Origin of the sequence: Mycobacterium lepromatosis, assembly GCF_000975265.2 — a bacterium.
In the GTDB taxonomy this organism is placed as follows: domain Bacteria; phylum Actinomycetota; class Actinomycetes; order Mycobacteriales; family Mycobacteriaceae; genus Mycobacterium; species Mycobacterium lepromatosis.
On the sequence record NZ_CP083405.1, the window covers coordinates 922,415 to 1,845,160 of the forward strand.

General features: G+C 58.5%; 724 protein-coding genes, 14 tRNA genes, 3 rRNA genes, 203 pseudogenes and 2 riboswitches (1 of these 946 running past the window's edge). Of the genes and pseudogenes, 522 read left to right on the forward strand and 422 right to left on the reverse strand.

Features of this window, described 5'->3' with window-relative positions:
* Nucleotides 1-10 precede the first annotated feature (10 nt).
* From MLPF_RS04300 to MLPF_RS17085, 5 genes and pseudogenes are all read left to right on the forward strand, one after another.
* Nucleotides 11-1,055 (forward strand): annotated as a pseudogene (locus tag MLPF_RS04300) (permease); the annotation flags it as partial.
* Nucleotides 1,056-1,205: 150 nt separating this feature from the next.
* Nucleotides 1,206-1,433, forward strand: a complete 228-nt coding sequence (locus MLPF_RS04305; RefSeq protein WP_237817239.1) for a hypothetical protein — start codon at nt 1,206-1,208, stop codon at nt 1,431-1,433.
* Between the two features lie 152 nt (nt 1,434-1,585).
* Entirely contained in the window at nt 1,586-1,771 is a 186-nt protein-coding gene (locus MLPF_RS04310; RefSeq protein WP_045843303.1) for a hypothetical protein, read from the forward strand.
* Between the two features lie 729 nt (nt 1,772-2,500).
* A pseudogene (locus MLPF_RS04315) lies at nt 2,501-2,945 on the forward strand (reverse transcriptase domain-containing protein); the annotation flags it as partial.
* Between the two features lie 445 nt (nt 2,946-3,390).
* Nucleotides 3,391-3,684, forward strand: a complete 294-nt coding sequence (locus MLPF_RS17085) for a group II intron maturase-specific domain-containing protein (protein ID WP_082082387.1) — start codon at nt 3,391-3,393, stop codon at nt 3,682-3,684.
* Nucleotides 3,685-4,106: 422 nt separating this feature from the next.
* Here MLPF_RS17085 and coaD read toward each other — a convergent pair whose 3' ends face one another.
* From coaD to MLPF_RS15555, 7 genes and pseudogenes are all read right to left on the reverse strand, one after another.
* On the reverse strand, nt 4,107-4,589 hold the full coding sequence (coaD, locus tag MLPF_RS04320; RefSeq protein WP_045843304.1) for a pantetheine-phosphate adenylyltransferase: 483 nt from the start codon (nt 4,587-4,589) through the stop codon (nt 4,107-4,109).
* Nucleotides 4,590-4,611: 22 nt separating this feature from the next.
* Nucleotides 4,612-5,166 (reverse strand): 16S rRNA (guanine(966)-N(2))-methyltransferase RsmD, encoded by a 555-nt coding sequence (rsmD, locus tag MLPF_RS04325; RefSeq protein ID WP_082082388.1) that lies wholly within the window; start codon nt 5,164-5,166, stop codon nt 4,612-4,614.
* Nucleotides 5,163-8,542: pseudogene (locus tag MLPF_RS04330) on the reverse strand (pyruvate carboxylase). Before MLPF_RS04330 ends, rsmD begins: the two are co-directional and overlap by 4 nt.
* 8 nt (nt 8,543-8,550) lie before the next feature.
* Nucleotides 8,551-9,210 carry a vitamin K epoxide reductase family protein gene (locus MLPF_RS04335; RefSeq protein WP_045843306.1) on the reverse strand — a complete coding sequence of 220 codons (660 nt, stop codon included), beginning with the start codon at nt 9,208-9,210 and terminating at the stop codon, nt 8,551-8,553.
* 7 nt (nt 9,211-9,217) lie between these two features.
* Nucleotides 9,218-9,997 (reverse strand): DsbA family protein, encoded by a 780-nt coding sequence (locus tag MLPF_RS04340; RefSeq protein WP_045843324.1) that lies wholly within the window; start codon nt 9,995-9,997, stop codon nt 9,218-9,220.
* An 89-nt stretch (nt 9,998-10,086) separates the two neighbouring features.
* Nucleotides 10,087-10,371: an alpha/beta hydrolase family protein gene (locus tag MLPF_RS15550; RefSeq protein WP_282435828.1), complete on the reverse strand. Its 285-nt coding sequence runs from the start codon at nt 10,369-10,371 to the stop codon at nt 10,087-10,089.
* Between the two features lie 98 nt (nt 10,372-10,469).
* Nucleotides 10,470-10,916, reverse strand: a complete 447-nt coding sequence (locus MLPF_RS15555; protein WP_282435829.1) for an alpha/beta hydrolase fold domain-containing protein — start codon at nt 10,914-10,916, stop codon at nt 10,470-10,472.
* Between the two features lie 320 nt (nt 10,917-11,236).
* Here MLPF_RS15555 and MLPF_RS17090 point away from each other — a divergent pair, with 320 nt between their 5' ends.
* Nucleotides 11,237-11,434, forward strand: coding sequence for an aldo-keto reductase family protein (locus tag MLPF_RS17090; protein ID WP_050039194.1), 198 nt, complete (start codon nt 11,237-11,239; stop codon nt 11,432-11,434).
* A 608-nt stretch (nt 11,435-12,042) separates the two neighbouring features.
* Nucleotides 12,043-12,891, forward strand: coding sequence for an aldo/keto reductase (locus MLPF_RS04355; RefSeq protein WP_045843307.1), 849 nt, complete (start codon nt 12,043-12,045; stop codon nt 12,889-12,891).
* Nucleotides 12,892-12,906: 15 nt separating this feature from the next.
* On the opposite strand, the pseudogene MLPF_RS04360 reads toward MLPF_RS04355, so the two are convergent.
* The 3 genes and pseudogenes from MLPF_RS04360 to MLPF_RS04370 all read right to left on the reverse strand — a co-directional run.
* Nucleotides 12,907-13,611, reverse strand: a pseudogene (locus MLPF_RS04360) (HNH endonuclease family protein).
* A 79-nt stretch (nt 13,612-13,690) separates the two neighbouring features.
* Nucleotides 13,691-15,922 carry an ATP-dependent DNA helicase RecG gene (gene recG / locus MLPF_RS04365; protein WP_045843308.1) on the reverse strand — a complete coding sequence of 744 codons (2,232 nt, stop codon included), beginning with the start codon at nt 15,920-15,922 and terminating at the stop codon, nt 13,691-13,693.
* Nucleotides 15,923-15,925: 3 nt separating this feature from the next.
* A pseudogene (locus tag MLPF_RS04370) lies at nt 15,926-17,090 on the reverse strand (DAK2 domain-containing protein); the annotation flags it as partial.
* A gap of 205 nt (nt 17,091-17,295) precedes the next feature.
* Between MLPF_RS04370 and rpmB the strand changes: the two are divergent.
* Entirely contained in the window at nt 17,296-17,490 is a 195-nt protein-coding gene (rpmB, locus tag MLPF_RS04375) for a 50S ribosomal protein L28 (protein ID WP_082082390.1), read from the forward strand.
* Nucleotides 17,491-17,668: 178 nt separating this feature from the next.
* On the opposite strand, the gene MLPF_RS04380 is transcribed toward rpmB, so the two are convergent.
* A complete protein-coding gene (locus MLPF_RS04380) occupies nt 17,669-18,352 on the reverse strand; it encodes a uracil-DNA glycosylase (protein WP_045843310.1) in 684 nt (227 codons plus the stop codon).
* A gap of 113 nt (nt 18,353-18,465) precedes the next feature.
* Nucleotides 18,466-19,443, reverse strand: coding sequence for a thiamine-phosphate kinase (locus tag MLPF_RS04385; RefSeq protein WP_045843325.1), 978 nt, complete (start codon nt 19,441-19,443; stop codon nt 18,466-18,468).
* A gap of 165 nt (nt 19,444-19,608) precedes the next feature.
* Here MLPF_RS04385 and MLPF_RS04390 point away from each other — a divergent pair, with 165 nt between their 5' ends.
* Nucleotides 19,609-20,202, forward strand: a complete 594-nt coding sequence (locus MLPF_RS04390; protein WP_175266438.1) for a DUF3515 domain-containing protein — start codon at nt 19,609-19,611, stop codon at nt 20,200-20,202.
* 8 nt (nt 20,203-20,210) lie between these two features.
* On the opposite strand, the gene MLPF_RS04395 is transcribed toward MLPF_RS04390, so the two are convergent.
* Complete coding sequence (locus MLPF_RS04395; protein WP_162196942.1) at nt 20,211-21,341, reverse strand: D-alanine--D-alanine ligase family protein; 1,131 nt, start codon at nt 21,339-21,341, stop codon at nt 20,211-20,213.
* A 134-nt stretch (nt 21,342-21,475) separates the two neighbouring features.
* Complete coding sequence (locus tag MLPF_RS04400; RefSeq protein WP_045843312.1) at nt 21,476-22,516, reverse strand: NAD(P)H-dependent glycerol-3-phosphate dehydrogenase; 1,041 nt, start codon at nt 22,514-22,516, stop codon at nt 21,476-21,478.
* A gap of 545 nt (nt 22,517-23,061) precedes the next feature.
* Between MLPF_RS04400 and cofC the strand changes: the two genes are divergently transcribed.
* From cofC to mutT1, 3 genes and pseudogenes are all read left to right on the forward strand, one after another.
* A complete protein-coding gene (cofC, locus tag MLPF_RS04405; protein WP_045843313.1) occupies nt 23,062-23,712 on the forward strand; it encodes a 2-phospho-L-lactate guanylyltransferase in 651 nt (216 codons plus the stop codon).
* An 83-nt stretch (nt 23,713-23,795) separates the two neighbouring features.
* On the forward strand, nt 23,796-26,015 hold the full coding sequence (locus MLPF_RS04410) for an RNA degradosome polyphosphate kinase (protein WP_045843327.1): 2,220 nt from the start codon (nt 23,796-23,798) through the stop codon (nt 26,013-26,015).
* Nucleotides 26,016-26,092: 77 nt separating this feature from the next.
* Nucleotides 26,093-27,028, forward strand: a pseudogene (gene mutT1 / locus MLPF_RS04415) (8-oxo-(d)GTP phosphatase MutT1).
* Between the two features lie 70 nt (nt 27,029-27,098).
* Here mutT1 and MLPF_RS04420 read toward each other — a convergent pair.
* The 3 genes from MLPF_RS04420 to leuC form a co-directional block, all read right to left on the reverse strand.
* Nucleotides 27,099-27,686 carry an HU family DNA-binding protein gene (locus MLPF_RS04420; RefSeq protein ID WP_045843314.1) on the reverse strand — a complete coding sequence of 196 codons (588 nt, stop codon included), beginning with the start codon at nt 27,684-27,686 and terminating at the stop codon, nt 27,099-27,101.
* Nucleotides 27,687-27,901: 215 nt separating this feature from the next.
* A complete protein-coding gene (gene leuD, locus MLPF_RS04425) occupies nt 27,902-28,498 on the reverse strand; it encodes a 3-isopropylmalate dehydratase small subunit (protein WP_045843315.1) in 597 nt (198 codons plus the stop codon).
* A 42-nt stretch (nt 28,499-28,540) separates the two neighbouring features.
* Nucleotides 28,541-29,992, reverse strand: coding sequence for a 3-isopropylmalate dehydratase large subunit (gene leuC, locus MLPF_RS04430; protein WP_045843316.1), 1,452 nt, complete (start codon nt 29,990-29,992; stop codon nt 28,541-28,543).
* An 85-nt stretch (nt 29,993-30,077) separates the two neighbouring features.
* Between leuC and MLPF_RS04435 the strand changes: the two genes are divergently transcribed.
* Together MLPF_RS04435 and MLPF_RS04440 are read left to right on the forward strand one after the other, a co-directional pair.
* A complete protein-coding gene (locus MLPF_RS04435; RefSeq protein ID WP_045843317.1) occupies nt 30,078-30,779 on the forward strand; it encodes an IclR family transcriptional regulator in 702 nt (233 codons plus the stop codon).
* A 124-nt stretch (nt 30,780-30,903) separates the two neighbouring features.
* Nucleotides 30,904-31,380 (forward strand): annotated as a pseudogene (locus MLPF_RS04440) (pyridoxamine 5'-phosphate oxidase family protein).
* A gap of 82 nt (nt 31,381-31,462) precedes the next feature.
* Here the strand turns inward: MLPF_RS04440 and MLPF_RS04445 are convergent.
* From MLPF_RS04445 to MLPF_RS04460, 4 genes are all read right to left on the reverse strand, one after another.
* Nucleotides 31,463-31,535 (reverse strand) — tRNA-Glu (locus MLPF_RS04445).
* Nucleotides 31,536-31,623: 88 nt separating this feature from the next.
* Nucleotides 31,624-31,695, reverse strand: a tRNA-Gln gene (locus tag MLPF_RS04450).
* A gap of 240 nt (nt 31,696-31,935) precedes the next feature.
* On the reverse strand, nt 31,936-33,444 hold the full coding sequence (gltX, locus tag MLPF_RS04455) for a glutamate--tRNA ligase (RefSeq protein WP_045843318.1): 1,509 nt from the start codon (nt 33,442-33,444) through the stop codon (nt 31,936-31,938).
* Nucleotides 33,441-34,247 (reverse strand): fumarylacetoacetate hydrolase family protein, encoded by an 807-nt coding sequence (locus tag MLPF_RS04460; RefSeq protein ID WP_045843319.1) that lies wholly within the window; start codon nt 34,245-34,247, stop codon nt 33,441-33,443. Before MLPF_RS04460 ends, gltX begins: the two co-directional genes overlap by 4 nt.
* Before the next feature lie 705 nt (nt 34,248-34,952).
* Here MLPF_RS04460 and MLPF_RS04465 point away from each other — a divergent pair.
* Nucleotides 34,953-35,372 (forward strand): MFS transporter, encoded by a 420-nt coding sequence (locus MLPF_RS04465; RefSeq protein ID WP_082082391.1) that lies wholly within the window; start codon nt 34,953-34,955, stop codon nt 35,370-35,372.
* A 137-nt stretch (nt 35,373-35,509) separates the two neighbouring features.
* On the opposite strand, the gene MLPF_RS04470 is transcribed toward MLPF_RS04465, so the two are convergent.
* From MLPF_RS04470 to MLPF_RS04495, 6 genes are all read right to left on the reverse strand, one after another.
* Complete coding sequence (locus MLPF_RS04470) at nt 35,510-36,520, reverse strand: 3-isopropylmalate dehydrogenase (protein WP_045843320.1); 1,011 nt, start codon at nt 36,518-36,520, stop codon at nt 35,510-35,512.
* Between the two features lie 49 nt (nt 36,521-36,569).
* A complete protein-coding gene (serA, locus tag MLPF_RS04475; RefSeq protein WP_045843321.1) occupies nt 36,570-38,156 on the reverse strand; it encodes a phosphoglycerate dehydrogenase in 1,587 nt (528 codons plus the stop codon).
* A gap of 38 nt (nt 38,157-38,194) precedes the next feature.
* Nucleotides 38,195-38,539, reverse strand: coding sequence for a hypothetical protein (locus MLPF_RS04480; RefSeq protein ID WP_156147040.1), 345 nt, complete (start codon nt 38,537-38,539; stop codon nt 38,195-38,197).
* A gap of 632 nt (nt 38,540-39,171) precedes the next feature.
* On the reverse strand, nt 39,172-40,155 hold the full coding sequence (ilvC, locus tag MLPF_RS04485; protein WP_045843349.1) for a ketol-acid reductoisomerase: 984 nt from the start codon (nt 40,153-40,155) through the stop codon (nt 39,172-39,174).
* A gap of 48 nt (nt 40,156-40,203) precedes the next feature.
* On the reverse strand, nt 40,204-40,728 hold the full coding sequence (gene ilvN, locus MLPF_RS04490) for an acetolactate synthase small subunit (protein WP_045843328.1): 525 nt from the start codon (nt 40,726-40,728) through the stop codon (nt 40,204-40,206).
* A 52-nt stretch (nt 40,729-40,780) separates the two neighbouring features.
* Nucleotides 40,781-42,658: an acetolactate synthase large subunit gene (locus MLPF_RS04495; protein ID WP_045843329.1), complete on the reverse strand. Its 1,878-nt coding sequence runs from the start codon at nt 42,656-42,658 to the stop codon at nt 40,781-40,783.
* Nucleotides 42,659-43,024: 366 nt separating this feature from the next.
* Between MLPF_RS04495 and MLPF_RS15560 the strand changes: the two genes are divergently transcribed.
* Nucleotides 43,025-43,150, forward strand: coding sequence for a hypothetical protein (locus MLPF_RS15560; protein WP_272946116.1), 126 nt, complete (start codon nt 43,025-43,027; stop codon nt 43,148-43,150).
* A gap of 232 nt (nt 43,151-43,382) precedes the next feature.
* On the opposite strand, the gene MLPF_RS04505 is transcribed toward MLPF_RS15560, so the two are convergent.
* A complete protein-coding gene (locus MLPF_RS04505) occupies nt 43,383-44,231 on the reverse strand; it encodes a DoxX family protein (protein WP_045843330.1) in 849 nt (282 codons plus the stop codon).
* Between the two features lie 242 nt (nt 44,232-44,473).
* On the opposite strand from MLPF_RS04505, the gene MLPF_RS04510 reads away from it, so the two are divergent.
* Complete coding sequence (locus tag MLPF_RS04510) at nt 44,474-45,592, forward strand: PQQ-dependent sugar dehydrogenase (protein WP_045843350.1); 1,119 nt, start codon at nt 44,474-44,476, stop codon at nt 45,590-45,592.
* Nucleotides 45,593-45,929: 337 nt separating this feature from the next.
* Here the strand turns inward: MLPF_RS04510 and MLPF_RS04515 are convergent, their stop codons facing one another.
* The 6 genes from MLPF_RS04515 to gatC all read right to left on the reverse strand — a co-directional run bounded on the left by MLPF_RS04515 (nt 45,930) and on the right by gatC (nt 51,460).
* The gene (locus MLPF_RS04515; RefSeq protein ID WP_162196943.1) at nt 45,930-46,097 is read right to left on the reverse strand and encodes a hypothetical protein; all 168 of its coding nucleotides are present in this window, start codon (nt 46,095-46,097) and stop codon (nt 45,930-45,932) included.
* Nucleotides 46,098-46,188: 91 nt separating this feature from the next.
* Nucleotides 46,189-46,518: a S1C family serine protease gene (locus MLPF_RS04520; protein WP_156147157.1), complete on the reverse strand. Its 330-nt coding sequence runs from the start codon at nt 46,516-46,518 to the stop codon at nt 46,189-46,191.
* Between the two features lie 174 nt (nt 46,519-46,692).
* Nucleotides 46,693-48,222 carry an Asp-tRNA(Asn)/Glu-tRNA(Gln) amidotransferase subunit GatB gene (gene gatB / locus MLPF_RS04525; RefSeq protein ID WP_045843332.1) on the reverse strand — a complete coding sequence of 510 codons (1,530 nt, stop codon included), beginning with the start codon at nt 48,220-48,222 and terminating at the stop codon, nt 46,693-46,695.
* A gap of 332 nt (nt 48,223-48,554) precedes the next feature.
* Nucleotides 48,555-49,586, reverse strand: a complete 1,032-nt coding sequence (locus MLPF_RS04530) for an ATP-dependent 6-phosphofructokinase (protein WP_045843333.1) — start codon at nt 49,584-49,586, stop codon at nt 48,555-48,557.
* Nucleotides 49,587-49,670: 84 nt separating this feature from the next.
* Nucleotides 49,671-51,152 (reverse strand): Asp-tRNA(Asn)/Glu-tRNA(Gln) amidotransferase subunit GatA, encoded by a 1,482-nt coding sequence (gene gatA / locus MLPF_RS04535; RefSeq protein WP_045843351.1) that lies wholly within the window; start codon nt 51,150-51,152, stop codon nt 49,671-49,673.
* Nucleotides 51,153-51,160: 8 nt separating this feature from the next.
* Nucleotides 51,161-51,460, reverse strand: coding sequence for an Asp-tRNA(Asn)/Glu-tRNA(Gln) amidotransferase subunit GatC (gatC, locus tag MLPF_RS04540; protein ID WP_045843352.1), 300 nt, complete (start codon nt 51,458-51,460; stop codon nt 51,161-51,163).
* Nucleotides 51,461-51,612: 152 nt separating this feature from the next.
* Here gatC and MLPF_RS04545 point away from each other — a divergent pair, with 152 nt between their 5' ends.
* A complete protein-coding gene (locus MLPF_RS04545) occupies nt 51,613-52,269 on the forward strand; it encodes an ACT domain-containing protein (protein WP_175266454.1) in 657 nt (218 codons plus the stop codon).
* Between the two features lie 2 nt (nt 52,270-52,271).
* On the opposite strand, the gene ligA is transcribed toward MLPF_RS04545, so the two are convergent.
* The 8 genes and pseudogenes from ligA to MLPF_RS04585 all read right to left on the reverse strand — a co-directional run bounded on the left by ligA (nt 52,272) and on the right by MLPF_RS04585 (nt 62,633).
* Entirely contained in the window at nt 52,272-54,356 is a 2,085-nt protein-coding gene (gene ligA / locus MLPF_RS04550) for an NAD-dependent DNA ligase LigA (protein WP_045843334.1), read from the reverse strand.
* 58 nt (nt 54,357-54,414) lie between these two features.
* Nucleotides 54,415-55,428, reverse strand: coding sequence for a uroporphyrinogen decarboxylase/cobalamine-independent methonine synthase family protein (locus MLPF_RS04555; protein WP_045843335.1), 1,014 nt, complete (start codon nt 55,426-55,428; stop codon nt 54,415-54,417).
* Between the two features lie 1,162 nt (nt 55,429-56,590).
* Nucleotides 56,591-57,667 (reverse strand): tRNA 2-thiouridine(34) synthase MnmA, encoded by a 1,077-nt coding sequence (gene mnmA, locus MLPF_RS04560; protein ID WP_045843337.1) that lies wholly within the window; start codon nt 57,665-57,667, stop codon nt 56,591-56,593.
* Nucleotides 57,664-58,854: a cysteine desulfurase family protein gene (locus MLPF_RS04565; protein ID WP_045843338.1), complete on the reverse strand. Its 1,191-nt coding sequence runs from the start codon at nt 58,852-58,854 to the stop codon at nt 57,664-57,666. The genes mnmA and MLPF_RS04565 overlap by 4 nt, the downstream gene beginning before the upstream one ends.
* Nucleotides 58,855-58,862: 8 nt before the next feature.
* Nucleotides 58,863-59,654: pseudogene (locus MLPF_RS04570) on the reverse strand (lysophospholipid acyltransferase family protein).
* A gap of 46 nt (nt 59,655-59,700) precedes the next feature.
* A pseudogene (locus tag MLPF_RS04575) lies at nt 59,701-60,597 on the reverse strand (GNAT family N-acetyltransferase).
* Nucleotides 60,598-60,827: 230 nt separating this feature from the next.
* Entirely contained in the window at nt 60,828-61,784 is a 957-nt protein-coding gene (locus tag MLPF_RS04580) for an electron transfer flavoprotein subunit alpha/FixB family protein (RefSeq protein ID WP_045843339.1), read from the reverse strand.
* Between the two features lie 48 nt (nt 61,785-61,832).
* Nucleotides 61,833-62,633 carry an electron transfer flavoprotein subunit beta/FixA family protein gene (locus MLPF_RS04585; protein WP_045843340.1) on the reverse strand — a complete coding sequence of 267 codons (801 nt, stop codon included), beginning with the start codon at nt 62,631-62,633 and terminating at the stop codon, nt 61,833-61,835.
* 227 nt (nt 62,634-62,860) lie between these two features.
* On the opposite strand from MLPF_RS04585, the gene MLPF_RS04590 reads away from it, so the two are divergent.
* The 5 genes from MLPF_RS04590 to MLPF_RS04610 all read left to right on the forward strand — a co-directional run bounded on the left by MLPF_RS04590 (nt 62,861) and on the right by MLPF_RS04610 (nt 67,596).
* Nucleotides 62,861-63,694, forward strand: a complete 834-nt coding sequence (locus tag MLPF_RS04590; RefSeq protein ID WP_045843341.1) for a class I SAM-dependent methyltransferase — start codon at nt 62,861-62,863, stop codon at nt 63,692-63,694.
* The gene (locus MLPF_RS04595) at nt 63,691-65,259 is read left to right on the forward strand and encodes a 1,4-alpha-glucan branching protein domain-containing protein (RefSeq protein WP_045843342.1); all 1,569 of its coding nucleotides are present in this window, start codon (nt 63,691-63,693) and stop codon (nt 65,257-65,259) included. Before MLPF_RS04590 ends, MLPF_RS04595 begins: the two co-directional genes overlap by 4 nt.
* Nucleotides 65,260-65,356: 97 nt before the next feature.
* Nucleotides 65,357-66,601, forward strand: coding sequence for a glycosyltransferase family 4 protein (locus MLPF_RS04600; protein WP_045843343.1), 1,245 nt, complete (start codon nt 65,357-65,359; stop codon nt 66,599-66,601).
* A 376-nt stretch (nt 66,602-66,977) separates the two neighbouring features.
* Nucleotides 66,978-67,373 (forward strand): hypothetical protein, encoded by a 396-nt coding sequence (locus tag MLPF_RS04605; protein ID WP_045843344.1) that lies wholly within the window; start codon nt 66,978-66,980, stop codon nt 67,371-67,373.
* Nucleotides 67,374-67,446: 73 nt separating this feature from the next.
* Complete coding sequence (locus MLPF_RS04610) at nt 67,447-67,596, forward strand: hypothetical protein (RefSeq protein ID WP_156147158.1); 150 nt, start codon at nt 67,447-67,449, stop codon at nt 67,594-67,596.
* Between the two features lie 812 nt (nt 67,597-68,408).
* Here the strand turns inward: MLPF_RS04610 and MLPF_RS04615 are convergent.
* Both MLPF_RS04615 and MLPF_RS04620 read right to left on the reverse strand, forming a co-directional pair.
* Nucleotides 68,409-69,082 (reverse strand): annotated as a pseudogene (locus tag MLPF_RS04615) (TetR/AcrR family transcriptional regulator).
* 339 nt (nt 69,083-69,421) lie between these two features.
* A complete protein-coding gene (locus MLPF_RS04620; RefSeq protein ID WP_156147159.1) occupies nt 69,422-69,688 on the reverse strand; it encodes a hypothetical protein in 267 nt (88 codons plus the stop codon).
* A gap of 335 nt (nt 69,689-70,023) precedes the next feature.
* Between MLPF_RS04620 and MLPF_RS04625 the strand changes: the two are divergent.
* Nucleotides 70,024-70,914, forward strand: a pseudogene (locus tag MLPF_RS04625) (fumarylacetoacetate hydrolase family protein).
* A 71-nt stretch (nt 70,915-70,985) separates the two neighbouring features.
* Here MLPF_RS04625 and MLPF_RS04630 read toward each other — a convergent pair.
* A complete protein-coding gene (locus MLPF_RS04630; protein WP_045843346.1) occupies nt 70,986-71,201 on the reverse strand; it encodes a hypothetical protein in 216 nt (71 codons plus the stop codon).
* Between the two features lie 446 nt (nt 71,202-71,647).
* Complete coding sequence (locus MLPF_RS04635; protein ID WP_045843347.1) at nt 71,648-72,385, reverse strand: acyltransferase; 738 nt, start codon at nt 72,383-72,385, stop codon at nt 71,648-71,650.
* Nucleotides 72,386-72,663: 278 nt separating this feature from the next.
* Between MLPF_RS04635 and MLPF_RS04640 the strand changes: the two genes are divergently transcribed.
* Nucleotides 72,664-73,920, forward strand: coding sequence for an outer membrane protein assembly factor BamB (locus MLPF_RS04640; protein ID WP_236685087.1), 1,257 nt, complete (start codon nt 72,664-72,666; stop codon nt 73,918-73,920).
* On the opposite strand, the gene MLPF_RS04645 is transcribed toward MLPF_RS04640, so the two are convergent.
* Nucleotides 73,921-74,601: an esterase gene (locus tag MLPF_RS04645; protein ID WP_045843348.1), complete on the reverse strand. Its 681-nt coding sequence runs from the start codon at nt 74,599-74,601 to the stop codon at nt 73,921-73,923. It abuts the gene before it with no gap.
* A 180-nt stretch (nt 74,602-74,781) separates the two neighbouring features.
* On the reverse strand, nt 74,782-74,973 hold the full coding sequence (locus tag MLPF_RS04650) for a hypothetical protein (protein WP_050039200.1): 192 nt from the start codon (nt 74,971-74,973) through the stop codon (nt 74,782-74,784).
* Nucleotides 74,974-75,430: 457 nt separating this feature from the next.
* On the opposite strand from MLPF_RS04650, the gene MLPF_RS04655 reads away from it, so the two are divergent.
* Nucleotides 75,431-75,661 (forward strand): hypothetical protein, encoded by a 231-nt coding sequence (locus MLPF_RS04655; RefSeq protein WP_237817102.1) that lies wholly within the window; start codon nt 75,431-75,433, stop codon nt 75,659-75,661.
* Here the strand turns inward: MLPF_RS04655 and MLPF_RS04660 are convergent.
* The 8 genes from MLPF_RS04660 to ctaD all read right to left on the reverse strand — a co-directional run bounded on the left by MLPF_RS04660 (nt 75,658) and on the right by ctaD (nt 83,042).
* On the reverse strand, nt 75,658-75,828 hold the full coding sequence (locus tag MLPF_RS04660) for a hypothetical protein (protein ID WP_237817104.1): 171 nt from the start codon (nt 75,826-75,828) through the stop codon (nt 75,658-75,660). The two genes, MLPF_RS04655 and MLPF_RS04660, sit on opposite strands and share 4 nt — an antisense overlap.
* 252 nt (nt 75,829-76,080) lie before the next feature.
* Nucleotides 76,081-76,326, reverse strand: coding sequence for a hypothetical protein (locus MLPF_RS04665; RefSeq protein WP_045843355.1), 246 nt, complete (start codon nt 76,324-76,326; stop codon nt 76,081-76,083).
* 130 nt (nt 76,327-76,456) lie between these two features.
* Entirely contained in the window at nt 76,457-77,440 is a 984-nt protein-coding gene (locus MLPF_RS04670) for a class I SAM-dependent methyltransferase (protein ID WP_045843368.1), read from the reverse strand.
* Nucleotides 77,441-77,471: 31 nt separating this feature from the next.
* On the reverse strand, nt 77,472-78,233 hold the full coding sequence (locus MLPF_RS04675; protein ID WP_045843356.1) for an enoyl-CoA hydratase: 762 nt from the start codon (nt 78,231-78,233) through the stop codon (nt 77,472-77,474).
* Nucleotides 78,230-79,117, reverse strand: coding sequence for an NUDIX hydrolase (locus MLPF_RS04680; RefSeq protein ID WP_236685072.1), 888 nt, complete (start codon nt 79,115-79,117; stop codon nt 78,230-78,232). The genes MLPF_RS04675 and MLPF_RS04680 overlap by 4 nt, the downstream gene beginning before the upstream one ends.
* Nucleotides 79,114-79,992, reverse strand: a complete 879-nt coding sequence (locus MLPF_RS04685) for an ABC transporter ATP-binding protein (RefSeq protein ID WP_045843357.1) — start codon at nt 79,990-79,992, stop codon at nt 79,114-79,116. Before MLPF_RS04685 ends, MLPF_RS04680 begins: the two co-directional genes overlap by 4 nt.
* Nucleotides 79,993-80,041: 49 nt before the next feature.
* Nucleotides 80,042-81,277 carry a phosphoserine phosphatase SerB gene (gene serB, locus MLPF_RS04690; protein WP_045843358.1) on the reverse strand — a complete coding sequence of 412 codons (1,236 nt, stop codon included), beginning with the start codon at nt 81,275-81,277 and terminating at the stop codon, nt 80,042-80,044.
* 40 nt (nt 81,278-81,317) lie between these two features.
* Nucleotides 81,318-83,042 carry an aa3-type cytochrome oxidase subunit I gene (gene ctaD / locus MLPF_RS04695; RefSeq protein WP_045843370.1) on the reverse strand — a complete coding sequence of 575 codons (1,725 nt, stop codon included), beginning with the start codon at nt 83,040-83,042 and terminating at the stop codon, nt 81,318-81,320.
* Nucleotides 83,043-83,267: 225 nt separating this feature from the next.
* On the opposite strand from ctaD, the gene MLPF_RS04700 reads away from it, so the two are divergent.
* Complete coding sequence (locus MLPF_RS04700; protein WP_045843371.1) at nt 83,268-84,371, forward strand: iron-siderophore ABC transporter substrate-binding protein; 1,104 nt, start codon at nt 83,268-83,270, stop codon at nt 84,369-84,371.
* A gap of 317 nt (nt 84,372-84,688) precedes the next feature.
* Entirely contained in the window at nt 84,689-85,729 is a 1,041-nt protein-coding gene (locus MLPF_RS04705) for an NAD(P)-dependent alcohol dehydrogenase (RefSeq protein ID WP_045843359.1), read from the forward strand.
* A gap of 1,617 nt (nt 85,730-87,346) precedes the next feature.
* Here MLPF_RS04705 and nrdF read toward each other — a convergent pair.
* The 8 genes and pseudogenes from nrdF to MLPF_RS04745 form a co-directional block, all read right to left on the reverse strand.
* Nucleotides 87,347-88,309, reverse strand: coding sequence for a class 1b ribonucleoside-diphosphate reductase subunit beta (gene nrdF, locus MLPF_RS04710; RefSeq protein ID WP_045843372.1), 963 nt, complete (start codon nt 88,307-88,309; stop codon nt 87,347-87,349).
* A gap of 162 nt (nt 88,310-88,471) precedes the next feature.
* Nucleotides 88,472-90,032, reverse strand: a pseudogene (locus tag MLPF_RS04715) (flavin-containing monooxygenase); the annotation flags it as partial.
* A gap of 151 nt (nt 90,033-90,183) precedes the next feature.
* Nucleotides 90,184-90,894, reverse strand: a complete 711-nt coding sequence (locus MLPF_RS04720) for a TetR/AcrR family transcriptional regulator (RefSeq protein WP_420329615.1) — start codon at nt 90,892-90,894, stop codon at nt 90,184-90,186.
* 162 nt (nt 90,895-91,056) lie between these two features.
* Entirely contained in the window at nt 91,057-93,222 is a 2,166-nt protein-coding gene (gene nrdE, locus MLPF_RS04725; protein WP_045843362.1) for a class 1b ribonucleoside-diphosphate reductase subunit alpha, read from the reverse strand.
* Entirely contained in the window at nt 93,192-93,638 is a 447-nt protein-coding gene (gene nrdI / locus MLPF_RS04730; protein ID WP_420329614.1) for a class Ib ribonucleoside-diphosphate reductase assembly flavoprotein NrdI, read from the reverse strand. Before nrdI ends, nrdE begins: the two co-directional genes overlap by 31 nt.
* Before the next feature lie 35 nt (nt 93,639-93,673).
* The gene (locus MLPF_RS04735) at nt 93,674-93,913 is read right to left on the reverse strand and encodes a redoxin NrdH (RefSeq protein WP_045843364.1); all 240 of its coding nucleotides are present in this window, start codon (nt 93,911-93,913) and stop codon (nt 93,674-93,676) included.
* A gap of 264 nt (nt 93,914-94,177) precedes the next feature.
* Entirely contained in the window at nt 94,178-94,345 is a 168-nt protein-coding gene (locus tag MLPF_RS04740) for a hypothetical protein (protein ID WP_162196944.1), read from the reverse strand.
* Nucleotides 94,346-94,380: 35 nt separating this feature from the next.
* Nucleotides 94,381-94,938: pseudogene (locus MLPF_RS04745) on the reverse strand (NAD(P)H-dependent oxidoreductase).
* A gap of 544 nt (nt 94,939-95,482) precedes the next feature.
* On the opposite strand from MLPF_RS04745, the gene MLPF_RS17095 reads away from it, so the two are divergent.
* Both MLPF_RS17095 and MLPF_RS04755 read left to right on the forward strand, forming a co-directional pair.
* On the forward strand, nt 95,483-95,638 hold the full coding sequence (locus MLPF_RS17095; protein WP_236685073.1) for a hypothetical protein: 156 nt from the start codon (nt 95,483-95,485) through the stop codon (nt 95,636-95,638).
* Nucleotides 95,639-95,674: 36 nt separating this feature from the next.
* A pseudogene (locus tag MLPF_RS04755) lies at nt 95,675-96,721 on the forward strand (Y-family DNA polymerase).
* On the opposite strand, the gene MLPF_RS04760 reads toward MLPF_RS04755, so the two are convergent.
* Both MLPF_RS04760 and MLPF_RS04765 read right to left on the reverse strand, forming a co-directional pair.
* Nucleotides 96,688-97,641 (reverse strand): SDR family oxidoreductase, encoded by a 954-nt coding sequence (locus MLPF_RS04760; protein ID WP_427901948.1) that lies wholly within the window; start codon nt 97,639-97,641, stop codon nt 96,688-96,690. The pseudogene MLPF_RS04755 and the gene MLPF_RS04760 sit on opposite strands and share 34 nt — an antisense overlap.
* A 15-nt stretch (nt 97,642-97,656) precedes the next feature.
* Nucleotides 97,657-98,321, reverse strand: a pseudogene (locus MLPF_RS04765) (TetR/AcrR family transcriptional regulator).
* Between the two features lie 194 nt (nt 98,322-98,515).
* Between MLPF_RS04765 and MLPF_RS04770 the strand changes: the two are divergent.
* Nucleotides 98,516-99,956 (forward strand): annotated as a pseudogene (locus MLPF_RS04770) (cytochrome P450); the annotation flags it as partial.
* A 650-nt stretch (nt 99,957-100,606) separates the two neighbouring features.
* Here the strand turns inward: MLPF_RS04770 and MLPF_RS04775 are convergent.
* Nucleotides 100,607-100,861: a PE domain-containing protein gene (locus MLPF_RS04775; protein WP_175266441.1), complete on the reverse strand. Its 255-nt coding sequence runs from the start codon at nt 100,859-100,861 to the stop codon at nt 100,607-100,609.
* A gap of 1,689 nt (nt 100,862-102,550) precedes the next feature.
* Here MLPF_RS04775 and MLPF_RS04780 point away from each other — a divergent pair.
* Entirely contained in the window at nt 102,551-102,706 is a 156-nt protein-coding gene (locus MLPF_RS04780) for a hypothetical protein (RefSeq protein ID WP_236685074.1), read from the forward strand.
* Between the two features lie 613 nt (nt 102,707-103,319).
* On the opposite strand, the gene MLPF_RS15565 is transcribed toward MLPF_RS04780, so the two are convergent.
* Nucleotides 103,320-103,448, reverse strand: a complete 129-nt coding sequence (locus MLPF_RS15565; protein ID WP_282435830.1) for a hypothetical protein — start codon at nt 103,446-103,448, stop codon at nt 103,320-103,322.
* Between the two features lie 69 nt (nt 103,449-103,517).
* On the reverse strand, nt 103,518-105,686 hold the full coding sequence (locus tag MLPF_RS04785; RefSeq protein ID WP_045843373.1) for an acyl-CoA dehydrogenase family protein: 2,169 nt from the start codon (nt 105,684-105,686) through the stop codon (nt 103,518-103,520).
* A 793-nt stretch (nt 105,687-106,479) separates the two neighbouring features.
* Between MLPF_RS04785 and MLPF_RS04790 the strand changes: the two genes are divergently transcribed.
* Together MLPF_RS04790 and MLPF_RS04795 are read left to right on the forward strand one after the other, a co-directional pair.
* Nucleotides 106,480-106,701: a hypothetical protein gene (locus tag MLPF_RS04790; protein ID WP_156147162.1), complete on the forward strand. Its 222-nt coding sequence runs from the start codon at nt 106,480-106,482 to the stop codon at nt 106,699-106,701.
* Nucleotides 106,674-106,910 carry a hypothetical protein gene (locus tag MLPF_RS04795; RefSeq protein ID WP_156147163.1) on the forward strand — a complete coding sequence of 79 codons (237 nt, stop codon included), beginning with the start codon at nt 106,674-106,676 and terminating at the stop codon, nt 106,908-106,910. The genes MLPF_RS04790 and MLPF_RS04795 overlap by 28 nt, the downstream gene beginning before the upstream one ends.
* Nucleotides 106,911-108,211: 1,301 nt before the next feature.
* Here MLPF_RS04795 and MLPF_RS16145 read toward each other — a convergent pair.
* The 6 genes and pseudogenes from MLPF_RS16145 to MLPF_RS04830 all read right to left on the reverse strand — a co-directional run bounded on the left by MLPF_RS16145 (nt 108,212) and on the right by MLPF_RS04830 (nt 117,527).
* A pseudogene (locus MLPF_RS16145) lies at nt 108,212-109,717 on the reverse strand (IS1634 family transposase).
* 622 nt (nt 109,718-110,339) lie between these two features.
* A complete protein-coding gene (locus MLPF_RS04815) occupies nt 110,340-112,211 on the reverse strand; it encodes a putative bifunctional diguanylate cyclase/phosphodiesterase (RefSeq protein WP_045843374.1) in 1,872 nt (623 codons plus the stop codon).
* A gap of 17 nt (nt 112,212-112,228) precedes the next feature.
* Nucleotides 112,229-114,388 carry an Rv1355c family protein gene (locus MLPF_RS04820; protein WP_237817257.1) on the reverse strand — a complete coding sequence of 720 codons (2,160 nt, stop codon included), beginning with the start codon at nt 114,386-114,388 and terminating at the stop codon, nt 112,229-112,231.
* Nucleotides 114,389-114,457: 69 nt separating this feature from the next.
* Nucleotides 114,458-114,616, reverse strand: a pseudogene (locus MLPF_RS15570) (cytochrome P450); the annotation flags it as partial.
* Nucleotides 114,617-114,647: 31 nt separating this feature from the next.
* Nucleotides 114,648-115,394, reverse strand: a complete 747-nt coding sequence (locus MLPF_RS04825; protein ID WP_045843377.1) for a hypothetical protein — start codon at nt 115,392-115,394, stop codon at nt 114,648-114,650.
* Between the two features lie 1,224 nt (nt 115,395-116,618).
* On the reverse strand, nt 116,619-117,527 hold the full coding sequence (locus tag MLPF_RS04830; RefSeq protein ID WP_045843385.1) for an EAL domain-containing protein: 909 nt from the start codon (nt 117,525-117,527) through the stop codon (nt 116,619-116,621).
* Between the two features lie 736 nt (nt 117,528-118,263).
* Between MLPF_RS04830 and MLPF_RS04835 the strand changes: the two genes are divergently transcribed.
* Nucleotides 118,264-118,416, forward strand: a complete 153-nt coding sequence (locus tag MLPF_RS04835) for a hypothetical protein (RefSeq protein WP_156147166.1) — start codon at nt 118,264-118,266, stop codon at nt 118,414-118,416.
* A 681-nt stretch (nt 118,417-119,097) separates the two neighbouring features.
* Here MLPF_RS04835 and MLPF_RS04840 read toward each other — a convergent pair.
* Together MLPF_RS04840 and MLPF_RS04845 are read right to left on the reverse strand one after the other, a co-directional pair.
* Nucleotides 119,098-122,409, reverse strand: a complete 3,312-nt coding sequence (locus MLPF_RS04840; RefSeq protein WP_045843379.1) for a LuxR family transcriptional regulator — start codon at nt 122,407-122,409, stop codon at nt 119,098-119,100.
* 194 nt (nt 122,410-122,603) lie between these two features.
* Nucleotides 122,604-122,927 (reverse strand): hypothetical protein, encoded by a 324-nt coding sequence (locus tag MLPF_RS04845; RefSeq protein ID WP_045843380.1) that lies wholly within the window; start codon nt 122,925-122,927, stop codon nt 122,604-122,606.
* A 1,010-nt stretch (nt 122,928-123,937) separates the two neighbouring features.
* On the opposite strand from MLPF_RS04845, the pseudogene MLPF_RS17105 reads away from it, so the two are divergent.
* Nucleotides 123,938-124,200 (forward strand): annotated as a pseudogene (locus MLPF_RS17105) (PPE domain-containing protein).
* 721 nt (nt 124,201-124,921) lie between these two features.
* Here the strand turns inward: MLPF_RS17105 and MLPF_RS04850 are convergent.
* A complete protein-coding gene (locus tag MLPF_RS04850) occupies nt 124,922-126,298 on the reverse strand; it encodes an L-serine ammonia-lyase (RefSeq protein ID WP_045843381.1) in 1,377 nt (458 codons plus the stop codon).
* Nucleotides 126,299-126,567: 269 nt separating this feature from the next.
* Here MLPF_RS04850 and MLPF_RS04855 point away from each other — a divergent pair, with 269 nt between their 5' ends.
* Nucleotides 126,568-126,891 (forward strand): DMT family transporter, encoded by a 324-nt coding sequence (locus MLPF_RS04855; RefSeq protein ID WP_045843382.1) that lies wholly within the window; start codon nt 126,568-126,570, stop codon nt 126,889-126,891.
* Nucleotides 126,888-127,404: pseudogene (locus MLPF_RS04860) on the forward strand (TetR/AcrR family transcriptional regulator). The gene MLPF_RS04855 and the pseudogene MLPF_RS04860 overlap by 4 nt, the downstream one beginning before the upstream one ends.
* A gap of 870 nt (nt 127,405-128,274) precedes the next feature.
* Here the strand turns inward: MLPF_RS04860 and MLPF_RS04865 are convergent.
* The 4 genes and pseudogenes from MLPF_RS04865 to MLPF_RS04880 all read right to left on the reverse strand — a co-directional run bounded on the left by MLPF_RS04865 (nt 128,275) and on the right by MLPF_RS04880 (nt 131,809).
* Nucleotides 128,275-129,304, reverse strand: a pseudogene (locus MLPF_RS04865) (flavin reductase family protein).
* A gap of 303 nt (nt 129,305-129,607) precedes the next feature.
* On the reverse strand, nt 129,608-129,793 hold the full coding sequence (locus MLPF_RS04870) for a hypothetical protein (protein WP_156147168.1): 186 nt from the start codon (nt 129,791-129,793) through the stop codon (nt 129,608-129,610).
* 261 nt (nt 129,794-130,054) lie between these two features.
* Nucleotides 130,055-130,127, reverse strand: a tRNA-Ala gene (locus MLPF_RS04875).
* Between the two features lie 66 nt (nt 130,128-130,193).
* Nucleotides 130,194-131,809 (reverse strand): annotated as a pseudogene (locus MLPF_RS04880) (phosphohexomutase domain-containing protein).
* 521 nt (nt 131,810-132,330) lie between these two features.
* On the opposite strand from MLPF_RS04880, the pseudogene crcB reads away from it, so the two are divergent.
* The 3 genes and pseudogenes from crcB (at nt 132,331) to MLPF_RS04895 (ending at nt 134,054) form a co-directional block, all read left to right on the forward strand.
* Nucleotides 132,331-132,686, forward strand: a pseudogene (gene crcB, locus MLPF_RS04885) (fluoride efflux transporter CrcB).
* A gap of 408 nt (nt 132,687-133,094) precedes the next feature.
* Nucleotides 133,095-133,259, forward strand: coding sequence for a DUF190 domain-containing protein (locus tag MLPF_RS04890; protein WP_237756000.1), 165 nt, complete (start codon nt 133,095-133,097; stop codon nt 133,257-133,259).
* Between the two features lie 564 nt (nt 133,260-133,823).
* Entirely contained in the window at nt 133,824-134,054 is a 231-nt protein-coding gene (locus MLPF_RS04895) for a hypothetical protein (protein WP_237817102.1), read from the forward strand.
* Here the strand turns inward: MLPF_RS04895 and MLPF_RS04900 are convergent.
* Both MLPF_RS04900 and MLPF_RS04905 read right to left on the reverse strand, forming a co-directional pair.
* Nucleotides 134,051-134,221 (reverse strand): hypothetical protein, encoded by a 171-nt coding sequence (locus tag MLPF_RS04900; protein WP_237817104.1) that lies wholly within the window; start codon nt 134,219-134,221, stop codon nt 134,051-134,053. The two genes, MLPF_RS04895 and MLPF_RS04900, sit on opposite strands and share 4 nt — an antisense overlap.
* Nucleotides 134,222-135,987: 1,766 nt before the next feature.
* Nucleotides 135,988-136,167: a hypothetical protein gene (locus MLPF_RS04905; protein WP_237756001.1), complete on the reverse strand. Its 180-nt coding sequence runs from the start codon at nt 136,165-136,167 to the stop codon at nt 135,988-135,990.
* 1,182 nt (nt 136,168-137,349) lie between these two features.
* Between MLPF_RS04905 and MLPF_RS04910 the strand changes: the two genes are divergently transcribed.
* Complete coding sequence (locus tag MLPF_RS04910) at nt 137,350-137,526, forward strand: hypothetical protein (protein WP_156147170.1); 177 nt, start codon at nt 137,350-137,352, stop codon at nt 137,524-137,526.
* A gap of 933 nt (nt 137,527-138,459) precedes the next feature.
* Here the strand turns inward: MLPF_RS04910 and MLPF_RS04915 are convergent.
* From MLPF_RS04915 to MLPF_RS15575, 7 genes are all read right to left on the reverse strand, one after another.
* Nucleotides 138,460-138,533, reverse strand: a tRNA-Ile gene (locus MLPF_RS04915).
* A gap of 486 nt (nt 138,534-139,019) precedes the next feature.
* Nucleotides 139,020-139,193, reverse strand: a complete 174-nt coding sequence (locus tag MLPF_RS04920) for a hypothetical protein (RefSeq protein WP_236685076.1) — start codon at nt 139,191-139,193, stop codon at nt 139,020-139,022.
* Nucleotides 139,194-139,207: 14 nt separating this feature from the next.
* Complete coding sequence (locus MLPF_RS04925; RefSeq protein ID WP_236685077.1) at nt 139,208-139,357, reverse strand: hypothetical protein; 150 nt, start codon at nt 139,355-139,357, stop codon at nt 139,208-139,210.
* Nucleotides 139,344-139,586, reverse strand: a complete 243-nt coding sequence (locus tag MLPF_RS04930; RefSeq protein WP_045843388.1) for a hypothetical protein — start codon at nt 139,584-139,586, stop codon at nt 139,344-139,346. The genes MLPF_RS04925 and MLPF_RS04930 overlap by 14 nt, the downstream gene beginning before the upstream one ends.
* 50 nt (nt 139,587-139,636) lie before the next feature.
* Nucleotides 139,637-139,852, reverse strand: coding sequence for a hypothetical protein (locus MLPF_RS04935; RefSeq protein WP_156147171.1), 216 nt, complete (start codon nt 139,850-139,852; stop codon nt 139,637-139,639).
* Between the two features lie 535 nt (nt 139,853-140,387).
* On the reverse strand, nt 140,388-140,555 hold the full coding sequence (locus MLPF_RS04940; RefSeq protein ID WP_236685078.1) for a hypothetical protein: 168 nt from the start codon (nt 140,553-140,555) through the stop codon (nt 140,388-140,390).
* A 75-nt stretch (nt 140,556-140,630) separates the two neighbouring features.
* Nucleotides 140,631-140,753 carry a hypothetical protein gene (locus MLPF_RS15575; RefSeq protein ID WP_272946118.1) on the reverse strand — a complete coding sequence of 41 codons (123 nt, stop codon included), beginning with the start codon at nt 140,751-140,753 and terminating at the stop codon, nt 140,631-140,633.
* Nucleotides 140,754-141,432: 679 nt separating this feature from the next.
* Here MLPF_RS15575 and MLPF_RS04945 point away from each other — a divergent pair.
* The 4 genes from MLPF_RS04945 to MLPF_RS04960 all read left to right on the forward strand — a co-directional run bounded on the left by MLPF_RS04945 (nt 141,433) and on the right by MLPF_RS04960 (nt 143,147).
* Complete coding sequence (locus tag MLPF_RS04945) at nt 141,433-141,660, forward strand: hypothetical protein (RefSeq protein WP_156147172.1); 228 nt, start codon at nt 141,433-141,435, stop codon at nt 141,658-141,660.
* A gap of 276 nt (nt 141,661-141,936) precedes the next feature.
* Entirely contained in the window at nt 141,937-142,206 is a 270-nt protein-coding gene (locus tag MLPF_RS04950) for a hypothetical protein (protein ID WP_050039209.1), read from the forward strand.
* A gap of 69 nt (nt 142,207-142,275) precedes the next feature.
* Nucleotides 142,276-142,683, forward strand: a complete 408-nt coding sequence (locus MLPF_RS17110) for an NAD-binding protein (RefSeq protein ID WP_420329618.1) — start codon at nt 142,276-142,278, stop codon at nt 142,681-142,683.
* Nucleotides 142,587-143,147 (forward strand): hypothetical protein, encoded by a 561-nt coding sequence (locus tag MLPF_RS04960; protein WP_156147174.1) that lies wholly within the window; start codon nt 142,587-142,589, stop codon nt 143,145-143,147. The genes MLPF_RS17110 and MLPF_RS04960 overlap by 97 nt, the downstream gene beginning before the upstream one ends.
* 1,087 nt (nt 143,148-144,234) lie before the next feature.
* Here the strand turns inward: MLPF_RS04960 and MLPF_RS17115 are convergent.
* Nucleotides 144,235-144,552, reverse strand: a complete 318-nt coding sequence (locus MLPF_RS17115) for a hypothetical protein (RefSeq protein WP_050039211.1) — start codon at nt 144,550-144,552, stop codon at nt 144,235-144,237.
* Between the two features lie 51 nt (nt 144,553-144,603).
* Here MLPF_RS17115 and MLPF_RS17120 point away from each other — a divergent pair.
* Nucleotides 144,604-144,681, forward strand: a pseudogene (locus tag MLPF_RS17120) (hypothetical protein); the annotation flags it as partial.
* Nucleotides 144,682-144,683: 2 nt separating this feature from the next.
* Here MLPF_RS17120 and MLPF_RS17125 read toward each other — a convergent pair.
* Nucleotides 144,684-144,920, reverse strand: a complete 237-nt coding sequence (locus tag MLPF_RS17125) for a hypothetical protein (RefSeq protein WP_050039212.1) — start codon at nt 144,918-144,920, stop codon at nt 144,684-144,686.
* Nucleotides 144,921-145,275: 355 nt separating this feature from the next.
* Here MLPF_RS17125 and MLPF_RS04970 point away from each other — a divergent pair, with 355 nt between their 5' ends.
* The 3 genes from MLPF_RS04970 to MLPF_RS04980 all read left to right on the forward strand — a co-directional run bounded on the left by MLPF_RS04970 (nt 145,276) and on the right by MLPF_RS04980 (nt 148,505).
* On the forward strand, nt 145,276-146,262 hold the full coding sequence (locus MLPF_RS04970) for a carbohydrate ABC transporter permease (RefSeq protein ID WP_082082397.1): 987 nt from the start codon (nt 145,276-145,278) through the stop codon (nt 146,260-146,262).
* A complete protein-coding gene (locus MLPF_RS04975; RefSeq protein ID WP_045843392.1) occupies nt 146,249-147,073 on the forward strand; it encodes a carbohydrate ABC transporter permease in 825 nt (274 codons plus the stop codon). Before MLPF_RS04970 ends, MLPF_RS04975 begins: the two co-directional genes overlap by 14 nt.
* Nucleotides 147,074-147,164: 91 nt before the next feature.
* Nucleotides 147,165-148,505, forward strand: a complete 1,341-nt coding sequence (locus MLPF_RS04980) for an ABC transporter substrate-binding protein (RefSeq protein ID WP_045843393.1) — start codon at nt 147,165-147,167, stop codon at nt 148,503-148,505.
* A 256-nt stretch (nt 148,506-148,761) separates the two neighbouring features.
* Here MLPF_RS04980 and MLPF_RS04985 read toward each other — a convergent pair whose 3' ends face one another.
* The 4 genes and pseudogenes from MLPF_RS04985 to MLPF_RS17130 form a co-directional block, all read right to left on the reverse strand.
* Complete coding sequence (locus MLPF_RS04985) at nt 148,762-149,076, reverse strand: universal stress protein (RefSeq protein WP_236685080.1); 315 nt, start codon at nt 149,074-149,076, stop codon at nt 148,762-148,764.
* A gap of 150 nt (nt 149,077-149,226) precedes the next feature.
* The gene (locus tag MLPF_RS15580) at nt 149,227-149,349 is read right to left on the reverse strand and encodes a hypothetical protein (RefSeq protein WP_272946119.1); all 123 of its coding nucleotides are present in this window, start codon (nt 149,347-149,349) and stop codon (nt 149,227-149,229) included.
* A 46-nt stretch (nt 149,350-149,395) separates the two neighbouring features.
* Nucleotides 149,396-150,802 (reverse strand): annotated as a pseudogene (locus tag MLPF_RS04990) (APC family permease).
* Nucleotides 150,803-150,812: 10 nt separating this feature from the next.
* Nucleotides 150,813-152,002: pseudogene (locus tag MLPF_RS17130) on the reverse strand (aminotransferase class III-fold pyridoxal phosphate-dependent enzyme).
* Between the two features lie 771 nt (nt 152,003-152,773).
* On the opposite strand from MLPF_RS17130, the pseudogene MLPF_RS05010 reads away from it, so the two are divergent.
* A pseudogene (locus MLPF_RS05010) lies at nt 152,774-153,225 on the forward strand (winged helix-turn-helix transcriptional regulator).
* 1,621 nt (nt 153,226-154,846) lie between these two features.
* Entirely contained in the window at nt 154,847-155,017 is a 171-nt protein-coding gene (locus MLPF_RS05015) for a hypothetical protein (protein ID WP_237817104.1), read from the forward strand.
* Here the strand turns inward: MLPF_RS05015 and MLPF_RS05020 are convergent.
* The 8 genes and pseudogenes from MLPF_RS05020 to MLPF_RS17140 form a co-directional block, all read right to left on the reverse strand.
* Entirely contained in the window at nt 155,014-155,244 is a 231-nt protein-coding gene (locus MLPF_RS05020) for a hypothetical protein (protein ID WP_237817231.1), read from the reverse strand. The genes MLPF_RS05015 and MLPF_RS05020 overlap by 4 nt on opposite strands.
* A gap of 803 nt (nt 155,245-156,047) precedes the next feature.
* Nucleotides 156,048-156,305 (reverse strand): hypothetical protein, encoded by a 258-nt coding sequence (locus tag MLPF_RS05025; protein WP_052696431.1) that lies wholly within the window; start codon nt 156,303-156,305, stop codon nt 156,048-156,050.
* Nucleotides 156,290-156,469, reverse strand: coding sequence for an ATP-binding cassette domain-containing protein (locus MLPF_RS05030; RefSeq protein WP_052696432.1), 180 nt, complete (start codon nt 156,467-156,469; stop codon nt 156,290-156,292). The genes MLPF_RS05025 and MLPF_RS05030 overlap by 16 nt, the downstream gene beginning before the upstream one ends.
* Nucleotides 156,466-156,741, reverse strand: coding sequence for a hypothetical protein (locus tag MLPF_RS05035; protein WP_162196881.1), 276 nt, complete (start codon nt 156,739-156,741; stop codon nt 156,466-156,468). The genes MLPF_RS05030 and MLPF_RS05035 overlap by 4 nt, the downstream gene beginning before the upstream one ends.
* Nucleotides 156,742-157,231: 490 nt before the next feature.
* Nucleotides 157,232-157,474, reverse strand: a complete 243-nt coding sequence (locus MLPF_RS05040; RefSeq protein ID WP_427901949.1) for an FHA domain-containing protein — start codon at nt 157,472-157,474, stop codon at nt 157,232-157,234.
* A gap of 404 nt (nt 157,475-157,878) precedes the next feature.
* Complete coding sequence (locus MLPF_RS15585) at nt 157,879-158,001, reverse strand: hypothetical protein (RefSeq protein WP_282435839.1); 123 nt, start codon at nt 157,999-158,001, stop codon at nt 157,879-157,881.
* Nucleotides 158,002-158,156: 155 nt separating this feature from the next.
* A pseudogene (locus MLPF_RS17135) lies at nt 158,157-158,228 on the reverse strand (hypothetical protein); the annotation flags it as partial.
* 221 nt (nt 158,229-158,449) lie between these two features.
* Entirely contained in the window at nt 158,450-158,608 is a 159-nt protein-coding gene (locus tag MLPF_RS17140; RefSeq protein ID WP_236684872.1) for a hypothetical protein, read from the reverse strand.
* A gap of 71 nt (nt 158,609-158,679) precedes the next feature.
* On the opposite strand from MLPF_RS17140, the gene MLPF_RS05050 reads away from it, so the two are divergent.
* On the forward strand, nt 158,680-159,528 hold the full coding sequence (locus tag MLPF_RS05050; RefSeq protein WP_045842641.1) for a bifunctional methylenetetrahydrofolate dehydrogenase/methenyltetrahydrofolate cyclohydrolase: 849 nt from the start codon (nt 158,680-158,682) through the stop codon (nt 159,526-159,528).
* On the forward strand, nt 159,525-159,806 hold the full coding sequence (locus MLPF_RS05055; RefSeq protein ID WP_162196885.1) for a DUF3017 domain-containing protein: 282 nt from the start codon (nt 159,525-159,527) through the stop codon (nt 159,804-159,806). The genes MLPF_RS05050 and MLPF_RS05055 overlap by 4 nt, the downstream gene beginning before the upstream one ends.
* Here the strand turns inward: MLPF_RS05055 and MLPF_RS05060 are convergent.
* Nucleotides 159,803-160,147: a DUF732 domain-containing protein gene (locus MLPF_RS05060; protein ID WP_236684873.1), complete on the reverse strand. Its 345-nt coding sequence runs from the start codon at nt 160,145-160,147 to the stop codon at nt 159,803-159,805. The two genes, MLPF_RS05055 and MLPF_RS05060, sit on opposite strands and share 4 nt — an antisense overlap.
* Before the next feature lie 598 nt (nt 160,148-160,745).
* On the opposite strand from MLPF_RS05060, the gene MLPF_RS05065 reads away from it, so the two are divergent.
* On the forward strand, nt 160,746-160,895 hold the full coding sequence (locus MLPF_RS05065) for a hypothetical protein (protein ID WP_156146979.1): 150 nt from the start codon (nt 160,746-160,748) through the stop codon (nt 160,893-160,895).
* 30 nt (nt 160,896-160,925) lie between these two features.
* On the forward strand, nt 160,926-161,084 hold the full coding sequence (locus tag MLPF_RS05070; protein ID WP_193386717.1) for a hypothetical protein: 159 nt from the start codon (nt 160,926-160,928) through the stop codon (nt 161,082-161,084).
* A gap of 1,708 nt (nt 161,085-162,792) precedes the next feature.
* Here MLPF_RS05070 and MLPF_RS05075 read toward each other — a convergent pair.
* Nucleotides 162,793-162,990 (reverse strand): hypothetical protein, encoded by a 198-nt coding sequence (locus MLPF_RS05075; RefSeq protein ID WP_162196880.1) that lies wholly within the window; start codon nt 162,988-162,990, stop codon nt 162,793-162,795.
* A gap of 920 nt (nt 162,991-163,910) precedes the next feature.
* Between MLPF_RS05075 and MLPF_RS05080 the strand changes: the two genes are divergently transcribed.
* Complete coding sequence (locus tag MLPF_RS05080; protein WP_236684874.1) at nt 163,911-164,126, forward strand: DUF222 domain-containing protein; 216 nt, start codon at nt 163,911-163,913, stop codon at nt 164,124-164,126.
* A 299-nt stretch (nt 164,127-164,425) separates the two neighbouring features.
* Nucleotides 164,426-164,623, forward strand: a complete 198-nt coding sequence (locus tag MLPF_RS05085; RefSeq protein WP_236684876.1) for a DUF222 domain-containing protein — start codon at nt 164,426-164,428, stop codon at nt 164,621-164,623.
* A 361-nt stretch (nt 164,624-164,984) separates the two neighbouring features.
* Here the strand turns inward: MLPF_RS05085 and MLPF_RS05090 are convergent.
* The 4 genes and pseudogenes from MLPF_RS05090 to MLPF_RS15595 form a co-directional block, all read right to left on the reverse strand.
* Nucleotides 164,985-165,716, reverse strand: a pseudogene (locus MLPF_RS05090) (class I SAM-dependent methyltransferase).
* Nucleotides 165,713-166,861, reverse strand: coding sequence for a homoserine O-acetyltransferase MetX (gene metX, locus MLPF_RS05095; protein WP_045842644.1), 1,149 nt, complete (start codon nt 166,859-166,861; stop codon nt 165,713-165,715). Before metX ends, MLPF_RS05090 begins: the two are co-directional and overlap by 4 nt.
* Nucleotides 166,862-166,872: 11 nt before the next feature.
* The gene (locus tag MLPF_RS15590; protein WP_272946077.1) at nt 166,873-167,427 is read right to left on the reverse strand and encodes a PLP-dependent transferase; all 555 of its coding nucleotides are present in this window, start codon (nt 167,425-167,427) and stop codon (nt 166,873-166,875) included.
* Between the two features lie 17 nt (nt 167,428-167,444).
* Nucleotides 167,445-168,140 (reverse strand): annotated as a pseudogene (locus tag MLPF_RS15595) (PLP-dependent transferase).
* Between the two features lie 231 nt (nt 168,141-168,371).
* Nucleotides 168,372-168,480: riboswitch (SAM riboswitch) on the reverse strand.
* Between the two features lie 163 nt (nt 168,481-168,643).
* Here MLPF_RS15595 and MLPF_RS05105 point away from each other — a divergent pair.
* Nucleotides 168,644-169,722, forward strand: a pseudogene (locus MLPF_RS05105) (isocitrate/isopropylmalate family dehydrogenase).
* Here MLPF_RS05105 and MLPF_RS05110 read toward each other — a convergent pair.
* On the reverse strand, nt 169,719-170,513 hold the full coding sequence (locus tag MLPF_RS05110; RefSeq protein WP_175266352.1) for an alpha/beta fold hydrolase: 795 nt from the start codon (nt 170,511-170,513) through the stop codon (nt 169,719-169,721). The pseudogene MLPF_RS05105 and the gene MLPF_RS05110 sit on opposite strands and share 4 nt — an antisense overlap.
* 152 nt (nt 170,514-170,665) lie before the next feature.
* Here MLPF_RS05110 and trpS point away from each other — a divergent pair, with 152 nt between their 5' ends.
* Nucleotides 170,666-171,697 carry a tryptophan--tRNA ligase gene (gene trpS / locus MLPF_RS05115; RefSeq protein ID WP_045842646.1) on the forward strand — a complete coding sequence of 344 codons (1,032 nt, stop codon included), beginning with the start codon at nt 170,666-170,668 and terminating at the stop codon, nt 171,695-171,697.
* An 11-nt stretch (nt 171,698-171,708) separates the two neighbouring features.
* Entirely contained in the window at nt 171,709-172,635 is a 927-nt protein-coding gene (gene yhjD / locus MLPF_RS05120; protein WP_082082315.1) for an inner membrane protein YhjD, read from the forward strand.
* Nucleotides 172,636-173,034: 399 nt separating this feature from the next.
* Here yhjD and MLPF_RS17145 read toward each other — a convergent pair whose 3' ends face one another.
* On the reverse strand, nt 173,035-173,316 hold the full coding sequence (locus MLPF_RS17145) for a hypothetical protein (RefSeq protein WP_045842647.1): 282 nt from the start codon (nt 173,314-173,316) through the stop codon (nt 173,035-173,037).
* 646 nt (nt 173,317-173,962) lie between these two features.
* Nucleotides 173,963-174,157, reverse strand: coding sequence for a phosphoheptose isomerase family protein (locus MLPF_RS16150; RefSeq protein ID WP_337588812.1), 195 nt, complete (start codon nt 174,155-174,157; stop codon nt 173,963-173,965).
* A gap of 62 nt (nt 174,158-174,219) precedes the next feature.
* Here MLPF_RS16150 and MLPF_RS16155 point away from each other — a divergent pair, with 62 nt between their 5' ends.
* On the forward strand, nt 174,220-174,414 hold the full coding sequence (locus MLPF_RS16155) for a hypothetical protein (protein ID WP_345790334.1): 195 nt from the start codon (nt 174,220-174,222) through the stop codon (nt 174,412-174,414).
* Between the two features lie 1,001 nt (nt 174,415-175,415).
* Here the strand turns inward: MLPF_RS16155 and MLPF_RS15600 are convergent.
* From MLPF_RS15600 to MLPF_RS05150, 6 genes and pseudogenes are all read right to left on the reverse strand, one after another.
* Complete coding sequence (locus MLPF_RS15600) at nt 175,416-175,544, reverse strand: hypothetical protein (RefSeq protein ID WP_272946078.1); 129 nt, start codon at nt 175,542-175,544, stop codon at nt 175,416-175,418.
* Nucleotides 175,541-175,663, reverse strand: coding sequence for a hypothetical protein (locus tag MLPF_RS15605; protein ID WP_272946079.1), 123 nt, complete (start codon nt 175,661-175,663; stop codon nt 175,541-175,543). Before MLPF_RS15605 ends, MLPF_RS15600 begins: the two co-directional genes overlap by 4 nt.
* A gap of 169 nt (nt 175,664-175,832) precedes the next feature.
* The gene (locus MLPF_RS05135) at nt 175,833-176,069 is read right to left on the reverse strand and encodes a hypothetical protein (protein ID WP_237817260.1); all 237 of its coding nucleotides are present in this window, start codon (nt 176,067-176,069) and stop codon (nt 175,833-175,835) included.
* 377 nt (nt 176,070-176,446) lie between these two features.
* Entirely contained in the window at nt 176,447-177,682 is a 1,236-nt protein-coding gene (gene dacB1, locus MLPF_RS05140) for a D-alanyl-D-alanine carboxypeptidase DacB1 (protein WP_045842648.1), read from the reverse strand.
* Between the two features lie 582 nt (nt 177,683-178,264).
* Nucleotides 178,265-178,462, reverse strand: a complete 198-nt coding sequence (locus MLPF_RS05145) for a class I SAM-dependent methyltransferase (RefSeq protein ID WP_201775233.1) — start codon at nt 178,460-178,462, stop codon at nt 178,265-178,267.
* A gap of 22 nt (nt 178,463-178,484) precedes the next feature.
* Nucleotides 178,485-179,722 (reverse strand): annotated as a pseudogene (locus MLPF_RS05150) (aminotransferase class III-fold pyridoxal phosphate-dependent enzyme); the annotation flags it as partial.
* Between MLPF_RS05150 and MLPF_RS05155 the strand changes: the two are divergent.
* Nucleotides 179,722-180,575, forward strand: a pseudogene (locus tag MLPF_RS05155) (sigma-70 family RNA polymerase sigma factor family protein); the annotation flags it as partial. The pseudogenes MLPF_RS05150 and MLPF_RS05155 overlap by 1 nt on opposite strands.
* A 52-nt stretch (nt 180,576-180,627) precedes the next feature.
* Here MLPF_RS05155 and MLPF_RS05160 read toward each other — a convergent pair.
* Nucleotides 180,628-180,798, reverse strand: a complete 171-nt coding sequence (locus tag MLPF_RS05160; RefSeq protein WP_156146980.1) for a hypothetical protein — start codon at nt 180,796-180,798, stop codon at nt 180,628-180,630.
* Between the two features lie 411 nt (nt 180,799-181,209).
* Here MLPF_RS05160 and MLPF_RS05165 point away from each other — a divergent pair, with 411 nt between their 5' ends.
* Entirely contained in the window at nt 181,210-181,575 is a 366-nt protein-coding gene (locus tag MLPF_RS05165) for a hypothetical protein (RefSeq protein WP_156146981.1), read from the forward strand.
* 261 nt (nt 181,576-181,836) lie between these two features.
* Here the strand turns inward: MLPF_RS05165 and MLPF_RS05170 are convergent, their stop codons facing one another.
* The 5 genes from MLPF_RS05170 to sdhC all read right to left on the reverse strand — a co-directional run bounded on the left by MLPF_RS05170 (nt 181,837) and on the right by sdhC (nt 185,950).
* Nucleotides 181,837-182,067 carry a hypothetical protein gene (locus tag MLPF_RS05170; protein ID WP_156146982.1) on the reverse strand — a complete coding sequence of 77 codons (231 nt, stop codon included), beginning with the start codon at nt 182,065-182,067 and terminating at the stop codon, nt 181,837-181,839.
* 346 nt (nt 182,068-182,413) lie between these two features.
* On the reverse strand, nt 182,414-183,208 hold the full coding sequence (locus MLPF_RS05175) for a succinate dehydrogenase iron-sulfur subunit (RefSeq protein ID WP_045842650.1): 795 nt from the start codon (nt 183,206-183,208) through the stop codon (nt 182,414-182,416).
* Nucleotides 183,208-184,962: a succinate dehydrogenase flavoprotein subunit gene (sdhA, locus tag MLPF_RS05180; protein ID WP_045842651.1), complete on the reverse strand. Its 1,755-nt coding sequence runs from the start codon at nt 184,960-184,962 to the stop codon at nt 183,208-183,210. Before sdhA ends, MLPF_RS05175 begins: the two co-directional genes overlap by 1 nt.
* A gap of 20 nt (nt 184,963-184,982) precedes the next feature.
* Nucleotides 184,983-185,474 (reverse strand): succinate dehydrogenase hydrophobic membrane anchor subunit, encoded by a 492-nt coding sequence (locus MLPF_RS05185; protein ID WP_045842652.1) that lies wholly within the window; start codon nt 185,472-185,474, stop codon nt 184,983-184,985.
* The gene (gene sdhC, locus MLPF_RS05190) at nt 185,471-185,950 is read right to left on the reverse strand and encodes a succinate dehydrogenase, cytochrome b556 subunit (protein ID WP_082082316.1); all 480 of its coding nucleotides are present in this window, start codon (nt 185,948-185,950) and stop codon (nt 185,471-185,473) included. The genes MLPF_RS05185 and sdhC overlap by 4 nt, the downstream gene beginning before the upstream one ends.
* Nucleotides 185,951-186,220: 270 nt before the next feature.
* On the opposite strand from sdhC, the gene MLPF_RS05195 reads away from it, so the two are divergent.
* The 3 genes from MLPF_RS05195 to MLPF_RS05205 are packed head-to-tail and all read left to right on the forward strand — an operon-like array spanning nt 186,221 to nt 187,870.
* Nucleotides 186,221-187,309: an adenosine deaminase gene (locus MLPF_RS05195; protein WP_045842654.1), complete on the forward strand. Its 1,089-nt coding sequence runs from the start codon at nt 186,221-186,223 to the stop codon at nt 187,307-187,309.
* A gap of 50 nt (nt 187,310-187,359) precedes the next feature.
* Nucleotides 187,360-187,650, forward strand: a complete 291-nt coding sequence (locus MLPF_RS05200; protein ID WP_236684878.1) for a hypothetical protein — start codon at nt 187,360-187,362, stop codon at nt 187,648-187,650.
* A 40-nt stretch (nt 187,651-187,690) separates the two neighbouring features.
* Nucleotides 187,691-187,870, forward strand: coding sequence for a hypothetical protein (locus MLPF_RS05205; RefSeq protein ID WP_236684879.1), 180 nt, complete (start codon nt 187,691-187,693; stop codon nt 187,868-187,870).
* A 522-nt stretch (nt 187,871-188,392) separates the two neighbouring features.
* Here MLPF_RS05205 and MLPF_RS17150 read toward each other — a convergent pair.
* The 3 genes and pseudogenes from MLPF_RS17150 to MLPF_RS05220 form a co-directional block, all read right to left on the reverse strand.
* Nucleotides 188,393-189,285, reverse strand: a pseudogene (locus MLPF_RS17150) (vWA domain-containing protein).
* Between the two features lie 135 nt (nt 189,286-189,420).
* The gene (gene satS / locus MLPF_RS05215) at nt 189,421-190,692 is read right to left on the reverse strand and encodes a protein export chaperone SatS (RefSeq protein ID WP_045842655.1); all 1,272 of its coding nucleotides are present in this window, start codon (nt 190,690-190,692) and stop codon (nt 189,421-189,423) included.
* 69 nt (nt 190,693-190,761) lie between these two features.
* Nucleotides 190,762-191,627, reverse strand: a pseudogene (locus MLPF_RS05220) (alkaline phosphatase family protein).
* 110 nt (nt 191,628-191,737) lie between these two features.
* Here MLPF_RS05220 and MLPF_RS05225 point away from each other — a divergent pair.
* Together MLPF_RS05225 and MLPF_RS05230 are read left to right on the forward strand one after the other, a co-directional pair.
* Entirely contained in the window at nt 191,738-191,911 is a 174-nt protein-coding gene (locus MLPF_RS05225; RefSeq protein ID WP_237755949.1) for a hypothetical protein, read from the forward strand.
* Between the two features lie 48 nt (nt 191,912-191,959).
* Nucleotides 191,960-192,406: pseudogene (locus tag MLPF_RS05230) on the forward strand (uracil phosphoribosyltransferase).
* Here MLPF_RS05230 and MLPF_RS05235 read toward each other — a convergent pair.
* Together MLPF_RS05235 and MLPF_RS05240 are read right to left on the reverse strand one after the other, a co-directional pair.
* Nucleotides 192,384-193,988, reverse strand: coding sequence for a phospho-sugar mutase (locus MLPF_RS05235; RefSeq protein ID WP_045842656.1), 1,605 nt, complete (start codon nt 193,986-193,988; stop codon nt 192,384-192,386). The pseudogene MLPF_RS05230 and the gene MLPF_RS05235 sit on opposite strands and share 23 nt — an antisense overlap.
* Before the next feature lie 8 nt (nt 193,989-193,996).
* Nucleotides 193,997-194,803 carry a purine-nucleoside phosphorylase gene (locus tag MLPF_RS05240; RefSeq protein WP_045842657.1) on the reverse strand — a complete coding sequence of 269 codons (807 nt, stop codon included), beginning with the start codon at nt 194,801-194,803 and terminating at the stop codon, nt 193,997-193,999.
* 105 nt (nt 194,804-194,908) lie between these two features.
* On the opposite strand from MLPF_RS05240, the pseudogene MLPF_RS05245 reads away from it, so the two are divergent.
* From MLPF_RS05245 to MLPF_RS05255, 3 genes and pseudogenes are all read left to right on the forward strand, one after another.
* Nucleotides 194,909-196,110: pseudogene (locus tag MLPF_RS05245) on the forward strand (zinc-binding metallopeptidase family protein).
* Nucleotides 196,107-197,272: pseudogene (locus MLPF_RS05250) on the forward strand (amidohydrolase). The pseudogenes MLPF_RS05245 and MLPF_RS05250 overlap by 4 nt, the downstream one beginning before the upstream one ends.
* A 557-nt stretch (nt 197,273-197,829) precedes the next feature.
* Nucleotides 197,830-198,039: a hypothetical protein gene (locus MLPF_RS05255; RefSeq protein WP_045842658.1), complete on the forward strand. Its 210-nt coding sequence runs from the start codon at nt 197,830-197,832 to the stop codon at nt 198,037-198,039.
* Nucleotides 198,040-198,311: 272 nt separating this feature from the next.
* Here the strand turns inward: MLPF_RS05255 and MLPF_RS05260 are convergent, their stop codons facing one another.
* Nucleotides 198,312-198,791: a gamma-glutamylcyclotransferase family protein gene (locus MLPF_RS05260; protein WP_045842659.1), complete on the reverse strand. Its 480-nt coding sequence runs from the start codon at nt 198,789-198,791 to the stop codon at nt 198,312-198,314.
* Nucleotides 198,792-198,915: 124 nt separating this feature from the next.
* On the opposite strand from MLPF_RS05260, the pseudogene MLPF_RS05265 reads away from it, so the two are divergent.
* The 4 genes and pseudogenes from MLPF_RS05265 (at nt 198,916) to MLPF_RS05285 (ending at nt 204,044) form a co-directional block, all read left to right on the forward strand.
* Nucleotides 198,916-200,284 (forward strand): annotated as a pseudogene (locus MLPF_RS05265) (NAD(P)H-quinone dehydrogenase).
* 97 nt (nt 200,285-200,381) lie between these two features.
* On the forward strand, nt 200,382-202,139 hold the full coding sequence (locus tag MLPF_RS05270) for a glycerol-3-phosphate dehydrogenase/oxidase (RefSeq protein WP_045842660.1): 1,758 nt from the start codon (nt 200,382-200,384) through the stop codon (nt 202,137-202,139).
* A 551-nt stretch (nt 202,140-202,690) separates the two neighbouring features.
* Entirely contained in the window at nt 202,691-202,873 is a 183-nt protein-coding gene (locus tag MLPF_RS05275; protein WP_237755950.1) for a hypothetical protein, read from the forward strand.
* 256 nt (nt 202,874-203,129) lie between these two features.
* A complete protein-coding gene (locus MLPF_RS05285; RefSeq protein WP_045842661.1) occupies nt 203,130-204,044 on the forward strand; it encodes an extracellular catalytic domain type 1 short-chain-length polyhydroxyalkanoate depolymerase in 915 nt (304 codons plus the stop codon).
* 459 nt (nt 204,045-204,503) lie between these two features.
* Here the strand turns inward: MLPF_RS05285 and MLPF_RS05290 are convergent.
* The 6 genes and pseudogenes from MLPF_RS05290 to MLPF_RS05315 all read right to left on the reverse strand — a co-directional run.
* Nucleotides 204,504-207,320, reverse strand: a pseudogene (locus tag MLPF_RS05290) (Lhr family ATP-dependent helicase); the annotation flags it as partial.
* Between the two features lie 134 nt (nt 207,321-207,454).
* A pseudogene (locus MLPF_RS05295) lies at nt 207,455-208,127 on the reverse strand (TetR/AcrR family transcriptional regulator).
* A gap of 59 nt (nt 208,128-208,186) precedes the next feature.
* Nucleotides 208,187-209,456: pseudogene (locus MLPF_RS05300) on the reverse strand (aldehyde dehydrogenase family protein).
* A 437-nt stretch (nt 209,457-209,893) separates the two neighbouring features.
* On the reverse strand, nt 209,894-210,148 hold the full coding sequence (locus MLPF_RS05305) for a 2-oxoadipate dioxygenase/decarboxylase family protein (RefSeq protein ID WP_082082317.1): 255 nt from the start codon (nt 210,146-210,148) through the stop codon (nt 209,894-209,896).
* Nucleotides 210,099-210,383: a hypothetical protein gene (locus tag MLPF_RS05310; protein WP_050038972.1), complete on the reverse strand. Its 285-nt coding sequence runs from the start codon at nt 210,381-210,383 to the stop codon at nt 210,099-210,101. The genes MLPF_RS05305 and MLPF_RS05310 overlap by 50 nt, the downstream gene beginning before the upstream one ends.
* A 1-nt stretch (nt 210,384) precedes the next feature.
* Entirely contained in the window at nt 210,385-210,672 is a 288-nt protein-coding gene (locus MLPF_RS05315) for a 2-oxoadipate dioxygenase/decarboxylase family protein (protein WP_050038973.1), read from the reverse strand.
* Nucleotides 210,673-210,737: 65 nt separating this feature from the next.
* Between MLPF_RS05315 and MLPF_RS05320 the strand changes: the two are divergent.
* The 6 pseudogenes from MLPF_RS05320 to MLPF_RS17160 all read left to right on the forward strand — a co-directional run.
* Nucleotides 210,738-211,830 (forward strand): annotated as a pseudogene (locus MLPF_RS05320) (aminotransferase class III-fold pyridoxal phosphate-dependent enzyme); the annotation flags it as partial.
* A gap of 102 nt (nt 211,831-211,932) precedes the next feature.
* Nucleotides 211,933-212,279: pseudogene (locus MLPF_RS05325) on the forward strand (hypothetical protein).
* 165 nt (nt 212,280-212,444) lie between these two features.
* Nucleotides 212,445-212,704 (forward strand): annotated as a pseudogene (locus tag MLPF_RS05330) (protein UsfY); the annotation flags it as partial.
* 491 nt (nt 212,705-213,195) lie between these two features.
* A pseudogene (locus MLPF_RS05335) lies at nt 213,196-213,513 on the forward strand (anti-sigma factor); the annotation flags it as partial.
* Between the two features lie 18 nt (nt 213,514-213,531).
* A pseudogene (locus tag MLPF_RS17155) lies at nt 213,532-213,702 on the forward strand (RNA polymerase sigma factor SigF); the annotation flags it as partial.
* 42 nt (nt 213,703-213,744) lie between these two features.
* Nucleotides 213,745-214,095 (forward strand): annotated as a pseudogene (locus tag MLPF_RS17160) (sigma factor-like helix-turn-helix DNA-binding protein); the annotation flags it as partial.
* 6 nt (nt 214,096-214,101) lie between these two features.
* Here MLPF_RS17160 and MLPF_RS05345 read toward each other — a convergent pair.
* From MLPF_RS05345 to MLPF_RS05370, 6 genes and pseudogenes are all read right to left on the reverse strand, one after another.
* Nucleotides 214,102-215,898 (reverse strand): acetyl/propionyl/methylcrotonyl-CoA carboxylase subunit alpha, encoded by a 1,797-nt coding sequence (locus MLPF_RS05345; protein WP_045842664.1) that lies wholly within the window; start codon nt 215,896-215,898, stop codon nt 214,102-214,104.
* A gap of 108 nt (nt 215,899-216,006) precedes the next feature.
* Nucleotides 216,007-216,416, reverse strand: a pseudogene (locus MLPF_RS05350) (SufE family protein).
* A gap of 10 nt (nt 216,417-216,426) precedes the next feature.
* Nucleotides 216,427-217,336, reverse strand: a pseudogene (locus MLPF_RS05355) (sulfurtransferase).
* Between the two features lie 227 nt (nt 217,337-217,563).
* Nucleotides 217,564-218,133, reverse strand: a pseudogene (locus MLPF_RS05360) (Maf family protein).
* 41 nt (nt 218,134-218,174) lie between these two features.
* Nucleotides 218,175-218,471 (reverse strand): annotated as a pseudogene (locus MLPF_RS05365) (acyl-CoA carboxylase subunit epsilon); the annotation flags it as partial.
* Complete coding sequence (locus tag MLPF_RS05370; protein WP_045842666.1) at nt 218,426-220,075, reverse strand: acyl-CoA carboxylase subunit beta; 1,650 nt, start codon at nt 220,073-220,075, stop codon at nt 218,426-218,428. The pseudogene MLPF_RS05365 and the gene MLPF_RS05370, both read right to left, overlap by 46 nt.
* Nucleotides 220,076-220,083: 8 nt before the next feature.
* Here MLPF_RS05370 and MLPF_RS05375 point away from each other — a divergent pair, with 8 nt between their 5' ends.
* Nucleotides 220,084-220,962, forward strand: coding sequence for a biotin--[acetyl-CoA-carboxylase] ligase (locus MLPF_RS05375; RefSeq protein WP_045842667.1), 879 nt, complete (start codon nt 220,084-220,086; stop codon nt 220,960-220,962).
* Between the two features lie 83 nt (nt 220,963-221,045).
* On the forward strand, nt 221,046-221,564 hold the full coding sequence (locus MLPF_RS05380) for a PH domain-containing protein (RefSeq protein WP_045842713.1): 519 nt from the start codon (nt 221,046-221,048) through the stop codon (nt 221,562-221,564).
* On the opposite strand, the gene MLPF_RS05385 is transcribed toward MLPF_RS05380, so the two are convergent.
* The gene (locus tag MLPF_RS05385) at nt 221,519-222,205 is read right to left on the reverse strand and encodes a GtrA family protein (RefSeq protein WP_045842668.1); all 687 of its coding nucleotides are present in this window, start codon (nt 222,203-222,205) and stop codon (nt 221,519-221,521) included. The two genes, MLPF_RS05380 and MLPF_RS05385, sit on opposite strands and share 46 nt — an antisense overlap.
* A gap of 87 nt (nt 222,206-222,292) precedes the next feature.
* Here MLPF_RS05385 and MLPF_RS05390 point away from each other — a divergent pair, with 87 nt between their 5' ends.
* From MLPF_RS05390 to MLPF_RS05400, 3 genes are all read left to right on the forward strand, one after another.
* On the forward strand, nt 222,293-223,564 hold the full coding sequence (locus MLPF_RS05390; RefSeq protein ID WP_045842669.1) for a 5-(carboxyamino)imidazole ribonucleotide synthase: 1,272 nt from the start codon (nt 222,293-222,295) through the stop codon (nt 223,562-223,564).
* Between the two features lie 47 nt (nt 223,565-223,611).
* Nucleotides 223,612-224,112, forward strand: coding sequence for a 5-(carboxyamino)imidazole ribonucleotide mutase (gene purE, locus MLPF_RS05395; RefSeq protein WP_045842670.1), 501 nt, complete (start codon nt 223,612-223,614; stop codon nt 224,110-224,112).
* 115 nt (nt 224,113-224,227) lie between these two features.
* Complete coding sequence (locus MLPF_RS05400; RefSeq protein WP_045842671.1) at nt 224,228-225,397, forward strand: acyl-CoA dehydrogenase; 1,170 nt, start codon at nt 224,228-224,230, stop codon at nt 225,395-225,397.
* Between the two features lie 251 nt (nt 225,398-225,648).
* Here MLPF_RS05400 and MLPF_RS05405 read toward each other — a convergent pair whose 3' ends face one another.
* The 14 genes and pseudogenes from MLPF_RS05405 to MLPF_RS05455 all read right to left on the reverse strand — a co-directional run bounded on the left by MLPF_RS05405 (nt 225,649) and on the right by MLPF_RS05455 (nt 236,175).
* Nucleotides 225,649-225,828: a hypothetical protein gene (locus MLPF_RS05405; protein WP_045842672.1), complete on the reverse strand. Its 180-nt coding sequence runs from the start codon at nt 225,826-225,828 to the stop codon at nt 225,649-225,651.
* Between the two features lie 72 nt (nt 225,829-225,900).
* The gene (locus MLPF_RS05410) at nt 225,901-226,212 is read right to left on the reverse strand and encodes an ABC transporter permease (protein WP_156146985.1); all 312 of its coding nucleotides are present in this window, start codon (nt 226,210-226,212) and stop codon (nt 225,901-225,903) included.
* Nucleotides 226,213-226,279: 67 nt separating this feature from the next.
* The gene (locus MLPF_RS05415; protein ID WP_156146986.1) at nt 226,280-226,420 is read right to left on the reverse strand and encodes a hypothetical protein; all 141 of its coding nucleotides are present in this window, start codon (nt 226,418-226,420) and stop codon (nt 226,280-226,282) included.
* A gap of 219 nt (nt 226,421-226,639) precedes the next feature.
* Nucleotides 226,640-226,810, reverse strand: a complete 171-nt coding sequence (locus MLPF_RS05420; RefSeq protein WP_156146987.1) for a hypothetical protein — start codon at nt 226,808-226,810, stop codon at nt 226,640-226,642.
* A gap of 793 nt (nt 226,811-227,603) precedes the next feature.
* Nucleotides 227,604-227,780, reverse strand: a complete 177-nt coding sequence (locus MLPF_RS05425; RefSeq protein WP_236684885.1) for a hypothetical protein — start codon at nt 227,778-227,780, stop codon at nt 227,604-227,606.
* Between the two features lie 303 nt (nt 227,781-228,083).
* Nucleotides 228,084-228,685, reverse strand: a pseudogene (locus MLPF_RS05430) (ATP-binding cassette domain-containing protein); the annotation flags it as partial.
* A gap of 120 nt (nt 228,686-228,805) precedes the next feature.
* Nucleotides 228,806-228,976 (reverse strand): CoA transferase, encoded by a 171-nt coding sequence (locus tag MLPF_RS17165; RefSeq protein ID WP_272946080.1) that lies wholly within the window; start codon nt 228,974-228,976, stop codon nt 228,806-228,808.
* Nucleotides 228,973-229,383, reverse strand: coding sequence for a CoA transferase (locus MLPF_RS17170; RefSeq protein WP_272946081.1), 411 nt, complete (start codon nt 229,381-229,383; stop codon nt 228,973-228,975). The genes MLPF_RS17165 and MLPF_RS17170 overlap by 4 nt, the downstream gene beginning before the upstream one ends.
* A gap of 112 nt (nt 229,384-229,495) precedes the next feature.
* Nucleotides 229,496-229,693: a CoA transferase gene (locus MLPF_RS17175; protein WP_050038979.1), complete on the reverse strand. Its 198-nt coding sequence runs from the start codon at nt 229,691-229,693 to the stop codon at nt 229,496-229,498.
* A gap of 394 nt (nt 229,694-230,087) precedes the next feature.
* Nucleotides 230,088-230,177, reverse strand: coding sequence for a hypothetical protein (locus MLPF_RS17180; protein WP_082082319.1), 90 nt, complete (start codon nt 230,175-230,177; stop codon nt 230,088-230,090).
* Between the two features lie 1,188 nt (nt 230,178-231,365).
* A complete protein-coding gene (gene ctpC, locus MLPF_RS05440) occupies nt 231,366-233,501 on the reverse strand; it encodes a manganese-exporting P-type ATPase CtpC (RefSeq protein WP_162196886.1) in 2,136 nt (711 codons plus the stop codon).
* 52 nt (nt 233,502-233,553) lie between these two features.
* On the reverse strand, nt 233,554-233,832 hold the full coding sequence (locus MLPF_RS05445) for a DUF1490 family protein (protein WP_045842674.1): 279 nt from the start codon (nt 233,830-233,832) through the stop codon (nt 233,554-233,556).
* A gap of 151 nt (nt 233,833-233,983) precedes the next feature.
* A pseudogene (locus MLPF_RS05450) lies at nt 233,984-234,718 on the reverse strand (TIGR03089 family protein); the annotation flags it as partial.
* Nucleotides 234,706-236,175, reverse strand: coding sequence for an LCP family protein (locus MLPF_RS05455; protein WP_045842675.1), 1,470 nt, complete (start codon nt 236,173-236,175; stop codon nt 234,706-234,708). The pseudogene MLPF_RS05450 and the gene MLPF_RS05455, both read right to left, overlap by 13 nt.
* Before the next feature lie 86 nt (nt 236,176-236,261).
* On the opposite strand from MLPF_RS05455, the gene rfbD reads away from it, so the two are divergent.
* The 4 genes from rfbD (at nt 236,262) to MLPF_RS05475 (ending at nt 239,562) form a co-directional block, all read left to right on the forward strand.
* Nucleotides 236,262-237,197 carry a dTDP-4-dehydrorhamnose reductase gene (gene rfbD / locus MLPF_RS05460; RefSeq protein WP_045842714.1) on the forward strand — a complete coding sequence of 312 codons (936 nt, stop codon included), beginning with the start codon at nt 236,262-236,264 and terminating at the stop codon, nt 237,195-237,197.
* On the forward strand, nt 237,190-238,095 hold the full coding sequence (locus tag MLPF_RS05465; protein ID WP_045842676.1) for a glycosyltransferase family 2 protein: 906 nt from the start codon (nt 237,190-237,192) through the stop codon (nt 238,093-238,095). Before rfbD ends, MLPF_RS05465 begins: the two co-directional genes overlap by 8 nt.
* Nucleotides 238,096-238,117: 22 nt before the next feature.
* Nucleotides 238,118-239,194 (forward strand): mannose-1-phosphate guanylyltransferase, encoded by a 1,077-nt coding sequence (gene manB, locus MLPF_RS05470; protein ID WP_045842677.1) that lies wholly within the window; start codon nt 238,118-238,120, stop codon nt 239,192-239,194.
* 107 nt (nt 239,195-239,301) lie between these two features.
* Nucleotides 239,302-239,562: a hypothetical protein gene (locus MLPF_RS05475; RefSeq protein WP_236684887.1), complete on the forward strand. Its 261-nt coding sequence runs from the start codon at nt 239,302-239,304 to the stop codon at nt 239,560-239,562.
* 541 nt (nt 239,563-240,103) lie between these two features.
* On the opposite strand, the pseudogene MLPF_RS16170 reads toward MLPF_RS05475, so the two are convergent.
* From MLPF_RS16170 to cofD, 5 genes and pseudogenes are all read right to left on the reverse strand, one after another.
* A pseudogene (locus MLPF_RS16170) lies at nt 240,104-240,602 on the reverse strand (NUDIX hydrolase).
* Nucleotides 240,603-240,664: 62 nt separating this feature from the next.
* Nucleotides 240,665-242,339: pseudogene (locus MLPF_RS05485) on the reverse strand (Eco57I restriction-modification methylase domain-containing protein).
* A complete protein-coding gene (locus MLPF_RS05490) occupies nt 242,329-243,030 on the reverse strand; it encodes a hypothetical protein (protein ID WP_236684888.1) in 702 nt (233 codons plus the stop codon). Before MLPF_RS05490 ends, MLPF_RS05485 begins: the two are co-directional and overlap by 11 nt.
* A 30-nt stretch (nt 243,031-243,060) precedes the next feature.
* Nucleotides 243,061-244,434 (reverse strand): coenzyme F420-0:L-glutamate ligase, encoded by a 1,374-nt coding sequence (locus MLPF_RS05495; RefSeq protein WP_082082320.1) that lies wholly within the window; start codon nt 244,432-244,434, stop codon nt 243,061-243,063.
* Entirely contained in the window at nt 244,431-245,432 is a 1,002-nt protein-coding gene (cofD, locus tag MLPF_RS05500; protein ID WP_045842717.1) for a 2-phospho-L-lactate transferase, read from the reverse strand. The genes MLPF_RS05495 and cofD overlap by 4 nt, the downstream gene beginning before the upstream one ends.
* Before the next feature lie 400 nt (nt 245,433-245,832).
* On the opposite strand from cofD, the gene MLPF_RS05505 reads away from it, so the two are divergent.
* Nucleotides 245,833-246,168 carry a WhiB family transcriptional regulator gene (locus MLPF_RS05505; RefSeq protein ID WP_045842718.1) on the forward strand — a complete coding sequence of 112 codons (336 nt, stop codon included), beginning with the start codon at nt 245,833-245,835 and terminating at the stop codon, nt 246,166-246,168.
* Between the two features lie 27 nt (nt 246,169-246,195).
* Here the strand turns inward: MLPF_RS05505 and MLPF_RS05510 are convergent.
* Nucleotides 246,196-246,616: pseudogene (locus MLPF_RS05510) on the reverse strand (metallopeptidase family protein).
* Between the two features lie 174 nt (nt 246,617-246,790).
* Here MLPF_RS05510 and MLPF_RS05515 point away from each other — a divergent pair.
* From MLPF_RS05515 to manA, 4 genes are all read left to right on the forward strand, one after another.
* Complete coding sequence (locus MLPF_RS05515; RefSeq protein ID WP_193386719.1) at nt 246,791-247,237, forward strand: DUF3499 domain-containing protein; 447 nt, start codon at nt 246,791-246,793, stop codon at nt 247,235-247,237.
* A gap of 116 nt (nt 247,238-247,353) precedes the next feature.
* Entirely contained in the window at nt 247,354-248,763 is a 1,410-nt protein-coding gene (locus tag MLPF_RS05520; RefSeq protein WP_045842682.1) for a phosphomannomutase/phosphoglucomutase, read from the forward strand.
* Nucleotides 248,760-249,857: a hypothetical protein gene (locus MLPF_RS05525; RefSeq protein ID WP_045842683.1), complete on the forward strand. Its 1,098-nt coding sequence runs from the start codon at nt 248,760-248,762 to the stop codon at nt 249,855-249,857. The genes MLPF_RS05520 and MLPF_RS05525 overlap by 4 nt, the downstream gene beginning before the upstream one ends.
* A gap of 8 nt (nt 249,858-249,865) precedes the next feature.
* Nucleotides 249,866-251,098, forward strand: coding sequence for a mannose-6-phosphate isomerase, class I (gene manA / locus MLPF_RS05530; protein ID WP_045842684.1), 1,233 nt, complete (start codon nt 249,866-249,868; stop codon nt 251,096-251,098).
* Between the two features lie 241 nt (nt 251,099-251,339).
* Here manA and MLPF_RS05535 read toward each other — a convergent pair whose 3' ends face one another.
* Together MLPF_RS05535 and MLPF_RS05540 are read right to left on the reverse strand one after the other, a co-directional pair.
* Nucleotides 251,340-251,672, reverse strand: coding sequence for a hypothetical protein (locus MLPF_RS05535; RefSeq protein ID WP_236684889.1), 333 nt, complete (start codon nt 251,670-251,672; stop codon nt 251,340-251,342).
* Between the two features lie 65 nt (nt 251,673-251,737).
* The gene (locus MLPF_RS05540; RefSeq protein WP_237817261.1) at nt 251,738-252,175 is read right to left on the reverse strand and encodes a hypothetical protein; all 438 of its coding nucleotides are present in this window, start codon (nt 252,173-252,175) and stop codon (nt 251,738-251,740) included.
* A 372-nt stretch (nt 252,176-252,547) separates the two neighbouring features.
* On the opposite strand from MLPF_RS05540, the pseudogene MLPF_RS05545 reads away from it, so the two are divergent.
* The 17 genes and pseudogenes from MLPF_RS05545 to MLPF_RS16175 all read left to right on the forward strand — a co-directional run.
* Nucleotides 252,548-253,885: pseudogene (locus tag MLPF_RS05545) on the forward strand (APC family permease); the annotation flags it as partial.
* Nucleotides 253,886-254,120: 235 nt separating this feature from the next.
* A pseudogene (locus tag MLPF_RS05550) lies at nt 254,121-255,281 on the forward strand (alkane 1-monooxygenase); the annotation flags it as partial.
* A 90-nt stretch (nt 255,282-255,371) separates the two neighbouring features.
* Nucleotides 255,372-255,542, forward strand: a complete 171-nt coding sequence (locus MLPF_RS05555) for a rubredoxin (protein WP_082082321.1) — start codon at nt 255,372-255,374, stop codon at nt 255,540-255,542.
* Between the two features lie 89 nt (nt 255,543-255,631).
* Nucleotides 255,632-256,178 (forward strand): annotated as a pseudogene (locus tag MLPF_RS05560) (TetR/AcrR family transcriptional regulator).
* Nucleotides 256,179-256,289: 111 nt separating this feature from the next.
* Nucleotides 256,290-257,768, forward strand: coding sequence for an adenosylhomocysteinase (ahcY, locus tag MLPF_RS05565; protein ID WP_045842685.1), 1,479 nt, complete (start codon nt 256,290-256,292; stop codon nt 257,766-257,768).
* Between the two features lie 52 nt (nt 257,769-257,820).
* Complete coding sequence (locus tag MLPF_RS05570; RefSeq protein WP_045842686.1) at nt 257,821-258,453, forward strand: dTMP kinase; 633 nt, start codon at nt 257,821-257,823, stop codon at nt 258,451-258,453.
* A gap of 92 nt (nt 258,454-258,545) precedes the next feature.
* Nucleotides 258,546-259,232 carry a two-component system response regulator MtrA gene (mtrA, locus tag MLPF_RS05575; RefSeq protein ID WP_045842719.1) on the forward strand — a complete coding sequence of 229 codons (687 nt, stop codon included), beginning with the start codon at nt 258,546-258,548 and terminating at the stop codon, nt 259,230-259,232.
* A gap of 133 nt (nt 259,233-259,365) precedes the next feature.
* Nucleotides 259,366-261,054, forward strand: a complete 1,689-nt coding sequence (mtrB, locus tag MLPF_RS05580; protein WP_045842720.1) for an MtrAB system histidine kinase MtrB — start codon at nt 259,366-259,368, stop codon at nt 261,052-261,054.
* 20 nt (nt 261,055-261,074) lie between these two features.
* Complete coding sequence (gene lpqB / locus MLPF_RS05585; RefSeq protein ID WP_420329584.1) at nt 261,075-262,820, forward strand: MtrAB system accessory lipoprotein LpqB; 1,746 nt, start codon at nt 261,075-261,077, stop codon at nt 262,818-262,820.
* Nucleotides 262,821-262,911: 91 nt separating this feature from the next.
* Nucleotides 262,912-263,123 (forward strand): annotated as a pseudogene (locus tag MLPF_RS05590) (ComF family protein); the annotation flags it as partial.
* A gap of 508 nt (nt 263,124-263,631) precedes the next feature.
* Nucleotides 263,632-264,306: a ribosome hibernation-promoting factor, HPF/YfiA family gene (gene hpf / locus MLPF_RS05595; RefSeq protein WP_045842688.1), complete on the forward strand. Its 675-nt coding sequence runs from the start codon at nt 263,632-263,634 to the stop codon at nt 264,304-264,306.
* 79 nt (nt 264,307-264,385) lie between these two features.
* The gene (gene secA, locus MLPF_RS05600; protein ID WP_045842689.1) at nt 264,386-267,208 is read left to right on the forward strand and encodes a preprotein translocase subunit SecA; all 2,823 of its coding nucleotides are present in this window, start codon (nt 264,386-264,388) and stop codon (nt 267,206-267,208) included.
* 603 nt (nt 267,209-267,811) lie between these two features.
* Nucleotides 267,812-268,027 (forward strand): hypothetical protein, encoded by a 216-nt coding sequence (locus MLPF_RS05605; protein WP_082082323.1) that lies wholly within the window; start codon nt 267,812-267,814, stop codon nt 268,025-268,027.
* Between the two features lie 316 nt (nt 268,028-268,343).
* Nucleotides 268,344-268,826 carry a cation:proton antiporter regulatory subunit gene (locus tag MLPF_RS05610; RefSeq protein WP_045842690.1) on the forward strand — a complete coding sequence of 161 codons (483 nt, stop codon included), beginning with the start codon at nt 268,344-268,346 and terminating at the stop codon, nt 268,824-268,826.
* Between the two features lie 4 nt (nt 268,827-268,830).
* Nucleotides 268,831-269,988 (forward strand): cation:proton antiporter, encoded by a 1,158-nt coding sequence (locus MLPF_RS05615; protein ID WP_045842691.1) that lies wholly within the window; start codon nt 268,831-268,833, stop codon nt 269,986-269,988.
* Between the two features lie 842 nt (nt 269,989-270,830).
* Nucleotides 270,831-271,685: pseudogene (locus MLPF_RS05620) on the forward strand (wax ester/triacylglycerol synthase domain-containing protein); the annotation flags it as partial.
* Nucleotides 271,686-272,224: 539 nt separating this feature from the next.
* Nucleotides 272,225-273,461 (forward strand): annotated as a pseudogene (locus tag MLPF_RS16175) (fatty acid desaturase family protein).
* A 67-nt stretch (nt 273,462-273,528) separates the two neighbouring features.
* Here MLPF_RS16175 and MLPF_RS05630 read toward each other — a convergent pair.
* The 3 genes and pseudogenes from MLPF_RS05630 to aroA all read right to left on the reverse strand — a co-directional run.
* A pseudogene (locus tag MLPF_RS05630) lies at nt 273,529-274,047 on the reverse strand (steroid 3-ketoacyl-CoA thiolase); the annotation flags it as partial.
* Nucleotides 274,048-274,275: 228 nt separating this feature from the next.
* Nucleotides 274,276-275,256 (reverse strand): ribosome small subunit-dependent GTPase A, encoded by a 981-nt coding sequence (gene rsgA, locus MLPF_RS05635; RefSeq protein WP_045842721.1) that lies wholly within the window; start codon nt 275,254-275,256, stop codon nt 274,276-274,278.
* Nucleotides 275,253-276,539 (reverse strand): 3-phosphoshikimate 1-carboxyvinyltransferase, encoded by a 1,287-nt coding sequence (aroA, locus tag MLPF_RS05640; protein ID WP_162196887.1) that lies wholly within the window; start codon nt 276,537-276,539, stop codon nt 275,253-275,255. The genes rsgA and aroA overlap by 4 nt, the downstream gene beginning before the upstream one ends.
* Nucleotides 276,540-276,600: 61 nt before the next feature.
* On the opposite strand from aroA, the gene MLPF_RS05645 reads away from it, so the two are divergent.
* Complete coding sequence (locus MLPF_RS05645) at nt 276,601-277,350, forward strand: SOS response-associated peptidase (RefSeq protein ID WP_193386720.1); 750 nt, start codon at nt 276,601-276,603, stop codon at nt 277,348-277,350.
* A gap of 451 nt (nt 277,351-277,801) precedes the next feature.
* Here the strand turns inward: MLPF_RS05645 and MLPF_RS17185 are convergent, their stop codons facing one another.
* Nucleotides 277,802-277,885, reverse strand: coding sequence for a hypothetical protein (locus MLPF_RS17185; protein WP_420329585.1), 84 nt, complete (start codon nt 277,883-277,885; stop codon nt 277,802-277,804).
* A 76-nt stretch (nt 277,886-277,961) separates the two neighbouring features.
* Nucleotides 277,962-278,021: pseudogene (locus MLPF_RS17190) on the reverse strand (hypothetical protein); the annotation flags it as partial.
* Nucleotides 278,022-279,986: 1,965 nt separating this feature from the next.
* Between MLPF_RS17190 and MLPF_RS05650 the strand changes: the two are divergent.
* Nucleotides 279,987-280,394, forward strand: coding sequence for a hypothetical protein (locus MLPF_RS05650; protein ID WP_045842696.1), 408 nt, complete (start codon nt 279,987-279,989; stop codon nt 280,392-280,394).
* Nucleotides 280,395-280,528: 134 nt separating this feature from the next.
* Here MLPF_RS05650 and MLPF_RS17195 read toward each other — a convergent pair whose 3' ends face one another.
* Nucleotides 280,529-280,669 (reverse strand): hypothetical protein, encoded by a 141-nt coding sequence (locus MLPF_RS17195; RefSeq protein WP_156146994.1) that lies wholly within the window; start codon nt 280,667-280,669, stop codon nt 280,529-280,531.
* A gap of 353 nt (nt 280,670-281,022) precedes the next feature.
* Between MLPF_RS17195 and MLPF_RS05655 the strand changes: the two genes are divergently transcribed.
* A complete protein-coding gene (locus tag MLPF_RS05655) occupies nt 281,023-281,202 on the forward strand; it encodes a hypothetical protein (protein ID WP_237817262.1) in 180 nt (59 codons plus the stop codon).
* Between the two features lie 69 nt (nt 281,203-281,271).
* Here the strand turns inward: MLPF_RS05655 and MLPF_RS17200 are convergent.
* From MLPF_RS17200 to MLPF_RS05670, 4 genes and pseudogenes are all read right to left on the reverse strand, one after another.
* Nucleotides 281,272-281,450: pseudogene (locus tag MLPF_RS17200) on the reverse strand (PPE domain-containing protein); the annotation flags it as partial.
* A complete protein-coding gene (locus MLPF_RS17205) occupies nt 281,371-281,652 on the reverse strand; it encodes a PPE domain-containing protein (RefSeq protein WP_156146995.1) in 282 nt (93 codons plus the stop codon). The gene MLPF_RS17205 and the pseudogene MLPF_RS17200, both read right to left, overlap by 80 nt.
* 3,115 nt (nt 281,653-284,767) lie before the next feature.
* Nucleotides 284,768-285,049, reverse strand: a complete 282-nt coding sequence (locus tag MLPF_RS05665; RefSeq protein WP_050038983.1) for a hypothetical protein — start codon at nt 285,047-285,049, stop codon at nt 284,768-284,770.
* Between the two features lie 2,325 nt (nt 285,050-287,374).
* Nucleotides 287,375-289,153, reverse strand: a complete 1,779-nt coding sequence (locus MLPF_RS05670) for a nucleotide-binding protein (RefSeq protein ID WP_045842698.1) — start codon at nt 289,151-289,153, stop codon at nt 287,375-287,377.
* 620 nt (nt 289,154-289,773) lie between these two features.
* Between MLPF_RS05670 and MLPF_RS05675 the strand changes: the two genes are divergently transcribed.
* Entirely contained in the window at nt 289,774-289,953 is a 180-nt protein-coding gene (locus MLPF_RS05675; protein WP_045842699.1) for a hypothetical protein, read from the forward strand.
* 12 nt (nt 289,954-289,965) lie between these two features.
* Here the strand turns inward: MLPF_RS05675 and MLPF_RS05680 are convergent.
* Together MLPF_RS05680 and MLPF_RS05685 are read right to left on the reverse strand one after the other, a co-directional pair.
* Nucleotides 289,966-290,354 (reverse strand): annotated as a pseudogene (locus MLPF_RS05680) (YbaK/EbsC family protein); the annotation flags it as partial.
* Nucleotides 290,355-290,454: 100 nt separating this feature from the next.
* A pseudogene (locus MLPF_RS05685) lies at nt 290,455-291,179 on the reverse strand (SDR family NAD(P)-dependent oxidoreductase); the annotation flags it as partial.
* A 329-nt stretch (nt 291,180-291,508) separates the two neighbouring features.
* Between MLPF_RS05685 and MLPF_RS05690 the strand changes: the two are divergent.
* The 4 genes and pseudogenes from MLPF_RS05690 to MLPF_RS05705 all read left to right on the forward strand — a co-directional run bounded on the left by MLPF_RS05690 (nt 291,509) and on the right by MLPF_RS05705 (nt 294,623).
* Nucleotides 291,509-292,151 (forward strand): annotated as a pseudogene (locus tag MLPF_RS05690) (sigma-70 family RNA polymerase sigma factor).
* Nucleotides 292,148-292,467 (forward strand): annotated as a pseudogene (locus tag MLPF_RS05695) (mycothiol system anti-sigma-R factor). The pseudogenes MLPF_RS05690 and MLPF_RS05695 overlap by 4 nt, the downstream one beginning before the upstream one ends.
* A gap of 388 nt (nt 292,468-292,855) precedes the next feature.
* On the forward strand, nt 292,856-293,071 hold the full coding sequence (locus MLPF_RS05700; protein WP_045842722.1) for a biotin/lipoyl-binding carrier protein: 216 nt from the start codon (nt 292,856-292,858) through the stop codon (nt 293,069-293,071).
* 49 nt (nt 293,072-293,120) lie between these two features.
* The gene (locus MLPF_RS05705) at nt 293,121-294,623 is read left to right on the forward strand and encodes a sensor histidine kinase (RefSeq protein WP_045842700.1); all 1,503 of its coding nucleotides are present in this window, start codon (nt 293,121-293,123) and stop codon (nt 294,621-294,623) included.
* Between the two features lie 65 nt (nt 294,624-294,688).
* Here MLPF_RS05705 and whiB1 read toward each other — a convergent pair whose 3' ends face one another.
* The gene (whiB1, locus tag MLPF_RS05710; RefSeq protein ID WP_045842701.1) at nt 294,689-294,943 is read right to left on the reverse strand and encodes a transcriptional regulator WhiB1; all 255 of its coding nucleotides are present in this window, start codon (nt 294,941-294,943) and stop codon (nt 294,689-294,691) included.
* 282 nt (nt 294,944-295,225) lie between these two features.
* Nucleotides 295,226-296,197 (reverse strand): annotated as a pseudogene (locus MLPF_RS05715) (diacylglycerol kinase family protein).
* Between the two features lie 43 nt (nt 296,198-296,240).
* Here MLPF_RS05715 and MLPF_RS05720 point away from each other — a divergent pair.
* Nucleotides 296,241-296,702 carry a hypothetical protein gene (locus MLPF_RS05720; protein WP_162196884.1) on the forward strand — a complete coding sequence of 154 codons (462 nt, stop codon included), beginning with the start codon at nt 296,241-296,243 and terminating at the stop codon, nt 296,700-296,702.
* Between the two features lie 269 nt (nt 296,703-296,971).
* Here the strand turns inward: MLPF_RS05720 and MLPF_RS05725 are convergent, their stop codons facing one another.
* The 3 genes and pseudogenes from MLPF_RS05725 to MLPF_RS05735 form a co-directional block, all read right to left on the reverse strand.
* Nucleotides 296,972-297,124, reverse strand: coding sequence for a hypothetical protein (locus tag MLPF_RS05725; RefSeq protein WP_237817263.1), 153 nt, complete (start codon nt 297,122-297,124; stop codon nt 296,972-296,974).
* Nucleotides 297,121-298,221, reverse strand: coding sequence for an isochorismate synthase (locus tag MLPF_RS05730; RefSeq protein WP_045842723.1), 1,101 nt, complete (start codon nt 298,219-298,221; stop codon nt 297,121-297,123). Before MLPF_RS05730 ends, MLPF_RS05725 begins: the two co-directional genes overlap by 4 nt.
* Before the next feature lie 81 nt (nt 298,222-298,302).
* Nucleotides 298,303-298,850, reverse strand: a pseudogene (locus tag MLPF_RS05735) (acid phosphatase); the annotation flags it as partial.
* Between the two features lie 236 nt (nt 298,851-299,086).
* Between MLPF_RS05735 and MLPF_RS05740 the strand changes: the two are divergent.
* Nucleotides 299,087-299,905, forward strand: a pseudogene (locus MLPF_RS05740) (ParA family protein).
* Between the two features lie 34 nt (nt 299,906-299,939).
* Here MLPF_RS05740 and MLPF_RS05745 read toward each other — a convergent pair.
* The gene (locus MLPF_RS05745) at nt 299,940-301,163 is read right to left on the reverse strand and encodes an Rv3212 family protein (RefSeq protein ID WP_045842703.1); all 1,224 of its coding nucleotides are present in this window, start codon (nt 301,161-301,163) and stop codon (nt 299,940-299,942) included.
* Nucleotides 301,164-301,174: 11 nt separating this feature from the next.
* Nucleotides 301,175-302,701 (reverse strand): DEAD/DEAH box helicase, encoded by a 1,527-nt coding sequence (locus tag MLPF_RS05750; protein ID WP_045842704.1) that lies wholly within the window; start codon nt 302,699-302,701, stop codon nt 301,175-301,177.
* A 274-nt stretch (nt 302,702-302,975) separates the two neighbouring features.
* Between MLPF_RS05750 and MLPF_RS05755 the strand changes: the two are divergent.
* Nucleotides 302,976-303,729 (forward strand): annotated as a pseudogene (locus tag MLPF_RS05755) (ferritin-like fold-containing protein).
* On the opposite strand, the gene MLPF_RS05760 reads toward MLPF_RS05755, so the two are convergent.
* On the reverse strand, nt 303,665-304,012 hold the full coding sequence (locus MLPF_RS05760; RefSeq protein ID WP_237755951.1) for an MmpS family transport accessory protein: 348 nt from the start codon (nt 304,010-304,012) through the stop codon (nt 303,665-303,667). The pseudogene MLPF_RS05755 and the gene MLPF_RS05760 sit on opposite strands and share 65 nt — an antisense overlap.
* Here MLPF_RS05760 and MLPF_RS05765 point away from each other — a divergent pair.
* Both MLPF_RS05765 and MLPF_RS05770 read left to right on the forward strand, forming a co-directional pair.
* A complete protein-coding gene (locus tag MLPF_RS05765) occupies nt 304,011-304,226 on the forward strand; it encodes a hypothetical protein (RefSeq protein WP_237755952.1) in 216 nt (71 codons plus the stop codon). The two genes, MLPF_RS05760 and MLPF_RS05765, sit on opposite strands and share 2 nt — an antisense overlap.
* A gap of 353 nt (nt 304,227-304,579) precedes the next feature.
* The gene (locus tag MLPF_RS05770) at nt 304,580-304,828 is read left to right on the forward strand and encodes a DUF3107 domain-containing protein (protein WP_045842706.1); all 249 of its coding nucleotides are present in this window, start codon (nt 304,580-304,582) and stop codon (nt 304,826-304,828) included.
* On the opposite strand, the gene fasR is transcribed toward MLPF_RS05770, so the two are convergent.
* Nucleotides 304,815-305,501, reverse strand: a complete 687-nt coding sequence (gene fasR / locus MLPF_RS05775) for an HTH-type transcriptional activator FasR (RefSeq protein WP_045842707.1) — start codon at nt 305,499-305,501, stop codon at nt 304,815-304,817. The genes MLPF_RS05770 and fasR overlap by 14 nt on opposite strands.
* 229 nt (nt 305,502-305,730) lie before the next feature.
* Here fasR and MLPF_RS05780 point away from each other — a divergent pair, with 229 nt between their 5' ends.
* From MLPF_RS05780 to MLPF_RS05790, 3 genes are all read left to right on the forward strand, one after another.
* On the forward strand, nt 305,731-306,714 hold the full coding sequence (locus MLPF_RS05780; RefSeq protein ID WP_193386721.1) for a DUF3152 domain-containing protein: 984 nt from the start codon (nt 305,731-305,733) through the stop codon (nt 306,712-306,714).
* A 203-nt stretch (nt 306,715-306,917) separates the two neighbouring features.
* Entirely contained in the window at nt 306,918-308,105 is a 1,188-nt protein-coding gene (moeZ, locus tag MLPF_RS05785) for an adenylyltransferase/sulfurtransferase MoeZ (protein ID WP_045842709.1), read from the forward strand.
* A 93-nt stretch (nt 308,106-308,198) separates the two neighbouring features.
* Nucleotides 308,199-309,053: a TIGR02569 family protein gene (locus MLPF_RS05790; RefSeq protein WP_045842710.1), complete on the forward strand. Its 855-nt coding sequence runs from the start codon at nt 308,199-308,201 to the stop codon at nt 309,051-309,053.
* 30 nt (nt 309,054-309,083) lie between these two features.
* Here MLPF_RS05790 and MLPF_RS05795 read toward each other — a convergent pair.
* Nucleotides 309,084-309,438: pseudogene (locus MLPF_RS05795) on the reverse strand (MGMT family protein).
* Nucleotides 309,439-309,440: 2 nt separating this feature from the next.
* Nucleotides 309,441-310,209: pseudogene (locus MLPF_RS17210) on the reverse strand (alpha/beta fold hydrolase).
* A gap of 771 nt (nt 310,210-310,980) precedes the next feature.
* Here MLPF_RS17210 and MLPF_RS17215 point away from each other — a divergent pair.
* From MLPF_RS17215 to MLPF_RS05820, 11 genes and pseudogenes are all read left to right on the forward strand, one after another.
* A complete protein-coding gene (locus tag MLPF_RS17215; protein ID WP_420329581.1) occupies nt 310,981-311,232 on the forward strand; it encodes a hypothetical protein in 252 nt (83 codons plus the stop codon).
* Between the two features lie 556 nt (nt 311,233-311,788).
* Nucleotides 311,789-312,187 (forward strand): hypothetical protein, encoded by a 399-nt coding sequence (locus tag MLPF_RS17220; protein ID WP_420329582.1) that lies wholly within the window; start codon nt 311,789-311,791, stop codon nt 312,185-312,187.
* Nucleotides 312,188-313,514: 1,327 nt separating this feature from the next.
* Nucleotides 313,515-313,718 (forward strand): PD-(D/E)XK nuclease family protein, encoded by a 204-nt coding sequence (locus MLPF_RS17225; protein ID WP_420329583.1) that lies wholly within the window; start codon nt 313,515-313,517, stop codon nt 313,716-313,718.
* Nucleotides 313,719-314,514: 796 nt separating this feature from the next.
* Nucleotides 314,515-314,847, forward strand: a complete 333-nt coding sequence (locus MLPF_RS17230) for a UvrD-helicase domain-containing protein (RefSeq protein ID WP_272946086.1) — start codon at nt 314,515-314,517, stop codon at nt 314,845-314,847.
* Between the two features lie 631 nt (nt 314,848-315,478).
* Nucleotides 315,479-315,673 (forward strand): hypothetical protein, encoded by a 195-nt coding sequence (locus MLPF_RS17235; protein WP_282435831.1) that lies wholly within the window; start codon nt 315,479-315,481, stop codon nt 315,671-315,673.
* A gap of 166 nt (nt 315,674-315,839) precedes the next feature.
* Complete coding sequence (locus MLPF_RS17240) at nt 315,840-316,118, forward strand: hypothetical protein (RefSeq protein ID WP_272946088.1); 279 nt, start codon at nt 315,840-315,842, stop codon at nt 316,116-316,118.
* 2 nt (nt 316,119-316,120) lie between these two features.
* Nucleotides 316,121-316,345, forward strand: coding sequence for a hypothetical protein (locus MLPF_RS17245; RefSeq protein ID WP_272946089.1), 225 nt, complete (start codon nt 316,121-316,123; stop codon nt 316,343-316,345).
* Nucleotides 316,318-316,578 (forward strand): hypothetical protein, encoded by a 261-nt coding sequence (locus MLPF_RS17250; protein WP_282435832.1) that lies wholly within the window; start codon nt 316,318-316,320, stop codon nt 316,576-316,578. Before MLPF_RS17245 ends, MLPF_RS17250 begins: the two co-directional genes overlap by 28 nt.
* Before the next feature lie 64 nt (nt 316,579-316,642).
* A complete protein-coding gene (locus MLPF_RS17255) occupies nt 316,643-316,924 on the forward strand; it encodes a PD-(D/E)XK nuclease family protein (RefSeq protein WP_272946090.1) in 282 nt (93 codons plus the stop codon).
* A 355-nt stretch (nt 316,925-317,279) separates the two neighbouring features.
* Nucleotides 317,280-317,935, forward strand: a pseudogene (locus MLPF_RS05815) (NAD(P)-binding protein); the annotation flags it as partial.
* 67 nt (nt 317,936-318,002) lie between these two features.
* Nucleotides 318,003-318,173: a hypothetical protein gene (locus MLPF_RS05820; protein WP_237817104.1), complete on the forward strand. Its 171-nt coding sequence runs from the start codon at nt 318,003-318,005 to the stop codon at nt 318,171-318,173.
* Here MLPF_RS05820 and MLPF_RS05825 read toward each other — a convergent pair.
* The 4 genes from MLPF_RS05825 to MLPF_RS05840 form a co-directional block, all read right to left on the reverse strand.
* A complete protein-coding gene (locus tag MLPF_RS05825; protein ID WP_237817102.1) occupies nt 318,170-318,400 on the reverse strand; it encodes a hypothetical protein in 231 nt (76 codons plus the stop codon). The two genes, MLPF_RS05820 and MLPF_RS05825, sit on opposite strands and share 4 nt — an antisense overlap.
* Nucleotides 318,401-318,556 (reverse strand): hypothetical protein, encoded by a 156-nt coding sequence (locus MLPF_RS05830; RefSeq protein ID WP_156147006.1) that lies wholly within the window; start codon nt 318,554-318,556, stop codon nt 318,401-318,403.
* Nucleotides 318,544-318,936: a Fur family transcriptional regulator gene (locus MLPF_RS05835; RefSeq protein ID WP_045842734.1), complete on the reverse strand. Its 393-nt coding sequence runs from the start codon at nt 318,934-318,936 to the stop codon at nt 318,544-318,546. Before MLPF_RS05835 ends, MLPF_RS05830 begins: the two co-directional genes overlap by 13 nt.
* Nucleotides 318,937-319,010: 74 nt before the next feature.
* Nucleotides 319,011-319,433, reverse strand: a complete 423-nt coding sequence (locus tag MLPF_RS05840; RefSeq protein WP_045842724.1) for an ArsR/SmtB family transcription factor — start codon at nt 319,431-319,433, stop codon at nt 319,011-319,013.
* 167 nt (nt 319,434-319,600) lie between these two features.
* On the opposite strand from MLPF_RS05840, the gene MLPF_RS05845 reads away from it, so the two are divergent.
* From MLPF_RS05845 to MLPF_RS05855, 3 genes are all read left to right on the forward strand, one after another.
* Nucleotides 319,601-320,992, forward strand: a complete 1,392-nt coding sequence (locus MLPF_RS05845; RefSeq protein WP_082082328.1) for a glycine--tRNA ligase — start codon at nt 319,601-319,603, stop codon at nt 320,990-320,992.
* Nucleotides 320,993-323,431: 2,439 nt separating this feature from the next.
* Complete coding sequence (locus MLPF_RS05850; RefSeq protein ID WP_162196889.1) at nt 323,432-323,581, forward strand: PPE domain-containing protein; 150 nt, start codon at nt 323,432-323,434, stop codon at nt 323,579-323,581.
* Between the two features lie 94 nt (nt 323,582-323,675).
* A complete protein-coding gene (locus MLPF_RS05855) occupies nt 323,676-323,879 on the forward strand; it encodes a hypothetical protein (RefSeq protein WP_045842726.1) in 204 nt (67 codons plus the stop codon).
* Nucleotides 323,880-327,311: 3,432 nt separating this feature from the next.
* On the opposite strand, the gene MLPF_RS05860 is transcribed toward MLPF_RS05855, so the two are convergent.
* Nucleotides 327,312-327,545, reverse strand: a complete 234-nt coding sequence (locus MLPF_RS05860) for a hypothetical protein (protein ID WP_050038990.1) — start codon at nt 327,543-327,545, stop codon at nt 327,312-327,314.
* Here MLPF_RS05860 and MLPF_RS05865 point away from each other — a divergent pair.
* The 3 genes from MLPF_RS05865 to dnaG all read left to right on the forward strand — a co-directional run bounded on the left by MLPF_RS05865 (nt 327,537) and on the right by dnaG (nt 332,189).
* Nucleotides 327,537-327,794, forward strand: coding sequence for a hypothetical protein (locus MLPF_RS05865; RefSeq protein WP_237817264.1), 258 nt, complete (start codon nt 327,537-327,539; stop codon nt 327,792-327,794). The two genes, MLPF_RS05860 and MLPF_RS05865, sit on opposite strands and share 9 nt — an antisense overlap.
* Nucleotides 327,795-328,283: 489 nt before the next feature.
* A complete protein-coding gene (locus MLPF_RS05870; RefSeq protein ID WP_045842728.1) occupies nt 328,284-329,567 on the forward strand; it encodes a deoxyguanosinetriphosphate triphosphohydrolase in 1,284 nt (427 codons plus the stop codon).
* Nucleotides 329,568-330,260: 693 nt separating this feature from the next.
* Nucleotides 330,261-332,189: a DNA primase gene (gene dnaG, locus MLPF_RS05875; protein ID WP_045842729.1), complete on the forward strand. Its 1,929-nt coding sequence runs from the start codon at nt 330,261-330,263 to the stop codon at nt 332,187-332,189.
* Between the two features lie 18 nt (nt 332,190-332,207).
* Here dnaG and MLPF_RS05880 read toward each other — a convergent pair whose 3' ends face one another.
* A complete protein-coding gene (locus MLPF_RS05880; RefSeq protein WP_045842735.1) occupies nt 332,208-332,465 on the reverse strand; it encodes a hypothetical protein in 258 nt (85 codons plus the stop codon).
* 186 nt (nt 332,466-332,651) lie between these two features.
* Between MLPF_RS05880 and MLPF_RS05885 the strand changes: the two genes are divergently transcribed.
* Nucleotides 332,652-332,724 (forward strand) — tRNA-Asn (locus tag MLPF_RS05885).
* 56 nt (nt 332,725-332,780) lie between these two features.
* Here MLPF_RS05885 and MLPF_RS05890 read toward each other — a convergent pair.
* From MLPF_RS05890 to MLPF_RS05905, 4 genes are all read right to left on the reverse strand, one after another.
* On the reverse strand, nt 332,781-332,999 hold the full coding sequence (locus MLPF_RS05890) for a hypothetical protein (RefSeq protein WP_236684894.1): 219 nt from the start codon (nt 332,997-332,999) through the stop codon (nt 332,781-332,783).
* 76 nt (nt 333,000-333,075) lie between these two features.
* The gene (locus tag MLPF_RS05895) at nt 333,076-333,255 is read right to left on the reverse strand and encodes a malic enzyme-like NAD(P)-binding protein (protein ID WP_237755953.1); all 180 of its coding nucleotides are present in this window, start codon (nt 333,253-333,255) and stop codon (nt 333,076-333,078) included.
* 173 nt (nt 333,256-333,428) lie between these two features.
* Nucleotides 333,429-333,602, reverse strand: a complete 174-nt coding sequence (locus tag MLPF_RS05900; protein WP_236684896.1) for a Rossmann-fold NAD(P)-binding domain-containing protein — start codon at nt 333,600-333,602, stop codon at nt 333,429-333,431.
* A 267-nt stretch (nt 333,603-333,869) separates the two neighbouring features.
* A complete protein-coding gene (locus MLPF_RS05905; protein ID WP_236684897.1) occupies nt 333,870-334,271 on the reverse strand; it encodes a hypothetical protein in 402 nt (133 codons plus the stop codon).
* Nucleotides 334,272-334,684: 413 nt separating this feature from the next.
* Between MLPF_RS05905 and MLPF_RS05910 the strand changes: the two genes are divergently transcribed.
* The 6 genes from MLPF_RS05910 (at nt 334,685) to MLPF_RS05940 (ending at nt 337,173) form a co-directional block, all read left to right on the forward strand.
* Entirely contained in the window at nt 334,685-334,921 is a 237-nt protein-coding gene (locus tag MLPF_RS05910; protein WP_175266359.1) for a hypothetical protein, read from the forward strand.
* Between the two features lie 233 nt (nt 334,922-335,154).
* The gene (locus MLPF_RS05915) at nt 335,155-335,283 is read left to right on the forward strand and encodes a hypothetical protein (protein WP_082082330.1); all 129 of its coding nucleotides are present in this window, start codon (nt 335,155-335,157) and stop codon (nt 335,281-335,283) included.
* A 118-nt stretch (nt 335,284-335,401) separates the two neighbouring features.
* Nucleotides 335,402-335,698, forward strand: coding sequence for a class II aldolase/adducin family protein (locus MLPF_RS17260; RefSeq protein WP_427901950.1), 297 nt, complete (start codon nt 335,402-335,404; stop codon nt 335,696-335,698).
* 87 nt (nt 335,699-335,785) lie between these two features.
* A complete protein-coding gene (locus MLPF_RS05925) occupies nt 335,786-335,938 on the forward strand; it encodes a hypothetical protein (RefSeq protein WP_237817265.1) in 153 nt (50 codons plus the stop codon).
* Nucleotides 335,935-336,099 (forward strand): hypothetical protein, encoded by a 165-nt coding sequence (locus MLPF_RS05930; RefSeq protein ID WP_162196890.1) that lies wholly within the window; start codon nt 335,935-335,937, stop codon nt 336,097-336,099. Before MLPF_RS05925 ends, MLPF_RS05930 begins: the two co-directional genes overlap by 4 nt.
* A 912-nt stretch (nt 336,100-337,011) precedes the next feature.
* Nucleotides 337,012-337,173, forward strand: coding sequence for an HAD family hydrolase (locus tag MLPF_RS05940; RefSeq protein ID WP_236684899.1), 162 nt, complete (start codon nt 337,012-337,014; stop codon nt 337,171-337,173).
* A 114-nt stretch (nt 337,174-337,287) separates the two neighbouring features.
* Here the strand turns inward: MLPF_RS05940 and cysE are convergent.
* From cysE to MLPF_RS05955, 3 genes and pseudogenes are all read right to left on the reverse strand, one after another.
* Nucleotides 337,288-337,970 (reverse strand): annotated as a pseudogene (gene cysE / locus MLPF_RS05945) (serine O-acetyltransferase).
* A gap of 2 nt (nt 337,971-337,972) precedes the next feature.
* A pseudogene (cysK, locus tag MLPF_RS05950) lies at nt 337,973-338,907 on the reverse strand (cysteine synthase A).
* Between the two features lie 38 nt (nt 338,908-338,945).
* The gene (locus MLPF_RS05955) at nt 338,946-340,208 is read right to left on the reverse strand and encodes a TQXA domain-containing protein (RefSeq protein WP_045842731.1); all 1,263 of its coding nucleotides are present in this window, start codon (nt 340,206-340,208) and stop codon (nt 338,946-338,948) included.
* 388 nt (nt 340,209-340,596) lie between these two features.
* Between MLPF_RS05955 and MLPF_RS05960 the strand changes: the two genes are divergently transcribed.
* The 4 genes and pseudogenes from MLPF_RS05960 (at nt 340,597) to MLPF_RS17265 (ending at nt 345,711) form a co-directional block, all read left to right on the forward strand.
* Nucleotides 340,597-341,520 carry a family 2A encapsulin nanocompartment shell protein gene (locus MLPF_RS05960; protein WP_045842732.1) on the forward strand — a complete coding sequence of 308 codons (924 nt, stop codon included), beginning with the start codon at nt 340,597-340,599 and terminating at the stop codon, nt 341,518-341,520.
* Nucleotides 341,507-343,411 (forward strand): family 2A encapsulin nanocompartment cargo protein cysteine desulfurase, encoded by a 1,905-nt coding sequence (locus MLPF_RS05965; RefSeq protein ID WP_175266360.1) that lies wholly within the window; start codon nt 341,507-341,509, stop codon nt 343,409-343,411. Before MLPF_RS05960 ends, MLPF_RS05965 begins: the two co-directional genes overlap by 14 nt.
* 165 nt (nt 343,412-343,576) lie before the next feature.
* A pseudogene (locus tag MLPF_RS05970) lies at nt 343,577-344,019 on the forward strand (LppP/LprE family lipoprotein).
* Between the two features lie 159 nt (nt 344,020-344,178).
* Nucleotides 344,179-345,711 (forward strand): annotated as a pseudogene (locus tag MLPF_RS17265) (MFS transporter).
* 162 nt (nt 345,712-345,873) lie between these two features.
* Here the strand turns inward: MLPF_RS17265 and MLPF_RS05985 are convergent.
* The 3 genes and pseudogenes from MLPF_RS05985 to MLPF_RS05995 form a co-directional block, all read right to left on the reverse strand.
* Nucleotides 345,874-346,089, reverse strand: a complete 216-nt coding sequence (locus MLPF_RS05985; RefSeq protein WP_236684902.1) for an acyl-CoA dehydrogenase — start codon at nt 346,087-346,089, stop codon at nt 345,874-345,876.
* Nucleotides 346,090-346,444: 355 nt separating this feature from the next.
* Nucleotides 346,445-346,882 (reverse strand): hypothetical protein, encoded by a 438-nt coding sequence (locus MLPF_RS05990; protein WP_050038992.1) that lies wholly within the window; start codon nt 346,880-346,882, stop codon nt 346,445-346,447.
* Between the two features lie 261 nt (nt 346,883-347,143).
* Nucleotides 347,144-347,448, reverse strand: a pseudogene (locus MLPF_RS05995) (MarR family transcriptional regulator); the annotation flags it as partial.
* A 975-nt stretch (nt 347,449-348,423) separates the two neighbouring features.
* Here MLPF_RS05995 and MLPF_RS17270 point away from each other — a divergent pair.
* From MLPF_RS17270 to MLPF_RS06010, 3 genes and pseudogenes are all read left to right on the forward strand, one after another.
* Nucleotides 348,424-349,683, forward strand: a pseudogene (locus MLPF_RS17270) (ATP-binding cassette domain-containing protein); the annotation flags it as partial.
* Entirely contained in the window at nt 349,680-350,531 is an 852-nt protein-coding gene (locus MLPF_RS06005) for a CbiQ family ECF transporter T component (protein ID WP_045842733.1), read from the forward strand. The pseudogene MLPF_RS17270 and the gene MLPF_RS06005, both read left to right, overlap by 4 nt.
* 291 nt (nt 350,532-350,822) lie before the next feature.
* Complete coding sequence (locus MLPF_RS06010; RefSeq protein ID WP_237817102.1) at nt 350,823-351,053, forward strand: hypothetical protein; 231 nt, start codon at nt 350,823-350,825, stop codon at nt 351,051-351,053.
* Here the strand turns inward: MLPF_RS06010 and MLPF_RS06015 are convergent.
* The gene (locus MLPF_RS06015) at nt 351,050-351,220 is read right to left on the reverse strand and encodes a hypothetical protein (RefSeq protein WP_237817104.1); all 171 of its coding nucleotides are present in this window, start codon (nt 351,218-351,220) and stop codon (nt 351,050-351,052) included. The genes MLPF_RS06010 and MLPF_RS06015 overlap by 4 nt on opposite strands.
* A gap of 62 nt (nt 351,221-351,282) precedes the next feature.
* The gene (locus MLPF_RS15675; RefSeq protein ID WP_282435833.1) at nt 351,283-351,408 is read right to left on the reverse strand and encodes a hypothetical protein; all 126 of its coding nucleotides are present in this window, start codon (nt 351,406-351,408) and stop codon (nt 351,283-351,285) included.
* A gap of 211 nt (nt 351,409-351,619) precedes the next feature.
* On the opposite strand from MLPF_RS15675, the pseudogene MLPF_RS06020 reads away from it, so the two are divergent.
* Nucleotides 351,620-352,781 (forward strand): annotated as a pseudogene (locus tag MLPF_RS06020) (thiolase C-terminal domain-containing protein).
* A 118-nt stretch (nt 352,782-352,899) separates the two neighbouring features.
* On the opposite strand, the pseudogene MLPF_RS06025 reads toward MLPF_RS06020, so the two are convergent.
* Nucleotides 352,900-353,568: pseudogene (locus MLPF_RS06025) on the reverse strand (metal-dependent transcriptional regulator).
* 192 nt (nt 353,569-353,760) lie between these two features.
* Between MLPF_RS06025 and MLPF_RS06030 the strand changes: the two are divergent.
* The 7 genes and pseudogenes from MLPF_RS06030 (at nt 353,761) to MLPF_RS06060 (ending at nt 360,987) form a co-directional block, all read left to right on the forward strand.
* On the forward strand, nt 353,761-354,732 hold the full coding sequence (locus tag MLPF_RS06030) for a bifunctional riboflavin kinase/FAD synthetase (RefSeq protein ID WP_045842741.1): 972 nt from the start codon (nt 353,761-353,763) through the stop codon (nt 354,730-354,732).
* 114 nt (nt 354,733-354,846) lie between these two features.
* Nucleotides 354,847-355,116 carry a 30S ribosomal protein S15 gene (gene rpsO / locus MLPF_RS06035; protein ID WP_045842742.1) on the forward strand — a complete coding sequence of 90 codons (270 nt, stop codon included), beginning with the start codon at nt 354,847-354,849 and terminating at the stop codon, nt 355,114-355,116.
* 326 nt (nt 355,117-355,442) lie between these two features.
* Nucleotides 355,443-357,764: a polyribonucleotide nucleotidyltransferase gene (locus tag MLPF_RS06040; RefSeq protein ID WP_045842743.1), complete on the forward strand. Its 2,322-nt coding sequence runs from the start codon at nt 355,443-355,445 to the stop codon at nt 357,762-357,764.
* Nucleotides 357,765-357,847: 83 nt separating this feature from the next.
* Entirely contained in the window at nt 357,848-359,122 is a 1,275-nt protein-coding gene (locus tag MLPF_RS06045; protein WP_045842738.1) for a M16 family metallopeptidase, read from the forward strand.
* Nucleotides 359,123-359,174: 52 nt separating this feature from the next.
* A pseudogene (locus tag MLPF_RS16195) lies at nt 359,175-360,140 on the forward strand (nitronate monooxygenase).
* 160 nt (nt 360,141-360,300) lie between these two features.
* Nucleotides 360,301-360,489: a hypothetical protein gene (locus tag MLPF_RS06055; RefSeq protein ID WP_156147008.1), complete on the forward strand. Its 189-nt coding sequence runs from the start codon at nt 360,301-360,303 to the stop codon at nt 360,487-360,489.
* A 327-nt stretch (nt 360,490-360,816) separates the two neighbouring features.
* Complete coding sequence (locus MLPF_RS06060) at nt 360,817-360,987, forward strand: hypothetical protein (RefSeq protein ID WP_237817104.1); 171 nt, start codon at nt 360,817-360,819, stop codon at nt 360,985-360,987.
* Here MLPF_RS06060 and MLPF_RS06065 read toward each other — a convergent pair.
* The 6 genes from MLPF_RS06065 to sucB form a co-directional block, all read right to left on the reverse strand.
* Entirely contained in the window at nt 360,984-361,214 is a 231-nt protein-coding gene (locus tag MLPF_RS06065) for a hypothetical protein (RefSeq protein ID WP_237817102.1), read from the reverse strand. The genes MLPF_RS06060 and MLPF_RS06065 overlap by 4 nt on opposite strands.
* 195 nt (nt 361,215-361,409) lie before the next feature.
* Nucleotides 361,410-362,162 (reverse strand): DUF4191 domain-containing protein, encoded by a 753-nt coding sequence (locus tag MLPF_RS06070; RefSeq protein ID WP_045842744.1) that lies wholly within the window; start codon nt 362,160-362,162, stop codon nt 361,410-361,412.
* Between the two features lie 26 nt (nt 362,163-362,188).
* Nucleotides 362,189-363,133 (reverse strand): lipoyl synthase, encoded by a 945-nt coding sequence (gene lipA, locus MLPF_RS06075; RefSeq protein WP_045842745.1) that lies wholly within the window; start codon nt 363,131-363,133, stop codon nt 362,189-362,191.
* Nucleotides 363,130-363,840 (reverse strand): lipoyl(octanoyl) transferase LipB, encoded by a 711-nt coding sequence (lipB, locus tag MLPF_RS06080; protein WP_162196891.1) that lies wholly within the window; start codon nt 363,838-363,840, stop codon nt 363,130-363,132. Before lipB ends, lipA begins: the two co-directional genes overlap by 4 nt.
* Before the next feature lie 67 nt (nt 363,841-363,907).
* The gene (locus MLPF_RS06085; protein ID WP_045842747.1) at nt 363,908-364,831 is read right to left on the reverse strand and encodes a TIGR01777 family oxidoreductase; all 924 of its coding nucleotides are present in this window, start codon (nt 364,829-364,831) and stop codon (nt 363,908-363,910) included.
* Nucleotides 364,832-364,847: 16 nt separating this feature from the next.
* Nucleotides 364,848-366,428, reverse strand: coding sequence for a 2-oxoglutarate dehydrogenase, E2 component, dihydrolipoamide succinyltransferase (gene sucB, locus MLPF_RS06090; RefSeq protein ID WP_045842748.1), 1,581 nt, complete (start codon nt 366,426-366,428; stop codon nt 364,848-364,850).
* Between the two features lie 231 nt (nt 366,429-366,659).
* Between sucB and MLPF_RS06095 the strand changes: the two genes are divergently transcribed.
* Nucleotides 366,660-368,450 carry an SDR family oxidoreductase gene (locus MLPF_RS06095; RefSeq protein WP_045842749.1) on the forward strand — a complete coding sequence of 597 codons (1,791 nt, stop codon included), beginning with the start codon at nt 366,660-366,662 and terminating at the stop codon, nt 368,448-368,450.
* Between the two features lie 217 nt (nt 368,451-368,667).
* On the opposite strand, the gene MLPF_RS06100 is transcribed toward MLPF_RS06095, so the two are convergent.
* Nucleotides 368,668-368,832 carry a hypothetical protein gene (locus tag MLPF_RS06100; protein WP_156147010.1) on the reverse strand — a complete coding sequence of 55 codons (165 nt, stop codon included), beginning with the start codon at nt 368,830-368,832 and terminating at the stop codon, nt 368,668-368,670.
* 132 nt (nt 368,833-368,964) lie between these two features.
* Nucleotides 368,965-370,533: a leucyl aminopeptidase gene (locus MLPF_RS06105; protein ID WP_045842750.1), complete on the reverse strand. Its 1,569-nt coding sequence runs from the start codon at nt 370,531-370,533 to the stop codon at nt 368,965-368,967.
* Nucleotides 370,534-370,699: 166 nt separating this feature from the next.
* Between MLPF_RS06105 and gcvT the strand changes: the two genes are divergently transcribed.
* Nucleotides 370,700-371,803 carry a glycine cleavage system aminomethyltransferase GcvT gene (gcvT, locus tag MLPF_RS06110; RefSeq protein WP_045842757.1) on the forward strand — a complete coding sequence of 368 codons (1,104 nt, stop codon included), beginning with the start codon at nt 370,700-370,702 and terminating at the stop codon, nt 371,801-371,803.
* Between the two features lie 56 nt (nt 371,804-371,859).
* Nucleotides 371,860-372,966 (forward strand): branched-chain amino acid aminotransferase, encoded by a 1,107-nt coding sequence (locus MLPF_RS06115; protein WP_045842751.1) that lies wholly within the window; start codon nt 371,860-371,862, stop codon nt 372,964-372,966.
* 15 nt (nt 372,967-372,981) lie between these two features.
* Here the strand turns inward: MLPF_RS06115 and MLPF_RS06120 are convergent.
* The 3 genes and pseudogenes from MLPF_RS06120 to MLPF_RS06130 form a co-directional block, all read right to left on the reverse strand.
* Nucleotides 372,982-373,674: pseudogene (locus MLPF_RS06120) on the reverse strand (adenosylcobinamide-GDP ribazoletransferase).
* Between the two features lie 39 nt (nt 373,675-373,713).
* The gene (cobT, locus tag MLPF_RS06125) at nt 373,714-374,772 is read right to left on the reverse strand and encodes a nicotinate-nucleotide--dimethylbenzimidazole phosphoribosyltransferase (RefSeq protein ID WP_162196893.1); all 1,059 of its coding nucleotides are present in this window, start codon (nt 374,770-374,772) and stop codon (nt 373,714-373,716) included.
* A gap of 87 nt (nt 374,773-374,859) precedes the next feature.
* Complete coding sequence (locus MLPF_RS06130) at nt 374,860-375,558, reverse strand: DUF3043 domain-containing protein (RefSeq protein ID WP_045842753.1); 699 nt, start codon at nt 375,556-375,558, stop codon at nt 374,860-374,862.
* Nucleotides 375,559-375,683: 125 nt separating this feature from the next.
* On the opposite strand from MLPF_RS06130, the pseudogene MLPF_RS06135 reads away from it, so the two are divergent.
* Together MLPF_RS06135 and MLPF_RS06140 are read left to right on the forward strand one after the other, a co-directional pair.
* Nucleotides 375,684-376,797, forward strand: a pseudogene (locus tag MLPF_RS06135) (glycerate kinase).
* A 50-nt stretch (nt 376,798-376,847) separates the two neighbouring features.
* Nucleotides 376,848-377,204 carry a HesB/IscA family protein gene (locus tag MLPF_RS06140; protein WP_045842754.1) on the forward strand — a complete coding sequence of 119 codons (357 nt, stop codon included), beginning with the start codon at nt 376,848-376,850 and terminating at the stop codon, nt 377,202-377,204.
* A 33-nt stretch (nt 377,205-377,237) separates the two neighbouring features.
* Here MLPF_RS06140 and MLPF_RS06145 read toward each other — a convergent pair whose 3' ends face one another.
* Nucleotides 377,238-377,879 carry an Rv0361 family membrane protein gene (locus tag MLPF_RS06145; protein WP_045842755.1) on the reverse strand — a complete coding sequence of 214 codons (642 nt, stop codon included), beginning with the start codon at nt 377,877-377,879 and terminating at the stop codon, nt 377,238-377,240.
* 191 nt (nt 377,880-378,070) lie between these two features.
* On the opposite strand from MLPF_RS06145, the gene MLPF_RS06150 reads away from it, so the two are divergent.
* Nucleotides 378,071-379,045, forward strand: coding sequence for a carbohydrate kinase family protein (locus tag MLPF_RS06150; protein ID WP_045842756.1), 975 nt, complete (start codon nt 378,071-378,073; stop codon nt 379,043-379,045).
* Nucleotides 379,046-379,229: 184 nt separating this feature from the next.
* On the opposite strand, the gene asnB is transcribed toward MLPF_RS06150, so the two are convergent.
* On the reverse strand, nt 379,230-381,212 hold the full coding sequence (gene asnB, locus MLPF_RS06155) for an asparagine synthase (glutamine-hydrolyzing) (protein WP_045842758.1): 1,983 nt from the start codon (nt 381,210-381,212) through the stop codon (nt 379,230-379,232).
* Nucleotides 381,213-381,400: 188 nt separating this feature from the next.
* Here asnB and ctaC point away from each other — a divergent pair, with 188 nt between their 5' ends.
* From ctaC to MLPF_RS06175, 4 genes are all read left to right on the forward strand, one after another.
* Nucleotides 381,401-382,462, forward strand: coding sequence for an aa3-type cytochrome oxidase subunit II (gene ctaC / locus MLPF_RS06160; protein ID WP_045842759.1), 1,062 nt, complete (start codon nt 381,401-381,403; stop codon nt 382,460-382,462).
* A gap of 27 nt (nt 382,463-382,489) precedes the next feature.
* Nucleotides 382,490-382,909: a cytochrome c oxidase subunit 4 gene (locus tag MLPF_RS06165; protein WP_045842760.1), complete on the forward strand. Its 420-nt coding sequence runs from the start codon at nt 382,490-382,492 to the stop codon at nt 382,907-382,909.
* 206 nt (nt 382,910-383,115) lie between these two features.
* Entirely contained in the window at nt 383,116-383,994 is an 879-nt protein-coding gene (locus tag MLPF_RS06170) for an MmpS family transport accessory protein (RefSeq protein WP_045842761.1), read from the forward strand.
* Nucleotides 383,994-384,629, forward strand: a complete 636-nt coding sequence (locus MLPF_RS06175) for a DUF2561 family protein (protein ID WP_045842762.1) — start codon at nt 383,994-383,996, stop codon at nt 384,627-384,629. The genes MLPF_RS06170 and MLPF_RS06175 overlap by 1 nt, the downstream gene beginning before the upstream one ends.
* A 126-nt stretch (nt 384,630-384,755) precedes the next feature.
* On the opposite strand, the gene qcrB is transcribed toward MLPF_RS06175, so the two are convergent.
* The 4 genes from qcrB to ctaE all read right to left on the reverse strand — a co-directional run bounded on the left by qcrB (nt 384,756) and on the right by ctaE (nt 389,122).
* Complete coding sequence (qcrB, locus tag MLPF_RS06180; protein WP_045842763.1) at nt 384,756-386,411, reverse strand: cytochrome bc1 complex cytochrome b subunit; 1,656 nt, start codon at nt 386,409-386,411, stop codon at nt 384,756-384,758.
* Nucleotides 386,408-387,592 (reverse strand): cytochrome bc1 complex Rieske iron-sulfur subunit, encoded by a 1,185-nt coding sequence (qcrA, locus tag MLPF_RS06185; RefSeq protein ID WP_045842764.1) that lies wholly within the window; start codon nt 387,590-387,592, stop codon nt 386,408-386,410. Before qcrA ends, qcrB begins: the two co-directional genes overlap by 4 nt.
* Nucleotides 387,589-388,452, reverse strand: coding sequence for a cytochrome bc1 complex diheme cytochrome c subunit (qcrC, locus tag MLPF_RS06190; protein ID WP_045842765.1), 864 nt, complete (start codon nt 388,450-388,452; stop codon nt 387,589-387,591). The genes qcrA and qcrC overlap by 4 nt, the downstream gene beginning before the upstream one ends.
* A gap of 61 nt (nt 388,453-388,513) precedes the next feature.
* Nucleotides 388,514-389,122, reverse strand: coding sequence for an aa3-type cytochrome oxidase subunit III (gene ctaE / locus MLPF_RS06195; protein ID WP_045842766.1), 609 nt, complete (start codon nt 389,120-389,122; stop codon nt 388,514-388,516).
* 138 nt (nt 389,123-389,260) lie between these two features.
* On the opposite strand from ctaE, the gene trpD reads away from it, so the two are divergent.
* Entirely contained in the window at nt 389,261-390,361 is a 1,101-nt protein-coding gene (gene trpD / locus MLPF_RS06200; RefSeq protein ID WP_045842767.1) for an anthranilate phosphoribosyltransferase, read from the forward strand.
* Here trpD and MLPF_RS06205 read toward each other — a convergent pair.
* Entirely contained in the window at nt 390,358-390,543 is a 186-nt protein-coding gene (locus tag MLPF_RS06205; protein WP_050039000.1) for a hypothetical protein, read from the reverse strand. The genes trpD and MLPF_RS06205 overlap by 4 nt on opposite strands.
* Before the next feature lie 45 nt (nt 390,544-390,588).
* Here MLPF_RS06205 and MLPF_RS06210 point away from each other — a divergent pair, with 45 nt between their 5' ends.
* Nucleotides 390,589-390,732 carry a hypothetical protein gene (locus MLPF_RS06210; protein ID WP_156147013.1) on the forward strand — a complete coding sequence of 48 codons (144 nt, stop codon included), beginning with the start codon at nt 390,589-390,591 and terminating at the stop codon, nt 390,730-390,732.
* Between the two features lie 13 nt (nt 390,733-390,745).
* The gene (locus tag MLPF_RS06215; protein ID WP_237817267.1) at nt 390,746-391,057 is read left to right on the forward strand and encodes a hypothetical protein; all 312 of its coding nucleotides are present in this window, start codon (nt 390,746-390,748) and stop codon (nt 391,055-391,057) included.
* A 417-nt stretch (nt 391,058-391,474) separates the two neighbouring features.
* Here the strand turns inward: MLPF_RS06215 and MLPF_RS06220 are convergent, their stop codons facing one another.
* Nucleotides 391,475-391,756, reverse strand: a complete 282-nt coding sequence (locus MLPF_RS06220; protein WP_082082334.1) for an exonuclease domain-containing protein — start codon at nt 391,754-391,756, stop codon at nt 391,475-391,477.
* A gap of 807 nt (nt 391,757-392,563) precedes the next feature.
* Here MLPF_RS06220 and ripC point away from each other — a divergent pair.
* From ripC to pimB, 3 genes are all read left to right on the forward strand, one after another.
* Nucleotides 392,564-393,694, forward strand: a complete 1,131-nt coding sequence (gene ripC / locus MLPF_RS06225) for a peptidoglycan hydrolase RipC (protein ID WP_045842768.1) — start codon at nt 392,564-392,566, stop codon at nt 393,692-393,694.
* 410 nt (nt 393,695-394,104) lie between these two features.
* A complete protein-coding gene (locus MLPF_RS06230) occupies nt 394,105-394,350 on the forward strand; it encodes a hypothetical protein (RefSeq protein WP_236684905.1) in 246 nt (81 codons plus the stop codon).
* Between the two features lie 292 nt (nt 394,351-394,642).
* The gene (pimB, locus tag MLPF_RS06235; RefSeq protein ID WP_045842769.1) at nt 394,643-395,800 is read left to right on the forward strand and encodes a GDP-mannose-dependent alpha-(1-6)-phosphatidylinositol monomannoside mannosyltransferase; all 1,158 of its coding nucleotides are present in this window, start codon (nt 394,643-394,645) and stop codon (nt 395,798-395,800) included.
* Here the strand turns inward: pimB and MLPF_RS06240 are convergent.
* Nucleotides 395,797-397,599, reverse strand: a complete 1,803-nt coding sequence (locus MLPF_RS06240; RefSeq protein ID WP_045842770.1) for an AMP-dependent synthetase/ligase — start codon at nt 397,597-397,599, stop codon at nt 395,797-395,799. The genes pimB and MLPF_RS06240 overlap by 4 nt on opposite strands.
* 169 nt (nt 397,600-397,768) lie before the next feature.
* Here MLPF_RS06240 and MLPF_RS06245 point away from each other — a divergent pair, with 169 nt between their 5' ends.
* The 5 genes and pseudogenes from MLPF_RS06245 (at nt 397,769) to MLPF_RS06265 (ending at nt 401,215) form a co-directional block, all read left to right on the forward strand.
* Nucleotides 397,769-398,176 carry a hypothetical protein gene (locus MLPF_RS06245; RefSeq protein ID WP_045842771.1) on the forward strand — a complete coding sequence of 136 codons (408 nt, stop codon included), beginning with the start codon at nt 397,769-397,771 and terminating at the stop codon, nt 398,174-398,176.
* Between the two features lie 122 nt (nt 398,177-398,298).
* Nucleotides 398,299-398,733 carry an SRPBCC family protein gene (locus tag MLPF_RS06250; protein ID WP_045842772.1) on the forward strand — a complete coding sequence of 145 codons (435 nt, stop codon included), beginning with the start codon at nt 398,299-398,301 and terminating at the stop codon, nt 398,731-398,733.
* A 20-nt stretch (nt 398,734-398,753) separates the two neighbouring features.
* Nucleotides 398,754-400,002, forward strand: a pseudogene (locus MLPF_RS06255) (ArsA family ATPase).
* Nucleotides 399,999-400,379, forward strand: a complete 381-nt coding sequence (locus tag MLPF_RS06260) for a hypothetical protein (RefSeq protein WP_045842796.1) — start codon at nt 399,999-400,001, stop codon at nt 400,377-400,379. The pseudogene MLPF_RS06255 and the gene MLPF_RS06260 overlap by 4 nt, the downstream one beginning before the upstream one ends.
* A gap of 98 nt (nt 400,380-400,477) precedes the next feature.
* The gene (locus tag MLPF_RS06265) at nt 400,478-401,215 is read left to right on the forward strand and encodes a lysophospholipid acyltransferase family protein (RefSeq protein ID WP_045842773.1); all 738 of its coding nucleotides are present in this window, start codon (nt 400,478-400,480) and stop codon (nt 401,213-401,215) included.
* A gap of 9 nt (nt 401,216-401,224) precedes the next feature.
* Here the strand turns inward: MLPF_RS06265 and MLPF_RS06270 are convergent, their stop codons facing one another.
* Entirely contained in the window at nt 401,225-402,511 is a 1,287-nt protein-coding gene (locus tag MLPF_RS06270) for a glycosyltransferase family 87 protein (protein ID WP_045842774.1), read from the reverse strand.
* A gap of 395 nt (nt 402,512-402,906) precedes the next feature.
* Between MLPF_RS06270 and MLPF_RS06275 the strand changes: the two genes are divergently transcribed.
* The 3 genes from MLPF_RS06275 to MLPF_RS06285 all read left to right on the forward strand — a co-directional run bounded on the left by MLPF_RS06275 (nt 402,907) and on the right by MLPF_RS06285 (nt 405,551).
* A complete protein-coding gene (locus MLPF_RS06275) occupies nt 402,907-403,170 on the forward strand; it encodes a hypothetical protein (RefSeq protein ID WP_236684906.1) in 264 nt (87 codons plus the stop codon).
* A 413-nt stretch (nt 403,171-403,583) separates the two neighbouring features.
* Nucleotides 403,584-404,084 (forward strand): polyadenylate-specific 3'-exoribonuclease AS, encoded by a 501-nt coding sequence (locus tag MLPF_RS06280; RefSeq protein ID WP_045842775.1) that lies wholly within the window; start codon nt 403,584-403,586, stop codon nt 404,082-404,084.
* A 78-nt stretch (nt 404,085-404,162) separates the two neighbouring features.
* Nucleotides 404,163-405,551, forward strand: coding sequence for a class II 3-deoxy-7-phosphoheptulonate synthase (locus tag MLPF_RS06285; protein WP_045842776.1), 1,389 nt, complete (start codon nt 404,163-404,165; stop codon nt 405,549-405,551).
* Nucleotides 405,552-405,563: 12 nt separating this feature from the next.
* On the opposite strand, the gene MLPF_RS06290 is transcribed toward MLPF_RS06285, so the two are convergent.
* Nucleotides 405,564-406,793, reverse strand: a complete 1,230-nt coding sequence (locus tag MLPF_RS06290) for a protein kinase domain-containing protein (RefSeq protein WP_175266364.1) — start codon at nt 406,791-406,793, stop codon at nt 405,564-405,566.
* A gap of 125 nt (nt 406,794-406,918) precedes the next feature.
* On the opposite strand from MLPF_RS06290, the gene MLPF_RS06295 reads away from it, so the two are divergent.
* Complete coding sequence (locus MLPF_RS06295) at nt 406,919-407,323, forward strand: Rv2175c family DNA-binding protein (RefSeq protein WP_045842798.1); 405 nt, start codon at nt 406,919-406,921, stop codon at nt 407,321-407,323.
* Here the strand turns inward: MLPF_RS06295 and MLPF_RS06300 are convergent.
* Both MLPF_RS06300 and MLPF_RS06305 read right to left on the reverse strand, forming a co-directional pair.
* On the reverse strand, nt 407,320-408,831 hold the full coding sequence (locus MLPF_RS06300; protein ID WP_045842777.1) for an alpha-(1->6)-mannopyranosyltransferase A: 1,512 nt from the start codon (nt 408,829-408,831) through the stop codon (nt 407,320-407,322). The two genes, MLPF_RS06295 and MLPF_RS06300, sit on opposite strands and share 4 nt — an antisense overlap.
* Nucleotides 408,832-408,844: 13 nt before the next feature.
* Nucleotides 408,845-409,908, reverse strand: a pseudogene (locus MLPF_RS06305) (polyprenyl synthetase family protein).
* A 280-nt stretch (nt 409,909-410,188) separates the two neighbouring features.
* Here MLPF_RS06305 and MLPF_RS06310 point away from each other — a divergent pair.
* A complete protein-coding gene (locus MLPF_RS06310) occupies nt 410,189-411,103 on the forward strand; it encodes a mycobacterial-type methylenetetrahydrofolate reductase (protein ID WP_045842778.1) in 915 nt (304 codons plus the stop codon).
* On the opposite strand, the gene lppM is transcribed toward MLPF_RS06310, so the two are convergent.
* Together lppM and MLPF_RS06320 are read right to left on the reverse strand one after the other, a co-directional pair.
* Entirely contained in the window at nt 411,095-411,766 is a 672-nt protein-coding gene (gene lppM, locus MLPF_RS06315) for a lipoprotein LppM (RefSeq protein WP_156147018.1), read from the reverse strand. The genes MLPF_RS06310 and lppM overlap by 9 nt on opposite strands.
* Before the next feature lie 127 nt (nt 411,767-411,893).
* Complete coding sequence (locus MLPF_RS06320; protein ID WP_045842779.1) at nt 411,894-412,526, reverse strand: GNAT family N-acetyltransferase; 633 nt, start codon at nt 412,524-412,526, stop codon at nt 411,894-411,896.
* Nucleotides 412,527-412,846: 320 nt separating this feature from the next.
* Between MLPF_RS06320 and MLPF_RS06325 the strand changes: the two genes are divergently transcribed.
* The 21 genes and pseudogenes from MLPF_RS06325 (at nt 412,847) to MLPF_RS06425 (ending at nt 436,066) form a co-directional block, all read left to right on the forward strand.
* The gene (locus MLPF_RS06325) at nt 412,847-413,251 is read left to right on the forward strand and encodes a DUF3040 domain-containing protein (RefSeq protein ID WP_045842780.1); all 405 of its coding nucleotides are present in this window, start codon (nt 412,847-412,849) and stop codon (nt 413,249-413,251) included.
* Nucleotides 413,252-413,622: 371 nt separating this feature from the next.
* Nucleotides 413,623-414,054, forward strand: coding sequence for a division/cell wall cluster transcriptional repressor MraZ (gene mraZ / locus MLPF_RS06330; protein ID WP_045842781.1), 432 nt, complete (start codon nt 413,623-413,625; stop codon nt 414,052-414,054).
* A 127-nt stretch (nt 414,055-414,181) separates the two neighbouring features.
* Nucleotides 414,182-415,300 (forward strand): 16S rRNA (cytosine(1402)-N(4))-methyltransferase RsmH, encoded by a 1,119-nt coding sequence (gene rsmH, locus MLPF_RS06335; RefSeq protein WP_045842782.1) that lies wholly within the window; start codon nt 414,182-414,184, stop codon nt 415,298-415,300.
* On the forward strand, nt 415,297-416,436 hold the full coding sequence (ftsL, locus tag MLPF_RS06340; RefSeq protein ID WP_045842783.1) for a cell division protein FtsL: 1,140 nt from the start codon (nt 415,297-415,299) through the stop codon (nt 416,434-416,436). The genes rsmH and ftsL overlap by 4 nt, the downstream gene beginning before the upstream one ends.
* Complete coding sequence (locus tag MLPF_RS06345) at nt 416,433-418,460, forward strand: peptidoglycan D,D-transpeptidase FtsI family protein (RefSeq protein ID WP_045842784.1); 2,028 nt, start codon at nt 416,433-416,435, stop codon at nt 418,458-418,460. Before ftsL ends, MLPF_RS06345 begins: the two co-directional genes overlap by 4 nt.
* Nucleotides 418,461-418,602: 142 nt before the next feature.
* The gene (locus MLPF_RS06350) at nt 418,603-420,195 is read left to right on the forward strand and encodes a UDP-N-acetylmuramoyl-L-alanyl-D-glutamate--2,6-diaminopimelate ligase (protein WP_082082336.1); all 1,593 of its coding nucleotides are present in this window, start codon (nt 418,603-418,605) and stop codon (nt 420,193-420,195) included.
* Nucleotides 420,192-421,745, forward strand: coding sequence for a UDP-N-acetylmuramoyl-tripeptide--D-alanyl-D-alanine ligase (locus MLPF_RS06355; protein WP_045842785.1), 1,554 nt, complete (start codon nt 420,192-420,194; stop codon nt 421,743-421,745). Before MLPF_RS06350 ends, MLPF_RS06355 begins: the two co-directional genes overlap by 4 nt.
* A complete protein-coding gene (mraY, locus tag MLPF_RS06360; protein ID WP_045842786.1) occupies nt 421,742-422,821 on the forward strand; it encodes a phospho-N-acetylmuramoyl-pentapeptide-transferase in 1,080 nt (359 codons plus the stop codon). The genes MLPF_RS06355 and mraY overlap by 4 nt, the downstream gene beginning before the upstream one ends.
* Before the next feature lies 1 nt (nt 422,822).
* Entirely contained in the window at nt 422,823-424,301 is a 1,479-nt protein-coding gene (murD, locus tag MLPF_RS06365; RefSeq protein ID WP_045842787.1) for a UDP-N-acetylmuramoyl-L-alanine--D-glutamate ligase, read from the forward strand.
* Nucleotides 424,302-424,307: 6 nt separating this feature from the next.
* Nucleotides 424,308-425,897: a putative lipid II flippase FtsW gene (ftsW, locus tag MLPF_RS06370; protein WP_045842788.1), complete on the forward strand. Its 1,590-nt coding sequence runs from the start codon at nt 424,308-424,310 to the stop codon at nt 425,895-425,897.
* A complete protein-coding gene (gene murG, locus MLPF_RS06375; protein ID WP_045842789.1) occupies nt 425,894-427,105 on the forward strand; it encodes an undecaprenyldiphospho-muramoylpentapeptide beta-N-acetylglucosaminyltransferase in 1,212 nt (403 codons plus the stop codon). Before ftsW ends, murG begins: the two co-directional genes overlap by 4 nt.
* Nucleotides 427,102-428,589, forward strand: coding sequence for a UDP-N-acetylmuramate--L-alanine ligase (gene murC, locus MLPF_RS06380; protein ID WP_045842790.1), 1,488 nt, complete (start codon nt 427,102-427,104; stop codon nt 428,587-428,589). Before murG ends, murC begins: the two co-directional genes overlap by 4 nt.
* Entirely contained in the window at nt 428,586-429,611 is a 1,026-nt protein-coding gene (locus tag MLPF_RS06385; protein WP_045842791.1) for a cell division protein FtsQ/DivIB, read from the forward strand. The genes murC and MLPF_RS06385 overlap by 4 nt, the downstream gene beginning before the upstream one ends.
* A gap of 264 nt (nt 429,612-429,875) precedes the next feature.
* Nucleotides 429,876-431,015: a cell division protein FtsZ gene (ftsZ, locus tag MLPF_RS06390; RefSeq protein ID WP_045842801.1), complete on the forward strand. Its 1,140-nt coding sequence runs from the start codon at nt 429,876-429,878 to the stop codon at nt 431,013-431,015.
* Nucleotides 431,016-431,064: 49 nt separating this feature from the next.
* Nucleotides 431,065-431,772: a purine nucleoside phosphorylase YfiH/LACC1 family protein gene (locus MLPF_RS06395; protein ID WP_045842792.1), complete on the forward strand. Its 708-nt coding sequence runs from the start codon at nt 431,065-431,067 to the stop codon at nt 431,770-431,772.
* Between the two features lie 5 nt (nt 431,773-431,777).
* Entirely contained in the window at nt 431,778-432,551 is a 774-nt protein-coding gene (locus MLPF_RS06400) for a YggS family pyridoxal phosphate-dependent enzyme (protein WP_045842802.1), read from the forward strand.
* A 67-nt stretch (nt 432,552-432,618) separates the two neighbouring features.
* Nucleotides 432,619-433,251: a cell division protein SepF gene (locus MLPF_RS06405; RefSeq protein ID WP_045842793.1), complete on the forward strand. Its 633-nt coding sequence runs from the start codon at nt 432,619-432,621 to the stop codon at nt 433,249-433,251.
* A gap of 118 nt (nt 433,252-433,369) precedes the next feature.
* A complete protein-coding gene (locus tag MLPF_RS06410) occupies nt 433,370-433,660 on the forward strand; it encodes a YggT family protein (RefSeq protein ID WP_045842794.1) in 291 nt (96 codons plus the stop codon).
* Between the two features lie 255 nt (nt 433,661-433,915).
* On the forward strand, nt 433,916-434,716 hold the full coding sequence (gene wag31 / locus MLPF_RS06415; RefSeq protein WP_045842795.1) for a DivIVA-like cell division protein Wag31: 801 nt from the start codon (nt 433,916-433,918) through the stop codon (nt 434,714-434,716).
* 73 nt (nt 434,717-434,789) lie between these two features.
* A pseudogene (locus MLPF_RS06420) lies at nt 434,790-435,014 on the forward strand (hypothetical protein); the annotation flags it as partial.
* Between the two features lie 821 nt (nt 435,015-435,835).
* Nucleotides 435,836-436,066, forward strand: coding sequence for a hypothetical protein (locus tag MLPF_RS06425; protein WP_237817268.1), 231 nt, complete (start codon nt 435,836-435,838; stop codon nt 436,064-436,066).
* On the opposite strand, the gene MLPF_RS06430 is transcribed toward MLPF_RS06425, so the two are convergent.
* Nucleotides 436,063-436,233 carry a hypothetical protein gene (locus MLPF_RS06430; protein WP_237817104.1) on the reverse strand — a complete coding sequence of 57 codons (171 nt, stop codon included), beginning with the start codon at nt 436,231-436,233 and terminating at the stop codon, nt 436,063-436,065. The two genes, MLPF_RS06425 and MLPF_RS06430, sit on opposite strands and share 4 nt — an antisense overlap.
* Before the next feature lie 62 nt (nt 436,234-436,295).
* On the reverse strand, nt 436,296-436,574 hold the full coding sequence (locus tag MLPF_RS17275; protein ID WP_050039009.1) for a hypothetical protein: 279 nt from the start codon (nt 436,572-436,574) through the stop codon (nt 436,296-436,298).
* Nucleotides 436,575-436,880: 306 nt separating this feature from the next.
* Between MLPF_RS17275 and glnA the strand changes: the two genes are divergently transcribed.
* Nucleotides 436,881-438,317, forward strand: a complete 1,437-nt coding sequence (gene glnA / locus MLPF_RS06440) for a type I glutamate--ammonia ligase (RefSeq protein WP_045842805.1) — start codon at nt 436,881-436,883, stop codon at nt 438,315-438,317.
* 251 nt (nt 438,318-438,568) lie between these two features.
* On the opposite strand, the pseudogene MLPF_RS06445 reads toward glnA, so the two are convergent.
* A pseudogene (locus MLPF_RS06445) lies at nt 438,569-439,343 on the reverse strand (LLM class flavin-dependent oxidoreductase).
* A 143-nt stretch (nt 439,344-439,486) separates the two neighbouring features.
* Between MLPF_RS06445 and MLPF_RS06450 the strand changes: the two are divergent.
* Nucleotides 439,487-439,732, forward strand: a complete 246-nt coding sequence (locus MLPF_RS06450) for a hypothetical protein (RefSeq protein ID WP_175266368.1) — start codon at nt 439,487-439,489, stop codon at nt 439,730-439,732.
* 62 nt (nt 439,733-439,794) lie between these two features.
* On the forward strand, nt 439,795-439,965 hold the full coding sequence (locus MLPF_RS06455) for a hypothetical protein (protein ID WP_237817104.1): 171 nt from the start codon (nt 439,795-439,797) through the stop codon (nt 439,963-439,965).
* Here MLPF_RS06455 and MLPF_RS06460 read toward each other — a convergent pair.
* Together MLPF_RS06460 and MLPF_RS15680 are read right to left on the reverse strand one after the other, a co-directional pair.
* Complete coding sequence (locus MLPF_RS06460) at nt 439,962-440,192, reverse strand: hypothetical protein (protein WP_237817102.1); 231 nt, start codon at nt 440,190-440,192, stop codon at nt 439,962-439,964. The genes MLPF_RS06455 and MLPF_RS06460 overlap by 4 nt on opposite strands.
* Nucleotides 440,193-440,318, reverse strand: a complete 126-nt coding sequence (locus tag MLPF_RS15680; protein ID WP_272946133.1) for a hypothetical protein — start codon at nt 440,316-440,318, stop codon at nt 440,193-440,195. It lies immediately after the preceding gene.
* A 76-nt stretch (nt 440,319-440,394) separates the two neighbouring features.
* Here MLPF_RS15680 and MLPF_RS06465 point away from each other — a divergent pair, with 76 nt between their 5' ends.
* From MLPF_RS06465 to MLPF_RS17280, 3 genes and pseudogenes are all read left to right on the forward strand, one after another.
* Nucleotides 440,395-440,733, forward strand: coding sequence for a hypothetical protein (locus MLPF_RS06465; RefSeq protein ID WP_050039011.1), 339 nt, complete (start codon nt 440,395-440,397; stop codon nt 440,731-440,733).
* 474 nt (nt 440,734-441,207) lie between these two features.
* Nucleotides 441,208-441,414, forward strand: a complete 207-nt coding sequence (locus MLPF_RS06470) for a hypothetical protein (protein WP_162196894.1) — start codon at nt 441,208-441,210, stop codon at nt 441,412-441,414.
* Between the two features lie 362 nt (nt 441,415-441,776).
* Nucleotides 441,777-442,402: pseudogene (locus MLPF_RS17280) on the forward strand (MgtC/SapB family protein).
* Nucleotides 442,403-442,405: 3 nt separating this feature from the next.
* On the opposite strand, the pseudogene MLPF_RS16205 reads toward MLPF_RS17280, so the two are convergent.
* Nucleotides 442,406-443,603, reverse strand: a pseudogene (locus MLPF_RS16205) (FAD-dependent oxidoreductase); the annotation flags it as partial.
* 338 nt (nt 443,604-443,941) lie between these two features.
* Nucleotides 443,942-444,085, reverse strand: coding sequence for a hypothetical protein (locus MLPF_RS17285; protein WP_156147021.1), 144 nt, complete (start codon nt 444,083-444,085; stop codon nt 443,942-443,944).
* 1,875 nt (nt 444,086-445,960) lie between these two features.
* Between MLPF_RS17285 and MLPF_RS16210 the strand changes: the two are divergent.
* From MLPF_RS16210 to MLPF_RS16215, 3 pseudogenes are all read left to right on the forward strand, one after another.
* Nucleotides 445,961-446,648 (forward strand): annotated as a pseudogene (locus MLPF_RS16210) (TetR/AcrR family transcriptional regulator).
* A gap of 189 nt (nt 446,649-446,837) precedes the next feature.
* A pseudogene (locus tag MLPF_RS06510) lies at nt 446,838-447,281 on the forward strand (VOC family protein).
* A gap of 2 nt (nt 447,282-447,283) precedes the next feature.
* Nucleotides 447,284-448,407: pseudogene (locus MLPF_RS16215) on the forward strand (FAD-binding protein); the annotation flags it as partial.
* A gap of 318 nt (nt 448,408-448,725) precedes the next feature.
* Here MLPF_RS16215 and MLPF_RS06525 read toward each other — a convergent pair.
* From MLPF_RS06525 to MLPF_RS06535, 3 genes are all read right to left on the reverse strand, one after another.
* Nucleotides 448,726-449,061, reverse strand: coding sequence for a hypothetical protein (locus tag MLPF_RS06525; protein WP_237817196.1), 336 nt, complete (start codon nt 449,059-449,061; stop codon nt 448,726-448,728).
* 605 nt (nt 449,062-449,666) lie between these two features.
* Nucleotides 449,667-449,828 carry a hypothetical protein gene (locus tag MLPF_RS06530; protein WP_193386758.1) on the reverse strand — a complete coding sequence of 54 codons (162 nt, stop codon included), beginning with the start codon at nt 449,826-449,828 and terminating at the stop codon, nt 449,667-449,669.
* A gap of 1,219 nt (nt 449,829-451,047) precedes the next feature.
* The gene (locus tag MLPF_RS06535; protein WP_156147023.1) at nt 451,048-451,191 is read right to left on the reverse strand and encodes a hypothetical protein; all 144 of its coding nucleotides are present in this window, start codon (nt 451,189-451,191) and stop codon (nt 451,048-451,050) included.
* 1,438 nt (nt 451,192-452,629) lie between these two features.
* On the opposite strand from MLPF_RS06535, the gene MLPF_RS06540 reads away from it, so the two are divergent.
* The 5 genes and pseudogenes from MLPF_RS06540 (at nt 452,630) to MLPF_RS17290 (ending at nt 457,870) form a co-directional block, all read left to right on the forward strand.
* Nucleotides 452,630-452,908: a hypothetical protein gene (locus MLPF_RS06540; RefSeq protein ID WP_236684916.1), complete on the forward strand. Its 279-nt coding sequence runs from the start codon at nt 452,630-452,632 to the stop codon at nt 452,906-452,908.
* Nucleotides 452,909-454,011: 1,103 nt separating this feature from the next.
* A pseudogene (locus tag MLPF_RS06545) lies at nt 454,012-454,275 on the forward strand (putative quinol monooxygenase).
* 725 nt (nt 454,276-455,000) lie between these two features.
* Complete coding sequence (locus MLPF_RS15685; RefSeq protein ID WP_272946091.1) at nt 455,001-455,129, forward strand: hypothetical protein; 129 nt, start codon at nt 455,001-455,003, stop codon at nt 455,127-455,129.
* A 391-nt stretch (nt 455,130-455,520) separates the two neighbouring features.
* Nucleotides 455,521-456,850 (forward strand): annotated as a pseudogene (locus MLPF_RS06555) (glucose-6-phosphate dehydrogenase).
* A 69-nt stretch (nt 456,851-456,919) separates the two neighbouring features.
* Nucleotides 456,920-457,870 (forward strand): annotated as a pseudogene (locus MLPF_RS17290) (NAD(P)-binding domain-containing protein).
* Nucleotides 457,871-457,877: 7 nt separating this feature from the next.
* Here MLPF_RS17290 and MLPF_RS06570 read toward each other — a convergent pair.
* Nucleotides 457,878-458,721 (reverse strand): annotated as a pseudogene (locus MLPF_RS06570) (alpha/beta fold hydrolase).
* 221 nt (nt 458,722-458,942) lie between these two features.
* Between MLPF_RS06570 and MLPF_RS06575 the strand changes: the two are divergent.
* The gene (locus tag MLPF_RS06575) at nt 458,943-459,101 is read left to right on the forward strand and encodes a PE domain-containing protein (protein ID WP_162196897.1); all 159 of its coding nucleotides are present in this window, start codon (nt 458,943-458,945) and stop codon (nt 459,099-459,101) included.
* A gap of 1,155 nt (nt 459,102-460,256) precedes the next feature.
* On the opposite strand, the gene MLPF_RS06580 is transcribed toward MLPF_RS06575, so the two are convergent.
* On the reverse strand, nt 460,257-460,493 hold the full coding sequence (locus tag MLPF_RS06580) for a hypothetical protein (protein WP_237817270.1): 237 nt from the start codon (nt 460,491-460,493) through the stop codon (nt 460,257-460,259).
* 286 nt (nt 460,494-460,779) lie between these two features.
* Between MLPF_RS06580 and MLPF_RS06585 the strand changes: the two are divergent.
* Nucleotides 460,780-461,252 (forward strand): annotated as a pseudogene (locus tag MLPF_RS06585) (VOC family protein).
* Between the two features lie 2 nt (nt 461,253-461,254).
* Here the strand turns inward: MLPF_RS06585 and MLPF_RS06590 are convergent.
* Entirely contained in the window at nt 461,255-461,854 is a 600-nt protein-coding gene (locus tag MLPF_RS06590; RefSeq protein WP_045842814.1) for a TetR/AcrR family transcriptional regulator, read from the reverse strand.
* A 241-nt stretch (nt 461,855-462,095) separates the two neighbouring features.
* On the opposite strand from MLPF_RS06590, the pseudogene MLPF_RS06595 reads away from it, so the two are divergent.
* From MLPF_RS06595 to MLPF_RS06610, 5 genes and pseudogenes are all read left to right on the forward strand, one after another.
* A pseudogene (locus tag MLPF_RS06595) lies at nt 462,096-462,686 on the forward strand (alpha/beta fold hydrolase).
* A 19-nt stretch (nt 462,687-462,705) separates the two neighbouring features.
* A complete protein-coding gene (locus tag MLPF_RS06600) occupies nt 462,706-463,005 on the forward strand; it encodes a hypothetical protein (protein ID WP_082082340.1) in 300 nt (99 codons plus the stop codon).
* Nucleotides 463,006-463,086: 81 nt separating this feature from the next.
* Entirely contained in the window at nt 463,087-463,218 is a 132-nt protein-coding gene (locus tag MLPF_RS15690; protein WP_282435834.1) for a hypothetical protein, read from the forward strand.
* A 392-nt stretch (nt 463,219-463,610) separates the two neighbouring features.
* Nucleotides 463,611-463,838: an NUDIX hydrolase gene (locus MLPF_RS06605; protein ID WP_156147025.1), complete on the forward strand. Its 228-nt coding sequence runs from the start codon at nt 463,611-463,613 to the stop codon at nt 463,836-463,838.
* A gap of 291 nt (nt 463,839-464,129) precedes the next feature.
* The gene (locus MLPF_RS06610; RefSeq protein ID WP_237755956.1) at nt 464,130-464,333 is read left to right on the forward strand and encodes a PIN domain-containing protein; all 204 of its coding nucleotides are present in this window, start codon (nt 464,130-464,132) and stop codon (nt 464,331-464,333) included.
* Between the two features lie 501 nt (nt 464,334-464,834).
* Here the strand turns inward: MLPF_RS06610 and MLPF_RS06615 are convergent.
* Nucleotides 464,835-465,434 (reverse strand): annotated as a pseudogene (locus tag MLPF_RS06615) (MarR family transcriptional regulator); the annotation flags it as partial.
* Nucleotides 465,435-465,436: 2 nt separating this feature from the next.
* A pseudogene (locus MLPF_RS06620) lies at nt 465,437-467,028 on the reverse strand (pyruvate, phosphate dikinase).
* Between the two features lie 258 nt (nt 467,029-467,286).
* Here MLPF_RS06620 and MLPF_RS06625 point away from each other — a divergent pair.
* The 3 genes and pseudogenes from MLPF_RS06625 to MLPF_RS06635 all read left to right on the forward strand — a co-directional run.
* Complete coding sequence (locus MLPF_RS06625) at nt 467,287-467,796, forward strand: DoxX family protein (protein WP_045842815.1); 510 nt, start codon at nt 467,287-467,289, stop codon at nt 467,794-467,796.
* 303 nt (nt 467,797-468,099) lie between these two features.
* Entirely contained in the window at nt 468,100-468,315 is a 216-nt protein-coding gene (locus MLPF_RS06630; protein WP_156147026.1) for a hypothetical protein, read from the forward strand.
* Nucleotides 468,316-469,759: 1,444 nt separating this feature from the next.
* Nucleotides 469,760-470,044, forward strand: a pseudogene (locus MLPF_RS06635) (DUF3556 domain-containing protein); the annotation flags it as partial.
* Nucleotides 470,045-470,266: 222 nt separating this feature from the next.
* Here the strand turns inward: MLPF_RS06635 and metE are convergent.
* The gene (metE, locus tag MLPF_RS06640; RefSeq protein WP_045842819.1) at nt 470,267-472,549 is read right to left on the reverse strand and encodes a 5-methyltetrahydropteroyltriglutamate--homocysteine S-methyltransferase; all 2,283 of its coding nucleotides are present in this window, start codon (nt 472,547-472,549) and stop codon (nt 470,267-470,269) included.
* Between the two features lie 143 nt (nt 472,550-472,692).
* A riboswitch (cobalamin riboswitch) is annotated at nt 472,693-472,935 on the reverse strand.
* Between the two features lie 1,352 nt (nt 472,936-474,287).
* Between metE and MLPF_RS06645 the strand changes: the two genes are divergently transcribed.
* The 3 genes and pseudogenes from MLPF_RS06645 to MLPF_RS17295 all read left to right on the forward strand — a co-directional run bounded on the left by MLPF_RS06645 (nt 474,288) and on the right by MLPF_RS17295 (nt 476,538).
* Nucleotides 474,288-474,479 carry a hypothetical protein gene (locus MLPF_RS06645; protein ID WP_156147027.1) on the forward strand — a complete coding sequence of 64 codons (192 nt, stop codon included), beginning with the start codon at nt 474,288-474,290 and terminating at the stop codon, nt 474,477-474,479.
* A 195-nt stretch (nt 474,480-474,674) separates the two neighbouring features.
* Nucleotides 474,675-475,733 (forward strand): annotated as a pseudogene (locus MLPF_RS06650) (CoA transferase).
* Nucleotides 475,734-475,787: 54 nt separating this feature from the next.
* Nucleotides 475,788-476,538 (forward strand): annotated as a pseudogene (locus MLPF_RS17295) (SDR family NAD(P)-dependent oxidoreductase).
* 157 nt (nt 476,539-476,695) lie between these two features.
* Here the strand turns inward: MLPF_RS17295 and MLPF_RS15705 are convergent.
* Nucleotides 476,696-476,827: a hypothetical protein gene (locus tag MLPF_RS15705; protein WP_156147031.1), complete on the reverse strand. Its 132-nt coding sequence runs from the start codon at nt 476,825-476,827 to the stop codon at nt 476,696-476,698.
* Nucleotides 476,828-477,162: 335 nt separating this feature from the next.
* Between MLPF_RS15705 and MLPF_RS16220 the strand changes: the two are divergent.
* From MLPF_RS16220 to MLPF_RS06685, 3 genes and pseudogenes are all read left to right on the forward strand, one after another.
* A pseudogene (locus MLPF_RS16220) lies at nt 477,163-479,338 on the forward strand (MMPL family transporter); the annotation flags it as partial.
* A gap of 466 nt (nt 479,339-479,804) precedes the next feature.
* Nucleotides 479,805-480,047, forward strand: a complete 243-nt coding sequence (locus MLPF_RS06680) for a TetR-like C-terminal domain-containing protein (protein ID WP_052696436.1) — start codon at nt 479,805-479,807, stop codon at nt 480,045-480,047.
* Nucleotides 480,048-480,402: 355 nt separating this feature from the next.
* Nucleotides 480,403-480,618: a hypothetical protein gene (locus MLPF_RS06685; RefSeq protein ID WP_237817271.1), complete on the forward strand. Its 216-nt coding sequence runs from the start codon at nt 480,403-480,405 to the stop codon at nt 480,616-480,618.
* Between the two features lie 332 nt (nt 480,619-480,950).
* Here MLPF_RS06685 and MLPF_RS06690 read toward each other — a convergent pair whose 3' ends face one another.
* From MLPF_RS06690 to MLPF_RS06710, 4 genes and pseudogenes are all read right to left on the reverse strand, one after another.
* Nucleotides 480,951-481,088, reverse strand: coding sequence for a hypothetical protein (locus MLPF_RS06690; RefSeq protein ID WP_175266300.1), 138 nt, complete (start codon nt 481,086-481,088; stop codon nt 480,951-480,953).
* An 894-nt stretch (nt 481,089-481,982) separates the two neighbouring features.
* On the reverse strand, nt 481,983-482,324 hold the full coding sequence (locus MLPF_RS06695; protein ID WP_156147041.1) for a hypothetical protein: 342 nt from the start codon (nt 482,322-482,324) through the stop codon (nt 481,983-481,985).
* Between the two features lie 33 nt (nt 482,325-482,357).
* A pseudogene (locus tag MLPF_RS17300) lies at nt 482,358-483,075 on the reverse strand (IS607 family element RNA-guided endonuclease TnpB); the annotation flags it as partial.
* Nucleotides 483,076-483,131: 56 nt separating this feature from the next.
* Nucleotides 483,132-483,568, reverse strand: a pseudogene (locus MLPF_RS06710) (IS607 family transposase); the annotation flags it as partial.
* Nucleotides 483,569-483,624: 56 nt separating this feature from the next.
* On the opposite strand from MLPF_RS06710, the pseudogene MLPF_RS16225 reads away from it, so the two are divergent.
* Both MLPF_RS16225 and MLPF_RS06725 read left to right on the forward strand, forming a co-directional pair.
* Nucleotides 483,625-484,388, forward strand: a pseudogene (locus tag MLPF_RS16225) (alpha/beta fold hydrolase).
* Nucleotides 484,389-484,444: 56 nt separating this feature from the next.
* Nucleotides 484,445-485,875 carry an acyl-CoA synthetase gene (locus tag MLPF_RS06725; RefSeq protein ID WP_045842869.1) on the forward strand — a complete coding sequence of 477 codons (1,431 nt, stop codon included), beginning with the start codon at nt 484,445-484,447 and terminating at the stop codon, nt 485,873-485,875.
* A gap of 22 nt (nt 485,876-485,897) precedes the next feature.
* On the opposite strand, the gene MLPF_RS06730 is transcribed toward MLPF_RS06725, so the two are convergent.
* Nucleotides 485,898-487,163, reverse strand: coding sequence for an Rv1453 family transcriptional regulator (locus tag MLPF_RS06730; protein ID WP_045842870.1), 1,266 nt, complete (start codon nt 487,161-487,163; stop codon nt 485,898-485,900).
* A gap of 456 nt (nt 487,164-487,619) precedes the next feature.
* Between MLPF_RS06730 and MLPF_RS06735 the strand changes: the two genes are divergently transcribed.
* From MLPF_RS06735 to MLPF_RS06755, 5 genes are all read left to right on the forward strand, one after another.
* Nucleotides 487,620-487,919 (forward strand): PE family protein, encoded by a 300-nt coding sequence (locus MLPF_RS06735; protein WP_045842871.1) that lies wholly within the window; start codon nt 487,620-487,622, stop codon nt 487,917-487,919.
* A gap of 55 nt (nt 487,920-487,974) precedes the next feature.
* Complete coding sequence (locus MLPF_RS06740; protein WP_237817272.1) at nt 487,975-489,207, forward strand: PPE family protein; 1,233 nt, start codon at nt 487,975-487,977, stop codon at nt 489,205-489,207.
* 67 nt (nt 489,208-489,274) lie between these two features.
* Nucleotides 489,275-489,577: a WXG100 family type VII secretion target gene (locus MLPF_RS06745; protein WP_050039039.1), complete on the forward strand. Its 303-nt coding sequence runs from the start codon at nt 489,275-489,277 to the stop codon at nt 489,575-489,577.
* A gap of 51 nt (nt 489,578-489,628) precedes the next feature.
* Nucleotides 489,629-489,916 (forward strand): WXG100 family type VII secretion target, encoded by a 288-nt coding sequence (locus MLPF_RS06750; protein ID WP_045842873.1) that lies wholly within the window; start codon nt 489,629-489,631, stop codon nt 489,914-489,916.
* Between the two features lie 799 nt (nt 489,917-490,715).
* On the forward strand, nt 490,716-490,934 hold the full coding sequence (locus MLPF_RS06755) for a hypothetical protein (protein ID WP_050039041.1): 219 nt from the start codon (nt 490,716-490,718) through the stop codon (nt 490,932-490,934).
* Nucleotides 490,935-491,077: 143 nt separating this feature from the next.
* On the opposite strand, the gene dapD is transcribed toward MLPF_RS06755, so the two are convergent.
* Nucleotides 491,078-492,031, reverse strand: a complete 954-nt coding sequence (gene dapD, locus MLPF_RS06760) for a 2,3,4,5-tetrahydropyridine-2,6-dicarboxylate N-succinyltransferase (RefSeq protein WP_045842874.1) — start codon at nt 492,029-492,031, stop codon at nt 491,078-491,080.
* Nucleotides 492,032-492,084: 53 nt separating this feature from the next.
* Between dapD and dapE the strand changes: the two genes are divergently transcribed.
* Nucleotides 492,085-493,149: a succinyl-diaminopimelate desuccinylase gene (gene dapE / locus MLPF_RS06765; RefSeq protein ID WP_045842875.1), complete on the forward strand. Its 1,065-nt coding sequence runs from the start codon at nt 492,085-492,087 to the stop codon at nt 493,147-493,149.
* Nucleotides 493,150-493,203: 54 nt separating this feature from the next.
* Here the strand turns inward: dapE and MLPF_RS06770 are convergent, their stop codons facing one another.
* Both MLPF_RS06770 and MLPF_RS06775 read right to left on the reverse strand, forming a co-directional pair.
* Nucleotides 493,204-493,404, reverse strand: coding sequence for a hypothetical protein (locus MLPF_RS06770; protein WP_050039042.1), 201 nt, complete (start codon nt 493,402-493,404; stop codon nt 493,204-493,206).
* A 367-nt stretch (nt 493,405-493,771) separates the two neighbouring features.
* Nucleotides 493,772-494,194, reverse strand: coding sequence for a hypothetical protein (locus MLPF_RS06775; protein ID WP_045842876.1), 423 nt, complete (start codon nt 494,192-494,194; stop codon nt 493,772-493,774).
* 275 nt (nt 494,195-494,469) lie between these two features.
* Between MLPF_RS06775 and MLPF_RS15710 the strand changes: the two genes are divergently transcribed.
* The gene (locus MLPF_RS15710; protein WP_282435836.1) at nt 494,470-494,601 is read left to right on the forward strand and encodes a hypothetical protein; all 132 of its coding nucleotides are present in this window, start codon (nt 494,470-494,472) and stop codon (nt 494,599-494,601) included.
* Nucleotides 494,602-494,706: 105 nt separating this feature from the next.
* Here MLPF_RS15710 and MLPF_RS06780 read toward each other — a convergent pair whose 3' ends face one another.
* Nucleotides 494,707-494,862, reverse strand: coding sequence for a hypothetical protein (locus MLPF_RS06780; RefSeq protein WP_175266382.1), 156 nt, complete (start codon nt 494,860-494,862; stop codon nt 494,707-494,709).
* A gap of 453 nt (nt 494,863-495,315) precedes the next feature.
* On the opposite strand from MLPF_RS06780, the gene MLPF_RS06785 reads away from it, so the two are divergent.
* The 9 genes from MLPF_RS06785 to MLPF_RS06820 all read left to right on the forward strand — a co-directional run bounded on the left by MLPF_RS06785 (nt 495,316) and on the right by MLPF_RS06820 (nt 501,030).
* On the forward strand, nt 495,316-495,879 hold the full coding sequence (locus tag MLPF_RS06785) for an LOG family protein (protein WP_045842878.1): 564 nt from the start codon (nt 495,316-495,318) through the stop codon (nt 495,877-495,879).
* A gap of 400 nt (nt 495,880-496,279) precedes the next feature.
* The gene (locus MLPF_RS15715) at nt 496,280-496,414 is read left to right on the forward strand and encodes a hypothetical protein (protein WP_272946096.1); all 135 of its coding nucleotides are present in this window, start codon (nt 496,280-496,282) and stop codon (nt 496,412-496,414) included.
* A 665-nt stretch (nt 496,415-497,079) separates the two neighbouring features.
* Nucleotides 497,080-497,226 (forward strand): hypothetical protein, encoded by a 147-nt coding sequence (locus MLPF_RS06790; protein WP_237817273.1) that lies wholly within the window; start codon nt 497,080-497,082, stop codon nt 497,224-497,226.
* 308 nt (nt 497,227-497,534) lie between these two features.
* A complete protein-coding gene (locus MLPF_RS06795) occupies nt 497,535-497,714 on the forward strand; it encodes a hypothetical protein (RefSeq protein ID WP_237817274.1) in 180 nt (59 codons plus the stop codon).
* 96 nt (nt 497,715-497,810) lie between these two features.
* Nucleotides 497,811-498,677 (forward strand): dihydropteroate synthase, encoded by an 867-nt coding sequence (gene folP, locus MLPF_RS06800; RefSeq protein WP_236684960.1) that lies wholly within the window; start codon nt 497,811-497,813, stop codon nt 498,675-498,677.
* Nucleotides 498,674-499,654 carry a glucosyl-3-phosphoglycerate synthase gene (locus MLPF_RS06805; RefSeq protein ID WP_045842880.1) on the forward strand — a complete coding sequence of 327 codons (981 nt, stop codon included), beginning with the start codon at nt 498,674-498,676 and terminating at the stop codon, nt 499,652-499,654. Before folP ends, MLPF_RS06805 begins: the two co-directional genes overlap by 4 nt.
* 15 nt (nt 499,655-499,669) lie before the next feature.
* Entirely contained in the window at nt 499,670-500,014 is a 345-nt protein-coding gene (locus MLPF_RS06810) for a DivIVA domain-containing protein (protein WP_045842881.1), read from the forward strand.
* Nucleotides 500,011-500,589, forward strand: coding sequence for a DNA-3-methyladenine glycosylase I (locus tag MLPF_RS06815; protein ID WP_045842882.1), 579 nt, complete (start codon nt 500,011-500,013; stop codon nt 500,587-500,589). The genes MLPF_RS06810 and MLPF_RS06815 overlap by 4 nt, the downstream gene beginning before the upstream one ends.
* A gap of 273 nt (nt 500,590-500,862) precedes the next feature.
* On the forward strand, nt 500,863-501,030 hold the full coding sequence (locus MLPF_RS06820) for a DUF3117 domain-containing protein (protein ID WP_064482999.1): 168 nt from the start codon (nt 500,863-500,865) through the stop codon (nt 501,028-501,030).
* Between the two features lie 26 nt (nt 501,031-501,056).
* Here MLPF_RS06820 and MLPF_RS06825 read toward each other — a convergent pair.
* Nucleotides 501,057-501,792 (reverse strand): annotated as a pseudogene (locus MLPF_RS06825) (glycosyltransferase).
* Nucleotides 501,793-501,970: 178 nt separating this feature from the next.
* On the opposite strand from MLPF_RS06825, the gene glgC reads away from it, so the two are divergent.
* Nucleotides 501,971-503,185 (forward strand): glucose-1-phosphate adenylyltransferase, encoded by a 1,215-nt coding sequence (gene glgC, locus MLPF_RS06830; RefSeq protein ID WP_045842883.1) that lies wholly within the window; start codon nt 501,971-501,973, stop codon nt 503,183-503,185.
* Nucleotides 503,186-503,258: 73 nt separating this feature from the next.
* Complete coding sequence (locus tag MLPF_RS06835) at nt 503,259-503,912, forward strand: TetR/AcrR family transcriptional regulator (RefSeq protein ID WP_045842887.1); 654 nt, start codon at nt 503,259-503,261, stop codon at nt 503,910-503,912.
* Between the two features lie 37 nt (nt 503,913-503,949).
* Here MLPF_RS06835 and MLPF_RS06840 read toward each other — a convergent pair whose 3' ends face one another.
* From MLPF_RS06840 to MLPF_RS15725, 3 genes are all read right to left on the reverse strand, one after another.
* A complete protein-coding gene (locus MLPF_RS06840; protein ID WP_050039044.1) occupies nt 503,950-504,162 on the reverse strand; it encodes a methyltransferase family protein in 213 nt (70 codons plus the stop codon).
* Between the two features lie 411 nt (nt 504,163-504,573).
* Nucleotides 504,574-504,885 carry a hypothetical protein gene (locus MLPF_RS15720; protein WP_282435837.1) on the reverse strand — a complete coding sequence of 104 codons (312 nt, stop codon included), beginning with the start codon at nt 504,883-504,885 and terminating at the stop codon, nt 504,574-504,576.
* 72 nt (nt 504,886-504,957) lie between these two features.
* The gene (locus tag MLPF_RS15725; protein WP_175266383.1) at nt 504,958-505,221 is read right to left on the reverse strand and encodes a hypothetical protein; all 264 of its coding nucleotides are present in this window, start codon (nt 505,219-505,221) and stop codon (nt 504,958-504,960) included.
* A 382-nt stretch (nt 505,222-505,603) separates the two neighbouring features.
* On the opposite strand from MLPF_RS15725, the gene MLPF_RS15730 reads away from it, so the two are divergent.
* A complete protein-coding gene (locus tag MLPF_RS15730; RefSeq protein WP_082082343.1) occupies nt 505,604-505,882 on the forward strand; it encodes a hypothetical protein in 279 nt (92 codons plus the stop codon).
* A 330-nt stretch (nt 505,883-506,212) separates the two neighbouring features.
* Here the strand turns inward: MLPF_RS15730 and MLPF_RS06850 are convergent.
* The 3 genes and pseudogenes from MLPF_RS06850 to MLPF_RS06860 all read right to left on the reverse strand — a co-directional run bounded on the left by MLPF_RS06850 (nt 506,213) and on the right by MLPF_RS06860 (nt 508,444).
* Nucleotides 506,213-506,996 (reverse strand): annotated as a pseudogene (locus tag MLPF_RS06850) (ATP-binding cassette domain-containing protein).
* Nucleotides 506,997-507,037: 41 nt separating this feature from the next.
* A pseudogene (locus MLPF_RS06855) lies at nt 507,038-507,672 on the reverse strand (TetR family transcriptional regulator).
* A 97-nt stretch (nt 507,673-507,769) separates the two neighbouring features.
* Nucleotides 507,770-508,444, reverse strand: a complete 675-nt coding sequence (locus MLPF_RS06860) for an O-methyltransferase (RefSeq protein WP_045842884.1) — start codon at nt 508,442-508,444, stop codon at nt 507,770-507,772.
* 292 nt (nt 508,445-508,736) lie between these two features.
* Here MLPF_RS06860 and sigE point away from each other — a divergent pair, with 292 nt between their 5' ends.
* The 5 genes from sigE to MLPF_RS06885 all read left to right on the forward strand — a co-directional run bounded on the left by sigE (nt 508,737) and on the right by MLPF_RS06885 (nt 513,107).
* Nucleotides 508,737-509,570 carry an RNA polymerase sigma factor SigE gene (sigE, locus tag MLPF_RS06865; protein WP_236684969.1) on the forward strand — a complete coding sequence of 278 codons (834 nt, stop codon included), beginning with the start codon at nt 508,737-508,739 and terminating at the stop codon, nt 509,568-509,570.
* A gap of 114 nt (nt 509,571-509,684) precedes the next feature.
* Entirely contained in the window at nt 509,685-510,101 is a 417-nt protein-coding gene (rseA, locus tag MLPF_RS06870; RefSeq protein WP_156147046.1) for an anti-sigma E factor RseA, read from the forward strand.
* Between the two features lie 161 nt (nt 510,102-510,262).
* Entirely contained in the window at nt 510,263-511,777 is a 1,515-nt protein-coding gene (gene htrA / locus MLPF_RS06875; RefSeq protein ID WP_045842885.1) for a serine protease HtrA, read from the forward strand.
* Nucleotides 511,778-512,140, forward strand: a complete 363-nt coding sequence (gene tatB, locus MLPF_RS06880) for a Sec-independent protein translocase protein TatB (RefSeq protein ID WP_045842886.1) — start codon at nt 511,778-511,780, stop codon at nt 512,138-512,140.
* Nucleotides 512,141-512,969: 829 nt separating this feature from the next.
* Entirely contained in the window at nt 512,970-513,107 is a 138-nt protein-coding gene (locus MLPF_RS06885) for a hypothetical protein (protein WP_175266300.1), read from the forward strand.
* Nucleotides 513,108-513,352: 245 nt separating this feature from the next.
* Here the strand turns inward: MLPF_RS06885 and MLPF_RS06890 are convergent, their stop codons facing one another.
* From MLPF_RS06890 to MLPF_RS06920, 8 genes and pseudogenes are all read right to left on the reverse strand, one after another.
* Nucleotides 513,353-514,504 carry an Mrp/NBP35 family ATP-binding protein gene (locus MLPF_RS06890; protein WP_045842949.1) on the reverse strand — a complete coding sequence of 384 codons (1,152 nt, stop codon included), beginning with the start codon at nt 514,502-514,504 and terminating at the stop codon, nt 513,353-513,355.
* A 423-nt stretch (nt 514,505-514,927) separates the two neighbouring features.
* Nucleotides 514,928-515,203, reverse strand: a complete 276-nt coding sequence (locus tag MLPF_RS06895; RefSeq protein ID WP_050039045.1) for a hypothetical protein — start codon at nt 515,201-515,203, stop codon at nt 514,928-514,930.
* 296 nt (nt 515,204-515,499) lie between these two features.
* Nucleotides 515,500-515,688, reverse strand: a complete 189-nt coding sequence (locus MLPF_RS06900) for a hypothetical protein (protein WP_156147047.1) — start codon at nt 515,686-515,688, stop codon at nt 515,500-515,502.
* A gap of 137 nt (nt 515,689-515,825) precedes the next feature.
* Nucleotides 515,826-516,369, reverse strand: a pseudogene (locus MLPF_RS06905) (DUF1003 domain-containing protein); the annotation flags it as partial.
* A pseudogene (locus tag MLPF_RS17305) lies at nt 516,358-516,573 on the reverse strand (CBS domain-containing protein); the annotation flags it as partial. The pseudogenes MLPF_RS06905 and MLPF_RS17305, both read right to left, overlap by 12 nt.
* Nucleotides 516,556-516,756 (reverse strand): annotated as a pseudogene (hbhA, locus tag MLPF_RS06910) (heparin-binding hemagglutinin HbhA); the annotation flags it as partial. The pseudogenes MLPF_RS17305 and hbhA, both read right to left, overlap by 18 nt.
* Nucleotides 516,729-517,133 (reverse strand): magnesium transporter MgtE N-terminal domain-containing protein, encoded by a 405-nt coding sequence (locus tag MLPF_RS06915; protein WP_236684941.1) that lies wholly within the window; start codon nt 517,131-517,133, stop codon nt 516,729-516,731. The gene MLPF_RS06915 and the pseudogene hbhA, both read right to left, overlap by 28 nt.
* A 670-nt stretch (nt 517,134-517,803) precedes the next feature.
* Entirely contained in the window at nt 517,804-518,436 is a 633-nt protein-coding gene (locus tag MLPF_RS06920) for a DUF4190 domain-containing protein (protein WP_045842892.1), read from the reverse strand.
* 276 nt (nt 518,437-518,712) lie between these two features.
* Here MLPF_RS06920 and MLPF_RS06925 point away from each other — a divergent pair.
* From MLPF_RS06925 to MLPF_RS06950, 6 genes and pseudogenes are all read left to right on the forward strand, one after another.
* Nucleotides 518,713-519,253, forward strand: a pseudogene (locus MLPF_RS06925) (general stress protein); the annotation flags it as partial.
* A 24-nt stretch (nt 519,254-519,277) separates the two neighbouring features.
* Nucleotides 519,278-520,687 (forward strand): extracellular solute-binding protein, encoded by a 1,410-nt coding sequence (locus MLPF_RS06930; RefSeq protein ID WP_162196910.1) that lies wholly within the window; start codon nt 519,278-519,280, stop codon nt 520,685-520,687.
* A 29-nt stretch (nt 520,688-520,716) separates the two neighbouring features.
* Nucleotides 520,717-521,631 (forward strand): carbohydrate ABC transporter permease, encoded by a 915-nt coding sequence (locus tag MLPF_RS06935; protein ID WP_045842893.1) that lies wholly within the window; start codon nt 520,717-520,719, stop codon nt 521,629-521,631.
* Between the two features lie 28 nt (nt 521,632-521,659).
* Nucleotides 521,660-522,484: a carbohydrate ABC transporter permease gene (locus MLPF_RS06940; protein ID WP_156147060.1), complete on the forward strand. Its 825-nt coding sequence runs from the start codon at nt 521,660-521,662 to the stop codon at nt 522,482-522,484.
* Nucleotides 522,485-522,488: 4 nt separating this feature from the next.
* On the forward strand, nt 522,489-523,673 hold the full coding sequence (locus tag MLPF_RS06945) for an ABC transporter ATP-binding protein (protein WP_045842894.1): 1,185 nt from the start codon (nt 522,489-522,491) through the stop codon (nt 523,671-523,673).
* Between the two features lie 192 nt (nt 523,674-523,865).
* Nucleotides 523,866-524,096 (forward strand): hypothetical protein, encoded by a 231-nt coding sequence (locus MLPF_RS06950; RefSeq protein WP_045842895.1) that lies wholly within the window; start codon nt 523,866-523,868, stop codon nt 524,094-524,096.
* Between the two features lie 212 nt (nt 524,097-524,308).
* On the opposite strand, the gene corA is transcribed toward MLPF_RS06950, so the two are convergent.
* Nucleotides 524,309-525,418, reverse strand: a complete 1,110-nt coding sequence (gene corA / locus MLPF_RS06955; RefSeq protein ID WP_045842953.1) for a magnesium/cobalt transporter CorA — start codon at nt 525,416-525,418, stop codon at nt 524,309-524,311.
* Nucleotides 525,419-525,657: 239 nt separating this feature from the next.
* On the opposite strand from corA, the gene MLPF_RS06960 reads away from it, so the two are divergent.
* Entirely contained in the window at nt 525,658-526,647 is a 990-nt protein-coding gene (locus tag MLPF_RS06960) for a malate dehydrogenase (RefSeq protein WP_045842896.1), read from the forward strand.
* A 24-nt stretch (nt 526,648-526,671) separates the two neighbouring features.
* On the opposite strand, the gene MLPF_RS06965 is transcribed toward MLPF_RS06960, so the two are convergent.
* Both MLPF_RS06965 and MLPF_RS17310 read right to left on the reverse strand, forming a co-directional pair.
* Nucleotides 526,672-527,025 (reverse strand): hypothetical protein, encoded by a 354-nt coding sequence (locus tag MLPF_RS06965; RefSeq protein WP_045842897.1) that lies wholly within the window; start codon nt 527,023-527,025, stop codon nt 526,672-526,674.
* 120 nt (nt 527,026-527,145) lie between these two features.
* Entirely contained in the window at nt 527,146-527,289 is a 144-nt protein-coding gene (locus MLPF_RS17310; protein WP_162196907.1) for a PE family protein, read from the reverse strand.
* A gap of 226 nt (nt 527,290-527,515) precedes the next feature.
* On the opposite strand from MLPF_RS17310, the pseudogene MLPF_RS06970 reads away from it, so the two are divergent.
* Both MLPF_RS06970 and MLPF_RS06975 read left to right on the forward strand, forming a co-directional pair.
* A pseudogene (locus MLPF_RS06970) lies at nt 527,516-528,694 on the forward strand (NAD(P)-dependent malic enzyme).
* Nucleotides 528,691-529,542 carry a glycine betaine ABC transporter substrate-binding protein gene (locus MLPF_RS06975; protein WP_045842898.1) on the forward strand — a complete coding sequence of 284 codons (852 nt, stop codon included), beginning with the start codon at nt 528,691-528,693 and terminating at the stop codon, nt 529,540-529,542. Before MLPF_RS06970 ends, MLPF_RS06975 begins: the two are co-directional and overlap by 4 nt.
* A 558-nt stretch (nt 529,543-530,100) precedes the next feature.
* Here MLPF_RS06975 and MLPF_RS06980 read toward each other — a convergent pair.
* The 3 genes from MLPF_RS06980 to MLPF_RS06990 all read right to left on the reverse strand — a co-directional run bounded on the left by MLPF_RS06980 (nt 530,101) and on the right by MLPF_RS06990 (nt 535,682).
* Entirely contained in the window at nt 530,101-530,934 is an 834-nt protein-coding gene (locus MLPF_RS06980; RefSeq protein ID WP_045842900.1) for an SDR family NAD(P)-dependent oxidoreductase, read from the reverse strand.
* A gap of 63 nt (nt 530,935-530,997) precedes the next feature.
* Nucleotides 530,998-534,714 (reverse strand): multifunctional oxoglutarate decarboxylase/oxoglutarate dehydrogenase thiamine pyrophosphate-binding subunit/dihydrolipoyllysine-residue succinyltransferase subunit, encoded by a 3,717-nt coding sequence (locus MLPF_RS06985; RefSeq protein ID WP_045842901.1) that lies wholly within the window; start codon nt 534,712-534,714, stop codon nt 530,998-531,000.
* Nucleotides 534,715-534,902: 188 nt separating this feature from the next.
* The gene (locus tag MLPF_RS06990) at nt 534,903-535,682 is read right to left on the reverse strand and encodes a hypothetical protein (protein WP_236684945.1); all 780 of its coding nucleotides are present in this window, start codon (nt 535,680-535,682) and stop codon (nt 534,903-534,905) included.
* 353 nt (nt 535,683-536,035) lie between these two features.
* Between MLPF_RS06990 and MLPF_RS15735 the strand changes: the two genes are divergently transcribed.
* From MLPF_RS15735 to MLPF_RS06995, 3 genes are all read left to right on the forward strand, one after another.
* Nucleotides 536,036-536,170 (forward strand): hypothetical protein, encoded by a 135-nt coding sequence (locus tag MLPF_RS15735; protein ID WP_272946098.1) that lies wholly within the window; start codon nt 536,036-536,038, stop codon nt 536,168-536,170.
* A 10-nt stretch (nt 536,171-536,180) separates the two neighbouring features.
* Nucleotides 536,181-536,312: a hypothetical protein gene (locus MLPF_RS15740; protein WP_272946099.1), complete on the forward strand. Its 132-nt coding sequence runs from the start codon at nt 536,181-536,183 to the stop codon at nt 536,310-536,312.
* 619 nt (nt 536,313-536,931) lie between these two features.
* Nucleotides 536,932-537,435 (forward strand): hypothetical protein, encoded by a 504-nt coding sequence (locus MLPF_RS06995; protein WP_045842904.1) that lies wholly within the window; start codon nt 536,932-536,934, stop codon nt 537,433-537,435.
* Here MLPF_RS06995 and MLPF_RS07000 read toward each other — a convergent pair.
* Complete coding sequence (locus MLPF_RS07000) at nt 537,428-540,874, reverse strand: TM0106 family RecB-like putative nuclease (protein ID WP_045842905.1); 3,447 nt, start codon at nt 540,872-540,874, stop codon at nt 537,428-537,430. The two genes, MLPF_RS06995 and MLPF_RS07000, sit on opposite strands and share 8 nt — an antisense overlap.
* A gap of 48 nt (nt 540,875-540,922) precedes the next feature.
* Entirely contained in the window at nt 540,923-541,528 is a 606-nt protein-coding gene (locus tag MLPF_RS07005; RefSeq protein WP_045842906.1) for an LppP/LprE family lipoprotein, read from the reverse strand.
* A 232-nt stretch (nt 541,529-541,760) separates the two neighbouring features.
* Between MLPF_RS07005 and MLPF_RS07010 the strand changes: the two are divergent.
* Nucleotides 541,761-543,146 (forward strand): annotated as a pseudogene (locus tag MLPF_RS07010) (helicase-related protein); the annotation flags it as partial.
* Nucleotides 543,143-544,282 (forward strand): acyltransferase family protein, encoded by a 1,140-nt coding sequence (locus MLPF_RS07015; RefSeq protein WP_045842907.1) that lies wholly within the window; start codon nt 543,143-543,145, stop codon nt 544,280-544,282. The pseudogene MLPF_RS07010 and the gene MLPF_RS07015, both read left to right, overlap by 4 nt.
* A gap of 1,028 nt (nt 544,283-545,310) precedes the next feature.
* Here the strand turns inward: MLPF_RS07015 and MLPF_RS17315 are convergent.
* From MLPF_RS17315 to MLPF_RS07040, 7 genes and pseudogenes are all read right to left on the reverse strand, one after another.
* A complete protein-coding gene (locus MLPF_RS17315; RefSeq protein ID WP_420329592.1) occupies nt 545,311-545,409 on the reverse strand; it encodes a PPE domain-containing protein in 99 nt (32 codons plus the stop codon).
* A pseudogene (locus MLPF_RS17320) lies at nt 545,409-545,720 on the reverse strand (PPE domain-containing protein). The gene MLPF_RS17315 and the pseudogene MLPF_RS17320 overlap by 1 nt, the downstream one beginning before the upstream one ends.
* 311 nt (nt 545,721-546,031) lie before the next feature.
* Nucleotides 546,032-546,552: pseudogene (locus MLPF_RS07020) on the reverse strand (TetR/AcrR family transcriptional regulator).
* A gap of 1 nt (nt 546,553) precedes the next feature.
* Nucleotides 546,554-547,639, reverse strand: a pseudogene (locus MLPF_RS07025) (cytochrome P450 family protein).
* Nucleotides 547,640-547,741: 102 nt separating this feature from the next.
* Nucleotides 547,742-549,089 (reverse strand): annotated as a pseudogene (locus MLPF_RS07030) (FAD-binding oxidoreductase).
* Between the two features lie 479 nt (nt 549,090-549,568).
* Nucleotides 549,569-549,829 (reverse strand): hypothetical protein, encoded by a 261-nt coding sequence (locus MLPF_RS07035; RefSeq protein WP_237755966.1) that lies wholly within the window; start codon nt 549,827-549,829, stop codon nt 549,569-549,571.
* Nucleotides 549,830-550,087: 258 nt separating this feature from the next.
* Entirely contained in the window at nt 550,088-550,306 is a 219-nt protein-coding gene (locus tag MLPF_RS07040; protein WP_236684949.1) for a hypothetical protein, read from the reverse strand.
* 182 nt (nt 550,307-550,488) lie between these two features.
* Between MLPF_RS07040 and MLPF_RS07045 the strand changes: the two genes are divergently transcribed.
* A complete protein-coding gene (locus MLPF_RS07045; protein ID WP_193386730.1) occupies nt 550,489-551,298 on the forward strand; it encodes a uracil-DNA glycosylase in 810 nt (269 codons plus the stop codon).
* A 567-nt stretch (nt 551,299-551,865) separates the two neighbouring features.
* On the opposite strand, the gene MLPF_RS07050 is transcribed toward MLPF_RS07045, so the two are convergent.
* The gene (locus MLPF_RS07050) at nt 551,866-552,066 is read right to left on the reverse strand and encodes a hypothetical protein (RefSeq protein ID WP_045842912.1); all 201 of its coding nucleotides are present in this window, start codon (nt 552,064-552,066) and stop codon (nt 551,866-551,868) included.
* Nucleotides 552,067-552,075: 9 nt separating this feature from the next.
* Nucleotides 552,076-552,329: pseudogene (locus MLPF_RS07055) on the reverse strand (HIT family protein); the annotation flags it as partial.
* Between the two features lie 30 nt (nt 552,330-552,359).
* Between MLPF_RS07055 and MLPF_RS17325 the strand changes: the two are divergent.
* The 4 genes and pseudogenes from MLPF_RS17325 to MLPF_RS17335 all read left to right on the forward strand — a co-directional run.
* Nucleotides 552,360-552,823: pseudogene (locus MLPF_RS17325) on the forward strand (amidase family protein); the annotation flags it as partial.
* 926 nt (nt 552,824-553,749) lie between these two features.
* Nucleotides 553,750-554,064 (forward strand): hypothetical protein, encoded by a 315-nt coding sequence (locus MLPF_RS07060; RefSeq protein WP_050039049.1) that lies wholly within the window; start codon nt 553,750-553,752, stop codon nt 554,062-554,064.
* Between the two features lie 650 nt (nt 554,065-554,714).
* A pseudogene (locus tag MLPF_RS17330) lies at nt 554,715-555,657 on the forward strand (adenylate cyclase regulatory domain-containing protein); the annotation flags it as partial.
* 916 nt (nt 555,658-556,573) lie between these two features.
* Nucleotides 556,574-556,666 carry a hypothetical protein gene (locus tag MLPF_RS17335; protein ID WP_156147049.1) on the forward strand — a complete coding sequence of 31 codons (93 nt, stop codon included), beginning with the start codon at nt 556,574-556,576 and terminating at the stop codon, nt 556,664-556,666.
* A gap of 103 nt (nt 556,667-556,769) precedes the next feature.
* Here the strand turns inward: MLPF_RS17335 and MLPF_RS07075 are convergent, their stop codons facing one another.
* Complete coding sequence (locus MLPF_RS07075) at nt 556,770-558,665, reverse strand: ABC transporter ATP-binding protein (RefSeq protein WP_045842913.1); 1,896 nt, start codon at nt 558,663-558,665, stop codon at nt 556,770-556,772.
* Entirely contained in the window at nt 558,662-560,416 is a 1,755-nt protein-coding gene (locus MLPF_RS07080) for an ABC transporter ATP-binding protein (protein WP_045842954.1), read from the reverse strand. The genes MLPF_RS07075 and MLPF_RS07080 overlap by 4 nt, the downstream gene beginning before the upstream one ends.
* Nucleotides 560,417-560,601: 185 nt before the next feature.
* On the opposite strand from MLPF_RS07080, the gene MLPF_RS07085 reads away from it, so the two are divergent.
* Nucleotides 560,602-561,168: a DUF3558 domain-containing protein gene (locus tag MLPF_RS07085; RefSeq protein WP_045842914.1), complete on the forward strand. Its 567-nt coding sequence runs from the start codon at nt 560,602-560,604 to the stop codon at nt 561,166-561,168.
* Nucleotides 561,169-561,227: 59 nt separating this feature from the next.
* Nucleotides 561,228-561,740 (forward strand): DUF3558 domain-containing protein, encoded by a 513-nt coding sequence (locus tag MLPF_RS07090; RefSeq protein WP_175266384.1) that lies wholly within the window; start codon nt 561,228-561,230, stop codon nt 561,738-561,740.
* Nucleotides 561,741-561,747: 7 nt separating this feature from the next.
* Here MLPF_RS07090 and MLPF_RS07095 read toward each other — a convergent pair whose 3' ends face one another.
* On the reverse strand, nt 561,748-562,263 hold the full coding sequence (locus MLPF_RS07095) for a SixA phosphatase family protein (protein ID WP_045842915.1): 516 nt from the start codon (nt 562,261-562,263) through the stop codon (nt 561,748-561,750).
* 144 nt (nt 562,264-562,407) lie between these two features.
* Between MLPF_RS07095 and MLPF_RS07100 the strand changes: the two genes are divergently transcribed.
* Nucleotides 562,408-562,611 (forward strand): hypothetical protein, encoded by a 204-nt coding sequence (locus tag MLPF_RS07100; protein ID WP_156147050.1) that lies wholly within the window; start codon nt 562,408-562,410, stop codon nt 562,609-562,611.
* On the opposite strand, the gene MLPF_RS15755 is transcribed toward MLPF_RS07100, so the two are convergent.
* Nucleotides 562,612-562,815 carry a DUF222 domain-containing protein gene (locus tag MLPF_RS15755; RefSeq protein ID WP_156147051.1) on the reverse strand — a complete coding sequence of 68 codons (204 nt, stop codon included), beginning with the start codon at nt 562,813-562,815 and terminating at the stop codon, nt 562,612-562,614. It lies immediately after the preceding gene.
* Between the two features lies 1 nt (nt 562,816).
* Nucleotides 562,817-563,230, reverse strand: a complete 414-nt coding sequence (locus MLPF_RS15760) for a DUF222 domain-containing protein (RefSeq protein WP_156147052.1) — start codon at nt 563,228-563,230, stop codon at nt 562,817-562,819.
* A gap of 7 nt (nt 563,231-563,237) precedes the next feature.
* Between MLPF_RS15760 and MLPF_RS07110 the strand changes: the two genes are divergently transcribed.
* From MLPF_RS07110 to MLPF_RS17345, 5 genes are all read left to right on the forward strand, one after another.
* Nucleotides 563,238-563,477, forward strand: a complete 240-nt coding sequence (locus tag MLPF_RS07110) for a hypothetical protein (protein ID WP_162196909.1) — start codon at nt 563,238-563,240, stop codon at nt 563,475-563,477.
* Between the two features lie 395 nt (nt 563,478-563,872).
* Complete coding sequence (locus MLPF_RS07115) at nt 563,873-565,024, forward strand: metallophosphoesterase family protein (protein ID WP_045842916.1); 1,152 nt, start codon at nt 563,873-563,875, stop codon at nt 565,022-565,024.
* Nucleotides 565,021-567,642 carry an AAA family ATPase gene (locus MLPF_RS07120; protein WP_045842917.1) on the forward strand — a complete coding sequence of 874 codons (2,622 nt, stop codon included), beginning with the start codon at nt 565,021-565,023 and terminating at the stop codon, nt 567,640-567,642. Before MLPF_RS07115 ends, MLPF_RS07120 begins: the two co-directional genes overlap by 4 nt.
* A gap of 88 nt (nt 567,643-567,730) precedes the next feature.
* The gene (locus MLPF_RS17340; protein WP_420329593.1) at nt 567,731-567,883 is read left to right on the forward strand and encodes a hypothetical protein; all 153 of its coding nucleotides are present in this window, start codon (nt 567,731-567,733) and stop codon (nt 567,881-567,883) included.
* Between the two features lie 598 nt (nt 567,884-568,481).
* Nucleotides 568,482-568,637 carry a hypothetical protein gene (locus MLPF_RS17345; protein WP_420329595.1) on the forward strand — a complete coding sequence of 52 codons (156 nt, stop codon included), beginning with the start codon at nt 568,482-568,484 and terminating at the stop codon, nt 568,635-568,637.
* 196 nt (nt 568,638-568,833) lie between these two features.
* On the opposite strand, the gene MLPF_RS07130 is transcribed toward MLPF_RS17345, so the two are convergent.
* Genes MLPF_RS07130 through MLPF_RS07145 form a run of 4 tightly spaced genes read right to left on the reverse strand, consistent with a single transcriptional unit; the run spans nt 568,834 to nt 574,203 of the window.
* Nucleotides 568,834-570,507: an ABC transporter family substrate-binding protein gene (locus tag MLPF_RS07130; protein ID WP_045842918.1), complete on the reverse strand. Its 1,674-nt coding sequence runs from the start codon at nt 570,505-570,507 to the stop codon at nt 568,834-568,836.
* A complete protein-coding gene (locus MLPF_RS07135) occupies nt 570,504-572,333 on the reverse strand; it encodes a dipeptide ABC transporter ATP-binding protein (RefSeq protein ID WP_045842919.1) in 1,830 nt (609 codons plus the stop codon). Before MLPF_RS07135 ends, MLPF_RS07130 begins: the two co-directional genes overlap by 4 nt.
* Nucleotides 572,333-573,202, reverse strand: coding sequence for an ABC transporter permease (locus MLPF_RS07140; protein WP_175266387.1), 870 nt, complete (start codon nt 573,200-573,202; stop codon nt 572,333-572,335). Before MLPF_RS07140 ends, MLPF_RS07135 begins: the two co-directional genes overlap by 1 nt.
* A gap of 23 nt (nt 573,203-573,225) precedes the next feature.
* Complete coding sequence (locus MLPF_RS07145; RefSeq protein WP_045842921.1) at nt 573,226-574,203, reverse strand: ABC transporter permease; 978 nt, start codon at nt 574,201-574,203, stop codon at nt 573,226-573,228.
* Between the two features lie 236 nt (nt 574,204-574,439).
* On the opposite strand from MLPF_RS07145, the pseudogene MLPF_RS07150 reads away from it, so the two are divergent.
* Nucleotides 574,440-574,928: pseudogene (locus tag MLPF_RS07150) on the forward strand (beta-class carbonic anhydrase).
* A 203-nt stretch (nt 574,929-575,131) separates the two neighbouring features.
* On the opposite strand, the pseudogene MLPF_RS07155 reads toward MLPF_RS07150, so the two are convergent.
* Nucleotides 575,132-575,484: pseudogene (locus tag MLPF_RS07155) on the reverse strand (PaaI family thioesterase).
* Nucleotides 575,485-575,788: 304 nt separating this feature from the next.
* On the opposite strand from MLPF_RS07155, the pseudogene cysD reads away from it, so the two are divergent.
* Nucleotides 575,789-576,668, forward strand: a pseudogene (gene cysD, locus MLPF_RS07160) (sulfate adenylyltransferase subunit CysD).
* A 4-nt stretch (nt 576,669-576,672) separates the two neighbouring features.
* A complete protein-coding gene (locus MLPF_RS07165) occupies nt 576,673-576,858 on the forward strand; it encodes a hypothetical protein (protein WP_052696440.1) in 186 nt (61 codons plus the stop codon).
* Nucleotides 576,859-577,356: 498 nt separating this feature from the next.
* Here MLPF_RS07165 and MLPF_RS07170 read toward each other — a convergent pair whose 3' ends face one another.
* Nucleotides 577,357-577,515, reverse strand: a complete 159-nt coding sequence (locus MLPF_RS07170) for a hypothetical protein (RefSeq protein ID WP_156147054.1) — start codon at nt 577,513-577,515, stop codon at nt 577,357-577,359.
* A gap of 155 nt (nt 577,516-577,670) precedes the next feature.
* Nucleotides 577,671-577,746, reverse strand: a tRNA-Arg gene (locus MLPF_RS07175).
* A gap of 194 nt (nt 577,747-577,940) precedes the next feature.
* Here MLPF_RS07175 and argS point away from each other — a divergent pair.
* The 21 genes from argS to MLPF_RS07280 all read left to right on the forward strand — a co-directional run bounded on the left by argS (nt 577,941) and on the right by MLPF_RS07280 (nt 599,755).
* Nucleotides 577,941-579,593, forward strand: a complete 1,653-nt coding sequence (argS, locus tag MLPF_RS07180) for an arginine--tRNA ligase (protein WP_045842922.1) — start codon at nt 577,941-577,943, stop codon at nt 579,591-579,593.
* Nucleotides 579,590-581,008 (forward strand): diaminopimelate decarboxylase, encoded by a 1,419-nt coding sequence (gene lysA / locus MLPF_RS07185; protein WP_045842923.1) that lies wholly within the window; start codon nt 579,590-579,592, stop codon nt 581,006-581,008. Before argS ends, lysA begins: the two co-directional genes overlap by 4 nt.
* 3 nt (nt 581,009-581,011) lie before the next feature.
* Complete coding sequence (locus tag MLPF_RS07190; RefSeq protein ID WP_045842924.1) at nt 581,012-582,337, forward strand: homoserine dehydrogenase; 1,326 nt, start codon at nt 581,012-581,014, stop codon at nt 582,335-582,337.
* Nucleotides 582,334-583,416 (forward strand): threonine synthase, encoded by a 1,083-nt coding sequence (gene thrC, locus MLPF_RS07195; protein WP_045842925.1) that lies wholly within the window; start codon nt 582,334-582,336, stop codon nt 583,414-583,416. The genes MLPF_RS07190 and thrC overlap by 4 nt, the downstream gene beginning before the upstream one ends.
* Nucleotides 583,417-583,483: 67 nt before the next feature.
* Complete coding sequence (thrB, locus tag MLPF_RS07200) at nt 583,484-584,434, forward strand: homoserine kinase (protein WP_045842956.1); 951 nt, start codon at nt 583,484-583,486, stop codon at nt 584,432-584,434.
* A 270-nt stretch (nt 584,435-584,704) separates the two neighbouring features.
* The gene (gene rho / locus MLPF_RS07205) at nt 584,705-586,534 is read left to right on the forward strand and encodes a transcription termination factor Rho (protein ID WP_045842926.1); all 1,830 of its coding nucleotides are present in this window, start codon (nt 584,705-584,707) and stop codon (nt 586,532-586,534) included.
* 314 nt (nt 586,535-586,848) lie between these two features.
* Nucleotides 586,849-587,103, forward strand: a complete 255-nt coding sequence (gene rpmE, locus MLPF_RS07210; protein WP_045842927.1) for a 50S ribosomal protein L31 — start codon at nt 586,849-586,851, stop codon at nt 587,101-587,103.
* Between the two features lie 90 nt (nt 587,104-587,193).
* Nucleotides 587,194-588,279 carry a peptide chain release factor 1 gene (gene prfA / locus MLPF_RS07215; protein WP_045842928.1) on the forward strand — a complete coding sequence of 362 codons (1,086 nt, stop codon included), beginning with the start codon at nt 587,194-587,196 and terminating at the stop codon, nt 588,277-588,279.
* Nucleotides 588,276-589,175: a N5-glutamine methyltransferase family protein gene (locus tag MLPF_RS07220; protein ID WP_045842929.1), complete on the forward strand. Its 900-nt coding sequence runs from the start codon at nt 588,276-588,278 to the stop codon at nt 589,173-589,175. Before prfA ends, MLPF_RS07220 begins: the two co-directional genes overlap by 4 nt.
* A 15-nt stretch (nt 589,176-589,190) precedes the next feature.
* Entirely contained in the window at nt 589,191-589,844 is a 654-nt protein-coding gene (locus MLPF_RS07225; protein WP_045842930.1) for an L-threonylcarbamoyladenylate synthase, read from the forward strand.
* A gap of 50 nt (nt 589,845-589,894) precedes the next feature.
* A complete protein-coding gene (locus tag MLPF_RS07230; RefSeq protein WP_045842931.1) occupies nt 589,895-591,070 on the forward strand; it encodes a glycosyltransferase family 4 protein in 1,176 nt (391 codons plus the stop codon).
* A gap of 280 nt (nt 591,071-591,350) precedes the next feature.
* Entirely contained in the window at nt 591,351-591,815 is a 465-nt protein-coding gene (locus MLPF_RS07235; protein ID WP_045842932.1) for an ATP synthase subunit I, read from the forward strand.
* On the forward strand, nt 591,812-592,567 hold the full coding sequence (atpB, locus tag MLPF_RS07240; RefSeq protein WP_050039058.1) for a F0F1 ATP synthase subunit A: 756 nt from the start codon (nt 591,812-591,814) through the stop codon (nt 592,565-592,567). Before MLPF_RS07235 ends, atpB begins: the two co-directional genes overlap by 4 nt.
* Nucleotides 592,568-592,646: 79 nt before the next feature.
* Nucleotides 592,647-592,892, forward strand: a complete 246-nt coding sequence (locus MLPF_RS07245; RefSeq protein WP_045842934.1) for a F0F1 ATP synthase subunit C — start codon at nt 592,647-592,649, stop codon at nt 592,890-592,892.
* 21 nt (nt 592,893-592,913) lie between these two features.
* Nucleotides 592,914-593,426: a F0F1 ATP synthase subunit B gene (locus MLPF_RS07250; protein ID WP_045842935.1), complete on the forward strand. Its 513-nt coding sequence runs from the start codon at nt 592,914-592,916 to the stop codon at nt 593,424-593,426.
* Between the two features lie 5 nt (nt 593,427-593,431).
* Complete coding sequence (locus tag MLPF_RS07255; protein ID WP_045842936.1) at nt 593,432-594,772, forward strand: F0F1 ATP synthase subunit B/delta; 1,341 nt, start codon at nt 593,432-593,434, stop codon at nt 594,770-594,772.
* A gap of 59 nt (nt 594,773-594,831) precedes the next feature.
* Nucleotides 594,832-596,496: a F0F1 ATP synthase subunit alpha gene (gene atpA / locus MLPF_RS07260; protein ID WP_045842937.1), complete on the forward strand. Its 1,665-nt coding sequence runs from the start codon at nt 594,832-594,834 to the stop codon at nt 596,494-596,496.
* A gap of 31 nt (nt 596,497-596,527) precedes the next feature.
* The gene (locus tag MLPF_RS07265; RefSeq protein WP_045842938.1) at nt 596,528-597,424 is read left to right on the forward strand and encodes a F0F1 ATP synthase subunit gamma; all 897 of its coding nucleotides are present in this window, start codon (nt 596,528-596,530) and stop codon (nt 597,422-597,424) included.
* A 25-nt stretch (nt 597,425-597,449) separates the two neighbouring features.
* Nucleotides 597,450-598,907, forward strand: coding sequence for a F0F1 ATP synthase subunit beta (atpD, locus tag MLPF_RS07270; protein WP_045842939.1), 1,458 nt, complete (start codon nt 597,450-597,452; stop codon nt 598,905-598,907).
* Between the two features lie 32 nt (nt 598,908-598,939).
* Nucleotides 598,940-599,305, forward strand: a complete 366-nt coding sequence (locus MLPF_RS07275) for a F0F1 ATP synthase subunit epsilon (protein ID WP_045842940.1) — start codon at nt 598,940-598,942, stop codon at nt 599,303-599,305.
* Between the two features lie 6 nt (nt 599,306-599,311).
* Nucleotides 599,312-599,755 carry a DUF2550 domain-containing protein gene (locus MLPF_RS07280; protein WP_045842941.1) on the forward strand — a complete coding sequence of 148 codons (444 nt, stop codon included), beginning with the start codon at nt 599,312-599,314 and terminating at the stop codon, nt 599,753-599,755.
* On the opposite strand, the gene MLPF_RS16230 is transcribed toward MLPF_RS07280, so the two are convergent.
* Together MLPF_RS16230 and MLPF_RS07290 are read right to left on the reverse strand one after the other, a co-directional pair.
* Nucleotides 599,726-600,229 (reverse strand): VOC family protein, encoded by a 504-nt coding sequence (locus MLPF_RS16230; RefSeq protein ID WP_082082350.1) that lies wholly within the window; start codon nt 600,227-600,229, stop codon nt 599,726-599,728. The two genes, MLPF_RS07280 and MLPF_RS16230, sit on opposite strands and share 30 nt — an antisense overlap.
* Before the next feature lie 34 nt (nt 600,230-600,263).
* Complete coding sequence (locus tag MLPF_RS07290) at nt 600,264-600,839, reverse strand: cob(I)yrinic acid a,c-diamide adenosyltransferase (protein WP_045842942.1); 576 nt, start codon at nt 600,837-600,839, stop codon at nt 600,264-600,266.
* Nucleotides 600,840-600,892: 53 nt separating this feature from the next.
* On the opposite strand from MLPF_RS07290, the gene murA reads away from it, so the two are divergent.
* From murA to rrf, 4 genes are all read left to right on the forward strand, one after another.
* A complete protein-coding gene (gene murA, locus MLPF_RS07295) occupies nt 600,893-602,149 on the forward strand; it encodes a UDP-N-acetylglucosamine 1-carboxyvinyltransferase (RefSeq protein WP_045842943.1) in 1,257 nt (418 codons plus the stop codon).
* A 339-nt stretch (nt 602,150-602,488) separates the two neighbouring features.
* A 16S ribosomal RNA gene (locus MLPF_RS07300) occupies nt 602,489-604,036 on the forward strand.
* A 289-nt stretch (nt 604,037-604,325) separates the two neighbouring features.
* Nucleotides 604,326-607,447, forward strand: a 23S ribosomal RNA gene (locus tag MLPF_RS07305).
* Between the two features lie 79 nt (nt 607,448-607,526).
* Nucleotides 607,527-607,639: ribosomal RNA gene (gene rrf / locus MLPF_RS07310) — 5S ribosomal RNA — on the forward strand.
* The 16S, 23S and 5S rRNA genes sit together here, the layout of an rRNA operon.
* A gap of 61 nt (nt 607,640-607,700) precedes the next feature.
* Here rrf and MLPF_RS07315 read toward each other — a convergent pair.
* From MLPF_RS07315 to MLPF_RS17350, 3 genes and pseudogenes are all read right to left on the reverse strand, one after another.
* Entirely contained in the window at nt 607,701-608,198 is a 498-nt protein-coding gene (locus MLPF_RS07315) for a methylated-DNA--[protein]-cysteine S-methyltransferase (RefSeq protein ID WP_045842944.1), read from the reverse strand.
* A 506-nt stretch (nt 608,199-608,704) separates the two neighbouring features.
* Nucleotides 608,705-609,103 carry a helix-turn-helix domain-containing protein gene (locus MLPF_RS07320; RefSeq protein WP_050039059.1) on the reverse strand — a complete coding sequence of 133 codons (399 nt, stop codon included), beginning with the start codon at nt 609,101-609,103 and terminating at the stop codon, nt 608,705-608,707.
* 176 nt (nt 609,104-609,279) lie between these two features.
* Nucleotides 609,280-609,456: pseudogene (locus tag MLPF_RS17350) on the reverse strand (hypothetical protein); the annotation flags it as partial.
* A 439-nt stretch (nt 609,457-609,895) separates the two neighbouring features.
* On the opposite strand from MLPF_RS17350, the gene MLPF_RS07325 reads away from it, so the two are divergent.
* From MLPF_RS07325 to MLPF_RS07335, 3 genes are all read left to right on the forward strand, one after another.
* Nucleotides 609,896-610,036, forward strand: a complete 141-nt coding sequence (locus tag MLPF_RS07325) for a hypothetical protein (protein ID WP_236684974.1) — start codon at nt 609,896-609,898, stop codon at nt 610,034-610,036.
* Between the two features lie 78 nt (nt 610,037-610,114).
* Nucleotides 610,115-610,423, forward strand: a complete 309-nt coding sequence (locus MLPF_RS07330) for a hypothetical protein (protein ID WP_050039060.1) — start codon at nt 610,115-610,117, stop codon at nt 610,421-610,423.
* A gap of 147 nt (nt 610,424-610,570) precedes the next feature.
* Nucleotides 610,571-610,738, forward strand: a complete 168-nt coding sequence (locus tag MLPF_RS07335; protein WP_237817275.1) for a hypothetical protein — start codon at nt 610,571-610,573, stop codon at nt 610,736-610,738.
* 190 nt (nt 610,739-610,928) lie between these two features.
* On the opposite strand, the pseudogene MLPF_RS17355 reads toward MLPF_RS07335, so the two are convergent.
* Nucleotides 610,929-611,626: pseudogene (locus MLPF_RS17355) on the reverse strand (adenylate/guanylate cyclase domain-containing protein); the annotation flags it as partial.
* Between the two features lie 70 nt (nt 611,627-611,696).
* On the opposite strand from MLPF_RS17355, the gene MLPF_RS07350 reads away from it, so the two are divergent.
* The 3 genes and pseudogenes from MLPF_RS07350 to MLPF_RS07360 form a co-directional block, all read left to right on the forward strand.
* A complete protein-coding gene (locus MLPF_RS07350; protein WP_156147058.1) occupies nt 611,697-612,011 on the forward strand; it encodes a hypothetical protein in 315 nt (104 codons plus the stop codon).
* A gap of 325 nt (nt 612,012-612,336) precedes the next feature.
* Nucleotides 612,337-613,008 carry an endonuclease NucS gene (nucS, locus tag MLPF_RS07355; protein ID WP_045842957.1) on the forward strand — a complete coding sequence of 224 codons (672 nt, stop codon included), beginning with the start codon at nt 612,337-612,339 and terminating at the stop codon, nt 613,006-613,008.
* Nucleotides 613,009-613,104: 96 nt separating this feature from the next.
* Nucleotides 613,105-613,335: pseudogene (locus tag MLPF_RS07360) on the forward strand (hypothetical protein); the annotation flags it as partial.
* Nucleotides 613,336-613,346: 11 nt separating this feature from the next.
* Here MLPF_RS07360 and mce read toward each other — a convergent pair.
* Entirely contained in the window at nt 613,347-613,814 is a 468-nt protein-coding gene (gene mce / locus MLPF_RS07365; RefSeq protein ID WP_045842958.1) for a methylmalonyl-CoA epimerase, read from the reverse strand.
* Nucleotides 613,815-613,904: 90 nt separating this feature from the next.
* Between mce and MLPF_RS07370 the strand changes: the two genes are divergently transcribed.
* Together MLPF_RS07370 and MLPF_RS07375 are read left to right on the forward strand one after the other, a co-directional pair.
* A complete protein-coding gene (locus MLPF_RS07370) occupies nt 613,905-615,086 on the forward strand; it encodes an acetyl-CoA C-acetyltransferase (RefSeq protein ID WP_045842959.1) in 1,182 nt (393 codons plus the stop codon).
* 152 nt (nt 615,087-615,238) lie between these two features.
* On the forward strand, nt 615,239-616,177 hold the full coding sequence (locus tag MLPF_RS07375) for a thioredoxin family protein (RefSeq protein WP_045842960.1): 939 nt from the start codon (nt 615,239-615,241) through the stop codon (nt 616,175-616,177).
* 30 nt (nt 616,178-616,207) lie between these two features.
* Here MLPF_RS07375 and MLPF_RS07380 read toward each other — a convergent pair.
* Together MLPF_RS07380 and MLPF_RS17360 are read right to left on the reverse strand one after the other, a co-directional pair.
* Nucleotides 616,208-616,637: pseudogene (locus MLPF_RS07380) on the reverse strand (alpha amylase C-terminal domain-containing protein); the annotation flags it as partial.
* A gap of 179 nt (nt 616,638-616,816) precedes the next feature.
* Entirely contained in the window at nt 616,817-617,029 is a 213-nt protein-coding gene (locus MLPF_RS17360) for a maltotransferase domain-containing protein (RefSeq protein ID WP_420329597.1), read from the reverse strand.
* 375 nt (nt 617,030-617,404) lie between these two features.
* On the opposite strand from MLPF_RS17360, the pseudogene MLPF_RS07390 reads away from it, so the two are divergent.
* Nucleotides 617,405-617,883, forward strand: a pseudogene (locus MLPF_RS07390) (DUF3417 domain-containing protein); the annotation flags it as partial.
* Between the two features lie 22 nt (nt 617,884-617,905).
* On the opposite strand, the gene MLPF_RS07395 reads toward MLPF_RS07390, so the two are convergent.
* From MLPF_RS07395 to MLPF_RS17365, 5 genes and pseudogenes are all read right to left on the reverse strand, one after another.
* Nucleotides 617,906-618,208: a hypothetical protein gene (locus tag MLPF_RS07395; RefSeq protein ID WP_156147059.1), complete on the reverse strand. Its 303-nt coding sequence runs from the start codon at nt 618,206-618,208 to the stop codon at nt 617,906-617,908.
* Nucleotides 618,209-618,742: 534 nt separating this feature from the next.
* Nucleotides 618,743-619,135, reverse strand: a complete 393-nt coding sequence (locus tag MLPF_RS07400; RefSeq protein ID WP_050039062.1) for a cyclic nucleotide-binding domain-containing protein — start codon at nt 619,133-619,135, stop codon at nt 618,743-618,745.
* A 220-nt stretch (nt 619,136-619,355) separates the two neighbouring features.
* Nucleotides 619,356-619,487, reverse strand: coding sequence for a hypothetical protein (locus tag MLPF_RS15765; RefSeq protein ID WP_272946103.1), 132 nt, complete (start codon nt 619,485-619,487; stop codon nt 619,356-619,358).
* Between the two features lie 418 nt (nt 619,488-619,905).
* Complete coding sequence (locus MLPF_RS07405) at nt 619,906-620,145, reverse strand: hypothetical protein (RefSeq protein ID WP_052696443.1); 240 nt, start codon at nt 620,143-620,145, stop codon at nt 619,906-619,908.
* Nucleotides 620,146-620,742: 597 nt separating this feature from the next.
* Nucleotides 620,743-621,978: pseudogene (locus tag MLPF_RS17365) on the reverse strand (beta/alpha barrel domain-containing protein).
* A 93-nt stretch (nt 621,979-622,071) separates the two neighbouring features.
* Here MLPF_RS17365 and clpS point away from each other — a divergent pair.
* From clpS to MLPF_RS07470, 10 genes and pseudogenes are all read left to right on the forward strand, one after another.
* Complete coding sequence (gene clpS / locus MLPF_RS07420) at nt 622,072-622,389, forward strand: ATP-dependent Clp protease adapter ClpS (protein WP_045842947.1); 318 nt, start codon at nt 622,072-622,074, stop codon at nt 622,387-622,389.
* 27 nt (nt 622,390-622,416) lie between these two features.
* Complete coding sequence (gene aosR / locus MLPF_RS07425) at nt 622,417-623,004, forward strand: oxidative stress transcriptional regulator AosR (RefSeq protein WP_050039064.1); 588 nt, start codon at nt 622,417-622,419, stop codon at nt 623,002-623,004.
* A 20-nt stretch (nt 623,005-623,024) separates the two neighbouring features.
* Nucleotides 623,025-624,092, forward strand: coding sequence for a P1 family peptidase (locus MLPF_RS07430; RefSeq protein WP_045842965.1), 1,068 nt, complete (start codon nt 623,025-623,027; stop codon nt 624,090-624,092).
* Between the two features lie 538 nt (nt 624,093-624,630).
* A pseudogene (locus MLPF_RS07440) lies at nt 624,631-624,732 on the forward strand (molybdopterin synthase sulfur carrier subunit); the annotation flags it as partial.
* A 7-nt stretch (nt 624,733-624,739) separates the two neighbouring features.
* Nucleotides 624,740-625,729 (forward strand): annotated as a pseudogene (locus tag MLPF_RS07445) (pyridoxal-phosphate dependent enzyme).
* Between the two features lie 129 nt (nt 625,730-625,858).
* Nucleotides 625,859-626,539, forward strand: a complete 681-nt coding sequence (locus MLPF_RS07450; protein ID WP_156147062.1) for a rhomboid family protein — start codon at nt 625,859-625,861, stop codon at nt 626,537-626,539.
* Nucleotides 626,536-627,354 carry a glutamate racemase gene (murI, locus tag MLPF_RS07455; RefSeq protein WP_045842962.1) on the forward strand — a complete coding sequence of 273 codons (819 nt, stop codon included), beginning with the start codon at nt 626,536-626,538 and terminating at the stop codon, nt 627,352-627,354. Before MLPF_RS07450 ends, murI begins: the two co-directional genes overlap by 4 nt.
* A gap of 72 nt (nt 627,355-627,426) precedes the next feature.
* Nucleotides 627,427-628,209: a cyclic nucleotide-degrading phosphodiesterase gene (locus tag MLPF_RS07460; RefSeq protein ID WP_045842963.1), complete on the forward strand. Its 783-nt coding sequence runs from the start codon at nt 627,427-627,429 to the stop codon at nt 628,207-628,209.
* Nucleotides 628,210-628,297: 88 nt separating this feature from the next.
* Nucleotides 628,298-629,081: pseudogene (rph, locus tag MLPF_RS07465) on the forward strand (ribonuclease PH).
* 69 nt (nt 629,082-629,150) lie between these two features.
* The gene (locus tag MLPF_RS07470) at nt 629,151-629,777 is read left to right on the forward strand and encodes a non-canonical purine NTP pyrophosphatase (protein ID WP_156147063.1); all 627 of its coding nucleotides are present in this window, start codon (nt 629,151-629,153) and stop codon (nt 629,775-629,777) included.
* 38 nt (nt 629,778-629,815) lie between these two features.
* Here the strand turns inward: MLPF_RS07470 and MLPF_RS07475 are convergent, their stop codons facing one another.
* Both MLPF_RS07475 and MLPF_RS07480 read right to left on the reverse strand, forming a co-directional pair.
* Nucleotides 629,816-630,178, reverse strand: a complete 363-nt coding sequence (locus MLPF_RS07475; RefSeq protein ID WP_045842964.1) for a DUF3817 domain-containing protein — start codon at nt 630,176-630,178, stop codon at nt 629,816-629,818.
* The gene (locus MLPF_RS07480; protein ID WP_045842967.1) at nt 630,175-630,555 is read right to left on the reverse strand and encodes a hypothetical protein; all 381 of its coding nucleotides are present in this window, start codon (nt 630,553-630,555) and stop codon (nt 630,175-630,177) included. The genes MLPF_RS07475 and MLPF_RS07480 overlap by 4 nt, the downstream gene beginning before the upstream one ends.
* Before the next feature lie 858 nt (nt 630,556-631,413).
* Here MLPF_RS07480 and MLPF_RS07485 point away from each other — a divergent pair.
* From MLPF_RS07485 to MLPF_RS07520, 8 genes and pseudogenes are all read left to right on the forward strand, one after another.
* Nucleotides 631,414-631,496 (forward strand) — tRNA-Leu (locus MLPF_RS07485).
* 786 nt (nt 631,497-632,282) lie between these two features.
* Nucleotides 632,283-632,776: pseudogene (locus tag MLPF_RS07490) on the forward strand (SDR family oxidoreductase); the annotation flags it as partial.
* A 48-nt stretch (nt 632,777-632,824) separates the two neighbouring features.
* Nucleotides 632,825-633,055, forward strand: a pseudogene (locus tag MLPF_RS07495) (acetyl-CoA C-acyltransferase); the annotation flags it as partial.
* A pseudogene (locus MLPF_RS16240) lies at nt 633,052-634,210 on the forward strand (CoA transferase). The pseudogenes MLPF_RS07495 and MLPF_RS16240, both read left to right, overlap by 4 nt.
* A 42-nt stretch (nt 634,211-634,252) precedes the next feature.
* Nucleotides 634,253-635,465, forward strand: a pseudogene (locus tag MLPF_RS07505) (acyl-CoA dehydrogenase family protein).
* Between the two features lie 6 nt (nt 635,466-635,471).
* A pseudogene (locus tag MLPF_RS17370) lies at nt 635,472-636,065 on the forward strand (FCD domain-containing protein).
* A 420-nt stretch (nt 636,066-636,485) separates the two neighbouring features.
* A pseudogene (locus MLPF_RS17375) lies at nt 636,486-637,526 on the forward strand (acyl-CoA dehydrogenase family protein).
* A gap of 43 nt (nt 637,527-637,569) precedes the next feature.
* Nucleotides 637,570-638,178, forward strand: a pseudogene (locus MLPF_RS07520) (acyl-CoA dehydrogenase family protein); the annotation flags it as partial.
* A gap of 38 nt (nt 638,179-638,216) precedes the next feature.
* Here MLPF_RS07520 and MLPF_RS07525 read toward each other — a convergent pair.
* The 4 genes and pseudogenes from MLPF_RS07525 to MLPF_RS07540 all read right to left on the reverse strand — a co-directional run.
* Nucleotides 638,217-638,300: pseudogene (locus MLPF_RS07525) on the reverse strand (type VII secretion protein EsxI); the annotation flags it as partial.
* Between the two features lie 51 nt (nt 638,301-638,351).
* Complete coding sequence (locus MLPF_RS07530; protein WP_050039039.1) at nt 638,352-638,654, reverse strand: WXG100 family type VII secretion target; 303 nt, start codon at nt 638,652-638,654, stop codon at nt 638,352-638,354.
* A gap of 67 nt (nt 638,655-638,721) precedes the next feature.
* Complete coding sequence (locus MLPF_RS07535; protein ID WP_237817272.1) at nt 638,722-639,954, reverse strand: PPE family protein; 1,233 nt, start codon at nt 639,952-639,954, stop codon at nt 638,722-638,724.
* 55 nt (nt 639,955-640,009) lie between these two features.
* Nucleotides 640,010-640,309: a PE family protein gene (locus MLPF_RS07540; RefSeq protein WP_045842871.1), complete on the reverse strand. Its 300-nt coding sequence runs from the start codon at nt 640,307-640,309 to the stop codon at nt 640,010-640,012.
* Between the two features lie 759 nt (nt 640,310-641,068).
* On the opposite strand from MLPF_RS07540, the gene MLPF_RS07545 reads away from it, so the two are divergent.
* Nucleotides 641,069-641,251: a hypothetical protein gene (locus MLPF_RS07545; protein ID WP_045842968.1), complete on the forward strand. Its 183-nt coding sequence runs from the start codon at nt 641,069-641,071 to the stop codon at nt 641,249-641,251.
* Between the two features lie 168 nt (nt 641,252-641,419).
* Here MLPF_RS07545 and MLPF_RS07550 read toward each other — a convergent pair whose 3' ends face one another.
* The 4 genes and pseudogenes from MLPF_RS07550 to MLPF_RS07565 form a co-directional block, all read right to left on the reverse strand.
* Nucleotides 641,420-641,590 carry a hypothetical protein gene (locus MLPF_RS07550; protein ID WP_156147064.1) on the reverse strand — a complete coding sequence of 57 codons (171 nt, stop codon included), beginning with the start codon at nt 641,588-641,590 and terminating at the stop codon, nt 641,420-641,422.
* A 63-nt stretch (nt 641,591-641,653) separates the two neighbouring features.
* Complete coding sequence (locus MLPF_RS07555; protein ID WP_156147065.1) at nt 641,654-641,857, reverse strand: hypothetical protein; 204 nt, start codon at nt 641,855-641,857, stop codon at nt 641,654-641,656.
* A gap of 1,565 nt (nt 641,858-643,422) precedes the next feature.
* On the reverse strand, nt 643,423-643,629 hold the full coding sequence (locus MLPF_RS17380; RefSeq protein WP_420329598.1) for an SDR family NAD(P)-dependent oxidoreductase: 207 nt from the start codon (nt 643,627-643,629) through the stop codon (nt 643,423-643,425).
* A 142-nt stretch (nt 643,630-643,771) separates the two neighbouring features.
* A pseudogene (locus tag MLPF_RS07565) lies at nt 643,772-644,562 on the reverse strand (FadR/GntR family transcriptional regulator); the annotation flags it as partial.
* 688 nt (nt 644,563-645,250) lie between these two features.
* Here MLPF_RS07565 and MLPF_RS07570 point away from each other — a divergent pair.
* Together MLPF_RS07570 and MLPF_RS07575 are read left to right on the forward strand one after the other, a co-directional pair.
* A pseudogene (locus MLPF_RS07570) lies at nt 645,251-645,615 on the forward strand (nuclear transport factor 2 family protein).
* Nucleotides 645,616-645,750: 135 nt separating this feature from the next.
* Nucleotides 645,751-645,933 (forward strand): hypothetical protein, encoded by a 183-nt coding sequence (locus MLPF_RS07575; protein ID WP_156147066.1) that lies wholly within the window; start codon nt 645,751-645,753, stop codon nt 645,931-645,933.
* 469 nt (nt 645,934-646,402) lie between these two features.
* On the opposite strand, the gene MLPF_RS07580 is transcribed toward MLPF_RS07575, so the two are convergent.
* The gene (locus MLPF_RS07580; protein WP_156147067.1) at nt 646,403-646,636 is read right to left on the reverse strand and encodes a hypothetical protein; all 234 of its coding nucleotides are present in this window, start codon (nt 646,634-646,636) and stop codon (nt 646,403-646,405) included.
* A gap of 336 nt (nt 646,637-646,972) precedes the next feature.
* On the opposite strand from MLPF_RS07580, the gene MLPF_RS07585 reads away from it, so the two are divergent.
* The 5 genes and pseudogenes from MLPF_RS07585 (at nt 646,973) to MLPF_RS07605 (ending at nt 659,620) form a co-directional block, all read left to right on the forward strand.
* Nucleotides 646,973-647,692 carry a DUF1906 domain-containing protein gene (locus MLPF_RS07585; protein ID WP_045842969.1) on the forward strand — a complete coding sequence of 240 codons (720 nt, stop codon included), beginning with the start codon at nt 646,973-646,975 and terminating at the stop codon, nt 647,690-647,692.
* A 575-nt stretch (nt 647,693-648,267) separates the two neighbouring features.
* Nucleotides 648,268-657,498: a type I polyketide synthase gene (locus MLPF_RS07590; protein ID WP_045842970.1), complete on the forward strand. Its 9,231-nt coding sequence runs from the start codon at nt 648,268-648,270 to the stop codon at nt 657,496-657,498.
* Between the two features lie 29 nt (nt 657,499-657,527).
* Complete coding sequence (gene acpS / locus MLPF_RS07595; RefSeq protein ID WP_045842971.1) at nt 657,528-657,920, forward strand: holo-ACP synthase AcpS; 393 nt, start codon at nt 657,528-657,530, stop codon at nt 657,918-657,920.
* Nucleotides 657,921-658,006: 86 nt separating this feature from the next.
* Nucleotides 658,007-659,301, forward strand: a pseudogene (locus MLPF_RS07600) (M20/M25/M40 family metallo-hydrolase).
* Nucleotides 659,302-659,449: 148 nt separating this feature from the next.
* Nucleotides 659,450-659,620: a hypothetical protein gene (locus MLPF_RS07605; protein ID WP_237817104.1), complete on the forward strand. Its 171-nt coding sequence runs from the start codon at nt 659,450-659,452 to the stop codon at nt 659,618-659,620.
* Here the strand turns inward: MLPF_RS07605 and MLPF_RS07610 are convergent.
* A complete protein-coding gene (locus MLPF_RS07610; RefSeq protein ID WP_237817102.1) occupies nt 659,617-659,847 on the reverse strand; it encodes a hypothetical protein in 231 nt (76 codons plus the stop codon). The two genes, MLPF_RS07605 and MLPF_RS07610, sit on opposite strands and share 4 nt — an antisense overlap.
* A gap of 1,824 nt (nt 659,848-661,671) precedes the next feature.
* Nucleotides 661,672-661,836, reverse strand: a complete 165-nt coding sequence (locus tag MLPF_RS07615; RefSeq protein WP_156147068.1) for a hypothetical protein — start codon at nt 661,834-661,836, stop codon at nt 661,672-661,674.
* Between the two features lie 163 nt (nt 661,837-661,999).
* Between MLPF_RS07615 and MLPF_RS07620 the strand changes: the two genes are divergently transcribed.
* Entirely contained in the window at nt 662,000-662,158 is a 159-nt protein-coding gene (locus MLPF_RS07620) for a hypothetical protein (RefSeq protein ID WP_156147069.1), read from the forward strand.
* 181 nt (nt 662,159-662,339) lie between these two features.
* Nucleotides 662,340-665,519 (forward strand): isoleucine--tRNA ligase, encoded by a 3,180-nt coding sequence (ileS, locus tag MLPF_RS07625; protein ID WP_045842973.1) that lies wholly within the window; start codon nt 662,340-662,342, stop codon nt 665,517-665,519.
* Nucleotides 665,520-665,734: 215 nt separating this feature from the next.
* On the opposite strand, the gene MLPF_RS17385 is transcribed toward ileS, so the two are convergent.
* Both MLPF_RS17385 and MLPF_RS17390 read right to left on the reverse strand, forming a co-directional pair.
* Nucleotides 665,735-665,950: a hypothetical protein gene (locus MLPF_RS17385; RefSeq protein ID WP_045842974.1), complete on the reverse strand. Its 216-nt coding sequence runs from the start codon at nt 665,948-665,950 to the stop codon at nt 665,735-665,737.
* A 44-nt stretch (nt 665,951-665,994) separates the two neighbouring features.
* On the reverse strand, nt 665,995-666,129 hold the full coding sequence (locus MLPF_RS17390; protein WP_420329599.1) for a hypothetical protein: 135 nt from the start codon (nt 666,127-666,129) through the stop codon (nt 665,995-665,997).
* 17 nt (nt 666,130-666,146) lie between these two features.
* Here MLPF_RS17390 and MLPF_RS17395 point away from each other — a divergent pair.
* Nucleotides 666,147-667,459: pseudogene (locus MLPF_RS17395) on the forward strand (Y-family DNA polymerase); the annotation flags it as partial.
* Nucleotides 667,460-667,509: 50 nt separating this feature from the next.
* On the opposite strand, the gene MLPF_RS07645 reads toward MLPF_RS17395, so the two are convergent.
* The gene (locus MLPF_RS07645; protein ID WP_045842975.1) at nt 667,510-668,442 is read right to left on the reverse strand and encodes an asparaginase; all 933 of its coding nucleotides are present in this window, start codon (nt 668,440-668,442) and stop codon (nt 667,510-667,512) included.
* A 91-nt stretch (nt 668,443-668,533) separates the two neighbouring features.
* Here MLPF_RS07645 and lspA point away from each other — a divergent pair, with 91 nt between their 5' ends.
* Nucleotides 668,534-669,127 carry a signal peptidase II gene (gene lspA / locus MLPF_RS07650; RefSeq protein ID WP_045842976.1) on the forward strand — a complete coding sequence of 198 codons (594 nt, stop codon included), beginning with the start codon at nt 668,534-668,536 and terminating at the stop codon, nt 669,125-669,127.
* A 124-nt stretch (nt 669,128-669,251) separates the two neighbouring features.
* On the forward strand, nt 669,252-670,178 hold the full coding sequence (locus tag MLPF_RS07655; protein WP_045842977.1) for an RluA family pseudouridine synthase: 927 nt from the start codon (nt 669,252-669,254) through the stop codon (nt 670,176-670,178).
* Between the two features lie 16 nt (nt 670,179-670,194).
* Here the strand turns inward: MLPF_RS07655 and MLPF_RS07660 are convergent.
* Both MLPF_RS07660 and MLPF_RS07665 read right to left on the reverse strand, forming a co-directional pair.
* A pseudogene (locus MLPF_RS07660) lies at nt 670,195-670,951 on the reverse strand (SAM-dependent methyltransferase); the annotation flags it as partial.
* Between the two features lie 877 nt (nt 670,952-671,828).
* Nucleotides 671,829-672,195 (reverse strand): annotated as a pseudogene (locus tag MLPF_RS07665) (globin domain-containing protein); the annotation flags it as partial.
* Nucleotides 672,196-672,490: 295 nt separating this feature from the next.
* Between MLPF_RS07665 and MLPF_RS07670 the strand changes: the two are divergent.
* The 5 genes and pseudogenes from MLPF_RS07670 to MLPF_RS07680 all read left to right on the forward strand — a co-directional run bounded on the left by MLPF_RS07670 (nt 672,491) and on the right by MLPF_RS07680 (nt 678,820).
* A pseudogene (locus MLPF_RS07670) lies at nt 672,491-673,472 on the forward strand (SDR family NAD(P)-dependent oxidoreductase).
* A 123-nt stretch (nt 673,473-673,595) separates the two neighbouring features.
* A pseudogene (locus tag MLPF_RS17400) lies at nt 673,596-674,350 on the forward strand (SDR family NAD(P)-dependent oxidoreductase).
* 79 nt (nt 674,351-674,429) lie between these two features.
* Nucleotides 674,430-674,893 (forward strand): annotated as a pseudogene (locus MLPF_RS17405) (SRPBCC family protein).
* Between the two features lie 67 nt (nt 674,894-674,960).
* Nucleotides 674,961-678,500, forward strand: coding sequence for a DNA polymerase III subunit alpha (gene dnaE, locus MLPF_RS07675; RefSeq protein WP_045842978.1), 3,540 nt, complete (start codon nt 674,961-674,963; stop codon nt 678,498-678,500).
* A gap of 149 nt (nt 678,501-678,649) precedes the next feature.
* Complete coding sequence (locus MLPF_RS07680) at nt 678,650-678,820, forward strand: hypothetical protein (protein ID WP_237817104.1); 171 nt, start codon at nt 678,650-678,652, stop codon at nt 678,818-678,820.
* Here the strand turns inward: MLPF_RS07680 and MLPF_RS07685 are convergent.
* Complete coding sequence (locus MLPF_RS07685; RefSeq protein WP_237817102.1) at nt 678,817-679,047, reverse strand: hypothetical protein; 231 nt, start codon at nt 679,045-679,047, stop codon at nt 678,817-678,819. The two genes, MLPF_RS07680 and MLPF_RS07685, sit on opposite strands and share 4 nt — an antisense overlap.
* Nucleotides 679,048-679,173, reverse strand: coding sequence for a hypothetical protein (locus tag MLPF_RS15770; protein ID WP_272946133.1), 126 nt, complete (start codon nt 679,171-679,173; stop codon nt 679,048-679,050).
* 518 nt (nt 679,174-679,691) lie between these two features.
* On the opposite strand from MLPF_RS15770, the gene MLPF_RS07690 reads away from it, so the two are divergent.
* Both MLPF_RS07690 and ilvA read left to right on the forward strand, forming a co-directional pair.
* Complete coding sequence (locus MLPF_RS07690) at nt 679,692-680,129, forward strand: nitroreductase family deazaflavin-dependent oxidoreductase (protein ID WP_045842979.1); 438 nt, start codon at nt 679,692-679,694, stop codon at nt 680,127-680,129.
* Nucleotides 680,130-680,161: 32 nt separating this feature from the next.
* Nucleotides 680,162-681,445 carry a threonine ammonia-lyase gene (gene ilvA / locus MLPF_RS07695; protein ID WP_045842980.1) on the forward strand — a complete coding sequence of 428 codons (1,284 nt, stop codon included), beginning with the start codon at nt 680,162-680,164 and terminating at the stop codon, nt 681,443-681,445.
* Nucleotides 681,446-681,537: 92 nt separating this feature from the next.
* On the opposite strand, the pseudogene MLPF_RS17410 reads toward ilvA, so the two are convergent.
* The 4 genes and pseudogenes from MLPF_RS17410 to ripD form a co-directional block, all read right to left on the reverse strand.
* Nucleotides 681,538-682,184 (reverse strand): annotated as a pseudogene (locus MLPF_RS17410) (pyridoxamine 5'-phosphate oxidase family protein).
* A gap of 2,178 nt (nt 682,185-684,362) precedes the next feature.
* Nucleotides 684,363-686,425 (reverse strand): annotated as a pseudogene (locus tag MLPF_RS16245) (glycogen debranching protein).
* 165 nt (nt 686,426-686,590) lie between these two features.
* Nucleotides 686,591-688,765 carry an acyltransferase family protein gene (locus tag MLPF_RS07730; RefSeq protein WP_045842981.1) on the reverse strand — a complete coding sequence of 725 codons (2,175 nt, stop codon included), beginning with the start codon at nt 688,763-688,765 and terminating at the stop codon, nt 686,591-686,593.
* Nucleotides 688,766-688,912: 147 nt separating this feature from the next.
* Nucleotides 688,913-689,569: an NlpC/P60 family peptidoglycan-binding protein RipD gene (gene ripD, locus MLPF_RS07735; protein ID WP_045842982.1), complete on the reverse strand. Its 657-nt coding sequence runs from the start codon at nt 689,567-689,569 to the stop codon at nt 688,913-688,915.
* 923 nt (nt 689,570-690,492) lie between these two features.
* Between ripD and MLPF_RS07740 the strand changes: the two genes are divergently transcribed.
* From MLPF_RS07740 to MLPF_RS07770, 7 genes and pseudogenes are all read left to right on the forward strand, one after another.
* Nucleotides 690,493-691,803: an adenosylmethionine--8-amino-7-oxononanoate transaminase gene (locus tag MLPF_RS07740; RefSeq protein ID WP_045842983.1), complete on the forward strand. Its 1,311-nt coding sequence runs from the start codon at nt 690,493-690,495 to the stop codon at nt 691,801-691,803.
* A 6-nt stretch (nt 691,804-691,809) separates the two neighbouring features.
* The gene (locus MLPF_RS07745; RefSeq protein ID WP_045842984.1) at nt 691,810-692,967 is read left to right on the forward strand and encodes an 8-amino-7-oxononanoate synthase; all 1,158 of its coding nucleotides are present in this window, start codon (nt 691,810-691,812) and stop codon (nt 692,965-692,967) included.
* Nucleotides 692,964-693,644, forward strand: a complete 681-nt coding sequence (gene bioD / locus MLPF_RS07750; protein ID WP_045842985.1) for a dethiobiotin synthase — start codon at nt 692,964-692,966, stop codon at nt 693,642-693,644. The genes MLPF_RS07745 and bioD overlap by 4 nt, the downstream gene beginning before the upstream one ends.
* Nucleotides 693,644-694,166, forward strand: a pseudogene (locus MLPF_RS07755) (2'-5' RNA ligase family protein). Before bioD ends, MLPF_RS07755 begins: the two are co-directional and overlap by 1 nt.
* A gap of 235 nt (nt 694,167-694,401) precedes the next feature.
* On the forward strand, nt 694,402-695,439 hold the full coding sequence (bioB, locus tag MLPF_RS07760; protein ID WP_045842986.1) for a biotin synthase BioB: 1,038 nt from the start codon (nt 694,402-694,404) through the stop codon (nt 695,437-695,439).
* Between the two features lie 13 nt (nt 695,440-695,452).
* Nucleotides 695,453-695,695: a biotin synthase auxiliary protein BsaP gene (gene bsaP / locus MLPF_RS07765; RefSeq protein ID WP_045842987.1), complete on the forward strand. Its 243-nt coding sequence runs from the start codon at nt 695,453-695,455 to the stop codon at nt 695,693-695,695.
* Nucleotides 695,692-696,351: a DUF2567 domain-containing protein gene (locus MLPF_RS07770; protein WP_236685001.1), complete on the forward strand. Its 660-nt coding sequence runs from the start codon at nt 695,692-695,694 to the stop codon at nt 696,349-696,351. Before bsaP ends, MLPF_RS07770 begins: the two co-directional genes overlap by 4 nt.
* A gap of 475 nt (nt 696,352-696,826) precedes the next feature.
* On the opposite strand, the gene MLPF_RS07775 is transcribed toward MLPF_RS07770, so the two are convergent.
* From MLPF_RS07775 to MLPF_RS07785, 3 genes are all read right to left on the reverse strand, one after another.
* Nucleotides 696,827-697,039 carry a lipase family protein gene (locus MLPF_RS07775; protein ID WP_050039075.1) on the reverse strand — a complete coding sequence of 71 codons (213 nt, stop codon included), beginning with the start codon at nt 697,037-697,039 and terminating at the stop codon, nt 696,827-696,829.
* Between the two features lie 226 nt (nt 697,040-697,265).
* Complete coding sequence (locus MLPF_RS07780) at nt 697,266-697,526, reverse strand: hypothetical protein (protein ID WP_236685003.1); 261 nt, start codon at nt 697,524-697,526, stop codon at nt 697,266-697,268.
* 313 nt (nt 697,527-697,839) lie between these two features.
* Complete coding sequence (locus MLPF_RS07785) at nt 697,840-698,559, reverse strand: NUDIX hydrolase (protein WP_045842988.1); 720 nt, start codon at nt 698,557-698,559, stop codon at nt 697,840-697,842.
* Nucleotides 698,560-698,623: 64 nt separating this feature from the next.
* Here MLPF_RS07785 and nadA point away from each other — a divergent pair, with 64 nt between their 5' ends.
* The 4 genes from nadA (at nt 698,624) to MLPF_RS07805 (ending at nt 703,041) form a co-directional block, all read left to right on the forward strand.
* A complete protein-coding gene (nadA, locus tag MLPF_RS07790; RefSeq protein ID WP_420329600.1) occupies nt 698,624-699,664 on the forward strand; it encodes a quinolinate synthase NadA in 1,041 nt (346 codons plus the stop codon).
* Nucleotides 699,664-701,244 carry an L-aspartate oxidase gene (locus MLPF_RS07795; RefSeq protein ID WP_162196914.1) on the forward strand — a complete coding sequence of 527 codons (1,581 nt, stop codon included), beginning with the start codon at nt 699,664-699,666 and terminating at the stop codon, nt 701,242-701,244. The genes nadA and MLPF_RS07795 overlap by 1 nt, the downstream gene beginning before the upstream one ends.
* Entirely contained in the window at nt 701,244-702,101 is an 858-nt protein-coding gene (gene nadC / locus MLPF_RS07800; RefSeq protein WP_045842991.1) for a carboxylating nicotinate-nucleotide diphosphorylase, read from the forward strand. The genes MLPF_RS07795 and nadC overlap by 1 nt, the downstream gene beginning before the upstream one ends.
* A 709-nt stretch (nt 702,102-702,810) precedes the next feature.
* Complete coding sequence (locus tag MLPF_RS07805) at nt 702,811-703,041, forward strand: hypothetical protein (protein WP_237817136.1); 231 nt, start codon at nt 702,811-702,813, stop codon at nt 703,039-703,041.
* Here MLPF_RS07805 and MLPF_RS07810 read toward each other — a convergent pair.
* Together MLPF_RS07810 and MLPF_RS07815 are read right to left on the reverse strand one after the other, a co-directional pair.
* The gene (locus MLPF_RS07810; protein ID WP_237817104.1) at nt 703,038-703,208 is read right to left on the reverse strand and encodes a hypothetical protein; all 171 of its coding nucleotides are present in this window, start codon (nt 703,206-703,208) and stop codon (nt 703,038-703,040) included. The genes MLPF_RS07805 and MLPF_RS07810 overlap by 4 nt on opposite strands.
* Nucleotides 703,209-703,270: 62 nt before the next feature.
* On the reverse strand, nt 703,271-703,420 hold the full coding sequence (locus tag MLPF_RS07815; RefSeq protein ID WP_175266396.1) for a hypothetical protein: 150 nt from the start codon (nt 703,418-703,420) through the stop codon (nt 703,271-703,273).
* Between the two features lie 834 nt (nt 703,421-704,254).
* On the opposite strand from MLPF_RS07815, the gene MLPF_RS15775 reads away from it, so the two are divergent.
* The 5 genes and pseudogenes from MLPF_RS15775 to MLPF_RS07845 all read left to right on the forward strand — a co-directional run bounded on the left by MLPF_RS15775 (nt 704,255) and on the right by MLPF_RS07845 (nt 716,965).
* On the forward strand, nt 704,255-704,389 hold the full coding sequence (locus MLPF_RS15775; protein WP_272946107.1) for a hypothetical protein: 135 nt from the start codon (nt 704,255-704,257) through the stop codon (nt 704,387-704,389).
* A 383-nt stretch (nt 704,390-704,772) separates the two neighbouring features.
* Nucleotides 704,773-705,777 (forward strand): annotated as a pseudogene (locus MLPF_RS17415) (alpha/beta hydrolase fold domain-containing protein); the annotation flags it as partial.
* Between the two features lie 236 nt (nt 705,778-706,013).
* A complete protein-coding gene (gene pks2 / locus MLPF_RS07835) occupies nt 706,014-712,370 on the forward strand; it encodes a sulfolipid-1 biosynthesis phthioceranic/hydroxyphthioceranic acid synthase (RefSeq protein ID WP_156147071.1) in 6,357 nt (2,118 codons plus the stop codon).
* An 80-nt stretch (nt 712,371-712,450) separates the two neighbouring features.
* Entirely contained in the window at nt 712,451-713,866 is a 1,416-nt protein-coding gene (locus MLPF_RS07840) for a condensation domain-containing protein (protein ID WP_045842995.1), read from the forward strand.
* 81 nt (nt 713,867-713,947) lie between these two features.
* Complete coding sequence (locus MLPF_RS07845) at nt 713,948-716,965, forward strand: MMPL/RND family transporter (protein WP_272946108.1); 3,018 nt, start codon at nt 713,948-713,950, stop codon at nt 716,963-716,965.
* Nucleotides 716,966-717,349: 384 nt separating this feature from the next.
* On the opposite strand, the gene MLPF_RS07850 is transcribed toward MLPF_RS07845, so the two are convergent.
* From MLPF_RS07850 to fadD21, 3 genes are all read right to left on the reverse strand, one after another.
* Nucleotides 717,350-718,444 carry a PE-PPE domain-containing protein gene (locus MLPF_RS07850; protein ID WP_045842996.1) on the reverse strand — a complete coding sequence of 365 codons (1,095 nt, stop codon included), beginning with the start codon at nt 718,442-718,444 and terminating at the stop codon, nt 717,350-717,352.
* Between the two features lie 170 nt (nt 718,445-718,614).
* The gene (locus tag MLPF_RS07855) at nt 718,615-719,307 is read right to left on the reverse strand and encodes a GAP family protein (RefSeq protein ID WP_045842997.1); all 693 of its coding nucleotides are present in this window, start codon (nt 719,305-719,307) and stop codon (nt 718,615-718,617) included.
* Between the two features lie 32 nt (nt 719,308-719,339).
* A complete protein-coding gene (fadD21, locus tag MLPF_RS07860; RefSeq protein WP_045842998.1) occupies nt 719,340-721,082 on the reverse strand; it encodes a fatty-acid--AMP ligase FAAL21/FadD21 in 1,743 nt (580 codons plus the stop codon).
* 291 nt (nt 721,083-721,373) lie between these two features.
* On the opposite strand from fadD21, the gene MLPF_RS07865 reads away from it, so the two are divergent.
* Nucleotides 721,374-721,589, forward strand: a complete 216-nt coding sequence (locus MLPF_RS07865; RefSeq protein ID WP_156147072.1) for a hypothetical protein — start codon at nt 721,374-721,376, stop codon at nt 721,587-721,589.
* A 956-nt stretch (nt 721,590-722,545) separates the two neighbouring features.
* Here the strand turns inward: MLPF_RS07865 and MLPF_RS17420 are convergent.
* Complete coding sequence (locus tag MLPF_RS17420) at nt 722,546-722,758, reverse strand: hypothetical protein (RefSeq protein ID WP_045843001.1); 213 nt, start codon at nt 722,756-722,758, stop codon at nt 722,546-722,548.
* Between the two features lie 832 nt (nt 722,759-723,590).
* Between MLPF_RS17420 and MLPF_RS07875 the strand changes: the two genes are divergently transcribed.
* A complete protein-coding gene (locus MLPF_RS07875) occupies nt 723,591-724,475 on the forward strand; it encodes an enoyl-CoA hydratase (RefSeq protein ID WP_045843002.1) in 885 nt (294 codons plus the stop codon).
* 1,995 nt (nt 724,476-726,470) lie between these two features.
* Here the strand turns inward: MLPF_RS07875 and MLPF_RS07880 are convergent.
* Nucleotides 726,471-726,544, reverse strand: a tRNA-Arg gene (locus tag MLPF_RS07880).
* Between the two features lie 857 nt (nt 726,545-727,401).
* On the opposite strand from MLPF_RS07880, the gene MLPF_RS07885 reads away from it, so the two are divergent.
* The 9 genes and pseudogenes from MLPF_RS07885 to MLPF_RS07920 form a co-directional block, all read left to right on the forward strand.
* Complete coding sequence (locus MLPF_RS07885; protein ID WP_237755969.1) at nt 727,402-727,641, forward strand: hypothetical protein; 240 nt, start codon at nt 727,402-727,404, stop codon at nt 727,639-727,641.
* A gap of 195 nt (nt 727,642-727,836) precedes the next feature.
* A complete protein-coding gene (locus MLPF_RS07890; protein WP_045843004.1) occupies nt 727,837-729,312 on the forward strand; it encodes a wax ester/triacylglycerol synthase family O-acyltransferase in 1,476 nt (491 codons plus the stop codon).
* Complete coding sequence (locus tag MLPF_RS07895) at nt 729,309-731,063, forward strand: HAD-IB family hydrolase/lysophospholipid acyltransferase family protein (protein WP_045843005.1); 1,755 nt, start codon at nt 729,309-729,311, stop codon at nt 731,061-731,063. Before MLPF_RS07890 ends, MLPF_RS07895 begins: the two co-directional genes overlap by 4 nt.
* Complete coding sequence (locus MLPF_RS07900; protein WP_045843006.1) at nt 731,056-733,383, forward strand: glycerol-3-phosphate 1-O-acyltransferase; 2,328 nt, start codon at nt 731,056-731,058, stop codon at nt 733,381-733,383. The genes MLPF_RS07895 and MLPF_RS07900 overlap by 8 nt, the downstream gene beginning before the upstream one ends.
* A gap of 328 nt (nt 733,384-733,711) precedes the next feature.
* Nucleotides 733,712-734,142 (forward strand): annotated as a pseudogene (locus MLPF_RS17425) (single stranded DNA-binding domain-containing protein).
* Between the two features lie 40 nt (nt 734,143-734,182).
* Nucleotides 734,183-735,856 carry an energy-dependent translational throttle protein EttA gene (gene ettA / locus MLPF_RS07910; protein WP_045843007.1) on the forward strand — a complete coding sequence of 558 codons (1,674 nt, stop codon included), beginning with the start codon at nt 734,183-734,185 and terminating at the stop codon, nt 735,854-735,856.
* A 58-nt stretch (nt 735,857-735,914) separates the two neighbouring features.
* The gene (locus MLPF_RS07915) at nt 735,915-740,783 is read left to right on the forward strand and encodes an NAD-glutamate dehydrogenase (protein WP_045843008.1); all 4,869 of its coding nucleotides are present in this window, start codon (nt 735,915-735,917) and stop codon (nt 740,781-740,783) included.
* A pseudogene (locus MLPF_RS17430) lies at nt 740,780-741,199 on the forward strand (acyl-CoA thioesterase family protein). Before MLPF_RS07915 ends, MLPF_RS17430 begins: the two are co-directional and overlap by 4 nt.
* Before the next feature lie 22 nt (nt 741,200-741,221).
* Nucleotides 741,222-741,638 (forward strand): annotated as a pseudogene (locus tag MLPF_RS07920) (DUF8010 domain-containing protein); the annotation flags it as partial.
* Nucleotides 741,639-741,714: 76 nt separating this feature from the next.
* On the opposite strand, the pseudogene MLPF_RS07925 reads toward MLPF_RS07920, so the two are convergent.
* Together MLPF_RS07925 and glbO are read right to left on the reverse strand one after the other, a co-directional pair.
* Nucleotides 741,715-743,093, reverse strand: a pseudogene (locus MLPF_RS07925) (alpha-amylase family glycosyl hydrolase).
* Nucleotides 743,093-743,479, reverse strand: coding sequence for a group 2 truncated hemoglobin GlbO (gene glbO / locus MLPF_RS07930; RefSeq protein WP_156147074.1), 387 nt, complete (start codon nt 743,477-743,479; stop codon nt 743,093-743,095). Before glbO ends, MLPF_RS07925 begins: the two are co-directional and overlap by 1 nt.
* A 164-nt stretch (nt 743,480-743,643) precedes the next feature.
* Here glbO and MLPF_RS07935 point away from each other — a divergent pair, with 164 nt between their 5' ends.
* The 12 genes and pseudogenes from MLPF_RS07935 (at nt 743,644) to MLPF_RS17455 (ending at nt 753,785) form a co-directional block, all read left to right on the forward strand.
* Complete coding sequence (locus MLPF_RS07935) at nt 743,644-744,291, forward strand: HNH endonuclease (RefSeq protein WP_045843012.1); 648 nt, start codon at nt 743,644-743,646, stop codon at nt 744,289-744,291.
* 242 nt (nt 744,292-744,533) lie between these two features.
* Nucleotides 744,534-744,761, forward strand: a complete 228-nt coding sequence (gene ctaJ, locus MLPF_RS07940; RefSeq protein WP_045843016.1) for an aa3-type cytochrome oxidase subunit CtaJ — start codon at nt 744,534-744,536, stop codon at nt 744,759-744,761.
* Nucleotides 744,748-745,203 (forward strand): DUF5130 domain-containing protein, encoded by a 456-nt coding sequence (locus MLPF_RS07945; protein ID WP_045843013.1) that lies wholly within the window; start codon nt 744,748-744,750, stop codon nt 745,201-745,203. The genes ctaJ and MLPF_RS07945 overlap by 14 nt, the downstream gene beginning before the upstream one ends.
* Before the next feature lie 348 nt (nt 745,204-745,551).
* Nucleotides 745,552-749,166 carry a chromosome segregation protein SMC gene (gene smc / locus MLPF_RS07950; RefSeq protein ID WP_045843279.1) on the forward strand — a complete coding sequence of 1,205 codons (3,615 nt, stop codon included), beginning with the start codon at nt 745,552-745,554 and terminating at the stop codon, nt 749,164-749,166.
* Between the two features lie 113 nt (nt 749,167-749,279).
* Nucleotides 749,280-750,584 (forward strand): signal recognition particle-docking protein FtsY, encoded by a 1,305-nt coding sequence (gene ftsY / locus MLPF_RS07955; RefSeq protein WP_045843275.1) that lies wholly within the window; start codon nt 749,280-749,282, stop codon nt 750,582-750,584.
* A 177-nt stretch (nt 750,585-750,761) separates the two neighbouring features.
* Nucleotides 750,762-751,858: pseudogene (locus MLPF_RS15780) on the forward strand (ammonium transporter).
* A pseudogene (locus MLPF_RS07970) lies at nt 751,855-752,122 on the forward strand (P-II family nitrogen regulator); the annotation flags it as partial. The pseudogenes MLPF_RS15780 and MLPF_RS07970, both read left to right, overlap by 4 nt.
* Nucleotides 752,123-752,205: 83 nt before the next feature.
* Nucleotides 752,206-752,516, forward strand: a pseudogene (locus MLPF_RS17435) ([protein-PII] uridylyltransferase); the annotation flags it as partial.
* Nucleotides 752,517-752,721: 205 nt separating this feature from the next.
* Nucleotides 752,722-752,928: an HD domain-containing protein gene (locus MLPF_RS17440; protein WP_427901954.1), complete on the forward strand. Its 207-nt coding sequence runs from the start codon at nt 752,722-752,724 to the stop codon at nt 752,926-752,928.
* Between the two features lie 34 nt (nt 752,929-752,962).
* A complete protein-coding gene (locus tag MLPF_RS17445) occupies nt 752,963-753,106 on the forward strand; it encodes a hypothetical protein (RefSeq protein WP_427901932.1) in 144 nt (47 codons plus the stop codon).
* Nucleotides 753,107-753,190: 84 nt separating this feature from the next.
* Entirely contained in the window at nt 753,191-753,580 is a 390-nt protein-coding gene (locus MLPF_RS17450; RefSeq protein ID WP_050039187.1) for a hypothetical protein, read from the forward strand.
* Nucleotide 753,581: 1 nt separating this feature from the next.
* Nucleotides 753,582-753,785, forward strand: a complete 204-nt coding sequence (locus MLPF_RS17455; RefSeq protein ID WP_050039186.1) for a hypothetical protein — start codon at nt 753,582-753,584, stop codon at nt 753,783-753,785.
* Between the two features lies 1 nt (nt 753,786).
* Here MLPF_RS17455 and MLPF_RS07980 read toward each other — a convergent pair whose 3' ends face one another.
* The gene (locus tag MLPF_RS07980) at nt 753,787-755,538 is read right to left on the reverse strand and encodes a DEAD/DEAH box helicase (protein WP_045843273.1); all 1,752 of its coding nucleotides are present in this window, start codon (nt 755,536-755,538) and stop codon (nt 753,787-753,789) included.
* A 211-nt stretch (nt 755,539-755,749) separates the two neighbouring features.
* Entirely contained in the window at nt 755,750-757,720 is a 1,971-nt protein-coding gene (htpG, locus tag MLPF_RS07985) for a molecular chaperone HtpG (RefSeq protein ID WP_045843272.1), read from the reverse strand.
* A 138-nt stretch (nt 757,721-757,858) separates the two neighbouring features.
* Between htpG and ffh the strand changes: the two genes are divergently transcribed.
* The 7 genes and pseudogenes from ffh (at nt 757,859) to trmD (ending at nt 764,856) form a co-directional block, all read left to right on the forward strand.
* Entirely contained in the window at nt 757,859-759,415 is a 1,557-nt protein-coding gene (ffh, locus tag MLPF_RS07990; protein WP_045843271.1) for a signal recognition particle protein, read from the forward strand.
* A 7-nt stretch (nt 759,416-759,422) separates the two neighbouring features.
* Nucleotides 759,423-760,504: pseudogene (locus tag MLPF_RS16255) on the forward strand (amidohydrolase family protein).
* Between the two features lie 1,793 nt (nt 760,505-762,297).
* A pseudogene (locus MLPF_RS08015) lies at nt 762,298-762,646 on the forward strand (nuclear transport factor 2 family protein); the annotation flags it as partial.
* Nucleotides 762,647-762,840: 194 nt separating this feature from the next.
* Nucleotides 762,841-763,323 (forward strand): 30S ribosomal protein S16, encoded by a 483-nt coding sequence (gene rpsP / locus MLPF_RS08020; RefSeq protein WP_045843270.1) that lies wholly within the window; start codon nt 762,841-762,843, stop codon nt 763,321-763,323.
* A 24-nt stretch (nt 763,324-763,347) separates the two neighbouring features.
* A complete protein-coding gene (locus MLPF_RS08025; protein WP_045843269.1) occupies nt 763,348-763,590 on the forward strand; it encodes an RNA-binding protein in 243 nt (80 codons plus the stop codon).
* A 25-nt stretch (nt 763,591-763,615) separates the two neighbouring features.
* The gene (gene rimM / locus MLPF_RS08030) at nt 763,616-764,134 is read left to right on the forward strand and encodes a ribosome maturation factor RimM (RefSeq protein WP_045843278.1); all 519 of its coding nucleotides are present in this window, start codon (nt 763,616-763,618) and stop codon (nt 764,132-764,134) included.
* Nucleotides 764,131-764,856, forward strand: coding sequence for a tRNA (guanosine(37)-N1)-methyltransferase TrmD (gene trmD, locus MLPF_RS08035; protein WP_045843268.1), 726 nt, complete (start codon nt 764,131-764,133; stop codon nt 764,854-764,856). The genes rimM and trmD overlap by 4 nt, the downstream gene beginning before the upstream one ends.
* A gap of 123 nt (nt 764,857-764,979) precedes the next feature.
* On the opposite strand, the gene MLPF_RS08040 is transcribed toward trmD, so the two are convergent.
* Entirely contained in the window at nt 764,980-765,357 is a 378-nt protein-coding gene (locus MLPF_RS08040; protein WP_050039181.1) for a hypothetical protein, read from the reverse strand.
* Nucleotides 765,358-765,380: 23 nt separating this feature from the next.
* Nucleotides 765,381-765,563 (reverse strand): hypothetical protein, encoded by a 183-nt coding sequence (locus MLPF_RS08045; protein ID WP_050039180.1) that lies wholly within the window; start codon nt 765,561-765,563, stop codon nt 765,381-765,383.
* 548 nt (nt 765,564-766,111) lie between these two features.
* Between MLPF_RS08045 and rplS the strand changes: the two genes are divergently transcribed.
* From rplS to MLPF_RS08080, 7 genes and pseudogenes are all read left to right on the forward strand, one after another.
* Nucleotides 766,112-766,453 carry a 50S ribosomal protein L19 gene (rplS, locus tag MLPF_RS08050; RefSeq protein WP_010908433.1) on the forward strand — a complete coding sequence of 114 codons (342 nt, stop codon included), beginning with the start codon at nt 766,112-766,114 and terminating at the stop codon, nt 766,451-766,453.
* 66 nt (nt 766,454-766,519) lie between these two features.
* Nucleotides 766,520-767,371 (forward strand): signal peptidase I, encoded by an 852-nt coding sequence (lepB, locus tag MLPF_RS08055; protein WP_045843267.1) that lies wholly within the window; start codon nt 766,520-766,522, stop codon nt 767,369-767,371.
* 2 nt (nt 767,372-767,373) lie between these two features.
* A complete protein-coding gene (locus MLPF_RS08060; protein ID WP_045843266.1) occupies nt 767,374-768,093 on the forward strand; it encodes a ribonuclease HII in 720 nt (239 codons plus the stop codon).
* A gap of 125 nt (nt 768,094-768,218) precedes the next feature.
* The gene (locus tag MLPF_RS08065; RefSeq protein WP_045843265.1) at nt 768,219-768,524 is read left to right on the forward strand and encodes a DUF2469 domain-containing protein; all 306 of its coding nucleotides are present in this window, start codon (nt 768,219-768,221) and stop codon (nt 768,522-768,524) included.
* Nucleotides 768,525-768,952: 428 nt separating this feature from the next.
* Nucleotides 768,953-769,919: pseudogene (locus MLPF_RS08070) on the forward strand (hypothetical protein); the annotation flags it as partial.
* Nucleotides 769,873-770,402 (forward strand): annotated as a pseudogene (locus MLPF_RS08075) (formate dehydrogenase accessory sulfurtransferase FdhD). The pseudogenes MLPF_RS08070 and MLPF_RS08075, both read left to right, overlap by 47 nt.
* Nucleotides 770,403-770,539: 137 nt before the next feature.
* Nucleotides 770,540-770,832: pseudogene (locus MLPF_RS08080) on the forward strand (YraN family protein); the annotation flags it as partial.
* A 1,905-nt stretch (nt 770,833-772,737) separates the two neighbouring features.
* Here MLPF_RS08080 and MLPF_RS08085 read toward each other — a convergent pair.
* Complete coding sequence (locus MLPF_RS08085) at nt 772,738-772,962, reverse strand: hypothetical protein (protein WP_162196939.1); 225 nt, start codon at nt 772,960-772,962, stop codon at nt 772,738-772,740.
* 524 nt (nt 772,963-773,486) lie between these two features.
* Between MLPF_RS08085 and MLPF_RS08090 the strand changes: the two genes are divergently transcribed.
* The 3 genes from MLPF_RS08090 (at nt 773,487) to MLPF_RS08100 (ending at nt 774,611) form a co-directional block, all read left to right on the forward strand.
* The gene (locus MLPF_RS08090) at nt 773,487-773,642 is read left to right on the forward strand and encodes a hypothetical protein (protein ID WP_175266429.1); all 156 of its coding nucleotides are present in this window, start codon (nt 773,487-773,489) and stop codon (nt 773,640-773,642) included.
* A gap of 441 nt (nt 773,643-774,083) precedes the next feature.
* Nucleotides 774,084-774,317: a hypothetical protein gene (locus tag MLPF_RS08095; RefSeq protein WP_175266428.1), complete on the forward strand. Its 234-nt coding sequence runs from the start codon at nt 774,084-774,086 to the stop codon at nt 774,315-774,317.
* A 138-nt stretch (nt 774,318-774,455) separates the two neighbouring features.
* Complete coding sequence (locus MLPF_RS08100; protein WP_162196935.1) at nt 774,456-774,611, forward strand: hypothetical protein; 156 nt, start codon at nt 774,456-774,458, stop codon at nt 774,609-774,611.
* A 291-nt stretch (nt 774,612-774,902) separates the two neighbouring features.
* On the opposite strand, the gene MLPF_RS08105 is transcribed toward MLPF_RS08100, so the two are convergent.
* The gene (locus MLPF_RS08105; RefSeq protein ID WP_045843262.1) at nt 774,903-775,091 is read right to left on the reverse strand and encodes a hypothetical protein; all 189 of its coding nucleotides are present in this window, start codon (nt 775,089-775,091) and stop codon (nt 774,903-774,905) included.
* Nucleotides 775,092-776,100: 1,009 nt separating this feature from the next.
* On the opposite strand from MLPF_RS08105, the gene MLPF_RS08110 reads away from it, so the two are divergent.
* From MLPF_RS08110 to MLPF_RS08120, 3 genes are all read left to right on the forward strand, one after another.
* Nucleotides 776,101-776,406 (forward strand): hypothetical protein, encoded by a 306-nt coding sequence (locus MLPF_RS08110; protein ID WP_156147143.1) that lies wholly within the window; start codon nt 776,101-776,103, stop codon nt 776,404-776,406.
* 121 nt (nt 776,407-776,527) lie between these two features.
* Nucleotides 776,528-776,716, forward strand: a complete 189-nt coding sequence (locus MLPF_RS08115; RefSeq protein ID WP_082082385.1) for a carbamoyltransferase C-terminal domain-containing protein — start codon at nt 776,528-776,530, stop codon at nt 776,714-776,716.
* A gap of 408 nt (nt 776,717-777,124) precedes the next feature.
* Nucleotides 777,125-778,018, forward strand: a complete 894-nt coding sequence (locus MLPF_RS08120; protein WP_045843277.1) for a tyrosine recombinase XerC — start codon at nt 777,125-777,127, stop codon at nt 778,016-778,018.
* A 181-nt stretch (nt 778,019-778,199) separates the two neighbouring features.
* Here the strand turns inward: MLPF_RS08120 and MLPF_RS08125 are convergent, their stop codons facing one another.
* On the reverse strand, nt 778,200-778,520 hold the full coding sequence (locus tag MLPF_RS08125) for a hypothetical protein (protein ID WP_156147142.1): 321 nt from the start codon (nt 778,518-778,520) through the stop codon (nt 778,200-778,202).
* Nucleotides 778,521-778,828: 308 nt separating this feature from the next.
* On the opposite strand from MLPF_RS08125, the gene rpsB reads away from it, so the two are divergent.
* The 5 genes from rpsB (at nt 778,829) to MLPF_RS08150 (ending at nt 785,679) form a co-directional block, all read left to right on the forward strand.
* Nucleotides 778,829-779,662: a 30S ribosomal protein S2 gene (gene rpsB / locus MLPF_RS08130; protein WP_045843258.1), complete on the forward strand. Its 834-nt coding sequence runs from the start codon at nt 778,829-778,831 to the stop codon at nt 779,660-779,662.
* 1 nt (nt 779,663) lies between these two features.
* Nucleotides 779,664-780,494, forward strand: a complete 831-nt coding sequence (gene tsf, locus MLPF_RS08135; RefSeq protein WP_045843257.1) for a translation elongation factor Ts — start codon at nt 779,664-779,666, stop codon at nt 780,492-780,494.
* A gap of 29 nt (nt 780,495-780,523) precedes the next feature.
* Nucleotides 780,524-781,930 carry an amidase gene (locus MLPF_RS08140; RefSeq protein ID WP_045843256.1) on the forward strand — a complete coding sequence of 469 codons (1,407 nt, stop codon included), beginning with the start codon at nt 780,524-780,526 and terminating at the stop codon, nt 781,928-781,930.
* Between the two features lie 2,552 nt (nt 781,931-784,482).
* Nucleotides 784,483-784,605, forward strand: coding sequence for a hypothetical protein (locus tag MLPF_RS08145; RefSeq protein ID WP_236685063.1), 123 nt, complete (start codon nt 784,483-784,485; stop codon nt 784,603-784,605).
* A gap of 861 nt (nt 784,606-785,466) precedes the next feature.
* A complete protein-coding gene (locus MLPF_RS08150) occupies nt 785,467-785,679 on the forward strand; it encodes a hypothetical protein (RefSeq protein ID WP_045843253.1) in 213 nt (70 codons plus the stop codon).
* A 250-nt stretch (nt 785,680-785,929) separates the two neighbouring features.
* On the opposite strand, the gene MLPF_RS08155 is transcribed toward MLPF_RS08150, so the two are convergent.
* On the reverse strand, nt 785,930-786,079 hold the full coding sequence (locus MLPF_RS08155; protein ID WP_236685061.1) for a hypothetical protein: 150 nt from the start codon (nt 786,077-786,079) through the stop codon (nt 785,930-785,932).
* A gap of 445 nt (nt 786,080-786,524) precedes the next feature.
* Here MLPF_RS08155 and pyrH point away from each other — a divergent pair, with 445 nt between their 5' ends.
* The 7 genes and pseudogenes from pyrH to MLPF_RS08190 all read left to right on the forward strand — a co-directional run bounded on the left by pyrH (nt 786,525) and on the right by MLPF_RS08190 (nt 792,418).
* Nucleotides 786,525-787,364: a UMP kinase gene (pyrH, locus tag MLPF_RS08160; protein ID WP_045843252.1), complete on the forward strand. Its 840-nt coding sequence runs from the start codon at nt 786,525-786,527 to the stop codon at nt 787,362-787,364.
* 58 nt (nt 787,365-787,422) lie between these two features.
* Entirely contained in the window at nt 787,423-787,980 is a 558-nt protein-coding gene (frr, locus tag MLPF_RS08165; RefSeq protein WP_045843251.1) for a ribosome recycling factor, read from the forward strand.
* Between the two features lie 31 nt (nt 787,981-788,011).
* Nucleotides 788,012-788,950: a phosphatidate cytidylyltransferase gene (locus MLPF_RS08170; protein WP_045843250.1), complete on the forward strand. Its 939-nt coding sequence runs from the start codon at nt 788,012-788,014 to the stop codon at nt 788,948-788,950.
* Between the two features lie 32 nt (nt 788,951-788,982).
* A pseudogene (locus MLPF_RS08175) lies at nt 788,983-790,017 on the forward strand (dual-specificity RNA methyltransferase RlmN).
* A gap of 420 nt (nt 790,018-790,437) precedes the next feature.
* Nucleotides 790,438-790,656, forward strand: a complete 219-nt coding sequence (locus MLPF_RS08180) for a hypothetical protein (protein ID WP_050039174.1) — start codon at nt 790,438-790,440, stop codon at nt 790,654-790,656.
* 284 nt (nt 790,657-790,940) lie between these two features.
* A complete protein-coding gene (locus MLPF_RS08185) occupies nt 790,941-791,111 on the forward strand; it encodes a hypothetical protein (RefSeq protein ID WP_162196937.1) in 171 nt (56 codons plus the stop codon).
* Nucleotides 791,112-792,247: 1,136 nt separating this feature from the next.
* Complete coding sequence (locus MLPF_RS08190) at nt 792,248-792,418, forward strand: hypothetical protein (protein ID WP_162196936.1); 171 nt, start codon at nt 792,248-792,250, stop codon at nt 792,416-792,418.
* A gap of 305 nt (nt 792,419-792,723) precedes the next feature.
* Here the strand turns inward: MLPF_RS08190 and MLPF_RS08195 are convergent, their stop codons facing one another.
* Nucleotides 792,724-792,978, reverse strand: coding sequence for a DUF2631 domain-containing protein (locus MLPF_RS08195; RefSeq protein WP_045843248.1), 255 nt, complete (start codon nt 792,976-792,978; stop codon nt 792,724-792,726).
* Nucleotides 792,979-793,158: 180 nt separating this feature from the next.
* Between MLPF_RS08195 and dxr the strand changes: the two genes are divergently transcribed.
* The 7 genes and pseudogenes from dxr (at nt 793,159) to MLPF_RS08230 (ending at nt 803,620) form a co-directional block, all read left to right on the forward strand.
* Complete coding sequence (dxr, locus tag MLPF_RS08200; RefSeq protein WP_045843247.1) at nt 793,159-794,391, forward strand: 1-deoxy-D-xylulose-5-phosphate reductoisomerase; 1,233 nt, start codon at nt 793,159-793,161, stop codon at nt 794,389-794,391.
* Entirely contained in the window at nt 794,388-795,602 is a 1,215-nt protein-coding gene (locus tag MLPF_RS08205) for a M50 family metallopeptidase (RefSeq protein ID WP_045843242.1), read from the forward strand. The genes dxr and MLPF_RS08205 overlap by 4 nt, the downstream gene beginning before the upstream one ends.
* Nucleotides 795,603-795,634: 32 nt before the next feature.
* Nucleotides 795,635-796,813, forward strand: coding sequence for a flavodoxin-dependent (E)-4-hydroxy-3-methylbut-2-enyl-diphosphate synthase (ispG, locus tag MLPF_RS08210; RefSeq protein WP_045843241.1), 1,179 nt, complete (start codon nt 795,635-795,637; stop codon nt 796,811-796,813).
* Between the two features lie 273 nt (nt 796,814-797,086).
* Nucleotides 797,087-797,655, forward strand: a pseudogene (locus tag MLPF_RS08215) (GNAT family N-acetyltransferase); the annotation flags it as partial.
* Between the two features lie 1,186 nt (nt 797,656-798,841).
* Nucleotides 798,842-800,665: a penicillin-binding transpeptidase domain-containing protein gene (locus tag MLPF_RS08220; protein WP_045843240.1), complete on the forward strand. Its 1,824-nt coding sequence runs from the start codon at nt 798,842-798,844 to the stop codon at nt 800,663-800,665.
* 192 nt (nt 800,666-800,857) lie between these two features.
* Nucleotides 800,858-801,715, forward strand: coding sequence for a type I methionyl aminopeptidase (gene map, locus MLPF_RS08225; protein WP_045843239.1), 858 nt, complete (start codon nt 800,858-800,860; stop codon nt 801,713-801,715).
* A 1,155-nt stretch (nt 801,716-802,870) separates the two neighbouring features.
* Nucleotides 802,871-803,620 carry a gamma-glutamyl-gamma-aminobutyrate hydrolase family protein gene (locus MLPF_RS08230; RefSeq protein ID WP_045843238.1) on the forward strand — a complete coding sequence of 250 codons (750 nt, stop codon included), beginning with the start codon at nt 802,871-802,873 and terminating at the stop codon, nt 803,618-803,620.
* A gap of 932 nt (nt 803,621-804,552) precedes the next feature.
* On the opposite strand, the gene MLPF_RS15785 is transcribed toward MLPF_RS08230, so the two are convergent.
* From MLPF_RS15785 to MLPF_RS08250, 5 genes are all read right to left on the reverse strand, one after another.
* Nucleotides 804,553-804,675: a hypothetical protein gene (locus MLPF_RS15785; protein WP_272946113.1), complete on the reverse strand. Its 123-nt coding sequence runs from the start codon at nt 804,673-804,675 to the stop codon at nt 804,553-804,555.
* 415 nt (nt 804,676-805,090) lie between these two features.
* Nucleotides 805,091-805,357, reverse strand: coding sequence for a hypothetical protein (locus MLPF_RS08235; RefSeq protein ID WP_050039172.1), 267 nt, complete (start codon nt 805,355-805,357; stop codon nt 805,091-805,093).
* 370 nt (nt 805,358-805,727) lie between these two features.
* Nucleotides 805,728-806,012 carry a HoxN/HupN/NixA family nickel/cobalt transporter gene (locus MLPF_RS08240; RefSeq protein WP_050039171.1) on the reverse strand — a complete coding sequence of 95 codons (285 nt, stop codon included), beginning with the start codon at nt 806,010-806,012 and terminating at the stop codon, nt 805,728-805,730.
* Between the two features lie 430 nt (nt 806,013-806,442).
* Complete coding sequence (locus MLPF_RS08245; protein WP_156147137.1) at nt 806,443-806,637, reverse strand: hypothetical protein; 195 nt, start codon at nt 806,635-806,637, stop codon at nt 806,443-806,445.
* Nucleotides 806,638-806,895: 258 nt separating this feature from the next.
* A complete protein-coding gene (locus tag MLPF_RS08250) occupies nt 806,896-807,162 on the reverse strand; it encodes a hypothetical protein (protein ID WP_156147136.1) in 267 nt (88 codons plus the stop codon).
* Between the two features lie 1,507 nt (nt 807,163-808,669).
* On the opposite strand from MLPF_RS08250, the pseudogene MLPF_RS17460 reads away from it, so the two are divergent.
* The 6 genes and pseudogenes from MLPF_RS17460 to MLPF_RS08280 form a co-directional block, all read left to right on the forward strand.
* Nucleotides 808,670-810,006, forward strand: a pseudogene (locus MLPF_RS17460) (hypothetical protein); the annotation flags it as partial.
* Nucleotides 810,007-810,107: 101 nt separating this feature from the next.
* Nucleotides 810,108-810,648, forward strand: a pseudogene (locus MLPF_RS08260) (cob(I)yrinic acid a,c-diamide adenosyltransferase); the annotation flags it as partial.
* Nucleotides 810,649-810,697: 49 nt separating this feature from the next.
* Nucleotides 810,698-811,873 (forward strand): annotated as a pseudogene (locus MLPF_RS08265) (cobyrinic acid a,c-diamide synthase CobB); the annotation flags it as partial.
* A 21-nt stretch (nt 811,874-811,894) separates the two neighbouring features.
* The gene (locus MLPF_RS08270; protein WP_156147135.1) at nt 811,895-812,032 is read left to right on the forward strand and encodes a hypothetical protein; all 138 of its coding nucleotides are present in this window, start codon (nt 811,895-811,897) and stop codon (nt 812,030-812,032) included.
* 43 nt (nt 812,033-812,075) lie between these two features.
* Nucleotides 812,076-813,078 (forward strand): annotated as a pseudogene (locus MLPF_RS16260) (NAD(P)-dependent oxidoreductase); the annotation flags it as partial.
* A 105-nt stretch (nt 813,079-813,183) separates the two neighbouring features.
* Complete coding sequence (locus MLPF_RS08280) at nt 813,184-814,773, forward strand: MFS transporter (RefSeq protein WP_045843236.1); 1,590 nt, start codon at nt 813,184-813,186, stop codon at nt 814,771-814,773.
* Nucleotides 814,774-814,800: 27 nt separating this feature from the next.
* Here MLPF_RS08280 and MLPF_RS08285 read toward each other — a convergent pair whose 3' ends face one another.
* Complete coding sequence (locus MLPF_RS08285; protein ID WP_420329610.1) at nt 814,801-815,289, reverse strand: ferritin-like domain-containing protein; 489 nt, start codon at nt 815,287-815,289, stop codon at nt 814,801-814,803.
* A gap of 5 nt (nt 815,290-815,294) precedes the next feature.
* Complete coding sequence (locus tag MLPF_RS08290; RefSeq protein WP_045843246.1) at nt 815,295-815,822, reverse strand: hypothetical protein; 528 nt, start codon at nt 815,820-815,822, stop codon at nt 815,295-815,297.
* A 144-nt stretch (nt 815,823-815,966) separates the two neighbouring features.
* Between MLPF_RS08290 and MLPF_RS08295 the strand changes: the two are divergent.
* From MLPF_RS08295 to MLPF_RS17465, 7 genes and pseudogenes are all read left to right on the forward strand, one after another.
* A pseudogene (locus MLPF_RS08295) lies at nt 815,967-816,445 on the forward strand (LSm family protein).
* 56 nt (nt 816,446-816,501) lie between these two features.
* Nucleotides 816,502-817,545, forward strand: a complete 1,044-nt coding sequence (gene nusA, locus MLPF_RS08300) for a transcription termination factor NusA (RefSeq protein WP_045843234.1) — start codon at nt 816,502-816,504, stop codon at nt 817,543-817,545.
* Between the two features lie 133 nt (nt 817,546-817,678).
* Nucleotides 817,679-818,050 carry a YlxR family protein gene (locus MLPF_RS08305; protein WP_193386749.1) on the forward strand — a complete coding sequence of 124 codons (372 nt, stop codon included), beginning with the start codon at nt 817,679-817,681 and terminating at the stop codon, nt 818,048-818,050.
* 65 nt (nt 818,051-818,115) lie between these two features.
* A complete protein-coding gene (gene infB, locus MLPF_RS08310) occupies nt 818,116-820,875 on the forward strand; it encodes a translation initiation factor IF-2 (RefSeq protein WP_045843233.1) in 2,760 nt (919 codons plus the stop codon).
* Between the two features lie 14 nt (nt 820,876-820,889).
* Nucleotides 820,890-821,384 (forward strand): 30S ribosome-binding factor RbfA, encoded by a 495-nt coding sequence (rbfA, locus tag MLPF_RS08315; RefSeq protein WP_045843232.1) that lies wholly within the window; start codon nt 820,890-820,892, stop codon nt 821,382-821,384.
* Nucleotides 821,359-822,144 (forward strand): annotated as a pseudogene (locus MLPF_RS08320) (DHH family phosphoesterase); the annotation flags it as partial. The gene rbfA and the pseudogene MLPF_RS08320, both read left to right, overlap by 26 nt.
* Nucleotides 822,128-822,268 carry a hypothetical protein gene (locus MLPF_RS17465; RefSeq protein WP_420329611.1) on the forward strand — a complete coding sequence of 47 codons (141 nt, stop codon included), beginning with the start codon at nt 822,128-822,130 and terminating at the stop codon, nt 822,266-822,268. The pseudogene MLPF_RS08320 and the gene MLPF_RS17465, both read left to right, overlap by 17 nt.
* Here MLPF_RS17465 and proS read toward each other — a convergent pair.
* A complete protein-coding gene (proS, locus tag MLPF_RS08325; RefSeq protein WP_045843231.1) occupies nt 822,262-823,704 on the reverse strand; it encodes a proline--tRNA ligase in 1,443 nt (480 codons plus the stop codon). The two genes, MLPF_RS17465 and proS, sit on opposite strands and share 7 nt — an antisense overlap.
* A 263-nt stretch (nt 823,705-823,967) precedes the next feature.
* Nucleotides 823,968-824,667: pseudogene (locus MLPF_RS08330) on the reverse strand (enoyl-CoA hydratase-related protein).
* 559 nt (nt 824,668-825,226) lie between these two features.
* Between MLPF_RS08330 and MLPF_RS17470 the strand changes: the two are divergent.
* Nucleotides 825,227-825,573, forward strand: a pseudogene (locus MLPF_RS17470) (DUF1802 family protein).
* 1,091 nt (nt 825,574-826,664) lie between these two features.
* Here MLPF_RS17470 and MLPF_RS16270 read toward each other — a convergent pair.
* Nucleotides 826,665-827,254, reverse strand: a pseudogene (locus MLPF_RS16270) (DUF3558 domain-containing protein).
* Nucleotides 827,255-827,399: 145 nt separating this feature from the next.
* Between MLPF_RS16270 and MLPF_RS08345 the strand changes: the two are divergent.
* The 4 genes from MLPF_RS08345 to MLPF_RS08360 all read left to right on the forward strand — a co-directional run bounded on the left by MLPF_RS08345 (nt 827,400) and on the right by MLPF_RS08360 (nt 830,317).
* The gene (locus MLPF_RS08345; RefSeq protein WP_045843244.1) at nt 827,400-828,344 is read left to right on the forward strand and encodes a metallophosphoesterase family protein; all 945 of its coding nucleotides are present in this window, start codon (nt 827,400-827,402) and stop codon (nt 828,342-828,344) included.
* The gene (gene pptT, locus MLPF_RS08350) at nt 828,344-829,027 is read left to right on the forward strand and encodes a 4'-phosphopantetheinyl transferase PptT (RefSeq protein WP_045843243.1); all 684 of its coding nucleotides are present in this window, start codon (nt 828,344-828,346) and stop codon (nt 829,025-829,027) included. The genes MLPF_RS08345 and pptT overlap by 1 nt, the downstream gene beginning before the upstream one ends.
* Complete coding sequence (gene truB / locus MLPF_RS08355; protein ID WP_045843227.1) at nt 829,024-829,986, forward strand: tRNA pseudouridine(55) synthase TruB; 963 nt, start codon at nt 829,024-829,026, stop codon at nt 829,984-829,986. The genes pptT and truB overlap by 4 nt, the downstream gene beginning before the upstream one ends.
* Before the next feature lie 100 nt (nt 829,987-830,086).
* On the forward strand, nt 830,087-830,317 hold the full coding sequence (locus MLPF_RS08360) for a hypothetical protein (protein ID WP_237817102.1): 231 nt from the start codon (nt 830,087-830,089) through the stop codon (nt 830,315-830,317).
* Here the strand turns inward: MLPF_RS08360 and MLPF_RS08365 are convergent.
* Both MLPF_RS08365 and MLPF_RS08370 read right to left on the reverse strand, forming a co-directional pair.
* Nucleotides 830,314-830,484: a hypothetical protein gene (locus MLPF_RS08365; RefSeq protein WP_237817104.1), complete on the reverse strand. Its 171-nt coding sequence runs from the start codon at nt 830,482-830,484 to the stop codon at nt 830,314-830,316. The two genes, MLPF_RS08360 and MLPF_RS08365, sit on opposite strands and share 4 nt — an antisense overlap.
* Before the next feature lie 146 nt (nt 830,485-830,630).
* Nucleotides 830,631-831,029, reverse strand: a pseudogene (locus tag MLPF_RS08370) (ERAP1-like C-terminal domain-containing protein); the annotation flags it as partial.
* On the opposite strand from MLPF_RS08370, the gene MLPF_RS08375 reads away from it, so the two are divergent.
* Nucleotides 830,999-831,295 carry a hypothetical protein gene (locus MLPF_RS08375; RefSeq protein ID WP_050039084.1) on the forward strand — a complete coding sequence of 99 codons (297 nt, stop codon included), beginning with the start codon at nt 830,999-831,001 and terminating at the stop codon, nt 831,293-831,295. The pseudogene MLPF_RS08370 and the gene MLPF_RS08375 sit on opposite strands and share 31 nt — an antisense overlap.
* A gap of 216 nt (nt 831,296-831,511) precedes the next feature.
* Here the strand turns inward: MLPF_RS08375 and MLPF_RS08380 are convergent.
* Nucleotides 831,512-831,935, reverse strand: a pseudogene (locus tag MLPF_RS08380) (PNPOx family protein).
* 122 nt (nt 831,936-832,057) lie between these two features.
* Between MLPF_RS08380 and hisD the strand changes: the two are divergent.
* The 8 genes and pseudogenes from hisD to hisI all read left to right on the forward strand — a co-directional run bounded on the left by hisD (nt 832,058) and on the right by hisI (nt 838,450).
* Nucleotides 832,058-833,386 (forward strand): histidinol dehydrogenase, encoded by a 1,329-nt coding sequence (gene hisD, locus MLPF_RS08385; RefSeq protein WP_156147080.1) that lies wholly within the window; start codon nt 832,058-832,060, stop codon nt 833,384-833,386.
* Nucleotides 833,383-834,516, forward strand: coding sequence for a histidinol-phosphate transaminase (locus MLPF_RS08390; protein WP_045843018.1), 1,134 nt, complete (start codon nt 833,383-833,385; stop codon nt 834,514-834,516). Before hisD ends, MLPF_RS08390 begins: the two co-directional genes overlap by 4 nt.
* On the forward strand, nt 834,513-835,145 hold the full coding sequence (gene hisB, locus MLPF_RS08395) for an imidazoleglycerol-phosphate dehydratase HisB (protein ID WP_045843019.1): 633 nt from the start codon (nt 834,513-834,515) through the stop codon (nt 835,143-835,145). Before MLPF_RS08390 ends, hisB begins: the two co-directional genes overlap by 4 nt.
* Nucleotides 835,142-835,762 carry an imidazole glycerol phosphate synthase subunit HisH gene (gene hisH, locus MLPF_RS08400; protein WP_045843020.1) on the forward strand — a complete coding sequence of 207 codons (621 nt, stop codon included), beginning with the start codon at nt 835,142-835,144 and terminating at the stop codon, nt 835,760-835,762. Before hisB ends, hisH begins: the two co-directional genes overlap by 4 nt.
* Nucleotides 835,763-835,771: 9 nt before the next feature.
* Nucleotides 835,772-836,509 carry a bifunctional 1-(5-phosphoribosyl)-5-((5-phosphoribosylamino)methylideneamino)imidazole-4-carboxamide isomerase/phosphoribosylanthranilate isomerase PriA gene (priA, locus tag MLPF_RS08405; protein WP_156147077.1) on the forward strand — a complete coding sequence of 246 codons (738 nt, stop codon included), beginning with the start codon at nt 835,772-835,774 and terminating at the stop codon, nt 836,507-836,509.
* A 7-nt stretch (nt 836,510-836,516) separates the two neighbouring features.
* A pseudogene (locus tag MLPF_RS08410) lies at nt 836,517-837,334 on the forward strand (inositol monophosphatase family protein).
* Nucleotides 837,321-838,106: an imidazole glycerol phosphate synthase subunit HisF gene (hisF, locus tag MLPF_RS08415; protein WP_045843021.1), complete on the forward strand. Its 786-nt coding sequence runs from the start codon at nt 837,321-837,323 to the stop codon at nt 838,104-838,106. Before MLPF_RS08410 ends, hisF begins: the two are co-directional and overlap by 14 nt.
* Entirely contained in the window at nt 838,103-838,450 is a 348-nt protein-coding gene (gene hisI, locus MLPF_RS08420; RefSeq protein WP_045843022.1) for a phosphoribosyl-AMP cyclohydrolase, read from the forward strand. The genes hisF and hisI overlap by 4 nt, the downstream gene beginning before the upstream one ends.
* Before the next feature lie 411 nt (nt 838,451-838,861).
* Here hisI and MLPF_RS08425 read toward each other — a convergent pair whose 3' ends face one another.
* Both MLPF_RS08425 and MLPF_RS08430 read right to left on the reverse strand, forming a co-directional pair.
* Complete coding sequence (locus MLPF_RS08425) at nt 838,862-839,128, reverse strand: hypothetical protein (protein ID WP_050039085.1); 267 nt, start codon at nt 839,126-839,128, stop codon at nt 838,862-838,864.
* 542 nt (nt 839,129-839,670) lie between these two features.
* A complete protein-coding gene (locus MLPF_RS08430) occupies nt 839,671-839,862 on the reverse strand; it encodes a hypothetical protein (RefSeq protein WP_050039086.1) in 192 nt (63 codons plus the stop codon).
* Between the two features lie 198 nt (nt 839,863-840,060).
* Here MLPF_RS08430 and MLPF_RS08435 point away from each other — a divergent pair, with 198 nt between their 5' ends.
* Nucleotides 840,061-841,155 carry a calcium:cation antiporter gene (locus MLPF_RS08435; protein WP_045843023.1) on the forward strand — a complete coding sequence of 365 codons (1,095 nt, stop codon included), beginning with the start codon at nt 840,061-840,063 and terminating at the stop codon, nt 841,153-841,155.
* Nucleotides 841,156-841,184: 29 nt separating this feature from the next.
* Here the strand turns inward: MLPF_RS08435 and MLPF_RS08440 are convergent.
* Nucleotides 841,185-841,600 (reverse strand): annotated as a pseudogene (locus tag MLPF_RS08440) (peroxiredoxin).
* A 189-nt stretch (nt 841,601-841,789) separates the two neighbouring features.
* Between MLPF_RS08440 and MLPF_RS08445 the strand changes: the two are divergent.
* The 15 genes and pseudogenes from MLPF_RS08445 to MLPF_RS15790 all read left to right on the forward strand — a co-directional run bounded on the left by MLPF_RS08445 (nt 841,790) and on the right by MLPF_RS15790 (nt 853,988).
* On the forward strand, nt 841,790-843,379 hold the full coding sequence (locus tag MLPF_RS08445; RefSeq protein WP_045843024.1) for an anthranilate synthase component I: 1,590 nt from the start codon (nt 841,790-841,792) through the stop codon (nt 843,377-843,379).
* A pseudogene (locus MLPF_RS08450) lies at nt 843,379-844,038 on the forward strand (TIGR02234 family membrane protein); the annotation flags it as partial. The gene MLPF_RS08445 and the pseudogene MLPF_RS08450, both read left to right, overlap by 1 nt.
* Before the next feature lie 112 nt (nt 844,039-844,150).
* Nucleotides 844,151-844,969: an indole-3-glycerol phosphate synthase TrpC gene (gene trpC, locus MLPF_RS08455; protein WP_045843026.1), complete on the forward strand. Its 819-nt coding sequence runs from the start codon at nt 844,151-844,153 to the stop codon at nt 844,967-844,969.
* 63 nt (nt 844,970-845,032) lie between these two features.
* A complete protein-coding gene (gene trpB / locus MLPF_RS08460; RefSeq protein ID WP_193386733.1) occupies nt 845,033-846,286 on the forward strand; it encodes a tryptophan synthase subunit beta in 1,254 nt (417 codons plus the stop codon).
* Nucleotides 846,283-847,095, forward strand: a complete 813-nt coding sequence (gene trpA / locus MLPF_RS08465) for a tryptophan synthase subunit alpha (protein WP_045843028.1) — start codon at nt 846,283-846,285, stop codon at nt 847,093-847,095. Before trpB ends, trpA begins: the two co-directional genes overlap by 4 nt.
* Nucleotides 847,092-848,126 (forward strand): prolipoprotein diacylglyceryl transferase, encoded by a 1,035-nt coding sequence (gene lgt, locus MLPF_RS08470; protein WP_045843029.1) that lies wholly within the window; start codon nt 847,092-847,094, stop codon nt 848,124-848,126. Before trpA ends, lgt begins: the two co-directional genes overlap by 4 nt.
* On the forward strand, nt 848,107-848,319 hold the full coding sequence (locus MLPF_RS08475; protein WP_236685007.1) for a hypothetical protein: 213 nt from the start codon (nt 848,107-848,109) through the stop codon (nt 848,317-848,319). Before lgt ends, MLPF_RS08475 begins: the two co-directional genes overlap by 20 nt.
* 167 nt (nt 848,320-848,486) lie before the next feature.
* Complete coding sequence (locus tag MLPF_RS08480; RefSeq protein WP_427901933.1) at nt 848,487-848,876, forward strand: hypothetical protein; 390 nt, start codon at nt 848,487-848,489, stop codon at nt 848,874-848,876.
* Nucleotides 848,866-849,306 carry a DUF2752 domain-containing protein gene (locus tag MLPF_RS08485; protein WP_045843030.1) on the forward strand — a complete coding sequence of 147 codons (441 nt, stop codon included), beginning with the start codon at nt 848,866-848,868 and terminating at the stop codon, nt 849,304-849,306. Before MLPF_RS08480 ends, MLPF_RS08485 begins: the two co-directional genes overlap by 11 nt.
* 82 nt (nt 849,307-849,388) lie before the next feature.
* Complete coding sequence (gene pyk, locus MLPF_RS08490) at nt 849,389-850,807, forward strand: pyruvate kinase (protein WP_045843031.1); 1,419 nt, start codon at nt 849,389-849,391, stop codon at nt 850,805-850,807.
* Nucleotides 850,808-850,934: 127 nt separating this feature from the next.
* A complete protein-coding gene (locus MLPF_RS08495; RefSeq protein WP_045843032.1) occupies nt 850,935-851,801 on the forward strand; it encodes an acyl-CoA thioesterase II in 867 nt (288 codons plus the stop codon).
* Between the two features lie 569 nt (nt 851,802-852,370).
* Nucleotides 852,371-852,664 (forward strand): hypothetical protein, encoded by a 294-nt coding sequence (locus tag MLPF_RS17475; protein WP_237755972.1) that lies wholly within the window; start codon nt 852,371-852,373, stop codon nt 852,662-852,664.
* A gap of 774 nt (nt 852,665-853,438) precedes the next feature.
* Complete coding sequence (locus MLPF_RS08505) at nt 853,439-853,582, forward strand: hypothetical protein (RefSeq protein ID WP_156147078.1); 144 nt, start codon at nt 853,439-853,441, stop codon at nt 853,580-853,582.
* 18 nt (nt 853,583-853,600) lie between these two features.
* Nucleotides 853,601-853,846: pseudogene (locus MLPF_RS17480) on the forward strand (SDR family NAD(P)-dependent oxidoreductase); the annotation flags it as partial.
* 16 nt (nt 853,847-853,862) lie between these two features.
* Entirely contained in the window at nt 853,863-853,988 is a 126-nt protein-coding gene (locus tag MLPF_RS15790) for a hypothetical protein (protein ID WP_272946109.1), read from the forward strand.
* A gap of 136 nt (nt 853,989-854,124) precedes the next feature.
* Here the strand turns inward: MLPF_RS15790 and cydC are convergent.
* The 8 genes and pseudogenes from cydC to MLPF_RS08540 form a co-directional block, all read right to left on the reverse strand.
* Nucleotides 854,125-855,682: pseudogene (gene cydC, locus MLPF_RS08510) on the reverse strand (thiol reductant ABC exporter subunit CydC); the annotation flags it as partial.
* A gap of 125 nt (nt 855,683-855,807) precedes the next feature.
* Nucleotides 855,808-857,373, reverse strand: a pseudogene (locus tag MLPF_RS08515) (ATP-binding cassette domain-containing protein).
* 87 nt (nt 857,374-857,460) lie between these two features.
* Nucleotides 857,461-858,489, reverse strand: a pseudogene (cydB, locus tag MLPF_RS08520) (cytochrome d ubiquinol oxidase subunit II).
* Nucleotides 858,490-858,532: 43 nt separating this feature from the next.
* Nucleotides 858,533-859,980: pseudogene (locus MLPF_RS08525) on the reverse strand (cytochrome ubiquinol oxidase subunit I).
* Nucleotides 859,981-860,336: 356 nt separating this feature from the next.
* Nucleotides 860,337-860,531 (reverse strand): adenylate/guanylate cyclase domain-containing protein, encoded by a 195-nt coding sequence (locus MLPF_RS08530; protein ID WP_237817117.1) that lies wholly within the window; start codon nt 860,529-860,531, stop codon nt 860,337-860,339.
* A gap of 78 nt (nt 860,532-860,609) precedes the next feature.
* Nucleotides 860,610-860,804 (reverse strand): nucleotidyl cyclase domain-containing protein, encoded by a 195-nt coding sequence (locus MLPF_RS08535; protein ID WP_236685010.1) that lies wholly within the window; start codon nt 860,802-860,804, stop codon nt 860,610-860,612.
* A 64-nt stretch (nt 860,805-860,868) separates the two neighbouring features.
* Nucleotides 860,869-861,033: pseudogene (locus tag MLPF_RS16280) on the reverse strand (hypothetical protein); the annotation flags it as partial.
* Between the two features lie 455 nt (nt 861,034-861,488).
* A tRNA-Leu gene (locus MLPF_RS08540) sits at nt 861,489-861,562 on the reverse strand.
* 94 nt (nt 861,563-861,656) lie between these two features.
* Between MLPF_RS08540 and MLPF_RS08545 the strand changes: the two genes are divergently transcribed.
* Nucleotides 861,657-862,274, forward strand: a complete 618-nt coding sequence (locus MLPF_RS08545) for an ANTAR domain-containing response regulator (protein ID WP_045843033.1) — start codon at nt 861,657-861,659, stop codon at nt 862,272-862,274.
* 54 nt (nt 862,275-862,328) lie between these two features.
* Here the strand turns inward: MLPF_RS08545 and MLPF_RS08550 are convergent.
* Nucleotides 862,329-863,482 (reverse strand): annotated as a pseudogene (locus MLPF_RS08550) (lipid-transfer protein); the annotation flags it as partial.
* A 41-nt stretch (nt 863,483-863,523) separates the two neighbouring features.
* On the reverse strand, nt 863,524-863,712 hold the full coding sequence (locus tag MLPF_RS17485) for a hypothetical protein (protein ID WP_045843034.1): 189 nt from the start codon (nt 863,710-863,712) through the stop codon (nt 863,524-863,526).
* A gap of 389 nt (nt 863,713-864,101) precedes the next feature.
* Here MLPF_RS17485 and MLPF_RS08560 point away from each other — a divergent pair, with 389 nt between their 5' ends.
* Complete coding sequence (locus tag MLPF_RS08560; RefSeq protein ID WP_237817102.1) at nt 864,102-864,332, forward strand: hypothetical protein; 231 nt, start codon at nt 864,102-864,104, stop codon at nt 864,330-864,332.
* Here the strand turns inward: MLPF_RS08560 and MLPF_RS08565 are convergent.
* Nucleotides 864,329-864,499, reverse strand: a complete 171-nt coding sequence (locus MLPF_RS08565; RefSeq protein ID WP_237817104.1) for a hypothetical protein — start codon at nt 864,497-864,499, stop codon at nt 864,329-864,331. The genes MLPF_RS08560 and MLPF_RS08565 overlap by 4 nt on opposite strands.
* Nucleotides 864,500-864,686: 187 nt before the next feature.
* Nucleotides 864,687-864,824: a hypothetical protein gene (locus MLPF_RS08570; protein ID WP_156147081.1), complete on the reverse strand. Its 138-nt coding sequence runs from the start codon at nt 864,822-864,824 to the stop codon at nt 864,687-864,689.
* A gap of 422 nt (nt 864,825-865,246) precedes the next feature.
* On the opposite strand from MLPF_RS08570, the gene MLPF_RS08575 reads away from it, so the two are divergent.
* Nucleotides 865,247-865,471: a hypothetical protein gene (locus tag MLPF_RS08575; protein WP_050039090.1), complete on the forward strand. Its 225-nt coding sequence runs from the start codon at nt 865,247-865,249 to the stop codon at nt 865,469-865,471.
* 355 nt (nt 865,472-865,826) lie between these two features.
* Here MLPF_RS08575 and MLPF_RS08580 read toward each other — a convergent pair.
* Nucleotides 865,827-865,913: transfer RNA gene (locus MLPF_RS08580), tRNA-Leu, on the reverse strand.
* 127 nt (nt 865,914-866,040) lie between these two features.
* Here MLPF_RS08580 and MLPF_RS08585 point away from each other — a divergent pair.
* Both MLPF_RS08585 and MLPF_RS08590 read left to right on the forward strand, forming a co-directional pair.
* Nucleotides 866,041-867,429: a M20/M25/M40 family metallo-hydrolase gene (locus MLPF_RS08585; RefSeq protein WP_082082364.1), complete on the forward strand. Its 1,389-nt coding sequence runs from the start codon at nt 866,041-866,043 to the stop codon at nt 867,427-867,429.
* 31 nt (nt 867,430-867,460) lie between these two features.
* The gene (locus MLPF_RS08590; protein WP_045843038.1) at nt 867,461-867,991 is read left to right on the forward strand and encodes a YbhB/YbcL family Raf kinase inhibitor-like protein; all 531 of its coding nucleotides are present in this window, start codon (nt 867,461-867,463) and stop codon (nt 867,989-867,991) included.
* A 267-nt stretch (nt 867,992-868,258) separates the two neighbouring features.
* Here the strand turns inward: MLPF_RS08590 and MLPF_RS08595 are convergent, their stop codons facing one another.
* The 4 genes and pseudogenes from MLPF_RS08595 to MLPF_RS08610 form a co-directional block, all read right to left on the reverse strand.
* Entirely contained in the window at nt 868,259-868,441 is a 183-nt protein-coding gene (locus MLPF_RS08595; RefSeq protein ID WP_156147083.1) for a hypothetical protein, read from the reverse strand.
* Between the two features lie 4,124 nt (nt 868,442-872,565).
* Nucleotides 872,566-873,648, reverse strand: a complete 1,083-nt coding sequence (locus MLPF_RS08600) for a quinone-dependent dihydroorotate dehydrogenase (protein ID WP_045843041.1) — start codon at nt 873,646-873,648, stop codon at nt 872,566-872,568.
* Nucleotides 873,649-873,668: 20 nt separating this feature from the next.
* Nucleotides 873,669-873,867, reverse strand: a pseudogene (locus tag MLPF_RS08605) (DUF5703 family protein).
* A 53-nt stretch (nt 873,868-873,920) separates the two neighbouring features.
* Entirely contained in the window at nt 873,921-874,970 is a 1,050-nt protein-coding gene (locus MLPF_RS08610) for a YncE family protein (protein ID WP_045843042.1), read from the reverse strand.
* 109 nt (nt 874,971-875,079) lie between these two features.
* On the opposite strand from MLPF_RS08610, the gene MLPF_RS08615 reads away from it, so the two are divergent.
* From MLPF_RS08615 to MLPF_RS08655, 9 genes are all read left to right on the forward strand, one after another.
* The gene (locus MLPF_RS08615) at nt 875,080-875,382 is read left to right on the forward strand and encodes a hypothetical protein (RefSeq protein ID WP_045843043.1); all 303 of its coding nucleotides are present in this window, start codon (nt 875,080-875,082) and stop codon (nt 875,380-875,382) included.
* Between the two features lie 58 nt (nt 875,383-875,440).
* Entirely contained in the window at nt 875,441-876,271 is an 831-nt protein-coding gene (locus tag MLPF_RS08620) for an undecaprenyl-diphosphate phosphatase (RefSeq protein ID WP_045843058.1), read from the forward strand.
* Nucleotides 876,268-877,020, forward strand: a complete 753-nt coding sequence (locus MLPF_RS08625) for a histidine phosphatase family protein (protein ID WP_045843044.1) — start codon at nt 876,268-876,270, stop codon at nt 877,018-877,020. The genes MLPF_RS08620 and MLPF_RS08625 overlap by 4 nt, the downstream gene beginning before the upstream one ends.
* Before the next feature lie 94 nt (nt 877,021-877,114).
* Entirely contained in the window at nt 877,115-877,705 is a 591-nt protein-coding gene (locus tag MLPF_RS08630; protein ID WP_045843045.1) for a DUF3090 domain-containing protein, read from the forward strand.
* Entirely contained in the window at nt 877,686-878,504 is an 819-nt protein-coding gene (locus MLPF_RS08635) for an SCO1664 family protein (RefSeq protein ID WP_337588818.1), read from the forward strand. Before MLPF_RS08630 ends, MLPF_RS08635 begins: the two co-directional genes overlap by 20 nt.
* A 38-nt stretch (nt 878,505-878,542) precedes the next feature.
* A complete protein-coding gene (locus MLPF_RS08640) occupies nt 878,543-879,355 on the forward strand; it encodes a 3'(2'),5'-bisphosphate nucleotidase CysQ (RefSeq protein WP_045843059.1) in 813 nt (270 codons plus the stop codon).
* Between the two features lie 109 nt (nt 879,356-879,464).
* Nucleotides 879,465-880,712, forward strand: a complete 1,248-nt coding sequence (gene mshC / locus MLPF_RS08645) for a cysteine--1-D-myo-inosityl 2-amino-2-deoxy-alpha-D-glucopyranoside ligase (RefSeq protein WP_045843047.1) — start codon at nt 879,465-879,467, stop codon at nt 880,710-880,712.
* Between the two features lie 245 nt (nt 880,713-880,957).
* A complete protein-coding gene (locus MLPF_RS08650) occupies nt 880,958-881,113 on the forward strand; it encodes a hypothetical protein (protein WP_156147084.1) in 156 nt (51 codons plus the stop codon).
* Nucleotides 881,114-881,216: 103 nt separating this feature from the next.
* Nucleotides 881,217-881,459, forward strand: coding sequence for a hypothetical protein (locus tag MLPF_RS08655; RefSeq protein WP_237817119.1), 243 nt, complete (start codon nt 881,217-881,219; stop codon nt 881,457-881,459).
* Between the two features lie 425 nt (nt 881,460-881,884).
* Here the strand turns inward: MLPF_RS08655 and MLPF_RS08660 are convergent, their stop codons facing one another.
* From MLPF_RS08660 to MLPF_RS08670, 3 genes are all read right to left on the reverse strand, one after another.
* Nucleotides 881,885-883,375, reverse strand: a complete 1,491-nt coding sequence (locus tag MLPF_RS08660) for an amino acid permease (protein ID WP_427901955.1) — start codon at nt 883,373-883,375, stop codon at nt 881,885-881,887.
* 177 nt (nt 883,376-883,552) lie between these two features.
* Complete coding sequence (locus MLPF_RS08665; RefSeq protein ID WP_427901955.1) at nt 883,553-885,043, reverse strand: amino acid permease; 1,491 nt, start codon at nt 885,041-885,043, stop codon at nt 883,553-883,555.
* Nucleotides 885,044-885,186: 143 nt separating this feature from the next.
* Nucleotides 885,187-886,074 carry a PAC2 family protein gene (locus MLPF_RS08670; RefSeq protein ID WP_420329602.1) on the reverse strand — a complete coding sequence of 296 codons (888 nt, stop codon included), beginning with the start codon at nt 886,072-886,074 and terminating at the stop codon, nt 885,187-885,189.
* 143 nt (nt 886,075-886,217) lie between these two features.
* On the opposite strand from MLPF_RS08670, the gene metH reads away from it, so the two are divergent.
* A complete protein-coding gene (gene metH, locus MLPF_RS08675; RefSeq protein WP_156147090.1) occupies nt 886,218-889,832 on the forward strand; it encodes a methionine synthase in 3,615 nt (1,204 codons plus the stop codon).
* Nucleotides 889,833-890,197: 365 nt separating this feature from the next.
* Here the strand turns inward: metH and MLPF_RS08680 are convergent, their stop codons facing one another.
* Nucleotides 890,198-890,443, reverse strand: a complete 246-nt coding sequence (locus MLPF_RS08680) for a hypothetical protein (RefSeq protein ID WP_050039093.1) — start codon at nt 890,441-890,443, stop codon at nt 890,198-890,200.
* A gap of 195 nt (nt 890,444-890,638) precedes the next feature.
* Nucleotides 890,639-890,848, reverse strand: coding sequence for a PPE domain-containing protein (locus MLPF_RS18200; protein WP_201775239.1), 210 nt, complete (start codon nt 890,846-890,848; stop codon nt 890,639-890,641).
* Nucleotides 890,849-891,330: 482 nt separating this feature from the next.
* Here MLPF_RS18200 and MLPF_RS08685 point away from each other — a divergent pair, with 482 nt between their 5' ends.
* The 3 genes and pseudogenes from MLPF_RS08685 to MLPF_RS17495 all read left to right on the forward strand — a co-directional run bounded on the left by MLPF_RS08685 (nt 891,331) and on the right by MLPF_RS17495 (nt 894,459).
* On the forward strand, nt 891,331-891,612 hold the full coding sequence (locus tag MLPF_RS08685) for a phosphoribosyl-ATP diphosphatase (RefSeq protein WP_045843052.1): 282 nt from the start codon (nt 891,331-891,333) through the stop codon (nt 891,610-891,612).
* A gap of 2 nt (nt 891,613-891,614) precedes the next feature.
* A complete protein-coding gene (hisG, locus tag MLPF_RS08690) occupies nt 891,615-892,478 on the forward strand; it encodes an ATP phosphoribosyltransferase (RefSeq protein WP_045843061.1) in 864 nt (287 codons plus the stop codon).
* Between the two features lie 614 nt (nt 892,479-893,092).
* Nucleotides 893,093-894,459: pseudogene (locus tag MLPF_RS17495) on the forward strand (FAD-dependent oxidoreductase).
* Nucleotides 894,460-894,564: 105 nt separating this feature from the next.
* On the opposite strand, the gene MLPF_RS08700 reads toward MLPF_RS17495, so the two are convergent.
* A complete protein-coding gene (locus MLPF_RS08700) occupies nt 894,565-895,449 on the reverse strand; it encodes a RecB family exonuclease (RefSeq protein ID WP_045843054.1) in 885 nt (294 codons plus the stop codon).
* Nucleotides 895,450-895,522: 73 nt separating this feature from the next.
* Here MLPF_RS08700 and trmI point away from each other — a divergent pair, with 73 nt between their 5' ends.
* Entirely contained in the window at nt 895,523-896,368 is an 846-nt protein-coding gene (gene trmI, locus MLPF_RS08705; RefSeq protein WP_045843055.1) for a tRNA (adenine(58)-N(1))-methyltransferase TrmI, read from the forward strand.
* A gap of 103 nt (nt 896,369-896,471) precedes the next feature.
* On the opposite strand, the gene MLPF_RS08710 is transcribed toward trmI, so the two are convergent.
* Nucleotides 896,472-896,765 carry a DUF503 domain-containing protein gene (locus MLPF_RS08710; RefSeq protein WP_045843056.1) on the reverse strand — a complete coding sequence of 98 codons (294 nt, stop codon included), beginning with the start codon at nt 896,763-896,765 and terminating at the stop codon, nt 896,472-896,474.
* 8 nt (nt 896,766-896,773) lie between these two features.
* Nucleotides 896,774-897,364 carry a lipoprotein LppK gene (lppK, locus tag MLPF_RS08715; RefSeq protein ID WP_045843057.1) on the reverse strand — a complete coding sequence of 197 codons (591 nt, stop codon included), beginning with the start codon at nt 897,362-897,364 and terminating at the stop codon, nt 896,774-896,776.
* A 312-nt stretch (nt 897,365-897,676) separates the two neighbouring features.
* Here lppK and arc point away from each other — a divergent pair, with 312 nt between their 5' ends.
* The gene (arc, locus tag MLPF_RS08720; protein WP_045843062.1) at nt 897,677-899,506 is read left to right on the forward strand and encodes a proteasome ATPase; all 1,830 of its coding nucleotides are present in this window, start codon (nt 897,677-897,679) and stop codon (nt 899,504-899,506) included.
* A 21-nt stretch (nt 899,507-899,527) separates the two neighbouring features.
* On the opposite strand, the pseudogene MLPF_RS08725 reads toward arc, so the two are convergent.
* Nucleotides 899,528-900,121, reverse strand: a pseudogene (locus MLPF_RS08725) (hypothetical protein); the annotation flags it as partial.
* A gap of 741 nt (nt 900,122-900,862) precedes the next feature.
* Here MLPF_RS08725 and MLPF_RS08730 point away from each other — a divergent pair.
* Nucleotides 900,863-901,093: a hypothetical protein gene (locus tag MLPF_RS08730; protein WP_237817102.1), complete on the forward strand. Its 231-nt coding sequence runs from the start codon at nt 900,863-900,865 to the stop codon at nt 901,091-901,093.
* On the opposite strand, the gene MLPF_RS08735 is transcribed toward MLPF_RS08730, so the two are convergent.
* The 5 genes from MLPF_RS08735 to MLPF_RS08755 all read right to left on the reverse strand — a co-directional run bounded on the left by MLPF_RS08735 (nt 901,090) and on the right by MLPF_RS08755 (nt 905,594).
* On the reverse strand, nt 901,090-901,260 hold the full coding sequence (locus tag MLPF_RS08735) for a hypothetical protein (protein ID WP_237817104.1): 171 nt from the start codon (nt 901,258-901,260) through the stop codon (nt 901,090-901,092). The two genes, MLPF_RS08730 and MLPF_RS08735, sit on opposite strands and share 4 nt — an antisense overlap.
* A 62-nt stretch (nt 901,261-901,322) precedes the next feature.
* Nucleotides 901,323-901,697 (reverse strand): peptide-methionine (R)-S-oxide reductase, encoded by a 375-nt coding sequence (locus MLPF_RS08740; RefSeq protein ID WP_050039100.1) that lies wholly within the window; start codon nt 901,695-901,697, stop codon nt 901,323-901,325.
* A gap of 157 nt (nt 901,698-901,854) precedes the next feature.
* Nucleotides 901,855-903,177, reverse strand: coding sequence for an arabinofuranan 3-O-arabinosyltransferase (aftC, locus tag MLPF_RS08745; RefSeq protein WP_045843076.1), 1,323 nt, complete (start codon nt 903,175-903,177; stop codon nt 901,855-901,857).
* 19 nt (nt 903,178-903,196) lie between these two features.
* Complete coding sequence (locus MLPF_RS08750) at nt 903,197-904,774, reverse strand: alpha/beta fold hydrolase (RefSeq protein WP_045843077.1); 1,578 nt, start codon at nt 904,772-904,774, stop codon at nt 903,197-903,199.
* A 13-nt stretch (nt 904,775-904,787) separates the two neighbouring features.
* Nucleotides 904,788-905,594 carry a pyrimidine reductase family protein gene (locus tag MLPF_RS08755; RefSeq protein WP_045843078.1) on the reverse strand — a complete coding sequence of 269 codons (807 nt, stop codon included), beginning with the start codon at nt 905,592-905,594 and terminating at the stop codon, nt 904,788-904,790.
* On the opposite strand from MLPF_RS08755, the gene zapE reads away from it, so the two are divergent.
* Nucleotides 905,593-906,735 carry a cell division protein ZapE gene (zapE, locus tag MLPF_RS08760; protein ID WP_082082365.1) on the forward strand — a complete coding sequence of 381 codons (1,143 nt, stop codon included), beginning with the start codon at nt 905,593-905,595 and terminating at the stop codon, nt 906,733-906,735. The two genes, MLPF_RS08755 and zapE, sit on opposite strands and share 2 nt — an antisense overlap.
* Before the next feature lie 96 nt (nt 906,736-906,831).
* Here the strand turns inward: zapE and MLPF_RS08765 are convergent, their stop codons facing one another.
* The 9 genes and pseudogenes from MLPF_RS08765 to MLPF_RS08795 form a co-directional block, all read right to left on the reverse strand.
* A complete protein-coding gene (locus MLPF_RS08765; protein WP_162196916.1) occupies nt 906,832-907,014 on the reverse strand; it encodes a hypothetical protein in 183 nt (60 codons plus the stop codon).
* Nucleotides 907,015-907,037: 23 nt separating this feature from the next.
* Nucleotides 907,038-907,526: pseudogene (locus MLPF_RS16300) on the reverse strand (hypothetical protein).
* A 93-nt stretch (nt 907,527-907,619) separates the two neighbouring features.
* Nucleotides 907,620-907,733: pseudogene (locus MLPF_RS18205) on the reverse strand (Clp protease N-terminal domain-containing protein); the annotation flags it as partial.
* Nucleotides 907,730-907,897: a hypothetical protein gene (locus tag MLPF_RS08770; RefSeq protein WP_193386741.1), complete on the reverse strand. Its 168-nt coding sequence runs from the start codon at nt 907,895-907,897 to the stop codon at nt 907,730-907,732. The pseudogene MLPF_RS18205 and the gene MLPF_RS08770, both read right to left, overlap by 4 nt.
* A 318-nt stretch (nt 907,898-908,215) precedes the next feature.
* Nucleotides 908,216-908,374 carry a hypothetical protein gene (locus MLPF_RS08775; RefSeq protein ID WP_156147095.1) on the reverse strand — a complete coding sequence of 53 codons (159 nt, stop codon included), beginning with the start codon at nt 908,372-908,374 and terminating at the stop codon, nt 908,216-908,218.
* Nucleotides 908,375-909,759: 1,385 nt separating this feature from the next.
* Nucleotides 909,760-909,993, reverse strand: coding sequence for a hypothetical protein (locus MLPF_RS08780; RefSeq protein WP_156147096.1), 234 nt, complete (start codon nt 909,991-909,993; stop codon nt 909,760-909,762).
* 480 nt (nt 909,994-910,473) lie between these two features.
* Nucleotides 910,474-910,548, reverse strand: a tRNA-Val gene (locus MLPF_RS08785).
* A gap of 16 nt (nt 910,549-910,564) precedes the next feature.
* Nucleotides 910,565-910,635, reverse strand: a tRNA-Cys gene (locus MLPF_RS08790).
* A gap of 28 nt (nt 910,636-910,663) precedes the next feature.
* Nucleotides 910,664-910,736 (reverse strand) — tRNA-Gly (locus tag MLPF_RS08795).
* A gap of 185 nt (nt 910,737-910,921) precedes the next feature.
* Between MLPF_RS08795 and MLPF_RS08800 the strand changes: the two genes are divergently transcribed.
* The 6 genes from MLPF_RS08800 (at nt 910,922) to MLPF_RS08820 (ending at nt 921,019) form a co-directional block, all read left to right on the forward strand.
* A tRNA-Val gene (locus MLPF_RS08800) sits at nt 910,922-910,993 on the forward strand.
* 4,363 nt (nt 910,994-915,356) lie between these two features.
* Nucleotides 915,357-915,521 carry a hypothetical protein gene (locus tag MLPF_RS08805; RefSeq protein WP_156147097.1) on the forward strand — a complete coding sequence of 55 codons (165 nt, stop codon included), beginning with the start codon at nt 915,357-915,359 and terminating at the stop codon, nt 915,519-915,521.
* A gap of 308 nt (nt 915,522-915,829) precedes the next feature.
* Complete coding sequence (locus MLPF_RS15795) at nt 915,830-915,955, forward strand: hypothetical protein (protein WP_282435804.1); 126 nt, start codon at nt 915,830-915,832, stop codon at nt 915,953-915,955.
* Between the two features lie 606 nt (nt 915,956-916,561).
* Nucleotides 916,562-916,732 carry a hypothetical protein gene (locus MLPF_RS08810; protein ID WP_156147099.1) on the forward strand — a complete coding sequence of 57 codons (171 nt, stop codon included), beginning with the start codon at nt 916,562-916,564 and terminating at the stop codon, nt 916,730-916,732.
* Nucleotides 916,733-917,742: 1,010 nt separating this feature from the next.
* Nucleotides 917,743-920,793, forward strand: coding sequence for an acyl-CoA synthetase (locus MLPF_RS08815; RefSeq protein ID WP_156147100.1), 3,051 nt, complete (start codon nt 917,743-917,745; stop codon nt 920,791-920,793).
* The gene (locus MLPF_RS08820; protein ID WP_045843088.1) at nt 920,786-921,019 is read left to right on the forward strand and encodes a Trm112 family protein; all 234 of its coding nucleotides are present in this window, start codon (nt 920,786-920,788) and stop codon (nt 921,017-921,019) included. The genes MLPF_RS08815 and MLPF_RS08820 overlap by 8 nt, the downstream gene beginning before the upstream one ends.
* 21 nt (nt 921,020-921,040) lie before the next feature.
* Here MLPF_RS08820 and MLPF_RS17505 read toward each other — a convergent pair.
* Both MLPF_RS17505 and MLPF_RS08830 read right to left on the reverse strand, forming a co-directional pair.
* Nucleotides 921,041-921,571: pseudogene (locus tag MLPF_RS17505) on the reverse strand (TetR/AcrR family transcriptional regulator); the annotation flags it as partial.
* 739 nt (nt 921,572-922,310) lie between these two features.
* Nucleotides 922,311-922,746, reverse strand: a pseudogene (locus tag MLPF_RS08830) (ATP-binding cassette domain-containing protein) (it continues 322 nt past the right edge of the window).

Genomic DNA, 922,746 nt, shown 5'->3' on the forward strand with positions numbered 1-922,746 from the left:
GGGGGGGTACATGATACGCTCTGGCGCGGGCCGTCGACCCAATACCACCCACTGCGATGGTACCGCAGTAGTATTGGCTCGATCACTGTTCTGCAAGAGCGCCAATTTTATCGCCATCATGACATTTGATACCGGCTACCAACCAATCATCTCGTGATGGAGTTGAGTATTGTCTTGGCCCTGCTGGTAGGTTGGCAATTCAGCACCGCAGAGCTGATCGGCGAGCTGCCGATGATCATAAATACTGGCCGTTTTATTCCGGCTGTGTACGCTCCCGACTCATCGACACCGCCCGCCAGCAAGCCAAGCAGGGCATCGCTGGCTCGATGAAAGACCGATGCCCTGATGGACGTGTCCATCAGCAGCGAGGGCTCCAAAGGCTATGGCAAACTGTGGCGGCGACTGTTTTCGCCCCAGGGTTCTACCTCGGTCTCACATAAATGTTTATGTTCATAATGGAGTAGCTAGCCATTCTGCACGACCTCGTTGTCGATCTGCTGCTCGCTGGCGCCATCGCGGCGTGGGTACTCAAAAATCATTTTGACAAAAATTCTTTTTCGCCGATCACCCTGTCAGGGTAGCTGTTGTGGGGACCGATCGTGGCAACCGTGTCTTTCATCCGCTCAATCGGCAATGCACCACTTGCCGAAGTACTATGGAACGAAGACATCTGTTTCGAATTTCGGCGGTGTTATCGCGTTTATCTTCGCCGACCTAATTAATTGATACTGCCGGTCTTGAATATCTACCGCAAGGTACTACGGCACCAGAATGATGCTGATGCTATCCGCCACTTTGCTATGCCGCAACGGCAGCGTCCGGGTATCTTGTCGAATTACTTTTCGGCACAACGTATTGCATTTCAAGACCAGCGCGGCGGCACGGTCATGTAAGCGACAAACTTGTAAAACTACACTACCTCGTTCAACATCGTTATTTGTCGTTATCGCAACACTGTTGGTGGCCCGGTTCGTCACCTGGAGGGACTGTCGATAGTGCGCATGATGGGTGGCTCTCCCGCCCCAGAGCATGATCACCAGGATCATCACCACTAACAGCCGTGTTTCCCTGTGGACACCTTCTCCGCGTGTCAGTCCTTAGCGATATAACTCGCACACATTTTCGAGTAACTGCAAGTAGGTTACAGTGGCTTTTGTCGTGCTCGATGTACGATGTCGCGGCTGACAGGGCTCTCGTTCAACGCATTGACCACGCGGGAACGGTTGACCCTGTTGCAGCTTGTATTCAACGGCACGCCGCCAGTTAACTACCGGTCGAACGTGAGGTTGATCAATCAGATCGCAGAGCAGTCCGACTCCGAAGAGCTGAGCGGCACACTGCCCCCAGCGTTGGCGAGCGACTGCACATCACTGGCGCCTGGGCCAACCGGCAGGTGGCCGAGGCTGCCGATCTCGGTGAACAGCACGCATTGACCGGTCAACCGTTGCCACCGCTGTTGACCGCTACCGCCACGACCCAAAGTGACGAGTCATCGGTACCAGCCCCACGTACAGGTGACCCGAAACTTCTTTCGCCGGCTACCCAGTTTTGTTGACATCGAAACTCACTAACAGTTCAAGGCGCATTGGCGGCTCTGAACACCAAGTTTCGTCCCGACCAGCTGGCCGGGCTGGCCAATCACTCGCTGCTGACTGCCTTAACCCAGATGGGTAGCTATACCGATGCGGATGTGTGTCTTGAGGTGTTTGTTGATCGACTGGGGGTAAAAGAGCTGCACGGTCGTTCTGTCGCAGCAGGACTGCGAAGCTGAGGGCAGCCTGGTGCGGTAGGTATGAGGGAAAGTGGCAAGCGGCCCTAACAAGCTGGACGTTCTAGTACCCCCGGATGGGGCGGGTCCGGCGAGCGAGACGGAAAGGTATACGGAAGAAGCCGGCGTTAACTATGCCCCTCCGATGGTGTATCGCCTCAAATCTGAGCGAATAGGGGTCGGAGACTCTGCGCACTTACTTCCCTTAGGGTCGTAGGGAATTCTTTGTAGATTTGTTCTCGCTGATGAAAAGACCGTGTTGACGTGTTGCGGGTTGTAGCCACGGCGATGTTGTATGGGCAGAATCGGGTGCCTCCTTCGTCAAGCGATCAACACGTGAACACGAGAACCACCCGGTTCCCGCCTTGATGCCACGTTCCAGCGCGGTGCTGGGACTAGGCGCGCCGTCGGCCGATCGGTTCGGAGTGAGACGGAGCCACCGCAGTAGTAGTCCGAGGTCGGGAAAGGCGGCTACTGGTCAAGGAGAACAGCGGAATCCGCAAAGGTATAAGAGACTGTCATGCTGGAAGATTGCGCCGCTGAATGGTGGTGCTCCATACGAACAGACCCTGATGGGACCCTAGCGGCAAGGATCGGAGATGCAGGCCAAGCTTTACCGGTGGGCGGCAGCCGATCCCGACCGCTGGTGCGATGATCTGTTCAATTTCGTCTCCTCCCCAGTCACCATGGTGGTGGCATTTGATCGGGGTGCAACCAACCAGAGTGGCCCGTACAGCGGGATCGGACGGGCTGACTGTGGGCCGTATCGACTCCGAGGTCAAAGTCCCGGTGTTCCTAGGCGGGCTACGCACACCGCTCAAAAGTGGGCAGTGCCAACTTCAACCAGTGCAGGATACACAAATCCCCAAACTGAGCAGGGCGGGCAAGATGCTGTTGCTGGGGATTCCCACGGTGGCCGACCATGTCGTCCTCCAGGTGACGCTAAAATTGGTGCTGGAAAGCATCTTCGAGACCGACTTCGAGCCGGTATCGTGCGGGTTTCGGCCCGCACATCACACACACGACGCCATCGCCGAGATCCATCTGCTCACCACCCAGAAATACCGATGGGTGTTAGACCACAGATATTGAGACATGCCTTGACACAGTCGACCACCCGGCCCTGATGAACCGGGTGCTCCAGCGGATCAAAGACAAGCGGGTGCTGCAGCTGGTCAAGTCGTTCCTCAAGGCCAGGATCCTCACCGAACTCGGCGACCACGAGGACACCCATACCGGCACACCGCAAGGAGGCATCATCTGTTCCCACTGCTGGCCAACATAACGTCGTCGGTACTCGATGAGCACCTGCATATGCCACAGAAACCAGGCGACCCAATGTTGACCAGCACACCAAGGCGTGGCTAGAAAGGACTGCCGAACTGGCTCCTGGTTAGTTACACAGACGATTTCGTGGTGCTAGTCAAAGGACCTCAAAGCCACATCGAAACACTACGCAAAGACATCACCTCGAGTGCTCGAACCAATGGGATTGCACCTATCCGAGGCCAAAACCGTACACATAAGTCAGGGGTTCAACTTTCTTGGGTGCCACATTCAGTGACACTGAAAAGCAGTAATGGTACACCTAAACCTTGATCGCCCACCGACCATTGAGGTCGATGAAGGCCAAGATCCGTACGCTAACCCGCAGAACATCACAGCCACCCCTGGGGGCCACGCTGAAGCGAATCAACCAGATCCTGCGTGGCTGTACGACCTACTTCCGACATACCGTGGCCAAGCACACATTCGACTTTCTGTGTAAATTAATTTATGTGGTAGCGGATCGTGCACTGACAACAACACAGCCACCGTCGGAGATGGGCCTACATGCGGCGCCAGCCCACCAACCCCACCGGACAATGGCACCCCCATCAACACGAACGGGATCATCCTACTCAATCCCGCGTTAAGCGCCCTGTCGGCACCCGAGAAGCTGTTCCAGCACAATAGGTTACCAGCCTTCCATCATCGTATCTACCACGCTCAAAAGTTGCAATCGGAGACCAGCAAGGCACTTACCTGGCAGCAGCATCATGCCAATGAGTGACATCATCCTCCTAGACCGACTGCGCCCGTCATTACCTCACGACCTTCGACAACGACAAAGCCCGAAACTAACACCTTCTGGCACCCCGAAAATCTGTTTCGCACCGACAACGAAAACAAAGGGACCCCATAGCTGGTACGCCCATCGAGCGGGACATTCATACACATCTAGACATCCGCGACATCCACGCCGAGGCCCAAAAACTGACGATCATCATCGTCCGACACTGCTAGGACCGCGTTATCGTTTCACGACAACCCAAACCATCGTGTTCTGACCGCGGTCTCAACTACTGCTGGACATCTTTTCCCGGAATCGACAGTTCACCGATTCCGGCAATAGCTTTGAAACGTCACCGCCTAACATCGCAACCTCTTTGACCAAAGACGACGATACGAACGAATACCGCGGCGCCGTCGCGACGAAGAAAGTGTCGACGCCCGCGATGTGTCTGTTCATCTGCGCCATCTGCAGCTCGTATTCGAAATCCGTTCCGGTGCGCAGGCCCTTCACGATGGCCGTCATTCCGCGAGACCTGACGAAGGCGACCACTAATCCCTCTCCGGCCTCCACGCGCAAGTTAGGCAGGTGCATCGTCGACTCATTGATCATCGCGATCCGCTCGTCGAGGTCGAACATACCCTTCTTGACAGGGTTGATCAGGATCGCGACCACCACCTCGTCGAACTGAGCCGCGGCGCGTTCAAATACGTCGATGTGGCCCAACGTCACCGGATCGAATGACCCCGGACATACCACACCGCTCACGATCGAAACTCTACACGGCGGATCAGGCCAATTCAGCAAGCTCCAGACGGGTGTCACCGTACACACGCGACTGCCACGAACTCCATCCGGCAGGCCAGGTCAACGGCACGCTCGCGACACCACGTTCTATCACCGCGACGGTTCCCGGCCGCGCCCAGCCGTGGGTGGTAAACATGGCCAGCACCGCTTCGACCTCAGCGGTGTCAATCGCATAGGGCGGATCGGCCAGCATAAGATCCACCGGAGACTCAGTCCCGGCGGCCAAGACAGTTGCCACCGGACCGCAGCGCAGCCTGGCGCCAACCAGACCTAAGGCTGTCACGTTGCGCTCGATGACAGCAACAGTGCGCTGGTCGGATTCCACGAACAGCGCCGACGCGGCTCCGCGCGACAGCGCCTCCAGACCGAGCGCACCCGATCCGGCGTAAAGGTCTAGTACTGCCAGACCGGTCAGTTCCCGTTGCGCAGCAACGATGTTGAAAAGCGACTCGCGCACCTGATCGGTGGTCGGCCTGGCCCCCCGCCGTGGAACAACAATGCGCCTTCCCCGCGCTACACCACCAATGATCCGGGTCAGTTCAGCACCACCAGCAACTCTCCGCCCTCAATTACGACGGTACTAGACACCACCCGCACCACAACAGCCCCCTTCGGGACAGTGATCGGAGCTTCCATCTTCATCACCCCGATGCTGGCGATGGCCTGGCCAACACTGACTTGGACATCAACGGACACTGCCATAGTGACGACTCCAGCGAATGGTGTCGCAGTGTGTCTAGGATTACCGCGGTCGGCCTTCTCGGCAGCCGGAACCGAGTTGCTGATGCGACGGTCATGCACCGGTGCCGGCTGCAGCTGGTCGTTGACGATACAAATCACCGTCCGCATAGCATGCTCGTCGGGATCGGAGGTGGCCTCGAGCCCGATCAACAGTCAAACCCGCGCTCCAGTTCCAGCCTGTGCTCTTCATCCTAGTGAAGGCCGCAAAAGAACTGGTTGACCGACAATTGCGAAGTGTCACCGTAGGTTTTTGGATGCTCCTCAAATTCCTTTGCCAGAAAAAGGCATAACAACATACTTATTAACGTGGCTTGACGCCTGGGACCGGCCAAGGTTAGGGCAACCTCATCGTCGCTGGCTATTTGCCGCATTGGGCTTGGCCGAAGCGCAGCCGGCCAGCGCCGTCGCGCGCAGCGGTTCCGGCCAGCCGCCGTACAGATCACCAAACTCGCCCTGCAGAAACCCCATCACCAAACCTGGGATATCGAATCGCACTGGATCCGAGTCAAGTTCGTCTGCACTTAACCTTAACGACAACCAACACCAGCGCCAGATAACCGACCACCTTAGACGTCGGCGTGACCTTGATCAATCTGCCCAACACACAGCCGACCCCCACATAGGCCTACTCGAATCGAGTCACCAGAACCAGCGCAATCGCATGCTGACGCAGATTCGATAATTGGCCACCCAGAATTTCATGGCGATATGCCCATCCTGTTGAACCAGGTAGCTCAAATTCAAAGGGTGCTCACACTTTTCTTACTAATTCCCAGTACTGCTCCAATGTGCACACGGCGAAGTACGGCAGGTCGCACTCAGTGTGCGCCGTAGCGGCCAAGTCGAGCTCAGCGCGGACTGACTCGTTGTCCCTGCTAGCTGCACGGCAGCACCGTCGACGGCGTCCGCGTACCAAGAGGCTATGTAGCTGACCAGCTGCCCTCTCCAGTGTGTCATGGATATGTACGTGCACGAACAGAACGAAACAACTGCGCAACGCAACGACTAACTGTCGTGGTCCTGGTGTCCGCAACAGTCCGGCCGTATCCTTGATGGCCGGCACGTGTGCGCCAGCACCCACGATCTGCTCGGCCAGGTTCAAATAGTAATCAAGCGCGTAGAGTCGCTCCCCCGGTCGGACAAATCACCGGTGTAGAACATCGCGACTTCTGCTATTGCAGAAATAGTTTCATCTACCGCGTCGATATCCTAGCGCATCGACTGAACAGTGTTGAGCGCGTAAAAGATTCGGAAGATGTCAACGCCGGCTGCTGTTGCCTTCGCTACGAACATCGTAGACAACCACCTCAGGATACAGTGTGTAGCCCGATCGTGTTGCAGCCCCGCAACAGCATCTGCAGACAAATGTTGGGGCAGCACAACACGCAGCATAGCCAGCCGCTCCCAGAGAGCCTCCTTGAGGAAACGCGCAGTGCCACGTCGTACGTCGCGCAGTCCCCACCCCTCCACCCACCACAGCCATGGCATGATCTAGGCGAGATAGATTGCCACCCTAGCCAACCCGCTGACACGCACTCGGATAGCCAGCAGCGCTTGGTGGGCGCAGCAAAACATCGGCGTCAGTAAACTCTACCACCACCAATTCCCGCAACCAGCACGTAAAACGCTAGGACAACAACCCAACCAATCGATGCTTAGCTCCGTTCGGTGGCGCAGCTTGTAGATCGATGTCGAGCAGCTTGTTGTGTGGGTACACCGTTGACGGCCGCAAGCCATGCGGTCAGTTGACGGTGACATCGGCTAGATAGTTGAGGGCTTGGTATCGCGATCGACCGAGGTGCGCACGGTCAGCAACTGTGGCCACTCGTCGATGAACGATGTGGTTAAGTCGGCCGGATCGAAAATTCGGGGCATCCAGGACCGCTTGTAAAAGAGAATATTCATCGACACGCCACGAATCAGGAACTCCGCAATCACTCGGCGCGCCCTGCCTACCGCCGTCGGAAAATCACAGCCTAGTAGGTCAGCTTGACCAGTATGAAATCGCAGTGCGCGCTGACTGACGGCACCGAGGTTAGTGCTGCCGTCCAACAGGATGCCTACCCCACCGGGGTACGGTACACGCTGATCCAGCCGGTTTCGGGCCTAAAACCGTTAACCGGATCCTCGATGGTGATGCGGCACGACAACATGACGACGTGCGACCGAGTGTCCTGCTAGCCTAAACCCAGCTCGTCTAGCAACGCTCTAAAGGTAATCCACAGCTGGGTAGAAACCAGATCGACATCGGCGATCTCCTTAGTTACTGTGTGCTCCAACTGAGTCCGCGGACTCATCTCAATGAAGACATACTCGCCGCTCTCACCCAGCAGACACGCTCCCACACCAGCCTAACTGTAACCAATATGCCGGGCAAACACGGCCCCACGTTTGCGCACATTTGTCGCGCAATTCAACGGGCAAGCCTGGCGTGGACGCTAGCTCGATGACCTGTTGATGACAACGCTGCACACTGCAATCACGCAAATATGGAGTGGACCGCGTTGCCGAGGTTGTCGGCAAGGATCTGCATCGCGATATGGTATGGCCGCAGTATTCCCTGTGCGAGATAGACCATCGGATCCTCGAACAGGGATTTGACTCTCGGCTGGCGGCTTCGATCGCTTCGGGCAGCACGCTGGCATCGCTGACTCGGGGAATACCTCGACCACCGTCGGCAACTGTTTTGACGAACAACGGAAACCGAATGCCGATCTATCCCGACTCCAGGGCCGACACCAGCGCATCGACCAAGGCTGACGGTGCCGACAAATGAGCACGGGCAGGCCGGCTTCACGGACCGCAGCGATCGCCCAAGACTTATTTCCTGTCAGCTTAAGCATTTCGGCGGTGGTGCCGAAATGGGTGATGCCTGGGGCCGCACATACCGCAGCCAACTCTGGATTCTCCGATAAAAACCCGTAGCCAGGGTAGAAGGCGCCGGCGCCAATACGACGAGCCGCGTCGACAATTTCATCGATGGGCGGTTAGGCACCCGCACTGGATGACCAACGTCGCCAATATGGTAGGACTCGCCGCCCTTAAATCGATGCAGCGAATTGCTGTCCTCGTAAGGATACACTGCCACCGTGGTTACACCCGATTCGTAAGCAGCACGGGAGGCGCAGATCGCGATCTCCCTGCGATTAGCCGACCAACACTTTGGAGAACACGCGTGCCCCTAAAGCCAGTAACTCATAAAAAGTGTCTGCCAATAGTTCCAAAACCGCACCATGATCAGCAAAAACACCGTAATGAACCACAGCGTGGCAATCGACCATCGCCATTGGTAAATTCCCCGTGCTATGGTGCTGGTCCGGCCAGTCAGGCCCTCAAGCAGCGGACGAAACACGATGGCGTTGACCACCACCAGTAGCGACACGCTGACAGTCCAGATCACCATGCAATAGGCGCACAACGCCCCGATGCGGTACAGACTCTGAAAAATCAGCCAATGCACAAACCCCACACCAACCCATGTACCAACCGCCAGTCCAATCCAGTACCATTGCGGCAGTGACACTTCGGCGACCGAGAGCACACCGGTGACAGTCACGACAGTAAAGCCCACGATACCCAGCAACGGATTGGGAAATTCGAATACGGACGCCTGCGGTGTGTTCATTACCGAGCCGCATGCGACGATCGGGTTGACATTACACGACGGCACGTAAGCCGAGTTGAGCAAAATCCTGATCTTTTCAACTGTTAACATCATCGAGGCGGCCAAGCCAATCACACCCGCAATCAGCACCCACCACGTGGTGGGCACCGGTATTGACAATTCGTTAGCCGGAGCCGGTGTCAGATCGCCGGAACGCTCGACAGGTTGTGCTGACACCGAGTAGTTACGACGTCGTCGTAGCAGTGACAGCCATGTCGATGCCCGGAACGGCACCCACGATTGCTTTAATCTTGGCCACCAGTGCGTCGGGTGTCAACGGGTCGTATTCGTCGTCGTTGATCTTGATCGTCGGGGTCGCTGAAATCTTCGCGAGCGCTGCCTCTGCGGCGACCTTGGCCAGGTACTTCCCGCTGGTAATACAGTCCGGGACCTTCCCGACCACGCCGGCTTCCCGCGCGATTTCGATCAACTTCGCATTGTCAGGGAAACTGCTCGCAAGTTCACTGGGTTGGAAGTTGCGGCTGTACAATGCAGCACGGAACCGACGGTACGCGTCCATGGATTCATCGGCAACGCACAAGGACGCCGCACCTGCCCGTGACGGATAGTTATGGTTACGTGGGTGGTCCAGAATGGACACCACGGAGTAATCGGCTGCAATCGCACCGATGTCGATGAGCTTGGACACCGTAGGCCCGAAACTTCGCTCGAAATCACCGCACCCCGGGCACAGAAAGTCCTCGTAAAAAGACACCACGACCTTGGGGTCGTGGGTGCCGGGCTGGGTGACTAACTTGCTCGAAGCCACCCGCACCGTGTCACCCGAGCCGGTCAGCGAAGCCGCGCCATCCTGCTTGGCATGCTGCGATTTCATGACGGCGAAGACGACGACGACTGCGAAGATCGCGACGATCACAGTGCCCGCGATCACGACAGTCCGGCCGGACCGGCCGTCCGCCGACTTTAGGTCGAATCGCTGGAGACGTTTGCGGTTATCGGCCACAGGTTCGCTGATCCTCACGTGCTCGATTTGGCCCGATTCACGATCGGGTTACGGCGCCTCTAGAGTACCGGCGGGGGTGAATTGGGTGACTACACCCGGTTCAGGTGAACACACAGTGCCGAAATCAGCACACTCGTCGCAGCTGGACAGCCGCCAAACAGAAAACGAATTGGCGAAGCCGTGCGACCGCGAACCGAGGGAACCCGTCCACCGCAGTCTCGGCAGCCCGCAGCGCCGCCGTGTAGCTCTCGCCTTGGTCGCGCCAATGGGGAGAATCCCGCCACCGTGATCAGCGCCGGCGCCAGCCCAGCCAGCGGCTCGTCCTGCAACGGCAACAACCGTGGATCGGCGTGCTCTACACTGCAGCCCCTCAAGTATTGCGTTTTGCAATGAAGTCCCTATCCCGCTTGGTCAACAAAAAGCCACGAGCGAACAACGTCATTGACCGGGTGTGTGTGTGTACGGTTGAAGTTCAGTCCGCGGGTAGAGCAGCCACTGCAACACCGAGGTAAGGTCGTCGGCGTCTCGGGCCAATTGGCACATATACACATATAGTCGCCCGGTTGCTGCCGGCGCTGTCCCAGCTCACCGCGACCGACCCGGAGCTGGCACCGAGCTCCGTGGCATTGCTGGTACGCCTACTCAAAGTATCCTCGATCCCGGCCAGGGCCGGATACTCAGGCGCCAGTCGGTAGTCAATCGACAAGACGTGGATGTCAGCGTCATGGCACGTCAGCCGGCACAGCGCATCATGAATATCCAGATCGCCGAGTATCCAGCCACCGCCGTAGTAAAAGACCAGAAACGGGGCAGCCACGCCACTGGCCGGGCGGTAGTGCCGTGACGAGATCTCACCACCCAGCCCAAGCAACGAAATGCCGTTTACCTCGATGTGAATCTGCGAACCCGGCAACGACAAAGAGGGCCTCGTCCATCTGGGTGCGAGATGCGGCAACGTTGTCGTGGACAACCAACCCGTCGATGCCTAAGGTACGCATGCTGAAGAGCGTCAGCCGCAGCATGGGGGACAAGTGTGTTGCCATCGATGATGAGTACCCGACAACAGCATCCTCTTGACTACGCTCGGCATCCACGGAAGAACCTTGGCACCACCAGTGGTGATCTTACCCTATATGCGACTTGTCCACCCGCATTGGTTCACAGTTAGCGCTAAGATGAAGGTCCCTGCGCCTAGCAGACTCTATATAGTCATAGGCTACCCCGCCCAAAAAAGACCTTGTGACGCTGACCAACGGTAATTCGACCCCTGCCGTCGGGCTCGGTGTGTCCTGGATCTCGCTGGCCGACATCGAACAGGCGGTCTACACCCCGCTAAGCACCGGTTATAAGCATAGCGACACCGCAACGATCTACCAGAACGAGCGAGAGGTCGGGCGAACGATTCCAGTGTATCCCGCAACCAACTGTACGTGGTGACCCAGTTATGGAATACCGACTACGACACACACACTAGAAGCGTTCGGCCACCAGCCAACATGGAGCGACCTGGGCTCGACTAACTCGACCTGAGCCTTTGACCGCAGCCGACACTAAAAGAAGTTCATCGCTGCCCTATAAGCTATATAGGGCATTCGTCCACCTAACGTAACTAGGACAGGATCCGGTCCATCAGAGTCAGCAACTTCGAGCCCGAGCACCTCGTGGTCCTAAGAATGCCACCGGCATTGATCCAGGGGTTAATCAGATCGAGCTATATCCGCGGCTGCCAGAGCGGGAGTTCCATAAAATGCACTCCCTGCAAGATCGCCACCGGGGCATAGTCACCACTAGGCAAAAGGGTTGCTGTTGGCCCACCCAACGATCACCGCCGTGGCCGAACAGCGGCACAGTTGATGATTCGGTGGCACATACAACTCGATAGTATCGTAATTCCCAAGCCGGTGAACCCCTCACGGATTGCGAGCAAACTTGGACGTGTCTGATTTCGAACTCAGCGCCGCAGAAATGGCATCGATCTCCTCGCTCGATGACCGAACCCGGCTTGGACGCAGCCCACACACCTTCGATTTCACAGGCAGGTGAAAATGATGCCGAGCACCTCCCGCACTTCTAGTCCCTCAATCACCCTTAACGACGAGAACACCATGCCGTTGCTCGGCCTTGGTGTCGCAGAATTGTCGGAGAACGAGGCCGAACGCGCGGTCTTGGCGGCACTGGAAATCGGCTGCCGGCTCATCGATACCGCCGCAATCTATGGCAACGAAGCCGCAGTCAGCCGCGCGATTGCCGCCTCCGGAATTCCCCGCGACCAGTTGTTCGTCACCACCAAGTTGGCTACACCCGACCAGGGTTTCACCAAGTCCCAAAATGCTTGCAACGCCAGCTTGGACCGACTTGGCATGGATTATGTCGACCTCTACCTAATTCACTGGCCCGCCCCGCTGGTGGGCCAGTATGTGGACTCCTGGGGAGGCATGATCCAATCCCGCGGCGAAGGACGTGCCCGCTCGATCGGCGTGTGCAACTTCACCGAGGAGCACTTATCGGCGGTTATCGATCTCACCTTTGTCACGCCAGCGGTCAACCAGATCGAGCTACACCCACTGCTCAACCAAAACGAGATGCGCAAATCAAATGCACAGCACAACGTTATCACCCAGTCCTATACCCCACTGGTTCTTGGCCGATTGATGGACAACCCGACCCTGACCGCGATCGCCGCCGAATATGGCAAAACACCTGCACAGGTACTGCTTCGGTGGAACTTGCAGCTGGGTAATGCAGTAGTTTTCCGGTCCACCAAAGCCGAGCACATTGCCAGCAATTTCGACGTCTTCGATTTCGAATTAGCTGTCAATCATATGGACGCAATGAACGGGCTGCACGACGGCACTCGGTTGCGCCCGGATCCAGAAACCTATGCCGGCAGCTGATCTCGCCCGTAACTGCTACCCGACTGGACAAGTCGCTGTGGCCTGAAGTAGTACACCCGTCGACGCCTCGTCTACCGGTAGCTGGTAACCGCACAGCACCGCGATGAACTGCATGGCGTATTGGTACGTAAACGCGGCGTTCGGCGGCATCCACCGGGGCCGGCGGCGAATCGTTCTTGTTCTGATTGGCCTGACTGTCAAAGGCTAGCAAGTTGACCGGATCGTTGACAAACCACAGCAGCTGTCGATCCGGCCAACTGTATGCCCCCATGTCCCAGGCATAGGCGAGCGGTACATATGGTCGATCTGCACTGATTCGTCGACCTTTGCGCCGCGTTGGAAGGCGATGGTCTGGTCGATGTACGAATCATACAGCGTGCAGGTAGCCACCCCGCTTGGACACCGCTTGATCGACACTAACGTGTTGTCGACGAAATCGCAGGTGAGGATGTCGTCGCGGATGTCACACGCATTGTGCCTAGGCGAGGCATGGTTGTTGTCGTCCCACGAGTCACCGAACGCCGACCGATGGTAATCATAGCGATGCAGCAGCACTACAACATTCTCCAGCACATCGGCGCCCAGGCGTCACCTCGGCATGTCAAAGCGCGCGGTGAATTCGTCAGCGTGTCTAGTTGACTATGATCCCAACTTCTGATAGCTAACCATAACCGCACACATGGCAACAACCGACAACCACAGCAGCACTTTGCGATTCACCAGCTCCGCGCTCCGCCTTAAGCAGGTTGGGGTACTTCCCACTTGTGGAGGCTTGCCCCCACTGCATCGTCACTAGAAGTCATGACTTGTCTAAGTAGTCGATACGGTCGGTATCAGTGAATCGTGCTGCCAAAATTGCCAATCCGGGGTGCGAGGCTAATCCAGGTTGCGGATAATCGTAGGCGCGCGTACAAAAGTCGCGTGCAGACTCAATGAACACCTGGTGCTCGGCCAATGACAGCATCCTCAGGGTAATCGCCTTTCCAGATTGGTTGCGGCCCAGAATATCTCCTTCTCGACGCTCCTTGAGGTCGAGATCGGCCAGTGCGAACCCGTCCATGGTCTCGGCGACGGCACATAGCCTGCGCCCGGCCGGAGAACCCGGCGAGACCCAGCTGGCCAATAAACACAGGCTCGGATGCATGCCGCGACCGATGCGGCCACGCAGTTGATGCAACTGGCTGATTCCGAACCGATCGGCGTCCATCACCAACATGACGGTGGCGTTAGGTACATCTACTCCTACCTCAATGACGTTGGTGCACACAAGCACATCGATTTCGCCCGCGCGGAACGCCATCATCACAGCGTTCTTCTCGTCAGTGGACAACCGCCCGTGCATAAGCGCCAGCCGCACGTTCGCCAGCTCACCAGAACGCAATCGTGCGTAGAGACCCTCCGCGGTTTCCGATGGTTTGCTGTTCTTCCCCCCTTTCTGCGGATCGTCGCGCTCATCGATCCGGGGCGCCACCACATACGCTTGGCGGCCCGCGGCGACCTCCTCGAGGATGCGCCGCCAAGCCCGGTCCAGCCACCCTGGCTTGTCCTTGACGAAGATGACGTTGCTGGTGATTGGCTGGCGTCCGCGCGGCAATTCGCGCAGTGTCGACATCTCCAGGTCGCCGTAGACGGTGAGTGCGACGGTACGTGGGATTGGCGTCGCCGTCATCACCAACAGATGTGGCATAATGCCAGTGGGGCCCTTGGCACGCAACTGATCTCGCTGCTCGACACCGAAACGGTGTTGTTCGTCGACTACCACCATGCCTAGGTTGTGGAATTCGATCGCGTCCTGCAGCAGCGCGTGCGTGCCGATGACGATGCCAGCCTGGCCGCTGACAATGTCAGCGCGAACCTTTTTCTTCTGCGCCGCCGTCATCGAACCGGTAAGCAGAGCCACCTGGGTGGCGTTTTCCGCCCCGCCCAGCTGGCGGCCCATCCCCAACGGGCCGAGAACGTCACGGATCGACAGTAGATGTTGTGCAGCAAGAACTTCCGTAGGAGCCAGCAACACGCATTGATAGCCAGCATCAACCATTTGTAACATTGCCAATACCGCAACGATAGTCTTACCCGACCCGACCTCACCTTGAAGCAGGCGGTTCAACGGACGGGTTGCCGCGAGCCCATCGGACAGCACGTCACGCACCTCGCGCTGTCCCTCCGTAAGCTCGAACGGCAACCGCCGCATCAGTTCTGCCATCAGACCGTCAGACCGCGGCGATGCCGACGGTCCCGATTCCGACAGTTCACCATGCCTGCGAGTCACCAACGCCCACTGCAAGCCGACCGCTTCGTCGAAGGTTAGTCGTTCCCGTGCACGCCGACGTTCCGACTCGCTTTCAGCGAGGTGGATGGAGCGCAGTGCCTCATCTTCGGAGACCAGGCCATGCTTGGCACGCAGATCCGCGGGCAACGGATCGGCCACCGGATCGAGGACCTCGAGCACCTGACGCACGCAGACGTAGATATCCCAGCTCTGTAGTTTGGTGCTGGCCGGATAGATCGGAAAGAATCGACGTTCGAACGCCGACATCAGCACTTCGCCACTGACAGCCTGTGAAGCATCGGCGATGCTGCGCAACGAGCTACTGCCACGGTTGCGTCCGTCCGGCGAGTCGAGAATGAGAAAAGCGGGGTGCGTCAGCTGCATGACGCCCCGAAAAAACCCGACCTCCCCGGAGAGCATCACCCGGGTATCTTTGGTAAGCCCCTTACTAATGTAGCCCGCGTTGAAAAACGTGGCGATCATCTTGTTGCGTCCAGAGCCGACCGTGAGACGTAAATACTTCTTCTTCGAGTCCTTCTTCATCGGCAACGTCACCGCCTCCGTGATGACATCAACGATGGTGATGTGTTCACCTGCTTCCGGCAGCTCGTCTTGGGCGCCCCGCACGGTCGCACCCTCAGTGTAACTGCGTGGGTAGTGGCGTAACAGGTCGTCAACAGTGCGGATACCGAACACTTCGTCGAGGGAATCGGCAGCCTTGGCGCCCACGATGTAGTCGAGCCGATCGGATAATGACACCACAGGCTAATCGACTCCGATCCGCAACGCGTCACCGCGATGCCGGCTGCTGTAAGCCACCAATTCAGTCCCCGGGTGGTTGTCGTGCACGTGCTGTTGCAGGATGTCTTTCACTGTGGCGGTGTCAACTGCTGTGTCGATACCGGCCCCCATCAACACAGTTACCAGTTCACCACCTGAGGCCAGCCACAGATCAAGCAGACCGATCGCCGCCCTCCACCGCATCAGCAGCTACGACCAGTATTTCGTCGCCGGCGATGCCCAGACCATTACCAGTTTGACAGCGACCGGCCCAGGTCAACGCGCTTCTCAGTCGAGACGCGTACCGACCCGTGCCGAGCAGAGCCAACGGCACAGGCCATAGTGTAGCCGTCGTTGACTGCTTGACAACCCGGATCATGGACAGCCCGCGGCTAGGCCTTGTACCTTCGACCCGGTCGGTATCGGCACCACATCAATGCCCCAGCCAATGGCCGCGGTGCAGCCTGCGACGAGCTCCTCGACGGCCAGATAGCCGTAGGGCATCACCATATCACCTAAGCGGCGCCGTATCCACCACGGCCCGAACAGCTGGTGGGCACTGATATCGGCCGGCCGGATCGACGGCATAGGGGCCCAGTTGCAGCACGCAGACCCCTGCACCGGCGAACAACTCGGGCAGCACCGTCGCCAACGGCCAGCACCGCCCGTTCCCGCGTCCGGCTGCCCGCCGACAATCCGGCGGGCAGCCGGAGTTAAGCAGCGAGACGACGATCCGGCTGAATTGTACTGCTAGCAGTCCTGCTTCGATAGAGGCGCCCGCATCGTCAGTGTGTACGTGCACCGCGTAACTGCCGTACGTCGCTGCAGGGGCGGCCGCGATAGCTATCGATTCACCCAACTCCCAGACGCCGAAGTGTATCCGCCTCGTCGGCATAACACTCATCCAGCAGGTAAATCATCTCGAATTGCTGTGCCCGGCGTCCGGTGACATCATCTTTTTCATCGAACGGCACCGCACACGGCAACAGCTCGTGCACTGCGCGACCGGCACCACCCCGATGAGAGTCAAGCACAGCGCGTCCAATAGGACCAGCAGACGCCGTCCGCCGGCATCCATCGCGCCGGCGTCAGCAAGCACATCAAGCTGCTCGAAGGTTTGCTTTAGCGCAACAACAGCCGCTTCACCGGCGGGGACGAACCGGCTCATTGGTACTAGTAGCCAACGAGGGGTGGACCAATACCGACCGTGACCATCATTCGGCAGCGGTTTACCCTTTGGTGGTTGCCCAAAACAGTCGCTATCCTAAGGTAGCGCTTGGGTCAGTCCAGGCTGCCCCAACTCCCAAATATGTGATGTTGCCGGATGCCAACAAAAGATTCGAGGAGCTTTTAGAATGGCCGCTGTGTGCGATATCTGCGGGAAAGGCCCCGGCTTCGGCAGGTCGGTATCACACTCCCACCGCCGCACCAGCCGCCGGTGGAATCCCAATGTGCAAACTGTGCACATGGTGAAGCGTCCCGGCGGCAACAAGCAACGGCTCAAAGTCTGTACCTCCTGCATTAAGGCTGGCAAGGTTGCCCGCGGCTGACTGTTGCGTCAGCGCCCCAGTGTCGAAGTCGGCGCGCACACGATAACGCAACGGCCAGGTCAATCCTAGACGACGATGACGGTCTTGCCCGCTTCGGCCCCGGTCACCGGCAGTTTTCGACGAACGCGACAAGTGTGGCAAGGCCGATCTCGAGATCGTGTCCGAGCTGTCATATCGGTCAGGGTAGGCGCCAATTGATGGGCTCAGCACCCATCCCGGCGAGTATCCCGTTGGTACGGCTGAATGGGCGCGAGCCGAAGAACCCGCGAGACGCCGACAGCGGCGAAGGGTGCGGCGATTCGATCACCGCAGAGTTAGCGACAGTCAACATCGGCTTCAGCGTGGCAGCATCACGACCCCACAAAATCGCCACCATCGGTTCTGGCCGCGCCGCCAGCGCTCGGATCGCACACTCCGTGACCACTTCCCAGCCCTTGCCCCGATGAGACGCCGGGTTACTAGGGCGCACCGTGAGCACCCTGTTTAACAGCAGCACACCACGCTGTGCCCAAGGTGTCAGATCACCACACGCGGGCAAAGGATAGCCCAGGTCTGCGGTGTACTCGTCGAAGATGTTGGCAAGACTGCGGGGCAGCGGACGCACATCGGGAGCCACCGAGAAGCTCAGGCCCACAGCATGTCCCGGTGTCGGGTACGGATCTTGCCCAACGATCAGAACCCGCACGTTATCAAAAGGATAAGTAAAGGCACGCAAAACACTATGCCCGGCAGGTAGATACCTACGCCCGGCCGCGATCTCGGCCCGCAGAAATTGACCCATCTCGGCTACCTGGTCGGCGACCGGCTCTAGCGCGGCCGCCCACCCTTGCTCGACAAGTTCACCCAACGGACGTGCGGTCATCCCAGCCCCTGCGCATACAACACCACCAGGTACTTCGTGATTTTCCGGTATTCAGGTGATTGCCGGTCGGTGAACTTCAACGGGGCAATCGCGTAAACAGTCATCGCGACACCCTAACCTCCAAAGGATTGCCAACCCGCATGTCCCCGCCACTCCTGCCCATCGACAAGCACCCGGGCCGGCCCGTCGAATACCCGCCCGATGATGCGCCATCCAGACAGTGCCGTACCGGCGAAACAGGCCACCAGGGCGTGGTCTTCACCGCCACCCAGCACCCACGACCACGGATCACCGCCCACCGCGGTCGCGGCTGCAATCAACGCGGCGTGGTCTGCTGCTAGCGCCGCAGTGGATAGATCAATAGACACCCCGGACGCTCGCGCGACGTGACGCAGGTCGGCGATCAGACCATCGGAGACGTCGATCATTGCTTGAGCCCCGCAAGCCGCGGCGGCAACCCCTTGACCATATGGCGGCTCAGGCACCAGGTGACGACGCCGCAGATCATCGAACCCGTCAATCCCTTTATGCCACAAGGCATAACCAGCAGCTGAGCGGCCCAGGGTGCCAGCGACAGCAACCATGGAGCCGTTTTGAGCCCCAGACCGCAGTATCGGTGCGTGACCGTCAAGATCACCCAACACAGTAACGGAGACCACCCATTGCGGGCAGCTAACGAGATCGCCGCCGACGATGCCGGCCCCGATGCGTCCGGCCTCGTCCCACATCCCGTCGACCAACGCGTCCACCTGGGCCACCGGCGTATCACCAGGCGCTCCCAAACCCACAACGAATGTGGTGGCCCGCGCTCCCATCGCCTCGATGTCGACAGCGTTCTGCGCGATCGCCTTACGGCCGACATCGTGCGGTGCTGACCAATCCAGCCGGAAATGGCGATCCTGCACCAACACATCTGTTGACACCACGATGCGACCGTCGCTGGCAGTCACCACCGCCGCATCATCGCCAGGCCCGACCGCGACCACAGCCGGCTGCCTGCGGCCTCGCACTAGCCGGTCAATTACTGCGAACTCACCGAGCTGCTCAAACGTTACAGCCTTCCCTAGCGCTCCACATTCATGGTTGCACACGCCACCTCCTCCGGCGCGTCCCGAACATCTGCGGGCAGCCGAAAGGTCGCCCGAACTGCGATAAGTTAAGTCCTTGCCGACCCGCGCGAGCAGACCGCCGCCAGTGTAGAACCCGACGCGGAGGGTACACGGCCCGACAAGCAGCACAGTAGGAAGGAATCAGTCATGGAGGTGGCTGGGCAGGTGACGAGCGAATCCGACGTTGGTTCGGCTGTTGACGCAGGCGGGCCATCACGTGCCGTGATGATCGCCGCGGTGGTGCTGGCAGCGGCAACGATCGGCGTAGTCCTGGTCCTCGCGGCAACCCACCACTCGCCACCGCAGCCAGTTGCTATTCCTGCCGTACCGGCCCCGCAGGCCACCACTGCCGCATGCCGATCGCTGACGCAAGCACTGCCGCAGCGACTCGGCGACTATGAGCGTGCACCTGTCGCGCAACCAGCGCCCGACAGCGTAGCCGCCTGGCGAACCGGGCCAGACATCGAGCCAGTGGTGCTGCGCTGTGGACTCGACGGCCCGGCCGACTTCGTTGTAGGTTCTCCGATCCAAGCCGTCAACCAGGTGCAGTGGTTTGAGGTGGCTGCCAAACCGCAATCCACCATTGATGCCGGTAGATCCACCTGGTACACAGTAGACCGGCCAGTGTACGTCGCATTGACACTGCCATCGGGATCGGGACCGACACCCATCCAAGAACTCTCCGACGTTATCGACCGCACCTTGGCGGCCACCCCGATCAACCCAGCTCAGTCTCACTAGCGAGAACGCTAGCGCATACCCACGCCCCGAGCCAATGCCGTGTCCACCATGGTCGCTAGCAACGTCGGGTAGTCCACGCCGCTGACTGCCCACAGCCGTGGGTACATCGAGGTCATGGTGAACCCCGGCATCGTGTTGATCTCGTTGATCACCGGCCCGTCGTCGGTGAGGAAAAAGTCGACTCGTGCCAGGCCCTGGCAGTCGATAGCCCGAAACGCCCGGATCGCGAGCTGGCGCACCTCGTCGACAACGTCGTCGTCTACCTTGGCAGGCACATCTAACTCAGCTGCGTCGTCGAGATATTTGGTGGTGAAATCGTAGAACGAATCCTCGCTTCCACTAACCCCGGCTACCCGGATTTCCCCCACCGTGCTGGCTGCCACAGTGCCATCCGGCATTTCGAGCACGCCGCACTCCAACTCGCGGCCGTTAACCGCCGCTTCGACGAGCACCTTCGGATCATGCCGACGAGCATCAGCAATCGCGGCAGGCAGCTGGCCCCAGCTCGACACCCGGCTGATACCGATAGACGAGCCACCGCGTGCGGGTTTAACGAATACCGGCAAACTCAGCCGCTCGCACTCCTGCCGATGCAGCGTTGGCTGCGACGGACGTAACACCGTGTACGCACTCAACGGCAGTCCCTCCGCAGCAAAGAGCTTCTTAGTGAATTCCTTGTCCATGCCGGCGGCACTAGCCAGAACACCAGCGCCGACGTATGGCACACGAGCAAGTTCCAGCAACCCCTGGATGGTGCCGTCCTCGCCATATGGACCGTGTAACACCGGGAATACCACATCAACCGACGTCAGGACCTCTCCGGCCCCAAGGCCAACACCGTGCGAAAGTGACACCAGTTGACCGCTGCGCCGTGGATCGGCCGGCAGCGTCAACTCGGTTCCCGATTCGCAGCTCACCGCGGGAAGCTGCCTATTGGCAATCGCCAGCGCATCCGGGTTGGGATCGGTGAGCATCCACGACCCCTCCGGGGTGATACCAACCGCGACCACGTCAAACCGCTGTCGATCCAGATTGCGCAGGATGCTGCCAGCAGACACACAGGAGATGGCGTGTTCGTTACTGCGCCCGCCGAATACGACGGCAACGCGCACGCGGCCGCCGGATGGCAGCCAGGGCATCAAGGGCCGCTGGTAGACATTCACAACCTAGAGAGGCTACCGATCAAGCAGCTCCACGGGCAGCCTAGAGGCTCTGAACTGGGGGTCTAGCTACTCACGGGCCGCCTGGGCGGGCCCGTCCCATTCGGGCATGGTTACTCAGACTTAGCACTGCGACCCAACAGCAGAGCCATCGCCTTCTCGATCGAAAGTCCCTTGTGACAGACTCGGTGGACGGCGTCAGTTAGCGGCATTTCGACGCCATAGCTGGACGCCAAGGCGAGCACCGACGCGCACGACGTCACACCCTCGACAACGTAGCCGTCTCCGCCATCCATACCGTGCAAGATCGACTGTATGATCTCGCCCCGGCCCAAACGTTCGCCGAGTGACCGGTTACGCGAATGCGGCGATGTGCAGGTGGCCACCAAATCACCTACACCCGCCAGACCGGCCAGCGTCGTGCCCTTGGCGCCTAGCGCCATCCCCAGCCGTATGATCTCCGCCAAGCCCCGGGTGATGATCGTCGCCGCGGTGTTTTCGCCGAACCCGACGCCCGCAGCCATCCCACACGCCAGCGCAATGACGTTCTTGCATACTCCGCCGATCTCGGTGCCGACAACATCGCTGTTGGTGTACGGTCGAAAGTAGCTACTGTTTAGCATGTGCTGCAAAGCGACGGCTCGGCCCGAGTCGCTGCACGCGATGACGGTGGCTGTGGGCTGGCATTGAACAATCTCACTAGCCAGGTTGGGTCCCGAAAGCACTGCAACCTGCGCCGGGTCCACACCGGTTACCGAGACGATTACCTGACTCATCCGCATCAGCGTGCCCAGCTCGATGCCCTTGGCCAAACTCACCAGAGTCGCGCCGTCAGTCACCAAACCACCCCACCGCTCGAGGTTGGCCCGCATCCGCTGCGCCGGCACCCCCAGTAGCACCGTCGACGCACCGCACAGCGCGTCTGCGGGATCGGCGGTAGCGCGGATACCTGGCGGTAACAGTGTTCCCGGTAGATAGGCGCGGTTGCATCGGGTTGCGTTGATCTGCTCAGCAACATCCGGTCGCCGAGCCCACAATACGACTCCGGCTTCCGGTCCGCCGGCATCGATAAGCACCTTGGCCAGCGCGGTGCCCCATGCACCAGCGCCCATCACCGCGACGGCACTCTCTGAACGAGCCACTGTGCCGGCCATGCACCACCCCCGTAGTTGTTTAAAGCGGCATCTGCAGCAGGTACGGCACAGACCAGCACAGGCTATCGTCACGCTAGTCACGATCACGCGCTAACGTGGCGCTGGGCTGCGGCCGTTACTCTAGCGGTGCATCGTATCGGTGATACGTGGGTTAGACAGCCTGGTCGATGTCGGCCTCCATGTCCAGCGGTCGGACTTTAGGTACGTTGTAGCAAATCCGTGAAACTAAGATTTTGCTGGTAGGGGCGTCGTCGCTCCCTACCAAGACCGGCGTCACGTTCCTGTCGATCAACGCGGAAGTATATTGTGGTACTTCCTGTTCCAATCGACGTCTAACATCGAGCTGGATGATTCAGCCACCGCCTCGGGCATGCAGTCGGCCCCGCTGGGCTGGTCATCGAAACTGCAGCGCCGATTCCCAAGTTAGACTTGGGAATTACCAATCATGCTACGACACAACGCTCTAGTGTGCCAATCGGCTGCCACGATCGCGCCCTCGTGACACTCGCAGGGAATGTAGCGAACAACGCTGGCAAGATGACCTCATGGGTGGCATACGGGCCGGAGGCACAGCTGATGTCGGCTTGATCATCGCCGTTAAGCGGTTGGCCGCCGCCAAGACTAGGCTAGGCCCGGTCTTCTCGACTCGGACACGAGAGAATGTGGTATTGGCCATGTTGGTAGACACCCTGACCGCAGCGGCGCGCGTTTCAGCACTGCATTCAATCACCGTTATCACGCCCGACGAGGCCGCTGCTGCGGCAGCCACCGAACTCGGCGCCGAGGTTCTGACCGATCCAACACCCGATGGTCATAGTGATCCACTGAATAACGCCATTGCCGCCGCGGAACACGCGATAGCTGGATTATTTTCCAATATCGTTGTACTGCAAGGAGATTTGCCTGCCTTACAGACACAGGAGTTGTCCGAAGCAATCGCTGCCGCCCGACACCACCAACGCAGCTTCGTCGCTGACCGACTGGGTAGCGGAACCGCAGCGCTCTGCACGTTCGGAACCGCGCTCAACCCGCAGTTCGGTCCGGATTCATCCGCGCAACATCGCCGTTCAGGCGCGATCGAGCTGACAGGACCCTGGCCTGGCCTGCGATGCGACGTCGACACGCCTGCCGATCTAGCCGCCGCACTCCGTCTAGGAATCGGGGCCGCCACCGCACGGGTGATCGCACATCTTTAGCCCCAACCAGCTCCAGGACCCCAAATGGTGAACAGCGCACCAACGCGGAACGGATGACCACAGAGTGCTGGCAGCACTACCGGATGATGAGCAATGATCGTTTGGTGACCGAAATCGAAGCTGAGGCCCGGCTCGAAGAGAATATATGGCATTCAGACGACTCGGCCCTCGCAGCACCGCCCGCGGCAACCACCTCTGCGAGCCAGGACCAGCTTCCCGACGACCGCTACCTCAACCGAGAATCAAGCTGGCTGGATTTCAATGCACGCGTGCTCGCACTAGCCGCTGATAACTCGTTGCCGTTGTTGGAGCGAGCCAAGTTTCTGGCGATCTTTGCATCCAATCTCGACGAGTTCTACATGGTTCGAGTCGCCGGCCTCAAGCGCCGCGATGAAATGGACTTGTCGGTGTGCTCTGCTGACGGTCTCACCCCACGTGAGCAACTGAGCCGCATCGGCGAACAGACCCAATGGATCGCCAGCCGGCACGCGCGGGTGTTCCTCGATTCGGTGTTACCTGCACTCGGTGAGGAGGGCATCTACATTGTCACGTGGGCGGATTTAGATCAGCCCGAACGAGACCAGTTATCGACCTATTTCAACGAGCAGGTCTTCCCCGTCCTAACACCACTAGCTGTCGATCCCGCCCACCCGTTTCCGTTTGTCAGCGGGTTAAGCCTGAACCTGGCGGTCACCGTCAGGCAACCCGAAGATGGCACTCAGCATTTCGCCCGGGTCAAAGTGCCCAACAACGTCGATCGATTCGTCGAACTCTCTAACCGCGGAACGGTCAGAGATACCTCTGCCGGAGACGAAGGTCAGCTCATTCATCGGTTCCTGCCCATGGAAGAGCTGATAGCGGCGTTCCTTCCGGTGCTCTTCCCTGGCACAGAAATTGTCGAGCATCATGCGTTCCGCATTACCCGCAACGCTGACTTCGAGGTTGAAGAAGACCGTGACGAAGACCTACTACAGGCGCTAGAACGAGAATTAGCGCGTCGACGGTTCGGATCGCCGGTGCGACTCGAGATTGCCGACGACATGACCGAGAGCATGCTGGAACTGCTGTTGCGGGAACTCGACGTGCATCCCAGCGACGTCATCGAAGTGCCCGGGCTGCTTGACCTGTCGTCGTTGTGGCAGATCTACGGGCTGAACCGACCCGCACTCAAAGACCGCGCATTCATTCCCGACACTCATCCCGCTTTCGCCGAACGGGAAACTCCCAAGAGCATCTTCGCGACACTGCGCGAAGGCGATGTCCTGGTGCACCACCCCTATCACTCGTTTGCCACCAGCGTGCAAAGATTCATCGAACAGGCCACCGCCGACCCCGATGTGCTGGCGATCAAACAGACGCTGTACCGCACCTCCGGTGATTCACCGATCGTACTGGCGCTCATCGAAGCCGCCGAGGCAGGAAAGCAGGTGGTGGCACTGGTCGAAATCAAGGCTCGCTTTGACGAGCAGGCCAACATCCGGTGGGCGCGCGCGTTGGAACACGCAGGCGTGCATGTGGTGTATGGGCTCGTTGGACTCAAGACACACTGCAAGACCTGCCTCGTGGTGCGCCGCGAGGGCCCGACGATCCGGCGGTATTGCCATATCGGGACCGGCAACTACAACAGCAAGACCGCTCGGCTGTACGAAGATGTCGGTCTGCTAACCGCGGCACCCGATATCGGCGCCGACTTGACTGACTTGTTCAATTCGCTTACCGGCTATTCGCGTAAGCTGGCGTACCGCAACCTTTTGGTGGCCCCGTATGGAATTCGCCGAGGCATTATCGAGCGCGTCGAGCGCGAGGTGGCCGCCCATCGTGAATCCGGCCCCAAAACCGGTAAAGGTCGGATCCGACTTAAGATGAACGCTCTGGTCGACGAACAAGTTATCGATGCGTTGTATCGCGCGTCACAGGAAGGCGTGCGAGTCGAGGTGGTGGTACGCAGCATCTGCGCACTACGCCCAGGCACCGAAGGCTTCTCGGAAAACATTTTCGTCCGCTCGATTCTCGGCCGTTTCCTCGAGCACTCACGGATCATCCATTTCCGCGCCATCGATGAGTTCTGGATCGGCAGCGCCGACATGATGCACCGCAACCTAGATCGACGAGTCGAGGTGCTGGCGCAAGTTAAAGACCCGAAGCTGACCGCGCAACTAGATGAATTGTTGGAGTCCGCATTGGACCCGTTCACCCGGTGTTGGGAACTGCGACCCGACGGGCAGTGGACCGCGTCGCCGCAGGAAGGCCAACGGGTGCGCGACCACCAAGAATCGTTGATGGAGCGGCACCGCAGCCGTTGACGCTGTGTGACGATCTTTCGGCCACATCCACAACTGACGAGCTCCCCCTGATTCAATTTACCTGCAAGGATGTTAAGGTGACGATTTGGAACTTGTCCCGTCGGTGGCCAAAAAATCAAATCGTGTACGCCGCGGGAGCGGTGTTGTGGCGACCGGGCAATTCCGACCTGGCCGTCGAGATTGCCGTTATCCACCGTCCCCGTTACGATGACTGGTCACTGTCCAAGGGCAAAATTGACCCCGGTGAGACCGCTCCGATAGCGGCCGTGCGCGAAGTGTTCGAGGAAACAGGCTACCGCGTGACCCTTGGTGCGCAGCTCGTCGTGGTGAATTACCCGATCGGTGAAGACGTCAAGAAAGTGTACTACTGGGCTGCTCGCAGCAGTGGGGGACAATTTGTCCCGGGCAGCGAGGTCGACGAGCTGCTCTGGCTGCCGGTTGCCGACGCAATGAAAAAACTTGATTACGAGCAGAATCGAAAAGTCCTGCTCCGGTTCGCTAAACAACCAGCTTATACGCGAACCGTGCTGATCGTCCGACACGGAACCACCGGCCGAAAACCACGCTTGTCGAAGGATGACACCAAACGACCTTTGGACAAACGGGGTCGCGCACAAGCGGAGGCATTGATCGGACAGCTGCTGGCTTTTGGTGCCACCGTGTGTATGCGGCCGACCGGCTACACTGTCATCAGGCGGTAGAACAGCTCGCCGCAGAATTAGGTGTGCCGATCCACAATGAGCCCAGTTTGACCAAGGAGGGCCTTCACCAAGAACCTCAAACGCAGCCTACACCGAGTGTTGCGGACCGCCACGCAGTCAGGAACACCGGTGATCTGCTTGCAGAGCAAGGTAATTCTAGACCTGATCGCGTGGTGGTGCGAACGCGATGGAGTACGCCTCGACAAATCACGCAATCACAAGGGCAGTACTTGGGTGCTGTCACTATTAGCCGGTCAGTTAGTAGCAGCGGACCAGATCGGCGGTGCGCTCGCAGCCAACGTACAGTCCTAACACGCAGATACCCTTCCGAGTGAAAGCAACACCGCCCGAAGGGTATCTGCGTTAGACTGACCAGTTCAATCTACCTGCGACCCCGCTTAGCGGCGGTAGCCTTCTTGACTACTGCCTTCTTGGCCAGCGCCTTGGTCGTGGCCTTGCGTACCGGAGCTTTGACGGCGACCTTCTTTACCACTTTTGTCGCCTTTTTGGCGGGAGCCTTCACGGCCGCGGTGATTTTCTTCGCGGGTGCCTTAACGACCTTCTTGACCGGACCCTTGGTCACCGCCTTCTTGGTCACCGCCTTCTTAACCGAAGCCTTCTTAACCGCTGCCTTCTTGGCTGCACTGGTCGCTACACCACGCTTGACAGCGGGCCCCTCCGACGGGAGACGCTGTGCGCCAGCCACAACCGCTTTAAATTGCGCACCCGGACGAAACGCCGGGACGGACGTCGGCTTCACCTTCACCGTTTCACCGGTGCGGGGGTTGCGGGCCACGCGCGCGGCCCGGCGACGCTGCTCGAACACACCGAACCCGGTAATGGTGACGCTGTCGCCTTTATGTACCGCACGCACAATCGTGTCAACGACATTCTCGACGGCAGCGGTCGCCTGCCGACGGTCCGAGCCCAATTTCTGTGTCAGCACGTCAATGAGCTCTGCTTTGTTCATCCAAATCCTCCGAAGTCAGTGGTTCTCGTTTTTGAACCGACTAGTGGACACGGTAAACCCTGAGCCCATTGATTTCCAAGAGCCACGCGCAATTTCACCGAACCTACGTAGGCCATTATCGCAATCCGGTTGCCGCCCTTGACCGGTGGCGGGAACAGAAAAATAGGCTTGGCTACGTTGGTGAGCGAGCGATAAATCCTGCCAGTGCGAACCCGTCAGGCGGTGGGCAGTGTGCGCGGTTTCCACGCCGGACGAACCGACTCAAACGCCTCGATCTCGTCGAGTTTACGCAGATTAAGGGCTATATCGTCGAGTCCTTCGAGCAGTCGCCAAGCAGTGTAGTCATCAATCTTGAACGGCAACACTACCGTTGCTGCAGCGATATTTCGATCTTGAAGATTGACAGTGATTTCCAACCCCGGGTTCTGCTCGATGAGCTCCCACAGAAGTTCAACATCATCTTGGGCAACTTGAGCCGCCAGCAATCCCGCCTTGCCCGCGTTACCGTGAAAAATATCACCAAATCGAGACGAGATAACCACCCGGAATCCGTAGTCCATGAGCGCCCACACCGCATGCTCACGCGACGAACCAGTCCCGAAATCAGGACCGACGACCAGGACTGAGCCCCGATCAAAGGGGCTGAGGTTGAGCACGAATGAGGGATCGACCCGCCACGTCGCGAACAAACCATCCTCGAAACCGGTTCGGGTGACACGCTTCAAAAAGACCGCAGGAATGATCTGATCGGTATCGACATTGGACCGCCGCAATGGCACGCCGATGCCGGTGTGGGTGTAGAAGGCTTCCATAACTTATCCTCTGCTCCTCTATCTCAGTTCAAGCCAGCTGAGTTAGTTCAAATCGGCCGGAGCAGAAAAAGTGCCGCGAACCGCGGTGGCAGCGGCGACGGCCGGGGATACCAAATGTGTACGACCACCCTTGCCTTGCCGTCCTTCGAAATTTCGGTTGGACGTCGCAGCGCACCGCTCCCCAGGTGCAAGCTGATCGGGGTTCATACCCAGACACATCGAACAGCCCGCCTGTCGCCACTGCGCGCCAGCAGTGATAAAGATCTCACCGAGCCCCTCGGCTTCAGCCTGCGCACGTACCCGCATTGAGCCGGGAACGATCAGCATCCGCACACCGTCGGCCACCTTGCGGCCACGTAGTACATCGGCCACCACCCGCAGATCTTCAATGCGACCGTTGGTACACGACCCAACGAACACCACATCGACCGCAATATCGCGCATCGGTGTACCTGGACGAAGGTCCATATACGCCAAAGCTTTCGCGGCGGCCTGTCGTGCCGCATCGTCAATCATCAATTCGGGATCAGGCACCGCCCCGGCCAACGGCACTCCTTGGCCGGGGTTTGTCCCCCAGGTGACAAACGGACTCAACGAGGTCGCATCGAGATAGACCTCGGTTTCGAACACAGCGTCGGCGTCAGTGCGCAGCTGTTGCCAGTAGGCTACTGCGGCATCCCATTGCTCGCCGGTCGGGGCGTGCGGGCGGTCACGTAAGAACTCGTAAGTAGTCTCGTCGGGAGCCACCATTCCTGCTCGGGCGCCGGCTTCGATGCTCATGTTGCAGATCGTCATCCGGCCTTCCATGGACATCGATTCGATGGCGCTGCCCCGGTATTCAATTACATAGCCCTGCCCGCCACCGGTGCCGATCCTAGCAATCAACGCAAGGATGATGTCCTTGGCTGTGACGTCGGCGGGCAATCGCCCATCGACAGTGACCGCCATTGTCTTGAATGGGCGCAACGGCAGAGTTTGAGTGGCGAGTACATGCTCGACCTCCGAGGTGCCGATGCCCATCGCGATTGCACCGAAAGCGCCATGGGTAGAGGTGTGACTGTCGCCGCAAACGATCGTCATGCCCGGTTGAGTGAGGCCTAACTGTGGCCCTACGACATGAACGATGCCCTGCTCGATATCGCCCATCGGGTATAGCCGGACACCAAATTCGGCGCAGTTGCGCCGCAACGTCTCCACTTGAATACGCGACACCGAGTCGGCTATCGGCTTGTCGATGTCGACGGTGGGAACGTTGTGATCTTCGACGGCCACCGTTAAGTCGGGGCGGCGCACCGGCCGGCCGGCCAAGCGCAAGCCATCAAAAGCCTGCGGGCTGGTGACCTCGTGCACCAAATGCAGATCGATGTAGATCAAATCGGGACTGCGATCTTGGCGAGAGCCCTGACCGGCTACCACAACGTGGTCTTCCCAAACCTTTTCGGCCAGCGTGCGCGGCTTGTGGGCGCTGCCCGCTTGTTTCCTCTCGTTATCCATCTCCAAGCGCCTCGATTCGCCTCATTCGCGACTCGCCGATCAATCCATATTGATATCGCAGAATACGAGACACTAGTATCTCTTAGTGAGAAAGGCTAGCGGTATTGGCCTCCTCGACAAAGTCGTGGCACTGCTGCATACGATCGCGGAATCTTCGTGCGGGTTGGCTGAACTATGCGATCGAACTGGCTTGCCCAGAGCCACCATCTACCGTCTGGCCGCCGCGCTGGAGATTCATCGTCTGGTAGCGCGCGACGATGAGGGCCGGTGGCAGCTTGGACCCGCAGTCTCTGAACTCGCGATCCATGTCAACGATCCACTGCTGGCTGCCAGCGCAACGGTGCTGCCTACGTTGCGCAAAAGCACCGGAGAAAGCGTGCAGCTGTATCGCCGAGAAGACACCTCGTGGTTCTGCGTGGCCGCACTGGAACCTCCTGCGGGCCTTCGCGATACGGTTCCGGTTGGGGCACAGCTACCGATGACGGCAGGTTCAGGAGCGAAAGTACTACTGACCCATAGTGATGCCGCCACCCGAGAAGCCGTGCTACCGACGGCGAAATTCACCGACCGAACACTAGCCGAAGTCCGCCGACGCGGTTGGGCACAAAGCGTGGCCGAGCGCGAACCCGGGGTAGCAAGTGTATCGGTGCCCGTGCGCGACAACCGCTGTGTCGTGATCGCTGCCATGTCGGTTTCTGGACCCATCGACCGGATGGGCCGACGTCCCGGTACACGATGGGCAGTTGACTTACTATCAGCGGCCGAAGCACTGACTCGCTGCCTCTGAAACTTCTGTTGCTCGAACGTAAACCACGCGACACGTTTTCGATGCAGTTCGCGTAGCAGGATTCACAACCGCACTTTTCTTAGCCATCGACTAAGCGCTAACGGTAGCCAGACAGACTGGCCCAATGAAAACCAATCGGCGCGCGCATATCGTCATGTCCGAGGCTGAAATCATCGACTGCGTTGTCAACATCCGCCCCGGTACGCTAACCACCATCGACCCTAACGGCCAGCCACATTTGACCGCGATGTGATACGCTGCCATCGACGGCGCAATCCTACTGGAAATCAAGGCTAAATCACAGAAAGCTGTCGACCTCAAACGAGATTCACGAGTGAATTTTTTTAATCGAGAACGGCCAAACGTATGACCGCTGTGCGAAGTGTACTTCGAAGGCACTACGGAGAGTATCGGCAATCCCGATTCCCCTTTCCGGGTCGGAGTCAGCATTTGGGGACGTTACACCGGTCTCTAAATCGACGACGCAAAGCCCATGGTCGACCAAATGATAGAAAGCGAATCGGCGTGCGCAGTGTAAGCCATCGTATCCCGCTCGTGGGATCACCACAAGCTCGGCTTGCTGCACATGCCGGTCCGGTAGAGCGGATCGACCGCACCTGTCACACTGGCACTATTAGAGACACGAGGGATCGGCCAGTGACCACACTATCGACGGTCGGTTGTAGCCCCGATGGGATTCGAACCCACGCTACCGCCGTGAGAGGGCGGCGTCCTAGGCCGCTAGACGACGGGGCCAGAACCGATCCGAGCTGTCAGCATAACTCACACGCCACTAGGCCCACCCAATCGCTTTGAGACATCGCTGACAGTCCGACGGACTTTGCTGGGGTACCAGGACTCGAACCTAGAATGGCTGAACCAGAATCAGCTGTGTTGCCAATTACACCATACCCCATTTCTGCCTAGACCCTGTGATCAGAGCACATTCTGCGGACTATAATGAGCACTTATTAGCGTCTGACTATGTCCTGGGATTTGCCCCTGTCCATCCATGATCGGCCGACGTGCAGACTACCAAAGACTCACCGCGCAAATCCGCACGCCTTAGTCTTATCTCTTTGCGTTCCTAGTGTGGCGACGGCGAGCGTCGGAAACGACGCGAGTAAGCAGCCACGCAACCAGGCTTAGGCCTGCACTAGGCTGGGGCGACCCGCGCTCGCGCAGCGCTCAGCCGCTGCAGGCTACGAGCACGGCCGAGTAACTCCAGCGATTCGAACAGTGGCGGGCTGATCGATGCCCCCGTGGCGGCGACTCGGATCGGACCGAACACCTTGCGCGGTTTAAGCCCAAGATCTTCGATGAGTGCAACCTTGAGGACGTCCTCGATACTCGCAGTGGTCCAATCCACCAGGCTGTCCAGCGCGGCACGGGCAGCATCTAGCACCAACCCGGCATCAGCATCCAGCTCTTTGGCGGCGGCCTTAGGGTCAATAGAATACTCGTCATCGTTGAGGAATTTCAACAGGTCCCAAGCGTCACCAAGCACAACGATGCGGGTCTGTACCAACTGGGCCGCGGCGATGAAGCCCGCATCGTAATTAGCGGAATCCAAAGCGATGTGGTAGCCGTGTGTGGTGAAGTAGTCGCGCAGCCTGCCGGCGAAATCCTCGGAGTCGAGCATTCGGATGTGCTCGGCGTTAACCGCGTCGGCCTTCTTCTGATCGAATCGCGCCGGATTGGAGTTGACGTCGACCACATCGAACGCAGCTACCATCTCGTCGAGACTGAACAAGTCGTGGTCATCAGCGATCGCCCACCCCAGCAAAGCAAGGTAGTTCAGCAGACCTTCGGGGATGAAGCCCCGGTCACGATGGGTGAACAGATTCGACTGCGGGTCGCGCTTCGAGAGTTTCTTGGTTCCCTCCCCCAATACTGATGGGAGATGGCCGAATTCAGGAACACGCTCAGCCACTCCGATTCGGATCAACGCCTGGTATAACGCCACCTGTCGCGGAGTAGAAGATAGTAAGTCTTCGCCACGCAGCACATGGGTGATCTTCATCAGCGCATCGTCGCACGGGTTGACCAAAGTGTACAACGGATCTCCGCTTGCTCGAGTCAACACATAATCGGGCACAGTGCCAGCCGCAAAGGTAGTGGTCCCGCGCACCAGGTCATCCCAACTGATATCCCCGTCGGGCATCCGCAGCCGAACTACCGGCTTACGGCCTTCCGCCAAGTACGCTAAGCGCTGCGCGTCGGTGAGATCGCGGTCAAAGTTGTCATACCCCAGCTTAGGATTGCGGCCAGCAGCAAGATGGCGGTTCTCGACTTCCTCCGGTGTGGAAAAAGCGTAATAGGCCTCTCCTGCAGCAAGCAACTTTGCCACCACCTCGCGGTGGATGTCAGTGCGCTGCGACTGCCGGTACGGACCGTAAGGTCCTCCCACCTCGGGACCCTCGTCCCAGTTCAGGCCGAGCCAGCGCAACGCATCAAGCAAGGCCAGGTAACTTTCTTCACTGTCGCGCTCAGCGTCGGTGTCCTCGACGCGAAAAACGAAGGTACCTCCGGTATGTCGTGCGTAAGCCCAGTTGAACAGGGCCGTGCGAACCATTCCGACGTGCGGAATACCAGTGGGCGATGGACAAAATCGTACCCTGACTTTTGCTGCTTGCGAGGTACCTTCAGAAGTTGCTGCAGTCACGACTTTCCTTTGCGGACTACGGGATTAGTCAGGGTGCCAATGCCTTCGACAGTGATAGAAACGGTGTCACCGTCTTCGACGGGACCAACACCTGCCGGTGTCCCGGTGAGGATGAGATCACCAGGCAGCAATGTCATTACCGCCGAAATCCACTCCATGATGGCACTCACGCGGTGAACCATCAGGGAGGTGCGGCTGTGCTGTTTGACTTCGCCGTTGACTTCAGTTCGCAATTCAAGATCGTCCGGGTCTAGTGGACCGAGGTCGGTGACGATCCACGGCCCTACTGGGCAGAAGGTATCGTGCCCTTTCGCACGCGTCCATTGACCATCGGCGCGTTGCTGATCACGGGCCGACATGTCGTTGCCGATGGTATAGCCGAGGATGAAGTCGACGGCTCGGACGGCCGGGACGTCCTTGCACGGTCGACCCACCACTAGTGCCAACTCGCCCTCGAAATGCACAGGTGATGCGTTGGCGGGCAATCGAATCGGAACATTTGGGCCGATGATCGCGGTATTGGGCTTGAGGAATATCACCGGATCTGCCGGCGCTGGTCCCGTTTGGTAACCCATCTCGGCGATATGATCGGCGTAGTTCGTGCCGATACAGACCACCTTGCTGGCCAGCATCGGAGCCAGTAGCCGGACATCGGCTAATGGCCATGCACGGCCGGTGAAGGTTGGTGTGCCGAATGGGTGCTCAGCGAGCTCACGGGCAAACATCCCATCGGGATCGTCAGACTCACCTTCGATGCTGACGAACGCTACGCCGTCTGGGCTAGCTATTCGACCAAGGCGCATTTGCTTGAACCTAGCGCGGCAACGATGGGCGCCGCGGAGCGGCGGTTCACGTGCAAGCATGATCCGGTGCCCAAGAACCCGAGCCACCCAGACCAATTGGGCCTCGGCGCACGCTGGTCAATAACATTCATCTCGGTGAGCGTGACATCTAGCTTCTTCCTATTTATCAATGGCATTACGTTCAGATTCCCGCGTTGTCACCGCACGTGGCATCTCGTTGGCCGAGGCTGAACGATTGGCTTCGATGCCCATCTGGGGGCCGGGTCGTTACACTAGACTTTCTGAGGTTACATCACCAGCCGACTAGACAAACGAATCATCATAACTGTGGGTTCGGCACTCACCGCGCCCTCGACGTATGCCGCGGCATTGGTCCACTCGTTAGTGGCAACGGGAGCATTCCTATTCCTCGGTGACATGTCTGCCGCCAGCTGTAACACGGCTGACGGCGGGCTGGTCTCCATTGGTTTCCACCAAATAAACTCAACGTCGCGATGAGGCATCCGCTAGACCGTGCAACCGCTGGGAATCGCCATCGGCGCCTTGACGATACCCAAGATAGCTGAATGCAGGCCTGCATATTTCCGGCATTAATGTACACGATATCCGCGGTGGCCAGCGCAATCGGCAGGTTGACAGTCGCGGAAAAGCCCGGGCGGTGGTCAGCGACAAGGAACTGGCCAACCTCTGTATCGCAAGGCGTTCATGTTGTGGCGAATCCACGCAGTCTCGGCACTGCTGATGATGTCGCAGGCGGTACCAGTGATGTTCATGCTGGTCTGGCTGGTAGAACACCCCAGTTGGTCGGCCACGGCAGCGAGCGAGGTTGGTGGCCATCTCGCAACTGCTCAATGCATTGGGCCGCATCCCGGCCGGCTGCTAGTCCGACCGCGTCGGCTCACAAATGCGATCCGTCCACATCATCACCATCACAGCTGCTTCGCCCTGTTTCTGCTGACCCCTGTCGATGACCGGGGTTCGCGGTACTACGTGTTGCTCATGATCGCCATATCGGTCACTGCAGTGCTTAACAACGGGTTGGAGGCAACCGTGATCACCAAATTTCACCGGACCGTTCTGGAGCGGGCGCGGTATGGGCCATTCAGAACACCTCCCAGTGGCTAATGGCAGCTGTCGCACCCCCACTGTTCGGTACCCTGGCCACCACCGCTACGTATCCGCCAGCCTGGGTATTGCACGAACGGGACCTACCGCATCGGCACCAAAGGCGCTGATGCGGTAGGTCCCGTTCGACTTGGCGCCTAGAGTGCGGCGGCTATTCGTTCGCCAACCTCGCCGGTGGAATGCCGTTCATTCCCGCGAATCGCCAAATAGCTTGCTACCGCCTGGTCCACCCGAGCAGCCGGCTCATCCTCGCCGAGATGGGCAAGCAACAATGCCAACGACATGATCGCCGCGGTCGGATCGGCGACGCCCTGGCCGGCAATATCCGGAGCGCTGCCATGCACCGGCTCGAACATCGACGGATTAGTCCGTGTGACATCGATATTTCCACTGGCGGCCAAGCCAATACCACCGCACACCGCTGCGGCTAAGTCGGTTATAATATCACCGAATAGGTTATCAGTTACAATGACGTCAAAGCGACCGGGTTCGGTAACTAAGTGGATGGTGGCCGCATCGACGTGCTGATAGGAAACCTCGACGTCGGGGTATTTTTCACTGACCTCTTGCACGGTCCGACACCACAACGTCCCGGCATAGGTCAGCACGTTGTTCTTGTGCACCAGCGTCAGATGCTTGCGGCGCTGCCGGGCACGTTCGAACGCATCTTGAACCACCCGGCGCACACCAAAAGCGGTATTCACACTCACTTCCGTGGCTACCTCATTGGGCGTTCCGACACGGATTGCACCGCCAGTACCGGTATAGGGGCCTTCGGTGCCCTCGCGAACCACCACCAAGTCAATCTCGGGCTTTCCCGCGAGCAAACTGCTAACACCTGGATACAGCCGGGCAGGTCGCAGATTGATGTGATGATCTAGCTCGAAGCGCAATCTCAGCAGCAAACCCCGCTCCAACACGCCCCTAGGGACTGAAGGATCACCTACCGCCCCGAGCAGGATGGCGTCGTGCTCCCGTAACTCGGCGAGCACCGACTCCGGCAATAGTTCACCAGTGGTGTGATAACGCCGAGCGCCCAGGTCGTAGGTGGTCTTCTGCACACCCGGCAACACCACATCAAGAATTTTGACCGCCTGTGCCACCACCTCCGGGCCGATTCCGTCGCCCCCGATAACCGCCAATTTCATCTGCGCCGCTCCTTCTCATCACCTCGCGCTGAATCGTCGCCAGAGCAAGTCACGACAGATCGACCACCTCGAGCTTTTTGGCACCCACCGCCGCTACGATCGCCGACCGCACATCACCCGGCACGTCTTGGTCCAGCCGCAACAGAATCGTCGCACCTGGCCCCTCGACGTCCTCGGACAACTGGGCAGCTTGGATATTCACCCCGGCCGCCCCCAGCAAAGTGCCAATCTTGCCCAGGGCGCCAGGTTGGTCGATATACCTGATCACCAAGTTCGTGCCCTGCGCACGCAAATCAAAATTACGGCCATTGACCTGCACGATCTTCTGCACCAGGTGTGGCCCAGACAACGTACCAGCTATGTTGACCACCGAGCCATCGGAGGCGACCGCCCGCACGTCGACCACGCTGCGATGGTTGGGGCTCTCCGAGCCCGTAGCTAGTTCAGCAGACACGCCTCGTTCGGCGGCCAGTGCCGGTGCATTGACGAACGTCACAGCATCCTCGATGACCATCGAGAACAGCCCACGTAGGGCCGAAAGCCGTAGTATTTCAACATCTTCGGAAGCCAACTCGCCACGCACGTGCACCGACAACGCCGCCGGCAGTTCATCGGACAACGCGGCTACCAGCACCCCAAGCTTGCACACTAAGTCCAGCCAGGGAGCCACCTCTTCGTTGACCACCCCCCCATCCACGTTGACCGCGTTGGGCACAAACTCCCCTGCCAGCGCCAGCCGCACGCTTTCGGCCACGTCAGTACCGGCTCGATCCTGGGCTTCGGCGGTGGACGCCCCCAGATGCGGTGTCACCACCACCTGCGGTAGTTCAAACAGCGGGCTATCAGTACACGGTTCGGTGGCAAACACATCGAGACCGGCCGCTCGCACATGTCCGCTACGCACCGCATCGGCTAGCGCCGCCTCGTCAACTAAGCCACCGCGCGCAGCATTTACAATGATAACACCGGGCTTGGTTTTGGCCAGTGCCTCCTTGTCTATCAGGCCCACCGTCTCGGGCGTCTTCGGCAGATGCACCGAGATAAAGTCAGCCCGGGCTAGTAGATCGTCAAAAGACATCAGCTCGATACCAAGCTGCGCGGCCCGTGCCGGCGCCACATACGGGTCGTAAGCGATGACGTGAGCCCCGAACGCTGCGATCCGTGCGGCAACCAACTGCCCAATCCGACCCAGCCCCACCACGCCTACGGTCTTGCCGAAAATTTCGGTTCCGGAGAACGACGACCGTTTCCAAATGTGTGCACGCAGTGAGGCGTCGGCCTCCGCGATCTGCCGAGAAGCTGCTAATAGCAATGCCAACGCGTGCTCGGCGGCGCTGTGAATGTTCGACGTTGGGGCGTTGACCACCAGGACACCACGCGCGGTGGCGGCATCGACGTCAACGTTGTCTAACCCTACCCCGGCACGGGCGACGATCTTGAGTTTAGGAGCGGCTGCCAGCACCTCGGCGTCAACAGTAGTGACCGACCGCACCAACAACGCGTCGGCCTCGGGTACCGCAGCTAGCAGCTTCGCCCGGTCGGGACCGTCCACCCAACGCACCTCGACTTGGTCTCCCAGAGCAGCCACGGTTGCTTGGGCGAGTTTGTCGGCGATTAACACAACAGGCAGGTTCACGCCGTCAGCGTATCGGTTGTGCTTGACAGGTGATGCGGCTATGAGCAGCCGTCTTGAGGCCCTGATCCCAAGCCGGGGGTTTTACCGAGGTTCTGCGGTAAAGCGTTGAGTGTGGTGATCATGGCCGCAGCGACCACATCAGTGCTGCGGCCCTTAGACAGGTGGCGCAGCTGCACGAACCCGATACTGTGTTCGGCCAGGGCGTTGATGTGGGGGGCCTGGTTTTTGCCGATGATTAAATCGCCCGCCCAATGTTTTAGAGCACCGCACGGTCGTGCAGCTTCGGCGGCACGCTCACCGATGGTGACCATACCCAGAATATGGCGATGCCCGGTTTTGGTGCGCTGTGCCCGTAGTGTGCCTAACGCCCACCCAGTGTGCACACATGCCGGCCAACACCTGATGTCGTTTCCCGCGTCCTTGCACGAAGAACGCCTTGTACAGCGTTTCGTGAGGTACCTGCATCTTCGGGCCGGTCAGGAGAGGTCGTTGGCCAACACCCCAGCAATGTGTTCGGGACTGTACTTTTTGACTTTTTGGCCAGCAACGCTTCCACCACCGTACGCAACTGCCCACCGCGGCCAGCTGGCCGGCCTTTTCAGTCGCTGGGCCCGCTGCTCACTGCATAGCTAGGCACGGCGCGCTAAATAACCCGATTCAGCTTGTGCACCAGCACAGTTGGCGTCGAATCGGTGCAACACCCAGCAAAGCGATCCGTAACCGCACGAGCCGCCCCTCGTTGGTGACCTCACGCATCATAGTCAACGGCACCCAACCCAAACAGTTAGCAATCGATCACATCAACTCACAACGCTGCGACACACCCGACACCACCTACTTCCCAAAATGCACCGCCCGATCAACTCACCAAGACCGGCACTACACCGATCACAATCACAACTCACCCACCAAAACCACCGCGACACCCACCACCTCGCAACCCACCCACAACAGGACGCACACATAAACTACACTTCAGCGTCGAGAAAGCTCACGTTTATACGGTCCCGGTGCTCTAGCGGTCAACCCAGCTCATCAGGTCGCGCAACTTTTTACCGGTGACCTCGATGAGATGTTCGGCATTTTCCTTACGGAGTACTTCGAGTTGCTTGTTTCCGCCCTCAACGTTGGCGACCAGCTTCTTGACGAAACTGCCGTCCTGTATGTCGCGCAGAATGCCGCGCATCCGCTCCCTGGTGCCAGCATCGATGACACGCGGACCTGACAGGTACCCACCGAACTCAGCGGTGTCAGACACCGAGTAGTTCATCCGCGCGATCCCACCCTCATACATCAGGTCGACGATCAGCTTGAGTTCGTGCAGCACCTCGAAGTACGCCATCTCCGGCGGATATCCCGCCTCGACCATGACGTCGAAACCTGCCTTCACCAATTCCTCTGTACCACCACACAATACGGCCTGCTCGCCGAAAAGATCCGTTTCTGTTTCGTCTTTGAAGGTGGTCTTGATGACGCCGGCACGGGTGCCGCCGATAGCTTTAGCATAGGATAGCGCCAGCGCCTCGCCGGTGCCGGTCGGATCTTGGTCAACGGCGATCAGGCAAGGCACACCTTTGCCATCAACGAACTGGCGGCGCACCAGGTAGCCGGGACCCTTCGGTGCAACCATCGCGACGGTCACATCGCCCGACGGCTTGATCAGCTTGAAGTGAATGTTGAGTCCGTGACCAAAAAACAAAGCATCGCCAGGCTGGAGGTTGGGCTCGATGTCGTTTTCGAAGACTTCCGCCTGCGCAGTGTCAGGAACCAACAGCATGATGACGTCGGCCCACTTGGCGACTTCGGCAGGGGTATCAACATCCAGGCCCTGCTCGAAGGCCTTAGGCCGGGACTTCGAGCCCTCCGGCAGACCAACGCACACCCGCACACCAGAGTCGCGCAGGCTCAGCGAGTGCGCGTGCCCTTGGCTGCCGTATCCGATAACGCCGACCTTGCGTCGCTGAATAATCGACAAGTCTGCATTATCTTCGTAGAACAATGACAGTGACTCTACCAAACCGTCCGCCACGTGACTATCTCCTTAGTGTTAACTACTTGACTGTTTGACTGTGCCGATACCGCGCGGACCGCGAGATAACGAAACCACTCCTGATTGGACGATTTCGCGTACGCCGAAAGGCTCCAGCACACGCAGCAACGCCTCGATCTTGCTGCAATCACCAGTGGCTTCGACAGTCAGCGATTCGAGCGATACATCAATAACCCTAGCGCGGAACAGGTGTACCGTCTCGATGACCTGGCTGCGGGTACCGGCTTCGGCCCGCACCTTGATCAACGCCAGCTCGCGGGACAGCGAGTTGTCAGCGTTTTGCTCAACGACCTTGATGACGTTAATCAACTTGTGTAGTTGCTTGGTGACCTGCTCGAGCGGGGTCTCCTCGGCAGAGACAACGATGGTCATGCGGGACATATTCCTGCACCCAGTAGCACCGACAGCCAACGACTCAATGTTAAAACCGCGCCGAGAGAACAGAGCCGCTACCCGCGCGAGCACACCGGGAGTGTCCTCGACCAAAACCGACAAAGTGTGCGTGGTTGGCAACCCGATCATATGCGCCGCTCCTCCTCATCGCTAGGCTTTGCATCGTCGCCGCTGGCGCACATCAGACACAACCTTCGCTTTCGTCATCAAAGAGCGGGCGAATGCCGCGGGCAGTTTGAATCTCGTCGTTGCTGGTCCCAGCAGCAACCATCGGCCACACCTGCGCGTCGGCGCCGACGATGAAGTCGATCACCACCGGGCGGTTGTTGATCGCCCGGGCCTGATTGATCACATCGACAACGTCCTCTTCACGCTCGCAACGCAATCCGACGCAACCCAACGCCTCGGCCAACTTCACGAAGTCCGGAATGCGGTGTGAGTGGGTGGCCAAGTCGGTCTGCGAGTAGCGTTCGTGATAGAATAAAGCTTGCCATTGCCGCACCATGCCCAGGCTGCCGTTGTTGATCAACGCCACCTTGATCGGGGCGCCCTCGATCGCGCACGTAGCCAACTCTTGGTTGGTCATCTGAAAGCAGCCATCGCCGTCGATCGCCCAGACTTCGGCTTCCGGGCGAGCAATCTTGGCGCCCATAGCCGCCGGAATAGCGAACCCCATGGTGCCCAGCCCGCCGGAGTTGAGCCAAGTACGCGGCTTCTCGTAGGAGATGAACTGCGCCGCCCACATCTGATGCTGACCGACACCCGCGACATATACGGCGTCCGGACCAGCAATCTCACCAAGCTTTTCGATAACGTATTCCGGGCTCAGGCTACCGTCGCTTTGCGAACTGTAGCTCAACGGATACGTCTTGCGAAGATCTTCCAAATATGACCACCAGTCGGTCATCTCGATGCTGCCAGGCGTCTCGTAATGGCGCAGCATCGCGATAAGTTCTATGATAACGGCTTTGACGTCGCCAACAATCGGCACGTCAGCGTGCCGGTTCTTGCCGATCTCCGCCGGGTCGATGTCTGCATGGATAACCTTGGCGTCGGGCGCAAAGGAGTCGAGCTTGCCAGTCACCCGGTCGTCAAAGCGAGTGCCCAGTGCGATCAGCAAATCGCTGCGTTGCAGCGCTGCCACCGCCGCGACGGTGCCGTGCATGCCAGGCATGCCCAAGTTTTGGTGATGGCTGTCCGGGAACGCGCCACGTGCCATCAACGTGCTAACCACCGGGATGCCGGTCAGTTCGGCCAAATCTCGCAGCTGCTCAGTCGCCTCGCCACGAATAACGCCCCCGCCGACATACAGCACAGGCTTACGGGCGTCAACGATCAGCTTGGCTGCTTCACGGATCTGCCGGTTGTGCGGTTTGGTGTTCGGCTTGTACCCGGGCAAGTCCATTTTCGGCGGCCAGCTGAACGTGCACTGGCCCTGCAGCACATCTTTCGGGATATCGACTAGCACCGCACCCGGCCGTCCCGACGACGCGATGTGGAAGGCCTCAGCCAGTACCCGGGGAATATCGTCGCCGACGCGGACCAGAAAGTTGTGCTTGGTTATCGGCATCGTGATGCCCGAGATGTCGGCCTCCTGGAAGGCATCCGTCCCGATCAGACCGCGCCTGACCTGCCCGGTAATGGCGACCACCGGCACTGAGTCCATTTGCGCATCGGCCAGCGGGGTGACCAGATTGGTGGCACCAGGACCAGAAGTCGCCATGCACACCCCCACCTTGCCGGTCACGTGTGCATAGCCGCTGGCCGCGTGGCCGGCGCCCTGCTCGTGGCGGACTAGAACATGACGTAGCTTTTTTGAATCGAACAACGGGTCATAAACCAGAAGGATGGCGCCGCCGGGAATTCCGAAGATGACCTCGACATCAAGTTCTTCCAACGACCGAATCACCGATTGAGCACCGGTAAGTTGCTCAAGTGAAACGCGTTCTAGTTTCGCGACAGCTGATTTTAAGGGAAACTGCGTGGCGGGTTTCACGGTGTTTGGCACGCTGTTACCCGACCCCTGCGGCCGGTCGTTTGGCTTGGTCGGTGCGCTCAATGTGTCCTCTTTGAGTCCTTATTCAGTCTTTATTCGCCTCGACAGTCGCGTTGACGGGCAACAAAAAACCCCCGACAGCCCAGCTAGCTGCACGAGGGTTGCGCGTTGGTTGTGGATCGCTTCAAATACTCGAAGTGCTACTTAACCACCAACGCGCTGACAAGTCACTACCAACATTCCGGGCTTGCCGGCGTTATTCATAGCATCCGACGGTAGCCTTCGCAGAGCTCAACCGTCAAATCCGACGCCGCCCACGCAGCACCTCGGCCTGCGTTACAAGTGAAATTATGCTCGGGTAGCTATTGGTTCGTCTGGTTTTTCTAGTTCGTCTAGCCAAACGCCCGCCGGCTCTCGAGGGTAATCAAGATGTCACCTGTAGCACAACGTGCCGTTGGATTCCCACCCCTCGGGTTGTGGGACGCCGAGATCATCACCCCCAAAGTCGGCGTTAACCGTCCGGGTCCGGTACGGTCGCTGACGACCAGCGTGTAATCCAGTGCGGGCCTTGTCAAGCAGCCAGGGAGTTCGCCGGGATGACATCGACGGACCGCGTTACAACCGAGGTTCCCAGGAACGCGCCCGGCTCAAAAGTGATGCGCAACTGCGATTGCCCACAGTCACTTTCACCACCCTACCGCTGTTGACCGAAGCCCGCTCGGGACAGACAAGTCCCCAGGATGTACCGATGAGAGCAATAGGTTCTGTAACCGAGTGTACGGCCGGTTCAATCGAGGGGATTCACGCCGTTGAGCAGCATCCACACCACGATACCGGCGGCGATGCCAGCAAGCAGCGCGATGAAGGACCCAACGAACGGTCGATAGGCCCAGCGCCGGCCAGCATCAAGGCCGTACCGACCCGGACCGCACAAGATGACGGTGACCGTCATAACGATTAGAGTGATCTGGTATTCATTCCCGTCCGGTAAAAAAAATGGGAATAAGCGCGAATGCGGCCACGCCGCAATTGCCGCGAGCAGACCGTTGACCAGGAACGCCAGCGCCCCCGCAGCGACCACCGGTGCAAATAATCCCAGGACCAGAAGCACGCCGGCAAAAACCTCGCCGCCAGCGCTCACATAAGCCAGGACGTCGGCGTGCTGGTAGCCAACCTCGGTCAGCGAATTCTTGAATCCGATCAACCCCTGGCCACCCCACCAACCGAACAGCTTCTGCAACCCATGGGCGGCCAGCACGACGCCCAACCCGACCCGCAGTACCAGCAAACCGAGATGCTGGGTACCGCGCTGACCGACGGTGTGTAACCACTCGTTGTCCTGGCCCGAATCGATCGCGGTAGGCTCGGCCACTGAATGCCGAGCCAGCGGCTGCGGTTGGACGTAAGGTAACGCCTCCTGCTGGTCAAGCACGTTGTATCCCGTGCCACCGAAATCCCCCAAGTGATCAGAGTCGCTGTACGAGATGGCGGTGGTAGTTCCAAAATTGCCTGGGTACCTGACTGGCGCCAGGTCATCTTCGGGATCGACCAGGCTTGCCGAAGTGGGGCGTCCGGGGATTGGCTCCGGGCATTCGCCCGGCCGCCGCCAATGTTCGTCATTCGATTGATCGGTCACTCCCGCCAGGGTAAAGGTATTTGGGCCTGAATTGGGGATTTGAGCGACGCTTTCGTCCAACAATCAACACCTAAACCTGTATGGTCAATGTAAATCAGACTAAAAATGATTCGAAAATGGCTACCTGATACCTTCACGATGCGACTAATCACCTGCACAGATAGGGTGAAGTGCCAACTGGCGGGCGAAAACGAATGCACGCATGTGGCGGCAGCACCGACGATGTCCGTAGCCTGTCGGTCATGCGGATAGGGCGGTCGGTTCGGTCCGGGCATGTTACGTTGTGTGCTGCGATGCTGATATTGAGCGGCTGCGCACGGTTCAACGATGCCCAGTCACAGCCTTTCACGACCAAGCCAGCACTCCGGCCACAGCCTAGCTCGATACCACCCCCGCCGCCACTGCCACCGACACCGTTCCCAAAACAGTGCCCAGCCCCCGGGGTTATGCAGGGCTGTCTGGAGAGCACTAGCGGCCTAATTATGGGAACCGACAACAAAACCGCACTGGTCGCCGAACGCACAACCGGCGCAGTCAAGGAGATCTCGGTCAGCGCCGAACCTGAGGTGAAGACGGTCATCTCGGTCGACTCATCCGGTGATGGCGGCTTGATGGATATCGTGCTGTCGCCCACTTACCAGCAAGATCGCCTAATGTACGCCTATATCAGCACGCCCACCGACAACCGAGTGATCCGAGTGGCTGACGGCGACATCCCGAAGAACATCTTGACCGGCATCCCCAAAGGGGCTGTCGGCAACACCGGAGCGTTGATCTTCACTAGCCCCACCACCCTGGTTGTGCTCACTGGCGATGTGGGCAACCCGGCAATGGCTGCCGATCCCAAATCGTTGGCCGGCAAACTACTGCGCATCGAGCAGCCGACCACCATCGGCCAGGCGCCGCCGACGACGGCGCTGTCCAGCATCGGCTCAGGCGGCGGCTTGTGTACCGACCCAGTCGACGACTCGCTGTATGTCACCGACCGCACCCCAACCGCAGACCGATTGCAGCGCATCACCAAGAACTCAAAAGTCTCGACAGTGTGGACCTGGCCCGACAAGCCCGGCGTGGCCGGCTGCGCGGCCATGGACGGGACCGTGCTGGTCAACTTGATTAGCCCCAAGCTGACGGTGGCCGTCCGGCTGGCACCATCGACGGGTGCAGTCACCAGTGAACCCGACGTTGTCCGTCAGGACACCCACGTGCACGCGTGGGCGTTGCGGATGTCCCCAGACGGGAACGTCTGGGGAGCAACCGTCAACAAGACTGCCGGTGACGCCGAAAAGCTCGACGACGTGGTGTTCCCACTGTTCCCCCGAGGTGGCGGCTTCCCGCGCAACAACGACGACAAGACCTAGCCAAGCGACAATGCGGACCGGACCGGCCCACTGAGGAAATCAGTAAATCAAGACAGAGCCGGGCGAGAGTCCATCGTCGCGTGTGACTCTCACGACGCCGTAACGAATGTCGCGTCACTAGATACACACCCGAAGAGCCGGTTTGGCTGCCGAAGAGGTCGGTGATCAGTCGGCAAGTTTGCAGGGCACTACGAACACGTCGACCGGTGCACCGTTGCACCACACCATCATCTCGATCCGACTCGCCCGATCGCATCCTCAACCATTAGTCGCTGGATCGCAGTGATCACGTGTTGGCCGTCAGCGCTGACCACGATGTCGCCGCGGTGCAGGGCAGTTATGACGGCCGGCTGCCAGGTACGACGCTAGAAACCTGCAGACTGTGCGCGACGCCCAACTTATTGACAACCACAGGCGGCACCGGGACTTGCGAACCGGCGATGCTCAACCAAGCGCGGAGCACGTGGCCGGCACGCATCAGCGCCACGATGGTGTTGTGGGTCAACTCGTTAAACGGACACAGCTAGCCCGACACAAGCGATTGCCGACCATTCGGCCCTAGTTGTCGGCCAAGACACCGCCACTATTTCCCAGGTTCAGCGCGGTTTCGGTTTGGATGGCCTCGTCGACGACGAGGCCACTACCAGTGGGCAGCGACCGTCCCAGACCGGAGACGACGATGACGCTGCCGGATCAGCCCCAACGGGGGTTGCCAACCACCACCCACTACTTGCTCGACGAGTAAGTCCTCGACGCGTCCCATGCCGCACCGATGCGGGAACACTGTCGCTTTCCTTCAACACGGCCAGGTCGGAGAGCGCGTCACGTCCGGCGACATCCGCGTACACAACAGTGCCATCAGGAAACGTCGCCTCGGCAGAGCAGGCACTAGGGACAACGTGCACACTGGTCTGCAGGCAACCCATCGAGGGTGATGACGCTGGCGGCTGCCACCTCCAGGCTGGCCAAAACTCAGCAACACCGTCTTTACCACAGCAGTGACCACTGCTAGAGGACGCGTTCGAAGTATAACGTCATGACGGTCGTTAGGCACAATCGCCTCAGCATCGCAACGGCTTCTAGTATGCCTGACCTGTTGGTTACGCCTGACCACAGGTGGCCAAGACGAGCTCGCGCACTCGGGCGGCATCGACCTGCCCGCGGGTGGCCTTCATCACCGCTCCTACGATCGCACCGGCCGCTGCCACCTTGCCGCCACGAATCTTTTCCGCCACATCAGGATCGGCGGCTAAAGCTTCGTCGACAGCGGCCTGCATCACCGAATCGTCGCGCACCAATGCCAAGCCACGAGCGATCATAACCTGCTCGGGTTCGCCCTCCCCAGCGAGTACACCCTCGACGACTTGGCGGGCCAACTTGATAGACAACTTACCCTCGTCAACCAACGCCACTACCACGGCGACTTGAGCAGGGGTGATGGCCAGCTCGTCCAAGGTGATGTTTGCCTCATGGGCTTTCTGCACCAAGAAGTTTCCCCACCAGGCACGTGCTTGTTCGCTGGACGCGCCGTTCTTGACGGTCGCGGCGACCAATTCGACCGCACCAGCGTTGACGAGATCTCGCATCACCTCGTCGGAAATACACCATTCCTGCTGAATCCGCTTGCGGCTCAACCACGGTAGCTCCGGTATTGTTTGACGCAATTGCTCGACCAGATCGCGGCTGGGCGCGACGGGCTCCAGGTCGGGGTCGGGGAAATATCGATAGTCCTGCGCTGTCTCCTTGGTGCGGCCCAGGCTAGTATAACCGTCCTCATGAAAGTGCCTGGTCTCCTGGGCGATCCGACCTCCAGACACCAAAATGGCTCCTTGGCGCTGCATCTCGTAGCGTACGGCCACTTCAACACTTCTCAGTGAATTAACGTTTTTGATCTCGCTCCTGGTGCCGAATTCGACTGTCCCGATGGGCTTCAACGATACGTTGGCGTCACAACGCATTGAGCCTTGGTCCATCCGGACATCGGAAACGTTCAACGTGCGCAACAGATCTCGCAATGCTGTCACATAAGCCCGGGCGATCTGTGGTGCCCTACATCCGGCTCCTTCGATAGGCTTGGTTACGATTTCTATCAACGGCACGCCAGCACGGTTGTAGTCGATCAGCGACGTCGTCGCACCGTGAATGCGGCCGGTCTCGTTGCCTAGGTGGGTCAGCTTGCCGGTGTCTTCCTCCATGTGCGCCCGTTCGATCTCCACCCACCAAGTAGTGTCGTCTTCCAGAGGCGCCTCGAGGTATCCGTTAATGGCGATCGGCTCGTCGTATTGCGAAATTTGGTAATTCTTGGGCACGTCTGGGTAGAAGTAGTTCTTCCGCGCGAAGCGGCACCAGGGCGCGATTTCACAATTCAGCGCCAGCCCGATCCGAATCGCCGACTGGACCGCGGCCCGGTTGAGCACTGGCAGCGAACCCGGCAGGCCCAGACACACCGGGCACACCTGGGTGTTTGGTTCAGCGCCGAACGTGGTGGCGCAGCCACAGAACATTTTGGTCACGGTGGACAGCTCAACGTGCACCTCAAGCCCGAGCACCGGATCAAACTGCGTGACAACAGCATCATAATCCAGTAAATCCGCCTCTGAAGCCTTGGAAGCCCCGGCAACAACCGTCATAAGCTCGATCCTAGTGGCGATCAGCGAGACCGGCCGAGCCGAATTAAGCGAGCCACCGCTTAGGCACCCAGCCGCGAGACCGCTATGCGCAGGTCACGGTCCATTGCCTGGCGAGGAACATATCGGGCAACATAATCTCGTTACTCTCATGCACGTGTCGACCGAACGGCAGTACCACCCGCGGCAGCAATATCGCTCAAGCTCTTCGCCAGCCATAATTTCCAGTTCGTCAGGCTCGACGTGAGTGTCTTGCCAGCGTTCGGTGCATATAGTATCGAATTCAGACAGTCGAAAGGTTGGCCCTACTGCATGTTTGCAGTACTGTTCCGGTTTTAACCGAAGAAGGCAGCGGCGTCATCGTAACGGCTTTCGGGCACCAGCTTGAGCTGACGCACCACATCCGCTAGCGGCACGCGACCAATGGCTTGCCCACGCAACGACACCATCTGGCCGTACTCGCCTGCGTGCGAGGCGTCAGCAGCATTAACCCCGAACCGGGTGGCCAGCACCCGGTCGAAGGCCGTCGGGGTACCACCGCGCTGGACATGGCCCAGTACAGTCACTCGCACGTCCTTGTTAATCCGCTTCTCGACCTCAGCGCCCAACTGCGCGGCCACCCCGGTGAAACGCTCATGACCAAACTCGTCCATCCCACCTTCACGCAACGTGATCGAGCCCGGGACCGGCTTGGCGCCCTCGGCGACCACGCAAATGAAATGCGAATCCCCGCGCTGGAAACGCCGTTTCACGAAGCAACACACTTCCTCGACATCGAAGGGCTGTTCGGGAATCAGCGTCATATGCGCACCAGAAGCCAGCCCGGAATTTAGCGCTATCCAGCCGGCGTGCCGACCCATCACCTCCACCAGCATCACGCGTTGGTGAGACTCGGCGGTGCTGTGCAACCGGTCAATGGCTTCGGTAGCCACTGTCAGAGCGGTGTCGTGGCCAAAAGTCACGTCGGTGCAGTCGATGTCGTTGTCGATCGTTTTCGGCACGCCGACCACGGGAACGTTTTCCTGCGACAGCCAGTGCGCGGCCGTCAGCGTGCCTTCGCCACCGATCGGGATGAGCACGTCGATGCCATTGTCATCCAGGGTCTGCTTGATCTGATTCAGCCCGGCCCGCAGCTTGTCGGGGTGCACGCGGGCAGTGCCCAGCATTGTTCCGCCTTTGGCGAGAAGACGATCATTCCGGTCGTCGTTGCGCAGCTGCATGCGCCGGTTCTCTAGCAACCCACGCCAGCCGTCCTGAAACCCGACTACCGACGAGCCGTAACGGGCGTCGCAGGTGCGCACAATCGCCCGGATAACCGCGTTGAGACCAGGACAGTCACCGCCCCCCGTGAGAATTCCGATCCTCATGTCTTCATCTTGCCTGTGGAAGCCTCAAATAGCGCAAACAACGTAAATCTGCTCGCGCTATCAGCTTGCTAGCGACCAAGAAACTCAAATAGCGGACGGCAATGGCCCGCGGGCGGTCTCGTAGGCAGCACCCACCCGGTAGAGCCGGTCGTCGGCCAAAGCGGGCGCCATGATCTGCAGGCCCACCGGCAGCTCGTCATCCGGGGACAACCCGGACGGCACGGACATGCCGCAATGGCCGGCCAGATTGAGTGGCAGAGTGCACAGATCGAACAGGTACATCGCTAGCGGATCGTCGACCTTCTCGCCAAGGCTAAACGCGGTAGTCGGTGTCACCGGTGACACCAGCACGTCGACGGATCGGTAAGCCTCATCTAGATCACGTGCAATCAACGTGCGCACCTTCTGCGCCTGGTTGTAGTAGGCGTCGTAATAGCCGGCCGATAATGCGTAGGCACCTATCATGATGCGCCGCTTGACCTCCGACCCGAACCCGGCAGCCCTGGTTAGCGCAATCACCTCTTCGGCGCTGCGGCTGCCGTCGTCACCGACTCGCAGCCCGTAGCGCATCGCATCGAAACGCGCCAGGTTGCTCGACACCTCCGATGGCAAGATCAGATAGTAGGCGGCCAGAGCGTAGTCAAAGTGCGGGCAGTCGACTTCGCTGACCTGTGCACCCAGTGCGATCAACTGCTCGACAGCGGCCTGAAATGACGCCAGCACCCCCGACTGATAACCCTCGCCACGCAACTGCCGGACCACCCCCACCCGCACACCACGCAGGTCGCCCGTCGCGCCGGCCTTGGCAGCACCTATGATATCGGGCACCGCTGCTTTCACGGAGGTGGAATCACGGGCATCGTGGCCGGCGATCACCGCATGCAGCAGTGCTGTGTCTAAGACGGTGCGCGCGCACGGGCCGCCCTGATCCAGCGACGACGCACAGGCCACCAACCCATACCGGGAAACTGTGCCGTAGGTAGGTTTGACACCGACTGTCGCGGTCAGCGCGGCCGGCTGCCGGATGGAGCCTCCGGTGTCGGATCCGATGGCCAACGGCGCCTGGAACGCTGCTAGCGCCGCCGCGCTGCCGCCACCGGAGCCGCCGGGCACCCGGTCGACATTCCACGGGTTTCGGGTCGGGCCGTAGGCGGAATTCTCGGTTGAGCTGCCCATCGCGAACTCATCCATGTTGGTCTTACCCAGGATCGGGATGCTGGCCGCGCGCAACCGCGCGGTAACGGTGGCGTCATAAGGGGAATGCCAGCCCTGCAGGATCTTGGATCCGCAGGTGGTCGGCATGTCGACCGTGGTGAACACGTCTTTGAGCGCCAGCGGAACCCCGGCCAACATTGACGACAACTGTTGGCCAGCGGCCACCGCCTTGTCGACGGCGGCCGCCGTCGACAGTGCCTTCTCGGCCGCCACGTGAAGGAAGGCTCGGTAAATGTCGTCCGTCGCCTCGATTTGATCCAGGCAGGCCTGGGTGATCTCGACCGACGACAACTCCTTGGCAACGATCTTGGCAGCCAGCGTGGACGCATCCAACCGAATGATCTCGTGCAGTGAGCCGGTCATTCGCTGTCCCCCAGGATCTGGGGGACAGCGAAGCGGCCGTAGATGACTTCGGGTGCTTCGGCCAGCGCCTGCTGCTGGCTCAGGCACGGAACAGTCTCGTCCGGGCGCGTGATGTTGACGTCTTTGAGCGGGTTGTCAGTGGGTTCGACGCCGGTAACGTCAACGGCCTGAATCTGGCTCACGTGGGCCAGAATGGCGTCGAGTTGACCAGAGAAGCTGGCCAACTCGGTATCGGTCAACACCAGCCGGGCTAGCCGGGCCAGGTGCAAAACCTCATCGCGGGAGATCGGGGACACACGCGAAAGCCTACCTAGCCGCGAACGTGAAGCTGGCCGCACAGTCATCACCCAACAGGAAACTAAACGCGCGCTCGTCGGCAGAGACGGCCCACCGGTCAAACCCCCGGGTGGAAATGCCGCTTATCCAACGCTGTGCAACAGTGTTGGCCGTGCCTTCCTATCTGCTGCGCATCGAGCTAGCGGACCGCCCAGGCAGCCTGGGCTCACTAGCTGTGGCGCTCGGTTTAGTGGGCGCCGACATCCTGTCGCTAGATGTGGTTGAGCGCAGCGGTGGCTACGCGATCGACGACCTTGTCATCGAGGTTCCACCCGGGGCAATGCCCGACAAGTTGATCACTGCCTCCGAATCACTTCCCGGTGTCCGAGTGGACAGTGTTCGTCCGCATAGCGGTCTGCTGGAAGCCCACCGCGAGCTGGAGTTGCTCGATCAGGTCGCCGCGGCCAACGACAACGCATCCAAATTGCAAGTGTTGGCCGACGAGGCGCCCAAGGTGCTGCGGGTGAGCTGGTGCACTGTGTTGAGCAGTTCGCAGGGAAAGCTACTCCGCCTCGCCTCTAGTGTTGGCACACCAGAGACTCGGGCGAATTCGGCACCGTGGCTGCCGATCGAACATGCCGCGCCACTCGACGGTACCGCCGAGTGGGTGCCACAGGCGTTGCGCGATATGAACACCACCATGGTCGCCGCACCGTTGGACGACCCACACACCGCAGTAGTGCTGGGCCGCCCGGGCCCGGAGTTTCGGCCGTCAGAGGTGGCTCGACTAGGGTATCTGGCCGGAATCGTGGCCACCATGCTGCGCTGACGCTAGTCGACGACTTGCTGCACCGGAGGTCCCTGCTCAAGCAAAAGGCGAAACCCGTCTTCGTCGAGGATCGGCACCCCGAGCTCGATCGCCTTGTCATATTTGGATCCCGGCAAATCGCCAACGACCACGTAGGCGATCTTCTTAGATACCGCACCAGCGACCTTGCCTCCGCGCGCCACGATCGCTTCCTTGGCGTCGTCACGGGAAAACCCTGCTAACGAACCAGTGACCACGATAGTCAGCCCCTCGCATGTGGGCGGCACGCTGGTGTCGCGTTCATCGACCATCCGCACCCCTGCAGCCCGCCACTTATCGACAATCGCGCGATGCCAGTCAACGGCAAACCACTCGGTAACCGCGGCCGCGATGGCGGCCCCTACCCCTTCGACGGCAGCCAGCTGCTCGGGGGATGCGGCCAAGATTGCGTCAATACTACCGAACTCGGCGGCCAGGGCTCGCGCAGCTGTTGGCCCGACATGCCGGATCGACAACGCCACCAGCACTCGCCACAGCGGTGCGGTTTTAGCTTTGTCGACGTTAACTAACAACCGTTTGCCATTCGCCGACAGCTTCCCTGCCTTGTTCCGGAAGAGCTCGGTGCGTAACAAATCATCCTCGGTGAGGGTGAACAGGTCTCCCTCACTGGTGATCACTTGCGCAGCCAGCAACGCCACGCCGGCCTCGTAACCCAATCCCTGGATGTCCAGCACGCTGCGGCTAGCGACGTGAAACACTCGCTCTCGCAGTTGCCCCGGGCAGCTCCTGGCATTGGGGCAGCGGATGTCGGTATCGCCTTCCTTTTCTGGCGCCAAAGTAGTACCGCACTCGGGACACGTTGTAGGCATGACAAATTCGCTTTCGGACCCGTCACGCAAGTCAACCACAGGTCCCACAATTTCGGGAATCACCTCGCCGGCCTTGCGGATCACCACGGTGTCACCAATCAGCACACCTTTGCGTTTAACCTCAGAAGCGTTGTGCAGAGTCGCCTGCCCGACCGTCGACCCGGCAACCTTCACCGGCGTCATGAACGCAAACGGCGTAACCCGCCCGGTGCGGCCAACGTTCACCCGGATGTCGAGCAGCTTGGTCTGCGCCTCCTCGGGTAGGTACTTGTAAGCGATGGCCCATCGTGGAGCTCGCGAGGTGGAACCCAGCCTGCGCTGCAATGCCAACTCGTCGATTTTGACCACTATCCCGTCGATTTCGTGGTCCACCTCGTGACGATGCTCGGCCCAGTATGCGATGCGTCTCTGGACGCCAGCTATGTCGTTCACCAACGTCGTATGATCGGACACCGGCAGCCCCCAGGCCCGTAACGCTAGGTAAGCCTGGTGCTGGGTAGCGGGGCGAAAGCCTTCGATGTGCCCCAGTCCATGACAAATCATCCGCAGCGTACGGTGAGCCGTGACCGCCGGATCTTTCTGACGCAGCGAGCCCGCCGCGCTGTTTCGTGGGTTAGCGAACGGATTTTTGCCCTCTTCAACGAGGCTCGTGTTAAGCGCTTGAAAGTCCGTTACTCGGAAGAACACCTCGCCGCGAACCTCGAGAACCTCTGGTATCGGGTAAATATCGCTGACGGTTAGCCGTTCCGGTACATCTTCGATGGTCCGCGCGTTCAGCGTTACGTCTTCGCCGGTGTGACCATCACCCCGAGTCGTGGCGCGGTTCAGGAGTCCATTCCGATAGACCAACGACAATGCGACACCGTCGACCTTGAGCTCACACAAATAATGGGCGTCATTACCGATTTCTCTGCGGATGCGAGTGATCCAGGCGTCGAGTTCATCCTCACTGGAGGCGTTGTCGAGGCTGAGCATCCGTTCGAGATGTTCGGTCGCCACGAAATCAGTCGTGAAGCCGGCACCGCCTATCAGCTGGGTAGGTGAATCGGGTGTTCGCAGCTCGGGATGCTGTTCCTCCAGCACGGTGAGCCTGCCTAGTAGAGCATCAAACTCCGCGTCAGAGATGATCGGTGCGTCACGCACATAGTAACGGAACTGGTGTTCACGCACCTCTTCAGCCAGCTTTCGCCACTGCCGCAGCAGCTCGGGTCCGATAGGGTCAGCTTCGGGCGAACTCACCCTCGCAGGCTAACCGAGCAATCCGACACACGACTGGGCCGCTGGTGCGCCGGCGCGACTATATGGTTTCTGGGTCTTGGGCAAACGCTTCGGCGGCCTTACACGTCAGCTCGATCGCGGTGGATGCCCAGTGCGGCGTCGCACCCGCCAGACCACATGCCGGACTGACGCCGATGCGATCGCGCAGCGCTGAGCGGCCAAAGCCGAGCCGATCGGTCACACCGACAACTGCGGCGGCCACCTGCTCGACCGACGGCAGCCGTTTCGGGGCGGTTACGGGCACGACGCCCAACACGACCGTGCGGCCCGAGTCGACGAATGCTGCGATGCCATCCAAATCCGCTGCCCGTAGCACGTTGACATCTACCGACACCGCTCTAATAGCGCTGCGCTGCAAGAAGTGCCATGGCAACTCCGAAGCACAGCTGTGCAGCAGTACGTCGGAACCCACGGTCGCGACGCAACTGTCGAACAGCGTTGCCGCCAACGCTTCGTCGAGTGGGGCGACCGGGGAAAACGCAGTCACCCCAGTCAGCAGTCCCCCCAATGCCGCCGGCAGCGACACCTCGTCGAACTGCACCACCACCGGTGTGTCGAGTCGCCGTGCCAGAGCCGCACGGTGAGCGGCAACACCCTCGGCTAACGATTCCGCCAAGTCACGCACGGCGCCGTAATCAGTGATCGCCCGGTGGCCGTTGGCCAGTTCTAGCCCGGCTGCGAGTGTAATCGGCCCGGGAGCCTGTACCTTGACGACACGCCCTCGGCTACGCAGACCGGCTGTCTCCCATGCCGCTTCGAAAGCGTCCATATCCTCGTCTAGCAGGCTAAAGGCCCTTCGTGTCACTGCACCGGGCCGTGCGGCGATTCGGTAACCGCGCGGCACAGTGTCGATGGCCACGTCGATAAGTAGCGCGCCTGCCCGTCCGAGCATGTCGGCACCCACTCCTCTGGCGGGCAACTCGACGATATGGGCCAGCGCGCCCGCCAACTCGCCGACGACAACTTCTGCAGCGGGGCACGGGGATAAGCCAGGCCACGATCCAACACCGCTAGCCGTTGCGAAAACACTCATCCGGCAACCGTATTCGACATCGCACCGACCGTCGCTCGCCAGGGTATCTGTTCTGTTGCGCGAGCCGCCCTACAACTAGCAAAATTTTACGCAGCAGCTGTTGTATGCGACACAGTCCTCCCCTATGGACGACATCACCGTAGACGTGATCCCCAGCCACAGCTACGCGGTCGGCGACAATCTAGCGACCACCCCTGCAATGGTGCCCCTGTCCAGACCGCGCTACGAACCCGATGTCGAAGAGTGCCAGCACACAGCTGTCCATTACCCGCCCAAAGTGGGTCCCCCTCCGAAGGTAGCGGGGAAACAGATCGACTACCCCCTCTTTGTCAGACTCAGCCTAGCCGCGCGCGCAGCTACGCAAAGCCCCACAAGCCAAAACCCTGGTCAAAAGCCACCACTGACGACGAGATACTCATAAAAGCCGGCCGCCACAGCCAAGACCAACCTCCTGTCCGATGATACCGCAGAGCACGCTAGATATAAGACGACACTGTACATGTACTGGATATTCGCCAGCTTCACAAGGCTCCCTGTACCTCGACTGGTCCGCGAGGCAGCCGCCCCCTGATACCGATTGACAACGCAGTCGAGGATCAAATCACGGAGCTGGCCAGCACAAATTACGAATGGGACGGCAACTATCAGTAACGGAGAAGTCAAGATTATCACGACGAGCGCGATTACGATCGTGGAGCCGACAGCTGCATATATCGATTAGAAAAATCGCGTGATAATGCCACTCAGTCAATATTACAAATTATGATTGGGAGGTCCCCAGTGTGCGACATTGGTCACTAAGGGCGCTGGGTCCGCCACCACGGGAGTCCAGCAGTGGCTGGCGCAGCCGGTGGTCCCAACGCTATACCCGAGACCGCTTCATAGGCGCTCATGGTGGTGGCCACGCGAACATGCACGTTACCCGAAACGCTCAACCGAACTGCAGTCCGCACCGACACCGGGTCAGCCGCCGCAGGCGATCCATTCCCATGTCGCCTCCCCCAAAAAATCCCACCATCCATCGACTTCGTGTCCGTCAAAGGTCAAACAGTACAGCACCAGTCTCTGACCGCGGCGATTCACATAACCGCACGCAAAACTCGTAACAGACCATGCAGCCACCGCATTGGCGGGTTTCACCCCAAAATCGCTTTGCCAGCTATCACGCCGACATGCTGGCAATAGTGGCGCTGCCGAGCACCTCGTCCCCGTCCGGATCCGAGCGGTACAGCACCAACATCTGGCCGCGCGCCACACCGCGCAGCGGTTCGCACAACCTCACAAAAAGCTCGTTACCAATCAACTCAACGACCGCACCGGCAGTTTCACCGTGCGCACGAATCTGAACCACGCACTCAACAGGACCCAACGGCGCGGCTCCCCCAGTGAAGACCGGCGCCCGTCCGATCAGCGCATGCACATCGAGGTCGGCCGCGTCACCCACATACACGGTCGCGGTGTCAGCGTCAATCGCCGTCACATAGCGCGGACGGCCATCCGGTCCTGGCCCGACGATGCCCAAACCCTTGCGTTGGCCTACGGTGAAACCGTGCACTCCGTCATGCTCAGCAAGCACCGTGCCATCCGCGTCAACCACACTGCCGCGACGCATCCCAATGCATTCACCCAGAAAAGCACGGGTGCTCCCGGACGGGATGAAGCAGATGCCGTGACTGTCAGGCTTATCAGCGACTAGTAAGCCGCGGCGGGCGGCCTCCGCACGAACCTGCAGCTTGAGAGTGTCACCGATAGGAAACACGGCGTGGCGCAACTGTTGAGCGGTCAATACCGCCAGCACATAGGATTGATCCTTACCCCGGTCGACAGCACGACGTAGCCGCCCACCGGACAGCCGCGCGTAGTGGCCAGTGACCACCGTATCGAAGCCCAACATTAAGGCTCTGACAGAAAGCGCCGAGAACTTGATCCGCTGATTGCACTGCACACAGGGGTTAGGGGTTTCCCCGCGAGCATACGCGGACACAAAATTATCGATAACATCTTCTTGGAACTTCTCGGCGAAATCCCAAACATAAAAAGGGATCCCAAGCACATCGGCGACACGGCGCGCATCTGACACGTCTTCTTTCGAACAGCAGCCCCGTGACCCGGTACGCAGCGTACCGGGAACGGTAGACAGCGCCAGGTGCACACCCACCACATCGTGTCCGGCGTCGACCATCCGGGCAGCAGCGACCGACGAGTCGACACCACCGCTCATCGCAGCGAGAACTTTCACACCCCAACACCCCCGGCCCCTGCCGCGGCCAGCGATGCTCGACGGGCGCGATCCACCACCCCCGGCAGCACTCGCAGCACCTCATCAACGTCGCCCTCAACATTTGTGTGCCCCAACGAAAGACGAAGCGATCCGCGTGCACTAGCCGGGTCGGCGCCCATCGCGATCAATACGTGCGAAGGCTGCGGAACACCGGCGGTGCAAGCCGATCCAGTCGAGCATTCGATTCCTTTGGCGTCCAACAGCATCAATAGCACATCACCTTCGCAACCACGGAAGATGAAGTGCGCGTTTCCTGGAAGGCGCATCCGATCGCAGGCACCGTTGAGCGCAACGTCATCAATTGTGGCCAGCACACCTTCAATCAGGCGGTCACGCAACACCTGCAACCGGATACTGTTGATCTCCAATCCGTCCACCGCGGTCTGTGCCGCCGCTGCCATTCCAACAACACTGGCGACATCGATTGTACCGGAACGAATATCGCGCTCCTGTCCACCGCCATGCAACAACGGCACACAGCTGACGTCACGGCGTAGCAGCAACACACCCGCACCAGGCGGGCCACCAAATTTATGCGCAGCGACACTTATCGCCGCTAGCCCACTAGCACCGAACTCAAGCGGCAGCTGTCCCACCGCTTGGATCGCATCGCTGTGCATCGGCACACCGAACTCAGCAGCGACGGCGGCCAGTTCAGCAATCGGCATGACCGTGCCGACTTCGTTATTGGCCCACATCACCGACACGAGCGCGACGTCGTTGTGTCGCTGTAACGCCTCCCGAAGCTCGAACGCCGATACCGAGCCGTCGGCAGCGGTGGGCAACCACGTAATCTCCGCACCTTCGTGTTCGACCAGCCAGTTCACCGAGTCCAACACGGCGTGGTGTTCCACCTCGGTGGTGACGATGCGTCGGTGGCGCGGCTGTGCATCGCGACGCGCCCAATAGATGCCTTTGACGGCCAAGTTGTCGCTCTCGGTGCCGCCCGCGGTGAAAATCACCTCGGACGGGCGCGCAGCAAGTTTGTCGGCGATCAGCTCGCGAGATTCCTCGATCCTCCGCCGCGCCGCTCGCCCACTGGTATGCAGCGAGGACGCGTTGCCGACAGTGCCGAGCACGGTCGTCATCGCCTCGACGGCGGCGGGGTGCATCGGGGTAGTAGCAGCGTGATCCAAGTAGACCATGACGTGCCCTAGGATACCGGCGGATCAGAGCCTGCCGGACAAGAGAGCCTGTTGTTCACTTCCAGCCCCGACATGTCGAGGGTCCGCACCAATATACTGCCTACCCCCAGTAGCACCGCGAACTGACAGCGACGGGCCAGGGCCCGCCAATACGATACCCGGCAGCTGCAGAAATTCGACACGCATCTAGGCCAGCGTGCGACGCACGGTGGGCAGTCGGCGGATTGACCGCAAAAATGTATCGTCACCGACAAAGACCAGCATAGGTCGATACGCTCTCGTCGATGTCGATATGGTGATACATCAGTCAAATTGGCTGCACTGGACGACCGGTATCGATCACGGCGGCAACATTGCTGGACAGAAGAACCCACGCCATCGGTGCTATGACGTGGCGAGGCCGCACCAGGTAGTTGCCTTCAAGAAACACCACCATGGTTTGACCGGTGCGTAGCCGACGGACGACGGTACCGGACGACCTTAGGCAGCCGCCGCAACCTGAACCACTCGATCGGGATGATATTCAGAATGCGCGCTACGATCGCAATGGCTGGCCCGCTGGCCATATCGGCACGGGCGACGAAAGACCCCGGACATAGAGCCGATAGCGAAGACATCCAGCTAAAAATGTGGCTGCTGATTACGAGGACTCCGCCCAGGTTGCAAATCGGGTTGCCCAACATAGTGATTCGGACGCCGAAGCAGCGCAGCACCAACCGGCAATATGCGCGTTGCGCGTGCGTCCAACCCAGCAGCGTTTTATCCCTGCGCACACGGTTGATATCGCACGATGTCCGCAGCCGCCAAGCATGCCCACTGACCACGGGAGTGTTCTGTAAACTGATTTTACTGGGTCGCTCCGCTGATCTTCGCGCCAGCCATCTCTGCGGCCGCCGAAACCGACCAGTCGCTAAAGTATAGTGGTTTTCGGCGTACCACTTTGTCCAGCAGTACGCAGAAATCCCCCGAACCAAAGTCCGAGTTGTACGCCGGCTCCCCGCAGACCCGTGCTCCCAGGCACAGGTAGCCATGCATCAGCTGGCGGAACTCTGGCCGTTGCGGCAGCGGAATATCGTCGACGCCCATGCCCTCCACGTGCACTGGGCGCTACGAGGTACACTCGATGCTGCGGCGAGACCGCATGACGCCGCAACAAAAAGTAACGAACGCCACATATCAGTCTAGGTGAAGCATAATCGCCCGAACCATCCCCATAACCTGCGATCGGGACCGACGCACAAACGGAACTGTGATTGTATGCCATATCGATCCAGATAAGCCAGAATGCCCGGCTCACATCAGCATCACCACGCTACCGTTGCGGTGACCTTACGCATACCACGGCGCAGCCCATCTCGACCAACGACGACCGCAACTAATCGAATGAACGAATATCGAATTCCGTCAAGGCATAAAGGCCTCTTGCCACAATGGTACCCTGCGGGGATAGCATTCGATAACAACCCCACCAGATCGCCGGTGTGGTCGTCGCACATCACCAGGTGGGCACAAAACTGGTCGAACAGTTCGACATCCAGGTGCACCCCACCTTAGCTCAGAGTTCGCCCGCCGGCACAGCAAAGCCGGGCGTATTATTGATCACATCGTAGCGGAGCCGCTATACGCAGCTTCAACGAGAGTGGGTTCGGGGGTGGACAGCAACAGAGAATAACGCGACCTGACAGACGAACTTGTCGCCGTGCTATGGGGCTTCTCGCTGGGTATCTGCCAGGGCAAAAGCAATACTCATACCAACAAGATGACTATAATCATAAGCTAATCGACATCAGTCCTGTGACGTAACAGTGCACGTTGTATAACAAAATGTCGTGAAAAAATGTCACTTTGTACCGCACGAATAGGCGACTTTCGAATGCGGTACCACATGCGGTATTGCATTTACCGATTGTGCCATGGTTCCCGATGGCACGCATGTGGAGGATGCGCACCACCACAGGCTCGCGCGAAAAAACCTAGTTCTTACGAGCCTTGATCCCGTCGGTCAGCTGTGGCGCTACCTTAAGCAAGTCACCAACGACACCGAAGTCCGCGATCTCGAAGATCGGCGCTTCCCCGTCCTTGTTGACCGCAACGATAGTCTTCGAGGTCTGCATGCCCGCCCGGTGCTGGATCGCCCCGGAGATACCCAGCGCTATGTAGAGCTGGGGCGACACGGTCTTGCCGGTCTGGCCTACCTGGAACTGACCCGGATAGTAGCCGGAATCCACCGCGGCACGCGATGCTCCAACCGCAGCGCCCAGCGAGTCGGCCAGCGCCTCGACCACACTGAAGTTCTCCGCACTGCCAACACCGCGGCCGCCAGACACCACGACGGTGGCCTCGGTCAGCTCTGGGCGGTTGTCGACAACCGCGGGCTCACGGGCGGTGATCTTGGTGGCGTTCTCGGCAGGAGCGGGCACTTCCACGCTGACCTGCTCCCCTGCCCCCTCGGCTGGCTGCGCCTCAACAGCCCCAGCCCGTACCGTGATCACTGGGGTGTCACCGTTGGCCTGTGCCTCTACAGTGAACACACCACCGAAAACGCTATGGACACCCACCGCCCCTTCTCGAACGTCCACGACATCGACCAACAGACCGGATCCGATCCGAGCCGCCAGCCGGCCGCCGATCTCCTTGCCATCGGCGGTGGCGGCCAGCAACACAGCGGCTGGAGCCGATGATTCGGCCAACGCAGCCAGCACATCGACCACCGGCGTGATCAAGTATTTGTCGGCGGCGTCGGACTCGGCGACGTAAATTTTGGTAGCGCCAGCCGTCTTTAAGCCGTCAACTAGCGGCGCGGCCGTTCCCGGCGTGCCGACCACAACGGCAGCAGGCTCGCCTAAAGTTCGGGCGGCGGTGATCAATTCAGCGCTGACCTTTTTCAACTCACCTTCAGCGTGCTCGATAAGCACCAGTGCTTCAGCCATTGATAATATCGCTCTTCTCGTCTCGGGGATTAGTTTGTAGCGCTCGTCTTAGATGATTTTCTGAGCAACCAGGTATTGCACGATCTGATTACCGCCATCGCCCTCATCAGTGACCTTCTCACCCGCAGTTTTGGCCAGCTTGGGCGTCGACACCAACACCGTCGACCCGGCGTTGGCCAGCCCGACCTCGTCGGCCTCGACACCGATCTCGGCCAACGTCAACACTGTGATTTCTTTCTTCTTGGCGGCCATAATGCCTTTGAAGGAGGGGAAGCGTGGCTCGTTGATCTTCTCGTTCACACTGACCACCGCGGGCAGTGCGGCCTCAAGGGTAAATACGCCTTCGTCCGTTTCGCGTTCGCCGGTGATTTTGCCGCCCTCAACCGAGATTTTGCGCAAGTGGGTGAGCTGCGGCAGGCCCAGATACTCGGCAATAATCGCCGGAACCACGCCGCCAACGCCATCGGTGGATTCGTTTCCGGCGATGACCAGTTGAGTGCCTTCGATAGTGCCCAACGCGCGTGCCAGCGCCCACCCAGTTTGGATCACATCCGAGCCGTGCATGCCGTCGTCCTTAATGTGGACGGCCTTATCAGCCCCCATCGACAGAGCCTTGCGGATTGCCTCGGTGGCACGCTCTGGTCCCGCGGTCAACACAGTCACCGACCCCTCGATGCCGTCGACGGCCTCTTTCTCGCGGATCTGCAACGCCTCTTCTACGGCGCGCTCGTTGATCTCGTCTAGCACCGCGTCAGCAGCCTCGCGGTCCAGGGTGAAATCGCCGTCAGTCAGCTTGCGCTCTGACCAGGTGTCTGGGACCTGCTTAATCAGGACCACGATATTCGTCATAGGTGTGGTTCGTCCTCCTCGAAGACGTCCCGCAGGCCTCGACTGCAGGACCTCGGTCACACGTTTCGCAACCATACAGCCCTGTTACTGTTCGGTAACTTCGTACGGTATTCCCTCACACCATAGCGGGTCGCATCTGCGCAATTGCCCGCTGCTCCTCACCACCGTTAGCGCAGACGGCTCTAGCGGTTCGCGAATCGAGCGGTTCGGGTTAGCCTGCCTTAACAATGAGCGCATTCGTTCCCGACCGCATACCTGACTACCTATCGTCAATCGACTCCACCGCATTCCACGGCATGCTAACGCTGACAGGTGAACGCACCATCCCCGATCTGGATATCGAGAACTACTGGTTCCGCCGCCATCAGGTGGTTTACCAGCGGCTGGCGCCGCGCTGCAGCGGCTGTGAGGTTCTCGAGGCCGGCTGCGGCGAGGGCTACGGGGCCGATCTGATCGTCGACGTTGCCTATCGGGTCGTTGCGGTGGACTACGACGCGGCCACAGTGGCCCATGTCCGTAGCCGTTACCCGAGGGTGCAGGTTATGCAAGCAAACCTGACTGAGTTGCCGCTGGCCGACGCTTCGATGGACGTCGTGGTGAACTTCCAAGTCATCGAACATCTGTGGGATCAGGCCCAGTTCGTCAGCGAGTGCGCCCGAGTTCTACGTCCTTCGGGGTTACTGATGGTGTCCACCCCGAACCGAATCACCTTTTCACCGGGCCGTGCCACATCGATCAACCCGTTTCACACCCGTGAGCTGAACGCCAGCGAGTTGACCCAATTGCTGATCGACGCGAATTTTTCCGAGGTAGCCATGTACGGGTTGTTTCATGGACCGCGCCTGCAGGAGATGGATGCCCGCCACGGCGGCTCCATCATCGACGCGCAAATCGCACGTGCGGTGGGCAACGCACCATGGCCGCCCGAACTGATGACAGACGTCGCCGCGGTTACCGCTGCCGACTTCGACATCATCGAGGCCTCAGCTGGCCCAGCGACCAGCTATGGTCGGGACGTCGATGAAAGTCTGGATCTAATCGCGATCGCGGTGCGCCGATGAGCACCTCCGCAAGCCCAGTACCCGGTCTGTTCACCCTGGTGCTACACACCCACCTGCCGTGGCTGGCCCATCACGGCCGCTGGCCGGTCGGTGAGGAATGGCTCTACCAATCTTGGGCCGCGGCCTACCTGCCGCTGCTGCAGGTGTTGCACACCTTAGCTGATGAAAATCGGCACCGGCTGATTACGCTCGGAGTTACGCCGGTGGTGAACGCTCAACTCGACGACCCCTATTGCCTCGACGGTATGCATCACTGGCTGGCGAACTGGCGGCTGCGCGCGACTGAAGCGGCCAGCGTGCAGTCCGGTTCGGAGTCGAAGCCGTCGTGCACACCGCAAGCGTTGCGGGCCTTCGGGGCTCGCGAGTGCGTCGAGGCACAGCGGGCACTCGAATATTTCGCTACTCTGTGGCGGCACGGCGGCAGCCCGCTACTGCGTAGCCTAATCGACGCCGGGACAGTCGAGCTGCTTGGCGGCCCGTTAGCCCACCCATTCCAACCGCTGCTCGCGCCGCGGCTGCGCGAGTTCGCGCTGCGCGAAGGCCTGGATGACGCGTGGCTTCGGCTGGCGCACCGGCCAACCGGAATATGGGCGCCGGAATGCGCCTACGCCCCGGGAATGGAACACGACTACGCGGCCGCGGGCATCACTCACTTCATGGTCGACGGTCCGTCAATGCACGGCGATACCGCACTGGGCCGACCGGTTGGCGACACCACCGTGGTCGCGTTCGGGCGCGACTTACAGGTCAGTTACCGGGTGTGGTCGCCGAAATCTGGCTACCCCGGACACGCTGCCTACCGCGATTTCCACACCTACGACCACCTCACCGGTCTCAAGCCGGCCAGAGTCACCGGGTGCAACGTGTCATCTGCGGCCAAGGCGCCCTACGATCCCGAGCGCGCCGACAAAGTCGTCGACGCCCACGTCGACGACTTTGTCGGCGTGGTCCGCAGCCGACTCGTCGCCGAGTCCGAGCGCATCGGGCGGCCCGCTCACGTGGTCGCCGCTTTCGATACTGAGTTGTTCGGCCATTGGTGGTACGAGGGGCCGATCTGGCTGCAGCGGGTGCTGCGCGCCTTGCCCACCGCCGGGGTGCAAGTGGGCACACTTAGCGACGCCCTGGCGGGCGGGTTCGTCGGCAATACGGTTACGTTGCCACCCAGCTCGTGGGGGTCCGGTAAAGACTGGCAAGTATGGGCCGGCGACAAAGTCGCCGATCTGGTGCAGCTCAACAATGAAGTGGTCGACACAGCGCTGACTACCGTCGATAAAGTGCTAGCACAGACGACATCATCGGACGGACTTCTCCCTCGCAATCATGTCGCCGACCAGCTCCTGCGCGAGACGCTGCTCACCGTATCAAGTGACTGGCCATTCATGGTGAGCAAGGACTCAGCCGCCGACTACGCCCGGTACCGTGCCCACCTACATGCCCACGCCACATGGGAAATCGCGGAGGCGCTGGCATCGGGCCGACGTGACACCGCGGCGCAACTGGCGGACGGATGGAACCGCATCGACGGTCTGTTCGGTGCCCTGGACGCCCGAAGGCTGCCCCGGTGAGGACCGGTCTTCCCCGCGGACGTGCGTGTTTATACAGCAACACGCTGTTCTGCGTGGCATTTTTGGGACGTTCGCGCCAGCGGAGGGGACAACGCTCATGAAGATCCTGATAGTGTCCTGGGAATATCCGCCAGTGGTGATCGGCGGCCTCGGCCGTCACGTCCATCACCTATCGACGGCATTGGCCGCGGCCGGCCACGACGTGGTTGTTCTGTCTCGCCGCCCCTCAGGGACCGATCCCTGTACGCATCCGACCTCCGACGAGATCAACGAGGGTGTGCGAGTGATCGCGACCGCACAGGATCCACACGAGTTCACCTTCAGTGACGACATGATGGCCTGGACTCTGGCGATGGGCCATGCGATGATCCGCACTGGCTTGTCCTTAACCAGACATGGCAGCGAACTCCCCTGGCGTCCCGATGTCGTACACGCGCACGACTGGCTGGTGGCACATCCAGCCATAACGCTCGCCCAATTTTATGACGTGCCAATGGTGTCCACGATTCACGCGACAGAAGCAGGTCGGCATTCTGGCTGGGTATCTGGAGCACTCAGCCGTCAGGTACACGCCGTCGAGTCGTGGCTGGTACGTGAATCCGATTCGCTGATTACATGTTCGGCATCGATGGACAACGAAATCACCGAATTGTTTGGCCCTGGTCTAGCAGAGATCACGGTGATCCGCAACGGTATTGACCCGGCACGCTGGCCTTTCGCGGCCCGCCAGGCACGCACTGGACCGGCCGAACTACTCTACGTGGGGAGACTAGAATACGAGAAAGGTGTGCACGACGTCATTGCCGCGCTACCGCGGATCAGGCGCAGCTACCCCGGCACCACGCTGACCATCGCTGGAGAGGGAACCCAGCAGGATTGGCTTGTCGACCAAGCCCGTAAATACAAAGTAATCAAAGCAACCCGGTTCGTCGGGCACCTCAACCACAATGAACTGCTGGCAGCGCTGCAGCGGGCCGACGCCGCAGTGCTGCCGAGTCACTATGAGCCGTTCGGGCTGGCCGCCCTGGAGGCCGCCGCAGTCGGCACGCCGCTGGTTACCTCGAACATAGGCGGCTTGGGCGAGGCGGTAATCAACGGACAGACCGGGGTTTCGTGTCCGCCCCGCGATATCGCAGGGCTGGCTGCAATGGTGTGCGCAGTGCTCGACGATCCCGACGCCGCGCAACAACGAGCACGAGCTGCCCGAGAGCGTCTCACCTCCGATTTCGATTGGCAGACGGTAGCTCAGCAGACCGCACAAGTATACCTGGCGGCCAAGCGTCGCGAACGACAACCGCAGCCCCGGCTGCCTATCGTCGAACACGCATTACCGGATCGCTAGTCGATACCGCGTTAGAGCCGAAACGGCCGCATAGCATCAGGATCCAGTGTTACACTTCGGTTAGTATCCAGCGGTGTTGGCAACCTAAATGACTCGTCCCAGCAACGTCGGCTACACGATCATGGCACTGCTGTTGGTACTGTGGTTGGTCTAGTCGTTCTTGTATCCGCACCCAACCTGTACTGGCCCTCGTACGACTCAGTCGACTACACGCAGGGCGTTATACAACGCGGCCTCGGCGGCGACATACTGCACCTGTTTCCCGCCAGACACTAACTTCACTGGCCTGCATATCTTATATTGACTTTCATCAACATTTTTCATCGGAGGTTCGGTAGCGGCGGCAGTCAAGTTCGGCCGTTCCGAAAGCCGACCAATGCTGGCGCTGCTCATCGCTGTGCTGCCGTTTGGCTTCGCAGTCACAGTGTTCTCCGAGCATCCTGATCTTTTCACCGGGATAGCGCTGGCCAGGTTCGCCGTGACACTTGCCTCGGCGAAGATCGACCGGTCAATTTTGTTCTCCAGTGCGCCCCATACCGTCACCGTTGCGGTTCTGACGCTCGTGCACAAAGCGATCCCTTTGTTGTGCTCACTAGATACCGTGCTGTCCACTGTAACTCTCGCGGTACACAGTTCAATAAACATCCAGCGTCTTAGCGCGCCACTTACCGTCGCTCCCGGGTTGGCTGTCACGGTAACCACAGCATTGCTCGGGGCGCCATGGAATTTCGCCCAACTGTGTGCAATGGTAACGCACGGTGCCGTTGACTAATTGGCTGCGGGCAAGTTCTCCGCGGTCCAAATGCTTAATAGCCAGCACTTTAATACATCGTTACCACGACTAGATGTGCTGGAACAGCATCATTAACTTCGACCAAACGTTCAGAGAAGCCACCGGCGTCGACGTCGGACTGCTAGCTTCGACCGCGTGCGGGATTACCCTCTTGACAGCGACTGTCTTGGCCATCAACAACGCTTCCGACGTTCCTTTTTAGTGTTTCTGCGACCTGTTACGCCAGCGAATCTGGTGAGTGATGTTGGCCAGCGGTGCTCATGCTGCCAGTTTTTGCAACCTTAGTCGACTGAGTCCGGCGATGAGTCACCATCTCGTTCGACGCGGGCACGGTGTACTTGCTCTAAGCGAGTAATCAGCCCAAAGCCACTCAAGAGCCGACCCGACACACCCGCATCGTGTTCGCACTCAGGGTATTTTGTTGGCCTTGTTCCCAGTCGAGGCCGTCCCAAGACCTAGGGTCCCACCACAGGTGTGATTACTCGGACTAATCCAGCGTACGGGTAGCGGCTTCGGGTATAGCTTCGTCGCATCCTGCTACAATACTAAGTGATTTAGCAAAAACAGCCCGATCAAGAAAAATTAGAATACTGCCAACGAAGCCGCAGCACCGGGGCCATTTTTCCCTATCGCTACGACCTGTTCCTCGCTCCCATGTGGTTACCATTTTAGCGGCCTGGCAACCAAAGCGTGATGCTAACCCGACGACAGTCGATTCGTCGCCCGCTACAGACCATTTCGTGTCTAAGCCCCGCCGTCTGGTGTTCGCGACGCTCATGTCACCGGCCCCTACCGATAGTAGACCACCGTGGGCCCCGATTGTCGTTCGTCGATGACGGACTGACCTTCGGTACCAACGCACACGCGCCGATGTTTGCATACACTTTGAGCCAGGATTCAACGTGTCCTGGGACTGCACGACCACTCGGCGTTGACGGTGATCGTCACGGCCACCGAAAGCCTGGTCGACGCGCTCAAGGGATTTACGTAAGCGGGCCGAGTCAACGCTGATCGCTACGACACCTGCCAAACGACCTCCTGGTCGAGCGCATCGATACCAAGCGGCATGCTGCACAACCTGTGCACCTCCTCGGCGAATAGCCCGAACATCCTCAACAAATCTTCTGTGACGTGGTCTGCAGTTTGCACCTCGTCGCGCCCGGGTTCATCCTCGAGTAGTTCGCCGAGTACCAGCAGCACTTCTGCGGCGACCGCTATCGCCAGTCTCGGGTCTATCACCTGCAATCATCCGGCTGCGGTCGCGGCCGCAATGTCGCGCTTGGCGCGAGGAGCCAACCTTCGACCGGTGGTAATCAGGCGCAAACCGTGATTGAGAATGATTCGACTGTCCGGCCGATGAAACATCCGTCCAGTTAAGCGAAAACTAAACACGTATGTTTCCGCCCTATCGCCGATCGACGCCGTTAGCGCGTCGAACAAAACCCGGACGCATCGGGGGACTTCGTTAATAGCTGCTTCGAAGAGCTCCTCTTTACTCCCGAAATGGTTGTAGAATGAGCCGACACCGATGGCTTGGCTGATGTTTGTATTGGCACGTTGGGCATATCCGCGGCAATGAAAATGAAGTCTTGCTCAGCGATGATAAGTGTCGCGCGGGTGTGCTGCTGGCGCCTTTAAAAGCGATTGGGCGGCTTGTCGGCCCCAGATGCCTCCTTCGTCTTCGGCAACCCTTCGGGCAATGACCTACCTCATTTATGAGGATTTTTCACAATCTTTGACTGAAAAATTATTCTGAAGTGAAGATATCTTCAGCTCCAATATCCTGGAGGGTCACTTGATGCACGACGTAGGCGCACACAACAGTTTACACAACAATTGCAACGCCTTCACGGTTGAGCACTCCAAGGCGATCAACCTAACCCGTGATTAAAATGAATGATACCACATAACTCGAGTTCAAAAAGCCGGATCTGGAGCGCGCCGAAGAAACATTCACCAAGGCATTCGGATTCACCACTGCCGCGCAGCACGCCCGACAGTGTGTGCCTGCACGAAGCCGATACCGCCTAGCCTGAGCTACCGAACACCAGCCACGCAACCTGGCCCGACACCTGGACAGCCTGGCCATCAACCTGACCAATCCAAGCGGACTCACGGTCCGCATGGTAGCGGACACACACTACGCGATCCCTTACCGATTCAGACTCCCACATACCTTGAACTTTGGGCATGAACTTAAGTACGTCAACGCAACCCAGCACCAATCGGGCAACCCACAACGGTGCAACAGCTGGGACACCTGGTGCTGCAAACCACTGAATACCTGCGCACATTCAACTGGTACCTCCCCACCCTGGGAATGATCGTCAGCGATTTTCTGTTTTCCCTCGCAGCGCAACCGGTACCCCTTCATGAAGCTTCATCAGCTGCGATCACGACGTGACACCAAGTAATCCTCATACGCTGACCCTATCGTTGGGATCAGCGAACCACTGCCTGTACCTAGTACGCACGTGTGCGATCTAGATAGTTTGACGGCCTGCGAATAACAGCTCGGCGCCAGTACCAAACACCTACCACACGAAGCACTGTCAATCGTCAGCGCGCTGCGCGCCGACAATGAATTCGATTCCCACCGGCTGATGGTCCTGATGAAAGCAGCCAAGTCATGACCATCTCGATCCTGCGCACCGTTGACCCCTGGTGGGTGCAAATCACCCAGCGGCGCCGTCAAAGTCGCTACCTATGCGGCAAGCACCGGTGAATTGCTGACTGACTGCGCAGCCAGCAACGCCGCAGCCGACGGCAATGACGCTGTGTCTGTTGAGAACCTTCAGTTTGTCTCGCCAGTGACCCCACCGCGCCGAGTTGTGGCCCAGATGCCCAACATCACACCACACGTCAAAGACTCTGGCATAGAATCGAAGACAATCCCTTTGAAGTTCCTCCGCAAGGTGTCGGGTTCGATCAGTGGGCCATTCGCCGACGTCATAAAACCCGATCACATTCCGTTTCGGGACTACGAGGTCAAAATCATTTTAGTCATCTGCCGGGAGCTGCGCTTCGGTACCACTGTCACCGCAGTGAACTCGTGCGACTGCGTTGCAGGTCTGACAGTCACCAAGGATATGCCTGCTCTCGACATCCAGCTTATCAAAACCCATTTCTACGAGGACAAATCGTATCCGACGTTTAATCCTATGGGCCCAGCACTGGTGCTGCTAGATGGCGACGAGCAACGACCTGCGGCTGCGGTTGCAAGTCAACGGCCAAATACGCCCAGACATGATTTATTCATCGCTGCAAGGAGCTCACTCGGTTTCAGCACCTCCAACACAGAGATTTGGTGTTGACCGGCACGCCAATGAGCACTGTACTCCACCAAAAACTGTGCAAATCATCAGTTCTCTACTGCTGCCCGGGGTCAAGCGGAAGGCCTTCTTCAAGGGAGCAGGGCAACAAGGCCAAATACCTGGATCACGACAATATCGTTGAGATCAACATAGCCGCCGATCACACCGCGATCGACCTAGACACTCAACGTGCTGTGGTGCGGTAAAAGTGAACTGGTTACCCTGGCCCGTACCCGTCGTCAGCGCCTGCCCTACAGGTCTCACCGTGGCAAACTTACTAGTTTAGTACAGCATATCGTGTCTGCGCTTCGAACGGTGGGAAATTGCATACCCACGATCCAAGGCGGTACACCTTGACGACGAGATAAGGTGGATAGTCGAACACCCGAGCATCAGCAATGAACTCACCACGATAACGCAGCAAGCGCTGAGCCTTCGGCTTGTCGACAAGGACTTGCGAACACGGGCTCAGTTTTACCGCGATCCGACTCACAGCATGGCTTCTTGCAAGCCAACGTGTTCGATCAAACCGAACTTGAATAGCTTTTCCGTGTAAACCATTAAAAGCACAGATATTTTGCTTTCACAACAATGCTGAGGTCACTGACATTAGCCAGCGTGAACCCGGCGGTGCTCAAGTGAGGTTCATCGATCAGGTTAACGGCGGCAAGCACGTCATTTACGTCTGTGGGTTGCGACGGGGCACAGTTCCTGCTCTCCCAGGTAACCGAACCTACCCCGTCAACATCAAACAGTTCCTCCAGCTCCGCTTGCTCCTCACTTACCCACGTGGCTGGTAGGAGTGGCTAGCTTCCTCGACAATCTATTAAACGGCGTATGCTGCGCTGTGAATCCTCCTCTGGCCACTTCGCGCCTAGATTAAAAGGAACCGACCCAACAACTACGCTGCCAGGTAACGAAAGTAGCAGCCGGACGGACTTAGTATGCTGCCTTCTTACGTTCGATGTCGGCCAATGCAGCAGCCAGTTCGGCGCGCTGCGCGGCCGATTGCTCCCAAAACAACTTTCGATTCTTGACCACCTTGGCCGGTGATCCGACCGCGATCGAATAGTCAGGGATTACCCCACGAACCACAGCATGCGCTCCTAGCACGCAGCCCCTCCCGACTGAGGTGCCACGCAACACGGTCACCTTCGCAGCCATCCAGGTGTCCGGCCCAATGCGGACCGGAGACTTGACGATCCCCTGATCCTTGATCGGGATGTTGATGTCATCCATCCGGTGGTCAAAGTCGCATACGTAACACCAGTCGGCCATCAACGCCGACGCACCAAGCTCGATGTCGAGATAACAGTTGATAACGTTATCCCGGCCCAGTACTACTTTGTCGCCGAACCGCAACGAACCCTCGTGCGCACGGATCGTGTTCTTGTCACCGATGTGCACCCAGCGTCCAATCTCGAGCTGCGCGAGTTCGGGCGTCGCGTGAATCTCCACACCCTTACCCAAAAACACCATACCGCGGGTGATGATATGTGGGTTAGCCAGCTTGAATTTCAGTAGCCGCCAATAACGCACCAGATACCAGGGGGTATAGGCACGGTTGGCCAACACCCACTTCAGCGAGGCTAAAGTGAGGAACTTGGCCTGGCGCGGATCTCGCAACCGTGACCCGCGCCAGCGGCGATGAAGCGGTGCACTCCACATCGTCGTCATGACGGGACAGCTTAGCCCGGCAACGATGCGCGCCGAAACGGCGGGCGTGCCTACCTTCTAGCCAGAGGGCGGTAAAGCCAATCACGCGGGCGTGAGCCGCAACGGGCTACCCTCACCTGTACTACTCGATCGCTGCATTGATTGAACGGCTGGGTCCGTCCGAACGGGACCCACGTTGAATGAAGGATTTGAAAACCTGCGAAAGAATTACGGTGCGTGTCCACCATCTCTTCCCTAGACTTCGGCGTTGGTCGTCAGCGGCACTGACGACTGCACTCATGGTCGAGCTTGGCAGTTGCGGTAACACCGACTCTTGGGTCGACGCGTCGGCTGCTCAAGGCTGGCCAGCGCAATACGGCGACGCATCCAACAGCAGCTACACCGCAACCAGCGGCTCCACCAAGTTGGCGCTGCAGTGGACACGGTCAGTTAAAGGACGTTTGGCGGCCGGTCCGGCGCTTAGCGCGCGCGGATATCTCGCGATGAACGCACAGACTCAGGCCGGATGTTCGCTGATGGAGTGGGAGAACAACGACAACGGCCGGCAACGTTGGTGTGTTCGGTTGGTCCAAGGTGGCGGCTTCGGCGGTCCGTTGTTCGACGGCTTCGACAATCTGTATGTCGGCGAACCCGGGACGATCTTTTCGTTCCCAGTGACGCAGTGGACACGCTGGCGACAGCCGGTGATCGGGATGCCGTCCACCCCCCGCTTTCTCGACAACGGCCAACTGCTCGTCACCACGCACCTGGGGCAGGTGCTGGTTTTCGACACGCATCGCGGCATGGTGGTCGGTAGTCCACTGGACCTGGTGGACGGCGTCAACCCGACCGACCCGACGCGCGGGTTGGCCGATTGCGTATCAGCTCAACAGAGCTGCCCGGTTGCGGCAGCCCCTGCCTACTCGCCAGCCAGCCAGACGGTGGTGCTCGACCTCTGGCAGCCAGGCGCACCAGCCGCAGGGCTGGTCGGGCTGAAGTACCACCCAAGGCAGACGCCGCTGCTTGCCCGTTCATGGACCAGCGACGCCATTGGCGCCGGTGTACTCGCCAGCCCAGTCTTATCCGCCGACGGATCGACCGTCTACGTTAATGGCCGCGACCAGCGCCTGTGGGCACTGCACGCCGCCAACGGTAAACCGAAATGGTCGGTGCCACTGGAATTTCTGGCACAGACGCCGCCCGCAGTCACCCCGCAAGGATTGATCGTGTCCGGCGGCGGCCCCGACACTCGCCTAGCCGCGTTCAAGGATGCCGGTGACCACGCCCAGCAAATCTGGCGCCGCGACGACCTCACCCCATTGTCGACGTCGAGCCTGGCCGGTGTCAGCATCGGCTACACGGTGGTCAGCAGTCCACCCACAGCAGGCACACCTGGTATGTCGTTGCTGGCCTTCGATCCACGCAACGGCCACACCCTCAACAGCTATCCGCTACCAGCAGCCACCGGATATCCCATCGGGGTATCGATCGCCAACAACCGCCGGGTGGTAACCGTCACCAGCGATGGCCAGATCTACAGTTTCGCGCCCACCTAGTCAGATCGCTAGCGGTGGGATAGCGCTGCGGGGTACCCGGACTTGAGTGGCACCGGCAAAGCCCGGCAACACCTCACCTTGGGGGAAGTAGAAGATCAGCTGGTCGTCGGTTATAGCAAAGTTCTGGTAGTGAGACGGGTCGAGGCTGATGGAAGGCAATATCGCTGCATCTATCGCGTACTGCCGTTCCAGCTCACGCTGAACGACCGGGAAGATGCGGTCTAGCGGCATCGTACCAGGTGCAAACAGCGTGTCGAAGGTGATGAGCTGGCCGGTCCCGAGGTTGTAGTTAAACGCCTTGTACCAGGTGGACGGACGTGCACCACCGAGGTCCTGGAAGAACTTGAGCACAACACTGCGGGTAGTGTGTGGCGGTTGACCGGAGCTGTGCTGTTCGGTCGTCGCGTCCATTTGGTAGGGGTACTCGCGCACCCCAGAACCCTGAGCTACGTTGACGAACCCATCGCGGTTTTGGGTGATGTAGTCGGTTAACGCCTGTTGGTCGGGATAATCGACGGGAAAGGTCAGGTTGAGAGTGTACGTGGGACCTGAAGCATAGACATGACACATCTCGGCCGTCTGGACACCACCTAAGCTCGCGCACGATGACGGCGCTGCGGCCGCCGGCCAGACCAGCAAAACCGCAGATGCTAATACCGCGGCCGCCATCAGATAACGCATCGTCGAATTGTCCTCGCAGACCACATGAAGTCGGGTCGCCTCGCAAAGTGACCACCGCCAGCGTACCCGGGTATTACCCACGACAGGCGGCAAGCAAAAGCCACCGCATTACTGGTGGGTCCCGAACCGATGCGGGTGATGACCACGGACAGTGACCGGTTGACGCGTAGCCGCAGCGTATCAAGGTCGACCTGAACACCTGCTAACCAGGATCTCCAACGCACCATAGTCCAGTACCGACAGTGCCTGCCACAGCCAACGCTCATCTAACCGCAGCTGTTCAAGCACTTCGAAACCCCGAACGATGGGCGAAAACCGCTCCCCGAACAGATAGGCAATACATGGGGGTCGAGTTGCCACAGTCCGTGCCACGCTCCGTAGTGACTTGCCAGCCTAGGCCCCGCACCACGACACCGTCGGGGTCGACGACCCATCGCCCGTAGGGCCAACACCGAGCAGTGGTCGGACTTCGCGTCAGTGATCTGTTCAGCGCTATCGCGCATGCTGGCTCGGCGGCGCACACTCGGATCAGCCAGCTCGGCCGATCACAGACACGCCTCCCGAACCGAACCGCGGTGACCGCGGTGTGACGTCAACTCTAAATTTCCGCATCGAAATCCAAGCCGCGTATCTGGCCGAAATCGATTCCGGGAGAACCCTTTATGACTAGGTCTTGGCTTCCGTGCGAGCCAGTATTGAACGGTGCATCGCTGGGGTAATTGAAGCCTAGGGTGTTGTTGGTTTTGTGTGGTTGAGGGGTGTGGTGGGTTATGTGGTGGGGATCGGTGGTGTGGGTTGTGTTGGTGGTTTAGGGTTGGTCGCGGCGTAGGTGGGCTGCTTGCAAGGGCCGCCGAGTAGTTGGTGTTGGTCACCGGCCGCGACATCGAAGCTGGCGATGCTGGGGGTGCGTCTGGTGTGGCGGGTGGCCGGGGATCAGTTGCGCTTTTCTGGTGATGTGTTAGCCCGCCACGCGCACAAGTCACCAGATCACGCCGTGGATGGCTTTTATCTTCCTTCCGCGGTCGATCCCCACAAAAAGTCAAGTACTGCCCTAGGCTAGAGCACCGCCGTACGCGTCATCACCGGCTGCGAGGTCATCGACGAACTGTGAAACCAACACGGCACCAACACAGCCGGGGGCACACCGGCTGGCCGAGGGCCGGTGAACAAACAGACACCCCACAGCCATAGCATGCACCCGAAAGCGCCCCCAACACCCAGCGCCAACAAGATCTAGGCTAGCCCACCAAACTCCCGACCGTATCGGCCAGCGATGGCACACCAGAACACTACTTCACCTGCCACCTATGAAACCGACCAACAATTCCTGCCACAAACACCAACACCCCCGGCCACCACACAACAACGTGAGATCGCAGATCCCGGGAACCGCTGCAACTATGTGCAGGCCTTGAACTCGCGATGATTACGGAACACGCTCCAGGTGAGTGCCGCGCCGACGAAGAGCACACCCACCGTTCAGATGGCATAGCTGCGTAGCGCGGCGAGTTCTGCGCCGAAGAGCAGGCCGCATCGTGGACAACACGACCGGCCAGCCGTTTCGCCCGGTGTAGGACCACCGGCGTAGTAGTCGCCTATTTGCAATGCCTCGTCGGTGAATAGCCAGCCGAGATACCGCCTAACCCGGCCAGCCTGTCGAGGACGCTGCCGCACAGCAGCGTTATCTCCCACCAGGACAGGGACATGGTCACCGAACCTAAGCACGTACCGCAGCGGTGTCGGCAATCCGGGTGGTGTCGGTCAGCTCGAATTCGTCGACGTCTCGAAGCATCGCAGCACGCAATTGCGACCAGCCGGTAGCTGACATCATCGAGCTTGAAGGTCAGGCCAACACTCAGGATGGTTTGACCCCGGTGATCATCACGTTGTAGAACCAGCTCTTCGGTATGACCCGCCGCCACACGTTGACATCTACCCAGCTAAGGGTCTTCCAGCTGGTGAATGCGAAACGTGCCCAGCCCCAGCCTAGTTTGCCCGGCGGCATCGTCGACTCGAAAGTGCGCAGCGGCCAGCCCAGCATCGCGGCAGTGAACTCCTCGGTGACGGTCTCAACCTGCACAGCGCCGGCATTGATTGCCATCGTCTCTAAAACTTTCGGTTCGAAAGTGTGCAAGTCGACCACCCACTCCAAAGCCGCCGCACGCGAGTTATCGTCGATCTCGACCTGTGTACGACGCCAGGAGCTTAACCCCGGCAACTGCACCGCGCGGATGGTGGCCTTCCACGTCAGGTCCGCAAACGCACGGGCGTACCGGTTGCCGACGTTGGTAGGCTCGCCCGCGAACACAAACCGGCCGCCCGGCTTCAGCACTCGCAGCACCTCGCGCAGCGACAACTCGACATCGGGAATGTGGTGCAGCACCGCGTGCCCCACCACCAGTTCGAAGGTGTTGTCGTCATACGGGATACTCTCGGCGTCGGCTACCCGACCATTGATGTCCAATCCAAGCGACTGCCCGTTGCGGGTGGCGATCTTGACCATACCGGGTGAGAGGTCGGTGACAGATCCACGCCGGGCGACACCGGACTGGATCAGGTTGAGCAGGAAGAAACCGGTACCGCAACCCAGTTCCAGGGCGGAATCATAGGGCAGTTCGGTGAATACCTCATCGGGCACGATGGCATCGAAGCAGTGCCGCACGTAGTCGATGCAGCGCTGGTCGTAGGAGATCGACCACTTTTCGTCGTAGTTCTCAGCTTCCCAGTCGTGGTAGAGCACCTGGGCGAGCTTGCTGTCCTTCCGGGCCGCAGCTACTTGCTCCGCAGTGGCATGCGGATTGGGCGCAGCATTTGCGGGGATTTCCGTACTCCTCGTCATGAAGGGCAGCCTAACGGCTGCCCGGATCACCTTATTCGCGGCCGCCGCCCAGTGACGAAGAGGGCTGAGCAGCGGCGAACACCTCGACATAACGGCGACGTTCGGCAGCGATCCGTTCAGCCGGTTCCAGATCGAAAATCTCGTTGATGCCGGCTTTGGCAGCGGCCAGCGCGTGCGGCAGGCCGCCGAGGAAGCGGCGCGCCCACACTGCGGCGGCGTCATACACGTCATCGGGAGCCACCATGTCGTCGATCAGGCCCAATGCCAAGGCTTCCGCCGCATCAAAGAAGCGCCCACTGCACACCAGGTCCTTGGCCTTGCTAACGCCGGCCACGCGGGTCAGTCGGGCCAATCCACCGCCATCCGGGAGCAGATCGGCTAGGGTATCGGTCGCGCTGAACTTCACGTTGTCGCCGCTGACTCGCCAATCGGCAGCCAGGGCCAACGTCAGGCCCGCTCCCAGCGCGTATCCGGTAATCGCGGCCACGGTCGGCTTGGGGATCGCCGCTACGGCGTCAACAGCCTGGCGGCGGATCTCGGCAGCGACGCCAGCCTCCACCGCGGTCAGAGTCCGCAGCTCTTGCATGTCGTCGCCGGCGGAGAAAATCTCGTGGCCGCCGAACAAGATAACCGCAGCAACGTCGTCGCGACGTCCAAGCTCGTCGGCAGCCACCGCTATTTCCCGGTAAAACTGACGTGTCATCGCGTTGGTGGGCGGTCGAGAGAGAATCAACATGGCCAGGCCAGCATCCTGCGAGCTGTCGCTGACCACAATATTGACGAATTCACTCATGACGAGCGCATAGGTCGAGGATGTTGACCGGCTGTGCCTGGCTTCGCCGCGCTCGAGCTCATCACTGCGGCTACCGTGGACGATCCACCGGAAATCCGCGCCTGACTATAACGATCGTAGTCGAAAAACTCGATCTCCCAGTTGTCGCGCCGCTTCGCCAGGTGTGGCTGCACCGAAACAATCTGGCGTTCGACGGCCAGCACATCGGCTACGGTGTGGCCGATCAGCGCGTCCAACTGTGTCCAGGTCGGGGGAAGCAGGAAGTTACGGCCGGACGCGAAGTCATCAACCGCCGCCTGGGGAGTCATCCAAGCGGCACGATCGGATTCGGTGTTCTCCCCGTCGGCGCGCTGCCCCTCCGGCAACGCCCCCACAAAGAAGTAGGTGTCGTAGCGGCGGGTCAGCTCGGCCTCTGGGGTAACCCAGTTGGCCCACGGCCGCAGCAGGTCGGATCGCAGCACTAGATTTTCGCGGTGCAGGAAGTCCGCGAACGACAGTGTCCGGTCGACCAGAGCGCGGCGAGTCTCGCCGTACACCGAAGTGTCTGTAACAATGCTGCTTGGTGACGAAAGCGACTGGCCGGCCAGCCCAGCGAACAACACCCCCGTCTCCTCGAACGTCTCGCGCGCAGCGGCGCAGACCAGCGCTTCAGCCAGATCCGCTGCGACGCCGAACCGTTGCGCCCACCACGCCGGCGACGGCCCGGCCCACGCGATGTCAACATTGCGATCGCGATCGTCGACACCGCCACCGGGAAACACCATCCCCCCGGCAGCGAACTCCATCGCTGCATGCCGGCGCATCAAAAAAACGGTTAAGCCTTCTGGGCTATCTGGAATTTCCCGGACCAGCATCACGGTCGCCGCCGGTCGCGGTGGCGTCATAGCTGCCTCCGGTGGGCTGCTCGGGAGCGGACTCTGCGAGCGAAATAGCGCCCGTCGACAACGTCCAGAGCGATCGACTGACCGAACGTAGTGGACAGATTTTCTGCTGTCAGCACGTCGGACAGCAAACCCGCGGCGACGACCTTGGCCTCAGACAGCAGCAGGCAGTGGCTAAAGCCAGGCGGAACCTCCTCCACGTGGTTGGTGACGAGCACTAGCGCCGGAGCGCACGCGTCGGCGGCCAGATCTGCCAGCCGGGCAACCAACTCCTCGCGAGCACCCAAGTCGAGACTGGCGACAGGTTCATCGAGCAGCAGTAGTTCCGGATCGGTCATCAATGCCCGAGCAATCAGCACCCGTTTGCGCTCGCCTTCAGACAGTGTACCGAAGGTGCGGTCGGCGAGGTGTTCGGCACCCACACTTTCCAGCATGTCGATCGCCCGCTGGTAGTCGACACCTTCGTACCGTTCGCGCCAGCGTCCCAGCACCGCATAGCCCGCCGACACCACGAGATCACGCACCACTTCATTGTTTGGCACCCGCTGCGCCAGAGCCGACGAACTCAAGCCAATGCGCGCACGCAACTCGGAGATGTCGACGCGCCCCAGCCGCTCACCGAGCACATAGGCAACGCCCGTCGACGGGTGGTCGGCCGCCGCAGCAATGCGCAGCAGCGACGTCTTGCCGGCCCCATTGGGGCCGATAATCACCCAACGTTCGTCGAGTTCCACTGCCCAATCCAGCGGCCCAACCAGGACACGCCCTTCGCATCGAAGAGATACGTTCTTAAAGTCGATCAGCAGATCGGGATCGGCTGCGTCGCTGCCAGTTTCAGGGCCAAGTTGGGGCACCCGAACATCGTGCCGTACTGCGATGCCACGACAACTGCCGGGTCGCCCCCGACCAGGTTGCCACGGGAAGCGCCTAGTCGGGAGGAATCGCGACGCGGCGCACTCCGCCGTCGGCCGCGTCAGCGGCCTCGATCTCTCCGCGTGTCACACCCAGCACAAAGAGCACCGTGTCCAGGTAGGGATGGCTCAACGACGCATCGGCGACGGCACGCAACTCCGGCTTAGCATTAAACGCAATTCCCAGCCCAGCCGCTGCCAGCATGTCGATGTCATTGGCACCGTCACCGACGGCAACGGTCTGCTCCATTGGCACGCCAGCCTGCTCCGAGAAGTCGTGTAGAGCCTTGGCCTTACCGGGCCGATCGACGATCGTGCCGACCACCCGGCCGGTAAGTATGCCGTCGACGATCTCTAGCTCGTTGGCCGCGACGAAGTCCAGCATCAGCTCGCGTGCAAGCGGCTCGATGATCCGCCGAAAGCCTCCGGACACGACCCCGCAACGAAACCCCAGCCGTCGCAGCGTACGCAGAGTGGTCCGAGCGCCGGGCATCAGCTGCAACTGATTGGCCACCTCATCAATCACCTTGGCGGGCAATCCCTCCAAGGTGGCCACCCGCTGCTGTAACGATTCCGCAAAATCCAGCTCACCGCGCATCGCGGCCTCGGTGATCGCAGCGACCGTCCCCTGCGCGCCAGCTCGGGCTGCCAACATCTCAATCACCTCACCCTGGACCAAAGTGGAATCGACATCAAACACAATGAGTCGTTTGATGCGCCGGCCCAGACCGTAACCCTCCACTGCCACGTCGACGTGCTCCGCGGTGGCCACCCGGTTGAGAGCCGTCCGCAGCGATCCCGCAGCTTCCAACGGCGCCGAAACTCGCAACTCCAGTCCGGTAACCGGGTAGTCGGAGATGCCTCGAATGACGTCTATGTTGACATCCAGCACCGCGACCTCACGTGCTACAGCGCTGAACGCCCGGGCGGTAATCGGACGGCCCAGCACAAAAATCGTGTGGGTCGATGGTTCCTGGATGATCGGCAAGTCGTCACTGCGCTCGATCGTGACATCAAGGCCGACCCGGCGAATCGCGGCTTGCACGTCGTCTCGCAACGCGGTATAGCCGGCGCCTTCCAGCGGGCACAACACCAGCACACCCAGGGTGAGCCTGCCCCGAATCACCACCTGCTCGACGTTAAGCAGTTCGACCCCGTGCCGCGAAAGCACGGCGAAGAGCACTGACGTCACACCTGGCTGATCAACACCGGTGACAGTAATCAGCACCGACACCTTGGGTGGCTTATTCACTCCGCAACTCATCTGACAGCGCCGGCCGAGCCGAGCTACATCAGTGTGAACTCACGTCGACGAGTTCCTCGGCGTGACGACGCCCAATGTATGCCTCGGCGCGCAATCGCTCCACCATGTGTGGGTAGTGCAGCTCAAAAGCCGGACGCTCCGAACGAATCCGGGGCAGTTCGGTGAAATTATGCCGCGGCGGCGGACAACTGGTCGCCCATTCCAAGGAGTTGCCGTATCCCCACGGGTCGTCGACGGTCACCACCTCGCCGTAGCGCCAGCTCTTAAATACGTTCCACACGAATGGGAACATCGACGCACCCAGGATAAAGGACCCAACAGTCGAGACAACATTCAAACCCTGGAAGCCGTCGCTGGGAAGATAGTCGGCGTAACGTCGGGGCATGCCCATGTCGCCCAGCCAGTGCTGCACCAAGAATGTGGTATGGAAACCGATGAACGTCAGCCAGAAGTGCAGCTTGCCCAGCTGCTCGCTAAGCAGCCGACCGGTCATTTTGGGGAACCAGAAGTAGATACCGGCAAACGTGGAGAACACGATGGTGCCGAACAGCACGTAATGGAAATGCGCGACGACGAAATAGCTGTCAGTCACGTGGAAGTCCAGCGGCGGACTGGCTAGCAACACGCCGGTCAAACCACCCAACAAGAAGGTGACCGCGAAGCCGACCGAAAATAACATCGGCGTCTCAAAGGTCAACTGACCCTTCCACATTGTGCCGACCCAGTTGAAGAACTTAATCCCGGTCGGCACCGCGATCAAATACGTCATAAACGAAAAGAACGGCAGCAGAACAGCACCGGTGGCGAACATGTGGTGCGCCCACACCGCGACCGATAATGCAGCAATAGACAACGTCGCGTACACCAGCGTGGTGTAGCCGAAGATGGGCTTGCGGGAAAACACCGGGAAGATCTCTGAGACGATACCGAAGAACGGCAGCGCGATGATGTAAACCTCGGGATGGCCGAAGAACCAGAACAGGTGCTGCCACAGCAGCACTCCGCCGTTGGCCGCGTCGTAGATGTGAGCTCCCAGATGCCGGTCGGCGGCCAACCCAAAAAGCGCGGCAGTGAGCAGGGGGAACGCAATCAGCACCAGGATCGATGTCACCAAAATATTCCAGGTGAAGATCGGCATCCGGAACATCGTCATCCCGGGAGCGCGCATGCAAACCACGGTGGTGATCATGTTGACCGCACCCAATATGGTCCCCAGACCGGCAACAATCAAACCCATAATCCACAGGTCACCGCCGGCACCGGGCGAGTGGATGGCGTCGGTCAACGGCGTATAGGCAGTCCAGCCGAAGTCGGCGGCCCCACCTGGTGTGATGAAGCCAGCCATCCCCATGGCGGCACCGAACAAGAACAACCAGAAAGAAAAGGCGTTCAGCCGTGGGAATGCCACGTCGGGTGCGCCGATTTGCAGCGGCAGCACCAAGTTGGCGAAACCAAACACGATCGGGGTGGCATAGAAAAGCAACATGATCGTGCCGTGCATGGTGAACAGCTGGTTGAACTGTTCATTGGACAAGAACTGCAAGCCAGGTGCGGCCAACTCGGTACGCATCAGCAACGCCAGCAAGCCACCCACAAAGAAGAAGATGAAGCAGGCAACGCAGTACATGACTCCGATCATCTTGTGATCGGTGGTGGTTATCAGCTTATAGACGAGGTTCCCTTTGGGACCAGTGCGGGCCGGGTATGGACGGATAGCCTTGAGTACTCCCGACGAGGGCGCTTCGACTGTCAACAGCTCCTCCAGACATCCATTCCGGACAGGGGGCACACTACGCATTACAGACAGGGATCCTAGTCCCCGAACAGGTGGACGGTAGATCTGGTCCTCAATAGTATAAATATACTTATAATATAATAATTACCGCTGCATTATGCCTCATCGAGTTCAGTGTGGCATGCATCATCGTCGGAACCGAACTGACCGGATGTTACGGTCAAACCCGTGTCATCCGTCACAATGCCACCCCTATGGCTATTCACCAGGGCCATCGTCGCAGTAGCGTCAGCGGTGATAGCAGTGGGTAGCGGTTGTGGGTCGGCACAGCCCGGCAGCAAACCATCGTCACCCACCCGGTCACTGCTCACCCCCACCACTCAAATCGCGGGAGCCAGTGTGCTCGGAAACGAGCGCCGGCCGGACCAAGCGTGCGCACCCGAGCCAGCCGCGATTGATCCAGGGCCGCCGACACGGCCGGCCCACAACGCCGCGGGAGTCACACCAGATGTGGCCCAGGTACCAGCCGAGGCACAGCGCATTGTGGTGCTGGCCGGTGACCAGCTCGATACACTATGCGCGCTTGGCTTGCAATCCCGAGTCGCCGCCGCCGCATTGCCGAACGGTTCCGTAAACCAGCCCTCCTACCTGGGCAACGCCGTGCATGGCCTGCCCGACGTCGGTACCCGCAGAGCCCCGAACCTGGGAGCCATTGCGGCGACTCAACCGGATCTGATTCTGGGCTCTCAAGCGTTGACGCCGAAGTTGTATCCGCAGCTAACGGCGATCGCCCCAACGGTGTTCACCGCAGCACCGGGCGCAAGCTGGGAAGACAACCTTCGTGGTGTCGGCGCTGCCACGGCGCGCAACGATGCCGTAAACGCACTGATCAACGGCTTCTCCCAACGGACCACCCATATCGGGGCCACTCATGACGCAACCCACTACCAAGCGTCCATCGTCCAGCTGACCACCAACACAATGCGGGTGTACGGATCGAATAACTTCCCGGCCCGCGTGCTCACCGCGGTCGGAGTGGACCGACCCATGTCACAGCGATTCACCGACAAGGCTTATATTGAGATCGGCACCACCGATGCTGATCTCGCGAAGGCGCCGGATTTCTCCGCGGTTGACGCCGACATCATCTACGTATCGTGCACCTCACCGGCAGTCACAAAGCGCGCCGCCACCGTCCTGGACAGCGGCCCGTGGCGCAAGCTATCCGCTAATCATGACAACCGTGTTTTCATCGTCAACGATGAAGTGTGGCAGACCGGCGAGGGCTTGATCGCAGCCCGCGGCATCGTTGATGACCTACGGTGGATCAACGCGCCAATCAACTAATATCGTACGCCTGAAGTTCGTTTAATATTCGCCGAGCATAAGATCACACCGACCCTCTTCAGGGCATGTCACCGCGACCTTGTCAATATCCGCGGTAGCCACCGATAGCGGATTCCAGCAAGTTTATAAAACGAACTTCAGACGCAAGGCACCAGTGATTGAGCGCAAGTGCGGTAAAGCCGGGCCGTAGCGGGTTACCACTATACGACCTATTACCCGTACCCGCCTGCCCCGATCGAGGGGGCAGAGATAGGCTTTGGGTATTCACCAGCTATGAAGTCGCACGTGTCAAACCACAGAAGGAAGATTTAGGTGCCATGACTACCGTCTCCGCCTACGCCGCCACGTCGGCGACTGAACCGCTGACCAAAGTCACCATCAACCGTCGTGACCCGGGTCCGCACGACGTAGCGATCCAGATCCAGTTCGCCGGGATCTGCCACTCCGATATCCATACCGTCAAAGCTGAGTGGGGCCAACCGAATTACCCCGTGGTCCCAGGCCATGAGATCGCTGGCGTGGTGACTGCGGTGGGCACTGAAGTCACCAAGCACAAGGTGGGCGACCGCGTCGGCGTGGGCTGTATGGTGGACTCTTGCGGTGAATGCAGCAGCTGCCTGGCTGGCATCGAGCAGTACTGTAAACGGGGTGCGACCTTTACCTACAACTCGATCGGCACAGACGGCCAGTCAACACAAGGCGGCTACAGCCAGGCAATCGTCGTCGACGAGAACTTTGTTGTACACATCCCCGATGCGCTACCGCTGGACACCGCTGCGCCGTTGCTGTGCTCGGGCATCACGCTCTACTCACCGCTTAAGCATTGGAATGCTAAGCCGGGCACACGGCTCGCAATCATCGGTTTGGGCGGCCTGGGGCACATGGGTGTCAAGCTAGGCAGGAAGATGGGCTGTGAAGTGACGGTGCTGTCCCAGTCGCTGAAGAAGATGGAGGACGGACTGCGGCTGGGTGCCAGCAACTATTACGCAACCGCCGATCCCGACACCTTCCGCAAACTGCGTGGCAGCTTCGACCTGATTCTCAACACCGTCTCGGCGAATCTAGATCTCGGCAAATACCTGAACCTGCTTGATGTCAATGGCACACTCGTCGAGCTGGGCATCCCCGAGCACCCGATGCTGGTGCCGGCATTCGCGCTGGCGCTCATGCGGCGCAGCCTATCTGGGTCGAACATCGGCGGGATCACCGAAACCCAGGAAATGCTGAATTTCATTACCGAACATGGTGTTACACCCGAAATCGAGCTCATCGAACCGGATTACATCAACGAAGCCTATGATCGAGTGCTGGCAAGCGACGTGCGATACCGCTTCGTCATAAACATATCAAGTTTGTAAAGCTGTGACGTCGGCGTGGCTTTGCCATGAGCTGGCTTCATCGCCAGCATGGACGACACCTGAGATGCCGGCCAACGGCCAGCCAGCGACGAAGACATATTCCGCAACTGCGGGCAAATCTGTAGGCACAAGCCGTGACTCAACGTGACATGAGTGTAACAACCGGTTGGTCAACTAGTCGGTAGTGCAAGCGCTTTCCTTTGAGCCATCAACAGCTATAAATTAAAGTCATATTGTCCGCGCTTCTTCAACGGGGGCACCGAAACGTTTATTGATGACTGCATCTACTCTTGTTTGCCTTGCGCCAACCACGAGTTGTGGCGGCTGACCAAACCGAAATTCGAGGTAGACACAGAACGGTTCACGGCTTTCTGAAATGGTACGACACTTCGATAGGCTGGCCGTCGACGTCCTCCCAGGGTAACACGTACGGAGTGTGCTTGGTTCGTGGCAGTCCACAGGACCTCAATACCGAGACCAAAAGACACCTGCCAGGGTCCGGGTTGTCCCGGCCTGAATAACCCGCTTGGTCTATGCCTTTTCCCGAAACAAACAGCATGTTTCACGGCTTCGGCGTGGTTCCACAGGCGCCCGGTTACTTCCATCGCTAGCTCACCTATGTAAAGACGAATGTCACTATTGCGGTCATACCGCAATAGATCCAGCGGTATGACCGCCAGGAAGGGTGATGAAACGCCAGTTGACGCCGAAATTTTTGAAATCGATTAGGCAACGAGGAGCATGTCACGGCCCATGGGGATATCGATCGTCGAATTCCACCAAGTATTTGAGAACCGTCCCCGCTGGGTACCATATAAGAAAGACCGAACCACCACGTATTTGATAGTAGAGTGCACAAACCGACACCGGCCAATCGTTGCCGCAGTAATTTACGACGAAACTGCGCCACGCAGTTCATCCCATTACGTCGCGCAAGTAGCCGAAGACCATAAGATCAAGTAAAGGGACTCTGGAGGGTAGACTGGATGATATGATCGACAACCACAAACATCGCAAGAATGACGCTCAACTCGCAGATAAGCCTGAGAAGACGCGATCTACCCGACGGAGTAGAGCGAACCCAATTGACGAAGGTTAACCAAGGCGGCCCGAGAAGCCTGAGAAGAGGCAAGACACGGCAATGGTCAGCATTCGTCTCACAACCGAAGAGTTGAGCGTTGCTCAAGAAACACGACGGCCATGGCCTCAACGTGAGCCGGTACGTGTGCAACAACACTCTGTGCCCTCAGCACTCGGCGGACCCGACCCCGTTAGGACTGCTTGTCGCCGATAGTACTTCGCCAAACATACCAACACCCGCAGGCACGCTAACTTACCCAATCGATGTGCTCTACTACTACAGACCTCCCCTCCGCCGAGCGTCTATGTCAAAGAGACAGGTCCCTCGGCGGCCTCCTAGGAGACCCGAAAAACTATGTCCGTCAAGTAGTGACCGGATCAATCCGCGATGCGCTGCTTCGCCGCCGGCACAGCTCACCCAGCGTTCGAGCGTCTATCGCCGCAAATAGGGTGGCTTCGAAATAGAAAACTAACCGATCAGGAGTTTTGCTGGATCAAGCTAGTAGAACTGAAGGTAACGCGGCTGAACTGCGACCTTTAGAAGTCCCAATCCTCGTCCTCGGTGACGACGGCTTTACCGATCACATACGATGACCCCGAGCCAGAGAAGAAGTCATGATTCTCATCGGCGTTGGGAGACAATGCCGACAGGATCGCCGGGTTCACGTCGGTCTCGTCCCGCGGGAACAGCGCCTCGTAGCCGAGGTTCATCAACGCCTTATTTGCGTTGTAACGCAAGAACTTCTTGACGTCTTCGGTCAACCCAACTCTGTCGTAGAGATCCTGGGTGTATTCCACCTCGTTGTCGTAGAGCTCAAAGAGCAGTCCGTAAGTGTACTCCTTGAGTTCTGCCCGCTTGGCATCATCGACCAGCACCAAACCACGCTGGAATTTGTAGCCAATGTAGTAACCGTGGACTGCTTCGTCGCGGATGATCAGTCGAATCATGTCAGCGGTATTGGTCAGCTTGGCCCTACTCGACCAGTACATCGGCAGGTAAAACCCGGAGTAAAACAGGAAACTTTCGAGCAAGGTGGAGGCCACCTTACGCTTGAGCGGTTCATCGCCTCGGTAGTACTCCATCACGATTTTAGCTTTGCGCTGCAGGTTGGCGTTCTCTTCCGACCAGCGAAACGCTTCGTCGATCTCCGCTGTCGAGCACAGCGTGGAAAAGATCGAACTGTAGCTCTTGGCGTGCACCGACTCCATGAACGCAATGTTGGTGTAGACGGCTTCCTCATGCGGCGTCAGCGCATCAGGAATCAGGCTGACTGCTCCGACCGTGCCTTGGATCGTGTCGAGCAGCGTCAGACCGGTGAACACCCGCATTGTCAGCTGCTTTTCACTAGCAGTCAGCGTGCCCCACGACGGGAGATCGTTGGACACCGGCACCTTCTCAGGAAGCCAGAAGTTTCCAGTCAACCGATCCCAGACCTCGACGTCCTTGTCGTCTTGCAGCGAGTTCCAATTGATCGCCGAAACGCGGTCAATCAGCTCTATCTTCTCAGTCACCAGAACCTCACTTCACGCGCTTTAGTCAGCTGACAGTCTGCCCCGCTGTACTCGGGATTTAAACACTACCCTTGGGGTCCAAGATACCGCCGCAACACAATAAGTAGTGTTTGCGCGTCGCCTAGCCCAGCCGTCTAATTCGCCACCGTGAACGGCGCATGCCGGTGCGATGAACCCATTCCCACTCCAAAAGAATTGGTTATTCGCAGGCTTGACCGAACGGGTTCCACACCAGTACTGCCAAGTGTAGCTGCCCCAGAGCACGGTGTCTTACCATGCTCATCGAGATACCAGCTGCTGCAACTGCCGCTTTCCACACCGAGTTAGCCAAATTGTCCTTGCAACTCGTCGTTGAAACGGTCCTGCGCGGCACGCGTCGGAGCCAGCGCCTGTGCGCCTAACCGGTCGCACGTCGCAATCGCGTCGACTACATAGCGGATTTGGGATTCGATCATGAACACGACGGAGTTGTGCCCTAGTCCGGTGTTGGGTCCTAGCAGGAAGAACAAATTAGGCATATCAGCGACAGTGATCCCACGGTGAGCGGTAATGCCCTCACGGTTCCAGCGATCTACCAGATTCTCACCGTGGCGTCCTTTAATCTGGACATAGATGTAAGGAGTCGGTGGCATGAAAACCGGTACCGTAGATGATCACGTCCACTTCTCGGAAGGACGCACAGCCAGTACCGTCGACAGTGACGATCCCGTCGCGCGTGATTCGGCTGATAGCTTCGGTGACCAATTCGGTCTTTGAGTTCGCGATTCCCCGGTAATAACTGGAAGAGTTCAGGATTCGCTTGCACCCGATGAGGTAGTGCGGAACAAGCTTGTGACGCAGCTCGCGGTCTTTCACCGAGTGGCGGATGTTCCATTCGGCGAGGGCTTCGATGACCTTGAGCGTGTTCGGTCACTTCGTCATGCCGTATGCCAACGCCTCATGCGCCAGTAGATACCGGCACGCAGCAAGGCCCGTAGTCCCAGGACATTCGTCAGAACGCGCCGCAGCCGCAATGGCAGTTCTACGTTAATGCGCGGCACCACCCAGGGTAGGGTGCGTTGATAGAGCTGGAGTTCGGCAACCTGGCAGATGCCCTCCGGCACGATTTGGATCGCGCTGGCGCCAGTCCCGATCATCGCCACCCGCTTTCCAGTCAAATCTACACCGTGATCCTAGTGCGCGGAATGGAAAGCAGAGCAGCGGAATTCGTCACGCCTTCGATATCAGGGATAGACGGGATATGCAGCGCACCGCTCCCCGAGATCAAGAACTGGGCGACGTATTCTCGCCCATAGGAGGTGAACACATGCCACCGGTACTTGTCCTCGTCCCAGTGGCCACGATCAACCAGCGAGTTGAAAACGATGTAACGACGCAGTTCATATTTCTCAGTCACTCCCTTGAGGTAGTCCCGAACCTCGGGTTGGTAGGAAAACCGGTGCTTCCAATCCGGCTTGGGCGCGAATGAGAAGGAATACAGGTGAGACAGGATGTCGCATGCGCAGCCGGGGTAACTGTTGTCCCGCCACATACCGCTGACGTCGTCGACCTTCTCCGGGATCACAAAGTCAACGCCTTGCCGTTGTAACGCAATTGCCATCCCCAGACCAGAAAACCCTGTACCAAGAATGAGAACACGGGTGTGCACCGACTGATGGCCCTCGAGCGTCAGCTCGGCATGGGTGTCCAGTGGATTCCCGGCATTTGTCATGTTGAATCAGTCTTCCTATGAGGGCCGGTGCGCGAAATGCGCATCTTTGGCCTAGGCATCTAGCTGTCGCAAATATCCGATACCCAAGGCATCGTATACAAATACGGCATGTGTTTAGCGATCATCATGGCGATGTCAACGCCGCCAATGCTCAGCTCGCGGAGCGATCGAGTGGTACTGCATCGTGGATCGGCCGGTCAGGATTCATCGAGATGCCAAGCGTCTCCGCGGTTCCGACGATGACGGCCATCATGATGGTCGTCAGATGCGCAACGAACTGCTCACGTGGCATCCGCCGCGGGCTATCGGGTTCGGGACCCAACCACCACTCAGTGGCCGACGCAACCGATCCGAAGGCAGCGAACGCGGCAAGTTCAATAGCTGCGCGGTTCAGCTCCATTGTCCGTAACTCGTTGTTGAACATCTCGGCCATAGTCAGGGTGATTTCGCGACCTTCGTCGAGGGTCCGCACTGTCGCCTCGGACTGCGCTGAGAACCGGCCTTGGATGAAAACCCGCAACACGTTGGGATGCTTGTCGACGAGGCTGACATATTCTTCGACGCTGCGCCGAATGACTTCGCGAGCCGCGTCGGTAGCTAAGTCAATAGCCGGGAAGATCGCCGACCACAGCATGTCACGCAGACGTATGCCGATGGCCTTGAACAGATCGGCCTTGTCAGTGAAGTGCCGGTAAATCTTGGGCTTAGCGGTTCCAGCTTCTTCGGCGATTTCTCGCACACTGACCTCGGGCCCCAGTCGGTCGAGAGCGCGAAAAGCCGCATCGACGATTTCGCCGCGCACTTTCTTACGGTGTTCACGCCAACGTTCACTGCGTGCGTCGATCTTCACCTCGGGCTTCATGCTGGGATAGGATCGGCTAATTCTCCCCACGTCAAATACCTTACCGGGTCGCACATGCTGACCCGCACAGCCCGACTGCTTCAACGGCTCGGGAGTGTGGATCCTGCGACGGGTCACAGGCGTGTCGCATCGCAGGATCCACACTCGCGAGGAACTGAGAAACTACAGCATGCAAGACACGCAGCCCTCGACCTCGGTGCCTTCCAGCGCCATCTGCCGCAGCCGAATGTAATACAGCGTCTTGATTCCCTTGCGCCACGCATAAATCTGCGCCTTGTTCACGTCGCGGGTGGTGGCGGTGTCTTTGAAGAACAACGTCAACGAGAGCCCTTGGTCGACGTGCTGGGTTGCCGCCGCGTATGTGTCGATGATCTTCTGGTACCCGATCTCATAAGCGTCCTGGTAATACTCCAGGTTGTCATTGGTCATATAGGGCGCCGGATAGTAAACCCGGCCGATTTTGCCTTCCTTACGGATCTCAACTTTCGACACGATCGGGTGGATCGACGACGTCGAATGGTTGATGTAGGAGATCGATCCGGTCGGCGGCACCGCCTGTAGGTTCTGGTTGTAGATGCCGTGTGCGGCCACCGACTTTTTCAACCGCTTCCAATCGTTTTGGGTCGGGATACGGATCCCTGCCCTAGCGAACAACTGACGCACTTTGTCAGTCTTCGGCTCCCACGTCCGTTCGATGTATTTGTCGAAGAACTCTCCCGACGCGTACTTGGACCGCTCGAAACCCTTGAAGAATGTACCTCGTTCAATCGCGATAGAGTTCGAGGCTAGCAGCACGTGAAACAACACCGTATAGAAGTAAATATTGGTGAAATCGACTCCCTCTTCGGAACCGTAGAAGATGCCTTCACGGGCCAAGTAGCCATGCAGGTTCATCTGCCCTAGCCCGATCGCATGGGAATCATTGTTACCCTGCTCGATCGAGGGCACCGACTTAATGTGCGTCTGGTCACTCACCGCAGTCAGCGCGCGAATCGCCACCTCAACTGTCTGCGCGAAATCCGGTGAGTCCATCGTCTTGGCAATGTTCAGCGATCCCAGGTTGCATGAAATGTCCTTGCCAACTTTGGCATATGACAAATCGTCGTTAAACAACGACGGCGTAGACACCTGCAAGATCTCCGAGCACAGGTTCGAGTGGGTGATCCTACCTTCAATGGGGTTGGCCCGGTTCACCGTGTCCTCGAACATGACATAGGGGTAACCGGACTCGAACTGCAGCTCGGCCAGCGTCTGGAAGAACTCCCGCGCCTTGATCTTGGTCTTGCGGATGCGTGCATCATCGAGCATCTCGTAGTACTTCTCAGTCACCGAGATATCGGCGAATGGCACCTCGTAAACCCGTTCGACATCGTACGACGAGAACAGGTACATGTCCTCGTTGCGCTTAGCCAGCTCAAAGGTGATGTCGGGAATTACCACCCCCAGGCTCAGCGTCTTGATCCGGATCTTCTCATCGGCGTTCTCCCGCTTGGTGTCCAAGAAGCGGTATATGTCAGGGTGATGGGCGTGCAGGTACACCGCACCGGCGCCTTGGCGCGCGCCCAACTGATTGGCATACGAGAACGAATCTTCAAGCAACTTCATGATCGGAATGACGCCGGAAGACTGGTTTTCGATATTCTTGATCGGTGCACCATGCTCACGAATGTTGCTCAACAGCAAAGCAACTCCCCCGCCACGCTTGGATAGCTGTAGCGCGGAGTTGACCGATCGCCCGATCGACTCCATGTTATCCTCGATGCGCAGCAAAAAACAGCTCACCGGCTCGCCGCGTTGCTTCTTACCTGAGTTCAAAAAAGTCGGGGTAGCCGGCTGGAACCGGCCGTCGATAATCTCGTCGACGAGCTTCTCGGCTAAAACGGTGTCACCGGCTGCCAACGTGAGTGCAACCACGCAGACCCGGTCTTCGAGGCGCTCTAGATACCGCTTCCCGTCGAACGTCTTCAGCGTGTAAGAAGTGTAATACTTGAACGCACCAAGAAACGTTGAGAACCGAAACTTCTTGGCGTAGGCACGATCCAGCAGCGACTTGACGAAGTTACGCGAGTACTGATCGAACACCTCACGCTCGTAGTAATTCTCGCGGATCAGATAGTCCAGCTTCTCGTCCTGATTATGGAAAAAGACCGTATTCTGATTGACATGCTGCAGAAAGAATTGGCGGGCCGCGAGTAAGTCCTTGTCGAACTGGATCTTGCCATCCGCATCGTACAGATTCAACATCGCGTTAAGCGCATGGTAGTCTTTTTCGTCGAACAATACGTGAGTGCCGCCGGTTACCGGCTCTGCAGTGGCGATTGGTGGCACGTCTGTTCCTTCCAGAAATTGGCTAACCCCGCTCGGACTGCAATAACGTCGTCCTCGGTACCCATCAGTTCGAAGCGGTAGAGGTAAGGAACACCGCATTTGCGAGAAACGACATCGCCAGCATAACAAAACTCTGCGCCGAAGTTGATGTTGCCGGCCGCGATTACCCCGCACAGTAGTGCTCGATTATACTCGTTGTTCAAAAAGGCGATGACCTGCTTGGGGACGTAGCCGCATGCTTGAAGATCCGGAGCAGCCCGGCCGCCGCCATACGTGGGCAGCACTAATACATAGGGCTCATCGAACTCGATACGACTATGCAACGGTATCCGCGTGGCGGGAACACCTAGCTTCTGCACGAAACGATGAGTATTCTCCGACACCGAAGAGAAATAGACTAGGTTGCGCCCCGGCACCGACAATCCTCCTTACCTACTTTATAGTGATCCGGCTACGCGGTCAGCAGGGCCCCGGCGAGTGCCTTGATGCGATCGGGCCGGAAGCCCGACCAGTGGTCGTTTCCGGCCACAACGACCGGCGCCTGCAAGTAACCCAACGCCATCACATAGTCACGCGCCTCAGAATCGAGGCTGATGTCGACTGTCTGGTAGGGGATGCCTTGCTTATCCAGCGCCTTGTACGTGGCACTGCACTGTACACACGCGGGTTTGGTATACACGATGATGCTCATCACAGAAATAAAGCTCCTTTACGCAAGTTGGAAAGGTTATACAGACTGGCAACTACTCAGGTACAACGTGTGCTGTGTCCAGAGATCCGCCAAGCCCCCCAGGATTCCCGTCGTGCGGCCGCCCACATCACCTAACCTGGCGATACCGATTCCAGAACGATCACCTGCCTGGCTGGCGTAGTGAACCTGGGATCTGCGGTCGCCTCAAAACACTACACCTAGTGGGTGGCAAGGAGAATAGGTACAAGATGTTCTGAACAACATTTACGAAATTCCCTGGTTGTAGGCCATGACCTGCGAACCATCCGGCGTGTCGTAACTCACGATAGTCGTCCAACAATCATCACAGGTGCCCATCCGCACCGGAACAATACCCGGCACCGACAAGACTAATGTTACCGACACGTCCCCTGCAGCCAGCAAAGCTGCCAACGGCAGCTGGCGGCTCTGCTGCTAACCGAATGTGTTCAGCTCACCTCGGCAGCAAACTTGCCGACGATGTCACACAATTTGCGGAAATCTCGCGGCTGTCCGTGGAAGCCTTACCCGCCAAGGACGGAAGCGGCACGGAAAATGTGATTCCGTCGATCACGTTCGAGCCGGCGATGCCGAACGACTTGTGCGCCTCGTCGCACGCCTACACGCTACCGTATTGGTCCGCTGAACTAGCGAATACCACCAACGGCTTGTTCTTCACCACGCCATCGCTGAATGGTCGTGACAGCTAGTCAACCACATTCTTAACCATCGCGGGGGTGCTGCCGTTGTATTCCTCCGGGATGACCACCAGGGCAGCATCCGTGTCAGCTGCGATGTCCCGCAACGCCGTCACCGAAACCGGCACACGTGTTGATATGTCGATGTCTTCGTTATAGAACGGCAACTCCCCCAGCCTCTCAAACACCGTGACGGTGACGCCGTCCGGGGAAAACCCTTATGTCCAACTCGGCCATAAGGCGGTTGATCGACACTACGCACAGGCTTCCCACTAACACCAAGGCGTTTATGTTGGAGTCCTCCAGCACCGTTCCATTCCCATGTAAGCCATGGGCTGACCTTCATCCTTGCACATACAAACGGGCCACGGTCCATTTTGTATTCCAACCGCGTTACAAGTGCAATCAGGGACCCATGACGAGTGGTTGAGTAGAGTTCGCTCTGTCCACTCCGGCAAAACCTCTACAAGAGCGCAGTGACGCGGCGCGTAATCGCGCGCTGTTGTTGGCGGTGGCCCACCGCCTGGCCACTACAAACGTTGCGGATGCCATACGTCGCCGTGGGCCACCGGTGTCGGCAAAGGCACGCTGTTCCGCCGGTTCGGCAGCCGAGCCAGCCTGATTACGGGTGCTGCTCGAAGCGGACGAGCGCGCCCCAGCAGACGTTCCTATTCGGGCCGTCGCCCGTTGAACCCGATGCGCCCCGACGGATCGACTAGTCGCGTTCAGGCGAGAGCGGAATCTGCTTCGTCCATACCCACCACGCACTGCTATAAGTATAGGCAACCAACCACGACCCATTTACCCGTCACGTTGGGGCGGCTGCGATGCAGCGCATCCATGTAGTAGATGTTTGCAGTCAGCAAAGAACACCGGCGACCTCGATGACCAGACCGACGCCCTGCTGGCGCTGCTCGACGCCGACTATGTCGAACATCTATGGCAGTCACGCCCTGGAAACGTTGGGCCAGGCGTGGGAGAGTCTGGCGCCAAGCTGTGCGGACAGTGACTAACTCGGTCCTGCGATGTTTACCTCGACCAGTTTTTGGCGTCGGCCGAGCTTCGTCGTCACTCCAAAGTGGCCGAGCTGCCGGTCGTCGTCGGCGCCGACTATCCCACCGAACCACCTCAAGATCGTCACTTGCGCCTAATACCTAATATGAGACGCGTGAATTCAGTGTGCACGCAAGTAGGTCACTACGGCCGCCCGCTCGGCGCTGCCCCGACGCCGCATTTTAGCGTCCGATCCGACCGCCTATGACGACGCCTACGACCACGTGATGGGATTGGTGCGCGGACTTGGTACACCCGGCAGAGGTCTGGGGCTGGACGAGGCGTATGTTGGGTTGACCGCAGCCGATAAAACTCAGGACACCGAAGGTGCCGAGCACATCCACGCCGTCATCTTGTCGGAAACCAGGCTATCCTGCTAAGTCGGCCATCAGTGACAACAAGCAGTACGCCAAGGTCGCCATCGGCTTCGCGAAACCGGCTAGAATCTTTACCATCACCTACTCGAACGAGATGACCCTGACAGCTGCCCGACCAGTTGAAGAGCTGCAGGGAGTTAAGCTTAAGATCGCGAAAAATCTTGAAGCCCTTGGTAATAAGGGCGTGGCAGCTCGCACACAGCAACAGCGAGTTGCTGACTTCCACCTTTCGGTCCGCTAACCAGCTTGTGTCTGCTGCTGCTCGTCGAGGGGGACAGGGGCGACACCGCGTTCAGCGCACAACCATGGATTTCACTCTCCTGCAGCCACGTAGATCACCTTTCCACGTGACCTCACTGACCGAACCGAAATGGATTTGGCGGTAAAGGATTTAGTGCAGCGAACGTTGACCGATGTGGTAACTTCATCGCCAACGGTAACTCAAGTGGCGGTCACCTTGCTCACCGCAATATTTTAAGCCCACGCCAAGATCCGCAAATTGGATGCGCCCACCACACTATCCCGACATCACCACCACCGCAATATTGCGCGTATTGGGTTCATGCGAGCTGGACCGCCCGATCCGATTACTCAGGAAGCGGCTCGAACTCGAGATGCCCCCACAGCGTCAGCGTGACACCGGTCCGGGTTCAATTGCCTGACTTGCCCCCTCACCGTTGCGTGGCTGGGGTATTCCCACCTCGGTCCGCTCCACGCACTGCATTGTCGCCGGGCTGGGCCGAAGTGCGCGCGTGAAAACTACGTTGACTTGCTGCATCACCACTCTGTACGGCCACCACGCCAGCCGCTTGAACCCGTATAGCAGTCGAATATCGTGGGAAGTGTAGATCAGATATCGGTTCTTTGCGACCCCCGCCAAGATCTTCTCGGCCGCCTTTTCTGCTGGCACAGCATGACTAAGGAAGCGGTCAACCCAGCGACTGAACCTCGGGTCTTGGCGGTCGATCCCAGCAATTTCGATAGTATTGACCAGCGGCGTCCGTACCGCACCGGGCACCACAACTGACACCCCGATGCGGTGCCGAGCCAGGTCGAAGCGCAGCACCTCAGAAAGTCCGCGTAATCCGTACTTGCTGGCACTGTAGGCCGCATGCCAGGGCAGGGCGACCAGCCCAGCCGCCGAGGAGACATTGACCAAATGCCCACCCCGGCCGGCAGCCAGGATCGGCGGCACAAACGTCTCGATGAAGTGGATCGGGCCCATTAGGTTGATCGCGACCACGTTGCTCCACTGGTCGTGGGTGAGCCGGTCAACGGTCCCCCAGGCTGACACGCCAGCGATATTCATCACAACATCCATGCTAGGATGCCTTGCGTGGATATCGGCGCCGAATGCCGCCACCTCGTCGTATTCGGACACGTCCAGAGCGCGATACTCGGGCACCTGTGCACCGAGCGCCCGTGCGTCGGACACGGTTTGCGACAAACCATCGCAGTGGCGGTCCGTCAGATACAGCTCGGCACCGTAGGCGGCAAGCCGCAATGCAGTGGCTCGTCCGATACCGCTAGCCGCGCCGGTGACAAAACACCGCTTCCCCACGAAATATTGTGCCGCCTGCACCATGGCTTACCTTTGTCAGCCGCCCCACAGAACGTTTAGCCACATCTGCTCGAGCAACCGCACGCAGCATTCCATGCCGCTATCGCGACCAACCAACATAAGGTCACCGGTCAGCATCAACCCGATCGTACCCGCCAGCGTAAAGATCAATACGGAGATATCTGCACAGATCGGATGGGCGATCCCCACCTTCATCTCGGCCTCGACGACACCAACGATCTGGCCAAGCACCACTTCAGAATTGCCGTTCGATAATATCTTAGATCTCAATATCGGTGTGGCGGACGACAGAAATTACACACCACCATCCCCGGGTCCATTGTGGACGTATACTTCCATTGTGTACGTATACTATGGCGGCACTGCTCACCATTCGCTTGGCGAACTGCTCGATTGACTCGCCCGGCTGACGGGGACGAAATACTGGGTGGACTTTTCGAGTTCTTCGGCTGCCTCCGCCATAGTCTGGGTGAGCACAGCGTACTTGGAGTCGAAACAGGAAGTAGGAATCCGGATCGGGTCACCCCGGCTCGGTGGCTAATGGTGCTAATCGACAGTTCAACAAGCGATATCTTCTCCGGAAGCGCACACGCTACCTTAAGGATCGCTTCTCGGTGCCTGTCATTACGCTGTCGGACAACTGGTGTCCGCTGCTCCTGACGGGCTGCTTGGCTACTCACATTTCACATTGTAATCACCCCCTCTGACCTTGCGCCATGCCGCTCGAAAAGGAAACTTGACAGCCACCAAGCCTATCCAAAGGATCATTGTTTTAGAGTAGCAATACTGTCTATAGCCCACCCAGACAGGCAAATGGAGCGTTCATGGACGCCATGATAAGCGCGTAGCGCTATGCGCTGGACCAGACCCGGGTCGATACACCCCCACGCTTACCACCATCCTCGGTATGGAAACGTTCCAAAGGCGCCTGCTTGCCCACGATTGGAAGAGGAGGATGGTATCTGAAACCGCCAGCCGATAGCCAGTCTCAAGCTCATCCTTGGCGATTCAGGCGTTCTCATTCTCGGTCACTTCATCGAAGTGTTCCGGGGAGACATGGACTACGCGCTGTTCCTGTATCAGGTACACGATCCGCTGATCTATCTCGTCTCGCCGACCCTGCCGTCGGTTATCGGGTTGGGACCGACGCCACCCAGGACGTATTCGCCAATTAAAGAATTTAAGGACTTTTCGCAAAAAGATTAGCACACGGTAATCGACCCTTTAACTTTAACCAGGACCTTATACTGCACACTCTCGACGAGAACATACACCACTACACACATCATGCAGGAGGCCTTCATCCGGCTTCGCATAGCTGGTTACGCCGAGCACATTGAGCGGGTGACGTCGAGCATCATCGCCAACTGGTCAACCAACGGTGCACGGTTCCTGGTACATCCCGCGATAACAGAACTAACCCTCGACACTGCATCAACAGTGTTCATTGGCCATGAACCCGATACTGACAGCGACCTGGCCACCAAGGGGAAGCCGAGCCTTTACCACTACAACACACACTGACGGTACGATCGCCCGCCACCGGATACCGCCGTTTAAATAGTGGCGTGGGCTGCGTACCCGCAAGGTGCCCGAGGACTACTTCTTCATCGACCACGTCATGGAGCGCCGTCACGCTCGTAACACCAACATGTCAACGATGCTGCTCCACACCGAGAACGACTACGGTAACAGCTTCACCGACGAGGACATCGCCGACCACATGATCTTCCTGATGATGGCCGCCCACGACACCTCGACATCAACAACCACGACGATGATCTACAACCTGGCCGCGCATCCGGAGTGGCAGGAGCAGGCACACGAGGAGTCGGCTCAGCTCGGCTATGCACCGTTCGACATCGATACGCCGGAGAAGTTGGAAGTTCTCAATTTTGTGATGAACGAATCTCTTCGCATGGTGACATCGCTGCCGTTGAATTTGCGCCAGGCCGTTCGTGACACCAACGTGCTGGGCTATCACATGCCGGATGAAACCAACGTAACAATATGGCCAGGACTAAACCACCGACTACCCGAGTTATGTAAAGAGCCAAATAAATTCGACCCGGAGGGCTTCGCCGAACCGCTGTCCGAGCACAAGAAACACCGGTAAACCTTCGCACCGTTCGGAAGCGGCGCACACAAGTGCATTAGGTATGACATTCGGACAGCTGGAGGTCAAGACTGTCGTGTACCGACTGCTTAGCCGCTAACAGTTCGCACTGATCCGACCTGACTCCCAGCTACTATGGGACAACGGCGGTATGCCGATACCGATGAACGGGATGCCTATTATGCTGCATCCGCTCTAACCCGTACCGCGAACAGACGCCAATCACAAGGACAGTCAGTTAGCGCACGCAGCACGAAACTACGTCGGATCTTCCGACTAACAAAACCAGTGACTTGATGAAATAAATTACGAAATAAATTACAGTGTAACGGTTTCCGGAATCACAGTTCTGGATCACGCTGTCAGAAAACTGGCCTTGACGGACGCAGATCAGGAAGACCTTCGAGCAGCTTCTCTAACCGCTACCAGTAGCGGGCGCGCTCACTACCCACCTTTCAGTTCCAGTGGACCCGAAGGGGAGAATGCCCTTGAGATGTGGCGAATCCCAGAATTCGCTCCATGTGGTGAGTTACTGGTCCTGGTAAGACAAGTTCGACATCAGGTCTGAGGAATGGCACCCAGACCAGGTCCTCCAATACGGGATAGCCAGTCGACCTAGCCATATACTTATTAGGTATTAAGCCCTATATGTTGTGAACTCGTTGTTGGGCATCGCTAGCGATCACATCCGGTGACTTTTTAAGCTGCTGTGAGCCTGAAACTCGAAACTGGTCGTAGCTGACGATTGGCTCCCCTTCGCCCCACCCCGGGATTGTTATCGTCTGCGGGACGTTCGCCGGGTTGGCAGCCTACGAAACCGCCCCGATGGCCTGGTTGGTGGCCTCGCTATCAGTATAGGAATCCGCGCTGGTGGCAAGGGTCGGTAAACGGATCATGCATCTCCACAACTTGAGCGGAAAATACCGGATAAAGCTCCGCTTGCGCACTGTAATGAGCGGGTTGAGTACCGACATCTCGTCGGCGGACGCCGGTACATATACCGGCCGGTGCGGGAGTTGCCTCTACATTGCTGGCAACCATCTGCGCATCGATGCCCTGCAGGTCGCCGGCAGCTGCCCTCAGGGCTTCCGATGATACCGTCACGACGGGATGGGGAAACGGATGAGACACAAGAGTACCTCTTCGCACAACTGCCAGCAATGGCCACATACTGTTAGCACAACCCGGAGGTCTGAATGGGCTTGCGTTGTACGCACCCACTGTTTTTACACTCGGGCGAACCGCCGCACAGACTGCCCGCCACGCCAAGCCTACAACAGAGTAAAACACTCACCACTAACGCTGCCGAAACACCACCATGGCGCATTGCACACACCAGTCAGCCGGAATCGCACCCCCACAACCAACAACTCCAAGCATTATCCTGAAAGACCTTAACCGCTTGCTAACGTCACCTTGCGTCACGAGGACTGGTTACGAGTCCGCTGAACCTTGTGCAGGGCATTCTTCAACAGCAGAGTTACCTGCTAAGCGATCTCCCACAACCCAGGCTCTTAGGTTACCTCGACCTCCAATCTGGGTTCCATCGCGTCGATCAAAACCGTATCCGGCGCGTCCTAGGCCTTGCCCATAACGACGTTGCAGAGCAACAGAACTTCAATCTTCCGACACAAATTGACCACCTGGTGCACAAACTGGCGACTAGACGCACCGAGAATCATATAACACTCCGTATCTTCTAACGCTTTGCAGCGTCACCTTCATATCGATCTCGATCAACACACTGAAACTTGGCTACGCCAGCGTTTTTCGAGCTCGTTCGACTGCGTAACGAAATGATGTGTGTAGTGTGGCTGATAGCTAAACACGCAGAGTGCTCTACTCCGTGACTCACGGACACTCTTTCACGATAGCTTCGTTGAACTTTCGCTCGAGCCTTGTCACGACAGTGTAAAGAACTGCTTCTGCCATTCTTCTTCATACCGGTTAAGCGAACCGGCCCCCCTAGACATATCAGTTACGCTCAGATCCTGCTGCTCCCGCTGGCCTGGACACCGGTTAACCTTACAACCACCAAGATGCAACAGCGTACCGATGACGATGGATGTGATAGCGCGCCAAGCTGTCATCAGCGTCGCTGATTGCCTCGACACACCACTGGTTAACGTGTTCGACAGCGACAACGTTCGTGCCAAGTCGGCAGCGCATTACTGCTGGACAATTGCGCCAATCCGATGTAGAACCGTGACTCATCGGCTGCGGTCGTGTATCGCCGGCAGATGTTTGAGGGTCTTGGGTTGCGAGCACCCCGATGAACGGCACGAAGGGCCGCCACCTTGGGTTCGCGTTGCCTCCTCAGGAACTTTGGTGACGTTGTTGATCTCGAGAGCACCCCGGACTCAAACGTAAGTCTTCGCGGACTGGTTTTCGGTACTCTCGGTAGAGCGCGCTATATGTGTCAATGCTGTCCTGCTTCTGGGGTTTATGACGACCAGTCTGCGGGGCATGTGTAGTCGCGTTATATGCGAGCAGCACCGCTTCCATGGTCAGCTGCGGGCCTAGAATACCGTTACGATGCCGATTCGCGAGATGCCGATGCCGGACAAAGACGGTGTCTTTTTCGAAATAGCTCATATGGACCGCGTAGGACACAACCCGCTAAGGAAGTTATAGTATATTTTATGGTGTAAGCGCCGAGCTGCCTGAGCCGATAAAGCAGCTATTCATCGAGCATTGCGACCTATGCGCACGCTGCGTACACCCGGTCACGGGCACACACGGCAACTATGGCGACCTGCTGGTCGCACGGCCGGTATAAGTGGGCACGGTACGGTGTTCACTTACACTGTCAACTACCTCCTGGACATCCGGACTCCATACGTGATCACTATCGTCGGGCTCGCTAAACAACGTGAGCCGTGGATAACAGCTAATATCTTTGACTGCAAACAGGATTCAGTGAAATACGGGATTACCGTCGATATTTGATTAACAAAGACAGGTCAGGCTACCGGCATTTGCGTGCGCTCCCCTGGTCCGTGGTTTGCCTTGCAGGAGTCGCGAAAAGCCACCAATCCAATATTGGTATCATCACCGGAAATTCCTTGTAAAATAACACTTTTCGCATATAAAACCAGTAGTGGTCAATTATACCTTCACAGCCAGTAACAACGTCGGCGACTGCCTCACCTTGCCGGCTTGATTGAGCGCGGCCTTGTGTGGCTGGCCTGCTAAACTGGACCGGCACACTGAGCCAAGCCAGTTTCGTTGGTGATCAGCGGTGGCACCACCCACGGAGTCATCGCCGACAACGCTGAAAGCATCAATAATTTCTATAGTAGCCGCCAAATCACCGCGACGTCGCGTCCCCCGTACTGCGTGTATTGTGCATCGCGGTCTGCGATCGCCGAAGTGTTTATCCCCAGTTGGTTGGGTCGTCACCCCCATATACCAGTCAGCACGGTTATCGGTAATCTCAGCCGAAAACACCATTGCGCATCGAAATAAGCCGTGCAGCAGTAAACTAAACGTCCCGTTGATGGGGTTAATAAGAGCTGCTTTTCGCAGCGTACATAGCTAGCTCAGAAACTACGTAGCCCCCTTATACATCCATCTCACCTAACGGCTCAACAACTCCGGAAGACATCTTTTCAGTCATGTGCTGCCACTCCCCGGCGGCGGCAACCATCGAGCCAGTATCTGTCGGCACCGCCGTGTTGTTGGTAAGCAACAACTGCGAGACCCACCGTGATGCGACGGATCCCAAGGACCCGGACACCCTAACAAAGCAACCAGGGTCTTAGTTGATCAGCGGATCGCGAGGCATGCCGAGAATCCTCTCGGCAATTTGGTTGCGAGTGACCTCCGAGGTACCGCCGGCGATCGCCATACCGCGAGCCCCCATGATCAACCGGCCAACCACCGCGCCAGGCCCGTCGACCAGCGCAACCTCGGACCCCAGCAGCGCCGCCGAGATCGCCGCGCCCTCAACCATGTGCTCCGCCAGCTTCAGTTTGGTGACGTTGCCTTCCGGGCCAGAGCCCACCCCTTCGACGCTGCGGGCGGCGCGACGCAGGTTCAGCAGCCGCAGCGCGTGGTCTTCAGCGAGGTAAGTTCCGACGCGGATTTCCGCACTCGCCAACCGATCCGCCCGCTGCTGGGCTAGCTGCACCAGTTGCGCCGCCGCCCCCTCGTATAACGAGTCACTACCGCCGATACTGACCCGCTCATTACCCAGCGTCGCCCGCGCGATCGTCCACCCGGAGTTGGGCGCACCAACCACATCCTCGTCCGGGACGAACACGTCGTTGAAGAACACCTCGTTGAATTCCGACCCGCCGGTAATCTGCCGCAATGGCCGTACCTCGACGCCCACTGCCTTCATATCGATGATCACGGTAGTGATACCCGCGTGCTTAAGTGCATCCGGGTCGGTACGTACTGTAGCCAGGCCACGGCGGCAGTACTGAGCCCCACTGGTCCATACCTTTTGTCCGGTGATCTTCCAGCCGCCGTCCACTCGCGTGGCCCGGGTCTTAACGGACGCCGCATCCGAACCAGCGTCAGGTTCGGAGAATAATTGACACCAGGTCTCATCTTGAAGCAACGCTTTTTCCACGAATCTTTCAATCTGCCAAGGTGTTCCGTGCTGAATTAGGGTTAAGATCACCCAACCGGTAATCGAGTAGTCCGGGCGTTTGATGCCTGCCGCGCGAAACTCTTCATCGATCACCAACTGCTCCACAGCATTGGCCGCGCGACCCCATGGCTGGGGCCAGTGCGGCATCACGTAGCCGGTCTCAATCAGCTTGTCGCGCTGCGTCTTCGTATCCAGAGAGGCGAGCTCGGCGGCGTCGGCACGGATCTGGGCACGCAGTTCTTCGGCTTCGGCCGGCAAATCCAAGCTGTTGACCCGAACAACACCAGCTGCGGTGCGATCGAAGACATCCACGGCCGGCGCGTCACCGCCCAGCAATGCCGCACTAACTAGCGCCCGCCGCAAATGTAGGTGAGCATCATGTTCCCAGGTGAAACCGATACCGCCATGCACCTGAATGTTGAGTTCGGCATTGCGGGTGTAGGCGGGGAACGCCAGCGCAGCAGCCACAGCGGCGGCCAGCCGGAATTGCTCTTCATCCTGGGATGCCGCCCGTGCGGCATCCCAGACCGCGGCGACTGCCGACTCGGCGACTACCAGCATGTTCGCGCAATGATGCTTGACCGCCTGGAACGTAGCGATGGTGCGGCCAAATTGCTTACGCATTTTAGCGTACCCGACGGCGGCGTCGACACAGTCGGATGCCCCGCCCACCGCCTCGGCAGCCAGCAAAGTGCGCGCTCGAGCCAGCACCGATTCCCGTGCCCCGGACAAGAGGTCGTCGGCAGTGACACTGACGTTGTGCAGCCGAACGCGCCCGCAGCGCCGAGTCGGATCGAGGTTTTCGGGCATGTCCACCGACACACCCGCGCGGTCTCGTTCCAACACCAGCACGTCGTCACCAGTGGCGACCAACAACAACTCGGCGAGCCCAGCACCCAATACGATTCCGGCCTCCCCATCGGCAGTGCCATCGTCTTTGACCCGCACCTGGCCGTACAACCCGATTCCCGCAGTGACACTCCCGTCGATCAACCCCGACAGCAACCGCGCCTTGTGATCAGCGGTGCCGGCGTTGGCGATCACTGCCGACGCGATCACGGTCGGGACAAATGGCCCCGGCGCCACCGCGCGACCAAGTTCTTCGATCACCACCACGAGTTCGGGCAACCCGTAGCCTGAACCGCCGTACTCTTCGTCCACGTGCAGACCGAGCCAACCGAGTTCCACCATGTCGTGCCAGAACCCAGGCCGGATCTCGTCGGGCGCATCGAGCAGCGACCGAGCCTCCCAGCGCACCTGCTGCGAGATCAAGAATGCGCGAGCTACCTCGGCGAGTTCGCGATGATTGTCGGTCAGTGCGATACCCATCAAGGTCCTCCTCGCGCCGCTTTCCGGTTGGAAAAAGCAAAATGTAGTGTACTTAATGCGCCAGGCATCGCCGAGACGGCTACTTAGGCGCGAATAGCTTCCAGCATCTAGGCACAGACATTTACCGTTGGAAATTGGGTTATTCGGGATGGCTGCACCGACTTCGCGTACTACATCAGACCGTCTCATCCGCTTGGGGAAAACCGCACGCAGGTCAGCATGGCCCCCCTCTCGTCGGAATCTCACGGTCAAGTCGGTCAGAAACAAACTCGGAACGATCGCCGGCACCCCGTCCCCAGTGACCCGAGGTCGCGCGTCATCATCCTCAGGCTCGTCCTTGCCCATGTACTCAGCTGACAACCGACTGATGTTAGACCTCGCGATGAGACCGAGCGGAAGAATTCGAGGTCGCGGAGATCGGATTTGGTGAACGTCCGCTTGGCGATGCAGCCCCCGATGGTCACTGCGACATGCAGCCCGCGGAGTTTGTCGACCGTGGTCTGCAACGTTGGCTTAGTGCCGATGCAGTCGGTGACGTAGACTACGCAAAAATATAACGCAACACCGAGACCGCCGACACACTTGTTTTTGGCTTTGACACCCCTCGCGATCAAGGACAGTGACCTGTGCGCCACGCCCGGCTAACAACTCGGCAATAGCCTGCCCCATACCCGACGCACCCACCGACGACAACCTCCTTCCCGTTGATCTCCATTCGGCCCTCCATTACCGTAGCCTTCTGAATGTCTAGTACGCACGCTAGCGCGCCCGCGTAGCCAAATACCGATATATCGTGTCGGGCTGGGCTGCGCTGTTTTTCGATGTGGCTATCATGCCGCGCGATGTTGGCGGCACCTTGTCGCGGTTGTCCAGAGTCGCGCGCATTGCTGACTTACTGCACGCTGCCACGCCCAACGCCAACGTAGTCGCGATAACATGTCGTGGCTCTCCGGTGAACTACCCCAGCGCCCTATCGGCGTCAGCTAGGTGTCGCTACAGTCACGACCACCGGTAGCACCGCAGCCGGTGCTGAATGTCACCAACATCGACACCACCTTCTCCAAGATCAGCTTGGTGAGTGGCAAAGGCGCCCAAGCCCAGCGTGACGAACCCGTCGCTCGGTTACTCGCTGCCGCTACCGAAACAAACCGATCAGCTCTTTCTGCGCTGGCTGCTACGAAGCAAGTCGGTGCGGGTGTCCGCCCCGCCGCAATGGGACAATAGGTTTGTGCTGGAATGCGCCGATCAAATGGCCCTGCTGCAGGCTGAATAGCACTTCCAAACCGTCGTCGCTTCACTGGCGGAGAGTGTGGTAGTAGTTAGACAATGATGGACGCGTTAAATCGATGAACCCGGCTGCACTGTGAATTCTGGGTGTCGATATCCAGTGACCATACTTACGATTCCGCCAGATGCGTTGCTATAGTTTCCATCTTGGATCCCGAGGGTCGAATAATCAATCCGAATCAGCGAGCCTTTTTCGGGTTCTTGCAAACACACGTTGTCCAGATCCGCAAGGCTCGCCCGGTGTGACTCTAAATTTTGTTTACATCACCACACTATAAAAACCACTAGTCAGCGGCTTTCCTATAAGGTCGCCCACGATGGGCTGACCGGATTATCCTAATCTTGGCCGTCGGCCTGTATCGTGTGTCCGGAGTGTGATCGCCAGGTCCACGGTGTCTGCCGCTGCTAGGCGGTGATCATCCCGACTCGAGTGAAGTATTGCCAGAGCGGGCGTGGCCGAAAACTGAGCTGGCGCAGGCTCCACAGGATGGCTGCCAAACTGTGTACTGCGGCCTCGACAAGGTCAGGCTTAAATTTCGACCACGGCCCAGTTCACTGGTCTATCATGGATTCGGCGGGAGTTTTAGCGGATCGGACCATACTTTCAGTTGTTGTGCCGGTAGTAGCGACACCAGTCCTCGTGTGCAGTGCGTACTCCGCTCATCTCGAAGTAGGGAAAAGCCTACGAGGACAAACTGTTCTGGTGGTGATGCGGTCATGTCACACCCGGACAGCTGTGTCGATGGATTGCCCCTCAAGTGTTCCGGGTGTGGCCTGCGATCTGTTCAATTAGTCACAAAGCATTGCACGCCTGGGGCCAGTTGGTCCCCGGTACGATTCATCGAGTTCAGCCCATGGCACGGCCGCCGGACTACGGGGCCAGCTGGGAGCGATAGTTGATGGATAGGGTTCGTGGATGGGGTCTTGCCGCGCTCTCCCACGCATCCTGGATCTGATTCTCGTGGGTAATCCGGCACCAAGGGAGTAGGACTGCAACATTTCGACGACTTGGATCGAGTCGTCGACTATGCTGGTGTTTGGGTCCGAGGTGTAGATGTGCATCTCGGGGAAATTTCCGGGCGGCCTGGTATCGGTCTCATCGCGGCATAGGCGTACATTGCGATTACCATGGTGGTTGTCAGATCGGCGTCACCGATTAGCTTTAGCTGGGTTGGTATCGTGGGTACTTCCGCTACCGCGTCCATGGGTGGTCCCGCTGATGTCTGGTTTGGGCCAATTTAGTGCATATCGTGGCTGTTGATCTTGGCCAGCGTGTCGGTGAGATTGGCGGGTAGCGGGTCGGCGGTGGTCAGGTTGTTGTCCGGTTTTTGATCTGCATGGTGCGGTAGTGGCGGGTAGTGCGCGCGAGTTTCTTAATGCTCCAATTAGTCAATTAGTGTAGTGCTCAATCCAGTGACTGAGGACCATCGCGGCAACCACCACGGTGAGGTGGGCTTCGATGGAGTCGCGGATACGGTGGTAAATCGGGCGCGCCTGCAAGTTCGTGTTTGGACATCTGGAAAGCCTTGTCGATGGGTTACAACTGGTGGGAAGCATCAATAATTGAACGTTGCGTGATGGCCGACGAAGTTGGTGGTGGACCCCTTCTAGCCGGCCAGCGTGCGGGGCTTGTCTTAGTACTGCGCGATTGCCGCTCATATAGTGGCACCGGTCAGTTGTATGTAGCGGTTGCGTTGGACCGGAAAATGCCCATCGATGGCACGCTGTGCGTTAGTGACCTGATCATTGATGCCAAGCAGCGTCTTTCGGGCCCGACCGTGGGGGTAGTGGTAGTGGATGACCCGGTCGGGGGATTCTACGGGCTTTCTCCGAACTCGTTGATGATCACCGCTGGGTAAAAGAACTAGCCCGTAGGGGAACCGCCTCGCTGGGGGGTGTTTGTCGCACCACTAGCGCACCACGTCAGACAGGCGCGGAATGCGAGCACCGAAGATGTCGATCAACCTAACAGCCTGTAAGGCGACCTGGTTGGTTTCGGAGATTATGCCGGCGTCGGCCATCACGGTCACGTCGGTCAGATTGTGAGCGGTCTTAAGGCATTGATGACCGGCACCATCATGGTGGTCTCAGTCCGGTTGCCCTCGAACGCCGCGACATTGAGCGGCAACCCGATAGCGTCGGTGAACAACCCCAGGATGATTTGTGGATCCAGCCGGCGTTCGTTCGAGAACCCAGGCTCGCGGAACCTGTCCTCCACATCTGTCTTGAAGTACAAGACTGTCGCGTCGTAGAGCACCAGTCTGGCTGGACTTAACTACGTATGAGCCGCTCACGCGGTCAAAAGTTGCTCTCGGAATTCAGGTTGAGCAAAATTGGCAGGAGTTGATTCGGTGTCCAGTAGGCCACCGAATCAACTCCGGTCTCCGTGAGCACTCGTAATGCATCGACCTTGCTTATCGGTTCAATGACGCGTACCGTTGCCAGGTCACGAAACACCCTGATAACCGCCACCGGTGGCATCGAAACCCCAGCCACCCCGTAGTCTGACACGACGCCTCCCACAGGTGCGCTGACCTCGACGCCACGATCTGTAACAGGGAGCCGGCCGACCCGCGACGATCCAAGCCTTTGCTGACCGGCCGCCACACCTTGGTTAGCCGCGGCCTTGCACACCCTCTAACTCAACTTCTGCGTGCACAGAACCTAAGCGCTCACTCTAGCGCGAACCCCGCCATGGTGACCAAGACAATCTACACAGCCGTAGTCCCCGAGGCCATCTTCATGGTGCGTGCATACGCTACCACCACACCCTAAAAACCTTCAATTTAGTGCCCACATTACGTCCCGCCACCGAAGAAAACAACAGTTCACAATTTTCACGCACCGACCACCGAAGAGTGGCAAAAGTCAGGTGATACGCCGGCTCGTGTTGTGTGTTGGTGATTGTTGTAGCGTGTGATTGTGTGTGGGGGGGTGTCTGTGGTTTTGGTTTCGGTGAACGGTGTGGTGTGTTTGTTGTAGCTATTGCTGTAGGTGGGGATTGCGGTTTCGAGGTTGTTGACATCGGTGAACGTGTTGTGGCCGGTGGTGGTGAAAAAGATTTCGGTTATATCTCAGCCGTGAGCAGCTTGTCGGTGTGAAGTGCAGTCTGGCTTGCTGGTTATTGTCTGGCCAGGTCCGGCTGCTGGGGGTTTGTGTGTGGCGTAGTTGTTTTCCAACAAGGAATTACGCGAAACCGTGGCCAACGACGAGATCCGTCTAGCGTTCGTGCATGTCAAACTGCCACTAATTCCCAACCTCACGGTTCCACGCTAACACACTCGACGACAAAGGTCGGGCGGAAATTACCAGAGTTCTTGGTCAGCGCGCACAAGCCCAAGTAAGGTTGGAGTCAGCATTCGGGTTTTACGATCGGTATATCTGGTGTCTGCTCGGCGCCGGGCTCTGACACGTGCCAAACTCCATGGTTATCATACCGTTTGCTAGCAGCGATTTCATCGCCGCGCTGTCGACGGGACGTGAGAGCAGAAACCCCTGCGCACGGTTACAACCTAACTCCATCAGCACCTGCGCTGCTAAGGCAGTCTCGACGCCTTCAGCGACAACTTCGAGTTCAAACTCTTTGGCTAACGCCATGATCGCGCGCACGATCGCTAGATCACTTGCATTGCTTCCTAGTTCGGTGACGAAGCTCTTGTCGATTTTGATGGTGTCCACCGGCAGGGATTTCAAATGAGTCAGCACGCTGTAACCGGTACCGAAGTCGTCGATAGCCAGGTGCACTCCGACCTCCTTGAGTCCGGCAAGTGTCTTGCGGGTGGCATCGATGTTTTGGACCACCACATTCTCAGTGATCTCCAGACACACCATGCTGCCTTCAAGACCGAACTCGTTGAGAGTGCCAGCCACGTTGTCGACGAAACCTTCGGCGACCAACTGTACTGGCGAGACATTAATGCGCAACAGCGCATCAAGTCCTATGCCGGCTGAGCGCCATCGACTGAATTCCGCACATGCCGAGCGCATCACCATCCGGCCCAGCTTGCCTGCTAGATTAATCGATTCGGCCACTGGGATAAATGAGTCGGGAAATAGCAACCCCCGCGTCGGGTGCTGCCAGCGCACCAAGGCCTCGGTTCCCAAGAGCTTGCCGGTACGCATGTCTACCTCGGGAAGGTAGTGCAGCACCAGGTCAGTATCGATCATCCCTGCTAAGTGCAGTTCAACCTCAGTTCTCAGCGTATGCTGTGCACTGATCCCATGGTCGAGAACCACGACCTTGCTCCCGCCGCTTTTCGCCGACAGCGCCGCGTGATCAGCCCAGCGTAGCAGATCCGACGTGGTATCCCGTCCCGGGAGACCGATGGCAACACCGATGCTGACGGTGCGGGTAAGTATTTCGCCGTCGATCACCACTTGCTTTTGAAGCCGCGTCTGCAAGCGATGGGCAAACGACTCTGCAACATCAACCGATACCGGCTCAGCGGGCACTATGACAAACTCGTCTCCGCCGAAACGGGCAATAACCGTTGGGATTTCGGAGGCCTCACGCAGTCGGTCGGCGAAGACCTCGATCAGCCGGTCACCGGCATTGTGACCTAGGTAATCGTTAACCGCTTTGAGCCGATTGAGGCCAAGGAACAGCAACGTCACCGGGCCGCGGTGATCGTCGGCCAGCCTCTCATCAAGGTGTGCGATCAGGGCTCGGCGATTCAACAACCCGGTCAGATCATCGTGTTCGGCCAAGTAACGCAATTGTTCTTCGGCAACGATGCGGGCCTGCAGCTGGGCAAAAAGAGTTGCGATCGCCTGCAGCGCACGCAACTCATCGGCGTGCCATTCCCGGTCGCCGTACTTGACGAATCCAAGGACGCCGGTGGTGATCTCTCCGGACAGCAACGGCACACACGCCAGGGAAACAGCCGGCACAGCGGTGCCCTCCTCGATGCGACGCTGATATTCAGCATTGGCCGGCTCGGGCCGCAAAACCGCCGGTTCTTTGAGATACTCGGCCATCGCAAAAATCGTGTCGGCGTCGGCAAAATACACCACACCGATCGGGTCGGGATCAGGCACGTAGTCGCGCGGAGGCCATTCCACAACCAGCTTGGTCGCATGAATGTCATGGTCATTGTGACGAAGAAAGCTCACATCGACGCCGAAATGTTCCACCAGAATAGCCAGTACCCGTTCGCCGATCGGTACCGCGGTGACCGCTGTTGCAGCCATTAACTTCGAGGCCACCGCAGTGACGAGTTCGTCCAGGGACCGGGTCATGATCTTACCATAACCGCTTAGCCCGACAGCAACCGGATGCGCTCAAAACTTCGGCGGCTCCGCACCGACACGGGCCCTGCGACAGTCAATCGCAACACCAACACGAGGGAGTGATCGACCGGGATACGCGCCAGACTGTGGAAGTCGCTGCCCAATTGGCCCAATTCATCGGCGAACTGTGCAGATAATGCTTGTAGCTCGTCGACATCGCGCGCGTAGAGGAACACTGGCGAAATCGGCTGCACTGCGAACCCATGTCGCTGCGCGGCGATCCATATCGCCTCGACAGCCGACCCACCACGAGCGTAGTCCGCCAACGCGTTCCCGGGCACCGAGATCACTGCGAGGGCCGAACTAGCCACCACGCGATCATGGGTGTCTTGGCCCAGCGCAGCGCCGACGTTCCACTGCGCGAGGAGTTCCATAACGTCCGTACGACGAAGCACGTCGAACGCAGCCAACTGATGCCAATCCATTTCGAGACTGCGCACGTCAATACCAGTGTCTGGAAAAGAATCTCCCGGCCAACGCAGCTCCGAGATCATCTCCGCGTGAAGCCGTGGCGTAAGATATCGCAACCGGTCGGCGGCAGCCAGAATAGTTGCAGCTCGGACGAGGTCATCTCGCGCAGTCAGCAGGTGCAGCCGTGCACCTTCGGCCTCCGCGGCTGCGTGCAACACGTCAATTGTCTCGGCCAGAACCATTGTTGGCTTGCCATGATTGCGATTAGTTTCGCGGACCAGCATCGGCTCGTAAATGGCTGCCAAGTCGGTGTTCCGCCCATCACCTAGACTCAAGGTGACCCGCAGCGGCGCACTGTCAACATTCTCAGCAAGGCTTACCGGTCCGAGCACACCATGGGCAGCGGCCGCAACCTTGGCGTTGAACAACGCTGCACCCACCGCAACGGCGCTGCCGCGAAAACCGACGTCGAGGCTGTCAGTATGTTCTGGCGCAATCCGAATCACCAGGGCATCAGGCCCGGCTTCGATGTGCCAGGGCTGTAGATTTCCGCCCGACGGTGCGCGGATCGCAGCAGCGGCAATATCCCCCTCAACACCGGACAGCGCGGGTTCTGAACACTGCGTCGGATTCGCGGGATGATGTCGAGCCATGTCCGGCTCGGCGAGCTGATTGAGCGCCGAAGCGACGTCAATACGCGCTCGCCCCGAGCGCAGCTCCTCCCCGAGACCGATTCGGCGCACCGCCTCGGCCACCGCAGTAGCTCCCAGCGCCACGTCCCCTGCCAACTGGGGCCAGGTCGACAGCGAACGATCGATCTCGACCAACGTCGTCGCGGTGCGTGGCGACACCAGTTCGGCCTGCAGCAAGCGCAAAATATACGGAATTTTCTCACGGTTACTCATCTCGGGAAGCAACCGGATGTCAAGCTCACCCAGCAGACCGTGCAGAATCGAACGCCGCGGCTCCAAGTCGAACCGCTCAACATCAATCAGGCCGCGGTCACTGGTCGCCATCAGCACCGGAATGCCGCGACTGCGAGCTCTCTCTCGCAGAAGAGCCTTTATGTCCAGCGAATCGCATTGCTCCACCACTACATCGAGGCCCTCCAAGAACTGATCGACGGTGTCGAACGTCAAACCATTGTCAAATACTTGCACTCTCAGATACGGGTCCAGTTCAGCGATGCGGCGCGCAGCTACCTCGGCCTTATTGAGCCCAAGATCGAACACCGTGGCGGGCACTCGGTTGAGGTTGGATAGCTCGAGGCGATCAAAATCGGCCAAACGCAGTTGTCCACACAGGCCCTGGGCGGCCAACGTGTGGGCGATCACATGTCCCACACTTAGCCCAGCGATGCCGATGTGTAGCATGCCCAACTTAGCTTGCTCCTCGGTGGTGATCTCGTTGCGGTTGCGGTCCAACCGTACCGCCCGAAACCCGCGCGGACCCAGCATCGATACGACCACCCGCCGCCATGGGTAATACACCCACTTGCCCGGTTCGGCGATCACCTGCGGATCGGGTGCAGGCAGCAAGCTAAGCAATTCCTGCAGTTGTCGCTCATGATGGTCAACAAAGTCAACCTTGGGATCAGCCCGCAACCACTGCAGCACCGCAGCATCAGCGGGGTCGTCAGGGGTCAGAATCCGAGCGTACAGGTCAATATCACGCTCATTGCTCACCCGTGCGGCTCCCTCCTGAGTTGCACCCATACGCCCAGCCGACGTAGCCGGGTGCCGGTTCCGAGCATCTGGCCTCCAATCAACGGCTTGGGTGGAAAGTTAACAGTTATGAGTCCGAATCGAACCTTCAACAAACACGGTGAACGCTGCCACCAGCGGGAAATTGTCGGCAAGCAATTGCACCGCGGCGCGCCGAATAAACTTAACCAGTCCCACAGTAGCCTCCGAGCCCGCAAAACGCTCCCCGATGCACACCCTGGGACCGGCACCGAGTTATCGTGCAAGTTGGTCACAGACCGGCTCCGGCAGTCGCTGCACAGCTTCCACTCCATGCGTTCGGGTCGCGCAACAGCTCCCGTGTCTCAGCAAGCATTCTTGATAGTTGTTGCGGTTCAGCATGGTTAGCTAAGACGCGGCGATCCCACCAGATCATCTTGGTTCTATAGCGTTCATCCGGGTATGCAGCCACCGGGATTTTTGCTGCTACTACTCCTCCCGAAGAACGCCATCGGTCCAGCACATGGGCTGCCGCGGTCGCCATAATGAATTGCACCCCCAACAAAGACATGACTGTAAAAGCGGGGCGCGCTAAGGCCTTGGCAATCAAACCACTCTGATAGGAGTCGCTGTCAGCCCATGCGGTTTTCACTTCCACGACCCCAAAAGGCACGCGATCGTTGATCATCTTACGCACCGCAGTCAGTCCAGGATTACCTTCCCACTCAACCACGGCATGCGAATCTTCGGCGGACCCGAGCGGACCAATCACGCGCATCCCTCCAACCACCTTTCCTTGCATGTTTACCGCAGAGAAAAATAGTCGCGTGTCATCACCCGCGCTGGGGTCTAGAGTACACTCAACTCCGTATTTGCTGTAAGTACGAAACGCACCGTCAAGGTATTCATTCCATAACTTAGGATCAAGGGTGGGCTGCGATACCACGAGCCGGCATTGTGCATCGGAAGCCCAAACACTGAGGTTTTCTCGAAGGCACAACTCTTGCGGTACAACCACATCCAATTGAGCGGTGACCATGATTCTCCAATCTGTTGAATATTAGGTAGTTGAGCAGAACGTCATCATATTTGCTATTAATGGAACTAAACGGTAGAAAACTTCCTATCTTTTGGGAATATTAAGCTAATTCTTTCTACTAAATTATTTGAACTTTTATCGAATTTTTTACGTACGCTGAGAACAAATTAAAAATTTGCTGGATATCGCTATTTCTGCGCAGAATTCTTATCTTTCGATATCTAAATACACGACCATAGCGTGCAGAAAAAGAAAACTAAGTAATTTGTGATTACTTAACTGATCAGTCTGTTCCTGACTCCGATTAGCACTGCTACCTTCGATCTTTTTCGACCGATCTGCCTAGGTAGGTGTGATTCGCGCAGAATTGCTCGAGATAGCACATCGACCTTAAAGTCATTCAACTTGCGATATTTATCGCTCAGCACGACCAATTAGTTACGGCTATCGTCGCGAGCTCCGAGCTCTAACAAGCGACGCTGCGAATCTTGCGAAGGCGGACCGTGAACATCATCGATCACGCTCAACAAAAGTCATGGCCCGCTCTACCACCGAGCCTGATGAGTCCATTACGCAGGTAACCGAGAGCCCAAACCCAGACCAAAGTGGACCGTAAAGCGCTTGCAGGACAACCGACAACCCAAAGCCGCAATCAGACCTTTGTCAGCAGCTCAAACAGCATCGTTTGCAAACCACACACCTACAGAATCGACAAAGAGAACCGTTGTCGCTAACCGGAGGAGGTCTCAATAACGTCTATTCTCGCATCGAGGCGCGTCACCTCCACTGCGCCAGACATGACCGCTCCGGCCTCAGCCAGACAACGGCAGTTTTCGTCGACCTAATCTACGAACCGTTTCACATAGTCGACGCCCTCCACACCAACATTTGTCGAGGCCGAGCATTATCACAACCATGCGTATACTTTCGCGAAACAGAGCAGCACTGCAGTCCTGACCAGAGCTACCCCGAAATTTCAGTGGTTCCCCGACGGGGAAATGCGTCCCCTCTACGCACCGCCCCGCCGGGTGTCATTAACAAACCTCAGGGATTTGCTTGCGCAATATTAATTATTTTGAGGTTTGTGACAGTTGAACTTTACCTCGTCAATGAGGTCAGTCCCAAAAATCGATGGAGGCCCTCGCTCACCGCTACAACTAATTGACACGCACAGCAGGTTGCTGGCTGTGAGCCACCATAGATTCCCCCCCACTACCCGACCTACTACTCAGTGAAAAAGTCGGCCGGTAGTGCTTTCGCAAAATGCCAGCCTTGGGCAGCGTCACAACCGAAATCACGCAACCTAGCGGCTTGACTAGGCTTTTCAACTCGTTTGGCGCAAACAGTTATCCCGAGTTTGAAGGCAAGGTCAATCATTGCTCGGGTGATCTGTTCATCAGCCAGTCGACCGCGGATGTCACCACCGAGGTTTTCGATGAACTCGCCCGCGAGTTTAACCATGTCGACGGGTAGGTTGCGTAAATAAGCGAGGCTGGAAAATCCAGTACCGAAGTCATCGATCGCTATACCCACGCCTAACGCGGACAGATCCCGCAGCCTGATGATCGATGCCTCATCTATGCTCAGGCTCGCGTTCTCAGTGAGTTCGAGCCGCAACGCGTGGGCAGGCAGACCAGTGTCGCGCAGCACTCGCTTAACCATCGGGAGAAAATCGGGATCACGGATGTTGCGGGCCGAAACGTTGACGCTTACGAACGGTCGCGGCTTGGTGCTATCGTCACGCCAGTTGCGGATGTGTCGGCAGGCCTGTTCAATCACGAAGGTAGTGAGCGGAACGATCATGCCGTTTTGCTCGGCGAGGCTGATGAATCGCGCCGGGAGTAGGGTGCCCAATGTCGGATGCGCCCAACGCAGTAACGCCTCGACACCGATGAAGCGTTTGTCATTAAGCCGGACAATCGGCTGGTAGACGAGGAAAAATTCTCCGCGATCCAGTGCAGCAGGAATCACCTGTAACAGACCCTCGTGGACGTTCCGCTGCTTGCGATCGTGATGGCCATAAAAACATCCACTGCTTTGGTCTTCCACCTCCCCACTGCCGCGCGAATCAGCTGGCCTGTCGCTAAACCAATCTGGCAGCGAACTGCTCAACATAGCGCCCTCGGTAGGCAATGTCGACAGACATTCTATGTCGGCGTAACGCAGGGCATCCACAGATACGCCATTAGAATCACCGCAACTCGCAACTTCCGATGCCGACATCACGCCAGTTCATTCTCTCTAATAATCTACTATAGCTGGGCTACGATGCCTAGCCATTAATCATTGATATGATTAAGACTTTAGCGATGCTGCGTAGTAAAAATCATCGGTAATATTACGTACAACTGGCCACTGTTTCACGTAAAGAACTCAAAAGCTACCCACCTCGACGTCCGAACTACAAAGACAAAAGCACAAGCCGTGCCGGGCTGAAGCAGAAAACCGACCTAGTAACTGGTCATGAGTAACTCCGACTGAAGAACACTGCCGGCTACACTAGACTGGCCTCAGTTGATTTCAGCTCCGGTAGTCCGGATCCAACTCTTAAGCTGCCGAATTACTCTGCCACACAAGGTTAATAACTTACGATCATCTGAAAACTATTGATACAATCATTGATCCGTGTGAAGATGAACTGTGGAACGCCCCTAGGACTTAGATCCGAGGAGCATGGAACAACCACACAGTGACGCGATGGGCACAGCAAAATCTATTCGGTATCAGTGCTGGATGTATGCAGATGCGCTAAATGCTTATTGTTCAGCGATGGCAAATGATGGGCTAGCATGTGCAAGATTGATCCGCGGAACGGACTTTGTGGATGTTACCAAATATTTCAACACCATTGAACCATGGCGAATGCACGATGGGGACACAGCTTCGGCAGGAACTGTGCGACTGCGCTGTCAAGTTGCGCAAGCTGACCTACAACCTCCCGCACAGGGTAGACGAGTCTGGGCTGCTGCGGTTGTCTGAGCATATGGCCGCAACCGCCGACCAGCCGGTGCTGCAGCACTAGTTAGGCCGCGTTACACTCGTCAGCAAGAACCGCCCGTGGAGTCGTTGAGCCAGCACCGGCTCCGATGCACGACTAGCAGGCATGTCCGCGCTCCAAGCCGTTCGGACAAACAGCACCCGGCGCGATCAACCAATACGACGCTGACAGCACACACCCGAACCGATACCCGCAATGACACGGCAACGATACGTGAACTGGTTCTACTCAAAACATTTGCGATACGCACGTGACAAAGATCCCAGCCCCCCACGTCACCAGATGCACGAGGTGCTGTGTCGCCGAAGCCAGACCTGTCAATCGTCACACGTAATTTGAGTACCGGCCACCGCGCTGTGTGCACCGATGAGGTTCCACCGTATCTGACAGTAACAGCACCACCGAAAGCACCACAGGCCACCAGTCCTAATTGACCACGTCTATTACTTTGAAGGGGGTATCGGTTCTTACTCAACGTCGATCTAGCAGTGGCAACTGACGCCGCGTTAATCCTTGAACCAGTACCGACCGGATCGGGCCGATACTCGATCAGTTGGCCGCTACTAGGACACACATCCAGGTGCTATGCCCACAACACCGCCTGGCACAAACGTTGAAACTCGGCGAAGTAATCACCGCCCCGACCCAAGTTGACACAGCGATGGAGAGCACGCGCATAGCGGCGCTGTAGAGAACGCCGCAACACTAATTGTGGCGCGCAGCTTCTTGCACAAGTTGGACCCGGGAGGTGAGGCCAAGTTTGGAATAAATGCGGGTGAGATGAGTATGCACGGTGCGAACGGAGACGAAAAGCCGTGCCGCGATGTCTTTGGTATCTAGCCCCTCGCTAACGAGCCGTATTACATTGTGTTCGGCAGGGGTTAGGGACTCCCAGCCGGTGGTCGGTCGTTTACGGTTGCCACGCCCGCGCTGCGCGTAGGTGATCGCGTCGTCGATGGACATGGCGGCGCCCTCTGCCCAAGCGGAGTCGAAATCCCTGCAGCCCATCGCTCCACGAAGAGCCGCCACTGCGGCCTCATAGCTTGCATCCCAGACTTTGAAGCGGACCTCACCTGTCCTCTCACGTTGCGCAGACGCCGCACCAAAAAGACGCCCGGCTTGACGATGGTTGCCACCCTTGCTGATCAGCTCGGCTAACAATTCCATGCTGTCTGATATGCCCAGAGATGCCTGGATGTCGGCGCCGCACGCAAGCGCGGCATGGATATCAGCTCGTGCCAGTTCTGGTTCACCCTGCGTCATCGCGATGCGCGCACGCGTTGTCAAGGCCGCCATTTGATGCCAACCAGTGGTCGCAGAAACACTATTGTCGGCGAGGCGTCGTGCCATGATTACATCGCCTCTTGCCAAAGCGACCTTCGCCATGAGTTCGAGGTGTATCGCTACCAGGCCGTGGTCAACATCCAGGTGCGGCCGGCATGCCTCGCTGGCCTCGACAGCCGCGGCAACATCGCCCGCAGCCAACGACGCAAAAACCATTGCTGCATAGCCAATACCTTGATACACCCCACTTAATTGCGCTGCGGCTTCGACAACCATACCGGCCGTAACCAGGGCCGCGCTGACGTCGCGATGCACCAGCGCCCGAGTTTGAACATACAGACCGAAAGTTCTCGTCACTGCATCGTGGGCCACTTCAGCACCGGCAACAACTTCACCCGATCGCACGATCGCTCCGTCCATATCGCCCTGCCATAACTGTGCAATGGCTAGCAGTAAACGGCACTGTAGCGAAACGAACCGATCACCGATTTCTTGAGCGAGATCGTCGGCCGCCTCAGCCGCTACTCGCAAAGCAACCGGGTCACCTGAAACGCAGAATCCAACAACTCCCCAAAGCCGAATCTGGCTCAGTGTCCACTTATCTCCTTGCGTTCGCGCGAGCTCAACCGCCTCGGTGAAGTAGGGCCGAGCCACCTCCGTGTCGTAGCCACCGCTGAAACCGCAGGCAGTAAGCGTCCGAGCTAAAACAGCAGGGTCACCTATCTCGCGTGCCATAGTCAAAGCTTGTTGAGCTTGAGCGACGATGTCACTGCCGTCTGGTGGACTGCTGGCCAATATGGCGTGGAGCATAACCTTGTTGGCAACCGCGCGAGCTAAAACCGCTTTGGGAGCAACAAGATGCTCGATATTTTTGTGTTCAAGGATCGAGCCGAACCAGGCCAACCCCTCATACATGTGGCACCGACCAAACCAGATCGACTGTAATGAGGACGCGAGTTGCAGTGCGCCAGCGGTATCGCCGGTTTCACAGCTCCATGCGAATGCGCTACGCAGATTGTCAAGCTCGGTCTCAACTTGCTCAACAAGCTGCTGGTGGTCGATGTCTCCCGGAGTATCCAACAAGGCCCCAAGCGCCATGTAGTAATCGCGATGACGAGCACGCACAAGGTCGACCTCATTGGACTCTTCGAGTTTCTGCATCGCGTACTGGCGCACCGTTTCCAGCAACCGGTACCGCGAGCTACCCTGTTCGCCTTCAACCATGACCAAAGACTTGTCTATAAGCATAGTCAACCGATCGAAAACCTGATCAGGCTCCTCAAGATCATCGTGTCCGATCGCGTGGGCCACCGTGAGGTCGAACCTCCCCGAAATTGCCGACAAGCGACGAAACAAGGCCCGCTCGCTTTCGGTCAGCAATGCATACGACCAATCCATCGAGGCACGGAGCGTCTGTTGGCGTCGTACCGCGGTACGTGGACCACCAGTCAGCAGTCGAAACCGGTCCTCCAAACCATCGACTATCTCGGTTAACGATAACGTGCGTATCCGTGCGGCGGCCAGCTCAATCGCCAAAGGCATGCCGTCGAGGCGCTGACAGATCTCAGTCACGATCTGACGGTTGCCATCGGTAACACTGAAACCGGGTTGAACCAAGGCAGCTCGGTCTGTGAATAATTCGACCGCTTCATCGGCAGATGACAGCATTGAAACCCGCCATGTGACTTCGCCGGCCACCCCGATCGGCTCGCGACTGGTCGCCAAAATCGTCAACGACGGGCAAGCGCCCAACAGCGTAGTCATCACCTCCGCGCACACATCGAGAAGGCGCTCGCAGTTGTCCAACACCACCAGCATGCGTCGGTCACCGATGCACCAGAGCAGGTTGTCTAACACAGCAATCGGGAAGATGTCGTGATCGGTGACCGACGTTAAATCGAAATACGCCAGCTCGCCACTAAACTCGTCTGCGACTCTGGCGACGACCTGTAACGCGAGCCGCGTTTTGCCTACTCCCCCTGGACCGACCAGCGTTAACAACCGTTTTTCGGTCAGCAGCTCTTGAAGTTCTTTGATCTGCGCAGCACGACCCACAAAAGTGGTGAGCGGCGCCGGAAGACTTCGTCCGCCAGGGACAGTCCGGATACCTAGCTCGGGAAGGTTTCTGCGGAGATTACGCAGATTACGGTGACACAACTGCATGACACGTATTGGCCGAGCCAGATCCCGCAATAGGTGACTGCCGTGATCCACCAGCCACGTATCAGCGGGGAGCCCATCAACAACGAGATCACCTGTGGTAGATGACAACACCGTCTGTCCTCCGCATGCCAAATCGAGCAGTCCCACAGCCTGAACCATCATGAAAACCACATCATTGACATCATCATTGGATATCTGAACTTCACCGGTGTGCAGAGCGATACGCAGCCGAACTGGTACGAGCGGGGCCAGCTGCAGGTCTAACGCGCAAGCTGTAGCGTCGCTAGCACGAGCGAACGTCGCTAGAAAGTTTCCTCTTGCCCCTTGGACAACCTGTTGCACTCCGCCGTGAGCCGCGACAGCTTCTGACACCGCACAGTTCAGGCGTGTGATTGCGTCCACTGCGTCATCGGATTCTCTTTCAGACAGCTCTGTCAAGCCTTCGACGTCAACCAGAAACAACGTCACCGTGCAGCCGCGATTAAGGTCCGTCGGTATATCGGTCGATCTCAGCCGAGCCACCAGACATGAAGCCAAATAATCAGCGCCAACGGATACTGGTTTCTGCATCTCGCCCAAGAGAATACATGTCCCCCGACACACACTCAGCCATGCATATTAACCACGGCTTTGCTGCGTGGACATGCACAGCCTGCGCCAAATACTTGGAGAGAAAACGATTCTCGGTCGATCAACCTGCTGACATCTCACAAGTCGGCAGACTCGGTAACCGACGGCGAGTCGACACCTTACCGTGGGCGCCATCACCTTTGCCCACTCAAGACCCTGGAGCCGATCACCCCGGCGGTCCAAGGTAGCACATCAGAATACCCAATGGCGTGGTCTTGTTCAACGCACTGCCACGCGGCCGGACTAAAACGCTGGCGTGTGACCACCACTTCTCCTGTGCTCCTGACCTGCCTGGACTCAATCATCAGCACGCCAGCGTCATCGATGGCATACGACCCGGACATTTCATGCTCGGTGTCATCTGTGTCCAACCTGATGACCTGCCCGTTGCTCAAAGTTACGGTGACCATCATGTCCAACCTTTCCTTTGCTGCTGCCGTACCATTACCAGTGCGCATCAGCTACAACAAGTCGATGCATCGTGTTCGACCCTGATTTCCGTGCACAACAATGTGCTGCAACGAGATTTATGTAATCCACACTCCACTGCCGAGGCGGCTTTGCCACCGGCGGTTCTGACAATCTCCACACCTAATCCTTGTAATCTTCGTGCAACACGAGTCCAACTACATCGGCTCCAACTACATCGGCGCAGCTACGTATTTGATCCAGTTCCGATTACGTAGAGTCAACGGGCATGACTAGCCCTCAGAATGGCCGCTGAACTGGCCAACAGGCACTAGGCGACAGCAAATGCAAGTCGCTAATGGTGGGTATACTGCAGGCAGTTGTAATGCACCGGGATAGCATTCTGTCTCAGACGCCGCGGCCACTACACTCAACGCACCGCAAAACATCAAAATCACTCATACAGTACTCGCAGCGTTCGACGTCGCTTCTGGACTGGATGGTATCTTCCTTCGTTGCGGACGGGTGCGGGTGAGATGCGCCGGAAGAAGTGTGGATAGAAACGCTGTTGGTCATGCAGGCATGACGGTGGACAGTCACGTAGGTCAACCCAGACGTATCAGCTGGCTGCTGCATACACAGTTGCGCAACAGGAAATTAAGATGATGGTGCCGCACTCGGCTGACCTGATGTCGCTGTAAACTACGTCCGGTTTTAGCGCGGTGGGTGACGAATGTGTTGCGTTAACCATTGCAGGGAGCGAGTAGTTTGTCCATAAGGTGAAATTTAGGCGTTGGTGGAGTTAAGTTCTGCGCCACCCATACCGCCGGTGATGCTGTGGCGGGGGCGACGTCGCTATGTGGGGTTTGGCATGACGGCACCGGGGAAAGTGGCGTTTGATCTGCCGCTCCGCTACAGGAATCTTCGGTGTTACTTGAGCGCGGGTCCTGGACCAAACCCACTATTGGCGACAGCGGAAACGTGGAATTCGCTGAAAATAACAACACGCTTCGTCGGCAGAAGAACTCGGTGCTGTCTTAACTGGGATGCAGGATGAAACGTGGCGGCGGCTCAGCATGAGGTCATGGTAACGGTCTATGTGAGTGCGCTGGAGACAATGCCGAGAGTGGATGCGTTGGCAGCCAATCACGTAACACGTGTAACACTAGTAAGTACGAACTTTTTGGGAACAAAAGGATTCCGATTGCAGCTAATGAGGACAACTACGCGCAAATGTGGACCCAGGATCCCAACACTATGGAAGTCTATCAGACAGTCTCTATCGCGGCAGTGGTCGCAATCCCGCACATCACACCCGGGTGAGCGATTGGAAAAACCCGGCATGAGTATGATTAGTAAACTAAGGTTTTAGGGATCATCGCAGCCCAAGACGACACTGTTGCAGTAATCAGCAGCATCTGGGAATTAGCTCGTCGCGACCTGGCACAGGTCCGTGCAGATCGGGCTAATGGCGGGTTATTTCTTATGCCGCTGGCTTCGGGATCCGGTGGTTGGTCGCCGCCGGTGTATTAGGCCTGATGGGCTCGTTCGGCGGATTAGTTGAAGCTCTGACTGTCCTGGTTGTTGCTATTTACTGCGGTTCTGACCTGAGGAGTTGGCTCAGTCGGCGCAGTCGCCGCTACGAGCGCGGTGTTGCTTCTGGTGGGAATTAAGATACCGCGCGGTGTCAATTACCTGTCGCAGCTGGAAACAGGTTTTGCAGACACACACGACCATCACTGCAAGTTTTGACCACATCAGACAATAACGAGTCATCGAGAACATTCAATTGCCACCCAATGATATCATGCCGTCGGTGGCACTCTCAGATCAAGGTGCCAGGACAGTAGAATTGCGAGCCACCACTCCTTAGCGCTTCGGAGCTAGTCACGTTGGATGGCGGGTTCAGTGGCGGTCCACAGGCACCGCTTCTACCGATGACGTGGGGTTGGTCAATGCAGCGAATTGACGAATGTGTCGGTTGCCGCCGGCGATTAAACTTACGAGCCGAACCCGTGCTTCCGCCGGCAACCGCGCCACCCGCTCAGCATTCGACGACGTTGACCGCGATGGCGAGTCCTCCCGCGGCGGTCTCCTTGTACTTGAAACTCATGTCCCGGCCGGTTGCCCTCATGGTGGCGATAACCTCGTCGAGGCTCACTCGGTGGGTACCGTCGCCACGCATAGCCATCCGAGCGGCGTTGATCGCTTTGCCGGCCGAGATGGCATTGCGCTCGATGCACGGAATCTGGACCAGACCGGCGATTGGGTCACAGGTTAGACCGAGACTGTGTTCCATCGCAATCTCAGCCGCGTTCTCGACCTGAGCCGGTGTGCCACCAAGGACTTCAGCCAAGCCTGCAGCGGCCATAGAAGCCGCTGACCCCACCTCACCCTGGCAACCGACCTCCGCGCCGGAGATGGAGGCCAGCTCCTTGTACAGAGAACCAATTGCCCCCGCAGTTAACAAGAACCGCACGCTTGTATCGTCTGGATCTGCCTGCCCGGCGGGACAGTAATGCTGTGCATAATGCAAAACAGCGGGGATGATGCCCGCTGCGCCGTTAGTCGGGGCGGTTACCACTCTTCCGCCCACGGCATTCTCCTCGTTGACTGCCAGCGCGACCAGGTTCACCCAGTCCTCGGCGAACACCGGATCGCGATTCGGATCCTCGGCGCACAACCGCTCGTGCCAGGAGTGTGCGCGACGACGCACTTTCAGCCCACCAGGCAAGTAGCCGCCCTGAGCAATGCTTCGCTGAACAGATTGCGTCATGACGTCACGGATGTTTAGCAGACCGGCACGTACCTCCTGCGCGGGCCTTAAGCTCTGCTCGTGCTCGGCCATCAGCTCGCAGATCGACATTCCGCGCGTGGCCGCCAATGCTAACAACTCACCCGCCGAGCCAAAAGACACCCCACCAGTGGTCCATTCCGCGCCATCGGGTGGATCGCCATGCGCTACGACAAATCCGCCGCCGACCGAGTAATAAGTCTCGGCAGCGAGCTTGGTTCCGTTGCAGGCGATCGCAGTGATCGTCATGGCGTTGGGATGTCGGTCCAGCACCGTCTGTGGACGCAACACGATGTCGGCCTCGGTGAACTTGATCACGATCAATCCACCCAGACAGATCGTCCCGGCAGCGCGCATGCAGGCCAATCGGGTCGCCATGTCATCGGCATCAAGCCTCTCGGGATGCTCCCCCTCAAGCCCGAAAAGGATAGCCGACATGGTGCCGTGGCCCGCACCAGTTGCCGCCAGCGATCCGAACAACTCGACACGAATGTCGCACACGTTCTCGAGCAAACCGTTGGCAGCTAGGCCTTCGACGAAACGTGCTGCAGCACGCATTGGACCGACCGTGTGTGAGCTGGACGGCCCTATGCCGATCGTGAACAGATCGAACACGCTGATGGTCATGATGAATCCTCGGATGTTTCGGGTCGAGCAGCCACCATCCCCCTACACATTGACAGCGCTTATCGACAACCTCCACACGTCTGGCCACTGCTAATGAAAATGCTATGGGTCAAGCGGATATCGCACCAGTATCGGCACTGTGCAATTCCGCAGCCTAACTAACTATCGGCGAATATCATGGCATCGACAAGCTGTCCGTTCCAGCAAGTCATTCTTCCGCTTTCCTAGTGTGCATTTGTACATCTACACTAGTAGACTAGGGAGGCATTGTGGCTTATCTCTTCCTCTTCTGCGCCATCTTCGTGGAAGTGGTGGCAACCACCCTGCTCAAGAGCACCGAAGGCCTCACTCGGCTGGTGCCAACCCTGGCTTGTCTGGCCGGCTACGCAGTAACCTTCACATTACTGGCGCTGTCGATCTCACGCGGCATGCAAACAGACGTCGCCTATGCGTTGTGGTCGGCCATCGGCACGGCTGCAATCGTACTGATCGCGGTGCTATTCCTCGACTCACCGGTGTCCGTGGCGAAAATCGTTGGCGTCGCGCTGATTATCATCGGAGTGGTCACGTTAAACCTGGCCGACGTCCATTGACCGCCGCCTCAGATCGTCGTCCACGCGACCCCACTGGTCGCCGACAGGCGATCGTCGAGACGACTGGACGCATAATCGCCCGGGAGGGCCTCCGCGAATTAACCCACCGCCGAGTAGCCTGCGAGGCGGACGTACCGGTCGGCTCAACCACCTTCTACTTCAACCATCTCGAAGCGCTGCAGGATGCCGCACTCACGCACGCGGCGACCACTGCAACTGCACATCTCGATCAGTGGCGTCCCGAACTCAAGAAGAACTCCGAGCTTCCCACCGCATTTGCCCAGCTCACCGTCGATTACCTGGCCGACCGAAACCGACATCGCATACTCAATTAAGTTGTATACTGCAACTACCCGTTGACCGGAATTGCAGCGCCTGGCGCGGCAGGAGTATGATACCCTAGTCGCGCTGTTGGAACCGAGCATAGGGCGACAGGGCGCGGAAGCGGTCATCGTGTTTGTCGATGGCGCCACGTTAAACTCGCTAATCACCGATACGCCGCTCAGTACCTAAACACTCACCGACGCCATCGCCAAACTGGCCAAGGATTGTCCCTAGCGATTCCAAGGTTGCGGTGCTGAACGACAAGTCGCTGCATGGGTCCCAGGTTCTGTTCCAAACTCATGACGTTGCGCCTCACAGAGGGCACCAGCTGCGCTGTTGCAAGCGGTAGGTCAAGAGCTAGGTATTCCTGCTGCAAGACATCTTATTATCTCCTCTTCAAGAAGACTCAGAAATACGCCAACCCTATTCCCGATTATAGCCGCGTTCTCCACTGAGTGTAGCAGAGCATGCCGCGGTGCAGACATCCTCTGGGGTAAGAGTTCGTACCGCCGAATATCACAAATGCTATCTCGACCAGATCGAGAAACGCATTCACATCACTATACAACATTATAATCGGTTTTTCCGCGAAATATCCTGGAAAAGCCACGTTGTGGCTATCCTCCAGAGCAAATGGTATGAGATTTCCTGTAGATGGCCCGAGAACGGAACGGTAAGAGCGTATGTTCGTCGGCCGCCCGGCAGTGGGTTAATGGGCAATTCGCAGTTGACTGCAGCCCTGTTGGCATCGGGTCGATATGCAAGCCACCGACCGTCGTCTTCGTCGCGGCGCAGATAGCACTCCGGGTTAATAGTAGCGATTACCGCATTCACTGCTAAACCGCCGGCGACCAATTGGACGCCCGACCACGACGGTCAGCAGATGATCCGACGAATCGCGTTTTATAACAATGACACCACGATCTGATCGTTCATCCGGGAGTAGTATCTGTCCTCGAGGGAGATCGTACGGAGCTGGCTGTTCAATGAAACAGATTGCCGTGCAACGGTGTTTGTGATGATCCATCTCAGCTCAGTTGTTAACCGCGGTATCCACTGTCATCGTAGGCCATTGTCGATCAAGCACCGATCACTTCTCGCTCGCGAGAAGCAAAGCAGTATTTCGTCATCGCCCTCTGCAATGCAGCACCGGCAAGCAACTTCTCCGTACGGCACCTTGACCTTGCAGGTCCCGCAGCACCCTTGCTGGCACGAGTAGGGGGTGGGTCGGGTCGCGGTCAAGCATCACTTCCAGGGCCGATTGGTTCGCTGGCACGCTGAACACCCGCTGCAAGCGTGCGAACTTCAAATTTCTTCGACAAGCAGCGGCGTGCTGAACCATTCGTAGTACAGTAGGGTGTTGGCTGTGTGCTATACGCACCGACTCCAGCATGAAGGGCGGGCCCGCATACGTAAACAGCCGTCCTCGATGCTCAGTCGGCAAAGATATATGCTGCCGTAGTGATTCGGCTGTGCTCGTCGTTAGCCCATAGGGTGACCCGATCCGGCGCCACCGCCACCAGTTCGTCCAGCAGCGGTATGTGTTGGCGAATACTTCCGGTATTGACTGCGCGCCAATTGATGCCACGTTGCCCAGCCACCTAAATCATCGGCAGGATTGGCGTCACTACGATGCCACCGATCACGAACAACACTTCCTGTTCATCCGTGACGAGATAGAAAGCGTTGCGAGGACCTTCGAACTCACGTATGTCGCCCACCTCGAGGATATCCTGCATCGCCGTGCGCTGCTCGGGCGAATTGCATAGCGAGTACTAGCGGCGGCCCGAGGGGCAACCGAATATCAATGAGCACAAACGGCGTTCAGGACGGCAATAATCCGCCTTACGCTTCAGCCAACGTTAATGCGACCACGTTGGGCGTGCGCAGTTCACATTGGATGATCACCGAGGTGTTGGTCCGCTGCACCAATACCACCCGCGCTGGCGCCCATTGTGACGCCGACACGAAGCCTCCGAAGAAGAATAACTGCACCCCACAACGCGATGTATGAGCGGTCGCACTTGTGGCGACCGTACAAATCAGCAGTTTTACTATATCGAATCCAAATGCTTTGCGAAAAACAAATCTAGCTATACTGGTCAAAAATCTTCCACGGGAACGGCACCCTCGATGACCAGGTCAACCCACTCCGCCGGTTTGCCGGCCGACGACGTCGGGATGCGAGGTAACGACCTAGTGCCCAACCTTGATCGGGACGATTTTGCTGCAAGCCAGTGAATCTCTGCAAGGCAGGCGAAACGAAATATGTAGTGGCGCAATACCAGTACCTTTATCGGGACCGGAATTTACGGCGACTGCGCCCCGGGAGCCAACTCCGGCCCGGGCATGTTGACGCGGTCGGAGTTGAGTCCATTGAGGTAGTCATCAATCAACCGGTTCTCTCACGTTGAACCTGACGTTCGAGTCTGGATGAGCAGTCAGCGAACTGGTCGAACGCCAAATCCTGCATCCAGATGCGATCAATGTCTTCCGGGAGCGCGACCGAAACGACCCGACCGGCACCGAGATCGCCTTCCATCGCCACCAGACTGACGCCTTCGAAATCACTAATCAACACGGGCATCCCGCAGCTTCGCATGCATGATCTCCGCCACTCCTGCACCATCCTGGTGTTTACTATGGGAATATCCCCGACCACCGTGCAGCGGATCCTGGCGACACAGTTCGATTAGACTGTGCGGCGCGATGCCCTGGACTCGATGGGCACTTTGTTCGAACTCGTAGACGAAGAGTCGTCTAGCCAGTGGTCATCAATGAAGCCGCCGTTGTAGTCAAACATTCAAAAACCGAACTCATAACACGACTTCTTCCCTAGTGGAGCTAAGGGGACTCGAACCCCTGACCCCCACACTGCCAGTGTGGTGCGCTACCAGCTGCGCCATAGCCCCGAGAAGTTGTGCGGATCGAAGCTACACCACTACCAGGCAGCGTTCAAAGTCACTGATCAGGCGTCCTTACCCGATAGCTTGATTGACCACCTCGCAGGCGGTCTTTTGCACTTCGGCCAGATGCCCCGGTCCGTTGAAGGACTCTGCGTAGATTTTGTAGACATCCCCGGTGCCCGACCGGCCGTGCGGCCAACCACGCGTTGGCTGTCGTCACCTTCAAGCCGCCCAACGGCGCAGCGTTGCCCGGCACGGCGGTGAACTTCGAGGTGATCGGCTCACCCGCCAACTCGGTGGCCTTCCACCCGATCTACCGACAGCTTGGCCGGCCGAGTTTTCTGATCATGGTCAGCGGGCAAGTCAAGCTAGGCATACGACGAGATGCCTTACTTGGTCGGTCAGCTCCTGGTAGCGCCGTGAGGGGTTCAAACCAGTGACGACCAGGATCTCGGAAGCCAACAACGCCAGGATAATGCTGTCCTTGTCGGTGGTCCACACCGATCCATCGCACCGCAGGAACGACGCCCCGCCGATTCCTCGCCGCCGAAGCTGATCGTGCCGTCGAGCAAACCGTCGACGAACCATTTGAACCCGACCGGCACCTCGACCAGCCCATGGCCGAGACCGACGACCACCCGGTCGATGATCGAGGAACTGGCCGCGGTCTTACCGACCGCTATGCCGGTCGGTAAGGACGGCCGGTGCGTGTAAAGATAGCCAATGACCACCGCTAGAGATGATAGTTCGGATTCAGCAAAACCGCATCGGGGATCACGATTCCGTGGCCATCGGAGTCGGCGTCGATGTCGGTGGTGATCTGATAGTGGTCCTAGTTGGCGATGAGCGAGGCCATCGCGTCTGGTGCGCTGCAGTCCATCCGGATCTTGCCGTAGTAGTCAAGCGTCATGAACCACCACATAACGTCGATCAACGGATTGACGACAGTCAGGTCCAGACCATACCGTTACGCAAGCTCGACCCAGTAGTCGACACTGGCCACGCCGAACAGATCGACACCGATCCGAATCCCAGCTCCGCGAATCGCAGCGATGTCGATCATCTTGGGCAAGTCATCGACATAACTGCCAAGATAATCGTAGCGCGCTACGGTCTGTAGCGCGCTAGCTAGTGGTGTGCGGCTTGACCGCCGAACCATCGCCACACAGAATCTCATTGGCGCGCTTCGCGATTGCGTTAGTCACACGGTATCAGCCGGGCCACCATGCAAGGGTTGTACTTGAAACCTCCGTCAGACGGCGGGTTATGCGACGGCGTCACAACGATCCCGTCGGCCAGCGCGTCCGGTGCAACCGCAGATGTAGGTCAGGATCGCGTGACTGATCGCCAGTGTCGGCGTATAGTGATTGCGGGGATCCGCCACCGCTAGCACTTCACTGGCGGCGAGGACCTCCAACGCCGAAACCTATGCTGGTCCAGAAAAGCTATGCGTGTCACGGACGATGCATAACACCGCGCGGCGCGATACTCGACGATGGCCTGGGTGATGGCCAGAATGTGAGCCTCATCGAATGCCCCGCCCAGCGCCGACCCACGATGACTCGACGTGCCGAACACCACCTGCTGTGCTATGTCGTCCGATGGTGTATTTATGCGGTGACGAGATACGGCAGATCGAGGATGTCCTCAGACTGGGCCGCCTGACCGGCGCGCGAGTTGGTCACCATAGTTACCCATTCTGCCCATGCTCGACGTTTCTCGGGCTTACCTGGTCTGCAGTTCTAATTATATCATGCATTGCCCAATACATCGGTAAAACGAAAGTAATCCATAGAATTCCAGATCATCGAGAATTAGTCGCAGTCTTCGTCGGCGGCATAGCTGGGCTCGGTGGCCCGCGTAGCCCTGCGCGCTCTCACGACCCTAGACCCGGGGCGTTGGCCACGGGCAACTTCTATAATCAATATCGTAAGCACCTTTCTGGCGGGGTTATTGCACCACCCAGTTACTGGAACGGTTGGCCGCTGTCAAGTTATCGGCTCTCCTCTGCTCGGTAGCGGGTTGTTGGCAGGTAAACCACGTTTTCGACCATGCCCGGTCAAGAACGCTGAAGATAATCGAACATGGCGATTGGAACCTGAACGCCAGCTACCCTGTGATCAACATCATGGCGAGATGGCTGGTGGTGCAGCTGACCACAGTTTTGGTACAATCGAGTGCAGGTGCGCTGATAACGGGCACCGCGGCTATGACGGTCGCAATCTGGGCTGGCTTCCTACGCATCGGCGGAATCACCTCGATGCTACATTTCCTGGTGGACCGCGCGATCACGTGCCGGTTTTTCCGTTAGGCACATCGACAGTGAACATTAGCAATGCCGCGCTGCCGGGATTCCTGGACGGCTTGGCGTTTAACGAGAATGCGGCCATTCTGGCTGGTACCGCGTTCGTCGACGTCTACATCCCATTTTCCACTTGACTGCTGGAAACCCAGTGGCTAGGCGAGGAACGTCAAATACGTTCGGCATTTGCCAATATCGTCATCAGCGTCGTGCTGGGTATGACCGCCGCGGTACTTGGCCAATGGGCTGCTGAGCAACTATGAACCAGCAGGGCTTGAGGTTGACGGGATACTTCGGCGAGCGGCAACGTGCTTCGACGACGCAGCTTCAGGTCGGCTTATGGCGGACTCAATGCTAGAGTTGCTCGGCACCCGCCGTATAGCAACCAGCGTGATGCTATACGGAATCGCCAAATTCAGACCGAGCCACAAGCTGCGCAGCAACGCATAGCTCAGCCTGTCTGAAGAACCCGTGGGGGCGATTGCCGAAGTCGATGTCGAGCCAAAAATCCTCTCTCGTCCGCCACATGACCGCGATGACCAGCCACGGCCTGTTGACGATGAAGCAGGCGACGCTGGTGACCGGTCCTGCATGGCGACCTCGACAACCACGATGGGGATGCCGCCAAACTCACCATCTACGTCGGCCGCCAGGAGCGCACCGCCGGGAAGGTGGATCAGTACGCGATATGCGAACTCTTGTATCAACACGGATTCGCCAGCAGCATAGTACTCTTCAACGTCGACGGCGTGACACATGGTGAGCGTCCCCGGGCCCGCTTTTTCGGCCCCAACGTCGATGTTCCTTTGATGATCATCAGCATCGGTTCTACATAAATTAAGTATCAGCGGCCTCCACCGAACTACCCAACCCATTGCTGACCGTCAAGAGAGGATGCATCTGCAAACGCGACGACCAACTATTTGGACGTCCCCAGCCACTGCCGATGACCGATGAGCACAGACACACCCTATGGCAAAAGCTGATGGTCTATACCGCCGAAACCACCCGACACGATAGATTGCCGATCCACCGCGCTCGTCCAACGACTGCTGCGGTCCGGAACGGCGCGAGGCGCAACTGGTGTTGGACGGAATTTGGAGATGTCATGGAGACCACCAACCGCACGGAGACAAACGAGTTTTCAGCTCTCCCGCAAGGTGCCAGTAACCACGATCATCGTCGACACGTCGGAGTCTATTGCACACAATTTCGATATCGTCAACCAGCTGACGAGGTCTTGGCCTCCTGGCAATCCAACTCGAGGTTAAGCCTCTTTCGGGTCCTAGGATGTGCTGATTTTTGGGTTTGGTTTTGTGTGGTTGAGGGGTGTGGTGGGTTATGTGGTGGGGATCGGTGGTGTGGGTTGTGTTGGTGGTTTAGGGTTGGTCGCGGCGTAGGTGGGCTGCTTGCAAGGGCCGCCGAGTAGTTGGTGTTGGTCACCGGCCGCGACATCGAAGCTGGCGATGCTGGGGGTGCGTCTGGTGTGGCGGGTGGCCGGGGATCAGTTGCGCTTTTCTGGTGATGTGTTAGCCCGCCACGCGCACAAGTCACCAGATCACGCCGTGGATGGCTTTTATCTTCCTTCCGCGGTCGATCCCCACAAAAAGTCAAGTACTGCCCTAGGCTAGAGCACCGCCGTACGCGTCATCACCGGCTGCGAGGTCATCGACGAACTGTGAAACCAACACGGCACCAACACAGCCGGGGGCACACCGGCTGGCCGAGGGCCGGTGAACAAACAGACACCCCACAGCCATAGCATGCACCCGAAAGCGCCCCCAACACCCAGCGCCAACAAGATCTAGGCTAGCCCACCAAACTCCCGACCGTATCGGCCAGCGATGGCACACCAGAACACTACTTCACCTGCCACCTATGAAACCGACCAACAATTCCTGCCACAAACACCAACACCCCCGGCCACCACACAACAACAACGGCTCGGGCGAGCGGCAGCCCTGGACACAATTATGCAAAGCCCGTTGAATCTTTGGTTCTGCCAGCGCAACACAGTGCTCTGTGTACCAGAGCCAAAACCTACTGCGCCAAGCTTCCTTACCCAATGAGCTAGGCTAATAAGAGCCACGGCGACGTTGATACTACTGGCAAGTTGGATGACCACCTTATAAACAGCGGTGATATTGGCGCCGACGACGTTGTTCGGCGTCGTGGTGTAGAGGTGGCAGGAATTGACAAAATACTACCACTTGTCAAGGCTATGCACGTTCTTGAGGAACTTGCGCTGCAACTAGGTTGGCTCTGGCGATACCACGGCCACCCGGATTGGTGTGCCCGAAAAGCCGCCATAGGGTTCCCGAAGGTGTAGTCACCAATCAGGCTCGGCCACGCCCACTGCAGGTAACCGATCATGCTCTCGGGCCAGCGCGACACGACTTCGATCTCCTAACTAGACCTACCGAGCACTAACGTCTGCTGGGGACTGGCATTGAATTGATCCAAGCCATGATGTTGGTGACAGTAAACTAGACGGATTGAGCGTAGCTCGGTGATGTCGGCACGCCAGGCGGTACCGGCCCAAACGTCCAGGGCGCCTGCATCGGTACCTCGAAAACTAAAACGGGATTAGCGGCATTGACCACGTCGTACGGGTAGCCGGTGCTAGATGAGGGCCCAGATGCTGGCAATGACGAGTACCGCATGCCGCACCAACTTCACGCCAGAGATGTGAGGACGTCGCAACTGTCGCAGGTGATTCCGTCGCTGAACGTGTACATCCATGGGGTCTGTTCAGCAACGGTGACCTGCTGTTCGAAGGAGTCGTAGATGCCCTGATATAGCTACCTGTTGTTAAGTAAAGTTTCACTAGCTACGGGCTGGGACGTTGACGATATGGCCAATATTGCGTGGGTGGCGTGCAAGTACTTGGCGCCACAGTTCGGGTGCGCCATCGATGACGACACCAGATTCTCGCTCATGAATTAAGGCAAGGAAAGGGCCTAAGCAAGGCTTGTCGTCGGATGCTTCCCATTCGGTTGAGTTATTCCAACGGCACATCGACGACACCGCGAAGAGCTTCCCTGGCTTCGACTTCCTAAAAACATGCCTGGCCAAGGTAGAGGAGACGATACTCACGGTTTTGAAAGTGGTGGCGTAAGCGCCGCCGAAACGATTCGACGATGGTGAGCACTAGGAAGCGATGCACGGGTCGGTAAATAAGGGTAACACGAGGTCCGCGTCGATGATTCGAAGTCGCACCGCTACTACCGACTGTTTTGCCTCCTGGACGCAGAAGCTCTGGAAAGCGACGGCCGATCCTCGCTGTAATTGCGGGTATGAGCAAGTCAGTCCGAGCGACATTCAGCGAAGAAAGACTATGCCAAAGTACGCGACTTAGGGTGAGAAATATTTCAGCCACAAACCACGTTTGGTGAAATCCGACTAACCGATAGCGACGAGCATCGGCCCGGTGATCCGCCTATGCTCCTCAGTGGACATGGACCCATGTATGACCTTCAGACCAAGTGTTGCCGCCAGTCCAGCTACTGTGGCTAATGTCGGTTGCCAGTCTGTGCAAACAGCAAGCGTCGCACAACGCTGGGGTCAGAATCGATCGCACGGGCAAGCTAAGCCTTGGTTAGATTCGACGGCTTCCCGCGAGTCATCCAACTGGTTGAGGACAGGGTCGATAGCACCGATGCGCGCCAATTCAGCAGCGTAGTGCCATGCGAACTCGGAGTCATCAAGTCGTTTGGCCAGAAGAGCGTTGAATGTCTCAGACACGATGCACGCCTCCTCATGCCGGCGCGTGGCACACATGCCACATCATCTGAAACACTGGCGACAAGGCCTGCATTCCGTACGCGGAGCCGGCTGCGAACCTGGGAGTCACTTACGTTCCCGCACGTCGACGGGCTTTGCTGCATTAGGACTTAGGGCTGTGGTCGTGGTGGATGAGATTTAGACAGCGGCGTACTGTCCGCAGATGGCAGTGCCTCGCGGTGTCGAAACGTACCCCAGTAGGCTTCGAGTTGGGTTGATTGTCCTCCAGCGTCGGCCATCTCTGCCTGAAACCACAAGAGCTGTGACAACCACTACCGTTCGCGTGTGGCTACGGAGCACTGTATAGTAATCCTTCAGTGTGCTTGCTGGATCGAGCTTGGGTTCGTCGTCACTATGACCGAAACCTCAACCCGACAACCTTCTGCTCTTCAAGATGCAATAAATTGAAAATGAACAATATTCGCGCTGTTCTCGCCGAATATGATCATTTCGATGCGACCTGTATTGCACCTCGTCTGTACCGCTAGCTCAACCCATGCCTAATGCGATACGCCTGTCCCCAAACAATGATCTGAGAAAGCGGATTCCGCCACGCCCCTAGCAACTAAGATGCGATCGTAATTACGCATCCTGAAGAAGTGTCCGCTCCGCTTCACAACAAGCGACAAACGATATAGAGCGCACCACAGCCATGAATCCTGTCTGAAAGTTGAACCGACACCATAGCTCCGATTTTGACTACCATGAAAAGTCACACGCTCATCTAGCAGGGACCATAACCGAATGAATATCGCGCGGTTGATGCATCTCCTCTTGCTATCAAAATATGTATTTTGTCCTCTACCAAAGGCACGTTTTGCATATTTGGGAGTAACATGGCACAGGGCCATCGCACCTCTTCTATTATCCGCTAGCCTTGCCCAGGCGCCGCTAAGAATTATGCGACGCCGCGCGAACTTAATACCTATCCCCTGACCGCAGCTAGCCCGGTCCGCTGAACGCGGGCTTCTGTGCTGTCCCATCGACGGCTACTACGTAATGGTACCGCAAGACATGGTGGAACACGCCTGGATGCCTGGCCTGGAGATCGCCACCGGGAAATAGCCACGGCGCCAACAATATCGTCGTGATGGGCGTCAACACGGCGCAACTACACAGGACAATACCGAGCTGATCACCGCTGTGGTTGCGGTACCACAGCAGTACAGCCCCATCGTGTTATCCAACCACCCGGCAGTCGTGCAGTTCATCAAACACGACACTCCAAGCCTGGGCGCCGAACGTTACGCAATCGAGCTTGGATCGATGTTGATGGCCACACCCGAGCAGACGATCATCGACCTGGCTCGCCGTCCCTAGCCTCAGTTACGCCAAAACCGATGTCCCGTCCGCTGTCGCAGCACTCTACGAGTGCAGCGACACAGACCGGTCACGTACCACTCGCGACCAAAAAGCGACGACCAACGGTCCGTAGCCTCCAATTCTGCTTCGCTGACAAGCAAGTTCAACGGGGCCATCTCATCTCCCACCTGCCTTACCTTCCTGAGCAGGAAATTCGGCGACCGAATCGACTTCATAAGCGACACCGCACCCACTGTCCAAATGAGCAGCTTAGTGAAAACATCGACCTGATCGCGATCAGCGATCGCACTACCGTCGCCGACAATGTAGTCTATAAACTCTGCGCTGCTGCGGGCGCTCGCTCGCACCCACAAACGACTCAGCCGAACCCTGGCTGTTCAGCAACATCCCGATACCCGGCCATCGGTTCCTACGGACCACTACCGGATCCATCTCTGTGGCTGGAGCAGCTCTCGGCGGGCAATTGATCAGTGTGACCAACCGAGCGACGGCCCGTAGTTCAGCGTTACGCCAACACACCCACTGCGGAATTATTCATTACCACACTTCCTACCTTCGCCACATCGAAGACCGCAACGTGGACTGATCGCCGCGCACGACCTGTAGGACCTCTGAACGCTAGCACACGATCGGTACCATCGATCCCGCGGCCGTACACCTCTACCGCCGCCACAGCCCGACGAATCAACAACCGGCAGCGCACAACTTAACCAAGGCTCCAACTGAAGCCAAGTGACACACCCAACTCGCCAACCAAACGCGTCTCAATGTCTCGGCAAAATATGCGTTAGCCGCCGTGCGCGACCCGTAAGCACGGGCAGTCAGAGCCACCAGCCAAAAAAGCTCAGTCATATAAACACAGCAGGTAGATGCTAACTAAGATATTCCAATCGTCTGAAGTGGGGGCGTGGGTGGTCGGTAGGGCTGAAGTGGGGCGGGCGGGGCTCGAACCCGCGACCAACGGATTATGAGTCCGCGGCTCTAACCAACTGAGCTACCGCCCCCCCTTAAAACCTAATCTAGCTGCAAGTACATTTGCGTCCTCGACATATTCAGGCCCACGTCAGCGACGCTATCCAGTCGCTTAACGAGCGTCCGTGGCGGTCAAAGGTACTAGCAGCCGTCGTATGCATTAATGAAGTCTCTGCACAGCCTTGACATTAGTGTCTGCACTGATCGCCAACGACACCGTAGTCTGCTGTAGCCCGTGCGGTACGAAACCCGTGGCCCCCACCGCATTGCAAGCTTTCCCGAACGCTCTGCAGTACTCGTCGACGGGTCGACGGTTAGATACGCCGTAACGGCTTGGGAACAGGAGGGCATTCAGAAACTAAACGCCCTCGAAACCTTCGCACCTTCAACTAAGCTTCAGGCATCGTACTTGATCGCAGTGCGCCGTCGTATCGACGACCACCCAATAAGAAAATTGAGTACAGTGCACAAGTTTTGTTTTCAAGCGGTCGAGTGACCACGTAGCCCGTTATGCCGCACTATTCGAGCCCCCGGCGAGCACCCACCGTGGATATCCGCAACTCTATGTCGTCAAGCATGATGATTGCGATCGCGCCTCGAATGCGGCTGACGGCGCGGACCATCTTGTTGGCTGTGCGATCATGAAGCAACTGGCCCAGGAACAGCGAATACGTTCGACGAAGCAGCAGCACCGTAACCTTGCTGCCTAGATGATCATATTGAGCACTTGAGCTATCAACACATGTATAATCCGAATCAGGTGGTAATCCGGGCAATCGACCACCCGCAGCGGCGTGTGGTGTTCAAAATGCTCCCGGCGTTCCTTGCGCCACGCAGTATAATCAGCTTCGATCAACGAAGTGAACCGCAGTGAGGTCGTCGGCATGCAGCCCATTTTCGTAACGCAGTGCCTCGATCTCCGCGAAATCAACCGAATCCACGAAGACCGGTACCCGAAGGCACAGATGCTTGGCCAGGTTGGGACGTTCGGTGTGGAACATCTCCAGAACGAAAACCTCAGCGCGGTATTGCCGGTTGAACTGCACTAAGGCCAACACCAGCACGGGAAACATAACGATATGCATCACGCACCCTTGGTCAACTTAGCCACCGCGAAGATGCCCACCCCGATCGTCTATAACACCTCCGCCGACAAGTTGACCACCAGCTTGCACCGCCAGCTTGACCTGCAGCGGGTCAAATGATGATTGGCCATGCCGTAGCCGGCCATCGCGAACCCGGTGCACACACCGATTGCGAATAACGGCACCAACGCATTGACCGAGCCGCCGGTGACAACCAGCACGCCAAAGACAGCACGGGTGGGCGTCGAAAGACCGTTGGAAAACACCAAACGATGACCATGTTTCATAAACCAGGCGCGGAAGAAAAACGTTTCTCAGCAACAAAACTGGCCAACTCGAGAAAACCCTTGAAACACGTGTTGCAACAGGTAAAAGAATGGCCACAGTCGACGCTTGCACCAAAAAAGTACAGGATGTTGCCCATCACGCCGGGACCGAAGACCGTCTGGGCAATCTCGGACAACATCGACGGATATCCGTCAACTAACACTAGGGTGTGGCATGGGTGACATGTGCCGAACAAGCCACGCCAGCCACAATAATGCCCCAAGGATGCAGGCTATCACGATCAGTGCCCGAAGCGTGTTAACACCTTCGGGCTGAAGGAAATTGTTGATCGCGTTGACAACGACCTCAACACCGGTCAGCAACGAGCCACACGGCCAACAATGTCGTACTCATCACTAGACCGCCCCCCTGATGAACCGGCACCACCAAGACAATCTGTTGCGGATCGTATTTCGGTAAGCACTAAAAAATTTAATAATCAAAACCGACCACAATCGTCAGCGACGACCATAGTTACAAAAGCGTAAGTCGGTATAGCACAAACAGCATTCTGGCCTCCCGCAATCCACGCAGATTCGCCAGACACATCAGCGACACCACGCCCACCTTGCTTTCCAGGTTACAGTAGCCTAGCACCGACATCGCCAAAACCATCACCACTGTCCCGTCCTCGCACTGCACCACGACAGTGACTACGAAATTATCAGCAGCGATCTGCACCACCCGTGGCCCGTGGTTGTCTCATACGACCACGTATTACCCACCGGGCCGGGTACATACCATGACAACTTGCCGATATGACGCAGCCACCAACACCAGAATCAACAGGATGACACCGATGATCAACGCCGCTCCCGAGCAATCCGCGCTTACACACATCAAAAAATGCAACCATGTACCTCATCTATCAATCAAAATAGTTGTCAATATCTCCCCGAGTTCAGTTGATCTCCATATAACAAATCATGGACCTTAACAGGGAAGAAATTATGCTGAATAACATGTGAACCTGAGACTCAACAACACCATTTGGCTATCAAGCATTTTGGCACTTAAGTAGCAACACGGTTGCTTTTAGCAATGCAGGATAGCTGGCAACAGACTGTCAACTGTAGTTGCTATGTAGAACAATACGATTGATTGTATATCAGCAATCTGATCAGATTATTTTCGTGCAGCACAGGTAATTTTCTTGCTCGCATCGACCGGGGTATTCGCTTGCCCGAAATTAAGAATGAACATCATCGTAAACAAGAAAACTACACTACGCCAGCTGTAGAAAAGCTGTTGCTATAGTAATCGTTTTTCGTATGATTTGATACTCTAAGAATTTAGTGTGGTTATCTAGATCAATTTTCTACTGAGGAGTGGAAAACTCATGCACCAGCAGGTTATCGTCAACGGTGACCACGCACTAGCTACGACAAGAATTGAAGAGAGCGAACGCAAGTACCATCACACTCCTTGGTCTTGAACTCACCAACGCCCAAGCTAAAACGGAACTCGCCAAAGGGGGATAGCAAAAGCAACCGCCGTCATTTGCGCCGAAGATGACAACGTGAAGAATCTCGAAACCGATTTCCTCGCAAGGAAACTAAATAGAAACATTTGCATGGTGGCACAGCTAGCCGGCGAAGTGCTGGGAGAAAAGGTGGCCGACGACGATAGTCCCGGTGCAATCTTTGAGGTCGCAACCTTTGCCGGCGCTGGTGGTTGTCGAGACATGCCCAGGGCGCACCACACACCCTTCGAGTCGGCCGGCATTGAATTCATGGTTTGGCACTGAAGCAACGCGTAACCTATCGCGATCTTGCCCCGGTAGCAATAGCTCGCAGCCAGAACAACAACACCATCCCCAACAATGTAATGCCATGTCCTGGAGGAGGTGTGCAAGTGCACACCGGTGACTGGACGGCCATAATAGACAACACTGACCAGCTAGACCACTAAAGTGTTTAGGGCTCAGTATCCGAACAGAACACGTTCATGCCGCTCTCGACTGCATCGATCATTGAACACCGCGCACCTTACCCAACCGAAATCAACCCCGCATTCTATACTCGTGATCGCCGCCCTGAGTGCCGTAAAGCCAGCTCAAGGGCATTACTGCACTTTGGCTATACGCCCCCGGGAGGGCACGTTCTGCCTCACCAACGAGACGATCACGACGGTGGGTTATGGCTACTTCAGCTTTGCCCAGCAACCAACCTGGCTACGAATGTACACCGCCATGTTGATGCCGGTTAGCGTGACCACCACCACGTTTCTTGTCGCTTATGTCGCCAACGTACTGCTGTCGCGTCGATTCGTCTGGCCGAACGAATGCCCGTAAGCACGCCACCCAGGCAACCACATAATTGTCGTCAGGCTAAGCGCGTTCGGCATCCACGTCGTCACTGATCTGACCGCAGCCGGATATGACGTAGCGGTGATCGAGTGCGATATGAACACCCGTTTCTTGTCGACAGCGGACCAACTCGCCATACCGGTAATCTTCGGGAACGTCAGCTTCCCCCAAACATTGGAAGCGGCTCGTGTTTACCAAGCCCACGTCGTAGCGGCGCTTACCAGCGATGACATACAGAATCGTCCTTCGTGCAATGCTGAGACACCGGGTGGAAGCCGCTGCCAACCGGCAAGGGTGGCGTCCGCTAGGACTGCAGGGGCTGGGGGACGTTTTCGGTCGGAAACCGCTCTTTCCGGATCGGCGAAATGCAAGTACAAGCCGACCACGCACTCGATGGGCTGCAAATGTTCGAGCTGGCAGCGCAAACTCATTTCATTGCGATCACCCGGGAAGCTGCGCTAGCTCAGCTGGCCCGAGAGGGGACACCTTACTCAGCGCCAGCAACACCGTTTACCTTGTTGATCCCTACCGAAAACAGTTCGCCACACTGCGTAAGGGACAGCCTACCCGGCAGCATCCAATCAATGATGAACGCCCGCCGGGAGAGCAACAGTTGGACGTCAAGTTTTTTGTCTTACCCACCAAGCCCATTCGAGCCGATGCCACGCACCCAGTCATCAACTGGACACCGCCTCACCGGCGGTGTCCAGCACGTAACGCTCGGTGCCTTACTCGACCCCCGGGCAGGGGTCGGCCACCCAACAACAGGACAACCTTATGGGCCGGCTTTACGCATAATGTCAAAGGTCAGCGCGACGGCCTCAATATCGGAAAAGCTAATGCTCACCTCGGCGACGAGATGCGCCGGTGTCCAAACTAACGCATCCACATACCTGCCGCTCGGCTTTTGCGCAGTCATCGAGTAACATCTGAGATTCAACGAGGTCGATGTCGTCATAGAGAGTCCCGGAGCCTCCGAGGCCGAGCGTGATGCTCTCGCGCAGCGACATGCACAGTCGGCAATGGTGTTGAACGACGCCATGTATTCCGGAGGTGACCAGGTCAAGCACATACATCCGGGCCAAGGCGAGCAGAAGTCGTTGAACGTTCAGCCCGCACCCGCGACACGACCGGAGCCCCATTTCTCACCCGGTGAGACGCGCCTTGCCGCTCGGCAATCGGCTGTTGCACCTGGCCCTCACCGACGACACGTGGAAATTTGATATCCGTAGCGAAGGCATCGTCGCACAGGTGGTCTAGTCCCCCCCATTCCCGCGACAGGGTAATCTCGCTGACGCGGGCCTGCGTCGCGCATCGCCGCATGTCCAGCGGGCGTTATCGACAGCTGCTCGAGTAGCAGATCGGTTGGCACGTTCACGAAATTGAGTGAGCCAACACCCGCCCAAGCAATTGCGTCGCTCCGTTTGGTATTGATCTCAATCGCCCGCTTAGCGTCGACGAAGTCCCGTCGACGACGCCAAAACGTCGTCTAGACACTGTGGTGCGCGTAACCATACAGTCGCCGATGTCCCCGGCTCATCGAGCCGGAGACATCGGCGAACACTTCAGCTCCGGTGCCAGACATAACAGTGTCCCAATCGTCGGATGTACCGGCACCAGCCCAGCAGCGGCGCAGCATCACCGGTCTCTGGCGCAGACCGAGTCACTTCTTTGGGATGGAGGTACCAGCCCAGAAAGCACTAAAGAGAAGTGAATCCACCTCCGCCGATAACACTGTGCTAACGAAAGCACTACCACCTTGGTGCACAACCGAAATCACGACCAAACTTCGATTGACAGAAATTCCATCGCTAGTCATCGCATTGCCTGCCCAGCGCAAAGTGGCTTCGACGCGGTCGGGGGACCACTACCGTGTTTTCGTCGGCCCGTTCAGATTTCTCCGCCTGATCTAGCAACAGATTGACAACATACTGTGCCGTGATCATCAGCCGCCCTCGGGACGGATGTTGAGTATGTTGGCGCTCCGAAATAAGGCTACAGTACAGCCGTGGCTCACGGCGACCACCTAGCCGGACTGGGCCTTGGCAGCACTTGAATGCCGCAGCCGGGTCGACGGTCCGCACACGGTTGCCATGGAATTCCAGAATCAGTGATGGCCTGATACGCAACAGCGCGCAGTTGACCATCCAGAAGGCCGTCTCGGATGCGGAATAACCACTGCACGGTGGACTGAAAGTTGTAGCGCTGCTTATCGATCGACAATGACTTGTCGCCGACGATGTAGATGCCGTCGTCAACCTGGGCGATCAGGTCAACAGTAGTAATCTCGGCAGGGTCAGACTGCAGCAACACAATGGCTATCCGCTGCATTCGGCACGTGATGCGGCGATCGGCATACGAGCACCCGTTGGAGCGCGGCTGACCCAGCAGGACGCTCTGCTTTCTGCGGTGGAAAACCGGGTGGTGTTGCTGGTTGCGGCGACCGCCGTAACCGCCTCCACCTACGGCATTACCCGCACCCGTTGTTGGGTAATTGACGACCCGAAGGTGTCTGCGTAGAACTCTTCCTGGACTGCCATCAAACCAGCCGACACGTGGTCAATGCCGTCGGCGTCCATCAACCGTAAGGAAAACTCCTCGAGCACGGCGATCTTGTCCGCTGCGGGGATGCTGAACGAGCCGATCCGATAACTCGACACCCAGCTGACGTTGGCGTAGACCGACTCGGGCGCAAGCACGAGGCCACTCGCTGTAGAGCGCCACGAACGTGGTGGCCATCCCGTACCGCGCGGCGTGCTGTGCCGACTGCCACGGAAGACGCCAGCTCAGCGTACGAGGCGAACCCCCCACGTGCTGCCCACGCTCACCCGGACCGCCAACCCGATCTCGCAGCTGGCCACCTCGGTCTCTAGCTCGCCGTCACGGAGCTGGATGATCTCGATGCAGAGGAGGCGAATGCGCAGTCAAGCGCAGTTGACCCCGGCCACAGAGGCCGCCGACAACGCGGCTTCGGCCAACTCTTAGTGCGGCAGATCCAAGAAATCAGTATCGATTTACAGGTTCGGTGTCACGGCTACACTGTAACGAGCACACATGTGCGCCCGCTTTAATACCTCCATGACCAACACCAGCCACGATACAGAGCTAAACGATGAGATAGAGGGCATCTTCTGCTTGCGGGGGAGAACGACGCACAGGAACCGCGCCCTAAAGAGGAACTACCCACGATCCATCGCTCTGGCCTACGCCCTGTTGGCCCCCAGCCTGTTCGGCGTTGTCACCTTCTTGTTGCTACCCATCATCGTGGTGATCTGGCTGAGCATGTTCCGGTGGGACCTGCTGGGGCCCCTGCACTATGTTGGACTGGCCAACTGGCGATCGGTACTGGCCGACTCCAACTTCGCCAATTCACTAATTGTCACAGCCATCTTCGTAGCTATCGTGGTACCCGCTCAAACGATGCTCGGCCTGCTTACCGCGACGATGCTGGCCCGCCAACTTCCAGGCACCGGTGTGTTTCGCACGCTATACGTTCTGCCGTGGATCTGCGCCCCTTTGGCAATCGCGGTGTTGTGGCGCTGGCTACTTGCTCCCACCGACGGTGCGTTCAGCATGATCCTAGGACATCGCATCGAATGGCTCTCCGATCCCGATCTTGCGTTGCCGGTCGTTTCGGCGGTCGTCGTCTGGACCAACTTCGGCTATGTCTCGCTGTCGTTCCTCGCCGGACTGCTGGCTATCCCAAAAGACATTCACGCTGCCGCATGCATCGACGGTGCCGATGCCTGGCAGCGGTTCTGGCGCATCACCCTGCCGATGTTGCGGCCGACGATGTTCTTTGTGCTAGTCACCGGATTCGTCAGCACAGCACAGGTTTTCGACACCGTCTATGCGCTGACCGACGGCGGTCCGAAGGGCCGCACCGACCTGGTGGCGCACCGCATCTATGCCGAGGCATTCGGTTCCGCAGCCATTGGGCGAGCATCGGTGATGGCAGTGTTATTATTTGTCATTCTACTCGGCGTCACCGTCGTTCAGCATTTGTACTTCCAGCGTCGGATCAGCTATGAGCTCACCTAGTCGCCTTTCCAACACCGTGACCTACACCGGCCTGACACTCGGTGCGCTGATCACCGTCGCACCGTTCGCACTCGGCTTACTCACGTCGTTCACGTCAGCGCACCAATTTGCGACCGGTACACCACTGCAGTTGCCACGACCACCCACGCTGGCTAACTACGCTGGCCTGTACGGTGCTGGATTTCTGCACGCGACCGCGGTTACCGCGTTGATGACGGCAATGATTCTTCTTGGTCAGCTGACCTTCTCGGTATTAGCTGGCTACGCGTTCGCACGGTTACAGTTTCCCGGGCGCGATGCCCTATTTTGGGCCTACATTACGACATTGATGGTGCCGGCGACGGTTACGGTGGTGCCACTGTATCTGATGATGGCCCAAGTCGGCCTCCGCAACACATTTTGGGCGCTGGTACTGCCGTTTATGTTTGGCTCCCCGTACGCAATTGTCCTGTTGCGCGAGCACTTTCGCATCATCCCAAAAGATTTGATCAACGCGGCACGTCTCGACGGCGCTAACACTCTGGACGTGATCGTGCATGTCGTGATTCCATCCAACCGCCCGGTTCTAGCAACCTTGACACTTATCACAGTGGTCTCACAGTGGAATAACTTCATGTGGCCGTTGGTGATCACTAACGGCAGCAAGTGGCGTGTGCTCACGGTCGCGACGGCTGACCTACAGTCCCGATTCAACGCTCAGTGGACGCTAGTAATGGCCGCGACCACGGTCGCAATCGTTCCACTGATCGTACTTTTCGTTTGTTTCCAAAGACACATAGTCACCTCGATCGTCGTCTCGGGGTTGAAATGAGCTGTCTTGACAACGAGATTTCCTTCAGGGTCGTGGTCTTCGTGGATCCACGATCGCCGCAGCGATCGCAACGTGTGTATAGGAGCACAACGTGACCCGGCACCGCTATTCAACGTTAGTTGCCGAAGCGCTTGCGCTGATAACCGTCTTGTTGACTGCTACAGCAATGCTGATGGGTTGGTCAGAAAGACAGCTACGTGGCGGCAAAGTCGTCGTTACAGTGCGCCTGTGGGCTGATCAGATTTCCGCAGCATATAGTCAGTCTTTCCAGGCCTTCACCCGTACGCATCCCGATATCGAAGTGCATACCAACGTAGTTGCCTACTCGACATATTTCAATACCCTACGCACCGACGTAGCCGGCGGCAGCGCCGACGACATCTTCTGGCTATCAAGCGCTTACCTCGCAGCATATGCTGACAGCGGTCGGCTGATGAACATTGGTAACAGCCTCGGCCAGATGGCCGCCTCAGACTGGGAGCCAGCAGTGGTAGACCAGTTCACCCGAACCGGCACGTTATGGGGTGTACCGCAGTTGACCGATGCCGGCATCGCCGTGTTCTATAACGCGGACCTGCTCGCTGCTGCCGGTATTGATCCGGTCCAGCTAAACCGCATGCGATGGACTCCTAGCGATGAGGACACCTTGCGTCCCTTGTTGACCCAGCTCACCCTAGATACCAATGGAAATGTCGCTAACGCAAAAGGTTTCGACTCAGGACGAGTCCGTCAATGGGGGTACAACGCAGCCAACGACCCCCAGGCCATCTACCTTAACTACATCGGTTCCGCCGGTGGGATATTCCAGCGCGGCGACGAATTCGCCTTCGATAACCTTTCGGCGGTCGAGGCATTCCGATACCTGGTCAATCTGATCAACAACGACCACGTGGCACCACCGGCCTCAGACACCAACAACAACAGTGATTTCTCGCGCAACCAATTTTTGTCTGGCAGGATGGCGCTCTTCCAATCCGGCACCTACAACCTGGGACCAATAGCCCACGAGGCCCGGTTCCACTGGGGTATCGCGATGATGCCAACCGGTCCGCAAGGACGAGTGAGCGTTACCAATGGTATTGCTGCAGAAGGTAATTCGGCAACCAAACATCCGGATGCGGTGCGTCAGGTATTGGCCTGGATGGGCAGCAGGGAAGGCAACGCGTACTTGGGCCGTCACGGTGCTGCCATCCCAGCAGTGCGATCAGCTCAGTCGGTCTACTTCGACTACTGGGCCGCGAAAGGCATCGACGTAACGCCTTTTTTCTCGGTGCTGGACGGCCCGCACATTCCGGCTCCTGGCGGCACCGGCTTTCCTGCCGGAAACGACGCATTGCAAAGCTATTTCGACGAACTGTTCCTCGGCCACGGCGATGTCGCAACAATCCTGTGTCAGGCTCAAGCGGCAGCCAACGCCGCAACTCATCGTTAGCTGGGAAGCATCAGAACCGGGCTGTAGCGGATAATCTTGTAACTGAGCGATCCGCGGAGTACCCGGTCGATCTCTCCCTCCTCCCAGTTCACTGCACCGAGCAGCCTATCTCTACTAGTAATCGATAACCACTTGCAATACAACGTCTTCGTCGACTATTCCATAAATCTTCATATTTCCAGATTCTCTCGCGCTTACGACACCCACGGGCCGAGGAGCGAATCCTCAACGTCCCAACCGATCCCCGGTGAATACATCATCTGGCCGCGCATCGCGAAGCTGGCCACCCACGTAAGTACCCCGAAATTGTTTGGCGGACTGAAAGCAGCGCCTCACCCCATCGACTGCATCCAGGATAGTCGAATAGAAACACGTCACCCACGATAGCTTGCAGGTGTGACCACGATATCCGGGGAGAGTGAATCGCTACTGACACCGACGACGAACGCAGCAGCCAGTCAGCCGTCGAACCGATTACCACCTTCCCCTGCCCGCGTCCACCGTTCAAAAACGACCCCAAAACCAGGATCTCAGCGTCGACTTCCTCGACCACCTCGATAAACCCAGCCACGACCGAATGGTACGCGCTGTGGCATTAGTTGATCTTGATCCTGTCAGCCATGTTGTCTAAATGCTTCTGGTCCTCATTCGCCGAGTCCGCGGTAAGGCAATCTACCCATTGCCCTTATTCGGCATCGATACGCGCCCGTGACGGAATCAGTCACGGTTTCGACACGATGATCGCTACGGTTAGCGACGTTCTCGGCACCCGCGCGGTGCGTACGGCTAGGTGTAATCCTGACAACCCGACCTTGCCAGCCAGGTAGCCGGCAACGACAGTCACAACATTTCCTTCGGAGGATTGTTGAACACTTTGTTCTGCTGGGCTCTTATCGCGATGCGACCAGTACCGCGAATAAGTTGATCGCGCTGTGATGACTCCCCACGCCAGGGCAGAAGATCAGAGCCAGTGCGATCATCCGCTGAATGCAATCTAAACTCTAAATATACCAGAGCAGGCTGGCGAGAAGATATCCACACGCCAGCACTGAAAGTACCCGTGTCACCGGATAACCAGGCACTTTGAACATATGCGACAGGTTGGGCTCACACACGCGCAGGATGATCACCCCGGTAGACACGACGATGAATGCCAGTAAGCGCGCCTAAGGACACCATGTCCACCAAATCAGACAGCGGTACGACGACAGTCAGCATCGATGCAGCCGTCGCAACGAGGATCGTATTGGCTACCGGAATCATCTTGCGCAAATTAACCGTCGCAAGCTAAGTCGGCAAACAACAATCCTTCGCGGTCCATGGCAAACAGGACGCGCGTCTGACCATACGTCGTGACCAACATGATGGTAAAGATCGAAATCACCACACCGGTAGCCAGGATAGTGGTGGCCCACTTGCCGTGCGTAACGTGGTCGAGGATCTTCACCAGCCCGGCTTCTTGCTGCCCACCGAACTTCTGCCACGGCTGAGTGCCCAACGCAGCGAGCGCGACAAACACATACACGCTTGTGACGACTATCGGCACCGCGATCAGTGCTCAAGGCATCATCTTCTGCGGGTTTTTCTCTCGTCACCCGAGGTCGACAAGATATCAAGGCCAATGAAAGAGAAAATCGTGTCCGCCGCCGCACTGATGCCGGCGACGCCGAATGGCGTTAAAACCTTGATGATAGTTGGCGTCGTAAGCGCTGAACGCGATGACTATGAAATGCCCAGCACACCGAGCTTGATTCAGCACCATGATCGCGCTGACCTTAGCCGACTCGCTGGTGGCGCAGATCAAAATAAGCCACACATTCCGATCAGGATGAAGACCGGCAGATTCACATAACCCTGTGCCGAGTTCCACGACACGGCCGACAAAGCCTGCAACATCTCGAATCCGAATAAGTTTCGCAACAGCTTGTTGACGTAACCGCTCCAACCGATCGCGGCGATAGCCACTCCTTACTTCAACAACAAGCAAGCACCCACACCTAATCTCAACGGCCTCGTTTAGCGTGGTGTATTAAGTACGAATACGATTAACCCGAGCCCGCGGAAACTAGTTCCGCATAGCCGCAACACCCATGACGACAAGCAAGATTATCATCCCAGAGCCTGATTCTGACCTCGCCTGGTACAGCACAAAGAAAATGCTGGTATAATTGTCGGCCGAATCCCGAACGCCCCAGGTCGAACGTGCCAATACTCCGTTTGAGGTGGGCAGAGGCCGCGGCATCTGCTTTGTCAGGCTGAGCGACAGGAACGTCATTGCACTTCCGGAATTGTTGGATCAGCTGATTATCAAACCTCCCTCAACGCGGCGAAGGAACACAGTACCGACCAGTCGATCTCCCAAGCATTTATGATCTCAGTGTAAGTGCGCACCGTAGCGCTGAACCGCGGGTGTCCTTCACCAGCCACACCACGGCCGGCCAACCGCAGGCTTCATTCTTTGCCGGTGGCCAGCGTCGGCTCCATAGCGACGCCTGACCACAATCCCAAGCCGTGCAGCGGCCGACACGCCGTCGCCAATCAGTCATCCGCAGACAGCGACACAGATGCACGCACAATTAAGCCGATCGAGCCTGGAATTCCCCACGGGCCAACATGTAAACAACCGTCGTACCGATTGCCGAGGTCAACGGGTTGCTACCGAACGTCGAACCGTGCTCACCGGAATGAAACACACCGAGAAGCCCGGGGTCTGCGACCACCGCCGACAGTGGAACCTCGCCGACGCTGAACACCTTACCAAGCAGACAAAGAGTCAATGCTACGCCCCCAGGGGGTCACGCACAAAAATATAGCCGGTGCGGGCCAACTCGACTGGATTTTGTCGGCGATCATCAGCACGTTGTGCTCGCTGCCTAATGCCTGCACGGCCAGCAGGTAGTCGTCTGGAGGAACAATGATGTCGGCCTCTCCTAGGAGAGGCTCAAGTCGCACCACGATGGTGTTGTCGTCGATCGCTTCAGCCGAAGCCGCGGTATCATCGAACGACATCCTGATGTTAAAAGCTCAACTCTGCGTAGCACTACTGGATCAGACGAAAATCTGCCGCCGCTGATCATGCAACCATGGAAGTTGTTGTCGGCCAAGATAATGTGTTCCTGACACTAGGGAACGCCTTTGACCTCTGCTACCCTACTTGCGGGTGACCTTGAGGCAGTTTTCCACTGCTTCAGCGCCGGAGTTCATCGGCAACACCACGTCTTTTCCGCACAACTGGACAAGCGCAGCGGAAAACGATCCGACATTGTCGGAATGGAAAGCCCGACTCACCAATCATAACGGTGTCGAGTTGAGCGTGGGCCACCGCAATGAGCTCGACGGCAGGCGCTACCTGGATTGCTTGGCCGCCTATTCGGCGGCCAAGCAATCCAGGTAGCGCCTGCCGTCGAGATCGGTGATCCACGCGCCCCAACTCTTGCTGTTATCACCAATACTATCGTATAGTTATACGTTGCATTCTTGTCCGTTAAAGCAATCACCTCTTAAGTTTGTTCTGTGGCCACAAGCTCCTAAGCTGGAGCGTCGAAAATTGCCATGGGAAAACATCCGACATGCAACACTTGACCGAACTACCGTCAAAGCCTATTTCACGAAGCTGTGTAGCTAAATCTGTTGCAACAGAATGAAGAACAACGTGTAAGCCATAAGACATGATTTAATACCCCGAAACACATAGACATCGGCGTTAGCGAACACAATGGTGTAGGGAAAAAGCGCGTACAGTTGATCCTGCATAGTTGTACTGGGCCCCGGAGAGTAGAACGCAATTATACGGTAATATCTAGAATCCCTAGCGCGGCGTCTTAAGTAATAGAAACCGGAACCGACCAGTTCGAGGGAAAGCACCGACTTCCCCAGTGCCACGGAGATTTCGGCGTGTGCGCTACAGTAGGCACGAAATCCTCATCACGCCAACACTATTGCCCCCATCAACAATACTTCTCTCTGTCTCTCATTGACGCGACGAGTGGTCACTAGCTGATTGCATATACTCGACTCCGAAATAGGTCGGCGAGGTCATCGCATATCGACGCGATCGGGGTGTGTTGCCTTACTGCTTGTCGGCTTGCCACGCCAAAGTTCTCGACCGAGAACAGGCGGTCTTGACATAGTAATCCGTCATGAATAAAAAATAATTTTTTCTTGATTGACAAGCAAAACGACAACCATTTTTTAATAGCGAATTCGTAGCGAATGATTTGCATCTGCGACGATCTATTGCACAAAAGGATAAGTGCAAGGGAGCGATGTTGAATCTCCTAGATAACACCAACGAGCATATCTTCGTCGAGCTGGCCAAGCATGCGCGAGCCACCTGTACCGAGATCAGACAGCAGGTGAATTTGTCCGCACCGGCAGTCAAACGATGTGTCGATCGGATACTTGAAAAGGACGTGACCAAGGACTTCACCACTAGCGTCAACCGCAATACTTTAGACTGTAACACCCAGGCCGATGATATATGGTTTTTGCCACAGCAGGATTGCTCACGATCAGTTGCAGACAGCGTGGGTGAATATCCCCCTATGGTTAACAGTATCGCTGACGGTTACCGGAACGTCTGACGCCTTCCTTCCACTTGTTCGCCCGTAACATGCAGCACTTGGTGACAGCGTTCGAACGCATCTTTTCAAACGCTGATATCGAGCACAGTGAAAGCATCGTCGTTCTATCGAACCTCATCGACCGCATACGAACCTAGTGTACCAAGTGGCTGGTTGTCCCACCCATCAGACGCGTCAACCCAAATGTCGATGTGATTCGCCATATGCGATATACGTAGTATTCTTTCGTATACCGAATTGGTCCTAATGTGCTTAAGCTGCATCCGCAGGTGCTGGAACAGATCGCGCGGTGCATGTCGGCCACCCGCTTACTTTATGCGAAAAACTATCTTCTGGATTTACGGACTCAAACGCTTAGACGTAATCTAAGGATACGATCTTGATAAGGACTGCGGCCAGCGTCCTACTCGCGGCGTCATCAATATAATCGATATTGGCTTGGGGAGATTGACGAGTGTTAGTTGCTCATCCGGTAAGTAGACCGCCATGATTTCGTGACCGGGCAAAGTGCCGTTGTGCCCGATCCATACGGCAAAGTTACAGATTCCCAACCAATATCAGATCTTTACTGGAACGCTGGCTCATCCACAGTCTCCAGTCGTTACCGTTGCATCTCCGGATTGAACAGCTCGCCGATGGTGGACCGTGACCGTCCAGAAGTGCCAGTATTCGAGCGTGGAAATCATCGTCCCGGCGGTCCAGACTGAGGACGGACCCAGTCGGTTTCCGTGGCCTCCCGCACCGGTTTGCAGTTAAAATGGGCGTAGCCTCGAGTGTGCGGCTCAGGAACTACCCGTTCGTTATAGGAAAACTGATATGAATCACTATAAGCGGTGTGATGATGCGTTCCAGCAGATAGTCGCTGCGCGACTATCTGCTGACCTTTTCCACCACCAGACCCAGCAGAATAGTCATCGGTGTTAAAGTAGTGCAATGCCTCTCCAGCTAACACTACGGTAGCCGAGATAATGCGTATACGAGCAGCTTCCGAGGACTGAAGTGGCGATGTAGATCAACAAAATATGCTTGCCTAAAAGCCTGATCGTTGGCGTATTTACTAAAGTTCGCTCTGCCTCTTTGCCAACTATAGCAAGGTAACTCGGTCCTCCAACAGGGATACCGTCGAGATACTTGACGATCGGATCATCGATGTGGGCCCTGGCCCTGATCGGCAAACTGCGGCAACGCCTCACGGTCAGGGATGTGCCTGGCGGCATGGGTATTCCGCGTACCGAGGTCGACTTTTCATCTTGGTGAATAACGATTCTGTCGCGTTTTGCCCTAGACCGGCTGCCGGCGGACCACATCACCATCTAACTGATGTCCGAGGACCTCGGCGTCGGGTCGACGACCAAGATGTGACCGGTGCCATTACGTAATCCGCGGTTCGTTGTGGACGTGAATCTTCGTCGGCTGGCTCGTCTACTTCAAGTACTCAGCCTCGACTTGTGATGATCAATTGACGCCGATGACAAGACCCGGGCTGACATCAGCCTCGAACAGCAAAGGATCCTGCTTACCCACGAACGTGCCCTGCTGAAGTGCAGGACAGTCAAGCGTAGGTTATTCTGCCAACTTCCAGCATACCCACGAACAGATGGTCAAGGTGATCACCGTTGTTGTTGTGTGGTGGCCGGGGGTGTTGGTGTTTGTGGCAGGAATTGTTGGTCGGTTTCATAGGTGGCAGGTGAAGTAGTGTTCTGGTGTGCCATCGCTGGCCGATACGGTCGGGAGTTTGGTGGGCTAGCCTAGATCTTGTTGGCGCTGGGTGTTGGGGGCGCTTTCGGGTGCATGCTATGGCTGTGGGGTGTCTGTTTGTTCACCGGCCCTCGGCCAGCCGGTGTGCCCCCGGCTGTGTTGGTGCCGTGTTGGTTTCACAGTTCGTCGATGACCTCGCAGCCGGTGATGACGCGTACGGCGGTGCTCTAGCCTAGGGCAGTACTTGACTTTTTGTGGAGATCGACCGCGGAAGGAAGATAAAAGCCATCCACGGCGTGATCTGGTGACTTATGCGCGTGGCGGGCTAACACATCACCAGAAAAGCGCAACTGATCCCCGGCCACCCGCCACACCATACGCACCCCCAGCATCGCCAGCTTCGATGTCGCGGCCGGCGACCAACACCAACTACTCGGCGGCCCTTGCAAGCAGCCCACCTACGCCGCGACCAACCCTAAACCACCAACACAACCCACACCACCGATCCCCACCACACCCCTCAACCACACAAAAATCAACAACACCCTAGGCTTCAATTACCCCAGCGATGCACCGTTCAATACTGGCTCGCACGGAAGCCGGCATCGACGGTGATCAGACAAATGAACAGGTAGTCGGTGAGAACTGCTGACTAGCCGCTTGAGGTCCACCTTCCTTGCGCCCACGGCTTCGAGGACAAGCGCCAAGGCTGCGTGCAGTGCTACTCGGATAGAACCGGCTGCCTAGTGTCTGAGCTCACGACGCCGGTGTCGCTAACACCCAGCGCGAGGGCACCAGCCGGGCCAGTTGGTCCAGGAAGATCCGATTGGTAAGTGGGGTTATATTTACCGGAATGAACCAGCTGCAACATGCAAGGTCACTACGAGCAGTGGCATGATCTGCTTGTGAGAGTTGGCCATGGCCAACAGTACCCAACCTAAGATTGCGCACGTCACAAAGGTCGCGACCTCAGCGACGAACAGCTCCAGAGTGGGATGGCCGAACACCGCACCACGCCAGGTTGGGTGCTTTTGCCCAAGATCACGTTGGCGTCGCGATTGTTGATTGGATAATGGCAAACTTAACTATAAATGGCATCTTGGCCGCTAGATAAGCTGATGTTTTATAGGGCCAACCGCTTGCTCGCTGCAGACGATAATGCTCTTGAGGACGAGGTCGCGGATCGTGAGTGCAGTGCCAAGGAACACTGCAGCGAGATCGAGCAGCGTTAAGATATGCGCGGCTTTGTTGGGTTCTGAGTTCATTGGGTCATCGGGGTTGAATCCGGTGCTGCTGGGCTAGTCCAGGATGAGCCGCGACGGTCCGGTAAGCAGTTCAAGTTCCCGCCCGCGGTGAGTTTGCGTTGGCCGCCGGAGAGCTTGTCGATTTGGATGTCGGTGTGCCGAGCTAGCTCGAATTCTTCGAGTATCTGGGTCCGATTGGCTTTGCTGGTGTTGGGGGGCAACCGAAGTTCGGTCGCGTAGCCGAGGGCCTGGTTGACCGTTAACTGGCGGTGCATGACGTCGTCATAGGGGCATGACGATCCTGCTGCGCATCGACGTACTTGGTGTGAATGTTGTCGCCATCGAAGGTCACCGAGTCGGAATTCGGACCGTTGTATCCCGCGATCAGCCTGGACAGTGTGGTCTTGCCGGTGCCGGACCCGCCAATGATGGCGGTCAACCTCCCGAGGCGGGCGGTGAGTGTGAGCTGGTCGAGCAGTGCTTTCCGTGGTGCGCCTGGGAAGCACACCCGTTCACCGCCAGGCTGCCGCCGCGTGCCGCGGATTCGTTGCGGAGAACCAGGGTGTCTTGGGTGAGTATCAGGTCGACGTTGCCGATGAAGACCATATCGCCTTCGTTCAGCACAACGGACCCCACACTGGCCGCTTTGATGACGGTCCCGTTGACGCTGTGCGCATCGCGGATATCAGTGCCCAACGTTGTCCGAGTCAAAACGCATTATCAGCGTGATGCTAAGACATCTTGGATGAGGATATCATTGTCGGTCGTACAGCCTATGGTTGCCGCGCTGACCGGCTTTTGCAGCACCCCGGACTTGGACGACAAAATGGCGTGGATCATTTTTGTTGTCAGATTCGATAGCTTCAGTGGTTTGGTGAATCCAAGCTACATATGGATCTGGGTGGGCGGCGTAGAGGAACCTACGCTGGGCTAGATACGGGTGCTGATGTAAGTTGGTTGGTAGTCGCGTTGAGCTAGCAAAATGCGGGCGGCCGCGCCGGATGTATTAGATTAGGTTGTTCTGGTGATCCTAGTGGCGGGAGTGCTCCGGGGTAGCGTCCCGACGCTGGTTGGCGAGGCCTAATTGGGTTGACATCCAGACTGCGACGTTCCAGGGCCTGGCTAAACTGTTCCGGATGACTGGAGCCGCTGCGGCTAATCTGCTTGATGCGCATCGACTTGGTTTGTGGTGGGATCACTGTCATCCCCACACAAGTCGCCCCATCTCGAACTTCAGCACTGGCTCGTCGGGATTTCCGATGTTGATACTTTGCTCGCCGTCGATGTTGACCATAGGGACGTGCCTCCCGTTGGTGAAAGTCCCATCCAGCGAGTCGTTATCGATCGCCAGGCATTTGCCCTGGTAGAGACGCATCAACAGATGAGCACGCGGAATTAGCGGGTACGCGATACGCGTGTCGGCTCGGAGGTCGCGTCCGACCACCACGTCATGGCCTGTTGTGAACGTTCACGCCAAACCATCGTGCCATACGGTTAGCGCCGGTGGAATCATCGGTCCAACTGTAGCTCGTAGCATGATCGCAGCATTTGTCGCGAACGATGTCGTAAGCCGCTGAAGATCTGCTTTGCGTAGCGCATATGCAGGTGCCGGGCTAAGACTCAGCATCAGCGGGGCAACCCGTCGAGTGTCCCGGTCACGACGCAACGGGTGTGCGTGTAGTCTGGCTAGCATGTACTGGTTGCAGTGCGTGCATGCCGAACGTACTTGCTTCTGATCACAGTGGGCCCGCGATCCAGTTGACTAAATTGGCCAAATTGGGTTTGGCAAGTAGCATCCCGGGCCACTGCGACGGACTCTATGCTCCTCGCCATCGTTAGATCCAACGCTTATCGGCTGGTGATGTCGTAGAGCAAAACTAGTGACTTGATCACAGCGCGTAGCTCATCAATGCGCCGCAGCGCCGTATCGACACACTGTCGCCCAACCGGTGATAGTTCGGTGTCAGCCAACGCCTCGCGACCTGTCGAACTCGCTATCTTGATGGTTGGCCATCGGCGACAGAAATGCACTCGCCAAAATAGTTTTAGCCCCGAGTGGAATTTCGACATTGTCGAAACTGGTGTTGACGGCCAGGCAGGTGGCAAGCCAGCACATCGTCGATTTCCTCGCGGGTCTTGTGAATGAAGGCCAGTGGGACATCACCCCGTGCGTCGGCCCATTTCTCGGCGATCCGCATCCAGATCGGATTGAAGAACCACACTGGCGCCAAGGCAGTGGCCTTGTTGGAGTGAGCATCGGCTACCGGACCCCGCATAACTGATCTGCGCGCTCACCGACGCGCCCTCCGCGTGGATCCCTTCGGTCAGCCAACATAACCCGGTTACTGTCTCCGGAAGCATCCAGATTTGATTGCCGTTGGTGTGGCCATCAGGGGAAGAGCGCAATATGCGACGGTGGTTATGCCCACCCCGCCGTTTGCTGGTGGTATTCGATCAAGTCATCGTTCACCAGTGCATCTGGCGTGCGCGTCTCGAATGTCGCGGCCTTGATGACACGGTTACACAGCGTGAACGGATCGAGTTGAGCTCGGCTGAACGCGTCCGGCGTGTCGGCCATATCTGGAGCCTAACCGCCTGCAACGGATCGTGAATATACCGACTCCGGTAGACTATGCCAGACTGTCCGACGTGGGCGCAGTCACGCTGGACGGCAAGGCCATCCGAGACGAGATCCTCATCGACCTCAAGCAACGTGTGGCCTCATTAATTGAATCCGGTCGCACGCCCGGACTGGGCACCGTCCTGGTCGGTGACGATCCCGGATCACAGGTCTATGTTCGTGGCAAGCACGCCGACTGCGTGAAGGTGGGCATCGCATCGATTCGCCGCGATTTGCCCGCCGACATCACGACAGCCGCGCTGCATGACACCATCGAGGAACTGAACGCCAACCCCGCTTGTACCGGCTATATCGTGCAGTTGCCGCTGCCTAAGTACCTGGACGAGAATACGGCGTTGGAGCGTATCGACCCGGCCAAGGACGCCGACGGACTGCACCCGACGAACCTCGGTCGGCTAGTGCTGTCCGCCCCGGCGCCGCTGCCGTGTACCGCGCGTGGCATTGTGCACCTACTACGGCGCTACGGCGTCGAGATCGCCGGCGCACACGTTGTAATCATCGGGCGCGGTGTTACGGTTGGTCGCCCGCTGGGGCTGCTGCTTACACGCCGCTTCGAGAACGCCACGGTGACTTTGTGCCACAAAGGAACTCGCAATCTGGCCGCGTTAACCAAGCAGGCCGACATCATTGTAGCCGCCGTAGGTGTGCCATATCTGCTGACCGCAGATATGGTGCGTCCCGGCGCTGTGGTGGTCGACGTCGGTGTCAGCCGGATCGAGACTAGGCTCGTCGGCGACGTGCATCCGGATGTCTGGGAGGTCGCCGGTCACGTCTCACCGAATCCTGGTGGTGTTGGCCCGCTTACCCGGGTGTTTCTGTTGACCAACGTTGTCGAATTGGCCGAAGGGCGGCAATAAACGTGCGTGCGACGTTGCGATCGCAATGGCCGATTCTCCTGGTTGCGATGATCTTCGCTGCAGCTTTCGTGCTGGTGGGGGCAAACTTCTGGCGTCGTGGTGCGCTACTGATCGGTATCGGTGTTGGCGTAGCAGCGGTGCTGCGACTGGTGTTATCCGACGACCGAGCTGGCCTGTTGATGGTGCGCGGCAAGAGTATCGACTTGGTGACAACGGCGTTAGTCGGTACCGCGATGGTCTACATCGCGTCGACCATCGACCCGCTGGGCACCGGCTAGATTCCCGGTACACCCGGGCCTGACGGCAGACTGGGGATGTTGCCGCTGGCTACGTTGGCCATCAACGTGGGACAGTATATTGAAATCGCGATCCTGGCGAAGGTTTCCGCCATCTGCGGGGACATGCTGCTGTTTCCCCGAATGCGCTGTACGGCAGCGGCGAAGTTGCCACCCGATTTGGCGAGTATCGGGCAGACGTACTGGCCCAGTGTCATCGCGCTTCTTGGTTCGCCGAAGTTGACGCCGGCGTGATTCAGTGCGTTGATGAAGTTATCGTCAATTGTGTCCGCCTCGGATGATACTTCAAACGCTGCTGCGGTGAAAAGGGCGGTGGTCGCCACCAGCAGTCCAATGGTCAATGGCTGAAGGCGAAATAGCCAAATCCAGTGGTCACTTCTCGCCGGCGTGTTCATGACAGGCTCCCCAGTTTTGGAGTGTCTTTAGGGCACTCAACATCAACCTTAGGAACATTGATCTATAGCAGTCACATTTGCAGCACATGGAGATAAATTTTTGCGCAATTATACGTTTCATGTCCCGCCGTGAGCTAGGGATATCGGATTAGTAGATCACGAGCGGTGCAGTGTGTTTAGGGCGGATCTAAGCCACACGGTGATCTGGACACGTGCCATGGCAAAGGATTTTCATATGTGCGCTTGCTAAGAGTCTGGCCCATGACGAAGAATCGGGTTCGTGCATTGAATCTGGGATGTCACGTAGGCGTTTCTTCGTGGCGCCGTCGACGCATTGACGACTGGAGCTGTGTTCGGCACTGCGCTAATTATGGCGGACCCGATTGTCGGTTAGTGCCCTTTACCTCGTCATCGGCGTCATTATTCTGCTGCCAGCCAGTGGCATTGCGTTTGCCGCGGGAAAGCAAGTAACGGCTCTAATCAAGCTGCCGTCGTCAGGGTCTCATCGCAGACGGATGTCCAAAAGATGTTTGCGTTAGCGACGGCAAACAAGCCCAAGATCGCCCCGAGCGGCGTTGAGCATTTGTATATCGGGGCATCGACCATCTCTGGCACCAGGGTGCTGGACCTGCACGGGCTGTCCGGCGCGGCGAATTGTGATAGCGGCAGCGGCTAATGTCACGGTAGCGTCGACAACTATATTTGTATGCGGGTTCCATCGGGCGTTGACCGGCGCCGGCCGGGTGATCCCCCATGGGCACCTCTCCAGGCCATCGGTGTCGAGGGTTTAGGGCTTGGAGCGGATTCCCGGTACGCTGGTCTTACCTGTGACGTGCTGCAGTCGGCCACGGTGGGTGTTGCCTAGTGGCGACGTGGTCACCGTGTCTGGTCACGACAATCCTGATCTGTTCTGAGCACTTCGCGTTGGTGGCGACGACAACTTTAGGGTGACGACGTCGATGACTTTCGCGATCTCCGAAACCTCTGACAGTGACGTCGTTCGGCTTGATTTTCCACCATCGTCGACGGTGCAGATGCTTGTCGGTTGGCAGACTTGGCTGACCGAAACACTCCGGTATGGTCGATTGCTCGGTCAGTTCTTCGCAGACGAATTACTATGTTCTGGAGCTGACCCGGTTGTGGATGATGCGATTAAAATCTTAGTTATGCTGTAGACCAGCGCAATTCAGAGCAAGGCGCTTAGCCCTAAGGACCTTGTGGTGTATTTAGCCAGCGGTAGCTCGAGACCCTCTTCTCCGCGGCTTTGTTGCTGGTTCGGATGTATCACTTAGCTGAGCAGCAGTGCAGCCCGTTCCATAGCCACCGCGATTGGGCGGTGGCCTGTGGCGGCCGGGTCGGTGTCGGTGTTCGTCGACTCGCTCGGCGGTGCCATGGCCGAAGTGGCATCGGCAGATTTCGCTTTCCCCTAGCGTCGGTGGTTCGCGGTACTGCAGTGATACGACCAGCCCAACCTTGGCAAGGTATCCGTGGCTACGTAATTACTCAATGCATACCCACCTCGCAGTGCAACATTTTTCGGTTAGGCTTCACGCTACTTTTGCTCGAATATGTTGCAGTTGAATGCAATTCGTAAGAAATACGACCACAAACAGATCATGTTCTCCAGCTCGATTTCTGAGGGGTCAATACGAAACAACTTGTTTTATGACGCAATCACTTATAGTAAACTTGTCGACAATGTTCTTCCGCTTTAGGAGAAACAGCTTGCTTCACTTTGGTGTCGGTGCGGGGTTTTTAGTTACTAAGCGAAGTCAAGTGACTTTGGTGGATCTTGTACTGGGGTGACGGAGTGGTGAATTGGGTAGCTTGGCGGCTTCTGTTGTTATTTCCCTCCTACCTTTCTGGCGCCGCGAGTGGCGTTTGGAGGCGGCGTTGATTCGGGTCTTTTTGTCGATGGTGTGGTGGGTGCAGACGATACGAAGACCGTTTTACCTTAGGTGCTGGACCGGCCTGCGGTGTCGCGGAGGATGTTGTGTTGCCCGGTGCGCCAGCGTGTTGCTATACTGGTGAGTAGGTTGGTGGCTACTTGGCAGGTCGTCGAGTTGTAGGGGTGCTTGGTCGTCATGAGTCGTTTATGTCTCGCTAGTTGCGGATTTGGTCGGCGGCGATGAAGAGGGTTTTCTGTAGCAGGGGGTCACCGACATTGGTAAGCTCGTTTTGATGTTTGGCTTGCCCGGATTGGCTTAGCTTGGGGATACGGCGATAGCGGCCAGGGAGTGAAAACCGGCGTGGGCCGGCTATGACGGCGCAGGTGGTAGGTCTGACACCGGAGGGTCGTGCGATGGTTCCTGGCCGGGTTGGCCTCAATAGAAGTTAGCGCAGCGTTCATCGAAATCCTTGTTCTGCTCAGTGAGCATCTGGGCTTGCTTGGTCTCGGTGGTGATGCTTGGCGGCCAGTTTGGCTAAGTCGATCCGGACTCCAGTGCCAGATCCCCACAGCTGCAGTAGTTCTTGAACGGGGGTCAACACTATGGTGGCGTGAGTGTTCGTGCTAAGCGTCCCGAGGAGTAGCGTATCCAAAAACGGGTCAGGCCGGACATACCCGAAACGGATCAGGCTGTGGGGGGTCGGCGTAGCGGGTCAGCAGCGCCAGTGTGACCTTGCCGTAGTTGGATCTCAGTGCGGTCATACCAAGCCGGCCCAAGCAGCTCGAACTGGCCGTCGAGGCGTTGGAGGACGGCGGTACGGCGCTTGACGTTCGAGGTGCGGGTCTTGACCACCCGTCGCAGTAGTTCGGCAGGGTCCGTCACCGGTGTTTTCGGTCAGTCTCGCTGACGGTAGCAGCGGTAGTTGGGTCTCCAGCTTGGAGTCCCGGTGCTCTTTCGATGTATTTGGAGTAGTAGGAGCGCAAGTATGCCGCCGACTGGGTGGTTGGCGGCATTGAGATACGGGCAGGCCGCGGTGGCGAAACCATGATGCGATCCAGGTCCATGGGTTGCGGGGCGGTGCCATTACCACCCGCAAGGCGTCTTGCTCACCGCAGCCTGATCTGCGTTCAGAACTTCTCAAATTTGACGGGCTGGGTGGAAGGAAACTTGCGTCCGGTTCATGCAAACGTTCTATCAGGGCGAACAAGCGATGTTTGGTGAGCAACCTAGCAGGCCATGTCGATACCCAATATCAGCTCTAAGCACATTCTCGTCAGGGTCCAGGAAGTTCGAGTCTCGACAGGAGTAGCCTAGATAGAGACACCAGCCTGCTCAGACCGTGTCCGAGGACGACCACTCAAAACTCGGAATCACCTTTGTGTTCCAGTAGATAGGCTGGGTCGTCTGTCGGCACTCACCTAAACCTAAATGTCAGTGGACTGGGCTAGTGTGAATATATGGCGTTGTGTGAGGGGTCGTTGATTGTGCAGTGGATCACGGTGGCTGTCTCAACGCATTGGATGCTGCGGTTGATGGCCTGGCCGCGCTGGCATTCGATGTGTTGACCAGCCCGGAATTGTTGGAGCGTTGTGAGTGGGTGTGCCGATGTTTTCCCAGAGTGCAGCATACACCTAATCAATTCCTTTACTCGCAAAGCTAACCCAGAAGAATTTGGTGGCAAACTCTCCTACACGCTTGCCGAGTGGACCTTGGTCAGCCGCACTGAAGCATCCCTATGTATCCGCGAAACTGCTGGCCTCGGTGAACGGTGCGCGATCACCGGCTGACCATTACCACCACAGTTGGCCGTCGCCGAAGCCCAACGCGCCGGACAACTCAGCACTGGCCATGTCGTGGTAAACGTCGGTTTTTGTCACCAGCTACCTGGCTGGGTCGATGCGGAGATCCGCGAGCGCGCCGAAGTCGATTTGGCTAAGAAGGGAACTCAGTTTCCGCCCGAGCAGCTGGCCGGGTTTGCTGACACGCTCGCCGACTGCCTCAATCCCAATGGCACGTAAAGTAGCATGTACAGCGACGACGTTTGAGCCCGCCGGCGTGTGCTGACCTTGGGCAAGCAAGAAGCTGACGGCATGCCTGCGCTGCGTGATCAGGCCCTGATCTGCGCGTCATTTTAAAAGCGGTGTTGGCCAACTGGCTTCCTCCCCAGCATGGGTCATATCACCGATGGCGCCGCGTGTGTAGACGGCATGCACAGCCAAGACGTGATCGAGCGGTATACCCGTAGTCTTGCGCAGCGCAATCATGACGGGTTCAATGTCTGCTGGCATCCGGGAAGCTGTCCCAGCAAAACGGGGTATTGGCGTCCATCATCGTCACCACGACACTGAGCGAACTGGAAGCCGCCGCCCGCAAGGGCCTCAGTGGTCGGGGTACCATTTTGCTGATGTTCGACGTGATCCAGCTGGCCCGCCACGTCCGGCACTATCTGGAGATCTTCGATAAGCGCAAAGCGCTGCCGCTGTATTACACCAAGCTGACGTCCTCGCCTGTATAGCGAATAGTATTGTAAGCCAATTACTTTAGCTGCTCGTCCTCCGGGATGCACCTTGTGTGGCTACTACTGCGAGGTGCATCATGCAACCGGCCATGTCAGATTCCGCACCATCGAAGTCAATAACTTAACCTTTGGCTGCGGACCCCACATCGCCTACTCAAACCCGGTGGCTGGATCATCCGAAAACGCACCGGCGATGACACGGAGTGGATACCACCGTCTCACGTTGACCGAGGCCAAACTCAGAACTAACTACTTTCTGGCATTCCTGAAATTCCTATGCACCGGGGACAGTGACGAAGACGGCGAGACGAGTTAGCCTGCGCTAGGTGGCCCATGTCGCTCGAATACACATGGTTACCTAGAGAAGTGCCAGGCCAGCCGAGTGCATCAGCGCTAGGATAGGTGTCCAGAAACTCACGTACCTGGTCGAGATGCAATTAGCTACGGACGCCACTAGATCGATCAATGCTTGCGGAGTAAGCTGACTCGTGCATTTGACTTGATGACGCTCCATATCTGTGAGCGGTGCCGGCAGAGTCACTTTGTTGCGGACCGGGTTGCCGTCACGTCCGATGGTCTTAACTAACTTGCTTACCCAGCTGAGTCGTTCGTCGCGGGTATGCCACACCACGCCCAGTGGTCTGCTTGGCTGGAGCGTCTGGACCCACCTCGGGAATGGCTCGCGTGAGATCGCCCTAGTGCTACACCTGGGTTACCAGAACGATGTCAGCACTGTTGCCCTCCAAAGGAATCTCTTCCGCGGTTCCTAGCTGTGCACGAGTGTCTGGTAAAGAAGTACGCAGCACTTCCAGCATCTCGGGAATCAGGTCGACGGCAACGACGTCCAAGCTGCGTTAGATCAGACGAGTGGTCAGTTTGCCGGTGTCCGCACCCAGGTCGGCTACCTTGCGCGCTCCGGTCCGTAACAGCCAGTCGATCGCCTTGGGTGGGTCAGACGGACGTCTTCGCTTTTATCATAGGTGGCAGCCGCGGAGCCGAACGACAGGGAGCGGTCGCGCCTGGGTTGGGTAAGTGTGATTTGTTGTATCCTGCTACGCCGTTGCTGGAAATCACCACTAGCGCGGGTCATTGCGAACGCGCGTCTTCTGTGGAACCCACGTCGGCTAATTCGAGAGTTTGACGGATCAATTTGCTCACGGCCTCGGATTCCACCAGGAAGCCGTCATGCCCGTAGATAGAGTCTACAACCTGCAGCCCGGTGCAGCCCGGCAGCAGCTCGGCCAGCTCCTGCTGCAAGCGCAGCGGGTAGAGCCGATCTGAGGTAATGCCACCCACTACCACCGGTACTGGGCACCCACGCAGCGCTGTACCGATCCCGCCGCGGCCACGGCCAACGTCGTGGCTGTTCAGCGTCTCGGTCAAGACCACGTAGCTGCCTGCGTCAAAGCGGGCCAATAGCTTGTCACCCTGGTGCTCTAGGTAACTCTGCACCGCGTAACGGCCACCCGTCGCTGGGTCCTCATTGTCCTGGTTTTTGTTGGCAAACCGGGTGTCGAGCTCGACCTCGCTGCGATAGGTCAGGTGGGCGAAGCGGCGGGCGATCGTCAAGCCGTTCTCTGGTGCCCTCCCCGTCTCGTAGTAGTCGCCTCCCTGCCAGTTCGGGTCGGTCTTGATGGCTGCGATTTGGGTGGTTTGGGTGCCGATCTGGTCGGCGGTGGCGCGTACACCGACCGCCAGCAACAGCCCAGACCGGACTTGGTCTGGGTGGCCGACCATCCATTCTAGGGCCCGCGCGCCGCCCATAGATCCTCCAACGACGGCGGCGACCTTGGTAATTCCCATGGCGGCTAGTGCGGCAATATCTGCCTCTACCTGGTCGCGTATAGATATCAGAGGAAATCTTGAGCCCCAGGGCTTTCCGTCGCGGGCAAGCGAACTAGGGCCAGTGGAGCCACGGCAACCACCCAGCGCGTTGGTGGCTATCGCGCACCAGCGGTTGGTGTCGATCGGTGCGCCCGGCCCAGCTATCCAGTCCCACCAGCCGGGTGTGGGATGCCCGGGGCCGGCGGGCCCGGTGATGTGCGAGTCACCGGTGAGTGCATGCAGTACCATCACCACGTTGTCTCGCGTGGGCGACAATTTCCCCCAGCGCTGAACAGCGATACAGACGTCGTCGATGACAGCACCGCTTTCGGTGGTAAGCGAGCCGATGTCGACCAAGCCGACCTGGCCTTCGGCCGGCAGCTTCTGGGTAGAGACCTTGGAGATTGTCATGTCAGGAGCCCTCAAAAGGCGGCCATAGCCTGCGGATCACTGCTCTGGTGGACCGTCGCGAAGCCGAGCTCTAGGTCGATCAGGATGTCGTCGATGCTTTCGAGGCCTACGGCGAGCCTCACCAAGCCCAGGCTGACGTCGGTGTACAGTTGTGCCTTCGGCGTCAGCTGGCCGGGGGTGCTTGAAGCCGGATGATTCACCAGCGAGTGCACGTCGCCGATGTAGACGACGTGACTGTGCAGTTTCAGCGCGTTCACGAACGTTTTGCCGGCCTCTGTGCAACTGGCCATCTCAAACGACAGAACAGCTCCATTTCCTTTGGGCGCCGGCTTCCTTGTCCGTTCATGCCATGGCGAACTGGGCAGTCCCGCATAGTTCATGAACACCACGCCTTGGTTGTTGTTTCGGCGGCCGGCCAAAAACTCGGCGCCCAGCTGCACATTGACGACGTACCATTTCACCTGCAGACTCAGCGTCTCGAGACCTTCGGCCAACAAGAACGCGTTGAAAGATGAAGCCACGGATCTGTAGTAACGCGACAACTGTATGCGAACCTTTGAGTGCATACGCCAGTGTTCTGAGCTCAGGATACACCACCTCCTTGGTAATTGGGATTGGGTGTGATGAATTCGGGGAAGTGGCCTTGTGTCCAGCCGAAGGTACCGTCGTCGACTATCATTCTGACGATCACGGCGCCAGGCCCACTTGGATATTTGGTCGCCGAGTGCACCAAGGTGTTTATGCCCTGGGTGAGATAGGGCGTCGCGACGGTGTTGTCGACAGTCAGCGGTAGCCCGTTGGCGTGGGCGATCTCGGCGACACCGGGAGTATCCAGCAGGTCGATCTGCGGGTTGGAGATGGTCTTGCTGAAGAACGATTTGGTGTTCGGTTGGACCACTGCCTGCCACGAATCCAGATCGTCGGGATCCTTTACGCAGCTGTCTTCGATGCCGATCTTGGCCAGCGAGTAGTGGAGCAAGTTATAGGTTCCGCTGGTAGAGCCGTGGGCTGGACACGATGGGATCACCGGTTCCGGCCAGGTTCAAGGCGGCGAACGTTTCCGTGGCCTGCCAGAAGCAAGGAACAGTGTGGCCATGCCGCCCTCGAGCGCGGCGATGCGTTGCTCGACTACATCGGTGGCCGGGTTGCCGATTCGGGCGTAGATGTTGCCCGGAACCTCCAGCCCGAAGAGTGCGGTGTTGGTGAACGTGTAGGAGGTAGGTCTGGTGGATTGGCAGCGTACGGGTGTTGGTGGCCGATTTGGAGCTCTGCCTAGCATGAATCTGTTTCGTTTCGAATGCCCAATTCGCGATTGACTCGGCCCGGGGGCTTTTTCAGAGCTCACTTGGGCTGCCTTCTGCTCGGAAGTGGGCGAATCGGGTACTTGGGGCACTCAGGGCTAAGACGTCATCGCTAATGACGTCAACCAATGTTGTTGGCTAGCAGCGATACACATAGCTGAATGGGGGCGCACATCACGTTTCACTGTGCTAATGAGTCCGTCACGGCGGACCCGCGCTTGCCGCGTAGCCGATTCTTGCTACCCACCCGGGGCACCCTCACTGCGGTGGGATGGTTGCCGGCCAGCAAGCCGGGGCTTGATGCTGGTGCTCATGACCCACTTACAGCCTATCGCATGGGGCACCGATCCGACGTCAACTCTGACGACTCTAGCTGGCCGTTTAGCGGCCCTACTAGCCCATCAAGGCTGTATGGTGGGCTTGCCTTGACAGGCAATCGCTGACAAGGGCTGAGGATTTAGACTCGCATGTCCATGAACCCATGAGCAAAGTCAAAGGCCCGGTAGTCGGGTTCGATGGTGGTGGGTTGATCCGCGTCATCTGGGAAGTTCATCAAAGACATGTTGATCCTGTTGCATCTGGACATCAACCTGGACTATTACGACCTGGGCATCGGGCACCGCGATTGCATTGACGACTGGATAACGATCGATACTGTCCATGCCATTAAGAAGCACGGTATGGATTTTGAGTATGTCATGACCACTTCTGGCGAGAACCGCGTCCAGGAATTCAATCTGAAGAAGATTTGGATTTCGCCCAACAAAACTATCCGAAATATATTGTTCAGAAATAGCTTTCGTGAGCCGATTGTAATATCTAATTTACCGCTAATGGTTTTGAGTTAGGCCAAGCCGATTGTCTATAGTAAGTCAAGTTTTTTGGTGATCAGTATCGGACGACCAACTTCAAAGTTGACCGGTCCGGCACCTTAACTCAATCACTTTCATTTCGATCCGACGGCAGCGAGCCGCTCGTGTGCGAGACGGTGTCGATTCCCTCCGATGGTTGGTGTCGTGAGGGGCGGTATAATGTTTAACGATTCTACCCGAGATTTCGTTTGCCTTGTTTTCTTAGTGCCTTGAACGCCAAGTGGTCTAGTATACCTGACGACATGTTAGCAGCCTGCCTCGAGTGGGAAGGAGGCTATGTGTGGGTCTGCAAGAATTACGATGGCGACATGTAATACAGACATCGTTGCGCAGGGCTACGGTTCGCTAGGACTGATGACGGTAAGGCGGTGTCCCCAAAGTCGAGGTCGCACACGGCACCGTCACCCGCCATTTCCGACAGCATTAAGCCGGCGAACCGACCTCAAAAAATCCGATCATCTCGATCTTCGCTTGGACGTGTGGATTGCAGCATCGCGGCAAGCTGGACGGCAATTTGGAAGTGGTCAATTTCCTCCAGGAGCTGAAAGAGTGTTGTCATCGGCACGATCGAGAGCGGGGAAGGTGACTAAGGACCTGGCCCGCCTCAATCGGCCCCGAGTGGTACTGGCAAAACAGTGAAGAATTTCTCGATTCGATCGCCGACAACTTGAAGAAGGCGCTCGGCTAACTCGCCGGGCTAGCGGCCTCGGCCGGCTCGCTGCATTGGTCGATGAAGTTGGCGATGATCTTGGTGATTACCTCGGGCGCATCGAACATCGGAACGTGCCACATGTCATCGAGCTTGGTGACCGGAGTTCCTTCGGGCAGGTGATTGGTGAAATGACGGCTGTACCTGGGCGGCGGGAGTACTCGGTCCTTCCCACAGAGCACCAACAGAACGGGCACAGTGATATCCGCCAACTCTTGTAGCCCAGGTTGCAGCAGCGTCTTGATCATCAGCAGGAAGTAGGCTGGGCAGTGCCCGGCATCTTCTACGATGTTGCGTAGTTGATGTTCGCTCAGCCCTGCCGGCGATCCGGTTAGCGGCAGGCTGGCTAACCAGCGGCTGAACGGTAGGGATAACGCCCGCGAACCGAACCCGCGGGCCACCGCCACCAATGGCATCCCAGCGGCGAACTTGGCGATCACTTCGAACTTGACCAGGCTCCAGCGTGTCCAACCGCCCGCCGGGGCGATACCGGTGAGGCTACGTGCCCGCCCTCGCCGCTCAAGCTCGAAGACGACCCACCCGCCGAGCGAGTTGCCGACGAGGTGGGCGGTCTCCCAGCCCAGCTCGTCGAGTTGCTGCTCTACATGGTCGGCCAGCGTCGAAACGCTCATCATCCAGCTGCTCGCGGGCGGTCCACCATGGTGGGCGGCCATCGTCGGAGCGAATACCTCGTATCGGTCGGTGTTGGCCAACTGCGGGGCCACAATTTCCCACACTGTCTGGGACATCATGAACGGGTGTAGTAGCAGGACCGGCTCTCCAGAACCAAGGTGAATCGGCTGGCGCATGCTGTCGACTCTAAAGATGTTACCACGGGTACCGCAAGCTTGTACTGGCCAGTATCGTAGATGTTGGCAGTCCGGCACGGATGAAAAAGCTCACGTGAAAAGATCGAGGCATCATGAGCACCGCTACCGGATTCAGCCGGATTTTCTCCGGCGTGCAGCCCACTTCTGATTCGCTTCACCTCGGTAACGCGCTGGGCGCCATCACCCAGTGGGTTGCGCTGCAGTACGATCATCCAGACGAATATGAAGCGTTCTTCTGTGTGGTTGACCTGCACTCCCTAACCACCGCGCAGGATCCCGAGACACTGTGGCGCCGGACCCTGGTCACCGCCGCGCAATACCTGGCCCTGGGTATCGATCCGGGGCGCAGCGTCGTTTTCGTGCAAAGCCATGTACCTGCTCACACGCAGTTGGCGTGGGTGCTGGGTTGCTTTACCGGCTTCGGACAGGTGTCGCGGATGACACAGTTCAAAGACAAGTCACTGCGTCGAGGCGCCGACTCCACCAACGTCGGCCTGTTCACCTACCCTGTGTTGCAGGCTGCCGACGTGTTGGCTTACGATGCCGATTTGGTGCCCGTGGGGGAGGATCAGCGGCAACATTTAGAGCTGGTGCGCGACGTGGCACAGCGGTTCAATGGCCGCTTCCCGGAAACCTTCATGGTTCCCGACGTGCTCATTACCAAGATGACTGCCAAGATTTACGATTTGGCCGACCCGACGTCGAAAATGAGTAAATCGGCGTCCAGCGATGCTGGGGTGATCAACCTGCTAGACGATCCTTCGTTGTCCGCCAAGAAGATTCGAGAAGCGGTGACCGACAGTGAACGAGAGATCCGGTACGATCCGGACGTCAAGCCGGGTGTGTCGAACTTGCTGAGCATCCAGTCCGCAGTCACCGGGGTTGATGTCGATACCCTTGTGCAGCGCTACGTCGGCCACGGTTATGGCGACCTTAAGAAAGACACCGCCGAGGCCGTGGTTGAGTTCGTAAGCCCGATCAAAGCCCGGGTCGACGAATTGATGGCCGACATAACCGAATTGGAGGCTGTGCTTGCGGTCGGAGCGCAGCGTGCTCAAAATGTGGCTGGCAAGACGGTGCAGCGGGTTTACGATCGGCTGGGCTTTCTTCCGCAACGGGGTTAAGGCGTAACGCCATGACGGAACCGGCCCACACGGGGATCGTCGACCGGCTGCTGGGCCGGTTCAGATGGCTCGACCATGTTGTGCGCGCATACCAGCGCTTCGACGAGCGTAACGGCAGCTTCTTTGCGGCCGGTCTCACCTACTACACGATCTTCGCGCTGTTTCCTTTGTCGATGGTCAGTTGCTCGGTGGTGGGATTCGTGCTGTCTCGTCGTCCAGGGTTGCTGACCACGATCGACGACCACATTCGTTCTGCGGCATCTAGTCAGCTGGGACAGGAGCTGGTTGACTTGATGAATCAGGCGATCGATGCACGCGCGTCCGTCGGCGTCGTCGGCCTAGCTACCGCAGCGTGGGCTGGTCTGGGCTGGATGTCGCATCTGCGTGCTGCGTTGACCAAAATGTGGTGGGAGCAGCATATCGGTTCATCGGGCTTGCTACGCAACAAACTGTCTGATCTCTTGGCGATGGTGGGAACATTCGTGGTAATCTTGACCACCTTCGCGCTCACCGCGGTGGGCCATCAGGCTCCGATGGCCGCTATACTGAGATGGGTTGGAATACCCGACTTTTCTGCGTTCAGTGTGATCTTTAAGGGTGTGTCGATCTTGGTGTCGATGCTGGTGTCCTGGCTGTTGTTCACCTGGATGATTGCTTGGTTGCCGCGGGAGTCTGTCAGTTTGGTTGCCTCGATGCGTGGCGGGTTGATAGCTGCCGTCGGGTTCGAATTTTTCAAGCAAGTGGGATCGATCTACCTGCAGATAGTGATACACAGCCCGGTAGGCCGCGCGTTCGGTCCGGTGCTTGGTGTGATGGTTTTCTCTTATTTCACAGCGTATTTGGTCTTGTTTGCGGCTGCCTGGGCGGCGACAAGCGGCAACGGAGTTGAGCGTGAAGCCTGTCACGTTCAACTCCCGTGGTCATCTTTCCGTGAGTAGAGCCGAAAGCGGTTCTTAGCATACGCCAGACGCTGATCACGATGGTCGTGGAATCCGTTGGTGAGTTAGTATTTTCCCAGCTAGCCCGCCAGCGATCGGTCCACGGTTACTGTGATGGAAACCAGGTGTGTGCTGGGTCGGCTATCTGCCCAGTTGCCATGCGCCATGAAGACCGTCACCTGCAAATCGCATTCTAGTAAAACAAGATTGGCGTCCAGAACTGCCCGCAGGCGGCTCACGCTGCCGAATCCGAGAGCCCGGGCTGGTGTCGCTGCGGTCATCTGGACCGCGGCAGTCAGCGCCGCATCAAAGTCCTAGCCCGACGCTGAGCCGATCTGGACAACTCTGCGGAAGAGCTGATCCATGGCAGCAGTGCTGTCGGCAATCGTCGGTGTTCTCTTAACCCGAACCACGTCGATCTAAACCGCGCCAAGCAGAAAATCCGCAGTCACATCTGGACGCGGTGATGGCATCGGTGACCTGGTTAGGGTCCGCCGTATGAATCACGGCGTGCATTGTGGCGAGGTACACATGTGCATCGTCGGCGATGAACTCGACGATGACGCGAGGGTCGGCCAGTAACGCCAGCGCGGGTCCGAGTGCACGCTGGTGCAGCGGCGGCATCGCATAGATGGGTGCCGACGGTCGCGCCCAGAGTGATGGCTTGCGTTGCCTGCTCATATATCGTATCCGTTATGTCCTACGGCGACAGTAATATCCGTCTAATGAAAATGCTGGTGCGCTGCATCGCTTCCGCGTAGTTCGGGTACCACTGTTATCGTCCGGATCGCGTCGGCGCCAATGGCGCGTATGGCATCGACTTCCAGCGCGATCCGTATCACATAACTGCGTGCGGTCGTGTGCTCCGCACTGTGCTAGGCTCAACCACGGTCCCTCCAAGTGGATTCCTGCTACAATGACACGGTGCGTTGTATCGGCGAGTTAGCTTACAGCACAGGATAATTTTGCGTACATGGCGGTGACCAAATTAGCCAGCTTCGTCGTGGTGTCGTGCCGCAGGTGAATACGGTGTTCTTAGTCACCTCTTGGCGGTTTCTGTCGGTGTACGATCCGCCGCAGCAGTGCATATGAATGTCGATAAAACCATTAACTACAATGGAATTAGAAAAATACTGTAGTCTGACCGAAAAGGTGTGCCGGTTTGACAGGCCAGGATCTGCCAGCCGGCTGTCTGTAGCTAGTTTGATCGGCAGATTTGTCCGTTGATGGCCACTGTTCCGGCACTGATCAGGGTCCGCGTCACCTTGTGCATCCCGGGCGGACTATCGAGATCCTCACTGCGGGCAATCGCCAAGTGAAGTGTTGGCTATTGCGGCGGAAAGATTTCCAGCAACGGTGACAGTTCATCGGGTAGCTTGCCGAGCAATGTGATCCGACCTGTCAAGTGCCCAGGCGTGGGGCCAGTGTCGATGATGAAAACGTCGGCCCCACGTTGTATCGAGCGGGACAACGTCGGCAGTATTGCCCGGCCGCTGGCGCCTTCGGGGACGATGGCTAACACCGATTACCTGGGTATCCACTGTGACAAGCGGGCCCGTGCAGCAAGTTGACACGCGAAAGCGCGTGAACGGAAAGATAGCACGTCTCCATCAGTTTGAGTGTTGTTTCGCAGGTGGTGGGATAGGAGTAGCCGCGTCCAGTGATGATCAACCGCTGAGCGAACCGGTAGCGCTGGGCAAGGGTGCTGAAATCGCACGCCAGTACGTGTTCACCCAGTTTTGGCAGCTGCATCGGGTGCGCACCGTCGAAACCGCTTAGCTGAATGAACAATAAATGCAATGCTAGCAGCTCGGCGGTATATGATGGTTTCTGCAGTCGAACGTGCCGTCCCGGCGGGCACGTCTACGTGGATTTCGGTGGCGACCGCTACGTCGGAGCTCGGGTTGTTGGTCACGGCCAGGGTCAACAACCCGAGCTAATGGGCCACTTCGACGGATCGCATCAGGTCCGGCGAGTCGCCCGACTGGCCCACTGCGACGTAGAGCACGTCGTGCAGTTTCGGGTGGGTTCTCTATACTGTCATCGTTGACGGCGACACCATGCCGGTAACCTGTGGATTATTTCGTTGGGGTATTTGGTGTATTGTACTGCGTTGTCACTGCTGCAACGAGCAATAAAAAGAGCGAATCGATTTGCGGCAGAGGAGATCCGGTCTATCTAAGCGGCGATTGGGTCGGCGCTGTCGGCTAATAACCGTCGCCACACCGCAGGTTGTTCGGCGATCTCTGCGGCCATCAGCTGAACCTGAGCGGTCATGATCGACTATCAGCGGCAGTGGGTGTTTCTTTAAGCCAGCGCTTGCCGGTTTCCCCAGAAGTGTTGGATCCCCTCGAGTGGGCGCCCTTTGGTCTTTGGCGCATGCCGATAAACAACAGTGAAAGCAATCGACGCAAATAGCTTAAACACTGCGAAAGTGCCTGTGAAAACCTAGTGAATGCGGCATAATCAGTAATTTTGCGGCGACGATCGCGTTGGTCATCAGATTGGAGGCGAGTAGGGCGTTTGACCCCGTCGACCGCAGCAGAGTTGGACTTGCCTCGCAAGCGTACATTCACCCTCGCGAGCCGAACCCGAAGCTAAAGCCTGTGTTGAACAACAGCACGCAGCCGAATTTTAATAACGGCCTAGCACCGCTGAATCCTTGGAGGAACATCGCAGTCAACACGACGTCGGCGGTGCGCACGATTGCGATGCAGGCTAATAGGATTTGGCGCTGACCCCTCCGGTCGACCAAAACTAGCGCGATACACACCGGCGAACTACCCGAGCGCCGGCAACGCAAGCAGCGCGCTGTTGCCCTGAAAGCCCATGGTCGCTAATAGCTGAGAGCTGTAGGAGATGATTGCTTCAATGCCGGTAATCTGGGCGAGAAAGCCCGGGGTGATCACGAAAACGGTGGCCCCGCCGAATACGACCGCCGCAGCATCGCGGACACGCCACGCTTGTCTTCGTTGAGGACACGGGGAATCTCGGCAAGTTCGGTGTCGACGTGGTCCTCGGGCTCCACTTGTTGCAGCGCCCGGCGATCGTTGACGACTCGGCTATTCAGCTGGTATTAGCGCGCAATATATGACATGCGCACCAACGATCGACAGCAACAGCGTCGCGGTCACCACAGTGCGCCCCATAATCCATTGCCAGCTGTGCGTACCGACCAACAACCAACAGGTAATTAGTTAGATAGCCGAGGAGGATTCCCGCTGACGATCGCCACTTGGTGGGCGGTCAGCAACGATCCGCGCACCGCGACCGATGAGGATCCCGGCGAAGTACACCGGCATGATCACCACGGTCATGCTGATGGTCAGGCCAGTCAATAGCATCGGCAACGATACCGAACGTGCACTCAGCAGCGCGAAGACCACGTAGCCTACGAGGATCAGCACAATCGACTTCTTACGTGCGGACTGCATTGGCTAGCACGCTGGCGCCGAAAGTTTTGGCGATCTGGCCGAGTACTGCGATCGTCGTCAGCATTGCTTGTTTGCCTTTTGGTAAGGACGAATTGGTTGGTGCTGAACATCAGCGCCGCCAGCGATGCCGGAAAAGGCCGTAGTCTTAGATGACGCCGATGCTGGATGAGGTGGGCTCAACCACTTAGTCCGTACTGCGAGGAGCGAGTCAGCTGAACGACATCCGGGCGTTGCGCACTCAATGACAAGGTCGGAGCGTTCGAAGGTAAGACACATCGAGCACCAGGGCAACGTCCTGGTTAGGGGTCTTCGTCAAGGCAGAAACGCCGCCACAACCAAATGTGATTGAGTCAAACCAGTATTGTGCAGGCACCCGTTCAGTGTTGCTGCCGGCGGTTTAGCGAACGCGCGATCATGATCAACCCGAACACGATCAACGTACCGACAACCGCTACGCCTACCCGTACCGGCAACGCGTCGTTTGATGACAGGATTCCGGCGGCTTGTGGGCCATGGCCGTGCCGATCCGCGTTACCGGCTATCGTGGGGTCGGGTTCGATCAGCGTGCCGATCCGGGTTCCTGCTGCGGTGTTAAAGCCGTAATCTAGCAAGTGCGCTGCTTGTTCCCACGGCGCAATCGGCTGCCGAGTCCCATGCAGCAGAACCGCCATCAGCCGTCGGCCACTACGGTTGGCGGCGCCCACAAACGTCTGGCCGGCGTCATCAGTGTAGCCGGTCTTGCCGCCCAACGCGCCCGGATACTGGTAGAGTAGTTGGTTGTCGTTTTCCAGCTGGTAGCCGGGGTGGTCGCCGTGACCGGGAAAATTGAAGGTCCGGGTAGCGACGATGTCGCTGAACGAGGGGTTATGCCAGGCGTACCGGTAGAACAAGCCGATGTCGTAAGCCGACGTGCTCATGCCCGGCCCGTCCAGTCCCGATGGCGTTGCTACCCGAGTATCCCGGCCGCCGAGCTTGGCGGCCAGCACGTTGATCTTCTGCAGCGCTTGCTGCATGCCGCCGAGCTGCATGGCCAACGCGTGCGCGGCGTCATTGCCCGAGTGCATCAACAACCCGTGCAATAGTTGGTTGATGGTGTATGTGCCGCCATCGTGGACGCCGACCTTGGTGCCCTCGGCGGCAGCGTCCTCGGCAGTTCCGGCGACCGATTTGTTGAGGTTGAACGTGTTGATCGACGCCATGGCTAACAGCACCTTGATGATGCTGGCCGGGCGATGCCGGCCGTGTGGATCGCGGGCGGCGATGACTGCGCCGCTGTCCAGATCCGCCACTAGCCACGCCTCGGCGGAGAGGTCACCTGGCACTGGAGGTGTGTCGGGAGCGGTGATGATTCCGCAGTTGTTCAGTGCCTCGCCGCCGACCGGTGTGGGCGGCACTGCCAGTGGCATCGGTGGATTACCGGCTTGGGGGACCTCCGACGAGTCCACCGCCGGTGGAGTGGCCACCTGGTATGGGCACGTTGCTGGATCGGCGTTGGGTCCGGCATTCGGTTCGGCATGTCCGACTGGCACGGTGGTCGGCAGGTTCAGCCCGACTGGTCCAGCGAGCGCGAAAACTGTTGCTAGCAGGCATGCAGTGTAACGTAAAAAAAACATCGTGCGTGCAGAGTAGGCGATCGGGCGTCCAGTTCTCGGAAGCCGCGCTGTGGCTGATGGTACAGAAGTTGCACGGCGTAGCTAATTCAACCTTGGCAGGGGATATATGGACACGTGCGAACGCTACTCAGCGTTAAACGCGGTGTCCGACCAGTCCGCGTGCCGATTCTACCAAATTACTAAATTTGGAATCCGGCGAGTTGAGCCATCAGGTCAAGCTCGGCTGGCGCTATTTTATAGCGTATATAGCGCGGACTGCGCAATAAGTGAGTCTGTTTGCCGTCGCTGAAGCGAAAATTATGTGAAACAAACCTTTGGTTCTAGGACGTCATAGGTAGGCATCCAGGTCGATGTAGTCGGGCTCGCAATCAAACATTGCCTCCTGCTGTCAGGTGGGAAGGTGCGCAACTTTGGCCCCCACAGCTCGATTACGAAGCACTCACTGGGGGCGAATAGGGTGTGTCGCATTGCGGAAGCAGGAGACCCGCTCGGCTTGTTGGGGCGAGAGGGCATATTGGCTCGCCAGCCACGGCGGTGGTCATATCGCCTGCGGTAACGGGAATAGTTGTCTCATCGGCCTTCTCACGGAGCCGGGCGGTTATCTCGTGGCATAAGTTTGATGCCAGTGACGGACGCACCGCGCCCGGCCAGCAGGATGGCCACCCGGCTGGTGCCGAAAGCGAATTCCAGTGCCCGGCTGCTTGCCGCGAGTTCGGTGAGGTGCTCAACTACCGGCTCCGGTACCGCGGGTGCAAACCAACCCGATACCTGGGGTGGCATATCGCTGTGCCATGTTGGGGTCTTAATCGTCCTCTTGGGGCACGGCGCTGATTCTGTCGACCGGGCATGAGCTTTCAACGATTATTGCCTGCTCCTGCAGTCGCTTGTAGGCCTCGGTGAGCATGCCGCATAGGAGGGGGATGGATTCGATGGTGTCTAACTTGGCCTGATCAACTTATCAGCGACGGCGCCAGCTGGATGACAGAATCGCCGCGGTCGTCGGTGTGCCTATCCAGCCCGGCCGCAAAGAGTGCCGACGACACGGTACCCGGCAGCGTTCGGCGTTCCTCGCCCGGGAAGGTCTGTTTGGTCACCTGGTCTTTGACCAGTTCTATGCCGAAGAAATAACCTTTGCCGCGGACATCGCCGACAATCGGCAGGTCATACAATTTCTCCAAGACGGCGTGCAATGCGGGTGAGTGTTGTTTTACTTGTTCGTTGAGGTTCTCGCGCTCGAAGACATCGGGGTTGGCCAGCGCGACGACTGTCGATACCTGGTGATCGCCGAGTGTATAGCTGTGCGGGAACGACGTCTTGCCATCGTTGAAAAGTGCGACAGCTTGTCACTGGTGATTATCGTGCTCAGTAGTGAATAGCCCAACGTCAGCCGCGTGGCGAGGGTTATCATGTCGGTCTGGTAGTCGAAGTCGTAACAGATGAATATCGACCCAGCCCGGCTGAACGCACAGATCACCTTGTCGAAGACCAGCAGTACGTCGTATTCGTCGCAGACTCGCTCAAAATAGCGAGGGGGAAGCGGGAATGGAATCACCTGCTTTCCGTACCGGTTCCAAGAAGATCGCGGCAACGGTCTGGAATCCTGCAAACTTGATCGCCTCGGCGGTCCGGTTAGCAGTCCACTGCCCGAAGGCCTTGATGTCCGGTATGGATCAGCTCCGGCGCACGGTAGAAGTTTGTGTTGACACTCGGAAGCCGCCGAGCTTCACCGGCTCAAACGGCGCCTTGAACAATGGTAGTCTGGCAATCACTAGTACCTCTTGGGTGGCGCATGGTAGGCGATCGAGCGCGAAATGACCTTATTTTTGTCGAGTTTGCTGTTGAGCCTGAAGTGCTGCTTGGCAAGTTGCCATACTTTTCGACCACTTTGGTGCCGCCGCTGGTAAAGAACACTCGGTTCAGGTTGCCTGGAGCATAGTTGGCTAGACGCTCGGCGAATTCGATCGCAAGCGGTGTGGCGTATTCCCACAGTGGAAAGAACCCCAGTGTGTTGGCTTGCCGGGAAGAGCTACGATTGCATTCTAATGTCGGTCGTTTATCGGCTAACCGGAACTGTGGCCGACGCCGAGATCGTACGTGAGGACCTCAAAGCCTGGCTGATCGTGTGTGGTAAGTCAGGCTCGGCTTGGATCGACTGAGGTCGGCGACGCACTGGCGTTAGACCTACACTGGTAAATCGGCTTCCCGAATCCGTGGTCGTCGATTTGGACAGCGTCGATCTGCTGTCTACAGTGGTGGCCGCCGAGTATGCCTGGTTTGTGGTAACGGCGGTATTTAGAACGCCTCGGCCCCGGTCAGCGAGTCGCGTTCATGCTGCACGACGGGTGCGCCGTACTGTTAGCCGATGTGGCAGACGTGTTGGGGACCAGCGTGGCCGCTAGCCTTGCTGGCCCGTAAAGCTGCTGCCGCGGAGTTGCCCCAAACCCGATCCCAGTCACAGCGAAGTGGTCGGCCAGCTGATGGCCGCAATGGCCAAATGGTGACCTGGAAGCCGTGGTGTTGTTGCTTAATCTCGATATTATCTTTACCGACGATTCAAACAGCAAGGTGAACAAAGAAGTTCACGGCATCAACGGAGCGGACATGGTGGCCCGGTTCATGTTTCCCCAGCCCGCCGCTACGGCCTGGTGTTCTTTACCGTCAATTAGCTGGCACTGGTCAACGGTGAACTGGTCGCCTACGCCGAAAGTTACTCCGACATCGATGGCTATCGGGAGATGGCTCCGCGGATCACCGCGATGACGATGAGCGACGGAAAGATTTGCGCTATATGGTATTCACTAACACCGATAGGTTCATCGGCTATATATTACGGGGTAATCCACGGAATCATTCCACTTCAACGGAACTAAATACTTGCATCGATGATGACTAGTTCGGCGTTTATGTGTTCCCCGCATGTTCTCGATGTCGATGTCATAGCTTAATTAGATCATGTCGGCGTTGCTGAAGTGGGCGCGTAGCTCAGCGATTTGCTCGTAGGTAATCGGGCGCGGGTCGTCGGTGATAGCGATGACAACGTGTTTGTTGTCGATGAAATACGCAGAATTTGTATAGTTGTTTACATCCTTTAGTCGCTCGATATTCGAGGCTATCAACGTACTGCAGCATAGCGCCAAAGTTGGCACACTATAAGCAGCCTACGTGCGGGTGGTCCAGTACACGGCCAACTCGCAAACACTGGCTGGTGGCGCGCAACGCGCGTTCTAGAGCGATTTCATGGATGTCGCCGTTCAGGAGCTAGATTGGGATGGTGCGCATAGACGGCGAAAGATTCGCGCCTCGCCGTAGCTTTGTTTGGCGATGCGGTACATCAGCGGGACAAAGTGGTGCTTCTTGCAGGGATAGCGGCTCGATGCGGGTTTTCTGTGTCATACCCATGAGATGAGACAGGCCGCCGGGATGTGGCTGCGTCAACGCGATAACTATTAAAAAATGTAGATCAGATGTCGGAAGGAAATAACGTGATGGCGCTTTAGCGCCACTGGTTAAGTGAACAAGTGACCCAGATGACAGTTTTTCGCTTCTATTTCAACGTGTTCGTTATCGAGTTACTTAAGAGCGTTATTGCTACCTGTCGATGTGTCGAAAGATTTATCTATGCAAAATTTTTCGCTACTGATCGTCTTGGCGTTCCGTCGCCGCTTTCTACGCTGGTCAAACCCGTTGCGACTAAGTGGCTGCGAGTCGACGTCCTGGTGCTCGACATTGGGTTCTTGAATCTGGTGCTGCTGGAAGGCGATATCGCCACAACCGATGCTACGATCAACGGCCGTCTGGATGTTGTTCTGGGTAGCTCACATATGAAATGGGGATATAGTGAGGACAACATCACCTTCGACGCGTTCGTTGCCCGGGCGCGACGGCTACGCTAAACTCTCGATGAACTCAACCGCCAGTTCCAGCCTTTACGGCTATCTGCAGCAGACTGAAATGCGAACGGCATAACATATCCCGCGCTTAGGCCGATCCAATGCCGTGGCTTCAATGGTTGCGGAACACCGGCCGCTGATTATCGGCGGACCGGCAGCCGGATGTTACAGATCGCCGCCGAGCATGCCAGCATCTACCAAGTTCATCGTCAGATACCAGGGATGATGCGACTCGCCACTTCCGCCGAAGTCGATGACTGCATTTCATACGTCCGCAAGTGCGCCAGTAATCGTGCCGATCAACTTGAACGGCACGCCTTGGTTCACGCTGTGGTGCCCACTGGCGATCGCCACTGTGCAGCCGAAAAGATCTCCCAGCAACACGGCAACCGGTATGACTCCAGAGGAGGTGTTGCAGCTGCCCCCAGAGTTACCTAGGCACCCGTCACACAGATGGCCTAACATCTGCCCCTCGACCGCTACGGATTCACGCACTACGTTATCCACCAACCAAACCTGGACAGTTTTTGCTCTAGTCATCCAGAATCCGCCAAGAATCCGTTAATACAGAAACAGCTTGGTGTTCTCCTGCGCGTGGCCCGCCGACAACAGCGCGACGTGGCACCATCCTTTCGGGTATGCCAACTAGGATTTCTCTCCTGGGGTGGCGGATGGGCGTGGTGACAGCACGTTATAGGTGCCAACTAGCTCAGCCTTAATTTGTCAGACTGACAGGTGACTTTCGAATGCGATATCGCATGAATGGATCGTGTGGCTGGTCGCGGCGCGGTACTCCTGGGAGGTGAACGTTGCTGCAGGGGCCGCCAGGAGCCGGCATCGGTTAGCGCGAGAACATTAGCGCGCGCTTGACTTCTTGGATCGCTTTGGTCACCTCTATGTTGCGTGGGCAGGATTCGGTGCAGTTGAACGTGGTTCGGCACCGCCACACCCCGTCGATCTCGTTGAGGAGGTCCAGGCGCTCGCCGGCGCCCTCGTCGCGGCTGTCGAAGATGAAGCGATGTGCGTTGACGATCGCAGCGGGACCGTAGTAGGTGCCCTCGCTCCAGAACACCGGGCAGCTGGTTGTGCAGCATGCGCATAGGATGCACTTGGTGGTGTCGTCGTAGCGAGCTCGGTCGGTCGGGCTTTGGATGCGCTCCCGGGTCGGCGGGTTGCCGCTGGTGATCAGGTAGGGTTTCACCGCGCGGTAGGCGTCGAAGAACGGCTCCATGTCGACCACTAGGTCCTTTTCCACCGGCAGCCCGCGGATCGGTTCGACTGTAATGGTCAGGTTCTTGCCCGTTTTTTTCGGTAGCAGGTTGCGCATCAGTACCTTGCAGGCCAGCCGGTTGACGCCGTTGATCCGCATAGCATCAGAGCCGCACACCCCGTGCGCGCAGGATCTCCGGAAGGTGAGCGTGCCGTCCAAGTAACTCTTGATGTAGATCAGCAGGTTCAACAGTCGGTCGGTGGGCAGGCAGGGCACCCGGAAGTTCTGCCAGCCACCAGTTTCCGCGAACGCATCGGGGTTTTCCGGGTTGAATCGTGCAATCTTCACGGTCACCATCACCGCGTCATCCGGAATCGGTGGTCGGGGAGGTTCTAGCGACTCGACCTCGACAGGCTCAACGGCCATTAGTACTTCCGTTCTTTGGGCTCGTAGCGGGTCTGCACGACGGGTTTGAAATCCAGCGCGATATCGCTGAGCAGATCGGTGCCCTGCTTGTACGCCATAGTGTGGCGCATGTAGTTGGTGTCATCCCGATGCGGATAGTCTTCGCGGGCATGCCCGCCACGGGATTCCTTGCGGTTCAGCGCGCCCACCACCGTGACTTCGGCCAGTTCCAGCAAGAATCCCAGCTCGATGGCTTCCAACAAGTCGCTGTTAAAACATTTTCCTTTGTCGTGCACGGTTATTCGGGAGTACCGCTCCTTGAGCGAGTGAATATCGGTGAGCGCTTGCTTGAGCGTTTTTTCGGTACGAAACACCGCGGCATTGTTGTCCATCGTCTGTTGCAGTGCGCTACGAATATCGGCAACGCGCTCGTTGCCGCGCTCGGATAAGATGTTAGCTACCCAGCTGATGACTGTCTCCGCTGGGTTCGGTGGCATGTCGACGAAGTCGTGGGCTAAAGCATAACTGGCCGCTGCGATGCCGGACCGGCGACCGAAGACGTTGATGTCCAGCAGCGAGTTGGTGCCCAGTCGGTTGGCGCCGTGCACGGACACACACGCGCACTCCCCGGCCGCGTACAGGCCGGGGACGGTCGAGGTATTGTCCCGCAGTACATGCCCGGTCACGGTGGTCGGGATGCCGCCCATCACGTAGTGGCAGGTCGGGTAGACCGGGACCAACTCGTGGACCGGGTCTACGCCCAGATAGGTGCGGGAAAACTCGGTGATGTCGGGCAGCTTGGCTTGTAGCACCTCTTCGCCGAGGTGACGGACGTCGATGTAGACGTAGTCCTTATGCGGGCCAGCGCCGCGTCCCTCTAGGACCTCCAGCACCATTGAGCGGGCCACGATGTCACGCGGAGCCAGGTCGACGATCGTCGGGGCGTAGCGCTCCATGAACCGTTCGCCCTCGCCGTTGAGCAGCCGTCCGCCTTCGCCGCGCACCGCCTCGGAGATCAGAATGCCCAGCCCTGCCAGGCCGGTCGGGTGAAACTGGTGAAATTCCATGTCCTCCAACGGAAGTCCATTACGGAACACAATCCCGATGCCGTCGCCTGTCAGCGTGTGCGCATTGGAGGTGGTCTTGTACATTCGGCCTGAACCGCCGGTCGCGATCACGACGGCCTTGGCGTGGAAGACGTGAATATCTCCGGTCGCCAACTCGTAGGCCACTACCCCGGTGGCAACTGGACCGCTCGGGGTTTGGGTCAAGACCAAGTCGAGCGCGTAGAACTCGTTGAAGAACTCCACGTCGTGCTTGACGCAGTTCTGGTAGAGCGTCTGCAGGATCATGTGGCCGGTGCGGTCGGCCGCGTAGCAGGCTCTGCGGACCGGGGCCTTGCCGTGGTCGCGCGTGTGACCGCCGAAGCGGCGCTGGTCGATGCGACCCTCGGGGGTACGATTGAACGGCATCCCCATCTTCTCTAGGTCGAACACCGCGTCGATGGCTTCCTTGCACATGATCTCCACTGCGTCCTGGTCCGCGAGGTAGTCGCCACCCTTGACGGTGTCGAAGGCGTGCCATTCCCAGTTGTCATCTTCGACGTTGGCCAGCGCCGCGCACATGCCCCCTTGGGCGGCGCCGGTGTGACTGCGGGTCGGATAGAGCTTCGTCAAGACCGCTGTTCGCACCCGGGGGCCGACTTCTACGGCTGCCCGCATCCCGGCACCGCCTGCGCCGACGATCACCACGTCGTATCGGTGTTGCTGGATCAAAGCTTGCCTTTCGCAGACTTTCAGGAGATGTTGGGGTCGAATGACAACAGCACGTAGCTGCCCAGCACCAGCGTGAACCCCGTCGACAACAGCAGCAAGCTGTTGAGCCAGAACCGCGTGCGGTCTTTGCGGCTGTAATCGTCGATGATGTTGCGCAGGCCGTTGCTGCCGTGGACTTGCGCCAGCCACAGTAGTGCCAGGTCCCAGAATCGCCAGAACGGCGAAGACCAGCGCTGCGCCACAAAGTTGAATTCGATGCGGTACACGCCGTTGTCCCACATCAGCATGATGAATAGGTGCCCGAACGCGAGGACCACTAGCGCGACACCCGAGAACCGCATGAACAGCCAGGCGAACTTTTCGAAGTTGGGGATGCCGGCGCGTCGACGCGGTGAGCGAGGGTTGTCTAGGCTTGCGGGACGATCGTAGCTACGCTGCCGCACCGGGGCGAGCTGGCCTCTTTGGTATGAAGGTTGAATTTGAGGGCTAAACTGAAGATCGGAGTTGCTCATCGGAAGTGCTCCCAAATTCGGAAGTGCTCCCACATGTGGATGCCAATGACTACCCCGGCTGGGACCAAGAGCAGCAAGAAGATGACGCCGATGATCCACAGCATCAGCCGCTGGTAGCGGGGGCCTTCAGACCAGAAGTCGATCAGGATGACCCGGATCCCGTTCAACCCGTGGAATACCACCGCGGCCACCAGGCCATACTCCATCAAGCCGACGATCGGGGCCTTGTAGGTGGAAAGCACCGCATTGTAGGTCTGCGGGTTCACTCGCAACATCGCAGCGTCCATTACGTGGACGAAGAGGAAGAAGAAAATGGTCGCGCCGCTGATGCGATGCAGCACCCACGACCACATACCGGGATCTCCCCGGTATGTGGTCGTGGGTGGTCGCCGCCTGCGCGATGATGCTGTTACTGGTCTCGATGTAGCCGGATCCGCGGGTGTCGCCGTTGTCCTCACCTCATTCAATACCGCCATAAAAGTAGCTAGCCGGGTATTTGAGCTTAACGTGGCGAGAAGATGCACGGTACCAACAGGCCGATCCAAACTCGTGTGTGGAAAATGTCTCATACGGGCGAGTCCATGTGCTGAGTGCAAGCCGGTTGCTCCTGGGGAACCGTTATTCAGCTCGCCTACCGAAACTACGGCACACTTCCGCCCAGCAATTGGCTTAAGCTGCAGCGTGGTTGGAGTGTTGGTGACATACTGCCGGAGCCGTGGTTGTTGATCATCGATTAGAGTCGCCCGATGAGTACGCCATTGCACCTAGAAAACATCAAGCAAGCGCCGAAGGCCCTGCTGCATGACCACCTTGACGGTGGGTTGCGCACGGCGACTGTGCTGGATATTGCCGGCCAGGTCGGCTACGATAGACTTCCTGCTACCGATGTTGAGTCGCTAGAGGCATGGTTTCGCACTGCGTCGCACAGCGGCTCACTGGAGCGTTACCTAGAGTCGTTTTCGCATACCGTTGCGGTGATGCAGACGCCAGAGGCGTTACACCGCGTGGCTTACGAGTGCGTGGAAGATCTCGCCGCTGATTCGGTGGTCTACGCCGAAGTCCGGTTCGCTCCAGAGCTGCACATCGACGAGGGGTTGTCGTTTGATGAGGTTCTCGCAAGCGTGCTGGCGGGTTTTGCCGACGGTGAAAGGGCTTGTGCTGCCGAGGGCCATGCTATTACAGTGCGTTGCTTGGTCACCGCGATGCGGCACGCGGCAATGTCGCGGGAGATCGCCGAGCTAGCGATCCGGTTCCGGGACAAAGGAGTAGTAGGATTCGACATCGCTGGTGCTGAGGCTGGGCACCCTCCGACTCGGCACCTCGACGCTTTTGAGTACATGCGTAGCAACAATGCACGCTTTACTATTCATGCGGGTGAGGCGTTCGGGCTGCCATCCATCCATGAGGCTATCGCGTTCTGCGGCGCTGACCGGCTGGGCCACGGGTTGCGGATCGTCGACGACATCGACGTCGATCCTGGTGGTGGCATCCGTTTGGGCCGCCTGGCGTCGATCTTGCGGGATAAGCGAATACCGCTGGAGCTGTGCCCCAGCTCGAACCTGCAAACCGGCGCGGTGACAAGCATGACCGAGCACCCGTTTGATCTGCTGTCCTGGGCACGTTTCCGGGTGACTGTCAACACCGACAACCGGCTTATGAGCGACACGTCGATGAGCCTGGAGATGCATCGCCTGGTGGAGGCGTTCGGCTACGGCTGGAGCGATCTCGAACGTTTCACCATCAATGCTATGAAGTCGGCGTTTATTCCGTTCGATCAACGGTTAGCGATAATCGATGAGGTCATCAAGCCGCGGTTCGCGGTGCTGGTCGGGTAGCGGCAGCAGCAGAAAGCCAGTGGAGAACCGGAAGCTACGAGGTTTGGGGCATGAACATTAAGTTGCCCCTGCCGGGATTGATGTTGTTCACAGAATTTCAGTATGGATGGTTCTTCTTGTTCCTGCTCGCCGTGTTGGTAGTGGTGGGTGTGTATCTTGCTTTGCAGTTCACTCGGTGCCGGCAGGTTTTGCGATTCGCGAACATGGACGTGCTTAGCGCGTGTCGCGCCAAGCTGCTCCAGTCGGAGCCAGTATCTGCTGACGCTTCTGTTCGTCACGTCGTTGGTGCTGTTGACGGCGGCCATGGCGGGTCCTATATCAGACGTTCGGATTCCGCTTAACCACGCGTTCGTGATGTTGGTGATTGATGTCTAGGAGTCGATGATCGCCACCGATGTCACGCCGAGCCGATTGGTCGCAGCGCAGCAGGCCGATAAGCAATTCACTGACGAGTTACCACCGGTTATCAACTTTGGTTTGGTCGAATATTTCGGCTGCCTTCTCTACTCTATCGGTTGCCCCGACGACGAGCTGTGGCGCTGTAAAGGTTACGATCGATAGCTTGTAGGCTGCTCCCGAAAACCGCAACCGGGGAGGGCGTTTTTGCCGTGCTGCAGGCGATAGCCTTGGTCGGCTCGCTGATGGGAGGCGGCGACAGTCCCTCACTCACGCGGATCGTCTTGGGGTCGGATGGCGCCACGAAAACGGACCCTTGGACCCCAACGGCCCCGCAGAGGGCTTTCACCGAGGCGCGAGCGATAAATCTGGCGGGTAGTGCAGATATCGACTGTCTTCTTCGGTATGCGCGGCGGCTCCGTCTTGTACAACAACGACGTCTTGTACAACAACGACGTCATTCCGGTTCCGGGGGACAATCAAACCTGCAGAAATTTGCGAGATCACTGACGGTCAGCCACTTCACGCTTACGATCTGGACTCGCTCAATCCGGTGTTATTCGCCCCTGCAGCGGCAGACCGGCTATGACACTGTAGTCGCTACGCAGCGGAGCCTGCAGCCTGCTGGGTGCGGTCGTCATGGCCGGCGTGTTCTGCAACCACAGGTTACCCTCCTGATCGATCAGGTCAGAATTCGCTGGTTGACTTGACTAACGTCGCCAACCCGGTAGCGATGATTGCGGTGATGATGTTGAGACGCAGCCACCCGACACCGTGCGCGGTGTCCGATCTCACTCTGGATGACCTCCTAGCTTCAATTGAGTTCGCTGATGTTTGTGGCACTGTAGGACTTACCGCCTGCCAGCCGGGCGATTGTGGCTATCTGCTCGGTTGATACTGGGCTAGCTACCCGTTGCTGGCCCAGCTTGCTGCGGCCGCCCCGCGTTCTGGACGCGATCGTCGAGATGGTCACCCCCTGGTCCCTTGCTTAGCGTGTCGCAGTGTACTCACCGTCGTGGGGATTGTTGGGATCTGGTGGCTTGTTTTACCGCCATCGACAAGAAGCATGATGCTGGCGACTGGCGGGGTATCGCCACCGGCTAATCCCGCGACTTCGATTGCATGCAGGGCGGTCAAGTGGCCCTACCGGTTGCAGTTCCGTGGCCAAACTGGAAGTTCTGCAACCCGTCAATGGTTGCATGGTGCCGCGCGGGGTCGGGGCATCAGCAGTGAGTGTTCCCATGAAGCCAATCAGCCCTAGATTGATGCCTGGTGTCAGCCTACTAGTGAACTCTTTGGTCGCCTTAAGCCTGTTGGGGTCGACGTCGGTTGCCTGCATCGGCTGTGAAATGTCGATAATCACTATGACGACGGCACGGTTGCGCCAGTATACGCATGTCGCGGGTGGGCGTAGCCAGCGCCACGGGCATCAGGGCCGGGCACAGCGGCGATACCACGATGGGAAGGTAGCCGCCACGGCGACTGTGGTACCAATGCCTCGGTGAATCGACGTAGGCGTCATACTGTACGACGACATAGATGACGATTAGGGTCAGCGACACCAAACCGAACGGGAACATGCCCGTTCATTGGCATTCAAACAGCGGTAGCGGCCTGACTCCAGGAAGGGAAATTAGGCCTACCTTCTCGTTTGGCCAGCGGGTAACCGCCGGTGGACGCTGCCGTCAGACTCGCTGCGTTAGCAGAACCCACCTTCATTCGCGTCGTAGCCGCGACTCCACGAACTGTTCCAACTTCTCCCATTCCCGTACCGCCGCAGAATAAGGGGCGACCGGCTTGTCAACTGCGCCGGGGTTTAACACATGGGCTACCAGCTTGCCCAGCGGCCGATTCGTTTCCAGCGCCGTGTCTACGGCGCTTTCCTCAGAGTACTGGCCGATATCGCGGAACAGCTCGACAGCCAGGTCCAGCTGGTCACGGTCCACGGCGTCCGGCCCATCGGCCAGGTCGTCGCTTAACCCGCTGAGCACGTAGATGTTGTCGTCGGTGATGTCGATTGCCAGCGAGCCGTCCGTGGCGGCGGTACGGATGTCGTCGTAGGTGCTCAGATCGGACAAGTCATGGTCGTGCTCGTCGGCGAGGTAGCGGGCCAGCGCCCGCTCCGAGCTGAACACGCTGATCCGACCGTTGCGGCCCAGGAAAATTGGACGATCGTCCAGGTAGCAGCGCAGTGTGTAGAAAGTGCCGGCCCCCGTCATGATCCGGACCGGGTCGATACCCACCTGTAGCCAAAAGTCTTTGTGACTGCCCAGCAAGACGGTGTCGCCGGCCGTGTGGCCTTCGTCTTCGGTGTCGTCAAAATTGTTTGCCTGAGCGGTCGCGCTGTCGGCAGCGTACTCGTCGTCCGGCTCCACTGCCGGCTCGACGGGCTCCTCGGCTAGTTCGTCGGCGGCTTTGGCCGACATCGCAGCGTTGACTCCTGGGGTGCTGATGACCTTGTCAATCGCGCTCAGCACGTCGTCCCAGCTTCGCCCGATGACTTCGGCGATCGAGTTCCAGCGTTTCTGGCCGGATCTGCCGGTGAAATGCTCGATTCCGCCTGACACCATGCCCAGGCTGGGATTGCCGTTGAAGAATTTTGACACTGCGGGTAGCTCACATACCGACCCGATGGATGCCACGATCGCCAGTGTTGCTGCCAGCTTGGTCACCGACTCGGCGGTTGGCTTCTCGGCGACCAGCTCCTCGACAACGACCAGATCGAACTGTTTGTCCTCGCCAGGATCGAGCTTGTGTGCGTGAACGGAGGTCAGGTCTTTCCACGCGGGGTGGTCGACCAGATCGTTGTCGGAGTCGGTGCGCACAAATGCGACTAGGTCAGCGACTGTCTCACAGGCATACAGGTTGTCGTCTTTGCCCAGAAACGCCTCCCATTCATCACCGGCGTCGTGCCAGCGGGGTGCCCACACGGTGTAGCGATCACCAGCGGGCAGACTCAGGCGGATGGGCACGAGGTCTGCAACCATGCGGCACAGAATAGCGGCAGCTCGCGCAGGTGTCGGATCTAGTCCACGGGTAGCTCAGCCAGCCGGTGATTACCCGCCCCAGATGTCGGTAATTGCCGCAGCCCTGGCGACGTTACCCGTTTTTGGGCAGTCCCGTACGTTTGCTCCACCGTGAAAAGCATATTGTAGTGGCTGATCTGTTTGTTGTATGTCCCCGGCTACATATGTGCGCCATAGAACACAATGAGGATTTGATTGTGATTGGTGTTGTCGTGCTCGTCCCAAGGCCATAGTGAACAGGCTATTGTTGGCCATCGGCTAGTTGGCGTTCCCGGAAAGGCAGCGGTTGAGCCAGGTGTCGGCCACCGCGATCGAGCCGCTATGCATGTTATGGCCGTCGTTGGGAATGACTGAACGACACAGTCGGCATGCTGGCCGAGTTGCCCATCGGAAAGGCAGAGGACGGCACTGAGTTCGTTTCCGGTACATTGCTCAAGTTGACCCAGGTGCATGCTTGCTTTGGTACTTGCCTACAGCACACACTGGGGAACCGACTGCGGGCAAGCTTTCGGTGAATTCCATGAATTTTTGTAGCGGGTGGCGAGTAATTGTAGAGCCCAGGTTGGCCAGGGCGCCGCCATTAAGCGTGCATAGGTTTTTCCGCATCCCGAACGTGTCGTCGTCGAACAGAGCCGAGCAGTTCGGTTAGCTCGGGTGTGTCTCCGCGAATGCTTGGGCCATCATTACGCCGTTAGCGGCCAGCGCGTTGATGAAGGGAGCCGACCGGTTACCGATGACGTTGGCCTGCAAGTGGTTTTCTCCCACCACGACTACCACGTGTGCGGGGCCGGAAGGGTTGGCGTGGGGATGCCGACTTGAAAGACCAATGAGCAGCCCATCCGCCCGCACACCAGCATGGCAACGAGCATCCGGAAGGCGCAAATACCCAGGCTCATTAGCCTTCGCAGGGGTCATTCGGAATATGTGGGCGGGGTTTACCCGCTTAGGGCAGGCAACTAAGCGTGTCAGCTGGGCTAATTCCGATTGTTATACGGGGTCCAACCCTGTGGACATCCGTGCCATCGACCCCCGCTGGCCCGCCGACCGGCTGGCGGTGCTGCGGGACGAACACACCGGCAATGCTGTGTTCCGGTCGGCGTTGCGTGGATTGACGTTGATGCTGGTTACAGGGTTACTCAGGACACGCTTTGCGAAACGTTTTCGATCCTCACGCCGCTGACTGAGATGCTGGACGTTCGGTTGACCAGACCGCCGCTGCTAGTTTCCGGTGTTGCGCGCCGGTCTGGGGGTATGGTCGATGAGGCGCATGTTGTGCTATTCGAAGCTCGGGTCGGGTTCGTCGGTTGCCTGTGATGAGGTGACTCATCAGCTGGTCCTGTATCTGGAATCGCTGCTCGACGACCTGACTGTTCAGCCGGTAATGGTTCCTCACCCAATGCTGGCTACCGGCGAGTCGATGAAACACACACACCACTGGCTGGTCTGTTGCTGAGTCGCTAGGCAACAGAGATCACCGTGCTCTGTGTGGTGGCTGCAGCGTAAGGCATTGCGAAAGTAGAGAAAACGGTAACAACGCACGATTATTCTCAGCACCGCCGTCGACAAAGGGCTCAACGAAGCAAAGTATATTGTGCCCGGTCTTGGCGACACCTACGACCGCCAATTCAGGCCCCCACTGACTCGTCTGAGAATTACCACTGCCGCACTGAAGTGACTAGCTCGTCACGCAGCACCCTGGCCCGTTGCCGAGCGAATGGTAGGTCGCCAGCCACCGGGCAGCGAACCTCCAAGTAGCACTTCAACTTCGGTTCGGTTCCCGATGGCCGCACCACTACCCGGACCCACGTGTCATCATCACCGCCGGTGAAGATCAGCGCGTCGGTGGTGTCGGTGGTGGTCGCGGTGAACCCAGCTAGCTGACTCGGCGGGGCTGCGCGCAGCCGCCGCATCAGGCCGACAGTCTCGTCAACTCCGGCTTGCTCGAGGCCAATGCGACGCGATATCGCCGTAACCTCGTGCACGCCATGGCGTTGCGCGAGTTGGTCAAGCATGTCAGGCACCGAGCGGCCCTGGTTGTGCAGTGCGGCCACCAGATCGCACACTAACACCGCGGCGCTGATGCCGTCCTTGTCGCGTACGGCAGTAGGGTCGACACAATGCCCAATAGCTTCCTCGTAGGCGTACACAAGCGTGCCTGGCAGGTTTGCGTCGGCGCGTGCCAGCCACTTGAAGCCGGTACGAGTCTCGACGTGGACCGCGTGATAGTGTGCAGCGATCGCTGCTAGCATACGCGACGACACCACGGTGCTGGCTACCACAGCGGTTTCCGGTTTGTCAGTTTGCGACAAAATGTAATCGCCTAGCAGCCAACCGGTTTCGTCTCCAGAAAGCATCCGCCATCCCGAGCTGGTGGGTACACCAACGGCGCAGCGGTCGGCGTCGGGGTCCAGGGCGATCGCGACGTCGGCCCCGATATGGGTGGCCAGGGTCAGCAATGCGTCGGTGGCGCCCGGCTCCTCCGGGTTTGGGAACGTGACGGTGGGAAAGTCTGGGTCGGGCGCGAACTGCGCCGCGACGGTGTGCACGTCGTCGAAGCCTGTGCGCCGCAGTGTCTCGACGGCTACCGCACCACCCACCCCGTGCATCGGTGTGAGGGCAACCCGGACCGAACCGTTGGAGCGCCGCACCGCGGCAGCTCGTTGGATGTAATGGTCAACCAGATCGGAGGCGCTGTTTTCACTGGGGTTGACGGGCTTCCTGGTGATTTGGTCTGCCAGGGGGGCGGCGGCCATCGCAGTTTCGATTTGGCGTTCAGTGGGAGAGATGATCTGGATGCCGCCGTCGAAATACACCTTGTATCCGTTATCGCTCGGCGGGTTGTGCGATGCCGTGATCTGTATCCCGGCGGCGGCGCCGGTATTGCGGACCGCGAACGCCACCACCGGCGTGGGTGCCGGATCGGGGAGTAGCAGCACGGAAAAACCTTCAGCGGCAAGTACCTCAGCGGTCGCAGCGACGAATACCGCCGAGCCGTGCCGAGAGTCGCGCCCGACTATTACGGTTGCGGGCCGCGAGCCCCCTCGTTGCATGAGCACCTGTGCCACGGCCCAGGTCGCCCGCAACACCACAGCGAGGTTCATGGCGTCGGGGCCGCCGCGTACTGGTCCGCGCAAGCCCGACGTGCCGAAGCGCAGTGCACGGGCGAACCGCGCCGCAAGTTCATCGGGGTCGCACGCGGCCAGCTCGGCGGCTGTCTGTGGGTCGGGATCGTGCGCGATCCACTCCTCGGGTGTCACGGCCGCCCTCAAAATCGAGCTATGACGTCGACCAGCAGTGACCCAATCCTGCTCGCTGACGCGGTCCCCGCGGCAAGCACCTCAGCATGGCTAAGGGGCTTGCCGGTAATCCCGGCCGCCAGGTTTGTCACCAGTGACACGCCCAGCACCTCAGCACCCGCCGCCCGTGCTGCGATGGTCTCGTGCACCGTCGACATGCCCACCAGGTCAGCGCCCAGCATCCGCAACATCCGGATTTCCGCGGGCGTCTCATAGTGCGGGCCGGGCTGGGCTGCGTACACGCCTTCGATCAGTGTCGGGTCGGTGTCGCTGGCGAGTTTTCGTAGCCGCGGTGTGTACGCGTTGGTTAAGTCGACGAAGTGCGTGCCGACTAGTGGCGAACGTGTCGTCAGGTTCAGGTGATCACTGATCAACACCAGTTGGCCGACCGCCATGTCTGCGCGCAGTCCGCCGGCCGCATTAGTGAGGATGATAATGCGTGCACCGGCTGCGCACGCTGTTCGTACTGGATGCACGACGTGCCTAAGGTCATGCCCCTCGTAGGGGTGGATGCGACCGGCTAGCACCAGCACCCGATGCGAGCCGATGCGTACCGACAACAGCTCGCCAGTATGCCCGGCTGTGTTGGGTGGTGTGAACCCGGGTAGCTCGGCCTGGGGGAAAACAGTGCTCGATGAACCGAGCGCTGCAACCGCCGGGGACCATCCCGATCCCAGGACGACCGCGACGTCGTGCTCAAGGATACCAGTGCGCTCACTAATCACCTGGGCTGCCCGCCGAGCGAGTTCGTCGGGATCGCGCAGTGGGTCGGTCACAGTCGGTGAACTTAGCCCGGCGACGATGAGCGCCGGAACGGTGTGAGTGACGAGTGAGCCATCATTGTGGTCAGAGCAGCTGCTGGTCGGTGCGATACTGCATAGGTGCCCACATTAACAGCATTGGCTAACGTCGAGAATGGGGTGTGGCCTCGTGGTGCCCGATCTTGTGGAGTTGTCGCACGCAATTCATGCTGAGCTGTTGCTGCCGTTCGCCGAACAGTGTAGCTGTGTGCCAAAGCGCTGGCGCTGGTCGCCGGACGTGGTTTCGCGATCGCTGCCGCCCGCCTGTGGTCTGGACAGGGTGTTTCGCGCCACTGTAAGCAGTGGTCCCCTGGTCGTTGGGGTGTGCGCCGAGTATGACTGGCTATTCGAGATCGGATATGCATGCTGCCACAACATTGTAGTCGCGACGCGACTACAATGTTGTGGCAGCTTAAGGCGTGGGTCTAACTGTGACCTTACTGGGAACTCCCACTGAGGAAGTCGGCAGTGATTAAAACGCTGATGCTGCAGGCCGAGGGGTGTGACTATGTTGCGATGGTAGTGATCGCGCGTTCCGGGCTGACCGGCATTGCCGCGGCTCGTTTACTGGAGTTGTCTGAGTTCACGGTCGAATACCTGGCACGGAATCGCATGCCGTCGTCACGCCGCACCTGGGGGTCAATGCAGCTGACGCGGTCACCGTAGCGCCAGGTGGTCATTGCGGTGCTGCGGCAGCAGGCTTAGGCTAGCGACGGGGCAATTGGTGTACGGCATGGCCACTGACGGCGGGGCAGGCGATCAATGTCATCCCCATCCACGGGGCGTTGCAGTATGCGATGCGGGCGGTCAACTCGGATTCGCTGTGTGAGCTGGAGGGCAGATGTGGTTACGTGCCTTTGTCGTGGGGTGCGTTAGCAGCCGGCTGTGAATACGAAGATTGATTATACTATACTATAGTGGCATATGCGGAGGTGAAACCAAACCAACGGCTAGCTGACGTGTATTGCGAGGAGGTGCGCCAACTCGGACGCGAGTCGGTGGCGCCTGATGTCAAGGTGCGGCCTCCGCTGGGCAACACTGCTATGAGCAACGTGACGCAAGTGCTGCCGGGGATCCATCCGGTGGTCGGTGTCAACGCCGCCGGCGCCACGGTTCATCAGCGCGCCTTTGCCGCGGTTACCGCCGGTCCCAGCGGCGACCGCGCAGTTATCGACGGTACGGTCATGCTGGTGCGCACGATTGTTTGCCTCGCCGAAACTCCTGATGAGCGTGACCGGGTGCTGGCGGCGCAGCAGCGCAGATGTGGCAGGGTAGACGTTTGAGCCTCGTTGACACAGCCGAATCCTGGCTCCCCGCACATTACGATGACCTCGTCGCGTGGCGCCGCCACATCCACCGCTATCCGGAGCTGGGTCGCCAGGAGTTCGCCACCATGCAGTTCGTTGCCGAGTGGCTGGCCGACGCGGGGTTGAACTCCGAGGTGCTGCTCGGCGACCGGCTTTACTTGCGACTGGCGTCCTGAACGCAAGCCCCGGATCGCGCTGCATGCCGCCATGGACGTGCTACCGCTCAGCGGAGCGTATCGGCGCCCCGTATGCCTCGACGATGCCTAATGTCGCGCATGCCTGTGGCCATGATGCGCACACCGCCAGTTTGCTTAGTACTGTAGTGGCTTCGGTGCAGGAACTGCCGGTCGGCGTGCGATTGATCTTCCAGGCTGCTAAAGCGCTGATGCTCGGCGGTGTGGATCGATGCCATCGCCGCCGGGGTGTTGACCGGGGTAGTGTGGATCTTCGCTTTGCGCCGCGATCTCCGGTTCGAAGTAGGCAAGGTCGCGGTCCGACACGGTCCTGTTACCTTGGCCGCCGACTCGATAGAAATCATGCTGTATTCGCCTGGCCGGACACCCGTCTCGGCCGCACCTCACTGCCGACTTGGTCTACGGGCTTGTCGCACTCAATTACTGGGCTGCCCGGAGTGTTGTCGCGCCGCATCGATCCGCGCAACAGCACCGTGTTGGTGTGGGAGCGTGGTCAATGCGGGAGTAGCCGCCAATGCCATACCCTAAACCGGCCTCTTATCTGGTACAAGGCTCACCGTCAGCCGCCAGACCTGGGTTGATCTTGAAGGGATCATCCGCCAATCTGTTTCCGCGTTACTGTCGCCATCGGCGATCGGACACGTCTTACAGTACCAGCGCGATGTCCCTCCTGTCGTCAACGAGGATATTTGGGCACGCATCCTGACCCACATAATTGAAGCTGTTGGCCTTTATGCGATGGCCGATACCCGCCAGTCCGGCGGCGGGGAGGATTTTTCCTGGTACCTGGAGGAAATTCCTGGTGCGATGGTCCGATTGGATGTGTGGTCGGGTGAGGGGCTGCAGTTGGATCTGCATCAGCCGACGTTCGACCTCGATGAGCGGGCACTCGCGATTGGGCTGCTGTGATGGTCAACATCATTGAGCAGTCTGCGGCCTTCTAACCACGAGAGCGTATGTCCGCACAAAAACAAGCCGCATTGATTGGCATTCTAAGGACGTTCGTGAAATTAGCTGTTGGTATTGACTCCCTCGATGATCGTCAGCGTACACGTTACACGTAGAGCTCAGCGGCCTACTCGACGTCTAAGGCGGAGTCGTTAGGTTCAGTCCCGGAATTGACATTCCTCCACTGGCCGCGGCTCGCAGGAAAAACTCACTTATGTTGCACAGCAGAAGTTTTGGCTTGGTTTCTATGGTCGTAGCGAAATGACCACGGCATTAAGGCTGCCCGGGTTGGGCCGTGGTGGCCGGTACGATGGTGGTGGCGTGCCTGGGCGCTGCCGTCGCTTCCTAGGGCTTCGACATCGACGGAACCCCCGATCTGCATGTGCTCAATCCCGACGGTCACCGCTGGTGCTCAACCGACTATATGATTGTGTATCGACACGAAGGCGTGCCTCTGATGTGGTTTGCGAGATGACCGGCCACGCCGCTGGTCTGAACAGCGATCGGGGTTGTTCGTACACTGCGTTGATGACGCTCGACGCCGCGCTGCGCAATGGTACGTGCACCTGCGTCGACCTACATAGGGCTGTCGACCTCGAATCCGGCCGGCGTGGTACTATTTACCATCCGTGAGCTGCTGGGTTTGGTTTGGTCGCAGGCCGAGTTATCGATGGAGAACGAGGCGTGGCTGGTTCCGCTCGATAGCGGGTTGCTTTGGCCAGTCCTGCAATACGAGATCGAGGACTTGAACGGGCGGATCTGATGACTTCGCCTAGCCTAATACCGCGTCGCCGCCAAGTACGACGGCTTCGGCTGGCACAGCGGGCGGGCGCATTTCTCTGGGACCGACGGCGTGCTGGTACGCGACAGGACTTGTGCTGCTGGTGGTGGTGCCCACCTAGTCGAGGACGTCAGATATCGGCTAGGCGAACTTGTCCGCTGGCTCGAGACGCTGCTACGTCGGTCGGCATGCACGTCCGGTTAAATGCCGGCTACAAGGGCATGTTGGCGACAGACATGTGTCTCGTGAAATTCCTAGGCTGTTGTCTCTGGACCTATGTTACGGGCCGGGCGTTTGCGCAGTTCGTGGACATAATTTCTTGGAGCTCCGGCGATTTCGGCGGCACTGGCCATGACGCCCAGGTATCGTGCCGACGGCAGCCCGCCCTCCCAGGAATCCAACACGTATAGCCATGCAAGCACCGGGTCGATCGTGGTGTCGGAAGATTCGCGTTCCACGCGGCATCGAATCTTCTTATGGACACCGAACTCGGCGCCTTCCCAGCGGTCAAGGTTCATCTCGTCCGCTGGCGTCATGTCGTAGAGGACGACGAAAACCCGCGAATCTGGGTCCTCAACGATCGTGGCCAGCGCACCTTCCCAACTGATATCTTCACCGCCGAAGGTCAGGCGCCATCCGGGAAGCCAGCCTGTTCCGGCCATTGGTGAGTGCGGTGCACGCTTGAGCATCTGCTCGGGATGCATGTTCGATCCGTAAGCGGCATAAAGCGGCACGGTGAAAGTTTAATCGTCACGTGCCCGCTTGGCCTTCAACCGATGGTTTGGCTGGGTCGCGGGGGCTCGGCTCCTGTGCACTCCGCGCGGCGGAGTGCACAGGAGCCGAGTTAGGTTATCGGCTGTGGTGACTATCCCGATTTTCGGGGGAGCTCCGGCTGGTTACGAGGTTGCACTGTTAGTAGCGACTATTTTACACCCGCAAAAAGTCCAACTATAACCGTGATCGACTCCGGTGGCATCCACCGGGCTGCGCAGCGAGCTGTGCCGAGCGCGACGGCTTGGCTTCGACATTGATGATGCCAAAATTTCGTTGCCCGACATCCATGCCCGTGTAAAGATGCTGGCCCTGGCGCAGTCGGCCGACGTCACCGCCCCGTTGCGCAACATGGGCGTAGACATCATTGCTGGCCGGGGTGAGCTGGTGGACTCCACCCCGGGTTTGGTTCGTCACCGCATCAAAGCGACCGCCGCTGACGGGAGCACTAGTGAGTGCGATGCCGACTTTGTGTTGATTGCCACCGGAGCCCGCTCACAGGTCCTGCCATCGGCTTAGCCGGACGGCGAACGCATCCTGATCTGTCGGCAGCTTGACGACTTGGTGGCGTTACCCGACCACCTCATCTCGGTGGCTTCAGGGGTCACCGTCGCCGAGTTTGTCAACGCTTACACCTAACTGAGTGTGCCTGGTGACGCTGGTGGCCAGCCAGGACTACGTGCTGCCGTATGAGGATGCCGACGCAGCGTTGGCCTTGGAAGGGTCGTTCGCTGAACGTGGCGTCCGGTTGTTCGAGAACGTGCGCGAAATCGGTTACCCGCACCAACACCGGTGTCTTGGTAAAGATGATCGACGGCAGCATCGTTGAAGGTAACCACGCCCTGATACCCATCGGGTTGGTCCCCAACACCAGCTGCCTTGGCCTGGAACGGGTCGGCATCGAGTTGGGCGGGGCAACTACTTGACGGTGGATCAGATGTCCCGAACATCGGTGCCCGCGGTGCCCGGTATTTACGAGGCAGGTGCCTGCACCGGCCTGTTGTCGCTGGCGTCTGTGGCGGGGATGCAGGGCCGGATCGAGATGTATCACGCGTTAGGTGAGGGCGTCGGCACGATCTGGGTACGCTTCGTTGCGGCGACAGTTTTCACCAGGACCGAGATAGCAAACGGTGGGGGTGCCACAATTGGCGATCGACAACGGTTTGGTATCTGCCCAGACCACCATGCTGCCGTTGCGGACCAATCCGCAGGCGAAGATGTCCGAGGTGCGTCATGGGTTTGTCAAGATGTTTTGCCGCCCATCTATTCGGTGTGTTGATCGGCGGCGTAGTGGTGGCGCCGGTCACATTCGAATTGATCCTGCCGATCGCCATGGCGGTGCAAAACCGGATCATCGTCAACGAGTTGACGCAAACACTAGCCGTTTACCCATCCGTTATCTGGCTCGATCACCAAGGCCGCGCGCCGGCTAATGGCACATGATGATCTGGACTAAGGCCGATCCATGGCCGACTGACGAACTAGTCTTGGTGGCACATTAATTTTAAATTTAATCTTAACTTACCGACGAATAACCGAGGAGTCCTAGTGTCGTGACTGACCTGATCCAAGCACCGGAGAGAGAGCAGACATGGCCGGCTTCTGCGTTGGGACCGCAGCAACGTGCGGCGGCCTGGGAACGGCTTGGCACTGAGCAGTTCGACGTGGTGGTCATTGGTGGCGGCGTAGTGGGGTCCGGGTGTGCGCTGGATGCTGCCACGCGCGGCCTCAAAGTGGCGTTAGTCGAGGCGCGGGACCTGGCTTCGGGTACGTCGAGCCGCTCGTCGAAGATGTTTCACGGCGGGTTGCGTTACCTCGAGCAACTCGAGTTCGGGTTGGTGCGTGAGGCGCTCTATGAGCGTGAGTTGTCGTTGACCACGTTGGCACCGCATCTGGTCAAGCCGTTGCCGTTCCTGTTTCCGCTCACCAAACGTTGGTGGGAACGTCCGTACATAGCTGCCGGCATCTTCCTGTATGACCGTCTTGGTGGCGCGAAATCGGTTCCGGCGCAAAAGCATTTGACTCGCGCTGGTGCGTTGCGATTGAGTCCGGGCCTAAAACGTAGTTCCTTGATTGGTGGTATTCGTTACTACGACACCGTCGTCGACGACGCCCGGCACACCTTGACCGTTGCGCGCACCGCCGCGCATTACGGCGCGGTCGTGCGATGCTCCACCCAGGTGGTCGCGTTGCTGCGCGAGGGCGACCGAGTGGTCGGCGTGCGGGTCCGTGATTCGGAGAATGGCACGGTTACCGAGGTCCGCGGCCACGTCGTGGTCAACGCGACCGGGGTCTGGACCGACGAAATTCAGGCGTTGTCCAAGCAGCGTGGACGATTCCAGGTGCGCGTGTCCAAGGGTGTGCACGTAGTGGTACCGCGGGACCGAATCGTCAGTGACGCCGCGATGATCCTGCGCACCAAGAAGTCGGTGATGTTCATCATCCCGTGGGGTAACCACTGGATCATCGGAACGACCGATACCGATTGGAATCTCGATTTGGCCCATCCCTCGGCCACCAAGGCGGATATTGACTACATCCTGCAGGTGGTCAACATCGTGTTGGCTACCCCGTTAACCCACGCCGACATCGATGGGGTGTATGCTGGTCTGCGCCCGCTGCTCGCCGGGGAAAGCGACGACACTTCCAAGCTGTCCCGGGAACATGCGGTCGCGGTGCCAGTGGCAGGTCTTGTTGCGATCGCCGGCGGCAAGTACACCACGTACCGGGTGATGGCCGCCGACGCGATTAACGCCGCGGTTGCATTCGTTCCGGCCCGGGTAGCCCCGTCGATAACCGAGAAAGTAGGTTTGCTGGGCGCCGACGGTTACTTTGCGTTGATCAATCAGGTCGAACACGTCGCCGCGTTGCAAGGTTTGCACCCGTACAGGGTGCGTCATCTGCTGGACCGCTACGGCGCGCTCATCGGTGACGTTTTGGCCTTGGCGGCCGAAGCACCCGATCTGCTCAGTCCTATTCAGGAAGCGCCGGGCTATTTGAAGGTGGAAGCTCGCTACGCTGTAACCGCCGAGGGTGCCTTGCATCTCGAGGATATCTTGGCCCGACGGATGCGGATTTCCATCGAATATCCACACCGGGGCGTCGCTTGTGCCCGGGAGGTGGCCGATGTGGTCGCTCCGGTGTTGGGTTGGACGGCCGAGGATATCGATCGCGAGGTGGCGAATTACAATGCGCGGGTGGAGGCCGAGGTACTGTCGCAGGCCCAGCCTGACGACGTATCGGCGGACATGTTGCGAGCTAGCGCACCCGAGGCGCGCACCAAGATCCTCGAACCGGTGTCGCTAAATTGAGCGGACAGTATGGTGTCGCGGAGATCCGCGCGAAAGTGCTGGCCGGAGAAGTAGTCGACGCGGATGGTGGGTTATCAGTGGGACCACCGCGGTGCCCAGCGGGGACAGTACCTTAATTACATTGAATTATATTTGGCCTTATTATATTGCTACCTGCCAGATGCAGTGTCTGTGTTTTTTGAAATCTCGGTGCTGCATCAAGACACAGGCATTGTGGTGGTTGTTCATCTGCACTTTTCGGCCACTATGCTGCGGCGTGGACGACACTCGTGAGTTGCGTGACCGATGCCAAACGCTGGTTTCCCGCGGTATGGTGTGCAAGATCTACCTGACTTGTGCAGCGATCGATCCAACCTTAGTGCTGCCGCGCTTGGTCCGAGGTTGCATCGTCAAGCGCCGGGGCAACCTGCAGGCGTTCTGCTAACTCGGTGTGCCTAACGCGGAGACGCTGGTGGAGCTGATTTCGTCGAATGGGCTCCATCTGCTGACTCCGAGTGCCGGACGTACCCACCAATTGAGACTGCACATAGCGTTCTGGAGGTGTGCTGATTGTGGGCGATTCGTTGTATTCCAATGTCGTTGACATTCTTGCTGACAATTGCAGTGCACCGTTGCAGTTGTTGGCGCAGCGCATTGAGTGCGACTATCCGGTCACTGGGGCGTGTCGCGAGTTAGTCAGCCGCCGAGAACTGGTCCGGTTATTGGGGCCAATCCCGTCATGGTTGACACTGTAACTCCTGTCTTGTCGATGAAATGAAATCGGTTGCTGAGTTGTGTCGTTCGGTTCTGGAAAGGTGTGGTTACAACGTTGGAAAAGGCGATCGGGAAGTTTAACCCTGACAGCACCTGGCTGCCTTGAGCCCAAGGCAGTTTCGGCGGTACTATCGGCCGCACTATGGCGGAGTCGATGGGCGACTGGATGATCGTTTCCTGCCTCAAGATGCCCAACGAGCATGCAGTGGACCAGGTTGTAGCAGAGGGCGCAGCGGCTTGAACGTGGCGCGGTGGCTAGCGTGCGTCGTTCTCGCGGTCTGTCTGGCTGGATGTGTCGGGCGTCAGGTATCGGCCAATTCTAGCGATAAGCCTGGGATTTTTCAATTCGGCGGCCTGAACCGGACCTACATGCTGCACGTTCCGCCAGGTTCTCCTGTGGGCCTAGTGCTCAACCTGCATGGCGGAGGCGGCACTGGAGCTGGGCAGCAGGGTCTTACCGATTTTGACGCTGTTGCCGACGTCAACAACCTGTTGGTTGCCTATCCCGACGGTTATGATAAGAGCTGGGCCGATGGACGAGGGGCATCGCCGGCGGATCGTCGGCATGTCGACGACGTGGGTTTCTTGGTTGCGTTGGCGGCTAAACTACAGAGCGACTTCAGTGTTGCCCCCGGCCATGTCTTTGTCACCGGCATGTCCAACGGGGGTTTCATGTCCAACAAGCTGGCGTGTGATCGTGCCGATGTGTTTGCCGCGATCGCCCCGGTGGCTGGCACGTTGGGCGTCGATGTGGCCTGCCATCCGTCGCAGCCAGTGTCGGTTATGGACGCGCACGGAACCGATGATCCACTGGTGCCGTTCAACGGTGGGGACGTGCATGGTCGCGGCGGGGTCAGTCATGTGGTCTCGGTGACCAACATGATGGACAGGTGGCGCACGGCCGATGGGTGTCAAGGCGATCCGTCACAACAGGAATTGCCTGACGTCGGGGACGGAACATTTGTCCGCCGCTTTGATTACACCGCATGTGCGAATTCCGCCGAGGTGGTCTTCTACAAGATCAACAAAGGCGGACACACTTGGCCGGGTGGCAAGCAATATTTGCCCAAGGTAGTCATCGGGTCCACCACGTGCGTGTTTGACGCATCGGAAGTGATCGCGCAGTTTTTCCTGACGCATGCTCGCGGCTAATTCGATCAACCGCCGGCGCTGTTAGCGGGCCGCCACACCAGGGCCACGACGGTATATTGACTACTGGTTACCGGAAGAAATTATGCCGCAATGTATTTCCTCCCAAAAACTGATGCCTGCTTGACTCCACCCAGTTCATATCCGAAATGCGAGGTGCTACGGACACGCCAACTTCTTTGGTTCTCGCCGTCGTCGTGTTTGTTGTTCGGCAGGGGTCAGCCTTGTTTGAGCGTGGTTTTGTGCCGGCTAGACCGTGGTGGCCTGCTGGACCAATCCGGTTACGGTGATGGTCCATGGCGGCACTCGCTGGGTCATCGTCGGCAACGCGTCACACACCCGCCACTTCAGGGTTCGCCGTCACTGCGATGTCTTGGTCCCAGTAAGCTAGGTTTTGTGCCTAACGTTCCGCGATCCCAGCAGTGTGTTGCCTCGATATCGCGGTGTGTCCGTGTGCGATCGCCCCGCCAGTCGACAGGTGACCTCGCCGGTTGCAAGCAGCTCGTTGAGCATCACCCGAGCATAGTCACGGACCTGCGGGGTCAGCACCAGTGGGTCGATTGCCGAGGTCGGCATCCGCACCCTGGCCAACTGATCGATGGCGGACGCCAGCTCATCAAGACTGCAGTGACCTGAAAACATGTGATGCCAGGCCGGGAGAAAGCGTGCTTAAACTGCGGTGTTCACCGGGTCGGCTTGGGCACGCAGCGCCGTCAGCGATTGTTGCCACAGAATATGCAACACGTAGGTGTCGCACTAGCTGGCCGTCAGGGCTACCAGCCGGTCCAGCACATCGGCCGTTATTCGCAGGCTGAACCGGCTTGCGCTGTGGTGAATGGGGTGCAGTGCGGGCGCGTGCGTAGCCGCCCAGTCGGCTTGCCCCGGCGGGTTAGCTACTTCCACGGTTAAGATGACAGGAACGCTGACCGGACCCGTTGCTCCGACTCCCTCGCACAGCTGGCCGATGTCTTTCGATGGCCACCCACCAGTTGCGGCCGGCGAACGATACCTGCAGCGCGTGCCTAGCGGCGCGTAAGCTCTCCAGCCATCCACCGATGTCAGAAACCGTAGCCCGAGCGGCGACCTCAGCTGCTGTGAGCGGACCCAGCAGTCGCAGCAAATCCGCGATCGCTTCGGTGTTGCTAGTGACTCGGTCATCCAACAGGTTCTGTAACCGGCACTCGGTTGCGGTGATGACCCCGGAATCGCATAGTTCGCGCAGTTCTACGTGGCCGAGTAACTCGGTTAGTAGTGTGCTGTCCAGTGAAAATGCCGTGGCGCTCAGGAAGTGGAGTATAGTCCTCGTACATGAACGCGCCGGTGTAGCCGAACAGCAGTGACGCCGCGAACGGTGCGGGTTTCGCCGTTTTGGCCTTGCTCAATCGGACCGGGCGCAAAGCGATGCCGATCATCAGCTCGACCAGGGCGAGGGACGTCTTAAACGGCCTGCAGGCATTCCCGGACAGTCTCCAGCGCGACGGGAAAGTCAGGATATTTGCAAGTTACTTCTAGTAACTGGATGGCGCGCTGGCACTGGTGTCACAACGGTGAGCGGCGGCCGGGGTGCCGGCGGAGCAGCAGCAGAGTAAGGGCCGCGCATTCTCGGAACCGGCACGTGAACAGCGCTGAAACGCCCACTTCTGTGGTGACAATCGGGTTGATCTCGTCGGGATCGAAGACAAACCACTTGGCGCCCTGCGGAGTATCGAAGGCCAAAACGAATGTCAAATCGGAAAGGGTGTCCGGCAATTGAACCATGATTCCACCGTCGGAGACAGTCGGCTTCTTGTCGAGTCTATAGCGTTCCCGCAGGCGCCGACCCACCGTCAGTGCGAGCGGCTCGTGTACTCGCAGCCTGTACGGTGAATATAGGATTCACCCGCCAGTTGCCAATTAGTCGCGGAATCACTCGACCGAGCAGGGTGGTGTCGGTGGGTAGTGTTGAAGTGGCGGTGCGCTGGTCGTTCAGCAACGCCCACAGGTTGGCGGTCGCTTAGTAGTCGAAATCCAAGTCAGCGCAACGCTTGCCGAATGCGTCGTGGTCCAGGCCGGCCAGCGCTCCGGTGAACACGCCGATCTTTGCGCCGAGTTAGGCTGGGTGGACGACATTATCGCTGCGTCAGAACGACAATTGGGCTGGCTGGCCTGGCGTGGGGATGACCAGAACGCGGTCGTGAGTGCTCTCGCTTATCCGCCAACTGGTGGCTCTCAGCGAGATAACGTCACCAAGGGGGTAATGCATACACCATTTCTTCGTCTATGTCGCCTATTCGCGAAGGACTGTCCGGATAGCTGGCTATAGATACACGCTGAACAGCCCGCGATCGGGAATGACGCCGACGGAGGCGACGGCCAGCCGCTGCGCACCAGGCTGCGCGGTCAGCATGTCGGTGGTCACCTCGTAGACCAACCGCGTTCGCAGCTAGGCGAACTCGGTAGACGGGTATTTGCCGCTTAAAAGTTCTCGGGTGGACCTCGTAGAGGCTGTGCGGCAGTACCTCGAACGGAGTGGCCTGGCTGGACGGTGTCGAACCACAAGTCGGCGTCCAAGGGCTGAAGCGCGGTTTCCGCCACGGTCTGTTGGGCCAGAATGTTGAGCGGACTGGTGGGCCATGCGCATCATCTCGACTTGGTCGGCGAGTGTCCGCTGGGCGCTGATCGTGGAACTAATCAGGTCGGCGCGGTGCTTGGGGGAACAACGCCCCACATGGTATCTTACCGACCTGATGTCTGGCCCGCCCAATTCGTTGCGGGCCGTTGGCCATCGATAGCGGTACCTTCAAGTGTTGTATCACCAGATCGATTGCGCCCGTGTCGATGACCTATTTCAAGCTAGAGGTCGCTACCACCTCTTTGATCTGTCCGCGTTTGAGACTCTACTTCGTCCTAGGCGCGCTGCTCCTTGTTGACTGAGCTGTTTTGTGGGGGCGCGGGCCAGGCACGGGAGCGCTGAACGTCTGACCCGAGCTCAGCCCGATGCTCTGGTAGGGTAGGCGATCTCGGTGAATTCTGCCAGGGGGTACGTAAGTTGCGCTCGATGTCGACTGCCAGCGCCTTGAGTGGCTACACGTACAGGCCCACGCGGGTTCTTGCCGGCCGGTACGGCGACGTGACAGTGGTCGCCAAACTCGCAATGGTCCACAGAAAGGCGGCCAGTGTATTACCTGAACCAGTTGGGGCGATAATTAACGTGTCATGGCCATCCGCGATGATTTCCCAGGCGCTGGCCTGCTCCGTGGTGGGAGTGTCGAAGGTGCTGGCAAACCATTCGCGGGTGATTGTGCTTGAATCGGCCCAACGAGTTTTGGGTACGGGTTCAGGGACTGATTAGGTGACGTAGTGCTCACCTGGCCATGGTGCCAGCGGTGACCGACAATTCTGCAGACGACAGCGCCTCACCTGTCACCTGCGGACTATTGCGGCGGCTGACGCGCGATCGCCATCGCATCGGCCAGTTCTTTAGAAATCTCGGGCACCCGGGCGATGGCGTCTAGCAGCCCATGCGCGCAGGAGTCGGCCAGGCGATCGGCGTCGGTCGATGGGTTCATGATTCGTTGTCTGCACACCTCGAACGTAAACGCCAGCCAACCGTGCACGACTATCCGCAGGTCTCGCTCGATATCCGGATGCAGCTTGGTCTTCGGTACGACGTTCACTACATCGCCAATCCGGGACATGATGTTTTCCATCTGGCGGTTCTTGGCTTCGTCGTCAATGCCGAGCAGAACCCGGTCAGACCGGCCAAGACCGACATAGGCTGCCCACGCGGCCTCCGGATTCTGCTGGTGGTAGGCCATATAGGCCAACACCCCGACGCGCACTTCTTCGAATATGGTTAGACCAACAGGAGGCGGAGTGTTCGTGGCAGCGTACAGTCTGGTCAGCTTCGTCCTTGACAACAGCGGCGAAGAACGCCCGCTTGTCAGGGAAGTAGTGATACATCAGCGCGCGCGACACCCCGGCACGCTCGGCGATCTCATCGATGCGGACCTTGTCATAGGGTCGCTTCCCGAACACTTCTGCTCCCAGTGCCAGCAGCTCAGCACGCCGATCCTCGGGAGATAAACGCCTCCTGGCCGTGGTCATGTAACAGATATTACCCATGGCAGGTCTACGGGCTGCCAGTGCGCGGCTAAGCCAAACTTTCACCCAAATGTTATGTTCTGTGCTAGTGGCAACTTGTCGGAGTAGTTGACGGTGTTGGTGGAGCCCCACATGTAGGTCTTCCGCGCGTCTGGACCAGATTTCTGCCCGCTGCCGGTTTGCGTTTGCCGGTTTGCGTTCTCAACGCCGATCTTAGCGCCTGACGTGCCGATGTTGACGTTGGCGATACCGCAGTCCGATCTGTCCACGGAGCGCTCCGCCTCACGCAGGTCGATAGTGAAGATTGACGATAAAATCCATTGTGGCACAGTACTATTAAGCCAGACCGCTTTGTCAAGATTGTCTTAGGTCAGCATGTAGAGGATCGGTGCAAACGTGTCGGTGGCCACGGTGGCGGTCTATGACGGCATTCGGATCACGCCGGGCAGCAACGCATCCAGCGTCGACGGGTCGTCTATAGGCGGCTGCCTACTACGCGGAGACCAGGCGCGCCACCATGTCGTCGGCCACCGAGCGGTGTACGATCAGCCGACGCAAACTGGTGCAACGCTGACCGGCGGTGCCGGCACCGCCAAGTCTAGGTCGGCCTGCGGCGTCACTATGGCCTCGTCGTTGCCACCACCTCCAGCAACGCTCGCCCGAACGGCGTCGCGACGCGTGGACCGAATTGCTGACCCATTCGCACCGAACTGGTGGCCGGCAGCAACGCTATCCGGTGATCGTCGACCAGCTCTGTCGAGTTCGTAGCCGCCCAGAACCTAAGCTGCTTACCGTGGCTGGCGAACCGCTATCTGCGGTGGCCCGCGCAATCGGCACCTGGCAGGCCAGTCCTGTCAACGGCGTCAGCTCCGAAGGCTTCCATACCACGGTGTCACCACACACCAGTGTGATCACACCGACTACGCCAAGCGGATGCCCAGGTATCGATCAACCGATAGCCAGGGCGCTCCGATGCGCTGGTCCAGCTTTAGAGCTGACGCTACAGGACGACCGCGAATTGGCAAACGTCGATTATATTCTGGCTTTTCCAGCCGCTTAGGAAGCGTTTTGCCCACCTCGATTGTTACTGTAGTGGCGAGGTCGTTCTCGTGTGCGGTGGGTAGTTCATCGATCCGGATTACCAGGACACCGTGCACCGGCGCCGGTGTGCTTCGCCAGGACGAAAACGCCTGGTTGGTATCTGCGAATCGTCTTACTCGGGTGTGGTTTGCGTGATGGTGAACAGGACCTCGCCGTTAATCGGTGTGCTGGGGGTAGGTTGCGCATGCCTGGCTTTCCCGGCGTTACGTGGGTTTCGTTCGAGCTGCCGATCGCTGTGAGGGCCCTGTTTACTCGGGTGTGTAATTCACTGTGGTTATAAGCGCCGCTCTTCCCCTATCGCTCCGTCCATCGCAAGCTGGTGGTGCCCCACTGCATCGTTGTCGGCGCGAGTCGACATGTTAACTGGGGTGCTTCCTTGGAGAGTGTTGCATAAAATGCTGCGAACTCGGCGGCAGGCAGGAAATTCTCTTAGACGATCGGGTCCTACGGGGCGCCACCGCGATAGTGGGCTCAGTTTTTGAGCGGCTATCTCTTCAGCAGTCGGCGGGAAGTATTTGCCCCACACTGCGACAGAGGAAGCAATTTTTCCATTGCAGCATCGTAACGTTTGCGGCTCTGCGGTGTCAGCTCAACACCGCTCACCTCGATTTCTTCGAACCGTACCTGAAACTGCCTCTGGGTGAGGATGGCTTGATACCTGGACCGTTCTAGCGAAACAGGAGTGGTTTGGCGAGTACACGAAAAGATTTCTGGTGTAACAGCATATCGGGTTCATAGGTGCGGTGCGGTACCTGGATGGCATCGATCATGGTTATGCCATGCGCAGTCATCCTATTGTATAGACCGTCGATGTCGGGGACTCGCGGAGTCAGATGATTGATGTGGTTGGAGTCGACGCCGGCGATGTCGTCGTTAACCGCCGACGTTCGGGATAACTTTCCGTAACCAAGAATTCTCGACAGGTTCGCGCGACAGCGCGAATACCACTACCGCCTCAGAGACGAAAGGTCGTTCCTGGATCGGTGTCGCAGTAGTCATCCCCGGCGTGAGCTGGTCTGTGGGCCAATAGTGCGGGATCGAACAGTTGACGGCGGACCAGGATAGGTTTCTACACGGGTACGCCGGCTGGCGTCGAGGTATCGGGGGCTCGCAGATTTCTAGCATCGAGGTGAACACCCGGAACAGGTTGTTCGCCATATCATTTACATCGATACTTCGAAAAAATATTGTCCAACAATGGAATGAGAGACTGTTCGGAACGCAGATCGTAATAGCCGGCAGGCAACATGCCGAACACTGCGAAGAGGTCAACTAAGGCGACCAATTCGGCCGGGTTGCCGACCGGATAGCGCCGTGTCGCTCGGCGGTGAACCCGCTCTATTGAACCGAGCCACCGTACACGCCGATGGCATGCCAGGTAGTCGGAGGTGACTTGCCTGCTGACTGCAACCAGTGTGGCGTATGCGGGCACCTCGCTGGCGTACATGGCTTACAACTCAGCAGCGAATCGCGCAGCAGTCGCCAAGTTGCCAGCTGTATTGGGCTCATGCGGCGGTGCTGAACAAGTCCAGTAATTTCGTGTGTACTCGGTGGCAGTGGCCAACTTCGTCGAGATCTTCGCACGCTTGCTGGGTGATCTGTCCTTGCCGTATCTGTTCTTCATCGATGGTGGTGCGCTGGCGGTGGAAAACGCATTCAAGGTCGCGTTCGACTGGAAGAGTCGGCACAACGAGGCCCACGGTGTCGATCCAGTGCTGGGCACTCGGGTAGCTGCACTTGCCTGAGGCGTTTCGCTACCGTAGCGGCTACACTATGCTGTTAACCAATACAAAACCGATCGCTGTGGCCCGGTTATCGACATTCGACTGGAACGCGCATTGATGCGCCCTAATATCTAGTCCGGAACCGACCTGGGTGCGTTAGAAGTCGAATCACTGCTTCAGGTGTGCACGGCATTCGAGACTCACCCGCACGACATCGCTTACTTTCTGGCCGAGCCGATCCACGGGGAAGGCGGCGACCGACACTTTCAGCCAGAGTTCTTTGTGGCGATGCGTGAGTTGTGCGACGAGTACGATGTGTTGCTGATTTTCGACGAGGTGCAGACCGGCTATGGGTTGATCGGAATTCCTTGGTCCTACCAACAAGTGGATGTGCAATCTGACGTCCTCGTCTTCGCCAAGAAGACGCAGGTGTGGTGCAGTCGTGACAGGTTGCCGAGTTGACGAAATTAGCTGACAACCTGTTAGCGGTCTCCTCCCGTATTAACTCGACCTGGTGGCGGCAATCGCATTGACATGGTGTGCACCCGACGGATCTTTGAGGTGATCGAGACCGAGTTGGTGTTTCGAATCTGCGGCCGAGCAGGGCAGCTACCTGCGCGCCCGGCTCGGCGAGCTCGCCGACGACTTCTCGGCACTGGTTTTCGACTCTCGCGGCCATGGCCGGATGTGTGCGTATCAACCTGCTGACTAACGCTGATCGCGACGAGGTGATCCGCCAGCTGTGGCGACTTGCGGTGATCGTGCTGCCCACCGGCAATGACGGCGTGCAGTTTCGTCCCGCCTTCCCTGTGTCACGCGTCGACAGCGACGCGGCTATAGCGGCCGTGTGCGGTGCGTTGCAGGTGCTGACGAGGCCTTGACAGTGGGGTCGCAAATGATTTGTTTTTTCTGGGGTTGTGGCGGCGGATCTCTGAAGCCAGAGCGACACTGTAGCGCCAGCAACCGGATATGAGGTTTGCGGGATGGATGAAGTACGTGAACGATCAGGTGGTGGTGATCATCTGGGGGCAGGAGGACGGCGAGGTTCGCGTCGCCATCTGGTTCGCCGTTTTGGCTGCAGTCGTCGGCGTTGGCTTTCTGATCGCGGCCGCGTTATGGGTAGCACTTGCGGGGGAGCGGGTATCGACACGATGTCCTGTGACTCGCCTCAACGGACGTTGCTAGCGTTCGGAGGTCCGCTGATTTTGTTCGCCGCGGGGTTTCGTGCGTACCTACTTCGTCTGGCGCGACCGGGTTACCTGGTGGTGCTGGCAACGGCACCGGCTGGTTTTTGTTGACGCTGATAGTGTTAACGCTGTGCTTGGCTTAGCTTGGTCTTGCCGGTTCGGTAATGGCACTTTAGAACCGTCCATTCTTTCGCCCAAACCTGTTCGGCAAATTCTATCGTTGATGCTATGTCCCTGTTCTTGCGCAGGAGAAACGATGGGACGAACAAACGGGACAGGGGTAGCTATGGGGAGACACCTATCGTGATTTGGTTGACCATTTGCGGCCGACGCGGGTCTTCGTTGGCGCATCTCTGATCGACGTATTGCACTGGCCTGGTTATCTCTTGGTCGTCGTGGGCATGATCAGTAGGGTGGGTTGGCCAGTCTTGCAGTCTTCGGCACCGGACATTATCACCAGGGCATGACAACAGGTGTGGTCGCGATCATCGTCACGTTGTTGAGCTTGGTATGGTTTGCTAGCGAGCACCGGCGGATCCACAAGATAGCAGATCGGTGGTACGCCGAACGGTCTGGATCGCCGGCTAGCTGCGACCGGTGTCCTAGCGCGATCGATTCGCGATTGTTCAGCTTTGACTCGTCTGGGGCGCCAGAATCTTTCGCTCTTTCTTAACGGGCAGTCGGAACACCTTGACGCGCTTTGCCGCCGCCACAAGTCGCCAAATCTTGCTGAAGACTGGCGGGAACCCTCATCCGTGGATTTTACCAGCCATATCGAGCGGGTAGCACTTATACACCTTGATGAGTGACCAGCGTGGTCCCGGTGATAACCGCGACGCGAAACACATTGCGCGCTCGCTTACGTATCCATCAGGTACGCTCCGTATCTGGTGGAGCACTCAGCGGCCATCGTTACTAACCGATTCGAAGGCGAGCTTCAGAGCGGGACCCGCACTGGGACTGGGAGTAATGTCAGTCGGGTTTTGCCAGGAGAACAAGTGAGTGACGAGGAATTACGTCACAACGGGGGATAACGAGGGTACCGCCCCGTCGAACTGCACGTTGGTCGGTGCGATCGGCACCTTTGAAGACTTGGATTTCAGCGCTGTGGCGGTCTTGCTGCTGGCGGTAGACGAGGCGTACACACGATTGATCCGCTCGGCAACTCAGGACGCAACGCTCGTCGTAGGTGGGTCGATCCGCGCGACGACGAATTGGTGATGGAGGCTTGCGCGGCATGCAACGCCCACGATGTTTTGGTAGCTGGCATGTCCTGGTGTCGTTGACCGGCCATGTCCAGACTTGCCATGGCCCTATTAAACTGGCAGTGTCTTCGGCATCACGCTAACGGCACGAGGGGGCGGCTCCACGGCTTGAGCTGACGGCGGTTCGACTTTGCGCCCTAACGAGTACGCCGATGTCCCCGGAGATGTTTCGTGAGCTTGCCGGATCCACAGCGGAGTTTCACCGCCCCCGGACAAGATCGTGAAGCCCTGCTTGTCGCTGGTTGATCACATCGCCCGGCGGTTCGAGCGCCGCGACGCACCGTGTGACGACTTGGCGCAGCGAAGGATGAACTGTACCAAAGACTTTGGCTGGGTGCCCATCGCATCCGAACTCGGCATGGACCGCAACGAAGTTGTCGAAAGGCTGGTTGCAGGAAGCTCCTATAGCAGGATAGCGGCAGTGGTAATTATTACAACGACGCCCGTGCTATCGCCGATACGTTGGGCGACGTGGACGCCGGCATTGAGCAGATTAGAAAATCGTGAGGCGCTACGTCCATTGTTTGAGGCGTTGCCCGAGCGGGAACGAATGGGTTGGTGCTCCGGCTTTTCGAGTCAATGACGTAGATGTAGGACGTAGATGTAGATTGCTGAGCGGGTAGGAATCTCACAAATGCATGTGTCATTGCTGTTGGCTAAATCGCTAACGCGGCTGCGGGACCCCCTAGAGTAGTCAGCCTTACTTGATCTCGGCGAGCACCGCGCCTTGAGTGATGGCCGTGCCGGTTTCGACCGCTAGCCCCGTGATGATACCATTTTTATGCGCAGTGATTGGGTTCTCCATCTTCATCGCTTCGAGGACCACCACCAGATCTCCTGTTATGACTTTCTGCCCCTCCGTAACGGCGACCTTGACCACGGTGCCCTGCATAGGCGCGGTCACCGCGTCACCGGAGACCGCTGCGCCGGTGTGTATACCTCGCTTGCGCGGCTTGGGTTTTTTGCGGATAACACCGGCTGGATTGCAGCCGGCCACGTTGGCTAACGCGAGATCGGCGGGCAGCGAAACCTCGAGTCGGCGGCCGTCGACCTCGACGACCACCGTCTGTTGTGGCCGGGTGTCCTTTTCGTCGTGGGGCTGGCTGCCGGCGAAGGGTTCGATGGTGTTATTCCACTCGGTTTCGATCCAGCGGGTGTGCACCGAGAAGCTGTTGTTGTCGCCGATCAGCGCCGGGTCGGATACCACAGCGCGGTGGAACGGGATGACCGTGGCCAGGCCTTCGACCTCGAATTCGTCCAATGCGCGACGGGCGCGCGCCAGTGCTTCCTGGCGAGTGGCGCCATGCACGATCAGCTTGGCAAGCATGGAGTCGAACTGGCCACCGATTACCGAACCGGTCTCTACCCCGGAGTCCAATCGCACGCCGGGGCCGGTGGGTGGGTGGAACTTGCTGACCGGCCCCGGCGAAGGCAGAAAGTTGCGTCCTGCGTCTTCGCCATTGATCCGGAACTCGATGGCGTGACCACGCGGGATGGGATCCCTGGTTAGTTCGAGCTTCTCGCCGTTGGCGATCTTAAACTGCTGCAGCACCAGGTCGATGCTTGTGGTCTCCTCGGTGACCGTATGCTCAACTTGAAGGCGGGTGTTGACCTCCAGGAACGAGATTAGGCCATCCTGACCGACGAGGTATTCTACGGTCCCAGCGCCGTAGTAGCGGGCCTCTTTGCAGATCCGTTTCGCGGATTCATGGATTTCCCTACGCTGGGCGTCTGTCAGGAACGGCGCCGGAGCCTCCTCGACCAGTTTCTGGAAACGCCGCTGTAGTGAGCAGTCCCGAGTACCGGCGACGACAATGTTCCCGTGCTGGTCGGCGATCACTTGCGCTTCGACGTGTCGGGGCTTATTGAGGTAGCGCTCAACGAAACATTCCCCGCGGCCGAACGCAGCGGTGGCTTCACGCACCGCTGATGCGTATAGCTCGGAAATTTCCTCGAGTGTGCGGGCCACTTTCATGCCCTTGCCACCGCCACCGAAGACGGCTTTGATCGCGATCGGCACCCCATGTTCTTTGGCGAAGGCCACCACCTCGTCAGCGTTTTTGACCGGCTCCAGAGTGCCGGGCACTAGTGGAGCCTGCGCGCGGGCGGCGATATGGCGGGCGGTGACCTTGTCGCCGAGGTCGCGGATCGACTGTGGGCTGGGTCCGATCCAGATAAGGCCGGCGTCAATGACGGCCTGGGCGAAGTCAGCATTCTCTGCTAGGAACCCGTAACCGGGATGGATCGCGTTGGCGCCGGATTTTGCAGCGACGTCGAGGATCTTACCGAAGTCCAGGTAGGACTCTGCGGAAGTGTGACCTCCCAGCGCGAACGCTTCGTCGGCCAGCCGCACGTGTGGCGCCCCGGCGTCGGGCTCGGCGTATACCGCCACGCTGGGCAGCCTCGCATCGCGAGCCGCGCGGATCACCCGGACAGCAATCTCGCCGCGGTTGGCGACGAGAACCTTGGCGATCCTCGAGCTGGCGTGACTGGTCACTGCGCCTCCTGTTTGGCGGTATTTTTAAGGGATTTTCTTACAACTATGTCGTGGGAAGTCTAAGCGTCGTGTCGGCGACGCGACCCGGTGGTGGTGGGAACCGGTCTATTAGGGCGGCTGTTTGATCCGAGCAAGCATCCCGACATTCCATGTAACCGCAGCGAACTGATCAGACCAGTTACGTTCGGGCCGGTATAACACAATCGCCGGGTACCGTCAGGTGTAGCGGCGGCGGGTTGGTGGTCTAAGCCTGTGGTCAATATAGCGGCGAACCCACGGTTGGTCGGCGCTTCGGCCGGAGTGCTGAAGTACAGGTGCACCCAGCTTGAGTCGTCCGGGTCGATATGCAGAAAAAGCGGAGATTGGCACTCGGGCACCGGCTCCATCGCGGCTTCGGCCACGTCGACGGGCAGGGCTAGCAGGTCGTCGGCGAATTCCAGTAACAGTTTTAGCTTGTCGTGGCCTCCGACTTCGACGAAGTCGGAGGCCACTTCGGCCAAGGGCGCGGATATTCTCACGGAACGGCTATCAAACAGGTACGGCTCCCGGGCTTTCGCCCGCAACGATCGGCACTCGTCCGGTGTTCCCCCATTCGGTCCACGACCCGTCATAGTTACGCACTCCCAGTTTGCCCAGCAGATGGGTGAGCACGAACCAAGTGTGGCTGGATCGCTCGCCGATGCGGCAATATACGACGGTTTTGTTGTCTGGGTTGATGAAAGTCGATGAAAGTCATAGAGCCGTTCCAATTCCTCGCTGCTGCGGAATCGACCGCTTTCGTCGACCTGTCATTTCCCACGGGATCGACCTGGCGATGGGGATGTGGCCGGCTCGCAGCACGCTTTCCTCGGGGTAGTTGGGCATTTCGGTGCGTTTGCCCGGTGTACTCGTCGGGAGAGCGCACGTAGATCAGCGGCTGGGTGCCGAGTATGGCCAACACGTCGTCTTTGAACGTGCGGATGGGTGCGTCGTTCCGGTTTACCACGGGATAGCTGGTCGATGTCTTGTCTTATTCGGTACGGCCAGGCTGGTATCCCGGCGTTCGGCGAGCCATAGATCGCGACCGCCGTTGAGCAGTCGCACGTCGGGGTGGCCGAATAAGGTAAAGACCCACAGTGCGTAGGCTGCCCACCGGTTGCTCTTGTCACCGTAGGTCACCACGGTGTCGTCGCGGGCGATGCCCTTGCGGTTCATCAAGTCGGCGAATTGCTCGCCAGTGATGTAGTCACGTACCCTTGGGTCATTGAGGTCAGCGTGCCAGTAGACCTTCACCGCGCCAGGAATATGTCCGACGTCCTAGAGCAGTACGTCCTCGTCGGATTCGACGATAGCCAGAACGGGTTTGGTCAAGATGGAAGTACAGCCAATCGCCGGTTACTAGCCGTTCGGGGTGGGCGTAAGCCGACAGGGAAGGGCTTGGATCTTTGGGTAGCGGCACACCGTAAAACTTACTCATCCTGATGTTGTTGGTGACCATGCTCAGAGCCTGAAGTGCTGATGTCCATTGGGCTATGTCAGCCTGGTATCTCGAGCAGGCCGAGCAACCCTTCGGCACACAGTTCACTAACCGTGGCCTGGGTACTAGCTGGCGGCAGCGCAGATAAAACACATCACGCGGCTGAGGTGCAACGACTGAATTTCTTTCTAGATAACCGGATTGGCTGCTCACATTGCGGCGATAGACAACCCTGCACGGCACAGCAGCGACCGCGTCAAAGGCAGTCCGATCCCTACAGTGGTTGACGGGTCGCCGTCGATGAACCAGCCACCCAGGCCGTCAAGCGTGAACCCTTCAGCGGTCTGCAACGATTCGCCGTATGCCAGGTAGGCCTCCAGGTCTTCAGCTGAAGGATTTCCGAAAAGTAATTGTAGTTATGAATTTTGCATCGGCAGAGTAGGTGATTTCGTTGTTTAGTAGCCGGGTAACGCAGTGATCGATATAGAGCTGGCCCAGGGCGCCCTGCCATCGACTGCCACTGTTGCCGTGCGTTGGCGACGGATTGCGGTTTGTCGCATAGTCGGCCATCGAGGAAAAGTTGTGAATCACATTTAATGACAACACAATCGGCTGCGACTGCGTGGCCCAGAGCTGCAGCGACTTGGGTGGCTTTGGCCCGGGCGAGTGGGCATACCACATCGCAAGGCGCAGCGTCTGACCCGAGGCCTGCGGTGACCAGATCTTCATTGGCACCGAAAGCTGTTTACCAGTGGATCGATGCCAGCTTGGCGAAGCACTTTGAGTCAGCCGGTGGAAGCGGATCCGAGTACCAGCAGGGTCATCGGCGCATATGCGTCATCTCGTGCAGAGTGATGCGCTGCCAGCTGAAGACCGGGTACCGCAACTTGTCGACCTGCAGGCCCCATCGAGTGGGCTGGGGCTGCTCGACCCGCGATGCACCGCCGATGCTGCTAAGCACCACGATTAGCGCGGCTAACTCCTGATCGGTGGGTTGTCCTTTGGTTATCTGAATGTGCGGGCCCTGGGTCGTGGCTAATTTGTTCATCTCACTCCCGTCGCTCACTGCACTCACAGCGGAATGTTCCCGTGCTTCTTGGGGGGAAGGTGTGCGATCTTGCGCTCCAACAGGTGAAGCGCCGTGGCGATGTAGCCACGGGTGTGTGACGGCGGAATCACCGCATCGACGTAACCTCGTTCGGCGGCGATGTACGGGTTCACCAGGGTGTCCTCGTACTCTTGCTGCAGCTGCAGGCGTAGCTCATCAACATTGGCGCCGTTCTTGGCTGCTTGGGCTAGTTCCTTGCGGTACACGAAGCCTACCGCGCCGGAGGCACCCATCACCGCAATCTGTGCCGTCGGCCAAGCCAGGTTGACGTCGCAGCCCATATCTTTGGAGCCCATCACGCAGTAAGCGCCACCGTAAGCCTTGCGGGTGATGACGGTGATCTTAGGTACGGTGGCTTCGCCGTAGGCGAAGAGCAGCTTTGCGCCGCGCCGGATGATGCCATTGTATTCTTGCTCGGTGCCCGGCAGGAAGCCCGGAACATCCACCAGCATCACGATCGGGATGTTGAAGCAGTCGCAGAACCGCACAAACCGGGCTGCCTTTTCCGAGGCGTTGATGTCCAGGCAGCCGGCGAACTGGATGGGTTGGTTGGCAACGACGCCCACCGGCCGATCATCGATGCGTCCGAGCCCGACGACGATGTTGGTGGCGTAACCGGCTTGCACCTCGAGGAACTCGTCCTCGTCGAGGATGCGGGTCACCACTTCGTGCATGTCGTACGGTTGATTCGGCGAGTCCGGGATCAGCGTGTCCAACTCCCAGTCCTTAGCGGTCAGATTGTCTTCAATGGAGCCGTGCGGGACGGGCGCGGAATACCGGGGTGCGTCGGTGAAGTTGTTAGGCGGCAGGTAGCTCAGCATGTCGCGCACCCAATCGAAGGCGTCTTGCTCGCCCGATGCGACATAGTGCGCGGTACCCGACTTAGCCATGTGGGTATGGGCGCCACCCAGCTCCTCCATGGTGACGTCCTCACCGGTGACGGTCTTGATGACGTCGGGTCCAGTAATGAACATCTGGCTGGTCTGGTCGACCATCACCACGAAGTCGGTCAGTGCTGGGGAGTACACGTGTCCACCAGCGGCCGCTCCCATGATCAGCGAGATCTGCGGAATGACGCCGGATGCCAGGATATTGTTGCGGAAAATCCGGCTGTACAAACCGAGCGAGACGACGCCTTCTTGGATACGCGCGCCCGCCCCGTCATTGATGCCGATCAGCGGACGGCCGGTCTTGATCGCCAGTTCCTGCACCTTGGCGATCTTCTCGCCATACACTTCGCCCAAGCTGCCGCCGAACACCGTGACATCCTGGCTGAAGATGCATACGTCGCGGCCGTCGATGGTGCCGTAGCCGGTGACCACGCCATCGCCGACCGGGCGGTTTCCACCGAGGCCGAAGTTGGTGCTGCGGTGTCTGGCCAGCGCGTCGAGTTCGACGAATGAGTCGTCGTCCAACAGGGCATAAATGCGCTCGCGGGCGCTAAACTTACCCTTAGCGTGCACCTTCTCTAAGGCCGCTGCACCGACCGGATGCAGCGACTCTTCGGTCCGCTTATGCAGCTCGGCCAGCTTTCCTGCCGTGGTGTGGATATCGATCGTCTGCTCGGCAGCGCGTTCCGCCGAATGAGCCGAGTGGTCGGTGACGCTTGTCATGGGAGTCGATGTTATCGGCAGCCGCTTTGGGGGTGGTTACGCTGGGTTTGCAAGGAGATGAGTTGGACCGTGATCTACTCAGGCCGCCGCTGGACCCGGCGGTATTGCGTGCTGAGCTGATTGGGACGGGGCTCTGGTGGCGTCACCTGGACGTCGTAACGCAAACCGGTTCCACGAACGCTGACCTGCTGGCGCAGGCAGCGTCAGGCATCGACATCGACGGAGCGGTGCTCATTGCCGAGCACCAGACCGCTGGCCGCGGGCGTCACGGCCGCAGCTGGTCGGCCAGTCCCCGCGCACAGATCACGATGTCGATCGGTGTGAGCGTCGCCGACGTTCCGGTTGCCACGTGGGCCTGGTTGTCGCTGGCCACCGGGATAGCGGTGCTGGACACGGTGGCCCCGTTGCTTGACGTGACCGGCGTTGACGCCGGCCTCAAGTGGCCCAACGATGTCCTGGCTGGCCCACCGGGCTCCAAAGGCAAGCTCGCGGGCATCCTGGCTGAGGTTGTTCGGCAAGTCATCGTCGTAGGTGTGGGGCTCAACGTCACGCAGGCTCCAGATGAGGTCGACGGTCTTGGGGCGACCTCGTTGCTTGACCTCGGTGTGCCGGCACCCGATCGGGAGCAGCTGGCGCGCCGGCTGTTGCAAGAACTCGATACGCGGATTGGCCAGTGGCGAAGCGCCGACCCACAGTTGATGGCCGATTATTGGGCGCGTAGCCCGATAATAGGGTCACGTGTGCATGTGGAGCTCCCCGGAGGCAAGGACGTAGTCGGAACCGTGTGCGGCATCGATGAACAAGGAAGATTGTGCTTGGAAACAGAAGGGTCGAACAAAGGCCGAACCGTCGTGATTTCGGCGGGTGACGTGGTGCATTTGCGCTAGTTTCGTCCGGGGGCTTCGCTTGTGCTGGGGTCAACGCTTCAACCTCAGACGAATTTGTGACCAAGCCCGCTAATGTCGCGGCCATGAGGTATCCGGATAATGCATTGGTTGCCGGCGAGCAGGTGGTTTTGCATCGCCATCCGCACTGGAAGTGTTTGATTTGGCCCGCTGTGGTATTCATCTTGGCGACCGGGCTGGTCGCGTTTGGTTCCGGGTACGTCAACTCGACACATTTGGCGCAGGTCGCCAAGAACTTGATCTACGGCGTCCTCTGGGGTTTCTGGTTGGTGATCGTCGGCTGGCTCACGTTGTGGCCGTTCCTTACTTGGCTGACCACACATTTCGTCGTCACCAACCGGAGGGTGATGTTTCGGCACGGGATGCTAACCGGCAGCGGGATCGACATTCCACTGGCGCGCATCAACAGAGTAGAGTTCCGGGACCGGCTTTTCGAGCGAATGTTTCGCACCGGAACGCTGATTATCGAATCCGCGTCACAAGATCCACTGGAATTTTACAACATTCCGCGCCTGCGCCAGGTATATGCGTTGTTGTATCACGAGGTTTTCGACACCCTTGGTTCCGAAGAGTCGCCCAGCTGAGACGCGGGATTCAAATCCGGGCGGCGGGAGCGATTGCGCCAGGCGCGCAACAGGGTGACGTTGCTATCTGCGAGACTGCTCTCGATGGCGTCTTCGAAGACTTCGGCAATGCCGCCCGCGGTGAGAGCAGATTCCAGCGTCTTTTCGGGGTTGCGGGCGAACGCGTCGGGAAACACCCAGCGCCGGAACGCCCAGAAACGAAACGCCATCTGCAGCAGATTGCCGATGATGTAAGCCGATATGAAGTCGGCGATGTTTTCCACGGTTAGTGATACCGTGGGCGCGCGCAGTTGCAAGACATAGCTCGAGAACCAGAGCGGTGCCATGCTCAGCAGTACCCCCACACCGCTGCAGGCGAAAAACAGCAGCGCCTCATGATGGCGTTCGCGCCCGCCGCGGTCCCGAAAGCTCCATTCCCTGTTCAACAAGTAGGACGCGATCACAGCGACGATGCCGGCGACGACCTTGGCGGTCACTGGTTTGGGCTCGAGAATCGTCAGTTTGAGGGTGTAGAAAATTGCTGAATCGATGATGAATGTGGTGCCGCCGACGATGGCAAATTTAATGAGTTCGTGGTAGCGCTGCGCATACGGCTGCAGTACGGTGGGCAAGCGCGCGATCGTGGCATCGGCAAAAGACACAACACGTCAGTGTACGGATTGATGTAAAATGCTACCTAACGGTTGGGTATTGTTGCTGGTCAACATGCTCTCTGCCTTCACGAAACCATGATGGCCTTGTCGACTAGACGCCCGCCTGGAGTTGCTCCATTGGTTGCCATGGTTGGTGGCGGTCAACTGGCCCGGATGACTCATCAAGCCGCGATCGCGCTGGGACAGACTCTGCGGGTGTTAGCTACCGCCCCAGACGAACCCGCTGCTCAGGTCACCCCCGATGTGCTGATCGGCTCGCACACCGATCTTGAAGATCTGCGCCGCGTTGCCGTCGGGGCCGACGCGTTGACGTTCGACCACGAACACGTCCCGACTGAACTGCTGGACAAACTGGTGGCCGAAGGCATCAATGTGGCACCGCCGCCGCAAGCTCTGGTACACGCCCAGGACAAGCTGGTCATGCGGCGGCGATTGGCGGCGCTGGGAGCTGCGATGCCCCGCTTCGTGGCATTAGACAGCGTGAACGACTTGGCCAAAATCGATGCGTTAGCGCAGCGCCTGGCGGGTTCTAAAGATGTCCCGATGGTGGTCAAAGCGGTCCGCGGAGGTTATGACGGTCGGGGGGTGCGGATGGTCCGCGACTCGGCACACGCCCGCGAGATCGCCTCCGAATATCTGGTCAACGGAATGCCGGTTCTGGTTGAGGAGTGCGTGGAACTGCGTCGCGAATTGTCCGCGCTGGTAGCGCGCTCACCGTTCGGCCAGGGTGCGGCCTGGCCAGTCGTGGAGACGGTGCAACGGGACGGGATTTGCGTGCTGGTGGTCGCACCGGCGTTGGCGTTGGCCGACGACCTAGCTTCGGCTGCGCAGCAGCTGGCGTTGCGATTGGCCGCTGAACTCGGCGTCGTCGGTGTGCTCGCGGTCGAGCTGTTCGAAACCGCCGATGGTGCTTTGCTGGTGAACGAGCTCGCAATGCGGCCGCACAACTCCGGACACTGGACAATGGACGGTGCTCGCACCAGCCAGTTCGAGCAGCATCTGCGTGCGGTGCTGGACTATCCGCTTGGCGAGACCGACGCCATCGCGCCGGTGACCGTGATGGTTAACGTGCTGGGTGCCCCACAACCGCCGACGCTGAGTGTGGTGACTATGGATGAACGGGTACACCACCTGTTTGCGCGGATGCCCGATGCTCGGGTTCACCTTTACGATAAGGCTGAGCAGCCTGGTCGCAAGGTTGGGCACATCAATTTTCGCGGCACCGATAAAGACCTACAAGACTCCACTAAGCTGCGTGAACGCGCTGAGCTGGCGGCGCATTGGCTATCACACGGGCAGTGGGCGGACGGATGGGATCCACACCGTTCCGGCGACGATGCAGTGTAGGTATCTACCGCTTGCGGAGGACGAAGCGATGAGGAGGAGCAGCGCTGATGACCAGGCAACCCCGAGTCGGGGTGATCATGGGCAGCGACAGCGACTGGTCGGTGATGCAAGATGCGGCCCATGCACTGGCTGAGTTTGACATCCCGACCGAGGTTCGGGTGGTGTCGGCGCATCGCACCCCTGCTGAGATGTTTGACTATGCGCGCAGTGCTGTCGACCGCAGCATCGCGGTGATCATTGCCGGTGCCGGCGGTGCCGCTCATCTGCCTGGAATGGTCGCCTCCGCGACTCCGCTGCCGGTGATCGGCGTGCCGGTGCCGCTGGCCAGGCTCGACGGCCTGGACTCGCTGCTGTCGATTGTGCAGATGCCAGAGGGAGTTCCGGTGGCTACAGTGTCTATCGGCGGTGCCCGCAACGCGGGTTTGTTGGCGGTGCGTATTTTGGGATCGTCGGACCTGCAGCTTCGAGCGCAACTGGTCGCGTTCCAGGACCGGTTGGCTGATGCCGTGCGGGCCAAGGATGCGGATTTACAGCGGTTTCGGGGGTAGGTACCGGCGTTAAATGTCTAACTGTTTGACTCTTTGCCCCGTACGCGGGTGGGGGGGTGCCCTCACCGCGGACCGCAAACAGTCCACATCATGGTCAAACTAGAAGGAGACAGTGATGGTTGGGTGGCCCGGAAACCCGTTGTTTAATTTATTCAAGCTGCCAGACGAACACAACGAATTGCGGGCAGCAATCCGCGCGTTGGCGGAAAAAGAGATCGCTCCGCATGCCGCCGATGTGGACCAGCGTGCTCGGTTTCCCGAGGAAGCGCTGGCAGCTCTGAATGCATCCGGTTTCAACGCTATCCACATTCCCGAGGAGTATGGTGGTCAGGGCGCGGATTCGATCGCTGCCTGCATCGTGATCGAAGAAGTGGCGCGTGTCGACGCTTCTGCCTCGTTGATTCCTGCAGTTAACAAGCTTGGCACCATGGGACTCATCCTGCGCGGTTCGGAAGAGCTCAAGAAACAGGTTCTGCCCTCGTTGGCTGCAGAGGGGGCGATGGCGTCCTATGCCTTGAGTGAGCGCGAAGCCGGCAGTGACGCTGCGTCGATGCGGACCCGGGCCAAAGCCGATGGGGATGACTGGATTCTTAATGGCTTCAAGTGTTGGATTACCAACGGTGGCAAGTCGACCTGGTATACTGTTATGGCGGTGACCGATCCGGGCAAGGGGGCCAACGGTATCTCGGCTTTCGTCGTGCACAAGGACGATGAGGGGTTCAGCATCGGTCCGAGAGAAAAGAAGCTCGGGATTAAAGGGTCGCCAACCACCGAACTCTACTTCGAGAACTGCCGCATCCCCGGTGATCGCATCATTGGTGAGCCCGGTACTGGTTTTAAGACAGCGCTAGCCACGTTGGATCACACGCGTCCCACTATTGGGGCCCAAGCCGTGGGCATTGCGCAGGGCGCGTTGGACGCTGCCATCGCTTATACTAAGGACCGCAAGCAATTCGGCGAGTCGATCAGCACCTTCCAGTCCGTTCAGTTCATGCTCGCCGACATGGCGATGAAAGTGGAGGCGGCGCGGTTGATTGTCTACGCTGCCGCTGCCCGCGCTGAACGCGGTGAGCCGGATCTGGGCTTTATTTCAGCGGCGTCGAAATGCTTTGCTTCCGACATCGCGATGGAGGTCACCACCGACGCTGTGCAATTGTTTGGCGGCGCAGGCTATACTTCCGACTTCCCCGTTGAACGGTTCATGCGCGACGCCAAGATCACCCAGATCTATGAGGGCACCAATCAGATTCAGCGCGTGGTGATGTCGCGGGCACTGCTGCGTTGATCCCGGGTGCGTTGGGCCGGAGAAATCGCCTTGCTCAACAGGCAATCGCCACTCGGTTGACCATGCGCAACCCGGTAGCGTCACAACCGGGTTGCGCATGGTTAGTCTTGAACTGCCGGCTAGCCTGCCCGACACTGGCATGTGTTGCGCTGGCAGACCGGTTGACCACAGGTTCTGGTAAGCAAGAAGGACGGTACGGTGCCTGGGTTGTAGTGCTTGCACGGGTCTATGGTTAGCGGTGTGACCGCGATTCAGGCAGGTAGATCCCAGCCCAACATGCTCACCGTGCTACCTACCAGAGTAATCCCGAAAGCCAGGACAACGGTACCGATGATGGCGTTGCACAGGCCGCCACCGTCGCCCTGCGGGTCCTGGGTAGTACTCTGCAGTGGAACTAGTGGTGAAGCACGGTTGATGACTCCGATCAGCATCCAGAACTATGCGGGTAATGGTTACCGTTCGCCATAGCACTGCTTCCTTTGGGTGTGCCTCTGTCGTCTATATCAGATGCCTCGTCCCACTGGTAGCGGGGTATTCAACTCTCGGCGTACCAGCCCACGCGCGGCCACATTCGTTAGCAGTGTGATCACCATCAACACCAGAGAACCTAGGTGAGCATCATTACTGCGAAGTTTATGGAGTCGGCCAGTGTCGAATCCAGCTGTTAAATAACGATACCGCCGATAGTGGTCATACTTGTCCTTACCGGATGCCATTGCGATGGCCACGGTTCCCCCGGCGCGCACCCCAGTCAGAGAACCACGGCACTGACGATGCCGCTGGACACCACGGTAAGGTGATTCGGTGCGTGCCACTCCCAGTCGGATGTTCCCAACGCGGTCATACCCTGCGCAGAGTAGGAGGGGAGCCTGTTTGACCAAGTTACGGGTGGTGCCGGCTGGCGATGATGGGAATGACCATAAACGCCAGCACTAGGACGGGAACCAATATGTTTTCTTCGTTACCGATATGGCTGCGGAAGTAGTTGAGCACCAGCACATCTGGAGCGTTTCGGGTGGTCACCGGAGCGATATACTGGTAGATTAACCGCCCGACTGTCGGCCCTCCCTACAAGCCGATGACAACGCTCGGGGTGTAGGCGAGCAATTCGAGCACCATGCTGACGGTTGAGGCGGGACGTTTCGGTAACTGTTCGGCGATCGTCAACACCGCTCCGATGGACACCGGAATCGCGATGATTAAGGCGATCTCAGAGCTGCCCAGGGTGCCGAAAATCGGCGATCATGCTCCGTAGTGGATGCCGATCGTATGTGCAACATCGTGGCTGACAAAGGTGTTGCCCGGATTCCATTTGGTGGCCGTGAAGAAGTGCAACCCATTGAACTTGATCACTGGAAGTGCCTCAATAATCAACGTCTTCCACACGAACACGAATGCCAGTATCGGGCTCACTGCAACCACACCACCGGTCTACTGGATGCCGAGGCCGGTACCGGCTGAGGTTACGAAGCTGGCTCAGGCCGGGCCGCGGTACATCCATGCGGCCTGGCCTGAGCTGGGGTCGGAAAGATCAGTAAGGGTTCCCTAAAACTCTTTAACTGGCGATCTTGGCGATTTGGGTGTCGGACAACTTGGCCACCGCCGCCAGTAGCGGCTGGGAGTGAACCTGGTCTAGGAAGGAGGTGCTGTTACTGTCGGTCACCGCCCAGTGCAGGAATCCCTGCAACGTCTGTGCGATGGCGGCATTCCTTCTGGTTGCTGTTGACGCTAGCGTACTCTTAGTTGACGAACAGGTACCTGGGTAGTGGTCGGCCCGTCGATTAGGTAAATCACCTTGTTTCGCAGGAGTCTGGTGAGGTGAAGCTGACCGCGGCAGCCTGAATGCTTTTGGGTGTCGGGCCGCCAGGTAGTTACTGGAGGCATTGCCCGACTGGCTTTTGTACAGCCTCTTCTAGTTGGTTTGGTCGAGGAAAGTCGATGCCGCTGTAGGTGACGTGTAGCCGGGGGTTTCGGCGCAGCCGGTAAATATGCCACCGTTGCTGTTTTTACTCAGTGTGTCCGGAACGACGGGGAAGTCGACGGTTTTGCTGAAGCCGGGCGACTTACCTCCAGCCGTCGGGGTCTTGCTTGGCCAGATACTGGGTGCACAAAAAGGTGTCACCATACCCGTCGGAACGGTGCAGTGGAACGACGATGGTGCCCGACAGGTTCACGCCCGGTTGAAAGCGGTGATCTGCGGGTCGTTTCAAATTTGATCGCGCCCTGGCATATAGCGCGCCAGCAACTTGCCATGCAGGTTGAGGTGCTTGTTGATACCGGGCAGGTTGTAGTTGATCCGCTGAGCGGAAATGGCTAACGCGATGTTAACCAATCCCGTGTGCGTTGCTAGTTCGCTTTCCGGTGGGGTATGCTGCGGAAGCACCGACGTCGACCGTACCGGTAGTGGCTTGCGAGATTCTGGTCCCCGACCCAGTGCTCTGGGTGGTGATTGATTTGATTAGTAGGCTGGATCCCACAGATTGAACAGGGGGGGTTAAACAGCGTGCTTTCCGGTCTTTGACAACGTGACTTTCGACGTAGCGGGTTCGGTGGTGACTGTTACCGCCGGCTCCGGTACTGGACGAGCTATGTCTTGAGTTCGAACCGTAGGTTGCCACTAAGACGAGCGACGCAGCAGCCAACTACTTATGGCAAACGAATCATCACACAATTGACCTTTCTATAGTTAGTCTATTCCGAGTTTCCTGCCATTTACTTCTGTGTTCCCGGCTTGCCTGTATCTGGTACCGACAAGCCTGCGGTCGCCGAACAGCCCGGATATGTAACGAACTGTTTCGGCATGTTGGAAGTTGCAGGAACAGTTGTTCGGTCGGCCTTTCTGCGATCAGTCTGACGTAGGGAATTAATGCCGTTTGGTGACCAATTCGGATGACCTGACTTTGATCATGGCGACCCATGATCAAAGTCAGGTCGATTGGCCAGTGACCGAATAGGCTATTCGATCTTTTCGATCATGGTCGGTTCTAGTGAGGGAGTGGGCTCGTCAAGCAACAGCACTTCCGGTCCTACCGCAAGTGCACGGATCGGACACAACAAACTGCTGCTGACCGTCGGAAAACCGGAAAGGCGAATAACCGAGCCGCTCCTTGAGCGCATACCAGAGCTCAACTTCGGTCAGTCGAGCTTCATCAATGCTTTATGAATTTTTGCGCGGCACCATCTTTTGTGAGCGTGCATGTAGGCAACCAGGTTGTCCATGATCGACTTGAGCAACGGGTTTGGACACTGGCTCAGCATACCGACTAGGCGGCGAAACTCCAACCGGTCACCGCTGCCGGCGTGTAGGGCGAGGTCGTTTTCTGCGAACTAACGGAGTGTCGATGACTTTTCCATGTGTGGGCAAGGGAGGATGCCAGATCACAGATCACCCTGCTGTAGCAACTCAACCTACTCGGCGGCTACCCTGACGGCCAGGGCCGCCTGAAGTTCATTGGTCAACTCGGCGTAGTTGATCTCCTGCGTGCGTTGGTCGTTGAATCGCTCGTCGTCAACGAGATCGGGCCGGCCGATGATGCTACACAACTTTCTCCAGTGCTTAGGAACATACGCGCTGATCACGACGTACCCATCAATAGACAGGAAGCATCCGACGGTTGGATGTAAAATTCAAATAACTTGCTCTGCTTAGTTTTTAGATGATTATCCGGAGCTGGCTTGGCGGTTGTCTGGCCGTCGTCCGCCTTGTTGAGATGCATTGTTAACTGTTTGGGCTGTAAGCCTACCGCCACGTTGTACATCGCGACTCGGACGATGTCGGAAACCTCGTGGCGCTCGCAGTTGAGCAGCGCCGCTAGCACTGCCTGGGCCAGCACGTGACCGCTGGCGTTGTCGACCAGTTGGAACGGGATGATCTGCGTTTTGTTGTCCTGTGTGAGCCTACCGGTGGTTATGCCGGTCTCGGCGGTGACCATAAGATCGACGCCTGGCCGGCTTTCGTGTGGGTCGTGGCCACCGAACGTCGTCAAGTGTGCGTAGATCAGTTTGGGTTGCGCTAACGCAAGTCGTTGAGGTCCAGGGCTATTCGCTCTACGATCTCAGAGAGAAAATCTTCTAGAACGAGTCGGCAGTGTCGGCTAGCTACAGTATATGTTGTCTTGCCTCGTCGTTGGTTAGGTCGACAGTTACCGATTTCTTGCTGCGGTTGTTGGGCAGAGAATATGTCGTTAGCGGTGGGCTGCCGGAAAGGACTGGGGTGATTTGGTGGGCCGCCTCATTGCCGGTCGCTTCAATCTTCATTACCTCGGTGTCTAGATAGGCCAGCATCTGTCCAGCCACGTTTTGGGTGAAAGTCGATTACCTGAAAGCCTGAAAGTGGTTTGGCAGGGTTACTGTTTAGCATCGGCGGATGCCCCACTAACCTGGTTTTCGGCGGCTATCTCTGGTGTGTGTCGCTTCCCCGGTTTAGCACCGCGGTGCAGTAGTAATTGTCAGAAACGGTTGGGCCTGCCCTCTCTTTTGTCGGTGGAACCGGTAATCCGTTGTCGAAACTTTTCTAGCCGCGTACCCATCACGCTCCAGCCGTGCACTTCGAGGTAGGTTGCGACGTTGTGGCATTCGCTTAGGTAGCCTAGGTTGTCGAGTATGATGGCAAGACTGTGCGCATACTATTTTGATTCGCGGCTTCCAACGTCTGCATGGCCTCTGGGGGAGTCGAGGAACGTCTCAGTTATCAGAGTCGACTACCGTCGGCGCTGAGTGCGGCTAGCGTAGGGCTATTAAATTTGATTACTTGCAGTTGGTCGATCTCGAATATCGTCATTTCCGTCGACCAAGGAAGTCGATAGCCGCGGGCATCGAGGTCAGAAGTCAAATGACTATCTGGCGGATCCCCGGTGCCTCGGAAAACACAGCGTCGGCCAGAATGTGTCGGTGTAACGAGTACGCACCATCAGCACATCGATTATCCGCTGCATGTCCGGGGGGCGTTGGGGATATCGATTTCCGCGGAGGTGAGTTCGTCGATCGCCCGTCGGGTGAAAAAAAAATTGATGCCGACCGCCCGTACCAGCGATTTTGTGAACCGGTTGTCGATCAGGCCCCCCGGCAGCCTGGGTTCGTCCTGCGGCCACTATAATAACGGTGGTAGCGCCCACGCTTGTTGCCATGTCCCAGTTGGCGTTGTCGTGCGTTCCGTCCTAGCGCTGCGCCTTAACTCATTTGGTAACATTCAATCACCTTTCCCGTGTTGGAGGTCGTTGGCGCAGTGACATGGCCTCTAGCGTGTGTAATTGAGGACGCTTGCCGGGAAAACCGACAGTTACCATCGCTTGATTTAGGTGACCTCTCGCATAGTAGGTGATCCCATCGGAATCGGCTGCCCATGTCGACTGCGACACCTCTACGCCCGATGTTGGATGGTAGCGAAGCGCTTTGGGGGCGCGGTGGCTTGCCTTGGTCTGGCCTTGCCGTGTTGCTCATCGAGGGCGTTATTGTGCTGTGGTAGGCGGATCCAAAGGGTTGGCCAGCGCAATGGTGCTTTAGCGTTTCACACTGGCAGCTAGCATTGCGTCAGACACCGCCGAGCGGTGCGCACACCGTGACCGTGGCGGTTGCAATTTTAACTGATTGCCCCTACGACATTCCTGTCGAATCTATTCGTGACCCGACTGGACAGCATCACGCCGAGACGTTGGTAATCAGCATTGGATTAACGGCCTCTCACCTTGGTAGTTGATGTCGATTGTCGGTTGAGCCGACCACCAGGTGGATACCTGGCTGCTTTCCTCGGCCACCGAAGGCAAAGTCACGCAGGACTACCTATGAGCCGCCGGAGTGCTGATCGTCCTTGTGATCTCGCCGTGGGGCCCGTCAGGGCATCCGAGCATGGCGTGTGCCACCACTGGTGGCTTAGGGGATCGGTTATCGACGAAATTGCGGCCATGGTTGCGATTGGAGCGGAAGCACAACCCTCATGGTCCCCTCGACATCCGGTCATGACAGTTGCCACTTAGTCTAGACGGTAGCGGATTAGCCGGGAGCTGTTGGCCACCACCACTACCGACGAAGCGTTGTGTAGGGCCGCAGCCAGTACGGGTGAGAGCGCTCCGCCCGCCCCAATAAGTAACCCGACCGCGTTGACCGCTATGGACATTCCGTAATTTTCGCGGATTACTTCCACCGCTCGTCCGCCCAGGCTTCGCACGTCGAGCAGACGATTGAGGTCGTCGTTGGCCAGTGCTACGTCGGCAGTTTCTGCGGCGACGTCGGTTCCGGCCAGGCCCATGGCGATCCCGATATCGGCGGCCGCTAACGCCGGGGCGTCATTGACGCCATCCCCGACCATGCCGACGACGTAGCCTTCGTTCTGCAGATCGCGGACCACCTCGAGCTTGTCCTCGGGCATCACTTCGGCGCGCCACTCGTCGATGCCTAACTCGGTGGCGACGACTTTGGCGATGTATGGATGGTCCCCGGTGAGCATGATGATCCGCCGGACACCGCTGGCTCGCAGCTTCGTCAGCACCTCGGCTGCCTCAGGCCGCACTTCGTCGCGCAGACTGATCAGACCTACTAACGTGCCGTCTACCGCGAACAGCAGTGGTGTCTCCGCCTGATGCCGAAGCTTGTCGACCCATTCCGATGCTGTCTTCGACACCTTGACCTTTTCGGCGCGCAACAGCGACGGGCTGCCCAGCAGCAGAGTTCGGCCGTCGGCCCAGGTCCGCATGCCCAGACCCACCAGCACTTCGCACTCCTCGTGTGGCGGGATGCTGATATGGCGTTCCTCGGTCGAGCGGATCACCGCTTCGGCCAGTGGATGCCGAGAGTGGATCTCCGAGCTGGCCGCATACGCCAACACCTGCTCTGGAGACCAATTCTTATGCATGGCAAAGATATTGGTGACTACAGGGCGACCAACAGTCAGTGTCCCGGTTTTATCGAACAAAATCGCGTCGACCCGGCCTGCCTGTTCGAGGTGAGATCCGCCCTTGATCAGGATGCCGCGGCGGGCGCCGTTGCCGATCGCGGCGCTGATTGCGGTCGGCGTGGCCAGTCCCACTGCGCAAGGGCACGCGATCAACAGCACGGTTATTGCACGGCGGACATCTCCGGTGATCGCCAACGTAATTGCCGAGACAACGAACGAGGTGGGCACAAAGCGGCGGGAGAAGTTTTCGCCGACGGTCTGGATGGGAGCCCTATCGTGTTGGGCTTCTTCGACTCGGGTGACGATGCGCCCGATCGTGGTGTGCTTTCCGACGGCACTGGCGCGCACCATCAAGCGCCCGCGCACTACCACTGAACCGGCATGGACGTGCGATCCGGCCATGACGCTGACAGGCAGGTTTTCACCGGTGATCGCGGACTGATTGACAACCGCTTCGCCGTCCATGACCTCACCGTCAACCGGTATCGCGGTATGTTCGTGCACCACCACCTCGTCGCCGATCTTCACTGTGCCGACCGGCACCTGTATTTCGGTGCCAGCTTGTGGTCCGTCGGTTAGGCGAATCCATGCCGTGTCCTGGGTGCCACTTAAGAGTGCTGAGATCGCCCGTCGGGTCCGCCGCAACGTCAGATCCTGCAGGTATTCACCGATGTTGAGCAGCCACAGCACGGTCAGTGCCACCACGTTCTCACGCAGTATCAGGCTGGCAATGGTCGCCGCCGAGACCAGCGCATCGGTGCCGGTTTTACCGGAGCGCAGTGCGCCACGCAGGAAGGGGTACCCGGTAAATATGGTGACGCCGCTGGCGGCGAGCCGACCGGTCGGCGGCAGCAGCAGCGGACGCGCGAACACATAGCGGCGCACGCCAAGCAGTGTCAGCGCCGCAGCACCGACCGCCATACGAAACACCTCAACGTTGCGGATCTCGGACGAATGCGGCGCGCGGGCGGGTATTAGTTCCGCGGCTACGTGTGCTGCGCCGCTGATCGCTGCCAGTACCGATTGGCGATCACAGCACTGGGGCGAATACCAGACGACGACGGACCCAGTCCGCGGGTAGGCGTGAACGACTCGCACACCGTTGCACTTGGCTACCGATTCTTCGACCGTCACGGCACGTCGGGAGTTGGAGCGGACCCAATCGATTTGAATCCGCATCCGCCCGGCCGCATCAGAAATCACTACGAAGGTCAGGTCGTCAGCTGTTGCGATCTGTTCAGTCATCGCAAAGGTCATGTCAAGCAGTTCAGTGGTCGTGCTGGCGGATGTCGCTGACGGCCGGCGCTGTCGCTTCTTTGCCGATGCGTTCGCGGGCTTCGGCCATTACGTCGGCAAGTTTGAGCCTGGCCGACTCTGCAGCCTCTTCGGCCTTGCAGCTGCCACGCAGCCCCAGCTCTACGGCCGAGACCGCGATTTGGTTCAGCGGCACTTTTGCTAAGGCCTTGCGCAACATCTCGTAGGCGGTTACCCCGGCCAAGCCGGTGATTACCATGGTTGCTGCCTTCGCCAATAGTCCTTGCAACATTGCTCGAGCCTTACCTAAATAGGTTTGTCGTTTCTAATTTGACATGTCGACACCGCGTCAGCTGATGCCCCATGAGACTAACATGTAAATATTGTGATATAAACATTGTTTTGTGTTGGCTTAGCCGGTTAGTAGAGTTATACGACTCAAAAAGTATCTGGGTGATCTTTTCAGTCTTAATCCTGCGCTGCAGTATCGCCGGGTCGGGGTGAGCGACCTGCACCAATGACGCTCCGGCGGCCATGACCGCCAACAAACCATTTATCAAATCAGTGGGTTTTGCCCACGACGCGGTGGAAAGCACCCGGCCGTGCGACGTCAATTACCTTGTCGCCAAAGACTTTTCACAGTCAGCCAGGATCTCTTCGACTGATTGGCCGGCAAGAGCGGGACCGGGGTGGCGTTCGGGGACTAGCTGATCGCTGTGCATCCGCACTGCGGTCGCGTAGTCAGTGACTCCCACCGGCAGGCCGGGGGTTGTCTGGCCGAATGGGTCGGGCGACAACACCGCCACCTCGCCGTCGGGAGCTGTGTTGGCTAAGGTCTCGTGCAGCCGTTTGGCGGTGCACAGCGCGAGGTCAGCCGTCGGGTCGGCTGGGCCGAGGAGTGTCTCGGCGCCGATCAACCACGCCCCGAACAAAACAGCCATCGTCTGCCAGTGCGGCGGCAACAAGATCGTGATCCGGCTGGCCGGTCCGACGGCCAGCTCGTCGCGCAACAGGTTGCCGGTCTTGGTGGCCCAGTTGGCCAGGGTTGCTGCGGACAACTGGATGCGTTCGCTGGTAGCGTCGTCGTAGTAAGTGATGCGCGGACCGACTGGGTCGGCCCTCAGCATCGGGTCCAGAATCGCCTCGCTCAGCGTTGTCGGTGTGTTCAGTTGATGCACTCGGGTTGGTCAGAGCCGGCGGTGAGGATCGGCGATGGCGCCGGGATGTTGGGGTCAGTCGACGCACCGGGGTTTGATGCGTAGGTTGGCGCTATCGAACCGCCACTGAAAAGCCCAGAGCCCGGACCAGTGTAGTCGTTGGCCAGCACTACTAGCACCGATCCTGCGGGGATTGATCCATCGACGGCTACGGGCAACCCGCCCAGTTCCTTGGAAACCTTTTGGGCTCCGAGGTCGTCAGACTTCGCGGCGCGCACCTGGCTACCTTGCACATGGCCGCCTTGGTTGTTGGCCACGGAGCCGGCAATAAATCCTTTGATGGTCAATACATCTGACACCGCCGCGGCCAGTCCGTTGATGTCGGTGTCATTAACCACGTTGGCGGTGGTCTTGGCGGGTGTGTAGGCTAATTCCTCGGTTTTTCCCTGGGCTTGGTTGTGCAACAGCCCACTAACGAAGTTTTGAACCTGGTGCGGGTCTACCCGCACAACGCTTTGTATGCCGTCGTCGCTCCACCCGGCTTCATCGAGTACCGGAATGGTGGCGAAGGCGACTTTGCCACCTGCCAGGTTCTGCAACTGCTTTAGGAATTCCATCAGGTTCCATCCTGAGGAAATCACCACCGAACGCTGGATGGCCTGCTCAAGCTGTTTCATTATGGACGGGTTAGATAGGGTTTGTCCGGAGATGACTCGGTGGGCTAACGAGGCCATCACCGCCTGCTGACGCACCACCCGGTCTAGGTCACCGCGGGGCAGCTCATGACGTTGGCGGACGAAGCTCAGCGCCTGCGGACCGTTCAGCTTCTGCCGGCCGGCCGGAAAGTCGGCACCTGACATTGGTTCAAACACTGCATCTTTGAGACAGACGTCGACGCCACCGAGTGCATCAGCGATCAATGCGAAACCGAGCAGTCCGATCTCGGCATAGTGGTCGACGGTGACGCCGGTGAGATCGGCGACCGTCTTGATCAGTGCCTCACGACCGGCTTCGGTGCCCTGCGCTGCGGCATCTTCGGCGGAATCACCGGCCCGGACGAGGCTCGCTCGCTTGGCCTCCCTGATCTGACCGTAGACGCCGTTGATCTTAGCCTTGCCCAGGCCGGGAACTTGCACGTAGGAGTCCCGCGGAATTGAGATCGCGGTCGCCGACTTCCCGTTATTGGGTATACGGATCAGGATGATTGTGTCGGTGTTGGTGGCCTCTTCGTCGCCAGCCCGCAGTGTCGCAAGCTCCTCGGCCGACAGCGGGTTGCCGTGGGCATCGGTGCGGCTGTCCAAACCGACCAGCAGAATATCGATCGCTCCGTCGTTGCCCCCCTTGCCTAGTGAGGGCGCAGACATATGGAATATGCCGTCCTCAAATGACCGGAAGCTAGTCCACGTGACCCCGGTCCCCAGAACGATCGCAAGGGTCAGCGCAGTGACGACCGTACGAACCACACGTTGTATGGACATGCTACTAGATTACTTGTGACACAGCAACTTGCCGGGTAGTCAGCCGCGGCGTGCCCGAGTTTTCTAAGGCATGCCAGACTCGAACCGTGTCGGACAGGTCAGGAAGACTAGTGATTACCGGTGCCGGTGGACAGCTTGGCAGCGCTCTGGCGGCGCAGGCCACCGCTGCGGGCCGGGACGTGCTAGCGTTGACTTCGTCACAATGGGATATCACCGATGCCGCGGTCGCCGAACGAATGGGGCGCAGCGGCCTCGAAAAAAATGATGTCGTGGTCAACTGTGCAGCCTACACCAATGTCGACGGCGCTGAGAACAACGAGTTGGCCGCGTACGCGGCCAATGCCATCGGGCCGGAGTACATCGCGCGTGCCTGCCGGTGCGCCGGCGCTGCGCTGATTCACGTCTCAACCGACTATGTGTTCAGTGGTGATTTCGGCTCGGGCGCTAATAGGATTGCGCCGCGTCCTTATGAGCCTACGGATGAAACTGGGCCGCTGGGGGTGTACGGCCGCAGCAAGCTTGCAGGTGAACAGGCCGTATTGGCAGCGCTGCCCGAGGCTACCGTGGTCCGGACCGCCTGGGTCTACACCGGTGGGACAGGCAAGGACTTCGTTGCTGTCATGCGACGCCTGGCTGCTGGGGGCGGCCCGGTGTACGTGGTCGATGATCAGATCGGCTCGCCGACCTACGTTGTTGACTTGGCTGCCGCACTGCTGCAGGTCGCCGACGGCAGTGTGTATGGGTCCGTCCTGCATGCCGCCAACGAGGGGGAGGTTTCACGATTCGGCCAAGCCCGCGCTGTGTTTGAAGAATGCGGCGCCGACCCGCTGCAGGTGCGACCCGTTAGCACCGCCCAAAACCCGCGGCCGGCAGCCCGGCCGGCCTATTCCGCACTATCTGGTCGACAGTCTGTCGCGGCTGGCTTAACGCCGCTAAGGCCTTGGCGCAGCGCACTTGTCGAGGCACTCGCGGTATCTCGCAGCCGCCCAGTCGATCGACCGTTACCCTCTACGCGTGACTGAAGTGCTGCCCGTCGTCTCGGTGACTTACTCCCCGGGACCGCACTTGGAGCGTTTCCTGGCTTCGTTAGCATTGGCCACCGACCGCCCGGTCAGCGTGGTGTTGGCCGACAACGGGTCTACCGACGGGGCACCGCAGGTGGCTGTCGAACGTTACGTCAACGTTCGGTTGTTTGAGACCGGGGCCAACCTCGGGTACGGAACCGCGGCGAATCTCGCGATCGCACAGCTCGTTGAAGAGGGCGGGGTAGCTGACCAACCTGGGGTCAATGATTGGGTGATTGTGGCCAACCCGGACGTGCAGTGGGGTCCGGGCAGTATTGACGCTTTGCTGGACGCCGCCGCTCGATGGCCCCGCGCGGGGGTCCTGGGCCCACTGATCCGTGATCCTGACGGGTCGGTGTATCCGTCTGCGCGTCATTTGCCAAGCCTGGTTCGCGGTGGCATGCACGCGGTGCTGGGGCCGGTTTGGCCACGCAATCCGTGGACAGCCGCCTACCGCCAGGAGCGGCTTGAGCCCACCGAACGGCCGGTGGGCTGGTTGTCGGGTTCGTGTCTGCTAGTGAGGTGGTCGGCTTTTCGTGAGGTCGGCGGCTTCGACGAACGCTACTTCATGTACATGGAAGACGTCGACTTGGGGGACCGACTCGGCAAAGCTGGTTGGCTAAACGTCTATGTGCCGTCGGCCGAAGTGCTGCATCACAAAGGCCACTCCACCGGACGTGATCCGGCAAGCCATTTGACGGCTCACCACAAAAGCACCTATATCTTCTTGGCTGATCGGCATTCTGGTTGGTGGCGAGCCCCGCTGCGCTGGACGCTGCGCGGCTCGTTGGTGGTGCGTTCTCGCCTGATGGTGCGCAGTTCGCACCGTAAACAGGCTGCGAATAAGGCCAGATAACTGGCAGAAGGGCGGCGTTGAGTTGGCAACCTCCCAAGTCGATGCGGTGGTCCTGGTCGGCGGCAAAGGCACCCGACTGCGGCCGCTGACCTTGTCTGCCCCCAAGCCCATGCTGCCCACCGCTGGGCTACCGTTTCTCACCCATCTGCTGTCGCGGATCGCTGCAGCGGGCATTGAGCACGTGATTCTGAGTACCTCATATCGGGACGCGGTGATTGAGGAGGAATTCGGCGATGGGTCTAAGCTGGGCTTGCAGATCGACTACGTGATTGAGGAGTCTCCGTTGGGGACTGGCGGTGGTATCGCCAACGTCATCGGCCAGCTGCGTCACGACACCGTCATGGTGTTCAACGGCGATGTGCTATCCGGTGTTGACCTCGAGCAGTTGCTGGGATTCCAGCGAACCAACTCCGCTGACGTCACTTTGCACCTGGTGCGAGTGGGTGATCCACGGGCTTTCGGCTGTGTTTCCACCGAAGATGGCCGGGTTACCGCCTTTCTGGAGAAAACGCAAGATCCACCTACTGACCAGATTAACGCCGGCTGCTACGTCTTCGAGCGCAACGTTATCCACCGGATTCCTCGAGGCCGCGAGGTATCGGTCGAACGCGAGGTGTTCCCGGCCCTACTTTCCGACGCCAACGTCAAGGTCTGTGGCTACGTCGATGCCACGTACTGGCGGGACATGGGTACCCCAGAAGATTTTGTTCGCGGATCGGCGGATCTGGTGCGCGGCATCGCCCCGTCACCGGCCTTGGGCGGCCACCGTGGCGAGCACTTGGTGCATGACGGTGCGGCGGTGTCTCCTGGCGCGGTGCTGATCGGCGGCACGGTTGTTGGGCGTGGTGCTGAGATCGGCCCCGGTGTTCGGCTAGACGGCGCGGTGATTTTCGACGGGGCCAAGGTTGAGGCCGGCAGTGTTATCGAGCGCTCGATCCTCGGCTTCGGTGTCCGCATTGGGCCTCGGGCACTGATCCGCGACGGTGTAATTGGAGACGGTGCTGATATCGGTGCGCGTTGTGAGTTGTTGCGGGGTGCCCGAGTGTGGCCCGGCGTCTCGATTCCCGACGGCGGGATTCGCTACTCTTCCGATGTCTAGCCTTTTGGGCGTCGAAATCGATGCTACCGCAACGACTACTCGAACTTTTTCTGCGCTGGCGTCGGATCTCCGGTGCTCATGTCGGTGGGCTAGACGACGATCGGCGCATGGGGGAAGTCTTCATTGGTAGTGAAGCGGCCGATGCCGGTCCGCTGAACGACTATCTGCTACGCATGTGGTACCGGACGATCTTTTTTCGTGACGTTTACATACCGCAGTGGGACGAGAGAATCGTATTTGTGGGGCCCTTGCTGTGGTCGCGCCGGCAGGCGGCGATCGCGGCTGTTTCAGCATGGGCGCTGCATGGTGCACAGTGGGTTGGCGCAGGCACGACGATTGAACTCGTCACAAACAGCGCCCGGCGCTAGCGTGGACTGATCGTTCGCAACGAATTGCTCGACGCAGATGAAATGAGCACCATAAGGCGGCTTCCAGTCACCGGGATCGCCCCGCACCGCTTTCGACTTCGGCCGCCCACGTGGCACGCATGAGCGCGACTCGACGCGCTCATGCGTGCCACGTCGTTCGCTTTCGAAGACCTCTCAATTATTTGGTAAAACGACACCGCGGTGCTCGTGGGGTGCGACGGCTTAGCGGAGGTGTTGCCCTCGATAGACGGTGGCCCAGCCTTGACGAAGACAAGCTGGCTGCGGTTGTTTCTTATTGACGCCGGTATACCGAAACTAAATACGTAGATTCCGGTTTACGACGACTGGCGACCTATCGATGTCCTCGACATGGGCTGGGCGGATTGCCTGGTCGCTGCGGAGTATGCTAGCGACCAGCACCGCACAGACCAAAAACAATTGTCAAGGATATCAGGCGATTAGTGAAGTTTGCTGACCTAGGTTGGATTCTGATCCGTGTGATCGCCTAGGACAAGCTCGACGACGTCCTCAACCGCGTCTTTCAAGCGTTTGGTTCGCCGCGGCTAACACCGAGATCGGCGCTGGCGTGACTTCTCGCACTTTTCCGCGCCACTGCTAATTTTGCTAATTTCGGCGGCAAGGCGTCGGCGGACCACCACCGTAAGGCCTCCGACCCGTCGTTGACCAAAATATGCGCGGCCGGCCGGGCGCGTGCGCCACGAATTGCAAATCCAGATAATTGGGTGGGCTCGCTCGGCGAGTAGGTGACCGGGTGGACGTGAATTGTGGTTAGTTCCGGCGTGATCCGCAGATAGGTCACGCCGGACTCTTGGGTGGCTCCGCGCAGTGCCACGGCGATGCGGTCCTCGTCGGCCTCCTCGCTGTGCCCGCTCAGCTGGACCTAGCGGCCAAGGCGCGGGTGCAGGGCGAACAGCACCTGGCTGGTGTCGTTGAGCACCGGCGCTGTGATCAGGGGCCACCATTCGGCGGCTCGCGTCGGGTTGAGTGTGGATAAAGGCCAGCACCGCATGCCGCCACAAGTTCTGGGCCGGATCGGGCGTTTGTCAGTCTGCGAGGACTGCTGTGGCAGACTCTCGGATGTTCATCGCGAGATGTTCACCCGGGATCCCCTCTTGGTTCTGCGATCGCGCAGTGATGCCCAGGCTGTGCGACATTGAGCGACGAGGGCCGGCGACAAGCCTAGTCCGTCGATCAGCACCCGGCGGTCTACGATGTCCAGTGCCTTTTCGATCTCGTTGGCCTTCAGCAGCAGATCGACGTCTTGGCCAAGTTCGGCGCTGGCATATGCTGGTGAGGGAATGGGCAGCTGCTCAGCTTCCCGGGGTTCGAGCTCCAAGATGCCTCCGCCGTAACTGCGCCCCATGATCTCGGTAAAGGCGAAGGTGGCGCTGTTGTGGAATACCGCGGCAAGAGCGGTCGGGTCAACGTCGACGATAAGGCGGACCCGATGCACGGTGTCGGTGCTGGTTGCGGCGGTGGCGTTGACGGTCAGCCGCGGCGCTAGGTGGATTTGGCGCAGCATGAACAGGTCGGGAATCCACAGCGATGGTGTGCTCCACCATGGCTTGCGGATGGAGCATTTGTACCCCTTATTCACGCCGGCGCGCTCACCTGCGTCGATGTGCGTGACCAGGGCAGAATCTGTCGGGTGGTGCGGGGCGTCGAGCAGCCAAGTCCGGTGCTGGGCGGCGATATCGCTGGCCCGGCAGTTCGTGTCGTAGACGAGGCCGGACAGCTGGGTGCTGCGCGAGACGAGCGGGACGCAGTGCTTGCGTAGCCTTAGGGCATGTGCGTCGGCGTCGGTGAAGGTGAAGAAGCTGTTGCGGCCGGTCACGATGCCCACATCCACATCGGCCACTTCGCCAAACCGGGTCATCGCGTTGGCATGCTTCAGTTTTTGCAGCAATCGGATTTGCGCGGGGTCGAGGAAGTACTTGGTCCACTTTTCTTTTTCGTGTAGCAGCGCCGGAGCAGACTCGAAGCTCAGGTCCGGCTCTGCTAACGCGTTAAGCGATTCAGCATCGTGGAGATTGACGGTGCGTATTTGTGCTGGTCCTGAACCGACGACACCGCAGAACAACACAACCTCTTGCAGGATTCCGTCGAACACCAACCGCTCGAAGGTCACGAGGGTGATCTCCCGATAGAGGCTTAGCAGAAATTCGCGCAACTGTGCCGCGTAGGTGACTTGGAGTAGTTCTGCTGGAACGACTAGACCCACACGCCCGCCGTCGCGCACTAGTGTCGTGCTCGCCACGACGAACGGGACCCAGGCATTGGTCAACTTCGTCGGGCGCAAACCCGCATGCCTCATCAGTTCCAGCGCCGGATCCCGTTGGTCGGCTGCCCAGTTCCCGAAACGGATGTAGGGCGGGTTTCCGGCAACACCGTCCCAGCTGCCCACTCGGGTCTTGTGCAGCCACGTGAAGAAGTTCTCGGTGTCGACCGAGCAGAATTTTCGGGACTTTCGCGCCTCACGTGCCAACAGCTCCACACCGTGCGCCTGGTTGGTGAGTGCGGCGATCTCGCGGAGGATTCGGCCATCCCCGCATGATGGCTCGAGGATCTTCTGCCCCGCCTGGCGAACCCAACGGGCCAAAAATCGGGCAACGGGAACCGGCGTGTAATAACCGCCGCGAACTTTGTTAGCGGATGCAGCCGTTTTGCCCGCGAACGTTGTCATGGGACAAGTATCGGGGCAGCTACCGACATACGTGATCGTCACCCATAGGGCGCGTCGGATAACTAGGTAGCATGAGGTGGAAGTCCCTGGAATCGGGCCTGGTACGAGCGGTACATGTCGGTGCTGAATCGTTCGATCCTCAGTAGGCTCTGTGGGTCAGGCAGGTTGGGGTCGATTCGACCGGTTACCGGGTCCCAGGAGACCAGACTCATTGCTTCTGCTCGATGGTTGGGCTCGTCCACAAGTTCTCGATTACCCAGCCGAGCCAAGGTCCCGATGATGGCATTCGTTCGTGCTCCTGGCGCTAGGCACGGCGTTGGGATGGCGACCATGAAGCCTACGACAGCGCTGGGAAACCGGCTGTGGACTGTGGTTGCCTCGGTTGCTAAGTCGTTGATCATGTTCTGCCAGTTCTTCCCGACGCTGTCGTGATCGTTCAGCGTCTTGCTGTCGAACGCGATGCGCGTCCCGTCCGGCCGGTAGCCCACATCGAAGTTCTGCGGTCGCACGCCGCCAACTATTCGCACCGGCCCAACTTCCACACAATCGGGCTGCGATGGCTGCAACTGGCTGGCGGTGGGAACCACGACAGGGATGTTTCCGAGCATCACCGACAGTGCGCCCCCGACAGCTACGTCAATCAACGTGCCGAAGTCCATCCCGTCTTTCTTGGAGAACTTCGAGCTTACGAGCCATTTTCGGCCGAAAGTGGTGAGCTCATCTGTGGGCAGGTTGATCCCAGGCATCGGCTGCAAGACGGCCACGGGTGCGAGCCTAATCGTCGCAGTGAGGGTTCATTTGCGTAGCAGCAGTTCGGCGACCCCTACCGGGGTGCGTAACCCGGTAGGCTGCTGAGCATACCCGATCGCGATGGCGCCTAGCGGCTCCCAATTGGCTGGTAGCTCGAGCTCGGCGCGGACCAGGTCAGCGGCGAAGATCGTTGAGCCAATCCAGCAGCTTCCCAGCCCGCGCACCGCCAACGCGACCAGCAGGGCTTGCACCGCTGCTCCGGCGGCGACAGTGAACATGGTGTGCTCGGCACTTGCACGGGCGGCGTCGGGGTAGGCATGTGCGCCGTCGGGAACCATGAACGGAATGACGACTTGGGGTGCATCGTAGAGGATCTGACCGTGCGCCACACGCCGTGCTATCGCGTCGGCGGGCAAGGCGTCACTGGCGAGGTCTAAGCGCCACTTGTCGGCCATCCGGTCTAGCAGCCGAGTCCGGACGGCTGGGGTCTGCAGCCACACAAACCGTACCGGTCGGGTGTGGTGTGGGGCTGGGGCGGTGAGGGCCTCGGCCACGGCTGCTTCGATCAGTTCCGCTGTTATTGGTTCATCGCTGAACTGGCGCACTGACCTGCGCAAGAGCTGGGCCTGTTGGCGACCCAGCTCGAGGGCTTCGGTGGTACCGAGCCAGAACAGGTCGTCGGGGCCACTTCGCAGCAGGTGTTGGGCGGTCGAGCCGTCGTCAGCCGGGTTAAGGCCGCGCACCACGGCCACCGGCATCGCAGTCAATTTTCCCTTGACCAGATCGGTGGCTGCTGCGACCTCGTCGGCCACCGCGATTTCGGTGATCACTAACTCGTTGCCGTAGCGGTCGACAGCACCCGAATAGTTATGCAGCACAGCCAAACCGGCCGCACCGACCGCGACGTCGGTCTGGCCGTTGCGCCAAGCGCGGCCCATCGTATCGGTGATGACCACCGCGACGTTGACTCCGAGCGCCGCGTGCAACCCAGTGCGCAGCACTGCGGCGCTGGCGTCGGGATTGACAGGTAGTAGCGCCAGTTCGCCCCGGCTGACGTTGGATCCGTCCACTCCGGCGGCGGCTTGCACCAGCCCGAGCGCGTTCTCGGTGATCAAGGTTCTGCCTTTGTGCGCCAGAACGCGTACCGTCTCTTCTTTTATTAGCCTGCGGCGCAGTTCATTTCGTTCTTTGTCATCTCCGGGTGCCGGGACCAAACGACCCTCGCACTTGGATACCACCTTGCTAGTAACCACCACGACGTCACCGTCGCGCAGCCACGGCGCGGCCACGGCGATCGCGGCACTCAGATCGTCGCCGGGACGGAATTCGGGAAGCCCGGCGACAGGCAGGATCTCGATCATCGAGGCGGTGCCGTGCTCAGGCGACGACGCAGAGCGGTGCGAGCCCGAACTGGTCACGCCGTCACGCCCGCGAGCTGAAGCCCAACGCTCACCATGTCAGCCGTTGTCTTCGGGCTGCTCATCAGCAGCGGTATCGACCGCACCGCGACCCCTTCGATTTCAGCGTGGTCGTCTTCGTGTACCAGCCAGCAGTCCAGAATCCCGGTGGTGTGGCGCGCTCCATAATGCTGGCCCACTGCCGCTGCTGTGGATTGTACACCGATCACTGTGAGACATTTATCGGCCATGCCGCGCAACGGCTTTCCGTCAATGATTGGTGAGTAGCCGACGACTGGAGCGGTGGTTGCCCGAAGTGCACCGCGAATACCGGGGATGGCCAGGATGGCGCCTATACTTACCACCGGATTCGACGGTGCCACCAAAATGACGTCGGCGTCAGCGATAGCTGCTACCGCTTCAGTTGCGGCATTGGCTTTTTCCGCTCCAACATAGGCGAAACTATGCGTGGGTACCTGGGCGCGGTAGCGTACCCACCACTCCTGGAAGTGGATTGCGCGCCGGCTGTCATTGATCGGATCAGTGATCACCACATGGGTTTCACAACGGTCGTCACTGGCTGGCACCAACCGTGCGCCCGGTTGCCAGCGGTCACACAGTGCTGTGGTGATCTGCGACAGCGGGTAGCCGGCATTCAGCATCTGGGTGCGCACCAAGTGAGTGGCCAGATCGCGATCCCCGAGTTCGAACCAGTCTGGTTGCACGCCGTACCGCGCGAGTTCCTCCTTGGCGTGCCAGGTTTCGTCGCGGTGACCCCAGCCGCGCTGCGGGTCGATCTCATCGCCTAGGGTGTACATGCAAGTGTCCAGATCCGGACAGACACGCAACCCGTGAATCCAAGCGTCGTCACCGATATTGACGACGGCAGTTAGCTCGTGGCTTGTTGTTAGGGTATCTGGGCATTGTTGCGGGCTAAACTGACCCAGGCCGAGCAGTTGCTGAACTCCCAGCAAGAAGCGGGCACCACCCACCCCACCGACCAGAACCGTGACCCGCACACCGCACGACAGTACCGCTCTGTTCACTTGCCCGCTTGCGAGGGAGAGTCGGGGCATTGAGCCCGACTCAACAGCACCCCGCGGAACAGGGAAAGTAGGAAGGGATCGGCGCAGTGCTTGTGACCAGATGCGCTCGACACGCCGAAGGTTGACGGCAACAGAAACGTCAAAACTCGATTACAACATGGTATGGACATTTGCAGTCACGCTTGACCCAGCAGGTCAACCCGTGTCTAATCACAGTAGTGTTATTTCACGGCTGACCGAATTCGGTATCGTAGACCGAGACTCGATCACTTGTTCGAGCTTTCTGTATACTGCATACGGTGGGAAAGATCACCCCCAATCACACGGTGAGGAGACGGACAACCCAATGTCCTATAAGCACCTTCAGGGCGTAATGGGAAGCACACCGCACACCACGTCCGGCATAGCGCAGGCAGCAGTCACCCTGCCTTATTTGAGCTTGGTTCCCGAAGCGCTGGTCGCATTCCGAGTCGAACCTGAGCCGGAGTCGAGTGACCAATGGCAAGACCGCGCACTATGCGCGCAAACGGATCCCGAGGCTTTCTTTCCTGAAAAGGGTGGTTCTACGCGTGAAGCTAAGAAAATTTGCCTGGGTTGCGAAGTGCGCCACGAATGCCTGGAGTATGCCTTGGCGCATGACGAGCGCTTTGGCATCTGGGGCGGTCTTTCCGAGCGTGAGCGTCGCCGCCTTAAGCGTGGCGTAATCTGATTGTAGGGCCCACTCTAGACCGGCGGCTCAGTCGTCAATCGTCGGGTCGATGACTGAGGGGTCGACGTCTAAATAGGTCGCTACCTGAGCCACCAGAAGATCGTGTAGCAATTCACCAAGCTCGACTGTGTCCTGGGCTCGACGCTCGATCGGCTTGCGGAACAAGACAATTCGCGCCCGCGTAGCATTGCTGCGGACGTCGACGCCAGCGGGGATCAGCCGGGCGAGCGCGATCGGTCCGTCGGCGATGACCTCGGGGGGCCACTGTATGTTTTCTGGGTTCCGCGCGGCGATGCGGGGAATCTCGTCGACCGCCACGTCAAGCTCCGACACCCGCCCTTGCCAACGTTGTTCGATGGGTTCGTAGGCCTCCAGCACCGCCATGTCGAACCGCTCGGCCCGGGCTACGCCATCCCGGCACCGTTGGCGGCAGCAGCGGACTGCGTATGTCGCGGCCCCTTTTTGCGGCTCGGCGCGACGAGAACCGGCGAGACCACTGACCATGCCCCGAAAAGCTACAGGAATTACTCACTGGGCCGATGGTAACGGTTAAACATTCCGTGTCGAACGGATGCGCGTGTCCGGTGCTTCAGCGACGTTTTCGCACGATAGCCTTTCGCTCGTGAATGTTCCCCGTCGCTGCTGCCGGCCCGGGTGTCCGCACTATGCCGTGGCGACGTTGACGTTCGTTTACTCGGACTCGACGGCGGTGGTAGGTCCGCTCGCTACCGTGCGGGAACCGCATTCGTGGGATCTGTGCGTCGACCATGCCGCTCGTATCACTGCACCGCGCGGATGGGAACTTGTGCGCCATGCCGGGCCATTGCCCAGTAATCCTGACGAGGATGACCTGGTTGCCCTGGCAGAAGCGGTACGCGAAGGTCCGGGCGGTGAGCGTAGGTCCTACGGGAACGGCACCAGGGCATCGCTAGGCGGCTTCGCAGATCCCCAGCTACAGTCTGCAGGAGCTCATGCTACCATGCCCCGTGGTGGTTTGCTCGTGCCACCCGAGCGGCGTTCCGGACGGCAGCGTGGACATTTGCGAGTATTGCCTGACCCCTCCGACTAGTTCGGACTAGCAACCGGTGATCCACCGAATATTGTTCCAGGCCGTTACTGCCCGTATCTCTGTGCTGTTGGGCCGATAGGCTGGCACCAAGAGTCCCCGTCATCAGGAGGCCCCGCATGTCTCGGCCCGCCGCGGCTGTTCACCGTGTCGTCAAGGCATATGACGTACGCGGGCTAGTTGGTGAAGAAATAGATGAGTCGCTTAGCGCCGATCTCGGCACGGCATTTGCGAGGTTGATGCGCGCTAAAGGTGCTCGACAGGTAGTCCTTGGCTACGACATGCGTGACAGTTCGCCGTCGCTGGCCGCGGCTTTTGCGAAGGGAGTAACCAGTCAGGGCCTTGATGTGGTGCGGATTGGTCTATCCTCTACCGATCAGCTTTATTTCGCCACGGGGTTGCTGGATTGCCCTGGTGCGATGTTTACCGCGAGTCACAATCCGGCGGTCTACAACGGCATCAAGCTGTGTCTTGCAGGCGCCCAACCGATCGGTGCAGATACTGGGTTGGCCATCATCCGCGACGATGTAATCGCCGGGGTCCCACCTTACCCGCCTTCCCAAGGGCGGCCCGGAACCATTACCGATCGTGATGTGCTGGCCGACTATGGGGTGTTTTTGCGGTCCTTGGTGAACACCGCTGGGCTGCGTCCATTGCGGGTCGCCGTGGACGCCGGCAACGGTATGGCCGGTCACACTACGCCTGCTGTGCTTGGCGCCATTGATTCGATCACCTTGTTGCCGTTGTACTTCGAGCTCGACGGCTCGTTTCCCAATCACGAAGCCAACCCGCTGGACCCGGCGAACCTGGTGGATCTGCAGGCCTATGTGCGTGATACCGGCGCCGATATCGGGCTGGCCTTCGACGGTGACGCCGACCGGTGCTTCGTGGTCGATGAACGCGGTTTGCCGGTCTCACCGTCGACGGTAACCAGCTTGGTGGCCACTCGTGTACTTAAACGGGAGATTGGTGCCACGGTTATCCACAATGTGATCACTTCTCGCGCGGTGCCTGAACTTGTCAGCGAGTGTGGCGGCACACCGCTGCGTTCGCGTGTCGGACATTCCTACATCAAGACGCTGATGGCTGAGACCGGTGCGATTTTCGGTGGTGAGCATTCGGCACACTACTACTTCCGCGACTTTTGGGGCGCCGACTCCGGGATGTTGGCCGCATTATATGTGCTAGCCGCTCTCGGTGAGCAGCAACGGCCGCTCTCGGAGCTGACCGCTGACTATCAGCGCTACGAATCGTCCGGTGAGATCAACTTTACTGTGGTGGACGCGCCGAGCTGTGTGGATGCTGTAGTGGAGTTTTTCGGTAGCCGGATTCATTCCATCGATTACCTTGACGGGGTGACAGTGGATTTGGGCGGCGGCAGCTGGTTCAACCTGCGTAACTCCAACACCGAGCCGTTGCTGCGACTCAATGTGGAGGGCCGCAGTACAGAGGATGTTGACGTGGTGGTCGCCCAGGTCAGTGCTCGAATCGCTGCCCACATACCATCGGGCGCAGAGGTGGAACCGTGAACGCCACTCGGTTGATCGATCTCGAAGATACCGAGGGTTTGATTGCTGCTGACCGAGACGGCTTGCTGCGGGCCGCGTCGTCGGCCGGTGCCCAAGTGCGCGCTATCGCTGCCGCGGCCGAGGAAGGTGCGTTGGAGGCGCTGCGTGCTGATGACCGTCCACGCACCGTGATCTGGATGGCCGGCCGTGGCACTGCCGAGACGGCTGGGGCTATGTTGGCCGCGACATCTGGTGGTGCGACCATCGAGCCGATCGTCTTTGCGAGCCAGGTCCCGCCTTGGGTCGGTCCGCTTGATGTGCTGATCGTTGCGGGCGATGACCCTGGTGATCCGGCGCTGGTTGGTGCTGCTGCGACCGCAGTGGGTCGGGGTGCGCGTGTGGTCGTAGTGGCGCCGTACGAGGGGCCGCTCCGTGACGCGACGGCCGGCCGTGTTGCTGTGCTCGAGCCGCGGCTGCGAGTTCCCGACGAGTTCGGATTGTGCCGGTACCTGGCTGCGGGCTTGGCCGCATTGCAAACCGTGGACCCCAGGCTGAGCCTCGATCTGGCGATGCTTGCCGACAAGTTGGACTCCGAAGCGCTGCACAACAGCGTTGGCTACGAGGTCTTTACCAACCCGGCCAAGACACTAGCTGCGCGCGTGTCCGGTCGTCGGGTGGCGTTTGCGGGCGACTGTGCTGCGACGCTGGCGCTGGCTCGGCACGGCAGTTCGGTGCTGCTGCGGATTGCACACCAGGTTACATCCGCCACCGGGCTCTCGGATGCTGTTGTGGCGGTCCGTGCCTTGGTCGACGTTGCTGAATATGCCCCTGCTTCGGTGGGTGTTCTTTTGCATGACAAAGAGGTCGATGGACCGCTACCCGAGCGACTGCGGGTATTGGCACTCACCTTGGGTAGCGAGCGTACCGTATTGGCTGCCCGGGTCGTTGGGCTCGATGACGTCTACCTCGTCGCGGCTGAGGATGTGCCAGACGGACCCAGCGGCTTAGCTGGGTTACCGGCGCTGGGTGGCGTCGATCGCGCCGAGCAGGAACTGGCAATGTTGGCTGTTCGGCTCGAGATGGCCGCGGTTTACTTGCGATTGGTTCGAGGATAGATAGTACAGTGGAACTGCTACGCGGAGCATTGCGGACATATGCGTGGGGATCGCGGACCGCTATTGCCGAATTCACTGGGCGACCTGTGCCGGCTGCTCATCCAGAAGCTGAACTCTGGTTCGGTGCGCACCCCGGTGACTCGGTTTGGCTACAAGCCGCGAACGGCGAAACTGCGCTACTGGAGGCTCTGGTCGCCGATCCGGAAAGGCAGCTCGGCTCCGTGTCCCGCGCTCGATTTGGTGATGTGTTGCCGTTCCTGGTCAAGGTGCTGGCAGCTGATGAACCGCTGTCGCTGCAGGCCCATCCAAGCACCGAGCAAGCGGTCGAGGGTTACCTGCGTGAAGAACGTCTGGGCATTCCGGTGTCCTCGCCGGAGCGTAACTACCGCGATACCAGTCACAAGCCGGAGTTATTGGTGGCACTGCAGTCATTCGAGGCGCTGGCCGGATTTCGCCAGGCGTCACGCACCGCCGAGCTGCTGACGGCGTTAGCCGTTTCCCACCTCGACCCGTTCATCCATTTGCTGAGCGACCAGTCCGACGCCGACGGTCTGCGTGCGCTGTTCACCACCTGGATAACCGCGCCCCAGCCCGACATCGACGTGCTGGTACCTGCCGTGCTGGAGGGTGCCATCGCCTACGTCAGCTCCGGAGCGACGGAGTTCCTGGCGGAAGTCAAGACGGTGATGGAACTTGGCGAGCGCTATCCTGGTGACGCCGGCGTGCTGGCGTCGTTGTTGCTTAACCGCATCAGCCTCACTCCCGGCGAGGCTATCTTTTTGCCGGCCGGCAACTTGCATGCCTATCTGCGAGGTGTCGGGGTGGAGGTGATGGCTAACTCCGACAACGTGTTACGAGGAGGCCTAACCCCTAAGCATGTCGATGTGCCCGAGCTGCTGCGGGTACTGGACTTCAACCCCACCCCCGAGGAGGCGCTGCGCCCGCCGACCCGCTGCGAGGGTTTCGCGGTGGTTTACGAGACCCCGACCGATGAGTTCGAGGTCGCGCTACTGGCGCTCGACGGCGATTATCTGGGTCATGAGGTCGATGTGTCGCGCCACGATGTGTCGAAAGGCCCACAGATCTTGTTGTGCACCGAGGGTGAGATCACGGTGTACGGTAAGTTCCAGGCCCTCACCATAGAACGCGGTATGGCTGTCTGGATGGCGGCCGACGACGGACCGATTCAGCTGGTCGCGCAGCAACCCGCCAAGCTGTTCAGGGCGACCGTCGGTTTGTGACGGCCTGCCTGTGCTCATATAGCTACAACCGGAGGGTGTGAGCGTTGGGCACGACCTTTTATTTCGGCCAGCGGAACCAGCTACAGGCTATCAAGAAGGGAGAATCGGCGCAGAAACTATGTGGCAAATATTCGGCGAAAACGGGATCGGTCTTGCCGACTCTGAGAAACTGGTCAAACAACCGGCCGACCGGTCAGTACGACCGAGGTGTGTATGTCCGGAACTGAGATGAAAAAAGAGATCAGCGATAGGTGTTTATTGCCAATACTAGGTAGGTGGTCTTAGTGGTGGCCGAACACAGTACGCGGGCCAGTTCGCCGTTGCGGGATTCCAGCGCCTGTTGCAGATGACCGGCCTGCAGCGACGTCATCCTCATTGCTTGCCCGAACTTGGGGTTGCAGCTGGCTACGACATCACCGAAGAGAAAGATCCCGCCCGGCAAACGGTCCAATCTGTCTATAGTGGCGCTATCTGCTGGCCGGAAGGCGTGAAATTCCAGGTCGCCGCACGGCTCGGTGCGCGCCAGTGCGACACCCAGATGCGCGGGAAACAGTGTGTCGGGCAGTGCAATCATCTCAGAAAATGTCGATGGAGTTTGGCGTGGGCTACCCCGAAGGGGGCAGGATCCAGGTGCCATCCTCATAGCGCAGCATGCCCAGTCCCAGCACATATGACATATGGCATAGACACACCGGTGACAACCACCTTCTCCGCTACCAGGCCCTCAGGGATACCAAGTTGGTGGGTGTCATAGTAAATGCCGATGTACACCGTGTCTTCAGTTGTTTTCCGGCATCCACACGACGACAACCACACCGGCAGCCGGATGCCGTGGATGGTAGCGTCGGTCACCAATTCGGCGCACACGACCTCTGGGCACTTCGGCTCGTCGGAATCTACCAGCACACCGGTCACTCGGTGTTGCGAACGGTCCAACCTTGGTGCCAGGATAGATCTCCGCACGATTGCGAAGTTGGCGATCCAGCGGACCCATCGTCCCAGTTGCCACTCCAGATGCGGCCGACTGGGCACGTAGGCGGTGAATTCATCACGCAGGGTGTAGTTCGTTCTAAGCACATGCCCCGCGACGCTCAGGTAGATGCAGTCCGGTCGGTTCTGAAGTATCGGCATGGCGGTGGCTACCATATCCTTCGACAGGCCTCATACATAAGCCCTCGAACTCATTTGTCCCATGGGTCACCAGCGGTTGAGGTGTCGGTCCTGGGGACTGTGACGCGGTTGTCAGTGTCGCTGGTAGTTCGTCGTGCTCGAAAACTGTCAGAAGTTCGATAGCTACCCGCGTGGCGGATAAATCTAGTAATGCTGGCCCCGATGACAGCCGTGTGGTCCCTTGCGCTTGTGCTACCGTGCGCATTCCCCGGAGGTTATTCAGTATTGTGTCGTTCAAACGGCTGACAAAGGGGCAGGTTGATGGCCAGTTGATGGTTGATGAAGTCGGTCGAACAGTCAATTGCTGACCCTGACGAACCCGGTACCCGGCTACGCAAGGATCTCACTTGGCGGGATCTATGTAGTTTTCGGGTTATCGATGGTTGTCGGCGCCGGTATCTTTACGGTGACCGCATCGACTGCCGGCGACATCACTGGTCCGACTATCTGGCGTCTCGTTTCTGATTGTGGTGGCTACTTGCGCGTCGGCGGCGTTGTGTTACGCGTGAGCTCACCTCGACGCTGCTGGTAGCAAGTGTATCTTTTTCTGCCTTTTTAGGTGGATTATTTACTTGGCTCATCGGTTGGATTCTGTTTTTGGAAATATCGATGGGCGGAGGCTGTGGTGGCCAAAGGCTGATTGAGCTACCTGGATACGGTGTTCGGATTCGTCGGTAGCACAATCCGGACTCGGAACAGTTCAGCTTGACCGGGGTGCGCTGCTGATCGTCTCGGTGGTGGCCACTCTGTGCGTTCTGGGCACCAACGTTCTCATCGAAGTTTTCCGCGGTGTTCACTGGCATTAAGGGGGCGGGGGTGAGTTTGGTTGTGGTGGCCGGTGCCTTCTATATCAAAGCCGCTAACTACTCGCCGTTCATTCTAAGCCCGGAAGCCGGACACGACGTAAGTGGCGTTAATCAGTCGGTGTTGTTGCTGCTCACCGGTGCGCACAGCAGCAATTACATGCTGGCATAGTGCATTGGCGAGGGCATCAATTGTGTTCTTCGCGTTTATCTGGTTCGACATAGTAGCAACTATGGCTGAGGAGACTAGGCGTCCCCAGCGCGATGTTTCTGCCCTGAAGGGGATCCTGGCGTCGCTGGGGATCGTGCACTTCTCTACGTAGCGGTATTCGGTCGTGCTATCCGGAATGGTTTCCTACACCCAGCTCAAGACCGCCCCCGGCCGTGGTCCGGCAAACCTGACCATCGCATTCACAGCCAACGGGCTGCACTGGGCAAGCAAAGTCATTTTCATCAGGGCGTTGGTCGGATTGATCACCGTGGTGATGGTGCTGATACTCGGGCAATGCCGAATCTTGTTCGCCACTGTACGGGACGGGCCACTGCGCTAGTTGCTGCGGTGGTGGGTGCTGAAGACGGCGGTGTTGCCGATAGCCGAGCTCGAGGAGATGGTCAACTTTGGAACATTGTTTGCGTTCGTCCTGGTGTCGGCCGGTGTGGTTATCCTGCGCCGAACACTGCCGAACCTGCAGCAGGGGTTCCGTGTGTCGTGGGCGTCGTTGCTTAATGATCGTATTGATTTGTGCCTCAGTTTGGCTGATGCTGAACTTGACTGCAGTTGATGTGGATCCGGTGCGCTGTCTGGCTGTTAGCGCGAAATCTCAATCTACTATAATATTATATAGAAGATTGGACATCGGCACTCGGTGCAAGTCTACCGAGAGGTCCACCAAGTCAAATGCGACTCCGATCTTGACGCCAGCAACGTGTTGGTTTACAAATTCTGGCTTCAAGGGAGTATAAATCAACGCGTTATGTCTAGATATGAAGACGAAATCTGCTGTGTTGCCAAGCTTTACCTCAGTGTTACTGGCTAGGAGTGTTAGCGCATGACCGCAGAACTCAGACCAGACCTCGCGGTGTGGCATGACAAGAAGCGCTACCTATGGATCATAAGACTGATTTCCCCGACGATGTTGTTAGCGATCCTGCCGATCATCTGAGGCATAAATCAGGTTTGCTGGAAGGACGCCCTGCTGGCGTTGTTGTGAATCGGGCCGTTCTTGGTCTACATCTTGCCGCTCGCATTGGACCTGGAGGTCGTTCTGGACAGGGCAGAACCCGCCCGACGAGGTATGAGGTATGGAGCGGCAGGAACACGATAAGTACTTATCGCTACTGCACTTGCACCTAGCCTTCCTGCTTAATTATGCCAGCTTGATCTTTGGTGCCTACCTGTTACCGGCGTCGGGCCCGAGTTGGTTGGCAGGGTTATCCGGGCGGGCCGTGCTGACCGCCGAAGATCGGGCTGGCGCTGTCGACTAGTGTTCTCGGCGCGCTCAGCATGAACGCTGCGCACGAGATGGGGCACAAGAAGTAAAGCCCTAGAAGCAGTGGCTGTCCAAGCTGACTCTCGCTCACAGTTTGCTACGGGTGCTGCTACATCGAGCACAAGCGTGGCCACCACGTCTAGGTGGCCACGTCCGAGGATCGGGCATAAGACCACTTTGGCGAGATATTTTGGGAGATTCTGCCGTACAGTGTTGTCAGCGTCCTGCGCTCCGTATTGCGGTTAGAGGATCGGCGGCTGCGGTGCCGGGGCAGAGCCTATGGAATCCAAAAACGTATACACGTAACGATGTGCCCAACGCCTGGCTGATAGCGGTGGCGTTGTGGGGCGTGCTGATCACGGTGTTCGGTCCGGCGTTGGTCCTGTTGGCGGTTATGCAGGCGCTTTACGCCTGGACCATGTTTGAGACGGTGAACTATCTCAGGCGTTACGGACTGCTGCGGCAGAAGACCGCGGCCGGTCGCTACGAGCGTTGCCCCCCGAGCATCGGCTGGATACTTCGACCATCTGGCGACCAACCTGTTTCTTTTAACACCTGCAGCGGCACAGCGAACACCACGCCAATCCGACTCGCCGCTATCAGACGCTGCGTAACCGCGACGGCGCATCCAATCTGCCGAGTGGGTATGTGTCGATGATGAGGCTGGCGTATTTCCCGCCACTGTGACGCAAGGTGACCGATCATCGAGTGCTGGCGCACTAAATAGACACTGGGGCGATATTGATCGGGCTAACTTGCAGCCCTGGCTGAAGGAGAAGAGAAGCTGCTGGTCGACTATGGCGTTACACAATGACGGCCGCCTACCAGTGCCCGGTCTGCGACTACATTTACGACAAGTCACAGGGCTGGCCGGAAGATGGCATCGAGCCCGGTATCCGCTGGGATGACATTCCCGAGGACTGGAGCTGCCCCTGGTCAAGGCGAACTTCGATATGGCATGAAGAGGCTACGCATCCGTGAGCGCCCAAAACGATATATCCGTGCCGGTGAAGCGGATTCTTTATGCCTAAGCGGCACACATCTTGTCGCGTGATTCGGTATTGGATGTAATGTGAGATCTCCTGCTGACCCGAGGCTGGTCGGCTATCATGTTGTCCATTGTCGCCCGTTTAGCTGGTATCGGGCGGCAGGCCATTTACAACGAGTTCGGCTCACGGAAAGGCCTGGCGCAAGGCTATGTGCTGTGTCTAGCTGATTGCCTTGTCGACAACGTCCATGCCGTTCTGGATCCAAACGTTGGCAGCATATACGAATCGTTCCTGCAGGGTTTTCGGTCGTTCTTCTACGAGTCGGCGGCGGACCCATTAGTGATTTCGTTGCTGAACGGTGTAGCTGAGCCTGATCTGTGGCAGCTCAATCACTACGTGACAGCGAGCCTGTCATCACTCGCGCGTTGGCTCGGTTGGCGATGGCGTTCACTCAGACCTGGGTGGCCAGTAGCGATGAAGACGCTGGCATCCTGGCGCGTGCTATCGACAGGCTGTCGTTGAGCTACGTGGTCGATGCCCCCAGAAGCTGGCCACGACGTGGCGGCGGGTCTAGCACGTTTGATGACGCCTTTCGCTTTAACGTCATGGGGTCGTCAACGTGCCTTGACCTTGATCTGTGAAGACCCAGGGCCGCAGAAAGTTAAGCTGACTACGGTTGCTGTAAAATAATTCATTTGCCCTTGTGAGTCCCTGAGTCCTAGAAGGATTGAGACACGGTATGACTACGACCGAAAATTCGCTGACACCTGATGTTCGTAACGGCATCGACTTCAAGGTTGCTGACCTGTCGCTGGCGAATTTCGGTCGCAAAGAACTCGACCTCGCCGAGTACGAGATGCCTGGCCTGGTGTCACTGCGTCATGAGTACGCCGAGGTGCAGCCCCTGAAAGGGGCCCGTATTTCCGGCTCGCTGCACATGACGGTGCAGACCGCGGTACTGATCGAGACGTTGACTACGCTGGGTGCTGAGGTTCGCTGGGCATCGTGCAATATTTTCTCGACCCAGGACCATGCGGCGGCAGCAGTCGTCGTTGGCCCATACGGTACGCCCGAGGAGCCCAAGGGTGTACCGGTCTTCGCCTGGAAGGGCGAGACGCTCGAGGAGTATTGGTGGGCTGCCGAGCAGATGCTAACCTGGCCAGATCCCGATAAGCCGGTCAACATGATCCTGGACGACGGCGGGGATGCCACCATGATAGTGCTGCGCGGCATGCAGTACGAGAAAGCCGGCGTAGTGCCGCCTGCCGAGGACGACGACCCCGCCGAGTGGAAAGTTTTTTTGAACCTGCTGCGGAAGCGCTTCGAGACAGACAAGGGCAAATGGACCAAGATCGCCCAGTCGGTCAAGGGTGTCACCGAAGAGACGACCACAGGCGTGCTGCGGCTGTACCAATTCGCCGCGGCCGGGGATCTAGCTTTCCCTGCGATCAACGTCAACGACTCGGTGACCAAGTCCAAGTTCGACAACAAGTACGGTACCCGACACTCCCTGATCGACGGCATCAACCGTGGCACTGACGCCCTAATCGGCGGCAAGAACGTGCTCATTTGTGGCTACGGGGATGTGGGTAAGGGGTGCGCGGAAGCGGCGAAGGGTCAGGGCGCGCGGGTCACTGTCACCGAGATCGACCCGATTAACGCGCTGCAGGCGCTGATGGAGGGCTTCGACGTCAAGCGGGTCGAGGACGCCATCGCTTACGCAGACATCGTCGTAACCGCGACTGGCAACAAAGATATCATTTTGCTTGAGCACATGAAGGCAATGAAGGATCATGCCATCCTGGGCAACATTGGCCACTTTGACAACGAAATCGACATGGCGGCGCTGGAACGTTCCGGGGCGACGCGACTCAAAATCAAACCGCAGGTAGACCTGTGGACTTTTGGCGACAGCGGCAAGTCAATCATTGTGCTTTCTGAGGGTCGGCTGCTGAACCTGGGCAACGCCACCGGCCATCCGTCGTTTGTGATGAGTAATAGTTTCGCTAACCAGACGATCGCCCAGATCGAGCTGTGGACCAAAAACGACGAATATGACAATGAGGTGTATAGGCTGCCCAAACACCTCGATGAAAAAGTGGCCCGCGTCCACGTCGAGGCCCTTGGCGGCCAGCTGACCAAGCTGACTAAGGACCAGGCCGAATACCTCGGTGTCGACGTCGACGGTCCGTTCAAGCCGGACCACTATCGCTACTGATTCCGCTGAGCGTCCGTCAGTTGCTCAGTCGCAGGCTCTATAGGCCCGCGCCGTGTTGATTGCGATTGAAGGTGTTGACGGCGCCGGCAAGCGCACCTTTTCCGAGGAGTTACGCCAGGCGTTTGAGGCCACCGGGAAGTCGGTAGCAACGTTGGCTTTCCCACGTTATCGGCAATCAGTGGTCGCCGACATAGCCGCGGAGGCGCTGCATGGCCAGCACGGTGATCTCGCGTCGTCGGTGTATGCGATGGCCCTGCTGTTCGCGTTCGATCGCGCCGGGGCAGTCGAGGACATCGAAGCGTTGGATCGCAATCATGACGTAGTGCTTCTTGATCGCTACGTTGCGTCCAATGCCGCCTATAGCGCCGCGCGTTTGCATGAGGACTGCAGCGGGAAAGCGGTGGCTTGGGTACAGCGAATCGAATACCAGAGATTGCGGCTGCCCTCGCCAGATTGGCAATTACTTCTCGCGATCTCCGTCGAGCTTGCCGGGAAGCGTGCCCGCTACCGGGCCCGCACTGATCCCGACCGGCTGCGTGATAGTTACGAACGCGACGACGACCTTCAACGGCGCACCAGCGCGGTATACGCCGACCTGGCTGCCGCCGGTTGGGGCGGGCGGTGGTTAGTCGTCGACGCGGACACCGATTCGGGCTGGTTGGTCGCGACTTTGATGGGCTGTTAGACTGTGTCTAGGGCCGAATTCGACGGTAATTGAACTTGTCATGTGTGAAACGCCCGTGTGGCGCCCTAGGTTTGTTCCGATCTGGTGACACCATGGACGTCATGAGGCAAAGGATTTTGGTCGTCGATGACGACGCTTCGCTGGCTGAGATGCTCACTATCGTGTTGCGTGGGGAGGGCTTCGACACCGCGGTCATCGGTGACGGTACTCAGGCCCTGACCGCGGTGCGCGAGCTACGCCCCGACTTGGTGTTACTGGACCTGATGTTGCCCGGCATGAACGGCATCGACGTGTGTAGGGTGTTGCGCGCCGACTCTGGCGTTCCGATTGTGATGTTGACAGCCAAGACCGACACTGTGGACGTGGTACTAGGGCTAGAGTCGGGTGCCGATGACTACATCATGAAGCCGTTCAAGCCCAAGGAGCTGGTTGCTCGGGTGCGGGCGCGGCTACGGCGTAACGATGACGAGCCAGCCGAGATGCTGTCCATTGCCGATGTCGACATCGACGTGCCTGCACACAAGGTCACCCGAAACGGTGAACATATCTCATTGACACCGCTGGAATTCGACCTGCTGGTCGCGCTGGCACGCAAGCCACGCCAGGTGTTTACTCGTGATGTGCTGCTCGAACAGGTGTGGGGATATCGTCACCCAGCGGATACCCGTTTGGTTAACGTGCATGTCCAGCGGCTACGGGCCAAGGTCGAGAAGGACCCGGAGAACCCGACCGTGGTGTTGACCGTTCGAGGAGTGGGATACAAGGCCGGACCCCCGTGACTTGCCGGCGACGATCCGGAGCGAAGAGATACGGTAGGTTTGCTACTCGCTCGCGTCGCGATGCGGATATGGGGGCACGCCCCCACCAATACCAATGCGGGGTACCCCCACCCGCGTGGGGGGGACGGCGCCTGTGATCTTCAGATCGCGACGACGGATCCGGGGTCGCTGGGGGCGTTCCGGCCCCATGACGCGTGGCATGGGCGCGTTGACTCGACTCGTGGGCGTTGCCTGGCGCCGGTCACTGCAACTGCGAGTTGTAGCACTAACATTTGGTCTTTCGTTGGCCGTGATTTTGGCGCTTGGCTTCGTGCTCACCAGTCAGCTCACCAGCCGTGTCCTCGACGTCAAAGTCAGGGCCGCCATCGAGCAGATCGAGCGGGCACGTACCACCGTCACTGGGATCGTCAACGGTGAGGAGACCCGTTCGCTGGACAGCAGTCTGCAGCTGGCCCGCAACACGCTGACATCGAAATCTGACCCAACTTCTGGTGCTGGCCTCATCGGTGCCTTTGATGCGGTGCTGATAGTGCCTGGTGATGGCCCGCGCACCGCGACCACGGCCGGACCTGTCGATCAAGTGCCTAATTCGTTGCGTGGCTTCATCAAAGCCGGACAGGCGGCTTACCAATACGTGACGGTACACACTGAGGGCTTCTCGGGGCCAGCGCTGATCATCGGCACGCCGACGTCGTCGCAGGTGGCCAATCTCGAGCTTTACCTGATCTTTCCGCTGAAGAACGAGCAGGCCACCGTCACGCTGGTGCGCGGCACAATGGCCACCGGCGGCCTGGTGCTGTTGGTATTGTTGTCGGGTATTGCATTGCTGGTATCGCGCCAGGTGGTGGTGCCGGTGCGATCGGCGTCGCGGATCGCCGAACGGTTCGCCGAGGGGCACCTGTCGGAACGGATGCCGGTGCGTGGCGAGGACGACATGGCAAGGCTGGCGGTGTCGTTCAATGACATGGCGGAGAGCTTGTCTCGGCAGATCACCCAACTCGAGGAATTCGGTAACCTGCAACGCCGTTTCACGTCCGACGTCAGCCACGAACTCCGTACGCCGCTGACCACCGTGCGGATGGCTGCCGACTTGATCTACGACCACAGCTCCGACCTTGCTCCTACGCTGCGGCGGTCCACCGAACTGATGGTCAGCGAACTCGATCGATTCGAGACACTGCTTAACGACCTGCTCGAGATCTCGCGGCACGACGCCGGCGTGGCCGAGCTCTCTGTCGAGGCGGTTGATTTGCGCGTGACGGTGAATAACGCGCTGGGCAATGTCGGCTACTTGGCCGAAGAGGCTGGTATCGAACTGTTGGTAGACATGCCTGCCGACGAGGTGATTGCCGAGGTTGACGCCCGTCGAGTCGAGCGGATCCTGCGCAACCTGATCGCCAACGCCATCGACCATGCCGAGCGTAAACCGGTGCGGATTCGTATGGCCGCCGACGAGGATACTGTCGCTGTCACCGTGCGCGACTACGGGGTCGGGCTGCGGCCCGGTGAAGAGAAGCTGGTGTTCAGTCGGTTTTGGCGTTCGGACCCGTCACGGGTGCGGCGCTCTGGGGGCACCGGCCTAGGACTGGCGATCAGCATCGAGGATGCGCGGCTCCACCAGGGTCGACTCGAAGCATGGGGCGAGCCTTGCCAAGGCGCTTGCTTCAGGCTGACGCTTCCGTTGGTTCGTGGCCACAAGGTTACCACAAGTCCGTTGCCCATGAAACCGATCTCACAACCAACTCCGCATGCCAATACAGCCAGCCAACAACACGGCACCCAACGCCAACGCTTGCGAGAGTACGCCGAGAGGAGTGGGTGATGCGGCGCGTTCTAGTGATCATGCGGCTGTTGTGTCTGGGCATGTTGTTCACTGGCTGTGCTGGGGTACCCAATTCGTCGGCTCCACAGGCGATTGGCGCTGTAGAGCGACCGGCGCCGTCGAATCTGCCCAAGCCGACCCCCGGTATGGATCCCGATGTGCTGTTGCGCGAATTCCTCAAGGCCACAGCCGATCCAGCCAACCGACACCTGGCGGCCCGTCAGTTCCTCACCCAGTCGGCATCCAATGCTTGGGACGACGCCGGTAGCGCATTGCTGATCGACCATGTGATGTTCGTCGAAAACCGTTCTGCCGAACGTGTTTCGGCGACAATGCGGGCAGACATCCTGGGTTCGCTTTCCGATATGGGTGTGTTCGAGACTGCAGAGGGTGTGCTGCCAGACCCGGGTCCGGTCGAATTGATCAAGACATCGGGTGGTTGGCGGATTGACCGCCTGCCCAACGGGGTTTTCCTGGACTGGCAGCAGTTTCAGGCAACTTATAAGCGAAACACGCTCTACTTCGCCGATCCGACTGGCAAGACCGTGGTTCCCGATCCCCGTTACATCGCGGTTCTAGGTCATGATCAGTTGGCCACCGAGCTTGTTTCCAAATTGCTGGCTGGTCCACGACCCGAAATGGCCCACGCTGTACGCAATCTGTTGGCTCCGCCGCTGCGGCTGCGTGGTCCGGTGACGCGGGCCGACGGCAGCAAGAGCGGGATCGGACGAGGTTACGGCGGTGCGCGGATAGATCTGGAGAAACTATCCACCACTGATCCGCACAGCAGGCAATTGCTTGCCGCGCAGATCATTTGGACCTTGGTCAGGGCGGATATCAGAGGGCCCTATGTGATAAACGCTGATGGCGCGCCGTTGGACGACAGGTTCGCCGATGGGTGGACCACTTCCGACGTTGCTGCCACCGACCCGGGCGTGGCCGACGGCGCAGGTGCGGGGTTGCATGCGTTGGTGGGTGGGGCATTGGTATCGTTGGGCGGGCAGCGTGCTACCGTGGTGCTTGGAGCCTTCGGGCGGATGAGCGACCAGACTGGCGCTGCACTATCCCGCAGCGGGAGGCAGGTGGCGTCGGTGGTGACCCTGCGCCGCGGTGCTTCCGATATGGCGGCGTCGCTGTGGATCGGTGATCTTGGTGGTGAAGCTATCCAGTCTGCCGACGGACACAGCCTGTCGCGGCCCAGCTGGTCGCTAGACGACGCAGTTTGGGTGGTGGTCGACACTAGTAATGTGTTGCGGGCCATCCAGGAACCGGCATCGGGGCAACCTGCGCGTATTCCGGTGGATTCCGTTGCAGTGGCCAGCCGGTTCCCGGGGCCGATTACCGACCTGCAGCTTTCTCGGGATGGGACGCGTGCCGCGATGGTGATCGGTGGACAGGTTATTCTCGCCGGAGTCGAACAGACTCAGGGCGGACAATTTGCCTTGACATATCCGCGCCGACTGGGTTTCGGGTTGGGCAGCTCGGTAGTGTCGTTGTCCTGGCGAACTGGCGACGACATCGTGGTGACCCGCACCGATGCCACGCATCCAGTATCGTACGTTAACCTTGACGGGGTCAATTCTGATGCGCCGGCCCGCGGTTTGCAGGTTCCGCTGTCAGCGATTGCCGCCAACCCGTCGACGGTGTATGTAGCGGGTCCACAAGGGGTGTTACAGTATTCGGCGTCCGTTGCCGAAAGCCAGCAGGGCTGGTCGGAGGTCGCGGGGTTGACCGTTAGGGGGGCGGAGCCGGTGTTGCCGGGCTGAGTGGTTGATGTTTTCGATATCGCCGGGTTCGGTTGCTGAACCTCGGCGAGGTCTAAGTCACCTTTTCATAGCTGATCGGTACACTGTGGATGTGCTTGATCTTGCGCTGACGCTGGAATGCGGTCGGCTGTGGTGCGCCCGCCACGCGATGGAGCGATGCCTTGGCCGCAGAGCTGTCAGTGGCTGCTGGCTAACCGCGTGGTGGTGAATCTTTTGTGTTGACTCGCTAGTGCCGGTGCCCGTCGCCAGGCGATCCTCGCGATGAAGGAGCATGGCTGCCGCGACCTGGTTGCACCACTGGCCCGACAGCGCGTGAGTCGGTCCGGATCTTGCACGCTGCCGGGAGTGAGTGACCACGGTGCTGGCGATCGCGGTCGCTTGATGGAACCCGGGTGAAAGTAATGAATGCGGCCAGCTTGATTCCGATGAATCATGCTTGAATTCGATGGGAAGACGTTAAGAACTCGTAACATGCCTGCCAAATTGGTGGCATGGCAAGGTGAACACGAACTAATGTTGAAGGTAAATTTCCCGGAGCTTGTTGGGATTCGTGGTCGCGATTTTCCCAGCGGCGCTACTCGCGGCAGGAGGTGCGCAATCGACATCTTGCCCCGGCGGGCAGCTTGCGCAGTTGATTTTTTTGCAGAATTGCTTCCCACCCCGTCGGCGTGGTTTTGTACAGCTAGCGGTGGTCGTAAGCGCGGCGAAGCCGAGCACAGCGGGTTGCCACTCAATCAAAATCAAAGCTAGGCGCGCAGGGCGCGTGTGACGTGAAAAGAGAAACGAGTTGTCACGTACGTCAAGGTTAACCGTGGATTTGGGTCAGGTTCTCGACCCTGCACCGGTTGCATCCGACGAGCCGGTTGAACTGATGTCGAACGTCGAGATCGTTTTCAAGGGCCGCAATGTCGAGATTCCCGATCACTTCCGCATCCATGTTTCGCAGAGACTTGCTCGCTTGGAGAGGTTCGACCGGGCCATTTACTTGTTTGACGTCGAACTAGATCATGAACGCAACCGTCGCCAACGTAAGTCCTGTCAACGCGTGGAGATCACCGCGCGGGGCCGAGGTCCGGTAGTGCGTGGTGAAGCGTGTGCTGACAGTTTCTATGCAGCACTTGAGTCAGCGGTCGTCAAACTCGAGAGCCGGCTGCGCCGTGGCAAGGATCGACGCAAAGTACACTACGGTGACAAGACCCCTGTTTCAGTGGCGGAGGCAACCGCGGTCGCTGTGCCGCCAGAAAAGGCCTTCAACGCCGAACTTGCTCCGGTGCACGATCACGACAGTGTGGTCACAAACTATGAGCCGGGGAGGATCGTCCGTACCAAAGAACACCCGGCCAAGCCGATGTCAGTCGACGATGCACTCTACGAGATGGAGCTTGTCGGACACGACTTCTTTTTGTTCCTGGACAAGGAGAGTGAGCGGCCGTCAGTCGTTTACCGGCGCCATGCTTATGACTATGGCTTGATCCGTCTGGCTTGATCAGCGGCCAGCATCGCGTCGTCCCCTACGATGGGAATCGCCTTATCGAAGAAGACTCCAATTCACAGGGGACATAGCTGTGCTGTCGAAGTTGCTGCGACTTGGCGAAGGTCGCATGGTCAAGCGCCTCAAAAAGGTGGCCGAATATGTCAACACGTTGTCCGATAGCGTCGAGAAACTCACCGATGTCGAGCTGAAGGCCAAGACCGACGAATTCAAGCAACGGCTGGCCGATGAGAAAAACCCAGAAAGCCTCGATGATCTGCTACCCGAGGCATTCGCGGTAGCCCGCGAAGCCGCCTGGCGGGTGCTCGACCAGCGTCCGTTCGACGTGCAGGTGATGGGTGGGGTGGCGTTGCACTTGGGGAACGTCGCGGAAATGAAGACCGGTGAAGGCAAGACCTTGACTTGCGTGCTGCCCGCCTACCTCAACGCGCTGGCCGGCAAGGGTGTACACATCGTTACCGTCAACGACTACCTGGCTAAACGCGACAGCGAGTGGATGGGGCGAGTGCACCGCTTCCTGGGTCTGCAGGTCGGTGTGATCTTGGCGCCCACGACCCCCGACGAGCGTAGGGTGGCCTACAACGCCGACATCACCTACGGCACCAACAATGAGTTCGGCTTCGACTACCTGCGTGACAACATGGCGCACTCGCTGGACGACTTGGTGCAGCGTGGGCACAACTACGCCATCGTCGACGAAGTGGACTCCATCCTGATCGACGAGGCCCGCACCCCGTTGATCATCTCCGGTTCCGCCGATGGAGCGTCCAACTGGTACACCGAGTTTGCCCGGTTGGTGCGGCTGATGGACAAGGATGTCCACTACGAGGTCGACTTACGGAAACGCACTGTCGGCGTGCACGAAAAAGGCATGGAGTTCGTCGAAGACCAGCTCGGCATCGACAACCTCTACGAGGTCGCCAATTCGCCACTAGTGAGCTACCTCAACAACGCCTTGAAGGCCAAGGAGCTTTTCAACCGCGACAAAGACTATATCGTCCGCGACGGTGAAGTGTTGATCGTTGACGAGTTCACCGGTCGCGTGTTGATTGGACGTCGCTACAACGAGGGCATGCACCAGGCCATCGAGGCTAAGGAGTACGTCGAGATCAAGGCTGAGAACCAGACGCTCGCCACCATCACGCTGCAGAACTATTTCCGACTCTACGACAAACTAGCCGGCATGACTGGTACCGCTCAAACCGAGGCGGCCGAGCTGCACGAGATCTACAAGCTGGGCGTGGTCGCCATTCCGACCAACAAACCGATGATCCGCGAAGACCAATCCGATCTTATCTATAAGACTGAGGAAGCCAAATACATTGCGGTGGTCGATGACGTTGCCGAGCGCTACGAGAAAGGCCAGCCGGTGCTGATCGGCACAACCAGCGTGGAACGCTCGGAGTATCTGTCGCGGCAGTTCACCAAGCGGCGCATCCCGCACAACGTGCTCAATGCTAAGTACCACGAACAAGAGGCGGGCATCATCGCCGTGGCGGGCCGGCGCGGCGGTGTCACCGTCGCCACCAACATGGCCGGCCGGGGTACCGACATCGTGCTGGGCGGCAACGTCGACTTCCTCACCGACCAGCGACTGCGCAGACTTGGCCTGGATCCGGTGGAGACGCCGGACGAGTACGAGCAGGCTTGGCACTCCGAACTGCCTAAGGTCAAGGAGGAAGCCGGTCAAGAGGCCGCCGAGGTAATTGAGGCCGGTGGTCTGTATGTGTTGGGTACCGAACGCCACGAGTCGCGGCGTATTGACAACCAGCTGCGCGGCCGCTCCGGTCGTCAAGGTGACCCCGGCGAGTCACGCTTCTACTTGTCGTTGGGTGATGAGCTCATGCGCCGGTTCCATGGCGCCACCTTGGAGGCCTTGTTGACCAGGCTGAACCTGCCTGACGATGTGCCGATCGAAGCCAAGATGGTCACCCGGGCGATTAAGAGCGCCCAGACCCAAGTCGAGCAGCAGAACTTTGAGGTCCGCAAGAACGTTCTCAAGTACGACGAGGTGATGAACCAGCAGCGTAAAGTGATCTATGCTGAGCGTCGTCGTATCCTCGAAGGTGAGAGTCTGCAGCAGCAGGCGTTGGGCATGGTTTGCGACGTCATCACCGCTTACGTCGACGGCGCGACTACCGACAGCTGCTACGTCGAGGACTGGGATCTGGATGCGTTGTGGTCGGCGCTGGAGACGCTCTATCCGGTCGGAATCAAGCACGAGTCGCTGAAGCAAGCAGACGAGGATTCTGAACGTGACGAGCTCACTCGCGATGAATTGCTCGAGGCGCTGCTTACCGATGCCCGACGTGCTTATGCCGCAAGGGAAGCCGAGCTCGCGGAACTGGCTGGCGAGGGTGCGATGCGTCAGCTGGAGCGCAATGTGTTGCTTAACGTCGTCGACCGCAAGTGGCGCGAACACCTCTACGAGATGGATTATCTCAAAGAGGGCATCGGGCTGCGCGCGATGGCCCAGCGCGATCCGTTAGTGGAGTACCAGCGCGAGGGCTACGACATGTTCATGGCCATGCTCGATGGTGTGAAAGAGGAGTCGGTCGGCTTCTTATTCAATCTTGCTGTTGAAGCGGTGCCTGCCCCCCAGGTGGCCCCGGTGCAAGTACCCGAAGGGTTCACCGGATTGGTCGCAGATAACGAGGTCGTCGGATCGCGCCAAGAGGCTTCAAGAGCGTTGCACACCAAGGGTATTGATAACGAGTCGACCACGCTGACGTATTCTGGGCCGCCCGAAGACGGCTCGATGCAGGTGCAGCTTAACGGCGGTGGTGCGCAGAAAACGCCAGCCGGGGTCCCGGCCGGGGCCAGTCGACGTGAGCGGCGCGAAGCCGCGCGGCGGCAAGGCCGCGGTGCCAAGCCGTCGAGATCGATGAAAAAGTGATAGCGGCACTTTTCGCCTCGAATATGATTATGGAGACAATCGGGGGATGAAACGCTTGCTGATGAGCGGCTACGGTGCTATGGGGTGTCATGTTCCTCGTAGCCTTCCTCTGTTCAGTTGGATTTGTGGGCGTCATCGTGGTGCCGTGCGATGTCCATCACGGGCTTGTCGCGCCGATCGTGGTCAATGATGTGGCTCTGCCTGTGTGCTCGTATTCGTATCCGGCATAGTGTGATGGCACGGTCAGAGTTCAAATGGTGGTGGACGCGGTTTGTGTCGGCCTCGATCGAGAGCAGCACCTATGTACTGCACCAGCCCTTGCGTTGCTATTGCTTTATTGGCAATGGCGAACCACGTAAACCGAGTCGTTCAAGGGGGCGGACGCCACCTGGGCGGCTGGCGCTCTGAGTGTTGTTTTTTGACTCGGCTGGGTGATAGTGTTCCGCGTTGACTTTAAAATATAATTTAAGTATTTGACCTGTTCGACCCTACGCAGGTTTACTGGTCGTGGTGCGGTAAAGCCCTACCTTGCCATTGGCTTTTGTTCTCCACTGCTCTACCGGCTGGGGGGGCTAAACCGATCCATAGTTCGGTTTCCTCGTCGTGTGCTGGGCGCCACCCACGATGATGGCGGGGCAACTGCTCGTCGCGAGCGCCACCACGGGCCACATCCTGATCGCTACCCAACTAGGAGAGCACGACTTAGTGGTGATGATGGGCGACCGATACCGTCAGTCACCGGAGCAACGTGCCGATATTGTTGCCTTGAAGACACTAGTCACGCCGGGGCGGCCTCCACAACGGTTAGTCAAGGACTAACTCTCGAGGAACTTGGGATCTTATCCGGGGTGGTGCGCATGCCGTCCTTGGTTTGCATCGCCATCGGTGAATGTCATATCCATCGAGAGCGGAACCGATGTCCGCGTAGCGTGGTTCGCTAAGTCCGTAACCAGTCAAAACTGGCGTGTTTGCCGGAGTCGGTCAACAGTGCGACGCAATTATCGGGGGTGAGCATTGAAGATGTACTTGACGCGCACTACAGTTCCGTTGATTAGCTAACGCTAGTTTCGCTGGGCTATAAGGATATTCCGTGATCACTTCTTTCTCGGCGGCATTTCGTTAAGGTATTGAGGCTATGGACGTCAAGGAGGTGCTGTTGCCCGGGGTGGGCTTGCGGTACGAGTTCACCAGTCGCAAGGGCGATCGAATCGGGATCATCGCCCGGCGCAGCGGCGATTTCGATGTCGTCGTATATCGTCGCGAGGATCCGGACTGGGCTCAGCCGGTTTTCTGCCTCACTGACGACGAAGCCGACGCTGTCGCTCAGATTCTGGGCGCACCTAGGATTGCAGAGCGGTTCACTGAGCTGGCTAGTGAAGTTCCCGGGCTCGAAACCAGGCAAGTTCGCATCGCGCCGGAGAGCCTATTCGTCGATCGGCCGCTGGGCGACACCCGCGCTCGTACTCGTACCGGCGCATCGATTGTCGCAATTGTGCGCGACGAGGACGTCGTGGTTTCGCCAGGCCCGGCTGAACCGCTGCGGGCACGAGATGTGCTGATCGTGATAGGTACCGAAGAAGGTATCGCCGGGGTCGAGCAGATCATCGACAAGGGCTGAGGCGATGGAAATTTCGGGGGCGCTGCTGTCCCAAGTCGGCGCCCTCTTAACCACACTTGCCGTGTTGGGCGCCGGCGCACGTCGATACTCGTTGTCTCCGATACCGGTTTATCTGATAGCGGGGCTCTCACTCGGTAAGGGCGGCATCATGCCAGTGTCCGCCGCCGATGAATTCATCACTACGGGAGCGCCCATTGGCATTGTGTTGTTGTTGCTGACATTGGGTCTGGAGTTCTCTGCGACCGAGTTCGCCAGCAGTCTGCGGCGTCACCTGCCGTCAGCCGGTGTCGACATCATTCTCAACGCCACACCCGGTGCGGTGGCTGGCTGGCTGCTGGGCTTGGACGGGGTCGCTGTGCTTGCGTTGGCCGGCGTCACGTACATCTCCTCATCCGGTGTCATTGCGCGCCTGCTGGCTGACTTACGGCGGCTCGGTAACCGGGAAACGCCGGCGGTGCTGTCTGTGTTGGTGCTCGAAGACTTTGCGATGGCAGCTTACCTGCCGCTATTCGCGGTACTTTCGGCGGGTGGCAGTTGGCTGGATGCCGTCGTCGGCATGGTCGTAGCGGTCTGTGCGCTATTCGCGGCGTTTGCTGCGTCCTATCACTGGGGCCATCATGTCGGTCGGCTGGTGGAGCATCCCGATTCCGAGCAGCTGTTGCTGAGGGTCCTGGGGGTGACCTTGATCGTGGCGGCGGTGGCCGAGTCCTTGCACGCGTCGGCCGCCGTAGGCGCATTTTTGGTCGGTTTGACCCTTACGGGGGATACCGCGGACCGCGCACGCAAGGTGCTCGGTCCTCTTCGTGATCTGTTCGCCGCGATTTTTTTCCTTGCTATCGGCATATCGGTCGACCCGCACAAGCTCCTTCCGATGTTTCCGGCAGCCCTGATCCTGGCCATTGTCACCGCGGTGACCAAGGTGGCTACTGGAATTCTGGCCGCCCGGCACGACGGCGTGGCCCGGCGCGGGCAGCTGCGCGCTGGTACAGCGCTCGTCGCTCGGGGTGAGTTTTCGCTGATTATCATCGGATTGGTCGGCACGTCGACTCCCGTCGTGGCTGCGCTGGCCACGGCGTATGTCTTCATCATGGCAATCGCGGGCCCGGTGCTGGCCCGCTATACTCCGGGCTCGTTGCTGACCAGCTCCGGGTCGGCCAACTAGGCGGCCGGTGGCGACCTGCTTTGCTCGGGTTGCGCGCGCCTGCCACTACTCGCTACTAACTGTTGCTTGAGCTGAGACCGTTCAACCGATATGCAGGGCAACTACCAGTCAGCAGGTTCCGTTGGTAGCCGGGCATTTGTTCCATGCGGCACGTGATAACATACCTCCGGTTCTCGCTACGGTACGTATTGGGAAACCTCGGTGGCAGTGTCTGGGTCGTGCTGCCCGACGACAGGTTGCAGACGCATCCGGTGCAGCAGCTGAGGTGCCTTGGCGTTCGGGTTGCTGGTAGGTTAGCCGCGAGTACCTAGTCTGACGAGGCTGGGTGCCAGCAGGGGCCGTAGCTGTGCCGTGAGCCGGTGGCGGTCGATGGCTTTCAGCGATCGGTGTAGCGCAGCGTCTGCGAAAATCGCCGCCTGACGCATCGATACCGACACACCACTGCGGTCGTTGTACTGTTATCCTAGGGCTGCGGTTCGCTTAGTCTGCCGCCAGCTCGGTGGTAGTTGACGCGAGGTGTGGGTACGTCGCATGCAATGACTGTCGACACTGGAGGATGTTTCGTGTCGGTGTCTCGTGCCAAGGCAGGATATCACAGCGAAAGCTGTCACGGTGCGGTGGGCTCGTCAGGGGAGCAATGGTCAACGAGCACTCTCTAATTTAGTGATTGGAGGGGGGCCTGTTGGAGAGTGACAGATAATTTTTCAGTTTGTTTTCTCCTCGGTGGTCATCAACGCACATCCAGGGCTGGCGTGTACTCGCGCCGTAATACGCCTGGGCCGGCGATTACCGTGGGCGACATTGCTCAAACGCGACGAATCAACAAGGAGGACAGGGCCGTAATGGTTACTTGGTTGTCCCCATCGGATGCGTCGTTCTATTGGCTGGAGAATACCGCCCCTCCGATGTAAGTCGGGTCGCTGTTGATCTTGTGTTGTCCACGTGCGGGATTGAGCTACGAGACGCTACTGGCCACTGTCGAACAGCGACTAACTCAGACTCCGTGTTACCGGCATAAGATCCGCGAGTCAATATGGGTACTGGCCAGGCCCGCCTGGGTCGACGATTGCGACTTCGACATCACCTATCACGTGAGGAGATCGGCGTTGCCATCGCCGGGCAGTAACGAGTAGCTGCATGAGATGATTGCCTGGTTGGCTGTACGGCCGCTGTGGGGATTATATCTTGTCGAGGATTTGAACAAAAATTCGTGCCACCCCATACACTAATTTCCATCACGAAATTGATCAACGGTATTATTGCGTTGGAGGTTGACGATGTCATCGTTGATTGGAATCGCAGTACACCATAGTTAGCTGAAGACATCTAGATGCCTGAACGCAAGCCGGGAAACACTCGCCTACGGTTGGGCAAAATTGGCCGCTGGCTGATTGTCCTGGGCTCGCTAATCCAGGCTGTCGGGTCTGTGCTCACCGGTCTGGCAACCAACGTCGGGACCAGGATAGCTCACGGTACCGCTCCCAAGTAGCCCGCTAAATGCCACCGTTTCGCACAATCGGTGGTTCCGGTTCACCTTCGCCAGTGGGCGGCTTGAGGACTACTGTAGGTTGCGAGTGTGTTAAAGTGTAGCGTCAATGATGTGGTGCTGGCGGTGGTGGCCGGCGCGTTGGGCACTTGGCTGATGTCACGCGGCGAAACGCGTAACACATACCGCGACGGTCCGGGTGTTGGCACCGACGGTCGACTCGACCTCGCTTGGTTCGGCGAAGAGGTGGGCGGGGCCGGGACTAGTGCGAACGCTACACTTGGCTCTGTGGGCCAGCAGGCTTGCTTAAGTAGGCAGGGAAGGTCTAGTTGGAGGTCGATATCAGCGACCGGCTGCACTTGGAGTGGTTGGTAGTGTCAAAGCCGCGCTCGCCGGAGCCGGCGGTATGATCCAGTTTGCTCATAGTCGACGTAGCGTGGCGGCCGATGCCGCAGCGTCCGTTGATGGATTGCGGGCGAGGCCGTTGGTGTTTAGACGTTCTTCGGCTGCAGGATGGATATCTTTTAGTTGTGTGGTCAGATTGGTCGCAAGCCATATCCGTAACCTGCAAACGAGGATAAGAACACGAACCGAGAACCTCGATTCACACGTGTACCGCGGTCGCATACGGCGACTGTGTGCTCGACGTCTACTTACTACTCAAGGATGACTTGCATAATAGCATATTACGATAGCGTAGCTCTCGAATGAGTTTTAGGGCTGCCTACTGACTGCAGGGAGATGACGATGATGGCGATCACAGGCGTCGACGCATTCGCACATTTAGATGGAAGTTGATATTGAAAACCTAGCCGTTGAGTAGATGTCATCCGTAGCGACGTTGAAGACTCGCGTGATGAGCGAGACCGTCCGCTACATTCGCCGCACCATTGGGACGCAGTGAGTGGGTGCTGGAAGTGGCTGGCCGGGTACTATTGGTCGCCAGTTCACGGTGTTCGGCGTGGTGGGTAGTTGCGGTGACGCTGGGTGTGGCCAAGATCATCGAGAACGTGGCGATCGGCCACAGCGTCATGCACGGCTAGTGGGATTGGATGAACTACCCCGAGCTTCATTCGTGGGAGTAGGACATGACGCGGTGGGGTAAGTATTGGTGATTCATTAACAATCTTTGTGCACCACAAGTACACCAAAATCCTCGGCATGGGCGACGACGTCTGTTACGGCATGCTGTGGGTCACATGAGGATCAGCGCTGGAAGCGTTTCAACATCCGCAACTTGCTTTTCAACACGTTGCTCGCATTCGGCTTCGAATGGAAGCGTCACTTTGCAACATGTGGAATCGGCAAGATCGTAAAGAATCGGCTGGATTATCAAGAGGCTCGGCAACGGATCGATTGAATTCTTGGCTAAAGGTCGGCCGCTGAGTGTTCAAGGATTACATTGTGTTCTCAGCGCTGACCGTGCTGTTGCCCGGGGTGACGTACCAGTCCACCATGATCCGCAATGTGCGGTCTAACGCCGTAGGCTTCTGCGGGCATTTCCCGGATGGCGCCGAGAAAGTCACCAAAACCGACATAATCTGCGAGAGTAAGGGCAGTGGCTGCCGCCGGCAGATGCTCGGTAGTGTCAATTTCAACGCCGGGACCGCGATGTGGTTCATGAGTGGCAACTTATGCCATCAGATCGCGCACCACCTGCATCCCGATCTGCCGAGCAACCGGCTCCGCGATCTCGGTGCGGGTGCGCGAGATTGTTGACACGTATGATCTATTGTACACCACAGGTCTTTTCTGTTGCAGTATCGTAAAGTCTGCTGCACTACAGCCACGCTGTAGCTGCCGAACAAATACTTGATCGATGACTACGACAACGTACTGAGGACTCGCAGCGAGTGTATGCTTGCTGGACGGCAACCGGGTTGGCTTACGCGGGTTGAAGGTCGTGATTGCCGCGCTGCGGAGTTGGCGGCATAACAAGCCGGCCGCAGTGGCCGAGGTCAGCGTTGATGATAACTTGCAGGCCTAGTTGTTAGTCGCCTTGGCGGCCAGAGCTGACAATTTCGTTTCGAGTTCCGCTGCGGCGCTGAGTAATTGTCGATGTGGGCCAGTGCCAAGCCGCGGCGCTATGCAACACCTTGTCGGTGGGTGGGGATGATGCCAGTAAGCATGTAGCGCGGAGCCGACTCGATCACGGTCGTGGTATGGATCCAGACTAGCGGGCGCAGGCCCAGCTTGTTAGCAACCTCGCTACTGGTGATCAAGATCGCGGCTTTGCCATCCGATAGTGGCGACGCATTCCCCGTGGTAATCGGCCGATTGATCTGTGGTAAGCGCTCTTTCCTCGCTTCGCTAGAGAACAATGTCTGCAGTGCGGCCAGCGTCTCTACGGTCGTTGCAGGCCGGATGATATCGTTGGATTGCAACCCGGTGATCGGGCTTAGCGCGTAGTCAAAGACCCCGTCCTTGGTAAAGGCAGTCATGTCCGCGCCGAACGGATTGCTGCCCGGCAGCACCAAGCTGCCCATCGGTGCCTGGGATATCGATTCCACACCGCTGGCGATGACGGGGTCATAGGCGTCGGCGAACACACTCTGGGCGGTGAAGCTGACAGCTGCCACATTGTTGGGCAACCCTGATGCCTGATATAGGGAATATAAAGCAATCCAGGGCACAGAGAGATGATTTGCATTACATTTCTGTAGGGTCCCCGGTTCTGCCCGACGGGCTCGGCATGTGCGGCTAACCAGGTCCGTTGATCATCCCTAGTCGGCCGCGAGCGCGCGAGTCTATGCCCTAAGCGGTGTGTCGGTGTGCAGACGTGAGCCTTTGCGGGAGATCGGTTAGGTCTCCCTGAGCACCGCCAGTAGTCTCCTGGCGACGGCCACGCGACGGACTGCGGGTCCAGACATGTTGTCCAGCGCGCATTCGGGGTCTGCCGGCAGCCCTATATGACTGCAGCCGCGTGGGCAGTCCTCGGTTGCTTCGGTTAGGTCCGAGAAGGCCAGCACCACGTCGTCGGGTCGGATGTGGGCCAGCCCGAACGAACGGATTCCCGGCGTGTCAATCACCCAGCCAGAACCTTCCAATGGCAGTGCGACCGACTTAGTTGAGGTATGTCGCCCACGGCCGATGCCGGTGACTTCGCCTACCGACCGGTCCGCCTCGGGCACAAGACGATTCACCAGGGTCGACTTGCCGACTCCGGAATGTCCGAGTAGCACGGTGATCTTGCCGGCCAGCAAGTTTGCCACGGCGAGCAGGGTATCGTCGACACCTGCGGTGACCACAGTCAAGTCTAGATCGACAAACTGTTTAGCGAATGGTTCCAGGGGGGCGAGGTCGGTCTTGGTCAGGCACAAGATCGGTGCCAGTCCACCAGCGTAGGCGGCGATTAGTGCCCGGTCGACCAGGCCGGTGCGTGGCGGCGGGTTCGCTAACGCCACCACGATCAGCAGTTGGTCGGCGTTGGCGACCATCACTCGCTCGCTTGTGTCGGCGTCATCGGCTGTGCGCCGCAACACTGTTCGGCGCTGTAGGCGCCGCACGATGCGGGCTAGGGTATCGGGTCGGCCGGACAGATCACCGACGACCTCGACGTTGTCGCCGACGACGATCGGGGTGCGGCCCAGCTCGCGTGCCCGCATGGCTGTGATTCGTCGATCGGGACAACTGTCTAGCACGCAGCCCCAACGGCCACGGTCAACACTGACCACCATGGCAGCCTTGGCGTCGGCGTGCTCGGGACGGGTTTTGGTCCTCGGTCGTGAGCTTCGGCAGGAGCGAACCTTGACATCGGACTCGTCGTAGTCGTTGGGCCTCAACCGGTCGACCTCTTGAGCATGTTCGCCCACAGCCGTGGAAACTGGGGCAGCGTCTTGTCGGTGGCACCGATGTCGTCGACTTCGACTCCGGAGACCCGCAACCCGATGATCGCGCCGGCCATTGCCATCCTGTGATCAGCATACGCTCGCCAGACGCCAGGTCGCAGCGGTGTCGCGGTGATAATCAGACCGTCGGACGTTTCCTGACAGTCGCCGCCCAGACGGTTGATTTCGTTGCTCAGCGCGGCGAGTCGGTCGGTTTCGTGGCCACGCAGATGGGCGACGCCGCATAGCTGCGACACCGATCCTGGGGTGGCCAGTGCAGCTAGCGCCGCCACCGACGGCGTGAGCTCACCGACGGCGCGAAGGTCGACGTCGAAGCCGTCGTACACCGTTGACCCTCGTACTTCGAGGAATGAATTAGTTTGATTAACAACGACATTCAATCGGAATAAGGTGTTCAGAATATTGTCGGCGGGCTGTACACTGGTCTTTGGCCAGCCTGTGATGCGCACGGTACCACCGCTGACCGCTGCTGCCGCCAGGAACGCAACAGCGTTCGTGAGATCGGGCTCGACGACCCAGTGCCGGGCCGCAACTGTACCGGGTCGCACCTGCCAACGGTTACTAACCGAGTCGTCGACCTTGACGCCGGCGTGCCGCAGCATCATAACCGTCATCGCGATATGTGGAGCTGAAGGCAACGTCGAACCGGTGTGCTGCACGGTCACCCCTTGGGAGAACGACGCTGCGCACAACAACAGGCCGGAGACGAACTGCGAGGACGCCGATGCGTCCATGGTCACGGTGCCACCGGCGACCGATCCGCTGCCTTGTACCTGGAAAGGCAAACCGGCGCCATCGATGGGGACGCCCAGATCACGCAGCGCATCCAGCAGCGGTGCGATCGGCCGGGCCCGGGCTTGTTCGTCGCCGTCGAAGGCGACCGGGTCGGCGCTCAGCGCCGCTAGCGGTGGGACAAAACGCAATACCGTGCCGGCCAGGCCGCAGTCCACCCGAGCGCCTGCACCGGGGGTAATTCGGCCGCTGACCTTTAAGGCGGAGCCGGCCTCGTCGACGTGCAGGCCCAGCGTCCGTAAAGCTGAAATCATCAGGTCGGTATCTCTGCTGCGCAGTGCACCGCCGATGGTCGAGGCGCCTTGGCCTTGTGCGGACGCCAGCGCCGCCAGCACCAGTGCTCGGTTGGTCTGCGATTTGGAGCCCGGAAGTGTCACGGTCGCCTGCACCGGTGTCGCCGCAAAGGGGGCCATCCAGGACTTGATGCTCACCTGTTACATCCTGTCGTGTAGACGGGTGTTATGGGTATCGGGCACCATGGTAGGCGTGTGCGGACGGTTTGCGGTCATCACGGATCCGGCTCTTTTAGCTAAGAAAATCAAGGCAATTGACGAAGCAACCGCGATCGCCCCTAACTACAACGTGGCTCCCACGGTACCCGTCGCCACGGTGGTGTCTCGCCGTAGCGAGCCCGACGACGAGCCGACCCGTCGGGTGCGCCTTATGCGGTGGGGATTGATTCCGCCATGGACCAAAGCAAGCCCTGACGGTGGCCCGGACACCAAAGGTCCGCTGTTGATCAACGCCCGTGCCGACAAGGTCGTAACATCACCGGCTTTCAGGAATTTGGCCAAGAGCAAGCGCTGCCTGGTGCCGATGGACGGCTGGTATGAATGGCAGGTCAACGCCGATTCGGCTCTAGGAAAAGAGGCCTCTAAGACACCATGTTTTATTCATCGCGACGACGGCGCCACGCTGTTCATGGCCGGGCTGTGGTCAGTATGGCAACCGGCCAATTCCGCCGCTCCGCTGTTGAGCTGCACCATCATCACCACTGACGCGGTGGGGAAGTTAGCCGAGATCCACGATCGGATGCCACTCATCCTTGCCGAATATGACTGGGATGCCTGGCTTAACCCTTACATTCCGCCGGACCCCGAATTGCTGGCGCGATCGCCGGATGTGCACGACGTCGACGTGCGCCCGGTGTCGGCGCTGGTCAATAGCGTGCGTAACAACGGACCTGAACTGCTCGAGCCGGTCCCGCTACAGCCGGAACAGATAAAGCTGCTGTAGCGATGGTTATGTCGCTCCCGAGTTGGCGTCCTCGCCGTCGTCTTCGTTGCGTAGTAACAGCTCCGGATGGTGAGATGTGTTGATTCGTGGTTGGCTGTGGTCGAGTTGGAGTGACGGAATCCATTCGGTGGTCCCGTCTTTGTGTTTGCGGATGGTCCAGCCTTTCTTGGCCAGCGGGTGGTGGCCACCGCAGCCGAAGACTGGCTGGTTGACATAGGTTGTGCGGCATCGAGTTTAAGGGGTGACGCTGTGTAGCTGCAGTTCTTGGTGTATGAATAGTAGTTCGCTGTGTCGGGAAGGCGAGTCGCTTGATGTGGTAGAGTACAATGACTTCAGCTTGTATCGAAACATTGCGAGATAATGGTGGGCATGCCGTGCCAGGTAGATCACGTCGTTCATCAGGATTATTCTCCTGCCGGTGAGTTCCTTGCCACCGGAGGCGTTCTCCAACTCATTCTAAAGTTGTGGTGACGATCATGGAGTCCGGTAACCCGTTGTGCTGAGCTAGTTTTCCCGACTTCAGCAGGGCGCGCAACGCGGTATTGAGCGCGTCGTGGTTGCCGTTGGGCGGGGACTCTGGAATCTTGGGTGATGGATTGTCTAGAGGGTCGGTCGTTGTTGGTAGGTTTGCACATGCTCAGCGCGGCCAACTTGGCCCACACTGCCTTCATGGTGGCGCGGGCTTCGGAGGTGCGCTAGCGCGCCGCTTTAACATGCCTTCGGCTTGCTGGTGGTCAGCGTTAAGCGATGTCACGCGTGGTCTTTGTCGCAGTATGTGCTGTCAGGGTTGACGCAATCGGCGATCATGTCGGGCTCGCACGGCGAGTTGTTCGGTCCGGTATCGGGTGCCGTGCTTAGCCAGATCGGTTTCGTCCTGCTCGCGAGTGACCCAGTCGACCCAGCCGGGCAATTAGTGGTAAAATCTTATTCTCCAACTTAGAATTAGACTCTGTGCCGAGTTTATCCAAGCGCTGTTGGTGGCCACGGCGGCCAACAGTTGGGCTTTAACGGTTCACCGCCGGTCAACCTCCGCGGCGGTCCCAGGTCGGCGACCTCCCGGATACGCCGGGACACCTCGGTAAGGCTGATCAGAGTACATTCGGCGATTGTGTGGTAGCTTGCTTACCTAGTTCTTCTGGGATAGATTGTCAAGTAGGAGGGGATTGATCAAAGGATGCTCCTATCGCAGTAAATCGAAAGCGCATCTGCTCGCAACGCTTCAACAACTTCAAACCATTTGCTAGTGGTCAATGAGTTAACGTTCAGTGTGGTCACGGTATCGAGAGTGTCAAAGGCCGTCGTGATGGCCTCGCTATTGACGACACCACTTGAATTCATACTGTGAAACTTCCGGAAGGTCTCGATAAAAAAGCTACTTTAGATACTACTAGAACCACAGTGGCACAAGTGATTTAGCGGCAAGGTCGCTTAAGTCGACGTCTTGCCAGGTTAACCCGCACTGAGGCTAAGAGCGGCGCCATGAGTCCAGGTAGGTAAGCAAAATGCACGTAACTGCCTAGAGTTGGCAGGGAAGATTAAGCATTGCTTCGTAGTGGAGCGAGGACTAATGATCCGGTGGTAGGAGCCTATTGCTTGGCAGCGTGACCCGTAGCCGATTCTGCGGATTCATCGACTGGTCCTGGTTGTAGCTACCGATTTCCATTAGGAAAAATCGATTTCGCTGGTGAATTTGTTGTCGTTTAGCCCGTATTTTGGCGAGCATGGCGAGACGGTGTCGTGGCCACCGTTGCATGTTTCGTTTGCCGAATAGGACATGGGTTGGGCCGTGTTCACCCGGTTCCCTGCTCATTGGGGCTAAGGCATAGCAGCATAGCGTTACTTCACCGGCTTTCGCGAGTCCGTAACCGTCGTAGTGGAATTCCATACGTGCCTGGTCCTTACCCGCAGCGATCGGTTTGTCGACATCCACCATGTAATAATTGATGCTCAGGAAGTTATAGCATTACCTCAGCCTGCTTTCGTGCGCATGCAATGCCCGCTCGTCACGAGGCCACCCGGGGTGATGGTCACTCCAGTTGACACCGGCTTCGGGCACGGTGATATGGGCGGTTACCGCGTACGATATTGTTCTTGAGCACCAACTACAGTTTTAGCTGACTTGCCACACCCGGAAACATCAGTTGGCGATTGCCGCGGATCAGCTAGAGGAGTCCGGCGATGTTGGGATTGAATCGCCGGAAAAACGGTCATCGAGCGACAGTATGGTGTATTTCACTGCCCTGATGAGCCACAGCCTTTGCAGCTGCGCCAACATTTCTGGATTTTCTTTGGCAATATCATGGACTTGGGTCTAGTCGTCAGTTCCGTAGAGTTCCCGCTCATCCTAGTCGAAAGCCGGAACGTCTAGCAGCCACGGTGTGCAGTGCTTTAGTTGCCGCTATCTTGCCTCGGTAGTAGATGCCCTGGTTGCCTAGGAATTCGAAATATTTATATTGCAGATCGTGATTCTCGGCCGCATTGGCCTTTATCGGTAGTCCCGTTGGTTCAGTGCACAATTATCCCGTTGCAGGTGCTGCCCCCAATGCGAAGCGATTTGCTTGGTCCACTGATACGGAGTGCACAACGCGTGTGCCCAGTCCATGGCGTAGTGGTTATAGGCGTGTGGCGTTTCGAAGGTGTTGATCTTGCTCCGAGAAATCGGCGCTTTCGATGCTACCTTAGCCCGTTCAGTGTGGTTTCTGCTCGTTGAAGCAGCCAACCGGGGTGCCTTTGGCGGAGGCGCCGTTGTCGTCGATGATGATGATGAAGGTGTTGTCAGGGATGTCAATTTCCTCGATCGCGTCGACCAAACGACCTACCTCGTGGTCGGTTTGTTCCAGGAAGCCTGGTGCAGATCTTCATCTGCCGGGGCCAGTACCGGTTTCAACTCGACGGGCATATCGTCTCAGGCAGGAAGCGCCTTTGGCTCCGAGTCAATTCCGCATAGCGAGTTGCATACCGACAGCAGCAATCCGGGACTCCTTCCGCCCGAGCAACATCTACCGATCATGACGCTGCGTGATGAGCTCGCCTACGCCGATTAGCCTAGTCTTTTGCTCTGGGGCGGCACTGACCGCGTCAAGTGGACTTCAGTATCGAAGACAGACGGAAGTGGCAGGGTAGACAAGGTTTGTCGCACTACCCGTCGCGCATCCCCATCCATGCATGCCGTGACCGGTTATCCGACTGTCATGGGGCGTGCCATAATGGTAGGGCGGAACTCGTATCGTGGAAGTCGCGTCGCCCTGCCCACCCCGGGTGGCGCCTGTTGCCCCGTAGGCATCCCGATGATGTCGGCCGGCCTCGCTGGCCCAGCCATTGGGGCGACACCCAGGGGTAACTTGCAGCTCCACGCCGCGGTCCATCGCCGGAGTGGCTGCGTCTCAGCTTAGCGGCACCGACAGCATCCCCAGAGTAGTGGCCTTATCTAGGCCCGCCGACACTGCGCCGGCCCCGGTTGCCCACGGCTGCGGACTCCGGTGCACCAACTCCAGAACTAGGACCCCCCCCAAAGCCTGGCCACTGGGGGCGTCAGCTTAGCCACAGTACTGATAGACGCCATGCACGTACCTACACAACCAATGAATCCATCGCGACAAATGTTGTTATGTCGATCTCGAGTTGCAGGAGTGTCCCTATTGCCCATCGAAGCAGATTGGGCGACGCAAGCTATTGCAGCGCTTGGGGTACCAGGACATCACCCTCTACTCTTGGGCATGCATTCGTCTGTGCATGAGTTCTGGTCGACCCGTTGGCCTCCTGGAAGACTATCCGGCTAACCCGGCAGAGCTGGCCGGTCGGTGGTGGGGTGACGGTGGCAATTTCACTGCGGTGGCCGAAACGTCGGCGTAGCCATACATGCGTAGCGACATCCTGTTCCCACATCTTGGCGTAATGTGCTTCGGTGGATGCGATCGTGCGGGTGTTTTGACCTAGGATTTTGGTTGCTTCAACGAAGCCAACTCGACACGGTTGGCCGCGATCACCACCGGCGGGGAAACTGTAGCGGCGAAAGCCGCCTCAAAGGCTGCCCCGGCGGCCTTGGCCTGGGCGCCCGCTTGCGCAGCCTGGGTAGTGGTGCTGATTATCCACGCTGTAATAGACGCTGACGACGAATGTCCATCGATATTGAACGGCCCCTGTCACGGCCACGCCGGCTAGCGCAGCGGTCACAGCGACGTAGGTGGCTACCGTCGAAGTGCAATTCGGTGGCAATTCGACCCAGACTGCTATGGCCGCCACCACCGGTCTGGAATCTAGGCCAGTATGCATTCTGGCGGAGTTGATTTCCGTAGGTAACACTGCGAGAAATCCATGAACTGCTTCGTTGGCTTTCAGGGGTGCTGCCGGTAATTAATGAATCGCCGCTTCCTGGGCGCTGATCGCATAGCCGATGCCTTGTCAGTTGTCGACTGCCCTGGTCAGTATTTCTGGTGTTGTAATCACGAAGGAGGCGGAATTCTACTTGATGAATCAGGCGGATGTCGGTTATCAGGCTGGTGTGTGGTCACGCACGAAAAAGCTTGTAGAGCCGTGTAATCCAATGAATACGGTGCAGTGGCAATCATATATCTGGGAACCATCCTTGATGGAGTCGGACTCCAATCAAGTTGTGCATCATGGCGATAGAAGGATTTTCCGCGCGGGACGGTGCTGACGTCATTGACTCAGTTCGCAATCAGCAGTGCATCGTCGAATAAGACGAGCGATCGCAACGGGGTTAGTGGTAAAGCTAACAGTTGGTATGCGTGGATCCACATGACCAGGGGGCCACTGGGATAGGACGATTCCTATCCGTTGACTGGCTAGAACCAGGGATGAAGCTGCCTCCATCAAATGACGGAGGCAGCTGATCCAGGCTGCAGTGCTTGGCGTTATCGGCGATGCTGTTGTTTCTGCTAGGCATCACAACCCTCATTACGCTGATAGCCGCGGGTACGGCTATGGCTGGAATGTGATACCAGGTCGCCGTTTGCCCCCGCAGGTGTATATCGATATTGACTGCCCCGGTATATCGGGACGAGACAGTAATCGGAGATTTAGTCCGTCGCCCTGCCGCATCGAACTATCCAATCGACCGGCTAGACGGTGCTGCTGCTCGAGCGTAGTGACACCATCACGCAGCGGATCTATTAGGAACGCGCCTTCCTCCACCTCGCATGCGCATCATGCAGCTGCCGCCGGGCGCTCTGCGGACTAAGCGCACTCCTGCAAGCCGGCCTGCTGTTGGCCCGCGGGGACCTGCTGTTTAGTATAACAGCTCACAGGTAGGTGTGCACCCGACTTTCCCGCATAGTTGGCTTATGACGACTGGGTTTATCTGTGCGATTCCCTAGGAGCTTGCGCATCTACGCCGTATATTTTGCCATGTTCAAAACCAACGGGTGGCCCAGGCTACCTTCGATATTGATTAGTTCGATGAGCATCAGGTAATACTCACTAGAAGGGGCATCGACAAAGTCAACATGGCATTAACTGTCAAGCTCCTAGTCGACCGTGTAATATGGTATCACTCCGGGCTGATCGAAAGCCAGAGGTTGGATGTCCACCAAGATGGATGTGTCCCTTTATATTAATCCGACTGAACGGCGGAGGTGTCCGGTCGGCTGCGACTTGATGGGCTGTGTCAGGCACTGCTTATAAAGATTTCATCCTGTGTCGGTACTGCTACGTGTTGCTAGTGGTCACAGCCAGCTATCATGAATGACTTACGACACCATTCTAAGCGGTGACCAGTCCTGCAGTACGACTGGTTACCCGTGGCGCACTGCAACGCAAATTTGGCCGGATTGGCGATCGGAATGGAAAGCGGTGCACTAGCTCCAGTCGGCGATTCCTGCAGGATACCTTGGCTTAACATCCGTTTCCTATTAAACTTTGTTGGTTGCGCTTCCCAGTTCGACTTCGTGGCGTTTGTCGATTAAGTCGTCGTTGGTTCGGTTGCTATTTGGCGGTATTTGCTGCCAGTGTTGTAATCCAACACTGGCAGCGCTCTTCAAACTGACATGTTCGTGGCGGTTAACCAGCAGGTTTGCAGTAAAGTCCCTCGCGGCCTAGCCGCGCTCGAAGGAAACTATCAATCCTTCACACGCTCGTGTCATTCTGTCGTAGAATAATGATTCCGCCTACTAAACCATACATTCTTTCGGAACCTATTGAGGTAAAATTTATCTACATTCATGGTATGCGAAAGAAGTCATATATCACGGTGACTGAATTGCTTGATTGGGCTCAATTCCTGCCACTATACCCCTCCCAGGGTGGCTGGCTTAGGAAAACATGGTGCAGCGAATTGGAAATCAGCCAATAGGCGCTGCCTGACGAATACGCGTGGTCTACGCAGTGCCGGAATAGCGATTCTGTTCCTGCTGACGCCAGGTCAACCGTTTGCCTGGCATAAGGTGCGTAGCGCTGAAACTATAGTTCTTCTACCGTGGTAGCCACTCTCACTGGACGTAGGGGACAAAAGTGTACTGCCACAAACACATGTTATGGATAACGATGTCCATGCTGCGCAGCGCTCGCAACTGTAGTTCTGCTTGTCTATTGGCAACGTTCCCGACCCCGTGACGACAAACGCGTCTTCGTTGCTGTTTGGTAGTACCTGGCTTCGATTTTACTCACTTCACCATGCCATCTTCGTTAACTGATTTCGCTTGTTCTACACTAAGATTAGTTGCTTACTGGGGCTTGTTGTTGTTCTGAGAAGTCAGCCAGGACTTCCTGCATGGGGGTGGACACCATGGTAAGGCTATCCCGCAAAAGATGGTCAATCGGATAATGATATGGTAAACTATGCATAGCTGGGCGCTGAATATGCCGCGTGCCAACTTTATCCATTTTCCGATCGCTTTCAGCAAACGTTCTGAGGATGAGGACGACGTTAAGATATTTACCAACCGACCGCAGAACTCGACGAGTTTGAACGCATCGCCATGCCAGCAGCGCGGGATCTGGGGCATTGGTGGTTCGCTGCCGAAACAGCACTACTGTAGCGAAGGCCAAAATTGGTGTTTGGCGGGCGTGACGCTATCGCGGAAAACTGCCTGCTGGTTTTCGCATTGGCTTTTATGTGCCGTGTCAGGGCCTTGAGCGTGCTTTTGATGGTATTAGCGCCGCACATCCCATGGCCCCGTTGGGAAAGCTGCGAAGCAGATAGACATGTCTGATATTCATCATATCCTACGGCTACGGCGACCAGGTGATTCGTGTAACGAATATCGGCTGGCTAGTGTTCCTTGACGCCGGTCATGGTTGTGTCGCTCACGTAGTTATTGTAGCCAGTAAGCTGCGTCCCTGACCGGACTGTGTAGCCGACGATGCGTGTTCCCGGAAACTGGTTGCGAATCGCTCGATCTGGGGCAATGATTGCCTCGGTTGCATTGCCGGTGTAGATGCTCGGGACGTGTGCGTAGCTCTACATCGGATGAGCGTTGCCCCACCGAGCGTTGCGGATCGGCCGGGTATTGCTGCCCAATGGGCAGCGGAACCTGCTGAAGGCAGCTGAAACTCGATGCAGAAGACGTTCTCCTAGAATGTTGGCGACCGTGCATGGGGCCAGATCGAGCATCGTGACGTCTGCTATTAGCAGCTCCGATGGTGTCTTGACCCGGACCCCGGTCGCGATTTTGCCGCCCAGGTAAATCAGCAGCGCCACCATCGCGTTGGTGATCTCCTGCGATTCACCTTCGGCTATCACTCAACCGTGCCGGTGACCGGCTGTGATGATGCCCATTCCGGCAGCTGAGGTCATCGGATAGTGAAGTTGCCGGGAGGCATGCACCGGCAACCTCCAAATAGCGCTCGCTCCTGCTCGGTGCGAACCAGCTGGGCGAATGTCGATACCGTGAAGCACAGTAGGTGCATCAAACTAGGCCGGCATCAGCGGATGACGCGGGAACCGTAGCAGCCGGTTGCGTGATGATGTCCGACCGAGTGTGACTTGGAGGCTCTGGCTCGGCCGGGTCGACGGCCGTGGCAAGCTCGTTAGGCCTGCCGCCTATCATCGGCGCGGTACTCAGTCAGCGCTCCGTGATCGCTTAACTCACCGGTTGCAGTCCGGTATTGTTCGCTACGACTGTGCGCGATGCAAAATTGTATTTTCTCAGGAATTTTCTTTACATTGATTTTGGTTACTTATATTGGAATGATAACTATCTAATAGACCGTTTATTATGTCCATAAACTAGTTTGGTTACAATGCGTTGTAATTGCTATTTAGCACTGGCTTACTGGTAGTGTAATTCGATTCCATGGTGCTAAGCGGATCAGAAAATACACTGCTGGTAGCAGGTGTTCTTCTAGTATCTACTTGATGGATTAAGAAATTTTCTATGTGTTCGCCATATTAGGAACTTATGTCATCTACACAATGAAATTGTTTATATTATATAGGCAACATTGTATCATTGGTGTTGGGATTCTTTGCTTCCGCAACCACCTCGAGTTGATCATACTGTTGGCCTTGTGGATAGGCATAGGTTAGCTATTTTGTGGGATGACCATCCTTATCGCGACGCTATTTTCGACCATATGTCCGCACGCGGTTGGCGGGCGTTCTCCAGCTTGACTAATAGGTGATCTGCGGTGGAAGTTATGATTACCTCCCTCCTCTAAATTCGATCGCGATCCTGCCCCATGGTCGCCCGCTGCTGGCTGATCGTGATCGGCATCATGGACGTACGTACCGCCTTCCAGGTTGGCTGGCCTACTCAAGGTGTGATCCCGCGACGAACCGACTCAGGTCGATAGGAGACTCTTGGATTCGTGGGCGGGGCGTTTCAAGGCGCGAGTTGAAGACTTGGCGGTCGACACGGAGGTCTTCCCGCCGTGATTACGGGTTGCAGTCATCGATGGTTGATTTCAGCTTTGTAGCTGATGTTGTTAGGAGATAACCCAGTTCGTGCCGGTGCAGTGGGGCCTCAGGGGAGTCAGTCGGTGTGGGTTGGGCACGGTGGCTCGGTGCTGTAGCCAGTGGTCGTTTTTTTGTGGTGTTGTTGTGGTGGTGAAGGCGGTAATTTTCGCGGGTAAGTCGGGCAATAGCACGTTCGACTATGGACCGGTGCTTGGCGTGTAATCAGTCAGCTAATCCGGTCTCGTGCAGTTTGCCGGGTGGTGCGTAGCCGCGCGTTATGAGGACCGACTAGTGGGGCTTCTGCTGGTGCATCGGGTCGGCGCTGAGCAGGTACTCGACACAGATAAACAGAGTAAGGAGCAGGATAGATAGGCAGGCGACAGTATGAACGTGGAGGAGTGCACTGATCAGACGGGTAACGCTACCGAGCGGGTTCGTTGCCTCATGCCTTGAAGAAGCAATACCTCTTGTACGAGGTCTTTTCTGCTTTACAGGTTCCGGAGGATCTTCGGAGGTAATGTGGCCAGGAGAGCGGGCCGTAAGTGGCGCAGAGATACCAACGAATGGCCATGCGTTCGCGTTCAGCTACTCTTTCTTGCCACCACGGCCATGAATTCCGTCTTGATCCCGCGCATAATTTCCGCACTGATCATTCTGTCCGAAAGCATCCACATTGGGGCGTCAGCCGGGTGGAAGGTGCGCATGCGATATGACGCTCCGCCGCCGTGTCCCCAACCTATAGCACCCGTTTGTCACTGAGGTCCACCTGATGTGACGTAGGCGGTAGAGAGGGATACAGGTCCGGTTGGGCTCGTCTGAGGCCGTCAACGTCACCTTCATTAGCGGATCCTCCTCGTAGTCTCAGGTTAGGAACACAGTATCTTGAGTGCCGAATTGGCGGGTGTTGTACGGGTAGTTAGATCGCAGATACATCCATACATAGGCGTCCACGCGATCCACTGGATATTTACCCGTCTGTTCTTCACCCCTTGGCGCCACATGCTCATTATTTCCTTCTCTTTCTTGTTAACCCAGGCTTCTATCCGATCCGAAACATCAACTCCAGAATTTAGTTATCCAACTCGTAACAATTCTTTGTCTTTGGCTTTCCGGTTGCTAGATCGTTCTCGGGTACGTGCATGAGCTCGTGGCAGCATGTACTCGTCAAGCTCAACGAGACGTCATCTCCCCCTGACGTATCGTTTCGATCCAGGTTCCCAAACCATCTTCGTCGCGCTGCTGCGCTCGGATGACCGGATAGTGTTGTGCCACACCCCCAACCAATTCTTTCAGCGCGTTCCGTGTCTTTCGCTTGAGGGAGGTGTACTCCACGGCCAAACCAGTGGCCAGATGCGGGTCATAGGGCATCGGATAGAAATCCGGGACCCGCTTTCTGAATTGATTTTCGACGATTCCGAAATCCACGAAGGGCTTGGTTTTTTGAATTGCGTTGAGAACTACCACCGTGTGCTGGAGTAACCTAGCATGCCCATGTGCATCCAGCCAGTCCAGGGTGGCCAACGCTCCTTCGACACCGCGCACGTCGTCGGATGCCACCACAACCAGGCCAGTGACAGTGCTGACGATCTTGCTAAACAATGGCCCATTGACCGGGGTTCCGCAATCAAGCAGTATCACGTTGCAGTGATTGTCTAGAATTTTCATCGCAGTGTCAAAGTCATCAGGACCAAGCCTGTATGTGGACCGCGGATCATTCTGGGCGCCAAGCATTTCTAGCCGGTCATTGTTCATGATGGTGTGTACACGCACATCCGCGTAGCGTTTGGCATTCCGTGCTGACACGAAATGTTCGATGTTAGTCTGCGGTCCACCGCGCTCACGGAATCGTGCCGAAAGATCCCCCAGATCGGCATCGACATCCACGGCGATCACCCGATCACCGCGCAGCCGGGCCATGGTATTGCCCAGCGCTACCGTGATCGTAGTCTTACCCACGCCGCCCTTAGCGGAGACGAACGCTACTTTGTGGACATCGGCCAGCGGAGCACAGATGCGGCGATTCAATTCGTTAGTCTGCTCGGCCTTGGCGCTTGGTTCCGGATTTACCCGCCCGAAAGTCGCCTTGGTCACAAATTTGCGCCAACCGTTCCCGGCTGCAGGGCGTCGGCGAGCCACCAGGAGATCACGTCCGTCGTCGTAGGGATGCCGAAACGTGGTTGGTTGCGGGCGGCTAGCCGGCTCGGCTGTGTTGTGTGTCGTTGGGGTGTCGCTGATGGGCGCGGCGGTGAGGGCGGCCCTGGCAGCGTCATCGTCCCCCAATTCTCGCAGGCACCACGCTCTGGTGAGCGCCACGTCAGCGGCTACCTGCGGGTTGGTAGTCGAGACTCGTTCGGTGAGCTCCAACGCGAACTGAAACTGGCCCAAATTCGATGCGGCGGTTGAAGCGAGTGCCGCCACGGCGCCGGTGAGTTCGTTGTGATCATCGGTGTTGTTGCTCGGTGGTGAGACCTCGGCAACTTTCAATACGTTAGACCAGGAGCGCGTCTGGTGGAACAGCGTCGCCATGACGAACTGACGGGCTAGGGCAGCGTCATCGTCCTCGGTGACGACCGGATCATCGAGAGCTACTGACGCTTCGTCGTAGCGGCCTGCGTTAATCAGTGCGCTGGCGTATGCAAGCCCGATAGTGGCACGCGACCAAGTCGTTAACGTCAGATACATCGGTGCGGCGATCTCGGCGTGCAGATCACCGTCTTTGAGTCCGACGCGGCGAGTTTCAGAGTACAACACTTCCGAGTGCTGGTGAGCTCCAGCCAGAGTGTCGAGATTATGGTCGCCGCAGGCTAGGCGCCCCAACCAGCTGTCGGACATGTCGGGGTTCTCGACGGTGAGACGAGCGAAAGCGGCCCCAGCGCTGGCCTTGTCTCCGGACTGGTAGCTGGCCACGGCGGCGTCGAACATGGTGCGTCGTTCTCTAAAAGTAGTCATTGGCTATTGCTCCTGGTCAGTGGTCGGCTGCAGAGCCGACTGCAATGCAACCGAGTTCGCAGACGCGCCCATTGTCTGGTCTTACTGGCGCTTGCCACGATTTGCTGGTATCGCGCCACTGCGATCGGGGCGCCGAATAGTGACGTCGTGTGAGCTCAACGCGGTTTGGTGTGGCCGTTAATTGAAGGTTGAGACATCTTTGGCCTAGTACTTGTTATAGTGACGGGTGTAGTCTGAGAGTTTCCGCGATGCTGCGGGACTCTTCGGTTCGGTGCGACCAGACGGCTGAGGTAGGCGTCTGCTGTGGAGCCGACAGACTTTGTCGTGTGGCGCGCGGTTATTTCACCGCAGTATCACAACAGTCGATGACGCTGTGGAGCGCCGCCGGTCGATGTCCGGGGGGGGTAGTGGGTCAAGACCGTTGCGCCGTCAACGCAACGGCCCTGCTAATCGATGGTCCGCAATGTGCATGGTGTTGCTTGTGGGATCGTTGCGCGAGTTGGAACACTTAATGTGACTCACATCATAAATTTGTTGATTGATCAATATGCGGGTTGGCTTTTCATATATGTCGGCGGAGCTGCGAAAAGCAGGGCGATGGACACCCTTAGCCAGCAACTGTGTTACTGATATATCGATACTTTGAACTATTCCCCTCGGGAGTTCCCGAAATCCCGCATCCAACTATCAAGTCAGACAGGCTCGCCGCACTGCTGGACCCGCTGCTCACCAATACCACTCGACCGGTCGCCAGCCGGATGGATGTGCCGGACATAACCTGGTTTGCTTTGGTGTTCTAGCGTAAGGAATCGATGCCGCTTATCGGCGCTGCACGGCACCCGGTCTCTGCTTAACGCCGAGGCGTCCACAACTGTTCGCAGCCGCTTGCGCTGACCGAAGGGAAGACCCGCCGACCACATAGCTAGTAGCCCGTCGAGCAGTACCGGGTTCGGCCATGTTGGCTTTGGTCACACCGACCGCCGCGGAAGCTTCCTGCAGCGACAGACCGGGACGGCACCGGCAGTATCGCGATGGCTAGCTCGCGGGGTAGTGCGATGATCAGTGTTTTGAATACCTGCTCGGGCGCGGTGTCAGGGGACTACGGTAGGTTGCTAACGGTATCGAATTGCAAGATCTCGTGTGGTAAAGCGGCTTTGACCAGTGCTGCGGGTTCTGGGGCTGCTGATCTAACCGCGCTCATCTGCGTAGGGTTGGGTGTAGCCCGGAGGGTTGACCTCGTTTCACTCATAGGTCTATACTGGACTATCCGACCGACATGCATTCGTAGACCGGAAATATTTGGTTACGCCGGACTCCATCAGGCACATCTTCGCACGGCACGGAATTGCTGGTGATTTTGCCAGCCGGCTTGTTTAAGAGCGTTTAGGACATACTGGCATACACCTCGGGCTGCCGGGTCCGCGTCATCGCCTCGTCGACGTCGAGCAGGTTCTGCACTGCGGCGGTGGCTATCAGCGTGTGTGGCTACAACGTGTGCGACGCGATGCTGGCATCACGCATCTTCTCGGTCCATGTGGGCCGTCGGCGTAGGTCACTTTTTTTCGAGCAGTACCAGCGGCGACAACGTCAGGATATACGGGTTCTTCTGGCGGTCCTTCTGTGTGGGATGCACGCTTGTGACCCCGTGGACGTGCTGCGCATCTGGATGCCGTTCATCAGGTCGAAGTGCTTCATAGGTACATCGGTGATGGGTCCCAGGTTGATCGCCGACGCGTTGTTGACGCAGATATCGATGCTGTCGAACTGCTCAAGGTCTTGGGCCACAGCAGACTCGACGGAATCCGGGTTACGGATGTCCCTGACGATTGGCAGTGCCTGGTCGTTCGCGTTCTCGAGCTCCTTGGCCGCGGGGTAGACCGCGTCGGGCAGCTTGGGGTGCGGCTTGGCGATCAGGGTCATATTGGCAGCATCATCATGTGCAGACGTGTGCAGACCGTTTGGCTGTCGCAAGGCCGATGCCGCGACTGATGCCCGAGATGAACATGGTTTTGCCATTGAGAGACATAGCGTCACACTAACGCCGTTTCCGATTTGGCTGGATTGCGGTACCTAATCCAGTTTGCCGATCATTGGCGCTCGGAAATAGCGGAACTAGCGCGCTGGCCAGCACTGTTGACGGATGCGTTGCTGCAGGTGAATCTGCTAAGTGCAGACAGCAGCAGACCCACGATGACACTGTCGGTCCCAGCCTTTAGATGTAGGAGGAGGAATTTGATGTTAACTGCGATGAATCTGGTGGGCAGAGGGAGCAGTTGAATCGCTTCTTTGCGCGTCTTGGTGTGGTTGCCAGCGCTGTCCGGTGTCACTGCAAACAAAGGGGCCGGGTTAATCGAGATGGCCGAGACGGCGTGAGCGGATAGGAGGTCCGAGCCTGGCCGCCAGAGGAGGCCGACGAAGAGCCTACGGTGCGTTTTGAGCGCGAGGCAATTCCTTTGAGGGATCAACTTTATGGCGGTGCACTGCGTATGATGCGCAATCTCGTCGGTGCCGACAACTTTCTCCAGGAGATGATGGTGATGGTCTACTCGGGTGTCGCTCGTTCCTCGCGGACACGAACCTAGAGGCGAAGCTATACCGGAGCCTCAAGAATTCGTGATATTAACAGCTATCGCAAGAAGTAGGGACAGTTAGGGGAGTCCCTTACCGATGAGACCATCGATTGGCAATTGGTGTCGCGAACGCCCAGCATTCTTTAGTCGGGTTGCGCTCGGCCAAGGTTGAAGCTCTTCAAGCGTTACCGGACACCGAGATCAAACGAGCGCTGCAGGCATTGCCAGACGAGTTCCGGATGGCGGTCTACAAGCCTGACATTGAGGGTTTCCTTGTAGGGGGATCGCCGAGATTATGGATAAACCTATTGGGACTACGATGCCGCGGTTCACCGCGGCAGACGTCAGCTGTGTGTTCTGTTGTGGCCAAGGAGCGGGGCTTTGTCCGCGTCTCGCAGGCTCACCAAGGAGGTGTCATCCCGTCATGAGCGAATTTTCCGGCCCAGACCCCGAGGACAGCGATTACCACGACAGCGTCGGTTGCGCGGAAGTAATTTGTCAGGATATAAACCACTGCTTGACGGTGTGAATGCACCGCCGAGATTCTCGAGGGGCTGCCCCGGCACCCGGTAGGCATGCCCTGGACGCCTGAAGCATTGTGGGCTGGAAGAGCGGATCAAAGCGTTGATTGCGACGCGGTGCAAAGGCAAGAAGGTTCCTGAAGGCTTACGGGAACGCCTCAAGCTCGAGATCCGTAGACCACCATCATCCACGGTATGCTGTAGCGGTCACGCCCGGTTGTGATTTGCTCAGCCCCCCTGCAAGCGGGGGTGGCAACTGCAATGCCCTCACATAACAGTGAAGATGCGATGCGCATTGTAGCCGGGTTTTAAGACATTGGGGTGCCTTACCGTGGTTGGCTTTGCTGTACCTACGGTTGTGTTTCTTGTGGCCTTGCCTGGCTGTGGGAAAACCTCCGTTGTTGCCCCGAAATCCGGGGCTCGGCACCTACCACGTTGTTTTTGGTGTCTTTCAAGGTCTCTTCTTGCAGTGTTTCAACGGGGCGTTACTAGTCCGTGTGTCGTAGTCCTGACTTGATCTTATGGTTCGATAGATATGTTATGGGCTTGATCAAGAAGCTTGAGATACCAGCAGCCAGCATGCGCCAGTGGTCGAAACGAGTGGAGTGAAGATGGCCGAGGATGTTCGTGCCGAGATCGTGGCGAGTGTGCTTGAAGTCGTTGTCAGCGAGGGGGACCAAATCGGCAAGGGTGACGTCATGGTTCTGCTGGAGTCGATGAAGATGGAGATCCCCGTCTTGGCTGGAGTTGCCGGCATCGTCAGCAAAGTGAGTGTGTCGGTGGGCGATGTGATTCAGGCCGGTGATCTTATTGCTGTGATCAGCTAGCCGGTGCAGTCTTCGTATCTGCCGCCGAGAAACGTTCCAGGAGTGACAGATGTCTACTCTCGGTGATCTGCTTGCTGAACACACGGTGTTGCCGGGCAACGCCGTTGGCCACTTGCATGCGGTGGTCGGGGAGTGGCAGCTACTTGCTGACCTGTCCTTTGCCGATTACCTGATGTGGGTCAGCCGTGATGACGGGGTGCTGGTCTGTGTTGCGCAATGCCGGCCGCATACTGCGCCGACGGTTCTGCAGACTGATGCTGTGGGTAGCGTCGCAAGCGCCGATATGCTGCCGCTTGTCACTGAGATGTTTGCCTCTGGCGTCGCTCAGCATGAAGACGTTGCGGGTAAGCAGCGCTCGTGGCTGCCGTTCGGTCGGCACGTCGCGGCTTCTCCGGTGCGGTATGGCGACCAGGTGGTTGCGGTGCTGACGCAGCACCATGTTGAACTGGCGGCGCGCCGCAGGCCCGGCAACTTGGAGATCGCCTACCTAGCGTGCGCTACAGATCTTCTGCACATGCTGGCAGAGGGTACTTTCCCCGACGTGGGAGACGTGGCCGTGTCGCATTCTACTCCGCGTGCAGGCGATGGTTTCATTCGCCTCGACCGCAACGGTGTCGTCGCCTTTGCCAGCCCCAACGCGTTGTCGGCATTCCACCGGATGGGCCTGACTGTCGAATTGCAGGGCCGCAATCTGGTGAAAGTCACTCGGCCGCTGCTGTCGGACCCCTTCGAGGCGCAGGAGGTGGCCAAGCATGTGCAGGACTTGCTGGACGGCGGGCCGAGCATGCGAGTGGAGGTTGACGCCGGTGGGGCTACGGTGCTGCTGCGGACGCTGCCGTTGGTGGTGCATGGTTCGAGCGTAGGCGCGGCCGTGCTGGTCCGTGACGTCACCGAGGTGAAGCGCCGTGATCGTGCGCTGATCTCTAAGGACGCCACGATCCGGGAAATACACCACCGGGTCAAGAACAACCTACAAACTGTCGCGGCACTGCTGCGGTTACAGGCCCGGAGGATGGCCAACGCCGAAGGGCGGGAAGCGTTGATCGAGTCGGTGCGACGGGTGTCGTCGATCGCGTTGGTTCACGACGCGTTGTCGATGTCGGTGGACGAGCAAGTCAACCTTGACGAGGTCATCGACCGGATTCTGCCGATCATGAACGATGTGGCGTCGGTGGACAGGCCGATCCGGATCAACCGGGTCGGCGACCTGGGCGTTCTGGATTCAGACCGTGCCACGGCACTGATCATGGTGATCACAGAACTAGTGCAGAACGCGATCGAGCATGCATTCGATCCGGCGTCCCAAGAGGGGTTTGTGGCGATTCGTGCCGAGCGTTCGGCGCGTTGGCTCGATGTTGTCGTGCACGACGACGGCCGTGGGCTACCTCAAGGATTCAACTTGGAACGGTCAGACAACTTGGGTCTGCAAATTGTGCGGACCTTGGTGTCTTCCGAGTTGGACGGCTCGTTAGGCATGCGTGAAGCCCCCGATCGTGGCACCGATGTGGTGCTGCGGGTGCCAATTGGCCGTCGGGCCCGCTTGCGGCTGTAGCGGGTACGGAACAATGAACAATGCGGCCTCGATAGATTGTCACGGTCGCACTGGTCTGAACTGGGTCAGACTCCGCTGCGGGCCTTTGTCCGGGCGTTGCGACGTTTCAGCGCTCGTCGCTCGTCTTCACTCATACCGCCCCAGACGCCCGAGTCCTGACCTGTGTTGAGGGCCCAGGCAAGGCACTCTGTGGTGACTGGGCACCTATTGCAGACCAGTTTCGCGTCAGCGATCTGTGCGATTGCCGGGCCGCTGTTCCCTACGGGAAAGAACAACTCCGGATCCTCGTCGCGACAGACCGCCTTATGGCGCCAATCCATACTTTGTTACTCCTTACCGTTTGCGCAGCAAGGCGCACGGGATATTTTTCCTTGGCTGTCAACGCGTGCACAAGATAAAGCTCCGTACCTCTAAGGCAATTGCGTGCAACCTTTCCATCTTTTCACAGGAGCAACATATGTCAATAGCGGAAGGTGGATCGTGGGCAACCTCACTTTGACCGTCTAGTATCCACGTCCTTACGTCGCTTTACTACATCGCTGCCGACTCCATTGCTGCGAATTATCTTACCAGGTATGCATCAGATTCTTGGTTAGTGCAGTTCAGGTACGGTTTTGGCAAGCGGAGGTGACGACTAGCAGCGTGTCTTGAACCGCCCGGAACGTCATGATGTCACGCAGGTCGAGATAATCCCCATCTAACTGACTAGTGATTGGGGCCCCAGTGGATGTGACTCGTAGGAACGGCACATCATCCGCGGTGATGAGGTGCTTGAACTTGGGCTGTTTGGCGAACATCTGCCGGACGATTCTCAAGGTGGGGGCCGGCTTCATGTTGGTCGGGACGAACACGCTCAGTTCAGCGTCAAAGCTGCATCCAGGATTTGGTCCACACTGGTCGGTCGTTCGCGTAGGTCCACAGACTCGAGTTGGACGTGAAAGATTAAAGTCCACTCCGGTTCTCGATTCGCGGCCGAGAAAGTTGCAGCGCAAGGATAGGTTCGCGGCACGTGTAGTCCCGCACGGCGGGTACTGCCGCGCGGCTATAGCGCCATGGTGTGACGTTGCCGCCCTTGTTGCGTGCGGCCTCGACCGGGCGGCTACTACTTCAGCATCGACACCCAATTCTGGCAATTCTGGCGTGGAACAGGGCCTACCGTCGCCATAGTCGATTTAGCCTTATACGGCGTCAAATCTGGGAACGGCGGTAGTCGTCGAGTAACTGGATGAGCTGGTTGGTGGCAGCGAGCGGGTCGCGGGAGAGGGCTAGCACATTCGCCGAGCTGCCAGGCGCCACGGCGACCGCAGGTACCCGCCCGGTGAGCCCTGGACCGGGAGGGTACCGGGTAAACCATTGGCCACTACAGCTGACTGTGCGGTCATCGCCTGTACGACGACTAGGTCCACTCCAGTCTTCAACGGTTGCTTGTGTGCGAGTTCTGCACTATGAAAAATTCGTTGGTTGTTGTGTTCAACGGTGAGTTGATGATTGCGCTTGAGTGCGTGCGCCACCAAGTCGTGACCGGCTGGTGTGGTCGCGCTGGCTATAGGGTTTACTATCCGCACGGTACTCATGACGCATGAGCTTAGGTGCAGCCCGCGTGACTATGCTGACGCTGTGACACTCCCAAATAAGCGGGCGGTATCCTTCCGCACTCCAGCTGCTGTGCGGGGCGCAGGACTAATTGTCGCGGTGCAAGGTGTAGCCGCGCTGGTGGTGGCTGCGGCGCTGGTGGTTCGCGGGCTCGCCGGCGCCGATCAACGCGTCGTTAACAGCTTGGGCACGGCGATCTGGTTCGTTTTGGTCGGCGTTGCGGTGATTGCTGCCGGATGTGCGTTGATGGTGGGCAAGCGTTGGGGCCGCGGGCTGGCGGTGTTCACCCAATTGCTGTTGTTGCCTGTAGCGTGGTACCTCGTGGTAAGCTCGAATCAGTTACCCTTCGGATTCCCACTGGGAATCGTGGCGATGACCGTATTGGTATTGCTTTTCAGTCCACCAGCTGTACGCTGGTCCGCTGGCGCCGATCAGCGTAGTCTGGCCTGCGAAGCCAACCGTAGGGCGGACAGTCAGTATCAGTAGGTGGTCCATTCGCGCTCCGGATGTCTCTAGATCCCACCATAACAACGCGATGGCTTCAGCACCTCCCATGACAATCCGTTGTGACTGTTGTCAAGGCATTCGGCCGCCAGCAGTGCACGAGCCGGGCCGCGCAGGAGCAACCTCGGTTGTGCGAACAGGTCCTCCAAGTATATGCTGGCAACGCCGTGCCATGTAGAGAAGTTACGGAACCATGAACCATAGCGCCATTGCGGTGAGTTCACTGTCCGCTTCGGCAATGTGCCCTTCAATCAGTTAGTAAAATTCCGAAAAAATGCTGCGGAAATTTGTGTTTCGGTGACAGTGCACTGATCGTCAGCACGATCGAATTCGGCTAACGCGTGGATCATGGCTGTAATTTCTGCGGCATTTTCCGGTCTGGTGCGGTGGATGTACTCGGTCACTGCTTAACTCCCAAAGCGTTCAGAATCGTCGCAAATTTCGTTGTGGTCTCATCAACTTCGTTATCGGGATCGGATTCGGCAACGATGCCTCCGCCAGCATGGGCGAGGGCTATGCGGCGGTCGGCCGATAGCTGAGCACAGCGGATGGATACCACCCAGTGGCCGTCGCCTCTGGCATCGCACCAGCCCACTGTGCCCGCGTAGAAACCGCGGTCACCTTCTAGCGCTGCGATAAGTTCGGATGCGGCCTCTGTCGGTACCCCACCGACCGCTGGAGTGGGATGCAGGATCAAGGCCAGATCGATTGCCGTGGTTGCGGTGTCGCGCAGCCGGCCGCTGATCGGTGTGCATAGGTGCCAGACTGCCGCGGTGCCGCTCAGTTCCGGCTCGGGCGCAATCGTCAAGTCGTCGCACACTGGCTCTAGGGCAGCACGTATCGCGTCGATGACCAGCTGATGTTCGTGACGGTTTTTGATTGAGCTGGCCAGCGCGGCGCCGTTGGCGGCGTCGACTTCGGGGTTGGTAGCACGTGGGGCCGAACCGGCAAACGGCCGGCAGACTACACGGTTGCCGAAGCGCGAGACCAACAGTTCTGGGCTGGCGCCCACTAGTGCCACACCCGCGTATTGGTCGCCGGCTGCGGTCAAGTCGACGAGATATCCATACGCGGTCGGGTCGGCTGCGACTAGCCGGCGCAGGATGGCGCGGCCGTCCAGTGGAGCGTCCGCGGTCAGCTGCAATGCGCGGGCAAGCACTACCTTGTGTAGCGAGTTGCCAGGTGCGGTGAGTTGCTCGCGTGCGTGGCTGATCCAGACGCGGTAGTTGGCACGCGTCGGGACGGTGGCAGTGATGCGCAGGGTGGGCAGCGGGCCGGTCGGCCAGTCTGGCAGCGTATTGGTGCGCAGTACAACACTAGGCGCCACCAGTGCGGCGGGACTGTCAGTATCGAAAGGTAACGCGCCCAAAAGTATTGGCGTGACTCCGGAACGCAGTGCAGCTTGCGCCGAGCACACATCGTCGTAGCGTGTGTGCACCCCGTCGGCAACTAAAGTCCCACGTGGCCCGCATAGTGCGAACGGTGGTTCGCTTGGTCTCATTTGTTCGGCTCTCTCCTGCGCCACTGGGCGGCGTGTGTCGTCGTCATGGCTCATGTCCGGTAGGGTGCGACCCAGGCGCCGCTAGCCAGGCAACCCAAGAGTGTGTAGTTGCCGTAGCTCGTGCTCGAACCCGCACATCCCCATCGAGCCGGTGCGCGTACCGAAGCGGCCGCCCTCGACAAGCGGCAGCCCGATCCAGCGTCTGATCACCGCACGGCAGAGGTGGCCACGGCTGGCGGATAACACGTCACGCGACTCCAGTGCTCGAATGCCATCGCGACGGCCTGGTAGGCGCGTTCGCTGACCTGCCAGACGTTTTTTATCCCGGGTATCCATGCATCCATACCAACCAATCAGGTTCGGCTTCTCGGATCTGTGCAGTGGTGAGGTCTTCGTAGGAGCCGTAGGCCCATTCAGCTAGTAATGGAGATACCTTGTCGATGGTAATTCCGGCCAACTCGGCAGTGATTAGGTCACGTTGACGTGGGTTACTGACCACCACCAGATCAACGAGTTTCTGTTCCGCTAGGGCCTGCCCAGCTAGCTTGGCCTGTGCTCGGCCGATATCGCCCAACTCCAGCTAGGCACAGCCGGGTGTGCTGGCCCGATTTCGACCACGCCGTATCGCCATCTCATAGCAGCAAGCGGTGGGGTTGTGCAAGACCGTGTCGAACGATTTTGCCGGACGATATGTCGTCCCCTGGCCGGAGCTAGCACCCGAAGGACATCACGGAGAACGTGCCAGGATGGCGCTGTGACCGCGCTGGCGACGATGCAGAGAGGAGATCCCGATGAGGTGGGGGCCCAAAAAAAACCAGGGGGCCCGCCCCCCACCTTTTTTGATTGCAGGAGGAGAACAGTGCTTGTGACTAAGACTTGGGTACTGGCTGTGGCCAACCAGAAGGGTAGTGTGATCAGGACGACAACAGTGGCCTCACCGGGTGCGGCGATTGGGGAGCGAGTACTGCTTGTCGATCTGAATTCGTTGGGTTGTTTGACCATCTCGCTGGGCCAAGATCCTGAAAAACTACCGGTTTCTGTGTACGAGGTATTGCTCGGTGAGCTCGAGCCAAATGTCGCGCTGGTCACGACGGTGGGGGAATGACGCTGCTTTCGGCCAACATTGACCTCGCCGACGCTTAGGCGGTGTTGCTGATGCGGACGGGCCGCGAATATGTGCTCAAATGTGCGTTGGTCAAACTCTCCGACTAGTTTGACGTGGTCTGTCATGATTGCCCGCTGTCGCGTAGTGTGCTCACCTTCAACGGTTTTATGGCCACTGGCAAAGGCCATCGTGCCGCTGCGGTGCGGGATACTGGCACAACGCGGCGTCGGCCAATTCCTGTGCACCGTCGCTGACGTTCAGCAGATCACCAACCCGGATCTGCGACTGCTGGGTGCGTTACCGACGCTGTACGATTCCCGTACCATCCACACTCGTGACATGTTGCTCGACCGCTCAGATTGCTATGTGCTGCCGGTGCTGGTCACCGCCCATCTCGCCACACAGTGCGCTTCATCGAAGCCAGTGCGTTGGGCTCGTCAGTGGTGGTTGCCGGGCGCAAGACTAAGGCAAGACTAAGGCAAGACTAAGGGGTGTTGGCCTATCGCGGCCTGGCACAAGCGTTGCTCAAGCATTTGGAAGACGGGCCAATCCCCCCTTACGTTCACTGTCGAGATTTAGCAACCCGTACGAGCTCATGGTAACCGCAATTAATTTAGCCTAGAGCTACCAGGGTGTCGCCGCGTTGCTCGAACACCGTAGAACCCGAAACGGCTGGGATCACCGCTGAGCTGCTCGGCGGTCGATGCACCGGGATGTAACGGTTATTCGCACCGCTGAGCAGGTCATAGACGCCTATCTTGCCTGTGACCGGTACGAGCAGTTGACCGGCCATCACCACACCGGGCCCCACTGGAGCAGTCGTTTCGCCTGCGGCAATGGTGTACCGCAGGGTGAGGTTACTCTGATTGAAGACCATAAGGGTATCTCCGGTCCACCAGGTCACCAGGTTGCCTGCCTGCGAGACCACTGCCGAGCTCGACGGCGGCTTGGTCAGCAGTGTGCTCGCCACGGTGGTTCCGGTCTCGTCGATCACGTCCACTCTGGGCTGTGTGCCGGCTTCTCCGGGCAGATAAACGGCCGTATGGGTATCGGAAACCGTCAACACGCGGGCTCCCGAACCAGACCGGACCCTGGGCTCGGCCACCAGGCGTTGTTGGGGTTCGTCGTCTTCCTTGCCCGGTCGTAACAGCACGAGCTGCAGATCGTGTTGATTCGCACAGGCCTCGAGCACCGATACCGCCGATGAGCTAGCTGCTGCGGACTCCAGCGTGCATCCGGAGTGAAGTCCCCGCGCCGGGGGTTTCACCCGGGCGTCGATCTCACCGTAGGCGAGCATCCGGACCATGTCCGAGCGCCAGAGTTCCAGGCGGGTATCGCCGGCCGACAACACCGCCGTGCCGTCGGAGGACAGGTGCACGTGTGGATCGGCGTAGCTACTGCGGGCAGCTTCACGACGGCCGGTGGACCCATCTATGGTGCTGACCTGACCGCAACCACGGTCATCTCGATAGACTGCGACAGCGTAATGGTAGACCCAGGACACCCCGCACAAACCGCTGTCTCGCGCATAGCTCCAACGTGACTCGCCCGTGACGGGGTTGCGCCCATCTATTTGGTGCGCGTCGCCAGTGATCACTGTACCTGCCACCACCACGGGGGTGGTGGTGGCAGGACTGGCAGCGGTCCAGAGCTGGTTGAAGGTGGCCGGCACTTCCCGCGCCGGAGTCGGGTTGGGCGCTGGAATGGCGGCCGGCCGGCTGTGGGTGGCCTGGGCGTCGCTGGCCCACCAGATCAGCGACGCGACTGCGGCGATGACGACCGTGATTGTCACGGCGGCCATGATGTCGGCCTTGGTCCGGCGTTCGGGTCTGACCATGTGTCAACAGTTCAGTTGGCCTGTACAGCCAAGTTTTTGTCGAGACCGTTTTCGACGGCCTCGGTCGGCTTGCGTCGGCGACGGCGACGGCGACGGCGGATGTTGGTGGCCGGGTTGTCGGCGGACGGGTTATCCGGGTTATCGGTGGGATATCCGGTGACGGGTTGGCCATCGCGGATGTGGCGTCGCTGTACGTTATTGCTCGTTTGCGCCGCCTTAGCGGCTTGTGTTGATGTTCCTGACTTGTCCCTGTCACGGTCGGTGCCGCGACGTTTGATTTGCGCCTTGCGCGGCGCGCCGACGGTTCCGCTAGCCCCGGCGGGGATGGCCAACTCGGTGTACAGATGAGGCGAATTGGAGTAGGTCTCGGCCGGATCGGGGGAGCCCAAGCCCAGTGCCTTGTCGATCGTCTCCCAGCGGGGCAGATCATCCCAGTCTACTAGAGTGACCGCGACCCCAGTGCGGCCAGCACGTCCAGTGCGGCCGATGCGGTGGACGTACATCTTTTCGTCTTCAGGGCACTGGTAGTTGATGACGTGGGTAACATCGTCGATGTCGATTCCACGGGCGGCCACATCGGTGGCGACTAGCACGTCGACATTGCCGGTCCGAAAAGCCTTGAGGGCTTTCTCCCGTGCTATCTGTCCGAGGTCGCCATGCACGGCGCCTACCGCAAAACCGCGTTCGTTGAGCTCGTTGGTGACTTTCTGTGCGGTGCGCTTAGTGCGGGTGAAGATCATTGTCGCGCCCCGGTCACGCGCCTGCAGGATTCTGCTGATCAGCTCCACCTTGTCTAATGCGTGGGCACGGTAGACGAACTGCTCGGTGGTGTCGTGCACCGCCAAGGAGTGCGGTGCCTCGGCCCGGATATGGGTGGGTTGGTCCATGAATGTGCGGGCCAGCGTGATGATCGGGTCCGGCATGGTCGCCGAAAACAGCATCGATTGCCGATCGGTGGGGATTTGTCGTAAGATACGCTCGATATCGGGAAAGAAACCAAGATCGAGCATTTCGTCGGCCTCGTCGAGTACCAGCACCGACAACCCGCTCAGTTGCAGGTGGCCCTGCTGGCACAGGTCGAGCAGCCGCCCCGGAGTGCTAACCACGACGTCGGCGCCTGTCTGCAGTGCCTCGATCTGCGGCTCATAGGCCCTTCCGCCATAAATGGAGACCACCGAAAACCGCCGCTTGTCGTGTTCAGCGGTCAGGTATTTTGCCGCGGCGGCCAGGTCATCGGCGACTTGTAAACAAAGCTCCCGAGTCGGTACCATGACCAGCCCTCGGGGTGCGCCGGACAGCGGCCTTGTTGCGGTAGCGACGCTGATGCGCTGTAGCAACGGAATGCCGAAGGCGAAAGTCTTACCCATCCCGGTGCGGGCCTGGCCGATCACGTCGTCGCCGGCGAGTGCAAGTGGCAAGGTGAGTTCTTGGATAGCAAAAGGTTGCTGAATGCCTCGCTCGGCCAGCGCACGGACTATTTCGTCACGGACTCCAAGTTTTGCAAAGGCTGGTTCAGTTGTACTGGTTAGTGCAGTCATATGTGGGTGACAAGCCTTTCGATGACCGAATCGGTTTTTGTGTCGGTGTTTTACTGTCGCGGTTTACGAGCGCATTTGCTCCGACTCCGAATTAGGTCGCCGATTTGCCGGCTCCACTTTACAGTCTATATGGAAATTCAGTCCGGGTGGGACAGCTGTGTTACGCACGTTTCGCCAGCAGCAGCACATAAATGCAACCACTACCTACATGAGCATGATAACCGGTCACCCAGTGGACGCCATTTTCTTCTAAACTACCCTATCCAGGGTGTTGATATGCACGCCCTCATCCGCGGACCAATTGGCTGATTCGCCGGCGCCATGGTTGCCGGAGGGTTATTCGACCGTCAACGAATTGTTCGCGTTGTTGGTCTATGGGATAGTGGCCGCGTTTTACCGTCTTACCGGTGAGGCTCGGCTGGTGCCTGACTTGCGGGTACGGATCTCGCTGGTGAGCATTGTCGCCGCTGAGATAGGGTATTATGCGCTGCTGCACGATGCCCTGGAGCGCCGAGGTGTTGACGTAGTGTCGGCGATGTCGAAGTACGTGTCGGCGCTGGAAAATTCTCATCATTGGCTGACCAAGCCGAACACGTGGTTGGAAGCCTTGGTGCAAGCTTATGTCGGTGATTCCTTGGCCTTCGACTTATATTATGGAGACCGCTTGGTGGATTGTTTGGTTCAGTCTGCTGACACGGCGCGTTTGGTCCTGTTGGAAACCACGTACTAGCAGTTGGTTGTCGTCGAGGTAATCGCCAGCAGTAAACAACGCAGTCGGCTGGCAGTGTGTGGTGCGTCGACTGTTCGGCGAAACGATCCCCCAGGCGCAGTACTCGCTGGGCAATCACGATCAGCTCGTTAGCCTGGTGGTGTCCGTTAGCGGTGGTCTGAGCCAGCTCGGTTCGTTTGTCGATCGTTTGCAGCGGATACTTGACCACCGGATGCACAAACTCAAAGTCTTAGCTAGGGCTTCGCCCCGATTGCTCGTGGAGCGAGCTGGCGGGGCCTCACGGTGCAGGTTGCGATGACCGTGTTGTTGGTTGACACCACGACTGGTTGCCCCTCGGCGTTGACGATTGAGCAGTGGAGTCGACTATGGAAGCTGGTGGCAACGACTGATTGGGTTTGGACGCCCGGGTTAAGGGCCACCGCCTTTGTCCATGGCAGCACAACGTTGAACTCGGTTTTGGGGTAGCCATGGGCGTCGGTGTAGACGACAGTCACCAGGTCAAGGAGCTCCTTCGTGCCGGTCACGTTGTAGACGACGGTGCGTGGATGCAGCATTGGTGGCGCTGCTTTGGGCGGTGTCATGGCGGTTGCTGTGTCTGGGGGTAATGGGGGCGTGCTGGACGGGGCCGCCGGTAAAGGGATCGACGGCGTAGTAAACACTGGGCGGCCGGGCGTTGGTGTTCCCACCGTCGCCTTGGTTGTTGCGTTGTCTCCACTGTGGATGATGACGGTGGTCGCGATAGCGCCGAGTGCCGCCACGCTGCCGAGGAGTGCGGCGATCTGGCGCCATTTATGATTGGACGGCCAGAGTAGCTCGTCGTAGCCGTCCGGCGGGTAGCGGTTGGTTCCAGTTAGTCGCATAGCTCTCGTCGAGATTGTCCTGGAAGCCGCTGTCAAAGCGGTTCATTGTGTTGCCGATGGTATCTATGCTACTGATGTGAATAAACGGTTATCTGGCGTCGCGCAGCGTGTTGTCTTAGCTGGAAGCTAATCGTTACCTGCGGCTAGCCGTCCGTCGAGGCTTTCCACCAAGCGCTGCCGGGGGATCGATGGGCCCATCTGTATCCGGGCGTGTTGATGCGTCCACTAGTCTGCTGCTGACACGTTTGCATGGAATCGCAGAGACATATCAGCGGAAGGGGCCAATAAGTGGAGGTCAAGATCGGTATCACAGACAGTCCACGCGAACTGACCTTCTCCAGTGCGCAGACGCCTGGTGAAGTCGAAGAACTTGTCAGCCCCGTACTATGCGAGGGCTCGGGGTTGCTGGGCCTGACCGACGAGAGGGGCCGTCGTTTCCTCATACACGGCGCTAAGATTGCCTATGTGGAGATCGGGGTCGCCGACGCCCGCCGGGTAGGCTTTGGAATCGGGGCCGAGTCCGCTACAAACGGGTAAGCGGCACGTGTGACAGCCCGCCCCAGGCGAACTGTACGGTTCCCTCAACGGCGTCCGATTTGGAAATGGGGCGGTTGGTGTCTAACCAGTATCTGGCGCAGTCGACGCTGATGCCAACTAGACCTACCGCGACCATCCGGGCGCGGTGCGGGTCCAGCCTAGAATCCGCGCTGATAAGAGCGAACACTGCGTCTATGCACGATTCGGTGGCTACTCGTACCTGTGCGGCAACCTGAGGCTCCGTGACATTGTCGTTCTCGAAGATCAACCGGTAGCCTTGCCCGTCGTGCTCGATGAAGTCGAAGAACGCCTGGACTGCGGCGTGTAGTCGTTGTCGGTTGTCGGTGGTCGTGCGCAATGCCTGCTGTACGCTCGACACCAGATTGTCCACGTGCCGCTCAAGCACCGCCAGATACAGCTCCAGCTTGCTCGAAAAGTGCTGATATAAAACAGGTTTGCTGACTCCTGCCCGATCGGCGATACTGTCCATTCCGGCCGCGTGGTAGCCGTGGTCGACAAAGACGTCACTGGCTACGATAAGCAATTGGTTACGACGCTCGTTGCGGGATAATCGGTTGCCGCGCCGGTTGGACGCCGCTATATCATTAGATAGTCGACCACGGTCAATAGATCTAACAGTACGCCGCTGAGCTGTCTTGGCGAGATCGTTCATTGAGTCCCTGTCTTTTCGTTGGCCAATTACAGTTGGGCCCGGCCGTCGGTTGGTTGGAATGACATTATTACCCGTGTTGTCAGCCCGACCGGCGCCGGCTTTGTCAGCACTGGCACAAGGACGCCCTGGCACACATTCTGGCGTGCCAGGGCGTCCACTCGATGCGAGCCTGTGTAATCCTGGGAAAGTGACCTTTTCCGGGCCTGTTGGCAGCCCCGGTCGTGTACCTGTGCTACGCGAGGAGTGGCGAGAGCCACTGCGGGCCCAGCGTGAACCGCTCGCCAGGGGCGAAGGGCGGGTCCGGGTTAACCGTGGCCGGCCGCGTCGGTGGCGTAAGCAAACACCGCTGGGGCGGTTCGTCTCCACCTTTGGCTGGCGCGCTTATGCACTGCCTCTTCTGATGGCGCTCACGGCGGTGGTTGTATACCAAACGGTAACTGGGACAAACGCGCTGGAGCCGGCAGCGAGCGAGCCCATCACGGAATCACCGGTCATCGGTGCGTTGGGCACGGCTATTATGGATGCGCCGCCTCGGGGCCTCGCCGCGTTCGACGCCAATTTGCCGGCCGGGACACTGCCAGACGGGGGTTCATTCACCGAAGCGGGTGATAAGACCTGGCATGTTGTTCCGGGTACGATGCCGCAGATCGGTCAAGGCACCGCCAAGGTTTTCAACTACGCCGTCGAGATCGAGAACGGTCTGAATCCGACTATGTTCGGTGGCGACGGCGCATTCGCCCAGATGGTCGACCAGACGCTGGCTAATCCGAAAGGTTGGACTCACAATCCGCAATTCGCTTTCACCAGAATTGATAGCGGGAAGCCCGACTTTCGGATTTCGCTCGTGTCTCCACTGACTATACGTGTAGGATGTGGGTACGAATTCCGACTGGAGACGTCGTGTTACAATCCGTCGTTCGGGCCGGACCGGCAGGCTCGGGTTTTGATCAACGAGGCGCGCTGGCTACGCGGAGCCCTTCCATTCGAAGGGGATGTGGGTTCCTACCGGCAGTACGTGATCAACCACGAGGTCGGTCATGCCATCGGGTATGTGCGCCACGAGCCCTGTGACAAGCAGGGTGGTTTAGCTCCGGTTATGATGCAGCAAACGTTCTCCACGTCTAATGACGATGGAGCGAAGTTCGACCCGGAATGGGTCAAGCCCGATGGCAAGACCTGTCGATTCAATCCCTGGCCGTATCCAATCGCGTAGCTTCGGCGACGATACCCGCCGTGGTGTTGACCGAGTTTTTCGTGGGCAGGTTCCAGACCTAGCGCACAAGGACGCAACGCTGGCGGTCACAGTGTTTTACACATTGCGCGTCGTTGCCGTTAATGCAGATACCTGCTGTGATGTGTTGTAGAGGATATGCCTCAGAAGTTGAACTACGATGCTGCCCCTAGGAGAGATATTCGATGTCGACATCCCCGACATCACTGCCGCCGCTAGTTGAGCCTGCAAGCCAGCTGAGCCGCGATGAGGTGATTAGGTACAGCCGCCATCTGATAATTCCGGGCATGGGCGTCGATGGGCAGAAGCGGCTCAAGAACGCGCGGGTATTGATCATCGGTGCGGGCGGGCTAGGCGCGCCGGTGTTGCTGTACCTGGCTGCGGCCGGCGTTGGTACGATTGGCATCATCGATTTCGATGTTGTCGACGAGTCTAACCTGCAACGCCAGATTATTCATGGTGTAGCCGATGTTGGACGGTCCAAAGCCCAGTCAGCGCGCGACTCAATCGTCGCAATCAACCCACTCGTTCAGGTGCGATTGCATGAGTTCAGGCTGGAGTCGAGTAATGCGGTTGACCTGTTCAAGCAGTACGACTTGATCGTGGATGGCACCGACAACTTCGCAACTCGGTATCTGGTCAACGACGCCGCGGTGCTGGCTAAAAAGCCGTACGTGTGGGGGTCGCTCTACCGCTTCGAAGGCCAGGTCTCAGTGTTTTGGGAGGATGCCCCCGACGGACTGGGCCTGAATTACCGTGATCTGTACCTGGAGCCACCGTCTCCTGGCATGGTGCCATCCTGCGCGGAAGGCGGCGTGCTGGGCATCATCTGCGCTTCTATCGCGTCGGTGATGGGCACCGAGGCGATCAAACTGATCACCGGGATCGGTGCGCCGCTGCTCGGCCGATTGATGATCTACGACGCGTTGGCGATGAGCTACCGTACGATCAGGATCTGCAAGGACCCGTCCACGCCTAAAATCACGGAGTTGATCGACTACCAGCAATTTTGCGGTGTGGTGTCTGACGATGCGGCCCAAGTGTCTACCGGCTCCATCGTTACGCCGTGGGAATTGCGCGAGTTGCTGAATTCCGGCAAGAAGCTGGCCTTGATAGATGTTCGTGAGCCTGTCGAGTGGGACATCGTGCGCATCGACGGCGCTCAGCTTATTCCTCGGTCGTTGATCAACTCGGGTGAGGGTCTGGCAAAACTGCCTCAGGACCGCATGTCGGTGCTGTATTGCAAGACAGGCGTGCGCTCGGCCGAGACGTTGGCCACTGTGAAAAAGGCTGGTTTCTCCGACGCGGTGCACTTGCAGGGTGGAATTATGGCGTGGGCCAAGCAGGTGCAACCCGACATGGTGATCTACTAATCTGAGATTCGGTCTTGGGTTGGTGGCGACGCGTTCTGCTCGGTTTCGTCGTGATTGCGGTCGCTACTGCCGGGCTCTACTAGGCTGGCCCGGGTGACAGTTGAGCCGCCGCCCGAGCATGTGTTGTCGGCGTTCGGTTTGACCGGTGTGCAGCCCGTCCCATTGGGAGCCAGCTGGGAAGGTGGCTGGCGGTGTGGTGAAGTTGTATTGTCGATGGTGGCCGACAACGCCCGCGCGGCTTGGTCGGCCCGGGTGCGGGAGACGTTGTTCGTCGATGGTGTCCGCCTGGCTCGACCGGTCCGCTCGACCGACGGCCGGTACGTGGTCTCTTGCTGGCAGGCCAACACATTCGTTGCCGGTACACCGGAGGCTAGACACGATGAAGTCCTCTCGGCGGCGGTGCGACTGCATGAGGCCACCGGCACACTCGAGCGTCCTCGATTTCTGACCCAAGGACCCACGCCGCGTTGGGCGGACGTGGATATTTTCATCGCCGCCGACCGTGCCGCCTGGGAGAGCCAGCCGTTGCAGTCGGTACCCTCCGGAGCGTGGACCGCGCCCCTGACGGTTGACGGTCAACGATCGGTCGATTTGATCAACCAGCTGGCTGGTCTACGCAAGCCGACCAGGAGCCCGAACCAGCTGGTGCACGGAGATCTTTACGGAACAATGCTTTTCGTGGGTACGGCGGCGCCGGGGATCACCGACATCACGCCCTACTGGCGTCCAGCGTCATGGGCTGCGGGTGTTGTTGTCGTGGACGCACTGTCCTGGGGTGAAGCCGACGACGGGCTGATAGAACGCTGGAACGCGCTGCCGGAATGGCCGCAGATGTTGTTGCGCGCATTGATTTTTCGCCTTGCTGTCCACGCACTGCATCCGCTGTCGACTGCCGAGGCGTTCCCAGGTCTGGCCCGAACCGCGGCGTTGGTCCGGCTAGTGCTCTAAGTCGTGGAGCTGCACTCGACATCGAAGCTACTACGACGTCATCCTGATGCTGGCTTCGGTAACGTTGATCTGGATGGCGTGTTCGGTTTGAAATTCGTAGCGAGTCTCGCTCAGCGCCACTTTGTCGTCGACAGCGAGAATCTCTTCGACGCGTAGCAGTTCTATTGGTCGGGTGATTAAATGTCGCGCCGGATGCCCATACGAGGTGATCACCCGGTGCCATGGCAGGTTAGAGGAGTCAGTTCGCATGATCTGGTGGGCGATCCGTGGACTGGAAAGGTCCTGCGGCAGAGGCGATGTTGCCTTAGGTGGTGATGCAGCCTGGTGGGATAGTTGCTATCAGCGAGCGCACCCGCTTGGCTGGATTTTCGGTTACCGGTGGCACTGTCAGTGCGTTTCTACCTGCTCGCGGATCACGCTGGCAACTTCGGTGGTCTTGGCATGCGGGGCCACTATGTGGCCGTAGTCGAAAATCGATCAGCTCGCAATCGGGTCCCGATCTTTGTTGGAGCCTTGCGATGAGTTGGTCGCTGCCGTAGAGACGGGGTCTGTGTTGCTCGTACCAGCGTAATCATCGTTCCTGCAGGCGGTAGCATGACGTAACGGGCCAAATCGCTTCAGTGCGACATGATCGCTGGAATGCTTAAGATTCCAGCCATATCCTCTGTTGGTCAGCTTGACCAGGTGTTCGTCGAGTTTGGCGTCGGGCAACGCGGGGTTAACCTTTACTTACGAGCCCATATTTCTCTAGGCGCGCTTGTGTCATTTCCGGGTAGTCGGGGTGGCAAACATCGCCTCAGCGATCTTGCGCATCCACGCCCTGTCCAATCCGATCGCTAGGTCGAGTAGCAGTAGCATGGCAACCTGATTCGAACGAGCCGCTGCCAGATGTGACGTTATAGCGTCGCCGAACGAATGCCCGACCAAACCAGTATCGGGCTGTCAACCTTATCTTCGAGCAGTGCGCTCAACGCTGAGACGTTAGCTTCGATGGTCCACGGCGCAGCTCACGATGACCTGCGTAATCTACCATATCCTTTGCGGTAAAAACGATTTCGAACACGTATTCGGTCACATGTTGTCAGCGCTGCCCGTGGCCGTTCAGCCCATGGATAGCGAGAATTCGCACTGGGTCGGACGGACCGTAGCTGTGCACATGAAGGTCGGTGGTTACCCGTAGACGGTGCTAGTTGAGAGCGGATGTTCTCGGCTGATGGGTGATCGGCGTGCTGTGGCGGCTTGACTACTCGGTGGGCATCCCACTCGTCGTCTGGCGCGGGGACAACAAAAGCTTGATCGAGTGCATAGGCTTTGTCGTCGAAATCGATGGCTAGGTGCTGTTCTAACGCATCGATTTCAGGTACTTCGCGCGCCTGGTACGGTGCCTTTGACGTCCTTCACGATCATAACCCTTCCTTAGCTTATCTAAGGATCATCGAAACTGGCCTTCGGGGGACAAGCAGTTCGGTGTTGTCGGACAGCAACGCTCCGTTGTCGTTTTGCAGCTGCGTGTTTCGGCTGTCCAGGTAGGGGTATCCGACCGATATTAGCCAAGTTGCCAGTTTCACCGTTGGCCCACTCCCTAGCTCGGGGTGGTGAATAGGATCGGGGGGTTAAGCTGGGGCGATGTCGCAGCTACTTGGCGTATGTGAGCAATGCAGTGCAGCGCACAAATTTGTCAGATCTACGTGATTGCATGTGGCTATGTCATACACCTGGGGTGTTGAGGCGCGCCATTCTAGAGCCGGGTGCACGCAGTCTAATCCTGGGCTACTCGGGTACCGGCAAGAGCAGCCTGCTGGTTGACGACGGTGGCATACGTGCGTGCCGGCAGATACCCACATAGCAGGCTCTCTCACATCGTTGCCGGTGTTGAACCGGAATCGGTTCCGTTGCTTACCGACTCTGTCCGGATTGGCATACCGGCGTGCAGCTCGCTGACGACGGCGTTGCTGCGTTCGCGCACACCTGGATGTTGTCGGGTGGCGGTCCGCGAGTCCTTGATACGCACTGTGCACGGTACGTCTACGCGGTTTTGCGGCGGGTCGGCTATGTGCTTTCGTGGCTGGTTACCAGCGCCGAGCAAGACGCCATCATCCGCGAGTTGCTGGCCGGTGACCTACCCCAGACGTACCGCGCTTCGCGACGGTATGGTGGTCCTATCTACGACCCGTTGTAAGCACCGCGGATTTCCCCAGAGAGCTGCGAAAACCTTTTGGCGCGTTGCGCCCCCCTGCGCGGTGTAGAAGCGTTGGAGTTGGATCGATTGGTCCGCGTGTGCCGGCGTCCGGAATGGGACGCTGTCGGCCAATGCGCAAGGTAGTACCAGCAAATCGATGCTGCTGCGCCCTGTGGTCGGAATGGCGGTCGCAGCAGGCGACGACTCCGGCGCTAGTCCCCGTTGAACTTGCGGGTGCTGCGCTGTCGGCTTTCACGGTCAATCCTGCACTGCTAGCAGCCGAACGTACCTCAGGTTCGGCTTTTGCTTATCGATGATGCTCAGCAACTTGACCCGCAGGCTGCCCGCCTGGTTTTGGTACTGGCTACCGGGATGGCGTAGGTGTTGGTTGCCAGCGACCCCAATCAGACAGTGTTCAGTTTTCGGAGCGGCGAGCTGGCCGGATTGCTATACGACAATCCCCTCCCAACCGGGTGCTGCTTTCCCGGTCGGTCGGTGACGTTAACCGTGTCGCACTGCTGTGCACCGGCAGCGCGCGCCGTCAGCAGCATCGTGTGTGGGCTTACCGGGTGGCGTCGGCGGCAGGCAGATCGATGGCACTGAGGGCGAGGGCGGATCAGTCACGGTACGACTGGCCGCCTCGGTCCACGCGAAAACGTCGATAATCGGCCGATACGCTGAGGTGTGCGCATATAATCGACAGGGTGCCGTGGTCGGCCAAATGGCGGTCCGTCGTTCGGTCGGTGCCACTGGGCCTCCGCGCGGCTTGGCTGCGGCCGGGGTTCCGGTCGCGGTACCTTTTACCAGTGGGCCGTTGTCCGCGGAGCCCGCGGCACGAGCGTTGCTCACAGTTTTGTCGGCGATGGCTGTAGAGCTGGATGGCGAACAGACGTTGGCACTACCGACCGGGCCAATTGGTCGCGTCGACCCAGTTTCGCTCCGGCAGCTGTGTTGATCGCTGCAGCGCAGTTAACTCCGATCGTCCATTGGCGATTTCGATAATCTCTTGGTGGAGGTGCTGGCCGATGGAGCGCCGGTATCGGGTGCGTGTTCAGGGCCGCTGCAGTGGGTGCGTGCCGTCCTGGATGTGGCCGCCGGCTGCGCCTTAGGTACGGTGAAGATCCGCGCTACACATGGTGGGCGGTGTGGCATCAGTCTGGTCTCTGCAACATTGTCTGCTGGCGGCAAGCGAGCGCAGCGGCCCGGCCGGAGCCCAGGGGCCTTGAGACAGTTACCGTGTTGTGCGACATCATTGATTATTACTTGTGCCATACGTCAGGTGCGCCGTTGCGCCGGCTTGCGGAAGATGTTGCTGCGCTGCATTTGCCAACCGTCAGGTGCGAGGAGTCAGGGCGACGGCGCAGGTTAGGGTGCCCAATGTGCACGTGGCATTGTGACAGGAATGGGATTTGATAGTCATCGCCGGTATGCAGGAAGGAAGGGCTGTGGTCCAACACGGTTCCCCGTGGGGGTGCGCGGGCACTTAATGACTGCTCGACGGTATTACTGAGCATGTCTCCGTGCAGGTGCTGTTCCTGGCCTAGGAGCTGCGGTTCTTGTTGGCGGCGATGGGCTGTTGCCGCCTGCTAAGGGCTGGCATAGACAGTGACGCCGACGGGCCGGGTCTCGGGGTAGCGTTGCCATCGGCGTTTTTTCTCGAGATCGCTAAATGGGCCGCGGGTGACAGTGATCACGAAGTGGCGCAGCTTGTTTCGTACATACGATTGCTGTTATAAACGACGCTGATGGGACGACTACGCGGCGTTTTCTGTGCGCCCGACGGTGCGGTGGACGACATAGTTCGAGTTTGTGCAGCAATCCAATTGGCGCGGTTGGCCAACGCTGATATGTGGCGGGTGCCGACTCGATCGGATGGCATGGCCTGATTCCGGTCAGCAGTAGTGATCGGTTCTGCGGTGGCAACGGTCTTTTCACGTTAATGCCGTCAACCCTGCAGACACACAAAGAGTGTTCGCCGCGTTGGTTAGTTGAACGGCACGGCGGAACCAATGCACGAGAGCTGCTGTCGGCCATCAGTTCGGTGCTGTATGTGTTGATCGCCGAACCGGACAAAAGGTAATCGCAACTGCTGGCCGAGTTGGACCGGTCCTGGTAGCACCTGCCCTTCGACGCCCAGTGGCATTCGCTCAACGAGCTTGCCCGGCGTCGCGCGATGATACAGAAGTTCGTCGAATTGCGTGCCCAGATCCGATACGAACTGGCTGATGTCGGCGTCGATGGAACGCGTGGTGAGTCGTGCGAGTCTGAGGATTAAGCCGGCGATGTCTGGCTGCCCGGTCGGGTCGATTGGCTTGGAAAGCGATGTTTTCGGCCGGCTGGTGATCGTCGACATCAAAACCAGCAAAACGGCGGTCAGCAAGGACGATACGCAACAACACGCCCAGCTGGCGACGTATAAATTGGCGGTGGCCGAAAGTATGCTCTCAGCCGACCCGTCAGCATGGAGCCCGGCGGTGCTCGCCTAGTCTATCTTGGCAGGACCGGGCCGGCGGACGCCGTCGAACGCGAGCAGGATCCACATAACACCAGCTGATCGTGATCATTGGTGCAACGTTGTTCGGTAGGCGGCCAACGCGGCAGCTGGCCCGCGGTTCATCACCCGACGCAACGACGGTTGCGTGCACTGCTCTATACGGCCGTATTTGTCCGGCCCGAACCGACAGGTTTGCGCTGTGACTGGATCTGTGGGTGATGATTCGCTACGCGCGGCTGGATTTAAGTCGGCACGCTAAGACTACTTTCGCCCATCTACGATTAAGCAGCCGTTATCGCCGTGCCGTAGGGTCCGTTTTGTCGGCACTGATAATGACGACAAAACGGAAACGATGGTCGTGCGGGTGGTCCTGCGTTAGTCGTCAACGGCTACACAGAATCGGGCTAGGTTCTGTGTTTGACGTTTACCCGCAAGGCTGTCAGCCGGCTGTTGCGCCGCGTTCGTTCCCGGTTGGCCTGTATCGGATCCGGGTCTGGACTAGTTCCGCCGTACCGACAGTCGCCGGATCGGTAGTCAGCACCTAACACGCTTGCGCCGGTTCGCTGTTCCATGACTATGGCCTGTTGTTACCCGTCGAGCCCGACACCCGGCTGCTCAGCGAAACCGAGCTGTAGCAGCTGGCCTTCGACGTCGTCACGGGTATAGCGGCGAGCAGAACACGGACAAGACCCCGGCCGCGGTGACCTCAATGGTGCTACGCTTGTCGGATCAACTCGCGAGGCATCTGGTGGATGCCCAGCAGTTCCGTGACATCCTGTGGAACAGGAGTGGCTGTTGCACGCCTTGTCGACGGGCCCCTACCAGAGTTCCTGCGGCCTCAGCCAGTGGCTGCTGCCGATGTTGGTCACCCGGACCGAACGCGCCGGCTGGTCTCGCTGTTCGACGCGCTGGCTGAGTGGATGCGCGCCGCGAAGATGATGGATTTCGGTGTTCAGATGGCCTGCGCGACGTGTTTGGTCGCGACGTTCCCGCAAGTCGGTCAAGACCTGCGCAGCCGCTACCGGGTGGTGGTGCTCAACGGGTACCAAGACACTGGACACGCCCAGCGCGTCGCGTTGTCGGGGGTGGCGGCAACGACGGAGACGGCGAACTGGCGTTGACAGCGGTAGGGATTCCCATTCAGTCCATTTACGGATGGCACGGTGCCTTCGCGACGAACTTGCTTAGTTTTCACCAACGCTTTCCCCGATTCGGGGGTAATACCGTGCCGGTGTTAGAGCTGCGGGTCAGCTGGCGTAATTCGCCCCGCGCTCTACATGTAGCCAACGACATATCCGCGGAAGCGCGACGACGATCGGTTGTGGTCCGCGCGCTGCGCTCGTTCCCGGACGTCCCGAGCTGATGCCGTACGCACTACGTTGCTTCCCTACGTGCGCGCCGTACGCTAGTGGATCGCCTACCACGTATCCGCACACTACCAGCGAGCAGACGCCGTCGGTGCTGGTGCATTGCAATGAGGACGCTGCATCCATCGCTTATGCTCTGCTCGCCCGCGGAATCCCGGTAGAAGTCAGGTCGGCCTGGCCGGCCTGCTATCCCTACCTTAAGTCGCTAATGTGGTGGTTATGCTGCGGTTCGTCGCTGACTCTACGGTCGGCACCGCGGCAATGCGCGTGCTGACTGGTCCCTGCTAACGGCTCGGTGGTTGCGATGTCGCCGCGCTACAGCGGGGCGCGTTGGTGCTGGGTGGGCTATCCTCCTTCGAGGTACGTTTCACCCGAGTAGATCATGATGGCGCTCAGCGGTCCTGGGGTTGATATCGCTTCTCTGGCCGACGCTCTCGGCGACCTCAGAGTAGCTATTTCGTATTCGGTTCTGGGCTATCAGCGCATCTGTGTCTTGGCCGACGAACTAATTGCGCTACGCGGCTATCTGTGTCTTAGCTGCCCGACCTGGTTGCTTAAATACGTCGTGTGCCGGGCGTAGACTGCGAAATCCAAGTGCTGCCAGCCCAGCTCCCGGGTGCTTGGGCCGGTGCCAAACACTTCGACGCCTTAGCTGATGTGGTCGCCGAGTATGCCGAGCGGGCAATCACTACGACGAGTGAGACCAATGCATCGACCGCAGCTAAGCTGTCGCACTCGGCATTCCTGTGCTGGATCCATCGGGTGTCACCAAGCGAAAGCAGCTTTCGGACAAGATCTCCGTTCGTCGTAACCGACTTGAGCAGCGGCGTGTCAACGAGGAACGCCGTCTGTTGTACGTGCGCACCATCAGGGTCGAAGACACGTTGTTGGTATTCGGTCATGACGGGGTCCCGTGGGGATCAAGCCGCGCGGTCCGCCGGTTTTCCTGTGCGCACTCAAGGACATTATCGGCCGCGGCCGGCGATCCCCTGCGGGGTGGTTTAACAGTGGGAACCTGCGCCTGACTATGGGAAACGAAATAGGCTGCGCGACAAAGTTGTCGAAGTTGTCCAGCCTGTTGGCCGGGCTCCGCGGCGACGTCGAACACGGGGCAGTGCTAGTGGTCGCCACGATAGTGGACGGCATGGCTCGCCCTAGCACTGATATCGAAGGCTGGACTGCCGGTGTCGATGCCCTACTGGTCGAGTGTGTAAGCGCCGGAAGGTGTCTTGCCTGCACTCTGCCCAGTTAGGTGTCGGTCACTGGTCTGGTGGACCTGGCTCGAGATCCGATCGATGCGGTTCGACCGCTAATACATCGGCTGCCCACCCGCCCGCATTACTGGGCAACACGTTTCACGCCCGGATTAATCGGTTCTACGGCGCAGAACGGCTGTTCGATCTTGCCGACTTGCCAGGTGCTGCAGACTCCGACGTCGGAGACACCCGGGAGTTGGCCGCGTTGCAGGCAGCATTTGGCCGATAGCGGTGGGTTATCCGCACGTTCATGGCGGTCGAGATTGCTATTCGAAATACCCATCGGCTGTACTGTGCTGCGTGGTCGCGTTGACACGGTGTTAGTCGATCTTGATGGCTACATCACCGTGGTGGATTGGAAGACCGGTGAGTCGCCGCGCGGGCCGGAGGCCATGCGTCAGGTCGCCGCCTACTGCTTGGCGTGGACCGTTTTGTGCGGACGCCCAGAGTCATCGGTGCGCGCGGTCTTTGTGCAACTTGCTACGTGCTTAGCGGAGTCACAGTCATCCCCGACTAGCTGCTTGAAGCTACCGATCTGGCGGGGCTGCTGGGTGAGCTGCACTGCCGACGTGTGACGGGCGCTGTTCAGATATTGGGGAGCCAGCGATGGTGGTTACATAGGTGTCGTGTGCTGGGTTCAGGCAATGATGGATTGCCGTTGCGCAACAGTAGGTTGCCGGCATCGCGGCGGTTTCTAGAAGATATTGGCTGCCCAGCCTGGTCATCTTCCTGGTTGGTGTCCTGGTGTACACTCGAGGTTCACTCTAGCCTGGTGCGCGTGTATCACCCGACGAATGGCCATTGCCTTTGGGGGTGTTGTTCGCGGTCAATGTTGTTGGTCTAACAGGACCGAAGTGGGTATTGCGACGTGAGGGTAATGTCGGGTTGACATTCTTGGATTGCCTTTATTGTGCGGCCATGCCGTTATCGGTGATCGGCTACGGTACCAACGGCAAAACGGCGGTCGCCGCGAGGCTAAGCGATGAGGCCGCGCGGGGTGAGATGGATGTCGTTGACACCCTGCCCTCGAACACGCCTCGACCGCCGGCTTGGTCACGGTGCGCGGCAACGCCACCAAATCCGGTGTGCTGCGGTTGGCCGTGACCCAGCATTCTTCCTCGATCGTCGTCGCTACCGGTCGCGGTGATACCGCCGTGTTGGTTATCTTGATGGCTCGAGAGCGGTCGCCTGACGATCAAGATCGTGGCGTCGATCCACTAGACCGAGAATCAGCACCTGTTACAGCAATTGGGTGCTGACCTTGTGGTGGTCTCGTCGGCAACCTCCGGTCGGCTGCTCGGCCTTGTCACCCCACCACCACGCCCGGGGTCGTGGAAGTGATTGAGCATCTGTTAACTCCGCACTCCGGATTGGCGATTGCTGAACGCGAGGTGGAGCAGATCGAGGTCGGCGGATCCCCGCCCCGGCATTTGCGCTACATTGTGCTTGGTGTGGTGCGTGATGGCTACCTAATGCACATCGTTGCAGCGGTTCCCGGGATCTGCGATCTCACGTTGTTGTGTGGTGGCCGGGGGTGTTGGTGTTTGTGGCAGGAATTGTTGGTCGGTTTCATAGGTGGCAGGTGAAGTAGTGTTCTGGTGTGCCATCGCTGGCCGATACGGTCGGGAGTTTGGTGGGCTAGCCTAGATCTTGTTGGCGCTGGGTGTTGGGGGCGCTTTCGGGTGCATGCTATGGCTGTGGGGTGTCTGTTTGTTCACCGGCCCTCGGCCAGCCGGTGTGCCCCCGGCTGTGTTGGTGCCGTGTTGGTTTCACAGTTCGTCGATGACCTCGCAGCCGGTGATGACGCGTACGGCGGTGCTCTAGCCTAGGGCAGTACTTGACTTTTTGTGGGGATCGACCGCGGAAGGAAGATAAAAGCCATCCACGGCGTGATCTGGTGACTTGTGCGCGTGGCGGGCTAACACATCACCAGAAAAGCGCAACTGATCCCCGGCCACCCGCCACACCAGACGCACCCCCAGCATCGCCAGCTTCGATGTCGCGGCCGGTGACCAACACCAACTACTCGGCGGCCCTTGCAAGCAGCCCACCTACGCCGCGACCAACCCTAAACCACCAACACAACCCACACCACCGATCCCCACCACATAACCCACCACACCCCTCAACCACACAAAACCAAACCAGCAAGAAATAACCACCAACAACCAGCACAACCACACCTGGCGTGCCCTCAGGACCGACATTCTGAGCAGGTGCCAAAGATTTCGATGGTGTGGCTAATGTCAGAGAATCCATGCTTGGAGGCCACTTCTGCTGCCCATGCCTCGACCTCGTGGTCGCCGACTTCGATAGTGGAACCGCAGCCTCGGCACACCAGATGATGGTGATGCTGCTCGGAACACCTGCGGTAGACCGATTCGCCGGTGTCGGTGCGCAACGTGTCGACCATTCCCGCCTCTACCATCGATTGCAGGGTCCGGTAAACGGTGGTCAAGCTGATATTGTCGCCGCGCTGGCGCAGCTCGTTGTGCAGCTCCTGGGCTGAGCGGAAGTCTTCGAGCGTCTCCAGTAGCGTCGATATTGCCGCGCGTTGTCGGGTGGAACGGACGCTGGCTCCAGTCATTATCTGCGGCTTCACCTCATCGCTTTGTCCTCCGCAAGCGAGCGTTGCCCCCATTGCATCGTCGCTGGCGCGGGTCATAGTGCGTCCTCGCCAGCGTGGGCGACAGCATCGACGACGATATGCGTCAGGTGGTGGTCAGCAAGCCGGTAAAGTACTTCGCGGCCGGACCTCTCTCCGGCGACGATACCCGCTCCCTTGAGGATCTTCAGGTGTTGGCTAACCAGCGGTTGTGGTATGCCCAGTGCGTCGACCAGTTCGTGGACACACCGCTGCGATTCGCGCAGTTGCAGCAAGATGGCGATGCGCACGGGTGCGGCCAGCGCGCGCAGTAACTCCCCGGCTGCATCGAGAATCTCGCGCGGTGGGGGTGCGGGGTAGTCCGCCAATCTTGAAATCCCATCAGCGCCGTGCTCGTGCCCGTCAACTAAACCTGAGCCTAAGTCGGTGGTTGCGGATGGGAGATCAACGGGGGTCGATGTTGACGGGGACGTCACCATAATTTAGGTCATCACCTTCGAGGAGTACCTGATATTGAGTTCGTTAGGGCAATTCCACCGTCACATGCGTGATGATGCATGTCAAAGCCGGTGGTGGCGATCGCTACCATGACTGATGCTTTGCGTACACGGCTCGTCGTTGCGCGACCGCTCGGATTAGAAAAGGAGTGCCCTGCCTCGTGGCGTCCGTCATCGATACAGTAGTTAAACTGGCCAAGCGGCGCGGCTTTGTTTATCCCGCGGGCGAGATCTACGGCGGCACAAAATCGGCGTGGGATTACGGTCCGCTAGGTGTAGAGTTCAAGGAGAACATCAAGCGACAGTGGTGGCGCTCGGTGGTGACTGGCCGCGAAGATGTTGTGGGAATTGATTCGTCGATCATCCTGCCGCGGCAGGTATGGGTGGCGTCCGGCCATGTCGAGATCTTCCACGACCCGCTGGTCGAGTCATTGATCACCCACAAGCGCTACCGTGCCGATCATCTGATCGAGGCCTATGAGGCTAAACATGGGCAGTCGCCGTGTAACGGCCTGGCTGATATTTGCGATCCGGACACCGGCGAGCCCGGTCAGTGGACGGAGCCGCGCGAGTTCAACTTGATGCTCAAGACTTGTCTCGGACCGATCGAGACTGAGGAGGGTTTGCACTATCTGCGGCCCGAGACAGCGCAGGGCATCTTCATCAACTTTGCCAACGTGGTGACGACCGCTCGCCGCAAGCCCCCGTTCGGTATCGGACAAATTGGCAAGAGTTTTCGTAATGAGATCACCCCGGGAAACTTTATCTTCCGCACCCGTGAATTCGAACAGATGGAGATGGAATTTTTCGTGGAGCCATCGACCGCTCGGGACTGGCACCAGTATTGGATCGACACGCGGATGCAGTGGTACGTCGAACTTGGTATCGATCCGAAGAACCTTCGGCTGTTCGAACATCCGAAGGACAAGTTGTCGCACTATTCTGACCGTACTGTCGATATCGAATACAAGTTTGGCTTTGTCGGTAACCCATGGGGAGAATTAGAGGGTGTTGCCAACAGGACAGACTTCGACTTGTCAACACACGCAAAATATTCCGGAGTTGACCTGTCGTTCTACGATCAGGTCAACGATACTCGGTACACACCATATGTCATCGAACCGGCAGCCGGTCTGACTCGATCGTTCATGGCGTTCTTGATTGACGCCTACACTGAGGATGAAGCCCCAAATACCAAGGGCGGGATGGACAAACGTGCGCTGCTTCGACTGGATCCGCGGTTGGCACCGATTAAGGCCGCTGTGTTGCCGCTATTCCGGCACGTCGATTTGAGCCCCAAAGCCCGAGACTTGGCCGCAGAATTGCGCAAATGCTGGAACAGCGAATTCGACGATGCCGGCGCCATTGGGCGACGCTATCGGCGCCAGGACGAGGTTGGTACGCCGTTCTGTGTGACAGTGGACTTCGAGTCACTTGACGACAACGCCGTTACCGTGCGCGAGCGTGACGCCATGACGCAGGAGCGGGTCGCGATGACCAGCGTTGCCGATTATCTTGCAGTGCGGCTCAAAGGTAGCTAAGGAGGTATACTCGGGTTGTGTTTGGGCGTGTCGGGCCTCTAATGTCGCTTATATCCCACGAAGCGCTGAAGAGTGTCAGTGTGAACGAAGTGGTTCGCTGATTGAGTTTGATTGTTGCGCGATATCGCACACCGGTCCCCTGTGGATCGGGATCTGAGTTTAAATGGTTGCCGCTCACCTATGCCGGGTTGGGGTCATTTGCTGCCTAGCACAGCTGGGGTGACGCGGCTACTGTCCATACGATCGGTTAGCTTTTCACCCTAGATCCGTGACAAATACCCCGCTAGCGTTACGACGTAAGGCGATCTGTGCGGTATGTAGCGCTGCGTCGCCAATCCCCCTGAAACTGTAGAATTTTTTGTAGGGAGGTTGATTCTTGATGTGAAGCCGAGAGCTTCGCTATTCGGGCGGGCAGGGCTCTGTGCTTGCCAGTGACTCCTGCGCGGTGCTGGGCGAGAAGAACAGCAGCGACGTAGCCGCCTCCATCTGGGCTCATGCCGCTCGCTCGTGGGTCGGATGTCGCGTTGTTCGGCTGTTTGCAGATGTGTTCGTAGTCGATCGGACTGAGCATGCCGTTGGTGGAATGGCTATGTGGCCTGTTAATCTGTTTGGTCCAGCCGACAACTAAGTGTAACATTTTCTTACCGGTTATAGAAGTGGTTGTTAAGCACTCATTCCCATTCAATGGTAGAGTTAAAAGATTCTCCGACAGCATTGTTAAAAGCAGACCTGGCACGCCCCATCGACTGCGTGACACCGCTTTGATCGGTGTGGAAAATCACCCTGGCCACCGACCCACCGGGAACCGCGATGGCCATACACCACGTTGCTTGCGCCAACGCGGCGTTGTGGTGGATGTCTATGGCAAAATTGGGCACTCGCCGTGATGCAGATTCAGCACCGAGGCCAGGTGTAGTTTGCCTTCATCGACCGAAATCCTGGTCAGACTCAGCCATTCACGCCACGTTCGGCTCCTCACGCGGAGTGAAGTCCCGGCGTAGCAAGTCCGATGCTCTACATGCCGATTTATTTCAGCTTGGTGGTGCCGCGCCGGCAGTGTGTGCGTCGAACTGCCAAACCCTGCTCGCACATCATCACTGCCACGGTGTTGGAGGCGACCCGCTAGCCCATTGTCCACAGATCGGTAGTGATACGCGGTAAGCCACCCCCATGAGTCCACTTGTGAAACTACGCTTGTGCCGCGCCCACTGTCCAGTATGACACCACTGCGGGATACCGTGCCGCACCTTCTCTGGGTAGGACTCGGCGCTGCCAGGCTCACTGCTGCATCGCTTCCTTGACCCAGAAGGCCGCCGAGTGCTTGAGTACATCGCGCTTTATCGCCAATTCGGCGTTTCTTTTTGCGCAGCCGGTTAAGCTCCTCGCGTTCGCTCTGTTTCAACGGGCCCTCACCGGTCTCGAGCACGCCGGTCCAGATTCGCCCACAAAGCCCAGCGTGTCTTCATGCAGCCCCAGCTCCCAAGCCACCTGAACGATCGGCTTACTCATATCCCGAACGATACGAGACCGCGCTCTCACAGAACTCTCGATCGACACTTCGCCGTTCCACCACCACCACCACCTTCAAGACGATATATCTTCGGTACGAAGGGGAGTCCAAGATCTGGTGCCGGGTTTCCGGCTGCGTGACGGTGCTTGTCGGCTGTTGGTGGGTGATATTGAAAATATGGGCTCTTTTGGTGCGGACATGTTTTAGAGTGTTGTGCGGCCGGTATGTTGGGAGTTATAGATGGTAACGCTTGGGGGTGGATGGAAGTACCCGTTGAAGGAGGGCCAGATAGTCGGGAAATCGCTTGTTTAAGTTCGTCCTAGGACTGTTCTAAACGCTTTGCTCAGCGGCCTAGCTGGTGTGTTGCGTAATGCGCAGCTGACCGTATAGATGGTTGTCTCTTGCTAAGTTCAAATCTGCGAAGTCGACTTCTGTTTATCGTTTATATGCTTCGCCATCCTAATCCGTTGTCGAAGGGTATGACATCTTGCTCAGCAGTGTCTTGAGAGTTCTTTGGCCCAGTTGGGGGCGATGATACTGCGGCGAACTGGCGTTGCCAAGGCTTTAGAAAAGGTCTGGTAAAAGCAGGGATTTTGGCGTAATCTTGTCTTACAATCCGGCGGTAGAAATGGGTAGTTGTCGGACGCTCTGGCCCGCTTTGTTGGGTCAATGTTGTGATGGCTCTAGGATTTTTTACGACTGCTTCCTGAGTTAGCTCTGCAAGAATTTATGCTGGAAGCGGGTTAGGGCCCGTTGTTTGTGGCGGCTATGGCCTAGGATGGGCTGGTATCGGAGATTTGCAGGCGTTGGTGTCGTCATTTGCCTCGGTGATTGCGGGGTTGGGCAGTGTCCGGCATCGGTGTTGATGGCGGCGGTGATGTTGTACGTGGGGTAGTTGAACGAGGTTAGTCAAGCTCGAGCTGCGGCGTTTGACGTTTGAGTCGGCGTTGGCTGTCACGGTGTCTCTAGTGACGGTGTTGGTGAATCGGACGACGTTGTCGTTGTTGCTGGCAACGAACATCTTCAGTATTAACGCTCTGGTGATTGCGGCCAAGGAGTTTCATGATGTGGATATGTGAACTCAAGATGTGGTCGCAATGGTGGCGTAATTTACTGAGGCGACGTCGGTGGGGTCGACGTTGACGTTGTTCACTGCGTCGTCGCTGGAATTTGGTGAGGTTGACGGAGTTGGTGTTGCAGGCGGTTTCGGACGTGTCAGCGGCGTGGACTGGATTGACCACGCAGGTGCAGTCGGCTGGTGGCGGCGTTGCCGGACGAGGTGTCGACGGTGGAATCGTTGACTTCCCAACTGCTGTTGTCGCAGCTATCTTCGGCGGTCCTGAGCAGTTGTGGCTGCGTATCCGACCAGCATGTTGATTTCGCCGCTGGTGCCGCTGGCACAGGGGGCAGTATGGGTGCAGCTGTATTTGCTGGTTCTACGGCGAATTTAGGTCGATGTGTTGAAATTTTCGGGCAAAGCCGTGCCGGATACGAAGCTGCTAGGTGATGTCGGTGCCGCCGACGTGGCAGGGGTCAATGTCGGCTCGGATAGTGATTGTCGGGATTGGGGGCGATGCCCAACGCTGAGGCGATGGCAGGGGCTCCTACCGATGATGGTCTGCTGATGATGCTGGATGGGTATGGGCGGCAGCGGGGATGCCTGGGGAGATGACGGGCCGAGAGGGCGTGAGTCCGCATGTGGTGCAGTTGCGTCTCAGCGTGGTGCCATGCACTGGGGTCGGGTAGATTAGCTCGCAGTACGGGCGATTAATCGATAGCGTGTCGAAGTTATCCAATTTGGCTGTAAGTTTCAGGGTGATCTATGGGCAGGCCAATGATCACAGACAAAGTTGCAAACCGAAGGTAGCAACATGACCAATACCGATTCGGCTCTAGGGTTTCAGCGGGGCCTAACCAATTGTCACTGGACAAGCAACGCATGGGGTATCGTACACCCGCACCCACAGCACTAGTTGAAAAAACATCACTTCGTCTGGTTGTATCGAGTCATTTTCCCGTGCTAGACGATACGATCTCCGCCGTATGGGGTCTCACGTGCTGATGGCGAATTATTGGAATAGCGACGGTGTGCTTCCGGGGCCAAATATGGCTGCATCACTGAGCTTGCTAAAGTCGTTACAAGCGCTTCAGCAAGCGTGGATCACAACGAGGACGAATTGGGGGTTTTGACGTCTCCGCGCTCCTGCAGTAGTCCAATCGACGGAATGTTCATCGGGAGTTCCTGGCAAAAGTTACCACCGCCACCAGCGCGAGGGCTTTGATGTTGCTGGCTGATCCGGTGATCAAAAAGGCTTGTGACTCTGGGTCCTGTCCCGGTAATTTGACCGACATCGAACAATTCGTGTTGTTTGTGTAGGAGAACAGGTTGTTTGATCACTATTTCGGGACGCTTTCTGGAACCAGCGGGTTCAACACCTCGTCGCTGGCAATTGCAACAAGAAGGTTGGAACCCAATGACCAAAGCGCTTGACCACAATGACACTACCATCCCGTTCCGTTTCGACACTATCCAAAGCTCCCTGATTAACGGTGAATGCGTCAATGACCCTTAACCACAGACGGATCGCCATGCACTAAATCATGGAATGGCGGTGCCAACGACCAGCTTGCTGCCGGCACAGGTTGAGACCAGTGCGTTTCATAGCAATATAGCCGGTGCCTATGGTGTTGAATGCGATTTCCGCAACTACACAATGCGTGCCTAATTTAGTGCTCGGGTCGATGGTGAAGGCATCAATTCCATATCGAGTGCTATATTCGCAGCCGATGTTTGCGCTAGGAAAGTGGCCATCCGCTCAGCGATCCCTGTTGAATACAAGTCTGAATGGCTGCCATTGCGTCAGCCAGGCCGTGTTTCAAAGCGATACCGTAGCAAATAGTGTGGATGAGTCGGAATCTTCTAGGGAAGACGAGCTTGATGAAGTGAAAGTCCAATCGCCCAATATCTCTCCGAGAATTTCTGGCGAGGTTTCCCGCTTCCCTGTCCAGTCCATTTGACCGACATCGAGAGGGCTGAAACTCCATGACGCAATACTCTTTAATCTCGATGGCGTTACGGTGCTGCACCATGCGATACCGCTACAGGTTTACCGGACGTTGGCGAGCGCATCAACTACCCTGTCTACATGATGGATACAGAAGAACCGATCATGGAACAACGGCAATAACGACGGTTGGCGACGCGGCGTCCGAGTTGGCCCCGCAACGGCCGGGCCCCGGGCAAATAGAGTTGCAACACCCGTGAGGTTGGCACAAGGCTCCGAGGTATATCGGTCTGGGCTTTTGAGTGCGCTGTTTCGTGATTTCACCGTTAAGCCGCAGTGAGCTGGCTAGTGATGCACGACCAGCTTTGATCATGTTGCCCGGCCTGTCAATGTTGACCACCTCGTGGGCCAACTGTCGAAGCTGGTTCAACGTGTGCTCAAATCTCAAATGTTAGTGTCGGGTATCCTGAGGTCTTCGGCAAGTTTTCTGGTGGCCCAGCAGCATGGCCAGCATCGACAGTGCTGTCGGCTCGGGCTGGGCCTGAAGAAGAACCGATGCCCGGTGCTCGCTTGCAATCCATGGTGTGTGCCCGCTCATGGAGTAGCTGATATCCGCCGGGCAGGCGCCGTTATTTGTCGACTCGGGTCGACTTGCGGCGGCTGGCTTTAGCTGTCAACTGGTAGGCGACTCAAAATCGTCCGCCGCCGCTGTTAAGGCCGCTATCGGACGAGCCCCCGGATGAGTTCGACGAGCTACTAAATGGATAGTTGGGATCCAGCAAGCCCATACCTCTTCTTCTCCGCAAAAAACCTCCACCTAGTAGGTCGTTGACGATGATCCTGCCGATCATCGCGCCAGTGTCGCTATCCGTGAGTTGTGTGTAGGCATACTGAGCCGACTGCACGTCGGGCGTTAGTCAGCGACTGCACGTTAGTAGCCAGCATCGACGCTGCGTTGGCATAGGCAATCGCTTCAGTCAGGTCGGTCCTTAATCCTTAATTCTTTTGTGGTCTTGAGCTATTTGTTTCGCTTCGGTGAGTCGGATCCGAGCCCCAGCTTCGATGCTGGCGCAGCGGGCGGCGATGTAGATGATGTAAGATGGAGAACCCGAGCACCCGCGGCCCAGCGGTGAACAACGCTTGTTCGAAGCAATGGCTGGAGCCTATCGGCGGCTGTCTGTTCTTCGGCCAGAGTGCCCAGTAACCAGTTAAGGTCCATGTCGGCTTTGGCCAGAATGGGCAAACGCGGCCAGCGGGTCGACGGAGCCGCCCCTGCGGGTGCCGTCTAGGGTTCGGGCCGCCGCATTGCGCACGGCGACAAGTTCCCTTTTGGGTAGAAGTTTGGCGTGTTGTGTCTTTTGCAATTGTTCGTTGGAGCGTATGACTCCCGAGTGGATGTCGTCTGCTTGACGACGGCAACGCGGCTACGACATGCCGGATGTTGCTAGCTGCGTTGTCCACCGCATCGAGCAGTGTCCGAGCGCCACCTTGGCGGCACTCAACTAAACAGCAGCGAGATAGGAGACGGCATCGCCATTACCGGACACCGAGGCTAATGCAGCAGGGTCGCACTCGTTGTGCAGCTTTTCTAGTCACTGCTCGACCGGGCTGATGCGTGCGGTGAATTCGACGTATTGCTCGGTCAGCCTATCGAGTGGCTACAGGGCGTTGATCACCAAACCGTAGTGTCTCGAATACCTCGGTGTTCGACTGCAGTTCGCGGTCGATGCTCACCACGGCCCCGATCGCTTGGGTGAGTAGTTAGCGGCTCGGTGCCGGGGTCCATGGCGTGCCATCGTCAAGTTTACGGCACACCGTGCATACTCTGGAACAAAGTCGCTTTAGTGTTGATCACCACCTTGGTGAAGGGCTCGGGTCGATCGTTGCCGAACTCGTCGATCGCCACTGTGAGCTCAATGTCGCTGGTACGCAGCGCGCTGTTGACCTTCACCACTGTTGACCAGGACAGATCGTCGAGGGCTTCCAGCGGTACGGCGGCCAGCCCATTTGTGTCGGCGGAGTCGACTTGTTGTGTCACAGCCAACTAGGCAGCGCGCCGTCGACGACGGGTTTAGTGCATGACAACCAGCAAGATCACCATGACGGTGGTGATGACGCCCAGTGCAACCATCAGCATGACCCGTCTGGCCTGGACGCACTGGACGGCCTGTTGAGCCCGTTTGCCGCAGCTACTACCCGCACTGCTTCAGTCATTATTGTTCAATGCTGGCTTGATCTGTTTGTGCCGCAGGTTATCTACTTGACTTTCACTGATGCCCGGCACTAAGAAGGCATACTTCCGACTGGTGGTAGCTACGGCCAGTAAAGCGCCGTAGCCACTTAATTCGCTAGCACGCATGGTGCGCTGCACCAAGGCTACAGCGCTCTGTTCGGCGAAGTCGTCAACGTAGACCACCTACAGTCGGACCTGGCGATCTTCGTACAGTTTGTCGATGGCTGACGTGATGGCGATGTGACCGGATTCTGACAGGGTGCCCGTGTTGTCGTTGACGTACTCCGGAAGCCGAAACGGTAGTTGTGCGCCAGAAGACGGTAACCAACAGCAGTCCAGCCGCGATGATTTGCCATGACTACGGTGAGCAGGCGAGTAATGTGCATATGGGCTAATTTAGCAGGGTTAATATACAGGACCGAGGGGCGCAAGGAGGTGGCGGGGCTTCCCGTCTTGTTGGCGGGGGGACAGTCGGGTGCGATAGCTCTGCCTTGGTCCTCTAGTAGCCGTTCCTGGCAGACTGTGCTGCGGTGACTAAGACTAATGAAGGCGAACACGAATCAGCGCGACTCCTATGACGACTTCGATCGTCAGCGCCGGGTGCATGAAGCGCCGAAGACTGCGGGTTTGCCAGGTAGCGAAGGTCAGCACCGCACTGAGTTCGCACGGGACCGGGCCCGGGTGCTGCATAGCGCAGCGTTGCGACGATTGTCGGACAAGACCCAGGCCGTGGGTCCCCACGAAGGAGACACTCCGCGCACCCGGTTGACTCACTCGTTAGAAGTGGCCCAGATTGGGCGAAGCATGGCGGTCGGGCTGGGTTGCGACCTCGACCTCGTCGAATTGGCTGGACTGGCCCACGATATCGGCCATCCGCCATACGGGCACAACGGTGAACGAGCTCTCAATGAGGTGGCAGCCGGCTACGGCGGTTTCGAGGGTAATGCGCAGAATTTCCGAATCTTGACCAGCCTTGAGCCCAAAGTTATTGATGAACAAGGGTATAGCGTGGGGTTGAACTTGACTCGCGCAGCCCTGGATGCAGTCACCAAATATCCGTGGACTCGTGTAAGCGGGATTGGAAATGGGAGAAGTAAGTACGGGTTTTACGAGGATGACCGCGATCCCGCGGACTGGGTCCGTGTATATGCGCCGGCGGATCATGTGTGTCTGGAAGCCCAGGTGATGGACTGGGCTGACGATGTCGCTTACTCCGTCCACGACGTCGAGGACGGCGTCGTTTCGCAAAGAATAGACTTACGCGTGCTTGCTGACGAGGAGGAGGCCGCCGCTCTGGCCAAGCTGGGGGAAGGCGAATTCTCCCGGGTGACTGCTGATGAATTGATGGCAGCTGCGCACCGTCTCTCGACGCTTCCTGTGGTCGCTGCGGTCGGCAAATACGACGCCACGTTGGTATCGTCGGTCGCGCTCAAGCGATTAACTAGTGAGCTGGTCGGCAGGTTTGCCTCGGCCGCGATCGCGGCCACACGTGCGGTGGCCGGTCCAGGGCCGTTAGTGCGCTATCAGGCTGACCTGCAGGTGCCCGATCTGGTGCGTGCCGAGGTTGCGGTACTGAAAATCTTGGCACTGCAGTTCATCATGTCCGACCCACGGCATCTGGAAGGCCAGGCCCGGCAGCGTGAGCGTATACACCGGGTAGCGGATTGGCTGTACTCCGGGGCGCCACGTACCCTCGACCCAGTTTTTGTCACGGCTTTCACTAACGCTGCCGACGACAACGCCCGCTGGCGGGTCATTGTCGATCAGATCGCTTCGTATACCGAAGGTCGGCTGGAGCGTATCGACGCCGGTCAGGCGAGTCCGTAGCAAGTAGTCGGGTTAGGTCGCCTGACATGATCAAACTCAGCGTCACTGCCCCCCTGTTGCTCTTGCTTCCATTGGTGGCCATGACTGTCTGCAGTCTGAATCAGCGCCCAAACACCCAGCAGTGAGCCACACTTGCGGTTAAGAGTGGCTCACTGCTGTCGTCAACGACCAGCCAGCCTTCCGGTGGTGAGAATCGCTTGCAGTGCAACTGGAAAAACGCTGGACGGTCGACTCGTGGCCATGGCGACCTTCGATTTCACGGATTACGTCACTACCATCATCAAGTAGATTGCGACCGGCGTTATAGCACCGGGCTTGCGCGGGATACACATCCACGTGATCGGCAAGTGCGAACCCAAGTCGGTCTCCCCAACCGACGACCCGTCCGGCAACATTCTTATCCGCCGCTGAACATTACCAGGCTCCTGGTCACACCGGGAAACCCCCGAGCGGCGACCTAACATTGCTCGAGATATGTCAAGACGGCTCTGCTCTGCTGGTGACGACAAGTGACGTGTTCAACAGGGACGAGCTGCTGCAGGTTACAAGAACGCAATCATAGTCTACAGCATAGAATACAGCGATAATGCCATGGAAAGGATCGCATGCGATGTCATTGGCCCAGCTTCCTGAACTAGTCCGGAGCGGTGTTGGCGATGCAGCAAACTGAACCTGGGGTTCTAGACTGAACCTATGGTCGGCCGTATCCCAGATCGCGATATCGCCGCTATCCGTGAACGGGTCTGCATCGAGGAAGTCGTCGGCGATTACGTCCAATTGCGGCGCGCCGGAGCCGATTCGCTTAAAGGCCTGTGCCCGTTCCACAACGAGAAATCACCGTCGTTTCATGTACGCCCAAACCATGGCCACTTCCACTGCTTTGGTTGTGGTGAAGGCGGCGACGTGTATGCGTTCATCCAGAAGATCGAACACGTCAGCTTTGTTGAGGCGGTTGAAATGTTGGCCGACCGGATTGGCCACACGATCAACTATTCCGGCCCAGCCACCAGTGTGCAGCGCGACCGCGGTAGTCGTAGCAGGCTCATTGCGGCCAATACGGCCGCAGCAGCGTTCTATGCGGCAGCATTGGAGTCAGACGAGGCGGCACCGGCTCGCCAGTACCTCATGGAGCGCAATTTTGATGCTAATGCCGCCCGTCATTTCGGCTGTGGATTCGCGCCGTCGGGCTGGGATTCATTGACAAAACATTTGATACGCAAGGGTTTTGAATTCAAAGAGTTAGAGGCTGCGGGGCTGTCTCGGCAGGGGCGCCGTGGTCCGATGGACCGCTTTCACCGTCGGCTACTGTGGCCGATTCTCACATTGGCTGGCGAAGTGATCGGGTTTGGTGCCCGTCGGCTGTTTGACGACGACCCGATGGAAGCCAAGTATGTCAACACACCCGACACGTTGCTGTATAAGAAGTCGTCGGTGATGTTTGGCATCGACTTGGCTAAGCGCGATATCATCAAGGGGCATCAGGCTGTTGTGGTCGAGGGCTATACCGACGTGATGGCGATGCATCTGGCCGGGGTTACCACCGCTGTTGCGTCGTGCGGCACAGCGTTCGGCGATGAGCATCTAGCGATGCTGCGGAGGCTGATAATGGACGACAACTGGTATCGGGGTGAATTGATCTTTGTCTTCGATGGCGATGCGGCTGGGCAGGCAGCGGCTCTGAAGGCATTCGATGGCGACCAGCAGGTTGCCGGAAAATCGTTCGTCGCTGTTGCTGCGGATGGCATGGATCCGTGCGACCTCCGGCTCAGCTCTGGAGACCAGGCATTACGAGACCTGGTTGCTTGTCGCAAACCAATGTTCGAATTCGCTATTCGAAGTTTGATTCCTGACGGAATGGTTCTTGACGACGACCCGCAGGCGAAAGTGGATGCGCTGCACCGATCTGTTCCGTTGGTTGCTCGGATTAGGGACTATGCGTTGCGCGACGAATACGCGCGACGCCTGGCGGGCTGGACGGGGTGGTCGGACGAAGGGCAAGTGCTTGCTCGAGTGCGCGAAGAGGCCAACCGACGTAGCGCGCCGAAACGCGCCAGAAGGCGCAGCGTGAGTGTTGAGCAGTCGCCATTCATGCAGTTGCCGAGTGCTCCGTCCGATCAACTCCTCGCCCGCCCCGACCCACGTGACCCAACACTGTGGCTGCAGCGTGAGGCGTTGAAATCGGTTTTGCAGTACCCGGCTCTGGCGGGCCCAGTATTCGACACGCTGACTGTCGAGAGTTTCACCCATCCCGGCTACGGAGCCGTTCGCGCGGCCATCGACGCGGCGGGTGGGACGTCGGCCGGCATCACCGGAGCACAATGGATCGACGTGGTGCGCCAGCAAACCACATCGGCGCTGATCACCGGTTTGATCAACGAGCTAGGCGTGGAGTCGATCCATGTCGACGACGAAAAGCTGCCGCGTTATATCGGTGGGGTACTGGCTCGCTTGCAGGAAGTGTGGATGGGCCGACAGATCGCCGAGGTGAAATCTAAGTTGCAGCGCATGTCGCCGATTGACCAGGGTGACGAGTATCACGAGCTGTTCGGCGACCTGGTCGCCATGGAAGCCTATCGACGCAGCCTGTTGGAGCAGGCCAGCGGCGACGATATGACCGCCTGAGGTGTTGTGTTGTTGCCCTCAGTTTGCGCCGTTCGCCCGCCACTCGGCAGAACGTTCGATAACAGTGGTCTGGTTATTGATTTCGGCCAGGGTCACAAACTCTGCGTCAGGTGAGATCCGATTCGCGACCTTGCGACGCCCCCCTGCGATCATCGACTTAGCCATGGGACTACCGGTAAGCGCGCGATATGTGCCTACTATCTGCTCGTAGCGGCGGCGGCCAGCTTTCGCACCCAGCACGTAACCTAGTCCAAGCACAATGACATACGGGATCAAAGCGGTCCTTCCCACGACGGTGCAGCTGGCTCCATCTTGCCTCACGTACCGGGATGTGTGTGCGCCCAAGCTGGGCCGAGCTGGGACTGCCGGCGGCTAGTGGCCTGGTCCCGTTCTTGGGTTCGGCTAGGTCAGTACGCTAGAGTCGTCCCGCGATCTACGCCATCGTTCACGTGGGTCGATTGGTCCCCTGTAGCTCAATTGGCAGAGCATTCGGCTGTTAACCGAACGGTTGGAGGTTCGAGCCCTCCCGGGGGAGCTGTGGTTGGCCGCACACTTTGCATGCTGCCGGCGCGGGGCTTATGCGTAAACCGATCAGCCACGTGCGTCGCAGATGGCTTGCGCGACATCGGCGTGGATCCTAGTCACTACCCCGTCTTCGACAGCGGCGTCATAGACAGCTGCGGCGATGGCGCACAAGTTCCGCACATCCGGCAACAGCACATCCCCCAGATTCGTCGAACCAGTCTTGCGAACAATGGCCTCAGGTGTGGCGTGCAGCATTCCCTGGGTTAGCCGCTTGACACCGGCCACGATGACATCTACGTCCGAGTTCAGGAAACACCAGCGTGTTGTTGGCCTGGCCCATGATGAAGATGGTGTGCTCGTCTTATTCAACAGAGGCGACCGGGCTGCTGGTAACACCCAGCGCTCTGCCGTTCGACCAGGCTAGAATGTCGGTCGGCATGGCTTCCACATGTGAGATCGGGTTGAACAACAGGAAGATCATCGGACGCTCGCGGGACACCGTCATCGTCTCGACAACCTTCCGGCTGAACGTACCGAACACCGCTGAGCAAGAGGGTGGGTGATGCGATCTTGATCGCATCACCCAGTGCGACTCGCTCTCCATGTAGCCACACCGAGCTATCGGCGGCTCTTTGCATCGGGTACCTGGAATCGCGCAGGTCGTCCATGTAGTTGAATAGCAGACTCTGCTTGTTGATCACCCTAGACCTACAACTACGACGTGGCTTGCTCGACGGTTGCGCCGTTGTTGACTATATGTGTCATTGTGTTGCGGATCTGGTCGGCAACATCGATCCTGATCGTCCTGGTTCCGAAAACAACGGCCATCTGGTCGTGTATCAGGGTACCGGTGACACGGGATCCGTTGTGCACGGTGGCCACGACCACGGCGCCGTGCCCTGCACGTCATTCTTAGAACATGCAATAGTTGTTGCCATAGGTCTGCAGGATATTCTGCGTATTGACTGGCCCAAAGTCTTCGAAATTCAGGGTTATGTGCGGACACAGCCGGTTCGCGGTTTCGATGTAGCGCTTGATGAATTTCGTCGTCTTCGGTGCCGCGTCTGGCGGTTGCCGAGATAGAACAGGTGTTGAAGCAGTTGCTTATTAATCAATTCCAGACCTCAAGGGAGACCGCCAGACAACGATGCTAATCTATTCCATCGCTGGCGGTGTAGGGCGCCGGTTTGCCCACCGCGATTTGGATGCCACCAACATTCCAATCGCCGATATTCCAGGGACAGCTTTCGTGGGGCACCTGCATCTTCGGGCCGGGTCGGGATAGGTGTTGGCCAACACCTTGCAGTAGAACAGTTCGTGTCGGTAACGCGGCTGCCGAAGCAGCAGGATCCGGCCAAGATAAGTTGCGAAGCTCTGCAATTGAATCCAGACGCGGTCGGCTTGTTGTTCCAGAGTTAGCATGGTCGGCGGTAGTCGGCCGGTCAGTCCGAGCTGTCGCTGCTCTTCGTGAGTGAAAACCACCCCAGGGTTGAGAGTTGGTGAGAACATCGTGACCGGACTTCGCGGCGCGCTGATGTCGCTCACCAAAATCCCCATTGGCGCCTTGGTGCGTGTGATCAACGGTGACGCGGATCGAGATAAACGTCTCTTTACGAGCATTTAAAACCTACTGTTCGGGTGTCACCGCCCCAAGGTGCCCGGCTCCGTCGCCGGTTAGTAGGCGTGATCCTTTAGCCGAACAATCCGATCTGGTCGAGTCAAATGTTGACGGTGGGACTGGACTTGTGTTTCTGACGTTTGTTGTGGTGACAGCCGAGTGGCGGCCCGAGCTCGGTATGTGGAGTTCGATTGCGTGGATCAATGGCGCCATGGTTCTAGTCAATCAGCAGGTGGTGTCATAGTAGCGGCGGCACTTGCGGACCGCAACGGTCGACTAGCTCATCGTGGCGATCAAAACCGGGTGGTTCGGGTAGGCACCAGCACTTGGGGTGTCTGGAGCGTTTGGGGTGGTGTTGACGGTTTTGGCGCACGCCGTCGATGATGAAAAGCTTGAGCTGGAGGTGGCGAGAAGCGTTTCAGCTCGGCCCACCGCGGTGAATCTGACGTGGGGCGTGCAACAGGCGCTGGTCAAGTTGCGCGACGGGCCGCAGGCCATGCTAAATGAGGCCTCTGCGTATTTGAACGCGGCCACCCAGGTGAGACCCGGGTGGCCGCGACTCATGCGGCGGGCCTTATCCAGCGGTTAAGGCTGGGTCGACCGCTGCACGTCCTGACCTAAGGTAATATCTACACTATTTGCCACGACCGTGTTCGATACCGTACTATCATGCGCGCCGGCAGATCGCGACTGGCGTGGTCGACTAGACGCCTGCTGATGCAGGGCGGGACTGGTTGGCCGCATGGGAGCTGGCCGAAGCCGGAATTCCGCACCGGCTGACGATTGATTGAGCTGCGGCGTACGCTATGAGCACCTGGGGAGATGGACGGCGTGATCGTCGGTGCTGATTGCATCGCTGTCGATGGTTCGGTCGCCAACAAGATTGGCACCTATGGCGTGGTATTCGTCGCTAACCGGCACGGCATTCCGTTCAGCGTGGTCGCGCCTTGAGTTTACGCCTGTCCGGCTACCGCCACCAGGTGCGAGATCGTGGTGAAACAGCGGGCCGCAGATGAAATCACTCATGTGGGCGGGGTCGCGACTGCCCCGGACTGCACCGCTGTCTTCGATGCCACCCCCATCTGAGCTGGTGACTGCAATCGTCACCGAGAATGGTGTAGTGGATAACTACGCTGCAGATCGGCTTCCGGACGCGTCGTCGCCCACCACCCTGGTTTGGCGACAATCGCTCGCGTCACGTAGGGTCTCTATGCATGGTTGGATGCCAGGCACGACTGGTAAAATTGTGGTGTGCAGCGGGTACATTGTATTAATCGCTGGTAGCGGATTGTCCAAAGTTGAGTCTACCGCTTACGATATGGTAACAGTGAATATTGCTGATTCCCAGATTGTTTCGGGGACATGATACTTGTCAGAAGAGGCTATCATCCACACGGGTGTTTTCCGGGCTAGTTATGCCGGTGCCGTGGTGCACAGCCATCTGTCATATGTGATGGCACAGTCGATTGACGTCCCAAGTGTACTGCGGTTCAGTGACTATGAGCTGATCAAACGGCTGGGGATCAGACGACCCATTGTCATTCCGGTCTTTGGCGATCACGCCGACATTTCGTGCATCGACATCGATATTGAGCGTCATCTGTGAGCGGGAATCCGGATGCATCGCCGGTCTTGTTCGCGGCTGGCTACGACATCACCCCCTGGGGTGCTCGCTTCGTACAAGCGCGCGATCGCGCCAAGTGTTTGGAGGTGATGTGCGAGCTGGCGACACTGATCGGGCGCCGCGCAACAGGAGGACAAGTGTGATGACGTTGGTCCAGGTCATATCCGACAGTGACGTTGTCGACGCACGGTTGCTCACCGACTATGCGGAACTCATTGGTGTCGAACTCACCAAGTGTGGCGATTATTTTTGATCGCTGGCCCACGATGCCTGCCCTCGAGGCGGTCACCCGATCACTGAGATCCGAGCGCACTATCGCCACCACGTTGCCGAACTGAATGCCGATAGCCGCTCCCCGCACATCGACGTGGCGTGAATGCAGCCCGACTATAGTGACTCGCGTTGGCTGGACACGACCAAGGTGGCCCGCTGGAAGTCTCTTGTCTAGTAACTGCACGCCGAGGACGAAATGCGTTTCTTGGTCGCCGGCCGAGACTGCTTCTGGAACCTGAAATCGTGGCGGTGATCTGCTGTAGGTACCGCCGGGCATCCGGCATAGGTTTAATATGGGCGTTCGTCCTGATTTCGTGGCGATTCGGTTCTTCGAGTAGCCCGGCGGCTGGATCGGCGATTTTACCGGCGATCATCATCGACACGAGGACACCACCAGCCCGACCAGTTCGGTGCGCGAGGGTCTGTATGAGTATTATCCACTCGCATCTTGCGCGATGGCTTGTCGACAACTAAGGCGATCCTGCGGATTCGGTGATTATCTGCAGTCGGCAATTGGCCGGACGATCCAGCGCTAATGCTGCGGAGGAAGTCGAAATCTTTTGCATTCGAATGGATTCGATGTGAAGAACGAACTGCTAAAGATCACTCAAGGTCTGATCTGTGTAACTGGCTTCCGCAGTGGTGCCCTGCGCTAAGAATTCTTCGTCAACGTACCTCAGGTATTGACGGTATGGCACGACATTAGTATCGCTTTGCGCGTGTTTTCACCGGGTTCTTTTCGTAATCAACAGGTCTGGTCCGCCCACGCATGGAGGAAGCTGGTGTCGTTGATCATTAGCTGGTTCGATCTCACTAACGCGGGAGCTAAACGCGAGACGGCTTCCTACCACAAGATCGCCGGTGCGATAGAAGTCTCGGACGAGAGGATCCTCTGTCTGTTCGACCATCCCGACGAACTCGATGCCGACGCCACGGCGGGCTAGCTGGTGCTCGGGATGGTGCGCACAGGCCAGCCGAATTCCCCACGTCCCCTATGCCGTTGAATTTATTCCTTTGCTGAAATTGATCCCCACCTGTCGACCTAATGTCGAACACGCTCAGATGGAGAAGTCTTCGCCGTGCCACACCTCGGCTTCGGGGGGCCGGATGACGCGGTAGGTTTCGAACCACCGTCTTCAGCCTCCAGCTTAGCCACCCTGGTGAGCAGGGATTGCAGACTGACGCCCACGAGGTCGGGCAGCACGGAATTGTCCCCGTTGGCCGGGCTGTCGCGGCTGATGATCTGTCCGGGAACCCCGACGGCCACAGCGCTTGCTGGGACCTCCTTGACCACGACTGCGTTGGCACCAATCCGGCTGTCCTCGCCGATCTTGATTGCACCGAGGACCTTGGCGCCGGCGCCGATGGTTACGCAATCCCCCGATGGTCGGGTGACGTTTACCCGTTTCTCGGCCGGTGCTGCCGAGAGTGACGCCATGGAAGATGGTGACGTCATCGCCCACCTCCGCAGTTTCCCCGATCACCACGCTGGTCGTGTGATCGATGAACAGGCCGGCTCCGAGCACGGCACCGGGGCGGATGTCGACCCCAGTGAGGATGCGGGTGAGTTCGGCGAACGCCCGCGCGGCCAGCCTGGCGCGACGGTTCCACAAACAGTGACTGAATCGATGAGCCCAGACGGCGTGCACGCCTGGGTAGCAGTAGATGACCTCCATAACCGTGGATATGTCGGATCTCGCTGTCTTGTTGCCTGGATATCACGCCGGATTGCCGCAAACATGGCTAGTTGGCCAAGTCGGAGAATAGCATCGTGCTTAGATACCGCTCGCCGAAGTCGGGCAGCACGACGACGATCAGTTTTCCTGCATTCTCTGGCCGGCGGGCCACGTGCAGGGCGGCGCAAACGGCTGCCCCTGCGAGATGCCGACCAGCAGTCCCTCTTACTTAGTCAGTCTGTGGGCCAGGTCGAGCGCTTCTTCGTTACCGACGGTGACGATCTCGTCGACCAGGTCCAGGCCCAGCACCGACGGGACGAATCCAGCACTGATGCCCTGGATGGGGTGCGGAACCCTTCTGGCCATCGGACAACACCGGCGACGCAGCGGGCTCTACGGCGACGAACTGCGCGGCGGGCCGGGGTTCTTTAATGCTTCGGGCAACACCGGTGATGGTGCCCCCGGTCCCCATTCCAGCAACGAAGATATCTGCCTTGCCATCGGTGTCGCGCCACACTTTCTCAGCGGTTGTGGCGGCGTGGATGGCTGGGTTCGCCAGGCTCTCGAATTGCTGTGGTATTAGGTAATCTTTTGTCGGTCCTGGCTACTTTCTTGGCCTTGCCGATGGCGCACGACATGCCATTGACGCCCGGAGTCAAGATGAGTTCGGCTCCATACGCTCGTAACAACATTCGTCACTCGATGCTCATCGTCTCGGGCATGGTCAGCACGCAGCGATAGCCACGTGCTGCGCATACTATAGCTAGTGCGATACCTGTTGTTCCCGCTCGTCGGCTCAAGGATTACGGTGTCCGGCTTGATCAAGCCCGCTTTCTCGGTCGTTTCGACCATGGCCACGCCGCTCTGGTCCTTCACGCTGTTGGCGGGATTTAAGGATTCCAACTTCGCGACAACGTCAGCCAGTGCACCGTTGGTAACTCGGCGTAGCTGGACCAGTTGCGTATTACCAACTAGTTGTGTGACGTCCTCGACAATGCTTATCTACCTTCATCTCCAAGGGTCTTGGCTTCTTCAAATAGCTAATCCTCATTGTCCTTCCAGCTAATGTCGAACTCTATGACCATTTCGGTGGGGATGGCTAGGGCAATGGGGGTTAGCCGCTGTGGTGTATCCTCTACTGCCACGCCGGTTACTACTCGTCCGGCGACGTTATGTGACGTGACTGCGGTCAGCGTTGTCATCGACGTACCTGCCGTTTGGCACAGGAAGAAGTCTGTTCCCGGTTGTATGATGTCGTCGATGACGTAGCCGTAGGCGTTGACGAGTGTATGACCGTCGCTGGCGTTGAGCATCAGCGGTATTCGCACCTGGAACGGGCCCACGAGTTCGGATTCTGCGATGGCGTTCGTGTCGATTAGATCCGATTCGTCGGTTTCGCGTAGAGCGTGGCTTGTCTCAGCGAGCAAGTAGTTGTAGAGGTATACAACTCGATCGGCGTTGTTGTAATGGCTAGTACCAGTTAACCAGAAGCCAACGTGATCGATTGTTGGGGCAGTGGCATCGGTGGTGGCGATCAATCGGTAGTAGCGGTAGCCGCGTCCACCGCGGCCGTGACTGCTAGCCGACAGTGTGCTACCGACGCCAAGTGTTTGTTGGTGACAGCCGATGCCGGCGGGTATAGTCTGTTGTGATCCGGAAACATCTTGCCAAACAACGCCATTGGATGATTTTTGCAGCTTCAGGTCGACCGGGGCTCCCGCGGTGACCCATGTTGAATAGCCGCCGAGCTGTGGTTCGCCATCGAATTCGAACGTGATCACCGGTCCAGAGCAGCGATGTACCGCTACGGGTACGTTTCGCGGTCGAGTATCAAGAGCCAAGCCGTTGGTCAGATACCAAATCGCGGCCTGGGTTGCTGCAATTGCTTCGTGTTCGCTGATATTGGCTGACCCTAGTGGGTAGCCGGCTTTGCGTAACCGTTGGCTCAGGTCGATGGTAGAGCGCATCGGGAAGGAGTGGCGCAAAATCCAGTCCACCTCGGCTTCGCAGGAGTGCGCGCTCAGGTGCGGCAGTGCAGAGAACGTTCCCACGCGATAACGCAACGGGTATTGCGGTGCGATCCCGGTGAAATCAAGAGAGTAAGCATGCAGGTTGGGGTTGAGCCTGATCAGATCAGTGCGTGCACATGTGCCGTCGGCGAATTTAATCGTGTCAACTGTGTGGGAGTAGGTGCCGCCTTGGTAGCGAGTCATGTGAGTTAGTTCGGTGGTCGGTCTCACTGTGATGCGTCGGCAGGTCACCACCTCGGTCAGGGCGCGACTAGGTATGGACAACAAGGTCATCGGTGGTTGAACTTCCTAAAGGACGAGTTGGGTAGCGCACGTCTCGATGCCGCTGGGCGCTACGGGTATAGCGCCCGCGTAGGGGAGAACGCGATGATTTGCTGAGAGCGTTAAGAGACGTCAGGCATCAGCAACAGCGACAACAACAGTCCACGGTAAGGCAGCACGTAAGGACAAAGCGTGGCTGTGTGGACTGATGCATAGGCCCACTATAATGGTGTCGTGTGACTTTAAAACGCGCGTCAGTTGGCGACCCCGCGGTTTAAATCATTTTTTTGTTCATCCTTAGACTTACTCGCACTCAGCGCGAGCCCAATTTTTGTATAGTTGGGTGATCACGGGGTGTTCAAAGCCAGCTGCTGTATTGAATAAACATGGAAGGGTTAGGATGACGTCGGCTCAGAATGAGTCTCAGGCACTCGGCGATCTTGCTGCCAGGCAACTATCCGATACGACAAAAACTGTACCACAGCTCTCAACCATTACGCCACGTTGGTTGCTGCATTTGCTCAACTGGGTTCCGGTGGAAGCGGGTATCTATCGGGTGAACCGCGTGGTCAACCCTGGGCGGGTCGCAGTCAAAGCCGAAGCTGGCGCCGGCACCGAGGCGCCGCTGCCGGAGACCTTCGTCGACTACGAGACCAGTCCGCGGGAATACACGCTGCGCACGATTTCGACTTTGCTCGATATTCACACCCGGGTGTCGGACCTATACTCCAGCCCACACGACCAGATCACCCAGCAACTGCGGCTGACCATCGAGACGATCAAGGAACGGCAGGAGTTCGAGCTGGTCAACAGTCCCGAGTTCGGATTGCTCGCGCAGGTGACGCCGGAGCAGACGATCCGGACTCTTGCCGGCGCTCCCACGCCCGACGATCTTGACGCACTGATTACCAAGGTCTGGAAGACGCCGAGCTTTTTCCTGACGCATCCGCAGGGCATCGCCGCGTTCGGCCGCGAGGCCACCTACCGTGGTGTGCCTCCTGTAGTCGTGAGCTTGTTCGGTGCGCAGTTCATCACCTGGCGTGGCATTCCGCTGATCCCGTCGGACAAAGTCCCGGTGCAGGACAGTAAGACCAAGTTCGTCTTGGTGCGCACCGGTGAGGAACGTCAGGGCGTGGTTGGGCTGTTCCAACAGGGCCTGGTTGGCGAGCAGGCGCCGGGACTGTCGGTGCGGTTCACCGGCATCAACCAGTCGGCGATTGCGACCTACTTAGTCACCCTTTACACGTCCTTGGCTGTTCTCACTGACGATGCGCTAGCTGTACTTGACGATGTCGCTGTGGATCAGTTCCATGAGTACAAGTGAGTATCGGTCGGTGGACACCGAAGGCGAGTGGTTGGTCAGCGCTGCCGAACTTGCTGTGCGGGCCACCCAGCTGTATGCGGCCAGCTTCCGACCCGGGTTTGACAACCCGCCGCAGGTGGTGCCTGTTGCCCCACGCGGCGGGGCGCCCGACACGACGACTGTGGCGTCGGCTGGCCAGGTAGCCACGGGCACTGCTGATCCGTGCCCGGCAGCGGTTCCGCAGATCGATGTCGCTGATGTCTATGTTCCAGCGCCGACGTCACCTGAACCCGAAGGTTTACCACATGTGGCGCCAGTCGCCTTACATGGCAATGTCCCCGACACCACGGCAGGGCCGGCGGTGGCCAGGACAACCGCGGGTGTGGCCGATCCCTATCTGCCGCGCGGCGTAGGTGACCTGAGTGGGTTCGCAGTGCCCAGCCACGGCATCGTTCCCACTGTTCCTGGCGTGTTGGCCGGCGGGCCACCGACTGCTCCGGTGGCCTCGCGTAATTCGGCGCCCGTTTTGCGGCCCGAGTGGCCGTACTCTGCACCGTCGGTGAGTGATTTGGACTGGTCTGATGCGGTGCCAGCGGGTGTGCCCGGAGGCGACGAACACAGTTACAACTTTCTGGTCGCAGCCCCCCAAGTGCCTCGGTTGCCTGACGACCACGGGGTGTTCGATGTCTTCGATATTCAGGCCGTGCGGGCGGACTTTCCGATTCTGCAGGAGACCGTTAACGGAAAGCCGTTGATCTGGTTCGACAATGCCGCGACCACCCAGAAGCCACACGTGGTCATCGACCGGTTGTCTTACTTCTATGCTCACGAAAATTCCAACATTCACCGGGCGGCGCATGAACTGGCGGCTCGTGCCACCGATGCTTACGAGGACGCCCGGGAAACGGCACGGCGTTTCATCGGTGCAGCCAAGACCCAGGAGATCATTTTCGTGCGAGGCACAACTGAAGCGATCAACCTGGTTGCCTATGCATGGGGCGGTAAGCATTTGCAACCCGGTGACGAAGTCGTGATCACTCATCTCGAACATCACGCCAATATTGTTCCGTGGCAATTGCTTTCGTCACAAACTGGGGCGATCCTGAAAGTCGCACCGGTTGACGATGCGGGAAACTTGTTAATGTCGGAATTCGAGGATCTGCTGGGTCCCAGAACGAAGTTGGTGGCTGCGACTCAGGTGTCGAACGCATTAGGCACGGTGACACCAGGTGAGAAGATCGTTGAGCTGGGCCATCGCTACGGTGCTCGGGTGCTGATCGACGGCGCACAGTCGATTCCGCATCTTCCGATCAATGTCTCCGAGCTCGGCGCCGATTTCTTCGTGTTCTCCGGACATAAGATTTACGGCCCCACCGGGATCGGTGTACTCTACGGGTGCGAGGATGTGCTTACGGAGATGCCGCCGTGGCAGGGCGGTGGCAGCATGATCGCCGATGTGACGCTGGAACGGTCGCTCTATCAGGGGCCGCCAAACAAGTTCGAGGCCGGCACCGGCAACATTGCTGACGCCGTCGGGCTGGGGGAGGCGCTGCGTTACGTCGAGCGGGTAGGCGTGGAGCGTATTGTATCCTATGAGCACACACTGCTCGACTACGCGACACCCCGGCTGGCCGACATCCCCGGTGTTCGCCTGGTGGGCACCGCAACGGAGAAAGCCAGCGTGCTGTCGTTCGTGCTGGCCGGGCACGAGCCGCTAGAGGTGGGCAAGGCACTCAATGCCGAAGGGATTGCGGTGCGTGCTGGTCATCATTGCGCACAGCCAATTCTGCGGCGTCTCGGGTTGGAGGCCACGGTTCGCCCATCGTTCGCCTTTTACAACACATATGAAGAGATCGACGTCTTCATCAACGCGGTGCGTCGGATCGCAGAGGGCGGTACCAATATCGGCTGATCGGTCGTCCTGTAGATGCTGTTGCATCTAGGTTGTTGAGCCTTGGGCCTGACGCGGACTTCGGCGAAACAAACGGCAGATTCACAGGCTTCGCTAAGCTCACGGGGTGCATCGTCAGCTGGTCATGATGTTGTTAAGTTTGTGCCCAAGTCTGGCTGGCACTGGATGCAGTTGGAAGCCCCAGACACCATCACCACCGCCGCCCGAACATGCAAAGTCTCCGACGGACCGACGACCCAGACGGTGCAGCAGGCCATCGCCTTGGTTCCGATTCCGACAGCTGGATCGATCTGGGTCGAAATTGGCTGGGGACATACCCGGAATTGCCGTTTGTACTGGGTGCAGACCATCCCTACTATTGCTACTGAATCAATTCCCCAGCAGTCGTTGTTTTTCGACCACAATATCCTACTAGGTGCACCGACTCGAAACCCGAAGCCCCTACATAAATGTGCTGTCTCCCGGCGGACGATACGGTGACGGTTCAGTATCGATGGCAGGTCGGCAGTGAGAGCCGGCCGTGCTGCCCTAGGGATATTGACACAGTGCGATTCCAGATCGGATCCGACGGCAAGCTGCAAACTCTCGGCACGATCCCGCATCAGTAGTCTTAGTGCGCTGCTTTTTTGGCTCAACGGTGGCACCCAGATAGGCGGCGTTTTCGGGAGTTCTACAAGAGTTTCAGGCTTTCCGGGATGCGCTTCGCACCCTGAATCTGCCCCCTGGGAGGCCGTGGCTGTAAACGCAGTTGGATTAAGGAGGGCGATATGGACCAGCCGGTGTTGCTGCAAGCCAAGGAGTTACCGTGCAGCCCAGATAACAGATCTAGAGCTGTATCGATTGACCAGCAGGACGGTCTAAAGTCGAGCTTCTTCCGGCTGCGTTTGAGGAGCGCGTGTCGCATCTCGTATTGGGACCCCGAAGATCAAGCGGATTGGGAGGCTGGCAACAAAACCATCGCCTGGCTCAATCTACTCTGGTCGATCCTGACCGCCCATCTGGGATATTCAGTGTGGACGCTCTGGCCGGTGATGGAGCTGTTCATGCCCAAGACGTATACGGCTTTTCCGCGGGAGACAAGTTTCTGCTCGCTACCACCGCCACTCTGGTTAGGGCATGCCTGCGGATGCCGTATTCTTTGGCCACCGCACTTTTCGGTGGCCGCAACTGGGCGAGATTTTCTCGGTTATGGTGCTGTTGATCCCCACCATTGCCACCGTGGTGCTGTTGGCTCATCTGGGCTTGCCACTGTGGCCTTATTTGGCGTGCGCGGCACTGGACCGGCTTGGGCGACAGTAATTTTGCGGCGTCGATGACTAACACCAACACCTTCTACCCACATCGGCTCAAGAGTGTGGCACTCGGGCTCGCTGGTGGGGCCGGCAATCTTGGGGTGTCGATGATCCAGATGTCCGGGATGCTGGTCATCGACAGCGTCGGCGACCGAAAGCCTTGCATTATGTGTGGACTTTATGTGGTGCTGTTGATAATCGCCGGGATCGGAGCAATGTTGTTCATGAACGACATTGAGCACCACCGTATCGAGGTGACCTACATCCGGTCGGTACTGTCTGTCGTGGTTTCCACGCGTGACAGCCGGGTTCTCGCACTGCTCTACCTGGCGAGTTTCGGTTCGTTCATCGGTTTTTCATTCGCATTCGGCCAGGTGCTGGAAACCGACATCGTCGTCGGCGGACAAAGTTACGGCTCAGGCTGCGCTGCACGCCGCCGAACGTGCATTCATCGGACCGACGCTGGCTGCAGTGCCCGGGTTTGGGGTAGCCGACTGGCCGACCGACTCGGAGGGAGTCGCGTCACCTTGGTGGTGATAACTGCCGCCGGGTTGCGGGGTGTACTGGGCATAATCGAGAGTTCATGCAGGTGCACGATCAGGGGCGTCATGATGGCCAGCTACTTCACCGGATGCATCACCCTGTTCATCTTGTCTGGGTTGGGCAATGGACCGGTGTACAAGATGATCTCGACAATTTTCGAGGCCCGTAGCCGTTCATTGGAGATCAATGACGCCGAGCGTCGCGACTGGTCATGAGTCATTCCAGGGGTCGTCATTGGCTTTGTCGCGGAGGTCGGCGCACTCGGCGGTGTTGGGATCGACCTAGCGTTGCGCGATTCCTCTTAAACACTAGCGGGGTGAACACGGCGTTTGGATCTTCACGTTGTGCTACGCTGCTGCCGGTTTCCGGACCTGGAAGATGTACGTGTGTCCGACCACTGCCAGGCAACTTGCACGGGAAAGCGGCCAATGCTTTTGCGGCCAGTATCGGAGCCAGCAGAGCTAAATCGGGGCCGAAGCCTAAACGGGCAAATTCTCTAAGTACGGCATCTTAGTATAACGCAACTGCCTTGGTACCCCGAAAACTGTTGACCAATGTCTCGGCATAGGACTGCAACGCTCGGCATCAATCGTTGCTCTGCTAGGCGACCGCCTTTGGTGTGCTCGGCTAAGATGCATCGATGCCCAATATACCAGCCTTGCCTTCTTCGATTACTGACAATGTATACCAGTCGCACACGATGTCGAACAATTTGCGGGACGCTGGGTCGTTGCATGACTCGATTTCGGCGAAGAACGTTTCCAATACCACTCGGTCGATGTGCGCGCTTGCCGCGTGCAGCACTTGATCCTGCATGGCGTTGAATGCGTCGAAATCCAACATCTCTTTGGATTTGACCTGCCGCAGGTATGCGACCGAAGACAGCTAAAACAGTCTTCGCGCTCTTCGGACATAGTGACTTGGGTGCCGCGGTTGAATAGGCTGCCCTTCTTCTCGCTGTCTTGGCGGGCGCCCCACCATCCTCTACGAAATTGTTTCGATTGCAGTGCGTTTTATTACCCGTTCACTGGCAGCGTTGGCCGGTGAGCGGCACCTCATTCGACCGGGCTGATACTGCTTGTATCGTCAGCGTAAGTGCGCGTAGCGGCAGTTGCTCTTCGGCGTCGTTGCCTCTTATTTGCCTGGTTCGCTTGTGGCAGTTGTCAGGTGATGCTCCCGAAACCGATAGAGGACAAGCTCAGCTGCAACTCACGCCGAAGGCCATCAAGTATGACTTCGCCGAACAGTCACCAGCCCGAATAGCGGAAGTCCATAGCAAAGCTTTTGTCGCCACTGAGTCCACCTTGCGCAGATCTACGGTGAAAGCCGATGCTGAGAAGCCCCACTGCGCCGGGATAAACCAAAAGGTCTGCTGGAAACACCACTTACCTACCACGGCAACCAGGCTCCTGGTGAACAGCAATGATGCTAGGATCACCGGCTTAAGTAGTGGCACGACCTCCCGAAGCAGGCTCACCAGCGCGGACAAAGTCGGCACGGCGACCGCCGAGATGATGCCTGTGGCGGCAACGTTCGCCCAGAGTGCGACATCCGGGTTCTGCAGCAGCACAGCGTCGTGCATCGGATTGACGACGATGGCGGTCAAGATAGCGGCGGTGACGTCGAGGATGATCACCTAGCCTATAAGGTCGGTTGCTGTCGAAAGCCCTACGGTCCGTTCACGGTGGAAAATGTAGTGCTCTAAAACCAAGTTGCGGATGGCCAAGGTGGCGCCCATGATCACCGCATCAACGTTGCCGCGGAAAGGATCTCGATGACCTCATGCGAATTAGGGCCTTTCGGGTTTGCCCGGTCAAGGTTTGACTTGCCGGTTAAGCAGTTAGTGTTAAGCGCCGCCAACACGAACGGTAGGACCGGTCAGGAAAACGAAGTAAATGCGGTCTACCCGGACCGCGGTCAGAGTGTGTATACCCTGGGGCGTGGTACGGATTCGGACGGCCCGGCTATCTCCGGAGTCGATGGTTCGGGTAACTAGACCGGTATCCTCGAGCCATTGCGTTTGCGTGATCATCGTTGGTTAGCGAACAGCGATCGACAGCGGCCAGGTCACCGATTGCGGACTTCACCGCGGGTTTTGCTAATGGCTAGCACCTTGGCTTGTGTCGAAGGCAATGATATTTAGATGCGCTGTGTGGCCAATCGGTTCAGCCGTGTGGCCACCGCTCGTAGGTCCACTCCCAAGCCGTGTTGGGGCTCAATGTCGTGGGTTCGCTGATCTTGGCGTCACGGGCCAAGGCGGATGGATTCATGCACCCATCGTCGCATAGCTTTGCTATGCGAGACCACACTAGGCGGTGCCATCGCTGGAAAACCCAATTGGGTCGGTACGCTGCTCCGGACTTAGCACTAGGGCCTGGCACAATTGGTAAAGTGACCGCGCTCGATCCACGCCATTTGTATCATCGGAGCGGATCGCTGCGACCGGGCGAATTGGCACAAGCTTCGGTCTTGGCAGCCCTATGCGCGGTCACCGCGATCGTCTCAGTCGTCGTCCCCTTCGCGGCCGGACTGGCCCTGCTCGGTACCGTACCCATGGGCTTGCTTGCTTACCGCTGCCGCTTCCGTGTGCTGATGGCCGCGATGGTTGCGGCGGGGGTAATCGCCTTTCTGATCACCGGGTTGGGCGGTTTCATGGCAGTCGTCAACAGCGCCTATATCGGCGGACTAACCGGAGTCGTCAAGCGTAAAGGTCAGGGCACACCAACGGTGATTGCGCTGGCCCTGTTAGCCGGATTGGCTTTCGGTGCCGCCAACGTCGTTGCGCTGGCCGTGCTAGGCCGGCTGCGGCACTTGATCTTTAAAGCGATGACCGCAAATGTGGATGGCATCGCGGCCACCCTGACTTGGATGCATCTACCGTGGGTCGCGGTCCAGCTAAAGCGGTATTTCTCCGACGGGTTGCAGCACTGGCCGTGGATGCTGATCGGCTATTTTGTCATCACCATTCTGGTCGTGTCGTTGATCGGTTGGTGGGTCTTATCTCGCGTGCTGGAGCGGATTCGTGGCATCCCCGACGTCCATAAACTGGATGCTCCGGGCGCTTGCAACGAAGATGCTCCTGTCGGGCCGCTTCCGGTGTTGCTGGACAAGGTGCGCTTTCGTTACCCCCACGCCGGTCAAGACGCGCTGCGTGAGGTCAGTCTGGACCTGCGGGTCGGTGAACATGTGGCGGTCACTGGCTCCAATGGTTCTGGGAAGACCACGCTGATGCTGATCCTTGCCGGTAGGGAACCGACGTCGGGTACAGTACATCGTCCGGGTGCGGTGGGTTTGGGCAAGCTCGGTGGCACGGCCGTTGTCCTGCAACACCCAGAAAGCCAGGTTCTGGGAACCCGGGTCGCCGACGATGTGGTGTGGGGGTTGCCACCGGGAACCGATGTCGACGTCAACCGGTTACTCAGGGAGGTTGGCCTCGACGCACTCGCCGAACGCGACACCGGCAGCCTCTCCGGCGGTGAATTGCAGCGCCTCGCGCTGGCAGCGGCCTTAGCCCGAAAGCCGGCGCTGCTTATCGCCGACGAGGTGACCAGCATGGTTGACCGGCAGGGCCGGGATACCTTGCTAAGTGTGCTATCCGGTCTCCCCAAACGACACCCCATCGCCTTGGTGCACATCACACACTACAACAACGAAGCCGATACCGCCGATCGAACGATTAATCTCAGCGATTCACTCGACAACGCCGACATAGCTGAGGCCGCTGCGCCAACGGTGTCAACGGTTGCAGTGGATCACCGCTCGCACGCACCGGTACTCGAAGTTGTAGGTGTTGGTCACGAATACGGCAGCGGCACCCCATGGGCCAAGACTGCTTTAAACAATATCAGCTTCGTGGTTAAGCAGGGAGATGGGGTACTGGTGCACGGGGGTAACGGCTCGGGCAAGTCAACGCTGGCGTGGATCATGGCCGGATTGATGGTTCCCACGACCGGTGCATGCCTGATCGATGGTCGGCCCACTCACGAGCACGTCGGCGCGGTGGCCTTGTCTTTCCAAGCCGCCAGGTTGCAGCTGATGCGCAGTCGCGTCGATCTCGAAGTGGCTTCGGCGGCAGGCTTTTCGCCCCGTGACGAAGATCGCGTGGCCTCCGCACTGGGCGTTGTCGGGCTAGATCCCGCGCTGGCCACCCGGCGCATCGACCAGCTTAGCGGCGGCCAGATGCGCCGGGTGGTGTTGGCCGGGCTGTTAGCATGCTCGCCGCGCGCGTTGATACTTGACGAGCCACTGGCGGGGTTAGACGCGGTCAGCCAGTGTGGTCTGCTGCGGTTGTTGGAGGACCTGCGCCGTGAGCGGGGCCTGACGGTAGTCGTTATTTCCCATGACTTCGTTGGGCTGGAGGACGTGTGCCCGCGCACCTTACATTTGCGTAATGGTGCGTTGGAATCGGTGTCGACCACCGCCGGTGGTACGTCGTGAACTCAATTTCGATATCCGAACACCGCGGTCCTCGTCGCCGCTCTCGTCCGGTTGTGTTGCTGGTTCCGGTACCCGGAACTTCAACCATTCACGATTTGTGGGCTGGCACCAAGCTGTTGGTTGTTTTCGGTGTGGAGGTGCTGCTGACCTTCTATCCGGGTTGGGTGACGATCGGGTTGGTGACGGTCCTCGTGTGTGGGGCAGCTCGCATCGCGCGCATTCCGCACGATGCGTTGCCGTCAGTGCCGCGCTGGCTGTGGATCGTTGTTGTCCTGGGCGGTTGCACAGCTGCGCTGGCCGGCGGCAGTCCGGTGGTCTCGATGGGCGGGGTCGAAATCGGATTCGGCGGAGTGTTGAATTTCCTGCGCATCACAGTTTGGTCGGTGGTGTTACTTGGGCTGGGGGCGATGGTGTCGTGGACCACCAATGTTGCCGAAATTGGTCCGGCAATGGCGACTTTGGGTCGTCCGTTGCGGATATTGCGTATACCAGTTGACGAATGGGCGGTAGCTGTGGCGCTCGCGCTGCGCTCTTTCCCAATGCTGATCAACGAGTTCCAGGTGCTCTACGCAGCTCGCCGATTGCGGCCCAAACAAATTCCGCACAGCCGTAAAGCTCGTCGACAGCAACAAGCCAAAGAGCTGATCGACCTGCTTGCCGCTGCCATCACCGTGACGCTGCGGCGCGCCGACGAAATGGGCGACGCGATCACCGCCCGTGGTGGCATCGGTCAACTATCTGCCTATCCGACCCGGCCGAAATTGGCGGACTGGGTGACACTGGCGATCACGATCGTTACCAGCAGCACCGCGGTGGTGCTTGAGACGATCTTGCACACCACTGCCTAGGCTTCAGGACAATGCATTGAGACTGCAGGGGGTACGGTGGCTACGACAGGTCAGCTGTGACATATGCTGCTGGTTGCCGGCATCGCGGTGTTACTGGCTTTGCCACCGGGAGCATCCTTTATGACGAGGTCTTGGCCTCCTGGCAATCCAATTCGAGGTTAAGCCTCTTTCGGGTCCTAGGATGTGCTGATTTTTGGGTTTGGTTTTGTGTGGTTGAGGGGTGTGGTGGGTTATGTGGTGGGGATCGGTGGTGTGGGTTGTGTTGGTGGTTTAGGGTTGGTCGCGGCGTAGGTGGGCTGCTTGCAAGGGCCGCCGAGTAGTTGGTGTTGGTCACCGGCCGCGACATCGAAGCTGGCGATGCTGGGGGTGCGTCTGGTGTGGCGGGTGGCCGGGGATCAGTTGCGCTTTTCTGGTGATGTGTTAGCCCGCCACGCGCACAAGTCACCAGATCACGCCGTGGATGGCTTTTATCTTCCTTCCGCGGTCGATCCCCACAAAAAGTCAAGTACTGCCCTAGGCTAGAGCACCGCCGTACGCGTCATCACCGGCTGCGAGGTCATCGACGAACTGTGAAACCAACACGGCACCAACACAGCCGGGGGCACACCGGCTGGCCGAGGGCCGGTGAACAAACAGACACCCCACAGCCATAGCATGCACCCGAAAGCGCCCCCAACACCCAGCGCCAACAAGATCTAGGCTAGCCCACCAAACTCCCGACCGTATCGGCCAGCGATGGCACACCAGAACACTACTTCACCTGCCACCTATGAAACCGACCAACAATTCCTGCCACAAACACCAACACCCCCGGCCACCACACAACAACAACGGCTCGGGCGAGCAGTTCAGGTGCACCAAATGCGGCAGTGACCAAGCCAGCTAAAACTGGGGTCGAGCCTCGATACTCGACCCCATGCCTCGGCCCCTGAGAGGCCCAGCCACTTTAGCAAGGGTCCGAGCCGGTGCCCGGTTGAGCCGGGGTCGCACATTGCGATGTCTAGGCGGCTTATGCCGGAAGGGGCGCACATGTCTAGCAGGATGCCCAATAAACGGGTCCAACTAGGGTTTATGTCGTAGGTGTTGGCATGACGAAGTTCGAGAAAGTCCAGGCGTCGCGAGGGCTGATATTACCCCTTACATGGCGAGAAAGTCGGGCGCCAACGCGCTCAACGACGCCAGCATGGTCACCGTGAGGTGCAGCAGGGCTATGTCGGCTAAGTCGCCGGCGATTCGATGCCCGGGGCAACGAGCGCCCTATGAGCTGGGCATGAACGGTATGCCGATAGTCAACGTCAACAACTGCTCAACCAGCTCGAGGGGGCTTTTCCTGGCGGTATGGGCCATCCGCGACGGGGTCGTTAACTGCATCATTGCGCTGGGCTTTGAGACCATGCAACTTGGCTCGTTGAGTGGTGGTAACCAGGACCGCGAATCGCCGATGGCCGAGATCAACGAGTTCGCGATGCCCGTCACACCATGGATGTTCGGTGCCGCAGGTCACAAGCATATGAGACAAATACGGCATCAATGTGGAGCACTTCGTCAAGATTGGCTGCAAAAACCAGAAACACTCGGTGAACAACCCGTATGCGTAGTTCCAGGAGTCCTACACGCTAGACGATATCCTAGCGGCGCCGGTGATCTCCGATCGGCTCACTAAGCTGCAGTACTCACCGACATCGGGCGGGTTCGAACGCGGCAACCCTGGCTTCGGAGTCGTACGTAGACAAGCACGGGCTAGCCGGCCAAGCGGTGGAAATCGTCGGCAGCCATGACGACCGACTTCACATCGACCTTCGTCGGTATTGCTCAAGGTCTCAATCGGCCACGATATGAACCACGATATGAATGTGTATGCTAAGCAACAATTTTACAACCAATCCTAAACTTGTCCCCGAAGACTTCCAGGTGATTGAGCTGCAAGATTACGTTTCGGCAAACAAGTTAGTGCTCTATGAAGTCCTAGGCTTGTGTGGCCCAGGTGAGGAGCCCAAGCTGATCGATAACGGTGACACCACTTACGGCGGACGCTGGGTGGTGAATCCTTACTGGCGGCTTGATTTCCAAAGGTCATCCGCCGGGGGTGATTGGATTGGCGCAATACGCCGAACTACCCTGGCAGCTGAGGGGTACTGCCGACAGAGTGACAGGTCGACGATGTGACCGTCGCACTGCGCCAACATCGGGCTAGGCAGCGGGTCGTCAACGCCTGTGAGCGGACCGACTGTTAAAAGCGATCACAGCTAGGCTGTTTGCGCGGCGACCTGCCGCACCCGGCTCCAGCGTAAAGTGGCTAAATCAACGCTAACGCGAAAATGAGCAAGTGGACGTCGCGCTAACGTCGATGTCGGCAACACTCACACCACTAGCGACCAAGGGTCGCTAGCCACCCCCAGATCGCCCGGGTTGTTGAGCTGCCTAGTTCGACGGTGGTCGCCGCGGCGTTTGCTGATTCGATTGCCACCGAGAGTATCCCGGCGAATTTGCAGCGAGACAAGATCAGCACTCGCGAGTCGCGATTGATCGCAACGCTGGCGAAATAGCGCAGCATCTCGGGGTCGACATCCGAGATGCGGGGTAACGTCCCGACGTCTCCGTGGCGGCATGCCCACAGGCTGACGTGGGGGCGGCGTTGGTACATGCCCATATCCCAAATATGGAGTCCGGTATCGGGCCACTGTGCGGGGCGTTCCAAGGGAACCCTAGCTTTGTGTCGATGCGTTTCACCAGGCGATCTGATACCGTGTGCTCGAACATTTCAGCCTCATTTTGCACCTCGTCCCAGGTGTAGCTAAGATCAATCAGGTAAGGTCTTCAGCAGCTGGTGCCGGCGCACTACAGCTAGCTCTGCTAGCCGCCTCAACTCGGTCAAGGTCACGGCTCTAATACTTGACATGCTTGATCACTCCTTGTTCCGTTAGCTTGCAAGTCGACTTCGAAGCTGTGCTGGTCGATACGCTATTTTCTCGGTCAGCATCTGGGTGCTGACCTTTTCCAGCGACCACTTTTGCGCAGTCCAGATGGTCTTCAACAAACAGTCCTACGCAACCGCGGTTAGGACCGCCCTAGGCTCGTCGTCAGCCCTCACAGCCAGAACGTTTAAGCAACCTTTGGGCAGGAACTGCCTGCTCGGGCGTACTGCCTGGCAACCCTTAGTGCAGCGCGGACAATTCGCAATCTGGATCTTGCACACCGGCGGGTCATGGGGAGCCGTAGGCTTGCGATCGTGCAGCGGTGGCGGGGACAAGACGAGATCCCCACGGATTGGGGCAGATGCGTGCTCACTATCGGGGTGTTCGATGGTGTGCACCGTGGGCACACCGAACTTATCGCACACACGGTGCAAGCTGGCCGCACGCGCAACGTGCCTACCGTGTTGATGACGTTCGACCCACACCCGATGGAAGTGGTCTATCCAGGCAGCCACCCGGCGCAGCTGACCACATTGACCCGACGAGCCGAACTCGTCGAGGAATTGGGCATCGACGTGTTTCTGGTGATGCCGTTCACGACCGATTTCATGAAACTTACCCCGGACCGCTACGTCCACGAGCTGCTGGTCGACCACCTGCACGTGGTGGAGGTCGTGGTGGGGGAGAACTTCACCTTCGGCAAAAAAGCGACCGGCAACGTCAACACACTGCGTCGGGCCGGGCAACGGTTCGGGTTTGCGGTCGGGTCGATGCCGCTGTTGTCCGAGCATCGCAGTAATGAGACCCTGGTATTTTCGTCGACCTACATCCGGTCCTGTGTGCACGCCGGTGACATGATGGCCGCGACCGAATCGCTCGGCCGCCCACACCGCGTCGAAGGGATGGTGGTCCGCGGCCATGGCCGAGGCGCTGAGCTGGGTTATCCAACCGCGAACGTGGCGCCGCCGATGTATTCGGCCACCCCGGCCGACGGCGTCTATGCCGCGTGGTTCACCGTGCTTGGACACGGGCCGGCAACTGGCACCGTGGTCCCAGGTGAATGCTATCAGGCCGCAGTGTCCGTCGGCACCAATCCGACTTTTTCTGGACGCACCCACACCGTCGAGGCGTTCGTTCTCGACGCCGTCGCCGACCTGTATGGACAACATGTAGCGCTGGACTTCGTTGGGCGCATCCGTGGGCAACGAAAATTTGACTCAGCGGCCGATCTAGTCGCCGCGATGGAGAAGGACATCGACCGAGCGCGGGCCCTGCTGGCTTATTGACTGGCCTTGGTTCGGCGAGCTGCTAAAATTTCAGACGACATCGGCGCATGCTGCGGTTCGCGGTGGCTGCGCAGTGATATGCATGATCGCGGACCAATTTATGGAGATGTTTTCGTGGCGCTGACAACCAAGCAGAAAAAAGAGATTCTGAGTTTCTACGGCCTGCACGACACCGATACGGGGTCCCCGGAAGCGCAAATCGCGCTGTTGACCAAGCGGATTGCGGACCTGACTGAGCATCTCAAAGCACACCAGCATGATCATCACTCGCGGCGCGGGTTACTGCTGTTAGTCGGGCGCCGGCGGCGGCTGATCAAGTACCTATCGCTGATCGATGTGCAGCGTTATCGCTCGTTGATCGAGCGGCTTGGTCTACGCCGCTGACCCGCGGCGCGATGCGGGGGGATCAGCTCTTATTTAGCAGCGTTAGTGACTCTTGTAGAGTGAAGTAGCTCTGGGCCGATTAGGCCCAAGCAATGGTGCGGTTCGCGTAAATCCGCGTGTTCCGCTCCAGCGTGTCATTGTGCACGTCCGAGGGTGCTGCTCTGGTCTGTATCGGGCGGTCTTCGGTAGTGGCTGTCGGGCTCTCCGGATCTGGGCAGGTCGGCCGCTTCGATCGATGGCCGTAGCCGTATTCAGACTGTGCGCTCCGGGATTGCGCGCATGACGCCGAAACAGCTGAGTAATTGAGAGAGGCCGTGCGGACGGTTATGTCTGTAGTTGAAATCGAAGAGGGCGTGTTCGAGGCGACTGTTATTATCAACAATCGGAGTTTCGGCACCCGCACGATCCGTTTTGAGACCGGACGGTTAGCCTTGCAAGCCGCTGGCGCAGTGGTGGCCTACCTGGACGCCGACAATATGCTGTTGTCGGCGACCACTGCCAGCAAGAACCCCAAGGAGCAGTTCGACTTCTTCCCGCTAACGGTCGATGTCGAGGAGCGGATGTATGCCGCCGGTCGGATCCCTGGCTCGTTCTTCCGTCGTGAGGGCCGACCGTCCACCGACGCGATCCTGACCTGCCGGCTCATCGATCGCCCGTTGCGCCCGTCTTTTGTCGACGGTCTGCGCAACGAGATCCAGGTCGTGGTGACGATTCTGAGCGTGGATCCCAACGATCTCTATGATGTGTTGGCGATCAACGCTGCCTCGGCCTCCACTCAGCTGGGCGGTCTACCGTTCTCCGGGCCTATCGGCGGTGTGCGGGTGGCGCTCATCGACGGCACCTGGGTTGCTTTCCCCACCGTCGAGCAGCTCGAGCGGGCCGTGTTCGACATGGTAGTGGCCGGCCGGATTGTTGGCACCGATGACGAGAGCAAGCCTGACGTCGCGATCATGATGGTTGAGGCTGAGGCTACCGAAAACGTCATCGGGCTGGTCGAGTGCGGTGCTCAGGCGCCGACGGAAAGCGTTGTGGCCCAAGGACTCGAGGCAGCCAAGCCATTCATTGCTGCGCTGTGTAACGCGCAGCGGGAGCTTGCCGACGCTGTGTCTGCTCGCCAAGCGAAACCGCCAGTCGAGTACCCGACGTTCCCCGACTACGGCGACGACGTCTACTACTCGGTGGCCTCGATGGCCACCGACGAGTTGGCCACGGCCTTGACCATCGGCGCCAAACCTGAGCGCGATCAGCGCACCGATGAGATCAAGACCCAGGTTTTCGAGCGGCTCGCTGGCACCTACGGGGACCGAGAAAAGGAGGTGGGTGCCGCATTCCGCTCGTTGACCAAGAAACTAGTCCGACAGCGGATCCTCACCAACCATTTCCGTATCGACGGCCGCGGGATCACCGACATCCGCGCGCTGTCGGCCGAGGTTGCGGTGGTTCCGCGGGCGCACGGTAGCTCGCTATTCGAGCGCGGCGAAACCCAGATTCTTGGCGTGACTACGCTCGACATGGTCAAGATGGCTCAGCAGATCGACTCCTTGGGGCCAGAAACGTCCAAGCGGTATATGCACCACTACAACTTCCCGCCGTTCTCCACTGGTGAGACTGGTCGGGTCGGCTCACCCAAGCGGCGTGAGATCGGGCATGGTGCGCTGGCTGAGCGGGCTCTAGTGCCGGTACTACCAAGCGTCGAGGAGTTCCCGTATGCTATCCGCCAGGTGTCCGAAGCGCTGGGCTCTAACGGCTCAACCTCGATGGGGTCGGTCTGCGCTTCCACGCTAGCGCTCCTCAACGCAGGCGTGCCGCTCAAGGCGCCGGTGGCTGGTATTGCGATGGGGCTGGTCTCCGACAATGTTGAGGTTGACGGAAGGACTGAGCGTCGTTTTGTCACCTTGACCGACATCCTGGGCGCCGAAGATGACTTCGGCGACATGGACTTTAAATGCGCCGGTACCAAAGACTTTGTCACCGCACTGCAGCTTGATACCAAACTGGATGGTATCCCCTCCCAGGTGCTCGCGAGTGCACTTGCGCAGGCCAAAGACGCCCGGCTGACCATCCTCGAGGTCATGGCTGAGGCCATCGAAAGACCCGACGAGATGAGTCCGTATGCACCGCGGGTGATCACCATCAAGGTCCCAGTGGACAAGATCGGTGAAGTCATCGGCCCTAAGGGCAAGGTCATCAACGCCATTACCGAGGAAACTGGTGCGCAGATTTCTATCGAGGACGACGGCACCGTGTTCGTCGGCGCTACCGATGGTCTATCGGCGCAGGCCGCGATCGATAAGATTAATGCCATCGCGAACCCGCAGCTGCCGACGGTCGGCGAGCGGTTCCTTGGAACTGTCGTAAAGATAACGGAATTCGGCGCTTTTGTGTCGCTGCTTCCTGGGCGTGACGGTCTGGTGCACATCTCCAAACTTGGCAAGGGCAAGCGCATCGCAAAAGTCGAGGACGTTGTGAACGTCGGTGATAAGTTGCGCGTCGAGATCGCAGATATCGAAAAACGCGGCAAGATATCACTGGTCTTAGTGGCTGACGACGATTCGGTCGCAGCCCCTGCAGTTCCGGCCGATGCCGGGGCTGCTCAGAAGGTCGGTTCTGGTACTGTGCCAGCCGATGCTGCAACGTCCAGTAGCTGACCCCGGGGCTAAGGGTGACTTGCGGCGGGGCAAGCAGGGCGTCGAGGGAAAGGTGGAAAAGTAAGGCCACACGATCGGCCGGAGTGCGTCGCACCACACTGCCGGGCGGTCTTCGTGTGGTCACCGAACACTTGCCCGCGGTGCGCTCAGCTTCTGTCGGGGTCTGGGTGGGTGTAGGATCCCGTGATGAAGGTGCCACAGTAGCCGGGGCGGCGCATTTTCTTGAGCATCTGCTGTTCAAATCGACCTCGAGACGTACGGCCACGGAGATTGCGCAGGCGATAGACGCCGTCGGCGGGGAGCTGAATGCGTTCACCGCCAAGGAGCACACCTGTTATTACGCACACGTGCTTGACAGCGACTTGGAACTGGCCGTCGACCTGGTCGCCGATGTCGTGCTCAATGGTCGTTGCGCCGTTGACGATGTTGAGCTGGAACGTGCCGTCGTGCTTGAGGAGATCGCGATGCGTAACGACGATCCCGAGGATGCGCTGGGGGACATGTTCTTAGCGGCATTGTTCGGTGACCACCCGGTGGGACGTCCGGTGATCGGCACTGTGGAATCCGTGTTGGCGATGACACGGACCCAACTGCACTCCTTTCATGTGCGGCGCTACACGCCGGAACGGATGGTCGTTGCGGTAGCAGGCAACGTCGACCATGATGAGGTGGTCACGTTGGTGCGTGAATACTTCGGATCGCGTTTGATTCGCGGGCACCAGTCCGCACCGCCGCGCAAGGGCACTGGAAGAATAAACGGCGGCCCCGCATTGACGCTGGGCAAGCGGGACGCCGAGCAGACCCACGTGTTGTTGGGGGTCCGCACTCCTGGCCGCAGCTGGGAGCATCGTTGGGCACTGTCGGTGTTGCATACTGCACTGGGCGGAGGAGTGAGTTCTCGTTTATTCCAAGAAATTCGCGAGACCCGCGGACTGGCCTACTCCGTGTATTCTGCGCTGGAAATTTTCGCCGATAGTGGTGCGCTGTCTGTGTATGCTGCGTGCTCGCCTGAGCGTTTCGCCGACGTGATGCGGGTAACCAGTGAGGTGCTCACGTCGGTGGCGCGTGATGGCATCACCGAAGCGGAGTGCAGTATTGCTAAGGGTTCTTTGCGCGGAGGGATCGTTCTGGGATTGGAGGATTCCAGTTCGTGGATGAGCCGGCTTGGTCGCAACGAATTGAATTACGGCAAGCACCACAGCATCGAACATACCTTGCAGCAAATCGATGAGGTCACCATAGAGCAGGTCAATGCGGTGGCTCACCAGCTGTTGAGCAAGCGCTACGGTGCTGCCGTTCTGGGTCCGTATGCGTCGAAACGAACTCTGCCGCAACAACTTCGGGTAATGGTAAATTAACTGGATAGTACTGGGTTCCTGAGACATCGCAGCGCGCATTGTGGACGCTCCGATGTCCGGAACCCGGGCAGCTCCACATTGGCCGCCGCGGTGTCCAATGTAGGCGGGCTCGGTTTTCATCCTCGGCGGCTACCTGGGTTTGGAGCAGTGTGCTGACTAAATCACACCGTGCGGACCGTCACAGCCGGTTCGCTCGATGTCAACCTGTTTGTGCCTCAACCTAGTGTAGCCGACTTGGCGCCGCTCGAGTGCTACGCAGAAGAATTTAGAGGAGGGCGCCGAGCATTACCAGGTAGAAGTCGGTCAGCCCCATGTCGGCTACAACGACCACTGAGAGCACAAGCTCGAGGTGGTGGACGACATACGCCCAGAGTTGGTGTCGTCCACTTTCGGTGTGCCGTCCCGGGGTGTCATCCGGCAGTTGGACGCCCTGGGACTGTTGGTGATGGTCGCGGTGACGTAAGGACCTACGAGGCGAGAGTGGCTGTCGCCGCCGGCGCGGACAGCCTGGTGGTCCAGAACCCTGGCGCCGGCGGGCACTTCGGTACATTAGCGCCGGACATGGAGCCCATTACCGAGCTATTCGACCCGAATCGGCAACGCAAACGATGTACTGCTCACCGCAACAGACAATCTGGGCGCTGCCGCAGACGTCGCTGTCGTACTGCGCAGGGTAGTGATGGGCCGGCAGGTCGGTACCGCACTGCTGAGCTACGAAGCTGGTACCAGTGCCGCGCTAAAGCATCCGCTGTTCGATCACACCGTCGTGAAGCGCGTGTTCTTCGGTAGGTATGCTCGTGTGGTCTGGTGAATGAATTCACCCTACTGCTGGATCACGGGGCGGCGTTAGGGTATCCTGTAATGAACGTAGATTACGTCACCAATACGGCGGGCCGCTTTCGAATGGGATGATCCAAGCGGGACAAACCTTTGGGCAAGAACGGTGTACCGTAAAGCATGCTGTGGGCTAGTGGTCAACATTATCGCTCCGCTGATTTCCGACGTGCGGTCAGCGTAGTGCTTCTGTGAGCATTATTGCGCAGCTTGGTGATGGCGCTCGCTAGGGCAGAAATTAGGACGAGGAAATCTGTGCCCTCATGTCATGTCGGTAGGTGTTGTTTGTCCGTTGTGTCAGTGTGCGCCTCTTGCGGACGTGTTCCGGACGAGTCCAGTTCACGGTGTGCTCGACGTTTAAGGCCTCTGCAGCGGAGCGGGTGCTGCAGAAAACCGAGCACGACGAATGTGACTTGCAACAAGACATTTTCACCGATCCGACGGCGCTGTTCCCTTACGCTCCGGTGATGGTAACCGCAGGCCGGCAACACCATGCTGTTGGCACAACTGTGCGTGGCCGCGCTGCAGCGTAGGGTTAGCTCGTTCCATCGGCGCCGATTGCACCCGGTTGGACCGGTGGGAGATCAACCTCAACACGGCGATTTCAGGCGATCTGGGCAACATCAGCACGCCGTTGACACTGGGATTTGGTCCAAGTTAGCTTACTGGAACTGTTTTTCGGTGATCCTCATCGCCAAGCTGCCGCTCGCCCGAGCCGTTGTTGTTGTGTGGTGGCCGGGGGTGTTGGTGTTTGTGGCAGGAATTGTTGGTCGGTTTCATAGGTGGCAGGTGAAGTAGTGTTCTGGTGTGCCATCGCTGGCCGATACGGTCGGGAGTTTGGTGGGCTAGCCTAGATCTTGTTGGCGCTGGGTGTTGGGGGCGCTTTCGGGTGCATGCTATGGCTGTGGGGTGTCTGTTTGTTCACCGGCCCTCGGCCAGCCGGTGTGCCCCCGGCTGTGTTGGTGCCGTGTTGGTTTCACAGTTCGTCGATGACCTCGCAGCCGGTGATGACGCGTACGGCGGTGCTCTAGCCTAGGGCAGTACTTGACTTTTTGTGGGGATCGACCGCGGAAGGAAGATAAAAGCCATCCACGGCGTGATCTGGTGACTTGTGCGCGTGGCGGGCTAACACATCACCAGAAAAGCGCAACTGATCCCCGGCCACCCGCCACACCAGACGCACCCCCAGCATCGCCAGCTTCGATGTCGCGGCCGGTGACCAACACCAACTACTCGGCGGCCCTTGCAAGCAGCCCACCTACGCCGCGACCAACCCTAAACCACCAACACAACCCACACCACCGATCCCCACCACATAACCCACCACACCCCTCAACCACACAAAACCAACAACACCCTAGGGCCGTAGGCAAGGGGCCATAACTGCCTGCTTGCAAAGTCGGAGTCGTTGCACCAGTCGCCCACTGGTATCACCCCGCGAACCGAGCGAGCGCTACTTGCGGCGTACCGAGCGCTGCATGCCGCGCATCTTGCCGGTGTTGGGCAGCGGTCCTTTCGGTACAATACTCGCACCAGCGCGCGATCCCAACGCGGCCAGCCGCGATTGTAGTATGTCGATTTGTTTGACGCTGATATTGGCAGGCAAGCGGGCGAGGTGGCGCTCCAACTTGGCCAGTGCGACCTCGCCGTCGCCGTTGCCCACGATGATGTCGTAGATCGGTACGTCGCCGACCAAGCGTGCGGTGCGCTTCTTTTCCTGTGCCAACAGCGGTTTGACTCGGGCCGTCGATCCTTCGGCGACGAAGATGACACCGGGCCGGCCGATCACCCGATGCACTGCGTCAAAGTGGCCATTAGCGGCCACACCCGGGCTCACCCGCCACTTGCCACGCAGGTTGTCCAGGGCCCACGCCGCTGCGCCATTGTGGCCTTCGGCTTTGTGGTAGACTAATTGCTGGGCGCGCCGACCGAAGATTATGAACGCCACCAACGCTCCGAGCACCACGCCGAGCAAGATCAAGGTGATCATGAGGAATCCGCCGACTAGTATCCCTGCCGTCACCGAGGTGCTCGCTATCAAAACGAAGCCGGCAATCATAAACGGTATCAGCCGCTTGTCCTCCGTGCGTTGAATCGTGAAAGCTTGCCACAACTGAAGGCGGCGTTGTCGAGACGCGGCCTTGCGGGCAGCCTTCGCCTCCACCCTCGCGGCCTTGTTCGTAGCTGTATTTCGGGGTTTAGCCATAGTTATCAAGAATACGTAGGTGCGGCTTAACGGGATACCGAGGCACCCGCGGTCCGGGTGCCTGCAGCCTGCTTGTAGAGTCGACCGGCGCGATACGATGAACGCACCAGCGGCCCAGCCAGAACACCTGAGAAGCCTAAACTTTCGGCGTATTGCGTATGCTCGACGAACTCCGCAGGCCTGACCCAGCGTTCGACCGGGTGGTGGCGCGTCGACGGACGAAGATATTGGGTGATGGTGACGATGTCGCAGCCGGTGTCGCGCAAATCGGCCAGGGCAGTGCGCACCTCATCAGAGGTTTCGCCTAGGCCGAGGATCAGGTTACTCTTGGTGACCAGGCCGGCCTCGCGCGCTGCGGTTAGCACGTCCAGGCTGCGTTGGTAGGTGAAAGCAGGCCGAATCCGTTTAAAGATGCGTGGCACGGTTTCGACGTTGTGCGCCAACACTTGTGGGCGGGACTCGAAGACTTCCGCCAGTCGCGCGGGCTGCCCGTTGAAGTCCGGAATCAACAGTTCGACCCCGGTCGACGGGTTGAGCTCTTTAATGGCTCGCACGGTCGCGGCGTACAGCCAAGCACCGCCGTCGGGCAAGTCGTCGCGGGCGACCCCGGTGACGGTGGCATACTGCAGCCCCATGGTTTGCACGCTCTCGGCGACCCGCCGGGGCTCGTCGCGGTCCAACTCAGCCGGTTTCCCGGTGTCGATTTGGCAGAAGTCGCACCGGCGGGTGCACTGATCACCACCGATCAGAAAGGTGGCTTCCCGGTCCTCCCAGCATTCGAAGATGTTGGGGCAACCGGCCTCTTCGCAGACCGTGTGCAGCGTAACACGGCGGACCAGGTTTTTCAGCGTGGTGTACTCTGGTCCCATGCGGGCCCGGTTTTTTATCCATGGCGGTTTGCGCTCGACCGGGGTTTGCGCGTTGCGTACTTCTAATCGCAGCAAACGGCTGCCTTCGGGGGCAACAGTCACAGTGTCGATGTTACGCGGGCAGGAGTGGACAGCCAGGTCAGGGCCAGCCAACCGTCCAGGGCGTCGTTGACGGCTTCGGCGATCGCTGACCGGACGTCGTTGACAGCAACGGCGCGTCCGAGTTCGGCGGACAATGATGTCACCCCGGCGTCGCTGATGCCGCAAGGCACGATGGCGTGGAACGCGTCCAGATCGCACTGGCAATTAAGCGCGAATCCGTGCATCGTCGTCGCACGTGACACCCGGACGCCGATGGCGGCGACTTTGCGTGCAGGCTGACCGGCGTTGCCCGACACCCAGACCCCGGACCTGCCGTCGATTCGGCTGGTGTCCAGGCCCAGCTCCGCACAGACCTTGATCAGTGCTTCCTCGAGGCGCCGAACGTAGTTGACTACGTCGAGCGGCTCCGCCAGCCCAATGATTGGATAGCCGACCAATTGTCCCGGGCCATGCCAGGTGATCTTGCCTCCGCGGTCGGTGTCCACAACGGGAACGCCGCGCAGCGACGAGTTTGGTCGTTCGTGTGGCTGAGTGCGTCGTCCGGCGGTGTAGACTGGTGGGTGCTGCAGTAGCAGCAGTGTGTCGGGTCCGCCGGCGACCCTGGCATCGGCCAGGTTTCGCTGCAGCTGCCAGGCTATGCGGTAGTCGACAGTGCCTAGCTGGCGGACATTGATTGCGGTCGGGGTCGACCGGATGGAATCCATCACGAAGGCCAGGCTACTCGTCGCCTGTGGGTGTTTGGGCCGTCGGATGTGGTGCGGCGGAAGCTCGAGCCTAGTTCTGGCTCGGTCGGGTGGTCGCGTAACCGAGCGCTTCACCGATGGTGTTGTGATGGAACTGGAAACCAGCGTGCTCCAGCGCGGCGGGGATGGCGCGTTGACCGATGAGCAGCCCCTCGTCGGCGAACTCTCCGAGGGCGGCCCGCACTGCGAAACTGGGCAGCATCAATGGAGTCGGGCGGTTGATTGCGCGACCGAATGCGGTGGTGAACTCCGCGTTGGTGACAGGTGCGGGCCCGGTCAGATTTACTGGGCCGGAGAGCGATTGGTGCGAGATGGCGAATAGCAGCGCCCGTACTTCATCTTCGAGGCTGATCCACGACATGTACTGACGGCCGTTGCCTATCCGGGCGCCTAGGGCGAAAGAAAACAATGGTCGCATCCGGCTCAGCACACCAGCCGCCGGAGCCAGCACCACGCCGGTGCGGGCCAACACCACGCGGGTGCCGGCGTATTGGGCCGGTAACGTGGCGGCCTCCCAGTCCTGGCACAGCTTAGCCAGAAAATCTGTTCCTGCTTGGCCATTTTCGTCGACCACGCAATCCCCAGTGTCTCCATAGTAGCCCACCGCGCTAGCGTTGATCAAAGTGCTGACACCGGCTTCCGCGACCGCGGCAGACAACACTTCGGTCGGAGTGATGCGGCTGTCCCGCAGACTCTGCTTGAAGGAGCCTGACCACCGACGCTGGCCCAGGTTGACTCCGCAAAGGTTAACGACAGTATCGACGTCGGTTAGTGCATCGGTATCGAACTCGCCGCTTTCGGGATTCCAGTGTATTTCCTTGGTGTTCGCCGGCGTCCGGCGAACGATGCGCAACACTAAACGATCGGCATCGCGCAGCGCCGCGGCCAAAGCAGAGCCGATCATGCCGGACGAACCCGCTATCGCGACGACGGTCTTACGGCTAGCTTGAGCCACGTCGGCAAGCCTCTACCTAAAGCCCTAGGTCGGCCTCGAACGCTCCCTCTTCGAGCCGGTGCTTGATGGTAGTGAGGAAACGTCCGGCATCGGCGCCGTCGATCAGTCGGTGGTCATAGGTCAGCGGCAGATAGCAAATCGAGCGGACCCCAATCGACTCGTTACCGCTAGCATCGAGGACCACCCGCGGGCGTTTTACGATGGCTCCGATGCCCAGCATCGCGGCCTGCGGCGGAACCAATATCGGTGTGTCGAACAACGCGCCCTGGCTGCCGATGTTGGTGATGGTGAATGTACCATCGGACAGCTCGTCGGGTTTCAAATTACCCGACCGAGCCCGGGCGGCGATATCAACAATTGCGCGGGCCAACCCGGCCAGCGACAAATCGCCGGCATTGTGGATAACAGGGGAGAGCAGGCCCTGGTCCGTGTCGACTGCGAAGCCGAGGTGTTCGGCGTCGTAGTAGGTGATCTCCTTGGTGTCTTCGTTGTAGCTGGCGTTAATATTGGGATGAATCTTGAGGGCGTCGATCGCTGCTTTGGCGATAAATGGCAGGAAAGTCAGGTTCACTCCCTCGCGCTCGGCGAAAACTGCCTTGGCTTTGGTTCGCAATCCCGCAATCTTGGCCATATCGACCTCATGGGTCTGGGTGAGCTGCGCCGTGGCCTGCAGGGATTCTCGGGTCTTTTTCGCGGTGATCTGGCGAATCCGGCTGGCCTTCTGGGTGGTGCCCCGCAAGTGGGCCAGCACGGGTGTTGGGGTGGTAGCGGCTGTTGATGGCGCGAATGTTTGTGCCTGCTGATGTTTCCGTTGTGCGGCCACAGCCAGCACGTCCTGCTTACGGATGCGACCGCCCACACCGGTGCCTATTACCTTGGCCAAGTCGATGTTGTTTTCGGTGGCGAGTTTTCGTACCAGCGGGGTCACGTACGGCGCACCATTGGCTTCTGTCCCAGTCGGCGTCGGCGGAGACGGTACGGGTTCGGCTTTGGGCGCTGGTGCGATGGTGGCGCTGTTATCGAGGGTAACTTCTATCCGTGCCAACTCACCGCCAACCGGGACGGTTGTGTCCTCGTTGACGGTGATGCTGACCAAAACTCCGGCCACTGGTGACGGGATCTCGGTATCCACCTTGTCGGTCGATACCTCTACCAGCGGCTCGTCAGCCTGAACCGAGTCTCCGATCTTCTTGAGCCAGCGAGTCACCGTGCCTTCGTTGACAGACTCACCGAGCTCGGGCATCAGAACCGGTGTCGCGATTGCTGCGTCGGAAGGTTGCTGGGCCGGTGCGGCAGGTTGGGATGGTGCTGCGGGTTTGGTTTGGGCCTTAGGTGCAGGCGCCGTTGCAGCCGCTTCAGAAGGCACGCCGATAACGGCAAGCTCACTGCCCACCTCAACGGTGTCGTCCTCCTGGGCGATGATTTTGGTCAGCACACCCGCGGCAGGCGAGGGGATTTCGGTGTCGACCTTGTCGGTCGACACCTCGACGAGTGGCTCGTCGAGTTCGACCGTGTCGCCTTCCTGTTTGAGCCAGCGGGTAATTGTCCCCTCGGTGACGCTTTCACCGAGTGCCGGCATCTGGACGGAGCAGGCCATCTGTTTTGACTCCTCGATCGCTCATAGTCGGAGCAGGTCGACATCTGGCTTAACCACACCACGGTGCACTGGGCGGGGACCCAGTGGATATCGGAACTATTTTGTCACTTCGCCTTCGGCGGCATGCACCCAGGGCGGAGCTTGTGGCGGGATGTGGGATCGCGCAATGGGCTTGCTACTGTGTAAAGATTTAATATACTGCGCGGGCAGGTAGCGGTAAGCGGAGGTCGGATGCCAGCAACGCAGTCGATACACAAGATGCCCCCCCAGTTTGTCGAGAGTCCGGATGGCGTCCGTCTCGCTGTCTATCAAAACGGCCAACCCGAAGGCCCGACCGTCGTATTGGTGCACGGCTTCCCTGATTCACATGTGTTGTGGGATGGTGTTGTTCCGCAGCTGGCCAGGCAGTTCCGAATTGTTCGTTACGACAACCGTGGTGTCGGCCAGTCCTCGGTACCTAAGCCCGTTTCGGCGTACACCATGACCCGGTTCGCCGACGATTTCGCTGCGGTGATCGGCGAGTTGAGTCCCGACCGGCCTGTGCACGTACTGGCCCATGACTGGGGTTCGGTGGGTGTGTGGGAGTACTTGAGCCGGCCCGGTGCCAGCGACCGGGTCGCTTCTTTCACATCGGTGTCCGGCCCCAGTCAGGACCAGCTGGTTTACTACATCCTGAGCGGTCTGCGCCGGCCCTGGCGCCCGCGTACCTTCGCGCGCGCGATCAGTCAGCTATCCAGGCTGACCTATATGGTGCTGTTTTCGATACCGGTGTTGGTGCCGATGGTTCTGTGGATCGCGCTGTCGAGTGCGATGATTCGGCGCACCATGGTCGACAACATTTCCACGGATCAGATCCACCACTCCGACACCCTGGCCAGGGATGCCGCACACTCGGTAAAAATCTATCCCGCCAACTACTTTAGAGCCTTCTTCGGCCGCCGACGCGGCAGGGGCGTCCCGGTAGTCGACGTGCCCGTGCAGCTGATCGTCAACACCATGGACCGATATGTGCGACCTTACGGGTACGACGCGACCGCGCGGTGGGTGCCCCAGCTGTGGCGACGCGACATCAAAGCTGGTCACTTTTCACCGATGTCGCATCCGCAGGTGATGGCCGAAGCGGTGCACGACCTAGCCGATCTGGTCGATGGCAAACAGCCGAGCCGTGCGCTATTGCGTGCGCAGGTAGGACGTCCTCGCGAAACGTTCGGCGACACCCTGGTGTCGGTTACCGGCGCTGGCAGTGGGATCGGCCGCGAGACTGCGTTCGCCTTAGCGCGCGGCGGCGCCGAGGTGGTTGTCAGCGATATCGACGAGGCCGCTGCCAAGGACACTGCAGCGCAGATCGTCGCGAGTGGCGGTGTCGCCTACGCCTATTCGCTCGATGTGTCCGACGCGGCAGCGGTCGAAACATTCGCCGAACAGGTCAGCGCTAAGCACGGCGTCCCCGATATTGTGGTTAACAATGCCGGCATCGGCCAGGCTGGTCGGTTCCTGGACACCCCTCCCGAGGAGTTCGATCGTGTGCTTGAGGTCAATCTAGGCGGCGTGGTGAACTGCTGTCGGGCATTCGGGCAACGCCTGGTGGAACGTGGTACAGGCGGGCACATCGTCAACGTGTCGTCGATGGCTGCCTACGCACCGCTGCAGTCGCTGAGCGCTTACTGCACTTCCAAGGCGGCGACCTACATGTTCTCTGATTGTTTGCGAGCCGAACTCGACGCCGCCGGGGTCGGGTTAACCACAATCTGCCCTGGTGTCATCGACACCAACATAATCCAATCCACTCGCATCGATGCACCGACAGCAAAACAAGGAAGAGTCGGAGATCGGCGCGGACAGCTGGACAAGATGTTCAGGTTGCGTCGCTACGGACCAGACAAGGTGGCTGACACGATCTTATCCGCGATCAAGAAGAACAAGCCGATCCGCCTGATCGCGCCTGAAGCCTACGCGCTTTATGGCATTTCCCGGGTGTTGCCGCAGGTGTTGCGCAATACCGCGCGGATACGAGTGATCTAGCTCAGCTTGCGGGAACAGTCAGAGGGGGCGCTTCGCGGTTAGGTCACTGGCCGGTGCTAGCTTCGGCTATATATCCAGCCATACGCCGACCACTGCAATAGCTCCGATGACGGCAGGGGACATACTCCACGCATGCCGGATCAACACGAATGGCTCGCATTGGATTATCTCGTTGGCACGAGAGATCGGCTGATCGATAATCGGCGTGTCGCTAGGTCTACTTGTCGGCACTCCAGGCTGAAGTGAGATCGATGTTGAGAGCGTTTCTGCAGGCAGAAACTGGCTGGTGCTGTTCGGCACCGATACCCGACACCAAGACCCCGATCATGCTGGTTACCAGCACCACGGCGCCTACTGTCAAGATCAGCCGCTGTACAGTCACAGTCGACCTTTCGCATGATTTTGATCGCTAGCAGGGTAGAGCCGCGGGACTATCCGGCTAAACCTGTCTGCTCTGAGCTCGCGCCCGGTTGATCTTCCCGCATCCCGCCAGCGTGATCGTCGGCGAAGCGGTTTATCCGTGGTTGGCGATATCCTCGAGCATTGCGAACATGGTTCGGGTTGGCACACCAGTGGCGCCTTTGGGCGTATACCCCCACGGGCTGTCGGTGTTGTATGCCGGGCCGGCTACATCTATGTGCGCCCAAGACACTCCGTCGGCGACGAATTCGCGGAGGAATACGCCAGCCACCAGCATGCCGGCGAAACGCTGCCCGCTGACATTGGCCAGGTCAGCGACTGTCGATTTCAAGTCATCCTTGAGTTCGTCGGGCAGCGGCATCGGCCAGCCGTTCTCGCCGACCTGTTGCGAGGTCTTAGCAACCCGGTCGCGGAACTGGTCGCTGCCCATCACCCCGGGTATGCGGGAGCCCAGCGCCACCATCTGCGCACCGGTCAGTGTGGATGTCTCGATCAGGTAGTCCGGGTTGTCTTCGCATGCACGAACAATGGCGTCGGCCAGTATGAGCCGGCCTTCAGCGTCGGTGTTAAGCACCTCGACTGTGATTCCGCCATACTGTGTTAGCACGTCGCCTGGCCGCTGCGCCGTTGCCGACGGCATGTTCTCAGCTATTGGTACGGTAGCGACTACGTCAATCGGCAGCTTCAGTTGTGCGGCCAGTGTTACGGTCGCGATGACCGCGGCGGCTCCAGCCATATCCGAGGTCATATGGTGCATCGACGCCGCTGGCTTGATCGAGATGCCGCCGGTGTCAAAGGTGATGCCCTTACCGACCAGGGCCACCTTCCTGGCCTTTTTGGGGTTCTTGGCCAGGTGTGACCCCTGATGAATCAGCCGCACCAGCCGTGGCGGTCGCGATGAACCTTGGCCGACCCCGATCAACCCGCCGTAGCCGGCCTTCTGCAACGCCTTATCGTCGAGCACTTCCACTTCAAGACCAGCTGATTCACCTAAAGTCTTTGCGCGCTTTGCAAATTCGTCGGGAAACAAATGGCTTGGGGGAGTGTTAACCAGGTCACGGGCGGTGGCAACTGCGGCTGCCACCGCGGCGCCGTGCGCGCTCTGTTTCTTCGCGTCTTTTGCACTAGCCAGCACCGTGATCTTGCGCAGCCTGTTGTCCTTCGGCGCGGTTTTGCGGCTGCGGAAGTCTGTAAACCGGTAGCTGCCTAGCATCAGCCCCTCAACGACGGCTGAGCAGATGCTGGCACCGGATTCCCCAGGCAACTCGGCCAGTGTGGTGATCACCACTTCCGCGCTGCCGAGTGACCGTGCCGCCACACCGGCGGCGCAACGGATTGTATCGGCGGGCCACTCTGACCGCGGTTTACCCAAGCTGACCGTTAACACGCTGTCTACCGGCAGCGACGGTGCTACTAACCGGTGCACCTGATTACTGTCACCTGTGGCGTTCAGTGCGCGCAGGCCGGCCTCGATTTCGGCGACTGCAGCTGCGGTTAGAAAAGGTTCGGCCGCAGCAACGACCGCGCCCGGCCGGTTTTCGGATTCACCGCTGTCGCTGGCTGAGACGACGGGTACGATCAATACCGAAGAACTGACATCGCGTTTTGGCAGTGACGCGGCAATGTGGACTGAAGGGCCTTGGTAACGCGGATCGGTGGTCACGGGCAATTACCCTAGTCACCGGGGCGGAGATTAGCTCGGCGTCTGCTCATTCAAGTCCGATCAACCTGGGCTGCCGTCGACCATAAAGTTCCATCCAGGTAGCTGATCAGCGCGCGGGGAGATGCCTGCGCGAGTCAGTAGTGGCGGTGGATTACGGTGGGATGCCGTGACCGATGCGCCAGAGCTGCTCAAGGGGCCGCTGGAAGACCGTCATCGCGAGCTGGGCGCGAGTTTTGCCGAGTTCGGTGGCTGGCTGATGCCGGTGTCGTATGCTGGCACCGTAAGCGAACACAGCGCGACCCGTAATGCCGTCGGTCTATTTGACGTCAGCCACCTTGGCAAGGTGTTAGTTCACGGGCTGGGTGCCGCGCAGTTCGTCAACTCCGTGCTCACCAATGACTTGGGCCGCATAGGGTCAGGCAAGGCGCAATATACGTTGTGCTGTTCGGAATTTGGCGGTGTTATCGATGACCTGATTGCCTACTACGTCGATGACGATGAGATTTTTTTGGTGTCCAACGCCGCCAATAACGCCGCGGTGGTCGACGTATTGCAGGCGGCAGCGCCGGCCGGCCTGACCATCACCAACCAGCATCGCTCCCACGCTGTGTTGGCGGTGCAGGGGCCTCGATCAACGGACGTGCTCGACGAGCTCGGTTTGTCAACTGGGATGGATTACATGGGCTACGCCGATACCTCCTATGCGGGAGTGCCAGTGCGCGTCTGTCGCACTGGGTACACTGGTGAGCAAGGCTACGAACTGCTGCCTCCCTGGGAATCCGCGGGTGTGGTGTTCGACGCGTTGGTCACCGCGGTGGTCGACGCGGGCGGGAAGCCGGCCGGCCTTGGCGCTCGTGACACATTGCGTACCGAGATGGGCTACCCGCTGCATGGGCACGAACTTTCGCTTGACATCTCGCCGCTGCAAGCTCGGTGCGGCTGGGCGATTGGCTGGCAGAAGGATGCGTTCTTTGGCCGGGATGCGTTGCTGGCCGAGAAGGCGGCGGGGCCTCGACGGCTGTTACGGGGTCTGCGAATGATGGGCCGGGGAGTTTTGCGGTCTGGGCTTACAGTGTGTGTCGGCGACACCCCGGTCGGGGTCACCACGTCGGGAACGTTCTCGCCGACGTTGCAAGTTGGTGTCGCGTTGGCGTTGATCGACAGCGAAGCCGCGGTGCAGGACGGTCAGCAGATTATCGTTGACGTTCGCGGCCGCGCTGTCGAGTGCGAAGTGGTGCGTCCGCCCTTCATCGAAGTGAAGACCCGCTAGCCGCTTTGCTTTAGCGCCGCAAAAACTCGCTCGCATGCACATATACAATCGGCACCATGACCAGCGGCTTCCTCGAGTTCACGGTGTCACGCTCGGCACATCCGGCGACCGATGCGGAACGTGAATCGATCCTGGCTGAGCCGGGCTTCGGAAAATATTACACCGACCACATGGTGTCGATCGACTACATCGATGGCCGGGGTTGGCACGATGCACGGGTCATTCCCTACGGCCCGATTCAGCTGGATCCGTCGGCGAGCGTGTTGCACTACGCGCAGGAAGTTTTTGAGGGACTCAAGGCTTACCGCTGGGCGGATGGGTCGATCGTGTCTTTTCGCCCTGATGTTCACGCGGCCAGGTTGCGTTCGTCGGCGCGGAGAATTGCGATTCCCGAACTGCCCGACGAGCTGTTCATTGACTCCCTGTGTCAGCTCATCGCTGTCGACAACGCTTGGGTGCATCGGGTCGGCGGCGAAGAGGCGCTTTATCTGCGGCCCTTCATCTTCGCGACCGAGCCGGGACTGGGGGTACGGCCAGCCAAGCAGTATCGGTACCTGTTGATCGCCTCGCCGGTCGAGGCGTATTTCAAAGGCGGCGGCAACTCTTTTACGGTCTGGGTGTCGATGGATTACGTGCGAGCTAGCCTGGGCGGCACCGGTACGGCCAAATTCGGCGGCAACTACGCAGCGTCACTGCTGGCTCAGGCCGAAGCCGCCGCCAACGGATGCGACCAGGTGGTGTGGCTAGACGCCGTCGAGCGCCGCTTCGTCGAGGAAATGGGCGGGATGAACATCTTCTTTGTGCTCGGCAGTGGCGGGTCGGCACGCCTGGTCACCCCGGAGCTGTCTGGCTCACTGCTGCCCGGGGTTACGCGCGCGTCATTGCTGCAGTTGGCTATTGATGCCGGATTCAGTGTCGAAGAACGTAAGATCGACATCGACGAGTGGCAAAAGAAAGCTGCTGCCGGCGAGATCACCGAGGTGTTTGCCTGCGGCACCGCCGCCTTCATTATCCCGGTCTCGCGGGTGAAGTATGGTGATGTCGAGTTTACCATCGCCGGCGGCGCACCGGGTGAGGTGACTATGGCGCTGCGCGACACGCTAACCGGAATCCAGCGTGGTACTTTTGCCGACACCCACGGCTGGATGGCCCGGCTGGGATAGCGGGTTCGGTGCCGGCTAAAACCTGACCAAGACGGTGAGCAGCTTAGCGCTTACTGTCGTGGCGCGTTCGATCGTGGCGCCCAGTATGTCACCGCTGATGCTGCCGAACTGGCGCACACAGTGCGGCAACTAGGGCCGCTCCGCGGCACGCCGCCACCAGCGTCGTGATGGGCCTCTGCCATGGTCGTGGGTCTGCCGGCAGCGAAATGACCGGCAGCACCCGGGGCCGGCTGGGTACCAGCGAACCGGACACCCAGAGCGCTCCCGTCGTAGCTGGTACCGACTGGTGACACGCGAACACTGCGGAGACCCGGCCAGTAAACACAGCCAGGACTATAGCCGCCGCGTTTAGCATTGAGAACGTCAGCCCCTGCACCGTTATTGCCAATACGACAACCGCTACTCAGAATGGCCCGGTCGACCCGTCGCGCATTACCATAATTTCACGCTGCAGCGGCTCGTAATCAGTCCAGCCCGTAAGCCGTATCGGCAACGGCGTCGATGTGCAAGCCGCGGGTCGCGATCAGCAGTGTCGCTACTGCGAGCAGTCCGGATAACGCGCTGGAAAGACCGAAAACAAATGCGCCACCCATAAGAGACGGCCGCGGCCAACGCACCCAACTCGGGGCCGACCACCAGCAAGGCAGTCATTAAGGCAGTCATTGCACCGCGACCCATCGGGCTATTCGTGGCCCTGGGGAGGGGAATCGCCGTTGCAAATGCGAAAGCTGTAGCGAGGGAGTGTTATCACGACGGTGGCGAGGTTGACGGACCGGCCACACCAGCCTCTGCGAAGGTCATCATTGACGACAACGCGGCCACCGCGGCGCGCAGCACCGTTAACGCTGCCGTAGCACCGGTTCCTTCGCCCAGCCGCATCCGCAGGTCCAGAATCGGGTCCAAGTCCAAAGCTGCCAAAGCCAGGGCATGACCCGGTTCGGTTGACCGGTGGCCGGCCTGCCACCACTGCCAGGCGCCCGGTGCCAGGCGCTCGGCGACCAGTGCGGCCGCCGTCACCACCATGCTGTCGAGTAGCAACGGGGTACGTCGTACCGCTGCTTGCGCACAGAAGCCTGCCATCGCGGCCAGGTCGGCGCCGCCGCAGCAGCGCAGTAACCCGACCGGGTCGGGCAACACCAGCCGTATCCGACACAGGGCATCGCGCACCGCAGCCGTTTTGCGTGCCCAACTGACGTCATCGATCCCGGTTCCGAAGCCCACTACGGCGACTGGTTCGGCGTTCGTCAAAGCCGCCACCAAAACCGCCGCTGCGGTGGTGTTTCCAATTCCGACGTCACCAGCGATCAGCAGGTCAGCGCCGCGGTCGACTTCCTCATCGGCAATGCGTTGACCGGCTATGATCGCGCGGGCAGTCTCTTCCTCTGTTAACGCGTCCTGGATCGCGATATCGCCACTGCCGCGTCGCACTTTATGGATGCCGATCTGCTGCGACAATGGGTCCGCGTCGACAGCCAAATCCACGACTCTTATCGTCGCGTCGGCGATACTCGCTAGTGCGTTGATTGCTGCCCCGCCGCGGTCGATGTTGGCTACCATCTGAGCGGTTACCTGCGGTGGGTACGCCGACACCCCGGACCGGGCGACACCGTGGTCACCGGCGAACACTACGATCCGAGCACGCTGGAACTGGCGTGGCGGACACCGACCTTGGCACGCCGCCACCCAGACCGACAAATCTTTGAGACGACCCAACGCGCCGTGTTGCTTGGTTAGGCTGTCTTGGTGAGCGCGGGCAGCTGCTGCGGCGCGGCCGTCGGGCGGCGACACTGGCGCGAACTCCATCAGGTTCTCGGCGCCTTGATCGATCCCGGCTGTCCGGCTTCCACTCGGGTCAACCCGATCGCCGTGCCGAGGACGGCTTTCAGGCGCGGTTTAACCAACACTGCTGCCGTGCTCGACTTGGGGCCGAGGTGCGCGTAGCCGGCGCATTTGGGATGCCCGACCGGCGGCGTAAAGGCCTAATTTCCACCAGCTTTCGGTGTTGGATGGAAACTTCGCATCGACCAGCTTGTTGATTTTGCGGCCCAAGATGATTCCATCGATAGCCATCACGGCCATCAGCACCAGCATCGCCGGAGACATGTACAGCTGCAGCTGCGGAACCCCGAACATGATGAATAGCAGAACTAGCGCTGACGGCGTGAACAGGCCGAGCGCGTTGCGCCGAGCATCCACGACGTCTCGGACATAGCGGCGTACCGGGCCCTGATCACGCTGCGGCAGATATGCCTCTTCGCCGGCCATCATGCGCTCCCGGCGGTCAGTAATCCGGGCCCGACTGGCGGCTCGCTCGGCCTTACGTTCCGCACGGTGGCACTTGGGGTGAGCCAGCGACTTGCGCCGAGTTCGCGCCTCGGAGGCAGTCATCGGCGCCGGCGTAATTGGCCCTTTTTTCGTGTGGCGTCGGTCGGCATCGTCACGCTTGCGAGTGGGTCGGCCCTTGGGAGCGGTCGTACTGTACCCGCGAGATGGCGTGTCCGGCGAACTAGCTTCTGAACCTACATTGTCGTCCGATGCCGTCGGTGCCTCGGTGCCCTGTTCGTAGCTCTTCTTACGGCCCAGAAGCTTCACAATCGCCAGGTTACTTCGCCGGCAGGTAAGGGTCCACTGGCATGTGCCTGTATTGTGCGTGCGTCTGTGTCACTGGGTTTCATATCTGTGTGTGGTGAACGACTACCCTGTGATTAACGGGCTCGATGGTCTCGCATTCTGATACCTATGACCATGCGCCAGGTCTGAATCCAGCTTCCTGCGGTGCGCGTGCTGGTGGCCCTGAATTCTATGGTGGCAGCCTGCTCGCGGTGCAAGCCGCCTATAGCCAGAATATCCCGACCGGCTGGACCCGGTCACGTCCGGGCGATCGGTTCCTCGTCGCCATTAAATAAATAATTATTCTACGGCGTCCCCGGTTTTGCCGAGGTGCTGGCCAGTCGTTGGGGGAGCTGCGGGGTTGCAGGTTTTTGGGCTGCTGGACGCTCGGTGGATGTTTGATGCCGGTTCGGTCATCGGGCCTGTACCTGAAGTGTGGTCTGACTCCGCTTGGCGGTCCGTCCACATCGGAGGCTGCGTTGTCGGCGTACAGCAGAGGGTAAGACAGCTCATCGCCGAGGCGCTGCGAGCCGGGGATTACATGGAAATATTGCTGTGGTTTTGGATGGTACGGCGTGCAGCGATGGCGGGCAAAGAAGGATTGCTGAGCTCGGCTGCCAGCTGCTCGACGTCGAACTGATCTCCGTTTCAGACTTCGAATATCCGCTGCTAGGACCGTGGGGTGCGTTCGGGGTGTTTGGGTCGTAGAAGGGCGCGGACACGACTACCGTCGCACAAGCTTGAAGGCCGCCTCGAGACGTGGGCGATCGAAATAGGAAGGTGCGGCCGAACGCGATGTTAGTGCCGAGCCGAGTGCAGGCGCTGGTGATGGTATCGGCACCGGGTTGCTTGTGCTGGGTGGTCGGTGCGATTCTAGTGCGGCAATCATCGCCGAACACGCCTACCTGGGCGACTATCTTGCCGCGGACGAGCTAAATTGTCACTGGTGAGGGTTGGTTCGACGAACAGTCCCTGCACGGAACGGTAGTTTGTTTGATCGCCGACGCAACCAATTTGCTGGGAATTCCGGTAATAGTGGTTGAGCAGATGTGCCTGGACAAGTCTGCATCGTGATTAGCCAGTATTATGACTCTTTGGTTGATTGTTGAACACGCTATTTAGGTGCGGCTAGCGCAAGCTGACTCGGCCAACCAGATTACGGGTTTAGCGTTTCTTGTCACGGAGCGACTCGAGAATAGCGGTATTGCAAGGTACCGTTAAGGCGATGGGTTGGCGAACCCGCCTGAATAATCACGCACGTAGGAGAAGAAATGACGGTGCAGAACGAGTCAAGCGCCAAGACCCACGGAGTGGTTCTGACCGATGTCGCTGCCACTAAGGCGAAGTCGCTGTTGGATCAAGAGGGACGTGACGACCTGGCGTTGCGTATCGCAGTTCAGCCGGGTGGGTGCGCAGGGCTGCGCTACAACCTTTTCTTCGACGACCGGACCCTGGATGGCGATCTCACTGCGGAGTTTGGTGGTGTGACCTTGACAGTGGATCGGATGAGTGCGCCCTACGTGGAAGGCGCGCTGATTGATTTCGTGGATACCATCGAAAAGCAGGGCTTCACCATCGACAATCCTAACGCCAGTGGCTCCTGCGCTTGCGGGGATTCGTTCAACTGACGAAACCCCAGGGGTCGGCTAGGTCGTAGCCGACTAGTGCGAGCCCGCGGTGCGCAGCATGTATGAGCACACCAGGACTTGGTTGCGCTGGTAAAGCAACTGTGCGATGCCTTGTAGTTGCCCGCGACTCGGACCTCCTGTGGCAGGCGATGCCCGCATGGTGAATAGCACTTGGGCCTGGTACTGTGACCAGTACACGATTTGGTCGATCGAGGTTAGCTCGACCTGGGAGAACTGCTTGCGGAACGCGTCGCTGCTCAGTTGTGCCAGCGCTTGGTCGGGCCCCTGGTCGCGGACGGCATCGTACAGACCGCACAGCGAGTTGCGGGCTATGATGTTGACGTTGCGCTGTTCGAGGGCTTTCAGATACTCTTGAATCGCCGTTTTAGCCGTTGCCTCGGAGAATGTGTCTCCGATTTTAGATCCGTTAGTGCGAACCCCGTAAATGATTACCGCAGTCATCGCGGCGACCAGCGCGGTAGCCACCAGCACGCTGATGATCAGTCGCTTCGACCGTTGCCTCGGGTATGACAACGGCGGTGGCAGCATCCTGGGATAGGCGGGTGTTGCGTCGTCTACTTGGATGGAGGACTGGGTGGTTGCGAAGGCGGCGTTTGCATAAGGTGACGGTTTGTCGGTGCCGACAGTAGGATTCGGCGTATGCGGACCGGCCATCGTGGTTCTCCTGCGGTGGTGGATGGGGCGACGAGCAGTTGCCGCTCCACATTGGCGTTTGGGGCAACCAGACGAGCTCTCTAGGCAGGCTAGCGCAACACCTGCCCGCAGTCGCGGATGCATCGAGGCGATCCGCAACGTTTGTACCTGCGGGTAGGTGAAACGACTTGATGAACGAAGGGTGAGATCTGGTGACGATCGCTGTAACCGGTTCGATTGCGACTGACCATCTGATGCGGTTTCCGGGCAGATTCTCCGAGCAATTGCTCGTCGACAATTTGCACAAGGTCTCGCTCAGCTTTCTGGTCGACGAACTGGTGATTCATCGTGGCGGTGTGGCCGGAAACATGGCCTACGCTATCGGCGTGCTGTGCGGTGATGTCGCACTGATCGGTGCAGTCGGCGAGGACTTCGCCGACTATCGCGATTGGCTGCAAAATCACGGAGTCAACTGCGACTGCGTGCTGATCTCCAAGACCGCGCACACAGCCCGTTTCGTCTGCACCACCGACTTGGACATGGCCCAGATCGGATCGTTCTATACCGGCGCCATGTCGGAGGCCCGCAACATCAAGCTTGCCGACGCGATCGCGACCATCGGCACGCCGGAGTTGGTGATCATCGGGGCCAATGACCCGGCCGCCATGTTGGGGCACACCCAGGAGTGCCGCAAACTCGGGCTAGCCTTCGCCGCTGACCCATCCCAGCAGTTGGCACGGCTATCTGGCGAGGAAATCCGCAATCTCATCGACGGCGCCACCTACTTGTTCACCAACGATTACGAATGGGACCTGCTACTATCTAAAACTGGCTGGTCTGAGGCTGACGTTATGGCGCAGATTCAACTGCGGGTGACAACGCTGGGCGCCAAGGGTGTGGACCTGGTAAAATGCGACGGCACTCGTGTGCATGTCAGTGTGGTGCCTGAGACAAGCCAGGTTGATCCAACCGGCGTTGGTGACGCGTTTAGAGCCGGTTTCCTGACTGGACGTAGCGCCGGTCTGAGCCTGGAGCGTTCGGCCCAGCTGGGCTCGCTGGTCGCGGTATTGGCGCTGGAGTCAACCGGCACCCAACAGTGGAGTTGGGACCGCGACATTGCGGCGACTCGGCTAGCCGGCGCTTATGGGGAGGAAGCTGCTGCCGAAATCACCGCTGTACTCTCCTAGCATACCAGCCCGACCAGATGAGCTATTATAGTGGTCGGAACTAGTTTAGGGTGCCGGGAACTCGCTATCCGCAGGTCCAGCTGCTCGGTGTTGTCGCCTTGAATTATTAATATATATTAATATATTGCCTTCATCGCATGGCTGTATCCGTGCATCCGGCTTAACGGTGGCCGGGTTAGTTAATTTACAGCTGCACCGGATACCGTGGCTCGTTGATTTGTGGCACCACGCTGTGTTCAATGAAGATGGCATGCCACAGCATAAAAATTAGCACTGTCCACAGCCGGCGACTGTGATCTCTGGTGCCACCTCGGTGCTCGTCAAGCATTTGATGCACGGCGGCTAGGTTGACTAGATGTTCGGTCTGCGACGAGTCCACCATCGTGTACGCCCACTCCAGCAGTTCGCCGGCGCGCAGCCAATGCCGAATCGGGACCGGGAACCCGAGCTTGGGTCGGTACAACACGTGTGCTGGGACGATGGGTTCCAGTGCGCGCCGCAGCGCGTATTTCGTGGTGGCGTGGGTGACCTTAGCCTGCATGGGTAACCGGGACGCCACGGCGAACACTTCGGGATCAAGGAACGGTACCCGCAGCTCCAGTGAGTTGGCCATTGTCATCTTGTCGGCCTTGACCAAGATATCGCCGCGCAGCCAGGTGAACAGGTCGATGTACTGCATGCGGGCTACCGGGTCCCAGCCGTCGGATTCGGCGTACAACGCTGCCGTGACGTCGGTGTGGGTCCAGCCCGTGTGGAACCTGGGTAGCACAGCCTGCAACTGTGCGTCCGAAAAATTGCGGGCATTGCCGTAGTAGCGCTCCTCAAGCGTGAGTGATCCGCGGTGTAGCAGGTTCTTGCCGCGCATGCCTTCGGGCAGAGATTTGGACAACTTGCCCATCAAGCGTCGCAGTGGCCCGGGTAGGTAGTCGAAGGGCTTCAACGACAGCGGCTCCCGGTAGATTGCGTAGCCGCCGAACAGCTCGTCGGCGCCCTCGCCGGACAACACCACCTTGACGTGCTTGCGGGCTTCGCGGGCGACGAAGAACAGCGGAACCAGGGCCGGGTCAGCAATCGGTTCGTCGAGATACCAGACGATTTCCGGCAGGGCGGTGACGAACTCGCTGGGGGTAACCACCTTGGCGATGTGGCGTGCACCGATTGCCTCAGCCGAGGCAGCCGCCACGTCGATCTCGGAGAATCCCTCATGCTCGAAGCCGGTGGTAAATGTAATCAGCCGTGGATTGTGCCGGATCGCCAGAGCTGCGATGGCCGTGGAGTCGATACCACCGGACAGAAACGCACCGACGGTGACGTCGGCGCGCATGTGCTTGATCACCGAGTCCGTAAGCACGGCGGTGATTTCGTCGTAGCGGGTCTGTTCGGTGCCGCTGGTGATCGGTGCGGCGGCAAACCGCGGCACGAAGTAGCGGGTAATCGCCGGATCGAGCTGGTCGGGACGGATCCGTGCATAACAGCCCGATTCGAGTCGGTGCACCCCGCGATGCAGCGTCTCGGGCTCGGGCACGTACTGCAGGACTGTGTAGTGTTGTAGTGCGCGGGCGTCAATCTGCGTGTCGAATCTGATCACTTCGGCCAGGTCAAGCAGGCACTTCTTTTCGCTGGCCACCGCGGTGCCGCCGGTGCCGGTTGCCATGAACAGCGGCTTGATCCCGAAGGGGTCGCGGGCACAGAACAATTCGTGTGTGACGGTGTCCCACAGCGCGAAGGCGAACATGCCGCGCAGCCGCGTTAATATCTCGATGCCCCAGTAGTGGAAGCCGGCGACGATAGATTCACCGTCTCCGTCGGTGGCGAAAGCAGCGCCGTGCCGGATGACCAGCTCGTCGCGCAGCTCTAGGTAGTTGTAGATCTCGCCATTAAATGCTAGGACATATCGATCGGGTGTCTCCGGCGGCCCCCACCTTAGCGGCTGATGCGAATGCGCAATGTCGATGATGGACAACCGGTTAAACCCAAACGCAACTCCTCCCGAGAACCCATCGACGTCCAGGTCGGACCAGGTGTTTGGCTCGTCAGGCCCGCGGTGACGCATTAAATGCACCGCGTGGGCCATGGCATGATAGGCCTGAAGAACGTTGTTGGTCCCACCAGAGCGGGGGTCATCAGCGCAGGACGCGGCCACTACAAACGCCAGCAATCCACACACAGCGCTCCAGTATGCCTCATTCGGCAATGTTCGTGGGCCCGACCATCGCCGTTGGGGCCCGCATCGTCGCCTAGGTGAGTGCCGTGGTCTACGCTGCGTAGTATTCGACATCCGAGTTAGCCGAAGATCCCGCCTTTAAGCGGGTTAGCTCCGAATCGGCTCAGCTTGTGATACAGGAGGCGCCAAAAGTGACAGCTTGCAAGCCAGTCCGTTCGCAACGTGTGGGTCGGGGTATCTCTCGCCGTTTTCAGCCGCTGGCGCTGGCCGTGACACTGGGTGTGCTAGTGGTCACCTTGAGCGGATGCAGCTGGTCGGACGCGTTGGCCATGGGTTGGCCGGAAGGCATCACCCCGGAAGCCCACCTCAACCGACAGCTGTGGATCGGTGCAGTGGTCGCCTCCCTGGTCGTCGGTGTCATTGTGTGGGGCCTCATTTTTTGGTCGGCCATCTTCCACCGGAAGAAAACAACCGATACCGAGTTGCCGCGTCAATTCGGCTACAACATGCCGCTAGAGTTGGTGCTGACAGTGACGCCTTTCCTCATCATTTCGGTGTTGTTTTATTTCACCGTTGTAGTGCAGGATAAGATACTGTATCTCGCCAAGGATCCCGAAGTTGTCATTGACGTAACGGCTTTCCAGTGGAACTGGAAGTTCGGCTATCAGCGGGTCAATTTCAAAGACGGTACCTTGACCTACGACGGGGTCGATTCGGCCCGCAAAAAGGCCATGGCCTCCAAACCAGAGGGCAAGGACTCCCACGGTGAGGAGCTCGTCGGGCTGGTGCACGGGCGCAATACCCAGGATCGAGCCTACTTAAACTTTGACAAGGTCGAAACTTTGGGCACTACCACTGAAATTCCGGTGCTGGTGCTGCCTGCTGGCAAGCGCATCGAGTTCCAATTAAACTCCGCCGATGTGGTCCACGCGTTTTGGGTGCCGAAATTTTTGTTCAAGCGCGACGTCATGCCTAACCCGGTGGCGAACAACTCCGTCAACGTCTTCCAGGTCGAAGAGATAACAAAGACCGGGGCATTCGTCGGCCACTGCGCCGAAATGTGCGGTACGTATCACTCGATGATGAACTTCGAAGTTCGAGTGGTCGCTCCTAACGACTTCAAGGCCTATTTGCAGCAACGGATCGACGGGAAGACCAACGTTGAAGCATTGCAGATGATCGCTCAACCCCCACTGGCGGTGACTACCCACCCGTTTGATACCCGCCGCGGACAGCTGACCAACAGCCATTAGATAATCTTACTCGGGTTAGGATACGCAATGCATATCGAAGCGAGGCTATTCGAGTTTGTTGCCGCGTTCTTTGTCATCCTGGCGGTGCTGTACGGAGTGCTGACTTCGGTGTTCGCCACCGGTGGTGTGGACTGGGTCGGCACTACCGCGCTAGCGCTGACCGGTGGCCTAGCGTTGATTGTTGCCACTTTCTTTCGTTTCGTGGCTCGTCGGTTGGATACTCGACCCGAAGACTATGAAGATGCTGAGATCAGTGACGGTGCAGGGGAATTGGGGTTTTTCAGCCCGCACAGTTGGTGGCCGGTTCTGGTCGCCTTGTCGGGCTCAGTGGCGGCAGTTGGTATCGCGCTGTGGCTGCCGTGGTTGATCGTTGCCGGGGTCGTGTTTGTTCTTGCCTCGGCAGCCGGACTGGTCTTCGAGTACTACGTCGGCCCGGAGAAGCACTGATTAGATGAGAAGCACTGATTAGATTTGGTACCGGAGAAGGTCACAATCAGGGCATCGGTTGATTAGTGGGTAGTTCGCCAAGACTTGTTTGCCCTTCTCAGTTCGGTAGGGTTGCCGAGGCAGAATGAGAATCTCCCGAGCGCGCGTGCAATGATGTAGCCGCGCGACCCGCGCGCAGGTAATGCAGTTGAACAGGGTAGGCAAACATGAGCGGGCCGAATCCCCCGGGACGGGAAAATGAAGAATCCGATTCCGGTAAAGAGCTCAGCGACGAATTGGATCCCCGTAACGGCGTAAACTCCGTTGACGAATTGGCACCCGTAACGGATAGCACTGTAGTAACAGTGAGTGACCATACCGGCGAGACCGACGTATACTCACAGGCCTACTCGGCTCCTGAGGTTGACCAGTTCACCGATGTCTCGTACGTGCCGGCGGATCTCAAGCTCTATGACTACGACGAGTCGTTGGTCTACGATGAGCCGGGTGCTCCGCGCTGGCCGTGGGTGGTTGGCGTTGCTGCTATCTTGGCCGCGATCGCACTGGTGGTTTCGGTGTCTTTGCTGGTCACGCGTACCGACACCAGCAAACTTGCTACCCCAACTACTAGCCGGTCCACTTCGCCGGTGCAGGACGAAATCACCACCGCTAAGCCGCCGCCACCCAGCACGGAGACTTCGACAGCGACTGAGACGCGGACAGTGACGGTGACGCCTTTGCTGCCACCGTCGGCGACGAACACCGCAGCGCCACCATCATCGGCGGTGCCACCTCCGCCGACGACGCCCACGACTACGGCCACGACGCCGACCGGCCCTCGGCAGGTCACCTATTCGGTGACGGGCACCAAAGCGCCGGGTGACATCATTTCGGTGACTTACGTTGATGCTTCCGGTCGGCGACGGACTCAGCACAACGTCTATATTCCGTGGTCGATGACCGTTACACCGATCTCGCAATCCGACGTCGGCTCGGTCGAGGCGTTTAGCCTCTTCCGGGTCAGCAAACTCAACTGCTTGATCACCACAAGTGACGGAACGGTGCTTTCGTCGAATAGCAACGACGCACCGCAAACGAGTTGTTGATGGTGAACAGGCATTCGGTGTACCGGCGTGAGTCGGATACCATTGCGCCGGACGGCATCGATCGTATTCTGGTCGGCGTATGTGCGGCAGTCTGGCTGGTGCTGATCGGGGTGAGTGTAGCTGCGATTGTTGCATTGGAAGATCTGGGGCGTGGCTTTCACAAGATGGCGAATAACCCGCACACCACCTGGGTGTTGTACAGCATCATCGTCGTTTCCGCGCTGATTATCGCAGGGGCTGTGCCGGTATTGTTGTGGGCTCGCCGCATGGCTCGGGTTGAGCCGCCGACCCGACTGACGGGTGTGCCGACGCGCGGAGGAGTCAGGAAACTGGTCGGCGCCGAGCGTTCCACAGCGCGTATCGAGGCCGAGCGGGTATGTGCGGAGATGGGTCAGACGGTCGCGCAACCCGGCGATTGGTTGGAGGCGGCAGCATGCCAGATCTGGCTGCGCGGCGCGGTTGGATTGACTGGCACGATGGGGGCCGCGTTGGTCGCGGTTGCGGCTTCGACCTATCTGATGGCTGTTGGTTGCGACGGCGCGTCGTGGGTTGGTTACGTTCTAGCCGGGATCGTCACGGCGGTTATGCCGGTGATCGAGTGGATCTATGTTCGGAAGTTACGTTGCTTGGGTTGACGCGGATAAGCGGTCTGGCTCGATAGGTGTTCCTCTCTGACCTGTGCTCGACTTCCCTGCTAGCTAGTCCTTTCGCTGCTGCGCGGCTAGGGTTTTCGCACTACGTCGTATGTATCGTTGCCGAGCTTAATGCTTGCCGCGTTCCCCATGCGGGGAACCGACGATGCTGTCTTGGTGTTCGCGCAACGCGGTAAGTGCACGTTGCTCTGCGGCATGCTTTGCCTCGCGCAGTGCCGCATCCTCGGATACCGGATCTGCGAACAAGAAGCTACCGCTACTGGGTGAGCCAGCCGAACCCAGTTTGTTCATCCGCTTGGGAACAGCAGCGCCCTGGTACTCGAGCGGTACTGGGTGGCCGTGATCGTCTACCGGGCCGAGCGGCTGGTGCAGCTCGATGTACGCCCCATGCGGTAGCCGTTTGATGATGCCGGTCTCGATGCCATGTTCGAGTACCGCTCGGTCGCTACGTTGCAGCCCGATACACCACCGATAGGTGATGAAGTAGACGAGCGGTGGAAGTATCACCATGCCGATGCGACCGATCCACGTCGTCGCGTTGAGCGAGATGTGGAACTTTAACGCGATGATGTCGTTCATCGCCGCGAGCGTGAGCACTATGTAGAAGGCGATCGCCATGGCCCCGATTGAGGTGCGCACCGGAACGTCACGCGGCCGTTGCAGTAAGTTGTGGTGGGCGTAGTCGCCGGTGAACCGCTTCTCCAGGAACGGATAGGTGATTAGCAGGACGAAAACCAGGCCCATGATCACCGCGACCCAAACTGGTGCGGGTACGGTGTGGTGCCAGAAATAGAACTCCCAGGCTGGCCAGATACGGGCCAAGCCCTCGGTCCACATCATGTAGAAGTCTGGCTGCGAGCCAGCTGACACCTGAGATGGTTTGTAAGGGCCTAGGTTCCAGATTGGGTTGATCTGCAGCAAGCCGCCCATAAGACCCAGGACGCCAACAATGGCTGCGAAGAACGCGCCCGACTTGAACGCAAACACCGGCATTACTCGCACACCGACGACGTTGCACTCGGTGCGGCCGGGTCCGGGGAACTGGGTGTGCTTCTGGAACCACACCAACGCTAGATGCAGCCCTATAAGTGCGAGGATGACCCCCGGGATTAGCAGGATGTGCAGTGCGTAGAGCCGAGGGATCAAGATAGTTCCGGGGAAATCGCCCCCAAACAGCGCCCAGTGCAGCCAGGTCCCGACCACCGGTATACCTAGCGTGATCGACGACAGTGCGGCCCGTAGGCCGATGCCCGACAACAGGTCGTCGGGCAGCGAGTAGCCGAAGTAGCCTTCAAACATGGCCAGGATCAGTAGTAGCGAACCGATAACCCAGTTGGTCTCGCGCGGCCGCCGGAAAGCTCCGGTGAAGAAGATGCGTGCCAGGTGTACCATGGTCGCCGCGGTGAACATCAATGCAGCCCAGTGGTGGATTTGACGGACGAAAAGGCCGCCTCGGACTTCGAAGGAAATGTCTAGCGTCGATTGGTACGCGCGTGACATCTCGACCCCGCGTAATGGTTGGTAGACGCCGTTGTAGGTGACATCAGTCATCGACGGATCGAAGAACAGCGTGAGGTACACACCGGTGAGCAGCAGCACGATGAAGCTGTACAGCGCGATTTCGCCGAGCAAGAACGACCAGTGCGTCGGAAAGACCTTGTTGAGCTGCCGGCGCAGCGCTGCCGACGGGTGATATCGCGTGTCGATGGCTTCAGCTTGGCGGGCCAGGACATCACCGATATCCGGAACGAATTTTGGACTCATGTTGTGCGTTCCCAGAATGCTGGCCCGACCGGTTCGACAAAGTCACCGTTGGCAACCAGATACCCGTCGGTATCGATGGTGATGGGCAGTTGCGCCAATGCGCGCGCGGCTGGACCGAATATCGGCTTGGCGTAGTGCAGCGCGTCGAACTGAGATTGGTGACAAGGGCACAGGATTCGGTAGGATTGCTGTTCGTATAGTGAGGATGGGCAACCCAAATGCGAGCAGATTTTGGTGAAGGCGAAGAATTCGCCGAAGTTGAAATTCTCCTGTCCTCGGCGTTTGACCACACGAGGCATATCACTGGGGCGGATGCGGATGAGCATTACCGGGTTGCGGATACCCATCTTGATTGCTGTCAATTTCTCGTGTGATTCCATGGTGGTTCCGTCGCCGTCGGACTTGCGCCACGGGAAGACGGTCTCCATCCCGCCGGCGTCGACGTCTTCCGGACGCATCCGGATAAACGGTGCTCCCGAGTGCGACCCGGTAGCTCTCGCCAGATAGATCGTCTCGCCGTGGTAGCGTGGAGTCCAGCCGGAAGTCCAAAGCACGGCCTTCATCCCATTCGCGGTGGGCACGACTGGTTTCCAGGGGTTTTTGATGAAACCGCCAATAAACGCCACCAACGTGCTGAGGCCAAACGCCCCCAAGCCCACGCCCAACGACAGTCCGACTAGCTTGCGGCGCCTGATCGTTGAGCTCTCAAAAGCATCGGTTAGGTTCGCCACGACCGTCTTGCGGTCGATCTCACGCGATGTGCCGTCATGGCGTTCCTGGATCGAAATCTCTTCTGGGATGAATCTCTTCTGAAATTGCACCGCGCCAATAGCGATCGCCAGGATGGACAGGCCGAAGGTCAGACCATACAGAGGGGTGGCAATGGTGTAGAGGAAGCTGCCTGCGGCCTCTTTGGGTTTGTACTCCCACGGCCAGAACAGGAAGATCAGTAGTAACGTCAGACCCAATACGCCACCCAGCAAAAGCCAGAAGGCTATCCTTCGTTCGGTGCGCTTTTCCGCCTTGGTGCCTTCGATCGGCCAGCGCTGCTCCTGGTAGACGGTGTTGACACCATCGAGCTGACCGCCCAGGGCTACTAGTTCCTCGCGTGACATTGCCCCCTGTGCCGCTTCGTCGAGCTCCCGGGAAGCGCCGACACCGTCTTTCGGGTCAGCGTTCATGCTCGTGCCCCAATCCACAGTGCCAGTCCGATGGCGGTGACCATCCCGATGATCCAGATCGCCATCCCCTCCGGTGCAGGGCCGAAGCCACCGAGACTGTAGCCGCCCGGCTGGCGTTCTTCGATGACGGTTCGCACGTAGCCGATGATGTCCTTCTTTGCTTCGAAGGAAAGCTGGCGGTCGGCGAACTTGGGCATGTTCTGTGGGCCGGTCAGCATCGCGGTGAGGATTTGCTGTTCGTTGGCGGGCCCGAGGTCGGGCGCGTACTTACCGGACGACAGTGCACCACCTTTTCCGGTGAAGTTGTGGCACGACGCGCAGTTTAGTCGGAACAAGTCGCCGCCGCGACCCAGGTCGGTACCGCGCAGTGATTGCATCGCAACGCTACCGTCGGGGTTATGTGCCACGGTAGGCCCACCGCCGTTGGCCTGGACGTAGGCACCGATTGCGTCGATTTGTGACTCGTTGAAAATGGGGTTTTTACGCGCTACCTGGGCTTCACCGCGCATAGCGGGCATTCGGCCGGTCGATACCTGGAAGTAGACGGCCGCTTCGCCGACCCCAATCAGACTCGGCCCGTGGTCGGGCACGCCTTGCAGGTTGGCGCCGTGGCACGATACGCAGGAGGTATCGAACAGTTGCTTGCCGGTACGTAGCAGCGCTGACGAGTCCTCATCGGCGACGGCTACTTGCGGGGTCGGGGTCAGGACTGCCGCCAGTCCCCCAGAAACGGTCAGCGCTACCAGTAGCAACAAGCCTCCCGATAACCGGCGGCGCAAACGCCGCCGCGAACGCTCACTGCCTCGTTCTGGTGGCTGGCTGCATCGCCTACCGGATCGAGTGAAACCCAGTTTCTTCAACCGATCACTCCTGTCGTTTTCTGTTTGGGCCTTGCGTGGGTTCTGTTTGGAGCTTGCCGGCTCATCGGATGAAATAGATCACGGTGAACAAAGCGATCCACACGATGTCAACGAAATGCCAGTAATAGGAGACGACGATGCTGGCGGTCGCCTGGGCCGGTGTGAACTTGCTCATCGTAGTGCGGGCCAGCAGGAAAATGAAGGCGATCAGGCCACCAGTGACGTGCAGTCCGTGGAAGCCGGTGGTCAGATAGAACACGCTGCCGTACGCGCTACTGGGGATGGTGGTGCCATGAGTTATCAAGTGGTAATACTCGTAGCCTTGGCCGAGAACGAAAAACAGGCCCATTAATAAGGTGATCACATACCAGCGGCGTAACCCGAAGACGTCGCCTCGTTCAGCCGTGAACACTCCCATCTGGCAGGTGAACGATGACGCGATGAGCACCAGCGTTACCGGGACGGCTTGGTAGAGATTTAGTTCGGTCGACGGCGGCCACTTCCCGCCAGCCTGAGCACGCGCAGTGAAGTACATCGCGAACAGTCCAGCAAAGAACATCAGCTCACTGGAAAGCCAGACTACGGTACCGACACTGACCATGTTGGGTCGATTCAACGAATGCACCCGCGACGTAATTGCAGTACCCAAGGTGCCTACAGTGCTCGTCACATCCGCAAGTATGACGTTTTGTAGTTGTTAAATTCTACCCGGGGAGGCAAATCAGTTGCCCGCGTCGCTTTTGCACCGTTGGCGGCGTGCTTTGGAGGCGTTTGGAAGGGCAAGTGGTCTGCATGGGACCATTGGTCGGTGGCTTTGTTATCGCAACCGCCTTCTTCTCGCAGCGACACCGGATCGGTATTGTCTTGGCCGCAGGTCTTGGGGCGTTTGACAGCAGGGCAGGATCTCGCGCAAGGCCAGGCTGCCTGGGCGATGGGCCAGGTCATGACTGGAAACGCGCGGCCAGCCCAGATCGCTGCGTTCGCGGTGGCGATGAAGATGAAGGTCCCCACCGTGGCCGAAGTCAGCGAGCTCGCTGACGTCATGCTCAGCCACGCGCGTAAGCTGCCCACAGACGCGATCCGCCAAGATATCGGAGACACCGTCGACATTGTCGGGACTGGGGGAGATGGTGCTAACACAGTCAACCTGTCCACCATGGCCGCGATCGTAGTTGCGGCCGCGGGTATACCGGTGGTCAAACATGGCAACCGGGCCTCGTCCTCGCTGTCAGGCGGAGCTGACACTCTGGAAGCACTGGGGGTGCGTATCGACCTTGGACCCGAACAGGTCGCGAATAGTCTTGCCGAAATCGGGATTGGGTTCTGTTTCGCACCGCTGTTTCAACCGTCTTACCGGCACGCATCTGCGGTGCGCCATGACATCGGGGTGCCAACCGTGTTCAACATCCTCGGGCCGCTGACCAATCCGGCCTGGCCACGGGCCGGATTGATCGGCTGTGCGTTCGGCAATCTCGCCGAGGTGATGGCGGGGGTGTTCGCTGCGCGCCGCTCCAGCGTGCTGGTAGTATATGGCGACGACGGACTCGACGAATTGACCACCACCACTACCAGCACGATCTGGCGTGTGCAGGCGGGCACGGTGGATAAACTTACTTTTGATCCCGCAGGATTCGGGTTTGCGTGTGCCGACCTCGACGAGCTGTTAGGCGGGGATGCGCAAACCAATGCGGCGGAGGTGCGTGCCGTACTAGCCGGGGACAAGGGCCCGGTCCGCGACGCCGTTGTTCTCAACGCCGCCGGTGCGATCGTCGCCCACGCTGGGCTATCCAGCCGCGCTGAGTGGTTGCCCGCGTGGGACGATGCTTTGGCGCGTGCCAGCGCGGCTATCGACTCGGGTGCCGCCGAACAGCTCCTTGCGCGATGGGTGCGGTTTAGTCAGCAGGTCTAAATCCCACTCCCAGAAACCGTCAGTGTGCTCGGCAGCCAGCCTGTGCCGAGCGCGCCGATGTAGCCCGCGTTGCCCGGGTGCTTGCCGTGTGCAGCTGGGAGGCTCAGCCAGCTGATGCCCAAACGTGCGCACATCGGCGTGGCCAGTCGGCGCACGATTAGCGCGGTCTTTTCGATCAGCACGCCGCCTAGTGGGGTTGGTGCCGGCAGGATTGTCTGGGTGTCGGGGTGGAGATGGCATCGGCGGCACCCCACGTCTGGGCGGTGCCAGCTGCGGTGAGTTTGGCCGTGGTGGATAACGACGAGGTGATAGCCACTCTGACCGTCGGGGCCGGCCAGCTTAGCGGCGATCAGCTCGGTCAGCGTGACTAGGGTACCTGGGAGCTTGCCACGTCACAGAGCCTTGACAGCGGTTAGTCTGGTGTTATCCGGGCTGTCGATCAACGCGGTCTTGTTGGCATGTATTGTGAGTTTGTGGCGTTTCAAGAAGTGGGGGCAGGCCGTTTTGTGCAGCGGCGATCCGCACGATATCCGTTCGCACTCCCGTAAACTTGCCCCTGCAGCGTCACTGGTGCGGCGGCGTCGGTATGGGACCGAAACGGGTCGGTGGCGCGGTGCACTCGCCACTGAACGTCGGGGAGCGGGGAACCTCGCGTCGGTCAGCGTCACCCGCTACTGTTGCGGAAACCGCGACTGACGGTTGTACAATCGCGCATGCGCAGCTAGTACTCGCAGTTCACGCAAGGCCGGCTTCTAGTTTGTGTATACATTCGACGTGGTCGACCGTGCTGGTCAAACGACCCATACTCCTTCCTCTGGCCGCGTAGGTCCGCGCTGTTGAAATATGGCCTTACCTGATGGCGTAGGTCGACAGTGGTGCCGACGTAAAACGCCTCGCCTAACGGTCCGCGGAACAGGTAGACGCTCGTTCGATGCGGCAGGCCGTAAACGAGACTCCGTTTCCGACGCTATGTTGGCGTAACATCGGGAGATACGAGCATGGTTTGGTCAAGGTGTGCATACCCTGGTTGTCTACTCGCTCGGTGAGTGCGTGCAACACTTCGACGGTGGCGGCGGGCATCTTCGAGAGTTCGATGGGTGGGCTTGCGCAGCTTTAGTGGGCAAACAGCCGCGCCCACACGGCCAGTTGCACCGTACGCAGCACCGGAGGTCGTGGCCAGCTGAGATCGCACTGTTGCGCGGCGGCCCGCAGGCATCTGATGTCGAACCCGGCGTTGCGGGCGACTAGCACCGAATCGCCGGGGAACTCCAAGAACATCGGCAGTACGACATCGATGGTGGAAGCATCACACACCGTCGATTTCGCGCTTATGCTGGTGAGGTGCGCGATCTGGAATCGGGTATTGCGCTGGGGGTTGACCAGAGGCGAGCTCACTTAGCCCAGTGCCGCCGCGAACCTTGATCGCGCCGATCTCGGTGATCGCGTCGGGGGCAGTTCCCTCGGTACTGGTTGTGTGTAAGCCAGTGGTCTCGAGGTCCACCATAGACAACAGTGGTCTTGCGTAACGGCAGCTTTTCGGGGCCCCCGGCTGTCGCCGGTGCTCCGGCCACATTGGCGAGATTCAGCCAAGTTGCATCGGTCAGACTTATAGCTGTGACGTTTAGCAGATCCAACGGACAGTGTTACGGCCATCGTGATGCGACGGCAGTCGAAAGATAAAGATGTCGGTGCCGGCGGCTAGCGTGCGACAGTTCGACTTCGTTAGCTTGACTGACTCGACCCGAAACGATTCAGACCTGATGGCATAAAGCGGCGGATCCGATATCAAAGGCATAGCGTCGCTCGAGCCATGGTCGGCGGTGGTGATCGACGGTGATGACTGCGCGATGAGCGGACCTCGGGATGCCGTGACTGTATCATCACCGTGCTGATGAGGGTATCGGAGACCCCTTTGCAGGACAAACGTGCTGCTTTGGCAGTGCCCACCGACGTCGGATTGGCGCCCCGGTTGCTTCTTCTGGTGCCGATCCACGGCGATCGCTGGATCGGGTTCGCTTGAGTGCCTGGACCTGCCAAAACCCTTGGGTCGCCGGTTCGGGTGCGATGCTCTCAAGCGGGTAACTGAAATCTTTCTATTTTCTTAACGATCCCATTTGGACAACGTCGATATCATTTCGTAACCTGTTTGAGATCTAAAGCTTCCTCAATGGCCAAGTGCCTTTGGCAGTTTAAGGAAAAACTTTGAGACTTGGCTGCAAGCATCATCCGGTCGTGCGCCTGAGTGCGTGCTTTGTTGTCGGAACGCTAGCAGGGTTCGCTGTGTTATCTCGTGTCCTTGTCGCCACCGCGACGGCCGACCCTGCCGGGGATGCGCTGGCGAAACTTAATGAGCTATCCCGCCAAGCTGAGCAGACCACCGAAGCGGTGCACAGCGCGCAACTTGACCTGAGTGACAAGTTGGCAGCTCAACGGGCGGCAGATAAGAAGTACATGGAAGATCAGGCTGCTCTGGCGGACGCCAAGATGCGCTTGGCTATGTTCCAGGATGCGGTCAACAAATCTGCCGCCGCTACGTACATGGGTGGTCATATCGACGACATGATCGCCCTATTGACAGCGTACTCACCGCAACAATTGATCGACAAGTCCGCTCTACAGCGAGTGCTAGCTATTCAAATGGCTGCACAGATGGCCAACTACCGGGCTGCCGGGGAACAGGCTGTCAAGGCAGAGCAGGCATCCGCGAAGTCCGCTGCCGACGCTAAGCACGCAGCCGACCAGGCTGCCGCAGTACAGGCAGGCCTGCAGTCCAAGCAGAGTCAGTTACAGGTCCAAATCGGAATCGTCAAATCACAGTACCTTTCGTTGTCGCCTAGCCAGCGTACCACACTTGCAGAGCCTGGGCCAGTTCCGGCGGTGGCTACTCTGCCTGATGCGGCATTAGCTGGCGGCGGTAGCCCGCCAGCTAATGCCGCATCGCCCGGCGGATTGCCCGGGGTTGCTCTAGCCCCTTTCGCAGGTGGTGGCGACCGCGCAGCTGTTGTGCAGGCGGCGCTGACCCAGATCGGAAGTCCCTATGTTTGGGGTGGCGCGACGCCCGGTGGATTCGACTGTTCCGGATTGGTGATATGGGCGTACCAGCAGGCCGGTATTGCGCTGCCTCATTCCAGCCAGGCCCTGGCTCGCGGTGGTCAGCCGGTGTTGCTGTCGGAACTGCAGCCCGGTGATGTGCTGACTTTCTACTCGGACGCTTCGCATGCCGGCATCTACATTGGGGACGGTATGATGGTCCATTCCTCTACCTACGGTGTGCCGGTGCGCGTGGTGCCGATGAACTCATCCGGCCCGATCTATGATGCCCGCCGCTACTAAACGTCTCGCACTGGGTCGTTTTGCCGCCAGCGCCGGCGGTTTCCGGTCATGCTAGTTGGGCTATGGTTGTTATTGCGTTGGTTCGGGCCTCATAGATCAAGTGGGCTGCGCCGTTCCGTGCGTCACTCGTCGTTTCCGCTCGCAGCCGGGTCCACACACCGGTAAGGTCATTCACTGGTCGTCGGTGACTGCACTGTCAAGCTGCTAGACGTTAGCGGGCCGGTAACCGACTATCTGCTGTCTTGCGTTGCGGCACGAGTATCGGCCGTCGCAGTCGACGCAGTTGAAGCCTTCTGGGGGGAGAGTGGACTGGTCGCTCGACATCTCGGTGTTGCCCGCCGCCACGGACTGGCAGTTCCATGCAGCAGCCGGCGGGGTGGCGGTATCGCAGTGGGGGTGATATCGCGGCGGTGGCGGTTGCAGACTGCGTCGCTCCGGCTCGTCGGGTGGCTGTCGGCCAACGGATCATGTTTGCGCCGGGTGTGGCCAACATAGCTGATCTGGAACTACGAATAGTGCTTTTCCATAAGCTTTTTCACTACATGGCGCACGCCGACATTGCCGTGGATACACCTCGATGGTTGACCAAGAGGGTGGCAGATTTCGTCGCTCGACTGAACACTGCGGTGCCTGCCGACGCACGCTCGGCGGCCTAGATGCTGCCGCCGGGTATCGACCTGGGCGGCAGCAGGCGTCGTCTTATGATCGCGTGTGGTGGTTTGCGTGCTTCGTCGTCGATACCTTCGTGACGGCGAAACGACGCGCATTTTACCTGGCCGCGTATGGTGTGTGTCGGATATGCCGACCCGCTCATCACCGTCCGGCAAGGGTACTGGGCTCCGATTCGGTCGCCTTGCGCGCGAACTGGCGGTCCTGATTGACCCGATTGGCCGAGCGCTTTGCACACCGCCACGAAGTCGGTTGCGCCGCCAGGCTAGCCTGGCGCAGGTGAGCCGGGTCCTGCTGGTAACCAATGACTTTCCGCCCCGACGTGGTGGTATCCAGTCTTATCTGGGGGAGTTTGTTGATCTTCTGGTCAAGGTCGGGTCGCATGACGTTATAGTGTACGCACCGCACTGGACAGGTGCCGACACTTTTGATGAAAACGTTGCCCATGATGGCGGTTATCGGGTAGTGCGCCATCCAGGCACGATGATGCTGCCCGGCTTGGCGGTCGATGCCCGTATGCGCCGGCTGATCGCTGACCATGGCATCGACACTGTGTGGTTCGGCGCGGCAGCGCCGCTGGCCCTGCTGGCGCCGCGTGCCCGAAAGGCGGGAGCGACCCGGGTGCTGGCCAGCACACACGGTCACGAAGTGGGCTGGTCGATGCTGCCGGTTGCACGTTCGGTGCTGCGTCGCATCGGTGACGGTACCGACGTTGTGACATTCGTCAGCCGTTACACGCGATCGCGTGTAACGGCTGCCTTCGGTCCCAGGGCCGTGTTGGAATACCTCCCGCCAGGTGTGGATGCTGATCGATTCCGGCCTGATCCGGCGAGCCGAGCCGAGCTGCGTGACCGCTACCGGTTGGGTGAGCGGCCAACTGTCGTGTGCCTGGCGCGGCTAGTGCCGCGCAAAGGCCAAGACATGCTGATCAGGGCATTACCATCGATCCGGCAGCGGGCTGACGGGGCCGCGTTGATGATTGTCGGGGGCGGCCCGTATCTCGGAACGCTGCGTAAGTTGGCCCAGCGGTGTGGGGTTGCCGACCACGTGATATTCGCCGGAGGCGTGGCGGCTGTCGAACTACCCGCTCACCACGCGCTGGCTGACGTATTTGCAATGCCGTGCCGCACCCGCGGTGGGGGCATGGACGTTGAAGGTTTGGGCATCGCGTTCCTGGAGGCCTCGGCTACCGGAGTGCCGGTAATCGCTGGCAAATCCGGTGGAGCTCCGGAAGCTGTGCAGCACAACAAGACTGGACTGGTGGTTGACGGTCGGTCGGTGAATATGGTGGCTGACGCGGTCACCGAGTTACTGACCGATCGTGACCGGGCCGCTGCTATGGGCGCGGCTGGACGGCACTGGGTAACAACCGAGTGGCGCTGGGACACACTGGCAGCTCGGCTGGCGGATCTGCTGCGCGGCAACGACAGCCGCTAGTCTTTCTCGTAGATCAACTCAATGTCGGAGGCGAACTTTTGGGCGACCACATTGCGCTTCACCTTCATCGTCGGCGTTAGTTCGCCGGTCTGCTCGGTGAAATCAACCGGCAAAATGCGGAATTTGCGGATCGACTCAGCATGTGACACAGACAGGTTGGCCTGTTTGACGGCCGCGTCCACTTCGGCCACCAAATCAGGGTCGGTGGTCAGATCGCCTACCGCCGCGTCGGCTGCCTTGCTGTTGCGCTGCTTCCAACCATCGAAGGTCTCGGGGTCGATGGTGATTAGCGCACCTACGAATGGCTTGGCGTCCCCGACGACCATCGCCTGGCTGATCAGCGGGTGAGCCCGCAGCTGATCTTCTAATACCGCGGGGGCAACATTCTTACCGCCGGCGGTGACGATGATCTCCTTCTTGCGGCCAGTGATGGTCAAGAAGCCGTCTTCGTCGATAGCACCGAGATCGCCTGTTTTAAACCAGCCTTCGGTAAACGCCTCGACGGTTGCTTGTTCGTTATGCCAATAGCCGCTGAACACCACATCGCCGCGTACCAACAGCTCGCCGTCGTCTGCGATGCGCATACTGTTGCCCGGCAGCAGCTTTCCAACGGTCCCCACCTTCACATTGCCGGCCTGGTTAAGTGTGATGGCCGCACTGGTCTCGGTCAGTCCATAGCCTTCGTGGATGGTGAGTCCCACCCCACGATAGAAGTGACCTAGCCTCGCACCTAAGGGTGCGCCGCCCGACACTGAAGTATGGCAATCACCGCCAAGCGCCGCGCGCAACTTGTGGTAGACTAGTCGGTCAAAAACCGCGTGCTTAGCGCGCAAGAGCAGCCCTGGGCGGCCGCGGTGGGAGGCCTCACTCCACTCAATCGCAGTCTGTGCGGCCATCGCGAAAACTCGACTTTTGCCTTCGTTGGCCGCGTTTTGCCTAGAAGTATTGTACACCTTCTCGAACACCCGTGGCACAGACACCACCACCGTCGGCTTAAACACCGCCAACATCGGCAGCAGATTCTTGATGTCGCTGGTGAACCCGACGGTCATCTTGTAGGTGAAGGCAGACAAGGTGAGAGCTCGGGCTAGTACGTGAGCCAGTGGCAAGAAAACCAGCAGCCGCTGGCCGGGCTGCAACAACGTCGGGAGGCATTCTTTGGCGCCCCGGACCTCGTAGAGCAGGTTGGAGTGTGTGAGTTGACAGCCTTTGGGGCGACCGGTGGTGCCCGAGGTATAGATAAGTGTCGCTGGGTCCTGGGCGCGTAGCGCCTTGAGCCGGTTGGTCAGCTGAGCCGCGTCGACTGATGCGCCGGCTTCAGCGAGTTGGTCGAGCGCCTTGGCGCCCGCGCCGTTGATCTGTAGCACCTGACGCAGGGCGGGCAGCTCGCCGGCAAGTTGATTGACCATCGTCGCGTGCGCATCGGTCTCTGCGAACACCAACACCGCACCTGAGTCCTGCAGCATCCAGCGTACCTGCTTGGCTGACGAGGTTTCGTAGATCGGCACGGTTACCGCGCCCACGGATAAGATCGCCAGGTCGAGGATAGCCCACTCGAAGCAGGTGGCCGAAAAGATAGATACCCGGTCGCCTGCCTGCATCCCCAGCGCAATCAAACCAAGTGCCGCGGAGCGAATTTGACTGGCCGCTTCAGCGCATGTCACGTCGGTCCAGACGCCGTCGATCTGGCGTTGATAGATGACCAAGTCGGGATCATTGCGCTCGTGCTCGAAGACCACGGCCGCGATATTGTCGTGCTCGCCGACGGAAAATCGGGTTGGGACGCTGGACTCACGCACTCCATTGACCTCGCTTGACCTTGAGACGTTTCCGGGGCTGGCTTGCTGTCGCACAGCCTAGCCGAGCGTTCATAGCGGACGGAGGTGATTGGTCAGGGTACCACTCCGGCTTGGCTGCCGGCTCGCCTCTGTATCCACCTATTAGATTACGTGTGTGAAGCTGAGGCCCATGAATTCCACGAATAGCATTCAGATCGCAGACGAGACGTATGTTGCTGCTGACGGCGCACTGATAGGTGCCGCAGTCGCTGATCGGTCGAGCTGGCACCGGTGGTGGCCTGATCTGCGGCTGCAGGTTGTCGAGGACCGGGCGGAAAAGGGAATCCGATGGGCGGTGACGGGAGCCCTGACCGGCACTATGGAGATCTGGCTGGCACCCTTAATAGAGGAGCTGGACGGAGTGGTGCTGCACTATTTCCTGCATGCTGAACCGGCCGGCGTAGCGGCCTGGCAGTTGGCCAAAATGAATATGGTTAAAGTGACGCACCGCCGCCGGGTGGCAGGCAAGGCAATGGCTTTTGAAGTGAAAATGACACTCGAACGGTCGCGCCCCATTGGGGTTTCTCCGGTAATTTAGCTCTGATGGATGTTGGCTCGAACTCGAAAGAGTACCATTTCCTTCGAAGGAATCGAGACACTCTCGCAGATGACCGCGGTCGACCCGTTTTGCGGGACGGGAACCGGAAAGGGAGTATCTAGGTGGCAGATAAAACTACGCAAATGTTCTACATCGATGCGAATCCAGATGAGGTGATGAAGACGATTGCCGACATCGAATCCTACCCGCAATGGATTTCGGAGTATAAGGAAGTCGAAGTTTTAGAGGTCGACGACGAGGATTTCCCGAAACGGGCGCGCATGTTGGTGGACGCAAAGATTTTCAAAGACACCCTGATTATGTCCTATAATTGGCCAGCGGACCACCAATCAGTTAGCTGGATTCTCGAATCGAGCTCGCTGCTAAAGTCCCTCGAAGGCTCATATCGCCTGGCACCTAAGGGGTCTAGCACTGAGGTTACCTACGAGCTTGCGGTCGACCTTGCTATCCCAATGATCGGTATGCTCAAACGTAAGGCGGAACGCAGGTTGATTGATGGGGCGTTGAAGGACCTGAAGAAGCGAGTCGAGGGCTGAGTAATTCTAGTAGATGCCGGGTGCCGGCTTCGGCCCAGATCAGTCTTTTCGTTGGCAAAGGCGGGGTAGGAAAGTCCACCCTGGCGGCCGCCACAGCAGTACGTGATGCGGGCGAGGGCCGGCGGGTGTTGGTGGTCTCCGCCGGCCAGGCGCATTCGCTGGGTGATGTACTGGGTGTCGTGGCCGTGCCCACCGGGCACGGCCAACCTGTTCGGGTGCTTGGCTATGACGTTGAGGCGGGTGGCGGTTTTCTCGACGCGCTAGCACTGGACACGCTGGCTCTAATCGAGGCCCGATGGCGGGATGTGGTCGACGACTTGGACCGGCGATTTTCCGAGTCCGAGTTGAGCAGCATTGCTCCCGAAGAACTTTCAGCTTTGCCGGGCATCCAGGAGGTGTTCGGTCTGTACACGGTCGGCGAGTTTGCGACAGCTGGGCGATGGGATCGCATTGTGGTCGACTGCGCCTCGACCGCAGATGCGTTGCGCATGTTGACTCTGCCCTCCACCGTGGGTCTCTACATGGAGCGTGGGTGGCCACGCCATCGCAGGCTCAGCATCGCTGGCGGCGACGCCCCATCGGCGGCGGTGATGGAGTTGTTAGAGCGCATCAGTACCAGCGTTGAGCGGCTTGGTGCATTGCTGACTGATGGTTCACTAGTCAGTGCGCACCTGGTACTGACCCCAGAGCGGGTAGTCGCGTCTGAGGCGATTCGGACGCTGGGTTCGTTGGCGCTGATGGGCATACGGGTCGAGGAGTTGATCGTCAATCAGGTGCTGGTACGAGATGAGTTGTATGAGCACCGAAGCCTGCTTGATCACCCAGTGTTCTCCTGGTACGCGGAACACATCTGTGAGCAACGCGCCGTCCTCGATAAACTCGACTCTACCATCGGTGACGTCGCGCTGGTAGTGATTCCGTACTTGTCCGGAGAACCGATTGGCCCCAAGGCGCTGGCCGCGCTGCTGGACGTTGCTCATCGTCGGCGCGGAACCGCGCCGACGGGTCCGTTACATCCCATTGTTGACCTAGAGTCCGGATCGGGACTGGAGTCTGTGTACCGATTGCGACTAGCGTTACCCCAGCTCGATTTCGCAGCGTTGACTCTGGGGGCGAATCGATGACGATCTGATAGTCAGTGCCGGTGGGACGCGGTGCAGAGTTCGGTTGGCCTCTGTCCTGCGCCGGTGCATGGTGCTGGATGCGCAGCTGCGGGGCAGCGAGTTAACAGTTCGTTTTCGGTCGGATCCGGAGGTGTGGCCGATATGAGTGGGTTTTATCCCGACATCGGTCCGGAGCTGCGCAAGCTTGCCAAGGCGACCCTGGATGGGATCGACCCTGCGGTGCGGTCCGTTGCTGCATTAGCAGCGGGTGCTAAAGGCACTGGCAAATGCCAGCAGGAATGGTGCCCGGTATGCGCACTGACCGCGTTGGTCACTGGTGAGCAGCATCCGTTGCTAACTGTCATCGCCGATCACAGTGTCGCTCTGTTGGATGTGATTGGCGCCATCGTCGACGACATCAATCAGTCGAACAAAACCCCGCCGGACGGCCCGCCCGACGGGGGCCTGGACACCGACGGACCAGCCCGGACCAGTACAGCTAACGGTGCCGTGCGAACACGCTACCAGCCCATACCTGTTTAGTGTCGGGGACTGATTGGCTGGAGTGGAAAGTGGTCCCGCCTATACATAATCGGTACAGTTGGCGCAGAACACCGTCTGATTCGGGGAGAGAGAGGGATATGTGGTACTGGCTATTTAAGTACATTTTCATGGGTCCCGCGCTTTCCATGCTTGGTCGACCGAAAGTCGAAGGCCTGGAATACGTCCCGAGTTCTGGTCCGGCGATCCTGGCCAGTAATCATCTCGCAGTGGCTGACAGTTTTTATCTGCCGCTTGTGGTACGCCGCCGGATCACCTTCCTTGCGAAATCGGAATATTTCACCGGAACCGGCTTGAAAGGCTGGTTCACCAGCTGGTTCTACCGCGCTACCGGCCAAGTGCCCATCGACCGCACTGACGCCGACACAGCCGAGGCCGCGTTGAACACCGCCAAGCGGTTGCTTGGCCACGGCAAATTGCTCGGTATGTATCCTGAGGGCACCCGTTCGCCCGACGGTCGACTATATAAAGGCAAAACCGGGGTGGCCCGGTTGACTTTGCAGACCGGGGTTCCGGTGCTACCGGTGGCCATGATCGGCACCAACTTGATCAATCCTCCGGGCAGCAAATTGTGGCGATTTGGGCGGGTCACCGTGCGTTTTGGCAAGCCGATGGACTTCTCACGTTTCGAGGGGTTGGCTGGTAACCGCGTCATCGAGCGAGTTGTCACCGACGAAGTGATTTACGAGCTGATGGAGCTGTCCGGTCAGGAGTACGTCGACATTTACGCCGCTAGTGTGAAGGCCTGCAGCAACGGTGCCAACGTTGCCAGATTGACCAACGAGGCCGTGCGCATACCCGATACCGCCGTGGGATAGCCTTGATCATCAGCTGACAGCCGACACTGGCGTCAGCAGTGCCTGTTTTTCCGAATCCTGTGACGTCACGCGGGTAGTGACGGTAAGTCCAGCAGCAACAATGACTGCCAACGCCCACCACACATAGGACATCCCGGCAAGTTGACGCCACCACACTGCGGTTACCTCCTGATGCTGCGGAAGCAGGCTGATGGGTGTCCATTTCATCAGCGCCACTCCGGCAGCGCTGATCACCGCCACAGCCACGTTCTGGCGTCGCCAGCTTAAGACTCCTGTTACCAGCACTGCTGGCAGCATCCATACCCAGTGATGCGACCACGACACAGGTGAAACGACCAACCCGAACAAGGCGACGCAGATTACTGCCAGCATTGGCTCGCCGGCCCGCAGTACCCGTCGCATCGTCCATGCGGTTGCGGCCAACACGAGCAAGCAACCGGCTGCCCAGAGCAGGAAACGCTCGTGCTCCCCAAGCCCGAGCCTGGCGAGGGCACCCGCGATGTTCTGGTCAGTGTTTAATGCCGCGGCACCGATCCGTTCGGTGTTGTGTACGGTGTGAGTCCAGTACTCCCATGAATCGCGCCAGGCGAGCACGAAACCAACCAGCGTCGCGCCTGCGAAGGATGCCCAAGACGTCAGTGCTGTGCGGTTGTCGCGGCGCAGCACGAAATAGAGCAGAAATACTGCTGGAGTGAGTTTCAAGGCGATGCCCAAACCCAGCATCAGCCCGCGTGGCCATGGTGTGCGTCGTGGCACGCAGTCGGCGATCACTAGAGTCATCAGTACGACGTTGATCTGGCCGAAGGCGAAATTCGAACTGATTGGCTCTAACCAGATCGCTGCCGGAGCCACGATGATCGATGCCAACCACAGCCGGCGCAACCAGGCCGGCCCGGGCACCGCTCGCGACATGGCCCACACGTCCAGGCGGGTCAGCACGATCATCGTCGAGACGATTAGCAACACCAACGTTGTTAGCGTGATCGCCACGCTGGCGGCCGGCATGTGTAACCAGGCGAACGGGCAGAACGCGATGGCCGCCAGCGGCGGGTAGGTAAACGGTAAATTCAGCCCGATGGGTGTGTGAAATAACACATCGCCGCTGTATAGCGGACGCCCGTCCAGCCAGGCCCGACCGCCCATCTGATAGATGTCAATATCGATGCGGTACGGAGTGTGCCCCAGCAATTGCCAGGCCACTTGTCCCAGTGCTGCCACAGCTAGCAACCAAAGCAGGCAGCAGCGCCCGATCTGCCTGTGTTGACTGCCCATGTCAGACGTTTGCTGTTTACTCATGTCGCAGAACAGCGTAATGGGTGTCGCCGTGCCCGCGATGTGCCACAGTGCGGCTCACAACATTGTGTGGGAGTGCTGGTTTGCCTTTCTAAGGTGGTCCGCTGGTTCGTGCCTAGACTGCCGTGCTGGTTTCGCTGATGACATCATCGACTGTGGCCGATTGCTATAACGGTGCTGTCTGCTTGCTTTCATCCTGACGTTTTTTGTTACCCGAACTTTCGTGCGCTTGATCCGCCACAGTGCCTACGCTGGTTGCTCAAGTGGTGGCAATCGCGCGATATTCACATCAGGTTGGTGCATTAGTTAGTACTGTGGTGTTCGGCGTGGTGCTGTTAATGATCTCCGGCCTGACACTGGTGACCTTGTATGTAGACGGGAGGTAGTCCAAATTCGCCTTGGCCACAACGTCGTTCGAGATCTTGGTCGCGTTGGTGCTCGACGTGCATGCGTTAGTCCTGCACTTGTTCGACGTCTACTGGTCAGAAGATGAGCGCACGTTGGTGGATGTGTTTTTCACAGCGGCGGCGGTGGGACTGCTGATTTTGGGCTTGCATCTGCTGATGTTTTTCTGCCGATGTAGCATTCCGACGACTCCGTGGTGCTGCGGGCCGAAGTGGGCGGCATGCTGGCTTTGCTGCTGGCTGTGGTGTTATTGTTAATAAGGTTAAGGTGTGGAGTGGCCTGCTCGGTATGTTCATCCTCGTCCTGCTGGTCATCGCGTAATGCATGCCTTGTGGCTTTGCGCTACTCAGCACTCAGCCGGGTAAGATGCTGTGCTCAGCGTAACAGGAACGCACACTGGGTCGCCCGGTAGTGTGTGTGTGTGCCAAGCTGTTGTTGCAGTGCGTGATCGTCGGCACCTCGTGGCCTGCCCGACGAGCGCGCCGTCGACGCCTAGCTGGATTTTGACATGCACCTCCGTGACTTCACTCGAGGGCGCATTTTCTGCCTTGGTCGGTAACAGAGTCGGTGGAGTCGTCAGCAAGTCGGGTGCGGAAAAGCCTTACTCCCGAATTGTAGAAAGGGGATGGGAACCGGACCCGTATCGCGGGCACCGCGCTCTTGACTGCCAATGCGGTACTTCTACGACACTGAATTCATTGAAGACGGCCGCACCATCGAGCTGGTCTCGATCGGGGTGGTCGCCGAGGATGGACGCGAATATTACGCTGTGTCAAATGAATTCGATCCGGCGCGGGCTGGTAATTGGGTACGCGTCAATGTGCTTTCTAAGCTGCCACCGCTGGCCTCTCAGTTGTGGCGCTCGCGCAGGCAAATCCGTCTAGATCTGGAGGAGTTTTTCGGTGTTGACGGTCCGGAGCTGACCGAGCCGATCGAATTGTGGGCCTGGGTGGGCGCCTACGACCACGTGGCCTTGTGTCAGTTGTGGGGCCCGATGCCAGACCTGCCGGAGGCGTTGCCTCGTTTCACTCGGGACATCCGGCAGTTGTGGGAAGACCGGGGTTGTCCCCGGATGCCGCCGCGACCGCGTGACCTGCACGACGCGTTGGTAGACGCCCGTGACCAGCTGCGCCGATTCCGGCTCATCACGTCCGCAGACGATGTAGGCTAGCCTACCGACGTGCTGAGCAAGGTGCGTTCGACGTGACGTTCGCCCTGCCCAGCAGTCGGACCCGGTTACCATGGGCCGATGAACTGGACCGTCGACATTCCGATAGACCAGCTACCGCCGTTGCCGGCAGACCTGCGAGCACGGCTGGACGTCGCATTAGCAAAGCCGGCCGCCCAGCAGCCTAGCTGGCCCGTTGACCAGGCTGCCGCGATGCGCACTGTCCTGGAAAGCGTACCGCCGGTGACCGTGCCGTCCGAGATCATTCGGTTGCAGGAACAGCTAGCCCTGGTCGCAAAGGGTAAAGCGTTCCTGTTGCAGGGCGGTGACTGTGCGGAGACGTTCGTCGACAACACTGAACCCCACATCCGGGGTAACGTCCGCACCCTATTGCAGATGGCCGTGGTGTTGACATACGGCGCCAGCCTGCCAGTGGTGAAGGTGGCTCGTATCGCTGGCCAGTACGCCAAGCCGCGGTCTGCCGATGTCGACGCTTTGGGGCTGAAGTCTTACCGCGGCGACATGATCAACGGTTTCGCGCCCGATGCTGCAGCACGCGAACACGACCCGTCGCGTCTTGTGCGGGCCTATGCCAATGCTAGCGCGGCGATGAACCTGGTGCGAGCACTGACGTCGTCGGGGTTGGCATCGCTGCATCTGGTCCACGACTGGAACCGGGAATTCGTTCGTACCTCACCGGCCGGTGCGCGCTATGAGGCACTGGCTGGCGAGATCGGTCGCGGACTGGCCTTCATGAGCGCTTGCGGGGTGGCGGATCGGAATTTGCAAACCGCTGAAATCTACGCCAGTCACGAGGCGTTGGTGCTCGATTACGAGCGGGCCATGTTGCGGTTGGCTGGAGCTCCGGAAGGCGCAGATGAGGGTCTGCAGCTCTACGACCTGTCGGCGCACACCGTGTGGATCGGCGAGCGGACCCGGCAACTTGATGGTGCGCATGTCGCCTTTGCTGAGGTAATTGCCAACCCAATCGGCGTCAAGATGGGCGCGACGATGACCCCGGAGTTGGCTGTTGAATACGTCGAGCGGCTTGACCCGCACAACAAACCGGGCCGGTTAACTTTGGTGAGCAGGCTGGGCAACAACAAGGTGCGCGACGTGTTGCCGCCGATCGTCGAGAAAGTGAAGGCCACCGGTCACCAGGTGATCTGGCAGTGCGACCCGATGCACGGCAATACGCACGAATCGTCCACCGGTTACAAGACGCGGCATTTCGACCGAGTTGTCGACGAAGTGCAGGGTTTTTTCGAGGTGCATCGTGCGCTTGGCACACACCCAGGCGGCATCCATGTCGAGATCACCGGGGAGGACGTCACCGAATGTTTGGGTGGCGCGCAAGATATTTCTGACACGGATCTAGCTGGCCGCTATGAGACAGCGTGCGATCCGCGATTGAACACCCAGCAGTCTCTGGAGTTGGCGTTCCTGGTTGCGGAGATGTTGCGTGACTAGGTACTTTAACGCTCAAAGCAGTCCGCTCAGGTGGTTTCCGATTGTCCATGCCACTGTCGCAGCCAACCCGGCGGTTGCCATCACCACCCCTACCCAGATCAACACCATCCGGCGAGCGTGCTGTCGTGCCCAGATGAATTCGCTGATTGCGATACCGGCGAATTGGACTGACACCGGTTCGTACTCGTACTCGTCGGGGGAGTCGATATCGGGCTCAGCTAGTCTTCTTCGCGCCGAGCAGTCCCCCAGTCTGCGGGTAAACTGGTGGGTGGGTTGAGGTATGGGTGCGTTTACGGCCGGCTGCACGTGTTGCTCAACTGGCCGCTCGACCACGCGACTGCGGTGCAGTGCCGCCGATCGGTATTGGGCGGTGTTGCGCGGCGCGGGTACTCGGAATGGCGGCAGCGCCAATTCCTCCGCTATGGCGTCCACGTGAGCGGCCATCTCTATCGCGTCGGCATATCGACCGCTAGGGTCGCGGACCGTCGCGTGTGCCACCAGCTCGTCGAATTGCGGTGGTACACCGGTAATCACCGCGCTGGCGCGGGGGACATCGGTCTCCAGCCTTTGATAGGCGATCGACAGCGCCGAGTCGCCGATAAACGGTGTGTGTCCGGTTAGCAGCTCGTAGGTCATGATCCCCGCAGAGTAAACATCACTGCGGGGACTGGTGTCGCCGTCGCGGACCTGCTCGGGGGACAGGTAGGCCACGGTACCCAGGATGATACTTGTCGAGGTGATGCCAGCGGCTGCGACGGCACGTACCAATCCGAAATCGGCGATCTTGACTTCGCCGTCGTAGGAAATCAGGATGTTTTCGGGCTTGACGTCGCGGTGCACCAGGCCTGATCGATGGGCGGCTGCCAGGCCGCCTAGCACCGGGCGAAGCACCGCCACGACGGCGTGTGGTGGCATCGGGCCGCGTTCGGCCAGCAGTTCGCGCAGCGTGCCACCCTCGATGAGTTCCATCACCAGGAATGGGTTACGGCCATCTAGGCCTTGGTCGTAGACTGCGACCAGCCCAGGGTCCTTCAGCCGTGCGACGGAGCGGGCCTCGAGCTGAAAGCGGGTCAGGAGCTGGTCGTCGCCAGCGTAGCGAGAGTCCATCACCTTTACCGCGACGGGGCGATCGAGCCGGATGTCGACGCCGCGGTACACTGTCGCGGTGCCGCCGTTGGCGATCTTGGCTTTTAGGAGGTAACGGCCATCGAGCAACGCGCTGTCCAACGGGTCCTGATGCAGACTGGCACGGCCTGGGGAAGCTCCAGGTAATTCAGTCGTTTCCACCGGACCATCATAGGTGTGGTAAGCGGGGTTGGGCGTGAGAATTTAGGCTCATTGTGCGTGCCAGCTTCTACACTTGCACGGTGGGTAGTATTCCAGCTGGTGACGACGTTTTGGAGCCCGACGAGCCAACATACGACCTGACCCAGGTCGCTGAGCTACTCGGTATACCGGTCAGCAGAGTGCACCAACAGTTGCGAGAAGGCTATTTGGTTGCCTTGCGACGTGGCGATGGTTTGGTAGTGCCGCAGATTTTTTTCACCAATTCCGGTGCGGTGGCGAAAAGCCTGCCTGGACTTTTGACGATCTTGCATGATGGCAATTTTCATGAAACTGAAATTTTGCGTTGGTTATTCACTCCAGATCCGTCGCTTACCCTCACTCGCGACGGTAGTCGGGATGTCGTTAGCAACGCCCGTCCCGTTGACGCGTTGCATGCCCATCAGGCTCGGGAAGTAGTGCGCCGAGCGCAGGCTATGGCGTATTAAGCGGTATCTGGCGCTTGATAGAGCGCGTGCCAGACTATTAGTGCACAGGCTGTGGCTAGTGAAAAATGCAGCCATGAATACATGCCGTGTGATCCGTCGGGTTTGAAAATTACCATGACCCAGGCGGAGAACCCTGCGATGGTTGCCAGCTTTTGCCGTGACTGGGTTAACGGCGCTGCTACCGCCAGTGGCCACGAGTAATACCACGGCAGAGCAGCGGGAACAAACAGCACCACAATCAGCATTGACCACGCGATACCGGTCAGCGCGGATCGGTCGTTGCGGCGGTATCGCCACCACAACAGTGGCAGCGATACCGCGATGATTACGATTCCGATAAACCGGGTCACCCGCAGCACGCCGTAGAAGTCGGTGGCGAAGAAACCGTTGGCCAGAACGTTTACCAGGTTCGCTACCGCGGTCGGTACGGTAAGCCAGTTGATGATCTTCACCGATCCGGCCAGCGCAGTCAGCCACCCTAAGCCTACACTGGCCACAGTGGACAATACCGCGAACACTGCAGCGAAGATTAACAGTGCTGTCGCAGTGGCCGCCAAGAAAGCTTGGGCTGGTCGGTAGCTCCGTCGGTCGTGCAGCTGGCGCATCCACACCCAGACCATGAAGGGCAATGAGATTCCAGCGGTCGCCTTGACTGCGATTGCGACTGTGATGAGGGCGGTACCCGCGACATTGCGGCCCTGGAAGATTAGTGCGACGCCAGCGGTCATCAGGCCCACCATCAGCATCTCGTTGTGAACCCCGCCCATCAGATGGATGAGCACTAGCGGGTTGAGAACGCAGGTCCACAGCGCGGTTGCGCCGTTGGCGCCGAAATGGTATGCCAGTCGAGGGGTGGCCCAGATCAACAGTGCCAATCCGGGCAGCATGCACAAGCGCAGCAGCATGGTTCCGGTCACCACATTGTTGCCCACTGTGAGCGTGACGAACTTCGCAACCAGAATGAATGCTGGACCGTAGGGTGCGGTGGTTATCGTCCAAATGGGACTTACGTTGTCCAGCAAAGCATTCGGGTTGCCGACCGGACTAACCAGGTAGGGATCCAGGCCGTCGCGCAACAGCGCGCCCTGAGCGAGATACGAGTAGGTGTCCCGGCTGAAGACTGGTACCGACAGCAGCAACGGCGCCAACCAGAAGCCGATGGTGGCCCGCATCATGAACTCGGTGGCTTGGCCCGCCAGGACACGTCGGCCCAGTCGTAGCCAAGCAATGAGCATCAGGCTCACTCCCATCCACAGTAAAATCGACGACAGCACCAATCCGTGGCCGAAGCGCAGCCAGGACATGCAAATCAATTCGAGCAGTGGGTCGTGTTGGCGGATGCTGCCTGCCCCCAACCCGCCTGTGGTGATCAGCAGCGAACCCAGCAACCCAAGCTTTGCGGGTCCGGACTCCGGGCCGGCGGCGAACTTACGAAGCCGTGAAAAATATTGGTTGATATATCGTTTTTTCGGCGAGTCTGCTTCCGGTGTGCACGTCGGAGTGGTCATCAGTTCAAGCGCATCAGGTCGTGGCCCTGGTAGCCAATTCGGACAGTCTTGCCCTGGCTGCCGTTGTGGATGGGTACAGCCGCTAGCGTGGTCAGCGCGCTGTAGGTGGGTGCGGCGATACGGTCCTCCGTGGTGGTCAATGCACCCATTGACTCGATGACCTCGCGTAGTTCGCGCACCTGTGCTTCAGTGAGTGTGGTGCCAATCGAGGTCCGAAACAGGTTGGTTGCTGAGGGATCTGATGTACCTGCCAATACTATTGCCTCCGCCGCCAACACGGTGCACTTGCCGGACCTCAGGTCATCGCCTGACGGTTGTCCTGTCACCTCAGGATCAGCCCCCGAACAAGCCGAGCACATCGTCGTGTAGCTGGAACGCTACCCCCAGGTCCATTTCAACCTGGCCGAAGATGACCGCAATGTCCGGGTCTATCGGCGTGGTTAGTCCGTAGTTGTAGCGGTCGCGACACCGTGTAGCAAGCGGTCTTGTAGACGGTGACGAACATCGCTGAGGCGGTCGACTCCGTGACGCTGGCCTCGGCAACGATGTCGAGGTATTGCCCGCCCAGCACCGGGATGCGGATATCGGTCCATACGTGCTGGGCTCGCGACTCGACGTCGGGCGGTCGGTCTGCTCTGCAGACTTAGGAGACGATGTCATAGGTCCAGACCTGCGCCGGGTTGCCAATCAGGGTGGCTGCCGACTTCCCGAACTGATCGAGCGTTCCCCGCCAGTTTCGGCCGCGATGCAGTACCGCGAATCGCACGTGGGCCGCTGGCCTGCCACTGGGTCGAGGACTCGTCGATCACGTCGTCGTGCAGTAGCCGTGAAAGCATGCAGCAATTCCAACGCGAAAAATATGAAGCAACACAGCGTTATTGGGGCTTCAGGTCGCGAAGGCCTGCTCAACCTCAGTAGGTGAAGGCCGGCCGCAGTCGTTTGCCCCCGCTCAGCACGAAAATCCTCGAAACCTGTGAGCAAATTGCTGCAGTAGCTGCCTCCAGGTCCACGTATTTAGGCGGCCTCGTCGCGCCGATCACGCAGACATTGTCGCAATTGGCAGGTAGAATGGTACATGGTCAACTCGACGGTCGTGGCCGATTCTATGCTCAGCTCGATGCCCCTTTCCGTTCGGTGTGTCCAGTGTATTCCACAGTGGTGGCGTGGATGTTTTCGTGTGGCTCGGGCGGTGCTAACTAACTGTGGTGGCCCACGTTGCTTCGACGTAACCTCATAGCTTTGCCCCTATGCTGGCCAGAAGACCTGCGTTAGCTGGCGCGTCTGGCCCAGCACGATAGGTTTGGCGCAGCGTGGCGTCGCCGGAAGAAAACTAGTCATTTGATACCCGAGGAGCCGTGTGACCCTCAACACCATCGCGCTCGAGCTGGTGCCACCGAACGTGGACCATGGTCAGGAGCGGGCAGTCGAAGATGCGCGCAAGGTGGTTCAATACTCCGCCGAATCCGGCCTTAGCGGCCGGATTCGGCACGTGATGATTCCGGGGATGATAGTCGAGGAAGACGATCGGCCCATTCCGATGAAGCCAAAGCTGGACGTGCTCGACTTCTGGTCGATGGTCAGACCGGAGTTGCCCGGGATCAATGGGCTGTGCACTCAGGTCACAGCGTTCATGGATGAGGCATCGCTGGGTCGGCGGCTCGCCGATCTATCCGCTGCCGGCATGGAGGGTGTGGTTTTTGTCGGTGTACCGCGCACGATGAATGACGGTGAGGGCTCCGGTGTCGCACCGACCGACGCCTTGTCGATGTATCGTGAGTTGGTGGCTAACCGTGGCGTGATCGTCATCCCCACCAGGGACGGCGAGCAGGGTCGGCTGAATTTCAAGTGCAATCAGGGCGCGACCTACGGCATGACCCAGTTGCTGTATTCCGATGCAATCGTGCGTTTTCTTACCGAGTTCGCCAAGCACACCGACCATCGGCCCGAACTCTTGCTGTCGTTCGGCTTCGTGCCGAAGGCCGAAAGCCGGGTCGGCTTGATTAATTGGCTTATTCAGGACTTGGGAAATGCCGCAGTGGCCGGTGAGCAGGAGTTCGTCAAACGGTTGGCGGGCAGCGAACCTGCTCAAAAGCGACAACTCATGCTCGATCTGTACCAGCGCGTGATAGACGGCGTCGCCGAACTAGGCTTTCCACTGAGCATCCATTTCGAAGCGACGTATGGTATGTCCCCAGCGGCTTTCGATACCTTCGCGGAGATGGTTTCCTATTGGCCACCAGCTTGCGTGGGACAGTCGGGCGAGTCAACATAACCGGGATCGGGACGAGCTGTCCCGCGGTACTTGCAGTCCCGCGGAGCGTTTTCGCTCGCTCCAGGCCAACAGCGCGACCACACTGGCAGCCGAGAACGATGCAATACCCAGCCAGATGGCGGCTCCGGTGAAGGAACGGGTATCGGGATCGGTGTAGCGGGCTTGTGCGCTCATGGTGCTAACTACGCCTGGTTTAAGTTTCCACGCCACAACCTCGGTCTCGATGCGGTCACCGTTGGTGGACGTCACGACTCCGGGGAAGGCGACGGTTAATTCGACGTCGGCATCGGGATCGGTCACCGAGGTCAGATCTGCCCGGCCTTCCAGGATCACCAGGTTGCTGTTGCGGCGCAGCGACAGGTTCATGCCGGCGGCGCTGGAGTTCATGTTGGCCAGCTGCGGCAACTCGGCGAACGTCAAGTCGGAGAACACCGCTTGTGACCCGACATAGCCATCGCTATCGTAGTTCGATACCGACACCTTTTGGTTGAACGGCAAATTGCCGTTAAGCCGTGGGCCAGTGTCATTGTTATTTTTCGGTTTTGCCGCGGCGATGATCTCCCCGGATACTAGGTTGTCAGGTGAAATGGTGATCGAGGCCTTGACCCGCAAGCATCCGGTAGCCAACGGCACCAACACCAGTAGCAGTGCGCCGGCCAGCATGCGCCGCCACCGAGCGGTGCATACTCGGGTGAACACCGGGGGGAGTCTGGCGAGCACCAGGTCATCGTGCCAGACTCGTTGAGTCGTTTCGGCGACCCCTCCGAAGAGCACGTCGGGGACCGCACTGTTACAGCGGAAGAGCGCGACCTAAGATTGCGAATGCCCGTGGATCGCCAGCGAAGTAGTGGCAGCGGATGATGTCCATGAAACCCAGCCGCCGGTATAATCGCCACGCTCGGTTGGTTCCGCCGTTAGTTTCTGGTGTGGAGAGCAGCACGTTGTTTTCACGGCGATTAGCGAGCAGCCGGCGGGTCAATGCTTCGCCGATGCCGCGGCCTTGGGTACGAGGATGAATGTGCAATTCGGTCAACTCGAAATAACTGGTCATTAGCCGAGCGATTTCAAGCGTTGGCAAGCCACCGCGTTGCAAGCCCCGGATAACCTGCTGTTGCCACCACTGACCCGGTGCCCCAGGGTAGCCGTAGGCCACGCCGAGCAATGGTGCGTTGCTTAGTTCGTCAGCTGACGGCGTCGGATGGGTAGGACTGTCGGCCGTGTCGGCTAAGTCTGTTGCTTCAATTCCGACCTCGACGGCGGCCACCGCTTGCCAGCCCGGTCGCCAGATGTGCTCCAGCCATATTCCGGCACGTAGATTTTCGGTGTCCCGTGGGTATTGCATCGCGTCAACATAGACGTCCAAGGCCTCGCTGAGGCGCCGTTCCATTTCGTTTGGCGACAAATTGATAAGGAATATCGCCAATTCGTGGTGTCCTCCTCAGTAATACCAATATCCAATGACTCGGTGAGATGTATCTATGCAATCATTATCGGATGGCATGGCCGTCAACCGACGAAGGGGTGTAGCAACACATCGACGACCCGGCTTGCTTCCGTAAGTAGTTCATGGCCCATGGGGATTCCGGGCTGTGTCGTCATGGCGGTGCGGCTTGGATAGAATCGACCGAGAATCAGTGGTATGGCATAGGTTGACCTCGTATCATTGAAAGTTAGTTGCCCACACCAACGGGCATCCGCGTTCTATCGATAGTTACGTGTTAACCTGTCGGCAAGGAGGGACGAATGCCACTCTCCGATCATGAGCAGCGGATGCTCGATCAGATCGAGAGCGCTCTCTACGCCGAAGACCCCAAGTTCGTGTCGAGTGTACGCGGTGGGGGGGTGCGTACACCGACCACGCGGCGGCGCACCCAAGGTGCGACGTTGTTTGTCATTGGTCTGGGGATGTTGGTTTGTGGGGTTGCATTTAAGGCCACCATGATCGGAAGCTTTCCGATTCTTAGCGTCTTTGGCTTTGTCGTGATGTTTGGTGGTGTGGTGTTTGCCATTACCGGTTCGCGATTGTTCGGCAGGGCGAACCACCCGGGTTCGGCGCCTGGGACATCGCGTCAGCGTCGTTCGAAGGGCGCAGCGGGATCGTTCACTAGTCGTATGGAGGATCGGTTCCGGCGTCGCTTCGATGAATAGCGGAACCCCCAGCCGACCTACACACATATAACGGGGCAGCCACTGGCTGCCCCGTTTCGTTCCCCGAGCTCACTGTTAGCCCGATTCGGGAGCACAGTGAGCCGTGAAGGGCCTGATCCAAGCTCCACTGGGCTACACCAGGGTGCCCGTACCGTGTTTTAGGGCTTTGAAATGCGGTTTCTGATGTTCCGATCGGGTTGGGAGGTGTCTTCGGGTGCCCCTGGTTCGGCCTCGAGGTGGTGAATAGCCGCAAAAATTCGATTGCTCTACCCTATTAAATGGGTCTTTATGGGGCAAAGTGGTGGATTGTGGGGTATGGTGACTGAAGTGTTTGGGCGAGGCGGGACACGGTCTTGACGGGAGGTCAGCAGGTGTTTCTCGGCACTTACACGCCCAAACTCGACGACAAGGGGCGGCTGACGTTGCCCGCCAAATTCCGCGATGCGCTGGCAGGGGGTTTGATGGTAACCAAGAGCCAAGACCACAGCTTGGCTGTCTATCCCCGGGCGGAATTCGAGCAGCTAGCGCGCCGAGCTAGCAAGGTGTCGCGAAGAAACCCCGAAGCCAGGGCGTTCTTGCGCAATCTCGCCGCTGGAACCGACGAACAACATCCCGACCTGCAAGGCCGTATCACGTTGTCGGCCGACCACCGTCGCTATGCCAACCTTTCCAAGGACTGCGTGGTGATTGGAGCCGTCGATTACCTTGAGATCTGGGACGCACAGGCTTGGCATGACTACCGACAGACCCACGAAGAGAACTTCTCCGCGGCCAGCGATGAAGCACTTGACGACATCATCTAGTGGGTGGCGATTCGCTGCATCCGGCTCCGCCGCTCTTGCGATCGCCACGAGATCTAAGGCGGATGCCTCCGCATTGTGGTCTCTGTCCGAAGGCACGACCCTGGCGTACTTCCCCAACGCCAGGGTCGTGCCTTCGGACAGAGACCACAATGCGGAGATGTTTGCATTCCTCGGGGCGGTTCCGAGAGGCAACAGGTGCCGCCAAGCCAGGGGAGGTGGCGAGGTGGCTAACGGCTCAAGTGTTTTCGGGCATGTGTCTGTCTTTGCGCAACGGTGTGTCACGCTGCTTACCCCTGCGTTGACCCGCCATCATGCTGATGGGTCCAATGCGGTCCTGGTGGACGCCACCCTCGGCGCTGGTGGGCATGCAGAGCGATTCCTGACCGAATTTCCGGGTTTGCGGCTGATTGGACTTGACCGCGACCCGAGCGCCCTGGATATCGCCCGGACTCGGCTAATGCGATTTGCCGACCGGGTCACGTTAATCCATACGCGTTATGACCTCCTCGCTGTGGCACTGAACAAATTTGGTTATGCCGCAGTGGAATCGGTCGATGGCGTGCTGTTCGATCTAGGTGTCTCGTCCATGCAGCTGGACCGTGTCGAGCGAGGTTTTTCCTACGCTCAAGACGTGCCGTTGGACATGCGGATGGACCCGGGGTTACCTGTTAGCGCGGCCGATATCGTCAACAACTATGACGAGGCCGCATTAGCCGATCTCCTTCGCCGGTATGGTGAGGAGCGATTCGCACGCCGCATCGCTGCGTACATCGTCCGCCGGCGTGCCCACACTCCGTTCACTTCGACTGCCGAGCTGGTAGCTCTTTTGTACCAGGCGGTTCCGGCGCCGGCCCGGCGCACCGGCGGCCATCCGGCCAAGCGCACGTTTCAGGCACTGCGGATCGCGGTCAACGACGAGTTGAACTCGCTGAGCAACGGCCTTCCCGCTGCGCTGGATGCGCTAACTGTGGCCGGGCGCCTCGTGGTGCTGGCCTATCAGTCGCTCGAGGACCGGATAGTCAAACGCGTGTTTGCCGACGCGGTCGCCTCTCGCACGCCGGCGGGCCTCCCGATCGAACTTCCGGGCCATGGACCGCGATTCCGGTTGTTGACGCGCGGCGCTGAACACGCAGATGCTGCTGAGATCGAACGCAATCCCCGCAGTGCCGCCGTGCGATTACGGGCCCTACAACGAACCGAGCATGGAGTGGAACCGCAGCAGCCAACTAGGAGGGGCGACTCATGAAGGCTCAGCGTGACATGTCGATCCGCCGTGGCGGCAGTGGTCGTCCGGGTGGACGCGACGATGCTGCCCGCAGTGGCAAGCGCACTGCTAATGATGCGGGGTCACGTCGCCTCCGAACGCACGCTGGCAAGATCTCGGCTTCCGCCCGTGAAGTCGGGGTGCCGAAATCTGGCCCACGAACCAGCCCGATGTCTCGACCGGTCGAGCGGCCAGCTCGTCCCAGAAGCACCACGCAGGCTAAGGCGCGGGCAAAGGCACGGAAAGCCAAGGCGCCCAAAGTTGTCCGCTCTCGGTTGGGTGAGCGTTTGGTCGCCCGGTTGGCATTGATAGACCTGAGTCCGCGGACATTGGCGAACAAAGTTCCGTTTGTTGTGCTGGTAATCAGTTCTCTCGGCGTTGGGCTGGGCCTCACGCTGTGGTTGTCCACTGATTCTGCTGAGCGTTCGTACCAGCTTAGCGATGCCCGTGAGCAGGCTCGGATGTTGCAGCAACAGAAGGAAGCGCTCGAACGTGATGTGCGCGAAGCAGAATCTGCGCCGGCGCTGGCCGAGGCGGCTCGCAAGCAGGGTATGATCCCGACCAAGGATACTGCCCACTTGGTCCAGGACCCGGAAGGTAACTGGGTGGTTGTAGGTATGCCCAAGCCAGCCGACGGCGTTCCGCCGCCGCCGTTGAACACGAAGCTTCCTGACACAGGTCCTCCGTCGCTGAAACCGTCGGCAAGTCCCTTGGAGGTCCCGGTTCGGGTGGTACCGGGCCCCGGTGACCCATCCCCGCCGGCGAGGTCTGGACCGGAGATGTTGTTGCGCGCTCCTGACGGTGCAACGACTTTGGGCGGTCAACATCTACCTCAGGAACTTCCGCAGTTACCCGGTATACCCAACGGACCGGTCGCTGGGCAGGTGCAGGTCCCGGAGCTGATGCCGACGCCGGGGTTGTCAATTCCAAGCGGCGCGATGCGCGTACCAGTGCCCGCGCCGGCACCGGAGGAAGTGCCAGTTCGGCTGCAACCGGAGCTGATGCCTCCCGCAGCCACGGGTCCGGCTATATCTATATCGACGACCCCGGTGCCCGCGCCGGCTAACGGTGAGCAGTTCGGCCCCGTTACGGCCACAGCGCCAGGGACGTTGCGGTGAGACGCGGCGACGCTCACCGCCCCGGCTCGTCGAGGTCGACACAGCTGGGGAACAGCTCCAGCACACCGCCTGTTCGGCAACCGAAGCGGCTTAGTCAGCCAGAGAAAGCTAGGAAAGCCAAGGACACCAAAAAATCTCGTCCAGCGGTCACGCCGGATGTAGTAACGGCGGGTCATTCAGCGCGGAAGCGGCGCACTCGGCAGGTGGTCAAAGTAGGAACTGACGGTCCATCTTTCATCTTCCGACATCGAGGCGGCAACGTGGTTATCTTCGCGTTGATGCTGGTAGCGGCGACGCAGTTGTTCAGCCTGCAGGTCTCAAATGCCGCGGGTCTGCGTGCACAGGCGGCCGGACAACTCAGGGTCACTGACGTCGAAAGGGCGGTCCGCGGAAGTATCACCGACCGCAACAACGAGCAACTTGCTTTCACTACCGAATCACGCGCGTTGACGTTTCAGCCAAAGAAAATTCGCCAGCAGTTGGAGGAAGCCAAACAGAAAATGCCATCCGCTCCTGACCCGCAGCAGCGCCTGAAAGATATCGCCAAGGAGGTCGCGGGTCGGTTGAGCAACAAACCCGATGGTCCGTCGCTGCTGAAGAAGCTGCAAAGCAACGACAATTTCGTCTATTTGGCGCGCGCCGTCGATCCTGCCGTAGCCGAGGCGATCTCCGCAAAATATCCCGAAGTCGGATCTGAACGGCAGGACCTGCGCCAGTATCCGGGCGGATCGCTAGCGGCTAACATCGTCGGCGGCATCGACTGGGACGGCCACGGGTTGCTGGGTCTTGAGGACTCCCTGGACTCCGTGTTGTCCGGAACCGACGGTTCGGTCACCTACGACCGTGGGTCCGACGGCGTGGTTATCCCTGGCAGCTATCGCAATCGGCACCGGGCGGTCAACGGTTCGACCGTTCAGCTCACTATCGACGACGACATCCAGTTCTACGTGCAGCAACAGGTGCAGCAGGCAAAGAATTTGTCCGGCGCCCATAATGTTTCTGCTGTCGTCCTGGATGCCAAGACCGGTGAAGTACTTGCCATGGCCAACGACAACACCTTCGATCCGTCGCAAGACATTGGTCGCCAAGGCGATAAACAGCTGGGTAACTTGGCGGTTTCCTCGCCATTTGAGCCGGGCTCAGTTAATAAGGCCATCACCGCCTCCGCGGTCATTGAATATGGGTTGTCTACTCCCGATGAGGTGTTGCAGGTTCCTGGCTCGATCCGGATGGGTGGTGTGTCCGTCCATGATGCGTGGGAGCACGGTGTGGTGCCCTACACCACCACTGGAGTGTTCGGAAAGTCTTCCAACGTCGGCACGTTGATGCTGGCCCAGCGTGTCGGACCGGAACGCTTTTACGACATGGTTCGCAAGTTCGGTTTAGGTCAACGCACCGGTGTGGGGTTGCCCGGTGAGAGCGAGGGGCTGGTACCGTCCATCGACCAATGGTCGGGCAGCACATTTTCGAACTTGCCTATAGGGCAAGGTCTTTCGACAACTTTGCTACAGATGACCGGAATGTATCAGGTTATTGCTAATGACGGGGTGCGCATACCACCGCGGATTATTAAGGCTACTATCGCAGCTGACGGCACGCGGACGCAAGAACCGCGGCCGGACGGCATTCGGGTGGTGTCGCAGCAGACTGCCCAGACTGTGCGGAAGATGCTGAGCGCCGTGGTGCAAAGCGATCCGATGGGTTACCAGCAGGGCACAGGGCCCGCGGCCGGGGTATCCGGCTATCAGATTGCCGGCAAGACAGGTACTGCGCAGCAGGTTAATCCCTCCTGCAGATGCTACTTTGACGATGTCTACTGGATTACCTTTGCCGGAATGGCTACCGTCGACAATCCCCGCTACGTCATCGGCACCATGATGGACAACCCCGAGCGCAATGCGGATGGTACGCCCGGTCATAGTGCGGCCCCACTTTTCCATAACGTCGCGGGCTGGCTGATGCAACGTGAGAACGTGCCGCTATCCCCGGATCCGGGACCACCGTTGACGTTGCAGGCCACCTAGCGGTGTGGGCATCGCCGACGTCGGCGTTAGTTAGAGCGTGACGTTTACTTGCTCATTTTCGCGTTAGCGTCGATTTCGCCGTCCTGTGCTGGAGCCGGTGCGCCCGGGTAGGGTGTCATCGCTGGTCATGGTTGACGGAGGTGTGACTGAGGTGATGGCGGTGCCGGCTGGGCTGCGTCCCAGCGCCACTGCGGGCGTGCGGCTCCCTGAGCTTGTGGCCCAGGTTGGTGCGGTGCTGGCCGACGGCCCCGGACAGGTGGCGACTGTCCCAGACATTCCGGTGACCGGTGTGACGCTGCGGGCCCAGGAGGTGCTGTCTGGTGATCTGTTCGCCGCTCTGGCCGGTGCGTCCACCCACGGCGCTCGGTATGCTGGCGTTGCTCTCGAACGAGGTGCCGTCGCGGTGCTTACCGACGTTGAAGGGGTCGCCAGGTTTACAGCACAGGCCAGCAGCGTTCCAATACTTATACATCCGTCACCCCGCAGCGTGCTCGGTGGTCTTGCCGCCACGGCATATGGAAATCCCTCCAACCGGATGACGGTTATTGGGATTACCGGAACATCGGGTAAGACGACTACCACCTATATGGTTGAGGCTGGCCTACGGGCTGCTGGGCGAGTGGCTGGGCTAGTCGGTACCATCGGCATCCGGATCGACGGTGTCGACATCCCTAGCGTGCTGACTACGCCGGAGGCTCCTGCGCTGCAGGCGATGCTCGCGGCGATGGCCGAACGGGGGGTGGAAACCGTGGTCATGGAGGTGTCTAGTCACGCGTTGAGTATGGGTCGGGTGGGCGGCACCCAGTTCGCAGTGGCCGGTTTCACCAATCTGTCTCGCGACCACCTCGATTTTCACCCCAGCATGGAGGAATACTTAGAAACCAAGGCGATGCTGTTCGATCCGCATTCATTGCTGCGGGCTTACAACGTCGTGGTATGCATCGACGACGACGCTGGGCGCGCGACGGCCGCCCGGGCTGGTGAAGCCATCACAGTCAGCGCCCTAGGGCAACCCGCATCTTGGCGCGCGACGGACGTTGCGCCACTGGGTGCCGGAGCCCAGGAGTTCACCGCCGTAGACCCCGCCGGTGTCCAGCACCGGGTCGGTATCCGGTTACCCGGCCGCTACAACGTCGCTAATTGTCTTGTCGCCCTGGCGGTTCTCGATGTTGTTGGGGTGTCGCCGGAGCAGGCTGCCCTGGGGCTTTGGGACATCCGAATCCCCGGGCGACTGGAACGGATCGACCGCGGCCAGGATTTTCTTGCGTTGGTCGACTATGCGCACAAGCCAGGCGCGCTACACTCGGTGCTGACCGCCCTACTGCAGCCGGACCATCGGCTGGCAGTGGTGTTCGGTGCTGGCGGCGAGCGTGACCCGGGCAAACGGGCTCCGATGGGCGAGATTGCCGCTGAGCTAGCCGATTTGGTCGTCGTTACCGACGACAACCCGCGCGGCGAGGATCCGGCGGCAATTCGTCGTGACATTCTGGCCGGTACCGTCGCGGCTGGCGGTGCGGCGCGGGTCGTCGAGATTGGTGACCGGCGGGCCGCGATCCAATACGCGGTTGCTTGGGCGGGTCCTGGTGACGTGGTGCTGCTGGCGGGCAAAGGTCATGAAACCGGACAGCGGGGCGCTGCCGAGACCCGCTCCTTCGATGACCGGGTGGAGCTGGCTCGGGCGCTGCAGGCCCGCGACGCCCGACGGCTTCCCGCTCCTGGGCGAGCGCGCCAATGATCGACCTGACGGTTGCCCAGATTACCGAGATCGTCGGTGGCACGTTGGTCGATATCTCTCCCGAGGAGGCTACCGAGCGCCGCGTCACCGGCAGCGTGGAATTCGATTCGCGGGCTGTTGTCCCCGGCGGTCTATTCCTGGCCTTGCCGGGGGCCCGCTCAGACGGGCATGACCACGCTGCCTCGGCGATAGCGGCCGGTGCGGTCGCTGTGTTGGCTGCTCGGCCGGTCGGCGTTCCCGCCATCGTAGTTGTTCCTGACCCTCGCACGGGCGACGGCGGGCTGACTGGGGTGCTTGAGCACGATGCAGACGGATCGGGCGCGGCGGTGCTGGCCGCGTTGGCCAAGTTGGCCCAGGCGGTGGCCGCGGAGTTGGTAGCTGGCGGGCTGACCATCATTGGGATTACCGGATCGTCAGGGAAGACGTCCACCAAAGACTTGGTGGCCGTCGTGCTGGAGTCGCTCGGTAAGGTGGTGGCGCCGCCTGAGTCGTTCAACAATGAATTGGGTCATCCCTGGACAGTGTTGCGTGCAACCCGTAGCACGGACTATCTGATTCTGGAGATGTCGGCACGTCGTCCCGGTAATATTGCCGCGTTGGCGGCGATCGCTCCGCCAACGGTAGGGGTTGTCCTCAACGTCGGCACTGCGCACCTAGGTGAGTTCGGCTCCCGGGACGCCATCGCGCGGGCTAAAACCGAGCTGCCGCAAGCTATTATGCAATCCGGTGTGGTCATACTCAACGTCGATGACCCGGCGGTGGCGGCGATGGCCGATGCGACCGCGGCCCGCGTGATTCGGGTTAGTCGCGGTAGTCGTAGCGATCTGGGGTCGCCAAACAGCCCAGACGTTTGGACTGGTCCGGTGTCGCTCGACGAACTTGCTAGGCCGCGCTTCACGCTGCATACGCGACATCCGCGCGCCGGCGCCACCGAAATCCAACTCGGCGTGTACGGCGACCACCAGGTCACCAACGCCTTGTGCGCGGCTGCGGTCGCGATGGAATGCGGCGCTAGCGTCGAGCACGTGGCGGCTGCGCTCGCCGCGACGGGGCCGGTGTCGCGGCATCGGATGCAGGTGACCACGCGCGCTGACGGGGTGACGGTGATAGATGACACCTACAACGCCAACCCCGACTCGATGCGGGCCGGGCTGCAGGCCCTGGCTTGGATCGCGCATGGCGGGACCCATGATAAGAACCAGCGAGGTTCCTGCGCTCGACGAAGCTGGGCGGTGTTGGGTGAGATGGCCGAGCTTGGGGAGGATTCGATAATCGAACACGATCGCATCGGCCGGCTAGCGGTGCGCTTAGATGTGTCTCGACTCGTTGTCGTGGGAGGGGGAAGGTCGATAAACGCCATGCACCGCGGAGCGGTTATGGAAGGTTCGTGGGGCTTAGATACGGTTAACGTGGCCGACCCCGTTGCTGCCCTGGAATTGTTGCGGGCTGAAGTACGACCTGGCGACGTGGTCCTGATCAAGGCGTCGCATTCGGTCGGGCTAGGGGCGCTGGCTGATGTACTGGTGGGCGACGGGGCCCCCCGCCCATGAGACAGATCCTTGTCGCCGTAGCCGTCGCTCTGGTTGTGTCTATCCTGTTGACCCCAGTGCTAATCCGGTTGTTCACCAAGCACGGCTTCGGTCATGAAATCCGTGAGGACGGCCCACCCAGCCACCACGCCAAACGGGGAACCCCGTCGATGGGCGGTGTTGCCATCGTTGCCGGCATCTGGGCTGGCTACCTGGGCAGTCATCTGGCAGGCTTGGCGTTTGACGGTGAAGGTGTATCGGCGTCGGGTGTGTTGGTGCTGGGTCTTGCTACCGCGCTGGGCGGCGTCGGATTCCTCGATGATCTGATCAAGATCCGCAGGTCTCGCAACCTTGGGTTGAACAAGAAAGCCAAGACCGTAGGGCAGATCACAGTCGCGGTGCTGTTCGGGGTGCTGGTGTTGCAGTTCCGCAATGGCGCCGGCTTGACACCGGCCAGCGCGGATCTGTCCTACGTGCGTGAGATCGCGACCGTCACCTTGGCACCGGTGTTATTTGTGTTGTTCTGCATGGTCATCGTCAGCGCCTGGTCAAATGCGGTCAACTTCACCGACGGCTTAGACGGGCTGGCCGCTGGCAGCGTGGCGATGGTCACCACCGCCTATGTTTTGATCACTTTTTGGCAATATCGCAATGCGTGCGTGACGGCGCCGGGCTTGGGTTGCTATAACGTTCGCGATCCACTGGACCTGACGCTGATAGCGGCTGCTACGGTGGGCGCGTGTATCGGCTTTTTGTGGTGGAATGCCGCACCAGCCAAGATTTTCATGGGCGATACCGGGTCCCTATCTTTAGGCGGCGTGATCGCCGGCTTGTCGGTCACCAGTCGCACTGAGATTCTCGCGGTCGTGCTGGGTTCGCTGTTCGTTGCCGAAATCACCTCGGTTGTATTGCAGATCTTGTCCTTTCGGACCACCGGTCGCCGGGTGTTCCGGATGGCGCCGTTCCACCATCATTTTGAGTTGGTCGGTTGGCCCGAAACCACGGTGATCATTCGTTTTTGGCTGCTCACGGCGATCACTTGCGGTCTGGGCGTGGCCCTGTTCTACGGTGAGTGGCTAGCCACCATTGGCGCTTGACGTGCTTGACACGCTGACACCGGGCGCGCCCGTATTAGTAACTGGTGGCGGGGTGACCGGGCGGGCGGTGCTGGCGGCGCTGACCCGTTTTGGTATGGAAGCAACGCTGTGTGACGACGACCCAGCCGCCCTGCAGCAATACGCTGACAACGGGGTGGCGACCGTGAATGCAGTTACCGCCACACAGCAGATGTTCGAGCAGGGAAGAAAATACGTCCTGGTGGTCACCAGCCCAGGCTTCGCGCCGACCGCCCCTGTGCTCGTCGCCGCGTCGGCGGCGCGGGTGCCTATATGGGGCGATGTGGAGTTGGCTTGGCGACTCGATGCCGCGGGCTACTACGGGCCGCCACGTCGCTGGCTCGTGGTGACGGGTACGAACGGCAAAACGACGACGACGTCGATGCTGCACGCGATGTTGGCGGCAGATGACCGGCGTAGTCTGCTGTGCGGCAACATCGGCCGCCCGGTTTTGGATGTTTTAAATGAGTTTGCCGAGTCCTCGGACGTTCTTGCTGTCGAGTTGTCCAGTTTTCAGCTGTACTGGGCGCCTTCGCTACGACCGGAGGCCGGGGTGGTGCTCAACATTGCCGAAGACCACCTCGACTGGCATTCGACAATGGCCGAGTACACCATGGCGAAAGCCCGAGTGCTGACTGGCCGGGTGGCGGTGGTTGGGCTGGACGACAGCCGGGCCGCGGCACTGCTGGATACTACGGTAGCGCCGGTCCGGGTCGGCTTCCGGCTCGGCGAACCAGCCGTGGGTGAGCTCGGGGTGTGTGACGGTTATCTCGTTGATCGTGCGTTTGCTGACGACCTGGACTTGATGCCGGTTGCGTCGATACCGGTGTCGGGCCCGGTCGGAGTTCTCGACGCGTTGGCCGCTGCGGCACTGGCTCGCAGCGTCGGTGTAGGGGCGACCGCGATCGCCGACGCGGTCGCATTGTTTCGGCTGGGTCGGCACCGAGCGGAGGTGGTGGCCGTCGCCGACGGGATCCGATACGTTAATGATTCCAAGGCCACCAACCCGCACGCGGCCCTTGCCTCGGTGCTAGCTTACCCGCGTGTGGTGTGGGTGGCCGGTGGCCTACTCAAGGGCGCATCCGTCGATGCGGAGGTTGCGCGCATGGCGCCTCAGCTGGTCGGTGCGGTGCTGATCGGCCGAGATCGCGCGATGGTTGCCGAGGCGTTATCACGACACGCGCCCAATGTTCCCGTCATCCAGGTTGTAGCAGACGAGGATGCTGGTATGCATGCGGTTGCCATTGTGTCTGGTACTGATGTGATAAATATTAATGATAATGATGTTGGCGGGACTATTGGTACTCGTGTGATGGCTGTGGCCGTGGCGGCGGCCCGGGACTTAGCCCAACCCGGTGATACCGTACTGTTGGCACCGGCTGGCGCGTCGTTTGACCAATTCAGCAGTTACGCCGACCGCGGTGACAAATTCGCGGCTGCCGTACGCGCAGCGATCCGGTAGGCCGGTGTGGGTAACACGCTGGGCCGGGATAGGGGCCGGGGCGCGGGAGACAACAACAGTGCGCAGGTCGCCACGACCGTGGAGGCGGTTGAGTCCGGCACTGCTACGACCGCCGAAGCGAAGGTCAAACGAGCTGGCTCTCTGAGGGCGGGAGTACGCGGCCCTCGGACCCGGTTCGATGCTTGGCTGGGCCGGCCGATGACCTCCTTTCATCTGATCATTGCTGTAGCTGGATTGCTGACGGCACTAGGTCTGATCATGGTGTTGTCGGCCTCAGGTGTGCGGTCCTACGGCGATGACGGATCGGCCTGGACTATTTTCAGCAAACAGGTCTTGTGGACGATCATTGGTCTCATCGGCGGCTATTTTTCATTGCGGATGTCGATACGGTTCATCCGGCGCATTGCATTCTCCATTTACGTCATCACCATTATTTTGTTGGTGCTGGTGCTCATCCCGGGAATTGGCAATATCGCCAACGGGTCGCGTAAATGGTTTGTGATCGCCGGCTTTTCGATGCAGCCTTCCGAGCTGGCCAAGATTGCTTTCGTCATTTGGGGTGCGCATCTGCTGGCTGCCCGCCGGATGGAACGAGCATTGCTGCGCGAAATGCTGATTCCGTTGGTGCCAGCCGCGGTCATCGCGCTGGGCTTGATCGTGGCTCAGCCTGATCTCGGACAGACAGTGTCACTGGGCATCATCCTTTTGGCCCTGCTCTGGTATGGTGGACTTCCGCTGCGCGTCTTCATCACATCGTTGCTCGCGGTCTTTATTGCGGGAGCGATCCTGGCGATGTCAGCGGGTTATCGGTCAGAACGGGTGCGGTCCTGGATGAATCCCGAGGCAGATCCGCAAGACACCGGCTACCAGGCTCGGCAGGCAAAATTCGCTTTGGCCCACGGGGGCATCTTCGGCGACGGCCTTGGCCAGGGTGTTGCCAAGTGGAACTATCTGCCCAACGCTCACAACGATTTCATCTTCGCGATCATCGGCGAGGAACTCGGCTTAGTTGGCGCATTGGGACTGTTGGGACTTTTCGGGCTGTTTGCCTACACTGGGATGCGGATCGCGCGGCGGTCGGCCGACCCTTTCTTGCGGCTGCTGACCGCCACCACGACGATGTGGGTGTTGGGCCAGGCGTTTATCAACATCGGCTATGTGATCGGGGTGTTGCCGGTGACTGGTTTGCAGCTGCCTTTCATTTCTGCCGGTGGAACATCGGCGGCAGCAATACTTTTCATGGTCGGCATTATGGCTAATGCGGCTCGTCATGAGCCAGAGGCGGTGGCGGCGCTGCGGGCCGGGCGCGACGACAAGGTGAACCAGCTGCTACGGCTGCCGCTGCCGTATCTGCCGCCCCGGGTGGAGACGTTCCGTGACCGCAAGCAGGCTCGTCCGCAACCCGGCAAGGCGTCGGTTGGCTGCAAGCCCGCCCGCAAAGCCACCCGGGAGCCTGACCGGCCGCTGCTGCCGGCGTTCCCCCGAGTGGCTGATCGGCCGGAGCACCGATCAGGGCATTCTAGAGTTGGTCAGCTACGTGCCGGTCAACATTATACATCGCGCGTTCGTGTATTAGAAGGTCGGCGTTACGGGTGAACGACTCGGTTAGTGAGCCGACCGGCGGGCGAGGGAGCAGCCCGTCGGTCGACGGTGCCGCATTATCGATTAATCTCCCCTTGTCGGTCGTGCTGGCGGGCGGTGGTACCGCCGGCCATGTGGAGCCTGCAATGGCCGTCGCCGATGCACTTTCCGCGCTGGATCCGCAGGTTCGGATCACCGTGTTGGGCACTTCGCGTGGGCTGGAGACCAAGCTAGTGCCCGAGCGCGGCTATCACCTCGAGTTGATCACACCGGTGCCATTGCCGCGTAAGCTCACTGGCGACCTGGCCCGGCTCCCACTACGAGTGTGGCGTGCTGTCCGAGAGACCCGCGCGGTGTTCGAGGTCTTTGAGGCCCATGTGGTGGTGGGTTTTGGCGGGTACGTGGCACTGCCAGCGTACCTCGCCGCACGTGGTATCCCCAGGTTGCGGCGTCGTATCCCGGTGGTGGTTCACGAGGCCAACGCCCGGGCCGGCATTGCCAATCGTGTAGGTGTGCGCACTGCCGACCGGGTGCTCTCGGCAGTACCTGGTTCCGGATTACGCGGTGCCGAGGTAGTGGGAGTGCCGGTCCACGCGGCTATAACCACGCTGGACCGCTCGGCATTGCGAGGTGAAGCCCGCAAGCATTTCGGCTTCACCGACGACGCGCGGGTGTTACTGGTGTTCGGTGGTTCTCAGGGTGCAGTTTCGCTAAATCGGGCTGTCGCCGGTGCCGCTGCGGACCTGGCCGCCTCGGGAGTGGCCGTGCTGCATGCCCACGGACTCAAGAACACCCTCGAGCTGCGCACATCCGAATACGGTGAGCCGCCGTACGTAGCGGTGCCCTACCTTGACCGAATGGACCTAGCGTACGCTGCTGCCGACCTAGTGATTTGTCGGGCCGGTGCAATGACGGTCGCCGAAGTGTCGGCCGTCGGCTTGCCAGCCATCTATGTACCGTTGCCAATCGGCAACGGTGAGCAACGACTCAATGCGCTGCCGGTGGTCAACGCCGGCGGTGGCATGATGGTCGCTGACGCCGACTTGACGCCCGGTCTGGTGGCGCAGCAAGTTGTCAGGTTGTTCAGCGACCCGGCGCAGCTGGCGGCAATGACGGCGGCCGCCGCGCGAGTGGGACATCGCGATGCGGCACATCATGTCGCCAATGCGGCACTGGATCTGGCACGTGCAGAGCGTGACACGTTGTCTGGACGGAAACCATGAAAGTCGGGCAGTTGCCTCCCGAGTTGCAGCGGGTGCACATGGTGGGCATTGGGGGATCCGGGATGTCGGGCATTGCTCGCATCCTGCTGGACCGGGGCGGGCTGGTGTCTGGCTCAGATGTTAAGGAGTCGCGTGTTGTGCACGCACTGCGGGCGCGTGGCGCGTTGATCTGTATCGGACATGACGCGTCATTGCTGGACCTGCTGCCTGGCGGCGTTACCGCAGTCATTACCATCCATACCGCCATCCCCAAGACCAACCCCGAGCTGGTCGAAGCCCGGAGACGCGGCATTCCGGTTCTATTGCGACCGGCCGTGTTGGCCAGGCTGATGGATGGGTGCACCACACTTATGGTCGCCGGCACACACGGCAAGACCACGACGACGTCGCTGCTCGTTGTGGCTTTGCAGCACTGTGGATGTGACCCGTCCTTTGTGGTCGGCGGTGAACTTGCCGCGGTGGGCACCAACGGCCACCACGGCCTAGGCGACTGCTTCGTTGCCGAGGCCGATGAAAGCGATGGCTCGCTACTGGAATACACGCCCAACGTAGCGGTGGTCACCAACATCGACTCCGACCACCTGGATTTCTACGGTAGTGTCGATGCTTACGTCAGGGTGTTCGACTCCTTTGTGGAGCGACTCGCACTGGGGGGAGCGCTCGTTGTGTGTACCGACGATCCTGGGGCAGCCGTGCTGGCCCGGCGCACCGCTGAGCTGGGGATCCGGGTGTTGCGCTACGGTTCCGACGACAGGCCAGGCGAAACCTTGGCCGCCAGGTTATTGTCGTGGGAGCAACAGGGCACCGGAGCGGTCGCGCACATCCAGTTGGCTGGTCAACTAAACTCACGGGTGATGCGGCTACCGGTACCCGGGCGACACATGGCGCTCAATGCGCTGGGCGCGTTGCTGGCGGCGATCGAGATTGGCGCGTCGATCGATGAGGTGCTCGACGGGCTGGCTGGCTTCGGGGGTGTGCGTCGCCGCTTTGAACTGGTCGGGACTTCGGGAGTCGGTCAGGCTTCGAATTCGCTGGTGCGGGTGTTCGACGACTATGCCCATCATCCAACGGAGATCAGGGCGACGCTAGCGGCGTTCCGCATAGTGCTTGAGCAGAGCGGCGGCGGACGCTGCATCGTGGTGTTTCAGCCACATCTATATTCGCGAACAAAGGCGTTGGCCAGCGAATTTGGTCGTGAGCTGAGTGCTGCCGATGAGGTGTTCATCGTTGGCGTCAACGGTGCCCGCGAACAACCGCTCGCTGGCGTCAGCGGAGCCAGTGTTGCTCAGCATGTCAGCGTGCCGGTCCGCTATATACCAGACTACTCGGCGGTCGTTGCAGAGGTTGCTGCGGCGGCTGGCCCCGGCGACGTCATCGTCACGATGGGTATCGGTGACGTGGGCCTGCTGGGGCCGGAGATCGTTGCTGCGCTGCGGGCCCGGGCCAACTGCAATACTCCCGGCCGGTCGAGCGTGTTGCAGTGACAGAACCGGACGAGGGCGCACCAGTCAACCATTCGGCGACGATGTGGGCTGCGGTGGAGGTATCGCCCGTTTGCGGTGGACAACCGGACGATTCGGGCGTGGTGACGGAGGACTCCGGAGTCTTTGTCGATGCTGCGATCGTTGCACCGCTCACGACCCTAACGCGAGACGTGCCAGCGCAGGACGACCGCTACGAGTTCGAGGGGCCTCGCCGACGGGCCCGACGTGAGCGGGCTGAACGCCGTGCCGCGCAGGCGCGCGCCATCGCGATCGAAGAAGCTCGCCGTGAGGCTAAACGCCGTATCCATGGGCAGATGAGCAACGAGCCCAACTCCCCCAAACCGGTTGCGCGCGGCGTTGTTCGGGGCCTGAAGACGCTGTTCGCGACGATGATTTTTAGTATCGCCGGGCTCGGTCTTGGGTTGGCCCTCTATTTCACGCCGGCGATGTCAGCGCGCAACATCGTGGTTACCGGGATCGAGACGGTGACCCGCGAGGAAGTTCTCGATGCGGCCGGAGTGCAGCTTGGGACACCACTCCTGCAGATCAACACTAACCAGGTCGCTGACCAGGTAGCAGCGATCCGGCGAGTGGCCAGTGCGCGGGCACAGCGTCAGTACCCGTCAGCGCTGCGGATCACCATTGTTGAGCGGGTGCCGGTGGTGGTGAAGGACTTTCCCGATGGCTCGCACCTTTTTGACCGCGATGGCGTCGACTTCGCGACCGCTCCGCCGCCATCGGCGTTGCCTTATATCGATGTCAGTCATCCCGGACCGATCGATCCGCCGACCAAGGCTGTGCTGATGGTACTGCTCGCGTTGCGTTCTGAGGTTGTAAGTCAGGTGGCCCGGATCGCAGCCCCGTCGGTGTCGTCGATCAGCCTTACCTTGACAGACGGGCGGGTGGTGATCTGGGGGAGTACCGACCGCACCGAGGAGAAGGCCGAGAAGCTGGCTGCGCTATTGACCCAGCCTGGGCGGACATACGACGTGTCTAGCCCCGATTTGCCGACCATGAAATAGCGGCGGGGCATATACCTGTCAAACGTAGCGTTGGCACATCATGATGAACCGCAGAAAAAAACCGTGGCGCGTCGGCGCGCCTGCTCGGTTAGCACCTGTCATAGCCATACGGTGCTGGTTACACGGAGCTACTTGACATAACTCTAAGTCTATAGTTGAGGTTGATGTTTTGCCAAGCAGACACACCGCCGGGAGGAACCCACACCCATCAGGGAGCTCAAACCCGCCAGGGCAAGTTAGTCCCACCACGGAGGAAGACGAATGATGACCCCCCCGCATAATTACCTTGCCGTCATCAAGGTTGTGGGTATCGGTGGCGGTGGTGTTAACGCCGTCAACCGGATGATCGAGCAGGGCCTCAAAGGCGTGGAGTTCATGGCGATTAACACTGATGCGCAGGCGTTGTTAATGAGCGATGCCGACGTCAAGCTCGATGTCGGGCGGGACTCCACTCGCGGGCTGGGCGCCGGTGCGGACCCGGAGGTCGGGCGCAGGGCCGCCGAAGATGCCAAGGACGACATCGAAGAACTGCTGCGCGGGGCGGATATGGTGTTCGTCACGGCGGGTGAAGGCGGGGGTACCGGCACCGGAGGGGCACCCGTCATTGCGAGCATCGCACGCAAGCTAGGCGCGTTGACTGTCGGTGTGGTCACCCGGCCGTTCTCGTTCGAGGGCAAGCGGCGCAGTAATCAGGCCGAGAACGGTATCGCGGCGTTGCGGGAGAGTTGCGATACCCTCATCGTGATCCCCAACGACCGATTGCTGCAGATGGGTGATACCGCGGTATCCTTGATGGATGCGTTCCGCAGCGCCGACGAGGTGCTGCTGAACGGCGTGCAAGGCATAACCGACCTGATCACCACGCCGGGACTGATTAACGTCGATTTCGCCGACGTTAAGGGCATCATGTCGGGTGCGGGCACCGCGTTAATGGGCATCGGCTCGGCGCGCGGTGATGGTAGGTCACTCAAGGCGGCCGAAATCGCTATCAACTCCCCCTTGCTGGAAGCGTCGATGGAGGGCGCCCAGGGGGTACTGATGTCGATCGCCGGTGGCAGCGACCTGGGCCTGTTCGAGATTAACGAGGCGGCCTCGTTGGTCCAGGACGCCGCGCATCCGGACGCCAACATCATTTTCGGCACCGTCATCGACGATTCGTTGGGTGACGAGGTACGAGTCACTGTGATCGCGGCGGGCTTTGAAGCCAACGGACCGGGCCGCACGCCCGTGATGGGAAGTACTGGCGGCGCGCACCGGATCGAGTCGGCGAAGGCCGGCGCGCTCACTTCGACGTTGTTTGAGCCTGTCGACGCTGCCAGTGCGCCGCTACACACCAACGGTGCGGCTCTAACTATCGGCGGCGATGACGACGACGTAGACGTGCCGCCGTTCATGCGTCGCTGACGCCGGGCCGGGGACCTTTGAAGTGGGAGGATTTGCCAATACTGGACAGGTGAGCGTTCGCATCCGTCGAGTGAGCGCAATGCGGGCGGGTGGCGTTTCGCCATCGCTGTTCGATTCCTTGAACCTCGGTGACTATGTCGGTGACGACCCGACTGCGGTGGCCACTCACCGTGCTCGGCTGGTCGCTGCCACTGGACTGGGTGTCGATCGGGTGGTGTGGATGAGCCAGGTCTACGGTGATCGAGTCAAGATGGTTCATGAGCCGTGTGACACTGCGGTCGATGACACCGACGCTTTGGTGACCAGAATATTTCAGCTGGTATTGGCGGTCTTTACGGTCCACTATATGCCAGTGTTGCTGGCCGATGCGCATGCTGGAGTGACCGCGGCGGTCGACGTCGGGTGGTTGGGGGTTCGGCAAGGTGTAGTGGCTCGTGCGGTGGATATAATGATGGCCCTGGGTGCGCACGTTGGAGACATTGCAGTGCTGCTTGGTCTGGCGGTTAGTGGCCGTAACTATGAGGTGCCCGCAGCGATGGCCGACGAGGTCGAGGTGGTGTTGTCAGATAACTGCACCACCACCTCAGCCGGAACTTCCGGCCTCGATTTACGGGTTGGAATCGCTTGCCAGCTCTGCGATTTAGGTGTCATGCCGATCGAAGCCTATCCACGCTGCACGGTGGCCGGCCAGACGTTGTTCAGTCACCGCCAGACCGCGTCAACAGGGCGACTGGTGTCGCTGGTCTGTATGGAGTGACCGCCATGGCGACGGATCTTGGCCTGCAGGGCGACCGCGAATCCGAATTAATGCATGCGTTGACGGCGGTGCGTTCCCGGCTTGCGGCCGCCTCGCAAGCCGCGGGGCGCAATGTCGGCGAAATCGAACTTTTACCTATTAGTAAATTCTTTCCAGCAACTGATGTTGCGATTTTGTCTCGCTTGGGTTGTCGGTCTGTTGGTGAATCGCGGGCACAGGAAGCTTCAACGAAAGCTGCTGAACTCACTGAGTTGTTAGGGGTTTCTCGGGAGGCGAAATCGCGTATGCACTGGCACATGGTGGGTCAAATTCAACGCAACAAGGCGCAGTCGTTGGCGCAGTGGGCGCACACCGCTCATTCGATCGACAGCTCGCAATTAGTCACGGCGCTCGATCGGGCGGTAGCCGCGGCGTTGGCCGGCGGTCGTCGCGAGCAGCCGTTGCGGGTCTATGTTCAGATAAGTCTCGATGGCGACATATCGCGCGGTGGTGTCAACGTGACCGCGCCCGGCGCAGTTGACCGGGTCTGCGCGCAAGTCGATGAGTCGAAAAGCCTGGAGTTGATCGGGTTGATGGGCATCCCGCCGTTGGGGTGGGATCCCGACCAGGCTTTTGAACAGTTGCGATCGGAACATCGCCGGGTGCTGCGGTCACATCCGGATGCGATCGGGCTGTCCGCTGGTATGTCTAACGATTTTGAGATAGCGGTCAAACATGGTTCGACGTGTGTGCGTGTCGGTACCGCGCTATTGGGTCCAAGCCGGTTACGGTCGCTATAAGGTAGTCACTATAGTCACATCTTCATCACAGACACCAGAACTTTCAGGCCTAGAAGGGGATCACGCAATGAGCACACTGCACAAGGTCAAGGCCTATTTCGGAATGGCTCCGATGGAAGACTACGACGACGAGTACTTTGACGATCGCTCTCCCACCCACGGCTACGGGCGTCCCCGGTTTGAGGAAGGGTACGGCCGCTATGAAGGGCGCGACTACGGTGACCTGCGTGGCGAGCTGACCGGCTATCCGCCGCTAGGGTACCGTGGCGGCTATGGGGATGAGCATCGCTTCCGCCCGCGCGAGTTCGACCGGCCTGACCTGAGCCGCCCGCGCTTGGGATCGTGGTTGCGAAATTCCACCCGAGGAGCTTTGGCGATGGACCCGCGCCGAATGACCATGCTGTTTGACGAAGGTAGCCCGCTGTCGAAGATAACCACGCTGCGACCTAAGGACTACAGCGAGGCGCGCACTATTGGCGAGCGGTTTCGAGATGGCACCCCGGTCATCATCGATTTGGTGTCGATGGACAATGCTGACGCCAAGCGCCTGGTCGATTTCGCCGCGGGCTTGGCCTTTGCGTTGCGCGGATCCTTCGACAAGGTCGCAACCAAGGTGTTCCTGCTGTCGCCAGCCGACGTTGACGTATCCCCTGAAGAGCGTCGTCGGATCGCCGAAACCGGTTTTTACGCCTACCAGTAGATCAGTTTATCATTAGATCCTACCACAACATATGGGTCCGACCTCAGAGTCGGTACTCTGGCAGTAGCCGTATTTGTAGACGGTGATTGGTACCCTCATTGGTAAGGTCGGGCTTTAGTTGGCGTTGTTTTATCAGATATTTGGGTTGGCGCTGTTCGTCTTTTGGCTGCTGCTGATCGCTCGGGTTGTCGTTGAGTTCATTCGCTCATTTAGTCGTGATTGGCGCCCCAGCGGGGTTACTGTGGTAATCTTAGAGACCATCATGTCGATCACCGATCCGCCGGTGAAGTTGTTACGGCGGTTGATTCCGCAACTCACCATCGGCGCGGTCCGCTTCGATTTGTCCATCATGGTGTTGTTGCTGGTTGTGTTCATCGGCATGCAATTGGCTTTAAGCGCTGCGGCCTAAGTGCCTAAGTCATGCCCCCGCCGCTCCGGAAGCAGGCGACGGTTCGGCCACGTTTTGACGACGGTTTGCTCCGTGTGATTTCAAATCTAAGGGTTGAGATTTAATTGGCCTTACAGTTTGAAATTCTTTACTTAAATTATTAGATAACGGTAACAGTCGGTTCTGGTGTGACAGGATGGACGGTAGTTGCGCGATGGCTACCACGCCGTTCTACACTTTCCAAATCGTTTGACAAGGGAATTGAGGGGACGAACAATGCCGCTTACACCAGCCGACGTCCACAACGTGGCGTTCAGTAAGCCGCCCATCGGCAAGCGTGGCTATAACGAAGATGAGGTCGACGCTTTCCTCGACCTGGTTGAGAATGAGTTGACTCAGCTCATTGAAGAGAATTCCGACCTACGCCAGCGGATCGAGGAGCTGGATCACGAACTGGCTACAGGTGGCGGTCCCGGTGCCGGCCCTGTTATCGCCGCGCAGCCCACTCAGGCGCTTTCCACTTTCGAACCCGAACCGGTGCCTGCCAAGCAGGCACCGGTGGCAGTGGCTGCCGAGACGGCCGAAGAACTGGCGATGAAGGCTACTAGGGTGTTGAGCCTAGCTCAGGATACCGCCGACCAGCTCACCAGTACGGCCAAGGTCGAATCAGACAAGTTGTTGGCCGATGCGCGTGCCAATGCCGACCAAATTCTTGGTGAGGCTCGCCTCACGGCGGAGGCCACCGTTGCCGAGGCCCAGCAACGCGCCGACGCGATGCTGGCCGACGCCCAGACTCGCTCCGAGGTCCAGTCACGTCAAGCCCAGGAGAAGGCCGACGCCCTGCAAGCCGAAGCCGAGCGTAAGCATTCTGAGATTATGGGAGCCATCAGCCAGCAGCGCACGGTGTTGGAAGGCCGACTCGAACAGTTACGTACCTTCGAACGCGAGTATCGGACCCGGCTCAAGACCTATCTGGAATCTCAGCTTGAGGAACTTGGTCAGCGTGGGTCGGCTGCACCGGTTGATTCCAATGCGGATGCTGGTGGATTCGACCAGTTCAATCGAGGTAATAATTAGCCGAGAAGCGTGCCGGACTCCACGATCGGCACACTAGGTGGCAGTCCTAACTTGTCGGCTGGAGGAGCTGTCAATGCTGATCATTGCACTGGTGTTGGCTCTCATTGGGCTCGTTGTGCTGGTGTTTGCGGTCGCTACCAGCAATTCGCTGATGGCTTGGGTATGTATTGGTGCAAGTGTCCTGGGCGTGGTGTTGCTAATCGTTGACGCAGTGCGGGAACACCAGCGCATTGATGCGGCCAACAAGGAGGATAAGGAAGACACGGACCAGGGCGATGAGGCTGCCTATGTCGAATACCTGGACTAAGTGCCAGCGGGGATCTCAGTGGGAGCCCTAGAGGCGGGCGGCCAGGAAGGCGACACCGGCAGCAGTGACTTGTCGGGGTAGGGGCCGGACACGGACACGAGTGAGGAATCGGCGATAACCACCGACGACCACGGTAACGACCGGGTTGCCATGTAGACGTTGGATGAGAAGCCACCTCGGGCGCCCGTAGCGCCCTAGGCGGCTATTTTTCAGCGGCCCTGTGATGTGCTGTTGGTGGTGGGTGTGGTGAGGAGTCGCGAACCTGATCGTCGAGTGATTTTGTGACAATCCGAGCAGACCTGTCCAACCGCATCAAACACGGTTAGCGCGCGTCGCGCACACCACATCGTGGGCTTCGCGCGAGAGCTCACGGCAGGCTGACCGTCGGCCCGACAGGTATCGCAACAATATATTTATAATATTTATTGAGATTTGGGGGTCGAGTCGGACCTCGTGCTCTGTAGGGCACGGGACAGCCGTCAGCATGCTGGCTCGGCGGCGCACACTCGGATCAGCCAGCTCGGCCGATCACAGACACGCCTCCCGAACCGAACCGCGGTGACCGCGGTGTGACGTCAACTCTAAATTTCCGCATCGAAATCCAAGCCGCGTATCTGGCCGAAATCGATTCCGGGAGAACCCTTTATGACTAGGTCTTGGCTTCCGTGCGAGCCAGTATTGAACGGTGCATCGCTGGGGTAATTGAAGCCTAGGGTGTTGTTGGTTTTGTGTGGTTGAGGGGTGTGGTGGGTTATGTGGTGGGGATCGGTGGTGTGGGTTGTGTTGGTGGTTTAGGGTTGGTCGCGGCGTAGGTGGGCTGCTTGCAAGGGCCGCTGAGTAGTTGGTGTTGGTCACCGGCCGCGACATCGAAGCTGGCGATGCTGGGGGTGCGTCTGGTGTGGCGGGTGGCCGGGGATCAGTTGCGCTTTTCTGGTGATGTGTTAGCCCGCCACGCGCACAAGTCACCAGATCACGCCGTGGATGGCTTTTATCTTCCTTCCGCGGTCGATCCCCACAAAAAGTCAAGTACTGCCCTAGGCTAGAGCACCGCCGTACGCGTCATCACCGGCTGCGAGGTCATCGACGAACTGTGAAACCAACACGGCACCAACACAGCCGGGGGCACACCGGCTGGCCGAGGGCCGGTGAACAAACAGACACCCCACAGCCATAGCATGCACCCGAAAGCGCCCCCAACACCCAGCGCCAACAAGATCTAGGCTAGCCCACCAAACTCCCGACCGTATCGGCCAGCGATGGCACACCAGAACACTACTTCACCTGCCACCTATGAAACCGACCAACAATTCCTGCCACAAACACCAACACCCCCGGCCACCACACAACAACAACGGCTCGGGCGAGCAGTTCAGGTGCACCAAATGCGGCAGTGACCAAGCCAGCTAAAACTGGGGTCGACAACATCTCAACAGATATGGCGCCAAGTCCTAGGGCCAGCAGTACCAAACCGTAGCAGATCAGCCAATCGACCAGCAGCGCCGCCAGCCGATGCCCTATCGGAGCCAGTGATCCCGGCCTGTGCTCCGGCAAAGCCGAAAGTCGCGTGGGGTTATTCGGAGCGTGAGGCCGAGGTCATCGGCCGATCCGATGGTCGGGCTCGACTAGCCTGCCGGCAACAGCCGTCTTCTCAAGGCGAGGTCGCGACGAACCGCTGCACCTCACCGGCAGACCAGATACGATCTTACAGTCCATGGCCCCGCAATAGAACCCGCGTGCAACCGGCCTCTGTTTGCGGGTGCATGGTCAAGTAACCTCGGCGCAATGTGGGGAGCTTACCAGTAATAACCAGCTCCATAGCGTCAGATCGTGGAGCAGGAAAATACTAAGGAGCATTTTGTGACGGAAAAGACGCCCGACGACGTCTTCAAACTAGCCAAGGATGAAAAAATCGAATTTGTCGACGTTCAGTTTTGTGACTTGCCCGGAATAATGCAGCACTTCACTATTCCGGCTTCGGCCTTCGATAAGAGCGTGTTCGAGGACGGGCTGGCCTTTGACGGTTCATCGATTCGTGGGTTCCAGTCGATCCACGAGTCCGATATGCTGCTGTTTCCTGACCCGGACACCGCACTCATCGATCCGTTCCGTGCAGCTAAGACACTGAATGTCAACTTCTTCGTCCATGACCCGTTCACCTTCGAGCCATACTCTCGCGACCCGCGCAACATAGCTCGCAAGGCTGAAAACTATTTGATTAGCACTGGTATCGCTGACACCGCGTACTTCGGTGCCGAGGCCGAATTCTACATCTTCGACTCGGTGAGTTTCGACTCACGCTCGAACGGTTCGTTCTACGAAGTCGATGCGATTTCTGGGTGGTGGAACACCGGCGCGGCGACCGAGTCCGACGGCAGCCCCAACCGCGGCTACAAGGTTCGCCACAAGGGTGGGTACTTTCCGGTGGCTCCCAACGATCAGTACGTCGACCTGCGCGACAAGATGCTTACCAACCTGACCAACGTTGGCTTCGTTCTGGAGAAGGGCCACCACGAGGTGGGCACCGGTGGGCAGGCTGAGATCAACTACCAGTTCAACACACTGTTGCATGCGGCCGATGACATGCAACTGTACAAGTACATTGTCAAAAACACCGCGTGGCAGAACGGCAAGACAGTCACCTTCATGCCCAAGCCGCTGTTCGGTGACAATGGCTCCGGCATGCATACTCACCAGTCGTTGTGGAAAAACGGCACCTCGCTAATGTACGACGAGATCGGCTATGCCGGTTTGTCAGACACCGCACGCCACTACATCGGAGGCCTACTTCACCATGCACCGTCGTTGTTGGCGTTCACTAATCCGACCGTGAATTCCTACAAGCGTTTGGTTCCCGGCTATGAGGCGCCGATTAAATTAGTGTACAGCCAGCGTAACCGGTCCGCATGTGTGCGTATCCCGATCACCGGCAACAACCCGAAGGCCAAGCGGCTGGAGTTCCGCTGTCCCGATGCATCGGGCAACCCCTACCTGGCGTTCTCCGCCATGTTGATGGCTGGCCTGGACGGCATCAAGAACAAGATCGAGCCTCAAGCCCCGGTTGATAAGGACCTCTACGAACTGCCACCGGAGGAGGGCGTAGACATTCCGCAGGCGCCCACCCAGCTGGCTGCGGTAATCGACCGACTCGAGGAAGACCACGACTACCTAACTGAAGGAGGAGTGTTCACACCCGACTTGATCGAGACGTGGATCCACTTCAAGCGCGAGAACGAGATCGAACCGGTCAACATTCGACCGCATCCGTACGAGTTTGCGCTGTACTACGATGTCTAAGGGGGACGCGGAAACCCTCTTGATGATCAACCAAAGCGGGTTTCTGCAATTTAGGCCCGGGGCTGACGTCCGATAATCACCCGCGACATGTTGACTGGCTGTCCCTCAGCCATTTCGGCAACCTCTAGCCAAGCTCCTGAAGACTTCAGAATACACCGTAGTTTCGGGTTCTAGTCGTTGCTAAAACGTCATGCGTGGAGCATGACGCGAAAGCGGCTCCATAGAACACCGAAGCTGATGACAGTACGTAGCTAGCTGTCCAAAGTCAGGTCCTTGCGGAAGCGTCACTTTTGTGTCGGCCAATGTGATGGCTGGTCCGACACAGCATCCGCGGCATGGTAAGAATACCGTTTGATGTTGGCATCCTCGGCGCACCGATATCGGTAATAGTGAGTGCCGTCAGTACGGTGAAATCATCTAGCGACAAACTGTTTCTAATTCGCAATTCCCTGCAGCCGGTCGTCCGCCACGATAGCGTGATCGGTCCCGATGAGGTCAACCAGCTAGCCGTTGTGGCGCCCAGCGCTGCGCAATTGCGGTCTCGTCCAATCCCCGATATAGAATCGGTATAGGCCGGTAGGATTGGCTGTATCTCCAAACACCATGTCCGGTAGAACTCACCGTCGAATTGCGTCCAGCCCGGTTGCCGCAGCGCCCGCATCAAGTCAAAAATTTCTTCGATACTTTTGCCGCGGGCAGCGAACAAGCTCTCCCATAAAGGCGAATTCCTGTTGTTACCAACTAACGCCGATGTCGAGCTCCACTCGTCCGGACGGCAAGAATGCCGCGGTGCCAATGGCTTTGGTCGCCGAGTAAGGATAGCCCATCGCGGGCATGTAGATGATGGTGACAAACCGCAGCCGGATGGTGACTTGGGTGTAGGGGATACGGGGTGTTTAGGGTCTCCAAATTAACCACGTGGTACGGAATCCCGATGCTGTTGTCGTAACCGAGGTCGTCGTCGGCCTTGGCGCTCTCGGTGATTTCCCGGGTGTTTAAGAACGCGTTGCTGATGCCGAATTTCATTCAGCTTCCTGCGCCCATACTGGCTCGATAAGTACCCTTTCCTCTTCGAGAATGATCTCTGCGTAACCCGCAGGACAGCAGCATGAATAGGATTTGGCATCTTTCGACATGGTCAACGAAAGTCTCGATGCGAAGCGCGCCAAATGGGAGTATCGCGCATATACTTAACGGTGGTGGTGCCGGTGAACAGCGGTTTGGTACTGCTGGCCCTAGGACTTGGCGCCATATCTGTTGAGATGTTGTCGACCCCAGTTTTAGCTGGCTTGGTCACTGCCGCATTTGGTGCACCTGAACTGCTCGCCCGAGCCGTTGTTGTTGTGTGGTGGTCGGGGGTGTTGGTGTTTGTGGCAGGAATTGTTGGTCGGTTTCATAGGTGGCAGGTGAAGTAGTGTTCTGGTGTGCCATCGCTGGCCGATACGGTCGGGAGTTTGGTGGGCTAGCCTAGATCTTGTTGGCGCTGGGTGTTGGGGGCGCTTTCGGGTGCATGCTATGGCTGTGGGGTGTCTGTTTGTTCACCGGCCCTCGGCCAGCCGGTGTGCCCCCGGCTGTGTTGGTGCCGTGTTGGTTTCACAGTTCGTCGATGACCTCGCAGCCGGTGATGACGCGTACGGCGGTGCTCTAGCCTAGGGCAGTACTTGACTTTTTGTGGGGATCGACCGCGGAAGGAAGATAAAAGCCATCCACGGCGTGATCTGGTGACTTGTGCGCGTGGCGGGCTAACACATCACCAGAAAAGCGCAACTGATCCCCGGCCACCCGCCACACCAGACGCACCCCCAGCATCGCCAGCTTCGATGTCGCGGCCGGTGACCAACACCAACTACTCGGCGGCCCTTGCAAGCAGCCCACCTACGCCGCGACCAACCCTAAACCACCAACACAACCCACACCACCGATCCCCACCACATAACCCACCACACCCCTCAACCACACAAAACCAAACCAGCAAGAAATAACCACCAACAACCAGCACAACCACGATATCGCGGGTGCGCCTCAGTGCGCAGATGCCCGGCGGCATCGCATAGCAACCCGGGTTAGGATCAATGCTGTGGTGAATATCAGCCACAACAGCCTGATCAAAGCGTTAACCGTGCTGCCCAACCGGGCCACCGCAACCCCCGGCCGTCAGAACCGTCGTTGCGGCGTTGTAGGCTTTCGGGCCACGAGCCATGCCGGCAGCCTACTCAGCTCGGTGTCGGTAGTTGGTGTGCTCGGCAGTACCTTGGGAGCCAGGACTACCAGCGTTTTGACTCGCATCGGCGACCGTAATCGTAACTGTCTAACCCTACCCGCAGGCTTCAAAGAATCCATCTCGCCCGACAAATTGAAACGTCTGGTCGCACAAATCTCCGAAAAACCTGAAACCATGCAACACTACTATCGTTGATCACGATAGCCTTGCTTGACCAAACTCTCCAAAACCTGGCCTACAAGCCATAATACTTGTCCAACACTAGCAAATCCAAGGTTGTTCCATTCGAAATCAATCGGGCTAATAAATAGGCAAACTAATGCAGTGTGCGAGCTGATCTCAATAACATCTCGATGTCTTCTATTTATAATGTTCCCAGCGGCTGTGCCCTAACGTGGTTGCGATTTCGAGACCAGCACGGGCTAAAACGATTCCGGAGCGGACCACTGTCCTAGATGGTGACATCGTTGTGGGTCGGCTGCGTCAACAGCAATGCAGGCCAGGGGGATCAAGAGAATTTATACGTTCTACAGTTTCGATCAGTAGAGTGGAGAATATGGTGTTATTGCGAATTCAGATCTATTTAATTGCTCGATTTTGGGTCCACATGGTCTTTGGTCGCGATGTGAAGGATGCGATACTTGCCCCGGACCGGGAGAAAAACGAGTCATGAGACTGCTGTTTGCGCTTCTCGGCGCTACCGCCATGATCGGTCTCGCTGCTCCCGCCTGTGCCGGCCCAGATGGCGACGGCAAGGGCCTCCTCGCTGCTCTGCAGCAGACCGACATTGGCTTCAACGAAGCAGGGTCAAGCTGTCGTGTCCGCCAAAGCGGTATGTACGTGCTTGCCACAACGGCGAATCGCGTCTGGAACTAATCCAAGACCACAATCCCGAACTTACCATGGATTACGCAGCAAAGTTAGCTGTGCTTACGGCGAAATACTACTGCTTCCACCAAATCTCTACGGCATAGCGCGACCCTGCAACGTGGGAGGATTGTCAACTCATCGCTGGATCAGTTTTTGTTTTGACCCAGCGGTTCACCCGCCAGCAACGGTTCGGTCGTAATTTAACCGATTCGGTAAGGAGACTTGCCGTTCACCTGTGTCTGGTTGGTTGCCGACGGCAAGATCGTTGCGAGGGTGGTGGTAGGCGCTCATCCCCGTTATCGGGAAAGGATGCGGTGTCATGCACACTACTGGGCATCGCTGATTTCGCGCTCCGACTGGCCGTTGGGATGAGTTGGGCGACCTTATCGGCTTCGAGCGGCAATCGCGGGCACGCATGGCCGAGCCTGCGCACTCAACGTATTGGTGGCCGCCGGGTGGCCAGCCTGGTTGGTGCGCCATGCAGCCGCCATCGAGGACAGCAGCTCCATCAGAGGCGCGTCTTATGTGGTGGCTGAAGTCCGGTTTCTCGACGGCAGTAGGTGTGCTGGCTGCCTCTGGGCACCTGCTATTCATCGTGATGGCCACCGGTAACATCGTTGCCATACTTAATATTATTGGGTCGCTTACTTGGCCGGTTGATCGACCGCGACAACGTCATCGAAGAGGACAAACGCCTGCGGCCATAATCAAGTACAGTTGATCTGTAGTCGTAAATGTGGAAAAGTATGCGTTCGTCCACATCGTGCAACACATCAGCAGCAATGACATCACCCTGCGTGCTATATTCTCCGAGAAGGCCGATGTTGACAACATTGGTTTGGCAGCACAATTGTTTGTGGACGATGATACGCTGGCAAAATTGGAGCGACTGGTGGCGGCACTTTCACGACATCCCAGCATATACGCCGTTCACCGGTACGTGGGCAATCAAGCGCAGGCAGACCGAGGCCTGAACAAGTCGGGCCTCAGCTAGGGGGGGCTGCCGGTCCAGTGCGGTCGTGGCTAGCAAGTCGGAGCGGTGGCTGGTCGATGGTGGATGGGTCCTACGGGTATTGAAGGTGCGCTTGGTGGCCTTGGTCTGTGTGCCATCGGCGACCACCACCTGTTCCCATTCTGGGGGTGACACCGCTACCAGCCGACTCTAGATCGAGAACCCTTACTTATCTCAGGGGACGCGAAGAGTCAGCATCGGTTCTCTGGGCAAGTTATTGATGACGTTGTAGCCGGCATAGCGTCTCATCGGGCGTCCATGGTTATACGACATCACCGACAGGTGCTTGCTATCCGTCTGGGCCCGCAGCCACGTCACCGGCAGCGAACATCGAGGGTACGCCGGTTATTCGTAGATAGTCGTCGACTGGTACCCGGCCTAGTCGGTCGCGTGCGATCGATATTTGATTTGCTCGGTTTGTGAAGCTGGCTCGCATGCCGTACTATGGTGGTTGCGTTCAGCCGCTCTCCCTACGGGAGCGGCCCGCCGCCCGCGCTGACGGCGGCGACGTCGGCTCCTGTCCCGGTCTCAACGCCGTTACCCGTCAAGGCTTGCTCGATCACCAGTCGCGCCAACACGCCCATCGGAGCCAACCAAGAGATTATGATCGATCGGCACCACCCGCGGTGCAATGCCGTCCAGGGCAAACAGTGTCCGAAGCCTGCTCGTCAGCTCGCAGGCCGCCTCGATTCCGGTTGGCCCAGCACCGATCACGATGATTGCGGTCGGGGAGGGCTGCAGCATCTTGGCCGCGCTCTGGGCTAAGGTACGCAAGTGGTGCTCCAATTCGAGGGCGTCGTCGTAGGTGTCGATGTCAAAATCGAACTTGCGCAGATCACTGAATGGTGGATTTGAGTACCTGGTTGCCTACGGTCAGCACGAGTCGGCTGTGGCTGTAGGTCGTACGTTTAACGTGGTGACTGTGTTGGCGTTGGTGTCGATCGCGGTGACTTCTGTGGCGACATGCACAACTCCGGCCAGGTCGAGGACATCAGCTAGCGCAATGCGGAAGCCGCTCAAATTGGTCTCATAGTTGTGAACCCGGATAGTATGAATAAGGGGCTTGGCACTCAAAAATGTGATGTCGACTGTGCCTGCTAACACCTTGCGCTCGTCGAGTTGCTCGCTGGTAGGCACCGAGCACCGTCCACAGTCCCGCGAACCTAGAGCCGATAACAACCATATCGGTTGCCGGCTCGACATTTCCCCAAATTCTTCTGCTGTTGTCTGCCGCTTCCAGCACCAAACCCCACCGCGATATCCAGTAGGTAGCCCTGTGGTTTCTCGCCGCCATTAACAGACGTACCATGCAACCGACAAAAATGCATGTGCCGGCCAGGCCGATATCATCAGAGGCTTACTTGTTGCAGGCTGGGATCGTAGTCTTTTTGATGTGAGTATGTTGGCTGATTTCTGGTCCGGGTTGCTTCCGCAGATACGGGATCCGGTGTTGTTTGCCATTGCATTTTTTTATTGCTGTTAATTCATTGAGGGTATGGCGGCCCGCAAACTGGAATGGGTCTAAACTGCCGTTCCTGAAAATTCCCACACGCCGTAACCACCTGCTGACGCGCATAGCACCCCCGATTCGGTGACAAGTACCTCGATGGGGTTGGTCTCTATCGCCGCTACCACCGGCTGGAGAGCCCTGGCCTGTTTGGTCATGCGGCGATGCATGCGTATCTGCCGCTTTGGCATATACCGGCATCCCAATGGTACGCTTGGGTCATCGCGATACTCGGAGTTGATCTTCTATATTATATACCACCGCATCGCCCATCGGGTTCGGCTGATCCGGGCTACGTATCAGGACCACGACTCGAGCGAATACTTCAACTTCGCCATTGTAATTGCGCCAGAAGTGGAACAACAGCGGCGAGGTTTGATGCGGATTTGGTTGCTCCTGTTGGGGCTTCCCCTTAGGTGGTGTTCTTCGGCTGGTCGCTGAACTTGATCTATCAGTTCTGGGTACATACCGAGCGGGATCGACAGACTACCGCGGGCCTTTGGATTCATCTTCAACGCACCGTTACACCATGGGATGGCAAGGATTTGTACTTCGACAAGAACTACGGTGGTATCTGTATCCTCTGGGACCGGTTGTTCGGTATTTTTCAGCCGGAGCTGTTTCACCCCGCACTACGGCCTAACCAAACAAGTCGACACATTCAACGTGTGAACCTTGCAGGCCCGCGATTATGTGGCGATTGTCCGTGATTGGCGATCGGCGACGCGCCTGCGTGATCGGTTGGGCCACGTCTTAGGACCGCCGGGCTGGGCGTCGCGCAGTACTGCTCAGGCCGAAAACTCCGCCCCGCTGGCTATGTCCCGTTAGCATTACCGCCAGCCAGAGGTGATGACTAAAACAGGGTGGCCGATGTGAAACGCGCTTTTAAGGAGAGATTACGACGTAACTTCAACTTATGGTCGGCAGTCGCGTCGGCTCCAAAGGATCTGGAATCCATGGTGTGCTGTCTGATTATGCGCGCATTCGCTGCGCCGGGCGCCGTCATGACATTCGTGCCTAATCCGCCATCGACAGTGGCCAACGTGGACTCCACGTTGATTTCTCGGGCACGGAAATCCGCCAGGACAACTGCATCTGCACCTTGGGTTACGTCGATCCGAATCTAAAAAAATCGCATTCACTGCCGAACACTGCCGTGGTGGGGGAGTGATAACTGACCGGAACCACAATTTCATCGACCATCTTGCGACATTCCGGGACAACACGCCCAGCAACACGACCGTGGCCATTGAATCAGTTAATTACCGATTATGAGGCGATAGTTCTTGACGATTAATGCGATAGCAAGCAATATTTTGTCTTGTGAGCGTCGACTGGAGTAAAATCCAATCGTGGTGTTTCAGCCTGGACAAACGATCCACCATTTTGTGTTATCACCGGTTAGACTTGTGGAACCGTGGCGAGCGTCAACAACTGGTGGTTCACGCTGGCCCACAGCATCCAGAGTCAGAAACCCGATTCGGAGGGCGGTATACCTGTGGTCAGGGGCAAATTGTCGGGATTTTTAACAGTGTCTGGGGATTTGCCCCGAAGCGGTGTCGTGACAATCCACCTTCAGAATAGGTTCGCCAGGATCTTGGAATGATCTCTAATCCCCTTTAACGCTTATCGCCGAGAAGGGCGAACGTGAACACACCGGAATCAAGGGTGCGGCATCATGCAACTGCTCGTCGGTTGATTCCAGCGTCAATCTGGTGACCTACCCCCTTAGCCTATCAATACTACCCAGCCGAATAGTGCTTCAACAGTCCGGGTTCGGTGGCATCGGCCACCTCACTGATCCCGGCGATGCTGATTCCCAGTTCGTCCAGTTAACGGGATTACCGTGTTAGCGGCCCGCGTGGCGCGGTTCTGCTCTGTATGTCGCGTGGACATTGTGTATATCTCTCGATAGTCTTGCTATACAATCAGATTACTATATGCGAAAACAGGAATTTCGATATTGATTACGCTGCCACAGTGTTGAACGGAATGCATTAGATTGGTGATCTCGGTTGTGTCAGACTGGCTGCGTGGGTAAACGGCAGGACTCGAGGGAGCACGTCGAAGCGCAAATTGTCGAACTGGATTGTCGGCAGCTGATCGATAGCGGTGCAGCTGCCTTGTTTCTACGTGCAATAGTTCGCGATCTGAGCATGGTTTCCTCGGCAGGATACTGCTATGTGTCAAGCCGTGATGAGTAGGTGATCTTGCTGCTTGTCGACGCCTATTCCGAACTGGCCGGACACCTTGGAGCAGGTTTGTTATGTGGTAACCGATCAGTGGACTGACCAGATGATCGCCATCGTGCGAGTGTTGCAGCAAGGGACCAGCACCCCTCGCTCGTTGGGCCTTGCTTTAAGGCAGCCCGGTATCGGGATATTGCGCTCCAGCGGAGAAGAACGTCGGAGTCGACACCTGTGTGGTGCAGCTTTTTCGACGCAGTCGCCGCCAGTATGGCCACCGGGGAGATCAGGTTGACCAATGACCTAGTCCCGCAAACGATGTCATCGAACTTCGAATGGATTCGTCACGTGTTCGGATTGCCCGGCGATGATCATGTCATCGTTTAAGTGCTTTTTGCTGTGGTCAGGCGTGGTAGATGCGACCAACCTGGAGGTCTTCGAACAGTACGGTGCCAACACCCTGACCGAACCGGAGGTAGGGTGTGACATCCAGATGCGGCTGTTGGTGAGTGTGCTGACCCAACATTGGGGGTAGCGCTACTCGCTACTAATAGAACGAATTTGGAATGTGTTCATTAGATTTTCTCCGACCCCCTGCTGCTTAGAGTGGCAAAGTTGTTCTCAAGTCTGCTGCGCCTTTCTGCTGGCCAGCAGGCTGGGCTATCCCGCGAGACGGTGCATTTTTCCGGTTTAGTCGTCGAACACCGATCGCGCGGGTTATTTCCTGGACTTGGACGTCACGGAAACGGCACCTACCGGCCTGTTAGGCGTTCGCAAGTGGATGCGGATTCCCGATGGGTATTTTGCTTCGGATACCTGTAATTACTGCAGCAAATCCACAGATTTTGTGGTGAGCATCTCGCTGAGTTATCTCAGGAACATGCAGTTAGAGCTGATCACGTCGAGTCCGGGGTAAGAGCATCTATAGTGAATTTTGTGTGGTCGTGGATCCGGTTTGTACCACATCTGCACCGAAGTTGAGAGCCTCGATTTTTTGACGCAGTGAATGAAGTGGTGCAGCAGGGCGTGATGCCTGGTGCAATCCAGTTCGCCTATGTCAAAGCCCTAGGCGAGAGTGCCGTTCATTGAGATCGTTTATATCCCAACAGCAATTCCGTTTTTCTACGACTATATAACGCAAGAACAGCGGTGGACTACGAACTTCTAGCCATGGTCAACGTAGACACCGTGGCGTCCTGTTCAGATGACATCGATGTAGTGGTAATCGGCTTCGGTATTGGTGGCGGGTGTGCGGCTGTCGGTGCTGGTGGTGGTGCTCGAGCGCTCCGCCATGGCGGGCGGTACCATTGCATTTGCTGGTGGGCACTTCATACCTAGGCGGCTGAACTGCGGGTCCAGCAGGTGACTGGTCATCCCGCCTCACCTGAGGAGAGGTACAAGTGCTTGGTCGCGTTGTCACCACAACCAGACTACGTTAAGGTGCATGTTTACTGCGCTGGCAGTGTGGAGCACTTCAATTGGTTTGAAGAACTGAGTTTTCAGTTCGAACGCAGTATACTTCCCGGGGAAGGCGGTGATCCAGCCTAACACCGAGGGATTGATGTACGCTAGTAGCGAAAAGGTCTGACCATTCCGCTAGATGGCGGTTGCAGCGGAGGCACAAGGTTCCCGTACCTGACGACATCGGCGGAGCCAGCAATGGTGGTCGACCTGCTGCTCAAGCGGGCCGTAAGCCTGGGTGTGCCGGTGTGCTACGACCGGTGTCACTGTGCTTATTGTGAACGGTGCGGGCTAGAGGCCCGTCTGAACGGCGTGATGTGGAAGCGGTTCGTGGAATCCGGTGCGGTCAAGGTGACGGTGGTCGTCATCGCCGTTGGGCGATTAGTGATGAATCCGGAGAATGGTGGCTAAATACACCTCAAAATTGGCCGAGAAGTTATTCGTGCTCGGCAACGTCTACGACGACGGACTGGGGCATCCGGATGGGCGTATCAGCCGGCGAGGTCACCCTGCACATGGACGGATTTTTTATGACGGCTCCGCTCACCGTCGATTCTGCTCATCGGGATCATCGTCAACAAGCTAGGATAGCGGTTCGTCGCCGAAGACTCCTGCCATTTCAGGATTGTCGGATTGATCATGGATCAGCCAGATAGCGTCGCGCTTTTGATCGTCGACGAAGTGCATCTGGAGGCATCTCACGATGCCATTGGTTCCCGCTGATTGACGGTTGGGAGGGCATCACCGAAATAGGGGTCGCACTCGATATCCTGCAGGGCAACCTGATCGTGGCACTCGATCGCTACAACACCTACGCCGCGTTCGGCAGCGACCGTCACATTATCTGCAATCAGTGCGCGTTTCCCACAGGTACAGCTGGCCGGTGAATTGGTCTATAAGCCTAACGTGGCAATGCGCGGAATGTCGGCACTGCCCGTGCAGGTCTGATACGCCGGCTCGTGTTGTGTGTTGGTGATTGTTGTAGCGTGTGATTGTGTGGGGGGGGGTGTCTGTGGTTTGGTTTTGGTTTCGGTGAACGGTGTGGTGTGTTTGTTGTAGCTATTGCTGTAGGTGGGGATTGCGGTTTCGAGGTTGTTGACATCGGTGAACGTGTTGTGGCCGGTGGTGGTGAAAAAGATTTCGGTTATATCTCAGCCGTGAGCAGCTTGTCGGTGTAAAGTGCAGTCTGGCTTGCTGGTTATTGTCTGGCCAGGTCCGGCTGCTGGGGGTTTGTGGGTGGCGTAGTTGTCGCAGATGACGCGCAACTGGATGTGTGGGTGTGTTTTGGTGGCGAGTTTGAAGGTAGTAGCCCAATCCGGCTTGGGTGCGATCCAGCTGCTTGGATCTGGGGCTTCATTGTTGACGTTGAGCACAACCACCGCCGCGGGTTGAGTGAGCCTGGGCGTGGTGCCGCGGATACTTTCGATCCGTTTCCCAGACTGCTTGCCGACCCTGGTGCACGCGTCTTTGCCCACCAGGCTCTCCACGGTTATTGCTGTTAGGAGGTGGGACGCTGGTCCAAGGGATGAGGATCGTGGTGCTTCGGTAGTGGTACCGGTCTGGTACCGCGGCCGGGTTCAACCGGGTGCTCTCTTTTGCCTCAATCGGTTTTCACCGTTCTTCGGAGGTGGTGAACCGACGATGAATGTCTTTCCACCTCCAGCGATACCGTGCTCGAAACCATCGAATGACCCGTTACCACGCGAAGTGGCACCGGCGGCTAAGGGTGTGTTTGCAGGCCATGGACCGGACGTAGTTGGTCCACCTGCGCAGGATCTGGTTTGATCGTGTGCCAGCACACCACCGGATTGCGCTGTGATTTCCTGTTCGTCAGGGCACGGATCTTGGCTTGCACACACCGTTGTGTCCGGTCGGCGATAGAAGTCTAGACATGCCACTTGGTCGTTCTGTTCTTGCGTTTTCACCCGGTGTGTCAGCTGCGAAAGTCCACACCGTTACCGAGATGCATGATCTGTGTCTTTGCAGCCGACAACTGCAGACCCAAAGACGTAAGCACCGAGTCGATTTCATTTGCAGGGCTTCAGCGTGTTTGATTGTGTTGTCCTCGGCAGGCCTTTGGATGAGCCACCGACTACACAGGTAAGCAGTTGACATCGAGCCGCCCGGCTTCCATGGCCCGCATCAGATGTTCATCGAGCGCAGACAAGGCGATGTTGGTCAGCAACGACGACAAGATATCGCCCTGAGCCGTTTCGGTGTGAGTGTTCTCGTGCTCACCAGACTTGGTGAGCACACCAGCCTGAAAAACGTCTTCACCAGGACCAGTACGTGTTTATCCTTGACTTGCAATCACATTCCGCTCCAGCAAGAGCGGAATGTGAGCTGAAGTCACGGCGCACCTCGATGTCTGGCAATACAGCACCCATCGATAGCCTTGAGTGCTGTATTGGTCAAGCTCGGCGATCGCGTCCTGAGATCGCCGCTTGGGGTGGAACCCAGGGGGACTGGCGCGAAATCGGTCTCGAAGACAGGACCCAGCACCAGCTTCAACGTATCCTGAACGATTCGATCCGCGATAGCCGATGTACCGAGCTTTCACAGTTTCCCAACCTCCGGATTCGGGAATCTTACGTTTCCGCACCAGCAGCGGTCGCAACGAACCGTCCTTCAACCAGTCCGCAGGTGGTCAAAACCCGCTACCCCGACGATTTCTTCGCCGTGGGCGACGGTCTAGTCCCCACGCCAGCAGTTATTCGCCCCCATGGTCGCCTGTGACCGGGTCAAACACCACCAACAACGTCGCGGGATCACACACGAGATTGAACAGGTCATCGAACTTGCCAGCCACGATCGACCGCAGCCCCACGATGAAGTTTGACTGTATCTACGATACCCGTCACCAAGGCCCCAACCGGGCCGGTTGATCAAGAGCGCCGACAATCACCGGCGTGTCGTCGACAGTACAGCATCTTTTCCTTCCTCCAACCCGCTGCCATCCTTTCTCCACGCGCACGGGCCTTTCCCCGGCTCAAAGTACTACGGTGACCCCGCCTCTGACCCGATCGACCGACGATGAACCCAACCCGATCAAGCGTGTTGGCCGCACAGCACCCAGGCAGGACCTAGGACGGTTCCCACCCTCCCCGGCGTCACCCAGGCCAGGCTGCTACCGCTTCACCGTTCTTGCTGCGACAGGACCGGCGGCGAAGATCTCTCACCTTCACGTTCAATCATCAAGGCTGCGTAGCGCACATAGATCCAGGTAGAGCCCGACCACATCACACAGTCTGGCCTCCCGCCCGGGAACTTGACAGTCTCCACACGATGCGGCTGGATGCCCCTATTTACGCCAAATCCACGCGACCGAGGCGAATGCGATCCCCAGCCGATCAGCCATCAACCGCGCCGCCCAATGCGTCACACCCAGATAAACGAGCGATTCACCCGTACCCACCAACATCTCTTACAAGCACCGAAGCACATCCCGTCCCCGGCGTGCCCGAACCAGGATATCAGTATTTAGCCACCCCACCGGACACCACCAACCCAATCCACGCCCGCGTCACTTGCCCCACCAGCACACACGACGCCCTCGTCAACCACTCCAGCCGACCCCGATCACCAACGCGCAACTCCAAGGCGGCAACCACATACACCACCCACTTACCTCAACCAACCAAACGTACCCACCCAATAACACACACCACTAAAGCAAACCGTCTTCGGACTTAGTGGCCAATATGGTGTTATCTTTCCCGAACGCGCCGTAGTCACGCCGAATATCAAGCTATCCCACCGACATCCTCGGGTGCTGGCTCCGCCGCCGATGTCGTGGCCATTATAATCTGTTGCGAATTATCCTGGTTGACAAAAACAAGAGCCTAGTCTGATCCCGGGCCGTCGACTACCATGACTCAACTCAAGTATGAATCCTTTGATTATACGTCATCCACCTGTTTGGCTGGCAAATCCTGCGCAATTTCATATGGCTCTGGTCCAGGGGCCTAGCGACTGGACAGTCAGTTATATGTAGACTTTCGCCCTCTGGATATTTCTTAAATTCCGTCGCGAACATATCGCTCATGTCCTGGTAGCTGTGGACGTTAGGAACGTTGCAGAGTTTCCTCCTCCATTAGGAAATAAGGGGCGTTATCGTCCACTTAATCGCTGCGGGACGGTGTCGTCTAGTGGAATTTGTGGTACGTTATTCCAGTCGGCCACACCCGCTGCTGCCCGGACGTTGGTGGCTTTGGTGTCGTCATTAGAAATCCGCGCCAGCGGCAAGGGGGTTGGTGCCCTGCTTATGGATTATTTTGGATTATTTCGGCCTGAGCGGCGATTGCCTGGCAGAGCTGGCACTGCGTGCTATGGCGCATCGCGTTGATACCTCGTTCGGTGACCGCAGGAACAAGACTGGTTGTTGTGGCGGCATACCTCGGCATTAGTTGTTACTCAGCTGCGCAGTGATCCCCTCTGTAGGTCACCGGCGGCTGCCTCGAGGGCTTCTGGTTCTACTGTCACCCCAGTAGGGAGGGAAAGGATGAGGAATTCAGGATCTTCCCTATTCGATCTGGCCGAGATAATCGTTTACTGCTCACACACCCCAGTCACACACCCCAGCGATCTGAGTTCACGCGGCGTACCGACGCTCTTGCCGGTGGTGAATTGCAGCAAAAAGTAACTGGTGTGCAGTGCCCACGACAGGGCGAAGCCACCCAAACCACGGCAGCTCAGAAGTTACAGTGGTGCATAATGCACACTCTTGAACCAGTCAACCGGGCGGTTTCGCATGGTGGGCGCTATATCGGGTGTGACTGTTGCTCCCTACCGTCCTAGGCCTGCAGGCTCGTCGGCTAACTTTGTGCCGTGACCGTGGGTGAACGAAACCAGGTGCGGCTGGGTCGTCGGGGTGGACGATTTTCAGACCCAGCCCAGTATGGCTCAAACCGGCAACTGATCAAGGTGAACTTTCGGTTCAACAGGTGAAGACGTGGTTTAGCCAGTGTTTGAGCGGTCGTCGACGCTGGCTAGCTGCTGACGGCTTTACCTGTACAGTAAGCCAATTGTCGGCTTTCTATGGAACACTTCCTTGACGTGAGCACAGAACCTCGGTGGACCGAAGCCCAGCGGGTTGTCACCCTCGCGGCGATCGACATTGTGAAGACGTTCTTCAAAGCGGACCGAGACGCCGCGAGTGCCAAGATCAACGAGTATCTCAGGCGGATCGGCAGTGAGGGCGTCATTGCGGGTTACAACGGCCTGTGCGGGATGCTCGTCAAGCACGTTGCCGAAGTGACTGGTGAGGATCCTATGGCGGTCGTCTATCGGGCCGAGGAGACTGCACGCAACGTGTTGCCGGAAGAGGCAGAGTGATCGGGTGCGTTGTTTGTGTGGGATCCCAATACACCGCCGCACCTAGGGGGGCCTCTAAAAACTGGTCACAGCCCAATCATGCCGGCGGTCGTTCGGACACGTTAGTCGTACACTGGGGGCCCTGGAGGTACGGTACAATTAATTAGCAACCTTTGCTATATACCCTGGAATTAAATTTGTTTCACCCTTTTATTCCCTTGTGTGATTATTTCACTATAATTATAGCAAAATCAATTGTATAATTCATTGCAACATCTGAAGCAAAATTTCATTTCCTATAACTAGAGCATTGTTATTTTTCGGTTATGTGACTGCTCTCGCTGCGCTATAGTTTTTGATCAATAATACCCCTGAAATCCTCTATAGTTCCGGATGAAAATTCTCCCGCAACGATCGACTTTTAGAGTTCAGTTTCGTGGATATCGAATGTCGCAACTGACCGGTCGATATTTTGGAAGTAGATTCAATACCGGTAATGTGTAAACCGCTTTGTTGCAACGGGGTATTTAGTATGGAACTTATCCCAATTTCTTGGTGATCGACTGGAATGGTCGCTATACGGTGCTGACTTTTCCTGGAGGAGCTGCTTTATTCGGCTGTGAACACGGTGGCGTGTCTATCGGTGGCAGGGACACCTAACAAGCCCAGGTTACTCATCACGTGTATCCCGCCGATATTGCCCGGCCAGGAGGATGGCGTTTTACCTTCCCATCCGATGTCGTGATCTGATCTACCGAGCAGATATTTTTTTATGACTTGGATCATGATTATCGGTTTTGCCTATCTAATTACAGATTGATAACAAAAGTTCTTATGGCGCCTTAGATCCTATTTTTGGGTGTATAATTTTGGTTTTTATGTGTGTGTATAGATAACCGATAGATGTGTTGTCACGACAAATTTGCTTAAGGTGGAGAAAAATGCGACACACGCACACTGTCCGGTACAGGATTTGACCTGGTAACCAAGTACTCTGGCTCTTCTCGCAAAGATAATCCCATAAGCGGGAGAAACGGAAGGTGCGAGCATAACGTGGGCTGGCAATGATCTTCATCGTCGTTAAGTTTTAGACCAGACCTGAGTGGAGCGAACGCTGGCCTGATTTGGTTGCGTCGTTCATCGCTGCCACTTGTGTCGAAGCGGGCAGTCTGTAGTTCGGATGGTCCCGCAGACTGGACAACTCGGCAGAATACGTTCTGGTGGATGTCTTCCGTGACAATGGATGTGGGCCCATCCATGTCAACAGCGACCACTTCAGGCAGGCTATGCGCGAGTTGCTGCAGGTCATGACTTCGACCCCCAGGATCATCAGCCAGATGATCGAGGCGACGGGATGGTCGGCGATGGGGGAGATGTCGCTCGACTAGCCGGTGATGGTCGATTCACTGTTGAAAACCGCGATTTCGTCACCCAGCCAATAACTTGTTTCCAACGGAAGTGCATAATCGCTCCAAAACGAGCCCGGGTCGAACCAGGTCAAGTCCTTCTCCGTGACAAGCAATCTTATGTTCTAATTAGGTGTTCACCCAGTACGCTGTCTCTAGACTTCTAGACTTATTGTGCGCCGTTGGTCCTGGTAGCCGCTGCGTCTTCTCCTGAATCTTCCTGTCCAGCAAAACTAGTAACCGAGTACAGTCATTGAGAGTCGGGACACAGCAGCGCAGTCAGCGGCCGGTCAACCGTACGGCGGTCTAAACGCGGTGTCGTTCCTCCATGCGATCACACGTATGTAGTGGTGCATTCTTTTGTTTACGGCTGGCATATGGCGTCAACTGACGCAGCCAGCATTGCCGGGTTTGCTGTAAGACGGCTTGCCTCAGATAGTCAAGCTGAACGACGCGGTGGTTGGTTCCGGTCCGCATGTCGAAGAGTTTGTCGCCTAGTTTGACATGTCGATCAGTGGCGGCCAGTCGTCAATGGCAGCCGCTATGCTTACGGTGGTTCATCGGACTATTCGTCAATGTCTGGATGGCACAGTCGGCCCGCGAACGCTCCCGAAATAGTCAGAGATCGTCGGCCTGGTTTTCGTTGAGTGCTTTATCCAGGGCGAGCGTGTTCGATTTCACACCAGCACGATAAGCGCAGATAGCCTATGGACAGGCGTAGCGTTTGGAAGTTGATCGGGCTGGCCGGTGTTGCCGGCGTCGTCGCTAGCAGCGCGCTGGTCCTGCGCGATCAACGGAAACGACGTGCCTACACGGCCAGCGAAATCCGGTCCTGACTGCATCAGTGGCTGGCCGAATCCCACTCGGAGGGTTTTCAAGTCAAATCGAGGTCAGCAGCCGCTTTGGCCGCAGCCAAATGCTAGTCACCAGAAGAGTTTAGTACGGCTACCGATTAGCGCCCGAATTTATTTGTACTGCTTTCGCTTTGTCTTGACCGAGCGCGTAGTGGACGTTGCTATCATGAATCCGTCACTGTGACAATTGATACACATCAGGCCCACCACGGCAAGGCCGCACCAACGCATCTTGGTCACCAAGTTGTCGGGCCTATAGGCAATGTCTAGTAGGGTTCAGCTCGGTCACTGCAGGTAGTGATTTTCATGTGAGCCGCTTGGGTGACTTTCGTCAGGTGCGACCTGGGCCGAAGACGGTGGTAGTTATTCAGACCTGCTAGTGATATTTGGAATTACCGATGCACTGGCCCGCAAAATGACTTTCCGAGCGTTGTATCGGTTCGAGTTCTGCGGTTTGCTGGATTGTCCAATTTTGGTTGTGGCCATTGATGACATGCCAATCGGGCAGTTAGTCGAGTGTATAGGGGAGGATATAAGCGACTCCGGTGAGACGTTAGACTGCGTGGTGTTTGATAGACTGCGGGCCGGCTAGACTACCCGCATAGTGATGTTACCGATAGCTAACTCGATGACTCGCTGGCCGAGTTGATCGGATCGGACTACTGACCGATGCACTACATTGCATTGGCAATGTAGTCGTCCTTGTTTGCGCCGATTATGGAGAATCTCGCGAACGTAGGGCTGCTACGCTGGGCATGTATTGTGGTGGAAACGCCGTTTGGTCACGACCCAGGTTGGGCCTGGGGGACTTAATATTTGGCTGCGCGCCGCGCTCGACGAAGAGCCGATCCTGTGGGTGGACTAAATTTTTAGGCAAACAGCCTGTTGTCGAGTGGGAGTAACCGTGGTTTGCTCACTAGGTGTTCGTGCAACTGTGGGACCGCTATAGCGTTTTCGAGATCCACCTCACCATGGCCGAAGACTTCGGTGTGCAGTCCCGTGGCAAGTTCTACGACGCGGTGGGCACTTTTGCGTGACGTTGTAAAAACATCCGCTACATGTGCTCGCGTTGATCGCGAGTGAGCCTACGGTGGGATTGAATGCCGATGACCTGAACGACAAGAAGATTAGAGGTGTTCAGCGTGATTTCGTGCTGGACTCGCAGCGTTGCGTAAATGGTTATTACCGCAGCTATACCGACGTTGCTGGGGTGGAGAAAGATTCTCAAACCAAGACTTACGTCGCCCTGCGGACTGGGATCGACAACTGGCGGTGGGTCGGAGTGCTGATTTTCCTGCGCACGGGAAAGGGCTTGTCGGAGAAGATCACTGAATTGTGGCTTTTCTGTGCCATGTTCCTGGTTTGGCTTTCCCGCCCAGAAACCGACCAGCTGAACCCAACCAGATTGTGGTGCGATCGATCCCCGATCCGGGTATGCGCCTGCAGCTATCCACCCAACTGGGCGACTTTTGGCACGACGTTCACCTAGACTCCTTATTCGCCGCGGACCTCGGTGAACCGGTGCGGCCCTATAACGGCTTCTCTACGCCGGGTGGATCGGTGTTTAGCCGCTTTTCGTTCGATAAGACGGCATCGAAGAGGCGTGGTCTCGCTGCTAGAAAATCCGGGTAAAACTACCCAAACCATTGCGGGTCCTGGGGACCGAGGCTGCGTAGTTGTTGCTGCGCGGCCACCGCAGTTGACAAGAATTTGGTTCTCTGCTCGAATGCCTGCAGCCTAGTTAAGGAAACCGAAGAAGATGCAGTTTGGCGATGAGCGGCCTGGGCCGGATAGGCACCAAGATGTGCGCCGCTTGGTCAAGGACGGGCATGAGTGCTGTAGTGTACGATCACAACACTGATGCGGTTATGGCAATGGCCAGTGAGGGCGAGGAACGGCCGGGGTGTCCGTTGCTGGGGATCTGCGCGGAAAACTTCGCGCCCCACGAATAGTCCTGGGTGATGGTACCCACGGGTGAAATCACCACTTCGGTGATCACGGAGCCGGCCGACACGCTCGAGTCTGATGACATTGTGATTGACGGCGGTAATTCCTGTTACTGCGATGACATTAAACACGTAAAGATCTTATCCAAGAATGGGATTAATCTTCTTTCCTGAGCCACCAGCGGTGGGGTGTGGGTCCGGGAGTGTGGCTACATGTTTTATGATCAGCGGTGAAGATTACGCTTTCGCGCACCCGGAGCCACTGTTCGTTACCCCCTGTGCCGGGTGTCGAAGCAGCACCGCGTACGCCGTTCGACACCGAGCTCGCACAAGCCGAGTGATTGGCTACCCCAGCGCACTGGGGATGTCGGTCCAACGCCATCATCGGTACTCGCGTGTAGAAAGGCTTCGAAACTGGCGACGCAGAAACTGCGCCGCTGGAAAATCTGGAAAATCCTGGGTTATATCAATATTAAATTAACATCCCAGCGGTTGCCGGGTACGAGTACGGGGGCAGTGGAATCCGTCGAGCTCGGTAGCTATGATTGCGTTAACGCTGCACGAATTGCCCGCTCTGGGCGAGTTTGTTGGGTGAATGTCCGACAGTGGGGAAGGCCGGTGGATCGTTATAGCGGCGGTCGACGAAGGAGTACCGGAGCCAGTGCTTACGACCTTTTTTATGTTAGATTTGTCTTTCGTTAACTTTTTGAGTTCGGTGCCAAGGTGTTATCGGCGATGCGCAAACAGTTCGGCGGTCACGACGAGAAGCCCGCCTAATTCTTGGTTAAAACGGGCGATTTTCGACGACGTTGGTGAACACGTAATTATGATTATTGGTCGCTGTATGCTCAGCGTTGGATAATTCGACGAACTCCGCCCGCAGCACCTTAGCGAGAAAATCCTGGACGACCTCGGAGCTGACCCACGTCCGAGAGTGTGCCGCGAATCAACAGGACTGGGATTTGCAGGTCGACGGCGGCCTGCTCGATTCTCTCGGTGCGCAGCTCCGGGTTGTCTCCATGGGTTTGGTCATCATCGGATCCCAGTACAAGTGCCTAGTGCCTGTCGCGCAGGAGCAGGTTTTTCAATCCTTCGGGATTGCGTGGCTTCCGTCGGTGCGGTCAGTAGACGGCGGTTGCCTAGTCAAGGGAGGTCAAACCGTTGATGTGGCTGAACATGAAATCCCAGATGTGGGCGTTGCCGTTCTTCTCGTAACGCGGCACTACGTCGACCAACACCAACCCGACAACCCGTTGATCATCTGTACTTTCGGTAACCGGGATGTCGGTGAGTCTGCCCACGCTAGTCCCGGCCACTACCACTGGATGACTGAATCGCATCGAGCACGCGCAGGAAGTAGTAGGTCACACTTTCGAAGGCGTAGTCGGCTTCCAGTGTACTGTTGCTGTCACTCGTGTCCACGAGTGTCGATCGTGACGACACGATACCCCTGGTTCGCAAGGATCTAGCTGGCGGTCTTCCAGGAGAGCAGGTTTTGTCTCCCACCGTGCAACATTAGGACGGTTGGTGCTGACCTCGGAGCCGTGGTTCCATTCGTCGGCAACCAGAATGGATCCCACCGGCACCGGTGCAGCCAACTGGCTCTTCGGGACTGCGAAGGCGCTCACGGCTTCCGGGACGTTACCTAACCGAGTAACCGCCCGTTACGGGCGTGTTTGGGGCCTGTTTCCAGGCATCGAATCGGGGAACATGTTCGCTGCTTCGGGCGGTGGGCCGCAATGCCGTTAATCTTGCGAACACGATTCTTTGATGCTTATCAAACGTCCGACTGCGAATTGGCGGTAGTGTTAATCTGCCGCCTAGGTAGGGGCAAGACCAAGGAATGCCAGTGTCATTCGTATCCTTAGTACCGGAATATGTTAGCGTGGCGGCCTCCGATGTGACCAATATTGGGTCGGCCATCGCCGACGCTACAATCATAGCTGCCGGAGTCCGACTACCAGCCATGTTCGCAGCAGGGGTTGACGTGGTGTCGGTGTCATCGTAGCCCATGTTCCATGTCCACGGCCCGGTTTCCCAGGAGTTCGGCACGCAACGGCGGTATCATACCAGAAATGCGTGCAAGCTCTAACCGAAGCTGCGAACGCGTGTGCGTCCGCCGAGATTGCCAACGCACCGCCGTTCCAAATCCTCGAGTTAGGATATGCAGAATGCGATTAATGTGCCCATCCGGGAAATTTCAGGACGCCCAGCTGATTGGTGACGGCGCCGTCGGGGAGTTTGCTGACCACCAATGGTGAGCCGGGCGGGATTTTGGTAGGCAAGGGAGGCAACGGCTAAACTCGTGCAAATTTCTCCGGCCTAGTCGGAGGTAACGGCGTACGTGCTGGATTTCTTGGCAACGGCGGTGCCGCCAGCAGCAGTGGTGGTCATGGGGTTGGCGCAGTGTAGGTGCAAAGGGGCTGTTGCGCTAACACTGTAGCGCATTCGTCATGGGTTACTGACTGCGGCGCATCGGGACATAGCTCGGAAAAGCTGCCGTATAAAACTCGGTCCCTAACGTCGTGTCCACTTCATCGAACAAAGGTCCAGCATTTCCTGAGTGTGGCTATAGGTGCCCTCCATGTACGAGTAGTCGCTGAAACCAGAGCACGCTGTTGAAGCCTATTACGGTCATCGCCTTGATCGCCGACAAGTCGTGCTGGAACGACGCATACACCGGTGAGTAGATGATCTCGCGCGGACAGTGATTAAGCTTAGGCAGTAACACCATGGTATGCTGACATTATCGTTTTTCATTCGGTAGGTGATGAGCGGCACTCACGTCGCGCCGCTTTACGGACACCAAAAACTCCGCGCTTTGGGTGCTGATTCAATGCCTCTGAGGTGACATGCTGGATCACTGTGCGCCTGCCGCCGAACGACGTCTTGGTGTAGTTGAGCACCGCCCAGGCCGTGGTAGGTCACCACGATCGAGTTGTCGGAGGAGAAATCGTTTGGCCTAGTGCCGATGTGGAAAACGATCATCATGCCGATGTCTTCAGCTGTGGCCCAGAACGGCTCCTACTCTCGAGGTGGTAATTGCGCTGAGTGGTGTACGGCGTGACGGGTAGAAAGGCCGCTTTGACAACCGTTGTACCGCAACGTTTAAATTCGCTTACTGAATCGTCGTTATCCAGTGTCGACACTTGCGTGATGGGAATCAGCCGCGATTGGTAGTCCATGATCGTTTTTCGGACCAGTCGTTGGACGCCCGCATCGCTTCGCACAATAGCTCCAGGGTATGAAACGAGCTGGACCACATGCCCAATGACGGGAACACCGATTCCGACCAGATACCTTCGCTGTCGAGATCGGCAATCCGCTTTTCAAAGGCGTGGGCGCCCGGAGCGACCGTCGTGGGCGGAAGAAATTGCTCTTGGGCAGCCATGAGCGCCAAAGGTCGTTAGGTTCGATGAAATGAAAGTCGCCGAATTAACCTACAGCTTTACGGGTGCTACTATGAGTCCACTCTGTTAGAGTGATGTTTAATATTGTCAATGTTGTTGACACCTGGTCGGCTGCTGTGGTCAGCACTGAGGTAGTCCGGCTCGCACCGCTGGAGTGGTCTCTCCGAAATTGGCGGAACCGATGGTGGTGATTTCTTGCTGTCACCGTGGTCCATCAATACCGAAAGGCCGATGACCCCAATACTCTAGGAGACTCCCGTGTGCTCACCCCGGTCAGTGATCACGCCCTCACTATGGTTTGACTACAACCTGGAAGAGACTGCACAGTTTTACATCTAGTTGTTCTTGAACTCGCACATCGAGGGATGCAACCGTTACACCGAAGCGGTCTTAGGTGAATTTGGCCAGGTGGTGAGTGGCACCTTCGTATTGAAAGGCGTTAGTTTCACGTTAGTTTCATCAGTATCGACGGTGGTCCCAAATTCCTGTTAACCGAGGCGGTCTCGTTCACGATACAATTGCGAGGACCAAGACGAGGTAAACTACTACTACTACTACTACTGGTGAGTGGTTAACCGACGGCGGTGAGGAGGCGCAGTACGGTTGCCGTTAAGGACCGCTTCGCCTCTTTTGCATCGAGATCATCCAGCTCCATTACGGCGACCACCGAAGCTATGCTAGGTATGCGCAAGAGTATCGTAGCCGAGCCGAAAATGGGCGGTTGCCCAAAATTGTGTACCGAGGGTTGAGTTCATTCGGCGAGCCGGTCGATCCAGTCGATTGTGGCGTCGATGATTGCCTGCACATCGTCCGGGTTGTCGCACCCGGCCACCATCAGCGATGCCTCCGCCATGGTGGCCATCAGTACGCGGCTCAGCAGTTGGTCGCGTAGGGACGTATCCGGCTGCAGCATTGTCATCCAACTGCAGAAGGCGGCCATCATGCGGTCGCGACGGGCGATCTCGAAGCCGGCCGGTGTGTCTCCGGACAACAGCACCCTGGCCAGGTGCCGATTTTCCCACATCGTCTCGAGGTAGGCCCGTACGTGGACCTCGAATACCCGCTGCCGATTGATCCCCGCTAGGGCGAACTGGCCCGCTTGCTGCATTCCCGCGTCGATGCGTCGGTCGACGATGTCGGCCATTTGCTCGAATATCGCCAGAAACAGCTCGCGTTTGCCCCCGAAATGATGATAGATGCTGCCGATGCTGGCACCAGAGCCGGTCACCACGTCGGCCATCGTCGCCGCGGTGAAGCCGCGAGTCGCGAATACCTCAATTGCTGCGTCGAGGATACGTCGCTGGGTGGCGCCGGTCTTGGCCCATCGGTGAGTTCGCGCGGAGGTCGTCATACGACTAGACGTTAACGGGTATGCCGCGCTGCCAGTCGATCCTTGAATGGTCCAGCTGAGATCACACCGGTCGAGGCCGATGGGTTCGTGTTAAGTTGTTTGGGTGCATGTCCCATCGGGCGAGCCAGCCGGACTTGCCGAAGAGGGAGTAAACATGGCGGCGATGTTGCTCATTCTGGTTAGACGCTACAGCGCGACGACGGGTGACGCTCATCGTGCGAGTGTACTCGGGTATCCCGCGATGACCCGGCCACGCTGGATCGACGTGCCAGGGCCCGCCGGGGACTTTAAAGCCCTGACCGGGTGCCCCTGATGCCCCAATCGGGTTGTTTCTGTAAGGTTTTCCTGACACTTCCTACGGTTGACGCAGGGTCGCTCCCCGACTGGTCGGCAGGTAGTTGCACCCTTCATGCGCAGGTACGCCCCGTCGTCGATACCGACAGACGGCAGTTGTCGCGTTAGTACGTTGATGGATGATGCGTTTCGCTCGTTTGACCGGCTGGCCGACCGTGGCTGGCTGGTGCTAGTGCTACCGCATCAGCTGCTGCGTAGTTGGTACCTCATTCTACTTTCAACTACCTTGGCTGCCTCAGAATTCCGCTTATTGGGTGCTGCCGCTGCTGTGGACCGAGTCGCCCCTGTTGCCGGTTTTGTACCTGTATGGTCGTGACGATGGTTGCTTCGCAAAGGTTTTCACGTGTTGGATGGAAGAGATGCTGCCGGGCCGGGCGGTGAGGCGGCAATCGTGGAGCATGCTGGACATTTCCTGGAGCTTGAACAACCGGATAAGCTTGGGAAAGTGGTCCTGGCGTTCATCGGCTCACCTGGTTGATGCTATGGTGGCATAACGGATGACGGTCGTCGACGCGCAGTTTTACTGGATGTCGACCAAAGTCTCCAACGACCAGTTCCGGGTTTACGCATTCGACGTCCAACCCATCCGGTTCAATTGCTTCATTGACAAGGCTAGCCGCTGCGCCCGATCTTGTCCGGACTTGGCGATGCGTGTCGACGACGGGCCTGCCCTGACTTACCCACAGTGGGGTTCGGCGGTCGTCAAGCCCGCGTATTTGCTTAAGCATAAGCTCACTGATCACTCTTGGCACGGTTGTCTGGCTGCGGTGTTTAGCCTCGCCAGCGAGAGCAGTTAGTAATTCGCCAGATACCTGGGTGGATAAACTTTTCACACCGGTTGCTATAGGTATCCGAGGCTCATCTGCCCGGGTGCCGTTGTGGTCATGCAGGTTGCGCATGCTCTGGTCAGTGGAGCCCGCGCTTCGGCGATGGCTGTCTGGCTTCTCGGTCGGCTGGCCCCGGTACCCGAAGTGGCACGGCTATCGGCAGGTTTTTGCCGTGGCGAGTGATCGATGCGGTCCGCACTCACTGTCGGATGGTGCGTGATGCCTGCGCCGGGATTGCTGGTTATCGCCACTAGGCGGTTACCGCTATCGACCAATACCCGCTCAAAGGATACTTGTGTTATGCGTACGCTGTACGGCACCGCGCACAGCTACTTGGTAACATGGTCATTGTAGCCGTGCTGGCCGCGGTGCCCGGGTCAATGTATGAGATTTCGATGGGCAGGAAGATGCTCTAGGAGGTTTATATTCCCATGGCCAAAAAGTTGTGCTACATGTTCATAACCGTTTAAGAAACGTCGTTGTGGGGTTATATCTGGAGCTTGGCAAGGATGCCCGGGTGCAGCGGATTGTGGCCGATTGTGAACAACGGTCGTCGTCGCTTTCAGGATCCGGTTGTGCGTCCAGCCGACCGTGTTTTTGCCATTATACCGACGGCGCTGTCGTATTCGGTTATCTTGTTGTTCGACCCGGATGTGCGGGTAGTATTGGTGTCCGACAACCGGTGGTGTCTGGCGTGCACTGCGAAGCAGCGAACCCCAGTGTTCGGGGGTGCTGACGGCCAGCTAACTGGCACTGTCGCCTTAGATGGCTCTGACCCCCATGAGCTTATACGACATCGGTGACATTGCTGCGATCAGGGTGCAAGCGGCTTAATCGGTGTTGGCTGATATCGATGCTTATCTGCGGTTGCTGCACTCTGCCCACAACATAATATCTTGCTTGAAGAAAAGCGCAGCATAACGTGTTACGATTTAGATGGTTGCTAAAACAATCCCGCAGCATTATTTGCGCAATTGAGAATGCTAAGGTGATTGACGCTGTCACTGCAGGTGCCACATTTGTTGTTACTCGTAACGGCGGAGCGGTAGCCGAGCTTCGCCTAATATGATTCGGTCGTAGCACCTTCATCACACGTGAGAAAGTTGCGACCATGGTCAATGTTATTCTGCGCATTGACCATCGGCAGTTTTGTGCCGATCTTGACCGATCGATCTACCAAGATCTCTAAAATGCCACCCGGCCTTCTGGATACGTCGGTCGTGGTCGACTGGCGCGATCCGGCGGTGGTAACCGCACTGCCTGACGAGATGGCGATTTCGGCCGTTACGGCTGGCTAAGTTGGCCGCCGGTCCGTTGTTGGCCACGATCCCGATAAAAGTCGGCCAAACGGCAGGCCCGTTTACAGGAGGTCCAATCGATCTTGGAGCCAATCCCTTTCGATGGGGCCACGGTACGCAGTTACGGACTAATCGTCGCAGCTGTGGTGCGTGCAGGAAAAGCTGCGAAGCAGGTTCGCCGATCTGTTGATCGCTGCGACGACCCACGTCAACTGCTTAGACCTCTATAGCCGCAACGCGGAAGGCGTTACCGGCTTTGAGAACCTGATCCGCGTCGTTGCCATCTGACTCCAGTAGTGCATATGAGCTTGCCCCGTGGTCCTGTTGGGTTTGAGGCAGCCACTTTGATGCCGATGTCCGGCGCTGTCGCGTCGATGGGCGTGACGCAGGGTTCGTGGCGCCGACGATATCTTCGTAATCAGCGTCCATGTGGTGGAGGTGGGCTCCGGTGCAGCGGGCTAATTCTTCAAGCTGGGTTGGGTGGATGGTTACAGAAGCTATTGCACAACTGGATCTTGTGGCTTCCTCCCGGGTGAGGTCGACAGCGAGGATCAGCTCCTCGTGTAGTTCGAACCACACGGTATGGTAGGAATCGATGAGTGGCTTAGTGAACCAGGCGACCTCTCCAGCCTTGGCTTTATTCAGCGCTGTATGCAGTTTCGTCAGATAAGCACTCAACCGTGGCAGCTGTGTCGCCGCCAACTCGATGATCGGAACCACCCGCTCGTGCACTGTATCGAGGCGCGCCAAAATCTCGGCATCGTATTCAGGGTTATCGTGGGTATTGAGATTACCTTCTTTTAGCTGCCACTCCGTGGCTAGTGCCTTGAAATCAAGGTTAAAAGAATGGAATGCGTGATAGGAAGTGGCCAGCTCGGTCGCATCGATACCCTTGCGCTCCGCGTCGAGCAACGCGTTCAACCTTGCGCGGCCGGTCGGGGTTATCCTCAATGTCGTTCCCGCGACCAATAAGCCAGCTGCGGTTAGTTGTTCGATGGTTTTGGTTATCTCGACAAGGTTGTCGTCCAACGTTGCGGCCAAGTCGGTAGAACTTACCCTTCTCTTCAGCCGAACTGCCTGCAGCACTCTCAATTCGGTCACGGTTAGGCGCTTGAATCCTTTGAGCTTTGCAACCGCAGAGCGGTCATCATGATGATCAGCGGGGTGGCTGATATTCACGTCGGTATGCCCAGTGTCCATGGCTACGCGCACCGCGGTATCGGACGAGTCATCCAACCTCAGGTGGCCCCCGATCGTGTGCGCACGCAGCGGGCTGATGCGTCGTGCGATGTTGGCCAGTTCACGCAGCTCTGGCGTGTCGTTTTGCGACCACTTGGACAGTGTTAGATTTCTTTGGTGTACCTCGCCTTTGTCGCCGTCGACGGTGATCTGTTTACCAGCTAACGATACGGCGGTTCCCTGGCCGTAGCCCACTACGGCCACTCGGCCCAGTTCACGGCTAACCACTGCCGCATGGCTGGTGGCGCCGCCGACCTCGGTGACAATGCCCTGTGCGGCCAAACATGCCAAGGATGTCGTCGGGCCTGGTTTGGTCGCGCACCAGGATAACCTGCTTGCTCGCCGCGGCGACGTCTAGTGTTTCATCGACTTCGGTGTACGCCTTGCCTGATACCACGCCCGGGCAAGCGGGCATGTCTTTGGCTAAAAGTTTTGTAGATAAACGGTTTTTTGGCTGCAGTACGGGTAGCAACACGATTTCGACATTACGCCGGGGTCACCCGGCGCAATGCCTCGGCGTCGTCGATAAGCCCCTCGTGTCGCAGTTGCAGCGCCAGGCGCACTGCCGTCTGCGCCGAGCACTTCGCAGCCCGGGTCTGCAGCAGCCACAACTTGATGTACTCGATGGTAAACTCGATCTCTTGCACATCAGATTCCAATCGCTCCAAGCGGTCAGCGGTGTCCACTAGCTCGTCGTAGACAGTAGGTTGCTCGTCGCGCAGGGCCGTAATCTGCTGGACTTCAACCAATCCCGACACCACATCGTCGCTTTGTCCGCCAGGCAACCACTCACCGAACAGTTCACTCGCTCCGGTTATCGGATTGCGAGAAAACAACGCTTCGGCTCCGGAGTGGGCGCCCTGGTTGCCAAAAACCATCGCCTGCACAATCACAGCTGTACCACTCTGATCGTCTAGACCGTAGTGGGTGCGGTAAGCAACCGCGCGAAGCGAATTCCATGAAGCAAAAACGGACTCTATGGCCGCACGCAACTAGGCATAGGGATTGGTGGGCGGAGGACTTGACGCACCCACGATGTGTCGATACGTGCGTGTGAACCGTAGGCGGTTGTCGCGGGCAAGGTTTGGGGGATCGGCGAGGTGCTGGCCGCGGCCAGCGCTTGCTCGACGGGATCATTTATGCCCAAGTCCAGAATCGTGTCCATCATGCCGGGCATTGATTGGACGGCTCCGGAGCGAACGCTGACTAGCAATGGCCGCGGTGCCCGCCCAAATGTGCGTGAGGTTTCGGCTTCCAGCCATCGCATCCTGTCAGCACGTCGTCCCAGATCGCCTCGATCGTAGGCTTGGGAGCGGCCAAATACCGGAGCCGACCTCGGTGGTGATACAGAATGTGGGGGTACTGGCAATTGGTTTCGGAGCATCGTGTTGACGCTATAGCTCTTGCCACCCAGGAGCTCCCGCGGTTGATGCGTATCACCGTTCAGCAACACTATAATGTATGGTGTGTTCTGTGAGCATGGCAGCATGTTCGCGCGATGTCGTGATTGCCCCCTTCATCATGAGCTTTTCCCAGTAGGCATCGCATGAATGCTGGGGATTCCGGTGCGGCTAGGCAGAGTGCCCAACGCAATTCCAAAGCTGCCTGCTCCAATGATTGCGGTGTTGATGTTGCTCTCCTGTGCGGTTCTTTATGGGCCTGTCCGGGCAGCGTTACCTGCCAAGGATTTGTCTAATCATCTAGGTTTGAAGCTATGACTTCCTACGACGTCGGGTTACTGATCCTGCGGCTGGTACTGGGCCTGACACTTGCCGCGCATGGCTACAACAAGTTCTTCGGCGACGGCCGGATACCGGGAACGGCGCACTGGTTCGAGAGTATCGGCATGAAGCCCGGGACGTTTCATGCCATCGTGGCTGCTATTACCGAGATGTCCGCCGGACTGGGTTTGGCCGCTGGCCTGCTGACACCGATTCCAGCTGCGGGATTTGTCTCGCTAATGATGGTCGCCGCCTGGATGGTGCACCGAACCAACGGCTTCTTCATTGTCAAGGAAGGCTGGGAGTACAACCTGGTGTTGGCCACCAGCGCGGTCGTAGTCGCCACATTGGGCGCCGGCCGCCTCAGCCTGGATTGTCTGATCTTTGGCAAGAACTGGTTCGACGGTTGCGCCGGATTGCTGATCTCTGTGCTGCTGGGTCTCGCCGGGGCACTTGGCCAGTTGTTGATCTTCTACCGGCCGCCGGTCAAAAAGGCCTCGTAGCCGGCAAAGTGCAACTCACTACCGACTTCTCGAGCGCCTTAGCCCTCAGCCGCGGTATCGTGTGCCAGAACTTCGGCTGTGGTCCGCTCCCGGAGTGAACCGCGCCATCAACCCACCTTCATATGACGGCCAAGCTTTCCGCCCTGGTGTCCTCTGGATGCGACCGCACGGCTCACGTAGCGTGTAGCTGAATTCGGTCAACACCCCGGGTGGGGCCGTGGCTGGACATCCCTGCCAATGGATATAGCGCTCCGGTAGAACGGTTTTGTTCTTGCGTGGTACTCGATGGACAGGCTTGCCTTGGTGCCTAACCAGTCGAGCAGTTCGCCGACGACCACCGCTTTGCGATCGGCGTCGTCGAGTTTCGTCGGCCGACGTGCGGCGGGTCCCTCGTTGATGACACACATGATACCCGGCACGGTGGTGTTCGTGCACGCGTCGATGGTCAAGGTGGCCGGCGATTTCGGCGAGGATTACTGGCCGCACAACACATCGGCACGCTCGAGAAGTTCGTCATAGCAGACCGAAATCATAAAGACGGCGATGCTTGATGCTTGGCATGCATTGATACAGGAAAGCTCGATCCAGCAGCATCGGCTCGTAGTCGATCGAGGTGATGATTGTCAGCGGAATTACCACGATGGTTCGGCGTGTCCGCGCTGTCAACGCATTGGCGCGTACCGTGACGTTGTTGCGGTCCTGTTCGATGTGCCGGACACATGTAGTGCACCGCCGAGTTTGGTGGCTCTAGGGTCGATAAATGGCGCTCACCCCGCCTACCGGTCGGGTATTCTGAACACCGCCTCACCGGAAAAGACAAAGTTTGAGACTGCCGGACGATCCCGTCTGCAGGCAGCATCCACACCAAAACATCTCCGACGTGTACGAGCAGGCCAACGCCATCTCCCGCATCGTGCCGAGCTGGCTTGGACAACATGCCCCTATCGAGCCATTACTCCAGGCTGATGCGGTACTATTCGGCGGTCTTCTTAGATCCCACGGGACTTCACAGATTTGCACATCTTTTCTACCGCGAGCAAACTCACACCAAGGTTGGTGACTTCCCATTTGGTTCATTGTCCACAGGATTGCGCCGCCGTATCGGTGTTTCTTGACATCGACGATCATCACTGCTTTACCGTTGCTGTATTGCTTGTATTTCCCACGCCAAACTCCTCCATCAGCGCGTAAATGCGATCCTGGACCAGCCCGATCCACGTGCCGTCCACAGTTTAGTTCAGACCCCGTCGTCGCGAATTTCGGTGAAAGTGTGGCCACCTACCCTGTAACGTGCCTCCAAAAGGTCGCCGAACCGCTCGCTTGCTTGAGTAGCGGCGCAACAGTCAAACCAGCGAATACCGCTCCAACAATGGAAATAGTCGCACTCCGTCATGAGTGGCTCCCGAAGTGTACTAGCTGTGTGACGTGGCTCAGCAGCAAAATATACCGGTCGAAATAATACCCGTGAATCCGGTTCCGCCGAATTTCTGGGTCGATTCAAACCGGTTGGCCGCTGCACAAACATAAGGCAAACTGTTGCCTAAGTTTTCGTCGGCGATGACCCGGCTGCCGACATGCGGGAAGGCGTAAAATAAACCTTAGCCGGCACTCTGCGATGGTGTGCACCGCATCACGTTGCGTCTTCGAATCGGCGCCCAACAGGTCGAAGTCATAACTTAATTTCTTTGCTTTACAGAGAAATTCATCATAGTTCAACAGGAAAACGCCGGCCGCACCGAGTGTACCAGCACGGTAACTCCCGGGTGTTGACGATGAAGTGGTTGTTGATCCTTGTCGCCGCCGTCTGTTGACGACCAACGCTGGCTGGGCCGCTACTGCAGCGAGGCGAGCCTCGGCGCGACCCGATCACGACGATCAACGAAACGGTGGCATCCGACCACCAGACTTTCTGGCAAAGGATTCGCCGGGGCAAGCCCGAGTGCGGGTTTTAGGTTGTAACACCTTGGGATTGCTTAAACCCGACCTACCGCAGGTCGACATAGTTAAGTGAAGCAAAGGCACGTGCAGCGAAAAGATCCGCCCGATGGTCAGGCACTGGGCCGAAGTGGGTTTTAGAAACGCCGGTCGCATTGCACTTGTTTTCTACGTCGTCAAAATCCTGCTTTACGTCTTGGTTTCCTGGTTGATTGTGCTGACTACCACAGGCATCAACGGGTTCGCAGGCGTCATGTCAGGGTATTCGGAGCCGACCGTGTTCCAGAAGGTCGTGTGCTATGCGATGCTATTTTAGGTGATCGGGTTGGGCTGCAGCGAGGTGCGCATAGTGTTATTCTATGTGCAGTCGATCCACAAACGAAGCCCAGTGTACCGGCTGGTGGACGTGGTGACATGGAGAATTTTGGGCGCGGTATGGTTCGCCAACGGCGGACATACTTGCCCAGCAGCCCTGGGCCGACTATCCTGCCGGCCCAGGTGCTGTCCGAGCTTAGCCGGCGAGTCCGGGGGTGGCTTAGGTCCCTGACCGCACCTGGTGTGCTGCTGCGACCATGTTCTGCAGCGACGCGTTCACCTCGTAAACCGATCGGGTCTTCAGCCCACAGTCGGGGTTGACCCAAAGCCGTTGCATCGGTATGGCTTTTAATGCTGCGCGAAGCGACTTGGCCATCTCGTCGGTGCTTGGTACCCGCGGTGAGTGGATGTCGTAGACTCCCGGGCCTATGCTGTTAGCGAAGCCGACCGCGTTCAGGTCGTCCAGTACCTCCATGTGTGACCGCGCCGCTTCGATTGATGTGACGTCGGCATCCAGGTCGGCGATAGCTTCAATCACCTCGCCGAACTCGGAATAGCACAGATGAGTGTGGATCTGCGTCGAGTCGGCGACACCCGAGGTAGCTAGGCGGAAAGCTCTTACCGCCCAACGTAAGTACTCGTCTTGATCAGCGTTACGCAGCGGCAGCAGCTCACGTAGCGCTGGCTCGTCAACCTGGATGATTGCGATACCGGCGGATTGTAGATCTACGGTCTCATCGCGAATCGCCAGTGCCACCTGGTTCGCGGTATCGGCCAGCGGCTGGTCGTCACGAACAAACGACCAGGCCAAGATAGTGACCGGACCGGTCAACATCCCTTTCACCGGCTTGTTAGTCAGGGACTGCGCGTAGGTGATCCACTCGATTGTCATCGGGTGGGGCCGGGACACGTCGCCGTAGAGGATCGGTGGACGTACACAACGACTCCCGTAGGACTGTACCCAACCGTTCTGCGTGGCGAAGAAGCCGTCCAGCTGCTCGGCAAAATACTGTACCATGTCGTTGCGCTCTGGCTCGCCATGGACCAGCACATCTAGCCCGAGTTCCTCCTGCAGCTTGATGGTGTCGGCGACTTCTTTTTTCATCCTGCTGATGTACTCGGCCTCGTCGATCTCAGCGGCCTGCAGTGCCGCGCGCACTTTGCGTATCGCCGAGGTCTGCGGGTAAGAGCCGATCGTCGTGGTCGGCAGCGGTGGCAGGTGTAGGCGCGCGTCCTGGCTGGTGCGGCGCTGTGCTGCGTCACCGCGGTGCGTACCGGAAGCGACAATCGAATCAATACGCGCGCGGACCTGCCCGTTGTGCAGCCGCGAGTCGCTGCGCCGCGAGGCAACGGCGGCATTGGACGCCGCGATCTCATCGGCGACCGCGTCGCGCCCGTCGCGAAGTGCGCGTGCCAGCACAACGACTTCGGCCACCTTTTCCGCGCCGAACGCCAGCCAGCTGCGCAAGTTGTCGTCCAGGTCGGTTTCTGGTTCCAGCGAATACGGTACATGCAGCGTAGAGCACGACGTCGAAACAGCAACGGTGGCTGCTGAACCCAGTAGAGTCGCCAACTTGCTCAACGCCGATTCTAGGTCGGTGCGCCAGATGTTGCGTCCGTCGACGATGCCGGCCACCAGAGTCTTGCCGGCCAGCTCGGGCACCGCCGCGACCGCCGTGTCGGCACCGCAGACGAGGTCGATCCCGATCGCCTCGATGGGCGTGCGGGCTAGTCCCGCCAGGGAAGCGCCGGGGTTACCGAAGTAAGTGGCCACGTAGATGGCGGGTCGATTGCTAACTGAGCCGAGCGCACTGTAGACGGCCTCCGCTAACGCCGGCGCATCGGCGGATAGATCAGTAACCAGCGCCGGCTCGTCGAACTGCACCCATCGTGCGCCATTTTCGGCAAGCAGTGACAGCAGCGCGCAGTAGATTCCCACCAACTCTTCGAGCCGTTGTATCGGTGCGCCCCCGCCATTAATTCCCTTGCTTAGTAACAGGAAGGTGACCGGCCCTATAACGACCGGTCGGGACGGAATCCCTTGTTCAAGTGCTTCTTTCAGCTCACCGAGTACCTTGTCCGGGTTCAGTGAGAAGGTGGTTGCGGGTTCGATCTCGGGAACCAGGTAGTGGTAGTTGGTGTCGAACCACTTAGTCATCTCCAGCGGCTCGATGTCGTCGTTTCCGCGTGCTAGGGCAAAGTACTGATCTAGGTCGTCGGACACTTGTGTTACCCGGGCAGGCAACGCGCCGAGCATGAATGCCGTGTCGAGCATCTGGTCGTAGTAAGAGAAGGTGTTTACCGGTACGGAGTCCAGGCCGGCGGCGGCCAAGTCCGACCACATGTCGCGGCGCAATGTCGAGGCGACGGACTCCAGTTCTGATCGGCTGATACGTCTGGCCCAATAACCTTCGGTCGCCCGTTTAAGTTCGCGGCGCGGGCCAATGCGTGGGGAGCCAGTCACGGTTGCGGTGAATGGTTGAGTGGTCACGAGTTCGTCCATTTGATCGACTTCATCCTTAAATCGACGGGGCAGCCACCGCCGGCGGACGCACAGCCGATCCGGTTGCGGCAGCACTTCAGGTACATAACCGCAACGGTTCCGGCCAAAAGCCCATTCCACGAGGCGATGAGCCGTCGGACGCGGCGCGCCCGACACAGCCGGCAGGTCTTCGGACTCGCAGGCGCGCACTGGCTAGGTGCTTCTAATGGCCATCGCTTCCCAGTCTCGGATTTTTCTAAGACCAGTGCTTCCAGACGGCGGTCGTTCCTGCATACCGCTGCGGGACAGTCCCGGATTCTCACCGGGTTCCCTCTCGCGATGCTGCGCTAGCATCACTCGATGCTGGCGCCGCGTGGTACGGAGCCAGCAGACCAGCTGCGTCATTCAGGTTACCCTGCGCGCTTTGGGCGTGACGGATTAGCTCACCAGTGTTGCGGCAATGGAAATATTGCCGTTACTGAAGTCTATGATTCGACCATTAGTCGAATCATAGACTAGTTGTAGTAATTCTGACGAGTGCGACACCGGACCATAAGATTACACGGTCTATTCTCGTTTGTTGGTGCGGTTCGCTGACGCACAAGTGAGTATCTGATTCCGTTTTTGTCTCCGCATACTATAATAATAGAATATTTTGCAGTACAACATAATTATGACTATGTCCGAAACATCGACACCAGACGTGATATGAGTTGTCGAAAAGACGATATCGACCCGGAAAGGTCGGATCTTGGCTTGGTCAAGTGCCGCGAGCAGCGCCTGTTCTTCTAGATCGAAGGCGATTTCGAGAAAGACATCGTTTGTCTCGATGAGGCTGCTTAGCTGATCGTACCGCGACAGCGTGGTGTTTTAAGTACGGACCTCACTGCTGAGAACAAAGCAGTGAAATTCCGGACCGGCGAACTCGGTTGGCACATTGACGGCTTCGTCCTGTGTGTACCGGTTTGGTGGGAATTTCACGGTAAAACCTGCGATGGACGTATCTGCGATGGCTGTCGGTGTTTTCAAAGCTAGGTTCATCGAATCCCCAGTAGTCTGATTTACACGGGGAGTCACGTTGGTATCGTTGGAAAGGTGCAAAACGAACGGTAGGCGTGTTGTATACTTTCCACCGCAACGCACTGAGCCGACAGTTTCCCACTATTTGCTCTATTCGGCTGTGGATCTTTCGATTAGGTTGGATACTGTGCGGATTCTGCTGACCCGATGCCACCGGCAATGTGAGTTCAGCTTGGTCACGGCGCTGCTTACGGGCCGCCGCTAGGGGCCGGCAGCCACCCGCACCCGGCTCTTTTCAAGCTTTTCTGCTGGTCCAACCTAGTCACACTGGTCATTTTTGACGCGTTTGATCATGCTTTGACGCGGGCACCGTCTTCTGTTGCAGAAGACACCACGGGCCATCTATCTAGGTGGATTTGTGTCCAAAACAACGCGTTGTCTGGTTTTGAATACTTAGCTGAACATGCTGCGCATTCGGCAGTTAGCATTGCGGAGAGTATAATCGTCTTTGACTCGACCGCCAGTGCGATGCATACCGGTAGAGTCGAGCTTCTATTGGCTGACCATTGATGCTAATGGCTGTGTGGAATCACCGGTGCGGTCTGGCGGCATTTTCTTGCTGGACGGACTGGTCGGGCGGCAGACTCCGGGTGTTTCGGGCTTGATCGCCTGCGTGCTGCAGTTCGCTGCCCACGGATCGTTTTGTTGATCGTGCTGATCAAGGTGATCAACGCTATCATTGAGGAGATTTTTACGCGAAGTACTCTACATCACGTTGGTCCGCCACCAGCCTGTGCCGCTCTCGACCATCCTTTACCCAGGCGCGATCATGGCCGGCTGGAACCTGATGCTCACCGGCGCGGCGATCGTTCTCGGGTCTGTATATGCGTTGGAGTGCCGAGTGACCGCTGGGGGCTGGCAGCGATCCTAGCCCACGGTGTGTGTGGTCTTATCAGGGTTTCTCAGGTTTTCCCGTTATTCGCTATCTGATCTTTTAGCAGCCGCAAGATCGGGTGCAGAGCTGTCAGCGGTGGCTGCGAAGATGCTAAACGAACAGCTTGTTCGTTTCGGCATGGGTCGTCGGCGTCAGGGTGGACGAAAGGTCGGTCGATCATGGGCGACTACGTTGAACGGTCCTCTGAGTGGGCTGCGTGTTGTTGAGCTAGCCGGTATCGGGCCGGGTCCGCATGCTGCGGTGACCTTGGGGGGACCTCGGCGCTGATGCGGTACGCGTCGATCGACCAACCAAGAGCGGTTGCGGTGTCGCTAAGGACGCGACGTTACACAACTGGCGAGTGGTGACCACCGACCTTAAACCAGGCGCGGGACGCGAGCTGGTGCTCACACTCGTCGCCAGAGCCGACATGTTTATAGAGGGCTATCGCCTCGGCGTCACCGAACTACTTGGCCTTCGGACCTAAGCACAGCACCAAGGTTAACGACAGGCTGGCCTACGCCCGGATGACTGGTCGGGGACAAGCCGGCCCCTGCGGCCAGCAGACCAATCATAACATAAATTACATTTCTTTTGATACATGGCCCTGTAGGCCATCGACTGGGTCAACGAGCGACTGGTTTCCCCACTGAATTTGGTGGGTGACTTCAGCGGAAGATCGATGTTTTTGCTGGTCAATATTCTAGTGACGCGGTGGGAGCGGCAAAGGTCAAGTCGTTGAAGCCCTCGGTGGTCGATGGCTCTAGCGTGGTAGTGCAAATTATGCGGGCGATGCGCGCGTAGGGTATGCAGTCCGACACTCGTAGTGCCAACCTGCTCGACGGCGGCGCGCCCTACTTACGGATACTTATTTATTGAATGCGCTGACGACGGCTCTATGTCGCTGTCAGCGCATAGAGCCGCGGTTCTACGTGGCCATGGTTGACTGGGTGGAGTCTGGACGCTGCTGAGCTGCCGCTGCAGAACGACCTCACCCGCTGGCCCGCACTGCGGGCACGTTTGACTGCGACGTTCGCTAGTCACGACCGTGATCATTAGGCCAGGGTGTTCGTGGGTTCCGATGCCTGCGTGACTCCGGTGCTGGCGTTTGACGAGGTGCACACTGAAGCGCATATTACCGAGCGGCGCACCTTCTCGGCAGCCTGCAGTAGAGATGCTCACACTACGCCGGACCGCTCCCGCTCTCCTGCCGCGTCGGTGGCCGACATCGAAGCGGTACTCAATAGTTAGGATGATTTAGGATAGTTAGGATGATTTAGGGAGGGTTCGCATGGAGCTAGGGACGTGGTCGTAGCAGTCGCCGGCGGTGCATAGACCTGGCCCCCTTGCCAATACCAAGCGGTTGTTGGATTCCGGGGTGCAGGTCCTCGTGCGGGATATCAAAGGTGACGAGGTAGTTCGTGAACTTTGTGGTAGCGCGCATTTCGTGCTGGTAGATGTCACCAAAGTTTCCGCCGTGTCCAGCGTGCTGGACACGGCGGAAACTTTGGACCCGCTGCGCATCGTGTCAATTGCGTTGGCGCCGGTAACGCTATCCGGGTGCTGAACTGCGACAGCGTGTTCCGATGAAATGCCTTTCGCAAGGGTCATCGACATCAACCTGATAGGCATCTTCAATGTGCTTCGACTAGGCGCCGAGCGGATTGTCAAGATCGGACCCATCGGCCCAGACGGGGAGGAACATGGCGTTATTATTAATAATAACGCCTCGGTAGCTGCGTTTGGCGGTCAGATTGGCCAAGTTACCTACTCTGCGTACAAATGGGGTTTGATGGCCAGGAATCTAACTAATCGCACAGGACCTGGCTAGCTACCGTATCCGGATGGTCACGATAGTAACCGACCTGTTTAACACGCCGTTGCTGGCTTTTCTTGTTGGAGAGATTAAGGTGTCGTTGAGTAAACAGGTGCTGCATTTGGTGGAGCTAGGAAACCCGGACGAGTATAGGGAATGGCCGTGCACATCGACGAAAACCCAATGCTCAACGGACAGGTTATCCGTCTGGGTGCCGTCATCCGCATAGCACCAAGCTGAGCCATCCCGCGTTTCAGACCAGTCGTATGAAGTCAGACCCTAGCACTGTGAAGGGGCTGACTTCGGATACAGGAACCAAAAGGACTTACCGACGAAACCATCGGGTGATGGCGTATTCGGCCATGAGTAGCCCTGCAAGCACGCTCATAAGCCGCGGTCAGCTTGCCGTAGGCAGCGGGTGCCAGTCTTCGAACTGTTCTGAGGTTTCGCCTTCCACCAGCATGTCGCCGTGGTAGAGGGCCTCAAAGTCAGCCTTAATGCCGTCCGCACTGGAGTCGTCAATCCACATGGCCTTTAGCCTATGAGTCGCCATTAAGGAATCTTTGAGTCAAGATTCGGAAAATGGTGGCAATTCTTACCGGCGGGTAGGTTGATGCGGGTGTTGGGCGTTTCGTCTGTCCGCCAGCAGCGCCTGTGCCGAGATCAGCGGCGTGGTGAATTATCCCAGTATCCGTGCCTAGGACAGGTGGTGTTGCTAGGACGCCTGTACTTACCGTTGAGTAATTATCGCAGTTAGGTGTCGGGTCTAGCGTGACCGGCATCGGTGGTGGAAAGAGAAGGCTATGGTACTAGAGGGCCGCTAGACTGGCTATTGCAGCACCGCGATGAATCCTGGTAGTGTGAATGGTCTTCATTGCCGCGGTGGTCTTCGGCATCCCCGTCAGTACAGTAAGAGCCTGTCTCCTGGCGGTTTCCAAGATCTGAACTCGGAGTTGGCGTGCGCAATCCAGGTGTTGACCGACAAGTTTGGGCAGAACGGTCAGCATATGCTCACCGTGGTAACTGCACCCGCAGGTGCCGTCAGCGAACAAGCTAGTACAATGGGTACCGGCTTTGTCGCCCACTTGCAACGGTCGTCATTGACGTAATAACGTCATCTTGACGCGGACTAGGCCTCGCTCTGAGCTTCTCGAAGCAGCAAACAATCTGGGTCGACATCGACGGCGAGTCGGGTTGATTGTGTTCAACCTAAAAAGCGGCGAAAACCACGCACATGACAACGCTCGCACTCATCTCGACGAACTCGTCCACGTACCGTGACGCCGTCACGGTACGTGCCGGTGGCCCGGCGGTGCAGTATGTGCCGGTATACAAGCATAACCAGGAAGACCTGCTGATCATGAGATGATTGCCGATTCCGCTGAGCTTGCTGGTGCTGGTCTGGGGTATTCGGTGGACTAGCCGTCGTCGGCTCAATGTCGGTGTTGCGGCTCGTTACATAGACAATCGAAGTGTCGGTCTTCACGCTCAACCTGAGCACAGCGATGGGCTCGACATTGGCCATCGCCTCTACACGCTGCGGATCGTCAGCCGCTGTCGCAACGTCTTGGCCTAGGGCAGTTACTACGATTAGACACCGACCGGATCATAATAACTTCTGGTCGCACCGTGCTGTTCCCCGTCGTTACCCTGGCGTTGTCGATGTCGGCAACGGTGGCTTTACCGATGTACTTCCTAAAGTCGTTCGCTTACTCTGGTGGGGCCTTCGTAGCCACCTTGTCCATCGGCCGCGATTGTGCTGCTGGGCCCAAGGCTGGACGCATTGGAGACGCATTGGACGTGCGTTGGCTGGTATGTCGGGTACTGCTGTGGTATCAGGGTCGTCTCGAGTCGGTGCATAAACCGGTCGAGCAGATGTTCTGGTATCGATCAAGCAAACTTGTGATGCGCCGCTGAGCGCCGATCGGTTTGGCTGTTAGTGTGCTGCAGGCACTGCTTGGTTTTACGTTAACTGGTGCAGGGGGGAGAGATTTCCCGGACTACCAGGTGTTGCCCTGTTTGGTGTTTTTGCATCAAGTCGGTGACCGATTGTGCACCGGTTTCGAGCAACAATACTGTGAGGCGGTGTTCGTAGTCGTGCCCGATGTCCGAGGCCTGAACCTCGGCGGATCTTGACACCTATGCCGCCGCCTTGTCTAGGGTTCCGAACTTGTCGGTGGTAAACGCCTCGGGTAGGATCGTTCGTGGCTGGAAACCGGGTGGGACCTACCGGTTTGGCCGACGTGACCGTAGACAGCTCGGCACCGCTGCTTGCGCAAACTTTCGATACTTAGCTCAAGCGGCTGCACGAGGTGGCCGGGCCAGCCGACAGGTGCGTTGAGATGGCCGGTGTCACGTCGGTCGGTCGCGACAGCGTTGACGCGGTGACTAACCGACTTCCTTGGGTGTTGGGGCTGCTAGTGGCCATTACGTTTGAGTTGCTGTTCGGCCTTCACCGGAAGCGTGGTGCTGTCGGTGAAGTCGCTGATGTGCAATGTTCTGTTACTGACTACAGCGTTTGGCGCGCCGGTGTGGATCTTCCAGGACGGTCATCTCGGCGCGTTGGGAGCAACCCCGAGAGGGACGCTGGTGACCAACATGCCGGTGTTGTTGTTCTGCATCGCGTTTGGATTGTCCACAGATTATTTCAGTGTTCTTAATAGCTCGGCTTCGAGAGTACCGGTTGATTTCTTGGGCTGCTCGATCGGCGAGACCTAGCACAGCCCAGGCCCCGGCCGCTAACGATGAGAGTGTGGCACTAGGCGTGGCCTGTACCGGTCGGGTGATCACCGCGGCTGAGTTGGTGATGTCGATGTCGTTCGCTGCCCACGTGTTTTTATGCGGATGTTCGGTTTCAGCCTGTTCGTGATTGTGTATCCCCTGGTGCGGGATAGTCCTGGTTTCAGCGTTTATGCATGTGATAGGCCGGTGGAATTGGTGGGCGTCCAGGACCTTAGCGTGATTGCATGATCGGTTCGGCATCGGTGAGGGGACAGGCAGAATTTCCGAGCCCATCCGTCGCGCCGGCGGTGCAGCATAACGAGCATCCGAGTCCGAGAGTCGGTGACACACATTCGTTAGCGTGTCGATGGAGGGCCTGCGCCGCGCCCATGCTTCCCTGTGCTAGGTGATCGGCTCTGTCACGCAATCCTATGGTATGTGGCAACCGGAACTACTGCTGGAACCTGGACACGTCAGGTTGGTTTCGATCTGATCGGTTGCGTAGTGCGTCGATGTCACACTGCCATCGATCTACTGGCACTTCGAAGACAAAGACGCGCTCATGGACGTGGTATGTGCACGCTACTTGGCCAGAGTTGACCAGGAAATGGGGCAGGTGACGATCGGATAGCCATCCACTGTGGACGTGTTGCGCGCCCAGGGACTGGGTTATGTACGGTTCGCGATCTGGACCCTAGAATTATATACTGTCTTGTCACCATGGGTCGGTGACGATCAGGTAAGTAACGTCGATACCGCTCTGGACAGCTCAGCGTTCAAGCATTATGTGTGCCTCGGTGCAGCAGCTAATGGATGAGGATGTCTACCGGATCGACGATCCGACCATCATTGCCTTGGAACTGTGGAGCGCTGCCCACGGAGTGGCAGATCTGTTGATCGTCAAGCCGCACCTACCGTTCGGTGATGTCGATGCGTTCGCCGACCGGGTGTTGGGTGTAGTCCTTTGCTGCCGTATGCTGGCGGCGTTGTTTGGCGCCGACGTTAGCTTTCAGCAGCCAGTGGATTAAGTGATGGCGCATCGACTGCTGGAAGAGTCTCGGGCATGCCGTCAGCTGCAGCGGCTCCGTCAGCAAAAGTCGACAACCCATTCTTCGCCCACGTCTAGCCCATCGCTGCGGCCTACGCAGCCCGCGGTACGGGTTCTTCGCCGGGGGAGCCTGACTGGCTTGTTGGGCCGGGTGCTAGAAGTCGGTGCGGGTATAGTTTATTTAAGAGTAATTACCAGGGAGCCGTTGAACGGGTCGTTGCCCTCGAGCTCGAGCTGTACTTGGTTACCCGCACACGTTCGGCGATCGTTGGTGTGCCTGTTCGGGGTTGTCGTGATCGGCGAGGTGGAGGAGGAATGCAGCGGCGAGCAGCCGTTTGCTTGCTCGTTTGCTGCGCGGTTCCGCGACCCTGATCGTTGTGCTGCAACGGCTGCGTTTGTTGTTTCGGCCGGGCGGACAGCTGCTCTATCTAGAGCCGGTGGCCGCTGCCGATGCCTGGGGTTGGTTGCAACAGTTTGCCGATGTGGCGTTCGGGCTGAGGTTGCTGGGTAACTGTCATGCCCAGTGTGACACAGAGCAGCTCGGTTGTTAACGCCGGATTCGAGGTGGACACTTAGCGGCGGAAGTAGACGTTGCCGGTCTGGGCGCCACTGTCGGTGTTGAAGTTTAGTGCCGAGTCGGGCGCATAGGCCCTAGCGACGCTGTCGTGGGTGTACTGCCGGTTGTGTCGAGATCAACGTTAGTGTGTTTTGGTGGGTGAGTTGTGATTGTGATCGGTGTAGTGCCGGTCTTGGTGAGTTGATCGGGCGGTGCATTTTGGGAAGTAGGTGGTGTAAAAGATCGCTGGTGTTCTCGTTGCTGCCGCGTTGTGGTGGTGAGTGAGGTCGCAAAAAGTAGATCGGTTGTGCTTGACAGGTGATGCGGCTATGAGCAGCCGTCTTGAGGCCCTGATCCCAAGCCGGGGGTTTTACCGAGGTTCTGCGGTAAAGCGTTGAGTGTGGTGATCATGGCCGCAGCGACCACATCAGTGCTGCGGCCCTTAGACAGGTGGCGCAGCTGCACGAACCCGATACTGTGTTCGGCCAGGGCGTTGATGTGGGGGGGCCTGGTTTTTGCCGATGATTAAATCGCCCGCCCAATGTTTTAGAGCACCGCACGGTCGTGCAGCTTCGGCGGCACGCTCACCGATGGTGACCATACCCAGAATATGGCGATGCCCGGTTTTGGTGCGCTGTGCCCGTAGTGTGCCTAACGCCCACCCAGTGTGCACACATGCCGGCCAACACCTGATGTCGTTTCCCGCGTCCTTGCACGAAGAACGCCTTGTACAGCGTTTCGTGAGGTACCTGCATCTTCGGGCCGGTCAGGAGAGGTCGTTGGCCAACACCCCAGCAATGTGTTCGGGACTGTACTTTTTGACTTTTTGGCCAGCAACGCTTCCACCACCGTACGCAACTGCCCACCGCGGCCAGCTGGCCGGCCTTTTCAGTCGCTGGGCCCGCTGCTCACTGCATAGCTAGGCACGGCGCGCTAAATAACCCGATTCAGCTTGTGCACCAGCACAGTTGGCGTCGAATCGGTGCAACACCCAGCAAAGCGATCCGTAACCGCACGAGCCGCCCCTCGTTGGTGACCTCACGCATCATAGTCAACGGCACCCAACCCAAACAGTTAGCAATCGATCACATCAACTCACAACGCTGCGACACACCCGACACCACCTACTTCCCAAAATGCACCGCCCGATCAACTCACCAAGACCGGCACTACACCGATCACAATCACAACTCACCCACCAAAACACACTAACGTTGATCTCGACACAACCGGCAGTACACCCACGACAGCGTCGCTAGGGCCTATGCGCCCGACTCGGCACTAAACTTCAACACCGACAGTGGCGCCCAGACCGGCAACGTCTACTTCCGCCGCTAAGTGTCCACCTCGAATCCGGCGTTAACAACCGAGCTGCTCTGTGTCACACTGGGCATGACAGTTACCCAGCAACCTCAGCCCGAACGCCACATCGGCAAACTGTTGCAACCAACCCCAGGCATCGGCAGCGGCCACCGGCTCTAGATAGAGCAGCTGTCCGCCCGGCCGAAACAACAAACGCAGCCGTTGCAGCACAACGATCAGAATTTCGTTTCTCTTGAATGAGGCTTTCGGACGATCTACCCCGATGTAGTGGGAGGGATTCAATTGGAAGGCAAGCCAAGTGGCAGCACAACGCAGGAACAAGCCAGAAGCTTGCGGTGGTGTCGGGTCCGGGGGAGGGAGATTCCTGACGCCGAACACGAGTTAGTGATCGAGCAGGTAGCTGGCATCGATCCGGCCGCGGCTGGCGTGCCGCAGCTCATTGAGTGGCGTTGAGTTCGGCACTTGTTCGAGCACTGTGCCCTCCTCGTTGGTTACCGCGGCTAGGTGCCGTCCCGACGTCAATGTCAACCCGTGAACCGGGGTGCGCTACCTTGGGTTGCTGCAGGCGCTGCACGAGGACCCGCGCACTCGCTTCCACCCTGATGCCGTTACGACGTACCGTGATCGCCAGCATCTGAGCCCGGCCTTTCGCGGTGAGCCGTTTAATCCGGCGCGTGTTTCTAGTGCATACGGATGGTCCTGATGACCGGAAGTGCGAGGTGGCGTGTGCCTAAGCTCGACGCGCATCGCTTAGTTCGTGAACGACACGCGGCCTATGGTTGCGTCCCTATCTTCTTCAACCAGGGGAAGCCCCATCTTTTGCCGTCACGTTTGCCGGATCGGAAGTTCTGCTACTTTCAGTACGCGTCGACCATGACGTCGATGTAGGTGCTCTTCGGAGCACTTGTTCTATTACACCGTGTCGGTGTCGACAGTGACGCACACCTCGTTCTTGACGGTGTTGCCACGCTTACGCAGTATCCAAAGCGTCAGTGTCGCGGTCTCTACCGCCGGTGGCGTGCCACGCCTCGATGTCGGCTTTTAGGGTCGTGACGGTCCAGGTTTATGCCTTACTCCGATCACTGAAATGTCATGCCAACATCCGCGCTTGATAGTCGGTCGGCGGCAGGGGGGGGGATCAACACACTTGCACGGTCCAGTGCTCAGGAATATCGAACTCTGCCATCATGTTACCTTGCGTTCTTCGGCGCCAGCTGCCGCAGCGATGGCACGCTTAGCGTGGTTCTGGATAACACGGTTGTCGTACAACCGAGCACACATACTGATTGAGTATCTCGGTCGTGTCCTGCACCCGATCGTCGCCAACCTTGGATGAACCCACCACAATAAGCTCGTGATACTGTGCGGCCAGCGTTGCCTGGACGTAGTACGATCCGAACCAGCAGAACCGGTCCCGATGTCTACACGATCCGGCCCACAGTCGGATCACGCGGCAGCGCAAGAAACTGTCGACGGTCACCGTTCAGCGCGAATCCAACCTCGGTAATGACCTTATCGACTGGGATCTGCGGGGTCGTGGTCTATGTGGTCACCTGGCCGACTTGTCGATCCAGATCAGCTTTCTGATCCGCTGAAGACCTCCGGGCATACACCGCCGTGCGACCACACAGCCGTAGTGCGACTTTATAATCGGCTTGTCACATGCAAAGCTATCGGCATGGTCCTTGCTATAACTCGCTCCCTCCTTGCGGGAAACATCGCCGTCGGCGATCATACGTTAGATGGGCTTTGCTGAGTTCGGTGCTCCGCAGGGGGTCGGTCTTCTGGCTGCACGAAGATCCGGGTGCTTGTCCGCAGATGCCAACCTAGGCATGGGTTTTACATGGAAGACCATGATATACGTCTGATCGAATTTAACCGGTTTGGGATTGACGCGTCGACACGCTCATCAATACCCAGCGATAGCTGCGTTCTCCGACGACCGGCCCGGAAGCAATCAGCGGCGGTGTGATGGATTTCGTTTTGCTAGTCGCGCCGCTGCTGACAATGGGAGATAGTCCGCTGCGGGTGTGCGTTAGTTGGCTGGTCCAGGCGGCTCGGCCGGTAACGTCGCCCGCCCTCGACTCGTATGGTCTGCTCTCGCCGCAAGCAGACTGGCTTATCTTGGCTCGCCCTGAGTTCAATGTGATGTTTTCGACGACTTGTTGAGACCGGGAGCCACAAGCGGCTAGCCGTGCCATTCGTTGACGCCATCGCGTTCGTCTGCCATTGGGGCTTCGGGTTGGATGAGGTGAAAGTCCTAGTCCGCTGGTGGAACGGTGACCACGACCACGTCATTCCGTTTTTCCCATGGGGAGCATGTCGTTTCTTGGCTGTCTGATGCCAAGTAAGTTTCACCCGCCGGGCGAAAGTCAGTTTGCTTGGTTTGGCCGCGGCGAGGAAATCCTGTCCACCTTGATGGCGATTTGGGATCGCGACTAGCGAGCGTGACTCGGTCTCGCAACTCGCTTGCACCACCCCCCGGGTAACCTGCTCACGTGTTGTTGGCATCGCTGAATCCGTCCGTCGCTACCGCCACCGACATCGCTGACGCGGTATGTATTGACGGCGTTGTGCTGAGCCGCAGCGGCTTGGTTGGTGCCGCAACGTCGGTGGCTGAGCGTGTCGGAGGAGCACGCTTGGTTGCGGTGCTGGCCACGCCGACGGCATCGACTGTGTTAGCGATCACCGGTTGCTTGATTGCCGGTGTGCCGGTGGTCCCGGTGCCCGCGGATATCGGTGTGGTCGAACGCCGGCATATACTTGCCGATTCTGGGGCGCAGGCCTGGCTAGGTGCAGGGCCCAGTGCGGACTCGGGGCCGGACGGGTTGCCGCGTATCCCGGTTCGACTAGATGCTCGCTCTTGGAACCGCTACCCTGAGCCGTCACCTGATGCTGCCGCTATGGTTATCTACACCTCGGGCACTACTGGGCTGCCTAAGGGGGTACTGCTGAGCCGGCGAGCGATCGCCGTTGATTTGGACGCGCTTGCCCAGGCCTGGCAGTGGACGGCCGATGACGTTTTGGTACATGGATTGCCGCTGTTTCACGTGCACGGCCTTGTACTCGGTTTGCTTGGATCGCTTCGGATTGGAAATCGCTTTGTGCACACAGGCAAACCCACCCCGACCGCCTATGCTCAGGCTTGCTCGGAAGCCGGGGGATCGCTGTATTTCGGGGTTCCCACGGTATGGTCGCGACTGGTGGCAGACGAGGCAGTTGCCCGGGCGTTAAGACCCGCGCGGCTACTAGTGTCTGGGAGTGACTCATTGCCGGTGCCGGTGTTTGATCGGTTAGCGCACCTCACAGGTCATCGGCCCATCGAACGGTATGGCAGCACGGAATCACTGATCACCCTGTCGACGTTGGAGTATGGCGAGCGCCGTGCGGGCTGGGTGGGTTTGCCGCTGGCAGGCGTGCAGACCAGGCTGGTCGATGAGGCCGGCGGTCCAGTGCCTTATGATGGGGAAACCGTTGGTAGACTTCAAGTTCGTAGTCCGACGATGTTTGACGGCTACCTGAATCGACCGGAAGCGACAGCCGCGGCGTTCGACGAGGACGGATGGTATCGTACAGGTGATATTGCGGTCGTGGACAGTGGTGGGATGCATCGCATTGTGGGCCGCGAGTCGGTTGACCTAATCAAATTGGGCGGATATCGGATAGGCGCAGGAGAAATCGAGACGGCGCTGCTCGGACATCCGGATGTGCAGGAAGCGGCAGTTGTCGGGCTGCCTGATGAGGACTTGGGCCAACGGATCGTTGCATTCGTTGTAGGCTCGGCGGTACTGGGTGCCGATGAGCTGATTAACTATGTTGCTCAACAGCTTTCGATACATAAGCGGCCACGTGAAGTCCGCTTCGTGGATGCGCTGCCGCGCAACGCGATGGGCAAGGTCCTCAAGAAGCAGTTGCTCTCCGAGGGTTGACCGGCCCTATGGCAAGGAGCGGTTATGCTGGCACGCCATCGTTGCGACCGGCACGGGGGTTGGATGTGTTGGTTTGCTCGCCGCGCCACTGCAGAGCTTCAAGAGCGACGGCAATGTGGACGCTAGTGTGGTCGAGAGGCCGCGGTAGGAGTTTTTCAGCGGACTCAATCCTGCGCAGCAAGGTGTTACGGTGAGTAAACAAACGTTTCGCGGCACGAGAGGCGTTGCACTGTTCATTGATGAATGTTAATAACGTTTGCTGCAATGCCGGACTGGCTGATTCGAAATCTCCGAGCGTGCTAGTGATGAATTCTTTTGCAGCTTCTGGATTTTGGGTGATCAACGAGACCAGTCGCACATCAGCAAAGAACGCGACCTGCTGGTGAGATTTCAGCCGGGCCAAGGTGCGTTGTGCGGTGAGAGCTTCCAGGTGGCTGCGCCGGAAGCCTTCGATTCCAGCTGCGCTAGTCCCGATGGCGACACGCGCCTTAGACAGGTTGAGCAGCGCCTTTTGCACCTCAGGGACATCCAGTGCGACCGCGTCGGCCAACCATACCCATCGGGCGGCGGCGCTTGCTACCATGATCAGTTGCTGCGTTGACCTGACGATGTGGCTAAATGCTTCAGCGGCCTGGTCGAGGTAGCCATGGTCGCCATCAAGGTCGTCGCTCCAAATCACGGCGGCGGTATGTGTTAGGTCGAGACGATAGCCCAAGCGCGTTTCGGCACGCTCCTGGGTGACTGGTGCACCCTCGAGAATCAGATCGACAACTTCCAGTCGTTCGGCGTGGGTGCTGCGGTTCAGTTCGTCGCGTTCCAGTTGCATGTGTGTGGCGATGGCCTCTAGCGTGGCCGCTACGTACTCGTTGATCGATTGCGCGGACACGTTGAGCATTTCGCGTAGTTCTTGAGGGTCGGAGGTGAGCGCGAACGCGATCTCCATCCACCGTCGCCAGGCTGTGTACTCCCCGACCCTATAAATGTCGAGCGCAAGAACGTCACGTCCGCGCCGTACCAGATCCCGCGCCATGGTCAGGGGCTCAGGGCCGAGATGAGCCGGTACCGGGGCGCCAGGGTCACGTAAATTGGCGGTAGCCCAGTGCACCAGATGGGCACGGCTGGCGCGCCGAACGACCTTGGCTAGGACCGGGTCATTGGCGATGGCGGGGTTGGCTGCGAAGGTAGCGCGATCAAGTTGGTCAATCCACTCCTGGCTAGGGTTGAGTGCGATCCGTGCCCCTTCACGGATCAACTCACGCACTCGTGGCGACGGGCGTTGCCTGGCCATGGGCTCACTGTAGGGCCGATGTGTGCAGATTGACACCTTTTGGAGCGAGCCAAATGGGAATATTTCGCCCCTGAACCATCGCAGCGTAACTGTTGTTGTCGGCGTAAATATCTTTGTGCCCTCAAGAGCGTCGATGGTGGATAGCCAGAGCAAGTGGTCTGGGACACCAGAATTGTGTTGAGTTTAAGCCCGACCGATTGCTGGTTTAGTGTGCATTTTGCACCTTCGTGTGGGAATAATTGGGAAGATTTCACCACCGGCCGGGACGATGGGTGCACTTTGCACCCTAGAGCCTTCTTGTTCGGGTGGTTTTAACCTGTTGCCGACGTTGCATAACGGTGATCATTGAGGCCAGTTCGCACCACCAAGCAGTCGAGAGGGAGAGCGCAGGTGAGCAGGTCGCTTGATCTTTCCTCGTGCAGTAGTCGAATTGTTTGAGTTTCGAGGAGGAACCGCATGCCTTTCTTCGTGAGTGCAGAGCCACAGGCCCTGAGCGCAGCAGCTAGCACCCTGCAGAGCCTCGGTGCTGCCACAACGGCAAGTAATGCCGCGGCGGCCACGACGACCACTGAAATTGCCCCCCCGGCTGCCGATGAGGTGTCATTAATGCTAGCAGCGTTTTTCAGTAGCCACGGGCAACAGTACCAGGCGCACGCCTCTCAGGGTGCGGCCGGTCATCAGGAGTTAGTCCAGAGCCTGTTGACGAGCTCGTCGGCGTATGCGAGCACCGAGGCCGTCAATCGCGAAAGTTTGTAGCGGACGTCGCTAGCTGCACACGAGTGGCTACCAGCGAGTACAAGGGAGCGATGAGATGTTCGATTTCGCAGCGCTGCCGCCCGAAACCAACTCCACCCGGATGTATTTAGGCGCGGGCTCCGGCCCGATATTGGCCGCCGCCGCAGCCTGGACTGTTTTAGCCAAGGAGCTGACTGCGGCGGCGCAGGGGTTGCAGTCAGTGGTCGAAGCATTGCTGATGACATTTGTAGGTGAGTCGGCAGCGGCGCTGGCAGAGCGGGTCATACCATATGGGGGGTGGCTGGGCCAGAACGCCGCAGGCGCCGAGCTGACCGCAACCCAGCTCATGGCAGCGGCGAGCGCCTACGAAACGGCTTTTACGACGACGGTGCCGCCGCTGCTGGTGTTCGCGAACCGCGCGCAGGTGTGCCTACTGATGATGACTAACATTTTCGGGCAAAACTCCCCCGCGATCGCGGCGAACGAGGCTGAATACGCCGAGATGTGGATCCAAGACGCGACAGCGATGGTGAGCTATCAGGCCTGCGCGATGGAGGCAGTGGGGGCGATGAAGGCATTTACGGCGGCGCCACAGATGGTCAGTGAGATCGCGCTAGCCCAAGAGGTTTCTGCGGCCGAGCAGGCAGTTGCCCAAGTCGCACTCGATCAGATGGCCGATGAGGAGGTGAACGCTATTTTATCCAGGACGGAGACGCTGCAACCGCAACTGGGCCAGCAGGTACAGGTAGGAGCCTCCATGCCACACGCTGTTCCTGACCCTTCGTCGGCTACCTCGGCGTCGTTGTGGGGTGGCTTTGCACAGCACTTGTCGCCCGTGAACGACCTCTGCTCGATGATCAACAACAATGCGGGAATGGTTAACACGAGCTTTTCACTGGTCAACGGCATGGGTTCGGTGATGAAGAGCTTCGCGCCGACGGCGACCAAGGCGGCAGAAAGCGCGGTTCAGACGATGGGAAGTGCTGCTGTACAGTCGGTAAGCCGCGGCTTGCTGAGTTCGAGCCCGGGTGGTCAGGTGACTGCTCGCTTGGGCCGTGCCGCGTCGATCGGCTTGTTGCGGGTGCCGGAATCTTGGACCGCGGCCAGCCAGCCGGTCACGCCGGCGGCGCGGGTATTGCCGCTAGCCAGTATGGCCGCCGGAGCCGAAAGCGAACCGGCTTCGCTGATGGGGGGGTTACCGATGGCACCTATGGCCCCTATTGGAGGCGGCGGTACGGGCAGCGTCAACACTACGCTGCGCATTCAACCAAAAACCTTCGTGATGCCCCGCAACCCCGCAGGAGGATGAGGAGAGAAGCTGCGGTTGTGACTGTTTCATCCACAACACCATGAAATCAACTGGAGGAGATAAAAGCATGACAATTGCACGTTTTATGACCGACCCACAGGCGATGCGGGACATGGCGCACAAATTTGACATGCACGCCCAGAACGTGCGAGACGAGTCCCACAAGATGTTCATGTCCTCGATGGACATCGCTGGTGCGGGCTGGAGTGGGACCGCCCAGTTGACCTCCCACGACACCATGGAGCAGATGAATCAAGCGTTTCGCAACATTGTGACCCGGCTGGAGGACGTGCGTGACCAGCTGGGTACCGCCGCCGATCGCTACGAGCACCAAGAAGAGACCTCGAAGCAGATCCTTTCTGGCAGCTAGTTTCGAAAACTGCTGCTAATCAATAATTTCAATGCAGGAGGAGACAAAATAATGGGAAACATTAACTACCAGTTTGGGGAGATCGACGCGCATGGTGCCACCATCCGCGCTCAAGCGGTTGCGTTGGAGGCCACCCACCAAGCCATTCTAGCCACTGTGCGGGACGCCGCTGAGTTTTGGGGCGGAAGCGGTTCGGTTGCCCACGAAATGTTCATCGCCGACCTAGGTCGTAACTTCCAGATGATTTACGAGCAGGCCAACGCCCACGGCCAAAAGGTGCAACGCGCCAGCTCCTCCATGGCCGACACTGACCGCTCTGTCGGTTCTGTTTGGTCCTAAAACATAGGATTAACTATGAGCTGCTCGTTGTCAACGTCGACACCGGGCGGCTTTTGTTTCGGGACTGGAACAGGACTTCTCAGCTGTGAGAGCGCTACTCTGGCCTATAGCCCGATCAAGTTGTACTTATAGGGGGTCTGCTGCGGTAAGGCCTGTCGGCTTGTCCGGTAGGAACAAGTTCATGAAGAGAACTAGATGGATTTTCGGGGCGTTACTACACCATAGATACCATAGATCAACTCGGCGAAGATGTATTCCGGCCCGAGTGTGGGCTTAATGTTGGCCGCAGCCATGTGGTATGTTGCCTGGCTAAGTCTTACCGCTGTGCGGGCTAAATGAACTGGTATCCAGATCGCGACTGCGGCGAACGCTTATGATGATGCCACCGTATGATGTGCGCAGCCAACTTTGTTTCGGGTGTTGATCGAGACCAACATCGCCGGGAAAATGCCAATTGATAGCCGACGCCCACGCGGTCTACAGCGAGATATGGGACGAGAGGACCGCTTGCCACGATGTAATAGCTACGTGGATGCCGTGACGGCCGTGGTGATGCCGTTTGATAGAGCGGTCGGAGATCGTCAACTAAGACTGGATTGGGCGAGCAAGGGCTATTCGGCGCCGCCGCGGCAGACGGGCGGAGGTCCAATCTGTCTCAGGGGATAAGGAACACGCTACCGATGCTTAGCGACAACTTTGGCACGGTTGACTCAGTGTTTCCTATGGCTGATACGGCAAGCTCGATGTTGGCGGATGTCTTTCCCGCGGCTGAGGAGGGTTGTCAAAGATACGGTGCTAGTTGGTAGATGAGGCCGCCGCGTTGGAGCAGGTACTGGGCCAGATGGCTGATGTGGCCGGCGCGGCCAAAAGCGGGCCAGTCCAGCCGGTGGGGGTCGAGGGTCTGCCGGTCGGGCAGATGGCCTACTGTGCGGTCGGCGGCGGGGCCAGTAGTGCGCTGCGGACCCCGCTGCGCGCTTTCGTAATACCCAACCTCAGGCCGTCGGATTGTTCTACTTAGGCTAAAGCCATAGGAGCGCAACATTTTTCGACCTCTGACTGTACTACAGTAGCATTCATCGCCGAACGGTTGGCCATTCGCTACCGTTACTGCGCTAAGCGCTGGCTGTACACTTCGTCGGTGTCAGCGGTGGAGTTCGGCGGTTAGTTAGTGTGCAAAGCCTCGTTGAGCGTGCTGCCCTTACCGTCACGGGCTACCACTTCGACCGCCCCCGTTACCGAATTGCGCCGGAACAGAAGGTTGCTAACGCCGGAGAGCTCACGAGCCTTAACCGATTTGCTGTCCGGAGTATTGACCTTGGTGCCGGCAGTGACATATAATCCGGCTTCAACGACGCAGTCGTCGCCCAGTGAGATACCCAGGCCTGAGTTGGCTCCGAGCAGACACCGCTTGCCTATGGAAATGACCTGTGTGCCACCGCCGGACAGGGTACCCATGATCGATGCTCCACCTCCGACGTCGGAGCCGTCGCCCACCACCACACCCGCTGAGATGCGACCCTCTACCATCGATGCGCCCAGGGTCCCGGCGTTGTAGTTGACAAAGCCCTCGTGCATCACGGTGGTGCCAGGCGCTAAGTGGGCGCCTAGTCGCACTCGGTCGGCGTTGGCGATGCGCACTCCGGTGGGGACGATATAGTCAACCATCCGGGGGAATTTGTCGACGCCATAGATGGTGACCGGTCCATGGCGACGCAGCCGTGCCCGGACGGTGTCGAAACCGTCGATTGCGCAGGGTCCTCTACTAGTCCAAATCACATTGGTCAATACCCCGAACAAGCCGTCGGCATTCAGTTCGTGCGGTGTCACCAACCGGTGTGACAGCAAATGTAACCGCAGGTAGGCGTCGTAAGCGTCGACGGCGACTTCGTCTAATGAGCCGATGACCGTACGGACCGCGATTGTCTCGGTGCCACGGTCGTCATCGCGGCCGATCAGTACGGCCAGCTCGTGGGGAACGTCGGACATTGCCAGTCGCGAAGTGGCGCTGGTGCCCGATTCGGTCAGTTTCGGTGCGGGAAACCAGGTGTCGAGGATCGATCCGTCGGCGGCCAGCGTCGCTAGCCCGATGCCAACCCCACCTGCAGTTTCTGTCATGGTGGTCAGGTTACTTGCTCGGCTTGGAAGACGTCATCAGTATCCTGGGATGCGTGCTGAATTTGTGCGGTGACCCGGTCGAGCTTACCGCGGCGCTGGTCGACATCCCCAGTGAGTCGCGGGCCGAAGCACGCATCGCTGATGCTGTGGAGATTGCGCTGCGGTCCCAGACCGCCGGCTTTGAGATTGTTCGTAACGGCAACGCCGTGCTGGCGCGCACCTCGTTGCACCGGCCGGCACGGGTGCTGCTAGCCGGGCACCTAGATACCGTTCCGGTGGCCGGAAACCTGCCCAGCCGCTGCGAGAAGGACGTGCTGCATGGCTGTGGCACTGTGGACATGAAATCCGGTGATGCGGTTTTCCTGCACTTGGCGGCCACCATGGCCGAGCCGGTGCATGACTTGACGTTGATGTTCTACGACTGTGAAGAAATCGATTCTTCAGCAAATGGTTTGGTCCGTATCGAGCAGGAGCTGCCGGAGTGGCTCGCCGCCGATGTGGCCGTCCTGGGTGAGCCCACCGGCGGCTATATCGAGGCCGGCTGCCAGGGGACGCTGCGCGTCGTGATTAGTGCGGCTGGAACTCGTGCGCATGCCGCACGTTCTTGGTTGGGCGACAACGCAATCCACAAACTGGGTGCCGTGCTGGACCGGTTGTCCGCATATCGGGCGCGTACCGTCGACATCGATGGATGTGTCTACCGGGAAAGTCTATCTGCTGTGCGCGTCGAAGGTGGTGTGGCCGGAAATGTGATTCCCGATGCGGCCTCGGTGACAGTCAATTACCGCTTTGCCCCCGACCGTTCGGTAGCCGCGGCACTGCACCATGTGCACGACGTGTTCGATGGGCTCGACGTGCAGATCGAGCAGATCGACGCGGCGGCGGGCGCGCTGCCTGGCCTGTCGCAGCCGGCCGTCAAGGCCTTGGTCGAAGCCGCTAACGGTAAGGTCCGCGCGAAATACGGTTGGACGGATGTGTCGCGATTCGCCGCGCTAGGTGTCCCGGCGGTCAACTACGGCCCTGGTGATCCCAACCTGGCGCACCGGTACGATGAACACGTGCCGGTCGTCCAAATCATCGCCGCTGTGGATATGTTGCGTCGATACCTCGGCGGCTGACGTCTGGCCGTCCGTCACCGGCATCTGGTAACCGTTCGGATACTGCGACAGCAGCTACTGAGATAATCGGCCGATAGCAGCCAGCTTCGCGGACATAGCCGTCCGGGCGGCAGGATCACGTGTGGCCAATTCGTGGGCATGATTGACGACGATGTTGACTACGGCACAGTCGATTTCGGTAGCCGGACGGGTAACCGCATCGACAGAGCGGATGTCGCCGAACTTTACGGTGTCATGCCGGGCACGCAGTGTCACTGCCGATTGGCCAGAGCGCTCTGCCGTGCGGGTGGCCTCTCGGGTCGCCGCGGATAGCCCCGGTAACGTCTTGGGCGGTGGCTTTGGTCCAGGCGCGAGCGACTTCAAGCTCAGGTGCGCATAACAACACTTCATAAAAGTTGTATTCCTTTGTGCTGCAAAGCTTTTTCGAATCTGGCATGTTGTCCTACTGTGCCAGCGCCATAGCCAGCGTCAGCAGAATACTGACGATCGTGACCGAAATTCGCCGTTAGCGATCAGCACATGCGCCAGTAGTACCCTGCCGGTCGCGCGTCCTGGCTGTAGCAGTTAGGCGAAGTCGGTGCATTGCTGGGCGAGGTTGGCCGCTATGTTGAGTGACCCGTCATCAACAGAGCGGTTGTCCGGCCCAGTCCGATCGTGCAGCGCAGCAGTCCGGGATGTTCGGCGTCCAACACGCGTTGTGCCATTGGCTCGACACTGTAGAAGCAGCCTGGCCACTCCGTGCACGGTGTGCCGTGCTGGCCTCCCAGGCCGCCGCCAGGTCGTTGGTCGACGGTGAGTTCAGCACATTGCCGGTGATTTCGACGGCCTTTCCGACATTGCTCGCATTCATGGCGTAAGGCGGCGTTAAGCGCGTCGCGTGTGGGCCCGTATCCGTGACCTGAGTGCTGATGGCCTGCAGGAATGCGGTAATTTGTTCCGCCTCACCTAGCATTAAAGACATGAAAATTGTATTGGCGGCCCGCAGCAGTGTCCAGTCCGTCAGCTCTGTTAGCGACAGTGTTGCGGGGTCGGTCGTGGCTAGCAACGCATCGGCTTCCCGGTCTCGGACCTGCCAGGGCGTTGGTCAGCGACAGCCGTGCCGCCAGGACCTGGGAGCTTGGGGAGCGTTGCAGCATCGAGCGGGTCAGTCGTTCGCCCCCAGGGTGAAGTTTGCCGAGTAGCAGTTGGTTACTGAGATCATCCGACGGATGCCGCAAATGCAGCACGACCAGATCGGTGCGGCGCTATCGCGCACCGTTGTCTTCAAGCGCGGCACGTGCCCGCTCACCGAACTGCGGATGTGCTCTGTAAACGATCGGGTTGTCCGCGCGTTCGTTTCGTATTCAGGTTTCGGTCGCGCCCCCAGTTTTCGGTCTGCCCTACCGTGCCGTCGCCAGCGAGGGTAGCTCGCTCGGCGAGCGTCAGCGGCGCCTCGACGGCGAGGCCGTTTAGTTTAGTATCGTTAGCGTCGGCATAGTAGATCGGCGATTGATTCGTCGACCTCAGCTAGCTCGGAGGACTGTAGTCGCGTCCCTGGGGGCGTTGAATCGATCCGCTTCAGCAGACCGCCGGCACACAGCGTCGCGCTGGCCTCGGGGCAGCGTCGGCGCGGGTAGTCACAATCATCCGGGCCGTGCCGGCCAGCACTAACTGGTACACCAGTATAGTCGACAGGACGTCTAGCTCGGGGGCATCGTCGACAACAAGCAGCATATCGTGTCGCCGATTTGTTTCGCCTCAACGATGCCCGGGCCGCTAGCCATAAAGCAGTCTGTTTTCTGATATTAAGTGATGTCCGCCGGGTGGCTAAAGGCGCCGGACGGGATCGCGCTCGGTCGGGGTGCTGATAACCTAGCGGATGACGGTACTCGAGTGGTGACTGAGAAGTGTTCAGCGGCCAAGGTGGATTTGCGACGCCATCGGCTTCCAGTACAACAGCCCCGCCTAGAGATGATGCCGGGTGGTGCGGCTCGAGGTGGCGGAGCGGGGCGATTTGATCCCGAACTGCGACAACCTCACCGAGAGCAACATACAACTGCTCTAAGGAGGCCTCACGTTGAGGGACATTCCATCGAATCGGCACTGCCGGATTTTATGCGTGCAGGCCGTCTGGGTGGGTGGGTAGTGTAATGGTTCTAATGGCGTTGGGTCTACTTTTGAACGACTATGCGTCCGGATCGCGGTAAACTCAATGCGCGGGTGATTTGTGTCTTCTGTGCGGCAGGACCGATGCATCCGGAGCTGCTCGACCTGGCCGCTGAACTCGGTGCGGCGATTGCTGAACGCGGCTGGACCCTGGTTTGGGGCGGTGGCTGCGTTTCAGCGATGGGTGCGGTGGCGTCCGCGGCGTGGACACGCGGCGGACGGATAGTCGGCGTGATCCCGGAAATGTTGCAACGCCTCGAGATTGCCGACACCTATGTCGGTGAGCTGATTGTCACCGAAACGATGGCCGAACGTAAACAGGTCTTGGAAGATCACGCTGATGCGTTCATCGTGCTGCCGGGTGGTCTGGGGACACTCGATGAGTTGTTCGAAACATGGACCGCAGGCTATTTGGGTATGCACCATAAACCCATCGTAATGCTGGACCCTTGGGGGCACTACGATGGCCTTTGGGCTTGGCTGCACGGATTGCTCGATGGTGGTTATGTCTCGTCGGTAGCGATGGAGCGGCTGGTGGTGGTCGATCAGGTGGATGCCGCGCTCGAGGCTTGTATATCTATCTGAGTTTGCTTGACAGCGGAAATCTGGGATGTAGGTGTGACTCCACTGTGCTGCGCACACAGTGGGTCAGTCTGAGCGATATCGCATCTGGGTCGCTGGCGTTTTGGTCGATATGCTGGTGATCATACTAGGGGGTGCTGGCCGGGCTTTCAGCTTGGCCGAACTCGAAGAAGTCGATCGGCATTGTCTTATCCAGTAGCGGGCCGTTCACTCCGGTAACTGGATATTCCTCAGATTCGGTGATCAGCCATTGAGCTACCGCGACGGCAACGTGCCTGCCAACCAGTACGTGGCGGTGATTGGTTGCATGCGGTGTCGGCCTTCACGACGTCGTTGCGATTATGCTGCGCAACTCGCTTAACGCGGTGCTGGCTGTGGTTACGTGTAGTGCCATGCGGCGGGCATGCGCAACTGCAACCAATGCGACAAGGTGTTGCCACCCGGCCTGGGCTTGCTCGACGCCAAGGTGTCAATCGCGGAGACCGACCTGGTTAGTGCCGTCACTGAATGCGGTGGTTCGTCGGCAGCGAGTCGCTGACCACCTAAGTTAAGGTCTAGAGCGATGCGTCGCCACAGCGTCTACATTGTGGCGAAAAGACACCGTCTTCGTACATTTTTACCTCACGCACCGCAGGATTACCCAAGATGGGTGTGATGACCTACCCTTGGTGGCTGCGCGCTGGAGGCATTCGACAGGCTGAGCGTGCGTCTCAAGAACTCTGACACGTGGTACACCATATTTTCTCTATGATTATTACTACAAAACCACAAACAACGTTCTGACGGCCACGGTGGCCTCTGTGGTCTATTCATGCTTGACGTTGACCCAGGTTAAGCTGTTTTCGGTGTAGTCGTTCTGGGAGGAGACGATTGTCAGCCGGACCACGGTGTTCATCCACATACATCGGCGAATCTGCCGTTATCTGTTCAACCAGCTGGCCAAGCTTACCGGGCCGCCAGCAGGCGGGTACGTTTGATCACCGGCAAGGGGCTCCTGCCGGATATTTGGAGCGGGTTCAACACACTTTTCAGCATTGCGCGGGTGTGTTGAGTATCGCTCCCTCTAGCTAGGGCAACACTGCTTCATAGCACGATCTTCAATGTGCCCGGAACTACCGAGTTCTCGCCGCTGCCGCTGGCTTATGTGGAGTACAATTCTGATACTGGTGCTTCGCTGCACGACGGGAACGGGTGGGTCCGCGGATGCCTTCGGGTGAACTCGGCTTGTTACTTGGGCTCGTCAACTGGCTGCAGCTGTTCGGCGGCTACACCGACAAAGCGTCAAGCGAAACGAAGTGGTGCCGACGCTTTCCGGGCCTGGTCACTGCTGATTCGATTCGGGCGACGTGATGAGGCCGCAGGATATGTGACATGATCGCGTCTGTCGACCAGCTCGATGACACGTTCCGCTGGAAGGGTAATAAAAAAAGCGCCACCGCACAGGTCGAAGTCGAAGTGGCGCTGGTGTCCGACAAGTCCGTCGAGAAGTGCATGGTTTTTGGTATTGAGGTTCCATGCACCGGCCGTTGCGCCGGGATGGCCGCGATCAAGCTTGCGCGAAGGCGCCGAATTCGAAGGCCGATCTCTGGCCCCGTGCGATGTATGACCAGTTATCTGCCTAAGCGCTGTCTCTGTTCATGCGAGTGGTCGAGTCGATCATGCACACCACGTGCAAGAGCCGCAAGGTGGAGATGCGCAAGCAGGCCTATGGCCCTAATGTAGTGGACCCGTTGGACGTGTTGGTCGGCCGTGCTGACGGCTACGTGCCCTATTACGATAGACTCAGCTGCTTGAAGTGTCGTCTGGTACGCCGCTGCAAATCTGACGTCCTCGCCTGACGCCGAAATGTGCGACTAGGCGGCGCACTCGGCGTGACGAATGATCCCGCAACAGTGCGGCTGGTCGTCACCAGGCACTATTGACTGGTGCAGTCAATGCTGTGCGGCCGGCCGGTCGCAGTGGATCGCCCGCTGATCATGGCGATCGTTAACCGTACCCCGGATTCGTTCTATGACCGGGGCTCGACCTTTAGCGACGAGGCCGCTCGGGCTGCCGCGCACCGGGCCGTTGCGGAGGGCGCCGATGTCATCGACGTCGGTGGCGTTAAAGCAGGGCCTGGCCAGGGCGTTGACGTAGAAACCGAGATTGCCCGGTTGGTGCCGTTCATTGAATGGCTACGCAGCGCCTATACAGACTTGCTGATCAGCGTAGACACCTGGCGAGCAGAGGTAGCAAGCTTGGCCTGCATTGCGGGCGCAGACCTGATCAACGACAGCTGGGGTGGAGTCGACCCGGCCATGCACGAGGTCGCCGCCGAGCTTGGCGCGGGCTTGGTGTGTTCGCACACCGGTGGCACGCCGCCCCGAACGCGTCCCTTCCGGGTGAGTTACGGTACGACGACCCGCGGTGTGGTGGACGATGTGATTCGCCAGGTCACCGCCGCTGCCGAGCGGGCGGTCGCGGCCGGGGTAACCCGCGATTCGGTGTTGGTCGACCCGACCCACGATTTCGGCAAGAACACCTTCCACGGGCTGCTGTTGTTGCGTCATGTGGACGAACTTGTTAAGACCGGGTGGCCCGTGCTCATGTCGTTGAGCAATAAGGACTTCGTCGGGGAGACTCTGGGCGTGGGTTTGACGGAACGGCTGGAGGGTACGTTGGCGGCTACCGCGTTAGCGGCGGCAGCTGGCGTCCGCATGTTTCGGGTGCACGAGGTCGGAGCGACCAGGCGGGTCCTTGAGATGGTGGCCTCGATCCAGGGGACGCGCCCCCCGACGCGCACGGTGAGGGGACTCGCGTGACGGCATCTGAGCTGATCGCCAGCGCGCTAGCGGCCCGGCCCGGGGACGCGTGGCTCGCGGATCGCAGCTGGAGCCGTCCAGCCTGGAAGATCGACGAATTGGTGGCAGCCAAGGCCGGGCGAGCGATCTCGGTGGTACTGCCGGCCCTCAATGAGGAACAAACCATCGAATCGGTGATCGACAGCATCTCACCGCTGGTCTCCGACCGTGCGGGACTGGTCGACGAACTGATCGTTCTGGACTCTGGTTCAACGGACGAGACTGAGATCCGGGCCATCGCTGCCGGCGCCCGAGTGGTCAGCTGTGAACAAGCTGTGCCTGAGGTTCCAACTCGGCCCGGCAAGGGTGAGGCATTGTGGCGCTCGCTTGCTGTTACCAGCGGCGACATTGTGGTGTTCGTCGATTCTGACCTGATCAATCCGCATCCCATGTTTGTGCCGTGGCTGGTCGGTCCGCTGCTCACCGGTGACGGCATTCAACTGGTCAAAGGTTTTTACCGGCGGCCGCTACACAGCAACGATGCGGGTGGCAGTGCCTGTGCCACCGGTGGTGGCCGGGTTACCGAGTTGGTGGCCCGGCCTTTGTTGGCGTCGCTGCGGCCGGAGTTGGGCTACGTGCTGCAGCCTCTGAGCGGCGAGTACGCAGCTACCCGCGAACTGCTGGCAGCGTTGCCCTTCGCGCCGGGCTATGGCGTGGAGATCGGCCTGCTGGTGGACACCTTTGACCGGTTGGGCCTTGACGCGATCGCGCAAGTCAACTTGGGCGTTCGAGCGCACCGCAACCGGCCGCTGGCTGAGTTGGGTGTCATGAGCCGTCAGGTGATTGCGACCTTGTTGTCGCGTTGCGGTATTCTTGACTCTGGGGTTGGGCTGACCCAATTCTTCGTCGACGAGTCCGACGGGGATGGCTACATCCGGCATACCTGGTCGGTGTCGCTGGCCGATCGGCCACCGATGAACAGGTTGCGGCCGCGTTAGGGCAATATCGTTCCTGTGGCGTTGGTTTTGTTGTACCTTATGGTGCTGGTCCTCGTCGCGATCGTGCTTTTTGGCGCAGCCAGCCTACTGTTCGGTCGCGGCGAGCGGCTACCGCCTTTGCCTCGCGGGACGACGGCTACGGTGCTGCCCGCGCACGGAGTTACCGGCGCTGACGTCGACGCTGTCAAGTTCACCCAGGTGTTGCGCGGGTACAAGCCCAGCGAGGTGGACTGGGTGCTGGACCGGCTCGGCCGCGAGCTCGAGGTGTTGCGTGCTCAGCTCGCAGCGATCGCCGACACCGAAGCAGATGCCGATGTCTCGAATGTTCCCAACAGGGACGACGGCCGGGATGTGACGTGAGCGACGATGGGCTGGTTCGCTGTGGCTGGGCGGACGCTCGCTCCGGGCTCCACTGGCAACTGTATCGCAACTATCACGACCAAGAGTGGGGCCGCCCAATACACGGCGGAGTGGCTTTGTTCGAGCGGATGAGCCTGGAGACCTTTCAGAGTGGTCTGTCGTGGCTGATCATTCTGCGCAAGCGGGAAAATTTCCGGCGTGCCTTCTCCGGGTTCGATATCGAAGAGGTAGCCCGCTACACCCATGCCGATGTGCAACGGTTGTTGTTCGATGATGGAATCGTGCGCAACCGCGCCAAGATCGAGGCGACGATAGCCAACGCGCGGACGGCCGCTGAACTGGGGTCTGCAGCAGACTGGTCCGAGTTGTTGTGGTCATTCGCCCCACAGCCGCGGCCCAGGCCCGCTGACAGATCCGAAATCCCCTCGACCAGTGCGGAAGCGAAGGCGATGGCACGTGAATTGAAACGGCGCGGGTTCCGCTTCGTCGGGCCTACTACGGCCTATGCACTGATGCAGGCGACGGGGATGGTCGACGATCACATCTGTACTTGCTGGGTGCCTCCAACGCGGTGACCCTAACTTCCCCAGTGGGCCACCGACGGGCCTGGTTGTGGGGGCACCCCCAGCCGCGCAGCAGCCGAGGGGGTGAGACGGGCAACTAGGCACAGCACCCTGGGTTAAGCCCGAGAACCGGGTCTTTGTGCACTCGCCGACCTGAATAGGGAAGAATAGAGGGGTGATTTGGCAGTTCAATGTCGGGTATTACTGGAAATCCACCGAGGGGGCATGCTTGGCGCCGAATAGGTCCGCGAGGGCGGGCCAGCTCGAGTTTGGAGGGAGCACACGGTGGCGGCGATGAAGCCTCGGACCGGAGACGGTCCTCTGGAAGCGACGAAGGAGGGGCGCGGCATCGTGATGCGCGTACCACTAGAGGGTGGCGGCCGGCTCGTCGTCGAGCTGACACCGGACGAAGCCGCCGCTCTGAGTGACGAACTTAAGGGCGTCACCAGTTAAATCGGCTGTTTGGCAGGTAGTCTTGGTTATGCACAGACTTTTCGGTAGATGTCTAGCGTCTGTTCGGCGACGCGGGCCCAGGAAAATTCTTCGATGCAGCGCCGGCGTCCGGCGTGACCGTAGCGTTCGGCTTTTCCTGGGTCGGCGACCAATTCATTGACTGTCGTGGCCGACTTGCCCTGGTAACCAGTGGGGTCGTCGGGGTCGTAGTGATCTGGTGATCCTGTCGACGACTACTTCAGGTATCCCGTTAACGTCGGAGGCCGCTACTGCCGTTGCGCACACCATTGCCTCCAGGTTCACGATTCCTAACGGCTCGTACACCAACGGACACACGAAGACTGTTGCTGCCGAAAGTACTTCGCGTATATCCCCGATGGGAAGCATTTTTCGGATCCAAAACACCCCGGTGCGATTGCAAGCCGTGTGCTCGGCTTAGCATTCCAATGCTTAAACGGTGAGCAGAGCGTTATGCCTGGCCAGACCGGTGTACCAGGTATGCGGATGCACGACGGTGGCCGCTGATGCGGTATTGGCCATCATCAGATCCGACGACAAGATAGACACTGCCGCGTTAGCATCGTGGAACCATAGGTCAGGCTGATGGTCCTGTACTCTCTGGGCGCCGGTGCGAGGTGCGCCCATGCAATGCACATCGACCGCGCATAGTTGGCGCAGTTGTGCGACAAGTTCGGTGACATGTACCCCGGCCCCACCGTAAACCTCTGGCGGGTACTCTCGATTCATCATGGCCACCCGTATATCGGCACCGTAATGCGGTGACTCCGAATTTGAGAGTGGTTCGCGAGTCGGGCTGGGGAGAATTTGAACAGCAGCCCGTCGAACCGAGCCAGATACCTTGACGAACAGGCACCTCAGGGCGGCGCCGTCGAGGGATGCACCTGGCAGCGGTGGGCGGCGGCCGATTAGGTTTGGAGCCATGAGGGAAGTGCCATACGTGCTGGGCATTGTCTTGGCCGGCGGTGAGGGCAAACGGTTATATCCACTGACCGCGGACCGGGCCAAACCCGCTGTTCCCTTCGGGGGCGCCTATCGGCTGGTTGATTTCGTGCTTTCTAATCTAGTCAACGCCCGTTACCTGAGGATTTGTGTTCTCACTCAATACAAGTCGCATTCCCTAGACCGCCACATTTCGCAAAATTGGCGATTGTCGGGCCTTGCCGGTGAGTATATCACCCCGGTGCCAGCACAGCAGCGGCTCGGCCCACACTGGTACACCGGCTCGGCGGACGCGATCTATCAATCGCTCAACCTCATTTATGACGAAGACCCTGACTACCTAATGGTTTTCGGTGCCGACCACGTATACCGGATGGACCCCGAGCAGATGGTCCGGTTCCACATCGGCAGCGGGGCCGGCGCCACGGTGGCTGGCATTCGGATTCCGCGCAGCGATGCTACCGCGTTTGGTTGCATTGACGCCGACGACTCCGGCCGTATTCGCCTTTTTACTGAGAAGCCGCTCAAGCCGCCCGGGATACCGAACGACCCCGATACGACGTTTGTCTCGATGGGCAACTACATCTTCACCACCAGGGTGCTCGTCGACGCGATTCGCACTGACGCCGATGACGATCACTCGTATCACGACATGGGCGGCGACATCATCCCGCGGCTGGTGGACGACGGGCTGGCCGCGGTGTATGACTTTTCCGAAAATGAAGTGCCTGGCGCTACCGACCGTGACCGCGCTTATTGGCGTGACGTTGGTACCCTGGACGCGTTCTATGACGCTCACATGGATTTGGTGTCGGTGCATCCGGTGTTTAATCTGTACAACAAGCGTTGGCCGATTCGTGGCGAATCGGAGAACTTGGCGCCGGCGAAATTTGTCAACGGTGGCTCCGCTCAAGAATCGGTGGTGGGTGCGGGGAGCATCATTTCAGCTGCCTCGGTACGCAACTCGGTGCTGTCGTCGAATGTCGTGGTAGACGATGGCGCGATCGTGGAGGGCAGTGTTATCATGCCGGGTGCTCGGGTTGGCCGCGGCGCAGTGGTACGCCACGCGATCTTGGACAAGAACGTTGTCGTCGGGCCTGGCGAGATGGTTGGCGTGGATCTCGAGAAGGATCGGGAACGTTTCTCGATTAGTGCTGGCGGGGTAGTCGCGGTCGGCAAGGGTGTGTGGATTTAGCCCGGCGCTGGCTAAGCCAGCCGTTGAGTTACGTCGACATGGCTGTCGAACCCGATCAACACATGGGTACACTATCGTCGTGGTTGGTTATTTTACGCAGAGCAGTTACGTGCCTGCGTCACGAGGTCGCCGGTCGTCGCAGCTCTCCGGCGACGACCGAGAACAGGCAATTCTGGCTGTTGCTGAACGGCTCCTGGCGGAGCGGCCGTTGGGTGACTTTTCCGTCGATGAACTAGCGAAAGGCGCTGGAATCTCGCGCCCCACCTTCTATTTCTACTTCCCGTCAAAAAACGCGGTGTTATTGTCGCTGCTTGATCATCTGAATATTAAGTCACGCTCGGCGGTTGAAGCACTCGCTGAGCAGCTGCCCGCGGACCCCGCTGCGGTCTGGCGGTCCGTAATTGCGGCGTTCTTCGAGGTGTGCGGGACTCATCGAGCGGTGGCCGTTGCTGGTGCCGCGGCCAAAGCCACGAGCCCTGAGGTACGCCAACTGTGGTCCAAGGTCATGCAGCAGTGGATCGACTACAACACAGCTGCGATTAAGGCCGAGCGCAAGCGTGGCGTAGCCCCCGACACCATTCCCGCCGAAGACCTGGCTGTGGCTCTGCACTTGATGACCGAACGCGTGATGGCCGCGACATTCGCCGACGAAAAGCCGTTGATTCCCGATAAGAAAGTTATTGACACGCTCGTGCATATCTGGCTGGCCAGCATTTACGGCAGCTGACCGCTCACCATACATAAGATACGTAAGGCGCCAGCCCTTATTGCACCTGCTGGGTATAGTCGCGGTATCGGCTCAATTCTTGGGTAAGCATCTTCTCTTCGTCGAGGATGCGGAAGACGAGCGCCGCTACAACGGGGATGACCAGCAGCCCCAGTAGGACCTGAGTGCCAGCGGTATGCCCAGTACCATGAATCACGTTGCCGACGTACATCGGGTGCCGGATGAATTTGTAGACACCGCCAACAACCAACGTCTAGCCGGCTTCCACGGTGACGGTGGTTGCCGTGTAGCCGTTCTGGATGACTACCAACATGGCGATACCTAGCCCGGCTGCTAACAACACATCACCCTGCAATGACACCCAGGTAGGTACTGACGACCATCCCATCCGATCGGTCTAATGAGTTCACAATCATCATAGCTAGCAGGTCCATAACCGGCACCGGTGATGACGATCTTTTGCACGATTCTGCTTTCCGCTTGCGGGCCGGCGTGTATATGTCGCTAACGTAACAAGATTCATTCGGGTCAAATAGAGTCTTGATGATGCCGTGCACCTACCTGTTGCCGGTCTGCTGAGTGAGCTAACCTCATTGCGTCGATCGCATTCTCGGAAAGCCATGTTTCCCAATTTTATTAGTACGGCATCGATCGTCAGCAGCTAAAGCAACGGCACGATGGTAGAGTAGCCGTCGACCCAAGGAACGTGTGTGAATGGCTCCAGGTCGAGCACCCACTGTGGGGATCCAGCCCATGAATCGATCAAATACAACGCGAAGAATGCGATCAGCACGACCCAGGGAATCGGAGTGAACCACGTTGCGAAATTGAGCAATTCGATCGTTACTGCGGCCAACAACCAGATGGCAGGCAGCTGCGCGGTCGCAGTACCTACCATTATGGCCACCTTACCGTCAACGTCACCCGCTGTGGCACAGTAGACCAGACCGGATGCTGGTCTCGCAATCAGCATTGCTGCCGCAGGTACAACCAGCACATCTTTCAAATAACTTGCCAGACAAAGTGTTCAGAAAAAAAGAATTAGCTACACTATCTTGGCATGTTGACTGGATTCTTTTTGGTACAGTCGCAGAGTAAGTGAGATGGCGAACTCGGCAGAAACCATGTCCATCATCTTGAACGTCACCGCGATGCAGGCTTCCTCCAAAGCGCCGTTGACGATCGCAAGCGCGGCGGGTTGCCACTCATCAGACTTGTTGCAGCCCATGCGGGCGACGATGCTGTGCACCACCGTATAGGCACAGGACGACGGTCTATAGCCGGATCCGCTCTGCGGGCCAATCGCCATGTCAGCCTACCACCGCCGCGCAATACCGCTGCGGCGGTGGCAGGACTGGCGCGTTCGGCGATCAGTCCCGCGTTGACATCGCGGCCGACGAGTAGCCGGCAGGCTGGCACAGTGGGCACGACTGTCGTCGCCAGGGGCAGCAGTACCTACCAGTGATCGCCCGCATGCGGCTTCACTTGCAATGATCACCCCAGTGGATAGAGCAACGACAACGTTCCCGAGTCGGCATCACCGATGTTGCGCATCGTGAATGCCGTAGCTAACACGGCGCCGCGAACGAATCGGGCGCTTGGCGAGAACTGCTAGGCCACGGTGATGAAGACCAGACTGGAGCTGGCCAGCGTCGTCTCGAGGGCCAGCGACTCATCGGCCGGAATGTCGGGTGAGCAATCCCGTCCTCCTGATCGTGCCGGTGGTAATCGTCGCTTCGACCAACAACACCAGCGTCGCGGCTAGGCTGGCTATACCGGCCGACGGCGGTCGAGTCGATCAGCTCGGTGTAGCCGGTCTCTTCGTTGGCACGGATGTGATGGATCGCGTGAGGGGGCACTGCTACCGCGATGAGCAAGTGGAACATTCCTGCCTTCCAGATGTCTTTCGCTCCAAGGCTGTTGTTGTAGATCTGCCCGTAGCAGGGTGTGCCGGGTGGGGCTGGCCATGATGGAAGTCGCGCACTCGGCACGGGCGGCCTCAGTTGGGTAGACTTTCGAGATGTTTCCTCAGGTACACGCTAACCAGCAGTAGAGACAGCAGCAAAATCCACAAGAGGCAACACGACTCGATCACGCCGCAGGTAAAGCCGTAACCTCCCAAGCGAGCCAGAGAAATTTGAGCCTACCAACGGCGTCGCGTGCGCCGGATGGTGTGATTCGATCCAGGATTGGGGTGCTTATAACGCCGACTCCCTATTGCCGCTGTGTTCGTGCTGGCCGGTGTCTTCAATTTTCTGAAATGTTTTAGTAGCGCAAAAGGGCTCTTCAAGAATCGGTGGTTAGCGGATCAAGCTGCGCACAACGGCTTCACCGAATACCGGATCGAGTTCCTCGAGGCGTTCACTGTTGAACTGGAAACGCTGCGTGTTGCCGTCGACACTGTCTTTCTCGATATCCGGGATCTGGCTATATTGCCAGGATCGCTGATCATTTCGGTTTTGATCGAAGTTCGGCTCAGGTGCCGCAGAGAGGTCAGCTAACCACTCTTGACAGTCTTGTCGGTTTGGGGACGATGTCACTCGTCGACACAACGCCTCTGGTTAGGCCAGGATGTGGCCAGACAACAGCATCGTCACGCCACGGTCGCGTGCTTCGGCAAGATACTGTTGAAACATGTTATCCATCAACGATTCCAAATCGTTTCCTGGCTTGTCCAAAAGCAATAGTCGGACTCGTGAAGAAAAGGGTTTAAATCAGTAAAGCCTTTTGCCAGTTGCTTTTCGATTAGGTGCGTGCTTTCTTGATGTGGATCAAGGTCAAAGTGTTTGATGAGCTCGGCGCGATGACTTTCGTCGATGCCGCCACGCATGCGGTCTAGCAAATCGATATTTTTGAAGCCGGTTTAGCAACAGCATGAAATTTACTGGAAAATAATCGATCTTGCAGTGCAATTCGACTGGGTCGGTCCACGGTTCGCTGCTGAGCAGCAGCGTTTCCGCTGTCAGCCTTAGCCAAGTCCAGCAGGATGCGACTGGTGGTGGACTTCCCGGTGCTATTAGCTTTGAGGAAGCCGTGCACTTCTCCTGCGCGCACCGTTAGGTCAAGTTCATCCAATGCGCTCATTGAACCGAAATGCTTTGTCAGATTAAGATTTTGGTGGTTTCCTAAGAACTGATATTCGATTCTCCTTGTTTTTCTTCGACTTCTGCCGCCAGAAAGCTATCGCACATGGTGCTGTCCGACATCAATCCGTCGTAATAGATTTTTATTGAGAGCATTAGCATTTCGCGCGCATAGTCGCGTATACCTGCATGCAGGTCTGTTGGAGTTTTGTTTCTCTAGTAGATATAGCAGGAAGTTAATGCCACCCGTTATCATCAGATACTTTGCCTTGTTTCGAGGATCGCGACTCGACTTACACGTTCCGGTGCGTACCTCTTCGCCAAGGTATACTTCATCGTTGATTATCTTGCGCAACAATGTGGTTGCTAATTCGCTTCCTGATTGCATGCTTGTGCACCAAGTAGGTTATCAGCGGTGTGTAGGACACTACCCTCGGCTACTTGCGCAAACCATGTCGCCGGATCCCATACTACATAGCTGACCGACTTGCCGCTGCAGACCTCTTTGGCGATGTAGGCATTGTATGTTTTGTGCCGGCTGTCTTTGGAACCGAATTGGTGGCTGACCAGGACGCTCTTATCCCCGTTGCTTCAGCGATGGCGCGCAAACTGGCTTCAAGGCTGTGCTCGCCGAACAGTGCAATGGCTGGATCTCGGATCCGAGCGGCAGCGGTCAGACCGACTGAACATTATGTGCTGGATGTTAAGATTGTAAACAACATGAATTCAGTCCTCGGTCAAGGATGTGGTGCGTTAGGAGTCCGTAAAAGTTGGTTATTCGCGGACTGCGGCCAGCAGCCCGTCGCCGAGTGGCACCAGCGCAGGGGTGAGCTGCTCGTTTTCGGCGATGAGTCGGGCTGCCTCGCGAACCGCGGTTACCTCGGCATCGCGTGCCGAGGGATCACCGGCCCGTCCGCCTAATGCCGCTCGGTGCACCACGATGATCCCGCCAGATCGCAGCAGTCGCACGCCCTCGACGACGTAAGCCGGCTGGTCGATCGGGTCGGCGTCGATGAACACCAGGTCATAGGATTCGTCGGCGAGCCGGGTCAGTACATCTTGGCCGCGTCCGCTGATTAACCGGGTGTGCGACGGTCCAATACCCGCTTCGGAGAATGCCTGCTTGGCCAGCCGCAGATACTCGGGCTCGATATCGATAGTGGTCAAGACACCATCGTCGCTCATGCCAGACAACAACCAGAGTCCGCTGACTCCGGCACCGGTACCCACCTCAGCGACGGCCTTGCCGCCACTGAGCTTGGTCAGCAGGCTCAATAGTGCCCCGACCGCGGGTGTTACCGCCCAGGCGCCGATCTCCTCGGAGCGTTCGCGCGCGCTGGCTAGGATGGCATTTTCTGATATCGATCCCTCCGCGTGCGCGAAGAGTGAATCGGCTCGACTGGTGGCCGCTTGGCCGGGAGTGACCGCGCTGTTACCGGTACCGTCCATGCCCGCAGCGTATGTCGAATTCGCAGCGTGGTCGGGCAGGCGCGCTTAGTGTGGCAACGGTGAGCGGTTGGTACCGGCGCGAGTTAAGGAGCTGCGTAATTCGCCCCAACGCAACGACCTGCGGTCGTGACCTGGCGACCATCGCGACACACCGAAATCTCGAAGAGATGAATATCACATTCGCGGTGTGCACCGCGAATTCTGTTGTGCAGCGCTGTTCACGCTATGGTTTCTCAGGCAAACCTCAGTTTGCTCCTATATCGCGCATACGCCGATGGGTGACGGTATCGGTATGGAACGTGAAGAGCGTTGGACCGGGAATACACAGTGCCAGCTGCGTGTTGTGCCTGGTGACGAATCGTTTATCCTTGACGGAAGGGCAACTCCGGAGGATCTGATTATCACCAACCTGTCGAGCCCGACTATTATGCATCATCCCCCACCCAGCCGAGACGACGACTGGGTAGAATCATTTGACGCGTTACAGGGCACCGCGGTATTCGATGCGACTGGAGACAAAGCAACGATGCCGTCGTGGGAGGAGTTGGTGCGTCAACACGCGGCTCGGGTATATTGGCTAGCGTATCGGCTCTCGGGCAACCAGTATGACGCTGAGGACTTGACGCAGGAGACTTTCATTCGAGTGTTCCGATCGGTCCAGAACTACCGGCCAGGAACCTTTGAAGGTTGGCTGCATCGCATCACGACGAACCTATTCCTTGATATGGTCCGCCGGCGTGCCCGTATCCGCATGGACGCCTTGCCCGACGATTACGAACGGGTACCTGCCGACGAGTCAAATCCCGAGCAGATCTATCACGATTCGAGGCTGGGACCTGATCTACAGGCTGCTCTGGATTCATTGCCGCCGGAATTTCGTGCCGCTGTCGTGCTGTGTGACATCGAAGGCCTGTCCTACGAGGAGATCGGTGCAACCTTGGGTGTGAAGCTGGGCACTGTACGTAGCCGCATACACCGCGGCCGGCAAGCGCTACGCGACTACTTAACCGCGCATCCCGGAAACGGTGCTGCCACCAACGCCACACAAGTTAAGTCGGCTTTATCCCCCCACCCCCCGAAGACGTCGTTCGGTGGTGCCCAGAAAGCACCGGCCGGGCCTACCTAAATGATCCTCATTAATACTCCCATAATACTGAGGTTTTGCCGGCGCTATTAATAAGGTATGGGGCACGACGCCGCGCTACATTCGAGGTATGGGCGGCAGCGAAAGGGGCCGTTGATGGCCGACCGAGGGCAGGTGTTCCGGCGCGTGTTCTCCTGGCTCCCCGGTCAATTTGCGTCCCAGAGCGATGCGCTAGTTGGCGCGCCGCGGCGGTTCGGCTCCACCGAGCATCTGTCCGTCGAGGCGATCGCGGCGTTCGTCGATGGTGAGTTGCGCATGAACGCGCACTTGCGCGCCGCGCATCACATTTCGCTGTGCGCCCAATGCGCGGCCGAAGTAGATGATCAAAGCCGAGCGCGTGCAGCGCTGCGTGACTCTCACCCGATTCGGATCCCGAGCAGGTTGCTCGGATTACTGGCTGAAATTCCGGGCTGTTCGCCCGGCGATACATCGCCGGTCTCTGAGCCTTTTTCGGACGGATCAGTATCCGACCATTTCGTTGATGGCGTGGCCCGTGACCAGGGTAAGCCCTGATAGCTTGACGGCTACTTGCCGAGATCAGGTTATAGCTGCTGGCGTGTGATTGCGTGCCAACCAAGTGGGGACCGTGGATACTAGGGTGGACACCGACAACTCGGTATCCGATATCGGCGCCGTAACAGGCCATGTCTCGAGCGTTCAGAAGAGGATATAATGTGACCTCCAACCAAGGCACCAACAGCGACCAAAATCCCGGCTATCGCCTGGTGAAGCATTCCGTCGCCCGGCCGCCTGTCGACGCCGCATCGCGTGAGGCGTTCGGCCGCCCCTGCGGGTTTGCAGGATCCTTTGTAGCTGAATATGTGCGCCCACAGAAGTATCGAGAGCGCAGCGAATTTAGGCCTAATTATCAACCAACCGACCCCGTTCTGGCCGAGGCATTCAGCCGACCATTCGGGAGCGTCGATTCGCTGCAGCGACACCCTATCGATGTGGGTGCGCTGGCTGCTGAGAAAGATGGCACCCAGCCGGATGAACCCGATGATCCGTGGCGAGATCCTGCGGCTGCGGCTACCCTGGCGAGTCCTGCGGTGGCCTCACCGGTGCCGTCTACCACGCTGGGTCAGCGCGACAAACTCGGCGTGCGCGACGTGCTATTTGGCGGCAGGGTGTCCTACCTCGCCCTGGTCATCTTGGTCTTTATTGCGTTGGTGCTGGGTGCTATCGGAGGTGTGATCGGTCGTAAGACGGCTGAAATCGTCGACGCGTTCACCACGTCGAAAGTGACGTTGGCAACCACTAACAATACTGAAGAGCCGGCTGGTCGGTTCGCCAAGGTGGCTGCGGCGGTAGCTGACTCCGTGGTGACGATTGAGTCGAAGAGTGACCAGGAGGAAATGCAAGGCTCCGGTGTCATCATCGACGGCCGAGGTTACATCGTCACCAACAACCACGTGATTTCTGAGGCGGCCAACAATCCCAGCCAGTTCAGGACGACCGTGGTGTTTAACGACGGCAAGGACGTGCCCGTCAACCTGGTGGGCCGCGACCCCAGGACCGACCTGGCCGTACTCAAGGTCGACAACGTCGACCACCTGACGATGGCGCGGCTTGGTGATTCCGGTAAGGTGCGAGTTGGTGATGAGGTTATCGCGGCGGGTGCGCCGCTTGGGCTGCGCAGCACGGTGACTCACGGCATCGTTAGCGCACTCCATCGCCCTGTCCCGTTATCGGGAGAGGGATCTGACACGGACACCGTCATAGACGCCATCCAGACCGACGCCTCAATCAACCACGGCAACTCTGGTGGGCCACTGATCGACATGGATTCTCATGTGATCGGCATCAATACTGCTGGCAAGTCACTGTCGGACAGCGCCAGTGGGCTGAGCTTTGCGATCCCGGTCAACGAGATGAAATCGGTTGCGCAAACACTGATCAAGGACGGCAAAATCGTGCACCCGACGCTGGGGATCAGCACCCGGTCGGTGAGCAACGCGATCGCGTCCGGCGCACAGGTGGCCAATGTTAAGGTAGGAAGCCCCGCGCAAAAGGGCGGAATCTTGGAAAACGACGTCATAGTCAAGGTCGGCAACCGGAAAGTCGCCGACGCGGATGAGTTCATCGTTGCCGTGCGGCAGCTGACCATTGGACAGGACGCCTCAGTAGAGGTGGTCCGCGACGGTCGGCACGCCACACTGACGGTCAAACCCGACTCTGATACTAGCTAGGTGTTCGCCAACATTGGCTGGGGGGAAATGCTCGTCCTTGTGGTCGTCGGGCTAGTGGTGCTTGGCCCGGAACGGTTTCCCGGAGCCATCCGCTGGACGTTGGGTGCACTGCGGCAGACGCGCGATTACCTCAGCGGTGTGACCAGCCAGCTGCGCGAAGACATTGGCCCTGAGTTCGACGATCTGCGTGGCCAACTCGGGGAGCTACAGAAGTTGCGGGGTATGACACCGCGTGCGGCGCTTACTAAGCACCTCCTCGACGGCGATGACTCCCTGTTTACGGGGAACTTCGACCGACCAGCTGCGGCTAAACAACAGGACCGCGACCACCACGACACGCCATTCGACACTGATGCGACCTGATTTAGCTGTATTTGCTGCAAGATTGCCGAAGTGTAGTTTATGTGTGCGTCCTGTTGTGGGTGGGTTGCGAGGTGGTGGGTGTCGCGGTGGTTTTGGTGGGTGAGTTGTGATTGTGATCGGTGTAGTGCCGGTCTTGGTGAGTTGATCGGGCGGTGCATTTTGGGAAGTAGGTGGTGTCGGGTGTGTCGCAGCGTTGTGAGTTGATGTGATCGATTGCTAACTGTTTGGGTTGGGTGCCGTTGACTATGATGCGTGAGGTCACCAACGAGGGGCGGCTCGTGCGGTTACGGATCGCTTTGCTGGGTGTTGCACCGATTCGACGCCAACTGTGCTGGTGCACAAGCTGAATCGGGTTATTTAGCGCGCCGTGCCTAGCTATGCAGTGAGCAGCGGGCCCAGCGACTGAAAAGGCCGGCCAGCTGGCCGCGGTGGGCAGTTGCGTACGGTGGTGGAAGCGTTGCTGGCCAAAAAGTCAAAAAGTACAGTCCCGAACACATTGCTGGGGTGTTGGCCAACGACCTCTCCTGACCGGCCCGAAGATGCAGGTACCTCACGAAACGCTGTACAAGGCGTTCTTCGTGCAAGGACGCGGGAAACGACATCAGGTGTTGGCCGGCATGTGTGCACACTGGGTGGGCGTTAGGCACACTACGGGCACAGCGCACCAAAACCGGGCATCGCCATATTCTGGGTATGGTCACCATCGGTGAGCGTGCCGCCGAAGCTGCACGACCGTGCGGTGCTCTAAAACATTGGGCGGGCGATTTAATCATCGGCAAAAACCAGGCCCCCCCACATCAACGCCCTGGCCGAACACAGTATCGGGTTCGTGCAGCTGCGCCACCTGTCTAAGGGCCGCAGCACTGATGTGGTCGCTGCGGCCATGATCACCACACTCAACGCTTTACCGCAGAACCTCGGTAAAACCCCCGGCTTGGGATCAGGGCCTCAAGACGGCTGCTCATAGCCGCATCACCTGTCAAGCACAACCGATCTACTTTTTGCGACCTCACTCACCACCACAACGCGGCAGCAACGAGAACACCAGCGATCTTTTACACCACCTACTTCCCAAAATGCACCGCCCGATCAACTCACCAAGACCGGCACTACACCGATCACAATCACAACTCACCCACCAAAACCACCGCGACAACAAATTACACCTCGGCGAATAGTTAACCGCCGACGAACTTGCCAGTGCGCGACCCCTTAGCGTCGTGACGGGTCGAGCCCCAGTGACACCCCTGCCAGTCCGCGCCGTCGAGATGACAATCCGTCGGCGATGCGGAGCAGTTCTTTACCGACCGGCGAGTCGGACGCGCTCAACACGATTGGTACACCTGAATCACCGGCGGCCACCAGCGCGGGATCCAGCGGGATCTGACCCAGCAGCGGCACGTCGGCGCCGACCGCACGTGAGAGCCGCTCGGCTACTTGTTGACCTCCGCCCTCGCCAAATACCTGCAGTCTTGAGCCGTCCGGCAACATAAGCCCCGACATGTTCTCCACGACACCAACAATACGTTGGCGGGTTTGCAGGGCGATGCTGCCGGCTCGTTCGGCTACCTCGGCCGCAGCCAGCTGTGGCGTGGTCACCACGAGAATCTCGGCGTTCGGGATCAACTGAGCTACCGAGATGGCGATGTCGCCGGTGCCAGGCGGCAGATCGAGCAGCAGCACGTCCAGATCGCCCCAATACACATCGGTCAGAAACTGCTGCAATGCCCGGTGCAGCATTGGCCCGCGCCATACTATCGGCGTGTTGCCCTCAGTGAACTGGCCGATCGAGATGACCTTGACCTGGTGGACAAGGGGCGGTATAATCATTGACTCAAGTTGGATAGGTTTCTGGTTGTTACCTATCATCCTTGGGATGGAATGGCCGTGGATGTCGGCGTCGAGCAAGCCCACCGACAGGCCGCGGGTGGCCATCGCCGTGGTCAGGTTGACGGTGATGGTGGATTTTCCGACTCCGCCCTTGCCGGATGCGACTGTATACACTCGGGTTAGCGAGCCGGGTTGGGTGAACGGGATCACCGGTTCACGGGCATCACCGCGCAACTGTTTGCGTAGCTTGGTGCGCTGTTCGTCGCTCATCACGTCCAGACTGACCTCCACCGCCGCGGTGCCGGGAACGTCAGCAATCGCCTTGGTGACGCGCTTACTGATTTCGGACTTTTTCGGGCAGCTAGCGATGGTGAGGTAGATCCCTACTTGTACGTTGCCACCCGGCTCGATGTCGATACTTTTGACCATCCCGAGTTCAGTTATGGGGCGCTGTAGTTCGGGGTCGATCACCTTTGCCAGCGCTGTGTTCACCGCCGCTTTCAGGTCGGCAGCGTCACGATCAGTTCTAGACATCACCGCCGAGTGTAGGTGACTCGACGCCCGCTCAGCCTGCCGAGTGGTCCAGTTGGTTGGAGCGGGCGCTGAGCTCGGTGGGTCGATATAGATCAGTGTGGAAGCCAGGCAGTGACGCCACGGGCTGCGGTGTGGCGGGCGCCAGCCACGACCATGTTGGCGGCTGCCTGACGGGTTGAAGTCGATCAGCGGCAGCTGCGCCGTCCGATCGTTAATAGGCATGTCGTTGACGTTCAACGGCAGCCCAGGACCGAGTCCCTCCGGACGTTCGAGGTGTGCGTCGCCGAGCGGTGACACCGACCCAGGTGATTGGCGGCAGATCCACCAGATGACGCCGGTGGCATAAGGCCGCGACCCAGCCAACATGTTCTGCGCATATGTCGCCGAGTTCAGTGGTTGTAGCGTAAGCTCCCGAGGAATAACCTATGACAGGTAGCGCAGGTTGGTTCCGTTACTGAATAGGTACCGGGCAGTGGTCAGCGTGGAGTCTGAACAGATTCTGTGGATGGTCGATGTCGTGGCATTTGACGCCGGAAGCGTATCGCGCTCCAGGGGCCGGGCAGGAACTTCATTGGTTCTATCTGCCCAGGCGTAGATGATGCGATTGCCAACGTGGCTCTGGATGATGATCTCGTTGCTAGACAGCGTGCCGTTCAGGGCAGGCCCGTAAGTTCGGGTGAATCGTGGTGCTGCGTGCATCAACGCCGGCCACCGCTCGCATGGCTGAATTCGATGTGTCCAATCCCAGCCAGTACGTTTCAGCTGACCCCGCAGCCCTGGGAGGCGATGGCCATCTTCTGTTTGGCAGTGCAATAGGCCGACAACGCGATAGTTGGAATGCCAAGCTCGCCATGTGTGTTCAAGATTATGGATGGTGGAGGCGCGGATACAGCAGCCCGCGGCGACGTGGAAGCTGCTCGGCGGGCACTGGACGGTTATAATGTTCTGACCGGACAGATCGCCGGATTGACCACTGCCCGACAGGGAAACCGCAGCTACCAGTGTGCAGCGCGGGGATCTTTCTGGGAAATGCGGGGGGCTGCGCCCCTGGCTACTCCGGCGAATACCAGGGAAGTGACCACGGTGGCATTAAACGTGGGCACCGGCTTTGCTCGACGCGCCTGCTCCTGCACCGCTGCGACGGCCGGATTTGCATCCCCCAGCGTCCCCTTATCCGCACTCAACTATAACTTACTATAACTTCAGTGTGGCGCGGTCAGCCGTTTTCCAACTTATTACTTAGCCTCATGAACTAATTCACTGTACAGAACATAATTCTTGTGACCTTGAGTGGCGCGATGGGGGGGCGAGGTTCTCGCCTGGATTTCTTCGTGTGCCGATAGACGCCGTCACCAGGCTGGGCCGGTTCGATGCGCGAGTCTTTCAGTTCGTGATGTAGGTATTCACGCGTTGTGACCTTGCCGATGCTAACCGTACAGTAGCCAGTTTGCGGGTCAAATACTCGGTGTCGGCCTTGTTGGCGCAGCGTGACGACGATCTTCTTCGAGTGCGACCTCGGTCTCGGTTCTCTTGACGATTCTGGGCCAGCAGAATGATGTGGTGCCGGGTAGGCGGATTGTGTGGAGAAAGCCAGGTTGAACAGGATGAAGGGGTATGGATCCCAGCGCCACTTGAGTGCGAACAGATTCAGCGCGACCCACACCAACACCACGATCGTCTGCAGCAGCAGATAGCGGCCGGTGCTAAAGAAACGCCCAATCGACTCGATGATGTACTCGGACGGTCTCGGTGTCCCAACTTGGTGTCAACCTGAGCGATGTTCGTGTGGTGTAGCGCCGTCGCGGCGCGGGGACTTCCGCATAAGGATCCTTCCTGCTATTTGCATACTCCGAGAGCTCTGGCATATCCACGCGCCAATTGTGCGGCAGAAGACGGTAGAGCAGGTCGTCCACGCTTACCCCTCCCAAAAGGTGGTTTTGGTTGTCTAGCATCGGCCTACATACCAGGTTGTAGGCAGCCAGGTACCGGGGTCACTGCGGCCAAGGAAGTCTCCAGTATCGGCGTAGGTAGAGCTCGGTGTCGATAATGCCACCGACCAGCTTGGCTGCGCGTCCACCAACCGCGCGGGTCTGCGATGCGACAGTACCCAGCGCCTCCTGGGTCAACTCGACAGCCTGGTCCACGTAACCTTCTACACGTGTCGACGCGTCCTCGGAGACCGGCTGGTTGCGTAACCGCTTCAGGGTGGCCGCGCCACGCTCGACTAGCTCGTTGTACCGGCTGGTCGTGGCCGGGCCCACGAATACCATTGACGACAGCGCGGGGGAGAGGTCGGAATCGTGGACCCGGGCCAGTGCCTTAGCGATCGCTGCATCCGGTGCCAGCACCACCGGATTAGAGGTTGAGAGGTCATCAAATCGCGCGCGGTATCTGGCGGGTACCTCAACCTTCGCACCATGCCGGAATCCTCAGGATCCATCCAGGTCAGCAGGAACTCGGTATCGGTCAGCCTCAACGCGCTGGGCAGGTCGGAGGCATCATCGGGATCCATCGTCTCAAGCACATCGTCGGCTCGTTTGGTGCCCAGTTGCGACAACACATCGGCCTGATACAGCTCGGGCAGCTCCTGCAGAATGTCGGCGTCGTTCTCTTGGAGCGCTTTGAGCACTTCAGTATTGTCGTGCGCGGAAGTCTGTGAATGACGTCGGCCACATAGATTGCCTTGCCTTTGTAAAACTGCTCCCGCAACTGCGCAATCTCTTTACCCGGCATCGCCAAAACGTCGAGGACATCAAGCTCGGCATGTACTGCCAGTCCACAATATGCACGGGGACGTGTCGTCCCAGCCGTCGCTGGGCCCGGATGGCTATTTTGGTGACCATTCAGTCGCGTATTCTGGTTTGTTCGATACCCAAGTCGGTGATCACGACGTCAACGTCGGCCAATTCGGGCAGTGGAAGATCATCGGGGTGTCGAGCACTGACCGAATGCCAGCATCTTGCCCGGCCGCTGCTCGAGGTGGTGCAGCTACATGGTGCTGGTGGCGAGTGTCATCATGTCTAGCTAGATTGTTGCGACACGCAGCATCAGGATGAAAATACTGCGACCGCTCGCCTAATTGACGGCCAAGCCCAGGATGCGTAGTTGCTGGTGAACGATGCTGATCATGATATCACAGATTCGCCAAGTAGGCCCAAAACCAACATCCGCGCGAGCCGCGCCACATTCACCTTCGCGCCACATGAACCTTATCGACCGATTCCATACCGGTAAAGCGTAAGCAGCCGCGCCCCAGATAGGCAGCTGCGGCCCGGCATCGGTGTGGTCGCACCACAGGCCTAATGCGAATGCAGCGCGAATACTGCGACAATCAAACTCACCAGCAGGGTCGCGATCCCGATCACTATACCGGCGACTGCTAGGCCAAAGCCTTCTTGGCGAGTCCGCTTGACCTGCTCGAGGGCGATGGCCCCGAGCACGATGGCCACGATTGAGCCGATGCAGCACACCAACCCGGTGAACGAGGATATCAGCGAGGCGATCGCTATCACGTTCATTCCTGGTTGTGTGGCTCCGTAACTCCTCAGGTAATTCGGTGGGTATGGGTAGTAGCCCCCCGGATAGTTGTTTGAATACTCACCCGGGTGCCAAAGTGATCTAGGACTATGGCCAGTCGCAGGTGTGCAAAATTGCGGCTGTGGGTAGGGCGGCCCACCATAGCCTGGCGGTTGTCCGTATCCCGGTGGGGTGGGCGCCATGGGTTCTGGATAGTCGGTCGGAAGGTCCGATGGATAGCCTGGAAGAGCATCAGGTGGCGGATACGCCGCGGGCGGGTAATCGGCTGCGTGTGTTGGTGCGGTCGGATTCCAGGGGCCACCCCAAGCCGGCTGTCCTGGGGGCCCTGTACCGGCTGGCGGGTTCGCCTCATCGTCGTGGGCACTCTCGCCGAAGGCGTTGCCGGGAGCTGTCATGTTGTTAAACTTAGCCTATGCGTTGTGGGCGGCTATGGTCGCAAATCGGAGGCGGCAGCCGATGATTCAACTGGTTGGCGAGACAGCGTGGTGTCGGGCCGGCACTGAATCCACCACTACGGGTGCACTTTGTGTGCCGTAGGGCCTGACACTGAAAGCCCAGGGATGTCATGTTTGCTTGAAGATTATCTGCAGGTTTCTCTGGATAGTGTGGAAGCGCTCGGATGAAACGATGGTCCAGGAATGAGAGGGCAGAGAGGATGGTGAGTATCGGTTATTAGACCTTTTCCGTCTGGAAAGGTTCCTGGAGCGACGGCTGCTGGTCTCCTTGACACGCCCGGATTACCGATTTCGCCCAAAGACTGACCGATCGGGTTGTACCTGATCTGCGCCGAAGCACAGTAGGCCATTAACTATTGAAGTCATCCGAACAGCAAGTCCCGGTTCAGCAGGTGACCATTGTTGGCGTCGACCGCATGCAGGTGGAATGGGTCACTAGATCAGTTGACATGGGCGAAAGTGCTGGGTGAAGGCGTACTTAGCGACGTTTGGCCTGGTCTGTTTATCGGGTTGGTGTTGGGCTTCTGGTAGTCCTAATCCGTGGGGGGCGTAGGCCACTGGTTTGGTTACCAGCGTGTTTTTTGGGGTTGATAACCTCCGGTGTTATCTACGCAATGGTCCGTGGTACAAGGAATTTCAGTTTGACTTTACACAAAATTCAGCTCGACTTTACAATTTAGTGGCTGGCTGCTACGACGTACTCTGCTATCCGCAAAATGCGGAGAAGGCGCGCGATCTGTTGGCGCACCTGGCGATCTGGCACCTTGACGGGAGGGGTTCGGTGGTGGTGAGTCGGCGCGTCCATCGAGCGGGCACGGTCGTGCTCGTAGCTTTGACTCTCACGTCGATGGTGTTGGCCTGCGGGGCAGGTGGTAACCAGCTAGTGATTAGTTTCTATACGCCTGCGAACGAGGATGCGACATTTACCGAGGTTGCCCGGCGCTGCACTGAGCAATTCGACGGCCGGTTCGCCATTCAGCATGTCAGTCTGCCAAGGTCGCCAGACGAGCAGCGATTGCAATTGGCCCGGCGACTGACTGGCAACGACCGCACCCTGGACGTGATGGCGATGGATGTGGTGTGGACCGCGGAGTTCGCTGAGGCGGGATGGACACTGCCGCTCTCTGAAGACCCGGCGGGGCTGGCTGAGCCCGATGCGATTGTCGACACTCTTCCGGGCCCACTTGCGACGGCCACTTGGAAGCGCAAATTGTATGCGGCTCCTGTCACTACTAATACCCAATTACTTTGGTACCGAGCAGATTTGGTGGACCAACCGCCAGGTGACTGGAATGGCATGGTAGCTGAGGCGGCTCGGTTGCATGCGGCCGGCGAGCCAAGCTGGATTGCCGTGCAGGCCAACCAGGGCGAGGGACTCGTGGTGTGGTTCAACACGCTGTTAGTGAGTGCGGGCGGTCAGGTGCTGTCCGAGGATGGTCACAACGTTACCTTGACCGACACACCGGAGCACCGGGCCGCCACCGTCCGTGCGCTGCGGATCCTTAAAGCGGTGGCTACCGTACCCGGAGCCGACCCGTCTATTACTCGGACCGACGAAGGCACCGCGCGGTTAGCGGTTGAGCAGGGAAAGGCCGCGCTGGAGATCAACTGGCCATTCGTGCTGGCGTCGATGCTGGAAAACGCGGTGAAGGGCGGGGTGGTTTTCCTGCCACTCGATCGGATATCCGAGTTGGCCGGCAGCATCAACAACGTCGGGACATTCGTGCCCAATGACGAACAATTTCGCATTGCTTATCAGGCTACCCGGAACGTGTTTGGTTTCGCGCCGTATCCCGGTGTGTCGCGTAGCGAGTCGGCCAAGGTGACGATCGGCGGGCTGAACTTGGCGGTGGCCAGCACCAGCCGTCATAAAGCCGAAGCGTTTGAAGCCTTAAGGTGTCTGCGCAGTGAGCAAAACCAGCAGTACCTCTCGATCGACGGGGGTCTCCCGGCAGTACGGGCTTCGCTGTACTCCGACCCGACATTCCAGGAAAAGTACCCGATGTATAACATCATTCGGCAACAGCTGACCGATGCCGCGGTGCGGCCGGCGACGCCGGCTTATCAGGCGGTGTCGATCCGGATGTCGGCCGCCCTGAATCCCATCACCGACATTGACCCGGAGCCCATGGCCGACCAGCTCGCTTCGGAAGTGCAAAAGGCCATAAACGGGAAGGGCTTGTTGCCGTGACCGCCTGCTTGCGGGGGAGAGCAGCGGCCATGACAGCGGTGGTCGGCAAGTCGTGGCACGTGCGCGCCAGCAGTGTGCAACCAGAACAGCGACTGGCGTTCCTTCTTGTTACGCCTGCGGCGATGTTGATGCTGGTGGTGACGGCTTATCCGATCGGATACGCGGTCTGGCTGAGTCTGCAACGTTACAGCCTGGCGACCCCGAACGAGACCGCTTTTATCGGTCTAGGTAACTACCAAACAATCTTGACTGACCTGTATTGGTGGACGGCGGTCGCGGTGACATTGGCGATCACTGTGGTTTCAGTGTCGATCGAATTTATTCTGGGTCTGATGCTGGCGCTGGTGATGCACCGCACCCTCCTCGGCAAAGACCTGGTGCGCATCGCGGTGCTCATCCCTTACGGCATCGTCACGGTGGTCGCGTCGTACAGTTGGTATTACGCCTGGACGCCGGGCACCGGATATTTGGCGAGCCTGCTACCGGAAGGTAGTGCGCCGTTGACCGAACAGATCCCTTCTTTGAGCATCGTCATCATCGCGGAGGTCTGGAAGACTACCCCGTTCATGTCGTTGCTGTTGCTGGTTGGGTTGGCACTGGTTCCTGAGGATTTGCTCAAAGCTGCGCAGATGGATGGCGCTGGTGCGTGGCGACGGCTGACCAAGATCATCTTGCCGATCATTAAGCCGGCGGTCGTGGTGGCGCTGTTATTCCGGACGTTGGACGCGTTCCGTATTTTCGACAATATCTATGTGTTGACCCAAGGCGCCAACAACACCGATTCGGTGTCGATCCTGGGCTATGACAACCTGTTTAAGGGATTCAACGTGGGGCTTGGCTCGGCAATCAGTGTGCTGATCTTCGGCTGTGTAGCCCTAATAGCGGTGATTTTTATCAAGGTGTTCGGCGTCGTAGCTCCCGGAGGTGACAGCAATGAGCATTGAAAAAGGAAGAGTGCCGGTAGGGGCGTGGGTGGGTGCTCGGCGTGCCACGATTTGGGTAATCATCGACACCTTCGTGGTGGGGTATGCGTTATTGCCAGTACTGTGGATTCTCAGTCTGTCACTCAAACCGGCGTCAACGGTCAAGGACGGAAAACTGATTCCGTCGTTAGTGACTTTCGACAACTACCGCGGCATCTTTCGTGGTGATCTTTTCAGCTCGGCGCTGATCAACTCCATCGGGATCGGATTGACTACCACAGTGATAGCGGTGATGTTCGGTGCGATGGCGGCCTACGCGATTGCCCGGCTGGCTTTCCCCGGCAAGCGGTTACTTGTTGGTACCACTCTGCTGATCACTATGTTCCCGGCGATCTCGTTGGTGACGCCGTTGTTCAATATCGAACGCCGGATCGGTCTGTTCGATACGTGGGTTGGGCTGATCCTGCCCTATATCACTTTCGCGTTGCCGCTTGCTATCTATACCTTGTCTGCGTTCTTCGCTGAGATCCCGTGGGATTTAGAGAAGGCCGCCAAGATGGATGGCGCCACGTCGGGTCAGGCTTTCCGTAAGGTGATTGTCCCGCTGGCGGCACCGGGCTTGGTGACTGCGGCGATTCTGGTCTTTATCTTCGCTTGGAACGATCTGCTGCTCGCGCTGTCGCTGACCGCCACTAAGGCGGCGATAACCGCCCCGGTTGCAATCACAAGCTTCACTGGCAGTTCACAGTTCGAGGAGCCGACCGGTTCGATTGCGGCTGGGGCGATTGTGATTACAGTCCCGATCATCGTCTTTGTTTGGATTTTCCAGCGACGAATTGTTGCTGGGTTAACCTCTGGTGCTGTGAAGGGATAGCTCGATGGCCGAGATTGTGCTGGAGCACGTCAACAAGAATTACCCGGACGGTGCGACGGCGGTGCGCGACCTGTCCATCACCGTCGCCGACGGGGAATTCCTCATCTTTATAGGGCCTTCCGGCTGCGGCAAGACCACAACTCTGAATATGATTGCTGGACTTGAAGATATCTCGTCGGGTGAGCTACGCATCGACGGCGAACGGATGAACGAGAAGGCGCCCAAGGACCGTGATATCGCGATGGTGTTCCAGTCTTACGCGCTTTACCCGCATATGACCGTGCGGCAGAATATCGCGTTCCCGCTGATGTTGGCCAAGGTGAAGAAGGCGGAGATCGCGCAGAAGGTTTTTGAGACTGCTAGAATCCTCGACTTGACCGATCTTCTGGATCGTAAGCCCTCGCAGTTGTCTGGCGGGCAGCGACAACGGGTTGCGATGGGCCGGGCAATCGTTCGTCACCCCAAGGCATTCTTGATGGACGAGCCGTTGTCCAACCTGGATGCCAAACTGCGGGTGCGGACGCGTGGCGAGATCGCTCGTCTGCAGCGCAAGTTGGGTATCACCACCGTCTATGTTACCCACGACCAAACTGAGGCCATGACGCTGGGAGATCGCGTGGTGGTCATGCACTCTGGTGTTGTTCAGCAGATCGGTACGTCCGATGAGCTTTATGAACGTCCGGCCAATCTCTTTGTCGCGGGGTTTATCGGTTCGCCGGCGATGAATTTCTTCCCTGCCACGTTGGGGCTGAATGGACTGACCCTGCCCTTGGGGGAACTGACCTTGTCGCGGGAAGTCCAGGCGGTGATCGGACAACACCCGGTGCCGAACAAGGTTATTGTCGGGGTGCGACCCGAGCATCTGGCCGATGCCAAGCTGATCGACGCACACCAACGCGGCACGGCGTTAACTTTCAAGGCGAAGATTGACTTGATCGAATCACTGGGAGCCGACAAATATGTCTATTTCACCACCACCACTGGTTGTGATGTGCATTCAGCCCAGTTGGACGAGTTAGCGGCCGGGTCGGAAGCACGTGAAAACAATTTCGTGGCAAGAGTTCCTGCTGAATCAAAAGTAGCCATCGGAGAGTCGATTGAGTTGGCTTTTGACACAACAAAAATAGCCGTATTCGACGCCGATTCTGGGGTGAATCTGACCACTTCTGCAATGACTGATGCGTGGTGACACAGAATCTGGCACAAATACGTGCATACCTGTGCAACATGTTCGCTGAGGTAGGTGTTTCAAGTATACTTAACTGATTCCCGTTCCGGGAGCGTGACGTTTCTGGGTACCGAACTTATCAAGATGTTGCGATTTCTTTCCGGGGCAGACGGATTGATATGCTAAGTTTCATCGAGGTGCTGGCGTTATTCGATGACTGATTCGAGCGAGATTCTAGCTGACCAATGCACAGCCCAAGTGCTTAAGTTGTGCTGTGTCTGCGTGATCTCGGGCTGGTCACCGGGGTTGGCGCGTAGCCTGGTGGTGCCGGTGGTCGACGGTGTAAGTCCTGGTCAAGGACGCGCTGATCAACCTCGGATAGCCGCTGTGGGCAACACCATCGGGGCGTTTGTTGTTCATCGTGGTGTTGTTGGGTCGCAGTAGTATTCTTTACTTGCCGATACAGCCCCATCGGGGTCTGGTGCGCTTTCTGTCGATGACTCCTATCACCAAGACCGAGGAAGTCTGGGCGTGGCTAAAGGGAACTCTGGGTGCTCAAGCTATGCGGCAAGCATGACAGACGACATGCTGGATCCGAATCGCCCTACCGCACAACCTCACTGCGGCAGGCAGCTGCGGCGCGCATTGCTGCCGGGCTACAGCCAGTTCTTGTTTCGGAATTGCCAGTAAAGGACCAGACAGACAATGGTCATTCCGGCCATTACCAACGGGTAACTCCACGTCCAGTTCAGTTCTGGCATGAAACGGAAGTTCATACCGTAGATGGCGGCGACCATGGTGGGCATAGCTACGATACCGGCCCAGGCCGCCATCTTGCGCATATCGTTGTTCTGCTGCATACCGACGCGGGCCAATGCGGCCTGTACTAGTGAATTGAGCATGTCGTCGTAGCTGGCGATTTGATCCGCTGCCTCGGTCTGGTGGTCAGCGACGTCACGCAGGTAGCGGCGCAATTCTTTGGAGATTAAGTCTTTGTTATCCGTTTGCATTCGCTGGAGTGCGGTGGAGAGCGGAGCAACACAGCGGCGAAGTTCGACGACCTCGCGCTTGATTAGGTAAATCGGCTCGATGTTAAGCTTGCGGCCGGGAGCAAACGCCACTTCTTCGATGGCGTCGATATCGTCTTCTATCAGATTGGTCACCGCTAAGTAGTGGTCTACCACGTAATCCGAGATGGCATGCATCACTGCGTACGAGCCCAGCCGCAGATGCTCGGGGTCGGTATCCATCCGCTTACGCACCTCGGACAGCGCACCATGCTCGCCGTGGCGGACCGTGACCACGAAATTCTTGCCGACGAAAATCATCACCTCGCCGGTTTCGACGATCTGGCGGGCCAACACCACCGATTCGTGCGGGACATAATTGACGGTCTTTAGGACCAGAAACAACGTGTCGTCGTAGCGCTCCAACTTGGGCCGCTGATGGGCTTGCACGGCGTCCTCGACTGCCAATGGGTGTAGCCCGAAAACGTCGGCGACGTTATGCATGTGGCTCGCTTCAGGCTCGTGTAACCCGATCCAGACGAATCCTTCGTGTCCCATCAATTCGATTTCGCGCACCTTGCTTAGCGCGGCGGTGTACGTTGTGTACTTGTCGGGCAGCCGATGGCCTCCGACATATACGCCGCAGTCGACCAAGGGTTCGGTGATTGGGGGGAAAATGGGATGTATGTGGGGCGCATACAGCCGGGGCTTTGTGACCGGTCTCAGCGCTTCAGGTAACGCATCAAATCGCGGAAACATCATAACCTCCCATCGCGGCACAGGTGTTGTTATTAGATGGTGTTTTATGGTACGCGTCCTGGCAGAACAGTGGAGGATCTTAGTGATTGCTGGATGGGTCCTAGAGAGAACTTTTTAGTATTGCTGGACCGAAATTTTCGGCCTGGTAGGGATGCGCTAGTTTCATCCAAGCTTGAAACTCATACCGAATACCTCCAGATACCTCCAGCCGAACCTTTCTCCGATAAGGAGTAACCGAAGTGAGCCCACGTCCCCTCAAGGTCGCCGTTACCGGCGCTGCCGGCCAGATCGGTTATAGCTTGTTGTTCCGCTTGGCGAGTGGCTCACTGTTGGGGCCCGACCGCCCGATCGAGCTGCGTCTGCTTGAGATTGAGCCCGCACTCAAGGCGCTCGAGGGTGTCGTGATGGAACTTGATGACTGTGCGTTCTTACTGTTGGCGGGCGTCGAGATGGGCGCGGATCCGAACAAGGTCTTCGACGGTGTCAACCTGGCCCTGCTTGTCGGTGCCCGGCCGCGCGGGCCGGGCATGGAGCGCAGCGATCTATTGGAGGCCAACGGCGCGATATTCACCGAGCAGGGCAAGGCCCTCAACGCGGTCGCTGCCGCTGACATACGCGTCGGTGTGACCGGCAATCCAGCTAACACCAATGCGCTGATCGCGATGACTAACGCGCCCGACATCCCTCGCGAGCGGTTCTCGGCACTCACCCGTCTGGACCACAACCGGGCTATTTCGCAACTAGCCACCAAGACCGGCGCCGCAGTAACCGACATCAGAAAAATGACGATTTGGGGCAACCACTCGGCCACCCAATACCCCGACGTTTTCCACGCTGAGATCGGCGGCAAGAACGCGGCCGAAGTCGTTGGCGACCAGCCTTGGATCGAGGACTACTTTATCCCGACCGTCGCCAAGCGCGGTGCCGCGATCATTGATGCACGTGGAGCCTCGTCAGCCGCTTCGGCCGCATCGGCGACCATCGATGCCGCCCGGGACTGGCTGCTGGGCACCCCTGAGGACAACTGGGTTTCGATGGCGGTGGTATCTGATGGTTCGTACGGTGTACCGGAAGGCCTGATTTCTTCGTTCCCGGTAACCACTAAGGACGGCGATTGGACGATTGTCAGGGGCTTGGGGATCGATGACTTCTCTCGCGGGCGGATCGATAAGTCGACCGCAGAGCTAGTCGACGAGCGCAAGGCGGTCAGGCAGCTCGGTCTGATCTAGGGGCGGTTCCGCGCTAGACGTCCGTTACCCGTTGTGGGCGAGACTACCGAAGGTTCCCGGTGTTCCGGTTCCGTCTCTTAGGTCGTCGTTGCTGATAAACAAGGAGCTGAACCGAGGATTGAAAGCCAGATTGAGCACTGAGGGCGTGCGGTTTCGTTGGGTGTCGGGGAAGGGCAGGTCACGACGCCCTATGACGCCAGATGTTTCAGCAGGTCCACGTAACGGGCGGTACCGGTAGTAACGACTGGTCGGCTTGGCTGGTAGCATCGGGGTTTGGATTACACCGCCGACGTCAGGCCAGGCAGCGCCTGCTTCGCTAGCTTCACCATTTCCGCTCATGTCAAGCAGTGCCTGCGTTGCCACCGACGCTGTTTCCACCGTTTTACCCCGGGGACGGCCATTGGCGCCGTTGGCGGTCAGCAGGAATCCCAGCAGTTGGGTGGGTGCATTAAACCAGGTCCAGCGCCTACTGTATCAGCATGCGACGCTCCAGGCAGCTCAACGTCCGCATAAACTGCTGCTGAAACGCCTCCCTGGCGTGCTAAACGCTTGATGGGCCTGGGCGTTCGAAGAAAACAGCGACGCGAACGTCGCCGACACCTCATCAGCGTCCGCGGCCAACAGCTTCGTGGGCGCGGCCACTGGCCGCCCCAATTAGTCTAGTCACAGCCAGTGTCGTTCCGGCGGTTTCCAAATCCGTTGCTGCCGTCGTCAACAGGTCTTGTTCCGCAATCAGATACACCACGGCGAACCTCTCAGCCGGCTAAATCGAACAATAGGGCAGGTCTAAGGGGTATCGTGATGATCCGACAGCACATTCGACGTTTCGTTCGCTTAGCCTTGCAGTACCCTCGATCCCGTGCCAAAAATCGAACTTCCGCTACAGATTGTTATCGACGACGATATCTTTCGGGCCCGCGTAGGTGGGAAGCTTTCCGTAGCGCTGAAGACTCCGTTGGATACCCAACGCGCGTTGTCGATCGCCTACACCTCGGCCTGTACCACGGGTGTGGCGCAGGTAAGTCACAAGATCGCCGCGGATCGCACCCTGGTTGCCAGTTATACCTGGGTCAACCGGTTGGTGGCCGTCGTCAGCGATGGAAGCGATGTACTCGGGCTCGGTGGTATCGGACCCGCGGCGTTGTTGCCGGTGATGGATGGTAAGTGCGTGCTGTTCAAGGCATGCCACGGGCTTAACGCGATCTCGATCGTGCTGGACACCAGGGATCTCGACAAGGTCGTAGAAACTTCTGATGCGGCTGTGCTCAACGTTCGGCGCCGTCAACCGCGAGGACATTCTTCGCGCCGCGCTGCTTCGAGATCGCACAGCGGGTTGTCGAGGCGTTGGATTGCCCGGTTATGCATGACGACCAGAACGGCACGGCGATCGTCGTGCTGGCTGCACCAATGGGCGCCAACATGCTACTCGGCCGCGGCAGATCCTCGTTGAATCTGGTGGTGCCTGGCGCCGGTACCGCAGGGGTCGTGTGCACGAATCTCCTTCTTGACATCATCGGTGTTTCAGATACTACTGTGCGCGATTTGCGTGGCATTCTGCATAACAGGTGCGATGACATGAACTGCGTCAAGTTCGATTTGACGCAATGTACCAACTCCGGCGGTTTCACCGGCGACAGGGCCGAGGTGCTTGCCGGCGCGGCTGTGTTCTTCGGGGTGTCGGCGGTCCTGGTCCCTAGGAGAATTGCTTACCGTGATGGCACCTGACGGAATCGTGTTCGTGCTGTCCAATCCGGACCCGGAGATACACCCCGGCGTTGCTGCCAAAGACGTGGCAGTGGTGATTATTGGGCGTAGTGACTTCTGCTGCCAGATCAACAACGTGCTTGTGTTTCCCGGTGTCTTTCGCGGCGCGTTGAACGCCGGAGCGCGTCGGCTCGCTGAAAAGATGATGTCGGCCGCGGCCGAGGCGATCTTCTGTGTTGCCAGTGATGACTTCGCTCTTGACCGGATTGCCTCGAGCCTATTGAACTTCCGCGTTGGGGAAGCGGGCTCCTTGGTAAAAGAAGCGTCAGAAGTCGTGAGATGAGGGTCGGCAGGCTGGCGGCGCTGCTGCTCGCCGGAGTGTTTGTTGCGGGCGGCTGCGCGAATAACACTGGTGATCGTCATCCGGAGTTGGTCGTCGGGTCCAGGCCTGATTCGGAGTCCACGCTGCTGGCCGCCATCTATGTCGCGGCTTTGCGATCGTACGGCTTTGGGGCGCGAGGTGAAACTGGCGCCGACCCGATGGCGATGCTGGATTCGGGTGGATTCACCATCGTCCCTGGATTCACCGGCAAGGTATTGCAGATCTTGCAGCCCGGCGCAGCGGTACTTTCAGCCGTTCGGGTCTACCGCGCTATGGTCTCCGCACTGCCCGAGGGCATCGCCGCCGGCGACTATACCACCGCCGCCGAAGACAAGCCCACGCTGGTCGTGACTTCGGGCACCGCGAAGGCCTGGAGTGGTAGTGACTTAAGCCTGGTGCCCAGTCACTGCAACGGGCTGGTCGTCGGGATCGTTGCCGGCACTCACACCCCTTCGGCGGTTGGCTCGTGCCGACTGCCCGCCGCGCGTGAATTTCCTGATTATTCAACTATGTTCGCCGCGTTGCGAGCCGGCCAGCTGACCGCGGGCTGGACCACAACCGCCAACCCCGACCTCCTCGCCGACCTGATTGTGCTTGCTGACGGTAAAGTCACGCTGATCCAGGCCGAGAATGTGGTGCCGCTTTATCGGCGCAACGTGCTGACGGATCGGCAAATGCTGGCCATCAACGAAGTGGCTGGCGTGCTGGACACCGCGGCTCTGATCGAGATGCGCCGCCAGGTGGCACGTGGCGCGGACTCGCAGGCGATCGCCGATAGGTGGTTGGCAGAACACCCGCTGGGCCGTTAGTTGCTGCGAGGACACGTGGTCCCGTTGTCCGTACCAACGACACGCCGTGTGCAGTACAACTGCGAGCCTTTGCGAGCTCTGCGAGAATGGCCGGTCAGCATCATCTTTTGCCGACGCGTTTTGGTGAGCCTGCGCACCGCTAACTTCGCTGCGTTGTAGGTTTCGGTCGCCTGCCCGGAACACGAAAACAAGCCGAACACGCTTGGAAATATTGATGACGTGGCCATCGTTGGAGGCGATAAAGCACGGGCGCTCGGTCTTGGGGTCATACACTTAGCGCCGGTTAACCGGCTGCGTCGGAAGCTGCCCCGTTGTCGGTTCGCTGGAGCCGCCCCCCTGTGCCGGCTTGCACCACAGCTAGAACACAAGTAGCCAGCTTCGCATACCGGCTAAACCGGCTAGCCAGGCGCCGCACTCTACTTTACGGTGTCCAGGTTGCTGTGTGCAGCGATTATAGGGCCCACAATCGGCGATTCGGTCCGGTTTCGTTAGCTTACCCGTAAACCCGGCGCGGCGGGATGTTGTTCGGCATCGGTGGTACTGGTGGCAGCATAAGCTTTAGCGTTGACTGGGGATCAGCCGGCTCGCCACTTGCGCGAACAGCCGCTGATAGCCAGCCCCTCCCAAAAAACGCGCCACCACGTCCGCGACTTTGGCGTCCGTGCCGACCAGTACCCGTGCCTTCTTTTTGTGCACCGCTTTGAGGATGATTCGGGCGGCGTGCTGCGGGCTGGTATGGGCCACCCACGTGTCGAACCGACTGGCCATCTTGCTCACATCGAGCCCCTCAGCGGCCGTGGCGTTGCGCGCAATTGCGGTCTTGATGCCGCCTGGGTACACTACCGTCACCTTGACCGGCCGGCGGGCCAGCATCATCTCTTCTCGCAGCGCCTCGGTGAAGCCGCGTACAGCGAATTTGGCCGAGTTGTACGCTGCCTGCCCAGGCACCGAAAACAAGCCTAACACACTCGAGACGTTGATGATATGGCCATCTCCAGAGGAGATCAAATACGGAAGGAACGCCTTAGTGCCGTTCACGACACCCCAATAATCGACGTCCATCACTCGCTCTATGTCCTTGAAGTGGCTTATCTCGACGTCGCCGGCGAACGCGATTCCGGCGTTGTTGTAGATCTGGTTCACCTTACCGAAGTTCTCGTGGACCACGTCGGCATAGGTCAGGAAGGCTTCGCGTTCAGTCACGTCGAGTTGGTCGGTTCTGACCGACGCGCCGATCGCTTTCAGCTGTTCCTCGGTCTGTGCGAGCCCTGTAGTGTCGACATCGCTAATTGCCAGCTTGGCACCTGAACGGGCCAGTTCGATAGACAAGGCTTGCCCGATACCCGAACCAGCGCCGGTGACCACAGCAACCTTGCCGGCGAACCCCTCCACTAGCAGCCTCCCTTTTGTCGGCTTGCTTGTCTTGAGGTTAACACCAGTGCCGGTGTTTTGAGCTTAGCTGAACGCTGTGTCGAGGATCTCTTGTTGCTCGACGGCATGCACCTTCGGCGAACCCGACGACGGCGCCGACATGGCCCGCCGCGAAATCCTCTTGATCCCGGTGAGTCGGGGAAGTAGCTCGGGTAGCTCCAGGCCGAACCGCGGCCAGGCACCCTGGTTGGCTGGCTCCTCCTGCACCCAGAAGAACTCCTTGGCGTTTTCGTAGCGGTCTAGCGTTTCGCTAAGTCGGCGCCGCGGCAGCGGGGCCAGCTGTTCGATCCGCACGATCGCGACGTCGTCGCGGTTGTCCTTGATCTTGCGGGCGGCCAGCTCGTAGTAGAGCTTGCCGCAGGTTAACAGAACTCTGGTGACTTTGCTGCGGTCGTCGATGCTGTCCTCGTAGGTAGGTTCCTCCAGCACTGAGCGGAACTTGATCTCGGTGAAGTCTTTGATGTCACTGACTGCGGCTTTGTTGCGCAACATCGACTTAGGTGTGAACACGATCAGTGGACGTTTAATGCCGTCGAGAGCGTGCCGGCGCAGCAAGTGGAAGTAGTTCGATGGAGTCGACGGCATCGCAAAGGTCATCGACCCCTCCGCCCACAGCTGCAGGAAGCGTTCGATGCGGCCAGAGGTGTGGTCGGGGCCCTGCCCTTCGTGCCCGTGCGGCAGTAGCAGTACCACTGTCGACAATTGTCCCCACTTGGCCTCACCGGAGTTGATGAATTCGTCGATGATTGACTGTGCGCCGTTGACGAAGTCGCCGAACTGTGCCTCCCACAGCACCACGGCATCCGGGTTGCCTACCGTATAGCCGTACTCGAAACCGACAGCAGCGTACTCCGACAACGGCGAGTTATAGACCAGAAACTTGCCGCCGGTGGGACTGCCGTCGGGGTTATTGGCCAGCAGCTGCAACGGAGTGAATTCCTCGCCGGTGTGGCGGTCGATGATCACCGAATGCCGCTGCGAGAAAGTGCCCCGTTTGGTGTCTTGGCCTGATAGCCGCACCAACTTGCCTTCCGCCACCAGCGACCCTAAGGCCAGCAACTCGGCGAAAGCCCAGTCGATCTTGCCTTCATAAGCCATCTCCCGGCGTTTCTCGAGCACCGGCTGCACCCGCGGGTGCACGGTGAAACCTTCTGGTATCGCCAGGAATGCGTCGCCGATGCGGGCCAGCAGAGCTTTGTCCACCGCTGTGGACAACCCCGCGGGGATCATCTGGTCGGACTCCACTGACTCGCTGGGCTGTACGCCGTGCTTTTCCAGGTCGCGTACCTCGTTGAACACTCGCTCCAGCTGACCTTGATAGTCGCGTAGCGCGTCCTCGGCTTCTTTCAAGGAAATGTCTCCGCGTCCGATCAAGGCTTCGGTGTAGCTCTTACGGGCGCCGCGCTTGGTGTCGACAACGTCATACATGTACGGGTTCGTCATCGACGGATCGTCGCCCTCATTGTGCCCGCGCCGGCGGTAACACAGCATGTCGATAACGACGTCCTTCTTAAAACGCTGCCGAAAGTCGACCGCCAGCTTGGCTACCCACACGCAGGCTTCCGGGTCGTCACCGTTGACGTGGAAGATCGGCGCGCCGATCATCTTGGCGACATCCGTGCAGTACTCGCTGGACCGAGAGTGCTCCGGCGCGGTAGTGAAGCCGATCTGGTTGTTGACAATGATGTGGATGGTGCCGCCGACACGGTAACCAGGCAGATTCGCCAGGTTTAGCGTTTCGGCCACGACTCCCTGGCCGGCGAAGGCGGCATCCCCGTGCAGCATCATTGGCACCACCGAAAACGCTTCATCTTGGTTGCCGTCGGCATCCTTGTTGAGCAGGTCCTGCTTGGCCCGGACGAGACCTTCGAGGACGGGGTCCACGGCTTCCAAGTGTGACGGGTTGGCGGTCAGCGACACCTGAATGTCGTTGTCGCCAAACATTTGCAGATACAAACCGGTAGCACCGAGGTGGTATTTGACGTCGCCGGAGTTGTGTGCCATGGCTGGGTTCAGATTGCCCTCGAACTCGGTGAAGATCTGTGAGTACGGCTTGCCGACGATGTTGGCCAATACGTTTAGCCGGCCGCGGTGCGGCATCCCGATGACCACTTCGTCCAGGCCATGCTTGGCGCACTGGTCGATCGCCGCATCCATCATCGGGATGACGCTTTCGGCGCCTTCCAGTGAGAAACGCTTCTGTCCGACGTACTTGGTATGCAGGAACGTTTCAAAGGCTTCGGCCGCGTTGAGCTTGCTCAGTATGTATTTCTGTTCGGCTACAGTTGGTTTGACGTGCTTAGTCTCGACTCGCTGTTGCAGCCATTCCTGTTGTTCGGGGTCGAGGATGTGGGTGTACTCCACGCCGATGTGGCGGCAGTAAACGTCGCGAAGCAAGCCCAGCACGTCACGCAGTTTCTTGTATTCCCACCCGCCAAAGCCGTTGACCTTGAATACTCGATCCAGATCCCACAGCGTCAGGCCGTGGGTCAGCACGTCGAGGTCTGGGTGACTGCGGAAGCGGGTGTTGTCCAACCGCAGCGGATCGATATCGGCCATCAGATGGCCGCGGTTACGGTAGGCCGCGATCAACTCCATGACGCGAGCGTTCTTGTCGACGATCGAGTCCGGGTTGTCGGTGCGCCAGCGTACCGGCAGGTATGGGATGCTCAGCTCGCGGAAGATCTCGTCCCAGAAGTTGTCCGAGAGCATCATTTCGTGGATCGTGCGCAGGAAGTCACCCGATTCCGCACCCTGGATGATGCGGTGGTCGTAGGTCGAAGTTAAGGTGATCAATTTGCCGATACCCAATTCGGCGACGCGCTCCGCGCTGGCGCCTTGAAACTCGGCGGGGTATTCCATGGCGCCTACCCCGATGATGGCGCCCTGGCCAGTCATCAGCCTCGGCACCGAGTGCACGGTGCCGATAGTGCCGGGGTTGGTAAGTGAAATCGTGACGTCGGCAAAGTCTTCGGCGGTCAGCTTGCCGTCGCGGGCCCGGCGGACGATATCTTCGCAGGCGGTGACGAATTGTGCGAATCGCAATTCTTCGCAGCGCTTGACGCCGGCCACCACCAAGGACCGCCTGCTGTCTTTACCTTGCAGGTCGATCGCTAGGCCAAGATTGGTGTGGGCTGGTGTCACTGCGGCGGGTTTGCCGCCGATCTCCGCGTAGTGTCGGTTGATGTTCGGGAATTTCTTGACCGCTTGCACTAACGCGTAGCCCAGCAAATGCGTGAAAGAGATTTTCCCGCCGCGGTTGCGCTTGAGCTGGTTGTTGATGACGGTCCGGTTGTCGATCATCAGCTTGGCCGGAATGGCTCGTACACTGGTCGCTGTCGGCACGTCCAGCGACGCGGACATATTTTTGACGACAGTTGCGGCGGCGCCGCGCAGCACCTGCAACTCGTCACCTTCGGCAGTCGGGGTAGTGCCGATTTCGGCTGGAGCTGCGGTAGGGCCGGCTGTCGTGCCTTTGGTTACTGTTGGGCTGGCCGCGGGCTTGGCTCTGCTCGCTGCCGGCTCAGCGACCGCAGCTAGCTTTACTTGTGGTGCGGCTGAGGGTTGTTTATCAGTGGAGGTAGGGTCCGTAAGTACCGGTTCGGTGGTTGATTCGGGGTTGTAGTCAACCAGGAATTCGTGCCAGCTCGGATCGACCGAGGAGGGGTCGTCGCGGAACTTGCGGTACATCTCTTCGACCAACCATTCGTTTTGCCCGAATGGTGAACTTATGTTGGCCACAGCCGCTATTCGCCTCAATTCTTCTGTCCTGCAAGCTCATTGTGCGACGCTTGCAACTTTTTGCACCTTGGTTGGCGGGGTATCCTGTCACACCCGTCGCGGTTTTGAACGGTCTCAGCCCCCTCCTAAAGACTATCGTTTCGGCTGCGATTAGCCAGACAGAGGGGGTTTCGTACCTCGTTTGACGTCTAGCCAGCGTTATGAACCGCCGGTAGCAGGATCAGAGTGGCTGGCCAGCGTGACGGCGCGGCGCCGAACGCGTTGCGGGTATTGTTAACAATCTTCTTACCTACTATCCGGTTACCAGCGCCGCCTACCGCGGCGCCGATGCCGATCGGCAGCATTTTGCCGAACATCAGCGCTCCGCGACGCACTGTGTACCGTTTGACGGCATACCTGAGTATCCATGTGTGCAACTGGGCCCACGTTGACAGCGGCCGTGAGGCCATGCCCCCTACCAGCCAACTCCCGTTGGTGCGGCCAGGACCGATCAGTTCGCCTATGGTACGTCTGGTGTCGTCTCCGGTCAGCACGGCCAACACCAGCGCGCGGCGTCGTTCCCGATGGTTGGCGGGGATGCCATACACCGATGCGATCGTCAGTACGAAGACCGCGGTCGCCTCCAGGAAGAACACCGTTTCGCCTGCGCTTGCCGACACTGCGGCCAACGTTCCGATCCCGGGCAACGTGGCTACCGAGCCCACTGTCGCACCGCTCGCGGTCAACGCGGCCAGATAGCGCTTTTCCAGCGTGGCGACGATCTCGGTCGGATTGGCACCTGGGTGTGTGCGTCGCAGCCGGGCCACGTAAGCTTCCGCCGCCGGGCCCTGTATTCGCACACTACGCTCGATGACCTGAGCCAATGCCCGGGTAGACGCTTTGGGCTGGCCGTCTGGAGTGGCTGGAATTTGCTCCGGCTCGGACTTATTCCAAAACCTATTCCTAGGGCCGTTCCGTCGGGTACACATGTTGCCTCTCCTGTGAATGGCGTGCCTTTAGGCTAACGTCGGTTCGGTTCTTAGCTGTGTAGAGTCGAAATCATGCCGGGCCGCGCTGTGGCACTAAGTTCGTTGGCGTCGTGTTGGGTTGCCCAGCCGCAATAATGCGGGCTGCATATTACTTAGGTTGGCGACGATGTGAGTCGTCGACCAGACGGGAAGGGATATTCCGAAACAAAAACAAGTAAGGATTACGAGGATTATGTTAGGGATTATTGATGACCTATCAGCTTGACGTCGTTTCCGGTCAGCTGCATCCCCCGATACCGGGGCTAAACAACGACCGTGGCCGGACGCATGCCACAGCTGCATAGCGCGGCACCTTGTCAGGAGTTGAACGAGGTGAGGAAATAACCCCGGCCCGGGTCGACTCCACCAACTCATGGTATTCGCTGTGGACGATGGTGACCGGTTTCGTCATGATCGTGCTCGATTCGAACATCGTCGCTATCGCGTGATTTGCTCATCATGGCCGATTTGCATGTCGGGTATGGTGCCGTGGTCCGGGTGACTAATGCCTACTGGTTGGGATACGCGGTGGTGTTGCTGGTGGCCGGGCGGCGGCACGCTGGTCGACGTGCTGGGCTGGCAGTCTGGTAGTGGATTTTTTCATTAATGTCCCCCTCGGCTCGGCCATGGAGGTTTGGTGCTGGTGCTGTCCACCCAGGGGCATCGGTTCGACCTGATCGGCGTCGGGCTATCCGGGTCGGGTACCTTTCTAATCGTTTTCCGACTATAGCAGCGGGCAATCCGTTCATTGGGTGCCGTCGGTCTGGGCGACGCTCGTTGCAGGCGTCGGGTTTCTGCCGACATTCGTCTACTGGCAGGCAGGCAACACTCGCGAGTCGCCTGATGCCACCAGATATCTTCGGCGACTCGGACTTCAGAGCCTGTGTAACGTCGGGGCGGCGATTGTGGCGTTCGCGACGATAGCGCTGCTGCCGCTGATGTTCTTATACGCAGGTGGTGTGCGGGCTATTGTTGATCCACGTGGCGCTGCTGATCGCACCGCCGGTGATCGCCAATGGTGTGTTGGTGCCAGTTGCCGGCATTATCGTCGACAGGTAGCCTGGCGCCGCAGCTAGCCGGCGTGGGCATGGTCGCATTGATGACCTCGCGGATCAGTGCCGAGATACCGTCGATCCCGGGAGGCGGACATGCACTCGGCGGCTCCAAGGCTTTAACGTTGCTCGAGTGGCTGCGCTAATCGTTCTCGGCTGTGATTTCGGAGTTTAAGCTTCTTCTCGCGTTCATCGCCTGGTTCGGAATTATTGCCGCGCTGTTCGTGGTCGACGGCACGGCTTCGGCGATGAGCCGTTCGGCCTGCAGACGACTCGGCCCTTTCCCCGACGGCGATGGTGGTTATGACGATGATGACTATGTCGAGTTGATCCTTCGCTGCGCGCCAGACATCGAAGCGAGGCCGGATGTCGAGCGCGAATCGGTGTGTGATATCGAATCTACAATGATGCAGTTCCGACGTCTGCAGCCGGGCACCGCCGACGCATGGCACAATGATTACGTGGAATCGTGGTACAGTTTGCTCGCCGATTTCGATTCGGTACCGATGCTAACTGAACCGATTATCTTGATTCACAACGGTGTTCACGTCGACGGCGAGCAGCGATTCCACCGTATCGCCGAAGTGATGCCGCGCACGGTTGGTTCCTGTCGTTATCGACTCACCGAAGATGAGACACTGCCAAATTTACGCCTCATCTAGATCCCAATCCGCAGGTTCTATTGAATGCCGCCAGCGTCAAAAACGCGCCCAAGTCAATCAGGCCAACAGGCGTAGCGGGCAGATACTCTGTCAGCGTCTCTGAGCGCACGATCACTGCTGCATATTGTGCCCGACTGACGGCAACGTTGAGCCGATTCCTGTTGAGCAAGAATGAAATTCCACGTGGCACCATTTCAGTAGATGAGGCTGTCATCGAGATGAAGACTACTGGAGCTTGCCCGCCTTGGAATTTGTCCACTGTTCCGACCCGGACCCCACTGATCCCGGCCGACATTAATTTTTGTCGCACCAACGCCACCTGGGCGTTATATGGTGCCAGTACCAAGACGTCAGAGACGGCCAACGGTCGGGTGCCGTGTTCGTCGGTCCACGGCGTGCCGAGCAGCCGCTCGATCTCGGCGGTGATTGCGCCGGCCTCTTCGGGGCTCTCTGTCGAGTTGCCTTGGTGGTGAACGGGCAGCACGTGCACGCCGGGTTGATACTCGTTGAGGCGCCGTGCTGCAGTGTATTCGGTGTGGGCATGCAGTCTGCCTTCGTAGGACAGTGTCGATACTGCGGCACAGACCGCCGGATGCATCCGGTAGGAGCGGTCCAGAAAGTAGCCGCGTTCATCGGGCAGGGTTCGTTGACCCTCAAATAGCCAATCCAACGCGGACGTATCGACTGGTTCGGGATGATTGCCTTGACTGACCTGTGGTAGCTGTTGCGGGTCGCCGAACAGTATGAGATTCGCCGCCGCGGGTGCCACGGCGATGGTGTTGGCCAAGCAGAACTGGCCGGCTTCGTCGATGACCAGCAAATCGAGACTGCCCGGAGGAACCCGATTGCGATTGGCAAAATCCCATGCTGTACCACCGATCACGCATCCGGTGGGGTCGGCAATGAAGCTGGGGTAATCGTTCCCGTCGATCTCCTTCCAGCGCGGAGCACTGCGGTCATGCCGTTTTTTTGCGACTTGTCGCGCATCGAGGCCGGCGGCGATCACGCCGTCCAAGAGGTTCTCGACCGCGGCGTGCGATTGCGCGACAACGCCAATACGCCAGGCGTGGTTGCTGACCAATTGCGTGATGACGTGTGCAGCAGTGTGCGTCTTGCCGGTCCCGGGTGGTCCGTGCACGGCCAGGTACGATGAATCCAGGTCCATCACCGCAGCGGTAATGTCGGCGACCGTATCGGTGCTGCGCGGTAGCGGAGCGCCACTGTGGGTTCGGGGAGCGCGGCGCAGCAGAATGTCAACCAGCGCGGTGTGGGGTAGTTGCGGCAAACTGGCGGCTAGTGCAGTGGCCGTTGACTCGATCGAATCTCGCAGGGCCGTTGTTGCTATCGGTGGCCCTGGGGTCAGTGCGAACGGCAACTGGCGGAATGTTTTGCTGTCATTTTCTACTCGTTCGACAATGACCACCTCGGTGGGTATCGACAGGTCGTCGGCCTCGATAACCTCGGCCCGGCCGGCGGCCCGCCGGCCGGGGTGGACGTCCATAGCTGGAGGGGCGGGAGGCTCATAGAGTGCGAAGACCGTCGAGCTGAGGTTGCCACGTGCCAATCTGCCGCGCAGCCGCACCCGACGTTGTGGCTTGCGAGCACGAGGAGGTGTATGCCAGTCGATGATGACCGACGCGTCGTCGGCAACGAAGACATCTGTGTTGTCTGCCCATTCGTCAACAGGGAAGTTCAGCCGGTCAAAGTGCCCCCACCAGAACGGCTTGTCTTCGCGTCGATGGTAGCCGCGCGCTGCAGCCACCAAGGCGACCGCTGTCTGCTCGGGTGTACGGTCGCTGACGGTTACATCGCCGATGAAACCCGACAAGGCTGACAAAGTTGCCGTAAGTTTGTCATCGTCCTTGACAGTGTTCCCCTCGGGAACTGGTTGGGCGCCAACTGGTACGACACCGGCTTCATATGCGCGCAGCAACAGCCAGTTACGCAATTCACGAGTGGACCTGCAGTCGTAGTGGTTGTAGTTTTCGATTTCTTGGAGCACGATTGCTGCCTCGTCAACTCTTCCGGCGGAAAGTAATTCGCAGTACCTCCCATAGCAGGTGATCGAATCTGCTGCGGTAGTTACATCGCCGGAGCGCAGTTGTTCCCCCATATACAACGGCTCGAGCGCCTTCAGGCTAAAGGATTCGGCACCTAAGCGAATGCTCTTTCTTACCAGAGGATAAAGGTCAACCAGCGTTCCGCTACGCAGTAGCTCGTCGACTTCGTCCTCGCAGACACCGTATCGTCCGGCAAGCCGCAACAGCGCAGTCTTTTCGTAGGGTGCGTAATGGTAGACGTGCATATGCGGTCGACGCTTACGGCGTTTTGTCACCATCGTCAGAAATTCAGTAAGTGCCTTGCGTTCTTCCACCCGGTTGTGCGCCCACAAGGGGCGAAAGATCCCGGAGGGTTCGGAGTCCAAGACTCCGAACAGGTATTCTAGACCCCATTCTTGGCCGTCGACTGTCCACAGCGGATCACCTTCGAAGTCGAAGAACAGATCACCGGGATCTGGATAGGGTAATAGCTCCAGCGTTTGCGGGTCAACGATCTCGAATTGCGGAGTACCGGTGTCACGTTGGCGGACTTGCAGTTGGGCCTGTGCGGTTAACGTGCCGAATACGCTAGAAGACAAGTCGGGTACCGGGCCGGAATAATTGGCTAGTTCGGCGATGGTAGTTATGCCGACTTCAAGTAGCTTGGTGCGCTGGCTTATTCGCATACCTGTGATTAGCAGCAGATCGTCGGTCGCACGCATCTGTTCGGTGCACTGTGGACAGCGCAAACAGGACCGTACTTCGTCGTCTTCCCAGCGCACCGCCATTCCTGTGGCATAGTGGCGGTCGAGCAGCCGCTGCAGTAGCGAGCGTTGGGACCGGTAGACCGGGATAAGGTCGCAGAGCCGGTAGGATACAGTCATTCCGTCGCCCAGTCGTAACTCTGCTTCAGGTGCCACCGGGACGCCCGAGTGGGCCAGCGCATCAGCGTAAGCGGCCAGTTGTAACAATGCGGTGACTTTCGGCGAGTGTGCAAGCTTGGTATCAACGACCCGATATTGCTCGCCGTCTCGTACCAGGAAGTCAATGAACCCGACAAAGCGACCGTCGAACATTGCCGCCTGATACACCGCCGGAGCACGGCTGGCGATGGCGCGCTGGGTTGCCTCGGCGGCAGCGGCAAACCCGGCGTACGTGTATTCCGGACGGCTAATGACCGCAACCGCATCCCCGAACTCGTGGCGTAGTTGGTCAAGGTGACGCCGCTCATGGTCGGCGCCCAGAGCGCTGGTTCGTGCGAACAGTTCGTCTTCGGTGGTGGTGACTACGGGGCCGCGACCCAATTTCGCGTCGAAATCCAGCAGTAGGGTGTATTCGCACCGAAACGCGGCGGCAAGATCCGACGCACTGTAGACGATGGTCTCGTTGGTGACGAACACAGCAACAACTGTAGGTGAGAGGTTCGACGGTAACGGGATGCTGCTTAGCTAGCCGCCGGCGGTGTTACTTATGAGCTCGACCGCGTTGCCGTTCCAATGAAACCTCACCACGGTGGTCAAGCCGTCAATGCCGCTAGGGTATGTCAACGCCACCGTGTCGCCGGTGGTCTGCGCTGGGTCAATGCCGTTGAACCCGTAGGTGTCGGGTACACCTTGTGGGATGAACCGGCCAAGATGAAACAACACTGCCCGGGTGGTGGGGTTGACCGCGTTCGTGTTGGCCTTAATGATCACCGCCGATAGCTGAGCGCACTCGTTGTAGTTACCGGCCAATGGTTCTGGATTCCACGGCTGCGCACTGCGCGGATCGTGGGGCAGCTCAGAGACCACTCTGGCGATTGTGGGTGAGGCAAGATTGACCGCGCACGGATCAGCCGGTGGTGTGCTGCTGGTGGGCGGGGCAGCCGTCACGAATGGCGGGCTCGGTGCACTGGAGATGGTGGTTGAAATGGTCCCGGGGGTCGAGGGGGGCACTGGAGTCTTTGCGACCGTGGAGTCCCCGGAACTACAGCAGGTTAACGTCCCGGCGACTAACACGACAGCGACCACGCCCAGCAGTGACTCGAAACAGGGCGGCGACCACACATCGCGCACGGTACCGCCTGCCGTCGTAAACGTTCGCAGTTGTACGGCTTATGCGGCGTGTCACGGTACAGACACGACCGCTAGCGACCCGGGTATTAGCTGCGTCCAACTCCGCTGGGCTGGCGATCACCACTAAACTTCACGTGCGATGGCTATCCCAGACAACCTCCATAGCGTCCTTTGACACGTTTGCTGATCTGCAGATCCATCCGTACGTCTTGCGGGCGGTTGCCGATGTCGGCTACCCATCTATGGCAGGTCATTGTTAGGGCGTGCAACTGGCCGGGTTAAGACGCGATGCGCAAGTAGTGGTCGGCACCCCGACCACGTCATCAACCACCTTGAACGCGACACGCTGGACCTGTCACAATTGTACTACCTGGTGTTTGATGAAGACGACGAGATGCTCATTATGAGTTTCGCTGAAGATGTTGAGCTCACCCTTTTCGAAACCCCGGGATACAAACAAGTAGCTTTATGGTCGACGAACATGCCAGCGGCGATCCGCAAACTCACCACTTAAAAGTACTTACACGATCTGCTCGAAATCAATTTTAAAGCGAAAACTGCTACAGCCGAGAATATTTCGCAACGCTATATTCGCGTTTTCGGTCCACGTAAGATGGGCCCACTGACCCGTATTCTAGAAGCGAGCCTTTCGAGGCGATGACCGTCTTTGTCCGCACCAAACAGGCGACTGAGGAGGCCGCCAAAAAACTGTGTACTCGAGGATGCTCTGCCACAGCTATCAATGGCGACACTCCGCAGGGACAGTACGAGTGGACCACCATCGCCCTGCGAGAAGGTGCTATTGATATCCTGACACGCGCTGATGTCTTCGCGTGCAGGCTGGACGTGGAAAGGATATCGCATGTGCTCAGCTACGACATTCCGTGCGACACCGAGTTCTATGTGCACCGGATCAGACTTACGGGTCGGGCCGGCCACTTGGGAAAGACGCTGTTGTTCGTTTCCCTACGGGAGCTCTACCTATTCAAATCGATCGAAAAGGCTACGAGGCAAGCACTTACCGAGGTTGAATTGCCTACCGTTGAACATGCCCATGCACAGCGAATAGCTAAATTCAGCGATTACATCACCGACGCACTCGGCGGCCCGGGAATCGAGCTATTTCATAGGTTGGTCGAGGATGACGAACGTGAGTGCAATGTCCCGATGGTTGACATCGCCGCGGTGTGCGCCTGTGTTCCGTGACAGCGAAGTGTTCCTGATGATCCCCGAATCGCCACTTCAGCGGCTGAAGGGTCCTGAAAGGTCCAAAAACCAACGTGGCAAAGAACGTTGGGATCGTTACGAAAAGCCAGGGAGAGGAAGGTACTTAGCGTCATATCGCGGTGCCGTGGACAAACGGTACAAGATTGGTTCCGGGGCGATCGTGGGGGTCATTGCCAACAATGGAGGTTTGCATCGTAGCGATTTTGGCCACATAACCACTGGGTCGAACTTTTCTCTGGTGGGGATGCTGGCTAAATTACCCCGAGCCATACTGAAAAATTTTGATAAAAAATACATTTCGGGTGTGTTGCTCGACTTTCAGCCCGACCAGCTACCAGAGAAAGCCTGCGGGCGTGATGGCGGCAAACCGCGCAGAAAACACACCGGATGACGCTGGCTGAGGAAAGGGACGCCCAAGGTGGACTAGAGCAGATGCCGCAGGTGGATCGGATTGCGTCACTGACCGGCATCCGCGCGGTTGCCGCCCTCCTGGTCGTTGGCACCCACGCGGCGTACACCACCGGCAAGTACACTCACGGCTATTGGGGCCTGGTCGGTGCCCGATTGGAGGTCGGCGTCCCGATCTTCTTTGCGCTATCCGGTTTCCTGTTATTCAGCCCGTGGGTAAAGTCGGCCGCCACTGGAAGTCCGCCACCTTCGGTGAGCCGCTATGCATGGCACCGGGTTAGGCGCATCATGCCTGCTTATATGATCACCGTGTTTTTCTCCTACGCTCTGTATCACTTCCGTGCAGCAGGGCCGAATCCTGGACACAGCTGGATGGGATTGATCCGCAACCTCACGCTGACGCAGATTTATACCGACGGCTACCTGGGTTCGTATCTGCACCAGGGCCTCACCCAGATGTGGAGTCTTGCGGTGGAGGTCGCTTTCTATGTGGCGCTACCGCTGCTGGCATATCTGTTGTTGGTGCTGCTCTGTCAGCGACGCTGGCAGCCGAGGTTGGTGTTGGCTGTTCTTGCTGGGATGTTGTTGATTAGCCCAGGATGGTTGATCCTGGTGTACCCCGATCACTGGTTTCCAGACGGCGCTCGGTTATGGTTGCCGACCTACCTGGCCTGGTTCCTCGGGGGAATGATGCTGTCTGTGCTGCAGGTGATGGGCGTGCGCTGCTACGCATTCGGGGCCATACCGCTGGCGATCATCTGCTATTTTATCGTGTCGATGCCTATCGCGGGGGCGCCAACCACATCGCCGGCCTCGTTGGGGGAGGCGCTGGTTAAAGTGGGCTTCTACGCCGTAATCGCCACGTTGGCAGTGGCTCCGCTAGTGCTAGGTGATCTGGGATGGTATTCGTCGCTACTGGCCAGCCGGCCGATGGTGTGGCTGGGCGAGATTTCTTACGAAATTTTTCTGATCCATCTGGTGACGATGGAGTTCGCAATGGTCTATGTTGTCCGAGATCACGTCTACACCGGGTCGATGCTGAACCTCCTCGTTGCAACGCTCGTGCTGACGATCCCCTTGGCTTGGATGCTGCACCGCTGCACGCGGATGCGAAATTAGATCTAGAGAGGCTGCCTTGCTCTAAGTTAGCAGTTGGCGATGTAAAGATATTTAGGGACTATGACCGCACTTAGACCGTCGCCGGGCTGGCAGGGCTCGGTGCTGAAGCTATTGCGTGTTGGCGGCTACCAACTCACCGTGACTAGACTGGCTGTGAGATTAGCCCGCGTTACCTGCGGTTGAGTTTCGATGACGGCAGGATGCTCGCCGAGCATGCCGTGTAGCCCACGATGTGGATATCCGGATGTGGTTCGCCGACGGGCATCAGCTCTGTTACACGCTGGTTAATCCCAATCCGGTGGCTGGTACCACATGGATATCTAGTTTGCGCTGCACGACGATTGTTCATCGGATTGGGCTATGAGCTGCAAGCCCGGCTACACCATCGGGGGCGACGGGGGTAGCCAGTTTCCCTACCTGAGCCCTCCTGGCTGTGTACGTCATTTTGGTCGATACCGAGTCATTGCCCGCGATCCACTCTCTGTTAGACCCCCTCGGGGACGCCCCCCTGCATCCGTGTTTTTCGAGATTTTCTGCGATGATGATAAATGCCTGACGGTAGTGCGCAGTGCCGATGTTATCTGGGTGGACCCTCAAGAACGATGGCGGCGAGTTGCTCGAGGTCGTACGGTCGGCGACGTTCGACGCGAACGATTACCTTGGCTGGGTGGCCTGATCGGATCTTGCGGGACGCACTAGTGAGACCTACAGTTCGGCCGATGTCGTGCCGGAAAACACCCCTGGTATCGATGTATGCACCCCCGGGTCGAGTTGCTAGGAGGGATGTGCTACGACATCGAGCCTTGATACATCGCTACTTCGGGCTGCTACGCCCCCTATTCGGATGTGAGGCGCATCTTTATTGGAGTGGACATCGTCCCCGACTTTCGGAGGGCGAGCGTACCGACGCCCCGCCTTTGGCGGCGAGGTTGGCCTCGTGTTCAGCCTTCCGGCAGGTCGCTCCGGTGGTGGCCCGCTCTCTGTCCCCGGGCATACTAGGCAGGCACTCCATCAGTGTAGTGCAGTGGTTACAGTTTCGACCAGGCCTGCGAGGCGCCGGCGTGGTAGCAGTGCATTGCACTCACATCCTGGAACCATATCTGTTCGTACTCGGGTTCGATGCCCATCAGCGCCTGGACGATTCTGCCCCGAAGATGTTGGTATGCGCCAAAAATGACAGCAGAGCCCGCTTAGTTGCCACCAGTAGGGGTTGCATCGTGGCGGCCAACACCAATTCGACAGCCTTTATCATTGCCGCGATTTGCGAGGCAGCCTGCTCTGCATGGCTAGCCGACGCAAAAGAGCTTACTGCCGAGCGTAGCTAGCTGGCTAATCCAGTTCAGGCCGTTGCAGTCGTGAGCATCGATCCCGATCCGGTTCCGGTCTCCATCAGCGCCGAATTGACCTCAGGAGGCAAAATTGGGTAATTCATTACCATTCCTTCCTGAGGGGGTTAACTCAGCGGCTTTCGTGGACGTCCTGATGATACAATCAATTCAATTGCTTCCCCGCAGTGGACGCCGCACAGTTAAGAGGGTGTTGGATAACAACAAACATTCTTGGCATCAATTCCATGAAATTCGCGTCCACCGATTAACCGGCGATACTCGATGAGTCCTAACATAACTCTGGCCCGGTGCCGAAGTTAGCAATATCGACAAAAATTTGCTATAGACATGATCGGGTATTGGCGCTATGTGTTACGGTGCACGCTTTGGCAGGCTGAATGAACAGCTATTGGGCGGGGACCTACGCCACGATCGGGACGACGAACTCCTCAATCATTGCTCGCTCGTCGGCTTTGCCTTGGTTCGGAAGCGTCAACAACAAGGTGATCATCCGTAACATCAACGATCCCGGTGTAAGACGGTGGAGGTGTCGTTGGGACCCGGTGAGTTGATGAACGCGGCGGCCAAGGCGATGATCACTTCAGACTGTCTGGCTATTTCGCCGCCGATCGGTGGGTGGGTCAGAACAAACCACGATGCCAACGCCGGGCTATCGCGTACCATCCGCAATGTGACTGGTGATGCTCGTGACTAAACTTCACACGGGTCATCGATGTCGTTGATCTGCCGCTTGGTTTCGCTACTAAGCCGGTAGGTCTCTGCGGTTCACGTATGCGGTCCGCAACGCCTCACGATTTTCGACATACCGGTACAGCGTCGCGCGCGAACAGCTTGCTGCCCTGTCGATTTCATTCATACCAATCGAAGTCGGATCACTCTGGGGTACAGGTTCTCAGCGGCGTCGTATGTAACTGCCGCCAGCTCACGTTATGCTGAACTCGTCGACCTCGAAGTCGGGCAACGGGCCAGTAGCTCGGTCAGCGCAACCCGGGGTTGCATCCGGGTCACCGCAGCGCCCAGGTATGTGCGCCGTGGCTGCAGGTCAGGATGTTGCGTGGGCACCAGGTCACGTCCAGTTTGCCCCCGGGAGGCTATACATAGTTATAGTATTAGCGTTCATCCCACTTGGCCTACCCGTATAGCGCAGTAAAACCCTGCGACCGGCCGAGACAGTGGTGGTCGCCGACCGTGATATCTCGCGTGGTGATGCGCACTAATTTCTGGAAGGATTAGGTCAGTCGCAGCAGTTCCTCAACGGCATCGAGCTACCGAGCAGGCCGATGACGGCGTCGTTTCCGCCGGTGAACATCGTGCATGTAAACGCCAGCACCGACAGTGTGTTGGCCCTGGCCTTTACCAAGTGCGAGATGGTGTCCGTCTTTGGGTTCGCTTCGGCGCCGCTCGATCAGCCTGGTGAACTAGGTCAGCATCGACTCGATCGCATAGCCGGCAGTGTCCAACGCGTTGGTGATGCCGCCGGCGTTGGCTGTGTTGGCCTCCACGATGGCCTGGAGCCAGCAATCGAATTGTGACCGGTTTTTTCGGGGAAACCGACATAGTGCGCCATCACTATAGACGGCAATGGTTTGAAAAACTCGGTGATGATATCCAAGCTGCTCTTGGCGCGCAGCTGCTCGATACGCTCGACGACGAAGTCACGCACTTTTGGCTCGACTGCGTTGACCTGTCGTGGGGTGAAACCGTGCGACACCAGTTTGCGGAACCTGGTGTATATTCCCTCATCTTTCATCACCATCGGCGAGTTATCTTGCAGCCCAATTAATTCTGTGTCGCTGTAGTTGATGGTGCATCCCTGCGCAGAGGAGAATGTCGTATGGTCACGAGTCGTCGACCAGACGTCGGCGTGCCGGGACAGGACGTAGTAGTCGTCCTCGGGCTGGTTTGCGGGGATGAAGTGGTGCACCGGATCGTGGTCTCGAAGGGTTTGGTGCATCGACCAGGGATTGGGCCAAATGTCGGCAGTGGGGAGCCGGAGCCTGTGAGACATCAAGCACTATATGTCTCATATCTAAGACGTCTTGCTAAATGTGTCAAGCATGGCAAGCTGTAAGTGTGAAGTCAGCTTCACGCCCAGGATGCTGGGCGCAGATCAGATCGCCGCGCCGGGATTCAGGTAAGCCATAGGGGTCCAATTCGTGCCTGATGCGCTGGTTGAGCTCCATCACGTGGGGCCCGAGATAGCCGTCCAGCCATGGGTCGTTGCAACCGGCCGACGCCGTGCTCACCGGCTATGGTGCCGCCGAGGATGACGGCCATGTCCATGATTTCTCCGAACGCATGATGGGCGCGTTCCGTTATCGCGGCATCGGGGAAATTGTACACGATCAGCGGGTGGGTGTTGCCGTCGCCGGTGTGCGCGATCACCGAAATCATCAAGTTGCACTCGGTGACGATGTGGGCGATCCTAGTAACTAGCTTGCCTAGCGCCGGCAGCAGCACCCTGACGTTTTCGAGCAACAGTGAGCCCTTGATTTCGACCGCCGGGATGCAAACACCTTCGGGCGGCAACAAACGCCTCACCCTCGTCTGGGTCGTTCGTGGAAGATACTTGTGTTGCACCGTTTTCAGCAAACACAGCCGCGATCAGTTTGACTTCGTCGGCGGCCTGTGCACCCAAATTCGTCGGAGCCGGCCCCTAGCATAGTGGCTGCCCCGCGGTCCAGGTCCATCCGGAAGGTGTCCTCGACGGCATTGATTGCTACTGAATCCATAAATTCGAGCATTGTGGGACGTAGCCGAGCGGCGATTCCCAACACCGCATCGACAGCCGCCTGGACAGAGGCGAAGGTGGCTAACACGATGTTCGACGCGTTTTGGGTGGGCAACAGCCGCCGTGTCACTTCCGTGATGATTCCCAGCGTGCCTTCGCTGCCAACGAAGAGTGTTGTCAGGCTCAGCCCGGCGACGTCCTTTAGTCGCGGACCACCCAACCGGAACTGCGGTGCCGTCGGCCAACACCACCTGGATGCCCAGCACATAGTCGCCTGTGACGCCGTACTTCACACAGCACAGTCCGCCACCATTGGTGGCGAAGTTGCCACCAATGCTGCATATCTCGAACGACGACGGATCGGGTGGATACCACAGCCCGTGTTGGGCGGCGGGCTTCTTTAACTCCGCGTTGAACAGACCGGGCTGACAAACCGCGGTGCGGGTGACGGGGTCTACGGTGATGTCACGCATCTTTTCCGTCGACAGTACGATCCCGTCATCCAGTGCGTTAGCGCCGCCCGACAAGCCGCTGCCGGCTCCCCGGGCCACCACCGGCACCCGGTTTGCGCTGGCTCAGCGTAATAACGTCCTGACCTCGTCAGTGTGGCGTGGCTGAACCACGGCCAGCGGTTTGCCTGCCGGACGGGTCCAAGCCGCGGTCCTGCCGGTAGCCGTCGGTGACAGACCGGATCGGTGACTACCATCCCGTCGGGCAGACCGGCCATGAGGCTGGTCAGAACACCCACGCCTCGATACTACGGGTCGGGGTCGACGACCAACTCTGGTGCGTGGTCTAGCTCGCGCAGCGACGGCCACCTGACACAGACAAGCCCGGTCAACACGATGGGTAGCGCCAATGCCAAAACGCTACCCGCAATCCGGCGGTGTCGGTCAATTAACCGGCTAGCAGCAGGTTCAACGGGCCGGCGGTGAACGCGAGTGGACGTCATCACCCCGACCATTCGGCCACGCAAATAGAAAAAATTAAAAATAATTTAGTGTGGCGCTCGAGTTTGCACCTCTTAAGTTGTAAATTGCCGCCATCAGCTCATCAAGCAGGCCAATCAGCGGGACTTGATAGGCAACGGTGGCAGGAACGCGATTAACACCGTCGCCGAACTGAAGGTCCGGACTGCGGTAAGCATGATCGTGCGCCGGCGCACGTGTGGTTACAGTACGGCGTAGCCGAAAGTGTTCACCAGACCTACCCGTCGCGAGTGCTATCAATGCCTAGCGAAGCTGCTGATGCTGGTCGGTGAAGTATTTTGGAATACAGTACGCTTGCCATCGGCCGGTACAGTGCGGTGACCGCCAGGTGGATTATTGCCAGTGTGCGCAAGATCCGCAGACTCCACACGCAGCGCGGCCTGTCGGCGATTCCGGATACTCGCCCCCCTGCGGCCGGATAGTGTGGCAGCTTAACGGCGTCTTCGAGCCGCAACGCGGCAATCGCGAAGATCGACAACTCTTAAGGTGCCCACGGTGATCTACACCGTGGTGATTTTGCTGACCGTGGTGATCATCAGACCGCCGACGCCTGGTTCGACCACAAACGCCAGGTTGAGGATCGCCTTCGTAAATGTAGTCGGCTCGGTCCAATGAACAGCCCGCTCGTGCGGCGACCTTGGGTAGCATCGACTGGCGAGCCGTAACCTCTGTGTGATTGAATAACACTGAGAGCGCGACTATCACCGCGACTTTTACTGCGTTGGTTGCCCAACCCTCACGCCACTAGCGGGACGTCGGTCATTGCTGCGCCAGACAACGCATCGGAGACCAATTGACACCCGGCGGGGTCCAAAAGTAGTCGACCACGGTGCCGGCGGTCAGCGTCGAGATGAGTAAGGGCAGTGTGGTCGAGCCGACTACGATCGATGCGTCCTGTGCGCTGTGTCCGCGCTGTAAGCACCAGCCAGGGGAAGGGCAATGATGGAAATGTCATCACTAATCAGCGCACGCCACTCACTCGGCGGACAGGATAAGGAACGCCGGGCTGCGGCTGTTGTTTCGCATGCCGGGCTGCATTTAACGTCAAGGCCACACGCGGAGCAATCGAATTTCAGGCCCCCTAGATAATTTAGGGCTTGTTCGTTACTGCACACGGCGGAATGGTTCGATGTTCTTGTGCTCATCCATCCAAGTACTGGCCAGGCGTTCGGTTCTCCTGTCGGGCCTGGAACCGGCTGGCCGGGCGATCTGGCCACACCGCGGACTCCAGTTGCCGCCAACGCCGAACAGGTTTTGGTGTTGGCGGGTGGAGCCGGCTCGATTCCCGAACTCAACGCACAGATCAGCGTATGCCGAGCCTGCCCAAGGTTAGTCGACTGGCGTGAAAAGGTCGCGATCGTCAAGCGCCGAGCTTTCGCCGACCAGCCGTATTGGGGGCGGCCGGTGCCGAGTTGGGGATCGCAGCAGCCGCGGCTGTTGATCGTGGGGCTGGCGCCCGCTGCGCACGGCGCCAACCGGACCGGGCGAATATTCACCGGAGATCGTTCTGGGGACCAGTTGTATGCGGCTCTGCACCGGGCTGGGTTGGTGAACTCACCGACCAGCATGGACGCAGCAGACGGGTTGCAGGCCAACCAGACTCGGATCACTGCACCGGTACGGTGCGCGCCGCCCGGAAACTCTCCGACGCCGGCGGAGTGGGTTACCTGCTCACCCTGGCTGGATGCCGAATGGCGGTTGGTGTCTGAGCACGTTCGGGCAATCGTCGCCCTGGGTAGATTTGCCTGGCAGGTCGCGCTTCGACTACCGGGCGCATCCGCAATGCGCAAGCCGCGGTTCAGCCACGGTGTTGTGGCGCAGCTGTCCGCCGGTGTGCGTTTGCTCGGCTGTTACCATCCGAGTCAGCAGAATATGTTCACCGGTAGGTTGACGCCGGCAATGCTCGACGAGCTTTTCCGTGACGCCAAGAAATTGGCCGGGATTTAGTGACACGGCTGAAATTATGGTTGCTCGATAAGCTTACTGAGACCATAACGATGGCCAGGAATCAGAACTGCAAGCTGTGCTAATTTCTCGGCGTGTCGTCGCAGAAGTGTACGTGTCACGGTCGTCGATCTGCATACCCTACGACTAGTCGTTAGTGTTGTTCACGTGCGTGTTTCGATATTTGTGCTGCGCGTTCCCGCTTGGACTCGGTCGCATATGCGACGCTCACAGCCGGATCCGCAGGCTAATGGCAGCGGCACGCTGCATTTCTGCCTACAAAAACCTGCAACGATCACCCATCGTACCAGCTCAAGCCGTAAATCAACGTTACAGGACGGCTTAACTGCCGTTTAGTGACAAGGCGGGAGACGGTTTTGGTTTCCGGAGTCAGTACCGTCGGTACGGCTGTCGCATATTAGCTTGGGCAGCAGGGTTATTCACTTATACGCCGAGCGTCGGAGCGAAGAGTGAAGTGTGCCCGCAGGGAACATTCTTATGGCTGGGGGCGTTGACGCCAACGTGCGTCTTTCCGTCCTGATCTCGTTCCGGTGCGCACAGATCAGTAGGCTAGGTATGCGCCTGGTGGTCGCCGTGCAGCCGAAGCAGACCACTAAACCAGTAGATTTTCACTCGCTGCCGGGTCGTCGAAGACCGCAACATGTTGTCTGTTGGTGCCACCAGCCCGCCGTGCTGATTACCTACCTGGCCGTTGCAGACCACCGCACCGAACCGCTTGGCACCCTTGGAGCCGTTAGCGAAAGAGCTCATATAGTGAGCTCAGTCTGACTGGCTAGCATCGATTTGGGCTAGGGCTTCCCGCAAGATTTGACCCGTCGTTTCCCGGTCCGGGGCCCGGAGCAACACCATCCCTTTGGGGACCGACAGTTTGTCGTCGTTGCGGCGCGGAAGCACGTGCAGATGAATATGAAAATCGTTTGGAAGGCAGCTCAGCCATCGTTGAGCGCGATGTTTATCACGTCGGCCAGTTCGGTCGCGCGGGCGGCCTGCGTGATCCGTTGACCGATATCGATATTATTACACGCGCCTCCGAATATCCGCGACCCGCGTTCTATGCGAACTATTTGCCCCGGTAACTGCTTGCGTGGCATTAGCGATGACGTGGATGCGCAGGCTCACCCCGACCGGCTCGAAGCACGCACCCGGATGCTGATTCGCTTGGGATTATTTTTCAGACCGGCGAATGGCGGCCATTTGCGCTGGAGAAGGGGTGTTGTGGTGCCTGATCCAGTCGATCTTCGACCACGTCGATGTTGCCGTCACCCCCTGGTACTGTCAACGGCCCGTTCCATGCCCGCGCCAACCAGCGCCGTGGGGCGCTGTCTATATTGCTGCCGGTAGCGTAACGGACTCCATACTACCCGATCTGGAATTTGACCGGTCAACCTGCCGCGGCCGTCCCCGTGGGATTTGGACGGTGAAGTCTAACCGATGTCAGTGCAGTTTTTCGGCGGCCGTACGTTGAAGCTAAGCTGTTGTCGTTACCGCCCAGATCGAGGCCGCATAAACGTGATCCCACCGGTGACCGCCGGTGTCATAAGGGGTGCGAATTTGCTAGCGCTAACCCGTCGCGCCCGGCTGCATGGTGCTCACAATAGATGTGATTGCCCGTCAGGCGGCCAGTTTGGTCCCTGGCGGCATGATGTGATCTGTGTTGGTGATGGCAGCCGCTGGTACTGGATCGGCCAGCTTGGCTCGGCGGTGTCGCAAGTCTGCAGTACAGTTTGGCCGCTTTGGCACTGTTGAAGTAAACGAACGTGATGTGGGGTAGTCGGTAAACAGTGCGGAAAAATTTTTGACCGTCAATCTTTTCGGTTCGGTCGCGGAGTTAGTGCTGCCGACGCAACGACGGCTGTACAGCACAGCCCAAAGAGCGACACCGTAGGCTAGCAAGGCCGCCAGTCGGGCGTCATATTGAGCGTTTGATTCGAGGACGAAAAGTTCATTGGTAATTGACCAGAACGCATTTTGCGGATTGGCTATAGTATTGCTGTTTCGCTGGTAGGTGGGCGTTCGGGCATGCGCCCAGGATTAATATCCTGGCGCCGGTGCCGATGATCGGCGGGCATCTCTGCAACAGTGGTGAGGTCATGTGACGTCTAAAAGAGTTGGTGTAGAGGCCGACTGGGAAGTGCATATCAATTCCTTTGTCCCAACCTTGCGGGCACGGCAGGAACCCGTGCTAGCGCCAATCAATTCCACTACTGGCGCGGAGCGTGCAGGAGAATACTGACTGCTTGCTGGCCTTTAACATCGCTGTATGTTTACCGGTGACAGTTCGCATACATGTCGAAAGACCCCGTCGTATGCGGTCCGCAAGGCTTCGTCGCCGAGCTCTCACAGCGGTTCCGCCGTGATAGCCGTGCCGGTAGGACGCATCACGATTTGCGCTGATCATGTATTCGACGGGGCCGATGTCATAGCGGACCTGCCGTGATCCTGGTTGAGGATGGTCAAATCCGGGCAGTCGATTTTGCTGGCCTGGTCTGTCCGTCGGATGTACCTCTGTTGGATCTGGGTGAGTTGACTATGTTGCCGGGTTTATGTGGATGCGCATCCGTGCTGGGATCCCCACCGGTCTACCCTCAAGCTTTAGCCAGCTACCCGGCTGAGGTGGCTCATCGGGTCGGATTATCGGTGACTGCACACGCCACCACTGGGGTCGCCGAAGTGCTCACCGCGTGTGTGGATGGGATCGAACACTGCACGTTTCGCAGCGAAAATGATGTCTTCGCTAGCCTGATGTAATTGCAATTATCCTTGCTCAGGAGGCGTGGTGTAGTGTGACGCTTGCTGGTGTGCACCTGGGGATAGCAGAGAATATAGTGTCGATTGGATGGGCTATCTGGCGAGAAACCTTTCAGCTCATAGATTCCCGTGGCGCGTGTTGTCTTGTCTGCCGATGTTGGTGTCAGCCCTGAAAACCCCATAACGTGTTGCCTCAAGATCTGGCGGATCTGTCCCGACCTGGCGTCACCGGAACAGAGGTGCTGACTTGAGTTGCTGCCGCTGCCAGCTGTGGGCTGGATTACCGCAAGGGCCGTAACGCACCCGGTTATGACGTTGATCTGCTGGCGGTTTCCTCCGGTGTAAAGCGACCACGACCTTGCTGGACTGTGCGACGTCAAAGCTGTCTGGCGCAGTGGAAACTAAGTGCCGTTGCACCCTTCGAGGGTGGTCTCAGCACCAGCGCGTCGCGCTGATCAAGTCGCACGATTGTGCGTTGACGTTATACGTTGACTGGGGTGGACGACACGGTTGAGTTGACCAGAACATCGAGGATCTGCTCGGCTGTTTGACAGGCTCCGGGCCGAGCTCGTCGAGTGTGTGGTAACAATAGATCAGTAGTGTGAACACGATTTGGCCACCAGCCCTCCGTTGCCAAATAGCTACCCGGCTACCTTGTTGGAGATGACGGCAACTAAGTTTCGGCACGCGAGATCAGCGAGTGGCACAACGTTGACTTGGTGCTGCTGTAGCGCGTGCAGCGTGCTACCAGACGCGCCAGTATGCATGAATCTCGAAGCAGCCGTGCACATGTACGCGGACGGTTAGGTGGCCGCATATGGAAAGCGGTTCACTGAGCGTGGGTTGGCTCCCGATCACGTTGTGTTCATCGGTGTGGATCTTCCCGAGGGCCTGTCACGTGCTGCCGGAATTATGAGTTCTACTGTCTTGGCGGTCGATCATGTACCTAGGAATCACTGAGGTAGAGATTGTCGCGAGGTTGCGGAAGCTGGTCAGCTGGACCGTGCCGCTGCCCCGTATGATGATTTAGGGCATGTATATTCATGCAGTTATGGAACATGATGGAGACTGAAGCAGTCAGTGCTGCGAGTGAGTCGCTGGAACGCCACTGCCGGGTGCGCGTTGGGTGACTGTCTCTTTTGCTGATCTCGCCGGATTTACCCGGCTGTATGAGGTGGTTACGGCAAAGGAGCTGGGGCAACTCGCCGGTCGACTGGGTGAACTCGCCCGTGATCTGACAGTCCTGCCGGTGCGCTACATCAAAACGATCGGCGACGCGGTGATGTTCGTCTAACTCGATCTGGCGCCGTTACTGGATGTGGTGCTGAAGCGTGTCGAAGTTATCTATCGACACCGATACTATTTTTCTCGGTTGCGCGCGGGAGTGGCCTCCGGGATGGTGGTGAGCAGGGCCGGCGATTGGTTTGGTAGTCCGGTGAATATGACAAGCCGGGTCACGGGGGCGGCACGGCCGGGCAGCGTGCTGGTTGCAGAGCCGCGGCATTCCACTGGTCATACGTCGGTCTACGTCGGCTCATGGGCATCCAGAGTGAGGTAAAACTCTTTCGGGTCCGGCGAGGGCGATGGATCTGACAAGTCGGACCTGCCTCAGATCCGTTCCCAGCACCTCCTCAAACGCTTTACATGTCGCTGACTTGCTGAGCTTGACTCGACAAAAGTTGCTGTGGCAAACGATTTAGCTGGTCGATTCGGCGCACAAGTAGGCCAGGAAGGAGCGCCTCTGGGGGACGTCTGGCAGCATCCTGCACTAGTCCCACGCGGCTGGTTATCCCCCGTTTCCGGCACTTTGGATGGGTTGCTTATGGGTTCTCTGTTCCGCTACCGAGCAATAGCAACAATAGCTCCCCAGATAGCAAAGTTTTCCGTGCCGAGCGTACTCGTTTGTGCTGGCCGCCGAGCAACCGGGTTGCTCGGCGGCGTGTTAGTCGGCTAGCTGGCCGACCGAAGGGTCATTCTGTTACTGCGACTGGTTTCGGGCGGCAGTTTCACCGGTGCCGAGCCATTGGTATTGGCAACGGTTTTATATTCGGTGTCGGTTAACTGATTAGTGTAACAGACATAACAGTGTAATGACGTAATCATGAAGCAATATCACACGCATGGGCGCAGATATGGTCGCCCTGGGGCTAGCAGCAGGCTACACAACCCGATCCAGTGGTGTAGTGGAATGGTTCGCTGGCCGCCTTCCCGATGACTAGTTTAGACGGCGATCCTATGATGATCGTCGACCGCTAAGAGATCACAGTCATCGGCAAGCGCCCTGAACCCGAGAGCCCTGGAAAGGAAGAAAGCGAGGCTCGCGCATAAGCGCATAAGAAGGTTGGGTCTCGTGATTCCGCGGAGAGACCTGGTCGGAACGGATGAGGATCACCGATGAAGCGCAGGAGCGACGCCTATATCCACTGCGTGGAAGGAGATGGTGCATCCACCAACTAGATCACTGCTGACTGCGTTGAGAAGGAGTATTTGATAGAGCAAGCAGGACAATGTGTTCGGGCAATACGCTCCGCGGGTCGCAGAGCTTGACGTCGAATACGAGGACTACCGGGCAGAGGACGCCGTGGTGATGCGAGCCTATTAGCTGATGTTGTCTGAAGCAGTGAATTCGATGACTGAGTGGAGTTCGTAGACACCGGCCGTCACCGAATCCGGGTTGGTCTCGTAGGCCACCTCGCTTTAGCCGGCTAAGGCCCCACGTAGGCTTGGGTCATCCGGTAATACGCCCCCCGCCGGGCCAGTAGCTTGGTGTGGCTGCCTTGCTCAACGATCTTGCCAGCTGCTACTACCAGAATGTGGTCCGCATCGCGGATAGTTGGAAGATGGTGTGCGATAATGAAACTTGTTCGATTCTGGAGAAGCTTGTGGGTGGCGCGCGCAATGAGGGCCTCGGTGCGGGTATCGACTGAGCTGGTTGCTTCGTCCAGGATCAATAGCTGTGGTCGGGCCAGGAATGCGCGTGCGATGGTGATGAGTTGCTTCTCGCCAGTGCTGATGTTGCCACTGTCTCCGCTAACCCGGGTCTGGTAGCCGGCCGACAGGGTGTGTACAAACCGGTCGACATAGGCCGCCTTGGCGGCTTCCACCACCTCGTCTTCGCTGGCCTGCGGCCGTCCATAGGCAATGTTTTCAGCGATCGTCCCGTCGAACAGCCAGGCGTCTTGCAGCACCATGCCGATTCGTGATCGCAGCGCATGTCTGCTCACCGTGGTGATATCGACCCCGTCGATCAGGATTTGACCAGAATCCACATCGTAGAACCGCATGAGCAGGTTCACTAGGGTGGTTTTGCCCGCTCCGGTCGGTCCGACGATCGCTACCGTGCTGCCCGGTTCGACCACCATCGATAGGTCGTGGATCACTGGGGTGCCCGTGCTATACGCGAAGCTCACCTGCTGAAACTCCACGCGCCCGTTAATGCGTGGCTCTTGACCGTGGGGCAGCGGCAGCACAGGGTCTGGCAGGTCCTCAGGCGCGTCGAGCAGGTCGAAAACCCGCTCGACACTAGCCAACCCGGATTGCAAGGTATTGTATATTCCCGTCACTTGGCTCAGCGGCGCGTTGAACTGCCGGACGTATTGGATGAATGCCTGGATGTTGCCAAGCGTGATGTGTCCGGCGGCTACCTTTAGGACTCCTAGCACAGCGACCACAACATATCCCAAATTGCCAATGAACGTCGTAGCCGGTGATACCAGACCCGAGAAGAACTGGGCGCCGAAACTCGCCTGGTAGACGTCATTGTTGAAGTTGTGGAATTGTTCTCGCGCTGCGGTCTGGTGGCCGAACGTCTTGACCACTGTGAACCCGCTGTAGGTTTCTTCGATATGGGCGTTGAGACGTCCGGTGCTCGTCCACTGAGCCACGAACAGCTGCCGCGAACGTTGCGCGATCACTCGTGTGGCTAGCAGCGACATAGGCACCGTCAGCAACGCAACTAGCGCCAGCAACGGCGAGACCGACACCATCACCGCCATCACCGCCACCACTGTCAAAAGCGACGTCAACAATTGGCTGAGCGTCATCGACAGTGATGATTGAAGGTTGTCGATATCGTTGGTGACCCGGCTCAGTAGCTCACCGCGCTGCTGTGTATCGCAGTAGGATAGCGGCAGCCGGTGCACTTTGTCTTCGACGTCGGAACGTAGCGCGAATATGATGCGCTGTACGGTGACGTTGAGTAACCGAGCTTGTGCCCAAGTCAACAGTGCGGAAACCAAATACAGAGCCAGCGCCAGTTCTAGCGTTCTCCCCACCGCGACGAAGTCCACACCTTGGCCCGGGACCACGTTCATCCCCGACAGTAGGTCGGCGAAGGCATTGTCACCACGAGTCCGGGCTGCAGCGACCGCCTGCGTTTTGCTGATTCCCGTAGGGAGCTGTCGCCCGATGACGCCGTTGAAAAGTAGGTCGGTGGCGTGACCGAGGACCCACGGAACGATGATCCCGATCACTGTGCCGGTGATGCCGAGTGTTATCACCGTGAGGATTAACCGACGTTGTGGCATCAGCTGTTTCAGCAAACATCCCGCTGTACCCCAGAAGTCGCGGGACCGAAGGGCGGGGGCAGCAGCCACGGTCACTGCGCATCTCTGATGTCGGCACCGGCTGATTGCGAGTCGGCAAACTCCGCATAGGTATTGCAATCAGCCAACAGCGAATCATGGGTGCCCGAACCTGCCAGCTTCCCGTCGTCGACAACGATCACTTGGTCAGCCTGTGCCGTAGTAGAAATTCGCTTTGTGACAACGATAATTGTGACGTCACGGCACATATCGCGCAGCGACTTGTTGACTCGTGATTCGGTGTGTACGTCGAGTGCGGAGAACGCGTCGTCGAATAGATAGATAGTCGGTCGGCGAATGATGGCCCGCGCAATTGCCAACCGCTGCCGTTGCCCACCAGAGAAGTTGATTCCGCCTTGGGCGACCCGCATGTGTAGCCCGTCGTTGTGTTCCCGGATGAATTCGTCGGCAGCGGCCACGTGCAGTGCTTCCCACATCTGATTGTCGGTGATAACCTGCCCGGGGGTCGCGCCGTAGCGTAGGTTGTCAGCGATAGTGCCGGAGAACAGGTAGCAACGTTGCGGCACCAGCCCGATTGCCGACCAGAGCCACTCGGTGTGGTAGTTGCGGACATCAACGTCGTCGACCAGGACCGCGCCGGCGGTCACGTCGTACAGCCGGCAGATTAGTGCTACCAGCGTCGATTTGCCCGAACCGGTACTACCGATCACTGCCGTCGTGGTACCGGGCAGCGCGGTGAACGAGATATCATGCAGCACTGGGCGATCGGTGCCCGGGTAGGTGAACGTCACGCCGTCTAAGCGCACCATGCCGGTAACTCCACCGCGCGGGAAGCGAGGGCATGGTGGGTTGCCAATGGCGGGGCGGGTTGACAATATTTCGGTGATCCGTTCTGCACACACCGATGCGCGGGGCAACGCCACCAATGTCATGGTAGCCGTCAGCACCGCCATCAGGATTTGGGTGAAGTAGGCCAGGAATGCGGTCAGCGAACCGACCTGCATCTGGCCACTGTCGATACACAGCCCGCCGAACCAAATCAGCGCAACATTGGACACACTGATAGTCAGCGCAGTGGTTGGTAGCATCAGCGCTTGCCAGTTACCCGCGTTGAGTGCGGCGTTCGAGAGCGCGATGTTGGCTTGCTCAAACCTGGTACGTTCAAAGGATTCACGGGTGAACGCACGGATCACTCTGATGCCAGACAATTGGTCGCGCATTACGCGATTGATGTCGTCGATCAAACTTTGCATGTTGCGGAAGAGTGGCAGCATATGCGAAATGATCCAGTAGTTCGTTATCGCTAAGATCGGGATGCTGACCAGCAACAGCCAGGTAAGCGCGGCCTCCTGGTAGATAGCCATGACGATGCCGCCGATGCACATGATTGGTGCGGTCACCAGCACGGTGCCGGATATCTGGACCAAGTACTGGATCTGCCGGACATCGTTGGTGGTTCGAGTCAACAACGTCTGCGTTCCAAATCGCGCGGTTTCTCGCTCGGAGAACGTGGTGATGTGATCGAACATCGCCGAGCGCAGGTCACGACCAAAACCCATTCCAGTCCGCGAGCCAAAATAGACCGCTCCGACTGAGCACAACGCCTGCAATCCGGTGACAGCCAGCATAACCATGCCGAGCCTGACGATGATCGCGGTGTTGCCTTTGGAGACGCCGTCGTCGATGATCGCCGCGTTGACCGTCGGAAGATACAGCGATGCCAGGGTGCCGATCAACTGCAGCACCATAAGTGCCGCGACTGGTCGCCGGTACGGCCGGATGTACTGACGCAGCAGTGCCAGGAGCATTTGGTAACTGTCGCACAGGACAGATGCCCGAGTCGCCACCGCCGCCGGATGGTTCGGTGCGGACGACGCCGTTGCTAAGGAGATGAAAATACCTGATCAGGGGGTGTGTCGGTGGTTGACTCGCTGGGCTGACGCTACAGTGCATCCTGTGGACCAGCAGCAGGCTCAGCAAGAGGTTAGCCACAGTGCGATGTGACGTGAGGGCGTTGGCCCTGGCGGCTCGGGGGTTGATAGCGCTGATGATCGTGATCCCGATGGTTGCGGGGTGCTCCAATGCAGGCTCTAACAAGTCGGGCGGGACGATGTCGTCGACGCCTGGGAATGCGGAGGGCCATCACGGCCCATTGTTCCCGCGGTGCGGCGGTATCAGCGATCAGACGATGTCGCAGCTAACGAAAGTTGCCGGGTTGACGAACACCGCTCGGAATTCGGTGGGCTGTCAGTGGCTGGCCGGTGGCGGTATCCTCGGCCCACACTTCTCGTTTTCGTGGTACCGAGGTAGCCCGATCGGGCGTGAACGCAAGACCGAGGAGCTGTCACGGGCGAGCGTTGACGATATCAATATCAACGGCCACAGTGGTTTCATCGCGGTTGGAAACGAGCCCAGCTTGGGCGATTCACTTTGCGAAGTTGGAATCCAGTTCCAGGATGACTTCATCGAATGGTCGGTTAGTTTCAGCCAAAAGCCATTCCCCCCGCCATGCGGCATCGCTAAGGAGCTGACTCGCCAGTCGATTGCGAACTCGAAATGATGGAGCGGATGCGTCTCAGTGTGCGGAATAGACGAAGCGTTTTTGCCGGTATCACTGTCATGGTTAGTGTAGCGCTGATTGTGACCGGTTGCTCAAGGTCAATCGGAGGTACGGCGGTCAAAGCGGGCTTGAGTAGCGTCCCACGCAACAATAATTCCCAGCAGCAATACCCGAACCTACTCAAGGAGTGCGAGGTGCTGACCACCGACATCCTGGCTAAGACGGTGGGTGCGGATCCGCTTGACATTCAGAGTACGTTTGTCGGCGCGATCTGCCGATGGCAGGCAGCCAATCCGGCGAGTCTGATCGACATCACCCGGTTTTGGTTCGAACAGGGCAGCCTCGCCAACGAGCGCAAGGTGGCTGATTTCTTGAAGTACAAGGTTGAGAACCGTTCGATCGCGGGTGTGGATTCGATTGTGATGCGCCCGGATGACCCGAATGGTGCGTGCGGTGTCGCCAGCGATGCGGCGGGAGTGGTCGGTTGGTGGATCAATCCTCAGGCATCTGGTATCGATGCCTGTGGACAGGCCATCAAGCTTATGGAGTTAACGCTGGCCACCAATTCCTAAACTAGATTCAGTGCGGCACGTGGAAGGCGACCAGCGCGGCACTCTCTAATTCGAGGTGTTGCCAGCGACCAGTTACCTTGAGCACTGCGATCCCCGACGTCGGGAATTTCGTCGAGATATGTTGGATGGCTTCATTTTTAGTTCCCGAGCCGGCCAGGGCGAGCGTTACGGCAGATATCGCCGGTTCATGGCTGACGATGAGTGACGTGGTGACCTCGTCGCTAACCGCCTTGATCTCCTCGATCACTGTGCCTGGTGCGGCTCCGTAGAGTCGCGCGGTGTATCGGACTGGAGCCTCGATGCCGCTGTGTGCCAAGGTCTCCCGGGCGCGCATAGCAGTTGAACACAGCACTTCTTCGATAGCAGGCACGTTGGCGCGCAGCCAATCACCTGCCAGGCCAGCTTCCCTGACCCCGCGAGGCGCTAGCGGTCGGTCATGGTCGGCTATGTGGTCTGGGACGCCCCGTGGGTATGATGACTTCGCATGCCGCATCAACACCAGAAGGCGGTATTCGTCCCTCATCCAGCTCACGTTACTCATCACGAAAGTGGGATTCGTTACACCGCACTCGGGCTATTATTGTTTCTGGCTTGCAGGAGTTTTTCGGGGTGTCATGAAGGTGTTGGTTTTTGGGCTGGCTGTGGTCTAAGGGGGTGGTGGGATCCATTGAGTGTTGCCGTTGGCGTGTTTTCGGGTGGTCCAGACGTCGGGTTTGAGGAGGCGGTGTTGGAGGCCGCAGCCAAAGGTCAGGTTGTTGATGTTGGTGGTGCGGTAGGTGGTGTAAGCAGTGGTATGGCGAACTTCGCAGTAGTAGTAGTCGGGTACGGTGCATCCCGGTGCGGCGCAGTTGCGGTCTTTGGCGTACAATAGCTATTCGCTGTGTGGGAGGGTGAGTCGCTTGGTGTGGTGGATATCCGGCTTTGTCTTTATTGAATAATGGCGGGTTTGCGGTGTCAGGCGGATCACGTTGCTCATGGGTACGATGGTGCAGCAGCCGGTGAGTATCTTGTCGTTGTCGGCGGCGTCCTCCAGCTCACTAAGTGTCGTGGTGACGATAATGGATTCCGGTAACATGTTATGTTGGAATATTTTTCCGAATCCAGCAGGGTGTGCAACGCGGTATCGATCCCATCATAATTGCGCTACGCGGGGTCTCGGTGTCTTTGTCGATGTCCTGTTTAGAAGGTGGGCCGTCCATGGCGGGGTTGCACATGCCGATGGTGGCCAATTTGGCTAACGCAGCTTCTAAAGTGGCGTGCAACTCGAGGGTGATCACGCCGCGCAGCGCCGACATGCCGTTGGCTTCTTGATTGCCCAACGTTAGTTCGCGTCGTCGTGCGCGGTCGTTGTTGCTATAGGTGCTATCTGGGTTGGGGTAGTCGGCGAGTCGATCGGCTAGCCTGGTCAGGTGTTCGTGACGAAATTGGTTTCTTCGCCTGGGTTTTATTGATTTCGTTATGTTTTCTAGTCGAGGCGCCGACTCAGCCAGGCAGTTGGTGGCACAACGGGTGGATCACCGCGACTGGGACGCTGCCGAGTGTCCGGCGCGCTGCGCTGTGGTGGCCAGTGCGGGTGTTAGCGCTTCGCCGGTGATTGACGTGCCGTTCACCGAAATCGGCGTCCTCCCGGATACGTCGGGGCGCTTCGGCACGGTTGATCAAGTGTTTACCTCGTCGATCGCGCGCGAAAGCTTGCCTCAGGCTCTTCGGGAGTGGCTTGGTGGGCAATGGAATTGATCAGTGTATGCTTCATTGCGGGCAACCGACGGCGCATGCGCTAACCACGCTCCAACAACACCAATCGTTCCGGGCTAGTTAATGCGTCGACGTCCAGCGTAGCCGCCCTGCCAACGCATCAAACGCAGCTGTGATCGCCTTCCAATCAACAACTGCAACCGACCTCACAGGTGCAAAACTAGTAGAACGCGCCGACAGAAAATGCCCACAGAAAACTACTGACATGAAATTGAAACAAGTGGTTTCGGTGACTGCAGTGGCTTGTTGCGGTGAAACGCAGCCGCTCGCCACGCAGCGCACACCCAACCTTCCGGGTGAGGTCTCGCGACTTGCCGGGGTGGCGCCCTAGACTCACGTTGTTTCGACAGCCACGCAAATTGCTCAGGGGAGACGGAATGCGATTTCTGCACACCGCCGACTGGCAGCTCGGCATGACCCGGCACTTCCTTGCCGGCGATGCTCAGCCGCGGTACTCGGCGGCCCGCCGCGACGCGGTGGCCGGGCTCGGCGCGTTGGCTGTGGAGGTAGGCGCCGAGTTCGTTGTGGTGGCTGGTGACGTCTTCGAGCACAACCAGCTCGCACCGCAGGTGATCAGCCAGTCCTTGGAAGCCATACGTGCCATCGATATCCCGGTTTACCTTCTGCCAGGCAACCACGATCCGCTAGACGCGTCGTCAGTGTACACTAGCGCGCTGTTTACCGCCGAATGCCCGGATAACATCACTGTGCTTGACCGAGCCGGTGTCCACCAGGTTCGGCCCGGACTCGAGATCGTCGCCGCGCCATGGCGGTCCAAGGCCCCGACCACGGACCTGGTTGCCGAGGTGTTGGGGGGATTGACGGCGAACATCGTCACGCGCGTGCTCGTTGCTCACGGCGGTGTCGACGCGCTTGACCCGGATCGCGACAAACCCTCCCTGATCCGACTCGCTGGGATCGACGATGCGCTGGCCAGCGGCGTGGTGCACTACGTGGCCCTAGGGGACAGACATTCGCTTACTCAGGTCGGCAGCAGTGGTCGTGTATGGTACTCCGGCTCCCCGGAAGTCACTAACTTTGACGACATCGAATCCAACCCCGGCCATGTCCTGGTCGTCGAGATCGATGAAAATGACCCGCGCCGCCCCGTCACCGTGACGGCCCGACATGTCGGTCATTGGAGGTTTTTCACATTGCATCGGCAGGTGGATACTGGCCGGGACATCGCGGATCTTGACATGAATCTGGATCAGATGACGGACAAGGACCGCAGTGTGGTGCGGCTCGCCCTGACCGGTTCACTCACGGTAACCGACCGCGCCGTGCTGGATGCTTGCCTGGACAAATATGCACGGCTATTCGCGTGGATAGGCCTCTGGGAACGCCACAGCGACTTAGCGGTGCTACCCGCCGACGGCGAATTTACTGATCTCGGCATCGGTGGGTTCGCGGCTGCCGCCGTCGACGAGCTGGTCGCCATCGCACGCGAAGGTGACATGGAATCGGCCGTCGATGCTCAAGCGGCACTGGCACTACTGTTGCGGCTCGCTGATCGGGGAGCGGCATGAAGCTGCACCGGCTGACGTTGATGAATTACCGTGGCACCGCGCGCCGGGAGATTGAGTTTCCGGACCGCGGTGTGATTGTGGTATGCGGAGCCAACGAAATTGGCAAGTCGTCGATGATCGAGGCGTTAGACTTGCTGCTGGAATCCCGAGACCGGTCGACGAAAAAAGAAGTCAAGCAAATCAAGCCGGTTAACGCCGATATTGGCTCCGAAGTCTGTGCCGAAATCAGCAGCGGACCTTATCGATTCGTCTATCGAAAGCGCTTTAACAAAAAATGCGAGACGGCACTGACGGTATTGACACCACATCGCGAACAACTAACCGGCGACGAAGCACACGAGCGGGTTCGGGCGATGTTGGCTGAGACGGTCGACAACGATTTGTGGCATGCTCAACGGGTGCTGCAGGCGGCGTCGACTGTCGCGGTGGATCTGTCTGGCTGTGATGCGCTGTCACGTGCGCTCGACTTCGCCGCAGGTGACCACGCTGAGTTGTCTGGAACCGAGCCATTGCTTATCGAGCGGATCGAAGCCGAGTATCGACGCTACTTCACTTCGACCGGACGTCCCACCGGGGAGTGGGCCGCCGCGATCTCCCGGCTATCCGATGCCGAGGTTGCGGTGGGGGAATGTGCCGCAGCGGTCGCCGAGGTTGACGACCGGGTGCGTCGTCATGCCGTTCTAACTGAACGCGTCGCCGGACTGGCGCAACAACGGCTCGCTGCTGGACCTCGGTTGGCCGTTGCTCAGGCCGCTGCCGACAAGGTCGCAGTCCTCACTCGCCAAGCACGTGAAGCTGAGCTAGTTGCAGCAGCTGCAGCCGCGACGAACGCTGCAGCAGTCGCAGCCCATACTTCGCGGCTGCAACTGCTCGCCGAAATCGACACTCGTGCTGTCGTTCTTGCTGCCGTCCAGGACGAAGCCCAAGAAGCCGTCGACGTGGTGTCGACGATGCGTGCTGATGCTGAGGCGTCTGATGTGGCAGTCGAGGAGGCTACCGAGGCCCTGATGGCTGCCCAACAGCGTGCCGATATCGCCCGGCGCACCGTCGACCAGCTCGCCGACCGTCAGGAGGCGGACCGGTTGAGCACTCGGCTGGCCAAGATCGACGCCCTCCAAGGTGAGCGCGACCTAATCTGTACCGAGCTATCCGAGGTCACGTTGACCGAGCAGCTATTGCAGCGCATCGAAAATGCCGCAGCCGCAGTGGATCGCACTGGTGACCAGCTGAAGTTGATCTCGGCGGCGGTGGAATTTACCGCCGCCGCTGACATTGAACTCATCGTTGGTCAACAACGAGTATCGTTGGCGGCAGGACAAAGCTGGTCGACAACAGTTACCGGACCCACCGAAGTTGAGGTTCTCGGTGTCCTGACTGCCTGCCTGATACCTGGCGCTACCGCACTGGATGCTCATTCTAAATACGCTGCAGCACAACAAGAATTATCCGTAGCGCTGGCTGCCGGTGATGTCGTTGATCTTGCGGAAGCACGATGTGCCGACCAGCGGCGCCGTGAATTGCAAAGTAGCCTCGACCAGTTGAATGCCGCTCTGGCCGGCGTATGTGGTGATGATCAGATCGACCAACTGCGGACACGGCTGGAGCAGTTACGCGACGGTCACCCTGGTGAAACTGATCTCTTAGCGGTGGACATCGGTTCTGCCCGTGCTGAACTCGAAGCTGCCGAAACGGCTCGCGCGGTCGCCGACTTCGAACGCGAGGTTCGTCGTCGTGCCTCAGCGGCTGCAAGCTTCCGTCTTGCCGAAACATCAGCTCGGGCAAATTTTTTATTGAAAAAAGCGGAAAATCAACGCGCTGAGCTCGATCAGGACACCAATCAGTTGGCCCAGCAGCGGGCGTCGGTCAGCGATGACGACCTGGCTTCAGCTGCGGAAACCGGTTTGCGGGCGGTGCAAACGGCGGAGCAACGGGCCGCCGAGCTGGCTGAAGAGTTGGTCATCGCGGCACCGGAAGCGGTGACCGCAGAATTGGTAGCTGCGACTGAGGCGGCTGAATCGTTGCGTGATCAACACGAAGATGCTGTCAGCGCATTGCGTGAGATCAGCATCGAACTCTCGGTTTTCGGCACTGAGGGGCGGCAAGGCAAGCTCGACACCGCTGAGGCGGAGCGTGAACACGCGGTCAGCCAGCACACGCAGATCGGCCGTCGAGCGCGGGCCGTGCAACTTCTGCGTTCGGTAATGGCACGCCATCGCGACACCACACGGCTGCGTTACGTCGAGCCTTACCGCACAGAATTACAACGGCTGGGCCGACCGGTGTTTGGTCCCACTTTCGAGGTCGACATCGACAGTGACTTGCGGATCCGCAGCCGCACCCTGGAGGGCATTACAGTGCCTTTCGAGTCCCTGTCAGGCGGAGCCAAAGAGCAACTTGGCATTCTGGCACGGTTTGCCGGCGCCACCTTAGTCGCCAAGGAAGATACCGTTCCGGTGGTGGTCGACGATGCGCTGGGATTCACCGATCCGGAACGGCTGGCCAAGATGGGGGAAGTGTTTGACACCGTGGGTGCGCACGGACAGGTGATCGTGCTGACATGTAGTCCCGACCGATACGATAGCTTCACGGGCGCACACCGCATCGATCTCAACGTTTAACTGTTCTGCGCAGGCCGGCTCGGCCTACCGCTACTCAGAAGGTGGTGGGCGATTTCTGCAGAATAGAACCAATGGTGGTCCGACATCGATGAGGATGAATGCCAAGCGCCGGATGCGCGAGAAGCTGGCAGGACTGCCTGGTGTGCGATCGGCGCGTCGGCCGATCTCGCCGGGCAATGCCGAAGAAGGGTATGATTTGTACTACGTGAGCACCGGACACAAGTTTGCGTACCCGCGGTAATCTATCCCGGGAGGCCCGGGAGTGGCGTATACAAAGAACAGTGGTGTCGCGACGCTGCTGCCGGTATTTATGTCATAATGATCGAACACCGTGGGGTCGGAATGTCACCCCACGACTAGTTTGAGGTGTTGGCCCAATGCTCACCGTCAATCAGGTCGTCGACTATGTTGCAGCGGCGCTTGATGACGCCCAGATGAACTGAACTCGGCCGTCATCTACAGCACCGATATCGCGGCGGGATTTGGTGTCCGTTACTTTGTCAAGGCGCCGGCGATGATCCTTGATTCGCTGTTATTGTCGTGGGGTGACATCGTGGTGGTGCGCGATGCCATTAGGGGCGGCTCCTGCCGGGCGATAATCCAGAAACTGCCGCGCTGGCGCTCAAGGTTCGCTAACTTGTCGACGCATGACTAGATGGCATCGCGTCGGCGGGCCGGATTGCCGCGACAGTTCACGGCTACGTTAGGGCCTTGCTACTCGATTGCCAGTTCGACCTGTTGCTCAGTGGTCGAATTAATCTAATTAATCGTGGCAGGTACTGTCCGGGTTCGTCACGGTGGCTAGTCGCACAGTGCCATACCGTTATGAAATCGACTTGGTGAACCACATCGCATTCCGCGACCTCGATTGCGCCGTTGAACCCGATAGCGTTCCGCTAGAACCGGCCACGGCGATACGTGCCACAGCCACCAATGTGGTTGCTTTCGAGGACGAGCCGTACAACTTGGTGACCGAGTTGCCGAAAGTCGGTTGACCAGCGATGGTGTTTTCCGGTGACTGCGATCTCGTCACACCATATGCGATGGCCAAGTGTCTCGTGTCGTTGGTGCCGAATGCGGTGCTATTGATACGCCCGACGTGTTCGGTCGTGCGGTTGCTGTGGAAGGTGATCGACCTGGCCGCCGCAGCCGAAGGTGCCCTGTCGGCTATACTGCCGCTGCGGCGCTGTCTCAGTTCTGCATGAATCCGATGGCGGTGTAGTTCAAGTCGCTGAAGCCGGTCGCGCCAAAGTTGGCCAGCGTGTTGCGGACGGCGACGTCGCCCGGAGATTGGGTTAGCGGCAAGCTGAACCCTTCGGCCCAGATCAGCTTGTCGACTTCGTTGGCCAACGCGCGCGCCTTAGCGGGATCTAGTTCGGCCAGCGTTTGTTCGATCGCGGCGTCTACTGCCGGGCTACTGATCTTGCCGAAATTGCTCTCTCCGTCGGATTGATAAATCTGGGTGAGCGCTGACAGTGGGAATGCGTCGCCGACCCAGCCGAACTGCACGATATCGAAAGCCCCCACGTTGACGTAGTTGGTGAAGAAGCCGCTGCCGGCTTTGGCTTGAAGTTCAAGTTTGACGCCGATTTGTGCTAGATTGTGCTGGGCGATCTGAGCAAACTCTCGGCTTCCCTGCGCGTCGTAGAACAGATAGCGGATGACTAGTTGACGGCCGTCCTTCTCCCGGAACTGACCGTTGAGCTTCCAGCCCAGGGCATCGAGCTCATGTTGCGCCTGCTTCGGATCGTAGCTGACAACGCCGCTGTTGTCCTGGTAGCCCTCCTGCCCGTCTATGTAGACGTGGTTGTTCAACGGCTCGGGATTATTGGCTAAGCCGTACTGAACTACCTTGGCGATGGTCCGCCGGTCGATGCCTTTGGACACCGCGAGGCGCAACCCCTTGTCGGCTAGGATGGCCCCAGTGGCTCCGTTGAACGTGAAGTGAGACCAGCGGGGGGCTGGGGTGCGCCGGATAGAGATGCCGTTGGTGCGCTGTGCGGTGATCAGCTGGTCTAGCGTGGCGACTCCGGTCGCATCGATCGTGTTGTTTTGCAATGCTGGTAGCCTTGCGGCGTCATCGAGGACCAAGTAGGTAATGCTTTTCAGGCGGGGTGTTGTCCCCCACCATTTCGGGTTGCGGGTCAACACGATCCGCTGTGTGGTTCGATCCAGTGACGACACAATAAACGGACCGGCTGACGGTCCCGGTCCGTCGAGCTGGCCCTTGTTGAACGTCTCGGGTGTGGCGGTCATCGTGGCAGGCAGCAGCATGCTATTGCCGGCGAACATGCCGCGCCACTCGGCGTACGGCTGGGAGAAGGTCACAACGGCCTGCCGATCGTTGACCCCAGGGCGTACTGATGCTACGCGCTCGCAGCCGCTGGTTCCGGCGATCTCGAATGCTTTATTCTTGCCGCTATTGGCGTGGATTTGGCGGTCGATGTCTCGCCAAGTGATCGGCGTGCCGTCGGACCAGACCGCTTTTGGATTGATGGTGTAGGTGACCACTTGCGGGGAAGTGCTAGTGAGTTTGATGCTGGTGAAGTAGTTGATGTCGACAGTCGTCGAGCCGTCTGTACCGATGATGAACGCTCGCGGCATGGTGGCTTTCATCATTGAGGCGACCTCGGCGTTGTTGCCATCGAGGTGCAGAATGTTGAAGTTTGCCGGAAAGTCGGTCAATGCCAGCCGCAAGTTTCCGCCGTCTTTTAGCGTGGCCGGATCCTGGGGGTTGATATCGTTGGTTTTGCCGAGCGTAGTGTTTCTTGCTGCGGACGGTACAAGACGGTTGCTTGCGGAGCATCCGGTCAGGATCAGGCCGACCACCAGCAATGCCGCGACGACCCGACTAGGCATGATCATCCGACCTCCGGCCGTGGTACCGCGCCCAGCAACCTTCGCGTGTAATCATGCTGCGGATTGCGGAAGACATCGTGGCTGTTGCCTTGCTCGACAATGGTGCCGGCGAGCATCACGGCGACTTGATGCGCGAGATGTTTGATCACCGAAAGGTCGTGGGACACAAACAGGTACGACAGCCCGAACCGGTCTTGGAGGTCAAGTAACAGGTTAATGATGCCAGCTTGGATGGATACATCGAGTGCGGACACTGGTTCGTCTAGTGCCAGAATTTTGGGTCGCAATGCCAGTGCTCGCGCGATACCGATGCGCTGCTTTTGTCCGCCGGAGAACTCGGCCGGATAACGAGTTGCGTCGGCACGGCACAATCCCACGATGTCGAGCAGTTCAGCGACCCGCATGTGAGTATAATTCTTGCTGAAGCCATTGGCGTGCAACGGCTCGGCGATTAGTTCGAAGACTGGTAGTCGGGGGTCCAGCGACGCTGCTGGGTCTTGGAACACAATTTGAATGTTGCGTCGCAGCGATCGTCGGCTTGCCCGGTTGAGCGTGGCGACATCGATGCCAAGCACTTCGATCGATCCTGATTGTGGCGCAGCGAGTCTTAGGATTTCGTGCAGAGTGGTCGATTTACCTGATCCGGATTCACCGACGATCCCAAGGGTGCGACCCTGCTGCAACTCGAAATTGACACCGTTGACCGCGCGGATTTCACCGATAGCGCGGCGCAGCACCGCACCCTTGGTTAACCGATATGTTTTCACCAGATCCCGTACCCGCACCACGACCGATGAATCGCTGGTTGCTGATGTGCGGGTGTCGATGTTGATGCCGTAGATGTCGGCGGCACTGCGCCCGTCGACCTGGTTGGTGCGGATGCAGGCTGCGCGGTGACCAGTCCTGACTTCGACCAAGTCTGGTTCTCGCAACCTGCATTCGTCGACTACCAGCGGGCAACGCGGTGCGAACGGGCATTCTTGTTGGAGGCCGGCCAACGAAGGGGGACCACCGGGTATTGGAACTAGCCGGGTTCCCTGTGTGGCGTCCAATCGAGGTACCGATCCCAACAGCCCTACGGTGTAGGGCATCTGGCGCTCCCGGTAGAGGTTGTGCACTCGGGTTGACTCGACGACCCGGCCAGCGTACATGACCAGCGCCTGGTCGGCGAACTCGGCTACCACACCGAGATCATGGGTGATGATGAGCACACCGGCGCCAGTGACGTCGCGCGCCGTCTTGAGCACTTCTAGGATCTGCGCTTGCACGGTGACGTCTAGTGCGGTGGTGGGCTCGTCGCAGATCAGCAGGTCGGGATCGTTGGCGATCGCGGTAGCGATGACCACCCGTTGCCGTTCACCACCGGACAGCTCGTGCGGAAAGGCGCGAGCGCGACGTTCTGGCTGGGCAATTCCAACTAGCTCAAGTAGTTCCACGGCGCGTCGGTGAGCAGCCTTCTTTCCCACCCGCGGCTGGTGCACCTTAATTGCCTCGGTGATCTGGTCACCAACGGTGTAGACTGGGGTTAGTGCAGACATAGGATTTTGGAAGACGGTGCCAATCGCTTTGCCGCGAAACCGCGACATTGTCTTGTCGGCAAGCCCCACGAGTTCGGTGTCGTGTAGCCGGATCGAGCCGTGCACCTGAGCGTATTCCGGAAGCAAGCCCACTATTGCCATCGCTGCTGCGGACTTACCCGAACCCGATTCACCGACCATGGCTACAACTTCTCCGGCGTCGATGCGATAGCTGATGCCGCGCACCGCGGCCACCGGTTCACCATTTGTTCTGAACGTGACGGCTAGGTCGGTTACCTCCAGTAGCGGGCTCATCACCGTAGGATCTTGCTGACCGGGTCGAACGCATCGCGCAAACCATCGCCGGTCAGGTTGGCGCAAACCAGAATTACCACCAACACGCCGGCTGGACACAAGAAAACCCAAGGGAACGTGGTTGCGGACTGAGTGCCGTTGGCGATCAAAGTGCCTAACGATACATCCGGTGGCTTAATGCCGAAACCGAGAAAGCTCAAACCAGTTTCGGCCAGGATGGCGGAGCCCACGTTGAGTGTGGCGTCGATAATCAAGATTGACGCCACGTTGGGTACCACGTGGCCAACGATGATGCGACGACTGGAAACGCCCATATACCTTCCGGCCCTGATGAATTCGCGTTTGCGCAAGCTCATGGTCATGCCGCGCACCATGCGAGAGCTGACCATCCAGCCAAAGCCGGCCAGCAGCAGAACGAGCAGCATAATGTTGTCCGAACTCTTGGTTCGTGGTGACATGATGGCGATGAGGACGAAACTGGGCACCACCAGCAATAGGTCGACCATCCACATCAGTACTCGATCCCGCCAGCGCCCGAAATAACCCGCGATCGACCCGACGGTGGCGGCGATGCTAGTGGATATAAACGCCACACAGACACCGATCAACATAGATTTCTGCATTCCCCGCAGCGTTTGTGCCAACAAGTCCTGTCCCAGCGCGTTAGTGCCCAGCCAGTGCCGGGTGTTCGGTGGCTGCAGCAGTGCGTTGAAATCAAGATCGTCGTAGGAATAGGGCAGCAGCGACGGCAGCAAATAGCAGGCGACGAACAGCAGTACTAGCAGTACTAGAGATGCCGACGCGGTTCGGTTGTGCGCAAACCGGCGCAGCACTAAGGTGCGCCGAGAAGCGAAATTTGCTTCTTCCAAACTGGATAGGTCTTCGGTGAGGATCACGACACTCGGACCCGCGGGTCAAGTGCTGCATAAATGACATCGGAGAGTAAGCCGGCTAACAGTATGACCGTGCCGAAGAAGACCGTGATGGCCGCGATAATATTGGTGTCCTGATTAGCGACACCCTGCACCATCCATTCACCCATGCCGTGCCAGCCGAAAATCTTCTCGACGAACAAGGCTCCGGTGACCAGCCCGGCGACCCCATAGGCGAACAGGGTAGCCATCGGGATTAGTGCGGTACGCAATCCGTGTTTCAGCAGCGCGCGTCGACGGGTGAGCCCTTTGGCGCGGGCCGTCCGAATGAAATCTTGGCTGAGGACGTCGAGCATCGCGTTGCGCTGATATCGGCTGTATCCAGCGGCACCAATCAGCGCCAGCGTCAGCGTGGGCAGGATCAAATGCCGCAACCGGTCGATTATGTGAGCCCACACCCCACCGTAGATGCTCGGCGACGTCTCTCCGGTGTAGTCGAAGAGCTGGATGCCAACGGCCCAGTTCACCCGCAGCGCGCTTAAGATCAACAGGTTGGCGATCACGAATGTCGGTGTGCTAAGCACCAGCAACGCCAGCAGGGTGACCATGCGGTCGCTGAGTTGGTACTGGCGTATAGCACCCCATGCCCCGGCTGCCACGCCCAGTACCGTTCCTGTCACGGAGCCAATGGTCAGCAACCGCAGGCTGACTCCAACACGGCGGCCCAAGGTGGCGCCTACCGGTTGCCCGGTGATGGTGATGCCAAAATCGCCGCGTATGGCGTGCGAGGCCCAGTTTGCGTAGCGAATTGGTATGGGCTTGTCCAAGCCGAGTTCATGGGCTTTGGTGTCAACCATGGCTTGCGGCGGGTGGGGACTGCGCTGCAGCAAGCTGTCCAGCGGCGCGAAAGCCATTGAAGTTAGACAATAGGTCAGAAACGATGCCAGCGCTAGCAGCACGACGTAGTTGAGTAATCGGCGTGCCAAAAAGCGAATCATGGCTGACCATCCCGCTCGTGTCGCATTGGGACAGATTAGCGAGCTGACAGGAATATAGTGACATTGCACAGTACTGACGCAGTGATCGGCGTCGCGTAGCACGACGGTGCGCCGGGCTGGACTGTTTTAATCGAGCTGATGCTCATGCGTGAAATCCGAGTGATCAACTGTATAAAATTGACCGCGAAATTGATCTGTGTAGCAAATTCCATATTGCGATACTAAAGGAGGTTTGCATGGTGATTACCGATGATTATTTGGCTAACAATGCTAAATGTGCGACCATCTTCGTGGGGCTGCTTTCTATGCTGTTGAGCAAACATGTCGCAGTGGTCGTATGTATGGATGCGCGGCTCGACGTTTACCGTCTGCTGGGCCTCAACGAGAGGAGGCCCACGTCATCCGGAACGTCGGATGGCGTCGTCACTGACAACGCCATCAGCTCGCCGGCTATCAGCCAGCGGTTACTTAGAACTCGGTAGATCATACTGATTCACCACACCGACTGCGGGATGCTTACCTTAACCGAAGACTTCAAGCGCGTTATCCAGGACGAGACCGGTGTGAAACCGTCATGGGCGGCCGAGGCCTTCCCCGATGTCAAGGCAGACATCTGCCAGTCGTTGTGCCGCATCTGGAACAGTCCACTTGTAACCAAACATGTGTTCTTGCGTAGGTTTGTCTTCGACGTCGCCAGCGGCAAGCTTAATGAGGTCACGCTTTAGTCCGCAACAATGCAGCCCGCATAGCGGGGTGGAGCAAGCTAGGAAAAATTCTTCGAGATTGCCGTCAGGGACTACGTTATCCCTAGGGTACCATAATCCAAAAAGCAATCTTGGCGATTGTTTGAATCCTCCTGATCTGTAGTGCGGCAACTGTGCCAATTGATTACGCCTGGCAGGCGCGGATCACCAAGCTGGCCCATGCGTCAGCCGACCGTATAGATGGCAAACGCCTTAGCGAGCAGTCGGTCTTGTGGATCGATGATCTCGGTCTTGTAGTTGAACAGTGACCGACCACGCCGCAATACTCAGCCCACTCCGATTACATCGTTGGCTCGTGCCGGCGCCATAAAGTCCAGCGTCATCGACACCGTCCCACGCCTCGGAGTTCGGGGGCGCTGCTGCGCCCACACCAGGCCGCCACAATGACGGTCAGATTAGCAGACTTGGCTAGGGCGGCGATGACGCCGCCATGCACCTTGTCCCCGACGGTGACCTTGGACAGGTCCCAAGGCAGCCGCACTTCGCCGTTGGAGAGCTGGGCGGTGATGATTCCCAGCGTGGCGACACGCGGCTACTGGGACAGGAATTGCGCGATGACGTCGCGGCCATTGCGTGGTCCCGTAGCATCGTAAGGAGCCGGTTATTTATCCATGTTGTCGCACCACCAGGAGTCGCCGAAAGAGGAGTCTGAGGAGCCTGGTCTTGTTAATCCCTTTTCGCGGGCAGGGCTGGGGGTAGGCTGGTTCTGTTGAGGACAACATAAAGTAAAGATGGTTATTTCTGCCAAATTTATCGGGAATTTTAGCAGGAATCTTATTATTAGCGATGTAAAGTCTGGCCCCACGGTTGGTCAATAAGAATTGAGCTACTTGCGTTCGCTCGAGGCTGCTGAGGTCTATATTAATTATTCGTGAGTTGGCCGCCGAGTTCGAGCGGTCGGTGCCGTTGTTCGCGGGTGGCAAAGATTCCATTGTTATGCCGCCCTTGGTGCTCAAGGCTTTCCGGCCTAGGGGTTCCTGTTCCCGGTGCTGCATGTCAATACGACGGGTTCATCGCGATCCGCGATGAACCCGTAGCGGAGTCCGTGTGTGTGCTTACTCGTGTCGTCGTTTCAAGACGATATCGACATCGGGCGGGTCGTTGAAATGATCTCGTCGAGAAATCCGATTCAAACCGTGACGTTGTTGCGTGCCATCCGGGAAAACAAGTTCGACGCGGCATTCGGAGGAGCGCAGCGTAAAGAGGAGAAGGTGCGTGACAAGAAGCGGGTGTTCGGTTTCAGTGACGAATTCGACCAGTGGGCCCCTCAAAGCTCCGCGGCACGAACTGTGGAATCTCTACAATGATCGACACCACCAGGGCGAGTACATCCGAGTCTTCCCGTTGTTCAATTGGACCTAGTTCGACACTTGGTCATACACCAGAACTGGGAAGGTTACGTTGCTGTCAATCTGTTGCACACACCGGCGCAAGGTGTTCACCCGCGACGGCATTTTGCCGGCCGTACATCGGCACATGTAACCACACGCCGATGAGCCGGTATATCAAGGCGATGGTGCGATTCCGCACCATCGGGAACGTAGCTTGCACCGGATGCGTCGAGTCGACGGTATCAACCGTAGCTGAGGTTGTCGTCGAGATTGCGATGTTTCGGCTGGACCGAGCGCAGGTTAGACCAGGGCTGACGACCGGATCTCTGAGGTTGGTAGGGAAGACCGTAAACGGCAAGATTACTTCTGATCTGATGACTACGCTGCTGTGGTTCGCCTCCGTCGCTGACGGTAATTCCGCACTGATCGGGAGCCTGCTCTGCGATTCCAAGGCTGTGGTGGAAGACCAGTGGGCGTCGGTGGAGCAAACGTCTCAGGAACGCGAACACGAGCACACCGACCTGGCACCACCACCAATGCCTTGCGGGCGCAGAGCGTAACCATAGACGTCGATTACTGCATACTGCCAAGCAAAAATTCATCACCCCCGGCCACAGCCAAATGCCTCCACGATACGGTGACTGGGGCGTCCACCGCACGGGTAGTGATCGTGTATCGTCGATGCACGACACGGTCTGTAGGAGCAATCTTATCGACACGCTTTGCCTGGTTTCGTTGCTAGGCATCCGCAACCTGGTGTTCGGTGTTCGCGGTCAACAAGATGTATCTGATCAATTGGGATCGCGAGAGATGCGAGTCGATTTGAGACTAATTCCATGCCTTGGCGGCCAGCCTTGACTTCCAGGACCATGATCTTCATCACGATTGTTGCGCAGCATGGTGACCCAATTAGACCAAACGTTGTGGTATACCAGGCCAGCGGCGTTATCGCACTTCGAGGAGGTTTAAGTCGCCGGTGAACGCAAGCTGGTAGATGTGTGGTTCCCCATATCAATACGTTATTCGGTCACTCATCCATGAGCATCGAGAACACGCAACTACGTCGGCACGGTGGTCAGCGGGGGTGATGCGGTCGGGGGGACGAAGTAGTCGTACTGCCGATTGACAAGATTCCCCGGATCACATTCGAGACGAACTTCACTGTTGGCGAAAACCAGCTTACTGAACACCGGCTTGGCGCGGTCTGTCTCGAACATTCCGCGTCCGCGGAAGTGAGTTCGGGGGTTAGGTTGGCATCGGTGCTTCCTTCCATTGTGAGCAAACAATGGAAGGAAGCACCGTAATAAAGGCATACCTGGGGCATGGGCCGCGCCGGTTTGGCAGAAAAATTTCCTTTGAAATGCAGTAACGCTGGTGCCCCCGGCAGGATTTGAACCTGCGGCCTTCTGCTCCGGAGGCAGACGCTCTATCCCCTGAGCTACGGGGGCGCACAGATAACATGTTGCGCCAATGGGCTCCAGTAGATTAGCTCATCGGGATAGCTGGGCGGTATTATCCAGTTCGTCCCCGCAAGCGGGAGGTGTCTCCACTGCAGACGGCTACACCGTCTGCATCATTGCAGGGCTGGCAGCTACCGCGACGGATTCGGGTGTGATGGCCACAGCTCATAGGATGGAAGTTCGTGACCCCTGCCGATTTGTCCGAGCTGCTAAAAACAACTGCTATTTTCGTGCTGGCCAAGCGCGGGCTCGATGCCGACGCGTTGCCGCAGACGGTCACCGTGGAGCGGCCGCGAAATCCTGAGCACGGCGATTACGCCAGCAACCTGGCCATGCAGCTGGGAAAAAAAGTCGGCGCAAACCCGCCTGAGCTGGCCGGATGGCTTGCCGAGGTGCTGGCGCAGGCTGACGGCATCGCGGACGTAGAGGTGGCGGGGCCCGGCTTCATCAACATGCGTCTTGAGGCGTCGGCGCAGGCCATGATTGTCAACACCGTCATCAACGCCGATAAAAGCTTCGGCCACTCCGATGACCTGGCCGGCTATCAGATCAACCTAGAATTCGTCTCCGCCAACCCGACTGGACCGATTCACATCGGCGGCACCCGGTGGGCAGCTGTCGGGGATGCACTGGGTCGATTGTTGTCGACGCAGGGTGCCGCCGTGGTGCGTGAATACTATTTCAACGACCACGGCGCCCAGATCGACCGGTTCACCAACTCTTTGATCGCCGCGGCCAAAGGCGAGTTCACCCCGGCCGACGGCTACGCAGGCACTTACGTCACCGACATCGCTGCGCAGGTGATGCAGCAGGCGCCCTATGCGCTTAGTCTACCCGAATCCGAGATGCGCGAAACCGTACGCGAAATTGGCGTCGACTTGATGTTCACCCATATCAAAAAGTCGTTGCACGAGTTCGGCACCGATTTCGATGTCTACACCCACGAAGACTCGATGCATACCAGCGGTCGGGTCGCTGAGGCCATCGCCAGACTTCGCGAGACCGGTAATATCTACGAAAAGGATGGTGCACTCTGGTTACGCACCAGCGCTTTTGGTGACGACAAGGACCGTGTCGTGATCAAGAACGACGGTAAGCCGGCCTATATCGCTGGTGATCTTGCCTACTACCTGGACAAGCGGCAACGCGGTTTCGACTTGTGCATCTACATGCTTGGTGCCGACCACCACGGGTATATCGCCCGACTCAAGGCTGCTGCCGCCGCATTCGGTGATGACCCGGCCACCGTCGAGGTGCTCATCGGACAGATGGTGAATCTGGTTTGCGACGGACAGCTGGTCCGGATGAGCAAGCGCGCAGGCACCGTGATTACGCTCGACGACCTGATCGAGGCGATTGGCGTCGACGCCGCACGCTACAGCATGATCCGCTCGTCGGTGGACACTCCGATCGACATTGACTTGGCATTGTGGTCTTCAGCCTCGAACGAAAACCCTGTCTATTATGTGCAATACGCTCATGCTCGACTATCGGCACTGGCCCGCAACGCGGCCGAACTCGGCCTGATTCCCGACACTGGACACCTCGAGCTGCTCAGCCACGACAAGGAAGGTGCACTATTGCGCACCGTCGGTGAATTTCCGCGGGTGCTCAAAACCGCTGCTGCACTGCGTGAACCACACCGGTTATGCCGTTACCTGGAAGACCTCGCCGGCGACTACCATCGGTTCTACGACTCCTGCCGGGTATTGCCCCAAGGTGACGAACAGCCCACCGACCTGCACACTGCGCGTCTGGCCCTGTGTCAGGCCAATCGTCAGGTTATTGCCAACGGGCTGGCGATCCTCGGAGTCAGTGCTCCGGAGCGGATGTGAACGTCCGTCCCGCCGGTCCCCGGCACGCTGAAGAAACCCGTCACACCGCGACTTCACAGCGGCCGCAACCTTCAGATAGTCTGTTGCGATTGGCATCAAATGTTTGGCCGCGCAACATTACTCGAGACGAAAACGGAGTGGTTTGCATTGCTGGAAGTAAGCTGACCGACCTTGCCGAGGAGTACGGGACTCCGCTGTTCGTTATCGACGAAGATGACTTTCGTTCCCGTTGCCGGGAGATTGCGGCGGCATTCGGTGGCGGAGAAAATGTGCACTATGCCGCCAAGGCCTTCCTGTGTACCGAGATAGCTCGGTGGATCGACGAGGAAGGTCTTTCGCTCGACGTGTGCAGCGGCGGCGAGTTGGCTGTTGCGCTGCACGCTTCCTTTCCTTCAGAGCGGATTACCTTTCACGGCAACAACAAATCGGTCACAGAGTTGAGCGATGCAGTCAAAGCCGGAGTGAAATATATCGTTTTAGACTCGACGACTGAAATCGAGCGCCTCGACGCCATCGCGGGCGAAGCGGGCATCGTCCAAGATGTCCTGGTGCGCTTGACTGTCGGTGTAGAGGCGCACACTCATGAGTTCATCGCCACTGCACACGAAGACCAAAAATTCGGACTGTCGGTGGCCAGCGGTGCGGCGATGGCTGCAGTCCGCCGGGTACTCGCGACCGATCATCTGCGACTGGTTGGACTGCATAGCCACATCGGTTCGCAGATCTTCAATGTTGCCGGCTTCGAACTTGCTGCACACCGTGTCATCGGCCTATTGTGTGATATTCTTGGCGAGTTTGATCCGGAGAAGACAGCCCAGCTATCGATCGTTGACCTCGGTGGTGGCCTGGGGATCTCGTACTTGCCGGACGACAACCCACCGCCGATAATCGAGCTGGCGGCCAAGCTGGGTGCTATCGTGAGCAACGAGTCAGCAGCCGTGGGGCTGTCGGTGCCCAAATTGGTGGTCGAGCCTGGACGGGCCATCGCCGGACCGGGCACCATCACGCTGTATGAGGTCGGCACTATTAAGGACGTTGATGTGAGTGCCACCGCTCACCGGCGCTACGTCAGCATCGACGGGGGAATGAGCGACAACATCCGCACCGCGCTCTACGACGCGCAATATGACGTCCGACTTGTTTCGAGAACTAGCGATGCGCCAGCGGTACCGGCCAGCATCGTCGGAAAGCATTGCGAAAGTGGCGATATCGTTGTACGTGACACCTGGGTTCCCGATGATTTGCAGCCTGGAGACCTGGTTGGGGTGGCCGCAACCGGGGCCTACTGCTATTCGTTGTCAAGCCGTTACAACATGATCGGCCGTCCCGCTGTGGTTGCGGTGTGCACGGGGCAGGCTCGTCTGATCCTGCGCCGGGAGACGGTCGACGATCTGCTGAGTCTGGAAGTGAGGTGACCTGTGTTCGGTGATGAAAGGACGGTCGGTGTAGCGGTACTCGGGTTGGGCAATGTCGGTAGCGAAGTTGTTCGCATTATCGAGGGCAGCGCTGACGACCTCGCGGCTCGCATCGGCGCTCCACTAATGCTGCGTGGCATTGGGGTGCGCCGTGTCGCCGTCGACCGCGATGTTCCGGTCGGCTTGTTGACCAACAACATTGAAGAACTCGTCTCCCGTGCGGACGTCGACATTGTTGTTGAAGTGATGGGGCCAGTTGCGCTGTCTCGCAAGGCTATCCTGTCAGCGCTCGAACATGGCAAGTCCGTTGTCACGGCGAACAAGGCGTTGCTGGCCGCCTCCACTGGTGAATTGGCTCAGGCAGCCGAAAGAGCTCATGTCGACTTGTATTTCGAAGCGGCAGTAGCAGGTGCCATCCCGGTAATCCGCCCATTGACTCAGTCGCTGGCCGGTGACACCGTGTTGCGGGTGGCCGGTATCGTGAACGGCACCACCAACTACATCTTGTCCGCGATGGACAGCACCGGTGCCGATTATGACAGCGCGCTGGCCGGTGCAAGCGCGTTGGGCTACGCCGAGGCCGATCCCACGGCGGATGTCGAAGGCCATGACGCTGCGGCTAAGGCCGCGATCCTGGCATCGATCGCCTTTCACACCCGGGTAACTGTCAATGATGTCTATCGCGAGGGCATCACCAAGATCACTCCGGCCGACTTCGTGTCGGCGCGGGCGTTAGGTTGCACTATCAAGCTATTATCTATCTGCGAGCGTATCACCGCCGACGACGGCCAGCAACGAGTTTCGGCCCGTGTGTATCCGGCGCTGGTTCCTATGTCACATCCGCTTGCCACGGTCAGCGGAGCGTTCAACGCCGTGGTGGTGGAGGCCGAGGCTGCCGGGCGGCTGATGTTCTACGGCCAGGGCGCCGGTGGCGCTCCTACTGCCTCGGCGGTGACTGGTGACTTGGTAATGGCGGCGCGCAACCGAGTGCTCGGCAGCCGCGGTCCAAAAGAATCCAAGTATGCTCAATTACCTATGGCACCAATGGGTTTCATTTCTACTCGGTATTATGTGAGTATGAATGTAGCCGACAAGTCTGGCGTATTGTCTTCGGTAGCAGCAGAATTCGCAAAGCGCGAGGTAAGCATCGCTGAGGTTCGTCAAGAAGGTGTGGTGGATGACGGTGGACGACGGGTGGGAGCCCGTATTGTAGTGGTCACCCATGGCGCCACCGATGCCGCGCTCTCCGACACTGTCGATGCGTTGGCTGACTTAGACGTCGTGCAGGGTGTCACAAGTGTGTTGCGACTGGAAGGAATCAGCCTGTGAGCGGCCAGCAGACGACCACCCACCAGCCCTGGCCGGGTGTGATCGCGGCGTACCGAGACCGACTACCAGTGGGTGACGATTGGACCCCGGTTACCTTGCTAGAAGGCGGCACGCCGCTCATTGCCGCCCCCAGACTGTCCGAACAGACTGGTTGCACGATTCACCTCAAGGTGGAGGGCCTAAACCCCACCGGCTCATTCAAAGACCGGGGCATGACGATGGCGGTGACCGATGCACTGGCCCGCGGGCAGCGGGCCGTGTTATGCGCGTCGACGGGAAACACCTCGGCGTCGGCGGCGGCATACGCTGCCCGTGCCGGTATCACCTGTGCGGTGTTAATTCCGCAGGGCAAGATTGCGATGGGCAAGCTCGCGCAGGCGGTCATGCATGGCGCCAAGATCATCCAGATTGATGGTAACTTCGACGATTGCCTGGAACTGGCTCGCAAAATGGCCGCTGATTTTCCGATGATCTCGTTGGTCAACTCGGTCAACCCAGTGCGAATCGAAGGTCAAAAGACCGCGGTGTTCGAGATCGTTGACGCGCTAGGCGCTGCACCACACGTACATGCCCTTCCGGTCGGCAACGCCGGGAATATCACTGCGTACTGGAAAGGATACACCGAATATCACGCCGATGGTCTGATCGACAGGCTGCCCAGAATGTTAGGTACTCAGGCCGCGGGCGCGGCTCCCCTGGTACTCGGCGAGCCGGTGAGCCACCCCGAGACCATCGCTACTGCGATTCGCATCGGCTCGCCGGCGTCATGGACGTCGGCCGTCGAAGCCCAGCAGCAATCCAAGGGGCGATTCCTTGCCGCGACGGATGAGGAGATTCTGGCTGCATATCATCTGGTGGCACGTGCTGAAGGCGTCTTCGTCGAACCCGCATCGGCGGCCAGCATCGCCGGCCTCCTCAAAGCCATCGATGGCGGCTGGGTGGCTCGTGGGTCAACTGTGGTGTGTACGGTAACTGGCAACGGCCTGAAGGATCCCGACACGGCGTTGAAGGATATGCCGAGCGTGTCTCCAGTGCCTGTCGATGCTGCCGCCGTTGTCGAGCAGTTAGGGTTGGTCTAGTGGTGATTGCAAGTGCGACGCAGTCGGGTGCGGTGGGTCGTCACTCTTTAGGCTCAGTGAAAGGTTGTTGGTGACCTGGATGCTGCTGCCTGCTGGTCTGGTGGCGAGCGCCGTAGTGGCGGCATCTAGCGCTAACCTTGGTCCGGGTTTTGATAGCATCGGTCTGGCCTTGAGTCTTTGTGACGAAATCGTGGTAGAGACAACAGATTCTGGCTTGGTTGTTGTCGTCGACGGCGAGGGATCCGATCAGGTGCCGATGGGCCCTGAACATCTGGTGGTGCGTGCCGTCCGACGCGGTCTACAGGCCGTCGGTGTGAGCGCGGCTGGCCTGGTAGTGCGCTGCCGTAACGCTATCCCGCACTCCCGTGGTCTCGGCTCCTCCGCAGCGGCTGTGGTCGGTGGCCTAGCAGCAGTGAACGGCTTTGTTGCCCAGATTGATTCGACACTGCTAAGCGACGCTCAGCTAATCCAGCTTGCGTCGGAGTTCGAGGGTCATCCCGACAACGCGGCGGCTGCAGTATTGGGCGGTGCGGTGGTTTCGTGGATTGACCGCAGTTGTGATCGACCTGACTACTGCGCGGTACCGCTGCGGCTTCATCCCGATATCCATCTCTTCGCCGCTATTCCCGAGGAGCGCTCTTCAACCGCGGAAACTCGGGTGCTGTTGCCTGCCCGGGTCAGCCACGACGACGCGAGATTCAATGTGAGTCGTGCCGCGTTGTTGGTGGTAGCGCTCACCGAACGGCCGGATCTGCTAATGGCCGCTACAGAAGACGTGCTTCATCAGCCGCACCGCGCCTCGGCGATGTCAGTCTCGGCAGAATATCTGCGACTGTTGCGGCATCATGATGTGGCAGCGACGCTTTCTGGAGCGGGTCCATCCCTAATTGCCTTAAGCACACAGTCGGAGTTGCCCCAGGAAGCGGCAGAGTACGGCGCCGCAAACGGATTTATCATCACTAAGATGACCGCCGGCGAGGAAGTGCGCTGGCGGCCAGGGGTCACAGTTCCCGGTTAATCCACACCGTTGTCGGCGGGTTTGCTTGCTTCCGGCAAGGAAGCGGGCTATTCTTGGACCTGTCCAGCAATTGCAGAATCTGCATGTGTATCCATACTGTGTTGACGCTAGGACAACACTAAATTCTTTTCGTGGACGAGGTTCGCCGTTTGGGCCGCCGATCTTGGCGATCACCGTTAATTAGAGTCGATGATTTGGGCGCGTTCAGCACTTTGGCTGAATGCAACGACTCCTCGTATGACGTGATCAGCGAGGGAAGAAAGGAAATCCGTGACTGAAACGGACCTCATCACGGTTGGCGAAAACACTGATAGCACAGAGTTGTCGAACGCCGTGAGTACAGACACTCCAGACGTCAAAGCCACTGCGGCCACCACGTCACTGGGATCGCTGTCCGCGATGGTACTTCCTGAACTGCGGGCGCTGGCCAATCAAGTCGGTGTTAAGGGCACGTCGGGTATGCGTAAGAGCGAACTAATCGCCGCAATTGAGGAAAGCAGGGGGCAAGCCAACGGCATGTCGGTCAACGATGACCCATCGCGAGATCACGGCGGATCCGAAACGGCGATCAGCACCGAAGCACTGCCCGCCCAGGAGGAACAGAACTATGCGATCGTCGAGGCGTCCCGCCGGGAACGACGCGGTGCTTCCCGTGAAGCGGGTGCCACGGTCGGCACTGGCACAGTAGAGGCCACGGAATCGGATCGTCAGGGCACTGCTGGTGATGAGACTGGCACCCCCCTCCAAGGGAGCCAATCGGACACCAAGACCCAAGAGCGCGGACCAGATGTGGATAGCGATCAGGGTGTTGACCAGCAGAATTCGGGTTTGCAGCCGCGCGGTGACGATGACGGCGAGGGCCGCCAGGGCAGGCGCGGACGCCGGTTTCGCGATCGCAGGCGGCGCGGTGAGCGGTCCGGCGACGGTGCCGAGGCCGAATTGCGTGAGGACGACGTCGTCCAGCCTGTCGCCGGTATCCTTGACGTTCTCGACAATTATGCGTTCGTTCGTACCTCTGGTTATCTAGCTGGTCCGCACGATGTCTATGTGTCTATGAATACGGTGCGCAGGAACGGCTTGCGTCGGGGTGACGCAGTGACCGGAGCGGTTCGGGTGTCCCGAGAAGGTGAGCAGTCCCACCAGCGCCAGAAGTTCAACCCGCTGGTGCGTTTGAACAGCATTAACGGTGGATCGGTCGAAGACGCTAAGAAGCGGCCCGAGTTCGGCAAACTGACACCGTTGTACCCCAATCAGCGGCTTCGTCTGGAAACCACGCCCGATCGGTTGACCACCAGGGTTATAGACCTCATCATGCCGATCGGCAAGGGTCAACGCGCGTTGATCGTGTCGCCGCCCAAAGCCGGTAAGACCACGATCCTGCAGGACATTGCCAACGCGATTACCAGGAACAATTTGGAATGTCACCTGATGGTTGTGCTGGTCGACGAGCGACCTGAAGAGGTCACCGACATGCAGCGTTCAGTCAAGGGTGAGGTCATCGCTTCGACATTCGATCGGCCGCCGTCGGATCATACTTCGGTCGCCGAGCTGGCTATTGAACGCGCCAAGCGGCTCGTTGAGCAGGGCAAAGACGTTGTCGTGTTGCTCGACTCGATCACCCGCCTGGGGCGCGCCTATAACAACGCGTCGCCGGCCTCGGGTCGCATCCTCTCCGGTGGTGTCGATTCCACCGCGCTTTACCCGCCTAAGCGATTCCTTGGCGCCGCTCGCAACATCGAGGAAGGTGGGTCGTTGACCATCATCGCCACAGCGATGGTCGAGACTGGGTCCACCGGAGACATGGTTATCTTTGAGGAGTTCAAAGGCACCGGTAATGCCGAACTCAAGCTGGACCGCAAGATTGCCGAGCGACGGGTTTTCCCCGCTGTGGACGTCAACCCTTCCGGTACTCGCAAAGACGAGTTGTTGCTGTCGCCTGACGAGTTCGGCATCGTGCACAAGCTACGTCGTGTGTTGTCGGGTCTGGATTCCCACCAGGCCATCGACTTGCTGATGTCGCAGCTACGCAAGACCAAGACAAATTACGAATTCCTGGTGCAGGTATCCAAGACGACGCCAGGTTCCATGGACGACGATTAGCGGCCCACGCCGGTGGTGAAGTACGGCGAGCAATGGCTCGACACAGCTACCACGCACGTGACACGCCGACGTACGTCGGCGTAGCTGCTATTTGGCGAAATCGGGATTGTTGTAGGGTCAGTAGTACAGCCGGTTTCGTCTTGGTCAATTGGTCGGGAATAATGCACGGGCGCATCTGGGTTTTTGGGGTGGTAGCGGTTGACCTGGCATAATTGGCGGTCGGCCACCACCGAACCACCTCAGGTTTTCGGAGTTCCTGCCTGGCCGCCGGATCAACACGGGGACCCGGGCGGTAGACGACCAAATAGGACATCATGAAAGCTGACATTCATCCCGCTTACGAGGAGACCACCGTGGTCTGCGGATGCGGCAACATCTTCCAAACGCGCAGCACCAAGCCGGGAGGACGCATTGTGGTCGAGGTTTGCTCGCAGTGCCACCCGTTTTACACGGGCAAGCAAAAGATTCTGGACAGCGGCGGCCGGGTTGCCCGCTTCGAAAAGCGCTACGGCAAGCGCAAGGTTGGGGTGGACCAGGTGGCTGCTTACCCGGAGCAGAACAACAAATAGCTGGCTCACTGCCGTCCGAGCTGTGCCTGAACCTGCACAGGTCGGGCGTCGGTTTGTGTTTGGTGGTAGCAGTTTGCGGTAGGAGTTGATATGACGCAACCCGTGCAGTCGATCGACGTGTTGCTTGTCGAACACGCCGAACTTGAGCTTGCATTGGCAGACCCGGAACTGCATAGCAATCCCGCCGAGGCGCGCAGAGCCAGACGTCGGTTCGCCCGACTGGCCCCGATCGTGGCCATGCACCGTAAGCTGATATCGGCGCGCGATGATCTGCAGACCGCACGTGAACTCGCTGCCGACGATGAGTCGTTCGCTGATGAGGTCGCCGAACTGGAATCACGGATAGCCGAACTAGATACCCAACTCACTGACATGTTGGCGCCACATGACCCGCATGGTCCTGACGATATAGTGCTTGAAGTGAAATCCGGCGAGGGCGGTGAAGAGTCGGCCTTGTTTGCTGCTGATCTTGCGAGGATGTACATCCGCTATGCAGAACGGCACGGTTGGACGGTGACGGTGCTGGACGAAACCACCTCGGATCTGGGCGGTTATAAGGACGCGACGTTAGCGATTTCTCATAAAGGTGCCAATGATGGCGGCGCTGTTGACGGGGTGTGGTCACGAATGAAGTTCGAAGGCGGGGTGCACCGGGTGCAACGGGTACCAGTAACCGAATCCCAGGGTCGTGTGCATACTTCAGCGGCGGGCGTGCTGGTCTATCCAGAACCTGAGGAAGTCGGTGAAGTGCAGATCGACGAGTCGGATCTGCGTATCGATGTCTACCGGTCCTCAGGCAAAGGCGGCCAAGGCGTTAATACAACCGATTCCGCGGTGCGGATCACTCATCTACCCACAGGGATTGTTGTCACCTGTCAAAACGAACGGTCGCAGCTGCAGAACAAGACACGTGCGTTGCAGGTGTTGGCCGCCCGCCTGCAGGCAATGGCTGAGGAGCAAGTACTAGCCGACGCGTCGGCGGATCGGGCCAGCCAGATTCGCACGGTGGACCGTAGTGAACGCATTCGCACCTACAACTTCCCAGAGAACCGTATCACGGATCACCGCATCGGTTACAAGGCACACAATCTCGATCAGGTCCTAAACGGTGACCTGGATGCGCTTTTTGACGCGTTAAATGCTGCTGACAAGCAGTCAAGGCTGCAACAGGCATGACCACTCGGCTGCGGCGTGCGATTGATTCTGCTGCGACGCAGCTCGCGGAAGCTGGGATCGGTTCCGCGCGTTGCGATGCCGAGCAGTTGGCCGCTCACCTGGCTGGCACCGACCGCGGTCGGCTGGCCTTACTTGACACGCCCGGCGACGAGTTTTTCGGGCGTTACCGCGACGCCGTTGCTGCGCGGTCACGGCGGGTGCCGTTGCAGCATCTCATCGGGACGGTGTCGTTCGGGCCAGTAGTGCTACATGTCGGCCCGGATGTGTTCATACCGCGCCCAGAGACCGAGGCCATATTGGCCTGGGTGATGGCACAGCGGCTTCCGGCGCGGCCAGTGATTGTGGATGCGTGTACTGGATCTGGCGCTTTAGCGGTCGCGCTGGCTCAGCATCGGCCTGCGGCACGGGTGATTGGCATCGACGACTCTGATGCGGCTCTGGACTACGCACGCTGCAACGCCGAGGGCACCGCAGTAGAACTTGTGCATGCCGATGTCACCACCCCGGCCCTTTTGCCTGAACTTGATGGGCGCGTTGACCTCTTTGTGGCCAACCCGCCCTACGTTCCTGACGACCCAGTCGCGCAATGCCTTTTGGAACCTGAAGTGAACCAATATGATCCGCGTCACGCGGTATTTGGCGGGCCGGATGGAATGGCGCTGACGGCTGACATTGTCGGTCTTGCCGGGCGTTGGCTGCGCCCTGGTGGCTTATTCGCCGTCGAGCATGACGACAGCACGTCGGTGCCAACGCTTGACTTGGTCTACCGAACGGATCTTTTCGACGACGTTCTAGCCCGCCAAGATCTGACTGGTCGACCGAGGTTTGTGACGGCCCGCAGGCGGGCAAGCGGAGCGCATGAATTGCGTCGCGACGATGCAGAGCGTAGCTGCTGAGGAGCAGTGGCGCGCATGAATGAGGTTTTCAATTGTGCTGACCCGGACCAGCGTGCGCGCGGGATCGCTTCGGCCGTCGCGGCACTCAAGGGTGGCCGACTGGTTGTCATGCCGACGGACACCGTCTACGGCATCGGCGCCGACGCCTTCGACCGCGCTGCAGTGGCCGCACTGCTGTCGGCTAAGGGACGAGGACGTGACATGCCGGTGGGTGTCCTAGTGGGCTCCTGGCACACCATTGAAGGTCTGGTCTATACGATGCCTAACGGGGCCCGTGAGCTGATCCGTGCATTCTGGCCGGGCGCGCTGAGCCTGGTGGTGGTGCAAGCGCCATCGTTGAACTGGGATCTCGGCGATGCGCGCGGCACCGTGATGCTGCGAATGCCGTTGCATCCGGTTGCCATCGAATTATTGTGTAAGGTCGGGCCGATGGCGGTTTCTAGTGCCAACATCTCCGGTCAGCCGGCAGCGGCCGACGCCGACGAAGCGCGGAGTCAACTTGGAAAGCTGGTCGGAGTCTACCTCGATGCCGGTCCGTCCGCGCAGCAGGCCGCCTCGACTATCGTCGACCTGACTGAAGCAACCCCGCGGATCCTGCGGCCCGGTCCAGTGAGCGTTGCGCGGATCGCGGAGGTGCTGGGGGTGGCTCCCGCGAGTCTGATCGCCTAACTGGTCGGCGCGGTTAGTCGGGTCTCAGATTGGTACAGTACGTTCGCGAGATGTCCAGCGACCTAGCCAGCTTTGCCAGTGGTTTGCTCGCCTTGGATCGTGGCGCTGGTGTTCCGCTGCGTGAGCTTGCATTGGTCGGCCTGACCGCCGCGATCATCACTTATTTCGCAACTGGGCTGGTAAGGGTGTTAGCCACCCGCTTGGAAGCGGTCGCCTATCCGCGTGAACGCGATGTTCATGTGACACCAACCCCACGGATGGGTGGGTTGGCCATGTATCTCGGCGTTTTGGCTGCTGTCTTTCTGGCGTCTCAGCTTCCGGCGCTTACCCGCGGGTTCGTCTATTCCTCGGGTATGCCCGCGGTACTGGTGGCTGGTGCGGTGATCACGGGTATCGGGCTGATCGACGACCGTTGGGGTCTGGACGCACTGACGAAGTTTGCGGGTCAGATCACCGCGGCCAGCGTGCTGGTCACCATGGGCGTTGTTTGGAGCGTCCTCTATATCCCGCTGGGTGGCGTCGGCACTATCGTGTTGGATCAGACATCCTCGATTTTGCTCACCTTGGCGCTGACCGTGTCGATCGTTAATGCGATTAACTTCGTCGACGGACTCGACGGACTGGCCGCCGGGTTGGGGCTCATTACCGCGATGGCAATTTGCATATTCTCAGTTGGCTTGCTCCGTGACCACGGCGGTGACGTGTTGTTTTATCCGCCGGCGGTGATTTCGGTGGTGCTTGCGGGCTCCTGTCTGGGTTTCCTGCCGCACAATTTTCACCGGGCCAAGATTTTTATGGGTGATTCCGGGTCTATGTTGGTTGGTCTGATGCTCGCGGCGGCTTCTACGACCGCTGCTGGACCGATCTCGCAGAACGCTTACGGCGCTCGCGATGTGTTTGCTCTGCTGTCGCCGTTCCTGTTGGTGGTGGCGGTTATGTTTGTGCCTATGCTCGACTTGCTGTTGGCGATCGTGCGTCGTACTCGCGCGGGTCGTAGCGCCTTTAGCCCCGACAAGATGCATTTGCACCATCGGCTGCTGCAGATCGGACACTCGCATCGGCGTGTGGTGCTACTGATCTACCTCTGGGTGGGTATCGTCGCATTCGGTGTGGCGAGCACGATTTTCTTCAACCCGCGTCACACCGGCGCGGTCATGTTGGGCGCACTTGTGATCGCTGGCATGGCGACGGTGATCCCGCTGCTGCGCCGCCGCGACAATTATTAGTATTTAGGGCGACAACATATTAGGACAACGAATAGGGAATTCTACTACAGGTAGTAGTGACGCCTATCGTGTGGTACGCTGCAGTCAGAACCTCGAAACAAATCTTGTGGGTTGCCGCCCCTGCGTATTGGATGCTTGTTCGAGTGCGCTGCTTCACGACCGACACAGGGAGAGCTGCCCCTTGGGTAATTCCAGAGCGACGGTTGCGATACGCTCTGCGGGCCACTGATCGGTCGGTTGAGTGGTTATGGTTCTATCAACCCGGGATTGAGGTAGCTCAGTGACGACATCAGCGCAGAACGCGCCGTTGGTATTTCCCGCTGTTGTTTTCCGTCCGGTTCGACTTTTTATCATCAGCATTGTCTTCACCGGGTTAGCGATGTTCGCTGCCGGTTTGTCCGGTCATCTAATGGTCGCCGTCTTCTTTGGCATCGGGCTGTTACTAGGTTTGTTCAACGCTCTCTTGGTGCGGTGTTCAGTCGAGTCGATCACGGCTCAAGACCATCCGCTGAAAAGATCAATGGCGCTTAATTCTGCGTCACGGTTAGCGATCATCACTGTCCTCGGGTTGATCATCGCATACGCTTTTCGCCCGGCTGGCTTAGGCGTGGTGTTCGGGTTGGCGCTGTTTCAGGTGCTACTGGTGTTATCGACCATGCTGCCGTTCTGGATGAAGAAGCCCCGTCTCGGGGAAGCGGATAGCGGTGTACTCAAAGGATCAGTAGGTGAGGAGCAGCTGCAATGACTGAGACGATCCTGGCCGGAGGTCAAATCGAGGTCGGCGAGCACCACACCACCACCTGGTTTGGGATGGCCGTCAACACCGATACGGTGCTCTCCACTGCGATCACGGCGGCGATCGTAATCGCACTGGCTTTCTTTTTGCGTACCAAGGTCACCTCAACAGGCGTTCCTGGTGGTGTGCAGTTGTTCTGGGAGGCGATCACGGTACAGATGCGCACCCAGATCGAGAGCGCTATCGGCATGCGTATTGCCCCGTTCGTACTTCCGTTGGTGGTCACGATCTTCGTGTTCATCCTGATTTCCAACTGGCTCTCGGTGCTGCCGCTGCAATACACCAACGCAGATGGGCACACCACCGAGGTGCTCAACTCGGCGGCGGCCGATATCAATTACGTTCTGGCGCTGGCGCTTTTCGTCTTTGTCTGCTACCACTTGGCGGGCATTTGGCGTCGCGGCATTGTCGGACACCCAGTGGCGGTGCTTAAAGGTCACGTGGCGTTCCTGGCGCCGATTAACCTGGTCGAAGAAATCGCAAAGCCGATTTCGTTGTCGCTTCGACTTTTCGGCAATATCTTCGCCGGAGGGATCCTGGTTGCCCTGATCGCACTGTTCCCTCCTTACATTATGTGGGCGCCGAACGCGATCTGGAAGTCGTTCGACCTGTTCGTCGGCGCCATTCAAGCATTCATTTTCTCAATTCTGACCATCTTGTATTTCAGTCAAGCCATGGAGGTTGATGACCATCATGACTAAAAACACCACGAATTATCCTGGCCCACAAGCCACTACTTCAAGCCAGGTAGACCGCTACCAGATGTAAGGAGGACAAAGTATGGATCCTATGATCGCTCAGGGTGCACTTATCGGTGGTGGCCTGATCATGGCCGGTGGTGCAATCGGCGCCGGTATCGGTGACGGTATGGCAGGTAATGCGCTGGTTTCGGGGATCGCCCGGCAACCTGAGGCGCAAGGCCGCTTGTTCACACCGTTCTTCATCACCGTTGGCTTGGTTGAGGCGGCCTACTTTATCAACCTGGCGTTTATGGCATTGTTCGTCTTCGCCACACCCGTCAAATAATTTGGTTGTGACGGGTTGTCAATGTGTGAAGTGAGCACGATCTTTCTTGCCGTCAGTCAGACAGCAGAGGAAGGCAAGAGTAGCAACTTCCTCCTCCCGAACGGCACCTTCTTTTTCGTGCTGGCCATTTTCCTAGTGGTACTTGGCGTGATCGGCACTTTTGTTGTGCCGCCGATACTGAAGGTACTGCGGGAACGCGACGCTATGATTGCCAAAACCCTTGCCGACAAAAAGATGTCGGCCGAGCAATTCGCTGCCGCCCAGGCTGACTACGAAGCAGCCATGAAGGAAGCGCGAGTCCAGGCGTCGTTTTTGCGAGACAATGCCCGAGCAGAGGGACGTAAGTCCATCGAAGAAGCGCGTGCCAGCGCGGAGCAGCACGTAATGTCGACGTTGCAAATTGCAGGCGAGCAACTAAAGCGGGAGCGAGACGCGGTGGAACTGGATCTGCGCGCCAACGCAGGCGTCATGTCGGCGATCCTGGCCAGTCGAATCCTGGGCGTTGACATCACCTCCTCCTCTGTGACGAGATAGCGCCAATGTCAACATTCATCGGCCAGTTGGTGGGTTTCGCTGCCATCGTCTATCTGGTGTGGCGGTATGTAGTGCCGCCGATGTGCCGTTTGATGAGAGTTCAGCGGGACGTGGTGCGCCAACAGTTGACCGAGGCGGCCGAAGCCGCAGATCGGCTGGTTGAAGCCAGCCAGGCCCACACCAAGGCCACCGAAGACGCTAAGCTCGAGGCCCAGCGTGTCGTCGAAGAGGCTGTCGAAGACGCCAAGCGCATTGTTGAACAATTGCAAGCCCAGGCTGATGTCGAGGCGGAACGCATCAAGGTACAGGGAGCCCGCCAAGTCGAAATGCTACAGACACAGTTGACCTGTCAGCTTCGCCTGAAGTTTGGCCACGAATCTGTGCGCCAGGCAGCAGAATTGGTGCGCAATCACGTTGCCGATGTGGCGCAGCAGTCAGCCACTGTTGATCGCTTCCTCGATGACCTCGATGCCATGACTCCTAAGGTCGCCGACGTTGAGTATCCGTTGTTGGCGAAGATGCGTTCGGCCAGTCGGCGGGCGCTGGTCAACGTGGCGGATCGGTTCGGCGCCATCGCCAAGAGTCTGGACAATCAAGCGCTATTTACCTTGGCCGGCGAACTGGTGTCGGTTGCCAAAATGGTGTACCGCGAAATCATGGTGACTCGATATCTCACCGTACCCGTCGAGGATGCGTCGCCCCGGGTCAAGTTGATCGAGCGATTGGTATCCGCCCATGTCGGCGACCCGACGATGGAGGTACTGCGAGCAGCCGTATCGAAGCATTGGTCGGCCAACGCCGACCTGATCGATGCCCTCGAACACATCTCGCGCCAAGCGCTATTGGAAGTCGCCGAACGTGACGACCAAATTGACGAGGTCAAAGACCAGCTGTTCCAGTTTTCCCGCATTCTCGACGTTGTGCCGCGACTTGCCAGCTTATTGGATGACTACGCGGTGCCAGCCGACGGTCGGGTTCGGTTGCTGCACAATGTGCTGCAGAGCGCGAGCAGCGTGGTCAACCCGATCGCGGTCGCCCTGTTGTCCCAGACAGTCGAGCTATTAAGAGGTGAACCTGCCGAGGAAGCCATACTGTTTTTGGCCGAAGTTGCCGTGGTTCGGCGTGGCGAAGTTGTAGCGCACGTCGGTGCGGCGGCCGAGATCAGCGATGCTCAGCGCACGCGTCTTACCGAAGTGCTCAGCCGCATCTATGGCCATCCCGTGACCGTGCAGCTGCAAATCGATGCTGCATTGCTGGGTGGGCTCTCAATTGTGGTGGGCGACGAGGTGATCGACGGTACTCTCTCGTCTCGTCTGGTCGCCGCCGAGGCTACGTTACCCGACTGAACACAACCTAGTCACTAATCCGTGCGAAAGACGAAAATCAAGTAGGAAGACGAAAAGTCATGACCGAGTTGACAATCTCCGCTGACGACATCCAGAACGCGATCGAAGAGTACGTAAGCTCTTTCACCGTTGACACGTTCCGTGAGGAAGTCGGTACAGTCGTCGATGTCGGGGACAGCATCGCGCACGTCGAGGGTTTGCCTTCCGTGATGACCCAGGAGCTGCTCGAGTTCCCGGGTGGGATCCTGGGTGTCGCGCTGAACCTCAACGAACACAACGTTGGCGTGGTGATACTCGGTGACTTCGAGAACATCGAAGAAGGCCAACAGGTCAAGCGCACCGGCGACGTTCTCTCGGTCCCCGTGGGAGACGCGTTCATGGGGCGGGTGGTCAATCCGCTTGGCCAGCCGATCGACGGACGCGGAGCTATCGAGGCCGAGACTCGGCGTGCGCTGGAACTTCAGGCGCCCTCGGTGGTCCAGCGGCAAAGTGTGAAAGAACCACTGCAAACCGGGATCAAGGCCATCGACGCGATGACTCCGATCGGTCGCGGACAGCGTCAGCTGATCATCGGCGACCGCAAGACCGGCAAGACTGCGGTGTGTGTTGACACCATCCTTAACCAGCGTCAAAACTGGGAGAGCGGCGATCCCAAGAGGCAGGTGCGTTGCGTGTACGTGGCCATCGGGCAGAAAGGTACCACGATCGCTTCCGTTCGCCGCACTCTGGAGGAGGGCGGAGCGATGGAGTATACTACTATCGTTGCGGCGCCGGCATCAGATTCCGCTGGCTTCAAGTGGCTTGCGCCGTATACGGGTTCGGCGATCGCTCAGCACTGGATGTACGACGGCAAGCATGTGCTAATCGTCTTCGACGACCTCACCAAGCAGGCTGAAGCATACCGTGCTATCTCCTTGCTATTGCGTCGTCCGCCGGGTCGTGAAGCCTATCCTGGCGATGTATTCTACTTACACTCGCGGCTGTTGGAGCGGTGCGCAAAGCTTGCCGACGACCTCGGTGGCGGCTCTCTGACGGGTTTACCGATCATCGAAACCAAAGCCAATGACATCTCGGCCTACATCCCGACCAACGTCATCTCAATCACCGACGGGCAGTGCTTCCTGGAGACCGACCTGTTCAACCAAGGGATCCGGCCGGCCATTAACGTCGGTGTCTCGGTGTCCCGGGTCGGCGGTGCGGCGCAGATCAAGGCCATGAAGGAAGTGGCTGGCTCGCTGCGTCTGGACTTGTCGCAGTATAGTGAGCTGGAAGCTTTCGCTGCTTTTGCCTCGGACCTGGATGCCACCTCCAAGGCACAGCTGGAGCGCGGTGCACGGCTGGTCGAACTGCTCAAACAACCGCAGTACCAGCCCATGCCTGTCGAGGAGCAAGTGATCTCCATCTTTTTGGGCACCGGCGGCCATCTGGACTCAGTGCCGGTCGAGGACGTCAGGCGGTTCGAAACCGAGCTGCTGGAGCACATTCGGGTCACACAAGAGGAAACCTTGACCGAGATCCGGGAGAGTCAGAAGCTCACCGACGAAGCCGCCGATTCGCTCACTGAACTCATCAAAAGCTTCAAGAAGGGTTTCTCGGCAACCGGTGGTGCACCGGTGGTGTCCGACGAGCACGTCGAAGCCCTCGATGAGGAGAAGTTGGGCAAGGAATCGGTGCAAGTGTACAAGGCTATTCCGGCAAAGACTCCGAAGAAAAAGCAAAAATAGCACGCCCAGGTATATAACAGGTAATAGAGATATGGCTGCCACACTTCGCGAAGTGCGCGGACGGATCCGTTCAGCGGGCTCGATCAAGAAAATCACCAAGGCCCAGGAGCTGATCGCGACGTCGCGCATCGCCAGAGCGCAAGTTCGCCTGGAGTCCGCCCGACCTTACGCTGTCGATATCACCCGGATGCTCACTATTCTGGCTTCCGAGGCCGTTCTTGACCATCCATTGCTCGTCGAGCGCGCCGCACCCAAGCGTGCCGGCGTGTTGGTGGTGTCCTCCGACCGTGGTCTGTGTGGCGCTTACAACGCTAACATCTTCCGCCGCTCCGAGGAGTTATTTTCGCTGCTGCGGGCGGAAGGCAAGACGCCGATACTGTACGTGGTCGGCCGTAAAGCGTTGAATTACTACACTTTCCGTAACTGGGGCATCGCTGAGGCGTGGACTGGCTTTTCTGAACAACCCAAATATGAGAACGCCGCCAAAATCGCTTCAGGGTTGGTCGATGTATTCATGTTAGGAAGCAGCGAGAGCGGTGCAGGTGTAGATGAGCTGCACATCGTCTTCACTGAATTCAAATCGATGCTGTCGCAGTCGACCGAGGCACGCCGGATGGCTCCGATGGTCGTGGAATATGTCGAGAAGTCCAAGCTTCCGCACACTTTGTACTCGTTTGAGCCAGATGCCACGACGCTGTTCGAAGCGTTGCTACCGCGCTACCTGACTACCCGCGTGTACGCCGCGATGCTTGAATCTGCGGCATCGGAGCTGGCTTCGCGCCAGCGGGCGATGAAATCGGCAACCGACAACGCGGACGATCTGATCAAGGCTCTGACGTTGGAGGCAAATCGTGAGCGACAAGCCCAGATTACCCAAGAAATAAGCGAAATCGTAGGCGGCGCAAATGCACTTGCCGATGCCCGCTAGGTAGTCCACCAGGAAGCGAAGAAATATGCCTACTACTAAGACGTCGAAAACGACCGTACAGACTGGAAGCACGGAAACCAGCGGTCGCGTGGTACGGGTCACCGGTCCTGTGGTCGACGTCGAATTCCCGCACGGTTTTGTCCCGGAGTTGTTCAACGCGCTGAATGCGAAGATCGCCTTTTCCTCGCTTGCTAAGACCCTCACGCTTGAGGTTGCGCAGCATCTCGGTGACAACTTGGTGCGCACCATCTCATTGCAGCCTACCGACGGGCTGGTGCGCGGAATTGAGGTCACCGACACCGGTAACTCGATCTCGGTGCCGGTTGGCGAGGGCGTCAAGGGTCATATCTTCAACGTGCTGGGGCACTGCCTGGATGAGCCCGGTTACGGAGAAGAGCTCGAGCACTGGTCGATTCACCGCAAGCCGCCTTCCTTCGAGGCGCTTGAGCCTCGCACTGAGATGCTCGAGACCGGCCTGAAGGTCGTGGATTTGCTGACTCCGTATGTGCGTGGCGGCAAGATCGCTTTGTTCGGCGGTGCTGGTGTGGGTAAGACGGTGCTCATCCAGGAGATGATCAACCGCATCGCCCGTAACTTCGGTGGTACGTCGGTGTTCGCCGGAGTGGGAGAGCGTACCCGTGAGGGCAACGACCTGTGGGTCGAACTTCAGGAAGTTAACGTACTCAAGGACACCGCACTAGTGTTCGGCCAGATGGATGAGCCTCCCGGCACCCGTATGCGGGTGGCACTGTCCGCGCTGACGATGGCGGAGTGGTTTCGCGACGAGGCGAGCCAGGATGTTCTGCTGTTCATCGACAACATTTTCCGGTTCACCCAGGCCGGATCCGAAGTGTCGACACTGCTCGGTCGTATGCCGTCGGCGGTAGGGTACCAGCCCACACTGGCTGACGAGATGGGTGAGCTGCAGGAACGCATCACCTCGACACGAGGCCGGTCGATCACTTCGATGCAGGCCGTCTATGTGCCTGCCGATGACTACACCGACCCGGCGCCGGCAACGACGTTCGCGCACTTGGACGCCACTACTGAGCTGTCGCGTTCGGTGTTCGCCAAGGGCATTTTCCCTGCAGTGGACCCGCTGGCGTCGAGCTCTACCATTCTCGACCCCGGTATCGTTGGTGAGGAGCACTACCGTGTGGCGCAGGAAGTCATCCGGATTTTGCAGCGATACAAAGACCTCCAGGATATCATTGCGATTCTCGGTATCGATGAACTATCTGAAGAAGACAAGCAATTGGTTAACCGAGCTCGGCGCATCGAGCGGTTTCTCTCTCAGAACATGATGGCGGCTGAACAATTCACCGGGCAGCCGGGTTCGACGGTGCCGGTGAAGGAGACCATCGACGCGTTTGACCGTTTGTGCAAGGGGGAGTTCGACCACGTGCCTGAGCAGTCCTTCTTCTTGATTGGTGGTCTCGACGACTTGACCAGGAAGGCCGAGAGCTTCGGCGCCAAGCTGTGACCCGGTCCAGCTAACAGCGAAAGGTGTTATGCATGGCCGAACTGAACATTGAGATCGTTGCTGTTGACCGAAAGATTTGGTCGGGCAAGGGCACATTTTTGTTTGCCCGCACCACCGCCGGCGAGATAGGCATCCTGCCTCGCCATATCCCCGTGGTGGCTCAATTGGTCGACGACAACATAGTGCGCATCGAACGGGAAGGCGAAAAAGATCTGCGTGTCGCAGTGTACGGCGGCTTTTTGTCGGTGACTGAGGCAAGGGTCAGCATTCTCGCCGAATCCGCCGAATTCGAGTCGGAGATCGACGGGAATGCTGCCAAGCAGGATGCTGAGTCTGACGACCCATGTATCGCCGCCAGGGGTCGTGCCCGATTGCGTGCCGTCGGCGCGATCGACTAGCCATCGATGAGCGCGTCCATGGTCGGCATGGTCGTGCTCGTCGTCACGTTGGGTGCATCGGTCCTTGCTCTGAGCTATCGATTATGGAAACTGCGTCAGGGCGGCACGGCTGGGATCATGCGAGACATCCCGGCGGTCGGAGGCCATGGCTGGCGCCATGGCGTAATCCGTTATAGGGGTGAGGAAGCCACCTTTTACCGGTTGTCCAGTCTCCGGTTGTGGCCAGATCGCCGGCTGAGCCGACGGGGTGTTGAGATTGTGGCTCGGCGTGGCCCGCGCGGCGATGAGTTCGATATTATGACCGACAAGATCGTCGTGTTGGAACTGCGCGATACGACGCAAGGTCGCAGGTCAGGATACGAGATCGCTCTCGATCAGGGCGCACTGGCTGCGTTCCTGTCGTGGCTGGAGTCCCGACCTTCACTGCGCACACGGCGTCGCAGCGTCTGAAGCAGCCTGTCCGGGACATTTAAGTACTCGAACGGGCCTGCCCAAGGCGTGACGGTTTGGTATTCGTACTCTTCGGGCTGCACATCTCGCACTGTTTCGCCGAATTGTCAGCGATGGCCGTTGAGGATCCGCGACAGTGCATTCTCGTTCGTCGTACACGTGGTCGGTGGAAGGCTTTAACACCCTGGCTCCGGCAGCCACGGTCCGCTCAAACTGGGTGTCCACGTCATCGACCCGGACCTTGGTGACGTGTGTCACCGTGTTAGCTTTGGATGGTTGTTGTTCGCTCCGCATATCGGCTACGGTCATTGCGCCGTCTGCGACGATATACAGCTGTGACCGGTGGTTCTCGTTGATCCACGTCTTCTCAAACGAAGCCGAAGGCCATGGTGAGTTACTAGATCGCTGCGCATATGCCCGGCTAGACGAGTGCGGGATAACGGTCGCCGGAAGAATCGGCCGATTGTTTTTCAAGGTAATCCTTCTGTGTTGCTACAGCTTTTGCCAATCAACCGCCCGGTCGCCACAACACATCATTGCCTGTATTGGCCACCCGTGACAAGATAAAGAGCAGATCCGACAGTCGGTTCAGGTATTTCGCGGGTAAAACACTGACCACTCCCGGGTGAGCGTCGACAGCGGCCCACGCCGACCGTTCGGCTCGACGCGCCACGGTGCGAGCGACGTGCAATAGCGCTGACAACGACGAACCACCTGGTAACACAAAAGAGTTCAGTGTTGATAACGGTTTGTTATATGCGTCGCACCACTCTTCAATCCGATCAATGTATGCTTGGGTGATTCGTAGCTGGGGATGTTTGGGATTTCCCGCCGAGTCTTGCGTGGGGGTGGATAGGTCTGCGCCGGCGTCGAACAAGTCATTTTGGATCTGTTTCAGTACACAAGTGATTTCTTGGTCGGGATCCCCCAGGGCAAGTGCGACGCCGATCGCGGAGTTGGTTTCGTCGCAATCCGCGTACGCCACGAGACGAAGATCGGTTTTCGCGACCCGTGAGAAATCGCTCAACCCCGTCGTCCCGTCGTCGCCGGTTCGTGTGTAGATGCGGGTAAGATGTACTGCCATGACCAAACGGTACTCGGCTGACTAGCAGATACCGCTTCACTAGACTAACCCGGGTGGCAGAGCGATTCGTGGTGACCGGGGGCAACCGGTTGTCAGGCGAAGTCACCGTCGGAGGTGCCAAAAACAGCGTCCTCAAGCTTATGGCCGCGACGTTGTTGGCCGAAGGCACCAGCACGATCAGCAATTGCCCCGATATCCTCGATGTGCCGCTGATGGCGGAGGTGCTGCGGGGCCTAGGCGCCACTGTCGAACTCTATGGCGACGTCGCCCAAATCACCTCGCCTGACGAACCGAAGTACGATGCTGACTTTGCTGCCGTGCGGCAGTTCCGGGCTTCGGTCTGTGTGCTGGGGCCGCTGGTCGGCCGGTGCAAACAAGCCCGGGTCGCGCTTCCGGGTGGTGACGCGATCGGATCGCGTCCGCTAGATATGCATCAGGCCGGCTTAAGGCAGCTGGGAGCACGCTGCAATATCGAGCACGGATGCGTGGTTGCTTCCGCAGAAACATTGCGTGGCGCTGAGATTCAGTTGGAGTTTCCCTCAGTGGGCGCTACCGAGAACATCCTGATGGCCGCTGTCGTTGCTGAGGGTGTGACCACAATTCACAATGCGGCGCGGGAACCCGACGTAGTCGACCTGTGCACGATGTTAAACCAGATGGGCGCACAGGTCGAAGGCGTGGGTTCGCCGACCATGACGATCACCGGCGTCCCGCGGCTCTACCCGACTGCGCATCGCGTAATCGGAGACCGGATTGTGGCCGCTACGTGGGGCATTGCTGCTGCCATGACCCGCGGCGACATAGCGGTGACTGGCGTTGATCCTGCTCACCTCCAGCTGGTGTTGCATAAATTGCATGATGCGGGTGCTACCGTAACCCAGACGGACAACAGTTTTCGCGTGGCCCAGTACGAGCGCCCGAAGGCCGTCAATGTTGCAACCCTGCCATTTCCCGGTTTTCCGACCGATTTGCAGCCAATGGCGATCGCTTTGACTTCGATCGCTGATGGCACGTCGATGATTACGGAGAATGTGTTTGAGGCACGATTTCGATTTGTCGAAGAGATGATCCGTCTGGGCGCTGATGCCCGCACGGATGGGCACCATGCCGTTGTACGGGGTCTTCCACAACTCTCAAGCGCGCCGGTCTGGTGTTCGGACATCCGTGCTGGCGCCGGTTTGGTGCTCGCGGGACTTGTCGCTGATGGAGACACCGAGGTCTACGACATTTTCCACATCGATCGCGGGTACCCATTGTTCGTGGAGAACCTGGCGAATTTGGGAGCAGAGATTGAACGAGTATGCGTATGAGGCACTCCTCGTCTGGCCCCGACTGACACTGCCATCAACCATAAGATTATCAGACATTTTAAGGTGATGGAACGCCGGGGCTTGACTCCTCTGCTGGATCTGTATTAGCCTTGCCACGTTGCTCCAAGATGGGCAAAGTTATAGTGTGAAGTGTTGTTTGAGAACTCAATAGTGTGTTTGGTGTTTGTTGTTGTATGTGACTACATCTAAAACATTCCTCGTGTGTATTAGGTGTAGTTTATTTTTAAATGTTTTAGAAGCCAATTTTGGCATTTTGTCAGGCATCTCTAATCAAAGTACAGAAGATTTTCCTCATTTAGTTTAGTTGATGGAATTTTTTGTTTGGAGAGTTTGATCCTGGCTCAGGACGAACGCTGGCGGCGTGCTTAACACATGCAAGTCGAACGGAAAGGTCTCTTAATACTTAAACCTATTAAAGATACTCGAGTGGCGAACGGGTGAGTAACACGTGGGTAATCTACCCTGCACTTCAGGGATAAGCCTGGGAAACCGGGTCTAATACCGGATAGGACTTCAAGGCGCATGTCTTGTGGTGGAAAGCTTTTGCGGTGCGGGATGGGCCCGCGGCCTATCAGCTTGTTGGTGGGGTGACGGCCTACCAAGGCGACGACGGGTAGCCGGCCTGAGAGGGTGTCCGGCCACACTGGGACTGAGATACGGCCCAGACTCCTACGGGAGGCAGCAGTGGGGAATATTGCACAATGGGCGCAAGCCTGATGCAGCGACGCCGCGTGGGGGATGACGGCTTTCGGGTTGTAAACCTCTTTCACCATTGACGAAGATCTGGGTTTTCTCGGATTGACGGTAGGTGGAGAAGAAGCACCGGCCAACTACGTGCCAGCAGCCGCGGTAATACGTAGGGTGCGAGCGTTGTCCGGAATTACTGGGCGTAAAGAGCTCGTAGGTGGTTTGTCGCGTTGTTCGTGAAATCTCACGGCTTAACTGTGAGCGTGCGGGCGATACGGGCAGACTGGAGTACTGCAGGGGAGACTGGAATTCCTGGTGTAGCGGTGGAATGCGCAGATATCAGGAGGAACACCGGTGGCGAAGGCGGGTCTCTGGGCAGTAACTGACGCTGAGGAGCGAAAGCGTGGGGAGCGAACAGGATTAGATACCCTGGTAGTCCACGCCGTAAACGGTGGGTACTAGGTGTGGGTTTCCTTCCTTGGGATCCGTGCCGTAGCTAACGCATTAAGTACCCCGCCTGGGGAGTACGGCCGCAAGGCTAAAACTCAAAGGAATTGACGGGGGCCCGCACAAGCGGCGGAGCATGTGGATTAATTCGATGCAACGCGAAGAACCTTACCTGGGTTTGACATGCACAGGACGCGTCTAGAGATAGGCGTTCCTTTTTGGCCTGTGTGCAGGTGGTGCATGGCTGTCGTCAGCTCGTGTCGTGAGATGTTGGGTTAAGTCCCGCAACGAGCGCAACCCTTGTCTCATGTTGCCAGCACGTAATGGTGGGGACTCGTGAGAGACTGCCGCGGTCAACTCGGAGGAAGGTGGGGATGACGTCAAGTCATCATGCCCCTTATGTCCAGGGCTTCACACATGCTACAATGGCCGGTACAAAGGGCTGCGATGCCGCAAGGTTAAGCGAATCCTTATTAAAGCCGGTCTCAGTTCGGATCGGGGTCTGCAACTCGACCCCGTGAAGCCGGAGTCGCTAGTAATCGCAGATCAGCAACGCTGCGGTGAATACGTTCCCGGGCCTTGTACACACCGCCCGTCACGTCATGAAAGTCGGTAACACCCGAAGCCAGTGGCCTAACCCTCGGGAGGGAGCTGTCGAAGGTGGGATCGGCGATTGGGACGAAGTCGTAACAAGGTAGCCGTACCGGAAGGTGCGGCTGGATCACCTCCTTTCTAAGGAGCACCACGAAAAACACTCCAATGGTTTAGGGTGTAAGCCGTTAGGGGTTCTCATCTGTAGTGGACGAGAGCCGGGTGCGCAACAGCAAATGGGTATCCAGACACACTGTTGGGTCCTGAGACAACACTCGTCTTGATTTGAGTGTTGTGCCTCATCTTGATGGTGAGGTGTGGTGTTTGAGTATTGGATAGTGGTTGCGAGCATCTAGATGGATGTGTTGCCAGCATGTAGTGGTGACGTATTCATTGAGAATGTGTATTTTTCTTCTTTGGTTTTGTGTGTAAGTAAGTGTTTAAGGGCGCATGGTGGATGCCTTGGCATCGAGAGCCGATGAAGGACGTGGGAGGCTGCGATATGCCTCGGGGAGCTGTCAACCGAGCGTAGATCCGAGGATTTCCGAATGGGGAAACCTAGCACGAGTGATGTCGTGTTACCCGTATCTGAATATATAGGGTGCGGGAGGGAACGCGGGGAAGTGAAACATCTCAGTACCCGTAGGAGAAGAAAACAATTGTGATTCCGCAAGTAGTGGCGAGCGAACGTGGAATAGGGCTAAACCGTATACATGTCTAACTAGGTAGGGGTTGTGTGTGCGGTGTTGTGGGAGTGGTAAGTCTCAGCTCTACCTGGCTGAGGGGTAGTCAGAAAGTGTCGTAGTTAGCGGAAATGGCCTGGGATGGCCTGCCGTAGACGGTGAGAGCCCAGTACGCGAAAACTTGGCACCTACCTTGTATCAATTCCCGAGTAGCAGCGGGCCCGTGGAATCTGCTGTGAATCTGCCGGGACCACCCGGTAAGCCTAAATACTTCTCGATGACCGATAGCGGATTAGTACCGTGAGGGAATGGTGAAAAGTACCCCGGGAGGGGAGTGAAATAGTACCTGAAACCGTGTGCCTACAATCCGTCAGAGCCTCCTTGTGGGGTGATGGCGTGCCTTTTGAAGAATGAGCCTGCGAGTCAGGGATATGTCGCGAGGTTAACCCGTGTGGGGTAGCCGCAGCGAAAGCGAGTCTGAATAGGGCGTATCACGTGTGAGCGTGTGTAGTGGCATGTTCTGGACCCGAAGCGGAGTGATCTACCCATGGCCAGGGTGAAGCGCGGGTAAGACCGCGTGGAGGCCCGAACCCACTTAAGTTGAAGATTGAGGGGATGAGTTGTGGGTAGGGGTGAAAGGCCAATCAAACTCCGTGATAGCTGGTTCTCCCCGAAATGCATTTAGGTGCAGCGTTGCGTGGTTTACCACGGAGGTAGAGCTACTGGATGACTGATGGGCCCTACTAGGTTACTGACGTCAGCCAAACTCCGAATGCCGTGGTTTAGAGCGTGGCAGTGAGACGGCGGGGGATAAGCTCCGTACGTCGAGAGGGAAACAGCCCAGATCGCCGGCTAAGGCCCCTAAGCGTGTGCTAAGTGGAAAAGGATGTGCAGTCGCAAAGACAACCAGGAGGTTGGCTTAGAAGCAGCCACCCTTGAAAGAGTGCGTAATAGCTCACTGGTCAAGTGATTGTGCGCCGATAATGTAACGGGGCTCAAGCACACCGCCGAAGCCGCGGCACGCCCACCCTAGTAGGGTGGGCGTGGGTAGGGGAGCGTTCCTCATTCAGCGAAGTCTCCGGGTAACCGGTGGTGGAGGGTGAGGGAGTGAGAATGCAGGCATGAGTAGCGATAAGGCAAGTGAGAACCTTGCCCGCCGTAAGACCAAGGGTTCCTGGGCCAGGCCAGTCCGCCCAGGGTGAGTCGGGACCTAAGGCGAGGCCGACAGGCGTAGTCGATGGACAACGGGTTGATATTCCCGTACCCGTGTGTGTGCGCCCGTGATGAATCAGCGGTACTCACCACCCAAAACCGGATCGATCCATTCCCCTTCGGGGGCCGTGGAGGTTCGGGACTGCGTGGGAACTTCGTTGGTAGTAGTCAAGCGATGGGGTGACGCAGGAAGGTAGCCGTACCAGTCAGTGGTAATACTGGGGTAAGCCTGTAGGGAGAGCGATAGGCAAATCCGTCGTTCGTGAATCCTGAGAGGTGATACATAGCCGATTGAGGCAAATTCGGTGAGCCTCTGCTGCCAAGAAAAGCCTCTAGCGAGCACATATACGGCCCGTACCCCAAACCGACACAGGTGGTCAGGTAGAGCATACCAAGGCGTACGAGATAACTATGGTTAAGGAACTCGGCAAAATGCCTCCGTAACTTCGGGAGAAGGGGGGCCGGAATATCGTGAACACCCTTGCGGTGGGAGCGGGATCCGGTCGCAGAAATCAGTGAGAAGCGACTGTTTACTAAAAACACAGGTCCGTGCGAAGTCGTAAGACGATGTATACGGACTGACGCCTGCCCGGTGCTGGAAGGTTAAGAGGACCTGTTAACCCGAAAGGGTGAAGCGGAGAATTTAAGCCCCAGTAAACGGCGGTGGTAACTATAACCATCCTAAGGTAGCGAAATTCCTTGTCGGGTAAGTTCCGACCTGCACGAATGGCGTAACGACTTCTCAACTGTCTCAACCATAGACTCGGCGAAATTGCATTACGAGTAAAGATGCTCGTTACGTGCGGCAGGACGAAAAGACCCCGGGACCTTCACTACAACTTGGTATTGATGTTCGGTACGGTTTGTGTAGGATAAGTGGGAGACTGTGAAACCTCGACGCTAGTTGGGGTGGAGTCGTTGTTGAAATACCACTCTGATCGTATTGGACATCTAACCTCGAACCGTGTATCCGGTTCAGGGACAGTGCCTGGTGGGTAGTTTAACTGGGGCGGTTGCCTCCTAAAATGTAACGGAGGCGCCCAAAGGTTCCCTCAACCTGGTCGGCAATCAGGTGGCGAGTGTAAATGCACAAGGGAGCTTGACTGCGAGACTTACACGTCAAGCAGGGACGAAAGTCGGGATTAGTGATCCGGCACCTCTGAGTGGAAGGGGTGTCGCTCAACGGATAAAAGGTACCCCGGGGATAACAGGCTTATCTTCCCCAAGAGTCCATATCGACGGGATGGTTTGGCACCTCGATGTCGGCTCGTCGCATCCTGGGGCTGAAGCAGGTCCCAAGGGTTGGGCTGTTCGCCCATTAAAGCGGCACGCGAGCTGGGTTTAGAACGTCGTGAGACAGTTCGGTCTCTATCCGCCGCGCGCGTCAGAAACTTGAGGAAAGCTGTCCCTAGTACGAGAGGACCGGGACGGACGAACCTCTGGTATACCAGTTGTCCCACCAGGGGCACCGCTGGATAGCCACGTTCGGACAGGATAACCGCTGAAAGCATCTAAGCGGGAAACCTTCTCCAAGATCAGGTTTCTCACCCACTTGGTGGGATAAGGCCCCCCGCAGAACACGGGATTGATAGGTCAGGCCTAGAAGCTCAGTAATGAGTGTAGGGAACTGATACTAACTGGCCGAAAGCTTACAAACACACATCGCGACCACATAATGCAGATCCACTTTGTCGTGGAACACCACACCTCCCATCAGAACAAATTTAAACTAGAGTTACGGTGGTCACAGCGATAGGGAAACGCCCGGCCCCATCCCGAACCCGGAAGCTAAGCCTGTCAGCGCCGATGATACTGCCCATTCGGGTGGAAAAGTAGGACACTGCCGAACATAAACAAAAACACTTCTGCCAAAGGCGGTTTTGTCATTCCCTAGCATTTTGCGCACATGCCTAGTCGAGTAATGTCAGGTTTGCCGGCGCCTGGTCTTTCTCCAATTCGAGCAATGTAAGTTTCCGTTCGAGTCCGCCGCTGTAGCCGGTGAGCTGTCCGCTTGCACCAATCACGCGATGGCAGGGCACAATGACGGGGATGGGATTTCGGCTGTTGGCCAATCCCACGGCACGTGCGGCGCCAGGAGCCCCGACTTGTTTTGCTATCTCTCCGTACGACCGGGTTTCCCCGTACGGAATTGTCTTCAGGGCCCGCCAAACTCGCTGTTGGAATTCCGTTCCCCGTAAATCGAGCTCAATAGCGAATTCGTTAAGTTCACCGGAGAAGTAGGCGTCAAGTTGGCTGACGGCCTCAGCAAATGCATCGTCCTCGGGTAACCAGCCGACGCGACTGGGTTCGTAGGTATGGTCGACCATCCGTAGATTCGTCAGGACCGAACTGTACCCGGCTAGGGCCAACGGTCCGATCGGGCTGTCGACGATACGGCAATGAATCATGCAACCCCCTTCGGGATGTTCTTTAATGACCATTGGTTTACTGGATGGTTGAAGGGTGGTCCAGAGGTGTTGGGTGGCCTAGGAACGCTCGAGACGCCAACGTGCGCTGTGCTCGATGGGTGGTCTTTTCGTCCAGAGGCAGGCCTAGCTGTTGAGCGGGACGACCTTTCCGTAGGTTATGTGGGTGGACAAGGGTGCTTGGCGTCCGTTGTCGGCTCCTGGGGACCGCCAGGTGGATCGTATCGATGGTCCCGTTTTTCAAGTTTTTCACGAATAGCTCGATCGACGGGAAGGTATGGGTCAATGCGTCGTCGACATCCTGGACGGGCGCCCCTAAGCAGCAACCATCCCGCTTAGGTGAGTTCGCGCGACCTTGGTCGATACTTGTTAGTTTAATATCGCACGTACAGCAAGCTCGACTTCATTGACGGTGTGAAGGGATAAGTTTTCCGGGAGCCTTGGCTCTACCACTGGCCGCAGTGTTGGGTCGTCGGCGAGCGCTTCGACTACTCGTCGGGGTTGGTATCGAGGTCGAGCACGACAGGCATCGGACATGATCGACAACCAATGGTAAGATGATAAGCGCCCTGCCAGAGGTAAGCCGCCAGTAGCGGTCGGTACGCACCGTCGCCGACCTCTTCGTATATGGGTATGGCGCAGGTGTTCAGATGGCCGAAAGCATCCTGGTAGGCAAGCGATGTGCTGACGGGGATCGGTAGTGACACGGTTCCCGGTGAAGTGGCTGTAGCTTTCAAATCTTCGAACTGGACTGCTGCGCACTGGTGCAACATCGTCGGGGTACTTTCGAACAGCAGGTGTACGGTGTCGTTGAACTGTCGGATACCGGAAAACTTGGCAGCGAATGCGACATCACCAAACGACCGGTCTGTGGTTTCGATGAGCATTCGGGCGGCCGGGGTTCGTTGTGCGCGAGCTAGCGTGAGCAGGCCTGGCGGGCCGACCTTCGGTTTGCAAAAGCTGATGCAGCTGACGGGTGGTGTAATTTGACGCGGCTAGTTAGGCCGCTGCCGTCCTCACGGTCCTTCGTGCCGTCCGCGATTCTCCTCTGCTACCAACGTCACTACGTGCGTTCCATTCCGGGGAGGCTCGGAGACGTGTCGGGGCCGGTACCGCTTGCACGCGTGGCAGCCTGCTCGCTGGGCAACCGTCGCAGTCGGATAGAACCCCTCATGCTATGGGCGAACGGGGACCTGACCGGGCAACTGGGTTGGTAGTAGATCCGGGTCGTCAACACCGCGGTGACGAACCAGTCGTCGAACCGGGTGTCTCTGGATTGAACAACACGATATCAGCCGTTCGAAATCGTCATGCACGCTTCCACACTTACACCTAATCACCGGCAAAACTGGCGGAAAAACGACGTTGTCCCCGACGCGTCATGCGGCATCATGCGTGGTTCGTGTGGTGGACAACGCGGGACATGACGCAATCGTCGGAGCTCGACGTTGGGGCGTGAGATTTCGCGTCAGACGTTTTTGCGGAGTGTCGCCGGAGCACCACAGCCTCCGGCGCAGTTTTGGATCGAATTGAATCGGTTCAGGCTGGGTTCTAGCCGCTCCGAAAAGTTCCGGTTGAGAGGCTATTTCTGCCGCCCTCTGCGAAAAGCGTTGCGATCCGATGATGGTCCCCAAATTCGTAGCGGCCAAGCAGGTTTTCAATATTAGCTACAATGGTTCATGTTGGCGGTGATCGTCATCTCGACATCGACAGCGGACGTGCAAAAAGCGATGGTGTTCGCCGCTGCCCACCAGCTCAAGGTGCCGCACGCCCTGGGCGGGCTGGGTGTCAATTACCCGACATGTGGTCCTGCTCTGTGACTAATTGACGTTGGTGTCGGTGGTGCTGTTCAGCGGCCAGCTGGTCACCGTTTCCGCCACCCACAATCCCGACTTGCTTTGGGGGCGTTGCGCGGCAGTGGTGACGGCTACGTCGGGGTGACAATTTCGTTGATCTTTGCCGCTTTTCCTACCAAGGAGCTCGACGTGGTGAACCTCAATTTCCCGCCGCAGGCGTTCGCCCCAGCTCTTGTTCGGTTGGCAAAATCGGTTACGTATCGCCGACCGAAGCAACCGGTCACTGGCGAACGCCACCATCGACCTGCCGGGTACCGCATTGTTGTATCTGTGCGACTGTATCTTTGCGACCTGGCTGGTCGGGTGGCAGTCAGCGTAGCGGGCACCATCATTTCAGCCATTGGGGTGTAACATACAGCGGCTGAAAAACACACCTTGATAATTATTTGGACCTGGTCAAGTAGCTGGCCGTCGGGACTTCAACCCTTCACCTTTGTGAGAGGGTAGCCTTCCGATGTCTTTCTCACCGTCAACGCGGTGATCGCCTAAGCGATTGCCTTGGTTGTCGACGCATTTCCGCACGGCGTGTGCCGTGCATTGGTGCTCATGCACGCCCTAGATGGCGTGCTCGCTGGTGTTGTGCCGGGGGCCACCGTTTTCCGTGGTGCCGGCAATCTGCGCTGGTGTTGTGGTATGCGGAAACATCCGGGGACTCGTCAACAGTGACCAGCTGACGTTGCGGTACTTTGGCACGAATCCATCCCGGCTGAGTACTGTACGGCAGAAGTGTGATTTAGGTCCAGCCATGTTCTCCGGACTGGTTTTTGATGGCCTCGCCGCGTGTAAGCCAGGCGTGGCTGCTCAAACTTACCACGCCCAGTTGGATGGGATTATTGTGCCTGTGAAGCGTCACGGTCTAATTTAAACACCATTGGGCGCAATCATTTCGCTTGCACCTTGCAGCGCTATCGCTGTTGCTAATACCGGGACCGGGTGTGACTTGGCTAGCTCGCACAGTCGGTCAGCCTCGTTGACTGACTCGCCGATCACGGCGTGCTCAAATCATTCTTTGACGCCGACATTACTGGCTATGATCTGGCCCTGCCGCCACGCCGATGCCGGTCTGATACCCAGGCATTTCATTGGCCAAGACGGTCGGCAATGGTGCGAGCGGCGGCCAACACTTCGCCCTCGGGATGGTCGAGGTGATTCGGGGCCTCGAAGATTGCCAGCGACGTGTCACTCTCGAATTTATTGACCAGTCCATGGTAGCCGTTCACTTCTTGGAAGACGATCGTGAAAAACCGGTTGAGGCAAGGCAACCACATCGGTCGCAGGCCGGCTGGTCACCAAATGGGTTTAGCCGACGATATCGGGGAATACGATAGCGACATGGTGCTCTTCCCCGCCCAGCTTTGGTCGCTCGCTTTCCGTGGTTCCGGCGACTTCGCGCCCCACATGTTGGCTGAAAAGATCCTGCATGCGTTCGCGTTCTCGCAATCCATCGACCGTGGAATTGGGCCTACGCTGTAGCTCACCGATTCCGATGCTGTTGTCCTGCAAATCACCCTACTCGGTCCGCTTGCGTGCGGTCGCAGTCAGCCAGGCCAGGATTCACATCCGCAGAAATTGTCATGGTCTCACAATGCTTCTCAGCGCGAACCGTCGTGGCGGCGGTCCGGTCTTGAAGTGCCTGAGCGCCTACTGGGTGCAGCGTCAATCTGGTGAACAGGTAGAGCTGCCGATGCTGACCAACAGGTTGCACAAGCTCACTGCGAACAGGAAGCGCGGGATGACCAACCTGGTGTTTCCCAAGGCCATAGAGTGTCGTCAACAGCACCGCAACGACTCTGCACAGGATGAAGTTGGCGATCGCAACTCGCCATGGCATCCGGCACGTGTTGCGCTAGTCGTTGCGGCTGGATTTGCGCTCCATCGATTGCCCAGCGGGACCGGTACGGGCTCATCGGCTAACGATGATGTATGTGCCCAGGGATAAGGAAACCACGAAGTAGTCGTAGCTTATAACGAACGTGACCCACATCGGGGTGTATGTGAACACACGTGGTGCCTGTAGGGTAGCCGCAGCCCTGGATAATGTACCACCGATCCCGATCAGGTTCACGGTCACCATGTCGTAGGCTTTCCGACACCCAGCTAAACATCCAGAAGCTATACGCGGGGATTTTTCCAACTGGCCACTCTGACGAGTCATCGTGCTCGAACACCCGACCCAACTGTTGCGGCCCATGTTTTCGTGAGGTTTTAGGGGTAAAACTGGTGATGACAGCCTAATTTGTTGGCTACGCTCTAAGGTGAGTTGGGTGCGTCTAGTGATTGCCCAGTGCACCGTAGACTATCTTGGCCGGCTCACCGCTCATCTGCCGTCCGCGCGCAGGTTGTTGCTGTTTAAGGCGGACGGTTCGGTCAGTGTGCACGCCGACGACCGCGCCTACAAACCGTTGAACTGGATGAGTCCTCCATGCTGGTTGACCGAAGACGTCGTTGGCGCCTCGCCGGCCTGGGTGGTCGAGAACAAGGCCGGCGAACAACTGCGGATCACCGTTGAGGAGATAGAGCACGATTCCTGTCACGATTTGGGCGTGGACCCCGGGCTGGTCAAAGACGGTGTCGAAGCCCACCTACAGGCGTTGCTCGCGGAGCACGTTCAACTGTTGGGCGAAGGATACACGTTGGTCCGCTGTGAGTACATGACCGCGATCGGTCCTGTCGACCTGCTATGCCGCGATGAACAGGGTGGCTTGGTCGCGGTAGAAATCAAACGGCGTGGCGAAATCGACGGCGTTGAGCAGCTCACCCGCTATCTAGAGTTACTCAATCGGGACAGTGTCCTCGCGCCGGTAAAGGGGGTGTTTGCCGCGCAACACATCAAGCTGCAGGCGCGCACTTTGGCTACCGACCGCGGCATCCGTTGCTTAACATTGGATTACGACAAGATGCGGGGCATGGACAGCGATGAGTACCGGCTGTTCTAAAGTCGCCCGACTTAGATTGACGCCATGACTCGGCACCGTACATCGCCGCATGGGCAGCGACCAGTATCGCTATAACATCTTTTCTGCGCCGGGTAGGAAACAGGGCCTGACGGCTGCGAGTACGAAGTGCGCCTGATCGTTGCAGCCCGAGCCGGAAAAACCTATCGTTGTCCTGGGTGTGAGCACACAATCCGTTCTGGTACTGCGCATGTGGTGGCATGGTTGGCTGATTCACGGCAAGTCGGTGTCGACGGTCGGCGAAATTGGCACACCCCCCCGTGTTGGGCTCATTGCGCTACCCGCGGTCCGATCCGAAAAAGGTTTTGAGTTTCTCATCATCAGGTAGCCGGCTCGACCAACTCGATCAGAACGCCGCCAGTATCTTTCGGGTGGATGAAGTTGATTCGCGCGTTCGACGTGCCCTGCCTGGGTGCATCGTAGACCAGCCGGACTCCCTGCGCGCGGAGTTGTTCGGTAAGGCTGTCGAGATCGCTGACGCGACAAGCCAGCTGCTGGATACCCGGTCCGTGTTTATCCAAGAACTTCGCGATCGGTGATGACTCGTCGGTCGGGGCCATCAACTGAATCTGGGCTGTGCCGATCGGGGCGCCTTGTGCCGATAGCATGGCCTCACGGATCCCCTGGTCGTCGTTAACTTCCTCGTGGACCAGGATCATCCCCAGGTGGTCGTGATACCAGGCGATGGCCGCATCCAGATCGGCTACCGCGATGCCTACGTGATCGATCGTTGTCACCAGAGCGGTAGCCCGCAGCTTATGAGTGTCGACTTGATCGGTCGTCATCAGACAACGGTAACCTGGCGGACAAGATTGCGCTTCTCCATCAGGTCGAATCGGCCTGCAAAGAGGACCCGGGAGCAGGACCAGGGGGTAGTCATGACGACATCGGTGATCGTTGCAGGGGCACGGACACCCATTGGTAAGTTGATGGGGTCGTTGAAGGACTTTTCTGCCAGCGATTTGGGCGCAATCGCTATTGCCGCCGCGCTGGAGAAGGCGAATGTAGCACCTTCCTTGGTGGAGTACGTGATCATAGGCCAGGTTTTGACCGCAGGGGTCGGTCAGATGCCGGCCCGGCAGGCGGCAGTAGCGGCTGGTATCGGTTGGGATGTGCCGGCGCTGACGATTAATAAGATGTGTCTGTCCGGTCTTGACGCCATCGCGCTCGCTGACCAGCTCGTTCGCGCCGGAGAATTCGATGTGGTGGTGGCTGGCGGACAAGAGTCCATGACGAAGGCGCCACATCTGCTGATGGACAGCCGGTCGGGCTACAAGTACGGTGACGTCACGATTGTGGACCACTTAGCCTATGATGGCCTGCACGACGTGTTCACCAATCAACCAATGGGCGCGCTCACCGAACAGCGCAACGATGTCGAAAAATTCACGCGCCAAGAACAGGACGAGTTTGCTGCCCGGTCGCACCAAAAGGCGGCAGCGGCATGGAAGGACGGCGTCTTCGCCGACGAAGTGGTTCCGGTGAATATTCCACAGCGCAAAGGTGATTCGCTGCAGTTCACTGAGGATGAGGGGATTCGCGCCAACACCACGGCCGAGTCGTTGGCCGGTCTGAAGCCGGCGTTTCGCTGCGACGGTACTATTACCCCAGGCTCTGCGTCGCAGATCTCCGATGGCGCAGCCGCTGTCGTGGTGATGAACAAGGACAAGGCGCAGCAGCTGGGGTTATCTTGGCTGGTCGAGATCGGTGCTCACGGCGTTGTAGCCGGACCAGATTCTACGCTGCAATCCCAGCCGGCCAACGCAATCAAGAGGGCAGTCTACCGCGAAGGTATCTCTGCCGAACAGTTCGATGTCGTAGAGATTAACGAGGCGTTCGCGGCGGTGGCGCTGGCCTCGACCCGTGAACTTGGCATCGCTCCCGAACTTGTCAACGTCAACGGTGGAGCGATCGCTGTTGGTCACCCCCTCGGGATGTCGGGAGCCAGAATAACGTTGCATATCGCGCTGGAATTAGCGCGTCGCGGTTCGGGTTACGGTGTTGCGGCTTTGTGCGGTGCCGGTGGCCAGGGTGATGCGCTGATTCTGCGGTCTGGTTAGCTCCGACTTGCGACCCACCTAGGGTAAATGATTTTTGTCACAAAAATGGTTTGGGGTGCCTGAATCCGATTTTCGAGCCGGTTTTGCGACCACGTAAGTGTAGGTGCCACCGGGTGGATGGGTACCTTATGCGACGTGACAGACTTGACAACGTGACGCGTCCGCGATCCCCCATCGGGCCTGCCATGGCCGGTGCTGTCGACCTTTCCGGTCTGAAGCAGCGAGCTCGGCAGAAAGCTTCAACAAGTGGCCCCGCCAATCGAGCAACATCGGCAGCGCGCGGCGCCGGTGGCTCCGAAAACACCTCGGTCACTGAGATCACCGAGGCCAATTTCGAAGATGACGTGCTGGTCCGGTCCCACGAAATACCGGTCGTTGTGCTGGTGTTGTCACCGCGCAGTGATGCGTGCGTAAAGCTGCTTGAGACACTGTCCGGCTTGGCGGCCGCCGACGACGGCACCTGGTCATTGGCGACAGTCAACGTCGACGCGGTGTCCAGGGTGGCGCAGATCTTTGGTGTTGATGCGATCCCGACTGTGGTCGCGTTAGCTGCTGGGCAGCCGCTGTCCAGCTTTCAGGGTGTGCAGCCCGTCGATAAGCTGCGTTCCTGGCTAGACTCGTTGCTGTCGGCGACAGCCGGTAAATTGAGAGGCCCAACTGGTGCTGAGGATTCTGCGGAAATTGATCCTGCTATTGCTCAAGCTCGTCAGCAATTGGAGGCCGGTGACTTCCTCGCTGCGAAGCAGTCATATCAAGCGATTTTGGATGCCAATCCGGCCAGTGTCGAAGCGAAGGCCGCGATCCGGCAGATCGACTTCCTTAAGCGCGCAACTGCGCAACACCCCGACGCGGTTGCGGTAGCCGATGCTGCGCCGGGTGACATTGCGGCGGCGTTCGCGGCTGCCGACGTGCAAATCCTCAACCAAGATGTGACCGCGGCGTTCGAGCGCCTGATTACGTTAGTGTGCAGCACATCTGGAGATGAGCGCAGTTCTGTACGTACTCGGCTGATCGAGCTGTTTGAACTCTTCGATCCTGCTGATCCCAATGTCATCGTCGGTCGACGCAACCTTGCCAACGCTTTATACTGAAGAGTTGGGTCTTGTGTTACTGTATTCTAGCTACAATGCTGACATCGGCGGCACTGAAACCGCTGATGTAGCGTGGCTGTGCCACGGGTTGTCTGTAGCGTCTACGTCACTGAGGTTACCGACCTCGGAGCCGTTGTACGCGATAGCATCGGCGTTCAATACTTCGTGCCAGCATCCGGCCGACGGCAGACCCAGTCAGTAGCCCTTGTGTTATGAACCAGCGAAATTGAACACACAAGCCAGTACCGAGCCGTCGTGGGAATATCGCAGAAAACTCAGTGCGTTGTTGGCGGAATCGTTGGCGTCGATCCAGGGAATAACTCTCGGCGGTGGTTCTTGAATCCACAGAGCCGGGTGGCTGCGGTAGAGGCCGTTGAGGTCGTACAACGAGGCGCAGAATCCCTTTGGAGAAGCCGTTTTCGTCGAGTTGTAACCAATCTAGACTGCGCTGCTCCGGCCAAAAGATCGTTGGGCAATTCTGTCTCACCCTGGCCGGCATTCAACTTGACAATCAGCGCATGCTGTCAGGTGTGCATCGGATCGCCTTAGCCATCGACTCGGAAGGTCCAAAATCCGACGCGGTCGAGGGTAAACTGACCGTGAAAAATGCAGGGTTTTTTTAATCCATTGTCATGTGAATTAGCAGCGGCTCGACTCATCGGGTCTGGGCGGGTGTGGCTGCAGGACTGGCTTGGGGCCTCGACCACATTGATCCGGTGAGTTTTCGTCGCGAGCGGATAGCGTAACCCAAGATTGCGGGTAACCAGGGTGGCGAACGGCTTCGTGGCCTTCTCGCCATACCGTGGCGCTAACTGCGACCATTTCGCCGACTACGGCTTTGGCGGGGTGTATGCTGCAGGGAGATGACCGGACCGGTGCGACGTTATCGAGCTCGACCCGACCTGCGCATTACCACTCCTTCTGCTTTGCGGCTTGCCCCGCACGAGGGCGACCCACTATAATTCTTTCGCGGAATACCCTATTAGCTAGCCGATATTCACCTTAGTTACTAGTCACACTCTTGCGGATGAACGGTTGCTAAGTAGCCATGCGTCCACCAGAATCCTAAGTAATTCCTAAGTAAAAATGTAGTGGATTGTGAACGCTCCTCGCTACTTTACCGTTTGTGCTTACTTTCGGACTGCCTCGCGACGCTAGAACGGCTATCAACCAACATGCGGTGGTCGTAGGACAAGCCGACGCAAGGTCTATTCGCGACATTCAACCATGGCCCACATGGGTCTGCGGCTGGCGCAACGGGCCAACGGCATCTTGCTTGCTGCATGGGGCCGGGTGAGCCGGGCCATGTTCAGCGAGTTGTGGTGCGGATTTGACCACGATGAGGTGGCCCTATCGGGTCGATCACCAATGGCGTGCATGCACGCGCCCGCGCTACGCCACAATGGTTGCAGCTGGGGAGTGAACTGGCCAGGTCGGATTCGTTTAGTGACTCCGGCGTTTGGCTACGATTGCAACAGGTCGATCCGGGCCATTTGTGGTGAATCCGCTCGCAACTGATTAATGACATCCGGGCGCGCCTGCGTCGCTCCTGGTGAGAACGCGGTGCGTCGGAAGCCGAACTGGGCTGGATCGGGGCGGCATTTGATCCGAGTGTGCTGACCGTTGATTTCGCCCGCCGAGTTCATACGTATAAGTGCCTCACCGTTATGCTGCGTGATCCGGCCAGCCTAGCAGGTGCTGTCCTCTGGTGGAATTCCAGAAATCTTACTACACTACCCTCCAGCCGGGTCGCGAGGTAGGCGCAGCCGCCGATACCATCCTGCTGCTAATCGTCATCATGCGCATCAGGGTGTCGCCGGTGTTTGGCATTTGCAGTGTGCTGGAAGCGAGGTCGTCAGCGCTGTCCGGCCGATTTACCCGGCTTTCCTCGCCCACCAACGCGGCTAACGGCAGGCTTTCTAGTACGGGCACGGTGTAGTGGGAGATCAATCTGTTAGGCAGGAAGTACTCGTAGATATGGACTTCTATCGCAGTCGTGTCTATGCCCGTGGTGACAAGGGCTGTGATCATCGCTCCCATGCTGATATCGACTGAGCCGGGTCAACCGGCAGCCCAGCTGCCTCCAGCTCCTCCAACATTCCCAGGTGGGCGAATCCGCGTGCCCCACCACAGCTGAGAGCCAGTCCAATTAAGCGACTCACGATGTGTGCGGCGAGTGGGTGAAGGTTGGCCGGTCGCGTTTTCAGGGCGAACCGCATGCATCAACTACAGCGTGATCACCTCCTCCCAACTGCGGCGGTGTTCACGTTTAGGCGTGTGGGCCTGCCAACATAAGGTTAGGTGCCAACCCGCACGCGTTGGTAGCAGAGTTAACGGTGGTGCCGGGCCGGCAACCATAAGCACGACGCGGTCGGCTATGCGCAAGCACAAATCGGCAAAAGCCTGCGTCGCCGGATGTTAGCCTTCAGTGCCATTTTGTCCGCAGCAAACTCAGCGTTTTCCAGCCCGTCGCGGTCGACGCAGCCGGGGTTCATCGCGCGTAGCCGCCCGCGACAGCGCGGCTACCAATCGATGGCTACTATCGACTCGGCTGCTTGAGTGTAGCTACTTACAACCGCGACGACCACTTCCGGTGCAGACAAAGACGGCACCTCCTGTGGTGGTGCCGGATGCAGCCGGGTGGTCATCATCCTGACTAGCGCTTCGAACACGCTCGAGTCGGCGATTTTTTCCGCCATCGCCCAGGCGCATCAGGGTGTAGTCGCGCACAGCGCGAATTGATGCGGATCGGGGCGTGTCGATCAGCAATCCACGCTCGCCGACGACCTCGCCTCGGCCCAGCTCCTGGACGATGACGTCGTTCTGGACCACTTGCAGACGGCTGTGACGCAGCACGTGCAGACAGTCAGGTATCCCCACCTGGTGGAACAGGTACGCGTCTACCTCGAGCTCAACTTGCTCGGCGCGGTCCTGCAGTTTGGCCAGGGGAAACTGCATCCAACCCGGCAAAGAGCGGCAGAGCTGCCAGCAGATCGAGCTCGTGGGAAGCGGTCGATCGATGTTGGGTGGGCGCGAATTGTGACGGAATACGTTCGGTGAACACCAGCGACGCCCCCGGCACGTCCGATATCTTGCTATAGCGACAGTGTGCCGAACAGGGAGGTTGCCGCATTGGCAGTGAACTCTTGACCATGTTGGAATCGGCGTCGTTGTAGCCCTAAACACAGCCCTTGTTGGGGTAGCCTGCTTGCGCCTGACCTCGGCGGCAAACCGGGCGGTCCGCATCGACGAAAATAGCCTTAGAGTACGCCCCGCCGGCAGTGGTGATGCGTTCGGCGATTTCAGTCAACTACTCGGCCGAGTCGGTGCCGTCGCGTCCCGGAAGTGCGAGATGGGGAGCGACGTAGAGGATGCCCGCTTTGGTGTGGTGGGTACGGCGATCCGACGTCGAGACCGTGCCACTTCAGGTTGTGCGCCTTCGCCGCATCGCTGCGCGGTTGGTATCGTCGCCGGGCTAGGTGGGTCGTCGGCGCTTTCTTCTGATCCGGCCAGAACTCATGCCGTGGCTATTGCGTCAAAGGACCCCCACTGTCGGCGTCGCCGATGTGAACTACAGAGGTTGTTGGCCAGGCGAACACCTGGTTGCGCAGCGAGCTGGCTACCCACAGCGGCGCCACCCTGCAGCACCGGACGCTGCACACCCCGATTGTTCTCGTGATCCAGCCAGATTCCGTCGGTGCGATCGGGGATAGCGGGTGCAAAAGACGTCAGGATTTGTGATGCGGTATCGTGGCTTTCGTTTGGTGCCGCAACTGTTTCGGCGTTTCGGCGCACACTGACACGGCCGCAGCGGGGCTGGTGTGGATGACTGACTGTGCCTCATTGGCCGCGTCGCGCAGGGTGGTCAGGTAGGTTGTGGTCGATGTGGTTACTTGGGTGTCATGGATCACGTCGGCCAAGACGGCTGTTGTCGTCTCTAACTGTTGGGTCAGTTCGGGATAGACCAATCGGGTGGTTCGCCGCGTGGTAAACGCCGAGAGCAGCCGATACCTACCTGGTCCGCCAATGGGTTTCGTGTGCTTCGTCGATCGCCATTAGCGCGTGGTTGATGACCCCGATATCGACAGCGGTACGGTCACGTACTCGTTCGGAGAAGCACTCCAAGTTCAACGGTCAGTGGGCCACACCCAGGCATTCTCGTGCTAAAACGTTGACTTGTTACCACGGGCGGTTGTCGACATCCATGCGGTCAGCCGCTGTATGTCCCGGCGCAAAGCGGTGGCTACCGTCGGTTTGAACAGTTCTTCCTGTGACCGTTACTCCTCGATGTCTGGCTGACCTGCGACACTCCCATGGATTTGGTTCAGGCGCAAGTATCCCGTAGGACTGTGAATAATGCGAACTGCGGCCGGTGGGGTAGCGCGTCAGCGAGCGAATCGGCCAGTTGCGCCAGGTCACGATCGACGAGTCGACGCTGCAATGAGATCGTCACTGTCGAGACGACGACCGCGGTGTCATCGCTGACGGTGCGAATTATCGCAGGAATTCAGTAGGCCAACGACTTGCCGGTGCCGGCCTGCACGACGAGAGGTGCTCGCTGTTTTCTAAGGTTTACGCGATTGCGATGGCCAGATCGAGTTGGCCGTTTCGGTGTCTGCCAGCGATTGCGACCACCAAGCTGGCCAGCAGCTCGGGTACCGAAAGGTTTGACACTGGCTTAGGCTGAGATCTGCCGCGTCGGGATCGCCGTACGCCAATTTCAGCCCCTCCCACAGCAGGCTGTGCAGCCTGGGTACCATAAGCTTGCGCGCCGCGGCCAGATGCGCCGCCATTGGTGTCAGCGACGACGTGCTTGGCTCGGGCCAGATGGAATGGTCGACATCCGGCACGGTTCGGTGCTGGTGGGTGCGCGTCCCGCTGGATAGACGACTTCCGCGGTTATGGTTCCGCTGGCACGGGACACGTAGCGCCTCGAGTGCGGCCCCTGTGGGATTCCTTGTGGCTACTGCATTTCTGTACCGGCATGCTGCGTCCATTTCGACCGCTTTGTATATTATGTCTGCGCACTTGACAGGTCAGCACCGCCAGCGTGTCGGAATCGATGTGGATCACGCCCACCGTCGGGACCAGCAGCGACCACTGCATTGGCCATGCCGGTCGTTACGTAGTAGGTGTCCACCAGTAGCGCGGTGTCAATGCCCAACGCGTCGACCTGGGCGTGAAATGTGGCGAGTTCCGTCAATTCGGGTGGAGCGTCTTTGTGACTGTGCGACATCGTGAATGCGTTGGCGGCGATGTTGTCTGTCGGTAGCCCGTAGCGTCGCTGGGACTCGAGGTTCAATGTCGCGGATAAAGCCGACGATATCGGCAGCGCGGGCCGCCGCGACCGCGGCGTGCTCGTGGGTATGTCGCGATCCCATCTCAATCAGCGGGCGTTCTCCGGAGGTACTGACCATGTGACAGCCGCAAATGCGATCGCGCTGTTGTGGTTGAAGATTGATAACACCGGTGTTTCGATCATCACGCACTCGGCGCAGGTTCCGAGCACCGATAGGTATGGGTGACCCGGGAAAGTTAGAGTTCGCCCTTGGCGTACCCGTTGATGTCGCTGATGAACCGGGAATCGCGTAGATAGTTCAATGTGTCGGGGTCGAGGAATAAGGCCAGCCACTGGCAGGCTTCGTTGAACCTCGACTGTGGCAAGGCTTCTAGCAATCGACCGGTTTCAGTAGTCACCCTTTAACGGCGACTATCTGGGAGTCAGCTAGGCGAACGCTTCGGATGTGGTCCGGCTGGTGAGTGGTGCCGTCGTGTAATGCCGCCTGGTCAAGGTAGTCCATCTTGTATTTGTCGGTCAGCAGCCCGTCTAAGACCGAAGTCGTTCATCCCGTAACGGTAACGGCTGTCAGCGCAGGCTCGGTATCGTGTAGGTCATGGTTGTTACGTTAGCTCCGATAGAGCCGAAGGTGAAGCCGAACACAACCTGGCAACACGAGTCCGCTCCAGTAGACATATCGGCCTGTCTATGGGTCACGATTGTGTGGGATGACCCCGTCAACTTGATGACGTACGTGACGTATGTGTTTCAGAAATTGTTCGGCTACAGCGAGCCTCATGCCACCAAGCTTATGTTGCAGGTTCATAATGAAGGTAAGGCAGTGGTGTCGGTGGGCAGTCGGGAGTCCATGGAAGTTGACGTGTCCAAGCTGCATGCCGCCGGTTTGTGGGCGACGATGCAGCAGGACCGGTGAGGGCCGAAGGTATATTCAGGATCGTCCGTGCGCAAATGGAAGCGTGTTGAGACTGACAACGGTCCCCGTTTTCGGTCCGCCGTGGCGCCGCACGAGGCTGCCCTGCTTAAGCACCTGGTCGGCGCGATGCTCGGTTTGCTCAACGAGCGCGAATCTTCCTCGCCTCCAGACGAACTCGAGTTAATAACCGGTATTAAAACCGGGAATACGCAGCGACCGGGGGATCCGACGCTGCGTCGGCTGCTGCCAGACTTCTACATGCCGGACGGCAAGGATCAGTTAGATCCCGCAGCTCTCGATGCTGTCAATAGCCTGAACGCCGCGTTGCGCAGTCTGCACGAACCGGAGATCGTCGATGCCAAACGCTCTGCTGCACAGCAGTTGTTGGATACGCTTCCGGAAAGTGGTGGTCGGCTGGAACTAACTGAAGAAAGTGCGAACGCCTGGATTGCTGCTTTTAACGACCTTCGACTGGCACTGGGTGTCCTGCTTAAGATTGACCGGCCGGCACCCGAACGGGTGCCGGCCGGTCATCCTCTATCCGTGCACTTCGAAGTCTACCAGTGGCTGACGATGTTGCAGGAATACCTGGTCTTGGCGCTGATGGCGACCTGATGATCTTGATGGCAGCGCCGATGAACTCCATCACCGACATTTCGGGTATCCAGGTTGGCCACTACCACAGGCGTGATCCTGACGCGTCCCTTGGTGCGGGCTGGGCGTGCGGTGTGACTGTCGTGCTAACACCGCCCGGGACGGTTGGCGCGGTCGATTGCCGGGGTGGGGCGCCGGGCACCCGGGAGACCGATCTGCTTGATCCGGCTAACAGTGTACGGTTCGTTGATGCGGTGCTGCTAGCCGGCGGTAGTGCCTACGGTCTGGCGGCTGCCGACGGCGTCATGCGCTGGCTGGAGGAACACGAGCGCGGCGTGGTGATGCACGGCGGAGTGGTGCCCATCGTGCCGGGTGCGGTGATTTTCGATTTGTCAGTTGGCGGCTTTCACTGCCGACCGACGGCAGAATTTGGCTATTTGGCCTGTCAAGCCGCCTGCGATGCCGCTGTTGGTGGCCAAGGTGCCGCCGTGGCTGTCGGGACGGTGGGTGCTGGAGTGGGGGCGTGCGCTGGCGTGCTCAAGGGCGGCGTCGGCACCGCGTCGATCACACTGGAGTCGGGGCCGACGGTGGGCGCGGTGGTCGTGGTGAACTCCGTGGGCAATGTCGTCGACCGCGCTACTGGTCTGCCCTGGATGACGGACCTGATCGACGAGTTCGATCTACGGCCACCTTCGCCTGAGCAGGTCGCCGGGTTTGCGCAGCTAAACTCCCCGTTGAGCGCGCTGAACACGACGATCGGAGTGGTAGCGACTGATGCCACGCTGAGTCCGGCGGCGTGTCGGCGTGTCGCAATAGCCGCTCAGGACGGTCTGGCCCGAACTATCCGTCCGGCGCACACTGCGCTGGACGGCGACACGGTGTTCGCACTCGCCACCGGAGCGGTCGATGCCGCAGCGACAGCTGATGTACCCATCGCGATGTCGCCGGAGGCGGGCCTGATCACTGCGGTCGGCGCGGCTGCGGACGACTGTTTGGCTCGTGCGGTGCTGGTTGCGGTGCTGGCCGCCGAGTCGGTCGCTGGAATACCGACTTACTGCGACATGTTTCCCGGAGCGTTCGGGACCACAAGCGCAGGGAGCAATCGTTGACGTGGTGGTGATTCGTGTTGAACTGTGGAGGCGATGGTGAATCTACGGGCGTCGCGACCATCCTGACGAAGGAAGTGTGTGGTGTGCTGGCCGGTCTCGAGGGTTTCGATTGCCCCAAGCGCCACATCTCAATGGTAAACGCTGGACGGTCGCCAACACTCTACTGATTTTACGCGCAATAGCGGCTCCACGTGTGGAGGTCGATGGAGGACGCAGGTGAGGTTGCCGTCGTCTCTATGGCTATCTATCACTCGCATATTGAGATCTAGGGGTATCCCAGCCGTACGGATGTGAACCTCGCCGCTGAACCCGGACGTACACTACGTAACTAGTAGTCCACCTGCCCCCAGACCGTTGCGAGCTGCCAAGCTCCGGTGCCGCTGTCGCCGACGGGGCCGTCATTATGCGTACAGAAAGTACTGAATAGACTCCAAAAAGGTTCTCCAAGAGTCCGAGAAAGGCCTGTAATGAGCGTCACTGTATTTTATCTCGACTACCCTGCAGCCCCACACCGGTGTCCAGAAGTGCGTATCTTGATGTCAACGACGAGAACGTGCGGTTTTTCGGCGGCTTGTACACTGTGGTAGCCGACGGCGATTCGGTCACCGTCTTGGTCTTGCTCGTAGTGGCAGGTGGGTGAGCGGAGCATACGACGCTATACGATTTCGTTGTTGCAAGCTTTGGGCAATACACCACCGGTTGGGTCGCCACGGCTGCCGTCACCATGAGTCCGGGGTGGGGCGCACGAGCCGAATGTGTGGCTGTGGGCGAAGCTTTAAGAGAGCAACTTTACCGGGTCGGCTAAGTACCTGCCGGCGCTGCGGATGATCTGGCAGGCTGGGGTCGACGGGCTGCTGGCGTCGGGTGCGACTATCTTTGAGCCTACTAGTGGTAACATCGATATATCACTGGCGACGGCAGCTCGCCTCAAGGGTGACCAGCTGATCGGTGTGATGCCCGATAACACGTCGATCGAGCGCCATACGATTGGCTAGAGCCCTACGGTTGCTGTAGATCGTTTTCTCGCCAGCAGAGGGGCAGATTCACATTGCAGTAGACACCGCCAGAGAGGCTGGCCGCCGCCAATTCATCTTGGAGGATGCTGGATTAGTACGGCAACCCGGCCAACATCGACTCGCACTACTGCGGCACCGATCCGAGCTGCTTCTCGACCTGCCCGAGATCACGGATTACGTCGCCGGCCTTAGGCGACACAGGCAAACGATGGGTATTATTCGATCTTTGCATGAGTATGTGCCCGGCGTCAAGATCGTGGCCGCCGAACCCTGCTACGGTGAAGGAGTATATGCGCTGAGAAACATTGATGAAGGATTTGTTCCCGAGCGATGTGACCCGGATGTGCTGACTATCTTATACGCGGTGCGCGCCGCCGACGCTGTGTGTCGTACCTGAGAACTGTTGGATTTCGAAGGCATCTTTGCTGACTTTTCAACCGACCCGGTGCTGTGTGCCCCTTTCGCGATGGAATCCGTGGTGCTAGCGGTTGGTGAATACGCTGACATCGCGTTGGTGGTTGCCGACGTCGGCTGGAAGTATCGGTCCACCGGCGCCTACACCAGTAGCCTGGGGATGAGGCTGAGAATGCCCTGGACTGGCAGTTGCAGTTGTGGGCATGACCCCCCGTGCCGGCGACGATGCAGAGCGAAGCGATGAGAAGAGCGACGCTCCATGACCCCAAACGGCGACTGGTACAAGGAGGCGATGAGGTGGGCGCACCATCCGCCTGTGGGAGAGGATCGACGCTCATGACCCAGCCAGCGAAAAATCTGGTCCATAAACCGGCGACCGAGACAAACAGGCGTTCGCGGTGGATGGCGGGCGGAGCGACGATCCTCCCTGTCATCGCGTTTCTTTACCTTGTCGAGTTGATTGATCAGTTGACGCGGCATTCCCTGGATGCTAATGGGATTAGGCCGTTGAAAACTGACGGCCTGTGGGGGATCATCTTCGCGCCTGTGCTGCATGCCAGCTGGCAACACCTCGTGGCCAATACAATCCCGCTTCTGGTACTTGGTTTTCTGATGACACTAGCCGGATTGTCCCGGTTCATTTGGGTCACCGCGATGGTATGGCTCTTTGGAGGCTCCGCCACCTGGCTTATCGGCAATGTGGGCAGCAGTTGCGGCCCGACCGATCACATCGGGTTCTCTGGTCTGATCTTCGGCTGGCTGGCCTTCCTACTGGTGTTCGGGCTGTTCGTCCGCAGGAGGTGGGACATCATCATCGGGCTCGTGGTCTTATTCGCATACGGCGGTGTGCTGTTGGGTGCCATGCCGGTGCTCGGCAGATGCGGTGGTGTTTCGTGGCAGGGTCATTTGTGCGGCTCGATCGCAGGTGTCGTGGCCGCATATTTGTTGTCTGCGCCGGAACGTAAGACTCGCGCGCTCAAAAAAGCCGGCACCGGTTCGCCGCGCCTGAAGACATGAGCTCGTCGCTGTTGCCCGTCGGGGTCTTTGACTCCGGCGTCGGTGGATTGACGGTCGCGCGGGCGATCATCGACCAGCTGCCTGACGAAGATATTGTGTATGTGGGCGACACTGGCAACGGCCCGTACGGACCGCTCTCCATCCCTGAGATTCGTGCGCACGCGCTGGCTATCAGTGACGACCTGGTCGGCCGAGGCGTAAAAGTCCTGGTGATTGCATGCAACACGGCGTCTGCGGCGTGCCTGCGCGACGCTCGTGAGCGCTACGATGTGCCCGTAGTCGAGGTCATTTTGCCTGCAGTACGCCGCGCAGTTGCCGCCACCCGCAACGGCCGCATTGGGGTCATCGGCACTCGGGCCACCATAGCCTCGCGCGCGTACCAAGACGCGTTCGCTGCTGCCCGCGACACCGAGATCACCGCGGTGGCGTGCCCGCGCTTTGTCGACTTCGTCGAGTGCGGTGTGACCAGCGGTCGTCAGGTGCTCGGACTGGCTGAAGGCTATCTGGAGCCGCTGCAGCGTGCCGGGGTCGACACACTGGTGTTGGGTTGCACGCACTACCCACTGCTGTCCGGACTGATTCAACTGGCGATGGGTGAAAACGTCACGCTGGTCTCCAGCGCCGAGGAGACCGCCAAGGAAGTGCTGCGGGTGCTCACCGAAAGGGACCTGTTGCGTCGACATGACGCGCCGCCCGCTAACCGGGTTTTCGAAGCTACCGGTGACCCCGAAGTGTTCATTCAGCTGGCTGCGCGATTTCTCGGTCCCGCGGTGAGCGGCGTTCAACCGGTGCGACTTCATTCTCGTGTCCATTAAATGGGTGTAAGAGATTCTGATCACCTTAATGGGCAATGTTTTCCTCATTCCGGTATTGGGCATGGCACAGTAGTGACCGTGCGCATAACCGTGCTAGGCTGCTCCGGCAGTGTCGTGGGGCCGGATTCGCCTGCGTCGGGTTATCTGCTACGAGCCTCGGACACCCCGCCGCTGGTTCTTGACTTTGGCGGGGGAGTGCTCGGTGAGCTGCAACGGCACGCGGATCCCGGCTCGGTGTATGTGCTGTTGTCACATCTGCACGCTGATCATTGCTTGGACATGCCAGGACTGTTCGTGTGGCGTCGCTATCACCCGATGCGCCCGGTGGGCAAGGCGTTGTTATACGGCCCGGGCGATACCTGGTTGCGGTTGGGGGCGGCGTCATCGCCGTACGCTGGCGAGATCGACGATTGCTCTGATATCTTCGACATCCGTCATTGGGTCGACGGCGAACCGGTGACCCTGGGAGCGCTTACGATAATACCGCGGCTGGTGGCTCATCCGACGGAGTCCTACGGCTTGCGTATCATCGATCCCAGCGGCGCGTCTTTGGTCTACAGCGGCGACACCGGTAGCTGCGACCAGCTTGTCGAATTGGCTCGGGACGCGGATGTCTTCCTCTGCGAAGCGTCGTGGACGCACTCGCCGGACAGGCCGCCGAATCTGCATCTGTCGGGCACCGAGGCTGGCAGGGCGGCGGCACACGCGGGTGTTCGCGAGCTGCTGCTGACGCATATCCCGCCGTGGACGTCACGTGAGGATGTTATCAGTGAGGCCAAAGCGGAGTTCGATGGTCCGGTGCACGCGGTGGTGTCCGGTGAGACCTTCGATGTCCAAGCTCCCGAACGAGTCTGATCTGGCTTACGGGCTTGTCACAGGTTGCTTGCCTGCTTCTTGTGCGTACCCGTGACGGTTCGCATCTTCGGCGGGCTAGGGTTGCTGCGTGTCCACACGAGCAGACGGTCGCCTTGATGATGAACTTCGCGCAGTGGTCATCACCCGCGGGTTCACCGAACATCCGGCAGGTTCGGTGCTCATCGAATTCGGTCACACAAAAGTCATGTGCACCGCCAGCGTCACCGAGGGAGTGCCACGCTGGCGTAAGGGATCGGGTAAGGGGTGGCTCACCGCTGAGTACGCGATGCTGCCGTCAGCCACCCATACTCGTTCGGAACGCGAATCGGTGAAAGGTCGGCTTAGCGGGCGTACGCAAGAGATTAGCCGGTTGATCGGGCGGTCATTGCGGGCGTGCATCGATCTGGCGGCGCTCGGGGAAAACACCATTGCCGTCGACTGCGACGTGTTGCAAGCCGACGGTGGCACTCGCACCGCCGCTGTTACCGGCGCTTACGTGGCATTGGCCGACGCAGTGACTTACCTGTCGGTGGCAGGCAGGCTATTAGATCCCAGGCCGTTATCGTGTGCTATCGCCGCGGTTAGCGTCGGCGTGGTCGATGGCAGGATTCGGGTGGATCTGCCCTATGAGGAAGACTCGCGGGCCGAAGTTGACATGAACGTCATCGCGACCGACACCGGGACGTTGGTGGAGATTCAAGGGACCGGTGAAAGCGCCACGTTCCCGCGTTCGACGCTGGACAAGCTGCTTGATATGGCACTGGGTGCTTGTGACAAGTTATTCGCCGCACAGCGGGGTGCGTTGGCGCTGCCGTATCAGGGTGTGTTGCCTGAGGGACCGACCTCCACCGCCTAAAGCGTTCGGCAGCTGAGCGCGCCGGCGACGATTCAGATCGGAGTGATTAGGTGGGGGTGTCTTCCAGACGTGAAGCGGCGAGAGGGTGGTGCTTGTGACCAAGTTATTGGTTGCTAGCCGCAACTGGAAGAAACTGGCAGAATTGCGTCGTGTGCTCGACATTGCCGGGTTGTCGACGTTGACGCTGGTATCGCTGAATGACGTGGTGCCGTTCGATGAGGCGCCGGAAGTCGGCGCGACTTTCGAGGACAACGCGCTGGCCAAGGCGCGCGATGCTTTTACGGCAACGGGTTTGGTGAGTGTGGCCGACGACTCGGGTTTGGAGGCGGTTGCGCTGGGTGGCATGCCAGGGGTGTTGTCAGCGCGTTGGTCGGGTAGTCACGGCGACGACGCCGGGAATACAGCGCTATTGCTGGCTCAATTGTGTGATGTGCCTGACGAGCGGCGCAGCGCGGCATTCGTATCGGCCTGCGCGCTGGTCTCGGAGTCCGACGAAGTCGTCGTCAGAGGGGTGTGGCCGGGCACGATCGCTAGGGAGCCGCGCGGTTACGGTGGGTTTGGCTACGATTCGATCTTCATTCCTGATGGTTCTGGCCTGGGAGGCCGCACAGTGGCTCAATTAAGCCCGGCGGAAAAGGATGCGGACTCGCATCGCGTCCGTGCGTTGACGTTGCTGATGCCTGCGCTGCGTGTTCTTGCCACGCGAACGTGAAGCTGGCCGCGATGCGAGCCCGAGTGTGGGGGCCAGCTTCACGTTCGGCTGTGTCTAAGCTCGAAGCGCGTTTTGATGTCCTTGGTTTGGAAATGCTCGACGATGATGCCCAGCAGCGGGACGGTTCCGGCCAGCAGCACACTGACCGTTTTGCCGATCGGCCATCTAACCTTGACGGCGAGATTGAACGCGGTTAACACGTAGACGAAATACACCCAGCCGTGCACCACTTCGATCCACAGGATTTCGTGGTGGAAGGCGAGGTGTGAGACGATCTCGTAGCATAGTGCGATGAGCCAGATACCCGTTGTCCACGCCATGATTCGGTAGCCGAGTAGTGCGGTGCGGCTTTTCTCATCAACATGAAAAGCGGGTGCTTGGGGTGTCTCGGGTCTGATCATGTTGTGGTCCTGTTCTGTTTTTCAGCGTCTTGCTTCGCCAGCTCGGCCAGGTAGGCGTTGTACTCCCGAAGGGTGGGGTCGTCATATGGCTGCTGCGCAGGCTTGGGGCGAGCGGGCAGCAGTTCGGGTGGAATTTCGGCTATGCAGTCCACATCCCGTGGCTGTGGGGACGACTCTTCGTAGCGCACGAAGTTGTGGTACGCGTAGAAGCAGAACCCGGCGAACAGCGGCCACTGGAATGCGTATCCTAGGTTCTGGAAGGTACCCGAGGCTGACTGAAACCTGGTCCACTGCCACCAGCCCAGGGCCAGGAAGCTACAGGCCGCAATGATCACCAAAGCGACCACTGCGGGCCTCCGACGACGTGTAGTGGACACCCCTTGAGGGTACATTTACGACTCGAGCCCGACGAATTGATCGCGGCGAGCTACTGCGGTCTCGCGTTAGATGGCGACGGCATAATTTATCCGGACGAGTCCACGGAATTCTGAGGTTGTCGAGCGCTTGCGCAGAGCACTCCACTGCCGCCGTACGATCGGCTCGAGACGTGGTATTACCCGCGTCGGATGCTATGGTTATTGACGACAACACGGCACCCGTAGTTATCGATTAGTCACGAATTAATTCTTCCGTTGCTTGAGTGACGAGCAGCTCCTGCCACGGCTCCAACCAAATCGATCTCAAGTATTTCTTGCCGATACTATGCCGGGGCAGCAGACATGGCTAGCACTTTAATAGTTTTAGTGTACTGAAACCTCGATACAATCGTCGGAATGACGTAGCATCGTCAGTCATTGCCTCGGTATCAGGAGGTTGATCGCCTGGCGGCAGCGGTCGGTGATCACCGGGCATTTTCGTCAAGAGTGATCCTTAGACGCTAGTACACGGCCGCTCCGTGAAATGCAGCCATCGCTGAGATTGGGTACTGAGGAGATAGCAGTACGTAGTTAGTGGGAGGGTGTTGAAGTAATGGTCAATATCGCAGGGTGATGATGTGCTCGGGCGCGTTATTTGAATTGGTCTGAGGTACTGCCAGGGCCACACGGTCTTTCGGAGTATGTTGGTCTTTCTGGTTATCGCGCAGCTGTTGAGGCCGTCGGCGACGAGTAGCAGAACGGCTTCGAATTATTGTGCTGATCGTATCTGTGCGTTCCTCGCATCGCCTTGATGGACCCAAGATAAGAGGGACCGTCTACGGGTCCGTCGGCGAGCGGAGCGGTACTATCGGCAGGCTCGCGGGCGTGATGGAATGGCAGACATGCCGGCTTTAGGTGCCGGTGCTCGAAAGAGCGTGAGGGTTCGACTCCCTCCGCCCGCACTCTATCAGATGAAGAACAGTTCGTGGTGTTGTTCCACGTAGAGCTGCACCGTCTATGCAGGATGGCCGGTGGTGTTTTCGACATCGTAGGTTGAGCGGTGATAGCGGCCTTCACGGGGCAGTCTGGCCATAGTGGCGATGTGTTGTCCGACATCGAGGCCAACCTTAGCTTATCAAGAACCGCTAGCCGCTAGTTGTCGGATGGCTAAACGGTGCTGATGGGTAGGCCCAGGGCTTGTGTGTATTGTTCGGCCAGTTCAATCTATGTCCAGCGTCGCCGGCCAGTCAATTCATAGACCACGCCAAGATGATTCGTGGGGTACACACAGCTACCGTGGTGACGACGTCGCTGCATGCGACGGGCGAAGTGCGGCTGGTTACGAACGTGTAGGGGCAGTTGGCCGCTTTCCTGGACTGAGCGCGCGGAAACTAGGGTGAAGAACGGGTTCTTGAGCAGGATAGTCGGCCGGATGTGCACGGCTGGGATGACCTATCAGCTGACGAGGCGTTAGGCGAAGACGATTTTTCTCGAATCCGCCAGAACTTTGGTCGTGGTGTCCCTGATGGGACCGTCGTTTTCGACGTAAGTCAGCGGTGCGCACAAAGCGCTGTGTGCCTGGGGAGCGGATCTGCTGGAAATCCTCGCCAGAAATTGATTCTGAAGACTTCGGCGGTGGTTATTGGCCGACGCTTCTCGTTGACGTCAGCCCGGCTTTGAATCCTCAGTTCTGCCGGAATCTTACATGCTATTTGGTTGAGCGCTCCCTGAAGAGCATATAGTGGTTAGGTGGAGTGGACATCGTGGCTGATACCGTCGGGATCATTCGCGATGCGAAGATATGCAAGATGACCAAAGAGCAGTTCGACGCGGTCATTGTGGTGCACCCTGAAGGTGGACTTGAAACGGTCCCAGGATGGCGGCAACGATCATGCGGGACAACACTTGGCATAATTGTGAATATGTCGTTGGTGTCTGGCATGGTTGGTTAGGCCAATTATTCGGCGACCAAGGCTGGGGTCGTGGTGATGACTAAGGCGGCGGCTAAACAGCTTGCCTGATCTTAGGTGTTCGGGTGAACGCGATCGCTCCTGGGTCGATCCGTTCAATTATGACCGAAGCAATGCCGCAACGTGTTGGGGACGCTAAGGTGGCGGAGGTTACGGTGAGGTGCGCTGGGGGCTTCGCGAAGTGGCCAACTCCGCTCTGTTTTTTTATTTTCGATCTGTCGTTGTACATGACCGGAACCGTTATGGAAGTCACTGGCGGTCTAAGCATCTGACGCCAGAGAGTGGTTATGGGCCAAGCTGTTATTGGTGAGCTCGAGTAAGCAGTTGCGGTGATGCGACAGTGGAATTTCGTTGCTGTCGAACGGGACCGAACCAATGTGCACGGTTCGGAAATCTCACTAGGTCACCCCGTGGGTGCGACCGGTGGCAAGGTGCTACCTACCTTGATGCACTAACTCGATCGCAGCCAGGAATGTTCTGGGTTGGAGGTGATGTGTATCGGCGGCAACCAGGGGCTTGTCGCGGTTTTCGAACGGGTTGTGTCGACATGAGTGGCTCTGGGTTGTCGCTGGTCGGTGTCAGTGTTGTTGGGGTGTCAAGTTTTTGTCTTCGCACCGCTGTGTGCTCTAATACCGAGTTAGCTTGGCGTGCAGGTGATCTGTATCGATCGGATCAGCGATACCTCCTATGTACATCGCTGGCCGATGACGGCGGACGGTACGTCTATCTGCTGGTCTGGACAAAAGGAAAGCGTTCGGACATGATCGATCTCGTTCGGCCGAAGGGTAAGCTGGTCCAGCGGCTGGTTGTCGAGAGTACGGTGTCGTCGTGACCAATGCCGTCGGTTTGTCCTGGCTAAGCCATGATCGCTTGGCTGCCAGGTTTGCCGATGTTGTTCATGTTCAGCTGCTTAGGTGCGGCGGCGGTGCCACCGGCGTGGATTACACCGTGAACGCGCGTGTCGGATTCCCGCTCGTCATCGGCTATGTGTTTCCGGCCTGGGGATATCTGTTGTGGCATCTGCGCTGTGCTGGCAGTCGTGGTCACTGTCCGCCGCCGTGACCAGTCTGGGGTGAGTGGTCACGCATCAGCGTGGCACTGGAGGACGTCGCACTGGCCACGGCGAGACACTTCGGGTTGTTGACTGAGGACGCAACGCCCGCGTTTCGGTAACGCTATCTATGGCTAGTAAGGTCATGATTGCATCAGTCGTGATGGGACAGCGTTCATAATTGTCGCGTTGACCGGGTGGCGTTTTCGCGACTTAGTTGAGGTAACGGGAACCGGGCTAGCGGTGGCTGCGCTTGTCGCGATGCTCCGTGTTGACTTCGACGACGAAGGTATCGGTATCGTGAAATGCTCTTTCGATTGTTCGCCACCTCGTCACGCTAGTCAGATTGCCTACGATATCATTAGGTCGTGTTGTTGCAACCACACGTTTTGTTTGAGCGATACTGCACGTTCGTAAAGGTTGCCAATGACGACAGGTAACTTTCAATCTGTTGTTCTCTCGGTTACGTCAGCCCGGTGTTGGAGAGTATTTTCGTCCCAGAGACGTCGACCGCGTTCGACGGTACTCATCCTGTTAGCGTGTCCGTTCCCGGATAATATACCGCTGATGTACCCACCAACTGTTTGGCTTAACTACCGCCGACATCACGCGCTTAATAAACACTAAAACGATCGTTGGCTGGGCCGCGGGATAGGGAACGAGAGCGCAGACGACCCAAACCCCTCAGACGCTCGGGCTGGGTGAATGTCAAGCCGAGGTTAGGTTATACTTACGGTAAGAAAATTCGTCGGCGAGGAAGTCATTCTCAACGCGCTGTAACTGGAATGCAGTGACACCTATCTCCAGGACATCATCGATCGGATGAGGGATATGGGTCTTGTTCGGATTGATGATTACGCCGACCTACGTCTTCCTGGGGGAGCCATTATTGACTTACGCGTTGTGTCCGTTGAGGAGCTGGCGTGCGGCAGGATGCATGTCTTCCAGGGTGCTTAAACTCATTTATTGCGGTGTACCTGTTGCGCCAGCACGGCACCCAAGGCTCAGAAGCAGCTTTTCCAGCCGCGTGCATGGCGACCGGCGAGTACCGAGGTGCGTTTTCAATGTCAGAGCCGGAGCCGGCTTCTGATGTAGCTTCGATCCGAACCTGGGCGGGGGTAACCCGGATGGCACCTACACCATATAACGGCCAGAGTATGTGGTTGACTAACGGCGCTAATTCCACGCTGGTTGCCGTATTAGTGTGCCCTGACGAAAACGCCGAGAGGCAGCACCGCAACCTCACTGCGTTTCTTGTAGAAAAGCCAACCGTTTCGGTTGAAGTGATGTCTGTGCTAACTATCTCCGGCAAGATCGGCGAGCTGGGCTATAAGGGCATGGACACCACGGAACCCATCTTCGATAGCTACCTAGCAAGCATCGATGACATCCGTGGCGGCTCCCCGGGGTGGGGATTCTTCCAGAAGATGGGCAGTATCGAAGTCGGCCGCGTCAACGTGTCGACAAGAGCGTGTGGCGTCAGCATTCGTGCCTTCGAACTCGTGGTGCATTGCTATTACTACTTAGTAGCGTCATACCTTCGGCAAGCCGGTCGCAGAGCACCAGAACATCGTGTTACCGCTCGCCTAAATGGCGATCAAAGTCAAAGCCGTACAATCTGATGATGGTCAACGTGGCACAGTTGAAAGATTTGTTTGAGCAACGACTTAGCTGCTGGTGTGGCTAAATACCTTGCCAGCGAATTCTGTTTCGAAGTCACCCAGCAGAGCGTCCGGATGCACGGTGTTTACGCTTACTCCAAGGACTACGAGATCGATTCGCTGATGCGCGACGCTTCGTTCCTGCTCATCGGTCAAGGAACCAGCGAAATCCAGAAGTCCATAGTCAGCAAGCGGATTATCGGAGAGAATCGTGTGTTACCGGTTCCTGTTCTTGACTCAGGTCCTTGACCTCAACTGTCCGAGGACGTTTCGCGGTTTGTCCGCAAGAGGATCTTCGGTTGTACCTAATTCGCAGAACAATCTATTAGTCCGGACCAATTGACCAGCGGATTGAGGGATACACGTCAAACCGGTTGTGAAATGCTGTTTATTCTAAAAGCGCATGGTTTGCTTGCTTAGCAGCGGCGCCGCGGCTAACGTCACCGACAGCCAACTGCTGGAACTTAAACATATCCAGGAACAACTGGAAGACGCTTCTACTGGCACCGGCGACGAGCGAAAGGTTCTTCTCAAGAACGATTTTCATCGGGACATCAATGTTGCGATGGACTCGCCAAAGTTTTCGCTCAGCTGATGTCACAGATTACCCGCTACGGGCCTGAGTCGGTGTTCCCTACGATCGGGAGCTGGCCTGACCAGTCGAACTAGGTACCATCAGCTGGTCTTGTCTGCACTCAAGAAAACATGACGACAAGGTCTTCCGGGCTGCAATGGCGAAATCTTGCTGCCGAGGCTATTCCGTCGATTGACCACCTTGTCGCGTGTGCTGTGCTTGCTGAAGCGAACTGTCCGCCATCTCGGCAGCGTCGGCGCAATAAGGTGATTTGAGGGTTTTAATGTGTATTAACGAGCCGCGGTCTCCTTGGCTCGCCCGTGTTGACCGGTTGATTCAACACCGTATATCCCCAAGCCGATCCCCCGGAAAAGTGCATCGTTCCATGCATCTCGACCGGATGTGCATACGGTTGTCCTAAATGTGGCTGTACATGATAGAAAGTAGCCGATCCCTGATGGGACATCGCTATCCGATTAGCGCTTAGGTACATCAAAATGATTGTTGGATAAAGTTTTTCACTACATGACGCTAATACTCAGGCTGAACAAGGTGATCTTCGTGTCGGATTGTCCAGTATTGAACAAGATACGCGTGCTACCCGAAGCGTGCGTACTGAATCTACCCGTAGAGGTTCCCGATAACTATCTCTACAACAATGCGCAGGAATTTTTCTTTGGACAAGAGCATTGATTATGGATCACTTCGAGTTGCACACACTGTCCAACGACCACGTAGACCGGCAAAACTTCTACAAGAGATTTTTCAATACCTGTTGCTCGATCGAAAAGGTTTGTGCCGCAGAATTATTCTTCTTATACAAAAACTTGTGTGGGAGAAGTTATGCATGATAGGTGTCACGACGATAGCACTACCCGAGTCTTGTAGCGACGACGGCGTGAACCTAGCTTATCTTATCTTGGTGGCTGAGAGAATCGGCCGGTCGCTTACGCAGGTTCCGTGGATCGATCATGTGTACACCGCGCGGCTGATGGCACGCCTGAGCGTCGACAGGAGCGGTGTTGTCAACGGAGCACGGCTCGCCCCCCTCGATATGCGGATCGCATGATCCCCACAGAATCTGCTTGCTTCTAAAGTGATTTATTGCCTATTATTTCACTTTCTGCGATGGTGATCAGATTGTGGGCCTGACGTCCGCCACCCGACTGGTGAAGGTCGATAATATCGGCCGGCTGCCCATGGCGTGGGTGGACTCCTAAGCTGCCGACCTTCGGACGGTTTTAGCCCGCGGTACCGATGAGTCGGTAAATTACGAACGAGCGTTCGATGAATGGTGACTGCTGACCGCCGCTGCGCTGATGGGTTTGGTCGAGGAGATGGATGACCATCGCGACGGAATTCACTAAGAAATTGCTACCCGCCGGGGGTTCCTATCGCCACGCTGCAAGCCATTTCGTATCCATGAGCGGATATAAACAATTACCGTCCAAAGCAGCCGTAATCTGGCCCGGAATGCCTCTTGGTCCTTAGACAACCAACCTGACGAATGACCAGAGTTTGGGGGGCCGTTGTCGGCGTTCGCGCTCATGGTCGAGGAGGCCGCTAGGGCGGCGACGATGGTGGTCCATATCCAAGGCGGCTTGGAATTTTTGGCGGAAGCCGCTGTGGAACGGCCTACATACCGACCTGGTGCGCCCCGGAGAGAGCCGTTAGCGGGCAGTGATCCAGGGTTTTCAGCGCCCAGCGGATTGCCGAGATTGTGGCCCCGCCCGTGAGAGCGCGTTACTTACCGTACTGGTTTCGGGAAGGAGCTTCGCTATGGATTTTTCCCAGATCCAGCTGTCCGACGAAGACACCGCCTTCCACGACGAAACGCGAAGATTTATCGTCGCATACGTGATCAAAGAAGTCAGGCGTCAAGATCACGAGACAGGAGACAACTTCGATGAAGGGTCTGAATCTGGCGTTCGGCACTGCGGAGTACCTGGCCGCGGAATGGCAGCCGGCATCGGACAGCGGATTCAGCCAGATTCGGCAACGTATTTGGGAGTTAGAGATAGTGCTCGGGCCCACGTGTCGTGGGTGACTTGGGAGACTACCGTCATGGTGGCGCTGTTGGTGGTGAAGTTCTGCTCGGTCGAGCTTCATGCCGAGGTGTTACCTGGAGTTTTCAGCGGCCAGAACCGGATGTGCCTCGGCTATACTGAGCCCGAAGGCAGCGCGGATGTTGCCATCTGCGAGACCTGCGCGGTACGTGATGTTGGTAGCTGGCTGATTAACTGATCGAAGATGTTGACCATTGGCGCGCACAACTGCTCTTATAGTTTTCCTGGCCACCAACACCACCCCTGGATGCAACAAAACACTAGAGTTTCACCATAGTTTCTAGTGCTGCAAGACTTGCTGGGCAGCGACATTCAGGGCATCTGTAAATCATGATGCATTCAGGTCAGCTATATAGCCGAGGTGGCCTCCAACGCAACCGCTTGAGCGCGGATGGTGGCACCATGCGCGTCGATCTCCCCAAACTGGTAGTTAATGTTTCCCATTATTTTGTCTCCTCCTGCATTGAAATTATTGATTAGCAGCAGTTTTCGAAACTAGCTGCCAGAAAGGATCTGCTTCGAGGTCTCTTCTTGGTGCTCGTAGCGATCGGCGGCGGTACCCAGCTGGTCACGCACGTCCTCCAGCCGGGTCACAATGTTGCGAAACGCTTGATTCATCTGCTCCATGGTGTCGTGGGAGGTCAACTGGGCGGTCCCACTCCAGCCCGCACCAGCGATGTCCATCGAGGACATGAACATCTTGTGGGACTCGTCTCGCACGTTCTGGGCGTGCATGTCAAATTTGTGCGCCATGTCCCGCATCGCCTGTGGGTCGGTCATAAAACGTGCAATTGTCATGCTTTTATCTCCTCCAGTTGATTTCATGGTGTTGTGGATGAAACAGTCACAACCGCAGCTTCTCTCCTCATCCTCCTGCGGGGTTGCGGGGCATCACGAAGGTTTTTGGTTGAATGCGCAGCGTAGTGTTGACGCTGCCCGTACCGCCGCCTCCAATAGGGGCCATAGGTGCCATCGGTAACCCCCCCATCAGCGAAGCCGGTTCGCTTTCGGCTCCGGCGGCCATACTGGCTAGCGGCAATACCCGCGCCGCCGGCGTGACCGGCTGGCTGGCCGCGGTCCAAGATTCCGGCACCCGCAACAAGCCGATCGACGCGGCACGGCCCAAGCGAGCAGTCACCTGACCACCCGGGCTCGAACTCAGCAAGCCGCGGCTTACCGACTGTACAGCAGCACTTCCCATCGTCTGAACCGCGCTTTCTGCCGCCTTGGTCGCCGTCGGCGCGAAGCTCTTCATCACCGAACCCATGCCGTTGACCAGTGAAAAGCTCGTGTTAACCATTCCCGCATTGTTGTTGATCATCGAGCAGAGGTCGTTCACGGGCGACAAGTGCTGTGCAAAGCCACCCCACAACGACGCCGAGGTAGCCGACGAAGGGTCAGGAACAGCGTGTGGCATGGAGGCTCCTACCTGTACCTGCTGGCCCAGTTGCGGTTGCAGCGTCTCCGTCCTGGATAAAATAGCGTTCACCTCCTCATCGGCCATCTGATCGAGTGCGACTTGGGCAACTGCCTGCTCGGCCGCAGAAACCTCTTGGGCTAGCGCGATCTCACTGACCATCTGTGGCGCCGCCGTAAATGCCTTCATCGCCCCCACTGCCTCCATCGCGCAGGCCTGATAGCTCACCATCGCTGTCGCGTCTTGGATCCACATCTCGGCGTATTCAGCCTCGTTCGCCGCGATCGCGGGGGAGTTTTGCCCGAAAATGTTAGTCATCATCAGTAGGCACACCTGCGCGCGGTTCGCGAACACCAGCAGCGGCGGCACCGTCGTCGTAAAAGCCGTTTCGTAGGCGCTCGCCGCTGCCATGAGCTGGGTTGCGGTCAGCTCGGCGCCTGCGGCGTTCTGGCCCAGCCACCCCCCATATGGTATGACCCGCTCTGCCAGCGCCGCTGCCGACTCACCTACAAATGTCATCAGCAATGCTTCGACCACTGACTGCAACCCCTGCGCCGCCGCAGTCAGCTCCTTGGCTAAAACAGTCCAGGCTGCGGCGGCGGCCAATATCGGGCCGGAGCCCGCGCCTAAATACATCCGGGTGGAGTTGGTTTCGGGCGGCAGCGCTGCGAAATCGAACATCTCATCGCTCCCTTGTACTCGCTGGTAGCCACTCGTGTGCAGCTAGCGACGTCCGCTACAAACTTTCGCGATTGACGGCCTCGGTGCTCGCATACGCCGACGAGCTCGTCAACAGGCTCTGGACTAACTCCTGATGACCGGCCGCACCCTGAGAGGCGTGCGCCTGGTACTGTTGCCCGTGGCTACTGAAAAACGCTGCTAGCATTAATGACACCTCATCGGCAGCCGGGGGGGCAATTTCAGTGGTCGTCGTGGCCGCCGCGGCATTACTTGCCGTTGTGGCAGCACCGAGGCTCTGCAGGGTGCTAGCTGCTGCGCTCAGGGCCTGTGGCTCTGCACTCACGAAGAAAGGCATGCGGTTCCTCCTCGAAACTCAAACAATTCGACTACTGCACGAGGAAAGATCAAGCGACCTGCTCACCTGCGCTCTCCCTCTCGACTGCTTGGTGGTGCGAACTGGCCTCAATGATCACCGTTATGCAACGTCGGCAACAGGTTAAAACCACCCGAATTGCCGTAGCTTACGGTGCAAAGTGCACCCATCGTCCCGGTAAAAGGTTAATTCCATCTAAACAAATAAACACTAGGTAAACAGCATTCGAAAGATTTGTAAAATGGGCAATATTATTCCTGCCCTGTCACCGGTGTAATTGCTAGGTATGCTTCTCCGTTCGGGAGCGATGGGTACACCACACGCAGTGGATCCTCGCTATGTGCTACGTGATACCTAAAACGATTATCGTTACTGACGCTAGTGGCGGCATCGGGCTGCGACGGCTAGTCGGTTACGTTGGCCCAGCGAAAATGTATGTGAATGTTATGTGGTAGTGGGGCCGGTAGGTAAACACGACCGCCTTCGTGGCCACGAAATTGGGTACGGACTACACTTCATGGTTGCCTTCCCCCGACCTGTACCGCATGACGCAGTCCCCCAGCTTGCGCCTCGATGCATCGCGCCACATCTACAGCACGTCGTTGCCTATGGGTTGCTTCATTCCGCGAGAGTGGGCGGACAGTAAGCGCAGTACATGGTCGGCACCGGATGGAGCGGACGGCGATTCGGGTGGTGACTGACATACTTGGTAACAGGATAGCTGAGACGGTGTGTGAGTGAATGCGCACGAGCACGGTCAACCACGCCAGTGTGGAATTGTCTAATGAGGCGGTCCTTCCACTGGAGGATCTCATGCGCGAGAACGCCGAACTCACAAGATCCAACGGCATTCTCAAAGCTGCATCCAACGGCATTCTCAAAGCTGCGGCATCTTTCTGCGCTGCCGAGCTGGACCGGCACTAAGTGTTGCGGCCTGCGGTGCGATGACTTAGCGCCTTCGGGCTGCTGTCATTGCCGCACGGTTCGCCTTTGTTGCTAAATGTGTCGAATCTGGTCGATGCATTCCACCGTTTTCGGAACTTTGTATCTGTCAAGCATTATTCTTTGTGTAGTCGATCACCTGTTGCTCGGTCAACGACGTAGCCCCGTCGCTAGCGGAGTAGTTTGCATCACCGCGTGTACCCTGCGTTCCCGGCGCGAATCGGCGATTTCGACGACACACATGTCCGGCGATGCTCGGAGTGCGGCAAGGGCAGGCTTGACTCCGGCTGGAAAGACATTGATGCCGCCGGTGATGATCATGTCAGCACGAGGGTCTACGATGTAGAAGTGGCTATCCGAGTACAGGTGGCCGATGTCGCCAGATTAACGGAATCCATCGTCAGTTGACGGTAGCGGCCGCGCCCCACCCAGATAGCGGTAGTCACTGCTCATCGGTGCGCGCACATACACGTCGCCATCTTCACCGGAACACAGCGGTCTTTGTTCGGCATCCAGAATCCGGATCTCGTTATCCGAGAAGCCGCGGCTTACGCTCCCTGGGTGAGTGAGCCGCTTGTCGCTGCGCAATGCCGTGGGCCCCGGGTTCTTAGTTCCTGTCGCAGGAGGTCACAATCTGTTCGAGACCGAGTCGCTCGAACTAGGTATACAATAATCGGCTGGCATCACGGCAGCGTACTGCAGGATAAAGATGACGCTGGGCAAGCCTTGTTTAGTCGATCTCGGGTAGGGCTTCGATGCGCGCCAGCATGGTCGGTGTGGCTGTGAAGTTGGTAATCTGATACCGCTCGATTAAATCCAAAACTATTGCTGAGTAGAACTTTTCGAGCACTACGAGATAGTCGCTCCCTGTCAGAGATGAGGAGGGTGGAGAAGCCGTTGGTGTGATGCATCGGTACGGGTACCAGTGGTTTGCAGCTGAACCACTGGTGTCCAGGACGATAAGAACGGCTCGCTGTGTTGAGGGATCCAAAGCGACGGCGCCAAATTAAGAATCACCTTGGGTGCGCCGGTTGATTTTCTGCTGAAAATTTCTTTTTCTATCGGGAAATTGCTGCGGGAATTGGGCTCTCGGACTTGCAGCTGAGAATACGTATAGGTGGGTGCATGATCGAATGGTTTCTGTTCCTGTCGCAGGGTGCGGTTATCGGTGGCATACATCACCGAGCGGTCGTGCTACGCAGAGGACAGTGGCTTTAACGGAATAACGTTCATCGATCATCTCGAGGCTCCCCGGCGCTAAGATGAAAGCATCTGGGATTTTACGGGAATTACCATCCTAGTGGCGGTCAGGACTCGGCGGCTGAAGAGCGGTCATCGCATGCTATGCGACGTGTTTCGGCATCCTGCGAACTTCGCTAAGTACGCTATCAACCTGTCGGGTACGTACGACGACAAATTCAATTTCGGTTTCGGATCATGTTTGTGGCCAGCGGAGTTCGCTAGATTCGATGTTGTCCAGTAAAATCCGGTAGATCGGTTCGAGCAGTTTCGGAAGCCACCTGGCACTGACCACGCAGTCCTGGACGGCCGGCGACAAGAGTCAGCGTTCCAGACCGGCTCATTGGATAACGCTGGTTCTTGGTGGAAGCGGTCCTCGAATGATGTAATTCGTTGTAAAGTAATCGTATTTGGTGGAATCTCCAGCATAATCATACTGATCGGTTGCCCCGACTGACTCAGGCGGCAATGCGTCCTGGATCTCGGTACAACAGATAGCGGGCTTCGTTTTGGTGATTAAAGCATTCGGCTGAGTGGAGCGGCGTCGAGTTTTGGTCGGGCACGATCTGCGGCCGAGCGAAAAGACCGCGCTGTACCGCGCTCAGCCGGACCTCCGGAAGTTCCACTGATGAATGGAATGGGTTGACGGCGTTTAACCTAAACTAGGCAACAGCTTTAGTGACGTTCGACACCTGGATTGCGTACACCTTGACGCGGAAGTTGGTTAGCATCTCGGTTTACACTTGTTCTGGCGTCGCGATGTGGACGCCGGTGCTATCCCGATCGATTTCGCGCCAATGCCCGGGCGAAAGCATTCATGCTGGTTGTGGATGCCGATTAGGCAGTCTGTGTGCTGGTATCAGCTCGTGTGCCGCCGACGATGAGATGAACACCAGCTGCGAATCCGCACGTATTCACGGCAGCACGGCAACGGTCACTACGAAACATGAATCCAGATTGATCGAGATGATTGCCTGCCATTGCTCGACTTTTTGCTTGTGCACGTATGTTCTGTCTAGCGAACCGGCCTTGTGAACGACAAGGTCGACTGATTCAAGTGTGTTTATGGCAGCAGAAGATTCTGCTGTATCGGATGCATCGGTCACGATGTGGCGGTTCACGATCCCCGCGGAGCGGAGCAGACCTTGGCGTCGTTCCGCCAACACCACATCAGTATTCTAGTTCACACAGCCTGCGAACACGTGCTTTCCCGATCCTGTCGTTGCTGTCGGTGACCAGTGCGGTTCTGGTGTTCAAGGGGTGCCGAATATCTCTCGGATGCGACAATGCCTGCGGTGAAAGTGCATGGATCGATTGTTCGGTCCGGTCTGACAACACATTAGGTCTGGGTGTCGGCCAGCGGTCCGGCGTGCCCAGTCGACGTCATCCTCGGTGATCGTCTCAGCGAACTTGATATGCGTGTTAAAACCTGCACGGCACTTCGCCAGCGATGGGTCAGTGCCCCGCGCTGATTTCTCGTCCGACCACTGCCGCTCATGGCTGGTCCACAGCGTTTTCCAAGCTGCCTACTACTGCGATGATGGTGTGGATGCTGCAGCCGTGGACGACGAGATCGTGGAATCGACAACATATTTAGTCAAGGGCAGGTTGTCATGCGATGTGCATAGCCATGGAATTGTTGACTTTACTTGAGTTTTGGCACTAAAACATCCGCATGGTCGTGCCGTTGGGTCGCTAGTGCGGCGCAAGTAGGCTCGAATTCCTGCAATGCCGCGCCGAGGTCGGCGAGCGCGACTGCCTTGCTCTACAGCAGTAAACCAAGCATGTAGGCAGTGCTGGTCTTAGTTGGTATGTGCACAACGGCGCCGTCACGGTTGCCTCGCCGTACCTAGACTAGCCCCTCAGTCTCCAAGATCTGCAGCGCTTCCCGAAGCGGGATCAAGTTGACGTTGAACTGTTCGACGAGCACTTCCTGGCGCGGCAACAGGTCGCCGTCGATGACCTTGTAGCACAACTCGTCAAGCTACGATTGCGCCCATCCTCAGCGTCGACAACCGGCAACGGACGTCGTCGCCAATTTCCAAGGTGGTCATCCGATCCTCGCAACTCGCTTAATTTAATTACGTGACCACCCGTGGCACTCACTGTAGTTAGTTTAGCAGTAAGATTGTAAATAGCTGTGTGAGTCTGTGTGAGTCGCGGTTCCGACGTGAACTGAACATGCTGGCCTGCTGTATGAGCGGTCTGTCCACCACGTTGAACGAGTCGGCATCACGGTGCAGGCACAATGCATGCCGATGTTTAGCCGTCACCCAGAAGTGGTGCTGGACGGTCTTTGCAGTAAGCTGAGCGAAACCGGTCGTGAGGTCGTGCCGGAATGGCGGTCTGTTACGTCACGGATCGGCAAAAAATCATCGGGAAAAACATTGCGACAGTTGTAATTGCCGACCCCGCTTTGTTCGGGTGTCACACCACCACCACGGCGTAGCTGTCAATATTTGCAATACTAGAAATAGAATCTAGTCGTCGAACCGCGGTAAGTGAGGTTGCCTCGTTTGCGTTCAGTTATGTGATATACGGAGTGCACGTGGATGCATACTGTTTCGGACTATAATTTTGAGCCGGGCCAAGATTCTTCAGAAAGGAGTTTTGGATTGACCGGTATTGCGTTATCGCTCCAACCGGTTCTCGGCGGGTTGGTTCATCGTCGAATTTTCCTCCGACTCGATTGCCAGGAGAGGAGGGCCAGCAAAGATGGCGATGACTTATCAGGAATAGCGAATGTTTGATGCGGTGACTGTTCGTGCGGCCATTCTGGATTTGACCACCCGACAAAATGGTGTCTACTCCGACGGCGATCGCGAACTCTGGCTCGCCACCTTCCGTTATTGCGATGCTAGCTGCACCCGGAAATGGCGAGCTGGTTATCGATCTGCGCGCGTCCTTTAACGGCGACGATGGATAGCGATTGGTGACTGTCGATCACGAAATCACTGTCGAAGAAGTCCACACGGTACTGTGCTTGTGTCGCGGCGCTTTTAGCTACTGCATATGGCGATACTACTCTGAATACCACCGGGGTATTTTCGAATGAACTGATTTACGAGCGCGATGGCTCGTATTTCTCTTCCTGCAATCTTGCCTAAGATGCGGTACCAAGCCGTCATCCGCGCTTCATGTGCGCAGTACCGCTACGTGGCATGACATGAACAAGGATTGGCGCTGTTATCCGTTTTAGCTAGTGCCCAGGTATTGGAAGCTGGAGTTTCAGGTCGCTGAGGGTGTCCCACCCCGGCCAAGAGTATGGTACTTGGTTTATGATGGGCCACCTAGACGCCGCCGAGATCGGTCGGCCATTTGCCTTTCTGGCGATATTCGGTAAGAACCGGCCCGGTAGCACGATAGTTGCCGATTTCTATACGATGGCGCTATTCGACCTGCAGACCGGTGATGACCACCTATAATGGATTAAGGTATACCGCAAGCCAACCTGAAATCAGATGTACGGCGCAGGTTGGCTATGATTGTAGGCCGCCTCGGCCTTGAATATCAAAACTGGGCCGGAGGTGCATCGTAGGCCTTCCGTTGCGACGGTGACGAACGTTACTTCATCTGTTTCTAATAGATTGAACTGGTTGGTATTGACCAGGCTGGGTGATCCGTACAATTAAACCTGGCCGTAATATAAACGCGCGCATCGACAGCATTGGGTGTGTCTATTTACTACGGGAAGGTCTTCTGCTTCGGCCAAAACTACACCTACTCCATATTTTCCAGACCGGATGAACGATGATCGAGACGTTGCGCTCGGGTGAAATGATCGAGTAGTTCAGCAGCACCGATGGGCATGTAGACCGGTAGTGAGTTCCGAAATGTGTGGGTGGCGTGGGCACCGGTGGAGACTCGCGGTCTCACGAATGGCGTGCGATCAATTTAGATAACGGCATCGACCCCAGTATTTGACAGCAGTTCTACCGTACCAAAAGTAATGCGCTGAAACCATTCTCCGGCGTGGTGCCGAGCTATCCGGACCCGGCGCATGCTATCAGTAAGCCGCCTAAGTATGCCTAAGACGTCGAGGTCATGGTGGCAGCTACGTTCGATAGCCCGATGCTGTGCGGCCCTTGGTGCACCCAATTGCACCGGCTCGATATATGCCTCGACCATCACGGATCACTTGTTCCGCACTGCAGCTGTGGACGTCCTTGGAGAGTCTCTGGTGGCTGCTCCAGTGCATGGCCTGCCGGTGGATCAGGTTGTGTCGTTGTCAGTTTCAGGTCGTCGCTATGCGGTGCGTGAGGGGTTGGTTCAGGTAGGTCCCAACCAAAAACACTAGATAGCAAAGATTCTCCACAATCGGCTCTACCATACTACCGGAGGATGGGTCGCCCGGCCGAAATTACCGGTAGCACTGTGACGTTCAGGTAGGATATGTCAATATGACCAATATGTGACTGGTGGGTTTGACGTGGTTCTTGTTGTTTCTGACATATCCTGTGGCGTGTGTCAGTTTCTCGGCGTGACGTCCTCCAATTCGCTGTCTTGTCACCAGGCCTGTTAGGTCTAGGCGCCGCTGCCGCGGCGTTGTGCGCCGCACCAGCATCAACGGCAGGTTCACTTGGTACCTTGTTGGACTACGCGGCCGGAGTCATCCCCGCCAGCCAGATCAGGGCTGCCGGTGCGGTGGGGGTAATCCGATACGTGTCTGATCCCAGGGGAACCTGGGCGGTTGGCAAACCGATTCAGGTCACCGAGGCGCGTGACCTTATCAATAACGGACTTAAAATCGTTTCCTGCTATCAATACGGCAAAGGCACTACCGCAGACTGGCTGGGCGGTGCCATTGCCGGCCTCCAGCACGCCCAGCGCGGAGTGCAGTTACACACCGCCGCTGGTGGTCCTGTCACCGCACCTATTTACGCCTCGATCGACTCCAATCCCACGTATGAGCAGTACAAACAGCAGGTTGCTCCGTACCTGCGGTCCTGGGAGTCGGTGATCGGACACCAGCGCACAGGCGTCTACGCTAATTCAAGGACGATCACCTGGGCCCTACAAGACGGCTTGGCTTCGTATTTCTGGCAGCATAACTGGGGCTCTCCCAAGGGCTATACTCATCCGGCTGCGAATTTGCACCAGGTTGAGATTGACAAGCGCACCGTTGGAGGGGTTGGGGTTGACATCAACACAATCCTCAAGCCCCAATTCGGCCAGTGGGCTTAGGCGGTCTGGGGCCATTGGCGCCTTTACCGGCCTTGCCTGACGCTGGTGTCCGTGCACTCCGGCAAAATACTTGTTTTCGCTCGGTGCACAAGGCTTTAAACTTGCAGAGGATGCTTAGTGGCACGCACCTCAACACTGTAGCATATCTGTTATATAACGATTATATGACAGATATGAAATATTCCATAACCATATTACTTTGATCAATTCAATTATAGCTACTCGACCGCAACCACCTGCACGCAGGATGTTTGTCCGCGGCGTCCGTGCTCGCGGTTTGACTCGGCGTTACTCACAACATGGTTACCCGTGTGTAGAACTCGCTAGTAACCGCTAGACATGCAAGAAGGGCACGCTCCTATGATTATATCTGTCTTTAATGACACCCTTGTTGCAGCCAATGCAGTCTGCCGCGCGGCTCGACCCACGGCCGGTGCGCCAAGCATACCGGTCAGTTGACTTTCGGTCTGCGGTTTAACGTGGAATCGACCGGAACTGACTGGGTCTCGCATGGCAGTCCAGGTGGCCTGGCAAACAGATACCTTATTAAAGACGTACACAGGGAGATATAGAGCGTGACAATCCACGAGCACGACCGAGTGTCCGCTGATCGCAACAGAAATAGCCTGCATAGCGCCCGTGCTCTGGTGGATCGGCTAACGGCCGGCGAACCGTACGTTGTTGCGTTCGGTGGCCAAGGCAGCCCCTGGCTAAAGGCCCTGGAAGAACTCGTGTCCTCGGCCGGGCTCGAAACCGACTTAGCAGCGTTGGTCGGTGAGGTCGAATTGTTACTCGAACCGGTCACCAAAGAGCTGGTTGTGGTACGTCCGATCGGTTTCGAGCCGCTGCAGTGGGTACGCGCGCTGTCAGCCGAAGACTTGGTACCGTCCGAAAAGTACCTGACGTCGGCTGCGGTGTCGGTGCCCGGCGTGCTGCTCACCCAGATCGCGGCCGGGCGCGCCCTAGCACGGCAGGGTATGGACCTTATCGCGACACCCCCGGTGGGGGTCTTGGGGCACTCCCAGGGTGTGCTCGCTGTCGAGGCGTTGAAGGCCGGGGGGGCACGCGACGCCGAGCTATTGGCAATGGCCCAGCTGATTGGTGCCGCCGGAACGTTGGTAGCCCGCCGCCGCGGCATTTCCATCCTCGGCGACCGTCCGCCGATGATGTCGGTCACCAACGCGGACCCCGAGCGGATTCGCTGGTTGCTCGATGAGTTCGCACAGGATGTTCGCACTGTGCTACCCCCGGTGCTGTCCATTCGCAACGGGTGGCGTTCGGTTGTTATTACCGGCACTCCCGAACAGTTGTCGCGATTCGAGCGTTACTGCCGGCAGATCTCCGACAGGGAGGAAGAAGATCGCAGGAACAAGATCCGTGGCGGCGATATCTTTGCGCCGGTCTTCGATCCGGTGCAGGTGGAGGTGGGCTTCCACACGCCACGTCTGGCCGACGGTATCGGCATCGTCGGAGGCTGGGCTGAGAAAGTCGGTCTTGATGTCACCTTGGCTCGGGAACTGACCGAGGCCATCCTGGTACGCGGCGTTGACTGGTTGCACGAGATCACCCGGGTACACGGTGCTGGCGTTCGGTGGATTCTCGATCTGGGTCCCGGCGATATTCTGACCCGGTTGACTGCGCCGGTCATTCGTGGCCTCGGTGTGGGCATTGTGCCCGCTGCAAATCGAGTTGGTCAGCGCACCCTTTTCACCGTCGGGGCTGTTCCCGAGGTGGTTCACGCTTGGTTGAGCTACGCCCCAACCGTGGTCCAACTTCCCGACGGCAGGATCAAGCTCTCGACGAAGTTTACCCGGCTGACTGGACGCTCGCCGATTCTGCTCGCGGGCATGACCCCGACCACCGTCGATGCCAACATCGTGGCTGCTGCGGCCAACGCTGGGCACTGGGCTGAACTGGCCGGAGGTGGGCAGGTAACGGAAGAAATTTTCGCCAACCGCGTCGAGCAACTGTCCGGACTTCTCGAGCCGGGACGCACCTATCAGTTCAACGCGTTATTTCTTGACCCGTACCTGTGGAAGCTGCAAGTTGGCGGCAAGCGATTGGTGCAGAAAGCCCGGCAGTCCGGCGCAGCGATCGACGGTGTGGTGATAAGCGGCGGTATTTTAGATGTCGAAGATGCCGTCGAGTTGATCGAGGAACTGGGTGGCGTTGGCATCAGCTATGTCGTGTTCAAACCCGGCACCGTTGCGCAGATACACTCGGTGATTCGCATCGCGACCGAGGTGCCCACCAAACCGATGATCATGCATGTCGAGGGCGGGCGTGCAGGCGGTCATCATTCCTGGGAAGACCTCGATGACCTGCTACTGGCCACCTACTCGGAGTTGCGCTCACATGCCAACATCACCGTTTGCGTCGGTGGTGGCATTGGCACTCCCGAAAAGGCGGCGGAATACTTGTCCGGACGTTGGGCGCAAGCGTACGGCTTCCCATTGATGCCGATCGACGGCATTTTAGTCGGCACCGCGGCGATGGCGACCAAGGAGGCCACGACCTCACCATCGGTTAAGCGGATGCTAGTCGAAACTCAAGGTACCGACCAGTGGATCGGCTCCGGAAAGGCCCAGGGAGGCATGGCTTCTAGCCGTAGCCAGCTCGGTGCCGACATCCACGAGATTGACAACGCTGCCTCGCGTTGTGGCCGGCTACTCGACGAGGTCGCTGGCGACGCTGAGGCGGTCGCAGAGCGTCGTGACGAAATCATCGCGGCGATGGCCAACACCGCCAAGCCTTATTTTGGCGACGTTTCAGAGATGACCTACCTGCAGTGGCTGCAGCGCTACGTTGAGCTAACGATCGGCGAGGGTAACTCGACCGCCGACACCGCGTCACCGGGCAGCCCGTGGCTGGCCGATACCTGGCGTGACCGGTTCCAGCAGATGCTGCAACGTACTGAATCACGTTTGCATCCAAAGGATTTCGGGATAATTGAGACAGTATTTACCGATCCGGTGCTACTGGAGAAGCCCGACCAGGCTATCGCTAGCCTGCTGGAACACTACCCAGACGCCGAAACCGTCCAGCTGCATCCGGCGGATGCGCCTTTCTTCCTCACGCTGTGCAAGACGCTGGGCAAGCCGGTAAACTTCGTACCGGTTATCGACAAGGATGTGCGGCGTTGGTGGCGCAGTGACTCGCTGTGGCAGGCGCACGATGCCCGCTATGACGCCGACCAAGTGTGCATCATCCCCGGCATTGCAGCGGTGTCCGGCATTACCCGGATGGACGAACCCATCGGTGAGTTGCTGGACCGCTTCGAACAGGCCGCCATAGACGAGGTGCTTGCCGGTGGAGCGGAGCCGGTGGTGGTTACGTCCCGCCGGTTGGGCCGCGCCGATGTGACCGGACCGTTGGCCGTGGTGCTTGACGCACCCGATGTGCTGTGGGCCGGGCGCATCACTACCAACCCGGTTCATCGGATAGCCGATCCGAATGAGTGGCAGATTAGTGGAAACCTCAGTGCGACAGATTCATCCACTGGTGCCCGGTTGCAGGTAGAGCCCGAAGACCAGCAGGTAGTTCTCACAGTCCCGGTGTCGAAAGGTTGGATCGACATCCCCTTTACTCTGCCTACCAACACCGTTGACGGCGGTACCCTGCTGGTATCCACCGAGGACGCCACCAGTGCCATGCGCGCAGTGCTGGCAATCGTTGCTGGTGTGGATGGGCCGGAGTTGCTGCCCCCGGTTAAAGACGGAACCGCCATCGTCACCGTGGCCTGGGATCCTGAGCGGGTTGCTGATCACACCGGGGTCACAGCCACCTTCGGGGAGCCGCTGGCGCCCAGTCTCGCCACTGTGCCCGATGCATTGGTCGGTGCGTGCTGGCCTGCGGTTTTCTCAGTCATCGGCTCCGCAGTTACCGACGCAGGTGTTTTGGTGGTGGAGGGCCTGTTGAGTTTGGTGCATCTGGACCACGCTGCCTGTGTGGTCGGTAAGCTGCCAACAGTTCCAGCCCAATTGACAGTCACCGCAACGGTTTCTCTGGCCATCGATACAGACATGGGTCGTATCGTGCCCGTCTCAGTGACTATTAGAGATACAGCTGGAGCCGACGGCGCTGTACTTGCCACCCTCGAGGAGCGGTTTGTGATCCTCGGACGTACTGGCACAGCCGAACTCACCGACCCGGTTCGGGCCGGTGGAGCAATATCTGAGAACGCGATCGACACTCCGCGCCGACGGCGTCGTGACGTTACCCTTAACGCACCGATTGATATGCGCCCGTTTGCAGTGGTTTCCGGTGACCACAATCCCATTCACACCGACCGTGCCGCTGCGCTGCTGGCAGGCTTGGAATCGCCGATCGTGCACGGCATGTGGTTGTCGGCTGCAGCTCAGCACGTGGTAATGGCCACCGACGGACAAGCCCGACCGTCGGCGCGGTTGATCGGGTGGACCGCACGATTCCTGGGCATGGTGCATCCTGGCGACAAGGTCGATTTTCGTGTCGACCGCATTGGAATCGACCAGGGAGCAGAGGTTTTAGAGGTTAGTGTGCGCATCGGTTCGGATCTGGTGATGTCGGCGACCGCACGGCTGGCCGCGCCCAAAACTGTCTACGCGTTCCCCGGACAGGGTATCCAGCACAAGGGTATGGGCATGGATGTTCGGGCTCGTTCCAAAGCGGCCCGCCAGGTGTGGGACCATGCCGACAAATTTACTCGTAGCGCGCTTGGGTTTTCAGTGCTGCACGTGGTGCGTGACAACCCGACCAGCATCACCGCCAGCGGTGTGCATTACCACCATCCCGAGGGGGTGTTGTACCTCACACAGTTCACCCAAGTTGCGATGGCCACGGTGGCAGTCGCGCAGGTTGCCGAGATGCGCGAACAGGGTGCTTTTGTCGAAGGTGCTATCGCCTGCGGCCACTCCGTCGGCGAGTACACGGCGCTGGCCTGTGTCACGGGAGTCTATGAGCTAGAAGCCTTGCTAGAGATGGTGTTTCACCGCGGATCGAAGATGCACGACATCGTTTTGCGTGACGAGCTGGGCCGCTCTAACTACCGGTTGGCGGCTATCCGACCCTCGCAGATCGGCCTGCCCGATGATGAGGTTTCCGCGTTTGTTGGAGGAATCGCCGAAAGCACTGGTGAATTCCTGGAGATCGTGAACTTCAACCTGCGTGGCTCGCAGTACGCGATTGCCGGCACGGTCCGTGGCCTGGAAGCGCTGGAAGCTGAGGTAGAACGGCGCCGTGAGCTCACCGGCGGTCGGCGCTCATTTATCTTAGTACCCGGCATCGACGTGCCATTCCACTCGCGGGTGCTCCGGGTCGGCGTGGCAGAATTCCGCCGTTCGCTGGACCGCGTCCTGTCACACGATCAAGATCCCGACTGGATCATTGGACGCTACATCCCCAACCTGGTGCCACGGCCGTTCACGCTGGCTCGAGACTTCATCCAGGAGATCCGGGATTTGGTACCTGCCGAGCCACTCGACGATATCCTCGCCGACTATGAAACCTGGCGCCGTGAGCGCCCGAGTGAGATGGCGCGGCGGGTGTTAATCGAGCTGTTGGCGTGGCAATTCGCCAGCCCCGTGCGCTGGATAGAAACACAGGATCTGTTGTTCACCGAAGAGGCCGCTGGCGGCCTGGGCGTGGAACGGTTCGTCGAGATCGGTGTGAAGTCGGCACCGACCGTTGCTGGGTTAGCTACCGACACCCTTAAGCTGCCTGAATATTCCCACAACACAGTTGAAGTGCTCAACGTCGAGCGTGACGCCGCGGTGCTGTTCGCCACTGACACCGATCCCGAGGTAGAGTCGGAGCCAGAAGACGTATCGGACGATTACGCCGCTGTACCGGCAGAAAGCCCGGTGGCGCTGGTAGCTGCTGCGCCTGCGCCGATGGTGCCTTCTGGTCCTCGGCCGGAGGACATTTCGTTCGGCGCCGCCGACGCCACGTTGGCGCTGATCGCGCTGTCGGCCAAGATGCGCATCGACCAGATTGAGGAGATGGACTCGATCGAGTCCATCACTGACGGCGCGTCGTCGCGGCGTAACCAGCTGCTAGTAGACTTAGGTTCTGAGTTGAGCCTGGGCGCTATCGATGGTGCCGCCGAGGCGGATCTAGCCGGGCTGCGGTCGCAGGTGAGCAAGTTGGCACGCACTTATAAGCCTTACGGTCCAGTGCTATCCGACTTGATTAATGATCAGCTGCGCACTGCTCTGGGGCCCTCGGGCAAGCGCCCCGGCGTCATCGCCGAACGGGTTAAGAAGATCTGGGAGCTCGGCGAGGGTTGGGTTAAGCACGTAACGGTCGAGGTCGCGCTGGGAACTCGTGAGGGCACCAGTGCTCGCGGAGGCCCCCTGGGCAACCTGCACGAGGGTGCGTTGGCCGATGCCGGCTCCGTTGACAAGGCCGTTGACGCGGCGGTCGCTTCGGTCGCTGCGCGACATGGCGTTGCGGTGACCCTGCCGTCCGCAGGCAGTGGAGGAAGCGCGACCGTCGACGCTGCAGCACTGAGCGAATTCACTGATCAGATCACCGGTCGCGACGGCGTGCTCGCCTCGGCGGCCCGTTTGGTACTGGGTCAGCTGGGTTTGGAGGGCCCGGTTACTGCGGCTCCAGCTACCACTGATACCGAGCTCATCGATTTGGTTACTGCTGAGCTGGGTATGGACTGGCCGCGTTTGGTGGCTCCGGTGTTCGACGTCAAGAAGGCCGTTGTCTTCGACGACCGCTGGGCTAGTGCCCGTGAGGATTTGGTCAGGTTGTGGCTGACTAGCGAGGGTGAGATTGACGCCCAGTGGTCGCATCTGTCGGAAAGGTTCGAGGGCGTTGGCCACGTTGTTGCGACCCAGGCAACCTGGTGGCAGGGCAAGTCGTTAGCCGCGGGTCGCCAGATCCACGCGTCGTTGTACGGACGGATCGCCTCCGGTGCTCAGAACCCGGATCAAGGTCTCTATAGCAGTGAAATCGCCGTCGTTACAGGCGCTTCAAAGGGGTCGATCGCCGCCTCCGTTGTCGCACGACTGCTCGACGGCGGTGCCACCGTGATCGCGACAACGTCGAAGCTCGACGAGGAACGGATAACGTTCTACCGTGCGTTGTACCGCGACCATGCTCGGTACGGCGCCGCGTTGTGGGTGGTCGCGGCCAACATGGCATCCTATTCCGATATCGATGCACTGGTTGAATGGGTCGGCAACGAACAGACGGAACGCCTTGGGCCAGAATCGATTCATATCAAGGATGCGCAGACACCGACGCTGCTGTTCCCGTTTGCGGCACCGCGTGTGGTCGGTGATTTGTCGGAGGCCGGTGCGCGCTCCGAGATGGAGATGAAAGTGCTGCTGTGGGCAGTGCAGCGATTAATTGCAGGTTTGTCGAAGATCGGCGCTGAGCGCGATGTCACGTCGCGGCTGCACGTGGTGTTGCCCGGCTCGCCCAACCGTGGAATGTTCGGTGGTGATGGAGCTTACGGTGAAGCTAAGTCAGCGTTGGACGCCGTGGTGAGTCGTTGGCACGCTGAGTCTTCGTGGGCAGCGCGGGTTAGCCTGGCATACGCGCTGATCGGCTGGACTCGCGGCACGGGGCTGATAGGGCACAACGACGCTATCGTCAGTGCTGTCGAGGAGGCGGGCGTCACTACGTACTCCACCGACGAGATGGCCGCAATGCTGTTGGACTTGTGTAATGCGGAGTCCAAGGTGGCCGCGGCCGGCGTGCCGATCAAGGTGGACTTGACCGGCGGCCTGGGTGAGGTCCACCTCGACATGGCCGAACTAGTCGCCAAAGCGCGTGAGGATCATGCGGCGCAGGCCGCAGAAGACGAGACCGCTGAAGCCTCCGAGGTAGCGGGCACCATTGCTGCGTTGCCTTCCCCGCCTCGTGGCTACACTCCGGCGTCGCCGCACTGGGACGACCTTGATGTCGACCCCGCCGACCTGGTAGTAATCGTCGGCGGCGCCGAAATAGGCCCTTACGGTTCGTCGCGTACCCGGTTCGAAATGGAGGTTGCGGGCGAACTGTCGGCTGCCGGTGTCCTGGAGTTGGTCTGGACCACCGGATTGATTCGGTGGGAAGAAGACCCGCAACCCGGTTGGTATGACACCGAATCCGGCGAGTTGGTCGACGAGTCTGAACTAGTCGAACGCTACCACGACACCGTGGTACAGCGTTGTGGCATCCGTGAGTTCGTTGATGATGGCACGATCGATCCTGATCATGCGTACCCGCTCCTGGCCTCGGTGTTCTTGGACAAGGACTTCGCGTTCGTCGTCTCCTCGGAGGCCGACGCTCGTGCCTTTTTCGAGTTCGATCCGGAGCACACGGTTATCCGGCCGTTGCCCGACTCGAGTGACTGGCAGGTCATCCGCAAGGCGGGCACCGAAATTCGGGTGCCGCGAAAGATCAAGCTGTCACGGGTCGTTGGTGGCCAGATCCCAACCGGATTCGATCCGACGGTGTGGGGCATCAGCCCCGACATGGTCAATTCCATCGACCGGGTAGCGGTGTGGAGCATCGTGGCGACTGTCGATGCGTTCCTGAGCGCTGGTTTCAGCCCCACCGAGGTGATGAGTTATGTGCACCCGAGCTTGGTCGCCAATACCATGGGCACCGGCATGGGTGGTGGCACTTCGATACAAAAATTGTACCATAGCAACTTGTTGGGCCTTAGCAAACCCAACGACATCTTCCAGGAAGTTTTGCCAAATATCGTTGCCGCGCACGTGGTTCAGTCCTATATCGGCAGCTATGGCTCAATGATTCACCCGGTCGCTGCATGCGCAACGGCCGCGGTGTCGGTTGAGGAGGGTGTTGACAAGATCCGGCTGGGTAAGGCCGAGCTGGTGGTAGCCGGCGGCATAGATGACCTGACGCTGGAAGGCATTATCGGCTTTGGTGATATGGCGGCCACCGCCGACACCGCCATGATGCGTGGGCGAGGCATCCATGACTCCAAGTTCTCCCGGCCCAACGATCGGCGTCGGCTGGGTTTCGTCGAAGCCCAGGGTGGTGGCACCATCCTGCTGGCGCGTGGTGACTTGGCGCTCAAGATGGGCCTTCCTGTGCTTGCGGTAGTGGCGTTCGCCCAGTCGTTCGGTGACGGTCTGCACACTTCGATCCCAGCTCCGGGCCTAGGCGCGCTTGGCGCAGGCCGCGGTGGTAAGGATTCGATTTTGGCCCGGTCGCTGGCCAAGCTCGGCGTGTCTGCTGACGACATTGCAGTGATCTCCAAGCACGACACTTCGACGCTGGCCAATGATCCCAACGAGACCGAGCTGCATGAGCGGCTCGCTGACGCGATGGGCCGCTCCGCGGGCGCTCCACTGTTCGTGGTGTCGCAGAAGAGCCTCACAGGCCACGCCAAGGGAGGCGCGGCGGTCTTCCAGATGATGGGCTTGTGCCAGATGCTGCGGGATGGGGTAATCCCGCCCAACCGCAGCCTGGATTGCGTCGACGAGGAGCTGGCCGGCGCGGCGCACTTTGTCTGGCCACGTGACACGCTGCGGCTCGGCGAGAAATTCCCGCTTAGGGCCGGCATACTGACCAGCCTCGGGTTCGGGCACGTGTCGGGTTTGGTGGCGTTGGTGCATCCGCAGGCGTTTATCGCCGCGCTGGACCCAGGTCAGCGGGACGACTACCAGCGGCGTGCAAATGCGCGCCTGCTAGCCGGTCAGCGGCGTCTGGCTTCGGCGATCGCTGGCGGTGCGCCGATGTACGAGCGGCCATCGGACCGTCGCTTCGGCCACCACGTGCCGGAGAAGCTGCAGGAGGCGGCGATGTTGCTGAATCCGGCTGCTCGGCTTGGTGACGGCGAGGCTTATATCGGTTAACTTCGGTCAATCGGTTAACGTAGCACTTCGTGGGCATTGTCGGCGTGGGGATCGACCTCGTTGCTATCCCTGATTTCGCTGAGCAGGTTAACCAACCGGGAACGATGTTCATGGCTACCTTCACTCCTGGTGAGCGTCGCGATGCCTCGGACAAGAGTTCTTCAGTGGTGTGTCACCTGGCGGCGCGTTGGGCCGTGAAGGAAGCGGTGATCAAGGCGTGGTCAGGATCGCGGTTCGCTCAGCAGCCGATGCTGCCCGAGGACATCCATCGCGATATCGAGGTGGTCACCGACATGTGGGGCCGTCCGCGGGTCCGGCTCACCGGAGCCATTGCTAAGCACCTGGCGGATGTGACGATCCATGTATCACTGACGCACGAAGGGGATACCGCGGCGGCAGTGGTGGTCTTGGAGATTCTGTAAGCTAGGGTACCTCCCGTTTGCAGAAGGTACCCCATCCGCTTGCGGCGCATGCTGGCGCGTAGTAGACGCTGAACTAGCCTCAAGCCATGAGTAATCTGATTGAGCGTGTTCGTGAAGTGCTACCGTTGGTGCAACGCGACCTTGAGGACTTGGTGCGGATCGAATCGGTGTGGGCCGATCCTGCCCGGCGGAATGAGGTGGATCGCAGCGCTCAGGTGGTCTTAGATCTGTTGTCACAGAAGGGTTTTAACTTTGTACTTATCCTCAGTGAGGGTGGTGCGCCGGCCGTCATTGCCCGGTATCCGGCACCACCGGGAGCGCCCACCGTGTTGCTGTATGCCCACCATGACGTTCAGCCGGAAGGTGACCGCGACCAGTGGGCATCGCAACGCATTTAGCGGCGTTCCGGGCGCATGGTGGTCGACCGCCGGTGGGTGTGACGGTTTTCGTGGAGGGCGAAGAAGAATCCGGATCGCCGTCGTTGGGAAGGTTGCTGGCCGCCTATAGCGATGCGCTGGCTGCCGACGTAATCATAATCGCTGACTCGGACAACTGGAGCACCGATGTTCCCGCGCTGACGGTGTCACTGCGCGGTTTAGTCGACTGCGTCGTTGAGGTCGCCACACTTGACCACGGGCTGCATTCCGGCTTGTGGGGTGGTGTGGTTCCTGACGCGCTGAGTGTGCTATTGCGGTTGCTGGCCAGCCTGCACGACGACGACGGCAACGTTGCCGTGGCAGGTCTGCATGAAAGTACTACTGCCGCAGACGTGAACTATCCGCCCGAGCGGGTACGGGCTGACTCTGGCTTGTTGGACGGGGTGTCTGAAATAGGCTCGGGTTCAGTGCCGCAGCGGCTATGGGCCAAACCGGCGATAACTGTGATTGGTATCGACACCACATCCGTTGCTGCAGCCTCGAACACGCTGATCCCGCGGGCCCGAGCCAAGATCAGCATGCGGATCGCGCCGGGCGGTGATGCCGCGGTGCACCTGGATGCGTTAACCGCGCATCTGCGGCAGTATGCCCCGTGGGGTGCCCAAGTCAGCGTTATCCGCGGCGAGGTCGGCCAACCGTACGCCATCGAAGCCAACGGCGGAGTTTATGACGCCGCGCGAGCAGCGTTCCAACAGGCGTGGGGTGCTGATCCGATCGATATGGGGATGGGTGGCTCGATTCCGTTCATCGCCGAGTTCGCCACTGCGTTTCCGCAAGCGAAGATCCTGGTAACCGGCGTCGGAGACCCTGCAACACAAGCTCACAGCGTTAACGAGAGCGTGCATCTGGGTGTGCTGGAACGCGCGGCAGTCGCTGAAGCGCTGTTGTTGGCTAACTTGGCTGAGTGGCGCCAACACTCGCACGGCACTGGGTGTTTTAGGTGATCACCGTTGTTGTTGTGTGGTGGCCGGGGGTGTTGGTGTTTGTGGCAGGAATTGTTGGTCGGTTTCATAGGTGGCAGGTGAAGTAGTGTTCTGGTGTGCCATCGCTGGCCGATACGGTCGGGAGTTTGGTGGGCTAGCCTAGATCTTGTTGGCGCTGGGTGTTGGGGGCGCTTTCGGGTGCATGCTATGGCTGTGGGGTGTCTGTTTGTTCACCGGCCCTCGGCCAGCCGGTGTGCCCCCGGCTGTGTTGGTGCCGTGTTGGTTTCACAGTTCGTCGATGACCTCGCAGCCGGTGATGACGCGTACGGCGGTGCTCTAGCCTAGGGCAGTACTTGACTTTTTGTGGGGATCGACCGCGGAAGGAAGATAAAAGCCATCCACGGCGTGATCTGGTGACTTGTGCGCGTGGCGGGCTAACACATCACCAGAAAAGCGCAACTGATCCCCGGCCACCCGCCACACCAGACGCACCCCCAGCATCGCCAGCTTCGATGTCGCGGCCGGTGACCAACACCAACTACTCGGCGGCCCTTGCAAGCAGCCCACCTACGCCGCGACCAACCCTAAACCACCAACACAACCCACACCACCGATCCCCACCACATAACCCACCACACCCCTCAACCACACAAAAATCAACAACACCCTAGGCTTCAATTACCCCAGCGATGCACCGTTCAATACTGGCTCGCACAGGTAGCTGCGGTGCTGTGGCTCGTGTGTCGAGGTCATTGGCGTGGTCGGCAACCGCTTGGGTACCACGCGTTGTATGATCCGGTGCGCCGTTGGCTCAGAGTGGGTACTGGTGTGGTTGCTAAGCAATTTGCGTAGCAACCACACGAAGGATGCGTCCGTGCGTCAGTGTGCCGCAGAATTCCAAGAACACGTCGCGTCCTCGGCTACGCAGATAAACGCGAGTTTCATCGCTTCTACATAGAGAGGTAATTGATTCGCGTACTGTAGGGTTATTCGGAAACAGAACTGTCAATTGAATTTCGTGCTTAAGTCGATTCACCTGTACACGATTTACCTTATCATCACACCGTCGTTGCAGACTTTGAAGTGCAAATTTTCCACTTGGTAGTTGGCAAGAGCAGAAATCGGGGGAATGCCGAATAAATAGCTAGGAGGGCACTCCAAATGGTCCTTGCTGCAACCACGGCACCAGCTCCAATGCGCCGTCCAGCGGCACGTCCGCGACGTCTCGGCCGGAGTTGAACGATGTCTGAACGTCCTAGGCGATCTTACGGAAAGACGATCCAGCGGCTGGGACCGTAATCGGAGCAAAGCTGGTGCACTAACCCGCTGTTATGCAGTCAAGCTAAACTGCGGGGAGTATCGATTGGGGTTATCGTGTAATACGTTTTGGTTCCGGTGGGGTTTTTGTTTGACCACGGCGGAGGTCGTGAACATACTGCTACAGAACTGTGCGTTCGCCAATAAGCAAGAAGATTCGAACGCAACTGTTTGCTGTTCGTCCATCAACTGCATGCCCATGATTTCGCAGGGCGCCGAGGTGTCAGACAGTGGCAGATGGAATTCGAGAAGGGATCTCTCGGTAGCCTCGGAAAATTTGGCCCATTTGCGTACCGCGGAGGGATCTACGGTACGGGTGGATGTGTATTGGGGCTGCCGGACGCAGTAACCATGATAGCTGCCCACCTCTGCCAGACGAATGTGGCCCTCCGTCTCTGATCAGGGCGATGTACAATCCGTACAGCATATGAACTTCTGCGCGCTACGCCGATGAACATGGCGTGGCAGTGTAGATGGTCAGTCACAAAGAGGCAGGTGAAGTGATCGTCGTGCGGAGTGATCGAGAACTGGAGTCAATCCCACTGCATGCGGGTTTAGGGTAGCCAACAAGTGGTTTCGCCATTCGCTTGACTCGGTTAGCTCGTCATGTTGAATTGGGACGAAATGGAGATTTCCGGGATTGATGATCATCCGCCGCATGAAATGGTTAGTGGCAGTATGCTTGAATCAACTGCGGTAGATGTCATGGTCATGGCGACGCAGGTGTGCATTGATGACGTGCGTTATGGTAAGAATTATTGTAATGACCGGGCATGTCCCAGGGGAAAATAAGCATCCGTTACATTTCTAGACTGCGGATGGCATATAGGTGATAATTAAGAAAGTAGTGGGCTTGACATAATAATTCATATAACTGGCCGGGACGGTGCCTCGCCGGTGCTTGGTTGCTTTTATCGATCGTTGCGGGGGGACTGTTGCCAGGACACGAGCGAGCCTAGTTGCCTAGTTGTGCCAAGTATTCCTGGAGTGAAGCAACCGTCACTCCCCCCTAAGCTGTTTTGATCACTTTAAGTTCTCCAAGTCGCTCAGCGATGTAATTTCGCTAGAAAGCCGCTAAGTCATCGCAACTTCAATGGTTGCAACGATGCGCACAGAAAACAATTTTAAAATTTTATCTCTGCCCAAAATAATTGTCGTGATGATGTCTTCATCACGCCGACAGTTCTGTCGATAGCGATTGAGACGAGTCGGTGCCAGCGGCCAGTTGATGACAAACATCGATCGTGACCGTGTGGTTGGTACTATGGTGTGTACCATATCCTCCTTACCTGTTAGTGTGATTTAGTGGTCGTGCGCAAAAAGCGGGACCCACTCGGTCGATGCAGGGCTTTCGTGCTGTCGCTGTATGTGCGGTTTCTCCAGTGATTGACCTTCGCTAGGTATGACTGAGCTGAGCTTAGGCGAGTCGTGGTGGTTGGATTTCGCCGTTTCGGCAGCATTTAATTTTTCCCGGTCTCACCTCCTCACGGCGGCGGTGCCACAACCCGCGTGGACCAGTAGAATCATCGCTAACGGCATCGATCCGGCCATCACCGGTTAGCCTTCGGAGGAATAGCACTACGTCCTAGTAGAAGCCCAGTAGAACCGAACGGGTGGGCCCGTCACAGCCTTGAATGAGTGGCCGTGCGTCCGCGTGCGGCAAGCGGGGTGGTACCGCGGCGCTCGCGCACCTAGCGCGTCGTCGTCCCCGTGCCTACTTGTGTAAATGGTCCAGGAGACGGATGATTGACAGCGCCTACCCGCGCACTGATCTGGGCGCCGACCAGCGCGGCAGGTCCCCAGATTTTCCTGCGCTGGAAGCCCAGGTTCTCGATTATTGGTCCAACGACGACACTTTTCGGGCCAGCATAGCCCGTTGTGACGACGCTCCCGAATACGTGTTCTATGACGGGCCTCCCTTCGCTAATGGTCTGCCACATTATGGGCACCTGCTTACCGGCTATGTGAAGGACATCGTTCCGCGCTACCGCACTATGTGTGGCTATAAAGTGGAGCGCCGCTTTGGTTGGGACACGCACGGGCTGCCTGCTGAACTCGAAGTCGAGCGGCAGCTGGGTATCACCGACAAATCCCAGATCGACGCTATGGGCATTGCCGCGTTCAACGAAGCATGTCGCAAATCGGTGTTGCGCTACACGGACGAATGGCAGGAATATGTGACCCGCCAGGCGCGCTGGGTCGACTTCGATAACGATTACAAGACACTCGATCTGTCCTACATGGAGTCGGTGATCTGGGCGTTTAAACAGCTGTGGGACAAGGGTTTTGTTTATGAAGGCTATCGGGTGTTGCCTTACTGTTGGCGCGACGAAACCCCGCTATCTAACCACGAACTGCGGATGGACGACGAAATTTATCAAAGCCGTCAGGACCCGGCGGTCACGGTGGGTTTCAAGGTGGTGGGGGGTGACGATGAGGACCTGGTTGGTGCTTACTTTTTGGTGTGGACGACGACGCCCTGGACGTTACCGTCGAACTTGGCCGTTGCCGTCCATCCGGATGTCATCTACGTCGAGGTCAGGGCAGGCGATCACCGTTTTGTTTTGGCACAAGCACGGTTGGCCGCCTATGCTCGAGAGTTGGGTGACGAACCCGAGGTGCTTGGCATCTATCGTGGCGTCGACCTGTTGGGTAGGCACTATCTGCCGCCGTTCCAGTATTTCTACGAGTCTGCTAGGAACGCATTTCAGGTGCTCCCAGGCGACTTCGTGACCACGGATGACGGTACTGGCATCGTCCACATGGCGCCTGCCTACGGCGAAGACGACATGGCGACCGCCGATAAGGTTGGCATCGTTCCTGTCACGCCGGTTGACGCTAACGGTCGTTTCGACGCCACCGTGCCCGATTACCAGGGGCAACATGTCTTTGAGGCCAACGCCCAGATCATCCGCGATCTGAAGAATCAGAGTGGTCCAGCGGCGGTGCACGGCACGGTGTTGCTTCGTCACGAAACGTATGAACACCCATACCCGCATTGCTGGCGATGTCGCAATCCGCTGATCTACCGCGCGGTGTCGTCATGGTTTGTCGCCGTGATGGAATTTCGGGACCGCATGGTGGAATTGAACCAACAGATCAACTGGTATCCTGAGCACGTCAAGGACGGTCAGTTTGGTAAGTGGTTGCAGGGTGCCCGCGATTGGTCCATCTCACGAAATCGCTACTGGGGCACCCCAATCCCGGTGTGGAAGTCGGATGATCCCGATTACCCGAGAATCGATGTATACGGCAGCTTGGATGAGCTAGAGCGCGATTTCGGGGTGCGTCCCACGAATCTGCATCGCCCCTACATCGACGAGCTCACCCGGCCCAACCCTGACGACCCCACCGGCGTTAGCACCATGCGACGGATCCCGGATGTTTTCGATGTGTGGTTCGATTCGGGTTCCATGCCTTATGCTCAGGTGCACTACCCATTTGAAAACGATGCCTGGCTCGACGGAGTCGATTGCGTTGACCTTGACAGAAAGGTCGACGCGCATTACCCAGCTGATTTCATCGTCGAGTACATTGGTCAGACCCGTGGCTGGTTCTATACGCTGCATGTGTTGGCCACTGCACTATTTGATCGTCCGGCATTCAAAACCTGTATGGTGCATGGGGTCGTGCTGGGTTCCGACGGTCAGAAAATGAGCAAGTCGGTGCGCAACTACCCGGATGTCACCGAGGTGTTTGACCGCGACGGTTCCGATGCCATGCGGTGGTTTTTGATGGCTTCGCCGATCCTGCGTGGCGGCAACCTGATCATAACTGAACCCGGAATCCGCGAAGGCATGCGACAGGTGCTGCTGCCGTTGTGGAACGCTTACAGTTTTTTGGCCCTTTATGCATCGAAAGTTGGTAACTGGCGCACGGATGTGTCACATGTGTTGGACCGTTATATTCTGGCAAAGCTGGCGGTACTGCGTGATGATCTCAGTCAGGCGATGGAGGTCTGTGATATACCTGGGGCCTGCGAACAGCTTCGCCAGTTCACCGAGCCGCTAACGAATTGGTATTTGCGACGGTCGCGTTCGCGGTTCTGGGACGAAGATGTTGATGCTATCGATACCCTGCACACCGTGCTGGAAGTGACCGCTAGGTTGGCTGCACCACTGCTGCCGTTGATAACCGAAATTATTTGGCGCAATGTCACCGGTGGGCGTTCGGTACACCTGACCGATTGGCCGCAAGCCAACGATCTACCTGCCGACCCTGACTTGGTTGCCGTGATGGATCAGGTCCGAAACGTGTGTTCAGCAGCGTCATCGTTGCGCAAGGCCAAGAAGCTTCGGGTACGTCTTCCTCTACCGAAACTTATTGTGGCGGTGTATAACACACAGAGACTAAAGCCTTACATCGACTTAATCGGCGATGAGCTTAACGTCAAGCAGGTAGAATTGACCGATGCTATTGACACCTACGGCCGATTTGAACTCACCGTCAACGCTCGAGTGGCCGGGCCGCGGTTGGGCAGGGATGTGCAGGCCGCCATCAAGGTGGTCAAGGCGGGAGAAGCTGTCGTCAACCCAGATGGCACCCTGACTGCTGGGCCGGTTGTGCTGCAACCTGACGAGTACAGTTCGCGGTTGGTGGCCGCTGACCCGGAAGTCACCGCGGAGCTGCCCGATGGGGCCGGTCTTGTTGTGTTGGACGATACGGTGACTCCCGAGCTGGAGGCTGAGGGCTGGGCCAAGGACCGGATCCGCGAACTGCAGGAGTTGCGTAAGTTGACCGGGTTGGACGTTTCTGATCGCATCCGGGTGTTGATGTCGGTGCCGGCCGAGCGGGCCGACTGGGCGCGCATCCACCGCGACCTCATCGCCCGCGAAATTTTAGCCACCAGCTTCGAGTTCGGCGAGACGGCTGATTCGGTGGGTATCGGAGACGGCGTTCGCGTCAGCCTTTTCAAGGTCTGAGTCGAGATCGACGTTTTGCAGTGTTGTTCTCGAACTTTCTTGGCAAAAAGTCGATCTCGACCCGAGAAGCTCAGAAATAATCGCGTGCCAGCGCTGCGTGTCGTGTCGGACGTCAATGTCATGCAATCCTGCTGCGTGCAATCGATCCGGCAGCGCTTTTGGCGAGACATGATTGCACGTATCGCGGAAGTGCAGGATACGGCAGAGTAGAGAGGTCAGGTTGTCGTTACCTGCGAAGACGTCGCCGGGGCGAAGCACCCGGAAGGCTTCTGCGAACAGCCTATTTTGCTGCTCTGCGGTTCGGTACGTGATGTAGCATGGTGAACGGACACCACCTCGTTGAACTCGTCGTCTGGCACTCCGGTAGCGGTGCCGTTTGCGTTGATAATGTTCGCCCAGTTGCCGTCGAGGTCCTGCAACCGTTGGGCCATCGGCGGATCGATCTCGACGGCAGTGGGTTTTGGTGTTTTGTCAACTAGAACCCGAAAGATAATGCGCCATATCTCGGCCCGATCTTGGTGGTGTTATCGTCGAGCTCCATCTCGGCGAGCACCCAGGGCAACAGCCGGCCTTCGATTCCTTGGTCCAGTGGTCCGAAAGTGCAGCACAACCTATGTATGGAGGTTCATGGGCATACCCAGGGACGTAGACCAATCACCCATAGTCCCTGTAGAAAAACTTAACCGACCGACCCTGCTGGGGCGGTTGGTGCTGGTAGGTGGTCGCTGGCGCAAGTTATGAAGTGCGGATGTTCGGCGTTCGCTGGCCATGCCGATGTACCAGGCCCGCTGGTTGATCGGCGTGACCGCGGTGGTGTTGCCGTCGCGTGGCGTGATGTATGCGGTAGCCAGCTGTCGGGTCATCGGTGTGCTCCGCAGTTTGTTTCGTGGGTCGAGCAACTGTCGTTTGACTGAGGTGTTCTTCTAGCCGCCCCAACTTGTTGGGGCGTCAGCCACTGATGTCGAGGTGCTCTGTGCGGGTTTTGCGGCAACGGGTGCGAGACGAGACTGGCTTGATCGCCTTGTTCGGCGTCGGACCGGGAGGGCAGATTGTCAAGATTGCGTCTGGTCCGGCTAAACCTCGACGGCATTAGGTTTGGTTCGTCGCGTAGATGAGCAGCAGCTATTTGGGGAGTTGCCGGTACCTCGGCTGTGGGGCATCAGCCTGGTCGCAGAAGATTAGGCTGAATCGACTGGGCATCGCGACGATCGGGCAGCTCGCTGCGCTGATCGACTCCGAGGCGGCCAAAATTCTAGGTGCGACAATTGGGCTTGTGCTGTACCGGCTGGCGTGTGGTACCAACGACCGACTGGTCACCGAGCGTGCCGAAGCAGAACAGATCAGCTCCGAGTCCACTTTTGCGATCAATCTGACCAGCCTGTAGCAGTTGTGTGAGGCGGTCGAGCCGATTGCCTAGCATGCGCCATACACAACTACTGTGCGACGGCCGTGGGGGTGCGCATACCGTCACGGTGAAGCGCAAGAAAGCAGACATGGGCACATTGATTCGGTTGGCGATGTCGCTCTACACGACGACCGAGACCGGTGCGTTAATTGCGGTGGCTCGCCCGTTATTGCTGGATCCACGTCCGAGCGGGACTACATTTCCTTCTCGGCATGGGGTTTTCGGGATTGAACGATGCCGCTCCAGAGAGTGCTGTTCTCAGACGTGAGATTGTCAGCTAAGCTTCCGGAGGCTGTTTAATTCTAGTCGGCATCCCTGCCGGCTAGCAGGCCATCCTGTGCACTGCCGCGTGGCGTGGGAGATTATCAGTGATATCAAGCACCGTGCGCTCGGGCATGGCTGGGTTTAGGGCGTGGGCCACAGCGTTGTCACCGTGCGGGGTTTGAGACCTGCGGCTCGGTTCTGGGGCAAGTCCAGACATTTACCGTCGACACCCTGTTATGTCACCAAAGTCAACCCGCTTGACAGCCTCGATTGACCGGACTACGTCACACCATTTGGTGGGCCGAGGATTCGGCGAGTACGTTAGCCCCAGCGTTCGATTACGTCGGCGAGCGGTAGTTTTGCGGCCAGCGCGGCCATCAGCAGCACCCGGGCCTGAGACGGTCGCAGCCACGGCACCAGCACCGCGCCGGCTTCTACCAGGTCGTGGCCGGGACCGTAGCTTGCGTTGACATGGCCGCCGGGCACGCGGGTGGACACCGCGATCACGATCCCATTGCGGCAATGGCGGCGTACTCCGTCGACCACCGCGGCCCCAGCGTTGCCCGAGCCCAGCGCCTCCAGGACGATACCGCGCGCTCCGGTGGCCACATAAGCGTCCAACGCCACCGAGTCACTGCCCAAGTATGTCGCGACAATATCGACTCGTGGTGCGTCGGCGGCGCACAGATCACCGAGATACGGGCGGGTCTTGGTGGCTGTCAGCACCACACCGCTGGAGCTGGTGCCGAGCAACTCGCCGGCGAAGCCGCTCAGATCCTGTGTAGCGGCTTTGCGCAGGCCTAACGGTTGTAATACCCGGCCGGCGAAAGACACCAGTACGCCCACGCTGCGAGCGGCCGGACTAGCCGCCACCGCAAGTGCTTCGCGCAGATTGGTCGGGCCGTCCGCATCGGGGGCGTCGGCGCTGCGCATGGCGCCGGTCAGGACGACTGGGACGTTCCCCGCGTAGGTGAGGTCCAGCCACAGTGCGGTCTCTTCCATGGTGTCGGTCCCGTGGGTGACTACCACCCCCTCGGCGCCGTTTCCGGTCGCTGTGTGCACTGCAGCGCGAATCCGATCCCAATCGGTCGGTATCAGCTGTGAGCTGTCGACAGCCATCAGGTCCACCACGTCGACATCGACGGCCACGTGTGCGGTCAGTTCCGTTCCGCTGTAGGCGGGGCGACACACCCCATCGTGGTCGGTACTGGCCGATATGGTCCCTCCAGTGGCTATGACGGTGAGGCGGCTCATGGTGGGATTATCCTGCACGCTTGGTAGGTCCGGACCGATCGCGAGAGTCGGTAGGGCTGTATTGCCATTGCCCTTGGGGGATGATGGGAGAGTGCCTGACGAACCAACAGGATTGGCTGAGTCGGTGACTTCAGTTGGGGAAGCTCAAGCTACCCTGCCTTCGCGGCGGCTGCGGCTGCTGTTGTCGGTTGCGGCGGTTGTGCTGACGCTGGACATCGTCACAAAAGTGCTCGCCGTCAAGTTGTTGCTTCCTGGGCAGCCGGTGTCGATCATCGGTGACACGGTGAACTGGACTTTGGTGCGCAATTCGGGAGCAGCCTTCTCGATGGCGACCGGATACACTTGGGTGTTGACGCTGATCGCGACGGGTGTGGTGGTCGGGATCTTCTGGATGGGGCGGCGACTGGTGTCGTCCTGGTGGGCGTTGGGTCTTGGGATGATCCTCGGTGGTGCGGTGGGCAACCTGGTCGATCGCTTCTTCCGGGCGCCCGCGCCGCTTCGAGGACATGTCGTCGACTTTTTGTCGATCGGCTGGTGGCCAGTGTTCAATTTTGCCGATTCGTCGGTGGTGGGCGGCGCTATCTTGCTGGTCGTCCTGTCAATCTTTGGTTTTGACTTCGACACTGTAGGTCGGCGTAAAGCCGAGTTCGACACTGCAGGTCAGCGGAAGGCTGGACAGCGCTGATGGCCGTCAGTGACGATGCAGAGGGCAGAGATGCGGTGGGAGGTTCTCTCCATAGGTGGGTGTGGGCAGCTCACTCTGGGGGCGTGCCCCCAATTACTTGTACTTGCGGGGAAGAGTCACACTTGTGATGGACCGTTCTATGCCCGTCCCGGAGGGACTCGCGGGCATGCGTGTTGATGCCGGGCTGGCGCGCTTACTGGGGCTGTCTAGAACCGCCACAGCTGCTCTCACCGAAGATGGCGGTGTCAAATTGGATGGCGTGCAGGCGAGAAAGTCCGATCGGTTGACGTCGGGTTCCTGGCTGCAGGTACGCTTACCCGAGGCGCCGACGCCGCTGGAGAACACCCCGGTCGACATCGAAGGCATGACGATCCTGTATTCCGACGACGACATTGTCACGGTCGACAAGCCGGCAGCAGTGGCGGCGCATGCGTCGGTCGGCTGGACCGGGCCGACGGTACTCGGTGGCCTGGCCGCTGCCGGCTACCGGATCACCACATCGGGTGTACCCGAGCGCCAAGGCATTGTGCATCGTCTCGACGTCGGCACCTCGGGTGTGATGTTGGTGGCGATCTCCGAGCGCGCCTACACAGTGCTCAAGCGGGCGTTTAAATACCGAACGGTCGACAAGCGCTACCACGCGCTGGTGCAGGGCCACCCGGACCCGTCCAGCGGAACGATCGACGCCCCGATCGGTCGACACCGTGGCCACGCCTGGAAGTTCGCGGTCACCAAAGACGGTCGGCACAGTATCACTCACTATGATACCCTGGAAGCCTTCGTCGCCGCGAGCCTGCTCGACGTGCATCTGGAAACCGGGCGCACTCACCAGATCCGAGTGCACTTTGCCGAGCTGCGTCATCCATGCTGCGGTGACCTCGTTTATGGAGCCAACCCAAAGCTGGCGAGAAGACTTGGTCTAGAACGTCAATGGCTGCACGCTCGGTCGTTGTCATTCGCCCATCCTGCCGACGGCAGGCGGGTCGAGATCGTTAGCCCTTACCCACCCGATCTGCAGCACGCACTGGATGTGCTGCGCGCTGAAGGCTGACCGGCACCAACGTTCCGTCAGGTTTGCGGGTATCGACGAGGACCCGTGTCGAGTGCGCGGCGGACGGCCCGTCGGCCTCGATGTGTTCATTAAGTTCCCGCAGCCGGTTGCGATAGCGGTCCACAGTAAAGTCCGACACCGTCCAAATAATCTTACGGAGGAAGTAAATGATGGCGCCGATATCTAAGCACTTGGCCCGTAGCCGTTCCTGCGTAGATTCACGATGCTTTAAGCCAGCGGCTTGTGGCTTGCGTATTTACGACGCTGGGACGATACTCGGCCCATTTCTCGGGTTGCGGTCCGCCGAAGTACTCGATTAGCTTGGACATCGTTTCGGGTATGACTTGCTAAGCACAATAGGTGCTTTCCGATCGGAGAAGCTGAACGGTCTCGGTCCACCACACAGAGATCGGATGACGGGCGGTCATCAGGTAAAACGCCCCGTCGGCGAACGGCAACGAGGGCTCATCCCGAGTTGTCACGACCACCACCCCGAGCGGATACAACAGCTTGGTAGCCAACGCCGCATTTGGAGGCCACGTCTTTATCGCTGCTATCGTATACTGGAACGGCGTCGCGCCGGCTAACACCTCGACGCTGCCGGTGTGGAAGTCTAGCGTAGCCTAGACACCTGGCCAAACTCTGATTAAAAGCCCGTTGATAGCCCCAGACGGTCTTTCCTACGTCGTACGGCTGTACACCTAAGAAAAATCCCAGCCGTCGACGGATACCGAATCAGCTTCTGCCGCCAGATCTTCGCATGTGCGCCGAATGACAGACATTCTCATCGAAATGGGCCGGACCGTTGCCGGTAAGTCCAGATCTCGATTGAGCGTCGCCTAGATGCGCACAATTTGGCGAACCCGAAACCCGTTGACCGGGCGTTGCGGCGTTGGACAGACAAACTTGTTGCCGTTGAAATCAAGCCTGACCTCGCCCTTGGTGCTCTATGCTATGTATGTGTAATCTTTAACGGCTTGGTGTCCACCGGGCTTCACTGCCGGATGGTGGGAGGAACAGGATCGGCTGGTTGCCTTTTCAGTCGAGCGCGGCGGTTGGCGAGTCGAGCTGGTTGTAGAGCTGTGAGGTCAACGGCTCGGATCCGAGGGGGCAGTGGTACGTGATAACCGGTGGTACCAAGGTAGCTGGGTCAGCGATTGCTAGCTAGGTTTGATGGGTTTCTACCACGCAGGTGCGTACATCGGCGTTTTGTTGCGCAGCCATCGGCGGACCGTGGACCAACGGTTTTGTGCGGTTATCAGGGTGGTTTGGTCAATGTCAGTACGGGCCAGTGCCTGGCTAATAAGCGGTCGGTGGTCGAAGTCGGTCGGTTGAGGGTCAACTACATACCAGTCGTTGCGCGTTGGTTGTGGTTGTTGTGCAGTCGGGTGATGCTGTGACTGTCTTGGTGCCGCTACCGCGGATGATGTCGAGCCACTGGCGGGCGGGCCGGACGAATTTGTTGCCGGATGGCTTGTTTTCGATCCGCAAGCGCTCAACATCAGAGCTGTCACGAAATAGTGATCAGTCGCATACGAACTGATTACTCGGCTGCCGGTTGCCCCGCAGCCGCGACACGCTGCGCTGGCGTGGAACTTCTTTTGCGGTCGAGCCTGTGCTGTGGTGGTTTCGCTCTATAGGTCGGGGGAGCACTGGGGCGACGAACCCGAGTGTCTCAGTTACAGTCTTAGCGGGGATTCCGGCGGCTGTGAGTGCGGTCGTTCGAGTGTCTTGCCACGAGAGTGACGTAATGCATAGTGACTTCTCGTCCTTTATTCACCCGTTTTCATCGACGCATTGGTGTAAAATCCACGCCTGCCGAGAATTGCTGCTATGACCTTAAACTGTTTATCCATTAAGATGGCTCAATTAATTCGTTTCAGCGAAAAGATTGGACAGTTTGTCCATCGGCGAGAACTCGGGCGCAGAAATCCTCGATGAGGATTTCGGTCGCCTCGTACCTGCCAATCTTATTGTAGATACCGATGGGCTCGCACCTGCGGAATTGTGACGAAATTAATTACCATGGGGACAGCCAAGCACTCCGCCTTTATGCGTACATCAGCATCTGATCATGTCCGTATTATGTGTTGTGTAATAACCTCTTTGCTCGTTATCAACCACAAATTCCGTCGTCGACGCTGCGCCTGGGCTGGGCAATATGACGACAATCCCCATCGAATCATCCAGTAATGTTCTGGGATAGGCATGGTTACCCGTATTATATAACCCACGTCGCCCGGTGAGGCGGCCCTGGTCGGCAGCCGGGGTAGTTGCAGTCCGGGTGCGAACATCGCTAGGTGCGACGATCGATGAATCTTGGCGACTTTACGAGCCTCGTCGAAAAGCCTTCAGCGGCAGTGTTCCATATCGTCAACACCCCTAATTCCGCGGGGCGATAGCCCGTTCTATCTGTGGAACCGGCTTGATACGATGCAGTGCCGCAAATTCGGCGAAGCGGTCGGTGGCGAGACCGGTCCTCACCACCGGAAGGTGGTCGAGTATCGGTGCTGTGGCGGCCAAAAATCACAGCTGCAAGTAGCACGGTGATGCTGGTCGCGCGTACCGAGGACAACCTCGAAAAAGTCACCTCGGAGATCCGAGTTTAGTCACGGCGGGACCTTCTCTAATCTATGTGTACCCACGCAACTTTTCCGACGTAGATGCTACCGTAGTTATGGTTAACCAGGTGCTCGCTGATCTAGGCGTCGTCGACATTCTGATCGATAATAATACTTATATCGATAATAATACTTATAGAGTGCTGGGTGCTCGATTCGGCGGTCATTGACGCTGTCTTATGGTCGGATCTATCGCTGCCAGTGCACGATGCAGCTAGAATCACCTGGAGGCGGTTCAAGTTCATCCCCGGTATGCGGGAGCCTGGTGTCAGGCAGATGGTCTGCGTTTCGTCAGTTGGTGTAAGGTAAAGTACCCGTGTGCTGAGTTTTGGTGCCTACCTCGCTAGTAAGGCTGCGCTGGGCAACCTGTGTGATGCGCTGCAAGCCGAGACAATGAACGACAACGTTCGGTTCACTACCGTGCACATCACGCTGGTGCGTAAGCTGCTTATCAGCCCAACCACTCTGTACGATTGAGCTCCCGATGTTAGTTAACTCCAGAGCAAGTAGCCTGACGCGATCTTGCACCGGCCTCGGTGGGTCAACTCACCTTATAGATTTAGGTCAGTTTGCTGCCGTCGCCGATGCGGTTAACCTTGCGGTGATGTACCGGTTACGTAACGGCGATTTCGGTACGTGCACTTAATCTGCCGCTAGCACAACGAAGGTCTAGGAGTTCGATAAGCGAAGCGAAACATTCGTTCAAAGCGACCCGTGGGGTAAGTGTATTGACGTCATGACTCTTCCAGAGCCGAACAATGGGATAACCGTCGTGATCCCCGATGCCTCCTGAGACATCAAGGCCGAACTGGCTAGCGGCTTGGCCCGCAGCGGTTTTCTTCTGCTGATCATCGCGTGGCGCCGTGACTGCCTCTGAGAGCTTGCCAACGAAGTAGACTAGGAATAATACATTTCCGCTCGAGGTTATGCTTCTCGCGGTCGGTTACCCTGCGATTTGCGCAAAGTTGGCGGACCACCTCTGCCACGGACCGGTCGGCGGTTTGTGCGGATCATATTATTCTTTTAGAGTGCGGGCTTTGGTGCCAGCGGGATATTTTACAAGTTGCCACTTGAACGCGAGAGTGAAGAGGTGACTCTATAACTCGCTCGTGTTGATGGAACTGATGCATGTGGTGTGGTCAGACATGGTTGAGCGCGGCACCGGTGCGGTCATGCACATTGCCATCTATGGCCGGGTGCCAGACAATTCCATACACGGTCGTTTATGCACCCACCAAGGCCTTTGTCCAGATATTCGTGTAGGTGGTTCACGAGGAGTTGCACGGCATTATGCGGGGTGTTGGTCAATGTCTTGTTCTCGGCTCCGGTTCCGACCGAGTGGGACAAGATCGCCAATACCGAACTATTCGTATCCCATTGTCCAGGTACAAGCACACAACATTATAGGAAGTCGTGAGCTGCGGTATGTTGGTCGGTTACAGCAGGGTGGCGCCCAAGTTTGTTAGCACTAGCGACAGATACGTATCACTCAGCCTGTTGTTACCCACGGTCCGTATCGGTAACCGATTGCGCGGCGAGGCAGGCCACTAACGGGCGTGGATTCGATTCCGCGTGATTTCGCGTGGGATATTTAGGTTAGGATGATTCGGCGTGGCTTGTGCGTAATTTTATGTGTCGTGTCACCGCGGCTAGGCTGAGGTGGTGGCTGCTAATTGACATGATCACCGATGTGCTGATGACTCCTCAGGACGCCTGGGACCATGTTTCGGATCTGTTGGAACCGGGCGATTGGCTCATCATCCATGAAGGGATAGCGTAGCGAGCTTCGTGAAGAACTGATCGTAGGCACTCAAATGTGAGGGTGTGGCGCGTGCCAAGGGAATGCGCAACCGGGTGATCTTAAGCGATCACAACATGGGACCCGCCCAATAAGTTGGCATTCTCAAGAATCTGGGAGGGGCGGCACCAAGCAAGTATGGTATCACGCTCACTGTGCGGTCCAAAAAATGGCGGATCCATGCTTGGCTTGCGCCTCGAGTTCGCCGGTCCTGCACTGTTCGGTCCGCGGCGGAACGCGTAGTCAAAAGGGGCGTGGAGAAATCGCGCAAGCAGTTCGTGAAGCTGTACTCTTGACGAGAGTATAACACACGCGGCGACATGCCGAGGTACCGTCAGCCGTCGGTCATAGACTGGCGTCCCTATGAACCAGTCCTCCTCCTCCTTCGTTCACCTGCATAACCACACCGAGTACTCGATGCTGGACGGTGCCGCGAAGATCACGCCCATGTTCGCCGAGGTGGAGCGTCTACAGATGCCCGCGGTCGGCATGACCGATCACGGAAACATGTTCGGTGCGAGCGAGTTTTACAATACGGCCACCAAAGTCGGGATCAAGCCGATTATCGGTGTGGAAGCCTACATCGCTCCTGGATCCCGCTTTGACACCCGGCGCATTACCTGGGGTGACCCCAGCCAGAAGGCCGACGATGTCTCGGCAGGCGGTGCTTACACGCACCTGACGATGGTAGCCGAGAATGCGGCCGGCCTGCGCAACCTGTTCAAGTTGTCTTCGCTGGCCTCGTTCGAAGGGCAGTTGAGCAAGTGGTCGCGAATGGATGCCGAGCTTATCGCCGAATATGCCGAGGGCATCATCATCACCACTGGTTGTCCCTCCGGTGAGGTGCAGACCCGGCTTCGCCTCGGGCACGACCGGGAGGCGCTACACTCGGCCGCCAAGTGGCGCGAGATCGTTGGCCCCGATAATTACTTCCTCGAGCTAATGGACCACGGTTTATTTATCGAGCAACGTGTCCGCGAAGGACTTCTTAATATCGGCCGCAAGCTCAACATTCCGCCGCTGGCCACCAACGACTGCCACTACGTAACCCGCGACGCTGTGCACAACCACGAGGCGTTGTTGTGTGTGCAGACCGGCAAGACCTTGTCGGATCCGAATCGGTTCAAATTCGACGGCGACGGCTATTATCTCAAGTCGGCCGCCGAGATGCGCCAGCTGTGGGACGACGAAGTTCCCGGGGCCTGCGACTCCACGTTGCTGATCACCGAGCGGGTGCAATCCTACGCCGACGTGTGGGAACCGCGTAATCGTATGCCTTTCTTCCCCGTTCCCGCGGGACACGACCAGGCCTCTTGGCTACGCCAAGAGGTGGATGCCGGCCTCAAGCGCCGGTTCCCCGATGGCCCACCCAACGGATACGTCGAGCGGGCCGCCTACGAGATCGACGTCATTTGTGGCAAGGGTTTTCCTGCCTACTTTCTGATCGTTGCAGACCTGATCAACTACGCCCGGTCGGTTGGGATCCGCGTGGGCCCGGGCCGTGGCTCGGCCGCTGGGTCGCTTGCCGCCTATGCTTTGGGCATCACCGACATCGACCCGATACCGCACGGTCTGCTGTTCGAGCGGTTCCTCAACCCGGAACGCACCTCGATGCCTGACATCGATATCGACTTCGACGACCGTCGCCGCGGCGAGATGGTGCGCTACGCCGCTGACAAGTGGGGGCATGACAAAGTCGCTCAGGTCATCACTTTCGGCACCATTAAAACCAAAGCTGCGTTGAAGGATTCTGCGCGTATCCACTATGGACAACCCGGGTTTGCTATGGCCGACCGGATCACCAAGGCTTTACCGCCGGCCATAATGGCCAAAGATATACCGTTGTCGGGGATCACCGATCCGACCCACGAACGGTTCAAGGAAGCTGCCGAGGTCCGCAGCCTGATCGAAACTGATTCGGATGTGCGCATAATCTACCAGACCGCACGCGGGCTGGAAGGTCTGATCCGCAACGCCGGCGTGCACGCATGCGCGGTGATCATGAGTAGTGAGCCGCTGACCGAGGCTATCCCGCTGTGGAAGCGACCGCAGGACGGGGCCATCATTACCGGCTGGGACTATCCCGCGTGCGAGGCCATCGGCCTGTTGAAGATGGACTTCCTGGGTCTGCGCAACCTGACGATCATCGGCGACGCGATCGAAAACATTAAGGCCAACAGGGGAATTGACCTCGATCTGGACTCCGTGCCACTGGACGACCAGGCCACTTACGAGCTGCTGGGCCGCGGTGACACCCTGGGTGTGTTCCAGCTTGACAGCGGGCCCATACGCGACCTGTTGCGCCGCATGCAACCGACCGGATTCGAGGATATCGTCGCGATACTGGCGTTATATCGGCCCGGTCCGATGGGCATGAACGCGCACAACGACTACGCCGACCGCAAGAACAACCGGCAGGTGATCAAACCCATTCATCCCGAACTCGAGGAACCGCTGCGTGAGATCCTCGCCGAAACCTACGGACTCATCGTTTACCAAGAGCAGATCATGCGCATCGCGCAGAAGGTGGCCGGCTACTCTTTGGCCCGAGCGGACATTCTGCGTAAGGCGATGGGCAAGAAGAAGCGCGAAGTGCTGGAAAAGGAGTTCGAAGGCTTTTCGGACGGTATGCAGGCCAAAGGGTTCTCAGTCGACGCGATCAAGGCGTTGTGGGACATTATTTTACCGTTCGCCGACTACGCATTCAACAAGTCGCACGCCGCCGGCTACGGCCTAATATCATATTGGACCGCCTACCTCAAGGCCAACTTCGCTGGTGAATACATGGCGGGCCTGTTGACCTCGGTCGGCGACGATAAAGACAAGGCGGCTGTCTATCTGGCCGACTGCCGCAAGCTTGGCATAACGGTGCTGCCGCCGGATGTCAACGAGTCCGTCCTCAACTTCGCGTCGGTAGGCGCTGACATTCGCTACGGGTTGGGTGCGGTGCGCAATGTCGGTGCCAACGTGGTTGGTTCGTTGATCAAGACCCGCAATGACAAGGGCAAGTTTGCTGACTTTTCGGACTATCTGAACAAGATCGACATTGCTTCCTGCAACAAGAAAGTCACTGAATCGCTGATCAAGGCAGGAGCTTTCGATTCGTTAGGGCATTCGCGCAAAGGTCTTTTCCTGATCCATGCTGACGCTGTGGATTCGGTGCTAGGCACCAAGAAAGCGGAAGCGATCGGGCAGTTCGATCTGTTTGGTGGAACCGATAGCGGCACCGACGCGGTATTTACCATCAAGGTGCCTGACGACGAATGGGAGGACAAACACAAGCTAGCTCTGGAACGGGAGATGCTGGGCTTGTACGTGTCCGGGCATCCGCTCAAAGGAGTGGCACATCTGTTGGCTGCTCAGGTGGACACCACCATTCCGACGATCCTCGATGGCGATGTCTCCAATGACACTCAGGTGCGGGTGGGTGGCATTCTGGCCGCGGTGAACCGGCGCGTCAACAAAAACGGAGTGCCTTGGGCGTCAGCGCAATTGGATGATTTGACCGGAGGGATCGAGGTGATGTTTTTTCCGCACACGTACTCTAGCTACAGTGCCGATATCATCGATGATGCTGTTGTGTTGGTTAACGCCAAGGTGGTGGTCCGTGATGACCGGATTGCGCTGATCGCCAATGAGCTTGTTGTGCCTGACTTTTCCAACGTGCAAGCGGATCGGCCGCTGGCAGTTAGCTTGCCGACTTGGCAGTGCACCTTCAACAAGGTAAGTGCACTCAAGCAAGTGCTGGCGCGTCACCCCGGGACATCGCAAGTGCATCTGCGGCTTATCAGCGGGGATCGAATCACTATGCTTGAGCTAGACCCGTCGCTACGGGTGACACTGTCGCCGGCGCTGATGGGAGACCTTAAGGCGCTGCTCGGTCCTGGGTGTTTGGGTGATTAGTAGACTGCAGTACTGCCGCTGCGCACTAGGGTGTTGGTGTTTGTGGCAGGAATTGTTGGTCGGTTTCATAGGTGGCAGGTGAAGTAGTGTTCTGGTGTGCCATCGCTGGCCGATACGGTCGGGAGTTTGGTGGGCTAGCCTAGATCTTGTTGGCGCTGGGTGTTGGGGGCGCTTTCGGGTGCATGCTATGGCTGTGGGGTGTCTGTTTGTTCACCGGCCCTCGGCCAGCCGGTGTGCCCCCGGCTGTGTTGGTGCCGTGTTGGTTTCACAGTTCGTCGATGACCTCGCAGCCGGTGATGACGCGTACGGCGGTGCTCTAGCCTAGGGCAGTACTTGACTTTTTGTGGGGATCGACCGCGGAAGGAAGATAAAAGCCATCCACGGCGTGATCTGGTGACTTGTGCGCGTGGCGGGCTAACACATCACCAGAAAAGCGCAACTGATCCCCGGCCACCCGCCACACCAGACGCACCCCCAGCATCGCCAGCTTCGATGTCGCGGCCGGTGACCAACACCAACTACTCGGCGGCCCTTGCAAGCAGCCCACCTACGCCGCGACCAACCCTAAACCACCAACACAACCCACACCACCGATCCCCACCACATAACCCACCACACCCCTCAACCACACAAAACCAAACCAGCAAGAAATAACCACCAACAACCAGCACAACCACACCATGAAATCTAAACGGCAAATTGCTGGTCAGGCGGGTGCTGGCACTCAGGTGTATTGGGTGTATTGCGTCAGTACCGTCGGCTTCTCGAGCGGAGATAGTTTGCCGATGCGATTGGCGCGACACCCGGCGCGTTAACCTCATCGGCGAATTGGTCAGAACTCGCGGTGGTGGTTAGTCGCTGGAGTAGCCGAGCGATTGCTCTAGCGACTAGAGGGCTTTGATAGCGCCTTGAAACTAAACTGACTACAATGGCAACGGTACGTGCCACCAAGCCCTGGCCGGGGCCGCACTAGTAGTCGACACCCTGATCAGCAGTAGTGTAGCGAACCCTGCTGCCCATGCCCACCGCGATCAGATTTTTGTCGCGACCAGGGCACATCCATAACCAGCGCCTCTGAAGTTTTAGCCAGGCCAGTCACAGATTAAAAGTTATAGTCCATATAGACTTATACTTAACTCGAACTCGACGAATTTCGGGGACGGATATTATTGATGTTCTAGGATGGGCCCTGTGGCACTTTCGGGAGAATATGTACCTAGCCCAGTCGGCTGGGTGCGCGAACAAGTTGAGAGATACATAGCCTCCGGCGGAACCGAGGGCACGGACTTGCAGGGAATTCCCTTGGTGTTGCTGACCACTGTCGGCGCCAAGACCGGCAAACTTCGCAAAACTCCACTGATGCGCGTTGAGCACAATAGCGAGTACGCGATCGTCGCCTCATCCGGAGGAGCTGCGAAAAATCCAGTCTGGTACTATAACGTCGTGCAAAATCCGCAGGTCGAGCTGCAGGATGGTCTCGTCAGCCGCGATTACAACGCGCGTGAGGTATTCCGCGAAGAGAAAGACACCTGGTGGCAGCGCGCTGTCGAGGTCTGGCCGGACTACGCCAAGTACCAGGCCAAAACTGAGCGTCAGATTCCGGTCTTTGTGCTAACCCCGGTGAGCTGACTGCTTGTCGGACGACATGGCACCACGAACCGATGTCCGCCGAACCTAGTAGACACCTTGGTACTCCACCGTTGTCCGCGGTTGACATTGACGGTGCGGCGAAGCGGATCGCGCCGGTGATCACGCCTACCCCGTTGCAGCTTAGCGATCGGTTGTCAGCGATCACTGGTGCGACAGTGTACCTCAAGCGTGAAGACCTGCAGACAGTGCGCTCTTACAAACTGCGCGGCGCCTACAATCTGTTGGTGCAGCTGACTGACAAGGAGATCGCCGGCGGCGTTGTGTGCTCTTCAGCAGGTAATCATGCACAGGGTGTTGCTTATGCGTGTAGGTCACTGGGCGTGCAAGGCCGTGTCTACGTACCCGCCAAGACACCCAAACAAAAGTGGGACCGGATCCACTATCATGGCGGGGCATTCATCGAGCTAATCGTCGGGAGATCGACCTACGATCTTGCCGCTGCCGCGGCGATCGATGACATCGAACGTACCGGCGCGACGTTGGTGCCGCCGTATGACGATGTCCGCATCATCGCCGGTCAGGGCACCATTGCTGTCGAGATGCTAGAGCAACTCAACACCGAGCCTGACCTAGTGGTGGTCCCGGTGGGCGGCGGTGGCTGCATCGCCGGCATGACCACTTACTTGGCCGAACGGACGGCGAACACTACTGTTCTTGGTGTTGAGCCGGCTGGTGCCGCGTCTATGATGGCTGCGCTGGCCGCGGGTGAGCCGGTGACGCTGGACTACGTTGATCAGTTTGTGGATGGCGCTGCGGTGAACCGGGTGGGAACATTGCCCTATGCCGCGTTGACTGCCGCAGGTGACATGGTTTCCATCACCACCGTCGACGAGGGGGCGGTGTGCACCGCGATGCTCGACCTTTACCAGAACGAGGGCATCATCGCTGAGCCTGCGGGGGCACTGTCGGTAGCTGGGCTGCTGGAAACTGACATTGAGCCCGGGTCCACCGTGGTTTGCCTGATCTCGGGCGGCAACAACGACGTATTGCGCTACGGCGAGGTGTTGGAGCGTTCGCTGATCCACCTAGGTCTCAAACACTACTTCTTGGTGGACTTTCCCCAGGAGCCTGGCGCGTTGCGCCGTTTTCTCGACGAAGTGCTTGGACCCAACGACGATATCACCTTGTTCGAGTACGTCAAGCGCAACAACCGAGAGACCGGCGAGGCGCTGGTGGGTATCCAGCTGGGGTCGGCTGTAGAATTAGACGGCCTTCTGGACCGGATGCAGGGGACCGAAATGCACGTCGAAACTCTGCAGCCAGGTTCACCGGCCTACCGCTACCTTTTGCTTTAGACGGTGGATGTCCTCAATTGTACACGTTTGCGGTGTGTCACCGTGCAAATACGCGCGCTCACGGCAGGCGAGTGGTGAGTTCAGTTCTGCGGTCAGGTATTCAGTATCGTGGCATCGGGGTCGTTAGAGTCGAGATCGCCAATCGGTATCACTATTCCGGCCGTCAAGTTCAACCATCGGCAGCCCTCTTGCCCAATGCGGCAACGTGCAGTCTTTTGGATTATCAATCGGGCTGCCGGTGTGCACCTTGGCCGAGATTTCGACCAGGTTGAGCGTGAGCCACTCCGGTTGTGGCGAGCTCACACGCGTTAGGTGCCCCGCCCCAAGGCGATGTAATCGAGCAGGGAGTGCAGTGCCCGCAAATTTTTCCACTGAGTCTTCGACCACGCGTGCGGCGCCCGCCACGACTACTGAGTCGGTACACCAAGGAATGGTGTAGCGCCTAAGCGGGCCAGCACCAACCCGTAGACGAGTGTGGCGGTGACGCACACCGGTAGGCTCGATGCCCTGGCCGCTTTAGCGTTGAGCATCGGCCCGCTGTCGGTCGAGCCATGCAAACACAGGGGTCCTCTAGCGGGCATGCTTCGTCGGCAGAACCATTGGCTCACCCGCGTTGGTATAGTCAGTGGCAGATCAATGCCTTATCCAGAATGCGATGGACGGTGTCGTGGTTGTAGTGAACGTGGTCTTGATAGCGGGTGAGCGTAGTGCGCGAGACTTGTCGACCGGCAACCCCGATCCCCGCCGCTGCTGCCTATTGCGGTCGCCCGATTACAGGACAGTTCGCACGGTCATATAGTCTACAATGGACTAACTTTGTCGTCGGATTTGGACGGACTACACTCCCGTTGTCCTCGCTGCAGCCAGCGTCCCTGTCCTGTCATCTCGCGGTAACCAGTGGAGTGCTGGATGGCGTAGAGTGGGACCTTGGCACACATCGGTGTCCCGGTGAATGGGTAGCCGTCAAGGATTCGAGCTGTCTAAACTTTTTAGGTCTTCTTGCGAAGCCGGCTTTTTTGTTGCATTCGGTGCAGGTGGATGACGACGGTTAGCTAGTTGCCGGCATGGTTCGTGCGCTGGGCCGCAATGTGCGTGCTTTGGTCGTCTCTAGTTGTGCGGAAAAACCTGACCAGCAGGATGCCTCATCCGCAGATCTGGCCGGCACGCTACTTAACCTGTTGGCCGGCCCGGTTTGACGACTTGCTGGACTATAGGGGACAACCACTCCGCGGGTATTTCCGGGGCGCCGCTGTACACGTTCACCGGATCCACCAAGAACTGGGATTTTGTGCTGTCAGTGTCTAGGGCTGACGGACCGGAACTACGGGTTGCTGTCCTGGCCGGAGACCACCGCACATCGAACGAACACACGGACGACTGTGGCTTGGATTGGGTTCGGTGAGCCACCTCAGGATTGTAAGAACTGGCCGTAGTTGTGGTCTGATCAGGCGCGGTGACGCGCCTCATCTGCACAGTCTAGGAGCGCTATGCTAGTAGTCGAATCCGACTGCTTACCGCGCTGGACGAGCGTAACGTTACTGCTCACGGCTTATCCGGGATCAATGTTTGGATAATACCGGTACTCTATATAAGGCGGTTTCGATCGCCCGGCTGCTTGACAGCGGTTGGGTCGCGCCGCCGGGAACACACTTCCGGATTTGCGTCAGTCTGAGCATGTGTATCACCATATCTGACCTGACGGCCGACGAGATCGAGCTGTCGGCGACGACGCAATTGCACACCAACGGGCAGCCCAGCATTTCACTTAAGCGAGCCAGCGGCGATGCGTGGGGTAGGGTCCGGGGCCAAAGAACACCGATTGACCGTCATTCGGTGGGATAGAGGTGGCCCCAGGACGTCGCGATGTTATACCACCGAGTGGACCTAGTAGCGCACAATCACGAACGAATATGTCGTTCTTTCAGTGGCTTTGACGCCGACGCTCGGTGAATCTCAAGCCAGTATCAGGATCACATTGACCGGCGCACGTCTTGCATCGGCGCCCAGATTGGGGGCGATCACAAGCCTGTTGCAGTGCAACATGATCCCGCGTTGGCCTTCGTCGTAGTAAACGACGAGGTGCTCCAGCGCGTCGTCAACGGCCTAAATCTTCTCGATAACGATCCACGCGTTCGGGCCGAGCAGCGCCTCGCAACCAATGCAAATACTGGTAGGGATTTGACAGACTGTCGGGGGTGGTCGATGCGCACGCCGTCGACAAGTCCTTCGGGGAACCAGTGTGTGACTTAGGTGTGGTTTGCGTCGAACACCGTGTGTCCCCTGACCTCATCCCAGCCAGTGAGGTGATCGAACTAGAAACGACGAGAACCACAGACCTCGCTTCACCACCCTATAAGCCGGCAGCGTGGGCGGTCTTGAACATGCGGCAGCACTGTCAATGTCGGTGCTGGGGGTGACGGGCAACGTTAAATCGCCCAGCAGTAGACCCCGTTGACTTTCAGGTCATCGACATTATCGTCAGATACCAACAGGACAGCACGATTCGGCTGCGATCTTAGTCAAGACCAGATCGATATAGAAGAAAGTTGCTCAGGATGAACACCGATCGTGCCGTAAGACGTCCCACTACAATGGGTTCTTCTCGGGCTTTTTGCTTCCCACGTGGTTGGGCACGATGTCGACGACCAGGCTCTTACCACGCTTCCGCGCCGAGGCCGACATCCGCGCCAGGCCATAGATATCGTCAAGTTTTACGGAAGTTGTTGTCGGGTCGGTGACGTTGTATCCGTGGCTGGACTTGTGGCCCGCGGTCGTAATGGGGTGGGTACAGATAAGTCACTCTAAGCTCGTCGAAATAGTACAGCAGGTCTTCGGTAGCGGCGAAGGTGAACCCGAGTCCGCGGGACGAACTGTGCGGCTGCAACCGATAGATGGATAGAACCGGAAAAGCTATGTTTCAGTCCTTCTTACGGAGGACCAATAGCGATCGTGCCGGAACTGAGATTTTTTGTTCGGCCGTCACCGCCAGGTCGGTATCACCGAAGAGTCGTTGGTGTCCAGCTTCATGGTCCACTCTTGCTAGTAGTCGTCGTTCAGTGTGACGAACTCCATGTCATGGTCACGAGCGTTGAAGCACAAGATAAGTGAATTTTCGACCTTCAGCTAACCGTGGGCGTTGGGTGCGGTAATGGCGTAACCATTGAGCAGCTGCGCCACGTACTTATCGAAGCCCCTACCCCAATCCTTTTGTTTCATAGCGCGATATCGTGGACTTTGTCACCACTGCCGATTGGTTGCTTCTCGAAGAAACGGTGGCGACGGAACAACGGATGCTACTTGCGTAAGCATGTCGCTTTGCGCGCAAAAGCAAGCAAGTCGGCATTCGCGTAAAGCAAGACTCAATCTATCCAAGACAATTCGAATTCTTGGCAATACAAGTTGCTGGTGCTCAGTTGGTTACTTTCGATATCGTCGCCATGTGCCATCACGGGTGTTCCCCGGCTAACCATCAAAATGACCAAAATGTTACGCATTTGGCAAGCGCGCAGCGGTAGGATTTCGGGGTCGTTGCTAGGTCTTGCGACACTGTAATGCCACGAGCTGTTATGATTTTTTTGTTGCTGTTGTCTTAGCCGCTGGCGTTGTTGTTTTTCTCGTTGTATGACGACCAAGTTGTTGAGCGTGAAGCCATTGTTTGCGGTGACGAAGTTGGTACTGGTGCTGGGGTGCTGGCCGGTAACCTCGTAGAGGTCCTACGACCCGGTCAGCCGGGAGGCGAACTCACCGCGGGTGGCCGGCTCACCTCGCCAGTAGCCGCTGCACGTTGTAGCGGTACTTGCTGTTCCATTCGGCCCATCGCCCCGGGAAATGTCCTGCTTGGTAATCACCTTCGTCGACATCCCACAGCTCGGCGATCAGCTTGAACCTGGTTGACCACAGTATCCTGTTGTACCAGATCGAAGAACGCCGACAGCCGGTTGACATCGTAGAACTCACGGACCAGTGTAGACGCCAAGTCGAACCAGAGCTCGTCGACGTGCATTTCGAGTACCCAGTAGTGCAGTGAGTTCATAATCAGCTATCGGGTGTGCGGGTGACGGATAGTGAGGCTGTTGTCGATTCCAGTGAATTCCTTGTAAAATTGCACCTCCTCGTCAACAAGCCGGTAATAGGCGGTGTTGTCGATACTGCGAAGTTGATTGTCGGGCCTAGATGATTTTCTTCAGTTGTGTGGTTCTAGACTCCGTTGAGGATGACCGCGATGTTGACTTCATGCAAGCTGCGCACCATAGTCTTGAACTCGGCTACCGTACTGCGGTCTTGCAGATTAGACGTGTACAGGCAGTGCGGGGCGAGGAACCCGAATTGTGTTGTAGAAAGAACCAATAGGTTCACAAGCCTAGGTGCAGCAGCTGGTCGTGCAGGAATTGGTGTACTGGTGTCAGCGCAAGGGTCGTGACGTTGAGCGACTTGAGGTGATCGATGATCGCCGGGTGTGCTAGCCCGGCGTAGGTACCACAGAGTTCTTCGGGGGTGTTCGGATGGTTCTGTGTAATGCCCTTGACATGGCTTCGTAGATGGTGGTCCCGTGGTAGAGGATGAGCAGTGTTCGGTTGAACGTCCAGTCGAAGAACGGGTTGATCACCACGCTGGTTATGTTGTGGTTGAGTGAGTCGACCATTTGGGGAGTAGCTGTGGTCTGCTGAGTTGCTTTGCAGGTCAACAATATCTACATCATAGGGAAACAAGCGCCTGGCCTAACGTTAAATCACCGTGGAGTGATTTCCTACACGGGTCGAGCAGTAGTTTTTTGGGGTCACATCGGTGGCCGGCCCTCGGATTGAATGGTCCGTGAAACGAAATCTGTAGTGCTGGCCCAGTGGGCGATGTTCGGCAGATAGGCATGTCAGATGCAGCTGTTCACCTCGTTTAACAGGGATCCGCTAATTACTGTTGTCGTCGGTGATCAGGCGCAAGTAAACTTTGTCGGCGGTTTCGGAGAAACAGCGAAAAGTTGATGTCAGCGCCGTCATAGTTCTCCCTAAGCGTATAGCCTGTGCACGGCTACAGGTAGGTCTATGGTCGGCTCGCGCGCTGCATCCGAAAGCGCCAAAGCCATGGCTGGATTGCTCCACGATATTACTCGATCTTATCCATGTTGGGGTCCGGTTCTGGGTGCGCTAGCTACCACCAACCCGTGTTTTCTGCGATCTGTCGGCCGAGCTCGTCGGCCAGGGTGCGCACATAGGTGGGCGATAAGTGGTGAGTGCCATGGTAGATCAGCACATTCCCTTCGACCGCGCGGCAGATGTCCGGTCGGCAGATCGCGTCGGACATATCAAGTGGTTTCAGTAGCGAGAATTGTACAACGAAATTCAGAGTGGGATTGCGATCGGCCAACACGTCGGAACGCTTGATTCCGCACGACACCGCGTTGCCGCCTTTGGCCAGGCAGTCCGCTGGATTGGATGGTTGACCATTTTTGACTAGCCACGGGGTGTCCCGCATGGCGAGGACGGGAATGTTGTTGTTGGACAACGCTTGCCAGATCCCAAGGTAGGTTGCTGGCATAACGTCGCCGGGTTTGATATTCCATGGACGGGTCGATGTAGTGAACACATAGTCGGGACGGTCGGATAATAACTTGGTCATCGTCGCTTGCACCCACTCCCGGCACTGCGGGTACGGCGCGTTGTTGCCCATGATCAGTGGGACATGTTCAGTGGACAACGGGCAACCCATTTTGAGATAGGTCACCACTTTGAAGTGGTGCAGCTGCCCAAGCAGGTCCAGCGCAGGGAGCCAGTGTTCTGCGTGCGACCCGCCCGCTAGCGCTATGGTTCGGTTGGCACTGGCATCGCCATAGGTGCAGTTGACTACGGCCGGGGTGACGAAGTCACTGATGCAGCCGTCTCGAGTGGAGGCTGGCAAGTCGTCCTTGATTTCCAGGACAGTGGGCCGCATCGGCAGGGTGGGTACTCGCGCGTGGGCGGTCAGGGCACGCGCACCCGGATAGTCCTGGGCATTAAGGGTGCTGAGCTCTTTGCCGGTGGCGCGCAAAACGATGACGTGCTGGCGCCAGGTGAATGAGGTTGCGGTCAGCGCGAAGCCTAGCAACACCACTATTGATCCTAACGCTATCGTCGGCCGGCGCAGGCGCAATTGCCAAGAGGCAGTCCGGGTGGGCGACGAATATTCGGTGTTGGCGAGTGTGCGGTACCTTAGCGGGTTCTCGATGAGCCGGGTGGTTAGATAAGCTAACAATCCGGACACCAACAGCAGCGCGGCACCTTCGACGAAATTGGCGTGGTGGTGGCCAGTATAGGATAGCCAGAAGATCAGCAGCGGCCAGTGCCATAGGTAAAGCGTGTACGCCATTGCGCCCAGCGCCATCAGCGGTGCGGTCGCCAGCAATCGATTGGGTAGTGGCATGCTGGCACTAGGACCGGGCCGGCTTTGCCGGTTGGCCCCGGCAAGGATCATCAGCATTGCCGCCCCCACGGGCACTAGGGCCCATGGGCCGGGGAATTCCTTGACACCATTGATCAAGACTCCGCATGACAGGATCGCTGCCAGCGCGACTGTGGCTACTGCAGTGCGTAGCCAGGCTGGCCAGCGAATATAGGGAACTGCTGCGCCGACAAGCGCTCCTAGCAGCAATTCCCACGCACGCGCGAAGCTGTTGTAGTAGGCCGTAGTTTGGTTAGCTTGATGGGCAAAGGTTGCGTAAATGAATGACGCGGTCATTAATACGCCTAGCAGCACCACGAACATTATCCGCAGCTGGGCACCCAGCGGGCGCCTAAATAGGTAGGCGCATCCGGCAACCAGCAGCAGGAAGGCGATGTCGAACTGCCCCTGCACGGACATTGACCATATATGCTGTAACGGGCTGACAGCTTCGCCCGCCCGCAGATAGCTGGATTCGGTACCGATCAACTCCCAATTCTGATAATAGCCCAGACTGGCCAGACTTTGGTCGGCGAATATCTCCCAGCGAGTCTGTGGTTGCACCACGACGGTGAGCAGCGCACAGCCGGTGAGCACCACGACCAGAGCCGGAAGCAGTCGACGAACTAGCCGGATTACTTCGGCTATCGGCGACAACGAGGAGACCGGGTTAAGCACGGCGCGAAGGATTTTGCCGCCGAAGAAGAAGCCGGACAGTGCCAGCAACACATCCACACCGCCGGACGGCCGACCGAACCAGACGTGGAATATGGCCACCAACGCGATCGCGATGCCGCGCAAGCCGTCGAGATCGTGACGATAGAACTTCGTGAGCACCGCGGCGCGCGCTCGCGGAGGAACGGGCTTTGCGGTAGCGACCGGTAGAGAAGGCGGTGACAGGGTCTGCATGATTGACCGCCAATTTACCGAAGACCGCCACCTGTTTCGGAGTGCGCTCTGCGGCAAGTAGGCTCAGCGGATTCGTTGAGCATCGATGCTGTCAGCGAGGGAGCAGGTGGCTGTTTTCAGGAACTTAGCAAGCCTCCGTTGGAGGGGCTACCGCTCGGTACTGACCGGAGCGGGTCGCAATGGCACCTGCAAAGGTATGTGCTGCAAGGGTGCACGGTGCGTTGGCGTTTGCTGCGGTGCCGGCAGGGTTGGCACTTGCTGCGGAGGTGCGTGCGACTGCAGGGGTGCTTGTGGCACTGCTGTCGGTTGGGCCCCGAGAAGCCGGACCAGGTAGGGTGCCATGTCGTTGCTGCGTACTGGCGACACTTGGACGACTTCGCCGACCTCCACCATCCGCCCGTCGCCCAAATACAGCGCGACGCTTTCGGTGCCTTCGGGGCCGAAGAAGATCAGGTCGCCTTTGCGTGCTTGCTGCGGTAGCACCTTCTGTCCGACGTGGTACATTTCGCCGGACGAGCGTGGAAGCTTAAGTCCGGCGCCGGCGTAGGCGTATTGGATCAGGCCCGAGGCGTCGAAGCCGACAGTTTTGCTACTGGTACCGGTGCCGCGAGTGGGGCCGCTAACACCGCCGCCGGCCCAGGAGAACGGCATGCCGCACTGCGAGAGAGCGCGTCTGACGACGATGTCGGTGGTTTGCTGGTAGTCCGTCGGCCTGGTGCCGGAATCGGCGGATGCGAGACTGCAAGTGAGTATCGAGGTTACCAGCAGTGTCAGGCCGATCACGAAGGTGTATATACGATTCATTGGATACCAATCTTCTGGGCCTTCACGGGCGTTTTGGGCCTCAGCGTAGTGCTTTCGCGCATCGGCCTGCTATATTCATGACTCACGCGAGGTTTACCCGCTGGGGTTGAGCGCCGCATGCCGCATGGGAACGTGAATCACCACTGAGTCACATCAGTCACTACCGTAACTTTTACAGCAGAACTTGGCGGTGGCCCATAGCTTACCTAGTTCACCAAGGATTTTTTGTCGTAACGTGACTGGACGGTGACTGATATACTCACTTTTGCTTGCAAAGCTGTAAATTTGGCTAACCATAATACTCACATGTGTGGTCGCACCGTGTGGTGACCCAACACAGTGGCGCCGTCAGAACCGATAACGTTCGCTGGAGTTGGTCATCAGGGAACCGGCCACAGCGCTGACTAGCAGGATGGCGAACGACCGGATCGGCCAGAAGAACATATACCAGCCCTTCAGGAGGGGCACGAATGACCCGATGCCGCACCAATATCGCCCCACGCCACTGGCAGGATCCACATATCGATTCCGTATGGCACCGGTCCGCAAGTACCTGCCGGATAGGCCGTTGTGACGAAACCGATATAGCCGTGTTGCCCAATCTGTGGCCATGGCCAGAATGAATAGCAGCGCCCATGGCGTGACTGTGCAAATCCTAGGTCCTAGACGGCTAACCGCAACCGGAGTGTCCGTGCTGGCTGATCGCTGGAGGCATCGACGTCATCGCAGTTGTGGCCCGCGTTGGCGCCTGACCGGTGGTCGATTTCGTCGGTAGGAAATGGGTCCTTGGAGCCGATACAGCGGATCAATGACATCCAATGCCCCCCGGATTGTCGGGGGTTGTGTGACCCACAGCAGTACGGCTCGAGACGATCGAGTGTGACCCCCGGCTAATCCGCACTCTTGCTTTACCCTCGATCTCTATGTCTAGGGTGACTTCCGGGTTGACGCCCGAGCAGATCGGCGCGATCGACGCCGCCCATCTGTGGCATCCCTATAGCACCATTGGTGCGGCGACTGGCGTTCTACCGCCCGTGGTCGCGGTCGCCGCCCACGGCGCATGGCTGACGCTGATCCGCGACGGCAAGCCGATCGAGGCGCTCGACGCGATGAGCTCCTGGTGGACCGCGATCCATGGTCACGGTCACTCAGTGTTGGACGCGGCACTGACTACCCAACTGGGCGCGATGAATCACGTCATGTTTGGCGGATTGACTCACGAACCTGCGGCCCGGTTGGCGCAGCTCCTGGTGGACATCACCCCGGCGGGTTTGGAGACGGTCTTCTTCAGCGACTCCGGGTCGGTTTCAGTGCAGGTCGCGGTGAAGATGGCGTTGCAGTACTGGCGCAGCCGTGGCCAACCGGCCAAGCGGCGGCTGATGACCTGGCGTGGTGGCTACCATGGGGACACCTTCATACCGATGAGCATCTGCGACCCCGATGGTGGCATGCACTCGCTGTGGACCGACATTTTGGCTCGGCAGGTGTTTGCCCCACAGGTGCCCCGCGACTACGACCCTGCTTACAGTACGGCGTTTGAGACGCAGCTGGCGCAGCACACCGCCGAACTTGCGGCTGTGGTCGTCGAGCCGGTGGTGCAGGGCGCCGGCGGGATGCGCTTCCACGACCCACGGTATTTGTGTGATGTGCGCGATATATGCCGACGGCACGACGTATTGCTGATTTTCGACGAGATCGCGACCGGCTTCGGGCGTACCGGTGAGCTTTTCGCCGCCGACCACTGCGGGGTGAGCCCGGACATCATGTGCGTCGGCAAAGCCCTCACTGGCGGATACCTGAGCCTGGCCGCCACCTTGTGCACAACCGATATCGCACACACCATAAGCGTCGGTGCGGTCGGCTCGTTGATGCATGGGCCTACGTTCATGGCCAATCCGTTGGCCTGTGCCGTGTCGGTGGCCAGTGTCGAGGTGCTGCTAGGCCAGGACTGGCGGTCCCGCGTTGCCGAAATATCGGCTGGCCTAACGGCTGGGCTCGAAGCTGCCCGGGGCTTACCCGGTGTGATCGATGTGCGTGTGTGCGGTGCTATCGGTGTTATAGAATGCGACCGGTCGGTCGACCTGGCCGTTGCCACCCCGGCGGCGCTGGATCGACGTGTCTGGCTGCGCCCGTTCCACAACCTGGTTTATGCAATGCCGCCATACATCTGCCCGCCTGTCGAGATCGCCCAGATCACCTCCGCGATGGTCGAGGTCGCGGGACTCGTAGGCTGAAGGCCCATGAAGGCCCCGATCGAGACGTCACCGCTAGCCTGGCTGGAGGCAGTGGAACAACAGCTTTGCGGGGCCGGGCTGCGCCGTTCGCTGCGGCCGCGCCCAGCCGTTGCCACCGAGCTGGATCTGGCCTCCAACGACTATCTCGGTCTCTCTCGACACCCCGACGTCATCGACGGCGGCGTTGCAGCGTTGCGGGTTTGGGGTGCAGGTGCCACCGGATCCCGTCTAGTAACCGGCGATACCATACTGCACCACGAATTGGAATCCGAGTTGGCCGAATTTGTCGGCGCCTGTGCCGGCCTGCTGTTTTCTTCCGGGTACGCTGCCAACCTCGGGGCTGTGGTCGGTTTGTCCGGCCCGGGTTCGCTGATCATCTCCGATGCTTATTCGCACGCGTCCCTGGTGGATGCTTGTCGGCTTTCGCGGGCGCGAGTGGTGGTGACACCGCACCGCGATGTCGACGCCGTGGATACCGCGCTGAGGTTCTGCCACGAGGAGCGTGCGGTTGTCGTCACTGAGTCGGTGTTCAGCGCTGACGGTGTGCTGGCCGCTGTTTCGGAGTTGCATGATGTGTGCCGTCGGCACGGTGCGTTGCTCCTCGTAGACGAGGCGCACGGCCTCGGTGTGCGAGGTGGTGGGCGCGGGCTGGTATACGAAGTCGGGCTGGCGGGTGAACCCGACGTGGTGATTACGACGACCATGTCTAAGGCGCTCGGCAGTCAGGGTGGTGCGGTTCTCGGGTCGGCGACGGTGCGTGCTCACCTGATCAATACCGCCCGTCCGTTTATCTTCGACACTGGTTTGGCGCCCGCGGCGGTAGGTGCTGCGCGGGCCGCGCTGCGAATCCTGAAGGCTGAGACGTGGCGTCCGGAGGCGGTGCTGCAGCACGCCCGAACCCTGGCCACGATCTGCGATTTGTCCGAGCTTCCGCAGTCGGCGGTTGTTTCGGTGGTGTTGGGCGATTCCGAGGTAGCGTTGGCCGCTGCGACCGCCTGCCTGGACGCCGGTGTACGGGTGGGCTGCTTCCGGCCTCCGACTGTGCCGGCTGGGACGTCACGGCTGCGGTTAACCGCGCACGCGTCTCTCGATAGCACTGATCTGGAGGTGGCGCGGCAAGTGTTGACGGACGTTCTTGGTAGCCGTTCTGTGGCGCGCCGTTGACCGTCGTGGTCGTTACCGGCACTGACACGAGAGTCGGCAAGACGGTCGCTTGTGCAGCGCTGGCGTGTCACGCACGTCAGGCTGGTCTCGAAGTGGCGGTGTGCAAACCGGTTCAGACCGGAACTCAGATCGGAGACGATGACCTCGTCGAGGTGGCCCGACTATCTGGGGTGACCGAACTCGCCGGCTTGGCGAGATACCCGCAACCACTGGCGCCAGCCGCCGCCGCTGAATACGCCGGGATGGCATTACCCACCCGCGAGCAACTGCTGGAGCTCATCGCCGGCCTGGATCGCCCGGGACGTTTGACTTTGGTCGAAGGCGCCGGCGGTCTACTGGTCGAACTCGCTGATGCGAGCGTCACCTTGCGTGATCTCGCCGTCGAGCTAGGTGCACTAGCACTGGTTACGGTCGGTGTGGAATTGGGCACCCTCAACCACACCGCGTTGACTCTGGAGGCGTTGACCACACGAGGGGTTTCGTGTGCCGGCTTGGTGATCGGCAGCTGGACGGGGCGGCCTGGTGCGGTGCAGGCATCCAATCGGTATGCACTGGCCCGGCTGGCTCCAATGCGGGCTACGCTGCCCGCCGGGGCCGGATCGATGGACGCCGCGGACTTTGCGGCGATGAGCGCGGCGGCCTTCGATCGGGACTGGGTAACTACGTTGGTCTACTGATGGTTCATTCGCTGGAGCTGGTCTTCGACCCCGACACCAAGTCGGTGACCTGTCGCATTTGGGACCAGCTGGCCAGCGCCGGAATACTCAGCCAGGAGCCAGCTAGCCGTTCGCACGTGACGTTGGCCGTTGCTGAACATATAGGCGCCGAGGTCGACCAACTGCTAGGTCCGGTGAGCCAGCGGCTGCCGCTGGATCCCACGATCGGTGTGCCGGTGCTGTTCGGCCGAGTCAACGTAGTGTTCGCACGACTCGTGGTATCAACCAGCGATCTTTTAGCCCTGCACGCCGAGGTGCATCGATTGTGCTTTCCAGGGCTTTCTGGGCCGGCTGCCAGCGGTGGTTGCCCTGCTGCCCAACATCTTGCCCGATCAGTGGACTGTTGCACATGTCACGCTGGCCCGTTGGGTCTATGGTGCTCAACTGGGGTGGGCTTTGCGCATAGCGGGCCGACAATCACAGATTGACGGCTGCTTTGCTGGCCTGCGGCGCTGGGACGGCAACAAGCGCATCGAGTACTAGATTAGCTTACCGCGCGGCGCCGGGTGGTCACCAGCAAAGCATTGACTCGGTGGGCCCAACCCCGCGGCACGACGGCCAAGCTGTCGCTCTGGCTGACGGCAACGGGTTTGTTCAGTCCTAGACGGCTGCCCTAACGTGAACACCGTTCATGTCAGGCCGCGAAGAGCCTGGTGAACCGCCTCGGTGTCCGCAAGCTCGGGACCCTAGTTAAGACTTGAACGTGAAGGAGTACTGCGTGATTCAGGCGGCGACTCGGTCAACTAATGGTGATACCGAAAACCCTGACATCTTGGCTCAGGCTCGCCATCAGGTGCTAGAGCGCGGTGAGGGCTTGAGCCGGGACCAGGTGCTGCAGATGCTGCGGCTCCCCGACGACCGACTCGAGGAACTGCTGGCGTTAGCCCACGACGTGCGGATGCGCTGGTGTGGCCCAGAGGTCGAGGTCGAAGGTATCATCAGTCTGAAAACCGGTGGCTGTCCGGAGGATTGCCATTTCTGCTCGCAGTCTGGGGTGTTCAGGTCGCCGGTGCGCAGTACCTGGCTGGATATCCCCAGCCTGGTCGAGGCAGCCAAGCAGACTGCCAAGTCAGGTGCCACTGAATTCTGCATAGTGGCGGCGGTGCGGGGACCCGACGAGCGATTGATGTCCCAGGTAGCGGCTGGTATTGAGGCGATTCGGAACGAAGTCGAGATCAATATCGCATGCTCGCTGGGGATACTAACCGCCGAGCAGGTGAAGCAGCTCTCGGGCATCGGCGTGCACCGCTATAACCACAACCTCGAGACGGCCCGCTCGTTTTTCACCAACGTTGTCACCACGCACACCTGGGAAGAGCGCTGGCAAACGTTATCGCTGGTTCGGGACGCCGGCATGGAGGTATGCTGTGGTGGTATTCTCGGCATGGGGGAGACAGTCGAGCAGCGCGCAGAATTTGCTGTTGAAATAGCCGAACTCGGCCCCGATGAGGTTCCGTTGAACTTTCTCAACCCGCGGCCCGGTACCCCCTTTGGTGACCTTGAGGTGATGTCGGCCAGCGAAGCATTGAAGTCGGTGGCTGCGTTCCGATTGGCGTTGCCGCGCACAATCCTGCGCTTCGCTGGCGGCCGCGAAGTCACCCTGGGTGACCTGGGTGCCAAGCAGGGCATGTTGGGCGGCATCAACGCAGTGATCGTGGGGAATTACTTGACCACGTTGGGTCGGCCCGTTGAAGCTGACCTGGAGTTGCTCGACGATCTGCAAATGCCTATCAAGGCACTTAATGCCAGTCTATAGAAAACGAAGGATTGTGGTTCGAGATCTTCCTGCTCCGATCGGTGCGAGCATCTACAACATCTATACCGGTGTCAAACGACGGGATGAACTCGCGGGCGCTCCGATGCCCGCAGTGGCCCAGTTGGGCCTGGAGCCTCCTCGGTTTTGCGCGGAATGCGGACGGCGCATGGTTGTGCAGGTTCGTCCCGACGGCTGGCGGGCCAAATGTTCGCGGCACGGAGAGGTGGACTCGGTCGACATGGAGGCAGAGCGGTGACCGAACATTGCACGTCGGACATTTCCGATGTCTCCTGCCCGCCGCGGGGGCGTATGATCGTTGGGGTGGTGCTGGGCCTTGCGGTGACTGGCGCGTTGATCGGCGGGCTGTGGGCTTGGATTGCTCCACCGATCCATGCGGTAGTGGGGCTCACGCGGACAGGCGAACGAGGGCACGACTACCTGGGCAACGAGTCCGAGCACTTCTTTGTCGCGCCATGCCTGATGTTAGGTTTATTGACTGTGGTGGCGGCGATGGCGTCAGTGCTGGCGTGGCAGTGGCGCGAGTACCGTGGGCCGGGGATGGTTATCGGGCTCTCGATTGGCTTGATGACCTGCGCTGCAACTGCGGCAGCGGTGGGGGCGCTATTGGTTTGGATGCGCTATGGCGCCTTGAATTTCGACGCAGTACCGTTGTTAGATGACCAAACAGTGGAGCATGTCATTCAGGCACCGCCGGTGTTCTTCGCGCACGGACTGCTGCAAGTAGCGGCTACCGTGCTATGGCCGGCGGGAATCGCCGCACTGGTGTATGCGGTGCTTGCGGCCGCGAACGGACGCGACGATCTGGGCGGCCGACTAGTAGTCGATAAACTGCGAAGGCGCTATCCATGGAGCCCGAAGCTTCCGTGCCGTAATGGTTGTCCGGGCTGTTGATGGACGCACTTTCCCGCCGATGATGACCTTGGTGCGATTATCGTAAGTCGTGCTAGGTTGATGTACGATTGAGAGAGTGGGCATCTTTAGCCAACTAGTCCTGATGAGCGGATCGACTGGCGAACCGGTCCGCGAGCCAGCTCAAGGTTTTGAGGGGGCAGACAGCGACAGCGGGTTCAGCGCCATGTGTTCGCTGAACGGGTCCCGGTTATAGGTGACCCGGGCACTGCCGGCCTAATATCTACCTAATATCTAATTAGGCGTCGGCTAGCACGTCGATTAGGTTTAGTCGTGGATGGCTTGCAAGATCAAGACGGGTGGGTTGGCGCCTCGGAGCCTAGCCTGATGTTGTCGAAGACCAGAGCAACCGTCGGTCTGGACAGAGTTTCCGCGAGCGGTTTGTCGATATAGTCGCTGATGTTTTTCCCGCCATCTTGATCTTGGTGACCGCGCCCACCGTATTCATCTTTTTCAGCTATGATAGCAGAGCGTGTCCTTCGTCGTTAGCGTGCTCTTTGATGACCTTGTTCAGGGTGGGGTAGGTGGTGTGGAGGGCGACCACCAACAGTGCTGGCAAACTTGCAAGGAAGCCGCCGTTGAGTTGGCGGAAGGTATGACCACGGGTCGTGGACCGGTTGATCCCGGCACCGCTCCGACGATGTCCAGCTTGGGTGCATACTCGGCACATACTTCAGCAGCCCGCGTGGGGTTGGTCAGTTCGTCGCTGGAATATCCCCTACAGCTTGATGGGCGCTACTGGGGACAAATCTGATGAAGCTCAGAAACCCAGGGCAGCCCGGATGCCGTCCAGCACGTAATAGGCCAGGCCTCATAGAGCGCACCCCCATAATCCGGGGGGCCCTCGTGGTCGGGTACCGAGATGGCTCATCCCTCGGCGAGGGCAGCGATGATAATCAAAGCTTGAACTGGGTCAGTGACCCAAAAGCCTTGGCCTTGTCTTTGCAGCGCATAGGACGACAAACGGTGGGGTAATAGTATTCGATCGCGCACTGATACGACGACAGCGGGCCGGTCTGGCCAGGGAGGATCACCATGGTCACCATCGCCTCTGGCTTGACGTTCATGTCCATCGTCCGGCAGAGCAGCTGGCTCGTGGTGAAGGGTTGCGGGATCAAGTCTAGGAACGCCATCTCGACGTTGCGGGAGCGCAGCACGGCCCTGGGGAGTATAGCTAGGCGGGTGGCCTGGTAAAGTAAGTTTTTAGACAGCAGCGGTGGATGTACATTTGTGTTGCAACTTCTCGTGCAGCGGTCGTCCGGTCAGTTCCGCTCGTCGCCGCCAGATTGGCGCGCTCCATTAAGAGGCTCTCTTCGCGGTCAGTCGTTATTCGTGTGCATGAACGGCCGGCTACCACGCCATCGGGTTGTGTGGTTAGCGTGTTCATGCCGATATCCACTGCCCTAACAACCCTAACAACGCCGTGTTGTTTCCGTCAGTACAGGTGGTGCCCCAGTTATAATCGCGTAGTTAATTCCCGGGTGGCCGCAGCGCGGCAAATTCGTCAGTAACCCTCAACTGCGAGTCAGTGAATTGGTACAGCGCGGCCGGGCGTCCCCCGCTACGGCCTGACTGCGCGACGGTTCCGGTCTGGATGATGACTCTGCGACGGGCCAGTACCCGTTGCAAATTTGTCGCGTCGACCTGATAGCCTAGCGTTGCACTGTAGATGTCACGCAGTGTTGATAACGCGAATTCCTTTGGAGCCAGAGCGAATCCGATGTTTGTGTAGGACATTTTGGCGACCAGTCTGGCGCGTGCATGCGTCACCATCGGACCGTGATCGAAGGCCATCGATGGCAGCGTGCTCAACGGGTGCCAGCGGGTGTCTGGCGGCAACTCGGGGGTGGCGGGGGAGGGCACTAATCCCAGAAAGGTGGATGCGATCATCCGAGTGCCCGGTAGTCGGTCAGGTTCGGAGAACACGGCGAGTTGCTCCAGATGTGCGAGCTCCCGAAGATCGACTTTTTCGGCCAATTGGCGTCTAACCGAGTTGGTCATGTCCTCGTCATTGCGTAGCCGTCCGCCCGGCAGCGACCATGCGCCCCGTTGCGGATCCCGGGAACGTTCCCATAACAGTACGCTAAGCTGTGGTTTTGCCTTTTGCGGGACTTCCTGCACCTGCGCGGTAATTCGGCGAATCTGGAACACGACTGCGAGCACTTCGTGCGCGGTGCTAGCATAGGCCATGTTTTCGATTATAAGTCGAAAACCTCCTGTGCCGAAAGGAACTGCTGTGACGGTGCTGAATGGCATGGAGCCGCTCGCCGGCGACATGACTGTCGTGATTGCTGGCGTCGCCGATCCACCCGCTGGCTACGCCGACATGGACGGTGACGAGCAATGGGCTGCTGAAGTTCGTCGGCTGACGCGATTACGTGGCGCCACCGTGCTTGCGCACAACTATCAGTTGCCCGTCATCCAGAACGTCGCTGATCACGTGGGGGACTCGCTGGCGCTGTCGCGGATCGCTGCCGAGGTGCCCGAGGAGACCATCGTGTTCTGCGGCGTGCACTTTATGGCCGAAACCGCTAAGCTCCTAAGCCCAAACAAGACCGTGCTCATCCCGGACCAGCGGGCAGGCTGTTCACTGGCCGATTCGATCACCCCTGACGAGCTCCGTGCCTGGAAGGATGAGCATCCCGGCGCCGCCGTAGTGTCTTATGTCAACACCACGGCGGCAGTAAAGGCGCTCACCGATATCTGCTGCACCTCGTCAAATGCCGTGGACGTGGTCGCGTCCATCGACCCCAGTCGCGAGGTGCTGTTCTGCCCAGACCAATTTCTGGGCGCCCACGTTCGTCGCGTGACCGGCCGCAAGAACGTGTATGTGTGGATGGGGGAATGCCATGTGCACGCCGGGATCAACGGCGACGAGCTCACTGATCAGGCTCGCGCAAATCCCGACGCCGAGCTGTTTGTACACCCGGAATGTGGTTGTGCTACCTCGGCGTTGTACCTCGCTGGTGAAGGCGCGTTCCCGCCAGACCGAGTGAAGATCTTGTCCACTGGCGGTATGCTAGCTGCTGCTAGCCAGACGCAGTACCGCAAAATTTTGGTCGCCACTGAGGTCGGCATGTTGTATCAGCTGCGCCGGGCAGCACCGGAAATCGACTTCCGCGCGGTCAACGACCGCGCGTCGTGCAAGTACATGAAGATGATCACTCCCGGTGCACTGTTGCGCTGTCTGGTCGAAGGTATCGACGAGGTTCACGTCGACTCGGAAATTGCAGCGGCAGGCCGGCGCAGTGTGCAGCGGATGATCGAAATCGGGCTGCCTGGCGGTGGCGAATGATGGTAGCTCCCGACTGGAAGCATACGGCCGACGTGGTGGTAATAGGCGCCGGCGTGGCAGGCCTGGCTGCCGCGCTTGCCGCCCACCGCGCCGGCCGCAACGTCGTCGTACTTAGCAAGGCCGACCAGCGGCGCGGCGAGACAGCGACACGCTATGCGCAGGGCGGCATCGCAGTTGTGTTACCGGACTCCGACGATTCTATCGACGCCCATGTTGCTGATACCCTGGCGGCAGGGGCGGGCATGTGCAATTTCGACGCCGTATATTCGATTGTAGCCGAAGGCTACCACGCGATTACCGAATTAGTCGGTTACGGAGCGTGTTTCGACGAATCAGTTCCCGGACGATGGGCGGTGACGTGCGAGGGCGGGCACTCGCGGCGACGTATCGTGCACGCCGGTGGCGATGCCACCGGCGCCGAGGTGCAGCGGGCGCTCGACCACGCTGCTGACGTGTTGGACATTCGCACTAGCCACCTGGCCCTGCGAGTGCTACACGACGGTACCGTGGTGAACGGAGTGGCGGTGCTCAACCCAAATGGATGGGGCATAGTCAGCGCACCTTCGGTGATCCTAGCCTCCGGTGGGCTTGGGCACCTCTACGGCGCGACTACCAATCCTGAAGGGTCCACTGGCGATGGAATCGCTCTGGCGCTGTGGGCTGGTGTGGCGGTCAGCGATCTCGAGTTCATCCAGTTCCACCCGACCATGCTTTTCGCGGCGGGTATTGGAACCGGTGGTCGGCGGTCGCTGGTCACCGAAGCCATCCGTGGTGAGGGTGCAATTTTGCTTGATCGCAAAGGCAATTCGGTAACAGCAGGGGTCCATCCACTGGGTGATCTGGCGCCGCGCGATGTTGTCGCGACTGCTATTGACGCACGGCTGAAGGCCACTGGTGATTCGTGCGTTTACCTCGATGCCCGCGGCATCGACGGCTTCGCTTCTCGGTTCCCCACCGTCACCGCCGCATGCCGGACCGTTGGCATCGACCCGGACCGTGAACCGATCCCGGTTGTTCCGGGGGCACACTACAGCTGCGGTGGCATCGTCACTGATGCGTACGGTCAAACTGAGCTGGCTGGGCTGTTCGCCGCTGGCGAGGTGGCTCGCACCGGGATGCACGGTGCTAACCGTTTAGCGTCCAACAGCTTGCTGGAAGGCTTGGTGGTCGGTGGCCGAGCCGGAAAGGCTGCAGCCGCACATGCAGCGGCGGCTGGGCGTTCGTGTGCATCGGTGCTCGAGCCTGTCACCCATACCGCGCTGAAGCGCCGTGAACTCCAGCGCGTGATGAGTCAAGACGCCGCGGTGATGCGCGACGTTGTCGGTCTGCAGCGGTTGTCCGAAACGCTGGCCGAGGCGCCGGTCCGCCACGTGACCGGTCGCCGCGATTTCGAAGACGTCTCGTTAACGCTGACTGCTCGGGCAGTAGCCGCTGCGGCCTTGGCCCGCAATGAAAGTCGGGGTTGTCATCACTGCACAGAGTATCCGGACGCCGCACTAGAACACGCTCGCAGCACCGTGATTCGACTGGCTGACGACCAAAACTCGGTGCGTGCGGAGGCATTGGCGGTGGCGGGTTGATGATGCTGTCCGACTGCGAATTAAATGCGGCGCGAGACAGCATTCAGCGCGCTCTGCATGAAGATCTACAGTACGGGATCGACATAACTACGCAGGCCACCGTATCGGCCGGTACGGTTGTCACAGCGTCGATGGTGCCCCGCCAGTCGGGCGTGATCGCTGGGGTGGATGTGGCGTTGCTGGTCCTCGATGAAGTGCTCGGCGCCAACGGCTACCGGGTTCTCGATCGCGTCGAGGACGGTGCCCGGTTGCAATCAGGTCAGCCGCTGCTGACCGTGCAGGCAGCGGCCCGAGGGCTGTTGACGGCTGAGCGGACCATGTTGAACCTGGTCTGCCATATGTCCGGGATCGCCACCGTGACGGTGGCCTGGGTTGACGCCGTACGTGGCACCAAAACCAAGATCCGAGATACCCGCAAGACGCTTCCTGGCCTGCGTACGCTACAGAAGTACGCGGTGCGTGTCGGCGGCGGTGTCAACCATCGACTGGGACTCGGTGATGCCGCATTGATTAAGGACAACCATGTTGCCCTTGTGGGATCGGCGGTCGACGCGCTGCGGGCAGTGCGGGCAGCTGCTCCTGGGCTGCCGTGCGAAGTCGAGGTGGACTCACTCGAGCAGCTTGATGCCATGCTGGCTGAGCATCCTGAGCTGATCCTGCTGGACAATTTCCCAGTGTGGCAGACACAAGCGGCGGTGCAATGTCGAGACATCCGAGCACCTACCGTCCTGCTCGAATCGTCTGGTGGGCTGAGCCTCGAGAACGCGGCGGCTTACGCGGAGACCGGCGTAGATTACCTCGCCGTCGGTGCGTTGACTCATTCGGTGCGCATCCTCGACATCGGCTTGGATTTGTAGGTTTACCCGAGCAGCAAGGCGCGGGTAGTGGGTTTGGCAGTGTTGATCCTCTCCCGAATAGCTGGTGATTCGGGAGAGGATCAACACTCCTTAAATTAACTAGATCAGTGTGAGCCCAATTTGTTCCGCGTGTGTCGTTGGTCAGTTTTCCGTGCGTCGTCGATTCTCGAGCGCCGCATGCCAACCTATGAATCCACGTGCATACGCTGTGTGTATTAGGGCACTCGCGTTTACCCACTCGGTGGCGATCGGCTCTATGGGGCAGCCGTCGCGCTAGTTACCTAGCCGGCTTCGCCACGAGTAGGTCGATCGCCATCAACCCCTAAAGCGGCCATCTTCGGGATCGCGGTGCTGCCGCAGTTCCTGCTGGACAGCGCGGTGGCGCTTACGACGCTCTTGGTGCTGCCGGTCATTCAGTGCGTGATTGACACCGTGTGATGTTCGGGGTCTAGGGTCGATGCGACCGTTCTTACCCAGGCTGACTATGACTTCATCGGCCAGGCGCGAGTGCGGTCTAAGCGGTTACCGAATCACTGCTCAGTGAGTTGTTTTGGCCATGGGGCGTGAAGTATCGGGTTGGCGGTCGCCTGCTGCTATGGGGCAAGCCGCGGCCTGATTGGGCTCATCCATCAGTGTGTGAGGCGCTGGTGGATGAGCTAGTTCGCACTGCCTGGGTTGTGTTGGTGGTTTAGGGTTGGTCGCGGCGTAGGTGGGCTGCTTGCAAGGGCCGCTGAGTAGTTGGTGTTGGTCGCCGGCCGCGACATCGAAGCTGGCGATGCTGGGGGTGCGTATGGTGTGGCGGGTGGCCGGGGATCAGTTGCGCTTTTCTGGTGATGTGTTAGCCCGCCACGCGCATAAGTCACCAGATCACGCCGTGGATGGCTTTTATCTTCCTTCCGCGGTCGATCCCCACAAAAAGTCAAGTACTGCCCTAGGCTAGAGCACCGCCGTACGCGTCATCACCGGCTGCGAGGTCATCGACGAACTGTGAAACCAACACGGCACCAACACAGCCGGGGGCACACCGGCTGGCCGAGGGCCGGTGAACAAACAGACACCCCACAGCCATAGCATGCACCCGAAAGCGCCCCCAACACCCAGCGCCAACAAGATCTAGGCTAGCCCACCAAACTCCCGACCGTATCGGCCAGCGATGGCACACCAGAACACTACTTCACCTGCCACCTATGAAACCGACCAACAATTCCTGCCACAAACACCAACACCCCCGGCCACCACACAACAACAACGGCTCGGGCGAGCAGTTCAGGTGCACCAAATGCGGCAGTGACCAAGCCAGCGAACACGTCTTCAAGCAACAGCTGGCCGTCGGGGCCGGTTCAGCGGAATTCGGCTGGCGATTAACTGTTCCACGGTGATCCTGTCTACGATTTTCGCGGTGGCGAAGTTCGCTGAAGGCGTGTTACTGGTCGTTTGTGTTGATGCGACTCACCCGGGAATATCGAACCTAAGCCGCCATTTTCGAGGCGTTCCGTACTGACTGCTCCGAGTTGGTGACGTATGTTCGGAATCGGGTGCTTGTTCTCGTGAACTCGGTTGACCTTGGGGTGATCGAAGCGCTGCGGCACGGCAAAAGATGCGAGCCGACGATCTCATCGCGGTGCATTTCATGGTCAACACGGCCTACGCTTCGTAGTTGCGAAAACGTTAGGATCATGACTAACTTGACATTTAGCTATGGGTGGTGGATTGTCCAGACTGGCGGATTAATGGGGCCGCGCAGATGGTGGTCGTCGAGGCGTGCGAAGAACATCCCTATACCAACGTGGATGGTGTTGTCGCTCGGTCGAACTTATGCGCCGCTGCTGTGGCGGTTGCTACAGTATCCTCACCGTCGACAAAACCGCTCGGGCCGCCAACCTGCTCCCGGACGCCGAAGCTGCGATCGTGCCTTATGACGTGCAGTGCCCGGATCCCGGAAGCCTACCCCGAACGGTTTGAGGAACAGGTCGTAAGCTAACTCGACAAGGTCGACGTCCGGGTGTTGTAAGGCAAGAGTCAGGACGTTGACGTCTATGAGCACCCAGCAAACCCGGATCGCCCGTCGTCAATGGTTAATATGGCTGGCCTGGTGCCTGGATAGTGCGCTACCTTCGAAAGGCCGGTCAGCCTAGTCAAGGACATTAGTCAACGTGGACACACATACACTTCGTCGGATCGTCGTCGGCGACAGCAACGGCGAGATCAGCGCGATGTTTCATTCCGGGCGTGGGGGCGCCGACATCCAGCCCGATCCGTTGTTGCGGATCACCGGCAAAGCCCGCTAGAGCGGTGACCGGCCTCATGTTGATGATCGACCTGGCGTATTTGGTGTGATTGACGAACCCACAGAGACTGATCCGGGTAGCCTTCATCAGGCATCCCGTTAGATTCAGTAACGACGGACTTGGTGAGACGGCAGGGACTGCGGTGAAAGCAACTGACAGTAGTGTCGGTGTTCAACGCTGGGTTTCGTGTGCACCGCCAATGGTTGCCGGCCGTTGACGAGGCATGGTTACTGTTCGGTGTACGTGTTCGGCTACGATTTGCTCGCCTCGATGCTTATCGCTCGGGTTTTTGGTGTTCAGCTAGCGGTATTTACGGTGTATCCGCGTTGGCAGCCAACGCGGATACACCGTAAATACCGCTAGCTGGTTCGGCACTGTCATGACTGGGGTTGTGGGGTCTGCACCGCATCGGGTGCAGGGCCAACAAGCCGTTGACCGCGGTATTGGGCGCTGGGCTTGGGCCCCGGTCGTCGCACTGAACTGGGCGACTTGTGGAAGCGGCCCGGTGTTGCCACTGCGAAGAATCCCGGAGTTGCGCGGATGCTGAGGACCTACTGCGGTTATGCGCATGACGCCGACGTCAGTTACGGGCAGTGAGGTTCCGGGAACCATCTCGACATTTGGCGACGTCCCGACTTGGACCGCGGTGGACAGGTTCCAGTGTTGCTGTAGGTTCCCGGGGGTGCCTTGATGGTTGGAAACAAATGTGGACAGGCACACCCGCTGATGGGCCTCTGGGCCGAGCTGGGTTGTGTCTGCGTGGCGATCAACTATCGGCCTAGCCCGCGTTCCACCTGGCCCGATCAGATCGTCGACGTCAAGTGTGCGATCGCGTGAACAAAGGAGCGCATCGCCGAGTACGATGGTGACCCGGACTGGATTGCGCTCACAGGTGGCTCGGCCGGCGGGCATCTTTTTACTTCTCTTGCCGTGAGAATCCTCAACGGTCCACAGTTTCCTCGGGGCGTCGAGAAGGCTGCCATCCAGGTACAAGCGGCTGTTCCGTTCTACGGTGTTTATGACTTGACTGGTCCGATCAACTCGATGCATCCGATTATGCTGCTGATAGCGCATAAGTACGTGTTCAAGCTGAAGTGCAGCGACCGCCCGCACGATTTTCGTGTCGCGTTGCCGATCACGCACATAGATCAAGACGTACTGGCGTTTTATGTTACATGGCCGCAACCACTCGCTGGTCCCGGTTGATATAGGCGCGCAACTGCACATCGCGATTCCGCGAGGTTAGTCGCCAGCCCGTGGTCTAAGTTGAATTGCTTTACACGCAAAATGCTTTCGACATCCTCGTGTCGGCCTGGGCGGCATACGTCGCGGTGGTCGTCGAGCAGTTCCTTGCCGAGATATATGCCTTGCGTCAGGTCATCACGTAGCTAGGTGCGGTCGCCGTTGGAAGCTCTTCCGCTGTGGGATCTGCCACGTCAATATCGGACTTGTCGCTATTTGCCGGTAAACTACTATCTGCAATATCTGGCGATCCTAAGCCCGAACGATCCTTAGCCTGAATGCGTCGTACATAGTGGTACGCCGTTGTGTCGGGGTTTTCCTGCGTTTACGTGTTGAGAATGCTGAGCGCCGTTGAGCTATCTATTTATGGGGGGACTGCACATTGCTAACCGCAAACGTTACGCCGGTGGCTGTCATTGGTATGGCTTGTCGGCTTCCCGGCGGGATCGATTCTCCGCAGCGCCTGTGGGAGGTTTTGTTGCGTGGCGACGACCTGGTGACCGAGATTCCCAAGGAGCGCTGGGACGCGGATTTGTATTACGATCCCGAACCAGGGGTGCCTGGCAGGTCGGTATCGCGATGGGGCGCCTTCCTGGATGATGTTGGTGGCTTTGACTGCGATTTCTTCGGTATGACTGAGCGTGAGGCCACCGCCATCGACCCGCAACACCGTCTGTTGCTAGAAACTTCGTGGGATGCTATCGAGCATGCGGGTCTTGACCCAGCGACACTTTCGGGGTCTGCGACTGGCGTCTTTGTGGGACTGACGCACGGGGACTATGAACTGTTGTCCGCCGATTGTGGTGCCACGGAGGGACCATACGGCTTCACCGGCACCAGTAACAGCTTCGCGTCCGGGCGAGTGGCCTACACACTTGGGTTGCACGGTCCGGCAGTCACGGTGGACACGGCGTGCTCGTCGGGCTTGATGGCCGTGCACCAGGCCTGCGGCAGTTTAGATTGCGGCGAAAGCAGTTTGGCCCTTGCCGGTGGCGTTGTCGTGACGCTGGAGCCACGGAAGTCGGTTTCGGGTTCGCTGCAGGGCATGCTGTCGCCCACCGGACGTTGCCATGCCTTCGATGTTGCAGCCGACGGATTCGTGTCCGGCGAGGGTTGTGTCGTGATGTTACTCAAGCAGCTGCCCGACGCTGAGCGTGACGGTGACCGAATCCTGGCGGTGCTACGCGGCACCGCGGCCAATCATGATGGCCGCACTTTGCATATAGCGGCGCCGTCGGAGCAAGCGCAAATTGCGGTATATCATAAAGCGTTGGCTGCGGGCGGCGTTGACCCCACCACGGTAGGTCTGATCGAAGCGCACGGTACCGGCACCCCGGTCGGAGATCCGATCGAATATGCGAGCCTGGCCGCGGTGTACGGGACTGCGGGACGTTGTGCGCTGGCATCGATTAAGACAAATTTTGGCCACATGCAGTCGACATCTGGGCCACTGGGGATGATGAAGGCAATCCTGGCTTTGCAGCATGGCGTGGTTCCGAAAAACCTGCACTTCAGCCGGCTGCCTGATCATCTGGCCGAGATTACCACTGCGCTTTTTGTGCCGCAGGTTAATACGCCCTGGCCCGTCGATGGCCAGCAGCCACGACGTGCCGCAGTGTCGTCGTATGGAATGTCTGGCACCAACGTGCACGCGATCCTTGAGCAAGCGCCAGAGAATTCAGCTAAAGAATCCCCGGCAGCATCTAAAGGCGATGGCCCGCTGTTGTTTCCTGTATCGGCCACGTCGGCCGAGCAACTGCGTGCGACGGCTGCCCGAGTGGCGGATTGGGTCGACGAGCATGGCAGCGGAACTAAACGCACTGGGCTGTGGGATTTGGGTTATACTCTATCGCGCCGCCGTGGGTACCGTCCGGTGCGGACGATGGTCCTGGCGAGCAGCTTTGCTGAATTAAGCCGGGGATTGCGTGAAATTGCCGGCAGCGAGATTCCGTATCAGCCCGCTGTGGGGCAAGACGACCGCGGACCGGTGTGGGTATTCTCTGGGCAGGGGTCACAGTGGGCCGGGATGGGCGCTGAGTTGTTCGCGAAGGAGCCGGTGTTCGCCGCGGTTGTCGCGGCGATGGAACCGGTGATTGCCGAGGAATCAGGGTTTTCGGTAACTGAGGCGCTGACGGCGGCAGAGAAGGTAACGGGTATTGACCGGGTTCAGCCGACGATTTTCGCAATCCAGGTGGCGTTGGCCGCCGCGATGAGGTCTTACGGGGTGTGTCCGGGTGCCGTCATCGGACATTCGCTCGGTGAGGCCGCGGCAGCCGTTGTCGCGGGCGCACTGTCTTGCGAAGACGGTTTGCACGTCATCTGTCGTCGCTCGCGGCTGATGTCGCGTGTTGCAGGCAGCGGCGCTATGGCGTCGGTGGAGCTGCCTGGCCAACAAGTGCTTTCCGAGCTCTCTATTCGCGGGCTGTCAGATGTTGTACTGGCCGTCGTAGCCTCACCAACATCGACTGTTGTCGGTGGTGACACCCAGGCGATTCGCGACCTGTTGGCCACCTGGCAGGAACAGGACGTGATGGTGCGTGAGGTGGCTGTAGACGTCGCTTCGCATACGCCGCAGGTCGAGCCGATACTTGACGACTTGGTTGAAGCCCTTGCCGATCTCAAACCAACTGAGCCGAAAATTCCGTACTACTCCGCGACCCTGTGGGACCCTCGTGAGCGGCCGTCGTTCACCGGTGAGTATTGGGCGGAAAACCTACGCTACACGGTGCGATTCGCGGCGGCCGTGCAGGCGGCACTCAAGGATGGTTTTCGAGTCTTCGGGGAGCTGGCGCCACACCCCCTGTTGACCTATGCGATCGAGCAAAACGCTGCCAGTCTCGACATGCCGATCAGCGCGCTGGCCGCCATGCGGCGTGAACAGGAATTGCCGTTCGGATTACGTGGTTTCGTCGCCGATGTGCATAGCGCCGGTGCCTTGGTTGATTTCTCCATTCAGTACCCCGATGGGTGCCTGGTGGATGCACCATTGCCTACCTGGACCCACCGGAAGCTGATGCTGAGCCGCGAGTCGGTTGACCACCCTGCGCACGGCGCCGCGGTTCAGACCGTTCATCCACTTCTTGGGGCACATGTGCATCTGTTCGAGGAGCCGGAGCGTCATGTGTGGCAGGGCTGGGTCGGCACCGAGGCACATCTATGGCTCGGCGACCACCAGATCCACAACGTGGCCGCGCTTCCCGGTGCTGCTTACTGTGAGATGGCATTGACCGCCGCGCGTGTGACTCTTGGCGAAGCATCAGAGGTCCGCGACATTAAGTTCGAGCAGACGCTGCTCTTGGATCGTGAAACGATGGCATCGTCGGCGGCGACAGTTTCGGCGCCTGGCGTCCTCGAGTTCGCGGTGGAAACCTATGAGGAAGGCGAACGTGTTCGACGGGCAAGCGCCGTCCTGCACGCCCTGGAAGGCCGAGCGGATCAGCAACCGCCCGCACACAACATCGACGCGTTAATCGTTAGTCATCCGTCGCGCACGGAGGGTGCCGATTTGCGGGCTGCCTTCGATGCCGTCGGCATCCAGTACGGCCTGGCTTTTTCGGGCCTCACTGCAGTACACACCGCTGACGGGACCAATATGGACGTCTCCACGGTGCTCGCCGAGGTTGCGCTGCCTGGGGCCATTCGCTCGCAGCAAGCGGCATATATAAGCCACCCTGCGTTGCTCGATGCGTGCTTTCAGTCGGTCATCGTTGCGCCTGAGGTGCAAAAAGCGGGAGCTGGCGGTCTGCTGCTGCCCGTAGAGGTGCGCAGACTGCGTAACTACCACTCGATGCGCAACGCGCAATATTGCCTCACCCGGATTAAGACATCGCGAGCCGGTGAGTGCGAAGTCGATCTGGAAGTTCTGGACCAGTCCGGAACGGTACTGTTGCTGGTCGAGGGGCTGCGCCTGGCCGGGGCCGCCTCGGAACACGAATATGCCAATCGAGTGCTCGACGAGCGGCTGTTTACCGTCGAGTGGGAACCGCGCGAATTGCCGGAAGTGAAACAGCGCGAGCGTGGATCCTGGTTAGTGCTCGGCGCGTCCGCCGAGGATCCGTTGGCCAAGCAACTTGGCGATGCACTAAATGCCGATGGCGGGCATTGCACCGTGGTGCCGTTGCCGCTCGGACAAATAGGTACCGCGCGGCTGTGTTCGCTGCTGTCTAGCGACGGCGTGAGCCCTTCCGCTGTTCACGGTTCCCTCAAGGGACTCACCGGCGTCGTCGTGGTGACCACCCCACCCGCCACTGCGGCGCAATTGCCAGCACCGCAGCGCGGTAGGGACTATGTGTCCCACCTAGTTACTATCGCCCGCGAGATCTCCGAACTCCCCGGCGAGCGGCCCCGCCTCTTTGTAGTGACCAGAAATGCCGCGAGCATAAAGACGGGTGATCTGGCCAACCTGGAGCAGGTCGGGCTGCGCGGGCTGATGCGGGTGATTGACTCCGAACACCCGTACTTGAGTGCCACCCAGATCGACGTTGACGAAACTGACCAAGCGACGATCGCCACGCAAGTGGCCCGGCAGCTGCACAGCGGTTCGGATGAGGACGAGACCGGCTGGCGAGACGGCGAGTGGTATACAGCCCGACTGCGGCCCGGTCCGGTGGGCCAGGCCGAACGGCGAACTGTTGTCGTGCAGCACGAACACGATGGCATGCGCCTAGAGATCCGGACCCCGGGTGACCTGGAATCGTTGGAATTCGTTGCTTTCGATCGGGTACCGCCGGGACCGGGGGAGATTGAGGTCGCGGTCAGCATGTCCAGCATTAACTTCGCCGACGTTCTGGTCGCGTTCGGCCGGTACCCCACTTTCGAGGGCTACTGCCAACTGTTGGGTATCGACTTCGCTGGAGTGGTGTCAGCCGTCGGGCCAAATGTCACCGATCACAAGGTTGGCGACCGAGTCGGCGGTGTGTCCCGCAACGGTTGTTGGGCCACATTTGTGATTTGCGACGCCCGCCACGCGGTCACGCTGTCGCCCGAGGTGCCTCTGGAAGAGGCCGCGGCTGTTCCTACCGTCGCCGCGACCGCTTGGTATGGTCTGCACGATCTGGCCCGGATCTCACCGGCCGATAAGGTGCTGATTCATTCGGGGACCGGTGGTGTCGGACAGGCGGCGATCGCGATCGCACGCGCCGCGGGGTGCGAGATCTTCGCGACGGCGGGTAGTCCGCGCCGGCGACAGCTGCTGCGCGACAAGGGTATTGAACATGTATACGACTCGCGCAGCCTCGAGTTCGCCGAACAGATCCATCGTGACACCAAGGGGTACGGCGTTGACGTCGTGCTCAACTCACTGCCCGGCGCTGCGCAACGTGCCGGAATCGAATTGTTGGCTTTCGGTGGGCGGTTTGTCGAGATCGGCAAACGCGATATCTACGGCGACACCCGACTTGGATTGTTCCCGTTCCGCCGCAACCTTTCGCTGTACGCGGTAGACTTTGCATTGTTGACGCATACCCATCCAGAAACTGTTCGGCGCTTGCTGACCACCGTGTACCAACGCACTGCCGAGGGTGTGCTGCCTGTGCCGCAGACCACGCACTATCCAATTCATGACACGGCTGATGCCGTCCGCCTGGTTGCTGGTGCCGGGCATACCGGCAAGGTGTTGCTGGACGTGCCGCATACCGGATCCAGTGTAGCCGTGGTGCCCCCGGAGCAGGTGCGTGTGTTTCGCGCTGACGGTGCCTATATCGTTACTGGCGGGCTGACCGGCCTGGGGCTGTTCCTCGGCACCGAGATGGCCGCAGCGGGCTGCGGACGGATAGTGCTCAATTCCCGCTCGGCGCCGAATACCCAAGCGCAAGAGGCCATCGAGCGGCTGCGTGCCGGGGGAGCTGACATCCAGGTGGAGTGTGGTGATATCGCTGAGCCGGGAGTCGCTGACCGCCTGGTGGCGGTGGCGACTCAATCGGGGCTTCCGGTTCGTGGTGTGCTACACGCAGCGGGAGTGGTCGAGGACGCTACGTTGACCAATGTCACCGATGACCTCATCGATCGTTGTTGGGCGCCTAAGGTCTACGGCGCGTGGAATTTACACCAGGCCTTGCAAGAAGGAAAAACCGCGCAGCTGCTGGATTGGTTCTGTTCGTTCTCAACGGCCGCCGCTCTGGTCGGTTCGCCAGGGCAGGGCGCATATGCGGCGGCCAACAGTTGGTTGGATGGTTTCTCGTCTTGGCGCCGAGCACAGGGCCTTGCCAGCACTGCGATCGCTTGGGGGGCTTGGGGTGAGCTTGGTCTCGCCACCGCTTTGGCAGAAATGGCCGGTGCAGCGATCGCACCCGCTGAGGGCGCTCAGGTATTTCAGACGCTGCTGCGCTACAGTCGTCCCTACTCCTGCTATGCGCCGATCATGGAAACGCCGTGGTTGAAGTCTTTTGCGCAACACAGTCGCTTCGCCGAGGCGTTCCGATCCGTTTCCCAAGGCCGAAAAGATAAAAGCAAGTTCCTGGCCGAATTGAAAGTGTTGCCTCGAGACGAATGGCCCAGCATGATTCGACGGCTGGTATCCGAGCAGATCAGCTTGCTGCTTCGACGCACCATTGATCCCGATCGGCCGCTATCTGACTATGGTTTGGATTCGCTCGGGAATTTGGAATTACGAACCCGCATCGAGACGGAGACGGGGATACGCATAAGTCCTACGAAAATCACCACAGTTCGAGGTCTAGCCGAGCATTTGTGCGAAGAGCTGGCAGCTACGGAAGCTGAATCAGCAGCCACTGCCACTTGATGGCGGGCGTCTACATCGTCGAGGGGATGATAGCCGCCTCAACCGGGGCATAGCAGGGAGTTCGAGTCAAGGAGAACGCGTTGCAGGTAGGGCCGTTGACACTAGGAACACTGCTGGATTGGGCACCCCGAGCGGGTAAGACCATCTCGTGGCAACCGACACCTGCTACCTGCGAGAAGGTGTCGCAGGCGCCGGTGAGCCCGGTACCGGTTGCCTACATGCAAGCACAGCACATCCGTGGTTATGTCGAGCAGAAAGCAAAGGGGCTCGACTACTCACGGCTGATGATTGTCAGCTGCGACCAGCCCGGCCAATGTGATATCCGTGCGGTCAACTACATCGTCAACGCGCACTTACGCCGCCATGATACCTACCGTAGCTGGTTTGAGTACACCGACGACGGTGAAATCATTCGTCGTACGCTATGCGATCCCGCAGACATCGAATTCGTTCCCGTCGAACATGGCAAGCTCTCGCTGGCCCAAATACGCGAACTTGCGGTGAGTACACCAGATCCGCTGGAGTGGGGCTGTTTCCAGTTCGGTGTGATCCAAGCCGAGGAACATTTCACGTTCTATGCCAGCATCGACCACGTCCATGTGGACGCGATGATCGTTGGTGTGACGCTCATGGAATTCCACATGATGTACAGCGCACTCGTCAGTGGTGCTGGTCCCCTCGAGCTGCCGGAGGCAGGTAGCTACGACGACTTCTGTAGGCGCCAGCACCGATTCACCTCCATGCTCACTGCGGAGTCTCCACAGATTCGTTCGTGGACCCAATTCGCTGAGCCGAACGAAGGCAGTTTTCCTGATTTCCCGCTGCCACTCGGTGATCCACTGCAGCCCACTCAGGCCGACATTGTCACCAGGACTATGCTCGATGAGCAGCAGACGGATCGATTCGAAGCGGCATGTACAGTCGCTGGCGCTCGTTTTGTCGGTGGTGTGCTGGCTTGCTGTGGCCTGGCTGAGTATGAATTGACCGGCGCTGAAACCTATTACGGGCTCACACCACGCGACACCCGCCGCACTCCGACTGATGTCTTGACTCAAGGCTGGTTCACCGGGCTGGTTCCGATCACGGTCCCTATCGCTGGCTCATCGTTCGGCGACGCCGCGCGCGCCGCGCAGAGTTCCTTCGACACTGACGTGCACTTAGCTGAAGTTCCCTACGACCGGGTGGTGGAGTTGGCGCCGACAGTGCACAAGCCGCGGCCGAACTTCCCAGTGATCAACTTCCTTGATGCGAGCACACCACCGCTTTCGGTATTGCTTACCGTGGGATTGGACGGCCTCAATATCGGCGTCTATAGCGATGGTCGTTATTCGTATCAGATGTCGATTTACGTGATCCGGGTTGAGCAGGAGACCGCGGTGGCGATGATGTTTCCGGATAATCCGGAGGCCCAGGTGTCGGTCGCTCGCTATCTGGAGACGTTGAAGTCCGTGTTCGAGTGCGTCGCCGAACGTGGGTACTGGCGTAATGTCGCATGATCTCTGCCGCACTCGGGCGGCGCTATTGGGGGTGAACTCATCTTCAGTCGGTTAGGCGATATCGCCACACGGTGGCCGTGGGTGGTGATCAGTTGTTGGGCTCTACTTGCGTTGATGCTCCCGATGACGGTGCCGTCGTTGACGGAGTTAACTCAGCGTCATTCCGTCGGGATTCTGCCTGTCGATGCGCCGTCGCGCGTCGCAGCCAAAAAGATCTCCCAGGCATTCCACGAGTTCGGCTCGGAAAACGTATTGATCGTGCTGCTAACCGACGACAAGGGGTTGGGACCGGCCGACGAAACCGTTTACCGCACGCTGGTGGATCGGCTGCACCGCGATACCAAAGACGTTGTGCTGTTGCAGGATTTTCTCAGTACACCGCTGTTGCATGAGCTACTGGTTAGCGAGGACGGCAAGGCGTGGATCCTGCCGATCGGCCTGGCCGGTGAGCTCGGTACGCCCGCGTCCTATCATGCCTACACAGATGTAGCGGGCATCGTGAAACAGACCTTGGAAAGCACAGCCGGATCGTCTCTCAAGGTCAACTTAACGGGGCCGGCGTCTACCGTAGCCGACTTGACCGACGCCGGGGCGCGAGATCGCACATTGATCGAGCTGGTGATCGCCGTCTTGTTGCTGGTTATCTTGATCATTATCTATCGTAACCCGATCACTATGTTGTTGCCGTTGATCACTATCGGCGCATCGTTGATGACTGCGCAGGCCGTGGTATCTGGCGTCTCAGTGCTGACTGGTTTGGCTGTTTCCAACCAGATGATCGTGTTGCTCAGTGCGATGATTGCCGGTGCGGGAACTGATTATGCGGTGTTCCTTATCAGCCGCTATCACGACTACATCCGGATGGGTTCTGGTTCGGCGCGGGATGCGAGTTGCGCCGTGCGACAAGCACTGATTTCCTTAGGCAAGGTGATCGCCGCGTCGGCGGCGACGGTAGGCATCGCTTTCCTCGGGATGAGCTTTACCAAAATTGGAATGTTTTCCACGGTCGGTCCGGCATTGGCGATTGGGATCGCGGTAGCGTTCTTGGCTGCGGTGACCCTGCTGCCGGCCCTCCTGGTGCTCGCCGGGCCGCGTGGCTGGGTCGCGCCGCGCCGCGACCGCGTCGGCGCATTCTGGCGGCGAACCGGGGTGCGGATAGTGCGTCGGCCAGTGGCCTACTTGAGTGCGAGCATGGTCATTCTGATTGTTTTGGCCCTGTGCGCTAGCCTCGTTCGCTTCAACTACGATGACCGCAAGCAGGTACCGGCCTCCGATGGGAGCTCTGTCGGGTACGCTGCCCTGGAACGCCATTTCCCGGTCAACCAGGTGATTCCGGAGTACCTGCTGATCCAATCGCCGCGCGACCTGCGCACGCCTCGTGCCCTTGCCGATATGGCTGAACTGGCGCAACGGGTGAGCCAGATTCCGGGCATCGCTTTGGTTCGCGGAGTTACCCGACCCACCGGAAAGCCGCTTGAAGAGACCAGTGCGACGTATCAGGCGGGCATGGTTGGTAAACAGCTAGGCCGTGCGTCCCATATGATTGGCGAAAGCACCGGCGACTTGAACCGATTGGCCTCGGGTGCTGATTTCTTGGCAGATAAGCTTGGTGACGTACGTACTCAAGTCGGCCAGGCCGTCGCAGGCACCAGTGGGCTACTAGACAGTTTGGCTTTCGTGCAGAAGATGTTTGGTGATAGCAAGACCTTGGGAGAAATCGACACCGCCGGCAAGCTTGTCTCGAGCATGCGTGATCTTGGCAACATGTTTGGGATCAACTTCTCAACCATGATGAACAACATCAACTGGGTTGGCGCCGTGGTCATTGCCCTGGATGCCAGTATGCTTTGCGACACCAACCCCATCTGCGCCGATGCGCGCGCCCAGTTTCACAAACTGCTCACCGCATCCGAAGACGGAACCCTGGATAATATCGCTAATCTTTGGAAGCAGTTGGGGTCGACGCAGTCCGCGCAAACCGTAGGCGCCACGGTCAGTAGTCTGGAGAAAACACTGATCGCCGCTAATACGTCGCTACGCTCCTTGGGGCTGGATAATCCGAATGCTATGCGCTCGAAAATGATCGGTTTGCAAAACGGTATCAACGACCTTGCGAGCGCCGGCCGTCGGATCGCCGACGGTGTGGCGGTGCTCGTCGATCAGACCAGGACTATGGGCACCAGTCTTGGCCGGGCATCGGCCTTTTTGACGGAGATGGGTCAAGACGCGTCACAACCGTCCATGGCCGGCTTCAATGTGCCGCCGCAATTACTCCATACGGAAGATTTTAAGAAACTCGCCCAGGTATTCATCTCGCCGGACGGCCATTCGGTGCGGTACTTCATTCAAACCGATCTCAACCCGTTCAGCAGTGCGGCCATGGATCAGGCCAACACGATCCTCAACGTCGCCATGGGCGCTCAACCAAACACCACGCTATCGGACGCGTCGATTTATCTCTCGGGCTATACTCTGGCGCTTCGAGACACCCGAGAGTACTACGACCGAGATCTGCAGCTTATAGTCATCGTCACGATGATTGTGGTGCTTTTGATCCTTATGGTACTGTTGCGCTCGATAGTCGCGCCAATGTACCTCGTCGGGTCGGTGATTGTCTCGTATTTATCCGCGCTCGGGCTCGGTGTCTTGGTGTTCCAGGTACTATTACGGCAGCAATTGCATTGGAGCGTGCCGGGATTGGCGTTCGTGGTGTTGGTAGCCGTGGGTGCGGACTACAACATGTTGCTCGCATCACGGCTGCGTGAAGAGTCGTCACACGGCGTGCGTGCCAGCGTCATTCGCACCGTACGTTCCACCGGTGGAGTCATCACCGCGGCCGGTTTCATCTTCGCTGCATCGATGTTTGGTCTGCTGTTCGCCAGCATCGGAACTGTCGTGCAGGCAGGCTTTGTGCTCGGGTCCGGCATCTTGCTTGACACTTTCATTGTCCGTACTATTACCGTCCCCGCGGTCGCTGCTTTGCTGAAGCGGGCGAGTTGGTGGCCCGCGCGACCGTGGCAACAACGCGTAGCCGATGACGACTTGACACAAAGAAGTAAAGCTGTGTTCAGTCCATCACCGGAAAGCCGAATTAGTTAGATTGGGGCCCCTACTTGCCTTCGGCACGCTGGGTGGCCCGAGCAGAAGCATGGTCTGAGGAAACCAAAACTAATCCAAGCCATGCAAACACACTCTGACTGCCATCGCAGCCTCCACCACTTGGCCTTGCCGAAGCTCTGGCCAATTGACTTGATGAGGAACGTTTCATCAACAGTTCTTTGGGTCCTGGTCTACTGACGGGAAAAATAGCTTGGTCGCTTTGGCGTAGTTCGGTTTGAACCTTGGTACACCGAGAGCCGATCGTCTCGTAGCTAACCACGGACACCATTAGACATAGACCAGCATCCGTTCCTCAACATCGTCCAGGGGTCAGCGTAACAACTTGACGATGCTGTGGTGCGTGGTTGCCTGACAACAGTCAGGTCAGCCCGGAGGCGGTGGGAGGATCGAGCGGAGTTGGGCGAAAACATTGAGGATGCTGTCTCGAAGTCCTGCGTCGATGCTGGCGATCGGGTCCATACCGTTCACCGGATCTACGGAAATTGGCTTGTCGAAAGGATTATCGTTGTACGCATACGCAGCATCGATTTTCGGCTGTAGCACCATATCGATTTGATCCACTAAAGCGTCGGACCAGCCAAGGTAGCGCAGCGGCAACGTCAGGGGAAGATGATTCACTGGAATGAAGTACGTCGTCGTCTTGGCGCCCCGCGAGTTAACAGTGGTCCTGATGTTCTGCGGGGGCACATCATCAGGATTGAAGAATCCGGATGGAGTGTGCGAGATTGCTCCCCCGGCGAAGCAATTCAACTGGGCTAACAGGTTGTCTGCCCGGTCAGGAAAGTCGGACAGCCCATCATATGCAGCGACAATTCTGTTGCTGTCGTACTGGCTGTCCACACGCTGGGGCATCGTGTAGTCGATCAGCGGGATATGGTCGCCGGGCCGGAAGATGCTGGCAAGCACGCCCTTGCCGAATTCGTTGTATCCCGAGGGATCACCAAAGGTGTTGAAAGTCAACTGGCTTGGTGATGGTGCCGTCGGGTCACCGGCGAGCTGTGCCTGTTCTGTGTCGAGCGCAAGGCTCCCCTGGGATAAACCGACGACAGCGCCCGGCTCGGTTCCCCGGTGAATAGCTTGGTTTAGGTTTTTGGTTGCTAGGGCAATCGCCTCGCCGATAGTCACCTCGTCTCGAGGACCTGGTACTAGAAACGTTGGAACATAGCGAAAAGGGGCGCGGGCGGGGTAGTCGATGAGTTTGCGATTGACGTCCGGGAAAAAACCGTTGCCGGCCCGGATGGTGTAGTAGTCCCAGTCAAAGGCTGGCGGTCTCGCGCCGCCTAGCGCATAGACGACTTTGGCGGGTGAGTGCTCACGCACCGGAACCGGGCTGGGTGGCAACCATGGCTCCCATGGCGTCCCGGGTTCGCTTGATGCGACGCTGGATCCAAAGCCACCAACCGTGCCCACGGTCAAGGCGGTCAAGGCAGCAAAGGTCACAGCCAGTAGTCGTTTCATCTCGTTTTCTTATTCTCCGAATAACCCGTTGGGGGATGTACATATATTGAGTTATGGTAGCGATTTTCGCGCCGCAGTGGGCGCCGAGCCGCGATGCAAGGACGTCTTCGCTAGGACCATGGTACCTGCCGCATGGCTGCCAGTTGCCATACAGCAAGTTGGACATCCGCTCACAGACCAGCTATGCCGACTGCGAGCAGGAGGCAGCTGACTCCGGCTAGTAGAGTGGCAACTTCGAGACGGTGGCGTGACCGGATCCAGTTGTTCAACGCCGTCATCCACGCCCGTGTCGTGTCGGGTGCCAAAAGGTAGGCGGCGAGCGGTATCTCTATCAGCGCGAAAGCTACGGCGTTGAACATCAGTAGTGCACCGACTTGCGCTGTGGCTGCAGCGTCGGAGGCCAAAATGACGGCAAGTGCGGCCAAATAGTCCACAGAGGGCAGCGCGATCCCCAGGCCGGCCATGCCTGCGACCCAGAGTGAATCCCCGTTCAGTAGTCTTGCTAAAGGTCTTGGCGCCCACTTTGACGGCTTCGGTGGGCCAGAAGCACTATCGACGGGAGATTCCGTTGGCCGTTTGCTGCTGACGCAGACCTGTGCAGCCAGCACGACGGCGACCAGCAGAGCTAGCACACCGATCAGAATTTGCACCTTGGGTAACGCGAATTGCGTTGAAGCCATGAGTCTGCGCCGAAAGACGAACAACACAATGAAACCCACGGTCATCGCCATCGTGAATCCGCTGCACAGGAATACAAGCAGTTGCAACGTCGGTCTAGGTCTGTTCAACATCAGTACCGTCATGCCGATTCGGAACGGTTCGAGGCTCACTGCGATGGCCATCGCTAGGACGGTGATCCACATGGCAATTCTTAGTTGCCAGCTAGGCGGTGTGCTTAGCTGTCTAACCGGACGAACTGCTGCCGCCGATACTGCTCGACACAGGCGGATCGTCTGATCTTACCGCTGGTTGTGGTAGGAATCGACCCCGGTGGTACCAGAACGAGGTCGGCTACGTTCAGACCATGTGACTTGGATATCGCCGTGGTGATGTTGTTTTTGATGGCGGCGAGCTTCTGCATCGCTTCCTCGTTGGAGTCGCCGCGCTTTTTGACTTCGATAATGGTGACCAACTTTTCGGTCTCGTCAACCGGGACGGATATCGCCGCGACCCGACCACCGGTGATTTCCTGGATCGTTGATTCGATGTCCTCAGGGTAGTGGTTGCGTCCATACACGATCAGCAGATCTTTCATACGGCCGACGATGAACAGCTCATTCTCGGAGATGAACCCGAGGTCTCCGGTTCTCAACCACGGTCCCTCGGGTGTGCCCGGCGAGGGGTTAGCCAGCTTTCCGCCGAAGGTACGCTGCGTCTCCTCCGGTTTGTGCCAGTAGCCTTCGGCGACGTTGTCGCCATGTAGCCAGATTTCGCCTACCTTTCCTGTCGGGCACTCGATGCATGTTCCGGAATCCACGATTCGCACTATTGGTGACTTCGGCGTTCCGTAGCTCAGCAGCGGCGCGCCGGTCCGTGCTTTGCACCGTTTCACGATGCCTTCCGCCAGCGTCGCGGGTTCGAAATACACGACCTCCGGCGAGCTCCCCTTAGGGCGGCTGGCGGCATAGACAGTTCCTTCGGCTAACCCGTAGGAGGGTAATATCATGTCGTCGCGGAAATTGATTTGGGCAAACCGATCGGAGAACCGATTTAGCGTGGCGGGGTGGATTCGTTCACTGCCGCTGATGATGCCCTGGCAAGCGCCGAGATCGAGCCCGGCTATATCCGCGTCTGATGTCCGGCGTGCAGTCAATTCGAAGGCAAAGTTCGGTCCTGCGGAAAATGGGTGGCTGCTGGTGGCCATCGCTTGGATCCACCTCGCTGGACGTTGCAAAAACGATATCGGACTTGTAAGCGCGCCGCGCCAGCCGCCCAGAATTGGTGCGACGACGCCGAGAACCAAGCCCATATCGTGGTAGAATGGTAGCCACGACACGATAGTGAGATCGGGTGGCGCCACACCATTGGTGGGCGCAAAGTAGTCCGCCATCAACTGGTGGAAATTTACCATAAGGTTCCGGTGCGTGACCATGACCCCGGCTGGAAGGCGGGTTGAGCCCGAGGTGTACTGCAGGTATGCTATGCTCGGCGCGTCGGTGAGTCTAATATTATTCGATTGATTATCGGCGTCCAGATTTGGTGAATCGACTTCGAGGATCGCCAGGGCGGTGTCGGTGTCTGGGTGGTGAACGTATTTCGTGACCGTATCGGCAACCGCAGACGTTGTAAGGACGACCGAGGGCGATGTGTCGGCAAGCACAGCTCTTACACGTTCGTCATGGGAGCCGGCCTGAGGTAACGACAGTGGAACAGCGATAAAGCCAGCCTGCATCGCTCCCAGGAATGCGATGATGTAGTCCAGGCCCTGGGGAGCCAATATCACCGCTCGGTCTCTCATAGAACCGTGCCGTCTGAGCTCGTGCGCAACGTTCAAGGTTCGTTGATACAGCTGCGCCCACGTCAGTGTTTCGCGGACGCCCGCCCAATCCTGCTCGTAGTCGGTGAAACTGAATGCTTCATCGTCGGGCTGCAGACCAGCACGTTCGCGCAGGAAAGAAAGGACGGACGAGTTTTGCATGGGCGTTAGGTTACCGTCTCAGTCGGGGTCGGCTGGACGCCTGGTGTGGAGCGGGTGAAACGGAAAGATGAAAGGCGGTTGTGCGCCGCATTGCGACTAAGCCAAAATTGCCCGTCAACCTCATCTGATGCGGGTTGACAGCTAGGCGTCGGGCGCCAGGGATAATTAAGGCAGTTGCGCTTTTCGTCACTGATGTCACGTGACCAGTTGCGATCGGGTACAGGCGAGATGTTAAGTATGCGATGGCATAGGCGTGTTTAGGGCAACCAAGGGAGATCGGATGCTTTGCTGGTGCGGGCTGGTTTGGTCGGAGCGGTCGATGGACAGGTCTACGTTACCGGCTTGGACGAACGTTGCGGCGTGGATGATGTTGTTTATGAAATACCTGGTATTGACGACGTGGTAACTGGCGATGGTCTGGCCGGGGCGTTGGTGGCGGCGTCTTTAATGCTTAATCATTACCCTTTTTGGGTGTCTTGTTTGCGGCCGCGGGGCAGCGTGTCGTAGCATAGCGGAACTCAAAATTTTCTCTAAAAATATCCACGATGAAGTTGATCGCACCCCATGGAGCTGGCCCGCCGTCAATAAATTGAGACCACTAAGCCCGGCCCAAAAGGTATTTAGGTTAGGGTGCGAGCGTGTGTAGGGCGTTTAGACTGTTTCGGGCTGGATCTAAAGCAAATCAGGTGGTCCGATGTCAACCTGGAGCTGACGACTCTTGTCGAACGGCACCTAGCCGATGACGTCATTGGCTTCCTCGTCGCGTATGGGTTTAGCAAGAACGACATTATCGGTGCGCGGGTTAGCCTATTCCTATGGCCAAGGTCATCTATGCGACTACTATAGAGCCTTGAATCGCCCCCTGAGGCGCTTGAGTTGACTTGGTGTTCATTGATGCGAGATCTTCAACCCCTGGTTGACGTCGGTGTTGCATATATTGCGCGACACTGTCGCCAAACCGCCATCCAGCGGGAGCCCAGGGCTGATGGTCGGGATGGGTTTCGGATTCTGCGCAGAACTTGCGCTGCTGCGTTGGCATTGAGTTGATGACCTCAACGGTCAAGCTCGGTCAGGGGATTATCGTGGCGAAGGTACGTGCTCGAACGCGGTGAGTGTACTGAGCGAGCAAATGCACCCTGATCCTGGCAGCTAGTCGGGCGAGCATCACGGTCGTCGAAGTGGTGGTCACGACTGCTGCGAAATACACCTGTGCCACTCGCCTATGTGGACGCTGCCGCTACTTGACCATTTCTAGAAAGTTCTAGACAAAGCTCAACCAGCGGTTTTCCCTCCTGGCGACCTCGTTTTCAAGAGCACGTAACTCCCGGGTTAGCCGCGTTACGGCGACGTGATCGTATTGGTCAGGCTCGGCGAGTTCGGAGTGTTTAAGCCGCGATATGGTTTAGCGATGCGGTCACTACCTGGTCGATCGATGCCAGCTCCTTCTCGACAGTACATTTTAGTCAGGTGCCAGTTATGCGAGACAAGGTGCCTGCCCAGGAGGTTAGGAAGTCCTCGGTTTTGGTCAGCATGTTGGTATCGACGTCGTTGGTGGACTCGTCGAGAAACAGCACGTTCGGTTCGGACAACTGCTCCCGGGCGAAGCCGAGTCGCTCCAACAGCTGGGCCGGGGATCGCACGTCCTCGATCTCGTCGCCGCTGCGTAATCTGTCCAACCAACACCTCGGCGATCCGGTTGTGTGTCAACGGTGCCAACTGATCGCTCTGCTGATCGAGCGCCGTTAGCCGAACGGTCTTGCCGCGCTTCACGCATCCGGCGTCGGGGGCAACGGTGCCGGTGATCAATTCCAGTAGCGTCAATTTTCCGGTGCCGTTGGCTCGATGATGCCGATACGCGCGCCATCGCTCACGTCGAGTGTGACGGACTCGAACACATTTTGTCGGATATTCTAGATGCGCGACCCAGGTTCCTAATAGGCCCGGTACCGGGCCGTCCTGAGCTTGCCAACGATGCCCGCCGTAGGGCGGCGGGAGGAGAGGTCGGGCAATTCAGCGTGAGCCCGGGTAACGATGTTGTCGTTACTGTTCAGCCAAGCTGGCCAACACTTCACTGCTACAGCACGGTCGCAACGTGCAGTCGGCGACAAGTTGGTCGTTCACCACGAGTGCACCTAATCATAACTTTGACAACGCTTATCAGCGCTTGGCATTGTGGGCTAGCGGTCCGCGCATAGCCTCGGGACGGTCTGCAACCTGTCTAGTTAGCGCGTTCGCCCGTTGACAATTCGATACAATGTTGTGCGACATGGGGGCGCATTGAGCACCAGGTGTCAGCGGGTAGATTGGTCGCCAATACGGTCGCACACCCGCTGGCACTTCGCGTTTCGGACCTCATTATTTCACTCATCGGGACAAAGTGTGCACGCGCTGCCTCTTGTAGTGACTTTCTGTAGTGCTTTGCTTACACGTATAATATACGTGTTGTTTTTCGCATTTGTACGTGTTTCAGCCGATGTTTTCCGACCATAGTGGCTGCACACTGCTACTGTGAGTAAGACCGATGCATCGTGCACCATTGCAGAGTTACCCTACCGATCCGTCACGGACTTGGTTGTGCTTGATTTTCCGCGACCTGAGGTAGCGTTGGTCACTCTTAATCGGCCCGGCCGGATGAATTCCATGGCTCTCGACCTTATGAAGTCGCTCAAGCAGGTTCTCAAAAGGGTTACCTACGACAACTCAGTGCGGGTGGTCGTGCTCACCGGCGCGGGTAGAGGGTTTTGCTCGGGTGCAGATCAAAAGTTCACGGCACCTGTGCCACAGGTCGAGGGGTTGACACAGCCGGTTCGCGCGTTGCGTGCCATGGAGCTTCTTGAAGATGTCATCCTGGCGCTGCGGCGATTGCACCAACCTGTAATCGCTGCGGTCAATGGTCCGGCCATCGGCGGTGGGTTGTGTCTGGCGTTGGCTGCAGATGTCCGGGTGGCTTCAACCAGGGCCTACTTTCGAGCTGCGGGCATCAACAACGGGCTTAGTGCCAGCGAGCTGGGGCTGAGCTATTTTTTGCCTCGGGCCGTCGGATCGTCGCGGGCTTTTGAAATCATGCTTAGCGGTCGGGATGTCAGTGCAGAGGAAGCCGAGCAGATGGGGCTGGTGTCATATCGGGTGTCGGACGATCGGCTGCTGGACACTTGCTACGCCATCGCCGCGCGGATGACGGCGTTCTCGCCGTCTGGAATTGAGTTGACGAAGCGAGCTTTGTGGGGTGGCTTGGATGCCGCCAGCTTGGATACGCACATGCAAAGCGAGAGTCTGGCGCAGCTCTTTATAGCATTGCATACCAGCAATGTCGAAGAAGCCGCTACCGCATGCGCCGAAAAGCGGCCACCGGTGTTCGCCGATGCCGCAAGCTGCTCCACAAGCCCGGGGTAACGCTTTCTAAGAACCATTTTCTTTCACGCTGATTGCCCGCCAACAACCGTGGTCATCTCATGTCTTCCAGGCCACGCTACGAGTTTTGATGGTCTTGACATCGAGGCGAACTATGTGTCGTGGCTATTGGCTGACAACTGCTTTGTGACACTAATCGGCCGCCGACAGAGTCAGCAAAAAACGGTTTGTGTCACAGATAGTCGCTCAAATGGTGGATGACTTAATGTTAAGGGCGAGTGGCATATCGACTCTAGCTCCGACTCCGACCACCGACTCGCAGTTGGGACAACAGAGGGAAAACATTGAGCACCCCCATGACGGGGCTTGGGATATCACAGCCTGTACACGGAGAGGATGTGGATGGATGGTATCACAGTGGGCGTACTCGCAGGAGTTGCGGGAGCGGCAATAAGGGCAAGAAGGATGGCGGGAGAAGTCGGGGCGGGATACGGTGGTAGCCAGAGGAGCGATTAGGCCGAGCGTGAATGTCAAGTGCAAGAATTGAAGCTTGTCAACGAGATTGTGCGAATAGTGAGCGCGTTTTTCGCCGCGGTGGAAGTCGATCGCTGACTGCAGTGATCGTGGAGTACATCAATATCCACCGCGAAGAATTTGGGTCGATCCGATCTGTCGTGTGCTGTCTGAACAGGCTGACGTGCAGTTCACTCCGTCTACCTACGACACCGTCAGGCGGCAGATTTTGTGCGGGCAACCGATTTTACCGACACGTATGACGGCAAAACCCTGTTTGATCTGCAGATGGGCTAACCTACTGATCTGACGGTGTGCACAGGCTTTGGTGTGCTGCTAAACACACAGGTCACAGTTGGGGTCCAGACAAGGCGGCACAGCTGATGTGCATCGCCGGTATTGACGACGTAGGGCACAGTAATTTAAGTGCAACACTCGCACGATTGAGCACGACAAGCCTTCGCCGCAGCAGCATCCCGACCTGCTCGATCATGGCTGGTCAACGCCGACCCACCCGGATGAGTGATGGGTAGCGGATTGCACGTATGTGTGGACGCTGCAAAGGGTTTACTATACCGCGTTTTGTGTGGACGTGTTCTCCCCCAGCATCCTGGGCCGGCCGGTGATGACCAGCAAGATCGCGGTGCTTGGTCACATCGGTGCTTGATCAGGCACTGCTCACCCGCTATTGCACATAGCTCCGTGTCCCTATAACGGGTTTGATTCACCACGTAGACACAAGGGGAAAGCGGGAAGTCGGTATACGTCGATCAGCGTTCACCGAGGCGCTGCACGAGGCCGGTATCGTCGGGTCCATCAGCAGTGACCGCGACTTTTTGTGCATCGGTTGTGGGGTTCGGGCTGTAGGACGGTACAAATCTGAGTTAATCGACTAGCGTCCAACCTTCACCGGTCGCGTCGAACTAGAACGGGACACCGCCTCCTGAGTGCACTGGCACAACACGATCAGACTCCACCTCATCAATCCCAATACCGACCACCAGTCGCATACGAACAGCGCTACCATCAGACAGTCACCCCGACCGAAATGACATGAACCGATAATCTCCGACAACACCAGAACAGTTCAACATTGCGTCCAAGATTGCCTTTCGGTTGATTGGAGTTAAGCTCGCCTCAGCGGTGGCAGCCATCGCTAGTCCGTTGTGGTCGTAGTTGGCCTGTTATTTGTATATTGTCCACCACAGCTGTGACAACTCATTAGCTGTGCCTTTCCAGCATGTTGGCGCGTCAAGCTCGGACACGTCGTCAACAACCTTGTCCCGGAGGCTGCACCGGCTTGACCTGTGGCCACAACAATGCGCAGAAAATGCATGCGGGCATCCGCTGATTGCAAAAACAGCTCCTGAACTGCGACGGAGCGATTGTGCTTGGCAGGATTGAAGAACCTGCAGTCGTGGAATAAGCAAGGTAGCACTCTATGCATCATGAGACAAAAGGCTTGTTGTTACCATATTGCTACACGCTGTACTACAGCAGACAGGAAAAGTCCACTCTGACCAGTGCCCCCGGCACGACTCGAACGTGCGACCTAGGGATTAGAAGGCCCTTGCTCTATCCACCTGAGCTACGGAGGCAGTGCGCAGGTCAGTTTATCCAATGGGGATCGTTGATCGGTTTCGCCTGCTTAACGCACACGAATTGTCTCTCTTCGCCACGGTTACCGGTGATAGCGTGTGCTTGGATACACGTACAACAACTGCTGGTATTCGTCGATAACCGCAACAATGCGTTTGCCTGATGTCTATCTAATAATTGTGGTGTTGTATTGAGCGTAGCGATGAACATGAATTCGCAATGCTCGTCGGCTGCGGCCCAGGTGCTGCGACACGGGGCTCAGCTGGCGGCCGGTTTCTGCTATACTATGTATCTATGCTGTATGGCCCTTCGCCCGTAGCGGTGCGCTGGCTGGCAATGAGTTTCTTGCAGTGCGTCATCGGGCATGTGCTGTTACGGTTGTACGCCTGTCGCGACAACGTGAGCTGCGCAGCTCGTGGGTCACGCCCTAACTGCTGTACTTGAGGAGTCCTTCGGGCCGAACTTCTGCGTATCTGGTGTGTAGCGCTGATTAGCGATCCGTCGGCGTGTCCGTGCTGCAGCGGCTGTTGCAGATGGTTGGGCCGCACTGCTGGTACGCGGCACACAGCACCGACATCTTCTGCGGTTCGGGCCGGTAGTGAAAATCTGTTCGACATTTCGTGGCGTCACGACTCTCCCGCAAGTGGGAGGACCTCAGAGGCCTGGCTGTCAGGCGTCGGTGTTGGTACAGCTTCTTCGTGTGGTATGGGCTATCAACGGCAAACGGGGTAAGTCTATTCGTTGCCGAGCAGGGGGATGGAACTTGGCTGGATTTGTATCTCGGTCAACGGACAGTAGGAGTCCGTGCTTTGTTTGGCCGGTGCACATCTTCGATGAGAGAAGGACGATCGCGTGGGTGTGCGAGAACATAGCTGACTGCCCCGACGACCCCGAGCGGTTCGACGCGGCTTCGCCGATTTCGTACATGCACAGCGAGGCTTCGTCATGCTTGATTCTGCACGGCGAGAAAGATCCGTTGGCTCCGAGCTGCGGAGGCTCACACCTTTTGCGCGGCACTGCGCGCGGCTGGAGTCCGCACGGGCCCCTTGTCGGCATCCCTGGCGAAACTGAACCGTGTGGCCGCAATTCCGCATAATCCGCCAACCCGGCTGTCCATTATGAAGTTTCGTATGCCAGCTTCCAACATCTCCGCAATGAGCGATCTTTACCCGCAATTGGCTTTCACCAGCGGGTGAACCCGACTAGCGTTGGGTAGGCAATTAGATGGGGGACTGAGTGCAGGAGGCGTGGTTGGCGGTGACAGCGCACTGGTGGACGTGGGGTCGTTTTGATGGCTGACTCCGTCAAGGACGTTGGACTGTTCGACGAACTGGCACCGCTCGACTATTTGTTGCATCGGGGGGAGGCAAATCCACGGACCCGCGCCGGGATCATGGCGGTGGAACTTCTGGACACCACACCGGACTGGAATCGGTTCCGGACCCGGATTGAGGACGTCTCCCAACGAGTGTTGCGGCTGCGGCAGAAGGTTGTGGTGCCGACACTGCCGACCGCCGCACCACGTTGGGTGGTGGATCCCGACTTCGACCTAGATTTCCATGTGCGTCGGTTGCGCGTGCCTGAACCGGGTACGTTGCGCGAGGTATTCGATCTCGCTGAGGTGATTCAGCAGTCACCGATGGACGTGTCGCGGCCACTGTGGACGGCTACCTTGGTCGAGGGTCTGGTTGCTGACAGGGCTGCGATGCTACTGCAGATTAGCCATGCGATCACTGATGGTGTCGGTAGTGTCGAGATGTTCGCCGAAATGTATGACTTAGAACGGGATCCGCCGTCTAGACCTAGGTCCCCGCAACCTATTCCGCAGGATTTGTCACGCAATGATTTAATGCTACAAGGCATCAACCACTTGCCGGTCGCTCTGGCAGGAGGTGTCGTGAGTGCACTGTCTGGGGTGGTATCGGCGGCTGGGCGGGCAGTTTTGCGACCTGCGTCCAGTGTATCAGGAGTCGTCGGCTACGTCCTGTCGGGGATCCGCGTGCTGAGCCAGGCTGCCGAACCGTCCCCATTACTGCGCCAGCGTAGCCTGGCCACCCGCACTGAGGCAATCGAGATCCGGCTCTCCGACCTGCACAAGGCTGCGAAAGCGGGCGGTGGATCGATTAATGACGCTTATCTGGCTGGCTTGGTTGGTGCCTTGCGGCGCTACCATGAGGCACTTGGTGTGTCGATCAGCACGCTGCCGATGGCGGTTCCGGTGAACATACGGACTGAAGCCGATGTGGTTGGAAGCAACCGATTTGTTGGCGTTAACCTGGCGGCACCGCTCGGTACCAATGATCCGGTGGTCCGGATGCAGAAGATTCGTGCGCAGATGACGCAGCGGCGCGACGAGCCTGCAATGAACATCATTGGTTCCCTCGCGCCGTTGATGACGGTGTTACCGGCACCGGTGCTGGGTTTGATCGTTGATTCGGTGGTCGGCTCCGATGTGAATGCCAGTAATATTCCGGCCTACCCCTGGGACACCTACTTCGCGGGTGCAAAAGTTTTGCGGCAGTACGGTATAGGACCTCGGCCTGGTGTAGCGATGATGGCGGTGCTGATGTCTCGAGGTGGGTTCTGCACGGTCACTGTGCGCTACGATCGGGCTTCGGTGAAAAGCGAGGCATTGTTCGCCCGGTGCCTGCTGGAGGGTTTCGACGAGGTCCTGGCGTTGGCCGGTGACCCGATACCGCACGCGGTTCCGGCATCGTTTGCTGCGCGGTCCTCCGGTTCGCCGGCGGGATGGTTGTCGAGCTCATGAGTGCCTTCGACGAGAGCGGGACACCCAAGGCCGCGCCGGAAATGCGCTTGCCCGGTTCGGTCACCGAGATACTTGCCAGTCCTGCTGGGCCCCAGGTCGGGGCGTTTTTCGACTTGGATGGGACGCTGGTCGCCGGTTTTACCGCAGTCATCCTTACGCAAGAGCGTCTGCGACGCCGCGATATGGGTGTGGGAGAGCTGCTTTCAATGATTCAGGCTGCTCTGAACCACACGCTCGGGCGTATCGAATTCGAGGACCTTATCGGTAAGGTTTCCTCGGCGTTGCGCGGACGGTTATTGACTGACTTGGAGGAGATCGGCGAGCGGTTGTTTGCTCAGCGGATCGAATCTCGGATCTACCCTGAAATGCGTAAGCTGGTGCAAGCTCACGTGGCTCGTGGCCACACCGTGGTGCTCAGCTCGTCGGCCCTGACGATTCAAGTGGGGCCGGTAGCACGTTTTCTGGGCATTGCCCATATGCTCACCAACAAATTCGAGATCAACGAAGAAGGAATGCTCACTGGTGGCGTGGTCAAGCCGATCTTGTGGGGTCCTGGTAAAGCTGCTGCGGTACAACGATTTGCGGCCGAGCATGACATCGACCTCAAAGACAGCTACTTCTACGCTGACGGTGACGAGGACGTCGCGCTGATGTATCTAGTCGGCAATCCACGGCCGACTAACCCTGAAGGAAAAATGGCTGCCGTCGCCAAACGCCGTGGCTGGCCGATCTTGAAGTTCAACAGCCGTGGCGGCGTCGGCATCGGAGCGCAGTTGCGAACACTGGTCGGCTTGAGTTCGGTGTTCCCGTTAGTGGCCGGCGCGGTGGGAATCGGTGTGTTGACTGGTAGCCGTCGGCGGGGTGCCAATTTCTTCACCTGCGTCTTTCCTCCGTTGGTGCTCGCGGTCGCGGGGGTGCATCTCAATGTGATCGGGAACGAGAACCTGACTATGCAGCGTCCCGCCGTGTTCATCTATAACCATCGCAACCAGATTGACCCGCTCATCGCCGGTGCGTTGGTTCGCGGCAATTGGATTGCTGTGGCCAAGAAAGAGTTGGCAAAGAATCCGATCATCCGCGCGCTCGGCAAATTAACCGATGGTGTGTTTATTGACCGGGACGATCCGGTCGGCGCGGTAGAGACGCTGCACGCGGTCGAAGACCGGGCCAGGAAGGGACTCTCGATTCTGATGGCCCCAGAAGGTACCCGATTAGATACCACAGAAGTCGGGCCATTCAAGAAGGGGCCTTTCCGCATCGCGATGGCGGTCGGGATCCCCATCGTTCCGATTGTGTTCCGCAATGCGGAGATCGTCGCCGCTCGAAACTCCAACACGATCAATCCGGGCATGGTCGATGTCGCGGTGTTGCCGGCGATTTCGGTTGATGACTGGACTTTTGATGCGTTGTCGGAGCACATTGCCGAGGTGCGTCAGCTGTATCTGGACATTCTGGCTGATTGGCCGGTTGATGAGTTGCCCAAGGCTGCTCTGTACACCCGGGCAACAAAGGCGGTGTCGAAAAAGGCGGTGCCAAAAAAAGATGGTCGCACCTCGGTCGCCAAGACCATCGCTAAGAAGACAACGACCAAGGCCACAGCAGCTAAGACTGCGAAAAAGACTACTACCGCAGCTGGTACCAAAAGCACGTTGATGACCACTGCGAAGATACCGGCCAAGGAGAACCCGAAAGTGCCGAGGTCGTTTCCCAAGACCTCGTCGTTAAACAGCCCAGAGAGCGGTCGTGACTGAACCGGATGTAGAAATCAGCTCAGTCCTTACCGGTGAAGACACGCTGGTGCTAGCATCCATGGATACTCCGGCGGAAATTGAGCTGGTCATGGATTGGCTGTGTCAGCAGCGTGCCCGCAATCCGGATACCAAGTTCGACGTGTTGAAGCTTCCTTCGCGCAAGGTAGCGCCTGCGCCGTTGACAGCACTTGTTGAACAGCTTGAATCCGGCGAAGACCGGTCGGTCGTGCCGGTGCGTGTTTTTTGGGTGCCGTCCGCGGAACGCAGTAAAGTGGCCAAGGTGGCCGGGTTGTTGCTCGGCCGGGATCCCTACCACCCCAATCGACGCCAGCAGCGTCGCATCTTAAGAACTGACGCACGGCGCGCCCTGGTGATTGCTGGCGAGTCTGCTAAGGTGTCCGAACTCCGCCAGTACTGGCGTGATACCACCGTTGGAGAGCACCGGCGCGATTTCGCTCAGTTCGTTATTCGCCGCGCCATCTTAGCGATGGAACGTGCCGAGTCCCGAATCCTCGGACCACAGTATAGGTCTCCTCGGCTGGTGAAGCCAGAAATCTTGGCGTCAACGCGATTTCGTGCTGGCCTGGAAAAAATCTCGGGAGCAACCGTGGAGGAAGCTGGGAAGATGCTCGACGAACTCGCCACCGGGTGGAGCAGGGCGTCCATCGACCTCGTTTCCGTGCTCGGCAGGCTGCTCAGCCGCGGCTTCGAACCTGAGATCGACTACGACGAGTATCAAGTCGCGGTGATGCGCGCGGCGTTGGAAGCTCATCCAGCGGTGCTGCTGTTCTCGCACCGGTCCTACATTGACGGTGCGGTGGTGCCGGTGGCGATGCAGGAGAATCGGCTACCACCGGTGCATGTGTTCGCCGGCATCAACCTGTCGTTCGGGTTAATGGGGCCGCTGTTGCGCCGCTCTGGCGTCATTTTCATCCGTCGTAACATCGGTGACAATCCGCTCTACAAGTACGTATTGCGCGAATACGTCGGCTACATCGTCGAGCAGCGTTTCAACCTGAGCTGGTCTATTGAAGGCACTCGCTCGCGTACTGGCAAGATGCTGCCGCCCAAGCTCGGTTTGCTGGCCTATGTGGCCGATGCGTACCTGGACGGCCGCAGTGAAGATATCCTGCTGCAGCCGGTGTCGATCAGCTTCGATCAGTTGCACGAAACCGCCGAGTACGCTGCTTATGCTCGTGGCGGCGAAAAAACACCCGAAGGTGCCGCTTGGCTATATAATTTTATCAAGGCACAAGGTGAACGTAACTACGGTAAGATCTACGTCCGTTTCCCGGAAGCGGTCTCGATGCGGCAGTATCTCGGTGCGCCGCACGGTGCATTGGTCCAAGACCAAGACGCTAAACGGCTTGCGCTACAAAAGATGTCGTTCGAAGTTGCATGGCGGATTCTGTGTGCGACGCCAGTGACGGCGACAGCGTTGGTGTCCGCGTTGCTGTTGACCACTCGTGGGGTGGCCTTGACGCTTGATCAACTGCACCACACGTTGCAAGAATCACTGGATTACCTGGAACGCAAGCAAACTCCTGTATCGACGAGTGCGTTGCGGCTACGTTCGCGCGAAGGCGTGCGCGCTGCGGTCGACGCATTGTCCAGCGGGCACCCGATCACTCGGGTTGACAGCGGTCGGGAACCGGTGTGGTATATTGCCCCTGGCAATGAACATGCTGCGGCATTTTACCGGAACTCGGTGATACATGCTTTCCTGGAGACCTCGATAGTCGAACTCGCGTTGGCGCACGCCAGGCATGTCGAAGGCGACCGTATGACGGTTTTTTGGGCGCAGGCGATGCGGCTGCGTGATCTGTTGAAATTCGATTTCTATTTCGCGGATTCGGCGGCGTTTCGCGCTAATATCGCCGAAGAGATAGCGTGGCAACAGAATTGGGAGGCTCGTGTCTCCGGTGATGGTGATGATATCGACGCGATGCTGCTTACTAAGCGACCGTTGATTTCGGATGCGATGTTGCGGGTGTTTTTTGAAGCGTACGATATTGTCGCTGACGTGTTGCGCGATGCTCCGGCGGATATTGGCCAGAAGGAACTGACTGAGTTGGCACTCGGAGTTGGACGCCAGTACGTGGCACAGGGCCGGGTCCGTAGCAGCGAATCGGTGTCTACACTACTGTTCGCCACCGCGTATCAGGTTGTTGTCGATCAAAATCTGATAGCGCCCGCTCCGGATCTCGCTGAACGTCGGATGGTTTTCCGGCGGGAGTTGCGGGATATTCGGCGAGATTTCGATTATGTCGAACAAATCGCGCGCGGCCGGTTCATCGTCCGTGAGTTCAAATCGCGTTAGTGACGCTTGGACCGTTTGGTGGCCGAGCTATCAGCTCATACCCCCGGGTAGCGGACGGTTGCTCGCTTTGCTGGCAAGCTCGGGTGTGTCCGCAGCTGACCGGAGTCGTAGCCTTAACAGGGTCGTCCGGCGACTAGCGCCAACCGTCGGGATCACTCGTTACCCGCGGCCTGATCCCCAGTCACGGTTCTTTCCACGGGGGTCAGCGGGCGCGGGCCCGCTTTGTTCCTAATTTGTTGGTAGCGCCATGCTGAATGGCTATCAGAAAGAAGCCGACGCATCACGGCCCAAAGACGACAACAGACCAAGCAGCGAAGGAACGTGGTCAGTGTTCGAAACGCCGTTAACCATAGTCGGTCACATCGTTAACGACCTGCAACGCCGGAAAACAGGTTGTCAGGAGGTGGTCACGTGCCGGGTGGCTAGCAATGCTCGCCGTAGCACCGGTGATCGTGGTCGGTCACGTCTATACCAGCGAGTACGGGAACCGGAACGGCTTACGCCGTTCGTCGTTGGAGATGCAGGCAACCTCGGTCGGTCCGGATTTGTCGCGGGTGACTGTACGCATTGAAAATGCCTGGATACACCGGTCTGCACGTGTATTCGAGTCCCACAGCCTCCGGCGCTGTTACCCGAACTCCCTTACGATCCAGCCGCCAAACCCGGCTGGTGACGCCGCTATTAGGCTCGATGCATTACCCATGTAAACCATGTTGGTTTAGGGGTCAAATTGTGGCTGTGGCCCGATGTCTAGGATGAGTGCGAGTAACTTTGCAGATCAGAGAGGTAATACGGCGGCATGGCTGAGTTCATCTACACGATGAAAAAGGTCCGTAAGACGCACGGCGACAAGGTCATCCTTGACGATGTTACGCTGAGCTTCTTCCCTGGAGCCAAGATAGGTGTCGTCGGCCCGAATGGTGCCGGTAAGTCGAGCGTCTTACGGATCATGGCCGGTATGGACAAGCCGAACAACGGTGACGTGTTCCTGGCTACCGGCGCTAGTGTTGGCATTCTGCAGCAGGAACCGCCGTTGAACGAGGAGAAGACGGTTCGTGGCAATGTGGAAGAGGGCGTGGGCGATATCAAGATCAAGCTTGACCGCTTCAGTGAGGTTGCCGAATTGATGGCCACTGACTCCTCCGGCGAGTTGATGGAAGAGATGGGTCGGCTGCAAGAGGAACTGGACCACGCCGACGCGTGGGACCTCGATTCGCAACTGGAGCGGGCCATGGACGTGCTGCGCTGCCCGCCGCCCGACGAACCGGTGACAAATCTGTCCGGTGGTGAGCGGCGTCGCGTGGCGCTGTGCAAGCTATTGCTGTCCAAACCTGACTTATTGCTGCTCGACGAGCCGACCAACCATCTGGACGCCGAAAGCGTGCAGTGGCTCGAACAGCATCTTGCCGGCTACGCTGGCGCTGTTTTAGCGGTCACCCACGACCGCTACTTCCTGGACAACGTTGCCGAATGGATCCTGGAGCTGGATCGCGGCCGCGCATATCCCTATGAAGGTAACTACTCTACTTACCTTGAGAAAAAGGCTGAGCGACTGACTATACAGGGTCGCAAGGACGCCAAGCTACAGAAGCGATTGACTGACGAGCTGGTCTGGGTGAGGTCCGGGGCTAAAGCACGTCAAGCCAAAAGTAAGGCGCGTTTGCAGCGCTACGAGGAGATGGTTGCCGAAGCTGAAAAGACTCGCAAATTCGATTTCGAAGAAATTCAAATCCCAGTCGGACCACGCCTGGGTAACAGGGTAGTCGAGGTCGAACACCTCGACAAAGGTTACGGCAGACGCACCCTAATTAAGGACTTGTCATTCACCTTGCCCCGTAACGGTATCGTCGGCGTCATCGGCCCCAACGGGGTTGGCAAGACCACACTTTTTAAAATCATCGTGGGGCTCGAGCAGCCGGAAAGCGGTACTGTCAAGGTTGGTGAGACCGTCAAGCTGAGTTACGTGGATCAGACCCGTGCGGGTATCGACCCGCAGAAGAGCGTGTGGGAAGTGGTCTCAGAGGGGTTGGACCACATTCAGGTCGGCCAGAACGAGTTCGCCTCGCGGGCCTATGTTTCGGCGTTCGGCTTCAAGGGCCCCGATCAGCAGAAGCTGGCCGGGGTGCTCTCCGGTGGTGAGCGAAACCGGCTGAATCTGGCGCTGACGCTTAAGCAGGGCGGCAATCTAATCCTGCTAGATGAGCCGACCAACGACCTCGATGTCGAGACCTTGGGTTCGCTGGAGAATGCACTGGTGAATTTCCCAGGTTGTGCGGTGGTGATTTCGCACGATCGCTGGTTTCTCGATCGCACGTGCACGCACATCTTGGCGTGGGAAGGCGACGACGACGAGGCGAAGTGGTTCTGGTTCGAGGGCAACTTTGGTGCCTATGAGGAAAACAAGGTGGAACGGCTCGGTGCTGAAGCCGCACGTCCGCACAGAGTGACTCACCGTAAGTTGATGCGCGACTAATGTCAGCTTCCCCAGCGCTGGTATTCCGGCGCTTCGGAGTGGGTTGGGGGCAAAAGGCATGACTCTCGATCCCGGAGCTACGCATGTTGCCGAGCCGTGGACCACATTCACGCAGGGTGCGGACGTACCCGACTGGATCTCGAAGGCGTACATAGACAGTTATCGCGGCTCGCACGGCGACGTACGCGAGGCCTCGGAAACTAGTCGAATTAATCCTAAAGCCTTGGTGACGCCGGCCATGCTCAGCGCACACTATCGTCTCGGCCAGTGCCGACCGATCGGTAGGAACTGTGTCTGCGTCTATCCGGCAGACGACCCCGCAGGGTTCGGTCCCGCGCTGCAGGTCGTCACCGACCATGGCGGCATGCTGATGGATTCCATTACCGTGCTGCTGCACCGGCTGGGGGTCACTTACACGGCCATGATGACCCCAGTGTTCATGGTGCGTCGCAGCCCGACGGGGGAGTTGCTCGGCGTTGAATCTCAAGCCTCTAGTAAGCCGCATTCCATCGAAGGGGCTTGGCATGGCGAGATTTGGATATACATCCAGCTCTTGCCTGCTGTTGATAGTAAATCCCTAGCCGAGGTTGAACAGCTGTTGCCCCGGGTCCTGGTTGATGTTCAGCGAGTTGCCGCTGACGCAGCAGCGTTGAACGCCACCTTGAGCAGCCTGGCCGCGGACGTCAAAACTAACAAAGAAGGCCGCTTTTCGGCTTCTGACCGCGATGATGTCGCGGCGTTGTTGCGCTGGTTGGGTAACGGGAATTTTCTGCTTGTGGGTTACCAGCGCTGCCGGGTGCATTATGGTTTGGTCTCTGGCGACGGGTCGAGCAGCCTCGGCGTGCTCCGCGCATGCACAGGTTCCCGCCCCCGGCTGACCAACGATGACGAACTGCTCGTCTTAGCGCAAGCCGCCGTCGGCAATTATCTGCGCTACGGCGCGTACCCGTATGCCATCGCGGTCCGCGAATACGACGATGATGGGGAAGGAGGTGTGATTGAGCACTGCTTCGTCGGGCTTTTCATGGTTGCTGCCATGAACGCAGATGTCCTGGAGATCCCGTTGATCTCACGCAGGGTTCGTGCGGCGCTTGCGATGGTCAACAGCGACCCCATTTATCCGGGCCAGCTCTTGCTCGACGTCATCCAGACCGTCCCGCGTTCGGAGCTTTTCATTCTGAGCGCTGAACGGCTTTTAACGATGGCCAAAGAGGTGTTGGATCTAGGATCTGGGCGGCGCGCGTTGTTGTTCCTGCGCGCTGATCGGCTGCAGTACTTCGTCTCCTGTTTGGTTTATGTTCCTCGCGATCGCTACACCACAGGTGTGCGGTTGCAGATCGAGGATATTCTCGTTCGCGAGTTCGATGGTACACAAGTGGAATTTACTGCACGAGTTAGTGAATCACCTTGGGCATTAATGCATTTCATGGTCCTTCTGTCCGAAGGTGCTGCGACCGGCTCGGTCGACGTTTCGGAAGACAACCGGATAAGGATCCAGGCGATGTTGAGTGAAGCTGCAAGGACATGGTCCGATCGGCTAATCGCAGCCGCGGCCTCATTCTCTGAGGGTTCCGTCTCGTACGCTGAAGCCGAGCATTACGCGGCGACCTTCTCAGAGGCCTACAAACAAGCTGTAACTCCGTCCGACGCGATTGACCACATAGCCATCATAAAAGAGTTAGCCGATGATTCAGTTAAGTTGGTGTTCTTCGAGCGGAACGCGGATGGGTTCGCCCAGCTGACTTGGTTCTTGGGTGGGCGCAGTGCCTCGCTGAGCCAGTTGCTCCCCATGTTGCAAAGCATGGGCGTTGTCGTGCTTGAGGAGCGACCGTTTACCGTCGCCCGGACCGACGGCTTGCCGGTATGGATCTATCAGTTCAAGATCTCGCCGCATCCGACAATTCCGCTGGCGTCGACAGAGAACGAGCGGGAGTTTACCGCAAAACGATTCGCCGATGCAGTTACCGCGATCTGGCAGGGCCGTGTCGAGATCGACCGGTTCAACGAGCTAGTGATGCGTGCAAGGCTGACCTGGCAGCAGGTAGTGCTACTGCGTGCCTACGCGAAGTACTTACGACAGGCGGGTTTCAACTATAGTCAGTCCTACATCGAATCGGTGCTCAATGAGCACCCTTCCACCGTTCGATCACTGGTCGCATTGTTCGAAGCGCTATTCGATCCCAGCCCGTTGGGTTCGTCAACGAGCTGGGATGCGCAAACGGCCGCTGCAGCTGTCGCTGCGGATATCGATGCCTTGGTGAGTCTGGATACCGACCGCATTCTTCGTGCTTTTGCATCCCTGGTTCAGGCCACTCTGCGAACCAACTATTTTGTAACACAAAAAAATTCGGCTCGCAGCAAAGATGTACTTGCTCTCAAACTCGATGCACAGCTGATCAACGAGTTGCCGCTGCCGCGGCCCAAGTTCGAGATTTTCGTGTATTCTCCCCGTGTCGAGGGCGTGCACCTGAGGTTCGGTGCGGTGGCGCGTGGTGGACTGCGCTGGTCTGATCGGCGGGATGATTTCCGCACCGAAATTTTGGGTCTGGTTAAGGCACAGGCGGTCAAGAACGCTGTTATCGTGCCGGTCGGTGCCAAGGGCGGGTTCGTGCTCAAGCGGCCGCCGCTGCCCATCGGCGACGCCGCCGCTGACCGCGACGCGACAAGGGCCGAAGGTATCGCCTGCTACCAGTTGTTTATTTCTGGACTACTCGACATTACTGACAACGTCGACCACGCGACCGGAAAAATTAGCGCGCCGCCACAGGTGGTGCGACGTGACGGCGACGACGCTTACTTGGTGGTAGCCGCGGACAAAGGCACTGCCACGTTTTCCGACATCGCCAACGATGTCGCCAAGTCCTACGGGTTCTGGCTGGGCGACGCTTTCGCCTCCGGTGGATCGGTGGGTTATGACCACAAGGCCATGGGCATTACTGCCAGAGGCGCGTGGGAAGCCGTCAAACGACACTTCCGGGAGATGGGAGTGGACCCCCAAAACGAGGACTTCACCGTTGTGGGTATCGGCGACATGAGTGGCGACGTGTTCGGTAACGGTATGCTGCTGAGCAAGCACATCAGGCTGATTGCTGCTTTCGATCATCGGCATGTTTTCCTCGACCCGGACCCCGATGTCGCGGTTTCCTGGGCTGAACGGCAGCGGATGTTTGATCTGCCACGGTCCAGCTGGGACGACTACAACAAGTCGTTGATCAGCGAGGGTGGCGGTGTGTACGGTCGCGAGCAGAAAGCCATCCCGATCAGTCCGCAGGTCCGCACTGCCTTGGGCATCGATGGCCAGGTCACCGAAATGGCCCCACCCAACTTGATCCGGGCGATTCTGCAGGCACCGGTGGATTTGCTGTTCAACGGTGGCATTGGCACCTACATCAAGGCTGAAACTGAGTCCGCTGCCGACGTCGGCGATCGCGCGAACGATCCGGTACGAGTCAACGCAAACCAGGTGCGCGCCAAGGTCATCGGCGAAGGCGGTAACCTCGGGGTTACCGCTTTGGGCCGCGTCGAGTTCGATCTGTCCGGTGGAAGGATTAATACCGACGCGATGGACAACTCTGCCGGCGTGGACTGTTCCGACCATGAGGTTAATATCAAGATCCTGATCGACTCACTGGTCACCGCTGGCAAGGTGAAGGTCGAGGAGCGTAAACGCCTTTTGGAGTCGATGACCGACGATGTCGCACGATTGGTGCTTACCGACAACGAGGACCAGAATGACTTGATCGGCACCAGTCGCGCGGACGCAGCTAGCATGCTTCCAGTGCATGCGATGCAGATCAAATACCTGGTGGACGAACGCGGAGTCAACCGCGAATTGGAAGCGTTGCCATCAGAAAAGGAGATTCAACGGCGGTCCGAGTCCGGTATCGGCCTTACCTCGCCCGAGCTCTCGACGCTAATGGCGCACGTCAAGCTGGCACTTAAAGAGCAGATGTTGGCCACTGAACTGCCGGACCAGGATGTCTTCGCGTCGAGGTTGCCGCAATACTTCCCCAAGCCGCTGCGCGAGCGTTTCACTCCGGAAATCCGCTCCCACCAGCTGCGCCGAGAAATCGTCACCACCATGCTGGTCAACGATTTGGTAGACACCGCCGGCATCAGCTACGCTTTTCGGATTTCCGAGGATATCGGGGTCGGGCCGGTAGATGCGATACGCACCTATGTTGCCACCGATGCCATTTTTGGTGTGGGAGATGTATTACGGAGTATTCGCGAGGCAAATTTGTCGGTCGCGCTGTCGAATCGGATGACGTTGGATACCCGTCGGCTGATTGCCCGCGCTGGACGGTGGCTACTTAACTATCGTCCGCAACCGTTGGCCGTCGGCGCCGAGATCAACCGATTTGCCGCGAAGGTTAAGGCGCTGACGCCGCGGATGTCAGAGTGGTTGCGCGGTGACGACCAGGCCATCGTCGAACAGCAAGCCACAGAATTCGCGTCACAGGGTGCGCCCGAAGACTTGGCCTACCGGGTCGCGGTTGGGCTATATCGTTATAGTTTGTTTGACATCATCGACATCGCCGACATCATCGAGCTCGACCCTGCTGAGGTCGCAGAAACCTATTTCGCCTTGATGGACCGGCTGGGCATCGACGGATTGCTCACGGCGGTGTCCAAGCTACCCCGAAATGACCGCTGGCATTCGTTGGCGTGTTTGGCGATTCGTGATGACATCTATGCTTCCCTGCGATCGTTGTGTTTCGATGTGCTTGCTGTTGGGGAGCCTGACGAAAGCGGTGAAGAGAAGATCGCCGAGTGGGAGCACATTAGCGCTTCCCGGGTGGAACGGGCACGCTGGATGCTTGCCGAGATCTATGCTAGCGGCGAGAAGGATCTCGCGACGTTGTCGGTTGCGGCGCGGCAGATCCGCCGCATGACCCGCACCAGTGGACGTGGGGTGTCAGGGTGAGTGCAGGGTTGGTTGCGGCCGTGCCGGTACGGTGGTCGGGCATCGGCATGTATCATGCACATCAACTACGCGACTATGGTTACGATTCTCAAAGAGGCGTGTGTTTCTTTTCTCACAGGCTTTTGGCGCCGACAGCACTTTAATTGGTTCGCTGATTTCTGATGTCCGGGTCACTTACAAGGTCAGCTGCGACTGACTAATTCGCCATTGTAGGTAACGATATCGGTGTAGCGGTTGCAGATGGTGGATTTCACACTAGGTTATGAAGTGTGGTGGTTCAACGCTGATCCCGAGTTCAAACCTGCTGTTAGCGTGCGAGTCGCAGCTGGCCGCGTATCCCCGTCGACGAGCGGCGGTTAGTGCGGCTCTTGTCGCACCGTCGGGAGTATGCGTGTCTGCAACAGTGGCAGCGATGATCATGTGATGCGGCTTTAACAGGCGGCGGTTATCAAACTTCGGGCACGATCTGTCCGATTGTGGACGTTATGGGTGGCAACCGGTTTCGACATGTTAGCAACGCCTAGTGCCTAGTGGTGGTCGCTAATGTGCGGCCCAGCGATTTGTCAGTCGGCGCAAACGAATGAGCGCACAGCCTGTCTGCGATGGATGCCTAGTGCTATGTTGATCCGGGCCTCCCGATGGATTCAGCTTGGCGAGGTGTGTTGTCTCCGGAATCCGGCTTCGCCAACGTCGATCACATACCGGCCAGCATGATGCTGGACCTGGCGTAGCGTGGCGCGCAGCTTGCTAAGGAGCATAGCAGTTACCGTGGTTCGCCGGTTTCCCTGTTCGGTCAGGAGATCATATCGGGTCAGCTCTGGAGACTGCAGTGTGGGGCTACCTATGCGCTGTGTTCGCTTTGATCGCAATGGTTTTCCGCCGTAGTCATCGGATGCGATCGACGCCATGGCCATCCGGCTCGGGCACTGCGTCAGTGTGCTGAAACCAACCAGGCAGTGGGATCTGGCGGTAATTGGTCACCCGCCAGCGGTGCGTTGGCAAGTATGTGTTCTCCTGCTGGCAGCGCCAGCGTGTGGTCGTTGGCGTTAAATGCGTATACTAGCTTTCCGTCACATCGCCAGAATATCCGCTAATCCCGTGGCGCGGTCAGGCTCTCGATCCTGCTATCATCGCATTCGGCTCACTCCCTGTGTGACTTGAACGTTTGGCGAAAGAACGATAACGCCGAGGCGGCGTCGGTGCGTTGTTTTCGACGGTTAGTGCCACCCAGTCCGTAGGCATTGGCAACCAGGTGTCAGCAAGACGCGCATAACCCGAATGGGGGAGCGACGCCCGACAAGGGAATTGGAACCCAACATCGGGCACAGCCACGGTCGATATGTTCTGAGCGTTCCCACGTCGGGTCCTGCCGAGTCGCGTCAAGCAGGTCCATGTCGGGGCACCCCAGCTTCTGGTCATTGTAGATGAACACCGCGCTTGGTAAAGTAAGCATCGCCATCGCGATGGTCCGCCCCTGGAGTAGTCCTTTACTTTATCACCGCCCCCATAGTAGGTGACTTCTGACTTCCCGACCTACGTCATTGATGGCCAGTGTCCAGGTTTGGATCGCGTTTTCGATCGACGTGGCCGTCTGTGAGTTTTGCACTGCGTCGTGAATGGTGGCAGCGTCGAAGTCGACCTGTGCCAGGGGAAATTGAAGTTGAGATGTAGTTCGTCGGACCGCAGAATTCGGCTCCCGGGCATTGTTGGTGATCTATTACCTCGCTAATGATTGCCATGCCGGGATAATCGTGGACGACCGTGCGGATATTGCGGTGAATCGCGTACACACTTGGGTGGTTGAAGCGGGAGTCGTCGTAGGTATGGTGCAAAACCCCCTGGTCTCGTTTACCTGTGCATCCGGCAGGCCGGATGGCTTGGCCATCCCGTGCGCCACATCGATGCGGAAGCCGTCCACGCCGTGTTCCAGTCAGAAGCGCAGCGTTTTCTCGACGTCGTCGAAGACATCCCGGGTGGTCCTAGTTCAAATCGGGCTGCTCTGTGTCGAAGAGGTGCAGATACCACTGGCCGGGAGTGCCGCCCGGTTCGTCCACCCGCGTCCAGGACGGCCCGCCGAACAACGGGTCGATGTCACGCGGATCGGCGACGTCGTAGTTACGGTCGGCTATCGGCGAAGCGGTGAGGGTGGATCCAAATCGCTTTGATACCGAGCAATTCCAGGTTCCCCTTCCGGGTTGTGAAACCGTCCAGGCTGCCCACCTCGTCGCCGTTGCTGGCAATGAACGACCGCGGGTAGATCTGATAGAGCACCGTGGCTGACCACCACGGTTGGGTCTCGTGGTGTAACATCAAAACGTGGAATTCACGAGGGAGTGTGCGGCCATCTCCAAGTAGTCGAGAAACTCCCGTCGGTGCTCGTTGTCGAGGGTATGCGAGTCGATGGAGGCGACGGCGGTGTACATGCACCTCAGCCAGGCGTCACGCTCGATGGCAGTGATCCGGAAGGGAGCGTGACGCATACGCAACCGCGGATGACCGCGTTGGCTGGAGTATGTTCGCGGACCACCCCAGTATTGCTCGAGGAACATGCGCAATCGTTCTTCGGCGCCGGCCAAGTCGTCTGCGGGATACAGCTCGCGCAGTATCTCATCTTCGGGCACCTGCGCATAAAAGCGTGACACAATCGCTTTGAAGGTCTCGGCCCCGCCGATAGCGTCGTAGAAAGATTGCTGCACCTGATCCATCTCTTACATTGTGGTGTATAGCCTGAGTGACACCTGGAGGCGGGCTTGAGCCGATAGGTGGTTCTTGGTGTTCACTAGATTGACATGGCATACACCCGGCGATTGGCGTGCGGTCAGCGGCGAATCATGGTGGACTGTTCCGCGGAGGATTTATTATGGTTCAGCGCAAGAATCGCCGCAGCCATCGCAGTTCCGGGGCCGCGGCAAACCTGACCGGGCCTGCTATTCCCTCATCCCTGCACAATGTTGATATCCACCCGCCCCCCTGCTACGAGAGCGGATCGATTTGGCATCGTTGGCGGGTGTTGCTGCTGAACTCTACCTACGAGCCGCTCACCGCATTGCCGACGCGGCGGGCGGTCATCATGGTGATCTGCGGCAAGGCCGACGTCGTGCACGTGGATCCGGCCGGGCCAGTCGTCCATTCGGCGACCAGGTCGATAACGGTGCCGTCGGTGATCCGCCTGCGGTCCTATGTTCGGGTTCCGTATCGAGCCCGTGTTCCGATGACCCGCGCTGCGCTGATGCATCGCGACCGCTTGTGTTGTGCCTATTGCGGGGCCAAGGCCGACACCGTCGACCACGTGGTGCCACGCAGCCGAGGTGGTGACCACTCCTGGGAGAACTGTGTTGCGTGTTGTTCGACATGTAATCACCGTAAGGGCGACAAGCTGCTCACCGAACTTGGCTGGGTACTGCTCCGGACGCCGGTGCCGCCGACGGGTCAACACTGGCGGTTACTGTCGACTGTCAAAGAACTGGATCCGGCGTGGGCTCGATACCTTGGTGGGGGTGCAGCTTAGGCTGGATTTCTCGGCTCCGCAGTGACCCGCCTCGGCCCTGTCGCGTGCGTGCAGCTATAAGCCCTTAAACGCGTTGAGTTTTACATTCACCCCGCTGGCCCAATCTATGCCCGAGGTAGCCAGCGGCTTCCGCAATTAAGTAACCACCGCTCGGACCCACATTGCTGCCGGGCTGGGTCTAAAACTTGCGTTCATGTGCGCTGGTCGCGCTAGCGGTAGGATAGGTTTGCGTCGTGAGCATGCTGCAAATCCACCTTTGTTTCGTCGGTATCCCGTTGTTGCTGGTGGTCATGTTGGCAGTGTTGATCCTGTCTCGTAAAGGGCCCGATCCCGCGATCTATAGATTGGGCGAGCGGTGGACGCATCCGCCCATCCTATGGGCTGCCATCGACGAAGTTGTCAGCGACGGGCACGGAGGCCATAGAGCATCAGAGTGCACAGTCGGAGGTGGAGCCAGTGGTACGTGGTGATGTTGCAACTGAGCTGCCCAAGGGGTGGGCGATCACCACCAGCGGACGGGTCTCCGGTGTTACTGAGCCCGGGGACCGGTCGGTGCACTACCCGTTTCCAATCAAAGACCTCGTCGCCTTGGACGACGCGCTAACATATGGCTCTCGGGCTTCTCATACACGGTTCGCTGTTTACCTCGGCGACCTGGGCAATGATACCGCAGCACTGGCTCGCGAGATCCTGGCCCAGGTGCCGACGCCGGACAACGCGGTGTTGGTCGCCGTTTCACCGAACCAGTGCGCCATCGAGGTGGTTTACGGTTCGCAGGTCCGGGGTCGTGGCGCCGAGTCGGCGGCATCACTGGCTGTTGTCGCGGCTTCTTCGGCTTTCGAGCAAGGGCACCTGATCTATGGGCTGATCAGCGCGATCCGCGTGCTCAGTGCGGGGATTTCCCGACCCTAGGGTGTTGTTGGTTTTGGTGTGGTTGAGGGGTTTGGTGGGCTATGCGGCGAGGATCGATTAGTGTACTCGTTGACGAGTGCTGGAGCTGGGCTTCATCAGCACGCGGCTAGCCATGCCGACGGTTGCGTGCTGGTGCTTGTTCAGTTCAGGGGCCGTGCAGATGTGTGCGAGACGTTGCTGTGCGTGTTGTAGAGCTGGACTACGTCCGGCAAGGTGATCGTGATTTGGTCCCAGCAATCCGAGGAGACAGTGGCTTCAGCGAACGCTAGTTCGGTCCCATCCGTATGCTGGGGAGAGTTGGGTAACGCCGATCTGCCGCGTGGGTCATCTTGGGTAATCTTGCTGGTCGTGTACCTCAAGAGTCTGACGTTGAAGGGCTTTAAGTCCTTCGCGTCGCCGACGACTCTACGTTTTGAGCCGGGCATTACCGCCGTCGTTGGACCTAACGGCTCCGGTAAGTCCAACGTCGTCGATGCTCTGGCCTGGGTGATGGGGGAGCAGGGAGCCAAGACGCTGCGTGGGAGTAAGATGGAAGATGTCATTTTCGCCGGCACGTCATCGCGCGCTCCGTTGGGTCGCGCCGAAGTCACCGTGATCATCGACAACTCCGACGACGCGCTGCCGGTCGAGTACTCCGAGGTGTCGATCACGCGGAGGATGTTTCGCGACGGTGCCAGTGAATACGAAATCAATGGCAGCAGTTGCCGTTTGATGGATGTCCAGGAGTTGCTGAGCGACTCCGGTATTGGCCGCGAGATGCATGTGATTGTCGGGCAGGGCAAGCTTGATGAGATCCTGCGGTCAAGGCCCGAGGACCGTCGGGCCTTCATCGAAGAAGCTGCGGGCGTACTCAAACATCGTCGGCGCAAGGAAAAAGCGTTGCGAAAGCTCGATGCCATGTCGGTGAATATGGCCCGGCTCACCGATTTGACCACCGAACTACGACGTCAGCTCAAGCCGTTGGGCCGTCAAGCCGAAGTGGCCCGACGGGCCGCGACTATTCAGGCCGATCTACGTGACGCTCGGTTGCGACTGGCTGCAGACGATTTGGTGAGTCGACAAGGGCAGCGAGACATGATCGTCGAGGCTGAGACGATTATGCGTCGTGATCATGATGAGGCGGCTGCTCGGCTGGCGGTGGCGTCCGAAGAGCTGGCGGCGCATGAAACCGCGCTGACCGAGCTTTCGGGACGGGCTGAGTCGGTCCAGCAGACCTGGTTCGGGCTGTCCACCCTGCTCGAGCGGGTAAGTGCAACGATTCGGATCGCCGGTGAACGCGCCTATCATCTTGATGTCGAGCCGGCGACACCAAGTGACACCGACCCCGACGCGTTAGAGGCTGAGGCCCAGCAGGTGGAGGTCGCCGAGCAGCAGCTGCTGGTGGAGCTGGCCGCAGCACGTACTCGGTTGGAGGCCGCCCGTGCCGAATTAGCCGACCGCGATCGCCGCGCCTTTGAGGCCGACAAGGCGCATCTGGAGGCGGTCCGCGCGGAGGCGGACCGGCGCGAGGGTTTAGCGCGGTTGACCGGCCAGATGGAGACTATGCAAGCGCGTATCGAATCGATCGATGACAGCGTCGCGCAGTTGTCCGAGCGCATAGAGGAGGCTACTGCGCGCGCCCAGCAGACTCGCGCAGAGTTTGAAACCGTGCAGAGCCGCGTCGGTGAACTGGATCAGGGCGAGGTTCGCCTTGACGAGCAACATGAACGGGCCGTGGCAGCATTGCGGTTCGCCAACGAACGCGTGGCTGAACTGCAGTCCGCCGAGCGAGACGCCGAACGCCAGGTGGCTTCGCTGCGAGCTCGTATCGACGCGCTGGCGGTGGGACTCGAGCGTAAGGACGGCGCGGCTTGGCTGGCGAGCAATCATAGTAATGACACCGGGCTCTTAGGTCCGATCGCCAAGTTGGTGAAGGTGCGCCCCGGCTACGAGGCAGCGCTGGCTGCAGTGCTCGGGCCAGCGGCGGACGCGCTGGCCGCCGATAGTTTGGACGCGGCCCGTAGCGCACTCACCGCACTCAAGGAAGCCGACGCAGGCCGCGCGGCCCTCGTCTTGGGTGACTGGCCGGCGGATGCGGGACCGGCCTGCGTTGCTGGGCTGCCCTATGGTGCTCAACGAGCGCTCGATTTGATTGAGGCACCGCCGCGGTTGCAAGGTGCGTTGATCGCTATGCTTTATGGTGTCGCGGTGGTCAAGGATCTCGCCGAAGCGTTGGGCGTGATCGCTATCTGCCCGCAGGTTCGGGTGGTCACCGTTGACGGCGATCTGGTGGGAGCTGGCTGGGTGAGCGGCGGTTCTGGCCGCAAGCTGTCGACACTGGAGGTTACTTCGGAGATCGATAAGGCTGGTGCTGATCTAGCCGCCGCCGAGACACACGTGGCGCAACTGAGTGCCGCGTTGTCCGGCGCACTGTCCGAGCAGGTTGCTTGTTCCGATGCCGTTGAGCAGGCATTGGCCGCACTCAACGAATCCGACACCGCAATATTGTCGATGTACGACCAGCTAGGGCGGCTCGGCCAGGAGGTTGGCACGGCAGAAGCAGAATGGGAAAAGCTGCTCGCTCAGCGCGAGGAATTAGAAGCCGGGCGTGTTTCGATTCTCGAAGAGGTCGTCGAACTTGAAACCCGGCTGCGCAACGTCGAGCAGACCCAGCATGTGCATGCTCTCGATGAGGATTTTGCAGTGGCCCGGCAGCTGGTTGTCGCCGCGGCCGAGGAGGCTCGTGGCGTTGAAGTGGAAGCCCGACTTGCGGTTCGGACTGCCGAAGAACGCGCCAATGCGGTGCGCGGGCGGGCGGATTCATTGCGTCGTGCGGCCGTTGCCGAGCGCGAAGTGCGGTTGCGGGCTCAGCAAGCGCACGCCGCACGAATACACGCGGCTGCGGTAGCTGCTGCGGTTACCGACTGCGGCCAGCTGCTGGCGTCCCGGTTGACCCGGGTCGTCGACCTGGCGGCGCGACACCGCGATGCACTGGCCACCGAGCGTCAGCAGCGATCGGTTGCAATAGCGGCGGTGCGCGACGAGGCAAACACTCTGAGGGTTCGGGTGGCCACTCTTACCGATTCGCTGCACCGCGACGAGCTGGCCAATGCTCAGGCGGCGCTGCGTATTGAGCAGCTCGAGCAGCTGGTGCTGGAGCAGTTCGGAATAGCGCCGGTAGATTTGATCGCCGAGTACGGTCCGCAGGTTGCGCTACTGCCGACCGCGCTCGAGATAGCTGAATTCGAACAGGCTCGGGAGCGTGGTGAACAGGTGACAGCGCCTGCTCCGATGCCGTACGACCGCGCTACCCAGGAGCGTCGGGCCAAACGTGCGGAACGTGAGCTGGCTGAGCTGGGCAGGGTCAATCCGCTGGCGCTGGAGGAGTTCGCTGCCCTAGAGGAACGCTATAACTTCTTGTCTACCCAACTTGAGGATGTTAAGGGTGCCCGCAAGGATTTGCTCGACGTCGTCGCTGAAGTCGATGCCCGCATCCTGCAGTTGTTCAGCGACGCCTTTGTGGATGTGGAGCGTGAATTCCGCGGTGTCTTTACCTTGCTGTTCCCCGGTGGCGAGGGCCGGTTACGGCTGACCGATCCGGATGACATGCTAACCACCGGCATAGAGGTAGAAGCACGTCCGCCAGGCAAGAAGGTCAGCCGGCTGTCGTTGCTGTCCGGTGGTGAGAAGTCGTTGACTGCGGTGGCTATGTTGGTGGCGATTTTTAAGGCTCGCCCGTCGCCGTTCTACATCATGGACGAGGTGGAGGCTGCGCTCGACGATGTCAATCTGCGCCGCTTAATTGCTTTGTTCGAGCAACTGCGCGGCCAGTCGCAGCTGATCATCATTACTCACCAGAAACCGACGATGGAAGTCGCTGACGCACTGTACGGCGTCACCATGCAGGACGATGGTATCACTGCGGTGATCTCCCAGCGTATGCGCGGTCAGCAGTTGGAGTCGCTAGTAACCAGTTCCTCCTAACGCTGCGACGTTAGGGGGTATCTACAGTGGTGAGGGGGCAAGCTGGGTAGTTCAGTTTTAGCCCGGTCAGCCCGCGCTGTCCGCCGGGTGTCACCCCCTGAAACAATGGCAACGTGTCTGAAGGTTTGTGGATCGTCATCGCGGCCGCCGCCGTCCTGGTTGTCATCGCAACCTTGATTCTAGGCTTGGTGCGTTACCATCGGCGGCGGATCAGCTGGACCCTTTCCTCGCTGGGCTCTGGTCCAAGCGTAAGCGGCCGTTCCGGCGTCTACGCCACGTCGTCGGATATCACATTCAGCCAAACCGCACTGCCCGCTCAGCCTGCGGACCGGATTGACACCGGCGGACTGCCGGCGGTGGGCGATGACGCGACTGTGCCTCGTGACGCGCCGCAACACACGATCTCGGACGTATTGCTTCCCGAACCTGATCTCATCAAGTCACCTGACGCACCGGAGGCGGCGCAGCCTCCAGCGGTCTCGCACATTGATATTGTTGCGCCACCCGAAGGCCGATTGTATCGGCTGCGTGGGCGACTCGCCAGGACACAGAATGCGTTCGGACGCAGCATACTCGGCTTGATCGTCGGCGGCGACCTGGATGAGGACTCTTGGCAGGAGCTCGAGGACACCCTGTTGGTCGCCGATCTGGGCCCCGTTGCCACTGAATCGGTGATGTTTGCGCTGCGCAGCCGGCTGCTTAATAGCAACGTGCGTACTGAGGCTGAAGCTCGTGCCGTACTGCGTGACGTATTGATCAGTGAGCTGCAACCCGATATGGACCGCTCGATTCGAGCTCTACCGCACGCTGACCATCCGGCAGTGCTGCTGATCGTCGGTGTCAACGGCACCGGCAAGACCACCACCGTCGGCAAGTTGGCGCGGGTCTTGGTAGCTGACGGCCGGCGCGTTGTCCTCGGCGCGGCGGACACTTTCCGGGCCGCGGCCGCCGACCAACTGCAAACCTGGGCTTCCCGAGTGGGCGCAGAGCTGGTGCGTGGTGTCGAAGGTGCCGACCCAGCATCGGTGGCGTTCGACGCCGTTGACAAGGGCATCGGCGCGGGCGCTGATGTTGTGGTCATCGACACCGCCGGGCGGTTGCATACCAAGGTGGGGCTGATGGACGAGCTCCACAAAATCAAGCGTGTGGTGACCCGGCGCGCGGCAGTCGACGAGGTGTTACTGGTACTCGACGCTACTATTGGGCAGAATGGGCTGACGCAAGTCCGAGTCTTCGCCGAGGTTGTCGACATCACTGGTGTCGTGTTGACCAAGCTAGATGGAACGGCCAAGGGCGGCATTGTTTTCCGTGTACAACGCGAGTTTGGGGTGCCATTGAAGTTGGTTGGGCTGGGTGAAGGGCCCGACGACTTGGCGCCATTCGAACCCGCCGTTTTCGTCGACGCCCTGCTGAAGTGAAACTCCTCAGCCGCAGGCGGCGTTAATTCTCGACGTTAATCCCGTCGCAACATGGTGGCCTCATCGCCGCAACAACCATTGCGCATGGTTCTGGATCAAGTTGTTAGGTAGGGAATGACGGACGCTTGGGGAGTCAACGCTAATGAAGGTGCTAGCGAGGTGGGCTAATTCCTTGCCCTGGGGCAGTCCAATATCGGTGACACCGCCTGGAATGTTGAAGAATGCCGCGTTTTGTACTGTTGGTGACTCCAGGTTTAGCGTTTTTATGGTGATATGGTGCGTTCCAGGGGATGCTCAACATGATCATGATGAGCCCCAAAGCGCGGATGGGTGTGGTGATCGTGCTGTGGGTGCTTTACGGCTACTCGCTCGCTTTTGGCAATGATGTCGGAAACTTCACCGGCAACCCGACCTAATACTGGGGCCTGAAGGGTCTCATCGGTGTCAATGCCGCTGCGGCTGATCCGAGCCACACAGACCGCGGTGGCGAATATACCGTTGGTTGGTACCATGCCGTCCACCGTATTTGTGGCATTTCATCTTGTGTTCGCGATCATCATGGTCACGCTGATCTAGGGGCTGTGGCCGACTGAATGCGGTTCGGTGCCTGGAATTTGTTCCTTGGACCATGGGGCCGTTCGTCTACTTCCCGATCGCCACAGCAGCAGTGATATTTGCCAAGTGCATCCGCGGCGGCAAGGCAACCACGTTGGGCTAGGCCTCGAGAATTGTCGTCGAACTAGGCTATCATCACGCTATCCTGCGCGTCGGTCAACGTGCTGGGTGCATCGGTAGCCGGTGTGGTGTGTGCACTGGCATGTGGGCTGAAGTTCCGGCTCGGCTTTGATGATTCCCTCGACAGGGTCAGGGTGCAAATGGTTGGTGGTCTGGCAGGCACGTTGTTGGTGGTTTTGCTAGCCGCCCCGGAGCCGCCCGGCACGTAAGGGCATGGTGGAGGTATCGAATGGGGTTGTTCTATGGTGGCGGCTTCGCCCAGCTGGAACAGCAGTCGATCGGCGCCTTCAGCGTTCTGCTCTACTGTGGTGTTTTTACCCGTATATTGGCGTTGATCCAAAAATTCACCATCGCGTTGCGGCTAGGCGCTGACGAAGAAGTTGCCGGTATTGACGAAGCTGAGTACGCCGAGTCCGGTTGCGTTTTCGCGGTAGTCAGCGGGTCGGTTCTGGCCTCCCTGTATCAACGTGGAGGACACCTGTAACGGTCAGGAGCAGCTGTTAGGCGACCGAGTGGCGGCACAGAGGAAAGAAAGTTGATTACCGCGATCGTTAGGCCGTTTACGTTCGACGACGTCAAGGCAAGTCTCGCAAAGGTGGGGGGTCTTGGCGGATTACGGTCAGCGCAGTAGAAAGGCTGTGGGCGGCAGAAGGGCCACACCGGGGTCGACCGGGGTGCCGAATACTCGGTCGATTTCGTGCCGACGGTTCGAATCGAGGTTGTCATCGACGATTCCATATCCGCGAAGGTGGTGGACAGCATCGTCCTGGCAGCGTGTTGGCAAGATTGGTGACGGCAAAGTCTGAGTAATCGCGGTAGCGACCGTCGTCCGGGGTTTCTGTATCAGCTTTCTTAGCGGGCGATTTGGCTGCTGAGTGCCCAATAGTTGCTGTCCGACGGGAATCGTCAACTACGACGCAGCGCAGCTGCGCCACGCGTGGCTGGATTTGCACGCGTCCTGGCTGATTGCCAAGTTGGCCGAGATCGGAATCACCGATACTAGTGGTTTCGCGATCGTGGGGAATTGGCGGACTGGGCCGCCGCGAGTTGCTACTCTATTCCGATCTGGACCTAATGCTGTTGCACGACAGTATGTCTGCTGACATGCTGTAGCGGGTCGCCGATCAGCTGTGGTATCTGTTGTGGAACGTTGATTTTCGGCTTGACTACCAATGCCGCCGATATGCAAACTCCGTGGTCGCGTGAGGCATTAGATGATCTTTTGGTAGTGTTAAGCGCTGGCCTTATCGTCGTCGCGACAATCGAAGTGTTCGAATGCGCCGGGCTATGGGACCGGTTGTTGTCGGAATGGGTGCAATCCACGACCTCCCGTCCCGCGACGTCGTACACGCGTGGGTGGTGGACTGTTAACCTCGTTGAGACCACTTTCCAAGCAGCACTGATGTCTAACCAGGTGGCGCGACTCGATCTGCTTGAGCTTGGCGCGCTGCTGCATGACATAGGCAAGGGCCGGGGCACTGGTCATGATCATAGTGTGATCGGCAGGGAACTGATCAAAAAGATTGGCTGCCGGTTGGGAACCTCGCCTGTAGACGTCAAGATGCTCGCCACGCTGATTACTGTTTCCCATCGCGGCCACTCGAGGTGATCTGAACGATCCTAGAACGTATTGGAGACGCTAAGTGGGTTATCTGCTATTACTTGAGGTGCTGCACGCGCTGAAGGAGGCGGATTCTAAGGCCACCGACTCCAAGGTGTGGACTGCACTGGACGGTGTCCCTGATCAGGGGTTTGGTCAATCGCTGCCGGATGGTGATGGTGGGTAAGAGGGTTGCCGCAGGCGGATCCGACTGCGCTACACAATCTTGCACTTTCGGCCGGCCACAGGTTCCACGTGGAGATTAGGTTGGGTGGCTGCGCAGATGGTTGCCTCGGATGCGCGGGGATTGGCGTCGAAGGCTGGCGTTGAATTCGCCGCGAGTTTATTCGGCTTCGGTCAACAGCCGCCAAAGCGCCGCGGTCACCGAATTCGTGGTGTCACCGCCTTTTCGGTTCCTCGGCCGCAGCCGAACTACCATGCTTGCAGTTCTTCGGCGCCTTTGCCCGGCATGAACGGCATCGACGTGTCCTCGATATGTGTGGAGAAGCGGGATTGCAAGGCCGCTAGCTCGTCGTCCTCTAGGGTGGAGGAGATGCTGGCGGGGGTGCCCGTTACGCGTTCGTTCGCCCCGCCAAGCATCCTGTGGCTTGACAATGCTGCCCAAGGCCAGCCGATTCTCAAGGTCCGTGCCATGGACTAGGGTGGGTCTGCTCGCGTTGCTCACCCGGGCATTGAAGCGAGCCGGAGCAGACATCGTCTGGGCGAAGGTCAACATGTTCGGCTCGACCGCGGCTGATGTATTTTGTGTGGTGCTGTCGGTCGAGCCGACCGGGGGGTGGCGATGCAGCACTGCGAGCGGTGGTCGAACAGCACCTGCGCAGGGCGCCCCGGTCGACGAGCGGTGAGCTAAATCCGTGCTCGAGACAGTTCGGCATTGAGCTGCCGTACCGCATCGATGCGTGCTTTAAGTTGATCGCGGGTAGCAGCGGCGATCGGCGGTCCTCCGCAGCGTCGTCGGAGTTCGTTGTGGATCCAGCCGTGCGGCTTGCCGGTGTGGTGATGGGCTATTGAGACTAGCGAGTTGAGTTCGCGGCGCAGCTCGCGGAGTTGGCCATGCACAGACGCCGGCCCCCCGAAGGTTCCATCCGGTGTTGACGATGCTTGTTGTGCAGCGCTCCGCTTTTGGAGCTGCTCGTTTTGGCGGCGGTGCAGCAGCGCTCGCATCTGGTCGGCATCCAGCAACCCTGGGATACCGAGGTAATAGGCTTCTTCCTCGCTTCCGGCAGGGGTGACGGTGTCGAACGATGATCCATCAAAAATGACCTGATCCAGTTCGGCGTCGGCTCCTAGTGCGGTGAAATGCTTCTCGGTGTCGTCTTGCTCGGTTCGTGTCCTCGTGGCGGGATCACCCCTGAGGGGATCGTCGATTGATTCGCGGTGCGGTTTGCCCAGCACATGGTTGCGCTGGGCCTCCAACTCACTGGCCAGCTGCAGCAGATTAGGCACCGACGGGACGAATATGCTTGCGGTTTCTCCCGGCCGACGAGACCGCACGAACCGGCCGATAGCCTGTGCGAAGAACAACGGCGTCGAGGCACTGGTGGCATAGATCCCCACCGATAGCCGAGGTATGTCGACGCCCTCAGAGACCATCCGGACTGCGATTAGCCACTGACTGGTGTTTTCGGCGAATTCGGTTATGCGGGAAGAGGATCCCGGGTCGTCGGACAACACCAACGTCGGCGTTTCTGAGGTCATTTGCGCCAGCAGGTCGGCGTACGCGTGGGCTGCGGTCTGATCGGATGCAATGATCATGCCACCGGCGTCGGGTATATGCGTACGAAGCTGCCGCAGTCGCTGATCGGCCGCGGAGATGACCGCCGGTATCCATTCCCCGGAGGGGTCCAACGCGGTCCGCCACGCCCGCGCGGCCTGTTCCGCAGACAGCGGCTCGCCTAGTCGAGCCGCGTGCTCTTCACCCGCACTATCTCGCCAGCGCGCCTGCCCGGAATAGGCAAGGAACACCACCGGCCGGACTACACCGTCGGCAAGGCCTTCGGCGTAACCATAGGTGTGGTCTGCCTGTGAATGCATAAGCCCGTCCGCGTCGGGTGCATAGGTGACGAACGGAATTGGATTGTCGTCGCTGCGAAATGGCGTGCCCGTCAGCGCAAGTCGGCGCGTCGCGTCGCTGAAGGCTTCTCGGATAGCGTCGCCCCAAGCTTTGGTGTCACCGCCATGGTGGATCTCATCAAATATCACTAAGGTTTTGCGGCCTTCGGTGCGCACCCGGTGCAGTGTCGGATGTGCGGCGACTTGGGCGTAGGTCATCGTCACGCCGTGATACTCCGGCGAGGTTTGCGGGTTGGTGTTGGAGAATTTCGGGTCCAGGGCCAGACCGTGGGTTGCCGCGGCCTGGGCCCACTGGGTCTTGAGGTGCTCGGTGGGAACGACGACGTTAACCTGCTCGACGGTGTGACTGCTCAGCAGCTCGGCCATCACCCGTAGAGCGAACGTTGTTTTCCCAGATCCAGGCGTGGCAACGGCTAGGAAGTCGCGCGGTTGGCTGGCAAAGTACTTCACCATTGCGCGACGTTGCCAACCTCGCAATGATCGGCTTCCTTCGGCAGTGGCTGGGCTGACCCGTTGCTTCAACATAGTTCCCCCCGTAGCTGCTTGGCCGCGTGTTGCGGTTCTCCGATTGGGCCGTTTCTCATGTTTGCAGTACGGGCCACCGCATTATGCTGCATTAGTTCTGTTACAACAGAACGTATGATGGAACCGCCATCCACGCCAGCGCGGCCAATTAATGGGTGTAAAATGCAGCATAACAACACTTTTCAGAATAATCATTATCTTTGGGTGTTTTCTACATCGACTGGGCCAGACGATCCGCGAGCAATCCGGCAAACTTTGCCGGATTCTCTAGTGCACCGCCTTCAGCGAGAAGGGCAGTACCGTATAATAATTCGGCAGTTTCGGAGAGTCGACGACGGTGAGCATCGTCACCATGGTTCTCGTGCGCCTGTTGCAGGACGGTGATGAGTGGATGATTTGGATTGAGTTCCAAAATTCGTTTTCCAAACGGAACATCTTGCCCGGAAGCCTGGTAAATGCGCGCTAGCGCCGGCGTGATACCGAAGGCGTCAGTGATCAGGCAGGCCGGCGACTCGGTGAGGCGTGTGGATAACCGCACCTCTTTGACGTGATCACTCAAGGTCTCTTTCAACCAGTTCAGCAGGCCAGCAAAATTCTGCTCTTGCTCCTTGCGTTCGGCTTCGTGCGCTGTTTTTTCCTCCTCGGAGTCGAGGTCCACCTCACCCCTAGCTACCGATTGTAACGGCTTGCCGTCGAACTCGGTTGCCATTCCTACCCAAACCTCGTCGACCGGGTCGGTCAGCAACAGCACCTCATAGCCTTTCACCTTGAATGCTTCGAGATGTGGCGAATTTAGGACTTGCTGACGCGACTCGCCTGTGGCGTAGAAGATTTGATCTTGACCGTCTTTCATGCGTTCCACGTATTTGGCCAGGGTGGTGAGTTCTTCCTCGTTGTGTGTCGAGGCGAACGAGGAAATGTGAAGCAGCGTATCCCGATTGTCGGAGTCTGACATGAGGCCTTCTTTGAGGACCTTGCCGAACTGTGTCCAGAACGTTCGGTAGTCCTGCGGCCGTTCTTCCTGCAGATCTTTGATTGCCGAGAGGACTTTCTTAGTCAGCCGGCGACGGATCGCATTGATTTGCCGATTCTGTTGCAGGATTTCGCGAGAAACATTGAGCGACATGTTCTCTGCGTCGACGACCCCTTTGACGAAACGCAAGTACATCGGCATGAGCTGATCGCAGTCGCACATGATGAAGACACGTTTGACATACAGCTGCATGCCGATTTTGGCGTCGGAGTTGAACAGGTCGAACGGGGCGTGCGACGGAATAAAAAGCAGCGCCTGGTACTCGAAGGTGCCCTCGCCCTTCATCGCGATAACCTCGAGTGGGTCATCCCAAGCGTGGGCGATGTGCTTGTAGAACTCCTTGTATTCGTCCTCGGAGACCTCGTCTTTTGACTTAGTCCACAACGCCTTCATGGAGTTGATGGTCTGGGTTTCGATGGTGACTTGCTCTTCACTACCCGCCCCTTCTTCGTCCGAGGTGGCCGGCGCACGTCGTTCGACTTCCATCCGAATAGGCCAGGCGATGAAGTCGGAGTACTTCTTGACCAGCTCCCTGATCTTCCATTCCGAGGTGTAGTCGTGCAGCTCGTCCTCGACGTCTTCGGGTTTGAGGTGCAACGTCACTGATGTTCCCTGCGGAGCTTCGTCGACGGATTCGATGGTGTAGGTGGCCTCACCGTCCGACGACCATTTCGTGGCCGCAGTGTCGCCGGCTTTACGGGTGAGCAGTTCGACTTTGTTGGCCACCATGAAACTCGAGTAAAAACCGATACCGAACTGACCGATGAGTCCTTCAGAGGCAGCAGTGTCCTTCAGGTTGTTGGCTGCACATAATTTCTGACGCAGCTTGGCGGTCCCTGACTTGGCCAGTGTGCCTATCAGGTCCACCACCTCCGCGCGTGTCATACCTATGCCGTTGTCGCGAACGGTTAGGGTGTGCGCATTCTTGTCCACTTCGATCTCGATGTGCAGATCGGATGTGTCAACTATACTTGGATCCAAGTCTTTGTTCCGAAACGCTTCAAGCCGCAGCTTGTCCAGAGCGTCTGAAGCATTCGAGATCAGCTCTCGCAAAAATGCATCTTTATTGGAGTAGACCGAATGGATCATCAAGTCCAGAAGTTGGCGTGCCTCCGCCTGAAACTCCAGCTGTTCCACTTGTGCGTTCATGCTAATCCGTCCGACGAGGTAACCTGCAAATCCACAGGACCAGTTATACCCAGACGATGATCGATCCGCTGCGCCTGGTTCGGGTATGGCTGACGTCGCTGCGCCCCGCTTCCACAGTGCTGCCACTAGGCTGGTGGGGTGTTTGAATCACTCTCTGACCAGTTGACTGGCGTCCTACAGAGGTTGCGCGGCAAAGGCCGGCTGACTGACGCTGATATCGAGGCCACCACCCGCGAAATCCGGTTGGCGCTGTTTGAAGCCGACGTTTCGCTGCCTGTGGTGCGGGCGTTTGTGCACCGGATCAAAGAACGCGCTCGGGGTACCGAAGTATCTGCTGCTCTCAACCCGGCCCACCAGGTTGTCAAGATCGTCAACGAAGAACTGATCGGCATCCTCGGCGGCGAGACCCGCCAGCTGGCGTTCGCTAAGAAACCACCGACGGTAGTGATGCTGGCCGGCCTGCAAGGATCCGGCAAGACAACGCTGGCTGGCAAATTGGCAGTACGCCTTAGCGGGCAAGGACACACACCGCTTCTGGTGGCCTGTGACCTTCAGCGGCCGGCGGCAGTCAACCAGCTGCAAGTTGTCGGCGAGCGTGCCGGGGTGCCGGTATTCGCTCCGCATCCCGGGGCCTCACCCGACTCAGGTCCCGGTGATCCGGTCGCTGTCGCGTCGGCAGGGCTGGCCGAGGCCCGGGCCAAACACTTCGACGTCGTGATCGTCGACACCGCTGGGCGGCTGGGCATCGACGACGAGTTGATGGCCCAGGCCGGGGCAATCCGGGAAGCCGTCAATCCCGACGAGGTGTTGTTCGTCCTCGACGCGATGATTGGCCAGGACGCTGTCACCACCGCTGCGGCATTCGGTGCGGGAGTCGGCTTCACCGGTGTGGTCCTGACCAAGCTCGACGGTGATGCCCGCGGTGGAGCCGCGTTATCGGTCCGCGAGGTGACGGGTGTGCCAATCCTTTTTGCCTCTACTGGTGAGAAGCTGGACGACTTGGACGTCTTTCACCCTGATCGGATGGCCAGCCGCATCCTGGGAATGGGGGATGTGCTGAGCCTGATCGAACAAGCCGAGCAGGTCTTTGATGCAGAACAAGCCGAGGCGGCCGCTGCCAAGATCGTCACCGGTGAATTGACTCTAGAGGATTTCCTCGAGCAGATTCTTGCGGTTCGCAAGATGGGCTTAATCGGCAACCTGTTGAGCATGCTGCCCGGCGTGGGTCAGATGAAGGAAGTACTGGCCCAAGTCGACGACAAACAGCTCGACCGGCTGCAGGCCATCATCCGCGGAATGACGCCACAGGAGCGGGCCGACCCCAAGATCATCAACGCGTCCCGGCGACTGCGTATCGCCAACGGCTCTGGGGTAACGGTGTCTGAAGTCAACCAACTGGTCGGCCGGTTCTTCGAAGCCCGCAAGGTGATGTCCTCCATGCTCGGCGGCACTGGTATACCCAGCATGGGACGCAAGTCTGCCACACGAAAGTCAAAGGGAGGCAAAGGCAAGAAAAGGGCACGCGGTCCGACGCCGCCGAAGGTCAGGAGGCCCTTCGGTCCCGCCAGACCCGGAATGCCGGACATGCCACCAGGCTTCCCGGATATGTCGCAAATGCCAGACGGTCTCAACGAGTTGCCGCCTGGGTTGGCCGCTTTCGACTTGTCCAAACTGAAGTTCCCAGGCAAGAAATAGCCGAACTATGCGCATGCACGTGCGGGGTTTGGTGCTGCCCGACGAGGCGGCGACCGAACTGTTGGTCGTCGATGATTGCATCAACACTGAGCTGGTCGTGCATGCGGATACCGTTTTTGATGGCGGTTGGATTATGGCCGGATTGGTGGATACACACTGTCACGTCAGTCAGGGTCAACACGGGGAGATCGAACTCAACACGGCATCTTCCAGGCCGAGACCCAACGTGCCCCGGCGTGGTGCTGCTACGTGATTGCGGCTTATCGACTGATATCCGTGGATTCGATGACCGCGCCGATCTTCCTCACCTTCTCCTTGTACGGTTCGGTAAAGTGTATTGCTCGGTCCAAGCGCTATCAAGCTGGCTTTGCGTTTGAGCTCGAGGACAAATCGCAGCTTCCTGCAGCGGTGGCCGAGGAATCCTGGCGCGGTGACGGCTGGATTAAGTTCATTGGCAACTAGATAGACCGCCAGACCGGTGATCTTGTCCCGTTGTCGTCGGTACGACGTCCTCAAAGCTACGATCGATGTCGCGCGCCAACAGTGCACGGGTCACCGCACATGCGTTGAGTGAGGATACGCTGCCTGGTTTGATCAGCGCCAACATCGACTGCATCGAGCACGGCACCGGGTTCACCGATGACACCATCACCCTTATGCTCGAGCACAGCACTGCATTGGTCCCCACGCTGATCGACCTGGAGAATTTTCCAGGAATCGCCGCCGTGGCCTTGCGTTACACTAGCTACGCATGCTTACATGCGCGACCTTTATGCGTGCCGCCGTGTTCGGCTGGCCGCGGCGCGTGATGCGGGGGGTGTCGCTGTACGCCCGCACCATGATCAAAAATGGCCAAATCGCCGACGAGGTCAAGGCCCTCAAGATTCAAGATATCGAGATGATCCCCGATCGAGGTTTTAGGCGCTGCATGTTGGGATGCCCGCCGCTGGTTGGGCTGTCTCAGCCTAATAGCATGGGGCATCAGCTGATTTGTTGTGCTACTCCGCGGAACTGCGGCAGAGGCCCGGTGTGTTGAGCCAACCTGATCTGGTAATAACGCGCGGCAAGACGTTTCGGCCGCACAGGTAAGCCGGTGTTAGCCAGGCGTTTGAACGCGCGTGGCGGCTCGATCGCGGTTAAGCTAGCCCCATGGCGTTGGCCAGCGGCGCGCTCTTGGCCGGTTAAACCATCGTGCGGAGGCTGGGTTCCAGGGTGACTGGTGAGGTTGAACCTGGCTCAGGATTATTAATCGGCGTATCTGGATGCATTGAAAGTTTTTCGGTGGTGCCGTAAGCGGATGGGGGTTCCTTCGGCGATTCCATCAGGAGACCGATATCGCCATTGCTATCTCTATCCTCCGCACATCCTGGAGGTGCACGACCGCGATGAATTCGAAGGACCGCTTTGGACTACGTCAAAGGCAGATAACGCTGCGCGGGCTGATGGCCGATCGATTTCCGGCTGTTTCACCGATCGGTGAGGTGCTCACGATCGTTACCGCTGTGGCCCGAGCTCTCGACCGATGCCCATCAGCGTGGACTGCTACATCGCGATGTCAAAACCGTCAACATCATGCTGACCAGTCCCGGGGATGGTGAACAGAGGATTCTCTTGGCCGACTTTCGGAGATTCTGGCAGTTCGGTGATGCCACCGGGGCGTTCGGACCAGCGGGACCAATGTTGTATCGGTTGGCGCGGTCGCCTACGATGCTCCCGAGGTGTTGATGGGTGCCTACGCCGACGGGGCCGCTGATCCATACGTGCTGGCGGCCACCTGATTTTCACCTGCTCACCGGTGAGCATCCCCATCCTCGTTCCCAGCCTATCATCCGCAGCCGCGGTATCACCGATCAGCACATTATTCACTCGTCTGTTCCAGGCGAAGGCGCTTATCGCATCGAAGTCCAACGCGCAAAGCAGACATTTGATTACGCAACCGATCCGCAACCACCGAACATGAGTACCTGGTGGGCAGGTTGCTCGTTGTGCGCACCAATGTCATGTACCGTCGTGGGAACGCAGTTCGACGACAACGACCACACGTCGCCGAGCTCGTCGGGCGATGGTCGTCCGATCGTCATGGAGTGCACGGACGGCCAATGGCAGTCGCGACCGGAAACAGTTGAGATTCCCATGCGTCCGACCAAACGGGGTAGCACAGACGCAGGTGCTCTCGTTGCGGACGCAGCGTCAGGGGCAACCTGGCGGGTGAAACGGGCGTTACCATGGAAAGCAATGAGTGTGGCCACTGATCGTCGGTAATTCGGATCCTTGCGGCGGCTCCCTGGAGTGGGGAGGTGCCGCCGAATGTCTTGCGGGGGGAGGTGTTAGTGAACCCCGTTTTGCCGCCGATCACGCTTGGATAGCGCTGCAGCAGTTCGTCTAGTTGACGATTGAGTGGTCGTCACCATCGCTGTGGAACATCGCCGACAGCTCGACAATGATCTGCGCGAACACCGGATTGGCCATCGCGCTGCGGAAGATCACGGCCAAGTCGTAAGTCGTGGACCAGCCGGAGCCCCCGGGCTTCGTCCAAGTCAGACGGGGTTGATGCGTGGGTGGTTGCCCCTAGTAGGGCCGCGGCTTTGGTGTTCATCTTGGCCGGCGATGTCGTTGTCGCCTAAGCATATGTGTCAATGTATTGACGGCATCGTTGTCCGATACCAGTGGCAGAACATCGAGCAGGTGTCGTGCTGTCGTATCAGTGTGGTTCGGTTTAACCGCGAGTGCGCGTGTCTGCACACGATACGTCGCGCAACGGTGTGCAATGCGCGCGTTCGCGGCGAGAATCGATGTATACTGCGCATGACTGAAAATTCCAACCACCAGAAGATCCAGTAGCTGTTTGGACTATATCCACCGCCCTTGACTAGCGTTGATGCGACGGTCTGGACAGAGTGTTCACCAACGACGTTTACATCGACTCCACGGTGCTGAGCGGGATCGAAGGACGCTACTCGGAAGTCAAGTGGTGGCTTTCGGAGGTGTTGCCGAACTTCCCGGTGTATGCGCCCATCTGCTCGGCAACTTCTCGGTCCGCATCGACGGGGGACACCGCGTCGGTGGGTGTGATCTGCTTCAACTCTATGCTGCTTCACAGCGACAAGAACGAAATGTTGTTTTGCGGATTGTGGTATGCGCTGATTCATATGTACCGCTGAGAGTTGGCGTACGATCCGCCGAGGTCAACTCGAAAACTCTGTATCAGAAAGTACGAAAATCTTCCAGAAAAGTAATGTAGGCGCCAACCGGGCGAATTTCTCGTCAAGACCCTCGTTCTGGCACAATAAGCAGTTGTCTGCCGCGCAGCGGGGTCGGTTTGGGCTAGCTGCGCAGCGGTCACATACTCGTGGCAAAACCGGATCGGGCAACCTGCTCGGGTCGCTGAATTGCAGCGTGACAGGTACAGGAGATATCGCGTAACCATGGCTGTGAAAATCAAACTCACTCGGCTTGGCAAGATCCGCAATCCACAGTACCGCGTCGTCGTCGCCGACGCGCGGACGCGACGCGACGGCCGTTTCATCGAGGTCATTGGTCGGTATCACCCGAAAGAAGAGCCAAGCCTGATCGACATCAACTCCGAACGCACTCAATATTGGCTTTCGGTGGGTGCGCAACCTACCGAACCCGTTCTTAAGCTGCTGAAGATCACCGGCGATTGGCAAAAGTTCAAAGGCCTGCCCGGCGCTGAAGGCCGGCTGAAGGTCGCCCCACCCAAGCCCAGCAAGCTGGAGTTATTCAACGCCGCGTTAGCTGTCGCTGACGACGGTCCCACCGCCGAGGCCGCACGGCCAAAGAAGAAGGCTCCGGCCAAGAAAGTCGCTAAAGCCGTAGAATCCGATGCTGAGGGCGCCGAAGCTACGAAAGCGGACGCGCTGGCCGAGGGCGGCGAGCAGTCCGAGTAAACGAGTGAAAGCTGACTAAATGTAATGAGTAAGGTCGTCGTCGACGCTGTTGAGCATGTGGTCCGCGGGATCGTCGATAACCCTGACGATGTACGGGTCGACCTGGTCACCAGTCGGCGTGGACGGACTGTCGAAGTGCATGTTCATCCCGACGATCTGGGTAAGGTGATTGGTCGTGGAGGACGTACCGCGACCGCGTTGCGCACGTTGGTCGCCGGCATCGGTGGCCGCGGTATACGCGTCGATGTGGTAGACACCGACCAGTAGCGGAGTGCATGCTTATGGTGCTCTGTTGGAGTTGACAATCGGGCGGGTGGTTAAAGCGCACGGTATCAGCGGTGAAGTGGTTGTTGAGATTCGTACCGACGATCCCACTGCCCGGTTCAGTGCGGGTAATACACTGCTCGCCAAGGATTTTCGACGTGGTGACCCAGGCCAAAGATACACCGTCGTCTACGCGCGTGAGCACGGTACTCGGTTGCTCGTGCGCTTGGCCGGAGTGAGCGACCGTGACACCGCTGACGCGTTGCGGGGCAGTTTGTTCGTCATCGACTCCGCCGACTTGCCGCCGATCGATGAGCCGGATACTTATTACGACCACCAGCTTGAAAGTCTGCAGGTTCGGACCACGACGGGACGAGGTGTTGGTGTCGTTGCCGAAGTGCTTCACACTGCGGCCGGTGAGTTGTTGGCGGTGCGATGTGATTCCGGCGAAATACTGGTGCCGTTTGTCGGCGCGATCGTCAAGTCGGTGTCCCTGGACGACGGCATCGTCGAAATCGACCCGCCTAAGGGCCTGCTGGATCTATGAAAATCGACATTGTTACGATTTTTCCGGCCTACCTAGACCCGCTGCGGCAATCGTTGTCGGGCAAGGCGATTGAGTCGGGCCTGGTCGATGTGCAGGTGCACGACCTGCGGCGGTGGACCCATGACGTACACCACTCGGTGGACGACGTGCCCTACGGTGGTGGCCCGGGGATGGTGATGAAGGCGCCGGTATGGGGCGAAGCGTTAGATGAAATCTGTTTCGATGAGACACTGCTGGTGATTCCCACTCCCGCTGGTGCGCTGTTCACCCAGGCCACCGCGCAGCGTTGGAGCACCGAGATGCACTTGGTGTTCGCTTGCGGTCGCTACGAGGGCATCGATCAGCGCGTTGTTGATGATGCAGTACGACGAATGCGGGTCGAAGAGGTTTCAATCGGTGACTATGTGTTGCTGGGTGGCGAGTCAGCTGCCGTGGTAATGATCGAGGCCGTTCTGCGCTTGGTGGCTGGGGTGCTCGGCAATCCTGCGTCGCACCGTGATGATTCACACTCGCCGGACCTGGGTCGACTCCTGGAGGGGCCGAACTATACTCGTCCACCCAGCTGGCGTGGCCTCGACGTTCCGGCGGTTTTGTTGTCCGGTGACCATGCTCGAATCGCTGCCTGGCGCCGAGAGGTTTCGCTCCAGCGAACTCGTAAACACCGCCCCGATTTGTCGGGCGGCCAGAAACCAAGCGTCGGAGCTGGGTTGATCGTGAAGTAGACTAGCCTTCAGATCCGGCGGTTGAGAAGTGTCGTCTTCACAGCCTGGGTTATTGTCGGCCCCCCGGTGGAATCATCGGAGGGTTGCAACACCTGGATGACCATAATGTACCGGCAGTTGGCGTCACTCTACCTCGGTCGGCGGATGCATCCATTCGTTGTCGATGCAGCATATCCTGCCCTGCGTAACCGCCACCGGTTCGGTATACAGACCGTTCTGGATGTCGAAACGCTGCGGATAGCCACCGATTCTGGTGGGGGTGGACTGGGCAAGATCGTTACGACAATCCTGGCCTGCTCCGGGAATGGGTCTTCCGGACCCGTTGAGCAGCATGTCGTAGTAGCGAATCAAATCGGTCAACGAGCTGATCGTGTTCAACCGTCGCCCGCCGACGTCGTGGCGGCCAGTCCACACTGGTTTGCGATTCGGGTGATGATGGCCTATCCAGCCATCCTGATCCCAGAATTTTTCGGCTCCACCGTTGTCAAACGACGGTAACATGATGTTTTAGTATTTGACGGTCGTCAGTGGACAGTGTTACTTGTTCCCCCGAATTCCCGCAACATCGGATCTTTAGCGATGAAGAGCTTGGTCACCGATTCGATAGCGATGATCTGGGTGTTTATTTTGGGTGTCAGTTGGCGGGTGGCTTGCTGACGATGGGCTTGCAGTACGTCGAACCCGAGATTGGTCAGCGTATCCGGCACCCCGGGTGGGGGTGTAGCATCAGTTCAAGCAAGCTGTGGTTGATGCTGGGATCAATGGAGGTCGACTGGGCTGTATTCCGCCGGGCTGTAGACCGCCGCCTCCATCTTTGCTTCGCTCCTGCCGACTAAATTACCAACGTCACTGCTGCGATCGAGGCTAGCGGCGTAGAGCAGCCGACTGCGTATTTCCTCTCCTCTGGCTTCTTAACGGCGGTCCCGGACACGTACGTGGTTAGGCAAGGCCGTATCGCTATCCGCCCGGGGTGTCACGTTGAGGCTTCGTTAACATTAAATTAATAGCCGTCATTATCTACTATTCACCAGCACCTTTGGAGGTTAAGACGGATCAGGATTTCCTGTGATTTTCACTATGTGCCTATTGTTTGGCACAATTGGTCAGTTGTCTCCAGCGGTTGCCGGTTGGCCGAGCCGCTCGGTGCAACTGCAGGATAAACTCAGAGGCCCGAATCCATCGGCTTGGTGACCGCCTGACGCTTACGCGTGGGCTGCCTCCGAAAGCCGCGAACCCGAGGAAGTGTTTTCTTAAGATGAATAGGCTGGACTTCGTCGACCAGGCGTCGTTGCGCGACGACATCCCGGCCTTCAGCCCGGGTGACACGATCAATGTGCACGTCAAGGTGATCGAGGGTGTTAAAGAGCGTATCCAGGTGTTCAAGGGTGTGGTAATCCGCCGGCAGGGCGGAGGCATCCGCGAAACGTTCACCGTGCGTAAGGAAAGCTATGGCGTTGGCGTCGAACGGACCTTTCCGGTGCATTCGCCGAATATCGACCACATCGAGATGGTGATTCGTGGCGATGTCCGTCGTGCCAAGCTATACTACCTGCGCGAACTTCGCGGCAAGAAAGCCAAGATCAAGGAGAAGCGCTGACCGGGTGCACTCTGGCGGCCGGTCGTGTCGCATTAGGGCACACACTGCGCTGGCTACGCTGATCTCGTGACCGAAACCACGGACTCCGCACCTGAACCTTCGTCCGACGCTGGTCAGTCGGAGCCGAAAATGTTTATCCGAGATCTTGATACGCCCGCCGAGGAAGCCACAATAGGTGTGTCTGAGCACAAGAAGCGGTCGGCGTTGTGGGAATTTGCGATTTTGGCGGTGATCGCTATAGGCCTGTACTATGTAATGTTGACGTTTGTAGCGCGCCCCTACCTGATTCCGTCGGAATCCATGGAGCCCACGCTGCACGGATGCTCAGGATGTGTGGGCGACCGCATAATGGTGGACAAGATCACTTATCGCTTCAGTTCACCACAGCCTGGTGACGTCATCGTCTTCAAGGGCCCGCCGTCGTGGAACATGATGTACAAATCGATCCGGTCAAACAACATCGTGCTGCGCTCGGTGCAAAACGCGCTGTCCTTCATCGGTTTCGTGCCTCCCGACGAGAACGACTTGGTCAAGCGAGTTATCGCAGTCGGAGGACAGACGGTGCAGTGTCGGTCCGACACGGGCTTGACGGTCGATGGGAAGCCACTCAAAGAGCCATATCTCAGGCCGGTCACCATGAATGATGACTTGTCATTCTACCCGTGCCTGGGTAGTGAGTTTGGGCCGGTTACGGTTCCGCAGGGACGTCTGTGGGTGATGGGTGACAACCGGATACATTCCGCGGACTCGCGCTACCACTGCAATTCCACCGACGTGGTGAATCGGCTTCCGTGCACCGGTGATCCGAATTCGGGGACTGTGCCGGTGTCCAATGTCATCGGTAAGGCCAGGTTCGTTGTGTGGCCGCCGTCGCGATGGGGTGGTGTGGGTTCGGTGAATTCCCAGCAGGTGCAGTAACCATGGCCACCACCTGGCCGCCGCGCAGGATGATCCGTAAGTCTGGGGGTTTGCGGAGGATGTGGACTCTAGAGTACGCGCTGCAGCGCAGCGGGTTGGGGCCGGTGGCGGGGGTGGACGAGGTGGGCCGCGGCGCCTGTGCGGGCCCGCTGGTGGTGGCAGCTTGCGTGCTCGGGCCGGGGCGACTGGAAAGCCTTGATGATTCCAAGAAGCTCAGCGCGAAAGCGCGGGAGAAGTTGTTTCCCTTGATCTGCCGGTATGCGCTGGCTTACCACCTTGTGTGCATCCCGTCGGTCGAGGTTGACCGGCATGGTGTGCAGGTAGCCAATATTGAAGGCATGCGGCGTGCGGTGGCCGGTCTGTCGGTGCGGCCTGGCTATGTGTTAAGCGACGGTTTTCGCGTACCCGGCCTGTCGATGCCGTCGCTGCCGGTAGTTGGTGGAGACGCGGTGGTCGCCTGCATTGCCGCGGCTAGTGTGTTGGCCAAAGTCAGTCGTGACCGGTTGATGGTCGCGATGGATGCTGACCATCCTGGCTACGGCTTCGCTGAACACAAGGGGTACTGCACGCGCGCGCATAGCCTGGCGCTCACCCAGCTGGGGCCCTGCCCCGAACACCGCTATTCGTTCATCAACGTTCGGCGCATGGCGACTAGGTCTAATACCCGGGCGGTGGCTGGATTCACACTGGCCCCTCCGGCCGAGCACGACGAATGCCGGTGAGGAAAGATGGGACCGGATTTCCCACTTGGTGGACCAGTCGCGTGTGACTCAAAGAAGTCCAAAGGGCCCAAGAGGGTCGTCGGGAAAGGGCCAGAGAGAAGGACGTCTGAGCAGATGAGTGACAGATGAGTGCTGAGGATCTCGAAAAGTATGAAACCGAGATGGAGCTCTCACTGTACCGCGAATACAAGGATATTGTCGGCCAGTTCAGCTATGTCGTGGAAACCGAGCGGCGTTTCTATCTGGCGAACAGTGTGGAGATGATGCCGCGCAATGTCGACGGCGAGGTGTACTTCGAGCTGCGACTCGCTGATGCCTGGGTGTGGGACATGTACCGACCAGCGCGGTTCGTGAAGCAGGTGCGGGTGGTCACTTTCAAGGACGTCAATATCGAAGAAGTCGAGAAGCCTGAGCTACGGCTGCCGGAATAGGCCGACTTGATCCGGTTATACCTCGGACAGACGCTGATCCCCGCTGGCCAACATGAGTTTGTTGCGGTTGGTTCGGCAATGGTGTTGAGGCAGCATCAATATCCCAATGGCCTTACCGATTTAGCGGTCGCTGAGCAGTCCGCATCGCGAAATTGCGGCGCCCGAGTATCCGCCGAGTCTAGCGCCATGCGGTGCTAGCACGGTTACCAATGTACGTTGGCTGTGTTAGGTGCCAGCACCCAGCTGAAGTTCGCGACATCTAGGTCAGCTATGAAGAGCACGCGGTAGCGGTTACTTCGAGTAAGCATGAGGTGGTGGGCATGCGGGTGGCGACGGTATCGCTGCAGCGTGGGTTGCAACAGATGGGTGCGCTGTGCACCGCGGCAGCGCTGGCTCGGCTGAATCAGCGCAATAGTATTCATTGGTATGGGGGTCACTTCGCATCGGCTACTCCGGACACCGTCGTCACTGAAGTGGTCTTGTGCATTTGTGCGTTGACCGTGCAGATTTCGACTGCGCTAAACCGCAGCCATCTCGTCCACTAGACCATGGAGCTGATCCTGCTGACGTTGGGTCGCACCGATCGTGATATCTGTGGTGAGCGCAAACAGGTTGTTTCGGTTGAGGATTCGATTTCGCTGGTGCATTTGTTGTGCGGTAGCTTGCATCCGCACAGCGATCAGCTGCGTAGTGAGGTCTAGATCGTTTGCTAGTTGGCCCGCACTTCTAGTCCGGCGAACAACATGTGGTACTGTGAGAAAGGTTCGCCGATGACTACGATACCTTTAGTGACCCGATCGCCGCGGTGGTCCCCGTCTGTGCTGATTGCGATCGTAAGGTGCGCGCACCCGAAGGATTCTTTGGCTACCCCACCTGCCGTGTGATGCGCGTGAATTCTTACCAGCATCGGCAAAGCCAATTTCGCAATAAATCCTCTGCACTGGGTCCCGGTGCCGTCGAACTGGCTGGTGCTGCAAAATTGTGCAGCCACGATCCGAATATGTGTGCTTTACGGGTTAGACGATCGTTATCGTGGGGTAAAGGATAGCCACCGAGTGGTGTTTATCAACTCCGCTGATATCGAGGCGTTGAGCTTGACAGCGTACTATCACGTCGACCTGGTGTGACATATTGTACCTACGCCGAAGACTTCCTGCAGGAGCGGCGTGCAAAGGCTTTCTTAATGGCGATTTATTTTACTCCTATTGGCAATACAGCGGCTTACTATCAGGAGGCCAATCCGCTTGTGCCGCTTGATCGCACCGCGGCTAAGTCGAATATCTGGTGTCGAAAGCGATCATCATCTGGTGCAGTTGTTCTCGGGGTCAAAGCAACAGTGAAATAACTAGTGGGGCAGGTAACGCAGCGTTGGCGGGTAAGGAATCTTGCCTCTGAGCAGGAAATCACCCGGCCGGAAACCTTGATCGTTGAGGAATTGCTGGAAATCGGCGTCAACGAAATGCCGGTTACTGCTATTATAGGCACGCTGGGCTTCGATATCGAACTCACGCAAGGATGTCTGCTCATTGAAGAGTTAATCCCGTGCCGTGAAGACGTGCTGTCTGTTAGCAATTTGGTCGGCGCAATGCTTGTGGTACGTGAGGACATCGGCAGTAACAACGCGGTCGATAAGGCCATAGGTTGAGCGACTGATCACGACCGGATACCGCTGGGTGGGTTGGTGCTGTTGGTCCAGCGGACGGGCATAATTTGAGTTGACGTAGAAGGCTGTGACGGCCGGTATCCCGGTGCTTGCTGGCTTTGTCGGCGCCGTCTTCGCTAGTGGTTTTGTTGGCCGACGAGTCCGTGGTTACGCTGGTGGCGTTTTTTCGGGAGAATTTGATGAATGTCTACACCAGGCCAGACCGAATTAGCTGATCGACGCTTGCTTAAGCTCTGTCACTGCCAAGGGTTATGGAGATAGACACCCCAGTGGGGATAAACCTGTGTTTGCGCCGGCATGAGCCGTTGGGTTGGGTATGTCCGTGTCGGTGCCACCGCGCAGACTGTCTCCCATGACGACCCACAAGTCTATGACTCGAATCCATGTGGGAGCCGATGGGCTAGGTGCTTGCGGTGGATATCCTGACGAGGATAGGACTGTGGATTTTGCACCGCAACTGGCGTTACCGCTATGGCGAGTTCGAAGTGATCGTTTCCGAGACGGCTCATCGAACGGTAGTGTTTGTCGAGGATAAGATTTCGTAGTGGCGGCGGTTATGGAGGGCTCGCGCAGGCAGCGCTTGAGCATAGGGTTCCTCGGCTGTGTCGGTTGACTGGTTTATGGCCGGCGAATCAAGACGAATTTTGGGCCGCAATCTGGATCGATGCGATCGGGGTGCGGATCCGGCCGAATTACCGCAGCTGTACCTCGGAGATCACGCACTTGCAGGGTATCGGCTGGATGGCACTGGGGCTCCCCATTCTCGGTTGCTGTGCGCGGATTTGGATACCAAGAGCGTGGATTAAGGTAGATGCGTAGCCAGGCATGAAAGCGCACCAGCGGACCATTTCCCGGTCTCAATGCCCTCTGCGCTTTTGTCAAGTGGTTGTTTACATAATTAAAAGATCTATAGGCATGTCTGGACTGAAAATATTTTGACAAAATAAAAATTTGACTTCTCTGGTGGGAAAGGTTTCCATCCTGCGGACGTCAATACAGAAGATGGTTTATAATTTTCAATAAACTAACGTATGCTTCATTTTATAGAGTCCTTATCATAGCCAGAACTTGGCCAGTATCGACCCTGGGGTGTCTATAACAATCCTCTATCTATGCAAGTTGGCAAATTTGCTAATAGAGGAATACTGATCAACACTTCATATCTTATATTTTGCATATCTCTCGATATGGATCTACACTGCTACCCAAAGGTCTTTGCATAAGGAGTATAGCTTATGATTATTAATTTAGAGCCTGAATTCGTTACTATAACTGCATGAATAGTTGCTTCTCCATCTATTCTTTGGAAGCCTATAAGAAGTCGCAGCCGCTTAAGTTCGTGAGTTCTTCATCAAACTCACGAATTAGATTTCATATCCTATGCTGGCCAGCTTGAGCAATAGTCGGAACGCGACGTGGCTGTTTTTTGGTACGAAGTCGAGAAGGTGGGTGCGTTCAACATAGTAAAGAATTCGTGTTGGGGTATTGATATCGAGGAAGGACGTGCCGTTCGGTGCGCCACCGAGATTGCCCACATTATTATACGGGTATACCGAGTTTTGTGCACATAAATTGTCCCGGGTTATGGGCAGTTCCATTTAGATGGGAAATTATTTTTGCTAACGTAGATTACAATAAGATAATCTGACTAATTAAGTAAAGCCACTTCCTTCTCTGCGGTTGAGGATTAGTGTAATCTAGCACATTGGACTGCTAGACAATTTTGCAGATACAGAGTAGCAAATATTTAAGCGATCTAGCAAGGAAATCTTTGAGCCAACAAAGGCTCATTGTCGCCACCAAATCTAGCTAGAGTCAAGCCAAATAAGAAATATGTTGCTATCTCGAAGCGAGTGCTGACGATACGATACGTGTCGTCCATTATGGACTGTTAGCCTGGATCGGCTTAACCGGCGAGTTTCGACAATCCGGCAAGCCAATGGCGCTTCTCGTTTTGACTTTTGGTGTTTAAATTTTTATCTGGTTAAGCACGGTACTTAGGTATTGGCGTGGTTTTTAGTCTTATGTTGACAGGCTATTCCGCAGCATCGTGGAGGTGCAGCTATCGCCGTGAGATTGCGACGAAACGGGGCTGGTAGTGCGCGACAAATCAGTATCGTGTGGTGCTTGCGTTGTGACATTACCGCTCAATTATTTGCACCGTTGCCTGCGCGACTAAACAGTATGCCAATTATGGATGGAATTGCACAGCGAAACGTCTTTCGCTTATTGACGGATTACTCTGCTGGAGATGGAAATTCCATTCCGGGCAGGACCGATATCATTTTTGGTAGAATTGGCTCTAGGTGCGGATGATGATCGTCCATCATCAAATTATGGCCTAGGTATGACAAATCCTGATCGCCTAATTTGTGACGCGATCGATGGTATATTTTGGCAATTCACACTGAACTCTTCTTTAGGATGAACAGGATGCCAGTTTTGAAGAACACTGCTTCTGATCCGAGCGCCGCCCATAAGGATACATTCGTGTGGATGGACAGAATTACGGTTTTGAAGAGCGCCGTGTCTAATTTGCGGCTCTCCGGGTCAATGGCGGTCGCTGTCTCCGACCCGGGCTTCGGGACTCACCACATAGTGCAGCTGCATAAACTCGGATACACGACGTGAAAGGCTGCCGATGTCGTGGCCGAATTTTGAGGTACCTCGCCGGCGGATGTCGGATAAGCTGGTCTGAAAGACGAGGATGGTGTCATCGACCAATTCCTTGCAGTGGTGGGTGAATTGGGTGCAAGCCGCAATCGAGGAATTCAACAGAACCCACGGCATCCAGGATGAACTCGACGGGTCGTGGATGCGGTTACGGCCCGATGGGAACGGCGTAGATCCGCTTAGTCCAGGAGGGTGCGACGGTAACAGCTGTTGTTATCGTGGTTCGTGGCATAGACGCTGACCAGGCCACACAGCCGCGCATCATCCGAGTCCGAACGTTCTTCTTCGTCAACTATTATGACACATAATGGCTCGGTGTACCCGACTGGCCTAAGCAGACTCATCGGATTGATCAGGCGCTGCTCAACGGGGACCAGGCGCAACGCAGTCGACCTTGCTGCGCTCCTCGCGGTCACCGGAGGCACTACTGTGCGTGTATTTCACCAACACGCCCGAGCACTTATTCGCTGCGCTTAACCCGCCAAGGTGGCGTTTTATCTCTGCGTGCAAGGTTCCGGTGAATAGAACGCGCACGTTCGGACACTTGTTCGTCAGTCTGTGACCGGTGCCACGATCGAGGTCGAGCGCGATGACATTTCGTACGTATTTCTCGTTGGTCAGATACTGTGCCGGAGGTGCTGCGCCGAGGTGAGAGTTTACACTTCTACACCTATCGGTGGCGCGACGGTAGAGTGGTTGCCGAAATGTCGACTCGCCCGCTGGTCGTGCGGGTGCGGGCCAGCGATGCGCGTGCCGACGAAACCGTCCCCGGGGGGACGTGACGATGTTACCCTGGCTTTTCCGGCTCAGCCACTGCTACGATCCATCCGCGGTGACGCAGTTATTTTTTCACCCTGTCCGAACTTGCATGATCATGACGGCTACCGCCTCCGCCTGGACTGTAACAATTCGGCTGTCGTCGACTTCCTGCTTATCGAAGGTGTTCGGCCGCTGCCGGTACACGGTAATGTGCGGGCGGGTGATTCAAATATGCTCTAGTTACCGTGATCGAGTCTGCCGTGATCTGGTGGACGCAGGTGACGATAACCAATTGCCCCTGAGATCGAAGAGACTCGGGTGCTGAATGAGTTGCTACGCCGCGCCGGTGGTGTGGTGACTCGCAGGACCGGCTCACTCGCGCTGAATCTTGCCGGATTGCGTGACGAACCGTCAGATCCCGCGCTCGCCGCTCGAATCTACGGCGCCGTCTATTTGTGGTCCCCATGTTGCTGGCCCGGTTCGGTCCGAGTGCAGCTGTCACCGGTCGACGTTCGGTCGACCAATATCGCGCCGTGTTAACCCGCTTCGGTGCCCATGACAGGGTAACCCCCGATGGGGTGCTGTCGTTCGTCTCGGACCGATTCACTGGCTGCGAAATCGATCTTCGGGAGTTCATGGCCGATCTGGTACTGCTGAGTGGTCCATTGGTATTTTGGCGCCAACCAAAGGTGCGTTAATCTCTGCTTCTTGTTGTTGCGTCCGTTGTACATGCACTACTGCGGTGATGCCCCCGGCAGCGACCGCCCTCCGGGACAAGTTTGTGATGCAATTGATTCTCGCCGCTTCCGGGGTTTCGGTGGCGCCAATGAAGTCGCGTGCAGAGTGCTGTGGCGGTGCGGGAGTTTGTCGCTGAGGTCGGTTATTCCGTGCTTGTCAAACTGGTCGGTCGTGTTGGTTCGGCGCGAATCCACGTGCTCGGAGATGCTGACGGCCTGAAGAGGGTCCTCGGTGGACGAAGCGACGCAATTTAGCGTGAGCCGATGATTGCCGAAGTGTTGATAGACGGCGACTTCTACCACACCAACGGCCTAATGGACGATAATGTCATCGTATGGGTCCAGTACCTAGCTGACAACCCCACTCCGACCGGTTCTCAGTTCGCTTCAATGTGCCCTATCTGGTCGCCATGCTCTCGGGATCGAACCCGATGACTGACCATATTCGGGTGGCGACCCGCAGGTCTTGGGTGCGTTGCCGACCGTGGCCTTCTACGCCGAAATCTTTTACACGCCTGATGACAGGCTGGTGTTGTGTGAAATCGTTTATCGAGCCGCCGCCTCGCTGTCGTGGTCGATATCCATGAGGTAGCGTTCGGAGTGAGTCTGCATGGTGCCAGCCTGCTCGGCCAGGTCGGATGCTGGCAGCGATCCTACTATGCGGCTAAGAAGCCGTTGTAAAGTTTTGCCCGCTTTCCCCCAGACGCCGGTGTGCTGCGCCGCTTCCTTGGCCACTGCCCGCGACTCAACATTTTGAGGTGCTCAGTGTATCCGGCGGGTGCTGTTTGCATCTACCGTGGCACAGCAAGCCTCGGACCGACCGTTGCGAGGATGACCTGTCCTTACCCTGCCCACCTCCGATGTGCGAGCCCAGCTGCGCCAGATCGAGCAGTGTTAAGAACGAAACACGTTGTGGGATAATCGGGCAATCGGCGTGCTCAACGGCGCCGTGCAGCTGTTACAACCGGCACGTGACGAAGAGGTGTGCTGAGAGATTTTGTTCGGTGTCGATGGATGGGGCGAAGGCCGCGGTGCTGGCCACGACAATCCCGCCGCCGCACTCAATGGTTGATGGGTAGCTGGTGACCTTCGTTGAAAAAGGAATGGCTTAATTGGGTTCGGCATTCGTGATAAATGCTGCTTGTGCTAGCGGTGGACTACAGTACTACGAGAAGAGGGTATCGAACTCGATGATGTCGATGTATCGATGTACCGATGAGATTTGCTACAGATCAACAACATTCGTGGAAGTTCGTGGGATCTGGGCGATGTGCAGTTCGTCCGGTCCGTTACTGATCAGCCGCCGCGCCATATACCTCCGTATACCTTGAGTGCACTGAGTGGCACACCACAATGCTCATGTTTCTTCGGCGTTCCTGTGATCCGGACTGGCCTCGGCGGCAGTCCTTATTGCCGACGGGCGTGGTTAGGATACCTACTTAATCGATCATATCGATCTACCGGGCTCGCGGAAACGAACTTGAGCCCCTCCGCTCCTAGCTGTTAAAATATCCTTTTGATATTGTTCTACTAGTCGTTCGGCGAACATTGAGGATTCGGGCGTTACAATGTTGGCAAGGCCATGGGACTGGCCTGCTGCGGACGTCCGGGCACAGTTCGCTCTTATCATGGCGCGACGACGATTTCGTTACTTCCCGTACCGCCGTGTGACCGTGCCAGTGTGGTCCATTGGTCCTGAGATGCCCTCCTAGACGGCTGGCACGGGACGCCGGCGCGGATTGCGATGGGCTTTGGCAAGCTACGTTCCCGCCCAGGTAGGTGCAACGTTGACGTGGTGAACTTAAAACCAGGCGTGATGGCTTGTGCTCAAGCGGCTGTGGATGATCTGATGTTTCCGCTGGCGTGTTACGCGCTAAAGATGATTGGCGAACACAATTTATGTGTCGCCAACGGCATGGGGTTGCACAGTGTCACTAACAGTCGACGAAGTCGACTGTTAGTGACACTGTGCAACCCCATGCCGGCACCACACGATGCCGATGTGGCGCTGGGCGCTACGCTGCACGTCGGCGCCCGCATGGTTTGTTGATTAGGCATGATGGCATCACCGAACTTGGTCCCGGGTATTCCTCGGATGCCATCTACAATCACCTGGTGCATTAGGACTTCGCCGTTGTTCAGATTGATGACCCTACCGAAGTGGCGGTCGAGTGTGTGGGCGGGGACAGGTGTTGGGTTGGTTCCAGGGCCGGATAGAGCCCGGCCCACGAGCGTTGGGTCAGCGCAGCATCTTCGTGTTGCCTGCAATCGCCGGGCATTGCGACCACGTCAACAACAGCAAACGGCGCGAAAAATGGCCCCTGTTTGCTCTCGCTCTGCCACACGGCGAGTCGCGGTAGCTGTTCGGCTGTGACATCGATTCTTCGCACATTCAGCAAAGTTTCATCTTCACCGACCAAACCGGCACCGAGAGTCCGGGAAGTATATATGTTAATGGAAAGATCCGTTCGCAGACCGCGTGACCCAGCACCGGTCGCTACGCCGACCTGCTGGGTGAGCTAAGCGAGCAGCATAGGCACGGAGTCGTCCTAAACACCTCGTTCAACGGCCCCGGCGAACCCATCGGTCTGCAACTCGGCGGATGCACGACGTGCGTTTGCCAGGATGCCGCTCGATGCTCTGATCATTGAAAACCACCTCGTCGAGAACAAAAACGTCAGACGGTAACGTCACGACAACAGTTCGGCGCGTCGACCACGAAAGGCTGTGCTGAGTCTGCAAACGTGGGAGGAGTGCCGGACCACAGCGTGGCGATCCTCGACGAGTTCGATGAGTATCTAGCGTTGCGGTGCGGTCGCTCGGCGCATACCCGTCGCGCATATCTGGGCGACTTGCGGTCGTTGTTGGCCCATCTCGAGGGACGTGGATCCAGGTTAGACCAACTGAGCCTGCCGGCGCTGCGGTCATGGCTGGCTACAGCGGCCGGTGCCGGTGCGGCTCGCACCACGCTGGCCCGTCGCATCTCGGCGGTCAAGGCATTCACCGCGTGGGCGAAGGGGCGTGGCCAGCTTGCGGCCGACCCCGCCGCGCGGTTACAAGTGCCCAGGGCGCATCGTACCCTGCCGGCGGTGCTGCGTCAGGATCAGGCGTTGCAGGCCATGGCGGCCGCAAAATCCGGTGCCGAGCATGGTGATCCGCTGGCTATTCGGAACCGGTTGATCGTCGAAATGTTGTACGCCACCGGCATCCGGGTGAGTGAGTTGTGCGGCTTGGACATCGACGATGTGGACACCCAGTATCGGCTGGTGCGTGTCCTGGGTAAGGGCAATAAACAGCGTACCGCGCCGTTTGGGGTACCGGCCGCTGACGCGCTGCGCGTCTGGCTGGACGACGGACGTCCGGCGTTGGTTACCGTCGAGTCCGGGCCAGCACTACTCCTGGGATTACGGGGAAGACGGCTCGATGTGCGCCAGGCCCGCACGGTGGTGCACCAAACCGTGGCCGTGGTAGCTGGTGCACCCGACATGGGGCCGCATGGGCTGCGGCACAGCGCCGCCACTCATCTGCTCGAAGGCGGCGCTGATCTGCGCGTCGTTCAGGAATTGCTGGGGCATTCCAGTCTGGCGACCACCCAACTGTACACCCACGTGGCGGTCTCACGGTTGCGCGCGGTGCACGATCAGGCCCACCCGCGAGCGTGATGCCGTCAAGGGTTCAGCGGTTTGAGCTGGGTCGCAGTCGATTTAAGCAGGCCCAGCAGATCGACATAGTCAATGTCGGGCACCGGGACCCCCGTGGCGTCTCAATGCAGACACGGCAGACACGCCGCGACTGGGCAGCCGAGGTGCCCGGCGACCAATTCGCCGACCGCAGTCTTACACGTCACTTGCTGACCGGCTTGAACGGTCGCCCGGACCGGCTCATAGCTGGTGCACAGACCGTCGGGGTGCGCCCGCGACACCGCCGGGCGGCAAGCTGCCCGGCGAACACGATGGTCGCACGACCTTGGCGCGTATACCGGTTGGCCAGGAATGACGGGTAAGTCCACACCTCGGTGTCCACGAGAGCTGTCTGGGTTAGTGTGGGGGCGTCAAGTCCCGCACGACAGCCGGCGAGGGACGCAAAGGTCAATCCAGCCGAGTGCTGTCGGCAACTTTTTATGCCGTGCTGACCAGTGTCATGCTCACGATCAGCGTCACCCACCGCACCTTACTAGTTCAGCGTCGAGTTGACTCTATTCAGCCGCCACTTCATGGTTTTCTGGAAGTGGATGTCGCTGTGGACGGGTCAAGGCTGCTGGATCGGTGTAGACTGCTCGTCACAGCTCGTTAGCGGGCTGATTTCGCGCGCCTGTACTGCGTCTTTCGGGTTCCACTAGAGAGTGCGCACCGCATGCCGGGCGGTCCCGGCCGGGGTCTTCCTCGACTGGGTCCGGCATTGCAGCAGACGCCAGGGCCCGGCTTCAGCTGAAACCAGGCGAATAACCGACACGAAAAGGACATTGGCTCACCATGGCTGTTGTGACCATGAAGCAGCTGCTTGACAGCGGCACTCACTTCGGGCATCAGACCCGTCGTTGGAATCCCAAGATGAAGCGGTTCATTTTCACTGATCGCAACGGCATCTACATTATTGACTTGCAGCAGACGTTGACTTTCATCGACAAGGCCTACGAGTTCGTCAAAGAGACCGTCGCCCGCGGTGGTTTAGTTTTGTTCGTTGGCACCAAGAAGCAGGCGCAGGAGTCCGTCGCGGCCGAAGCGACGCGCGTCGGCATGCCGTATGTGAACCAGCGCTGGCTGGGTGGCATGCTCACTAACTTTTCCACTGTGCATAAGCGGCTGCAGCGTCTCAAGGAGCTGGAGGCGATGGAGCAGACTGGTGGTTTCGAGGGTCGTACCAAGAAGGAGATCTTGGGCTTGACCCGGGAAAAGAACAAGCTGGAGCGCAGCCTGGGTGGTATCCGGGATATGGCGAAGGTGCCGTCGGCAATCTGGGTCGTCGACACGAACAAAGAGCACATCGCCGTTGGCGAGGCCCGCAAACTGGGCATCCCGGTGATTGCGATTCTGGACACTAACTGCGACCCTGACGAGGTCGACTACCCGATCCCGGGCAACGACGACGCGATCCGATCGGCGGCACTGTTGACCACGGTGATCGCCTCGGCGGTTGCCGAAGGTTTACAGGTCCGTGCCGGCCTTAGGTGCGGCGATGGCAAGCCCGAAGCGGAGGCCGTTGAGCCGCTCCCGGAATGGGAGCAGGAGTTGTTGGCCGGTGCTGGTGCCAGCGCCCTCAACGATTCGGGCGCAAGTGTATCCGAAGCCACCCCTACGGAAGCCTGATATGGTGAACTTCACTGCCGCTAACGTCAAGCGGCTTCGCGCGCTAACTGGTGCCGGCATGCTCGACTGCAAGAATGCGCTGGTTGAAACCGACGGCAACTTCGACAAGGCTGTCGAGGCTCTGCGGATCAAGGGCGCCAAGGACGTGGGAAAGCGTGCCGAACGGGCCACTGCCGAGGGTTTGGTCGCGGCCAAAGAGGGCGCGCTTATCGAGGTGAACTGCGAAACAGACTTTGTTGCTAAAAACGCCGAGTTCCAACAGCTGGCCGACCAAATCGTCGGGGTAGTGGCGGCAGCCAAAACCGTTGACGTCGACGTGCTCAAAGGGGCTAGCGTCGGTGATAAGACGGTCGAGCAAGCGATCGCCGAACTGGCGGTCAAGATTGGCGAGAAGCTGAAACTGCGCCGCGCCGCGATCTTCACCGGCACCGTGGAAACCTATCTACACAAGCGCTCGGCTGACTTGCCGCCAGCGGTGGGCGTACTAGTTGAGTACAGTCCCGGCACCGACGCGGCTACTAGTAAAGGGGCGGCACACGCGGTCGCGCTGCAGATCGCCGCGCTCAAGGCGCGTTTCCTGTCCCGCGACGATGTTCCCGAAGACGTCGTGGCTAGTGAACGCCGCATTGCCGAAGAGACTGCTAAGGCGGCGGGCAAGCCGGAGCGGGCGCTGCCCAAGATTGTCGAAGGCCGGCTAAACGGCTTCTTCAAGGATTCTGTACTGCTTGAGCAGCTGTCGGTATCTGACAACAAGAAGACCGTCAAAGCCCTGCTTGACGAGGCCGGCGTGACGGTGACGCGATTCGTTCGGTTCGAGGTGGGTCAGGCCTAGCGTGTTGGCGAGCGGCTAGCGTTGTTGCTATGCAACGTGTGCACGCTTTCGGTGACGACGCCCTCGGCGATCTCGACGCGGTCGGTCTCGCCGACGCTATCCGAGCTGGTTGGGTCAGCAGAGCCGATGTCATCGAGGCGGCCATTGTGCGGACCGAGGCCGTCAATCCGGTCCTGGGCGGCTTGGCGTATGAGGCGTTTCAATGGGCCCGGCAAACTGCTTCGAACGCAGGCAGTGGCTTCTTTAGCGGTGTTCCGACTTTCATTAAGGACAACATCGATGTCGCTGGACAGCCGACGATGCGGGGCAGCGACGCATGGGTGCCCCGAAATGCGTTCGACGACGGTGAGTTCACCCGGCTGTATTTGGCCACCGGACCTATATCTTTGGGCAAGACGCAGCTGTCAGAATTCGGGTTCAGCGCCTCCGCCGAACATCTGCGGCTAGGGCCGGTTCGCAACCCATGGGACACCGACTACACCGCCGGCGCCTCGTCTTCGGGATCGGGTGCGTTCGTCGCCGCCGGTGTAGTCCCCATGGCGCACGCCAACGATGGCGGCGGGTCGATTCGTATTCCGGCCTCCTGCAACGGGCTCGTCGGGCTCAAGCCGTCACGTGGCCGGTTGCCGCTGGATCCCGAGCTGCGCCGGCTTCCGGTGGGCATCGTAGTCAACGGCGTGCTGACTCGCTCGGTGCGGGATACCGCGGCCTTCTATCGGGAGGCCGAGCGCATCTGGTACAACCCCAAGCTTCCGCCGGTCGGGGACGTCACGCAGCCCGGTCGGCAACGGCTTCGGATTGCTGTGGTGACGCGTTCGGTTCAGCGCGAGTGTAGCCCCGAACTACGTGAGCTCACGCTGAAGTCGGCTAGGTTGCTCGAAGAACTGGGCCATCGCGTCGAACGCGTTGCCGAGCCCCCGATGCCGCCTGATTTCCCGGACGATTTCGTGCTGTATTGGGGGCTGTTGGCGGCGATGCAGGTGCGAACAGGCCGGCTCGCGTTCGGCAACACATTTGATCGCACCAAGCTGGACAGTTTGACGCTGGGCCTGGATCGTCATGCTAGCCGCAACATGCACCGGCTTCCCAAAGCAATCATGCGGCTGCGTAGGTTGCGGCGTCGCACCGCTGAATTTTTCGCTACCTACGATATATTACTCACTCCAACAGTCGCTGACGAGACGCCGCGGATCGGGTACCTCACTCCCACCGATTATCAGCAGGTGATGGACCGGCTGATGGGCTGGGTCGCGTTCACTCCGTTGCAAAACGTTACTGGGGAGCCGGCGATTTCGCTACCATTGGCCCAATCCGCTGATGGTATGCCGGTGGGCATGATGTTCACCGCCGACTTTGGCCAGGAAGCGCAACTGTTGGAACTGGCTTTTGAACTCGAAGAGGCTCGGCCGTGGGCGCGGATTCAAATTGCCAATTAGCCGTCACTCGGATCCGAGCTGGTCGAGCATTCATTTAAACTCACGCTGCTGCGGTGTACATTCCAGTTTGTCCAGGATGCGGCCATCAGCGATGCGGAGCGCACTATCCGTGCGTTTTCAACAAGGCATGGACAAGACGCGGTCAGCGTGGCTGGTAGCGTACGCTCAGAGGACGCCGATGCGGGTCGTGCCACCATTTTAGTGTCTTCCAGTTTGTGCATTATGATATTCATCTCCTGCGATGTGACGCCTGTGTTCCGTGACAGTTTGGCTTTCGACAGGTCAGGAGACGTCGAAAGCATACGTAGGCAAACTAATTCGGGAGCGTAAGGCTGAGACGAACGCAGTACGGTGGAAATTCTGGTCGCAGAGCGGCTCCCCTCCCGGGAGGGTAGATAACGAGGTGGCACATCAACACACCGGATATATGTCAACAACGTTGACATATATCCGGTGTGTTGATGCATTCTTTTGCGTTACTGAAAATTTGAGGCGAGACTGCGTCCTTGGGTGCACGCCGGTCGTGGGGTCGATATCCTCAGCAGGACTATGAATAAGGCGCATCCTGCAGTGACCGGACGCTCGCTACCTGCCACCGGCATCAAAAGTCAGATGTCGGAGAACATAGCTATTCGGGCAAGTTGGACGCCGAACTGCTCTGGATCGTCGGTGTGTGTTGATTTCATTCACGTCGAACCTCGACACCACGGTTGTCAGCTGTCTTACAGCGTACTTTCATCTGCGTGTTCGAGTCCACGCAGGCCGTCGTCTCCTGGACGATGACCGGTTATACCCTCGCACGGGCCGCCGTGATACCATTGTTAGGTTGAGTTGATGACCGATTAGGTACTAGACTAGTAACTATATCATGGGCTCTATTCATGTACTTGCATTGGGCTTATTGCTGTGCGCTAATTGGTCAAATATCTTTGCAATTAATCATATTTCAAATATTTCAGGGAATCTTCAGTGGCATTTTGATGCTGTTGTCCCTAGCCATGTTGGCCAGAAACACCGGTCCTCATCGACTGGTCCGCCTAATGGGGCGATGGGCATCCTGGTGTTGATCGGTTCGATTAGCGTCCCGATACTGGGCGGCTGGTTGATTGACACCTGCAGGGCTGGCAGTGGATCTTCTGGATCAATCTGCAGATTGACTCGACCGTGTTTTTCTGGGCGGCGTTGTTATTCCAGGGATCACTCGATGCCATAGGTACTGTTCGACTTTTTAGGCATGATGCTGCTATCGCCCAGCTTGGCGATGTTCCTTTACAGAGTGTCATCCATTCTGAGTTGTGGCACAGCGACTGATCCCCGCGTGTGGATATAGTAGGGCATCAGTCTCGTGTCGATCACCGGACTCGTTTTCAACGCTGTATGATCGGGCCGATCACCCGCTGATCGACGTTCGGTTGTTCAAAAACCGTGTGGTCATACTTGCCAACTCGGAGATGTTATTGCTCGGTGTAGCTCTTTTCAACATCCTGTTGCCCATCTCTATCTACTTATTGCAACAGGTGCAACGCCAAACACCTGCACAGTCCGGTTTGCACTTGACTCGGCAGGGGCGCGGAGTTAGTGGCCATGCCCCTAGCCGGAGCCGTCATGGACAAATACGGCCCCGTAAGGTCGTGCTGGCACAGTATAATGTTGAGTTGATTGGTGAGAACCTGGCCATTGTCGCTTACGGATCCGCCGGGCAAGCCGATTACTTACCGACCTTGCTAGCGGGGCGCACGTTCATGGGTATGGTCAGAGGTTACAGTATTACGCTTCTCGCTGGGGCAGAAGTGCAGACCTGTGCCCCACATCAGATCACGTGGGGTTCGACACTAGTTAGCATAAGCCGGCAGGCTACTGGGTAACACACTGATGTCTATGCTTCTCACCAACCAGTTCAACCGCGGTGAAAATATCTCCGCTGCATATAATCCGTTGCATATAAATTGGCAGCCTTGCAAGATAACGCTGCTAATCGTCTCGTGCCAGTCACCCTGTCTATCCTGCTGTGGCCAACCTTTTGCCACTCGACTTCATTAGCAACGTGCTGCACAATCTTTCACAGGTGTACATGACGGTGTTTGTGCTGGTGGCCATGCTGGTCGGGTCCATAATCAGCCTGACGGTGTGTTTGTCGAAGAAACCGACGTGCTAAATGCTAACGCTTGCGCATTAGTCTTGCTCGTGTCCCAATGAACGCGGGCGAGCCAACCCCGAGCATGCGCGCCCGGAACGAGGCACAAGGAGCCGATGCCCTCCACTCAATTCATTGCATCAGCGGATTAATGTTTGAGTTCTACCGGAGATGGTAATGGAAGTTCTAGTTCGGTGGTCACTTGTGCGAAGGGCAATCATCGTTGGAGAGAATTGCTCGAACGATTCACCTGAGAGGTGTGTACGTGAAGTTCATGATCGCTCTAATACGAAGGCGGCCATAAAATTGGTGGTCGGAGGGGCCGGGATGGCAACTGTCGGTGGTTTCGCTGCGGCGACTGCTTTCGCAAATTTCATAATTTCAGAGTTTTGGCACCACCGAAACACTGGTTGACGGCCTGCTCGTAACCGTCTATACCGTCAGCAACCTGCTGCCCAGCAACGTCACCGCTCCTCGACTACACACCGTAAGGACAGCTTGGGCAGGACGACATGAATGCGCGAGCAACCAATGTCCATAGTCACTTTCGTTGTTTCCGACTTCAATGTGCGGACCAATGACAGTCGGACCCTGAGCGATCAGCGCCTCGTCTGCGCTCGACGGTCTTAGCCCCGCGCCGATTAACCAGGGTGGCCAGGCGAACGGGAAGATTTATTCGACGTTACGGATGCGCCCCTGAACAACGTCGTATACAACGACGGCACGCAGGACGTACTCGTCTGGACAACGAACGGGTCGCCTAACAGCCTAGCGGCCGGTCAGCTGCTGAGCCCAGAGCCCAACTCTTTGTGCACAGCTAGACCGGCTATGCGCTGTCGGCGCCGCGGCCGGGTCCGTCAAAGTGTTTGCTGGAACAAATCTAACAAATCGATCGAACGATCAAGCCCCAGGGCGGCGTCGATGTCTAGACGGGACTCTGCATCGGTTTGGGGATAATCCCTCGCGGTTGCGGTGGTATCATTACATATATAGCCCACACCGCGAACGGTGGTGACTATCGATTCGTGCTCGACTCCAAGCTTAGCGTGCAGTCGTCGTGTACATGAACGTCGGTGGTACGAATAAGGCTCTTGCAATTCTAGCACCATATTTCATGCATCAGCCGGTTACGAGTGAATGCTCGACCGAGATGCTGCACAAGGAGATTCAATAATTGACCTCGGTGAATACCAGGATCGGATCCTTGCCTTATATCGTTCCGCTGTAACTGGTTGGGTGAAGGACAAAGTCACCAGACTTCAGCGTACAGTGCAGGGCACTGAGATGATGCGTGATAGCGAGCCACAGAAGTGCCTGCAATTCGGTCGCACTGGCCGCAGGTAGTAGCACATAGTCGAAATGTCAATCAACGTCAACGGTCACGAAGTTGGCCGGAGTTACGGTGACTACCACCGCCAAGGTTAACGCATTAGCCATCAGTCTGCCGGTACACCCGGCGAGCCGCCGCCAACTTGGTGCGGGTGTATATGACCGCGACGCCGTCACCGTGATCGTCCCCGGTGACGCGTTCTGTCAGGGATGTTTGGCGGATGGTTTGCGCGAACAAGTTCAGTGTCGATTCGATCGATTCGAAATCGTTATTGCCCGAAAATAGTAAGATATTCCGTAGGAATATCCAAACCTCGTAGAGTGTGCTACCAGGCCTCGACCCGTAGGTACCTCTGGGGAGGTGTCTGCTAATGCAGCGTAGGTTACCCTGTCGCGGCAGAATTACTCCAAGTTTCGTCTAACGTTTTCGGCGCCTAGCGCGGTGAGCTGAACTCCCGTCCTCGGACGTTTGCTCAAGCTGGTAGAAAGTCGATGGGTCCGGCCCGTTTGTGGGCCGGACCCATCCTTCCAGCAAGCTATTGGTGGGACTTCGGGCGCGGCTCGGTTGCTTTGGCGCTGCTACAGGCGGCCGCTACTTCGGCTTCCTTTTTCACCGCGTTGCCCTGTGCCTGGTCCTTGTCCTGCTGAGCCTGGCCTTCGCGAGTGATGTCGTCGCGACCCGCCATAGCCCTGACGGCCTTCTTGACCTTGCCTTTGGCATCCTAGTCAATATCCTTAGACCGCTTCAGTAGCTTCCGTGTTGGTGGCATCCGCCACGGTTTTTCTCCTCAGCCGACGTGCGGTTCGGGCGAGTCATTCTATCTCTATCGATGGGTCGCTCGCCTCAAGTTATACGACACTTCACGGCTCTCAATTCTTAAGACCACGGATCTCTGCGCCGCGTTGCAGCGGGTTCCAATACCGGGCAAAACCCCAACATTTGATGTTAACCACAAAGTTGGCGAAGGCTGGTTGTTGTGGGCTGGCCTGCCGCTAGACGAGCTACGTTGGTTTAGGTTGGCAATTGTGCAGATGATGCACCCCGCTCACGCTTGAGTGTGGTGATGGGGCAGGATGTCAAATGCCGTTCCGGGTGGTGGCCGGTGCGGCAACTGTCATGCGAGGAGTCTGATGACGGAGTCCTGGGAGTCTCAAGTCGCCGGCTCGGCGGTTCCCAAGCCACAGCTGATGAGGGCCAATGGTGTGCCGGCTGCTGCCGCGTGCCGTGAGGAACGGCTCAGCTATGCTGGTCACCCGGGGGATCGATCCAAGTATTCGAGGGTGCTGCTCAAGCTTGGCGGCGAAATGTTCGGTGGAGGCCAGGTAGGGTTGGATCTCGATGTTGTGGCGCAGGTAGCTCGCCAGATCGCTGAGGTGATTCGCGGCGGCGTGCAGGTCGCTGTCGTGATCGGCGGTGGCAACTTTTTCCGCGGCGCACAGTTGCAACAGCGCGGGATGGAGCGTACGCGTTCGGATTACATGGGCATGCTCGGCACTGTAATGAACAGTCTTGCGCTGCAGGACTTCCTGGAAAAGGAAGGCATCGCTACCCGAGTTCAAACCGCGATCACCATGGGCCAGGTGGCTGAGCCTTATCTTCCGTTGCGGGCTGTCCGCCACTTGGAGAAGGGCCGGGTGGTAATTTTCGGTGCAGGCATGGGGCTTCCGTACTTCTCCACTGATACCACGGCAGCGCAACGGGCGCTGGAGATCGGTGCGGACGTTGTGTTGATGGCCAAGGCGGTCGATGGTGTGTTCGTCGAGGATCCGCGGGTCAACCCGGAGGCTAAGCTGCTAACCGCGATCAGTCACCGCGAAGTAATCGACCGTGGGCTTCAGGTAGCCGATGCCACAGCGTTCAGTCTTTGTATGGACAATGGCATGCCGATTCTGGTGTTCAATCTGCTGACCAATGGCAATATTGCCCGTGCGGTCGCTGGTGAGAAGATCGGAACGCTTGTTACCACTTGAGGCAAAGACGCCGCGCCGGTGACGATGCAGAGCGCAGCGATGAGGAGGAACGGCGCGAATGATCGATGAGGTCCTTTTCGATGCAGAAGAGAAAATGGAGAAGGCTGTTTCGGTGGCGCGTGACGAATTGTCGGTGATTCGGACCGGCCGCGCCAATCCGGGCATGTTTTCCCGAATCGTCATTGACTATTACGGTTCCACCACCCCGATAACCCAGCTGGCCAGCATCAATGTCCCCGAGGCGAGGCTTGTTGTCATCAAGCCGTATGAAGCCATTCAGCTCCCTGCCATTGAAACTGCTATTCGTAATTCCGCACTCGGGGTGAACCCCAGTAACGACGGTACCTTGATCCGGGTGGCCGTACCGCAGCTTACCGAGGAACGTCGGCGGGAACTGGTTAAACAGGCCAAATGCAAGGGGGAGGAAGCCAAAGTCTCGGTCCGTAACATTCGTCGCAAAGTGATGGAGGAACTGCATCGCATTCGTAAGGATGGTGAGGCAGGCGAAGATGAGGTCAGCCGGGCGGAAAAGGACCTAGATAAGACCACCCACCAGTACGTCACCCAGATTGACGATCTGGTCAAGCACAAAGAAGGTGAGCTGCTGGAGGTCTAGCGGCCGCTCAGCAGCGAATTCATTCAGGTCCGTGACTTCCACCGATCCCGGCACAGGTGCCCCGCTTGACGAGTCGGTGCCTGGGGTCAAGAGTGCTATGCAGCAGCCGACTAAGAAGACGCCCCGGGCGGGACGTAATCTGCCCGCCGCGATCGCGGTGGGCCTAAGTATTGGCGGTGTTCTCGTCGCAGCGCTGGTGTTTGCTCCGCGAATCTGGGTTGTCTTGTGCGCCGGCGCCATTTTCGTTGCCAGCCATGAGGTGGTGCGGCGGCTACGGGAAGCCGGATATGTGGTTCCGGCTATCCCGCTGCTCATCGGTGGGCAGCTCACCGTCTGGTTGACCTGGCCGTATCGCGTCGTCGGTGCTTTGGCCGGCTTCGGCGCGACGGTGATGGTCTGCATGATTTGGCGGCTTGTCATGCGCGACAACAGCAAGCAGCACGAATCTCAGGAAGTCTTGACAGGTCCGCCGGCGTCAAATTACCTGCGAGACGCGTCGGTCACCATTTTTTTGGCTGCTTGGGTCCCGTTGTTTGCTTCGTTCGCGGCATTGTTGGTTTATCCTAAGGACGGTGCGGAGCGGGTGTTCTGCCTGATGATTGCGGTGGTAGCTTCCGATGTGGGTGGCTACACGGTAGGGGTGCTTTTCGGCAAACATCCACTAGTTCCAAGGATTAGCCCGAACAAGTCCTGGGAGGGATTCATCGGTTCGCTGGTCTGCGGGACCACTGCAGCCATCCTGACTGCCACCTTCTTGGCCGGCAAAACACCGTGGTTTGGGGCTTTACTGAGTTTTGTACTGGTGCTCACTTGCACGCTGGGGGATTTGGTGGAGTCCCAAGTTAAGCGCGACCTCGGCATCAAAGACATGGGCCGGCTGCTACCAGGCCACGGTGGTCTGATGGACCGGCTCGATGGTGTGCTGCCGTCGGCGGTTGTGGCTTGGACCATGTTTACGTTGCTGCCCTGAGAAGGCTGATATTGGACGATACGGCCCAAGAGGTGGTGTTCTCTGAGCTGTGTGCCGGCCGACTGCCGTGGCACTTGGCCGACCTCGACGCGGCCGGCCTCACATCGGCCATTGCGGAACTGGGCCTGCTGGCTTTCCGGACCAAGCAGCTTGCCCCACCAGGACTATGGCCGGCTGCTAGCCGATTCGTGCCAGATGACCGATCTCCCGACGGCCGTTCGCGACTTGATTACCGAGACTATAGTTTTTGAAGCTACTCACTGCGATGGCCAAAGTCACCTGTGATGCCGGCTAGACATCGAAAGATGTTGTGGCGGGGCTTCGATGGCCGCACCTTCGAATCGGTGCCGATGCGTTATTCACTGCCCAATACGCTCTATATTTTGTCATAGACAGGCTGAGGCATGGCCTGCCTGTTTTTGTGTAACTGGCCAGGGCGGATTGGGTCGCAACTTGTCGTCAGCGGAGATCCTCGAGTAAGTGTGCTAGTCCGCGGCGTTGTGAGATGACTTCGGTGACTGGCTGTCGAACGTGGTCTTTCTGTATATGGGAGAGCCGCTGGCTAACTACGTGAGGATGCTGGCTGCGGTGCGGCGCATCACCGAACCGGTCCGCTTCGGAATTTCGGCCCGATCGGTGACGGTGTCGGCCGTGGGGCTAGCACCGGTGATCCGCAAGTTGGCCGACGAACGGCTCGGGGTGACTCTGGCGGTGCGCGAAGCCAGACTGATGGAAGATCAGCAAAGTATTTGATGCCGTGAAGTGGTATACTGAAGTGACGGGTCGGCGGGTATCGGTTGAATACGCCTTTATTAGCGATGTCAACGATCAAGCGTGGGGGACCCACATGCTGGACAAGCGGCTGCATCAGCTTCTTTGGCTCCTAGCGTATGTTAACTTAATCTCGTTCACCCCGACCCTGGGCAGTTACTGGGACGCCAGCCCCAAGGTGGTGGAGCGAAAATTCGTCCGTCGGGTTTGTTTGCACCGGCTCTACTTGTACCGTGCGAGATACTTGGGATCGGGAGATCAACGCGGCGTGTGGTCAGCTGGTCGCCGAGCAGTAGTGGACCCAAGCTGTTGTTGTTGTCACGTCTCTAGGAGAATGAGAGAATGATATGGCGCTTGCCTGTAGGGTAAGCCGGCGGTGCTGTTGATTCTGGATGCTGTGGTATCCGTTTTTGTCATGTCTAAGCACCTGGTTCAGGCCAGGTGGTGGCCGCCGGATTGGCGGCCACCTTCGTTGGTCATCGCGGCGCACTCGACTGTCGGTGCGATGGCAGGGTTGCGTTCTAAGTAACAGCCTGAGTTGTCCACCAACCTAAATTGGACGGACAGCTTGATCTGTGTCCGCTATAATATGCCCTCGCAGCTGGCGTGGGTGTTCTATCGTGCAGACGGCAGCTCGATTTGCGTGAGCAATCCCACTTTGGCGAGGTTGCAGCAGAACTTGTCTGAGCGGGTGGCGACGTTGAGGTTCTAAGTTCGTGGATCCGGGTCTGGCCGGTTTGGCGTTTGCCGCTGAACTGGTGGCACCACGCAAACCCGTGTGGATTTGCCATGCTGCCTGCTTAACTTTTGTGGTGCGCGGGCAGTCCGTCCAGTTAACGATCGGCGGCGACCATCCTAGCCGTGTGCTCGTGTCAACGTCCTGGGTCGTGCGGTACTCGGCTTTTTACCGGTATGCGGATTGTTCGGGGCGCTGACCATAGCGGCGGTCTCGCCGGTGCAAACTGCTACTTGCCATACGCCACGGTGGCGATCGGTGTTGTGCTGGTCGCTCTCGGTGTGTAGGTTGCTGTCGGGTTGAAAGCTAACTGCGCTTACGCCTTGCTCGTTCGGTGCGATGCGCTCCAAGCCCGCCCCGGATGGTGTCGAGATATACGGCTAGGGGGTCAGCTATGCAATCGCCTCGCTGTAGTGCACCATCAGGCCCTTTCTGGCGGTCACCTCGGCCGGCCTTCGAGGCGGTTCAATCATCGGGAGGGTGGTGCTCTACCTCGCCTACGTCGCGGGCCTGACCTTGGTTGTCGAGGTCCTCGCCATCGCGGTCGTGACGGCAAGTGCGCCATTGGTCGAGCCGGTTGCGGCTAATCTGGCAGTTAGTCAACCGGATCATTGGTGTAATGTTGCTGCTAGTCGGGGTGTATGGTGTATGTAGGCTACTATGGTCTTTACTAGCTGTGTCTGTTCAGTGTGACCACGGTTGTCCAAGCGCATTCTCATGCCTTGGCTGATTGTCGTGACCGGTTACCTGAAAGTGTACTGGCAGATCGATGCATTTGCCGGCGACTGTATCGACGGGGATCGCACTACCCCGGACATCAAAAGCGCCGTTATGGTACTTGTATGTGGGATCAAAAAGTAGTGACACTGTGATGTCATGAATTTATAGCTCTATGTTGACTCGTTTAGCACGAGTTGAACGTAGTCACGGCTGTCCGCGAAACCGCTGCGTAGGGCTTGACCGGTCAGCTGAGCTCTCCACTGGAATCAATTGTCCGGCTGGCGCTGTTAGAAGCTCTATCGGCGGCCACCGAAAAAATCATTGCCTAGCTGGTACCACGATCCGTTGACGTTCGGCTGCGTGGCCGGGACCCGGAGTTCATCATCAGCGTTTCGCTCGACAAGGTGGTGCTCGTCCACAGCGTGGGCAGCATGGACGAGATGTTCGTCGCCAAGTATGACCATCGGCACCTGGCTAGTTAGCTTTCGGCTGCCGGAGGGGCTGCGGCCTGCCGTCGAGGCGGCCGCTCTTCATGAGGGAGCATCGCTGAATACCTGGTTGGTCCGCGCTGCCGCCGCAGCTAGTGCAGGGACTAGTCGATCCGACGCCGGCTGCTCGCCCAGAACCAGCCATCACGTAGATCGGCTGGGTGCGCTGACACCATCTCGACACATCCGATGAGAGCCACTAGCAACCCTCCCGAAGGAGACGACAATGTGCCGACGTTTGAAATCTCTGAACCGATCACCGTGCGCATCGAAGCCGACGGTGGGTTGATCCGGCTCGTTGGGATTGAGCGTGCCGATACGATCATCGAAGTGCGCCCTCATGACCAATCTCACGAAGTTTCGATGTATAGGCGACAGAGACTACCACCCGGGTGGATGTACGCGACGGCAAGCTGTTTGTTTTTGGCGACTGAACGTCAAAACGTGGCTTGCCACTCTTTCGAGGCGGGGTCATCGACCTCGAAATTGTGCTGCCGTCACGGTCGCGGATGCATGCGTCGGTGGCATCTGCCGATATGTGTGCTGAAGGTAAATTCGCCGACTCTAGATTCGTGGCAGCCTGTGGCGACATCGAAGTCGAGGTGGTCACAGGAAAAAACTAAGGCCGTCAACGCATCTGGGTCGCTTACCGTGCGCACCGTGCAGGGCAACGCGGTAGTGGCAACTATGTCTGGCAAGGTGACGATCAGGGACCTCGGTGGTGAGCTGAAGTCCACGGTCGCCAGTGGTTAGCTGGTCGTTTAGAGGCTGCGTGTCACTGTGAAGTCGTGTACCGCGTCGGGATCGGTGGCCATCGCGGTGGCCGTTTGTGACCCCCTGTCATCGCATACCAACAGCGGAGGGGTTGCTGAGGATACTGTCTGCTCAGGCTGGACATCGCCACTGGATCGTGCGTCGTTACCGACAAGCTGCAGCTATCGGATGGCCCCCAGCCGGCAGCGAAACTCGCGCTCTAGAGGTATGCAACGATTCCGGAGATGTCAGCGTTCATCGGGGGAGCCCGGCGCATGACACCGTAGTCGGGCAATCGGCCCTAGCTATCTAATCCAACCGCGTCGGCGGCCCAGCAGGTCACGGATCAAAACGAAGAGCACCAGGGCGGTAAATCCGATAAGATACCAGTCCTCGACATGGCCAACGTGGTTGCCGCGCAGCATCGCCAGCAGCAACCCAATGGCGAACAAACCGACGATGTGCCAAGTGCGGTAATTGGTTCTGCTCCACCCCCACGCCACGGACGGTACCTCAGCAGGGTCGACGCCGGCATCGTGTTCCACCTCAGTGCTGGCCACAGTGATTCCTCCCGAATCGGATTGGGTGTTTGGTGATAACTATCCCGAGCATTCCGGCATACTGGTTTCAGTGTGCCACTCAAAATAATTTAAATAAAATAATTTATTTTACTATGGTGTTAGTGTCGACCGTGGCCCGCTTCCTAGCCTGTGTAGTCGGCGAACGGGCACAATGTGGGGGTGACCAATTCGACCGAGGGGAACTCTGGCGGCCGCCTCCGCGTGCTGGTGTTGGGAAGTACTGGCTCAATTGGCACCCAGGCGCTGGAAGTCATCGCCGCCAATCCGGACCGCTTCGAGGTAGTCGGGCTGGCCGCCGGGGGCGCGCAGCTGGACACGTTGCTGCGGCAGCGCGCCGAGACCGGCGTCACCAATATCGCCATCGCTAACGATCGCGCGGCTCAGCTGGCCGGCGACATCCCTTATCACGGGACTGATGCGGTCACCCGGCTGGTCGAGGATACTGAGGCTGACGTCGTCCTCAATGCGCTGGTAGGGGCATTGGGGCTGCGCCCCACATTGGCTGCACTGCAAACGGGCGCGCGATTGGCGTTGGCCAACAAGGAATCGCTGGTTGCTGGCGGTTCGTTGGTGTTGGCCGCGGCGCAGCCAGGCCAGATTGTGCCCGTCGACTCGGAACACTCCGCGCTGGCACAATGCCTGCGCGGTGGTACCCCCGACGAAGTTGCTAAGTTGGTGCTCACCGCCTCCGGCGGGCCGTTTCGTGGCTGGGCCGCCGGTGACCTAGAGCGCGTTACGCCCGAGCAAGCGGGTGTCCATCCGACCTGGTCCATGGGGCTGATGAACACGCTTAACTCAGCATCTCTGGTTAACAAGGGGCTCGAGCTCATTGAAACCAACCTGTTGTTCGGCATTCCCTACGACCGCATTGAGGTGGTTGTGCACCCTCAGTCAATTGTTCATTCGATGGTCACATTCATCGACGGCTCGACGATAGCCCAAGCCAGCCCTCCGGACATGAAGCTGCCCATTTCTTTGGCGTTGGGCTGGCCACAGCGGGTGGGTGGCGCTGCTCGAGCCTGCGCTTTCACTACCGCATCGAACTGGGAATTCGAGCCGCTGGACACCGATGTTTTTCCCGCAGTCGAGCTGGCCCGGCACGCTGGACAGGTTGGCGGCTGTATGACTGCCATTTACGATGCTGCTAATGAGGAGGCTGCAGAGGCCTTCCTCCAAGGTCGGATCGCCTTCCCCGCTATCGTTGCAACAATCGCGGATGTGTTGCAGCGCGCTGACCAATGGGTTCCTCAATGGGGCGAGGGACCCGCTACCGTGGATGACGTACTCGACGCGCAGCGCTGGGCCCGTGAGCGAGCGCTGTGTGCGGTAGCAACAGCGAGTTCTGGAAAGGTCTCTAGCATGGTTTTAGATAAGGCACTAAGAGCTCGATGATGTTCGCCCTCGGCATTGTGCTGTTTGCTATCGCCATCCTTATTTCGGCGGCCCTGCACGAATGTGGCCACTTGTGGGTGGCTTCCGCCACTGGCATGAAGGTGCGTCGTTACTTTGTTGGCTTCGGCCCCACCCTCTGGTCGATCCGGCGCGGTGAAACCGAATATGGCATCAAGGCCGTTCCGCTAGGCGGTTTCTGTGATATTGCCGGTATGACCTCGGTCGAGGAGCTAGCGCCTGACGAATCTGACCGGGCAATGTACAAACAAGTGACCTGGAAGCGGGTGGCGGTGCTGTTCGCCGGACCTGCTATGAACTTCGTGATCTGCCTGGTGCTGATCTATGGCATCGCGTTGGTCTGGGGGCTACCCGAACTGCACCCGCCCACTCGGGCTGTAATCGGCGAAACTGCTTGTGTAGCATCGGAACTGGATCAAGGTAAGTTCGGAAACTGCACTGGCCCAGGTCCGGCGGCGCTGGCCGGGCTTCGCGCTGGCGATGTCGTAGTCAAGGTCGACGATACCCCAGTGTCGACCTTCGATGACATGGCTGCTGCGGTACGTAAGTTGCATGGTAAAGTGCCGATTATCTTCGAACGGGACGGCACCGCGATCACCAGCTATGTCGACATCACGCCCACCCAGCGTTATATTTCCAATGGACAGGGCAGTCAACTCGAGCTGGCCACGGTCGGTGCCATCGGGGTTGGCGCAAGCCATCTGCTGCTCACGCACTATGGCGTGTTGTCTGCTGTGCCCGCCACCGCCGCTTTCGCTGGGGATTTGACCGTCGAGGTGGGCAAGGCGCTGGTAACCATACCGACCAAGCTGGGTGCCTTGGTGCACGCTATCGGTGGTGGGCAGCGCGACCCGCAGACGCCGATGAGTGTGGTCGGCGCCAGTATCATCGGTGGCGACACCGTCGATCATGGTTTGTGGGTGGTGTTCTGGTTTTTCTTGGCGCAGCTGAACCTTATTCTGGGTGCCATTAACCTGGTGCCGTTGCTGCCTTTCGATGGCGGCCACATCGCCATTGCTGTATTCGAGAGGATCCGTAACCTCATCCGGTCCGCCCGTGGCGTGGTCGCGGCCGCGCCGGTGAACTATCTCAAGCTTATGCCTGCGACCTATGTGGTCTTGGCCTTTGTAGTCGGGTACGTGCTGTTGACCGTGACCGCCGATTTGGTAAACCCAATCAGGCTTTTTCAATAGCCAATAGTGAAAAAACGAGAAATGGAGGAACAGTGACCATGCGTCTGGGCATGCCCGAGGCTCCGGCTCCCGGGCTTGCCCCCCGGCGTAGCACGCGTCAAGTAATGGTCGGCAGCGTTGGGGTCGGTAGTGACTACCAGATCTCCGTGCAGTCGATGTGCATCACCAAGACCCATGACGTCAACTCGACGTTGCAGCAGATTGCGGAGTTGACCACTGCCGGTTGTGACATCGTTCGGGTGGCTTGCCCGCGTCAAGAGGATGCTGACGCACTTGCTGAAATCGTCCGGCACAGCAAGATTCCGGTGATTGTCGACATCCACTTCCAGCCGAAATACATCTTTGCCGCCATTGACGCCGGGTGTGCCGCGGTGCGGGTCAACCCCGGCAATATCAAAGAATTCGACGGCCGGGTCGGTGAGGTCGCCAAAGCCGCGGCCGCGGCTGGTATCCCGATCCGCATCGGCGTCAACGCCGGCTCGCTGGATAAGCGGTTTATGGACAAGTACGGCAAGGCCACACCCGAAGCACTGGTGGAGTCCGCACTGTGGGAGGCTTCACTATTCGAAGAGCACGGCTTCGGCAACATCAAGATCAGCGTCAAGCACCACGATCCCGTCGTTATGGTCGCCGCCTACGAGCAACTGGCCGCCCAGTGCGACTACCCATTGCACCTCGGTGTCACCGAAGCCGGTCCTGCCTTCCAAGGCACCGTCAAGTCCGCGGTCGCCTTTGGAGCACTGTTGTCGAAGGGTATCGGTGACACCATCCGAGTTTCGCTATCGGCGCCGCCGGTCGAGGAGATCAAGGTTGGCAACCAGATTCTCGAATCGCTCAAACTTCGGCCGCGTTCACGCGAGATCGTTTCCTGCCCATCGTGCGGCCGTGCGCAGGTAGACGTCTACAAGCTGGCCAATGAAGTCAGCGCTGGTTTGGACGGCCTCAAGGTGCCGCTGCGGGTCGCCGTGATGGGGTGCGTCGTCAACGGGCCCGGTGAGGCCCGCGACGCCGACCTGGGCGTCGCGTCCGGAAACGGCAAGGGCCAGATCTTTGTCAAGGGTGAAGTGATCAAGACTGTACCCGAAGCCCAGATTGTCGATACGTTGATCGAGGAGGCCGTGCGGCTTGTCTCCAAGATGGGGGTCGAGAAAAGCAGTGATCACGGTCTAGAAACGACAAGGAGCGGTTCACCGGTTGTGACCGTAAACTGAGTGAGGACCGTAAACTGAGTGAGGCTAGCCTGTTTACCTTGGCTCCGAGTTGGCCTTACAGAGAGTTCGCCAGATGTCGGCTCCACCCATCTGTACCCATCACCCATCTTTATTCGTTTTGTCGGTGAGTGACGGATGTAGGTAGTGCGCGACGCCGCCGTGTAGCGGGTATTCGACGACGACACGGTAGGATCATGCATGATCATGGCCCAGATTGTCAGAATACGATATCGATCCCTAGTCGACTTTAGTGGGAAAACTGCGGACCCGTCAAGGCGTTGTTCGTCCCTGGTCAGTAAGAGCAGAGTTGGTGATGCCGATGTGGCATCGACTCGAGTTGGCCTGGGGTCCGGAGCGTGATGTGCGTTAGCACCAACCACTGGCGGCCCTCAAGTGCACCCGAGCTGCGAGATTGACCCCGCAGTGGGTCAGGTTAGGCCAGAGGAGTCGGATGCCTACCTAGTGTCGCCATCGGACATGTTCGTCGGCGAAATGGGCGTGGACCCGCGGCTGGGCCGACGGTTATCACGGTTATCGTCGCCGGGTGGCCAATCTCATTGCGGCCGGACGTGCTTGGACCCGTTTCGCGCAAGGGCAGGTCGTCTTCAAGGCTGGTGTGGGATCGCAGTCTTCGGCACTTGGGCAGATCCAAGGTGTCTGGGTGCATCCGGAATGGTGTGAGCTGGACTTGGGCTTCAGCGTCACCACAACGCTGGCTGCTGTGTATCGCAGGCAGTGTACGCGTCGCCAGCCTGTTATGTAAACAATTTCAACACCGTGTTGTGTACGCCTATAGTGGCTGCATCGAGGTCGGCACCTTCGTGACGGTGCTGCTGGGCTAACCCGTAGCTCCTGAGATCGACCGCAGCGCGGAAAGTTCCGAGAACGGCCTAAGGACCCCGATAATAACGTAGGCTTCGACGCTAGACGAAGTTGCGGATCGGACCAATTAGCCATGACTTGCCAGTTCTGGTCGGGAAGGATGGTTGTATGGTCTTGTGCCTATGCATACTGAGCTGGTTGGTTCGGTTCGCGGGTATTGACATATTTATGCACCCCTACCACCGCCGCGGGTATGGTAGCGACGCTCTGCGGATGCTGATCAGCTGGCTGTTCATCGAACCAGACTGACCATCGCATCACGATTTACCCAGCTTTGGACAATGCCGGGGCCATATCAGTGTTACGAATCTGCAGGCTTTCGGCGAGTCGGCGTGACGCGTGAGTGCGAAATGCCTCCCGGTGGCAGTCGCGGGACGGTGTGATGATAGAATTGTTGTATCCGAATTATTCCATAGCCACTGATCCGCCAGGAGTTAGCCTGAACTCACTGCTGGTAGATGTCTGCGTGGTGATCGGATGCGCACAATCGTTGCCATCGTCCGCTGGTCGTCGATGCGGTAGGGTCGGCGGCGCACGCTGAACGTGCCGACTAAACTTGAGCCGAAGGGGCTTGCCGACCCGATGGAGGTCATGAGATAGATAACCCAAGGTCTCAAGGGAAAGTAAACTCAACTACTGCAGACAGGACTCGCGGCTGCAGTTTGCGGGGATCTCGACGCACGGTTGCGGTGAACTAAACGGTGTAGGGCGCTGTTTAGCGAGGGCGTTGCGGGACGCCGAATTCCACACGGATCTCGCTTTCGTCGTAGGTGTGGTCGGCCGCAATGTTGACTTCGGCTTGGATAATCAACTCTGTTGATTCCGGATTGTTACAGCTAGTACGGTCTCTCATGCAACGGTTCCCCTTCGTCGGCGCCGAACAATAACGGCTACCGGCGCACTATATATCCTTCTAATGGTGATTTGGTCCTGCGTCAGGGCGACTGCATTGATGGCTCCATTGAGCTTGTCTTTGACCTTAGAAATTAGCAATAATTTACATATCGCGAGTGTGGCTTTATTACAAAGACTGTTAGCTAGCTAATATACGCGCGCGGGTAGCATATCGGCTCTACGTACGATAACTGATGGGTCTCGGTGTGTCGGTGTTGCAGTTCAGGCTTGAGTTCTTAACATCAGCAATGTATGGCCACGAAAACCTCACTATTATCATTTGTTTCGGTAGCGGCGGGTCTGTGGTTGGTCGCGGTTATTGCCGTGTCTGGCTGCACCCCACGGCCCAACGGCCCGGGCCCGGCCGCTGCGAAATTCTTTGGCGCACTGGCCATCGGTGATACCGTGACTGCTGCCCAACTCAGCGACAGTCCCAACGAAGCTCGCGAAGCGCTCAACGCAGCCTGGGCCGGACTACAAGCTGGCCACCTGGACGCGCAGCTCCTCAGTGCAAGGTATGCCGAGGACACTGGCACCATTGCTTACCGCTTCACCTGGTACCTGCCGAAGAACCGGACGTGGAGCTACAATGGCCAGTTGAAGATGGTGCGCTACGAGGGGCGCTGGCAGGTTCGGTGGACTGCCACCGGGCTGCATCCCAGATTGGGTGAACATCAGACGTTTGCGTTGCGCGCGGATTCACCGCGGCGCGCCTCGGTGAACGAACTCGGGGGCAGCGATGTGTTGGTGCCGGGCTACCTCCATCACTACGCGCTGGATGCCACCTTGGCCGGGCCCGGCCTGATCGGAACGGCACGTGCGGTGGTCGATGCCTTACACCCTTTTGATGACACCCTCAACGATCCGCAGCTGCTCGCCGAAAAAGCTAGTTCGGTGACGGAGCCACTGAGCTTGGTCACGCTGAGCCCTGATGACAACGACCGTGTCGCTCCGGCGATTGGCAGGCTTCCTGGCGTTGTGGTCACGCTCCAGGCCGACTTGCTGCCGACTGACTCGCATTTCGCCCCGTCGGTCATGGCCGAGGTGAAGAAAGCCGTGATCGATCAACTCGATGGCCAGCCGGGTTGGCGAGTGGTCAGTGTCAACCATAATGGCGTCGACGTCGCGGTGTTGCACGAGGTCGAATCGTCGCCGGCATCGTCGGTCTCGATCACGCTAGATCGGGCCGTGCAGAATGCCGCCCAGCATGCAGTAGACAGCCGCGGCGGTAAGGCGATGATAGTCGTGCTCAAACCGTCGACTGGGCAGATCCTTGCGATCGCGCAGAACGCGGGGGCCAATGCTGACGGCCCGCTCGCTACCACCGGCCTGTTCCCACCTGGGTCGACCTTCAAGGTGGTCACCGCCGGTGCGGCCATCGACCACGATATGGCTACCCCCAACACGATGCTAGGTTGCCCTGGCCGCATTGACATCGGGCAACGTACTATCCTCAACTATGGGGGCTTTGATCTTGGCGCGGTGCCGATGTCACGTGCATTCGCCAGTTCCTGCAACACCACGTTCGCCGAATTAAGCAGCAGGATGTCGCCCCACGGTCTGACACAGACCGCCAGCCAGTACGGGATCGGGCTTGACTATCAGGTGGACGGCATCGCCACGGTAACCGGGTCGGTGCCGCCAACGGTGGACCTGGCTGAGCGCACCGAGGACGGCTTCGGTCAAGGCAGGGTGCTGGTCAGTCCGTTCGGGATGTCCTTGGTGGCGGCCACCGTAGCTGCCGGCAAAACCCCGGTCCCGCAACTGATCGTCGGGCGGCTAACAAGAGTCGAAGGAGCCAGCACGCCGATCCCCCCGAAGGTGATCGATTCGCTGCGACCGATGATGCGGTTGGTGGTGACCAACGGGACCGCTAAAGAGATCGCCGGCTGTTGCGGTGCGGTCTTTGGGAAGACCGGTGAAGCCGAGTTCGCTGGCGGATCGCATTCCTGGTTCGTCGGGTATCGCGGCGATCTGGCGTTCGCAGCTCTGATCGTGGGGGGTGGAAGCTCGGAATACGCGGTGCGGATGACCAAAGTCATGTTCGAATCGTTGCCGCCGGATTACCTGACCTAGCGCGATCAGCGGCGCTTTCGGCGGGACTCGGCATCCAGCCTGTGGTGGCCAAGTCGGTGTGCAGACATACGGCGCAAGGCCCGCTTGCCCGATTTGCTCCCGGCCACGGCGGGACTGGCAGGTGGCCCTCACCTTACGCCACCGGTGTGGCACGTAGCGTCGCTGAAAGAATCGCGTGATTAAGCTTGCAGCATGCCTGCTCGCACCGCGCTTTCTCCTGGTGTGCTGTCCCCGATGTTGCCGGTGCCCGCATGGATTCCGCGCCCCGAATACGTCGGCAAGTCGACCGTGCAGGAGGGCAGCGAGTCGTGGGTGCAGACACCGGAGGTGGTCGAGAAGATGCGCGTCGCCGGCCGGATTGCGGCCGGCGCCTTGACTGAGGCAGGTAAGGCAGTCGCGCCTGGAGTGACGACCGACGAGCTGGACCGGATTGTCCATGAATATATGGTCGACCACGGTGCCTACCCGTCAACCCTGGGCTACAAGGGCTACCCGAAGTCGTGTTGTACGTCGCTCAACGAAGTTATCTGTCACGGCATTCCAGACTCGACGGTGATCGCTGACGGTGACATCGTCAACATCGATGTCACGGCCTATATCGATGGCGTGCACGGCGATACCAATGCGACTTTTCTGTCTGGCGATGTCTGCGAATCTCACCGGCTACTTGTTGAGCGAACGCGTGAAGCGACAATGCGTGCGATCAACGCCGTTAAGCCTGGGCGTGCGTTGTCCATCGTTGGTCGGGTCATCGAGTCTTATGCAAACCGTTTCGGGTACAATGTGGTCCGTGACTTCACTGGTCATGGCATCGGTACCACGTTTCACAATGGGTTGGTTGTTTTGCATTACGACCAGCCCATTGTCACGACAATCATGCAGCCGGGTATGACATTCACCGTCGAGCCGATGATCAACCTGGGAACGCTAGATTATGATGTCTGGGATGACGGCTGGACGGTGGTTACCAAGGACCGTAAATGGACAGCGCAGTTTGAGCACACGCTGTTGGTGACCGACACCGGCGTCGATATTCTCACCGTGCAGTGATCTGGCCGGGTAAGCTGGTGGCATTGCACCTCGACGTGGATATTGGTCATAGGTATGCATGATGGCCTATCGTCGCGGCGACCGTTGGTGTGCGTGTAACTCGGCGATGCGTAGTAGCGCAACAGTTTGGTAAATACTGCCTTACTAATCACATAGGTAACTTAGGGGCATTCGGGACTCGCAGTGGTTTGAGACAACTCGCGGAAATGGTGTGTAAACACGTTGTCGCCTACAACATGCGTACCATGACCGCGTGCCCGACGAAATATTCCGGTCGCGGTTTTTATTATAGCCGGTCCGGAGACGGCCGTCATGGTCGTGGTACCCGGCGCTTGGCAGCGCTGGCTCACTCCCCTGCGAAGCGGTGTGCGAACGCCTACATACAGCTTCGCTGCGCACCTGCTGTTATTGGCCCCGACACCGCGACTGACCGGCCAAGTCGGTGGTGACCAGGGACCGCGTTGGCGGTGAACTCGCCTGGGGAAGGATTGGCTGCGACTAGGTTAGGTCGGTTCGTTGGTTTTGTCGCCATCCACCGCGGACATCCGCGGATGGCTGACCTCAAGGTGTGGTTCGCTGTGGAGGCTGTCCGCCGTTGGAGATCGCCACCACCATGCTGGTCAGTTTTCCCGAACGCTTGGGCGATGGTAAGTGGACAAGCCGGTGGCTAGTCTACACCGATTACCGTATGTTGAGTCTGCTGAGATGAAACAACGTCTAGGAGTTGACTGCACCAGTTGACTGCCGCGGTCATGTTGCGCACCAGCACCTACACCTAGTAGCGCCACCACATCTATCTCTGGCCGCGTGCCACAGGATGGCTTTGCGGTCTTCGCGCGATACGCGCCGAACAAATAAAAATTTACAAGCTATTTGACGACCGTAGCTGCTCGCTGAACAGCGTACATGGGGCTAGGAACCGTAGTTGCACCAAGCTAGTTGTTGGTGGCTATGTCGACCCGTACTACGCGGTGGCAGTCTTGATCGCGGCAGAGTTATCTAGACATAGAGCGAAAGCTGGCAGCCACCCGAGGCTGGCGCTAGCCATGTCGATGACGTTTCCGGCGCGGAACAGCTGCCAGCTTCGCTAGCTGAGGTTGTAGCCACCTACCTGAACAAGTCCAACGCGGTGGTCATAGATTAGGAGAAGAGTACGTGGATTTGAACGGCTCAAAGCCAAGAGTGGGTTTGACGGCCTACCTGGAGCAGGTGCACACGGGGATCTGGGACGTACCTGCGGGTTATCTCCCGGCCGATTACTTTCAATGTGTCGCCATGGCCGGCGGTATCGCGGTGCTATTGCCGCCGCAGCCGGTCGACCCCGAGATCGCCGGTCGCGCACTCGATGGCCTGGACGGTCTGGTGATCACCGGTGGTTATGATATCGATCCCGCTACTTACGGCCAGCGACCGCATCCGAGCACCGACGAGCCCCGTACTCCCCGAGACTCCTGGGAATTCGCACTGTTTGGTGCTGCGCTGCAGCGCGGGCTGCCGGTGCTAGGTATTTGCCGTGGCGCGCAGCTGCTTAATATTGCGCTGGGCGGCACGTTGCATCAGCACCTGCCTGAAGTGATCGGTCATAGCGAGCATTGGGTGGGCAACGCGGTGTTTAACAACTTGCTAGTTCGTACTGTGCCGGGTACTCGGTTGGCTGCTGTGCTGGGAGAGTCTGTCGAAGCGCGGTGCTACCACCATCAATCCATCGACAAGCTCGGTGACGGCCTGGTGGTCAGCGCATGGGACGCCGATGGCGTGGTCGAGGCGGTAGAGCTACCGGGGGACGCGTTTGTGCTTGGTGTGCAATGGCATCCGGAGAAGGCCCTGGGCGACCTGCGGCTGTTCACCGCGATCGTCGATGCTGCGTGTCGCTACGCTAATAGCAGGGGCGCAGAGTGCAGCTGACCAAAATGTGTTCATTGCGATCTGAGAGGGAGGGTCTAGCGGGGTCAATGTTACCCGAAGCCTACATCTCCTACATCGCTGCCGAGGTCGGGTAGTGGTTGTGTTGCGGGAGCCGTTCGCTGAGGTTGGGCAAAGATGTAAGATTTGTCGAGGTTTTTGAGCACGCCGAAATCTCAGCAGCGGGAAAGAGGTGTGAAAACAAGTATCGAGATCACCATTTCGGCTGGGGACGGCCGCGTCGTGAAAATTGATGATTGACGCCGATTCCCGACAGCTTATGCCCGGTAGTCTGTACCGCCGTGTCTCCAGTCTAGACGACGACATCGCCGATGCGGGATAGTACCGTGGATTATAGCGGCCCGAACAGTCCGGTGGATACGGCCTGATCGCGGCTCTAGACTTGCTCCTGGTCGTTCAGTAGTTCGCGCCAGGCGTCAGCTACGTCGACTGCGGCGCTGGGGTGAGTGTGCAGGTAGCGCATTCGCGGCTCTCCGGCGACCACCCCCGTACCCCTTGCGGCACAGTCGTGGGTCTGCTTTGACGTGGATGTGTGTGTCGTTAGGGACGTTGAGGACGCCATGGTTGGAGGTCACCTACAGCACTGCATTCCAGGGCAGTGCTGTAGGTGACCGGGTCAGCAACCCACTGACCTGGGTCTCTGCGTCGTGCCAGTGGGGCGAACCGATACCGAACGCATGGGCCTGCCGGTGTCTAGTTCGGTGATATAGCCATAGACCAGACCCGGCCCCGCGCGAAAACTCGTCGGTCAACTGTTGGGCGTAAGTCCTTGGTCGCGTTCGTGGGAACAAGCCGCACGCCGCGATATGCCGCATCGGTTAATTCGTTGCCGAGAAAACCTCTCCAGCAGCACCGTGAGTGCACTGATCCTGGCCTGCGTCAGCCGTTCGGACCAGGTAGGCAGTAGGCGACCATTAGTGGTGCAGCGGGTCGTCGCGTAACCGCATGTGGTTGAGCGCCTGGCCAGTGCCGGGAATGTTGCGGGCAAAGCCCAGGATGCTGTACTGACCGCCTTGTGCTCCGGTGCCAAGGGACACCAGGCTAGTCGGTGTGGTTGACGGAAGCATGCAGGGGAGTTAGTCGAGACGTCCGATGCTATCCGGGTCGGGCCGGTGGCGAGCAGCGGTGCATCATCGGTCAACACTTCGGTAACAGGTGTTGGCTCGTTGAGTCGACGAGCATCACCGTGACGCGATCAACTTGGTTGACCTGATTTATACGGCACAACCAATTCGTCAACGCCAGTTTGTCGAGCGCACCCGGAACCCTGAGCAGCGCAGCCGCAGTGGGCCAGTACGTCGCATATCGATTCGGGCACTGGACCAGGCATGGGCCCAGCCTGGCAGCAGATCGCATGTATCTCGACGTGGATCAGCCGTTGGCCCAGACACCACATCCACAGGTCGGAGTGCCGCACGGGTGATTGCATATCTGGTGCGGACGGCCAAGGAATCAGGTCGCGCTTTCGGGTGAGGCCCACTGCTCTTCGATACGGCCGTAGCGCAAGATCATTAGCGTTATAGCCCAGGTGATGACAAACAATGCCGACCGCCTAGTAGCCGACCTTCTTGAGGTCAAGATCATTTCCACAGTTACAAAACCCGCCCTGCTAGCCGCGAACGGGTCGGCGAACAGGCTGAATAGTTCGACGTTGACGATCCGCAGGGCGACGGCCGCCAACAGTCCGGTGATGGTGATGTTGTAATAAGTCTTATGCATCGAAGATTGGCAAAAATCCCAGCCCTAGGCAAAAGTTCATGAACGAACCCACCGATGCTATCCTGCAGACACATGCCGGCGGCGAACGGCACGGGCACGCATAGAATATGCGTGCCACGGCAGTACTTCGGCTGCGGTGGCGTGTGTCAGGGCTAGCGCGTGATCTCGGTGGCTGTGTCGAACACAGCTCAAACAACAACTCGATCGGGTACAGCGGTGCCAGGACTTGCTGATTAATGTGGTCCAGCGGCCGACAAAACGGTTGATCAGTACGCGGTTGTCTAACTGTTGTTCCAGCCCAGCTTCGTCGTAGCTGCTTGCGGGACAACTGTGCTAATACCCGCCAGCATGCTGATCCGGATGACGACGTTTAGCATCGCGATGCGGTAAGGAACGTCTTTGGGGCGTTGGTGCCAATCAGCGCTGTGCGATGGTGCAGTGCCGAGGAGTTATCTTTAACCGGTCCGACGATGGTTTGCATCCCGGTTGCTAGCGGCACCGCCAGCCCGAAAACCACTGTGGCGTGCTCCAGTGACACCGACCCGACACCCAGGGGATGTTTTCCATCGTTCACCAGCGTGCGGGTGGTGTTGTCGATCGCCGTTATATGGTCGGTGTCGAACGTGTACCGCAAGCCCAAGGTGTAGGCCGTCAACTTGATTCGGAGGTTCCTGGTAGCTCACGATGTGTGCACCCAGCAGGCACTCGCTGCCGTGCTCGGTGATGAGCGTACAATTCTGGTGGCGTCTTCCATGGCCTAGTCGTACGCCACGTTGCCGTAGTCCTGCACCGTGATGGAGAGTCGAGTCCATTTGCAAAAGCGTGATTTTCGGGTCAATACGACAGCATCCAGCGGGTACCGGCAAATACCGCCTACGGTACGCGCCGGAGGTTGGTCACGGCCATCGACCAAGTGTCGTACCAATCGCAGAAGAGATTATGCGCCACGATGTGGGCTTTGTGGTTGGCACCATGTTTAGGAAGATGCGGAGACGATACATTAGCGAGAGGGCAAACGCGAAGCGCGGCAGTACTTAATATTCTTCGACTACCACCCGACTGTCCTCGACTTCGATACCGTTCTGCTAGGAGCCGGGACGATCGGCATTGGACACCTGGCTGGTCGCCACCAGCAGCTGGTTGGCGTGCAACTCGTAACCATCGTCGAGAGCCACGATAACGCCAGAGCTAAGGTTCTGTGCCTCAAAGACGTTACGGTGGGTGCGCAGTTCCCATATGCATCGACGTGATGCGGGTGAACCGTTCGCAGATAATGTCATCGTAGTGCCGAAGCAATGCGCTGCCCCGGATCACCGGGATGACCTTTACCCCAGGAATGGAGAAGATGTGCGCGAATTCTGCTGCAAAAATCCTCTTCCGGCGATCACGGTATGTTCGGGCAGTTCAGATATCTGCATGACGTTATCGCTGGTGTGATACTCTAGCGTCGGACGCAAGGATGACAGGCGGAACCACTGGCCGCGGTCCCGTCACTATAACCACTTGTTCGGTAGTAAATTCTTCACCAGCATCGGTGCTCAGAAGATAACACCCGTCGGCTTGAACGGGTCCAAACCTGTTGTGTAGGTGGTACGCGTCGATATTATGCGCTTACCGTCGATACCGGTAGTACTCGCCGCTGAGCCCGATTGGATCGATCCGCGTGAGACGATATCATCCCAGCGCACCCGGTAGATGCGTACGTCGGTGCCATCTCGTACCGAAATCTGGATTAAATTGGTGGCCTTAGTAATATAGACGACCATCTTCGTAGGTAGGTATCCGGAGTTGAGGCAGGTCCCCACGAAGGTATCCTGCTTGCAGATCGCTTTCCGCTTGCTGGCATAGCGATCTGCGAGAATGCTGTTTTCCAAAAATGTTCGGATTATAGCGATATTGTATATTTTTATTTTATTGTGCTGCTTACCCTTTCCCTAACGATGCCGAGATCGATGGTGATGAAACTCTACACTCAGCTTCTTTGCGCTTTTTAGCATTACTGGTGTCGGTGTTGTCCCATAGTTTGAGATAAAAATCCTTTTGGTGATAGGTCATTTGGCGCGGCTGTGGCAGCAACACGAACATGTTGTATTGACATCCACTACAGGAAAGACGTTACTGCGGTTGCTTATACAACAGATCCACTGGGCGATTTGGGCAGTGTCGAAAACCGCGTAGCCGTGTTGCAGGGCCGTAGGACAGCTGCTTTTGCTCACGCTATGACCCGAGCTAAGAATCAAATTGGTTACCTTGACGTCTGGAGACCGCGATGCAGCTGTTCCTGTCCGCGGCGCATGATGTTTGAGCCAGCGGGCGGTAATCGGTAAGCCGTCCAGCGGCTTCCATTGCAGATTGGAGTCGAACTCCCCGTCGTAGTACGAGTGCGGGCTATACCTGTAACCACCATTACCTTGCAACGGACTACACCTTTGGTGCGCAGTCGAGATAGCGGCGTGATCGCTGCCGAGGCCATGCCCAGATGCAAAACCTCCGGGACCTGGAAATTCAGTTACGGGCTATTAAGGACTAGGATGCTAACGCTCGTGTGCGGGTACGACGCGCCGGCGCAACTGGTCCGCCCGGAGCGCCACGACGAGTCTGCCGGTGGGAATGGCTGTACACTAGCACTTTAGTTGGAACGTTCTGCTTGCTGATGACTGACAGAGGGTGTGTTCGAGTTCAGCGTCGTAGTTTTGCGACATGTTGGTGATGAAGTGCGGAGTTTGGTTAAGCTATCGTGACTGGCCGCACTTGTATGCGTTCTAGCGTATTAGAACGTGAGCCACGGTTGGTGAAGTGATAGGCCAGCTCGGCGTGGAAGAAGTAATAAGTGTATCCGTGCACCACCAAGACCGCATGCGCCGCTTCGGCTTCCTCCCAACGGATCAGGGTTATGATGATGTCCCCTTTACCTGTCGGGATTGTTTACTACTGCTAATAGCTGGGCAGAACATCGGGAACCCAGCCGGTCACGAGGTGAGCTTAGAGCGTGGTCACAGATTATGTGCGACTGGCTGAAGCGTTGTGTAGCATCTGGCTAAAGACCTTTGACGCTCAGATTCTTTACGAACTACTAGCAAGTTGCAGGTGGAGTTTTTTCGTCGTAGAACAGGCGTGTTAGTATCCGGAGCTGCACCAGTCTTGACTGGCTGGCCTAAACTTGGCACTTCTGGTTGGTAACGGCCGGACGCCGAGGTGGATCTGCACGCTGTGGCTGGTGGAGGAGCACTCCGGAGGCGAGAAGGTGTGGCGGATTGTCCTGTGTGCACCAAACGCAACGTACATGTTCGGAGACACACCACGCTGCTGCCGCGCAGCGGTGAGTACGTGTTTTCTTCCGGGTTGTTGGCCTGTGCTCACGATAGCGTGATCGGTCCCGATGAGGTCAAACTGTTTCACGATCATCTGGTCGATGTACTTCTCGACGCTGCGGCGGTGGGACGAATACACATCGAGCGTGACAGCATATCCTACTCGCATGAGGACCGGTTCGTGTTGATCGGCACGATGAATCCGGATTAGGCTGACCTGCGTCAGAAACTGTTGAACCGGTTCGTCCTTGCCTTGGACGTGAACGCGTTGCGTGACGTTGACGTGCGGGTGTAGGTGATTCGCCAGCGGATGACGTATGAAGCCGACCTGCCCGGATTCGTTGCGTGTTATGCCGAAGCTGGTGTCGAATTGTCCATCGGATCGTTGCCGCACGAGCCCTCGTTGACGACGTAATGTTTCTGGACAACGAATTACTGTGTAAAGCGGTGTTGTTTTCAGCATTCGATATGGATAGTATGTGGGTCGGTATTGACCCAGAAGTCGATCCCTATCTTTTCGGCGGAAGTCAGTTCGCTGTGGTATATTATGTTATTTAGCAATTGAGTTTGAAATCGAAGCTATAACAAGCGGCCAAACTGACTGCACCGCTATCCCCAAGGTATTTCGCGCCCGTGCGTTGATCGTCTCAGGCGTAGGCAAGAGCGCATCCGAACGGCGCTCACCGCTCGCAACGTCTATGGCAGTGTGGTGGTGGCCGCTGACAGCAGTGACGCCGACGCTCGCGGGCTTGCATTTTCGCCACTTTGCTTTTCGCCACCGAGCGGGCCGTTGCGGCCGGAGCCAGGCGACGTGCACCTTGCCATACGTCAGGGTCGCGAGGGCAACCTGGGTGATCTTCGTTGTGTATGCTTTATGCTCGATAGCTGCCCGGGATCGCATGGCCATGGTCAGGGGAGCCACCCTGTAGCTGCTGCGCGACGTCTACAAATGGTGGGACACGGTCGCGGTGATCACCTTCCGTCAGCGCTAAGCGAAAATTGCTGTTTCCGCTGATTTGCGTGTATCAGTTCCGTTTCTCAGCACGCAGGCTGGCCCGGACTGGACACCGGCGGCAAAATTTCCCTCGCCGACGGTCTGTTGGTGGTGCGCGAATTGGTTATCTGGGAAAAGGTGTGCGACCGGGGGCAACGTCCCTTGATGGTGGTACTCGCCTACGGCTGAGCTGTCGCAGGACCAGACACGTTGGTCCGCAGTCGAATCATGGCGTAACAACTGGAAGCCGAGAGCGCGTCCGTGGTGGTGAACTGCGAGACGTCGTATATGCGGCTGGCCAACTGGCCCGCCAGCTCGAGGCACCTACGGTGCGGCTCGAATAACTACGCGTCCACTATAAATTAATATGCGCCGTGCGTAGCGTGACCTAACTCGGTAAGCGCTTACGCCATAGGGTCGTTCGTTTCGAGTAACCGACGATGATATCAGCATTCGTGCCAGATATAATACGTTTAGTACTAGCAGTCCATATCGGTGCGAGCAAGAGCAAATCGACGGCGGTGTTCGGAATGGCGTTGCGGTCCTGGAATGTGTGGTCTGGACGTCGTCGTCTTCCAGTTCGTTAAGAACGCCAAGTGGAAAGTCTTCGAGGAGATGGTTTTTCGCCATTTTGGTCAGTTGCACGACCAGCATGGGATCGGTGGGACCGTCGAATGGCATAATATGGATGCAGACTGGTTATGGACGCGTACGTCGTGCAAGGCGGTAAGCGACCGCGATCACGCGGAGGCCACGACGGATGACTGGGCAACGCAATGGCTTCTATGGGCTGGATGCGTGCACCCACCTGTACCTGCCGAACTGGGGCTGGGTTGATTTAGACGGTGTGGTGGACGTGTTGGTGGCCCGGCCTGGTTAGCAACATGTGGTGATCATCGGACGTGATGTTTCGTCACTGCTTGTCGAGTCAGCTGATTTTAGCGAACTAGACGACCACAGTGAGACACCCGATGGACGCTGGACGTTTGTGGCATTGGGTCACAAAGCGAAGCCAGTACCGAAGGTGGTTGCCGCATCCCCGCATCACGCAGTGGAAATACCACTTTTGCAAGGGTTTGATCGGAACGCTGCGGAAGGTAGGTCATATTGTCGCACCGTTTGAGGTGGGTTTGAACTTTATCGGCCTTGGCTACCACACCGTGGCTGCGTCACGCCCCGGCCGCAATCTGGACTCGTTATTGGTGGGGGGAGCATTTCATTGTCCCGTGGTCTGCGTAAGTCGCCGTTGGCGCGGGCAACGTCGTGATCGAAGATGTGATGGGTTTGTTCGACGGACGCATTGTGTTAGCCGCGGCTAACACAATGCGTCCGAGGGTCCACCGCACACGTTATCGGCCTGCTAGGCGCTCCGGTTATCCTGTTGATCGATGCATGCGGTCAGAGCCACAGCATTGCTACTTCCCTGCACGGCTGTTCTAACGTTCGATACTGCTAACCAGGGTTGCCGGTGTGATCCTAAATTGGGTTGGTTTGGCCGGGCATGAGCAGGTACTACGGCAGGCATGTGAGTGGGTCGGTGTCGCGGTACTGGGCGCCACCCTGCGCGTTGCTGAATAGGATTTGCCGACAAGACATCTAGATCTTGGAACTGCCGTAGAGTACGAGCGTCGTGCGTACGTCGCGGTCGAGGCAATGACGGTCCTGGTCGCCCGCCATGTCGATCTGGTCGCTCTGTTTACCGCTGCCAGGTGCTGGGCTTCTGATCGGCCCTGGGACCCGGCAGCAGCAGTGGGCGCAACAACCGGCGGGTGTGCCACCGTGGCAATGGGAAAGGCATTCAGTTTCGGATACCCAAAGCACGCCGTATTGCTGTGGGCCGCTGGCACTGAAGTGGTCGAATTCAACCCGTTCGGTGATCCGTTGCCGGACAGCATGGACGCGGTGCTGCTGCCCGGTGGGTTCCCCGAGTAGTTCACTGCGTAGCTTGTCGCCAACGATGTCGGTCGTCGCCAAATAAAGGCACTGGCGACCGTCGGCGCTCCGGTGCATGCCGAATGCGCGGGCCTATCTACATGGTCTTCGAACTTGACGGACACCCGATGTGGGTGTAGCCGCCGGATCGGCGTGGTTCACTCCGTACCTGCAATTGGTATACGGTCATGCCGTGGCCGTGGCCGAGTCGGCGGTGTATGTTAGGTCCGCCAGCGGTTGGTCGGAGATGAGTTCCACCGAAATGTGGTCAAGTGTGCCCTATAGCTAGGCTAGTGTTAGATGTTCTGGACTCGCGATGTAGGCGGTGAGCATGGCACCATGCATGCCGGCGTCGTGGACGCTGGCAAGTACGCCTCGCCCTACGCGCCTATCCGGGTTGTTACGTTCGCACGCTGTCGCTTATCGAAGGTAACGTAATTGCAAAAGACTGGCGATCAACCCCGGATCCTAAGCTTGGTAGGTGATTGGAAACACTTACCTGGGCCAGTTGCGGCTGGCAGGTAAGCGGGTGGTGATCGGTGGAGGCACGATTGCTCAGCGCCGGTTCCCTCTAATCACCACCAACGGCGCCGACGTGCACGTAGTTTCCCGTACCGCCGCCGCGTCGTCAAGGCGATAAACGGAATTACTTTGTCGGCGCGGGAATACTGCTCTGGCTCCTTCGACGACGTCTGGTACGCGATCGCGGCCACTCGGTGAAGCGCAGGTGAATGAGGCGGTGGTCGCTGAGGCTGGGTCGTTGTCGAATTTTTTGCGTCTGCGCCGATATTGCTGATGAAGGGACGTCGGTGTCGTTCAGTTACGTGAGATTGTCGGTAGGCGTTCCGGTCGGTGGCGAGCACCGTCGGTCGGCAGCGCCGTGGTCGGCAATTCGCTGAGAGTGCACAAACGAAGTCTGATTCCCCTCGAAGACTTTGCAGGCTCCGCTGACGTCGTACGAGTTGGGACAGCACTGATCGCAGTGGTCCTGTTGATCCTGAGGTGATCATCGTGCTTGGCCGCCGTTTGTTGACCTAGGCCGATGGTGTGTTAACTGATCGACTTGCTCCGCCCGAACTGCCACCCGTACGGGTGTACGTGTAAGTCGTCGATGCCACCAAAGATCTCATACGGCCGAGCCATGGCCCAGGACGCAATCAATGACGTGATGATCGAAATGATCGAACGGGTCCGATCCGTGCGTTGTGTGGTCCGTCTCAAAGGCCCTCTGTCTTCGTTCGCGGTTATGGTTATGAGGAAGTCCCGGTGTGCGCTGGTGTCGGCATCCCGGTGACTGTGGTGCGAGTTATGACAATTGCCATAGCGCCGCCTGTGGTTGGTCGGCGTTTTTGTCACTCACCGGGCGATACATCACGAGTTCGTAGTAGTCAGCGGGCATCTCGCTCCCGGTCATCCCGAAATCGGCTAGTGAAAATTGGAATGCACTGGCTGCATTGTCGGGCACTATAGTTTTGAGCTTTGCTGATACCGGTCAAACGGATCGCACTTTTCGTCGATCACCGTTATCGGGGCTGCCGCAGCGTTTGGTCGTTTAAATTCTTTTTAAGATTACTGTAGGGTAACCTGCCATGGCCACTCTCCACGACCATGAGCGGGTAGTCCACAACTGGACAGCTGCACGACCGGGTTTTCCGGCCCCGTCGCGACTGACGCGGCAAGCGGAGCCCGCCTCAGAACGCACAAGCAAATATCCGACGTGGCTGCCTTCTGGTCGTTTCATTGCAGCGGTCATCGTGATCGGTGGCATGCAGCTATTGGCGACCATGGACAGCACTGTCGCCATCGTCGCGCTTCCCAAGATTCAAAACGAGCTGAGCCTGTCCGACGCCGGTCGTAGTTGGGGGATTACTGCTTACGTGCTGACATTCGGCGGGCTGATGTTGCTTGGTGGCCGCCTTGGCGACACTATTGGGCGCAAGCGCACGTTCATCGTCGGCGTCGCGCTGTTTACCATTTCCTCGGTGCTTTGTGCTGTGGCTTGGGACGAAGTGGCCTTGGTCATTGCTAGGCTATTGCAGGGCATCGGGTCGGCTATTGCATCACCGACCGGTCTCGCGCTGGTTGCGACCACCTTCTCGAAGGGTGCAGCGCGCAATACCGCTACGGCTGTGTTTGCCGCCATGACGGCAATCGGCTCGGTGATGGGTCTCGTGGTTGGCGGGGCGCTTACCGAGGTGTCGTGGCGACTGGCGTTTTTAGTGAATATGCCGATTGGGTTGGTGATGATTTACCTGGCCCGCACCGTTTTGCATGAAACCCACAAGGAGTGGATGAAGCTGGATGCGGCTGGGGCCATTCTGGCCACGCTGGCTTGCACCGCCGCCGTTTTCGCCTTCTCGATGGGACCGGAGAAGGGTTGGGTTTCGCTGACTACGATCGGTTCGGGCTTGGTGGCATTGGTAGCCGCTATAGCATTTGCCGTCGTGGAACGTACTGCCGAAAATCCTGTCATACCGTTTGACCTGTTCCGGGACCGTAATCGGCTGTTCACCTTCATCGCGATTTTCCTGGCCGGTGGCGTCATGTTCAGCTTGACCATATCCATCGGCCTATACATACAGGACATCTTGGGCTACAGCGCGCTGCGCGCGGGCATCGGCTTTATCCCGTTCGTCATCGCGATGGGAATCGGTCTGGGCGTGTCCTCACAGTTGGTGTCTCGGTTTTCGCCAAGGGTATTGACAATAGGTGGTGGATGGCTGCTCGTGGTCGCGATGCTGTATGGCTGGGCGTTCATGAACCGCGGCGTTCCCTATTGTCCCAACCTGTTAGCGCCCATCGTTGTTGGTGGAATCGGCATCGGCATGGCCGTCGTCCCGCTGACGCTGTCTGCTATTGCCGGGGTAGGTTTCGATCGGATCGGCCCGGTGTCGGCGATAGCGCTAATGCTGCAGAGCCTTGGCGGGCCACTCGTGCTGGCCGTCATCCAGGCGGTCATCACCTCGCGCACGCTGTACCTGGGCGGTACCACCGGCCCAGTGAAGTTTATGAACGACGCGCAGTTGCATGCACTTGATCAAGGCTACACCTATGGCCTGCTTTGGGTGGCCGGAGCGGTCGTCGTCGTGGGCGGGGCGGCGCTGTTCATTGGGTACGCCCCCGAGCAGGTGGCCTACGCGCAGGAGGTCAAGGAAGCGATCGACGCCGGCGAACTATAGTCCGTCGTCGGGTTGCTCTCGCGCTAGCTATTCGTTGCCGCCCGGGAAGGCGGTGGTGATGGGCCAGGCGCCCAGCACTTTGTTCCATCGGGCGGCCATGACCGCGCTTTGGGCTAGGGCTATCGCGGCGAACGCGCTGTCATCGGTCGTCTTGGCGTGTTCGGCGACGGCCCGCCAGGCTGTCGCTCCGTTGTTTTCCATCCGCGCGGCCAGGCGCGCCACATCGGCCGCGCTGCCGACCAGCATGGGCAGCTGGTAGCCGGATGCGGCGACTGGAGGAGTGACTCGGCGGGCGGTCAGCATTGCGATGACATCGTCGCGCCGTTGGCGATGCTGGGTCAGGGCGTCCACCACCAGGCTGTTGGCACTCGGGGGCGACAACGCCGACACGATGCCGTAGCCATAAATGGTCGAGTGCTCGACGGCAAGCGCCTCGCTCAGCGCAGCGTTGTCGGAGTCCTTACTAACCGGGGTTCGCTTAGGTGTGGCGACCGGGGCGGGTGCGCTGGGCTCAATGGACGTCATATTGATGGACCTCCAGGCACGAGCGCAACCGTGTAGGACGCTGTGCAGGAAGCGGCTATAGAGGCGAGTAGGCCGGCCCGGTACCCCGATGAGGTGGAGACTAGGCGACTGGCACCCTCCGCTGATGTGCGCAGTGCATCGATCACGTCGGATATCGGTGGCGGTGGCTTCGGCGGCGGACTAGCTGGGCTGGGGCCGGGGCTGGTTGTGTCGTTTGCGTAGGAGGAGAGCTTGCCGGTGCCCTGGGAGATCTCGGTGGCCAGCGCTCGGGCATGCGCGGCGCGTTGGATGGCGACCACAGCCAGCGCGGCAGTGATCTGCGGCAGGTTACCGATGGCAGTCGCGGCGGCGGAAGCCAACGCACTATCGTGTCTTGCCTGGTCCAACGGACCTAGTAGCTCTTCGATCTCCGGGGTCTTGGCGGGGGACGCACTGCAGGCGGAGAAACACACCCCGAGCACAGCGAGGGCGCCACCACCGGCGAGTACACCGCGCCTGTTGATAACGGGTACTGCGCTGGGCACAGCAACATCCTGCCATTCGGACCGATTGAGGCACGATGAGGCGTGATGAGCTGATCTTGACGATACGATCATATCCTGATTCACGATTCCTGACGTATCGTTGGCCATTGGATTCCGCCGACAACTCAAGATGAGGAACTCGCCGTGAACACCGAGCTACCTTCGCAGTTACAGGTCATCGAGCTGCTCGGTGGAGAGTTCGCGCGTGCAAGCTACGAGGTCGGATATGTGATCATCCACCCCCGGTCCCAACTGCTCTGGATTACTGTGCGTGCCGATAGTGACACAGTCCTCGGTCGGGACACAATAGCCATTCTGTCACGTTCGGCATCGGCTTTACTAGACAGCCTGGATAACATCGCGGAACGCTACGTCCTAGAGCTCAGTTCGCCCGATATGGCGCAACCGTTGGCCAGCGAAAAACACTTTCGTCGCGACCGTGGCCTCGAGGTTGAACTGGCTGTCGTCGGACGTATCCCAGCTGACCGATCGAATTGGGGAGACGTGCGACGACACGGTGACGTCGGTGATCCGCGAAGACCGCCACCGTAGGGGTATGCGCGATCCCGCTTATTGAAATCATGAAACCTGTTGTCCAGGTGGAATTTTCACTACAAGCGTAGTTGGAACTGGCGACTGGGGTGATCAGAGGGCAAGCCAGCGGAACGGAGGCCGGAGGGTGAACATCGACATGGCTGCGCTACATGCGATCGAGATGGATCGGGGTATCTCGGTCAATGAGTTGCTCGACACGATTAGGTCCGCCCTGCTGACCGCTTACCGGCATACCCAGGGGCATCAGATAGACGCGCGTATCGACATCGACCGCAAAACCGGCGTTGTGAGAGTGATTGCCCGCGAGGTCGATGACGACGGCAACGTCATCAGTGAATGGGATGACACCCCGGAGGGTTTTGGCCGGATCGCGGCTACTACCGCGCGGCAGGTGATGCTGCAACGATTTCGCGATGCCGAAAATGAGCGCACTTACGGTGAGTTCTCCACCCGCGAGGGCGAGATCGTCGCGGGTGTGATCCAGCGTGACAGTCGGGCCAACGCCCGTGGACTAGTCGTCGTCCGGATGGGTAGTGAGACCAAGGCCTCCGAAGGAGTGATTCCGGCAGCTGAACAGGTCCTTGGCGAGAGCTACGAACATGGCAACCGTTTGCGGTGCTACGTGGTCGGCGTGACTCGTGGGGCGCGTGAGCCGCTGATCACCTTGTCTCGTACCCACCCCAACCTGGTACGCAAGCTTTTCTCGTTGGAAGTCCCGGAGATCGCCGACGGGTCGGTGGAGATCGTGTCGGTGGCTCGGGAGGCCGGCCATCGCTCCAAGATTGCGGTAGTCTCCCGCGTTCCCGGTCTGAATGCCAAAGGGGCCTGTATCGGTCCGATGGGACAACGGGTCCGAAATGTGATGAGCGAACTTTCCGGAGAAAAGATCGACATCATCGATTATGACGAGGACCCGGCCCGTTTCGTCGCCAACGCATTGTCGCCCGCAAAGGTGGTCTCGGTGTCGGTTATCGATAAGACTGCCCGGGCAGCCCGCGTAGTGGTTCCCGACTTTCAGTTGTCGTTGGCCATTGGCAAGGAGGGCCAGAACGCGCGGCTAGCCGCTCGGCTTACCGGGTGGCGTATCGACATTCGCGGTGATTCGCCGCCATGCTCGGCTGGCCAGTCGGAACAGAATGCCAGCCATGGGATGGCGCACGAGCGCTAATGATTGCGCGCAAGCGCGGCGAGCCATCACCATCAACCTAGCGCAGCCCCCAGGGGGGCGAGCTGGGCAGTTTGGTTAGAGCGCAGCTCACCGGGTGGTTCCGACCAGCAGTGCGGTAACGCTACACTTAGCCGTGATCCAGCGTGAGCCTTCGGCCTCGGCCCGTCACCACACTGATGGACCGGTGCGGACGTGTGTCGGGTGCCGAAAGCGAGAGTTGGCCGTCGAACTGCTTCGAGTGGTTGCGCCGTCAACCGTGAATGGCAATTATGCAGTGATCGTTGACACAGCGAGTAGCCTTTCGGGACGGGGTGCGTGGTTGCATCCTGACATGCAGTGCGTGCAACAAGCGATTCGACGGCGGACTTTCACCAGGGCGCTGCGCATCGCCGGTTCACCGGACACATCCGCGGTGGTCGAGCACATAGATTTTCTCAGTGCACCAGATCGTCCCGGCAACAGAACAGGTAGCAAAGAACATGAGCACACCGTGAAGTCCCGATGATAATGCGTCATAGCTAAACCCGGAGGCGCGGCCCACCACTGTCGCCTCATAGACAGGAGATCGTAGTGGCAGGTAAGGCCCGCGTACACGAGTTGGCTAAGGAACTCGGTGTTACCAGCAAAGAAGTCCTCGCCCGGCTAAATGAGCAAGGCGAATTCGTTAAGTCTGCATCGTCGACGGTCGAGGCACCAGTCGCTCGCCGGCTCCGTGAATCGTTCGGTGGCAGCAAGCCGGCTGCGGATAAATGTGCTGAGAAGGTAGCCGCAAAAGCCCCGACCAAACGCCTCAGCGAGTCGCTCGACCAAACCCTTGACCGGGCTCTCGACAAGGCGGTTGCAGGCAATGGTGGGACGACTGCTGCGTCAGTACAGGTCGCTAACTCCGCTGCAATGGCACCTACTGGGGCTGGCGAGGGCCCCTCAACCGCGCATCGTGAGCCACTGGCTCCGCCTGCAGGACAGCCTTCGGGGCAGCCGGGAGTGCCGATTCCTGGCGAACAGGGTACTCCAGCGGCGCCCCATCCGGAGATGCCGACCGGACCGCGCCCCGGGCCGGCACCTAAGCCAGGGGGTCGTCCCCCGCGCGTTGGTAACAACCCGTTTTCGTCGGCGCCATCTGTCGACCGGCCCACCCCGCGTCCGCCGGCATCCCGACCGAGCGCTTCGCCAAGCAGCATGTCGCCGCGTCTCGGAGGTGCAGTTGGAGGACCCCGTCCACCGCGCACTGGCGTGCCCCGACCCGGTGAGGGTCGGTCGGGCGCTCGCGGTGGCGGTCGCTCCGATGGGGGTAGCGGTAACTACCGCGGCGGGAGTTTCGGCGCCGTACCGGGCGGCGGTTCGGGAGGTTTTCGTGGTCGTTCCGGTGGTGGTGGCCCCGGTGGTGGTGGCCGGCCCGGACAGCGCGGCGGTGCGGCCGGTGCGTTTGGCCGTCCTGGCGGTGCCCCCCGGCGCGGTCGTAAGTCCAAGCGGCAGAAGCGTCAGGAATACGATTCGATGCAAGCTCCTGTCGTTGGCGGCGTGCGGTTACCGCACGGCGACGGCGAGACGATTCGATTGGCGCGCGGAGCATCCCTCTCGGACTTCGCCGAGAAAATTGACGCCAATCCGGCTGCACTGGTGCAGGCGCTGTTTAACCTCGGGGAGATGGTGACGGCAACCCAATCGGTCGGTGACGAGACACTCGAGTTGTTGGGCAGCGAGATGAATTACAACGTCCAGGTCATCAGCCCCGAGGACGAAGACCGTGAGCTGCTAGAACCCTTCGACCTCACCTACGGTGAGGACCAAGGGGACGAAAACGAGCTGCAGACCCGTCCGCCGGTCGTGACCGTGATGGGCCACGTCGACCACGGCAAGACCCGCCTGCTGGACACTATCCGAAAGGCCAACGTCCGCGAGGCTGAGGCTGGCGGCATCACCCAGCACATCGGTGCCTACCAAGTCGGAGTCGACCTCGACGGCAGCGAGCGGCTGATCACCTTCATCGACACCCCGGGCCACGAGGCGTTCACCGCCATGCGTGCTCGGGGTGCCAAGGCCACCGACATCGCCATCCTGGTAGTTGCCGCCGACGACGGCGTGATGCCGCAGACGGTGGAGGCCATCAATCATGCGCAGGCCGCCGGCGTGCCGATCGTGGTTGCGGTCAACAAGATCGACAAGGAGGGTGCTGACCCAGCTAAGATCCGTGGCCAGCTCACCGAATATGGTTTGGTGGCCGAGGATTTCGGTGGTGACACCATGTTCGTCGACATCTCGGCAAAGGCGGGCACCAACATCGAGGCCCTGCTCGAGGCGGTGCTGCTGACCGCTGATGCCGCTCTGGACTTGCGGGCTAACTCCGGCATGGAGGCCCAGGGTGTGGCGATCGAGGCGCACCTGGACCGCGGTCGAGGTCCGGTCGCCACGGTGTTGGTACAGCGCGGTACATTGCGCGTCGGCGACTCGGTCGTCGCCGGCGACGCGTATGGCCGTGTCCGTCGCATGGTCGACGAACACGGCGAGGACGTCGAAGCGGCGCTGCCGTCGAGTCCGGTGCAGGTCATCGGGTTCACGTCGGTACCCGGCGCTGGTGACAACTTCCTGGTCGTCGACGAGGATCGTATCGCCCGCCAGATCGCCGACCGGCGCAGCGCCCGTAAGCGCAACGCCTTGGCGGCGCGTTCGCGCAAGCGAATCAGCCTGGAGGACCTTGACTCGGTGTTGAAGGAAACCAGCCAGTTGAACCTGATCCTCAAAGGCGACAACGCTGGTACGGTCGAGGCGCTGGAAGAGGCGCTGATGGGCATACAGGTCGACGACGAAGTCGCGTTGCGCGTTATTGATCGAGGCGTCGGTGGCATCACCGAGACCAATGTCAATCTTGCGTCGGCCTCGGATGCGATCATTATCGGCTTCAATGTGCGCGCTGAAGGTAAAGCCACCGAGTTGGCCATCCGCGAGGGTGTGGAGATTCGCTACTACTTGGTGATCTACCAAGCGATCGATGATATCGAAAAGGCCCTGCGTGGCATGCTCAAACCGGTTTACGAAGAGAATCAGCTGGGGCGTGCCGAGATCCGGGCGCTGTTCCGTTCCTCAAAAGTAGGCATCATTGCCGGCTGCATAATCAGTTCGGGTGTGGTGCGGCGTAACGCGAAGGCCAGGCTGTTGCGAGACAACATCGTGGTCACTGACAACCTCACGGTGATCTCGCTGCGTCGGGAAAAAGATGACGTGACCGAGGTGCGCGAGGGCTTCGAGTGTGGTATGACGTTGGGCTACTCCGATATCAAGGAGGGTGATGTCATTCAATCCTACGAGTTGGTAGAGAAACAACGTGCGTAGGAGGAAAGTTCTTAATGGCTGATCAGGCTCGTGCACGTCGGTTGGCCAAGCGGATCTGCATGATCGTTGCCTCGGCCATCGAGTTCGAGATCAAGGATCCGGGGCTGGACGGGGTGACCATCGTCGATGTGAAGGTGACCGCTGATTTGCATGACGCGACGGTGTTTTACACAGTGATGGGTCGCACTCTGGAGGATGCGCCCGACTACGCTGCCGCTTCCGCTGCGTTGAACCGGGCCAAGGGCACGTTGCGCAGCAAGGTCGGGGCGGGTACCGGTGTGCGTTTCACTCCGACTCTGACATTCACGCGGGACATGACGTCTGACAGTGTGGCGCGGATGGAAGAGTTGCTGGCCCGCGCCCGCGCCGTGGATGCCGATGTGGCGCAGGTCCGCCTGCGTGCCAAGCCGGCGGGGGAGGCTAATCCATACCGTGACAAGGGGGCCGCAGCGGGATTGGGTGGGGTCGATATCGCGGACACTGATGACGACGATCGAACCGACGACTGAGCCGGTCGGTGCTTCGCTAACGCGGGCTCCTGTGGAGGCTGTTGGCGCAGCCGAGTTGTTGTCGGCCGCGACGACGATCGGGCTGGCCGGTCACATTCATCCCGATCCAGATACCGTAGGCGCCAGTCTGGCAATGGCCCTGGTGTGGGACAGGTACAGGCAAGCAGGTCGAGGTCAGTTTCGCTACACCGAAGGCGTTGAGGTCCCTGCCTGGCTTCCACCTACTGGTGATCCTCGACATGATTCGCCGTGATGTTGATTTGGTTATGACCGTTGATGTTCCGAGCGTGAATCGGTTCGACAGGTTGAGTGACTTCGCCACCCTGGGTCAGCAGCTGCTGGTTATCGACCATCACGCGTCCAACGACATTTTCGGCACCGCGCATTTCGTCGATTCGTTGGCGGAGTCCACCACAATTTTGGTTGATGAATTTTCGATGCATGGGGAAAGCCAGTCGAGCCCGAAGTGGCATAGTGTATCTATGCTGGGTTGACGACGGACACCGGGTCATTCCGCTGGGCCAGCCGCTCGCCCTGCGACTGGCGGCCTGGCTGATTTATATCGGCGTGACTAACGCTGCGGTGCGTCGAGTGCTGATCGACAGTTATTCGTTTGCTTAGCTGCCGATGTTGTCGCGCTTGCTGGGCTCTGCGCAGTTGCTGCCCGACGCGGTCGACGCTAGCAGACTGGACTAGGTCGGTCGTTGACAATCAGGACTGGGTGAGTTCACGCTCAGAGGAGGGTGAGAGCATCGTCGACCACCCAGCGGGCCGAGGTGGCGGTGGCCGCCGACTATTCGGCCACAGGCCTGATCTATGATATGGTGACTGCACTGTCCACAGCGTTTGACTACGACGTGCCGGCCAGGGCCGCCGCTCAGTAGGCTCTCGCGAAGATGACTCGCTTGTCGTAAGCAGATGGCGCATCGCAGCGTATGCACCGTCCGGTAGCGAGGGCGCCTTGCCGAGGTATGCATCGGGGAGTGGCCGCTGTTTCGGCTTTGATGTCCTCTTCGCAATCCGGGTTGCCGCAATGAAGGGCAAGTGCCCATCCTGTGGCTACGGTCGTTGCGAAAGCGTCCCAGTTGTCGACCAATGTGGTGTGATCGTCCCGGAATTGGGTGGCGCGCCTCAGCAAGGTGCGTTGGAAATCTGCGAGAACGCAGGGGATTTCGGTCGGGGCAGCTGCGATGGCAATGGACTGTTTGACTTTCGCACCGATACGCTTGACCATGACTGTGGTTCCGGCTTCGAGGTCGCGTGGGCCGAGTTCGAGGCGGATCGGTACCCCGCGGAGCTCCCAGTCGTTGTATTTCCAGCCGGGTGTCAGCTGTGGACGCGCATCCACATGTGTGCGCACTCCAGCAGCTTGCAGGCGTCGCGCCAAGTCTGCTGCAGCATGTTCGACCTCGGATTCCTTGTTGCCGTTAGTGATTGGCACGATGACTACTTGGTAGGGGGCCACCTGGGGTGGGAGAACGAGGCCCTGGTCATCGCCGTGGACCATCACGATAGCCCCGACTATCCGCGTACTTAGCCCAAAAGATGTCGTGTGCACGAAAGCTTGTTGTTCTTCGGCTGTGGTGTAGCGGATGTTGAAAGCCCGAGCGAAGTTGTCGCCCAAGTAATGAGTGGTCCCGGATTGCAACGCTTTCCCATCGCGCATCATCGCTTCGATAGTGTAGGTGTTGAGTGCACCGGCGAACCGCTCACCGGCGGTTTTCTCTCCGGAAACAATCGGAATGGCGGCCATGTCACGAGCCAATGTGGTGTATATTTCCAGAGCGAACAAAGTTTCGCGGAGAGCATCGGATTTCTCGATGTGAGCCGAGTGACCTTCTTGCCACAGAAACTCGATCGTGCGCAGCAGCATTCGGGGCCGAAGTTCCCAACGGACTACATTCGACCACTGGTTCAACCGCAGCGGTAGGTCACGGTGGGAGGTGATCCATTTGGCCATCATGTCGCCGATGACGGTCTCGGAGGTTGGACGGATCACGAGTGGCTCGGACAGCTCCTTGTTGCCGGCATGGGTGACGACCGCCAGTTCCGGGTGGAACCCTTCGACATGCTCGGCTTCCCGGTTGAAGTAGTTCTCTGGGATCAGCATCGGGAAGTAGGCATTTTCGTGACCGAGTTCCTTGATCCTTCTATCGAGCTCGGCCTGCAACAGCTCCCAAATGCGGTAGCCGTACGGGCGAATCACCATGGTTCCCTTGGTGGGGCCTCGATCGACCAGTCCTGCCTTGGTGACGACCTCGTTGTACCAGGCGGAGAAGTCGTCTTCCTGGCTAGTCATGCCTCGCTTGCTGCGTCCCATGGATCGCGCAGTCTACCTGCCGACCTCGTTGCCGGAACGTGGCGGTCTATGGACGGTTTCACCCGGGTCGTGATGGTTGCGCACATAATCATGACGATGTCGACGTTGCCTCCTGACAGCAATGTATTAAACGCAATTAATGGTCTATTTCGTCAGCCAACGTGGTTCGACATTCCGTTCGCACTGCACATCTGGAACCCCCAACAGCGTCAAAGGCGTGCACCAATCCGCATTCGCTGGATGGCTGTTACTTATCGCCTACCCTAACGCACCTGTGGACGTCCACGTTGGAGAACGGCCTCGCGGTTGACGGCGATGCCGTCGTTGCTGGCCCGGAATTGCTTGGCCGCCATCGCTTCCAACCATATTCCCCGGCGTTCTGCGGCTCTTCGGTCTGGTGGTGGGATGCCAGTAATGCCCATACTGCGTTTGATTGTTGCCGATGATGGTTGCCGACACTTGGTGAGTGTTGTCCAGCATCCGGTGGTTCGGCACCACTTCGGTGACCAGGTCGGTCCGCAGCTTGGCGTCGGCCAACAGGTAGGTGCCGGTGAAGTTCATCCGCGCCGGGTCATGCCTACACCACTTTCGGCGGCAGCCGCATGCTCAACCTCTCAGGTGGATAGCCGGCTAACTTGGGCATGGCTGTCGACGAAGCGTGTGTGCTTTGAAGCGATGCCTGTCGCAGTACAGAACCATCTTCAGTCCATCGGTGACTGCGGCGCCATTATCGAGTCGATCATCAGCTTGGTCATCGATGGCCACCGTGGCGAGGTATCGGACAGCGTCGAATGTTCACCCTGCTCTTTGAGATCCAGCTCAGTGCAAATACCGGATCGGCGGTGGTGGACGATGTCAGCCATCGTCGGTCTCGGTATCGATCAGGGCCCTGAAGAACCGATCGCGTAGCACCTCAGACAACACATTGCGCTCCTGCACCCGGTTGAAGGTCAGGGCGCACATCTGCTCGTTGGTTTTGATCAGCAGAATATCGTCGCCATGACCTCAATCGTAGCCGGCTTTTCGTGACACATACCTGGCGGTGACGACCCGCTGAGGAGTCTCGCTGTGGTTTATATCTGGCGGGCTTTACCGCACCGATCCCGCATCTATCGTGGTATGCTTTTGGTAGAGCAAAGTCGAACTGCGCTGTCCGTGGCCACGGTGAGGAAAAGTATCGCGGTGGGTAGCGCGAAAGTATATGAGCAAGGTCAGCGGAGAATGCCGATGCGGCAGTTACCGAAGTCGCCGTGATGACGACGCGATTGCTAGGTGAGTTGCCGCCACGGTGCCAGTCGCCGAAGATTGTGCTGCCCTAGCGCCGGCTAGACGTTGTGACACGTTGAGCGAGATCGCAGTGACACCTTATTTGAAGGAATGGCGCGTGGTCGTGCAACTCAATGCTTAATGGTAATAAGCGTGTGTTGCTGCGTGAGGGCGGCATCGGAGAAAAGTAATTATTTAGGTGGTGACCCAGGAGTTCTGGCTGTTTCCGGCGGTCGCCCATAGACACGCGGAGCGAGTGCTACCCGAGTATCAAGATTTACTGGCAGCTGCGGCCGCCGACAGCGCCGATGCACACCTTGTGGTGCGAGTCGCGGTGAAGGTTGTTGTCGCATTAGTGGTGCAATGCCCAGAAAGCCTTAGTGTAATAAAGGATTTGCATATTGGACCACCGAGTCGGTGCGTGCTGACCGGGTCGGTTTTCGACTCAAGCACAAACTAGCGGTGCTCGTGGTATCCGTGATTCCGTTGATCGAGCTGGTGTCATTCACCTGTACACTTGATTACGCCGTTTGCACGAGCTGGGTGGCAGCTGGCGGTGTGCCCGACGTTCGGAGATGTTGGTGCATGATTACGTCGTGCTAACCCGCGTCGCGGCTCAGGTCCACGACGCGGTCGGCCGACGGTAAGCAACAGCCGGAAGGGGTCGAACTACACTATAGGTATGGTCGGTGTCAGCTGTTGGGCCGCCAGCATCGGTTCTTGCTTGCTGCGCCTGCGCAGCGCCGAAGCCTCGCCCAGGTAAGTGTCCAACTAAGTCAACGATTCCTGAGCATTAGCGGCCAGACCTTTGGTGAGCATTTGAGTTGTGTGCCTACGGCCCGATCGTCAGCCTGACGTCGACGCCTCGGCCGCGTAGATGCCGGTACTGGTGCAGCGTTTGCTAGAGGAATATGTCTTGCTAGACTTCACCAGTAATATAGGAACCTGAATGCGGTCCAGCGCGGTGCTGAGGTTGTGTCTTTGTCCAAAACGGATCGTTGTGGTCGGAATGTGCGACCCACGGAGCACCCGCGCCAAGCAGTGTTCTGGAGGCAGTACCCAGCGGAACGTCACCGGCGCTGTGTGCCCGCCTTCCCCCATGCTTGCAACTGGCGATGCCGCTTCGGATGCGTTGCGGATCCTACTGGTGCGGAATCAGATTGCTCCAGCTCAGAAAATTGTTGACGGTGAACGAGCCGGTACCTTCCACTTAGGCGTGGAAATCGTGTGGAGCCGGGCCAGTTCCGTTGGCGGATCGTGCAACAACGCCCTTGGGTGAACCGTAGGTAGGATAACCCGACGGTGCCGAACCGTCCGGTGAATCAGGGCTGCTAACGGAGGCCAGGTCACGGTGTCGGCGCCGTCGGCAGCTTTGTTGATCATTGGCTGGAACATACCGCCTGCTTCGAAAGTCCTATGCACGCTTTGCAGCACGACGTGGCGGCCGTGGGCGGCGTACAGCCTACCAAATATCAACGAGAACGGACGTCAACGATAATTGGACAGTAGATGCCCATAAAGTCCGCGCGGACTAGCAAGGTGCTTGCGGGGCTTGATGTGATTGGTGCGTAGTGGTCGGCGACCAGGTGCATGTTGTCCGCGTATCGGGACTTGTACTCGGCTCACGGTGTAACGGGCGGTCGACCATGGCAGTCCTCACAGTCTTCCGGCAGGGTTTTCACCTCATTGCGTGGTTAGGGGCGCACGACCTTAGGGTAAGACTGGCAGGTAGAGCTTGTAATAGAGAGATTGTTCGCCCGTTGTAGGTTGGTGGACGGGCAGTCGACGTCTGGGCTGGAATAGTAATGGCATCTGCTGGATTACGTCTTGCGGATCTTGAACGTCACCATACAGGAGTAATTCTAGAGGCTGTTGTGGTAGGTCGGTTTAATAATCCAATACTGTGCGGCGCGGTGGCCATGGATCGTGGTATCGAGGGCGTCTGTGCTTAAGCACGTCAGATGATAGCCTCGACGGCCATCTGATAGTTATCGGCGTCGTAGTGGCAGTACAGTGCGTTTTCGCGTTTGGGGGTGTGAACGCCAGTCCGAGTCGCTGTACCGCATCGAACGGGATGTCCTTAACATATGTCTAACGGGCATGGGCTGCTGGTCGCCATGATCGGGCTCGTCATGGTGGTTTCTATCGGCTCGCTGGTCGACCGGCAGCTAGGACGGTCCCAGCTGAGGTTGGCAGCGGGGCGCTCTGTGCGCCCACTGCGCCTCCTGATGACCGTTGTGACTAACGCACCGAGCGCTCCGATCAGACGGACCCGGGTGAGCAGGGTGCTTTTCACCTACTGCGGTCCTTTGTCGAGAGTGTACAAGTTGCGTTCGTGTCGTCAGTGGGAAAATGATAACCGGTGGTTACGTGTGCAGATCAACGAGGTCGTGGCGCTAGGCTGAGCAACCGTGGCGAAACAGGAATCGATGTGCGGTGGAGAGCCGACGTTGTGGGCGATCTCCGACTTGCACACCGGTCACGTCGGTAATAAGCCGGTAGCCGAATCGCTGTACCCGTTGTCGCCAGATGATTGGCTGATCGTTGCCGGCGACGTCGCTGAATGCACTGACGAGATTCGTTGGACACTTGATCTGCTACGGCGGCGTTTCGCCAAGGTGATTTGGGTGCCTGGCAACCACGAACTGTGGACGACCAACCGGGATCCGATGCAGATCTTTGGCCGAGCACGCTACGAGTACCTGATTAATATGTGCGACGAGATGGGCGTGGTTACGTCCGAACATCCGTTTCCGCTGTGGACAGAACGCGGAGGTCCGGCCACGATCGTGCCGATGTTTTTGCTCTATGACTATAGTTTTCTACCCACTGGCGCTGACAGCAAAGCCAAGGGTTTGGCCATCGCGCGGGATTGCAACGTGGTGGCTACCGATGAATACCTGCTCTCATCGGAGCCGTACGCTACTCGCGAGGCGTGGTGTCGCGAGCGGCTCGATGTCACCCGGCCCCGTCTCGAGCAACTTGACTGGATGACACCGACCGTGCTGGTAAACCATTTTCCGTTGGTACGAGAACCCTGCGACGCGTTGTTTTATCCAGAATTTTCGCTGTGGTGTGGAACCACCAAAACAGCTAACTGGCATATTCGCTACAACGCAATTTGTTCAGTTTACGGCCATCTTCACATTCCTCGTACCACCTGGTACGACGAGGTGCGTTTCGAAGAGGTATCGGTGGGTTACCCGCGGGAGTGGCGGCGTCGCAAGCCGTATACCTGGCTGCGCCAGGTATTGCCTGATCCTCAGTACGCGCCCGGCTACCTCAACGACTTCGGTGGTCACTTCGTGATTACTTCTGAGATGCGGGCACAGGCCGCGCAATTCCGGGAACGATTGCGGCAGCCGCAGTCATGATGACGGTAAGCATGTTGGTGTCATCGGTGCTGCCCGACTACGCGTCGCAGGATTTGGAATACGCGGAGCTGTACTCCGATCCACCTGGTCTTACTCCGTTGCCTGAAGAGGAACCGTTGATTGCCAAGTCGGTGTCTAAACGGCGCAACGAATTCATCACCGCTCGTTATTGTGCCCGGATTGCTCTGGGTCGGCTCAGAGTACCCCCGGTGCCCATCCTCAAGGGAGACAAGGGTGAACCGTGCTGGCCCGACGGTGTGGTAGGGAGTCTTACCCACTGCGCTGGCTATCGCGGCGCCGTAGTGGGGCGCAGTGTCGCGGTGCGTTCAGTGGGCATTGACGCCGAACCGCATGAGGTTTTGCCGAACGGCGTGCTGGATGCTATCAGCTTGCCGGAGGAGCGCAGCGAAATGCGTCGGAAGTTGCCATCGGTACTGCATTGGGACCGAATCTTGTTCTGCGCTAAGGAGGCAACGTACAAGGCGTGGTTTCCGCTGACCAAAAAATGGCTGGGTTTTGAGGACGCCCACATCACGTTTGCCGTGGACAGTCTTGGTTCGTCGGGTAGTTTTGTGTCGCGGATCCTGGTCGACGGATCAGCGCTGTCGGGCCCACCGTTAACGGCGCTGACCGGTATGTGGTCAGTCGACCGCGGACTGGTTCTGACCGCAATCGTGCTATGAGCGAAAGCCCCATAGGCGCAGGAGTCGGTCCGGGAGTAGTGGTCATTGACAAGCCGGTCGGGATTACCAGTCACGATGTGGTGGCGCGCTGCCGTCGAATATTTTGCACTCGCAGGGTGGGGCACGCGGGAACACTGGATCCGATGGCCACCGGTGTGCTGGTGCTTGGGATCGACCGTGCCACCAAGATCCTGGGTCTGCTGACCGGGGCCTCGAAGGGGTACGTAGCGACCATCCGCCTCGGCCAGACTACATCTACTGAGGATGCCGAGGGTGAATTGCTTCAGTGTGTCTCGGCTCAGCACTTGACAGACGAGGCGATCGCCACTGCGATCAGCAGGCTGCGCGGTGATATCAAGCAGGTGCCGTCGGCGGTCAGCGCTATCAAGGTTGATGGTCGTCGCGCTTATCGGCTGGTTCGCGAGGGCCATGTTGTCGAGCTGCAAGCCCGGCCGGTACGCATTGACCGGTTAGAGGTGCTGGCTATTCGACCCGGTCCCGAAGTCGGATTAGCGGATGTCATCGATCTTGATGTCGAAGTCGACTGCTCATCGGGAACCTACATTCGTGCACTGGCTCGCGACCTCGGCGATACGTTTGGGGTAGGTGGGCATCTGAGGTCGTTGCGGCGCACCCGGGTAGGCTGTTTCGAGCTGGACCAGGCGCGGTCACTCGAAGACCTGGCGGAGCTACCGCGATTGAGTCGGACGCTAGACGAGACCTGTTTGCTGATGTTTCCCCGTCGTGACCTCACGGTAAGCGAGGTCGAGGCAACCAGTAACGGGCGACCGCTTTCGTCGGCCGGTATCGACGGTATCTATGCTGCCAGCGACGCAGACGGTCGAGTAATTGCATTGCTGCGCGACGAGGGCCCGCGGACCAAGTCGGTGGTGGTGTTGCGCCCGGCTTCCGTGCGAGCCAGTATTGAACGGTGCATCGCTGGGGTAATTGAAGCCTAGGGTGTTGTTGATTTTTGTGTGGTTGAGGGGTGTGGTGGGTTATGTGGTGGGGATCGGTGGTGTGGGTTGTGTTGGTGGTTTAGGGTTGGTCGCGGCGTAGGTGGGCTGCTTGCAAGGGCCGCCGAGTAGTTGGTGTTGGTCACCGGCCGCGACATCGAAGCTGGCGATGCTGGGGGTGCGTCTGGTGTGGCGGGTGGCCGGGGATCAGTTGCGCTTTTCTGGTGATGTGTTAGCCCGCCACGCGCACAAGTCACCAGATCACGCCGTGGATGGCTTTTATCTTCCTTCCGCGGTCGATCCCCACAAAAAGTCAAGTACTGCCCTAGGCTAGAGCACCGCCGTACGCGTCATCACCGGCTGCGAGGTCATCGACGAACTGTGAAACCAACACGGCACCAACACAGCCGGGGGCACACCGGCTGGCCGAGGGCCGGTGAACAAACAGACACCCCACAGCCATAGCATGCACCCGAAAGCGCCCCCAACACCCAGCGCCAACAAGATCTAGGCTAGCCCACCAAACTCCCGACCGTATCGGCCAGCGATGGCACACCAGAACACTACTTCACCTGCCACCTATGAAACCGACCAACAATTCCTGCCACAAACACCAACACCCCCGGCCACCACACAACAACAACGCTTTAGTCAGCGCTGTCGAACTTGCGAGCTCGTAGTGCGCGTTTCACCGTAGCCTGGCCCTCCAGCACCAGTCGGCGCAAGGCCGGTGGTACCCCGGACTCCGGGGCTGCTAGGAACTCTTCAGCAGCGGCGATCCCGGCGTCGCTGATGTCCCAGTGAGGATACAGGCCGATCACCACCGTTTGCGCCACTTCGCTAGATCGCCGTGTCCAGACACCGGGTATCGCAGCGAAGTAGCGCGCGGTGAACGGCTTGAGTAGCTCACCTTGTCCTGGTGCGACGATGCCCGCGATTATCGCCCGGCCTGCGGCGTTAGCCAGGGTGTCATCCTCGACCACCGTAGTAAACGCCTTATCCTTAACGTCGGACTGTGGCCGTGCTGCTGCGGCTTGAGCGCCGTGTCCTGGTGGTTGGTCGGTTGTCGATCGGGCTGTATGCGGCAGCGTTTGGAGTGCACGTCGACTATGTCGACACCGACCAACAGCGGCTGACAGCCGCCGAAAGACTTGGGGTTGTGGTCCACGATTGGATAAAGGATAAAGTCGGGCAAGTCCCGGGCTCGGTATCTCGCCACTGTGCACACCTGCCGCGGATTCGGCGACGTTACGTGCTATGCGGCCAGAAGGCATCTGTACTAATACCGGGATCTACTGCCACCCCATGGTAGAGATACCGGTGTTCTCGATTATACCCCTATGGGGTGCAGTTTGTTCCTGGGCGCGTCAACGCGCGCACCGTCATCCCGCGCATTTTGGACCTGCTTGCCGACGGATGCGCTCTAGTGCCGGCCGTCGAGCGCGTGGTTTCATAGGACATCCTCCCATGAGCTTGGCCAACGATGACTGGCAAGACCGTCTTTCCCAGGATGCCGGTTTGCACCGGCTCAGGCAATGTCGCCGACGAAGACCCCGATCTGGCGTAGCTGCACGCGCATAATCCATGGCAACTGCTGACTGTCTGAGCCTTCGGAGCTGGTGGGCAGAATCTGGGGGTTTGTTGATATGCATGTCACGACAGGTGAAGTGCACGTTGACTTCGCTGGCGGCCAGCACGTTTTTGATCTAATCAGTTTTCCCTGACCTTGCGCGATTGCCAACACATCGTCTTCGCGTTAGGCGGTCACGATGATTTGGTATGGGGCTTGCCGAATTTGCGACTGTGGTGCGTAATGGTTCGTGGTTCCTGGCAGGTAAGGTGCTATGGGTGTGAGCGCCAGGTTAATGGATTTGATCTGAACACGCTCGAGCCAGGGCAGGAACACCATCGGGACGCCTGGGGCGTTATTTGCGGTGATCCTTGGCCGACATGGCCGCTTCTTGAGCGGACTTTCCGCCATGCGGAGACAAACACGGTAGTGGCACGGTACCGGCCGGATATAGACCCGAGCTGCTCTGGGACAATGGTCGTTGTGAGCACCACGCCACCACTCCTGCTAGCCTGCATTGACCTGCGGGGCGCTGAGTTGACGGCTACCCAGTTGCGGGCCGCGCTGCCGCGCGGTGGCGCCGACGTAGAGGCTGTGCTGCCTACAGTGTTGCCGATCGTGCAGGCTGTTGCCGAGTGCGGGGCGGATGCGGCTTTGGAATTCGGAGCGTTATTCGACGGTGTGCGGCCCTCGACTGTCCGGGTGCCCGACGCCGCGTTGGACGCCGCGCTGGCCGGATTGGACCCCGATGTCTGCGACGCGTTGCAGGTGATGATCGAGCGGACCCGCATTGTGCATGCCGATCAGCGCCGCACCGACGTCACCACCGCGCTCGGCCTGGGTGCGACGGTCACCGAACGATGGGTTCCCGTTGAGCGGGTGGGCCTGTATGTACCCGGCGGCAATGCGGTGTACCCGTCCAGCGTGGTGATGAACGTGGTGCCAGCACAGACCGCGGGTGTCGACTCCCTGGTGGTGGCCAGCCCTCCGCAGGTCACTTCCGGTGGCCGGTTTCACGGACTACCGCATCCAACGATTCTGGCTGTGGCCCGGCTACTGGAAGTTGACGAGGTCTGGGCCGTAGGCGGGGCACAGGCAGTGGCGTTGCTTGCTTACGGAGGCATCGATAGTGACGATTGCGAGCTGGCACCGGTCGACATGATCACCGGTCCAGGCAATATCTACGTCACCGCCGCCAAGCGGCTATGTCGCTCCCAGGTGGGTATCGATGCTGAGGCCGGTCCGACCGAGATTGTGATCCTCGCCGACCATACCGCCGATCCAGCGCATGTAGCTGCCGACATGATCAGCCAGGCCGAGCATGACGAGATGGCTGCCAGTGTATTGGTGACCCCAAGTACGGATCTGGCTGATGCTACCGACGCCGAATTGGCTGCCCAGCTGCCGACCACGGTGCATCGGAAACGGGTGGCGACAGCATTGGGAGGAAGCCAGTCAGCTATCATTTTGGTAGACGACTTGGAGGCTGGCGTTAAAGTGGTCAATGTCTACGCTGCTGAGCATCTGGAGATCCAAACCGCTGACGCGCCACGAGTCGCTAGCAGAATACGTTGTGCCGGAGCTATTTTCGTTGGTCCGTGGACACCGGTCAGCCTTGGCGACTACTGCGCTGGGTCTAATCACGTATTGCCGACTGCAGGTTGTGCCCGGCATTCCGGCGGCCTGTCAGTGCAGACCTTTCTGCGTGGCATCCATGTTGTCGACTACACTGAAATGGCCCTCAAAGACATATCCGGGCACGTTATCACGTTGGCCAACGCCGAAGATTTGCCGGCGCATGGGGAAGCGGTACGGCGGAGATTCGCGCGATGAGCGTACCTGAGCCCACACTCGATGATCTGCCTTTGCGCGCTAATCTTCGCGTAAAATCACCTTATGGTGCAACGCAGTTGGTGGTTCCAGTGCTGCTGAACACCAACGAGAACCCGCACCCACCCACCAAGGCGTTGGTCGACGACGTGGTGCGGTCGGTGCAAAAGGTGGCAGTCGACTTACATCGCTACCCTGATCGCGATGCGGTGGCACTGCGCCAAGACCTGGCCGCCTATCTCACTGCGCAGACCGGGATCCGGCTTGGTGTCGAAAATATTTGGGTTGCCAACGGTTCCAATGAGATTCTGCAACAGCTTCTGCAGGCGTTCGGTGGTCCGGGGCGCAACGCGATCGGCTTTGTTCCGTCCTACTCGATGCACCCTATAATCGCCGATGGCACCCACACCGAGTGGTTAGAAACCGTTCGCGCTGATGATTTCAGCCTTGATGTCGAGGCTGCTGTCACCGCCGTCGCGGACCGCAAGCCCGATGTGGTGTTTATCGCCAGCCCCAATAACCCTTCCGGGCAGAGTGTTTCGCTAGCTGATCTACGGAGGCTGCTCGATGTGGTTCCGGGGATCTTGATCGTCGACGAGGCCTATGGTGAATTTTCCTCGCGGCCTAGCGCAGTGGTGCTGGTAGGCGAGTATCCGACTAAAATCGTTGTCACCCGCACAACGAGTAAGGCGTTCGCCTTCGCCGGTGGCAGACTTGGATATTTAATCGCGACGCCGGCCCTGGTGGAAGCGATGCTGCTGGTGCGGCTGCCGTATCATCTATCATCGATCACTCAAGCGGCGGCTCGAGCGGCACTACGGCACGCTGATGACACCCTAGGTAGTGTCGCAGTGTTGATCGCCGAACGAGAACGGGTGACAAAATCTCTGGCCAGCATGGGATTTCGGGTAATCCCTAGCGAAGCAAACTTCGTGCTGTTCGGACAATTCGCCGACGCGGCTGGTGCTTGGCAGCATTACTTGGACACCGGTGTGCTGATCCGCGATGTCGGTATTCCAGGCTACCTGCGCGCTACTACGGGTTTAGCTGAAGAGAACGACGCGTTCCTTACAGCTAGCGCCGAGATCGCTGCTACCGAATTGGCCCCAGCCACCGCGGTAGGAACCTCGTGACTAACACTGAAGTAGGGCAAACAACGCGTCGTGCGCGTATTGAACGCCGCACCCGCGAATCTGATATCATCGTTGAACTCGACCTGGACGGCACGGGGCAGGTTCACATCGATACCGGTGTCTCGTTCTATGACCACATGCTGACTGCGCTGGGCAGCCATGCTAACTTTGATCTGACCGTGTGTACCAAAGGTGACGTGGAGATCGAAGCCCATCACACCATCGAGGACACCGCGATTGCGCTGGGTCAGGCGCTTGAGCAGGCGCTGGGCAACAAGAAGGGCATCCGAAGGTTCGGAGACGCCTTCATCCCGATGGACGAGACCCTGGCCCACGCGGTAGTCGATGTATCAGGTCGGCCCTATTGTGTACACACTGGGGAGCCTGATCACCTGCAGCACAATACTATTGCCGGAAGTTCGGTACCCTACTACACTGTCATCAACCGGCACGTATTCGAGTCGCTGGCGGCCAATGCGCGCATCGCGCTGCATGTGCGCGTCTTGTACGGGCGCGACCCGCACCACATCACTGAAGCGCAATACAAGGCCGTCGCGCGCGCGCTAAGTCAGGCGGTCAAACCCGACCCTCGGTTGTCGGGTGTGCCGTCCACCAAAGGTGTCTTGTGAGAAGTAAATCGGTTGTAGTTCTGGATTACGGTTCGGGTAACTTGTGGTCGGCGCAGCGCGCGCTGCAGCGGGTTGGTGCCGCGGTCGAAGTTACGGCTGACTTAGCTGCAGGCGCCGCCGCTGATGGGTTGCTGGTGCCCGGTGTCGGCGCGTTCGGGGCGTGCATGGCAGGTCTGCGGAAAATCGCGGCGGAGCGGACCATCGCCGAGCGGATCGTCACGGGACGACCGGTGTTAGGGGTCTGTGTCGGCATGCAGATTTTGTTCTCCCGCGGTGTCGAATTCGGCGTGGAAACAACAGGCTGTGGTCAGTGGCCGGGCGTTGTGACTCGACTCGACGCCCCGGTGGTTCCGCATATGGGCTGGAATGTCGTCAATTTCGCGCCTGGCAGTGCGTTGTTCAAGGGCCTAGATGTTGGAGTTCGTTTTTATTTCGTGCATTCTTACGCCGCGCAGCGTTGGGAAGGCTCATCCGAGGCGCTGTTGACATGGGCTACTCATCGAGTACCGTTTTTGGCCGCAGTGGAAGAAGGACCACTGGTTGCCACCCAGTTCCATCCGGAAAAGAGTGGGGAAGCTGGGGCAACCGTGCTGAGCAATTGGGTTGGGGGACTTTAAAGGATACTGGTGATGTCGCTGATACTTTTACCCGCTGTCGACGTGGTCAAGGGTCGCGCCGTGCGCCTGGTTCAGGGAAAGGCCGGTAGCGCAACCGAGTACGGTTCAGCACTGGACGTCGCGTTGGGCTGGCAACGTGACGGCGCCGACTGGATCCATCTAGTGGATCTGGACGCCGCGTTTGGTCGCGGTTCCAACCGCGACCTGCTTGCTAAGGTGGTGAGCAGACTTGATGTGCAGGTCGAGTTATCCGGCGGTATCCGCGATGACGACTCTCTGACTGCTGCGTTGGCTACCGGCTGCGCACGGGTCAACCTAGGTACGGCCGCATGCGAGAACCCGCACTGGTGCGCACGGGTGATCGCCGAGCACGGTGACAAGGTTGCCGTCGGTTTGGATGTCCAGATCGTCGACGGCCAGCATCGGCTGCGCGGGCGTGGCTGGGAAACCGACGGCGGAGACCTGTGGGACGTGTTGGAACGCTTTGATCGCCAAGGATGTTCACGGTTCGTTGTCACCGATGTCACTAAGGACGGTGCGTTGGGCGGTCCCAACTTCGACCTGCTGGCAAGTGTCGCCGATCGCACCAACGTCCCGGTGATCGCTTCCGGTGGCGTTTCCAGCCTGGACGACCTGCGTGCCATCGCTACGCTCACCGACCGCGGGATCGAGGGTGTCATCGTGGGCACGGCCCTCTACGCTGAACGGTTCACCTTGCCGCAAGCACTGGCCGTGGTTCGGATGTAACCCCACAATGGATCTGTACATGTTGATGGCCGAGGCGTCGGCAATCCTTGATGCTGCGGCGAGTTTGTTCCTGGCCAGCCATCGCACACCGATTCGGCGGTCCGCAAGAGATGCGACAACTTCGCTATCGAAGTCAACATTGCCATCGACCGGCAGGTCGTCGCTGTGTTGATTGAGATCACGGGGATCGGCGTGCACGGTGAGGAGTTCGAGGGTTCGGCCCTGGACCCACCTTGGGCGTGGGTATTGGACCCGATCGACGGCACATTTAACTATGTGGTGGGATCGCCGATGGCCGCTATGTTGTTAGCTCTGCTGTATCACGACGACTCAATGGTGGGTTTGACCTGGATGCCGTTCATCGGCGAGTGCTACACAGCCGTTGTGGGTCGGCCGATGATGAAAAATCTTGTCCCACAATCATCACCAGCTCCCGGAGAGTGGAGCAAGGTGCTGGTCGGTGCCGGTAAGCTCAAAGGGGATTCACGCGGCTGGGTCCCCAGACGCTATCGGTTGGCTGTGGTGGAAAATCTCAGCCGAGCCTGTTTACGGTTGCGCACGCATGGCTCCACTGGCACTGATCTTGTCTATGTTGCCAACGGAATTCTTTGTGAAGCAGTAATTATCGGTTGCTACTTTTGGTATCACGCTGCTGTCGTTGTGTTGGTGCAGGCTGCTGGCGACGTCGTCACCGATCTGGCCGGTGAACTGTGGACGCCTGCGGCGCCGTGTGTGGTAGTTGCGGCACCCAGCTTGCATAGCCAGATCCTCGATATCCTTTGTGGCATGGGCGCACCGGAGGATTACCGAGATGTATTCGGGTAACGGTCTTGCGGTACGAGTGATTCCCTGTCTGGACGTCGATTGCGGGCGGGTGGTTAAAGGGGTCAATTTCAAGAACCTCCGAGATGCGGGTGATATCGTGGAGTTGGCTGCTACCTACGACGCTGAAGGTGCCGACGAGCTGGCTTTTCTTGACGTGACTGCGTCCTCGTCGGGCAGGTGCAACATGCTGGAGGTAGTGCGCTGCACCGCTGAACAGGTGTTCATCCCTCTGACGGTCGGAGGTGGGGTGCGTACGGTCGCAGACGTCGACGTGTTGCTGCGTGCGGGAGCTGACAAGGTGGCGGTCAACACCTCCGCAATCGCTCATCCTGAACTATTGGCTGACATGGCAAGGCAATTCGGTTCCCAATGCATCGTGTTGTCTGTCGATGCGCGCACGGTACCCACTGGATCAGCCCCAACACCTTCCGGGTGGGAGGTCACTACTCATGGCGGTCGTCGCGGCACCGGTATCGACGCTGTTGAGTGGGCGGCTCGTGGGGTCGACCTCGGAGTGGGGGAAATCCTGCTGAACTCGATGGACGCTGACGGCACTAAAACTGGGTTCGACTTGGCGATGCTGCGGGCCGTTCGCGCCGCGGTTACGGTGCCAATCATAGCCAGTGGCGGCGCCGGGGCAACCGAACATTTCGTGCCAGCGGTTACGGCCGGTGCTGATGCGGTTTTGGCGGCCAGTGTCTTTCATTTCCGAGAGCTGACGATCGGGCAGGTCAAAGACGCTATGGCCGCAGCAGGGATCGCGGTGCGATGACACTCGACCCAGACATTGCCGCGCGCCTCAAGCGCAACGCCGAAGGTTTATTCACTGCCGTCGTACAGGAGCGCTCCAGCGGTGACGTGCTAATGGTCGCCTGGATGGACGACCAAGCATTGGCCCGCACCCTGGAAACCCGTGAGGCGAACTACTATTCGCGATCTCGTGCCGAGCAGTGGATCAAGGGAGCGACCTCCGGCAACACACAGCATGTCCACTCGGTGCGCCTGGATTGCGACGGCGACACAGTGTTGTTGACGGTCGACCAGGTCGGCGGAGCTTGCCATACCGGCGCTCACAGTTGTTTCGATGCTGCAATGCTGTTAGCCCCTCAGGATTAGCCGGCGCCTCATCTATGCCTTTAGTGAGGTGCGGTATCCAATCTGTTGGCCGCGGCTATCGCTGCGTGGGTCCATTCGTGTCAGAAAACGGCTGGGTGAATATGATGGCGGAGAATAACCTCGACATCCACTACATTTCTTTTCCAAGGGTTACGGCCGCAGGTACTCGGAAAGGAGAAGGCTGGTTCGTCTGTGGCGATAGCAAGAATGGGGTTGGTATCGGTCAAGCTGTTTGCGCGCCTAGTGTCCTAGATCCATTTGACTGGCTTGAAGCCTCCTAAAGTTCTTGGCATACTCTATCCATAAGCGGGTGTTGCGTCTATATGTAGAGTTTGGTGATTGCTCTGTTCACGGTGAGGTGTTCGGCCGGGTTGAGTACGGCCTGATTGATTGGCGACTTGGCTGGTTAACTTAATCGCCGGCGTTGATGAGGTGCGTCGCGATGGCCTGTTGATGAGCGCGGGCGCCGCGTATCCAGGTACCCACGACCACGGCTAACGCAAACTTATGCAACAATGGCCACCACAATGAGTATAGCCGGTCCCAGCCGGCTAGCGCGCATTTTTCGTAGGTTGCTGCAGTAGGCTTCGCTATGATCGGTGTCGGTCCGACGATGATTTTGGTGGTGTCTACCTCGCCGGCCGGGGTGGTTAAAAATTGGTCGGCCAGTGAGGACACGAAGTCCGCACATTTCGGACAATGTGTATCGGGTTTTTTCGTCAGCGCTTTGTTTGTGTAGTGACGGCGTCAAGTTCTGCTCATTCAGGTCGCCGCTCACTAGATCTAGTGGAGGTGGTGCCAACAGGTGTTGGCTCATCACCACCGCCGGGTTGGAGCGCTGGAAAGCGGCCGACTCAGTCAGTAGGTTAAATGCGGTGCAGTCAAGTATATAATAATACTTTAGATTTAGTCTACTCTGTGTCTCGCATGTCGAGATCTTCATCCTATATTTGTTCGGGCGCGCAGTAGGTGGTGGTCACTACCAACATGTTTGTCGAGGTTGAGCCGTTAAATTCTTGTCTTACCCCAGCTCGCTGGTGATACCGAAATCGGTGATCAGGTCCCTGCCATCGCTCAGGGCGATAATAGTTGGCCGGCGTAACGTTACAATGCAAAAGTCCCCGTGCATGGGTGTGAGCATAGAGCGTTGAGCAACGGCTGAAATTATCTCCACGACGTTTGCTCGCGGCATCGGGTCCTTCCACTTAGTCCATTAAGATCTACAATTGTTCCTGGTAGTTGCCGTGGTCGTGGATCCCAACGATATGCTCATGGTACACGCTCGCGGTCATGTCGGCTTCCTGGTTTAAGCGTTTACTAAATTCGAGATTCCTGGCAGGTCGCTGGGCAAGATTTTGACAGCATCGTGGCGCGGTAGCCTCGAAATCCTGCGCCAGATACACCGGACCCATCTCACCAGCTCCTCAGACACCGCACGATGGGTGTATCCGGCGCAGTCCTATTTGGCCATCGTTTTGCAACCTGTGAACATCCTACTGAGGGTGTTGCGTCGGCACTTCAGTAATCACAGGAGAGTGGCGCCGGTCACAGTGGTTCCGTGTTTGCCCCGCTGGGGAGTCGGTAGGTGACTTCGGTGAGAATGGCGGGCGATGTTGAAACGGATATCCTGGACTGCGCTGGTACCGCTGTTTGCTCTGGCCATGCTGGCATCGACCTGGGGCAGGGAGATCGGTCCGTTCGTGACTGCTTTACAGGCGGCATTGCTGACCGGCGCTGTGCTTGCTGCGGTTCATCATGCGGAGGTGGTCGCGCACCGGGTTGGTGAACCGTTTGGGTCGTTGGTGCTCGCTGCAGCGGTGACGGTCATCGAAGTGGCTCTCATCGTCACGCTCATGGCCTCTGGTGAAAACGAATCATGGACGCTGGCCAGGGACACCGCGTTCGCTGCGCTAATGATCACCACTAACGGGATTGCGGGTTTTTCGCTGTTGCTGGGGTCCCGGCGCTACGGTGTGACGTTGTTCAACGCCCACGGCAGCGGGGCTGCGCTGGCCACGCTCACGACGTTGGCGACGTTAAGCCTGGTTCTGCCCACTTTCACTACTAGTCACCGTGGCAATGAGTTCTCACCTGGCCAGCTGGTCTTCGCTGCCGTCGCTTCGTTAGGGCTTTACCTGCTGTTTGTATTCACACAAACTATCCGGCATCGCGACTTTTTTCTTCCTGTCGCACAGAAGGGCCAAAAAGTCCTGTTCGAAGAGGATGAAAGCCATGCCGATCCACCCAGCGCCCGGTCTGCGCTGATCAGCCTCGCACTGCTGCTTGTTGCGCTGATCGCGGTGGTGGGTCTGGCCGAACTGCAGTCGTCAGTAATCGAACACTTGGTGACAGCAATTGGCTTCCCCCAGCCATTCGTTGGTGTAGTGATCGCCATGCTGGTGCTGTTACCAGAAACGCTTGCTGCGGTGCGTGCGGCACGTCGAGGTCGCATCCAGACCAGCCTGAACCTGGCTTACGGCTCGGCTATGGCCAGCATTGGGCTGACCATTCCGGCCATCACACTGGCTTCCATCTGGCTTACCGGACCGTTGATACTCGGCCTGGGCCCGACCCAGTTGGTGTTGTTGGCTCTGACCGTCGTAATAAGCGTGCTGACCGTGGTGCCTGGGCGAGCTACCCGACTCCAGGGCGAGGTGCATCTAGTACTGCTCGCCGCTTTCGTATTTTTGGCGATCATCCCGTAAAAAGCGGGTAGCATCGGCGGCTTGAAGAATTAATCGGTCGATCTGGCCAGCAGAGTCTCTAGCGCCTTTGTCGGCATGGGTGTCTACGCTTAATTCGCTAGAGATCACATTGGACACCTTGCGGTCGTTGTCTATGACATAAGGTTGCGCGTTTAGCCGGAATTAAGTTTGCCAAGCAAACCGCGCTTAACGCCGAATCGGATGGCCACTCTGCCGTTGGTGTCCGACAACAGAGGGTAGTTGAAATTCTGGGTGTTGGCGAACTCGGCTTGTTTGTGAAACAGTATTTGGTGCTGATGCCGACCTGGCCAACCCTGGCCGTGGCGAATTCTTTCGCAAAGTCGCGGAAAGGGCATGCTTCCTTGGTGTAGCCAGGTGCCATCGCCACTGGATGAAAGAACAGAACTACGGACTCGTCGGCAAGCAGCGCGTTGAGTTGACGCAGCGTTTCGGTTTGACTTTATTTGCTTGACTGGAGAAGTGCGAAATCAATGGTGGTGTCACCGGATTTTCATGGCGGCTACACTGCATATAGTGCAATGGCCCGCACGCGCGTCTACACAGCGACACGCCATATAAGGCGGTAGTTTTAGGAACGTTCGGACGTGATCAGCCTATCTGCAAGGATGAACCGGTGCATACCCACCTCGCCTCCACCACGTCACGTGAGGACTTTCGCCAGCTAGCTGCCGATCACCGGGTGGTTCCAGTGACCCGCAAGGTCTTGGCTGATAGCGAGACGCCACTATCGGCATACCGCAAGCTTGCTGCTAATCGTCCGAGCACCTTCCTACTGGAGTCGGCCGAGAACGGCAGATCCTGGTCGCAGTGGTCGTTCATTGGTGTGGGTGCGCCATCGGCTTTGACAATTCGTGACGGCGAAGCGGTGTGGCTGGGTACTGTGCCGCAGGACGCGCCCACTGGCGGTGAACCCCTGCATGTCTTGCAGGCCACGCTCGAGTTACTGGCCACCGCGGCAATACCCGGGTTGCCACCGCTATCGAGTGGCATGGTGGGTTTCTTCGCCTACGACATGGTGCGGAGCCTGGAACGCCTGCCTGAACTGGCCCTAAATGATCTGCAGTTGCCCGATATGCTGTTGCTTTTAGCCACCGATGTAGCGGCCGTTGACCATCACGAGGGCACGATCACCCTGATCGCTAACGCTGTGAACTGGAACGGCACCGATGATCGGGTAGATCAGGCATACGACGATGCGATCGGGCGCTTGGACGTAATGACCGCAGCACTGGGTCAGCCGCTGCCGTCGACCGTTGCCACGTTCAGCCGGCCTGACCCTCGGCGCCGAGCGCAGTACACCATCGAGGAATATGGTGCGATCGTCGACCACCTCGTCGACCAGATCGCGGCCGGTGAGGTCTTTCAAGTGGTGCCTTCGCAGCGCTTCGAGGTGGATACCGATGTCGATCCGATCGATGTTTATCGCATGCTGCGGGTCACCAACCCTAGCCCTTACATGTATCTGCTGCATGTGCCGAATAACGATGGTGCAACTGGCTTTTCGATCGTCGGATCTAGTCCGGAGGCATTGGTGACCGTCAAGGACGGTTGGGCGACGACGCATCCGATCGCTGGAACCCGCTGGCGAGGTCAGACCGAAGAAGAGGATCAGCTACTGGAAAAAGAGCTGCTCGCCGACGAGAAGGAACGAGCAGAGCACTTAATGCTTGTCGATCTAGGTCGCAACGATCTTGGTCGGGTTTGTACGCCAGGCACTATACGTGTAGAGGATTACAGCCACATTGAACGTTACAGTCACGTAATGCACATGGTGTCCAAGGTGACTGGGCTGCTCGGTGAGGGTCGCACCGCCCTGGACGCGGTGACCGCCTGCTTCCCCGCCGGCACGCTGTCGGGTGCGCCAAAGGTGCGGTCCATGGAGCTGATCGAGGAAGTGGAGAAGACGCGTCGTGGCCTTTATGGTGGGGTGGTCGGTTACCTCGACTTTGCTGGTAACGCCGACTTCGCGATAGCAATCCGTACGGCGCTAATGCGCGACGGCATCGCGTATGTACAAGCTGGCGGTGGGATAGTAGCCGACTCCAACGGGTCCTACGAATATATCGAGGCGAGTAACAAGGCTCGAGCGGTATTGAACGCTATCGCCGCTGCCGAGACGTTAACTGCCTTGGACTTCGGGTGTAGCCCCGTCCCTGGCAGCTATGCCGCCAGGGACGGGGCTGGCAATCCAGGGAGGCTGTGATGGCTCCTGATACCAAGAGCGCCCGGGCTGGCCGGCTGACGATCCGAATAGCGCAGTTGTTGCTGGTGGTTGGCGCCGGCGCGCTGTGGACGGCGGCCCGGCTGCCCTGGGTCGTTATTCGATCGTTCGACGGGTTGGGTCCGCCAAAGGAGGTGGTTCTCTCCGGAGCGTCATGGTCGACGGCGCTGCTGCCGTTAGCGCTTCTCATGCTGGCCGCGACTGTCGCAGCAATCGCAGTGCGCGGTTGGCCGTTGCGGGTGTTGGCAGGTCTGCTGGCAGTGGCTAGCTTCCTGGCCGGCTATTTGGGTGTCAGCCTGTGGGTGCTGCCGGATGTAACGGTGCGCGGAGCTATCCTGGTGCACGTCTCGTTGCTGTCGCTGGTAGACAGCCAACGGCACTATCTGGGCGCAGGGGTTGTGTTGGCAGCTTCTGGGTGCGCTCTAATTGCTGCTGTTTTATTGATGTGGTCGGCTTCCGTCATCGGACCCGCCCGCCAGGGCACATCCAAATACGTGACTCTAGCCCAACGCCGTTCGATTGCGCGGCGTGACGGTGCCACGACGGCGATCCCGCAGATATCAGAGCGGATGATCTGGGATGCGCTTGACGAAGGTCGAGACCTGACGGGCCGACCCCGCGAGCCGGACACCGAGGGGCGGTGGTGGACCGCGTACCGACGGTCGCTACCCTTCATGAACGTCGTCAAAATCGGCGGGGGACCGTGTTCGGTGTCCGGTCGGTGGGTGACAAGTGGGAAAGGAAACGACACTCATGTGTCCGGCAACTGTGCTTGACTCCATCCTAAAGGGGGTCCGGGCCGATGTTGCCGCACGCGAAGCCTGTATCAGCCTGTCCGAAATCAAAGCAGCCGCTGCGGCCGCACCAGCACCGCTAGACGTTATGGCTGCTTTACGTGAGCCCGGTATTGGTGTTATCGCCGAGGTCAAGCGCGCCAGTCCATCGGTGGGTCCATTAGCCACCATCGCTGACCCGGCAAAGCTGGCCCAGGCTTACGAGGACGGCGGTGCTCGGATCATCAGCGTTTTGACTGAGAAACGTCGCTTTAATGGTTCACTCGACGACCTCGATGCGGTACGTGCCGCGGTCTCAGTACCAGTATTGCGCAAAGACTTTGTGGTGCAGCCTTATCAGATCCATGAGGCGCGTGCGCACGGTGCTGATATGTTGTTGCTGATCGTTGCTGCGTTGGACCAATCGGCGCTGATGTCGATGCTGGACCGCACCGAATCACTTGGTATGATTGCTCTCGTCGAAGTTCGCACGGAACAAGAAGCGGACCGGGCCCTAAAGGCGGGGGCCAAGGTGATAGGTGTAAACGCTCGCAATTTAATGACGTTAGAAGTGGACCGGGATTGTTTCTCGCGAATTGCGCCCGGTCTGCCAAGTAACGTGATCAGGATCGCCGAATCCGGTGTACGTGGCACCGCAGATCTGTTGGCTTACGCTGGTGCGGGAGCTGACGCCGTATTGGTCGGCGAAGGCCTGGTGAAAAGTGGTGACCCACGTGCAGCGGTTGCCGATCTGGTCACCGCAGGCACCCACCCATCATGCCCAAAACCGGCTCGCTAGTCATTTGCTGAGATCCAGTGGTGAAACATTGAGCCTTATCCGCCGGCTGTCTGTTGAGTTTTGGTGATGCCAAATCTATCCCGTTTTAGCGTGGCCATCTCCGAACCCACTCGCCACGACCCCGATTCGGGCGGGCATTTTGGTGGCCCCGATGGTTATGGCGGTCGCTATGTCCCCGAAGCGCTGATGGCGGTGATCGAGGAGGTCACCGCCGCCTACGAGAAGGAACGCGTCAATCAGGACTTTCTGGACCTGTTGAACAAGTTGCAGACACACTATGCTGGCCGGCCGTCGCTGCTATATGAAGCTACTCGGCTTAGCGAGTACGCTGGCTCGGCGCGCATCTTCCTCAAGCGAGAAGACCTGAACCACACTGGTTCTCACAAGATCAACAATGTTCTTGGTCAGACATTGCTGGCCCAACGAATGGGCAAGACGCGAGTGATCGCTGAGACGGGTGCCGGTCAGCACGGGGTAGCCACGGCGACGGCGTGTGCGCTGCTTGGCCTGGATTGTGTGATCTACATGGGTGCGGTTGACACTGCTCGGCAGGCACTCAACGTGGCGCGGATGCGGCTGCTGGGTGCCGAGGTCGTCTCGGTCGAGAGTGGCTCGCAAACGCTTAAGGACGCTATCAACGACGCGTTCCGGGATTGGGTTACTCATGCAGAGAACACTTACTACTGCTTCGGGACCGCTTCGGGACCCCATCCTTTTCCGACCATGGTGCGTGATTTGCAGCGCGTAATCGGCCTCGAGACACGTGGGCAAATCCAGGATCAGGCCGGCCGGTTACCGGATGCGGTCACGGCGTGCATCGGCGGAGGATCCAACGCCATCGGAATCTTCCATGCGTTCCTCGATGATCTGGGTGTACGGCTGGTCGGGTTCGAGGCGGCCGGCGATGGCGTCGAGACCGGTAGGCATGCTGCGACATTCACCGGTGGTTCGCCCGGAACGTTCCAGGGAACGTTCTCCTACCTGCTCCAGGACGATGACGGTCAGACCATCGAATCACATTCGATCTCAGCAGGTCTGGACTATCCGGGGGTTGGTCCCGAGCATGCGTGGCTAAGGGAAACCGGACGCGCCGAATACCAACCAATTACCGATTCTGAGGCGATAGAGGGGTTTCGTTTACTGTGTCGCACCGAAGGTATTCTACCCGCCCTCGAGTCCGCGCATGCTGTCGCCGGTGCCCTCAAGTTGGGTTCTGAAATGGGCAAGGGTGCGGTCATAGTGGTGAACCTCTCGGGTCGCGGCGACAAAGATGTCGAGACAGCTGCAAAGTGGTTCGGCCTGCTGGGTAACAGATGATGGTTGTGGATCAGAGCGAAACAAGTAGGCTTGGTACGGTTTTCGATTCGTGTCGTGCGGACAATCGCGCGGCACTGATTGGTTACCTGCCCACCGGTTACCCCGATGTGCCTACTTCGGTGGACGGTATGATCGAACTCGTCGAATCTGGTTGCGACATCATTGAAGTCGGCGTGCCGTATTCGGATCCCGGCATGGACGGTCCAACCATCGCTAGGGCCACTGAGGTTGCGCTTCGTGGGGGAGTGCGAGTCCGCGATACGCTAGCCGCGGTCGAGGAGATCAGCCAAGCTGGTGGACGCGCTGTGGTGATGACGTATTGGAATCCTGTTTTGCGCTATGGGGTTTGTGCGTTTGCGCGGGATCTGGAGTCGGCTGGAGGGTATGGTCTGGTCATCCCCGATCTTATTCCCGACGAAGCACACCAATGGATCGCGGCATCCGAGAAGCATCGGTTGGATCGTATTTTTCTGGTGGCGCCGTCATCGACGCCTCGCCGGTTGGTGACCACGGTCGGGGTGTCGCGCGGATTTGTCTATGCGGTGTCTGCGATGGGTGTGACCGGGGAGCGTGACGCGGTGTCGCCGGTTGTGCCAGAACTGGTGGCCAGGGTGAAGGCAGTATCTGACATTGCGGTCGGCGTAGGCCTGGGGGTGCGATCACGGGAGCAGGCTGCGCAGATTGGAGGCTACGCTGACGGTGTCATCGTTGGCTCCGCGTTGGTTTCGGCGCTGGGCGACGGTTTGCCTCGATTGCGTGCTCTCACTGAGGAACTCGCTGCTGGTGTGCGCCAAAGGACGTCCATGTGACGAGGATGTTGCCCGGCTATTTTCCCAGCCCACCGCGTGGGGTGTGGCACCTTGGTCCGCTGCCGATTCGGGCGTACGCGCTGTTCATCATACTCGGCATCGTCGCTGCGCTAGTGGTCGGCGACCGGTGCTGGGAGGCTCGAGGTGGTGAGCGCGGCGTGACCTATGACATAGTGCTGTGGGCTGTGCCTTTCGGATTGGTTGGTGGCAGGCTCTATCACCTGGCTACTGATTGGCGAACCTACTTCGGGCAAAACGGTGCCGGGCTCGGTGCGGCGTTGCGAATCTGGGACGGCGGCTTGGGCATATGGGGCGCCGTGGCTCTCGGCTGCGTGGGCGCGTGGCTTGGTTGTCGATGTCACCGAATTCCGTTGCCGGCATTCGGTGACGCGCTAGCTCCGGGAATCATTTTGGCACAGGCGATCGGCCGGTTAGGAAACTATTTCAATCAGGAGCTTTACGGCCGAGAAACCACGATGCCGTGGGGCTTAGAAATCTTCTACCGTCGAAATCCCGCGGGATACCTGGACCCACATTCGCTCGATGGTGTTTCGACTGGACAATTGGCGTTCGTCGTACAGCCGACATTTCTTTACGAATTGATCTGGGACGTTTTGGTATTCTTCGCGTTGATCTATGTAGACCGATGGTTCACCTTGGGCCACGGCCGACTGTTTGCAACCTATGTCGCTGCCTATTGCTTCGGACGGTTTTGGATCGAGCTGTTGCGCGACGACACGGCCACACACATCGCTGGAATCCGGATCAATTCGTTCACATCGACTTTCGTGTTCATTGGGGCTGTGGTTTATATCATCCTGGCGCCAACAGGGCGCGAGGAGCCTGAGACCCTTTGTGGTGCTGAATATGTCACCAGAGAAATTCCAGAACCCGAGTCAGCGACTCAGCACGCGACTGTGGCTTCAGCCTCAGCTGCAACCACGGCGATGCTAGTTTTTACCGACGAAGAGTTGGCAGAAACGATAGAATCTGCCGAAGTCGTTGAGTCTGATGCAGAGCGCGAAGTGTGAGCCCGTTGAAGACAAGGTTGAGCAATTTACCGAGGAGAAAGAGTTGACTATCGGTGCCGAATCCGACACCGAAGATCGGGAACACCGGTTCGACGCGGAGGCGGTTAGGGAATTGGTTGAGGAGACCATGGTCGTCGTCACTGACGCCGAGTCAGAAATAATGGTACCGGTCGATGTCGAGCCAGAAGAATAAGAATCCGTAGTTGAGCAGGGCGGGGACCTCTGGCGAGCGATTGTGGGGCAACGTGGCAGCGCTGGACTGTCCGGCTGAGGAACCGGCTGCTGCGTCGGTCCGGTCGTTGCCGAACGCACGTTGCGGTGGTTGGGTTTGTAGCCCGGTGGATCTGGCATGCTGAAAATGTGATTGATCAGTTGTGGTCTGATCCGGCAAGCTCTGGATCGCCACCGCCAGGTTATTCATCTGGGTATTTGCCGTCGTATCCGCAATACCCGGAGTCTGGGAGCTACCTTGATCCGGCCGCACTCTGGGGTCGGTATCCGGTCACCGGGCAGCTATTTTCCGACAAATCGAAGACTGTCGCGGGTCTGGTCTCGCTGCTTGACTTAATCGGCATCTTGGCCATCGGGAGCATCTACCTTGGCTACATCGGGCTGGGTATTGTGCAGGTGCTGTTAGACATCTTCACGTTCGGCCTTGGTGCGGTCATCTGGGGTATTGTCGACGCGCTGTTGATATTGACCTACAAAGTAAGGGACCTGTCGGATCGCCTGTTGCGCTATGGAACCTAACCAGGTCTTGCGAGCTGTACAGCAGCGTCGTCAGCAGGACCCCAATCGTCGTCTTTACGGTGTGGCCGGTTCGGGGATGCTATTGGCCGGCGCATTCGGCTATGTCGGGTTCTTCGACCCGCACAACGCGGATTTGGTTTATCCGCTGTGTCCGTTTAGGCTGCTCACGGGCTGGAACTGCCCGCTTTGTGGTGGCCTTAGGTTGATGCATGACCTATTGCACGGCGATCTGGCGGCCAGCGTCAACGACAATGTTTTTCTGTTGGTCGGAATCCCAGTCTTGGTTGGCTGGGTTGTGCCGCGTCGCTGCTTTGGCCAGTCAGTACTGCCGACAGCCGCGTTGCTGACGGTCATGGTCGCGTCGATCGTGTGGACGGTGCTGCGCAACGTGCCTGGGTTCCCGTTGGTTCCGACTGTTTACAGCGGGTAACCGCGCGGCACGCCGGACAAATTAGTCGTCCTTACGTACCTGAAATCCGCACTGGTTATTGGCGAGACTATGCTGGGTCGCCGTGACGAGACGCGGGAAGATCGTCTGTACCCTTGGCCCTGCAACACAATCGGACGAGTTAATCCGGGCGCTGGTCGAAGCCGGAATGGACGTCGCCCGTATGAACTTCAGTCACGGCGATTACTCCGATCACAAGGCCGTTTACGATCGGGTGCGCGTAGCGTCTGATGCAACCGGACGCGCGGTCGGCGTGCTCGCCGACCTGCAGGGCCCGAAGATCAGGCTGGGACGCTTTGCCGCGGGGTCCACCTACTGGGCTGACGGTGAAACGGTACGGATCACTGTGGCCGACTGCCATGGTAGCCACAGCCGGGTATCAACCACCTACAAGAATTTGGCTAGGGATGCGGTGGTCGGTGATCGGGTTCTGGTCGATGACGGCAAGGTCGGACTGGTGGTCTCGGCCATCGATGGTGACGACGTAGTCTGTACTGTCACTGAAGGCGGCCCGGTTAGCAACAACAAGGGCATGTCGTTGCCCGGGATGCACGTGTCCGCTCCGGCCTTGTCGGACAAGGACATTGAGGACCTCACGTTCGCACTGAATCTAGGCGCCGACCTGGTTGCGCTTTCGTTCGTGCGCTCGCCGTCTGACGTTGAGCTCGTCCACAGAGCGATGGATCGCATCGGGCGGCGAGTACCGGTAATCGCCAAGCTGGAGAAGCCGGAAGCCGTCGATAACCTCGAAGCTATCGTGCTGGCATTCGATGCCATCATGGTGGCCCGCGGCGACCTGGGTGTCGAGCTGCCACTTGAAGAGGTCCCACTGGTGCAGAAGCGGGCAATTCAGATGGCCAGGGAGAATGCGAAACCCGTCATCGTGGCAACCCAGATGCTCGACTCGATGATCGAGAACTCCCGGCCGACCCGAGCTGAGGCTTCCGACGTCGCTAATGCGGTGCTCGACGGCGCCGACGCGCTCATGTTGTCCGAGGAAACGTCGGTGGGGAAATACCCGTTGGCGGCTGTGAAGACGATGTCGCGCATTGTGTGCGCGGTTGAGGAGAATTCCACGGCCGCGCCGCCGTTGACGCACGTACCTCGTACGAAGCGGGGGGTAATCTCGTACGCTGCTCGCGACATCGGTGAAAGACTTGACGCTAAGGCCTTGGTCGCGTTCACTCAATCCGGTGACACGGTGCGACGACTGGCGCGTCTACATACCCCGCTGCCGCTGCTTGCCTTCACCGCGTGGCCAGAGGTGCGCAGCCAACTCGCTATGACTTGGGGCACCGAGACATTTCTTGTACCAAAGATGCTGTCCACTGACGGCATGATCCGACAGGTGGACAGGTCACTGCTCGAACTTGGTCGTTACAAGCGTGGTGATTTGGTGGTGATCGTCGCTGGCACGCCACCTGGCACAGTAGGCTCGACCAACCTGATCCATGTACACCGGATCGGAGAGGACGACGTATAGTCCGCCCCGCCCGACGGCGATGCGGGCCAAGTAGCGGTTCGACGAGGAGCTAGGCAATCAGTCTGAGGAGAGCCTGTGTCGGCCTGGCGATGAGCCGAATGCGCGAGAAGACCCTGGGAAAAAGGCCATGTCTGACTTCGAGGAACTGCTTGCGGTATTGAATCTCAACCGCGTCGCCGACGATCTATTCATCGGATACCATCCCAGCAAGAACCCGCTGCGGACATTCGGCGGGCAGCTCGTGGCGCAGTCCTTTGTGGCTAGTAGCCGCACACTGACCCGAGACGACCTGCCGCCCAGCGCATTTTCAGTGCACTTCATCAATGGTGGTGATACAACTAAGGAAATCGAGTTTCACGTTGTAAGGCTGCGTGACGAGCGGCGTTTCGCCAATCGTCGTGTCGACGCGGTGCAGGACGGCATGTTGTTGTCCTCAGCGATGGTTTCGTACATGTCTGGCGGGCGTGGGCTCGAGCATGCTGTCGAGCCGCCGGAGGCGGCCGAACCTCATACCCGACCGCCGATAGGCGAGTTGTTACGCGGCTACGAGCAGACTGTGCAGCACTTCGTCAATGCGTTGCAACCGATCGAATGGCGCTATATCAATGACCCGTCTTGGGTTATGCGTGACAAAGGCCAACGGCTTGCCTACAATCGGGTCTGGGTTAAGGCGTTGGGAGTATTGCCCAATGATCCTGTGATACATACCGCGGCAATGTTGTATTCCACCGACACCACCGTGTTGGATTCGGTCATCACTACCCATGGGCTGTCGTGGGGTTTCGACCGTATTTTCGCTGTTTCCGCTAACCATTCGGTGTGGTTTCACCGACAGGTGAACTTCGATGACTGGGTATTGTATTCGACTTCGTCGCCGGTAGCTGCAGATTCGCGCGGGCTGGGCACTGGGCATTTGTTTGATCGCTCGGGGCAACTAATTGCCACGGTGGTCCAAGAAGGGGTACTGAAATACTTTCCTGCCTCCCGTCGATAGACCATAGCTCGATGCGCAAAAAGACTGTCCTATTTAGGCTCAGCACCGTCCTGGTTAAACGTACCGTTTCGGTAGGTGGTACTTGCGCGGTGGGAAGCGATGGGTGAGTTGCTTAGCTAAAAAGTAGCGACATCGGGAGGTGATTGTGAACGAACCGCCGATCGATGGTCGGACCGAGGTTCCACGTGCGTGAACGCGTCGTGGTTTACGTCGATTCGCTCGCTGCTCGCTGGATCGGTGCTATGGTTCTGTTTTGCGCCGTACTCTGGCTGATCGTGCTGATCGCTCGCTGTCACCATCACCCGGGGTAAAGTTTACCGCCGCCGGCTGGTAACTGACGGTCCTGGCTGCGATGGCATTAATCGCTCGTGGCATCATACTGGAGTCTCGAGTGACGACCATGCACGCGACAGCTGCGCCTCTGATGGTATTGGCGGGTATGGGCCGGGGGTGCAAGTGGCTGCCCTTCGATTTGCTCAGTGACGTGCTGGTAGCCAGTTCGGGGATGGTGCTTGATGTAGCCGATATCGTCAGGTCTACAGTCCGTGGATCTGCCACGTAACTGGAAATTGAGCAATGCCACCACCAGGGACCCTCTTGACGCCGAGGAGCAATTCTCCGAGTTAGTCACTGACTTCGCCGCCTTGCGCCATACCTATGTCTGGCAGATCGCGGTGGTGGATTGCAGCGAGTGGCGGCTCAAGCTATGGAGTGATCTTGTCGCGCTCGGGCAATCGCTGCGGGCAATACCTATCGCCGCGATATTGTCATCGATGTGTCTAGCTTCGACACGGTGGGACGGAAGTTCCGGCAACCTGTGTCAGGCAAGTGCAGCGCACCCACAATTGCGGCATCACGACTGAGATTATGGCAGAACAGGAACTTGACGATAGGCGGTTGACTGAATTTACCGAAGTAACGTGGGCATCGCACATCAGGGCGCACATGGATAGCCGATTTTACATGAACCTCGATGGAGTGCTGGAGAGGCAGTTTCCGTAATACAGCTAGATTGTCGCCAGAGCTTCCTCAGGCCGTGTGCAGGGCTTTCACTGGTCTGCGATTTCTGCCAGCAGGACGCCGATATCATCCTTGCTTGCGCTTTGGCGTCGTAAACGAAGCCCCGAACGGTATCGATGTACAGTGTAGCATTGACATTATGACAGCCGCTTAAAAGGCTGGGAGGATTAGTGGCTATCGCTATTGTGTTCGACCATTCCCGACAATCTTCGAATACATGCAATCCGGTCTATTGTAGTGTATTCTCTGCCGGCTTCTTCATGTCTTAGATCTGTTGATTGCACTTGAGTCACTATGACCATTATTACACGCAAGTTTCACGCGTTGGGCGAGTAATGCTAAGCGCTGATCTCGATAACGCAAATCATTCCCTTGATGTTCGTGTTGTTATCGCTGGAGTTCATGTCGCATCGCAGGCATCTCTAAAAAGATATTTGCGACCAATCGGCCCGCCCGCTCTGTTGGTTTTGAAACAGTTTGATCGTACGCCGGGCTGGGTTCTAAATTCGCGGGCATGTCATCGGCCCGTATCACCAGCGCTGTTTGCGGAATCGGAGGCTCGATCGCCATCCACCTGGCGGAGAATGTCTGGGCGATGTTCGCCGGGGTCCGCACCGATGGCGATGCGGCTGCCGATCACGACAGACCATCCGATTACGCTGGTCATCCTCGATATCACGGACGCTGATCGTGTTGCTGCACTAGACGGTTTGTTTCTCGACAGCCTGGAGGCCGTCATCATTGCCAGCGGATTGCCTTGAAGCACTCCTGCTAGCGGAGCTGCAGCCGCAATTCGAGTTAAACTTCTCGGTCAGGTTGCGGTGACCCAGGCGGTACTACTGCAGTTATGGTTTGCACAAGGCCGGATCGTTCTCGTTTCGAGTCTCGTTGGCAAAGTAGCGTTTCTGCTGATCTATGCATACTCCGCCTCGAAATTTGCACTTCAGGCCGTGGGCGACGTGCTGCGTATAGAGTTGAAGCGGTGGAACAGCGCTGTTGTGCTTATCGAGGTAGGAGCGACGGACACTGACATGTATTGGGATGGATACGTACGACATGTTGGATGGCGCGGCGGCGGAGCGCCGCGGACTGTACGAAGGCCATTTTACGGGCTTGGATACCTCGATCATGTCGTTGCGGGCAGTGGCGTCGATGTCCGCCGGATAAGGTTGTTGCCGAAACGCTGATGGCGTGGCTTCCTACGACGACGTGCGATTAGGTTCTTCGATGGATGAAGAGTCAACTTGAATATTCCCCCTACTTAGCTGTCGTTGGTTGCGCCGGTTGGCGGAGGGATGTGAAGTTACGACCTCGCTGCTTCGATGCATAGTTCTTCGCAGCGAGGGTCTTTGGGAAGGTGGTGAATGGCTATCACGACGGTTCTATCGTTGGACATCAGAGCGAAGTTGGGCGCCAACAGATCACCTAGCGCACCGTTCGGTGTCGATCGCATCGAGGTGTTCGTTAGGTTCGTCGAGCAGCACGATTCGGGCAGGTTAGAGTACAGCACGAACTAGCGGCAACTTCTTGCGCTGGTCCGCCGAGACTGACTGTGCGCCAAAGATCAACACGGTCGATAGACTCTCTGGCAAACTGGTGATCCAGCTGTTGAGGCCGACTGCCGCTAATACCGTTGCCAGTTCTTCGTCTCGGTAATCACTGCACGCGACCAGAAGGTTGTTTCAAATCGTGGTGGCGAAAATGTGCGTTTCCTTGGCGAAAAATATTTCAGTGCTGAGAAATTGAGTTTCATTGAATTGTCTGATGTCGACTCCGTTCAGCAGGACCTGTCCACACAGCGGAGGTAGCAGGTCCGCGACTGTCATCAGTAGTATCGTTTTTACCAGCGCCACTAGCTCTGGTGACGGTCAGTTGGACGCCGGGTGGTAGGTCGAGGGTTATCCGGAATGGCCGCATTGCTTCGGCATGTCCCAAACTGATTTCGTCGAATAACCTTCTAGTTCAGGTAGTTAGCAGTGTCGTTGTCGTAGATTACGCACGCCAAAGGCAGCTTGACGGAGCTAGGTCGAGGAGGCGATACGCCGCTGTTCGCGACCGTATCAACTGGACGGCGGCAGCAGGTAATGGAGTCATCGATTAAAATGCCTAAAGCGGCAACAACATCAGAACGGCCAGTGTGGTTTGGCAAGAAGTTTGGGGTTATTGCGATCCCGGCCACCACAGCGATGAGCAAACTGGTCCCGATCGCCGCGGTTGGCACTGCCTCAGCGACTGTTTCTGGCCTGGTCTCGCCCTCGAGGAGGTTACCCCAAGCATATTGCTGGCGTTGTGATTCAGCGATGACAATTGGCAGTGTACCTGTGAAGCGCAGTTCTGGCGCATGTTCAAGCGCAATCATGGCAGACGTATCGCGTTCGGAATGATGTTCCCGGGAAATATTTCCTGCGCCGCAGTGGCACTGTCAGCACACTAAGGCGCCACAACACCTGTGATTAGTAGGCAGATCTCCAGTACCGCAGCGGCCGGCCGAGAAATAGCTGAGAAAACAGCAGTTGCCGCCAGTGACAAGACCATTAAGACGTCCATGATAACTACCTCTCGAACCAGCGCGGTGGCCAATTTCGTCTACGTAGGCACCGACTCGTGCCACTAGTCCACCACTCGGTAGTCGGATAGAGGCTGCCACCGGTCCGTTGGTTAGCCTATGATAGATCTGCACGCGAAGCGGTGTTGGTCGCGCGTAGCACGGTGTCGTGTGTGGCCAGTCGCTCGCAGTAGTGTAGTAAGCCCCGAGAAATCGCGAAAGTTCTTATCGTGACCACCGCAACGGATAGATCCAACACGGTAGGTATTTGCCAGGCCCGGGTGATCAACCATGCTGAAACCCCGGCTAGCATCAGGATCAACGCGTCTAGCAAAGTCTTCTGCAGACTGACCCGTTGCACCCGTTTCTCTATACTTGTGATCTTTGCGGGATCAAATTGGCACACAATGTACCTCGCTATCTTATAGATTCGCGGTTACATCAGTAAACCCAGTCACCAATGGCGACAACGTGCTTGCGGTTGCCGACGATTACCATGGTCGCACCAGCTTGTGCACGTTGTACGATGGCGTGTACCATCTTGTTTTCGGTGTGGGTATCCAGGTGTGCGGTTGGCTCGTCGAGCAGCGGCACGGATGCGTCTGATCCGAAGGCTCGGGCCAAGCCCAGCCGCTGCTGTCCCAATGACAGTCTGACTCCTCTACTATCTACAATGGTTTCTTTCCCGTACAGCAGATTGTCCAGAATGGTGTCGAATCTAGGTGTAACGAAGGAAGTTTCAAGTTTTCAGAGTTGTTCAGACCACCCAGAAGAAGCAGGTTGTCACCGACGGTTCCCGGTATTAGTATCGGTCGCTGCGGCAGCCAGGATAATTGCCGCCACCAAGAGGCGGGGCTCAGGTCGGTGACGTCGACGACAGCAACGGCGACGCGGCCTGACGATGGCGTGGTTATTCTGGAGATTGCTTGCAGTGTAGTGCTTGGCCTGCACCTTTTCGCCCGGTCAACACAGTTAATTGACTCGGTTCGATCACTGCGGTGAAATCATTAGGGGCGCGGTCTTCGCGGCTGGTCACGCTGAGCTTTTCGAGGCTGATCTCGCGGTGCCACGCGCGGTGACTGTTTGTTGCGAAGGTGGGCCAGCCGGTGCGGCCGTTTCGATGCGCGAGAGTGCCTTGTCGGAAACAGCCCTGCAGTTCTGTGCCGCATGGAATTCCACGCTGACGCGCAGCAGCGGTCAGTACACGTCCGGCACCAGCAACAGGACGGTTAAGCCGAAGCTCAGACCGATCTCGCCGAACACCAGGTTAAGGCCGATACCGACAGCGATCAATGCTGCACCCAGCGTGGCCAGCAATTCATACACCAATGCCGATAAGAACGCAATCCTTAGTGTTGCCATCGTCGAGTATCGTTGGTCAGCAACGAGTTCGGCTATTCGATGTTTTGGAAACTGGTCACGGACCAGTGCCCGCATTGTGCGCGGATACCAGAGATCAGATCCAACAGTCGCGCTTGTAGGATTGTTGTAGCGACTAGCGCCTCCGCCGATCGTTCGGTCGTTGTCAACCCGATCAGCACTATGAAATTTGGTATCAACGGCAGTGTTATCAGTTCTATCGCAGTCGATTTCATGTTGTAGAGCGTGATCACGGTGACCGCCCCGGGGGGGGAGGATTGTGGCCAGCAGCAAACTCGGGAGGGGGTACTCGGTGAAGTAGGGGAGCAAGCCGTTGAGGCCACGACTGACCACTACCGCGGTGGCATCGAGCTGTGCTACTAGCCCACCGGGTTGCTGGGCTGTCACGGATGCCAGTACCTGACCGTTGAGATCGGCGATAACCGCGCTAGCGCCACGGTGGCCCAGGTGTGCCTGAAGCCAATGTGTAGTTGTGCGTATGATTGACAGCACAAACAGGATTGACAGTGGACCCAGCCAGTCGTGCAAGTCGCGTGCTGAGGGATCGGTGATTACCCGCGCGACGATGCTGGCCAGCAGAATCGCTGAGCTGATCACGCAGCTCGAGATCACCGCGCCGCAATCCACGGTGGTGGCCAGGAGGCGGCGTAACGCGCTGGATGTCTCCCCACAGTCGCGGATCCAGGGGAGCTCCGCTGGTTGAGTTTTTTGCGTTCAGGACGTACGCTTCGTCAGGCCGATCGGTGGAGGTTCGAGATTCGTTGTTGGAGAATCAAATATATCCACTCGTGATACACTAGTTTTAGTGGTACAAACATCGCAGTCACTCCCGTCATGATCTTGAGAGTGTAGAGAGTCGACGAGGTGTTGTAGATGTTCATGCTCCAGTGTGTGTGTGTTCAGCATCGAGGGCACCAAGTTTGGATATAGTATTGCGGAACAAAAAGATTACCACGGCTGCCACTACCACGTCGGTGCACGTGAACACCCAGCCTTCGGATGCGTGCCGCTATACCAATCATTACTGTTACCACCTGCGTGACCACCGCGACAGCTAACACCAGCCAGGTTCAGTTCTTACTATGCGCCAGTTGCATCCGAAGTTCGAAGCCCGCAACCAGTCCTGTCACCAGAAGCGACAACCAGGCAGAGAGTCGGTAGGCATCGTCGTGGATCGGACCGGAGATCTTCAATGTGGCAAACACCGCGCTGTAGATCAAAAACAGCCTGACTGTGGCTAAGCCACCCAACGTGTGTAGCCATTGAGCACTTCAGTGATTGACAGGTTGACGTGAGTATTGGTGTCCACGGGGAGTCCGCGAACCAAAATGGCGAACGTTACGCTCCACAATGCCGCAGGCAACTATGATCCGGCAACAATGCCGAAATCGGCCCAGTAGCGCCATGTTGTGCCGTCAATCTTGCCACGCCATTCGATGGCGACGGCACGCACGATCATGTCGAAAAGGATGGTCAGCAGCGGCAGGTACAATGTGGAGAATACGGTGGCGTACCAACCGGGAAAAGCGGCGAACATCGCAGCGCCCGCAACGATCAGCCAGATCTCGTTGCTGTCCCATACCGGGGCGATGGTGTTCAGCGCAGCGCGCTGGTGGGCTTCCTGTTCGCACGTGAGCGAACGGCTTCATTAACATACTCACGTTGAAGTCGACGCTCTCCAGGATGAACATCCAGGATGAAGAAGCCAAGGAACAGTGCTGTTATAACAGCGAACCACAATATCCTGGAGTCCCACTGGTCAACTCCTTTCGGGAGTTCGTAAGCGTTAGTAAGCGAAAGACAACGGGGCTACTTCGTCACTGCCGGGCGCGGTGGTCGCTGCCGGTTCGGCGTCGTGCTCCTGCGGTCCTTAGGTGACGTAGCGTTTGAGTAGCTAGCATCAGATGACCGCGAGCACCGTGTGGACTAGGGTGAATGTCACCAGTGAGGTTATGACCATGCTGGAAGTGTGGTGCGAGACACCTTCGTAGACGGTGAGCCGGACCAGTTGATCGCCGGTCGGGTTGGGGTGGCTATCCAGGGTTGGCCTCATTTCGGTGAACACCCAGCCGGCGCCGTTGGCCAGGAACGGTGTGGGAATGGTCAGCAGCGCCCGCCGAGCGAATCATCGCTGATTGGGAAGCCGACCGCCGTGGGTGCGTCACAACACCGTCAGTGCAAACAACGCTAGAATCGCAAGTAGCCCGATCGTCGCACGAAAGGACCAGTGGGTGACGAATAGGTTGGGTCGGTAGTCATTTGGTCCGCATCTTTGTTGGTACCTCTGCTGGATGTCGCGTACACTGTGCAGTGTCACATTGCTGAATTGCCTATTAGCACGGAACGGCAGAACGTAGAGGACCTCGATCACACGGGTAATGCTTTCGCAGTTGTTATGGGTGCCGACCGTGAGGATCGAGAAGGCCGGATCGGTTTCAGTGTCGCATAGCTATTCGGCCGAAGCCATTTTCATCGGTTGCTGTTGGAACATCCATTTGCTTTGGTGGTCACCGCTGAAGAACACGCCTACGCTGGCAACCAGCGATCCCGCTACCCAGGATGGTTGCTCGGGCGATACATGGTGTGGGCATCTGATTCGGCCCTGGTTTGGTGGGAACTAACTAGTCACCAGGCGCTGACTGTGACGACAAATGTCCTCGCGGTCAGCAATGAGACGGCGACAGCGTGCGAAAAAGCTTTTTGCGCAGTGTTATTGCTGAGCAACACGGAAATGCTGGTCAATTCGGCCCTCCGGGTCGTTGGGTTGTAGTGCCCGCCCACCGGATGCTGCATGAACGAGTTCGCTATAAGCATGAAGAATGCGGGCGCGTTGACCGAAATCGCGACAATCCAGATGCACGCCAGGTAAGACCCAGCTGAGGTAGCCTGCCCCATCCGAAGATAAGATCCACAGCCCTAGGAAGGTAGACTCGAAGAAATAAGGTGGCCAGGCCCTCCAGTGTTACCGGGGTGCTGAAGACGTCACCGACGAACCGTGAGTACTCGCTCCAATTCATCCCCAACTGAGATTTTTGGACTATTCCGGTTGCCATGCCGATGTTGAAGTTGATCAGGAACAGCTTGTCGAGGAATTTGGTTAGTCGATACCACGCGGTGTTACCGAGTTGTTACCCACACTGTTTACATAACGACTACCAAGGGAGCCAGACCAATGGTGAGGAGAACGAAGATGAAGTAGTAGACGGTGGTGGTACCGAACTGCCACCGTGAAATATCGACGGCGTTCGCCGGTCATCTCCCGAGCCTATGGGCCTAATTAGTTTGCTATGATGCAGTGTAGTAGATGGCCTTAGTCGGCGCTACTGGCAATTTCCCGTGGATTCGACGGCTCAAACGTGGGCCGTGCGTGATTCCTCGACAAACAGGTGGCTGGAATCATCAATGACCTTGCGTCCGAGGAGATACCACGTGCGCATGGTGCTTTATTTTTTATGACCTCAATGCGACCGCGCTTTTCCTCACTGAGGAGCTGGTAAGCTGTCTCCGGCACTTGAATGTATTCTCACCGAGTTGGTGGATTCCATCCCGGACGCGATGTTAACCGCGTCGCCCCACAACATCGTAGAAAACTACCGAGACTCCGCTACCTCGGTGATGACCGTGCCGTCGGTCAGCCCGACCCGCACTGGCATTGCGAGGTCGTGCGGATTCTCCAGTCCGGCTGCAACATCGGCCATATCGAGGGCAAAGTCCGCAAGCGCCTGTACATGGTCAGGACCTGGCCCTGGAACTCCGTGGACTGCCATGTACATGTTAGAAGTCACCGCTGACTTTGATCTTCTTCAGGCAGTGCTTGTCCACCGGCGCATCGAAAGCGCTGTATGGTTGGTCCGGCAACCGCCCTAGATCGGCCGGTGCGGTGTGCTTTGGGTGCTGTGCTTAGTGACGCCAACGATGTTGGCGCACAGGACCGAAGCATCGTCGTATTTATCGGCGATGACGGTTTGGTCGGGCTCTTTGAGCCGCTTGGTGATACTGGCTGGCAACATGTTGGCTAACAAGGCTTCGGAGCGGTCGTAACAGGCTGACATCATCACCTCGGCGCGCGGTGTCTCGCAAGGTGAACCGCACTGTAACGACCGCCATAACGCACGCCGAGGCTGTGGTTAGGACAAACCGATCGACTGGTCCTAGTCCTGGCTTTAACCTGGTGGTACGCGAAACCAGACGTTCCAGCGCGATGACAAGCTCGGTGCCGAGTGGGCCTCTAGTGGGCCGACGCCAACACGATGTTCTCAATATCCAACAGCACCACAAAACAGGCACCTGCGAAGAAGAACTGTAGAGCCCGACCGCGGTGCCCTCGTCCCCAGCAGCTTGGGAAGACCGAAATATATCGGCTATGCCGATATATTTCAACAGCGGGACTAGATCTGCGAAACGGTGCAGCAGCGGGACAATTGTGAAGATTATCGTGATGCCAACGTTGATCGAGCTGATCTACCAGGACTATGTTTCGGCTACAGTCTGCACAATCAAGAAACTCGCGCTCACCATCTCAGCCAGCCAGGTGGTTAGGTTAGGCACGCGTTGTCACCAGCCACAGTTTCGGTGTAATGTTGATTGTGGCCGCACGGTTGCGACACAGTCTGGGTGGTGCGCCGAAGCTGTTTGGTCCTTCCGATGGGGTACTATGCTTCTCAGCGGCTGCACCCAAAGCCTAGCCGTTGAGCTCAATGTTTACCGAGCTTAGGCGGTGAATTGCCGGCGGCTTCCGATAGTGCCCTCGGTGGGATTCGAACCCACACTGGACGGGTTTTGAGTCCGTTTCCTCTGCCAGTTGGGATACGAGGGCTTTATCCGGCTTAACTACCTTAGAGAGGAGCCTCCCAAGAGTTCACTCTGCCCCCGAGATCGCTAGCCGTTGGCGGCCACGTCAGAATGGCCTTATGACCGAACCCACGACCGACGCCGACGCCGCCACGCCGCACCGGGTTCTGATTGCTGAAGACGAAGCACTCATCCGACTCGACCTGGCCGAGATGCTGCGAGATGAAGGGTACGACATCGTTGGAGAGGCCGCTGATGGCCAGGAAGCGGTCGAACTGGCAGAACGCCATAAACCCGACCTGGTGATCATGGATGTGAAGATGCCGCGCCGTGATGGGATTGACGCAGCATCGGAGATAGCCAGCAAACGCATCGCGCCGATCGTGGTGCTGACCGCGTTCAGTCAGCGTGACTTGGTTGAACGTGCACGCGATGCGGGGGCTATGGCCTACTTGGTTAAGCCTTTCACCATCAGCGATTTGATTCCGGCGATCGCATTGGCGATGAGCCGGTTTAGTGAGCTCACCGCACTGGAACGCGAAGTGGCGACGCTGGCTGACCGGCTGGAGACCCGTAAGCTCGTCGAGCGAGCCAAAGGCCTACTGCAGGTCAAACAGGGCATGACTGAACCCGAGGCGTTCAAATGGATTCAACGTGCAGCCATGGATCGGCGGACCACGATGAAACGGGTGGCTGAAGTCGTCCTGGAAACCCTCGACATTTCCAAAGACACCTAGCCGGTCGGCAGCATGCTTGCCCAGCAAATTGCGTGAGAAAACTCTTGAGCACTCCACGATTGCCGACGAGCCATGACCGTACAAGCCCTGATTGGCGGTGATGCTGACCTTGGTCTGCTCGACCTAACGGCCGGTGGCTTGTCCACGGAGTTGCCAGGTTAGTTCACAGGCCTGGGCGATCGCCTGGGTGGGGATGGTCTCGCCGAAGTACGCCACCCCTCCCGACAGGTTGACCGGGATCTTCTCTTCTAGAGTGGCTGCTTCACTGTGCAGCAGCGCCTCGGCTTCATCCTTGGCGCACCGCCCCAGGTGGTTCATACCAGTAGAGTGCCAAGGCGGTGAAAGGTTGTAACCTGCGGCCAGGCTCAGGTCGTTGGGCCCGAGGCCGACCTAGGTATAGGCGGTGTCGAGAATTTGATCCTTGAACGCTCGGTCCGATGTTGGCGCAACGGCTATGAAATCTGTTGTGATGTAAGGTAATTCGTTCAGGAGTTGCGGGTAGTGTGGGGTGATAGTGATTGCGCGCACCGATGGTATCTTTCGTACAGCGAGCCGAGGTATTGGCGGGCTAAATTTGTGCTGGCCACGATCGATCAGTGCTGCCGCGCCGTCAGAGGTGGTGCATATATCCAGAAGTTGCAACGGATCGGCCGCCACCCAGCTGGCCAGTACATCGTAGAGACTGATGTCTCTTTGCGGAATTGGATATTGGGATTCTGTAGGCTATACTGGGAATTCTTGACCTTCACCTGGGCGAAATCTTCGAGTATGGCCCCGTAGAGATCCCTTCCATCCGCCGCCGCATGGGCAGTGCGAAATGCACCGGGTGGGTAGCCCCAATGAGATGGCACTGCCGTCAGTTTGGATCGTTGCAGTGTTGGCCTTCCATCGGTGCCAAAAGCCCCTTCGGCGTGATGATTTAGTGCGACGTTGCAGAAAGCAGCCAAGATCTGAGCCTGCGCACTTTGCGGCATCTGCGGACCGCTGACGCACGTGGTATAGCTCGAGCTGACTGGTACGCAGTTCGAGCCGCGTTTCTGTGCGAACGTAGCGATGGCAACGAAACCCGGATACCCGCTGTGGATCGTGTCTGCACTGGTTACCGGCTGAATCGGCCTTCAGTTTAAACTGAATTCAGTGAGTGTGTAGCGGGCGGTGATTCCCTCGTATTCGGTGAAGTCGTTGCCAGGCTTGCCCCACGGGTACATGCCGGTGCGGAGGATCTACACTGGTGTCGGCGTAATTATGTTCATGGGATTATCCACCCGTGTATCATGTGTTCGATCACGTCGTAGGTGAACAGCGGCATGGTGGTCCGCTCTATATCGACGCAGGCCTTCAGATCAGTGGCAAGTGTTGCCGTCTCGACCGCCTTGCCCCATAAACGATTAGCCTCTTGCGGGCCAGCGCGACCGCGTCGACAACCCAGCGGAGTCAAGTGTGTCGCTGGTGTAGGGTGGAGTTGAGACAGTTGTTCCCCCGGGGCGAGAAGACGCAGGTGCTGCATTGGGGGAACTTGCTGTAGAGCAAATAGGGGTTGCCGGTTTCTTTATCGGCATCGTCGGTGGCTAGCCAAATCCTTGGTCGCCTACGCTCGGTGGGTGACCTCTGGCATCGAGCCAGCGTACCGAGCCAAACTACAAAAACTGAAACGTATTACAACTTGCACCGCAGCTACCTGTGCGAGCCAGTATTGAACGGTGCATCGCTGGGGTAATTGAAGCCTAGGGTGTTGTTGGTTTTGTGTGGTTGAGGGGTGTGGTGGGTTATGTGGTGGGGATCGGTGGTGTGGGTTGTGTTGGTGGTTTAGGGTTGGTCGCGGCGTAGGTGGGCTGCTTGCAAGGGCCGCCGAGTAGTTGGTGTTGGTCACCGGCCGCGACATCGAAGCTGGCGATGCTGGGGGTGCGTCTGGTGTGGCGGGTGGCCGGGGATCAGTTGCGCTTTTCTGGTGATGTGTTAGCCCGCCACGCGCACAAGTCACCAGATCACGCCGTGGATGGCTTTTATCTTCCTTCCGCGGTCGATCCCCACAAAAAGTCAAGTACTGCCCTAGGCTAGAGCACCGCCGTACGCGTCATCACCGGCTGCGAGGTCATCGACGAACTGTGAAACCAACACGGCACCAACACAGCCGGGGGCACACCGGCTGGCCGAGGGCCGGTGAACAAACAGACACCCCACAGCCATAGCATGCACCCGAAAGCGCCCCCAACACCCAGCGCCAACAAGATCTAGGCTAGCCCACCAAACTCCCGACCGTATCGGCCAGCGATGGCACACCAGAACACTACTTCACCTGCCACCTATGAAACCGACCAACAATTCCTGCCACAAACACCAACACCCCCGGCCACCACACAACAACAACGCTTTAGTCAGCGCTGTCGAACTTGCGAGCTCGTAGTGCGCGCTTCACCACAGCACGCCGAACTTGCTCACCAAGAACACGTCGAGCTCAGCATCCAGCGCCGAAGCGATTGCCCAGCCCACCGGAACACCGCCGTGAGTCAACCTCAGGACGAGCAAATCCTGCTTACTGCAGTAGGACATCAGCTGTCCTGCGAACACGCTCCCAGTTCACGTCGGTCGCGGAAGTTGCACGTCGGTGTCTGCCGGAGGAAGTCACTCGGTGGGGTCATGGTCGCAATCTGGGCTACGGACCCCTTACCAATTCCAAGTAAGCTCGCGAGGCCGGACACCGACTAGACAAACGCGACGCCCTTATCGCGAACTGCTGTTTGCAACATGTGACTGTGCCATGTCGATCGAATTGTTGTCTGGATCGGCTTAGAAACCTGGATACCATTATGTAGAAACGGAATTGACGATGGTACTGGATCGATGAAAAACCGCGGCGTTAGGACTTTGGATTTACTAGCCTGGCTTGTGCTGTTCGTCGCTTCGGTCGGGCAAAGTAGGCAAGGCGAAAAATTATAGCGAGTTTAGCCTCTGGTCTCAAGTACGGATATGCGTTGGCCCGCGATATCAAGGAGTTTTTTGGGGTGATCCGGGGGAGTAGAACATTACACGGTGCGATCGCTAGCTTAGAGGAACGCGTCCTCATTGAGCCGCTGGTACGGAACGAGCCGCGCCAACCCTGCCGATTAACAGCGGACGGCGAGGCCAAACTTGCGGCAGTTGTTGGGGAGTTGGAGGTTATCGCCAAAGAGGGTGCATTACGGTTGAGAATACCGTAGCTTTCCCGTTTGGCTCCTTGCTGTGAACACAGATGATGCGCAGCGGGTGCTGTCGTGGTTATCTGCGCAACTAGTGGCATCGCTACGGCGACGAGCTGGTGGCGTTGCTGGAAGACATGTTCGGCTTTGAACCGTTTTTGGTTAGTTGCCGAATATCGACGTTCCGGGCAGGCATGATTGAGAGGATTCACGATATTAGACGGCGCGCTTTTAGCAACATGTCATTACAGCATCGTTTGCGCGGTTGTCTAGGCCGTCATCTTGACTGTAGTAGTTGGCGACTGGGTGAGGCTAACCACCAGAAGCTCGCTACCAAAACGGTGTTCCGGGCGGTAACCTGACTAATCACACAGTGTGTCCGAGGGGGGACTTGAACCCCCACGCCCATTAATTAGGGCACTAGCACCTCAAGCTAGCGCGTCTGCCATTCCGCCACTCGGACGAGACCTCAACCACAGTTGGGTAGCTAAGGCTATCGGATTGGTCTGCGCCGGACCAATCCAGCTCAGCGCTCCGGACTTGTCGAACGAATCGACAAGCGGCTGCTGTAAGTCGTGCAAAAGACGAAGATGTCACACCCGCTCACTGTAGTGGTGGTAGGAAAGGTGACTGTGACATTTGAGACCGACGTCCCAGTCAACCCGAGCAATGATGTGGTTGAGGTTGTCAGCAGGTTGATTCGGTTCGACACCACCAACACCGGCGACCCCGAGACCACGCGGGGTGAGGCTGAGTGCGCGCAGTGGGTAGCCGCCCAGCTCGCCGAGGTTGGCTACCAGCCTGAATACGTGGAATCCGGGGCACCCGGTCGAGGCAATGTGTTTGCCCGTCTTGCGGGTGTGGATCGTTCGCGCGGCGCCCTGCTTATCCATGGGCATCTCGACGTGGTGCCCGCGGAAGCCGCCGAATGGAGCGTGCACCCGTTTTCCGGTGCAGTCGAAGGAGGTCAGGTCTGGGGCCGTGGTGCGATCGACATGAAAGACATGGTGGGCATGATGATCGTGGTCGCCCGGCAGCTAAAGCAGGCCGGCATCGCGCCGTCGCGAGATCTCGTTTTCGCATTTGTTGCCGACGAAGAGCATGGTGGCAGTTATGGATCGCAATGGCTAGTCGATAACCGGCCCGATTTGTTCGACGGCGTTACCGAAGCTATCGGCGAAGTCGGCGGCTTTTCGCTAACTGTGCCGTGCCGCAACGGTGGTAAGCGTCGACTCTACCTGATTGAAACGGCCGAGAAAGGTATGCAGTGGATGCGGCTGACTGCACGGGGCAGAGCGGGGCACGGCTCGATGGTGCACGATCAGAACGCGGTCACCGCGGTCGCCGAGGCGGTTGCGCGTCTGGGGCGTCACCAGTTTCCGCTCGTGCCGACCGACACCGTAGTCCAATTTCTGGCCGCGATCAGCGAGGAGACCGGCCTCGAATTCGACATTGGGTCGCCCGACTTGGAAGGAGCAATCGAAAAGCTTGGACCGATGGCTCGCATGTTGAAAGCCGTGTTGTACGATACTGCTAACCCGACGGTACTCAAGGCCGGATATAAGGTCAACGTGGTGCCGGCGACTGCGGAAGCTGTGGTTGATTGCCGCATACTACCCGGCCGGCAGGCGGCATTCGAGGCTGAGATTGATGAATTGATCGGTCCTGATGTGACTAGGGAGTGGATCAAGGATTTGCCGCCATACGAAACTGCCTTCGACGGGGATCTGGTTGATGCCATGAACGCTGCCGTGCTGGCGGTCGACCCCGATGGTCGAACGGTGCCTTACATGGCTTCCGGCGGCACCGATGCGAAAGCTTTCGCACGCTTGGGTATTCGCTGCTTTGGTTTTAGTCCGCTGCGGTTGCCACCAGAATTGGATTTCACCGCGCTGTTTCACGGTGTCGACGAGCGGGTGTCCATCGACGCGCTCAAGTTTGGCATCGATGTGCTGGCGCACTTCCTGACACACTGCTAATCGCAAAGTATTAATCACGAGAGGATCGTCCATGAGTTTGCTGCCTGACCCATACGCCGCGTTGCCCAAGCTGCCATCGTTTTACCTGACGTCGGACTCGATTACCGACGGCCAGCCGTTGGCTACACCGCAGATCAGCGGCATCATGGGTGCGGGGGGAGCAGATGTCAGCCCTCAGCTGAGCTGGTCGGGATTTCCGACCGAGACCTGTAGCTTTGCGGTCACCGTCTATGACCCCGACGCACCGACCCTATCGGGATTCTGGCACTGGGCAGTGGCCAACCTGCCCGTAGACGTCACCGAGTTGCCAGCAGGTGTGGGCGGTGACGGTGAACTTCCGGCCGGAGCGTTGACGTTGATAAATGATGCGGGCATGCGCCGTTACGTGGGTGCTGCTCCGCCGCCTGGCCACGGTGTGCACCGCTATTACGTGGCGGTGCATGCTGTGCAGGTAGAAAAGCTCAATCTCAGCGAGGACGCAAGTCCGGCTTTCCTGGGATTCAATCTGTTCCAGCACGCAATCGGTCGCGCCGTCATCCACGGCACTTGCGAAAAGCACTAGCTAGGTCACACTGAACACCTTAGCAAGCGCCGCCGGTCGCGTTTTAGGGATACAATGTTGGACGGCTGTGACGTAATCGTATATACGTTATGACAGCCCTAGGCTTGGATTTGGATCGCCGCTGGATGTGGCGGCCTGGTTTGAGGAGCTGTTCAAGCGACAACCACGCCGGATTCTGCGGCGCTGGTAGGTCCGATCTTTATCTTTGTCTCGGGCGGAAAATCGGGCGACCGCAGCGCGGCTTGGTCGCGATTGGCGATTGTTTGTCTATCGGCTTTTGTGCTGCTCGGACACCGAAGCGTAGGTGGTCGACGTCGTGGAGGTATTGACTGTTGAGTGGGTCGCGGCGTTGCGAATCAGCCAGGAGTTGACCTCGAGTTGACTGCGGTATGTCCGGGCAATGCGAGAGTGGTTGCCGAAGCGGGCGGAAATCTTCACAGCTGGTGACATTGACTTTCCGACATTTTTCGGACGATGGTGTGTCGTGTTTATCGGATCATCGGTTGCAAGGCGTCGTGTTGGTCGTCGATGCTGCAGCGCCCCGGCTAGCCGTAGGTGTCGCGCGGCCCTCTGCCAGGAATGGACGTGTCGCTGGCACGACTGCTGCCAGCCTGTCATGAACTGCGATCTCGACTACACCATTGCATACGCCGATGGCGGGCCAACTTGACATGCGTCCAACTTGAAGTGCTCTATTGCCGTACTTAACCATGGGGTGAAGACGTTCTGGGGCTGGTGGTGGTTAGTTAGGTGTCTGACGGAAGGCTAATTTTGTTTTCGCTATCAGGGCGAACCTATATAACCGCGTCGAGCAGCGCACTGCCGTTTCCGAGTTTGTGCTTGTCCACCGGCCGGTATACTGGCACCGGAAGACAACCCTAGCGTGGCCGCTACCCCTGCACTAAAGCCGACCGGAGCGCGTTGGTGCCCAAACGCCGCCGCGCTCGCTCTCAAGACCGGGCCTATCACATAGCCCCCGAACAGCAACACAACCACCACATTGCTTATGTCCGGCGGGCTGAGTGTTCGAGCTACGCCCGACCGGCCCACCCTAAACCGACAATCACCCATCATCATTCTGATAGCACCGACTGTCGGATCGGCTGTCAGTGGAAGGGATCGAGGTACCCAGCCTGGACATTCTCGTACACCAGATTAACAACTGGCATGCCGGCTATCGTGGTGAAGAGGGTGCCGTCAAGCCTGAGCTGGTGTGTGTGCGACCGAGTCGGAGGTGGCGGACTCGGTAGAAGATCACGGCCCACAAGGCACTGTCCTGGGAGGTGAATAACGACTGGAGCATGTTGAACTGTTCTGGTGTTGTCGGAGATTATCGGTTCATGTCATTTCGGTCGGGGTGACTGTCTGATGGTAGCGCTGTTCGTATGCGACTGGTGGTCGGTATTGGGATTGATGAGGTGGAGTCTGATCGTGTTGTGCCAGTGCACTCAGGAGGCGGTGTCCCGTTCTAGTTCGACGCGACCGGTGAAGGTTGGACGCTAGTCGATTAACTCAGATTTGTACCGTCCTACAGCCCGAACCCCACAACCGATGCACAAAAAGTCGCGGTCACTGCTGATGGACCCGACGATACCGGCCTCGTGCAGCGCCTCGGTGAACGCTGATCGACGTATACCGACTTCCCGCTTTCCCCTTGTGTCTACGTGGTGAATCAAACCCGTTATAGGGACACGGAGCTATGTGCAATAGCGGGTGAGCAGTGCCTGATCAAGCACCGATGTGACCAAGCACCGCGATCTTGCTGGTCATCACCGGCCGGCCCAGGATGCTGGGGGAGAACACGTCCACACAAAACGCGGTATAGTAAACCCTTTGCAGCGTCCACACATACGTGCAATCCGCTACCCATCACTCATCCGGGTGGGTCGGCGTTGACCAGCCATGATCGAGCAGGTCGGGATGCTGCTGCGGCGAAGGCTTGTCGTGCTCAATCGTGCGAGTGTTGCACTTAAATTACTGTGCCCTACGTCGTCAATACCGGCGATGCACATCAGCTGTGCCGCCTTGTCTGGACCCCAACTGTGACCTGTGTGTTTAGCAGCACACCAAAGCCTGTGCACACCGTCAGATCAGTAGGTTAGCCCATCTGCAGATCAAACAGGGTTTTGCCGTCATACGTGTCGGTAAAATCGGTTGCCCGCACAAAATCTGCCGCCTGACGGTGTCGTAGGTAGACGGAGTGAACTGCACGTCAGCCTGTTCAGACAGCACACGACAGATCGGATCGACCCAAATTCTTCGCGGTGGATATTGATGTACTCCACGATCACTGCAGTCAGCGATCGACTTCCACCGCGGCGAAAAACGCGCTCACTATTCGCACAATCTCGTTGACAAGCTTCAATTCTTGCACTTGACATTCACGCTCGGCCTAATCGCTCCTCTGGCTACCACCGTATCCCGCCCCGACTTCTCCCGCCATCCTTCTTGCCCTTATTGCCGCTCCCGCAACTCCTGCGAGTACGCCCACTGTGATACCATCCATACCACATCCTCTCCGTGTACAGAAAGCCTCCAGCGAACCCAAGACAATGCAAGAATTCACCCAGTACGCATTACAGGAAATCGTGCGTCAGGTGGTTAACTTCGAAAAGGTGGAGCCGACCGTAGGACCAGATACCGCAGGGTGTCTGCATGTATTTCTCAGTACGTCAAGAATTTTAATGCACACCGTTGTTGAGGGAACCACCAATGCTCCCTGAAGATGTCGAGGATTCTATTGCGTAGCCGTGAAGTGGGGCAGCTCGGGCAGAGTAGATCTGTGTGTAGTAACTCCTCTTTACCTGGTTGGCGCTGAGTCGACACAAAAGTCAATTATTAATGTATAGCTCATCTAAAATAGAATAGAGCAAACAATGAGGACAAAAGCCTTTGTTGTGTTTGAGGTATTGCTAACAACGCAGGTCATTGCTGGAGGCGGCTTGCTTACGGACACGAGAAAGTTCGGATTTGTTGTTGTGCAGGAATAGTTTTTTCACCGTGCACAGAAGCCAACCATAATGATTGCACCCGCCACATGCAGCGCCGGGTTGCCGAGGAATTTTTGGAGCCGGTCATGGACAGTACAATGGCGCAAGACCGTCAAGTTGTGCATGAAAGAGAACGATATTCTGATGGTGACGATATTCTATGCCAGATAATTTGGCCGCCAATTTTTACGCTTATGCTAGGTTAGCGCAAGCGATGAGTAAAGTAAGGAAAATCCCATGACGAAGGAGGATCCGAAAGTGCACGCGATGCAGACAGGGATAGATGCACAGAGGCGTTCCGGAGATGCGAATCGCGCAGAAGCCATGACGTGACCAGCCAGAGCAGCAAGCCCGCTGGCCGCAACTATGAGAGGTGGCTTTGATACATGCGTTGGTGGGGTTGGTCGCTTGGTCACACCTGTCCCTGAATAATTGCATGTGCGCTACAGACCGAATACTGTTGATTACCAGCGGTATTCAGTGTCCTAGGTAAAACTTCCCAGCAAATTGACAGATTTTCCAATGCACTTGTGCTCGTTGGGGGTCTGTGCTATATAATATTGAGGGAAAATCGCTTAATTTCGCTGCGGCACAGCGTAATCATCTGCGATACGCGTTCTCTCGGTCTATACTTCGCAGGTTACCAGCAGGTACTTGTTCCGGTAGCTCTCAATATCAAGAAATCAGCATAGTGTAGTTGAATATCGGGTATATATCCTAAGATACATTTCTTTGTTCCCAATAGATATTTTCGCGCTCTGGACTATCGGGGCATTTCACCTGGAGGCTCGGAAGTGGTCATGGGGCTAGAAAGTTGATATAAAGTCAATCAGATTGGTTGCGCAAGAACTCGAAAAACTGAAGATTCGCTCTATTCAGGAGCGGATGGGATTCATGTTGTCCACAATCAAAGTGGAAATTGTGCGTTGGTCTATGCTTTTTGTGCTGATGAACAGGCTCTAGACTTAGATATTTGGGTCAATATTTTGCGCATATATTTGATTTTTTCTCAAAATTTTTTGCGATTGTTCGACTCGATTGTCGCAGTTTTATATTTTTGAGTGCTGTTATCAGTTGACTACCTTGCGTGACAACAATACCCACTAGAGGAACAAAATTTCGATAGATATTGCGCCGATCTTGTCTTAGCGAGATTCGTGTATTCAACAGGTAGAACGTTAACGCAGCGGCGAGGTCATAGCACGCCACTACGAATAGGGGACTCCAGCTGACGAACGCCGGAACGTTGGCAAATCGGATGTGATAGGCGGCGGTATAGCCAACGGCGATAGCATCACGTTTACGCTGGCAATGATCCCCGACGGAAGGTGACGAGTGGCGGATGTTATGCTGTTACTTTCCTCCTGGGTTAGTTAGTGCATTATCTCAATCTTTTTGCTAAGGGTCGTGGTTGCACAATCCCAGACTGCGATTGTTCTCGGCAGTGATGCGAGTACAGACGTCCAGGATTGGGCGACCACGCGCCACACCGACATCGACCAGCTGACCTTGGCTTGCAGATTTCACCGTTCCGAGAAACTGCTACGCGACGACGCTACAGATGACCAGGATACGGCGCATGACCTATCCTGGCGGTTGTTTCGATTTGTCGGCCGCTGACCCGACCGCGTCGCGCAGTGAGGCGAACCCACCGTCATGAAGCCGGCGTGCGATGCCGTCGTGAATGTGTTTGGGCCACAAGCCCCCGCCGTAAACGAATCCGGTATAGCCCTGGAGCAGCGAGGCGCCCGCTGTAATGCGATCCCATGCGTCGTCGGCGGTCTCGATGCCTCCCACGCTGATGAGCACCAGACGGTCACCGACCCGTCCGTAGAGCCGGCGCAACACCTCGATAGCGCGGTGTGCCACCGGCGGCCCCGAGATGCCACCTGCCCCTAGCGCATCGATTCCCGGTGTCACCAAGCAGTCACGTGACACCGTAGTATTGGTTGCCACGATGCCTGCTAGTCTCAGTTCGACGGCCAGGTCTGTGATGTCATCGATGTCGGAATCGGAGACATCGGGTGCAATCTTGACCAGCACTGGTACTGAGGCCTCAGCCAGGACGGCTGACAGGATGGGGCGCAGCGACTCGACTGCTTGTAGATCGCGGAGCCCCGGCGTATTCGGGGAGCTGATATTGACAACCAGATACGAGGCCAGCGGGCCGACCAGCCGGGCGCTGGTCCGGTAGTCATCGACAGTCTGGGCGGCCGGCGTTGTCTTGGTCTTGCCGATGCTCACCCCGATAGGTACTTCGGGGCGGTGGTGGGCGAGCTGAATGGCCAGCGCTCCAGCGCCGTGATTGTTGAATCCCATCCTGTTCAGCAGAGCCCGGTCGGCGGGCAGTCGGAACATGCGCGGAGCCGGGTTGCCTGGCTGTGGATACGCGGTGACAGTTCCGACTTCAGCATAACCGAAACCTAATGCACCCCAGGTAAGCAGCCCCATCCCGTCCTTGTCGAAGCCTGCAGCCAGCCCCAGCGGTCCTGGGAAGTGCACCCCAAAAACCGTGCTGGCCAGCACCGGATCCGTCGGTCCCAGTACCCGGCGCAACAACTGGCGCAGCACAGCAATGGAGGTTACGCCGCGCAGCACGGCAAAAACGAGTGTGTGTATTCGCTCGGGTGGGATCAGGAACAGCAGCCGGCGTACGACCCGGTCCATCACAGTTCCGGCTGGCCGGGTCACCGGTTGGATCCTGTGTTTTCCAGATGAGAATTATTGCGGCGCAATAACATCCTCCTACTGCTGTCGGTGTAGATCCGCACCTTGGTCAGCTCCCAACCGTGATATTCAGCGTCAATGGGCGGCCAGGTAGATGCGCTAAGCTGTGGCCACTTCTGGAGGTAGGCGCAACGGCACCCATTCGTACTCGTTAGACATCTCAGCATCTCAACCGGCAGATAGCCGGCTCCACGGTGGTGCCGATCGGTTGCTCAATGTGTACCTGCCGCGTGCTCGATGATCTGCACTCCCGCGCCTGACTCCGATACCACGTACAAGGTGTCTGACGCTTCGTCAAAAGCCAGCGAGTTGGGTTGCTGCACGGTTGGGTAACGTACCTTTTCGACGGGGATTCCGGTGTTCAGATCGTAACCAATAACGATGTTAGAGGCGGTTTGGGATACCCAGGCCAACTTGCGGGATCCGGCTAGCCCGTACGGGGCGTGGCGCACGGGATAAGTCTGACGCAATATTAGTGGGTCTACACTGTAGACTAACAGCTGGCCACTGCGGGTGTCGGCGACTAAGATCCGGCCCAGTGGATCAGCGGCCAGCGTGGTTGCGCCTTCGCCGGCTCGCAGCGCTTGCTGGACATGACCGTCGGCGCCGATCGTAGTTACCGACGTCTGTTTACCATCTAACACTACTGTGTTATTTCCTTGCGTTACAAGGGAATCGATACGCGCAAAGATCTTTTTTCGGTTGCTAGCGGTAGCGGTGTCGGTGCCAGGTGCCGTCGCGGCAAGGGTGTAGACAGCGCCGTCGTCGCTGCCCAGCACCAACTTGGCGTCCGCTCGGCGTGCGATTGCGGTGAATTTGGCGCGCCCAGCGACGGTGACGTTCACCTGTGAGGTGTGACCGCCTACGAGATCGACCACGAAGTAGCCACCGTGCGTGGCAAGATAGGCGGTGCCATGGTCGTCGCTGGTCAACGCGGTTGCAGGCCCCGGTAGAACGATCACGCGTGGCCGAGTGTGCGTGTCATCGAACACAGTAATGTTGGCGGGCGCAGTGGGATCGGTGCCTGGGCACAGGACCGCCAACCGGCGAATGCCGCTGTCGAATACCGCACCTTGCGGGTGGCCACCCAGTGGTCGCACTGCACCCACCGGCTTCTGTGACACCGGTGGTGAACCGGCTGGCTGCGCGGGTTCGATGGTGGGTGGAGAGCTATCAAGCGGATTCGACGAACAGCCGGTCATGAGTGCTAGCAACACGCCAGCTAAACAGCGTTGAAATGTTCGTTTACCTGGCGACAGCAACGGTTAACCCTAGAATATGGTACATCAAACTCGAATTCTGGGGAACAATTGTTGCATCCAATCTGCCATCTTGCAACATGTACTGGTTCTGGAGAGGTATCATGACAGCATGACTGTAACCGTTGACCGGAATATGGTAAAAAACGAGTTTACTGTCGAGGAAATTTCGACGGGAATTTTCGCCAGCGGGTACGGACAAGTCGGTGATGGACGCAGTTTTTCATTCCACATTGAGCACCGGTCGTTAGTTGTCGAAATTTACCGGATACGATGGGCCGGGTCTGTTTCGCAGGCCGAAGAAGTAGTCGCGAGAGCGATTCGCGAGCTGGTCGACATCGACCTCACCGACGAACGCAGCCTGGCTGCGGCGGTACGGGATTCGGTCGCACGCGCGTTACCGGTGTCACGTTAGTCGCATTCGGTACCGGCTGCTAGCAGGTACGGTCGTCGTCGTGACTGCGGTTTCGGCGATGTCATGGTGGCAAGTCATAGGTTTGGCCGTAGTGCAAGGTCTCACGGAGTTCTTGCCGGTTTCATCCTCGGGTCACCTGGCAATCGTGTCGCGCATCTTGTTCACCGGCGATGCCGGCGCATCATTCACCGCGGTCAGCCAACTGGGCACCGAGGCCGCGGTACTGGTGTACTTCAGACGCGATATCGCACGCATTCTCACTGACTGGTGTAGAGGCCTGACCGTCACGTCGTATCGCACCCCGGACTATTGGTTGGGCTGGTACATGCTAATCGGGACTATCCCGATCGGCATCCTGGGCCTGGTGTTCAAAGACGAGATCCGCTCGGGAGTTCGTTCTCTGTGGGTCGTGGCGACCGCGTTGGTGGCGTTTTCGGGAGTGATCGCCTTCGCTGAGTATGTCGGGCGTCGGAATCGTTGTATCGAACAGCTGAACTGGCGTGATGCTCTGGTGGTAGGATTTGCCCAAACGCTTGCGTTGATTCCTGGTGTATCGCGATCCGGCTCGACTATCAGCGCCGGGCTGTTTCTCGGACTAGATCGTGAATTGGCCGCCCGATTCGGCTTTCTGCTGGCCATACCCGCTGTGTTCGCGTCCGGGTTGTTCTCGATACCGGACGCCTTCCATCCTGTCACTGAGGGGATGAGTGCCACCGGTGCGCAGCTGCTGGTGGCCACCGTGATCGCGTTAGTCGTCGGTTTAGCTGCGGTGTCCTGGTTTCTGCGGTTTCTGGTGCAGCACAACCTGTACTGGTTCGTCAGCTACCGGATAGTCGTCGGCGTGGGTGTGCTCATCCTGCTGGCGATCAAGACAGTAGCTGCGACATGACGGTCATCCTGTTACGGCACGGACGGTCCACGTCGAATACCGCAGGCGTTTTGGCTGGTAGGTCCGACGGTGTCGACCTCGATGACAGGGGTCGCGAGCAAGCCGTCGGTCTGATAGGCCGGATCGCTGAGTTGCCGATCCGGGCGGTGGTATGCTCGCCACTATTGCGGTGCCGGCGTACCATCAAACCGCTCGCCGAAACGCTGTGCCTTGAGCCGTTCATCGATGACCGGCTGTCCGAAGTGGACTACGGGGAATGGACAGGCCGCAGCATTGGTGACTTGGCGAAAGAGCCGTTATGGCAGGTAGTGCAGGCACATCCCAGCGCCGCGGTGTTTCCCGGCGGTGAGGGTTTGGCGCAGGTGCAAGTGCGCGCGGTGGCCGCGCTCCGTGAATACGACCGGCAACTCGCTTCAGAACACGGTGAGGATACCCTATGGGTCGCCTGTACTCACGGTGACGTCATTAAGGCGGTGATTGCCGATGCGTTCGGCATGCATCTGGACAGCTTTCAGCGCGTCATCGCCGACCCGGGATCAGTGAGTGTGATCCGCTACACTCAGCTGCGGCCGTTCGTGCTGCACGTTAACCACACTGGTGAGCAGTTGTCGTCGACATTGCAGGCCGTGATGAAGCCTTCAGGTGAATCCGACGGTGATTCTTATGGCGAGCGCTCAGGAGAGATGCGGAACGAACCGGGTGCTGCGCTGCCGTCTGGTGATGCGGTGGTCGGCGGCTCTGTCGATTAATTCTGCGGCTTTGTCAATATAATTCTTTCGGATCCGTTTCGCTCCCGCGTCCGGGTCACACCTTGGGCCCAACTGCCGGTATTTTAGAGATGCAATGGCCCGCGCAATTCACGTCTTCCGCACACCCGACCGCTTCGTGGCCGGGACTGTTGGCCAGCCCGGGAATCGCACCTTCTACATCCAAGCGGTGCACGATTCTCGGGTGGTGTCAGTGGTTTTGGAAAAGCAGCAGGTTGCGGTGCTGGCAGAACGCATCGGTGCGTTGCTGCTCGAGGTTCATCGCAGGTTCGGCACCCCGGTGCCCCCGGAGCCCGCTGAGATCAATGATCTTAACCCACTGATCATGCCGGTGGACGCCGAGTTCCGAGTCGGCACAATGGGCCTAGGCTGGGATTCGGAAGCGCAGACCGTGGTGGTGGAGTTGCTGGCCGTTACTGACGCCGAGTTCGACGCCTCCGTGGTGCTCGACGACACCGACGAGGGTCCCGACGCGGTGCGGGTGTTCCTGACGCCGGAGTCGGCACGACAGTTCGCCACTCGCTCCAACCGTGTCATCTCGGCGGGCCGTCCGCCGTGCCCTCTGTGCGACGAACCGTTGGACCCTGAGGGGCACATCTGTGCGCGCACCAACGGTTACAAGCGCAGCGCACTGCTCGGGCCTAACGATGACAACATCGAATGGTGATGAGCATGAGGTGTTGCGGGACGGCGAACTGACGGTCCTTGGACGTATCCGTTCGGCCAGCAATGCCACTTTTTTGTGCGAATCGACGCTGGACCAGCACAGCGTGCATTGCGTCTACAAGCCGGTATCCGGTGAGCAGCCGCTGTGGGATTTTCCGGACGGGACTTTAGCTGGCCGCGAATTGAGTGCATACTTGGTTTCGACTGGCTTGGGGTGGAACATTGTTCCCTACACGGTCATTCGTGACGGGCCGGCAGGTCCTGGCATGCTGCAGCTGTGGGTGCAACAGCCAGGTAACGCGGCCGACTCCGATTCCAGGTCCGGGCCCGACATGGTTGACCTATTTCCTGCCGACAAGCTGCAACCGGGTTATCTTCCGGTGTTGCGGTCCTACAACTATGCTGGCGACGAGGTCATCCTGATGCACGCAGACGACACCCAGTTGCGGCGACTGGCGGTGTTCGATGTGTTGATCAACAACGCCGATCGGAAAGGTGGCCACATCCTTTACGGTCTCGACGGCCATGTTTACGGGGTCGACCATGGTGTGTGTCTGCATGTGGAAGACAAACTGCGCACAGTGTTATGGGGTTGGGCCGGTAAGCCAATCGACGACCAAACCCTAGAGGAGGTCGCTGGGCTGGTTGACATCCTTAGCGGCCCGTTGGCTGATGCGCTTGCCGGGCAGATCACCTGGGCAGAAATCATCGCCCTGCGTAGGCGCGCGCACGCGGTGTTAGACAACCCGGTGATGCCCGGACCGAACCGGCATCGTGCCATTCCATGGCCGGTATTTTAATGACCAGCTATGCCCTCGGCGATACTAAAACGGTGAACATGGCCGCCCATGACAAAGGGGATTACCAAGCAGAGCTAACAGATGCGGCACTCGCTGCCGATCTAGCCGCGGCAGCGGGGGAGTTGCTCCTCGAAATTCGCGAGGAGATCGGTTTCGACCAGCCGTGGGTGCTCGGCGACGCTGGTGACAGGCAGGCAAATTCGCTTCTACTGAGCCGGCTGCGGGCCGAGCGGCCGTGTGACGAGGTACTCAGCGAGGAAGCACATGATGATCGTGTTCGGCTGAAGGCTGACCGGGTGTGGATTATCGACCCACTGGATGGTACCCGCGAATTCTCCACGGCGGGGCGCGATGACTGGGCGGTACATGTCGCGCTGTGGCAACGTCCCACCGGGGGCTTAGCAGACGGCCGGTGCGGGATCACTGATGCGGCGGTGGCGCTGCCGGCCCGCGGGAATAGAGTGTATCGCAGTGACACCGTGACCGCCGGCGCTTCGACTGGCGGTGTTCCCAACCTTCTCCGGATTGCCGTCAGTGCCACCCGACCGCCCACAATCCTGCACCGGCTACAGCAGACGTTGGCCATCGAACCGGTGGCTATCGGGTCTGCGGGGGTTAAAGCGATGGCGGTTGTCGACGGCGATGTGGACGCCTACCTGCATGTCGGGGGCCAATGGGAATGGGATTCGGCAGCGCCAGCCGGGGTGGTGTTGGCGGCTGGTATGTACGCATCGCGCCTAGACGGCTCGCCGTTGCGTTACAACCAACTCGATCCGTATCTACCCGACTTTGTGATGTGTCGCGCCGAAATCGCGCCGATCCTGCTCGGCGCCATCCGTGAGTCGTGGTAATGAACCGCCTTCGCGGGCACTAAGGCTGCCATGAGGGCTGTGGTTTGGGTGGGGACCACGATCATCGATCGCGGCAATTTCACTGGATGCTTGGCTTAAAGTCAACGACATGCTGTCGTGGTCTTTTGCAAAGGTTCCGGCGTTGCCGGGCCGCGGCCCGGAGCTCAGGCTGTACGATACCTCTGATCGACAGGTGCGTCCGGTGTCTGCTGCTGCTGCGCCCACCTGCAAGGCGACCATGTACGTCTGTGGGATCACTCCTTATGACGCCACCCATTTGGGCCACGCCGCGACCTATCTGGCGTTCGACCTGATCCACCGACTATGGCTGGACTTGGGTCACGACGTGCATTATGTACAGAACGTCACCGATGTCGACGATCCGTTGTTTGAACGCGCTGATCGTGACGGCGTCGATTGGCGCGACCTCGCCGAACGCGAGGTCGCGCTGTTCCGCGACGATATGGCGTCGCTGCGGATACTGCCGCCGCATGACTACGTGGCGGCGACTGAAACGATTGTCGAGATCGTCGAACTCGTCGACGCGATGCTGGCTTCGGGGGCTGCGTACGTCATCGAGGACGAGTACCCGGACATTTATTTCCGAGCCGATGCAACGCTGCAGTTCGGCTACGAGTCGGGCTATGACCGAGACACCATGCTGCGACTGTACGCGCAACGCGGCGGCGATCCGCACCGGCCTGGAAAAAACGGCGAGCTCGACGCATTGCTGTGGCGGGCTGCACGACCTGGCGAGCCCAGTTGGTCGTCACCGTTCGGTCCGGGCCGGCCGGGCTGGCACGTCGAATGCGCGGCAATTGCGCTCAGCCGTATCGGCATCGGACTGGACATTCAGGGCGGGGGCAGCGACCTGATCTTCCCGCATCACGAGTTCACCGCGGCGCATGCTGAATGTGCCAGAGGTGAACGGCGATTTGCCCGGCACTACGTGCACGCTGGGATGATCGGCTGGGGCGAACACAAGATGTCTAAGAGCCGCGGCAACCTGGTGCTGGTGTCGACGTTGCGCGCTCAAGGCGCCCCGCCCTCGGCTATCCGGCTGGGTCTGCTAGCCGGGCATTATCGGGCCGACCGGTTTTGGAGTTCGCAGCTGCTGGACGAGGCTATCGCCCGATTGCATCGCTGGCGCACCGCTGCCTCGATGCCCGCCGGTCCGGACGTCGCCGACGTTATTGCCCGGGTGCGCGGGTATTTGGCCGACGATCTTGATACTCCTAAAGCGATTGCCGCATTGGATGGTTGGGTCACCGATGCGCTGGAGTACGGAGGCCACGATGTGGCGGCGCCAAAGTTGCTGGCAACCGCGATCGACGCGTTGCTGGGGGTGGATCTGTAATCGTCGCAGAGACAAGGTGCGGTTTTCGGCCATGACATCGCTGCACGGCAAAGTCGTGTTCATCACGGGTGCTGCCAGGGGCATTGGAGCGCAGCTGGCTTGTCGGTTACGCGATATGATATGAGATGCCAAACTTGCACTGATCGATCTGGTAAAGCCAAGCAGGCGTTTACCGCGGCCGCCGACGTGCGCGATCCGTCCGCTTTGCAGGCCGTACCTGAGCAAGTCACAAACGCTCCGGCGGTATGGACGTGGTCATAGCCAAAGCCGGCATCGCCAGTTACGGTTCTGTGCTTCGGGTCGACCCGGCGGCGTTCAAGCGGGTGTTGGACGTCAACTTGTTTGGTGTCTTTATACTTATAGTGGTGCGTGCCACGTTGTCGGTGTTGATCGACCGTTGAGTTTATCTGCTGATCATCTCGTCGCTAGCCGCCTTCACGAACGCCATCGGGGATGATGCCTTACAACGTGTTGACAGGAAGGCAATGACATTTCGCTAATTTCGTGCGAATGGAGTCGGTCCGCTCGGTGTCGGCGTCGGTACGGGCCCACATGTCGTCGATCGATACCGCACTGCTTCGTGACACTAAGGCCGAACTACTCGCCATTTGGCAAACTGCTTTCAGTGCTGCTCTGGCCATCCCACAAGACCAGCGCGGTGAATCGGTGCGCTACGGAGTTTGTTATAGGGTTTCGAAGGCTCCAAGGACCACATGTATTCTCCGAATTGAGGGTTTGTTCGGCTAGATCCAACTGGCGTTGTCCACTCGGATAGGCGAACTGCCAGCCCAAAAAATCTCTATTAACTGATATTGTACACGTATGCAGAGGTTGTCACGCTCGGTCGCTCCACTAAGCTCGTACAACTAAGGACTCAGCCAAAGTCTAAAGTGCCATTCCGGAAACTCGAGCGGTTGTCACGGAGAGTCGTGGAAAGTGAGTGCGAACCCGATAACCGTGATGAACGCAGCTGCGGCATAGCCAAACATAACCAGTCAGTGACCACCAACCGGCGTGCCAGTATGCTGTTAGCCACGACGGTAGTGATGGCCATGAAGATCATGGCCATTCTGTGCAATTTGGTCGTGCGGTTGTACCGATTTCTTAGGTTAGGGCAACTCGACCGCAATGGGCCTAGTATCTTTGCTGGGCCATGGTCTCTGGCTATGGGATCAGTCTGAGGATTTCACTGGTGGGTTGGCGATTGCTGGGAAAGGTCCGGTATAGCCCATTCTTTCACGGGCGATAGTCATCACGCGCTTGCGTATTGAGTACCAGCCTGCAATCAAGGCTGGGATGATGACGACCAGTGACGCCACTGTCCAGGTGCCGATCGGTTTGTCGAACGCCATTATAATCAGTACCGTGCACAAGAAAGCCAAAGTAAGGTAGCCACTGTACGGAGCTAGCGGCATGCGGAAGCGGGGTCGGTGCATGATCCCGGCTTTGGCCATCTTGTGTAATCGAAGTTGACACAGTACGATAGCACCCCAGCCGGCGATGATGCCCAGCGAGGCCACACTGAGCACGATCTCAAAGGCTTGACCGGGGTTGAATGCGTTTAGTGCGACACCGCACAGGCAGATGACGGCGGCTAAAAGGATTCCGCCATATGGCACACCGTTTTTCGACATCCGCGCGGTGAACTTCGGTCCGCTACCATTTATTGCGATCGAATGCATGACGCGGCCGGTTGCATACAGTCCGGCGTTGAGGCTGGACAGCGCGGCGGTGAGCACCACGATGTTCATCAGATCGCCGGCGCCGTGGAAACCGACCTTGGAGAAGAACGTGACGAACGGGCTTTCGCTGGCCTTGAATGCACTGTAGGGCAGCAACAGTGCCAGCAAGATCACCGACCCGACGTAGAAGATCGCGATGCGAGCGATCACCGAGTTGATCGCTCGCGGCATGATTTTTTTCGGCTCGACGGTTTCGCCTGCTGCGGTGCCAACCAGTTCAACGGCAGCGTAGGCGAACATCACTCCGGAGCTAACCACTAGTAGCGGCGCTACGCCGGTGGGGAACAATCCGCCGTAGCTAGTCCAGAGGCTCAACCCAGTGTTGTGGCCGTCGACCGAATAATGCCCGCCGAGGAAGATAGTTCCTACGACCAGGAATGCTATCAGCGCGCAAACCTTGATCAGCGAGGCCCAAAACTCGAGCTCGCCGAACCATTCCACAGAGATCAGGTTCATCGCCAACACCACCGCCAGGGCGAGCAGCGCAAGAGTCCATTGTGGCAACGTCGTGAAGATTGTCCAGCGATGCAGGTAGGTGGCGATGGCGGTGGTGTCCACGATCGCTGTCATTGCCCAGTGCAGGAAGTACAACCAGCCGACAACGTAGGCGGCTTTCTCGCCGAAGAACTCACGTGCGTAAGACACGAAGGATCCCGATGAAGGACGATGCAGCACCAGCTCGCCCAGGGCGCGCAGTATCAGGAAGACGAACACCCCGCAGACGGCATACACCAGGAACAATCCGGGCCCGGCCTTGGCCAGCCTGCCGCCGGCGCCGAGGAACAACCCGGTACCAATCGCGCCGCCAATCCCGATCATCTGCAGTTGTCGGGGTTTGAGCCCCTTGTGGTAACCAGCCTCCTCGCCGAGGACATCAGTCCTCGACGCACCGGATTTTGGTTCGGGGCTCTCAACCAGCATGGCCATACTATGGGGTCCTAATCGTTGTCCTACCAGGGTTCGGTGGGCTTTCCGCGAATCGTGAAGATGAGGTTAGTGTGCAATTTGGTCGTGCGGTTGTACCGATTTCTTAGGTTAGGGCAACTCGACCGCAATGGGCCTAGTATCTTTGCTGGGCCATGGTCTCTGGCTATGGGATCAGTCTGAGGATTTCACTGGTGGGTTGGCGATTGCTGGGAAAGGTCCGGTATAGCCCATTCTTTCACGGGCGATAGTCATCACGCGCTTGCGTATTGAGTACCAGCCTGCAATCAAGGCTGGGATGATGACGACCAGTGACGCCACTGTCCAGGTGCCGATCGGTTTGTCGAACGCCATTATAATCAGTACCGTGCACAAGAAAGCCAAAGTAAGGTAGCCACTGTACGGAGCTAGCGGCATGCGGAAGCGGGGTCGGTGCATGATCCCGGCTTTGGCCATCTTGTGTAATCGAAGTTGACACAGTACGATAGCACCCCAGCCGGCGATGATGCCCAGCGAGGCCACACTGAGCACGATCTCAAAGGCTTGACCGGGGTTGAATGCGTTTAGTGCGACACCGCACAGGCAGATGACGGCGGCTAAAAGGATTCCGCCATATGGCACACCGTTTTTCGACATCCGCGCGGTGAACTTCGGTCCGCTACCATTTATTGCGATCGAATGCATGACGCGGCCGGTTGCATACAGTCCGGCGTTGAGGCTGGACAGCGCGGCGGTGAGCACCACGATGTTCATCAGATCGCCGGCGCCGTGGAAACCGACCTTGGAGAAGAACGTGACGAACGGGCTTTCGCTGGCCTTGAATGCACTGTAGGGCAGCAACAGTGCCAGCAAGATCACCGACCCGACGTAGAAGATCGCGATGCGAGCGATCACCGAGTTGATCGCTCGCGGCATGATTTTTTTCGGCTCGACGGTTTCGCCTGCTGCGGTGCCAACCAGTTCAACGGCAGCGTAGGCGAACATCACTCCGGAGCTAACCACTAGTAGCGGCGCTACGCCGGTGGGGAACAATCCGCCGTAGCTAGTCCAGAGGCTCAACCCAGTGTTGTGGCCGTCGACCGAATAATGCCCGCCGAGGAAGATAGTTCCTACGACCAGGAATGCTATCAGCGCGCAAACCTTGATCAGCGAGGCCCAAAACTCGAGCTCGCCGAACCATTCCACAGAGATCAGGTTCATCGCCAACACCACCGCCAGGGCGAGCAGCGCAAGAGTCCATTGTGGCAACGTCGTGAAGATTGTCCAGCGATGCAGGTAGGTGGCGATGGCGGTGGTGTCCACGATCGCTGTCATTGCCCAGTGCAGGAAGTACAACCAGCCGACAACGTAGGCGGCTTTCTCGCCGAAGAACTCACGTGCGTAAGACACGAAGGATCCCGATGAAGGACGATGCAGCACCAGCTCGCCCAGGGCGCGCAGTATCAGGAAGACGAACACCCCGCAGACGGCATACACCAGGAACAATCCGGGCCCGGCCTTGGCCAGCCTGCCGCCGGCGCCGAGGAACAACCCGGTACCAATCGCGCCGCCAATCCCGATCATCTGCAGTTGTCGGGGTTTGAGCCCCTTGTGGTAACCAGCCTCCTCGCCGAGGACATCAGTCCTCGACGCACCGGATTTTGGTTCGGGGCTCTCAACCAGCATGGCCATACTATGGGGTCCTAATCGTTGTCCTACCAGGGTTCGGTGGGCTTTCCGCGAATCGTGAAGACAGGGTTAACTAGCGATCTTTTCCTACTCAAACGGATGACGGCAAATTGTTCGGACACCATGGCCTCAGCTAGTGCCTAGCGCCCGAATCCCGGGCGCCGACGGCGCAAATAGCGTTCGAACTCGGCGGCTAGCGCATCGCCGTCGATCTTGCCCAACGCATCATTTACATCGACCTCGGCGTCGCCGCGCTTCTCCAGTGATTGCACGTATTCTGCCAGCTCATCGTCCTCGGCGGCTATTTCGGTGATTGCCTGTTCCCACTCCTCGGCTTGCGTCGGCAGGTCAGCCAACGGGACCTCGACGTCAAGCACGTCTTCTACACGGCGCAGCAGTGCGACCGTAGCTTTCGGGTTGGGTGGGTGTGACACATAATGGGGCACCGCTGCCCAGAACATCACCGCCGGTATCTTGGCTGCTAAGCAGGCGTCTTGGAACACCCCGGCGATCCCTGTCGGGCCCTCGTAACGGGTTTCCTCTAGACCGAAGCGCCGCGCCGACTCCGGTGAGTAGGCCGCACCTGAGACCGGCACCGGCCGAGTATGCGGGGTGTCGGCCAGCAACGCTCCGAGGATCACGACAGTGTCGACGTTGAGCTTATCCGCGATGGTCAGCAACTCGGCACAGAAGGTGCGCCAGCGCATGTTTGGCTCTACTCCGTGCATCAACACCACATTGCGGTCACTGCCCGGTGGGCGACAGTGTGATATCCGCATTGCTGGCCAAACCAGCTCCCGGGTAACTCCATCTACCTGGCGGATGACCGGGCGATTCACCTGGTAGTCATAGTAGGCCTCGTCGTCGATCTCCACAATCGGATCGGCTTCCCAGACGGCATCCAGATGCTCTAAGGCTCCGCTGGCCGCATCGCTGGCATCGTTCCAACCCTCAAACGCCGCCACGACGACGGTGTTGTGCAGTTCGGGCAGCGCGCCGCGATCCGGCCCACCATCTCGCAAAGTCACAGAATCAGCGTACGGCTTTGAGGCCGACGACGATGCGTGTTGTGTAACGGCTCGATGAGGAGGCACCTAACTGCACGTACCGAGGTACCGCTGGGCTGTACAAGAACTAAGCGATTTGTATTAGGTTCATTATCCTTGTGCGTGTGACTGCCGCTAGCCGACACTTGTACGACACTGATCTCCTGGAGACTTTGGCGCAGCGCGTGGTGGTGGGCGACGGTGCAATGGGCACTCAGCTACAGGCAGCGGACCTCGCATTAGACGATTTCTGCGGCCTGGAGGGCTGCAACGAGATTCTCAACGAGACGCGTCCTGACGTACTGGAAACCATCCATCGCTGCTACTTCGAGGCAGGCGCGGACGTCGTCGAAACCAACACTTTCGGCTGCAACCTGTCCAACCTTGGTGACTACGACATCGCCGACAAGATCAGGGACCTGTCGCAACGGGGCACCGTGATTGCGCGACGGGTCGCCGACGAGCTGACCACCCCCGACCACAAGCGATATGTGCTGGGGTCGATGGGGCCGGGCACCAAGTTGCCCACCCTGGGCCACACCGAGTATCGGGTCGTTCGAGACGCCTACATCGAGTCGGCGTTGGGCATGCTGGACGGTGGCGCCGACGCCATCCTGGTCGAAACCTGCCAGGACTTGCTGCAGCTCAAGGCTGCAGTGCTGGGCTCGCGGCGCGCTATGATACAGGCCGGTCGGCACATTCCGGTCTTCGCCCACGTGACCGTCGAGACGACCGGAACGATGCTGCTGGGAAGTGAGATCGGCGCTGCGCTGGCTGCCGTAGAGTCGCTCGGTGTCGACATGATCGGTTTGAACTGCGCAACGGGCCCTGCCGAGATGAATGAGCATCTGCGGCACCTGTCCAGGCATGCCCGCATCCCGGTGTCTGTGATGCCCAACGCCGGGTTGCCGGTGTTGGGCGCCAGGGGCACTGAATACCCGCTGCAGCCGAATGAATTGGCTGAAGCGTTGGTTGGTTTCATCGCTGAATTTGGGCTTTCGCTGGTAGGTGGCTGCTGTGGTACCACCCCGGAGCACATCCGGGAAGTGGCCGCAGCTGTAGCCAGATGCAACGACGGGACAGTGCGACGCGGCGAGCGTCATGTGACCTACGAGCCGTCGGTTTCGTCGCTGTATACAGCCGTTCCATTCGCCCAGAATACCTCGGTCCTGATGATCGGCGAGCGTACGAATGCCAACGGCTCCAAGGCTTTTCGTGAGGCAATGATCGCCGAAGACTATCAAAAGTGTCTGGATATCGCCAAAGACCAAACCCGCGCCGGCGCACACCTGTTGGATCTGTGTGTCGATTACGTCGGCCGCGACGGCGTTGCCGATATGAAGGCGTTAGCCGGTCGGCTAGCAACGGTGTCGACATTGCCGATCATGCTGGACTCTACCGAAATACCTGTTTTGCAAGCAGGTTTGGAGCACCTGGGCGGCCGCTGTGTGATCAACTCCGTCAACTACGAGGACGGCGACGGTCCCGAGTCACGGTTTGTCAAGACCATGGAGCTGGTCGCTGAGCACGGCGCCGCGGTGGTTGCGCTGACCATCGACGAACAGGGTCAGGCCCGCACCGTTGAGAAGAAGGTCGAAATCGCGGAGCGGCTTATCAATGACATTACGAGTAACTGGGGCGTTGATAAATCGGCGATTCTCATCGACTGCTTGACGTTCACTATCGCCACCGGTCAGGAGGAGTCACGCAAAGACGGCATCGAGACTATCGAAGCGATTCGTGAACTGAAGAAGCGGCACCCCTCGGTACAGACCATTCTTGGGTTGTCCAACATCTCCTTTGGTCTCAATCCTGCTGCGCGCCAAGTTCTTAACTCGGTTTTTCTGTATGAATGTCAAGAAGCAGGACTGGATTCCGCGATCGTGCACGCCTCAAAGATACTGCCCATCAACCGGATACCCGAAGAACAGCGCCAGGCTGCGTTAGATTTGGTGTATGACCGCCGTCGCGAAAACTACGACCCGCTGCAGAAGCTGATGTTGTTGTTCAAAGGTGTGTCGTCGGCGTCGTCGAAGGAAACACGGTTGGCAGAACTCGCTAAGCTGCCGTTGTTCGACCGGCTAGCGCAGCGGATAGTCGATGGTGAGCGCAATGGTTTAGATGTCGATCTCAACGAGGCAATGACCCAAAAGCCGCCGTTGGCGATCATCAACGAGAACCTGCTGGACGGCATGAAGACAGTCGGTGAATTGTTCGGCTCTGGGCAGATGCAGCTGCCGTTCGTGTTGCAGTCGGCCGAGGTGATGAAAGCCGCTGTGGCTTACCTAGAACCGCACATGGAGAAGTACGACGGCGACTTAGGCAAGGGGTCAGCCAAAGGACGGATTGTGCTGGCTACTGTCAAAGGAGATGTGCACGATATTGGCAAGAACCTCGTCGACATCATTCTGAGCAACAACGGCTACGAAGTGGTAAACCTCGGCATCAAGCAGTCGATTGCCAACATTCTCGAGGTAGCCAAGGATAAAAGCGCCGACGTGGTCGGGATGTCGGGCTTGCTGGTGAAATCGACCGTGGTCATGAAGGAAAATCTCGAGGAGATGAACACTCTCGGAGTCGCTGAGAAGTTCCCAGTGCTACTTGGCGGCGCGGCGTTGACCCGCAGCTATGTGGAAAACGACCTGGCCGAAGTCTACGAGGGCGAAGTGCATTACGCACGAGACGCTTTCGAGGGTCTGAAGTTGATGGACACCATCATGAGCGCCAAGCGCGGCGAGGTGCTTGCGCCGGGGAGTCCGGAGGCCTTAGCGGCAGAAACAGTTCGCGATAAGGAAGCTGAGCGCAAGGCACGCCATGAGCGGTCTAAGCGCATTGCAGCGCGGCGTAAGGCCGTTGAAGAGCCAGGTGAGGTGCCCGAACGCTCCGATGTCGCTACTGATGTCCAAGTTCCGGCGCCGCCGTTCTGGGGTTCGCGGATCGTCAAGGGTCTGGCGGTGGCCGACTACACCAGGTTACTCGACGAGCGCGCGTTGTTTTTGGGCCAATGGGGATTACGTGGTGTGCGCAGCGGTGCGGGACCCGCGTACGAGGATTTGGTGCAGACCGAGGGCCGGCCGCGGTTGCGGTACTGGCTAGACAGATTGTCCACCTACGGAGTCTTGGGGTACGCCGCCGTGGTGTACGGTTACTTCCCGGCGGTTTCCGAGGGCAACGATATCGTTGTGCTTGCTGAGCCGAGACCGGACGCCGAGCAGCGGTATCGGTTTACCTTCCCGCGTCAGCAACGCGGTCGGTTCCTGTGCATCGCCGATTTTATTCGATCCCGGGATCTGGCAACCGAGCGGAGTGAAGTGGACGTGTTGCCGTTCCAGTTGGTGACCATGGGCCAACCCATTGCTGACTTCGTTGATGAGTTGTTCGCGTCCAATTCCTATCGGGATTATCTCGAAGTGCATGGCATCGGTGTGCAACTCACCGAGGCGCTGGCCGAGTACTGGCACCGGCGCATTCGTGAAGAGCTGAAATTCTCCGGAGACCGGACGATGTCGGTCGACGACCCCGAGGCCGTCGAAGACTATTTCAAGCTCGGCTATCGGGGCGCCCGCTTCGCGTTCGGGTATGGAGCATGCCCTGACCTGGAGGACCGGGCCAAGATGATGGAGCTGCTACAACCCGACCGCATCGGTGTGATGTTATCTGAAGAGTTGCAGCTACATCCCGAGCAATCGACTGATGCGTTTGTGCTGCACCACCCGGCGGCTAAGTACTTCAACGTCTGAGGGCTACCTTGGCCCGTCAGCCCTCCAGGTGTGCTGCCGCATCGGCTCCTGAGAAGCTTCGCCGATATAGAAGCTGCCCAACAAAACGAGTCGTTTGGCTTGGTTGGCAGTAGAACTCGTGAGAGGTTCGGCAAACCCGAACAGTTCGATACCGTGGTCGGTGCCGAGGATCTGCTCGGCTATTCCCGAGTCTGATACGGTCATGCTTCCGTTGTCTACGAGGAGTGCGAACCGGTACTGTCGATAACGGAATCGCCCTGAGCAGCACCTACCCTTGGATGCGGGGAGACGTCGGTGTCGTGGCCGTGACGGATGTAGCAGTGGCGACGGGCGCAGCGGGGCTGGTGCCGATAAACGTGACTCCGCTAATCGCGGGCAAGCTCTGCCCGGCCAGGGCAGTTGGAATGTGCTACGTCGATCAACGGTCTCGCATCTTCGCCCAGCACGCAACCGACGGCAAGCCCGGTCAAGCCGACCGCATCGATAAGCAACAGCAGCGGAGCGAACGGGCCGAAATAGATCATGGTGTCTAACATTGAGTAAGTGGTGATTGTGATGACCTGGCTGGACCCCAAGTAGGTGAACGCGTTCAGTAGCTGGGTGATGAGCATGCTGAGAGGTCCGGACAGGAATTCGGCGGCTAGGTTCCAGAGAAACTCCGGGAACTCCTTGATTAGCTAAACAATTAATTTGTTGGTTGGGTCGGGGAAGCTACCACCGGAGCCGCTGGTGGCCGACGATGTACAGCGCGGGTGACGTCGCTGCCGCTGCTTCCAGGCTTTCGTTTGAGACCACTTGATAGACGCTCATTGTGTTTGCTGCCTGAACCCCACATCTCCGTGCACTCCGTGCATATAGTCGGCTGTGTTGAGCGCCAGGGATATGGTGTTGATGCCAAAGAAATTGGTCGTGCTCATTGCTGCATACTGAGCATGGTTGGCTGCGAGGTCGGTGAGAGGTCGATATGCCGCCCAATGCGGAGGTGTAACCGGCGGCGGCCGGCACGTAGCCAACAAAAGAACGGTTGATGGGCCGTGACGAACCGCTCTGTGCTCGGCTCCATCTCACCTGGTTGCATGCGAGGATACGAGTAATTGTCGCGAGTTCGGTTGTAGCGTCAATATGTATATTTGGACTGCCAGAAATGGACCGGGACCGGTGCCAGTGGACAGCAGCACTGAATGCACCTTGCTGGCAGTACAAGCTACACCGTAGAAGTCACGTTCGGGGTTGACCGTCCTTCAGCCACAACATGTAAACATATACATATACGATTAAATTAAAGCTTACATCAAGGCGTTCTAGGGCAACGTGGTGGCCTTGGATGGTTGTGCCCCAAGCCTCGGGGGTAGGCAGTTCATCTTCGGTGTGCGGGGTAGTCCCACCTCAGGAAGGTGCTGGCCATGCCCGACGGGGCTTTGCCTGCACTGTTGCCGCTGCGTGACTGGAGGCGTCTCGAGTCGCTCGGTGAAACCGCCGTGACTTTGCTAGCTGGCATGTGAAACAATCGCTGGCCGTGAAGACCTTCGAGGATCTGTTCGCCGAACTCAGCGATCGTGTTTCTACCCGGCTTACCGGCAGTGCCACAGTGGTATCCCTGGACGGTGGAATACATGCGCTGGGCAAAAAGATCCTGGAGGAGGCCGGCGAGGTGTGGTTGGCTGCCGAACACGAACCCAAGGAAGCGTTGGCCGAAGAGGTTAGCCAGTTGCTGTATTGGACCCAGGTGCTTATGATCTCGCGCGGGCTGTCGCTCGATGACGTCTATCGGAAACTATGAGCATGCTGCGGGTTGCTGTTCCTAACAAAGGTGCGCTAAGCGAGCCGGCTACCGAGATCCTTGCGGAGGCTGGCTATCGGCGACGCACTGATCCCAAGGACCTTACTGTTGTCGACCCCGTCAACCGCGTTGAGTTTTTCTTTCTGCGGCCCAAGGACATTGCCATCTATGTAGGTTCCGGAGATCTCGACTTCGGCATTACCGGAAGAGACCTGGTGCACGATTCTGATGCGTCGGTGTGTGAACGCCTGGCGCTAGGTTTCGGATCGTCCAGCTTTCGTTATGCCGGCCCTGCTGGACGTGATTGGACGACTTCGGATCTAGCCGAAAAAAGGATCGCCACTGCCTATCCGAACTTGGTACGAAAGGACTTGGCTGCCAAGGGTATTGAAGCAAAAGTTATAAGACTTGACGGCGCTGTCGAGATCTCGGTGCAACTTGGAGTGGCCGACGCCATCGCCGACGTGGTCGGGTCCGGACGCACTCTGAGCTTGCATGATCTCGTGGCCTTTGGCGAGCCATTGTGTGATTCGGAGGCGGTGTTGATCGAGCGCGGGGATCGAGGCAGCCACGATCACCATGAGACAGTCGCGGCGCGCGACCAACTGGTCGCTCGGATCCAAGGGGTGGTGTTTGGTCAACAGTATTTGATGCTGGACTACGACTGCCCGCGCTCGGTACTGGACAAAGCCACGTCGATCACGTCGGGACTGGAGTCACCGACCATAGCTCCACTGGCCGAGCCGGGCTGGGTTGCAATTCGTGCGTTGGTGCCCCGCCGAGATATCAACGGGATCATGGACGAGCTTGCCTCCATCGGAGCCAAAGCGATTCTGGCTTCTGACATTAGGTTCTGCCGATTTTGAGGCTTCGTTGTGTTAGCCGTTCGGCTACGGCCGATTTCCATCGGACTAATGACACCCTCTTTGGGTTATATCGGTATTTGTCGCTGAGCTGTTCATCTTGACAGGAGGGTCTCCGTGACGCATTACCTTGTTCTTTTGCTGACTCTACTTGATTGGTGTTACTGCCGAATCTTATTATCTGACAGCTCCCAGCTGTGGTTTCCTGAGCAACTTTACTCGCCTGGATCAACTTCCTTGGTACATAGTAAATTGGGGTAGGTAATTTCATCACTGTTGTGATCCTCACCGTTATTGTGGTCGCAGAACTGGTCAACGACAAGCTTCCTAAAACACCGACTTGGATCGAGTCTCCAGCGTTTACTGTGCGGAGCGTGACAGGCGCGTTTTCCGGCGCTGTAATAAGTACCGTCAGGTGCTATTTGTGACCGCACTTGGTAGCCGGCTTCGTTGGTGTGGTGCTCGGGACCCTGGGTGATTAGCAGGCGCGCAACTGACTGGTCGTTGCCGCCGATCCAGATCGCCGTCGACCTGCCGGATCGTGCTGCTGGAGGATGCAATCACGGTCTTGGGCTGGTTCCGCAATCGTTGCGCTCACGGGTTCTCTGTGGGTAAGCATGTCAATGCGGTCGTCGGTGGCGACGGGCAGGCTGATGACTGCCGAACAGCCCGTGGTGATAGTAGAAGCGCAAACTCAGTGGTGGCACCCGTGTCAACATCGGATGTATCCCAACCAAGAAGTTGGTAGCTAGCACGCATAATAGCGCAATTGGACTGCCGTGGAGTATGATACAGCAGTAAGCGCTGGGCTAATTAGTGTGGACATGGCGAAAGTCAAGGGGCGCAAAGACCGCCAGGTTGTTTAAATCTGTTTAGACAACCTGGACAGCTGCAACGTCTTTCGTGGCTACGTTTGTTTCGAGGATACGCGTACCTACTGCGTCAGTGCGGACTTGCTGCGGGCTGACCGGATCTTCCTCAATGTTGATGGTCTTGTGGTGGTGCCGGACATCCCGGGGCTCTACGATATCGAATCCTTTACCGATACCGAATTCCTTACTTATGTTGTATAGATTCTCGAGCTCGATACTTTGTTATTCCACCTCGTCATCCTCGGTGGCAGTTACATCGCGTTGGAGTGTGCGTAGATATATCGTCGCTTAGAAGTCCGGGTGGGGTCATCATCGAGAGGTGCCTACGGACTGGCCTTCCGCGAAGACCAGGCTGTCTCAGCCGCCATCAGAGAGATCCTGGAAGTTGGAGGTATCAACATTGCCGTCGGAGTTAACGATGTGTGGGTTAGTAGGCGCTACAGTGGTTCCGGAGGATTTAAGCTCACACCCAGTGCTGGTGTTGTTCCGCTTCAGGGCAACCAATCTATTGTTGGCCGTGGGACGGCAGTCTAACAACGACGATCTGGTTCCTGAGATCGTCGTTGTGCATACTGAAGCTTGCGGCTGCAAGGTAGTCGACAACCAACTCAAGATCAATGTCGACTATATTTGGGCGATGGGAGATCGTAACGGCGAGGGTGATTTCATCCACACGTCCGTACAACGATTACGAGATCGTTGCTGCCAACCTGCTTGACGATGACCCGCCTTGTGTGAGTGACCTCACCACCTATGCACTGTGTATCGACTCCCTGCTGGGGCGTGGCGGCATGACCGGATCTCACGGCAGCAAGACGCTGATTGGTAAGCGTCAGTGACTAGGGTTGGGTAGAGAAGTGGACAAGGTGAGATGCAAGGCTACATTAAGTTTTAAGGCTACATTAAGTTTTATAGTGATCGACAGCCAATGCTCATTAGGTCCCTGGGAGCAGCCATCTTTGGAGTAAGCGGTGACCGAAGCGATTCACACCATTCTGAACGTCATGTCAGCCAAAGCGCCCAATACCACGCTATCGCGCACGGTGCCCCACCATCCCACCGTCAGCGATCTCATTTCCAGGATGCTGCAGGAGGTGCGGCTACTCGAGTAGTACCTGGGTGCCAATTGGGTGTTTCCGACGGTGAGATCGACAGCAGCGTGCAGGCCATTCGCACTTCCTCGCTCCAGCTCAAACCTTGACGAAAACTCGTCGCGACTAAGCCGCCGGTTCCGTTAGACGGGCAACGGCTTCCGTGTGCGCATGATCCGGCCATCCAGGGTAGGGCGGCGGCGTACCTCCGAAAGCCGGACAATGATCCTGGTGTGGGCACCACTCGCATAACCGCGACGGATTGGGACGGAAATCGCCTGTTTCACGAACGCATTGGATCGTGTGCCAGATTGCCATCAACGTCTTTTCGAAGCGCAACAGCTCGTCACGGTCCGGCGCGTAGTCCAGCAGCTGGCTGTCAGCCAGGTAGATAAGCCGCAGTCGGGTGGGCAGCACACCGCGTGAATGCAGTAGCATCACTGCGTAAAACTTCATTTGAAACATCGCCTTGAACTCGGCTAGAGCTTGCGCAGCTGGCGGGGCCTTGCTGGTCTTGTAGTCCACCACCCGTAGCTCGCCGGTGGCGGCGACGTCGATCCGGTCGATAAAGCCGCGCAGCAAGATGCCGTCGTGCAATTCGACTTCCACACGTTGTTCGCAGCTTTGCGGGTTGAAGCGGGTGGGGTCTTCGAGCCGGTAATAGCTGGAGAGCAACGTGCGGGCTTCGTCCAGCAATTGGGTTCGCTGCTTAGCATCCAGCTCGCCGACCAGGTTTTGCTCTGCAGTGATCATCTGTTCCCACACAGGTTCCACGAGCGCTCGTGCAGTGTCTGAGCAGCGCCGCGGCGCGGGCAGGCTATAGAGCCGTTGCAGCGTGGCGTGAACCAGTGAGCCGCGGAGCTGCGCGACAGACGGCGTTTCGGGCAACCGGTCGATCGCCCGGAACCGATACAATAGTGGGCACTGCTTGAAGTCCGCCACACGCGAGGGTGATAGTGCAGGCCGTGGCGAACATACATTCGGTCGGAGTGGCTCCGGCTGGTCGATCATGACGGCAGCCTAGGGTGGGACACCGACAACCCCAAGCACCAGCGAGGGCGAGTCGGCTGGCACGCTAGACGGCGTGTCCGCAACTGGCCCGTTCACTGTTGGCGAGCGCGTCCAGCTCACTGACGCTAAAGGCCGCCGCTACACGATGTCGCTCACTCCTGGTGGCGAGTTCCACACTCATCGCGGCTCGATTGCCCACGATGGGGTTATCGGCTTGGAACAAGGCAGTGTGGTGAAATCCAGCACCGGTGCCCTGTTCTTGGTCTTGCGCCCGTTGCTGATCGATTACGTGATGTCGATGCCGCGCGGGCCACAGGTGATTTACCCCAAGGATGTCGCTCAGATCGTGCACGAAGGTGACATCTTTCCCGGTGCCCGGGTGCTGGAGGCCGGGGCTGGATCCGGTGCGCTGACGTGCTCGCTGCTACGCGCGGTCGGGCCGCAGGGGCAGGTGATCTCCTACGAACTGCGTGCCGACCACGCCGAACACGCTCGTCGCAATGTGTCTAACTTCTTTTGTGTCTCCGGTGCCGAAGGCCACCTACCGGACAATTGGCAGCTCATCGTTAGCGATGTTGCGAACTCAGAGTTGCCCGACGGTTCCGTCGACCGGGTGGTGTTGGACATGCTAGCGCCGTGGGAGGTGCTTGACACGGTCTCGCGGCTGGTGATCGCCGGCGGCGTATTGGTGATCTACGTGGCCACCGTCACCCAGTTGTCGCGGACCGTGGAGGCTCTGCGGGTTCAGCAATGTTGGGTTGAACCGCGGGTGTGGGAAACGCTTCAGCGGGGTTGGAACGTGGTCGGTCTGGCGGTTCGGCCACAGCATTCGATGCGTGGGCACACCGCGTTCCTGATTTTGGCCCGCCGGCTGGCGCCCGGCGCTGTCGCGCTGGCGCCGTTAGGTCGCAAACGGTGAGGAGCATGACGGCTAGTGATGATCGCGAGTGCGGCGAAGCCGGGCGTAGCGAGTTATCATCATTTGATTAGCGTATACTACTATATCGGAAAACCGCCTGAGCTTAATCGTCGCTGCGTTGCAGACCGCGGCGAATGTGGAGCAGCTCGAACTCAGGGTGTGCGGCTACTAAGCGTTCGGCGGCATCGAGCACATCAACGGTGTGACTGCGGTCGCCCGACACCATAGCCACACCGACGCCAGCTCGGCGATGCAGGTCGTGTGAACTGGTCTCAGCGGCCGACACGCCGAACTTGCGCTGCAGCTCGGCGACAATTGGCCGGATTAGCGACCGCTTTTGTTTGAGTGAATGGACGTCGCCCAGCAGCACATCGAACTCGAGCCAGCCGATCCACATACCGCGGGTCAATGCGGAGGTGGTGGGGCCGGAGTCGGCGCCTGGATTGGTGCCGGGCTAGTTACGCCCGATGCGTTTCCGAACGCTAGCAGCATGTCCGCGGTTCGCTTGGATAACTGCCAGCTCTGTTGCGGGGGCGAGAAGGGTGTGAACTCCATCGGGAACGAGAATACGCTGTTGTTCGTTTGGGCGATGTTGATACTGATAGTGGCCAGCACATCGGACGGATTCTTGTTTGACCATGCGATGTTGTTTGCCGCGAAGGTCATCGGCAAGTAGCCGTTGTCCCGCAATGCGTTGCTGAACTTGTCCAGGGTGACAGCGCTGTCAGGGGTTGCGCTTTCGATGAGAGGTACCTTGTCGATGCCCGGAATGTTGGGGTCGGCGAGCCGGCTAAGTACATCGGTAAGGACTTCCGGAGCCGGCAGGGCGGTAGCTGGCGGAGCAACAATTGAACTCGAAATGCTCGGGCAAGCGGATGGAATAGCCGACAATGATGTGCTGGATTTGCTATGTGCACATCCCGAGCATCCGAGCACTGCTACGGTTGCGATAGCGCTCAGGGCGATGAAAAAGGTTCGGCGCGTCCAGCGCAACACGTTGGACTACGCGCCTACGCCGACGGACTCCGGCATCAGGCTGGCGGGTGCAAGAGAAATCACATGGCCGGCACACGTGCCCCGGATGACAGCATGTGCCGCTATGCGTGTGGCGAGGTATTGTGTAGTCACGGCTGCCCTTTCGATTCGGCTTACTCAGCGCAGACATTACCAACGCTAACGGAGGCACGACTTTAATTTTAATGGCGGTTTAATTTTAATGGCGGCATTTCATTTCTGCGCACGAAGAGGCAATCGCCGGTAGCGTTGAAGTATTCGCCGTGCTATTTCGGTGCGGGAAAGGAGCGCAAGGTGGATGACTCAGAGCGTTCTGAAGCATTCAGCCCCCCTCGTGAAACGGGCATGTCCAGCGGCGATGCTGCTGAATTGGAACAACTACGACGCGAGGTAGCGGTGTTGCGCGAGCAACTCGAGCATACGGTTGAACCGCATGGGAGTGTCCGCTCTGCTCGCGATGTGCATCAACTCGAAGCTCGAATCGACTCGCTTGCGGCCCGTAATTCTAAATTAATGGAAACTCTTAAAGAAGCCCGCCAACAACTGTTGGCGCTGCGTGAAGAAGTCGACCGGCTAGGACAGCCGCCCAGCGGTTACGGCGTGCTGCTGGCAGCTCACGACGATGAAACGGTCGATGTTTTCACGTCGGGTCGCAAGATGCGGCTCACGTGCTCACCCAATATTGAAGTCGCATCGTTGAGGAAAGGCCAGACCGTCCGGCTCAGCGAGGCCCTGACCGTTGTCGAAGCTGGCACCTTCGAGGCGGTTGGTGAGGTATCCATCTTGCGGGAAATCTTAGCGGACGGTCACCGCGCCCTGGTCGTCGGCCACGCTGACGAGGAGCGCATCGTTTGGCTGGCTGAACCGCTGGTTGCCGAGGATTTGCTGGACGGCGTTCCTGGCGCCCTCAACGACGATAGCAGGCCGCACAAATTGCGTCCTGGCGACTCACTGTTGGTCGACCCCAAGGCCGGCTATGCTTTCGAACGTATACCCAAGGCCGAGGTTGAAGACTTGGTGTTGGAAGAAGTGCCCGATGTTAGCTATCAGGACATCGGCGGTCTGACTCGCCAGATCGAACAGATCCGCGATGCCGTGGAGCTGCCGTTCCTGCACAAGGAGTTGTACCGGGAGTACGCACTTCGCCCACCCAAAGGGGTGTTACTTTATGGCCCGCCTGGCTGTGGCAAGACACTGATCGCCAAGGCGGTGGCCAACTCGCTGGCCAAGAAGATGGCTGAGGTTCGCGGCGACGACGCACGCGAGGCCAAGTCATACTTCCTCAACATCAAAGGTCCCGAACTACTGAACAAGTTCGTCGGCGAGACTGAGCGACACATCCGGCTGATCTTCCAGCGCGCGAGAGAGAAGGCGTCGGAAGGAACGCCGGTGATCGTGTTTTTCGACGAGATGGACTCGATTTTTCGCACCCGCGGCACCGGTGTCTCCTCGGATGTCGAAACAACCGTGGTGCCGCAGCTACTCAGCGAGATCGACGGGGTAGAAGGCCTCGAGAACGTCATCGTGATCGGCGCCTCCAACCGCGAAGACATGATCGACCCCGCGATCCTGCGGCCCGGGCGTCTCGACGTGAAGATCAAGATTGAGCGGCCCGATGCCGAGGCGGCGCAAGACATCTACTCGAAGTACCTGACCGAGGCGCTGCCGGTGCATGCCGACGACCTCACCGAGTTCGATGGTGATCGTGCGGCTTGCATCAAGGCTATGATCGAAAAGGTTGTCGACCGGATGTATGCTGAGATCGATGACAATCGGTTCCTGGAAGTCACCTACGCCAACGGGGATAAGGAAGTCATGTACTTCAAGGACTTCAATTCTGGGGCGATGATTCAAAACGTCGTAGACCGCGCCAAGAAGAACGCCATCAAGTCGGTGCTGGAGACTGGTCAACCCGGGCTGCGAATTCAACATCTGCTCGACTCGATCGTTGACGAGTTCGCTGAAAATGAAGATCTGCCCAACACCACCAATCCCGATGACTGGGCGCGGATTTCGGGCAAGAAGGGTGAGCGGATCGTCTACATTCGCACTTTGGTGACTGGTAAGAGTTCGAGCGCCAGCCGGGCAATTGATACCGAATCCAACCTCGGTCAGTACCTGTAGGCATGGGCGTTGAGGTCCGTCGGTCTTTCGCGCGTAGCAGTTGGACAGATTGTCCTGCAAGACGTGGGCTGACGGGGTTCCCGTGTCCACGTTCAACGGGTCCGTTAAGCACACGCGACTGGTAGGTCCATCTGGCTGACAGGTTGATCCTGCCGCCCAGCCCGGGTCGGTCAGCTCTATTGAGAGGTTAGGGCAGACAGCCCTGACTGAAGGTCTTTATCACCCAGCGTTGTCCCTCAGGATCGATCAGTTCGTAGATTTCTTCGCCGGCACTGAAGACGAAGACGGTGGTGCAGCTCACCTGATTAACGGTGTAGAGTGCGGCGGGGGTGGGGTCATCGAGGACAGCAAGATACATAGACTGCTGGATCAGCTCGATCCCCCCGAAAGTCTTTCGCGGCCAGTAGGCCCTTTCGACTCCCTTTTGATGCTATTCATCAGGCCAGTAGCGCGGACCGTTGCTCAGGGTGGTGGCCGCATCCTTTTAGAAGGAGATGGCCTGAGCGTCCAACGCCGACCACAGTTAGGCAGGATAGGCGTTGAACGAGAAGTGATTGTAGGCGGTGGTTTTGGGCCTGTATCACCTGGGGTCACGAGAAGCAATTCGCCATAAATATTTTCTAGGTAAGTTTAGGTGCCGGTTCGCGCATCTTCATCAGCCGGTACCAGGGGTGGAAGTAATCGTTGACCTCAACGGTGAGGAATGGACCGACGAGCGAGCGGATGGTTACTCCCTGGATGCTTCATCGATATACAGTTCAACATGCGCATTTCTGATCTCGAGTTCGAGGATGGTCGGATAGCCGCATTGATATCAACTGAGGGCCGCAGATTAGCTTGCAACTATGTTATTACTCCTCGCCTTATCCGACGTTGCGCGAAATGGCCAAAGTAGGTCGTGTCAAACAACGCCTTTCGCATTTCTCGCAGTAAGCATACCATTGCGCTTGAGTGGTCGAACGGAATGCAATGTTTCTTGCACGACATTCCCGAAATGGCCTTTATTTATCCGCCCGGAAGTTATCGGTACGTATTTTGAAAGCGAGTGGGTTATGAATCTCCATTCTTAAGGGAGAAGGCTTCTAGAAAAGTTAACCTGCTGGAAGGAAACCAAATAGTTCTTTCGATAACTTGGAGTGATATGGATAAGCCCAGTCCGGTTTTCCATCGGCTGGTAAGCGCATTTACGCCAGATGCAATCCTGGCTGAGTGCTACGGATACTTGGTGCGTGAATCCGTGAATCATCATAGTTGCCTTGCTGGTTTGGTTTTGTGTGGTTGAGGGGTGTGGTGGGTTATGTGGTGGGGATCGGTGGTGTGGGTTGTGTTGGTGGTTTAGGGTTGGTCGCGGCGTAGGTGGGCTGCTTGCAAGGGCCGCCGAGTAGTTGGTGTTGGTCACCGGCCGCGACATCGAAGCTGGCGATGCTGGGGGTGCGTCTGGTGTGGCGGGTGGCCGGGGATCAGTTGCGCTTTTCTGGTGATGTGTTAGCCCGCCACGCGCACAAGTCACCAGATCACGCCGTGGATGGCTTTTATCTTCCTTCCGCGGTCGATCCCCACAAAAAGTCAAGTACTGCCCTAGGCTAGAGCACCGCCGTACGCGTCATCACCGGCTGCGAGGTCATCGACGAACTGTGAAACCAACACGGCACCAACACAGCCGGGGGCACACCGGCTGGCCGAGGGCCGGTGAACAAACAGACACCCCACAGCCATAGCATGCACCCGAAAGCGCCCCCAACACCCAGCGCCAACAAGATCTAGGCTAGCCCACCAAACTCCCGACCGTATCGGCCAGCGATGGCACACCAGAACACTACTTCACCTGCCACCTATGAAACCGACCAACAATTCCTGCCACAAACACCAACACCCCCGGCCACCACACAACAACAACGGCTCGGGCGAGCAGTTCAGGTGCACCAAATGCGGCAGTGACCAAGCCAGCGAACACGTTGCCAAGGTTGCTTTGGCAATTTGCTCGTAGCACTTCGGTGCGGGTAATTTCCAGTGAGCTATCGGAACGCGGGGGTACGATATCCGAGCGCGACGGGTCGAAGACCGATGACAAGCTGCAGCTTGAGTTGAATTTCTTTGGGTTGCAGAAAAATTCAGAGTAGTAGGCTCGGCATTGGTAGAAGATCTGAGGCTTGGTGTCGGTGTACTCGCCGGTGATATGGTGGCTTGGCACAGGCGCGTCGAAGCAAATCGAACTCCTGCGAGCTGGAATTCTTACGCCACTCGTGGTCGGAGAATTCAAGCTTCGGACTAGATAATTTGCGTCACGACTCCTTGTCGTTCCGTCTCCCGTAGGTGGGTGGTATCTTCATTGCATTGTTGCTGACACGCTATGCATTCACGCTACGGCGCTCCCGCTCTGCCGTCAGCCACGCTGGATCAATGCCTTGATCCAGCCTATTTTCGGCTTTGGCGTCTAGATAGCGGAAGCACAGCACCGTGGACACCACGATCAGTAGCAGTGACCAGCCGTAGGTGATCTTCAGATATTCCAGCGCCCGGCCATAGCGCATCCAGTTGAACAGCAGCCAGCGGTCCAGCGTCAAAAAGCCGTAGATTCCCAGCCAAGCTGGCCAGCTGCGGATCAGGGAGTTTGGCAGCACCACCGTCATTAGGAACGGGAACAACATCATCGAATAGTAGCCCTGCGCTAGCGACAGCACTAACCACGACCACAGCAACAACACCCCCGCCGAGCAAGTGAACCAGAACAGTGGATCGCGGGTGCGATAGTATCGGTTTAGCAGCCACAAGCTAGAAATGGCTAACGCTGTGAACAATAGCCTCAGGAACACGATCAGCCAAGTGGGCAGGCCGAAGTAGACGCCGTTGCCCTCGATTGAGCTGTTGAAGTAGTCGCGGGTACCCAAGATGTAGGGCACTGTGCGTGTGAAGAAATCCATCGGGTGGCTCACCAACGGTAGCGCAGCGAGGTTGATGGCCACGGGAAGTGCGATTGCAGGCACTAGTGCCTGCCACTGACGATTCAGCAGTGGCAGCCATAGCAGGGGGCCGAGCAGCGGTTTGAGCACCAGCGTCAACCCGATCGCGCCGCCGGCCCACCACTGATGGCTAACCGTCTTGGTTTCGGAACCGTTGATCAGCCACCACAAAAACAGCACCTCTAGCAGAAGTATGCAGCCGTTGATGTTGGTGAACACCAGTGTGTTGGTCACGGTTTCGGTGCAGAACATGGCCAGCAGCAGGGCGGGTGCGGCCACCGAGGACAGTGTGTACTTGAACAACCGCAGCATCAGATACCAGGCGATCAGGATGGCTACGGTGTTGATCAGTATGAACAGATAGCGTGACAGTGCAAATGGCAGATATCCGAACGGCGCCATCAGCAGTGTGCCGCCGGGTGGGTAAAGGTAGTGCGGGTCGACGTAGTCGAAGTGCTCATTGTATATATCCCAGCCGTGCCGAAAGTTCAACACCGCACGGTAGACCGGTTTGAAATCGTCGGTAATGTTGCCGTTGGTCGTGATGACGGTGCTGCGGTGGAGCACCGAAAGAATGGCCGTTGGCCACAATGCTGACCGCACGATCGTCGCTGTGCTCGGTGCGTGGGTGCGGGGACGGAATATGGCCAGCAACCAAGCGCGCAAGCCGGATTGGGTCGAGTCAGCTGCTGTCATCAGCGCACCGTACACCGGAGCTGGGACACAAGTATCAGGCGGGACAGTAGGTGTCGGTTGCGGGCAGCTTGCCGCTTGTTAGATAGCCCATGATGGGCTGGACTGCACAGGCCGAATAGATGCTTGCGCCATGGCCGATGCCCTGCCACATTACCCGTTTGCTGGCGGCGTTGGCGTTAATAATGGTGGCCGCCGTTGCGGTGACCCCTTCAAAGCCCACGATCGGGTCGTTTTGTACATCCAGTACCATGACGTCGATCTTGAGGTCCTTTGGCGGTTGTGGCGTTGTACCTGTGGGCCAGTGCACACATTTGACCAAGTTGAGTGCGCCGACCGTGCCGAACTCGGGATACAGCTTCCCCCACGCGACGACCAGTTCACGAATGCGGTTGGGTGTCGGGCGGTTGAGTGCGTCGCTGCATTCGCTGACAAATTGGCCGTCTGAATCCTGCGTGGCATCGGAGCGGTGGATCAAGTTGGTTAACGGGTTGGCGTCGCCGCTGCGGGCGGCCGCGAGGGCGTTAGCCAGGTTCATGGTCGTGCCGACCCGGTCGTCTGAAGGAAAACCCAAAGAGACGGTAATAGCGTTGGTTACTGCGGCCACCGATGCGCCCCCAGGCCCTTTACCGGTGCGGGCGGTAGCCAGCAGCGCGGTGACGGCGCCCTTCGGATCAGGTCCTAGCGTACATTTCACCGCAACGCATTGTGCGGCGAACGTATCGAGCGCGGCCTGCTGGCCTTTGACTTGTTGCTCGGCGGCAGCTTCGGTCTTGATCCCCAATGCAATCGGTGAGTCGAGAATCAACCTCGCGACTCGGTCGGGACGCGACGCAGCGTAGGCCAATGTTACCTCGGCCCCGTTGCCGATCCCGACCAGCGCGAGCGCGGGTACGTCCCAGAGGACGCGCAGTCGCTCAATATCGGAGGCGGCGTGTGAGTTGTCGTAGGCGGAGACTCCTGGCGCGATGGCGTCGGTGCAGTTGGTGGTGGCGGTGTTTGAAATGTCGGAAAGGTTAGCCACGGGATCGTCGCCGGACTCGAACTGTGCCTGGTCGCGCATCTCTTGTCGATCGTAGTGGTCGCGGCAGTCGATCGGGCTCGACATGCCCATGCCGCGTCGGTCGACCGCGACGATGGGATGAGCGCGGACCACTTCAGCGCCCGAGCGTGACAGCCAGACCGGTAGCTGCGCCGACGACGGCAGGTCAGAACCGGTGGTGAACACCAGTGGGCCTGCGTCGCGTGGTGTTTGCCTGGAGCGGGCGCGGACTGCGCCAATGGTCACGGTCCCAGGGCTACCGTTGACCGGGTCGAGGTCGGAGTCGTAGTTCGCACATTCCAACTGTATGCCGGGTGCTGCCGCGATCCCGGCATCTCCGAATAGCCGTGACGTGCAATCTTGCCACGACAAGTCCTTTTTGGGTGCAGCGATCAGCGGCGGCCCGGTGACCGGTGGGATGGTGGCATCTGCGCCTTGCGGTCGAGCACCGGAATTGGTGACAAACCGCGGGTTAGCGGCTAGACCCGGGACACAACCGACCAGCAATGCGGTCACAGCAACCAAAATCGTGGCGGACGTGGTGTGCCGACGCATGCCGACCACAGTAGCCACTCTCGCCGCCTGGTCAGGCCTTGACGTAGCGAGTGTAAAGATAGCCGGCATCGTCAGTGAGAACGTGGGCACAGCGCATTCGGGCGAGTAGCTGGTCCGGGCACGTCGCAATACGTTGTGCCCGGCCGCCCACTATCAAGGGTGCTATGGTCAGACACAGCTCGTCGAGCATGCCGCGCTGGATAAACGAGCCGAGCAGCATCGGCCCTCCTTCGGTCAGCACCCGGCACAGACCACGAGCCTTTAGGGCCGCTAATATGGCAGTCTCGTCGACCTTGCTGGGATCGTCGCCAGAGCAGCTGACCACGTTGGCAAGATCAGCGAACTGCGGGCCTAGCGCCCTGGCAGTCTTCGTGCAGGTGAGCACCAGTGGTGCTACTTCGTTCTGGGTAAATACCGCCATATTTCGATCCAGCCGCCCCGACTTTGTGACGATCGCTAGTTGGGGGACTTCACTTTGGCCGCGGGCCTGCCGCTGCTGGCGCTTGGTTACCGGCAGGTGTACACCGGAATAGCTCTCGATCCGTACGGTGCCCGCGCCGACGACGACCACATCGGCGAGTTCGCGCAGCATGTTGAACACAAATCGGTCGCCTGGCCCTGCCATGGCGCCGGTCCTACCGTCGGCGGTAGCACTGCCGTCCATACTGGTGATGAAGTTTGCCCGTACCCACACGCCGTCGCGTTCCGACGGATAGCCGTAGAGCTGGGGGAGTTCATCTTCGTCGAGGTGGCGCCCAGAGGTGAGCATTAACAGCGGCGTCTGGGCGGCTCGGCCAGCGGTGGTGCTGGCTGCTGTACCGGTTTCAAAGTCGGACATCTGTTTGATTGCAGCACGTTGCTACACTTCCTGTGTGTCCAGGTCCATCTCTGCGAATCCACCCGACGCGTCATTCCGGGTGGGGCATCTGGTGGATCGGCAGCCGACGGTGTCGCCGGAGCGGCTGATCGCCAAGCTAACGCCACCGCCAAAGTTCGCTGAGGTGAGTTTCGCGACTTATCGTCCCGACCCGACAGAACCGACTCAGGCCGCAGCGATCGGAGCCTGTCAGGAGTTCTGCCGGCAGGTCGTAGCACGTTGGGCGGACCGCAAGAAATTGCTGGGAAAACGGGGGGTTCTGCCTGGTGTTGGGTTGTACTTGGACGGAGGGTTCGGTGTGGGCAAGACTCATCTGCTGGCATCGTCCTACTACCAATTGCCCGGCTCTGGGCCAGCTGGTGCGGCGGGCGCTACAGGAAATTTCAAGGCATTTGCAACATTTGGGGAGCTGACCCAGCTGGCCGGGGTGTTTGGTTTCGTCGAATGTATCGATCTGCTAGCCAATTACACGGCGGTGTGCATTGATGAGTTTGAGTTGGACGACCCGGGTAACATCACGCTGATCTCGCGTATGCTCTCGGTATTAGTTGAGCGCGGTGTGTCAGTGGTTGCCACTTCTAATACTGCGCCGGAGCAGTTCGGTGAGGACCGTTTTGTCGCACAGGATTTTCTGCGCGAAATCAATACGCTGGCAAAGATTTTTACTACAGTGCGGATCGAGGGGCCGGACTATCGGCATCGTGACCTGCCGCCTGCGTCTCAGCCGCTGTCGGATGAGCAAGTGGTTGCGCGTGCCGCACGCGTCCCGGGGGCCACCGTCGACGACTTCGACGCTTTGTGTGCGCACCTGGCCACCATCCATCCGTCGCGTTATCTGGCATTGATTGAGGGCGTGACTACGGTGTTCTTGACCGGCGTACACGGTATCGATGACCAGAATGTTGCGCTGCGGCTGGTGTCGTTGATCGATCGGCTGTATGAGGCCGGTATTAAGTTGGCGGCTTCCGGGGAGAAGCTCGACGGTATCTTCAGCGAGAAGATGCTGACAGGTAGTTACCGGAAGAAATATCAGCGGGCCACATCACGGCTGTTGGCGCTAAGCCCCGGCGGGGTCAACGAAGCTCGCGAACTAATAACGTAGTCGTTTTAACTACGAGCGTCGATTTGAAAAGTCCCGATGCCATTGATCTTCAATTCGCTCTTGAGGTAGAAGCGTTGTGCACGTGATTTCTTTGCTTCACCCCAGCCATACGCACCGCACGTCCCAGTCGGTGGCTGTGGCTGCCGCGAGATTCATCAGCGCGTAGATACCTCGACGTCGTGATAGTCGGGGGAAGGACACGAGAATCGGAACAGGGTTGGCGTGGATGAATGATTCGACGTTCTCAGCGATCAAGTTTTCGGTATCGATGGAGTTCATCGTCGCCAGGTGTGCGTTCAGGGTCAGAGGTTCCATTGCGCAAGGTGCCACCCGTCTTCTTGTCCAGCAGTATTACGTTGGACATCGGATCACGATAGGCTGTCCCGATACACTGCGCTTCTGCACAGTGGCACCGTTGGGCGCATTCACCGGCGCTTCGGGTGCATCGGAGGTATGCGGCTTGTAGACGTTGGTGAACGGGTCGCCTCGTCGAAGCCGAAATTGGTTGCCACGATGAACGGATTGGGCGCCCTAATCGCGCGCAACGTTACATAGGTACGGTCCACGGTGCTGCCGAAAAGCTTTTGACCTGGACGCCGCTACGTGTGTAGCCGGTATCCTAGCGGCGGATTGCACGATGTAATCCTGCTGACGGTGACATCTGCGGTTATAGATGCCGATGTCCACCCGGCAAGGTGTCACCTATCCGGCCGATCGGCGCGTCCGCCGGCCCACGCACGAGGCGCAGTAACGCCGGCGGCTATGACCGGGAGGGTGGTAAAGACGATCAGGCCAGCGAGACCGGGATCGAACGACGCCGCGTTCGTTCTGCTGGTGCGTGATGCAAGCGCAGCGATCAAGTCGGCATCGATGTGTGTCTCGTCTACGCCGGATTGGTGTAGCGGTCTGGCACCGTTTTCGAGTTCGACCAGCGCCAGCAGCAGGTGTTCGGTGCCGACGGAGTTGTGGCCCAGTCGAGGTGCTTCGTGGAAAGTCAGCTCACGTACCTTGCGCCGCTGCGCCGCTCGATGGGATTAGCTCGGGCGACTCGGCGTCCATGGGCAGGCAGTGTGACAGAACCGAGCAACGCGTCAGTGTTGACGTGCTGGCGCTGCAGTAACACGGTAGACAGCGCAGCCGGGTCACTGAGCATACCGAGCAATAGTTATAGTCGTGTGTGATTTCGACGATTCGGCGGCTTGAGGGCTATGCGCATTGTGACGACGACATTGAGGGCCCGCGATATGAAGCGCACGAAGCCCTGCTCGTGATCCAGTGCGACCGCTTATGGCAAGCCCAGTGTGCGGCGTTGAATGTCTTCAGCTTCCTTCGTTACTTGCCCGATCATGCCATCCATGCGTGTATCGCCCGCCGGGAAGAAGTGGAACGCAGTGTGCGGAATATCTTATTCTGGAACGACATTGGCGGCAAAACTGTTCGTCTTTGTCCGTCAATAGCAGGTCGGCTCCCTTGGTTAGCGTTATCGGTGTCGTGCCTCAGGGGGTTTCAGATCTGGGTGATAGGCTCCCACGATTTCATCCATCGCGGCGATCGGATTCTGGATCATCCTCAGGTCCTCATCGAGTAGCGCCTGTGGGTATGGCTCGAAGGAGAACGCGACAAGTTTCGCCGACTTCACGACGCTAAGCCATGTGGGTGGTACTGTTATATTAGGCTGTGTGACCTCCGTGCAACAGCTCCCGGCCGACAGCGTCGACAGGCTCACCATTGTCGTGACTGCCATAGTTCTCCAGAACGAATTTCATTAACTTAACTTAACTCGCGATGATGCCTACCAGCAGGAACCGGCCGTGCCGGTACTATTTACACATGAGTCGTTCCCGTTGATCTTTTTCTCTTACAAGGAACCTTACTGTTGCGAACGGGTGATTTTGGTTTTTGCTTCTCTGCTAGTTTGTGCAAAAGATCCACGCCTTGTTCATCCAGTTTTTCGATGTATTTTTCCAGGAACTTGTCCACTTCATTGTTCAAGTCTGTAATCAGAAGATTGCAGGCTTCCATGAATTTTCGCTTTTGGGAACGGTGTTGGCGCGCTGTTCGGGAAGGGGCATTCATATTAACGGTAATTCATGATTGTGTATTTCAGCCAACGCCGGCGATAGTTGCCACGGTCTTGACAATTCCTTTTAATCGCATCCTGGGGTGCGCTGTTTCTCTTGCTATTTCGCTTGGGCTATGAGCGCAGGAAATTACACTTGGCCTGACGGACGAGAGTGATGCATTTCGTTCCGTACATTGTGGCCGTTCGGATGAGTGTTAATATGTTGTGCTTGAGCACAATTGTGGGTAGTGGCAGTAGCTTTCGTATCACCAACGTTCGTGACGACTGCATAACTTTAGTGTCGTGTTGAGATGAAAGGATTCCGATTTTGGTGTCCGCTAGGACGTAAGGGTGCCAGGTCTTCGAACGTCTTGACACGTTGGCCGTCAGAAGTCAGCTGTTAAACCAAGCCCTCCTGCACCATAAGGTGGCTAGCACAACGCCAATGGAAGTGGCAAGCAGACAAATGACATGCCTACCGTCGACGTTCGATTTAAATCTAAACGGCAGATCCGCAACATGGATTGCCTACGCGAAGCCGTTGAACATCCGCAGTTAGATAACTAAACCTGATCTCCGCCCCGTATGGTGCTATAGGGAATCAACGTCAACATGACCCGTCTTCGTCGAACCTGTCACGGTGGACAAGGAAACCACCTGCGCCATGCTCGGCATCGGTGAGTTCCTGCTTAAGTAGTTGTTGGTTGCCAATGGTGACTTGAATGCGCGAAAATTGCTCTGCTGCATGAGTTTTACGGTAACGGTCCTCAATTTCTTCGCATCGACATTACCAAGCTGGAAACCGAAAGCATAATCGTCGTGAAATCCTAAGGAGTCGTCATGACCCTACCAGCTCGTCGTTGATCTAATTGGCTGGGGTTTAGTGCCGCAGCGAGTTGGTGTGCCTCGGGTACATCGAGTTGTCAGGAAAAGTCCAGCACACCGCTGCTGTGGCCTGGGGACTAGACAACCGGATTCTGGTTGAACCCGCGGTAGTCGTGAGGGTAGACCCGGGAGCGTTCAAGGATCCAACCACCCAGAGATCCGTCACACGCGGCAGCTTTGACATCCTCGGTGGACAACGCGACTGGCACAGCGAACCCAAGCCATAGTTGGTCGTCGTTGATCAACTCGCGGACACTGCCCTGCACCGTCGGTGCACCATAGCGCGCAGGTAAGGGGAGGAATCTGGTCAACCGGTTCCGGTGCAGTCATCATAACCTGATCCAACCGGCTAACATGTCGTCGAGTCATTCCTGGTCCTACCGCACTTGGGCCAACTTGGCCGCGCTGATGATTGCCAGGGCAAATTGCCGCGCTTTGACTTGGGTCTATTGCCTCGTGTTGCCGATGAGCACACGGGGGTCGACTCCTCGGTGGTCACAACTTAGCCATCAGCCCACTGAAAGCAGACGGCCAGGAAATTAACGCCGGCCGTGCTGTATCAGGATACCAACCCGCTTATCGTTATGGTCGGGTCGGTGGTATACGTCGTCGCGTCGGCCAACTGTGAGCTCTGGGCAGCAACAAACAAGATTTCGAATGAGCATTAGTCGGTCATGGGGTTGGCTCCTTGCGTAGAGGTAGCCAGTTTGCCGACCGAACAGGCTCAGGTTCTATATTAGATCACGGACCTACGTTTGTAGCCCTAACTACTAGCCTGAATGCGTAAACGCTGGTGCGCGATACTGGGATTGAACCAGTGACCTCTTCCGTGTCAGGGAAGCGCTCTCCCACTGAGCTAATCGCGCTAGGGATTGAATCTAGAGGTGGAGACGGGAATCGAACCCGTGTGCACGGCTTTGCAGGCCGTTGCCTCACCACTCGGCCACTCCACCAAAGGGATTGATGCCACTTGCACCTTCGAGCGGATGACGGGATTCGAACCCGCGACCCTCACCTTGGCAAGGTGATGCGCTACCAACTGCGCTACATCCGCGCGCAACCGACGAGATCGTCGCTCGGTGCGAAGGACGACGATAGTCCACGTGAGTGGGCGCACACAACTCTTCTTGGTAAGACTCGTGGCTAGAGCGATTGCGCGACCAGGTCATAAGCATGTGGGGAATGCTGCGGATCCGCGGCTCATGCTAGTCTTCGCGACGTCATTCGCCTCTCGGCGCAGGTCCCGTGGCTCAGTGGAAGAGCGTCCGCTTCACACGCGGAAGGTCGCTGGTTCGATCCCAGCCGGGACCACCTGGAGTGATTATCGAGTTCAGTTGGTTAAAAATGTCTTTCTGCGGCACGCGGACCCCCTTGGCGCTTGGTGACATTAGGTCAAGCTGGCCTCGGCTCCCCCCTTTCATGAACATCGTTGAGCGCTGTAGTGATGTCGTCAAGGAGATCCGCGTAGATATACGCTGTCACGATTATCGACACGTGACCCAGGGCCTTCTGCAAGAGTATCAGGCCTGCCCCGGCCTTTGGATGACAACGATGTGTAATTATGGCACAGATCGTGCACCTGAAGGTTATCGCGACCAATCTCGGTGACTGACCTTACGCCAGTTGACAGTATGCTTCCAGTTCTCCAGGATTAAGCGTGCACTTTGGGATATGTGATTGCCGGTGCGCAGCGAGGCCGTGCGTCAAGCCGCGCCTTAAAGTATTGGGATCAGGCGTTTGGGGATTGGTACTTAACGACGGCCAGACTGCGATTTCGTATTGACTTCGATCAGTTTGCCCCCGACCTGTGGCATTTACCGACGCACGCGAAGTCGGCGAGCCTTCAAGTAAACATAAGCCCGATGCTTGCGCCGAATCGCAGAACTTGTGTAGGCGAGGATCAGAACGACGTCATTCTGGCGCCCACAGGTCTAGGCGTGGGCCGCGACTTCGGAGCTGGTCAGGTATAGGTGGGTTGTGGGTCGTACTGGTGGAAACTTCGTGCGGGATGCCGGGTTCTTGCTAACGAGTTGACCTTCCGCAACTGCGCCGGTGAAGGTACATCTTGAGGATCGAATGCGTCCATCTCACCGTTCGAGGGCTCAGGCCCGATAGCGACATGACGTTCACCCATTGCTGGATCGGCTCGTGATCTATCTTTGCGATAGGTCACGAGCCAAAGCGCGGCTCGATATGCAGTCTTCAATCCCCTCATCATCTAAATCTGTGTTGAGAGTCACTTCTCGCGACAACTAATTGCAAGGCGATTCGTCATACAGGAGGATGACTATCCTGATTTTTTGTGGTGATCGTATGTACCATGAGCGTGTCGACGGTTCGGTGGCCTTGAAAGTGATCCGTTCCAGATGTAAACTTCACCACGCATTCGGCTATTATTACGGCAGCCGATGCCAGTATCGTCGGGTTATTTGCTGAGGTATTCGATCCCATGTTGTGGCAGTGCCAACAGAGCTGAGTATTGTGGACCTGCTCCTTACTCACTTGGTTGCCGGTAGACAGGGCGCTTGCCGCTTACGAAGGATACAAAAGCATCCTAATTCTCGGGATATTCTGAGCCGTTACAGCATCAAGGTATAGCGCGCTACAGCACGCCCGATCAATCTACCGGAATGTCGCTTCCAACACCGAGCTGGAGTGATATCTAGCTACCTGCGAGTAGATTGTGAAATCCTGTTTCTTCGAAAAGCTTGTAATGATGTTGTAGGCGAGTCAGACTATGTATCTTAGGGTGATTCTTACTGGTATATACGGTTCGTTGTCTTGGCGATACGACCTAACCCAAGATGGTAGCGCGTGGGTTTTTTGGCCGCTTGGTAATAGTAATACTGGAAGATGTTTTAATAATCATAGTTCTCTGCCCATGCATGTTATGCGCGGAAGATTCTATTACACATGTCCAAGCAAAGCTCTAGAGTAAGGTTGAGCTCTTGTTTCATGTATAGATCATCTTGAAGGAAAATTTATCCTAAGAGTGAAACCTGTTAGATACGATTGATACTTCTGGGCATGAGGATTTTTACTTTACCCCGAGCGGTTTATCCCTCCTATGGATCTCAAGGTAATTATGAAAAATTTAGAGTCTCCGCAGTGATTTAGTAAATTTCTTATTTTATTCCTTGCCTTGCTTATCCAAAAGATGATTGTCCGATCGGCGCGTCACGCTGGTGACGATCCGAAAGGACTGCGGTTTTGCCTTTGAACCTCGCAGGGGCCAGTTTCGTCTTGTGCTGAGTTACCAGGTAGTCTAGTTTTTTTGATTATGTGCCCAAATGGTGGTTGAACCTAATGTAATGGGCTGGTGCCACAGCCTCCGCCACATCAAAGTCGATCTGAGCGGGTCGTCAGCGACACGCCTTTTGACGAGTTGTCGCGCTACCTGCGCTACCTTCTCAAGGGTGTGTGAGCCGATTATGGGAAATTTCGATTTCGTGGCTTCCGGCCATCTGTGTGACTTCAGCCAGTCGTCGGAAGTGCGGGCAATAAAGAACGCGGTCGCGATCCCGCTGGCTCGGCAACCTTAAGTTCATCGGTTTTTTAGGGGGAGTCGGATCGGTATCGTCAGGCTAATCTATCGACGTCGTTATCGGCTGGTTTGCTCAAGGTCCGGAGTTATTCTTTGTGGATCAGACTTCCGTTCGTTGCCTGAGTGAGTTGCTTGTCGGAAATGAGTTGCCAGTAAGCTTCCCGCACGACGGCAGGGGATTGCACAGCTGACACGGAACAGATGATATTGACAGCTGTGTCGGCGACCAGCCCGCTGTGGATCGATTGTTGAAGCCAACCGTCGGGGCGGGATACGGTGGTAGCCAGAGGAGCGATTAGGCCGAGCGTGAATGTCAAGTGCAAGAATTGAAGCTTGTCAACGAGATTGTGCGAATAGTGAGCGCGTTTTTCGCCGCGGTGGAAGTCGATCGCTGACTGCAGTGATCGTGGAGTACATCAATATCCACCGCGAAGAATTTGGGTCGATCCGATCTGTCGTGTGCTGTCTGAACAGGCTGACGTGCAGTTCACTCCGTCTACCTACGACACCGTCAGGCGGCAGATTTTGTGCGGGCAACCGATTTTACCGACACGTATGACGGCAAAACCCTGTTTGATCTGCAGATGGGCTAACCTACTGATCTGACGGTGTGCACAGGCTTTGGTGTGCTGCTAAACACACAGGTCACAGTTGGGGTCCAGACAAGGCGGCACAGCTGATGTGCATCGCCGGTATTGACGACGTAGGGCACAGTAATTTAAGTGCAACACTCGCACGATTGAGCACGACAAGCCTTCGCCGCAGCAGCATCCCGACCTGCTCGATCATGGCTGGTCAACGCCGACCCACCCGGATGAGTGATGGGTAGCGGATTGCACGTATGTGTGGACGCTGCAAAGGGTTTACTATACCGCGTTTTGTGTGGACGTGTTCTCCCCCAGCATCCTGGGCCGGCCGGTGATGACCAGCAAGATCGCGGTGCTTGGTCACATCGGTGCTTGATCAGGCACTGCTCACCCGCTATTGCACATAGCTCCGTGTCCCTATAACGGGTTTGATTCACCACGTAGACACAAGGGGAAAGCGGGAAGTCGGTATACGTCGATCAGCGTTCACCGAGGCGCTGCACGAGGCCGGTATCGTCGGGTCCATCAGCAGTGACCGCGACTTTTTGTGCATCGGTTGTGGGGTTCGGGCTGTAGGACGGTACAAATCTGAGTTAATCGACTAGCGTCCAACCTTCACCGGTCGCGTCGAACTAGAACGGGACACCGCCTCCTGAGTGCACTGGCACAACACGATCAGACTCCACCTCATCAATCCCAATACCGACCACCAGTCGCATACGAACAGCGCTACCATCAGACAGTCACCCCGACCGAAATGACATGAACCGATAATCTCCGACAACACCAGAACAGTTCAACATTGCGTCCAAGATTGCCTTTCGGTTGATTGGAGTTAAGCTCGCCTCAGCGGTGGCAGCCGCCAAAGGCTTTGATAATGATAGACAGTAAAGATAGTGGGAGCCGTCAAGCTAGTATATACCACCTGTGAACAGTGCAAACGTTGTTGAAACCAGCCGCCTTACTAAACAGGCGGGTGGCGCAACCGGAGACATTGCTGTCACTCCATTATTACGTACTGCTCTTCGGCTGTAGCGACACACCGTAGTATGTGAGGCTGGCTTAACAGCCACGACGCGCTGCGGTTGAACGCATTCGTGGCCGATATGCGCCCCGAAGAGTGTGCATATGACGTCAAGATATGGGGCCACAGACTCTTGTGCGACGAAGTCATAACACTAACGGAATTAAGACATTTAGTTGGTTCCATGGCTGGCGACGGCACAACATTCGACTAAAGTTAGGTCGAACTGCAGCAATTCAATTGGGAACACCGTCAGATATAGTGCGTGGCATATTTCTGCTGAATATTGTACATCAGTGCGATGGGTATGGGTCGGATACTAGTTGACGATGTGCTAGGACGCCCTGGGAGATAGCGCAGTGACCTGGGCGTGAACGTACCGAGGCCGTCAGGCACGGTGACGCTGTTGTTAGCCGATGTTGAAGAGTCGACGAAGCTATGGCAGAAGCGACCCGAGCAAATGGAGGCTGCCATCGCGGGTCTGGGTCGTGCGGTATCGGAAGCTGTCGCAACCCCACAGTGGGGTGCAGGTCGGACGAACAAAGCAAGGGTAACAGCTTCGTCGTCGAGTTTGATCGTGCCAGCGATGCCGCGGGTTGCGTGCTGGATCTGCAGCGCGCCCCGTTCGCATCGATCGAGCTGTGCATCGATCCTTACACCGGTGAGGTGCGATTACGCGATTAAGGCACTTATGCTGTTCTAACGATTAATCGGACTGCAAATTTGCGGGACTTGGCTTCTATGAGGCTAGGCTATGATAGCTGACTTAGTCGACTTAGTCATTGACAACCTCTTTCGGCCGATGCTTGGCCGGGTTGATCTCGGTAGTCACGTGTTCGGCGATCTATGGCATCCTGAACGGGTCATGCAGCTGTGTCACCCCCGACCTTCATAATAGCTTTCCGGCAGTGCGTACACCGAAACTCGTTCCCGCATTAACACTTCCCGTGCAGGTAAAGATTTTTGTCGGCCGCGATGCACCGAGAAAAGTGGTGCAAAGACTCTTGACGGACGACCGAATGCTGATGCTGACCGGTGAGGGCGGTGTGGGCAAGAGTAGGCTGGTGATTCAGGTTGTGGCAGCATCGGGATTTCTTGACGACTTAATCGTATTTTGATCTGGCCCTGCTGATCGATTCCGCGATCTTGCAGATTGCTGTCGTTCGTGCGCTGGCTTTGACCGATCAGCCGGGCCGCTTGAAGATTGGTGCAATTAAACATTTTATCGTCGGCCGCCACTAACTCATGGTGTTGGACAACTGTGAAATATGTTCTCGATATCTGTGTCAAGCTGACCGTTGCGCTTTTGGGGGGCCGGACCGGCATGGACGATTTTGGCGGCCAGTTGTCAATCGATCGGCGTTGTCGGCAAGATCACTTGGCGGGTACCGTCGTTGTGGCCAGCCGAGGCGGCAATCGAATTGTTACGCTGATCGCGCCCACACTGATTTAGCTTCGTCTTCCAAGTTGTCAGCGCTAATGCCGAGGCGGTGGGCAAGATCTGTAAGTGGCTATATAGCATACTCCCGGCCACCGAACTTGTTGCTGCGCAGGTGCGGTCGTTGTCGCCGGTCGATATCGCCTAGAGTGTAAACTATGGATTCTGACTGCTGATGGGTAGTCCGCGCAGCGCAGTGCGCTGCCAACAGACACTCTGCCCCATCGATGGATTGGTCGCAATACGTTGTTGACCGAGAGCGAGCGGATCTTGTTTCACCGGCTAAGTGGTCTTCACGGGTACGTTCGAACTGACCGCAGCGCGAGCTGGGACCAACAGTGACTTGGAGATCTATAAAGTTCTCGATCAACTGACGCTGCTCGTCGACAAATCGTTGGTAGTCGTCAAAGATGGCCAGGGTCGCACATGGTACTGGCTGTGGGAAAACGGTGCGTGAATACGCGTTAGAACGCTGGACGAATCCGGCGAAACCGACCTTCGATCCGGCAATGTGATTACTACAAGAAGACATTGACTTCTAGGCTGGATGCACTAGAGCAGTGCGACCATCTCGATCTGGTGGAGCCGGTTGAGCTGGTGATCGGCAGCCTGCGTACATGCTTCATCTGGAACCGCAACCACAAAGACTTTGGTGTAGGTGCATTGCAGATCACTTCCTGTCTGCAGCCGATTGGGCTCGGGCGTGGTTTGGCTTGATTCGATTTTGGACAACGGTAATGCCAGCTAGCTTACGGTATCAGCCAATGTTTGAGTGCGTGCGCTCGTGGACAAAGTGATGTTCAGCAGCTTGCTGGCAACGAGGACCGGTGCGCTGTGATGTGAGGTAGTATACAATTAATTACGTCGACGACGCTGTTGACGTCGATGAGTGAGATGACATCGTATGGTGTCGTCGATAACGTGGGAGCGCGTAGACGTGCCAGATGCCGCTTCTCGTTGCACTGAACAGTGAATCCGGCAATTATATGCCGTAGCGTGTCTTTATGGCGCGGCGGCCGAACTTCGACGGGCGGACAGCGGAGGTCTTCTTCAAGGTCGGGGAGGCCGACTACGAAGCCTAGATGGCAGCGCTTTGTGACGTCGATGGGTAAACGACAATTTCGCTTTCGCCTGAGCCTACGGTGCCGCTATGCCCATCGACGAGGCGATCCACTAAGCACACTGCAAGCGTGGAAAACACAAACGTTTGGAGCAGTGGCTGGGGTTGATTAACCTCTGCCGATTTCAACCGTTAGGTGCAGCTTGCGGGTGAAGGACAGGGCAATGTAGACTTTGTTAAGCGGCTGTTCGTTTGGCCGTTCATGGCCCAGTTCCGCGCCAGACTCACGACTAGGGTTCGCTTGTCTAACTTGCACAAGAAGCGATGTGCCACATCTAACCGATTCGATCTTTTCTTGGTCACAGCAGGCCCGTACTGAAGCCGACTAAAAACTGCCGATCCTAGCGATGTGCCATGATGTCCAAGCTGTCAAGAGTCAGGGAGCAGCAGTGGATCTCAATTTTTCAATTGTCACACGACCGGTCGAGCGTCTGGTCGCTACGGTACAAAATGGCCTGGAGGTCTTGAGGTTGGGGGGGTTAGAAACAGGCAGCCTTCCGTCGCCGTCGCAGATCGTCGAGAGCACGCCGATGTACAAGCTTCGACGGTACTTTCCGCCCAGTAACCAGACCGGGCAACCGCCGGTGGGAGTGCCGGTGCTGATGGTGCACCCGATGATGATGTCGGCGGATATGTGGGACGTCACTCGGGAGGAGGGCGCGGTAGGCATCTTGCACGTTAGGGGGCTTGATCCCTGGGTCATTGACTTCGGCTCACCCGACAAAGTCGAGGGTGGAATGCGTCGGAATCTGGCCGACCACGTCGTAGCCCTCAGCGACGCGGTCGACACTGTCAAGTACGCCACCGGTAACGATGTACATTTAGTTGGGTATTCACAGGGCGGCATGTTCTGCTACCAGGCTGCTGCATACCGGCGTTCGAAGAACATCGCTAGCATCGTGGCTTTCGGCTCACCAGTTGACACTCTGGCCGCGCTGCCCATGGGTATTCCACCAAACTTTGGCGTGGCACTTGCCAATTTCATGGCTGATCATATCTTCAACCGCTTGGATATTCCAAGCTGGTTGGCGCGTACCGGTTTTCAGATGTTAGATCCGCTCAAGACGGTCAAAGCTCGGGTCGACTTCGTGCGTCAGCTGCACGATCGTGAAGCTTTGCTGTCGCGCGAACAGCAGCGCCGATTTCTTGAATCCGACGGGTGGATCGCGTGGTCGGGTCCGGCAATTTCCGAGCTGCTTAAGCAGTTCATTGCGCACAATCGAATGATGACGGGCGGTTTCGCTGTTAACGGGAAGATGGTGACGTTAACCGATATCACCTGCCCGGTGCTGGCTTTCGTCGGTGAGGTTGACGACATCGGTCAGCCAGCATCAGTGCGCGGCATTCGGCGGGCAGCACCCAACGCCGAGGTCTACGAATCTCTGATCCTGACAGGACATTTCGGCCTGGTCGTGGGATCCAGGGCGGCGCAGCAAAGTTGGCCGATCGTCGCCGAATGGGTGTGCTGGCTAGCCGCTGATGCTAACAAGCCGGCGAATATCCATACGATGCCGGATCAGCCGGTCGAACACACCGCCAGTGGCGTTGCGATTAGCTCTCGGTTCGCGCACGGACTGGAGGAGGTTTCCGAAGCGGTGTTGGCGCTGGCTCGCGGCGTGGCCGATGCGGTTGTGGCTGCCAACAGATCCGTGCGCACGCTGGCTGTGGAGACAGTCCGAACGCTGCCACGTTTGGCCCGGCTCGGACAGCTCAATGACCACACTCGGATCTCGCTAGGCCGTATTATCGGCGAACAAGCCCACGATGCCCCACGGGGCGAATTCCTGTTGTTCGACGGACGTGTGCATACCTACGAGGCTGTCGACCGGCGAGTCAACAACGTCGTCCGAGTTCTGATCGCGGTCGGGGTGCGGCAGGGTGACCGTTTAGGTGTGCTGATGGAAACTCGTCCCAGCGCACTGGTAGCCATTGCAGCACTGTCTCGGCTGGGTGCGGTTGCCGTGATGATGCGGCCAGATGCCGATTTGGCCGCGGCGGTCCGACTCGGACGAGCAACCGAGATCTTGACTGACCCCGCCAATCTTGGCGTAGTACTTGCTTATGGTCGTCAGTTGACGGGTCAGGTACTGGTGCTGGGTGGCGGTGAGTCGCGTGATCTGCACCTGTCGGAGGACGCCTTGCAGCAAAACCAAGTCATTGACATGGAAAAGATCGACCCGGATGCCGTTGAGCTGCCGGCCTGGTATTGGCCCAACCCGGGATTGGCTCGGGATCTGGCGTTCATTGCGTACAGCACAGTCGGTGGCGAGTTGGTCGCCAAGCAGATCACTAACTACCGGTGGGCGGTCTCAGCCTTCGGAACTGCCTCAACAGCCGCTCTCGATCGCAGGGCCACAGTGTATTGCTTGACGCCGCTGCATCACGAGTCCGCGCTGCTGGTCAGCCTGGGTGGTGCGGTCGTTGGTGGTGCCCGCATCGCGCTGTCGCGCGGTTTGTGCTCGAACCGGTTCGTGCACGAGGTGCGTCAATACGGCGTCACCGTCGTATCCTACACCTGGGCTATGCTGCGCGAACTTGTCGACGACCCGGCGTTTGTATTGCACGGTAATCATCCGGTGCGGCTGTTCATCGGCTCGGGCATGCCGACTGGCTTATGGGAGCGGGTCATTGAAGCGTTCGCGCCAGCTCATGTTGTCGAATTCTTCGCTACGGTCGACGGACAAGCTGTACTGGCTAACGTATCGGGTGCTAAGATTGGCAGCAAAGGTCGTCCGCTGCCCGGCGCTGGGCGTGTCGAGTTGGGCGCCTACGATGCCGAACAGGACTTGATCCTAGAAAACGACCGCGGCTTCGTACAGGTCGCCGACGTCAACCAGATCGGTGTTCTACTCGCTGCGTCCCGCGGGCCGATCGATCCGACTGCGTCTGTCAAACGCGGCGTCTTTGCTCCGGCAGACACCTGGATATCAACCGAGTACTTGTTCCGCCGCGACGACGATGGGGACTACTGGCTTGCTGGGCGGCGTAGTTCGGTGGTTCGTACCGCACGCGGATTGGTTTATGCCGAACTAGTGACCGACGCGCTTGGCTTCATCACTGGGGTCGATCTTGTTGCGACCTACAGTGTGGCGATGGGTGACCGTGCCTTGGCGGTGTCGGCGGTGACACTGTTGCCCGGAGCGACCATCACGGCGGCCGACTTGACCGAAGCCGTTGCCAACATGCCTGTCGGACTGGGGCCCGACATTGTGCACGTGGTGCCAGAGCTGACGCTCAGCGCGACCTATCGTCCAATCGTTGGTGCCCTGCGCGCGGCCGGGATTCCTAAAGTCGGACACCAGATATGGTATTTCGATTCCGCAAGTAATCAATTCAGGCGGATGACTCCGGAGGTGCGGGCGGAGCTAGCCGGTAAACATAAGCACACCCATGCTTGACGATTTACTGCTGAGCATTCTGGTGTGCCCAGCTGATCGGGGGCCCTTGTTGTTGGTTGACCAAGACTATGGAGCAGGTGGCCAGTTGCTTTACAACCCGCGACTGCGGCGTGCCTATCGCATCGACGATGGCATTCCGGTGCTGTTGGTCGACGAAGCCCGCGACGTAGACGACGACGAGCACGCCCGGCTTATGGCACAAGCACCTCCGACAGATCCTCAGTGAGGTAGCGGCTGGCAGGGTCGACAGCAACGCACATGGCTTGATTATAGCAATGTAGCGAATCATCAATGACGCCCATCAATTGCGAAGCGACGAATTGGGTGCGGATTTTCCAGTCACTGTAGGGTTGTTGACCTGCGTACCCACTTCCACGGTTGACCACTTCCTGTAGAAAAATTGAGTGTGCCAAATTCCCCTTGGGGCCCTAGACCAACGACCGTAACGTGACCGATCAGCCCCGCACCCGGGTCGGAATCCCAGATTGGCAGCAATAAAGATGACAACTTGTATCCGGGTTCCTCGACGGGGTTCCCGCATTGGCATGATCACCGCTATGGGATCGATCGGAAAGTGGATCGCACCAGCTAACAGCTGCTGCTCAGCACCGAAATAGTGATGCATCAGGGTGGTATCGACTCCGACGGTCGCGTCCACCTACCATATGGATGTTCTATCAATACCGTTGTGCGTAAACAGCTCTCGAGCTCTAGCCAAGATGCGTTTACGGGTATCGGAACCTCCGGAAGCTCTCCTGTGTTTTGGTTTGGTGGCCAACGTGCTAAGCTATCGATCGTTTCACTGTTGCTGCAGCTAGGAACAACGATGATAGCGCCAAAACCATCATGACTATGAGATGTCGTGCACTGCGATGTGGGCCAGTTCGGAATGTGCGCTTACTCGCTGCAAGGCCTCCAATGCATAGTTGGCCGGCATCATGTTGCTGGTCTATTGCAGCCAGAGCACCATCAACGTTCGTCGCACAATGATGCTGGCCAACAGCAATTGGGGAACCATCACCAACGAGATGACTGCACGGCCTTAAACTCCTTGTAGGCAAAAGTGCTAAAAGAAACCCTATAAGCATCGCGTTGACGACTGCGATCACCAATACCCATATCGGGCTTCCTGCGGTATCAACACCGAAGAACCAAAACGACACGATGCACGCCACGACAGCTTGGTTAGCCGCGGCAATCGAGAATACGGTCCCGTAGGTGAGCAGCAGATTGAACTGGCGCAGCGGAGTGGTCATGGCTGCGCTCCACCGTTTCCGTTGCATTGTGGCCGAGGTGATGATGAACATCACGGAAAACGGGAAAAGGTCCAGCAGGATCAGACAGGCTTTGTTAAACAGCTAAGGGGTTCCTGGACGCTGCGGGGGATTGTCGAACATGAAATACATCAGCGTGATAACCAATATCGGCACCAAACATGATCATCGTGACGCTGCGGTGGTCGGCGGCGAGCTGCCGCAGAATCCGCGTCGTGGTAGCAGCGTAAGTCTGGACGGATCCTATCCGGTTTGGGGCGCGGTGCTGTGTCTGATGACGGACAGAAACGTTTCCTTCAGTGACGTGCATCCGGCGTCCTCTCTGAGTCGGGCTGGGTTGGTGCGGTCGATCAGGTGGTCGTCACGCATCAGCAACAGGTCACCACAGTAGTCGGATTCATCCATCACATGGCTGGATACCAGCAGCGTATGTCAAGTCGGTGAACTACTCTTAGATATCCACTCGCAGTACGGGGATCCAGGACCACCGTCGGTTCATCGAGCACAAGCAGTGCGGGCCGACAAACTAGGGTGTACGCCAATGACACTCCGGTGCTCTCAACTGTCGGAGTAGTTGCCGCAGAACGCAGTTCGATGATTCGTTAACCCAACCCGCTCGATAGTGACATCAGCGGCGTGGCTATCGAAGCCAGACAGCGCGGTGAGGTAGCGTACATTA

Excerpts from the sequence above, each read along its gene's own strand:
- MLPF_RS17225 (WP_420329583.1), top strand. The coding sequence starts at position 313,515 with ATGTCTGGCTGCCCGGTCGGGTCGATTGGCTTGGAAAGCGATGTTTTC.
- MLPF_RS04735 (WP_045843364.1), bottom strand. The coding sequence starts at position 93,913 with ATGAGCATCATCGTGTATACCAAACCCGCGTGTGTACAGTGCAGTGCC.
- ftsL (WP_045842783.1), top strand. The coding sequence starts at position 415,297 with ATGAAGGCTCAGCGTGACATGTCGATCCGCCGTGGCGGCAGTGGTCGT.
- MLPF_RS08280 (WP_045843236.1), top strand. The coding sequence starts at position 813,184 with ATGGCCACTCTCCACGACCATGAGCGGGTAGTCCACAACTGGACAGCT.
- sdhC (WP_082082316.1), bottom strand. The coding sequence starts at position 185,950 with ATGGCGGTATTGAATGAGGTGAGGACAACGGCGACACCCGCGGATCCG.
- proS (WP_045843231.1), bottom strand. The coding sequence starts at position 823,704 with ATGGGACGCAGCAAGCGAGGCATGACTAGCCAGGAAGACGACTTCTCC.
- MLPF_RS08245 (WP_156147137.1), bottom strand. The coding sequence starts at position 806,637 with ATGACATTATCTGCGAACGGTTCACCCGCATCACGTCGATGCATATGG.
- MLPF_RS07265 (WP_045842938.1), top strand. The coding sequence starts at position 596,528 with ATGGCTGCCACACTTCGCGAAGTGCGCGGACGGATCCGTTCAGCGGGC.
- MLPF_RS08545 (WP_045843033.1), top strand. The coding sequence starts at position 861,657 with ATGACCGAACCCACGACCGACGCCGACGCCGCCACGCCGCACCGGGTT.
- MLPF_RS05445 (WP_045842674.1), bottom strand. The coding sequence starts at position 233,832 with ATGTTGCAAGGACTATTGGCGAAGGCAGCAACCATGGTAATCACCGGC.
- MLPF_RS08570 (WP_156147081.1), bottom strand. The coding sequence starts at position 864,824 with ATGTCCTACTGCAGTAAGCAGGATTTGCTCGTCCTGAGGTTGACTCAC.
- MLPF_RS05925 (WP_237817265.1), top strand. The coding sequence starts at position 335,786 with ATGGCACAGTCGATTGACGTCCCAAGTGTACTGCGGTTCAGTGACTAT.
- MLPF_RS17385 (WP_045842974.1), bottom strand. The coding sequence starts at position 665,950 with ATGGCCCAACGGTTGCAGGACCTCGACGGCAACTGGGCGAACATTATC.
- MLPF_RS06730 (WP_045842870.1), bottom strand. The coding sequence starts at position 487,163 with ATGGCCAGGCAACGCCCGTCGCCACGAGTGCGTGAGTTGATCCGTGAA.
- MLPF_RS06280 (WP_045842775.1), top strand. The coding sequence starts at position 403,584 with ATGCGGTACTTCTACGACACTGAATTCATTGAAGACGGCCGCACCATC.
- MLPF_RS15590 (WP_272946077.1), bottom strand. The coding sequence starts at position 167,427 with ATGCACTCAAAGGTTCGCATACAGTTGTCGCGTTACTACAGATCCGTG.
- MLPF_RS17285 (WP_156147021.1), bottom strand. The coding sequence starts at position 444,085 with ATGACCAAACAGGCCAGGGCTCTCCAGCCGGTGGTAGCGGCGATAGAG.
- mshC (WP_045843047.1), top strand. The coding sequence starts at position 879,465 with ATGCTGTCGTGGTCTTTTGCAAAGGTTCCGGCGTTGCCGGGCCGCGGC.
- MLPF_RS05375 (WP_045842667.1), top strand. The coding sequence starts at position 220,084 with ATGTTATCGGCAGCCGCTTTGGGGGTGGTTACGCTGGGTTTGCAAGGA.
- moeZ (WP_045842709.1), top strand. The coding sequence starts at position 306,918 with ATGTCGACATCCCCGACATCACTGCCGCCGCTAGTTGAGCCTGCAAGC.
- MLPF_RS05705 (WP_045842700.1), top strand. The coding sequence starts at position 293,121 with ATGTCTACTCTCGGTGATCTGCTTGCTGAACACACGGTGTTGCCGGGC.
- MLPF_RS06625 (WP_045842815.1), top strand. The coding sequence starts at position 467,287 with ATGACTTCCTACGACGTCGGGTTACTGATCCTGCGGCTGGTACTGGGC.
- MLPF_RS06600 (WP_082082340.1), top strand. The coding sequence starts at position 462,706 with ATGACGGTCGTCGACGCGCAGTTTTACTGGATGTCGACCAAAGTCTCC.
- MLPF_RS08065 (WP_045843265.1), top strand. The coding sequence starts at position 768,219 with ATGAGTGCTGAGGATCTCGAAAAGTATGAAACCGAGATGGAGCTCTCA.
- MLPF_RS06265 (WP_045842773.1), top strand. The coding sequence starts at position 400,478 with ATGTGGTACTGGCTATTTAAGTACATTTTCATGGGTCCCGCGCTTTCC.
- MLPF_RS08505 (WP_156147078.1), top strand. The coding sequence starts at position 853,439 with ATGGCGATGCGGCTGCCGATCACGACAGACCATCCGATTACGCTGGTC.
- MLPF_RS05700 (WP_045842722.1), top strand. The coding sequence starts at position 292,856 with ATGGCCGAGGATGTTCGTGCCGAGATCGTGGCGAGTGTGCTTGAAGTC.
- MLPF_RS17315 (WP_420329592.1), bottom strand. The coding sequence starts at position 545,409 with ATGGGCATCGAACCCGAGTACGAACAGATATGGTTCCAGGATGTGAGT.
- MLPF_RS04600 (WP_045843343.1), top strand. The coding sequence starts at position 65,357 with ATGAAGATCCTGATAGTGTCCTGGGAATATCCGCCAGTGGTGATCGGC.
- MLPF_RS04465 (WP_082082391.1), top strand. The coding sequence starts at position 34,953 with ATGTTGTGGCGAATCCACGCAGTCTCGGCACTGCTGATGATGTCGCAG.
- MLPF_RS04930 (WP_045843388.1), bottom strand. The coding sequence starts at position 139,586 with ATGCATATCGTTATGTTTCCCGTGCTGGTGTTGGCCTTAGTGCAGTTC.
- MLPF_RS17140 (WP_236684872.1), bottom strand. The coding sequence starts at position 158,608 with ATGGCCGACACGCCGGACGCGTTCAGCCGAGCTCAACTCGATCCGTTC.
- pptT (WP_045843243.1), top strand. The coding sequence starts at position 828,344 with ATGACGGTAAGCATGTTGGTGTCATCGGTGCTGCCCGACTACGCGTCG.
- MLPF_RS07245 (WP_045842934.1), top strand. The coding sequence starts at position 592,647 with ATGGATCCTATGATCGCTCAGGGTGCACTTATCGGTGGTGGCCTGATC.
- MLPF_RS08615 (WP_045843043.1), top strand. The coding sequence starts at position 875,080 with ATGACTGTAACCGTTGACCGGAATATGGTAAAAAACGAGTTTACTGTC.
- MLPF_RS06140 (WP_045842754.1), top strand. The coding sequence starts at position 376,848 with ATGACGGTGCAGAACGAGTCAAGCGCCAAGACCCACGGAGTGGTTCTG.
- MLPF_RS07170 (WP_156147054.1), bottom strand. The coding sequence starts at position 577,515 with ATGTTCGAGACAGACCGCGCCAAGCCGGTGTTCAGTAAGCTGGTTTTC.
- MLPF_RS08710 (WP_045843056.1), bottom strand. The coding sequence starts at position 896,765 with ATGTGGATCGGCTGGCTCGAGTTCGATGTGCTGCTGGGCGACGTCCAT.
- MLPF_RS07475 (WP_045842964.1), bottom strand. The coding sequence starts at position 630,178 with ATGATCAGACCCGAGACACCCCAAGCACCCGCTTTTCATGTTGATGAG.
- ilvA (WP_045842980.1), top strand. The coding sequence starts at position 680,162 with ATGTCCGCCGAACCTAGTAGACACCTTGGTACTCCACCGTTGTCCGCG.
- truB (WP_045843227.1), top strand. The coding sequence starts at position 829,024 with ATGAGCGAAAGCCCCATAGGCGCAGGAGTCGGTCCGGGAGTAGTGGTC.
- MLPF_RS17245 (WP_272946089.1), top strand. The coding sequence starts at position 316,121 with ATGGGAAACGAAATAGGCTGCGCGACAAAGTTGTCGAAGTTGTCCAGC.
- rbfA (WP_045843232.1), top strand. The coding sequence starts at position 820,890 with ATGGCTGATCAGGCTCGTGCACGTCGGTTGGCCAAGCGGATCTGCATG.
- hisI (WP_045843022.1), top strand. The coding sequence starts at position 838,103 with ATGACACTCGACCCAGACATTGCCGCGCGCCTCAAGCGCAACGCCGAA.
- dapD (WP_045842874.1), bottom strand. The coding sequence starts at position 492,031 with ATGACAGAAACTGCAGGTGGGGTTGGCATCGGGCTAGCGACGCTGGCC.
- MLPF_RS08095 (WP_175266428.1), top strand. The coding sequence starts at position 774,084 with ATGTTGCTGGCCCGGTTCGGTCCGAGTGCAGCTGTCACCGGTCGACGT.
- MLPF_RS08700 (WP_045843054.1), bottom strand. The coding sequence starts at position 895,449 with ATGATCGACCAGCCGGAGCCACTCCGACCGAATGTATGTTCGCCACGG.
- MLPF_RS06740 (WP_237817272.1), top strand. The coding sequence starts at position 487,975 with ATGTTCGATTTCGCAGCGCTGCCGCCCGAAACCAACTCCACCCGGATG.
- lppM (WP_156147018.1), bottom strand. The coding sequence starts at position 411,766 with ATGCTGGCCGGCGCACTGCTACTGGTGTTGGTGCCGTTGGCTACCGGA.
- MLPF_RS08205 (WP_045843242.1), top strand. The coding sequence starts at position 794,388 with ATGATGTTCGCCCTCGGCATTGTGCTGTTTGCTATCGCCATCCTTATT.
- MLPF_RS06405 (WP_045842793.1), top strand. The coding sequence starts at position 432,619 with ATGAGCACACTGCACAAGGTCAAGGCCTATTTCGGAATGGCTCCGATG.
- MLPF_RS07225 (WP_045842930.1), top strand. The coding sequence starts at position 589,191 with ATGAATGAGGTTTTCAATTGTGCTGACCCGGACCAGCGTGCGCGCGGG.
- MLPF_RS05535 (WP_236684889.1), bottom strand. The coding sequence starts at position 251,672 with ATGATTGCACTGCCCGACACACTGTTTCCCGCGCATCTGGGTGTCGCA.
- ileS (WP_045842973.1), top strand. The coding sequence starts at position 662,340 with ATGATTGACAGCGCCTACCCGCGCACTGATCTGGGCGCCGACCAGCGC.
- cofC (WP_045843313.1), top strand. The coding sequence starts at position 23,062 with ATGGGTGGCATACGGGCCGGAGGCACAGCTGATGTCGGCTTGATCATC.
- leuC (WP_045843316.1), bottom strand. The coding sequence starts at position 29,992 with ATGGATAACGAGAGGAAACAAGCGGGCAGCGCCCACAAGCCGCGCACG.
- MLPF_RS05185 (WP_045842652.1), bottom strand. The coding sequence starts at position 185,474 with ATGAGCAACTCCGATCTTCAGTTTAGCCCTCAAATTCAACCTTCATAC.
- MLPF_RS07095 (WP_045842915.1), bottom strand. The coding sequence starts at position 562,263 with ATGAGGGACGAATACCGCCTTCTGGTGTTGATGCGGCATGCGAAGTCA.
- MLPF_RS06750 (WP_045842873.1), top strand. The coding sequence starts at position 489,629 with ATGGGAAACATTAACTACCAGTTTGGGGAGATCGACGCGCATGGTGCC.
- MLPF_RS05195 (WP_045842654.1), top strand. The coding sequence starts at position 186,221 with ATGAGTACGCCATTGCACCTAGAAAACATCAAGCAAGCGCCGAAGGCC.
- MLPF_RS08235 (WP_050039172.1), bottom strand. The coding sequence starts at position 805,357 with ATGCATAAGACTTATTACAACATCACCATCACCGGACTGTTGGCGGCC.
- MLPF_RS06680 (WP_052696436.1), top strand. The coding sequence starts at position 479,805 with ATGTGTGCCTCGGTGCAGCAGCTAATGGATGAGGATGTCTACCGGATC.
- MLPF_RS08270 (WP_156147135.1), top strand. The coding sequence starts at position 811,895 with ATGTTCTGGACTCGCGATGTAGGCGGTGAGCATGGCACCATGCATGCC.
- MLPF_RS07915 (WP_045843008.1), top strand. The coding sequence starts at position 735,915 with ATGACTCTCGATCCCGGAGCTACGCATGTTGCCGAGCCGTGGACCACA.
- trpC (WP_045843026.1), top strand. The coding sequence starts at position 844,151 with ATGTGTCCGGCAACTGTGCTTGACTCCATCCTAAAGGGGGTCCGGGCC.
- MLPF_RS04410 (WP_045843327.1), top strand. The coding sequence starts at position 23,796 with ATGATGAGCAATGATCGTTTGGTGACCGAAATCGAAGCTGAGGCCCGG.
- MLPF_RS06745 (WP_050039039.1), top strand. The coding sequence starts at position 489,275 with ATGACAATTGCACGTTTTATGACCGACCCACAGGCGATGCGGGACATG.
- satS (WP_045842655.1), bottom strand. The coding sequence starts at position 190,692 with ATGGTTGCAGACCTCGTGCCCATCCGCCTGAGTCTGCCCGCTGGTGAT.
- MLPF_RS08430 (WP_050039086.1), bottom strand. The coding sequence starts at position 839,862 with ATGGGTCCGGTGTATCTGGCGCAGGATTTCGAGGCTACCGCGCCACGA.
- hisF (WP_045843021.1), top strand. The coding sequence starts at position 837,321 with ATGTATTCGGGTAACGGTCTTGCGGTACGAGTGATTCCCTGTCTGGAC.
- metE (WP_045842819.1), bottom strand. The coding sequence starts at position 472,549 with ATGGACGAACTCGTGACCACTCAACCATTCACCGCAACCGTGACTGGC.
- fadD21 (WP_045842998.1), bottom strand. The coding sequence starts at position 721,082 with ATGCAAAACTCGTCCGTCCTTTCTTTCCTGCGCGAACGTGCTGGTCTG.
- MLPF_RS08025 (WP_045843269.1), top strand. The coding sequence starts at position 763,348 with ATGAGTAAGGTCGTCGTCGACGCTGTTGAGCATGTGGTCCGCGGGATC.
- MLPF_RS06355 (WP_045842785.1), top strand. The coding sequence starts at position 420,192 with ATGATCGACCTGACGGTTGCCCAGATTACCGAGATCGTCGGTGGCACG.
- MLPF_RS04835 (WP_156147166.1), top strand. The coding sequence starts at position 118,264 with ATGGGGACACAGCTTCGGCAGGAACTGTGCGACTGCGCTGTCAAGTTG.
- MLPF_RS08345 (WP_045843244.1), top strand. The coding sequence starts at position 827,400 with ATGTGCGGTGGAGAGCCGACGTTGTGGGCGATCTCCGACTTGCACACC.
- yhjD (WP_082082315.1), top strand. The coding sequence starts at position 171,709 with ATGACGGAACCGGCCCACACGGGGATCGTCGACCGGCTGCTGGGCCGG.
- MLPF_RS06170 (WP_045842761.1), top strand. The coding sequence starts at position 383,116 with ATGAGCGGGCCGAATCCCCCGGGACGGGAAAATGAAGAATCCGATTCC.
- ripD (WP_045842982.1), bottom strand. The coding sequence starts at position 689,569 with ATGAATCGTATATACACCTTCGTGATCGGCCTGACACTGCTGGTAACC.
- MLPF_RS08155 (WP_236685061.1), bottom strand. The coding sequence starts at position 786,079 with ATGGCGGGTCGCGACGACATCACTCGCGAAGGCCAGGCTCAGCAGGAC.
- MLPF_RS08475 (WP_236685007.1), top strand. The coding sequence starts at position 848,107 with ATGCAGAGCGCGAAGTGTGAGCCCGTTGAAGACAAGGTTGAGCAATTT.
- MLPF_RS04555 (WP_045843335.1), bottom strand. The coding sequence starts at position 55,428 with ATGAGTGTTTTCGCAACGGCTAGCGGTGTTGGATCGTGGCCTGGCTTA.
- MLPF_RS07980 (WP_045843273.1), bottom strand. The coding sequence starts at position 755,538 with ATGTTGAAGCAACGGGTCAGCCCAGCCACTGCCGAAGGAAGCCGATCA.
- MLPF_RS06790 (WP_237817273.1), top strand. The coding sequence starts at position 497,080 with ATGCCTTCGGGTGAACTCGGCTTGTTACTTGGGCTCGTCAACTGGCTG.
- MLPF_RS04590 (WP_045843341.1), top strand. The coding sequence starts at position 62,861 with ATGAGCGCATTCGTTCCCGACCGCATACCTGACTACCTATCGTCAATC.
- MLPF_RS06325 (WP_045842780.1), top strand. The coding sequence starts at position 412,847 with ATGCCACTCTCCGATCATGAGCAGCGGATGCTCGATCAGATCGAGAGC.
- MLPF_RS05505 (WP_045842718.1), top strand. The coding sequence starts at position 245,833 with ATGGGAAGCACACCGCACACCACGTCCGGCATAGCGCAGGCAGCAGTC.
- MLPF_RS07895 (WP_045843005.1), top strand. The coding sequence starts at position 729,309 with ATGAGTGCCTTCGACGAGAGCGGGACACCCAAGGCCGCGCCGGAAATG.
- MLPF_RS05610 (WP_045842690.1), top strand. The coding sequence starts at position 268,344 with ATGGACGTCAAGGAGGTGCTGTTGCCCGGGGTGGGCTTGCGGTACGAG.
- MLPF_RS07145 (WP_045842921.1), bottom strand. The coding sequence starts at position 574,203 with ATGATTCGCTTTTTGGCACGCCGATTACTCAACTACGTCGTGCTGCTA.
- MLPF_RS05985 (WP_236684902.1), bottom strand. The coding sequence starts at position 346,089 with ATGTTGGATTTCGACGCATTCAACGCCATGCAGGATCAAGTGCTGCAC.
- MLPF_RS08495 (WP_045843032.1), top strand. The coding sequence starts at position 850,935 with ATGTCTGACTTCGAGGAACTGCTTGCGGTATTGAATCTCAACCGCGTC.
- MLPF_RS05870 (WP_045842728.1), top strand. The coding sequence starts at position 328,284 with ATGAAGGCGAACACGAATCAGCGCGACTCCTATGACGACTTCGATCGT.
- rpmB (WP_082082390.1), top strand. The coding sequence starts at position 17,296 with ATGGCCGCTGTGTGCGATATCTGCGGGAAAGGCCCCGGCTTCGGCAGG.
- MLPF_RS05965 (WP_175266360.1), top strand. The coding sequence starts at position 341,507 with ATGAGTACAAGTGAGTATCGGTCGGTGGACACCGAAGGCGAGTGGTTG.
- MLPF_RS04635 (WP_045843347.1), bottom strand. The coding sequence starts at position 72,385 with ATGACGACGATGTGGAGTGCACCGCTTCATCGCCGCTGGCGCGGGTCA.
- atpA (WP_045842937.1), top strand. The coding sequence starts at position 594,832 with ATGACCGAGTTGACAATCTCCGCTGACGACATCCAGAACGCGATCGAA.
- MLPF_RS04960 (WP_156147174.1), top strand. The coding sequence starts at position 142,587 with ATGCAAGTACAAGCCGACCACGCACTCGATGGGCTGCAAATGTTCGAG.
- MLPF_RS05520 (WP_045842682.1), top strand. The coding sequence starts at position 247,354 with ATGTCTCGGCCCGCCGCGGCTGTTCACCGTGTCGTCAAGGCATATGAC.
- MLPF_RS08765 (WP_162196916.1), bottom strand. The coding sequence starts at position 907,014 with ATGAACTCCATCGATACCGAAAACTTGATCGCTGAGAACGTCGAATCA.
- atpB (WP_050039058.1), top strand. The coding sequence starts at position 591,812 with ATGACTGAGACGATCCTGGCCGGAGGTCAAATCGAGGTCGGCGAGCAC.
- MLPF_RS04565 (WP_045843338.1), bottom strand. The coding sequence starts at position 58,854 with ATGGTCTACTTGGATCACGCTGCTACTACCCCGATGCACCCCGCCGCC.
- MLPF_RS06935 (WP_045842893.1), top strand. The coding sequence starts at position 520,717 with ATGACAGCGGTGGTCGGCAAGTCGTGGCACGTGCGCGCCAGCAGTGTG.
- MLPF_RS06145 (WP_045842755.1), bottom strand. The coding sequence starts at position 377,879 with ATGGCCGGTCCGCATACGCCGAATCCTACTGTCGGCACCGACAAACCG.
- MLPF_RS06450 (WP_175266368.1), top strand. The coding sequence starts at position 439,487 with ATGGGAGTATCGCGCATATACTTAACGGTGGTGGTGCCGGTGAACAGC.
- MLPF_RS06945 (WP_045842894.1), top strand. The coding sequence starts at position 522,489 with ATGGCCGAGATTGTGCTGGAGCACGTCAACAAGAATTACCCGGACGGT.
- MLPF_RS07745 (WP_045842984.1), top strand. The coding sequence starts at position 691,810 with ATGAAGGCCCCGATCGAGACGTCACCGCTAGCCTGGCTGGAGGCAGTG.
- MLPF_RS06285 (WP_045842776.1), top strand. The coding sequence starts at position 404,163 with ATGAACTGGACCGTCGACATTCCGATAGACCAGCTACCGCCGTTGCCG.
- MLPF_RS05835 (WP_045842734.1), bottom strand. The coding sequence starts at position 318,936 with ATGACTGGAGCCAGCGTCCGTTCCACCCGACAACGCGCGGCAATATCG.
- MLPF_RS06270 (WP_045842774.1), bottom strand. The coding sequence starts at position 402,511 with ATGAGTAAACAGCAAACGTCTGACATGGGCAGTCAACACAGGCAGATC.
- MLPF_RS15755 (WP_156147051.1), bottom strand. The coding sequence starts at position 562,815 with ATGTTACCGGAATCCATTATCGTCACCACGACACTTAGTGAGCTGGAG.
- MLPF_RS06780 (WP_175266382.1), bottom strand. The coding sequence starts at position 494,862 with ATGCTGCTTGTTGTCGACGATGCCCCCGAGCTAGACGTCCTGTCGACT.
- MLPF_RS05370 (WP_045842666.1), bottom strand. The coding sequence starts at position 220,075 with ATGACAAGCGTCACCGACCACTCGGCTCATTCGGCGGAACGCGCTGCC.
- MLPF_RS06860 (WP_045842884.1), bottom strand. The coding sequence starts at position 508,444 with ATGGACGGTACCGGTAACAGCGCGGTCACTCCCGGCCAAGCGGCCACC.
- MLPF_RS06300 (WP_045842777.1), bottom strand. The coding sequence starts at position 408,831 with ATGACCACTCCGACGTGCACACCGGAAGCAGACTCGCCGAAAAAACGA.
- sucB (WP_045842748.1), bottom strand. The coding sequence starts at position 366,428 with ATGGCCTGCTCCGTCCAGATGCCGGCACTCGGTGAAAGCGTCACCGAG.
- MLPF_RS06470 (WP_162196894.1), top strand. The coding sequence starts at position 441,208 with ATGAGACTGCTGTTTGCGCTTCTCGGCGCTACCGCCATGATCGGTCTC.
- MLPF_RS15725 (WP_175266383.1), bottom strand. The coding sequence starts at position 505,221 with ATGGCGATTGGCCCGCAGAGCGGATCCGGCTATAGACCGTCGTCCTGT.
- ahcY (WP_045842685.1), top strand. The coding sequence starts at position 256,290 with ATGACTACGACCGAAAATTCGCTGACACCTGATGTTCGTAACGGCATC.
- rplS (WP_010908433.1), top strand. The coding sequence starts at position 766,112 with ATGAATAGGCTGGACTTCGTCGACCAGGCGTCGTTGCGCGACGACATC.
- MLPF_RS06990 (WP_236684945.1), bottom strand. The coding sequence starts at position 535,682 with ATGTGTACCCGACGGAACGGCCCTAGGAATAGGTTTTGGAATAAGTCC.
- MLPF_RS05400 (WP_045842671.1), top strand. The coding sequence starts at position 224,228 with ATGGTTGGGTGGCCCGGAAACCCGTTGTTTAATTTATTCAAGCTGCCA.
- MLPF_RS08660 (WP_427901955.1), bottom strand. The coding sequence starts at position 883,375 with ATGCTGGTTGAGAGCCCCGAACCAAAATCCGGTGCGTCGAGGACTGAT.
- MLPF_RS17260 (WP_427901950.1), top strand. The coding sequence starts at position 335,402 with ATGCCACCCCCATCTGAGCTGGTGACTGCAATCGTCACCGAGAATGGT.
- MLPF_RS06040 (WP_045842743.1), top strand. The coding sequence starts at position 355,443 with ATGTCTGTAGTTGAAATCGAAGAGGGCGTGTTCGAGGCGACTGTTATT.
- MLPF_RS05315 (WP_050038973.1), bottom strand. The coding sequence starts at position 210,672 with ATGTACGCCAGCGAGGTGCCCGCATACGCCACACTGGTTGCAGTCAGC.
- MLPF_RS08755 (WP_045843078.1), bottom strand. The coding sequence starts at position 905,594 with ATGTCCGACTTTGAAACCGGTACAGCAGCCAGCACCACCGCTGGCCGA.
- MLPF_RS05830 (WP_156147006.1), bottom strand. The coding sequence starts at position 318,556 with ATGTCGGTCCTGAGGGCACGCCAGGTGTGGTTGTGCTGGTTGTTGGTG.
- MLPF_RS04580 (WP_045843339.1), bottom strand. The coding sequence starts at position 61,784 with ATGGCTGAAGCACTGGTGCTTATCGAGCACGCTGAAGGTGAGTTGAAA.
- MLPF_RS04975 (WP_045843392.1), top strand. The coding sequence starts at position 146,249 with ATGAGCTCACCTAGTCGCCTTTCCAACACCGTGACCTACACCGGCCTG.
- nadA (WP_420329600.1), top strand. The coding sequence starts at position 698,624 with ATGGAGCCGCTCGCCGGCGACATGACTGTCGTGATTGCTGGCGTCGCC.
- MLPF_RS04670 (WP_045843368.1), bottom strand. The coding sequence starts at position 77,440 with ATGACGAGGAGTACGGAAATCCCCGCAAATGCTGCGCCCAATCCGCAT.
- MLPF_RS07740 (WP_045842983.1), top strand. The coding sequence starts at position 690,493 with ATGTCTAGGGTGACTTCCGGGTTGACGCCCGAGCAGATCGGCGCGATC.
- MLPF_RS07540 (WP_045842871.1), bottom strand. The coding sequence starts at position 640,309 with ATGCCTTTCTTCGTGAGTGCAGAGCCACAGGCCCTGAGCGCAGCAGCT.
- nadC (WP_045842991.1), top strand. The coding sequence starts at position 701,244 with ATGATGCTGTCCGACTGCGAATTAAATGCGGCGCGAGACAGCATTCAG.
- MLPF_RS08630 (WP_045843045.1), top strand. The coding sequence starts at position 877,115 with ATGGCCCGCGCAATTCACGTCTTCCGCACACCCGACCGCTTCGTGGCC.
- MLPF_RS05960 (WP_045842732.1), top strand. The coding sequence starts at position 340,597 with ATGACGTCGGCTCAGAATGAGTCTCAGGCACTCGGCGATCTTGCTGCC.
- murI (WP_045842962.1), top strand. The coding sequence starts at position 626,536 with ATGAGCTCGTCGCTGTTGCCCGTCGGGGTCTTTGACTCCGGCGTCGGT.
- wag31 (WP_045842795.1), top strand. The coding sequence starts at position 433,916 with ATGCCGCTTACACCAGCCGACGTCCACAACGTGGCGTTCAGTAAGCCG.
- rpmE (WP_045842927.1), top strand. The coding sequence starts at position 586,849 with ATGAAAGCTGACATTCATCCCGCTTACGAGGAGACCACCGTGGTCTGC.
- MLPF_RS08590 (WP_045843038.1), top strand. The coding sequence starts at position 867,461 with ATGAGTTTGCTGCCTGACCCATACGCCGCGTTGCCCAAGCTGCCATCG.
- MLPF_RS05405 (WP_045842672.1), bottom strand. The coding sequence starts at position 225,828 with ATGCTGATCGGAGTCATCAACCGTGCTTCACCACTAGTTCCACTGCAG.
- MLPF_RS07290 (WP_045842942.1), bottom strand. The coding sequence starts at position 600,839 with ATGGCAGTACATCTTACCCGCATCTACACACGAACCGGCGACGACGGG.
- MLPF_RS08140 (WP_045843256.1), top strand. The coding sequence starts at position 780,524 with ATGCAACGTGTGCACGCTTTCGGTGACGACGCCCTCGGCGATCTCGAC.
- tsf (WP_045843257.1), top strand. The coding sequence starts at position 779,664 with ATGGTGAACTTCACTGCCGCTAACGTCAAGCGGCTTCGCGCGCTAACT.
- pyrH (WP_045843252.1), top strand. The coding sequence starts at position 786,525 with ATGACGGAGTCCTGGGAGTCTCAAGTCGCCGGCTCGGCGGTTCCCAAG.
- htpG (WP_045843272.1), bottom strand. The coding sequence starts at position 757,720 with ATGAACGCACAAGTGGAACAGCTGGAGTTTCAGGCGGAGGCACGCCAA.
- MLPF_RS08435 (WP_045843023.1), top strand. The coding sequence starts at position 840,061 with ATGTTGAAACGGATATCCTGGACTGCGCTGGTACCGCTGTTTGCTCTG.
- MLPF_RS04585 (WP_045843340.1), bottom strand. The coding sequence starts at position 62,633 with ATGACGAATATCGTGGTCCTGATTAAGCAGGTCCCAGACACCTGGTCA.
- lpqB (WP_420329584.1), top strand. The coding sequence starts at position 261,075 with ATGCGGCTGTTGTGTCTGGGCATGTTGTTCACTGGCTGTGCTGGGGTA.
- MLPF_RS04845 (WP_045843380.1), bottom strand. The coding sequence starts at position 122,927 with ATGCGCACTGGTAATGGTACGGCAGCAGCAAAGGAAAGGTTGGACATG.
- MLPF_RS05615 (WP_045842691.1), top strand. The coding sequence starts at position 268,831 with ATGGAAATTTCGGGGGCGCTGCTGTCCCAAGTCGGCGCCCTCTTAACC.
- MLPF_RS08650 (WP_156147084.1), top strand. The coding sequence starts at position 880,958 with ATGGACGTGGTCATAGCCAAAGCCGGCATCGCCAGTTACGGTTCTGTG.
- MLPF_RS06165 (WP_045842760.1), top strand. The coding sequence starts at position 382,490 with ATGCATATCGAAGCGAGGCTATTCGAGTTTGTTGCCGCGTTCTTTGTC.
- ilvN (WP_045843328.1), bottom strand. The coding sequence starts at position 40,728 with ATGATCGGGTTGCCAACCACGCACACTTTGTCGGTTTTGGTCGAGGAC.
- clpS (WP_045842947.1), top strand. The coding sequence starts at position 622,072 with ATGGTTGTTACGTTAGCTCCGATAGAGCCGAAGGTGAAGCCGAACACA.
- ettA (WP_045843007.1), top strand. The coding sequence starts at position 734,183 with ATGGCTGAGTTCATCTACACGATGAAAAAGGTCCGTAAGACGCACGGC.
- purE (WP_045842670.1), top strand. The coding sequence starts at position 223,612 with ATGACCAGGCAACCCCGAGTCGGGGTGATCATGGGCAGCGACAGCGAC.
- MLPF_RS07080 (WP_045842954.1), bottom strand. The coding sequence starts at position 560,416 with ATGCTCCTGGCACTGCTGCGTCAGTACATCCGGCCGTACCGGCGACCA.
- MLPF_RS15685 (WP_272946091.1), top strand. The coding sequence starts at position 455,001 with ATGGACAGGCGTAGCGTTTGGAAGTTGATCGGGCTGGCCGGTGTTGCC.
- MLPF_RS07850 (WP_045842996.1), bottom strand. The coding sequence starts at position 718,444 with ATGAAACGACTACTGGCTGTGACCTTTGCTGCCTTGACCGCCTTGACC.
- MLPF_RS04680 (WP_236685072.1), bottom strand. The coding sequence starts at position 79,117 with ATGACGCCACCGCGACCGGCGGCGACCGTGATGCTGGTCCGGGAAATT.
- MLPF_RS17235 (WP_282435831.1), top strand. The coding sequence starts at position 315,479 with ATGGCGCTCAGCGGTCCTGGGGTTGATATCGCTTCTCTGGCCGACGCT.
- MLPF_RS07275 (WP_045842940.1), top strand. The coding sequence starts at position 598,940 with ATGGCCGAACTGAACATTGAGATCGTTGCTGTTGACCGAAAGATTTGG.
- whiB1 (WP_045842701.1), bottom strand. The coding sequence starts at position 294,943 with ATGGATTGGCGCCATAAGGCGGTCTGTCGCGACGAGGATCCGGAGTTG.
- MLPF_RS06260 (WP_045842796.1), top strand. The coding sequence starts at position 399,999 with ATGAGTGGGTTTTATCCCGACATCGGTCCGGAGCTGCGCAAGCTTGCC.
- MLPF_RS05310 (WP_050038972.1), bottom strand. The coding sequence starts at position 210,383 with ATGGCGAACAACCTGTTCCGGGTGTTCACCTCGATGCTAGAAATCTGC.
- MLPF_RS06890 (WP_045842949.1), bottom strand. The coding sequence starts at position 514,504 with ATGTCTAGAACTGATCGTGACGCTGCCGACCTGAAAGCGGCGGTGAAC.
- MLPF_RS07795 (WP_162196914.1), top strand. The coding sequence starts at position 699,664 with ATGGTAGCTCCCGACTGGAAGCATACGGCCGACGTGGTGGTAATAGGC.
- MLPF_RS06115 (WP_045842751.1), top strand. The coding sequence starts at position 371,860 with ATGACCAGCGGCTTCCTCGAGTTCACGGTGTCACGCTCGGCACATCCG.
- frr (WP_045843251.1), top strand. The coding sequence starts at position 787,423 with ATGATCGATGAGGTCCTTTTCGATGCAGAAGAGAAAATGGAGAAGGCT.
- MLPF_RS08390 (WP_045843018.1), top strand. The coding sequence starts at position 833,383 with ATGAGCGTACCTGAGCCCACACTCGATGATCTGCCTTTGCGCGCTAAT.
- MLPF_RS08680 (WP_050039093.1), bottom strand. The coding sequence starts at position 890,443 with ATGCTCATCACCCAGCTACTGAACGCGTTCACCTACTTGGGGTCCAGC.
- MLPF_RS07890 (WP_045843004.1), top strand. The coding sequence starts at position 727,837 with ATGGCTGACTCCGTCAAGGACGTTGGACTGTTCGACGAACTGGCACCG.
- MLPF_RS07535 (WP_237817272.1), bottom strand. The coding sequence starts at position 639,954 with ATGTTCGATTTCGCAGCGCTGCCGCCCGAAACCAACTCCACCCGGATG.
- dnaE (WP_045842978.1), top strand. The coding sequence starts at position 674,961 with ATGAACCAGTCCTCCTCCTCCTTCGTTCACCTGCATAACCACACCGAG.
- metX (WP_045842644.1), bottom strand. The coding sequence starts at position 166,861 with ATGACAATCTCCAAGGTCTCTACCCAGAAGCTGCCGGCCGAAGGCCAG.
- trpA (WP_045843028.1), top strand. The coding sequence starts at position 846,283 with ATGATGGTTGTGGATCAGAGCGAAACAAGTAGGCTTGGTACGGTTTTC.
- MLPF_RS04470 (WP_045843320.1), bottom strand. The coding sequence starts at position 36,520 with ATGAAATTGGCGGTTATCGGGGGCGACGGAATCGGCCCGGAGGTGGTG.
- MLPF_RS04460 (WP_045843319.1), bottom strand. The coding sequence starts at position 34,247 with ATGCGCCTTGGTCGAATAGCTAGCCCAGACGGCGTAGCGTTCGTCAGC.
- MLPF_RS07090 (WP_175266384.1), top strand. The coding sequence starts at position 561,228 with ATGGTTAGTGTAGCGCTGATTGTGACCGGTTGCTCAAGGTCAATCGGA.
- MLPF_RS08110 (WP_156147143.1), top strand. The coding sequence starts at position 776,101 with ATGGGCTTTGGCAAGCTACGTTCCCGCCCAGGTAGGTGCAACGTTGAC.
- MLPF_RS07730 (WP_045842981.1), bottom strand. The coding sequence starts at position 688,765 with ATGCAGACCCTGTCACCGCCTTCTCTACCGGTCGCTACCGCAAAGCCC.
- MLPF_RS04785 (WP_045843373.1), bottom strand. The coding sequence starts at position 105,686 with ATGGGTATCGCACTGACCGACAATCATCGCGAACTCGCCGAGGTAGCT.
- MLPF_RS07550 (WP_156147064.1), bottom strand. The coding sequence starts at position 641,590 with ATGATCATCACCGGCGGCATCAATGTCTTTCCAGCCGGAGTCAAGCCT.
- murC (WP_045842790.1), top strand. The coding sequence starts at position 427,102 with ATGAAAGTCGGGCAGTTGCCTCCCGAGTTGCAGCGGGTGCACATGGTG.
- MLPF_RS06095 (WP_045842749.1), top strand. The coding sequence starts at position 366,660 with ATGCCAGCAACGCAGTCGATACACAAGATGCCCCCCCAGTTTGTCGAG.
- MLPF_RS07395 (WP_156147059.1), bottom strand. The coding sequence starts at position 618,208 with ATGATCACAGCCCTTGTCACCACGGGCATAGACACGACTGCGATAGAA.
- MLPF_RS07130 (WP_045842918.1), bottom strand. The coding sequence starts at position 570,507 with ATGATCATGCCTAGTCGGGTCGTCGCGGCATTGCTGGTGGTCGGCCTG.
- trmD (WP_045843268.1), top strand. The coding sequence starts at position 764,131 with ATGAAAATCGACATTGTTACGATTTTTCCGGCCTACCTAGACCCGCTG.
- MLPF_RS07015 (WP_045842907.1), top strand. The coding sequence starts at position 543,143 with ATGACGCTGGCTGAGGAAAGGGACGCCCAAGGTGGACTAGAGCAGATG.
- MLPF_RS08635 (WP_337588818.1), top strand. The coding sequence starts at position 877,686 with ATGACAACATCGAATGGTGATGAGCATGAGGTGTTGCGGGACGGCGAA.
- MLPF_RS06245 (WP_045842771.1), top strand. The coding sequence starts at position 397,769 with ATGAATTCCACGAATAGCATTCAGATCGCAGACGAGACGTATGTTGCT.
- ftsZ (WP_045842801.1), top strand. The coding sequence starts at position 429,876 with ATGACCCCCCCGCATAATTACCTTGCCGTCATCAAGGTTGTGGGTATC.
- MLPF_RS04825 (WP_045843377.1), bottom strand. The coding sequence starts at position 115,394 with ATGGTCACCGCTCAATTGGATGTGGTTGTACCGCAAGAGTTGTGCCTT.
- MLPF_RS17145 (WP_045842647.1), bottom strand. The coding sequence starts at position 173,316 with ATGAGCAGGCAACGCAAGCCATCACTCTGGGCGCGACCGTCGGCACCC.
- MLPF_RS17115 (WP_050039211.1), bottom strand. The coding sequence starts at position 144,552 with ATGCAGCGGATAGCCATTGTGTTGCTGCAGTCTGACCCTGCCGAGATT.
- MLPF_RS07280 (WP_045842941.1), top strand. The coding sequence starts at position 599,312 with ATGAGCGCGTCCATGGTCGGCATGGTCGTGCTCGTCGTCACGTTGGGT.
- MLPF_RS04705 (WP_045843359.1), top strand. The coding sequence starts at position 84,689 with ATGACTACCGTCTCCGCCTACGCCGCCACGTCGGCGACTGAACCGCTG.
- glgC (WP_045842883.1), top strand. The coding sequence starts at position 501,971 with ATGAGGGAAGTGCCATACGTGCTGGGCATTGTCTTGGCCGGCGGTGAG.
- MLPF_RS04815 (WP_045843374.1), bottom strand. The coding sequence starts at position 112,211 with ATGACCCGGTCCCTGGACGAACTCGTCACTGCGGTGGCCTCGAAGTTA.
- MLPF_RS07370 (WP_045842959.1), top strand. The coding sequence starts at position 613,905 with ATGACGACATCGGTGATCGTTGCAGGGGCACGGACACCCATTGGTAAG.
- MLPF_RS08060 (WP_045843266.1), top strand. The coding sequence starts at position 767,374 with ATGGCCACCACCTGGCCGCCGCGCAGGATGATCCGTAAGTCTGGGGGT.
- MLPF_RS06175 (WP_045842762.1), top strand. The coding sequence starts at position 383,994 with ATGGTGAACAGGCATTCGGTGTACCGGCGTGAGTCGGATACCATTGCG.
- MLPF_RS07855 (WP_045842997.1), bottom strand. The coding sequence starts at position 719,307 with ATGTGGATCACCGTCCTAGCGATGGCCATCGCAGTGAGCCTCGAACCG.
- MLPF_RS07135 (WP_045842919.1), bottom strand. The coding sequence starts at position 572,333 with ATGAGCCCGCTACTGGAGGTAACCGACCTAGCCGTCACGTTCAGAACA.
- MLPF_RS05730 (WP_045842723.1), bottom strand. The coding sequence starts at position 298,221 with ATGAGACCAAGCGAACCACCGTTCGCACTATGCGGGCCACGTGGGACT.
- MLPF_RS08640 (WP_045843059.1), top strand. The coding sequence starts at position 878,543 with ATGGCCGCCCATGACAAAGGGGATTACCAAGCAGAGCTAACAGATGCG.
- MLPF_RS07645 (WP_045842975.1), bottom strand. The coding sequence starts at position 668,442 with ATGAGCCGCCTCACCGTCATAGCCACTGGAGGGACCATATCGGCCAGT.
- MLPF_RS15740 (WP_272946099.1), top strand. The coding sequence starts at position 536,181 with ATGGCCGATTTGCATGTCGGGTATGGTGCCGTGGTCCGGGTGACTAAT.
- MLPF_RS07775 (WP_050039075.1), bottom strand. The coding sequence starts at position 697,039 with ATGTGCCGAGTATGCACCCAAGCTGGACATCGTCGGAGCGGTGCCGGG.
- MLPF_RS06920 (WP_045842892.1), bottom strand. The coding sequence starts at position 518,436 with ATGACAGCTCCCGGCAACGCCTTCGGCGAGAGTGCCCACGACGATGAG.
- MLPF_RS06975 (WP_045842898.1), top strand. The coding sequence starts at position 528,691 with ATGAGGGTCGGCAGGCTGGCGGCGCTGCTGCTCGCCGGAGTGTTTGTT.
- mraY (WP_045842786.1), top strand. The coding sequence starts at position 421,742 with ATGAGACAGATCCTTGTCGCCGTAGCCGTCGCTCTGGTTGTGTCTATC.
- MLPF_RS05070 (WP_193386717.1), top strand. The coding sequence starts at position 160,926 with ATGCGGGTTCCATCGGGCGTTGACCGGCGCCGGCCGGGTGATCCCCCA.
- MLPF_RS04610 (WP_156147158.1), top strand. The coding sequence starts at position 67,447 with ATGTGCTGGAACAGCATCATTAACTTCGACCAAACGTTCAGAGAAGCC.
- MLPF_RS07115 (WP_045842916.1), top strand. The coding sequence starts at position 563,873 with ATGCGATTTCTGCACACCGCCGACTGGCAGCTCGGCATGACCCGGCAC.
- MLPF_RS05390 (WP_045842669.1), top strand. The coding sequence starts at position 222,293 with ATGATGGCCTTGTCGACTAGACGCCCGCCTGGAGTTGCTCCATTGGTT.
- MLPF_RS05670 (WP_045842698.1), bottom strand. The coding sequence starts at position 289,153 with ATGACTACTTTTAGAGAACGACGCACCATGTTCGACGCCGCCGTGGCC.
- MLPF_RS07120 (WP_045842917.1), top strand. The coding sequence starts at position 565,021 with ATGAAGCTGCACCGGCTGACGTTGATGAATTACCGTGGCACCGCGCGC.
- MLPF_RS05840 (WP_045842724.1), bottom strand. The coding sequence starts at position 319,433 with ATGGTGACGTCCCCGTCAACATCGACCCCCGTTGATCTCCCATCCGCA.
- MLPF_RS06590 (WP_045842814.1), bottom strand. The coding sequence starts at position 461,854 with ATGACGACCTCCGCGCGAACTCACCGATGGGCCAAGACCGGCGCCACC.
- MLPF_RS04645 (WP_045843348.1), bottom strand. The coding sequence starts at position 74,601 with ATGCGTTATCTGATGGCGGCCGCGGTATTAGCATCTGCGGTTTTGCTG.
- MLPF_RS05025 (WP_052696431.1), bottom strand. The coding sequence starts at position 156,305 with ATGCACCGCCAGTTAACGGTCAACCAGGCCCTCGGCTACGCGACCGAA.
- rseA (WP_156147046.1), top strand. The coding sequence starts at position 509,685 with ATGGCCGACCGAGGGCAGGTGTTCCGGCGCGTGTTCTCCTGGCTCCCC.
- MLPF_RS07935 (WP_045843012.1), top strand. The coding sequence starts at position 743,644 with ATGGTTCAGCGCAAGAATCGCCGCAGCCATCGCAGTTCCGGGGCCGCG.
- MLPF_RS05750 (WP_045842704.1), bottom strand. The coding sequence starts at position 302,701 with ATGACTGCACTAACCAGTACAACTGAACCAGCCTTTGCAAAACTTGGA.
- MLPF_RS04530 (WP_045843333.1), bottom strand. The coding sequence starts at position 49,586 with ATGAGGATCGGAATTCTCACGGGGGGCGGTGACTGTCCTGGTCTCAAC.
- MLPF_RS05135 (WP_237817260.1), bottom strand. The coding sequence starts at position 176,069 with ATGCAGTCCGCACGTAAGAAGTCGATTGTGCTGATCCTCGTAGGCTAC.
- MLPF_RS04640 (WP_236685087.1), top strand. The coding sequence starts at position 72,664 with ATGGTCGAGCTTGGCAGTTGCGGTAACACCGACTCTTGGGTCGACGCG.
- MLPF_RS05915 (WP_082082330.1), top strand. The coding sequence starts at position 335,155 with ATGGACGGCGTGATCGTCGGTGCTGATTGCATCGCTGTCGATGGTTCG.
- MLPF_RS04355 (WP_045843307.1), top strand. The coding sequence starts at position 12,043 with ATGATGCCGAGCACCTCCCGCACTTCTAGTCCCTCAATCACCCTTAAC.
- MLPF_RS08620 (WP_045843058.1), top strand. The coding sequence starts at position 875,441 with ATGTCATGGTGGCAAGTCATAGGTTTGGCCGTAGTGCAAGGTCTCACG.
- MLPF_RS04605 (WP_045843344.1), top strand. The coding sequence starts at position 66,978 with ATGCTGGCGCTGCTCATCGCTGTGCTGCCGTTTGGCTTCGCAGTCACA.
- MLPF_RS07320 (WP_050039059.1), bottom strand. The coding sequence starts at position 609,103 with ATGCTCATCGAAACCACAGACCGGTCGTTTGGTGATGTCGCATTCGCT.
- MLPF_RS04390 (WP_175266438.1), top strand. The coding sequence starts at position 19,609 with ATGGAGGTGGCTGGGCAGGTGACGAGCGAATCCGACGTTGGTTCGGCT.
- MLPF_RS05475 (WP_236684887.1), top strand. The coding sequence starts at position 239,302 with ATGGGGGAAGTCTTCATTGGTAGTGAAGCGGCCGATGCCGGTCCGCTG.
- MLPF_RS05745 (WP_045842703.1), bottom strand. The coding sequence starts at position 301,163 with ATGGTCAGACCCGAACGCCGGACCAAGGCCGACATCATGGCCGCCGTG.
- MLPF_RS17085 (WP_082082387.1), top strand. The coding sequence starts at position 3,391 with ATGAAGGCCAAGATCCGTACGCTAACCCGCAGAACATCACAGCCACCC.
- MLPF_RS06895 (WP_050039045.1), bottom strand. The coding sequence starts at position 515,203 with ATGCACGCAGCACCACGATTCACCCGAACTTACGGGCCTGCCCTGAAC.
- MLPF_RS07255 (WP_045842936.1), top strand. The coding sequence starts at position 593,432 with ATGTCAACATTCATCGGCCAGTTGGTGGGTTTCGCTGCCATCGTCTAT.
- MLPF_RS05455 (WP_045842675.1), bottom strand. The coding sequence starts at position 236,175 with ATGTCCATACAACGTGTGGTTCGTACGGTCGTCACTGCGCTGACCCTT.
- MLPF_RS05165 (WP_156146981.1), top strand. The coding sequence starts at position 181,210 with ATGACAGTTTTTCGCTTCTATTTCAACGTGTTCGTTATCGAGTTACTT.
- qcrA (WP_045842764.1), bottom strand. The coding sequence starts at position 387,592 with ATGAACGCTGACCCGAAAGACGGTGTCGGCGCTTCCCGGGAGCTCGAC.
- MLPF_RS04675 (WP_045843356.1), bottom strand. The coding sequence starts at position 78,233 with ATGAGTGAATTCGTCAATATTGTGGTCAGCGACAGCTCGCAGGATGCT.
- qcrB (WP_045842763.1), bottom strand. The coding sequence starts at position 386,411 with ATGAGTCCAAAATTCGTTCCGGATATCGGTGATGTCCTGGCCCGCCAA.
- MLPF_RS08665 (WP_427901955.1), bottom strand. The coding sequence starts at position 885,043 with ATGCTGGTTGAGAGCCCCGAACCAAAATCCGGTGCGTCGAGGACTGAT.
- MLPF_RS04700 (WP_045843371.1), top strand. The coding sequence starts at position 83,268 with ATGCCACCCCTATGGCTATTCACCAGGGCCATCGTCGCAGTAGCGTCA.
- MLPF_RS05200 (WP_236684878.1), top strand. The coding sequence starts at position 187,360 with ATGAACATTAAGTTGCCCCTGCCGGGATTGATGTTGTTCACAGAATTT.
- MLPF_RS07580 (WP_156147067.1), bottom strand. The coding sequence starts at position 646,636 with ATGGTCGAGGCATATATCGAGCCGGTGCAATTGGGTGCACCAAGGGCC.
- prfA (WP_045842928.1), top strand. The coding sequence starts at position 587,194 with ATGACGCAACCCGTGCAGTCGATCGACGTGTTGCTTGTCGAACACGCC.
- MLPF_RS04420 (WP_045843314.1), bottom strand. The coding sequence starts at position 27,686 with ATGAACAAAGCAGAGCTCATTGACGTGCTGACACAGAAATTGGGCTCG.
- MLPF_RS08625 (WP_045843044.1), top strand. The coding sequence starts at position 876,268 with ATGACGGTCATCCTGTTACGGCACGGACGGTCCACGTCGAATACCGCA.
- MLPF_RS04380 (WP_045843310.1), bottom strand. The coding sequence starts at position 18,352 with ATGACCGCACGTCCGTTGGGTGAACTTGTCGAGCAAGGGTGGGCGGCC.
- MLPF_RS07430 (WP_045842965.1), top strand. The coding sequence starts at position 623,025 with ATGAACTCCATCACCGACATTTCGGGTATCCAGGTTGGCCACTACCAC.
- MLPF_RS05765 (WP_237755952.1), top strand. The coding sequence starts at position 304,011 with ATGGCGGTTGCTGTGTCTGGGGGTAATGGGGGCGTGCTGGACGGGGCC.
- MLPF_RS04395 (WP_162196942.1), bottom strand. The coding sequence starts at position 21,341 with ATGCCCTGGCTGCCATCCGGCGGCCGCGTGCGCGTTGCCGTCGTATTC.
- trpS (WP_045842646.1), top strand. The coding sequence starts at position 170,666 with ATGAGCACCGCTACCGGATTCAGCCGGATTTTCTCCGGCGTGCAGCCC.
- MLPF_RS07450 (WP_156147062.1), top strand. The coding sequence starts at position 625,859 with ATGACCCAGCCAGCGAAAAATCTGGTCCATAAACCGGCGACCGAGACA.
- atpD (WP_045842939.1), top strand. The coding sequence starts at position 597,450 with ATGCCTACTACTAAGACGTCGAAAACGACCGTACAGACTGGAAGCACG.
- MLPF_RS05380 (WP_045842713.1), top strand. The coding sequence starts at position 221,046 with ATGAGGTATCCGGATAATGCATTGGTTGCCGGCGAGCAGGTGGTTTTG.
- MLPF_RS05175 (WP_045842650.1), bottom strand. The coding sequence starts at position 183,208 with ATGGCCGTTGAGCCTGTCGAGGTCGAGTCGCTAGAACCTCCCCGACCA.
- MLPF_RS06070 (WP_045842744.1), bottom strand. The coding sequence starts at position 362,162 with ATGGCTAAACCCCGAAATACAGCTACGAACAAGGCCGCGAGGGTGGAG.
- MLPF_RS07040 (WP_236684949.1), bottom strand. The coding sequence starts at position 550,306 with ATGACATTTCCATCATTGCCCTTCCCCTGGCTGGTGCTTACAGCGCGG.
- MLPF_RS07620 (WP_156147069.1), top strand. The coding sequence starts at position 662,000 with ATGACTGAGCTGAGCTTAGGCGAGTCGTGGTGGTTGGATTTCGCCGTT.
- MLPF_RS04850 (WP_045843381.1), bottom strand. The coding sequence starts at position 126,298 with ATGACCATCAGCGTGTTCGATCTGTTCACGATCGGCATAGGGCCGTCC.
- MLPF_RS06735 (WP_045842871.1), top strand. The coding sequence starts at position 487,620 with ATGCCTTTCTTCGTGAGTGCAGAGCCACAGGCCCTGAGCGCAGCAGCT.
- MLPF_RS08815 (WP_156147100.1), top strand. The coding sequence starts at position 917,743 with ATGTGCCATGATGTCCAAGCTGTCAAGAGTCAGGGAGCAGCAGTGGAT.
- MLPF_RS15715 (WP_272946096.1), top strand. The coding sequence starts at position 496,280 with ATGCGCAACTGCAACCAATGCGACAAGGTGTTGCCACCCGGCCTGGGC.
- gatB (WP_045843332.1), bottom strand. The coding sequence starts at position 48,222 with ATGACGGTTGTTGCCGGGGCTTCCAAGGCTTCAGAGGCGGATTTACTG.
- MLPF_RS04970 (WP_082082397.1), top strand. The coding sequence starts at position 145,276 with ATGTGCGCCCGCTTTAATACCTCCATGACCAACACCAGCCACGATACA.
- MLPF_RS07220 (WP_045842929.1), top strand. The coding sequence starts at position 588,276 with ATGACCACTCGGCTGCGGCGTGCGATTGATTCTGCTGCGACGCAGCTC.
- MLPF_RS08600 (WP_045843041.1), bottom strand. The coding sequence starts at position 873,648 with ATGGACCGGGTCGTACGCCGGCTGCTGTTCCTGATCCCACCCGAGCGA.
- dacB1 (WP_045842648.1), bottom strand. The coding sequence starts at position 177,682 with ATGTTTTTTTTACGTTACACTGCATGCCTGCTAGCAACAGTTTTCGCG.
- hisG (WP_045843061.1), top strand. The coding sequence starts at position 891,615 with ATGCTGCGGGTTGCTGTTCCTAACAAAGGTGCGCTAAGCGAGCCGGCT.
- MLPF_RS07165 (WP_052696440.1), top strand. The coding sequence starts at position 576,673 with ATGACTACGCTGCTGTGGTTCGCCTCCGTCGCTGACGGTAATTCCGCA.
- fasR (WP_045842707.1), bottom strand. The coding sequence starts at position 305,501 with ATGAACGATCTCGCCAAGACAGCTCAGCGGCGTACTGTTAGATCTATT.
- MLPF_RS17195 (WP_156146994.1), bottom strand. The coding sequence starts at position 280,669 with ATGGCTGGGCCAGCGAGGCCGGCCGACATCATCGGGATGCCTACGGGG.
- MLPF_RS08485 (WP_045843030.1), top strand. The coding sequence starts at position 848,866 with ATGGAACCTAACCAGGTCTTGCGAGCTGTACAGCAGCGTCGTCAGCAG.
- MLPF_RS06785 (WP_045842878.1), top strand. The coding sequence starts at position 495,316 with ATGCGTCCGGATCGCGGTAAACTCAATGCGCGGGTGATTTGTGTCTTC.
- MLPF_RS17180 (WP_082082319.1), bottom strand. The coding sequence starts at position 230,177 with ATGACGATATTCGAGATCGACCAACTGCAAGTAATCAAATTTAATAGC.
- rpsB (WP_045843258.1), top strand. The coding sequence starts at position 778,829 with ATGGCTGTTGTGACCATGAAGCAGCTGCTTGACAGCGGCACTCACTTC.
- MLPF_RS08595 (WP_156147083.1), bottom strand. The coding sequence starts at position 868,441 with ATGTCACCAGCTGTGAAGATTTCCGCCCGCTTCGGCAACCACTCTCGC.
- MLPF_RS05760 (WP_237755951.1), bottom strand. The coding sequence starts at position 304,012 with ATGACACCGCCCAAAGCAGCGCCACCAATGCTGCATCCACGCACCGTC.
- MLPF_RS15720 (WP_282435837.1), bottom strand. The coding sequence starts at position 504,885 with ATGCTGATTGCGAGACCAGCATCCGGTCTGGTCTACTGTGCCACAGCG.
- sigE (WP_236684969.1), top strand. The coding sequence starts at position 508,737 with ATGGAACGTGAAGAGCGTTGGACCGGGAATACACAGTGCCAGCTGCGT.
- MLPF_RS07400 (WP_050039062.1), bottom strand. The coding sequence starts at position 619,135 with ATGCAGTTTCCCCTGGCCAAACTGCAGGACCGCGCCGAGCAAGTTGAG.
- MLPF_RS05065 (WP_156146979.1), top strand. The coding sequence starts at position 160,746 with ATGTTTGCGTTAGCGACGGCAAACAAGCCCAAGATCGCCCCGAGCGGC.
- MLPF_RS04520 (WP_156147157.1), bottom strand. The coding sequence starts at position 46,518 with ATGGGTTGCCTGCAGACCAGTGTGCACGTTGTCCCTAGTGCCTGCTCT.
- MLPF_RS07615 (WP_156147068.1), bottom strand. The coding sequence starts at position 661,836 with ATGTTTGTCATCAACTGGCCGCTGGCACCGACTCGTCTCAATCGCTAT.
- MLPF_RS08220 (WP_045843240.1), top strand. The coding sequence starts at position 798,842 with ATGGCCACGAAAACCTCACTATTATCATTTGTTTCGGTAGCGGCGGGT.
- MLPF_RS04510 (WP_045843350.1), top strand. The coding sequence starts at position 44,474 with ATGCGGATAGGGCGGTCGGTTCGGTCCGGGCATGTTACGTTGTGTGCT.
- folP (WP_236684960.1), top strand. The coding sequence starts at position 497,811 with ATGCTGTGCGGCCGGCCGGTCGCAGTGGATCGCCCGCTGATCATGGCG.
- MLPF_RS08040 (WP_050039181.1), bottom strand. The coding sequence starts at position 765,357 with ATGTTACCGTCGTTTGACAACGGTGGAGCCGAAAAATTCTGGGATCAG.
- MLPF_RS07785 (WP_045842988.1), bottom strand. The coding sequence starts at position 698,559 with ATGGCCTATGCTAGCACCGCGCACGAAGTGCTCGCAGTCGTGTTCCAG.
- MLPF_RS07325 (WP_236684974.1), top strand. The coding sequence starts at position 609,896 with ATGTTGGCGGTGATCGTCATCTCGACATCGACAGCGGACGTGCAAAAA.
- dnaG (WP_045842729.1), top strand. The coding sequence starts at position 330,261 with ATGGTCGGCCGTATCCCAGATCGCGATATCGCCGCTATCCGTGAACGG.
- rpsP (WP_045843270.1), top strand. The coding sequence starts at position 762,841 with ATGGCTGTGAAAATCAAACTCACTCGGCTTGGCAAGATCCGCAATCCA.
- MLPF_RS15790 (WP_272946109.1), top strand. The coding sequence starts at position 853,863 with ATGGATACGTACGACATGTTGGATGGCGCGGCGGCGGAGCGCCGCGGA.
- MLPF_RS05255 (WP_045842658.1), top strand. The coding sequence starts at position 197,830 with ATGGTACGTGCACCTGCGTCGACCTACATAGGGCTGTCGACCTCGAAT.
- corA (WP_045842953.1), bottom strand. The coding sequence starts at position 525,418 with ATGTTTCCGCGATTTGATGCGTTACCTGAAGCGCTGAGACCGGTCACA.
- MLPF_RS17440 (WP_427901954.1), top strand. The coding sequence starts at position 752,722 with ATGTCTAACCAGGTGGCGCGACTCGATCTGCTTGAGCTTGGCGCGCTG.
- MLPF_RS08820 (WP_045843088.1), top strand. The coding sequence starts at position 920,786 with ATGCTTGACGATTTACTGCTGAGCATTCTGGTGTGCCCAGCTGATCGG.
- MLPF_RS07250 (WP_045842935.1), top strand. The coding sequence starts at position 592,914 with ATGTGTGAAGTGAGCACGATCTTTCTTGCCGTCAGTCAGACAGCAGAG.
- MLPF_RS04620 (WP_156147159.1), bottom strand. The coding sequence starts at position 69,688 with ATGTGCGCAGGTATTCAGTGGTTTGCAGCACCAGGTGTCCCAGCTGTT.
- MLPF_RS07545 (WP_045842968.1), top strand. The coding sequence starts at position 641,069 with ATGCGCACGAGCACGGTCAACCACGCCAGTGTGGAATTGTCTAATGAG.
- MLPF_RS05205 (WP_236684879.1), top strand. The coding sequence starts at position 187,691 with ATGATCGCCACCGATGTCACGCCGAGCCGATTGGTCGCAGCGCAGCAG.
- leuD (WP_045843315.1), bottom strand. The coding sequence starts at position 28,498 with ATGGAAGCCTTCTACACCCACACCGGCATCGGCGTGCCATTGCGGCGG.
- MLPF_RS07230 (WP_045842931.1), top strand. The coding sequence starts at position 589,895 with ATGTCCAGCGACCTAGCCAGCTTTGCCAGTGGTTTGCTCGCCTTGGAT.
- MLPF_RS04595 (WP_045843342.1), top strand. The coding sequence starts at position 63,691 with ATGAGCACCTCCGCAAGCCCAGTACCCGGTCTGTTCACCCTGGTGCTA.
- MLPF_RS05145 (WP_201775233.1), bottom strand. The coding sequence starts at position 178,462 with ATGCCACCCCAGGTATCGGGTTGGTTTGCACCCGCGGTACCGGAGCCG.
- MLPF_RS07530 (WP_050039039.1), bottom strand. The coding sequence starts at position 638,654 with ATGACAATTGCACGTTTTATGACCGACCCACAGGCGATGCGGGACATG.
- MLPF_RS05555 (WP_082082321.1), top strand. The coding sequence starts at position 255,372 with ATGACGGCCGCCTACCAGTGCCCGGTCTGCGACTACATTTACGACAAG.
- MLPF_RS04400 (WP_045843312.1), bottom strand. The coding sequence starts at position 22,516 with ATGGCCGGCACAGTGGCTCGTTCAGAGAGTGCCGTCGCGGTGATGGGC.
- MLPF_RS07050 (WP_045842912.1), bottom strand. The coding sequence starts at position 552,066 with ATGAGCTCTTTCGCTAACGGCTCCAAGGGTGCCAAGCGGTTCGGTGCG.
- MLPF_RS17340 (WP_420329593.1), top strand. The coding sequence starts at position 567,731 with ATGAGGATGAATGCCAAGCGCCGGATGCGCGAGAAGCTGGCAGGACTG.
- MLPF_RS04720 (WP_420329615.1), bottom strand. The coding sequence starts at position 90,894 with ATGAAGCCCGAGGTGAAGATCGACGCACGCAGTGAACGTTGGCGTGAA.
- MLPF_RS05955 (WP_045842731.1), bottom strand. The coding sequence starts at position 340,208 with ATGACCTTGTTGTCCATACCTAGTCGCGCCCTGACCGAGGTGGTGACC.
- MLPF_RS07315 (WP_045842944.1), bottom strand. The coding sequence starts at position 608,198 with ATGATTCATTGCCGTATCGTCGACAGCCCGATCGGACCGTTGGCCCTA.
- MLPF_RS08585 (WP_082082364.1), top strand. The coding sequence starts at position 866,041 with ATGTCACACCCGCTCACTGTAGTGGTGGTAGGAAAGGTGACTGTGACA.
- mtrA (WP_045842719.1), top strand. The coding sequence starts at position 258,546 with ATGGACGTCATGAGGCAAAGGATTTTGGTCGTCGATGACGACGCTTCG.
- MLPF_RS15560 (WP_272946116.1), top strand. The coding sequence starts at position 43,025 with ATGTCACCTGTAGCACAACGTGCCGTTGGATTCCCACCCCTCGGGTTG.
- MLPF_RS06950 (WP_045842895.1), top strand. The coding sequence starts at position 523,866 with ATGACTGATTCGAGCGAGATTCTAGCTGACCAATGCACAGCCCAAGTG.
- MLPF_RS04840 (WP_045843379.1), bottom strand. The coding sequence starts at position 122,409 with ATGCAGAAACCAGTATCCGTTGGCGCTGATTATTTGGCTTCATGTCTG.
- MLPF_RS15575 (WP_272946118.1), bottom strand. The coding sequence starts at position 140,753 with ATGTGTGTAAGCGCGGATTGCTCGGGAGCGGCGTTGATCATCGGTGTC.
- MLPF_RS04820 (WP_237817257.1), bottom strand. The coding sequence starts at position 114,388 with ATGGGTGCAACTCAGGAGGGAGCCGCACGGGTGAGCAATGAGCGTGAT.
- map (WP_045843239.1), top strand. The coding sequence starts at position 800,858 with ATGCCTGCTCGCACCGCGCTTTCTCCTGGTGTGCTGTCCCCGATGTTG.
- MLPF_RS15705 (WP_156147031.1), bottom strand. The coding sequence starts at position 476,827 with ATGTGGATTGACGACTCCAGTGCGGACGGCATTAAGGCTGACTTTGAG.
- MLPF_RS06795 (WP_237817274.1), top strand. The coding sequence starts at position 497,535 with ATGCACACCACGTGCAAGAGCCGCAAGGTGGAGATGCGCAAGCAGGCC.
- MLPF_RS05905 (WP_236684897.1), bottom strand. The coding sequence starts at position 334,271 with ATGGGGATTTTGGTGAGCGACATCAGCGCGCCGCGAAGTCCGGTCACG.
- MLPF_RS06400 (WP_045842802.1), top strand. The coding sequence starts at position 431,778 with ATGGCGACGGATCTTGGCCTGCAGGGCGACCGCGAATCCGAATTAATG.